This window comes from Phaeacidiphilus oryzae TH49, assembly GCF_000744815.1.
GTDB classification, from domain to species: Bacteria; Actinomycetota; Actinomycetes; order Streptomycetales; family Streptomycetaceae; genus Phaeacidiphilus; species Phaeacidiphilus oryzae.
Window position 1 is genome coordinate 4,117,976 of the sequence record NZ_JQMQ01000005.1, and the last position, 917,401, is coordinate 5,035,376.

Genomic DNA, 917,401 nt, shown 5'->3' on the forward strand with positions numbered 1-917,401 from the left:
ACGCGGAGGCAGTCGGTCGGCGCGGAGCAGCTCAACGCGTCGGTGTAGTAGTAGTCGGACGGCAGCGGCGCGCCGCCGGCCGCCGGGTAGGCCTGGCCCGCGGGGACGGCCCGGGAGGGACCCGCCGGCGCCGCCGGTGCCGGTACGCCCGCCGCGGCGAAGTCGGACGCGGACGGGTACGCCGTGCCGCTCAGCGGCGCCGGGCCGCGTACCGCCCCGTCCCCGCGGGACGCCAGCGCCGCCGCCCCGTCGGGGTTGTGGAACCACGCCCGCTGCCCGTCGAACCAGATCGCCGTCCAGTCCCCCCGCACCGCCGCGACGACGAAGCGCTGGCCGACCACGGCCTTGTCGGTCCAGTCGGCGCCGAGGGTGGTCCCGGTCGGCTGCTTCAGGCCCGCCCGCGCGAGGGGGTCGGTGATCAGGGGCGCGTAGGCGGAGGGCCCGGTCCGCAGGTACACGAAGGAGGCGGGCCGGGCCGGGCAGACGTCGTCGCAGCCGGTCACCCGGGGCTGGTAGTCCGCGCCGTACGGGGGGTCGACGGTGACGGTCTCGCCCACCCTCGGCGTCCGCCGCGCGCCCTTCAGCCGGGTGCCGAGCAGCGCGAGGTAGTGCCGCCAGTTCCAGTACGGCCCGGGGTCCCAGTGCATCCCCGCGGTGTGGGCGGCGTCCGGCGCGGGGACCTCGTCGTGGCCGATGACGTGGTCGCGGTCGAGCGGGATGCCGTAGCGGGCCGCCAGCCAGCGCACCAGCTCGGCCGAGGCGCGGTACTCGGCCTCGGTGAAGTCGGCCCGCATCGCGTAGCCCTCGTGCTCGATGCCGATGGAGTGGGCGTTGACGTACTTGTTCCCGGCGTGCCAGGCGATGTCCCGGTCCGGGACGAGCTGGGTGACGCTGCCGTCCCGGCCGATCAGATAGTGCGCGCTGGCCTGGTCGGCGGGGTGCTGGAAGGCGTGGATCGCGGCGGCGGCGCTGGTCTCGGTGTCGTGGATGACGATGGTGTCGATCCGGTCGCCGTCCTCCGGCCGGTTCGCGAGGTCGTAGTCGCCGTACTGGGAGGCCGACTTGGCGCCGGGCACCAGCGCGTACGCGGCCGGCGCGTACCGGCAGTGGAGGCTCGCCGGGCACTCGGGTGCCGGCGGGGCACCCGCCTGCGCCGTGGTCCCGGCCGTGCCGGCGACCGTACCGACCAGGGCGATGGCGGTGGCCAGCACGGCCGCCGCCAGGGTCCTGCCTGCGCGCATGGGTTACCTGCCTCATCCCCCGACCACCGGCGGGCCGATCGTGAACGGACGGTAGCAGTCCTGGACATGGCGAATCGTCAGATGATGTCTGCGGGCGTGTCCGAAGTGTGACCTCCCGGCCCGGGATTGACAGCGCGCGCACAGCTACGGCATACGGCCGGAACAGTGCCCCTGGCCACGCTGGGGCCATGACCACCACCGCCTCCGGCGCGTTCGACGCGTCCGGGAGAAGCCCCGCGGCGCCGCCGTCCCGGTCCACCCCGCCGTCCCCGTCCACCCCGTCGTCGCCGTCGGCGCCCGCCCGTACCGGCGCGGCGGCGGTGCGCCGGGAGCGCTGGGAGCGCTGGGCGTTCCTCGGACTGCTGGCGCTGACCGCCGTGCTGTACCTGGTCGGGCTGGGTGCCTCGGGCTGGGCCAACCAGTTCTACTCGGCGGCGGTGCAGGCGGCGAGCAAGAGCTGGGAGGCGTTCTTCTACGGCTCCTCGGACGCGGCGAACTTCATCACCGTGGACAAGCCGCCCGCCTCGCTGTGGGTGATGGACCTCTCGGCCCGGATCTTCGGCGTCCACCCCTGGTCGATCCTGGTGCCGCAGGCGCTGGAGGGCGTGGCCGCGGTCGCCCTGCTGTACGCGGCGGTGCGGCGGCGGTTCTCGGCCGGGGCGGCGCTGATCGCGGGCGGGGTGCTGGCGCTCACCCCGGTGGCGGTGCTGATGTTCCGCTTCGACAACCCGGACGCGCTGCTGGCGCTGCTGCTGGTCGCGGCCGGCTACGCGGTGCTGCGGGCGCAGGAGGAGGGCCGGACCCGCTGGCTGCTGCTCTGCGGAGCCTGCCTGGGCTTCGCCTTCCTCACCAAGACCCTGCAGATGTTCCTGGTGCTGCCGGCCTGCACGGCGACCTACGCGGCCTTCGCGCCGACCGGCGTCTGGCGGCGGATCCGCCAGCTGCTGGCCGCCGCGCTGACCATGGTGGTCTGCGGCGGCTGGTGGGTCGCGGTGGTGGAGCTGATGCCGGCCAGGTACCGGCCGTACATCGGCGGCTCGCAGCACAACAGCTTCCTTGAGCTGACCTTCGGCTACAACGGCTTCGGCCGGCTCAGCGGCGACGAGACCGGGAGCGTCGGCGGCGGCGCGGCCACCGCCGGGACCACCGGCTCCTGGGGGGCGACCGGGATCGGCCGGCTCTTCGGCAGCGAGTTCGCCGGCCAGATCGCCTGGCTGCTGCCGGCCGCCTTCCTGCTGCTGCTCGCCGGGGTCGTGGTCACCTGGCGGGCGAGGCGGACGGACGGGCGCCGGGCGGCGCTGGTGATGTGGGGACTCTGCCTGGTCGTCACGTTTCTGACGTTCAGTTATATGAAGGGGATCTTCCATCCCTACTACACCGTGGCGCTCGCGCCGTACGTCGGCGCGGTGGTCGGGATGGGCTGCGAGCTGCTGTGGCAGCGGCGTGCGGAGGAGGCCGAGTGGCGGCGCTGGGCGGCGGGCGGGACGCTGGCCGCGGTGGTGCTGCTGACCGCCTTCTGGGCGTATCACCTGCTGGACCTGACGCCGAGTTGGCAGCCGTGGATCAAGTACTTGGTGGTCCTCGCCGGGCTGGCCGGGGCGGGCGGACTGCTCTTCGGCTTCGGGGCCCGCCTCGCCGCCCGGCGCGGACTGGCGGTCTTCGCGGCGGCCGGGCTCCTCGGCGGACTGGCCGGGCCGGCCGCGTACGCGGTCTCGACGGCGAGCCAGAAGCACACCGGCTCGCTGCCGAGCGCGGGGCCCGCGGGCGCCGGGATGTTCGGCGGCGGCGGGATGGGCGGCCGGGGCGGCGGCCCGGGTACGGCCGGCAAGGGCGGCACCGGCGGCGGGAGAACCGGCACCGGCTTCCCGGGCGGAGGCTTCCCCGGCGGCGGGACGCCGGGCCGCACGGGCACCGGCACCGGCACGGGTACGGGCACAGGCACAGGCACAGGCACGGGCCGCACCGGCAGCGGCCAGAACGCGAACGGCCAGAACGCGAACGGCCAGAACGCGAACGGCCAGAACGGCACCGCCCAGGCGGGCCAGGGCTTCACGCCAGGCGGCGGCTTCCCCGGCGGCGGCAGGCGGGGACAGGGCGGCGGGACGGCCCCGGGCGGCGGCGGGATGTCGCTGCTCGACGGGAGCGATCCCGGCGCCGCCCTGACCGAGCTGCTGAAGAAGGACGCCTCCTCCTACACCTGGGTCGCGGCGGCGATCGGCTCGCAGAACTCCGCCGGCTACCAACTGGCCACCGGCGACCCGGTGATGACCGTCGGCGGCTTCAACGGCACGGACCCGGCGCCGACCCTGGCCGAGTTCGAGGAGTACGTCCGGGCCGGAAAGGTGCACTACTTCGTCGGCGGCGGGGTCGCGATGGGCGGCATGGGCGGCGGCGCCTCCAGCGGCAGCGGCGACGCCGAGCAGATCCTGTCCTGGGTGAAGAAGCACTTCACCGCCAGGACCGTGGACGGCGTCACCGTCTACGACCTGACCGCGACGAAGTGACGAGGCAGCGAGCGGCGGCCGGTCCTCGTCAGGCGACGTCGGTGATGGTCACCGTGACGCTGACGGGGGCCGCCTCGGCGGCGAGGAGCTCCCGTACCGCCTCCTCGACGGAGGCGCGCACGGCCCGCGCCACATCCGCCGCACGGTGGCCGCGGCGGGCGGCGAGCTGGATCTCCAGACGCCACTGCCCGGGGGCCTCGCCACGGCGGACCCGTACCCCGGAGGTGCCGGCGCGCGCGCCCGATCCCGGCCCGCCGCGCAGGAGTTCGGCGAGGCCGGGGCGGAGGAAGGCGACGCCGGGCACCCGGCGGGCGGCCTCCGCCGCGCCGGTCGTGAGCCTGGACTGGAGCTCGTCCATCAGCGGGACCTCCCACCGGTGCTGTCCTCGCCGCCCGGGCCGGGCGGGCCGAGGATGTCGACGACGGCCACGTCCACGGCGGCGACCTCCATCCCCACGGCGTCCGCGGCGGCCGCGAGCACCTGTTCGCGGACGGCGGCGGCGAGTTCCGGCACCGTCCAGGTCAGGTCGGCGGCGACCTCGATCCGCGCCCGCAGCGGCCCGCGGGCCCCGCCGGCCGGGGCCGGCGCCGGATCGAGCGGGGAGATCCGGCAGCTTCCGGCGCGCACGCCGGGCAGCGCGTCCACGGCCGAGCGGAGCACCTTGGCCGCGGCCGCCTCGACGATCCAGGCGTCCTCGTCCGGTGCGCCGAGCGGCAGGGTGCGGCCGGGGCGCAGCTCAAGCCGGACGATGTCCATCACCCGGGCGGTGACCGCGTCCGCCGCGGCCAGGGTGGCGTCGTCCCGCTCCTGCCGGGCGTCCTCGGAGCGGACCTCCCGGGCGAAGTCCTCCAGTACGGCGAGCCGGTCCAGGGCGGCCGCGCAGTGCGGGCAGTCGGCCGGGTGCGGGTCGCCGCCGCCGGGGGCCGGGCCCTCGTCCCAGGCCTCCCAGACCGAGCGCAGGGTGCGGCCGCAGGGCAGTCGCTCCTCGGGGGGCTCGGGGGTGCCGCTCATCGCCATGCGCCCATCGCCTCCGTCAGATAGCGCCGTACTCGGTAGATCCGGCCGCGGACGGTCGTCTGGCTCGCCCCGACCGCCTCCGCGATGTCCTCGTAGGAGAGGCCGTGCAGCTCCCGCAGGATCCAGCAGGCGCGCTGCTCGGGCGGCAGCTCGGCCAGCACCCGGGTCAGCGCCTGGACGGCGGCGCTGGACTCGGCCGCGCGGGCCGGCGAGGACTGCGACTCGGGGGCCGCGGGCTCGGGCACCGCGTCCCAGTCGGCGGTCGGCCGGCGGGAGCGGATCTGGTTCAGGCAGCGGTTGGTGACGATCCGGTACATCCAGGTGAGGAAGGCGGAGTCGCGGCGGAACTCCGGAAGCCTCCGCCATGCGCTCACGAAGGCCTCCTGGACGGCGTCCTCGGCGTCCGCCCGGTTCCCCAGGATACGGACGGCCAGGTGGAGGAGGACCGGGCCGTGCCTGCGCACCAGGACCTCGAAGGCCGCCGGATCCCCCTCCGCGGCCCGCGCCACCTGCAGCGCGTCGTCCTGCGCCCCGTCGTTCTCGGGCACCTGCCCGCTCCTCTCGGCGAACCACTGACCCACCTTGGACACGGCGGCCCCGGCATTCGTCACGCGGTTCCGGCGATGGATCCGGACGAGAAAAGTCCGCGGATCGGCGTGACGGATCCCGAACCGCCGTGTCCAACGGAGGTAAGCCCGCACGCAGGGCAGACCCACGAGGGGAGACCACCATGACGTCGACATCCTCCACCGCCGCCGGCCGCGACGGGCTGATCCCGGGCGGCGTGGCGGACCGGTCAGCGACCGCAGGCGCCGCCGCGGGCACCACCGCGGTGGGCAGCGGCGCGACCGGGCCGGACGAGCCGGCCGCGACCCGCGGCACCACCACGATCGCGGACGGGGTGGTGGAGAAGATCGCCGGGATGGCCGCCCGCGAGGTGCCCGGGGTGCACGACCTCGGGGCCGGTTTCGCCCGCACCATCGGCGCCGTACGGGACCGGGTGCCCGGCGGCCGTACCGGCCTCGGCCGCGGGGTGAAGGTCGAGGTCGGCCAGCGGCAGACCGCGGTCGACCTGGACATCGTGGTCGAGTACGGCGTGCCGATCCAGGAGGTGGCCGCCGAGATCCGGGAGAACGTCGTCTCCGCCCTGGAGCGGATGACCGGCCTGGAGGTGGTCGAGGTCAACATCGCCGTGGACGACGTCCACCTGCCGGGTGAGCCGGAGGAGGCGGACGGCGAGGCGCGGGTCAGGTAGCGGCGGATACCCGGATACGGAGTGCTGAGCGGTAGGAGGAGACGATGAACGCTCCCGTGGTCGGCCTCGCGGCCGGCATGGCCCTGGGCTTCGCCGGATACTTCGGCGGACTGCTGGCCTTCCTGCTGGTGGCGGTGCTGGGCGCGGCCGGATTCGTGGCCGGCCGCCTCTCGGAGGGCGGGGTGGACCTGCGGCATCTGCTGCGCCCGGAGAGCTGGCGGCGATGACGGCCGCGGCCTCCCCGCCCCCGCCGACGCCGGCGCCGCCGTGGTGGCCGCCGCCGGGCCCGCGGCCGTGCCCGTCGCCGAGCGCGGGGCCACCGCCATCGCCGACCGGGTGCTGAAGCGGATCGCCGCGCAGGCCGCCCGGGAGCCCCTGCCCCCGGGCCGGGCCACTGCGGCCACCGCCTGGGCCGGGACGCGCCGGGGCCGGGTGCGGATCGCCCTCAACGTGCGGCTGCCGTACCCGATCGACATCGAGGCGATGTGCGCGGCCCTCCACGACCACGTCCGGGAGCGGACCGCCGAGCTCACCGGCCTGCCGGTGGCCAAGGTGACGGTCCGGGTGGACCGGCTGTCCGCCGGGCGGGCGCCCTTCCCGTTCGAGGAGGGATCATGACGGAACATCGGCCACCGGACGTGGACGCGGACGTGGACGCGGGCATGGACGTGCGGCCGGGCGGCTCCGCCCGGACCGCCGACCGCGCCGACTGTGGTCGGTGCGCCGGGTGCCGGCCGGGATCGTGGCCGCGGTCTGCGCCGCGGTGTGCGCGCTGCTGCTCTTCGACGCGTCCGTGGCGGCCGCCGGGCGTCCGGCGCCCTGGTGGCGGACCCGGGCGGTGGAGCGGCTGACCGGCGCGACGGCCGCGGACACCTGGGTGATCGCGGTGGCCGCCGCCCTCGCCCTGGCCGGTCTCTGGCTGCTGGTCCTCGCGCTCACCCCGGGCGCGCGGCGGCACGCCCGGATGGCGGTCAGCCCGGAGTCGGCGGAGGTCCGCGGGCATCTCCGGCGCAGCGCCGTCGCACTGCTGCTGCGCGATGCCGCGGTGTCCGTCCCGGGCGTCTCGGGCGCCCGGGTACGGGTGCGGCGGCGCCGGGCGAAGGTGCGGGCCACTCTCCGCTTCGGCACGCCGGAAGCCCAGCAGGCGCTGCTGGAACGGGAGTTGGCCGGGCAGCTGGACCGGCTCGGCCTCCACCGGCCGCCGCGGCTGCGGCTCCGGGTCGCCCGGGCCGAGGACGCCGGCGGCCAGGCGGCGGAGACCGCGAAGGCGGCCTAGCGGCTGACGCGGCACCAGGAGCGGGCGGCAGCACGGAACCGGCACAGGACACGGAACCGGCACAGGACACGGAAGCGGCACAGGAAGGGGCCGAGCCCATGCTCACCAATCGAACGACGCTGCTGAACCGGGTGCTGCTGGCGCTGCTCGGCGCCGCGGCCCTGACCGGCGGCGGCTGGCTCGCGGCCACCGGACTCGGCGGCCGCGGGGTGCTGACGCTGCCCGCCTGGTGGCCGGGGCCCGGACCGCACGCCGCCCTGGCCGGCCGGACGCTGCTGGACCGGCTGGACGGGCGGGCCGGGGACACCGCGGCCGCCCTCGCCGTGCTCGGCGTCCTGCTGGTCGCTCTCCTCTGGTGGCTGGCCGCCCAGCGCAGCCCGGTCCGGCCGCGCACGCTGCGGCTGCGCCATCCGGCGGGGCGGCTGCGCAGCCGGGCGCTCGCCGACGCGCTGGCCGAGCAGACCCGGGCGCTGCCCGGGGTGGCCGGTGCCCGGGTCCGGCTCTCCGGGCCGCGCCACCGGCTGCGGGTCCGGATGTCGGTGGCCCTCGAGCCGCGCACCGACCCCGGGCCGATGCTGCGGGCACTCGCCGCGGGGCCCCTCGCGGACGCCCGTACCGCCGCCGGCCTGGACCGGCTCCCGGCCACCGTCCGGTTCCGCACCGACCGCCACCGGGCCCGCCGGGCGCTGTGAGCCGGCGGGTGTCCGGCCCGGGGGTCCCGTGCCGGGGCCGCGTCAGCCGCCGAAGCGGGCGCGGAGCTCCTGCTTGAGGACCTTGTGGAGGGTGTGGTTGCGCGGGAGCTCCGGGAGGATCTCCAGCTGCTCGGGGAGCTTCTGGGTCATCAGGCCGGCCTCCCGCAGCCAGCCGCAGGCCTCGGCGAGGGTCAGCGGCTCGGCCCCGGCGGCCGGTTCGACCACCGCGCAGACCCGCTCCCCGCGTTCGCGGTCCGGCAGCCCGATGACGGCGACGTCGCCGACCGCCGGGTGCCGGTAGAGGAGGTCCTCGACCTCCTTCGCGGAGATGTTCTCGCCCTTGCGGATGATCAGGTCCTTGAGCCGGCCGGTGAGGACGACGTGGCCGTCCGCCCGCAGGTGCCCGAGGTCGCCGGTGCGGAACCAGCCGTCGGCGTCGAAGCAGGCGGCGGTCAGTTCGGGCGAGGTGTAGCCCTTGCAGACCATCGGCCCGCGCAGCAGCAGTTCGCCGCGGTCGTCGACGCGCACCTCCATACCGTCCACCGGCGGTCCGTCGCTGTACGCGAGCTGCTCCTCGGTGTCGGTCGGGCGGCCGAGGGTGATGGCCGGGGCCTCGGTCATCCCGTACCCGTGGGTGAGCCGGCAGCCCATCTCCTCGCGGACCTCGAAGTACAGCTCGGGCGGCTTGGGCGCCCCGCCGCCGGAGAGGATGCGGAGGGTGGGCACCAGCCGCTCGCCCGCGGGCAGCCTGCGCTGCTCGGCCAGGAGCGAGGTGTAGAAGACGGTCGACCCGCCGGCCATGGTGACCCCGTTCCTGCGGTACGCGGCCAGGCAGTCCGGCAGCGCGAACCGCTCGACCAGCAGCGCGGGGAAGCCCGCCGCCAGCAGGGTGACCAGGTAGTCCGGGCCGCCGATGTGGGCGTAGGGGAAGGCGATCGAGCCGACGTCGGCAGGCCGCATGTCCAGCGCGCGGGCCATCCCCAGGCCGCCGGCGATCAGCGTCCCGTCGGTGTGCCGGGCGCCCTTGGGGGCGGAGGTGGTGCCGGAGGTGTAGTAGATCCAGCGGACCTCGTCCGGGTCGCCGGGCGGCTCCGGCAGCGCCGCCGGATCGCCGGCCGGCAGGTCGTCGCGGATGTCCAGGACCGGCGCCTCGGCGCCGAGTCCGCGGTAGAGGGCGGGGTAGTCGAAGTCGTTCCAGCGGCCCGGGGTGAGGATCAGCTCCGGCCGGGCGTCCGCCAGGATCCGGCCTACCTCGGCCCCCCGGTACAGAGGTATGACGGGGGTCTGGACGGCGCCGAGCCGGGCCAGCGCGAGCGAGGCCAGCACCGTCTCGATCCGGGTGGGCAGCTGCCACAGCACCCGGGTGCCGTGCCGTACGCCGTGCTCGGCGTGGAGCCCGGCGGCGGCCGACTCGGCGGCCTCCCGCACCTGGCGGAAGGTCACGACCGCGTCCCGGCCGGGGGAGCGTTCCTGGATCAGCATCGGGGTGTCCGGGTCGGCCTCGGCGCGGCGGACCAGGAGTTCCCACAGGGTGGATGCGGTGAGCATGGTCGCTGGGCTCCGTTCGCTCGTGGTGACCCGCCGTTGCCGCCGGTGCGAGCCGTGGCTAGTCTGAATCTGACGGACCGTCAGGTAAAGGGGATGGGAGGCGAAACCGTGGCCGAGGCGACCGCGAAGTCAGCGGCGGGGCTCGATCTGCCGATGGTGGTCAGCGTGGACGACCACGTCATCGAACCAGCGCACCTCTTCGAGCGCTGGCTGCCCGCGAAGTACCACGACCGGGGGCCGAAGCCGGTGCGGGCCGGGATCGGCGAACTCGAGTACATCGGCGGCAAGTACCGGATCAGCATGGACCCGGACGGGCCGCCCACCGACTGGTGGCTCTACGAGGACCTGCGGTTCCCGTACAAGCGGAACATCGCCGCGGTCGGCTTCGACCGGGACGAGATGACCCTGGAGGGCATCACCCGGGACGAGATGCGCCGGGGCTGCTGGGACCCCAAGGCCCGGCTCGCGGACATGTCCGCCAACCACGTCGAGGCCTCCCTCTGCTTCCCGACCTTCCCGCGCTTCTGCGGGCAGACCTTCGCCGAGGCCAAGGACAAGGAGGTCGCCCTCGCCTGCGTCCGCGCCTACAACGACTGGATGGTGGAGGAGTGGTGCGGTGACAGCGGGGGCCGGCTGATCCCGCTCTGCCTGATTCCGCTCTGGGACGTCGAGCTGGCGGTGCGGGAGATCCGGCGGAACGCCGCCCGGGGAGTGCGCGCGGTCTGCTTCAGCGAGATCCCCACCCACCTGGGGCTGCCCTCCATCCACACCGGCTACTGGGATCCCTTCTTCGCCGAGTGCGAGGCCACCGGCACAGTGGTCAACATGCACATCGGCTCCTCCTCGCAGATGCCGGCCGCATCGCCGGACGCGCCCCCGGCCGTGCAGGCGACGCTGAGCTTCAACAACGCCATGGCCTCGATGACCGACTTCCTCTTCAGCGGTGTGCTGGTGAAGTACCCCCGGCTCAAACTCGCCTACAGCGAGGGACAGATGGGCTGGGTGCCGTACGCGCTGGAGCGGGCCGACGACGTCTGGCGGGAGCACCGGGCCTGGGGCGGGGTCCGCGACCTCATCCCCGAGCCGCCGTCCACCTACTACTACCGCCAGATCTACTGCTGCTTCTTCCGCGACAAGCACGGGGTGGCCTCGCTGGACGTGGTCGGCGTCGACAACGCCACCTTCGAGACCGACTACCCGCACGTCGACTCGACCTGGCCGGAGACCGCCCAGGTGGCCGCCGACCACATGGCCGGGCTCGACGCCGAGGTGGTCTACAAGGTGCTGCGCGGCAACGCCATCCGGATGCTGGACCTGGACCTGGACAGGGACCGCGGGTGAGGCTGGCGGACACGCCCCGGCAGGCGGACTTCCGGGCCGAGCTGCGCGCCTGGCTGGCCAAGACCCTCCCCGAGCTCCCGCCCGCCCCCGACCCGGCCGACTGGCCGGGCCGCCGGGCCTACGACCTGGGCTGGCAGCGGCGGCTCTTCGAGGCCGGCTACGCCGGGCTCAACTGGCCGCGGGACAGCGGCGGCCGGGGGCTCGGGCCGGCCGAGCACCTGGTCTTCCTGGAGGAGACCGAGCTGGCCGGAGCCCCGTACGTGGGCGCCTGCTTCGTCGGGCTGCTGCACGCCGGGCCGACCGTCGCCGCGGAGGGCACCGCCGGGCAGCGGGCCCGCTGGCTGCCGCCGATCCTGCGCGGGGAGGAGGTCTGGTGCCAGGGCTTCAGCGAGCCGGACGCCGGCTCGGACCTGGCCTCGCTGCGCACCCGGGCGGTCCGCGACGGCGACGCGTACGTGGTCAGCGGCAGCAAGATCTGGACCTCGCACGCCGAGGTGGCCGACTGGTGCGAACTGCTGGTGCGGACCGACCCCGAGGCGCCCAGGCACCGCGGGATCAGCTGGCTGGCCATGCCGATGGACGCCCCCGGGGTCACCGTCCGGCCGCTGGCCACCCTCGCCGGGACCACCGAGTTCGCCGAGCTCTTCCTGGACGAGGTGCGGATCCCGGTGGGCAACCGGGTCGGCGCGGAGAACGACGGCTGGCGGGTCACCAACGTCACCCTCTCCTTCGAACGCGGCACGGCCTTCGCCTCCGAGGCGGTGGCCTGCCGCCGCGAACTGCGCCAACTCGCCGCCCTGGCCAGGGAGAACGGCTGCTGGGAGGACGACGCGCTGCGCCGCAGGATCGGCGCGCTGGCCGCCGAGTTCGGCGCGCTCTGGCGGCTGGTGCAGTGGAACGTCTCGCAGGCCGCCGCCGGTGAGGAGGGCGCGCGGAGCGCTTCGGCCAAGGGTGGCGGCGGGCGACGGGAGGGCGTGCCGGGCCCTGGCGGGTCGGTCTTCAAGCTGCGGTTCTCCGAGGCCCGGCAGGAGCTGTACGAGCTGGCCGCCGACGTGCTCGGGGACGACTCGCTGCTGCTCGGGCACCCGTTCACCGCCGCCCGGCTGCAGGGCCTGTCGTACACCATCGCGGCCGGCACCTCCCAGATCCAGCGGAACATCGTCGCCCAGCGGATCCTGGGCCTGCCGAAGGGGGGCTGAGCGGGGTGGACTTCCGGTTGACGGAGGAACAGCGGGCGCTCCGGGACGGCCTGCGCGAGGTGCTGGCGGCCCGGCCCGACTGGCGGGCGCTGGAGGAGATCGGCTACTTCGGGGTCCGGCTGCCGGACCCCGAAGGGCTGGGGCTGGGGCTGCCGGAGGCCGTCCTCCTCACCGCGGAGGCCGGACGGGCGCTGGTGGACGGGCCGCTGATCGGCTCCCAACTGGCGCCGGGCGAGGGGCCGGTGACGGCGGTGCGGCTGCCGGAGGCGCGGGTCGGCGGCCGGGCCGAGGCGCTGGTGCCGTGGCTGGCGAAGCCGGGGGCGACGGAGCCGGGGGCGACGGCGCCGGTGACGGCGGTGCCGGGGGCGCGGGAGCCGGTGACGGCGGTGCCGGGGGCGGACGGCTCCGTTCCGGGCGCCGGGGGCGCTCAGCTCGCGCGCGCGGTGCTGGTCCTTGGGCCCGGGGGTGGTGCGCGGCTGCTGCGCGACCCCGACGCGCTGCCACGCGTCCCCCGTCCCTCGGTGGACCCGGCCGCCGGGCTGTCCGCGGTCCCGGTGGAGGCGCTGCGCGGCGCCGGTGAGCCGTACCCCGCCCGGACGGCGGAGGGCGGCGGGCCGGGGCTGTTCGCGGAGGCGGTCCTGCTCACCGCCGCGTACCAGCTCGGCATCGCGGAGTGGGCGGTGGCCTCCGCGGTGGAGTACGCCCGGGTGCGGGAGCAGTTCGGCCGGCCGATCGGGGCCTTCCAGGCGGTCCAGCACCTCTGCGCGGACCTGCTGGTCAGGGCGGAGACGGCGCGGGCCGCGGTGTATGCGGCGGCGGTCAGCGGCGACCCGGTGGAGATCGCCGGGGCCAAGCTCCTCGCCGACCGGGCGGCCGTGGACAACGCCCGCGGCTGCCTCCAGGTGCACGGCGGCATGGGCTTCACCTGGGAGGGCGGGGTGCACCGGTACCTCAAACGCGCGTGGTGGCTGCGCCGGCGGTTCGCGGATCCGGTGGGGTGCGCGGAGCGGCTGGCCGCTTCGCTCACCTGACCCGCTTCGTTCAACTGATGGAGCGCACAGACGTCGGAAGGGTGGACCTGACACTCCTTGACCGACTGTTACCTTCTCCGGCGGCGGCTTCGGATACTCTCGCCAGAGTGCGTACGGAGAGTGACCTGGGTCGGGCGGCCGGAGCCGCCATGGAGCCCGTTCCGGTGCCGGTCACCGGCTCGGCGGGCGCCTCGACGGCAGAGCGGGCGGCAGTATGCACCAACCGAAGCAGTTGGGTGTGGAATATGCCTGAAGCGCTTGCTCGTGGTTGTTGGTCCGGCCCATTCTTGCCGATGAGTTCGCGCAGGGATGTGCAGGCGAGGGCGCGGCGGGTTCCCCGAATCCGGGTGGTGTGAACGGTGCAGGTGCTTCAGGTCCAGATCGCCGTCGCGCCCGACCCAGCAGAGGTGGGTCGGGCACGGAGGTGGGCGCGGGCACGCCTCAGCGGCTCCGGTTACGAGCCGGACTCGGCGCTGGCCGAGACGCTGGTGCTGGTCGTCTCCGAGCTGGTGACGAACGCGGTGGTGCACACCGGTCGGCCCGCGGTGCTCCGCCTCCTCTTCCCCCTGGCCGGGGAGCCGGGCGGGTCGGCCGAGATGGCGCTTCCCCCCGCCCCGGTGCGGATCGAGGTCGCCGACGCCAGCGACAGCGCGCCCTGTCCGCGCCACGCGGGTGGCGGGGAGACCAACGGCCGCGGACTGGACCTGGTGCAGGTCCTCTGTGACCGCTGGGGCTGGTACCCGGACGGGGCGGGGAAGCGGGTCTGGTGCGAGATCGACCCGGCGGACTCGGCCGTACCGGCGCCCGCGCAGCCGGTGAGCGCCTGAGCGCGCGCCTCTGCTGCCGGTCGCGCGACGGGGGGCGCCACTTCCGCTTGACGGAGCCTCAACTGACTCTGGGGTATCCGAATTTCGGACAATCCATTGACGTATCGTGCACGGCTGATCACGCTGTATGCCATCGATCCGTTGCGAGGGGACGTCGAGGCGGCCTGCCGGGCTTCCTCGGCGAGTGCGGAACGAGTGCCGGAGGCGCCGGTCAGGGCCCGGTCACCGGCACGAGGCGGCGTTGCGCCGCGCCGCGAGGGGACCGCGCGGCGCCACGCCGCCGAGACCCGCGAGCCACGGCTCGGCCCGGCCCGGCCGGCTTGCTGGGCCCGCTCGGCCGGCCCGCCTGCCCGGCCCGCTTGCCCCCCGGCCTACCCTGCCTGTACTGGCTGCCCGCTCAGCCCGCCCGCCTGGCCTGTTGTCCGGCCTGCTCGGCTCGCCCGCTCGGCCCGTTGAGCCTGCCCGCCTGGCCTGCCCGCCTGCCCGCCTGCTCGGCCTGCTCGGCCTGTCCGCCTGCTCGGCCTGCCCGCCCGGCCTGCCCGCCTGCCCGGCCTGCCCGCCTGCCCGGCCTGCTCGGCTGCCCGCCTGCTCGGTCTGTTCGGCTTGCCTGCTTGACTGCCTGTTGGGCTATTTGACGGCGATCGGTGCTACCGGTGCGCCCGTGCCGCCGGTGAACGGTTCCGGTGGGGCGGTCAGGAGGAAGTCGTACTGGCCGTCCTCGGCGCAGTCCGCGGCCAGTTGCTCCAGGTTCCAGTTCTGGCCCTGCAGCATCCCCATCTCCACCAGGTCGAGGAGGTGCACCGGCAGGAAGAGGCCCTCCACCTCCGGCGGGAAGACCTCGAAGGTCAGCGTGTCGTTGGCGACCGCGGCCACGTCCCTGGCGTGGAACCACTCGGGGGCGTGGATCGAGAAGCCGGGGGAGGGGAAGCCGTAGGCCTCCCGGTCCCCGGCCAGGTAGTGCGCCATCTGGCCGGTGCGGACCAGCAGCGCGTCCCCTGGCCGGACCTCCACCCCGGCCAGCTCCTCCGCCGCGTCCAGCTCGCGCGGGCCGATCGCGGCGTCGCCCGGCAGCCGTTCCACGCCCTGTGCCCGGGCCACGTCCAGCAGCACCCCGCGGGTGACCAGTGGCGGGGTCTTCTCGATCCCGCAGCGGGTGGCGCCCTCGTGGGGGGTGATGGAGTCCGCGGAGTGGCCGTTGTAGAGCCGGCCGCCGTGGCTGACGTGGCCCAGGCCGTCCCAGTGGGTGGCGGCCTGGAGCCCGAGGGTGGCGGCGTCGTCGCTGGTGGCCACCGCGTCCTCGCCGAACATCGCCCAATTGATCGCGACCATGGTGTGCAGCGGGTTCACCCGGCCCGGGATGATCCCGGTCTGGATGCCCTGCTGCCGCAGCTCCACGGCGAGTTCGAAGCGCTTCCCGCTGCGTACGCAGGCGGCGGCGGCCCGTACCACGTCCTCGGTGACCAGGTTGAGGGTGCCGATCTCGTCGTCGTCCCCCCAGCGCCCCCAGTTGCTGATCCGCTTCGCGATCTCCTGAAAGACCTGGAACTCCGTGGGCGCGGTCACAGCTGCCTCCGTCTGGTGATCGGGCGTGCGCACTCCTACACTCCTAGAATCTAACGACCCGTCAGATTCTGGAAGGGGCAGGTGGCGTGGGCGACTTCCTGCAGGGCAAGGTGATCGCGGTGACCGGAGCCGGGCGCGGCATAGGCCGGGCGGTGGCGCTCGGCTGCGCGGCCCAGGGCGCACGGGTGGTGGTCAACGACTACGGCGTGGCCGCCGACGGCACCGAGCCGACCAGCGAGGTCGCGGACGCCGTCGTCAAGGAGATCGAGGCGGCGGGCGGCGAGGCCGCCGCGGTCGCCGACGACGTCTCCACGATGGCCGGCGGGGCCCGGGTGGTGGACACCGCGGTCGAGCGCTGGGGCCGGCTGGACGGCGTGGTCTGCGTGGCCGGCATCCTCCGCGAGCGGATGCTCTTCAACATGGGCGAGGAGGAGTGGGACCCGGTCATCGCCACCCACCTCAAGGGCACCTTCACCGTCTTCCGGGCGGCCGCCGCGCTGATGCGGAAGCAGAGGTCCGGCACCCTGATCGGCTTCACCAGCGGCAACCACCAGGGCAGCGTCAGCCAGGCCAACTACAGCTCGGCCAAGGGCGGCATCATCTCGCTGGTCCGCAGCGCCGCCCTCGGCCTCAACAAGTACGGCGTCACCGCCAACTGCGTGGCCCCGGTGGCCCGCACCCGGATGTCCGCCGGCGTCCCGATGGAGCTCAAGGAGATCGGCGAGCCCGAGGACGTGGCGGCACTGGTCGTCTACCTCCTCTCCGAGCGGGCGAGGGAACTCACCGGCCAGGTCTACACCGTGGCCGGACCCAAGATCGCGGTGTGGGCGCAGCCGCGCGAGCTGCGCGCGATGTACTCCGAGGACGGCGGCTGGACCCCCGAGCGGATCGCCGACTTCCTGCCGGGCACGGTCGGCTCCGACCCGATGCCGATGCTCGCCCAGCTCCAGGAGATGGCCCGGGCGGCGGCGGCCGGCGACCGTCCCAACGCCTGAGGGGCGGGCCCGCGACATGGTGGACTTCTCCTTCGGCCCGGAGATCGCGGAGTTCCGCGCCGAGGCCCGGCAGTGGCTGGCGGAACGACTCGGCCCCGGTGGCGCCTTCGCCGCACTCCTGAGCCCGGAACCGGACCCGGCACTGCGCCGGGAATGGGAGCGGGAGCTCGGCCGGGGCCGCTGGATCGGCCTCGGCTGGCCGCAGGTCCGCCCGGACCTGGCCGCCGAGCTGGAGTCGTACGGCGTCCGCAGCCACGCCGGCCTGGCCCATCAGGTGGTCTGGGCGGAGGAGTACGCGCGGGCCGGCGCCCCGTCCTCGCTTCTGCTGCTGGGCGAGCACCTCCTCGGGCCGACCCTGGTGGCCTGCGGGAGCCCGGCGCAGCGGGCCCGCTTCCTGCCGCCGATCGCCCGCGGCGAGGAGGTCTGGTGCCAGGGCTACAGCGAGCCCGGCGCCGGCTCCGACCTGGCCTCCGTCCGCGCCCGGGCCGAGCGGGCCCCGGACGGGGACGGCTGGCTGGTGACCGGCCAGAAGATCTGGACCTCGCTGGCCCAGTACGCCGGCTGGTGCTTCGCCCTCTGCCGCACCGAGCCCGGCAGCGAGCGGCACCGCGGCCTCAGCCTCCTGCTCCTGCCGATGGACCAGCCCGGCCGGATCGAGGTCCGCCCGATCCGCCAGCTCACCGGCGACGGCGAGTTCAACGAGGTCTTCTTCGACGGTGCGCGGGCGGTCGAGGTGGTCGGCGAGGAGGGCGCCGGCTGGAAGGTCGCGATGACCCTGCTCTCCTTCGAGCGCGGGGCCGGAATGCTCGCCCGGCAGATCGGGTACGAGCGGGAACTCGACAGGATCGTCCAGGAGGCCCGGCAGAACGGTGCGGCGAAGGACCCCGTACTCCGCGAGCGGATCGTCCGGCAGTGGGCTGACCTCCGCGTGCTCCGCTGCAACGCGCTGGCCACCCTGGGCGGTTCGGATCCCGCGGCGGCGGCCGGGGCCGCCTCGGCGGCCAAGCTGCTGTGGGCCGGCTGGCACCAGCGGCTGGGCGAGCTCGCCCTCGCCGTCCGCGGCCCGTCCGGGGCGCTGCGGCCCGCCGCGCCCGGCGCGGCCCACCTCGACGAGGCCCAGTACCTCGCGCTCTTCTCCCGCGCCGACACCATCTACGGCGGCTCGGACCAGATCCAGCGGGACGTGCTGGCCACCCGCGTCCTCGGCCTGCCCAGGGCCTGAAGGGAATCACCACTGATGACAGCTCAGCAGCCGGCCACCGGACCGGGACCGCGCAGCAACTTCATCGACGGCGAGTGGCGCCCCGCCCCCGCCGGCTACCCCGTCGTGAACCCGGCCACCGAGGAGGCCATCGCCCTGGCCCCCGAGTCCGGGGCGCAGGACGTCGCCGAGGCGATCGCCGCCGCCCGCGCCGCCCAGCCCGGCTGGGCCGCGACCAGGCCGGCCGACCGCGCCGAACTCCTGGACCGGATAGCCGATCTGGTGGTCAAGCACGCCGACGAGTTCGTCCCGGAGCTGCAGGCCGAGACCGGCGCCACCATCCGGGTCGCCTCCACCATGCAGCTGCCGGTGGTCGCCGACCGCTTCCGCCGGTACGCGCGGGGCGCCCTGGAACCGCACGAGCTGCCGCTCGCCCCGCAGCCGGTGACCGCCACCCCGCTGGCCGCCGGCGGGCTCACCAACGCGGTCGCCGCCCGCCGCCCGGTCGGCGTGGTCGGCTGCATCACCTCCTACAACTTCCCGATCGTCAACCTGGCCGGGAAGCTCGCCCCGGCGCTGGCGATGGGCAACACGGTGGTCGCCAAGCCGGCCCCGCAGGACCCGCTGGCCTGCCTCCGGCTTGGCGAGATCTTCCGCGAGGCGGGGGCGCCGCCGGGGATCTTCAACGTGGTCACCGGCTCGGGGCCGGAGACCGGGGAGGCGCTGGTCGCCTCGCCCGACGTCGACATGGTCAGCTTCACCGGCTCCACGGCGGTCGGCCAGGCCATCGCCTCCGCGGCCGGCGGCACCATGAAGCGGCTGCTGATGGAGCTCGGCGGCAAGGGCGCGGCCATCGTGCTGGACGACGCCGACCTGGCGAAGGCGATCCCGGCGATCGGCTCCACCTGGGCCTTCCACTCCGGCCAGATCTGCACCGCGCCGACCCGGGTGCTGGTGCACCGCTCCCGCTACGAGGAACTGGTCGCCGGGCTGGCGAAGTTCGCCGACCGGCTGCCGCTCGGCGACCCCCTCGACCCGTCCACGGTGATCGGCCCGGTGATCTCCGAGACCCACCGGGCCCGGGTCCGCGGGTACGTGGACGAGGCGCTGGCGGCCGGCGCGGTCGACCACGCCCGGCCCCGCGAACTGCCCTCCCGAGGCTGGTTCGTGGCCCCGTCACTGCTCACCGGGGTCACCCCGGAGTCGCGGATCGTCCGCGAGGAGGTCTTCGGCCCGGTCGTGGTCGTCCTCCCCTTCGACGGCGGCGACGACGAGGCGGTGGCCCTCGCCAACCAGAGCGACTTCGGCCTCTACGACTACGTCTTCTCCGCCGACGCGGGCCGGGCGTACGCGCTGGCCGGGCGGCTGCGCACGGGAAACGTCGGGATCAACACGGTGGGCCGGCACCCGGAGACGCCGTTCGGCGGCTTCAAGCAGAGCGGCATCGGCCGCGACGGCGGCTCCTACGGGCTGCACGCGTACAGCGAACTCCAGTCGGTGGTCTGGCCGTCCTGACCGGAAGTAGGGAGTGGTACCCATGCGAGGAGTGCTGTTCGACGGCAAGGCCGCCGCGGTGGTGGACGACCTCTCGGTGCGCGACCCCGGGCCGGGGGAGGTGCTGGTCCGGGTCGCCGCGGCCGGGCTCTGCCACAGCGACCTGTCGGTGATCGACGGGACCATCCCGTTCCCGGTGCCGGTGGTGCTGGGGCACGAGGGCGCGGGGGTGGTGGAGAAGACCGGCGCCGGGGTGGCCCATGTGGTGCCGGGCGACCACGTCGCCCTCTCCACCCTGGCCAGTTGCGGCACCTGCGACTGGTGCGGCAAGGGCATGCCGACCATGTGCCGGCAGGCCATCGGCCGCCCAGGCAAGCCGTTCCTGCGGGCCGGCGGCGAGCCGGTGTACAACTTCGCGTCGGCGTCCGTCTTCGCCGAACTGACCGTGGTCAAGGCGGTCCAGGCGGTGCGGATCGACAAGGACGTCCCGCTCGCCTCCGCCGCCCTGATCGGCTGCGGGGTGCTGACCGGCGTCGGGGCGGTGCTGAACCGCGCCCGGGTGGCGATCGGGGAGACGGTGGCGGTGATCGGCTGCGGCGGGATCGGCCTCAACGTCATCCAGGGGGCGGTGCTCGCCGGCGCCGGGCGGATCGTCGCCGTCGACGTGGCGGCCGAGAAGGAGGCGCTGGCCCGGCGGTTCGGCGCCACCGACTTCGTCTCCTCCACCGCCGCCGTCCGCGAACTCCTCCCCCTCGGGGTGGACCACGCCTTCGAGTGCGTCGGCCGGACCTCCCTCATCCGGGAGGCCGTCGACCTGCTGGACCGGCACGGCCAGGCGGTCCTCCTCGGCGTCCCGGCGGCGGACGCCGAGGCGTCCTTCCGGGTCTCCGACCTCTACCTGGACAAGTCGATCCTCGGCTGCCGCTACGGCTCCTCCCGCCCCCAGTACGACGTGGCGAGGTACGCGGGGCTGTACCGGCAGGGGCGGCTCAAGCTGGACGAACTCATCACCGAGACCCACCCGCTGGCCGACTTCGACAAGGCCGTCCAGGCCACCGGGTCCGGCCGGCTGGCCCGGGCCGTCCTCACCTTCTGAGCTGGAAGGTACGGCGGTAGGCGCTCGGCGAGACTCCGACCTGGGCCTCGAAATGGTTCCGCAGCGAGGTCGCGGTCCCGAAACCGGTCTCGCGGGCGATCCGCTCGATGGTCGACTCCCCGGCCTCCAGCAGTTCGCGGGCCAGCTCCACCCGCTCGCGGACCAGCCACTGGCCGGGGCTGAGCCCGGTCTCGGCGCGGAAGCGGCGGGTGAAGGTCCGCACGCTCATCCCGCAGCGGGCGGCCAACTCGCTCAGTTCCAGCGGGTTGCGGAGCCGCTCCCGGGCCCAGGCGCGGGCCGGGGCGGTGCCCTCCGCGGCCTGGCCGGCCGGCGGCACGGGACGCTCCACGTACTGCGACTGCCCGCCGGCCCGCCACGGCGGCACCAGGCACTGGCGGGCCACCCGGTTGGCGGCCGCGCTGCCGTGGTCCCGGCGGAGGATGTGGAGGCAGAGGTCCACCCCGGCGGCCACCCCGCCGGAGGTGAGGACGTCGCCGTCGTCGACGAAGAGCACCTCGGGGTCGAGGAGGACCTTGGGGAAGAGCCGGCGGAAGGTGTCGCCGTAGCGCCAGTGGGTGGTCGCCGGGCGCCCGTCCAGCAGGCCGGCGGCGGCCAGGACGAACGAGCCGGTGCAGATCGACACCAGGCGGGCGCCGGGCCGGATGTGCGCCAGCGCCGCCCCCAACTCCGCGCTCAGCTCACCGCGTTCGAAGAGCTCGGGCGGCTCGTAGGCGGCGGGGACGACCACGGTGTCCGCGGTGGCCAGGGCGTCCGGCCCCTCGTCCGCGACGATGCGGAAGTCCGAGGTCGTCCTGATCGGCCGGCCGGGGGCGAGGGAGGCGGTGACGACCTCGTAGAGCGGCGGGTCGCCGGGGGAGGAGGTGATGTGCTGCGACTCGAAGATGCGGTTCGGAATCCCGAGCTCGAACGGTATGACGCCGTCCAGCGCGAGGACGACCACGCGGTGCGGCATGGGGGCTCCCTCCTTCTGCGGTTCCGGCCCCCGCGCCCCTGGATTCGCCCTGCGGGCTCACCGGCGCCCGGGGCGGGCGGCCCGGGAGGAAATCCGACCCCCGTGGCCCGATCCTTGCGGAACACGTCCTCCGGGCCACTGTCCCACGCCGCACCCTAACCCCAGACTCGTGGGCGTGACCACCACCCCGTCGACGCAGCCCCAGCGCAGCGCAGCAGCGGCGCCGCCGCCCGCTCCCCGCTTCCACTACGCCTGGATCATCGCCGCCGTCTCCCTCCTCACCCTCGTCGGCGCCGCGGGCTTCCGTTCCACCCCCGGCCTGCTGATGGACCCGTTGCACATGGAGTTCGGCTGGTCGCACGGCACGATCTCGTCGGCCGCCTCCGTCAACCTCGCCCTCTACGGCCTGACCTCGCCGTTCGCCGCCGCGCTGATGGAGCGGTTCGGCATCCGCCCGGTCCTCGCCGGCGCGCTCACCCTGATCGCCGTCGGCAGCGGACTCACCGTCTTCATGACCGCGAGCTGGCAGCTGATCCTCTGCTGGGGTGTGCTCGTCGGCCTCGGCACCGGTTCGATGGCGATGGCCTTCGTGGCCACCGTCACCGACCGCTGGTTCGCCGCCCGCCGAGGCGTGGTCACCGGTGTGCTGACCGCCGCCGGCTCGGCCGGGAACCTGGTCTTCCTGCCCGTCCTCAGCTGGCTGATCACCACCTACGGCTGGCGGGCCGCCTCGCTCACCGTCGGCGCCTGCTCCCTCGCCGTCGTGCCCCTCGTCCTGCTGCTGCTCCGCGAGCACCCGGCGGACCTCGGTCTCGCCCCCTACGGCGCGACGGTCCCGGTGCCCCGCCCGGAGCGCACCACCGGCGCGGGTCTCCGCGCCCTCAGGGTGCTCGCCTCGGCCGCCCGCACCCGCCCGTTCTGGCTGCTGGCCGGGACCTTCGCGATCTGCGGGGCGACCACCAACGGCCTGGTCGGCACCCACTTCGTGCCGGCCGCCGGCGACCACGGCATGGCCGAGACGACCGCCTCCGGCCTCCTCGCCCTCAGCGGGCTCTTCGACGTGGTCGGCACGATCGCCTCCGGCTGGCTGACCGACCGCTTCAACCCCCGCCGGCTCCTCGGCACCTACTACTTCCTGCGGGGCTGCTCGCTGGCCGTGCTCCCGCTGCTCTTCGCCCGCACCGTGCACCCCAGCATGCTGGTCTTCGTCATCTTCTACGGCCTCGACTGGGTGGCCACCGTCCCGCCGACGATCGCCATCGCCCGCCGCGAGTACGGTGCCGACGCGCCGATCGTCTTCGGCTGGGTGGCGGCCGCCCACCAGGTGGGGGCGGCGGTGGTGGCGGTGGCGGCCGGCTTCCTCCGCGACGCCCTGGGCGACTACGACCCGGTCTGGTACGCCGCGGGCGCGCTGTGCGTGGCCGCCGCGGCGGGGGCGCTGGCGCTGCGCGAGCGCGGCCCCGCCACGCCCCGAACGCTGCGCCGCAGGCGCGCGTAAGGGGCGCGGGGAACTGCGCGGCCCGCCGCTTACGGTCCGCACTCGGCAACGGAGTCCGGGTTGCAACCCGGTGGCCGATGCCGAGTGCGGACCGTAGTCGCCTGGGCGCGCAGTTCCCCGCGCCCCTTACGCGCGCCTGCGGCGCAGCGCCGGGGCGGCGATCAGCCCAGCTCGAAGCGTCCGCGGTAGAAGACCAGCGGCCCTGACGCGTCCGCGTCCTGGCGCGCCAAGAGGTCTCGGACCCGTCCGAGGACGATCAGATGATCGCCCCCCACATGCACGGCCTGGATCGTGCAGTCCACCCACGCCAGCGCCCCCGCCAGCCGCGGCGACCCGGTCGCCTGCGTCGGCTCCCACTCCACGCCCGCGAACTTGTCCGCCCCCGTGCTGCTGCTCACCGCGAACGACCGGCACAGCTCCTGCTGGTCCGCCGCCAGGATGTTCGCGCAGAACGCCCCCGACCGCGCGATCCGCGGCCAGGAGGAGGAGGTGCGCGCCACGCTGAAGGACACCAGCGGCGGATCGAGGGACAGCGAGCCGAAGCTCTGGCAGGCGAAGCCGACCGGCTCTCCGTCCCGCGTCCGCGCGGCGATCACCGTGACGCCGGTCGCGAAGTGCCCCAGCACCGAACGGAGTTCATCGGCCCCGGGGCCGCCCGCGTCCGGGCTCGGCGGCGGCGCGCTCGCCGCCACCACCGGCCCCGGCGAGGGCTCGGCGCCGGCCCCCCGCGGCACCCCCAGGTGACGCACCGCGGCGATCGCCATGGCCTGATGCCCCATCAGCCTTCCCTCCTCGCACTCACAGGGAGCCCGCGTCCTCCGCGGCCCCCTCCTCGTCTGCCCGCTCCCGCCGGCACACAGCCAGCGCGTCCAGTGCCACCGCGCCCCGCCCGGCGGGCAGCACCGTCAGCGGGTTGATCTCCAGCCCGGCCAGCCGGTCGCCGACCTCGAAGGCCATCCGCTGCACCCGCATCACCACGTCCACCAGCGCGTCGACGTCCAGCGGCGGTCCGCCCCGCACCCCGTCGAGCAGCGCCCGGCCGCGCAGCTCGCCGACCATGCGGTGGGCCTCCTCGCAGGTGAACGGCGGCACCCGGACGGCGGTATCGTCGAGCACCTCGACGAGGGTGCCCCCCATGCCGACGGTGACCACCGGACCGAAGACCGGGTCGTGGCTCAGCCCGACCGCCATCTCCGCGCCGGCGTCCACCATCTGGCAGACAAGTACACCGTCCAGTCGGTCTATTCCCGCCGCCCGAGCGTTCTCGGTGAGCTCGCGGTACGCATCGCGTACCTGGCTGGCCGAAGTCAATCCGATCTTGACCAGGCCGAGTTCGGTCTTGTGCGCGGCGTCCGGCGCGGAGCCCTTCAGCACCACCGGGTAGCCGACGACCCCGGCCGCCCGGACCGCCCCGGCGGCGCTGTTCACCAACTGCTCGCGCGGCACCCGGATCCCGTAGGCGCGCAGCAGCTGCTTGGCGGAGACCTCGCTGAGCTGGGTCTGCGCGCCGCCCTCGCCGTCCAGCAGGCGCAGCGCCTTGGCCTGGCCGGCGCAGGGGGCGGTGGGCGCGTCCTCGAAGGGGCTGCGGTAGCCGGCGGTGAAGCGGTGGTGGTCGAGCCAGGCCCGCACGGCCCGTACGCAGTTGCCGAAGGAGCGGAAGGTGGCCACCCGCCGGGAGCCCAGCAGCACCTCCCGGTAGGCCGGTTCGGTGCCGACGGGGGAGCCCCAGACCACGCAGACCAGCTTGTCGGTGGTCTCGGCGGCGGCCACCAGGTCGGCCACCAGGCGGTCGCTGAGCGGCGGGAAGGGCCCGGTGACGGGGCAGATCAGCACGCCCACCTCCGGATCGTCCAGCAGCGCGTCGATGATCTTCCGGCCGCGCTCGTCGCCGACCGGATGGCCGCCGCAGTCCACCGGGTTGGAGACGTCGAGGTAGCCGGGTATCCACTGGTGGAGCTGGGCCTGCCGCTCCGGGGAGAGCCGGGGGAGCGGCAGTCCCGCCGCCGAGGCCAGGTCGGCGAAGTGGGCGCCGGTGCCGCCGGAGATGGAGTACACCGCGACGCCCTCCGCTCGCGGCGGCTTCGCCCGGGCCAGCAGGGCGGCGGTGTCCTGGAGTTCGTCCAGGCCGTCCACCCGGACCACGCCGAACTGCCGCATCGCGGCGTCCGCCACCCGGTCCTGGCCGGTGAGCTTCCCGGTGTGGGTGGCGGCCGAGCGGGCGCCGGCGTCGGTACGGCCGACCTTCACCGCGACCACCGGCACCCCGCGCCGCGCGGCGTGGTCGGCGGCGAGGAGGAACGCCCGGCCGTCCTTGATCCCCTCCAGATAGGCGGCGATCGCGCCGACCTCGGGCTGGTCGGCGAACCAGCCGAGGAAGTCGGCGACTTCGAGGTCGGCCTCGTTGCCGGTGGGCGCCCAGTGGCTGAGCCGGATGCCGAGCTGCTGGAGGGCGAAGACCGGGCGGCCCTGGTGGCCGCTCTGCGTGACCAGGGCGATGGCCGGGCCCTCCAGGTCGTCCCGGAAGGTCTCGAAGGCGTTGAGGTTGGTGTTGGGGCCGAGCAGCCGCAGGCCGGTCGGGGCCTCCTCGATCTGCCGGGCCAGCCGCTCCTGGGCGGCCCGGCCCTCGGCGCCGGTCTCGGCGAAGCCGCCCGCGAAGGCGACCGCGAACCGGGCCTTGGCCTCGACGAGTTCGGGGATCAGCGGCGCCGGGTCGGCGACCAGCAGCACGGCCAGGTCGAGGGTGCCGACCTCGTCGGGGAGGTCGGTGACGGAGGAGTAGCAGGTCAGGCCGTCCACCTCGGTGCGGCCGGGGTTGACCGGGTAGAGGCGGGCGCCGACCCGGTCGGCCCAGGCGCGGAGCTGCCTGGTGATCCCGGTGCTGGGTCTGCCGGGGGTGTCGGAGGCGCCGACGACGGCGACGCTCTCGGGTCGGAAGAACCGGTCCAGGTCGACCTCGCGGCGCCGGAGCGGGCGCCCTCCGGTATCGGTGGCGTTGTCCGGGTATGCCGAGCCGATCGGGTGGGCTCCCTGGGCCGCGCGGTCGGCGGTCAGGCGGAACTGGTCCAGCATCGGTGGTTGCCCCCAATCCCCGAAATCTGACGGACCATCAGATTACCGAGTGGTCAAGCTGCCGGAAAGGGGGCGGAACGCCTGGAGAGCAGGAAACTGACACACCGTCAGGTCGTCCGAGGGGGAGGGAGTGAGGGGTGTGAGCTTGGCCACAAACGCTCCGGCATACGGGGGAGGCGTGGAGGCTCCCGGGGTCGGATGTTCGGGAGAGAGGTAGCGTGACGGGACGACACAGCCCTGATCGCAAATCGATCGACCGCCCGAACCCGTATCCGAACGCAACGCGCGAGCAGGCGCGTTCACGACCGACCACGGAGCAGCATGTCCCGCCACGCCCGTTCCGCCGCAGACTCCCGGGCCGCCCGCAGGGCCTCCCGCAAGGGGCCCCGCGGCGCGATGGTCGGCTGGGGCGCCGCCGCGGTGGTCGTGCTGACGGCGGCCGGCGGCACCGTCCAGGCGGCGACCGGCCACCACATCCCGGGGCTGGGCGCCCTCGACGAACTCTCCGCCGGCGGCGGCTCGGGCGGTTCGGGCGGTGCCGCGGCGGCGGCCCCGGTCCTGCCCGACGGCCGCAGCGCCTCCGCGCACCAGGCCGCGATGGACGGCGGCCCCCGGCCGACCGTCACCGGCTACGCCTCGATACCCGGCGTCGGAGCGGCCTTCGCCAAGCGGATACCGTCCGACAGCCGCCAGGTCGTCCTGATGAGCGGGGCCGGCCGGAACAAGAACACCGGCACCCTCACCCTCTGGACCAGGAACGCGCAGGGGCGCTGGACGGCCGGCCCGTCCTGGCCCGCGCGGAACGCGCTGCGCGGCTGGACCACCGACCACCACCTCGACGACCTCCGAAGCCCGATCGGGGTCTACTCGCTCACCGACGCGGGCGGCCTGAAGGCCAATCCGGGCACCAGCCTCCCGTACGACCACTCCTCGTCGTTCGTGGCGGTGGGCCGGGGATTCGAAGGCGAGTCGCTCGCCGGGGCGTTCGACTACGTGGTGGCCATCGACTACAACCACGTGGCCGGGAGCTCGCCGCTGGACGCGCGCCGCCCGATGGGCGAGGACCGCGGGGGCGGCATCTGGCTGCATGTGGACCACGGGGGTCCGACGCATGGCTGCGTGGCCCTCCCCGAGCCCGACATCAAGCGCCTCCTCACCGAGCTGGACCCCGCCGCCCACCCCGTGATCGTCATGGGCGACGCGTCCACGCTGGCAGCGTGACCCGCCGCGCAACTCGCGCCGTAGGCGCCCTTCAGGGGCCCGGGGAACTGCGCGCCCGGCCGTCTGCGGCGGGGTGCTCGGCGACGGCCGCTGCGTTGCAACCCGTTCTCCGTCGCCGCCTGCGGCAGTGTGCCGCGCTGGCCGCGCAGTTCCCCGCGCCCCTTGAGTCGCTCCGCAACTCGGCCTGCGCCGCAGGGTTGCTGCGCAACGCGCCCGTGCCGTAGGCGCCCTCCAGGGGCGCGGGGAACTGCGCGCCCGGCCGTCTGCGGCGGGGTGCTCGGCGACGGTCGCTGGGTTGCAATCCGGACTCCGTTGCCGCCTGCGGCTGTGTGCGGTGCTGGCCGCGCAGTTCCTCGCGCCCCTTGAGTTGCTCCGCAACTCGGGCTGCGCCGCAGGGGCGCGGGGAACTGCGCGCCCGGCCGCCTGTGGCGCGGTGCTCGGCGGCGGCCGCTGCGTTGCAGCCCGTTCTCCGTTGCCGCCTGCGGCAGTGTGTCGCGCAGTTCCTCGCGCCCTTGAGTTGTCGCGCGCGTCAGGGCGGCAGCTGACGGGGCGTAGGAAACGCCGCCGCCCGGGTGACGGTCGCGCCGAAGCTCCGGCGCAGCCGGGATGCTCGGGGGGTGATCAAGATCTCTCGGGCCCGCGCCCTCCTCGCCTCCGGCGCGCTCGCTCTCGCCGGCCTGTTCAGCACCGCCGCCGCCGCGGCGCCCGCGCCCGCGACCGCCCACGCCCCCGCGCTCACCGTCCCCGCCCCGCCGACCGCCGCCGACCTCCTCTGCCCGCGGATCGCGGACCCGCTGGCCGCCGCCGCGGACCGCCGGGTGGACGTCCGGCGGATCACCCCCGCGCCGGTCTACCGCACCACCTGCGACGAGCTGTACCGCGCGGACGGCCGCGGCCCGGACGTCGTCTTCGCCGAGGGCTTCCAGCCGAAGGCCCCGATCAACGGCCAGTACGACGTGGCCTCCTACGTGGACCGCAACCAGCCGTCCCCGTACGTCTCCACGACCTACGACCACGACCTGTACAAGAAGTGGAAGTCGGCCTGGAACTACTACATCGACGCCCCCGGCGGCATCGACGTCAACAAGACCATCGGCACCACCCACCGCTGGGCCTTCCAGCACGAGGTGGCCTTCCCCGGCGGCGTGGCCAGCCGCTACATCGTCGGCGCCTGCCCGGTGAACACCGAGACCCGCACCGAGATCCTGCCGGACTGCGTCCGCAACCCGGAGTACCTCCCCTGGCACCTGCTGCCCGCGGCCTTCCCCACCGCGTACGCGCCGTACGCGCCGGCCTCCCGCTGACCTCTCCGCCAACGCGGCCGACCGGCGCCTTGCCTTCGCGAGGAACTGACGGTACATCAGATCCCACGGAGAACTGACACACCGTCAGGTTGGAGACCGGATGGACGCCGAGCTCAGCCCCGAACAGGACGAGATCCGCCGCACCCTGCGCGATCTCCTCGCGAAGCACTGCACCAGCGACGCCCTCCGGGCCGCCGCCGACTCCCCGGCAGGCCACGACCCCGAACTCTGGAGCCGCCTGACCGCACTCGGCCTCCCCGGCCTCCTCCAGCCCGCCGAGCTCGGCGGCCTCGACCTGACCCCGGTCGACCTCGCCGTCGTCGCCGAGGAGACCGGCCGGGCCCTGCTCCCGGCCCCGCTCCTCGGCGGCTGGCTGGCCGCCTCTGCCCTCACCGAGGCCGCCGCCCCCGCGCTCACCGCCCCCGCGCTCACCACCCCCGCAGTCACCGTCCCCGCCTCCGCCGAAGCGGCGTCGGCGCGGGCCCGCCTCGCCTCCGGCGCGGCGACCGGCGCCCTCTGCCTGGCCGAGACCGTCGCCGCCCTCCCCGCCGCGCCGGCGTCCGCCGGCGGAGGCCGGGCCGGCGGCCTCCAGGCCCGCCCCGCCCCCGAGGGACCGGAGGGCGGCTGGCTCCTCTACGGCGAGGCCCCCACCGTCCTCGATGGCGCCGCCGCCGACCTCCTCGTGGTCACCGCGCACACCGGCGGCTACCCCCGCTCCCGCAGCGTCCTGCTGCTGGTGGACGGCGGCGCCCCCGGCGTCCGCAGGACCCGGCTGCCCGCGCTGGACGACACCCGGAGCCTCGCCCGGGTGGAGTTCCGCGACGCCCCCGCCGCCCTGCTGGCCGACCCGGCCCCGGACCCGGCGGCCGGCACCGCCGCCCTGGCCGCCGTCGCCGTCGCCGCGCAGGCCGTCGGCGCCGCCCGGGAGTCGCTGGGCCGCGCGGTCGAGCACGCCCGCACCCGCGAGCAGTTCGGCCGGCCGATCGGCGCCAACCAGGCCCTGGCGCACGCCCTCGCCGACGTCCATGTCGCCGTGCAGAGCGCCCGCGCCACCGTCCTCCACGCGGCCTGGTCGCTCTCCGTGGCCGAACCCGACCCCACCGACCCCGCGCTGGCCCTCGCCGCCGCCCTGGACGCCCAGACCCTGGCCGCCGGCACCGCGATCCAGGTGCACGGCGGGCTGGGCATCACCTGGGAGCACGACGCCCAGCTCTTCTACAAGCGGGCCGCCGCCGACGAGCTCCTCTTCGGCCCCGCGCACGCCCTCCGGGCCCGCGCGGCGGACGCCGCCGGCCTCCTCGCCGACCTCTGAGCAGGCCCCGAGGCCCCCGAGGCCGCCGAGACCCCGTGGCCCCGAGCCACCGACCCCCGCCCCCGCCACCCCAAGGGAGACGCCATGCCTGACCCCTCGTCGAGCAGCAGAGCTACGGCCGCCAGGGACGCCTTCGTGCAGAGGGTCTCCTCCAGCCGGGCCTTCGCCGCGATCGCGCCGCGGGTCCTGCCGCATCTGGACCGCGCGGTCCACCAGCTCAGCAACGGGAAGGTGATGATCAGCCAGTACATGCTGCCGTCGCTGTTCCTGACCACCACCGGCCGGCGCAGCGGCGCCCCCAGGGTCACCCCGCTGGCCTGCCTTCCCGAGCCGGAGACCGGGACGATCCTGGTGGTCGGCTCCAACTTCGGCCGCCCCCGGCATCCGGCCTGGACCGGAAACCTGCTGGCGGAGCCGGAGGCGCGGGCGGAGCACAGGGGCCGGACCTTCCCGGTCCGGGCCCGGCTGCTGGAGGGCGACCAGCGCGAGGAGGCCTGGCAGAAGCTGCTGCGGATGTGGCCGCCGTACGCGACCTACCAGAAGCGCGTCGACCGGCAGCTGCGGATCTTCCGCCTGACCCCGTCCGACGGGGCCGAGGCGGCGGGCGCGAGCGAAGGAGTGGGCGCGGGCGAGGCCGCGGGCGAGGCCGGACAGGATTGAGGGCGGCCTCCCGCCGCTGCGGAAAGCCGCCCTGTGGACGGTTGGCGCGCATCGTTCCCCAGCGCCCGAGGAGGCTCGGGCGGGGAAGACCCCAATCCGGCGTACCTCCCCCGAGGCACGCCCGGCGCGGGACCCGGCCGGACAGGATGCCGGGCTGCGCGCGACGTGCGGGCGGTCGGTCCGATCCGATCGCCGCCGCGGTCTTGCCCGACGCCGTCTACTTCGGCGGCTTCTTGCCGGTCATGCCGAGGCAGACCAGCAGGGCCAGGTTGGGCTTGAGCTCCTTGGCCTTCACGCCGGCCGACTCGAAGCCCTTCTGGTGCTCGGCCACCGCGGCGAGCATGGCCACCAGCGAGCCGGCGACCGCCGGTGCGCTGACGGACTTCTCCACCTTGCCGGAGGACTGGAGCGACTTCAGGCCGTCGGTCAGTGCGTTGGTGACCGCGGTGAGGATCTTCTGGCGGATCTTGAAGAACCGCTTGTCCCCTTCCGCGGCACCGAGCGCCACCACTCGCAGGATCGGCTCGTTGTCGGCCCAGAAGGTGAAGAACCCGTCCACCAGGTCCTCTGCCGTCTGATAGCCGGACTTGCCGACCCATGACTTGTCGGAGGCGAGGTCCTTGAGGACCGACCCCTCCTTGGCCACATCGTCCGCGATCTCGAGAACGGCGCCCTCGACATCGGGGAAGTACTGGTAGAACGTTGCGGGGGAGGTACCCGCCATCCGGGCGACGTCGATGACCTTGACGTCCCGGTACGGCGACGTGCTGAGCATCTCGCGGAGGTTGTCCAGCAGCTTCTGCCGGGTGGCCTGACCGCGTCGCCCGGCGACGCGACCGTCGACGGTGCGAACTTGTCCTGTCATGCCGTCAGTTTACCTAGCCAAGATCCGGGCGCGATCCGGCGGTGGAACCGGATGCGCCGTCAGGCTGACGGCCCGTCGGACGCCCGGAGGCCCCTTCTCACCGGCGGTTCCGGCCCTCCGGCGGCCCTCCTGACGGCCTCCCGGCCGCCCTTCCGGCGCCGCCCCCGGCGCGAGGGATCAGGACACCCGTTCGAGTGGCCGATCGCTTCCGGACCGCCGGACCGCCAGCCCGCCGGGCCGCCGCCCCGCCGCCTCGGCCCCCGCTGGGCGGTTGTCCGAGGCTGCCGCGGGTACCCCGGCTGTGACCGCGCTGTGGACGAGGACGCCGTTTCCCCACCGTTCCTCACCACTCCACCCGGCCTCCAGCCGAACTCCCCGTCAACTCCGTTACCGGACGAGCGGGTTCGGTTTCGGCGGGGGCGCTCGGCCGCGGCCGCGCGTGTGGGGCCGGTGAAGCAACGGTGAAGGCGCGTCCGGCGCGCTGGGGGGCGGTTGGCCCGGAGGCCCGGCGGCAGGGGAGAATCGCCGGGGCAGCCGGGGAGCCACGGGGGAGCCGCGGGGGGAAGGAGCCAGGGAACGTGGAGCACATGGAGCAGCTCACGGCGCATGACCCGCGTCGGATCGGCCAGTTCGAGGTGCTGGGCCGGCTCGGTGCCGGCGGGATGGGGCTGGTGTACCTGGCCAGGTCGGCCGCCGGCCGGCGGGTGGCGATCAAGACCGTGCGCGCGGAGCTCGCCGAGGACCAGCTGTTCCGGGTCCGGTTCAGCCGCGAGATCGCCGCGGCCAAGAAGGTCAGCGGCTTCTACACGGCCGCCGTGGTGGACGCCGACGCGGACGCGCCGGTGCCCTGGCTGGCCACCGCGTACGTGCCGGCGCCCTCGCTCGAGGACCTGGTGACCGAATGCGGGCCGCTTCCGGTGGACGCGGTGCGGTGGATCACCGCGGGGATCGCCGAGGCGCTCCAGTCGATCCATCAGGTCGGTCTCGTCCACCGGGACTTGAAACCGTCCAATGTGCTGGTCACCGAGGACGGCCCGCGGGTGATCGACTTCGGGATCGCGGCCGGGGTCTCGCACACCCGGCTGACCATGACCAACGTGGCGGTCGGCACCCCCGCGTACATGTCACCCGAGCAGGCCCGGGACAGCCGGGGGGTGACCGCCGCGAGCGACGTCTTCTCGCTGGGCTCGCTGGTGGTCTTCGCGGCCACCGGCCACGCCCCCTACCACGGGGCCAACCCGGTCGAGACCGTCTTCCAGCTGCTGCGCTCGGAGACCGACCTCAGTGGGCTGCCGGAGGAGCTGGACGCCGTGGTCAAGGGCCTGATGCGGCCCGCTCCGGAGAAGCGCACCGATCTGGCCTCCCTTCAGTCGGACCTCGCCCCCCATCTGTTCGCGCGGGTGGACGAGGGCGACGACGACGCGGTGCAGTGGCTGCCCGAGGTCGCCCTGGACCTGATCGAGCGCCGGCGGCACCGGCGCTCCGCGCGGATCGCGGCGCAGCCCTCGGTGGCCGCCCCGGTCCCGTCCCCGGCGTCCCCGGTGCCCCCGGCGCGGACCGGGGCGCCGGCCGTGACCCGGGACCCGTCGACCGCGCCCTCGCTGCGCCCGGCCCCGGCGGGACCGCCGGGACGGCCGGGCCGGGCCGCGCCGGACGAGCCGGTACGGCTGCCGGGCGTCTCCGTGCCGATCACCCCGGGCCCGTACGCGGCCCCGGCGATCCCCCCGCCGCCGGCGCCGGAACCGGTCAACGAGTTCCTGGCGCAGGGGGCGCGCGCGGAGGCCGGCCCGGCGCCGGCGGCGCTCGCGGTCCCGTCCGCCGCCCCGGCGGTCCCCCCGCCGTCCGCCGCACGGGAGGTCGCCCGCCCGTACTCGCCGTCCGCCGCCTCCGCCGCCGCGACCGGGCGCGGAGCGCACCGCGGAGCCCCCGCCCGGGAGAGCGGCGGCGGTGACGGAGGCGGCGAGGCCGGAACCACCTCGGGCCGCTGGCGGCCGTGGCGGTTCCGGATGTCCAACGACATCTGGACCCGGCCGGTGGTCTGGGAGGGCACCCTCTTCGTCAACTCCTTCGAGGTCCACGCGCTGGAGATCGCCACCGGGCGGCGCCGCTTCAAGACCCGCGACGTGGCCTGGGCGATGGCGGTCGCCGACGGCCGGGTGCACGCGGCCGACGGGCCGAGCCTCTACACGGTCGCCGCCACGGACGGCGGAGAGACCTGGCGGACCGGCCTCAACGGCTGGGTGTACTCGATCGACGCGGGCGGCGGCGCGGTCTGCGTGGGCTCGCGCGGCGGCGGGGTCCAGGTCCGCTCGGCGATCGACGGCAGCGAGATGTGGCGCGCCGACGACGCCCAGCAGGAGTACGAGAACCCCCACTCCGGGCCCTGCGTGGTCGGCGAGTCCGTGTACTACCGGGGTTCCGGGCAGCTGCACGCGATCGACCTGACGACGGGCCGGCGCCGCTGGTCGCGGCGGGTCGGCGAGGACGTGCCGTCCCGCCCGGTGCTGGCCGGCGGCGTGCTGTACGTCACGGCGGGCAACCAGGTGCTGGCGCTGGACGAGGAGTCAGGCGCGGAGCGCTGGCGCGCGGAGGGCCAGGTCGTCCTCTTCACCCCGCCGGCCCTGGACGAGGCCGGCGGCCTCTACACCGCCGACTACCTGGGCACCGTCAGCGCCCTCGACGCGGCCACGGGCGAGCTCCGCTGGCGGGCGCGTACGGGCGGGGCCCGGCAGGGGGCGGACCCGGCGGTGGTCGCGGGCGGCGCGGTGCTGGTCGCCTCCGGGGCGGTGCTGTACGCGTTCGGGGCGGAGGACGGCCGCGAGCGGTGGCGCTACTCCGCCCGCGGGGAGATCTCCGGCGCCCCGGCGGCGGCCGACGGCCTGGTGCACGTCGGCAGCCGCGACCACTCCCTCCACACCCTGGACCTCGCGACGGGCCGGCCGCGCTGGAAACTGGACACCGGCGGCGAGGTCTCCGGCTCCCCGCTGGTCTCCGGCGGGCGGGTCTTCGCCTGCTCCAAGGACCGCTGCGTCTACGCCCTGGACGCCGCGAAGGGCACCGCCCGCTAGCTGTAGTGGCCCGCGCCCCTTGCCCGCGCCTGCGGCGCTGCGCCTGGGGCGGAAAGCCCTACGCGCGGGCCTCGGGGTGGCGGAGGCACCAGCCGGCCCAGGCGGAGCCGATCATCTCGCGGACGTCGTAGCGCGCCTCCCAGCCCAGCTCCTTGGAGATCGCCTCCGCGGAGGCGACGATCCGCGCCGGGTCGCCCGGCCGCCGGGCGACCACCTCGCCGCTCGCGTCCCTGCCGGTGACCTCGCCGATCACGTCGAGGATCCCCCGCACGGAGACCCCCTCGCCGCGGCCGATGTTCAGCACCAGCTCGGTCTTCTCGCCGCCCTCGGACTCCAGCCGCCGCACCGCCGCCGCGTGGGCGCTCGCCACGTCCGCGACGTGGATGTAGTCGCGGATGCAGGTGCCGTCCGGCGTCGGGTAGTCGTCGCCGAAGACCAGCGGCTGCTGACCCTTGGTCAGCCGCTCGAAGACCATCGGCACCAGGTTGAGGATCGCCGGGTCGCCCAGCTCCGCGGTGGCCGCGCCGGCCACGTTGAAGTAGCGCAGCGAGACGGTGCCCATCCCGTGGGCCCGCCCGGTCGCGGCCACCAGCCACTCGCCGACGCGCTTGGTCTCCCCGTACGGGCTCATCGGCACGCAGGGCGTCTCCTCGGTGACCAGCTCCACGTCCGGCATCCCGTAGACGGCGGCGGAGGAGGACAGCAGGAAGGACTTCACCCCGGTGGCGGCCGCGGCCGCGAGCACCACCCGCAGCCCCTCCACGTTCTCGTGGTAGTACCGCAGCGGCTGCTCGACGCTCTCGCCGACCTGCTTCTTCGCCGCGATGTGGAGGACGCCCGTGACGCCGTGCTCGCGCATGGCGGACTCGACCAGCGCTCCGTCCAGGGTGCTGCCGGTGACCAGCGGCACCTCCGCGGGAAGGCGGTCCGCGCTGCCCGTGCTCAGGTCGTCCAGCACGACCACGCGCTTGCCGTCCTCGAGCAGCGCGCGCACGACGTGCGCGCCGATGTAGCCGGCGCCGCCGGTGATGAGCCAAGTCATGCCGGGCATCCTAACCTCGGCCCCGGTGGGCCCCTGAACAAGAGCTGTCAGTCGTGTGTGAGTCATGTGACTTTCAGGCGCCCGAGGGCGAAATTGCCAGGTTGAGGCGGTAGCGTCGCGCCGCATGTCCCGACCAGCCCTCAGCCACCACCCGCCGGAGAACATCCGGCGGCCCCTGCCGAAGCGCCTGGACTCCCTGACCAGTCTGCGGTTCTTCGCCGCCTTCGCCGTGTTCGCCCACCACTTCACGGGCTTCGGCGGATTGACCGGTATGGGCAGGGCTCCGCTGATCTACCCGTACTCCCAGATCGGCGCGTACGGGGTGGACTTCTTCTTCGTGCTGTCGGGCTTCCTGCTGACCTGGATCTACAAGCCGGGCGAGCACCTCGGGTCGTACTACTGGCGGCGCTTCGGCCGGATCTTCCCGGCCACCCTGGCGGCGCTGCCGCTGGCGATCTTCGCCGACTACTACCTGAGCGGCGTGCGGATCAACTGGTTCGGCCTGATCAGCTCCGTCCTGCTGATCCAGACCTGGTTCCCGCACATCCAGCCGGAGCTGCCCGGCAACGGCGTCACCTGGACGCTCAGTGTCGAGCTGCTGTTCTACGCGCTCTTCCCGCTGGCCGTCGGCTGGATCCTGCGGATGCGCAGCCGCTGGCTGGTGCCGCTCACCGCGGCGAGCCTGCTGGCGATGTACGCGGTGTGCTGGTGGTCGGCAGCGAACTTCAGCCAGTCCATCGCGGGATGGGTGATGCGCACCCCCCTGGTGTACCTCCCCGTCTTCCTCACCGGCATGACCACGGCGGTTCTGCTGAAACGCGGCTGGCGGCTGCGGATGCACCCGGCGCTGCCGGTGCTGCTGGTGCTCGGCTACACCGTCGCCTACTACCAGGGCCGGGCCCATCTGTCCGCGAGCCTGGTGGCGCAGCTGGACTATCTGGTGCGGCCGGTGGTCACCGTGCTGAGCGCGCTGGTGGTGACGGCGTTCGTGGAGCGGGAGCTCCTCGGGCGGAAGGGCCTGCTGAACCGCCGCCTCCTGGTGAACCTCGGAGTCTGGTCGTACTCCTTCTACCTCCTCCACCAGTCGGTCACCCGGATCCTCGAATGGCTCATCGGCCGGCTGCCGGACGCGAACGTGACCCTGATCGCGCTGCTTCTCGTCGGCGTCCTGGCGAACCTCCTGTCCTGGGCCATGTTCCGGTGGGTCGAGGAGCCCGCCGAGCGGTGGTGGCGGGCCCGCGTCCCGGAGCGCTGGCGGCGCCAACCGGAGTTCGTGGCCCAACCAGCCCCTGTACAGGCTCCGATAGGATGATGTTTGCCTGGAGTCCTCTTACCTGCCCGGCTTACCCGGCGGTCCGGCGACCCGTCACCGACGGCGCCTGATCGGAAGGGTGGGCCGGGTTCGGTCTGAGCTCCTGGTTCTGCGGCCGACGGGGAACCAAGGGCCACGGCCCGGCGTTGTCACCGCGGCCGCGCGGCCACCTGCTTTCTGAAGTTGTCAGTTAGGAAATCCGCATGACCTCGACCGTGGTGACTCAGGACGCCCAGGCGGAGGCCGCGCCGGCCGATGCCGAGGGTGGGCGCGACGTGCCAGACGTCAGCGTCATCGTCATCTGCTTCAACGACGGTGACCGACTGCCCCGAGCCGTCAGCTCCGTTCTGAACCAGTCGCTGCGCAACGTCGAGATCTTGATCGTCGACGACTGCTCCACCGACGGCAGCTTCGACGTGGCCCGGCGGCTCGCCGCCGCCAACCCGGACCGGGTGCGCGCCCTCCAGCTGGAGGAGAACTCGGGTGGCTGCGGGGAGCCCCGCAACCGCGGCATCTCCGAGGCCCGCGGCACCTATGTGATGTTCCTGGACTCGGACGACGAGCTGGAGCTGGACGCCTGCCGCAACATGGTGGAGGCCGCCGAGCGCACCGAGGCCGACCTGGTCTCCGGGCTGACGGTCCGCCGGCACCTGGACAACCGGCACGGCAAGACCGTCGAGTGGTACCCCTGGCTGTACAAGCGGACGCAGACCCTGGAGTCCGTGGCGGAGCTGCCCGACCTGCTGGTCTGGGACACCCTCTCCACCAACAAGTGCTACCGCCGCGACTTCCTCCTCAACCAGGGCATGGTCTTCGTCCGCGGACTGCACTACGAGGACCTCCTCTTCTCCTCCCAGGCGTACGTCCGGGCCAGCCGGATCACCCTGATCCCCAACGTCGTCTACTACTGGGACGTGGTGGACAAGGCCGCGATCAAGTCCATCTCGAACTCCCGCGGCGACATCCGGAACTTCACCGACCGGCTGGAGATGCACCGCCGGATCGACGCGCTCCTCGCCGAGCGCGGCCTGGACGAGCTGAAGCTGCAGAAGGACATCAAGTTCCTCAAGCACGACCTGGTCCTCCACCTGCGCGACCTGCCGTTCCTCGGCGTGGAGTTCCGGCACGAGTTCGCCGAGCTCGCCCGCGCCTACCTGGACGGCATCCAGTCCGCGGCCTACGACGAGGTGACGCCGATCCACCGGATCTGCGCCTACCTCCTGGCCCGGGACGACTGGGACAACCTGATGCCGGCCATCGACACCCTGATCAACCGGAACAAGGTGTCCTCGCCGCTGGTCGAGCGGGACGGCAAGGTCTACTTCTGCGCCGCGCACCTGGACACCGAGGAGGGCCGCCGGCTCCTCGACGTCACCGAGTCGGGCTACCACAACAAGCGGATCGACCAGCTCGACCTGCGCAACCAGATCACCGGCTACCACGAGGGCCCGGACGGGGCGACCATCTCCGGGCGGATCGTCAACCCGCTGGGCAAGATCGGGCCGGACGCCAGGCTGAGCGCCCGGATGCTGTTCAAGGCCCGCCGCCGCTCCCTGCAGTCCTTCACCTTCCCGGTCCGCGAGGTCCGCTACGACGGCGACGGCATCGTCTGGGAGACCACCGCCGACCTCGCCCGCCAGCTCCACCCGCTGGGCGTCATCGACGCGGTCTGGGACGTCTTCCTCTACCTGGACGCCGACGGGCGGGAGACCCGTACCGCGCTCACCGTCGGCGACTACGACCTGCGCGGCGGCGCCCTGCCGGTCCGGCCGCGGCTGACCCGGCTGGTCGCCGACGGCTTCGAGCCGTCCGCGTCCGCCAAGGGCCACCTGGCCTTCGTCCTCACCCAGCACGGCAACGCCAGCAAGCGGTTCCACGAGCTCTTCTGGGGCCAGCAGGGCCCGCACGGCGAGGCCCAGGACCTCGGCCCGGTCGGCAAGATCGCCCGGACCGGGATGCGCTCGGTGACCCGGACCGCCCGCCGGATGGACCGGCTGCGCAAGCAGGCCGGCTCCGGCGACTCGAAGATCCGCGCCTACCACGAGGTGCTGCTGAAGCTGCCGGTGGTGAAGGGCCAGGTGGTCTTCGAGAGCCACCTCGGCAAGCAGTACAGCGACAGCCCGCGGGCCATCTACGAGGAGCTGGTCCGGCGCGGGGTGCCGATCAAGCCGATCTGGTCCTACGCCGGGTCGAAGCCGGAGGGCTTCCCCAAGGACGTGAAGCTGGTCAAGCGCTGGTCCTGGGAGTACCTGCGGGCGCTCGCCCAGGCCGAGTTCTGGGTGGACAACCAGGGCTTCCCGCTGAAGCTGGCCAAGCGCCCGGAGACCACCTACGTCCAGACCTGGCACGGCTCCGCCCTCAAGCGGATGGGCTTCGACCAGGCCGAGTACAAGGTGGCCGGGTACCAGGAGCAGGCCCAGTACCAGAAGTCGCTGGACCGCTTCGACAAGTTCTGCATCCGCTCCGAGCACGACGTCCGCACCCTCGCCCGGGCCTACCGGCTGAAGCCGGAGGTGCTGGCCCGGGTCGGCTACCCGCGCAACGACATGCTGGTCGCCGCCCGCAGGTCGGGGGAGCGCGACCAGGAGCTGGCCCGCGAGCTGGGCATCCCCGAGGGCCGCAAGGTGCTGCTCTACGCGCCGACCTTCCGGTCCCACCAGGGCGGCGGCGTGAAGAAGTTCGAGCTGCCCTTCGACGTGGAGCGGTTCGCCGACCGCTTCGGCGACCAGGTCACCCTGCTGATGCGCTGCCACTACCTCAACTCGGTAGTGCTGCCGCCGTCCGTGCGCGGCCGGGTCATCGACGTCTCCACCTACCACGACATCTCGCCGCTGCTCGCCCTCGCCGACGGGCTGATCACCGACTACTCCTCGGTGATGTTCGACTACGCGCTGCTGGACCGGCCGATCATCTACTTCACGTACGACTACGAGGAGTACGTGCAGGACACCCGCGGCACCTACTTCGACCTGACCGCGGTCGCCCCCGGGCCGATGGTCTTCGACGAGGAGCAACTCTTCGACGCGGTGGGCGAGTTCGAAGCCCGCGCGGTCGACTACGCCGAGGCCAGGCAGCGCTTCGTCAAGGAGTTCGGCGAGTACGACCAGGGGGACGCCGCCGCCCGCATCGTCGACGAGGTCTTTCTCTCCAGGAGCAGCAAGTGACGGCCGAGCAGAAGAACGTCAAGCCCCGCGACATCTTCATCATCTCGAACAGCTGGAACGAGATGGGCGGCGTCGCGCGGTGGTCGCACCAGGTGGCCTCGCTCTTCGCGGCGAAGGGCCACCGGGTCACCCAGGTCGGCATCGTGCCGGCCCCGGACGGCACCCTGGACGTCGGGCCGATCGACCAACTCCCGTACCGCGCGGTCACCTTGCACGAGGCGCATCCCGGCCCGGCCTGGTGGCCGAAGAAGCCCTGGGACCGGCTGAACGTCGCCGCCCAGCGCAAGGAGGCCGGGCGGCAGGCGGAGATCCAGCGGGCGGCGGACCAGCTCTCGGCGATGTTCCGGGCGGCCAAGCCGGGGGCGATGGTCATCGTCACCCAGGTGTGGGCGATGGAGTGGGTGGCGCGGGCCGACTGGGCCGGGCTGCCGGTCATCGGGATGAGCCACGAGTCCTTCGAGTACTCCAAGCCCTCCTCCCGCTTCCAGCGGGTGCAGAAGTGGTACAAGGACGTCGACCGGCTGGTCCTCCTCACCCAGGAGGACGCGGACCTGTGGATCCGCCAGGGGATGAACCAGGCCACCTCGATGGCCAACCCGATGCCCTTCATGCCGGAGGTCCCCTCCCCGCGCGACCAGAAGACCGTCCTCTGCGTCGGCCGGCTCACCGAGCAGAAGGGGCTGGACATGCTCCTCGACGCCTGGGCCGAGGCCTCGCAGGGCCGTCCGGACTGGACGCTGCGGCTGGTCGGCTCCGGCGAGGACGAGGAGGCCCTCCGCAAGCAGTGCCACGAGCTGGGCCTGGACTCCTCGGTCGACTTCTTCGGCCAGAGCCAGGACGTGCCCGGCCAGCTGCGGCGGGCGTCGATCTTCGTGCAGTCCTCGCGCGGCGAGGGCTTCCCGATGACGCTGCTGGAGGCGATGGCGACGGGGCTTCCGTGCGTCGCGTTCGACTGCGCGCCGGGCGTCCGCGAGATCGTCCAGGACGAGTACGACGGCCTCCTGGCCACCCTGGGCAACACCTCCGAACTCGCCCGCAAGCTGGGCCGCCTGATGGACGACAAGGAGCTGCGCGACCTGATGGGCGACCGCGCGCGCAAGGACGTCCAGCGCTTCGCGCCGGACACCATCGAAGCCCGCTGGGAGGAACTGTTCGCCCTGCTGGAGCGGTAACGTTCCGGCGCCCGCGGTTCCCCGCGCCCCGGACGGGCCCTTCGGGCGCCCTCCGGGGCGATCACGCCCGTACGGCACCCCGCCCGGCGATCACCGGGCGGTGTCGCCGCTCCCGCGGCGGGCCGCGCGCAACCGCAGCCGCCAGGGCACGATCGCGGACTCCAGCTGCACGGCCAGGCTCATCTTGGACTCGCCCGTGTGCCGTTCCGCGAACCGGATCGGGATCTCGACGGCGGTCCAACCCGCCTGCACGGCACGGAACTTGAGTTCGACCTGGAAGCTGTATCCGGCACTCTCCAGCCGGCCGAGGCCGATCGCCCGCAGGGCCTCCGCGTCCCACAGGTTGAAGCCGGCGGTGATGTCCCGGATGCGGGTGGAGAGGATCGTCCCGGCGTACGCGTTGGCCCAGCGGGAGAGCAGCCGGCGGTGCCAACCCCACTCCTCGGCCAGCTCGCCGCCGGGGACGTAGCGGCTGCCGACGACGAGTCCGGCCTGGCTGGAGAGGGCGGTGCCGAGCATCCGCGGCACGGCCTCCGCGGGGTGGCTGCCGTCGGCGTCCATCTGCACCACGTACCGCGCGCCCTCCTCGACGGCGGTGGCCATCCCGGCGGCGTAGGCGCGGCCGAGGCCGTCCTTGGCGGTGCGGTGGAGCACCCGCATCCGGGGGCGGCCGTCGGCGGTGCTCTCCTCGTTGGCCTGGGTGGCGAGCTTCTCGGCCAGCTCGCCGGTGCCGTCCGGACTGGAATCGTCGACCACCATCAGCTGCAGCCCGGGCAACGGGAGGGCCAGGACCTCCTCGGCCGTTCCCGGCAGGCTGCCGCATTCGTTGTAGGTCGGCATGACCACGGTCACCGGCGTGTCGGCCCACTCCGCGGGGAGGGGCTGCTGCTGAAGCTTCGTCACAGCCGGGAGCCTAAGCCCGGGGGGTGAACCCCGAGCGCCCTCGTCACCCTATTGAGGCAAGGGTTGGGGCAAAGTTCAACTTGCCCGGTAAGGGCGGGGAAAGACCTGGGAGAAGGCGGGGACAGGGCCCTGCGGACGGCCCCCCGAACGGTCCCCGGACCGGTCCCGGGCGGCCTTGGGATCAGATCAGCGCCCAGCGCGGCAGCGGCGGGCAGTCGGGTACCGGCGGCTGCTCGAAGACCACCCGGACCGGGGCCCCGATCCGCGGCTCGGGCGCACGCTGCGCCGGGCGGCGGCGCCGTCCGCCACCGGGCCCGCCGGACGCGGGGGCGCCGCCCTGCCCATGGCCCTGTCCCTGTCCGTGCCCGGGGCCTTGCTGCGACTCCGCGGCGAGGTCGCCGACCAGCCGGATCCCCGGATCCTCCGCCAGCTCGACCAGCAGCACCGGGTACGGCGCCCGCTCCTGGTAGGCGGGCGGCAGCGGCGGGTGGGCGATGACGAAGGACCAGATCCGACCGCGCCCGCTGACCGGCCGCCACTCGCTCGCGAAGGACCTGCAGTACGGGCAGCAGGGCCGGGGCGGGAAGCGCAGCCGGCCGCAGTCCGCGCAGGCCTGGATCCGCAGCTCGCCGCGGGCGGCGTAGTCCCAGAACGGCGCGCCGTCCTCGTCCACGGCGGGGACGAGGAGTCCGGGGGCGGTGGAGGTCATCGCCGGCCCCCCTCTCCGGCGCGGAGGATGAGGGCCGAGGTGGGCACGCACTCCCCGGCGGTGACCAGCGCCGAGGACGCCCCCGGCACCTGCGCGGTGGAGTCCCCGCGCAACTGCCGGACCGCCTCGGTGATGTGGTTGAAGCCGTGGAGATAGCCCTCGGAGAGGCCGCCGCCCCCGGTGTTCACCGGCAGCCGGCCGCCGAGTTCCAGCGCCCCGCCCTCGGTGAACGCCCCGCCCTCGCCGCGCCCGCAGAAGCCGTAGGCCTCCAGGGTGAAGAGCACCTGCGGGGTGAAGGCGTCGGCCATCTGCGCGCAGTCGATCTCCTCGGGGGTGAGGTCGGCGTTCTTCCACAGGGTGTGGGCGGCGGTCCAGCCCGGGCTGGCGAGCGGGTCCTCGCACCAGTAGTCGACCATCCCGTGGTGGAGCGGCGGCAGCGACTGGGTCGCGGCGTGCACCAGGACGGGCCGGCGCGGGCAGTCCCGGGCGCGCTCGGCGCCGACCACCACGCAGGCCAGGGCGCCGTCGGTGTCCAGGCAGTTGTCGTAGAGGCAGAGCGGCTCGGATATCCAGCGGGCGTCCATGTACATCTCGCGGGTCAGCGGGCGCTCGTACATGATCGCGGCCGGGTTCTGGTTGGCCCGGTTGCGGCAGGCCAGGGCGACGTTGAAGAGGTGGTCGCGGGTGGCGCCGTACTCGTGGAGGTAGCGGCGGGTGAGCATGGCGACCTCGTCGGCGGGGCGGAGGAGGCCGAACGGGCGGGTCCACTGGGCGGCGACCGGCTGGCGTTCGCCGCCCTGGCGCGGCTGCGCGGGGCCGGGCCGGGGTTCGGCGGCGGCGCCGGGGGCCTGCCAGGGCCGCCCGCGCGGTCCGCGCCGGCGCGAGCGCCAGGCGACGCCGACGGTGGCCTGTCCCGCGGCGATCGCGGCGGCCAGCTGGGCGACGGTGGCGCAGGACCCGCCGCCGCCGTACCCGGTGCGGCTGAACCAGGTGAGGTCGCCGAGGCCGAGCGCGGCCGCGAGCTCGACCTCGTCGGTCTCCTCCAGGGTGTAGGAGGCGAGGGCGTCCACCTCGCCGGGGTCGATCCCGGCGTCCTCGAGCGCGGCGAGGACGGCCCGGCAGGCGAGTTCCTTCCCGGACTCCACCGGATGCTCCGGCGGCCTCCCGGGCGGGTGCCCGCCGAACCGGGTCTGCCCGATCCCGACGATGGCCGTGCGGTCCTTGAAGCCGTCGAGCATGCCGAACCACGCCCTCCCGAGGCCGCAGAACATTATCTGACGGTCCGTCAGAATAGCTTGGCGAGGGCTTTTGCCGCGACCCGCCGCCGACATAATCTGACGTCGAGTCAGAAAACCCTAGGGAGGGCGTGGACATGGGCGCTGACGTGGATGGGGGCCTGGAGGGGGACGTGGACGGGGGCGCGGCGGGGGGCGGGCGCCGGGGGCGGCCGCCGAGGCCCCGCCGGAGGTCCCCTGGCCCAGCATCCCGGCCCTGGTGGAGTCCGCCGCCCGGGCGCACGCCGGCCGGGAGGCGGTGGTCGGCCCGCGCACCCGGCTGAGCTACGCCGAACTCGGCGAGCGGGTACGGGCCGCGGCCGCGGCGGTGATCGCCGCCGGGGTGGCGCCGGGGGACCGGGTGGCGATCTGGGCCCCGAACACCCCCGACTACGTCTCGGCCGCGCTGGGCGCGGTCAGCGCCGGCGCCGTCCTCGTACCGCTGAACACCCGGTTGAAGGGCGGCGAGGTCGCCGAACTCCTCCACCGCACCCGCGCCAGACTGGCCTTCGTCACCGGCCGCTTCCTGGGCCAGAGTTACGCCGCCGCGCTGCGGGCCGCCCGGGCCGACCGGTGGCCGCTGCCTGAGCTGGCGCACTGCGTGCTGCTGGGCGAGCAGGACGGGATGCCCGAGGGCTTCACCGGCTGGCGGGAGTTCCTCGACTCGGGCCGCTCCACGCCGCAGTCCGAGGTCACCGCGCGGATGCGGGCGGTCGGCCCGGACGATCCGGCGGACATCATGTTCACCTCGGGCACCACCGGCCACCCGAAGGGCGCGGTGGCCACCCATGGCCAGACCCTGCGGGCCTTCGCCACCTGGGCGGAACTGGCCGGGCTGCGGGCCGGCGACCGCTACCTGATCGTCAACCCGTTCACCCACAGCTTCGGCTACAAGGCCGGCATCCTCACCTGCCTGATGCGCGGGGCGACCATCCTGCCGCAGCCGGTCTTCGACGTGGACGCGGTGCTCGCCAAGATCCACTCCGAGCGGGTCACCGTCCTCCCCGGCGCCCCGACCGTCTACCAGTCGCTGCTGGACGCGGGTGCCCGCGACCTGCCCCTGCGGCTGGCGGTCACCGGGGCCGCCGTCGTCCCCCTGGAGCTGGTCCGCCGGATGCGCGACGACCTGGGCATCGGCACCGTGGTCACCGCCTACGGGCTCACCGAGTCCTGCGGGATCGTCACCATGTGCCGCCCGGGCGACCCGGCCGAGACGGTGGCCGCCACCTCGGGCCGCGCCATCCCCGGCGTCCGGGTGCGGATCAGCGGCCAGGGCGAGATCCAGGTCTCCGGCTACACCCTGATGCGCGAGTACTTCGAGGAGCCGGAGGAGACCGCCCGGGCCTTCACCCCCGACGGCTGGCTGCGCACCGGCGACATCGGGGAGCTGGACGCGGCCGGAAACCTCCGGATCACCGACCGCCTCAAGGACATGTTCACCGTGGGCGGCTTCAACGCCTACCCCGCCGAGATAGAGCAGGCGCTCGGCCGGCACCCGCTGGTCGGCGAGGTCGCCGTGGTCGGCGTCCCGGACCGGCGCCTCGGCGAGGTCGGCAAGGCGTACGTGGTGCCCGCGGGCGGCGCCGGGGCGACCGCCGCCGCCCGGTCCGCGGAGGCCGCGGAGCTGATCGCCTGGGCCCGGCACGAGCTGGCCAACTACAAGGTCCCGCGCTCGGTCGAGTTCCTGGACGAGCTCCCGCGCAACGCCTCGGGGAAGGTCCTCAAGGGCGAGCTGAGGCAGCGTCGGAACTGAGGCGTGTTGCTGCCGGGGGCCGCATCCGACAAAAGGGATAATCCATGTAATTCATATCGTTCTACAAGGTGGCGATCAACGATCATGCGTAGCGTTACGCCGATGCGAGCGGGTGCCGCGGCCCTGCTGCTCATCTCCGTGGCCGGGACGGCGGCCGGCTGCACCTCCGGCTCCTCCGACTCCGGGGGTTCGTCCACTGCGGCGGCCTCCGCGCTGAACATCAACGACGCCCCCAGCGCCTCCACGGCGGGCGCCAACGACCTGCAGAAGGCCTACCAGGACACGGTCGCGGCCGTGCTCCCCTCGGTCGTGCAGATCACCGCCGGCAACGAGCTGGGCTCCGGGATCGTCTACGACGACAAGGGGGACATCGTCACCAACGCCCATGTGGTGGGCGGCGAGCGGAGCTTCAAGGTCACCATGGCCGACAGCTCCAGCACGCTGGACGCCACACTGGTCGGCAGCTACCCCACCAACGACCTCGCGGTGATCAGGCTGTCCAAGCCGCCCTCCGGACTGAAGCCGGCCTCCTTCGCGGACAGCGCCAAGGTCGGGGTGGGCGAGCTGGTCCTGGCCATGGGCAACCCGCTGGGACTCTCCTCCAGCGTCACCCAGGGGATCGTCTCGGCCGTCGGCCGCACGGTCTCCGAGCCGGCCTCGGCCGGCCAGGCGGGCGCGACCATCCCGAACATGGTGCAGACCTCGGCCGCGATCAACCCCGGCAACAGCGGCGGGGCGCTGGTCGACCTCAACGACCGGGTCGTCGGCATCAACACGCTGGCCGCGGTGGACTCCCAGTCCGGCAGCACCTCCGCGGCGCCGGGGATCGGCTTCGCGATCCCCGCCAGCACCGTCACCGACCTCGCCGACCAGCTGATCAAGGACGGCAAGGTGACGAACTCGGGCCGCGCGGCCCTGGGCATCACCACCCGGACCGTCCTCGGCACCGGCTCCACCGGCCTCAACGGCGAGGGCGCGGGCGTCGTCTCGGTCAACTCCGGCGGCCCGGCCGCGAACGCGGGCCTCAGGCCGGGCGACGTCATCACCAAGATCGACGGCACCGCCGTCAGCACCTCTCAGTCCCTCTCCGAGGCGCTGGCCTCGAAGAAGCCGGGGGAGAAGGTGACCGTCACCTACGACCGCGACGGCGCCTCGCACACCGCCGAGGTGACCCTCGGCACGCTGTAGCGCCGCGGGCGCCCGCAGGTCGCGCAGCGACTTCGGGGGCGCGGGGAACTGCACGGCCGGCCACTGGCGGCCCGCAGTCGGCGACGGAACCAGGGTTGCCACCGAGTGGCCGTCGCCGAGTGCGGAACCGTTGCACGCGGGCCGCGCGGTTCCCCGCGCCCCCAAGTCGCTGTGCGACCGTGAATGGATCGCCCACCTGACGCTGCGTCAGATCGCCCGCGCCCGTCGCGGACACGTAGCTGACGGCCCGTCAGATTTGGGCTAGCCTGGGCCGCATGGACAGCTTCCCCCGGATCATCTCGGTGGACGACCACACCGTCGAACCGCCGGAGGTATGGAGCGAGCGCCTCCCCGCCCGCCACCGCGAGACCGGCCCCCGAATAGTCCGCGCCCCCCTCGCCGAAATGACCTTCAAGGGCGGCAGGTTCGCGCCGAGGATGGGCGAACCCGGCGACCCCGGCACCCTCGCCGACTGGTGGGTCTACGAGGACCTCCGCCGCCCCCTCACCCGCCTGGACACCGCCGTCGGCTACCCCCGCGACGAGGTCAAGCTGGAGGCCATCACCTACGAGCAGATGCGCCCCGGCTCCTACGACGTCCCCGCCCGCCTCGCCGACATGGACGTCAACCACGTCCAGTCCGCGCTCTGCTTCCCCACCTTCCCGCGCTTCTGCGGACAGACCTTCACCGAGGCCAAGGACCGCGAGCTCGCGCTGCTCTGCGTCCGCGCCTACAACGACTGGATGGTCGAGGAGTGGTGCGGTCCGCAGGCCCAGGGCCGGCTGATCCCGCTGACCATCGTCCCGCTCTGGGACGCCGGGCTGGCCGCCGCCGAGGTACGCCGCAACGCCGCCCGCGGCGTCCGCGCCGTCTGCTTCAGCGAGATACCCCCGCACCTCGGCCTGCCGTCCATCCACACCGACGACTGGGACCCGTTCCTCCAGGCCTGCGCGGAGACCGGCACCGTCATCGCGATGCACATCGGCTCCAGCTCCAGGATGCCCAGCACCTCAGCGGACGCGCCCCCCGCGGTCGGCTCCACCATCACCTTCGCCAACTGCTGCTACTCGATGGTCGACTGGCTGATGTCCGGCAAGCTGGACCGCTACCCCGACCTCAAGCTGATGTACGCCGAGGGCCAGATCGGCTGGATCCCCTACATCCTGGCCCGCGCCGACGTGGTCTGGGAGGAGAACCGCGCCTGGGGCGGCGTCGCCGACAAGGTGCTGACGCCCCCCAGCGAGCTCTTCGCCCGGCACATCTACGGCTGCTTCTTCGACGACCCGCACGGCGTCCGCAACCTGGACGCCATCGGCGAGGCCAACGTCCTCTACGAGACGGACTACCCGCACTCGGACTCCACCTGGCCCAAGTCCCGCGAGATAGCCGAGCAGCAGATGGGCCACCTGCCCCCGGAGACCGTCTCCAGGCTGGTCCGCGACAACGCCATAGACCTCCTGGTGCTCACCCCCGAGGGCCTGTGGGCCGGGTGAACCGGCCGTGACCGAGACCCGGACCGGAACCGAGGCCGGAACCGAGAGCGGAACCGAGGCCGGAACCGAGGCCGCGACCGAGGCGGGGGCCGAGTCCGTGGCCGCCATGCGGTTCGGCATCCAGCTCCCGGTCCAGGCGCAGAGCCGGATCTTCGTCGAGGACTGGGAGGGCTCCGCGGGCCCGGCCGCCATCGCGGCCACCGCCGCCCACGCCGACCGGATCGGCCTCGACTACGTCGCCGCCTGCGACCACGTCGGCATCCCCGACCGGCTGGCCGGGTCGATGGGGGCCACCTGGTACGACCCGGTGGCCGTGCTCGCGCACTGCGCGGCCGTCACCGAGCGGGTCGCCCTGGTCTCCGCGATCGCCGTCGCGCCCCTCCGGCACCCGCTGCTCCTCGCCAAGCAGTACGCCAGCCTGGACGCCCTCTCCGCCGGGCGGCTGATCCTGGGCGTCGGCGCCGGCCATGTCGAGGAGGAGTTCGCCGCTCTCGGCGTCGACTTCCACCGCCGCGGTGCCCTGCTCACCAGCGCCGTCGGCGAGCTCAAGACGGCCCTCTCCACCGGCCGCCTGGACGGCCTGCGGATCAGCCCCCGCCCCGCGGCCGTCCCCCGGCCCCCGATCTGGGTCGGCGGCCACTCCGCCGCCGCCGTCCGCCGTGCCGCCCTCCACGCCGACGGCTGGCTCTCCCAGGGGAACGACCTCGACTCGCTCACCGAGATGCTCGCCCTGGTGCGCGGACTCCGGCCGCCGGAGCGGCCGTTCGCGGTGAACGCGATCGCGCCCCCGGTCTACGTCGGCGAGCCGGGCTGGGACACCGGACGGGCGGTCACCGGAAAGCCGGACCGGCTCGCCGGGCTCTTCGCCCGCTACCGCGCGGCCGGCGCCACCCACCTCCAGATCCGTCCCCGCTCCAGATCCCTGGACGAGTACCTGGACCAGCTCTCCGCACTGGCGACCGAGGTCCTGCCACTGGTCCCCACCGCATGACCGACCGACTCGAGGAGTGAGATGACCAACGCTTCCGCGCCGAACGGCGGCGGGCGCCTCGCCGGGCGCTCGATACTCATCACCGGCGGCGCCCGCGGGCAGGGCGAGCAGGAGGCCCGCCGGTTCGCCGCCGAGGGGGCCCAGCTGCTGATCACCGACGTGCTGGACGATCAGGGCGAGGCGGTGGCCAAGGAGCTGGGCGCCCGCTACCGGCACCTGGACGTCTCGGACGAGGCCCAGTGGCAGGCCGCGGTGTCGGCGGCGGTCTCCGCGTACGGAAAGCTCGACGGGCTGGTCAACAACGCGGGCATCCTCCGGCTCAACGCCCTCACCGACACTCCGCTGGCCGAGTACCAGCAGGTCATCACCGTCAACCAGGTCGGCTGCTTCCTGGGGATGAAGACCGCGGCCCCGGCGATCACCGAGGCCGGCGGCGGCACCGTCGTCAACACCGCCTCCTACACCGCCCACGCCGGCATGGCGCTGACCACCGCGTACGCCGCCTCCAAGGGCGCCATCCTGGCCATGACCCGGGTGGCGGCCCTCGAACTGGCCCCCAGCGGGATCCGGGTGAACGCGATGTGCCCGGGGGCGGTGGACACCCCGATGACCAACCCCAGCCAGGTCACCATCGGCTCCACGGGCGAGACGCTGGGCGACGCCTCGGACGCCGCCGCGATGGACGAGGCGGTGCGCGAGCTGTACGGCCGGGTGGTCCCGCTCGGCCGGATCGGCCGGCCGCAGGAGGTCGCCGACCTGGCGCTCTTCCTCAGCTCCGCGGAGAGCAGCTACGTCACCGGCCAGCCGTTCGTCATCGACGGCGGCTGGCTCTGCGGGGTCAGCATCTTCTGACGGACCGTCAGATGTGCCGCCCGGGAGCCTTGACCTCGCATGGCGCCCGTGTCACAGTCCCAGAAATCTGACGGGTCATCAGATTCCGTCGGGCCCACCCGGAAAGGGGTCACCCAACCCATGGAATTCGGACTCTTCATCCAGGGCTACGTACCCGAGCGCCGCCGCCAGGGCGACCCGCAGGCAGAGCACCACGCCCTGATGGAGGAGATGGACTACGTCGTCCAGGCGGACAAGTCCGGCTTCAAGTACGCCTGGGTCACCGAGCACCACTTCCTTGAGGAGTACTCCCACCTCTCCGCCAACGACGTCGTCATCGGCTACCTCACCCACGCCACCGAGCGGATCCACGTCGGCTCCGGCATCTTCAACCCGCTGCCCAAGGTCAACCACCCGGTGAAGGTCGCCGAGCGGGTCGCCATGCTGGACCACCTCAGCGGCGGCCGCTTCGAGTTCGGCACCGGCCGCGGCGCCGGCTCGCACGAGATCCTCGGCTTCCACCCCGGCATGACCGACATGAACGGGACCAAGGAGATCTGGGAGGAGACCATCGGGGAGTTCCCCCGGATGTGGCTCAACGACGAGTACCCGGGCTTCGAGGGCAAGCACTGGTCGCTGCCCCCGCGCAAGATCCTGCCGAAGCCGTACGGCAAGTCCCACCCGGCCATGTGGTACGCGGCCGGCAGCCCGCCCTCCTACGCGATGGCGGCGAAGAAGGGCCTCGGCGTGCTGGGCTTCAGCGTGCAGAAGGTCTCCGACATGGAGTGGGTGGTCGAGTCCTACAAGACCGCCATCCGGGACGCCGAGCCGATCGGCGCGTACGTCAACGACAACGTGATGGTGACCTCCACGGCGATCTGCGCGCCCACCCACAAGGAGGCCGTCCGGATCGCGGCCAGCAGCAACCTCAACTACCTGCAGTCGCTGCTCTTCCGCTACCACGACACCTTCCCGCGGCCGGACGGCATACCGGAGTGGCCGGAGCTGCTGCCGGAGTACACCGAGGAGTTCATCGAGCTGCTGATCGCCGAGGAGCTGATGATCTGCGGCGACCCGGACGAGGTCCTCACCCAGTGCAAGCGCTGGGAGCAGGCCGGCGCCGACCAGCTGGTCTTCGGCCTCCCGGTCGGCATCCCGTACGAGGACTGCCTGCAGACCATCAAGCTGGTCGGCCGGCACGTGGTGCCGAAGATCGACACCGACCCCGTCCACCGCACCACCCGCTTCCGCGAGGCGTCCTGACGCCCACCGGGGTGCAGGGTGCCCAGCCCACCGTCGGCGTGTGCGGCGCCGCAGTTCCGCTTCGCGCAGTTCCCCGCGCCCCTGAATTCCGCCCCTGCGGGCACTGAGTTCAGGGGCGCGTACCCACGAACGACCTGGGGAGGCCAGTTCCGAGCATGTTTGACCACATCATCAAGAACGCGACCGTCGTCGACGGAACAGGCGCGGAGCCCCGGGTAGCCGACGTCGCCATCGAGGCCGGCCGCATCGCCGCCATAGGCGCCGGCCTCGGGCCCGCCCGCGGCAGCGAGGACGCCGAAGGCCTGGTCCTCACACCGGGATTCGTCGACCCCCACACCCACTACGACGCCCAGCTCTTCTGGGACCCCTTCGCCACCCCGTCCCTCTCGCACGGCGTCACCACCGTCGCCGGCGGCAACTGCGGCTTCACCCTCGCCCCGCTCAAGCCCGAGGACGCCGACTACACCCGCCGGATGATGTGCAGGGTCGAGGGGATGTCGCTGGCCGCCCTCGAAGGCGGAGTGCCCTGGAACTGGAGCAGCTTCGCCGACTACCTGTCCGCCCTGGACGGGCACACCGCCGTCAACGCCGGCTTCATGGCTGGCCACTGCGCGATCCGCCGGCACGTCATGGGCCCGGCCGCGACCGACCCCGAGGCGAGCCCGACGCCCGCCCAACTCGACGCGATGGTGCGGCTGCTGCACGAGTCGATGGCGGCCGGTGCCTGGGGCCTGTCCACCACCCAGTCCTCCAGCCACGCCGACGGCGAGGGCAACCCGGTGGCCAGCCGCCGGGCCGCGCCCGAGGAGCTGCTGGCGCTCTCCCGCGCGGTCGGCGAGCACGAGGGGACCCAGATCGAGGCGATCGTCGCCGGCTGCCTGGACAGGTTCTCCGACGAGGAGATCGACCTGCTGGTCGGCATGACCGCCGCCGCGGGACGCCCGCTGAACTGGAACGTCCTCACCATCGACGCCGCCGTCCCGGACCGCGTCCCCCGCCAGCTGGAGGCCTCCGAGCGGGCGCGGGCGGCCGGCGGCCGGATCGTCGCCCTCACCATGCCGATCCTCACCCCGATGAACATGTCCCTGGGCACCTTCTGCGCCCTCAACCTCATCCCCGGCTGGGGCGAGGTGCTCAACCTCCCCAAGCCGGACCGCATCCCCAAGCTGCTGGACCCCGCCGTCCGCGCGGAGCTGCTGCGCCGGGTGGCAAGCCCCGAGGCGGGCGTCTTCCGCCGCCTCGGCGACTTCGGCCGCTACGTCATCGGCGACACCTATGCCGACGCCAACAAGGGGCTCACCGGCCGCAAGGTCGCCGACATCGCGGCGGAGCGCGGCCGGGCCGACGACCCCTTCGGCGTCCTGGTCGAGATCTGCGCCGCCGACAACCTCCGTACCGTGCTGTGGCCGATGCCCACCGACAACGACCCGGCCTCCTGGGAGCTGCGCCGCAGCACCTGGGAGCACCCGGACGTGCTGCTCGGCGGCTCGGACGCGGGCGCGCACCTGGACCGGATGTGCGGGGCCCCGTACACCACCCGCTTCCTCGGGGACTGCCTCCGCCGCCGCAAGCTGGTCGAACTCCCGCGGGCGGTGCGGATGCTGACCTCCGATCCGGCCCGGCTGCTCGGCCTCCGCGACCGCGGTCTGATCGCCGAGGGATTCCACGCCGACCTGGTCCTCTTCGACCCCGAGCGGATCGACGCCGGCGCCGCCACCCTCCTCCACGACCTCCCCGGCGAGAGCCCCCGCCTCCACTCCGACGCCGAGGGCGTCCACAGCGTCCGGGTCAACGGCGTCGAGGTGATCCGCGAGGGCGCGACCACCGGCGCCATCCCCGGCAGGATCCTCCGCTCGGGAGAGGACACCTACTCCGTCCCCACCCGAGCGTGATCCCCCGGCCCGGCCCGGCGCAGCGCCGCAGGCGCAGGTAAGGGGCGCGGGGAACTGCGCGGCCAGCGCAAAACGGCGCCGCACCCGGCAACGGACACCGGGTTGCAACCCGAACTCCGCTGCCGAATGCGGACCGTAAGCGGCGGGCCGCGCAGTTCCCCGCGCCCCTGGATTCGCCCTTCGGGCTTCATCCCTCGGCAGCTCGGCGGGGCCGGGGCTAACCGCACAAGCCCCGCACCATCGCGCGCTGCAGATTCGCCAGCCCCCGCACGATCCACGGCGTCACGAACACCAGCACGACCCCCACCGCGCACACCCCGGCGATCTCCGGAACGGAGTCCAGGTAGATCGTCCGATGCGCGTCCTGGAAGACCTGCATCCCCGGCCAGCCCACATACCGCGGGAACACCCACTCGTAGAGCGGATAGAGCGCCATCGTCAGCCCGACGGTCCAGAACGTCAGCGCCACGGTGAACGACACCACGCCCAGCGGCAGCAGCAGCACCGAGTACAGCAGCGCCCGCCAGCCGCCCCCGTCCCGCAGCTGGGTGGCGATCCACCCGGACTGCCGCCGCAGCGGCGCCCGCCCCGCCGCGTCCACCCGCAGCAGCGCCCGGGCCCGCGCCCGCTCCATCGCCGCGAACCCGCGCGCCCCCACGCACGCGAGGGCGAGGATCGGCAGCCCCATGAAGGTGATCACCAGCCCGGCCCCCGCCGTGACCATGATCACCGCCCAGCAGAAGGTCGCGATCCCCACCGGCAGGTTCACCAGCAGCTGCAGGGTCTCCCGCCAGGTGCGCCCGCTGAACGGCGCCGTCAGAAACCCGGTCCGCCGCTCCTCCGGCACAGACCGCGACGCCCGCTCCGACGCCGGTGAAACCCGAGAACTCATCGCCATCCGCTCAGCCGCAGCCATCTCCATGATCCTTTCTCCCCGCTCGCCCGGGCCCATCCGGGCCGCCCGGCCCCGCTCAGCGGCCGGACCGCGTGCCCCGCGTCCGCGTGCCGCGCGTCCGCCACGGCAGTTCGACCGTCACCGTCGTCGGCCCCCCGTAGGGGCTGTCCACCACGAAGACGCCGTCCACCGCACGGATCCGTTCGGCCAGTCCGGCCAGCCCGCCGCCCGGCGTCTCCCGCGCGCCGCCCCGCCCGTCGTCCCGGACCTGCACCAGCAGCCGGTCCTCCTTCCGCCAGGCGTCCACCTGCGCGCTGCGCGCCTCCGCGTGCTTGGCGACGTTCGTCAGCAGCTCGCTCACCGTGAAGTAGGCGATCCCCTCGACCGCGGAGTCCGGCCGGGAGGCCTGGTCCGCCCCCTCCGGCAGATCGGTGGTGACCCGCACCCCGTCCGGCACCGCGCAGCGCGCGGCCACCGAGGACAGCGCGGCGTCCAGCCCCCGGTCGGTGAGCACCGCCGGGTGGATCCCGCGGGCGAGGTCCCGCAGCTCCTGGAGGGCCAGCTTGGCCTCCCCGTGCGCGGCGTCCACCATCGCGGCGGCCGCCGCCGGGTCCCCGCCGCCCTCCAGCAGCTTCTCCTTGGCCAGCCCCAGATCCATCGCCAGCGACACCAGCCGGGCCTGCGCGCCGTCGTGGAGATCGCGCTCGATCCGGCGCAGGTCGGCGGCGGCCGAGTCGACGACCGTGCTCCGGTCGTCCTCCAGCTCCTCCACCCGCGCCTCCAGGTCGGACGGTGCCAGCATGGCGGCCGCCATCGCCCGGTGGACGGTGGCCAGCGCCCGGACGATCCACGGCATCAGCGGCCAGAGGGCGATCACCGAGACCAGCGTCACACTGAAGGTGATCACCGACCACGGCAGCATCAGCACCAGGTACATCGCGGTCCGCCAGCTCAGCCCGTCGCCGAGGGCCACCGCCAGCCACCGCATGAAGGTGGGCTCGCGCTGCTCGCGGCGCCGCTCCGGCGGCGGGTCCGGGATCTCCTCTCCCAGCAGCACCCGCGCCCGCCGGCGCTCGAAGGAGCCGAAGGCGCGGCACCCGGTCAGCCCGGCGGCCAGCAGCGGCAGGCCGACCACCGTCACCGCCGTGCTCACGCCGACGGCGATCGCGGTCACCGTGAAGACGAAGCCGACGATGCCGACCGGCAGGTTGGAGAGCAGATGGGCGACCGCGCGCCAGGTGCGCGCCCCGTACAGGGGGGCGCGCGCTCCGCGCTCTCCGCGTTCTTCGACGCTGCTCATGTCGGGTGCCGTCCTAGGGAAGACTCGGGTGCTCGGCTCTGCTACGACTCCCAGCCTGCCGGGTAGGCGGCGGGGGAGCCATGGGGTGCGTCGCCGTCCCCGACCGGGGGATATCCCTACCCCCTACGGTCTCGACCGCTGGGCGGCGTGCACGGCCCGGACCCCGGGGGACCTAGACTCCCGTCCGTACAACACGTCAAGAGCACGCAAATAAGATTTCGGTCAAGACAGGGAAGCTCGCAGATCATGGAGGGGACGCCGATGCCGACGGCGCACGGCTACTTCGGGGGCTACGCCGTCGTGGGGCTGCTGGCGGTGCTGGGCGCCGTGTTCCTGGCCGTAGCGTTCGGAGCCAACCGGCTGCTCCGCCCGTACGCGCCCACGCAGGAGAAGCTCCTCGCCTACGAGTGCGGCGTGGACCCGGTGGGGGAGCAGTGGGCGCAGACCCAGGTGCGGTACTACGTCTACGCCTTCCTGTACGTGATCTTCGCGGTGGACTCGATCTACCTCTTCCCCTGGGCGACCGTCTTCGCCGCGCCCGGCTACGGCGCGACCACGCTGGTGGAGATGTTCGTCTTCATCGGCTTCCTCGCCGTGGGCCTGCTCTACGCCTGGAAGAAGGGCGTCCTGCGATGGACCGACTGACCCACACCCACGGCGGCGCCGACGGCGGGCAGACCGGGCCGGTCCCGCTCGGCATGCCGGACCCCGCCCGCCCCGGCGGCGCGGACCTCGAACCCCGCCGGCTCGGCCCGCTGGCCCGGCTCGCCCCCGACCCGGTGAAGGTGGTCCTCAACTGGGGCCGCCGGTACAGCCTGTGGGTCTTCAACTTCGGGCTGGCCTGCTGCGCCATCGAGTTCATCGCGACCTCGATGGCCACCCACGACTTCATCCGGCTCGGCGTCATCCCCTTCGCCCCCGGGCCCAGGCAGGCCGACCTGATGATCGTCTCGGGGACGGTCACGGACAAGATGGCGCCCGCGGTCAAGCGCCTCTACGAGCAGATGCCGGAACCGAAGTACGTCATCTCCTTCGGCGCCTGCGCCAACTCCGGCGGGCCGTACTGGGACTCGTACTCCGTCACCAAGGGCGTCGACCAGCTGATCCCGGTCGACGTCTACGTCCCCGGCTGCCCGCCGCGGCCGGAGGCGCTGCTCCAGGGCATCCTCAAGCTCCAGGAGAAGATCGCCCGCGAGTCCCTCGCCGACCAGTACCCGGCGTCGGCGGCCAAGCGACCCAAGGCCGGCGCCCTCCGCCGCGGCCTGGTCCGGGGCCCCGGGAACGGCGCCGAGGGAGGGACCCCTCGATGAGCACCGCCACGCCGATCCCCGAGCAGTACGCGGCGGCGATCGGCCCCTTCGCCACCGCCGCCGAGAGCTACGACCTGATCACCGTCGACGTCCCCGCCGAGCACTGGATCGAGGCGCTGACCGCCGCCCGGGACGGCCTCGGCCTCGGCTTCTTCGACTGGCTGAGCGCCGTCGACGAGCTCGCCGACGGCTTCGCCGTCTGCGCCCACCTGGCCCGGGTCGGCGAGGAGCAGGGGCCCGGCTCCGTCCGCCGCCTGCTCCTCCGCACCCGGCTCCCGCGCGAGGCCGCCGCGCTGCCGACCGCCGTCGGCGTCTACGCCGGGGCGGCCTGGCACGAGCGCGAGACCCACGAGATGTTCGGCATCGACTTCACCGGCCACCCCTACCCGGCACCGCTGCTCCTCCCGGACGGCTTCGAGGGGCACCCTCTGCGCAAGGAGTTCGTCCTCGCCGCGCGCGTCGCCAAGGCCTGGCCCGGCGCCAAGGAGCCCGGCGAGTCCGACGCCGACCACGGCGCCGGCGCCGGCACCCGCCGCAAGATGCTCCCCCCGGGCGTCCCCGACCCCAACGAATGGGGCCCCCTCAAGGGCACCCTCCCCCCGGCCCCGGCGCGCCCGGCCCGCGGCGCCCGCGCGGCCGCCGCCGAACGCCCGGCCCGCCGCGCCCGCTCCGCCTCCGCCGGCTCCGCGAGCCAGCGCCCCACCGACCTCCCCTGGAACGAACCCCAGCCCACCCCGCCCCCCGCCGAAGGCACCCCCGGCGCCGCAGGCGCGTCGAAGGGGCGCGGGGAACTGCGCGCCCAGCCGCCTACGGACCCGCAGCCGGCTGCCGACCCGGCCCCGCGCCCCGAACCCCGCCCCGCCGAAGGCGCCCCTGAGGGGCGCGGGGAACTGCGCGCCCAGCCGTCCACCGACCCGCAGCCGGCCGCCGACCCGGCCCCCCGCCCCGAACCCCGCCCCGCCGAAGGCGAACCCCCCGCCGAAGGCGCCTCCGGCGCCGCAGGCGCGTCGAAGGGGCGCGGGGAACGGCGCGACCAGCCGTCCACCGACCCGCAGTCGCCCGCCGACCCGGACCCGCAACCCCGTAGCGGCCAGAACACCACCGACGAGGACCAGGCCGGAGGACCCGCGCAGTGACCCTCCTCGACGCCTTCCTCCGCGCGCTCGCCACCCTCGTGGTGCTCCTCGTGCTCCCCCTCGTCATCGGCCAGACGGAGCACAAGGTCATGGCCCACATGCAGGGCCGCCTCGGCCCGATGTACGCCGGCGGCTTCCACGGCTGGGCCCAACTCGTCGCCGACGGAGTCAAGTTCGCGCAGAAGGAGGACGTGGTCCCGGCCGGCGCCGACCGCCGCGTCTTCCAGCTGGCCCCCGCCGTCGCCCTCCTCCCGTACCTGATCGTGCTGGTGGCGATCCCCGTCGGCCCGAACGGCCTCGTCGGCGCCACCGTCGACGCCGGCATCTTCTTCGTCCTCGCGGCCATGGGCGTCGGCATCCTCGGCTCGCTGATGGCCGGGTGGGCCTCCGCCAACAAGTACTCCCTCCTCGGCGCCGTCCGCTCCGCCGCCCAGCTGATGGCGTACGAGCTGCCGATGCTGCTCGCCGCCGCCTCGGTGGCGATGGCCGCCGGCACCGTCTCCCTCCCGGGGATCCTCGGCGCCTTCCACTGGTGGTGGATCCCCTGGCAGATCATCGGCGCGTTCGTCTTCTTCACCGCGGGCCTCGCCGAACTCCAGCGGCCGCCGTTCGACATGCCGGTGGCCGACTCCGAGATCATCTTCGGCGCCTACACCGAGTACACCGGCCTCCGCTTCGCCCTCTTCCTCCTCTCCGAGTACGCCGGGATCCTGGTCCTCTGCGCGCTGACCGCCGTCCTCTACTTCGGCGGCTGGCACGGCCCCTTCGCCTCCGGCCTGGGCTGGCTGTGGACGCTGCTGAAGACCTTCGCGCTCGCCTTCGTCGTGATCTGGCTGCGCGTCACCTATCCGCGCCTCCGCGAGGACCAGCTCCAGCGCTTCGCCTGGCTCGGGCTGATCCCGTTGGCCCTCCTCCAGCTGGTGATCACCGGCGTCGTCAAGGTGGTGACCTCCTGACCATGGCTCCCTCCCTGCCCGGAATCCCCGGCCGCGGCCTCGCCAAGGGCCTCGCCGTGACCCTGCGGACGATGACCCGGCGCACCGTCACCGCCCAGTACCCGGACGTCCAGCCGGAGCTGCCGCCGCGCTCCCGCGGAGTGATCGCGCTCCTCGAGGAGAACTGCACGGTCTGCATGCTCTGCGCCCGCGAGTGCCCGGATTGGTGCATCTACATCGACTCGCACAAGGAGACGCTGCCCGCCGCGGACCCCGGTGCCCGCGCCCGTACCCGCAACGTCCTGGACCGCTTCGCCATCGACTTCTCCCTCTGCATGTACTGCGGGATCTGCATCGAGGTCTGCCCCTTCGACGCGCTCTTCTGGTCCCCGGAGTTCGAGTACGCCGAGGAGGACATCAAGGACCTCACCCACGAGCGGGACCGCCTCCGCGAGTGGATGTGGACCGTTCCCGCCCCGCCCGCGCTGGACCCGCGGGCGGAGGAGCCCAAGGAGATCGCCGCCGCCCGCAAGGCCGCCGAGAAGGCCGCCGCCAAGGCGCAGGCCGAAGCAGAGGCCGAGGCAGAGGCCCAGGCAAAGGCCGCCGACCCCGGCGCCGCCGATCAGCCCGGAGAGGGGGAGAAGTGACGTATCGACAGCTCGCCGCCGTCACCGGCGCCGACCTCGGCTCGCACGGGCACTCCTTCCTCTCGCCCACCGGCGTCGAGATCGTCTTCGTCCTGGTCGGCCTCGCCGTCCTGGGCGCCGGACTGCTCTCCGTCACCACCAGGCAGCTGGTGCACGCGGCCCTCTGGCTGGTGGTCGCGCTCGGCGGGGTCGCCGTCGAGTTCCTCCTCCTCACCGCCGAGTTCGTGGCCTGGGTGCAGGTGCTGATCTACCTCGGCTCGGTGATCGTGCTGGTGCTCTTCGGCCTGATGCTGACCCGCGCCCCCATCGGCCGCTCACCGGACGCCGACTCCGGCAACCGCTGGGTGGCCCTGGGCGTGGCGGTGGCCGCCGCCGCCACCCTGGTCACCCTGGTCGTGGACGCCTTCCGCAGCACCTGGATCGACCTCACCCCGGGCGCCGGCAGCACCGCGGCCAACGGCGGCACGCTCTTCCGGTACTGGGTACTCCCCTTCGAGGCGCTCTCCGTCCTCCTCCTCGCCGCGCTGGTGGGCGCGATCATCCTGTCCCGCCGCCGCGCCGAAGGCGCCGACGCCGAGACCGCCACCCGGACCGCCACCCGAACCGCCACCCCGACCACCAGCCCGACCGCCGCGCCGACCGCCGCCCCCATCGACACCGGAAAGGAGGGCTGACCCCGTGCACCTCGCCTATCCGGCGGTCCTCTCGGTCCTCCTCTTCTGCATCGGCGTCTACGGCGTGCTGGCCCGCCGCAACGCGGTACTCGTCCTGATGTCCGTCGAGCTGATGCTCAACGCCGTCAACCTCGACCTGGTGGCCTTCGACGTCTGGCTGCGCGACACCCTCCACGCCGGCCAGGCGCTGACCCTCTTCACCATCACCATCGCCGCCGCCGAGATCGGACTCGGCCTGGCCATCGTCCTGCTGGTCTTCCGCAACCGCGGGAACTCGGACGTCGACCGGATGACCGACCTCGCCGAGGGACCCACCATGGCACGCCCCACTGACAATCCCTCGGAAACCCCCGCCGACCAGGGCGGCGCCGTCTCGGAGAGCACCGCCGGAGCGGCCCGATGACCGCAGTCGTCGCCGTCCTCGTCCCCCTCCTGCCCTTCCTCGGGTCCGCCGCCGGCCTCCTCACCGGCGGACGGTCCGCCACCCTGGCCCGCGCCTGCGCGGTACTCCCGACCCTCGCCTCCGCGCTGCTGGCCATCGCCCTCACCGCGGACATCGGCCCCGGCCGCACCCTCGACGGCGGCACCCGCCTCACCCCGACCGGATCGATCCCGATCACCCTCGGCCTCCACGTGGACGGCTTCGCGCTGCTGATCGGGATCCTGGTCGGGATGGTCGCCACCTGCGTGCAGCTCTACTCGACCGGCTACCTGCGGGACGACCCCCGCTACTCCTCCTACGCCGCCCTGGTCTCCCTCTTCACCGCCGCCATGCTGCTGGTGGTGTACTCCGGCGACCTGATCGTGCTGCTGGTCGGCTGGGAGGTGATGGGCATCTGCTCGTACTTCCTGATCGGCCACCACTGGGAGACCGAGGAGGCCCGCTCGGCCTCCCTCAAGGCCTTCCTGGTCACCAAGCTCGGCGACGTGCCGTTCCTGTTCGGCCTCTTCGCCCTCGGCGCGGACGCCGGCAGCTTCCGGATCACCGACGTCCTCCACGCCGCCGCCGACGGCCGGCTCCACCACCCGACGCTGATCGCCCTGCTGCTGCTCTGCGGAGTGGCCGGCAAGAGCGCCCAGTTCCCGCTGCACACCTGGCTGCCGGACGCGATGGCCGGCCCGACGCCGATCTCGGCGCTGATCCACGCCGCGACGATGGTCGCCGCCGGCGTCTACCTCGTCGCCCGGCTGATGCCGGTCTTCCTCCTCTCCGGTGCGGCGCTGGTGGTCCTCGCCGTGCTGGCGGCGGTCACCATGGTGGGCTCGGCGCTCTGCGCGCTGGCCCAGGACGACATCAAGCGGGTGCTGGCCTACTCGACGGTGGGTCAGCTCGGCTATATGACCGGCGCGCTGGCCGCCGGGGACCGCGACGCGGCCGTCTTCCACCTCCTCGGCCACGGCGCCTTCAAGGCGCTGCTCTTCCTCTCCGCCGGAGTCCTGATCCACTCCGCCCACTCCAACTCGATCACGGCGATGGCCAGGCTCGGCGGGATGCGCCGCCGGACCCCGGACGCCTTCTGGGCGCTGACGCTGGGCCTGCTGGCGCTGGCCGGCATCCCGCCGTTCTCCGGCTTCTTCAGCAAGGAGTCGGTGCTGACGGCGGCCGAGCACGCGGCCACCGGCGAGGCGATCACCGCCGGCCAGGGCCTGCCGGGCGCGGTCCCGGCCGCGGCCGGCTGGATCGTGCTGGTCGCGGGCCTGCTCACGGCCTTCCTCACCGCCGCGTACGCCACCCGCCTGTGGCTGCTCACCTCCGGCCTCGGCCGCCGCCCGGGCCTCCCGGAGGGAGCGGCCGAAGCCGTCACCGACTCCGCGACGGGTCCGGAATCCGGGCCGGCCGAGCCGGCGGTGATGCGCTGGCCGCTGTGGCTGCTCGCCGTGCCGACCCTCGCGCTGGGCGTGGTCGGCCTCCCGGCCGGCCGGCTCAGCGGCTTCCTCGACGGGGTCTCCCTCCGCCCGTCCTGGACCACCGCGATCATCGGCGTCGTGGTCGCCCTCCTCGGCGCGGCAGCGGCGTACGTCGCCTGGCTGCGCGCCACGGTCGTCCAGGCCCGCGCCCTCCGCGCCACCGCCGCCGTCCCCGAGGAGACCCCGGCCGACCTGGCCGTCTTCCCGCCCGCCAGGGCCGCGTCCGAGCCACCCGCCGCGCGCGCCGAGCCGTCCGTCGTGCCCGCCGAGCCCGAACCGCCCGCCGCGTCCGAGCCCACGCCCGAGCCGCCCGCCGCTGCCGCCCGCGCCGACCGCGACCTCACCGTCGCCGGCATCCCCGGCCAGCCCGTGCCCGACCCGGCGCGGCTGCTCCTCGGGCCGCTGCTCGGGCCGGCGGACCGGGGCTTCGGGCTCGACGCGCTCTACCAGCGGGTCGCCGTCCGCCCGTTCGAGGCCGCCGCCTCCCTCGTCCGCTTCCTGGACCGGGAGGTCGTCGAGACCTACGTGCGCGGCGCCGCCGGCCTGCCCCGCCTCCTCGGCACCGTCTTCCGCCGCGCCCAGACCGGCAATCCGCAGACCTACGTCGGCGCGCTGCTGGCCGGCTCCGTCCTCATCGTCGTCCTGGTAGCGGTGACCACCCGATGAACGCTGTCCTGATCGCCCTCCTCGCGCTGCCCCTGCTCGGCGCGCTGGCCACCCTCGTCCCTGGCCTGGTCCCGGACGACGGCCGCGCGCTGCGCCTCGGCGCCGCCGTCACCGCGGCCGACCTCGCCCTGGCGATCGCCCTCGCCGCCGGCTTCGACTACGGCCATGCGGACCGCATGCAGGCCGGCACCGACCTGGACTGGATCCCGGCCCTCGGCGTCCGCCTCCACCTGGGCGCCGACGGGGTGTCGCTTCCCCTGCTCCTGCTGACCGCCCTGCTGACCTTCCTCTGCGCCCTCTACTCCCTGCGCAGCCTGCCCTCCGGACCCGGCCGCCCGGGCCCGCGCGCCTGGACCGGGCTCCTCCTGCTCCTCGAATGCGGGATGCTCAGCACCTTCGCCGCGCTGGACCTGATCCTCTTCTTCCTGGCCTTCGAGATCGTGCTGGTCCCGATGTACTTCATGATCCAGCGCTGGGGCGGAGCGGGCAGCGGCCGCGCCGCCTTCCGCTTCGTCCTCTACACCATGCTCGGCTCCGCGCTGATGCTCCTCGGCTTCCTCCTCCTCGGGCTGAAGTCCGGGACCTTCGACATCACCCAGCTCGCCGCCCGGCACGGCGACGGCCTCAGCCACACCACCCAGCTGCTCGCCGTCCTCTCCATCGGCCTCGGCCTCGCCGTCAAGGCACCGATGTTCCCGCTGCACAGCTGGCTCCCGGACGCCCACACGGCCGCGCCCACCGCCGGCTCGGTGCTGCTGGCCGGCGTCCTCCTCAAGATGGGCACCTACGGCTTCGTCCGGATCCTCCTCCCCGCCGCCCCCGACGGGATGGCCACCTTCGCCCCGTACCTGGCGGCCTTCGCCGTGGTCGGCATCGTCTACGGATCCCTCGCCTGCCTGGCCCTGGCCCGCCCCGGCGCCCGCGGCGACCTCAAGCGGCTGATCGCCTTCTCCTCGGTCGGCCACATGGGCTTCGTGCTGCTCGGCATCGCCACCCTCACCGCCACCGGCGTGAACGGCGCGCTCTACGGCAACATCGGCCACGGACTGATCACCGGGCTGCTCTTCTTCCTGGTCGGAGCGGTCAAGGACCGCTACGGCACCAGCGACCTGGACTCCCTGGCCGGCCGCACCGGCGCCGCCCTCTACGGCCGGATGCCCAGGCTCGGCGCGCTGCTCGCCTTCGCCGCCGTCGCCTCCCTCGGACTGCCAGGACTGGCCGGTTTCTGGGGCGAACTCCTCGCCATGCTCGGCTCCTTCCATCCGGCGGCCGGCCTCTCCCGCCCGGCCTTCCTCGTCTTCATGGCGCTGGCCGGGCTCGGCACCCTGCTCACCGCGGCGTACCTCCTCTCCGTGGTCCGCAGGGTCTGCATGGGCGACCCGGGGGCGGCCTCGGCCGAAGGCCGCGCCCCCGCCCGGGCCCGCGACCTCCTCGACGTCCGCCCGTACGAGTTCGCCTCCTGGACCCCGCTGGTCGCCCTCACCGTCCTCGCCGGGCTCTGGCCGGCCGCGATCCTCGGCCTCACCGACCCCGCCGTGCACACCCTCCTCGGAGCCGGCCGATGAACCAGCTGACCACCGGTCACCTCACGACCGTTCACCTGACGTCCAGTCACCTCACCGCCGGTCACCTCACGACCGGTAACCCCGCCGCCCACCACCTGCTGCTCGCCGTCCCCGGCGCGGGGCGGCTCGTCCAGCACGTCGGCTGGGCCGCCCTGCTGCCGGTGCTGGTCCCCGCGCTCGGCGCGCTCGCCGTGCTGGTCGCCGACCTCTTCCTGCCGGCCCGCCGCAAGCCGCTGCTCGGCTGGGCCACCGTCCTCGTCCTCGCGGCGGCCCTGGCCTGCCTCGTCCCGCTGCGGGCCGGCGACCGCCGGACCTTCTGCCTCGGCTCCGGCACGCCGGGCCCGTCCACCTCCTGCTCGTACGCCGCCGACCACTTCGCGCTGGTCTTCCAGCTCCTGGTGCTCGGCGGGGCGCTGATCGCCGCCCTCCTCTCGCAGCACAGCGTGCGGCGCGAGAAGCTGCCGGCCGGCGAGTTCTGGTTCCTCCTCCTCTCCTCCGCGACCGGCGCCGCCCTGCTGCCCGCCTCCCGCGACCTGGCCACCCTCACGGTCGCCCTGGAGGTCACCTCCCTCCCCGCCTTCGCCCTGGTCGGGCTGCGCCGGGACGGGCGCGGGGGAGAGGCCGCGCTCAAGTTCTTCCTCTCCTCGGTCGCCGCCACCGCCGTGATGCTCCTCGGCATCGGCTTCCTCTACGGGGCCACCGGCACCATGTACCTCGACCGGCTCGGGCCTGCCCTGGACGCCGCCCCCGCCCAACTCGCCCTGCTGGCCAAGGCGGGCGCGCTGCTCACCCTGGTCGGCTTCGCCTTCAAGACGGCCGCCGCGCCCTTCCACTTCTGGGTGCCGGACACCTACGTCGGCGCGCCCGTTCCGGTCGCCGCCTACCTCTCGGTGGTCGGCAAGGCGGCAGGCATCGCCGGCCTCGCCCTGGTGACGGTCATCGGCCTCCGCCCGTACGGGCACCTGTGGGGGACCCTCCTCGCCGTGCTGGCCGCGGCCACCATGACGGTCGGCAACGCGGCGGCGCTGCGCCAGCGCACCGCCGCGCCGTACAGCGCGGTCCGGCTGCTCGCCTGGTCGTCCGTCGCCCAGGCCGGCTACCTGCTGGTCCCGCTGGCCGCGGCCGGCTTCCGCGGCGGCTCCGCGCCCGACCCGCGGGACGCCCTGGGAGCGACGGCCGCGTACGCGCTGGTCTACGGGGTGGTCAACCTGGGGGCGTTCGCGGTGGTGGCCGGGGGCGGCTCCGCGCTCCGCGTCGACGACTTCCGCGGGCTGTTCTCCCGCCGGCCGGCCCTCGCCCTCGCGATGGCCTTCTTCCTGCTCTGCCTGGCCGGGCTGCCGCCCGGGGTGGTCGGGCTCTTCGGCAAGGTCGTGGTCTTCCGGTCCGCGATCGACGCGGGCCTCGGCTGGCTGGCGGTGGTGATGGCGCTGAACGTCGTCGTCGCCCTCTACTACTACGTCCTGTGGACCGCCCGCCTCTTCGCCCCTGCCGCGGTCGCACCGGCCGGACCGGTCGGACCGGCCGCCCCGTCCTCCGCCCTGTCCGCCCCACCCGCCGCCGCCCGCACCCTCTCCACCCCACTCGCGTGCGGCATCGCCGTCACCCTCCTCCTGGGCGTGGTCCTCTCCGTCTACCCCCAGCTGGTGCTCCAGGTGGCCTCCGGCTCCCTGTTCGGCTGACGGCCCGCCGGTTCGGCCGACCGGAGCAGCCGCGGCTGGCGTACCGCCGGTAACCGGTGCACAAGGGAACTAGGCAGGTCGGATCCGCCGTTGATCCCATGTCACGGCACCGCGCGCACCGCGTGTACCAAAGCGGGAGTAGGAGGCCTCTGCATGCACCGCCGGCACAACGGTCTGCGGACCGCTGTACTCCTCGGAGGCCTCTCCGCCCTGATCCTGGTGGTCGGCAGCTTCTGGGGACGGAACGGGCTGGTGGTGGCGCTGCTGGTGGCCCTGGCCACCAACGCCTACGCCTACTGGAACAGCGACAGGCTGGCGCTGCGCGCGATGCGCGCCCGCCCGGTCAGCGAGATCGAGGCGCCCGGGATCTACCGGATCGTCAGAGAGCTGTCCACCACCGCCCGGCAGCCCATGCCGCGGCTCTACATCTCCCCGACGGACGCCCCGAACGCCTTCGCCACCGGCCGCAACCCGCGCAACGCGGCGGTCTGCTGCACCCGCGGCATCCTCCAGCTGCTCGACGAGCGGGAGCTGCGCGGAGTCCTCGGCCACGAACTCTCGCACGTCTACAACCGCGACATCCTGATCTCGTCGGTGGCCGCCGCGCTCGCCTCGGCCGTCATGTTCCTGGTCAACTTCGCCTGGCTGATCCCGGTCGGCCGGAGCGACGACGAGGAGGGACCGGGCATCATCGGGATGCTGCTGACGATGATCCTCGGCCCGCTCGCCGCCACCCTGATCCAGCTCGCGGTCAGCCGCTCCCGCGAGTACCAGGCGGACGCCTCCGGCGCCCGGCTCACCGGCGACCCGCTGGCCCTCGCCTCGGCCCTCCGCAAACTGGAGACCGGCACCGCCCGGCTCCCCCTCCCGCCCGAGCCGGCCATCCAGACCTCCTCGCACATGATGATCGCCAACCCGTTCCGCCGCGGCGAGTCCGGCGCCCGCCTCTTCTCCACCCACCCCCCGATGCCCAAACGCATCGCCCGCCTCGAGTCCATGGCCGGCTACGACGGCGACCGCGACGGCGACCGCCGCCGCTGACCGGGCGCTCCAAGTGGCTGTGCGCTCAGGGGGTCAGCGGTTCCCGAACCGCTCGTCCGTCGGGACGACCTGAGTCCCGAAGGGCATGAGCGAGATCGGGATCAGCTTCAGGTTCGCCCAGCCGAAGGGGATCCCGATGATCGAGACGAAGAGCGGGATGCTGGTGAGCAGGTGCCCCAGGGCCAGCCACCACCCGGCGAAGATGAACCAGATGACGTTGCCGACCATCGAAGGGGCGCCCTCGTCCGGGCGGCGGACGGCCGTCCGCCCGAAGGGCCACAGCACGTACCCCGCGATGCGCAGGGCGGCCAGGCCGAACGGCGCCGTGACGATCAGCACGAAGCAGATCAGGGCCGCGAGCAAATACCCCAGAGACATCCAGATGCCACAGAAGACCAGCCAGAGGATGTTCAGGACGAAGTCGATTACCTTCACCCCTCAAACCTACCGAGCCGCGGGCCGCATGAGCGTCCACCGCGGGTAGTAGCGGACCCGGATCCTTCCCCCGACCGCACTCGGTTCTCGGGCAGGGGAAAAGGCGAATCCCCAACGAACCATCAGATGTGCCGATAAAGTCCAGGAAAGAGACAAAGAGTGTCCCGGCGACGGCTGCCACCGCCCCGGGACCGGCCGACCGATGCGCAGGGGCGGCGTGCGCGGATGGCACCGGGAGCGGGGGCTCACCGTTCCGGCTGAAGTGCTCTCGGACGATCAGTGGGCGCGCGTTGCTCCGCTGCTTCCCAAGGGGCGTAAGAGGACGGTCCGGCGGGTGGTCGACGGCCTCTTCGAGAAGTCGCGCACGGCCCAGGGCTGGAACGAGATCAGGGGGACCTACGGTTCTCCGGACACGATGCAGCGGTACTTCCGGCAGTGGACGTCGGACGGCACGTGGGAACGGGTTCTGACAGCGCTGGCGGATTGCCCGCAGGTGGCTGTGCCGGAACTCGACCTGGTGCCACCGCTCTGCATCGAGGGGCGGATCGATCCGCGTCCTCCGGTTCATCTTCGGCAGGCTGTGGCTGGCCATCGGCCACCTGCCGACCAGCATCCCGCTCTTCGTCTCGTTCATCGGGATCCCGTTCGGCGGGGCGAACCTCAAGCTGATCCCGCTCTCGCTGATGCCGCTGGGGCGTGAGACCGTCCCCACCGACCAGCGCTTCGGCAGCGCCGGAGACAGCTACCGCTGCCTCCGCCGGTCGCCCGCGCCCACCGCGAGCCGCAGCTCGCGGAAGCGGTCGGCCAGGGCGTCCAGGGTGTAGTGGGCGTTGAGGCCGCTGGGGTTGGGGAGGACCCAGACCTCGGTGCCGCCGATCCACTGCGCCTCGTCCTGCCGGCCGAGCACGGCCTTCGGGCGGCCGAAGGCGGTGCGGTAGGCGCCGATGCCCAGGACGGCCAGCGCCTGCGGGCGGTACCGCTCGACCCGGGCGCGCAGCGCGGCCCCGCCCTCCAGCAGTTCCTGCCGGCTGAGCTCCTCGGCCTTGGCGGTGGTGCGCGGGGCGACGTTGGTGATCCCCAGGCCGCGTTCGAGAAGGGCCTCCTGCTCCTCCGGCCGGAGCTGCCGCTCGGTGAACCCGCTGCGGTGCAGCGCCGGCCAGAACCGGTTGCCCGGCCGGGCGAAGTGATGCCCGGTGGCGCCGGACCACAGGCCCGGATTGATCCCGCAGAACAGCACCCGCAGACCGGGCCCGATGACGTCGGGGATGGTCGAGCCCTCCGCCCCCGCCAGCTCCTCCACCGTCGGCTTCCGCCCGGCCATCGCCGCTCACCCGTCCCTTCTCGCCTGCTTCCGCGGCCCCGCAGGACCCATGGGGCCCGCGGGCCCGTCACACCGCTCGTGGTCGCGGTCCCGGTCGCCGTCGTGGTCGCCGCGTCGTCCGTCCGCCTCCCCATGGTCGCGTACCGCGCTCCGCGGACCGCACCCGCCAGGCCACCGTTCCCGTGCACAGCAACCCCAGTACGCCCCCACCGGCCATCGCCGCCGGCACCGGGACCCATTCGGCGACCGTTCCCGCCACCGCCATCGCCAGCCCCTGACCGGTCATCAGCCCGGCGGTGAGCAGCGTCATCGAGGCCCCGCGCAGCCGCTCCGGCACCGCCGCCACGAACCGCTGGTCCAGCCCGAGGGTGTACGCGATCCCGCAACCGGTCAGCAGCTGGCAGGCCAGCGCGGCCCCGAGCCCCGGCCGCAGCGCGTAGCCCAGCGCGGGCAGCATCGCGCCCACCGCGACCGGGAGAGTCAGCCGGGCCCGCCAGGCCGGCCCGAGCCGCGAGCCGACCAGGGTCTCGCCGAGCACCGCCCCGATCGGCATCCCGCACATCAGAACTCCGAGCCCGCCGGTCCCGATGCCCAGCCGGGCGGCGTACGCGGTGAGGAGGCTCTCCGGAACGCACACGAACGCCGGCGGCACCCAGGCCAGGAGCAGCAGCGCGCGCACCCGCGGGCTCGCCGCCAACTCCCGTACGCCGCCCAGCGACTGACCGATCAGCCCGGGGCGGATGGCGGTCCCCTTGGCGGCCCCCGGCGCCGTGGCCTCGGCCCCGGTGTCCCCCGCCGCGCGGGCCGGCCGGGCCGGCGTGCCGAAGCGGAGGACCAGCGCCGAGCCCAGGAAGCCGGCCGCCGTGGTGGCCAGCACCGCCCGCGGCGGCAGCACCGCCAGCAGCAGCCCGCCCGCCCCGAACCCGGCCAACTGCCCTGCCTGCGAGGTGATCCGGATGGCCGAGCGGCCCAGCACGAAGGCGTCGCCGGAGCCCAGCACCTCGCCCAGGCTGCCCATCCGGGTGCCGCTGAAGACCGGGGACACCGCCGCCATCGCCGCCCGCAGCCCGAGCAGCGCGCCCACCGGCGCGGCCGGCAGCAGCAGCCCCAGCGCGCAGACGCAGGAGCACAGGTCGCAGACCACCAGCACCCGCCGGGCCGGGAACCGCTCGGCGACCGAGGCCAGCAGCGTCCCGCCCAGCAGGTACGGCAGCATCCCCACGGCCAGGCTCAGCGCGCTCAGCAGCGGCGATCCGGTGCTCCGGTAGACCAGCACGGAGAGCGCGATGCCGCACAGCACCTCGCCCAGGATCGACAGCACATGCGCCGCGAACACGGCCCGGAACTCGCCCACCGCGAAGACGCCCCGATAGCCGGGGCCGATCTGCTCTGCCATGGCCGCAGCCTGGGCCTAGCGGCACCGCCGCACTATTCTTTCGGCCTCAGCCGAATCCGGACGGTCCCGCCCCATGCCGCTGTTGATGCGCCTCGGCGCCGAAGACCTGACCCGCTGCCGCTTCGCGGTCTCCCCGCTCTGCGAGACCCACGAGGCGGTCCGCACGCTGCACCGGCCCGGCCGGCACCCGTACCACCTGCCCTGGCTGCGGCGGGTCCGTCCGGCCGTCGAGCGTCTCGACCTCGCGCCGCTGCGGCTGCTGATGCCGCCCCCGGGCGGTTACACCCCGGACTTCCTCGGCCCGCCCCCGACCAGCCGGTACGCCGCCGCGGCCGGCTTCGGCGAGGAACTGGAGCGGATGCGGGCCACCGATCCGGAGGTCGCCCGGGAGGAGATGGCCCGCGCCCTGGCCTGCACCCCGGGCGCGGCCGACTCGCCCGCCGGCCGTGCGCTCCTCGCCGACCCGGCCGCCGCCGTACGGCTGCTCGCCGACCTCACCGAGCAGGCCTGGGAGGCGCTGCTGCGCGCCGACTGGCCGCGGGTCCGCTCGGTCCTGGAGGCCGACGTCGCCCACCGGGCGAGGGAGCTGGCCCGCTCCGGCCTGGACGGGATGTTCGCCGGGCTGCACCCGGGCCTCGACTGGTCCGAGGGGCACGTCCTCACCCTGGACTCCCGCCACCACGACCAGCGCGACCTGGACGGCCGCGGCATCCTGCTGATGCCCAGCGTCTTCGTCTGGCCGGACGCCCTCAGCGGCTTCGACCCGCGCTGGCAGCCCACGCTGATCTACCCCGCCCGCGGGATCGGCGACCTCTGGCAGCCCCCGCCGGAGCCCCGCCCGGCGCCGGCGACCGCCGCCCGGCCCGCGTCCGAGCCGCTTGGGGACGGAGGGCTGGGCCGCCTCCTCGGCGGCACCCGGGCGGCACTCCTGCGCGACCTGGCCGAGCCGGCCTCCACCACGGACCTGGCCCTGCGCCACGGCCTCGCCCCGTCCTCGGTCTCGGCCCACCTCGCCGTCCTCACCGAGTCCGGCCTGCTGACCTCCCACCGCGTGGGCCGCCGCGTCCTCTACACCCGCACCCCACTGGGCACGGCCCTCGCCGACGGCCCCGACTCCGGTACGACTACCGGTAGTTGACGAACTGCAGGGCGAAGTCCAGGTCCTTGCCCTTGAGCAGGGCGATGACCGCCTGGAGGTCGTCCCGCGACTTGGAGGTGACCCGCAGCTCCTCGCCCTGGATCTGCGCCTTGACGCCCTTCGGGCCCTCGTCCCGGATGATCTTCGACACCTTCTTGGCGTTCTCCTGGGAGATGCCCTCCTGGATGGAGGCGAAGATCTTGTACTCCTTGCCGCTGAGCTGCGGCTCGCCGGCGTCCAGCGCCTTGAGCGAGATCCCGCGCTTGACCAGCTTGCCCTGGAAGACGTCCAGGATCGCCTTGACGCGCTCCTCGCCGTTCGCCTTCATCTCGATCTTCTCGCCGGACCAGGCGATGGAGGCGCCGGTGTTCTTGAAGTCGTAGCGGGTCGCCAGCTCGCGCGAGGCCTGGTTCAGCGCGTTGTCGACCTCCTGCCGCTCGACCTTCGAGACGATGTCGAAACTGGAGTCGGCCATGATCCTGATGTCTCCTTGCCCGGATGAATGGATGCGCGCCACAGCCTAGTGCCGCCCCCCGTCCCGGCCGCCCCTCCGGCCCCGTAAGCCGAGTGGCGAAGCACCCCCCCGGATCAGGTATGGTTTACGACGTCGCAAGGGGCCGGCGCCCCGAACGGCACTTCCCGGCGGGTTGCCCGAGCGGCCAAAGGGAGCAGACTGTAAATCTGTCGGCTTACGCCTACGCAGGTTCGAACCCTGCACCCGCCACAGCACGGCCAAAGGCCCTTGACCAGCAACAATGCTCAAGGGTCTTTCGCATGTTCAGGCGCCGCGAGTTCCCGTGGCCACCCGTCAGTCACCGCCTCTTGGGGCACGCGAGGGGCACGGGCGGCGAGGCGGATCCGGCGGGGTTGATCAACGGCGGGGGATGATCGCCCGCTCGTAGGACTACGCCAGAGCTGAGCGCGATGGCGTGCTTCGCGGTGGCCCCGACCCCGAGCCTGACCTGCGTTCCGCCGACGACCGTGGAAGCGGATCCTGGCCGGGGGAGGGCAGGGCGGGAGTTTCCGGTGATAGGGCACACCTGGCCGCCCAGCCCGGCCCGGGTATGACCCATGGCTATAGGGATTTCTATATAGTGGGTGCGTGGCCGAGTGGTGGCAGGTCGAGATCGAGCCGGAGGTCCGGCAGTGGCTGGAGCTGCTCTCGGATGCGCAGTACGACAAGGTGGAGCGGGCTGCGGACATGCTCGCCGCGGCGCCGACCACCCTGGGTGAGCCGTATTCGCGGCATCTGGGCGGCAAGGTCCGTGAGCTGCGGTTCGTGATGGATGGGAACGCCGTACGGGTGACGTACTGGCTGGCTCCGGTCCGGCGGATCGTGTTGCTGACGGTCTTCCGCAAGACGCGGCAGCGTGAGTCGGCCGAGGTGGAGCGGGCCCGACTGGCGCAGAAGACTTGCGAGGCGGAGCACGGGCCGGCCGAGCACTGCTACGACCGGGCCCGGAGTGGAGAGGAGCGGCGATGAACCATGAGCAGTGGCGGACCCGCCGGAGCAGGAGGCTGCTGGGGGAGGCGGTCGAGGAGTCCGCTGCCTACGTCGAGGCCGGGCACGCGTTCGCGCTCGGCCAGGCGGTGTACGACCGGCGCAGCGAACTCGGACTGTCGCAGACCGAGTTGGCGCGCCGGGCCGGGATGACGCAGCCGCAGATCTCCAACATCGAGGGCGGCGACTCGGTGCCCACGCTGCCGCTGCTGACCCGCCTGGCACAGGCGCTGGACGCTGCGCTGACCATCGACCTGGACGGCGACGCCTCGGCGTTCGCCTTCCATCCCCACGACCACCCCGACGACCCGCCCGCGTCGGGACCGGGAGGCGCGGCCTCCGTAGCCTGATCACCCCTGCCGGGGGCCGGAGGCGAGGGCCAAGGGCCCTTGGCGTGCTCACGAGCTTTGTGGATGACTTGAGTCCCCCCTCATGCGTCGGGACAACCTCGTCTCCTTCCGGGCGCTATGAGCGCGACGAAGCTCGTCAGGAGGCAGTAGTACGCAGCGCCTTCTCCCGCTGTGCGCTTCCCGGCAAGCCCGCCTCGCCGGGGCGGGTCACGTCCAGGCTTCTCTGGGCGCTCCTCCGCGTCGCCATCGCCATGGGATGTCATATGCAGTCTTAGATATGGAGAAGTCGTGGACGCGCCTCCGCTCCCTCTGCCAGGATTTCGTATGTGACCGGAGCACCGGCGGGGCCGGTGAGGGTCGCGCAGGGGATGGGGGAAGGGGCGGTGCGCCATGGGGCGACGTCGAGGGTTCTTCGCGGAGTTGGCGTACCAGCGTCAGCAGGTCGAGAAGCAGCGCAGACAGCAGGAGGCCGCGCAGCTCCGCGCGTACAACAAGGCCGTGCGTGAAGCACAGCGCGCTCAGCGCGAGGCGGAGCGCGCCCGGGCTGCCGCCGCCCGGGCCGACGCCGCTCAGCAGAAGGCGATGCTCCGCGAGGCCGAGCGGCTCCACGGGGAGGCCCAGCAGGCGAAGGTCGCCGAGCTCAACTCGCGCCTGGCCGGCGAATTGAAGGAGATCGACGGCCTGCTGGAGTGGACCCTCTCCGTCGATGACTACGTCGACCTCGAATCGCTGAAGATCGTCGTGCAGCACCCCCCGTTCGACCCGAAAGGGCTCGACCGTCCGAGCCCCGAGGTCCCCCTCCCGACAGTGGCGCCCATGCCGGTGTACGTCGAGCCGGCTGCCCCGAAGGGCCTTGCCAGCACCTTCGGAGGCAAGAAGCGGCACGCGGCCGCCGTCGACGCGGCGCGGCAGGCGCACCAGCAGCAGATGGCGGCATGGGAGGGCCAGCGGGCCTCGGCCGAGCAGTGGTACCGGGAGGCGCTCGCGAAGCGCGAGCGGATGGAGGCCGACCGAACGGCCAGGCTGAGCAGGGCCCAGGATCGGTACGTCAAGGAGTGCGAGGCACGGAAGAAGGAGGCGAACGCCCGAAACGCGGAGCTGGACACTCTGATCAACGGGTTGGCGTTCGACCTCGAGGACGCGATCACGACCTATGTGGGCATCGTGCTCGCCAACTCCGTGTATCCCGACCACTTCCCCGTCGAGCACGACTACTCCTTCGACCTGGCCAGCCGTGAGCTCGACCTGGCCGTGACGGTCCCCGTCCCCTCCGCCGTGCCGACGACGAAGGCGTACCGCTGGGTGAAGGCCTCCGACGAGATCACCTCGGTCGACCTGCCGATACGGGAGCAGAAGGCGCGGTACGCGAACGCCGTCTGGCAGGTCGCGGTGCGCACCATCCACGAGGTCTTCGAGGCGGATCGGGCCGGCAAGATCCACTCGATCTCCCTCACCGTCTCCGTTCAGACGGTTCTCCCCGCCACCGGACGGCCGGGCACGGTGCCGCTCGTGGTGGTGGCCGTGGACCGGGACACCTTCCTGACGTTCGACCTGGCCAACGTGGTCCCGCGGGAGACGCTGGTCCACCTGGGCGCGGCACTCTCGAAGTCGCCGTTCGACCTCGTTCCGGCCGACACCAGCCGGGGCGTCCGCGCGCGAAGGAAGTGAGGATGCGCTTCAACTCGCCGCCCGGCTGGCCGACTCCGCCACCGGGTTGGTTGCCGCCCGCGGGATGGAAGCCCGATCCCAGCTGGCCGACGCCCCCGGAGGGCTGGCAGCTCCTGGTGGACGACGAGACTCCGGGCGGCGACGTCGCTCCGGCCGGCGACCTGGCTCCGGCCGGCGACCTGGCTCCGGCCGGCGACGAGGGCCGGACGAGCCGGGACGACGCGACGGCCGGCGAGGAGCCGACTGCCGGCGAGGAGCCGACCAGGGGCGAGAGGCCGATTGGGGGCGAGCCCCCAGCCGGCCGCGAGGCCTCGGCGGACGACGAGGACTTCGTCATCGCGAAGCCCCGCCGCGTGGCGGCGGATCAGGGGGCACGGGGGACCCGCAGCCTTCCCTCCGCCCCGCCGTCCGCAGGCCCCGGCCCGGATGGGGAGCTGGCATCGCTGCGGGCGAGGGTCGCACAACTCGAAGCGGAGCTTTCGGCGACCGCCGCAGTCCGTTCGCGGCCGGAGAACGCCCGGGATGGTTCGGGCGTGATCGAGTTGAGTGATCAGCGGGTGCTGCAGGACGTCGGCATCTACCGCTACCACCACCCGTTGGAGGACGCGGCCGCGTACAAGAGCCGCCTCAAGGAGCTCGAAGACCGCGTCGACGAGTTCGTCAAGGCGGGCACGGCCGTGCTGGCCGCCGACCTGTTCACCTTCGACGGCTCACTGGCCAAGGGGCGGCGGATGGTGGCCGATCTCTCGAAGCTCATGCTCCGGGCCTACAACGCCGAGGCCGACAACTGCGTCAGATCGCTGAGGTCGGGCAACATCTCGACCGCGAAGAGGCGTCTGGACTCCGCGGTCGCGGCGATCCACCGGCTCGGCACGATGATGGAGATGCGGGTCAATCCCGAGTACCACGCGCTGCGGGTCGCCGAGCTCGAACTGACGGCGGACTACCAGGTGAAGCTCCAGGAGGAGCGGGAGAAGGCCCGTGAGGCCCGGGCGCTGCTCCGCGAACAGCGCCGTGCCGAGGCCGAACTGGCGGCGGAGAAGGAGCGGTTGGAGAAGGAGCGTCGTCACTACGCGACCGTGCTCGACTCGCTGCGGGCGAACGGCGACGACAAGGCGGCGGCGGAACTGGCCGGGCGCCTTGCCGAGATCGAGCAGGCGATCGCCGCCAACGACTACCGGATCGCTAACATCCGCGCGGGGTACGTATACGTGATCTCCAACATCGGGGCCTTCGGGCCGGGCATCGTCAAGGTCGGCATGACCCGGCGGCTCGAACCGATGGACAGGGTCCGCGAACTGGGCGACGCCTCGGTTCCGTTCAAGTTCGACGTGCACGCCCTGTTCTTCTCGGACGACGCGGTCACCCTTGAGGACCAGCTCCACAAGGCCTTGGCGGACCGCCGGGTCAACTGGGTCAACACCCGTCGGGAGTTCTTCTTCGCGACGCCGACCGAGGTCCGTGACCTGTTGGCGGAGAAGGTCGGCGGCTTGCTGGAGTACACCGAGCAGCCGGAGGCCGGCGAGTACTTCCAGAGCCGCGCCAACTGGCCGCCGACGGGGCCGGCGGGGCCGCCGCAGACACCGCGCTGATTTCGCGCCGCCTCGTCGGGCTGGACGGCCTTGCGCCGGCTGCCGGACCGTCCGCGGCGTCGACGAGACGTCGGGCCCGGCCCGTTCGCGGTGTCGGACGCTCGACGTCGGGCAGGGCGGAGCGGTGACGTGAGCCCCGCCGCAGCCGCGCCGTGGTCGCCCGCCGCCCCGCCGCCCCGCCGCAGCCCGCCCCAGCCCCGCCCGCCTACCGCCCGGTGATGGCGCTAGTCAGCCGGGCCAGTAGCGGTACGCACCGGCGGAGTTGCTGTTGTTCGGCGGGGTCTAGCGCGGTGCGGATGGCGGTGTTGAGCCAGTCGGCGCGCTGCGCGCGTTCCCGGGTGAGGCGGGCGCGGCCGGTCTCGGTGATGTGGAGCAGGAGTTTGCGGCCGTCGGTGGGGTGGGGTTCGGCGCGCACCAGGCCGTCGCCGAGGAGTTCCTTCACGGATTTGGCCGCCGCCTGGTGGGTGACGCCGCGCAGCTGGGCGAGGTCGGCGGTGGTGTGCGGGCCGCCCCGGTCGAGGTGGCCGAGGATGGCGGCCTCCCCGGGGGACATGGTGTCCGCGGCCCGCACCGCGCGGACCAGTTCGCCGATCGTCTGCCGCAGCTCCTCGGCCAGCGCCTCATCGTCCATGGTCCCGATCCTACCCATGGTGTGTAACCTATATGTACAACCAGGTTGTAGATAACCATGCGGAGAAGGAAGCGGGAGCAGAGCCATGAGCATGAGGATGCGTCTCACCAAGTTCGGCCACGCCTGCGTCCGGGTCGAGAAGGACGGGCGCCGGCTGGTCATCGACCCGGGCGGCCTCACCGAGCCCGACGCTCTGGACGGCGCCGACGCCGTCCTGGTCACCCACGAGCACTTCGACCACTTCTCCGAGGAGCGGCTCCGCGAGGCCGCCCGCCGCAACCCGGCGCTGCGGATCTGGGCCAACGCCTCCGTGGCCCGGCTCCTGGACGGCCTCGGTGGGCGGGTCACCGCCGTCGGCGAGGGGGAGGCCTTCGCCGCGGCCGGCTTCGACGTGCGGGTCTACGGGACCTGGCACGCGCCCATCCATCCCGACCTCCCCCGGATCGGCAACGTCGGCTTCCTCGTCGACGAGGCCGTGTTCCACCCGGGGGACGCCCTCACCGTCCCCGACGGAGCCACCGTCGACACCCTGCTGCTGCCCGTCCACGGCCCCTGGTCCACCACCGGCCAACTCATCGACTACGTCCGCGCGGTGGCGCCGAGGCAGGCCTACGCCATCCACGACGGAGCCCTCAACGACGTCGGCACCGCTATGGTCGGCGGGTTGATGGGCGACAACGGCCCGGGGATCGGGGCTCCTTACGGACGTCTGGCCGCGGGCGCCTCTACGTCCCTCTGACGGCGGCGCAGGGCGCGCGGCTCAGGGCGCGCAGCGCAGGGCGCCGCTCAGGGCGCGCCGCTCAGGGCGCAGCGCAGGCCGCGTTGCAGGACGCGGCGCAGGGCGCGCTGCGAGCCGCCCGCGCGAACGTGACGCTCCGGTGACGGAATCGTTCGCCCCATATCCGGCACATGGGGCGAACAAGCGTTCCTCGCAGGCCTTCTGGCCTGCGATGCGACCCCCGCCCCGCCCCCGGCCCGTTGTGAAGTTTCGGTGCCATAACGTTTTCGGACGGCTGTGCGCTTCCTGTCCTGCGGCTTGATCGGGACTGGTAGAAAGATCTCCCGTTTCACTTTCGGGGGATACCCGGCCCGCCTTCGCGAGCCGGTTTCGACGCCGTCGTCCCGTGTTCCGTGTGGTTGACGCGGCGTCACCACGTCCTAGGAGATCCCGCATGGCCAACAGGGCCGGACGGGTCGCGCTCATATCCGCAGGCATCGCCGCGGCTCTGTGCGTCGCGACCCCGGTCGCCTCAGCCGCTCCGTTCGCGGGGGGAGCCGGCGCCCACGCCGACACCACCCCGAAGCGCATCGGCTCCACGCCGCACATCCCGCTCGGTGCCCGTACGACCGGTGCCACGTCGTCCTCGACCGAGCTGCACATGACCGTCAACCTGAAGCCGCGTGACCCTCAGGCGCTGGCGGACTTCATCAAGGCGACGACCACCCCGGGCAGCCCGCAGTACCACCACTACCTGGCGGACGGCGAGTTCGGGCCCGCGTTCGGACCCACCCAGCAGACCGTCGACGCCGTCAAGGCCGCGCTGCGCAAGGCCGGCCTCACGCCGGGCACGGTGAGCGCCGACCGCCTCTCCATCCCGGTGACCGCCACCACCGCGCAGGCGGCGAAGGCCTTCGACACCGGCTTCGAGAACGTCTCGCTGGCCAACGGCAAGCGCGGCTTCGTGACCACCGCCGCCCCCGCGCTGCCGGCCGACGTGGCCTCGCAGGTCACCGGCATCGTCGGCCTGAACGACGTCAGCAGCTACGTCTCGCACGCGAAGCCCGCCGGCAGCGCGCCGATCGCCTCGGGCACGGCCGGCCGGACGCTGGGCTCGAACGCCACCGCCCCGGTCTTCTGCTCCAACGCGGCCCAGGCCTTCAGCAGCTGGGGCAAGACCGACACCAAGAACTACTACAGCCCCGCCTCGCTGGCCTCGGCCTACGACATGCCGCACGCCTACGGCACCGGCGCGGGGGTGACGGTCGCGGTCTTCGAGCTGGAGAACGTCGACCACACCAGCCTGAACCAGTGGCAGGGCTGCCTGGGCACCCACACCGCCATCAACTACACGTCGGTGGACGGCGGTCCGACGATCACGCCGGACAACTACAACGACGGCATCGAGTCGCTCCTCGACATCGAGGACCTCATCGCGCTGACGCCGAGCGCGACGATCCACGACTACATGGGCCCGGACGCGCAGAACGCCACGGACCAGAACGTCCTGGACACCTACTCGAAGATCATCAGCGATGACAGCGCCCAGGTCATCTCCTCCAGCTGGGGCGCCTGCGAGACCGAGGTGAACACCTCGGACCCGCAGATGCTCGGCGCGGAGAACACCCTCTTCCAGAAGGCCGCCGCCCAGGGCCAGAGCTTCGTCGCGGCGTCCGGTGACTCCGGCTCCAGCGACTGCTACAACCCGGGCGTCAGCAACGACACCAGCTTCCAGGTCGACGACCCGGCCTCGCAGCCCTACGTCACCGGCGTCGGCGGCACGAAGATGCAGGGCCTCGGCTCCTCGCTGACCGAGACCGTGTGGAACTCGGGCACCGACAACGGCGGCGGCGGTGGCGGCGTCTCCAAGCTCTGGCCGGCGCAGTCCTTCCAGAGCGGCTTCACCTCCGTCTCCGGCCGCGCGGTCCCGGACGTCACCGCCCTCGGCGACCCGGACAGCGGCTACCCGCTGATCTACACCGACCGGACGGTGGGCGACACCGACTACAACCAGGAGGTCGTCGGCATCATCGGCGGCACCTCCGGGGCCGCGCCCACCTGGGCGGCGGCGATCGCCCAGGCCGACAGCACGACCGGCTGCCTGGCCGGCGGCCGCGCGGGCTACCTGAACGACGTGCTGTACCGGGCCGCGAAGACGAACTACTCGGACTCCTTCCGGGACATCACCGTCGGCAACAACGACATCAGCGGTGACGGCAGCGGCACGTACAGCGCCGGGACCGGCTACGACGAGGCCTCCGGTCTCGGCTCGCCGAAGACCGCCGCGCTGGCCAACGCCCTGTGCCGGGGCACCTTCCACCAGCTGGCCGGCCCGGTCCGGGTCGCCTCCGGGCTGAAGATGTCCGCGAAGACCACCGCGACCGTCAAGGCGACCGGCACCGGGGGCATCCCGGCCAAGGGAGTCTCCGCGGTCCTGGTCAACATCACCGTGACCGGCACCGGCGGCTCCGGCTGGACCACCATGTGGCCGCGCGGCATGGCCCGCCCGACCGTGGTCACCTCCGAGTGGACCGGCACCTCGGTGGCGCGCAAGCAGACGGCCACGGTCCAGGTGGCCGCCGACGGCTACGCCAGCCTCTACTCCAGCCAGTCCGGCACCTTCGCGGTCGACGTCCTGGGCTACTACTCGACCGACGAGTCGGGCGACTCCTACACCCCGGTCTCGCCCGCCCGGCTGCTCGACACCCGGAACGCCGTCGGCGTCACCACCCGCACCCCGATCGTCAACAGCACGATCACCTTCCCGGTGGCGGGCAAGGACGGCATCCCGTCCGGCGTCACGGCCGTGGTCCTCAACGTCTCCACGCTGAACGGCGTGGGCGGCGGCAGCCTCACCGCCTACGCGGACGGGGCCACCAAGCCGAGCCTGTCGCAGATGTACTGGGACTCCGCGGTGCCGACCCGCACCAACCTGCTGGCCGTCCCGGTCGGTTCGGACGGGAACGTCGACATCGCGGTCTCCGGCCAGACCCACGTACTGGCCGACGTGTTCGGCTACTTCAGCTCCACCGGCAAGGAGCTCACCCCGGTGGCCCCGAGCCGGCTGTGGCGGCAGACCCTCACCGCCGGGACCACCAGCGTCATTCCGGTGGCGGGCGTGGACGGCATCCCGAGCGGGGTCAAGGCGGTCGAGCTGAACGTCAGCGCGGGCACCAACCCGGGCGGCGGCTACATCGAGGTCTGGGACGACAAGGGGACCCGCGTCGACACCTCGGCCACGCTGTGGAAGGGCGGCCAGCAGACGACCAACCAGGTCATCGTGCCGGTCGGCTCGGACGGCAAGATCGACCTGTACGTCAGCACCGGCGCCGACGTCAGCGTCGACGTGAACGGCTACTTCAAGTAGGGCGATCGACCGCCGGGTAGCCGGCGGAAGCCCTGCGGCGAACGGCGCCGCCACGGAGCCTCGTGGCGGCGCCGTTCCGCGTCCCGGCCCGGGCTGGGTTTCCGCCGCTGCCGCGGCACGCTCCCGGCGCCCGCTGCCGCCGCCCGCCGTGGCAGGATCGGCGGGCATGGAGATCGAACAGCCGGACCGCCCCGTCGCCCTGGTCACCGGCTCCACCTCCGGGATCGGCGAGGCCGTGGCCCGCCGGCTCGCGGCGGACGGGATGCGGGTCGTCGTCCACTCGCGGCGCAGCGTCGAGACCGGGGAGGCCCTGGCCGCCGAGCTCGGCGGGTGCTACCTGCGGGCGGACCTCGCGGTGGAGGAGGAGGCCCGCGGGCTCGTCGAGGCGGCGCTCGACCGGTACGGGCGGCTGGACGTGCTGGTGAACAACGCGGGCGTCAGCCGGCCGATCCCGCACGACGACCTGGCCGCGGCGACCCCGGCGGCCTGGCGGCACCTGCTGGAGGTCAACCTGATCGCGCCCTGGGTGCTGTGCACGGCGGCGGTGCCGGCGCTGCGCGAATCGCCGGGCGGCGGCAGCATCGTGAACATCACCAGCCACGCCGGGGTGCGCCCCAAGGGCTCCTCGGTGCCGTACGCGGCGAGCAAGGCGGCGCTCAACCATGTGACCCGGCTCCTCGCGGTGGCGCTCGGACCCGAGGTGCGGGTCAACGCGGTGGCGCCGGGGCTGGTGGACACGCCGATGACCAGGGACTGGGCGGCGGCCCACGAGCTGTGGCGGGAGCGCGCGCCCATGCGCAGGGCGGCCCGGCCCTCCGAGGTGGCCGACCAGGTCGCGTCGGTGGTCGCCGGCGGCTATCTCACCGGCGCGGTCATCGTGCTGGACGGCGGGCTCCATCTGACCTGAGCCGCTCGGGGGCGCCCGCCGGAGCCGGCTCCCGGAGGTAGGCCAGGCAGAGGTCGAGGGCGGACTCCAGGTGCTCCGCCGAACCGGTGGACATCAGGATGGTGACCCCGCCCTGGATCGCGGCGATCACCGCGCCGGCGGCACGGTCCGGGTCGAGGTCGCGGGTGATCGCGCCGCTCGCCCGCATCCGCTCGATGCCGGTCCTGACCTCGCGCTGCCACCGCTCCAGCAGCTGCCGGGTGACGGCCTGCGCGGCCGGCGTGCTGCGGCCGATCTCGGTGACCAGCACCCCGAGGGCGCAGTGGACGCCCTGCCGCCGGTAGCGCTCGACCACCGCGTCCCGCCACCGCTCCCAGGCCGGCCAGCTGGTCAGCTCGCCGAGGTAGGGCTGCTGGTCCTCCAGCACCCGGTCGGCCTCCCACTCCGCCACCGCCAGCAGCAACTGCTCCTTGCCGTCCGGGAAGTAGTGGAAGAGCTGGCTCTTGCCGGTGCCGCTGCGCCGGCAGACGTCGTCCAGCGTGGTGGTGTGCGCTCCGCGCTCGCGGATCTCGGCGGCCGCCGCCTCGATGATCCGCAGCCGGGTCGCGGCGCCCTTCCTGGTGAGCACGCGGCCCCCGCTGAATGTACTCATCGGTCCATTCTAGTCCCGGCTCAGCCGTCCCATCCGGCCCTCAGCTGTGGTTCAGTTGTTTCCGACGGTGAACGCGGGTTCGGAGAGAGCAGGGGATGAAGATGCCCGACACGCCCCCGCCGAGGGTCGATCTGCGCACCGACCGCGCCCACTCCGCGCGGGTCTACGACTACTTCCTCGGCGGCAAGACCAACTTCCCCGCCGACCGCGAGGCCGGCGAGCAGATCCTGCGCGAATGGCCCGGCTCGCGCGCCTCCGCGCGGGCGGCCCGGGCCGTGATGCACAGAATGGTCCGGCGGCTGGCCGAGACCCACGGCATCCGGCAGTTCCTGGACATCGGCACGGGCATCCCCACCGAGCCCAACCTCCACGAGGTCGCCCAGCGCACCGACCCGGCCTGCCGGGTGGTGTACGTGGACAACGACCCGATCGTCCTCGCCCACGCCCGCGCGCTGCTGACCAGCTCCCCGGAGGGCCGCACCGCGTACATCGACGGCGACCTTCGCGAGCCCGGACGGCTCCTGGACGCCCCGGTCCTCCACAAGACGCTGGACCTGGACCGGCCGGTGGCGCTCACCCTGATCAACATCGTCCACTTCATGTCCGACGAGAAGGTCCTGCCGATCGTCGGGGAGCTGGTGTCCGCTCTGCCCTCCGGCAGCTTCCTGGCGCTGACCGCCGGCACCGCGGACTCCGCTCCCGAGCGCGCCGAGATCGCCTCCCGCCGCTACGCGGAGGCCGGTATCGAGAACCATCTGCGCACCCGCGCCCAGGTGGAGCGCTTCTTCACCGGTCTGGAGCTCGACGACCCCGGCGTGGTCCTGATCAACCGCTGGCACCCCGAGCTCGGCAAGGGCCCGGCCCTGGCCGACCACGAGGTGATGGCCTACGCGGGCCTCGCCCGCAAGCCCTGATCCCCTGATCCCCTGATCCCCTGAGCCCCGGCCGCAGCCCTGAGCTCCGGGGTGCGGCTCCCCTAGGGGCCGGGCCGCCCGGGCCCGGGGAACGTTCCGGGGCCGGCGTACTCTGCTGAGCCGACGTCAGGAGCCGTGCGCGCTCCTAGCGTTCGCGGCATGAGTATCCGTCGCACGGCTCCGGCGGCCGCCCTCGCGGCCGTCCTCTCCGCAACCGTCCTCTCCGCCTCCGTCCTCGCCACGAGCGGAGACGCCACCGCGGCCCCGCGCCCCGCCGCGAGCGCCGTCGTGGGCGCCGCCGCGGGCACCGCCGCCACAGCGCGGGCCGCCTCCACCGAGCTCGCCCTCCCCCGGCCGACCGGCCCGTACGCGGTGGGGGAGAGCACGCTGGAGATGGTCGACGTCCACCGCCGCGACCCCTGGGTGCCCTCCGCCGGCCCGCGCCGGCTGATGGTCTCGGTGCTCTACCCGGCCCGTCCCGGCGGCGGCCCGCCCGCGCCGTACCTGACGACCGCCGAGGCCCGGCTCTTCCTGGCCGCCCAGGCGCCCGGATCGGCCTTCCCCGCCCAGGCGCTGGCCGACGCCAGGACGTACGCCCGCCTCGGGGCCCGCCCGGCGCCCGGGCGCTTCCCACTGGTGCTCCTCTCGCCCGGCTTCGAGCTGCCGCGGGCCACCCTGACCGGCCTCGCCGTGGACCTGGCCAGCCGGGGCTACGTGGTCGCCCTCGTCGGCCACACCTACGAGGACAGCGGCACCACCTTCCCGGACGGCACCACCGTCGGCTGCGCCATCTGCGACGACGCCTCCGCCGACCCGGCGGCGATCGCCCGGAGCCGGGCGCTCGACCTCTCCTTCGTCCTCGACGAGCTGACCGGTCCGCGGCCGGTCTGGCCGTACGCGCGGCTGATCGACCGCAGGCGGGTCGGCGTGGCCGGCCACTCCCTCGGCGGCGATGCGGCCATGGCCGCCATGGCCGGCGACGCCCGCTTCCGGGCCGGGATCGACCTGGACGGCGCCTTCTTCGACCAGGTGCCGGCGAGCGGCCTGGGCGGCCGCCCCTTCCTCCTCCTCGGCAACCCGGCCGACCACGGCGTGAACGGCGGCGAGCCCAGCTGGTCGACGGCCTGGCCCAGGCTGGACGGCTGGAAGCGCTGGATCACCGTCACCGGCACCGACCACGTCAGCTTCACCGACATCCCGGTACTGGCCGACGAGGCCGGCATCCCCGGCGTGGACGGCACCATCTCCTCGCCCCGCGCCGAACAGCTCACCCGCGAGTGCGTCGCCGCCTTCTTCACCCTCCACCTCAAGGCCGTCCCCCAGCCCCTCCTCGACGGCCCCACCCCCACCACCCCAGAACTCGTCTTCGACCAGCCCCCCCGATGATTCCAACACCCCTAGCCCGCACCACCCACGGCCACGGGCGGCTGGATCTCAGCACCGCGCCGCCGACCAGCATCGGCCCGCCCCCACGCGTCGAACTCCCGGAGGTGGCTCAGCGGCGGCCCCCGGCCACGCCCGCCGTCAGCAGCGGAGTCGGGGGTGGAGGCTTACCGCCGCCTCCTCGGCGGGGCGGTCGCGGTAGGTGTCCTCGACGAAGCGGAGGAAGGCGTCGACGTCGTCCGGGGAGGAGGCCAGGCCGAGGGAGACGCGTACGGCTCCTCCGGAGGGCATCCCCAGCCGTTCCAGGTAGTCGTCGAGGGTGCCCGACATCCGGCCGACCGAGCCGCGCAGCAGGCGGCGGGAGAGGCCGAACGCGCCCTCGCCGGCGCCGGGGTTGCAGAAGCAGCCGGTGCGCAGCGAGATGCCGCGGGCGGCGGAGTCGCGGCCGACCGCCCGCTCGTCCACCACCCGGCCCCCGGGGTCGGTGACGTTGAGGGCGACGGTGCCGCCCCGGCGGTCGGTGTCCTGCGGCCCGTAGACCCGGACCAGCGGGGCGCCGTCGCTGTGGCGGAGCCCCCGCAGCCCGGCGAGCAGCCGCCCGGTGAGCTCCCGGACGTGGGCGTTGACGGCGGGCAGGCCGATCGAGGCGAGGTGGTCGAGCCCGACCGCCACGTCCGGTATGGAGAGGAAGTTGAGCGTTCCGTCCTCGAAGGCGGACTCGTCCTCGGCCAGCCGGTGCCAGCCGCCCTGGGCGCTCACCACATGGATGGTGCCGCCGGAGAACCAGGGCCGGCGCAGCAGGCGGAGCGCGTCCCGACGGGCCACCAGGCAGCCCACGCCGGTCGGATAGCCGAAGACCTTGTACCAGCTGACCGCGACGAAGTCGGGCTTGACCGCGGAGAGGTCCAGCGGGTTGGTCGGCAGGTAGGCGGCGGTGTCCAGCAGTACGGCGTAGCCGTGGCGGTGGGCGAGTTCGATCCACTCCAGGGGGTGCTGGACGCCGGTGAAGTTGCTCTGCGCGGGGTAGGCCAGCAGGCCGGCCCCGCCGAGCCGGCCGCCCCCGCACGTCGCCCGCCCCGAGCGCGCCGCCCGCGTCCCCCGCTCAGCGCCTCGGCCATCGCCTCGTCGGAGATCCGCAGCTCCTCGCAGCCGAAGGGCACCGGGACGACGCGGGCGTGCCCGGCCCTGGCGAACTCCCGCAGGCCGTTGACCGAGTTGTGGTTGTCCAGCGGCAGCACCAGCCGCCCGCCCCGGCGGAACGGGAAGGCCTCGCCGACCAGTCGGCAGGCGCCGGTCGCGTTGGCGGTGAAGACCGCCGCGTACTCGGCGGGGTCGGCGCCCAGGTGTTCGAGGACCCGCACCCTGGCCGCCTCGACCAGCGTGGTGGAGGCGGCGGAGGCGGGGCTGTCGGAGTGGGGGTTGCCGTAGCAGCCGCCGCTGATCCGCTCGGCGTGCGCGGCCAGCTGGGAGCGGGCGGGGAGCCCGGAGCCGGTGTAGTCGAGGTAGACCTGCCCCTGCTCGTCCAGGTACGCGTACTCGTCGGAGCGCAGCCGGGCGAAGCGCTCCGCGCTCGCCTCCAGCCGCTGCGCGCTCGGTTCGTGGATGCTCAACTGCCTTGTCCCCCCGTACTGTTCGTCGCTTTTTCGGGCCGCTTATAGTGTCACCGGCTTCGTCCTCGCGGGGGAGTGGGGGATGCAATGGGAGCACAGGGGCTCCGGATAGCGGCCAGTGGCCTCTCGGTGCGGCTGCGGGACGGCAGGGAACTGCTCAGCGGTGTGGACGTGGACGTGCCGCCGGGCACGATGCTGGCCATCGCCGGGCCGAGCGGCGCGGGCAAGACCACCCTGCTGGAGGAGCTGGCCTCCGGGCATCCGCCCGGCACCATCGGCTTCGTCCCGCAGGACGACATCGTCCACCTCGACCTGCCGCTGGCCAGGACGCTGACCTACGCGGCCCGGCTGCGGCTGCCCGCCGGCAGCTCGGCCGGCGAGGTGGCGGCGGCGGTCGACCGGGTGCTGACCACCCTCGGCCTGGCGGCCCGGGCCGGGCAGCGGGTGGGCTGGCTCTCCGGAGGCGAGCGGAAGCGCGCCAGCATCGCCGTCGAGCTGCTGACCCGGCCCCGGGCGCTCTTCCTGGACGAGCCGACCTCCGGTCTCGACCCCGCCTCCGGCGCCCGGCTGCTGTCCGTGCTCAGGAGGCTGGCCGCCTCGGGCACCACGGTCGCGCTCACCACCCACAACCCGGCCGACCTCGCCCACGCGGACGAGGTGCTCTTCCTGGCCGACGGCCGGCCGGTCTACCGCGGCCCCTCCGACGAGCTGGCCGAGGCCTTCGGCGTGCCGGGCATCGAGGAGGTCTACGGGATCGACCACTCGGCCTCGCCGTCCGTCCCGGCGCCCGCCGCCTCCGCGTCCTCCGTCCTGCCCGCCGCCACCCCCGTCATCCCCGGCGCCCCCGACACCCCAGCCTTGCCCGGCACCACCAGCACCACCAGCACCACCAGCACCACCGCCACCACCGCCACCCCCGCCGGCCCCGACACCCCCGCCGCCGGTCCCCCCGGGCGCCCGCCCGGCGCGTTCCGGCAGTGGTGGCTGCTCACCCGGCGGGCCGCCGCGATCCTCACCCGCAACCGGCTCTCCGCCGCGGTCGTCGTCGGCTCGCCGATCATGATCGCCGCGATGTTCGCGATGCTCTTCCGCCCGCACGCCTTCTCGCCGGGCTCGGACAACCCCGGCACCACGGCGATGATCATGTTCTGGATCGCCTTCGGCGCCTTCTTCTTCGGGCTGACCTACGGGCTGCTGCAGATCTGCACCGAGCTGCCGATCGTCCGTCGCGAGCGCAGAACGGTGCTGCGCCTCGGCCCCTACCTGGCCTCGAAGATCACCCTGCTGCTGCCGATCCTGGCCGCCGCCGACGCCCTCCTCCTCCTCGTGCTGCGGGCCACCGACCGGCTGCCCGGCGCCTCCAGCGGCGTCTACGGCTCCCTCTTCGTCAGCACCCTGCTGGCCTCGGCCGGCGCCCTCACCCTCGGGCTGCTCTCCTCGGCCGCGGTCTCCGACCCCGGCCAGGCCACCCTGATGCTGCCGCTGCTCTGCTTCCCGCAGGTGCTCTTCTCCGGCGCCTTCGTACCGGTGCCGCAGATGGGCGCGGTCGGCTCGGGAGTGAGCTGGGCGATGACCAACCGCTGGGCGTACGAGTCGCTGGGGCGCGGGATCGGTCTGGACGCGCTGTGGGCGCACGGCTCCTCCCCGCTCGGCCCGCCGCTGCTCGCCTCCTACGGCCGCACCTTCACCGGTTCGGCCGCCGTGGGCTGGGCCTGGCTGGGCGGCTACGCCCTCCTCTTCCTCGCCGCCACCTGGCTGGTGCTGGCCCGCAAGTGCGGCCGCGCGGTCAGGAGGTGAGCCGGGCGTAGGCGACCACGTTGCCCAGATAGCGGCGGGCGGCGGAGTCGTAGCCGTCGCCGCAGGTGATCAGGGTCAGCTCGGGAGGGCCCTGGACGGAGTAGATCCGGCCGGCGGGCAGCGCGCTGTCCGGGTACGCGGACACCTGGGTGACCGTGAAGCCGGCCGTGCTGCCGTCCCTGCGGTCGATCAGGATCCGGTCCCCGGGCCGCAGCTGCCCCAGGTGGTAGAGGACCGCCCGGCCGGTCGGGGTGTCCACATGGCCGACCAGGACGGCGGTCCCGGAGGTGCCGGGCACGGGGGAGTACCGGTACCAGCCGATCCGGTCCGCCTCCCGGTACGCGGGTACGGCCAGCTGCCCGTCGGAGGCCAGGCCGAGGACGGTGGTGGGCGCGTCCACGCCGATGGCCGGAATCCGGACCCGCTCGGGCGCCGAGGCGGGCAGCGGTCCCCGCCCGTCGACGGACTGCGGCCGCCCCGCCGAGGCGGGCGGCTGGGGGGCGATCTGCAGCCCCCCGTGCCCGGCCATCCAGATCAGCACCGCCCCGGCCGCCGCGACGAGCAGCGCCGTCCGCCGGTCCCGCCGCCCCTTCTCCGGGCCCCCGCTCCCGCTCACCGGTCCGTCAGCGCCCGCGGCCAGGGCCGCCGGAGCGCGGCCGCTTGCGCCACCACGAGCCCAGGCCGCCCACCAGCAGCACCACCCCGAACAGCGCGTACGCCGGGCTGAAGCCGCGGGTGACGCTGCCGCCCGCGCCGGTGCCGATGTGCCCGGTGGACGGCGGCGCGCCCATCACGGTCAGGCTGCCGGTCTCGGTGCCGCCGGCGCTGCAGGTCGCGGTGACCGTGTAAGTGCCGGGCTGGGCGTCGGACTTGACGGTGGTGTTGCCGGTCAGCACGTCCCCGCCGCCGGCCGCGGGGGAGAGCGGGGCGTCCGCGCTGAAGGCGTTGGAGGAGCCGATCCCGCCGGTGCTCTGGCAGCCGGTCACGGTGAGGGTGACGTACTCCCCGGTGGTGGCCGGGTCGGGTTTGACGCTGACCCCGGCCGCGTGCGAGGCCGAGGGGCTGGGGCTGCCGCTCGGCGACCCGCCGGCGGACCCGCTGGGGCTCGGCGACCCCGAGCCGCCGGAGGCCGAGGCCGACGCCGAGGCCGACCCCGGGGACCCAGACGCCGAGCCGGAGACCGAACCCGACACGGAGGCCGCGGCCGCCGCGTTCCGATTGGGCGAGGAGGTGCAGGCCGGCAGGCCCGCCAGGACCCCGGCCAGCAGCGCCGCTCCGAGCACCGCCCGGCGGCGGGAGCGGGCACGCTGACGGGCACGCTGACGGAGACGGGGACGCGGTCGCGCTTTCAGGTGCGGGTGCATGCGGAGGACCTCCCGCGGCGCCACGGCTGATGAACCCTACGAGCGTTCCAGCCGCACACACCGCCCGACAAGGGGTCCGTCGGCCGTCGTCCGCCCCCTGACGCAGCGTCAGGACCAGCCCGCGCCCGCGCGTGGCCGCCCGTGGCCGCGAACGGGACGCCGACCGCCGGGCCCGCCTGGCGGTCATCAGCGCCGGCCTGGGTGTGGACCGATCCGGGCGGATACCCTCGCTTGCCCCTCGACGGATCCTCGCTCGCCCCTCGACGGGGATTGACCCTCGACCGGCTTGAGCCTCCAGAGTGATCGGCGTGGAGAGAACGACGCATACCGAGTCCCCCGACCAGGGCCCTGACCCGGGCGCGGGCGCGGGCCCGAGCCCCGCTCCGGGCCCGGCCCCGTCCCTGCTCGGCATCGGTGAGACGGCCCGCTCCAGCGGCCTGACCGTCAGCGCCCTGCGCTTCTACGACGGCGCGGGCGTCCTGGTCCCCGCCGAGGTGGACCGGCACACCGGCTACCGCTGGTACGCGCCGGCCCAGCTGGCCGAGGCCCGGTTGCTCGCCCGGCTGCGCCGGGTCGGGATGCCGCTCGCCGACATCCGCCGCGTCCTGGCCGCCCGCGCGGCCGGGCCCGGCGAGGCCAGGGCCGAGGCGCACGCCCTGCTCGACGCCCATTTGACCCGGCTCGAGGACGGCCTGGCCGCCGCCCGGCGGGAGCTCTCCGCGGTCCGCTCCCAACTCGACCTGGAGGACACCCCCATGGCCCCGACCGACCGCCCCGGTACGGTACTCACCCTGCCCGCCGCCCGACTGGCCGCCGCCTTGGACGCGGTCCGCTTCGCCGTCGGCACCGACCCCGAGCTGCCGATGCTCTCCGCCGTCCTGATCGACCTGGACGCGGACGGCCTGCTGCGCACCGCCGCCACCGACCGCTACCGGCTCGCCGTCGGCCGCGCCGGGGGAGGCAGGATCCACGGCCCGGCCGTCTCCGCCCTGCTGCCCGCCCCCTTCGCGGACACCGTCCGAGCCCTCCTCGGGCCGACGGCGGGGGAGAAGGCCCGGGAGGAGGCCGCGGACGAGCCCCGGGAGGAGGCCGAGCTCCGGATCTCCCCGGACCGGGTGACGGTCACCGTCGGCCCGCGCTCCGCCTCCGGTCAGCCGCTCGACCTGGACTTCCCCGACTACCGGCGGCTGCTGCGGCACGAACCCCGGCACCGGGTCCCGGTGACCACCGCCGACCTGGCCGCGGCCCTCACCCCCGACCTCCCCGACCTCCCCGAGGTCTGCGTCCTGGTCCTGGACGGCACCGGCGCCCTCACCGTCGCCGGTTCCCCCGGCGACGCCCGGGTCGCCGATGCGGAGCTCGCGATCGGCGTCAACCGCGAGTACCTGCTGCAGGCCCTCGCCGCCGCCGGCCGCGAGCAGCTGACCCTCGAACTCGGCGGTCCGGTCGCCCCCCTGGCCCTCCGCGCCGCCGAGGGCGCCGCCGAGGGCACCCCCGGTGACGCCGCCGGTGACGCCGCCGAGCCGCTCTCCCTGTTGATGCCGGTCAGCCTCGACTGATCGGGTGGTCGCCGTTTCGCTCCGGGCATTCCGGGAATCCGCGCCCGCATGGTGCGAATCGGATACACGATGATGACCGAGCAGGCCGGCCCCCGGCAGCTGGTGGACGACGTAGTCCGGGCCGAGCAGGCCGGCTTCGACTTCTCCGTCGCCTCCGACCACTACTCGCCGTGGCTGGCCAGTCAGGGCCACGCGCCCTTCGTCTGGAGCGTCCTCGGCGCGGCCGCGCAGGCGACCTCCCGCATTCCCCTGATGACGTACGTGACCTGCCCCATCCGCCGCTACCACCCGGCGGTGGTGGCCCAGCAGGCGGCGACCGTCCAGCTGCTCTCCGAGGGGCGCTTCCGGCTCGGCCTGGGGGCCGGGGAGAACCTCAACGAGCATGTGGTGGGCGGCGGTTGGCCCCCGGTCGACGTCCGCCACGAGATGCTGGACGAGGCCGTGCAGATCATCCGCGAGCTCTTCGCGGGCGGCTACGTGAACTTCGAGGGCAAGCACTACCAGGTGAACTCGGCCAAGCTGTGGGACCTGCCGGCCGAGCCGCCGCCGATCGGCATCGCGGTCTCCGGCGAGCAGTCCTGCCGGCTCGCCGGCCGGCTCGCGGACCTGCTGATCGCCGTCGAGCCGGAGCAGCGGCTGCTGGACCTCTTCGACCGGCACGGCGGCAGCGGCAAGCCCCGCGTCGGCCAGCTGCCGGTGAGCTACGACCCGGACCGGGACACCGCGATCGCCCGCGCCCACGACCAGTTCCGCTGGTTCGGCACCGGCTGGAAGGTGAACGCCGAGCTCCCGGGCCCGGCCGCGTTCGACGCCGCCACCCAGTTCGTGACCAAGGAGGACGTGGCCCAGGGCATCCCCTGCGGTGACGACGTGGACCGCTTCGTGGAGGCGGTCCGCGCCTACACCGAGGCCGGCTTCGACGAGGTCGCCCTGGTCCAGGTCGGTGGGGACGCCCAGCAGCCGTTCTTCGGCTGGGCGGAGGAGAAGCTGCTCCCCGCGCTCAGGTCGCTGTAGGTCACTGGAGCCGACACAGCGGCCCGGCCGGTCGGCCGGGCCGCTGTGCTCGGGGTCGCTGGATCCGCCGGCTCCGCTACATCCGCCCGTGGGCGGTGTCCGAGGCCCCGCCGAAGAGCCGGGCGACCAGCCGGAACGGCAGGGTGACGACGACGGCCACGGCATGGCCGATACTGCGGAGAATGTCTGCGATGGCAGTGAACACGACTGTCCTTTCGCTGTCGTCCTGCGGGTGGAGACGGGCCCGGTCAGGGCTTGAAGAGCACCTTGACCGCCCCGTCCTCCTTCTTCTGGAACATCTCGTACGCGGCCGGCGCCTCGCTCAGCGGCAGCCGGTGGGTGGCGAAGTCGTCGACCCCCAGCGGGTCCGCGTCGGTGAGCAGCGGCAGGATGTCGCCTACCCAGCGCAGCACGTTGGCCTGCCCCATCCGCAGCTGGATCTGCTTGTCGAACATCCTCAGCATCGGCATCGGGTCGGCCTGCCCGCCGTACACCCCCGACAGCGAGATGGTGCCGCCGCGCCGGACCAGTTCCACGGCCAGGTGCAGCGCCCGCATCCGGTCGGTGCCGGCCCGCTGCATCAGCGCGGCGGCGGCACTGTCCGGCAGCAGGCCGACCATCCGGTGGGCGGCGGCGCCGAACGGCGAACCGTGTGCCTCCATGCCCACCGCGTCGATGACGGCGTCCGGGCCGCGGCCGCCGGTGAGCTCCCGGACGGCGACGACCAGGTCCTGGCCGCGCTCGCGCAGGTCCAGGGTGTGCACCCCGCGCGAGCGGGCGCGCTCCAGGCGCTCCGGCACCAGGTCGATGCCGATCACCTGCTCCACGCCCAGATGCCGGGCGATCCGGGTGGCCATGTCGCCGATCGGCCCCAGGCCGAGCACCGCCAGCGATCCGCCGGGCGGCACGTCCGCGTACCGCACGGCCTGCCAGGCGGTGGGCAGCACGTCGGAGAGGAAGACATAGCGGTCGTCCGGGGGGCCCTCCGGGACGTGGATCGGCAGGCTGTCGCCGAAGGGGACCCGCAGATACTCGGCCTGCCCGCCCGGCACCTGCCCGTAGAGCTTGGTGTAGCCGAAGAGGGAGGCCCCGCTGCCGTACTCGTGCACCTGGGTGGTCTCGCACTGGGACTGCAGGCCCTGGGTGCACATCGGGCAGCTGTTGCAGGAGACGTTGAAGGGCACCACCACCCGGTCGCCCACCTTCGCCTCGGTCACCTCGGAACCGGTCTCGACGATGGTGCCCATCGGCTCGTGGCCGAGGATGTCGCCGGGGTCGAGGAAGGGCCCGAGCACCTCGTAGAGATGCAGGTCGGAGCCGCACAGGCCGGTGCTGCTGATCTCCACGACGACGTCGGTCGGCTGCTCGATTCGGGGATCGGGGACCTCCTCGACGCGGACGTCCCGCTTCCCCTGCCAGGTGAGAGCTTTCATGGCGGCACCTCGACTCCCTCTGCCGCGCGGTCGCCACCGCGCGTTCGCTACTGCACGGTCCGTATGCGAGGCGCGTGTCCCCGCCCGCGCACTCCGAAACGCCCCCGCATGCGCGGCGGCGAATCGGCTAGACGCCCTGAACGGGACCTTCGGTGCAGCGCCGGGGCCGAGGAGAGACGGGAAAGGGGTCCGCGATGGTGATGATCGAGAAGTCCGTGGAGCTGGACGCGCCACTGGGGCCGGTCCATGACCAGCTGACCCGCTTCCGGCGGCTCCCGGATTTCGCGCCCGACCTCCTGTCGGTGGAGAGCCGGGGGGAGGACGGCGTCCGCGCGGTCATCCGCACGCCGGACGGCGGGAAGCGGTCCCTGGACCTCGAATTCGACGACCGCAGCCCGGGGGAGCGGCTCGCCTGGCACTGCCGGCAGTCGCCCCGGCACACCGGTGAACTCCTCTTCCAGCGGCTCGACGGCGACCGCACCGCGATCCGGCTGCGGCTGGACGTGGACCTGCTGGGCGACGGTGCCGTCGACCCTGCCGCCGAGTCCTCGGCCGAAGGCACCAGGTCGCTGATCGACTCCAGGGCCGGCGAGGCACTGGACCGGATCGGCAGGGCGATCAGGACCGGCGGCTCCCCTCCGGAGCGGGACGAGGACGAGGCGCTGGCGAGCGCCGACCCGCTGCCCCCGCCGCCGCTCGGCCCCAGCGAGGCCGCCGCCCCCTCGGCCGGCGCCCCTCGCCCGGAGCGGGGCGTGCCGAGCCGCTCCCGCGGCCCCGGCGCCCAGGCCACCCCGGAACTCGACCACGACGGCGCCGGCCCCGGGACCGACCCCCGCAGGGGCCGTACCGCGCTGGTCACGGGGGCCTCGCGGGGACTGGGGCTGCTGATCGCCCGCGAACTCGGCCGCCGCGGCCACCGGCTGCTGATCTGCGCCCGGGACGCCGACGAACTCGCCAGGGCCAGCGAGCAGTTGGGCGCCGAGGGCATCCAGGTCCGGGCGCTGGCCTGCGACCTCACCGACGCCGACACGGCCGGCCGCCTGGTCGAGGCGGCCCAGGAGTACTTCGGCGGGCTGGACGTCCTGGTCAACAACGCCGGCGAGATCGAGGTCGGCCCGCTGGACGCGCTCAGCGAGGACTCCTTCCGGGAGGCCATGGAGCTGATGTTCCACGCCCCGCTGCGGCTGATCCTGGCGGCACTGCCGCTGCTGCGGGAGAGCGAGCGGGGGGCCATCGCCGACATCACGTCGCTCGGCGGCCGGATCGCGCCGCCGCACCTCCTCCCGTACGCCTGCGCCAAGTTCGCGGCGACCGGCCTCTCCGAGGGCCTGCGGGCCGAGCTCGCCTCCTCCGGGGTGCGGGTGACCACCGTGCTGCCGGGGCTGATGCGCACCGGCTCGCATCTGGCGGCCCGCTTCGCGGGCCAGGCGCCCCGGGAGTACGCCTGGTTCGCGGCGGCGGCCGGGCTCCCGGTGCTCTCGATGGACGCCGAGCGGGCGGCCGCGGCGATCGTCCGCGCCATCGAGCGCGGCCGCACCGAACTGGTCCTCACCCCCGCGGCGAAGGTGGCGGTACGCCTCCACGGCGTGGCGCCGGCCACCACCGTGCGCCTCCTCGGCCTGGTCGCCCGCGCGCTGCCGGACGCCCCCGAGGACGGCGGCCGGGCGGCCGCCGGGGGCGCGGCCGAGTCGGTCAGCGGCGCGGTCGCCGCCCGCCGCCTGGGCTCCGCCCTGCTCCGCCGGATCACCGCGTCCGCCGACCGGGCGGCCCGCCGCAACAACCAGCCGGTGGCGCCGAGGGACGGCCGGAGCGGCGCCCGCGCGTAAAATCGGACGCCGGTCAGGGTCCGTGCGGACGCGGGGTGCGGGAGGTCGGCGGTGCGGGAGTTCCAGCGGGCCGCGGTGCGGCTGCACATCCTCCACCACGCCGCCGAGGAGGAGATCCACGGCGCCTGGATGGCCGGTGAACTGGCCGGCCACGGCTACCGGATCAGCCCGGGCACCCTCTACCCGACCCTCCACCGGCTGGAGGCGGACGGCCTGCTGGTCTCCGAGCAGCGGGTCGTCGAAGGCCGGGCGCGCCGGGTCTACCGCGCCACCGAGGCCGGCCGCCGGGCGCTCACCGAGGACCGGCGCGCCCTGGCGGAACTCGCCCGCGAACTGCTGCCGCCCGCCGACCGTCCCGGCGGCTGACGGCCCGTCAACTCCGGTTCGCCACCGCCCGCCGGATCCCGTACGCCGCCACCCCGGCGGCCAGCACAGCCGCCCCCGCGGCGATGGAGCCGGCCGGCAGCGAGAACGCCAGCAGCACGCAGCCGGCCAGGCCCAGCGCGGGGACCAGCCGCGGCGGCCGGCCCTCGGCCGGCGAGAGGGTCCAGGCCGAGGCGTTGGCGACGGCGTAGTAGGCGAGGACGCCGAACGAGGAGAAGCCGATCGCCCCGCGCAGGTCCGCGAAGCCCGCGAGCACCGCGACCACCGCGCCGACCGCCAGTTCGGCGCGGTGCGGCACCCGGAAGCGGGGGTGGACGGCGGCCAGCGCGTGCGGCAGATGCCGGTCCCTGGCCATCGCCAGGGTGGTCCGGGAGACGCCCAGGATCAGCGCCAGCAGTGAACCGGCCGCCGCCACCGCCGCGCCGGCCCGCACCACCGGCGCCAGACCTGGCACCCCGGCCGCCCGTACCGCCTGGGCCAGCGGGTCGGCGGCGTGGCCGAGGCCCGCCGCCCCCAGCACCGACAGCGCCGCCACGGCCACCGCCGCGTACACCACCAGCGTGATCGCCAGCGCGATCGGGACCGCCCGCGGGATGGTCCTGGCCGGGTCCCGGACCTCCTCGCCGAGGGTGGCGATCCGCGCGTATCCGGCGAAGGCGAAGAAGAGCAGCCCGGCCGCCTGGAGGACGCCGCCGAGGCCGGCGCCCGGGCCGGCCCCGAGCCGCCCGGTGTCCGCCGCTCCGGAGCCCAGGCAGGCGGCGACGACCGCCGCCAGCACGGCCAGCACCACGGCGACGATCGTCCGGCTCAGCCAGGCGGCCTTCTGGACCCCCGCGTAGTTCACCGCGGTGAGCGCCACCACCGCCCCGACCGCGACCGCGTGCGCCTGCCCCGGCCAGGCGTAGGCGCCGACGGTCAGCGCCATCGCCGCGCAGGAGGCGGTCTTGCCGACCACGAAGCCCCAGCCGGCCAGATAGCCCCAGAAGTCCCCGAGGCGCTCCCGCCCGTAGACGTAGGTGCCGCCGGACTGCGGGTAGCGGGCGGCCAGCCGGGCCGAGGAGGTCGCGTTGCAGTAGGCCACCACGGCCGCCACCCCGAGGCCGAGCAGCAGCCCGGAGCCGGCCGCCGCGGCGGCGGGGGCGAGCGCGGCGAAGATCCCGGCGCCGATCATCGACCCCAGCCCGATCACCACCGCGTCGAACACCCCGAGCCGCCGCCGCAGCCCGGGCTCCGCCGCGGTCGTCGCCGCCTGGCCCATCGCATCCACCCCACAGCGATTACGGTTGCCGATATCGGCCTACGATATCGTGCCGCAGGCCCTTCCCGTGGCCTGCGCCGAGCCGACCGGTCCCGCGGGGGAGAATCACCGCATGGCATCCGAACCGCGGGCCCCGCGGACCTTCGACGAGCTCCAGGCGGAGCTCCACCGGCGGGGCGACAAGCTGACCCGCTCCCAGCGGCTGCTGGCCGACCGGGTGCTGGCCGACCCGGAGGGCGTCGCCTTCATGACGGTCAGCGAGCTGGCCGCGGCGGTGGGCGTCAACGAGGCCACGGTGGTCCGCTTCGCCACCAGCCTCGGCCTGGACGGCTACCCGGGGCTGACCCGGCTGTGCCGCGAGCGGCTTCGCGAGCAGGCCCAGCTGCTGCGCCGCTACCAGAGCCTGGAGCAGCTCGGCTCGGACGGCGGCGACCTGCTGGAGCGTACGGTCGCGCTGGACCACGCCAACATCGCCCGCACCTTCGCCCGGATCGACCCCTCCGCCTGGGAGGCCGCGACCCGGGCGCTGGCCGAGGCGCCCCGGGTGCATGTGATGGGCCTGCGCAAGTGCCAGGCGCCGGCCCAGTTGCTGGTCTACCTCCTGCGCCTGCTCCGCGAGGACGTCGAGTCGGTCACCGGCGCCGCCGGTTCGCTCACCGACGAGCTGCGGCGGGTGCGCGAAGGCGACTGCTTCGTCTCCCTCGCCATCCACCGCTACAGCTCCGACACGGTACGAGCGGCGTCCTGGGCGCATCGGCACGGCGCCCGCTGCCTGGCCCTGACCGACAACCCCGCCTCCCCGCTTGCGGCCTCCGCCGACCACGTCTTCTACGTGGACTCCGCGGGCCCGTCGGTCCTCCGCTCCCTCACCGCCTTCACCTCCCTGGTCCAGGCCCTGGCCGCCGAGGCGGCCCGCCTCCGGGGCCACCAGGCCCGCTCCACCCTCCTCCAGGAGGAAGACCTCCTCCACGCCTTCGGCGTCTACACCGACCAGCCCGACGGCCCCTGACCATTCCCCGGGGGCCGCGTGACCAGCCCCGCCCGCCCACGGCGCCGCAGTGCGGGTTCGGCGGCGGGGAAAGAAGGACTAACCCCGCGTCAAGCCCGCCAAGGCGTCGCGCAGATGCCCCAGCGACGCGGCGACCCACGGCAGCTCCGCGGGCGCGTCCGCGCGCAGCGCCGCCCACCGCTCGGCCTCCGTCTCCCCGTACAGCAGGCTCGTCGCCACCCGCGCCCGCAACCCCGCCGCCGCGTCCCCGAACGCGGCCCCCGCGAGTACCCCGACCCCGTACCGCTCCAGCAGCGCGGCAGCCAGCTCCGCCCCGCTCCGCACCCCCCGGGCGGCCAGCCGCTCCCGTACCGGCTCGAAGTCCGGGTACAGATAGAACCCCGCCTCCGGCGCCCGGCACACCGCCCCGGCCGCTGCGAACTCCGCGTGGACGGCCCTCGCCACAGCGCCGTGCAACCGCCGCGCCGCCGCGATATGCGCCAGCACCTCCGGCGGATCCTCCAGCACCCGCGCCGCCACCGCCTGCATCGGCGCCGCCAGACTGGACCAGATCTCGCTGGCCACCCCCACCAGCTCGCCGCGCAGCCGCTCGCCCCAGGCCCCTTCGGGCAGTCGCGCGAACCCGATCCGCCAGCCCCCCAGTGCCATCGACTTGCTCAGCCCCGAGGTGACGACGGTCCGTTCCGGCAGATGGTCGACCGCCCTCGGCAGCGCCCTTGCCGCGTCGGCGTCGTGCACCAGTTCCGCGTAGATCTCGTCCGCGACGACGGCCAGCCCGTGCCGCTCGGCGATCCCGCAGACCGCCCGCACGTCCTCGGCCCGCGCCACCGTCCCGGTCGGGTTGTCCGGCACGGTGAGCACCAGCACCCCCGGCTCCGCCCCTTCCGCGCGGGCCCGCTCCAGCGCGCCCTCCAGCCGCTCCGGGTCCGGCACCCCGCCCGCCCCGGCCGGGATCGGGACGCCGATCGTCCGCTTCCCGGCCAGCGCGCTCTGCGCGGCATAGCTGACCCAGGAGGGACGGGGCAGCACGACGTCCCCCGGCAGTGCCAGGACCAGTGCGAAGAGCAGCGCCTTGCTGCCGGGCGCGAAGAGCACCTGCTCCGGGCCGGTCGGCAGGCCCCGGCGGGTGAACCAGCCGGCCGCCGCCTCCCGCGCCTCGGCCGAGCCGGCCACCGGTCCGTACCCGTTGCGCCGGACCGCGTCCGCGAGCACCGCCGCCACCCCGGCCGGTACCGGGAGTCCCGCCTCGCCGAAGCCCAGGTGCAGCACCTTCTCGCCGGCGGCCCGCCGGGCCCGAAGGGTCTCGTCTATCGCCAAGGTCGCCGAATGCATGGTCACGGCGCCCACTCTCCTCGTCCGTCGCTGCAATCATCGATGCCGCGCCGAGCATACGTGCAAAAATATTTGCATTCAACGCCCGTCCGGGCATGCCACGCTGTGAACGAGGTCGAAGGACCGTTCGAGGCGGCCGTCCGCACCGGCGCCCACGTGGTCGGCGGCTTCGCCGAGCGGCACCCGCGGCTGACCGGCGTGCTGACCAACACCGCCGCCCTCTTCGCCCCGGACGGCACCGTCCACCTCCGCCGCAAGACCCACCTGCCGCGGATCGAGCGGCAGTACTTCCGGCCCGGCGACGGCCTCTCCCCGGTGGACACCGAGCTCGGCCGGATCGGGATGCTGGTCTGCGCGGACAACTCCTTCCCGGAGCCCGCGCGGGTGCCGGCGCCGGCCGGCGCGGAGGACTCCCTCGGCACGGAACCCGGCACGGCCCTCGCCGAGCTGCGCGCCGAGACGCTGCTCACCGCCCGGCTCTACCAGCCCCGCTACCAGGACCGCCGCCCGGAGCTCTACGGCTCCCTGGTGGAGCCCGGGTTCCCTCCCGGACGCCCTACTGAGACGACGGCCCGGCCTGCGCGGCCTCGGCGGCGTCCAGCTCCTCGAAGTAGGCGTCGACGACGGCGTCGGTGCGGGCCCGGTCGGGCAGTGGCTCGCCCAGCATCCGCTCGGCCAGCGCGGTGGCCGTGAGGGCGATGTCGGCCCGCAGCTCCGCGGCGACGGCCAGCCGGTCCAGCTCCATCCGCTCGGCGGCCTCGGCCTTCATCCGCTCCCGTTCGGCCTGGCCCTCCGCGCGCAGCCGCGCGAGGAGCTCGGCGCCCTGCTGCTCGGCGGCGTGCCGGATCCGGGCGCCCTCGTGCCTGGCCTCGCTCAGCTGCGCCCGGTACTCGGCGAGGGTCTCCTCGGCCTGGGCGCGGGCCGTCTCCGCGCGGGCCAGGCCGCCGCCGATGGCGTCCTCGCGCGCGGCCAGCGTGCGCTGGATGCGCGGCAGCAGCACCCGGCCCAGCAGCCCGAAGACGACCCCGAAGACCAGCAGGGCGAGCAGGAACTCGTAGCGGTCGGGAATCAGTGGTCCCATGCGCCGAACCCCCCAGCGGAAGACGTCAGTCGAGCCTAGGGAGCCGGACCGGGCGGGACAAGGGGGCCGCCCCGTGGAGGCCTCTGCCGCCCGGCGGGGGGAGTGGGCCCCGGCATCGATTGAAAAGCCATGATCCCTGTGCTCTCCTCAGGCGTCTCCGCGGGTCCTGACGCGACCCGTCCCGGCACTGGAGGAGGAGCATGAAGGACAGCCCGGCACCCGACGTCCTCGCCCCCGCGAAGCTCGGGCCGGTGACCCTGCGCAACCGGGTGATCAAGGCCGCCACCTTCGAGGGAGCCACCCCTGAGGCGCTGGTCAGCGACCGGCTGATCGAGTACCACCGCCGTCCGGCCGCCGGCGGTGTCGGCATGACCACCGTGGCGTACTGCGCGGTCGCACCCGAGGGCCGCACCGAGCGCCGGCAGATCTGGATGCGCCCCGAGGCACTGCCCGGCCTGCGCCGGCTGACCGAGGCCGTCCACGCCGAGGGTGCCGCGGTCTCGGCCCAGTTGGGACACGCGGGACCGGTCGCGGACGCCAGGTCCAACGGCCTGCCGTCGCTCGCGCCCGGCCGGATGTTCAACCCGCTCGCGATGCGGATGGGCCGCGCCGCCACCGAGGACGACATCGCCCGGATCATCGGTGCCCACGGCGAGGCCGCCCGGCTGGCCGCCGAGGCCGGCTTCGACGCGGTGGAGGTCCACCTCGGCCACAACTACTTCGCCAGCTCCTTCCTCAGCCCCCGGCTCAACCGCCGCCGGGACGGCTACGGCGGCAGCCTGGAGAACCGGGCCAAGGTCGCCCTCGGCGTCCTGCGCGAGGTGCGGGCGGCGGTCGGCGACCGGATCGCCGTCACCGCCAAACTGAACATGGACGACGGCGTCCCCGGCGGCCTCTGGCTGGACGAGAGCCTCCAGGTGGCCCAGTGGATCGAGCGGGACGGCACACTGGACGCGCTGGAGCTGACCGCCGGCAGTTCCCTCCTCAACCCGATGTACCTGTTCCGCGGGGACGCCCCGGTCCCGGAGTTCGCCGCGACCTTCCCGCAGCCGCAGCGGCTCGGCGTGCGGCTGCTCGGCAAGCGGTTCCTGGTCGCCTACCCGTACCGGCCGGCCTTCCTGCTGGACTCGGCCCGGCAGTTCCGGGCGGCGCTGCGCGACCTGCCGCTGATCCTCCTCGGCGGGATCACCGACCGGGAGGGGATGGACCTGGCGATGGCCGAGGGCTTCTCCTTCGTCGCGATGGGCCGGGCACTGCTCCGCGAGCCGGACCTGATCCGCCGCATCGAGCGGGACAGTGCCGCCAGGTCGCTCTGCATCCACTGCAACCGCTGCATGCCCACCATCTACTCCGGCACCCGCTGCGTCCTGGTGGAGCCCGCGCTCCCGCGTCCCGCCGCCAGGCCGGGCCCCGCTTAGGATCCCACCATGAGCACCAGCGGAAACGCCCGCGCGGGCCGCCGCGCGGGCGCCAGCACCACGCGGGAGGACATCCTCGCCGCCGCCCGCGGACTCTTCGCCGAGCGCGGCTACGACAAGACCACCATCCGCGCGATCGCGGGCCGGGCCGGCGTCAACCCGGCCCTGGTGCACCACTACTTCGGCAGCAAGGAGCAGGTCTTCGCGGCGGTCCTGGAGTTCCCCGCCGACCCCGCCGCGCTGCGCGCCCGCCTGCTGGACGGCCCGCGTGAGGAGTTCGGCCGCCGGGTCCTGACCGAGCTGCTGACGGTGTGGACCGACCCGAGCGGCCGGGAGTCGGGGCTGGCGCTGGTCCGGGCCGCGATGACCAACCCGGTCGCCGCCGCGATGCTCCGCCAGTTCGTGGAGCGGGTGCTGCTCGACCAGGTCGCCGAGGCGCTGGGCGCGGACCGGCTGCGGGTGTCGGCAGCGGTGGCCCAGGCGCTGGGCCTGATGGTGCTGCGGTACGGCGTCGGGGTCGAGCCGCTGGCCTCGGCGGAGATCCCGGAGCTGGTCGAACTGATCGCCCCGGTGGTCCAGGCGTACGTGGACGGGTGAAGCCGGGGCCGCCGGGCCCTTGCCGCCGGAGGTGCGGAGGCTAGAATTAAACACATGGCTAATTCCCTGCCCGCCATCGCCACCGAGGACCTCCGGGTGGTCCGCGGAGGCCGCGAGGTGCTGCGCGGGCTCTCCTTCACCGTCCCGCGCGGAACGGTCACCGGGCTGCTCGGGCCCTCCGGCTGCGGCAAGACCACCCTGATCCGCTGCGTGGTCGGCACCCAGATCACCGCGGGAGGCACGGTCACCGTCCTGGGCCGCCCGGCCGGCTCCGCCGCGCTCCGCGGCCGGATCGGCTACGCCACCCAGACCCCGGCCCTCTACGGCGACCTGACCGTGGTCCAGAACCTCCGGTACTTCGCCTCGCTGCTGCGCGCCCCCGCGGCGGACATCGACCGGGTGGTCGAGCAGACCGACCTGGCCGCCCAGCGCCACCAGGCCGTCGCCGACCTCTCCGGCGGCCAGCGCGCCCGGGCCAGCCTGGCCGCGGCCCTGCTGGGCTCCCCGGAACTGCTGGTCTTCGACGAGCCCACGGTCGGCCTCGACCCGGTGCTGCGCAACCAGCTCTGGGAGCTCTTCCGGCGGCTCGCCGACGAGGGCGCGACCCTGCTGGTGTCCAGCCACGTCATGGACGAGGCCGGGCGCTGCGAGCGGCTGCTGCTGATGCGCGAGGGCCGGCTGCTCGCGGACGACACCCCGGACGGACTCCGCGCCCGTACCGGCACCGCCGATCTGGAGCAGGCCTTCCTCCGCCTGATCGACGAGCCCCAGGAAGCCCAGGAACCCCAGGAACCCCACGCAGCCCAGGAAGCCCAAGACCGGAAGCCCCGGGAGGCACGGCGATGAGCACCGCCCTGCGGACCACCGACCCCGGCCCCGTCGCCGCTGCCGCACCCGCCTCCCTGGCCGGCCGGTTCGGCCTGGCACTGCTGCGCACCGGCGCCACCACCCGGCGCATCCTCACCCAACTGCGCCGCGATCCCCGCACCGTGGCACTGCTCCTTCTGGTGCCGGTCGTGCTGATGGTGCTGCTGCGGTACATGTTCGACTCCGTACGGCAGTTCAACGCGATCGCGCCCGGCCTCCTCGGCCTCTTCCCCTTCATCGTGATGTTCCTGGTCACCTCGGTCACCACCCTCCGCGAGCGCACCGGGGGCACCCTCGAACGGCTGCTCACCACGCCGATCGGCCGGCTCGACCTGCTGCTCGGCTACGCCGCCGCCTTCGGCCTGCTGAGCGTCGTCCAGGCACTGGTGGTGACCGGCGTCAGCCTCCATCCGCTGGGGCTCCGGGTGGAGGGCTCGATCGGGCTGCTGATGCTGGTCGCCGTGCTGGACGCGCTGCTCGGCACCGCCCTGGGGCTGTTCGTCTCGGCCTTCGCCCGCAGCGAGTTCCAGGCGGTGCAGTTCATGCCGGCCCTGGTCTTCCCGCAGCTGCTGCTCGGCGGCCTGTTCGTGCCCCGCGACCAGATGGCCGTGGTCCTCCGGTGGATCTCCGACGTCCTTCCGCTCTCCTACGCCATCGACGCCACCACCCGGATCACCGGCGGTACCCACGGCACCGCCCCCCTCGTCCGCGACCTGCTGGTGGTCGGCGGCTGCGCCCTCCTCGCCCTCGCCCTCGGCGCCGCCACCCTCCGCCGCCGCACCCCCTGAGCCGCGTCCGGCGGTGACGACCCGCGGTGACGACCGGGTGGCGGCCCGGTCTCCGCTGCTAGCGTCGGGGCAGCAGGTCGACGTCGACGCACCGGAAGGCGGGCTCGAAGCGGATGGCTGAGCGATACGCGGCACTGCTGCGCGGGATCAACGTCGGCGGGCACGCCCGGGTGCCGATGGCGGAGCTGCGCAAGCTCATGGAGGGCCTCGGGCACACGGCCGTGCAGACCCACCTCAACAGCGGCAACGCCGCCTTCACCGCCCCCGCCGGCCGGTCGGCGGCCCTGCAGGCCGAGTTGGAGGAGGCGATCGCCGCCCACTTCGGCTTCCGGGTGGCCTGCCTGGTCCGCGACGGCGGCTATCTGCGCGCGGTCGCCGAGGCCAACCCGTACCCGGAGGAGGCGGCGGCGGACGGCAAGAAGGTGCACGCCGTCTTCCTCTCCGAACAGCCGTCCGGCGGCGCCGAGGCGCTGGCCGCCGCCGTGCCGCCGGGCCCCTTCGCGCCCGAGGGCTACGCGCTCGGCGACCGGGTCCTCTACCTCGACCTGCCGAACGGCATCGGCCGCTCCAAGCTCCCGGAGGCCCTCGGCCGCTCGGCCCCGCTCAAGCCCTGCACCACCACCGCCCGCAACTGGAACACCGTGCTCAGGCTGGTGGAGCTGACGGCGGAGTGAGGCCCCGGCGGCAGTCGACCAGCGCCCCGAGGAAGGCCTCGGTGTCGGTCCGCAGGGTGCCGCCGAAGAAGTCCAGCTGGTCCAGCGAGCGCCGGGCCGCCTCGGCGTCCCCGTGCCCGCAGGCGTCGGAGACGAGCACCGGCAGATAGCCGAGGTCCAGGCCCTGCCGGACGGTCGGCTCGATGCCGATCTCGGTCGCGATGCCGACGATGGCGAAGCTGGTGATCCCCAGGTCGCGCAGGACGAGATCCAGCGGGGTGCCCTCGAAGGCGGACATGGTGATCTTGTCGAGGACGGCCTCGTCCGCCCGCGGGGCCAGCTCCGGCACCAGCTCGAACGGCTCCGAGCCCGGCAGGAAGGGGGAGACGACCAGCCCGGGGTCGTCCACCCGCTGCCAGGCCATCGCCGTCCGCAGCTGGGACGCCCCCATCAGCCGCACCGGCAGCGACATGTGGCGGGTGAAGACGATCGGCAGCCCCGCCTCCCGGGCCGCGTCGACGATCGACCGCACCCGGTCGGTGATCGCCTTGCCGTCGGGCAGCTGCCGGACCACCCCGTTCTGCATGTCGTAGACGATCAACGCGAGCCGCTCGGGATCGCAGACCTCGGACGGTGTCGCGGGCATCCGCACCGGTGCGCCGGATGGATGGGCTCGCTGCTGCACGGCCTTCGCCTCCCCAGGCCTACCCGGCGCTCCGCCGGACGGCACGACGATGGCAAGCCGCCCCTGCCCAGTCAAGGACGCCGGGCCGGACGCGGCGGCCGCCGCCCGGCCGGCCCCGCGCACCGGCTATCCTCGCGAGCATCCCCCCTCGGTTCCCGATGCCCGCCCGCTGGAGAAAACCCCATGGTCCTGCGCCTGTCCCGGATGATGCTGCACACCCTGCGCGACGCGCCGGCCGATGCCGAGACGACCAGCCACAAGCTGCTGGTCCGCGCCGGCTACGTGCGCCGCTCCTCGGCCGGCGTCTGGATCTGGCTGCCGCTCGGCAAGCGGGTGCTGGACAACGTCGCCCGCGTGGTCCGCGAGGAGATGGACGCCATCGGCGCCCAGGAGGTCATCCTCCCCGCCCTCCTCCCGCGCGAGGCCTACGAGACGACCGGGCGCTGGAGCGAGTACGGCGACGAGCTGTTCCGGCTCAAGGACCGCAAGGGCGCCGACTACCTCCTCGGCCCGACCCACGAGGAGATCTTCACCCAGGTCGTCAAGGACCAGTGCTCGTCCTACAAGGACCTGCCGGTGATCCTCTACCAGGTGCAGAACAAGTACCGGGACGAGGCCCGCCCGCGCGCCGGAGTGCTCCGCGGCCGCGAGTTCCTGATGAAGGACTCCTACTCGTTCGACACCACCGACGAGGGCCTCGCCGAGTCCTACCGCCTCCACCGCGAGGCCTACATCAAGATCTTCAACCGCCTGGGCTTCGACTTCCGGATCGTCTCCGCCGTCTCCGGCGCGATGGGCGGCTCGGCCTCCGAGGAGTTCCTGGCCCCGGCGGTCTCCGGCGAGGACACCTTCGCCGACTGCCCGTCCTGCGGCTACGCCGCCAACTCCGAGGCGGTCACCGCGGTCGTGCCGGCCGCCGAGGCCGTCGACCACCCGCCGGTCGAGGAGCTGGACACCCCGGACACCCCGACCATCGAGACCCTGGCAGCCCACCTCGGCGTCCCGGCCTCCGCCACCCTGAAGAACCTGCTGGTCAAGGTGGACGGCGAGATCGTGGCCTTCGGCGTCCCCGGCGACCGCGAGGTGGACCTCGGCAAGCTGGCCGGTCACCTCGCCCCCGCCGAGGTCGAACTGGTCACCGCCGAGGACTTCGAGGGCCGCCCGGACCTGGTCCGCGGCTACGTCGGCCCGCAGGGCCTGGACGGCGTCCGCTACTACGCGGACCCCCGGGTCGCCGCCGGCACCTCCTGGATCACCGGCGCCAACAAGCCCGGCAAGCACGCCCGCAACGTCGTCGCGGGCCGCGACTTCGAGGTGGACCGCTACCTGGACGTGGTCACCGTCGAGGCCGGCGACCCCTGCCCGAACTGCGGTTCCGCGCTCAACCTGGACCGCGCCATCGAGATCGGCCACATCTTCCAGCTCGGCCGCAAGTACGCGGACGCCTTCGCCCTCGACGTCCTGGGCCAGAACGGCAAGCCGGTCCGGGTCACCATGGGCTCGTACGGCATCGGCGTCACCCGCGCGGTGGCCGCCCTCGCCGAGCAGCTGGCCGACGACCAGGGCCTGTGCTGGCCGCGCGAGATCGCCCCGGCCGACGTCCACGTGGTCGCGGCCGGCAAGGCCGCGCAGACCGAGGCCGCCCTCGAGGTGGCCGGGAAGCTGGAGGCCGCGGGCGTCCGGGTGATCGTCGACGACCGGGCCGGCGTCTCCCCCGGGGTGAAGTTCACCGACGCCGAGCTGATCGGCGTCCCGACCATCCTGATCGTCGGCCGGCGGGCCGCCGAGGGGATCGTCGAGCTCAAGGACCGCCGTACCGGCGACCGCGAGGAGATTTCGGTGGAGGCCGCCATCGCCCGCCTGACCAGCTGAGACACCGAGCCGGGCGGGACGGTTGAGGCCCTCGGCCGCCCCGCCCGCCCGGCACCCGCCTACCATTCGTCCGTGGCCGAGACCCAGCTCCCAGAAACCACGGACGCGCCGGAGACGGTGGCGCCGGAAGCGATCGCGCCGGAAGCGGCGGCGCCCGAGGCGCGGCGGGAGGGCGGCCGGCGCCGCTCCCGGCTGCGCGCCCTGATCCCGCTGACCGCCGTCCTCCTCCTCTTCGCCGTCCCGGGCTGGATGCTGGTCGGTGCGCCCGGCTGGCCGCCGGCCGGCGTGGCCGTCGGCACCGCCCTCTTCGCCGCGGGCCTGGTCGGCATGCCGCTGCTGATGTTCCGCGGGCACGCCCGGGCCGACGACCTCGCCGCGCGCACCGGCGACACCCTCCTCGGCGTCATCTGGGTGCTCTTCACCTGGTCCGTGGCCGGTGGCCTGGTCCGCGCGGTGCTGTACGCGGTACTGCCCGCAGGGGCGGACGGCACGGCCGTGGACCGCTGGGTCGCCCTCGGCATCGTCGCGGTCTCCGCGGTGCTCCTCGCCTGGGGCTGCTACGAGGCGATGCGGGTGCCGCGGATCCGCCGGGTCGAGGTGCCGCTGCACCGGCTCCCGCGAGCGCTGGACGGGCTGCGGCTGGTCGTCATCACCGACACCCACTACGGCCCGATCGACCGCACCCGGTGGTCCGTCGGCGTCGCCGAGGCGGTCAACTCCCTGGACGCGGACGTCCTCTGCCACGCCGGGGACATCGCGGACGGCCCGGTGGCGAACCGGCTGAGCCAGTCCGCGCCGCTGGCCTCGATGAGGGCGAAGCACGGCAAGGTCTTCGTCACCGGCAACCACGAGTACTACGGCGACGCCCCGGGCTGGGTCGAGCGGCTCACCGAACTGGGCTGGCAGCCGCTCCACAACAGCCATCTGACGATCCGTCCGGACGCCGCCGGCGGTGCCCAGGAGCCGGCCGCCGTCCTGGTCGTCGCCGGCGTCGACGACCACACCGCCGCCGACTCCGGCCTCCCCGGCCACCGTGAGGACCTGGACGCGGCGCTCGACGGCGTCGACCCGGGCGCGCCCGTGGTCCTCCTCGCCCACCAGCCCAAGCAGATCGCCAACGCCGCCGACCGCGTCGACCTGCAGATCTCCGGCCACACCCACGGCGGCCAGATCTGGCCCTTCCACCTGCTGGTCCGCATCGACCAGCCGGTCGTCGCCGGCCTCAGCAGCCACGGCTCCGACCCGGCCGTCCGCACCCGGCTCTACACCAGCCGCGGCACCGGCTTCTGGGGCCCGCCCTTCCGGGTCTTCGCCCCCAGCGAGATCACCCTCCTGGTGCTCCGCGCCCCGGCGGGCGACTGACCGCCCTCAACGGCGGGCGCCCGCAGGCGGTGGCCGGACGGGAGACCCCTAGCGGCGCCCCCGGCCTCCGCTGGACCTCCTGGACCCCGTTCAGCTACCCCTTCAACCTCACCCAGCAGCTCGCCGCCTCCCTGCCCTGCGGCCTGACCAGCGGCGGACTCCCCGTCGGCGTCCAGTTGGTGGAAGCCCGCCACCGGGACGACCTGGTGCTGCGCGCCGCCGCGGCCCTCTAGCGGTCGCTGGGACCGCAGGCCGCACCGAGGCCGCCGATTCTCCGTCGCTGAACGCGAATATCCGGCGGAACTGTGGTGCGGGACACCGGATCGCTGTCACATTGGCGTGGTAGAAAGCTCGAACGCGACGGGTACGACGCCCCGACGTCGACGAGGAGGGCCGCGTGGGCACCCCCATAGCGGTACGGCCGGCGAGTCCCGAGGACTGGCCGTCGGCGATGGAACTCTGGCAGCAGGCGCACATCGTCCGGCGCAACGGGCGCCCCCTCGCGGGGGGCCAGGTGGAGCGCGCCCTGCGCAGACTCCAGGACGCCAAGACCCTGCTGCTGGTCGCGGAGGACCAGGACGTGCAGCTGGGCGGCCAGAAGCCGCCCGCCGAGGCGCTGGTCGGAACGGCGCTCGGCGTCCAGGGCCGCGAGGACGACGGGGCCGGGCCGCCGCTGCCGGGCCTGCTGCACATCTCCATGGTCAGCGTGGCGCCGGACCTCTGGGGCCGGCACATCGGCCGCCGCCTGATCGAGAGCCTGCTCTCCGAGGCGGGCAGCCTCGCCTACGACCGCGCCCAACTCTGGACCCACGCCGACAACCTGCGGGCCAACCGCCTCTACCGGGTCATGGGCTTCCGCCGCAGCGGCCGGGTCCGGATAGACGACTGGGGCGAGCTGATCGTCCACTACCACCGCCCCATCCCGAGCCCCTGACCGGCCGTTCGAACCTGACCGGCCGTTCGAACGCGGCGGCTACCGCGCCACCGCCGCCACCGCCTCCGCCACCGGGACATCCCCACCCACCAGCTCCAACGTCAGCCCGTCGACCCCCGAGGCCCGCGCCAACTCCGCCAGCACCGCGGCCACATCGTCCCGGGAGACCTCTCCCCGTCCGGTCTCCCGCGCCAGCGCCACCCTCCCCGTGCCCGGGGAGTCCACCAGCCGCCCGGGCCGCAGCACCACCCACTCCAGGCCCTTCCGGGCCCGGAGGTCGTCGTCCGCGGCCCCCTTCGCCCGCAGATAGGCCCCGAACACCGGATCGCCCCCGTCCGGGGCCGCCGCGTCCGCGCCCATCGCCGAGACCATCAAGTACCGCCGTACGCCCGCCTGTTCGGCCGCGTCCGCCAGCAGCGTCGCGGCCCCCCGGTCGACGGTGTCCTTGCGGGCGGCGCCGCTCCCCGGCCCCGCCCCCGCCGCGAAGACGACGACGTCCGCGCCGGTCAGCAGCGCGGCGACCTCGTCCACCGTCGCCGACTCCAGGTCGCAGACCAGGGGTTCCGCGCCCGCCTCCCGCAGGTCGTCGGACTGCTCGGGCTTGCGGATGATCCCCGCCACCGAGTCGCCCCGAGCCGAGAGCAGCCGCTCCAGCCGGAGCGCGATCTGACCATGTCCACCAGCGATCACCATGCGCATACCGCGAGCCTAGGCGCTCGCCTCCGGAACCCGCCGGATCACCGCGCCCCACCTTGCCGCGGCACCGCCGAACTCCCCGCCCCGGCGCCCCCGGGCCGGCCGTCCGAGCCCCTCCCCGGACCCGTGTCCGGCCCCGGCCCCGGATCCGCGAACTCCCGTACCGCGCTGGTCCGGCTCACCACCCGGCCCCCGTGGACGACCACCCTGCTGTGCCCGGCGGACAGCGCCTCCGCCAGCGACTCCCCCCGTACGGCCAGCAGTTCGGCCGGATACCCGGCCTCCACCAGCACCTCGTCGAGCCCCAGCAGCCGCCGGGCCGCCCCGCTCACCGCCGCGTACGCCGCCTCCGGCGCCAGCCCGCCGCCGGCCGCCAGCGCGAACGCCGAGCGCAGCGGATCCGCGCTGCCCACCGGATTCGCCGCGTCCCGCAGCCCGCCGCTCCCGGCCGCGACCCGCACCCCCGCGTCCGCCAGCATCCGCACCCCGGACGCGGACCATCCGGCGGCCGCCTCCGCCCGGCGGCCCGTCCTGCCGGTCCCGCCGCCGGGTCCCCGGTCGCCCACGCAGCTCCCGCCTTGCGGCAGCCAGACCACGGCCACCCCGTGCGCCCCCAACTGGGCCGCCGCCAGGGGCATCCCGCCGGGCGCCTCCCGCGCCTCCCGCCCGGTCCTGGCCAGCCGCCCCAGCGGCCCCACCGCCACCCGCGGCCGCAGCGGCCCCAGCGCGACCGCGGTCCTGGCCAGCCGCACCGGATCGGCCCCGTCCGTGTGGAGGTCCACCGCGCAGCCGAACTCGGCCGCCACGGCGGCCAGTTCGTCGACGAACCCGGCCGGGTCCGGATCCAGCTCCGGGCAGCCGCCGACCGCGTACGCCCCGGCCTTCACCGCCTCCCGCAGCTGCGCCCGCCCGTCCGCCCCGGCCCGGCCGGTCAGCAACCGGGGGCAGGCCACCGTCTGCAACTCCACCAGTCCGCGCAGCGCCTCCCCGGCCGCCATCGCCGCCTCGAAGCCGGACAGCCCGCCGAGGCCGCCGATCCCGACATGCGTCCGCTGCTCGGCGGCCCCGTAGCCGAGCGTCGTCAGCGCCCCCTCGACCAGCCGCCGCTGCGTCTCCCGCATCTCCCGCGCGCGGGCCTCCGGCCCGGCCGGGCCCGCGTCCCCGGTGCCGCCGCAGAGGTCGCCGCCGGCCTCCGCGCCGAAGGCGGCCTCAAGGTGGCTGTGCGCCTCGACCGGCGCCGGCAGCAGCAGATACCCGCGGAGATCGACCCGCTCGTAACCGCCCCCGCCGACCGCCTCCGCGCTCTCCGCGCCGAGGCCCGCGGCGGCGCCCGCGGCGCCGGGGCCCCCGGTCTCCTCCCGCGCGGACAGGCTCCTGGCCGTTCCGACCGCCTGGATCCGCCCCTGGGCGATCCGCACGTCGACCTCGCGCCCGTCCGTCAATCGCGCCCCGCTCAGCAGCAGGCCTGCCGCCGCTCCCGCCGCTCCCCGCGGCGACGGCGTTCGCGGGGCCGGCTCGTCTTCCGCGTTTCCACCGGCCATCGGGGGCTCCTTCCGACCGCAAGATCGCCGAGTCCGAGACTATGGGCGGGATACCGGCGCACCGCGGACGCTCAGCGGAGGCGCGGAATAGTCGTACTGGTTCGCACCCGGCGGATCGCCCCAGGCACCGCCTCCGGCCTGCGATCTTGCGGGCGCGATACGGATTTCACGATCCGGCGCGAACCGTGTAGTGTCTTCCTCGGCTCGCCCCAATAGCTCAGTCGGCAGAGCGTCTCCATGGTAAGGAGAAGGTCTACGGTTCGATTCCGTATTGGGGCTCTGATGTGAAGCACGTCGTTCGCGGCGGGCCGAACATCGCGGCGGTGTAGCTCAGTCGGTAGAGCAAGCGGCTCATAATCGCTGTGTCACCGGTTCAAGTCCGGTCACCGCTACCAACACCCCCGCGTAGCCGATTGGTGGGTCTTACCCTTCGGTCGGCTACTCTTGTTGTGCTCAAGTCTTAACCCCTGTCCGAGGAAGGCACTCCTGTGGCTGCCACCGACGTTCGTCCGAAGATCACGCTGGCCTGCGTGGAGTGCAAGGAGCGTAACTACATCACCAAGAAGAACCGGCGTAACGACCCGGATCGTCTGGAGATGAAGAAGCACTGCCCGCGCTGCAACGCTCACACCGCGCACCGCGAGACCCGCTGACCGGCCAAGCCGTTCCGCGGAACGCGTCTCCGATGCCTCCGGTGCTTGCACTCGCACCAGGCAGATGACCTGACGTGAACGAAGGCCGCACCCCGTCCGCGGGGGGCGGCCTTCGTCGCGTTCGGATCCCCGACCGATCGTCCCCACCAGCACCCGAGGGAGCCGCGCATGGCGCTCGACCCCGCCTTCATCGGGCGGTCCTACCCCCCGACCCCCGCCTACGAGGTCGGCCGCGAGAAGATCCGCGAGTTCGCCGAGGCGGTCGGCGACGCCAACCCGGCCTTCACCGACCCGGCCGCGGCCAAGGCGCTGGGCCACCCCGACGTGATCGCCCCGCCGACCTTCCCGTTCGTGATCACCTACCGGGCCGCCGCCCAGGTGGTCATGGACCCCGAACTCGCCCTGGACTTCGCCCGCGTGGTGCACGGCGACCAGAAGTTCGCCTACACCCGCCCGGTGCGGGCCGGCGACCGGCTGACCGTGAGCGTCACCATCGACAACATCAAGTCGCTGGCCGGGAACGACATCCTCACCGTCCGCGGCGAGGTGCACGAGGAGTCCGGCGAGCACGTCGTCACCTCCGTCATGACCCTGGTCTCCCGCGCGCCGGAAGGGGAGTGAGCACCGCCATGCCCACCGCCATCAGCTACGACGAGGTCGAGGTCGGCCAGGAGCTGCCGGCCGGCGTCTTCCCGGTCCGCCGCGCCACCCTCGTCCAGTACGCGGGCGCCTCCGGCGACTTCAACCCGATCCACTGGAACGAGCGCTTCGCCAAGGCCGTCGGCCTGCCGGACGTGATCGCCCACGGGATGTTCACCATGGCCGAGGCGATCCGCGTGGTCACCGACTGGCTGGGCGACCCCGGCGCGGTCGTCGAGTACGGCGTCCGCTTCACCAAGCCGGTCGTCGTCCCCGACGACGAGACCGGCGCGACGATCGAGGTCACCGCGAAGATCGCCGCCAAGCTCGACGACCGCCGGGCCCGCGTCGACCTCACCGCCGTGAGCGCCGGCCAGAAGGTCCTCGGGATGTCCCGGGCCGTGGTCCAGCTCGCCTGATCCCCGCCCCCCCCGGAGGCCGCGCCGCCGGCGCGCCTCCGGGGCCCGCGCCGCCCGTCCGGCCGCCCCCGTACCCTGATACGCGTGCCGGAACAGACAGAGACCCCCCTCGCGCCGCTCACCACCTTCCGCCTCGGCGGCCCCGCCCGCCGCCTCGTGGAGGCCGCCACGGACGAGCAGCTCATCGCCGCCGTGGCCGAAGCGGACCGCACCCGCACGCCCCTCCTCCTGATCGGCGGCGGCAGCAACCTGGTCATCGCGGACGAGGGCTTCGACGGCACGGCGGTGCACATCGCCACCCGGGGCGTCACCCTGACCGGCACCGAGCTGGAGCTCGCCGCCGGCGAGATCTGGACCGACGCCGTCGCCCGCACCGTCGAGGCCGGCCTCTCCGGCGTCGAATGCCTGGCCGGCATCCCCGGCTCGGCCGGCGCCACCCCCGTGCAGAACGTCGGCGCCTACGGCCAGGAGGTCTCCTCCACCATCACCTCGGTCGTCGCCTACGACCGCCGCGGCGGCGAGACCGTCACCCTCTCCAACGCCGACTGCCGCTTCGCCTACCGCGACTCCGTCTTCAAGGCGCACCCGGAGCGCTATGTGGTCCTCCGCGTCCGCTTCTCCCTCGCCGACGCCGACGGCCTCTCCGCCCCGGTCCGCTACGCCGAGCTCGCCCGCACCCTGGGCGTCGAGCCCGGCGAGCGCGCCCCCCTGGCCGCCGTCCGGGACGCGGTGCTCAAGCTGCGCGCCGGCAAGGGCATGGTCCTGGACCCGGAGGACCACGACACCTGGTCCGCGGGCTCCTTCTTCACCAACCCGATCCTCACCGAGGCCGAGTTCGAGGCCTTCCGCGCCCGCGTCCACGACCGTCTCGGCCCCGACGCCGAGCCCCCCGCGTACCCCGCGGAGGGCGGCCGCACCAAGACCTCCGCCGCCTGGCTGATCGACAGGTCCGGCTTCACCAAGGGCTACGGCACCGGCCCGGCCCGCATCTCCAGCAAGCACACCCTGGCGCTGACCAACCGCGGCTCGGCGACCACCGCTGACCTCCTCGCCCTGGCCCGCGAGGTCCGCGCCGGCGTCCAGGAGGCCTTCGGCGTCCGCCTCACCAACGAGCCGGTCCTGGTCGACACGGCCCTCTGAGGGGCCCGGCGCGGCCCGCGGCCGGCCGTGTCACCCCAGCACGGCCGTGTCACCCCAGCTCGGCCGTGTCACCCCAGCCTGCCGCTTCACCGCACCCCGGCCCCGACCCCCCGGTCCGGCTCGCCCGCCGGGGCGGGCAGCGGCCCGGACGCCAGCCAGGCGTCCACCTCCGCCAGCAGCCGCCCCCGCCGCTCCTCCGGCATCCGCGCCCCGCGCAACGAATGCCGTGCCAGCTCGGCCAGCTCCTCGTCCGAGAACCCCAGGCGCTCCCGGGCCAGCCGGTACTGCGCGGCCAGCCGCGACCCGAAGAGCAGCGGATCGTCGGCTCCCAGCGCGATCCGCACCCCCGCCTCGAAGAGCCGCCGCAGCGGGACGTCCTCCGGCCTCTCGTAGACGCCGAGCGCCACGTTCGACGCCGGGCACACCTCGCAGACCACCCCCTCCGCCGCCAGCCGCGCCATCAGCCGCGGGTCCTCGGCCGCCCGTACGCCGTGCCCGACCCGGCCCGCGCCCAGATCGTCCAGGCAGTCCCGCACGCTGGAGGGCCCGGCCAGTTCCCCGCCGTGCGGAGCGGCCAGCAGCCCGCCCTCCCGGGCGATCGCGAAGGCCCGGTCGAAGTCCCGGGCCAGCCCCCGCCGTTCGTCGTTGGAGAGGCCGAAGCCGATCACCCCGCGGTCGGCGAACCGCACCGCCAGCCGGGCCAGGGTCCGCGCGTCCAGCGGGTGCTTCATCCGGTTCGCCGCCACCAGCACCCGGATCCCGACCCCGGTCGCCGCCTCCGCCTCGGCCACCGCGTCCAGGATCAGCTCCAGCGTCGGCGTCAGCCCGCCGAGCCGGGGCGCGTACGAGGTCGGGTCGACCTGGATCTCCAACCACCGCGAGCCGTCCGCGAGTTCGTCCTCCGCGACCTCGTGCACCAGCCGCCGGATGTCCTCCTCGTCCCGCAGCACCGACCGCGCCGTGTCGTAGAGCCGCTGGAATCGGAACCAGCCCCGCTCGTCCGTCGCCCGCAGCTGCGGCGGCGTCTCCGAGACCAGCGCCTCGGGCAGGTGGAGGCCGTGTTTCGCGGCCAGCTCGTGGAGAGTGGCCGGCCGCATCGCACCCGTGAAGTGGAGGTGGAGATGGGCCTTGGGCAGTAGCCGGACGTCACGCTGGTGCTCCATCGGCCGATGATCGCGCATCGCGCCCCGCCGTGGAAACCGTTTCCCTCCGGCCGCCCGATCGAGTGATCCCCGCCCGGCACGCCGACGGCCCGCCACCCCCTGGGGTGACGGGCCGTCGAATCACCGCACCGAGGTCAGTCGGTGGCCTCGGCGAGCAGCTTCTGGATCCGGGAGACGCCCTCCACCAGGTCGTCGTCGCCCAGCGCGTAGGAGAGCCGCAGGTAGCCGGGGGTGCCGAAGGCCTCGCCCGGCACCACCGCGACCTCCACCTCGTCCAGGATCACCTCGGCCAGCTCGGCCGAGGTCCGCGGGCGCTTCCCGCGGATCTCCTTGCCCAGCACGCCCTTGACCGACGGGTACGCGTAGAACGCGCCCTCCGGCTCGGGGCAGACGAAGCCGGGGATCTCGTTGAGCATCCGCACGATGGTCCGGCGCCGCCGGTCGAAGGCGGTCTTCATCTCCTCGACGGCGGAGAGGTCGCCGGTGACCGCGGCCAGCGCGGCCCGCTGCGCCACGTTGTTCACGTTGGAGGTGGCGTGCGACTGCAGGTTCTGGGCGGCCTTGACCACGTCCTTCGGGCCGATCACCCACCCGACCCGCCAGCCGGTCATGGCGTAGGTCTTGGCCACGCCGTTCACCACGATGCACTTCTCGGCCAGCTCCGGCACCAGCACCGGGAGCGAGGTGAACTTCGCGTCCCCGTAGACCAGGTGCTCGTAGATCTCGTCGGTGAGCACCCACAGCCCGTGCTCCGCCGCCCACTGCCCGATCGCCCGCGCCTCGTCCTCGGTGTACACCGAGCCGGTCGGGTTGGACGGCGAGACGAAGAGCACCACCTTGGTGTTCTCGGTCCGCGCGGCCTCCAGCTGCTCCACCGTCACCTTGTAGCCGGTGGTCTCGTCCGCGACCACGTCCACCGGGACGCCGCCGGCCAGCCGGATCGACTCCGGGTAGGTGGTCCAGTACGGGGCCGGGACGATCACCTCGTCGCCCTCGTCCAGGATCGCCGCGAAGGCCTCGTAGATGGCCTGCTTGCCGCCGTTGGTCACCAGCACCTGGGCCGGCTCGACCCGGTAGCCCGAGTCGCGGAGCGTCTTGTCCGCGATCGCCTGCTTCAGCTCCGGGAGCCCCCCGGCCGGCGTATAGCGGTGGTTCTTCGGGTCGGTGCAGGCCTCGACGGCCGCCTGGACGATGTATTCCGGAGTGGGGAAGTCCGGTTCCCCGGCGCCGAAGCCGATCACCGGGCGCCCGGCCGCCTTCAGCGCCTTGGCCTTGGCGTCGACGGCCAGGGTGGCGGACTCGGCGATGGCTCCGACGCGGGCCGACACGCGACGGTCGGCAGGGCGGACGGAAGGGTCAGGGGTGGGTGCTGCTGCGCTCATAGCAAGCATGCTCCCAGACGCCGCAGCGGGGCTGCACGGAGGTTTCCCGGACGGGTCACCGTCGGGCGCCCCGCCGGCCCTTCACCCCGCCGAGTGGCTACAGGTTCGACTCCGACCCCCATCAACCTCTACACTCACTCGTGGTTCGACGCACAACACGCCTGCCACCGACGCCGGTGGATGAGGTAGGTTGTTCGTCGAGCGGAGCCGAAGCGTCGGTTCCGAAGGGCTATAGCTCAATTGGTAGAGCACCGGTCTCCAAAACCGGCGGTTGGGGGTTCAAGTCCCTCTGGCCCTGCTGATCGCACTCGCGAGGTCGCGCCCTGCGGTCCTCGTCAGGTACCCGGATTCAGGTGAGGACGAGTGACGGAGACAGTGGGCTCCACCGCGACGCCTGAGCGTGGTCGGCCGGAGAGCGACGACAAGCGCAGTGCCCCCCCGCGTCGCAAGCGCTCCCGGAAGAGCGAGCGCAAGGGATTCTTCGCGCGGGCCGCCCGCTTCTATCGCCAGATCATCTCCGAGCTCCGCAAGGTCGTCTGGCCCACCCGCAACGAACTGGTGACGTACACCTCGGTCGTCATCGTCTTCGTCGTGATCATCATGGCGGTCGTCTACGGCCTGGACTACGGCTTCTCCAAGCTCTCTTTCCTGGTCTTCGGCTGAGTTCCGCGCCGATCGGCGCAGCACCCGCCCGACGCTCACGCTACCGTTGTGACGGTACCGTTGTGCCTCCGAGTGCTGACGTGCGCCTGCGGAGGACGCCGACGGCGCGGAACCCGTTACACCCTTCATCTCCAGGAAGAAGCAGCCACAGTGTCTGAGTCCCCCCTGTACGACGACGGCGAGGCCCCCGAGGCTGGCGAGGCCGTCGAGTCGGCCGAGGCTCTGCTGGGGGAGCAGGACGCGCAGCCCAGCGACGCCGAGCAGATCGTCGACGCCGTCGACGGCACCGACGAGACCGAGGGCGCCGAGGACGAGGTCCAGGCGGCCGACGAGGCCCAGGCCGGCGTCCCCGCCGAGGAGGAGGCCCTCTCCGTCGTCTCCGACGAGCAGGCCGAGTCCGTCGAGGAGACCGACGAGGCCGAGGCCGGCGACGCCGAGGCCGACGCGGACACCGAGGCCGACGCGGACACCGAGGCCGGCGCGGACACCGAGGCCGGCGACGCCGAGGCAGCGGCGGACGCCGAGGAGGCCGAGGACGAGGACCCGGTCGCCACCTTCCGCGAGGAGCTCCGCCGCGCTCCCGGCGAGTGGTACGTGATCCACACCTACGCCGGCTACGAGAACCGCGTGAAGGCCAACCTGGAGCAGCGGGCGGTCTCGCTGAACGTCGAGGACTACATCTACCAGGCCGAGGTGCCGCAGGAAGAGGTCGTCCAGATCAAGAACGGCGACCGCAAGACCATCCGCCAGAACAAGCTCCCCGGCTACGTCCTGGTGCGGATGGACCTCACCAACGAGTCCTGGGGCGTCGTCCGCAACACCCCCGGCGTGACGGGCTTCGTCGGCAACGCCTACGACCCGTACCCGCTGACTCTGGACGAGGTCGTCAAGATGCTCGCCCCCGAGGTCGAGGCCAAGGCGGCCAAGGAGGCCGGCAAGCCCTCCCCGGTCCGCCCCTCCGAGGTGCAGGTCCTGGACTTCGAGGTCGGCGACTCGGTCACCGTCACCGACGGCCCCTTCGCCACCCTCCAGGCGACCATCAACGAGATCAACCCGGACTCCAAGAAGGTCAAGGGCCTGGTCGAGATCTTCGGCCGGGAGACCCCGGTCGAGCTCTCCTTCGACCAGATCCAGAAGAACTGACCTCCGCTTCGGTCCCGACTCTTCCGCCCGGCCCCGCCCAGCCCCACGCTGGTGCGGGGCCGCCGCGTCTCCCCGGCGGCGGGGGAGCGCGCGATGGAACGGCTCACCACTGACGGTCTCGTCCTGCTGCTGCACCGCGCGGCGTGCGCGCCGCTCGACCTGGAGGCCGGGCTGCGGCTGCGCGGCGCGCCCCTCTTCATGGGACCCACGGACGACATGGGCGGCCCGCCGCCGCGGTTCCCCCGCTGGATCGTCGAGCACGACCCGGTCGGCCGCGCGATCCCGCCGCACCCCCGGTCCAGCCACTGGCGGATACGGGCCACCCCGGACGGCGCACTCCGTGCCACGCCGCTCTCCGCCCCCGCCGCCGACGCCTTCCAGGCGGAGCTCGCGCAGTACGCGGCGGACCGCCTCCTCGCCCCCGGCTGGCTGCTGACCGGGCACGACCTCGCCGTCGAGGGCCCCACCGAGGTGCTGGGCGGCCGCCGCGCCTGGCGGGCGACGGCGAGCGCCGACTTCCCGCCCGACCGGCTGGACCTCCTCCTCGACGCCGAACTCGGCATCCTGCTGCGCCTGGACCGCTACCGCACCGACGAGCCGGTCCCCTACGAGACGGGGGCGATCACCTCCCTCGACCTCGACGTCGACCTCGCCCCCGAGCCGGCGCCGCCCGCGCCTGCCGGCGTCCCGCCGACGACCGGTCCGCCGTCCGGCCCGGGGCCCGCCGCGATGCCGGCCTGGATGCTGGCCTCCGGCGTCGGCAGGGCGGTCCGCAACCTGCTGGGCGGCCACCGCCCGCACGAGCGCTGGACGGGGCACCGCGGGGAGGCCCGGTCCGCCGCCCCCGAGGAGCCGGACGGGGAGCCCTGGTTCGACCCGGCCGAGGACGCGCTGCCGCCACTGACCGGTGGTGTCCCGTCGGAGGACGCCCTGCCCGGCATGCTCTACCGCGCCGGCCGCGGCGCGCACCGCCTTACCGCGACGGCCCACCTGTGGACCGACGAGCGTCCCGGCGAAGCCGAGTTCGCCGAGGAGCCGCCGATGCCGCCCGGCCTGCGGCCCGACGTCGAACGGATACTGGCGGCGCTGCCCGGCCGGGGGCACCGGGTGCTGCGCCTGCGGATAGCCGACCGGACCCGCTACCGGCTCGACCTCCTCACCGCCCCCGGCCCGGAGGCCGGCCCCGATCTGGAGGCCGGCCCCGCCGCGGGGCCGGCTGCGGAGCCCGAGACGGAACCCGACGCGGCGGCCTGCGACGGCGAGCGGTACTACCGCCTCGGCGGCGGCCGGCTCCTCGTCATGCCGGCCCTGCCGCTGACGGACCTCCGCCTCAGACCCCTCCTCGACCCCTCCTGGCTGCTGGCCGAGCACCGCTGCGCCCCCCTCGGCTGGGTCTCGTTCGGCGGCCGCCGGACACTCCGGCTGACGGCTTCCCCCGGCCCCCGCGACCCCGGCGGCGAGGAGATCGAGGCCCTCCTCGACCCGGAGCTCGGGGTCCTCCTGCGGCTGACCGCCCGCACCACCCCGGACGGCGAGCCGGCCTACCGCTACGAACTGCGCGAGGCCGCTCCGCTGCCCGCGGAGGAGGCCCGCGAGGCCGAGGACTTCCGGATCACGGCCCCGCCCGGAACCCGTACCGTGGAGCTGCCGGCACCCGGCCCCGCCCCGGCGCCCGTCGAAGCCCTCGCCGAGGCGGCCACCTGGGCCGTCGGCGGAGCCGTCGTGCTGGCTCGGCTGCTGCGCCGGAGGCCCGGCCCCCGGCCGCCCGCGGAAGGCTGATTTCAGGGCGGAAGCCACTTCGGGCTATGCTGGCCCGATGTGTGTGCTGCCTGGCCTGGCTCTCTGAGCCGAGCGACCCGGCGAGCCGCACGGAAATCCAAGGCCCCGCCGCCCGCGCTGACGCGCGTCCGCGGCGGGCGCACCTCTCGTAAGGACCCGGAGAGAGAGCATGCCTCCCAAGAAGAAGAAGGTCACTGGGCTGATCAAGCTCCAGATCAACGCCGGTGCGGCCAACCCCGCCCCGCCCGTTGGTCCGGCGCTCGGCCAGCACGGCGTCAACATCATGGAGTTCTGCAAGGCCTACAACGCCGCGACCGAGTCGCAGCGTGGCATGGTCGTGCCGGTGGAGATCACGGTCTACGAGGACCGCTCCTTCACCTTCATCACCAAGACCCCGCCGGCCGCGAAGCTGATCCTCAAGGCCGCGGGCGTGGAGAAGGGCTCCGGCGAGCCGCACACGACCAAGGTCGCGAAGCTGACCCGCGACCAGGTCCGTGAGATCGCCACGACCAAGATGCCCGACCTGAACGCCAACGACCTGGACGCCGCGGAGAAGATCATCGCCGGCACCGCCCGGTCGATGGGCGTCACCGTCGAGGGCTGACCGAACCCACTTCGGATCACAGTGGTAGGGCCTCGCGCGGCCCGTAGCCACCACGGCTCCCCAGAACTGACACAGGAGTAGAAGTGAAGCGCACCAAGGCCCAGAAGGCCGCCGAGGAGAAGATCGACCGCGAGCGGATCTACGCCCCGCTCGAGGCCATCCGCCTCGCCAAGGACGTCGCCTCGACCAAGTTCGACCAGACCGTCGAGGTCGCCATGCGCCTGGGTGTCGACCCGCGCAAGGCCGACCAGATGGTCCGCAGCACCGTGAACCTCCCGCACGGCACCGGTAAGACCGCCCGGGTCCTGGTCTTCGCGACCGGTGACCGTGCCGCGGCCGCGGAGGCTGCGGGCGCCGACATCGTCGGCGCCGACGAGCTGATCGACGAGGTCTCGAAGGGCCGCCTGGACTTCGACGCCGTCGTCGCCACCCCGGACCTGATGGGCAAGGTCGGCCGCCTGGGCCGCGTGCTCGGTCCGCGTGGCCTGATGCCGAACCCGAAGACCGGCACCGTGACCCCGGACGTCGCCAAGGCCGTCAACGAGATCAAGGGCGGCAAGATCGAGTTCCGGGTCGACCGGCACTCGAACCTCCACTTCATCATCGGCAAGGCGTCCTTCGACACCGAGAAGCTGGTGGAGAACTACGCCGCGGCGCTGGACGAGGTCCTCCGGGCCAAGCCGTCCGCCGCCAAGGGCCGGTACATCAAGAAGGTGACCGTCAGCACCACCATGGGCCCGGGCATCCCGGTCGACCCGAACCGCACCCGCAACCTCCTCGTCGAGGAGGACCCCGCGGCCGTGTGACCTGACCCGGTCACCGCACAGCGGTAGTGCCCTCGTCCCCGTTTGTGGGGACGGGGGCACTTCTTCTTCACCGGTCCCGACTACCACTGGTGTACCGTCTGCTCCCGTCCGTAACCGAGGCAGCACCTTCACCAGACGCGGGGGGACCACCATGGCCCGAATCCGAATCGCCTGCACCGCCCTGATCACCGCGGCCGCGGTGGCCGGCCTGGGCGCCTGCCAGTCCAAGACCGACGCCAAGGCCGGCTCGGCCGACAACGCGAGCGCGAGCCCGAGCGCCGGCGCCGGCGCCCAGTCGAGCGGGGCCACCGCCACCGACGCCCTGGCCGCGGTCGGCAAGAGCACCTCCGGCTACCGGTCGGTGCACATGAAGGCGGTCAGCTCGATCGGCACCACCAGGACCACCATCGACGGCAAGGTGGCCTGGAACCCGCTGGCCGAGGACGTCACCACCTCCGTGCCCGGCCTCGGCGCCAACGGGATGCACATGCTCCTCTCCGGGACCACCGCCTGGGCCCAGGTCGGCGGCAAGTGGACCAAGATGGACATGTCCAAGATGCTCGGCGGCGGCTCGTCCAGCTCGCAGGACCCGGCCTCGATGGTCCAGCTGCTGGTGAACACGGGCGACGTGAAGAAGGTCGGGCAGGAGACCGTGGACGGGGTCTCGGCCACCCACTGGGCCGGCACCGTGGACGTCCAGCGGATGGCGGCCCGCTCCAGCCTCCCGTCGGGCGTCAAGAAGATGCTGGACACCGCCGCCCAGCAGGGCCTCCGCACCGAGGCGGTGGACCTCTGGGCGGACGCCAGGGACCTTCCCGTGCGGGTCCACACCAGCGCCCAGACCAAGCAGGGCGCGGTGGTCTCCACCATCGACTACACCGACTACAGCACCGCCCCGCTGAAGATCACCCCGCCCGCCGCGGGCTGATCCGACAGGTCCTTCCACCGGCGATTTGCCCGCGGGCCGCGCCGTCCCGTAATCTCGGACGAGCCAAAGACCGCTGGTCGTCATCATGCCCGGATCCTCGTGGTTCGAGCGAAGGTGATCGAAGGTTCCGCGCAGACTTCTGCGGCGGGCGGCCCGCGCAGGTGGAATGGAGAACTTCTCGCTCCAGGGCGTCCTCTGACGCCATGTCGAGCGAATCGAGCCCCGTGCCCCTGCGCCGGGGCTCTTGTCGTTCGGGGACGCGCTTCCATCCCGCGGTGATGGCACAGCAGGTCGACGGAATGGTCGGCCACGCATCGACATCACGGAAGGAGGCGTAAGCCTATGGCGAGGCCCGACAAGGCTGCCGCTGTCGCCGAGCTGACGGACAAGTTCCGTACCTCGAACGCGGCCGTGCTGACCGAGTACACCGGACTTTCCGTGGCGCAGCTGAAGACGCTGCGTCGCTCGCTCGGTGAGAACGCCCAGTACGCCGTGGTGAAGAACACGCTGACCAAGATCGCCGCCAACGAGGCGGGGATCACCGAGCTGGACGCCCTCTTCCAGGGGTCGACCGCTGCCGCCTTCATCACCGGTGACCCGGTGGAGTCGGCCAAGGCTCTGCGTGACTTCGCCAAGGAGAACCCCGCCCTGGTCATCAAGGGCGGTGTGCTCGACGGCAAGGCTCTGTCCGCCGAAGAGATCACCAAGCTCGCGGACCTCGAGTCCCGCGAGGTGCTGCTCGCCAAGCTGGCGGGCGCCATGAAGGCCAAGCAGTCGCAGACTGCCGCGCTCTTCCAGGCGCTCCCCTCGAAGCTCGTCCGCACCGTGGAGGCGCTTCGGGCCAAGCAGGCCGAGCAGGGCGGTGCCGAGTAATTCGGCTCGCGTAGTGACCGGAGCCTGTCGGCCCCGGTCGTGAGCGGGCCGGACCGCCCGCCGAAATCGACAAACCCGGCACCAGCCGATTAGTGGAAGGACGCCATCATGGCGAAGCTCACCCAGGACGACCTGCTCGCGCAGTTCGAGGAGATGACCCTCATCGAGCTCTCCGAGTTCGTGAAGGCCTTCGAGGAGAAGTTCGACGTCACCGCCGCCGCCCCGGCCGCCGTGGTCGCCGCTGCCCCGGGTGCCCCGGGCGCCGGCGCCGAGGCCGCTGAGGAGCAGGACGAGTTCGACGTCATCCTCGAGTCGGCCGGCGACAAGAAGATCCAGGTCATCAAGGAGGTCCGCGGTCTGACCTCGCTGGGTCTGAAGGAGGCCAAGGACCTCGTGGACGGCACCCCGAAGCCGGTCCTGGAGAAGGTCAAGAAGGAGGACGCGGAGAAGGCCAAGGCTGCCCTCGAGGGCGCCGGCGCCACCGTCACCATCAAGTGACGTTGTCCCGCGGACATCTTCGGACCGTCGCCTGACGGTCCTCAGCGGCGGGGCGGACACCCAACGGGTGTCCGCCCCGCTGTCGTATCCGGGCGCCGTGCGGCCGCCCGCCCCCCTGTCCCTTACGGGGGGATTTGCCGCTTCCGGGCCCGGGCTGCGCGCGCTTGTCGGTCCCTACGAGTATGGTGATCACCGGCAGCAGAAAGGGCCGCTCAGCAGGGATCCACAAGGTCCGTGCGGTCGGAGGCCCTTGACGAACCGTCGGCAGCGCGCGATTCTCAAGGCGCGCAGGCGGTACGCAGAGGCAGCACAGGGGCCTCCCCGCGCCGGAAAGCGGCGGGGGGAAAGGTGAGCGGCGGCCGCGCGAGGCATGAAACAACGGCGTGGTGGGAACAACACTCCGCGTGAGGGGTCCCGGGGAACCGGGCGCCCGGCGGCGCCGGCGAGGGCGCGGCGGGTTACAGGGAGGAGTTCGGCGATTCGGTCTCCGAATCCGGACTGGACAGCAGTGTCGCCGATGGCTACACTGTCCCTTTGCGCTGCCTTTTAGCTGCTCCGTGACTCGTCGCCCGGAGTTTGCGCTGCCCCGATCAGGGGTGGCGAACCCGCCCGCCGTTCCGCTTTGACCAGGAGAAACGTCCCGGTCGTCGTGTCGGTACGAAGGGTCGGGGTCGTCGCCCGCGTGAGGGACGGCCGGTACGCGCGTAGTGAGTCCGAGCCCTCGGAAGGACCCCCTCTTGGCCGCCTCGCGCAACGCCTCGAACAACTCCGCATCCACCGCCCCGCTCCGCATCTCCTTCGCGAAGATCCGCGAGCCTCTTGAGGTTCCCAACCTCCTCGCCCTGCAGACCGAGAGCTTCGACTGGCTGCTCGGCAACGCGGCGTGGAAGGACAGGGTCGAGGCCGCGCTCGCCGAAGGGCATGACGTCCCGCAGAAGTCAGGTCTGGAGGAGATCTTCGAGGAGATCTCCCCGATCGAGGACTTCTCCGGTTCGATGTCGCTGACCTTCCGCGACCACCGCTTCGAGCCGCCGAAGAACAGCATCGACGAGTGCAAGGAGCGCGACTTCACGTACGCCGCGCCGCTCTTCGTCACCGCCGAGTTCACCAACAACGAGACCGGTGAGATCAAGTCCCAGACGGTCTTCATGGGCGACTTCCCGCTCATGACGAACCAGGGCACCTTCGTCATCAACGGCACCGAGCGTGTCGTCGTCTCCCAGCTCGTCCGCTCCCCGGGCGTCTACTTCGACCAGAGCATCGACAAGACGTCCGACAAGGACATCTTCTCCGCCAAGGTCATCCCCTCCCGTGGTGCCTGGCTCGAGTTCGAGATCGACAAGCGCGACATGGTCGGCGTCCGCATCGACCGCAAGCGCAAGCAGTCCGTCACCGTGCTGCTGAAGGCACTCGGCTGGACCCCCGAGCAGATCCTCGAGGAGTTCGGCGAGTACGAGTCGATGCGCGCCACCCTGGAGAAGGACCACACCCAGGGCCAGGACGACGCGCTGCTGGACATCTACCGCAAGCTGCGTCCGGGAGAGCCGCCGACCCGCGAGGCCGCGCAGACGCTGCTCGAGAACCTCTACTTCAACCCGAAGCGCTACGACCTCGCGAAGGTCGGCCGCTACAAGGTGAACAAGAAGCTCGGCGCGGACGAGCCGCTGGACGCCGGCGTGCTCACCACCGACGACATCATCGCCACCATCAAGTACCTGGTGAAGCTGCACGCCGGGGAGACCGAGACGGTCGGCGCGTCGGGTCGCGAGATCATCGTCGAGACCGACGACATCGACCACTTCGGCAACCGCCGCATCCGCAACGTCGGCGAGCTGATCCAGAACCAGGTCCGCACCGGTCTTGCCCGCATGGAGCGGGTCGTCCGCGAGCGGATGACCACCCAGGACGTCGAGGCGATCACGCCGCAGACCCTGATCAACATCCGGCCGGTCGTCGCCTCCATCAAGGAGTTCTTCGGCACCAGCCAGCTGTCCCAGTTCATGGACCAGACCAACCCGCTGTCCGGGCTGACGCACAAGCGTCGTCTGAACGCCCTGGGCCCCGGTGGTCTCTCCCGTGAGCGGGCCGGCTTCGAGGTCCGTGACGTCCACCCGTCGCACTACGGCCGGATGTGCCCGATCGAGACGCCGGAAGGCCCGAACATCGGCCTGATCGGCTCGCTCGCCTCGTACGGCCGGATCAACGCGTTCGGCTTCATCGAGACGCCGTACCGCAAGGTCGTCGACGGTGTGGTCACCGACCAGGTGGACTACCTCACCGCGGACGAGGAGGACCGGTTCGTCATCGCGCAGGCCAACGCGCCGCTGACGGACGACAACACCTTCGCCGAGGAGCGGGTCCTGGTCCGCCGGCGTGGCGGCGAGGTCGACTACCTCACCGGCGCCGACATCGACTACATGGACGTCTCGCCGCGCCAGATGGTGTCGGTCGCGACCGCGATGATCCCGTTCCTGGAGCACGACGACGCCAACCGCGCGCTCATGGGCTCCAACATGATGCGCCAGGCCGTCCCGCTGCTGAAGAGCGAGGCGCCGCTGGTCGGCACGGGCATGGAGTACCGCGCCGCGGTCGACGCCGCGGACGTCATCGCGGCCGAGAAGGCGGGTGTGGTCCAGGAGGTCTCCGCGGACTACGTCACCGTCGCCAACGACGACGGCACGTACACCACGTACCGGGTCGCCAAGTTCACCCGCTCCAACCAGGGCACCGCCTTCAACCAGAAGGTGATCGTGGACGAGGGCGCCCGGATCGAGGTCGGCCAGGTGCTGGCCGACGGTCCGTGCACCGAAGAGGGCGAGATGGCCCTCGGCAAGAACCTCCTGGTGGCGTTCATGCCGTGGGAGGGCCACAACTACGAGGACGCGATCATCCTGTCGCAGCGCCTCGTGCAGGACGACGTCCTCTCCTCGATCCACATCGAGGAGCACGAGGTCGACGCCCGGGACACCAAGCTCGGCCCCGAGGAGATCACCCGGGACATCCCGAACGTCTCCGAGGAGGTCCTCGCGGACCTGGACGAGCGCGGGATCATCCGGATCGGCGCCGACGTCACCACCGGCGACATCCTGGTCGGCAAGGTCACCCCGAAGGGCGAGACCGAGCTGACCCCGGAGGAGCGCCTGCTCCGCGCGATCTTCGGTGAGAAGGCGCGCGAGGTCCGCGACACCTCGCTGAAGGTGCCGCACGGTGAGTCCGGCAAGGTCATCGGCGTCCGCGTCTTCGACCGGGAGGAGGGCGACGAGCTTCCCCCGGGTGTCAACCAGCTGGTCCGCGTGTACGTGGCGCAGAAGCGCAAGATCACGGACGGCGACAAGCTGGCCGGCCGGCACGGCAACAAGGGTGTCATCTCCAAGATCAACCCGGTCGAGGACATGCCCTTCATGGCCGACGGCACCCCGGTGGACATCGTCCTCAACCCGCTGGGTGTCCCGTCCCGAATGAACCCGGGACAGGTCCTGGAGACCCACCTCGGCTGGCTCGCCATGCAGGGCTGGGACGTCTCCGGGCTGAGCGACGAGTGGGCCCGCCGCCTCCAGGCGATCGGCGCCGACAAGTCCGACCCGGACACCAACCTGGCGACGCCGGTCTTCGACGGCGCCCGCGAGGACGAGATCACCGGCCTCCTCGGGAACACCCTCCCGACCCGGGACGGAGAGCGGCTGGTCGGCGAGTCCGGCAAGGCCCAGCTCTTCGACGGCCGCTCCGGCGAGCCGTTCCCGCACCCGATCTCGGTCGGGTACATGTACATCCTGAAGCTGCACCACCTGGTCGACGACAAGCTGCACGCCCGGTCGACCGGACCGTACTCGATGATCACCCAGCAGCCGCTGGGCGGTAAGGCGCAGTTCGGTGGTCAGCGCTTCGGTGAGATGGAGGTCTGGGCCCTGGAGGCGTACGGCGCCGCCTACGCCCTGCAGGAGCTCCTGACCATCAAGTCCGACGACGTCCTCGGCCGGGTGAAGGTCTACGAGGCCATCGTCAAGGGCGAGAACATCCCTGAGCCCGGCATCCCCGAGTCCTTCAAGGTGCTCATCAAGGAGATGCAGTCGCTCTGCCTGAACGTGGAGGTGCTGTCGTCCGACGGTATGTCCATCGAGATGCGCGACTCCGACGAGGACGTGTTCCGCGCCGCTGAGGAGCTCGGTATCGACCTGTCCCGGCGCGAGCCGAGCAGCGTCGAAGAGGTCTGACAGGGGTCGACGGGATCTCGGCTGCGAATCACATGAGCTGAGGTCCCGTCACCCCCGAGGCCCCCATCAGACCCATCAAGACTTCGACCCCGAAAGAGGGATTGACGACAAGTGCTCGACGTCAACTTCTTCGATGAGCTGCGAATCGGCCTGGCCACCGCTGAGGACATCCGCCAGTGGTCCCACGGCGAGGTCAAGAAGCCGGAGACCATCAACTACCGCACCCTGAAGCCGGAGAAGGACGGGCTCTTCTGCGAGAAGATCTTCGGTCCGACCCGGGACTGGGAGTGCTACTGCGGCAAGTACAAGCGCGTCCGCTTCAAGGGCATCATCTGTGAGCGCTGCGGCGTCGAGGTGACCCGCGCCAAGGTGCGCCGTGAGCGGATGGGCCACATCGAGCTGGCCGCACCGGTCACCCACATCTGGTACTTCAAGGGTGTGCCCAGCCGGCTGGGCTACCTCCTCGACCTGGCGCCGAAGGACCTGGAGAAGGTCATCTACTTCGCCGCCTACATGATCACCTGGGTGGACGACGAGCGCCGTACGCGCGACCTGCCCTCGCTGGAGGCCCACGTCTCCGTCGAGCGCCAGCAGGTCGAGCAGCGCCGCGACTCCGACCTGGAGGCCCGCGCCAAGAAGCTCGAGGCCGACCTGGCCGAGCTGGAGGCCGAGGGTGCCAAGGCCGACCAGCGCCGCAAGGTCCGCGAGGGCGCCGAGCGCGAGATGAAGCAGCTCCGCGACCGCGCCCAGCGCGAGATCGACCGCCTGGACGAGGTGTGGAACCGCTTCAAGTCCCTCAAGGTCCAGGACCTCGAGGGCGACGAGCTGCTCTACCGCGAGCTGCGGGATCGGTTCGGCACCTACTTCTCCGGTGCGATGGGCGCCGCCGCGCTGCAGAAGCGGCTGGAGTCCTTCGACCTGGAGGAGGAGGCGGAGAAGCTCCGCGACATCATCAAGACCGGCAAGGGCCAGAAGAAGACCCGTGCCCTGAAGCGTCTGAAGGTCGTCTCGGCGTTCCTGCAGACCACCAACAAGCCGACCGGCATGGTGCTGGACTGCGTCCCGGTCATCCCGCCGGACCTGCGTCCGATGGTGCAGCTGGACGGTGGCCGCTTCGCGACCTCCGACCTGAACGACCTGTACCGCCGCGTGATCAACCGGAACAACCGCCTGAAGCGGCTTCTCGACCTCGGCGCGCCCGAGATCATCGTGAACAACGAGAAGAGGATGCTCCAGGAGGCCGTCGACGCGCTGTTCGACAACGGCCGCCGTGGCCGTCCGGTCACCGGCCCGGGCAACCGCCCGCTGAAGTCCCTCAGCGACATGCTGAAGGGCAAGCAGGGTCGTTTCCGCCAGAACCTCCTCGGCAAGCGAGTCGACTACTCGGCCCGTTCGGTCATCGTCGTCGGCCCGCAGCTCAAGCTGCACCAGTGCGGTCTGCCGAAGGCCATGGCGCTGGAGCTCTTCAAGCCGTTCGTGATGAAGCGCCTGGTGGACCTGAACCACGCGCAGAACATCAAGTCGGCCAAGCGGATGGTCGAGCGCGCCCGCCCGGTCGTGTGGGACGTGCTGGAGGAGGTCATCGCCGAGCACCCGGTTCTGCTGAACCGTGCGCCGACGCTGCACCGCCTCGGCATCCAGGCCTTCGAGCCGCAGCTGGTCGAGGGCAAGGCCATCCAGATCCACCCGCTCGTCTGCACCGCGTTCAACGCGGACTTCGACGGCGACCAGATGGCCGTCCACCTGCCGCTGTCCGCGGAGGCCCAGGCCGAGGCCCGCATCCTGATGCTGTCCTCGAACAACATCCTCAAGCCGGCCGACGGCCGGCCGGTCACCATGCCGACCCAGGACATGGTGCTGGGGCTGTTCTTCCTGACCTCGGACCGCGAGGACCGGAAGGGCGTCGGCCGGGCCTTCGGCTCGATCGCCGAGGCCCTGATGGCCTTCGACGCCAAGGAGCTGGACCTGCAGGCGCAGATCGACCTGCGCCTCCCGGCCGGCACCGTCCCGCCCCGCGGCTTCACCCCGCCGGTGGACGAGGACGGCGAGCCGACCTGGACCGAGGGCCAGCCGCTGCGGCTGCGTACCTCGCTGGGCCGGGCGCTCTTCAACGAGCTGCTGCCGGAGGACTACCCCTTCGTCGACTACGAGGTCGGCAAGAAGCAGCTGTCGGCGATCGTCAACGACCTGGCCGAGCGGTACCCCAAGGTCACCGTCGCGGCGACGCTGGACAACCTCAAGTCGGCCGGCTTCTACTGGGCGACCCGGTCCGGTGTCACGATCTCCATCTCGGACGTCGTGGTGCCGCCGTCCAAGCCGCAGATCCTGGCGGGCTACGAGGCCCAGGACGCCAAGGTCCAGAAGCAGTACGAGCGCGGTCTGATCACCCGTGACGAGCGCCAGCAGGAGCTCGTCGCGATCTGGACCAAGGCGACCAACGAGGTCGCCGAGGCGATGAACGAGAACTTCCCGAAGACCAACCCCATCTTCATGATGGTGGACTCGGGTGCTCGTGGAAACATGATGCAGATGCGTCAGATCGCCGGTATGCGTGGTCTGGTGTCGAACGCGAAGAACGAGACCATCGCCCGACCCATCAAGGCGTCGTTCCGCGAGGGCCTCTCCGTGCTGGAGTACTTCATCTCCACCCACGGTGCCCGTAAGGGTCTCGCCGACACCGCCCTGCGTACCGCCGACTCGGGTTACCTGACCCGTCGTCTGGTCGACGTCTCGCAGGACGTGATCATCCGCGAGGAGGACTGCGGCACCGACCGCGGCCTCAAGCTGGAGATCGCCTCCCCGGGCGCCGACGGCAAGCTGGTCAAGAACGAGGACGTCGAGACCAGCGTGTACGCGCGGGCCCTCGCCGAGGACGTCGTCGTGGACGGGCAGGTGCTGGCCCCGGCCAACACCGACCTGGGCGACGTGCTGATCGACGAGCTGGTGAAGCACGGCGTCTCCACGGTCAAGACCCGCTCGGTCCTGACCTGCGAGTCCGCCGTCGGCACCTGCGCGATGTGCTACGGCCGTTCGCTGGCCACCGGCAAGCTGGTGGACATCGGCGAGGCGGTCGGCATCATCGCCGCCCAGTCCATCGGTGAGCCCGGTACCCAGCTGACCATGCGTACCTTCCACACCGGTGGTGTGGCGGGTGACGACATCACCCAGGGTCTGCCGCGTGTCGTCGAGCTCTTCGAGGCCCGGCAGCCGCGCGGTGTCGCCCCGATCACCGAGGCCGCCGGCCGCGTGCGGATCGAGGACACCGAGAAGACCCGCAAGATCGTCGTCACCCCGGACGACGGCGGCGAGGAGATCGCCTACCCGGTCTCCAAGCGCGTCAAGCTGCTGGTGGAGGAGGGCAGCCACGTCGAGGTCGGCGAGAAGCTGACCGTGGGTGCCACCAACCCGCACGACGTGCTGCGCATCCTGGGCCAGCGGGCCGTGCAGGTCCACCTGGTCGGCGAGGTGCAGAAGGTCTACAACTCGCAGGGTGTGTCGATCCACGACAAGCACATCGAGATCATCATCCGGCAGATGCTCCGCCGGGTGACGATCATCGAGTCCGGCGACGCCGAGCTGCTGCCCGGCGAGCTGGTCGAGCGCAGCCGCTTCGAGGCCGAGAACCGTCGGGTCGTCGCCGAGGGCGGTCACCCCGCCTCCGGCCGTCCGCAACTGATGGGTATCACCAAGGCCTCGCTGGCGACCGACTCGTGGCTGTCGGCGGCGTCCTTCCAGGAGACCACCCGGGTGCTCACCGACGCGGCGATCCACGCCAAGTCGGACTCCCTGCTGGGCCTCAAGGAGAACGTCATCATCGGCAAGCTCATCCCGGCCGGTACGGGCCTGTCCCGCTACCGCAACATCCGGGTCGAGCCCACCGAGGAGGCCAAGGCCGCGATGTACTCGGCGGTCGGCTACGACGACATCGACTACTCGCCGTTCGGCGCGGGGTCGGGTCAGGCCGTGCCGCTGGAGGACTACGACTACGGGCCGTACACCGGCTGATCTCCGGATCGCGTCGTTCGGACGGCGTGCGCAGGGCGGTTCCCCTTCGGGGGAGCCGCCCTGCGGCGTTTCCGGGGGGCGGGCCTTCTTGTACATTCGTACTGGTACAGATGTACAGGAAGCGTCGAGAGGAGGCCGGCCGTGGGGCTGCTCTACCTGTTGGGGGCGATCGGCAGCGAGGTGCTGGGCACCAGCCTGGTGAAGAGCACCCAGGGGTTCACCCGGCTGCTGCCCACGGCGGCCTGCCTGGCCTGCTACGCCGGGTCGATCCTGCTGCTGTCCCGGGCGACCCAGGCGGGGATGCAGGTGGGAGTCGCCTACGCGGTGTGGTCCGGGCTCGGTACCGTCGCCATCGTGCTGATCGGCTACTTCTTCCTCGGCGAGGGCATCAACGCGGCCAAGGTGCTGGGCATCCTGCTGGTGATCGCGGGCGCGGTACTGCTCAACCTCAAGGGGGCGCATTGAGTCCGACGGGCGCGGCGAAGGCGGCGCGGCGCGATCCGGAGGGCCGGAAGCGGGCGATCGTGGTGGCCGCCTGCGAGCTGATCGCCGAGGTGGGGGTGGGGCGGGTCACCCACCGGCTGGTCGCCGCGCGGGCGGGGGTGCCGCTGGGGGCCACCACGTACTACTTCCGCTCGCTGGACGAGCTGGTGGAGGCGGCGCTGCGGCATGCCGCGGAGCTGTCCGAGGCGGTGCTCGGGGAATGGCTGGCGGCGGTCGAGACGGCGGAGCCGGCGGAGCTGCCGGCCGTGCTGGCCCGGCTGACCGCGGAGTACGTCCGCGACCCGGAGCGGGTCACGCTGGACACCGAGCTGTACGTCGGCGCCGCCCACGAGGAGCGGCTGCGGCCGCTGGCGCGGGAGTGGGTGGACGGCTTGGTCGCCGCGCTGACCCCGGCGGCGGGCGCGCCGGCGGCGCGGGCGGTGGCCGCGTATCTCGACGGCGTCGTGCTGCACGCGTTCATCCTGGGCCGCCACGTCGACGTCCCGGAGACCCACGCGGCGCTGGCCGCGCTGCTACTGCGCCGGAGGCGCGATTGATCCGGCCCGCACGCCTTCGCCCACCGGGCGTCAACATCCCGGCGTCGGCGGCTGCGGTCCGTAGTTCCGCTTCGCGCAGTTCCCCGCGCCCCTGAGTTGCTGCGCAACTCGCGGGGCGCCCCGGATCCGCGGCCCGAAGGGCCAGGCGGATCAGGGGCGCGGGGAACTGCGCGGCCGGCCGCGTACGGTCTGCGGACGGGTACGGAGAGTGGGTTGCAGCCCGGGGGCCGTTGCCGGGTGCGGCGCGGTGGTGGGCTGGTCGCGCAGTTCCCCGCGCCCTTGGGATGCGCCTTCGGCGCCGGAGGCGCGAAAACAGGGGCGCGGGGAACTGCGCGGTCGGCTGCGTATGGTCTGCGGGCGGGTGCGGAGATTGGGTTGCAGCCCGGTGGCCGTTGCCGGGTGCGGTGCGGGGGTGGGCTGGTCGCGCAGTTCCCCGCGCCCCTGGGATGCGCCTTCGGCGCGAATTCAGGGCTACTTCAGGGCGCCCCGGGCGGAGCCCAGTTGCGCTCGGTCTGCGGCGGCCTGGCCGGCGATCCAGCCGGCGTAGTCGCGCGCGGCCGGTGCCCGCGTGGACTTGAGCTCGGGGAACATCCGGTCCGTGGAGTCGCGGACCGCCGCGTCCCGCGCGGCCAGCGCCGGCAGCAGGCGGGACTCCCGGCTCTCCCGCTCCGCCGCCCCCGCCTCCGACTCGTACTCCTCCTCGGCCGCGCTGGCCGCCGCGGACAGCCGCTGGGCGATCCGCTCGGCGTAGGCGACCAGGAAGGACTGCCGGAAGGCCCGCTTCCGCGAGCCGCTGCGCACCGCCGCGCCCTCCTGGTTGAGCGCCGCCGTCGCCTGCACCAGCAGCGAGGTGTAGAGCAGCTCGACGGACTCCAGGTCCACCGGGAAGCCCAGCACCGTGCAGAACCCCAGCGACTGCGACCACACCACCCGGCACCGGTTGGCCGCCGCCACCGCGTTGAGGAGGGCCGCCTTGGCCCCCTCGTACGGCGCGTCCACGCCGATCCGGATGGCCTCCGGCCGCTCCCGTCCGCCGGACTCCACGGCCAGCAGGGCGTGGTCGATGCTGTGCCGGGCCATCAGCTGCTGCGCCTTGGCGGTGAGCGCCTCCGCCTCCTGGGGGAACTCGGTGGACTCGGCCTTGGCGAGCAGCGCGCGGATCCGGTCCAGCACGCGCGGGTCACCGGTGCCGGTGTCCACGGCCGCCGCCGCGGCGTCCGCGCGCGAGCCGTCGCGGCCCGGCGCCGGGCCGACCGGCTTGATCGGCGGCAGCCAGCAGAGGAGGCGGAGGAGCTCGAAGACGGTCGTCGCGGTGGAGAAGCGGTCCGCCTTCTCCCGCGCGGCCACCGCGGCCAGGAAGCGGTCGTCGGCGCCCCAGCCCGGCCGCGCCTCCAGCGCGGCCAGCTGGGCGGCCCAGCGGGCCGGGAGCGCGGCGGTCGGGTAGCGCCGGGCCTCGGAGGCGATCAGGTCGACGACGAGGCGGGTGTGCCGGGGGGTGGATTCGCGGCGGACGATCCGCTCGACGTCGGCCGGCTGCCAGCCGTTGCTCCAGAGCCGGCCGAGCAGCTGGTCGCCGAGGACCAGCAGCGCCCGGCCGGCGGCGGACCACTCCTCGGCCGGCTCGGCCAGCCCGGACGCGGCCACGTCGACGGCGTCGGTCAGCCCCGACTCGGGAGCCTCCAGGACGGGGCCGAGCAGCGCGGAGAGCCGCTCTCCGGGCGATCGCCGGCCGTTCCGCCGCTCGTCCCGCCGGCCGTCCCGCTCAGCGTGCTCGGCCCGCTCGTCCCGCTCCTCCCGCTCCTCCCGGCCGTCCTGCTCGCGGGCGTGCGCGAAGCGCAGATGGACCTCCCGCACCGGACGTCTGGTGCGGCGGCCGCCCTGGCTGCGCTGGCCCATCGCGTGTGCTCCCTGCTCGCTCTGCTCTGCTCGCTACTCACTGCTGCCGACTGCCCGCTGCCGCCGACTGCCCACAGTTCACTGCCCGAAGATCCTGCCCTGCGCCACCAGCGTCTCAGGAGGGTAGGACAAGCTCCCGCCGGGACCGGAAGCGGAACCGCTCCCCGGTGACCGGATCCTCGAACTCCAGGCTGCGGGCGAGGAGTTGGAGCGGGCTCGTCCAGTCCTCCGGGGTGTCGTCCGGCTCCGGCTCCGGCCCGGAGTACAGCCGGTCGCCGAGGATCGGCAGGCCGAGTCCGCGCATGTGCACCCGCAGCTGATGGGTGCGCCCGGTCGCCGGGAGCAGCCGGTAGAGGCCGTGGCCGCCGCGGGCGGAGAGCAGCTCGATCCGGCTCTCCGCGTTGGGCTCCCCGGGGACGACCCGGGCGGTGAGCTCTCCGCGCTCCTTCACCAGGCGGTCGCGCACGGTACGCGGGAACGCGAGCGCGGGATCGTGCCGGGCCACCGCCCGGTACTCCTTGCGCACCCGGCGGTCCTGGAAGAGGCCCTGGTAGGCGGCCCGGTCCCGGCGGTTGAGCACGAACAGCACCACGCCCGAGGTGAGCCGGTCGAGCCGGTGGGCGGCGCTCAGCTCCGGCAGGTCGAGCTCCCGGCGCAGCCGGGCCAGCGCCGACTCCGTGACGTGCCGGCCGCGCGGGATGGTGGCCACGAAGGGCGGCTTGTCCACGACCAGGATCCGCTCGTCCCGGTACAGCACCGGGATCGGGAACGGCACCGGCCGCTCCGCCGGCAGTTCCCGGTGGTACCAGAGCAGCAGCCCGGGGGAGTAGGGCGCCTCGGGCGGCAGCGGGGAGCCGTCCGCGGTGACGAAGCCGCCGTCCGTGAGCATCCGGTCGACGAGCGGCCGCCGGCCGCCGTCGGTGCCGCCGAGCCGGTGCCGGAGGTAGGCGCCCGCGCTCGGCCAGTCGATCTCCTCGTCCAGCGGGAGGCGCAGCCGCACCGGGTCGATGCCCAGCCGCTGCGGAAGCGGTGCGGGCGGTGGTGCGGGGCGGCGGCTCATGCGGGCAAGGGTAAGCCCGGACGGCCCGGCGGGGCCGCTGAGCCACCGGCCCACACTGGCCCCCGGCCCACCGGCCCCCGGTCCACCGGCCCCGGCCCCCGGGCCGCCGGCCCGTACGCGCGGCCCCGTACGGCCGGCCCCCTGCGGCGGTACCGTGCGATCCATGGCGGAGGACGCAGTGCGCGCGGGAGCGCGGAGGGACGTGCCGCTGGTGGCGGCGCTCACCGGGGCCGGGATCTCGACCGACTCGGGGATCCCGGACTACCGGGGCCCGAACGGGCTGTGGCGGCAGGACCCGGACGCGGAGAAGCTGGTCACCTGGTCCTACTACATGGCCGACCCGGAGATCAGGCGCAGGGCCTGGAAGGTGCGGCAGGCCGCGGCCGAGCGGCCGGTCCGCCCGAACGCCGGGCATCGGGCCCTGGTGGACCTGGAGAGGTCCGGAGTGCCGGTGCGGGTCCTCACCCAGAATGTGGACGGCCTCCACCAGGCGGCCGGGACGCCGGACCGCAAGGTGCTCGAACTCCACGGCTCCAGCCGGGAGTTCGTCTGCGTCGAGTGCGGCGCGCGGGGGCCGATGGCGGAGGCGCTGGCCCGGGTCGCCGCCGGGGACCCGGACCCCGCCTGCCACGAGTGCGGCGGGATCCTGAAGTCCAGCACCGTGATGTTCGGCGAGAACCTGGACGCCAGGGTGCTCACCCAGGCGCGGGCCGTCGCGGCGGCCTCCGACGTCCTCCTGGCGATCGGCTCGACCCTCCAGGTCCACCCGGCCGCGGGCCTGGTGGACACGGCCCTCGCCGGCGGCGCCCGGGTGATCATCGTCAACGCCGAACCGACGCCGTATGACCGGTACGCGGAAAGGCTGATCCGGGAGCCGATCAGCAAGGCACTTCCCGAACTCGTGTACGAGTTGAGCGGGTTGCGCAGGCCGGGCGAAGCCCGCTAGACGCGTTCCGCGCATGTGGCAAGCTGTCGCCGTGCGCACGCCCCGCATTGCGAACGGGGCCTGACCCCGACCAGGGCTCGACCCACGGGAGACCGCCTGTGACCCGGCCGACCACCGACGTACCGTCAGAAACCGCGACAGGAGAGCGAATACCGCGGACCGCGACCGCGAGGGTGCCGCGGATCACCCGCGCCCACCGGGTGCTGATCGGCGCGGTGTCGGTCGGCGCGGTGCTGATCGCCGGGATCGGCTTCGCCGGCAGCTACTCGGCCGTCCGCGACCTGGCCCTCCACAAGGGGTTCGGCGTCTTCTCCTACGTCTTCCCGCTGGGCGTGGACGTGGGGATCGCGGCCCTCCTCGCCCTGGACCTGGTGCTGACCTGGCTGCGGATCCCCTTCCCGCTGCTGCGGCAGGCGGCCTGGCTGCTCACCGCCGGGACCATCGTCTTCAACGCGGCGGCCTCCTACCCCGATCCGCTCGGGATGGGGATGCACGCCATCATCCCGGTGCTCTTCGTGGTGGTCGTCGAGGCCGCCCGGCACGCCATCGGGCGGATCGCGGACATCACCGCCGACCGGCACATGGAGTCCGTGCGGCTGATGCGCTGGCTGCTCGCCCCGCTGCCGACCTTCCGGCTGTGGCGCCGGATGAAGCTCTGGGAGCTGCGCTCCTACGAGGAGGCGGTCCGCCAGGAGCAGGCGCGGCTGGTCTACCGCACCCGGCTGCGCGCCCGGTACGGCAGGGCCTGGCGGCGGACGGCGGAGGTCGAGGAACTCCTCCCGCTGAAGCTCAGCCGGTACGGCGTCCCCGTTCCGGTGCTGCCGACGGCCGAGCCGGCCGCCGTGCCGGCCGCTCAGCCCGCCGCCGAGCCGCGGGACGCGGTGCCGGGCCCCGCCCCGACGCCCGAAGCGCCGACGCCGACGCCGGCCCCGGAGCCGGTGGAGGCGCCGATCCCGGCCCCCGTCCCCATGGAGCCGGTCGCGGTGGAGCCCGAGCCGGCTCAGGAGCTCCCCGTGGTGCGGTCGATGAACGGCGACCGCCGCCCGCTCACCGTCCCCATCCCGGAGCAGGCCGCCGTCGACCGCCGCCCGCGACCCGAGCCGGAGCCGGAGCCGGAACCCGAACCGCAGCCGCAGCCGGAGCCGGAGCCGGTGGAGCCCGCCCGGCAGAACCCGGTGGACGTCTACTTCGAGGGCCTGCTCTCCTACATCGACACCTACGGCTCGCAGCCGAACCGCCACCTCCTCGCCCGCCACCTCTACGACGAGTACGGCGTGACCGGACGCCAGGGCGACGGACCCATCGAGGCCGAGACCCTCCGCCGCTACTGGCCGGAGCTGGAGGCGCGCTACCTGGCCACCCGCGCCTGATTCGCCGTCTTCCGCCGGGCACCGTACGAGGCGCAGCATCGTCTAGGAATATGGAGGGGGAGGACCGGCGCGGAGCCGGTCCGCCGGGAGCGGGATCGGGGAGGCCTCCGATGAGCATCGAACCGCAGCCGTACCAGCCGGGCCCTGAGCAGCGGCCGGAGCGTGCGCAACGGCCGAGTCCGGGGCCGCAGCCCAGACCCCCGTACCGGCCGACCCATGAGTTCCGTCCGGAGATGCGCTGCTCCCACGCGGACCGCGAGCGCACGGTGGACGTCCTCCGCGCCGCCTACGCCGAAGGGCGGATCACCTCACCGGAGTTGGAGGAGCGCACCGAGGCGGTCTACGCCGCGGCGACCTACCGGCGGCTGAACGAACTGGTCGCCGACCTGCCCGCGGGCCCGATGCCCTTCGTGCCGGCGGCGGATCCGGCCGCCCGGTCGGCCTTCGCCGCGCCGCCCCGGCCGGACCAGCGCCGGGTGAACCCGACCGCCGTGGCGGCCCTGGTGCTCGGCCTGCTGGAGGTGCCCACCATGGGACTGACCGGACCGGGCGCGCTGATCTGCGGCCATGTCGCCCGCGGGCAGATCCGCGAACGCGGGGAGCAGGGCGAGGGGATGGCCAACGCCGGGGTGGCGCTCGGCTGGCTGGCGGTCGCCGGCTGGTCGCTGGTGCTGGTGCTGCTGGTGATCGCCGGGGTGGCGCTTGGCTCGCACGGGGTGCCGCCCGGTCGCTGAGCCGCCGGGCGGGCGGACGGGCGCGGCCCCCTTCCGTACGGCGGCCGATCGCGGCTACGGTGAGTCCGACTCCATAGACCCGAGACCCCGCGGGGCGGCCGCCGAGCTCCCCGCGGCAGGTCGGCGGCCGTCCGGTGGACCGCTTTGACCTGCGGCGCCGTATGTGTTTTGACCGGCGCCCCAGGGCTGGGTACGCTCTGACCTTGTGCCTGGGGTGTCCCCGGGTCTCTTGTGCATGCACCCGTAGCCGCCCCTGGCCTTCGGCCGGGGAACCGCAACGGCCGTTCGGCCGCCGGGGCGCTGGATGGGTCGCCGCACGCAGGGATTCCGCGTAATCACGCCGTGGTCGTTCTGCTGTGTCAGCTCGCAGCGGGCGTGCGACGGGCGAGAAGGGGCGACACACCCGACCGCGTGGGTCGGCCGCTCGGATGCTCCAGGTTAGTTTCACCCAGGCTTGGCACACAGAAATCGGAGAGACGGTGCCTACGATCCAGCAGCTGGTCCGAAAGGGCCGGCAGGACAAGGTCGAGAAGAACAAGACGCCCGCGCTCAAGGGTTCCCCCCAGCGCCGTGGCGTCTGCACGCGTGTGTACACCACCACGCCGAAGAAGCCGAACTCGGCGCTGCGCAAGGTCGCTCGTGTGCGCCTCACCAGCGGGATCGAGGTCACCGCCTACATTCCGGGCGAGGGCCACAACCTGCAGGAGCACTCCATCGTGCTCGTGCGCGGCGGTCGTGTGAAGGACCTGCCGGGTGTGCGCTACAAGATCATCCGCGGCTCGCTCGACACCCAGGGTGTCAAGAACCGCAAGCAGGCCCGCAGCCGCTACGGCGCCAAGAAGGAGAAGTAAGAATGCCTCGCAAGGGCCCCGCCCCGAAGCGCCCGGTCATCATCGACCCGGTTTACAACTCCCCGCTGGTGACGCAGCTCGTCAACAAGATCCTGCTGCACGGCAAGCGCTCCACCGCCGAGCGGATCGTCTACGGCGCCCTCGAGGGCGTGCGTGAGAAGACCAGCAACGACCCGGTGGTCGCGCTGAAGCGCGCCCTGGAGAACGTGAAGCCGACCCTGGAGGTCAAGTCCCGCCGCGTCGGTGGTGCGACCTACCAGGTGCCGGTCGAGGTCAAGCCGGGCCGGGCGAACACCCTGGCGCTGCGCTGGCTGGTCGGCTACTCCCGCGCCCGCCGCGAGAAGACCATGACCGAGCGTCTGCTCAACGAGATCCTCGACGCCTCCAACGGCCTGGGCGCCTCCGTGAAGCGCCGCGAGGACACCCACAAGATGGCCGAGTCCAACAAGGCCTTCGCGCACTACCGCTGGTAGTCCGAACCCACGTCAGTACGAGAAAGAGAGAGTCGAGCCACCATGGCTGCAACCTCCTCCCTTGACCTCGCCAAGGTCCGCAACATCGGGATCATGGCGCACATCGACGCGGGCAAGACCACCACCACTGAGCGGATCCTGTTCTACACCGGTGTGACCTACAAGATCGGTGAAGTCCACGAGGGCGCTGCCACGATGGACTGGATGGAGCAGGAGCAGGAGCGCGGCATCACCATCACGTCCGCCGCGACGACCTGCCACTGGCCCCTGAACGGCGTCGACCACACCATCAACATCATCGACACCCCCGGCCACGTCGACTTCACCGTCGAGGTGGAGCGCTCGCTGCGCGTGCTGGACGGTGCCGTCACGGTGTTCGACGGCGTCGCCGGTGTGGAGCCGCAGTCCGAGACCGTGTGGCGGCAGGCCGACCGGTACAACGTTCCGCGCATCTGCTTCGTGAACAAGCTGGACCGCGTCGGTGCGGAGTTCCACCGCTGCGTCGACATGATCGTCGACCGCCTGGGTGCGACCCCGCTGGTCATGCAGCTCCCGATCGGTGCCGAGGCGGACTTCAAGGGCGTCATCGACCTGGTGTCGATGAAGGCCCTGGTCTGGTCCGACGAGGCCGCCAAGGGCGAGATGTACGACACCGTCGACATCCCGGACACCCACACGGACGCGGCCCAGGAGTGGCGCGACAAGCTGCTCGAGACCGCGGCCGAGGGTGACGACCAGCTGATGGAGCTGTACCTGGAGGGCCAGGAGCCCACCGAGGAGCAGCTGATCGCCGGCATCCGCCGCGCGACCATCGCGGGCAACCTGACCCCGGTCTTCTGCGGCACCGCGTTCAAGAACAAGGGCGTCCAGCCCCTGCTCGACGCGATCGTCCGCTACCTCCCCTCCCCGACCGACGTCGAGGGCGTCAACGGCCACAAGGTCGGCGACGAGGAGACCGAGATCTTCCGCAAGGCGTCCGAGGACGAGCCGATGTCGGCTCTGGCCTTCAAGATCGCCGCGGACCCGCACCTCGGCAAGCTGACCTTCGTCCGGGTCTACTCCGGCAAGATCGAGGCGGGCACCCAGGTGCTCAACTCGGTCAAGGGCCGCAAGGAGCGGATCGGCAAGATCTACCGGATGCACGCGAACAAGCGTGAGGAGATCCCCTCGGTCGGTGCCGGCGACATCGTCGCCGTCATGGGCCTGAAGGACACCACCACCGGTGAGACCCTGTGCGACCCGTCGAACCCGGTGATCCTCGAGTCCATGAACTTCCCGGCTCCGGTGATCCAGGTCGCCATCGAGCCGAAGTCCAAGGGCGACCAGGAGAAGCTGGGCACCGCGATCCAGCGCCTGGCCGAGGAGGACCCGTCCTTCCAGGTCCACACGGACGAGGAGACCGGGCAGACCATCATCGCCGGCATGGGCGAGCTGCACCTCGACGTCCTGGTCGACCGCATGAAGCGGGAGTTCAAGGTCGAGGCGAACGTCGGCAAGCCGCAGGTGGCCTACCGCGAGACCATCCGCAAGGCGGTCGAGCGGATCGACTACACCCACAAGAAGCAGACGGGTGGGTCGGGCCAGTTCGCGAAGGTGCAGATCGCGATCGAGCCGCTGGAGTCCGCCGAGGGCTACGAGTTCGTGAACAAGGTCACCGGTGGCCGCGTTCCGAAGGAGTACATCCCCTCGGTCGACGCCGGTGCCCAGGAGGCCATGGAGTTCGGCATCCTGGCCGGCTACCCGCTGCAGGGCGTGCGCGTCACGCTGCTGGACGGTCAGTCGCACGACGTGGACTCCTCGGAGCTCGCGTTCAAGATCGCCGGTTCGATGGCCTTCAAGGAAGGCGCTCGGAAGGCCTCTCCCGCGCTCCTCGAGCCGATGATGGCCGTCGAGGTCACCACGCCCGAGGACTACATGGGCGAGGTGATCGGCGACATCAACTCCCGCCGTGGCCAGGTTCAGGCCATGGAGGAGCGGAGCGGCGCCCGGGTCGTCAAGGCCCTGGTTCCGCTGTCGGAGATGTTCGGGTACGTCGGTGACCTGCGTAGCAAGACGTCGGGCCGCGCCAGCTACTCGATGCAGTTCGACTCCTACGCCGAGGTTCCCCGGAACGTCGCGGAGGAGATCATCGCGAAGGCCAAGGGCGAGTAACTTCGCGTGGATCCCGTTCCGGGTCGAATCCGGACGGACTCACCGAAAACACCCCTTAGGCTGTAGGAGGCTCCGGCTCCCCTCATGGGAGCCGGGGGCCTCCGGCCCCCACCCCCGGGCCGGCACCGAGCGCGACTTACAGCAACCGGGACCGGCGCGAATCAAGACCACCTGACGTCGTACGGCGTACAGAAACTGTCCACAGGAGGACCCCAGTGGCGAAGGCGAAGTTCGAGCGGACCAAGCCGCACGTCAACATCGGCACCATCGGTCACATCGACCACGGCAAGACCACCCTGACTGCCGCGATCACCAAGGTGCTGCACGACGCGTACCCGGAGCTGAACCCCTTCACGCCGTTCGACCAGATCGACAAGGCGCCTGAGGAGCGGCAGCGCGGTATCACCATCTCCATCGCGCACGTCGAGTACCAGACCGAGGCGCGTCACTACGCCCACGTCGACTGCCCCGGTCACGCGGACTACATCAAGAACATGATCACCGGTGCCGCCCAGATGGACGGCGCGATCCTGGTGGTCGCCGCGACCGACGGCCCGATGCCGCAGACCAAGGAGCACGTGCTCCTGGCCCGCCAGGTCGGCGTGCCGTACATCGTCGTCGCCCTGAACAAGGCCGACATGGTCGACGACGAGGAGATCATGGAGCTCGTCGAGCTCGAGGTCCGTGAGCTCCTCAACGAGTACGAGTTCCCGGGCGACGACGTTCCGGTCGTCCAGGTCTCGGCGCTCAAGGCGCTCGAGGGCGACAAGGAGTGGGGCGAGAAGCTCCTCGGCCTCATGCACGCCGTCGACGAGTCGATCCCGACTCCGGAGCGCGACGTCGACAAGCCGTTCCTCATGCCGATCGAGGACGTCTTCACCATCACCGGCCGTGGCACCGTCGTCACCGGTCGTATTGAGCGCGGTGTGCTCAAGGTGAACGAAGAGGTCGAGATCATCGGCATCAAGGAAGAGAAGACCAAGACCACGGTCACCGGCATCGAGATGTTCCGGAAGCTGCTGGACGAGGGCCAGGCCGGTGAGAACGTCGGTCTGCTCCTCCGCGGCATCAAGCGCGAGGACGTCGAGCGCGGCCAGGTCATCATCAAGCCGGGTACGGTCACGCCGCACACCGACTTCGAGGGCCAGGCGTACATCCTGTCGAAGGACGAGGGCGGCCGCCACACCCCGTTCTTCAACAACTACCGTCCGCAGTTCTACTTCCGGACGACCGACGTGACCGGCGTCGTGACCCTCCCCGAGGGCACCGAGATGGTCATGCCGGGCGACAACACCGCCATGACGGTCGCGCTGATCCAGCCGGTCGCCATGGAGGAGGGCCTGAAGTTCGCCATCCGCGAGGGTGGCCGGACCGTCGGCGCCGGCCAGGTCACCAAGATCATCAAGTGACCTCGCTGAGCGCGTAGCGCTCGTCGCGAAGGCCCCGCGCGTTCCCCCTCCGGGGGGAGGGTGCGGGGCCTTCGTGGTTTTGTTCTCCCCGTCTGCGGGTCCGTAGGTGGCTGGGCGCGCAGTTCCCCGCGCCCCTGATTCGCCTGGCCCTTCGGGCCGCAAATCCGGGGCGCCCCGAGAGTTGCGGAGCAACTCAAGGGGCGCGGGGAACTGCGCGCCCAGCCACCTACGGACCCGCAGACGCTTCCGCCGGTGCGGGAAGGGCCACGGGGCGATCAGGCGCCGGGCCCGTCCAGGGATGCGGTGAAGGCGACGCAGTCCTCGTAGCGGGGGAGGAGGCCGGAGGCCTTCGCCTCGGCGAGGCTCGGCGCCGCCGCGTCCTTCGCCGAGAGGACCCGGTCGGCCGCCTCGACCGGCCAGTCGATGGCCAGCTCCGGATCGAGGGGATGCACCCCGTGCTCGCGTCCCGGCGCGTACCCCGCCGAGCAGAGGTAGGTCAGCGTCGCCTCGTCGCTCAGCGCGCAGAAGCCGTGGCCCAGGCCCTCGGCCAGGTAGACCGCCCGCCGCTCCGCGTCGTCCAGCCGCACGCCCTCCCAGCGGCCGTACGTCGGCGAGCCGACCCGCAGGTCCACCACCACGTCCAGGACCGCCCCGCGTACGCAGGTCACGTACTTCGCCTGGCTCGGCGGCACGTCGGCGAAGTGGACGCCGCGGACGACTCCGCGCGCGGAGACCGAGAGGTTGGCCTGTTCCAGGCGGAGCGGATGGCCCACCGCGTCGGCGAGGTGGTCGGCCCGGTACCACTCCATGAACAGTCCGCGGGAGTCCCCGTGCTGCTGGGGGATGATCTCCCAGGCGCCTTCGATGCCCAGCGGTCGGATCTTCACGCCTCGTCAACTCCGGTCTCGTGTTCCAGCAGGTGCAGCAGGTACTGGCCGTAGCCGCTCTTGCAGAGCGGGTCGGCGAGTCGGCGCAGCCGGGCGTCGTCGATCAGGCCGGCCCGCCAGGCGACCTCCTCCACGCAGCCGATCTTGAAGCCCTGGCGCTCCTCGATGACCCGCACGTACTCGGAGGCGCGGACCATGTCGTCGAAGGTCCCGGTGTCCAGCCAGGCGGTGCCCCGGTCGAGGACGGTGACCTGGAGCCGGCCCTGGCGCAGGTACGCCTCGTTGACCGCGGTGATCTCCAACTCGCCGCGGGCGCTGGGGCGCAGCCCGCGGGCGATCTCGACCACGTCGTTGGCGTAGAAGTACAGGCCGGGGATGGCGTAGCGGGACTTGGGGCGGGCCGGCTTCTCCTCGATGGAGACCGCCGTGCCGTCGGCGTCGAACTCGACCACGCCGTACGCGCCGGGGTCGGCGACCGGGTAGGCGAAGACCCTGCCGCCCACGGGGGAGGTGTGCTCGCGGAGCCGGGTGCCGAGACCGCCGCCGTGGAAGACGTTGTCGCCGAGCACCAGAGCGACCGGCTGGTCCCCGATGAACTTCTCGCCCAGGACGAACGCCTGGGCGATGCCCTCCGGGCGCTCCTGGGCGAGGTAGGAGAGGTCCAGGCCCCACTGGGAGCCGTCGCCGAGCAGCCGGCGGAACTGGTCCTGGTCCTGGGGGGTGGTGATGACCAGGATTTCCCTGATCCCGGCCATCATCAATGTAGTAAGAGGGTAATAAATCATCGGCTTGTCGAAGACCGGCATCAGTTGTTTGGACACCGCGCGGGTCAGCGGCCACAGCCGAGAGCCTGTTCCACCTGCAAGGACGATTCCACGCATGGCCGTCACCTTAGTGTGAATGGGGGACGCGTGTGGAACTCCACGGAAGCCGCGGACCCTAGGATCGGAAATCGCCGCCGCGTTCGTCCGCGGTGTGCTTCCTGATGTTCGAATAGTTCGCGTTGGTGAGATCGACTGGAGCGATCCGTGGCTCTGCTGAAACCCCGACCGGCCGACGATGCCGGCCCGGCGGACGCCTCGCACGAGTCGGCCGCGGACTCGGAGGGCTGGGACGGCCGGCTCAGGGCGGTCCTCCGCCGCCGGGTGCTGGGGATCGAACTGCGTGTCGCCCTCCTCGTACTCCCGCTGCTGCTCTGGGAGATCTACGAGCACCTCCACATCACCCCGGCGAGCGTCACCCACCAGCCGGACAGCCGGTACTACATGGTGATGACGCTGCGGGACATGGGAGTTCCGCTGCCGCAGGCGATCACCCGGGTGCACGACTTCATGCCCCGGGTGCCGGTGGAGTCCTGGTACTTCTCCACCAGCGACCCGACCTGGGTGATGGTTTCCAGCCGAATCCTCTACCCGGCCCTGAGCGTCCCGTTCGTGGCGCTGCTCGGGCTGAACCTGGGGATGCTGGCGGTCCCGGTGCTCTCCGTGCTCACCGCGGTGCTGGCCACCGCCCGGCTGGTGCAGCGGACCTACGGGCCGGTGGCCGCGGTGATCGCGGTGTCCGCGCTGAGCGGCTCGGTGGTGCTGTCGCGGAACCAGATCACCACCTACACGGACACCCTGGCGATGGCGCTGACCGCACTGCTGATGTGCAATCTGCCGATCGGTCGGCGGGTGAGCCGGACCAACCTGGTCCTGGCGGCGTTCCTGGTGGTGATGCTGGACTTCACCCGGCAGGTCGGGCCGGTGCCGGCCGGGATGGCGGTGCTGCCCTGGCTCTGGCTGTGGGTGCGGGACCGCAGGCTGCGCAACCGGTGGGCCTCGTCGGCCCTGGTGGTGGGCGGCACCGCGGTGGTGGTGCAGCTGGTGCTGATGCTGATCGCCCCCTTCGGCGCCTCCTCCACCTACGCCCAGAGCCATCAGGCCTACACCCTCGGCGCCCAACTGGTGGCGTTCCCGGGCGCGTTCGTCCACCTGCTGCACGAGAACCTGCACTATGTGGGCTGGGCCGACCCGGTGCTGCTGCTGTCCATGGGGCTGGCGCTGCTCTTCTGCGCTCTGCGGTTCCGCAGTGAGACCACCGCTGTCTTCCTCGGCACCCTGCTGCCCGCCGAACTCCTCGGCGTCCTCTCCACGATGTCGTACCTGCGGTACGAGTTGGTGGCCTTTCCGGCCATGTGCCTGGCGGCCGGCGGACTGGTGGCCCTGGTCACCGGCTGGGGGCAGGCGGAGGCCGCGGACCGCGCACGGGAGCGCGAGGAGGGGCGGCGGGCACTCTCCCGCCCCCAGGGGGGCGCGGAGCCGCCAGGAGGGCGCGAGGGGGCCACTGCGGGACCCCGGCGGCCCGGCGGCCGGTCGTGGATTTCGGTGGCCGCCTGCTGCACGGCCTTCACCTTCGCCCTGATCGGCTACTCGGCGGTGAACGCGGCGGCCGGCAGCGGCCCGGTGGCGGTGGCCCCGTCCACCGCGGCGGCGCAGGGGAACGGCCCGTACGCGCGGCTGCCGGTGGCGCGCAGGCCGGCGCACGCGACCCTCAGCGCGCTCTTCCGGCAGCTGCTGCGGCTGCGGCGGAACGCCGTGGTGCCGGGGCTCTCGATCAAGGTGACCGCGCTGGACTGGACGCATCGGGTGGAGTACCGGCCGATCGACCCGGAGTCCCCGTACTGGAACACCCGCAGCCCGCAGGGGATCGCGGACTTCTCGCTCAACGGGCTGCAGACCCCGGCCATGGTGCGGGGGATGGTGGACTCCCTCACCCTCTACGGGCGGGTGCGCCCGGACAGCGTGAAACAGGTCTCGACGCGGGGCGGTCCGTATGGTGAAGATGTCGTGTTCACTGTGCGAACAGACGACGGGAAGCTGCACAAGGGGATGGCGACCACTCTTTTCCCCACCCGTAGTACCGCCGCCTCCGGAGTCGTCACCAGGCTCGTTTATCTGACATGAACGAGAATCAGGTATGAACAATTGATGATCGCTCGATTCCTGCGGTGCGATCAAGCCGAGAGAAAGGTAAGGGCGGGTCGGGGCTCCTCAGTAGACTCGCCTCCACTATGCGCATTCTCGTCACCGGTGGCGCCGGATTCATCGGCTCGGAGTTCGTCCGCTCCCTGTATGCGGAAACAGCTGACCCTGAGGACACTTCCCGACCTTCCGCCCCACAGGTCACCGTGCTCGACAAGCTGACCTACTCCGGGGTCGAGGCCAACCTCGCCCCGGTCGCGGACCGGGCCGGCTACCGGTTCGTCCGGGGCGACATCTGCGACGCCGATCTGGTCGACCAGGTGATGCCGGGGCACGACGTCGTGGTGCACTTCGCCGCCGAGTCGCACGTCGACCGGTCGATCGCCGGGGCCGGCCCGTTCGTCACCACCAACGTCCTCGGTACCCAGGTGCTGCTGGACGCCGCCCGCAAGCACGGCGTCGGCCGCTTCGTCCACGTCTCCACGGACGAGGTGTACGGCTCGATCGACGAGGGCTCCTGGACGGAGGACTGGCCGCTGGCGCCGAACTCCCCGTACTCCGCCTCCAAGGCCGCCTCCGACCTGCTGGTGCTGGCCTACCACCGGACGCACGGGATGGACGTGGTCGTCACCCGCTGCTCCAACAACTACGGGCCGTACCAGTTCCCGGAGAAGGTCATCCCGCTGTTCACCACCAACCTGCTGGACGGCAGGCGGATCCCGCTCTACGGCGACGGCGGCAACATCCGGGACTGGCTGCACGTCTCCGACCACTGCCAGGGCATCCGGCTGGCCATGGAACGCGGCCGCGCGGGCACGGTCTACAACATCGGCGGCGGCACGGAGGCCAGCAACAAGGAGCTGACCGGGATGATCCTGGACGCGGTGGGCGCCGGCTGGGACATGGTCGACCGGGTGCCCGACCGGAAGGGCCACGACCTGCGGTACTCCCTGGACATCAGCCGGATCCGCGAGGAGCTGGGCTACCGGCCCCAGGTGACCTTCGCCGAGGGGCTGGCCTCCACCATCGCCTGGTACCGCGACCACCGGGACTGGTGGGAGCCCCTCCGGGCCCGGGCGGAGCTCGCCAAGTGACCGCCGCGCGCTGGCTGCTGACCGGGGCCCGCGGCATGCTGGGCCGGGACCTGCTGGCCGAGCTGACCGGCGGGACCGGCGACGCCGCCGCCCAGGTCACCGCGCTCGGGCGGGGGGACCTCGACATCACCGACCCGGAGGCCGTCCGGGCCGCCGTCGGCGGCCACGACCTGGTGGTCAACGCGGCCGCCTGGACCGACGTGGACCGGGCCGAGACCGAGGAGGCCGCGGCCACCGCCGTCAACGGCGCCGGCGTCCGGAACCTCGCCGCCGCCTGCGCGGCCACCGGAGCCCGGCTGCTCCACGTCTCCACCGACTACGTCTTCGCCGGGGAGGCCGACTCCCCGTACCCCGAAGACGCCGGCACCGACCCGCTCAACGCCTACGGCCGCGGCAAGCTGGCCGGCGAGCGCGCGGTCGCCGAACTCCTGCCGGAGACCGGCGCGGTGGTCCGCACCGCCTGGCTCTACGGGGAGCACGGCGGCAACTTCGTCGCCACCATGCTGCGGCTGGCCGCCCGCCGGGAGACCCTGGAGGTCGTCGACGACCAGGCGGGGCAGCCCACCTGGTCCCGCGAACTCGCCGCCCGGCTCGTCGAGTTGGGCCGCCGGATGCAGGCCGGCACGGCTCCGGCCGGGATCTACCACGGCACCGCGAGCGGCCGCACCACCTGGCACGGCCTGGCCCGGGCGGCCTTCGAACTCGCCGGGCTGGAGCCGGGACGGATCCGCCCGACCACCGCCGCGGCCTTCTCCCGCCCGGCCCCGCGCCCGGCGTTCAGCGTCCTGGGCCACGACCGCTGGGCCGCCGCCGGCCTGCCGCCGCTGCCGGACTGGCGGGAGTCGCTCGCCGAGGCGCTGCGCCGGCCCGCCTTCGCCGAGCTCGCCGAGGAGGCCCGGCTGGCCGCCCCGGCGCTCGCCGCCGAGCCCGCCCCGGGACGGGCATGAGCGCGCGCGGAGGCCTGGCCGCCCGGGCACTGCGGCTGCTCCCGCCGGGGACCCAGCTGGTCGTCGGCGGGACGGCGCTGCTCGGCGTCGCCTCGTACATCCAACTCGCCGCGGCCGGGCACCGGCTGGACACCGGGGCGCTCTCCTCGGTGTCCGTGCTGTGGTCCCTGGTGATGGCGATCAGCCTGGGCATCTTCTTCCCGGTCGAGCAGGAGCTGACCAGGATCGTCGCCGCCCGCGCGGTCCGCGGCGAGGGCGCCGGGCCGGTGCTGCGCCGGGGCGCCGGCTTCACCCTCGGCCTGGCGGCGCTGCTCTCCGCGGTGCTCGCCGTCGTCCAAGGACCCCTCGCGGACTGGCTGTTCGGCGGCGACCGCGCGCTGGTCTGGGCCTTCGCCGGCACCCTCTTCGGCATGGGCCTGACCTACCTCACCCGGGGGGTGCAGGCCGGGCTCGGCCGCTTCCACGTCTACGGCACCTCGCTGGCGCTGGACGGCGGGCTGCGGATCGTCCTCGCCGTCGGGATGGCGCTGGCCGGCGTCCACTCGGCGACGGCGTACGGGCTGCTGCTCGCGCTGGCGCCCTTCCTGTCCTTCCTCCTCACCCTGCCGCCGACGCTGCGCGGCAGCGGGCCGGGACCGGTCATGCCCTGGCCGGAGCTGCTGCCCAATCTGGGGATGATGATCTGCTCCCAGGTGCTGGCGCAGTTCGTGGTGAACGCCTCGGTGCTCTCCATGCAGGTGCTCTCACCGCGGCAGACGGGCCTGGTGGCGGCGGTGCTGCAGGCCGCGGTGCTGTGCCGGGTGCCGCTCTTCGTCTTCGGCTCCATGCAGCCCACGCTGATGACCGGCCTCTCCACCGCCGTCACCGCCGGCGACCGGGCCGGCTTCCGGCGGATGCTGCTGCGCACGGTCGCCGTGGTCTCCGGGCTCGGCCTGGCCGGGGGAGTGCCCGCGGTGCTCCTCGGCCCCTGGCTGATCAGGGTCTTCTTCAAGGCCCCGCCCGGCCTCGGCGACCTCGACTTCCTCTGGTTCTCCCTGGGCACCGTCTTCTACATGCTGGCCATGGTCCTCGGCCAGGCACTGCTCGCCACCCATCAGCACCGGCAGCAACTGCTCTGCTGGGCCGCCGGGACCGCCGTGCTGATCGGTGTCACCTGCCTGCCGGGTGCGCCCGCGCTGCGGGTCGAACTCGGTTACGCGCTGGGCTCGGCCGCCACCGCGCTCGCCATGCTCGCCCTCCTCGCCCGGAAGAGGACCCGCCGGGCCCGTTCCGCGGCGGAGGCCGAGCGGTCCGCCGCCTCGTCCGAAGCCCCTGAACAGCTCGTCACCGACGAGTCCGACCCCCGTCCTGTCTGGAGTACCCGTGTCAGACAACCGTGATGTGTGGCTGGTGATCCCCGCCTACAACGAGGGACCGGTGGTCGGAGACGTGATCGAATCCGCCCGCGAGGTCTTCCCGAACATCGTCTGTGTAGACGACGGCAGCCGGGACGATTCCGCCGAGGCGGTCGCCGGCACTGGGGCCCATCTGGTGCGCCACCCCGTCAACCTCGGCCAGGGCGCCGCCCTGCAGACCGGCCTCGACTACGCCATGGAGCAGGAGGGCGCCGAGTACTTCGTCACCTTCGACGCCGACGGCCAGCACCAGGTCGCGGACGCCCAGCGGATGGTGGAGCTGCTGCGCGGCGGCGAATGGGACGTGGTGCTCGGCTCCCGCTTCCTGACGGGCGCCGAGACGGTGCCGCGGCTCAAGCGGGTGGTGCTGCGCACCGCCGCCGCGGTCAGCCCGACCTCGCGCCGCCTCCACCTCACCGACTCCCACAACGGCTTCCGGGCACTCAACCGCAGGGCCGTCTCGGAGCTGCGGATCACCATCAACGGCATGGCGCACGCCTCGGAGATCGTCTCCTCGCTGGCCCGCTCCGGGCTGCGGGTCACCGAGATACCGGTCGAGATCCTCTACACCGACTACTCCCGGGCCAAGGGGCAGTCGCTGATCAACGGGGTCAACATCCTCTTCGACATCTATCTGCGGGAGAGCAGCCGATGAAGGGTTCCCTGCTGATCCAGATCCTGCTGATCGCCGGCGCCGCGGGGCTCTGCCTCCTCTTCGTCCGCCGCTGGGACCGGGCGCACACCCGCGCCTGGAAGCGGCTGGCGTTCTTCGCCTTCGTGGTCGTCAACGTCTACGCGGTGCTGCGGCCGGGCGACGTCACCTGGCTGGCCAACCGGGTCGGCGTCGGGCGCGGCACCGACCTGGTGCTCTATCTGCTGGTGCTGGCGGTGTCGTTCTTCGCCCTCAACACCTATCTGCGCTTCAAGTCCCTGGAGCGGAAGCTCACCGACCTCGCGCGGAGCGTGGCGATACGGGACGGCCGCCTGCTGAACGAGGCGCGCCTGACCGACAAGCCCGCCGAACCGTCCGAGAACGCCGAGCACAAGGAGCAACCCGTCCCGTGAGCCGCAACCCCCTGGACCTGATGCTGCCGTACTACGGCGACGTCGGGCTGATGCAGCAGGCCGTGCGCAGCATCCAGGCGCAGACCGATCCCGAGTGGCGGCTGACGGTGCTGGATGACGGCACCGAGCCGGGCGTCCCGGAGTGGTTCGCCGGACTCGGCGACGAGCGGATCCGCTACCACCGCAACCCGCGGAACCTGGGCATCCTGAAGAACTTCCAGCAGTGCGTGGACCGGGCCGAGGCCCCGTACATGACCATCATGGGCTGCGACGACCTGCTGCTGCCGGAGTATGTGGCGACCGTCCGCGGCCTCCTCGCCGAGCATCCCGGGATCGGCATGGTGCAGCCCGGGGTGCAGGTCATCGACGGCTCGGGCGAGGTGATCGAGGGCCTGGTCGACGCCACCAAGCGCCGGCTGTACGCCCCCCGGCTGGACGACGGCGGCCGGCGCCGGATGGGCGGCGAGGAGCTCGCGGTGAGCCTGCTGCGGGGGAACTGGCTCTACTTCCCCTCGATCGTCTGGCGGACCGAGGCGCTGCAGGCGGTGGGCTTTCGCGAGGGGCTCTCCGTCATCCAGGACCTGGCGCTCATCATCGACCTGCTGCAGCGCGGTGAGGAGATGGTGGTCGACTCGCGGGTGGTCTTCCAGTACCGGCGGCACGCGGTCAGCGAGTCCTCGGTGCAGGCCTTCTCCGGGAGCCGGTTCGCCGAGGCCGAGCGGTACTACGCGGAGGCCGCCGACCGGCTGGCCGCGCAGGGCTGGGAGCGCGCGGCGCGGGCCGCGCGCGTCCACAGCGCCTCGCGGCTGCACGCGCTGACGATGCTGCCGGGCGCGCTGGCGCGCGGCCAGCGCGGGGGCGCGAAGGTCCTGGCCCGGCACGCCCTGCTGCGCTGAACCGGGGCCGCGGCTACCGCGGGACGCGGCTACCGCGGGACGCGGCTACTGCGGGACGCGGCCCACCAGGACGAACTCGTTGTACTTGAAGGCCTTGCCGGTGGCCCGGGGGAACGGGAACGAGTAGGTGCGCTCCACCTCGATCCCCGCGCCGGCGGCGTGCGCGCGCAGCGCGGCGAAGTCGACGAAGCGGATGTGGGTGGGGTCGCTGGCGTAGCCGCTCTCCTGGGGGGTGATCAGCACCACCCGCCCGCCGGGGCGCACGCACGGCAGGTAGTCCTCGAAGAGCTCGGCCGCCGTCGGCTCGTCGATGTGCTCCAGCACATGGGCGCAGAGCAGCGCGTCGAAGCGGCCCTCGGTGGACTCCTCGCCGGCGAAGAACTCGTCCGGGGTGAACGCGGTGAGCCCGCGCTCCCGGCAGGCCGCCACCGAGGTGGGGTTGTGGTCGACGCCCACGCCCTGGCCGTCCAGGTGGGTGAGGTTGCGGCCGAGCCCGCAGCCGACGTCGAGCACCCGGCCGAGCCGCAGCGCGCGCAGATGGGTGCGGTAGGGGAGCTGGGTGGGCAGGAACCTGCGCAGCCCGGCCTGCTCCAGCGTGGCGAGCCGCTCGGTGTAGCTCTCGCCCGCCGTGCGCCCCCCGGCCTCGGCCGGGGTGCCGGTGGTCCTCTGGTTCGCCACGGCCTTGGTCCTCGTCTTCCGCCGACGGTTGGGTGCAAGGGGGGCGAAGGCCCCTTCTCCACCTTTTCCAGGCGCACCGGGCCAGGGCAACCAACGCGTCAAGGCGGTTTGACGGCTCTCTCGTGAGCGTACGGAAACCGTCCAGCTCGGAGGGGAGGCGCGCGGGCGGCGCGTGTGCGCCCGGACCACCGGGAAGGGGGAGCCGGCCGAGAGTCGTTCGGCGGGGCCGGGCGTGGGAGGGTTTGGCGCTCAGTGCCGACGGGGTACTCTCATCGGCCGCGATTGGTGCTTCGGGTGTCCCTTATGGCAGACTAGCGGGGTTGCTCGGTCGAGTGCCGATGCCGTGCGTCTCCCGTCGGGAGAACCGGAAGCGAGTCCCACAGTACTCGTCGCCCGTGATGGGCGGCCTTACGGCTGCCCCGCTCATGGGGGAAAGTACGGGAATCTTCTGGGAAGCATGCGCAGGGCGCCGATCCGGCTCCTTTTGTCGTTTGCGACGGGATTCCTCTTCGGGCTGCCCTGATGCGGAAGCCGTACGCGACACGCCCGACCGCGTGGGTCGGACACAACGGTGCAAGCCGTACGACGCCGGGAGCCGCCGCGTGCCTCACCCGGGGCGTCGCGGTCGTCAGAGCAGCGAAGACGACAGAAGGACTACGAAGTAGCCATGGCGGGACAGAAGATCCGCATCCGGCTCAAGGCCTACGACCACGAGGTCATCGACTCCTCGGCGAAGAAGATCGTCGAGACGGTGACCCGCACTGGTGCGCAGGTCGCGGGCCCGGTGCCGCTGCCCACTGAGAAGAACGTGTACTGCGTCATCCGCTCGCCGCACAAGTACAAGGACTCGCGCGAGCACTTCGAGATGCGTACCCACAAGCGGCTTATCGACATCCTCGACCCGACCCCCAAGACCGTTGACTCTCTGATGCGACTCGACCTGCCGGCCGGCGTCGACATCGAGATCAAGCTCTGAAGGGCGGGAGCGAGATGGCTAAGCAGTTGAAGGGCATCCTGGGCGAGAAGCTCGGCATGACCCAGGTCTGGGACGAGAACAACCGCGTCGTCCCGGTCACCGTCGTCAAGGCGGGCCCGAACGTCGTGACCCAGGTCCGCGCCGCGGACACCGACGGCTACGACGCCGTGCAGATCGGCTTCGGCGAGATCGACCCGCGCAAGGTGAACAAGCCCCTTCAGGGCCACTTCACCAAGGCCGGTGTCACCCCCCGCCGCCACCTGGTCGAGCTGCGCACCTCGGACGCCTCCGAGTACACCCTGGGCCAGGAGATCACCGCCGAGGTGTTCGAGGCCGGTGTCAAGGTCGACGTGACCGGCACCAGCAAGGGCAAGGGCACCGCCGGTGTCATGAAGCGCCACGGCTTCCGCGGTCTGGGCAGCTCGCACGGCACCCAGCGCAAGCACCGCTCCCCCGGTTCGATCGGTGGCTGCGCCACCCCGGGCCGCGTGTTCAAGGGCCTCCGCATGGCCGGCCGTATGGGCAACGAGCGCGTGTCCATCCAGAACCTGACCGTCCACGCCGTTGACGCGGACAAGGGCCTGCTGCTCATCAAGGGCGCCATCCCTGGTCCGAACGGCGGCCTCGTCCTGGTCCGCAGCGCGGCCAAGGGGGCCTGAAACCATGAGCACCATTAACGTCCTCTCGCCCGCGGGCGAGACCGTCGGCACCGTCGAGCTGCCGGCCGAGATCTTCGAGGCCAAGGTCAGCATTCCGCTGATCCACCAGGTCGTCGTGGCTCAGCTGGCCGCCGCTCGTCAGGGCACCCACAAGGCGAAGACCCGCGGCGAGGTCCGCGGTGGCGGCAAGAAGCCGTACCGCCAGAAGGGCACCGGCCGGGCTCGCCAGGGTTCGACCCGCGCGCCGCAGTTCGCCGGCGGTGGCACCGTGCACGGTCCCGTGCCGCGTGACTACTCGCAGCGGACGCCCAAGAAGATGATCAAGGCCGCCCTGCGTGGCGCCCTGACCGACCGCGCCCGCCACGAGCGGATCCACGTCGTCTCCGACGTGATCGCCGGCGACGCGCCGTCGACCAAGGCTGCCCGGACCCTCATCGGCAAGCTGACCGAGCGCCGCAACGTCCTGCTGGTCGTCGAGCGCGACGACGAGCTGGGCAAGCTCTCGGCCCGCAACCTGCCGGAGGTCCACATCCTGGAGGCCGGCCAGCTGAACACGTACGACGTGCTCGTCTCCGACGATGTGGTCTTCACCAAGGCCGCGTTCGAGCGCTTTGTGGCCGGCCCCGCCGAGTCCGGCAAGGCCGTCGCGTCCGAGGGCGAGCTCGAGGGGAGCGCCGCCTGATGAGCGAGCAGATCACGTCCAAGACCTTCAGCGACCCGCGCGACATCCTGGTCAAGCCGGTCGTCTCGGAGAAGAGCTACGCCCTGCTCGACGAGAACAAGTACACGTTCGTCGTCGCGCCGGGGGCCAACAAGACCCAGATCAAGCAGGCCGTCGAGGCGGTCTTCTCGGTCAAGGTCACCAACGTCAACACGATCAACCGGCAGGGGAAGCGCAAGCGCACCCGCACCGGCTTCGGTAAGCGCAAGGACACCAAGCGCGCGATCGTGACGCTGGCCGAGGGCAACACCATCGACATCTTCGGCGGTCCGGCCTCCTAACGGAGTCGGATCGTCCGGAACGGACGAGGACAGAAGAAGCCATGGGCATCCGCAAGTACAAGCCGACGACACCGGGCCGTCGTGGCGCCAGTGTCGCCGACTTCGTCGAGGTCACGCGGTCCACGCCGGAGAAGTCGCTGGTCCGCCCCCTGCACAGCAAGGGCGGTCGTAACAACTCCGGCCGTGTGACGGTTCGCCACCAGGGTGGCGGCCACAAGCGCGCCTACCGCGTGATCGACTTCCGTCGTCACGACAAGGACGGCGTGCCGGCCAAGGTCGCTCACATCGAGTACGACCCCAACCGCACCGCGCGCATCGCGCTGCTCCACTACCGGGACGGCGAGAAGCGCTACATCATCGCTCCGGCTCGGCTGGGCCAGGGTGACATCGTCGAGGCCGGCCCCGGCGCCGACATCAAGCCCGGCAACAACCTGCCGCTGCGCAACATCCCCGTGGGTACCGTCATCCACGCCGTGGAGCTGCGTCCCGGCGGCGGCGCCAAGCTGGCCCGCTCGGCCGGCAGCAGCATCCAGCTGCTCGCGAAGGAGGGCAAGATGGCCCACCTCCGCATGCCGTCCGGCGAGATCCGGCTGGTCGACGCCCGCTGCCGCGCCACCGTCGGCGAGGTCGGCAACGCCGAGCAGTCGAACATCAACTGGGGCAAGGCCGGCCGCATGCGCTGGAAGGGCGTCCGCCCGACCGTGCGTGGTGTGGTGATGAACCCGATCGACCACCCGCACGGTGGTGGTGAGGGTCGCACCTCCGGTGGTCGCCACCCGGTGTCCCCGTGGGGCAAGAAGGAAGGTCGCACCCGCAGGCCGAACAAGGCCAGCGACAAGCTGATCGTCCGCCGCCGCAAGACGAACAAGAAGCGCTAGGAGCGGGTGTAGATGCCGCGCAGTCTCAAGAAGGGGCCCTTCGTCGACGCCCACCTGATCAACAAGGTGGAGAAGCAGAACGAGGCCGGCACCCAGAACGTCATCAAGACCTGGTCCCGTCGCTCCATGATCGTTCCGGCGATGCTGGGGCACACCCTGGCGGTGCACGACGGCCGCAAGCACGTCCCGGTGTTCGTCACCGAGTCGATGGTCGGCCACAAGCTCGGCGAGTTCGCGCCGACCCGCACCTTCCGCGGCCATGAGAAGGACGACCGCAAGTCGCGTCGTCGCTGATCTGCGGTAGCGAAGACTGATGACTCAGACAGACACCATCAAGGGGACAACCATGGAAGCCAGGGCATCCGCGCGGTACATCCGCGTCACGCCCATGAAGGCCCGCCGCGTGGTGGACCTCATCCGTGGCATGAATGCCACGGAGGCCCAGGCGGTCCTGCGTTTCGCTCCGCAGGCCGCGAGCGTGCCGGTGGGCAAGGTGCTGGACAGCGCCATTGCCAACGCCGTGCACAACGAGAACCACAACAACGTGGAGTCGCTGTACGTCGCCGAGGCGTACGTCGACGAGGGCCCGACCCTGAAGCGGTTCCGGCCGCGCGCCCAGGGCCGCGCCTACCGGATCCGCAAGCGGACCAGCCACATCACCGTTGTGCTGGCGTCGAAGGAAGGGACCCGGTAATGGGCCAGAAGGTTAACCCGCACGGGTTCCGCCTCGGCATCACCACGGACTTCAAGTCCCGCTGGTACGCCGACAAGTCCTACAAGGACTACGTCAAGGAAGACGTCGCCATCCGCCGGATGATGACCAAGGGCATGGAGCGGGCCGGCATCTCCAAGGTGGAGATCGAGCGCACCCGCGACCGCGTCCGCGTCGACATCCACACCGCCCGGCCGGGCATCGTCATCGGCCGTCGCGGCGCGGAGGCCGACCGCATCCGCGGTGACCTGGAGAAGCTGACCAAGAAGCAGGTCCAGCTCAACATCCTCGAGGTCAAGAACCCGGAGCTGGACGCTCAGCTGGTCGCCCAGGGCGTCGCCGAGCAGCTGTCCTCCCGCGTCTCCTTCCGTCGCGCCATGCGCAAGAGCATGCAGTCGACGATGAAGGCCGGCGCCAAGGGCATCAAGATCCAGTGCTCCGGCCGTCTCGGCGGTGCCGAGATGAGCCGCTCGGAGTTCTACCGTGAGGGCCGCGTTCCGCTGCACACGCTGCGGGCCAACGTGGACTACGGCTTCTTCGAGGCCAAGACGACCTTCGGCCGGATCGGCGTGAAGGTCTGGATCTACAAGGGCGACGTCAAGTCCATCGCCGACGTGCGCGCCGAGAACGCCGCGGCCCGCGCGGGCAACCGCCCGTCGCGCGGTGGCGGCGGCAACGACCGCCCGCGTCGCGGCGGCGAGCGTGGCGGCCGCGGCCGCAAGCCGCAGGGGCAGCAGCAGGCTCCGGCCGAGGCCACCACGGCCCCCGCCGCCGCCGAGGCTGCCGCTCCGGCAGAGAACACCGGAACGGAGGCCTGACCTCATGCTGATCCCTCGCAGGGTCAAGCACCGCAAGCAGCACCACCCCAAGCGGCGTGGCATGGCGAAGGGCGGCACCGAGCTCGCGTTCGGTGAGTACGGCATCCAGGCCGTCACCCCGGCCTACGTGACGAACCGGCAGATCGAGGCAGCTCGTATCGCCATCACCCGTCACATCCGCCGTGGCGGCAAGGTGTGGATCAACATCTACCCCGACCGCCCGCTGACCAAGAAGCCGGCCGAGACCCGCATGGGTTCCGGTAAGGGCTCGCCGGAGTGGTGGGTCGCGAACGTGCACCCGGGACGGGTCATGTTCGAGCTTTCGTTCCCGAACGAGAAGGTCGCTAAGGAGGCGCTCACCCGCGCCGCCCACAAGCTTCCGATGAAGTGCCGGATCGTCCGGCGCGAGGCAGGTGAGAGCTGATGTCGGCCGGCACCAAGGCTGCTGACCTCCGCGGTCTGGCCGACGAGGAGCTCGTCGGCAAGCTGCGCGAGGCCAAGGAGGAGCTGTTCAACCTCCGCTTCCAGGCGGCGACCGGGCAGCTCGAGAACCACGGCCGGCTCAAGGCCGTCCGCAAGGACATCGCGCGGATCTACACCCTGATGCGCGAGCGCGAGCTGGGCATCGAGACGGTGGAGAACGCCTGATGACTGAGAACAAGACCGAAGAGACGCGCGGATTCCGCAAGACCCGTGAGGGTCTGGTCGTCAGCGACAAGATGGACAAGACCGTCGTCGTCGCCGTCGAGGACCGCGTCAAGCACTCGCTGTACGGCAAGGTCATCCGCCGTACCAGCAAGCTGAAGGCACACGACGAGCAGAACGCTTGCGGCGTCGGCGACCGCGTCCTCCTCATGGAGACCCGGCCGCTGTCCGCGACGAAGCGCTGGCGCATCGTCGAGATCCTCGAGAAGGCCAAGTAACGAACGGAGATTGGGCGCGGCCGTATGTGCCAACTAGTCGACACCAGGCATGAGTTGGTGAGCAGCGGCCGGCCCGGTCCCGATCGTTGACGATCAGGAGAAAGACGTGATCCAGCAGGAGTCGCGCCTGCGCGTCGCCGACAACACGGGTGCCAAGGAAATCCTCTGCATCCGCGTTCTCGGCGGCTCCGGCCGGCGTTACGCGGGTATCGGCGACACCATCGTCGCGACCGTGAAGGACGCCATCCCGGGCGGCAACGTGAAGAAGGGCGACGTCGTCAAGGCCGTCGTCGTGCGGACCGTGAAGGAGCGCCGTCGTCCGGACGGTTCCTACATCCGGTTCGACGAGAACGCTGCCGTCATTCTGAAGAACGACGGTGACCCCCGTGGTACCCGCATCTTCGGCCCGGTCGGCCGGGAGCTGCGCGAGAAGAAGTTCATGAAGATCATCTCGCTGGCGCCGGAGGTGCTCTAACCGATGGCAGGCATGAAGATCAAGAAGGGTGACCTGGTCCAGGTCATCACCGGCAAGGACAAGGGCAAGCAGGGCAAGGTCATCCAGGCCTTCCCCAAGGAGTCCAAGGTCCTGGTCGAGGGTGTCAACCGGGTCAAGAAGCACACCAAGGCCGGTCAGACCGCTCGTGGCGCGCAGACCGGTGGCATCGTGACCACCGAGGCGCCGGTCCACGTCAGCAACGTGCAGCTCGTCGTGGAGAAGGACGGCAAGAAGGTCGTCACCCGCGTCGGCTACCGCTTCGACGAGGACGGCAACAAGATCCGCGTTGCCAAGCGGACCGGTGAGGACATCTGATGACTGAGACTGCAGTCGAGAAGGTGGCGCCCCGCCTCAAGGAGCGCTACCGGAGCGAGATCAAGGGCAAGCTGCAGGACGAGTTCTCCTTCGAGAACGTCATGCAGATCCCCGGCCTGGTCAAGGTCGTGGTCAACATGGGTGTCGGCGAGGCCGCTCGCGACTCCAAGCTGATCGAGGGCGCGATCCGCGACCTCACCGCGATCACCGGCCAGAAGCCGGCCGTGACCAAGGCCCGCAAGTCCATCGCGCAGTTCAAGCTGCGCGAGGGGCAGCCGATCGGCTGCCACGTCACCCTGCGCGGTGACCGGATGTGGGAGTTCCTGGACCGCGTGGTCAGCCTCGCGCTGCCGCGTATCCGCGACTTCCGCGGTCTGTCCCCGAAGCAGTTCGACGGGCGTGGCAACTACACCTTCGGTCTGACCGAGCAGGTCATGTTCCACGAGATCGACCCCGACAAGGTCGACCGTCAGCGGGGCATGGACATCACCGTGGTCACCACCGCCCAGAACGACGACGAGGGCCGGGCGCTGCTGCGTCACCTCGGCTTCCCGTTCAAGGAGAACTGACGTGGCGAAGAAGGCTCTCATCGCAAAGGCGGAGCGCAAGCCGAAGTTCGGCGTCCGGGGCTACACCCGGTGCCAGCGCTGCGGCCGTCCGCACTCCGTGTACCGCAAGTTCGGCCTCTGCCGTGTGTGCCTCCGTGAGATGGCGCACCGCGGCGAGCTCCCGGGCGTGACCAAGAGCTCCTGGTAGAACTCGGGGCCCGATCCGGCCATTTTGGTGACTGAGCCATCAGTCACGTAAAGTGGCCGGGTCGGGCACCCGTCTGCCCGGACTTCATCTCTTACTACACCGCAGGTCCCTGCACGCCCAACGGGCGGCTAGCCACCGCACGTCTGCGCGCTTGTTGGAAACCACGGTGAGAGAGGCCAACGGCCATCATGACAATGACCGACCCGATCGCAGACATGCTGACGCGTCTGCGGAACGCGAACTCGGCGTACCACGATGTGGTGTCGATGCCGCACAGCAAGATCAAGACTCACATCGCGGAGATCCTCAAGCAGGAGGGTTACATCTCCGAGTGGAAGGTTGAGGAGCCCGGAGAGAACGAGGTCGGCAAGAAGCTGACCATCGACCTCAAGTTCGGCCCCAACCGTGAGCGCTCGATCGCTGGCATCAAGCGCATCTCCAAGCCGGGTCTGCGGGTCTACGCAAAGTCCACCAACCTGCCGAAGGTGCTCGGCGGCCTGGGCGTGGCGATCATCTCCACGTCCTCGGGTCTGCTCACCGGCCAGCAGGCCGCCAAGAAGGGCGTGGGCGGGGAAGTCCTCGCCTACGTCTGGTAATTCGGGAAACGGAGGTAAAGCCATGTCGCGTATTGGACGGCTGCCCATCCAGGTTCCCGCCGGCGTGGACGTCACCATCGATGGCCGTGCGGTCTCGGTGAAGGGCCCCAAGGGGTCCCTCTCCCACACCATCGCCGCGCCGATCGAGATCGCGAAGGACGAGGACGGCACCCTGCGTGTCACTCGCCCCAACGACGAGCGCCAGAACCGGGCCCTGCACGGTCTGACCCGCTCGCTGGTGGCCAACATGATCACCGGTGTGACCCAGGGTTACAGCAAGAACCTGGAGATCAGCGGTGTTGGTTACCGCGTCCAGGCGAAGGGCTCCAACCTGGAGTTCTCCCTCGGCTACAGCCACCCCATCCTGGTGGAGGCCCCCGAGGGCATCGCGTTCAAGGTCGAGTCCCCGACCAAGTTCTCGGTCGAGGGGATCGACAAGCAGCTGGTCGGCGAGATCGCTGCCAACATCCGCAAGCTGCGCAAGCCCGACCCGTACAAGGCCAAGGGCGTGAAGTACGCGGGCGAGGTCATCCGCCGCAAGGTCGGAAAGGCTGGTAAGTAAGCCATGGCAGTCGCTGTCAAGATCGGTAAGGGCAACGCGTACAAGCACACCGCCCGTAAGCGCCGGGCCGTGCGTGTCCGCAAGCGGGTCTCCGGTACCGCTGAGCGTCCGCGTCTGGTCGTCAACCGCTCGAACCGCCACATGGTGGCTCAGGTGATCGACGACATCAAGGGCCACACCCTGGCCTCCGCCTCCACCCTGGACGCTTCCGTCAAGGGCCAGGAGGGTGACAAGACCGAGCTGGCCAAGAAGGTCGGTGCGCTCGTGGCCGAGCGCGCCAAGGCCGCGGGGATCGAGAAGGTCGTCTTCGACCGAGCGGGCAACAAGTACGCCGGCCGCGTTGCGGCTCTGGCGGACGCCGCCCGCGAGGGTGGACTGGACTTCTGACGGTCCGTCGCAAGTCACGCGAAGTCAGCGGACGTAAACGAGAGAGGTAATTCCAATGGCTGGACCCCAGCGCCGCGGTAGCGGTGCCGGTGGCGGCGAGCGGCGGGACCGTAAGCGGGACGGTCGGGACGGCGGCGCTGCCGCTGAGAAGACCGCGTACGTCGAGCGCGTCGTCGCGATCAACCGCGTCGCCAAGGTTGTCAAGGGTGGTCGTCGTTTCAGCTTCACCGCGCTGGTCGTGGTGGGCGACGGTGACGGCACCGTGGGTGTCGGCTACGGCAAGGCCAAGGAGGTGCCGGCCGCCATCGCCAAGGGCGTTGAGGAGGCCAAGAAGCACTTCTTCAAGGTCCCCCGTATCCAGGGCACCATCCCTCACCCCATCCAGGGTGAGAAGGCCGCGGGCGTCGTGCTGCTGAAGCCGGCTTCCCCCGGTACCGGTGTCATCGCCGGTGGTCCGGTGCGCGCCGTCCTGGAGTGCGCCGGCGTTCACGACATCCTGTCGAAGTCCCTGGGCTCGGACAACGCCATCAACATCGTCCACGCGACGGTCGAGGCGCTCCGTGGCCTGCAGCGTCCGGAGGAGATCGCGGCCCGCCGCGGTCTGCCGCTGGAGGACGTGGCCCCCGCCGCTCTGCTGCGCGCCCGGGCCGCCGGGGTGGGTGCTGCCTGATGTCTCGCTTGAAGATCACGCAGACCAAGTCGTACATCGGCAGCAAGCAGAACCACCGCGCCACGCTGCAGACGCTCGGGCTGCGCAAGCTCGGCGCCACCGTGGTGAAGGAGGACCGCCCTGAGGTCCGCGGAATGGTGCAGACCGTCCGCCACCTCGTGACGGTCGAGGAGGTTGACTGATCATGGCGGAGAACAACCCGCTGAAGATCCACAACCTGCGGCCCGCCCCGGGCGCCAAGACCGCCAAGACCCGTGTGGGTCGTGGTGAGGCGTCCAAGGGTAAGACCGCCGGTCGTGGCACCAAGGGCACCAAGGCCCGCTACCAGGTTCCGGAGCGCTTCGAGGGTGGGCAGATGCCCCTCCACATGCGCCTCCCGAAGCTGAAGGGCTTCAAGAACCCGTTCCGCACCGAGTACCAGGTCGTGAACCTGGACAAGCTCGCGGAGCTGTACCCGCAGGGTGGCGAGGTCACCGTCGCCGACCTGGTCGCCAAGGGCGCTGTTCGCAAGAACAGCCTCGTCAAGGTGCTGGGCCAGGGCGAGGTCTCGGTCGCTCTCCAGGTCACGGTGGACGCCGCTTCGGCCTCCGCCAAGGAGAAGATCGCTGCCGCCGGCGGAAACGTCACCGAGCTGATCTGAACCGCGCGAGCGGGATGCAGTTCGAGCTAAAACGATCAGGGCCGTCCCTCTTGAGGGGGCGGCCCTGATCGTTTGCCGTGCAGAGCGGAACCCTGAGGCCGCCAAGCCTGTTAGAGTCCGTGGAGTCCACGTGTAGCTTGGGCCCCGTTTCGGTTGCGGTGAGCCTGACCGCTCAGGACTACCTGACTATTTGACGAACCGTCATTCCCGCCGTCAAGGCGGGAGCCGCAGGAGGCAGCACCGTGCTCACCGCGTTCGCCCGGGCGTTCAAGACGCCCGACCTGCGCAAGAAGCTGCTGTTCACACTGGCCATCATGGCGCTCTTCCGCCTCGGGGCGCACATCCCGGTGCCTGGTGTGAGCTTCCAGAACGTCCAGGAGTGCGTGAAGGAGTCGCACACCAGCGGCCTCTTCGGCCTGGTCAACCTGTTCAGCGGGAACGCGCTGCTGCAGCTCACCATCTTCGCGCTGGGGATCATGCCGTACATCACGGCGAGCATCATCCTCCAGCTGCTGACCGTGGTGATCCCGCGGCTGGACGCCCTGAAGAAGGAGGGGCAGGCCGGGACGGCGAAGATCACGCAGTACACCCGGTACCTGACGATCGCGCTGGCGATCCTCCAGGCGACCGGCATCGTGGCCACCGCGTCCAGCGGCACCCTCTTCTCCGGCTGCACCGTCGGCTCGCAGATCATCCCGGACACCTCGGTGTTCCGGATCGCCGTCATGGTCATCACCATGACCGCGGGCACCACGGTCATCATGTGGCTGGGCGAGCTGATCACCGACCGGGGCATCGGCAACGGGATGTCCATCCTGATCTTCACCTCGGTCGCGGCCGGTTTCCCCAGCGCGCTGTGGCAGATCAAGCAGACCGGCAAGATCGGCGGTGGCTGGGTCCCCTTCATCCTGGTCATCGCGATGGGCCTGTGCATGGTCGGCCTGGTCGTCTTCGTCGAGCAGGCGCAGCGCCGGGTCCCCGTGCAGTACGCGAAGCGGATGATCGGGCGGCGGGCGTACGGCGGGACCTCGACCTACATCCCGCTGAAGGTCAACCAGGCCGGTGTGATCCCGGTCATCTTCGCCTCGTCGCTGCTCTACATCCCGGCGCTGATCGTCCAGCTGAGCGGAAGCCACTCCTCGTGGGCCAACTGGATCGACACCAATCTGGTCAAGAGCGACAAGCCGACCTACATGGTCGTGTACTTCCTGCTGATCGTTTTCTTCGCGTTCTTCTACGTGGCCATCTCCTTCAACCCCGAAGAAGTTGCCGACAACATGAAGAAGTATGGTGGCTTCATCCCGGGCATCCGGGCCGGCCGCCCGACGGCTGAATACCTCAACTACGTGTTGACGCGGATCACATGGCCCGGGTCGCTCTACTTGGGCATCATCGCCTTGATCCCGCTGATCGCGCTCGGGGTCTTCAATGTCTCGCAGAACTTCCCGTTCGGCGGCACCAGCATCCTGATCGTTGTCGGTGTCGGCCTCGAGACTGTGAAGCAGATCGAGAGCCAGCTTCAGCAGCGCAACTACGAAGGGTTCCTCCGCTGATGCGAATCGTCCTCGTCGGGCCGCCAGGGGCAGGGAAGGGGACGCAGGCGCACCTGCTGGCCAAGTCCCTGGGCATCCCGCACGTGTCCACCGGCGACCTCTTCCGGGCCAACATCAGCCAGGGCACGCCGCTGGGCGTCCAGGCGAAGAGCTTCATGGACGCGGGCAAGCTGGTACCCGACGAGGTCACCATCGGGATGGCGAAGGACCGGATCGCCCAGGACGACTGCGCGGGCGGGTTCCTGCTGGACGGGTTCCCGCGGAACCTGGTCCAGGCCGAGGCGCTGGACGGGATCCTCAAGGAGTGGGGCGTCGCGCTGGACGCGGTGCTGGACCTCGAGGTCCCCGAGGACGAGATCGTGAAGCGGATCGCGGGGCGCCGGCTGTGCCGTCGCAACGGAGCGCACGTCTTCCACGTGGACTACAACCCGCCGAAGACGGAGGGCGTCTGCGACGAGTGCGGCGGGGAGCTGTACCAGCGCTCCGACGACACGGAGGAGGCGGTGCGGGTGCGGCTCGACGTCTACCACAACGAGACCGAGCCGATCATCGCGTACTACGGGGAGCAGGGGCTGGTCTCGACGATTTCGGCGCTGGGGCCGGTGGAAGAGGTCACGCAGCGGCTGCTGGCCGCGCTGGGGCGCGCGTAACGCTTTTGCGGGGCGCCGCTCGCTCCGGGCTTCACGCCCGGGGCGGGCGGCGCCTTTTTCTTCTGCCCCGGCCCCGCCTGGCTGCCCCGCAAAGTTGCGCAGCAACTTCAGGGGCGCGGGGAACTGCGCGCCTAGGCGCGAACGGCGCCGCAGCCGGCAACGGCCATTGGGTTGCAACCGAGACTCCGCTGCCGGCTGCGGCGCCGTTCGCGGCTGGCCGCGCAGTTCCCCGCGCCCCTTATTTGGCCCTTCGGGCCTGCGCTCGGGGCGCGTCGGCTGGTCGCGCCCGCGCGGCGGAGCCGCAGAGTGTTGCGGTCCCGCGCCCCTTACTTGGCCCTCCGGGCCTGCGTTCGGGCCGCGTCGGCTGGTCGCGCCCGCGCGGCGGAGCCGCAGAGTGTTGCGGTCCCGCGCCCCTTACTTGGCCCTTCGGGCCTGCGCTCGGGGCGCGTCGGCTGGTCGCGCCCGCGCGGCGGAGCCGCAGAGTGTTGCGGTCCCGCGCGCCTTACTTGGCCCTTCGGGCCTGCGCTCGCGCCTGCGGTGCTGCGTTCGGGGCGCTGTACCGTAGGGACGGTACTTGTGGATGGCGGCTGGGAGCGGAAGTCGATGGTTGAGATCAAGACGCCTGAGCAGATCGTGAAGATGCGGGAGGCGGGGCTGGTCGTCGCCGCGATTCACGACGCGCTGCGGGCCGCGGTGGAGCCGGGGATCACCACCGGTGAGCTGGACGCGATCTCGGCGAAGGTCCTGCGCGACCACGGCGCCAAGTCGAACTTCCTGGGCTACGGCGGCTTCCCGGCGACCATCTGCGCGTCGATCAACGACGTGGTCGTCCACGGCATCCCCGGCGACCAGAAGCTCCAGGACGGCGACATCATCTCGCTGGACTGCGGAGCGATCGTGGACGGCTGGCACGGCGACGCCGCCTTCACCGCGTTCGTGGGCTCGGGGCACGCCCCGGAGCTGCTGGAGCTCAGCCGCGTCTGCGAGGAGTCGATGTGGGCCGGCATCGCGGCGGTGAAGAAGGGCAACCGGCTGGTGGACATCAGCCGGGCGGTCGAGTCGTACACCCGCCGGCAGCCGCTTCCGCCCAGCGGGAAGTACGGGATCGTCGAGGACTACGGCGGCCACGGCATCGGCACGGCCATGCACATGGATCCGCACCTGCTGAACTACGTGGACCGGCGGCGCGGGCGCGGGCCGAAGCTGGTGCCGGGGTTCTGCATCGCCATCGAGCCGATGCTGAGCCTGGGGACGCCGAAGACCCACGTCCTGGCGGACGAGTGGACGGTCAAGACCGATGACGGCACCTGGTCCGCCCACTGGGAGCACTCGGTCGCGCTGACCGAGGAAGGCCCCTTGGTGCTCACCGCCCCCGACGGCGGCCGGGCCAAGCTGGCCGAGATGGGGATCACGGCCGCGCCGGACCCCCTGGCCTGATCCCTGGCCTGATCCCTGCCTGATCCGATTTCGTTATCGCTTCCGGCATGTCGTAGACTGTCGCGTCGGCTCTCTACCAGCTTCTCTCGGCATGTCCCGGGAGGTTCCGGGCTTAGCGGCCCCTGGAGGGAGTCGGAATCGGTAGCCGAACCCGGGAAGGCACGCGCTCAGGACATGCCCAAGAAGCAAGGGGCCATCGAAATCGAGGGCACCGTGATCGAGTCTCTGCCGAACGCCATGTTCAAGGTGGAGCTCCAGAACGGGCACAAGGTCCTCGCGCACATCAGCGGCAAGATGCGGATGCACTACATCCGCATCCTCCCGGACGACCGGGTCGTCGTCGAGCTCAGCCCGTACGACCTGACCCGTGGCCGGATCGTCTACCGGTACAAGTGACAAGAGCAGCAGATCTCGCGTCGTCGACGGCCGCACCCTTCCCGGTGCGGCCCTCTCACGGCGCGCCTGACCCGGAGAACCTGAACTCATGAAGGTCAAGCCGAGCGTCAAGAAGATCTGCGACAAGTGCAAGGTGATCCGCCGTAACGGCCGGGTCATGGTGATCTGCGACAACCTGCGCCACAAGCAGCGCCAGGGCTGACCACCTCCCCTGTACGGGTCGTACTTTCTTCGCGCGACGCGGATACAACACAAGACGGGATGCCCGGTTCCGGTCGACGGTGAACATCGCCGTACGGAATCGCCACCCCCGGTCGGAGGCCGGGGACCTGACGGACCATCGAGGATTCGTCGGGTGAGGCATCGCGTGAGACCTCCGGAAAAGCAACAGGAGCCAATCCATGGCACGCCTCGCAGGCGTTGATCTCCCCCGCGAGAAGCGGATCGAGATCGCCCTCACCTACGTCTACGGCATCGGCCGGACCCTCTCGCAGAAGGCGCTCGCGGAGACCGGGGTCAACCCCGACGTCCGCGTCCGCGACATCAGCGAGGACGACCTGGTCAAGCTGCGCGACTACGTCGACGCCAACTTCAAGGTCGAGGGTGACCTCCGCCGTGAGGTCGCCGCTGACATCCGCCGCAAGGTCGAGATCGGCTGCTACGCCGGTCTCCGCCACCGTCGTGGCCTGCCGGTGCACGGTCAGCGCACCCACACGAACGCCCGCACCCGCAAGGGCCCGCGTCGCGCGATCGCCGGCAAGAAGAAGCCGGGCAAGAAGTAGTCCGCCCACCCGTAACGGAACCGGACTTTCCTCCGGCCCGCTGGGCTAGCGGACCGACCACCTCGTCAGGAGAACAGACTTATGCCTCCCAAGGGCCGTCAGGCTGCGGGCGCCAAGAAGGTGCGCCGCAAGGAGAAGAAGAACGTCGCGCACGGCCACGCGCACATCAAGAGCACGTTCAACAACACGATCGTCTCGATCACCGACCCGACCGGGAACGTGATCTCCTGGGCCTCCGCCGGCCACGTCGGCTTCAAGGGCTCCCGCAAGTCCACCCCGTTCGCGGCGCAGATGGCGGCCGAGGCCGCCGCGCGTCGTGCGCAGGAGCACGGCATGCGGAAGGTCGACGTCTTCGTGAAGGGTCCCGGCTCCGGCCGTGAGACCGCGATCCGTTCCCTGCAGGCCACCGGCCTGGAGGTCGGGTCCATCCAGGACGTCACCCCCACCCCCCACAACGGCTGCCGCCCGCCGAAGCGCCGCCGCGTCTGACGCGCCGGCCGCTTCGATAGCGGTTTCGTGCGGCCCCCACCCCGGTGGGGGCCGTACCCTTGGTTTGTCGGCGTCATATAGCGGTCGCCGAAGACAACAGGAGGAACACCTCACATGCTGATCGCTCAGCGTCCCTCGCTGACCGAAGAGGTCGTGGACGAATTCCGGTCCCGGTTCGTGATCGAGCCGCTGGAGCCGGGCTTCGGCTACACCCTCGGCAACTCTCTCCGTCGCACCCTGCTCTCGTCGATCCCCGGCGCTGCTGTCACCAGCATCCGGATCGACGGCGTCCTGCACGAGTTCTCCACCGTGCCGGGCGTCAAGGAGGACGTGACCGACCTCATCCTCAACATCAAGCAGCTGGTCGTCTCCTCGGAGCACGACGAGCCGGTCGTGATGTACCTGCGCAAGCAGGGTCCGGGTGTGGTCACCGCAGCCGACATCGCGCCCCCGGCCGGTGTCGAGGTGCACAACCCCGAGCTGGTCCTGGCCACGCTGAACGGCAAGGGCAAGCTGGAGATGGAGCTGACCGTCGAGCGCGGTCGCGGCTACGTCTCCGCCGTGCAGAACAAGCAGTCGGGTCAGGAGATCGGGCGCATCCCGGTCGACTCGATCTACTCGCCGGTTCTCAAGGTCACCTACAAGGTCGAGGCCACCCGTGTCGAGCAGCGCACGGACTTCGACAAGCTGATCGTGGACGTCGAGACCAAGCCGGCCATGCGGCCGCGGGATGCCATGGCGTCCGCGGGCAAGACGCTGGTCGAGCTCTTCGGTCTGGCGCGCGAGCTCAACGTCGACGCCGAGGGCATCGACATGGGCCCGTCGCCGACGGACGCCGCCCTGGCGGCCGACCTGGCGCTCCCGATCGAGGAGCTGGAGCTGACCGTCCGCTCCTACAACTGCCTCAAGCGCGAGGGCATCCACACCGTGGGTGAGCTCGTGGCCCGCTCGGAGGCGGACCTGCTCGACATCCGCAACTTCGGTGCGAAGTCGATCGACGAGGTCAAGGCGAAGCTGGCCGGCATGGGCCTGGCCCTCAAGGACAGTCCGCCCGGATTCGACCCGACCGCCGCCGCCGACGCCTTCGGCGCCGACGACGAGGACACCGGGTACGCGGAGACCGAGCAGTACTGAGAACACATCGTCCCGTCGGCGTCCCCGCCGGCGTGATGCCGTAAGTCGTACGGCGTGCGCGGACCGCGTGCGCCGTACGCCCTGGCCCCGGTACCTGATACGGCCGGGGGCAGGAGAGATGAGGAGAAGATCCCCATGCCCCGTCCCACCAAGGGTGCGCGTCTCGGCGGTAGCCCGGCGCACGAGCGTCTGCTGCTCGCGAACCTGGCCACCGCGCTCTTCGAGCACGGCCGCATCACCACCACCGAGGCCAAGGCCCGCCGCCTGCGCCCGGTGGCGGAGAAGCTGATCACCAAGGCGAAGAAGGGCGACCTCCACAACCGTCGCCTGGTGCGCAAGACCGTGACCAACGTCGCGGTGCTGCACACCCTCTTCACCGAGATCGCTCCGCGGTACGAGAACCGCCCGGGCGGCTACACCCGCATCACCAAGATCGGTCCCCGTCGTGGCGACAACGCCCCGATGGCCGTGATCGAGCTGGTCGAGGCGCTGACGGTGCAGCAGACCGCGGTCGGCGAGGCCGAGGCCGCCGCCAAGCGGGCCGTCAAGGAGGCCGACGCCAAGGCCGAGGAGCCGCAGGACGCCGCTCCGGCCGACGAGGCCAAGGACGCCTGAGAACGGCGTCGCTGACGAGGCGGGCCCGTTCCTTCCGAAAGGAGGGGGCGGGCCCGTCCCGTTCCGTGGGAGAGGTCGAGGGGTCAGGGTTGATGGTGACTGAGGAAAGGCCGGGCGAGGGCCTGGTGCGGGTGCGGCTCGACCTCGCCTACGAGGGGACGGAGTTCTCCGGCTGGGCGCGGCAGCCGGGGCGGCGGACCGTGCAGGGGGAGCTGGAGTCCGCCATCCCCACGGTGCTGCGGATGCACGGCGAGACGGTGGAGCTCACGGTCGCCGGGCGGACCGACGCGGGCGTCCACGCGCGGGGGCAGGTCGCGCATGTGGACCTGCCGCTGGAGGTCTTCGAGGCCTGCGGGGAGGAGCGGCTGCTGCGGCGGCTGGCCGGGCGGCTGCCCTGGGACGTGCGGGTCTGGCGGGTGTCCCGGGCGGCGGCCGGCTTCGACGCCCGGTTCTCGGCGGTCTGGCGGCGGTACGCGTACCGGGTGTGCGACCAGGAGGCCGGCGTCGATCCGCTGATGCGCCGTCATGTGCTGTGGCACGACCGGCCGTTGGACGTGGACCGGATGAACGAGGCGGCCTCCGCGCTGCGCGGGGAGCACGACTTCGCGGCGTACTGCAAGCGCCGGGAGGGGGCCACCACGATCCGCGAGCTGCTGGATCTCCGCTGGGAGCGGGAGGCCTCGACCGGGTTCGCGGTGGCCGCCGTCCGGGCCGACGCGTTCTGCCACAACATGGTGCGGGCGCTGGTGGGGGCGATGCTCGCGGTCGGGGGCGGGCAGCGGGAGGTGTCGTTCCCGGGCGAGGTGCTGGCCGCGGGGGTGCGGGACTCCCGGGTCCATGTGGTGCGCCCGCACGGGCTGACCCTGGAGGAGGTCGGGTACCCGGCGGACTCCGCGCTGGCGCTGCGCGCGGCCGAGGCGCGCCGGGTGCGCAGCCTGTCCCTCCAGCCCTAGCCCCGCCCCCCTGCGGCCGAGCCCCGCGCCTCGGCGGCTGCGCGGGCCCTGGCGGCGAGGTCGTCGAAGACCAGGGTCGCGGCGGAGTCCCCGGCGTTCAGGGCCTCCTTGTCGGTGGCGGGGACGGGCTTGCCGGTGGTGTAGCCGGCGACGGTGAAGTACGCGTACCGGCCGAGGGCGTTGACCGTCATCCGGCAGGTGACCGCCTTGCAGAAGGGCGGGGTGCCCTTGGCGTACAGCGGGTCCACGTTCCCGGCCCGGGCGTTCCGCTTGGCCAGGGCCGCCTGGCCGCTGTCGCCGAAGACGGCGACGCCGACGGTGACCGCGGTGCTGCCGGACCGGTAGGTGGCGCGGTAGACGGCCTTGCAGGACTGCGCCTTGAGGTCGGCAGCGAGCGCCGGGGAGACCGCGGAGGCGCAGTTCGGGGTGGCGTTCGCGGCGATCCGGGTCCACGGGGTGTGCGGGATGACCGCGGGGAAGAAGACCTTCTCGCTGAGCGGGGCGGTGTCCTTGGCCGCCGTGGAGAGGTAGACCAGCGGGTCCACCGCCGCCGGGGACGGCTGCGGCGAGGGCGCGGCGGTGTTCGCGGCCTCGGCGGAGGAGGCCGGGGAGGGCGGCCCGGCGGCGGCCCTGTCGTGGTGGGTTCCCCCGCCGCGGGTCAGACCGACGCCCGCGGCTATGCCGCCGCCGATGACGACCACCGCGACGGTGAGGGTCACGGCCAGCCGGCGTCCGCGGCGTCCGCGCCGGCGGCCGGGAGCCGGCCGGGCGGGGGTGGTGGCGGCTGCTGCGGTGGCGGAGGCCGGGGCGGTCGCGCCCGGCGCATCGGCGGACGGCTGCGGCTGCGGCTGGGACTGCGGCTGCGGCTCTCCCTCCGACGGCCGGGGGTTCTCCTCGGGGGCGCCGGGGCGGATGGCGTACGGCGCGGCGGCCGGGGCCTGCCCCCCGGGCTGCGCCTGGGATTGCGGCCGCGCCTGCCGGTTGTTCACCGCGGCCCACTCCTCGGCCGTAGGCGGCCGGGAGGGCTGCACGGCGGCGGGGGGCTGCTGCTCGGGGCTGCCGGGGCGGATGCTGTACGCCGGCGCCTCCGGCTGCTGCGGCGCCGGCAGCGCCGCCCGCGCCGACCGTCCGGGGCGCTGGACGGCGATCCGCTCGGACGGCGGGTTCTGGCGGTTGAACCGCGTCGGTATCCGGCCGCGGGACCGCCCGGCTCCTGCCGGGTCGCGCCGCGGCAGCGGGGCTTCGCCTTCCGCACCTGCCCGTTTGCTCATGGATCGGCATACTAGATGACTCCCCGCACTCGGCCCTCGCGCGAGTCGCCGGTCAACTCCCTTGGGGCTGCGGCTTGGTGACGTCTTTGTGCGATCCCCGTGCTCGGGTTGCGAAAATCCGGTGGCCGGGGTCCGGCCCCGAGCGGAGAATCCCCGGTCATGGGTCATGTCGAGCTCGCACATCTGGATTACTACCTTCCGGACGGCAGCCCGCTCTTCTCGGACGTGTCCTTCCGGGCCGGCGAGGGGGTCGTGGTCGCCCTGGTGGGCGCCGCCGGGGCGGGCAGGACCACGCTGCTGCGGCTGATGGCCGGTGAGCTGAGACCGCACTCCGGAACGGTGTCGGTGAGCGGAGGGCTGGGCGTCCTCCCGCGGTTCGCCGGGCCGATCGGCGAGGCCAAGGGGGACGGCGGCCCCTCCGTGCGGGACCTGCTGGCCGGCCTGGCCCCCGCGCGGATCCGGGCCGCGGCCCGCGCCGTGGACGAGGCCGAGCTGGCCATGATGGCCCAGGACGACGCCCCCGCCCGCAGCTCCTACGCCCAGGCGCTGTCCGCCTGGCGGGAGGCCGGCGGCTACGCGTACGAGGCGCTCTGGGACGTCTGTACGAAGGCGGTCCTCGGCGTCCCCCTGGAGCGGGCGCAGTGGCGGGCCGTCCGCACCCTCTCCGGCGGGGAGCGGCAGCGGCTGCTGCTGGAGGCGCTGCTGCGCGGCCCCGACGAGGTCCTGCTGCTGGACGAGCCGGACGCCTTCCTCGACCCGCCGGGCAGGCGCCGGCTGGCGGAGCGGCTGCGGGAGACCGCGAAGACGGTGGTCTTCGCCGCCCGCGACCCGGAGCTGGCGAGCGGCGCGGCGGACCGGGTGGTGGAGGTCGATCCGGGCCCCTCGGGGAGCCGGGTCCACCCCGCCGCGGGGTGAGGGGGCGGGGCGGTCCGGTGGGCTTTTTTGACCTGTTCGGGGCCGCACCGGTATTCTGCGAGTTCGTTGTGCGTATTGGCTAGCTCCATCTCACGTGAGAGGTCGGTACGCCGGTCCACCGGGCCGATGACCAGCGTCGCTCCCCTGATTGCGTCCAGGGGTCCGCCATGGCTGATCGTGATCGTCCTGGGTGGCCCTGTCAGTCAGGACACTCACTGAAAAGCGAAGGCTACGACCGTGCGTACGTACAGCCCCAAGCCCGGCGACGTTCAGCGCCAGTGGCATGTGATCGACGCGACCGACGTCGTGCTGGGCCGCCTGGCAACCCAGGCCGCCACCCTGCTGCGGGGTAAGCACAAGCCGGTATACGCGCCCCACATCGACACCGGTGACTTCGTCATCATCATCAACGCCGACAAGGTGCACCTCTCCGGCAACAAGCGCGAGCAGAAGATGGCCTACCGCCACTCGGGCTACCCGGGCGGTCTGAAGTCCATCTCCTACGGCGACCTCCTGGAGAAGGACGCCCGGAAGGCGATCGAGAAGTCCGTTCGGGGCATGCTCCCGAAGAACTCCCTCGGGCGTCAGATGCTCTCCAAGCTCAAGGTCTACGCGGGCGACCAGCACCCGCACGGCGCCCAGCAGCCGGTGCCGTTCGAGATCACCCAGGTTCAGCAGTAGTCCGCGGTAGAGACGTCAGAGTCAGAGAGAGCAGCGAGGAACATCGTGGCTGAGACCACCCCTGAGACCCCTCTCGAGGTCGAGGAGACCTTCGAGGTCGAGGAGACCGAGTACACCAGCGAGTCGCTGGCCTCTCGCTTCGGCGAGGCGGTCCCCGGTACCGGCCTGGGTCGGCGCAAGCAGGCCATCGCCCGCGTCCGGCTGGTGCCCGGCACCGGCCAGTGGAAGATCAACGGCCGCACCCTGGACGGGTTCTTCCCGAACAAGGTGCACCAGCAGATCGTCAACGAGCCGCTCAAGGTTCTTGAGCTGGACGGCCGTTACGACGTCGTCGCCCGGATCAACGGCGGCGGCACCTCCGGCCAGGCCTACGCCCTGCGCCTGGGCGTCGCCCGCGCGCTGAACGAGGCGGACGCGGACAACAACCGTCCGACCCTGAAGAAGGCCGGCTTCCTGACCCGGGACGCCCGCGCCGTCGAGCGCAAGAAGGCCGGTCTGAAGAAGGCCCGCAAGGCGCCGCAGTACAGCAAGCGCTAAGTCCGGCCTTTTCGCCCCGCAGCCCGCGGTTGCGGGAGCAGGCATCCAGACGCCCCGGGGGCACCATCCGTGCCCCCGGGGCGTTCTGTTGCTTCGTCACTTCTGGTGACTGCGGCCCTACCTGAACGGTGGACGGTTCGGGACGGCAGACGAGTGCAACCCAGCGTCTGTCGGATTGTCATATCAGTTGTCCGGGAAACATCCCGCGCATAACGGCAGCGCAGGGGGAGGGTCCGGACGCGAGGGGGACGACGCCGCACGGCACGGCGACGAGCCACGGAGGATTGACCAGTGGGACGACTGTTTGGAACGGACGGCGTGCGGGGCGTCGCCAACGTGGACCTCACCGCCGAGCTGGCGATGGGGCTCTCCGTCGCTGCGGCGCACGTGCTGGGGGACGCCGGCGCGTTTGAGGGCCACCGGCCGGTGGCCGTGGTCGGCCGCGATCCGCGTGCCTCGGGCGAGTTCCTCGAGGCGGCGGTGATCGCCGGGCTGGCCTCCTCCGGCGTCGACGTGGTGCGGGTGGGGGTGCTGCCCACGCCGGCCACCGCCTTCCTGACCGGCGAGCTGAACGCCGACTTCGGGGTGATGCTCTCGGCCAGCCACAACGCCATGCCGGACAACGGCATCAAGTTCTTCGCCCGCGGCGGGCAGAAGCTGCCGGACGACGTCGAGGACGCCATCGAGCGGTCGTACCACCAGTACCGGGCCGGGGAGGGCGAGCACTGGGCTCGGCCCACCGGCGCCGAGGTCGGCCGGGTCCGCGACTACGACGAGGGCTTCGACCGCTACGTCCAGCACCTCGTCTCGGCGCTGCCGAACCGGCTGGACGGACTGAAGGTCGTCATCGACGGGGCGCACGGCGCCGCCGCGCGGGTCTCGCCGGAGGCGTTCACCCGGGCCGGGGCCGAGGTGGTCGCCACCATCGGCGCCGAACCGGACGGGCTGAACATCAACGACGGCGTCGGCTCCACCCACATCGACCGGCTGCGGGAGGCCGTCGTCGCGGCCGGGGCCGACCTCGGCTTCGCCCACGACGGGGACGCGGACCGCTGCCTGGCCGTGGACGCGGCCGGCGAGCTGGTGGACGGGGACCAGATCCTGGCGGTGCTGGCCATCGCCATGCGGGAGGCCGGCACGCTGCGGAACAACGCGGTCGTCGGGACCGTGATGTCCAACCTCGGCTTCAAGCTGGCGATGCGTCGCGAGGGCATCGACCTGGTGCAGACCGCGGTCGGGGACCGCTATGTGCTGGAGTCGATGAAGGAGAACGGCTACGCGCTGGGCGGGGAGCAGTCCGGGCACGTGATCCTCCTCGACCACGCGACCACCGGCGACGGCACCCTCACCGGGCTGATGCTGGCCGCCCGGGTCGCGGCGACCAAGCAGCCGCTGGCCGAGCTGGCCACCTGCATGGAGCGGCTGCCGCAGGTGCTGCTGAACGTGAAGGGCGTGGCCAAGGACCGGGCCGGCTCCGACGAGGGCGTGCGGAAGGCCGTCGCCGAGGCCGAGGCGGAGCTGGGGGAGACCGGGCGGGTGCTGCTGCGTCCCTCCGGGACCGAGCCGGTCGTCCGGGTGATGGTCGAGGCGGCGGACGTCGCCGCGGCGGAGTCGGTCGCCGAACGCCTGGCGGGCTGCGTCCGCGAACGCCTGGCCATCTGAGGCAGTTACCGCCCCCCAGGGGAGCGCCGCAGGCGCCGGCAAGGGGGCGGGGAACTGCGCGGCCCGCCGCGAACGGCGCCGCATTCGGCGACGCGGTCCGGGGCGTACCCGCTGGCCGCTGCCGAGTGCGGCGCCGTTGCGCGCGGCGCCGCTGGCGGCGCGCCTGCTACAGCTTGCGCAGTGAGACCCGCTGGACCTTGTGGTCGGCCCCCTTGCGGAGGATCAGCGTGGAGCGGCCGCGGGTGGGGGCCACGTTCTCGGTGAGGTTGGGCAGGTTGGTGTGCTGCCACACCTGCCGGCGGTACTCCAGCGCCTCGGCCTCCGGCACCTTCGTCAGCCAGCGGAAGTACGAGTTGGGGTCGGTGAACGCGGTCTCCCGCAGCTTGCGGAAGCGGTTGAGGTACCAGCGCTCGATGTCCTCCGGCCTGGCGTCCACGTAGATCGAGAAGTCGAAGAAGTCGGCGAGGCCGACCCGGGTGCGGCCGTCCTTGCCGGGGAGCGCCGGCTGCAGGACGTTCAGCCCCTCGACGATCAGGATGTCCGGCTGACATACCGTCAACTTCTCGTCCGGGACGATGTCGTAGACCAGGTGGGAGTAGACCGGCGCGGTCACCTCCGGCTTGCCCGACTTCACGTCGGCGACGAAGCGGGTCAGCGCCCGACGGTCGTACGACTCCGGGAAGCCCTTGCGGGCCATCAGCCCGCGCCGCTCCAGCTCCGCGTTGGGGAGGAGGAAGCCGTCGGTGGTGACCAGCTCCACCCGCGGATGCTCGGGCCAGCGCGCGAGCAGCGCCTTCAGCAGCCGGGCGGTGGTGGACTTGCCGACGGCGACGCTTCCGGCGACCCCTATCACGAAGGGCGTCCCGGGCTGGGTTCCGGTGTGGCCGTTGCCGTCCAGGAAGGCGTTGAGGGAGGCGCGGAGCCGGCCGGTGCCCTGGACATAGAGGTTGAGGAGACGGGAGAGCGGAAGGTAGATGTCCTCGACCTCCTTGAGGTCGATCACATCGCCGAGGCCCCGTACCCGTTCCACCTCCTCCGCGGTGAGCGGCAGCGGCGTCCGCTCGTGGAGGGCGCTCCACTCGGCGCGGGTGAGGTCCACGAAGGGACTGGCGTCGCCGCGGCGCTGCGCCGACGCTCGGGAATCGAGGGTTTCCAGGGTCCTGGCCACCCCTCCATTGTCCGGGTACCGCTGGCCGAAGATCAGACCGGGGTCGGCAGGGCGTAGACGTTGTGGTCCTGGCTGCCGGTGTAGACGCTGCCGGACGTCACCATCGGGGTGCCCCAGACGGCGGCGCCGACCGAGAAGCGGCGGGTCACCTTTCCGTCGGCCGGCTGGAGGGCGTAGAGGTAGCCGTCTCCGCCGCCGATGTACAGCAGCCCGCCGGCCATGGACGGGGAGGAGTCGATCGGGGCGGCCGTGCGGAAGGTCCAGGCGGGGCTGCCGTCCGAGGCGCGGAGGGCGTAGACCCGGCCGTCCTCGCTGCCGAAGTGGACCAGCCCGGCCGCGGAGACCAGCGGGGAGGAGATGATCTGGCCGCCGGTGAAGCGCTTCCAGCGGAGCTTCCCGGTGGTCGCGTCCACCGCGTACATCGCGTGGTCCTGGCTGCCGACGTAGACCGTGCCGCCCGCCATGGTGGGGGAGGACCAGATGCTGCCCTGGGTCCCGTAGGCCCAGCGCTGCTTTCCGGAGGCGGCGTCCAGGGCGTACAGGGCGCCGTCGAAGCTGCCGATCCACACGGTCTGCGAGGCCGGGTCGTGGAACGGGGAACTGAGCACCTCGGCACCGGTCGGGGCCTTCCAGCGGACCTTTCCGTCGGCCGCCGCCAGCGCGTAGACGTTGTTGTCGTGGCTGCCGAAGACCAGCAGGTCGCCGTAGCGGAGCGGGGAGGAGCAGCACTTCCCGCCGGTGGCGTAGGACCAGCGCAGCCTTCCCGAGGCGGCGTCGACGGCGTAGACGCTGTGGTCGTAGCTGTCGAAGTAGACGGTGTTCTCGGCGTAGGCGGGGGTGGACCAGACGATGTCGCGGGCGGCGAAGGCCCAGCGGGGGGCGCCGGTACGGGAGTCGAGGGCGTAGAGGTGGCCGTCGTCGCTGCCGATGTAGAGGAGGTTGTCGGGGGAGATGTTCGGCGAGGAGTGCACCGGGCCGCCGGTGCGGTGGGTGAAGGCGGCCTGCGGCACGCCGGGGTGGTCGCCGGTGCCGGTGGACGCGGTGCCGCCGCCGCCCGCGGTGCCCGCGGCGGCGCGGTGGCTCCCGGACTCCAGGCCGATCCAGGTGCCGGCGGTCGCGGCGGCGACCCCGCCGCAGACGGCGAGGAAGGCGCGGCGGCGGAAGAACGGCGTCGCGCGATGGGCCGGCCCGGAGGCGGCCGCGGCGGCCTGGGCGGCGGGCGGCGGCTCGCTGGCCGGGTCGCCGGAAGGCGTGCCGGGCCGGGTCTCCGGCGAACCCTCGGGGTAGCCGGTGGCGGCCTCGGGCAGCGCGACCCGGTCCGGCGGCCCCGGCCGGCCGCCCTCCGCCCGCGGGGAGAGCCTGGCGGTTTCCACGTCCCCTTCGTACGGCGGCTCCGAGGCGTAGGAGGGCAGGGGCTCGCTGTACGGCAGCGCCTCGCTGTACGGCAGGGCCGCGCTGTACGGCAGCGGCTCCGGCTCGCCGCCCAGGGTGCCGTCGCCGCCGGCCCGCTGCTGGATGTCCGCCAGCACCGCCGGCGGCAGCCAGCCGGGCTGGCCCAGCAGGGTGGGGCCGAGCTCGGAGGCGAAGGCGGCCGGGGTCGGCCGGGCCGCCGGGTCCTTCGCCAGGGTGCGGGCCAGCAGCCCGCGGAGCTCCCCGGGGACCGCCTCCAGCCGGGGGCGGCTCTCCACCACCCGGTACAGCATGGAGAGTTGGGGCCCCTCGCCGAAGGGGCCGAGCCCGGTCGCCGCGTAGACCAGCACCGAGGCCAGGCAGAACATGTCGGCGGGCGGTCCGAGGGGATCGCCGGCCACCTGCTCGGGGGACATGAACCCGGGCGAGCCGAGCACCGTCCCCGCCGTGGTCAGCGCGGTGTCCTCGGCGGCCCGCGCGATGCCGAAGTCGATCAGACGCGGCCCGTCCTGGGCGAGCAGCACATTGGACGGCTTGACGTCCCGGTGCACCAGCCCGGCCCGGTGGACGTCGGTGAGGGCGCCGGTCAGCCCGGCTGCCAGGGCGCGCAGCGTCGGCAGTGGCAGGGGGCCGTGCGCCGCGACGGTCTCCTCCAGGGTGGGCGCCGGCACGTAGAGGCTGGCCAGCCAGGGGCGCTCGTCCTCCGGCCCGGCGTCGATCAGCACCGCCGTGTACGGGCCGGACACCCGGCGTGCCGCCGCGACCTCGCGGGCGAAGCGCTTGCGGAAGCCGGCGGAGCGGACCAGCTCGGGGCGGATCACCTTCACCGCGGTGAGTACGCCCGCGGGGGAGCGGGCCAGGAAGACCTCCCCCATTCCGCCCGCGCCGAGCCGGGCGATCACCCGATACCCGCCGATGGACGCGGGCATCTGCTCCGCAGGTCTGTCCGCGGGCGTGTCGCGCATCACGGCCTCCCCTCGCCGGTGCGGTCGAAGCTCATTATGGCGTCCGGGGGTTGACACGGGCAGGGCGTGTGCCGCGGTTGCGCCGGGATCGGTACCGGCCCGATATCCGGGATCCGCCGGCGGCCGGCCGCGGCCCGCCGGGCCGGCCGCCGGCAGCGCCGTGCTCAGCGCGCCGGAGGGGGCTTCGCCGTGGTCCCGCCGGGGGTGCGGAGGGCCTTCCGCGGCCCGTGTCCCAGCCCCCGTGCGGGCCGTTCGGCGAGGGAACTGACGCGGTGTCAGCGACCCCGCGCGCCGGTGCGCACGCCGGCGGCGCGCCGGGGCCGGGGGCCCGCCGCCGGGCGGTCCGGCGGCCGCGAGGGAGGTGAACATCGGGTGAGAGTTCGCCCGCACCGGCCCGGGATCGTTCCGGGACCGTCCCGGGATCGTTCTTCCGCCCGGGTGCACCTCGGCGTTCCGCCTGTTCGAAGCACGGCCCTGCGACCCATAAGCTGTCGCTCATGTGCGGAATCGTTGGCTACGTGGGCGGGCAGCCCGCGCTGGATGTTGTTCTCTCCGGCCTGAAGCGGCTGGAGTACCGCGGCTATGACTCGGCCGGGGTCGCGGTGCAGACCCCGGACGGGCCGCTGGCCACCGAGAAGCGGGCCGGGAAGCTCGCCAACCTGGAGAAGGCGCTCGCCGAGAACCCCCTGCCGGGCGGGACGGTCGGCATCGGCCACACCCGCTGGGCCACCCACGGCGGCCCCACGGACGCCAACGCCCACCCCCACACGGACAACGCGACCGAGGTCGCGGTCGTCCACAACGGCATCATCGAGAACTTCGCCGCGCTGCGGGCCGAGCTGGCCGAGCGCGGCCACGTCCTGAAGTCGGAGACCGACACCGAGGTGGTCGCCCACCTCCTCGCCGACGAGGTGCGCGAGCTGGGCGGCGACACCGTCGACCTGGCCGAGGCCATGCGCCGGGTCTGCCGCCGCCTGGACGGCGCCTTCACGCTGGTCGCCACCCACGCCGGCGCGCCCGGCGTGGTGGTCGGCGCCCGCCGCAACTCGCCGCTGGTGGTCGGTCGCGGTGCGGGCGAGTACTTCCTCGCCTCGGACGTCGCCGCGTTCATCGCCCACACCCGCGAGGCCATCGAGCTGGGCCAGGACCAGGTCGTCGAGCTGAGCCGGGACGGCGTCACGGTGACCGACTTCCTGGGCCGCCCGGCCGACGTCCGCGAGTACCACGTGGACTGGGACGCCTCCGCCGCCGAGAAGGGCGGCTACGACTACTTCATGCTCAAGGAGATCGCCGAGCAGCCGCGCGCCGTCGCGGACACCCTCCTCGGGCGGATCGACGGCGAGGGCCGGCTCACCCTGGACGAGGTGCGGATCGACGACCAGGTGCTGCGCGAGGTCGACAAGGTCGTCATCGTGGCCTGCGGCACCGCGTACCACGCGGGCCTGATCGCCAAGTACGCGATCGAGCACTGGACCCGGATCCCCTGCGAGGTCGAGGTCGCCTCGGAGTTCCGCTACCGCGACCCGATCATGGACCAGCAGACGCTGGTGATCGCCATCTCGCAGTCCGGCGAGACCATGGACACCCTGATGGCGCTGCGGCACGCCCGCGAGCAGGGCGCCAAGGTGCTGGCCATCTGCAACACCAACGGCTCGACCATCCCGCGCGAGTCGGACGCGGTGCTCTACACCCACGCCGGCCCCGAGGTCGCGGTCGCCTCGACCAAGGCCTTCCTCACCCAACTGGTGGCCTGCTACCTGGTCGCCCTCTACCTGGGCCAGGTGCGCGGCACCAAGTGGGGCGACGAGATCTTCGAGGTGATCCGGCAGCTCGCGGACGCGCCGAAGCAGGTCGAGCAGGTGCTGGAGACCATGGAGCCGGTGCGCGAGCTGGCCCGCTCGCTGGCGGACGCCTCGGCGGTGCTCTTCCTCGGCCGGCACGTCGGCTTCCCGGTGGCCCTGGAGGGCGCGCTCAAGCTCAAGGAGCTGGCGTACATGCACGCCGAGGGCTTCGCGGCGGGCGAGCTGAAGCACGGCCCGATCGCGCTGATCGAGCAGGACCTGCCGGTGGTCGTGGTGGTCCCGTCCCCGCGCGGCCGGTCCGTCCTCCACGACAAGATCGTCTCCAACATCCAGGAGATCAGGGCCCGCGGCGCCAAGACCATCGTGGTCGCCGAGGAGGGCGACGAGGCGGTCGTGCCGTACGCCGACCACCTGGTGCGGATCCCGGTGACGCCGACCCTGCTGCAGCCGCTGGTGGCGACCGTCCCGCTGCAGGTCTTCGCCTGCGAGCTGGCCACCGCCAAGGGCCACGAGGTCGACCAGCCGCGCAACCTGGCGAAGTCGGTCACGGTGGAGTGACCGGGTGATCATCGGAGTCGGGATCGACGTCGCCGAGATCGCGCGCTTCGGGGCCGCCCTGGAGCGCACCCCGGCGCTGGCCGACCGGCTCTTCCTGCCCTCCGAGCGGTACCTGCCGGGCGGCGAGCAGCGCGGGATCGCGTCGCTCGCCGCCCGGTTCGCCGCGAAGGAGGCGCTGGCCAAGGCGCTGGGGGCGCCGCCGGGACTCCTCTGGACGGACGCCGAGATCCGCACCGAGCCGTCCGGCCGCCCGATCCTCCACACCACCGGCACGGTGGCCGCGCGAGCGGCCGAACTCGGCGTCCACAGCTGGCACGTCTCCCTGAGCCACGACGCCGGGGTCGCCTCGGCGGTCGTGATCGCCGAGGGCTGACCGCCGGCCGCCTCGCGGGATCTGCGCGGGGGGCGCCCCCCGGGGAATGATGGGGGGCATGCGGAATGCGTATGCGGTGGAGCGGGTGCGGGCGGCCGAGCGGGAGCTGATGGCGCGGCTGCCCGAGGGGACTCTGATGCAGCGGGCCGCCGCCGGGCTGGCCGCGACCGCGGCCGAGGCGCTCGGCCGGGTGTACGGCGGCCGGGTGGTGGTGCTCGCCGGGAGCGGCGACAACGGCGGGGACGCGCTCTACGCGGGCGCCCGGCTGGCACGCCGGGGCGCGGCGGTGCGAGCGGTGCTGCTCAACCCGGAGCGCGCGCACGGGGGCGGCCTCGACGCCCTGCGCGCCGCCGGCGGCCGGGCCGTGACGGAGCGCGGGGAGGCGCTGCGCGCGCTGACCGAGGCCGACCTGGTGCTGGACGGGATCGTCGGGATCGGCGGCCGCGGCGGGCTGCGCCCGGAGGCCGCCGAGTACGTCCACGCCATCGGCGAGCGGGCGACCGTCCTCGCCGTCGACCTGCCGAGCGGGATCGACGCCGACACCGGCGAGGTCGCGGGGGAGGCCGTCCGCGCCGACATCACCGTCACCTTCGGGACCCACAAGCCCGGGCTGCTGATCGACCCCGGCCGGGAGCACGCCGGCGTGGTCCGGCTGGTGGAGATCGGGCTCGACCTCCCCTCGCCGCCGGACGCCCAGGCCCTCCAGCACGCCGAGACCGCCGCGCTGCTGCCGCGGCCGGACGCGGAGAGCGACAAGTACCGGCGCGGGGTGGTCGGCATCGCCGCCGGCTCCGCCCGCTACCCGGGCGCGGCCGTCCTCGCCGTCTCGGCCGCGCTGCGCGGTGGCGCCGGCGCGGTGCGGTACGCCGGGCCGGCGGCCGCGGACGTGGTGCGGGCCCATCCGGAGACGCTGGTCACGGACGGCGGGCCGGGCTCCGCCGGGCGGGTCCAGGCCTGGGTGGTCGGGCCCGGGATCGGTACCGAGTCCCGCGCGGAGCAGGTGCTGGACGAGGCGCTGGCCGAGCCGGTACCGCTGCTGGTCGACGCGGACGGTCTGGGGCTGCTGGCCCGGCGCGGGCCCAAGGCGCTGGCCGACCGGGCCGGCGACCCCGGCCGGCCGGTGCTCCTCACCCCGCACGCGGGGGAGGCCGCCGCGCTCCTGGCAGGCGCCGGGCGACCGGCCGAGCGGGCCCGGGTGGAGGCCGAGCGGCTGGCGCACGCCCGGCAGCTGGCCGAGGCGTACGGCTGCGCGGTGCTGCTGAAGGGGTCGACCACGGTCGTCGCCCCCGCCCCGGGGGGCCCGGCGGCACCCGTACGGGTCAATCCGACCGGGACGCCGTGGCTGGCCACCGCCGGCAGCGGCGACGTGCTGTCCGGCCTCGCCGGGGCGCTGCTGGCCGCCGGGCTCCCGGCGCTGGACGCCGCCTCGGCCGCCGCGTATCTCCACGGACTGGCGGCTCGCCGGGCCGCCGCCGGCGGCTCGCCGATCACCTCGCTCGACGTGGCCGCCGAACTGCCCGGCGCCTGGCGGGACGTGCTGAGCGGCTGACCGCGGACGGCGCCGGACGGACGGGTGTTCGACAGGCGCGCCGCGGAGCCCTGGGTTTGACTCGTCGTCAGGCGCCGCCGCACGGCGGCCTCAGCGAGGAGAACCGAACGATGGTGAGTCCCCGTCCCCTGTCCCGCTTCCTGGCCCGCCGCGGTTCCGCGCTGGCGCTGGCCGCCGCGCTCGTGCTGCCCGCGGGCGGCGCCGCCGCGCTGGCCGGCGCCACCCCTGTGGCGGCCTACGGCGGCTGCCCGGCCCGCTCCGGCAGGACCGCCTGCGTCGACCTCACCCACCAGCGGATGTGGGTGCAGAAGGGCCGCCGGGTGGTCTTCGGCCCGGTCCGGGTCCGCACCGGGCGGGCCGGCTACCGGACCCGGCGCGGGCTGTGGCGGATCTACTGGCGCGACCGCCACCACTACTCGACGATCTATCACGTCGCTATGCCCTGGAGTCAGTTCTTCTCCGGCGGCCAGGCCTTCCACGGCCTCGCCGAGCCGATGAGCACCCCGCCGGGCTCGCACGGCTGCGTCAACATGACCTACCCGGACGCCCGCGCCCTCTGGGGCGTCCTCCGCCTCGGCGACCGGGTCGACGTCTTCGGCCGCAAACCGGGGACGTGACCGCCCGCCGCGCGGGAATCATCCCTCCACAGGCGCAGCGGCCCGGCGCGGACCCGGCGCCCAACCGGCGCCCGCCCGGCGGCCCCTCGGAACCGGGGCAGCTCGCAGGGCGTTCGTGCGGCGTGTGGGGATGGTCACCCCCGGGCCGCGCGTCCCGGGGAGCGTGGAGCGGAATGGGAGACTGGGCGGCGATATGAGAGAACCAGAGTCCTCGGCGGCACACCCGGCAGCGCGCTCCGCGACGCTGCCCGCCCCGCGCGCCGAAGCGGTCGTCGACCTGGACGCCCTGCGGGCCAACGTCCGGACGCTGCGCGAGCGCGTCGGCCCCGCCCAGGTGATGACCGTGGTGAAGGCCGACGCCTACGGGCACGGGATGCTGCCCTGCGCGCGCGCCGCCCTCTCGGCCGGGGTCCGCTGGCTCGGCACCGCCACCCCCGAGGAGGCGCTGGCCCTCCGCGCCGCCGGGATCGGCCCCGACCGGGCCCGGGTGCTCTGCTGGCTGTGGACGCCCGGCGGCCCGTGGGCGGAGGCCGTCGCCGCGGACGTCGACGTCTCGGTGAGCGGTCGTTGGGCGCTGGACGAACTGCTGGCCGCGGTACGGGCGGTGGGCCGCCCGGCCAGGGTCCATCTGAAGGCCGACACCGGGCTCGGCCGCAACGGCTGCCAGCCGCACGACTGGCCGGAGCTGACCGCGGCCGCCCGGGCCGCCGAGGCCGAGGGCCTGATCAGGGTGGTCGGCGTGTGGTCGCACTTCGCCGCCGCCGACGAGCCGGGACACCCGTCCATCGAGGCCCAGTCGACCGCCTTCCGGGAGGCGCTGGAGACCGCCGGCCGGGCCGGGCTGCGCCCGGAGGTGCGGCACATCGCCAACTCGGCCGGCGCCCTCACCCTCCCCGGGGCCCGCTACGACCTGGTCCGCACCGGGATCGCCAGCTACGGCCTCTCGCCCGCCCCCGAGCTGGGCAGCCCGGCCGACCTCGGGCTGCGTCCGGTGATGACCCTCCAGGCCGCGGTCGCCCTGGTGAAGCGGGTCCCCGGCGGCCACGGCGTCAGCTACGGGCACACCTACGTGACCCCCGGCGAGACCACCCTGGCCCTGATCCCGCTCGGCTACGCGGACGGCATCCCCCGGCACGCCGGCAACGCCGGGCCGGTCCAGCTGGCCGGGAAGTGGCGGACGGTGGCCGGCCGGGTGGCCATGGACCAGTTCGTGGTGGACCTCGGCGGCGACCACGCCGAGGTCGGCGACCGCGCGGTGCTCTTCGGCCCGGGCACGGACGGCGAGCCGACCGCCGAGGACTGGGCCCGGGCCGCCGGCACCATCGGCTACGAGATCGTGACCCGGATCGGGGCCCGCGTCCCCCGCCGCCACCTCCACGCGGAGCCGGAAGAGGCCGGGACCCGGGATCCGGACGGGGAGTGACGGTGCCTCAGCAGCCCGCTGCGTCCCCGCAGCCCTCCGTCCCCGGCTCCGGTCCCGGCCAGTCGGCCGTGCGCCAGGTGCGCGCGGCGGCCGAGGCCGTGGTGGACGACGTCGCCCAGGGCCGCTGGGCCCTGGCCGGGCGGCGGGCGGGCTGGCTGGGCGTCTCGGTCGGGGTGGTGGCCGCCGGGGCCGCGGCCGGGGTGGCTGTGGAGCGGCTCACCACCGGCCGGGTGATGCGCCAGCGGGCCCGCGCCGAGCTGGACGCGGCCGCGCCGTTCGGCAGCCTCCGCGGTGAGGTGCACACGGTCGCCGCCGAGGACGGCACGGAGCTGCATGTCGAGGTCGACGAGCCCACGGCGTTCGAGCTCGCGGTGGGGCCGGTGCTCGGGCCGGTCCCCGGCTCCGCCGCCGGGGGCGCGGAGGCCGCCGGGGAGGCCGCGCGGGAGGCGGCGGAGCCCCTCCCCAGGCGGGCCACCGCCCGTCTGGCCGGAGCGCTGCGCCGCCCGGTGGCCGCCCTGCGCCGGCTGACCGGCGGCGCGGAGCCGCCGACCGTGGTCTTCTGCCACGGCTACGCCCTCAACCTGGACTCCTGGCACTTCCAGCGGGCGGCCCTGCGGGACACCCACCGGCTGGTGCTGTGGGACCAGCGCAGCCACGGCCGCTCCGAGCGCAGCCGCTCCCACCTGGCCGGCGAGCCGGCCGCGATCGACCAGCTCGGCCGCGACCTCAGGGCGGTGCTGGACGCGGTGGCGCCCACCGGCCCGCTGGTGCTGGTCGGCCACTCGATGGGCGGGATGACGGTGCTCTCCCTGGCCCGGCAGTACCCGGAGCTGTTCCGCGACCGGGTCGCCGGGGTCGCCCTGATCGGCACCTCCTCCGGCGATCTGGCGGGCACCACCTTCGGCCTGCCGGCGGCCGGGGCCAAGGTCTTCCACCGGATCGCCCCGGGCGTGCTGCGGGCGCTGGGCAAGCAGTCCGCGCTGGTCGAGCGGGGCCGCCGGATAGGCGCCGAGCTGGCCGCGCCGTTCTACCGCAAGTACTCCTTCGGCTCCCCCGACGTCGATCCTGCGGTGGCCCGGTTCGCCGAGCGGATGCTGGACGGCACGCCGATCGACGTGGTCGCCGAGTTCTTCCCGGCCATCGCCGCGTACGACGAGCGGGCCGCGCTGCCGGTGCTGCGCGGGCTGCCGGTGCTGGTCCTCACCGGCACCCGGGACCTCCTCACGCCGCCCGGTCACGCCGAGGTGATCGCCGCCGAACTGCCCGAGGCCGAGCTGGTGCTCGTGGAGGACGCCGGGCACCTCGTCATGCTGGAGCGGCCGGATGTGGTCGACGAGCTGCTGTCCGAACTGATCCTCGGAACCCGCGGCCTCCGGCCGGCGGCCCGGGCCGACGAGGACGGCCGGGCCGCTGCGGCCGCCGAGGCCGACGAGGCCGCCGGGGCCGACACGGACGCGGAGCCGCCGGCCTCGGAGGCGTGAAATCCCTGACGCTCCGTCAACTGCCACCCCCACTGGACCACGGGACACCACGGAAGGACCCCATGCACCGCGTCACCATCCCGACCGACGACCGGATGCGCGCGCTGGGCCGCGCGCTGGCCGCCGAACTGCGTGCCGGAGACCTCGTGCTCCTCTCCGGAGGGCTCGGCGCCGGCAAGACCACCCTGACCCGCGGCCTCGGCGAGGGCCTGGACGTCCGCGGCGCCGTCACCTCGCCCACCTTCGTCATCGCCCGGGTGCACCCGTCCCTCTCCGGCGGCCCGGCCCTGGTGCACGTGGACGCCTACCGGCTGACCGGCCTGGACGACATGGAGGACCTGGACCTGGACGTCTCGCTGCCGGAGTCGGTGGTGGTCGTGGAGTGGGGCGAGGGCAAGGTCGAGGACCTGTCCGAGGACCGTCTTGAGGTCCGGATCGAGCGCTCAGCGGAGGAGGGGGACGAGGTCAGGACGGTCACGCTGATCCCGTACGGCGAGCGCTGGCAGACCGGCGCGCTGGCCGAGGTGGCCGCCGCGGCGGCGGTCTGACCGGCAGCGGTCCGACCCGCTCGCGGCTGGATTTTCCGACGTGCTGTCGGGAAGATGTTGCATGGCACCCGGCGGGCGTGTTGGTATGGGTCCAGGGCCAATGGGTTAGGTCTACCTAACTTACGGGAGGCGAGATGTCCGAGACCACCCCGGAAGCGCGGGCCGCGCGGCCGGGCGAGCAGGCCGACCGGGCCGAGCAGGCCGAGTGCGCCGCGCAGCCGGATCGGGCCCAGCCGACCGGGCAGGCCCCCGCCGACACCGTGCGCCGGCTGCTGGCCGCGGGCCCGGCCGCGGCCGCGGTCAGCCGCCCGCCCCTGCGCCACGCCGGCGACGGCGCCCGCCCCGACGCCGCCTAGCGCCCCCACCCACCGGCGCGGGCGAGCGAGGAGCGCCGTCCGCCCGGTCAGGGCACGACGACGACCTTGTCGCCCAGGTCGGCGAAGGCGTAGAGCGCCTTGCCGTCCGCCCTGGACTCCCGGATGCCGCCCGTCCGGGCGGCCGTCGGGGAGGCCGTGGAGCCGTTCACCGCCGCGCTGAAGCCGATCGTGACGCCCTGGTTGAAGGCGAAGATCACGGTGTTCTCGATCCGCGTCCCGTCCGAGCCCGTGCCCGGCCCCCGGTTCTCCCGGATCACGCTGTACGTCCCCGGCAGCGGGCTCACCGCGCTCGGCTGCACCGCGAACGTCCGCTCCGCCGTGGTCGCCTCCGACTTCACCAGCCAGACCCGCTTCGCCTTCAGCGAGTAGACCACCCGCTTCCCGGTCCCCGAGCCGGCCGGGATGGCCGGCGCGGCCGGCTTCGACGGGCCGCTGGTGTGCCCGGCGGCCGGCGGAGGCGGCTTGGGCGCGGCCTCCTTCACCGATCCCTGCGCCTGCAGCGCCAGTACGGTCACCACCGCGAGCGCACCCGCGGTGAGCCCGGTCACCACCGCGCCCGCCCCGAACCTCGCCACGCGACGACCTCCCGTTCGACCCTGCGAACCGATCCCTGCGATACGTCCGCGGCCGCGGCGGCGAGCCGCGGACCGGCCACCCATCCTGCCACCCGTCGTCCACTGCGTCGGCCGCCGTATCGTTGTGCCGTGCTTCTGCTCGCCTTCGACACCGCCACCCCCGCCGTCACCGCGGCCCTCTACGACACCGACGCGGCCGCCGTGCTCGCCGAGGAGACCCGGATCGACGCCCGCCGGCACGGGGAACTCCTGCTGCCCGCCGTCGACCGGGTGCTCTCCTCCGCCGGAGTCCGCAAGGAGGACCTCGGCGCGATCGCCGTCGGCATCGGCCCCGGCCCCTACACCGGCCTGCGGGTCGGGCTGGTCACCGCCGCCGCCCTGGGCAGCGCCCTGGACCTGCCGGTGCACGGCGTCTGCACCCTGGACGGCATCGCCCACGCGGCCCGCGCCCAGGGGCTCACCGGCCCCTTCGCGGTGGCCACCGACGCCCGGCGCAAGGAGGTGTACTGGGCCCGCTACGACGCCGAAGGGGAGCGGGTGACCGAGCCCGCCGTCGACCGCCCGGCCGAGATCGCCGAGCGGCTCTCCGGGATCCCCGTGGTCGGCGCCGGGGCGCTGCTCTACCCGGACGCCTTCCCGGACGCCCGCCCGCCCGAGCACGTCTCCGCCGGCGCGCTGGCCGGTGCCGCCGCCGAGCGGCTGGCGGCCGGCCGGGAGCTGCCGCAGCCGCTGCCGCTCTACCTGCGGCGGCCGGACGCCCAGGTGCCGGCCAACTACAAGACGGTGCTTCCGGCGTGACGGAGCCCGGCGAGGAGGGGTACCGGCTGCGGGAGATGCGCTGGTGGGACATCCCCGCCGTGCTGCGGCTCGAGGCCGAGCTCTTCCCGGACGACGCCTGGTCCGAGGGGATGTTCTGGTCCGAGCTGGCCGACAGCCGGCACCCGGCGGCCACCCGCCACTACGTGCTGGCCGAGGCCGGGGACGGCACCGCCGCCGGCTACGCCGGGCTGATGGCGGTCGGCTCCGAGGCCGACGTCCAGACGATCGGCGTCACCCGGGCACACTGGGGCCGGGGCCTCGGCGCCCGGCTGCTCGCCGAGCTGATCGGGCGGGCCCGCGCGGCCGGCTGCGCCGACCTCCTGCTGGAGGTGCGGGTGGACAACGACCGCGCCCAGCGCCTCTACGAACGCCACGGCTTCGAGCCGGTCGGCGTCCGCCGCGGCTACTACCAGCCGGCCGGGGTGGACGCCCTGGTGATGAAGCTCGACCTGACGAAGCAAGCACAGCATCGAGACCGCACTCCAGAAGGAACCATCGAGCATGGCTGACGAACCGCTGGTCCTCGGCATCGAGACGTCCTGCGACGAGACCGGCGTCGGCATCGTCCGCGGCACCACCCTCCTCGCCGACGCGGTCGCCTCCAGCGTCGACGAGCACGCCCGCTACGGCGGGGTCGTACCGGAGGTCGCCAGCCGGGCCCACCTGGAGGCGATGGTCCCCACCATCCGCCGGGCCCTGGACGAGGCCGGGGTCAAGGCGAGCGACCTGGACGGCATCGCGGTGACCGCGGGCCCCGGCCTGGCCGGCGCGCTGCTGGTCGGCGTCTCGGCGGCGAAGGCCTACGCCTACGCCCTGGACAAGCCGCTCTACGGGGTCAACCACCTCGCCTCGCACATCTGCGTGGACCAGCTGGAGCACGGGCCGCTGCCCGAGCCGACGATGGCCCTGCTGGTCTCCGGCGGCCACTCCTCGCTGCTGCTCAGCGAGGACATCACGACGGACGTCCGCCCGCTGGGCGCCACCATCGACGACGCCGCCGGGGAGGCCTTCGACAAGGTCGCCCGGCTGCTGAACCTCGGCTTCCCCGGCGGCCCCGTGATCGACCGGTACGCCCGGGAGGGAGACCCGTCCGCGATCGACTTCCCGCGCGGCCTCACCGGCCCGCGGGACGCCGCCTTCGACTTCTCCTTCTCCGGGCTGAAGACCGCGGTGGCGCGGTGGGTCGAGGCCAGGCGGCGGGCCGGCGAGGAGGTCCCGGTGCGGGACGTGGCCGCGTCCTTCCAGGAGGCGGTGACCGACGTCCTCACCCGCAAGGCGGTCCGCGCCTGCCGGGAGAACGGCGTGGACCACCTGATGATCGGCGGCGGCGTGGCCGCCAACTCGCGGCTCCGGGCGATGGCCCAGGAGCGCTGCGAGAAGGCCGGCATCCGGCTCCGCGTCCCGCGGCCGAAGCTGTGCACGGACAACGGGGCGATGGTGGCCGCGCTGGGCGCGGAGATGGTCCGGCGGAACCGGACGGCCTCGGCCTTCGACCTCTCCGCCGACTCCTCGCTGCCGGTGACCGAGACCCACGTCCCGGCGCGAAGCGAGTAAGCGGAACAGTTCGCTCCCGATCCTTCATGCCCGCCGCTTACCGAGGTCTCACCGGATAGGCCACTCGTTCCCGGCTGTGCCGCGGCTGTGGCCCCGCTTTGTTCGTCTACGCTCCGAGCCATCCCGCGCATCTCGCGGGACGGCGGCGGGACGGGCTCCGATCGGGAGCGGACAGGGGGCAGGGATGCACCGGCGGATCGGGGTCGCGGCGGGGGCCGCGGCGCTGCTGCTGACGCTGGCGGGATGCGGCGGCGGGGGGTCCTCGGGGAGCGGCGGCGGAACCGCCTCCGGGACCGGAAGCCCGGCGGCCGCAGGCGGCGTCGGCGGAGGCGGCGGGGGTTCCGGAAGCGGTGCCGCGGCCGGCGCCGCGGTCTGGTCGAAGTGGGGGCTCAAGCCGCTCCCGCCGGCCCCGGCGGCGCCCGCCGACCGGCCGATCAAGCTCTCCCGCACCGGCCCGGTGCCGGTCTTCTCCCGGGTGCCGACCACCCAGCGGGTGGTCTTCATCACCATCGACGACGGTCTGGTCAAGGACCCCCGTTTCGTCGAGATGGAAAGGGAGCTGCACGTCCCGATCACGATGTTCCTGATGAACGACGCGATAAAGGACGACTACGGGTACTTCAGGTCCCTGCAGGCGCTCGGGTACTCGATCCAGAACCACACCCTCCACCACCCGGTGATGAGCAGGCTCGGCCTGGCCCAGCAGAGGAACGAGATCTGCGGAGACCAGAAGATCCTCACCGCCGAGTACGGCACCGCCCCGTACCTCTTCCGCCCGCCCTACGGCGCCTACGACCGGGCGACCCGGGAGGCGGTGCGGGCCTGCGGGCCGGCCGCCATCGTCTACTGGACCGACACCATGGAGATCACCGGGATCCGGTACCAGAACGGGCGGCTGCGCCCGGGGGACATCATCCTCGCCCACTTCCGGGGGCCCCAGCAGCTCAAGGGCGAGAGGATGACCGCGATGTTCGCCAACATGGTCAAGCGGATCGAGGAGCAGGGCTTCACGGTCGGCCGGCTGGACGACTACATCTCCCGGCCGGGGCAGGCCGGCTGACGTCGGGTCAGCCCGCCGCCGCCGGGTGTCCCACCAGCATGGTCGGCGCCCCGTCGGCGCGGGTGAGGAACACCGTGGCGGCGTTCGGGCCGGCGGGCTTCACCTTGCGGCGGAGCTCCTCCGGCTCGACCGCCGAGCCGCGCTTCTTCACGGTGAGGTTGCCGACCTCGCGCTCGCGCAGCAGCGCCCGCAGCCGCTTCAGGTTGAAGGGCAGCACGTCGGTGATCCGGTACGCGGAGGCGTAGGGGGTGGCGGTCAGCCGCTCCGAGGACAGATAGGCGATGGTCGGGTCGATCAGCGTCGCTCCGCCGAGCTCCGCGGCGACCTCGGCCACCAGATGGGCGCGGATCACCGCGCCGTCCGGCTCGTAGAGGAAGCGGCCCACCGGCGCGGACGGGGGGTCCGGAAGCCGGCCGCCGGCCAGGGAGGCGCTGGACGGCAGCAGGGTGGCCCGGTGCGGGGACGCGGCGGCGGGCGCCGTGCCGAACCACAGCGCGGCCTCCTTGACGTCGCCCGACTCCGAGACCCACTCCGCCTCGACCCCGTCCGGCACCGCCTCGTGCGGGATGCCGGGGGCCACCTTGACCGCGGCGCAGCGGAACCGCCCGGCGGAGGCGGCCGCCAGCGCCCAGCTGAGCGGGGGCGAGTACGCCTCGGGGTCGAAGGTCCGGCCGCGGGCGGTGCGGCGGGCCGGGTCGGTGAAGAGCGCGTCGCAGCCGGCCGTGTCGACGGCGGTCACGTCGGCGCAGACCACCTCGATGCGGTCGGCGAGGCCGAGGGCGGCGGCGTTGGCCTCGGCGGCGGCGCAGGCCTCCGGGTCGCGGTCGACGGCGAGGACGCCGAGGCCGGCGCGGGCCAGGGCGATCGCGTCGCCGCCGATGCCGCAGCAGAGGTCGGCCACCCGGGTGGCGCCGAGCTCCGCGAAGCGGGCGGCGCGGTGGGCGGCGACGGAGGCGCGGGTGGACTGCTCGACGCCGTTCGCAGTGAAGTACATCCGGGGGGCGTCCGGGCCGAATTTCGCTCCGGCGCGTTGGCGGAGTCGCGCCTGGGTGAGCGCGGCGGAGACCAGCTCCGGGGGGTGGGTCCTGCGGAGGCGGCTGGCGAGGGCGAGTTCTTCGCCGGGAGCGTAATCGGCGAGCTCCGCCAGGAGGGCCTGGCCTTCGGGGCTGAACAGGGTGCGGATCTCCACGGGGGTCATTCTCTCCGGTCGCAGGGGGTGTTCTCCCCGTGGCGGCTCCGGGGGTGGCGACTCGAGAACGCGGCGCGCCCCGCGCCACGTTGGCACTCTGGTTGACTGAGTGCTAATGGCTGTCTAATGTCTTCGTTGGCACTCTCCCACGGAGGGTGCCAGCAGCGACAAGGCAGGTCCGGCACCCGCGACGACGGGCCCACCAGGTTCGCGACCCTGACATGACACACCCCGTTGATCCTCCGAAGGGGGAGGTCGGATCGTGACGACCGCCAGCAGCAAGGTTGCCATCAAGCCGCTTGAGGACCGCATCGTGGTCCAGCCGCTCGACGCCGAGCAGACCACGGCCTCGGGCCTGGTCATCCCGGACACCGCCAAGGAGAAGCCCCAGGAGGGCGTCGTCCTGGCCGTGGGCCCGGGCCGCTTCGAGGACGGCAACCGTCTGCCGCTCGACGTGAAGACCGGCGACGTCGTTCTGTACAGCAAGTACGGCGGCACCGAGGTCAAGTACAACGGCGAGGAGTACCTCGTCCTCTCGGCTCGCGACGTGCTCGCGATCATCGAGAAGTAAGTCCAGCGGCGTAGCAAGGTATCGCTGTACGCATCGTCGTGACCCGCCCCGGGTCTCCGTGTCACACATGACCGGGGCCCGGGGCGCGGTTGTTGAGAGGGAAGACCTGAGCATGGCGAAGATCCTGGAGTTCGACGAGCACGCCCGCCGCGCGCTGGAGCGGGGCGTCAACAAGCTTGCCGACACAGTCAAGGTGACCATCGGCCCCAAGGGCCGCAATGTCGTCATCGACAAGAAGTTCGGCGCCCCCACCATCACCAACGACGGCGTCACCATCGCCCGTGAGGTCGAGGTCGACGACCCGTTCGAGAACCTCGGCGCCCAGCTGGTGAAGGAGGTGGCGACCAAGACCAACGACATCGCGGGTGACGGCACCACCACCGCCACCGTCCTGGCCCAGGCGCTGGTCAACGAGGGCCTGCGGAACGTCGCCGCCGGCGCCGGCCCCGCCGGGCTGAAGAAGGGCATCGACGCCGCCGTCCAGGCCGTCGCCGAGCACCTGCGCAAGGTCGCCCGCCCGATCGAGGGCAAGGACGACATCGCCGCGGTCGCCGGTCTGTCCGCCCAGGACCCGCAGGTCGGCGAGCTGATCGCAGAGGCGATCGACAAGGTCGGCAAGGACGGCGTGATCACCGTCGAGGAGTCCCAGACCTTCGGTCTCGAACTGGACTTCACCGAGGGGATGCAGTTCGACAAGGGCTACCTGTCCCCGTACATGGTCACCGACCAGGACCGCCAGGAGGCCGTCCTGGAGGACCCGTACATCCTGATCCACCAGGGCAAGATCTCGTCGATCCAGGACATGCTGCCGCTGCTGGAGAAGATCCTCCAGGCGAACAGCTCCAAGCCGCTGCTGATCATCGCCGAGGACGTCGAGGGCGAGGCGCTCTCCACCCTGGTGGTCAACAAGATCCGCGGCACCTTCAACGCCGTCGCGGTGAAGGCCCCCGGCTTCGGCGACCGCCGCAAGGCCATCCTGGGCGACATCGCCACCCTGACCGGCGGCCAGGTCATCGCCGAGGAGGTCGGCCTCAAGCTCGACCAGGTCGGCCTTGAGGTGCTCGGCACCGCCCGGCGCGTCACCGTCACCAAGGACGACACCACCATCGTCGACGGTGCCGGCGACAAGACCGCCGTCGAGGGCCGGGTCAACCAGATCAAGGCCGAGATCGAGGCCTCGGACTCCGACTGGGACCGCGAGAAGCTGCAGGAGCGGCTGGCCAAGCTGGCCGGCGGCGTCTGCGTCATCCGCGTCGGCGCGGCCACCGAGGTCGAGCTGAAGGAGAAGAAGCACCGCCTGGAGGACGCGATCTCCGCCACCCGCGCGGCGATCGAGGAGGGCATCGTCGCCGGCGGCGGCGCCTCCCTGGTGCACTCCGCCAAGGTGCTGGAGGACGGCCTCGGCCTGAAGGACGACGAGGCCACCGGTGTCGCCGTGGTCCGCCGCGCGCTGGTCGAGCCGGCCCGCTGGATCGCCACCAACGCCGGCCAGGAGGGCTACGTCGTCACCTCCAAGACCGCCGACCTGAAGAACGAGCGCGAGGGGTACAACGCCGCGACCGGCGAGTACACCGACCTCGTCAAGATCGGCGTCATCGACCCGGTCAAGGTCACCCGCTCCGCGCTGGAGAACGCCGCGTCGATCGCGGCGCTGCTGCTCACCACCGAGACGCTGGTGGTCGAGAAGCCGGAGGAGGAGTCGGACGAGGCGGCCGGCGGCCACGGCCACTCGCACGGCCACGCGCACTGAGGTTGCCACCTCTGAGCTGAGCCCGCTCGGGGGGTTCTTGGGGCTTTCGCCCCAGGGCCCCAGGGCGGGCTTTGCGCGTTACGGGGGGCAAGCGGGTCTTCGCGGGCGGGTGCGGCGCCGTTGACCGCTGGGCGCGCAGTTCCCCGCGCCCCTGATGTGCCTGGCCCTTCGGGCCGCACATCAGCGGCGCTCCCCGGGTTTCAGCGCCGAAGGCGCGAAATCAGGGGCGCGGGGAACTGCGCGCCCAGCGGTCAACGGCGCCGCACCCGCGGACGGCTCAGCCGGTGGACGCCCGTAGCGCGGCTATCGCGGAGCGAACATCCTCGCGCGTGTTGAACACGTGGAACGAGACCCGCAGCGCGCCCGCCCGGTGCGAGGTGACCACCGACGGCGACGCCAGCGGCGGAGCCCCCGGCAGGGAGACGATCGCGGAGGCGTTTTCCGCGACCGGCTTGTAGCCCAGATCCGTCGCCGCCTCCCGGAACTCCCGCGCCAGCGCCAGGTCATGGCGGTTGATCCGGTCGATCCCGACCTCCGCGAGGAACGCCAGCGACTCCGCGGTGGCGACGCACCCCAGCCAGTCCGGCGTCGAGTCGAAGCGCCGCGCGTCCGCGGCCTGCTCGACCGCGTCGTAGGTGTTCGCCCACGGGTCCTCCGCCGAGTACCACCCGGGGCCGACCGGCCGCAGCCCGTCCTCCCGCGCCGCCGTCCCGTCCAGCACGCAGAAGCCGACGCTGCGCGCTCCCAGCAGCCACTTGAAGCAGCCGCAGACCCAGTAGTCCGCGTCGGCGGCGTCCAGCGGCAGCCAGCCGGCCGCCTGGGTGGCGTCCACCAGCAGCCGCGCCCCCCGCTCCCGGCAGACGGCGTGCAGCGCGCGCAGATCGGTGACCCGGCCGTCCGCGGACTGCACCACGGAGACGGTGACCAGCGCGGTCGAGTCGCGGACCGACTCGGCCAGCCGCTCCAGCGGCACGGTCCGCACCGCGAGGTCCCCGCGGGAGTGGAAGGCCTGGACGGCGGAGGCGAACTCGCCCTGCGCGCAGAGCACCTCGGCCCCGCCGGGCAGCGCGGCGGCGATCGGCGCGATCAGCGCGGAGGCGGTGGATCCGATGGCGGTGTCCGCGGCCCGGGCGCCGAGCAGCCCCGCGAAGCGGGAGCGTGCCTCGGCGACGATCTGCGGATCGCGGCTGATCGGGGCGCCCCGACCGGACTGCCAGGTGTCGAGCGCGGCGCGTACCGCGTCGAAGCTGCGGGCCGGCGGGAGCCCGTAGGAGGCGGTGTTGAGGTAGGCGGTCTCTGGGGCGAACTGGTCCCGGACGAAGCCGGGCAGGATGTCGCTGGATTCCGGCATGGCAGCAGGATCGCCCGAGCCGAAGGATAAGTCCAGACCGTTTTCGTTTCGGCGGGATCCAAGCCTCGCTTATGCTTGGCGGCATGATCGAGGTACGCCATCTGAGAGTGCTCCGGGCCGTCGCGCGGGCCGGCTCGTACTCCGCGGCCGCGCGGGAGCTGGGGCTGACCCAGCCCGCGATCAGCCAGCAGATGAAGGCGCTGGAGAAGTCCGTCGGGACCCCGCTGGTGGCCCGGGTCGGCCGGGAGACCCGGCTGACCGAGGCCGGCGAGGTGCTCACCCGGCACGCCAACGGCGTGCTGGCGGGGCTGGCGGCGGCGGAGGAGGAACTGGCGGCGATCGCCGGGCTGAGCGCCGGACGGGTCCGGCTGGTCTCCTTCCCGACCGCGTGCTCGGCGCTGGTCCCGGCGGCGGTCGCCCGGCTGCGGGCGGCCGAGCCGGGGGTGCGGGTCTCGCTGGTGGAGGCCGAGCCGCCGGAGGCGGTGGCGATGCTGCGGGCCGGCGAGTGCGAGGTGGCCCTCGCCTTCCGGTATCCGGACGGCGCGCCGGCCGACGCGGCGGCCGGCGGTTGCGCGGACTGGACCGATCTGGACGTGCGGCCGCTGCTGGAGGACCGGCTGGTGGGGGTGCTGCCGGCCGGGCACCGGCTGGCCGGGCGCGGCGAGGAGCGGCCGGTGGGGCTGGACGAGCTGGCCGGCGAGCAGTGGATCGCCGGCTGCCCGCAGTGCCGCGGGCAGCTGGTGGAGATGTGCGCCGCGGCCGGCTTCGCGCCGGACATCGACTTCGCGACCGACGACTATCCGGCGGTGGTCAGCCTGGTGGCCACCGGGCTCGGGGTGGCGGTGCTGCCGGAGATGGCGATGGAGTCGGTGCGGCGGAGCGGGGTCGAGGTGGTCCCGGTGGTGCCGAGCGTCCGCCGCGAGGTGGCGGCGCTGACGCTGCCCGGGCTGGCCCAGGTGCCGGCGGTGGCGCTGATGATGGACCAGTTCGCGGCCGCCGTCGCGGAATGAGGCGCGGACGCCGGGAGGGCGTCCGCTGCGGGGGGATGCGCCGATGCGTGATGTGCCGATGCGCTGAAAAAACGTTTCTGCTGGTTGAGCCGCGGCCGGTGCCCGCCGGGTGGCGGCCGGTCAGTAGTAGGCGGCCGTACGGTGCCGCCGGACCAGGCCCAGTTCGGCCATCTCGTCCTCTTCCTCGTCGAGGTCCCGGGCGAGGTCCGGGTCGGGGGCGCGGTGCCGGGACCTGCCCAGCATCTCCTCGCGCTCGTCCTCGGTGAGGCCGCCCCAGACGCCGTACGGCTCGCGTACGGCCAGGGCGTGGGCGGCGCACTCGGCCCGCACGGGGCAGCGCATGCAGACCTCCTTGGCCGCCTGCTCGCGGGAGGTCCGGGCGGCCCCGCGCTCGCCCTCGGGGTGGAAGAAGAGCGAGCTGTCGACCCCGCGGCAGGCCGCGGAGAGCTGCCAGTCCCACAGGTCTGCGTTGGGGCCGGGAAGGCGTGAGAAGTCGGCCATGAGCTCATCCCCTCGGTTCGTGGGCGAAAGCTGAAAATATGACGAACTGTTCGAAACTGGAGTGTATGTGACGAGCACCACTCAGACTGGCATAGCGTGACTATCAGCTCCAAATCACATCAACAGAACATCAAGCCGGGCATTCACGACACGCGCGGGTGCGGAGAGCGGGGGCTGAACGGCTCAGTAGGCGGGTAGACCAGCTCAGATGCTTCGGATTCGGGGTCGCGAGCGGCGTGCGGAGGTCGGCTGAGCGGTAAATCTGCGCCGTGGTACCGGGAACTATGGGTGATCGGTAACCTTTCGGCCACGTAGAGTGGTGGAGGCAGCTGCCGACCCCGTAACTCATTCGAGTGACGGTCGTTGGGAGTGCGGAGGCGGTCAACAGGCGCAGGGCTTCGCGGACCGTCGCGCGGCGAACGGGCGACGGACGGTGAAGCCGTCCGGCGTCGCGGTGGCCCGTATCGGAGACGATTTCGTACCAGCCAGGAGGCACAACGTGACCCGGATCAGCTGCGGAGGGCGGTCATGACTTCCGTACTCGTCTGCGACGATTCCCCGCTCGCCCGTGAGGCGCTGCGCCGTGCGGTGGCGACCGTGCCAGGTGTGGACAGGGTGACCACCGCGACCAACGGCGAGGAGGTGCTGCGGCGCTGGGTCGCCGACCGCTCCGACCTGGTGCTGATGGACGTGCGGATGCCCGGCCTCGGCGGGGTCGAGACCGTGCGCCGGCTGCTGTCGGCCGACCCGGGAGCGCGGATCATCATGCTCACCGTGGCCGAGGACCTCGACGGGGTCGCCCTCGCGGTGGCCGCGGGAGCCCGCGGCTACCTCCACAAGGACGCCTCGCGCGCGGAGCTGCGGGCCACCGTCACCCAGGCCCTCGCCGACCCCACCTGGCGGCTGGCCCCGCGCCGGCTGCGCTGCGCCGAGATGGGCGCCGCGCCGACGCTGACCGCCCGGGAGATCCAGGTGCTCGAGGGGATGAGCCACGGCCGCAGCAACGCCGAGATCGGCCGGGAGCTCTTCCTCTCCGAGGACACGGTGAAGACCCACGCGCGGCGGCTCTTCAAGAAGCTCGGCGCCTCGGACCGGGCGCATGCGGTGGCCCTCGGATTCCGCTGGGGGTTGGTGCGCTGAGCACCGACCCCGGCGCTCTCGGCGAGCGGGCCACGGGGACTCCAGGGACTGGATGGAGGGGCGGGTTCGCCGGGGCGTGCTGTCCGGTTTCCCCTCCGAGGACGCACCATGGAGGCATGGAGCACCTCGGGGAGCCGGTGGCAGATGCAGGAGGGGCGCCGCGCAGCGCCTCGGACAGGGGTGGCGGCCGGGCCACGGGCGAGCGTGACGCGGATAACGTTCCGGTGCACAAGTCGGAGGGGGGTGCCGCGTTTCCCGTCGTGAACAGGCACCATGGACCGGTGCGTGACGACGACGAGGCGAGCTCCCCCGGGGACGGCGCTGCGGCCGGTGCGAGTGGTACTCGCGTCGGGGGCGCCGGAGTCGCCGGGGTCGCAGCCGGAGAGCTGGTCGTTCGCGCGGTGCAGGGGGACGGCGCGGCGACCGGGGAACTGCTGGCGCAGGTGCATCCGCTGGTGCACCGCTACTGCCGGGCGCGGCTGGCCCGGCTGCCGGGGGACGCCCGGCACCATGTGGACGACGTGGCCCAGGAGGTCTGCCTCGCGCTGCTGAGCGCGTTGCCGCGGTACCGGGACGAGGGCCGTCCGTTCGAGGCGTTCGTCTACGGCATCGCGGCACACAAGATCGCTGATCTGCAGCGGGCCGCGATGCGCGGTCCCGCGGGGCAGGCGGCGATCCTCGCCGAGGAGCTGCCGGAGACGGCGGACGAGTCGCTCGGCCCCGAGGAGCGGGCGCTGCTGAGCTCGGACGCGGCCTGGATGCGGGAGCTGCTGGCCTGTCTGACCGACCGTCAGCGGGAACTGGTGCTGCTGCGGGTCGCGGCGGGGTTGACCGCGGAGGAGACCGGCGAGGTGCTGGGGATGTCCGCGGGGGCCGTTCGGGTGGCCCAGCACCGGGCGTTGGGGCGGCTGCGGGAGCTGGCCGCGTCCGCGCGGGCCGCGCGGTCCTCCTCCGGGGCGGAGCAGGGGCCGGACCGTCCGGAGGGCTTGAGCGCTTAAGGCGCGGCGCCACGCGGCGCCACGCGGCGCCACGGTTCCCGGCGCGCACGAAGGGGGCGTCAGGGGCGCGGGGCACCGCGCGACCGGCCCGGCGCCACGCCGCACTCCGTGCCGCACTCCATGCCGCGCCCCCGGGGTCTCGGGGGCTGGTCGGGCAACGCGGGCGAGTCGGTACCATGGGGTTTCGGTGACTCTCGCCGAGGTCGGTTTGCGCGGGCGGGTGCGTTCCCCGCTGTCGCCCTGCTGTTCAGCCTGGGGAATGTTGGAGTAGGTGCCATGTCACTCAATGCCGCTGGCGTACCCGAGAAGTTCGCTTCTCTCGGTCTGACCTTCGATGACGTGCTGCTGTTGCCGGGCGCGTCGTCCGTGCTGCCGAACGAGGTGGACACCCGCTCGCGGGTCTCGCGGAACGTCAGGGTGAACCTGCCGCTGCTGTCCGCGGCGATGGACAAGGTCACCGAGGCGCGGATGGCGATCGCGATGGCCCGCCAGGGCGGCGTCGGCGTGCTCCACCGGAACCTGTCCATCGAGGACCAGGTCAACCAGGTCGACATGGTGAAACGCTCGGAGTCCGGGATGGTGACGGACCCGATCACCGTCGAGCCGGACGCGACGCTGGCGGACGCGGACGCCCTCTGTGCGAAGTTCCGGATCAGCGGCGTGCCGGTGACGGACCCGGCGGGCAAGCTGCTCGGGATCGTCACCAACCGGGACATGGCCTTCGAGACCGACCGCTCGCGGCCGGTGCGCGAGGTCATGACGCCGATGCCGCTGGTCACCGGGCATGTCGGGATCGCCGGTGACGAGGCGATGCAGCTGCTCCGCCAGCACAAGATCGAGAAGCTTCCGCTGGTCGACGACGAGGGCCGGCTCAAGGGCCTGATCACCGTCAAGGACTTCGTCAAGGCGGAGAAGTACCCGAACGCCGCCAAGGACGCCGAGGGCCGGCTGCTGGTCGGCGCCGCCGTCGGCGCCAGCGCCGAGGCGATGGAGCGGGCCCAGGCGCTCGCCGCGGCCGGTGTGGACTTCCTGGTCGTGGACACCTCGCACGGGCACAACAGCAACGCCCTGAGCTGGATGGCGAAGATCAAGTCCGCCGTGGACGTGGACGTCGTCGGCGGGAACGTGGCGACCCGCGACGGTGCGCAGGCGCTGATCGACGCCGGGGTGGACGGGATCAAGGTCGGGGTCGGCCCGGGGTCGATCTGCACCACCCGGGTGGTCGCCGGCGTCGGCGTGCCGCAGGTCACGGCGATCCACGAGGCGTTCCAGGCCGCGCAGGCGGCCGGCGTGCCGGTGATCGGGGACGGCGGGCTGCAGTACTCCGGCGACATCGGCAAGGCGCTCGCCGCCGGCGCCGAGACGGTGATGCTCGGCTCGCTGCTGGCCGGGTGCGAGGAGTCGCCCGGCGAGCTGCTCTTCATCAACGGCAAGCAGTTCAAGTCGTACCGGGGGATGGGCTCGCTCGGCGCCATGCAGTCCCGCGGGCAGGCCAGGTCCTTCTCCAAGGACCGCTACTTCCAGAGCGACGTCAGCTCCAACGAGAAGCTGATCGCGGAGGGCGTGGAGGGCCAGGTCGCGTACCGCGGGCCGCTCGCGGCCGTGCTGTACCAGCTGGTCGGCGGGCTGAAGCAGACCATGGGCTATGTCGGCGCGGAGACCATCGCGGAGATGGAGAGCAAGGGCCGGTTCGTCCGGATCACCTCGGCCGGGCTCAAGGAGAGCCACCCGCACGACATCCAGATGACCGTCGAGGCGCCGAACTACCACGGCGGCTGATCCGCGCCGGTCCGGCGCTGGACCGCACCCGTTCGCCCGTGCCCGGGCCGGGCGGCGCCCTGCTCGGATGCGAGAATGGACCGGCCGGTGCGCCGGCCGACAGGGCTTGAGCTTCAGAAGGGCAGCAGAGCGTGACCGAGATCGAGATCGGCCGGGGCAAGCGGGGCCGTCGGGCGTACGCCTTCGACGACATCGCCGTGGTGCCGAGTCGGCGTACCCGGGACCCGAAGGAGGTCTCGATCGCCTGGCAGATCGACGCCTACCGGTTCGAGCTGCCCTTCCTGGCCGCTCCGATGGACAGCGTGGTCTCGCCCTCGCAGGCCATCGCGATCGGGCGGCTCGGCGGCCTCGGGGTGCTCAACCTCGAAGGCCTGTGGACCCGGTACGAGGACCCGCAGCCGCTGCTGGACGAGATCGCGGAGATCACGGACGAGCGGGCGGCGACCCGGCGGCTCCAGGAGATCTACACCGAGCCGATCAAGCCCGAGCTGATCGGGCAGCGGATCCGCGAGGTGCGGGACTCCGGCGTGGTCACGGCGGCGGCGCTGTCGCCGCAGCGGACCGCGGAGTTCTCCAAGGCGGTCGTGGACGCCGGGGTGGACATCTTCGTGATCCGGGGGACCACGGTCTCCGCCGAGCACGTCTCCTCGGCGGCCGAGCCGCTGAACCTCAAGCAGTTCATCTACGAGCTGGACGTGCCGGTGATCGTGGGCGGCTGCGCGACGTACACCGCGGCGCTGCACCTGATGCGGACCGGCGCGGCCGGTGTGCTGGTCGGCTTCGGCGGCGGCGCCGCCCACACCACCCGGAACGTGCTGGGCATCCAGGTGCCGATGGCGACCGCGGTGGCGGACGTGGCGGCGGCCCGGCGGGACTACATGGACGAGTCCGGTGGCCGGTACGTCCACGTGATCGCGGACGGCGGCGTCGGGTACAGCGGTGACCTGGCCAAGGCGATCGCCTGCGGTGCCGACGCGGTGATGATCGGCGCCGCGCTGGCCCGGGCCACGGACGCGCCGGGCCGCGGCCACCACTGGGGGATGGAGGCCGTCCACGAGGAGCTGCCGCGCGGGAAGCGGGTGGACCTCGGGACCTACGGGACCACCGAGGAGATCCTCCTCGGCCCCTCGCACGCCCCGGACGGCACGATGAACCTCTTCGGCGCGCTGCGCCGGGCGATGGCGACCACCGGGTACTCGGAGCTCAAGGAGTTCCAGCGGGTGGAGGTCACGGTCGCCCCCTCGGCCGCCCACCGCTGAGGAAGGACTCCGCTCCCACCGCCCCCGATCCACGGGCCCTTCGGCCCGGGGATCGGGGGCGGACCCGTGGTTGACGCCCTGTGGGCGTCCGGGCGCACCATGGCATATGGGGAGTTCTCGGCTGGGGGATGAGGAGCGCGGCGAAGCGCTTGCCAGGATGGCGGACGGGGAGCTCGACCTGCTGGTGGTCGGGGGCGGGGTGGTCGGCGCGGGCACGGCGCTTGACGCGGTGAGCCGGGGGCTGTCCACCGGACTGGTGGAGATGCGGGACTGGGCGGCGGGCACCTCGTCCCAGTCCAGCAAGCTGGTGCACGGCGGGCTGCGCTATCTGGAGATGCTGGACTTCGGCCTGGTGCGCGAGGCCCTGGTCGAGCGGGGGCTGCTGCTGGAGCGGCTGGCCCCGCATCTGGTACGGCCGGTGCCGTTCCTGTACCCGCTGCGGGGGCGCGGCTGGGAGCGGGGGTACGTCGGCGCCGGGGTGGCCCTCTACGACGGGATGTCGGTGACCGGGGGGCACGGCGGCGGGCTGCCGCTCCACCGGCACCTGACTCGCCGTCAGGCGCTGCGCCAGGCGCCCGCGTTGCGGAAGGACGCCCTGGTGGGGGCCGTCCAGTACTACGACGCCCAGGTGGACGACGCCCGGTTCGTGACGATGCTGGTGCGCACCGCGGCCGGGTACGGAGCGCTGGTGGCGAACCGGGCCCGGGTGGTCGGGTTCCTCCGCGAGGGCGAGCGGGTGGTCGGCGCCCGGGTGCGCGACCTGGAGCAGGGCGGTGAGTTCGAGGTGCGCGCCCGGCAGGTGGTGAACGCGACCGGGGTGTGGACCGACGAGACCCAGGAACTGGTCGGTGAACGGGGCAAGTTCCACGTCCGGGCGTCCAAGGGCATTCACCTGGTGGTCCCGAGGGATCGCATCTTCTCCAAGACGGGTCTCATTCTCCGCACAGAGAAAAGCGTGCTGTTCGTGATCCCGTGGGGCAGGCACTGGATCATCGGAACCACGGACACCGATTGGGAGTTGGACAAGAGTCATCCGGCGGCGAGCAGCGCCGACATCGAGTACCTGCTGCAGCACGTGAACGCGGTCCTGCAGCGGCCGTTGACGAGGGAGGACGTGGAGGGCGTGTACGCCGGGCTGCGTCCCCTGCTGGCCGGCGAGTCCGACGCGACGTCGAAGCTGAGCCGGGAGCATGTGGTCGACCACACCGCCCCCGGCCTGGTCGTGGTCGCGGGCGGCAAGTACACCACGTACCGGGTGATGGCCCGGGACGCGGTGGACGAGGCCGTGTACGGGCTCGACCGCAAGGTGCCGCCGTCCTGCACCGAGCGGCTGCCGCTGGTCGGCGCGGAGGGCTTCCCCGCGCTGTGGAACGGGCGGGCGGAGATCGCCCGCCGCAGCGGGCTGCACGTGGCCAGGGTGGAGCATCTCCTCGGCCGGTACGGTGGGCTGATCGACGAGGTGCTGGCGCTCTTCGGCTGGGACCCCTCGCTGGCCGAACCCCTCGCCGGGGCCGAGGACTACCTGAGAGCCGAGGTGGTGCACGCCTGCCGGTACGAGGGTGCCCGCCATCTGGAGGACGTCCTCGCCCGGCGGACCAGGATCTCCATCGAGACCTTCGACCGCGGCACCGCGGCCATGGAGGAGGCCGCCGATCTGATGGCGGGTCAACTCGGCTGGGACAAGCGGCAGGTGAGACGTGAGGTCGACCACTACGCAAAACGGGTCGAAGCCGAACGGGAGTCGCAGCAGCAGCCGGACGACCGCACCGCCGACGCTGCGCGGTTGGGTGCGGCGGACATTGTGCCGCTACGGTGAGCGCCCGTGCCGGGAAAGTCGCCGCGGGGACACCGAGGCGGCACGGGGAGTCCCGGGCACCTCTCCACCCCCGAGCGGTGGGGATGCGAACGGACAAGGAATGATAGGGACTTCTGGTGGAGGGGTGCCGTGGTGGCGGCGGCATCGTGTCGGCAGTGTGCTTGATCGTTCTCGTGCAGCAGTAGCAGGGGGTCGCCCGGATGGCCGATGAGCAGGACGTGCAGGGGGCCCGGCAGGAAGCTGAGGCTGGTGGCCGGCTTCTGGCCGGTCGCTACCGGCTGGGCTCCGTGCTCGGCCGCGGCGGCATGGGCACGGTGTGGCGTGCCGAGGACGAGATGCTCGGCCGGGTCGTCGCGGTCAAGGAACTCCGGCTCGCGGCGGGCGCCGAGGAGGAGGAGAAGCGCCGGCTGGTCGTGCGCACGCTGCGGGAGGCGAAGGCCACCGCGCGGATCCGGCACACCGGTGCGGTCACGGTCTACGACGTCGTCGAGGAGGACGAGCGGCCGTGGATCGTGATGGAGCTGGTCGAGTCCCGCTCGCTGGCCGACGTCATCAGGGAGGACGGCCCGGTGGGCGTCGAGCGCGCCTCCGAGATCGCTCTCGAACTCCTGAGCGTCCTGGCGGCGGCGCACCGGCAGGGGATCGTCCACCGGGACGTGAAGCCCTCCAACGTGCTGATCGGCGAGGACCCCGACGGGCCCGCGCGGGGCAGCCGGCAGGCCGGCGGGCGGGTGGTCCTCACCGACTTCGGCATCGCCAGCGTCGAGGGGGACCCCTCGGTCACCTCGACCGGGATGCTGGTCGGAGCGCCCTCCTACATCTCCCCGGAGCGGGCGCAGGGCCGCAAGCCGACGCCTGCGGCCGACCTCTGGTCGCTGGGCGCGACACTGTACGCGATGGTCGAGGGGCGGCCGCCGTACGACAAGGGCTCGGCGATCTCGACCCTCACCGCGGTGATCACCGAGCCGTTCGCGGAACCGGAGAACGCCGGGCCGCTGCGCCCGGTCATCGAGCAGCTGCTGCACAAGGACCCGGAGAAGCGCCTGGACGGCCCCGGGGCCCGCCGGGAGCTGCGCAGGGTGCTGGACGAGGCGCGGAGCGCCGCGGCGACCCGGGCGGTGGCCGAGGAGGCCGCACTGAAGGCCGTCGGCCGGGCCAAGCAGAGCGCGGCAGCCGCGGCGGCCGCCGCCGAGGCGCCGGCCAGGCCGCAGGGCCGGGGCGCCGAGGGCGGCAAGCGCCGGGGCGGGTTCGGCGCGCTCTTCTCCGGTGGGCTGCTGCCGGGGGCGCGGAGCGGCGAGGAGGCCGCCCAGGCGGGCGAGACGGGGGCTGCCGGGGCGGCGGGCGCGGCTGCCGGTACGGCCGCCGGCGGTGCCGCCGCGGCCGCGGCGCCGGCCAAGTCGGGCACGGACGCCGGGGCCCCGGGGCGTTCCGGGGAGCCCGGGAGGTCCGGGAAGACCGGGAAGACCGGGGACGGCTCTGCACCGGCCTCGGGCTCGAAGCGCGGGTCAGGCGACGGATCCGGCGGAAGCACCGGGTCCGGCGCCAAGGACCGAGTGGCCGGCTTCTTCGCCGGCGGGCGTACGGGGGGCAAGGACGGCGAGCGCGGCTCCGGGCAGCGCGCGGAGGAGGCCGCCGCGGGCGGCGCAGGCGCAGACGCCGATGTGCCGGCGCAGGGCGGCCGGGAGGCGGCGGGCGGTGCGGCGGCTAAGGCGCAGCCCAAGGGCTCGCCGGCCGCGCGGCGCGAGACGCAGGGCGAGTCCGCTTCACCCTCGTCTCCGCCCTCGCAGTCGCCGTCGAAGCCGAACTCCCCGGTGCGGTCGGAGTCCCGCTCGGAGGGGAGTCCGGCGGCCGGGACGGCGAGGACCGCGAAGACCGCCAAGACCGCGAGGATCGCCAAGACGGCCAAGACCGCCGCGCTGCCGGCCGCGGAGGCCGGGGCCGCCGCAGGTGCGGGTGCAGGTGCGGCCGAGGCCGTCGGGGCGTCCAGGGCGGAGGGCCTGGGGCGCTCCACCGGCCCGGCCGGCGGTGCCCGTACGGCGGCGCCGGGGCTGGTCGGCTCGGCCGGATCGGCCGGCGGCGGGACTCCCCCCACGGGCCAGGGCACCGGCGGCCCCGGCGGCGGGCCGTGGGGGATGACCCGGCGGAGCGCCGTCGTGATGGGCGGCCTGGTCCTGGTGGTGCTGGTGCTCCTCGGGACCACGCTGGGGCTGCTGGCCTCGCACGGTTCCGGGAAGCAGGGCTCCCCGCAGGGGGCGTCCGGCACCACGGGCGGCGCGACCGGGGGCCACACCGGCTCGGGGGCGAGCGGCTCGGCGTCGACCTCGCCGTCCGGCTCGGCCTCCGCGCCCTCCTCGACCTCCTCGGGCGCGAGCGGGACCAGCGGCTCCGCGTCCGCCTCCTCCTCGGCCTCGGCTCCGGCCGGCGGCGGGGTGCCCAGCGGGTTCCGTACCTACAGCGACTCGGGGAACCACTTCTCGATCGCGCTGCCCGGCTCGTTCCAGCAGGGCGGCAACCCGAAGACCGGCCCGCAGGGCCAGAGCGTGATATTCACCGGGCCGGGCGGCGATTCCTACATCGAGGTCGACTGGAACATGATGCCCGGGATGGGCGCGCAGCAGGGGCTCCAGCAGCTCGCCTCGCAGAGCGAGGGCGGCTTCCCGGGCTACCAGCAGCTGCGGCTCTCCGGCAGCACCTTCAAGAGCGGTTGGGACTCGGCGGACTGGGAGTTCAAGTACAGCAACGCGCCGGTGCTGAAGCACGCGGTCACCCGCCACTTCGTGGTGGACAAGAGCCACAGCTTCAACATCACCTGGATCACCCTGGACAAGGACTGGAGCAGCCAGGCGAGCCGGCAGATCCTGAGCACCCTCTACTCGAGCTTCAAGTTCACCTCCTGACCATGCGTAAGCTGTCCACGGGGGGCGTGGGCGAGAGGGAGGACGTGTCGTGGCTGGCGGCAGGCAGTCGGGGGGCCTGCTCGGGGGCCGGTACGAGCTGAGCGGCCGGACCGGCGAGGCGGTGGACGGCTGGACCGGGCTTCCGGTGGTGCTCCACGGGATTCCCCTGCCGGAGACGGTGGAGGCGTTCGCCGAGGACGCCGATGACCCCGAGGATGTCCAGGACGTCCCGTACGCCCCGTACGCGAGTCGCGCCGGGGAGGCCGAGGCCCGGACGCCGGCCGACGGGGTACCGGCCGGCGTCGAGGACGCCGTGCCGGGACAGCGCGCCGAGCCGCGCGAGGAGAGCGCCGCCGAGCGGGCGGTGCGGGTCGCGGCGGAGGCCGTCGCGACGGCGCCGCGCCATCCGCGGCTGGTCGAGCTGTACGACTCGGTGGCCGCCGGGGCCACCCTCCACCTGGTCGGTGAGCGGGTGCTCGGCGCGCCGCTGTCGCTGCTGCTGGAGCGCGGGCCGCTGTCGCCGTACCGGGCCGCGGAGATCGCGGCCGACCTGGTCGGCGCGCTGCGGGCGGTGCACGCCGCCGGACGGCGGCACGGAAACGTCACCGCGGACACCGTCCTGGTGTGCGAGGACGGCAGCGCGCTGCTCGACGGACTCGGAGTGGACGCCGTCCAGGAGGCCCTCTGCGGGCCGGTGCCGCCTGCCGAGGGCGTCGGCGTCGGCGGGGTCGGGGCGGCCGGGGCGGCCTTCGGCCCGTGGGGGCCGGTCAGGCGGCGGGCGCGGGACGCCCGGCTGGTGCTGGTCGGTCCGGTGGCCGAGCGGTGGGCGCCGGAGCTGGCCGGACCGGAGCCGGCGGACGCGCCGGGCCGTCCCGGGTCACGGGCCTCGGGGCAGGACAACGCCTGGGTGGTGGACACCCTCGGGGACGCCGAGCCGGGACCCGCGCCGGAGGGCCCGCCGTCCGGCGAGGAGGTCGGCCCGGCGGCGGACGCCTGGGCGCTCGGCGTCCTCCTCTACCGGATGACGACCGGTCAGGCACCGTTCGACGAGCAGGCCCTGGTGCCCGGCGAGGAGCTGCTGGACGCGGTGCGCTCCGGCACCCACGCCTCGGCCTCCGGGTGCGGGCCGCTGCGTCCACTCGTCGAGGAGCTGCTGCGGACCGACCCGGACGCCCGGCCGACCCTCCCGGCGGTCGCCGAGCGGCTGGCCGGACTGCTGGCGCGGGCGCCGGAGCCGCTGACCGCGGACGGGATGCTGGCGGTGGCCGAACTCCTCTCCGGACGTGCCGGACCGGGCGCGCCCGGGGGCGCCCCCGGCGGCACCGGCACCGGCGCGGCCGCCGCCCACGGACGGCACGCCCGGCCGCACGGGCGTGCGCGGGGGCGTGCGAGGCCGGAGGGGCGGGAGAGCCACGGCGAGGAGCGGAAGAAGCGGCCGGGCGGCCGGGAGCGGCCGGGCGCCCGGCTTCCCGAGCCGCGGGAGGGGGGCGTGGTGGGGGCGGAACGTTCTCAGCGGACGGGGACGCCGGGTTCCGGCCGGCGGGGCGGGCGACTCCTCGGACCGCTGCTGGTCGGTGGAGTGCTGCTGCTGATGGTGCTGGCCGTGCTGATCATCGCGCTGGTGGTGGGGCGACACTGAGTCGCCGCTGGTGACCCGAGGTGGCGAACCGTCTCAATCACCGGTCAGTAGGCGGCAATTCGGGTCACAGGCCGGTCTCGGCGGCATGCCCGGGGCGAACGATGTCAGGTGGGTTGCCTAGTCTGTGCTGAGTTGGATGTACTGACCGCGGGGGCAGCCCACAGCGTGTACGGACGCGGCAAGGTGGCAGGGGGCGCAGGGTGAGCGACAGCAGTTCTGCCGGGGGCGGTTCAGCCGCCGGCACCGGCGGCGAGGACGCGCGCCTCCTCGCGGGCCGGTACCTGCTGGGCGAGCGGTTGGGCCGCGGCGGCATGGGCACGGTCTGGCGGGCCCGGGACGCGATGCTGGACCGTGAGGTCGCGGTCAAGGAACTGTCGGTGGGTCACCTCGCGGAGGAGGACCTGAAGATAGTCAAGTCCCGGATGGAGCAGGAGGCCCGGGCCGCCGCCCGGATCAAGCACCCCGGCGTCATCACCATCCACGACGTCCTCGAGCAGGAGGGCAAGCCGTGGATAGTGATGGAGTTCATCGACGGCCGCTCGCTCGCCGAGCTCGTCGACCAGGAGGGCACCCTCAGCCCTCGGGAGGCGGCCGACATCGGCGCCAAGGTGCTGGCGGCGCTGAGCGCCGGGCACCGGGCCGGCGTGCTCCACCGGGACGTCAAGCCGGCCAACGTCCTGCTGGAGCGGAGCACCGGCCGGGTGGTGCTGACCGACTTCGGCATCGCCACCTACGAGGGCGACTCGGCGCTGACCCGCACCGGCGACCTGGTGGGCTCGCCCGACTACCTGCCGCCGGAGCGGGTGCACGGCGGGAGGCCTGGGCCTGAGTCCGACCTGTGGTCGCTGGGCGCGACGCTCTACGCGGCCGTCGAGGGCCAGTCGCCCTTCAAGCGGGACACCCCGATAACGACCCTCGCGGCGGTGGTCAGCGAGCCGCTGCCGGAGCCTGAGCGGGCCGGGGCGCTGAGCCCGGTGCTGCGCGCGCTGATGGCCAAGGAGCCGCAGCAGCGGCCGCCGGCCGACCAGGTGCGCTCGATGCTGGAGAGCGTGGCCGCGGGCCACACCATGGGCATCTCGGCGGGCGCGGTGGCCGAGGCCGTCTCGACGTTGCGCTCGCCCACCGAGTCGGTGCCGCTGGTCGACCGGACCGGCGACGACCGGCCCACCGGCTTCCCCGAGTACGTCGGGGACCAGACGGACTTCGGCACGGCGGCGCGGGTCCCGGCGCAGGCGAGCGGGCCGAACGGCACGGGCGGAACGAACGGGACCGGCGGAACGAACGGGCTGGCGAGCGCGGGCGCGGGCGCCGGCGCGGGCCTCATGGACGCGCTGCCGACATCCACCGAGGCGACCGGCGCGGGCGCGGCCCCGAGCGCGGCCAACGAGGCGCCGACCCGGATCGGCGGCGGCACCGCCGGCTACGGCTCAGCCGGCGGGTACGGGGGCGTGGGCGGGTACGGCCCGCCGGAGCCGACCGGTGCGACGGTGATGGCGGGCGGGGGCCAGGGCACCGGCCCGGGCCCGGGCGGGCAGAGCTGGGCGCCGGGGTCGTTCGGGGCGCAGCCCGGGTTCGGCGCGCCGATGGGGACTCTGCCGCCGGGGCCGGCGGTCGGCGGGCCGCCGGCGAAGCGCGGGCGCGGGCGGATATGGGCCGGCGGGATCGCCGGTCTGTGCGCGGTGGCGGTGGCCGCCGTACTGGGCGTCCACTACCTCGGGCAGCGGGACGGCAGCGGCGGGACGCCGTCGGCCGGCGGGCTGAGCGCCAGCGCCAGTGCCAGCGCCGCGCCGGGGCCGACCTCGCCGCCGTCCTCAAGACCGGGCGCCAGGCGGCCGGTTCCCGGCGGGTACCACTGGGTGAACGACCCGGAGGGCTTCGGGTTCGCGCTGCCGAACGACACCGGGCAGGGGCCGTGGCGGCGGCTGGAGAAGAACCCCGGGGCGATCGACTACAGCCCCGACCCCTCGTACGACCCGGACCATCCGATCCATGTGCTGCGGTTCGGGGTGACGGCGGGGAGCTCGGAGACTCCGTACCAGCACGCGCTGGAGATGGAGCAGGACCATGTGTCCAAGAACCTCGCCGGGTACAAGCGGCTGGCGCTGGCGCACAGCACCTTCAAGGGGATGAACGCGGCGTTCTGGTCGTTCACCTACCAGGCGACGGTGAACGGGCAGCCGAGCACGCGGTACGCGCGGGAAGAGCTGGTCCACGACCCGGTGAACGGGACCGAGTACGACATCTTCATCGGCTATCCGCTGTCCGATCAGACGACGGCCGACCAGCGGTTCAACACGGTCCTGAACTCGTTCACGGTGGAGAACTCCTAGCTCCGCGCTTCAGCCGTTTCCCGGCGCTGCCGCTTTGGGCCCGGGCCCCGCTGTCCGGACCACCACCCGGTGCGGCGCCGTAGCGGGCTGGTCGCGCAGTTCCCCGCGCCCCTTCACTCGCGCCTGCGGCGCTGCGTTCGGGGCCGGGGTGGGGCCGGGGTCGGGGGCGGGGCGATCAGGGGGCGGCCTGGGCGGGGCGCGCGTAGCGTGGGGGGTCCGGCTGGTGGGAGGAGGCGGGTCGTGGGCGCTGTCAGTGGGGCTCGGCAGGTGGACGCCGTGGTGATCGGCATGGGTCCGGGCGGCGAGGAGGTCGCCGGGCGGCTCGCGGACGCGGGGCTGGACGTGGTCGGCGTGGACGAGGCACTGCTCGGCGGCGAGTGCCCGTACTGGGCCTGTATCCCGACCAAGATCATGGTGCGGGGCGCCGGGCTGCTGGCCGAGGGGCGGCGGATTCCCGGCATGGCCGGCCACGCGATGGTCCACGAGGAGTGGCCGCCCGTCGCCCGGCACATCCGGGAGGCCACCGACGACTGGGACGACAAGGTCGCGGTGGACCGCTTCACCTCCCGGGGCGGGGCCTTCCTGCGCGGGCAGGGCCGGCTGACCGCCCCCGACGAGGTGACGGTGCTCGGCTCGGACGGCGTGGAGACCGTGCTGAGGCCCCGCCGGGCGATCGTGATCGCGGTCGGGTCGCAGGCCGCCGTGCCCCCGGTGCCCGGGCTCGCCGCCACCCCCTACTGGACCAATCGGGAGGCGGTGGCCGCCGAGGAGGTGCCGGAGTCGCTGCTGGTGCTCGGCGGCGGGCCGGTGGGCCTGGAGATCGCGCAGGCGATGTCCCGCTTCGGCAGCGCGGCGACGGTGGTGGAGGCGGCCCCGAGGCTGCTCGGCCGCGAGGAGCCGGAGGCCGGTGACCTGCTGCTCCGCACCCTCACCGAGGACGGGCTGACCGTCCACACCGGGCAGGCCCTGGAGGGCGTCTCCTACACCCCGGGGACCGGCTTCGAGGCCTGGTGCGAGCGCGGGGAGCGGTTGACGGCGGAGCGGCTGCTGGTGGCCGCCGGACGGCGGGTGGACCTGGCCCGGGTCGGCGCCGGCGTCCTCGGCGTGGACGACACGGCGCACGCGCTGCCGGTGGACGAGCGGCTGCGGGTGCCGGGCAGCGGCCGGGACCGGCGGCCGGGGGTGTGGGGCGTCGGCGACGTCACCGGCAAGGGCGCTTTCACCCATATGGCGATGTACCAGGCGGACGTGGCGGTGCGCGCGGTGCTCGGGCAGGGCGGGCGCCCCGCCTCGTACCACGCGGTGCCGCGGGTGACCTTCACCGATCCGGAGGTGGGCGCGGTCGGGATGACCGAGGCGCAGGCCCGGCAGGCCGGACTGCCCGGGATCCGGGTCGGCGCCACCGACCTGGCGGCCAGCAGCCGGGGGTACATCCAGCGGGTGGGCAACGCCGGGTTCATCAAGCTGGTCGCCTCGGGCGAGGTGCTGGTCGGTGGGACGGTGGCCGGGGCGTACGCCGGGGAGATGCTGGGGCAGCTCTCGACGGCGGTCAGCGCGCGGGTGCCGCTGGCCGATCTGGCCGACACCATCTGGGCCTTCCCCACCCTCCACCGGGCCTTCGGGGACGCGTTGCGCGCCCTGCGCTGAGCCTGTTGGCAAGGGGTTGTGAAGGCGTCGGGGGTGCGCGGAGCTGGTAGTTACCGAGGGGTACACAACCAGCCCCCGGCGGCCTACTCTGCCAGTCATGACTGACACCGTCGACACCGTCCGCAATCCGATCGCCGCTCCCGGCCCGCGCACGGCGGATGACGCCGTGACGGCGGAGGTGGTGGCCCGGCTGATCGGCGGGATCACCGCGGGTCCTGAGGCGGAGACGACGGCGGTCCGCTCGCCGCTCACCGGCGAGGTGCACGCCGAGCTGCCGTGCTCCACCCCGAAGGACGTGGCCGACGCCTTCGACCGGGCCAGGGCCGCCCAGCGGGCCTGGGCCGCCCGCCCGATCCGGGCCCGCGAGGCCGTGCTGCTGCGCTTCCACGACCTCCTCTTCCAGCACCGGGACGACCTCCTCGACCTGGTCCAGGCGGAGACCGGGAAGGCCCGCTCGCACGCCTTCGAGGAGCTGGGCGCGGTGGCGGTGGCCTCCCGCCACTACGGCCGGACGGCCGGGCGCTACCTGCGGACCCGGCGGCGCAACGGCGTCTTCCCGGTGCTGACCCATGTGCAGGAGATCCGGCACCCCAAGGGCGTGGTCGGGCAGATCTCGCCGTGGAACTACCCGCTGGAGCTCTCCATCGGCGATGTGCTGCCCGCCTTCGTGGCCGGCAACGGCGTCGTCACCAAGCCGGACACCCAGACCGCGCTGACCTGCCTGCGGGCGCGGGAGCTGCTGGTCGAGGCCGGGCTGCCGGCCGACCTGTGGCAGATCGTGATCGGCGAGGGCCCGGTGATCGGGCCCGAGGTGGTGGACCGCGGCGACTACGTCTCGTTCACCGGCTCGACCCGGACCGGCAAGGAGGTCGCGCAGCGGGCGGCCGGCCGGCTGGTCGGCGCCTCGCTGGAGCTGGGCGGCAAGAACGCGATGCTGGTGCTGCGCGACGCCGACCTGGACCGGGCGGCCGAGGGGGCGGTGCGGGCCTGCTTCTCCTCCGCCGGGCAGCTGTGCATCTCGATCGAGCGGCTCTTCGTGGCGCGCGAGATCGCCGACGCCTTCCTGGAGAGGTTCACCGCGCGGGTCCGCGCCATGAAGCTCGGCAACACCCTGGCGTACGGGGCGGACATGGGCTCGCTGGTCTCGGAGCGCCAACTCGCGACCGTGGTACGGCATGTGGACGAGGCGGTGAAGAACGGGGCGGTGGTGCTGGCCGGCGGCAAGCCGCGGCCGGACCTCGGGCCGTTCTTCTACGAGCCGACCGTGCTGGACGGCGTGGACGAGCAGAGCGCCGTGTGCGGGGAGGAGACCTTCGGCCCGGTCGTCTCGGTCTACCGCTTCGACAGCGAGGACGAGGCGGTCGAGCGGGCCAACGCGACCCGGTACGGCCTCAACTCGAGCGTCTGGACCAAGGACGGCGGCCGGGGCCGGGCCGTCGCCGCCCGGCTGCAGACCGGGACGGTCAACGTCAACGAGGGGTACGCGCCCGCGTACGCCAGTGCCGCCGCGCCGATGGGCGGGATGAAGGAGTCCGGCGTCGGCCGCCGGCACGGCTCCGAGGGCATCCTCAAGTACACCGAGGTGCAGACGGTGGCCACCCAGCGGCTGGTCGGCTTCGGGCCGGCCTTCGGGATGACCGACGAGCAGTACGCGAAGTTCCTCGGCACCTCGCTCAAGGCGCTCAAGGCGCTCCGGCTGAAGTAGCCGTCCGTTTCGTACGTACCGTTCCGTACCACCGGCCGGCGGTCCGGGTACGGCTGGAGAGGGGTCTGTCTTGGTGGCGTCGGCGGAGTCGACTGGGTCGGCGGAGGAGCAGCGGGACGGGTTCGACTACGACGTGATCGTGGTCGGGTCCGGGTTCGGGGGCTCGGTGGCCGCGCTGCGGCTGACCGAGAAGGGCTACCGGGTGGCGGTGCTGGAGGCCGGGCGCCGCTTCACCCCGGAGACCCTGCCCAGGACCTCCTGGGACATGAGGAACTTCATCTGGGCGCCGGCCCTGGGGCTCTACGGGATCCAGCGGATCCATCTGCTGGACAACGTGATGATCCTGGCGGGGGCGGGCGTCGGCGGCGGCTCCCTCAACTACGCCAACACCCTCTACGTGCCGCCGAAGCCGTTCTTCGAGGACCCGCAGTGGGGCGGGATCACCGACTGGGAGAAGGAGTTGAAGCCGTTCTACGAGCAGGCCAAGCGGATGCTCGGGGTGCGGCTCAACCCGACGATGACGCCCTCGGACGTCCACCTCAAGGCGGCGGCCGAGCGGATGGGCGTCGGCGACACCTTCCATCTGGCGCCGGTCGGGGTCTTCTTCGGGGACGGCAGGGACACCGAGGGCGGGCCGGAGGTCGAGGCCGGCGCCCCGGTCCCCGATCCGTACTTCGGCGGGGCCGGGCCGGAGCGCCGGGCCTGCACCGAATGCGGCGAGTGCATGACCGGGTGCCGGCACGGCGCCAAGAACACCCTCACCGAGAACTACCTGTACCTGGCGGAGCGGAACGGCGCGGAGATCCATCCGCTGACGACCGTGGCGCGACTGCGGGAGATCGACGGAGGCCTCGAGGGCGGCGGCGGGTACGCCGTGGACACCCTGCCCACGGACGCCCGGAGCCGGGGCGCGAAGCGGGCCGGGGCACGGACGCTGACGTCCCGTCAGGTCGTGGTCGCGGCGGGCACCTGGGGCACCCAGCAGCTGCTCCACGCGATGAAGGACGAGGGGCTGCTGCCGCGGATCTCGGGGCGGCTCGGCGCGATGACCCGGACCAACTCCGAGGCGCTGGTGGGCGCGCAGACCACGGACCGCAGGTACGGGCGGAAGGCCGACTTCACCAAGGGCGTCGCCATCACCTCCTCGATCCACCCGGACGCCAACACCCATATCGAGCCGGTGCGGTACGGCAAGGGGTCCAACTCGATGGGCTTCCTGGCCGTGCAGCAGGTGCCGGGCGGCGGGCGGGCGCCGCGGTGGCTGCAGTACCTCGCCACCACGGTGCGGCGGCCGGACCTCTTCCTGCGGGCGATGAACAAGCGGCGGTGGTCGGAGCGGACCATCATCGGGCTGGTCATGCAGTCGCTGGACAACTCGCTGGTGGTGGAGCGGACCAAGGGCCTCTTCGGAAAGCGGAAGCTGACCTCCCGGCAGGGGCACGGGGAGCCCAACCCGGGGTTCATCCCGGCCGCCGCGGAGGGCGCGTCCGCGCTCGCCGCGGAGATCAACGGGTTCCCCGGGAGCACGGTGGGGGAGATCTTCGACATCCCGCTGACCGCGCACTTCATCGGCGGATGCGCGATCTCCGAGACGGCGGAGGGGGGCGTCGTCGATCCGTACCACCGGATGCACGGGCACGCGGGGATCAGTGTCGTCGACGGCTCCACGGTCTCCGCGAACCTCGGGGTGAACCCGTCGCTGACGATCACGGCCCAGGCGGAGCGGGCGATGGCGTTCTGGCCGAACCGGGGGGACGCGGACCCCCGCCCCGCGGCCGGGGCCGGGTACCGGCGGGTCGAGGCGGTGGCGCCGAAGTCGCCGGCCGTGCCGGCGGGGGCGTTCGGCGAATACCGGGTGCTGCTGCCGGTGCCGGAGGTGCCGGAGGTGCCGGTCAAGGCGGGGGCCGAGGCGGGGGCCGAGGACTAGGGCTCTCCATCCGGGACCCGACCACTGCCGAAACCGCGCACCGCGCCCCTGATGTCCGTCCTTCGGGCTTCGCGTCGGGGGCGCTACGCTCGCGCGGGTGAATGAGACGGGGCGGGTCGAGGCGTTCTCGGACGGGGTGTTCGCGGTGGCGATCACCCTCCTGGCACTGGAGTTGAAGGTTCCGCAGCTGGTCGGCCAGGTGCAGGGCCGGCTGTGGGGGGAGCTGGCCCGGCAGTGGCCGGGTTTCGTGGCCTACGTGGTCAGCTTCCTGGTGATCGGGATCATGTGGGCCACCCACCACCAGGCGTTCGGCTGCATCGTGCGGGTGGACCGGGTGCTGGTCTTCCTGAACCTGCTGCTGCTCCTCGGGGTCGTGCTGCTGCCCTGGGCGGCCCAGCTGGTCGCCGAGTACCTGGACACCCCCCGCGGCGGGACCGTCGCCGCCGTCGTCTACAGCGGGGTGATGACCTATCACGCCTTCAGCTTCGGGCTGCTGTGGTGGTGGGTCGTCCGGCAGGGGAGCGGGCTGCTCGACCCCGCCCTGGACGACGACGCGGCACGGGCGATGCTGCCCCGGTTCCTGGTCGGTTCCCTGGTGTACCCGGCGCTGGTCGGGGTCTCGTTCCTCAGCGCGCTGGCCGCCGTCGTGCTGCACGGGGTGATGGCGGTCTACTACGCCTTCAACCAGCTGGCGGTACCGCGGCGGGAGGCGGAGGCGGAGGCGGGGGTTGGGCGGGGGGCCGGCTGAAGACGCAAAGGGCAAAGGGCCCCGCGGGGGAGGGCGGGGCCCTTTGCTCAGCAGCCGGCGTCAGGGCCGCGCCGGCGCTGCGGAAACGGCGTCGGGGGAGGAACGCCGTTGATGTGGCCTGCGGTCGGGCGTCGAGCTGTGGTGGTGCCGTACAGCGGTTGTCGTCCTGCAGGGGGCGTGCGCGGGGCGCTACGCGCCGCTGAGCGGAGATGCGACGGACCGTTCGGTTACTGAGTGTGCGTAACGCCTACCGCGGAACCCGTCGATCGTCTTCTCTGAACCCCCGGTTCGGGACACCCTCCCCGTGCCCGCAGTCCGCCCCTGTAACCAGCATCGTGCTCGCCCGAGGGCCCTCTGTGCAACCCATTCGACGCATACCGGCATAGTCGTTTTTCCCTCCGCGGATCGGAGGGGGCGGTCAACGACCTTGGTGGAAAGTAAAGTTAAGGTGACGCTCCGCATTCGGCGGGCGGCGGGTAGTGAAAGCCGCGGCGTGCGCCGGGGCCGGTCCAGGAGAAACGTCCCGGCTGGTGAGAGGGGGCGGACCGCCCCGGGATCCGGGGTGTCGGGGGCAGCCGGCCCGAGGCGTCCCTCGGGACGGCCACCCCGTCCACCCAGTCGTGACCGGGCCGCTGTCCCCTGCCGTCCGGACACTGCGCCGTTGCGAGGTCCCACGGCACGCGCCAACGTGCCTCATCGCTTCGGCGGACTGTGTTGTGCTCCACGCGTGGTTGGTGCGCCGCGGTCCCCGTGTCTGGCCGACACGGCTCTCGGTGCGGTCATGTGAACCAACGATCCGCCGGGGAGCTGGTCACGCGGAAGCCGTGCTGCCGTACGGGTGAAACCTTTCGCCGGACGGCTCGGGGCCGGTCTCGGGGCCGGTCTCGGGCCCGGCTCGGAGCAGGTCTCGGGCCCGCCTCGGGGAGGTGCGGCTATACTCGGGCGCATGTTCAGCACGGCTTACTTCTTTAGCTATGGCGCCGGAGGCTCCGGTCGCCATGGTGATGCCGCCTGAACAGATCCACACAGGCTTCACTCAGCGCCCTGGGCCCACCGGCCCGGGGCGCTGTCCGTTTCACGGCGCCGGCGGCCGGTGCGATCCGGGGCTCCCCGACAAGGAGACCGACTGCCATGAGTACCGAACTGGTCCCGACCCAGCCGAACGCCCGCCCGGAGACCGGGGTGCGCGCCGAGGCGCCGGACGCGGCCGCCGCGGAGGCGCTGATCGCCCAGGCGCGCGAGCGGATCGACGCGCTCGACGGCGAACTGCTCCGGATCGTGAAGGAGCGGATGGCGGTCTCGGCGCGGGTTCAGCGGGCCCGGATCGCCACCGGCGGGCCGCGCCTCTCGCTGGCCCGCGAGCAGCAGATCCTGGCCCGCTTCCACGCCGAACTCGGCCGGGCCGGTACGGAGCTGGGGATGCTGCTGCTGGAGCTGTCCCGCGGGCGGGCGTGAGCGCGCGGGCGCGTGGCGGAGCGGGCGAGCCCGGCGGGGCGCGCGGGCGCCGGGCCGCCCGGGTGGTGCGGAAACCGGGTTTCACGGGGCGGCGGTTAGGATGAGGGGGCTCCCATTGTTTTCGCCGGAAGGCCGCCCCGCCAGTGTCATCAGCATCAGCGACCGCCGACTCCGTGGACCGCCCGGACGCGCCGGGATCCCCCGCCACCGTGCTCGTGGTGGACTTCGGCGCCCAGTACGCCCAGCTCATCGCGCGCCGGGTGCGTGAGGCGCGGATCTACAGCGAGATCGTCCCGCACGACATGCCCGCTGCCGAGATGCTGGCCAAGCGTCCCGCCGCGATCATCCTCTCCGGCGGCCCGTCGTCGGTCAACGACCCGGGCACCCCGGCCGTCGAGCGCGAGCTGCTGGAGGCCGGAGTGCCGGTCCTCGGCATCTGCTACGGCTTCCAGGCCATGGCGGTCGCGCTCGGCGGCACCGTTCCGGCGACCGGGAAGCGCGAGTACGGGCGGACCGGGCTGACCGTGTCCCGCCCCGGCTCCACCCTCTTCGAGGGCACCCCGGACGACCAGGCGGTGTGGATGTCGCACGGCGACTCGGTCGGCGAGGCGCCGGCCGGGTTCACCGTCACCGGCTCCACCCCGGGCGCCCCGATCGCCGCCTTCGAGTGCGACGAGAAGCGGCTGTACGGCGTGCAGTACCACCCCGAGGTGCTCCACTCCACCCACGGCCAGCAGGTGCTGGAGCACTTCCTCTACCGGGGCGCCGGGCTCGCCCCCGACTGGACCACGGAGAACGTGGTCGAGGAGTCGATCGAGGCGGTGCGCGCCCAGGTCGGCGGCAAGAAGGCGATCTGCGGGCTCTCCGGCGGGGTCGACTCGGCGGTCGCCGCCGCGCTCGTCCAGCGGGCCATCGGCGACCAGCTGACCTGCGTCTTCGTCGACCACGGGCTGCTCCGCAAGGGCGAGGCCGAGCAGGTCGAGAAGGACTTCGTGGCCGCCACCGGCGTCAAGCTCAAGGTGGTGGACGCGCAGCAGCGCTTCCTGGACGCGCTGGCCGGGGTCAGCGACCCGGAGCAGAAGCGCAAGATCATCGGCCGTGAGTTCATCCGGGTCTTCGAGCAGGCCGCGGCCGAGGTCGTGGCCGAGGAGGGCGGCGTCGGCGGCGAGGGCGCGGTGGAGTTCCTGGTGCAGGGCACCCTCTACCCGGACGTCGTCGAGTCCGGCGGCGGCACCGGCACCGCGAACATCAAGTCCCACCACAACGTCGGCGGGCTGCCCGAGGACCTGCAGTTCCAGCTGGTCGAGCCGCTGCGCCGGCTCTTCAAGGACGAGGTGCGGAAGGTCGGCGAGGAGCTCGGCCTGCCGGCCGAGATCGTCTGGCGGCAGCCGTTCCCCGGCCCGGGGCTGGGCATCCGGATCGTCGGCGAGGTCACCAGGGACCGCCTGGACCTGCTGCGCGAGGCCGACGCGATCGCCCGCGAGGAGCTGACCGCGGCCGGTCTGGACCGGGAGATCTGGCAGTGCCCGGTGGTGCTGCTGGCCGACGTCCGCTCGGTGGGCGTGCAGGGCGACGGCCGGACCTACGGGCACCCGATCGTGCTGCGCCCGGTCTCCTCCGAGGACGCGATGACCGCGGACTGGACCCGGCTGCCGTACGAGGTGCTGAGCAAGATCTCGACCCGGATCACCAACGAGGTGGCCGACGTCAACCGCGTGGTGCTGGACGTGACCAGCAAGCCGCCGGGGACCATCGAGTGGGAGTAGCAGCGGCGTAGCGGCGGCCTTCGAGGCCGGCCGTGGGCGGGCGGCGCCGTCGGACCTGGACCGGTCCGGCGGCGCCGCCGTTGTCGTAGAGGGGTTCTACGCTGTGCCGCGTGAGCGAATCTGTGCGCGAGAACACCGCGACCTACGACCGGATCGCCGGTGCGTACGCCGAACGCTGGTCGTCGAGCGAGGACTGGTGGACGTCCGAACTCGACTGGCTGGCGGACCGGTTGGGGGAGGGCGCGACGGTCGGCGACCTCGGCTGCGGCCCGGGGCTGCATGCGGCGGCGATGCGCCGGCGCGGGCTGCGCGCGGTCGGCCTCGACCTGTCCGCGGGGATGCTGCGGTCGGCGGGGGTGCCGGGCCTCGCGCAGGCCGACATGCGGGCGCTGCCGCTGCGGGACGGGGCGCTGGACGCGGTGTGGTGCGCTGCGGCGCTGCTGCACATACCCCGGGAGGGGGCCGCGGGGGTGCTGCGGGAGTTCGCGCGGGTGCTGCGGCCGGACGGCGGGCTCGCGATGCTCTCGGTGGCCGAGGGCGAGGGCGAGTACGTCGAGGCCGTCTCCTACCGGCCCGAGCTGCGGCGGAACTTCGTGCTGTACGGCGAGGAGGAGCTGACGGGGCTGCTGGACGGGGTCGGGCTGCGGGTGGAGGCGGTGCGGCGGCGGACGACGCATCGCAGCTGGCTGCATGTGCGGGCGCGGTCCTGGGGCCCGGTCGCGACGGCGCCCGGGGCCGGGGCCGGGCCCGGGGCCGGGGTCTAGGGGACCCGGCGGTCCTTGCGTCGGGTGCGCTGGTGGATCGCGGAGATCAGGCCGGCCGCGCCGAGGGTGATCAGGATCAGCGGGATGACCAGGCGGCCGGGGACGTGCAGCACCCCGGCCGAGCCCAGCAGATAGAGGATCGCGACCGCGGCGAAGGCCAGGCCGGAGATCAGCGAGAAGAGGTCGATCCCGGGGCGTCGTCTCAACGGTCCACTTCCAGGCGTCCGGCGCCGACCGCGAGGTCCAGCGCGATGGTGCCGTGCGACTGCGGCGCGGCGGAGGGCAGTTTCAGGGTCTCGTCGCGGGCCAGGCCGCTGTGGGTGCTGCCGTCGGGGAGGATCAGGTCGCCCGCCCCGGTCTGCGCGGAGATCCGGACCGCGACGTCCGGCGGCAGCTGAACGCGGAGGTAGCCGGCGCCGACCCGGGCCTTGACGCCGAGGGTGCGGCCGGCCCCGGGGGCGGCCCGGCTGAGGTCCAACTCGGCCCGTCCGGCGCCGAGTTGGTAAGGGGAGTGGACGGCGGAGGCGGAGGCGGGGGCCCAGGTGCGATGGCCGCCACCGGTGCGCAGCGGGGCCGGCAGGGCGCTCACCCCCGCCAGCAGAAGGGTGAGCAGCAGCGCGGGCAGGGCCAGGGTGCGGCCCCGTCCGCGTCCGTGGAGGGCGCCGACCAGCAGCCCGGCCGCGAGGGTCAGCAGCGCGGCGGCCAGGATCGTCGCCACGTCGGCGGAGTGGTGCCGGGCGTAGGCGGCCAGCCAGACGCCGGTGCCGGCGAGGAGCGCCAGGAGGAGGAAGAGGGGCGTCAGAAAGGACCGCTCGCGCTCGTACGCGGGGAGTCCGGCCGTGTCGTCGGCGGCCGGGGCCCAGGCCGGCGGGGGCGGCGGCGGGTTCTCGCGCTGCCACCAGGCCGGAGCGGGCAGTGGGGTGGGGGCGATCGGCTCGGGGGGCGGGGGCGGCGGTCCGTCCTCGGGCGCGGGCGGGCCGACGGGGGCGGACCCCGGCCAGTCGGCGGGCGCGGTGGGGCGGGCGTCCGCGGGGACGGCGTCCTGCGGTTCGCTCCCGGGCGGTGCCGTGGGCGTTTCGGCGGTCTGCCGGGGGTGCGGATGGCGGGCCGGATCGTAGCGGATGGCGGCGATCGCCAGCAGGGCGATCAGCAGCAGGGAGAAGAAGTGGTTGCCCTCGCTCATGTACGCGAAGAGGACGCCGGTGCCGAGGAGGGTGATCAGGATGGCGCCCAGCGACTGGGCGTCGACGTGGCCGCTCAGCAGCCGCTGGAGCTCGTTGCGGCGCGGCGCCACGCCGCCGATCGGGATGATCAGCCAGGCCAGCCCGTACAGGAAGAGGCCGATGCCGCCGGAGACGCAGAGGACGGCTAGGACCACCCGGAAGATCACCGGGTCCAGGGAGAGGTGCCGGCCGAGGGCACCGCAGACGCCCGCGATCACCCTGTTCTCCGGGCGGCGCTCCAGCGGGGGCCGGACGGTGGGCTGATAGGGGGGTGGCGGGGTGTACGGGGGGCGCGCGGGGTGCGGATGCTCCCGGCGCTCCCGGTGCTCCTGGCGTCCCCGGTGTTCTTGGTGGCGGCGGCCTTCCATGCGTCCATCCTCCGGCAGTCCGGGGGTGCTGTGCACCGCTTCCGGCCCTGATCGGGCCCTGGGACGACCCCGAATTGTCCCTGAGGGGCCCGGATCCGGTTCTGCGGGAATCGTCGGGGCCGACCCTGATGCGTCGGGGTGCGGCGGCGTGTGACGATCGGGGCGTGGCAGTCCCTCCCGAGCAGCAGCCCCCGGCGTCGTCGGCGTCCGGGCCGTCGGCGTCGGCCGCTTCCGGGCCTCCGCCCGGGCCCGGGCCCGCGTCCGGTCCCGCGGGCGCGGGCGCGACGGCGGCCGAGCCGCCCCAGCCGCCCCCGGTACGCAAGCTCTACCGCAGTTCGGACAGCCGGATGCTGGGCGGGGTGGCCGGCGGACTGGCCGCCCACCTCGGGATCCCGGTGCTGTGGGTGCGGATGGCCTTCGTCGTCCTGGTGCTGGGGGACGGCCTCGGGGCGCTCCTCTACGCGGCGTTCTGGTTCGTGGTGCCGCTCGGGATGGACGCGGCGACCGCGCGGCGGTTCGGCTACCGGGGCCCCGGAGGGGGGCGCGGGGCGCCGGAGACCGGGGCGTACGGACGGCCGGCCGGTGCCGGGCGGCCGCGCCGGCGGGGGTTGCGCGGGCTGCGCAGCGCGCTGCAGGACACCTTCCAGGGGGAGCCGGGCGAGCCGGTCTCCGGGGCGACGGCGAGCGGGGCCACCGCTGCTGACGGCGGGTCAGGCGCCGCCGGCGCCGGGGCCGGAGTCGGGTCCGCTGCTGCGGGCGGAGGGGCCGGCCGGGGCGGATCGGTCTTCGAACGGGGGCCGCTGCTGGCGCTGGTCGCGCTGGTGGCCGGGGTGCTGGTGCTCCTCAACACCTTCAACCGGCATGTCTCGCCGTATATGTGGCCGCTGCTGATCACCGGGCTCGGGGTGGCCCTGGTCTGGCGGCAGGCGGACGACTCGCGCTGGTCGCGGCTGCTGGCCATGGGCTCCTCGGCCGGCGGGCAGCGGGGATCGGCCTGGCTGCGGCTGGGCTCCGGGGTGCTGCTGGTGGCCGCCGGAATCGCCGGCTTCCTGCTGATGCAGGGTTCGCTGCGGGACTTCGCGCAGATCATCGAGGCGGTGCTGGCGGTGCTCGCCGGGGTGCTGGTGCTCGGCGGCCCGTATCTGCTGCGGATGTGGCAGGACCTGAGCACCGAGCGCCGGGAGCGGATCCGGGCGCAGGAGCGCGCCGAGGTGGCCGCGCACGTCCACGACTCCGTGCTGCACACCCTGACGCTGATCCAGCGGAACGCCGAGGACCCCAAGCAGGTCGTCCGGCTGGCCCGGGCGCAGGAGCGCGAGCTGCGGCGCTGGCTGTACCGGCCGGCCTCGGACGGCAGCGAGAAGGAGGACGCCCCGGAGACCCTCGCCGAGTCGGTGCGGGCCGTCGCCGCCGAGGTGGAGGACGCCCACGGGGTGCCGGTGGAGGTGGTCTGCGTCGGCGACTGCCCGATGGACGAACGGCTGGCCGCGGCCATGCAGGCGGCGCGCGAGGCGATGGTGAACGCCGCCAAGTACGGCGGCGGTGGACCGGTTTCGGTGTTCGCCGAGGTCGAGGGCCGTACGGTAATGGTGTTCGTACGGGACCGCGGGCCCGGGTTCGACCTGGACGCGGTGCCGGAGGACCGGATGGGCGTCCGCGAGTCGATCATCGGCCGGATGCGGCGGAACGGCGGCAGCGCGCGGGTGCGCCCGGCGCCGGACGGCGGCACCGAGGTCGAGCTGCAGATGGAGAGAGCGGAATCATGAGCAGCGGTTTGAGCGGCGCGAGCGCCGTGGGCGGCGGGGCGGGCGCGGCCGGGGCGGCCTCCGGCGCGGGCGCCGGGCGGCGGGCGCGGGTCGTGCTGGTGGACGACCACCGGATGTTCCGCACCGGTGTGCGGGCGGAGATCGGCGAGACCGGGCGGACCGGGATCGACGTGGTCGGCGAGGCCGACGACGTCGACCAGGCGGTGGCGGTGGTCGGCGAGACCCGGCCGGACGTGGTGCTGCTGGACGTCCATCTGCCGGGCGGCGGCGGAGTCGAGGTGCTCCGCCGCTGCGCCTCGCTGATGGGGGAGGGGGCGGGTACCGCCGGGGCCGCTTCCCCGGCCGGAGCCGGGGCCGGGGTCGGAGCCGGGGCCGGGGCTGCCGAGGGCGGGCAGCCGGCCCGGCCGGTGCGCTTCCTCGCGCTGTCGGTCTCGGACGCCGCGGAGGACGTGATCGGCGTGATCCGCGGCGGCGCGCGCGGCTACGTCACCAAGACCATCACCGGTGACGACCTGGTGGACGCGGTCTTCCGGGTCGCCGACGGGGACGCGGTCTTCTCGCCGCGGCTGGCCGGCTTCGTACTTGACGCCTTCGCGGCGACCGACACCCCGCCGGTGGACGAGGACCTGGACCGGCTCACCCAGCGGGAGCGCGAGGTGCTGCGGCTGATCGCCCGCGGCTACGCCTACAAGGAGATCGCCAAGCAGCTCTTCATCTCGGTGAAGACGGTCGAGTCGCATGTCTCCGCGGTGCTGCGGAAGCTGCAGCTGAGCAACCGCCACGAGCTCTCGCGATGGGCGGCGGCCCGGCGGCTGGTGTGAGCCCGGCCCCGCTCAGCACGGCCTGGGCCCGGCTCGGCCGAGGGCTCAGGCCGGGCGGGTGGCGGCGCTGATCGGCATCGAGTCCAGCGGCGCGTAGCGGACCGGCGCGCCGGGATGCGGGGCGTGGATGATCTTCCCGCCGCCCACGTAGATGCCGACGTGGCTCCGGCCCGAGTAGTAGAAGACCAGGTCGCCCGGGGCGAGCTGGGAGACCGGGATCCGGCGGCCGACGTCGACCTGCTGGTAGGTGGTGCGGGGGAGGGATATCCCGGCCGCCGCGTACGCCTTCTCGGTCAGTCCCGAGCAGTCGTACGCGTCCGGGCCCGCGGCGCCCCACGCGTAGGGCTTGCCGAGCTGGGCCTCGGCGAAGGCGACGACGGCCGCGGCGACCGCGTCGGGCGCCGGCGCGGTGGAGGCCGGGGGAGTCGTCGAACCCGCCTTCTCCAGACTCACCTGGTCGGCCGCGGTGAGGCTGGAGAGGAGGTGCTGGGCCTGGGCGAGGTCGCTCCTGATCCGGTCCTTGGCCTGCGCCAGGCGCTGCTGCTCGGCGCTCGCCCGGGCCACCGCGGCCTCGGCGGCCGCGCGGTCCGCGGTCAGGGCGCGAACCTGGCGGCCGTACTGGTCGAGGACGTGCTTCTCGGCCTGGGTGACCTGGTTGAGGGCGCCGGCCTGGGCGAGGAAGCGGTCGGGGCTGCCGGAGAAGGCGAGCCGGAAGCTCTCGGTGAACGCGCCGGTGCGGTACTGGGCGGCGGCGACCGCGCCGAGGGCGGTGCGGGTGGACTCCAGGGCGGCCTGGCCGCGGGCGAGCCGGGTGCGGTCCTCGTCCGCCCGGCGCTGGAGGGCGCGGAGGCGGGTGGTGGCCTGGTCGTAGTCCTGGGTCTCCCGCTCGGACTGCTGGTACAGGCGGTCGATCTCGGCGCGGGCCTGGCTGGGGGTGGTCGGCCTGTTCTGGGCGGCGTCGGCGCTGCCGGGATCGGCGATGACGCCCACCGAGGCGGCGGCTGCGGCGGTGAGGCCGGCGGCGCTGCGGGCGGCCGTACGGGCGCGAGCGGTGCGGGCGGTCAGGCGCCGGGGTTTTCGGTGCTTGCCGGGCTGCTTCTGGGCGGTCTGCTTCTTGGCGGCCATGGCGGATACCACTGGTCCTTCCAGACGGGGGGTCTGGAACCGGGACGCTAACCCCGGGGTGAAGCGGTTCGCCTGGGAAGTTTCGGGGCTGGTCGTATCTGGGTGGAATCGATCACGGGGTGCGCGTTAACGGCTGTGAGGGGGGCGTCCGAAGTGCCGATTGTGCGTGGGTACGATCGAGCCCGTGTCCGAGCTCATTGATTTCTTCGTCGCCCTGCACATCATCGGTATCGCGGCTCTGCTGGGTGGGTTCCTCACCCAGATGAAGAGCTTCAAGTCGGGCGACGTGCGCGTCGTTCCCGCGATGCTGCATGGGGCGCTCACCATGCTGGTCACCGGCGTTCTGCTGGTCGGGTTCAACGAGATGAACCACTCCCACCCGAACATGATCAAGATCGGGATCAAGATCGTTGTGCTGGTGGTGATCCTCGGGCTGATCTATGTGAACCGGAGCGAGGAGAAGCCGGGGAAGGGTGTGGTGGGAGCGATCGGCGGGTTGACGCTGGTCAACATCTTCATCGCGACGCTGTGGCAGTAGCGGCGGCGGTGTGAGTCTGCGCGACGGTGCTGGACCCCTATCGGGGGGTGCGGCGCCGTTTTGCTTTTCCCCGTGGCCCTTCCCGCACCGGAGGGACGCGGGAGGGGCGGCAACGGGGGCGTGCGTCGGCGGGTGCGGCGCCGTAGTGGGCTGGTCGCGCAGTTCCCCGCGCCCCTACTTGCGCCTGCGGCGCTGCGCCGGGGCGGTGCTGGGGTCACTCGGCGTCGAGGCCGCCGCGCTTGATCAACTGGGCGGCGATGACGTTGCGTTGGATCTCGTTGGTGCCTTCGCCGACGATCATCAGGGGGGCGTCCCGGAAGTAGCGTTCCACGTCGAACTCGGTGGAGTAGCCGTAGCCGCCGTGGATGCGGACCGCGTTGAGGGCGATGGTCATCGCCGTCTCGGAGGCGAAGAGCTTCGCCATGCCGGCCTCCATGTCGACCCGCCGGCCGGCGTCCGCCTCCCGCGCCGCGTACAGGGTGAGCTGGCGGGCGGCGGTCAGGGAGGTGGCCATGTCGGCCAGGTAGTTGCCGATGGACTGGTGCTTCCAGATCGGCTTGCCGAAGGACTCCCGCTCCTGGGAGTACGCCAGGGCGTCCTCCAGCGCGGCCTTGCCGACGCCGAGGGCTCGGGCGGCGACCTGGAGGCGGCCGGTCTCCAGGCCCTTCATCATCTGGGGGAAGCCGGCCCCCTCCGCCCCGCCGAGCACGGCGTCCGGCGCCGCCCTGTAGTCCTCGAAGGAGAGTTCGCAGCTCTCGACGCCCTTGTAGCCCAGCTTGGGGAGGTCGCGGGAGACCGTAAGACCGGGGCCGTGCTCGACCAGCAGGATGGAGATCCCCTTGTGGGCGGGGCTGGCCTCCGGGTCGGTCTTGCAGAGCAGCGCGATCAGCTGCGAGCGGCGGGAGTTGGTGATCCAGGTCTTGGAGCCGTTGACCAGGTAGGACCCGTCCTCGGCCCGGCGCGCGACCGTGCGCATGTTCTGCAGGTCGGAGCCGCCGCCGGGCTCGGTGAGGGCCATCGTGGCGCGGATCTCGCCGGTGGCCATCCTCGGGAGGTAGCGGCGCTTCTGCTCCTCCGTACCGAAGTTGAGCAGCAGTTTGGCGACCACGGTGTGCCCGCCCATCGCGCCGGCCAGGGACATCCAGCCGCGCGCCAGCTCCTCGGTGACCAGCACGTAGCAGGGCATGGAGACGGCGTTGCCGCCGTACTCCTCGGGGATGGCCAGGCCGTAGATGCCGAGCTGCTTCATCTTCTCGATGAGCGCCTCGGGATAGGTGTTGGCGTGTTCGAGCTCGTTGACGACCGGCTTGACGTCCTTGTTGACGAAGTCGCGAACGGTCTGGACGACGAAGCGCTCGTCCTCGCCGAGGGTGTCGAGGGTGCTCATTGCGGGTGGCTCCTGGAAGGGGGTGGGGGGCGTCAGACGGCCTTGCGGGCGCGGAGGGCGGCGATCTCCTCGGGGCCGCGGCCGAGGGAGGCGAGGATCGCGTCGGTGTGCTCGCCGGGGGACGGGACCGGGCCCATCCGGGGGCTGACCCCGGCCAGGTCGGCCGGCGGCAGCAGGGCCGGTACGGCGGCCCCGCCGGGGACGGCGACCTCCCGCCAGCGGCCGCGGCCGGAGAGGACGGGGTGGTCGAGGAACTCGGCGACGCTGTTCACGCCCGCGTTGGCGACCGCGATCCGGTCCAGCTCCTTCTGGATCTCGCTGCTGTCGGAGCGGGAGAAGCGCTCGGCGATGATCGCGTTCAGGGCCGGGCGGTTGGCCACGCGGTCGCCCTGGGTGGCGAACCGCGGGTCGGTGGCCAGGGCCGGGTCGCCGAGGAACTCGGCGCACACGGCCGCCCACTCGCGCTCGGTCTGGATCGAGAAGAGGACGTCCTTGCCGTCGGCGGCGGTGTACGCGCCGTACGGGGCGATGGTGGCGTGCTGGGTGCCGACCCGCGGCGGCTGGGTGCCGGTGAAGCGGGTGTAGTAGGCGGGCTGGTTCATCCACTCGGCCAGCGCCTCGAAGAGCGAGACCTCGACCGGGCGGGCCCGGCCGGTGGTGGCGCGGGTGAAGAGCGCGGTGAGGATGCCGGAGTAGGCGTACATCCCGGCGGCGATGTCGGCGACCGAGACGCCGACCCGGGCCGCCTCCTCGGCGGTGCCGGTGAGCGAGACCAGGCCGGTCTGGCACTGGATCAGCAGGTCGTAGGCCTTGCGGTCGGCCCACGGGCCGTCGGTTCCGTAGCCGGAGACCGTGCAGGGGATCAGCCTCGGGTAGCGGGACTGGAGTTCGGCCGCGCCCAGGCCGAGGCGGTCGGCCGCGCCCGGGGCCAGGTTCTGCACGAACACGTCGGCCTCGGCGAGGAGTTGGTGGAGGATCTCCTTGGCGCCGTCCTGCTTGAGGTCCAGGCTGAGCGACTCCTTGGAGCGGTTCAGCCAGACGAAGTAGGAGGAGGTGCCGTGCACCGAGGTGTCGTAGCGGCGGGCGAAGTCGCCGCCGCCGGGGCGCTCGATCTTGATGACCCTGGCCCCGAGGTCGGCGAGCTGGCGGGTGGCGAAGGGGGCGGCCACCGCCTGCTCCAGGCTGACCACGGTGATTCCGGCGAGCGGGAGGTCGTCCGGGAGGTCGTCCGGGAGGTCGTCCGGGAGGTCGTCCGGCCGGTTCTCGTCCTCGGGGCGGTTCTCCGGGAGGTCGTCGCTGTGCGCGGTCACGCCTTCTCCTCCTGAGGGAGCGTCAGCGGGTAGGTCTTGGCGAGGAGTTCGGCGCCGCCGGTCCAGTCGATGCCGGCCAGCAGGGCGGGAACGTCGGGGCCGCAGGCGGCCAGCTTGCCGGCCAGCTCCTCGTCGGTCGGCGGGCGGCCGGGAGCGCCCGGTGGCAGGGTCATCGCGGTGTGGAGGCGCTCGCCGCCGGCCAGCTCGACCTCGATCGAGACCTCGCCCTCCAGGAGGTTCTCGGTCTCGATCGGCAGGCGCTCCTCGGCGGTCCGCTCGATCAGGGCCCGCGCCTCCGGGCGGCGGACGGAGGCGTCGGTGAAGGCGGCGAAGCCCGGGTAGTCGTCGACCAGCGCGGTGGCCACGGCGTAGGGGAGGGAGAACTTGCCCTCAAGGCCGGTGGACGGCCGGGCGTGGATCAGCGGGTGGACGGTGCCGGCCGGGGTGGTGACGGTGACCCGGGAGATCTCCCGGCCGTCCGTACGGTCCTTGAGCTCGCGGAGGGCGGCGATCGGCCGCTGCATGGCGTAGCAGCAGGGGAAGAGCTTGATGGCGAGGCCGCCGGGGACGGCGGGGCTCGCCGGAAGCGGCTCTTCCGCCTCGGGGTCGGCGCCGAGCTTGCGCAGCCAGGAGTCGAGGGCGCGTGGGTCGGCGGTCGCGCCGGCGCGGGCCAGCCGGGCCGCGCGCACGCCCGCCTCGGCGGCGAAGCCGACCTGGAGGGACTTGCCGTGGGTGCCGAAGGCCTCCTGGACTCCGCCGGCCGCGGGGACCGCCAGGGCCATCGCGGTGGCCAGCTGCTCCGGCGTCAATCCGTAGGCCACGCCCGCCGCGACGGCCGCCGCCGGGGCGCCCGCGGTGCAGGTGATGTGCCAGCCCTCGGCGTAGTGCCGCCAGCCGAGGCGGGCGGCCAGCCGGGCGAAGACCCCGGCGCCGGCGAGGTATGCCCGGGCGCCCGCGTCCCCGCCGCCGGCGGCGAGCACGGCGGGGACGGTGACCACCGAGATGTGGGTGGTGGTGTCGGTGTGGAGGTCGTCGAAGTCGAGGACGTGCGCCATCGCGGCCCAGCGGGCGGCAGCCGGGAGTCCGGCGGCGATCGGCCGGAGGGCGTCCTCGCGGGCGGCCAGGGCCACCGCGAGGGTGTCGGTCAGCGCCCGGTCGGCGAGGGCCAGGTCGTCGGCGTCCGGCCGGTACCCGTGGGCCCAGGCGGCGAGGGTGGCGGCGACGGTCGGCCGGGGCGGGCCTGGGGTCGCGGTCGCTTCGGACACGGGGTCCTCCGTCTCACATCGTCGTGACGGCTGGCGTGGCTGCTCTGATTTGTACGGCCATTTGGTCTGACTGTCAATGGTGCGTCCTGAGCTGCGGATCCCTTCGCTTACGCGGTTCGGAGCGGACAACCCTTGACCGGCCGAGTGACTGGGCCGTACGGTGACGCCACTTTGTACGTATCAATCGGCCAACTGTCCTGACCTGGTCCACACCCCGGAGGTTCGGTCGATGGCGACCCCGACTCCTCTTTCCCCCGCCGCCGCCCCTGCCGCGGCGGCCACCGTCCGGGCGCGCTCCGCACTGGCGGCGCTCGGCGACTCGGCCGTCGGCGCACTGCACCGGCGGGTGCTGCTCACCGTCAGTGCGATGTTCCTCTTCGACCTCGCCGACCTGAACACCTTCGCCTACGCCGCGCCCGTGCTGCGCGACCGGCACGGCTTCACCGTCGACGACGTCGCGCTGGTCACCGCCACCGGCTTCGGCGGGATGGCGATCGGCTCGGTGATCGGCGGCCGGCTGGCCGACCGGATCGGGCGGCGGGCCGGAATGACCGTCTCGGTGCTGCTCTTCTCGCTGGCCTCGCTGGTCAACGCACTGGTCTCGGCGCCCGGCGAGATGGCCGTCACCCGGTCCCTCACCGGTTGCGGGCTCGGCGCGATGACCGCCATCGCGATCTCCTACCTCTCCGAGGTGACGCCCACCCGGCAGCGCGGCCGCTTCCAGGCGGTGGCGCTCGGGGTGGGGCTGATCGGCATCCCGATCGTGGCCTTCGGGGCCCGCGCGGTCACCGTGGACACCCCCGGCTCCTGGCGCTGGCTGTTCGTCTTCGGCGCCCTCGGCTTCCTGCTGCTGCCGTTCCTGTGGCGGCTTCCGGAGTCGCCGCGCTGGCTGCTGGCGCGCGGGCGGGCCGAGGAGGCCGTCGAGGTGGTGCGGCGGTTCGCGCCCAGTGCCGTCGCGGCGGACACCGCGGTGGACACCGCGGCCGACATCGCGGCCGACCACGGGCCAGACCGCGGCACCGGCACCGGCACCGGCACCGCGGGCGACAGTGCGCCCGGCACCGGGTCCGACGTGGTGGCCGGCACTGCCGAGAGTGCGCCCGCCGAGGCCGTGCCGCCGCCGAAGGCGGCCTTCGGCGAGCTGTTCCGGGCCGGGCAGCTGCGCAACACCCTGGTCATCATGGTGCTCTGGGCGTTCGCGCTGACCGGCTTCTACGGCTTCCAGTCCTGGGTGCCGACCCTCCTCGTCGACCATGGGCACGACTTCGCCAAGTCGATGACGATGTCCGCGGTGACCACCATCGGCGCCGTCCCCGGCGCCTTCCTCGCCGCCCCGTTCATCGACCGCTTCCAGCGCAAGCACCTCGCGGTGGTGCTCGGTCTGATCATCACCGCGCTGGGGATCGGCTACGGGCTGAGCGGCGGGGCGGCCGCCATCATGGTCTTCGGCGTGCTGGTCTCCGCGCTCTCCCAGTGCTTCATCGCGGTGCTCTACTCCTACACTCCCGAGTACTTCCCGACCCGGCTGCGGACCGCCGGATCGGGCCTGGCCAACGGCACCGGGCGGGCGGCCAACGTGGCGGCGCCGTTCCTCATCGCGGCCGTCTACACCGCGCCCGGGCTCGGTTACGTCGCGGTCTTCGGATTCGTGGCCGGGGTGTGGCTGGTGGCGGCGCTCGTGGTGGCCCTGCTCGGGCTGCGGACCCGGGGCAGCTCGCTGGAGGAGCTGCACGGGGAGTCCTGAACCGGGCCCCGGTGCTTCGGACGGCAACTGATCGACTCTGCGGAGGTGCGTGAATGATGAGCGGTGACCCGGCCGAGCTGATGCGGAAGGTCGAACGGGACTGGCACCCGGGCGAGACGACCGAGCGGGACGCCATGGCGGCCGCCCCGGTCGCCGGCCTCTCCGCGGTCTACGACCTGGCGGAGCCGGTCGCCCGGGAGGGGGATCCGCTGCCCCTGCTCTGGCACTGGCTCTACTTCCTGGAGTGGCCGCGGCAGAGCGCCCTCGGCGAGGACGGCCACCCCGCCGCCGGGCACTTCCTGCCGCCTCTGCCGCAGCGCCGCCGGATGTTCGCGGGCGGCAGGCTGCGGATCGAGTCGCCGCTGATCATCGGCCGAGAGGCGGTCAGGACCAGCCGGCTGGGGCCGGTCAGGGCCAAGCGGGGACGCAGCGGCGACATCCTCTTCGTCACCGTGGTCAGCGAGTTCGCCCAGGGCGGCGAGGTCCGGGTGGTCGAGGAGCAGGACATCGTCTACCGGATCGGCGACGGGCGTCCCCCGGTGGCCGGCCCCGACCTCGATCTGACGAGCCGTCCGAAGGCGGACGAGGAGTGGCAGTTGGCGCTGCGGCCGGGCGCGGAGGAGCTGTTCAGGGTCAGCGCGCTGACCGCGAACACCCATCGGATCCACTACGACCAGCCGTACGTCACCGGGGTCGAGGGCTACCCCGGGCTCGTCGTCCACGGGCCGCTGCTCGCCCTCACCATGCTGGAGCTGTGCCGGCGCGAGGCCCCCGGGCGTCCGCTGCGCAGCTACGCGTACCGGCTGCGCAAGCCGGTCTTCGCCGGCGAGCACCTGCTGGCCTGCGGTGAGCCGGCCGGGGACGGCAGCGGGGCGCGGCTGCGCGTCGCCACCGTACGGGACGGCGAGCACGCGACCGGCGAGGCGGTGTTCGGATGAGCGGGGACGGGGGCCTGGCCGAGGCCCGGGCGCTGCTGTTCGTGCCGGGGGCGCGGGCCGATCGCTTCGACAGGGCGGTGGCCGCGGTGGCCGCCGCGGCCGGCCGGCGGGCCATGGTGGTGGTCGACCTGGAGGACGCGGTCGCCCCCGGGGAGAAGGAGGCGGCCCGGGACGCCGTGGACGGCTGGCTGGGGCGCGGCAACCGCGCGGTCGTACGGATCAACGGCGCCGGGACGCCGTGGTTCGCGGACGACCTCGCGCTGGTGGTCGGCCGCGGCTGCCCGGTGATGCTGCCCAAGGCGGCGGACCCGGCGGTGCCGGAGGAGATCGTCCGCAGGACCGGCGGGCGGTCCGCGGTGCTCGCCCTGGTCGAGACGGCCGAGGGGGTCGAGGGGGCCTCGGCGCTGGCCCGGGCCGCCGGGGTGGCGCGGCTGGCCTTCGGCAACGTGGACCTCTCCACGGAGCTCGGGGTGGACGCGGCCGACGCGGAGGCGCTGCGGTACGCCCGCTCGCGGGTGGTGCTGGCCTCGGCGGCCGCCGGGCGCCCCGGGCCGGTCGACGGGGTCACCACGGATCTCGGGGACGAGGCCGCGCTGCGGGCCGACGCGCGGGAGGGGCGGCGGCTCGGCTTCACCGCGAAGCTGTGCCTCCATCCGCGCCAGCTGGGCCCGGTCGTGGAGGAGTTCGGGCCGGCGGAGCGGGAGCTGGAGTGGGCCCGGCGGGTGCTGGCGGCGGCGCCGACCGGCACCGAGCTGACGGTGGTCGACGGCAAGATGGTGGACCGGCCGGTCTGGGAACGCGCCCGGCGGCTGATCGCGTCGGTAGACTGACCGCCTTCCGGAAGAGGGTCCTGCGATCGAGGAAGTGGTGTGACGGCGAAGGGTGCCCGCGGGGTCAGCGCGTACCAGCGGCTGGCCGACGATCTGCGGGCCGACCTGCGGGACGGCAAGTACCCGCCGGACGTCAAGCTGCCGACCGAGGCGGAGCTGGCCGAGACCTACCGGATCAGCCGGCAGACCGTGCGGCGGGCCTTCCAGGACCTGGTCGCCGAGGGGCTGGTGCACCGGGTCCCCGGCCGGGGCACCTTCGCGGCCCCGCGGGACGGCCGGTACCTGCGGCAGTTCGGGTCGGTCGACGACCTGATGGGGCTGTCCATCGACACCACGATGCAGATCGTCACCGGGCTGCAGCGGCGGGTCGACGTGGACGCGGCGGGGCGGCTGCGGCTGGACTCCGACGCGTTGCAGACCTTCTCCTTCCGGCGGCTGCACGACGGGGCGCCGTTCTGCCACACCGTGATCTGGCTGCCGCCGGACGTGGGGGAGCTGCTGCGGGACGCGCCGGAGCTGGCCTCGCCGGGTGTGGAGAGCCGGGCGACGGTGATCGGGCTGCTGGACACCCGGCTGGAGAGCCCGATCACGGACGCCGAGCAGTCGATCACCGTGGGCGAGGCGGGGGCGGCGACGGCCGAGGCGCTGGGGTGCGAGGCGGGGCGGCCGGTGCTGCGGATCGACCGGCTGTACAGCACGGCAGCGGGGCGGCGGGTGGAACTGGCGATCAGCTGGTTCCTGCCGGAGCAGTACTCGTACCGCGTGCATCTGCGACGCTCGCCGGGGGGCGGGGGGTTGTAGTCTCCTGCCCCGGCCCCCGCTTCAGCGGCCCCGCAAAGTCGCGCAGCGACTTCAGGGGCGCGGGGAACTGCGCGCCCGGCCATCGACTGCCCGCAGTCGGCAGCGGAGTCCGGGTTGCAACCCGGTGGCCTCCCCCAAGCTCTTCGAGCAGGGGGGACCCCCCAGCCGGGTGCGGCGCCGATGGGGGTCCCCCCGCGCCGTCAAGGCGTGGGGGAGGCTGGGCGCGCAGTTCCCCGCGCCCCTTACTTGGCCCTTCGGGCCTGCGTTCGGGGCTGCTCAGCGAGGTCCGGGGCGGCAGCCCCGGGAAACGGGGAGGGGCGGGACTGGGGGGCAACTAGACTCGTCGATTGATGAGCAGCAGCCTGTTTGACGATGACATCCCGCTTCCCGGTCTGGAGCCCGCCCCCGGGGGCGACGCCGAGCCCGCCCCGTACGAGGAGGAGCTTCCGGCGGACCTCTTCGACGGCGTCTTCGACCAGCCGCCGTCCACCGGCATGGCCACCGCCGGCCGCTACCACGGCAACGGCTCCCCGCGTACCGTCGCCGATGCCGCGCAGCTGCTCGACGGGATGAACCCGCAGCAGCGCGAGGCCGTGCTGCACGCCGGCTCACCGCTGCTGATCGTGGCCGGCGCCGGGTCCGGCAAGACCCGGGTGCTGACCCACCGGATCGCGTACCTGCTGGCCGCCCGCGGCGTGCGGCCCGGCGAGATCCTGGCGATCACCTTCACCAACAAGGCCGCCGCCGAGATGCGGGAGCGCGTCGAGGCGCTGGTCGGCCCGCGGGCCAACGCGATGTGGGTGTCCACCTTCCACAGCGCCTGCGTCCGGATCCTGCGGCGGGAGAGCAAGCGGCTCGGCTTCACGTCGAGCTTCTCCATCTACGACGGCACGGACGCCCAGCGGCTGATGGGCCTGGTCTGCCGGGACCTGGACCTGGACCCGAAGCAGTTCCCGCCGAAGTCCTTCAGCGCCAAGGTCTCCAACCTCAAGAACGAGCTCATCGACGAGGAGACCTACGCCGCCCAGGCGAGCAACCCGATGGAGCGCCAGCTCGCCGAGGCGTACACCCTCTACCAGCGGCGGCTGCGCGAGGCCAACGCGCTGGACTTCGACGACATCATCATGACGGCGGTGCACCTGCTCCAGGCCTTCCCGGACGTCGCCGAGCACTACCGCAGGCGATTCCGGCACATCCTGGTCGACGAGTACCAGGACACCAACCACGCCCAGTACATGCTGGTCCGGGAGCTCAGCGGCGGGGCCGCCGGCAGCGCGCCCAAGCGGACGGTGGACGGTGAGCTGGTCAACCCGGCGCAGGCCGGGCTGGCGGAGGTGCCGCCGGCCGAGCTCTGCGTGGTCGGCGACGCCGACCAGTCGATCTACGCCTTCCGCGGCGCGACCATCCGGAACATCCTCGACTTCGAGGAGGACTACCCGGATGCCGTGACCATCCTGCTGGAGCAGAACTACCGCTCCACCCAGACGATCCTGAGCGCCGCCAACTCGGTGATCGAGAAGAACACCAACCGGCGGGCCAAGAAGCTGTGGACCGCCGGGGCCGACGGGACGAAGATCGTCTCGTATGTCGCGGACGACGAGCACGGCGAGGCCCAGTTCGTCGCGGACGAGGTGGACCGGCTGATCGACGCCGGGGACGTACGGCCCGGCGACGTCGCCGTCTTCTACCGGACCAACGCCCAGTCGCGGGTGTTCGAGGAGGTGTTCATCCGGGTCGGGCTGCCGTACAAGGTGGTCGGCGGGGTGCGCTTCTACGAGCGCAAGGAGGTCCGGGACGTGCTGGCCTACCTGCGGGTGCTGGCCAATCCGGAGGACACCGTTCCGCTGCGGCGGATCCTCAACGTGCCGAAGCGCGGGATCGGCGACCGGGCCGAGGCCATGGTGGACGCGCTGGCGCTGCGCGAGCGGATCTCCTTCTCCCAGGCGCTGCGCCGGGTGGACGAGGCCTACGGGATGGCCTCGCGGTCGATGAACGCGGTCAAGAAGTTCAACGAGCTGCTGGAGAAGCTGCGCGCGGTCGTCGAGTCCGGGGCGGGCCCGGCGACGGTCCTGGAGGCGGTGCTGGAGGAGACCGGCTACCTGGCCGAACTCCAGGCCTCGACCGATCCGCAGGACGAGACCCGGATCGAGAACCTCCAGGAACTCGCCGCGGTGGCGCTGGAGTTCGAGCAGCTGGGCGAGGAGCAGGCCGCCGAGGAGCAGGCCTCCGGGGAGGAGACGCAGGACGCCGAGGCGGATGGCGCGGAGGCGGAGGGCGCGGACGGGGACGGGGACGCCGCCCCCGCCGCGCGCGGCGGATCGGCCGGTCTCGCGGAGTTCCTGGAGCGGGTGGCGCTGGTCGCCGACTCGGACCAGATCCCGGACGAGGAGGGCGAGTCGCAGGGCGTCATCACGCTGATGACCCTCCACACCGCCAAGGGCCTGGAGTTCCCCGTGGTCTTCCTGACCGGCATGGAGGACGGGGTCTTCCCGCACATGCGCTCGCTCGGCCAGACCAAGGAGCTGGAGGAGGAGCGCCGGCTCGCCTACGTCGGGCTGACCCGGGCGCGCGAGCGGCTCTACGTCTCCCGGGCGGCCATGCGCAGCGCCTGGGGCCAGCCCTCGTACAACCCGCCGTCCAGGTTCCTGGACGAGATCCCGGCGACGCTGGTCGAGGAGAAGCGGACTGCGGCGGCCGCCGCGCCGCCGGCGATGCGCTCGGCCTCCTCGCTCTCCGGCGGCGGCGGGCGGACCGCCCCCGCCGGCTGGGGGCGGAGCGCCCGGACGGTCCGGGAGCGCGAGGTGGTGGCGCTCGCGGTGGGCGACCGGGTCACCCACGACCGCTTCGGCCTCGGCACGGTGGCCGCGGTCGCGGGCAGCGGCGACAAGGCGGAGGCCACCATCGACTTCGGCGCCAACGGGGAGAAGCGGCTGCTGCTGCGGTACGCGCCGGTGGAGAAGCTCTAGGGCGGGCAGCGCCTGAGGGTTGTCGGCCGCTGGCCGGCGGCCGTCGCCCGGCCCGTCAGCGCGGGTCGAGGTGGTGGCCGAGCAGCCAGGGCAGCGGGTCGGAGGCCTCGCCCCCGTGCGGATGGACCTCGAAGTGGAGGTGCGGGCCGGTGGAGTTGCCGGTGTCGCCGGAGTAGGCGATCACCTCCCCGGCCCGTACCCGGCCGTGGGTCAGCCGGTAGCCGCTGAGGTGGCAGTACCAGGTCTGCGTCCCGTCGGGGGCGATGACCTTGACCATGTGGCCGTAGTCGTCGTTCCACAGGGTGTGGACGGTGCCGTCGGTGGCCGCGCGGACGGGGGTGCCCTCCTGGACCGGGAAGTCGATCCCGGTGTGGAGGTGCAGCCAGTGCTCGCCCACCGCGCCGAAGAGGGCGCTCAACCCCTTCTGGGTGACCGGTAGTTCGAACTTCGGGCGGCGGGCCTCGGCGGCCCGCGCGGCGTCCGCGGCGGCCTGGCGGGCCCGGTGCTGGGCGTCGGCGACGGCGGCCAGATGGTGCTCGGTACGGTCGCGGACGCGCGCGGCGAGGGCCGCGTCGGCCTCGGCCCGGGTGAGACGGCCGGCGGAGGCGCCCGCCGGTCCGCCGGTCCGGCCCGGCTGGCCGGACGGACCCGGCTGGCCGGACGGGCCGCTCTGGCCGGGGAATCCGGCGGGGGTGCGGTCCGCGGCGGCGGCTTGAGCTCCGCCGTCGCCGGCTAGGTCGATCCCGGCTGCCCCGGCCACGTCCGAGCCGACCTCGCCGGCGATCCGGCCCAGGCCGGGGACGAGGACCACCGCGGCCGCGCCCAGAGCGCTGAGGGTGCCGAGCGCGCCCAAGGCCAGTGCGGACGGGGAGAGGAGGGCCCGCAGCGGGGAGGGCGCGGCCCGGTGGCCGGCCTTGCGGGCGCCGCTCCGGGCGCTGGTTCGGACGCCGGTTTCGGCGCTGGGTCCGGCGGTGGGTCCGGCGGTGGGTCCGGCGCTGGTTCCTGCGCTGGTTCGCACCGTGGCGGGTCGGTCGGCCGCACGGCGGCCGGTGGCTCGCCGGCCGGCGGCTCGGCCCGCGCGGTGCCGGCCGGCCGACTCGGAGCCCTGCGGGCTCCGCGGCCGGCCCGGGTTCTCGGCCCCGGCGGCGGGGGTGAAGCGGTGAGCGGGGGCGGCAAGCGACATGGCGGTGAGGCGACCTCGTCCGGTCCGCGGACAGAATGAGCGCGACTGTACTCGCTGTCACGAAAGCCTTACAAACCGTGTCGGCTGGGCGTGTTGGCGGTCGCTCAGGTGTCCCTCAGGCCGCGCCGGTTGCCTCCGCGGGGCGGTCCGGCGCCGCCTCCCGCCGGGGCGCGCGGGCCGCCGGGGCGGTCGGGTAACCGGTTGCCAGCGCCTCCCTGACCAGCGCCATGGTGCCGTAGTGCACCGGCAGTGCGAGGTGGCCGACCCGGGGCACCAGCAGATTGCGGACCGCCAGGTCCGGGTGCTCGATCCTTGCGCTGGAGCCGGGCAGGACGAGCTCGTCCAGTCCGCCGCGGATCGAGGTGAACCTGGTCCGGCAGCCGGGCGCGGGGGCCCGCAGCTCGGTCAGCAGGGAGCTGCCCGGACGCATCTGGCGGACGATCGGCAGCAGGTGGGGGAGGCGCGCGAGATGGGTGCCGGAGTGCGGGGTGCCCAGCGTGATCAGGCTGTGGACGTGCTCGTCGCCGGCGAGGCGCTGGACGTAGTAGCGCCCGATCAGCCCGCCGAGGCTGTGCCCGATGACGGCCACCCGCTCCCCGCCGTAGGCGGCCCTGATCCGCTCGACCTGGTAGCCGAGGTCGGCCGCCGCGTAGCGAATGTCGCTGGTCAGGGGGCTGTAGTTGACGCAGTGGACGCGGGTCCAGCCGTGCCGGAGGAGGTTCTGCCGGAGCAGGGTGAACACCGAGCGGTTGTCGATCAGCCCGTGCAGCAGGACGACCGGCGAGTAGTCCGGTTCGGATGCGGAGAACGACTCCCCGCCGGGTTCCGGGAGATGGGCGCAGTGCGGGCGCGGCTCGCCGGCGGGGGTGCCGGTCCGGGAGCCGGCGGCCGGTGGCGCGGTGGTGTTCCGGTTGCCCGAAGGGCTTGGCAGGGCGGGGAGTTGCTCGGGCGTCAGGCCGTATGGATAGAGCAGCAGATGCCCGGCGAGTGCGGCGAATTCCATCCCCATCACCCGGGCCGCGGTCGCGGCGCACCGGAGAAGGCTGACCATGATCGTCCCCACTTCCCTGCGCAGGCGCACATGGAGGTGGCGGCACACTCCTTCGTGCGCGATCACGGAAGCCGACCCGCGGGGCGAGTGCTCGGACGGGAAGGCGCGAATGCGATGAAACCGGGGTGAGAAGGACTGCCCCGAGGCGCACCTGATCCCGGACGAAAAGCACGGGCGAGTGATGGGCGGCTACCGTCGCGCGAACTCGCCCCTTGCCGGATGGAGCTGACGAGCTGTGGGTTTCGGCCGGTCGGACCGGGGAGGGCCGCGCGATGAACGTCTGTCCCGGTGTGATTCTCCCCTCGCCCGACGGCCCGAAACGGTTTTTCCGGCCGCCCGGCGCTAACGTTCCTCCAACGGCGTGGAACGGCCGTTAACGCAGGCGCGTTGACGGGGTATCCCAAGGGCGTATGCGCGACGACGCGAGAACGCAGGAGGCGTTGATGGAGATGACCGGGCCGATCCGGGTAGTGGTCGCCAAGCCTGGCCTGGACGGGCACGACCGGGGCGCGAAGGTGATCGCGCGGGCGCTGCGCGACGCGGGCATGGAGGTCATCTACACCGGCCTCCACCAGACCCCTGAGCAGATCGTCGACACCGCCGTCCAGGAGGACGCGGACGGCATCGGGCTGTCCATTCTCTCCGGCGCGCATATGACCCTCTGCGCCAAGGTAGTCGAACTCCTCCGGGAAAGGGATGCCGCCGACATCACGGTATTCGGCGGCGGGATCATCCCGGAGGCCGACATTCCGGAGCTGAAGAAGCTCGGCGTGGCGGAGGTCTTCACCCCCGGCGCGTCGACCGGCGAGATCGTCGAATGGGTCAAGGGGCATCTGCGGGCCGGGGCGGCTGCGTAGCGGCTGGACCGGGGGTGGCGCCGGGCCGGGACGTGAGTTCGCACCCCGCCTGGGGCCCGGTCTCGTACCCGGCCTGGGGCCTGGTCTCGTACCCGGCCTGGGGCTCGGTGAGTTCGGCATGGACGGCCGCGCGCACCCGCAGCGTCGCCGAGAGGCGGTCCAGCACCTCCGCCCAGGCCGGGTCCAGCGCCGGGGCGGCGGCGCGCTCGGCGACCTCACCCGCCGCCGAGGGCGCCAGCGAGCGCTCGGCCGCGCCCAGCACCCCGCTGTGGCTCCATGGGTAGGCACCCGCCTCGGCCGCCCGTACCAGCGCGCACAGCACCGCCGTGGCCAGCGGCGGGGGCCAGGGCGCGGGACAGGCGGCCAGCGACTGGAAGGCGTCGGCGAGCCCGTGCCGGGCGACGAAGCGGGCGGTCCACTCCGCCCGTTCGGCCTTCGGCAGCACCGTCAGCAGGCCCGGCGGCGGGGGCGCGCCCGGCGGGAGCAGGTCGAGGAGCGCCCGCGCCCAGGCCGCGTCGCCCTGGCGGACGGCGGCTCGGGCCCAGGCCGCGTGGAGCTCGTCCCGCCAGCCGTCGGCGACCGGGAGGCGGAGCAGCGCCTCGGGAGTGGCCGGGGCGCCCGCGTAATCGCCTGCAGATTCGCCCGCCGAGCCGTCCGCGGGGTCGCCGGCGGAATCGTCTCCGCACCAGATGGTGAGCGGGGCGGCGGCGGTGATCTCACCCAGCCAGAACGCCCGGTCGCCGCGGCCGGTGGGCGATCTGACGGGTATTCCGTCCCGCTGCATTCCGGCGTCGCAGGCGCTCGGGGGATCGACCGCGATGCGGGCCGGTGAGCCGCGGCCGCCCGGGCCCCGGACGATCCGGACGGCTGCCTGGGCGCGCTCGGCCATCCGGCCGGCGAGCGCCGAGCCGGGCAGCGTGGAGAGGAGCTCCGCGGCGGTGTGCCGGACGTTGGGGGAGCGGTCGGAGAGGGCCTCTTCAAGGAACGGCTCGTCGGCGGCGGAGAGACCCTCCTGCAGCGCGTCCAGGAAGAGGAGGCGGTCCTCCGCGCGTTCCCGCGCCCAGTCGGAGCGGAGCAGGGCCAGCGCGGCGGCCGGATCGCGCCTGCGGAGGGCGGTGAGGTGGTTGATCCGCTCGGTGAACAGGCCCACCTGCCAGATGCGATGGGGATCCGCGGGCGCGGCGCCGGTGGGGCGGCCGGACCCGGTCTCCGCCGCCGCCTCCAGCTCGGCGGCGGCCGAGGTGCGCAGCAGGGCGGACCAGCTCGGGTTGAGGCCGGCCAGCCAATGCCCGAGGGGGCCGGCCAGGGCGGCGACGTCCTCGCGCAGCTCGCTGCGGCCGCGCGCGGCCGCCAGCAGCTCGGGCAGCAGCTCGGCCGGTGCCCGGTAGCCGGCGGAGCGGGCCAGGCGCAGCCAGTCGGCGAGGAGCTGGGGCCGGTTCGCGGTCTCGGGCGCCGGCCGGGGCGGCCGCTCGTACGGGGGGACGAGGGCCGGGGCGAGCGGAGCGGCGCCCGACCGGTCCTGGTCGGCCGCGAGCAGCCAGGCCAGCCGGGCCCGGGCGGCCGGCGGCGGCAGCGGACGCGGGTCGTGCGGGGGCGGACCCTGCGGGCCCTGCGGTCTCGCTGGTCCCGGTGCTCCTGTTACTCCCGGTGCTCCTGGTACTCCCGGTGGTCCCGCTGTTCCTCGCGGCTCGGCGGACTCGGCCGGTCGCAACCCCGCCCGGCGGCGGAGGGCCGCCGTCGCGGAGGCGTTCAGCAGGGCGCGCGGCTCCGGCGCGGACGGCCGCCGGACGGTGCCGAGGAGGGCGGCGGCGACCAGGTCGTCCCATGCGAGGTCGGTGTCGGGAACCATGGCGGGCCTTCGGATCAGCGGTGGACCGGGACGGGGGAGGGCTCCGGGTGCCGGGCCCAGCAGGTCACCGGGGCGAAGCCGCGGTGACCGAGCTCGCCGAAGACGGTCAGCGGCCGGCCCGCGCCGACCGCGGTGAGCCGCCACAGGCCGGTGTCCACGGCGTACCGACCGTCCACCGGGACGGACCGGGCGCCGGTCGGCTCGGTGATCAGCCAGCCCTCCGGTCCGGGGCGGCAGACGACCTCGCGCAGCACCACCGGTATCCGGTCCGTCCAGGGATCGGCGGCGAGCGCGGCGGTGTAGTCGGCGAGGGCCTCCGTCAGGCTGCGGCCGGGTGGCGGCCCGGCGTCGGCGGCGTCCTCCGCGATCGGCTCCGCCGGATCGGCGAGCACCGCGCGGAGTGGGAGGGCGGACGGGTAGTAGGCCACCTCGGCCGCCAGCTCTCGGCCGACCGGCAGCAGCGGCCCGGGCATCGGGCGGCCTGGGCCCGCGTAGGCCAGCAGCAGTGCGATACGGCCGCTGCTCCGGCCGAGCAGCCAGGTCCTGCGGGCGGTCAGCCGGTGCGGCGATTGCTGGGCTGTCGGCCGCTGAGCTGTTGATTGCCGGGCGCCCGGTCGCTGGGCTGCCGGTTGCGACTGCGACTGCTGCGGCTGCCGGGGCGGGCCCTCGCCGGTCTCCGTGCGGCCCAGCACCAGCCAGCGATCGCGCAGCCGGGGGCCCGTCGCCAGCACCTCGGCGGTCGGGGTGGGCCGGCCCACGCGGGTGCTGACGGTGGCCGCGAGAGGGGCCGGCAGGGCGCCGAGCCGGCCGTAGCCCACGGCCAGCAGATGGAGCAGCGCGTACTCCTCCAGCAGCCGGTCCGGCCAGTCCGGGCCGCTGCTCGGGATGGTCGCCAACTCCCGTAGCCGGGCCGCGAGTCCGGGCGCCTGGGCGTCGACCATCCGGGCCGCGGGCTCGGAGAGGGAGCGGGGGTCCGCGGCGGCCTCGGCCAGGCCTGGCCCGAGCGCGTCGGCGAGCCGGCGCTCCAGTTCCGCGGCGCCGGCCGTGATCCGGTCGTCCCGCTGCTGCCGCCGCTGCCGACCCTGCGTTCCTCCGGGCTTCGCTGCCATGGCGGGAAAGCTAGTACGGGGGTCTGACAACCGCCTCTGACCTGGTACTTGACGGATCGTCGGGGGATTGTCAGTGGTCGGGTGCAGCCTGTTCCCAGGGACCTTCCGGGGAGGGCGATCGTGGGAACGACGGTACTGAGGCCGCACGCCGAGCAGGCGTACGCCGCCGAACTCGCCGCGCTGGAGCGGGCGGACGACCGGCCCCGGCCCGAGCGCTGGCGGCTCTCGCCCTGGGCGGTGGCCGCGTACCTGCTCGGCGGGCGGCTGCCGGACGGCACCGGGATCACCCCGAAGTACGTCGGCCCGCGCCGGATCGTGGAGACCGCGGTGGCGACCCTCGCCACCGACCGTGCGCTGCTGCTGCTCGGGGTGCCGGGGACGGCCAAGACCTGGCTCTCCGAGCATCTGGCCGCGGCGGTGAGCGGGGACTCGACGCTGCTGGTGCAGGGCACCGCCGGCACCCCCGAGGAGTCGCTGCGGTACGGGTGGAACTACGCCGAGCTGCTGGCGCACGGCCCCCGGCGGGAGGCGCTGGTGCCCGGCCCGGTGCTCAACGCGATGGCCGAGGGCAAGCTCGTCCGGGTCGAGGAGCTGACCCGGATACCCGCCGACGTGCAGGACTCGCTGATCACCGTGCTCTCCGAGAAGTCCCTGCCGATACCGGAGCTGGGCGAGGAGGTGCAGGCCGTCCGAGGCTTCAACCTGATCGCCACCGCCAACGACCGCGACCGGGGGGTGAACGAGCTGTCCAGCGCGCTGCGCCGGCGGTTCAACACGGTCGTGCTGCCGCTGCCGGCCGGGGTGGAGGAGGAGGTGGAGATCGTCAGCCGGCGGGTGGCCGAGCTGGGCCGCTCCCTGGAGCTGCCGACGGCCCCGGACGGCTCGTCGGCCGCGGAGATCCGCCGGGTGGTCACCGTCTTCCGCGAGCTGCGCGAGGGCGTGACCGCCGACGGCCGCACCAGGGTCAAGTCGCCCTCGGGGACGCTCTCCGCCGCCGAGGCGATATCCGTGGTGACCGGCGGGCTGGCGCTCTCCGCGCACTTCGGGGACGGCGTGCTGCGGGCCGCCGACCTGGCGCCGGGACTGACCGGCGCGGTGGTCCGGGAGGAGGCCGTGGACGGTCTGGTCTGGCAGGAGTACCTGGAGACGGTGGTCCGGGAGCGCCCGGGCTGGCAGGACCTCTACCGGGCCTGCCGCGAGGTCGGTCCGTGAGCGGTGCCGTCCGGGCCGACCCCGCGCTCGACCTGGCCGTGCTGGGGGTGCGCCACCACGGTGTGGGCTCCGCGCGGGCGGTGGCGGCGGCGCTGGAGGAGCTGCGGCCGGACGCGGTGCTGATCGAGGGCCCGCCGGAGGCGGACCCGCTGCTCGGTCTCGCCGCCGATCCGGGGATGGCGCCGCCGGTGGCGTTGCTGGTCTACGCGGTGGACGAGCCCGCGCGGTCGGTGTTCTGGCCGTTCGCCGAGTTCTCCCCGGAGTGGGTCGCGCTGCGGTACGCCCTCGGGGCGGGGACGGCGGTCCGCTTCGCCGACCTGCCGACCGGCCATCTGCTGGCGGCCGAGGGGCCGGAGGGTGCGGCCGGGGCGGCGGAGCCGGACGTGCCCGGACCGGACCGGGATCCGATCGCCGAGCTGGCCGCGGCCGCCGGGCGGGCGGACGACCCGGAGGCCTGGTGGGAGGACGCGGTGGAGCACCGGGCCCCGGACCCGGCCGATCCCCTGGCGTACTTCGCCGCGCTGGCCGAGGCGGTGGCCGAGCTCCGGGCCGACCACGCCCCGGACCGGGACGACCTGCGGGAGGCCGCGATGCGCCGAGCGGTCCGGGCCGCCCGCCGCGCCGGCCACCGGCGGATCGCCGTGGTCTGCGGCGCCTGGCACGTGCCGGCGCTGGCCGGCGGCCGCTCGCCGCTGCCCTCGGCCGCCGCGGACGACGCCCTGCTGCGCGGGCTGCCGCGGCTGCGGACGGAGGCCACCTGGGTGCCCTGGACGGACCGGCGGCTCGGCCGGGCCGGCGGCTACGGCGCCGGGGTCGCCTCGCCCGCCTGGTACCGGCATCTCTTTCGGCACGGCGCCGGGCGGGACGGGCTGGCCCGCTGGATGGCCGACGCCGCCGGGCGGCTGCGCGGGGAGGGGATGGCGGTCTCCCCGGCCGGGGTGATCGAGGCGGTACGGCTGGCCGAGGGGCTGGCGGCGCTGCGCGGACGCCCCGCGGCCGGGCTGGCCGAGGCGGTCGAGGCCGCGCGGAGCGTCCTCTGCGAGGGCTCGGACGTCCCGCTCGGACTGGTCCGGGAGCGGCTGGTGGTCGGCGAGTCGATGGGCCGGGTGCCGGACGCGGTGCCGGCGGTGCCGCTGGCCCGTGATCTGGAGCGGAGCCGCCGGCGGCTGCGGCTGCGCCAGGAGCCGGCCGTCCGGGAGCTGGACCTCGACCTCCGCGAGCCGACCGGCGCCGCCCGGAGCGTGCTGCTCCACCGGCTGCGGCTGCTGGGGGTGGGCTGGGGGGTGCCGATCGCCTCGCAGACGGTCAACCTCGGCACCTTCCGGGAGAGTTGGCGGCTGTGCTGGGAGCCGGAGACGGCCGTGGAGGTCACCGAGGCGGGGGTGTGGGGGACCACCGTGGAGTCCGCGGCCGAGGCGCGGGCGGCGGACGCGGCGGTCTGCGCGGGTTCGCTCGGCGAGCTGACCGGGCTCAGCGAGCGCTGCCTCCGCGCCGAGCTGCCGGGCGCGCTCCCGGCGGTGCTGCGGGCGATCGCCGACCGCGCGGCGCTGGACACCGACGCCTTCCGGCTGGCGGAGGCGCTGCCCGCGCTGGTCCGCGCGGCCCGCTACGGCGATGTCCGGCGCGCGGGCGGCGCGGCCGGGGCGGCCGGAGCGGGCCGGGCCGGAACCGTGGCGGACGCCGACTCCGGGGCGCCCGACGGCCACGGCGGCGACGGCCACGCCGATGGCGAGGGCGACGGCGACAGCGCCGGCGCAGCGGACCCTTCCGCGCGCGGGATCACCCGCCTCGCCCTGAGTCTCGCCGAGCGTGTCTGCGTCGCCCTTCCCGCCGCCTGCTCGGGCCTCGACACGGACGCCGCCGAGTCCGCCCAGGCCACCGTCGACGCCCTCCACACCGCGATCCACCTGTTGACCGGCCCGGGCGCGGACCCGCACGGCGGAGCAGCCGGAAAGGACGGAGCGGCCGGAAAGGACGGCGGTCCCGAGGCCTCCGGTCTCGCCGGGCGGTGGGTCGCGGCGCTGCGGGCGATCGCCTCGCGGGGCGGGGTGGCCGGGGTGCTGCGGGGCCGGGCGGTGCGGCTGCTGCTGGACGGGGGGTGGCTGGGCGCGGAGGAGGTCGGGCGGCGGATGGCGCTGGTGCTCGGGCGGAACGCGTCGGTGCGGGACGCCGCCGGCTGGGCGGCCGGCTTCCTCGGCGGCGGACCCGCCGGAGGGGTGCTGCTGCTCCACGACCCGGTGCTCCTCGGGCTGGTCGACCGCTGGCTGACGGGCCTGCCCGAGGCGGCGTTCCGGGAGGCGCTGCCACTGCTCAGACGGGTCTTCGCCGGTTTCGAGCCCGGCGCCCGGCGGGCCGTCGGAGAGCGAGTGCTGGCCGGCGCGCCCGCCCCGGCCGCGGCGGCGACGGTGGGGCGGCGAGGGTCGGGGCGGCGGGCCCCCGGCGGGGCTTCGCCGCGGAGCTGGACGAGGCGCGCGCGGACGCCGTACTGCCCGTCCTCGGGATGCTGCTGGGCGCGACGGAGGAGAGATGACGCAGAACCCGTACGACGAGCGCGCCCGGCGCTGGCGGCTGGTGCTGGGCGGGGGCGAGGCCGACGCCTTCGGTCTCCGGCTCAGCGGCGCCGACGCCGGGATGGACCAGACCCTGGACGCCCTCTACGGAGACGGCCGCGGCCGTGGCGCCCGCCCGGCGCCCGGCCGGACCGCGCGCCCCGGGGCGGGCCTGGGCGCCTCCGCGCCGCAGGCCGCCCGCTGGCTCACGGACGTCCGGCGCTGGTTCCCGAGCAGCGTGCTGCACCTCCTCCAGCGCGACGCCATCGAGCGCCTGGGCATCGAACACCTCCTCGCGGAACCGGAGTTGCTGGCGGCCGTCGAGCCCGACGTGCATCTCGTCGGCACGCTCCTCTCGCTCTCCCGGGCGCTGCCGGAGTCCGCCCGGGAGGCCGCCCGCCAGGTGGTCCGCACGGTGACGGCGGACCTGGAGCGCCGGCTCGCGGTGCACACCCGTACCGCGCTCGGCGGGGCGCTGGACCGCGCCGCCCGGGCGGTCCGCCCCCGCCTCGGGGATGTGGACTGGAACCGAACGATTCGGGCCAATCTGAACCGCGGCAACTGGCTTTCCGAGCACGGCGCGGTGGTTCCGGAGAAGTTGGTGGGCTACGCACGGGCGCGCCGCGGGCTGCGCCGGGAGGTGGTGCTGTGCGTGGACCAGTCCGGCTCGATGGCCGCCTCGGTGGTCTTCGCCTCGGTCTTCGCCTCCGTGCTGGCCTCGCTCCCGGCGCTGACGACCCGCCTGATCGCCTTCGACACCTCGGTGGTGGACCTCACGGGGCTGATCGCCGATCCGGTGGACGTTCTCTTCGGGGTCCAGCTCGGCGGCGGCACCGACATCGGCCGGGCGCTGGCGTACTGCGCGGAGCGGATAGCGCGGCCGACGGAGACCGTGCTGGTGCTGGTGAGTGATCTGCACGACGGAGCGTCGGAGGACCAGCCCCGGGGTCACGGGGGCTGGCCGGCTCGGTTGGCCGCTCTCCAGGCGGCGGGCGTGCGCTGCGTCGCGCTGCCCGCCCTGTGCGACGAAGGCGCCCCCGCCTACCACCGGGAGAACGCCGCCGCTCTGGCGGCCGTCGGGATACCCGTCTTCAGTTGTTCGCCTGATCGTTTTCCCGAGGTGATGGCGGCGGCCCTGGAGGGGCGGCCGCTACCCCAGTGAGGAGGGGAGGACGATCGCGGCCCAGACCGTCTTGCCGCCCAGTCCCGGCCGGGGCGTGGTGCCCCAGGCGGCGGTGAAGGTCTCGATCAGCAGCAGGCCGCGGCCGCTCTCGTCGTCCGCGCCGGCCTTCTCGACCGCCGGGCCGCCGTCGTCGGTCCCGCCCTCGTCGTCCACCTCCAGGAAGAGCACCCCTCGCGCGCTCCACAGCCTGCAGTGGACGCGGCTGCTGCGGGTGTGCGAGACGGCGTTGCCGACCAGTTCGGACATGCACAGTTCAACGTCGTCGAGGAGCTCGCCGCGGAGCCGCCACATCGCGCCGGTTATCCGCACGAAGCGGCGGGCGGTGGCGACCGACTCCGGCCGGCCCGGGAAGGTCGCTGCGGCCTGGCGGTCCATCGGCCAGGTGTTCCGGGCCGTGGAGAGACCGTTCAGCTCGCTGCGGCCGGGGTCCTGGTCGGGTGGATCGTCGGGATCCCGATGCTGCACACGATGGCGTTGGCTGTGCATCCGCGGTCTACTCTCGGTAACAGGGGCGAACCGGAGGCACCGGCACGACGGCTGCTTGCCGGCTCGGTTACCGTGTGCAGCGCTTCCGTTACTCCCTCAACACTCCCGGAGTAACGTTACAAAGGCAAGTTAGTCGAGACGATTGGCCGGGCTCCCGAGGTGAATTCGGGGGCGTGCGGGAGAGGGCGCGCCCCCCGGCGCGTCTGTCGCAGGGAGGGGCGAAGGCGCGATGGTGCAGCCGATCGGCGAAGCGGCGGGTCCGGCGCGGGATTCCGGGGCGGGCGGAATCGGCCGCGCCGGTCGGCCCAGCCCCACCGTCCAGCGCAGACGGCTCGGCCTCGAACTCCGGCGCCTGCGACAGAAGGCGAGGCTCACCATCGAGGAGGTGGCCCGCTCCCTGGATTGCTCGACGGCGAAGGTCAGCCGAATCGAGACCGGGAAGTTGAAGGCCCGTCAGATCGACGTGGACGCCATGCTCCGGCTCTACGGAGTACGGGACCCCGAGGTACGCGAACAACTGCTGCAACTCAACCGCGGTGCGCGGGCCACGGGTTGGTGGCGCAGCTTCGAGGAGGTGCTGCCGCCGGGCTTCGAGACCTTCATCGGTCTGGAGGCCGACGCGGTCGCCGTCCGCACTTATGCGCCGGCCGTCGTGCCCGGTCTGCTGCAGACCGCGGACTACGCCCGCGCACTGCTCCGGGCCGGCTATCGGAACGCGCCTCCGGACGACGTCGAGCAGATGGTGAAACTGCGCACCACCCGGCAGGAACGGCTGACGGAGACGCAGAATCCCCTTCGGTTGCGGGCGGTTGTGGACGAGGCGGTGCTTCGGCGGCCGGTCGGTGGCCGAGATGTGATGAAGCATCAGCTTCTGAGTATGGCGGAACTGGCCTCTCGTACTAATGTCCACCTACAAGTACTGCCGTTCGAAACGGGTGCCCATTCCGCACTTTCGGGAATGTTCACCCTGCTCGAGCTTCCGGACGAGGCAGATGCGGACGTGGTCTATGTCGAAGGGCCTGCTGGAAGCGTCTACCTGGAGAAGCCGCCCGATGTCCGGCGAGCGGCGGAGATCTTCGCCACCCTGGCGGAGCAGGCCCTGGACGCCGACCGCTCCGTGCGCGTCATCCTTGCAGCAGCAGAGGAGATGTGAGCCCGTGGAGCGACTGGAACTCACCGATATCCGCTGGTTCAAATCGAGCAGCAGCGACACCAACGGCTGCGTGGAGGTCGCCTTCCTCCCCGACGGCGCGGTCGCGTTGCGCGATTCCAAGAACCCGCACAGGCCCGCCCATGTCTACACGGCGCACGAGTGGGCGTGCTTCCTGGACGGGGCCAAGCGGGGCGAGTTCGACCGGTAGCCGCCGCCTCTGACCCAGGCGAACGGCCTCAGGGAGCCGGATCCCACTGTCCGGCCGCACGCGGGGACGAACGGGGGAGAACCACTCAGCACCACCCGGTACCACCGAGCACCATCAAGCACCACCGAGAAACACCGGGAAACACCGTACGGAGCCGGCGGGCGGCGGCGGAGAAGCCTCCGTCCGCCGCCTGACGGGCGCTTTGTGACCGTTCTCACGGGCCCATCCAGGGGGCCCGATTCATCCGAGCACGTGGAACGGGGATAACCTGCGAGACGGACATGCCGCGTGCAAAGGCCGACGTGGGCTTCCGGAAGGCGATGGCGCTGGACGCAAGGATCCCGGTCCGGGCGTACCCCTGAGCCATCACGTCACCCTCACGAAGTGCAACTGCGCCGACCCGCCCGGCACGCTCGGAAGAAAAGCAGTCGCGATCACAAGGACGGACGCGCGTGGACCTGTTCGAGTACCAGGCGAGGGACCTCTTCGCCAAGCACGGTGTACCGGTGCTGGATGGTGAAGTCATTGACACGCCTGAGGCCGCGCGTGCGGTCGCGGAGCGCTTCGGCGGCAAGGCCGTGGTCAAGGCCCAGGTGAAGGTCGGTGGCCGAGGCAAGGCCGGCGGCGTGAAGCTGGCCGCCGACCCGGAGGACGCGGTCGCCAAGGCCGGGCAGATCCTCGGCATGGACATCAAGGGCCACACCGTGCACAAGGTGATGCTGGCCCAGACCGCGGACATCAAGGAGGAGTACTACGTCTCCTTCCTGCTGGACCGCACCAACCGGACCTTCCTGGCGATGGCCTCCGTCGAGGGCGGTGTGGAGATCGAGGTCGTCGCCGCGGAGAAGCCCGAGGCGCTGGCCAAGATCCCGGTGGACGCCGTCGAGGGCGTGACCGAGGCCAAGGCCCGCGAGATCGTCGAGGCCGCGAAGTTCCCGGCCGAGATCGCCGACCAGGTCGTGGCGACCCTGCAGAAGCTGTGGGAGGTCTTCGTCAAGGAAGACGCCCTGCTGGTCGAGGTCAACCCGCTGGTCAAGACCGGCGACGGCAAGATCATCGCGCTGGACGGCAAGGTCTCCCTGGACGCCAACGCCGAGTTCCGCCAGCCGGAGCACGCCGCGCTGGAGGACAAGGCCGCCGCGAACCCGCTTGAGGCGAAGGCCAAGGAGAAGGGCCTCAACTACGTCAAGCTGGACGGCGAGGTCGGCATCATCGGCAACGGCGCGGGTCTCGTGATGAGCACCCTGGACGTCGTGGCCTACGCGGGCGAGGCGCACAACGGCGTCAAGCCGGCCAACTTCCTCGACATCGGCGGCGGCGCGTCCGCCGAGGTGATGGCCAACGGCCTGGAGGTCATCCTCGGCGACCCGGACGTCAAGTCCGTCTTCGTCAACGTCTTCGGCGGCATCACCGCCTGCGACGCGGTGGCCAACGGCATCGTCCAGGCCCTGGACCTGCTGAAGTCCAAGGGCGAGGACGTCACCAAGCCGCTGGTCGTCCGGCTGGACGGCAACAACGCCGCGCTGGGTCGGAAGATCCTCGACGACGCCAACCACCCGCTGGTGCAGCGCGTGGACACGATGGACGGCGCGGCCGACAAGGCCGCCGAGCTGGCTGCTAAGTAAGGGACGAGGGACTCACCACACCATGGCTATCTTCCTCACCAAGGACAGCAAGGTCATCGTCCAGGGCATGACCGGCTCCACCGGCATGAAGCACACCAAGCTCATGCTGGCCGACGGCACGAACATCGTCGGTGGCGTCAACCCGCGCAAGGCGGGCACCAAGGTCGACTTCGACGGCACCGAGGTGCCGGTCTTCGGGACGGTCAAGGAGGCGATGGAGGCCACCGGCGCCGACGTCACCGTGATCTTCGTCCCGGAGAAGTTCACCAAGGACGCGGTCATCGAGGCGATCGACGCCGAGATCCCGCTGGCCGTCGTGATCACCGAGGGCATCGCGGTCCACGACTCCGCGACGTTCTGGGCGCACGCGCAGCACAAGGGCAACAAGACGCGGATCATCGGCCCGAACTGCCCGGGTCTGATCACCCCCGGTCAGTCCAACGTGGGCATCATCCCCGGCGACATCACCAAGCCGGGGCGGATCGGGCTCGTCTCCAAGTCGGGCACGCTGACCTACCAGATGATGTACGAGCTGCGGGACATCGGCTTCTCGTCCGCGGTCGGCATCGGCGGCGACCCGATCATCGGGACCACCCACATCGACGCCCTGGCGGCGTTCGAGGCGGACCCCGAGACCGACCTGATCGTCATGATCGGTGAGATCGGCGGCGACGCGGAGGAGCGCGCGGCGGACTTCATCAAGGCGAACGTGACGAAGCCGGTCGTCGGGTACGTGGCCGGATTCACCGCGCCGGAGGGCAAGACCATGGGGCACGCGGGGGCGATCGTCTCCGGGTCCTCGGGTACCGCCCAGGCGAAGAAGGAAGCGCTGGAGGCCGCGGGGGTCAAGGTCGGCAAGACGCCGTCCGAGACGGCGCGGCTGGCGCGCGAGGCGCTGAACGGCTGAGGCCGGCGGAGTCGTCGCTGCGGCGGCGCTGCGATCCGCTCCCCTCGGGGGGCGGGTGGCGGCGCCGCCGCGGTCTTTTCTCCCCCTGCTCCGAGGTGGCGGGGGCGCGCAGTCCGCGCCCCTTGCCTGCGCCTGCGGCGCTGCGTTCGGCGGGGTCGCCGGGTGCGCGCTGCTCAGTGCGGGGGGAGCGGGGGCCACTGGGGAGGGGCGGGCGGCCGGTGGGGGGCGCACGGGGGCGTGGGCAGGGGTCGGATCTGTCCAGGGCAGGTGGGCGGAGAGGGACGGAGGGGGGTCAGGGGCGGGAGGGTGAAGGCGGGGGCCGGGAGGACCGTCTGCTGGAGGCGGACGGCCTGGGCGATGGGGACGTGGGGAGGCGGGGGCGGCCAGGCGGTGGCGAAGAGGGCCGTGGTGGCGGCGAGGGTCGCGGCCGCGGCCGTGGTGGGGAGCCAGGACTGGGCGCGGCCGGTGCGGCGGACCCGGCCCACCGGGACGTGCGGGACCTCGTTGGGGCAGGCCCGGGCCGCCGCCGCGCGCAGCCGCGCGCCCAGCGCCGGGCCGAAGTCGGCGGACTGCCAGTCGGTGCCGAGCAGCGTCGGCAGCCGGAGGGCCAGCAGCGCGCGCGATCTGATCACCCGTCCGCAGGTCGCCGCGGTGGTGGCCTCCACCTCGCGGGCGGTCTGAGCCCAGGTCAGGCCGAGGGCGTCGTGGAGGACGAGGGCGCGGCGGTACGGCCGGGGGAGGCGGAGGAGCGCGCCGAGGAGCATCCGGTCCTCGCCCGTGAGACCAGGCTCGTCCGGTGTCAGCCGGCGCTCCAGACGGTACGTCAGCGCGTGGAGGCGGGTGGAGTCGAGGAACTCGCGGATCGCGATGCCGTGCATCTCCCGCGGGCCGCCCGGCCGCCAGGGCGAGAGCGCCAGGTCGAAGGCGCGGGCGCGGACCCATCCCTCCGGTGAGGCGTCGGACCCGACCGCGGCCCAGCCGCGGGCTGCCAGGCCGAAGGCCCTGTGCGCCGCCTGACGTGCGCGTTCTCGGTTCGCGGTGACCAGGTACACCTGCCGGACCACGCGGTCCACGCTGTGGTGGTAGAGCAGTTCGAAGCCGGTCGGGGACTCGAGGTCGGAGACATATTTCCTGACGAACCGCATATAGGCATGATTCGCGACACGGGCCCGCAACGCTCATGTTCTTGGGCGTATCGGGTGTTCTTGGCACCATGAGCCGACATGGCCAACCAACCGCAGCAGCTCCCCACCGGTGGTCCCCGTAGCCGCCCGGCGTCCTGGGCGCCGGCGCCCGTGCTGCGCAGACTCCCGGGCCTGCTGGCCGTCCTGCCGCCGCTGCTGAAGGGCGCGTTCGACGGGGCGGCAGCGGCGCTCGGGGGCCTCGCGCTGCTCTTCGCGCCGGTGTATGTGCTCTGGATCATCAGTCCCGATCTCTCCGGCGGAGCCGGCTCGGTGCTGAGGACGGCCACCTGCCTCTGGTTCTACGGGCACGGCGCCGCCCTCTGGCGGACCGGCGTCGACGGCGCCCCGGTCCCGGTGGGCGTGACCCCGCTGCTCCTCAGCGCGCTCTTCGCGGTGCTGCTGCGGCGGGCCGCGGTACGCGCGGACGCGCGCGGCAGGGCGCCGGCCGCCGCCGCGCTGGCACCGGCCGCCGGCTACCTCGCCGTCGGGCTCCTCGCCCGGGCCGCATGGGTGACGGGCGGTCAGGGCGGGCTGTCGGTACGGGGCATGACGGGCGCGGGCTGGCTGGTGGCCTGGGTGGCCGTACTGGTCGGCGGCCCGCAGCTGCGCCGGCTGCGCGGGCCGCTGCTCGACCGGGCGGCCCGCTGGGGCTGGTACCGCCGGGTCGGCGGTGACGGCCGCGTGGAGGCGTGCGCCGAATGTCTGCGCGACGCCGTGCGCGCCGCCTGCGCCGGAGCGCTGGCGCTGCTCGCGGCGGGCGCGGCGGTGTGGCTGGTGGCCGTGCTGGCCCACCTCGGCGGCGGGGGGCGGATCGCCGGGCACCTCGCGCCGGATCTCTCCGGACGGCTGGCGCTGCTGCTCCTCTGCGCGCTCTTCGCGCCGAACGCGGCGGTGGCCGGTTCGGCGGCGGCGGTCGGCGCCGGGTTCCAGGTGCCGGGCGGCGGACTGATCGCGTTCCCGCTGCTGGGCGCCGTGCCCGGCGGGAGGGTGGACGGCAGCGGCGGTCTCGGGCTGGTGCTGGGTCCCGATCTGGGGGCGGGCCTCGGATTCGTCCTCGGTCCTGCGACGCCGGCGGCGCTGGCCGCCGGGGTGGTGGTCGGGCTCTTCGCGCGCCGGGCGGGCCGGCTGCGCGCGGCCCTGGCCCGGGCGCTGCTCGCGGCGGCCGGAGTCGGCCTGCTGGCCGGGGCCGGCGCCTGGGCGGCCGGGGGCGCCCTGGGGGTGAGCGCCCTCGCCTGGGTGGGGCCTCCGCCGCTTGCCACCGGGCTGTGCGCGGCGATGTGGACGGTGCTCGCCGGGGTGCCCGCGACGGTGGTCGCGCGGGGCGGACTGCGGGCGCTCGATCCGTCCTGGCTGCTGCGCCGTGAGACATGGGCGGGGATGCGGATCGGAAGCGGGTTCACATCCGCGTCCGGGGCGGGTGCCGGTTCCGATTCCGGGGCCGGTTCCGGTTCCGGGGCCGCCTTCCGGCTGCGGCTCGGGCTCCGTGAGCGGTTGACGCGGCGTCAGGAGGCGGGCGCGGTCGAGGCCGAGGGGCCGGGCGCGGCGGTGGGCGGCCCGGGTCCGGCGGCGGACGCGAAGGAAGAGCGGACGGCCGCGCGGCCCGCCCGGCCCGCGCGCGGATTCGACCCGACGCTGGGCGGAGCACTCGGGGGCGGCCTCGCCGACGAACTGGGCGCCGCGCTGGGTGACCTCGGTGGCCTGGGCGGCCTGGACGGTCTGGACGGTCTGGACGAGCTGGACGACGAGGACGCCCCGCCGCTGCGGGACGAGCGGACCTCGCGGCTGGGCGGCTGGCGGACCGCCCTGCGGGATCAGGCCTGGCGCCTCGGCTCCCGGCCGCGCCGCTGAGGTCTCACTCGGCCGACGAGGCGGCCTGGGCGAAGTAGGGGCGCAGCGGCTGCGGCAGCAGGCTGGTGCAGCCGCTCCTGGTCTGCTGGGTCAGGGCGTCCTGGACGCAGTCGAAGTACGGCTTGTACGCGAGGTGGACGGTGAAGTAGCCGCCGACCATCACCAGGCCGAGGAGCGCGGCGAGCAGTCCGGCCATCGCCGCCGGGGCCTGCGGCTTCACCGGCGGGGCGGGCATCGGCTGCCAGCCGGGCCGCGCCACGGGGTACGGCGGGCGCTGCTGCTGGGCCTGGGGCTGGGCCTGGGCCTGGGGCTGGGCCGGGGCCTGGGGCCGGCCGGGCTGCCCGGTGCCGGGCTGGGGCGGGACCCGGGCGCCGCCCTGCGCCGCCTGGTCCGGCTTGGCCTCGCCGTCCTTGCGCGGCGCGTTCGGCGCCCCACGCAGCGCGCTGACGCTCCAGTAGAGGGCGAGCGCGGCCAGCAGCAGGGTCAGGTACGGCACCCCGAGGATGAAGAAGAAGACCCCCCACATGCCGCTGAACAGCGCGTACCGGGCCCGGCGCTGGGCCGGGTCGGTGGGGTCGAAGGACGGCTGCGGGCCCCGCGGGGGGTACTGGCCGGGGCCGCCGGGGCGCTGGCCCTGACCGGGGCCCAGCTTGCCGCCCTGCCAGCCGGGCGACCAGGGGTGCGGCGGCGGCACCGGAGGGCGGTTGGGGTGCCGGCGCGGGGGCGTCCCGGTGCCGCCCGCGCCCGGTCGTCCGCCGCGCGCCGGTCGTCCGCCGCGCGAGCCTCCGTCTGTGCCTGTGCCTGTGCCCCTGCCCGGGCCTCCACCCGTACCGGAGGGGCGTGGTGACGGGCCGTCAGGGCCTCCAGAGGATCCCGAGGACCCCGAACCGGCCGCGGAGCCGTCCTCGTCCGCGGACTGGGTGCTCACCGGGTGGCGCGGCTGCCAGGGGCGGACGGGGGCGTCCTTGGCCGGCGGGGCGAACGGGTCCTGCCGCCGCTCCTCCGACCACACCACGCCGCCGAGCCCGCCGAAGGCGCCGAGCCCGCCGACGGCGCCGGGCGCGAGCACGGGCCGCGGCAGCAACGGCGGGCGGCCGGCCCCTGGGACCCGGGCCTCGCGCCCACCCCCGTCGGCTGGTGCGCCGGAGGCGGTGCGGAGGGGGCGTCCGGTCCCTCGGGAGACTGCCGTCTGACCGCTGATCATCGTGTCTGCCGCACTCCCACGTCCATCGCCGGCCCGCCAGGACCGTTCCGTCACGACCATTCCCGCCGCGTCGGGACCACCTTCTCACCCTCCGCCACGCGTGCGGGGCCCGGCCTCCCGGTGCGCCGCCGGTATCGTTGCTTACGGCCGGGGAGCCCGCATCGTTCCCGGAGGCTCCCGCGAACCGCTCTCCGGCGGGCTCTGCCCGCCGGCTCTCCGCGTCGCAGTGCAGCGCGCGTAGATTGCCGAAGCGGGTGCCGGTATGTCGGAATGTGCGCGAACAGTCGAGTGGTCGCGGGGTTCCCGCGCCCTGTCGCGAAGGATCGGGAAACATCTTGAGCGAAAGCGACGTGAGCGGCGCGAGCAGCACGAGCGCCCAGGCCACGGCGGGCTATCCGGCCGTCCGACCGGGGCCCGCCCGGATCGTGGTGCTGGTCTCCGGCTCCGGAACCAACCTCCAGGCGCTGCTGGACGCCTGCGCCGACGAGGGCTACGGCGCGCGGGTGGTGGCGGTCGGCGCGGACCGGGACGGGATCGCGGGCCTGGAGCGCGCCGAGCGCGCCGGCGTGCCCACCTTCGTCCACCGGCTCAAGGACTTCACCGAACGCGCCGACTGGGACCGGGCGCTGCTCGACTCGGTGACCTCGTACCGGCCCGACCTGGTGGTCACCGCGGGCTTCATGAAGATCCTCGGACTGCCGTTCATCGACCGGTTCCACGGGCGGATCGTCAACACCCACCCCGCCCTGCTGCCCGCCTTCCCCGGCGCCCACGGAGTCCGGGACGCCCTCGCGTACGGGGCGAAGGTCACCGGCTGCACGGTCCACCTGGTCGACGGAGGGGTGGACACCGGGCCGGTGCTCGCCCAGGGGACGGTCGAGGTGACCGACGCCGACCACGAGGACGGCGGCGAGGCGCTGCACGAGCGGATCAAGGGCGTCGAACGGCGCCTGCTGGTGGACGTCGTGGGCCGGCTGGCCCGGGAGGGCCACCGGGTCGAGGGACGCCGGGTGCTGCTGCCCTACCGGCCCTCCGGCGAGGAACTGCCGTCCGGCGAGGACCGGCCCTCCGGCGAGAACCCGCCCTCCGGCGAAGGCGCCTGACGGGCCGTCAGTGCCGTGAATGAGTTTTCCGACAGCTTCAACTGCATCGAGGGAAGAGCGGAATGAGCCCCGACGACAACCGACGTGACGAGAACCGACGCCCGATCCGCCGCGCGCTGGTCAGCGTCTACGACAAGACCGGTCTGGAAGAGCTGGCCAAGGGCCTCCACGAGGCCGGGGTCGAGCTCGTCTCGACCGGCTCCACCGCCGCCCGGATCGCCGGCGCCGGCGTCCCGGTCACCAAGGTCGAGGAGCTGACCGGCTTCCCCGAGTGCCTGGACGGCCGGGTCAAGACCCTCCACCCGCGGGTGCACGCCGGGATCCTCGCCGATCTGCGGCTGGAGGCCCACCGGGCGCAGCTGGAGGAGCTCGGCGTGGCGCCGTTCGAGCTGGTGGTGGTCAACCTCTACCCGTTCCAGCAGACCGTGGACTCCGGGGCCGGCCCCGACGAGTGCGTCGAGCAGATCGACATCGGCGGCCCGAGCATGGTCCGCGCCGCCGCCAAGAACCACCCCTCGGTGGCCGTGGTGACCTCGCCCGAGCGGTACGGGGACGTGCTGGCCGCGGTGTCCGCGGGCGGCTTCGACCTGGCCGCGCGGAAGCGGCTGGCCGCCGAGGCCTTCGCCCACACCGCCGCCTACGACGTGGCGGTGGCCGGCTGGTTCGCCCGCGACTACGCGCCGGCGGACGACGCGGCCTTCCCCGAGTTCCTGGGCTCGACCTTCACCCGGCAGTCGGTGCTCCGCTACGGCGAGAACCCGCACCAGGCCGCCGCGCTGTACAGCGACGGCTCCCACTCCGGTCTGGCGGCGGCCGAGCAGCTGCACGGCAAGGAGATGTCCTACAACAACTACCAGGACACCGACGCCGCCCGGCGGGCCGCCTACGACCACGCCGAGCCCTGCGTGGCGATCATCAAGCACGCCAACCCGTGCGGGATCGCGATCGCGGTCGAGGGCGAGACCATCGCCGACGCCCACCGCAAGGCGCACGCCTGCGACCCGGTCTCCGCCTTCGGCGGGGTCATCGCGGTCAACCGGCCGGTCTCCAAGGAGATGGCCGAGCAGGTCGCGGAGATCTTCACCGAGGTGATCGTCGCCCCGGCGTACGAGGACGGCGCGGTCGAGGCGCTGCAGCGCAAGAAGAACATCCGGATCCTGGTCGCCCCCGGCGAGCCGTGCAACCGGATCGAGTACCGCCAGGTGAGCGGCGGGCTGCTAACCCAGCAGGTGGACCGGGTCGACGCGGACGGCGACGACCCGGCGAACTGGACGCTGGCGACCGGCGAGGCGCTGCCCGCCGAGGAGCTGAAGTCGCTCGCCTTCGCCTGGAAGGCCTGCCGGGCCGTCAAGTCCAACGCGATCCTGCTGGCCAAGGACGGCGCCTCGGTCGGCGTCGGAATGGGCCAGGTCAACCGGGTCGACTCGGCGAAGCTCGCGGTCGAGCGGGCGGGGGAGCGGGCGGCCGGCTCGTTCGCCGCCTCGGACGCGTTCTTCCCGTTCCCGGACGGTCTCGAGGTGCTGATCGCGGCCGGCGTGAAGGCGGTCGTCCAGCCGGGCGGCTCGGTCCGCGACGAACTGGTCGTCGAGGCCGCCGAGAAGGCCGGGCTGACCATGTACTTCACCGGTACCCGGCACTTCTTCCACTGACCGGGGCCGGAAGGCCGGAAGACGCGGGAAACCGCGGAAGACGCGGGAAACGCGGCGGGCGCGGCCGAAGGGCCGCGCCCGCCGCGCTGTCCGTCCGCTGACGCCGGGTCAGCGGGTGCGGACCACCACCGCGCCGGTGATCTTGTCGGCGAAGGTCTGCTTCTTGGCGTCCCAGATCGGCCACAGGTAGCCGAGGTAGCAGGCGATCCCGTCCACGAAGTGGCAGATCTTCCGGCCTATCGCCAGGCCGAAGCCGAGCGGCTGGGCGGTGGTCTCCTTGACCACCATGATGCCGAGGGCCTTCTTGCCCGGGGTCTGGCCGGTGGTGCCCTCGCGGTAGCACATCAGCAGGAAGGCGGCGAGGCCGAGGATCCCGCCGATGACCATCATGATCAGACCGCCCGGCGAGCTGCCGGAGCAGGTGGTCTGGAAGGTGTTCGGGTCGGTGGTGCAGCTCTGCGCGGAGGCCGCCATCACCGAGCCGATGATGTAGAAGATGACCGGCACGATGCCGAACACCAGGCTGTCCAGCAGGTAGGCGCCGACCTGCAGGCCCCAGTGGCCGTACTCGCCGGACGGCGCGGCCTGGCCGGGCGCCGGCGGCGCCGGGTAGCCGCCCGGGGTGCCGTAGCCGCCGTTGCCCGCGTAGGCGTTCGGGTCCGGGTAGCCGGGGGCGCCGGCCTGCTGCTGGGGGTAGCCGTAGCCGGGCTGGGCGCCGGCCTGCGGGGGCTGCTGCGGGTAGCCGTACGCGGGCTGACCGGCCGGCGGCTGGCCGGGCGACGCATAGGGGTTGGCGCCCTGCGGGGGCTGCTGGGGCTGCTGGGGTTGGCCGTAGGGGTTGTTCGGGCCGGGCGGGTAGCTCATCTTCTGTCTTTCTGTGTGTGCCGGGATCTGACGGTGTTCGGACGGGCCCGGTGTTCCCCGCCCCGGGAGGGCGTCGGCACGCCCGGTGCGGGCGCGGGGGGTGCACCGGTGGGGTCGTCACCAGAGGAAGTCGTATCGGTGCAGCTGCCACAGCCAGGAGAGGGCGGCCGCGGTGATCAGCACGGCGGTGCGCCGCCTGGACGGGAGCGCGCGCCAGCGCTCGCCGAGGCCCAGCGGGGCGCACAGCAGGGCGACCGCGGCCACGGCGGTCACCGGGTTGGCGGCGAGGGCGGCGAGCGGGTGGCCGCCGCCGAGCTCGGTGAAGACGGTGGTGCTGCCGCAGACCGGGCAGGGGACCCCGGTCAGGCGGCGCAGCGGGCACAGGACGCCCGGGTCGTGCCAGGCGTGGAGGGCCGCCGCGGCGGCGGCGACGGCGGAGCCGAGCGCGGCCCGGGCCGCGACCTCACGCCAGCCGCCGCGGGTCTGACGGCCCATCAGGCCGAGCAGCCCCGGTCTGGCGGGTACGTCGATGTTCACCGGCCCCCGGACCCCCGACCCTCTGTTCCCCCGACTAGCGCCTCCCGCGGCGGGCGCCGCGTCCGTGGGGTTTCCGTGCGGAACCACTGGTGCGGTTCGCACAGGATGCGCACCGCTGGAGGTCTGTTGCGGGGTCCATCGTTCCGGTGCGTGTTCCCCCGTGTCCAGTGAGTTGGCGGGGGAGAAGGGAACTGTTCCGATTCCGCAACCGAAACGTTCCTGAGGCGGGGGCTTTCGCCTCCGGCGCCCGCCATCCGGGAGGATGTACCCATGACCGCCCAGATTCTCGACGGCAAGGCCACCGCGGCCGCCATCAAGTCCGAACTCAGCGTCCGCATCGAAGCCCTCAAGGCCAAGGGGATCACCCCGGGTCTCGGCACCGTCCTGGTCGGCGACGACCCCGGCAGCCACTCGTACGTCCGCGGCAAGCACCGCGACTGCGCGCAGGTCGGTCTGGCCAGCATCCGGCGCGAGCTGCCCGCCGACGCCACCCAGGAGCAGGTCGAGGACGTCGTCCGGGAGCTCAACGAGAACCCGGAGTGCACCGGCTACATCGTCCAGCTGCCGCTGCCGAGGCACCTGGACGAGAAGCGGGTGCTGGAGCTGATCGACCCGGCCAAGGACGCGGACGGGCTGCACCCGATGAACCTCGGCCGGCTGGTGCTCGGCGTGGACGCGCCGCTGCCCTGCACCCCGAACGGCATCCTGGAGCTGCTGCGCCGGCACGGCGTCGAGGTCAAGGGCGCCGACGTGGTCGTGGTCGGCCGCGGCATCACGGTCGGGCGGTCGATCGGCCTGCTGCTCACCCGCCGCACCGAGAACGCCACCGTCACCACCTGCCACACCGGCACCCGCGACCTCTCCGCCCACCTGCGCCGGGCGGACATCATCGTCGCGGCGGCGGGCGTGACGCACATCGTCAAGCCTGAGGACGTGAAGCCGGGGGCGGCGGTGCTGGACGTCGGCGTCAGCCGGGACGCGGAGGGCAAGCTGGTCGGGGACGTCGACCCGGCGGTCGCCGAGGTGGCCGGCTGGATCTCGCCGAACCCGGGCGGGGTCGGCCCGATGACCCGGGCCATGCTGCTCTCCAACGTGGTCGAGGCCGCCGAGCGCGCCGCCGCCGGCTGAGCCGGCGACCGGGGGCGCGACGCAGGAACGACGGGGAACGACGTAGGAACGACGAGGGAACGACGGAAGGGAGAGGGCCGGCGATGGCATCACCCGCTCGAAGCCCGCGCAGCAGGCGCCGCCCGGTGAAGACCGTCGGCACCTATCCGCCCGAGGGCTCGCACGCCGCCCTCGGGCGCGGCCACTCGGTCCCGGTGCGGCAGTGGCCGATAGTCGCCGTGCTGCTGGTGGTGGCGATCGGCCTGGCGGTCACCGCACTGGGATCGTTCCGGGCCGGGGTGCTCACGATCGGGGTCGGCATGCTCCTGGGGGCGGGGCTGCGCTGCTGGCTCCCGGACGTCGGGCTGCTCGCGGTGCGCAGCCGGTACACCGACGTGGCCCTGATGGGCGTGGTGGGGGTGGCGATCGTGCTGCTGGCGCTGGCCGCGCAGCCGAATCCGGTCATCCAGTGGTCGATACTCCGCGACCTCTCCGGCTGGCTGGGCCGCAGCAACTGAGGCCGCCCCGCGGCGCCCGGGGAGACGGGCGGGCGCGGGGCGGCGGTCTGCGGCGGCCGGTACGGACCGGCCGCGCGGCCGGCTGCGGCCGGCTGCGGTCAGCTGCGGGCCAGGTGGCGCCGCATGCGGTGGTGGCGGGCGTGGTGGCGGACGTGGTGCCGCAGGTGGTGGTGGGCCGCCGGGTGGTGGGCGAACCGGTGGACCGGGACGGTCCAGGTGTAGGACGCCGTGCTCACCCGCGCCGGCGCGGCCGCCGGGTGCTCGTACGGCCGGACGTGGAGACGCGGAGCGAGGTGCTGCCGGGCGGCGACGGCATGGTGCCGGACGGCGGCGGCGTGCGGCCGGACGGCGGCGGCGTGCGGCCTGACGGCGGCAGCGTGCGGCCGGACGGCCGCGGTGTGCGGCCGGGCGAGGACGCGGTGCGGCCTGGCGACGAGGTGGTGGCGGCGGGCGTGCTGGAGCCGCCGGCCGTGGCGGGCGTGGCGCGAATGGCGGGCGGCGTGCGGCCGATGGGCCGGGCGCGCGTGGTGGACGGCCTTGGCGTGGTGCGGGGCGGCCGCCGGGCGGGTGGCCGGCTCCGGGCGCTCCTCGAGCACGTACACCTTCACCGTGTAGGTGTGCTCGGCGAGGACCATCGCCGTCCGCGGGGGGACGGGTACCGCCCGCGGGCAGGCGGCGGACGCGGCGGGCGCCGCTCCGAGCAGCAGGCCGATGCCGGCCCCGGCGGTGGCCGCGACCACGGCGAGGCGCTTGCGAACTGACATGGTGTGAGTCGTCCTCTCGTGAACCAGGTTCTCCCCGGTCGTTCCGTTCGCCACGAGAGTTGCCCCTGCTCCCGGGAATGGGTACGCAATACCCGTCATCTGGGACGACCTGGGTCGAGTCGGGCATCCCACCTGCGGGGACGTCCCGCGGGGCGGAGGAGGACGGGACGGGGATGGGACATGGGCGGCTGGCGTCCGCTGCCGGGGGACCTGCCACCGGACCTGCGGCGGCTGGTCGAGCAGCTGCGGCTGCTCAAGGACCGCACCGGGCTCAGCCTGGTGGCGCTCTCCGAGCGCACCGCGTGCAGCAAGTCGGCCTGGCAGCGCTACCTCAACGGGACCAAGCTGCCGCCGCGCTCGGCGGTGGAGGCGCTCGGCCGGGTGGCGGGGGCGGACGCGCCCCGGCTGCTGGCGCTGTGGGCGCTGGCGGAGCGGGACTGGATCGCCCGGGAGGGTGAGTTCGCGGAACTGACGGAGTGTCAGGCTGTCCAGGGGGCGCCCGGCCCCGCACACGCGCCCGCCGCTCGGGTGCCCGCCGTCCGGGCCGTGGGCCCGGGGTGGGGGCGGCGAAGGGGGTGTCGGTCGCGGCCGTCGTCGCGGCGGCGGTCGGCGCCGGCGCCTGGCTCGCGGTGGACGGCCTCGGAGCGGCGTCGGCCGGGCAGGCGGCACAGGGGGCCGGGCTGCGGGCCGTCGTCGCCTCCTCGCCGGCCCCGGGCCAGGGCGGCGGCGGAGCCGGGACGGCCTCGGTCGACCGGCAGCTGCGCGGGGCGCCCGGGCCGATCGCCCCGGTCTGCTCCGGACCGGCCTGCCAGGGGCTCAACCCGCGGACCACCGGCTGCGACCGCGGAGCGCACACCATCGGCTCGGTCACGGTGGACGGGCTCAGCCTGGAACTGCGCTTCAGCCCCCGCTGCCGGGCCGCCTGGGCCCAGGCGGAGGGAGGGCCGGGGGCCCGGCTGCGGGAGGTCGCCGTCGCCTCCGAGGACGGCAGGCTGCTCGCCGAGCCGCTCGGCCCGCATGCCGCGCCCGGCCGGGCCGCGCCCTCCGCCGGGCTCAGTCCGATGCTGAGCGCCGCGGATCCGGCGGCGGTGGAGGCGTGTGCGCTGGTGGACGACGTGGAGGCGTGCGCGGGGGCGGCCGACCACGGCGGCGCGCCCGGCCGCTTCGGCTATCTCCCACCCGGCTGACCGGCGGGGCCGGACGGAGGGGGCGGGTCCGGTACTACTGCCCGGGGGTATGGCCCGCAACGCCCGTGGGACGGTAGGACATAGAGCACACTGGGCCGACGCTCCGACGAACACCGGGCTGGGATAGCCTGACTGCGATCTCTCGAAGTCAAGAGATCGATCAGGGACCGGCACCCCGGAAGGCGGCGCGCTCCCGGCCGGTCGTACCTGACCACCACCAGGCAACGCAGGAGAAGTCACAGATGACCCGGACTCCCGGCACTCCCGTCAACGTAACCGTCACCGGTGCGGCCGGCCAGATCGGTTACGCGCTGCTCTTCCGCATCGCTTCCGGTCAGCTGCTGGGCGCGGACACGCCGGTCAAGCTGCGCCTGCTGGAGATCCCGCAGGCGGTGAAGGCCGCCGAGGGCACCGCGATGGAGCTGGACGACTGCGCGTTCCCGCTCCTCCAGGGGATCGAGATCAGCGACGACCCGAACGTGGCCTTCGACGGCGCGAACGTCGCCCTGCTGGTCGGCGCCCGCCCGCGGACCAAGGGGATGGAGCGCGGGGACCTCCTGGAGGCCAACGGCGGCATCTTCAAGCCGCAGGGCAAGGCCATCAACGACCACGCCGCCGACGACATCCGCGTCCTGGTGGTCGGCAACCCGGCCAACACCAACGCGCTGATCGCCCGTGCCGCCGCGCCGGACGTCCCGGCCGACCGCTTCACCGCGATGACCCGCCTCGACCACAACCGCGCGCTGACCCAGCTGGCGAAGAAGGCCGGCGTCTCGGTCACCGAGATCAAGAAGCTGACCATCTGGGGCAACCACTCGGCGACCCAGTACCCCGACATCTTCCACGCGGAGATCGCCGGGAAGAACGCGGCCGAGGTCGTCAACGACGAGAAGTGGCTGGCCGAGGACTTCATCCCGACCGTCGCCAAGCGCGGTGCGGCGATCATCGAGGCCCGCGGCGCCTCCTCCGCGGCCTCCGCGGCGAACGCCGCCATCGACCACGTGTACACCTGGACCAACGGCACCGCCGCCGGCGACTGGACCTCGATGGGCGTCGTCTCCGACGGCTCCTACGGGGTGCCGGAGGGCCTGATCTCCTCCTTCCCGGTCACCACCCGGGACGGCAAGTGGGAGATCGTCCAGGGTCTGGACATCAACGAGTTCTCGCGCGGGCGGATCGACGCGTCCGTCAACGAGCTGGCGGAGGAGCGCGAGGCGGTGCGGGGCCTCGGCCTCATCTGATCGCGCAGTTCTCCTCTGGTCGCAGTCCTCTTCCCGCGCCCCTGAGTTCCGGCCCCCACGGGCCGCGAGCTCAGGGGCGCGGGCCGTCGAGGACGGCGGCCAGGCGTTCCAGGGCTCCGCGGTAGGCGTGCTCCGGCGGGGTGGCGTAGCCGACGGCCAAGGCGCGGGTCTCCGGCGCGGCGCCGAAGGAGCTGAGCGGTTCCAGTCCGAGGCCGCGGGCCGCGGCGGCGCGGACCAGGTCGGGCAGCGGTGGCGCGGCCGCCGGCAGTTCGACCACCGCGTGGAGGCCGGCGGCGATGCCGGTGATCCGGGCGCCGGTCGGCGCGAGGACCGAGACCAGGGTGTCCCGCCGGCGGCGGTAGTGCGCGCGGGCCCGGCGGACCTGGCGGTCGTAGTCGCCGGAGGAGAGGAAGTCGGCGAGGGTCAGCTGGTCGAGGACGCCATGCTGGCGGTCGGCGTGGCGCTTCTCCTCGACGACCGGTTCCAGCAGCGCGGGCGGCACCACCAGCCAGCCCAGCCGGAGGCCAGGCGTCAGGGACTTGGACGCCGTGCCGGCGTAGGCCACCCGGTCGGGGGCGAGCGCCTGGAGGGCGCCGACCGGCTGGCGGTCGTAGCGGAACTCGCCGTCGTAGTCGTCCTCCAGCAGGTATCCGTCCGCCGCCCGGGCCCAGGAGACGGCGGTGGTGCGGCGGTCCGGGGCGAGCGCCACGCCGGTCGGGAACTGGTGGGCGGGGGTGAGGAGGGCGGCGTCCGGATCGGCGTCCAGCAGGGCCGCGGTCTGTGCCCCGTGCTCGTCCACCGGCAGCGGGACCGGGGCGAGTCCGCCGCGGGCGACGGTCTCGCGGATGTCCGGGAGGCCCAGCGCCTCCACCCCGGCCCGCCGCGCGCCCCGGGCGGCCAGGGCCCGGGCGAACAGCCCGGCCGCCTGGACGTACCCGGCGCAGACCACGATCCGCTCGGGGCTCGCGCGCACCCCGCGGACCCGGGCCAGGTACTCGGCCAGGGCGGCGCGGACGGCGGGCAGCCCGCGCGGGTCCCCGTAGCCGAGCGCCTCCCGGGACGCCGAGGACAGCGCCCGGCGGGCCGCCGCGAGCCAGCGCTCCCGCGGGAAGAGCGAGAGGTCCGGGGTGCCCGGGCGCAGGTCGTACGGCATCGGGCGGCGGCCGGGGAAGGCCTGGCCGAGGGTGGCGGGGACGGCCGGTATCGGCTCGCCGCCGAGCCGTACGGGGCTGCCGGAGAGCTCCTCGGCCTCGGCCACCCGGGTGCCGGAGCCCTGACGGGCCGTCAGCCAGCCCTCGGCGGTGAGCTGGGCGTAGGCCCCGGCCACGGTGTTGCGGGCCAGGCCGAGGTCGGCCGCGAGGGCGCGCGAGGACGGCAGGCGCGCCCCCGGCGAGAGCCGCTGCTCCCGGATGGCGGCGCGCAGCGCGTCCTCCAGGCCGGCGCGGGTGCCGCGATCGCCGGGCAGGTGGAGGTCGAAACCGAGCTCGCGATTGGCCCACGAATCCATGCCCCAAGTGGACCACGCGGCTATGACAATCGCGGCTTAGGTTGGGGGCATGAACGACAGCAGCGAACCGCGTATCGACACCGGCCACGAGCGCCGGATGGACCTCCAGGAGCAGCTCCCCGACTTCTACGCCGCCGTGCTCAGGATGGAGAAGGAGTCCAGGCGGCATCTCGACCCGGTGATCGCCGAGCTGGTGAAGGTCCGGATCTCGCAGATCAACGGCTGCGCCTTCTGCCTGGACATGCACACCACCGACGCCCGCCGGGCCGGGGAGGAGGAGTACCGCCTCCACGTCCTCCCCGCCTGGCGCGAGGCGCCCTTCTTCACCGCCCGGGAGCGGGCCGCGCTGGCCGTCGCCGAGCGGATGGCGCGGATCTCCGAGGGCGGGGTGCCGGACGAGGAGTACGAGGCCGCCGCGAAGCTCTTCGGGGAGCAGGAGCTGGCCGCCCTGCTGGCCGTCTGCGTCACCATCAACGCGTGGAACCGGATCGCCGTCAGCACCAGGCTGGCGCCCCCGGCGCGGGACTGACGGCCGGTCCGAAAGGGCCGGGCGGTTTCGGGGAGGGGCGGGTCGGCCGGGGGCGGTAGCCGGACCGGTACCGGGCGTCCAGTCGATTGACAGCCACCGAGGCGAGCGACACGCTGCGGACGGACCCCGACGGAGACCGGTGTCGGTCGGGGACGGGGGTCTTCACTTCCGGTCGGCGGCGCGCGCGCCGGGCAGGCGCGGCGCGCCGCAGTGGGCGTGCGCCCGCCCTTTCGCCCTCTCGGCTTCTCGCACTCGATGAGGAGTGCCGGCATGCCTCAGCAACAGCACTCGCAGACCTTCGGACGGGTCACCGTCCGCACCTTCCCGCTGCCGCCCAAGGGCTTCGACCCGATGCAGGCCAGCCCCGCGCAGCTGGAGCAGCACGGCTTCCCGCGCCGCCCGGACCCGGAGCGCGAACCGCACATCTCCGCGCGGTGGGTGGAGGCCTTCCGCGCGTACCCGAAGCTCGCCCACGTCACGCCGACCTTCCGTCCGCTGGAGCACCGGCACGCGCCGAACCAGCGGACCCGGAAGGGCACCCAGGGGCACCTCAACGCGACCTCGGCGAACTGGTCCGGCTCCGTGCTGCTGATCGGCAGCGGGGACAGCTTCAGCTGGATCACCGGCTCGTGGACCGTGCCGCAGACCTACGAGTCGCCGGCGGGCGGTGCGCAGTACTCCTCCGCCTGGCTCGGCATCGACGGAGACGAGTCGCCGGACGTGATGCAGGCCGGGACCGAGACCGACCCCGGCGGGAACTGCTACGCCTGGTTCGAGTGGTTCCCCAACTACTCGATCGCGATCGACAACTTCCCGGTCAGTCCGGGCGACGTGGTCTCGCTGCTGCTGTGCGCGACGGCGCCGAACACGGCGTGGATGTCGATCGGGGACCTGACCTCGATGCAGTACACCAACTTCTCGTTCTCGGCCCCGGACGGGACGGTGCTGGTCGGGAACAGCGCCGAGGCGATCGTCGAACGGCCGGAGGTGAACGGGCAGTTGGCCACGTTGCCGCGGTACGGCGAGGTGTTCTTCGACGACACCATCGCGTACACGGCGGGCGGGCAGTCCTGCCCGATCGGGCTCGGGACGCCGGTCTCCATGGTGGCCAACGACGGCGTGACGGTCGTCTCCGCGCCGACCTTCGAAGCGGACACCGACTCCTTCAAGATCTCGTACACCGGCGTGTGAGGCGGGCGTTCTCGCCTCCGCCTCCGCCTCCGCCTCGGCCCCGCGGCCCGGCCGCCCCGGCCCCGCGTGAGCCCGAAGGGCGCGACGCGCGGGGCCCGGGGCCGGCCCCGAGGCCTCAGCCCAGCACCCCTCGCAGCTGCGCCAGGGCCCAGGAGAGGTCCTCCTCGCTGATGACCAGCGGCGGCGCGACGCGGATCGTGGAGCCGTGGGTGTCCTTGGCCAGGACGCCCCGGGCCATCAGGCGTTCGCAGATCTCGCGGCCGGTGCCGACCGCGGGGGAGACGTCCACGCCGGCCCACAGCCCGCGCCCCCGCACCGCCGTCACCGGCCAGTCGCCGTCCGCGAGTTCGGCCAGCTCGCGGTGGAGGCGGGCACCCAGCTCCGCCGCCCGCCGCTGGTACGCGCCGGTGCGCAGCAGCGCGATCACCTCCAGCGCGACCGCGCAGGCCAGCGGGTTGCCGCCGAAGGTGGAGCCGTGGCTGCCCGGGGTGAAGACGTCCATGACGGCCCGTGAGGAGACCACCGCGGAGATCGGCAGCACGCCGCCGCCCAGCGCCTTGCCGAGGATGTAGGCGTCCGGGACGACGCCCTCGTGCTCGCAGGCGAAGGTGCGCCCGGTCCGCCCCAGCCCGGACTGGATCTCGTCGGCGATCAGCAGGACGCCGCGCTCCTCGGTGATCCGCCGCGCCTCGGCGAGATAGCCCGGCGGGGGGACGATGACGCCCGCCTCGCCCTGGATCGGCTCCAGCAGCACGGCCGCGGTGCGGTCGTCCACCGCCGCGGAGAGCGCCTCCACGTCCCCGTACGGGACCAGCTCGAAGCCGGGAGTGAAGGGGCCGAAGCCGTCTCTGGCCTCCTCGTCGTCGGAGAAGCCGACGATCGTGGTGGTCCGGCCGTGGAAGTTGCCCCGGGCGGCGACGATCTTCGCGGTGTCCGCCGGCACCCCCTTGACCCGGTAGGCCCACCTCCGCGCGGTCTTGATCGCGGTCTCCACCGCCTCCGCGCCGGTGTTCATCGGCAGTACCGCCTCCATCCCGCAGAGGTCCGCCAGCTGCTCGCAGAAGGGGGCGAAGAGGTCGTGCTGGAAGGCCCGGGAGGTGAGGGTGACCCGGCCCAACTGCCGCTCTGCGGCCGCGATCAGGCGGGGGTGGCGGTGCCCGAAGTTCAGCGCCGAGTATCCGGCCAGCAGATCCAGGTAGCGGCGCCCTGCGGTGTCGGTCACCCAGGCGCCCTCGGCGGACTCGATGACCACCGGCAGCGGGTGGTAGTTGTGCACGGTCGCGTCGTCCATGTCCCGGTTCTTCCCGCCCGGCGGTGCGCTCCCACCTGGGCGGCGCCCGGTAGAGTGGGTGGTCTGAGGCGAGGCCGCGACTGGCGTCTACTACGTGGAACCGACCACGAGGAAGCGGCCGAGCAGGTATCCACCGGAATGCCGTCCGCCTGGGCATCCGGGTCCGTCGTCGACCCGGGAGGCATGGCCTCATGAGCAGTCCCCACCCGCACCACCCCGCCCTCGCCGCCACCGATCCCGAGCTGGCCGAGCTGGTCGGCGCCGAGGAGCGGCTGCAGGCCGAGACCCTGCGGCTGATCCCCAGCGAGAACTACGTCTCCCAGGCCGTGCTGGAGGCCTCCGGGACGGTGCTGCAGAACAAGTACTCCGAGGGCTACCCCGGAAAGCGCTACTACGAGGGCCAGCAGGTCATCGACCAGGTCGAGCGGCTGGCCGCGGACCGGGCCAGGGAGCTGTTCGGCGTCGAGCACGCCAACGTCCAGCCGTACTCCGGCTCGCCCGCCAACCTCGCCGTCTACCTGGCCTTCCTGAAGCCGGGGGACACCGTGCTCGGGATGTCGCTGCCGATGGGCGGCCACCTCACCCACGGCTGGGGGGTCTCCGCGACCGGCAGCTGGTTCCGGGGCGTGCAGTACGGCGTCCGCCGCGACACCGGCCGGGTCGACCTCGACCAGGTGCGGGAGCTGGCGCTGGCCGAGCGGCCGAAGCTGATCTTCTGCGGCGGCACGGCGGTGCCGCGGACCATCGACTTCCCGGCCTTCGCCGGGATCGCGCAGGAGGTCGGCGCGGTGCTGGTGGCGGACATCGCGCATATCGCCGGGCTGGTCGCGGGAGGGGCGCATCCGTCGCCGGTGGGGCACGCGGACGTCATCTCCACCACCACCCACAAGACCCTGCGCGGGCCGCGCGGGGCCATGCTGATGTCCACCGCCGAGCACGCCAAGGCGATCGACCGGGCGGTCTTCCCCGGGCTGCAGGGCGGACCGCACAACCAGACCACGGCGGCGATCGCGGTCGCGCTGAAGGAGGCCTCCGGACCGGACTTCCGGAAGTACGCGGCGGACGTGGTGGCGAACGCCAAGGCGCTCGGCGAGGAACTGGCCGGGCGTGGCTTCGAGCTGGTCTCCGGCGGCACCGACAACCACCTGCTGCTGATCGACCTCACCGGGAAGGGCGTCGCCGGCAAGCCGGCGGCCAAGGCGCTGGACCGGGCCGGGATCGTGGTCAACTACAACACCGTGCCGTACGACCCGCGGAAGCCGTTCGACCCGTCCGGGATCCGGATCGGCACGCCGTCGCTGACCTCCCGCGGGGTGCCGGTCTCGGCGATGGGCCAGGTCGCCGAGTGGATCGACCGGGTGGTCGGGGCGGTCGCCGTCGGCGAGGCGCAGACCGAGGCCGAGGTCGGCAAGGTCCGCGCGGAGGTCGCGGAGCTGATGGCGGCGTGGCCGGCGCCGGGTCTCGCCCGGTGAAGCGCTGACGCGCCCCCCGCCGCCGGGCACGGCCCGAGGCCGGGCGGGCGCGCGGTGTTCCTAGACTGCCTCCGTGAGCGAAACCGTTCAGGACGTGGTGCTCGTCCTGCTCTTCATCGTCGTCGGCGGGCTGTTCAACATCGCGGAGATCTCGCTGATCTCGCTGCGGGAGGGGCAGATCCGGGGCCTGGAGGAGACCGGGGGCAAGCGCGGCCGCCGCGCCGCCCACCTCGCCTCCGACCCGAACCGCTTCCTCGCGGCCGTCCAGGTCGGGGTGACCTGCATGGGCTTCCTCTCGGCGGCCTTCGGCGCGGACACCCTGGCCGGCAAGGTCTCCCCCTACTTCGTGGACTGGGGGCTGAGCAAGGGCGTCGCGGACACCGTCGCACTGGTCGCGCTCACCCTGGTCATCTCGTATGTGTCCCTGGTGCTGGGCGAGCTGACGCCGAAGCGGATCGGGCTGCAGCGGGCCGAGCCGATCGCGGTGCTGGTCGCCCCGGTGGTGGACCTCATCTCGGTGGTGCTGCGGCCGGCCATCTGGCTGCTCGGCCGCTCCACCAACCTGATGGTCCGGCTGCTCGGCGGCGACCCCAAGGCCGGGCGGGACGCGATGAGCTCCGAGGAGCTGCGCGGACTGGTCGCCTCCAACACCGAACTCGGCAGCGACGAACGGGAGTTGATCAACGACGTGTTCGCCGCCGGGGAGCGGCAGCTGCGCGAGGTGATGCTGCCGCGCACCGAGGTCACCTTCCTCGACGGCGACCAGCCGGTCCAGCAGGTGCGCGGGGAGGTCGCCGCCTACCCCCACTCCCGTTACCCGGTGGTCGACGGCTCGTACGACGCGGTGATCGGGTTCGTCCACGTCCGCGACCTCTACCGGGCGGAGGCCGGGGAGCCGGCCGGCGGCGGGGCGGCCGCCGACGGGCAGCAGCCGCCGCGGACGGTCCGCGAGCTCGCCCGGCCGATCAAGCTGCTGCCGGCCACCAAGCGGGTCCTCCCGGCGATGTCCGAGATGCGCCGCGAGGGCAGCCATCTGGCGATCGTCGTCGACGAGTACGGCGGCACGGCCGGCATCGTCACCCTGGAGGACCTGGTCGAGGAGGTGGTCGGGGAGATCCGGGACGAGTACGACACCGAGGAGTCCGCCAGCCGCCGGCTGGCCGGCGGCGGCATGGAGGTCGACGGGCTGCTCAACCTCAACGACTTCGAGCAGGAGACCGGGATCGAGCTGCCCGAGGGCCCGTACGAGACCGTCGCCGGCTATCTGGTCTGCATCCTCGGCCGGCTGCCCGCCGCCGACGACCAGGTGGAGGTGCAGACCCCGCGGGGCGACTACCGGCTGAGCGCGGCCCGGATGGACGGGCGGCGGGTGGACCGGGTCCGGGTCAGCGCGAGCCCGTCGGCGGGGGCGCCGGCCGCGCCCCCGGCGGGCGGGCAGCCGGTGACGCCGGCCACGCCCGGTCAGGACGGAGCAGTGGGGCAGGCCTGAGAGAATGAGGGTCATGACGACTGATCGCGCCAGCGCCGCAGCCAACGACCGCCCCCGCGTGTTCTCCGGGATCCAGCCGACCTCCGGCTCCTTCCACCTGGGCAACTATCTCGGCGCGGTCCGGCAGTGGGTCGACATGCAGGACACCCACGACACCTTCTACTGCGTCGTCGACCAGCACGCGATCACCGTCGAGCAGGACCCCGCGCAGCTGCGCGAGAACACCCGGGTCTCGGCCGCCCAGCTGCTGGGCGCCGGGCTCGACCCGGAGCGCTGCACCCTCTTCGTCCAGTCGCACGCCCCCGAGCACGCCCAGCTGGCCTGGGTGATGAACTGCATCACCGGCTTCGGCGAGGCCGCCCGGATGACCCAGTTCAAGGACAAGTCGGCGAAGCAGGGCAACGACCACACCTCGGTCGGCCTCTTCACCTACCCGGACCTGATGGTCGCCGACATCCTCCTCTACCAGGCGGACGAGGTCCCGGTCGGCGAGGACCAGCGGCAGCACCTGGAGCTGAGCCGCACCCTCGCCGAGCGCTTCAACCACCGCTACGGGCAGACCTTCACCGTGCCGACCGCCTTCATCCCCAAGGCCACCGCCAAGATCTACGACCTCCAGGACCCGGGCGTGAAGATGTCCAAGTCGGCGTCCTCGCCCAAGGGCATCGTCAACCTGCTGGACGACGCGAAGACCAGCGCCAAGAAGTTCAAGAGCGCCGTCACCGACACCGAGACGGTGATCCGGTACGACGAGGAGGGCAAGCCTGGCGTCTCCAACCTGCTGCGCATCCACTCCGCGATGAGCGGGCAGACCGTCGAGCAGCTGGAGGCGCACTTCGAGGGCAAGATGTACGGCGCCCTGAAGACCGAGCTGGCCGAGCTGTTCGTGGAGTGGGTCACCCCGTTCCAGCGCCGGACCAACGAGTTCCTCGACGACCCGGCGGCGCTGGACAAGGTGCTGGCGCAGGGCGCCGAGAAGGCCCGCGCGGTCGCCGGCCCCACCCTGGCCGCGGCGTACGAGCGGATCGGCTTCCTGGCCTCCCGGCACTGACTCCGGCCCGCCGGGGACGTGTTCCGGCCCTTGCCCGGTTCGCTGCCCCTCGGGGCCGAGTCGTATTAGGGTCTGGGCAGCTTCAGGGGTTCCTCGGGTGATCCGGGGGAGGAGATGAGCGGACGATGGGCGGAGGAGGTGGGCGCGGAGTGATACCCGAGTCGACGTCGGAGACCGCTACCCGCGTCGCGGCGACGGTGCCCGGACCGCGGCCCGTGGTCGCGGCGCCCACCGTCATCGGGGTCTCCATCGCCGTCCCGGAGCCGTGGGCCACCGAGATCCAGGATCTCAGGGCGGGCTACGGCGATCCGCTCGCCCGGGCCATCCCGACCCACGTCACCCTCCTCCCGCCGACCCAGCTCGCGGCCGAGGCGCTGCCCAGGATCGGGGAGCACCTGCGCCGGGTCGCCGCCGGGCAGGCGCCGTTCCGGATGCAGCTGCGCGGCTCCGGCACCTTCCGCCCGGTGTCCCCGGTCACCTACGTCAAGCTGGACCAGGGGCTGCGGGAGTGCCGGGTGCTGGAGGCCGCGGTACGGGCCGGGCCGCTGGCGCGGGAGCTGGCCTTCCCGTACCACCCGCACATCACCGTCGGGCACGGGCTGCCGGAGGACGTGCTGATCCGGGCCGAGAGCGAACTCCGCGGCTACTGGGCGGAGTTCGAGGTCACCTCGTTCTCCCTCTACCGCTTCGGCGCGGACGAGGTCTGGCGCCCGATGCGGGCCTTCGACCTGTCCGGCTGAGCCGGCCCCTCCGTTTCCCGGGCCCGTCCGGCTCGTTGGTCCTGGTGAAGAGCGCCCCCGAACCAGGTGAAGGCATGTCCCAGCTTCGGCTGTCCGCCCCCGGTCCCGGACCCGGCCCCCGCCCCGGAGAGGGCGAGCGGCCCTCGGCCGGCCGCCGCCGGCCCGCGCCGGCGGTACGCCGCTGCGCGGAACCGCTGGCGCTCGCCGGACCGGTCGCCGCCCTCGCCGTGCTGGGCTGGGCGCACCGCTGGGCGGCCGACGACGGCCTGATCTACACCCGGGTGGTGCGGCAGATCCTCGCCGGGCACGGCCCGGTCTCCAACCCCGGCGAGCGGGCCGAGGCCGGCACCGGCACCCTCTGGCAGTGGCTGGTCGCCGGGGTGGACGGGCCGATCGGGGTGGACCCGGCGCTGCTCGCGGTGGTCCTGGGGCTGGTCTGCAGCGCGGCCGGGCTGCTCGCCGCGCTGGACGGGACCCGGCTGCTGTACCGCGCGTCCACCGGCGCGCCGCTGCTGCCGCTGGGCGCGCTGGTCCCGCCGGCCCTCGCGGTGGAGTGGGACTTCGCGACCTCCGGCCTGGAGAACGGGCTGAGCACGCTGTGGATCGGGCTGTGCTGGCGGGTGCTGGTCCGCTGCCCCGCCCCGGAGCGGCCGGCCCCGGCGCCCCCGGCGCCCGCAGCGCCCCCGGCGGCGCGGGTGGCGGGCGGGGCGGTGCTGTTCGGGCTGGGGCCGCTGGTGCGGCCCGATCTCGCGCTGGTCACCGGGGTGTTCGCGGTGGCCTGGTGGCTGGCCGCCCGGCCGGGACGGCGGCGTACCCTCGCGGCCGCCGGCTGCGCCCTCGCGCTGCCGGCCGGCTACGAGCTCTTCCGGGCCGGCTACTACGGGATCCTGGTGCCGCTTCCGGCGCTGGCCAAGGACGCCGGGGGCAGCGTCTGGCCGCGCGGGCTCGCCTACCTCGGCAACCTCGCCGGGCCGTACTGGCTCTGGGTGCCCGGGCTGCTGATCGCGGGGTGGGCGCTGTACGCCGCCCGCGGCCTGCGGGGCCGGTCCGGGCCGCGTGGGGTCCGCGGCCGCCGGGTGGCCGTGGTGGCCGCCCCGCCGGCTGCCGGGCTGGCCTCCGCCCTCTACGTCTGCCGGGTGGGCGGGGACTTCATGCACGGCCGGATGCTGCTGGAGGCCCTGCTCCTGGTGCTGCTGCCGGTGCTGCTGGTACCGGCCAACCGGGTCTCGGCGGCGGTCGCCGCCGCCGTCGCGGTGTGGGCGCTGGGCTGCGGGCTGTGGCTGCGCCCGCCCGCCTCGTCCGGGCGGCCGTACGAGGTCGTCGACGAACACGCCTTCTACCTGCGGGTGCTGTCCCAGCCGCATCCGGACTCGCTGGGCTCCCGGCGGTCCGTCGACCCCGGGCTGCGGGCCGACCTGGCCGCCGCCCGGCGGTCCGGGCGCCCGGTACTGCTCCTCCAGCCCGACCACGGCTCCGTCTACCGCGCGCTCCGGCTCGATCCGCGCCGGCCCGGCCGGATCGCGCTCGCCGATGCGGTGCTCGGCGAGAGCGGCTACCTCGTCCCGCTGGACGGGACCTCCATCGACCCGCTGGGCCTCTCCTATCCGCTCGCCGCCCACCAGGCCGCAGGCCCGGTCGGGTCCGCCGGCCGGGCCGGGCACAGCCGGCGGATCGCCGCGGCCTGGATCGCGGCGGACTACGGCGACCCGGCCGGGCCCGCCCCGCGCGGTGTCGATCCGCGGGCGGTGGACGCGGCCAGGGCCGCCCTGCGCTGCGGCCCGCTGGCCGAGCTGCAGCGCTCGGTCCGCGCGCCGCTCACCCCGAGCCGCTTCTGGCGGAACCTCACCGGCGCCTGGCGGCGCACCCTCTTCCGCTACCCGGCGGACCCGTTCGCGGCCGAGCGGGAGCTCTGCCGGACGCGCTGACGCTCAGCGGTCCAGCAGCTCGAAGAGGCGCTCCCACTGGTCGAGGACGGCGTCCGGCGAGTAGCGGCGGATGCTGTGGAACGCCTTGTCGCCCAGCCGGTCCCGGAGTTCCCGGCCGGCCATCAGGCGGCGGAGGGCGTCGGTGAACGCGGGCAGGTCGCCGGGCGGCGCGAGGAGGCCGTCCACCCCGTCCTCGATGATCTCCCGGATTCCCGGGGCGACGTCGAAGGCCACGCAGGGCACCCCGCAGGACATCGCCTCCAGCAGGGTGAGCGGGAAGCCCTCGGCCCGGGAGGGGAGGGCCAGCACGGCGGTCCCGGCGAGGACGCCGGGCACGTCGCCGGTGCCCCCGGCGAAGGTGACCGAGGAGGTGATCCGGAGGGCCTTGGCACGCCGCCGCAGCTCCTCGGTGTACGCGGCCGAGCCGCTGCCGTGGATCCGCAACTCCCAGCCCGGGAACGACTCGTGGAGCTCCGACCAGGCGTCGAGCAGCTGGTCCAGGCCCTTCTCCGGGGCGATCCTGCCGATCGCGGAGACCACCTTGGCGGAGCTCCGGAACCGCTCCTCCGGCGGCGGGAAGGGCAGCGGGTTGGGGACGGCGCCGACGTGGTTCATCCCGGTCTCGGTGATCCAGGCGTCGGCGTCCTCCCGGGTGAGGACCAGCATCCGGTCCACCTGGGAGCGGGCGTAGCCGCTCAGCACCCGGGCGTGCCGGGAGCTGTCGGCGGTGGCCTGGTAGGACTCGTGGCTCATCCCGATGGTGTGCAGTCCCCTGCGGCGGGTGCGGGAGGTCCAGCCCATCGCCCAGATCTGCACGTTGACGACCACGCCGCCGGGCTCGGCCCCGGCCAGCAGGCGGTCGAACCGGCGTACCGCCGCGTCCCGGCGCTGCCGCCGTCTCAGCGCGCCGAGCGCCCGCCGGGGATGCAGCAGGGCGGCGACCAGCGGCCGGCGCGGGGTCCAGGGCGTCCCGGGGTGCCGGGGGTGGAGGGTCAGCACCTGGTAGCCGGGGGGCGGGCCGCTCGGCGACGGCGGGCGGCGGAGCTCGGGCGCCGCCGGGGCGATGCCGACCAGCCGGACCCGGTGGCCGCGCCCGGCGAGGAGGCCGGCCATGGTGTGCGCCCAGGCGGTGGCCCCGCCCAGCTCGTCGGCGGCGTTGACGACGAGGAAGACGTCCCGGGGGCGCGGCCCGCCGCGCGGCCCGCTGCGGGGGGTCATCGGGCCAGCTCCAGCATCCGGTCCACCACCCGGGCGGCGGCCCGCCCGTCGTCCAGGTCGCAGTACCGCTCGCGGAAGCCCGCGTACGCGTCCGCGTACCGCGCGGAGGTGGCGCCGAGGTTCCGCAGCGCGCCCACGACCTCGGCGGAGGTGCTCAGCAGGGGGCCCGGGGCCTCCCGTTCGAAGTCGAGGTAGAAACCGCGCAGGATGTCCCGGTACCACTCCAGGTCGTAGGTGAAGAACAGCATCGGGCGGCCGGTGTGGGCGAAGTCGAACATCAGCGACGAGTAGTCGGTGACCAGGACGTCGGCGACCAGGAAGAGTTCGGTGACGTCCGGGTAGCTCGCCACGTCCCAGACGAAGCCGTCGCCGGCGTTCGGGACCTTCTCCACCACGTGGGTGTGCGGCCGGATCAGCAGCACGTGGTCGCGCCCCAGCTCGCGCCTGGCGTGGTCCAGGTCGAGGCAGAGGTCGAGGGCCACCCCGCCGTTGAACCGGCGCCGGTCCTCCCGCCAGGTGGGCGCGTAGAGGACCACCTTCTTGTCCGGCGGCAGCCCCAGTCGGCGGCGCACCGCGTCGGCGGTCTTCTCCCGGTCCGCCGCGTACAGCAGGTCGTTGCGCGGGTAGCCGGACTCCAGCACCTCGCCCTGGTAGCGGAAGGCCCGGCGGAGCAGCGGGGTGGAGAACCGGTTGGGGGAGAGCAGCAGGCTCCAGTGCGGGGCCTCCCGCTCGATCTCGGAGAGGTAGTCCTCGCCGGCCAGGTGGGCGTTGTCGAAGTCGAAGCCGATCCGCTTGAGCGGGGTGCCGTGCCAGGTCTGCACGATCACCTGGCCCTCGCGGCGGCGGATCCACGGCGGGAAGTGGGTGCTGCCGACCACGTACCGGCTGCGGGCCAGCGCCTCGTGCCATTCGGCGCTGCCGAAGAGCACCGGCCGGGCGCTCGGCGGCATGGCCACATGCGGGCCGCGGACCGCCCACAGGTGCTCCACGTCGAGACCGCGGTCGAGCATCTCGCGGTGGATCGCCCACGGCGAGTCGCCGTACGGGCCGCCCTTGAAGTTGTCGAAGAGCACCGCCTCGCGCAGCGGCCGCCGGAGGGCGGCGGGGTAGTCGACGGTCTGCAGGCGGCGGCGGCCGTAGGCGCTGTCGGCCTCGCGATCAAGCGGGGGGTGGACGGTGAGCACCGCCCGGTCGTAGCCGACCCGGTCCAGCGCCGTGCGGGCGCCGCGGGCGGTCTGCTCGACGGGGAGGGAGCGGTGGAGGGCGGGGGCGGCCAGCACCGGGGTGTCCTCGGAGGTGTCCTCGGCGGCGCCCTGGCCGGCCGGCCCGGCCGTCGCCGGGTCGTCCGGCCGGTGCAGCAGCTGCCAGTCGCCGGGGGCGAGCGCCAGGTTCTCGCCCTCGTAGGCCGGCTCGGGGTGCAGCGGCAGCAGCACCTGGAAGCGCTCGGCGAACCGGCCGCCGGGGCCCGGCTTCGGCAGCGGGACGGTCAGCTCCTCCTTGGTCCAGTCCCGTTGCAGCACCAGCCGGCCGCGCGGGCCCGGGCAGCTCAGCTCCAGTTCGAGCGCCCCACGGGTGCGGGCGGAGACGGAGTGGAGGACCATCGCGGCCGGCTGGTCGGTGAGCTGGAGGTAGCCCTGCGGGGAGCGCTTGGCGTGGAGGGTGCCCGGCGGCAGCGGCAGTTGGACCGAGGCGCAGTCGGCCCGCTCGTCCACCACCACCGGCAGGTCGCTGCCGTCGGCCAGGTGCAGCCGGGTGTTCCAGCCGAGCCGGGTGAGGCCGAGCCCGCGGGCGGCGGTGAGGGCCGCGGCGGGGATCCGGGCGGTGAAGCCGCGGGTGCCCTCCGGGCCGGGCGCCCCCTCCGGGCCGGATGCGCCCTCCGGACCCGGTGCGCCCTCCGGTCCGGTGGTGGGGGCCGGTTCCAGGGCGGCCTCGATCCGGCGGCCCGAGTTGGCCTGGGTGAGCACCAGCACCGCGCCCTCCGACGGCAGTTCGCCGGCCAGCGCGAGGTCGAGGAGGAAACCCTCGGTGCCGTCGCCGGCCAGGCGCACCGCCGCCAGCCGGACGCGCACCCGCTCCACGGCCAGGTAGAGGTGCTGGTCCTTGATCTGCGGAACGATCCGGACGTCCGGCGCCACCCAGTGCGCCGGCGGATACGCCCCGCTGCCCTTCGCGCCGGCCTTCAGCCGGCTGCGGGCCGGGCGCCCGCCGGAGACCGCCGCCACCGTCACCCGCCAGGTGCCCTCCACCCAGCGGCCGCCACGGCGCAGCCGCCGCACGTCGAGCGCGGTCTCGAAGCCCGCCCAGGCGCAGCTGACCAGCGACTGCCCGGACTCGGCGGTCGCCGACGGGTGCCGCGTCGAGCGGGCGCGCAGCAGCAGCGTGCGGCGGCTGCCCTGCTCGCGCAGCAGCACCGCCTTCGGCGTCGAGGACTTCCGGCGGGCCCCCAGGTACTTGGTGTAGGCGCGGCCCTCCAGCCGGAGGGTCTCGCCCGCCCAGACCGCCGCGTCGAGACGGGTGCGCAGCACCAGCTCGCGGTCGAGCCGGGCCACCGCGGGCGGCAGCGCGGAGCGCCCGGCCAGGAACGGGTAGGCGGCGCGGGCCCGGAGCGCGCCGCCGACCGGCACCCCGCCGGGGAACTCCTTCTCGTACGCGAACAGCTGGAGGAGCTCGTCGAGCCGGCCCTCGGCGGTGAGGTGCATCTTGACCCGGGTGGAGACCAGGCAGCGGGCGATCGGCTCGGGGCCCATCCGCCGCAGCAGCGCGCCGACCTGCTCCAGGTAGACCCTCCGGTACTCCTCGTCGGCGGCCGGCAGCTGCTTGGCCAGGATGAGGATCTCCTCGTTGAGGAGGTTGTCCTGGTAGATCCGCAGCAGTTCACCGGCGTCGGCCGGGCGGGCCCCGGACTCGCGCAGCAGGAAGTCCCGCACCAGGTCGATGGAGGCGATCCGGTCGCGGATCTGCCGGGGGTCGATCCGGCGCTGGGTGATGGAGAGGTTGCCGCCCTCGCGCTCCCGCCAGTTGTAGACCGGGGTGGAGAGGACGTCCACCGCCCTGGCCGCGAAGTGCCCGGGCAGGCTGACCGGGGCGTCCTCGTAGAGGATCCCCTCCGGGTAGCGGAAGTTGTGCCGGTCCCAGAACTCCCGCCGGTAGACCTTGTTCCAGGCGGTCCGGTCGATGATCAGCTCCGGGCGCTCCCGGAGGTGGGTGCGCAGCGCGGTGGTGGCGAAGGCCTTGCGGTGCAGCGCGGACGGGACGGCGCCGACCGAGCGGAAGCGCATCACGTTGCCGGAGGCGAAGTCGGAGCCGGTTTCGTCCAGGGTGTCCGTCATCAGCCGGTAGGCGTCCGGTGGCACGGTGTCGTCGCTGTCCACGAAGGCCAGGTAGCGGGCGTCCGGACGGCAGCGGGCGAAGCCGGCGTTGCGGGCCGCGCCCAGGCCCTGGTTCTGCTGCCGGTGGAAGCGGAACCGGGGGTCCGCGGCGGCGTACTTCTCCGCGATCGCGGGGCTGCCGTCGGTCGACCCGTCGTCCACCATCAGGCACTCGAAGTCCTCCATCGTCTGCGCTGCGATGGAGTCGAGGCACTCGGCGAGGTACGGCTCGACGTTGTGCACCGGGACGACGATCGAAAGTCGGGTGGCCATCTGCTGCGGGCCCTTCTTGCTGCGGCGAGTATTGGCAGGTCGCGGACGCGGTTCGCCTCGCCTCTCCGAGTGCAACGGTGCGTCGCGGATTGGGTTGCTCAGCGCCGGGGCGTATCACCCGCGAGCGTGAGCCGGTGGGGGCCGGACTGACCGGCGAACGCTTGTCCCGGACGGTCCTTCCGGACGGTCCTTCCGGGTGGGCCTCCCAGGTGGTCCGGCGCTAGCGCCGGTCCGGGCGGCGCAGCAGCCGGTGCAGCCGCCTGAGCAGCGCTCCGGCGACCGCTCGGGAGCCGCCGACGTGGAGGACGGCGGAGCCGTCCCCCGCCGGCCGACCCAGACGAGGTGGAGGCCGGGCCTGGGGAGGAGGCGCAGCCGCGGCCGGGGGGCGGGGAGGCGGCCGCGGACCACCCGCAGGGGCAGGTCCTGGTCGGGCCCGGGGTCCCTGGTCCGGCCGTCGCCGGTGCCTCCGGTGCCTCCCGTGCCGGCGGGGGAGCGCAGCAGCAGCCGGGGCTCGCTGCGGCCCGGCCGGTCCGGTACCGGCAGCGTTCTGCGGAAGGTCAGTTCGGCGGTGTCCGGCTCGGCGCCGGTCAGCAGGTCGGCGACCCGGACGCCCTTCGGCAGCCGGACGCCGGTCCGCACGGTCACCTCCAACCGCCGTCCGCCGCGCGGGAGTTCGAGCCGGGTGCCCTCGGCGCCGGAGTCGCCGGGGCCGAACTGGAAGCGGGCCAGCCGGACCAGGTCGTCGGTCCTGCGCTCGCGGATCAGCGCCAGCCGGAGCCGGCCGAGCGGCGGCAGCCCGGTCATCCTCCCGTCCGGGAGGAACTCGGCGGCGATCCGCCCGGCCTCCTCGGTGTAGGCCTCCCGGCGCTCCCGCGGCCAGTCCGGGAACCCGGCCCGGAAGCGGCCCAGCACCTCCTGCTCGGCCCAGCGCCGGAGGAGGGCGTCCCGGCCCGGTCCGGGCTCGGTGTACTGCACCACCGCCCGCAGCGCCTCCCGCACCACCCCGTAGAACTCCGCCGGCTCCGGCACCTGGTGGGTGAGATGCTCGAACCCCGGGCGGTGCACCAGGTGGTAGCAGTCGTAGTCGCGGACCACCGCGATCGACCGGGCGAGGAAGTACGCCGGCACCACCAGCGGCTGCTCCTCGGCCAGTCGCACCCCCTCGGCGAACCGCAGCTTGTGCCGCTCGACCAGCGAGCGCCGGAAGAGCTTGTGCGCGGTCAACGACCAGACGGCATGGGTGGAGTGGACGTCCCCGACCTCGGCCCCCCTGGCGAACGGCCTGGTCGGCGCCTTGCGGCCGACCCCGCGGATCCGGCCGAGCACGACGTCGGACCCGTGCCGCTCGGCCGCCGCCACCATCCGCTCCAGGCCCTCGTCGCCGAGGTAGTCGTCGGGGTCGGCGAAGAACAGGTACTCGCCCGCGGCCAGTTCGATCGCGCGGTTGCGCGGGCCGCCGGGCGCACCGGAGTTGGGCTGATGGAGCACCCGGATCCGGCCCGGGTGGCGGGCGGCCCAGTCGTCCAGGAGCTCGCCGCTGCCGTCGGTCGAACCGTCGTCCACGGCCAGCACCTCGATCCGCTCGAAGCCGAGGGACTGTCGGACGATCGACGCCAGGCACTCGCCGAGGTGCTCGGCGGCGTTGTAGACCGGGACGACGACGCTGACCGTCGGCGGTCTCGGGGGGTTCACGGTCATGGTCGGACCGGCCTTCTGGTGCGGAGGAGCGGAAGGGCGAGGACGCCGAGGAAGACCGGCGGCAGCATGTACCGGGCCAGCGGCGCGGGGTTGGCGGCCAGCACGGAGAGCTGGAGTCCGGCCGTCAGGGCGATCACCACGGCGCCGGTCCGCCATCCGCGCCGCCGGGCGAGGGCCCAGCCGACCGCGTACGCGGCATAGCACCACAGGGCGCCCCGCCAGAGCAGCCACTGGGTCTGCCGGGCGGTGCTCAACTCGTAGGACCAGACGGCGAGTCGGTGGAGCGTACGGTCGACGGGCCGGGGCGTCAGCGCCGCTCGGTAGCGGCTGTGCCGCATGCTGCTCCAGTCGGCCCAGCCGAAGAGGTCGGCGGGGACCACCGGGGAGGAGATCATCGTCTGGCCGTCCCGCGCGGCCGGGCCGGGCCAGATGCCCCAGCCGATCTGAGCACGGCAGAGGTGGCCCTGGGCCACCGCCTGCGGGGTGCGCTCCAGTACCCGCCACCAGATCCGCATCAGCTGGTCGTTGCGGGCCCCGGCGGCCGCCCGGTCGAAGGGCGCGGCCATGGTGTCGTCCACGTCCCAGCAGTCGGCGCCCCGGCCGCCCCAGTGCGAGAGCGGGGCGACCTCGGCCATCACCCGCCGGTCGGCCGCGGTGAAGGTCTGCGGGTACTCGCCGTAGGCGACCGCGATGTCGGCGTAGTTGAAGGCGTACAGCTGGTCGGTGCGCGGCATCTGGATGCCCACCGCCGGGTACACCGCGAACTGGAGGACCAGGTAGACGGCGGTCGCCGCGGCCACCGCGGCGGCCACCCAGCGGCGCATCAGCGGCAGCCCCGCGATCAGCAGCGGCGCCGCCGCCAGCACCACCAGCACGCTGTTGTTGCGGAACAGCGCGAGGCCGAGGAAGCCCGCCTGGAGGAGGGCCAGCCGGCGCCAGAAGCCGGCGTCCCGCACCCCCGCCCGGCCGTCCAGGACGCGGGCCAGCAGCCGCAGCGCGGCGGCGAAGGAGAGGACGGCGGACAGCGTGAACGCCGAGTCCTTCCAGACGAAGACCGGCAGTGTGCCGGTGGCCGGCAGCAGCACCAGGGCCAGCGCCGCCGCGGCCGAGTGGCGGCCGCGGGCGCCGAGGTCCCTCAGTGCCACGCAGGTGTAGGCCAGCACCGCGGCCGCGGCGACGACCTGGGCCAGGGTCAGCGGCCAGAGACCACCGGACAGCCGGATGGCGGCCCAGACCAGGCAGTTGTAGAGCACCGAGTGGTTGTCCATCCAGTGCCCGGTGGTGACCTGCCAGGTGTAGGCGACCGAGTCGTAGCTGAGCAGCCCCGGGAAGAACGCCGCCCACCAGCCGAGGAGGACGGCCAGGGTGCCGAGGAAGACGGCGGCGGGCAGCCGCCGCGCGGGCGCCGGCAGGCGGCGCTCCAGGCCCTCCCGCAGGCGGCGCGGACCGCCTGCGGGGGCCTTTCCGCGCTGCCCGGCGGACGGTCGCTCCGGTGGGGCGGTGGCGCGCGGGATCAGGACACTGTCCCTGAGGCGGGTGAAGCGGGGGCTGAGGCTCATACGACTCTCCTCTGGCGCCGAGGCGCCGAGGCGGAAAAGGCGGCAGGGCGGGAGGCGAAAGGCGGCCCTCCGGCCAGCGGCTTCAACGGGGGACCGGTGGCGGAAGGTTGCGGCGGGCACGGCCCGATCACCCGGATGAGCGAACCCCGCGCGTCCGACCCGGGCGGGGCTCGTTGTAGTCCTTCGGACCACACCGCCGCCAGGAAGGGTCGGGCCGCTGTGCAACTCTCCGTCCTCACCTCGGTCACCAGCGTGGTGATCGTGCTGTGCATCCTCGAACTGCTGCGCCGCCAACAGCTGCGGGAGAAGTACGCCGTGGTCTGGCTGCTGATCGGCCTGGCCGTGATGCCGCTCGGCTTCGATCCCTCGCTGCTGGACTCGGTGGCCGGCGCGATGGGCGTCGCCTCCGGGGCGAGCCTGGTGCTGTTCTCCGGATTCGTGCTGATCCTGCTGGTCAGCCTGCATCTGAGCTGGGAGACCAGCCGGCTGGAGGCGGAGACCAGGTCGCTCGCCGAGGAGGTGGCGCTGCTCCGCACCGAGCTGGCCGAGGTCCGGCGGACCGCGGCCGGGGACGCCCCGGTGGGGACGGTCCGGTGATCGGCGAGCGGCGGGTGCTGGTCGTCCTCCCGGCCTGGAACGAGGCGGAGGGACTGGCGGACGTGCTGGCGGAGCTGGCCGAGCGGCTGCCGGGGGCGGACGCGCTGGTCGTCGACGACGGCTCGACGGACGGCACGGCCGGGGTCGCCGAGGCGGCGGGGGCGGTGGTGGCCAGGCTGCCGTACAACCTCGGGGTGGGCGGGGCCATGCGGCTCGGCTACCGCTACGCCCACGAGCACGGTTACGACGTGGCCGTGCAGGTCGACGCCGACGGCCAGCACGATCCCGGCTATGTGCCGGCGCTGCTGCGCGCGCTGGACGCGGGGGCGGACCTGGCGATCGGCGCGCGGTTCAGCGGTGAGGGCGCGTACCGGGTGCGCGGGCCGCGGCGGTGGGCGATGCGGCTGCTCTCCGCGGTGCTCTCGCGGATCGCGGGGACCCGGCTGACCGACACCACCTCAGGGTTCCGGGCCTGCAACCGGCGCACCATCGAGCTGTTCGCGCGGTGGTATCCGGTCGAGTACCTGGGCGACACGGTGGAGAGCACGGTCGGCGCGGTGCGCTGCGGGTTGACGGTCCGTCAGGTGCCGGTGGCGATGCGCCCGCGTACCACCGGCCGGCCCTCCGCGTCGCCGACGCGGGCGCTGGTGTACCTGCTGCGCGCGGCGCTGGTGCTCGCGCTGGCGATGGGCCGCCGGGCGCCGGCGGGCTGATCGCGCCGGCGGGCTGATCGCGCCGGCGGCGCCGCCCGGCGGCGACGCGTCACCCGGTTGCCCTACCGAATCGTGTCCTCCGTGGTGGGCGGTCGTTGGAGTGCGGTCGGGCGGGGGGCCGCCCGGCTGCGCCCGGGGAGGTCCGGATGACCACACTGCTGCCCCGTCAACCGGTCGAGGTCGCGCCGCCCGCCGCGCGTCCCGCGCTGCGGACCCGCTGGTGGCCCGCCGTGGCGGAGGCGCTGCTCGCGGTCGGCGCCGCCCTCGGCTTCGCCGCCTGGGCGACGACCATCGGCGACAGCCCGGTGCTGAGGGTCGGTCAGGTCAGCGGGCTGGCCGCGCTGCAGTTCCGGCTGGCCCTCTGCGGAATCGTTTTGCTGGTGGTCGCGGGGCTCGCGGCCGGCGCCGGGGGCCGCCGCCGGGAGTCCTCCGTCCGCCTCTGCGCCGCCGCCGCGGCCGGCCTCGGCGGCGGAATGCTGGCCGGCGGCGTGGTCTTCGCACTGCACGGCACCAGCTGGCCGCTGCTCGGTCAGGGCGGGGACAACATCCGGCTGATCGCCTGGACCGACGACGTCCTGCGCACCGGCCGGTTCCACAACGTCTACCCGCCCGGGATCCCCCGCCTCGCGGCCTGGATCGCCCGCTACGCCGAGCACGACGACGCGAACGCCGCCCTCAAACCGCTCTTCCTCACCGCCTCCGCGCTGGTCGCCCCCGCCGGCTACCTCGCCTGGCGGACGGTCCTGCCGCCGCTCACCGCGCTGGCCGTCGCGCTGGCCGGCGCCTACGCGCTGAACGCGCCGGAGAAGCCGTACCCGCTGCTGGTGCTGGTCATGGTGGTGCCGCTGCTCGCCAAGGCGGTGCAGTGGCTGCGGCTCTCGCCCGGCTTCGGCCGGGCCGGGGCGTTCGCCCGGGGAGCCGGCCTGGGGCTGCCGTTCGGGCTGCTCTTCCTGCTGTACGCGGGCCAGCACGTGTGGTCCTTCCCCGCCTTCGCGGTGCTGCTGCCCGCCGCGCTGCCCTGGCGCTCCGGACGGGCCGGCCTGCTGCGCGGGGCGCTGCTGCTGGCCGGCCTGGCCGCGGGCTTCCTCGCCGTGGGCGGGGCGTACCTGCGCCAACTGCTGGGCGCCGCCGGCACCCACGACACCTACTGCTCCGCCTGGACGCTGGCGGACCCGGCGGCCGTGGGCGTCTTCCCGCTGACCGCGGGCCCCTGGCCGCTGCTGCTGGCGGGCGCCGGGACGGCGATCGCGCTCGGCCTCCGGACACCGGCCGTGAGCGCGGCCCTGGCCTGCTTCGGCGGCGCCTGGCTGCTGCGGTTCTACCTCGCCCACCGGATGGCCCGGGACGCCGACGTCCACCTCTTCACCCACACCGAGGCCGAGGTGCAGTACACCCTGGTGGTCCTGACGGTGCTGGGCGCCTCGCTCGCCGTCCGCGAGCTGGTACGGCACTGGGGCGGTGGGCCGGGGAGCGGCAGCCCTGGGGGCGGCGGCCCGGCGGGCGCCGTCGCCGCCCGGGGCGCGGTGGGGCTGCTCTTCGGCGCGCTGCTCTTCTGCGGGGTCGCCGGGTCCGCGGCGACCGACGCGGTGCTCGCCGTCCACCCGGTGCCCGGGCGGGCCGTGCTGGGCAACGCGGCCTGGATCGCCCAGCACCTCCGCAACCCCGGCGGCAGCTGCTCCCGCTACGCGGTCGGCGGCCGCTGCGTGACCGCCCCGCGCCGGCCGGTGCCGCCGCCCTTCGACACCACCGGCCGACTGCGCTGCCCGGACTTCGGGTTCTCCTCCCGGCCGCCCGCCGGCTGAGCCCGCCCGGCCCGCCCGCCCGCTCCGCTGGGCACGGCGCGCCGGGCGGCCGGGCGCCGGCTTCGCGGCCTTACCTGCGGGGCTTAGGGTCTCCCGTCATGGATGTGGTGCAGGAGGCGGCCGGGCCGGGCGGGGCCACGGTGGGGTGTCGGGCGGACCCGGACGAGGCCGGCGGGCGGAGGTGGTACCGCCGCCGGATCGGCGGCCCGGCCCTTGAGCTGGTGGTCGCCGTCGGCGTGGCGGTCGGGTTCACCTACTGGGCAAGGAACCTGACGGACAATCCGATGGAGCGGATCGGCCAGGTCAGCGCCCTCGCCGCGCTCCAGTTCCGGTTCGCGGTGGTCGCCGTGGTGCTGCTGGCCGCGCTCGTCGCGACCGTGCGCGGCCGGTTCACCCGCTACCGGCCGGTGGTGCTGCGGGTGGCCTGCGCCGGGCTCGCCGGGCTGGCCAGCGCGCTGGTCGCGGCGGCGCTGGTGTTCGCGCTGCGCGGCACCGTCTGGCCGCTGAACGGCCAGTACGGGGACACCGGCCAGCTCGCCACCTGGGCGACGGACATCATCCACGGCAAGGGCATCCAGCCCTTCTACCCGCCCGCCTTCCCGTACCTGCTGGCCTGGTGGTCGCAGGCGTTCACCGGGGGCAACACCTGGCACGGACTCCAGCAGATGGAGATCCTCACCACCGCGCTCTACGGCCCCACGGCGTACGCCGCCTGGCGGCTGACGGTCCGTCCGCCGTGGGCGCTGGCCATGGTGGTGGTCGGGGCGATGCCGCTGATCGCGCCGTACAAGCCGTACACCAACATCGTGCTGGTCATGCTGGTGCCGCTGTTCGCCCGCTTCGTGCGCGGGATGCGCCGGGCGGCGGGGCGCGGGCCGCGGCGGAACGCCGTCGGCGCGGTGCTCGCCGGGGCCGGCTTCGGCGTGCTGTTCCTGGTCTACTCCGGCTGGTACGTGTGGGCCGCGCCGGGGATGCTGGTCGCCGCGCTGGCCTCGGTGCCGTGGGCGCGCGGGCGCCGGGCCCGGCTGGTCTCGCTGGGGTACGCGGCGGGCGCGGCGGTGGTCGCCTTCCTGGTCTCGGCGGTCAACCTGATCCCGCTGCTCACCTCGGCGAGCTCCGGGACCACCGACCGCTACGCCTACTTCGACACCTACATCGAGCCGACGTACATCGCGATGTTCAGGTTCAACCTGCCGGCCGGGGCCACCACGCTGAGCTGGCCGCCGCCGGGGGAGCTCGGCGGGGTGGGGGTCTTCACCCTGCTGCTCCTCGCCGGGCTGGGGGTCGCGCTGACGCTCGGACCGCGGCTGCCGCTGGTGATGACGGCGGCGGGGTTCACCGCCGGGGCGTGGCTGATGCGGATGTGGTTCGCCCAGCACATGTCCCGTGACCACGCGGTCCAGCTGTACCCGAGGACCACCGTCCTGATCCTCTACTGCCTGCTGGTGCTGTGCGTGTACGCGGCCAAGCTGGCGAGCGAACGGACCCGTGCGGTACGGGAGATGACGGCCCGTCGGGGGCGGGTGGCGGTGGTGGCGGCGCTGGCCTCGGTGACCCTGCTGACCGCGATGATCGGCTCCTCGACCGGCAACCGCTTCCTGCCGACCAGCCCCAGCGCGCAGAGCGCGGGCAGCGAGACCTGGAACGCGCAGCGGCTGCGCCAGCCGGACGGGAGCTGCTCGCCGTACTGGGCGAAGACCCAGGGCAAGGGCGGCTGCGACGAGCCGACGCCGAAGGCGGTCCCCAACCCGGCCCCCACCGACCACCTCTTCAAGGGCAACCTCGACGACCTGATCGGCGTCATGGCCGGCGACTGACGCCTCCGGCGGGGCGGTTCTTACCGGGCCTCCTGGCGTGGCGGGGCGTCAGGCCGGGGGCGGGACGGAAGAGTTCCCCTCGTGGAGTGGGCCAGCGAGGACACCGAGGACGACGAGCGGGGCGGCCGGCGGACCCGGCGTTCCGGCGGGGTGCCGCCGGGGGCGCCGGGGGCGCCCTTGCCGTCCCTGCCACCCGGCTCGCCCGTGCCGCCTGGCTCGCCCGTGCCGCACCTCTCGCCCGCGCCGCCGGCGCGCCCCGAGCCGACCGGGGCCGCCGAGGCCCCGCCGCCCGTGCGGTCGCCGAGCCCCCAGCGGCCCCTGCGGTCGCCGGGCCCCTGCCGCCGGGGCCCCCGCGGGCGCCGAGCCGCCTGCTGCGGCCGAGGCCCCGTGGCCCCTGCGGTCGCCGAGCCTCCTGCCGCCGGGGCCCCCACGGGCGCCGAGCCGCCTGCTGCGGCCGATGCCCCAGCGGCCGCTGCGGCCGCCGAGCCCCCTGCCGCCGGGGCCCCTGCGGCCGCCGAGCCTCCCGCGGGCCCCGAGTCGCCCCCCACCACCAATGCCCCTGCCGCCGGCGGCGCCAAGCCGCGCGCGCCAGGCGGGTGGGTGGCCGGCGGGGTGGTGGCCCGCGCCGTGCGGGGCGTCGTCGGTTCCGCCCGGGCAGCCTGGCCGGCGATGGCCGGGTACGCCGGGGTGCGGCTGTTCGGGCTGGTGGTGCTGTGGCTGTGGGCCCGTCGGCGCGGGACGACCGCCTACCACCGGCTGACCGACTGGGACACCGGCTGGTACCTGCGGGTGGCCGAGCGCGGCTACGACCACGCGCTGGTCGTCCACCGCCACACCGGCCACGTCGTCCCCTCTGACCTCGCCTTCTTCCCGCTGTACCCGGCACTGCTGCGGGCGGTCCACGAGGTCTCTCCGCTGACCCTCGTCCAGTCGGCGCTGCTGGTCACCGAGGTCTGTGCGCTCCTCGCCGCCTGGGGGATCCACCACGTGGCGGCCCGCCTCCACGGCGGCCGGGCGGCCGTGCTGGCCGCGGTGCTCTGGGGCTGCTGGCCGGTCGCGATCGTCGAGAACATGGCGTACAGCGAGTCGGTGATGACGGCCTGTGCCGCCTGGGCGCTGTACGCGGTGCTCACCGGCCGCTGGCTGTGGGCGGGGGTGCTCGCCTCGCTGGCCGGGCTGAGCCGGCCCAGCGGCGGCTCCGCCGCGGCCGGTGTGGTGGCGGGGGCGCTGGCCGCGCTGGGGCTGCTGCTCTGGCGGGGATGGACGGGACGCCGACCCGCCGGCCGCTGGGCGGGTCTCGTCCCCGGCGTGCCGGCCGCCGGGCGCGGCTGGTGGCGGCCGGCGCTCGGCGCGGTCCTCGCGCCGCTCGGCTGGCTGGGCTACATCGTCTGGGTAGGCCGCAGAATCGGCCGCCCGGACGGCTACTTCGTCGTCCAGCGCGCCTGGCACTCGACCTTCGACTACGGCGCCTCCACCTGGCGCCAGATCGCCGGCGTCTTCGCCAACGGCGACGGCCACCCCACCGCCGTGCTGCTGGTGGCGGCGGTGCTGATCGGCGGCGTCGCGCTGCTGCTGATCAGCGCGGTGACCCTGCAGCCGCTGCCGCTGCCGGTCTACAGCCTGGCGCTGCTGGTCATCTCGCTCGGGGACTCCGAGTACTTCGTCAGCCGGGCCCGCTTCCTGCTGCCGGCCTTCCCGCTGCTGCTCCCGATCGCGGTGGCCGTCGCCCGGCTCCGCAGCGGCGCGGTCCGCGCCATCGTCCTCTCCTCCGCCGCCGTGCTCTCCGCCTTCCTCGGCGGCTACCTCCTCCTGGTCTGGGTCCACGCGCCGTAGCAGGCGAAGCCGGCCGGCAGGCCCAGCAGCAGCAGGACGGCGGAGGCCGGGTAGAGGTTGCCGAGCAGCAGCTGGAAGCCGTGCCAGGCGTACTCGGCGTGATGGTTGTGCGGAAGCCGCCAGGTGAGGCCGGCCGGCCAGGGCCGGCCCTGGAAGAACCGCCGGCTCCGCAGGGGCCAGGCGGCGTACGCCAGGAGATACCCGGCGGTGAGGACGAGCCCGATCGCGGGCGGCGCGAACCGGTGCACGGAGGGGCGGGCGACCCGCGCCCGCGCCAGCAGTGCGCGCGCCGCCCCCGGCGCGGAGGCGACCACCAGCACCAGCCCCGGTACCGTCCACACCCAGTGGTGCGACCAGGCGATCGGCGAGGCCAGCGTGCTCGCCGTGCCCACCGCCAGCACCGCGGCCAGCCGCTGCCCCCGGCGGTGCGCGGCCACGCCGACCGCGACGCCCAGCGCGGCCGCGAGGATCGACAGCACCGTCCCCAGCCGGTGGGCGAACGGGGTCCCGTCCAGCAGCCGCAGCACCATCGCGGTCATCGACTGGTCGTCCACCATGGCGAGGCCGATCCGGTGGTCGATCAGGGTGCTGGTGGACGGCAGCACGTCCAGCCAGTACCGGACCGAGGCCCCCGGCATCAGCACCAGGCCGAGGAGGGCCGTCCCGGCGAAGCCGGCGAAGGCCCTGGCGGCCGTCCGGCGCCGCCCCGAGGCCGCGTAGAAGACGGCGAAGAGCGCCGGGGTGAGCTTGACCCCGGCGGCGATCCCGGTGGCCAGGCCCTTCCAGCGGCAGCGGTCGGGCAGCGCCGCGTCGAACACCACCAGCCCCAGCAGCAGCAGGTTGACCTGGCCGAACATCAGGGTGGCCTGCACCGGCTCCAGCCACAGCGCCACCCCGGACAGGGCCAGCGTCAGCGGCAGCCGCAGCGCACGCGGGGTCTCCGGGGCCAGCCGCAGCGACCACCGGCAGACCCCGACCAGCACGGCCACCGAGCCGCCCAGCACCAGCGCCCGGGCCGCCCCGAACCCGGGCACCGCGCCGAAGAGCCGTGCCACCGCCGGGGGATAGATGTACGGCAGATGGGCGGGCCCGAACCCGCCTCGGTAGAGGAGGGACGGGGCGGCATGCCCGGCCGCGTAGTAGACGTGGAGGTCGATCAGCCGGCCCTCGGCGTACCCCCAGGCGTGGAGGGTCCACAGCCAGGCGGCCAGCGAGGCGGCCAGCAGCGCCGCCGCGGCCGGGGTCGGCCGGCGCCACCGCCGGACCGCCGGCCCGGGGCCGGCGGGCGGCGGCCGGAGCTCCGACGGGGCGGTGGGCAGGGCCGGGCCGACGGCGGCCGGGGCGCTCCGCGGGCTCATCCGCCTGCCTCCGCCCGCCGGAAGACCACCGAGCGGGTGCCCCAGAAGCGCAGCAGGGTGGCCAGCGCCATCCCGATCACGTTCCCGGCCAGGACGTCCGCCCGCGGACTGGTCAGCCCCAGCAGGTAGTGGCTGACGCCCAGGCAGCCGAGCTGCACCAGGGCCGCAGCCGCCTGCACCGCGCAGAAGAGCAGCAGGCCGCGCGCGCCCCGCCCGGACTCCCGCCGCCGGTACGGGCCGAGGCGCATCCCCGTGTAGGCGACCGCGCAGGCGGCCACCGAGGAGACCGCCTTGGCGGTCAGCGGCCCGAGCGTGAGGAGGCCGCCGCCGAGGGCGGCCCCGCCGCCGGTCCGCAGCCAGGCGAACAGCCCCAGGTCGGTGGCGTACGCGGCGCCGCCGGCCAGCAGGAAGCCGGCCAGTTCGAGGCCCAGCCGGCGCACCCGCTCGACCCGCTCCTCGCCGACCGCGCTCACAGCCCCACCACCGCCAGCCCGTACAGCACCGTCCAGGCCGCCCCGATCACCATCAGCGGCCGGTCGCCGAGCACCACGTCCTCCGGGGAGCCCGCGGAGCCGCGGTCGGCGAAGACCGCGTAGCGCAGCACCGCCAGCACGAAGGGCACGATGGAGAGCTGCCGCCACGGCAGCGACTCGCCGGCCGGCACGGGCACCGGCGCCGAGTCGATCGAGCCGGTCGCCCCCAGCGCCCACAGGCAGTAGCTGAGCACCGCCACTCCGGCGGCCAGCTGCCAGACGAAGCGCAGATAGCCGTCGCTGTACTGGGCCAGCAGCGCCCGGCTGCGGCCGCCCTGACCGTCCATCAGCATCCGCTCCGAGTACCGCTTGGCGGCCACCATGAAGAGGGCGCCGAAACCGGTGGTGATGAGGAACCAGCGGGACAGCGGGATCTCCGTCGCGAGACCGCCGACCATCGCCCGCAGCAGGAAGCCGGAGGCGACCACCACCAGGTCCACCACCAGGATGTGCTTGAGCGAGGTGCAGTAGAGGAACTGCATCGCCAGATAGACGCCCACGACCAGTGCCGTCGCCGGATTGCAGGCGGCGGTGGCGGCGGTCAGCGCGGCCAGCGCCAGCGCCGCTCCGGCCCCGTACGCGACGGTGACCGGGACCTGGCCGGAGGCCACCGGGCGGTGCCGCTTCTCCGGATGCGCCCGGTCGGCGTGGACGTCCTTGGCGTCGTTGATCAGGTAGACGGCCGAGGCGGCCGCCGTGAAGAGGACGAAGATTAGCGCCAGCCGCAGCCCCACGGTGACCGAGAAGAGCTGCCCGGCCGCTGCCGGGGCGGCCACGACCAGCAGGTTCTTCACCCACTGCCGGGGCCGGGCGGTGCGCACCAGTCCGCCGGCCAGTGCCAGCGGGTCGCCGAGGAGGGTGGCGCCGTGCGGCAGCGGGCTGGCGCCGCCCTGCGCGCCCGGCGGCCGGTCGTCCTCGAGGGTGGCGGCTGACGCGTGCTCAACCATGGTCGGTCTCCGGTGCGTTGGCGGAAGCGGGAGCTGAAGCGGGAACGGTGTCGAGGATCCAGCCGCGGCCGGCGGCGGCGAGGGCCGCGCCCAGCGCGGCGCCGGCGGCGACGTCCGAGGGGTAGTGGACGCCGACGGCCAGCCGGGACAGGCACATCGCCCCGGCGGCCGCGCCGAGCGCGAGGGCGCCGCAGCGTGCGGCCCCGCCGGACGGCAGCAGCGCCGGGAGGACCACCGCCGCGGCGGTCGCCGAGGCGGCGTGCGAGCTCGGGAAGGAGTGCCGTCCGGAGGTGCGGACCAGCGCCTCCCGTCCAGGCAGTCGGGGGCGCGGACGGCGGACCGCGCGCTTGACGCCCATCCCGGCCAGATGGGCCGCGCCGATCACCGCGGCCCCGCGCAGCCAGCCGCGCCGGCTTCCCGGCGAGGCGGCGGCGCCGGCGGCGCTCAGCGCCAGCCACAGCGCGGCGTGCTCCCCGGCCAGTGACAGCGCGCGGGCGGCGGCAGTGGCGGCGGGGGAGCCGTCGGTGCGGTCGCGCACGGCGGTCAGCCAGCGCACGTCCCGGCCGGCTTGCCGGCTCTGTACGCCACCGCTGCCGTCGCTGCCCACGCTGCCGTCGACGCCCCTATCGGCGCTGTAGGCGTCCTCCGCTTTCCCAGCGTGATCCGCGGCACCCCGGGGCGCCGTCCGCGGCAAAAGCAGCCCCGGGACGTTCGCGCTGGTGGCCGCGTCGGTCAGGGTGTCGGGCAGGCTCTCAGGCATCGGCGAGACTCCGGGGTCGGGGGAACGGCTCCCTGCCCAACCACCCGATCCGGTGAGAAGTCACGCAGCGTGCCCAGTGGCTGATCATCGAGGCACTACGTTCGGTGCCATGGCAGAGACGCTGGGTACCCGAACGCTGCTCTCCGGCTGGGGGCGCACCGCCCCCTCCGCGGCCACCCTCCGTAAGGCCGCCACCGCGGCGGACGCGGTGGCCGCGGTGGCGGCGGCGCGCGCCGGGTCCGGCCGCGGACTGGTCGCCCGCGGCCTCGGCCGCGCCTACGGCGACGCCGCGCAGAACGCCGGCGGGCTGGTGCTCGACATGACCGGGATGACCCGGGTCCTCGCCCTGGACGCCGCCGCCGGGACGGTCACCTGCGAGGCCGGCGTCAGCCTCCACAAGCTGATGGAGTCGCTGCTCCCGCTCGGCTGGTTCGTCCCGGTCACCCCGGGGACCAGGTACGTCACCCTCGGCGGCGCCATCGGCGCCGACATCCACGGCAAGAACCACCATGTCTCCGGCTCCTTCACCCGGCACGTCACCCGGCTCGACCTGCTCACCGCCGACGGCTCGGTCCGCACCGTCGCCCCGGACGGCCCGACGCCCGAGGACGCCGCCCTCTTCCGGGCGACGGCCGGCGGCATGGGCTTGACCGGGGTCGTCCTCTCCGCTGAGATCCGCCTGCATCCCGTCCAGACCTCCCTGATGAGCGTGGACACCGAACGCGCCCGCGACCTGGACGATCTGATGGAGCGGCTGGCCGCCACCGATCACCGCTACCGCTACTCGGTGGCCTGGATCGACCTCCTCGCCCGCGGCGCCCGTACGGGCCGCTCGGTGCTCACCCGAGGCGACCATGCCACGCCCGACCAGCTGCCGGCCGGACGGCGCGCCGCCGACCCGCTGGCCTTCCGCCCCGGCACCCTCCCACCGGCCCCGCGCGGCATCCCCGGCGGGCTCCTCCGCCCCTCCACCGTCGGCCTCTTCAACGAGCTCTGGTACCGCAGGGCGCCCCGGGAGCGGCGCGGGCAGCTGCAGAGGATCCCCGCCTTCTTCCACCCGCTGGACGGTCTGCCGGAGTGGAACCGGATCTACGGCCGGGCCGGTTTCGTGCAGTACCAGTTCGTGGTCGGCTTCGACCAGGAGGCGGCGCTGCGCCGGATCGTCGAGCGGATCAGCCGGCACGGCTGCCCCGCCTTCCTCGCCGTCCTCAAGCGGTTCGGCGAGGGCGACTCCGGCTGGTTGTCCTTTCCGGCGCCCGGTTGGACGCTGGCCCTGGACGTCCCGGCGGGCCTGCCCGGGCTCGGCGGGCTGCTCGACGAGCTGGACCAGGAGGTGGTCTCCGCCGGCGGCCGGATCTACCTGGCCAAGGACTCCCGGCTGCGCCCGGAACTGCTGCCCGCCATGTACCCGAGGCTGGACGACTTCCGGTCGCTGCGCGCCCGCATCGACCCGGAGGGGGTCTTCACCTCCGACCTGGCCCGCCGCCTCGACCTCTGAGCCGCTCCGCGCCCCTCAGAGCCCACGGGGCTGGAGGGCACCCCGCCGCACCCACCAACCCACGGGAGTTGACGCCGCATGATGAACGCCCTGGGCGACCCCCAGTCCCTGCTGGTCCTCGGCGGCTCCTCGGAGATCGCGATGGCCACCGCCCGCCGCCTGGCCGGCGGCCGCACCCGCCGGATCTGGCTGGCCGGCCGTCCGTCCGAGCGCCTGGACGCGGCCACGGCCGAACTCCGTGGCCTCGGCGCCGAGGTGACGACCGTTCCGTTCGACGCCGGCGACCCGGCCGGCCACGAGGAGGTCCTCGGCAAGGTCTTCGCCGAGGGCGACGTCGACCTGGTGCTCCTCGCCTTCGGCGTCCTCGGCGACCAGGCCAGGGACGAGGAGGACGCGGCCGCCGCGGTCGACGTGGCCCGGGTGAACTACCTGGGCGCGGTCTCCGCCGGGGTGATCTGCGGCCAGGCCCTGCGCCGCCAGGGGCACGGCTCCCTGGTCGTCCTCTCCTCGGTGGCCGGCGAGCGGGCCCGCCGCTCCAACTTCATCTACGGCTCCACCAAGGCCGGACTCGACGCCTTCGCCCAGGGCCTCGGCGACTCGCTGCGCGGGACGGGGGCCCATGTGCTGGTGGTGCGCCCCGGCTTCGTCCGCAGCCGGATGACCGCGGGCCTGCCGGAGGCCCCGCTGGCCACTACCCCGGACGCGGTCGCCGAGGCGATCCTCGCCGGACTGCGCCGGGGAGCCGAGACGGTGTGGGTCCCGGGTGCGATGCGATTCGTCATGTCGGGCCTGCGGCACCTCCCGAGGGCGGTGTTCCGGCGCCTGCCCGTGTGAGGTCCGGACGAGCCCGGCGTGTCGCCGGGAGGAAGCGGGTACGCGCAGATCATGGACTGGCTCACAGGACTGCCGGTGGTGGGCCCGCTCGTGGCCCGCCTGATGAGGACGCATGCCTACCGGGCGTTCGATCATTTCAACGAGTCGAGCGCCAATCGACTCGCCGGGGCGGTCACCTTCTTCGGTTTCCTGGCGATGTTCCCGATGCTCACCCTCGCGGCCGCGGTCGCCGCCGCCTTCCTCTCCCAGGACCAGGTCAGCACCCTCCAGCACCAGGTGAGCCGGCAGCTGCCCGGGATCGCCGACTCGATCGACCTGAGCGCGCTGGTCCGGAACGCCGGCACGGTCGGTGTGATCAGCGCCTTCGCCCTGCTCTTCTCCGGGCTCGGCGTGGTCGGGAACCTGCGGGAGTCGATCCGCGCGATCTGGTCGCTGCCCGAGGACACCGGGAACCCGATCCTCCGCAAGGCCCTCGACGTCGGGGTGCTGGTCGGTCTCGGCGTGGTGGCCGCGGTCTCGATAGCGGCCTCTTCGGTCGGCAGTGCCGCCGCCGGCTGGGTGACCCAGGAGCTCGGACTCAGCGGCACCGGCGCCGGCCAGGGCTTCCTCAAGGCGGCCGGCTTCGTCGTCGCGGTGCTGGCCGACATGCTGCTCTTCGCCTACCTGCTGGCCGGACTGCCCCGGCTGGCCGACGAGTTCCGCTCCAACGGCCGGCGCCGGCTGCTGGTGTGGGGAGCACTGCTGGCGTCGGTGGGGTTCGAGCTGCTGAAGCTGCTCATCTCCTCCTACCTCAGCCGGGTGGCGGCGAAGAGCATGTACGGCGCGTTCGGCGCCCCGATCGCCCTGCTGCTGTGGATCAACTTCGTCTTCCGCTGGTTCTTCTACTGCGTGGCCTGGACGGCGACGGCCGAGCCCGGCGCGGCCAAGGCCCGGGCCTGCGCACGGGCCCGGGAGACCATCGAGGAGATCGAGGAGAAGGACCGCGAGGAGCGGCAGCCGCGCTGACCGCGGCGCTCAGAACCGGCGCCGCCCGGACGGCCGGCCGTGGCGCAGCGCGAACGCGCTGGCGCCGGCCACCAGGACGACCGCCGCGGCGATGATCCCGGCCCAGCCCAGCGCCCCCACCCCGCCGGTGCCGGAGACCTTCGCCGCGGTCTGCGCGGCGTCCGCGCTCGTCGGATGGGAGACCTGCGAGCCGGGGGTCGCCGCGGCGTCCAGCGAGCCCACCGGCTCCGCCTTGCCGTCCGCCTGGAAACCCCAGTCCAGCAGCGCCCGGGCCTCGGCGTAGACCTCGTCGGACCGCGGGTTCTCCGGATGCATCAGGGTCGCCATGACGGTGTGCCCGTTCCGCCTGGCGGCCACGATCAGGGTGTTGCCCGCGTTGGTGGTGTAGCCGTTCTTGACGCCGACCACCCCCGGGTACGGCCGCACCCCGTACACCCCCGACAGCAGCCGGTTGGTGTTGTCGATCTCGAAGGGCTTGTTCTTGGTGTTCGGACCGCCGGGGAACTCGGCCCGCGCTGTCGAGCAGTACCGGGCGAAGTCCGCGTTCCGCAGCCCCTGCCGGGCGAAGAGCGAGAGGTCGTACGCCGAGGAGACCTGGCCGGGCTCGTCATAGCCGTCCGGGGTCACCACGTGGGTGTCGTCAGCGCCCAGCTTCTTCGCCTCCGCCTGCATGTCGGCGACGGTCCTGGCGACCCCGCCGTTCATCGACGCCAGCGTGTGGACGGCGTCGTTGCCGGAGCGGAGGAAGACCCCGAGCCACAGGTCGGAGACCTTGTAGGTGTGCCCGGGCAGCACCCCGACCAGGCTGCTGCCCTCGCCCATCCCGGCCAGGTCCTGGTTGGTGACCTTGTGGGTGGCGGTGGCGGGGAACCGGGGCAGGACGGTGTCCGCGAAGAGGGTCTTGAGGGTGCTGGCCGGCGGCAGCCTCCAGTGGACGTTGTCCGCCGCGAGCACCTGGCCGGTGTCCGGGTCGGAGACCATCCAGGAGAGCGAGCTGATTCCGTTCGGCAGCGTGGGGGCGTCGTCGCCGAGCTGCACGCCCGGCCGTCCGAGCCGGGCGCCGCCGACGGCGGACATCTGCGCGGGGGGCCTCGGGGTGGCGCGGGCCTTGGGGGTGGCGGCCGCCGCGCCCGCCGCGGGGGCGAGGCCGAGCACCATCGAGCAGCCGGCCGCGACCGTGGCGGCGATCAGATGATTTTTCACACGCACGCGCTGAAGGTACCGGATCGGCCCGCCGCTCCCGGCCTGTTCACACGCCCTCATCCGTATACCCCCCGATCGGGCGATCGCCCTTACCGACTCATACTGGACGAAGCCCGCCCCGCTCAGGAAGGACCCCCGCAATGAGACTCACCCGCCCGATCTCCTGGTTCCTCACCGCATTCGGCGTGTGGTCGGTCTGGATCTGGGTGACCTTCTTCAAGAATCTCTGGGCCGACGGCGAGGGGCTGGCCTTCGTCGCCCACGACCACTCCCGGCCCACGGCGTACTTCTGGGTCCACGCGGCGCTGGCGGCGGCGTCCTTCGTCCTGGGCGTCGCCATCGGCGTGATCGGTGTCCGCGGCGTCCTGGCGAACCGCCGCGCGGCGGCGGAGGCGGAGGCGGCGAAGTCGGCGGAGCCCGCGGAGCCCGCAGGGCGCGAGAAGGCCGACATCGCCGACTGACCCGCCGTAGCGGGCCGGCCGCGCAGTCCCCCGCGCCCCTGCTCCGCCCGGCCCTTCGGCCGCGGATCAGGGGCGCCACTCGCGTCGCGGACGGCGACGGCCCCGGAGCCCCCGCATCGGGGGTCCGGGGCCGCCCGTGAGGCGCCGAAGGGCTAGTACCGGCGGGTGACCAGCGCCCTCTTCACCTCCTGGATCGCCTTGGTGACCTCGATGCCGCGCGGGCAGGCGTCCGTGCAGTTGAAGGTGGTGCGGCAGCGCCACACGCCCTCGCGGTCGTTGAGGATCTCGAGGCGCTCCTCGCCGCCCTCGTCACGCGAGTCGAAGATGAAGCGGTGGGCGTTCACGATCGCCGCCGGGCCGAAGTACTGCCCGTCGTTCCAGAACACCGGGCAGGACGTGGTGCAGGCCGCGCAGAGGATGCACTTGGTGGTGTCCTCGAACTTCTGCACGTCCTCGTTGGACTGCAGCCGCTCGCGGGTCGGCTCGTTCCCGGTGGTGATCAGGAACGGCTTGACGTCCCGGTACGCCTGGAAGAACGGCTCCATGTCCACGACCAGGTCCTTCAGCACCGCGAGGCCCTTGATCGGCTCGACGGTGATCGGCTTGGCCGGGTTGACGTCCTTGATCAGGGTCTTGCAGGCGAGGCGGTTCTTGCCGTTGATCCGCATCGCGTCCGAGCCGCAGACGCCGTGGGCGCAGGAGCGGCGGAAGGTCAGGGTGCCGTCCTGCTCCCACTTCACCCGGTGGAGGGCGTCCAGCACGCGCTCCTTGGGGTCGGCTGTCAGCTGGTAGTCCACCCACACCGGCTCCGGGTGCTCCTCCGGGTTGAACCGGCGGATCCGCAGGGTGATGGTGATCTGCTGGACGGCGCCCGACTCGGCGGCGTCCAGCGCGGCGGAGTGCGGAGCGTCAATCGTGGGGGTGCTCATCAGTACTTACGCTCCATCGGCTGGTAGCGGGTCTGGACGACCGGCTTGTAGTCGAGGCGGATGGACGTCTGGCCGTCCTCGCCGACCTCCCGGTAGGCCATGGTGTGGCGCATGAAGTTGACGTCGTCGCGGGTCGGGTAGTCCTCGCGGAAGTGGCCGCCGCGGGACTCCTGGCGGGCCAGCGCGGAGACCGCGGTGACCTCGGCCAGCTCCAGCAGGTTGCCCAGCTCGACGGCCTCCAGCAGGTCGGTGTTGTACCGCTTGCCCTTGTCCATCACGGAGGCGTTCTTGTACCGCTCCTTGAGCGACTGGATCTCCGCGACGGCCTCCTTGAGGGTGGCCTCGGTGCGGTAGACCATGGCGTTCTTGTCCATGGTCTCCTGCAGCGCGGTGCGGATGTCCGTGACCCGCTCGGAGCCGGTGCCGCTGCGCAGGTTCTCCAGCAGCTCCTCGACGAACTGGGCCGGGTTCTCCGGCAGTTCGACGTGGTCGTGCTCGGCGGCGTACGCGGCGGCGTTGATGCCCGCGCGGCGGCCGAAGACGTTGATGTCCAGCAGCGAGTTGGTGCCCAGCCGGTTGGCGCCGTGCACGGAGACGCAGGCGACCTCGCCGGCCGCGTACAGGCCGGGGATCACCGTGGTGTTGTCGAGCAGCACCTCGGCGTCGTTGTTGGTCGGGATGCCGCCCATGGCGTAGTGCGCGGTCGGCTGGATCGGGATCGGGTCCGTGTAGGGCTCGATGCCGAGGTAGGTCCGCGCGAACTCGGTGATGTCCGGCAGCTTGGCGTCCAGCTGCTCCGGCGGCAGGTGGGTGAGGTCCAGGTAGACGTGGTCGCCGTCCGGACCGCAGCCGCGGCCCTCGCGGATCTCGGTGTAGATCGCGCGGGAGACCATGTCGCGGGGGGCGAGGTCCTTGATGGTGGGGGCGTAGCGCTCCATGAAGCGCTCGCCGTCCTTGTTGCGGAGGATGCCGCCCTCGCCGCGGGCGCCCTCGGTGAGGAGGATGCCCATCCGCCAGATGCCGGTCGGGTGGAACTGGAAGAACTCCATGTCCTCCAGCGGCAGCCCGCGCCGCCAGGCCGCCGCCTGCCCGTCACCGGTGAGGGTGTGGGCGTTGGAGGTGACCTTGAAGAACTTCCCGTTGCCGCCGGAGGCGAAGATGATCGCCTTGGCCTGGAAGATGTGGATCTCGCCGGTGGCCAGCTCGTACGCGACCACGCCGGCGGCCCGCTTCTGCCCGTCCACCTCGGTCAGCAGCAGGTCCAGGACGTAGAACTCGTTGAAGAACTCCACGCCCTCCTTGACGCAGTTCTGGTACAGCGTCTGGAGGATCATGTGGCCGGTGCGGTCGGCCGCGTAGCAGGAGCGGCGGACGGCGGCCTCGCCGTGGTTGCGGGTGTGGCCGCCGAAGCGGCGCTGGTCGATCCGCCCCTCCGGGGTCCGGTTGAACGGCAGGCCCATCTTCTCCAGGTCCAGGACCGCGTCGATGGCCTCCTTGGTGAGGATCTCCGCCGCGTCCTGGTCGACCAGGTAGTCACCGCCCTTGACGGTGTCGAAGGTGTGCCACTCCCAGTTGTCCTCCTCGACGTTGGCCAGGGCGGCGGCCATGCCGCCCTGCGCCGCGCCGGTGTGGGACCGGGTGGGGTAGAGCTTGGTCAGCACCGCGGTGCGGCTGCGCTTGGTCGACTCGACCGCGGCGCGCATCCCCGCGCCGCCGGCGCCGACGATGACGGTGTCGTACTTGTGTACCTGCATGTGCCTGCGCCTCAGCTGATGTTCGGGTCGAAGGTGAAGATGACCAGGGTGCCCAGGAGGACGGTGAAGACCGTCGCCGCGAGCAGGATTCCCTTCAGCCAGTTCCGGGTGGCCGGGCGCTCCGCGTAGTCGTTGATGACCGTGCGCAGACCGTTGGCGCCGTGGAGCATCGCCAGCCACAGCATCAGCAGGTCCCAGATCTGCCAGAACGGGTTGGCCCAGCGGCCGACCACGAAGGCGAAGGAGACCTTGGAGACGCCGCCGTCCAGCACCAGCTGGATGAGGAGGTGGCCGAGCACGAGGACGACCAGGACGATGCCGGACAGCCGCATGAACAGCCAGGCCATCATCTCGAAGTTGCCGCGCGTGGAGCGCGGGGTCTTCCGGGTCCGCTTGCGCGGCGGCTCGATGACGAAGGCTTCGGGGGAGACCGGTTCGGCGGTGGCGCCGGCGCCGGCCGCCGGGGATTCGGTGGTGGTGGCCATCGCGCATCAGCTCCCGAAGATGGTGCGGATCGTGTGCTGCAGGATCGGGTAGAAAGCGCCCGCCATCAGCAGCACCCACAGCGTGACCGCGGTCCAGAGCATCTGCTTCTGGTAGCGCGGCCCCTTGGACCAGAAGTCGACAGCGATCACTCGGAGGCCGTTGAGCGCGTGGAAGAGGATCGCCGCGGTCAGGCCGTACTCCATCACGTTGACCAGCGGCGTCTTGTAGGTGGCGATCACGCTGTCGTAGGCATGCGGGGACACGCGCACCAGGGCGGTGTCGAGGACGTGTGCGAACAGGAAGAAGAAGATGAGGACACCGGTGACTCGATGAGCCACCCACGACCACATGCCTTCCCGGCCGCGGTACAGCGTTCCAGCCGGCACGGAACTCAACCCTCCGGAGACGGGGACTGGGACCGGCCTCGTCGTCGATGGCGGGTGCCGGCCCGGCCGGGTACGGTCCACCGGCCCCCGACATCGTATCGGCGTAGATCTTCGGCACCCCGGTGGGGGGTCTCCACGCGCCGGGCCCGCCCTCTGATGGCGGCGGGGCGGGCGTCCGGAGCGGCGCGGGAGGGGGCGCGGGCGGGTCAGTTGACCTCGACCAGCCGGTCCGGCGGGTGCGGTGTGGCGACCAGATGCGCCAGCCGGGACAGCGCCATCCGCCGCAGCTGCTCAGCCGTCACCACCCGCTCCTCCTCCGGGTCGTTCTCCAGGCGTGCCCGCACGCTGCTCAGCACGTGGTCGAGGACGTCCTCCGGCGGGCAGCCGTCCAGGCTCACCACGAACACGTGGCCGAACCGCGCCTCGTACGCGGCGTGCGCCGCGCGCAGCGCGGTATGCGCCGCCTCCGGCCCGGGCGCCCGCATGCCGAGCAGCGGCTCGGGCGCGACGCTCTCGTCGGCCAGCGCCTCTGAGAGGTCGGCCGCCGTCAGGTCGTAGGAGGCCTCGCTCGCGGCGGCCAGCAGGGACGGCACGTCCGGATAGGGGCGGTGGAGGGTGAGCCGGATCGCCCATCGGCGGCTGCCGCAGCAGGCGAGGAGCGCCTCCTCGGCGGCACCCGGGCTGGCGTCGTTCAGCCGTCGCAGCCCGGCCGGGTAGACGGCGCGGTCGCTGGTCAGCGGGTCCTCCTCGGCTCACGGCGGTGCGGGATCGGCGGGGTCGTAGGTCGTGCGGAGGTCGGGCGGCGGTCGTGCCGGGGTGAGGCTAGCGGGGCGTGGGCGGTGCACGGGATCGCGCGAAGGGCGCACGAACCGCGCGCGGCGGCCGGACGGCCGCCGGGGGCAACGGTATTGCCGGTACCGGGAGTACACCCGGCCGTTTCCAGAATTCACCCGGCGGTGGGATCCCGTCGAGAGGGCGGTCGTGTCCCGTCCCTCCTTAGGCTGTCGCTGTCCCACCTGAGCTTGTTCAAGTCCGGGGCCAGGAGGTACAAGCCCTCGGGGGGGCGCATGCCGCAACGGAACCGCTGATCGCCCTGGAACATCATCCGCTGGATCGCATCTCCCTCTCAAGGAGGGCTCGGAAGGTGCGCGGGGGCCGACCGGTGAGGCGCTGGACGGTGTCGGTGATGCGGTCCTCCGCCCCTTCGGCGATGGCACGGTCCATGCCGGCCAGCATCGCGGCGAACTCCACCGGCACCTGCGTCGTGAGGCGGTCGCGCATCTGCTCGTAGGACAGACGGCGGTGGACCACGGGCCGACCGGTGACCTCGGTGATGACCGCGGCGATGTCGTCGTGGCTGAGTGCCTCGGGTCCGGTAAGGACGAGATCGGTGTTGAGGGCTTGCTCGTCGGTCAGAGCGCGCACGGCGACGGCCGCGATGTCCTCGGCGTCGACGAAGCCGACCCGACCGCTCGCGGTGGCGGTCCAGATGATGCCCTCGTCCCGGATACTGCGAGCGTGCGCGTGCGTGCCGGTGAAGTTCTGCATGAACCACGAGGGCCGCAGTACGGCCCACTGTTCGAAGAGATCGGGCAGGGCCTGGTGCACCGTTCCCACCGCCGGGCCGCCCTCGGGGATGGCCGAGGAGCTCAGCAGCACCGCGCGGTGCACGCCGGCGGTGCGGGCCTGATGGAGGAACTGCAGCATGGTCGCCGCGGGGTCGGAGTCGCCCAGGGGCGGTATGAGGTAGACGCGGTCGACGCCATCGAGGGCGGCCGCGTGAGTGGCGGGGTCGTACCAGTCGAAGGGGGCCGGCTCGGCGCCGGCGACCGGGGTGGCCCGGCGGCTGGCGGCTTTGACGTGGTGGCCTGCGGCCGTCAGCTGTGCGGCGGTGCGGCTTCCGGTGGTACCGGTGGCGCCGATGACCAGAGTGGTGCCGGTGGTGGTCATCGGCTGCTCCCGGTGAAGTCGGTGCCGGGTTCCTGGACGGCGAGGGGGTTCCAGTAGTCGCGGTAGGAGGTGATGTGCCCGTCTCGTACGGTCACGACGGCGATGTAGGTCATGTCGAAGGGAGCGTCGCTCTCCACCAGGCGGCCGACGCCGCGCATCTCGACCACGATGGTCTGTGGATCGGTGGTCTGGTGGATCCGCAGGTCGGGGAAGTCGCGCAGGTCGATGTGGTCGGGGTAGTGGCGCATGTAGGCGGCGATGGCCTCCTTGCCCTCCAGGCGCCGGGGCCAGCCGTCGGGGGCGAAGGGGAACTCCATGAGGCCGTCCTCGGCCCACAGGGCGACCCACGCAGCGATGTCCTTCTCGAGCAGCAGTCGCAGGCTGTGGCGGTACAGATCCGCCGGGGAGGCCGGTGCGGACATGGGTATCCTCCAGTCATAGAATCCGGACTCTGGGTCCGCTTCGACGATATGGACCAGGGGTCCGTTTTGCAAATGGAAGGAGCGGCATGCCCGAACGCCACTCGTCCCGCAAGGACGCCATCCGCAACCGAGAGGCCGTGCTTGCGGCCGCCGACGCCCTCTTCGCTCGTAACGAGAGTCCCGAGGACGTCACCATGGCCGACGTCGCGGCAGCGGCCGGCGTCGGCAAGGGCACGCTCTTCCGGGCCTTCGGCGATCGCGCCGGGCTTCTCCGCGCGCTGTACGAGGCGCGACTCGAACCGCTCAGGCAGGCCGTCGAGACCGGGCCGCCACCCCTGGGGCCCGCGACCCCACCGCGGGTTCGCGTGCCCGCCCTGCTCGATGCCGTCCTGTGCTTCAAACTCGACAACCGGCGCCTCGCGCTGGCTCTGGAGGAAGGCGGGAGCAGCAGCCCGTACCAGGCGGAACACTACGAGCGGTGGCACAGCCTGCTCCGATCCGTACTGGAGCAGATCCCCGGCCTGACCGACGGCGACTTCACCACCCACGCCCTGCTCGCCGCCACACGAGCCGACCTCGTCGAGCACCTGGCCGGAGAAGGGCGCGTTCCGCGGGAGAGGATGCGAGCACAGCTGGCGAACTTCGCCACCAGGGTCCTGGCCTCCGGTCCAGTGGAAGAGTCGACCGCCGAGGAGTGATCGAGGATCGGGCGAGTCCTTGATCAGCGAAGCCTCGCCGAACGACCGACGACGAAGGTGGGGACGGCCGCACACGCATGACTCTGGGCGACGGCGTCTCCTGGGATTTCGTGCACTGCGGCCTTCACCGTGATCTGCCTACCCCCTGGTCACCGAGGCGCGGGCGAGAATGCCGAACGGGACGGGGCGGGCCGGGAGTCCGGGGTGGCCGGGGACGAAGGTCGGGTGTTCCGCGGCGGATCGCCGAGCATGCCGGTTTCCATGCGATTGATGGCCTATGTCTCCGATGTCTCGTACGGCGCGGTACCGGTCGTCCGGCGGAGGGCCGTCCGGACCGTCACGCGGATCGCCGACGCCGGCGGCCCGCTGCGCGCCGGGCAGGTGTTCCGGGCCACGCTCGCGGGGGTGGTCGCCTGGTACCTCTGCATCTGGGGCGGGCTCAGCTCCGAGCCGTATCCGGCCGCGCTGGCCGCGCTGCTCTGCGTGCGGTCCACCGTCTTCGGCTCCTTCTCCTCGGCGGCGAGCTACGCCGGCGGCTGCCTGCTGGGGGCGCTGATCGCGCTGCCGGTGGTGTTCACCAGCTGGCCGACGTACGCGGGGCTGGCGGCGGTGCTGCTGCTCTCCGGGCTGGCCGGCGGCTCACGGCTGTTCGGGGCGCACGGGATGCATGTGCCGGCGACCGCGCTGGCGGTGCTCGTGCTGGCGCGCGGCGAGGTGCAGCAGCAGCTGGTGCCGCACATCGCGGACATCGTGGTGGGAGCGGTGGTCGGGGTGCTCTTCAACCTGGTGCACGCTCCCGTCCGGCTGCGCGCGGCGGAGTCCGCGGTGGACCACGTGCGCAGCGAACTCGCCGTCGTCCTGCGCGGGCTGGCCGGTGCGCTGGCCGACGGCGAACCGCCGGAGGAGCGGCTGGGCCGGGCCTGGCGCGACCCACTGGCGGCGCGGGTGCGCACGGCGCGCGGCGAACTGGAGCATGCGCGGGAGAGCGTCCGCTGGAACCCGCGCCGGCGCGCGCGTCGTGCGGCCCGGCAGCGGCTGGACGAGGAGGCGCTGAGCGCGCTGGAGCGACTGGTCGACCATGCCGGCGAGATCGGCCGGGTGCTGGACCGGGCCGTGCCGCCGGAGGACTTCCGCGGCGGCTACGCCCGGCTGCTGCACAGCGCCGCGCTGTGCGTACGGGAGTGCCGGCGGGGCTTCCGGCACCCTCTGCTGGACGCGACCAGGCACGGCTGGGAGGCCCTGATGCGGGACACCGACGCCCGCCACCACCGCCACGGCCCCGGTTCGGAGGCGGGACGCGCGGTGCTGGCCGTGGAGGGCCGCCTCCTCCTTCTCCTCGACCGCGCGCTGGCGGACCTGGACCGGCCGCAGGCGTCGCCGTGATCCGGCGCCGGGGGCGGGTCGTCGGGCCGACCGCGAACGGCGCCGCAGCCGGCCGCGCAGCCCGGGGAACCCCTGGCCGCGGCCGGTTGCGGCGCCGTTCGCGGCGCTGTCCTCAGGGCCGGGTCACAGCTCGATGTCGTGGGTCGTCGAACCGTTGTTGACCAGGAGGAACTCCGCCACCGGCGAGTGGGTCGCGCTGGACGCGATCAGCGTGTAGCCGCCGGGGGTCAGGCCGGTGACCTGGTAGCGGCCGCCGGTCGCCTTCACCAGCGCGCGGCGCTTCCCGCGGTCGGTGACCACGGTGATCCAGGCGTCGCAGCCGCCGGGGTGCTCGGCACAGCGGATCGCCCCGCACACGGTGGCGCCCGCGGCGCCTGCCGCACCCCCGGTGGCCTGCCGCTGCCGCGGCACCGCGGCCGTGGCCGGGGCGGGGGCGGGGCCGGGGCCGGGGCCGCCGGCGCGGGCCTCTCCGGAGCGCCGGTGAGCGCCGCCCGCGCCTCCTCCTCCGAGGCGCCGCCGGAGCGCGCCCACGCGTTGCGCACGGCCCGCAGCTGGGTGGCCGTCGGCCGCCCGGCGGCGCCGGTGCGCACCGCGCCGCCTGCCCCGTCCGCTGCGTTCGCCGCCTCTGCCGCATCCGCCGCGTCCGCCGCATCCGCCGCGTCCGTCCGGTCCGGGACGGCCGTGACGGCCGTCGCGCCCGTCGCCATCCGCACCGTCCTCGGGACCGGCTCGGCCGGGCGCGGTGCCAGCCGCGGGGTGTCGGGAGTGGCCTCGACCGACGCCGTGCGCAGTCCGTGCGAGTCGGCGACGCCCGCCAGCACCTCGTCCAGCGCGGCGAGTTCGCGCAGCGCCCGGCTCAGGCGGGCGGCCCGCGGGTCGGACGGCGCCCGCAGCGCCGCCTCCAGGTCGATGACCATCGGGCTGACCCTGGTCCAGGTCCCGCCCCGCTGCCCGGTGGCGACACTGCGGTCCAGGGCCTCCAGCGAGTCGGAGAAGACCTCGGTGATGCGCTGCATCCGGGCCCGCAGCTCGGGCGCCAGGTCGAGGTCGAGGTCGGCGGACGAGGCCAGCGCGTTGGCGTGCCGGGTGGCGGTGCCGAGCAGCGCCAGCAGGTTGTCGGAGCGCCGGCCGCGGACGCCCATCGGCATCCGCACCAGCGGCCGCGCCACGCTCTGCACCTGGAAGAGCGCCGCGTCCACGCCGCGGGCCGCCGCGCGCAGCCGGATCGGCTCCGCCGGGTCCTGCCAGCGCTGCCCGACCTGCCGTACCAGCGTGCCGACCGCGCTCAGGTAGCCGCGCTCGGCCTCTCTGGCGACCTTCCGGGTGGAGACCGGGAAGATCAGGATGCCGACCAGGATGCCGACCGCGAAGCCCAGCCCGTTCTCGAACAGGCGCTCCGTGAGCAGCCAGTCCATCTGGTTCAGCGGGGTCTCGGTGGCGTACATCTGGCAGAGCGCCACGACCAGGCCGATGACCCAGTACGCGTACTGCCGCTGCATCCCCCAGGCGCCGAAGGTCAGTCCGGCGACCATCACCGCGAGCATCCAGTAGACGTGCGCCTCGCCGCCCACCTGGTTCACCAGGTGCACCAGCGGGATGCCGATCAGCGCGCCGACGACGGTGCCGACCATCCGGTGGGCGAACTTCCGCCACCGCTCGTGGGTGGTGTTGGTGCCGAAGGAGACGATCATGAGGCCGATCAGGCCCCAGTAGTAGCGGTGCCCGTTGATCGCGTCCGCGCAGGGCACCACGATGGCCGCGCCGACGGCCAGCTGCAGCGGGGCGCGCAGCACCGGCACCAGCCTGCGCCAGCCGCTGCCGCCCTTCTGGTTCACCAGCTTCTGCGCGGCCGGGCCGGAGCCTGCCGGCACCCCGCGCTCCAGCGCCACGGTGGGCTGGAACGGCACCTTGGCGCCGGACTTGGGGGTGCTCCAGCCGAGGTCGAGCCAGTACGCCAGCGAGGTGGCCAGCGAGTCCAGCAGGTCGGCGATCCGCCGGGCCAGCGCCCGTACCTGCTCCTCCTCGCCGCCGATCCCCTGCGGGGCGTTGTCGGCCTGACGGCGGATCATCTCCGCCGCCGGGTGCAGCGCGCCGACCCGGCCGAGGTGGGTGTCCCGGGTGAGGACGAGCCCGACCACCAGGGTCTCCCGCAGCTCGGAGGGGACGTGCCGGCCGGCCATGTCCTGGATGGCCTTGCCGATGCCGCTGAGCGCCAGCTCGGCGTCGAAGAGGTACTGGTGCAGCAGCTCGGCCGCGACCGGGTCGGCGGCGACCTCGGGCATGGCGAGCCGGCCGTCGATGGTGAGGGTGGTGACGTTGAGCCGGCGCAGCGCCCGCCGCATCCGCTTGATGGCGACGGCCTGGTGGGCGTCCGGGTCCAGCGCGGTGGCCGCCGAGTCCAGCACCCGGCGGGCCTCGACGACGAAGGCGCGCTGGGTGCGCAGCAGGTCCTCGTGCGGCATCGGGTAGCAGAAGACCAGCCGCGCGGCCAGGATCGCCACCGAGGTGACCACCGCGATGACGAACAGCCAACCGCACTGGTCCAGCGGCATCGGCGCGATGGTGTTCACCATCAGGCCGTTGAAGAGCATCATCCCGGTCAGCAGGCCGAGCGGCCCGAGCCGGACCATCAGGAAGGTCAGTGCCAGCGCGGCCGAGATGCACACCAGTTCGGCGACCCGCCAGCCGTGCTGGCTCATCCAGGCGCCGAGCGAGAGGACCGCGGAGTACGGGACCGGCATCCAGAGGATCGACTTGGCCAGCCGTCCCGCGGTGTTCTCGGCCACCGCGAAGCTGGACATCAGGCCGAGCATGCCGCCGACCATCATGCCGAGCATCGCCGGCACGTCGAGGGCGTGCGCCATTCCGTAGCCGACGGCCAGCGAGACCACCATGCCGATCAGGGAGCGCCAGCCGGCCTGGAGGTGTCCCAGCCCGGGGTCGGCGGCTATCACCCAGTCCCACCAGCGGCGTGGGCCGCCGACCCGGTGGGGGACCGGGGAACGGGGGAGGGCGGCCGCGGTGCCGGTGCCGGTCGGTGCGGTGGCGGTCGAGGCCTCCGACGCGGCGCCGTCGCGAAGCGCGGGGTCGGGGTGGGGGTGTTCTCTGATGGTGCCGTCGGCCGCCGTGGCTGAGTGGGCCGGATCCGCTTCGGATGCTCGGGTCGTGCTGCTGGCGGGGGAACTCAACTGACCTCCGGTTCGAGGGCCTTCAGAAGGGAGCAGACGGCCTCGCGGGCCGCGGTGACGGTCTGCTCCGGGTGGTCGACGTTCTCAAGCGCTTCGAGCAGGCGCGCGGCCATGTGCTGCCTGCCGGTCTCCAGCACCTCACGCCCGGCGGGGGTGAGCTGCGCCTTGATCGAGCGCCGGTCCTCGGAACAGCGGTGGCGCTCGATCAGTCCCCGTTCCTCCAGGTGCTGGAGCACCACGGTGACCCGCGGCTGGGTCAGCCCGGTGGGCCCGGTCAGCTCGGTGACCCGGAGGGGGCCCGGCTCCAGGGCGTCCAGGGCGTTGACGTAGCTGCGCGGGAGGCCGAAGTCGCCGGACTCGAAGAGGATGCGGGACACCCGGCCGAGGCCGCCGAGGAGGCCGCGCGCGGCCTGCTCGATCCGCAGCTCCTCGGGCGTCGGCGTTTGATGCATATCGCAATTATATATGTCGGTGATAAGTGGTCCGTACCGAACCGGCTGTGAGAAGTGGGTAAGAGTCATCCCAAAACGGGGCGAGGCCCCCGGTCGTTCGCCCGCCCGCAGCATTGCGTGTCACCCGTGCGGATTGCTCGACGGCCGCCGTTCGCCGACCGTTCACTCCCGCACGGCACGCTTACCTGGCCGGAGGAGCAACGTAAGGACCACTGGACCGCAGACGGAGCAAGCCGACCCATGCCTTCACCACGCCGCCGACCGCGCGTGCTGTACGTGGCCTTCTACTTCCCGCCGACCCGCGCGAGCGGCGTCCACCGGGCCGTGGCCACCGCCAACTGCCTTGCCGCGCGCGGCTGGGACGTGACCGTGGCGACCCCGCCCAGGGAGTTCTTCGAGCGGCAGCTGCGCTCCAGCGACCCCTCGATGGAGTCCGCCGTGCGGGAGGACGTCACCGTCGAGCGGGTGCCATTGGCCAGTCACCTCCCCTGGGAGCGGGACGTCCGCCGGCTCGGCCGGGTGCACCGGCTCGCCCCCGTCCTGGCCGGCGACGTCCACGACGGCCTGCGCCGGCTGACCGTGGACGAGCCGTACGCGCTGTGGGTGCCGCCGCTGCTGGCCCGGGCGGCCCGGCTGCACCTGCGCCGGCGCTTCGACCTGGTGATCGCCACCGGGAACCCGTTCGCCTCGTTCGTCGCCGCCTGGGCGCTCGGCCGCGCCCTGCGCATCCCGTACGTCCTGGACTACCGGGACGCCTGGACGCTGGAGCTGTTCAGCGAGCGGCCCGCCTTCCCTGCCGACCACCCGGTCTGGCAGTGGGAGCGCCGGGTGCTGGCCGGCGCGGCCGAGGCGGTCTTCGTCAACGAGCCGCTGCGCCGCTGGCACCAGGCCCGCTACCCGTTCGCCGCGGACCGGATGACCGTCGTCCCCAACGGCTGGGAGCCGGAACTGCTCGCTGTCGAGCAGCATCTGAGCGGGCCCCGGCCGGAGCCCGAGCCGTCGGCCGCTGCCGCCGCCGAGCGGCCGCTGCGCTTCGGCTATGTCGGCACCCTCACCGACCAGCTCCCGCTGGAGCAGTTCTTCGACGGCTGGCGGCGGGCCCGGGAGCACCCGGAACTGGCCGGCGCCCGGCTCGACCTCCACGGCCATCTGGGCTTCTTCCCCCACCACGCGGAACGGCTGGCCGCCCGGATGCCGCTCGGCTCGCACGGCGTCGAGTACCGCGGCCCGGTCGCCAAGGCGGACGTCGCCGCCACCTACGCCGGCTTCGACGCCCTGGTCTTCCTGGCCGGCGGGGCGCGCTACGTCACCTCGGGGAAGATCTTCGAGTACATGGCCACCGGTCGTCCGGTGGTCTCCGCCCACCGGCCGGGCATCGCCGCCGCCGAGGTCCTCTCCGGCTATCCGCTCTGGTACGGGGGCGACGGCCTGGATCCGGCCGCGCTCTCCGGCGCGCTGGTCAAGGCGGCCAGGGCGGCCCGCGCCGCCGACCCCGGACTGGGCGAGGCGGCCCGCGCGCACGCCGCGCGCTACACCCGCGAGGCGGCGCTCGCGCCCTTCGAACAGCGGATGCGGAGGATGGTCGATGCCTGAGCGTTCGATGTCTGAGCGGTCGATGTCTGAGGAGCCGCAGCGGCACGCGGAGGCCGGTCGGCTGGCCGTGGTGACCCCCTGGTACCCGTCGCTGAACCGGCCGTTCGCCGGCTCCTTCGTGCGGACCATGACGGCGGCCGTCGCCGATCGCTTCGGCTCGGTCGGCCTCTACCACCCGGAGGACTGGCGCCGGCCGGACGACCCGGCCGAGGCCGAGCTCGCCGGCCGCGCCTTCGCCCGGCTCGCCGGGCCGGCCACCGGCCGCGTCCCGGTCGAGCCCAGGACCACCGCGGAGGGCTGGGAGCTGACCCGGGTCCCCGCCGTCATCCGGACCAAGCGCAACTACGCCGACTGGGGGCGAACCCACGAGGAGGCGCTCCGCGCGGTCCTCCCCGGCGGGGTGATCGACGCCGACGTGGTGCACGGCCATGTCGGCACCTACGGCGGCTGGTGCGCGGTGCGGCTGGCCCGGCCCGGGGCGCGGGTGGTGGTCACCGAGCACGCCGCCTTCCTGGACCGGGTGCTCGACCAGCCCGCCGCGCTGGCCATGTACGACGAGGTGCTGGAGCGGGCGCACGTCTTCCTCTGCGTCGGCGACGCGCTGCGCCGGCAGATCGCCGGCTACCTCCCGCACCACGCGGAGAAGCTGCGGGTGCTGCCGAACGCGGTGGACTTCGACGCCCGTGCGATGCGCGAGGAGCCCTTCGACGGCCGGCTGCGCCGACTGCTCTACGTCGGGGCGCTGAACGAGCGCAAGGGCACCGCCAAGCTGCTCCGCGCCTTCGCCGCCCTGCTGGCGGAGGACCCGGAGCTGACGCTCACCCTGGTCGGCCCGGAGGACGCGCCCGGCGAGGCCGCCCGGCTGGCCGGGGAGCTCGGCGTCGCCGGGCGGGTGGAACTGCTGCCCCCGGTGCCGCCGCAGGCCGTACCGGGGCTGCTGCACCGGCACGACCTGCTGGTCCACCCCAGTTCCTGGGAGACCTTCGGGATGACGGTGATCGAGGCGGTGGCGGCCGGCACCCCGGTGCTGGCCACCCGCTGCGGCGGCCCCGAGGAGACCCTCGCCGGGCTGGAGGGCACGGCCGGGGAGCTGATCGAGGTGGACGAGGACCCGCGGGTGATCGCCGACGGCTACCGCAGGCTGCGGGCCCGGTCGGAGTCCGGCGGACTGGACCTGGCCGAGGCGCGCTCGCGGCTCGCCGCCAGGTACGGGCTGCCGGCCGTGGGCGCGGCGCTGGCCGGGGTCTACGGGCTGGACGAACCGCCGGCCGGCGAACCGGCCCCGCGGATCGGAGCCCCGGAGCCCGCCGCCGGGTCCGTGGTCGGAGCGGGGGCGCGGCAGTGAGCACTCCCAGCGCACCCCGCACCCCGGACGAGGTCGGCGTCCTCTACCTGGCGCTGAGCACCGCCCGGGCGCGACAGGTGAAGTACGACACCGACTTCCTGGTCTCCCGCGGGGTTCCGGTCGACCTGCTGGTCAGCGCGGGGGACGACTGGTCCGCGCACGGCATCGACCGCCGGGTCCGGCTGAGGAGCCATCAGGAGGCGCTCAGCGCGGCCGGTCTGCCCCCGCGCACCCGGGAGGCCGTACGGCTGGCCCGCGGGGCCGCGCGTCGGGTGCCGCTCGCGCCCGCGCGCACCCGGGCGCTGCGCGCGGTGAACGGGGCCGCGCGCCGGGCCGAGCTGCTGGCCGCCGAGCGGCAGGAGCGGCGGCGCCGCACGGGGCTCGCCGTCACCCTGGCCGGCTCGCCGCCCGCCGCGCCCCGGCTGGCCGTGATCGGCGGAGCGGCCTCGCTGCCGCTCGCCCACCGGCTGGCCGACGCCTATCCCGGACTCGAGATGACCTTCGAACTCGACTGGTCGCACCCGTACTTCGCGGACCTCCCGGTGGTCGACAGCACCGTGGCGGCAACCGCCGGATCGGCAGGAGGAGCCAGCCGTTGAACGCCAGCGACACCAGCACCACCCCCGGCAGCACGGAGAGCAGCACCGGGAGCAGCACCGCCGCCACCGAGGACAGCAGCGGTGCCCGGCGGGTCCTCCATCTCGCCTTCGGCCCGTACCGGGTGCGGGCCGCGGCGGCCCAGACGGCGGCGCTGGCCGAGAGCGGCGCCCAGGTCCTGCTGCTGGTCGCGGACCGGCCGGAGTGGGACGAGCTGCCCGTGCATCCGGGGGTCGAGCTGCGGAGGGTCAGCCGGGCCGGCGGCCGGGGGCCGCTGCCCGGCGCGGTGGAGTTCTGGCGGCGGGCCCGGTCCGCGGTGGACGCGGCGCTGGCCGAACTCGACCCCGACCTGCTGGTGGCCGGCGACGCCCACGCCGTGCCGGCCGCGTACCACGCCTCCCGGCAGCGGCCGGAGCTGACCGTGGTGCACGAGCCGCTGGGGCTGATCGGTGGGCCGGGCGCGCGCGGTGGTTTCGCGGGCGCGCCGGCCGGGCTGGCCGCACCGGCCGCGGCGGGCATCCGCCACCTGGCCGTGGTCACCCCGTGGTATCCGTCCCCGAACAACCCCTTCGCCGGGGACTTCGTCCGGGCCGCCACCCACGCCGCGGCCCCGTACGCCCACGGCATCTCGATACTGCACACGGAGGACTGGACCGGCCCGGCCGGCGGCCTCGCCGCGGACGTGGTCCGGACGGCGGCGGACCGGCTGCCGGTGTCGATCGGCCAGGAGAGCGGGCTGCTGCGGGTGCCCGTCCCGGTCTTCCCCAACACCTCGTACGCCGACCAGGCCGAGGCCAAGGTGCGGGCGCTGGCCCGGGTGCTGCCCGGCGGGGTGATCGACGCGGACGTGGTGCACGGGCACGTCGGGATCTTCGGCGGGTTGGTCGCCGCCCGGCTGGCCAGGTCCGGGGCCCGGGTGGTGGTGACCGAGCACGCGACCTTCCTCCACCGGGTGCTGAAGCAGCCGCGGGCGCGCGAGCTCTACCGCGAGGTGCTGGAGCGGGCGGACGCCTTCCTCTGCGTGGGCGAGCAGCTGCGCAGCCAACTGCTGGGCTACTTCCCGGAGTTCGCGGACCGGATCGCGGTGCTGCCGAACGCGGTGGACTTCGGGGCGATCCCGGCCGCCGCCCGGCCCGGCCCGGAGCTGGCCCGTTGGCTGTACGTCGGCCGGCTGATCGAGCAGAAGAACCCGGCCGTGCTGGTCGAGGCCTTCGCGGTGGTGGCCCGGGAGAACCCGGCGGCCACCCTGACCCTGGTCGGCTCCGGTCCGCTGGAGGGCCCGCTGCGGGCCCGGGTGGCCGCCCTCGGGCTCACCGACCGGGTCGAGTTCACCGGCGGCATCCCGCACGAGGAGGTCGTCCGCCGGATGCACGAGGCCGAGCTGCTGGTGCACGCCAGCCGCGCGGAGACGTTCGGGATGACCCTGGTCGAGGCGGTGGCCGCCGGCCTTCCGGTGCTGGCCACGCGGTCCGGGGGACCCGAGGAGACCATGGCCGGACTGGACGGGGTGGCCGGGACGCTGGTCGAGGTCGGCGACGACCCGGGCCTGCTGCTGGCCGGCTACCGCAGGCTGCGCGAGGGCTTCGACCGGCTCGACCTGCCCGCCGCGCGCGAGCGGCTGCGCGCCCGTTACGGCGCGGAGGCGGTCGGTGCGCGCCTGGGGGCGGTCTACGGCGTCCCGGGCGTGACCGTGCCGCCGAAGCCGGCCGGGGCCGAGGCGGAGGCCGGAGCCGGGACCGACTACGGAACCGCGGCCGGGGCCGCCGCCCGGGAGGCCGGTGCTGTCGCCGAATCCGCGACAGGTTCGGCCCGCGCCGTCGACGCTGCCGCCGCGCCCGCCGCTGCCGTCGAGCCCGCTGCCGCGGCCGACGCCCCGGCGGCGGCGCGCGGCGGCGGTCCGCTCCGCGAGGTCGTCGTCGGCGAGGGCGACGCCCCCGCGTCGGTGCTGCTCCTCGCCCTCAACCACCCCGCGCCCCGCCGGGTGATCGCGTACGCCCACTGGCTGATCGCCCGTGGCGTGCGGGTCACCCTGGTCAGCGTGCAGGGGGCGCACTGGCGCGGGCTGGGGCTCGATCCGCGGGTCGAGATCCGGACCCTGCGGGACGCCGAGGGCCGCCACCCGCTGCCGCGCGGGGAGCGCGTGATCGTCAACCGCGCGCCCCGCGCGGTCATCCGGCGCGCCCGGGCGAAGGTCGAGGGGCGCCCCGAGACCCGTCCGCTGGAGCTCGCCGTCGGCGTGGTGGAGCGGGCCCACCTGCGGGCCGGGGACGTCTTCCACCGCAAGGTCTTCCTGCGCGGCTACCGCGTGCTGCGCCCGTATCTGCTGGCGCAGGTCAGCGACCAGGCGCTGAACGGGCTCGACGTCGCGGGGCAGGACCTGATCGTGGCCGCCGACTCCAACGCGATCACCCTCGGCTGGCGGCTCGCCCGCCGCTACCCGGACGTCCCGGCCACCACCGCGATGGACCGGGAGCCGTTCGCCCACCGCGAGGTCACCGACCCCTGGATCGACCCGGAGGGCAAGGCCGAGAACGCCGACATCCCGCCGGCGCCGGGTGCCGCGGCCGCCGCGGCCGCCGCGGAGAAGAAGGACGCGGACGCCGCCGCCCTGGTCGCGGCCGGCACCGCGGCCCCCGGCCTGGAAGGCTGACCGTGACCGCCTCCTCGGGACGCCGGCCGCGCATCCTCTACCTCGCCTTCTACTTCCCGCCCAGCCGGGCCAGCGGCGTCTTCCGCGCGCTGGCCACGGCCAACCACCTGGCCGCCGCCGACTGGGACGTCACCGTGCTCACCGCGCCCGCGGACTTCTTCCCGAGGTTCCTGGGCGCGGGCTCCACCGACCCCGACCTGGCGGCCACCGTCGACCCCCGGGTGACGGTCTCCCGCCCCCCGATGAACACCTACCGCTGGAAGCGGGACCTCCGCAGCTACGGCGCCTTCCGGGCCAACCTCCCGGTGCTCACCAACGCCTTCTACAACTGGACCCAGCGGCACCTCTTCCCCGAGCACTACGCCGGCTGGCTGCCCGGGGTGATCTCGCAGGCGGTGCGGCGGCACGCGGTCCGCCCCTTCGACCTGGTGCTGGCCACCGGCAACCCGTTCGCCTCGTTCGCCGCCGCCTGGGCGCTCGGCCGGATGCTCCACGTCCCGTACGTGCTGGACTACCGGGACGCCTGGACCTTCAACCAGTTCACCGAGCAGCCCAAGTTCCCGCCCGGCAGCAACGCCTACGCGTGGGAGGAACGGGTGCTGCGGGACGCCGCCGAGGTGGTCTTCGTCAACGACGGGATGCGCCGCCACCTCGCCGGCCAGTACCCCTTCGCCGCGGACCGGATGACGGTGGTCCCCAACGGATGGGAGCCGGAGATCCTCGCCGCCGAGCCGGCGACGGAGCCCGGGACGGAGCCGGCGAGCGGTCGTGACGATCCGTCAGCCTCCGACCGCCCCCTGCGCTTCGGCTACGTCGGCACGGTCACCGACCACCTCCCGCTGGAGGAGCTCTTCGCCGGCTGGCGGCGGGCCAGGGCCGGTCATCCGCTGCTCGCCGACGCCACCCTGGACATCCACGGCCACCTCGGCTTCTTCCCGCACGACGCGGACCGGCTGCGGGACCGGCTGCCGCTGGCCGAGCCCGGACTCGGCGTCTTCTACCGCGGTCCCGTGCCCAAGCCCCGGATCGGCGAGGCCTACCGGGCGCTGGACGCCCTGGTCTTCTGCGTCCCCGGGGCCAGGTTCGTCACCTCGGGCAAGGTCTTCGAGTACATGGCCACCGGGAAGCCGGTGGTCTCCGTCCACCACCCGGAGATCGCCGCCGCCGAGGTGCTGGAGGGATACCCACTCCACTTCGGCGGGACGGGACTTGACGCCGACTCGGTCGCCGACTCCTTCGTCTCCGCGGCCAAGGCGGCCCGGGACGCCGACGCCGCCGCCCGCGCGGCGGCCCGCGCCCACGCCGAGCAGTGGACCCGGCAGGCCGTGCTCACTCCTTGGGAGCAACGGCTGCGTGCCCTGGCCACCGGGTGATCGTTCTCCCCGGGAGGGCCGGCCGGGTCTTCCGGCGCCGGTCAATTCCCGGAGGGAGCAGAAGAGTTGTCATACCCGCAGGGAACCGGTCCATCCACGGAGAAGGCGGAGTCGAGGCACCCGGATGCGGGATATTCCGCGGATCACAGGCACCGGCCGCCCCGCGGCCGTAGCCTTGTGGGGGTGAACGAGCCAACCTCCGGCCCCGCGCCCTCTGGTCAAGGCGCTGCCACCGCCCCCGCGTCCGCACCGCCCTCCGCCGAGCCCGGCCGCCGGCCGAACCGCGAGCCCAGCCCCGAGTTGATCGCGGAGCTCATCGCCTTCCGCCGGGATCTCCACCGCAATCCCGAGCTCGGCCGCGGCGAGTTCCGCACCACCGGCCTGCTGATGGACCGGCTCCGCCGCGCCGGGCTGGACCCGCGCCCGCTCCCCGGCGGCACCGGACTCCTCTGCGACCTGGTCCCGGAGGGCGCCCCGGAGGACGCGCCGCGCACCGCCTTCCGGGCGGACATCGACGCGCTGCCGATCGAGGACGCCAAGCCGGAGGAGGTCCCGTACCGCTCGCAGGTGGCCGGCCGCTGCCACGCCTGCGGCCACGACGTCCACACCACGATCGTCCTCGGCACCGGCCTGATGCTGGCCGAGGCGCTGCGGGCGGGCCGGCTGCGCAGGCCGGTACGGCTGGTCCTCCAGCCGGCCGAGGAGGTCATGCCGGGCGGCGCGCTGGACGTGATCAAGTCCGGCGGCCTGGAGAACGTGGGCCGGATCTACGCCGTCCACTGCGACCCCAAGGTGGACGTGGGCCGGATCGGCCTCCGCGCCGGGGCCATCACCTCCGCCTGCGACAAGCTCAACCTGACCCTCTCCGGCCCCGGCGGGCACACCGCCCGCCCCCACCTCACCACCGACCTGGTGGACGCGGTCGCCCGGATGGCCACCGACCTGCCCTCCGCGCTCTCCCGCCGGCTGGACCCGCGCTGGGGCGTCTCGCTGGTCTGGGGCCGGATCACGGCCGGATCCGCGGCGAACGTCATCCCGCAGCGGGCCGAGCTCGAAGGCACCGTCCGCTGCCTGGAGCTGGACGGCTGGCGGGAGGCGCCCGAGGCGCTGCAGGAGCTGATCGGCCAGCTCGCCGAGGCGTACCGGGCGAAGTGGGAGATCAGCCATCTGCGCGGGGTCCCGCCGGTGGTCAACGAGGCCGAGTCGGTGCGGCGGTTGGGCGCGGCGATGGACGCCTGCTTCGGCGCGGGGCGGGTGGAGGACACCGCGCAGTCGCTGGGCGGCGAGGACTTCTCCTGGTATCTGGAGCGGGTGCCCGGCGCGCTGGCCCGGCTGGGCGTCCGGGACCCGGAGTCCGGCGTCAGCCTCGACCTCCACCAGGGCACCTTCGACGTGGACGAGCGGGCGATCGGCGTCGGTGTCCGGCTCTTCACCGAACTGGCGCTCGCCGCCGAGCCGGAGGTCTGACCAGGCGTTGCGCGGCCCCGTTGGGGGAAGGCTGTGGAGGCGATCATCTCGTTTCGATATCTGTAACCCAACGGGGTTCTACGCGCGTTAACCTCTGCCACAATCGGCGCCGGTCCTCTGGCGCGCCTGTGGTAGGGAGTTGACCTTGCGTCAGGTAACGAAGCTCGCCGCGGCGGTGCTCTGCGGCGCCCTCGGCATAGCCCCGCTCGCCGCCTGCGGGGCCACCTCCACCAGTGCCGGCTCCGGCGCCTCCGGCTCGAGTTCGAGCGGCAGCGGCAAGAGCGCTCTGGCGAAGGTCGGGATGGCCTACGACGTGGGCGGCCGCGGCGACCAGTCGTTCAACGACTCGGCGGCCCGCGGCCTCGACAAGGCCAAGACCCAGTTCGGGTTCCAGACCAAGGAGCTGGAGGCGGTCCAGGGCGAGTCCGACGCGGACCGCGTCCAGCGCCTCCAGCAGCTGGCCTCGGCCGGCTACAACCCGGTGATCACCGTCGGGTACAGCTACGCCACCGCGCTGAAGCAGGTCGCCAAGCAGTACCCGAACACCCATTTCGCGATCGTCGACTCGACGGACGTCACCGGCTCCAACATCACCAACCTGGTCTTCACCGAGGAGCAGTCCTCGTATCTGGTGGGGATGGCGGCCGCGCTGACGTCCAAGACCGGGACGGTGGGCTTCATCGGCGGCGTCAACGTGCCGCTGATCCAGAAGTTCCAGGTCGGCTACGAGCAGGGCGTCCACGCCGTCAAGCCGAACGACAAGATCCTGGAGCAGTACCTCACCCAGCCGCCGGACACCAGCGGCTTCGCCGCCCCCGACAAGGGCAAGGCCGCCGCCCAGGGGATGCTCAGCCGGGGCGCCGACGTCATCTACTCGGCCGCCGGCAGCTCCGGCACCGGCGCCATCGAGGCGGTCAACGCGGCCGGCAAGGGCAAGTGGGCGATCGGCGTCGACTCCGACCAGTACAAGCAGGACGCGCTGGCCAAGTACAAGAGCTCGATCCTCACCTCCGCGGTGAAGAACGTCGACCAGGCCGTCTACGAGTACCTGCAGTCGGACGACCAGGGCAGGATCCTCAGCGGGGTGCAGCGGTTCAGCCTGGCCCGCGGCGGCGTCGGCTACGCGACCTCCGGGAACTTCCTGGCGCCGGACGTGATCTCCAAGCTGGAGGCGGCGAAGAAGGACATCATCGACGGCAAGATCACGGTCAAGAGCACCCTCTGATGGAAGCGGCGCTCGCGGTCGAACTCCGGGGGATCGGCAAGCGGTTCCCCGGGGTCGCCGCCAACCACGACGTCCACCTGTCGGTACGGCGCGGCACGGTGCACGCCGTGGTCGGCGAGAACGGCGCCGGCAAGTCCACCCTGATGAAGATCCTCTACGGGATGCAGCGCCCGGACGAGGGCGAGATCCTCCTCGACGGCGAGCCGGTGCAGCTCCACTCGCCCTCCGACGCGATCGGACGCGGCATCGGCATGGTGCACCAGCACTTCATGCTCGCCGACAACCTCACCGTGCTGGAGAACACCGTCCTGGGCGCCGAGCGGCTGCACGGCATCGGCGGCCGGGCGCGGGCGCGGATCGCCGAGCTCTCCGAGCGGTACGGCCTGGGCGTCCGGCCGGATCTGCTGGTCGAGGAGCTGGGGGTGGCCGACCGGCAGCGGGTCGAGATCCTCAAGGTCCTCTACCGGGGCGCTCGTACGCTGATCCTGGACGAGCCCACGGCGGTGCTGGTCCCGCAGGAGGTGGACGCCCTCTTCGGCAACCTCCGCGACCTGCGGGCGGAGGGGCTCACCGTCATCTTCATCTCGCACAAGCTGGACGAGGTGCTCTCGGTCGCCGACGCGATCACCGTGCTGCGGCGCGGGACGACGGTCGCCGAGGTCCGCCCGGACCAGGTGACCTCGCGTCGACTCGCCGAGCTGATGGTCGGCTCGGAGCTGCCCTCGCCGGAGACGGGGAGCTCCCGGGCCGGGGAGGCCGTGCTGCTTGAAGTGGAGGGGCTGCGGCTGACCGAGGCCGGGGGCGAGCGCCCGCTCCTCCAGGACATCGGCTTCCGGATCCACGAGGGCGAGATCCTCGGCATCGCCGGGGTCGAGGGGAACGGCCAGGCCGAACTGGTCGAGACGATCATGGGGATGCGGCAGCCGGACGCCGGCACGGTCCGGCTGGCCGGCCAGGACATCTCGCGGGCCTCCACCCGCGCCCGGCGGGAGGCCGGCATCGGCTACATCCCCGAGGACCGGCACCGGCACGGGCTGCTGCTGGAGGCGCCGCTCTGGGAGAACCGCCTGCTGGGCCACGCCTCCGAGCCCGAGCTCTGCCGGCGGGGCATCATCGACGTGGCGGCGGCCAGGGCGGACACCCGGCGGCTGGTCGAGGAGTACGACGTCCGGACGCCCGGGATCGAGGTGACGGCGGCGTCGCTCTCCGGCGGCAACCAGCAGAAGCTGATCGTGGCACGGGAGTTGGGGCGGCGCCCGCGGCTGCTGATCGCCGCGCATCCGACCCGGGGCGTCGATGTGGGCGCCCAGTCCCAGATCTGGGACGCGCTGCGGGCGGCGCGCCGGGAGGGCCTCGCGGTGCTGCTGATCTCCGCCGACCTCGACGAGCTGATCGGGCTCTCCGACGCCCTGAAGGTGCTGTACCGGGGCGCGATCGTCGCCGACGCGGATCCGTCCACCATCACACCGGAGGCGCTGGGCGTGGCGATGACGGGCGCGGCGACGTCACCGGAGGCGGGCGGATGAGTTCTCCACCCACCCACCCGCCCCTCCGCGCCGCAGGCGCACTGAAGGGGCGCGGGGAACCGCACGGCCGACCCACCACGGCGCCGCACTCGGCGGCGGCCACCCGGTTGCCACCCGGACTCCGTTGCCGCCTGCGGCAGCCGGCGCCGCTGGGCGCGCAGTTCCCCGCGCCCCCGAGGCGGCCCTGCGGGCCGGTCTCCGGCGCGAAGGGGCGGCTGGCCGGGGTAGCAACGTCCCGCACGGGAGGCCGATGTGACTGAGCGTCAGAACAATCGCAGCGGCGGGGCCCCCGCACGCTTCGCGCGCGCACTGCGCGAAGGGCTGCTGGCCAGCCCCGCCGCCGGCGCCCGCTCGCGCCGGGAGCGGATCGCCCTCGCCCTCGCCGCGCCCGTCCTCGCCGTCGTCGGCGCGGCCGTGGTCACCACCCTCGTGCTGCTGGTCTCCGGCAAGAACCCCCTGCACGCCTTCCAGATCATGGCGACCTACGGGACCTACTCCGACTCCCAGGTCTACATCCTGGACCGGGCCACCACGTACTACCTCTCCGGCCTCGCGGTGGCCGTCGGCTTCCGGATGAACCTGTTCAACATCGGCGTCGACGGCCAGTACCGGATGGCCGCCTTCTTCGCCGCGGTCGTCGGCGGCGCCGTCGCCCTGCCGGGACCGCTGCAGATCCTCGTGATCATCCTGGTGGCGATGCTGGTCGGCGCCGCCTGGTCGGGCATCGCCGCCGTGCTGAAGACCACCCGCGGGGTCAGCGAGGTGATCTCCAGCATCATGCTGAACGCGATCGCCACCAGCGTGATCGCCTATCTCCTCAACCCGTCCCGGCTGGCCTCCAAGGCCTCGCTCGGCAGCAACAACCTGACCACCCCGCCGATCCCGGCCGCCGGCCGGTTCCCGTCGATCAACACGGTCGGCGGGCCGCTCTGGGGCTTCCTCTTCGTCGCCGTCCTGGTCGGGATCGTCTACCACCTCCTCCTCACCCGCACCCGCTTCGGCTTCGACCTGCGCACCACCGGGGCCTCGGAGACCGCGGCCCTGGCCGGCGGCGTCGACGTCAAGCGGATGGTGCTCTCCACCATGCTGCTCTCCGGCGCGATCGCCGGCCTGGTCGGCATGCCGCAGCTGCTTAACGACTCGTACCAGTACAGCTTGGACTTCCCGGCCGGGATCGGCTTCACCGGCATCGCCGTCGCCCTCCTCGGCCGCAACCACCCGGTCGGGATCGCGGTGGGCGCCCTGCTCTGGGCCTTCCTCGACCGCACCGGCGGCCAACTCGACTTCCAGGGCTACGACCAGGAGATCGTCGGGATCATCCAGGGCACCATCGTGATCTGCGTGGTGGTCGCCTACGAGGTGGTCCGCAGGTACGGGCTGCGCCGCCAGCAGCGCGCGGTCGGCGAGCACCTGGGCCGCACCCGGACCGGCGGCCCCACCACCCAGGCCCAGGAGGCGACCTCATGAGTGACCGGAAGCCCACGCCCGACGGCCCGGTCGCCACCCGCTCCGGCGCCCGCCGCCCCGCGCTGCTGCCCCGCCCGCGGAGCAGCGGCGCCGGCCGCGCGCCGGACGGCCCCCGGGCCCGCGCCGGGAGCCTCTTCACCCGCTCCCCGCGCACCACCTGGACCCTCGCCCTGCTGGCCGCCGTCCTGGTCTTCGCGGTGCGTGCCGCGACCGGGGCCGAGGACCTCACCTCCGTCGGCCAGGTGCAGGGCGCGCTGGCCTTCGCCGTGCCGATCGGCCTGGCCGCCCTGGGCGGGCTGTGGTCGGAGCGGGCCGGGGTGGTCAACATCGGCCTTGAGGGGATGATGATCCTCGGCACCTTCGGCGGGGCCTTCATCGCCTGGAAGAGCGGCAGCCCCTGGCTGGGCGTGCTGGCCGGGATCGCGCTGGGCGCCCTCGGCGGACTGCTCCACGCGGTGGTGACGGTCACCTTCGGGGTGGACCACATCGTCTCCGGCGTGGCGATCAACATCCTGGCCGCGGGCGCCACCGCCTATGCCGCGAAGATCCTCTTCACCAGCCCGGCGGCCGAGGCGGCCGGCGGCGGCGCCAAGCAGTCCCCGCCGGTCGGCTCGCTGCCCTCGGTGACCGTGCCCGGCCTCTCGCCCTGGCTCCAGCACGTCGCCGCCCACCACTGGTTCGCGGTCTCCGACCTGGCCGGGATCGCCGGCGGGATCGTCACCGGGCTGCCGGTGCTGACCCTGATCGCGGTGGCGCTGGTGATCGGCACCTACTGGGTGCTCTGGCGCACGGCGTTCGGCCTGCGGCTGCGGTCCTGCGGCGAGAGCCCGGTGGCCGCCGAGTCCCTGGGCGTCGGCGTCTACCGGTACAAGTACGCGGCCGTCGTGGTCTCCGGGGGGCTGGCCGGCCTCGGCGGGGTGTTCCTGGCCATGGTCGGCTCGCACTTCTACCAGGACGGCCAGACCGGCGGGCGGGGCTACATCGGCCTGGCGGCGATGATCTTCGGCAACTGGCGGCCGGGCGGCCTCGTCCTGGGCGCCGGCCTCTTCGGCTACACGGACAGCCTGCAGCTCCGCGGCGGCGGCTCCTCGGTGCACGCCCTGCTGCTGGTGCTGACCGTGCTGCTGGCCGTCCTCGGCCTGGTCAACCTCTACCGGCGGCGGAGGCTGGCCGGCGGGATCGGGGTGGGCCTGGCGCTCGCCGTCGGCCTGTGGTTCGGCCTCACCGCCACCATCCCCGGCGAGTTCGTCACCGCGGCGCCGTACGTCACCACGCTGCTGGTGCTCGCCCTGGCCTCGCAGCGGCTGCGGATGCCGCGTGCCGACGGCATGGTCTACCGCCGGGGCGGGGGAACATGACGGCATGAACCTCGACGACGTGGACTGGGACTCCCTCCGCCGCACCGCCCGCGAGGCGATGCGCCGCGCGTACGCCCCGTACTCCAGGTTCCCGGTGGGCGCGGCGGCGCTGGTCGACGACGGCCGGCTGGTCAGCGGCTGCAACGTGGAGAACGCCAGCTACGGTCTCGGCCTGTGCGCCGAGTGCGGACTCGTCTCCGCCCTCCACGCCACCGGGGGCGGCCGGCTGCTCGCGTTCGCTTGCTGCGACGCCGCCGGGGAGCCGCTGACGCCCTGCGGCCGCTGCCGCCAACTCCTGTGGGAGCACGGCGGACCCGAGCTGCTGGTCGACGCAGCGGACGGCCCGCGCCGGCTCGCCGAACTCCTCCCGGACGCGTTCGGCCCCGACCACCTGGGGAGTGTGCGATGAGCGGCACCGTGGACGCCGTCTCCGTCATCCGCGCCAAGCGGGACGGGGCCGAGCTGACCGACGAGGAGATCGACTGGGCGGTCGCCGCGTACACCGCGGGCGAGGTCGCCGAGGAGCAGATGGCGGCGCTCGCCATGGCGATCCTGCTGCGCGGGATGACCCGCCGGGAGATCGCCCGCTGGACGGAGGCCATGATCCGCTCCGGCGAACGGCTGTCCTTCGCGGCGGAGTTGGACCGCCCCACCGTGGACAAGCACTCGACCGGCGGGGTCGGCGACAAGATCACCCTGCCGCTGGCCCCGCTGGTCGCCGCCTGCGGCGCCGCCGTCCCGCAGCTCTCCGGCCGCGGGCTCGGCCACACCGGCGGCACCCTGGACAAGCTGGAGTCCATCCCGGGCTGGCGGGCCGAGCTGACCACCGACCGGTTGACCGCCGTCCTGCGGGACGTCGGCTGCGCGGTCTGCGCGGCGGGCTCCGGCCTGGCCCCCGCCGACCGCAAGCTCTACGCCCTGCGGGACGTCACCGGCACGGTGGAGTCGATCCCGCTGATCGCCTCCTCCATCATGTCCAAGAAGATCGCCGAGGGCACGGGGGCGCTGGTGCTGGACGTGAAGTGCGGCTCCGGCGCCTTCATGAAGGACCTCGACTCGGCCCGCGAACTGGCGGCCACCATGGTCGAGTTGGGCAACGACTCCGGGGTCAGGACGACGGCCCTGATCACCGACATGTCCACCCCGCTCGGCCGGGCGGTCGGCAACGCCGTGGAGGTGGCCGAGGCGGTCGAGGTGCTCGCCGGCGGCGGGCCGTCCGACGTCGTCGAACTCACCCTCGCCCTCGCCCGCGAGATGCTGAGCGCGGCGGGCCTGGACGCCGGGCACGACCCGGCGGACGTCCTCAAGTCCGGTGCGGCGATGGACCGCTGGCGCCGGATGATCCGCGCCCAGGGCGGCGACCCCGACGCCCCACTCCCGGCCCCCGCGAGACCCACACCGTCACCGCGGACCGGGCGGGCGTGGTCACCGCCGTCGACGCCTACGCCGTGGGCCTGGCCGCCTGGCGCCTCGGCGCCGGCCGCGCCCGCAAGGAGGACTCCGTCCAGCCGGCGGCCGGCCTCCTCCTCCACGCCCGCCCCGGCGACCGGGTCACCCCCGGCAGCCCCCTCTGCACCCTCCACACCGACACCCCGGCCGCGATCCCCGGCGCCCTGTCGGCCCTCGCCGACGCCACGGAGATCTCCCCGGAGGGCACGGGCCGGCCCCCGTCCCCCCTGATCCTGGATCAGCTCGCGTAGGTCGACAGCCCGCCGGTGTCCAGCCGCCACGGCCCGACCTCCACCATGTCCCCGAAGACGAAGGGCGTCCGCCGGCTGTAACCGGGCAGCGAGTGGACGATCCCGGTCCCGTCCCGGGGGTCGACCAGGAGGTAGTGGGGGATGCCCATGGCCGAGTAGTCCGCGACCTTGTTCTCGTGGTCGTTGGCGGGGCTGGACTTCGCGACGATCTCGACGACGAGGAGGACCTCGTGCGGAGTGAGCGCGGGCGGGTCGGCGGCCTCCAGGGCTTCCTCCGGAAAGACCATGATGTCGGGGCGCCGCAGACGCCCGAGGCCGGCGTCCTCCAGGTCGGCACCGGCGAAGGCGACCATGCCCGGATGCGTCTGTTCGAGCTGGGCGTTGAGCTGCCGGGTCAGCCGAAGGACGGCGAGTTCGTGTCGCCGGACCGGCGACATCATCATGACGATCTCGCCGTCCGCGATCTCCACCCGCCCTATCCCCGGCATCTGCGGCAGTCGGTCCGCGATCTCGCGCAGTCGGGCGTAGGCGCTGGGCTCGATGCTTATAGCTGAAGTGTAGGAGCCGTCACACCGCCGCCGCGCCGGCGCGATCACGTCGCGCCCGGAGCGCCGCGTAGCCGGTGACCGCCGCCGCCAGGGCCATCGCGATCAGGCCCACCGCGACCGCCCCGGTCCACGCGAACGAGTGGTACGCGTCCGCCCCGATCGAGCCGCCCACGCTGTTCCCGATGTAGTACGCGGCCAGATACAGCGCGGAGGCCTGCGCCCGGGCGGTGGTGGCGGTGCGTCCGACGCTCGACGAGGCCACCGAGTGCCCCGCGAAGAACCCGCCGGTGATCAGGACGAGCCCCAGCAGCGCCGCCGGCAGCGAGTCCGGGATCGACACCAGCAGCCCCACCGCCGTCACACCGATCGACGCGAAGAGCGCCCCCCGCCGCCCCAGCCGCGCCACGATCCGGCCCGCCGACGCCGAGGTGAACGTCCCCACCAGGTACACCAGGAAGATCAGCCCGACCAGGCCCTCCGGCAGGCCGAACGGCTCGGCCGTCAGCCGGTAGCCCATCACGTTGTAGACCGCCCCGAAGACCGCCATGAACAGCAGCCCCAGTGCGAACAGCCGCAGCAGGAGGGGGTTGCGGAGATGCCCGAGGACCGTCCGCAGCAGCGCCATCGGGTTGACCGGACCCGGCCGGAAGTACCGGGCCTTCGGCACCAGCACCCGGAAGAGCACCGCGCAGGCCAGCGAGACGACCGCCACCGAGGCCAGCCCCCACCGCCAGCCGGCGACCCCGCCGACCAGGTCGGCGAGGATCCGGCCGCCCATCCCGCCGATGCTGTTCCCCGCGATGTACAGCCCCATCGCGGACGGCAGCGCCGAGGGGTGCACCTCCTCCGCCAGGTACGCCATCGCGGTGGCCGGCAGCCCGGCCAGGCAGACGCCCTGCACCGCGCGCAGCACCACCAGCGTGGTCAGCCCCGGCGAGAACGGGATGGCCAGGGCCAGCACCGCGGCCGCGAAGACGGAGAAGGTCATCACCCGGGTCCGCCCGAACTTCTCGGAGAGCGCGCTGATCGGGATGACCGCGGCGGCCAGGCCGAGGGTGGCGGCCGTGACGGTGAGACTGGCCTGACCGGGCGTCAGCCGCAGCGAGTCGGAGAGCGCGGGCAGCAGCGCCTGCGTGGAGTACAGCAGCACGAAGGTGGCCACCCCGGCGGCGAAGAGTGCCAGCCGGATCCGGCGGTAGCCGGGGCTCCCCGGCCGGTGGCGGAGATCCCGCGGGTCCGCGGCGGCCTGCGCCGGCACCCGGGGGGCGACCGCCCCTTCCTCGATGTCCGTTACATCCGCTGTGTCCGCTGTGTCGGCTGAGTCCGTCAGGTCTGCGTCAGGCATGTTCCGAAGATATGTCCGGCCAATATATGCGTCCAATGCATGAACGGTAGATAATCGATGCTGTGACGCATGATCCCAGCCCAGAGCCGCTCGACCCGGACCTCGACCTCGATCCGGAGGCGCCGATCGGCTTCCTCGCACCCCGGCTGGTGCAGTTCGCCGCGGTCGCCCGACGCGAGCATGTGACCCGGGCCGCCGCCGACCTGGCCATGCCGCAGCCGACCCTCAGCCGGTCCATCGCCCGTCTGGAATCCGAGCTCGGCGTCGAACTGCTGGCCCGCGAGGGCCGCACGGTCCGGCTGACCCGCCTCGGCCGGGTCTTCCTGGACGCCGTCGAGCGGGCGCTCGGCCAGCTCGCCCGGGGCGCCGACGAGGTGCGCGCCGAGTCGGCGCCCGGCACCGGCCGGGTGGCCTTCGGCTTCCTCCACACGATGGGCTCGGAGACCGTCCCCGAACTGCTGCGCGGTTTCCGTGCCGCCGCGCCCGGAGTGCGCTTCCAACTCGTCCAGGACTACGCCGGGCGGATGCTGGACCGGCTGCGCTCCGGCGAGCTCGACCTGTGCCTGGTCTCCCCGCTGCCGGACCGCGAGCGGATGCCGGACCTCACCGCCCGCCACCTCGGTGTGCAGCGGCTGGACCTCTGCGTCCCGGCCGGGCACCGGCTGGCCGAGGCGGGCCGGCAGCGGGTCCGGCTGGCCGAGGTCGCCGAGGACCCCTTCATCGCCCTGGAGCCCGGCTACGGGCTGCGCAGGATCACCGACGCCCTCTGCGCGGAGGCCGGCTTCGAGCCGCGCATCGCCTTCGAGGGGGAGGAGACCGAGACCCTCCGCGGCCTGGTCGCCGCCGGTTTCGGGGTCGCCCTGCTGCCGCCGAGCGGCGCTCCGCGCGCGGGGGTGGTGGAGCTCCGGGTGACCGGCGGCAGGGCGGTCCGGGAGATCGGCCTGGCCTGGCCGGCGGGGCGCCGCCCGTCGGCGCCTGCGGCCGCGTTCCGCGACTACGTCCTCTCCCGGGCAGGCCACCTGCCCCTCCACGGCTGAGCCGTGCCCCGGGAGGGAACTAGGCCGACGTCGTCGGCGTCGCCGCGCTCGCCGTCCGGGGCGCGGGAGGAACCTCGGGCGCCACCGCAGGCGCCGGCACCGCGCGCGACTCGAGACGTCGCCGCACCGCCGCCCGCCCCGCCGGCACCACGGCGACATGGGCCAGCATCAGCCCCAGCACGCCCAGAATCACGTCGTCGACGTTCAGCACCTTCCCGCCGACCGCCGTCTGCACCACCTCGACCGCCGTGGCCAGCAGCAGCCCCGCCCCGCTGGTCCGCAGAAAGGAGCCGAGGGTCGAGGCGTACGGGCGCCCCCCGGCCATCGGGAGGAGGATCCCGACCGGCGCCAGCGTCAGCAGGCCGCGTGCGACCTCCTGATACCCCGCGAGGGTGCCGCCGGCCAGCTCGGCCCGGACGGTGGCGAACGGCGTGAAGTTGGCGTCGAGCATCCACTCGGTCGGAGTCGACCGCAGCACCAGCCAGAGGACCAGTGCGAGGTCCGCGGCGAGCAGCACCAGCCCGGCCACCCGGACCGGCAGATGGACGCGTGGCTCCGGGTAGGGGGACCGCTCGGTCCGCGGGCGGCGCGGGTGTCGCGCTTCCGTGTCACTGCGCCGCCCCTGCTCCGGGGGCCGGGCGCTACCGGTCCGCACGCCGGCGCCTCCTTGTCGCACGCCGGGAAGGACGCGAGGGACGCGTCCGCCGGTTCCGGGAGTTCACCGACCGCTCGTCTGAAGGCAGGACGGGGTCGCGGAAGGAGGCTCGGTCGGCAGCGGCGAGGCCGAGGCGCTCGGCGGCGGGGACGGCTCGGCGGTCGGCGGCTCCGTCGTCATCGGGCTCGGCGTGCCGGCCGCCACACCGTGCGCGACCTGCGCCGCCGCGGCCGCCGACCGCGCACCGGAGGCCGCCGCCGAGGCGGCCGACGCCGCCGCGGAAGCCGACAGCCACCGCGCGTCGGAGTCCGCACCCGCGTCCGCGTCCGAACCGGAACCCGATCCGGAGGCCTGCGGAGCGGCCGCACCCGACGAGGCCGGCTCGCTCAGCTGCGAGGCGGCCGCCCCGGTCGGCGGGCACGCCGTGCGCAGCGCCGGCTCCCCGGCGTACACCGGCGCGGGCGTCGGCTGGATCCCGCACCCGGCCAGCCCCGCGAGGGCCCCCGCGGCCAGCAGTGCACCGCAGACCCGCCCGCGGACGGACCGCCCCGGCCGTCGACGTCGCCTCATGACCGACCGCCTCCGCCACCCGTGTCGCCGGCGCCGCCGACGCCGTCCTCGCCCTCGTCGGTCTCCTCCGGCCGCGGCGCCAGCGGCATCCGCAGCGTGAAGACGGCCCCGGCCTCGGCCCCGGGCGCGTTCCGCGCCTCCAGGCCGCCGCCGTGGATCCGGGCGTTCTCCATGGCGATGGAGAGGCCGAGCCCGCTGCCCTCGGAACGCCGACGGGAGGCGTCCGCCTTGTAGAAGCGGTCGAAGACATGCGGCAGGACGTCCTCCGGAATGCCCGGCCCGGAGTCCGCCACCTCCACCACCAGCGTCCGCTCCTCGCGCGGCAGCCGGTCCCCGCCGTCCCCGGCGCTCGGCTCGGTCCACACCCGCACCCGCACCGGCGAGCCGCCGTGCTTCAGCGCGTTGCCGATCAGGTTGGCCAGGATGACGTCCACCCGCCGGGGGTCCACCCGGGCGACGATCCCGCGCGGGGCGTCCACCTCGACCGCGTCCACCCAGGCCCGGGTGTCGATGCAGGCGATGATCAGGTCGGCGACGTCCACGTCGTCCGCGACCAGCCGGGCCGTGCCGGCGTCGAAGCGGGTCACCTCCATGAGGTTCTCCACCAGGTCGGAGAGTCGCCGGGTCTCGTTGACCACCAGCCGCACGGCCGGTTCGATCATCGGGTCGAGGGCGTCCGCCTCGTCCTCCAGGATGTCGGTCACCGCGGTCATCGCGGTCAGCGGGGTCCGCAGTTCGTGCGACATGTCGGCGACGAACCGGCGGGAGGACTGCTCGCGGGCGCTCAGCTCCTCCACCCGCTGCTGGAGGGCGGCCGCCGCGTCGTTGAAGGTCTCGGTGAGCTCGGCGAGCTCGTCCGCGCCGCTGACCTGGAGTCGGGTCTCCAGATGGCCCTGACCCAGCTGCTGCGCGGCCCGGCTGAGCCGCTGCACCGGGCGGAGGACGGTCGCCGACGCGGCCTGGGCGAGCAGCGCCGCCGCGATCAGCGCCAGCAGCGTGGCCGTGCCCAGCGACCAGGCCAGCGAGTCCAGGTCCTTGCGCTCGTCGTCCAGCGACTTGAGCATGTAGCCGGTCGGCCCGGTGCCGGCGGGCACCACCGCCGTCCCGCTCACCAGGTACGGATGGCCGCTGAGCGTGATCCGCTGCCAGAAGAGGTGGTACTGCCAGTGGTCCGGGCGGGTCGGCGCCTCGCTGGGCTGCTCGACCTTCTCCCGCAGCCGGGCCGGGATCACGGCGGTGGTGAAGTCCGGGGCGCTGCTCACCGTGCAGGACCCGTCCTTCAGCAGCACCGCGTACTGCAGCCCGCTGTTCGCCATCGAGTCGGCCGCGGACTGCAGCTGCGCGCAACTCGGCTTCAGCGGAAGGGCGTTGGCGTCGCGCGAGAGCGAGGCCCGGAAGTCGGTGAGGGCCGCGTCCTGGGTGCGCTTGAGCACCGCGTCCCGGTTCAGCCAGTACGCGATGCCGGAGGCGGAGACCGCGGCGACCAGGGCGACCAGCACGAAGACGGCGATCAGGCGGATCCGCAGCGAGCTCAGCCGAAGCCTGCGCACCGCTCCCGCCGCCCCTGACCGCACCACCGACCGCCCGCCCTCGCTTCGCTCGTACCGCCGTACCGACTACTGCGGCGGATCGAGACGGTACCCCACTCCGCGCACCGTGCGGATCAGCGTCGGCGACGACGGCACGTCCTCCACCTTGGCGCGCAGCCGCTGCACACAGGCGTCGACCAGCCGCGAGTCGCCCAGGTAGTCGTGCTCCCAGACCAGCCGCAGCAGCTGCTGGCGGGAGAGCGCCTGGCCCGGGCGGCGGCTCAGTTCGAGCAGCAGCCGCAGCTCGGTGGGGGTGAGCTGGAGGTCCTCGCCGTTCTTGGTGACGGTCATCGCGCTGCGGTCGATGACCACGCCGCCGTAGACCGCGGAGTCGGTGCTCTCCCGCTCGCCGCGGCGGAGCACCGCGCGGATCCGGGCGTCCAGCACCCGCGGCTGGACGGGCTTGACGACGTAGTCGTCCGCCCCCGACTCCAGACCGACCACCACGTCGATGTCGTCCGAGCGGGCGGTGAGGAGGATGATCGGCAGCTGGTCGGTACGACGGATCCGCCGGCAGACCTCGAAGCCGTCGATCCCGGGCAGCATCACGTCCAGCACGATCAGGTCGGGACGCTGCTCCTTCCACAGCTTCAGGCCGTCCTCGCCCGTGGCAGCGGCCACCACGCGGTGGCCCTGCCGGGACAGGGCGAGTTCGAGGCCGGTTCGGATGGCGTCGTCGTCCTCGATGAGCAGTAGGAACGGCACGCCGGTCATTCTGCCCTGCCACCCCCCGTGAGTTCGAGTGCCCCCCGCGATCTCCGTCCGGTACGCGGTTCCCCCGCGGCCGGATCCGGTGACCGAACCGCCGGACCGATCCCTTGTGACACGCCTGTGACAATCGACGGACAGCGCCATGACGCCGGCCGGGCAAGCTCTTCACCAAGCAGCCGGAGCTGCTTGAGCGACCACCCGGTTCGACCTTCGTGGGGGGCAACAATGAACGCAGCCGTCGAGGTTAGGGACGCGCGAACACTGCACACGGTTCGCCGGCCGGCCGCGCGTTCTTGCCGCAACGTCGACTCCGGGCAGTCCGGCAACACCACGACCCTTTCGCTGCGGGCGCTCCACCTGCCGGCGCGGGAGGTCGGGGGACGCGCCACCGAGATCCCGGGGGGTGCCGGGGAGGGCAGGCGCGGAGGCCGTCCGGGGGACGCAGCGGCCACCGCGACCAGGCCCGAGGTCGGAGTACAGGGAGGCGCGCCGGGGGAGCCCGTGCCGGGCGCGGAGGACGACTTCACCGCGTATGTGCGCGAGCGGCGCGCCTCCCTGTACGCCACCGCCTACCACCTGACCGGCGACCGCTACGAGGCCGAGGACCTGCTGCAGAGCGCGCTGTTCTCCACCTACCGGGCGTGGGGCCGGATCACCGACAAGGCCGCGGTCGGCGGTTACATGCGGCGGACCATGACCAACCTCCACATCTCGGCCTGGCGCCGGCGCAAGGTCAACGAGTACCCCACCGAGGAGATGCCGGAGTCGCCGAGCTCCGCCGACGCCGACGCCATGGGCGGCACCGAGCTGCGCGCGGTGCTGTGGCAGGCGCTGGCGAAGCTGCCGGAGAACCAGCGCACGATGCTGGTGCTCCGCTACTACGAGGGCCGGACCGACCCGGAGATCGCGGAGATCCTGGACATCAGCGTCGGCACGGTCAAGAGCTCCATCTGGCGCGCGCTGCGCCGGCTGCGCGAGGACGAGAGCCTCTCCCAGGGCGGCGACCTGGGCGCGGCCTTCGGTGAACTGGTCGCCTGACGACGGCGTGACAGCCGCCGGGGGGCGGCAGGCGACGGCGGGGGGACACGGGGGAACGGGGAAGCAGGGGGAACGGGGAAACCCGGGGGAGCGAAGGGCCCGGTGCCGCGGGGGGTGGCACCGGGCCCTCGCGCGCGGTCACCGCCGGCGCAGCGCCTCCGCCTGCGCGGCGACCGCCTCCGGATCCAGGCTCTCGGCCGAACCGCCCTCCCGGGCAAGGGCGTTGGCGGCCTGCCGAAGGGCCTCGTTCACCGGCGTCGGCACCCCGTGGAGCCGGCCGAGGAGGACGATCTCACCGTTCAGGTAGTCCGCCTCGATCGACCCGGTCCCCCGGGCGAGGCTCTGCCAGGACGAGCCACCGCCCCGCACCGGGCCCTCCACCTTGCCGAAGTTCACCCGCTCGCCGCGGACCTCCCGTTCCTCCTCGGAGGACGCGTAGTCGATCCCGGCCGCGGCCAGTACCGCCTTGGCCTCGGCGCGCGCCTCCTCGACCAGCCGGCGGGCGGTGCCCTCCTCGTTCAGCCGCTTGGGGCCGAAGGCGGCCTCCGCCGCATTGGCCAGATTGCTCAGCAGCTTGGCGTACTTCCAGCGCATCGGCGTGGCGCTGACCGGGGCCAGGAAGTGCGCCGACTCCAGGTCGGCGGAGATCGCCTTGGCCGTGGCGTCGGCGGCGTCCCCGCCGTCCCCGCCGTCCGCCCCGCCGTAGCGGCCCAGATGGAGGATGCCGGTCAGCGGGGTCCCCTCGGCGGCGACGAAGCCCGGCTCCAGGAAGGTCGCCGGCAGCCAGACGCACATCGCGTACACCCGGGCGAAGCGGCGCAGCGCCAGCCGCTCGGCGGCCACCCCGTTCTGCGCGCAGACCAGCGGCAGCGTGTCGGCGGCGATGCCCCCGCCCTCCACCGGGCGGGGCGCCCAGGCGTCCAGCGCGGCCACCGCGTCCTGCGTCTTGACCGCCAGCACCAGTACGTCGTCCGCGCGGAGCGAGACCTCCTCCGGGCCGGCGGCCACCGGCAGCCGGTGGGTCCGGGTCCCGTCCGGCGTACTCAACCTCAGTCCCCGCGCGCGCAGCGCCTCGGCGTGGGCGCCGCGCGCGACGAGGACGACCTCCCGCGAGCTCTGCGCCAGCCGCCCGCCTATGGACCCGCCCACGGCACCGGCCCCAACAATGATGTATCGCATAGGGAGCAGCTTGCTACAGCCCACGCCCCCGGCGCTGCCCTAGCTGCCGACCGGGTGCCACACCGTCTTGGTCTCGCAGAAGGCGAGGAGGCGGCGGGTGCCGTTCGGCGTCGCCGACCAGTCCTCCGAGCCGGCGAAGACCCGCTTCAGCGTCTCCGCCGCGGCCGCCTCCAGCTCCGCGTCCCGCCCGGGCAGCGCCAGCGCGTTCACGTCCGCATGCGAGGCCAGCGTCGGCGCCACGTCCGCCACCCGCTCCGCCGACAGGAGATTCACCACGCCCGCGGGCACATCCGAGGTGGCCAGCACCTCCCCGAGGCTCAGCCCCGGCAGCGGCGCCGCCGAACTCAGCAGCACCACGGCCGTGTTGCCGGCCGCCAGCACCGGCGCCAGCACGGACACCAGCCCCAGCAGCGCGTGCCCGCTCCCGCCGTCCGCCTGCGGGGCGACCACCCCCACCACGCCCACCGGCTCCGGAGCCGAGAGGTTGAAGTACGGCCCGGCGACCGGATTCGCCGACCCCGCGACCTGCGCGATCTTGTCGGTCCACCCCGCGTACCAGACCCACCGGTCGATCGCCGCATCCACCTGCTGGGCCGCCCGGCGCGCGGTCAGCCCCTCGGCCGCGGCCACCTCGTCGGCGAACTGCTCCCGCCGCCCCTGGAGCAACTCGGCCACCCGGTACAGCACTTGGCCCCGATTGTAGGCCGTCGCCGCGGACCAGCCCGGGAACGCCCCGCGCGCCGCGGCCACCGCGTCCCGGGCGTCCTTCCTGGTCCCGCGGGGCGCGTTCGCCAGCCAGGAGCCCGTCTTCGCCTCCGCCACCTCGTACACCCGCCCGCTCTCCGACCGGGGGAACCGCCCGCCGACGAAGAGCTTGTAGGTCTTCGGCACGCCGAGCCGCGCCTGCTGCGCCTGCTGCTGATCAGACATCGAGGTATGCCTCCAGACCGTGCCGCCCGCCCTCGCGCCCGTATCCCGACTCCCCGTATCCGCCGAACGGCGACGCCGGGTCGAACCGGTTGAAGGTGTTGGACCACACCACCCCGGCCCGCAGCCGCCGCGCCATCCACAGCATCCGCGACCCCTTCTCCGTCCACACCCCCGCCGACAGCCCGTACGGGGTGTTGTTGGCCTTGGCCACCGCCTCCTCCGGGGTCCGGAAGGTCAGCACGGAGAGCACCGGGCCGAAGATCTCCTCGCGGGCGATCCGGTGCGCCTGGCTGACCCCGGTGAAGAGGGTCGGCGCGAACCAGTACCCGGTCTCCGGCAGCCGGCAGCCGCTCGGGGACCACCGCCGGGCGCCCTCCGCCTCGCCGGCCTCCGCCAACTCACCGATCCTGGCCAGCTGTTCGGCCGAGTTGATCGCCCCGACGTCGGTGTTCTTGTCCAGCGGGTCGCCGACCCGGAGCAGTTCCATCCGCCGCCGCAGCGCGGTCAGGAACTCCTCCTCGACCGACTCCTGGACGAGCAGCCGCGACCCCGCACAGCAGACCTGGCCCTGGTTGAAGTAGATGCCCTGGACGACGCCCTCCACCGCCTGGTCGATCGGGGCGTCGTCGAAGACGATGTTGGCCGCCTTGCCGCCGAGCTCCAGCGTCAGCCGCCGCCCGGTGCCGGCGAGCGTCCGGGCGATCTCCCGCCCGACGGCGGTCGACCCGGTGAACGCCACCTTGTCCACCCCGTCGTGCCCGACCAGGGCGGCCCCGGTGCGCCCGTCCCCGGTGACGATGTTGACCACCCCTTCGGGCAGCCCCGCCTGCCGGCAGATGTCCGCGAACCGCAGGGCGGTCAGCGGGGTGGTCTCGGCCGGCTTGAGCACCACCGTGTTGCCGCAGGCCAGGGCCGGGGCCACCTTCCAGGCGAGCATCAGCAGCGGGAAGTTCCACGGGATGACCTGGGCCGCGACGCCCAGCGGCCGGGGATCAGGACCCCAGCCCGCGAAGGCCAGCTTGTCCGCCCACCCCGCGTAGTAGAAGAAGTGCGCGGCCACCAGCGGCAGGTCGACGTCCCTGGTCTCCCGGATCGGCTTGCCGTTGTCGATCGACTCCAGCACGGCCAGCTCGCGCGAGCGCTCCTGCACCAGCCGGGCGATCCGGAAGAGGTACTTGGCCCGTTCCGAGCCCGGCAGCCCCGACCACCGCCCGAAGGCGATCCGGGCCGCCCGCACCGCCCGGTCCACGTCCCGCTCGTCGCCCTGCGCGAACTCGGCGAGCACCTGCCCGGTGGCCGGGTCCACGGTCTTCAGCGCCTCGCCGCCGGCCGGCTCCACGAACTCGCCGTTGACGAAGTGCCCGTAGGAGGAGTCGAGCTCCCCGGCCGCCGCCCGGTCCTCCGGCGCCGGCGCGTACTGGAACAACGCGTCTTCCACGGCTCCCCTCCTAGTCCACGGTGACGTAGTCGGCACCCGAATAGTGCCCGCTGCGCAGCTTCTGACGCTGCATCAGCAGATCGTTGAGCAGGCTGGACGCCCCGAGCCTGAACCACTCCGACGACAGCCACTCCGGCCCCGCCGTCTCGTTCACCAGCACCAGGTACTTCAGCGCGTCCTTGCTGGTCCGGATGCCTCCGGCGGCCTTCACCCCGACCTGCGCGCCGGTCGCCAGCCGGTAGTCCCGCACCGCCTCCAGCAGCAGCAGGGCGGTGGCCGGGGTGGCGTTCACCGCGACCTTGCCGGTCGAGGTCTTCACGAAGTCGGCCCCGCCGAGCATCGCCAGCCAGGCCGCCCGCCGGATGTTGTCCCCGGTGGCCAGCTCGCCGGTCTCCAGGATGACCTTGAGCCTGGCCGCCTCCCCGCAGACCTCCTTCACCTCCCGGACGGACTCCAGCACCGCTCCGTACCGCCCGGAGAGGAACGCCCCCCGGTCGATCACCATGTCCACCTCGTCCGCCCCGGCGGCGACCGCGTCCCGGGCGTCCGCCAGCCGCACCGGGGATGCGGCCCGCCCGGAGGGGAAGGCGGTGGCCACCGAGGCCACCTCGACCGGGGACCCGGCCAGCGCCTCCTTCGCCACCCCCACCAGGTCGGGGTAGACGCAGACCGCGGCGACCCGGGGGGCCGACGGATCGGAGGGGTCGGGGCGCAGCGCCTTGGCGCACAGCGAGCGGACCTTGCCGGGGGTGTCCGCGCCCTCCAGGGTGGTGAGGTCGATCACGGAGATCGCCAGATCGATCGCGAACGCCTTGGCCGTGGTCTTGATCGACCGGCTGCCGAGGGCGTCCGCCCGGGCGGCCAGCCCGACCGCGTCGACACCGGGCAGACCGTGGAGGAAGGCACGCAGCGCCGCGTCGGATCCGGTCGCGGCGGCAGCCAGGGAAGCCTGGTCGGGCAACTGGGGCATGGGCACAAGCTGAGCATATCTACGCGCGTAGCAGGATGTCCGCATTCCGGGAAGGTGAGGCAGAATCGTTCACCATGAACGACTCTGCCCCCGCCGAACCCGCGTACGCCGACCGGGTCCACCGCTCCAAGCCCGGCGCGGTCGCCGGAGTGCTGCTGATCGCGCTCGCCCTGTGGCTCGGGATCGACGCGATGCTCGGCGGCAGCGGGCGGGACGTCTTCATCGCGCTGGCCGCGCTGGTCCTGGTGGTCCCCGGGGTGATCGCGTGGACCCTGTGGCCGTCCGTCCGCTACAACGAGGAGCGCCTGGTGGTCCGCAATCCGCTGCGGACCGTCACCGTGCCGTGGGCGGCGGTGGACGACTTCCGGTCCGGCTACTCCGTGGAGATGCTGACCGGCGGCAAGAAGTACCAGGTCTGGGCGATCCCGGTGTCGCTGCGGCAGCGCAAGAAGGCGAACGTCCGGGCGGCCCGTGCGGCGGCCGGCGGCGACCCGTACGCACCGGTCTCCGGCCTCTTCGGCGGCGGGCGCCGGCGGGCGTCGGACGCGGCGCACCCGATCGGCGGGCCCGGGTTGCGCGGCGCGCTGCGGGCGCAGGAGGGCGCGGACCGCGCCGACCCGACCGTCGCATGGTCGGACCGGGTCGTCTCCGAGCTGCGGGAGCGGGCCGAGGCGGCGCGCGCGGGGAGCGGCGACGCGGCGCCGGCGCCGGCGCGGGCGACCTGGACCTGGGCGCTGATCGCCCCCATGCTGATCGGCTTGATCGCTCTGATCGTCCTCCTGGCCGGCTAGCCCCCGGTCACCGCGCCGCAGGCGGGGAACCGCGCGGCCGGCCACTGCGGTGCCGCACCCGGTATCCGGCCGCCGGGTCGCGGCGCGGACTCCGTCGCCGGAAGCGGCGCGGCGGCGGCCCCTACGCCCTCGTCCTCGCCGGCTCCAGGCCTGCGGCCTGGGTGATCTCGCGACCCAGGGCCGCCAGCCGGCAGCGCGCCGCCGCCCGCACGGCGGTCAGCTCCGCGCTGGACGGCACCGGCAGCACCACCTCCAGATAGCACTTCAGCTTCGGCTCCGTCCCGGACGGGCGGACGACCACCCGCGCCCGCTCCACCGCCGCGCCGCCGCCCTCCGCGCCCGCGAGCCGGTACCGCAGCCCCTCCGTCGGCGGCAGGCCGTCGACCCCGGCCGAGAGGTCTTCCGCGGAGTCCACCCGCAGGCCCGCCAGCTGCTCCGGCGGGGCCTCCCGCAGCCGGGCCATCGCGTCCGCGATCCGCTTCGGCTCGCCGACCCGCACCGACACCTGCTCGGTGGCGTGCAGCCCGTACGCCAGCGCGAGGTCGTCCAGCAGGTCCTGCAGCGTCCGTCCGGACTCCTTCAGCTCGGCCGCGAGTTCGCAGATCAGCAGGGCCGCGGTGATCCCGTCCTTGTCCCGCACCCCGTCCGGGTCGACGCAGTAGCCGAGCGCCTCCTCGTAGGCGTAGCGCAGCCCCGGGACCCTGGTCAGCCACTTGAAGCCGGTCAGGGTCTCCGTGTACGGCAGGCCCGCGGCGTCCGCGATCCGGCGCAGCACCGAGGAGGAGACCAGGGTGGTGGCGAAGGTCCCCTGCGCCCGCCGGTGCACCAGGTGCGCGGCGATCAGCGCGCCGACCTCGTCCCCGGTGAGCATCCGCCACCCGTCCGGGCCCTCGCCGGAGTGGTCGGGCACGGCGACCGCGCAGCGGTCCGCGTCCGGGTCGTTGGCCAGCACCAGGTCGGGCCCGATCGCCGACGCGGTGCGGAAGGCCAGCGCCATCGCGCCCGGCTCCTCCGGATTGGGGAAGGGGACGGTCGGGAAGTCCGGATCCGGTTCACCCTGTTCGGTGACGACCGTCGGCGGCGGGAAGCCGGCCCGTTTGAAGGCGGCCTGCAGGGTGCGCCGCCCGACGCCGTGCAGCGGCGTGTAGACGACCGCGAGGTCGCGCGGCGAGCCCTGGTCGACGACGGAGGCCGAGCGGTCCAGGTAGGCCTCGACGATCGAGTCGTCCAGCACCTGCCAGCCGCTCTCGGCCCGCGGCACCGCGCCGACCGCATCGACCGCCTCGATCCGCTCGGAGATCTCCGCCTCGGCCGGCGGCACCAGCTGCGAGCCGCCGTCCTCCGGGCCGCCGAGGAAGACCTTGTACCCGTTGTCCTGAGCCGGGTTGTGGCTGGCCGTGACGGCGATCCCGGCGGCCGCGTCCAGCGACCGGACGGCGAAGGCGAGCACCGGGGTCGGCAGCGGCCCCGGCAGCAGCGCGGCCCGCAGGCCGGCCCCGGTCAGCACGGCGACGGCGTCCCGCGCGAAGTCCTCCGAGCGGTGCCGGGCGTCGTGCCCGACCACCACCAGCGGCGGTTCCCCGCCGCCGTCCTGACGGCCCTTCAGGAACTCGGCCAGCCCGGCGGTGGTGCGGATGACCACGGCCCGGTTCATCCGGTTGGGGCCGGCGCCGAGCGCCCCGCGCAGCCCCGCCGTGCCGAAGCGCAGCGGCTCGGCGAACCGCCGGGCCAGCTCGGACCAGGCCCGGGCGCAGCCCTCGGAGCCGGGGCCCTCGCCCGAGTCGTCGCACTCCGCGCGGGCCAGCAGTTCGGAGAGTTCGGCCCGGGTGGCGGGGTCGGGGTCGTCGTCGAGCCAGGCCCGGGCGCGCGCGAAGAGATCGGTGGGATGAGTGGGCGCCATCGCTTCCCTCGTCCTTTTCGTCGGCCGTCTCAAGGGGGTGCTGGGGGGTGTCCCCTGCTCGAGCAGTTCGGAGAGCTTGGGGAGGATCATCGCAGCCACGGCGGTCCTGCTGACGGACTTCCCGCCGAGCGCGCCCGCAAGCCGTCCTCACAAGCGATAATTCGGCCGTCTTCGATTCCCCGCCTACCCCGCCGACCCCGCCGGCCCCGCCGGCCCCGCCGGCCCCTGCGGTCACCGCGGCCCCCGGCAGCCCCGGGGGCCGTCCTGACGCCCCCTCAGGTCCGTGGCAGGACCTTGGCCAGCAGCTCGCCCATCCTGGCCGCCGAGGCCCGGCCGGCCGCCAGCACCTCGGCGTGGTCCAGCGGCTCGCCGGTCATCCCTGCCGCGAGGTTGGTGACCAGTGAGATGCCCAGCACCTCGGCGCCGGCCTCGCGGGCCGCGATCGCCTCCAGCGCGGTGGACATCCCGACCAGGTCGGCGCCGAGCGTCCGGAGCATCCGGATCTCCGCGGGCGTCTCGTAGTGGGGGCCGGTGAGCTGGGCGTAGACCCCTTCGGTGAGGCCGGGGTCGATCTCCCGGCAGAGGTCACGCAGGCGCTGCGAGTAGAGGTCGGTCAGATCCACGAAGCGGGCGCCGACCAGCGGCGAGGCCGCGGTCAGGTTGAGGTGGTCGCTGATCAGCACCGGCTGGCCGGGGGAGTGCTCGGGGCGGAGGCCGCCGCAGCCGTTGGTGAGGATCACCGCCCGGCAGCCGGCCGCCACCGCGGTCCGCACCCCGTGGACGACGGCGGCCGGGCCGTTCCCCTCGTAGTAGTGGGTGCGGCCGAGGAAGACCAGCGCCCGCCGGCCGCCGACGCGCAGCGAGCGGACCCGCCCCGCGTGGCCCTCGGCGCGCGGGGCGGCGAAGCCGGGGAGTTCGGTGACCGGGAAGTCGTGGTCGGGCACGCCGAGGGCGTCCGCGGCCGGCGCCCAGCCGGAGCCGAGGACCAGCGCGAGGTCGTGCGCCTCGACCCCGGTCCGGGCGCGCAGCGCCTCCCCGGCGCGCTCGGCCAGCCGATAGGGGTCCTGCTCCTGCTGATCGCTCACCCGCGCGAGTTTATACGCGCGTAGAAGACTCCGGCGCGGTCCGCGCTCAGCACGGGCGCTTCCGCAGCTCCATGACGTAGTCGTGGGGCGCCCCGGCCGACTCCGCCGCGTCGGCGATCAGGCCCAGGTACCGGGCCGAGGGGAGCCCGCCCTCGTAGTCGTCGAGGACGTAGGTCCAGGCCGGGAGGTCGCCCTCCAGGGTGGAGGCCCGCACCCGCATCTTCCGGTAGAGCCCGAGCGACCGGCCCTCCCACCGGTCCAGCGCCGGCTCGTCCCGCTCGGGCACGTCGTAGAGGGCGACGAAGACCTGGTCGAAGCCGGTCTCGGACTCCACCAGGGTCGCCAGCGAGCCCTCCCAGCCCAGGTGCTCGCCGCCGAAGGTCAGCCGCCAGCCGGTCAGCCACCCGGTGCACCGGAGCGGCGAGTGGGGCGCGCGGCCGAGCATCTGACGCGCGTCGAGATTCGTGGCGTACGCGGCGTAGAGCGACATGGCGTCAGCGTATCGGGACGCATCTCACGTCACCCCGCGTCGTGCGGAGGTGCCGGCGTACGGGAGAATGAAGTACGTGACTCGGATCGTGATCATCGGTGGCGGACCTGGCGGCTACGAGGCGGCGCTGGTGGGCGCGCAGCTCGGCGCGGAGGTGACCGTCGTCGACCGCGACGGTCTCGGCGGAGCGTCGGTGCTGACCGACTGCGTCCCCTCCAAGACCCTCATCGCCACCGCCGAGGTGATGACCAGCTTCGACACCTCGCACGAGGAGCTGGGCATCCGCATCGACGGCGCCGACTCGCCCGCGGACGGCGGCCGGGTCACCGGCGTGGACCTGGGCAAGGTCAACCGCCGGGTGAAGCGCCTCGCGGTGGCCCAGTCGCACGACATCAACCAGTCCGTCACCCGCGCCGGGGTGCGGGTGCTGCGCGGCGCCGGGCGCCTGGAGGGCCGGCAGGCCCAGGACGGCTCCCGCACCGTGATCGTCGACCTCCCGGACGGCGGCACCGAGCGGCTGACCGCCGACACCGTGCTGCTGGCCACCGGCTCGCACCCGCGCGAGCTGCCCGAGGCGGTGCCGGACGGCGAGCGGATCCTCACCTGGACCCAGGTCTACGACCTGGACGAGCTGCCGGCCGAGCTGATCGTGGTCGGCTCCGGCGTCACCGGCGCCGAGTTCGCCGGCGCCTACCAGGCGCTCGGCTCCAAGGTCACCCTGGTCTCCTCGCGCGACCGGGTGCTCCCCGGTGAGGACCAGGACGCCGCGGCCGTGCTGGAGGACGTCTTCCGCCGCCGCGGGATGAACGTGATGTCCCGCTCCCGCGCCCAGTCCGCGCGCCGGGTCGGCGACAAGGTCGAGGTGACCCTGAACGACGGCCGGGTGCTCACCGGTTCGCATGTGCTGATGGCCGTCGGCTCGATCCCCAACTCCGCCGGGCTGGGCCTGGAGGAGGCCGGGGTGGTCCTCAAGGACTCCGGCCACATCAAGACCGACCGGGTCTCCCGCACCTCCGCCCCCGGCGTCTACGCGGCCGGCGACGTGACCGGGGTGCTGCCGCTGGCCTCGGTGGCCGCCATGCAGGGCCGGATCGCGATGTACCACGCGCTGGGCGACGCGGTGGCCCCGCTCAACCTCAAGACGGTGGCCTCCAACGTCTTCACCGACCCGGAGATCGCCACCGTCGGCTACACCCAGGGCGACGTGGCCTGCGGCAAGATGGACGCGGTCGAGGTCAAGCTGCCGCTGCGGGGCAACGCCCGGGCCAAGATGCAGGGCGTACGGGACGGCTTCGTCAAGCTCTTCTGCCGCCCGGGCACCGGCATCGTGGTCGGCGGCGTGGTGGTCGCCCCGCGCGCCAGCGAGCTGATCCACTCGATCTCGCTCGCGGTGGACAACAATCTGACGGTGGAACAGGTCGCCAACGCGTTCACGGTCTATCCGTCCGTGTCCGGTTCGATCGCCGAGGCCGCCCGCCAGCTGCACAGCCGCCGCCGCGCGGAGGCCTGAGCGCCCTGACGCTTCGTCACACCCCGCGCGGCCTGCGGTAAACGGCCCCGGGGGAGCGGGCCGGGGGGCGCGCGGGTCGCGCGGAGTCGCATCGGGGCGCGCATTGTACGGTCACACCCCGGCTTTGCGTGGACAACTTCGACCAGCGGGTCCAATCCCCTGAAAGCAGACGGTCACGCAGGTTACCGTCTGTTTCGTGTTCGCAGCAGAACGTCGCCAATTGATCCTCGAAATGGTGCGGGCGAACGGCGCGGTGTCGCTCCGTGAGCTCGCCCGTGTCGTCCAGACCTCCGAAGTGACCGTACGGCGCGACGTCCGCGCCCTGGAAGCAGAAGGCCTCCTCGACCGCCGGCATGGGGGCGCGGTCCTCCCCGGCGGCCTGGCCCGAGAACCCGGCTATCCGCAGAAGACCCATCTCTGCGCGGCCGAGAAGAGCGCCATCGCCGACATCGCCGCCTCCCTGGTGCAGGAGGGCGACGCGATCGTGGTGGGCGCCGGCACCACCACCCAGGAGCTGGCCCGCCGGCTGGCCCGGGTGCCGGGGCTCACCGTCGTCACCAACTCCCTCCTGGTCGCGCAGGCGCTGGCGCATGCCAACCGGGTCGAGGTGGTGATGACCGGGGGCACCCTGCGCGGCTCCAACTACGCGCTGGTCGGCAGCGGCGCCGAGCAGTCCCTGCAGGGGCTGCGGGTGGCCCGGGCGTTCGTCTCCGGCAGCGGGCTGACCGCCGAACGCGGGCTGTCCACCAGCAACATGCTCTCCGCGAGCGTGGACCGGGCGCTGGTGCAGGCGGCCGGGGAGGTGGTGGTCCTCGCGGACCACACCAAGATCGGCACCGACACCATGTTCCAGACCGTCCCGAGCGAGGCGATCACCCATCTCGTGACGGACGAGGGCGCGACGGCGGCCGACCGCATCGAACGCGAGTTGGACGCCCTGGCCGACCGCGGAGTCCAGGTCACGCTGGCCCCCGTCGGCAACGGCCCGGTGGGCGGCGGCGGAACGGTCACCGCCGCGCATCCGCAGCAGTCGCCCGCGACACAGCCGCCCGTGCAGGGCGCCGCGGCGCCCACCCCCCTGCCCGGCCAGCGCCGCCACCCCGGCGGCGGGCCCCTCCACCCACCGCGCCTGGCGGAGATGGGCGCGCATCGCACCGCTAAGCGGTAGCCGCGGTGGCTGCTGCGTCCGCGCGCCCGAAAGGAGGGCCGCAGGCCCGACCCGCAGGGCCGCTTCAGGGGCGCGGGGAACCGCTCGCCCGGCCGTCCACGGCGCCGCATGCGGCAACGGCACCCGGGCGGCGCCCCGGCCGCCGCTGCCGTCTGCGGCGACGTGGCGGGCCGGGCGCCGCGGTGCCGGGTCGTCAGTCCTGGATGTCGCAGATCGGCGCGCCGGAGGTCAGCGTGGAGCCGATCTGCGCCTTCAGTTCGCCGATGGTGCCGGACTTGTGGGCGTTGATGGGCTGTTCCATCTTCATCGCCTCCAGGACGATGATCAGCTCGCCCTCGTTGACGCTCTGCCCCTCCTCGACGGCGACCTTGACCACGGTGCCCTGCATGGGGGAGGCCAGGGTGTCACCGGAGACCGCCGAGCCGGCCTTGCGCGAACCGCCGGAACGCCGCTTGACCTGCCGGGCCCCGCCGGCCGCGGCCGTGCGCGCCAGCGACATCCCCAGCGAGGCCGGCACCGACACCTCGATCCGCTTGCCGCCGACCTCGACGACCACCGTCTCGCGTCCGCTCGGCTCCTCGCCCTCGCCGGCCGGGGCCGGGGTGAAGGGCGGGATGGTGTTGTCGAACTCGGTCTCCATCCAGCGGGTGTGGACGGTGAAGGGCTGGGTGGAGCCGGTCAGTTCGGGGGCGAAGGCGGGATCGACGACCACGGCGCGGTGGAAGGGCAGGGCGGTGGCCATCCCCTCGACCTGGAACTCGGCCAGGGCGCGGGCGGCGCGCTGGAGGGCCTGTCGGCGGGTGGCGCCGGTGACGATGAGCTTGGCCAGCAGGGAGTCCCAGGCCGGTCCGATCACGGAGCCGGCCTCGACCCCGGCGTCCAGGCGCACCCCGGGGCCGCTGGGCGGGTTCCAGGCGGTGACGGTGCCGGGGGCGGGCAGGAAGCCGCGGCCGGGGTCCTCGCCGTTGATGCGGAACTCGAAGGAGTGGCCGCGCAGTTGCGGGTCGTCGTAGCCCAGGGGTTCGCCGTCGGCGATGCGGAACATCTCCCGGACCAGGTCGATGCCGGCGACCTCCTCGGTGACCGGGTGTTCGACCTGGAGGCGGGTGTTGACCTCCAGGAAGGAGACGGTGCCGTCCTGGCCGATGAGGAACTCGCAGGTGCCGGCGCCGACGTAGCCGGCCTCCTTCAGGATGGCCTTGGAGGCGCGGTAGAGCTCGGTGGTCTGGGCCTGGGTCAGGAAGGGGGCGGGGGCCTCCTCGACGAGTTTTTGGTGGCGGCGCTGCAGGGAGCAGTCGCGGGTGGAGACGACCACGACGTTGCCGTGGGTGTCGGCCAGGCACTGGGTCTCCACGTGCCGGGGCTTGTCCAGGTAGCGCTCCACGAAGCACTCGCCGCGGCCGAAGGCGGCGATGGCCTCGCGTACCGCGGAGTCGAACAGTTCGGGGATCTCCTCCAGGGTGCGGGCCACCTTCAGGCCGCGCCCGCCGCCGCCGAACGCGGCCTTGATGGCGATGGGCAGGCCGTGTTCGCGGGCGAAGGCGACCACCTCCTCCGCGCCCGCGACCGGGTCGGGGGTGCCGGCGACCAGGGGGGCGCCGGCGCGCTGGGCGATGTGCCGGGCGGCGACCTTGTCGCCCAGGTCGCGGATGGCCGAGGGCGGGGGGCCGATCCAGGTCAGGCCCGCGTCCAGGACCCGCTGGGCGAACTCGGCGTTCTCCGACAGGAAGCCGTAGCCGGGGTGGACGGCGTCCGCGCCCGACTCGGCGGCCGCGGCCAGGACCTTGTCCATGTCCAGGTAGCTGGTGGCGGGGGTGTCGCCGCCCAGCGCGTAGGCCTCGTCGGCGGCCCGGACGTGTACCGCGTCCCGGTCCGGCTCGGCATACACCGCCACGGAGGCGATCCCGGCATCCCGGCACGCCCTCGCGACCCGGACCGCGATCTCCCCGCGGTTGGCGATCAGCACCTTGCGCACTTTGGCTCCCTTCTTGAACCTAGGCGAGTTTAGGGACAACCACCCGATACTGCCGAGTCAGGTCCTGGAGGCGCGGTCGCGCGCGGCTGGAGCGCGGCGCTGAGGGGCCGTGGTCCGCCCGTCCCCGGCCCACGCTACGCCGGGTCCCGCACGGCGTACCGGAGCCGCCGGGGGCCGGGGCGTGGCATTCACCACGTCGGCAGCGCGTACGGTGGTCCGACCCCCTTGAGGAGTTGACTACTATTCAGTAAGTTCGGGCTGTCAAGGGGGTGTGCCCGGTGCGAAGACTCGTACTGTCCCGCAAGGCGGTCCTGGCGACCGCGGCGGTGCTGCTGATCGTCGTGGGCCTGGTGCTCGGCCTGGTCGGCCTCGTCCTCGGCGTGGCCGTGAACCAGCAGAGGATGTCCTTCGGCGGGTTCGATCCGCACCTGATGGCGATCGCGGCCTGGATCGGCCAGGGCGCCCTGGCGGTCGTCTTCGTGGTGACCGGGGTGCTGGTCGCGCTGGCCGCCGCGCGCGACGCGACGGCGGGGACGCCGACCCGGGTGCTGCTGCTGATCGCCTGCGTGGTGGACGGGGTGCTGGCGGCGGCGCTGCTGGCGCTGATGGGCGTCGGCGTCTTCCTCGTCCTCCTGCTGCTGCTCGCGCTCTTCGTCGCGGCCTTCCTGCTCCTCCGCGACTATCCGGCCCCGCCGGCGGACGCGCCGCACAGCCCCACCCCGGCGGCCTGACCCCGGCCCACCGCCGACCGGTGCCGGAGACACCAGGGGCGCCGGGGGATCACGGCGCGGCGCTGGCGGACCGCTGCTCCGGCCCCGGCTCCGGGGCCTGCCTTCCCGGCTTCGCGGCCGGCGGCCGAGCGGTCGCCTCCCGCGTGACGTCGCCCAGCAGCTCCACGACGTCGGCGCCGTAGGCGCTCGGCTGGACGACCTTCAGCAGCAGACAGAACGTCCCCTCGGTGCCGTAGCGGTGGGCGAGCCGCCGGTACTGGGCCGAGAGCCAGCGGGCGGCCGCCAGGTTGGCGATCGCGCTCTGCCCGCAGACCAGGAAGGTCGGCCGGCCGCCCTCGCCGGCGGTGATCCGGGCCAGCAGGGCGTACTCGGCCTCGTCGCTCCGCAGATACTCGCGTCCGCCGACCTCGAGGCCGCGTTCCATCCGGACCCCGGGCAGCTTCCAGCGCAGATGGGCCGCCGTGCGGTTGTTGGCGGCCGGACCGCCGACGCAGAACTCGGTGCGCCCGCCCAGCCCCTGGGTGACCTGGTCGTGGCCGACCACGTCGGCCCGGGCGCCGCACTCGCGGATCAGCGCGGCCAGTTCCATCACCGCCAGCACGTCCCGGCGGTTGACGCTGACCTCGGTCCCGCTCATGTGCCGGGGCAGCACCGTCGTGCAGCCACTGTCCGCGCGCAGGCCGAAGAAGGCGCGCTTGCGCTCCAGCCGCCGCCGCAGCAGCCCCCTCTGCACCGTCCAGGCGAGCGCCGCGCTGACCGCGCTGGACACCACGCCGAGCACGACGTTGAGCACGCTGTCCCCCATACGGAGCAGCCTACCGGCGGGGGCCGTCCGCCCGGGACGGGTGACGCGGCGTCAGGAGGCGGGCGCCCAAAGGTCGGTGATCCGCACGCCCAGCTTCGCCAGCAGGCCGCGGAGCAGCGGCAGGGAGAGGCCGATGACGTTCCCCGGGTCGCCGTCGATGCCGTCGATGAACGGGGCGGACCTGCCGTCCAGGGTGAACGCCCCGGCCACGTTCAGCGGCTCGCCGGAGGCGACGTAGGCGGCGATCTCCTCGTCGGTGGGGCTGCCGAAGCGGACGGTGGTGGAGGCGGTCGCCCCCGCGCGCCCGCCGGTGGCGGTGTCGATCACGCAGTGCCCGGTGCGCAGCACGCCCTCCCGCCCGCGCATGGACTGCCACCGGCGCAGCGCCTCGGCCGGCTGGCCGGGCTTGCCCAGCGCCTCGCCGTCCAGGTCGAGCACCGAGTCGCAGCCGATCACCAGGGTGGGTTCGGCCTGCAGCGAGGCCACCGCCTCGGCCTTGGCCTCGGCCAGGATCTGGGCGAGTTCACCGGGGGTGGGGGCGGAGAGGGCGTCCTCGTCCACGCCGCTCACCTCCACCCGGGGGTCCAGTCCTGCCTGGCGCAGCAGCCCGAGCCGGGCGGGCGAGGCGGAGGCGAGGACCAGGGTGCGGCGGATGGTGTCGGTCATGGCGATCAGCGTACTGGCGGGTCCGGCGTCAACCCGCCGGTCCCGGGATCACCCACCGCTCGCGATGACGAGCAGCACGAGGACCGCGCACACGGTGATGCACACCGCGGCACGACGGAGCATCGCCGCGGCGCGGCGCTCCTCGGCCGACGGCTCATCGGCGGGATCCGACCACAGCACACCTCCGAGGGTGCCGGGCCGTCCTCCGCCGCGCCTGAGTACCCGTACTCAATCGGGTACTCAGCCTTCTCGGCTAGGCCCAGGCGGAGGTGCGCCAGGCGGCCCGGCCCGGCTGCGGCATCGCCCGGCGGGCGAGCGCCCGGGCGTGGTCGGACCAGACGGACGCGGCACCCGACTCGTCGCTCGGCGTGCTCGCGGCGGCGTTGGCGCGGGCGGAGACCACGGCGATCACCGCGGCGATCTCCTCCGGGGTGGGCCGGCCGTGCAGGACCTTGATGGGCGTCATGATCTGCCTCCTGAAGGGGGGTCAGGCGTAGCGTATGCCACCTCCTGAGCAGGGGGTACATGTGTGGGTCGCCACATCCCGCCGGGGGTTTCGGCCCGGCGATAGGGTGGCCGGCATGAGCTCCTCGTGGACTGATCTGGAACGGCCCCCGCTCCGCGAGGCGGCCCTGCGCCGGGCGCTGGTGCGGGAGGGCGGACTCTGGTCCGCGCTGACGGTTCTGCCCCGCACCGGCTCCACCAACACCGACCTGGCCGCCCAGGCCCGCTCCGGCGCCCCCGCCGGCGCGGTCCTGCTGGCGGACGAGCAGACGGCGGGGCGCGGACGGCTGGACCGCGCCTGGGCGGCGCCGCCGCGCTCCGGCATCCACTGCTCGTTCCTGCTGCGCCCCACCGCGCCGCTGACCCGCTGGGGCTGGCTCCCGCTGCTCACCGGGGTGGCCGCGGCCGGGGCGCTGAGCCGGGCCGCCGAGCTGGACGTCCGGCTGAAGTGGCCGAACGACCTGCTGGTGCCCGTCGGCGGGGAGGAGCGGAAGCTCGGCGGGATCCTCGCCGAGGCGGTCTCCGGCGGGCCTGCCTCCGAGGAAGGGGACGGGGTGGTGATCGGGGTCGGCGTCAACGTCTCGCTCACCGCCGAGGAGCTGCCGGTGCCGACGGCCGGTTCGCTGAAGCTGGCCGGCTCGGCCCACCTCGACCGGGACACCCTGGTGCGGATGGTGCTGCGGGAGTTCGCGGACCGCTATCGCGCCTGGGAGGAGGCCGGCGGCGATCCGGACGGCTCCGGGCTGCGCGAGGCCTACCTCGAACGGTGCGCGACCATCGGCCGGACGGTCCGGGTGGAGCTGCCCGGCGATCGCGAACTCCGGGGCGAGGCGGTGTCGGTGGACGACGACGGACGCCTGGTGGTGCGCGCCGGGGACGGTGCCGAGGAGGCGGTCGGCGCAGGAGACGTGGTGCATGTGCGCCCAGTGTGATGATCAGCTGAGCACGGTCTCTCAGGGGGGCGGCCACCCGGAACGGGTGATTCCGTGCGACTATTCCTCAGGACACCGGTGTGAGCGAGGCCACTTCGGGGACATGCCGGTGGTGCCCGCACACGCAGGGAGCGCGCGAGGACGGATCTGGTGGCAGGGAACGATGAAAGCGGTGCGAACGACGACATCGAGCTCGCCGAGATCGCTGAGCACCGGGTGCGGACCGGGCCTCCCGGAGAGAGCGGGGAGCGCGCGGCGGGCCCCGCGGGCCGCGATGAGCCCGGCGAGCCGGAGGACGGTGAGTCCGAGGACGACGAGCCGCCCCAGGACCAGGTCGCCGCACGGCTCGAACAGCTGATCCTCGACTCCGAGCGGAAGTACACCCCGTTCCAGACCGCCCGCGCGGCCGGCGTCCCGATGGAGCTGGCCACCAGGTTCTGGCGGGCGATGGGCTTCGCCGACATCGGCCAGTCCAAGGCCTTCACCGACGCCGACGTGATCGCCCTCCGGCGGCTGGCCGGTCTGGTCGAGGCGGGCCTGCTGAGCGAGTCGATGGCGGTCCAGGTCGCCCGCTCCACCGGGCAGACCACCGCGCGGCTCGCCGAATGGCAGATCGACTCGGTGCTGGAGAACCTCACCGACGCCGCCGAGCCCGGCCTCTCCCGCGCGGACATCGCGTACCCCCTGGTCGAGCTGCTGCTGCCGGAGCTGGAGCAGTTCCTGGTCTACGTCTGGCGGCGGCAGCTGGCGGCGGTGACCGGCCGGGTGGTCAACGCCTCGGACGACGACGAGATGCAGAGCGGCCGGCTGGCGGTCGGCTTCGCCGACCTCGTCGGCTTCACCCGGCTCTCCCGGCGGCTGGAGGAGGAGGAGCTCGGCGAGCTGGTCGAGTCCTTCGAGACCACCTGCGCGGACGTGGTCGCCGGGCTCGGCGGCCGGCTGGTCAAGACCCTCGGCGACGAGGTGCTGTTCGTCTCCGAGGACGCGGCCACGGCGGCCGACGTCGCGCTCTCCCTGGTGGAGACGCTCAGCAAGGATGACGCGATGCCGGCGCTGCGGGTCGGGATGGCCTTCGGCACCGTCACCACCCGGATGGGCGACGTCTTCGGCACCACCGTCAACCTGGCCAGCCGGCTGACCTCGATCGCCCCCAAGGACGCCGTGCTGGTCGCCGAGGAGTTCGCGACGGCCCTGCGGCGCGAGGGCGCGGCGCCGCCGCTGGACTCGCCGGAGCAGGCGGAGGCGCACGGCGGGCCGCCGCCCGGGGCGGTGGACGCACTGTCGGCGGTGGCCTCGGTCGGCGTCTCCGCGGAGGAGCGGGCCTCGGCGGCGGAGTCGGACGCGCCGGCCCCCGGCCCGTACCCCTACCAGCTGCAGCCGATGTGGCGGCGCCCGGTGCGGGGGCTGGGCCTGGTCGAGCCCTGGCTGCTGACCCGCCGGGGCTGAACCGGGCCCGCGAGGGCGGGGTCGGGGACGATGATGACCCGCCGTAGTCGTTCAAAAGGGGCATATCGGCCGGTTGCTCCCTAAGATTTCCGGCGTGCGGGCAGATAGCGATTCCGGTGGCGGCGACACCCGGCTGCGTCATGTCGTCTCGTTGACGCAGGCCATGTCCGCAGCCCAGACCCGTCGTGACGCCGTTCGCGGGGCGGCCGTGCAGGCGATGGACGCGCTGGACGCGACCTTCGCGGCGATCTCCGTCTGGGAGCGCGAGACCGGTCGGCTGCGCGTCCTGGTCAATCACGGAGAGTTGTCGCCGGACGAGGAGGAGCTCCCCGAGGACGAGTCCTATCCTGTGGCCGAGTATCCGGAGATCGCCCGCTTCCTCGAACAGCGCGGCCTCGGCGAGCCCTGGACCTCGGACGGCCTGCCGCGGGCCTGGGTGCAGACCGCGGACGACCCGTCCGAAGGGCCGGACGCCGACGGCGACCTGCCGGGTGCCCCCGGGCTCAGCCGGAACGGGCCGTTCTGCCGCGAGCGGGTCGCCGGGCTGCGCCGGCGCGGGCGCGGCTGCTGCCTGGTCGCGCCGATCGTGCTGCGCGGGCGCGCCTGGGGCGAGCTCTATCTGGCCCGGTCGGTCGGGGCCCCGGTCTTCGATGACCGGGACGCCGAGTACGCCACGGTGCTCGCGGCGCAGATCTCCGCCGGCCTCGCGCAGAGCGAGCGCCTGGAGGAGGTCAGCAGGCTGGCCTTCACCGATCCGCTGACCGGCCTGGCCAACCGGCGCGCCGTGGACGCCCGGCTGGACGAGGCGCTGGAGCGGCACCGGGTCGACGGCACCGTGGTGTCCCTGGTGATGTGCGACGTCAACGGCCTGAAGCAGGTCAACGACGAGCAGGGGCACGAGGTCGGAGACCGGCTGCTGGAACGATTCGCCAATCAGCTCTCGCTCTGCGGGGCGAAGCTCCCCGGCAGCGTGGCCGGCCGGCTCGGCGGCGACGAGTTCTGCCTGGTCTCGGCGGGGGCGAGCGCCGACGAGGTGATCGCGGTGGCGGAGGAGCTGTGCGCCCTCGCCATGCGGCTGGAGGAGGGCCACGGGGTGGCCTGCGGGATCGCCTCCACCGGTGACTCGATCGGCCCGGTGACCACCGCGGACCGGCTCTTCCGGCTGGCCGACGCGGCCCAGTACCGGGCGAAGGCCGGCCGGGCCACCCATCCGGTGGTGGCCGGCCGCGGCGCCAGCCCGGACGCCGTCGTACGGCTCGCCGACCATCCGCCGAACGGCGGCGCGATCCCGGCGCGGGAGCGCCGGCGGTTCCGCGGGGCCACCCGGTCCGCGAACCCGGGCGCCCTGGTCGGCGCGGTGCTGGCGGCGCTGGACGCCTCCGCATACCCGCTCGACGCGCAGGCCGGGGAGAGCGAGAAGCAGGTGCCGGCCCAGGCGCCCGCGGGGGAGGCCTGGCTCCCCGGGCCGTGGCCGCCGGGCGGCGAGGCCGGCGGCGGCAGCACCGCCACCGAGCTCAGGGTCAGGTACCGGGTGCACCCGGGGGACACCCTGGGGCGGCTGCGGGTCGTCGCGGAGACGACGGCGCGGATGGTGGACGCGGTCGCCTGGTGGATCTCCTACGTCCCCCCGGGCTCCCAGCTGATGCGGACCGCCGCGTACGGGGTGGAGCGGATGACCGCCGCGCGGGCGCGGAGCTCCGCTGCGGGCGGCGGCGATATGCAGCGGGCCGTCATCGAGGCCCCGGACGCGGTCTTCGACCTGCGCTCCTACCCGCTGACGGCGCGGGCGGTGCGGGGGGACGCGTTCTGGCTGCGGGCGGGGGCGCCGGGGAACGACCCGGCGGAGGAGGCCGTGCTGGTGGTCGGCGGGTACCGGGCGATGGTGGCGGCGGGCGGCCGGAACGTCGCCGGCGGCTGGCTGCTGGAGGTCTTCGCCGACGAGGCGACCCTGCCGCTGACCGGTGTGGCGCCGGCGCTGCGCGCGCTGCTGGCGGTCGCGCTGTCGGGACCGGCGTCGGCGCCGGACTGACCGCGGTCCCCCCGCCCCTCGACGCGCCCTGCGGGCTCGTCCGGGGCGGGGTGGTCCGGGGCCCGCTCAGCCGGATCTCGGCCGGGTCTCAGCCGGTCGCCGCCGAGGCCGGGGCCTCCGCCGGGACGCGGTCCGCGTGGGTGTAGAGGTTCGCTGAGCGGCCGCGCAGGAAGCCGATCAGGGTGAGGCCCAGTTCGTCGGCGAGGTCGACGGCGAGGGAGGACGGCGCGGAGACCGCCGCGAGGAACGGGATGCCGGCCAGCGCCGCCTTCTGCGTCAGCTCGAAGGACGCCCGCCCGCTGACCATCAGCACATGCCCGCGCAGCGGCAGCAGCCCCTCCCGCAGCGCCCAGCCGACCACCTTGTCGACGGCGTTGTGCCGCCCGACGTCCTCGCGGAGGCAGCGCAGCTCGCCGTCGGCGGTGAAGAGCCCCGCCGCGTGCAGCCCGCCCGTCGAGTCGAAGACCTTCTGCGCCGCGCGCAGCCGGTCGGGGAGTTCGAAGAGGGTGTCGGCGGAGAGCTCGGTGCGGTCCTCCGTGAGGTCCCAGCGGGAGTGGGTGCGCACCGAGTCGATGGTGTCCCGCCCGCAGATCCCGCAGGCGCTGGACATCAGCAGGTTGCGGTGGGCGGAGAGCGGCCGCGCGGCGCGGGCCGCCCCGCCCAGCACCGCGTCGATCACGTTGTAGGTGTTGGCGCCGTCCTCGTCCGTCCCCGCGCAGTAGCGCAGCGCGGAGAGCTCGTCGGCCTCGGCGACCAGGCCCTCCGCCACCAGGAAGCCGGCGACCAGGTCGAAGTCCTGGCCGGGCGTGCGCATGGTGATGGTGAGCGCCTCGCCGCCCAGCCGGATCTCCAGCGGTTCCTCGGCGGCGAGGGTGTCCGGACGGATGACGCGGCGTTCGTCGGCAAGCCTGACGACCCGTCGGCGCGCGGTGACTCGACCCATGCCCCAACTCTCGCACAGACCAGCGACGCTGACACCGGCCCGGCGATCACCCGCTCAGCCGCGGTGGGTGCTCCGCGCGCGGGCGACGTTGACCGCCACGATCCCCAGCCAGACGACCACCAACCCGATCGGCCCGCCGCCGCGGAAGCCGGTGGTGGCGATGGCGGTCAGCGGAATCGCGATGATCAGGGAGAAGGCGGCGAACCAGGCGTCGCTGCGCGGCTGCCGCGGCTGCCGTCCCGAGCGCCGCTCGCGGATGCCGGCGGCGTCCTCCTCGGCGAGCCGTCTGCGGACGCGCTCCTCGACCCGGGCGTCCAGTCGGTCCTCGACGCGGTCGAGGAAGGAGTCCACGATTTCGGACTCATAGCCGGCGCCGAGCTCCTTGCGGGTCTCCACGGCGGCGAGCAGGTCCTTCTTGACGGAATCGTCGTACCTCACGGAGTCGCGGTCCATGAGCCGAGACTAGGTCGCGGGAGGGCGGGGCGGCCGTCCGATCGGGGCCGAATCAGGGGAAGCTCAGGGAGGCGTCAGGGGGGTCTCAGGGGCGGCCCGGGGGTTTCTCAGGGTGGGCTGTCCGGCGCATTAGGACGGGATCGTCCTGGTAAGTCGTCCCGGTCTTCGAGGGAAAAGATCTGGTGGGAGAGGTCGTCCCGGTTAGAGTCTTGACCCACCCGCAGCCTCGGAGGATCGCGATGAGTGTGCCCAGTGCGCCACAGGAGGGTGCCGCGTCGGGTGCCGCGCCGGGTGTGGTCGAGGCGGGGCCGTCCACCCGGCTGCTGCGCCTCTTCGAGGGGCACCGGCTGACGCCCACCCAGCGCCGGATCGCCCACGCCCTGGTGACCAACGCCGCGGAGACCCCCTTCCTGTCCAGCGTCGAGGTGGCCGAGCTGGCCGGGGTCAGCCAGCCGTCGGTGACCAGGTTCGCCGTGGCGCTCGGCTTCGACGGCTACCCGGCGCTCCGCAGGCGGCTGCGCGAGCTGGGGCTGGCGGAGGGCGCGGAGGCCGCCGCGGCCGGTTCCCGGGAGACGCCGGGCGAGGCCGCGCGGAACGAGCACCAGCAGGCGGTCCTCTCCGAGCTGGCCAATCTGGAGCGGCTGGCGGAGGTGCTCGCCGACCCGGAGCCGGTGCAGCGGGCGGCCCGGGCGATGGCCGCGTCCCGGCCGCTGCCGGTGGTCGGGCTGCGCGCGGCCTCCGCGCAGGCGGCCGGCTTCAGCTACTTCGCCAGGAAGGTGCACCCGGACGTCCGGCTCCTCGACGAGGGCGGCAGCATGCTGGCCGAACGGCTCGACCGGGCCGTGGACGCCGGGGCGAGCACCCTCCTCTGCTTCGCGCTGCCGCGCTATCCGCGGGAGCTGGTGGAGGTGCTGGAGCAGGCGCGGGACCGGAAGCTCTTCGTGGTGACGGTGGCGGACAGCGCGTTCGCGCCGGTCGCCCGGCTCTCCGATCTGCTGCTGCCGGCGGCGGTGGGCAGCCAGCTGGTCTTCGACACGGCGTGCGCGCCGATGATGCTGGGCCGGGTGCTGCTGCAGGCGATGTGCGACGAACTGCCGGACGCCGAGGCCAGGTTGGAGCAGTTCGAGCGGACGGCGGCGTCGCGCGGGCTGTTCCTGGACTGAGTCCGGGGTGGGGCCGGGCGCGGCGCCGCCGTGGTTCCGGGGCCGGGTGGTGCGGTGCGGTGGGGGTCAGTGCTCGCCGGTGGAGTGGGTGTGCGGCAGGCGGACCCAGCCGGAGGCGCCGGTGCGCAGGTCCCGGACCAGCGACCACACGCCGTTGTCGCGGATCACCTCGAACCTGTCGCCGGCCTTCAGCAGGCCGGTGACCGGGTCGTCGGCGTCCGGGCCGTGCCGCAGCGAGAGCGCGGGGCCCTCGTGGCGGACCGCCTCGCCCGGGCGGCCTTCGGCGTTGCGGCCGGTCTCGTGGTGGCGGCCGGTCTCGTGATGGCCGGTCTCGTGACGCCCCGTCTCGTGGCGGCCGGTCTCGTGACGCCCCGACTCGTGCCCCAACGCGGACTCGTGGCCGGTCTCGTGGCCCGTCTCGTGGCCCGGCCTGTGGTGGGTCGGGAGGGTGCGGTGGACGGTCCTGCCGGTGGTGTGGGTGGTGGCGCCGGTGAGGGTGTGGCCGTGCCGGACGACGTGGTCGTGCCGGACGGCGTGGCCGGCGTGGCCGGGCTTGTGGTGCCTGGTCAGCCGCTCGTGGTGGGCGGCCGCGAGGTGCCCGGCGGACGGGTGCCCGGCGGTGGCGCGGCCCTTGTCGTCGGCGTCGTGGCGGTGGTGGGCCGTCGCGGCCTGCGCCGCGCCCGCCGGGAGGGCCAGGACGGCGGCCGCGCTGATCGCGGTGACGAGGACGGAGCGGACGCGCGCCTTGGCGGTGGGGCTCGGCGCGGGGGACTGCGACATCGGGTGGCTCCCTTTCGGTGGGACGGGGACTGATCGGGAAGCGGAACGACCGGCGCGACCCGCGACCGGCCTTCCGACCTGCCTGAACCGTTCCGACCGGTAATCGGACATCCCCGCGGCCCACCCTTCACCCGCACAGGGCAGCGCGCGGCCCTCCGCTGCGCTGCCCTGGCGCCCCGTGCGTTCGGAATCCGGTGAGACCGGGTGAGACTACGGTTGGACGGCCATCGCGAAGACGTGGATCGCGCTGGACGAGGGCAGCGTCACGCTCGCCACCTGCTTCCCCGCGGTCAGCGGGATCGCGTTGGTGTAGAGGCGGTACGAGACCCCGTAGTTGGCCGGACCGGTGGGGGTGTTCCGGTGGTCGGTGGTGAAGGCCGTCTTCGCCCCGTAGCTGTCGGTCGCCCCGCAGCACCAGTTGGGGAAGCCCAGGGTGCCGGTGGAGCTGCTGCCGTCGGTGTAGTGGACGGTGACGGTGTCGGAGGTGAAGCCGGCCTCCGCGCCGAGGAAGGCCAACCGGCTTCCGCTGCCGCTGAGTTCGATGGTCGGCGAGCCGCCCGCGACGTTGTCCGGGGCGCCGGCCGCCGCGCTCGGCCAGGTGAAGGTGTAGCCGTTGGCGCTGAGGGTCGCGCCCGGGGTGACGCCGGCCGCGGCCAGCGCCTGGGCGGAGTAGCTGTCGCCGTCGCCGTCGAAGTTCCCCGGGGCGGTGTCGCTCTCGTCGCTGACGCCGACGTCGTCGAAGGCGTGGGCCAGGCTGGTGTACGGGAGGTCGTAGCTCACCGTCTCCTCGCCGGCGGAGCCGAGCCGCTCGCCGGCCGCGGTGTACGCCGCGGTGGCGGTGAGGGTGCTGGTGGACCTCCCCTCGGGCGGGGTGGGCGCGGTGACGGTGAACTCGGCGGTGGCCGAGTGGCCGGGCAGGACGTCGCCGATCCGGGCCCGGGACGGGGTGACCGTCCAGCCCGTGGGGGCGGAGAGGGAGAGCGCGGCCCCCTTCAGCGGTGACGGCCCGTCATCGGTGAGGGACACCGGCACCGTCACGGCCTTGCCGCCGGGGAAGTCCCGCTGGCCCAGGCCGACCACGGTCGCGGGCGCGGCGGTGCCGCCGCCCCGGGAGACCCGGTAGATCACCGTGCCGTGCGGGGGGACGGTGGCCGCGATGGTGCCGGTGGTCCGGGTGCGGGCCTTGGTCACGAGGTTCTTCAGGGTGTAGTCGCCGCCCCCGGGGAGGCCGGCCGTGGCGGCGGTGGTGGAGACGGTCTGCGCGATGTCGGCCTTGTTGAAGAGGACGACGGACCGGTCGCCGTTCGCCAGCGGCTTGCTGAGGACGTCGTACGGGGTGGCGGAGCCGGCCGGGGAGGACTGCACGACGGTGCCCTGCCTGCCCAGCGGGTCCTGGTCGACGGCGATGACGTCCTTGTTGGAGACGATCGCCAGCGGGGCGCCGGAGAGGGCGCCGACGTCCGTGGAGAGGAGGAGCGGGGAGGCTAGCTCGGACCAGAGGGTGAACTGGGACTGCTGCTCGGTCAGGGTGAGCCCGGGGTTCCCGGTCTCCAGCATGTCGGCGTCGTTCCAGTGGCCGGGGCCGGCGTACCGGGCGAGGCCGGGGGTGGAGGTCTGCGTGTAGTTGGTCAGCACGCTCGACCAGTTGTCGGCGATGTCGTCGCCGACCCGCCAGAGGTTCCCCTCCTGGCCGATCCACTTCATGATGTCCCAGAAGTCCTGGCCGTCGTAGTAGTAGGCCGGGGCGGACTCGGAGAAGACCATCGGGCGGCCGGTCTTCAGCAGGGCCTGGCTGGCCTGGGTGTAGACGATCTGGGCGACCTGGGCCGGGGTCTTGCCGGGGTAGTCGGAGAGCGGCTGGTAGCAGTAGTCCAGCTTGAGGTAGTCCACCCCCCACTTCGCGTAGTCGGCGGCGTCGGTGTCGAAGTGGCCGTAGGAGCCGGCGGCGCCCTGGCAGGTGTTGGTGCCGGCGTCCTCGTAGATGCCGAACTTCAGGCCCTCGGCGTGGAGGTGGTCGCCGACGGCCTTCATGCCGTCCGGGAAGCGGGTGGTGTCCACCTGGAGGTGGCCGGCGGCGTCCCGGGTCTTCTGCATCCAGCAGTCGTCGACGTTGACGTAGTCGTAGCCGAGCTTGGCCAGGCCCTTGGCGACGAGGGCGTCGCCGGTCTTCGTGAAGAGGTCGGCATTGATGTTGCAGCCGTACTTCGCCCAGTCGTTGAAGCCCATGGGCGGGGTGAGGGCCAGGCCGTTGTAGGAGCCGGCGGTCGTCCTGCTCGCGGCGGTGGTGGTGGCGGCGGTGGCGGTGCTCGCCGCGGCGGTGGGGGCGCCGGCCAGCGCGGCGGCGGCGAGAGCGGCGACCGCGGTGGCGGCGAGCGCGCCGAGGCGGAGCTTCCGGGGGTGTCTGGGCATCACACGCTTCCTCGCATCGGATGTCGGAACGTCGGGGCGTTGCCGTGCTGCCGTGCTGCCGTGCTGTGCGGTGCTGTGTCGTGCTGCGTCCGGCCGTGATGCGTGAAGCTGCATCACTCGGGCTGCGTCCGAGCAGATTCGCGCATTCCGGTTTCCCCGTCAACAGTCCCTCCTCATCCCGTTCTCAGGCCTCTTTCAGGAAGGCCGCCTAGCCTCTGCCGCCGTGAGAGCGGTACGCGGAAGGTATGGGCTGGCGCGGGTCTCGATCCTGCGCGGAACGGTGGCGGCGGCGCTGCTCTGGGCGGGGCTGCTCGGCGGCGCGGCCGGATCGCTGGTGCCGGTCCTGGTGCTGAACGCCTTCGTCTGGCTGAAGGTGGGCTCGGGGCTGCTCGTCCTCGGCTTCGCGGCGGGTCTGCTGCACCGGCGCCGGCTGATGTCCCGGCTGGCGGCGGACGCCGAGCGGGCCGGGTACGCGGTCACCCTGGAGCCGGTCGCGCTGACCCGCGCCCGGATGCGCCGGGCGCACGGCCTCTGGATCCTGGCCGGCGGGGTCGCGGGCTGCGTGACCGGCATCGCGACCGGCCCGGCGCTGGGGATGCTGCTGTTCGGTGCCGGTCTGGGCCTGGGCCTCTCCGCGCTGCTGATGCGGCGTCAGGAGCGGCGGACGGAAAGACTGGTGTGGGCGCCGGTCGCCGACGGGCGGGGGCTCGCCCGCCGCCGCGGGGCGCTGGGCCCGTTCCTCACCACCGGCCCCGCGGCGGGCCGGGACGCCCGCTGAGCGCCCGGCGGTTCACCCGGACGACGGCCCGCCGACGGCGTGCCGGAAGGCGGCCGACACCTCCGGCGCGGCCCGGTGGCATAGCTTCGCGGTGTGCCCGATCTGCCGCGCCGCTCGGCGCTGTCCGCGCTCTCGGCCGTCGCCGTCCTCGCCGCCGGGGCCGGGGCGGCGGCCTTCGCGGCCGGCGAGTCCTCCGCCGGTGGCGACGCGGCGGGGAACGGCTGGCGGATCGGTTCTGGCGGCACTCTGCCGGTGGACGACCGGTCGGCGCAGATCAAGGGGTACGCCTCGGCCGCGAGCGTCCCGGTCGGCGGCGTCCTCGACTTCCACGTCAGCACCCGGCCGGCCCGCCGCTACCGGATCACCGTCCACCGCGTCGACGGCGGCGGCGCCGACGGCGGGGCCCGGTTGCTGGCCGCCAGTCCGGAACTGCGCGGTACCGAGCATCCGGTGCCCGAGCCCCACCCGCGGACCGGGCTGATCCGCTGCGACTGGCCGGTCGGCTGGCGGCTGGAGGTCCCGCGGGGATGGCCGTCCGGCTCGTATCTGGCGGCCTTCACCGCCGAGAGCGGGCACCGGAGCTACGCCCCCTTCGTGGTGCGGGACGACGGCCGCCGGGCGGGCCTGCTGGTGGTCCTGCCGTTCGCCACCTACCAGGCGTACAACCAGTGGCCGCTGGACGGGCGGACCGGCAGGAGCCTCTACTACGGCTACGGCCACGACCCCTCCGGCGGGGCGGCCGAGGCCTCCGGCACCCCGGTGGACGCGGCGGGAGCGGCCATGGCCTACGGGCTGAGGGCGCGTCAGGTCTCCTTCGACCGGCCGTACTCCGGGATCGGTCTTCCACAGCGCGCCGACATGGACTTCCACGCTGTGCGGTGGCTGGAACGGGAGGGCTTCGGGGCGGACGCGGTGTACGCGGCGGGAACCGACCTCCACGACGGGACGGCGGACCTCTCGCGCTACCGGGCGGTGGTCTTCACCGGACACGACGAGTACTGGTCGGCCCCGATGCGGGAGGCGGTCGCCGCGGCGGTGGACGGGGGGACCAGCGTCGCCTTCCTCGGCGCCAACAACGTGTACTGGCACGTCCGCTTCCCCGGGGCCGGGGCGCGGACCGTGGAGTGCTGGAAGACCGATCCCGACCCCGCGCCCGGCCCCGGCGGTCCCACCCGCCGCTGGCGGGACCTCGGCCGGCACTCCGAGGAGGCCGAGCAGCGGCTGCTCGGCGTGCAGTACAACGGCATCCCGCGGACCGAGGTGCCGCTGGTGGTGGCCCGGTCGCGGCACTGGTTCTGGGCGGGCACCGGGGTGGCGGACGGCCATGCCGTCCCGCGGATCGTCGGCGGTGAGGCGGACGGGCTGGACGAGGCGGCGCCGCGCCCGGCGGCCGCCGTCGAGCAGGTGCTCCTCTCGGCCTCCCCGTACCGGCCGCACGGCCGTGCGGAGGCGACTCTGACCCAGCACACCAGCCTCTACCGGACCGGGCGCGGGGCGCTGTTCTTCGTCGCGGGCACGTTCAACTGGCCCGCCGGGCTGGACCGCCCGGGCTACGCCGATCCCCGCATCCAGCGCGCCACCCGCAATCTGCTGCGGCGGATGACGGCGAGCGGCCGAGGCAGCGACTGAGACGGCGATCGCGGCAGCACGCCGGTGGCGGCCACCGCCGCGAGCAGCAGCAACCACCCGGCGCCGACCGCCGCGCCCGTCACCAGCAGGGCGGCCAGCAGCACCGCATAGCCGAGCCCGGCCGCCGCGGGCCGGCGCCCCGGCCGGGAGTCCGGCTGGGACGCGGTCTCCCACCAGGCCGCGGCCAGCAGCACCGCCGGGCAGGAGAACCAGGGCGAGCCCAGGTCCGCCACCCGCAGCAGCCCGGGGCCGGCCGCCTCGGCGAGCCCGGCCGGCCCCCACTCGACGAGCGCCACCGCCGCCGAGGCGACCACCCCGGCGAGGAGCTGGGCTCCCAGACCGGCCAGCGCGGGCCGCCGGAGGCCGGGCCGGAGGGCCGCGGCCGCCCAGAGCGCGGCCAGCCCCAGCCAGACGCCGAGCCAGGCGTAGACCTCGCCCATGGAGGCCGCGTACGACCAGTCGTTGTGCCCGACCAGCCGCAGTCCCTGCCCGAGGACCCGGGCCAGCACTCGGTGGGCGGGGACGAACGCGGCCCCGGCCCAGGGCACGGCGGCCAGCGTCACCGCCGCGACCAGCGCCGCGGCCTGCACCGCCGCCCGCTCGCCCGTCCGCTCGCCCGTCCGCTCGGCCATCCTCCGACGGTATGCGCTCCGGGCCGGGGGAGGCGGCAGGGCACCGCCGAGTTCACCCGGTCTTCGGCGCGCCGACGCGTGAACCCCGGCTCCCGGGGCGGGGGGTCTGGACTCGGCTGCTGTGTACGGCTACATTCAGAGCCTGACGTTGTGAATGAAGTTATCCAGCAGGTGGCGGGCGAAGCGGCCCGCCGGAGAGGTCGGAGCATGGGCCGGACCGTTCGCGCGCCGCGCGGGAGCAAGCTCAACACCCTTGGCTGGCAGCAGGAAGCGGCCTACCGCATGCTGCAGAACAACCTCGACCCCGAGGTCGCCGAGCACCCCGAGAAGCTCGTCGTCTACGGCGGGACCGGCAAGGCCGCCCGCGACTGGCGCTCCTTCGACGCCATGCTGCGGACCCTCCAGACGCTGAAGCAGGACGAGACGATGCTCGTCCAGTCCGGCCGCCCGGTCGGCGTCATGCAGACCCACGAGTGGGCCCCGCGGGTCCTCCTCGCCAACTCCAACCTGGTCGGCGACTGGGCCAACTGGGAGGAGTTCCGCCGCCTGGAGCAGCTCGGCCTCACCATGTACGGCCAGATGACCGCCGGGTCCTGGATCTACATCGGCACCCAGGGCATCCTCCAGGGCACCTACGAGACCTTCGCGGCCGTCGCGGCCAAGAAGTTCGACGACACCCTGGCCGGGACCATCACCCTGACCGCCGGCCTCGGCGGGATGGGCGGCGCCCAGCCGCTCGCCGTCACCATGAACGGCGGCGTGGCGATCTGCGTCGACTGCGACCCGCGGGCCATCGACCGCCGGATCGAGCACCGCTACCTGGACGTCAAGGCCAACGACGTCAAGCACGCGCTGCAGCTGGCCACCGAGGCCAGGGACGCCCGCAAGCCGCTCTCCATCGGCCTGCTGGGCAACGCCGCCGAGCTGCTGCCGCAGCTCCTCGCGGACGGCGCCCCGATCGACATCGTCACCGACCAGACCTCGGCCCACGACCCGCTGTCCTACCTCCCGGTGGGCGTCGACTTCGACGACATGGCCGCCTACGCGGCCGAGAAGCCCGAGGAGTTCACCCAGCGCGCCCGCGAGTCGATGGCCAGGCACGTCGAGGCGATGGTCGGCTTCCAGGACGCCGGCGCCGAGGTCTTCGACTACGGCAACTCGATCCGCGGCGAGGCCAAGCTGGCCGGCTACGAGCGGGCCTTCGACTTCCCCGGCTTCGTCCCGGCGTACATCCGGCCGCTGTTCTGCGAGGGCAAGGGCCCGTTCCGGTGGGCCGCCCTCTCCGGCGACGCCAAGGACATCGCCGCCACCGACAAGGCGATCCTGGACCTCTTCCCGGAGAACGAGTCGCTGGCCCGCTGGATCAAGATGGCCGGCGAGCGGGTGCACTTCCAGGGCCTGCCCTCGCGGATCTGCTGGCTGGGCTACGGCGAGCGGGACAAGGCCGGCGAGCGGTTCAACGAGATGGTCGCCGACGGCACCATCAGCGCCCCGCTGGCCATCGGCCGCGACCACCTGGACTGCGGCTCGGTCGCCTCCCCGTACCGGGAGACCGAGGCGATGCTGGACGGCTCGGACGCGATCGCCGACTGGCCGCTGCTCAACGCCATGGTGAACGTCGCCTCCGGCGCCTCCTGGGTCTCCATCCACCACGGCGGCGGGGTCGGCATGGGCCGCTCCATCCACGCCGGGCAGGTCTCGGTGGCCGACGGCACCGCGCTCGCCGGGGAGAAGCTGCGCCGGGTGCTGACCAACGACCCGGGGATGGGCGTCATCCGGCACGTGGACGCCGGCTACGAGATCGCCGACCGGGTCGCCGACGAGCGCGGGGTCCGCGTCCCCATGCGCGAGGGGGAGTAGCACCGATGACGGTTCGTCAGACGGACGGCGCCTTCGCCGACGCCCACCGGCGGATGTGGCGGGAGCTGCTGCCCGTCGGCCGGTACCAGGGCAGCGGCGGCTACCGCCGGTACGCCTGGACCGCCGCCGACGCCGAGTGCCGCGCCTGGTTCCAGGAGCAGGCCGCCGCCCGCGGACTGGCCTACGAGGTGGACCGGAACGGCAACCAGTGGGCCTGGTGGGGCGACCGCCAGGGGACGGACGCCGTGGTCACCGGCTCCCACCTGGACTCCGTCCCGGACGGCGGGGCCTTCGACGGACCGCTCGGCGTGGTGTCCTCCTTCGCCGCCGTGGACGCCCTGCGGGAGCGCGGGGCGGCCCCGCGCCGCCCGCTGGCGATCGTCAACTTCGGGGACGAGGAGGGCGCCCGCTTCGGCGTGGCCTGCGTCGGCTCCCGGCTCGCGGCGGGCGTCCTGACGCCCGATCAGGCCGCCGAGCTGCGGGACGCGCAGGGGGTGCGGCTGCCGGACGCGATGGAGCGGGCCGGGCAGGACCCGTCCGCGATCGGGGCCGACCACGAGCGGCTGGCCCGGATCGGCGCCTTCGTCGAGCTCCACGTCGAGCAGGGCCGGTGTCTCGCCGACACCCCGCACCCCGTCGGCGTCGCCTCGGCGATCTGGCCGCACGGGCGCTGGCGGTTCGACTTCGCCGGAGAGGCCAACCACGCGGGCACCACCCGCCTGGAGGACCGCCGGGACCCGATGCTGACCTACGCCAACACCGTGCTGGCCGCCCGCAAGAAGGCCCGGCTGGCCGGCGCCCTGGCCACCTTCGGCAAGGTGGCCGTGGAGCCCAACGGGGTCAACGCGATCCCGTCCATGGTGCGCGGCTGGCTGGACTCCCGGGCCGCCGACGAGGCCACCCTGGACGCCCTGGTCGCCGAGATCGAGAAGGCGGCCGGCGAGCGGGCCGAGCGGGACGGGGTCGGGCTGGCCGTCACCCGGGAGTCGTACACCCCGGTGGTCGACTTCGATCTGGGGCTGCGCGACCGGGTGGGCTCGATCCTCAAGGAGAGCACGGGAATCGGCGTCCCGGTGCTGCCGACGGGTGCGGGACACGACGCGGGAATCCTCTCCTCGGCCGTGCCGACCGCCATGCTGTTCGTACGCAACCCCACGGGGGTCTCGCACTCACCGAGCGAGTTCGCCGAGGAGGAGGACTGCGTGGCAGGAACCGCCGCACTCGCCGAGGTACTGGAGTCGCTCGCATGCCGGTGAATGACGTGACCCGCTACTGGGCCCCGTACGCCTGGATCGACCCGACGGTCGAGGAGGACGTGCTGATCGAGGTGGGGGCGGACGGCCGGATCGCCGCCGTCACCCCGGACAGCGGGCCGGCCCCGGCCGGCGCCACCGTCCTCACCGGCTTCGCCCTCCCCGGGCTGGCCAACGCCCACTCGCACGCCTTCCACCGCGCGCTGCGCAGCAGCGTGCAGGTGGGTAGCGGGACGTTCTGGACCTGGCGGGAGGTGATGTACCGGACCTCGGCCGCGCTGGACCCCGAGCTCTACCTGGAGCTGGCCACCGCCGCGTACGCCGAGATGGCGCTGGCCGGGATCACCGCGGTGGGCGAGTTCCACTACCTCCACCACGCCCCCGGCGGCGTCCGCTACGAGGACCCGAACGCCATGGGCGAGGCGCTGATCGAGGCCGCCCGGCGGGCCGGGATCCGGATCACCCTGCTGGACACCTGCTATCTCTCGGCCGGCTTCGGCGCCGAGCCGGACCACCACCAGCTGCGGTTCTCCGACGGCACGGCGGATGCCTGGGCCGAGCGGGCCTCCGGGCTGAAGGAGCACCCGCACGCCCGGATCGGCGCCGCCGTCCACTCCGTACGGGCCGTCCCGTCGGACCAGTTGGCGACCGTCGCCCGGTGGGCGGAGGAGCGGCTGGCGCCGCTGCACGTCCACCTCTCCGAGCAGACCGCGGAGAACGACGCCTGCCAGGCCGCCCACGGCCGCACCCCCACCCGGCTGCTCGCCGACCACGGGGTGCTCGGCCCGCGCACCTCGGCCGTCCACGCCACCCACCTCACGGAGGAGGACGTCCGGTTGCTCTCCGGCTCCTCGACGGTGGTCTGCATGTGCCCGACCACCGAGCGGGACCTCGCCGACGGCATCGGGCCGGCGCGGGAGCTCACCAAGGCCGGCTCGCCGATGTCGCTGGGCAGCGACAGCCACGCCGTGGTCGACCTCTTCGAGGAGGCCCGGGCGGTCGAGCTGGACGAGCGGCTGAGGACCCGTCAGCGCGGCCACTGGACGGCGGCGGCTCTGCTCCGGGCGGCGACCGAGGACGGCCACGCCTCGCTGGGCTGGCCGGAGGCCGGGCGGCTGGCGGCCGGGGCGCTCGCCGACTTCTGCACGGTGGACCTGGAGACCGTGCGCACGGCCGGCCCGCCGGCCCGGCTGGCCGCCGAGACCGCGGTCTTCTCGGCCACCGCGGCGGACGTCCGGGACGTGGTGGTCGGCGGTCGGATCGTGGTCCGCGACGGCGAGCACCAGCTCGTTCCGGGAGTGGCGGGGGCGCTGCGGCGCGCGATCGAGAAGGTGGGAGACCGTTGAGCAGCACTCTCATCACCGGCATCGGCTCGCTGGTCACCAACGACCCCGAGGCGGAGGGCGGCGACGGCGGCCCGCTCGGGCTGCTGACGGACGCCGCCGTGGTGCTGGACGGGGAGCGGATCGCCTGGGTCGGCGCCTCCGCCGACGCCCCGCCGGCCGACACGCGGGTCGACGCCGAGGGCCGGGCCGGGCTGCCCGGCTTCGTCGACTCCCACTCCCACCTGGTCTTCGCCGGGGACCGGACGGCCGAGTTCAACGCCCGGATGTCCGGGCAGCCGTACCGGGCCGGGGGCATCCGGACCACGGTGGCGGCCACCCGGGCGGCCACCGACGAGGAGCTGGACGCCAACGTCCGGCGGTACGTCGCCGAGGCGCTGCGGCAGGGCACCACCGTCCTGGAGTGCAAGTCCGGCTACGGGCTGAACGTCGAGGACGAGGAGCGGTCGCTGCGGATCGCCGGCCGGCACGCGGACGAGACCACCTTCCTGGGCGCGCACATCGTCCCGCCGGACTACGCCGACGACCCGGCCGGATACGTGGACCTGGTCACCGGCCCGATGCTGGACGCCTGCGCCCCGCACGCCCGCTGGGTGGACGTCTTCTGCGAACGGGGCGCCTTCGACGGCGACCAGGCCCGGGCGATCCTGAGCGCGGGAGCGAAGCGGGGGCTGGGCGTGCGGGTGCACGCCAACCAGCTGGGCGAGGGGCCGGGCGTGCGGCTCGCGGTGGAGCTGGGCGCGGCCTCGGCCGACCACTGCACCCACCTCACGGACGCCGACGTGGACGCGCTGGCCTCCTCCTCGACGGTGGCCACCCTGCTGCCGGGGGCGGAGTTCTCGACGCGCAGTCAGTACCCGTCCGGGCGGCGGCTGCTGGACGCGGGCGCGACGGTCGCCCTCTCGCCGGACTGCAACCCCGGGTCCAGCTTCACCAGTTCGATGGCCTTCTGCGTGGCGCTGGCCGTCCGCGAGATGGGGATGACCCCGGACGAGGCGGTCTGGTCCGCGACGGCCGGCGGCGCGCGGGCGCTGCGCCGTACGGACGTGGGAGTGCTGCGGCCCGGAGCGCGAGCGGACCTCCAGCTGCTGGACGCCCCCTCGCACGTCCATCTGTCGTACCGGCCGGGGGTCCCGCTCACCTCGGCGGTCTGGCGCGCGGGCGTCGCAGCGTGATCACGAACCACCCGCAGAGCCTTTTCCTCTAAGCTTTCGCGCATGCGTACTAGGGGGAGGCGGCAGCGCCTGCTGGTGGGGCTGGTCGCGTTCGTGGTGTCGGCGGCGGTGACGGCCATCGCCGCCGCGACCTCGACGCCCGGGGGCTCGTCGAAGACGTTCGCCCGGACGCTCTCGTCGCCGAGCCCGGCGAGCGCCTCGCCGTCCGCGGCGGCGCAGCGGGCGCCGCTGCGGATCGGCCTGTCCTACGCGGATACCCTCACCTGGATGTCCGACCAGGAGCTGGCCAAGGGGTTGAACGACGCCGTGACCCTGGGCGCGTCCTGGATCCGGGTCGACCTCTCCTGGAACGACATCCAGCCGGACGGCCCCGGCGAGTTCGAGTGGCACCGCTTCGACCGGGTGGTGAAGGCGGCCGACGCCCGGCATCTGAAGGTCCTGGCCACCATCGGCTACACGCCGCAGTGGGCCCGCGAGGCCTCCTGCCGCACCGACCAGTCCTGCCCGCCGGCCGACCCGGCGGCCTTCGCCGCGTTCGCCCGGGACGCCGCCCAGCGGTACGGGCCGATGGGCGTCCACACCTGGGAGATCTGGAACGAGCCGAACCTCCCGTACTGGGCGCCGGCGCCGGACCCGGCGGCGTACACGACGCTGCTGCGGGCGAGCACCCGGGCGATCCGCTCGGCCGACCCACAGGCCTTCCTGCTGCTGGGCGGGCTGGCGGCGGTGGCCACCGACCCGGCGACCCACTATGTCTCGCAGACCTCCTTCCTGGAGGCGGTGTGCAGGCTGGGCGCCAACAAGCTGGTGGACGCGATCAGCTACCACCCGTACACCTATCCGTACCTGCCGAGCGCGACGACCTCGTTCGGCACGGCCTTCCAGCGGATCAGCTCCACCAAGGACAACCTGATGGAGATCCTGGACCGGTACGGCACGCCCGATCTGCCGATCTGGATCACCGAGACCGGGGCGCCGACGGACGGGCCGAGGTCGGCGGCGGACGGGACGCACATCCCGGCCGGCGCCAGCCATGTCACCGAGTCCTGGCAGGCCTCGATCGCCCGCGACACGATTCCCGCGGCGGCGGCCAACCCGCATGTGGCGGCGGTCTTCTGGTTCTCCGACCGCGACTCGGGCACGCCGGCGCAGCGGCAGCAGCGCTCCCTCTTCTACGGCCTCCGCGAGTACGACGGCACAGCGAAACCGGCGTTCGCCGCGCTGAAGCAGTCCATCGCGGCGTACGAGCGCCGCGCGCCGCGCTGAGCGCCCCGGTGAGCCCGAAGGGCGAATCAGGGGCGCGGGGAACTGCGCGGCCCGCCGCTTACGGTCCGCACCCGGCAACGGCGCTTGGGCTGCAACCCGGACTCCGTACCCGGCTGCGGCGCCGTAGTGGGCCGGGCGCGCAGTTCCCCGCGCCCCTTACTTGCGCCTGCGGCGCTGCGCCAGCGGCTCGCGCCAGAGGCGAGCGGAGTTCGGGTTGCAACCCGGTGGCCGTACCCGACTGGGGCGGGATGTCGCGCCCCCGGCGCAGCGCCGCAGGCGCAAGTAGGGGGCGCGGGGAACTGCGCGGCCAGCCATGCACTCTGCCGCACTCGGCAGCGGAGTTCGGGTTGCAACCCGGTGGCCGTTGCCGGGTGCGGCGCCGTTGCGCGCGGGCCGCGCAGTTCCCCGCGCCCCTTACTTGCGCCTTCGGCGCTGCGCTCGGGGCTGCGCAAGCAGCTCGCGCCAGAGGTGGAGGTGGTGGGTGGTGAGGTCGGGCCACGCGTAGTCGCGCTCGGCCGCTTCGCGGCCCGCCGCGCCGAGGCGGTCGGACAACTCCGCGTCGCGTAGCAGCAGGCGGCACGCCTCGGCGAGGGCCGCCGGCTCGCCCGGAGGGACCAGCAGGCCCGTCTCGCCCTCCGTGACGACGGAGGGAATGCCGCCCACCCTGGAGCCGACCACCGGCGTTCCGCAGGCCATCGCCTCGATCAGGGCCATGCCGAAGGACTCCGCCTCGGTGCGGGAGGGGAGCACCAACGCGGCTGCCCCGCGTACCGCCTCCACCAGCGCGCGGCCGGACAGCTCGCCGTCCGCGTCCACCCGCCCTGCCACGCCCAGTGCGCCCGCCAGCCGCAGGTGGTCGGCGAGCGCGTCGCCGCCGCCGACCAGCCGGAGCCGGGCCTCCGGGACCTCCTCCGCCAGCTCGGCGAAGGCCCGGACCAGCACGTCGACGCCCTTCCAGGCCGAGGAGCGGTCGATCCGCCCGACGTAGAGGAGGGTGGGCGGCCGGCGCGAGGGCGGCGGGCCGGGCGTGAAGACCGCCGTGTCCACCCCGGGGGTGATCCGCACGCTCCCCGGGACGGCGTCCGCGAGCGACACCGGGGAGACCGAGACCAGCGCGTCGCAGCGGGCGAAGACCCGTGGCAGGACGTGACGTTCGTAGGCGCCGATCAGCAGGTCGGCGGCCGCGCTGCCCTTGGCCATGGAGCCCGCGTGGTAGGTGAGGAGGGTCCGGCGCCGCCGCCCGGAGAGCGCCACGGCGAGGTCGCCGAGACCCGGCACGGGGGCGTGCGCGGTGACCAGCCGCACGTCCAGCCGCCGCAGCCAGTACCGGAGTTGGAGCGGCCACAGCGGGCTGAGCGGGGTGTTGGAGACCCGCAGCCAGGCGCCCAGGCGCAGCACCCGCACCCCGTCCTCCACGGTGTCCGTGGTCCGCAGGCCCCGCCGGGTGGTGATCACCACCGGCCGCAGGTCCGGCTGCCCGGCCGCCGCTCGCGCGAGTCTGGCGGCATACCGCTCCACCCCGCCGACCTGCGGCGGGTAGTAGGGGGCGACCACGGCCACCGTCCTCATCCGCGCACCTCCCGCCGCCGGTACCGCCAGACCGCCAGCGCGGCCAGCGCGGTCAGCCCGCAGGCCAGGTTGCCCGCGCCCCACGCCCAGCCCAGCCAGACCAGCCCGCGCGGCGCCCAGGCGTAGGCCAGCCCCACCGCGACCACCGCGTACAGCGCCTGGCTCAGCATCAGCGCGGTCATCAGCCCGGCCAGCCGCAGCACCACCGACGCCCAGTAGTTCAGCGCCACCGCCAGCGAGCCCGCCGCCAGTACCACCAGCAGCGTCCGGGCGTGCTCCTGGTAGCCGCCGCCGAACAGCCGGAGCAGCAGTCCGCTCGCCGCCGCGACCACCGCGGCGGCCGCGAACTGCGCCCCGGCGGTGATCGCCGCCGAGCGGCGCAGCAGCGCGCCGAACCGGGCCCCGTCGTAGGAGACCTCGGCGAAGAGGGCGTCGCCCACGGCGTGCGACACCGAGTTGACCAGGGCCGCGATCTGGAAGGCGACGAAGTAGTAGCCGGCCTCCGCCGAGCCCAGCCGCTGCAGCACGATCAGCGGCAGCGCCAGCAGCGGGATCAGGTCGAGGAGGCTGGAGACGTAGTTGGCGGCGGAGAAGCCGAGTTGCTCGCGCAGCCGGGTGCCCCGGCCGCGCACCCGGGGCCGGTAGCCGAGCCGCCGGTGCATCAGCAGCAGCGAGGCGGCCGCCGCCACCGCGTAGCCGCCGCCGGAGGCGCCGACGATGCCGAGCGCGCCCATCCCGGTCAGCGCGATCGGCAGGGCCAGCTTGGCCAGGCCCTGGACCAGCCCGTCGACCAGCACGTTGTACTGGGGGACGCGGGCGCCGGTGAACACCGAGTCGGTGAGGAGGTTGCCGCCCGCGCACACGCAGGCCAGCACGAACAGCGCCAGCCCCCAGGGGTGGTGGCGGACGAAGAGCAGCCGTGGCGCGTACAGCGGCAGGCCCGCCAGGTAGACCGTGCCGGCCACGGCCGCGAGGCCGCCGACCACCAGCAGGGACCGGGTGATCTGGCCGTTCCTGGCCTCGCCCGGCGCGGGGAACCGGATCAGGGTGGTGTTCAGTCCGAGGAGGCTCAGATACGAGATCCAGGAGACCGCCGAGATCAGCGAGGTGGCCAGGCCCACCTGGGAGGGGCTGTAGTAGCGGGCGACCACCACCCAGAAGAGGAAGCCGAGCGCGGCGGTGGTCCCCGAGGAGGCCAGCAGCAGGAAGGAGTTGCGGTAGACCTGCTCCGGGGGGCGGGCGTGCCGGCCGTGGGCGCGGCCGGTGCGGAGGCCCCTAACCATCGCCCGGCACCGCGACCGCCACCGCTCCCGCGCCCGCGGCCTCCCGGTAGCGCTCCAGCAGCGCCTCCGCGTGCTCCTCCCAGCTGAAGGCGGTCTCGGCGTAGCGGCGGGAGTACCCGCCCATCCGGGCCCGCAGGCCGGCGTCCCCCGCCAGCCGGTCCAGCTCGTCCCGGAAGGCCTCCGGGGTCCGCGGCAGCAGGCTGATCGAGGAGCGGTCCAGCCGGTACGGCGCGTAGCCGGGGTCGTCGGTGGTCGCCACCGGCAGTCCGGAGGCCATCGCCTCCTGCACGCTCAGCGGGAAGCCCTCGGAGACGGAAGGCAGGGCGAAGACGTCGCAGGCCCGGTAGGCCTCGGCGAGCCGCTCCTGCGGCAGCGCGCCCAGGCAGTGGACGCCGGGCAGCCGGGCGGCGGCCGCGAGGGCCTCCCGGTCGCCGCCCCCGGCGAGGACCAGGTCCCAGCCCGCACCCGGCTTCTGACGGGCCGTCAGCAGAAGGTCGAAGCCCTTCTTGGGCACCAGCCGCCCGGCGAAGAGCACCAGCGGCCGCCCGTCGGCGGGCAGCCCGAGCGCCGTCCGGGCGGCGTCCCGTTCGGCGGGGCCGGCGGCCGGGCGGAAGCGCTCGGTGTCGACGCCGTTGGGCAGGTGCCGCAGCCGGTCCGCCCGGGCCCGGTAGCCCTCGGCGAACCGGGCCACCTCGGCGTTCAGGGTGAAGACGGTGCGGGCCCGGCGCAGCAGCGCGCGCCCCGCCGTCCCGTACACGGCCCGCTGCACCGCGACCACGGCGGCGGAGGGGTGGTCGACCAGCCCGACGTGCTGGGTGGTCAGCTGCGGGGTGCGGGTGAGCGCGGCGGCGAGACCGGCCGCCCAGGAGGTGACGTAGAGGCAGTCGTGGATGTGCACCACGTCCGCCCAGCGGGCCCAGCGGACGGCGGCGGTCAGCACCGAAGGCGCCAGCACCGGGAACGGCACCCCGGTACGGCGCTCGACGCCGTTCCAGGCGGGCACCCGGACCACTCTCGGTGCGGCTCCCGCCGCCTCCGCGTCCGCGCCCGTCCCCGGCCACGCCGTTCCCGGCTCGCCCGAGGCGCCGCCGGGAGCGCTGGTCAGCACCGTCACCTCGGCTCCGCGCCGGGTCAGCAGCGCCGCCTCGCGGCTCACCACCGCCTCTATCCCGCCCAGATGCGGCGGGTAGTAGTGGCTCACGAGGAGGATCCGGGGCCGGCCGTTCACTGGTAGATCTCTGCTCCCTCGCTGCTGTAGACCTTGTTCTTGGTCGCGTCCAGCAGCCCGGCCGGCAGGGTGAAGGTGATCAGGTCGCCCTGGTAGAAGACGCTGATCCGGCCCTGCTGGACGGCGGTCCTGCCGAGGAGCACGGTGGTGTCCTCGCGCAGCAGCGTCGGGTAGAGCCCGCCCACCGCGGGCCCGGTGATCAGCGTCTGCAGCCGGGCGAAGGTGAACTCGTCGGTCTGCAGCAGCCTCGGCGAGGTGGCCGAGGTCCGCTGGGAGAGCCAGTACGCAGCCTCCCGCTCGGCCAGGTCGGGGTAGTAGACGTCGTAGTACTGCCCGGAGTCGCTCAGCTGCAGCTGCGCCGGGTAGCCGCCGAGGGCCTTGGGCAGCACCCCGGTGAGGTCCAGGAAGAGCGCCGCCACCAGCACGCAGACCAGCGGAGCGGTCCGCCGCCGCGCCCAGCGGAGCGCCCAGAGGGTGGCCGCGGCCATGAACGGCGCGAAGAAGAACAGGCCCTGCTGGAAGGCCCGCAGCAGGCTGTAGTCCACCGAGAGCTGGGGCAGCAGCACCAGCAGGCCGATCAGTCCGGCGGCGCCGACCGCCAGCGCGATCTGGTCGCGGGTCGGCCGGAAGGCGCTGCGTCTGCCGCGCACCGCGACCACGAAGCCGACCAGCAGCAGCAGTTGGAGGAGTGCGGCGGCGCCCGTGCGCAGCACGCCGTTCAGCCCGGTGACGCTCAGCCCGGTCGAGCCGAGCAGCCGGCCGAGGGCGGTCAGCGGCTGGTTCGGCGTGCGCACGGCCGTCACCCGCACGGCGTCGGCCGTCTTCAGCGGCACCAGGTCCGCGGACGGCGGCAGCGCCGCCCGCTCGCGCAGGGTCTCCGCGCGGTACTCGGCGAGACGCTGGGCGGGGCTGGTGGAACCGCCGCCGAAGAGGCTGTACGAGGTGTCCGAGGAGCCGGAATGCGCCTGCCCGGGGTGGAGCAGCTCGTGCACCGCCCCGGTGACCGTCTGCCGCAGCTCGCCGCTGGTGTGGGTGACCGGCCCGGCCCACACCAGGGCCAGCACCGCCGGCAGCAGCACCAGCCACCAGGTGACCAGCGGGGGCCCGCCGGCCCTGGCCGGGCGCTCCCGGCGCCGGACGCGGTCCTTGAGGCGCAGCAGGAGGTGGACGGCGAAGGCGATCCCGAAGGTCGCCACCACCACGTAGGTCGTCGAGTAGTGGGACAGCACCATGCCGACCATCAGCACGGCGGTCACCGCGCGGCGGGCCCGCAGCGGCCGCCCGGAGTCGGTCAGCATCACCGCGACCCCGCCCAGCAGCAGGAACGCCACCTCCTGGCGGCCGAGGAAGGTCATGTCGGTGAAGAAGGTCGGGAAGACGACGAAGTAGACCGCCGACAGCAGCGCCACCATCCGCGGGGCCACGTTGTGCACCGAGCGGAAGACCTGGACCGGGACCAGCGCGAAGAGCAGCGGCAGTACGGCCTTGAAGACGTAGACGTCCGGGATGCCGGTCATCCGCACCACGCTCACCGGCAGGATGGTGATGCTCAGGCAGGCGTTGTACGCGTTGGGGTAGCTGTGGACGTCCCAGAGCGAGCCGCCCAGGGTGAGGCGGAAGAACTCGTACTCCCACTGGATGTCGTGGCCGGTGACGTACCACCCGCGCAGCGAGTTGAGCAGCAGCAGCGCCGCCGAGGCCAGGAACAGCCCGGTCTCCAGCACCGGTATGGACCACCGCCGCCGGCGGGCGAGCAGCAGCACCAGCAGCGCGCCCACGGCGACCAGGGCGACCGTGCTGACCGTCCCGCCCAGGCCGTTGTTGAGCCGCACCGGACCGGCCACGGAGAGCACCAGCGCCGCCGCCCCGAGGCCGAGGACAGCCGCGAGCCCGGGCCGGCGGCGGTGGCGACGGCGACGGCCCGGGCCGCCGGTCCGCTGCTCGCGGGGCTCCTCGGGGACGAAGGTGCCGACGGCGATCAGGACGAGGGCGGTGGCGCCGGCGAGCGGGATCCGGGTGAGCGGATGGTGCTGGCCGAGAAGCGGCAGCACGGTGTTGACGGCGAGGGCGACCAGGATATCGGTGACGACCGCGAGACCGGCGGCCACCAGCAGGTTGCCGTCCCTGGAGGACACCACCCGGGAGGCCGTCCCGCGCCACACCGCCACCGGCGCGCCGAACATCAGCCAGAGTCCGGCCAGGGTCAGCGGCACCCCCGGAACGCCGGGGAGCATCTCCACCGCGCAGGCCAGGGCGATGCTCAGCAGCACCGCGTTGCGCCCCTGGAGGAACGACGGCAGCCGGCGGCCGGGCGGTCGCCCGGACGGCTGTGCTGTCGGCTGTTCGGTCGCCTGTGCGGTCCGCTGCTCGGCTGCGTCCTCGATCGGCTGCTCCGCCGCCTGCTCGGCCGCCTGCTCGGCGGCCCGGTGGTCGGCGCTCACAGTCCGGCCTCCGCGTACACCCGTTCCACCTGCTCGGCGACCGACGCCCAGCTGCGGGCGCGTGCCGCCCGGGCGCCCGCGGCGGCCAGCCGCCACCGCAGCCCGGGGTCACCGGCCAGCCGGTCGATCCCCGCCGCCAGTGCGGCCGGGTCCGGGGGAACCAGCAGGCCTACGCCGTCCAGGAGTTCGCGGTTCCCCGGCACGTCCGTGGCCAGCACGGGCAGCGCGGAGGCCATCGCCTCCAGGGCGGCCAGCGGCATCCCCTCCCGGTCGGAGGGCAGCACGAAGGCGTCCGAGGAGGCGTAGGCGGCGACCAGCTCCTCGCCGTGGAGCTCGCCGGCGAAGCGGACGGCCTCGCCGCCGAGCCCCAACCGGGCGGCCCGCGCCTCCAGCGCGCCGCGCAGCTCGCCGTCGCCGACGATCCGCAGCCGGGCCGGCCGGCTCAGCCGGCTCATCGCGTCCAGCAGCCGCCCCACGTTCTTCTGGACGCCGAGGCGCCCGACGAAGAGCAGCCGCAGCGGCCGCCCGTCCGCCTCCGGCGGCGTCTCGGGCACGGGACGGAACCAGGCCTCCCCGACCCCGTTCGGCACCACGAAGACCCGCTCCCGGGGCAGCCGGTACTCGGTGCGGAGGAAGCCGGCCTGGTCGGGGGTCAGCGCGATCACGGCCGCCGCCGAGCGCAGCACCCGGCCCAGGACCTGCCGCTTGTAGAGCGGCAGCAGCCGGCCCAGCGGGCCGGAGGCGTCCACGTCGAGGTGGAAGTGGACCACGTAGCGCCGGCCGCGGAGCCGGGCGCTGAGCGCGACCAGCTCCGGCAGCAGGGCGTGGGCGCAGTGGAGGTGGAGCACGGCGTTCCGGGGGACGCGCAGCAGGGCGAGGGCGAGGCCGGGCGAGACGGGGGTGTGCGCCAACTCCGCCGCGCGGTAGCGGCGTACGGAGAGCGAGGGCCCGCCGTCGGCGGCAGCGTCCGGGCCGGAGGCCGGGCTTCCGGCCGGGCCTGCGGCCGCGCTTCCGTCCGGGCCTGAGGCCCGTTCCGGGCCGAGGGCCGTGGTCAGCACCCGCACCTCGTGCCGCTCGGCGAGCCGCTCGGAGAGGTTCGCCGCCACGCGCTCCAGCCCGCCCAGCCGGGGCGGGTAGTACGGGGAGACCTGAACGATGGTGCGCATCAACTGCCCGCGGCCGTCCGGGTGGTGCCGAAGCTGTAGCGCAGGCGCTGCGGGTGGCCGAGGAGGGCGACCCGCACGTCGGCGACCGAGCCGGCGGAGCGCAGGCGGGTGACCGACCGGGTGGCGACCCCGTCCCGGGGGTGGAGGACGAGGGTGGTGGCGGCGAGGGCCTTCCCGCCGTCCGAGTCGAGGGTGACGCGGAGCCGGTAGGTGCGGACGCCGGTGCCGTGGGCGTTCAGCGAGACCGGGACGATCACGGTGTCCCCGTCGAAGACCGGGCTGGTGGTGAAGTAGAGCTCGGTGAAGGACTGCGGGATCCGGGTGAAGGACTGCAGCATCACGGTGCGCACCGGCTGCAGCGTCCAGAGCAGTACCCCGGCCGCGAGCAGCACGGCCAGGCCGGCCACGCCGGCGGAGACCCTGGCGCCGACCCGCGCCCCGGCCCCGAAGGCCCGCTCCCGCCGCGCCTTGTGCCGAGCGCCCGTGGGCCGGGCTTCGCCGCCCGGGTCGTCCTGCTCGGGGTCCTCGCTCGCCGCCTCGGTCCGCCTCTCGGTCATACCGCCTCGTACTGCTGCTCGACCGGCAGTTCCGGCTCCGCAGCATAGACGCCCAGGCCGAAGCGGTGGGACAGCAGTTGGCGCAGGTTGGCGAGACCGTCCGGCAGCGCGTCCAGCTTCACCTCGCCGCCCCGGATGCGGTATTCGATCGGGACCTCCAGGAAGCGGTAGCCGGCCGTGGTGGCGGCGTTCTTTATCTCCTGGGAGAAGGCCATCCCGGTGGAGCGGACCCGGATCCCCTGCCAGACGTGGCTGCGCAGAAGCCACATCCCGGACTGCGAGTCCCGCAGGCCGTTGCGGAAGAGGAGGCGGCTCAGGGCGCTGAGCGCGTGGTTGGCGACCCGGTGGGTGGTCCGCATCGCCGAGCGGTTGGCGTGCTGCAACCGGTTGGTGGTCAGGAACTCGACGTCCTGCTCGACGAGGGTGCTCAGCAGGCCGGGGAGGGCGTCGAAGGGGTAGGTGCAGTCGGCGTCGCCGGTGGCGAACACCTCGCCGCAGGCGGCGCGGAACCCGGCCAGATAGGCGTTGCCGTAGCCGCGTTCGGGCTGGGCGACGATCCGGGCGCCCAGGTCCCGGGCGACCTCCGCGGTCCCGTCGGTGGAGCCGTTGTCCACCACGATCACCTCGGTGTCCCAGCCGGCGTCGGCGAGTTCGAGGTACGGCACGGAACCGAGGACGGTGGGGATGTTGGGCGCCTCGTTGAGCGCAGGGATGACTATGGAAAGTGTGCCCACCGAAGAATCCCCCGCTGTCAACCGCCGGCTCCGCCCAGCCCCTGTGTCCCGCGGGCGTTGCGAACTCGCGTGCTGGTGAAGGGCACGCGTTCTGACACCGACGGGGTATGTGCAACTTTAGGGCACGGACTGCACGGAATGTGACTCCCGTGACCATGTCGTAACGCACGCATGACCGAGACCGACAGCCGCGGTGAGGGGTCCGGCCCGCCCGGCGGACCGGCCGGACCCCGTGCTCAGCCCACCAGCCAGGAGGCCACCGGGTTGGCCTTCAGCCCCGCGCCGCCCTGCATCAGGGTCGCCACCTGAGAGGGGGTCAGCGACTGGTTCCAGACCTGGATATGGCCGATGACCCCGGCCCAGGCGTCGTTCCAGATGCCGTGCTTGCGGTCCCGGCCGAGCTGCAGCGGGCCCGGACCGGCCCAGATGCCGGGCACCTTGGCGGCGCCGGCCGGCTTGCCGTTCACATACAGCCCGATGGTGTGCTTGGCCGCGTCGTACGTTCCGGTGAGCAGCGCCCAGGTGTTGGTGGTCGGCGCTCCGGCGGGGGCGTGGACGGCGTGGCTGGTGCTGTCCGCGCCGCCCTTCCCGGACTGCACGCGGAAGGACCAGTACTGGTGGCCGCCGGAGTCCTCGCGGCCGAGGTCGAACAGGTAGGAGGCGCCGTCGCCCTCGCTGATCGCCGAACGCGAGCCGCCGGGCTGCTGGTTGTAGACCCAGGCCGAGACGGTGAAGCTCTTGGTGACGTCGACGATCTGGTCGGCCGACTGGGCATAGGAGATGCCGTCGTTCTTCAGGCTGATCACATAGCCGTTGGGGACCTTGCTGACCTGCGCGTCCGGGCCCATCGCCAGCGGGGCGTCCCCGGAGCTGTCGCGCAGCAGGTTCGGCTGGCCGGGGACGGTCGGGGAGTCGTTCGGCGCCCCCGTGGGCGAGGCCGAGGTGCGGGCCGAGGCGGACGGGGTCGGCCCGGCGTGCGGATGCTTCGCCCCGCCGCCGCCGAGGCCGTTCACCCCCAGCCAGCCGGCGCCGGCGCCCAACAGGCAGGCCACGCCGATGATCGAGGCCCAGCGGAGCCGCCGCCGACGGCGTACCCGGGACTCGTTCTCCTCGGCGAGCGCGGCCCAGTCCGGCTCGGAGGACGCCGGCTGCGCCGGGGCGAACGTCTGCTGCGGGAGGGGCGCCCACTGCGCGGGCACGGGCTGCGGCGCCTGCGGTGACTGCGGCGCCTGCGGGGGGAGTGCGGACGGCGGAGGGAGCTCGAACTCCTCGTCCTCGGCGGGTATCTGCTGCGCCTGCGGCTGCCCGGCGGCGCGGGGATCGAGTGGTGCTGGCCGGAGGCGCGTCGGCTCCTGGCCCGGGGACTCGGCCCTGTCCGGGCCCTCCGTACCGTCATTCATGCTCGGATGCTAGAACATCCATGCTCTTCTTCTGCACCTGGTGGACACCTGAATCCCCCCTTTCCCGTGCCCCGCCGCCCGTCCGCGGCGCCGCAGGCGCAGGCGAGGGGGCCTGTGGGCTTCCGCACGCGTTTCCTCGCGGGCTACATCCGCTGTGGTAGGCGGAACGCAACCGACGGCCGACGCGCCGACGGCGTCTCCGGGCCAGGCTCGAAGCATGCAGACGCAGAAGCAGGCGCAGACGCAGGCCGCGACCACGGCCCCCCGCCCGGACACCGCGATCGCGCTCGACGGCGTGCGCAAGAGCTACGGCGCGCACACCGCCGTGGACGCCCTCGACCTCCGCGTCCGCCGCGGCGAGACCCTCGCCCTCCTCGGCCCGAACGGCGCCGGCAAGTCCACCACCGTCGCGCTCCTCACCGGCCTCCTCGCCCCGGACGCCGGCCGGGTCACCGTCGCCGGGGACACCCCGCACCGCGCCGTCGCCCGCGGCGCCATCGCCGCCATGCTCCAGGACAGCGGTCTGATGCCCGGCGTCACCGTCGCCGAACTCGTCGAGCTGGCAAGGCGGTTCTACCCCCACCCGCTCAGCACCCCCGCCGCCCTGGAACTGGCCGGCCTCACCGCCGTGGCCCGTCGCCGGGTGGACCGCCTCTCCGGCGGGCAGGCGCAGCGGGTCCGCTTCGCGCTGGTCGCCGTCGCCGACCCGGAGATCCTGCTGCTCGACGAGCCGACCCGGGCGATGGACGTGCAGGGCCGCCGCGAGTTCTGGACCGCGATGCGCCGCTACGCCGCCTCCGGCCGGACCATCGTCTTCGCCACCCACTACCTGGACGAGGTCGAGGAGAACGCCGACCGGGTGGTCGTGATGGCCCGCGGCCGGATCGTCGCCGACGGCACCCCGGCCCGGATCCGGGCCGTCGCCGGCGCCGCGACCCTCCGCTTCCGGCTCCCGGCCGGCGCCGAGCTCCCGCCGCTGCCGGCCGGCGCCGGCGTGACCCGCGAGGGCGAGCGCGTCACCGTCACCACCGCCGCCCCCGACGACGCGGTACGCGCCCTGGCCGGCAGCGCGGCGCCCTGGCGGGAGCTCACCGTCGCCCCGCCGAGCCTGGACGACTCCTTCCTCCGCCTGACCGCCTCCTCCGCCTGACCGCTTGCTCGCCTGACCGTCCCGGCCTGACCGCCGAGACCCGGAACCGAGGACCCGCCATGACCGCCTACCAGCTCCGCCTGGAAAGCCTCCGGATGCTGCGCGACCCCCGCTACCTCGCGCTCGCGCTGCTCGCCCCGATCGGCTTCTACCTCCTCTTCGCCACCCTCTTCGGCGGCGAGGACCCGGCCCGCCCCGGCGCCCTCAAGGGCACCGTGGAGATCATGGTCGCGATGGCCGCGTACGGCGCGGTCTGGGGCGCCCTCTCCGCGACCGGCCCGCGGATCGCCCAGGAGCGCACCGGCGGCTGGCTGGAGCAGCTGCGCGCGATGCCGGTGACGGCCCGTCAGGTGATGACCGCCAAGCTGGCCGCCGGCATGGCCGTGGCGCTCCCCGCGATCGGGCTGGTCTGCGCGACCGCCGCGGTGGTGAAGGGCGTCCGGCTGAGCGCCGCCGAGTGGGTCGCCGTCCTCGGCGCGATGTGGCTGGGCAGCCTGCCGTTCGCGGTCCTCGGCGTGGCGATCGGCTACCTGGTGGGAGCCGACGCGGCCTTCCCGCTGAGCTACGGGCTGTACATGGCGATGTCCGCGATGGGCGGCCTGTGGGTGCCGCCGGCCCGGCTGCCGTCCTCCTTCGTCCATGTGGCGAGCGCGCTGCCGACCTACCGGCTGGCCGACCTGGGCTGGCGGATCGCCGCCGGCCACCCGCCGACCGCGCTGGACGCCGGGGTGCTGGCGGCCTGGACGGCCGGGCTCGGCCTTCTCGCCGCCCTCGCCTACCGCCACCGGCCGCGCCGGGTCTCGGCGGCGTCGTGACCCGCCCGTACGCTGACGCCATGACGGACCGTCAACGGGCCGTCGCCGAATGGACCCTGGTCGGTTCGGTGACGGCCTTCGGCTGCCTGGGCGTGTGGCTGGAGCTGCACTACACCGCCCGAAGCGTGCCGTGGCCGCCGGGCGCCTACCTGCTGACCCTGGCCGGGGGAGCGGCGCTGCCGCTTCGCCGCAGCCGGCCCGGCCCGGCGGCGCTGGCCTGCCTCCTCTGCGTCCTCGGCTACCACCTGGCCGGCTATCCCGGGCTCGCGCCCGCGGTGCTGCTCTTCGTCGCGATCTACGCGCTGCCGGTGTACGGCGGCCCGCGCGGGCTCTGGTACGGACTGGCGGTGGCGGCGGCGGTCTGGACGGCCCTGTCGCTGCCGCCGCACCCGCTGCCGTGGTACGCGCTGGACGTGTCGATGCCCGCGCTCTGCTACGCGGCCACGGCGGTGGTCGGCGAGTCCGCCCGTCGGCGCCGGGCCGAGCACGAGGCGCGGGTGCGCGAGGAGGCCGCGGCCGCCGAGGAGCGGCTCGGCCGGCGGCTGGCCGAGGAGCGGCTGCGGATCGCCCGCGAGCTCCACGACGTGCTGGCGCACACCATCTCGGTGGTGGCCGTGCAGAGCGGGGTGGCCCTGGACGCGCTGGACGGCGGGGACGCCCCGGCCGCCCGGGAGGCGATGCGGGTGGTGCGCGGCTCGGCGAAGCAGGCGATGCCGGAGCTGCGGGCGGCGCTCGACCTCCTCCGCGGGCGGGCGGGGGACGCACCGGGGACGCAGCCGCGGCCGCAGCCCGGCCTCGGGCAGCTCCCGGAGCTGGCCGCGCAGGTCCGGGACAGCGGGCTGGCGGTCGAGCTGGCCGTGGACCGGGGCGCGGCGGAGGCGCCCGCGCTCCTTCAGCTCACCGCGTACCGGCTGGTCCAGGAGGCGCTGACCAACGCGCTCCGGCACGCGCGCTCCGCCGAGCGGGCGCGGGTCCGGGTGCGCGCGCTGCCGGCCGCGCTGGTCGTGGAGGTGGTGGACGACGGCGCGGGGCCGGACGGCCGCCCCCCGGCGGACGCGCCGGGGTTCGGTCTCCTCGGGATGCGCGAGCGCGCGGAGGCACTGGGCGGTAGCGTCCAGGCGGGCCCGCGCCCCCACCCGGAGACCGGTTTCCGGGTGACCGCCGAACTGCCGTGGGAGCGCCGATGATCCGGGTACTGCTCGCCGACGACCAGGCGCTGGTCCGGGCGGGATTCCGGGCGCTGCTCGAGCGCGCCGAGGACGTCGAGGTGGTGGGCGAGGCCTCGGACGGCCGGGAGGCGGTCGAGGCGGTCCGCCGGCTGCGGCCGGACGTGGTGCTGATGGACGTCCGGATGCCGGTCCTGGACGGCATCGAGGCGACGGCCCGGATCGTGGCCGACCCCGCGCTGGCCGGGACCCGGGTGCTGGTGATCACCACCTACGAGCTGGACGAGTACGTCCACCGGGCGCTGCACGCCGGAGCCTCCGGTTTCCTCCTCAAGGACCTGGAGCCGGACGAGCTGCGGCGGGCGGTGCGGGTGGTCGCGGCGGGGGAGGCGCTGCTGGCGCCGAGGGTGACCCGCCGGCTGATCGCGGAGTACACCCGGCGGGGCGGCGGCGCCGCGGCCGGCGCGGGGGCGCGGCCGGGCCTGGACTCCCTCACCGAGCGCGAACGCGAGGTCCTCGTCCTGGTGGCCCGCGGCCTCAGCAACGACGAGATCGCGACGCGCCTCTTCATCAGCCCTGCCACCGCGAAGACCCACGTCTCCCACACGATGACCAAGCTCTCCGCCCGGGACCGGGCCCAACTGGTCGTCTTCGCCTACGAGTCCGACCTGGTCTGAGCCCGGAGCCCGGAGCCCGGCCGCGGTACCCGCGCGGGGCCTCGGCCCTCTGCGGGTACCGCGCGGGCCTCAGCCCTCGTCGGACAGCAGCCCCGCGCGCAGCCGGGCCAGGGTGCGGGCGAGGATGCGGGAGACGTGCATCTGGGAGATCCCCAGCTCCTCGCCGATCTGACTCTGGGTCAGGCCGCCGACGAAGCGGAGCGAGAGGATCCGCCGCGAGCGCTCGGGCAGCTGCGCGATCAGCGGCTTGAGGGACTCCAGGTTCTCGATCCCCTCCAGCCCCTCGTCCTCCACGCCGATCCGGTCGGCCAGCGAGGACTCGACGTCGTCCTCCTCGGTGCCGGCGGCGTCCAGCGAGCTGGCGGTGTACGCGTTGCTCGCCGCCATCCCCTCGACCACCTCCTGCTCCTCAAGGCCCAGGTGGGCGGCCAGCTCGGCGACCGTCGGCGAGCGGTCCAGCTGCTGCTGCAGCCGGTCGGTCGCCTTGGCCAGGTCGAGCCGGAGCTCCTGCAGCCGGCGCGGTACCCGCACCGCCCAGCTGGTGTCCCGGAAGAAGCGCTTGATCTCGCCGACGATGGTCGGCATGGCGAAGGTCGGGAACTCGACCTCGCGATCGGGTTCGAAACGGTCGATGGCCTTGATCAGGCCGATCGTGCCGACCTGGATGATGTCTTCCATCGGCTCGCTGCGCGACCGGAACCTGGCCGCGGCGAACTTCACCAGCGCCAGGTTCAGCTCGATGAGCGTGTTGCGGACGTAGGCGTATTCGTGGGTGCCCTCGTCCAGCGTGGTGAGTCGGGCGAACAGCGTCTTGGACAGCGCTCGCGAGTCGAGGGGGTCGACGCTCTCCGCCGGAGGGATCTCGGGCAGGTCGTCGAGGGTCGCAGGCCGGAGCGGGTCACCGAGGTCGACGGCGGTGGGGCCGCTGAAACCGGTCGCTGGGTCGCCCTTCGACGGCGCCGGCTGGCCGGTCGTGACGTCGAGCTGGGCAGCCATGTTCTTCCTCCCTCGGTTTGCGGTGACTTGAACGGCTTCCAAGGCACCGGCCGTGATGATGTACGGACGTGGCTCCTTTCCTGCCTACCCTTTTTGGGGAGCGGGATGCAAACCCGCCATCGAACGGAACGTGACGGACAGTTGGGGCGCTATGTCCGATATTTCGGAATTTCATCGCTTTCGATTTTGACGCTGAGCGCATAGGCTCCAGGGAGAAAACGTCCGGTCATCGTCGGGAGGTCAAGAGTGGACCAGGGGCTCGCCGGGATGCCGGGCCGCAAGGGCACCGAGCCGCGTCTCACGGTCGCCTCCGAGCGGGCCGAGGGCGCTGTCGTGGTGGCTCCGATCGGCGAACTGGACCAGGACACGGCGGATCTGCTGCGTGCCGAACTCGATCGCGCGCTGTCCGTCGAAGGGGTCAGAGTGGTCGTCGACTGCGGCGGACTCCTCTTCTGCGATTCGACCGGACTCAACGTCCTCCTCTCCGCCCGGCTGCGCGCCGAGGAGCAGGGCCGGCGGGTGCATCTCGCCGCGCTCCGCCCGATGGTGGCCCGGGTGATGGAGATCACGGGAGCCCGGGCGGTCTTCGTGGTCCACGACACCCTCGCGGAAGCCGTCGCGCCCGACGCCGAGACCGGCTGACCGGTCGCCGGACCGGATGTCGGCAGGCGATTCCGCGATGGGAGTATTGGGCGGGCGATCGGTGGGCAGGGATCGTCCTGATCGACCTGCGGCTGGGGGTGAATGCGCGTTGAACACCATCCGACCGCGGGGTACGCGTCCGGGCGTCCCCGCAGGCGGACAGGTCCGCCGTCTCGCGCTCAGCGGGACGCGCGGTGTGGTGGCGCGGTGCCGGGACTTCACCCGGGGCGCGCTGTTGGACTGGGGCTGGATCCCGGCCGCCGACCAGGAGCGCCTGGCCGTGGCCGAGGACGTGCTGCTGCTGGTGTCCGAGCTGGTCACCAACGCCTGCCTGCACGCCGGCGGCCCGCGTGAGCTGCGGCTGCGCTGGGCCGGGGAGCGGCTCCGGATCGAGGTGGCGGACGCCGCGAGCGCATTGCCGGAGGCTCGCAGTCCGCATGTCGGCAGCCGGCCCGGTGGGCACGGCCTGCACATCGTCGCCCGGCTCGGCCGGGGATGGGGAGTGGACCAGCAGGCGGACGGAAAGACCGTCTGGGTCGAGGTCGCGCTGCCGGGCGCCTCCGCCTGAGCGAGCCGCCTCGGGGCGGGGCGGCCCGGCGGGCCGACCCGCGGCGCGGGCCCTGCGCGGCGTTGTCCGTCCGCGGTCCCGTCCGTCCGCGACGCCTTCCCTCTGTGGTGCCGTCCGTCCGTGGGGCGAGGACCGTCCGGATGGCGGACCGTATGTGCGCAGGCTGCGGCAGCCGCGGGGAGAGATGGCAAACCTTTCGGCGGCCGCTGATCCCGCGCGCTGCCCCCGGGCTGAATCTGACTGATCAGTAAGCTGCGCCCGACCAGTCCTTCCACAACTGTTCCCCCTTGGCGCGGCTTGGCGTATCTTCCTCGGTCTGAACACATCTGACGAACCATCAGATTGAGGAGGGCGATCCCTATGGCCGCGCGAACCCGACTTGCCGCGGTGCTCGCCGCGACCGCTGCTGCCCTGGTCGGCGTGCCCATGGCGTCCGCACACGCGGCGTCCACCGTGCCGGTGAACTACCAGTGCAAGACGCCCATCGGAAACAAGTCGGCGGTCTCCGACATCTCCATCACCGACACCAAGTCCGGCTCCTCGTACAAGCTGACGATGTCCTTCGCCAAGGGCGTCTCGTCCAGTCCGATCGAGCTGGGCCCGGGGGCCATGCACCCCAGTGCCGTGATCGAGGTCGGCGGGGCGGACAGCGGCACGGTCAAGGTCTCCGGTCCGCCCAACTCGGCGGCGATACCCGCGAACACCCCGATCAAGATCAACGATCTGTCGGGGACCTACGCCCCCCACCACAACGGCCAGGTGACGTTCACCCCCGGCGTGCTCACCATCAGCGCCCTGGGGACCACCACCACCTGCACGCCCGCCACCAAGCCACAGCCGGCACTGACCCTGGACGTCACCGGGGCGACCGCGGGCGGCGGTGGCGGCGGCAGCACCGGCGGCAGCGGCGGCGGGACCGGCGGGGCCGGCAGCGGCGGCGGCAGCGGCTCGGGCGCGGGTGCCGGCTCGGGAACCTCCACGGGCTCCGGCGGCACCGCCTCCGGCACCCTGCCGCAGACCGGCCCCTCCGACAACGCGGTGGCCTTCGGGCTCCTCGGCGGCACCGTGCTGCTGGTCGGTGTGGGCGGCGGGCTGGTGCTCAACCGCCGCCGCTCCACCCGGAGCTGACGGATGCCGATGCGTTCCGCCCCCGGCCCCCGGCGGGCGACGGCAGCGGCGGCGCCCGCGGTCTCCGGGCCCCCGCCACCATCGCGGCCGCCCGCCCGCCCGGGGCTGCCCGCCCGCCTGGCGCGGTTTGGCCGTCCGGGGCCGTTCGCCCGCCTGGCGCCGCTGCTGCTCGGCTGCCTCCTGGCGGTCGCGCTGGGGGCGGTCGCCACCCTGGGCGGACAGCTGGCCGGCGCCACTCCCGCCCGCGCCGACACCGCCCCGGCCGTCACCGCCGCCCCGGACAGCGCGGACCCGGGCGGCACCACCACCGTCTCCGGCACCGGCTGGCCCGCGCACGCCCTGCTGACCGTGCTCCTCTGCGGACAGGAGGCCCTCGGCGGCTCCACCGCCTGCGACAACGACCACGGGCGCGCGCCCACCACCGACGCGGGCGGCTCCTTCCACCTCAGGCTGCCGGTCACCAAGCCGCCCAAGCCCTGCCCCTGCGTGATCCAGGTGACCGAGGTGGCCGGTGCGCAGACCAGTGTCGCCACCCCGATCACCGTGCGGGGGGCGCCCACCGCCGCGCTGCCCGCCGGGCTGGGCGCGCTGACCCCGCTGAGCGCGGACCTCCAGGGCCGCAGCGGCCTGCTCAACTGGTTCGGCGCGCCGGCCGACCGCAGCCTCACCGTCATCCTCGCCAACCAGGGCACCCGCCCGGTGAGCAACCCGGTCTTCCGGCTGGGGATCACCCACTCGGTCTTCGCGCCCGACTGGCAGTCCTTCCAGTGGACCGGCACGCTCGCGCCGGGCGCCAAGCAGGAGATCGACGTACCGGTCAACTTCCCCACCGGGGCGCACGGGCCCTACCAGGTCCAACTCCAGTACCAGCAGCGGACCCTGACCGAGCAGGACCTCGACCTGCCGCGCTCCTGGGGGATCCCGCTGTTCTGGATCCTGCTGGCGGTGGTCGCCGCGCTGGCCCTCTACCGGATCGGCATCGCCGTCGTCGACCGGGTACGCCCCCGCCAGGCGCCCCCCACCGCCGAGCCCGCCAAGTCCACCCGACCCACCCACCGCCGCCGCCCCCGCCCCGACCTCCGCCACCGCCTCGCGTACCGCCTGGCCCCCGACACAGCGCCTCCGGCCGCCGCCGGCCGCACCGCCTCCGGCGAGACCCCCACCCGTCCGTCCCCACCGGCCGGCGCCTCGCCGCCGGTCCCGCCCCCTCCGTCCCAGCCTCCTACCGGCGCCGCCGCCGCGCCGGCCGCCGCCTCCGATGAGGCGCTCACCCGTCCCTTCCCGCCGGCCGGCGGCCCGCCGCCGGTCCCGCCCCGTCCACCTCAGCCTCCTGCCGCCGCCGGGCCCCCGCCTCCACCGAGGCCCCCACGCGTCCGTTCCCGCCGGCCGGCGTCCTGCCGCCGGTGTCATCCCCTCCGCCTCAGCCGCCCGCCGGCACCACCGATGCGCCGCCTGCCGCCGCGCCTCCGGCCGCCGCCGGGCCTCAGCCTGCCGCCGCTCCCCCCGCCTCCACCGAGGCCCCCACCCGTCCGTTCCCGCCGGAAGGCGGCCCGCCGCAACCCCCCGCCGCCGACGAGGCGCAGGCGTGGTCGCAGCGGGCCGCTCGGGGGGAGCCCCGCCGCTGACGGCGGGCGGGCGGCCGGGTGGCCGGAACGGCGAAGGCGCCGCCCCCCGCGCGGGGAGCGGCGCCGTGCTCGTCGTCGAGCGGTCGGGGGACGGCTGCTAGTGGACGTCGCCCATGTTCTTGGACACCGAGCGGCGGAACATCCAGACCGCGACGCCGGCCAGCGCGCAGACCGCGCCCTGGATCGCGAACGAGGTCTGGCTGAGGAACGAGTCGCCCAGCGACTGCTGCAGCACCGCCGCCACGCAGTCGCCCGCCGTCACCGCGAGGAACCACAGGCCCATCATCTGCGAGGCGTACTTCTGCGGCGCCATCTTGGTGGTCACCGACAGGCCGACGGGGGAGAGGCAGAGCTCCGCCACCGTCTGGACCAGGTAGACGATGGTCAGCCACAGCGGGGTGACCTTCTCGCCGCCCGAGGCCGCGGCCTGCGCCATCATCATGATGCCGAACGAGATGCCGATGCCGAGCAGGCCCATCGAGAACTTCACCAGCGTGCTGGGGTTCTTCTGGCGCTTCGCCAGCCACACCCACAGCCAGGCGATGACCGGCCCGAGCGCCATGATGAACAGCGGGTTCTCGGACTGGAACCAGGACGACGGGAAGTCGAAGCCGAGCAGCGAGTTCGCGGTGTTGTTCGTCGCGAACAGGTTCAGCGTCGAGCCCGACTGGTCGTAGATCATCCAGAACAGCGCGGCCGCGACGAACAGCCAGATGTATCCGCTGACCTTCTTCTTCTCGTCGGTGGACAGCTCCTTGTCCCGGCGGATCCGCAGGAAGCACAGGATCGGGATGGCCAGGCCGGCCACGGTCAGCGACCAGATGATCCAGTTCGAGCTCAGGTGCCCGGTGACGGCGACGATGCCGTAGAAGACGACGGCGAGGGCGGCCCAGAACGCGGACTTCTTCGCCATCGAGGCCTTCTCCGCGGCCCCCATCGGCGCGGTGACCCGGCTGCTCTCCTGCGACAGGTGCTTGCCGCCGAGGAGGTACTGGATCAGGCCGAGCGCCATGCCGACACCGGCCAGCGCGAAGCCGAAGTGCCAGTTGACGTTCTGTCCGACGGTGCCGATGACCAGCGGCGCGGCGAAGGCACCCAGGTTGATGCCCATGTAGAAGATGGTGAAGCCGCCGTCCCGGCGCGGGTCGTTCCGGTCCGGGTAGAGGTGGCCGACCATCGTCGAGATGTTGGCCTTCAGCAGGCCGGAGCCGACGGCGATGAAGCCGAGGCCGATGAAGAAGGAGAACTCCACCGGCAGGGCCAGCAGGAAGTGGCCGATCATGATGACGGCCGCGGCGATCCCCACGGTCTTGCGCGGGCCCCAGAAGCGGTCCGAGAGCCAACCGCCGGGCAGCGCCAGCAGGTAGACCATCGCGTTGTAGATCGAGTAGATCGCGGCGCCGGTCGCGGCACTGAAGCCGAGACCGCCCTGGGAGGCCGGGGCCACCAGGTAGAGCACCAGCAGGGCGCGCATGCCGTAGAAGCTGAAGCGCTCCCACATCTCGGTGGCGAAGAGCGTGGCGAGGCCGCGCGGGTGACCGAAGAAGGTCCTGCCACTGGGCGCCGGACTCTGGGCGGCGGCCGCCTGGGCGGCCTCCGTCTGGATGGGCGGCATAGTCGTTCCTTTTTCCTCTGCGGGTGCGGCGGCCGTTCGGTCGCGCGCATCCGTGGAGACCACCGGCGCACCATGGCCCCGGTCCTCGTCGACAGGGGGGTGCCCCGGGGTTGTTCTCACGGGGTCAGGTCACTGTACGTCGCACCATGGGCCGAAATGGAGGGTTATCCAGGTCACATCGGGCGTTCGTGACAAAAGGGTGAAAGCGTCGACCACTTTCGAATCAGCCTTCGCCCGGCAGAATATCCTGGGAAACGTAGATCAAAAACCAGGATCTCCACGCGGTTCCTTGCCCTGGCCAACAATCCTCCGCTGCCCGCCCGCTCCGCTCGCCATGCCCTCTGTGGTCGGGATCACAGCGTCCCGACGGAACCTCCACCGCCCCGTGACGGCCCGGAGGCCGGTCAGGGGCGCGGGCAATCGCGCGGGCAATCGCGCGGGCGACCGCCCGCGGCCGGCGCCGGGCCGGAACCCGCCGGCCCGCGCCCCTGTCGACGTCCCCTCAGCGCGCGACCGCGGGCCGGGAAGGGCCCCGGGGAGACCTCACCGGACGTTGCCCAGCAGCGGCGCGATCCGCCTCCGCGCCCCCAGGAACGCCACGCCCGCCACCAGCGCGGCCACCGCCTCCACCAGCACCACCGGCCTGCTGTTCAGGTTCGCGCCGAAGGTCGTGGCCAGGGACGTCACGCAGTCGCCCGCGGTGACCGCCAGGAACCAGACGCCCATCATCTGCGAGGCGTACTTCTCCGGCGCCAGCTTGGTCGTCACCGAGAGGCCCACCGGGGAGAGGCACAGCTCGCCGATCGTCTGGATCAGGAAGATCGCCGCCAGCCACAGCGGGCTGGCCTTCTCGCCCTCCGAGAGCACCGCCAGCGCGCAGTAGAAGACCACGAAGGAGACGCCGACCAGCAGCAGGCCCATCGCGAACTTCACGGTGGTGGTCGGCTCCTTGCCGCGTCGCGCCAGCGCCTGCCACATCGAGGCGAAGACCGGGGCCAGGATGATGATGTAGAGCGGGTTGACCGACTGGAACCAGCTGGACGGGAAGTGCCAGCCCGCGATCGAGGTGTTGGTCCGGTCGTTGGCGAACAGGTTCAGCGTCGAGCCGCCCTGGTCGTAGATCATCCAGAAGACCGCGGCGGCCACGAAGAACCAGATGTAGCCGGTCATCTTCTTCCGCTCGTCGCCGCTCAGCTCCCGGTCGGCGCGGATCCGGTAGAGCGTCCAGGCCGGGAAGACCAGGCCGATGACGGTCAGCGGCACGGTGGCCCAGTTCAGCGTCCAGGCGCCGGTGAGCACCACGATCAGGTAGAAGACCACCACCACGGCGACGCCGATGCCGATCTTCCGCAGGATGGCGCGCTTCTCCTCCGCGCTCAGCGGCGACGGCACCAGGCTGCTCTCCGGACTGAGATGCCGCCCGCCCCACAGGTACCAGCCGAGGCCGAGCAGCATCCCGAACCCGGCGAGCCCGAACCCCGCGTGGAAGTTGACGTTCTGCCCGAGCGTGCCGATGGCGTACGGGGCGGCGAAGGCACCGATGTTGATGCCCATGTAGAAGATGGTGAAGCCGCCGTCCCGGCGGGGGTCCCGCGGGTCGTGGTAGAGCTGCCCGACCATGGTCGAGATGTTGGCCTTCAGCAGGCCCGAGCCGACCGCGATGAAGACCAGCCCGACGAAGAAGGTCGCGGTGACCGGAACGGCCAGCAGGAAGTGCCCGATCATGATGATCGCGGCGGCGACCCCCACCGTCCGGCGGGCGCCCCACAGCCGGTCCGCGATCCAGCCGCCGGGCAGCGCCAGCAGGTACACCAGCGAGTTGTAGACGGCGTAGATCCCGGTCGCGGTGATCGCCGAATAGCCGAGCCCGCCGTCCGCGGTCGGGGTGGCGAGATAGAGGACCAGCAGGGCGCGCATCCCGTAGAAGCTGAAGCGCTCCCACATCTCCGTGCCGAACAGGGTGGCGAGGCCGCGCGGGTGTCCGAAGAACCCCCTGTTCTCCTCGGGGGGCACTCCGGCCTCCAGGTTCGCCGGCTGATCCTGCGTCATCCCCGCGCCTCCGCACAGTCGTCCGTAGCTGCTGACGCTAAGTGATCACACCGTCACGAGCTCGCCGACGTACGCCGTTCGGCGCCCCGCGCGTCGGGGTTCGCGCACTACGATCGGCACATGACCCGAGTTCTGCTCGCCGAGGACGACATCGCCATCTCGGAGCCCCTGGCCCGCGCGCTGCGCAGGGAGGGCTACGACGTGGTGGTGCGCGAGGACGGCAACGCCGCGCTGGACACCGCCCTCGAGGGCGGGAACGTCGACCTGATCGTCCTCGACCTCGGGCTTCCCGGCATGGACGGACTCGAGGTCTGCCGCCGGCTGCGGGCGGACGGCCACGGCTTCCCGGTGCTGGTGCTGACCGCCCGGGCGGACGAGGTGGACACCGTCGTCGGGCTGGACGCGGGCGCCGACGACTACGTCACCAAGCCCTTTCGGCTGGCCGAACTCCTGGCCCGGGTCCGGGCGCTGCTCCGCCGCGGCACGGTGGACCTGACCACCGGCGCCCACGGGGTGAAGATCGACGTGGAGTCCCACCGGGCCTGGCTCGGCGAGGAGGAACTCCAGCTCTCCGCGAAGGAGTTCGAGCTGCTGCGGGTGCTGGTGCGGGACGCCGGGCGGGTGGTCACCCGGGAGCAGATCATGCGCCAGGTCTGGGACACCACCTGGTGGACCTCGACCAAGACGCTGGACATGCACATCTCCTGGCTCCGCAAGAAGCTCGGCGACGACGCCGCCAGCCCGCGGTACATCACCACCGTGCGCGGTGTCGGCTTCCGCTTCGAGAAGGGCTGAGGCCCCCGGGGATGGCGATCGGGGCGGCGATCGGAGCAGCGACCGAAAAGGCGACCGCGGCGATGACCGGGACGGCGACCGCGGCGGCGACCGCGGCGGCGATCGGGGCACGGCCGTGAAGCGGCGGATGATCAACTCCACCCTGGCGGTCGTCCTGGTGGTGGTCGCGGTCTTCTGCGTCCCGCTCGGCGTGGTGGAGACCCGGAGCATCGAGAACGCGGCCCGCGAGCAGGTCTCCGCCGAGGCCCTCCACCTGGTCGGCGTGGTGGAGAACCGGGTGGCGGCCGGCGAGCCGATCGAACCGGAGGCCCTGAAGGGGCTCCAGGACGAGACCGCCGCCCGCTACGCCGTGGTCAGCGTGCCCGGCCAGGCCCCGATCGCGATGGGCGACAAGCCCGGCGGCGACGTCCTCAGCGTCACCGAGACCGGCGCCCACGGCGAGACGGTCACCGTCGAGCAGCCGCGCACCAACCTCAACCGGGACATCAGGGACACCCTGCTGCTCCTCGCCGGGGTCGCCCTCCTCGCCATCGCGGCCGCGGTGGCCCTCGGGGTGTGGCAGGCCCGGCGGCTCGCCCGCCCGCTCACCGACCTCGCCGAGACCGCCGAGCGGCTCGGCTCGGGCGACCCCCGCCCGCGCGACCGGCGTTACGGCGTACCGGAGTTGGACCGGATCGCCGAGGTGCTGGACGGCAGCGCGGAGCGGATCGCCCGGATGCTGACCGCCGAGCGCCGGCTCGCCGCCGACGCCTCCCACCAGCTGCGCACGCCGCTGACCGCGCTCTCCATGCGGCTTGAGGAGATCATCGAGACCGACGACCACGACACCGTCAAGGAGGAGGCGACGATCGCCCTCGGGCAGGTGGAGCGCCTCACCGACGTCGTCCAGCGGCTGCTGACCAGCAGCCGGGAGCCGCGCAACGCCTCGGCGGTGACCTTCGAGGTGGACGAGGTGATCAAGCAGCAGACCGAGGAGTGGCGTCCGGCGCTGCAGCGCTCCGGCCGCCCGCTGCACATCGAGGGCCCGCCCGGGCAGACCGCCGTCGGCACGCCCGGCGCGGTGGCCCAGGTGCTGGCCGCGCTGATCGAGAACACCCTGATGCACGGGGACGGGGCGGTCACCATCCGCACCCGGGTGCGGGACACCTCGGTGGTCCTGGAGGTCCAGGACGAGGGCGAGGGCGTCGATCCCGAGCTCGGCGCTCGGGTCTTCGAGCGGACGGTCTCCGGTCACAACTCCACCGGCATCGGCCTGGCGGTGGCCCGGGACCTCGCCGAGGCCGACGGCGGCCGCCTGGAGCTGGTCTCCCAGCGCCCGGCCGTCTTCTCCCTCTTCCTCCGCCGAGGCGACGACTGCTAGGGGCCGGCGGCCAGGGCCTGCCGGGGGGGTGAAGACCGGTCCTAGCGGCGCTTGGCCGGGGCGCGGCGGGGCTGCTGCTTCGGCCGCGGCGGCTGCTGGGCCTCGGCGGACGCGAGGATCGCCTCCGCCTCGTCGGTCACCTGCGTGGTCGGGAGCGCACGAAACACCCAGGTGCGGTAGGACCAGAACCGGAAGATCGTGCCCAGGCCCAGGCCGACCACGTTCTTGGCGATGATCTGCTCAAGGCTGGTGTTCAGCCCCAGCCCGTAGACCGAGACGTACAGCACACCGTTCTCGATGACCAGGCCGATCAGGCTGAACACCAGGAAGAGGGTGATCTCCCGGGAGCGGGACTTCTTGTCCGAGTGCCGGTAGACCCAGTACCGGTAGCCGACGTAGTTGAAGACGATGGCGATCGCCGTGGCCAGCACGCCCGCCCGGACCGGCTGCATCGCCCGCTGGAGGATCGTGAAGGCGATCAGGTTCACCAGCACGCCCAGCAGGCCCACCACGCCGAACTTGGCGACCTCCCGGTAGACCCGCGCCAGCGGCCCGAGCAGCCGGGAGACGGCGCCGTCGGAGGCGCGCGGGCCGGTGTGCTTCCCACGGGACATGGGTCGGGTCTCCCTCATAGGTCGAAACTCCGCGAAGGCCTGAGCTGTGGAAGGCCGCGGGCCGCGGGCGAGGTCCACGATACTTGCGCTCTTCCCCCACCACATCCGTTCCCCCGCGCCGGATCCGGCCGGAGCGGCGGGGTCTGCCCGGCCTCCTACCGAACCTCTGCCGACGTCTTACCTCCGGCCTGCGTCGATGAGCGGTCGCTGGGGCTGGATATCCTGGTGTGTGTGAGTTTTCCTCTGGTCGGCATGGTCGGTGGCGGGCAGTTGGCCCGCATGGCACACGAGGCGGGTATTCCGCTGGGCATCCGGTTCCGGTTGCTCGCGGACACCCCGCAGGATTCTGCAGCGCAGGTGGTGAACGACGTAGTACTGGGCGACTACCGCGAGATGGACGCCTTGCGGGGATTCGCCGCCGAATGCGAAGTGGTCACCTTCGACCACGAACATGTGCCGACCGAGCATCTACACGCGTTGCAGGCCGAGGGGATCGCCGTCCGGCCGGGCCCCGACGCCCTGGTGCACGCCCAGGACAAGGGCGTGATGCGGGAGAAGCTGGCCGCGATCGGCGTGCCCTGCCCGCGCAACCGGATCGTCCAGGACCCCACCGACGTGGCCCGCTTCGCCGAGAGCGAGCCGGGGGCCACCGGCTGGCCGGTGGTGCTCAAGACCACCCGCGGCGGCTACGACGGCAAGGGCGTCTGGGTCGTCGGCTCGGTCGACGAGGCCGCCGAGCCGTTCCGGGCCGGCGTTCCGGTGCTCGCCGAGGAGAAGGTGGACTTCGTCCGCGAACTGGCCGCCAATGTGGTCCGCTCCCCGCACGGCCAGGCCGTGGCGTACCCGGTGGTCGAGTCGGTGCAGAAGAACGGCGTCTGCCACGAGGTCACCGCCCCCGCCCCCGGGTTGAGCGAGGAGCTCTCCTCGGAGGCCCAGGGCATCGCGCTGAAGGTCGCCGGCGAGCTGGACGTCACCGGCCACCTCGCGGTGGAGCTGTTCGAGACCCGGGACGGCCGGATCCTCGTCAACGAGCTGGCCATGCGCCCGCACAACTCCGGGCACTGGACCATCGACGGCGCCGTCACCTCGCAGTTCGAGAACCACCTGCGGGCCGTCCTCGACCTGCCGCTCGGCGACCCGCGCCCGCGCGCCGAGTGGACCGTGATGGTCAACGTCCTCGGCGGCGACTACCCCGACATGTACGGCGCCTACCTCCACTGCATGGCGCGCGACCCCGGGCTCCGCATCCACATGTACGGGAAGGGCGTGAAGCCGGGCCGTAAGGTGGGCCACGTCACCGTCTGCGGGGACGACCTGGAGGACGTACGGGAGCGCGCCCGGCACGCGGCGGCGTACCTGCGCGGCGACATCACCGAGTGACCCGCCTACATCGAGCTATAGGGGCAGAACAGAGATGAGCGAGCAGCCGTTGGTCGGGATCGTCATGGGTTCCGACTCCGACTGGCCGGTGATGGAGGCCGCCGCCGAGGCGCTCGACGAGTTCGAGGTGCCGTACGAGGTGGACGTGGTCTCCGCGCACCGGATGCCCCGCGAGATGATCGCCTACGGCGAGGCGGCTGCCGGGCGCGGGCTGAAGGCGATCATCGCCGGCGCGGGCGGGGCGGCCCATCTGCCCGGCATGCTCGCCTCGGTGACCACCCTGCCGGTCATCGGCGTCCCGGTGCCGCTGCGCTACCTGGACGGGATGGACTCGCTGCTCAGCATCGTGCAGATGCCGGCCGGCGTGCCGGTCGCCACCGTCTCGGTCGGCGGGGCGCGCAACGCCGGGCTGCTGGCGGTGCGTCAACTCGCCGCCTACGACGAGTCGTTGGCCGAGCGGATGCGGGAGTTCCAGGCGGAGCTGAACGAGCAGGCCACCGAGAAGGGCAAGAAGCTGCGGGCGAAGGCCGCCGGCTCCGGCGGCTTCGGCTTCTCCTCCTGAGCTTCGGCCTCTCCTCCTGAAAGGAACGGGATCCCCTCCGATGAGCTCCCCCGAACTGCTGGACCGCGCCCGCGCGCTGCTCGCCGAGCACCCCGTCGTCGACGGCCACAACGACCTGCCGTGGGCGCTGCGCGAGCAGGTCCGCTACGACCTGGACGCCCGGGACATCGCCCAGGACCAGGCCGAGCACCTTCACACCGACCTGGCCCGGCTGCGGGCCGGCGGGGTCGGCGCCCAGTTCTGGTCGGTGTACGTGCCGAGCCGGCTGCAGGGCGACTCGGCGGTCGCCGCGACCCTGGAGCAGATCGACTGCGTACGGGCGCTCGCCGCGCGCTACCCGGACACCCTGCGACTCGCGTTCACCGCGGACGACATGGAGGCCGCCCGGTCGGCCGGCCGGATCGCCTCGCTGATGGGCGCCGAGGGCGGGCACTCCATCGACTGCTCGCTGGCCACCCTGCGGGCGCTGCACCGGCTGGGCGTGCGGTACATGACCCTCACCCACAACGACAACGTGCCGTGGGCGGACTCGGCGACGGACGAGCCGGCCGCGGACGGCCTCACCCGCTTCGGCGAGGAGGTCGTACGGGAGATGAACCGGGTCGGCATGCTGGTCGACCTCTCCCATGTCGCGCCGGCGACCATGCGGGACGCGATCCGGGTCTCCCGGGCGCCGGTCATCTTCTCCCACTCCTCCGCGCGGGCGGTCTGCGACCACGTCCGCAACGTCCCGGACGACGTCCTGGCCTCCCTGGCCGGGAACGGCGGGGTGGCGATGGCCACCTTCGTGCCGAAGTTCGTCCTCCCGGAGGCGGTGGAGTGGACGGTGGCCGCGGACACCAACATGCGGGCGCACGGCCTCGACCCGCTGGACCTCACCGCCGAGGGCAAGGCCGTGCAGGCGGCCTTCGAGGCGGCCAACCCGCGCCCGGTGGCGACCGAGAAGACCGTCGCCGACCACCTCGACCACATGCGCGAGGTCGCGGGCATCGACCACGTCGGCATCGGCGGCGACTACGACGGCACGCCGTTCACGCCCAAGGGCCTGGACGACGTCGCCGGCTACCCCAACCTCATCGCCGAGCTCCTCGACCGCGGCTGGTCGGAGCCCGACCTCGCCAAGCTGACCTGGTCCAACGCGGTCCGCGTCCTCCGCGAGGCGGAGTCCGTAGCCACCAAGCTGTCGGCGACGGAGCCGCCGTCGATCGCCACGATCGACCAGCTGGACGGCTGAGCGCCCGCGCCCCTCGACGGCCTGTCGGCCTCATCGGGGCGCCGGCCCGCGGAGGCGGGACGCCAGGCTCTCCAGCAGGAGTTCCAGCGCCAGCGCGTACCCGCTCTCCCGCATCTCCGCGACCAGATGACCGGCCGTGGCCGCGATATGCGGCCGCTCCGCCGCCGGCAGCGCCGCATACGTCTCGCTCCAGGCCCGCGCGTCCCGCACGCCCTCCGGCAGCCCCAGCATCGCCGTGTCCAGCGCCGCGAACGCCAGGGCCTGGTCCACGAACGCGTGGTAGTACCGCACCGCGTCCGCGTCCCCGAAGCCGGCCCCCCGCAGCACCCCCAGCAGCGTCTCCACCGCCGCGATCTCATGCGTCCGCGCGGTCACCCGGAACGCCAGCAGCTGCGCGACCCGCGGATGGTCGCGATAGGTGGTGTGGATCCGCCGCCCGATGTCCCGCAGGTCCGCCAGCCAGTCCCCGCTCGGCCGGTGCCCGGCCATGCAGCGCCCGATCAGCTCGTCGCCGATCGCCAGCAGCAGCTCGTCCGTGCTGCGGAAGTACCGGTACAGGGCGCTCGGATCCGCCCCCAGCGCGGCCCCGAGCCGACGCACCGTCAGCCCGCCCTCCCCGTGCTCCCGTACGAGCCGCAGCGCGGTGTCGATGATCAGCGCCTCGCTCAGCACCGTCCCCTGCTTGGTCGGCCTCCGCCGCATCCGCTGGTCGGTCGTCCGCCGCGTCGTCGTCGCCATCCCGCCATGCTCGGGGCGGCCCGGCCTTACGTCAACGCTATTGACGTTAAGGACCGCGCGCGCTTCGATCGCGTACGCCGGTTCGACCCCCCGTCCCCCAGAGGAGCAGGAGAGCCCCGTCATGACGGATCCCCAGACCCACTCCCACTCCGCCGCGCCCGCCGATCTGGTCTTCGCCGGAGGCCCGGTGCTGACCATGGACGCGGCCCGCAGCCGGGCCACCGCGGTGGCGGTGCGCGGGGAGCGGATCGTCGCCGTCGGCCACGACGAGGTGCGGGAACTCGTCGGCCCGCGCACCGAGGTGGTGGACCTGCGCGGACGCGCGCTCCTCCCGGGCTTCCAGGACGCGCACATCCACGCGGTCTACGGCGGCGTGGAGATGGGCGAGTGCGACCTCACCGGGGTGGTCTCGCTCGACGACTACCGGGCCCGCATCCGCGCCTACGCCGACGCCCACCCCGAGCGGGAGTGGATCACCGGCGGCGGCTGGTCCCTGGAGAGCTTCGAGGGCGGGGTGCCCTCCCGCCGGGTCCTGGACGAACTGGTCCCGGACCGCCCGGTCTTCCTCCTCAACCGCGACCACCACGGCGCCTGGGCCAACACCCGCGCGCTGGACCTCGCCGGGATCACCGCGGACACCCCCGACCCGGCCGACGGCCGGATCGAACGGGAGCCGGACGGCACCCCCGGCGGGATGCTGCAGGAGGGGGCGACCGGCCTGGTCTCCAGGTTCGTCCCGGAGGTCTCCGTCGAGGACCGGATCGCCGGCCTGCTCCGCGCCCAGCGGCGGCTGCACGCCCTCGGCATCACCGGCTGGCAGGACGCCATCCTCGGTGTCTTCAACGGCCAGCCGGACGTCTCCGACGCGTACCTCGCCGCCGCCCGGGACGGCCGGCTGACCGCCCGGGTCAACGGCTCCCTCTGGTGGGACCGCTCGCGGGGCGCGGACCAGATCCCGGAGCTGACGGAGCGTCGGAAGTCGCTCGCCGTGGGCCGGCTGACGGCCCGTACGGTCAAGATCATGCAGGACGGGATCGCGGAGAACCAGACCGCGGCGATGACCGTCCCGTACAAGGACGCCTGCGGCTGCTCGACCGGCGCGGCCGGGCTGAGCTTCGTCGACCCGGAGGCGCTGAAGGCGTACGTCACCGAGCTGGACGCGCTCGACTTCCAGGTGCACTTCCACGCGCTGGGCGACCGGGCCGTGCGCGAGGCGCTGAACGCGGTCGAGGCGGCGCGGGCGGCGAACGGCTGGCGCGACACCCGGCCGCACCTGGCGCACCTCCAGGTCGTCCACCCCGATGACCTGCCCCGCTTCCGCGCGCTCGGCGCGACGGCCAACATGCAGCCGCTCTGGGCCTGCCACGAGCCGCAGCTGGACGATCTCTGCACACCGTTCCTCGGCGGCGAGCTGGGCGGCTGGCAGTACCCGTTCGGCGATCTGCTGCGGGCGGGCGCGACGCTGTGCGCCGGCAGCGACTGGCCGGTCAGCTCGCCGAACCCGATCGAGGGGATCCACGTCGCGGTCAACCGCGTCGCGCCGGGAGCCGCGGGCGCGTACGAGCCGTTCCTCCCGGGGCAGTCCCTCGACCTCACCGCGGCGCTGGCCGCGTACACGGCGGGCTCCGCGTACGTGAACTTCCGCGACGCCGACACCGGCGCCATCCGCGCCGGCGCGCTGGCCGACCTCGCCCTCCTCGACCGCGACCCCTACGCGCTCCCCACCGAGGAGATCGCCACCACGACCGTCCTCGGCACCTGGGTATCCGGCGAACGCATCCACGAGGTGTAGCCCCGCGCCCCGAGCGCAGCGCCGCAGGCGCAAGTACTGAGCTTCGCGGCGTGATGTCGCCGCCCCGGATGCAGCGCCGCAGGCGCGAATCAGGGGCGCGGGGAACTGCGCGCCCAGCCCGCTACGGCGCCGCACCCGGCAACGGCTACTGGGCTGCAGCCCGGACTCCGTTGCCGGGTGCGGCAGAGTGCCTGGCTGGGCGCGCAGTTCCCCGCGCCCCTGATGAGCCCTTCGGGCTCACTGGGGTCCGGGGCGGGGGCCCCGGATGGGGGTCCCCCGCGCCGTTCAGGCGTGGGGGAGGGCAGAGGCGGGGCTGGGGCTCAGTCCGGGACGTGGCGACGGGGCGTCGCGTACGCGGAGGCGCTCCACGCCGCTGCGGCCAGCAGCGCCGCCGTCGGGAGCGGCCACCACTCCACCCCGCCGGAGGCGAACGTCGCGCGCACCGCCGCGTTCGCCGGGGAGAACGGCGCCACCAGCAGCAGCACCGACCCCGCCAGCAGTCCCAGCGTCCCCGCCCCCGCGCGCACCACCGGCGGCACAGCGCACAGCGCCCCCAGCGCACTCCCGCTCGCCGCGCAGACGACCGCCGCCAGCGGTCCCGCCGCACCCCCCGCCGCCCCGGCGCAGACCGCCGCCGAAAGCCCGTCGGCCACCGCCACCAGCCCCAGTCCGCAGCCCAGCAGCACACCCAGCGCCGCGAGTTGGGGCCGCCGGCCCGACCCCGCCGCGGCCGCCAGCACCGCCCGTGCCGCGGACGGCTGGGCGCCGAGCGCCAGCCGGCTCAGCCAGCCCAGCGCGGGCACCAGCATCGCGGCGTTCCAGCCCAGCTGATCGGAGAGCCGCGGCTGCCCGCTCAGGCTGATCGCGACCAGTCCGGCGTAGAGCAGCACCGGCGCCACCCACCGCTGGGAGCGCAGCAGCAGCCCGAAGGCGTACCCGGCGAGCGCCGTCACCGGACGCCCCGGTCCTGTCCCCGCCCCCGTCCCTGACCCGGGGGACCGTGCGGGGACGGCCCGGGCGCAGCTCCCGCGCGGCCCGTACCGCACCCCGACCCCGTCCAGTTCCACCCGGCAAGGATAGGAGTGCTCAGCGGCCGCCGTGCCCGATCCGGTCCAGCAGCCGCTGGTGGCGGACCGCGTGCGCGAAGTCCGGGGCCAGCGAGGTGCCCTCCGCGAGGTCGCGCCCGATCTGGGCGTAGGCCGCGCCGACGTTGTAACCGGGCTGCCCGCGCAGTCCGGCGATCGCCGGGACCTCCTCGAAGTACCGCTCGGGGACCGGAAGTTCGGTCAGCTCCGCGGCCTCCCCGCGGCCCCCGCGCAGGCTCGCCTCGGTGAGCTGGAGGCTGCCGTCCGGGGCGGTGACCAGCAGATCGCCCTCGGTCCCGTTGATCTCCCAGAGGAAGTTGGTGCCCCGGGAGAGGCCGCCGCGGTAGTGGACGGAGGCGACCGCGCCGGAGGCGAGGGTGCCGGCCACCGCGATCTGGTCGTCGACCAGCTGCGGCACCGCCTCCCCGGTCTCCGGGTCGCGGACGCTGGACCGCCGGTTCGCGGTGACCGCGCCGAGCGGCGCCTTCTCGTCGAACTCGCCGAGTACGGAGGCGATCCCGTCCAGGGTGTGGCCCATCGGGATGGTCAGCATGGTCGCGCCGTTGGCCGGGTCCAGCAGGTACCCGCCGCTGGTCGGCCACTCCGCGCCCCAGTTCCGGCCGGAGCCGATGACGGAGGTGGAGAGGACCTCGCCGACGTACCCGTCCGCGACCAGGTCGCGGAGGTAGCGCACGGCCGGCGCGTACCGGGCCTGAAGTCCGACGAATCCGCGCACCCCGCGGGCCTCGGCCTCCGCCGCCAGCTCCTCGGCCTCGGCGAGGCCGTTGCCCAGCGGCCACTCGGAGAGCACCGTCTTCCCGGCGGCCAGCGCGCTCTCGATGATCTCCCGGTGGTCCGGCACCTTGACGGTGACGACGACCAGCTCCACCTCGTCCGCGGCCGCCAGCTCGGCGGCGCTGCCGAAGGCGCGGGAGCGCGGCACGCCGTACTTGTCCGCCGCGGCCCGGGCGGACTCGGCGCTGCTCGCGGAGAGCGCCCGCAGCTCGAACCCGTCCAGCCGGCTCAGGGCCGGGACGTGGGCGGTGGCCGCCCACCCCCGCTTGGCGGAGAGTCCGACGATCCCGACGCCGATGGGGGCCATGGCAGCGCTCCTTCACCAGAGGTAGAGTGTTCGATGATCACCGAACACTGCTCGCTGCGCCGAGTGTACGAAGAGCATCGAACACCTTGCAAGCCCCCGCCGGGAGCGCACCATGACGACCACCACTCACCGCGCCGCGCCGGAGCACGTCCACCCGCGCGACGTCCCCCTCGCCACCGCCCTAGCCGCGCTCGCCGACCCGGTGCGGCTCACCCTGGTCCGCGAGCTGGCGGCCAGCGAGGACTGGTCGCGGGCCTGCGGCAGCTTCGACGTGCCGGTGCGCAAGGCGGCGCTCAGCCACCACTTCGCCGTCCTCCGCGAGTCCGGCCTCCTCGAACAGCGCGACGGCGGCGCCAAGCGCTACAACCGCCTGCGCCGCGAGGAGTTCGAGGCCCGCTTCCCCGGTCTGCTGGCCCTGGCCCTGCGGGCCGAGCTGGACTGAGGCTCAGTCCAGTCCGAGCCGGGGGATCTCGATGGCCGGGCAGCGGTCCATCACCATGTCCAGCCCGGCCTCCCGGGTGCGGGCGCAGGCGGCCTCGTCGACCACCCCCAGCTGGAACCAGACGGCCTTCGCCCCCGCGGCCACCGCCTGGTCGGCGACCGGCCCGGCCAGCCGCGAGTTGACGAACACGTCCACCACGTCGACCGGGAAGGGGATCTCCGCCAGCGTGGCGTAACCCGGTTCGCCGTGCACGGTCTCGGCCTTCGGGTGCACCGGGACCACCCGCTTGCCGAAGCGCTGCAGGACGCGGGCGACCCCGTAGGCCGCCCGGCCCTGGTTCGCGGAGAGGCCGACCACCGCCCAGGTGTCCCCGTCCCGGGTGAGGATCCGGCGGACGGTCTCGTCGTCGGCGTAGCTGAGCTCACTCATCAGGCGCTGCCTTTCGCTTCCCGCTCTCTGGCCCCGGGTCAACTCTCTTCCGCGCACGGGAATTCCGCGAGGGGAGCACCGGGACCGGCGGCCGGACGCCGCCCCGGGCCGCCGACGCCGCCCCGGGCCGCCGGCGCCGCGCCGGCCGCTAGCTCGGCCGGCCCAGCGCCCGGTACGTCCAGCCGGCCCCGCGCCACAGCTCGGGGTCGAGGGCGTTGCGGCCGTCGAGGATCCGGCGCTCGGCGACCACCTCGGAGAGGACCGCCGGGTCCATCTCCTTGAACTCCCGCCACTCGGTCAGGTGGAGCACCACATGGGCGCCGCGGGCCGCCTCCACCGCCGAGTCGGCGAAGCCCAGGGCCGGGAAGAGCTTCCGGGCGTTGTCCATCGCCTTCGGGTCGTAGACCGTGACCTGGCCGCCCTGCAGCTGGATCTGCCCGGCCACGTTCAGCGCCGGCGAGTCCCGTACGTCGTCCGAGTCCGGCTTGAAGGCCGCGCCCAGCACGGCGATCCGCCGGCCCAGGAACCCGTCGCCGCACTGCTGCCGGGCCAGCTCCACCATCCGGGAGCGGCGCCGCATGTTGATCGAGTCCACCTCGCGCAGGAAGGTCAGCGCCTGGTCGGCGCCCAGCTCCCCGGCGCGGGCCATGAAGGCGCGGATGTCCTTGGGCAGGCAGCCGCCGCCGAAGCCGAGCCCGGCGTTGAGGAAGCGGCCGCCGATCCGGTCGTCGTAGGAGAGGGCCTTGCTCAGCCGCACCACGTCCGCGCCGGCCGCCTCGCAGACCTCGGCCATCGCGTTGATGAAGGAGATCTTGGTGGCCAGGAAGGAGTTGGCCGCGGTCTTCACCAGCTCGGCGGTCGGGTAGTCGGCGACCAGGAACGGCACGCCGGCGTCCAGCAGCGGCGCGTACACCTCGCGCAGTCGCTGCTCGGCCGGCCCGCCCTCCTCGCGGACGCCGACCACCAGCCGGTCCGGCCGCAGGGTGTCCTTCACCGCGAAGCCCTCGCGGAGGAACTCCGGGTTCCAGGCCAGCTCGACGGCCTCCCCGGCGGGCGACCGCACCGCGAGCCGCTCGGCCAGCCGGGCCGCGCTGCCCACCGGCACGGTGGACTTGCCGACCACCAGCGCGGGCCGGTCCAGCAGCGGCGCCAGCGAGTCGATCGCGCTCTCCACGTACGACATGTCGCAGGCGTACTCGCCGTGCCGCTGCGGGGTGTTGACGCAGACGAAGTGGAGGTCGCCGAAGTCCGCGACCTCCTCCCAGGAGGTGGTGAAGCGCAGCCGCCCGGTCGAGCCCTCGTGTCCTACCACGTGCTTGACCAGCAGCTCGTCCAGGCCGGGCTCGTAGAAGGGGGTGCTGCCGGCGGAGAGCCGGGCGATCTTGTCCGGGTCGACGTCCAGACCCAGCACCTCGTGGCCGAGCTCCGCCATGCAGGCGGCGTGGGTGGCGCCCAGGTAGCCGGTGCCGATCACGGTGATCTTCACGTGGGGGGTCCTTAGCTCGTCGACGTCGGATTGCCCCCCGGATGGTAACCGGGACGCCCTCCGCGCCGCCCCGGCGGCCGACACGGCCTGTTGCGCTTATCACGTACGGCCCGGGCGCGTGGAGCCCGTACCATCAGGTGTTACTGAAGAGTAGTTAATCGTCTTGGCGTGAGGGGCCCAGAGGATGGCGAGCAGCACCGACTTCGACCTGTTCCGGATCTCGGAGGAGCACGAGATGCTCCGGGATACGGTCCGTTCACTCGCCGAGGCGAAGATCGCCCCGTTCGCCGCGGAGGTGGACGAGCAGGCGCGCTTCCCGCGCGAGGCGCTGGACGCGCTGGTCGCCAACGACCTCCACGCCGTGCACGTACCCGAGGAGTACGGCGGGGCGGGCGCGGACGCGCTGGCGACCGTGCTGGTGATCGAGGAGGTCTCCCGGGTCTGCGTCTCCTCCTCGCTGATCCCCGCGGTCAACAAGCTGGGCTCGCTCCCGGTGATCCTCTCCGGCGGTGAGGAGCTGAAGGCCAAGTACCTGGCGCCGCTGGCCCGCGGCGAGGCGATGTTCTCCTACTGCCTCTCCGAGCCGGACGCCGGTTCGGACGCGGCCGGGATGAAGACCCGCGCGGTCCGCGACGGCGACGCCTGGGTGCTCAACGGCGTGAAGCGGTGGATCACCAACGCGGGCGAGTCCGAGTACTACACGGTGATGGCGGTGACCGACCCGGAGAAGCGCTCCAAGGGCATCTCCGCCTTCGTGGTCGAGAAGTCCGACGAGGGCGTCTCCTTCGGCGCCCCGGAGAAGAAGCTCGGCATCAAGGGCTCGCCGACCCGCGAGGTCTACTTCGACAACGTCCGGATCCCGGCCGACCGCATGATCGGCGAGGAGGGCACCGGCTTCGCCACCGCGATGAAGACCCTGGACCACACCCGGATCACCATCGCCGCCCAGGCGCTCGGCGTCGCCCAGGGCGCGCTGGACTACGCCAAGGGCTACGTCCAGGAGCGCAAGCAGTTCGGCAAGCCGATCGGCGACTTCCAGGGCGTCCAGTTCATGCTGGCCGACATGGCGATGAAGATCGAAGCCGCCCGCCAGCTCACCTACGCCGCCGCCGCCAAGTCCGAGCGGGTCGACTCCGACCTCACCTTCTTCGGCGCCGCCGCCAAGTGCTATGCCTCCGACGTCGCGATGGCCGTCACCACCGACGCCGTCCAGCTCCTCGGCGGCTACGGCTACACCCGCGACTACCCGCTGGAGCGGATGATGCGGGACGCCAAGATCACCCAGATCTATGAGGGCACCAACCAGGTCCAGCGGATCGTGATGGCCCGCAACCTGCCGTAGCGGCCGCCGCTCGCGGCGAAGGAGGCCCCCGGTGCCGTGCACCGGGGGCCTTTCGCATGGGCGAAGGACCCGGCTAATCTAACTAGGGCAACGATCTAATTGAACTAGTGCAATAAAGGCGGTCGTGCGATGTACATCCCCAGGCACTTCCTTCCCGAGGAGGCGGACGTCCAGGAGCTGCTGGCGGCCGTCGGCTCCGCGGATCTGGTGACGATGACCGGCCGGGGCCTGATGGCCACCCAGCTGCCGTGGGTGTACGACCCGGACGCGGGGGAGCGGGGGGCGCTGCTCGGCCACCTGGCGCGGGCCAACGAGCAGTGGAGCGAGCCGGTCACCGGGGAGGCGATGGTGATCGTGCGCGGGTCCGAGGCGTACATCTCGCCGAACTGGTACGCCTCCAAGGCCGAGCACCACCGGGTCGTGCCGACCTGGAACTATCTGACCGCCCATGTCTACGGCCGGCTGGTGGTGCACGACGACCCGGAGTGGCTGGCCGGCCAGGTGAGCAGGCTGACGGACCGTCATGAGGCGGAGAGCGCCCGGCCGGGGGAGCGGCCCTGGGCGGTCGCGGACGCTCCGGAGAAGTACCTCGCCGGGCAGCTGCGCGCGATCGTAGGCGTGGAGCTGGCGATCAGCCGGGTGGAGGCCAAGTTCAAGCTGAGCCAGAACCGCCCGGCGGCCGACGTGGCCGGGGTGGCCGCCGGTCTGGACGCGCGGGGGCGGGCGGGGGATGCCGCCGTGGCGGCGGCGGTCCGGAGGCACGATCCGCACCAGCGGTGATCTGCTGTTGGCCGTGGTGTGGTTTTTCGTTCAGCTGTGTGGGACAGAGTCCCGCCTGGATCGGAAGCCGCATCGGAGGTCAACGTGTGTGAGTACGAGTCGGACTGCGCCGAGGAGCACGGGGAGAACGGCGGGATGAGCCGCAGGGGCCTGCTGCGCGCCGGGCTGGTGACCGGGGCGGCCGGGGCGCTGACCCTCGGCACGGTCTCGTTCGCCCAGGCGGCGACCGGCGGCGCCGGCGGGAACTCCGGCGGCGGCAGCGTCACCAGGACCGTCACCGGCCACCTCGACCCCGGCGCCGCCGACTTCGTCTACCTCCCGGTGGAGGTCCCGGCGGGCGTCCGGCAGATCGACGTCTCGTACAGCTACGACAAGCCCGCCGTCCCGGCCGGTACCCCCGGCAACTCCTGCGACATCGGGGTCTTCGACCAGCGCGGCACCGCCCTCGGCGGCCCGGGCTTCCGGGGCTGGTCCGGAGGGTTCCGGACGTCCTTCTCGATCAGCGCCTCCGAGGCCACCCCCGGCTACCTCCCCGGCCCCGTGGAGGCCGGCACCTGGCACGTCGCCCTCGGCCCGTACCAGGTGGCCCCGCAGGGGATGGACTACTCGGTGACGATCACCCTCACCATGGGCGAGCCGGGCGCGCCCTTCGTCCCCGACTACCCGCCGCTGCGGGCCAAGGGCCGCGGCCCCGCCTGGTACCGCGGCGACTGCCACCTCCACACCGTCTACTCGGACGGGAAGCGGCTGCCCTCCGAGGTGGCCGACGGCGCCCGCGCGGCCAAGCTGGACTTCATCACCTCGACCGACCACAACACCCCGGCCTCGCACGCCGTCTGGGGCCAGTACGCCGGCGACGACCTGCTGATCATCACCGGCGAGGAGGTCACCACCCGCAACGGCCACTGGCTGGCGCTCGGCCTGAAGCCCGGGGAGTGGATCGACTGGCGGTACCGCGCCCGGGACGACGCCTGGAAGCGCTTCGCCCGCCAGGTGCGCGACTCCGGGGGGCTGGTCGTCCCCGCCCACCCGTACTGCCCCTACATCGCCTGCATGTGGAAGTTCGGCTACGGCTACGCGGACGCCGTCGAGGTCTGGAACGGCCCGTGGACCTACGACGACGAGTCGGCCGTGGACACCTGGGACGGCATGCTGGTGGAGGCCGTGCGCACCGGCCGGGACTGGATCCCGGCGATGGGCGACAGCGACGCCCACAGCGCCCCGCAGGTGATCGGCCTCCCGCAGAACGTGGTCAAGGCCGAGGACCTCACCCGGGACGCGGTGCTGGCCGGGCTCAGGGCCGGCACCAGCTGGATAGCCGAGTCGGCCGACGTGGACCTGGAGTTCACCCTCACCGGCGGCGGCCGCACGGCCGGCATCGGCGAGCGGCTGAGCGTGGCCGCGGACGCCCCGGTGGACGCGGTGGTGAAGGTCGCGGGGGTGCCGAACGGCACGGTCCGGTTCATCACCGACGAGGGCCAGCAGTGCCAGGCCTCGATCCCCGCCTCCGGCGAGGGGACGGTCACCTGGCGGACCACCGCCGCCCATGCGGCCTACGTCCGCGCGGAGGTACGCCATCCGATGGCGGACGGCAGCCCGGGGGCGGGCAACACCATGGGCCCGCAGCTCCAGTGGGGCCCGATGGCCGCGCTGACCAACCCGGTCTTCCTGACGGCCGGCTGAGGCCGCGGAGCGGCCGGCCGCGCACGGGAACGCCGAAGGCCCAGGGGAGGCCGGAGGCCCCGGGAACGCCGAAGGCCCCCGGAACGACGCTGGTCCGGGGGCCGGTATCGGGGTGGAGCGGGTGAAGCGGGTGGAGCGTCAGCTGTTGCTGTTCACGCAGCGGTTGCCGAAGCTCGGGTTCAGCAGGCTGACCAGGCCGATCGAGTTGCCGCAGAGGTTGATCGGCACGTCGATCGGTACCTGGATCAGGTTCCCGGACAGCACGCCGGGAGAGTTGGTGGCCGAACCGACGGCGGTCGAGTTGGCCGAGGCGGCCCCAGCGCCGCCGAGCACGGCGACGGCGGCGAGGGCGGTGGCGGCCACCGCAGAACGGATGCGCATGTTCGCTCCCTTGCGAAGATGAAAAGGGATGTAGAGAAAGCGGATGCCGAGGGGCGAGATGACGCCCTCCGGCAACCACATCCATCTCCGCGCGGGGAATTCCGGTAACGGTCCGTCAGGGCCTTTCACTGGGACGAGTGATGCGCTTGCGCCTGCTCGTCGGCCTGGCCGCCCGCGCCGACCAGCCCCCGGCGGACCGAGGCGGTGGCGGCCAGCCCCGGTTCGGCCCGCCGCATCTCGCGCCGCCCCATCGCGCCGCCCACCACCGAGGGCAGGTAGCCGCGGACGCCCTGCATCCCGCGCAGCCAGGACTGGGCGTACACGTGTGCGGACCGGCGCGCGACGCCGTCCGCGATCCGCTCGACGGCCGGAGCCAGCGGGTAGGTGCGGTTGAGCGGCCAGGGCAGGCGGGCACGCAGCTCGCGCAGCACGGTGTCCTCGTCGGCCCCGCGCACCATGTCGGTGTCGGTCCAGCTGAGGTAGCCGACGCCGACCGCGACGCCCCGGTGGCCCACCTCCGCGCGCAGCGCGTGGGCGAAGGACTCCACGCCGGCCTTGCTGGCGCAGTACGCGGCCATCATCGGCGCCGGGGTGAGCGCGGCCAGCGAGGCGATCTGCAGGTAGTAGCCCCGGGACTCCAGCAGCTTGGGGAGGAAGGCGCGGGCGGTGGCCACGCTGCCCAGCAGGTTGACCTCGATCACCCGGTCGAAGGTCCGGGCGTCCGCGTCCAGGAACGGGCCGCCGGTGGCTATCCCGGCGTTGGCCACCAGGGCGTCTATCCGGCCGAACCGCCCCACGATCTCGTCCGCGACCTGGGCCATCCGCTCGCCGTCGGTGACGTCCGCCTCCCAGTGCACCGTGTCCGGGCCCAACTCGGCCGCCACCGCGGCGAGTTCCTTGGGCTCCAGGCCGACCAGGGCGAGCCGCGCCCCCCGCCCGTACAGCACCCGGGCGAGCTGGGCGCCGACGCCGCGCGCCGCCCCGGTGATGACGACGACCTTGCCGTGGACCGTGCGGGCGCTGCTCATGCTGACTCCTCGGTGGCGGTCTTGCGGGGGGCGGTCCCGTCGGCGGCGGCTCCGTCGGCGGCGGTCCTGCCGGCGGCGGTCCTCCCGGTGGGGGCGCCGGGGGCGGCCAGATGCTTGCGGGCGAGCTCCCGCGCCTGGTCGGCGACGGTGCGGGGGGCCTCGGTGGGGGTCATGTGGCCGAGCCCGGGGAGCTCGGTCAGGCCGGCGCAGTTCGGCAGCGCCTCGGCTATCTCCCGGGCGTGCACCGGCGGGGTGAGCTTGTCCGCGGTGCCGACGATCACCGCGGTCGGCGCGGTGAGCCGCTCCGGGTGGGCCGAGAGGTCGAGGCGGGAGAGGACGTGCCCCCAGCCGGAGCGGGCCCTGGTCGGGCAGGCGTGCACCACCCGGGCGGTGGCCTCCACCTGCTCGGGGGTCGCGGTCGGCGACAGCACCCCGTACTTGAGGGCGGCCTTGGTGACCGGGCTCATCGGGCCGAGCGGCAGCGCCGAGTGGAGCAGCAGGGTGTGGAAGGCCTTCCGGACCGCGCGCGAGCGGACCGACGGCGGCAGCACGGTGGAGCGCGGCACCAGGTTCTGGCAGCCCGTGGAGCAGAGCAGCGCGGCGGCCGTCCGCTCCCGGACCTCCGGGCGGTCGGCGGCGGCCATCAGGGTCATCCCGCCCATCGAGTGGCCGACCACCACCGCCCGCTCGCCCTCGGCCAGGGTCGCCTCCAGGACGGCCGAGAGGTCGTCGGCGAGGCCGGCGGGGGAGTAGGCGTGCGGCAGGCCGAGGTCGCTGGCGCCGTGGCCGCGCTGGTCGTATGCGATCACCCGGTGGTCCTCGGAGAGCAGCCGGATCACCGGAGCCCAGAAGACGGTGGAGCAGGTCCAGCCGTGGGCGAGGACGACGGTCGGGAGTCCGGCGCGGTCCTCCGGCCCGTGCTCCTCGACGTGCAGCCGGGTGCCGTCGTACGAGGGCACCATGCGGGAGTGGCGCGGGGCCGGCGGCGCGTAGGGCGAGACGGGGCTCTGCGGGATCGTCATCAGCGGTTCACCAGCTCGTACTCGTTGAGGTCGACGTGGTCGGTGGCCCGGCGGAAGGCGGCGGTGCTGCCCGGCCACAGGGTGGTGTTGCGGCCGAACCGGTCCTGGTACCAGCTGTTGCAGCCGCCGGTGGACCAGACCGTGGTCTGCATCCGGCGCTGCATCTCCTCGTTCCAGGAGCGGACCGCCGCCGGGGTGGCGTCCAGGGCCGCGGCGCCGGTGCGGTCCAGCGCGCGGAGGTACGAGACCGCGTACGCGGTGTGCGACTCGATCTGCAGGATCATCGAGCTGTTGCCGAGGCCGGTGTTCGGCCCGATGATCATCAGTAGGTTGGGGAAGCCGTCGATGGCCGCTCCGCGCAGCGCGGCCAGGCCGTCCTTCCAGTGCTCGGCCAGGGTGTGCCCGGCGGCGCCGGTGATCTTGTCGCCGATCGGCATGTCGGTGACGTGGAAGCCGGTGCCGAAGACGATCGCGTCCACCTCGCGCTCGCTGCCGTCCGCGGTGACCACCGTCGAGCCGCGCACCTCCGTCAGTGCGGAGGCCAGCACCTCGGCGTTGGGCTGGGCCAGCGCCGGATAGTAGGTGTTGGAGAGCAGGATCCGCTTGCAGCCGATCAGGTAGTCCGGGGTGAGCTTGGCGCGCAGCTCCGGGTCCGAGACCGCCCGGTTGAGGTGGGCCTTGGCCAGCAGCTGGGTGGCGCGCATCAGCTGAGGCCGCCGGGTGAACGCGCCGACCTGGAACTCCCGTACCAGCCAGAGCAGTTGGCGGCGGAGCCGGCGGGTGGCCGGGAACGAGCGGTGCAGCCGGCGCTCGAAGCCCGCGGTGTCCCGGTCCATCCGCGGCATCACCCACGGCGGGGTGCGCTGGATCACGGTCAGCCGCTCGACCTGCGGCTGGATCGACGGGACGATCTGGATCGCCGAGGCGCCGGTGCCGACCACGGCGACCCGCTTGCCGGTCAGGTCGTAGTCGTGGTCCCAGCGGGCCGAGTGGAAGACCTTCCCCGGGAAGTCGGCGAGCCCGGGGATGTCCGGGATCTGCGGCTCGGAGAGCGGGCCGCCGGCGGCGATCAGCACGTCCGCGGTCATCCGGCCGGCGGAGGTGGTGATCTCCCAGCGCTTCTCCTCGCCGTCCCACCGCGCGGCCTCCAGCTCGCAGTCGAACCGGATGTGCCGCCGCAGCCCGAACTCGTCGGTGACCCGCTCCAGGTAGGCGCGGATGTGCGGCTGCCCGGAGAAGGTCCGGGGCCAGGCCGGCTCGGGGGCGAAGCTGAACGAGTAGAGGTGGGAGGGCACGTCGCAGGCGCAGCCCGGATAGCTGTTGTCCCGCCAGGTGCCGCCGACCGAGTCGGCGCGCTCCAGCAGCAGGAAGTCGCTGATGCCCTCGCGGCGCAGCCGTGCACCCATGCCCAGGCCGCCGAAGCCGGTGCCGACCACCACGACGCGGTGGTGCTCGGTGGCTTCGGCGGCCGCCTCGTCGCGAGGGGCCCGGTGATCTGCGGGTGCTGCCATGGTGTGTCCCTCCGCCGGATCGTGCCAGTGGATGCTGGCGCGATTGGCAGCGTAGGGCAGCCCGGGCAGAAGCGACAGGGGGTGGGAGGAAGTTTGTTACCGCTAAGTCAGGATCCGCCTCCCAGGCTTTCGACCTCCCAGGCTTTCGACCTCCTAAGCTTTCGACCATGGCGGCGACAGATGAGCACCCGCAGGCGCACCCGCGGAGCTACCGAGTGGCGGAACTGGCCAAGGAGGCCGGGATCACCGTCCGCACCCTCCGCTTCTACCGGGAGCGCGGGCTGCTGCCCCCGCCCCGGCGCGAGGGCCGGATCGCCTGGTACGACGACACCCATCTGGCCCGGCTGCGCACCATCGCCACGCTGATCGAGCGCGGCCACACCCTCGGCGGCATCGCCGAGCTGATCGCCGCCTGGGAGGACGGCCGCGAGGTCGCCCAACTCCTCGGCGTGGAGAGCGCGCTGGCCGCGCCCTGGTCCGAGGAGACCGAGGTCAGGCTGCCGGCCGACGAGGTGGCCGAGCGGCTCGGCCTGGCGGTCGAGCCGGAGGAGCTGGCCGAGGCGGTGGACATCGGCTACGTCCGGGTCGAGGGCGACGACCTGGTGCACGTCAGCCGGCGGCTGCTGGACGCCACCCTGGCCTTGGTCGACGCGGGCGTCCCGCTGGCCGACGTGCTGGCCGCCGGGCGGGTGGTCCGCGAGCACGCGGACGCGCTGGCGGACCTCTTCACCATGCTGATCCGCCGCCACCTGGTCGACGCGGTCGACGCGGAGGCTGCGCCCGGCTCGGCCGATCCCGAGCACCTCGGGGTGGCACTGGAGCGGCTGCGCCCGATGGCCCGCACGGTGGTCGACGCCGAACTGGCCATGGCGATGGACCGGCGGGTGCATGCGGAGCTGGACAGCCTGCTGAGCGAACGGGCCCGTAAGCGGAGTTCATGAGAACTCAACCGGATGGTAACTGGCCGTATTCGGTTGCTACTTGACCGTAGTCGAGCGCACGCGGTTCACTGCTGATTCGCCGTTGACCGTCTTGCTGACCCGACTGTGTCGTGAACGGAGCCGAGGCCTTGGCCGACCAACCGCTCAGCCCGATCGACTCCACCTTCTGGCACCTCGAGACCGCCGACCACCCCATGCATCTGGGCGCGCTCGCGGTCCTCCAGCCGTCCGCCCGGCAGGGCCGCGACCCCGGCCGCCGGATCGCCGAACTCATCGCCGAGCGCACGGCCGCGATGCCCCGACTCCGGCGCCGCGTCCAGGACGTCTGGTACCCGCCGGGCGCGCTCGGCTGGGCCGAGGACCGGGGCTTCGACGTCCACCGGCACGTCGAGCGCATCGTCCTCGGCGGCGACCCCGCCGAACGCGACGAGATCACCGCCGAGCTGATGGCCCAGCCGCTGGACCGCGACCGCCCGCCGTGGGCCGCGTACGTCCTGGCCGGGCGGCGCCGCGGCGACCAGGTCCACGTCCTCCTCAAGCTCCACCACGCCCTCGCCGACGGGCTGGGGGCGGTCGAGATCGGCGCCGGCCTGATGGACCAGATCCAGGACCTGCTGCCGGCGCCCCGGACGGCCCCGCCGGTCCCGGCGGCGGGCGGCCCGAACCCGCTGGCCCTCGCCACCGGCCTGCTGCACACCGCCGACCCCCGCTCCCTCCCCGCCCGGATCCGCTACGCCGGACGGCAGTTGGGGATAGGGGCGGCCGTCCTGCGGACCGCGATCGAGGGCGGCAGCCCGCTGCTCGCCGCGCCCACCAGCGGCACCCGGGCGCTGGCCACCGCCGAACTGGACCTCGACGACATCACCCGGATACGCAAGATCGTCCGCGGCACCGCCAACGACGTACTGATCGCGGTGGTCGCCGGGGCGCTGCGGCGCTGGCTGCTGGACGGCGGCGCGGACCGCGCCGAGCTGGCCTCGGCGGCCCCGCGGGCGCTGATCCCGGTCTCCCGGCGGCGGCGCCGGCAGGGGGTCGGCAACCTCCTCTCCGGATACCTGATCCGGCTGCCGCTGGGCGAGCCGGACCCGCTGGTGCGGCTGGAGACCGTGCGCACGGCGATGGACCGCTGCAAGGCCGCAGGCACCAACGGCGGGGCGGGCGCGGTGGCCCTGCTGGCCGAACCGCTGCCGCCGGCGCTGCGCCGGGCGGGGGCGCCGCTGGCGGGCAGGGGGGCGCGGCTCCTCTTCGACGTCCTGCTGACCTCCGTCCCGCTGCCGGACATCCCGCTGTCGCTCGGCGGGGCGCCGCTGCGGGCCCTCTACCCGCTGCCGCCGCTGGCCCGCGGCCACGCGCTGGCCATCGCCATGTCCACCTACCGCGGCCGCGCGCATATCGGCGTCCTCGCCGACGGCCGCTCCTCCCCGGACCCCCGGGCGCTGCCGGCCGCGCTCGCGGCGGAGCTGTCCGCCGTCCTGGCGGCGGTCCGGTAGCGCGGCCCCGCGCGTCGCGCGGTGTCAGCCGGAGGTGGAGGTGATCTTCCGGTCGTTCTGGATCTCGGAGAACAGCGCGGGCGCCCGTACGGAGTCCCACAGCACCGCGGACTCGCCGGTCGGCGTGAGGTAGGAGTTCGAGGAGGTCGGAACCGTCAACTGGGTCCCCCCGGACCCCGCCGCCCGATGCAGCGTCCACCCCATCCGCACCAGCCCCGGGACCCCCGTCCCCTTGTCCACGCTCAGCGAGTTCAGCGCGGCGCTCAGCACCGGATAGAAGGTGAACGGGTTCAGCAGGGTGGAGGGCGACAGCAGCTCCTTGGAGAGGGCCGCCAGCACCCGCCGCTGGTTCTCCATCCGGGCGAAGTCCGAGCTGGCGAACGCATGCCGGGTCCGCACCAGCTGCAGGGTCTCCACCCCCGTCAGGGTCTGGCACCCGGCCCGCAGATCGGCCCCCGAGTAGGAGTCGTGGACGGCCTCCGGCAGGCAGATGTCCAGCCCGCCGAGCGCGTCCACCACGTCCACCACCCCGGCGAAGCCCACCTCCGCGTAGTGGTCGACGCGCACCCCGGTGGCCGTCTCCACGGTCCGCACCAGCAGTCGCGGGCCGCCGTAGTTGTACGCCGCGTTGATCTTGCTCTGCTGGGACGGGTGCCGGACGCCCCTGGAGTCCGTGTACGCCGGGATGGTGACCCATGAGTCGCGGGGGATCGACACCAGCACCGACCCGTCGGAGCCCTGGTGGAGCAGCATGATGGTGTCCGTGCCGCCGGAGCCCGCCGCGGCCGTGCCGGTGTGGTACTCCTTCGCCTGCTGCGGGGTCAGCTTGCTGCGGCTGTCCGAGCCGGCCAGCAGCCAGTTGGTGCCGGGCCCGTCCGCCGGGCGGCCGCCGTAGTCGGAGACCGCGTCGACGTGGTCGAGCCTGGAGTCCGCCCAGAAGTAGGTGGCCACCCCGGCCGCCAGCCCGAGGACGACCAGCACGGCGACCGTCCGCCAGAGGATCGTCCAGGTCCGGCGCAGCGGCCCTTTCCGCGGCCTGCCCGGCCGGCCCCGCCGGAACGGCGGCTCCCGCCGCTGCGGCGGCTCCCGCGCCGGAGAGCAGAACCGCCGCTGCCACCGGCGGCCGCCGCCCCCTGACGGGGCGACAACTCCGGTGGCAGCGGCGGTTCGTCGGGCGGCGGGGGAGGGGTGGCCATGCGACCAGGCTCCGCCCGGCGCGGGCGCCCCGCTCGCGGGGCGTGCTCCGTCTGACGGAGCGTTAGCCCAACCGGACGCGCGCCCCGGCTCGGCCTCAGTTGGAGAAGCTCGGCACCTTGGTGTCGTTCTTGAAGGCGTCGAAGACCTGGTTCGCCTCGGACATGTTCCACTTCACCGCGTCGCCGTCGGTCGGGGTGTAGTAGTTGGCGTCCGCGATCGGCACGGTGATGGTCTTGCCGTTGCCGCTGTTCAGGCCCTTCATGGCGAAGAACATCCGGCCGAGGTCGTAGAGCCCGGTGCCGTTGTCCACGGTCAGCATGCCGAGACCGGCGCTCATCGTCGGGTAGAGGGTGAACGGGTTCAGCATGACGCCGGGCGAGGTCGCCTTCTTGCCCAGCGCGGCCAGGAACTGCTGCTGGTGCTGCATCCGGCCGAGGTCCTGGGTGGCCTCCTGGTGCCGCTCGCGGACGAAGGCCAGCGCCTGCGCGCCGTTCAGGGTCTGGCAGCCGGCCTTGAGGTCGGCGCCGGACGCCGTGTCGTGGATCGCCTTCGGCAGGCACATGTCCACGCCGCCGATCGCGTCGGTGACGGAGACGAAGCCGTTGAAGCCGATCTCGGCGTAGTGGTCGATGTGGACGCCGGTGTTGTACTCGACGGTCTGCACCATCAGCTTGCCGCCGCCCTCGGCGTAGGCCGCGTTGATCTTGTGCTTGGCCGCCGAGTGCTGCACGCCCTTGCTGTCCGTCCAGGCCGGGATCGTGACGTAGGAGTCACGCGGGATGGACATCAGGGTGTTCCCGTTGCCGCCGATGTGCAGCACCATCATCGAGTCGGTGCGGGAGCCCGAGGCGTAGCCGGTGTGCAGCGCCTTCATCTGGGCGTCCGTCATCCCCTGGCGGGCGTCCGAGCCGACGATCAGCCAGTTGGTGCCCTTACCCGCCGGCGGCCGGCCGGAGTACGAGGCCAGCACGTCCTGCCGGTTGAGCTTGGAGTCGGCCCAGAAGTAGGTGCCCACCGCCACCGCGATGATCAGCACCACCAGGGTGACGATCGTGTTCCGCACCCGGTGCCGGCGGCGCGGCGGGTAGCCCCCGCCGCCTCCGCCCGCGGGCGGGCGCGGGCCCGGCCCGCCCGGCTGCCCGTACGGGTCGCCGTGCGGGGCCCCGTAGGGGTCGCTCGCCGGGCGCGGCGGCGGGGTGCCCATGCGGCCGCGCGGGTTCAGCTCGGGCGGGAGCGTGGGCTCACCGGCTGCTCCAGACCGCCCCGCGTACCCGGCGGTCGGGCGGTCGTATCCGCCCTGGTTCCATCCGTCACGCCTCTCGTTCATGGCGGAGAGCATGCCCCATGTCCCTCTGTACGCCACAGTCAGGGACGAGAACGGGCCGGAGCTGTAGCAATTCTGATGCAGAAGGAGGCAGGCCCGGCACAACTCGGGCACGCCATCCGGACAACCCGGGTGGCCGGGATCACGCCGGGGTGGGGCTAGCCCCCGGGTCGGCTCAGGGGTGGCCCCCGGGGCGAATCGGGGCTCTTCCCCATCGTCCCGGCGTCCGCCGGACGGAAGGCTGAAGGGGATCGCAGCAGACCGTTCACCGAGGAGGGGGCCGTGAACGCTTCCGTACCCGCGTCCGTCCGCGCAGCCGCGACCGGAGGGGCAGCCGCAACCGGAGGGGTGCCCGCGACCGCGCCCGCGCTCGCCCCGACCGCCGCCGCGGGTGCCGGGCGGGGGCCCGGCGCCTTCGCCGCCCGCGGCCGCCGAATGAGCAAGGCCTACGGCTCCGGCGAGGCCCGGGTGGTCGCCCTGGCCGAGGTCGACGTGGACATCCCGCGCGGCCGGTTCACCGCCGTGATGGGCCCCTCGGGCTCCGGGAAGTCCACCCTGATGCACTGCCTGGCCGGCCTGGACGGGGTGGACTCGGGCCGGATCTGGATCGGCGACACGGAGATCGGCGGGCTCAGCGACCGCCGGCTGACCCGGCTCCGCCGGGACCGGGTGGGCTTCGTCTTCCAGGCCTTCAACCTGCTGCCGACGCTCAACGCGCTGGAGAACATCACCCTGCCGCTGGACCTGGCCGGCCGCCGCCCGGACCGGGACTGGCTGGACACCGTGATCGACACCGTCGGCCTGCGGGACCGGCTGAAGCACCGGCCGAACCAGCTCTCCGGCGGGCAGCAGCAGCGGGTGGCCGTCGCCCGCGCGCTGGCCTCCCGGCCCGAGATCGTCTTCGGCGACGAGCCGACCGGCAACCTGGACTCCCGCTCCGGCGGCGAGGTGCTCGGCTTCCTCCGGCGCAGCGTGGACGAGCTGGGCCAGACCGTGGTGATGGTCACCCACGACCCGGTCGCCGCCGGCTACGCGGACCGGGTGCTCTTCCTCGCCGACGGCCGGATCGTCGACGAGATGCCCGCGCCGACCGCCGAGGCGGTCCTGGACCGGATGCGCGACCTCGGCGGTGCCGAGGGAGGCGGCAGGCCATGATCCGGACCGCGCTGCGCAACCTCTTCGCCCACAAGGGCCGGGTGGCCCTCTCGCTGATCGCCGTGGCGATCTCGGTGGCCTTCGTCTCCGGAACGCTGATCTTCACCGGCACGGTCAACGCCACCTTCGACCGTCTCTTCACCGCCACCTCGGCCGATGTGACCGTCCATCCGAAACAGGCCGCGGCCGGCTCCGCCGCCTCCCGCACCACCGACGGCGGCCAGTCCCTGCTGCCCGCCGCGCTGGTCCGGCGGATCGCGGGCGCCCCCGGCGTGGCCGCCGCCCACGGCGAGGTCTCCACCACCCGGCTGTCCGTCACGGACACCCGCGGGAACCGGATCGGCCCCACCGGCGGCGCCCCCACCATCGGCTCCGACTGGGATCCCTCCCGCCGTCAGCCGGCCGCCCTCACCTCGGGCCGCGCGCCGAGCGGCGCCGGCCAGGTGCTGGTGGACTCCGACACCGTGGCGGCCCACCACCTGGTGATCGGCGACCGCCTGGTCGCGGTCACCCCGTACGGCTCCTTCCCGGAGACCGTCACCGGCATCGTCACCTTCACCACCGCCAATCCGGGGGCCGGCCTCTTCGTCTTCGACGGCGCCGCCGCGCAGCGGCAGCTCCTCGGCCGCCCGGGGGTGTACAACGACATCGCGGTGGACGCCGCGGCCGGCCACAGCGACCAGCAGGTGCGGGACGCGGTCGAGCGGGCGATCGGCGGCGGCTACACCGTCCGCACCCGCGCCCAGGAGACCGCCGACCAGCAGAGCCAGATCGGCTCCTCGCTCGGCGTGCTCAGGGGGGCCATGCTCGGCTTCGCCGGGATCGCGGTGCTGGCCGGCGTCTTCCTGATCTTCAACACCTTCTCCATGCTGGTCGCCCAGCGCACCCGGCAGCTCGGGCTGCTCCGCGCGATCGGCGCGGACCGGCGGCAGACCCGCCGCGGGGTGCTCGCCGAGGCGCTGCTGCTCGGCGCCGCCGGCTCGGCCCTCGGCGTCGGCGCCGGCATCGGGCTCTCGGTCGGCCTGATCCGGCTGATGCGGGCCAGCGGGATGAACCTCACCCTCGACCAGCTGTCCATCGGCTGGACCGCCCCGGTCGCCGGCTGTGCGGTCGGCGTCCTGGCCACCCTCGCCGCCGGGTGGATTCCGGCCCGGCGGGCCGGCCGGGTCTCCCCGGTGGAGGCCATGCGCAGCGGTGGCGGGGAGCCGGCCGGACGGCACTCCACCCGGCGGGCGGCGGTCGTCCGCGCCTGCCTCGGGCTTCTCACCACCGGCGCGGGCGGGTACGCACTGGCTCAGGCCGCGCTCGCCGAGCGCGGCGGCACCGGGGCGGCGCTCCTGGCCCTGGGCGTGGCGGCCAGCCTGATCGGTGTGGTCGTGCTGGCCCCCGTGCTCGCCGCACTGGTGATGCGGGCCCTCGGCCGGCTGCTGACCGCGCCCGCCGGCGCGGCCGGCCGGCTGGCCCAGCGCAACGTGCTGCGCAACCCGCGCCGCACCGGGGCGACCGCGGCCGCCCTGATGGTCGGGCTGGCCCTGGTGACCGGGATGTCGGTGGCCGGGAACTCGATGGTGGCCTCGGCCGGCGCGGCCATCGACCGCTCGGTCGGCGCCGACTACGTCGTCCACTCCGACGGCGGGCTGCCGATCACCCCGGCGATGGTCTCCGCCGCCCGCCGCACCCCCGGTCTCGGCCACCTCACCGAGCAGCGCGAGATCGGCGCCGTCCTGCGCACCCCGGACGGGGCCGGCGCCGGGCACGCGTACACCGTGGAGGCCTCCGACCCCAGCTTCACCCAGGACTTCCGGGTGGCGACCGACTCCGGCGACGCCACGGCCGTCTACCGGCCCGGCGGGGGGATCGTCGTCCCGCGCTCCTTCGCCGCCGCCCACCACCTGACCGTGGGGGAGAGCGTCACCGCCTCCTTCGACGGGGCGCGCCGGACCGCGGTGCTGCCGGTGGGTGCCATCGCCTCCGACACCGGCGCGCTGTACAAGGGGGCCTTCTACGTCTCCACGGCCACCCTCGAACGGTACGTTCCGGCGGACCGGCTGCCCGCGGACGACATGCTGCTGGCCGCCGCGGCCAAGGGTGCCGACCGGGGCACCGTCTACTCCGCGCTGAAGGCCGCCGAGCGGAGCTACCCCCAGCTGACCGTCGCCGACCAGGCCGACTACAAGCGCAACCTGCGGCAGCAGATCTCCTCGCTGCTCGACCTGGTCTACGGGCTGCTGGCGCTGGCCATCGTGGTGGCGGTGCTCGGCGTGGTGAACACGCTGGCGCTGTCCGCGGTCGAGCGCGGCCGGGAGATCGGGATGCTGCGGGCGGTCGGGGCGGCCCGGCGGCAGGTCCGCCGGATGTTCCGGCTGGAGGCGGTCGCGATCAGCGTCTTCGGCGCGCTGCTCGGTGTCGGCGTCGGGCTCGGCTGGGGGGTCGTCGCGCAGCGACTGCTCCGCCTCCAGGGCCTGGACGTGCTGGCCGTCCCGTGGCCCACCCTCGCCGCGGTGCTGGCCGGCTCCGCCGCGGTCGGCGTCCTCGCCGCCGTGGTCCCCGCCTGGCGCGCCGCCCGGGCCGATCCCCTGGCCGCGCTGTCGGCCGAGTGATCGCGAGCACCGCGCGCCCCGGATACCCGCCCTCGGCGCCGTATCCGGGGCGCGCCCTCGGCGCGCGGACACGGTACGGTGACCCCCGATGAACGAGAGCAGCCCGACGCAGTCGCCTTCCGCACCCAGCGTGTCCGTGATCATGCCCGTGCTCAACGAGGAGCGGCATCTTCGCACCGCCGTCACCCGGATCCTGGAGCAGGAGTACCCGGGCGACCTGGAGGTCGTCATCGCCCTCGGCCCCTCCGAGGACCGCACCGACGAGATCGCCGCCCAGCTGGTCGCCGAGACCGCCGGCACCTCCCGCGAGGTGCGGACCGTGCCCAACCCGACCGGCCGCACCCCCGCCGCGCTCAACGCGGCCATCCGCGGCTCGCGCCATCCGATCGTGGTCCGCGTCGACGGCCACGGCCTGCTGACGCCGGGTTACATCGCCACCGCCGTCCGCCTGCTGGCGGACAAGTCGGCGGCCAACGTCGGCGGCGTGATGCACGCCGAGGGCGAGACGGACTGGGAGCGGGCCGTCGCCGCCGCGATGACCTCGCGGATCGGCGTCGGCAACGCCGCCTTCCACACCGGCGGCGAGGCCGGCCCGGCGGACACCGTCTACCTCGGCGTCTTCCGCCGCAAGGTGCTGGAGCGCCTCGGCGGCTACAACGAGGAGTTCGTCCGGGCCCAGGACTGGGAGCTGAACTACCGGATCCGCCAGGACGGCGGGCTGGTCTGGTTCACCCCGGACCTGAAGGTCTCCTACCGCCCCCGCCCCTCGGTCCGCAAGCTCGCCCGCCAGTACCGGGACTACGGGCGCTGGCGCCGGGTCGTCACCCGCTACCACCGCGGCTCGGTCAACCTCCGCTACCTGGCCCCGCCGGCCGCGGTGGCCGGCTGCGCGGTCGGCCTGGTCGCGGGCGCGGTGCTGCACCCGCTCTTCCTCGTTCTCCCCGGCGGGTACGCCGCCGCGGTGCTCCTCGGCTCGCTGCGCGAGGGCCGCGGACTGCCGGCCCGGGCCCGGGCCTGGCTGCCGGTGGCGCTCGCCACCATGCACATGTCCTGGGGCTGGGGCTTTCTGACCAGCCCCCGCTCGCTGGCCCGCCGGGTGATCGCCTCCACCGCCCCCGGGCCCGGGGCGGTCTCCAACGGCCAGGCCCAGCAGCCCGTCTGACGCTCCGTCGGCTTCTGCTGACAGCGAGGAGGGCCCCCGATCCCAGCCGGGATCGGGGGCCCTCCTCGCTGTCGGAGGCCGTCAGGCCGGATCAGAAGGCGAACGCCGGGTTCACATGGGCGCACATCGTCTGGTTGCCGGACTGCTTCGGCGCGCTGGTCGGCACCGCCCCCGCGGACGGCTTCGAGCCGTAGGTGTCGCCGCTCGGCCAGTCGCCGCCGACGACCACCGTGGTCATCGTCGCCGTCGGGTCGGACTTCACCGCGGAGGCCGGCAGCTTCAGCGCGGCGGCCACCGCCTTCGCCTTGTCCTCGTCCCCGGGCGGGTAGTTCACCGTGCTGGTGGCCTGCTGCTGCGGCGCGTTGCCCGCGGTCGTCGCCAGCCGGAAGCCGTCCGCCTTCAGCGCGGTGGTGATCTGGTCGGCCCGGCCGGTGACCGTCCCGCCGTTCTCCACCTCCACGTTGACCGCGTACGCGGCCACCGAGGCGCCGCCGGAGGCCGGCCCGGAGGAGGCCGAGGACGTGGCCTTGGCCGGCTTCCCGTGCGAGTCCAGCGAGACGTCGTTGCGGATCATCGCGAAGATCTGGTCCGCGTCGCCGGGCTTGGGGATGACCCAGGCGGTGGGGTTCTGCGGGTCGGCCGCGTACGGCATGGTGAGGGTGGTCAGCCGGTCCAGCTGGAGGCCCTTCAGCTCGGTGCCGAGGCCGGCCAGCTTGGTCACCGAGTCGAGGCCGTCGTCCACCGAGAGCGCCTTGGTGGCGGCGTCCGCCAGGTCGAGCACCTTGCTGGGATCGCCCAGCGTCCCGCCGGACTTCAGCCGCCGCATCATCGAGGTCAGGTACATGTGCTGGACCTGGGTGCGGTAGAGGTCGCTGCCGTCGCCGAAGCCGTGCCGGGTGCGCAGCCACTCCAGCGCCTGCACGCCCTTGATGACGTGGTCGCCCTTGGTCAGCCGCAGATGCGAGTCCGGGTCGTAGACGTTGTTGTCCACGCAGACCGGCACCCCGCCGACGGCGTCCGCCATCGAGACCACCCCGGAGAAGTCCACCATCATGTAGTGGTTGATCGGGATCCCGGTCAGCTTGTACCAGGTGTAGACCGTGCAGGAGGGGCCGCCGCGGCTCAGCGAGGTGGTGATCTGCTGGTGCGGGGTCGCCGGGTAGACCTTGCCGGTCTTCGGGTCCTTGCACTGCGGGATGTCGACCATGGTGTCCCGCGGGATCGACAGCAGCGAGGCGTTGCTGTGGTCCGCCGAGACGTGCAGCAGCATCTCCACGTCGGCGTGGAGGGGACCGCCCACCGAGCTCTTGGCGCCGCCCAGCTTGAGGTCCTCGGCCGTGTTCCGGCTGTCCGAGCCGATCAGCAGGATGTTCAGCGCGCCGTCGCTGCTGGAGGAGGGCATGTCGCCGGCGCTGAGCGCGCCGTGCTGGATGTTGCCGTCCAGGTGCTTGACGTACAGCCAGCCGCTGACCAGGCAGATCGCCACCACCGCGGCCAGGCTCAGGGCGAGCGGCTTCAGATAGCGCCGGCCGCCGGCCGCCGCGCGGCCGCGACCGCTGCCCCGGCCGCGCCCGGCGCTGCGTCCGCGCCCACCGCCGCTCCCCCGCGGCCGTGGCCGCCGCCTCCGCCGCGGCCGTGTCCGGCCCCGCCAGGCCCGCCGCGCCCGCCGGCGGAGCGGGAGGGCTGCCGGGAGACCGCGGGGACGGCGATCGTGCTGCCCACCCCCGAGTCGTACGGCTCGTCGCCGTACGGCGGTCCGCCCGGTCCGCCCGGTCCACCGGGCCCGCCGCCGTGCCGGGCCGTCGAGGGGGAGTGGCCGCCGGCTCGCCCGGGGCGCGGCGACCGGCGGGCGGGGGAGGGGCCGTGCGGCGGGCACCGCGTCCAGCCGCGCGCGCCGGCCCGGCTGCCGCGCGGCGGCCGGGCCGGGGCGGGGCGAATTCGTTCTCGTCCGTGCTCATCTGCGCGCGGGCTGCCCTTTCCTGACGTTTTCGACGAATGCTGTGCTGCTGTGCTCCGACGCCCGCCCGCCCCCCGGCGGCCTGGAGCCGCCGGCGGACCGGCGCCCGGTCAGCCGGAGGCGGCCGGGCAGCCGCCGGCGGGCTGCGCCAGCGGCTTGCCGACCCCGCGGAAGTCCTGACCGAGAGTCAGCACCATGGGGGTGCGGGGACCCGTGTCCTTCCCGGTGGCGTGCAGCGCGGACGCGGGCAGGCGCATCGCGGCCACCAGGGTGCGCGCCTGGTCCGCATGCGCCGGTGCGTACACCAGGGAGGTGTGCGCCTGTACCGAGGCCGGCCCGCCGTTGCTGGTGCGCAGGTAGCCCTGGTGGTTCTGCATCCAGGTGAGGACGGTCTCCGCCTGACCGAAGGCACCGCTGCCGTTGAGCACGGTCACCCGGACGTCGATCGGGGCCGCGTCGGGACCGGGGGGAAGCGCCGGGGCGGAGGCCGTGGCGGAGGTCGTCGCGGGGGCCCGGCAGCTCGCACCGGTGCCGCCCTTGGCGGCGTCGCCTCCGGCCGCCGCCTTGCCCGCGGCGCCCGAGGAGATCCCGGAGACGGAGGCCGATCCGGCGGCCCCGGCCGACGCCGGCGGTGTCCCGCCGCCCCGCAGGAAGAGGACGCAGACCGCCGCGACCACCACCGCCAGGAAGCCGAAGGCGGCGGTCAGCCAGGCACCGGTCCGCGCCTTCCGCGCGGCCAGCGCCCGCCGCCGGGCCAGCCGGCCCCGGGCCGCGGGGCGCCGAGCGGCGCCCCCTCGGCGAACTCGGCCTGCCCGCCACGGCCGCCGGACGCGCCGAAAGCGGCGGAGGCCCCGGGCTCGGCGTGAGCGCCGGGCTCTGCATGAGCGCCCGGGTCGCTGTGAACGCCGGGCTCGCCGTGAAGGCCGGGCCCGGCATGAGCGCCCGGGACGCCGTGAGCGCCAAGCTCGGCGTGAGCGCCCGGCTCGCCGTGAAGGCCGGTTTCGCCGTGGGCGCCGCGCGTGCCCGGCGTGGCGGGCGGTCCGAGTGCGCCGGGGTCCGTCTGGGCCCAGCCGGGGCCCTTCGGGTACGCGGCGCCGGTCCGCGGCTGCCGGTGGGCGGGTGGCGTCACGGGGGGGTCTGCGTCGAGCGGGTTCACCCCTGTCCCTCCACGTGCCGTGCTTGCGGTATGCCTCTCCACCCTCCCCCGAGTCCGCCTGGCGCGGGGGCCCTCCGGCGCCACCCTAACCGCCCGATCCCCCGCCTCCCCGGATCGGTGACAAATTCCACCCCTCACTCGCCCTTTGAGTTTGCCGCTACTTGCCGCAGATGTCCTGGTTCGCCACCCGTCCGCTGTATGCCGACGGTGACGGCGAGGGCGTCCCCGAGACAGATGGTGACGCAGTGTCACTCACTCCCTGCGCCCCCCGAGTGGGGGACAGCATCCCGGACGTTGACGCGGAGATCGAGCCGGAGGCCGAAGCCGAAGCCGAAGCCGAGGCCGAGGCGGAGCCCGAGGCCGTCGCCCCGGCCACGGCCGCAGGCGTCACCGGCTGATCGTTCCGCAGCTCGTTCCACAGGTCGGTCGCGGCCGGCTCGGTGAACTGCAGCCGGTTCGGGTCCGGCGGGTACTGCTCCACCGGGGCGGTGATGAAGACGGTCTGTCCGGCCGAGGTCGACTTCAGGCTGCGGGCCAGCGAGTACAGCTTCTCCAGGCTGTCCAGGCCGGGGTCGACGGTCAGCGCGGAGGTGGCGGCGTCCAGCAGCGGGATCAGCTTCGTCGGGTTGAGCAGCACCCCGGTGTTCTCCGCCGACTGCACCAGGGAGGAGAGGAACTCCTGCTGGCGGCCGATCCGCTCGGTGTCCGTGCCGTCGCCGAGGGAGTAGCGGACCCGGACGAAGCCGAGCGCCTGGGACCCGTCCAGGTGCTGGCGGCCGGCCGGCAGGTTCAGCTTGGCGTCCTTGTCGTTCACCGGCTGGGAGAGGCAGACGTCCACCCCGCCCATCGCGTCCACCATCTTCTTGAAGCCGGTGAAGTCGACCACCATGAAGTGGTCGATCCGGATCCCGGTCGCCTGCTCCACGGTGCGGATCGTGCAGGCCGTGCCGCCGTTGGAGTAGGCCCAGTTGAACTGGGCGTGCTCCGGCAGGGTGTGCTTCCCGTCCGGCAGCTGGCAGGCGGGGATCCGCACCATCGTGTCGCGCGGGATGCTCACCGCGGTGACGTGCCGGCGATCGGCGGAGAGGTGCAGCAGGATCGTGGTGTCCGAGCGGGCGCCCGAGCCGGCGTCCCCGTACTGGGCGTTGGCGCCGTCCCGGTTGTCCGAGCCGATCAGCAGGATGTTCTCGGCGTGCTCGGCGCCGGCCGCGACGGTCGGCCGGGCCTGCGGCGGGCCGAGGAGCTTCTCGGTCGTCGAGTCGGCCTTGATGTTCCCGCTGAACCTGTTGTACGCGTACCAGACCGCGCCCGTGACGACGACGATGATCAGGGCGAGGGTCCCCGCGGTCCAGGCCAGGATCCGTCGGCGGCGCCGGCGGCGGGGGCGGGGAGCGGGGTGCGCTCCGGGGTGCTCGGCCGGCTGCTCTGCCGACTGCTCGGCCGGCTGCTCCGCCGGCTGCTCGGGCGACTGCTCTGCGGGGTGCTCCGTGGCGCCGCCCTGCTCGGGCTGCTGGGGTCGATCCGGTATCGGCTCGGGTCCTTCGCTGCTCACGTCGCTTCCCGTCTTCTCGTCGCGGTCCGGATCGGATCCACGGTGTGGGACCGTCCGCTGGACAAGAGGGTTGTGCGCACCTCGCAATGATTTCCGAAAAGCCCCTTGAATCGGTGCCGATGTCCGTACCGATGCTCGCCTGCCCCTGGCCGGGACGCCTACGCACTGCCCCGAATGGGTTACTCCCCGCGTCTACGCGCCTGCTCGGAACGGGTGCGCAGGCAAGCCGACGGGCCGGGCCGCGGCAGCGGTCCGGCCCGTGGTGGGAGGCATGATCCGGAGTCCCCTCCGGCGGGGGGTCACCCGAAGCGGTGGGTCACCCGCTCCGCGGCGGCCCGCTCGTCCAGCGACGGATCGCCGGCCGGAGCCGAGTGACGGCAGAGCACCACCGATGCGCCGGCGGCCAGTGGCGCAAGCAGTCCGGCGGTCATTCCCTCCCAGGTGTCGAACGGCAGGGTGCTCAGCACCCGCGAGCCCGGCGCCAGCCCGAGCTCCGCCGCCCGCTCGATCGCCCCCGCGGTGACCTGGGCGCCGGTCAGCACGGCCCCGTCGATCTCCAGCGCGGGCCGGTCCGGGTCGACCGGGGCGTACGGCACGAAGCGGTCGCCCTGGGCGGGCACCTCGGTGGCGTAGTCCAGGAAGCCGGGCGGCAGCTGCGGGAAGCGCGCGCCCAGCGGGCGCAGCGCGAGCGCCACCCGCTCGCCGGGGCACTCCGCGGCCGCGTCCAGCGTGTCGGGGCCGCTGACCGCCAGATCGGCCTCGGCCGGGTCCCCGCCCATGCAGGCGTTGACGCCCACCGACCAGCAGGCCAGCAGCCAGATCGCGGTCTGCCAGTGCGCCGGCAGCAGCACCGCGGCCCGGTCGCCGGGCGCGGCCGAGAGGTCGTCCTGGAGCAGGTTGGCGGTCTTGGCGACCCAGTTGTCCAGCGTCTTGACGGAGAGCTCGACTCTCTCGCCCGACGCGTCGTCGTAGAAGGTGACGATCGGCCGCGCCGGGTCGACCTCGAGTGAGGACCGCAGCAGGTCGGCAGGAGTCTGCGCACCGCCGCCAGCGCCCAGGGGGGGCTGGGAGTTGCCCCCAGCGAAAGTCTCGTTCTGGCTCATGGTGCGCTCCACCCTAGCCCGTACTTCTTATGGCCTCGCGCAGGTGTGCGGGGGGCCCGCGGAAGGAACGGTGCGCGCGGGGGCGCGTGCGCCGTAGCGCGCGACCTGGGACCGGTTCTGAGGTGGCGTCAGTTTGGATAAAGGTTCAATATCCTATTTATGAGCATTCGCCCCGTCTTGCCCCTGAGTGCCTCCGCGCTGGTGCTGACCATCGGCGCCGCCGTGGCCTGCTCCTCCGTCGCGGTCGGCGCGACCGATGCGGCAAACGCAGCCGTCCGCTCGTCCGCTGACGACGCGTCAGGCGCCGCCGCCTCCGCCGCCATCCCCGGCAGTACCACCACCCTCTCCCTCGCGGGCGCGGCCGGCCCCGCCGCCGTCGCCGGCACGGCCACCCGCCGGGCGCTGCCCACCGCGACCGCGACCCTCACCGCGACCCCCACCGCTGCCTCCTCCGCGGCGCGGGACCTGCGCACCGACATCGGCCACCGCTTCTCCCTGGTCGGCGTGACCTGGAACGACCCCCGCGCCGGCCTCGCCGACCTGATCCGGTTCAGCGTCCGCGACCACGCCACCGGCCGCTGGAGCGGCTGGGAGCCGCTGCCCTCCGCTGACGACGACCGGCCGGACGGCGACTCCGCCGAGGCCACCGCCCCAGGGGTGCGCGGCGGCGGAGCGCCGATGTGGGTCGGCGACTCGGACGGCATCCGGGTCCGACTGGTGCCGCCGGCGAGTGGCGGCTCCAGGGCGCTGCCGGCCGGCCTCCGCCTCGACCTGGTCGACCCCGGTCAGGCCCCGCCGCCCCCGCCCGTGGCCGGCCCGTCCACCCGGGCGGCCCAGCCGCGCGCGGTCAAGCCCCGCGCGGCGAAGCTCTCCAGCTCGGCGATCGCCCCGCTGATGGTCTCCCGCGCCGGCTGGGGCGCCGACGAGAAGATGCGCGAGAAGACCCTCCAGTACACCGGCGCGGTCCACGCGGTCTTCATCCACCACACCGACACCGGCAACGGCTACTCCTGCGCCCAGGCCCCGGCGGTGATCCGGTCGATCTACCGCTACCACGTGAAGAGCCTCCACTGGGCGGACATCGGCTACAACTTCCTGGTCGACAAGTGCGGAACGGTCTACGAGGGCCGCGCGGGCGGCGTCGACCGGAGCGTCCACGGCGCCCACACCCTGGGCTTCAACACCGACACCGTCGGCGTGGCCGCCATCGGCACCTTCACCTCGGGCAAGGTCCCCAAGGCCATGCTGGACGCGCTCGCCCGGATCGCCGCCTGGAAGCTCAGCCCGGCGCACATCTCGCCGACGTCCAAGGTGACCCTGGTCTCCGGCGACTCCGGGTCGCGCTACCCGAAGGGCCGGAAGGTCGCCTTCTACGCGGTCTCCGGCCACCGCGACGCCGTCGCCACCGAGTGCCCGGGCGCCTCGCTCTACGCCGACCTGCCCTCGATCCGGGGCGCCGCCGCGCGCATCCAGGCCGGCGCGGCCAAGGCCGCCCCGGTGCCGGCCTAGGCCCCCGGACCCGGACGGCTGCCGGGGTCCAGCCGGGCCCGGGACCGGGACCGGGACCGGGTAGCCTCTCCGGGTGACCCAGCCCTCGACCGCCCCCGCCGGCCCCCGGGCTCCGCGCGCACGCGCAGCTGGCGGCCGCCGTACGAGGTGGACCTGGGCCTCACTCTGGGCCCGCTGCGCCGGGGGACCGGCGACCCCGCCCACCGCGCCACGTCCGACGGCGCGGTCTGGCGGGCCTCCCGCACCCCGGCCGGGCCCGGCACGCTGCGCCTCGCCGTCCGCGCCGCCGACGGCACGGTCGAGGGCCGCGCCTGGGGCCCCGGCGCGGACTGGCTGCTGGACCGGATGCCGGCCCTCCTCGGCGCCGATGACGACCCGTCAGGCTTCGACCCGTCCGCCCACCCGTTCCTCCGCGCGGCCCACCGCCGCCACCCCGACCTGCGGCTGGGCCGCACCGGGTTGGTGATGGAGTCGCTGATCCCGGCCGTCCTGGAGCAGAAGGTCACCACCACCGAGGCGTACCGGGGCTGGCGGCTGCTGCTCCACCGCTACGGCGAGCCGGCGCCCGGGCCGGCGCCGGCCGACCCAGTCGGCCGCCCGATGCGGGTGCCGCCCAAGGCGCGCGACTGGGCGGCGATCCCGTCCTGGGAATGGCACCGGGCGGGCGTCGACTCCAAGCGCGCCGGCACCGTGCTGCGCGCGGTCCGGCTGGCCCCCGGCTGGAGGAGGCCTCCGTCCTCGGCCACGAGGCGGCCCGCGCCCGGCTCACCTCCGTGCCCGGCATCGGCGTGTGGACCTTCGCCGAGACCGTTCAGCGCTGCAACGGCGACCCCGACGCGGTCTCGATCGGCGACCTCCACCTCCCCCACACGGTCGGCTGGAACCTCGCGGGCCGCGAACGCACCGACGACGCCGGGATGCTGGCCCTCCTGGCCCCCTGGTCGGGTCACCGCTTCCGCGCCTGCCGCCTGATCCTCCTCCACGGCCGGGCCGCGCCCCGACACGCGCCCCGCTTCGCCCCGCGCGACTACCGCCACATCTGACCGCCCCCCGTACCCGCGCCTTCGGCACTGCCCCTCCGCGGCGGCCGGGCCCCGGGAGACGGGCAGGGCCCTACCGGACCTCGATGAAGGAGTCCGCGCTCCGCGCCGGACGCGGCTTCGCCGGGGCAGCCGGCCGTCCCACCGCGATCGCCCCCATCGGGTCCCACGCCTCAGGCAGCGCCAGCACCTCCCGCACGGTCTCCCGGCAGAACATCGTCGAGGAGACCCAGGCCGATCCCAGCCCTTCCCCCGCCAGCGTCACCAGCAGGTTCTCCACCGCCGCCCCCACCGCGACGACGAACATCTCCCGCTCCGCCGCCGCCCGCCGCGCGTCCGGATAGCCGTGAGCACCCCCTTCGGCGCCCGCCACCAGGCACGGCACCACCAGGTACGGCGCCCCGCGCAGCACGTCCCCGCGCCGGGTCCGCCGGGCGATCCGCTCCTCGTCCCACCCGTCGATCTCCGCGAGGTCCCGCCGCCAGGCCGCCAGCATCGAGTCCAGGAGCCGCGTCCGCGCCTCCGCCGACTCGACCAGCACGAACCGCCACGGAGTGGTGTGGTGGGGGGCCGGCGCGGTGACCGCCGCCGCGACCGCCCGCCGTACCGCCGCGCCGTCGACCGGCTCGTCGGTGAACTCCCGTACGGTCCGCCGCTGGAGCACCGCCTCCCGGATCGCCTCGCTCGTCCCGAGCCGGAACATGTCCGAGGCGGCGTCCCGGGCCACCGGCCGTGCGCCCGGCCCGTCCTCACGGGTGGTCAGATGGGCGAGCCCGCGCACCACCGCCACAGGCAGCTGCTCGACCTTGCCCTTGACCAGGTCTCCTGCGCCGGCCAGCTCGTCCGCGGAGGCGGTGACGGTCAGCGCCAGCTCGTTGCCGAACGGGTCCACGTCCCCCCGCCGGTCCTCCAGCGCCCGCAGCCCCGCGGCCCCGATCGCGACATCCGTCAGCCCGTTCCGCCAAGGGCGCCCGAAGGTGTCGGTCACCACCACGCCCACCTCGACGCCGAGCAGCTCGCGCAGCCCCGCGCGGACCCCCCGGGCCGAGGCGTCCGGGTCCTCCGGCAGCAGCAGCACGGTCCCCGGCGCGGTGTTGGACGCGTCCACCCCGGCCGCGGCCATCACGAAGCCCTGCCGGTTCTGCACGATCCGGGTCGGGCCCCGCCGTGCCACCAGGCGCACCGTTTCGGCGTCGATCGCCTCCTCGCGGTCGTCGGCGGCGACCAGCCGGCCCTCCGCCTTGCTCACGATCTTCGAGGTGACGACGAGGACGTCCCCGTCCTCCAGCGGCTCGCCGCTCTCGCCGACCGAGGCGGCGATCAGCTTGGCCAGGTCGTCGCCCTCGCGGACCTCGGGGATCCCGGGCAGCGCCCAGACCCGGAAGGCCGTCTGACGGTCCGTGAGTCCGTCGCCCATCAGCCGCGCACCTCCGCCGCCAGCGCCAGCGCCGCGCGCGCCATCTCGGCGCTCGCCTCGACGCTGCTCATCCACAGCGGAACCGCCCGGCAGGCGATCCCGGCCTCCTCCACCTCGGGCACGGCGGCCGCGTCCGCGGTGTCCACCAGCCAGCCGTCCAGCAGGCCCGGCCCGTAGTGCTTGGCCACGGCCGCGGCCGTGGTCTCGACGCCCACCGCGGCCAGCACCTTGTCCGCCATCCCGCGCACCGGCGCGCCCCCGATGATCGGGGAGAGGCCGACCACCGGCGCCTCCGCCTCCACCACGGCCTGCCGGATGCCCGGCACGGCCAGCACCGTCCCGATCGACACCACCGGGTTGGACGGCGGCAGGAGGATCACGTCGGCCTCCCCGATCGCCTCGATCACCCCCGGCGCCGGCTTCGACTCCTCGGCGCCGACCGGGACGATCGCCTGCGCGTCCACCTCGGCGTGCAGCCGCACCCAGTACTCCTGGAAGTGCACCGCCCGCCGCCCGCCCGGGGCGTCCCGGTCCTCGATCAGCACATGGGTCTCGACCCGGTCGTCGGACATCGGCAGCAGCCGCACCCCCGGCTTCCAGCGCGCGCACAGGGCCTCGGTGACGGCGCTCAGCGGATAGCCGGCGGCGATCATCTGGGTGCGCACGATGTGGGTGGCGAAGTCCCGGTCGCCGAGCCCGAACCACTCCGGGCCGACGCCGTACGCCTTCATCTCCTCCTTGACCGACCAGGTCTCGGCGGCCCGGCCCCAGCCCTGCTCCTCGTTGATGCCACCGCCGAGGGTGTACATCACGGTGTCGAGGTCGGGGCAGACCTTGAGCCCGTAGAGGTGGATGTCGTCGCCGGTGTTCCCGATGACGGTGATCTCCGTCTGTTCGCCGTCGCCCGGGACGGCCTGCTTCAGGCCCCGCAGGAAGCGGGCCCCGCCGATCCCACCGGCCAATGCCACAATCCGCATGGCCCCATCCTGTCAGTCCCGGTTCAACCGGGGACCGGCGCCTCCTCGGCGCGGGGCACCGCGCGGTAGGGGGTCATCTCGGTGAGTCCCGGGAAGTAGGCGTGGAGGCTCACCGCGGGCTCCAGGGAGTCGTTGACCACCTCGTGGACGTACCCGGGGGAGAACACCCGCTGGCTTCCCGGCCGCAGCGAGCGGTCCCGCCGGGCCGCCCCCGCCCGGCCGCGCGAACGCTCCGTCAGCCGGCCCTCCAGGACGGTCAGCACGCCGCTCGACCGGCCGTGGTCGTGGGCTCCGCTGCCCTGCCCGGGAAGCCAGCTCAGCAGCCACACCTCGTACCCCTCGCCGACCTCGAGGCGGGAGTACCAGCGGGTGGTCGGGTCGTAGCGGACGAGCGGCCGCCAGCGCCCGCGGTCCTCGGCGATCCGGCGGGCGAGGGCGGCGAAGGCGCCGACCGTGGTGGGCCGCCGGACCGGCGGGGGAGCGAGGTGCGGCCAGGCGAGGGGGTCGCCGGCGATGCTCACATCGCTGAGGCCGTCGGCCCAGCGGGACGGGGAGGAGAGGTCGTCGAGCGAGCGGGAGGACGAGTGCACGTCAGGAGTTCCTTGTCGCGAGGTCGCGCGGGCCGTTCGAGGGTTTCGAAGGGGCGACCGGGATATGGCCGGGAGGCTTTCGGGGAGGAAAGGCGCGGGAAATCACCGGCAACAGGAACACAGCGCACTGGCGGCACGACGGAGCTCCAGGTGGAGCGTCCGGGTCGCGGTGTGCACTGACATGAGAAGTAGTCGACCTTGCCGCGCCCCCCGCTGTCAACTTCTCCCGGATGCGACCTGCGTCTCTCACCCGATGGTGTGAGGTCGGTGAGGGCGGGGTTTGCCCGCGCTCTCTCCGGGAACCTCCTCGCCCATCACCTCTGGGGCCGTTGTCTCCTCGTGATCTGGTCGTGATCGCTGCAACCGGGTTCGCCTCCGCGGGCGTCCCCTCCACCAGTACGTCAGTGCGACGGATGGGGCCGGATGGACGCGGAAGCGGTAGGAAGACGTTCCGGTTTGCCCCGTTTTGCACACTAATTGTGGCGGCTTGGTTCCAGGGGGTGAATCCGGGGCCCAATACCAGAGCGCGGCTTGACTGAGCCAGAGCACCACACCTGTAATTTCACACGTGTCGTTCCGCCGCAATGGATAACGGCCGCATCACGGGGACGCGAACGCGAGGGGCTAGGAGGCGCGCTGATGAGCGAGCTCTTTGAGCTGTTGATCGGTGATGAGATCGAAGAGGAGCTCGGCTGGCAGGAGCGCGCCCTGTGCGCCCAGACGGATCCGGAATCATTCTTTCCCGAAAAGGGCGGGTCCACTCGCGAGGCGAAGAAGGTCTGCCTGGCCTGCGAGGTCCGCGCGGAGTGTTTGGAATATGCCCTCGCCAATGACGAACGCTTCGGCATCTGGGGAGGACTCTCCGAGCGGGAACGCCGCCGGCTGAAGAAAAGCGCGGTCTGACCGGCGCCCGCACCCCGGCCCGCGGGGCCGGGGACGTGCGCGGGGAAGCGCGGCCATGGCCGGCGACGGCGACGGCGCCGCACCCGGCGACGGCTCGGGGGCCGAACCCCGAACGTCCGTCCCGGGTGCGGCGCCGTCGCCGTCGCCGGTGGTCCGGGTCGGAGCAAAACGCCCAAACCCGGCACACCGTCAGTTCTCGTCCCGCACGCCCGCGCTGACGCCGCCCACCCCCGCCGCCCGCCGCTCCACGCGTGCGGCACAACCCCCCGAACCACTTCTGTAGTGTGGGGCGCCGTCATACACCCCGGCCCCCTGCCGGGACCCGCCGCCACCGAACCGGGGCCCGCTTCGTCGATGTCCGCGTACTCCAGCTACTCCAGCAGCTACCCGGGCGCACCGGCCGCCGCGCAGCCCGCGCCCGCGTATCCACGCCACATGGTGACCGCCGTCATCGTGTCCCACGACGGCGCGCGCTGGCTGCCCCAGACCCTCGCCGGCCTCCTCGGCCAGGACCGGCCGGTCCAGCGGATCATCGCCGCCGACACGGGCTCCACCGATGACTCCCCGCGGCTCCTCGCCGAGGCGATCGGCAACGAGTCGGTCGCCCCGATGGCCCGCAGGTCCGGCTTCGGCACGGCCGTCAACGAAGTGGTACGCGGCAGCCGCCCGCTCGAACCCGCCGACCTGCCCTATCCGGTGGCCCCGGCGTACGACCCGTACGGCGGCGGTGCCGTCGCCGACCCCGCCGCCCGCGGCGGCCAGTTCGGCGACCCCCTCGGCCACCACGACGAGCTCGCCGCCGAGCAGGCGGCCGGCACCGGCGGCGCGACCGAGCCGGTGGAGTGGCTCTGGCTGCTGCACGACGACTGCGAGCCGCAGACCGACGCCCTGCGCCAGCTCCTCCGCACCGCCGACGCCACCCCGACCGCCGCCGTCGTCGGCCCCAAGCTCCGCAGCTGGTACGACCGCAGGCAGCTGCTCGAGGTCGGCGTCAGCATCGCCCGCAGCGGACGCCGCTGGACCGGACTGGACCGCCGCGAGCAGGACCAGGGCCAGCGCGACCAGGTCCGCCCGGTGCTCTCGGTCTCCTCGGCCGGGATGCTCATCCGCCGCGACGTCTTCGAGGAGATCGGCGGCTTCGACCCGGCGCTGCCCCTGATGCGCGACGACGTCGACCTCTGCTGGCGGGTCAGCGCCGCGGGGCACCGGGTGATCGTCGCCCCGGACGCCGTCCTCCGGCACGCCGAGGCGGCCTCCCGCGAGCGCCGGCCGATCGACGTCTGGTCCGCCCACCCGCACCGGGTGGACAAGGCCGGCGCGGTCTACACCCTGCTGGCCAACGCCCGCGGCCTGCTGCTGCCCTACGTCTTCCTGCGGATACTGCTGTCGACCCTGGTCCGCGTCGTCGGCTACACCCTCGGCAAGGTGCCGGGGCAGGCGCTGGACGAGCTGGCCGGGCTCGGCCACGTCATGGTCCGGCTGCCCAAGGTGCTGGGCGCCCGCGCCCGCCGGGCCAGGACCCGCGACCGGCACGGGGCCGTCGACGACCGCTCGCTCTTCCCGGCCCCCGGCGCCACCACCCGGATGACCGTCGAGCAGCTGGTCGGCGACCTCGCCGGACGCGGCAGCAACGAGGCCTTCGCCTCCCGGCACGGCGGCGGCGCCGTCGAGTCCGGTCCGGGCGACGACGACGCCGACTTCCTCGAGGTCGAGCAGTTCGCCCGGCTGCGCCGGATCGCCCGCAAGCCCGCCCCGGTGCTCTTCGCCGCGCTGCTGGTGATCGCCCTGTTCGCGTGCCGCGGGCTGATCGGCGGCGGCGTCCTCTCCGGCGGGGCCCTGCTGCCGGCCGGCGGCGGCGCCTCCGACCTCTGGTCCCGGTACGCCGACGCCTGGCACACGGTCGGCGGCGGCACCACCGCGGGCAGCCCTCCATACCTCGGCGTCCTCGCCGTCCTCGCGACCGTCCTGCTCGGCAAGGCCGACCTGGCGGTCACCCTCCTCCTCGTCCTCTCCGTGCCGCTGGCCGGGGTCTCCGCCTACCTGGTCACCCGGCCGCTGATCGACTCCCGGCTGGTCCGCGCCTGGGCCGCCACCGGCTACGCCTTCCTGCCGGCCGCCACCGGCGCGGTCGCCCAGGGCCGGCTCGGCACGGCGGTGCTCGCCGTCCTGCTGCCGCCGCTGGGCCGGGCCGCCGCGGTGGCCGTCGGACTCGGCATCAGGAACGAGACCGCCGCCCGCGGCGGACGGCCCGGCTGGCGCTCCGCCTGGGTCGCCGCGCTGCTGCTCAGCCTCGCCACCGCGTTCGTGCCGCTGGCCTGGTTCCTCGGGCTGGTCTTCGCGGCCGCCGTGCTGGCCCACGCGGTGGTCCGGGGCGGGGCGTTCGGCTCCGGTGGGCAGGCGCTGACCCGGCTCGGCCCGCGCTGCCTGGCCATCGTCGGCAGCCCGGTCCTGGTCCTCGCACCGTGGTCGCTCGGGGTGCTCTCGCACCCCGGCCGGCTCCTGCTGGAGGCCGGCACCGCCGGGGCGGTGGGGCAGCTCCCCACCTCCTTCGACCTGCTGACGCTGGATCCGGGCGGCCACGGGGCCGTGCCCGGCGCCCTGGCGCTCGGCGTGCTGCTGGCCGCGCTGGCCGCGCTGCTCCGCGCCGACCGGCGGCGGGCCGTGCTGGCCGCCTGGGGCGCGGCCGCGGTCGCGCTGATCGGCGGGGTGCTGGTGGCCGGGGTCCGGGTCGGCCCGGGCCCGGGGCAGACCGCCGTCAACGCCTGGTCGGGGCCGGCCATGCTGGTGGCCGGGATCGCGCTGCTGGCCGCCGCCGCGATCGGCGCGGACGGCGCCCGCGAGCGGGTCACCGGGATCGACTTCGGCTGGCGGCAGCCGGTCGCCGCGATCGTGCTCGCGATCGCCGTGCTCGGCCCGGTCTGCTCGGCCGGCTGGTGGCTGGTGCGCGGGGCGGCCTCGCCGCTGAGCCGGGGCAGCGCCGACCTCCTGCCGGCCTTCGTCGCGGAGGACGCCTCCAGCGTCGACCGGGTCCGCACCCTGGTGCTCAAGCCCTCCGCCGACGGGGCCTCCGTCGACTGGGCGCTGGACACCGGCGGCGGGCCGCAGCTGGGCGACGCCGAGATCGCCGACGCCACCGAGCCGGCCACCGGCCTGGACGCGGTCGTCGGCAGCCTCCTCTCCGGCTCCGGCGGCGACCCGGTCAGCCGGCTGGAGAGCTACGGCGTGCAGTATGTGATGGTCCGTCAGCCGCTGCCGTCCTCCTTCGCCTCGGCGCTGGACGGCACCCCCGGGCTCGACCGGCTCAACCAGGTCTCCGGCATCACCACCTGGCGGCTGGACGACACGGTCTCCAGGGCCGCCATCGAGCAGCCCGCGGGCTCCTCGGCCGCGTCCGCGTCCGCCCCGGCCTCCGCCACCTCGGCCTCGTCGACCTCCTCCTCGTCCACCGCGCCGGTCCCGGTGCCGGCCGGCGAGGTGGACGTCCGCGCCACCATCCCGTCCGGCCCGCAGGGCCGCGTGCTGCGGCTCGCGGACCGGGCCGACTCCGGCTGGCAGGCGACGCTGGACGGCCGTCCGCTCACCGCGACCACCGTCGACGGCTGGGCCCAGGGCTTCCGGCTCCCGGCCGACGGCGGCCGGCTGGTCGTCACCTACCAGACCGGGATCCTCCACAAGGTGTGGATCGCGGTGCAGGTGGTGCTCGGCGTCGTGCTGGTGATCCTCGCGCTGCCCGGGCGGCGCGACCGGATCGACGACGACCTGCCCGAGGGCGAGGCCGCGAGCGCCTTCGCGGACGTCCCCCCGGTGCCCGGCAGCCGCCGCGCCCGCCGCCTCGCCGCCGCGGCCGAGGGACCGGACGGGACCGCCGAGGCCGAACCCGGCGTCTACGCCGCCCCGGCCTACCAGCCGGGCGCCCCGGAACCGGCGGCCGCCGGAGCCCCGGACGACCCGTACGCCCCGGCCGGCGCGGACCCCGGCTACCCGGAGTACCCCGAGGAGGGCGCCGGCTACCCCCAGCCGCAGGCCTACCCGGACTACCCCGGCTACCCGGACTACCCGTCCGACCCGGCCGACCCCGCCGCGGCCCCCGCCGGCGCGCAGAACCCGCCCGCCTACGGCGGTTGGGACCCGTACAGCGTGCAGCAGCCGGGCACGCCCCCGTACGGCTTCCCGGCCCAGGGCCGCCCGGCGCACGACGATCCGGCGGGCTACGGCAGCCTGGCCCCGGACGACCCCTGGCTGAGCGACGAGAACGGCCAGGGCTACCAGGGCGACGACTACCGACGCGGCGACGGGAGCTGACACGGCATGGGAATCAACCGCACCACCCAGTCCCTGCTGGCCGCCCTCGTCCTCCTCGCGGCCGCCTTCGGCATCGCCGAGGCCGACCAGCCGACGGCGGTCTCCGCCTCGGGCCCGGGCGCGGGCGCCACACCGCTGCACGCCCAGGTGCAGACCAGCAGCCTGGTCTGCCCTCCCCCGCAGGGCACCTCCTCGGCGAGCACGCGATACGCCCTGACGGCGCCCGGTCCGGCCCCCGACGCCACGTCGAACGCCGCCGCCGGCAGCGAACCCGACTCCGCCGCCCTCACCCCGGTCGCGGCCGCCGGCGCCGGCGCCGGCAAGCCGCTGGCCACCCTCGGCAGTCCGGGCGGCCAGACCACCGCCAAGGCCGCGGCCGGCTCGGCCGCCGTCTCCGCCGACGGCAGCGGCCGGCTGGCCCCCGGCCTGACGGTCGAACAGACCACCACCAGCAGCCGGGCCCTGACCGGCACCGCCTGCACGGCTCCCGGCACCGACTTCTGGTTCGCCGGCACCAGCGCCGCCCAGGGCCGCGCCGACCGTCTTCTCCTCACCAACACCGAGAGCGTCGCCGCCTCGGTCTCCGTCCAGCTCTTCGGCCCGGACGGGGAGGCCGACAACACCACGGCCGCCGACCTCACCGTGCAGCCCGGCAGCACCCTGGACCAGTCGATCGGCAAGCTGGTCAACGGCGCGATCAACTCGACCGACCTGGCCGCCCACGTGATGGTGCACAGCGGCCGGGTCGCCGCCTCGCTCTACGCCGACGACGGCAGCAGCGGCGCCGACTGGATCCCCGCCACCCAGGCCGGCAGCACCGTCACCGTCCCCGGCCTCCCGGGCGACACCAAGGACGCCCGGCTGATCGTCGCCGATCCGGGGGAGGAGGACGCCGACCTCAAGGTCCAACTCGCCTCCCAGACCGGCTGGATCACCCCCGCCGGGCACGAGACCGTGCACGTCTCGGCGGGCAGCGCCACCGTCGTCGACCTCGGCGCCGTCACCCACGGCCAGCCGGCGACCCTCCGCCTCAGCCCGAGCGGCGCCTCCGGCGCGGTCCCCGTGGTCGCCGGCGTCCGCGTGGGCCGCGGCAGCGACGAGTCCTGGCTGGGCGGCAGCGCGGCGGTGGGCGCCAGGGCGACGGTCGCCGGCCTCCAGTCCGGAGCCACCCTGCTGCTGACCGCGTCCGGCCCGGCCGCGTCGGTGAAGCTGGACTTCTCCGGCGCGGGCGGCAAGACCGTCCAGATCCAGCCCGGCGCGACGACCGCCGTCCCGGTCCCCTCCGGCGCGACCGCGGCCACCCTCACCCCGAGCAGCCCCGCCGTCTACGCCGCCCGCCTGCAGACCGCCTCCGGCGGCCTCTTCACCCTCCAGCCCCTCCCGTACGACCGCAGCGCGGTGACCGTCCCCGCACCCACCCGAACCCGAAAACCCCCCAGGAGTAGCGCCCCGGCACCGCCCCGCCCCGACCGCAGCGCCGAAGGCGCAAGTAAGGGGCGCGGGGCTCGGTCATCCGCGGCTCCGCCGCGCGGGCGCGCCCAGCGACACCGCCCCGACCGCAGCGCCGAAGGCGCAAGTTAGGGGCGCGGGGAACTGCGCGACCAGCCCCCTACGGCGCCGCACCCGGCATCGACGCCCCCTGCCGCCCCCGGTAGCCGCCGAAGCCCAGGCCAGGGGGCCCGGGGGCCTCCCCCCGGTTTCGGGAAGGGGCGGGTCCGGGGCACAGCACAGCCCGCCGCAGGCGAAACCCCCCGCCCCGCGCCCCTACTCCCCGTACCGCGGATCCACGTCCTCGGGATCCTTCCCCAACAGCTCGGCCACCTGCTCCACCACCACGTCATGCACCAGCGCGGCCCGCTCCTCCCGCCCCCGCGCCCGGATCTCCACCGGCCGCCGGTACACCACGATCCGCACCGGCTCCCCCCGCCGAGCCGGCACCGTCCGGGCCAGCGGCACCTCGTCCGGCTCCTCCTCCGCGCCCCAGCCCCCCAGCGCCCGGGCCAGCAGCTCCTCCTCGGACTCCGCGGCCCGCCCGCCCGCGGCCCCGCCCTCGGCCCCGCCGGCGGAGTCGGCCTCCTCCGGAGTCGGCACCTCCTGCACCGCGAACTCGACGTCCGCCAGCTCCGGCCACATCCGCTCCAGCCGCTCGACGGACTCCCGGACGTAGTCGTCGAAGAGCTCGGAGCGGGTCAGCGCGATCGGGATCTGGGGAGGCGCCAGCGGCCCGCGCAGCCCGCGTCCGTGCCGGTCCCGCCGCCTTCGCCTCTGCACACCGTCCATCACCACCCGAGCTTAATGGCCGAACCCCGGCTGATTCCCGACCGCGGAGGCGACACGTGGCCGCGAGGTGGGGGAGAGTCGTCGCGGGCCGGTCAGGAGTGCGGTACCGTCCATCGTCGTGAGCCCTGTACGTCGTTGTTCGCGGACCGCGTGCGGCCGACCCGCCGTGGCGACGCTGACGTACGTCTACGCCGACTCGACGGCCGTCCTGGGCCCGCTCGCGACCTATGCCGAGCCGCACTGCTACGACCTCTGCGCCGAGCACTCCGAGCGCCTCACCGCCCCCCGCGGCTGGGAGGTCGTCCGCCTCGCCGTGGACGCCGGTCCGCCCCGCCCCAGCAGCGACGACCTGGAGGCGCTGGCCAACGCGGTGCGCGAGGCCGCCCGCCCGCACGACCGCTACGCCGCCGGCTCCCCCGGCGACCGCCGCGACCAGGCGGCGGCCGCCGGCCGCGGCCAGGACCCGCGCCGCCGCGACGGCGGGACGCCCGCCGACCCCGCCGAGGTCGGCCGCCGAGGACACCTCCGCGTCCTCCCCTCGCCGGACGCCTGACACCCGATCCCGGGCGCCCGGCGTCATGCCGGGGCGATAACCTCTGCCCACGACCACCCCGACAACGGAGCAGACGTGGCAGACCTCAGCCAGCTCGTGAAGGCGTACGACATCCGCGGTGTCGTCCCGGACCAGTGGGACGCGGACCTCGCGCGCGCCTTCGGCGCGGCCTTCGTCGAGGTCACCGGCGCGACCTCGATCGTCGTCGGCCACGACATGCGGCCGTCCTCGCCGGGCCTCTCCGGCGCCTTCGCCGAGGGCGCCGCCGGCTACGGCGCGGACGTCGTGCTGATCGGCCTCTGCTCCACCGACCAGCTCTACTTCGCCAGCGGGAAGCTGGACCTGCCGGGCGCGATGTTCACCGCGAGCCACAACCCGGCGCGCTACAACGGCATCAAGCTCTGCCGCTCCGGCGCCCGCCCGGTCGGCCAGGAGACCGGCCTGGCCGAGATCCGCGCCCTGGTCGAGTCCTGGACGGTGACCGACCCCGGCACCGGCGCCCGCACCGTCGCCTTCCCGGCCCGGCCCGGCGCCGAGCCCGGCGCGGTCACCGGCCAGGACCTCCTCCAGGCCTACGCCGACCATCTGCGCTCGCTGGTGGACCTCTCCGCGAGCCGCCCGCTCAAGGTCGTCGTCGACGCGGGCAACGGCATGGCGGGGCACACCGTCCCGACCGTCCTCGCCGGCCTGCCCCTGGACATCGACCCGCTCTACTTCGAGCTGGACGGGACCTTCCCCAACCACGAGGCCAACCCGCTGGATCCGGCCAACCTGGTCGATCTCCAGCACCGGGTCCGGGAGACCGGCGCCGACATCGGCCTCGCCTTCGACGGCGACGCCGACCGCTGCTTCGTGGTGGACGAGCGCGGCGAGCCGGTCTCCCCGTCGGCCGTCACCGCCCTGGTCGCGGTGCGCGAGCTGGAGCGCGCCAAGGCCGCCGGCGAGACCGGCCTGACGGTGATCCACAACCTGATCACCTCGCGCACCGTCCCGGACGTGGTCCGCGCCCAGGGGGCCACCCCGGTCCGCACCCGGGTCGGCCACTCGTACATCAAGCAGGAGATGGCCCGCACCGGCGCGATCTTCGGCGGCGAGCACTCCGCGCACTACTACTTCCGCGACTTCTGGCGGGCCGACACCGGGATGCTGGCCGCCCTCCACGTGCTCGCCGAGCTCGGCGCGCAGCCGAAGCCGCTCTCCGCCCTGGTCGCCGAGTACGACCGGTACCCCGCCTCCGGCGAGATCAACTCCACCGTCGCCGACCAGGCGGAGCGCACCGCCGCCGTGCGGGCCGCCTTCGCCGGCCGCCCCGGCGCCTCGGTGGACGAGCTGGACGGGCTGACCGTCTCCACCGCCAGCTGGTGGTTCAACCTCCGCCCGTCCAACACCGAGCCGCTGCTCCGGCTGAACGTCGAGGCGGACGACGAGGAGACGATGGCCCGGATCCGGGACGAGGTCCTCGGCCTGGTCCGCGCCTGAGGGCGGGCCGTTGGCGGCGCCGGGTAGTCTGGCCCCGCAAGACGACGGCCGGCCGGCCGACCCAGGCTGCAGACGTGGAGCGCATGCGATGACGACGATCGACCCGACCCTGCTGGAGATCTTCGCCTGCCCCGAGTGCCGTTCCCCGCTCCGCGAGGAGGCCGCCGGGTCCGCCGACTCCGGTGACTCGGCCGGCTCGGCCGGGTCCGTCGACGCCGTCGAGCTGGTCTGCACCTCGTCCGCCTGCGGACTGGCCTACCCGGTGCGGGACGGCATCCCGGTGCTGCTGGTCGACGAGGCCCGCCGCCCCGCCTGACCGGCCCCGCACCCGCCGGACCGCCACCGCCGCCCCCCGGAGAGACCGACCGAGAGCACGCATGATCGACGAGGCGCTGATCGACGACCCGGAGGCCCTTCGGCTCGCGGACGACCGCGGCGATCTCCGAATGCTCGCCTCCGCCGGGGCCCGGGTCCGCACCGCCGCCCGGCTCGCCGAGGAGGCGGGCCTGGCGGACCTCCGCCCGGAGGGCAGGCCGCGGGCCGTCTTCATCGCCGGACAGGGCCAGGCGGCGCTGGCCGCGGACACCCTGGCGGCCCTCGGCGGCTACGCGGGGCCGGTCCTGACGCTCCGTCCGACCGCCGAGTCCGACCCGGAGGACGGCGCCGCCGCCGGCTCCGCCGAGTGGGCGCTGCCCGGCTGGGCCGGAGCGCTAGACCTGGTCCTCGCCCTCACCCCGGACGGCAGCGAGCCCGGCCTGACGGCCCTCGCCGCCCAGGCGTACACCCGCAACTGCACCTTCGTCTCGGTCGCGCCGCCCGGCAGCCCGCTCGCCGAGGCCACCGTCCAGGCCCGCGGTCTGCCGCTGCCGTTCCGCCCCGGCGCCGCCGGCACCGCGGAGGGCGACGCGGGCTCCGAGGGCGCCCTGAGCCCGGCCGGCCGCTCCGGTGGCGAGTTCTGGCCGCTGCTGGTGCCCGCGCTGGCGCTCGCCGACCGGATCGGCGTCCTCTCCTGCCCGGCCGAGCAGCTCTCCGCCGTCGCCGAGGCCCTGGACGAGGCGGCCATCCTCTGCCGCCCGGACGCCGCCGCCTTCCTCAACCCGGCCAAGACCCTCGCCGTCGAGCTCGACGGCACCCTCCCGCTGCTGTGGAGCGAGGGACCGCTGGCCGCCGCCGCGGCCGACCGGTTCGCCGCCGCGCTCGCCGCGCAGGCCGGCCGCCCGGCCCTGACCGGGGGCCTCCCCGAGGCCTTCGCCACCCACCTCGGCCTGCTGCTCCCCGCCGAGGAGGCGGACGTCGAGGACTTCTTCCGCGACCGGGTCGCCGAGCCCGAGCCGGGAGCCGGGGCCCGCCCCCAACTCGTCCTGCTGCGTACCGAGATGGAGCCCAGCCGGGTCACCGCGCACGCCCTCCGGCTCGCCGAGGAGCACGCGGTCCCCGTCCAGCAGCTCGCGACGACCCGGGCGGACCCGCTGCCGGCCTTCGCCGAACTCGTCGCCACCGCAGACTTCGCCGCCGCGTACACCAGGCTCGCGAGCGCGCACTGAGACCCCCTGCACGAGACGCGGGACGTGAGACGCTCGCGCCGCCGCCCGCTTAGGAGATCGAGACGCCGTGGACCGAATGACCAACACCGTTCGCCCCTACGCCTGGGGGTCCCGAACGGCCATCCCCGAGCTGCTCGGCGCCGAGCCCACCGGCGAGCCCCAGGCGGAGCTGTGGATGGGCGCCCACCCCGGCGCCCCGTCCCGCCTGGACCGGGCCGGGGCCGCGCTGGACGCGGCGATCGCCGCCGATCCCGGGGCCGAGCTCGGCGTGGAGACCGTCGCCCGCTTCGGTCCCCGGCTGCCCTTCCTCCTCAAGCTGCTGGCCGCGGCCCAGCCGCTCTCCCTCCAGGTCCACCCGGACCTGGAGCAGGCCAAGGCCGGCTTCGCCGACGAGGAGCGCCGGGGCGTCCCGATCGACGCCCCGCACCGCAACTACAAGGACGCCAACCACAAGCCGGAGATGCTGGTCGCCCTCGGCGACTTCGACGGCCTCTGCGGATTCCGCCGGGCCGCCGAGGCCGCGGAGCTGCTGGACGGGCTCGGCGTCCCCGAACTCGCCCCCTACGTCGAGACGCTGCGCGCCAAGCCGGAGCCGGAGGCCCTGCGCGAGGTGCTGACGGCGGTCCTCGACGCGGGCCCCGGCCAGCTGCCGGTGGACGCGGTCGCCGCCGCCCTGCCGACCGCCCCCGCGCTGTCCCCGCACGCCCGCGCCGCCTACACCGCCGTCGCCGAGAACTACCCCGGCGACCCGGGCGTCATCGCCGCCCTCCTCCTCAACCACGTCCGGCTCTCCGCCGGGGAGGCCCTCTACCTCGGCGCCGGCGTCCCGCACGCGTATCTGAGCGGCCTCGGCGTGGAGATCATGGCCAACTCGGACAACGTGCTGCGCTGCGGGCTCACCCCCAAGCACGTGGACGTCCCGGAGCTGCTGCGGATCGTCCGCTTCGAGGGCACCGACCCCACGGTCGTCCGCCCCGTGCCGACCGCGGTCCCCGGCGAGCTGCTGTACCCGGCGCCGGTGCCGGACTTCCGCCTCTCCCGCCTGACCCGCCCCGAGGGCGGCCCGGGGGAGCCGGCCGTCCTGGACGCCGGAGCCCCCCAGATCCTCCTCTGCACGGCGGGTTCCGCCGAGCTCAGCGAGACTGACGGGGACGAAGGGATCCGCCTCGTCGCAGGTGAGTCCGCGTACCTCCGGGCGGCGGGCCCCCGCACCCGGGTGGCCGTGGCCCCCGGCGGCACGGTCTTCCGGGCAACCGTCAACCTCTCCGAGGGGAGCACCGAATGAGCGCCGAGGGCGGCACCAAGGCCGTGGTCGCGGCCCTGACCTCGAACCTCGTCATCGCCGTGAGCAAGTTCGTCGCCTTCGCCTTCACCGGCTCCTCCTCGATGCTCGCCGAGGGCGTGCACTCGATCGCGGACTCGGGGAACCAGGTACTCCTCCTGATCGGCGGCAAGCGGGCGCAGCGCGAGGCCGACGAGGAGCACCCGTTCGGCTACGGCCGCGAGCGGTACGTCTACGGCTTCCTGGTCGCCGTCGTCCTCTTCGCGGTCGGCGGCTGCTTCGCCGTCTACGAGGGCGTGCAGAAGATACGCCACCCGCACCCGCTGGAGTCCTGGTACTGGGCGGTCGGGGTGCTGCTCTTCGCGATCGTCATGGAGGGCTACTCCTTCCTCACCGCGATGCGGGAGACCAACGCGGTCCGCGGGAAGCAGGGCTGGTTCCAGTTCATCCGCCGGGCCAAGGCCCCGGAGCTTCCGGTGGTCCTCCTGGAGGACAGCGGAGCCCTGGTCGGCCTGGTCCTCGCCCTCCTCGGCGTGGTGCTGACGATCGCCACCGGCAGCAGCGTCTGGGACGGCGTCGGCACCCTGTGCATCGGCCTCCTGCTGGTGGCGATCGCCATCGTGCTGGCCCTGGAGACCAAGTCCCTCCTCCTCGGCGAGTCCGCCGACAAGGGCACGGTCGCCCGCATCCGCGCGGCCCTCACCGACGGGGAGACCGTCACCGGCGTCATCCACATGCGCACCCTCCACCTGGGCCCCGAAGAGCTCCTGGTCGCCGCGAAGATCGCGGTGGCCCACGACGACACCGCCGAGGAGATCGCCCGGGCCATCGACAAGGCCGAGGCGAGGGTCCGCGCGGACGTCCCCATCGCCCGCGTCATCTACCTGGAGCCGGACATCTACCAGGCGGCCAAGGCCAGGACGAGCACCGGAGACTAGGCCCGCCGCCAGGGCCGGCCTTGCAGAGGCGCAGCGGAACTGCGCGACCGGCGCCCCACTCCGCCGTTTCGTTGCCGCGGGCGGCAGAGCGGGGCTGCTGGGCGGGTCCGGGGCGGCAGCCGGGGATCGGGAAGGGGTGGAGGCTGGGGGCAGGAGAGGAGCTCAGCCCCCCAGCACCAGCCGCTCCAGCGCCGCGCGCGCCCTCGCATCGGACTCCGCCCGAGCCGCCACCTCCTCGGCCAGCAGCAGCACCCACTCGTCCAGCGCCACCGGCTTACGGGACAGCACGACCCCCCGCACCACCGTGCACACCTCGCTCTCCGGCCGGCCGCCCCCCACCAGCGAAAGCGTCAACCGCCGCTCGCCGAGCGAGACCTCCAGCCGTTCGACCCGCCCGGGCCGCCCGGACAGCCGATCCCGCGCCGACCGCTTCCGCTCCAGCGCCACCGACCCGGCCGGCAGCGCCTCCGCCAGCGACCCGGTCAGCACCTGGGCGTACACCTCCAGATCAGTGGCGTCCCGCCGCAACGCGGCGGCCACCACCTCGATGGAACGACCGGAATCCCCCGGCCCCGGCTCAACCACGTCCGACATCAGCGCTCCGACTCACCCGTCAAGGCTCAACACCATGGTCGGCCGCTCGATCTCGTGATCCTCCCGCAGCGGCCGCACCGCCGTCCCCACGGCGAAGAACTCCGTGGTATGCCCGCCCCAGCGATGGTTGTGCGCGTTCAACTGCACGCCCACGATCCCCTCCGCGCCCAGCTCCTCGGCCTCCGCCTGCATCCGGGCCATCGCCAACTCCCGCGCGTCGTACAGCGCCTGGGTGAACTGCTCGATCTCGACGTTCCGCCCGAAGTTGGAGAACACGGCACCCATCCGCTGGTGGGCGATGTGGTACACACACGTCCCCATCGTCATCCCCAGCGGCGCGTACCCCGCCCGGATCAGCGTCCAGAAGTCCTGGCCGCTCAGGTCGGAGGTGAACGGCAGCCCCTTGTTGTTCCGCCACGACCCCCCGTGCGGCGCCGGGTTGGACGGCTCCGCCTTGACCGCCGTGCCGATCGCGATGAACTCCGCGATGTCCGAACCGAACTCCCGTGCCTCGACGGTCAGCCGGACGCCCACGATGCCGTCCGCGCCCAGCTGCGCGGCCTCGGCCTCCATCCGCGTCATCGCCAACTCGCGGGCGTGGTACATCGCCTGGCTGAGGGTGTCCAGCTCCTGGTTCTTGCCCCACCGGCCCAGCTGGATCCCCACGTGATAGATCGAGGAACCCAGCACGAGCCCGATCGGCCGGAACCCGGCCTCCCGCACCAGCAGGAACTCGTTCACCGACAGATCGCTGGTGAAGATCGACCCCGGCTTGCCCGGCTCCAGGTCCGCCAGCCGCCGCATCGCGTCGGCCGGCACCCCCTGCGCCGTCGGATCCAGCCCGCTCATCCCGCCACTCCCACTCGCACTCCCAGTCCCGAACCCGTCTCCGGCCCCAGCCCGGCGCTCATCCCTGATCCCCCAGGTCCCGCAGCTCATCCGCCAGTTCCCCGACCCGCTGGCGGTCGGCATAGGGGCTGCTCGCCGCCGCCGCGAGCCGCTGCCGCAGCCGGTCGCCCCGGTTGCCCAGGGGCAGCACCGACAGGGTCTGCGGCGCCGGGGCCGATGTGCGGAACCGGGCGATGTCCGTCCCCACCATGGTCACCTCGGCGATCGCGTCCTCCTGCTCCGAGCCGCCGGAGCGGAAGCAGGGCTCGTGCCACGTCCGCAGGTTCCCATTGGCCAGCACGATGCCGTCGCCGCCGCGCCGGGCCGCCTGCCGGTGGATGTGCTCCCGGGCGTCCGCCCGGACCGCCTGCACCAGCTCGGTCCAGCCGCCCACCTCGACGTTCCGCCAGGACGAGGTCTGCGTCCTGGTCGCCAGATCGTCGTGTCGCACCGCCACCGACATCCCGACCAGCAGCTCCACCGGAATCCAGCCACCCGCCACCAGCTTGGCGAAGCCCTGCCCGTCCAGATGGCAGGTGAACGGCCGGCGCGGCCGCACCTCCCCGCGGGCCCGCACCGCCGTGCCGATCACCTTGAACTCCAGGCAGTCGTGCCGCGCCGCGAACGGTGCCACCGTCAGCTCGGCGGAGACCACGCCGTCCCCGCCCAGCGCCTCGCACTCCTCGACCATCCGCCCCAGAGCGGTCCTGCGGGCCCGGTCCACCACGTCCACCAGCCCGGCCGAGGGCGCCCCCGCGCCGGAGACCGCCACCTGGGCGGGCATGTTGGCGAAGAGGAACCCGGACCCGGCGTACAGGCAGTCGTGATATCCCCAGTACCGCCCGCTGCGCCCGATGTAGTAGACCGCCGAGCCCATCACCTGGCCCACCGGTTCGAAGCCCACCGAGCGGATCGCGGCGAAGGCCGAGGTGGAGAGCGCGGAGGACCACGTCCCGCTGCTCGCCGCCTCCGCGGTACGCGCCGCCGCCGCCGGCGGCAGCCCGCTTCCGCTCCAGGCCGCACCGCCCCCGTCGTCGCCAGGCCCCACTGCCATCGCCGCCACACTCCCGTCAGAAGCGGCCACTCGCCGTACGGGAACCCTAGGCCTACTTCCTTCCGGGGGACAGCACCGCCCTCCCGGGTCAGCGGTGTAGATTCGATCCGAGAGCCAGACGTCGCTGCTGATGGCGGTCGGCCGGTCGACCAGGACCGGCCGAGGGAGAGAGGACCTCCGACGGACTGAGCTGGAGCGAAGTGATAGACCGGTCGTGTCCGCACACCGGTCTGACGGTGCGTCATATGGCCCGCGCCGTGGGTACGGCCGCCATGGCCACCCCTGTCTCCAGCCCTGAGCCGAGACCGCACGATTCGCAGCCGCGAGGAGTACGAATGGCTTCCGCCACCCTCAGCAAGGGCGACTTCAAGGTCGCCGACCTCTCCCTGGCCGACTTCGGCCGCAAGGAGATCCGCCTGGCCGAGCACGAGATGCCCGGCCTGATGGCGATCCGCAAGGAGTTCGCCGAGAGCAAGCCGCTCGCCGGCGCCCGCATCACCGGCTCCCTCCACATGACCGTGCAGACCGCGGTGCTCATCGAGACGCTGACCGCGCTGGGCGCCGACGTCCGCTGGTGCTCCTGCAACATCTTCTCCACCCAGGACCACGCCGCCGCCGCGATCGTGGTGGGCCCGAACGGCACCCCCGAGGACCCCGAGGGCGTCCCGGTCTTCGCCTGGAAGGGCGAGAGCCTGGACGAGTACTGGTGGTGCACCGAGCAGGCGCTCACCTGGCCCGGCCAGCCCGGCCCGAACATGATCCTGGACGACGGCGGCGACGCGACGCTGCTGGTCCACAAGGGCGTCGAGTACGAGAAGGCCGGCAAGGCCCCCGACCCGTCCACCGCGGAGAGCGAGGAGTTCGAGGTCGTCCTCAAGCTCCTCAACCGCACTCTGGCCGAGACCCCCAAGAAGTGGACCGAGGCGGCCGCCGAGATCAAGGGCGTCACCGAGGAGACCACCACCGGCGTCCACCGCCTGTACGAGATGCACCGGGACGGGCAGCTGCTCTTCCCGGCCATCAACGTCAACGACTCGGTGACCAAGTCGAAGTTCGACAACAAGTACGGCTGCCGGCACTCGCTGGTGGACGGCATCAACCGCGCCACCGACGTCCTGATCGGCGGCAAGGTCGCGGTCGTCTGCGGCTACGGGGACGTCGGCAAGGGCTGCGCCGAGTCGCTCCGCGGCCAGGGCGCCCGGGTCATCGTCACCGAGGTCGACCCGATCTGCGCCCTCCAGGCCGCCATGGACGGATACCAGGTCGCCACCCTGGAGGATGTCGTCGGCATCGCCGACATCTTCGTCACCTGCACCGGCAACCGCGACATCATCATGGCGCGGCACATGGAGCAGATGAAGCACCAGGCGATCGTCGGCAACATCGGCCACTTCGACAACGAGATCGACATGGCCGGCCTGGCGAAGCTGCCCGGCATCGAGAAGACCGAGATCAAGCCGCAGGTCCACGAGTGGCGCTTCGCGGACGGGCACACCATCATCGTGCTCTCCGAGGGCCGCCTGCTGAACCTGGGCAACGCGACCGGTCACCCGTCGTTCGTGATGTCCAACTCCTTCGCGAACCAGACCATCGCGCAGATCGAGCTCTTCACCAAGCCGGAGGAGTACCCGGTCGGCGTCTACGTCCTGCCGAAGCACCTGGACGAGAAGGTCGCCCGCCTCCACCTCGACGCCCTCGGCGTCAAGCTCACCACCCTCACCCCCGGCCAGGCGTCCTACATCGGCGTCCAGGTCGAGGGCCCGTACAAGCCGGACACCTACCGGTACTGACAACGGCTCCGGCGCCGGCCGGACCGACTGCCGGACCGCCGGCCGGACCGACCGGACCACCAGCCGCAGCGCGCGCCCGAGCACCGCTCGGACGCGCGCTGCGGCGCATCCGAAAGACCTTCCCCCATGCCCACCGGCCGCTACTCGCTCCACGACCCCCACGACGACACCCCCCTCGGCGACGAACGCTTCTCCTGCGCCCCCGGCCCCTCCGGGTGGCGCTACGTCTCCAGCACCTTCGCTCCGGACGGCACCCCCGACGGCTCCGTCGACCTCACCCTGGACTCCCTCGGCCGCCCCGTCCGGCTCCAACTCCGGGCCGGCGCCTGGCAGATCAGGGGAGGCCTGATGGACGGCCTCAGCTGGGTACGCACCCCCCTGGACATGGACCCGGACACCACCGCCGAGCACACCACCGACGGCAACGCCCACGCCCACGCCTTCACCGGCCGCTCCCCGGCATTCGCCCTGGCGGCCGCCCGCATCCTCAGAGCCGCCCCCGGCGGCCTGCGACCGGGCGCCACAACGCGGCTCCGCCTGGTCGCCCTCGCCCACCCCGTGCTCGCCGCGCGCACCCTCGACCAGGGGTGGACCTACGAGGGAAGCGAAGCACACCCCACTGACAACGGGCCCCTCACCGTCGAGCGGTACACGGTCGCGGACCTGGAGACGGGGGAGCAGTCCACCCTCCACATCGCCGGCGACGTCCTCCTGGCGGCCCCGGGGGTCGAGCTGGAGGACCTGGACACACCACCCAATCAGGGGGTTTGACCCCGGCCGCAGCGACGTGTAACGTACTCCGAGTTGCCCCCGAGGAGGTGCGTCGCTCGACGCACTGGTTCCGGGCGGTCGACAAAACTCTGAGAGATCTTCGGATTAACGCACTGCGGTCCAATTTGGCTGCGGGGGAAGTGATCCGCTAAAGTCTCTCTCGTCGGAACGGAGGCCGAAAGGCCGAAGGAAAGACGGAAACCGAACCGCCGGAAACGGTCTGGTAAGGTGGAAAACGAACGAAGCGCCCGGAGGCGCCGGAGGGATACCGGCCCGAAGGAAGCGTCCGTTCCTTGAGAACTCAACAGCGTGCCAAAAGTCAACGCCAGACTATAAAACACCCCGTCTGTCTCGGTTTCCGAGGCGGCGAGGTTCCTTTGAAGAATCACAGCGAGGATTCACATCCTCTGCGTGATGCTCTATTTTAAAGCATTCACGGAGAGTTTGATCCTGGCTCAGGACGAACGCTGGCGGCGTGCTTAACACATGCAAGTCGAACGGTGAAGCCCTTCGGGGTGGATCAGTGGCGAACGGGTGAGTAACACGTGGGCAATCTGCCCTGGATTCTGGGATAACACCGGGAAACCGGTGCTAATACCGGATATGACCCTCCTCCGCATGGTGGGGGGTGGAAAGCTCCGGCGATCCAGGATGAGCCCGCGGCCTATCAGCTTGTTGGTGGGGTGATGGCCTACCAAGGCGACGACGGGTAGCCGGCCTGAGAGGGCGACCGGCCACACTGGGACTGAGACACGGCCCAGACTCCTACGGGAGGCAGCAGTGGGGAATATTGCACAATGGGCGCAAGCCTGATGCAGCGACGCCGCGTGGGGGATGACGGCCTTCGGGTTGTAAACCTCTTTCAGCAGGGAAGAAGCGCAAGTGACGGTACCTGCAGAAGAAGCACCGGCTAACTACGTGCCAGCAGCCGCGGTAATACGTAGGGTGCGAGCGTTGTCCGGAATTATTGGGCGTAAAGAGCTCGTAGGCGGCCTGTCGCGTCGGATGTGAAAGCCCGGGGCTTAACCCCGGGTCTGCATTCGATACGGGCAGGCTGGAGTGTGGTAGGGGAGATCGGAATTCCTGGTGTAGCGGTGAAATGCGCAGATATCAGGAGGAACACCGGTGGCGAAGGCGGATCTCTGGGCCATTACTGACGCTGAGGAGCGAAAGCGTGGGGAGCGAACAGGATTAGATACCCTGGTAGTCCACGCCGTAAACGTTGGGAACTAGGTGTTGGCGACATTCCACGTCGTCGGTGCCGCAGCTAACGCATTAAGTTCCCCGCCTGGGGAGTACGGCCGCAAGGCTAAAACTCAAAGGAATTGACGGGGGCCCGCACAAGCGGCGGAGCATGTGGCTTAATTCGACGCAACGCGAAGAACCTTACCAAGGCTTGACATACACCGGAAACGTCCAGAGATGGGCGCCCCCTTGTGGTCGGTGTACAGGTGGTGCATGGTTGTCGTCAGCTCGTGTCGTGAGATGTTGGGTTAAGTCCCGCAACGAGCGCAACCCTTGTCCTGTGTTGCCAGCGGGTTATGCCGGGGACTCACGGGAGACTGCCGGGGTCAACTCGGAGGAAGGTGGGGACGACGTCAAATCATCATGCCCCTTATGTCTTGGGCTGCACACGTGCTACAATGGCCGGCACAATGAGCTGCGATACCGCAAGGTGGAGCGAATCTCAAAAAACCGGCCTCAGTTCGGATTGGGGTCTGCAACTCGACCCCATGAAGTCGGAGTCGCTAGTAATCGCAGATCAGCATGCTGCGGTGAATACGTTCCCGGGCCTTGTACACACCGCCCGTCACGTCACGAAAGTCGGTAACACCCGAAGCCGGTGGCCCAACCCTTGTGGGGGGAGCCGTCGAAGGTGGGACCAGCGATTGGGACGAAGTCGTAACAAGGTAGCCGTACCGGAAGGTGCGGCTGGATCACCTCCTTTCTAAGGAGCACTTCTCATCCGCGTAAGCGGGTGCAGAGGCCACTACGCCGGCACACGTCCGGCGGTGGTAGCTCATGGGTGGAACGTTGACTATTCGGCGCGTTGAGTGTGGTGACACCGCTAGTACTGCCCTTCGGGGCGTGGAACGCGGGTGATCGCCGACTCGACGTGCTGGGCGCGCTGTTGGGTCCTGAGGGCACGGATGTGTCTTCAGTGCCGACCCCATGCTTGGTGAGGTGGGTGGTTGGTTGTTGCTTGAGAACTGCACAGTGGACGCGAGCATCTGTGGCCAAGTATTTAAGGGCGCACGGTGGATGCCTTGGTACCAGGAACCGATGAAGGACGTGGGAGGCCGCGATAGGCCCCGGGGAGCTGTCAACCGAGCTTTGATCCGGGGGTGTCCGAATGGGGAAACCCGGCGATCGTCATGGGTCGTCACCCGCTGCTGAACGCATAGGCAGTGTGGAGGGAACGCGGGGAAGTGAAACATCTCAGTACCCGCAGGAAGAGAAAACAACCGTGATTCCGGGAGTAGTGGCGAGCGAAACCGGATGAGGCTAAACCGTTTGTGTGTGAGACCCGGCAGGGGTTGCGCAGGCGGGGTTGTGGGAGCGAGCTTCAGTCTTCTGCCGGAGGCTGGGTGAGTCAGAAATCGTTGGTGTAGGCGAAGGGCATGTGAAAGGCCCGGCGTAGAGGGTAAGACCCCCGTAGCTGAAACGTCAGCGACTTGCTTGCTTGTTTCCCAAGTAGCACCGGGCTCGAGGAATCTGGTGTGAATCTGGCGGGACCACCCGCTAAGCCTAAATATTCCCTGGTGACCGATAGCGGATAGTACCGTGAGGGAATGGTGAAAAGTACCGCGGGAGCGGAGTGAAATAGTACCTGAAACCGTGTGCCTACAAGCCGTGGGAGCGTCGCCGGCAGCTTGCTGCTGGTCGTGACTGCGTGCCTTTTGAAGAATGAGCCTGCGAGTTTGCGGTGTGTTGCGAGGTTAACCCGGGTGGGGTAGCCGTAGCGAAAGCGAGTCCGAAGAGGGCGTTTTCAGTAGCACGCTCAAGACCCGAAGCGGAGTGATCTAGCCATGGGCAGGGTGAAGCGCGGGTAAGACCGTGTGGAGGCCCGAACCCACCAGGGTTGAAAACCTGGGGGATGACCTGTGGTTAGGGGTGAAAGGCCAATCAAACTCCGTGATAGCTGGTTCTCCCCGAAATGCATTTAGGTGCAGCGTCGTGTGTTTCTTGCCGGAGGTAGAGCACTGGATAGGCGATGGGCCTGACCGGGTTACTGACCTTAGCCAAACTCCGAATGCCGGTAAGTGAAGCGCGGCAGTGAGACTGTGGGGGATAAGCTCCATGGTCGAGAGGGAAACAGCCCAGAGCATCGACTAAGGCCCCTAAGCGTGTGCTAAGTGGGAAAGGATGTGGAGTCGCAGAGACAACCAGGAGGTTGGCTTAGAAGCAGCCACCCTTGAAAGAGTGCGTAATAGCTCACTGGTCAAGTGATTCCGCGCCGACAATGTAGCGGGGCTCAAGCGCACCGCCGAAGTCGTGTCGTTCAGACATTAGGGCCAACGCCTGTCTGGATGGGTAGGGGAGCGTCGTGTGCCGGGTGAAGCCTCCGCGGAAGCGAGGGGTGGACGGTTCACGAGTGAGAATGCAGGCATGAGTAGCGATTCAGGAGTGGGAAACTCCTGCGCCGATTGACCAAGGGTTCCTGGGTCAAGCTGATCTGCCCAGGGTAAGTCGGGACCTAAGGCGAGGCCGACAGGCGTAGTCGATGGACAACCGGTTGATATTCCGGTACCCGTGGCAGTGCGCCAGCGCTGAACCAGGTGATGCTAAGCCCGTGAAGCCGCCCCTGATCTCTTCGGAGTGAGGGGGAGTGGTGGAGCCGGCGGACCAAGCTTGTAGTAGGTGAGCGATGGGGTGACGCAGGAAGGTAGTCCAGCCCGGGCGGTGGTTGTCCCGGGGTAAGGGTGTAGGACGTCAGGTAGGCAAATCCGCCTGGCAATAGTCTGAGACCTGATGCCGAGCCGTTGTGGTGAAGTGGATGATCCTATGCTGTCGAGAAAAGCCTCTAGCGAGTGCTGTTGCGGCCCGTACCCTAAACCGACTCAGGTGGTCTGGTAGAGAATACCGAGGCGTTCGGGTGAACTGTGGTTAAGGAACTCGGCAAAATGCCCCCGTAACTTCGGGAGAAGGGGGGCCATTGCTGGTGATCACCCTTGCGGTGTGAGCTGGTGGTGGCCGCAGAGACCAGCGGGAAGCGACTGTTTACTAAAAACACAGGTCCGTGCGAAGCCGTAAGGCGAGGTATACGGACTGACGCCTGCCCGGTGCTGGAACGTTAAGGGGACCGGTTAGCCTGGATTCGTCTGGGCGAGGCTGAGAACTTAAGCGCCAGTAAACGGCGGTGGTAACTATAACCATCCTAAGGTAGCGAAATTCCTTGTCGGGTAAGTTCCGACCTGCACGAATGGCGTAACGACTTCCTGACTGTCTCGACCACAGGCCCGGTGAAATTGCACTACGAGTAAAGATGCTCGTTTCGCGCAGCAGGACGGAAAGACCCCGGGACCTTTACTATAGCTTGATATTGGTGTTCGGTTCGGCTTGTGTAGGATAGCTGGGAGACGGTGAAGTCGCCACGCCAGTGGTGGTGGAGTCAATCTTGAAATACCAGTCTGGTCGTGCTGGATGTCTAACCTGGGTCCGTGATCCGGATCAGGGACAGTGTCTGGTGGGTAGTTTAACTGGGGCGGTTGCCTCCTAAAGGGTAACGGAGGCGCCCAAAGGTTCCCTCAGCCTGGTTGGCAATCAGGTGGTGAGTGTAAGTGCACAAGGGAGCTTGACTGTGAGACTGACGGGTCGAGCAGGTACGAAAGTAGGGACTAGTGATCCGGCGGTGGCTTGTGGAAGCGCCGTCGCTCAACGGATAAAAGGTACCCCGGGGATAACAGGCTGATCTTCCCCAAGAGTCCATATCGACGGGATGGTTTGGCACCTCGATGTCGGCTCGTCGCATCCTGGGGCTGGAGTAGGTCCCAAGGGTTGGGCTGTTCGCCCATTAAAGCGGTACGCGAGCTGGGTTTAGAACGTCGTGAGACAGTTCGGTCCCTATCCGCTGTGCGCGTTGGAGTCTTGAGAAGGGCTGTCCCTAGTACGAGAGGACCGGGACGGACGAACCTCTGGTGTGCCAGTTGTTCTGCCAAGGGCATGGCTGGTTGGCTACGTTCGGGAGGGATAACCGCTGAAGGCATCTAAGCGGGAAGCCTGCTTCGAGATGAGGACTCCCACCCACTTGTTGGGGTAAGGCTCCCAGTAGACGACTGGGTTGATAGGCCGGGTCTGGAAGCCCTGTGAGGGGTGGAGGTGACCGGTACTAATAGGCCGAGGGCTTGTCCATAGTTGCTCCGCGTCCACTGTGTTGTTCTGAAGAAACAGCCTGCCACAGGCAGATTTCTTCATAGTGTTTCGGTGGTCATGGCGGTCAGGGTACGCCCGGTTACATTCCGAACCCGGAAGCTAAGCTGGCCAGCGCCGATGGTACTGCACTCGGGAGGGTGTGGGAGAGTAGGACGCCGCCGAACAAACATTCAAAAAAGGGGCTCTCCCCGGTCATGTACCGGGGAGAGCCCCTTTTTTGTTTCCCGTGCGGGGTGCAGACTGGGGCGATGGTTGCTTCTGACGCGCTGTCACCGATCCAGGCGCTCCGGTGGGAGGAGGGCCCGGAAGGGCCGGCGCTCGTACTGCTGGACCAGACCCAACTGCCGAACATCGAAGCCGAGTTGGTGTGCACGAGCATTCCCACCCTGGTGGAGGCCGTCCGTCGGCTGGCCGTGCGCGGGGCACCACTCCTCGGACTCGTGGGGGCGTACGGCGTGGCGCTGGCCGCCGCCCGCGGATTCGAGGTCGCCGACGCCGCCGAGCGGTTGGCGAATGCGCGTCCGACGGCGGTCAATCTCTCCCTCGGAGTACGCCGGGCCCTTCAGGCCTATGAAGCAGCGCTCAAGGAGTACGGCGAGCGGCATGCCGACGAGGACGAGCCGCTCGCCGACGATTCCCGGGCCTTTCAGGTCGCCGCGGCCGCCGCACTCGCGGCCGCTCGCAAGCTGCACAGTGAGGACGCGGACGCCAGCCGCCGAATGGGCGAGCTCGGGTCCGGTCTCCTGGACGAGCTGCTGCCGGGGGCGGGCGGGCTGCGGCTGCTGACCCACTGCAACACCGGCAGCCTGGTCTCCGGCGGGGAGGGCACGGCCTTCGCCGTCGCGCTGGCCCTCCACCGGCGGGGCCGGCTGGCCCGGCTGTGGGTGGACGAGACCCGTCCGCTTCTCCAGGGCTCCCGGCTCACCGCCTACGAGGCCTCCCGGGCCGGTATGCCGTACACGATCCTGGCGGACAACGCGGCCGGCTCGCTCTTCGCTGCGGGGGAGGTCGACGCGGTGCTGATCGGGGCCGACCGGATCGCCGCGGACGGCAGCACGGCGAACAAGGTGGGCAGCTACCCGCTGGCGGTGCTGGCCCGGCACCACAAGGTGCCCTTTCTGGTGGTGGCGCCGGAGAGCACGGTGGATCTGAGCACGGAGGACGCGGAGTCGATCGTGGTGGAGCAGCGGGCCGCCCAGGAGCTGACCGAGTTCGCCGGTCATGCGGTGGCCCCGGCCGGAGCGGCGGCGTACAACCCCGCCTTCGATATCGTGCCGCCGTCCCTGGTGAGCGCATTTGTCCTGGAATCCGGGGTCCAGGTGCCGGAGTCGTCGGAGGAGTGGCGGATCTCTCTGCCGTCCGTGGCCCAGATCACGGAGCGGTAATGAGACTATGGGCGGATGAAGGGACGCGTCCTTATCGTCGATGACGACACCGCGCTCGCGGAGATGCTGGGCATCGTGCTGCGTGGCGAGGGTTTCGAACCGTCTTTCGTCGCCGACGGCGACAAGGCTCTCGGTGTCTTCCGCGACACCAAACCAGACCTCGTGCTGCTCGACCTCATGCTTCCGGGGCGGGACGGGATCGACGTCTGCCGGCAGATCCGGGCCGAGTCCGGGGTGCCCATCGTGATGCTCACGGCCAAGAGCGACACCGTCGACGTCGTGGTCGGCCTGGAGTCCGGGGCCGACGACTACGTCGTCAAGCCGTTCAAGCCGAAGGAACTGGTCGCGCGGGTCCGTGCGCGCCTGCGTCGGGCCGAGGAGCCGACGCCGGAGCAGCTGGCCATCGGCGACCTGGTGATCGACGTGGCCGGGCACTCCGTGAAGCGCGACGGCCGCAGCATCCCGCTCACCCCGCTGGAGTTCGACCTGCTGGTGGCGCTGGCGCGCAAGCCGTGGCAGGTCTTCACCCGCGAGGTGCTGCTGGAGCAGGTCTGGGGGTACCGGCACGCGGCTGACACGCGGCTGGTGAACGTCCATGTCCAGCGGCTTCGCTCCAAGATCGAGAAGGATCCGGAGCGGCCCGAGATCGTGGTGACGGTGCGTGGTGTCGGGTACAAGGCGGGACCCAGCTGATATGAGCGGATCGACCCCCACCGTCGCGACCGCCTCGCCGGGAGACGACGGCGGGCGGTCGGTCCCGCGCGGGCTGCGCGAGGACGAGGTGCAGACCGGCCACGCCGGCCAGACCGGCCACGTCGGCCAGCCCGGCCGCGCCGGGCACCCCGGCCAGGCGTCGCAGGACGAGCGGCCCGCACAGGCCGCCCAGGGGCGGGAGCGGGCTCTCCCCCCGCCCGCCCGGCACGGCGCCGCGCGGATGCAGCCGCTGCTGGGCGTGGCCGCGCTGGTGCTCCGGCGCGGCAAGGGACTCTTCCGCCGGGCGCGGGCGCTCTGGCGCCGGTCCATCCAGCTGCGGGTGGTGGCCACCACCCTGCTGCTCTCGCTCGGCGTGGTGCTGCTGCTCGGCGTCGTGGTGATCAACCAGGTCCGCAACGGGCTGCTGGACGCCAAGGTGCAGACCGCGCGCAGCCAGGCGGCCAGCGGCTTCGAGACGGCTCAGCTCCAGCTCTCCGAGTCCGGCGCCAACCGGACCGCGCAGAGCGAGAGCGGGCAGGCATCCTCCGCGGCCGGCGGCGGGCAGGGCGGCTCCCAGCTCGACATGGGCACCTGGCTGACCCAGGTCACCCAGCGGTCCAGCGGTGCCGGGGACTACTCGGTGGTGGCGATGGTCCCGCCGTCCGCCACCTCGGCGGGGGTCTCCGACTCCGCCGGATCGTCCGGTGCCGCAGGGTCGGCCGGTGGGGCCGGGGGCGTGGACAGCTCCGGTATTCGCGGCCCTCGGACCAGCAACGACGTGGTGCCGAGCAGCGTTCCTGAGTCGATGCAGGAGGCGCTGGCCTCCACCGGGCAGCAGCAGGAGGCGTACACCCAGATCGTCCGGGAGACCGGGAGCGGCCAGCAGACCAGCACGCCTGGCATCGTGATCGGCCGCCAGCTCTCCGGCCCCGACAACCAGCCGTACCAGCTGTACTTCCTCTTCCCGTTCCAGGAGGACTCCAAGACGCTGGGGCTGGTCACCGAGACGCTGGCGATCGCCGGGGTCTTCGTGGTGATCCTGCTCGGCGCGATCGCCTGGCTGGTGGTTCGCCAGGTCGTGGCGCCGGTGCGGATCGCGGCCGGGATCTCCGAGCGGCTGGCCGCCGGCCGGCTCGAGGAGCGGATGAAGGTCAGCGGCACCGACGACATCGCCCGGCTCGGCGAGTCCTTCAACAAGATGGCCGCCGCGCTCCAGACGCAGATCCGGCAGCTCAAGGAGCTGTCCCGGATGCAGCGGCGGTTCGTCTCGGACGTCTCCCACGAGCTGCGCACCCCGCTGACCACCGTGCGGATGGCCGCCGACCTCCTCTACGAGGCGCGCGAGGACTTCGCCGACGCCTCCTCGGCGCGCTCGGCCGAGCTGCTGCAGACCCAGCTGGACCGGTTCGAGTCGCTGCTCGCCGATCTGCTGGAGATCAGCAGGTTCGACGCGGGCGCCGCCGTGCTGGAGGCCGAGCCAGTCGACCTGCGCGAGGTGGTGCAGCGGGTGGTGGAGTCGGCCGACCCGCTGGCCCGGGTCAAGGGCAGCCAGGTGCTGGTGGTCGGGGACGAGCGCGCGGCGGTGGCCGAGATCGACCCCCGGCGGATCGAGCGGGTGCTGCGGAACCTGGTGGTCAACGCGCTGGAGCACGGCGAGGGCCGTGATGTGGTGGTCAGGATCGCGGCCTCGGAGGAGGCCGTGGCCGTCGGCGTGCGGGATCACGGGATCGGCCTGAAGCCGGGTGAGGCGTCCAGGGTGTTCCACCGCTTCTGGCGGGCGGACCCGGCACGGGCCCGGACCACCGGAGGCACCGGGCTGGGGCTGTCCATCGCGCTGGAGGACGCCAATCTGCACGGCGGCTGGCTCCAGGCCTGGGGCGAGCCGGGCGGCGGTTCGCAGTTCCGGCTGACCCTGCCGCGGAGCGTCGGGGCCGAGCTGCGGCGCTCCCCGATGCCGCTGGAGCCGGAGGACTCCCGGGGCAACCGGGGGCTCGGGGCGTCCGGGGTACCGTTCCAGCGCCGGGCGATCGCCGGGGGCGCGCGGAGCGCGGAGGAGCCGAAGGCTCAGCCGCCGGCGCTCCCGGGCGGGGCCTCCACGACGGGAGCCGTCGCCGGCTTCACGGGCGGGCCCGCCGTGACGGCCGGCCCCGCCGGAACCTCGGGTTCCGCGGGATCGGCCGGGAACACCGGGGCGGGGGGCGCCTCCGGCGCGGGGAACGCCGGGGCGGCCGTCGCGCCGTCGGACGTCCTCGGCTCGGCGAGCAGTTGGAGCACGGGTTCGCAGCTGGTGGTCCGCCGGGTCGGCGGGCAGCAACAGGAAACGGTGAACGGCGGGGAGGCTCGGCGAGATGCGGGCGAGCAGGGCGAGCGCGGCGGCGACGCCGAGCACGGCGGAGACGCCGGGCGCGACGGGCGGCGCGTCGACGCGGCCCGAGACGGCGCGGCCGGGGACGGCGAGTCCCCGGCGGATGCCGCCGCTGCGGGTACCCCCGCAGCGGACGGCCGAGAGCCCGAAGCCGATCTCTGAGCTGCGGCCGGAGCGGCCGGCGCGGTTGGAGCAGCCGGCGCGTCCGGAGCGGCCCGAGCAGCTGGGGCGGCCCGAGCAGCCGGAGCAGCCGCCCAAGCGGCCGTTGCCGGCCCGGCTCCCCGCCGCCCGGGTGTCCCCGCAGCGGCGGCGCCGGCGGGTGCGCGCCCTCGGCGTGCTGGTGGCCGCGCTCTCGGCGGCGCTGCTCTCCGGCTGCGCGACCATGCCGGACAGCGGTCCCGTCAGCCAGGCCTCGGGGGACGGCGGGACGGACGCCCAGAACGCGCAGAACGCCCAGGTGCGGGTGTACGCGGTGCCGCCCCGGGCCGGGGAGCAGCCGAAGCAGCTGCTGATGGACTTCCTGGACGCGGTGACCAGCGACGAGTCCGGGTTCGCCACCGCCCGCCAGTACCTGACCAGCGAGGCCTCGCAGCACTGGCGGTACGGGGCGCAGATCTCCGTGCTGGACGGCCCGCCGAGCATCTCGGTCGTCCCGCAGGGCAGCGAGCATGTGCACATAGAGATCAGCGGCGACCGGGTGGCGACGGTGGACAGTCAGTCCGCCTACCAGCCCGAGACCAGGAACAGGTCCTTCTCCGCCGGTTTCGACTTCGTCAACGACCGGTCGACCGGTGGGCAGTGGCGGATCGACCACCTGCCCTCCGGGATGATCCTCCAGCAGATCGACTTCCAGCGGATCTACCAGTCCGTCAACCTCTACTTCCCCAGCCGGACGACCGGGGTGGGCGGTGATCCCCACCAGCCGGTGCTGGTGCCGGACCCGGTCTTCCTGCGCAGCCGCACGGATCCGGTGACGGAGGCGGCGCGGGCGCTGCTCCAGGGCCCCACCTCCTGGTTCGGGGACATCGCCTACTCCGGGTTCCCGTCCGGGGCGCGGCTGCTGGACGACCAGGTGTCGCCGGACGACAGCGGCGCCGTCCACCTCCACCTGAGCGGTGTGCGGGGTCTCTACCAGGAGCAGGACATCTGCCGTGAGATGGCCGCCCAGATGCTGACCACCCTCCAGGACGCCTCCTCGGGGGCGGTCAAGCAGGTGTCGCTGGCCTCCGGGACGAAGGGCTCGGACGCCTGCTCGGTGGACCCGACGAGCGCCGGGCAGTGGTCCCAGGACCAGCTGTCCGAGGATCCGGGCACGGCGTACTACCTGGGCTCCGGCGGTCAGGTGATGAAGGCGGCGCCGGACTCCGGGACGGCGCAGCAGGTCAGGCTCGGTCAGCCGACGGTCACCGCGGACGGTGGGCCGGGGGCGATCGCCGTCTCCCGGGTCGGCGACACGAGGATCGCCGAGGTCACCAAGGGCGGGCACCAGCTGTATGTGGAGTCCGCCGTGCCGGGCGGGGAGGGCGGCGACCCGTCGACGGGCGGCAAGCAGCCGTGGCTGACCAGCTCCAGCGGCTCGCTCTCGGCGCCGAGCTGGGACGGGACCGGGACGCTGTGGGTGGCCGACGGGGACGCCGGCGGTTCGCAGGTGCGGGCGATGCTCAACGGCAAGCAGGTGCCGGTGCAGCTGGTCGGGCTCGGTGGGCGGCAGGTCAAGGGGCTGCGGGTGTCCGCGGACGGCACGCGGATCGCGTTGCGGCTGGCGCAGGGCGGGCAGAGCACCCTGTGGCTGGGCCAGGTGGTCCGGGCCGGGCGGGTGGACGCACCCTCGTTCACCATCGGCGGGCTGCGTCCGGTGGCTCCGCAGCTGGTGGACGTGTACTCGATGTCCTGGGTGGCGGACGACGGGCTGATCGTGCTGGGCCGTCCGTCCGGCGGGGCGAAGGAGCTGGAGTACGTGGACACCGACGGGTCGCCGGCGGCGCCGGGGGCCGCGCAGGTGCCGATGGTCGAGGGGATGACGACGGTCTCCGCGTCCCTCGCGGCCTCGCAGCCGCTGCTGGCCGACTCGGGCTCCGCGGGCACCGTCTACCGCCTCCAGCAGAACACCAGCTGGCGGGCGCTGTCCCCCGGCGGGGGGGCGCCGACTTACCCCGGGTAAGGGGCCCCCGGGTAAGGGGTCCCTGTAAGGGCCCGTGCCGGGCAGGCCCGGCTGTTCAGGGCCGGCGTCTGCGGCGGGTGGTGGCCGCGACGGCGGCGATGGCCAGGACGTCGGCGCCGGAGGCGGTGAGGGCCCGGGTGGCCTCGGCGAGGGTGGCGCCGGTGGTGATGAGGTCGTCGACGAGGACCACGCGGCCGCGGGCCAAAGCCGCCTCCCAGCGCGGGGCGACGTCCAGCGCGCCGCTGAGGTTGCGGCGCCGCTGCTCGGCGCGCAGGCCGGCCTGGTCGGCGACCGTCCTGGTCAGCCGGAGGGCCGGCAGCACCCGCGCCGGGACGGCGGCGGAGCGCAGCGCGCGGGCCGCCTCGCGGGTGAGCCGCCGCATCGGGTCGTGGCCGCGGGCCCGGACGGCGGTCCGCGCGGAGGGGACCGGCACCAGCAGCAGCGGAGGCGCCTCCGGTCCGGGCCGGGCCCGGACCGCGGCCCGGACCGCCGAGGCGAGCGCCTCACCGAGTGGGCGGGCCAGCCGCACCGCGCCGCGCTCCTTGTGGGCCAGGATCAGCTGCCGCACCGGGTCGGCGTATGGGGCCACGGCGTAGACCTCGGGGAGTCCGCGGCCGGCGCCGGGGCGGGAGCCGGTCTCCACCTGGAAAGGCGCCACGGCGCGCAGCAACTCGCGGCAAGCCGCGCAAAACTGGGTATGGGGGGCGGCGCAGCCGGCGCAGCGGGTGGGGACGAGGAGGTCGAGGACGGCGTCGAGGAGATCCGTAGCAGTCTGCTGGGATCGGCGGTGACAGCAGTGGCTGGCGTCCATGGCCAACCGATCATTCCGGCCGGGGCCGGTGTGACCGGGGGTTTCGCGGGCGCGTTCATCCGAAAGAGCGGAAGCCGCCCGCAAGGGCTGTACAAGCTTCCGGTTCGCCACGACTTTGGGATCCAGGAGGCGAGGCGGCAGTTGTCCGCCCCGGCGGGCGAAACCCGGGTAATCGGTGTTCCATGGGGTTCCAACCCCTCTCTCTGGGGAGGAAGGGGTGTGAGGGGGTGGTTCCGCCCCCAGGCTCTTCGAGCAGGGGGTGCCCCCGTCTCGGGTGCTACTCCGGGATCGCGTGGGGGACGGGACCGCCGCCTCGATGGGCCGGGTGGGCCTGCTGGGTCCACCGGCGTCAGCGCAAGGGAACGGAGTTCTGCGTGGACATCGTCGTGAAGGGCCGCAAGACCGAGGTGCCCGAGCGGTTCCGCAAGCACGTGGCCGAGAAGTTGGAGAAGATCCAGAAACTCGACGGAAAGGTGATCAGCCTCGACGTCGAGGTCTCCAAGGAGCGCAACCCGCGCCAGGCCGACCGTTCCGACCGAGTCGAGATCACGATGCGGACCCGCGGTCCGGTGATCCGGGCCGAGGCCTGCGCGTCCGATGCGTACGCCGCGCTGGACAAGGCGTCAGCGCGGCTGGACGCCCAGATGCGCAAGGTGGCGGACCGCCGCCGGGTAGCCAAGAAGGGCGAGGGCAAGGCCCCCATCAGCGTGGCCGAGGCCACCGCCCCGCTCGCCGCCGAGCTGAACGGCTCCGCGGCCGAGGAGCCCGCGGACGAGGTGCCGGTGACCCGGATCGGGACCCTGGAGATCGAGGGCGAGGGCCCGCTGGTAGTCCGGGAGAAGACCCACGAGGCCGAGCCGATGGCGCTCGACCAGGCACTGTACGAGATGGAGCTGGTCGGCCACGACTTCTACCTGTTCGTGGAGAAGGACAGCGGCATGCCGAGCGTCGTCTACCGGCGCCGCGGTTACGACTACGGTGTGATCCACCTGCAGCCGACCGCGGGGGCGTAGGCGAGGCCCGGAGAAAGCCGACGGTTCGTCAACTGTGCGGCGGCATCGGACTGCTGAGCGGCCCGGTGCCGCCGCCGCGTCGGCACAGGTACCGTTCACGCTACCGGGGTGCGGGGCTTCGCAGGGCGCGGGCACATGCCATTGACACGACCGGGGGACCCCTCAGTACCGGGTGATCACAATGTCGGTGCACCGTGGAATCATGACCGCTGCACGGAGCAGTCGAGAGGCAGAGGGCAGCCGCCCAGCCGAGGGGGAGGACCGGATGGGGGACCACTGGGATTCCGGACCTGCCGACGAGATCGGCGGCCCGGGGATGAACGGCGCGGCCGGGGCGGCCGGGGCGCAGGCGGCGTCCGCGGAGCCGATCCGCGTGCTGGTGGTGGACGACCACGCGCTCTTCCGCCGCGGGCTGGAGATCGTCCTGGCGCAGGAGGAGGACATCACCGTCGTCGGTGAGGCGGCGGACGGTGCCGAGGCGGTGGAGAAGGCCGCGGACCTGCTGCCGGACATCATCCTGATGGACGTCCGGATGCCGCGCCGGAGCGGGATCGAGGCCTGCATGGCGATCAAGGAGGTCGTCCCCAGCGCCAAGATCATCATGCTGACGATAAGCGACGAGGAGGCCGACCTCTACGAGGCGATCAAGGCGGGGGCCACCGGCTACCTGCTGAAGGAGATCTCCACGGACGAGGTGGCCACCGCGATCCGCGCGGTGGCGGACGGCCAGTCGCAGATCAGCCCGTCGATGGCGGCGAAGCTGCTGACCGAGTTCAAGTCGATGATCCAGCAGAAGACCGACGACCGGCGGCTGGTGCCGGCGCCGCGGCTGACCGACCGCGAGATCGAGGTGCTGAAGCTGGTCGCGACCGGGCTGAACAACCGGGACATCGCCAAGCAGCTGTTCATCAGCGAGAACACGGTCAAGAACCACGTCCGGAACATCCTGGAGAAGCTCCAGCTGCACTCCCGCATGGAGGCCGTGGTCTATGCGATGCGGGAGAAGATCCTCGAAATAGGCTGAGCCGGGCGCGGCCGGGCGCGGCCAGGGCGGGCGCTAGCCGCTCACCGCCGCGGTCAGCGGGCCGGCGAGGGGAGCGGGGGAGACCTGCTCCACCTTGACCGCCGAGCAGCCCACCCACTCGGCCGCCTCGCGGAGCGCCTGCGCGGCGGCGGGCAGGGCCTTCGGGCCGGCCAGCGAGACCTGGCGGGCGACCAGGGTGTTCCCCTCCCGGGCCGGGTCCACCCGGCCGACCAGCCGGCCGCCGGAGAGCAGCGGCATCGCGAAGTACCCGTGCACCCGCTTCGGCCTGGGGACGTACGCCTCCAGGCGGTGGCTGAAGTCGAAGACCCGCTCGGTGCGGGCGCGGTCCCAGATCAGCGAGTCGAACGGGGAGAGGAGGGTGGTGCGGTGCCGGCCGCGGGGCGGGCCGGCGGCGAGGGCGGCCGGATCGGCCCAGGCCTCCTCGGGTCCGGCGCCCTTCCGGCCCCAGCCGGCCACCCGCACCGGGACCAGGCCGGAGTCGGGGAGGGCGGAGCGGGCCTGGTCGGTGGAGAGCCGGTAGTAGTCGGCGAGATCCTTGACGGTGGCCACGCCGAGGGCCGCTCCGGAGCGGGCGACCAGGGCGCGCAGGCAGGCGTCGTCGTCCGGTTCCCGGGCGAGGAGTTCGGCCGGGACGGCGCGTTCGGCGAGGTCGTAGATCCGCTTCCAGCCGCGGCGGCGGGTGCAGACCACCTCGCCGGTGTCCAGCAGCCACTCCACGGCGATCTTGGTCTCCGACCAGTCCCACCACGGGCCGCCGTTCTTGGCGCCGCCGAGGTCGGTGGCGGTCAGCGGGCCGTCCGCGCGGAGGCGGTCGAGGACGGCGCGGCAGGCGGCCTCCTTGTCGGAGAGGAGGTGCCAGCGGTGGCCGCGGGCGCGGCGGGCGCGCCGGCGGAAGGCGAAGAGCGGCCACTCCTCGATCGGCAGTACGCAGGCGGCGTGGGCCCAGTACTCGAAGGCGGTCGCCCCGGACCAGTAGGCGTCCTCGACGGCGGCGCGGCCGACGGCGCCGAGGCGGGCGTAGGGGATCAGCTCGTGGGAGCGGGCGAGCACCGAGATGGTGTCCAGCTGGACGGCGCCGAGGCTGCGGAGCAGGCCGGGGACGCCGGAGCGGCGGTCGGGGGCGCCGAGGAGGTGCTGGGCGCGCAGGGCGAGGCGGCGGGCTTCGTCCGCGGAGAGATCCATGCGAGGCAGGGTAGGGCCGGGGACTGACAGTCCGCCCCGGCCCCGCGGGTTCGCGCAGCGAGTCAAGGGGCGCGGGGAACTGCGCCCAGCCGTCTACGGCGCCGCACGCGGCAACGGCGGCTGGGTTGCAACCCGGACTCCGTACCCGGCTGCGGCGCCATAAGCGGCTGGGCGCGCCGTTCCCCGCGCCCCTGATTGTGCGGCTGCGCCGCAGCAACCCCCGGGCGGCGACATCACACCGCGAAGCTCAGCACTCGCGACTTCATCGCTGCGTGCGGGGCGCTGCGTGCGGGGCGCTGCGATCGGGGCGCTGCGTCAGTCGGTGGCGAGGCGGGCGTGGAGGTGGAGGTCGTGGAGGGTGCCGGAGGCGTCGGGGAGGGACTGGCGCTGGGTGCCCTCGACGAGGTAGCCGCAGGCCACGGCTATCGCGCAGGACGCGGCGTGGCCGGTCATATGGCCCAGTTCGACCCGGTGGAAGCCGTACTCGGCGAAGGCGAGCTCGGTGACCCGGCGCAGCGCCAGCTTCGCCGCGCCGCGGCCGCGGGCGTCCGGGAGGAGCCAGTAGCCGACCGCCGCCGCGCGGGCCAGCGGGCTCGCGTCGCGCAGGGTGATGCCGCCGAGGAGGCGGTCGTCGGCCGGGTCGGTGATCGCCCAGGCGCGCTCGTCGGCGGCGGCCTTGGCCAGCCACGCGCCCGCCGCGGCCGTCGCCGCGCCCGGCAGGTCCGGGTCGGGGAGCTGCACGACCGGGTTCCAGCGGCGTACCTCGGGGTCGGTCAACATCGTGCGGACGCAGGTGAGTTCGGCCGCGTGGTCGGGGCCGTGCCAGTGCCGCAGGGCTATCGTGCCGGTCACGAGGGGGAGCCTCCGGTGAGGTCGTCGGGGAGGAGGGAGCCCAGCCAGGCGTCCCTCCGCTCGCCGCGGTGGAGGAGGCGGGAGCGCAGGGTGCCCTCGAAGTGGAAGCCGACCCGGTGGGCGACCGCCCGCGAGCCCTCGTTGCCGACCACGGCCAGCCATTCGATCCGGTGGACGGGCAGCTCCTCGAAGCCCCAGCGGCAGACCGCGCGGACCCCTTCCGCGGTGAGCCCCTGCCCCCGCTGGCCCGTGGCCGTCCAGTAGCCGATCTCGGCGATGCCCTCGCCGTGCCGCAGGTCGCGGGCGTGGAGGCCGATCGAGGAGACCAGCGCGCCGTCGTCGCGGCGGAAGGCGCCGAAGTTGAGGAGGGTGTGCTCGGCCCAGCCGCGCGGGGCCAGCTCGGTGACGAAGGTCTCGGCGTCCCGCCGGGTGTACGGCGAGGGGACCGTGGTCCAGCGCTGGATCTCCGGGTCCTGGCAGGCCTCGGTCACGGCGTCGACGTCCGGTGCGCCGAGCGGGCGGAGGACGAGCCGGGCGGTGGTGAGGACGGGCGGGATCATCGTTTGAGTATCGCCGAGCCCTCCGGCCGGGGGACATCGGGTTTTCGCAGGTGGGCGGTGTGCGGCGGTTTGTGTGATTCATCACGGTGGCTGACGGTGTGTCAGATCACTGGCAGGAGTGACGGACGGGCTGTGTGTTGACGGACCTCCCGGCCCGCTGGGTTCCTCGCATACGATGGCGGCGAGGTGGTGTGCCCGGGAGTCCCCCGGCTCGCCGCAAAGAGCGCCCCAGGCCCAGGCAAGGAGCCCGCATTCGTGTCCGTCCTCGACAAGGTGCTGCGCGCAGGAGAAGGAAAGATCCTGCGCAAGCTGAACCGCATCGCCGCCCAGGTCAACTCCATCGAAGAGGACTTCGTCAACCTGACGGACGCCGAGCTGCGCGCGCTCACGGACGAGTACAAGCAGCGGTTCGCCGACGGGGAGTCGCTGGACGACCTGCTCCCCGAGGCCTTCGCCACGGTCCGTGAGGCGGCCAAGCGCACCCTCGGCCAGCGCCACTACGACGTGCAGCTGATGGGCGGCGCCGCCCTCCACCTCGGGTACGTCGCCGAGATGCGCACCGGTGAGGGCAAGACCCTCGTCGGCACGCTCCCGGCGTACCTCAACGCGCTGTCCGGCAAGGGCGTCCACCTCATCACCACCAACGACTACCTGGCCGAGCGCGACTCGGAGTGGATGGGCCGGGTGCACCGCTTCCTCGGCCTCGACGTCGGCGTGATCCTCGCCAACATGTCCCCGGCCGAGCGGCGCCGGCAGTACCACTGCGACATCACCTACGGCACCAACAACGAGTTCGGCTTCGACTACCTGCGCGACAACATGGCCTGGTCGCAGGAGGAGCTGGTGCAGCGCGGCCACAACTTCGCGATCGTCGACGAGGTCGACTCGATCCTGATCGACGAGGCCCGCACCCCGCTGATCATCTCCGGCCCGGCCGACCAGGCCACCAAGTGGTACGGCGACTTCGCCAAGCTGGTGCAGCGGCTGAAGCTGGACCGGGACTACGAGGTCGACGAGAAGAAGCGCACGGTCGGCATCCTGGAGCCCGGCGTCACCCGGGTCGAGGACTACCTGGGCATCGACAACCTCTACGAGTCGGTGAACACCCCGCTGGTGGGCTTCCTGAACAACGCCATCAAGGCCAAGGAGCTCTACAAGAAGGACAAGGACTACGTCGTGATGAACGGCGAGGTCCTGATCGTCGACGAGCACACCGGGCGTGTGCTGGCCGGCCGCCGCTACAACGAGGGGATGCACCAGGCGATCGAGGCGAAGGAGGGGGTGGAGGTCCAGAACGAGAACCAGACCCTGGCCACCGTCACCCTGCAGAACTTCTTCCGCCTCTACGAGAAGCTCTCCGGGATGACCGGTACGGCGATGACCGAGGCCGCCGAGTTCCACCAGATCTACAAGCTCGGCGTGGTGCCGATCCCGACCAACAAGTCGCCGCAGCGGATCGACCAGTCGGACCTGATCTACAAGTCCGAGCCGGCCAAGTTCGCCGCGGTCGTCGACGACATCGCCGAGCGGCACGAGAAGGGCCAGCCGGTGCTGGTCGGCACCACCTCGGTGGAGAAGTCCGAGTACCTCTCCCAGGAGCTGCGGAAGCGCGGCATCCCGCACGAGGTGCTGAACGCGAAGTACCACGAGCGCGAGGCCCAGGTCGTCGCCCAGGCCGGGCGCAAGGGCGCGGTCACCGTGGCCACCAACATGGCCGGCCGAGGCACCGACATCATGCTCGGCGGCAACCCCGACCACCTGGCCGCGGCCGAGCTGGCCCAGCGCGGGCTCACCCCGAGCGACACCCCGGAGGAGTACGAGGCCGCCTGGCCGGCCGCGCTGGAGAAGGCGAAGGCCGTCGTCAAGGCCGAGCACGAGGAGGTCCAGGCGCTCGGCGGGCTCTATGTGCTGGGCACCGAGCGGCACGAGTCGCGGCGGATCGACAACCAGCTGCGCGGCCGCTCCGGCCGTCAGGGCGACCCCGGCGAGTCGCGGTTCTACCTGTCGCTGGGCGACGACCTGATGCGGCTGTTCAAGGCCAACATGGTCGAGCGGGTGCTCTCCATGGCCAACGTGCCGGACGACGTGCCGATCGAGTCCAAGATGGTCACCCGGGCCATCGCCTCCGCGCAGACCCAGGTCGAGCAGCAGAACTTCGAGACCCGGAAGAACGTCCTCAAGTACGACGAGGTGCTCAACCGGCAGCGCGAGGTCATCTACGGCGAGCGGCGCCGGGTGCTGGAGGGCGAGGACCTGCGCGAGCAGATCGGCCACTTCATGGACGACACCATCAAGGCGTACGTCCAGGCCGCGACCTCCGAGGGCTTCGCCGAGGACTGGGACCTCGAGAAGCTGTGGGGCGCCTTCAAGCAGCTCTACCCGGTGAGCGTGAGCCTGGAGGAGCTGGCCGAGGAGGCCGGCGGCGTCGACGGGCTGAACGCGGACGACATCCAGGGCGTCATCACCGACGACATCCACGGCCGGTACGAGGACCGCGAGGCGCAGCTCGGCGAGGCCGTGATGCGCGAGCTGGAGCGCAGGGTCGTGCTGTCGGTGCTGGACCGGCGGTGGCGCGAGCACCTCTACGAGATGGACTACCTCCAGGAGGGCATCGGGCTGCGCGCGATGGCGCAGCGCGACCCGCTGGTCGAGTACCAGCGCGAGGGCTTCGACATGTTCAACGCCATGATGGAGGGCATCAAGGAGGAGTCGGTCGGCTACCTCTTCAACCTCGAGGTGCATGTCGAGCAGCAGGTCGAGGAGGTGCCGGTGGCCGACGCCGCGGACGCGGTGGAGGACGCGGTGCCGGTGGGCGCGGCCCCGGCGGAGATCCACGCCAAGGGCCTGGAGCAGCCGCAGCGGCCGGACCGGCTGCACTTCAGCGCCCCGTCGGTGGACGGCGAGGGCGGCGTCGTGGAGGGTGACTTCGCGACCGCGTGCGGTGGGGCGACGTCCGCCGTGCCGGAGGGCGACGGGATGAGCCGGGCCGAGCGGCGGAAGGCCTCGAAGGGGCGCCGCCGGAAGAAGTAGCGAGCGGTTTTTCGCCGCGCCCCCGCACCGCGGGCCCTCGGGCCTCGGGGCGGGGGCGCCGTCGTCTCTCAGCGGGGGAACTGGCGGGCGTTGAGTGCGGTGAGCTTCCAGGTCGGCCGGGGCCGGGTGAAGCGTTCGGCGCGGAAGGCGAGCATCTCCACGCGCCCGTCCGGGAGTTGGATGGAGGCGCAGGCCTCGATCACCGGGCCGTGCTCCTCGGGCGTCGAGGTGTGGACGCTGCGGAGCACCGGCAGCAGGCCCTGCTGGGGGCGGAAGACCCCGCGGCGCAGCAGCGCCAGCAGGCGCTCCGGCACCGGGTAGCGGGTCAGCGCGACCAGCTTGTCCGACGGGCGCTGGGCGGTGAGGACCTCCAGCAGCAGCCGGGCGAAGGTCTGCGCGACCCGGTCCGGCTCGGGGTGGGCCCTGCGGCACGGGCGGGGGCCGTGCAGCCGGGCGAGCTGGGCTCCGCGCGGGGCCTGGGTGGGCACGCGGGGCCGGGCGGGGCAGGCGGTGCCGCCGGTCCTGGCGGTCCTGGTGGTCCTGGCGGGCCTGGGCGAGTGGATGACCATGCGTCGAACACCCCCGGGGGCTGGTGGGCGGGTGCGGAGCGGCCGCTGGGGATCTTGCTATCGGCCGCCGGGGGCGCGGGCAATGGGCGCCCGCGACCATGTCGTCACGGAGAGTGATCCACCCTTTCGGGGAGGTGTAGCGAAGAGTCGCAGGTCAGTGCCCGAATGCCGGGGGCGGGGACGTCATCGCCGCACGCCCTGCCGGGACGCCGGTACCGGGGTGTGTTCACTCGATGGGGGACCGTCCCGGCGCCCGTATCATGAGCTCCATGCGCGTCTACGTCCCGACCACCCTGCGCGAGCTCGCGCAGCTGAGCCTCGGCCCGGCCCCGCTGCCCGCGTACGCGGTGACCCCGGCGCTGCGCGAGTGGTACGTCAGCGACGACCTGGAGGAGCTGGAGTACGCCGCCCTGGTGCGGGCCGCCCAGGCCTCCCTGCGGCTGCTGGCCGGGGACCCGAAGGCGCCGCGCCGCCGCGTGGTGGTGGCCGCCGACGTGCCGGACGGCCTGGTGAAGGCCGACCGGAACGGCGAGTTCGACCACCCCCTCGCCCTCGGCCGGGTGCTGCTGACCGAGGTGCTGCCGCTGGCCAGGGCCGCCTCGGTGCATGTGGACGCGGACGACGCGGAGGCCGACGTGGCCGCCGCGGCCAAGGCCGCCGAGGCGGCGGACACCGGCGGGGACGACGACGCGCGGTTCACCGTGGACGGCGCCGAGGACCACGAGCTGCTCTGGTACGCCACCCAGGAGATCCCGGCCCTGTTGGCCGAGTGAGGTTCCGCGGGTAGGAATGCCGGGTGGCAGCCATCGGTACGCACATCGTCTGGGACTGGAACGGCACCCTCTTCCACGACATCGACGTGGTCGTGGCGGCGAGCAACGCCTCCTTCACCGCCGTGGGGCTCGAACCGCTGAGCGTGCGCCGCTATCGGGAGCTCTTCTGCGTCCCCATCCGCGACTTCCACCGCAAGGTGCTCGGGCGTCCGCCGACCGAGGAGGAGTGGCGGCTGATGAACGAGGTCTTCCAGCGGGAGTACACGGCCAGGCGGGCGGCCTGCGGGCTGGCCGCCGGGGCCCGTGAACTCCTGCGCGGCTGGCGGGCCGGCGGCCGCTCGCAGTCCCTCCTCTCGCTCTACGCCCATGACGAACTGCTGCCGCTGGTCGGCCGGTTGGGGATCGCCGAGGAGTTCGTCCGGGTGGACGGCTCGGTCGGGGCGTTCACCGGCGAGAGCAAGGCCGAGCACCTCGCCCGGCACCTCCTCGACCTGGGCCGGGCGGCCGCCGGGACGGTGGTGATCGGGGATTCCGCGGACGACGCCCGGGCCGCACTGAGCGTCGGCGCCCGGGCGGTGCTGTACACCGGGGGCTCGCACGCCCGGGAGTCGCTGGAGGCGGTCGGGGTGCCGGTGGTGGACTCGCTGGCGGAGGCGGTCGCGTGGGCGGCGGGCGCGGCCGGCTGACCGTTCCGGGGATTCGCTGGTCACGTTCCGTCGCCCGGTCGGCACAGCGTGGCACGATGACCCTATGGCTATGGACGCGATCACCCGGATCCCCCTTCCGGCCAACGAGCCGGTGCACGGTTACGCCCCCGGGAGCGCCGAGCGCGCCCGGCTGGAGGCGAAGCTCAAGGAGTTGGCCGGGCGCGAGCAGGCCCTGTCGATGACCATCGCCGGCGAGCAGCGGATGGGCGGCGGCCAGCGGATCGACGTCGTCCAGCCGCACCACCGCGCGGCCCGGCTCGGCGTGCTGGGCAACGCCACCCGGGAGGACGCCAGGCTCGCGGTGGACGCCGCGCTGGCCGCCGCCCCCGCCTGGCGGGCGATGGACTTCGACGACCGGGCGGCCGTCTTCCTCCGTGCTGCGGACCTGCTGGCCGGCCCCTGGCGGGAGACGGTCGCGGCGGCGACCATGCTCGGCCAGTCCAAGACCGCGCAGCAGGCGGAGATCGACGCGCCCTGCGAGCTGATCGACTTCTGGCGGTTCAACGTCGCCTTCGCCCGGCGGATCCTCGCCCAGCAGCCGATCAGCTCGCCCGGCGTGTGGAACCGGATGGACCACCGTCCGCTGGAGGGGTTCGTCTACGCGATCACCCCGTTCAACTTCACCGCCATCGCGGGCAATCTGCCGACCGCTCCGGCGCTGATGGGGAACACCGTGGTGTGGAAGCCCTCGCCCACCCAGACCTTCGCGGCCTGGCAGCTGATGCGCCTGCTCGAGGCGGCCGGGCTGCCGCCCGGCGTGATCAACATGGTCACGGGGGACGGTCTGCAGGTCTCCGAAGTGGCGCTGGCGCACCCGGAGTTGGCGGGGATCCACTTCACCGGTTCGACCGGGACCTTCCGGCGGCTGTGGCAGACGGTCGGCGCCAACATCGAGCGGTACCGCTGCTATCCGCGGCTGGTCGGGGAGACCGGCGGCAAGGACTTCGTGGTGGCGCACCCGTCGGCGGACCCGGGGGTGCTGCGGACCGCCCTGGTGCGCGGGGCCTTCGAGTACCAGGGGCAGAAGTGCTCGGCGGCGTCCCGGGCGTACATTCCGCGCAGCGTGTGGCGGGACTTCCACGAGGGGTTCCTCGACGAGGTCTCCTCGCTGACCGTGGGCGACGTCACCGACCTGTCCAACTTCATGGGCGCCCTCATCGACGAGCGGGCGTTCCGCAGGAACAAGCTGGCGATCGACCGGGCGCGCCAGGACGACCGGGTGGACGTGGTGACCGGCGGCGAGTACGACGACGCGATCGGCTGGTTCGTGCGGCCGACGGTGATGGTCAGCCCCGACCCGAGGAACGAGATCTTCAGCACCGAGTACTTCGGGCCGCTGCTGGCGGTGCACGTCTACGAGGACGCGCGGTGGTCCGAGATGCTCGACCAGATGGAGTCGGTGGCGCCGTACGCCCTGACCGGAGCGGTGATCGCGGAGGACAGGGCGGCGGTCGCGGAGGCGTCGGAGCGGCTGCGGTTCGCGGCCGGGAACTTCTACATCAACGACAAGCCGACGGGGGCGGTCGTGGGGCAGCAGCCGTTCGGCGGGGCGCGGGCGTCGGGTACGGACGACAAGGCGGGGTCGGTGCTGAACCTGCTGCGGTGGAGTTCGCCACGGGCGATCAAGGAGACCTTCGTGCCGCCTCGGGACTACCGGTACCCGCACATGGGCTGAGGTGCGCCCGCGGCGCCGCCTCCGGGGCGGGCCAACGCTCCGGGGTGGCCAGGTCGGGGTGATCGATTGCACCTCGGTGGCCGCTGACAGGCGGGTGGGGGGCGCGACTACGCTGGCGGAGGTCGCTGGGGACCGTGAGGCCAAAAGGTCTGGCGTACCCGTAAGTAGTGCTGATTATGCGTGCCAGTTCAGTACTCCTTCCGGGCATGCGGGACAATGCATGCGTTACCCGGCGGCAGGAGCAGACCACCGGGTCACGCAACGGCGCGCGACAGGAGCCAGATAGCCATGCAGACCAAGCTGGACACAGCAAAGACCGAGCTGCTCACCAAGGCAGTGCAGGTCGCTGAGAACAGCCAGGTGGGGGGCGGAGAGCAGCAGGAGGCGTTGGGCAACGGAGCCCTCGCCTCCTATCTGCGTCACTACTACCTCCACACCGCCCCCGAGGACCTCGTCGACCGCGATCCGGTCGACGTCTACGGGGCCGCGGCCTCGCAGCTGAGGTTGGGCGAGAAGCGTCCACAGGGCACCGCGGAAGTCCGCGTCCACACCCCGACCGTCGAGGAGAACGGCTGGTCCAGCGGCCACACCGTGGTCGAGGTGGTCACCGACGACATGCCCTTCCTGGTCGACTCGGTCACCAACGAGCTCTCCCGCCAGGACCGCGCCATCCATGTGGTGATCCACCCCCAGCTGGCCGTCCGCCGGGACATCACCGGCCGGCTGCTGGAGGTGCTGGACGCCGACCCGTGCACCCACGAGCGCCGGGCCGAGCTGCCCGAGGACGCCCTCGTCGAGTCCTGGATGCACATCGAGATCGACCGGGAGACCGACCGGGACGACCTCCGCCGGATCGAGAAGGACCTGCGCCGGGTGCTCGGCGACGTCCGCGAGGTCGTCGAGGACTGGGGCAAGATGCGCGACTCCGCGCTGCGCCTCGCCGACGACCTGGCCTCCGACCCCCCGGCGAAGCTCGCCGAACAGGAGGTCGGCGAGGCCTGGGAGCTGCTCCGCTGGCTCGCCGACGACCACTTCACCTTCCTCGGCTACCGGGAGTACGACCTGGTGGCCGGCGAGGACGGCGCCGAGGACGAGCTGCGCGCCGTCACCGGCACCGGGCTCGGCGTGCTGCGCTCCGACCCGAGCTCGCCGGACGCCGGGCACCACCAGGCCAGCGAGGCCTTCCACCGGATGACCGACAAGGGCCGGGAGAAGGCCCGCGAGCACAAGCTGCTGGTGCTCACCAAGGCGAACTCCCGCTCCACCGTCCACCGCCCCTCGTACCTGGACTACGTCGGCGTCAAGAAGTTCGACGCGGAGGGCAACGTGACCGGGGAGCGCCGCTTCCTCGGGCTGTTCTCCGCCGCCGCGTACACCGAGTCGGTGACCCGGATCCCGGTGCTGCGCCGCAAGGCGCAGGAGGTGGTGGCCCGCTCCGGGTTCTCCTCGGAGAGCCACGACGGGCGGGACCTGCTGCAGATCCTGGAGACCTACCCGCGCGACGAGCTCTTCCAGACCTCGGTGGACGAGCTGCTCAAGGTCACCCAGTCCGTCCTCTACCTGCAGGAGCGGCGGCGGCTCCGGCTGTTCCTGCGTCAGGACGACTACGGCCGCTACTTCTCCGCCCTGGTCTACCTGCCGCGCGACCGCTACACCACGCGGGTCCGGCTGCGGCTGATGGACATCCTCAAGGAGGAGCTCGGCGGCGACTCCATCGACTACACCGCGTGGAACACCGAGTCGGTGCTCTCCCGGCTGCACTTCGTGGTGCGGGTGCCGGCCGGCAGCGACCTGCCGCAGCTCACCGACGCCGACGCGGAGCGGATCGAGGCCCGGCTCGCCGAGGCCGCGCGCTCCTGGGCGGACGGCTTCAACGAGGTGCTCACCGCCGAGTTCGGCGAGGAGCGGGCGGCCGAGCTGGCCCGCCGCTACAGCGGTGCCTTCCCGGACGGCTACCGGGCGGACTTCGGCGCCCGCACCGCCGTCGCCGACCTGCGGCACCTGGAGGCGCTGGAGAAGGCCGGGGACTTCCAGCTCAACCTCTACCAGCCGGTCGGGGCGCCGTACACCGAGCGCCGGTTCAAGATCTACCGGGTGGGCGGGGCGATCTCGCTGACCGCCGTGCTGCCGGTGCTCCAGCGCCTCGGCGTCGAGGTCGTCGACGAGCACCCGTACGAACTGCGGTGCGCGGACGGCACGGTGGCCTGGATCTACGACTTCGGCCTGCGGCTGAGGCCGCAGCTCGCCGAGCTGATGACGGACGAGGCGCGGGACCGCTTCCAGGAGGCCTTCTCCGCGGCCTGGATGGGCGAGGCCGAGAACGACGGCTTCAACACCCTCATCCTGTCCGCCGCGCTGACCTGGCGTCAGGCCATGGTGCTCCGCGCCTACGCCAAGTACCTGCGGCAGGCCGGCTCCACGTTCTCGCAGGACTACATGGAGGACGCGCTCACCAACAACCCGCACACCACGCGGCTGCTGGTGAACCTCTTCGAGGCCCGGCTCTCGCCGGCGCACCGGCAGGGCTCGGCCGAGCTCACCGACGCGATCCAGGAGGAGCTGGACGGCGCCCTGGACCAGGTGGTCTCGCTGGACGAGGACCGCATCCTGCGCTCCTTCCTCCACCTGATCCAGGCCACCCTGCGGACCAACTTCTTCCAGCGGGACAAGGACACCGGCGAGTGGCACTCGTACGTGTCCATGAAGTTCGACCCGAAGGCCATCCCCGACCTGCCGGCGCCCCGCCCGGCGTACGAGATCTGGGTGTACTCGCCGCAGGTCGAGGGCGTCCACCTGCGGTTCGGCAAGGTCGCCCGCGGCGGCCTGCGCTGGTCCGACCGGCGCGAGGACTTCCGCACCGAGATCCTGGGCCTGGTCAAGGCGCAGATGGTGAAGAACACCGTGATCGTGCCGGTGGGGTCCAAGGGCGGGTTCGTCGCCAAGCGGCTGCCGGACCCGTCGGTGGACCGGCAGGCCTGGCTGAACGAGGGGATCGCCTCCTACCGGACCTTCATCTCCGGTCTCCTCGACATCACCGACAACCTGGTCGCGGGCGAGGGCGTCCAGCCGCCGGCGGACGTGGTGCGGCACGACGGCGACGACACCTACCTGGTCGTGGCGGCGGACAAGGGCACCGCGACCTTCTCCGACATCGCCAACGAGGTGGCCGGGGAGTACGGCTTCTGGCTGGGCGACGCCTTCGCCTCCGGCGGTTCGGCCGGATACGACCACAAGGGCATGGGGATCACCGCCCGGGGCGCCTGGGAGTCCGTCAAGCGGCACTTCCGCGAGCTCGGCCACGACACCCAGACGGAGGACTTCACCGTCGTCGGCGTCGGCGACATGTCCGGTGACGTGTTCGGCAACGGGATGCTGCTCAGCGAGCACATCCGGCTGGTGGCCGCCTTCGACCACCGGCACATCTTCGTCGACCCCAACCCGGACGCGGCCGTCTCGTACGCCGAGCGACGGCGGATCTTCGAGCTGCCGCGCAGCTCCTGGGACGACTACGACCGCAAGCTGATCTCGGCCGGCGGCGGGGTCTTCCCGCGCAGCGCCAAGTCCATCCAGCTCACCCCGCAGATGCGGGAGGCGCTGGGGATCGAGGCGGGCGCCTCCCGGATGACGCCGGCCGAGCTGATGAAGGCGATCCTGCTGGCCCCGGTCGACCTGTACTGGAACGGCGGCATCGGCACCTACGTCAAGGCCTCGACCGAGTCCCAGGCGGAGGCCGGGGACAAGGCCAACGACCCGATCCGGGTGGACGGCAGGGACCTGCGGGTCAAGGTCGTCGGCGAGGGCGGCAACCTGGGGATGACCCAGCTCGGCCGGATCGAGTTCGCGCTGAGCGGCGGCCCGGACGGCGCCGGCGGCAAGGTCAACACCGACGCGCTGGACAACTCGGCGGGCGTGGACACCTCGGACCACGAGGTGAACATCAAGATCCTCCTCAACCGGGTGGTCGGCGACGGCGACATGACGGTGAAGCAGCGCAACAAGCTGCTCGCCGAGATGACCGACGACGTGGCCCTCCACGTGCTGCGCAACAACTACGCGCAGAACACCGCGCTGGCCAACGCGCAGGCGCAGGCCGGCTCGATGGCCAACGTCCACGGCCGGCTGATGCGCCGCCTGGTCAAGGACGGCCACCTCGACCGCGCTCTGGAGTTCCTGCCCACCGACCGGCAGTTGCGGGAGCGGGTGGCGAGCGGCCGCGGGCTGACCCAGCCCGAGCAGGCCGTGCTGATGGCGTACGTCAAGATCACCCTGGCGGACGAGATCCTCGGGACGGACCTGCCGGACGACCCGTACCTGGTGTCCTCGCTGCACGGGTACTTCCCGAAGCCGCTCCAGGAGAGCTTCGCCGAGCAGATCGACGGCCACGCCCTCCACCGGGAGATCATCACCACCCTGCTGGTCAACGACACCGTCAACTACGGCGGTTCGACCTTCGCCTTCCGGCTGAAGGAGGAGACCGGGGCCTCCTACGAGGAGATCGTGCGCTCCCACACCGCCGCGCGGGCGGTCTTCGGGCTCGCCGACATCTGGGCGGAGATCGAGGAGCTGGACAACGCCGTCCCGGCCGAGGTGCAGACCCGGATGCGGCTCCACTCGCGGCGGCTGGTCGAGCGGGCCACCCGCTGGCTGCTCAACAACCGGCGGCAGCCGCTGGACGTGGCCGAGACCGTGGACGCCTTCCGCAAGCAGGTCAACGAGGTCTGGGGGCACCTGCCCAAGCTGCTGCGCGGCTCGGACCTGGCCTGGTTCGACCGGATCCGGGACGAGCTGGTCGAGTCCGGGGTGCCGGTCGAGCTGGCGATCCGGGTCGCCGGACTGTCCTCGGCGTTCCCGACCCTGGACATCGTGGAGATCGCCGACCGGGACGGCGCCGACGTGCTGGACGTCGCCGAGGTCTACTACGACCTCGCCGACCGGCTCGGCATCGCCGACCTGCTGGACCGGATCATCGACCTGCCGCGGGGCGACCGCTGGCAGTCGATGGCGCGGGCGGCGATCCGCGAGGACCTGTTCTCCGCGCATGCCACCCTCACCGGCGACGTCCTGGTCTGCGGGGAGCCCGGAGACTCGCCGGAGCAGCGGTTCACGGCCTGGGAGAAGCGGAACGCGACCCTGGTGAACCGGGCCCGGACGACCCTCGACGACATAAGGGGTTCGGAGTCCTACGACCTGGCGAACCTGAGCGTCGCGATGCGGGTCATCCGCACGCTGCTGCGGACCGGCTCCATGCGGTAGTCCACCGCCCGGCAAGGCGCCGCACCCGGCAACGGTGACGGGGTCGCGACTCGGCTCGCGACCCGGGATCCGCTGCCGGGTGCGGCGCCGTTTCGCGGGTGGTTCGTGGCGGATCGGCCTACTTGACAAAGCGTCAGAATTACGCTGGCACGCACGCGTTGACCGAGCGGTTATGGGGATGTTTCCGTTCGTGCGCTTGACGCGCATTCCCCTGGGGACAAAACTCTCGCGCATCCACCGACCATGCATTCTCTCCGGCAGTGCACCACCCGTACCAAGGAGAACCATGTCGATACGTGCCAGCCGAACGCTTCTCTCCCTAGCGGCCGCCACCGCGCTCCTCGCCACGGCGGCCGCTTGCAGCTCCAGCGGAGGGAAATCCTCCACCGCGCCAAGCGCCACAGGTCCGGCCAAGGGCACGATCACCTGGTACGCCAACCAGTTCGGCCCCACCGGAACCGATGTGCGCAAGACCCTGATCACCGCCTTCGAGAAGGCGAATCCGGGCATCACGGTCAAGCTCCAGCAGGCCCCCTCGGATTCCGACGCCTTCCGTTCCGCGGTGACCACCCAGATCTCCGGCGGATCCAGCTCCTTCGACGTCTACAACGGCGATGTCATCTGGCCCGCGCAGTTCGGCCAGGCGAAGCTGGCGCTTCCGCTCGACTCGTACTTCCCGGCGGACTACTGGAAGTCCTTCTCGCCCGGGCTGGTCGACTCGCTGACGTACAAGAACCAGAAGATGGCGGCTCCGCTCTTCACGGACAACGCCTTCCTCTTCTATCGCAAGGATCTGCTACAGAAGGCGCACCTTCCGGTTCCCACCACCTGGGAGCAGTTGAAGAGCGAGGCCCAGCAGCTGCAGAAGTCCGGCGCGGTGAAGTACGGGTTCGCCGGCCAGTGGGCCTCGTACGAGGGGCTCACCTGCGACTGGACCGAGTTCGCCGCGGACGCGGGCGCGCAGAACGTCAGCTCCGACGGCACCAAGTCCACCATCAACTCGGCGCAGGCGAACAAGGCGCTGACCTTCATGCGCGGCCTGATCAGCAGCGGCGTCGCCCCGTCCGCGATCACCAGCTTCCAGGAGCAGCAGTCGGAGACCCTGTTCACCCAGGGCCAGGTGGCCTTCCTGCGCAACTGGACCTACGCCTACGCGGACTCCAACTCCTCCAGCTCGTCGGTGAACGGCAAGGTCGGGATCGCAACCCTGCCCACCTTCCAGGGCCAGTCCGCGCCCGGCTACTCGGCCACCGGCGGGTGGAACCTGTACATCAACCCGCACAGCAAGAACGTCTCCGCCGACGTCGCCTTCATCAAGTGGATGACCGGCGCGGACGCGCAGAAGATCCTGGCCACCCAGGGCGGCGAGATCCCGACCGTGGCCAGCGTGCTGGCCGACCCGTCCGTGCAGTCCGCGAACCCGGCGTACCCGATCGCGGCGAAGAACAAGCTGCAGGCGCGCCCCTCCAACGTGGCCGCGTACGCGCAGGTCAGCCAGGGGATCTACAGCAACATCAACGCCGCGCTCTCCGGGTCCGCCACGCCGTCGAGCGCGCTGGCGGCGGCGGACAAGGCGATCAGCTCGGCGCTGAACAACAGCGGCCTGTGACCAGCCGGTAGTCGACGACCAGTCGATCGGGCGGGCACCGCCCGCCCGATCGGCGGCCACGGGACGGGGAGAGGGGGCGCCGGAATGGCGTCGGAGAGTCAGGCGGCGGGCGCGGTGGACCGGCGCCCGGGCGGCGGCGGTGCGGGTCCGAAGCGCGGGGGACGCAGCGCGCGGAGTGTGCTGGAGCGCCGATCGGCGCGGCTGGGCTGGACGTTCGCCTCGCCGGCGCTGCTGGTGGTCGCGGCGGTGATGATCTTCCCGATCGTCTTCTCGGTGGTGATGTCCTTCAGCAACGTGGAGGTCACCGCGAACGGCTTCCACCTCTCCGGCACCACCGGGGGCAACTACTCGGTGCTCTTCCACGCCGACCGGTGGCGGCACGCGCTCTACTTCACCGTGCTGTACACCATCGGCACCGTGCTGGTGGAGATCATCCTCGGCACGATGATCGCGCTGGTGCTGGAGCGGCTGCGGGTCGGCCGCGGCTGGATGATGGCGCTGCTGCTGCTTCCGTGGGCGATGATCACGGTCATCTCGGCGGAGCTGTGGGCGTACATCTACAACGGGGTCTACGGCGTGCTCAACTCGATCCTCCATCCGCTGGTCGGGCACGACGTCAACGTCCTCGGCAACTCGGTCCAGGCGACCATCGCGATGGCGGTCGCGGACATCTGGAAGACCACCCCGTTCGTGGCGATCATCGTGCTGGCCGGGCTGGTGATGCTGCCGAGCGATGTGGTCGAGGCGGCGCGGATCGACGGGGCAGGGGCCTGGACGATCTTCTTCCGGGTGCGGCTGCCGCTGCTGCGGCCGACCCTGGCGATCGCCGTGATGTTCCGCATCCTGCAGGCCTTCGGCCTCTTCGACCTGCCCTTCGTCCTCACCAACGGCGGGCCGGGCAACTCGACGGAGTCGCTGGCGGTGCTCGGCTACCGGGTGCTCTTCAACGATCTGAAGTTCGGCCCGGGGGCGGCCGTCGCGACCAGTACGGCGGTGCTGGTGCTGATCGGCTGCCTGATCTTCCTGAAGGTGTTCCGTACCCAGGTCGGCGAGGAGGAGACGGTCTGATGGCCGTGACCAGTGGAACCGTCGGCCCGGACGTCACCGCGGTACGCGGCTCGGCGGCGACGGCCGGGCACGGGCGCCGGCGGGGCGCACGGAAGTGGCTCAACGGCACCAACCTGGCCGCGCTGCTGGTCGCGCTGTTCGTGGCGCTGCCGCTGTACTGGCTGGTGGCGAGCTCCTTCAAGGGCGACAAGGAGATCGGCACCCCGCATCTGTATCCGCATGCGGCGACCGGGGCCAACTACAGCAACGCGTTCTCGCAGTACGCGTTCACCACCTACATCGAGAACTCGGCGATCATCGCGGTGTCGACGACGGTGCTGGTGCTGGGGCTCGGGACCTTCGCGGGGTACGCGCTGGCGCGGCTGCCGGTGCGGGGCAAGACCGGGGTCATGACGGCGCTGCTGATGATCTCGCTCTTCCCGACGGTGGCGCTGGTCGCCCCGCTGTATCTGCTGCTGCGCGACATCGGGTGGCTGAACAGCTACCAGGGGCTGATCCTCGCCTACACGGCGCTGACGCTGCCGTTCGCGATCTGGATCCTGCGGAACTACTTCCTGTCGATTCCGAAGGAGATGGAGGAGGTCGCCTGGGTGGACGGGGCGTCGCCGGCGCGGACCGTCGTGTCGGTGATCCTGCCGCAGGCGCTGCCGGGGCTGTTCACGGCGGGGGTGTTCACCTTCGTGGCGGCGTGGACCGAGTTCCTGATCGCGCTGAGCGTGAACAGCGCGGACCGGTACCGGACGATTCCGGTCGGGATCGCGCTGTTCGGTGGGCAGTTCGTGACGCCGTACGGGACGATCTTCGCCGCGTCGGCGGTGGCGATGCTGCCGATCGCGCTGCTGGTTCTGATCTTCCGCCGGGCGGTCGTCTCCGGTCTGACCGCCGGGGCGGTCAAGGGCTAGCCAGCCAGCCGGCCGGGGGCGGGCGGGGCCTTCGAGTGCGGCGCCGCAGGCGCTGGCATGGGGGCGCGGGGAACTGCGCGCCCAGCGGCGCGGCCTGGCGCACTCGGCAACGGAGTCCGGGTTGCAACTCGGTGGCCGTTGCCGGGTGCGGCGGCGTTGCGCGCGGGCCGCGCAGTTCCCCGCGCCCCTTTTTGCGCCTGCGGCGCCTTGGTGCGGGGGCGTTGTGGGTGGGCGGCGCAGTTCCCCGCGCCCCTTGCTTGCGCCTGCGGCGCTGCGTTTGGGGCGTGGGGGACGGTCAGCGGGGTACCGGGGTTGCTGCTCGGGTCAGGGCGCTGGCGAGGAGGGCCAGGTCGGTGGGGCCGTTGCCGAGTTCGCGGACGGGGCGGCGGGTGGGGGGCGCGCCCATCTCCGACCAGTCGAGAGCGACGACCGTCGGGCGGAGGGTGGCCGTCCGCGGGATCCGGCCGGAGACCAGCGCGGTCTGGAAGGCCGTCACTCCGCCGTCGGGGTAGCGGACGTATGCCCGACCGGGCCGGTCCGCCGGGATCCCCGCCGCGTCGTCGAGGTGGAGCAGCGCGCGGGACGCCGCGGGGTCGTCGAGGCGCAGTCCGATCCGGAGTTGGGCCGCCTCGTCGAGCGCGCTGCCGGCCAGCGCCTCCGGCGCCGCCGTCGCGACGACCAGGTGGATGCCGACCCGTGCTCCCCGTGCCGCCAGCGCCGACAGCGCTCGCGCGGTCGTCGCGTCGCCGTCCGCGCGCAGCAGCTGTTCGAGGTCGTCGACGACGATCAGCCGCCTCGGCGGTGGCGGCGCGCTGGCCGCCGCTCCCGCGCCGCGCAGCAGGGAGAGCGCGTACTCGGCGTACCAGGCGGCGAAGCCGCGCCCGGCGAACTGCTGTTCGCGGTGGGCGAGTTCGGCCAGCAGCGCGTCCGCCGCGCCCCGGTCGGCGGAGGCGCGGCAGTCGGTCACCTGCGGCAGCTCGGTGCAGGAGGCGAGGCCGCCGCCGGCCGCTCCGGGACGGCCCTCCAGGACGGTGATCCGCAGCCGGTCCGGGCCCTCGGCGACCGCGAGCGAGGCGATCAGGGTCCGCAGCAGCTCCGTCTTCCCGGACCCCCGGTCGCCCGCGACCAGCACATGGCCGGCCGCGCCCGGCATCCCGCCGGAGTCGGCCAGGTCGATCGCGCACGGCCCGCCGTCCCGGGTGGCGCCCAGCACCGCGGTGACCGCGTCGGCGGTCGGCGGCACGGAAGCCCAGCGGGCGGAGAGCTTGGCGGGCGTGACGCTCTCCAGCTCCAGCAGGTCCAGCAGCCGGACCGAGGAGGGGAGGGGGCCGCTGGTGCGGCCGGGGTCGCCGGCCGCGCGGCCCCCGGGCGAGTCGGCCGGTTCGCGCAGCGGGGCCAGCGCGCGGGCCAGGCGCTCCGCCCACTCGGCGGAGACCATGTCCGCGGCGAGCTCCGCGCCCGCCTCCGGCAGCGAGAGCGACGGCGCGTCGAGCCGCAGCAGGGTGCCGACCTCGCCGCCGAGGGCGGCCACCGCGCCGAGGCCGGGCGGCAGCGCGGCCGGGTGCTCGGCGAGGACGATCGGGAAGATCCCGCGCGCGGGCCCGGCCGCCAGCAGCCGCTCGACGGCGTCGGCCGCCTCGCCGCTGCCCGGGTCGCCGTCCACCACCACCACGGTCAGCGGGTCCTGCGCCCGCGCGGCCGGGCGGCCGGCGTCGGTACGGGCGGTCAGCTCGCCGAGCCGGGCCACCGCCTGGTCCTGGTCCAGGCCGACCAGCAGCCGGCAGGGCTGGTCGTGGTGCGGCCGCAGATGCGGCAGCCAGTACAGCCAGGACCAGTCCTCGGTGCGGTCCGGCAAGGGCCGCTCGGCGTCCGCCGCGACCAGCACCAGTTCGAGGACGGAGGGGCCGTGCCAGGTGGCCAGCTGGGCGACCACGGCCCGGGCCAGCGCGGAGAGCCGCGGGCGGGCGCCGGCCAGGCCGAGGCTGCCGACCGCGCGCAGGTCGATCGCGGTGGGCGGGACGCCGACCGCCCCGGGCGCCGAGCTGCCGAGGCGGACGGTGAGGGCGTCCGGGTGCTCGGGCGAGCGCTCCCACAGCCGCGGGCCCGGGCCGAGCGCGGTGAGCAGCACGGCGGCCGGGTCCGGCCAGCGGTCCCGCAGCTCAGCGGCCTGCCGCTCGGCGGCGAGCGTGGCCGACCGGGCGAGGCCCCGGCCGCCGCGGGCGCCGCCCGGATGTCCGGCGGGGTCGGAGGGCGCGGCCGGCCGGCGGCTGAGGGTGGGCAGCGGAGGGAACGGCTCCCGGCCGCTGATCGCGTTCCGGCTGCGGAGGAGGAAGCGGCGGGCGCGGGCCGCCGTGATCGGGTGGATCGAGGGGCGCGGGCGGAGACCGCGCGCCGGCCGCACGCCGGGGCGCCCGGGGCGGCGGGGGCGCCAGGGCCGGCCGGATCCGGGTCCGCGCCAGGGTGCGGCCCGCCCGGGTGGTGGGGGGCGAGGGAGGCCGGGGTGCCGGAGATCGGGGTGTCGCGACCGCCGCGGTCGCCACGCTCTCCACGGCGGTCGGCCGGTGCGCCGGGCTCCGGGGCGGCAGCGGGCGCCGCCGGGGCGGCGCTCGCCGCGGCCGCCGCCGCGGACGGCGGGCCCCAGCGCTGGGTGGGCACGCCGGCGGCCGCGCGCGAGGGCAGCGGAGCGCCCGGCAGGGCGAGATGCCCCCGTCCGTCCGGAAGCGGTGCGCCGGCGGCGCCTCCCGCGCCTCCCGCGCCGGCCTCCTCGGCCTCGCCGCCGGCCGCGGCGGGTTGCAGCGTCGTCACCCGAAGGGTGGTCTCCCCGGCGCGGATCAGCGCCTCGGGTCCGGGCACGGGGTACGGCTCCGCGCCGACCGGGGCCCCGTCCAGCGTGGTGCCGTTGGTCGAGCCCTGGTCGGCGACGCTGCACCGGCCGTCCTGATCGACCTCGACGACCAGGTGCAGCCGGGAGACGTCCGGATCGTCCAGCGGAACGTCCGCGTCCGCCGCCCGCCCGATCCGCACCTGGCCGGCGTGCAGCAGATGCACCCCGCCCGCGTCCGGCCCGCCCACCACATGGAGCTCGGCCCGCACCTCCGGGTCGTCCGGCCGGTCGGCGACCGGCGCCGGGCCGTCCACGGCCAGCACCGCGCCCTCGATCAGCGGGGGAAGCCCGAGCACCGCCCGGTCCTCCAGCCGCCGCTCCCCGGCGTACAGGTGCACATGCGTGGCCGCGCGCCCGTCCCGCCCGGCGCGTGCGCCCTGGCGCAGGCCGACCGAGCCGGCGAGCGCGCCCGCCACGGTCCCCAACGTGGTGCCGTCCGGGGCGGTCACCAGCACGTCGGAGGCATGCCTGTGCGCTTCGCCGCCCTGGCCGCCGCTCCGCGGCCCGAGCACGGTCAGCCGGATCTGCACTGTCGCTCGGCCCCTTCCCGCGTGCTGTCCGTCTGTGGACCCCCGTGTTCCCCGTTGCCGGTGAGCATCCTCCCATCCGCGACGGACAACGCGCGCCGGTTACCGCCTCAGATGATCTTGTCAGGAGTACGGAGTCAACCCCTAGGGGGATCCCCTGAATACTCCTGACAGCGGCGGTCGCCCTCATCGAACGTGGATAGAGTTGCCGAAACACCCGAGCGCGGCGAGGAGTACGAGAGTGCGGCCGGTAGGCAGCAAGTACCTGCTCGAGGAGCCGCTGGGGCGCGGCGCCACGGGCACCGTCTGGCGTGCCCTGGTGCGGCCGGCGGACGCCGACGGGGCGGGGGGCGCGACGCTGCAGCCCGGGGTCGCGGTCCCGGTGGCCGGCGAGCGAGTCGCGATCAAGGTCCTGCGCGAGGAGCTCGCGAACGACCCCGATGTGGTGATGCGCTTCCTGCGCGAGCGGTCGGCGCTGCTGCGGCTGCGTCACGACAACATCGTCCGGGTCCGCGACCTGGTGGTCGAGGGCGAGCTCCTGGCCCTGGTGATGGATCTGGTGCAGGGCCCTGACCTCCACCGCTACCTCCGCGAGAACGGCCGCATCGCGCCGGCCGCCGGCGCGCTGCTGATGGCCCAGGTCGCCGACGCGCTGGCGGCGAGCCACGCGGACGGCATCGTCCACCGCGACCTCAAGCCGGCCAACGTGCTGCTGGCCACCGGTCCGGAGGCGGGCGGCGGGGCGGACGGCTCGCTCGGACGGCCGATGCTCACCGACTTCGGCATCGCCCGGCTCGCCGATTCGCCCGGCGTCACCCGTACCCACGAGTTCGTCGGTACGCCGGCGTACGTCGCGCCGGAGACCGCCGAGGGGCTGCCGCAGACCTCCGCGGTCGACGTCTACGGTGCCGGGATCATGCTGTACGAACTGGTGACCGGCAGGCCGCCGTTCGAGGGGGAGGGCCCGCTGCAGATCCTGCAGGCCCACCTCACCCAGGAGGCGCGCCGGCCCAGCTCGCTGCCCGAGCCGCTGTGGGCGGTGATCGAGCGCTGCCTGCGGAAGAGCCCGGCCGAGCGCCCGAGCGCCGCCGCGCTGGCCAACGCGCTGCGTACGGTGGCCGCCGGGATCGGGGTGCACGCCACGCCGGAGGCGATCTACGCCGCCGAGCGGATCGCCGAGCGACTCACCCCGGACCCGTCCCCGGCGGCGGTGCCGGGCACCGGCACGGGCACCGGGCCGAACGACCCGACCGTCCCGCAGGGCGTCTCCCACGACTCGGCGGCGCCGACCGTCGCTGCCTCGGCGCTGGGCGTGGCGGGCGCCGCCGCTGCCGCTGCCGCCGCGCGCACCGAGGTGCTGCGCGCGGACCGGCAGGACGCGGCGGCCACCGAGGTGATGCGACCGCAGGACCGCACGCAGGTGCTGCCGCCGACCGCGCCCCCGGCGGGCGGGCCCGGCGGGCCGGGCGGCCCGGGCGCCGGTTCTCCGCACCACCCGTGGGAGACCCAGCTCAAGGCGGCGCGGACGCGCAACGAGCAGACCCAGGTGGGCTATCTTCCGCCGGCCCCGCCGCAGCCGGCCGGGCGTCCGCAGGTGGCGCCGGAGCCGTACCAGAACCGTCCGGTGCGCGCGCCCCAGCCGTACGCCCAGCCGTACGCCCCGGCGCGCGAGCCGGAGCGGAGCCGTCCGCCCCAGCGGGACTGGGAGCGCGAACGAGCCCGCGAGCGGGAGCGCGAACGGGAGCGGGAGCGCGAGCGCGAATGGGAGCGTGAACGAGAGCGCGAGCGCCGTCCGCGCCGGGAGCCGCGCCCGCGCCGGCGGATGCGGATCCCGGGCGGCGGCTGCCTCCGCACGCTGCTGATGCTGGTCGTGATCGCGGCGCTGATCTGGTACTTCACCCCGCTGCACAGCTGGGTGGACAACGTCATCCACTGGTGGAACGGCCTGGTCGGCACGGTGAACCACGTGCGCAACGAGGTGCCCAAGGTCAATTTGCCGAGCACCCGTTCGGGCGGCTGAACCCGCCCGTTCCCGCCCGTTCCCGCCCGCTTCCGCCCGCTCCTGCCTGCGTGCCCGGCGCCCCACCGCCGGATGCGCAGGCGACTTTGACAATTTGTCGATTTACGCGCTGGTCATACCCGGACAAAAACCGCCGACGCCGTGCGCCGGTTCCCCAACTGCCCCGGAATCCGCGTACTTTGGTCGCTGGACTCCACCCCCCATCGCACCCCCACCGCGTTCTCGGAGCAGCCTTGGCACGCAGGATCGGCAGCCGCTACACGGTGCACCAGGTGATCGGCCGGGGCTCGGCGGGCACGGTATGGCTCGGCGAAGGGCCGGAAGGCCCGGTCGCCATCAAGCTGCTGCGCGAGGACCTCGCCTCGGACCAGGTGCTGGTCGGCCGGTTCGTCCAGGAGCGCACCGCCCTGACCAGCCTGGACCACCCCCGGGTGGTCGGCGTCCACGACCTGGTGGTGGACGGCGACGACCTCGCGCTGGTGATGGAGCTGGTGCACGGCACCGATCTGCGCACCCTGCTGGACCGCGAGGGCCCGCTGACCCCGGAGGCGGCCGCCTCCATCGCCGCCGACGTCGCCGAGGGCCTCGCGGTGGCGCATGCGGCGGGCATCGTCCACCGGGACGTCAAGCCCGAGAACATCCTCCTCGACCTGGCCTCCTCGCCCGGCCCCGGCGGGGCCCCGCGGGCCAAGCTCACCGACTTCGGCATCGCCCGGCTGGTCGACGCGCCCCGGCGGACCCGGGCGACCCGGATCATCGGCACGCCGGACTACCTCGCCCCCGAGATCATCGAGGGCCTGGAGCCGCGCGCGGCCGTCGACATCTACGCGCTGGCCACGGTGATGTACGAGCTGCTGGCCGGGTTCACCCCGTTCGGCGGCGGCCACACCGGGGCGGTGCTGCGCCGCCATGTCACGGAGGCGGTGCCGCCGCTGCCCGGGCTGCCGGAGGAGTTCGCCCGGGCGATCACCGGCTGCCTGGCCAAGGCGCCCGCCTCCCGGCTGCGGGCCGGCGAACTCGCCGAGCGGCTGCGGGACCTGCTGCCCGGGCTGGCCGGCCTGCCGGCGCTCTCGCTGCCCTCCCCGGACGAGGAAGGCGGCGCCGCGGGCGGCTCGGAGAGCGTGGCCGGAGCCGCTGGTGAGAGGCAGGCCATGGGGCCCGGGCTCGACCCGCCCACCCTGGTCGACCGGGCGGCCCGGAACGCGGCGGAGCCCGCCGCCTCCGGCGCCGATGACCCGTCGGCGGCCGGCCGGGCGTGGCGGCGCCGGGGGCCCGCCGTGCCGCTGGTCGCCGGGCGGCGGCGGCCGGACTCCTCCCGGGACACCCACACCAGCCTGCGGCGGCCGAGCCACGAGGAGCTCGCCGCGTACGCCGCGGAGTCCCGCGCCCAGCGGGCGCGGGCCGAGGCGGAACGCGCGGGGCGCGGCGCCGGGCGCGGGGCCGGGGCCCGGCGCGGGCGGCGGTACGGGCGCGGGCGCGGTGGGGGGCGGGGGAGCCGGGCATCCGCACAGCCACCGCAGGGACGGACGCGGCCCCGGGACCGCCGCGGTCTTCCGCCGCAGGCGCCTGGTGGCCGCGGCGGTCGCCCTGCTGGTGGCGGGCGGCGCGGTGGCGGCGTACGCGGCCGGCGGGGACGGCCACTCCTCCTCGCACGGCGGCGCCAGCAGCGACGAGCACACCACCGGCGCCGGGCAGCCCTCCACCGAGCTGAGCGGGGCCACCCGGCCGACCGCGCCGGTCGCCCGGGAGGCGGACGCCGGGACCTCGGGCCCCGCGGACGCGCTGCCCGCGGCCTGGTCCGCGTGGGTCGCCGCGCCCAACCCCCCGGCCCCGATCGTCGGGGGGCTGCGGGCGGCGCGGCTCGGCGACGGCACCGAGCTGGTCTTCGGCACGGACGCGCAGGGCGGCGTCCGCTATCTCACCCGTACCCCGTCCGGGTTCACCGGCTGGACCCATCTGACCGGGATCCACGTGGTCGGCGAGCCGGCGCCGGTGGCGCTCTCCGGCAACCGGCTGCGGCTCTTCGCGCTCGGCACGGACGGGCTGATCTACCAGCGGACGCTGAGCGCGGGTCCGGCCGGCGGCTGGACGCCGTGGGGGCAGGTGGACGGCCGCACCCGCTACGACGCGCCGCCGGCCGCGGCCTCGCCGGACGGCCGCACCGTGGTGCTGGTCGGGCGGATCGGCGGCGACCTGGTCACCAGCTCGGCCACCGACGGCGACTGGACCCCGCCGGCGACGGTCCCGCCGGCGGGCCGGATCACCGGCGCACCGGCACTGATCGCCGACGGGCAAGGGCAGGTCGACGCCTTCGTCGAGCCCGCGGGCGGCGGCCCGCTCCGGCGGATCTCGGCGGTGGACGGCGTCTGGCACGCGGCGCAGCAGCTGCGCGGGCTGACGGGGGCGACCGGGGCGACGGGCCGGGCGGAGGCGGTGCGCGCGCCTTCGGGCGCGGTGTGGGTGCTGTGCGGTGACTCGATCGCCGTGTCGGCGCGGGACGCCGGGTTCTCCGGGGCGGGGGCTCGGCGGGCGCGTGGCGGGTCGGCCGGCTTCCGGCGCAGGCGTACGCGGTGCGGGGGGCTGCGGTGGCGGCGCTGACCGATGCCGCCGGCGTCCAGGTGTACGCCCCGACACCCCAGGGCTCCATCGCCTACGCGCGCAGCGCCTAGTAGGCCCGGGAGACCTCCGCGCCGGGAAAATCGTCTTCCGGGCTCGTTCGAGGCAGGTTTGGGGATTGCTTTCACTACTTCGTTAGTGAAAGGGTGAACCCTGTGATCGAGTACCGGATCGACCGGCGTAGCGGTGTGGCCACCTACCTGCAGATCGTTCAGCAGACGCGGCACGCGCTGCGGTTGGGGCTGCTGGAACCGGGGGACCGGCTGCCGACGGCGCGGGAGGTCGTCGAGGCGACCACCGTCAATCCGAACACCGTGCTGAAGGCCTACCGCGAGCTGGAGCGTGAGGGGCTGGTCGAGGGCCGGCGCGGGCTGGGGACCTTCGTCCGGCGTTCGCTGGCCCGCGAGGAGGCCGCCGAGGACGGGCCGCTGCGGGCCGAGCTCGAACAGTGGGTCAAGCGGGCGCGCGCCGCCGGACTGGAGCACGAGGACATGGAAGCGCTGTTCACCGCCGTACTGACGGCGGAGGCAGAGCGGGAGGGGACGCATGAGCAGCAGCAGTGAACAGGTGGAGGCGACGGGGGCCGCGCCCGCGGCCGCGGTGGACGCCGTCGGGCTCGGGAAGCGGTATCGGCGGGGGTTCGGCGCGCCGCGCTGGGCGTTGCGCGACTGCACGGTACGGATACCCGTCGGCAGTGTCTGCGCGCTGGTCGGACCCAACGGGGCGGGCAAGAGCACCCTGCTGGCACTGGCCAGTGGGCTGCTCGCGCCCAGCGAGGGGCGGCTCCGCGTACTCGGCGAGCCGGCCGGCTCAACCGCACTGCTGCCGCGCATCGGCTACCTGGACCAGATCAAGCCCCTGCACGCCCGCTTCACGATCCGCGAGATGCTCGGCTACGGTGCCGAGCTCAACCCCGCCTGGGACGACGAGCTGGCCCGAAGCATCGTCGCCGAGGGCGGATTGGACCCCTGGGCGCGGATCAGCGCGCTCTCCGGCGGCCAGCGCACCCGCGTCGCGTTCGCGGTCACCCTCGCCAAGCGGCCCGAACTGCTCCTGCTGGACGAGCCGATGGCCGACCTCGACCCCCTCTCCCGTCACCAGCTGATGGGCCGCCTCCTCGGCGAGGCCGCCGAGCACGGAACGACCGTCGTGATCTCCTCGCATGTGCTGAGCGAACTCGACCGGGCCTGCGACCACCTGGCACTGATCGACCGCGGGCGGATCCGCCTCTCCGGCTCCATCGACGAGATCCTCGACAGCCATCGCCTCGCCACCGGCCCTAGCGCGAACGCCGGTCGCGTACTGGACGACCACCTGATCGTGGAGCGCCGCATGGTCGGCCGGCAGACCACCGCGCTCCTCCGCCGCGCCGCCGGCCGCCCGCTGCCGGAGGACGGCTGGACGGTCGAGGCGCCCGATCTGGAGCAGTTGCTGCTCGCCTACCTCCGCTCCCCGCAGGCCCCCGAGGCGGTGATCGCGTGACCACGACCACGACCGCGGCGGCGGGTGCGAGCGGGAGTACCCGCGCGATCAGGGCGCGATGGCTGGTCACGCGGCGGGACCGGCTCGCGGGGTGGGGTGCGGTCGCCCTCGTCGGCGCGGTGTCCGGATGGCTGGTCCAGCAGTACTTCGCCCGGACGGACGGAATCGCCGGGCTCCGCGCGGCCGGCTGCACGGGCCCGGCCCTCGGCAGCCCGCAGTGCGGCACCCTCCTCGAGGACTTCTATCGCGATCACATCTCCGCCTCCCAGAACCTCGACGGCCTGCTGGCCTTTCTGCCCGGGCTGGTCGCGGTGCTGATCGGGGCGCCGCTCTTCGCCCGCGGATTCGAGACCGGGACCCATCGCCTGGACTGGACCCAGTCGCTGCCCCGCACCCGCTGGTACGCCGCCCGGATCGGCCGGCCGGTGCTCGGGCTCTTCCTCCTCACCTCGGTGCTCGCCGCCGCCTCCACCCTGTGCTTCAGCGCTTCGGCCTACGGGGCCGGGCAGGAGTGGTTCGACCGAACGGTCTACCAGGCGATCGGCCCGGTGCCGGTCGCCTCGACGGTCTGCGGCCTCGCGCTCGGCGCGGTCACCGGGCTGGTACTGCGCCGGACGGTTCCCGCGGTCGGCGTATCGGCGGTGCTGAGCGCGGCGGCCTACGCGGGGATGTACAAGCTGCGCGCGCATCTGCTGCCGATGACCCACGTCGTGGAGGACACCCACGCGGTCCACGGCGGATTCCCGCGCCTCCCCGCGGGGGCCTGGGTGGTGAAGGAGGGGACGGTCCTGCCGGACGGCCGGCACGTGCTGGTCAACCATTGCGGCAACGACCCGACCTGCCTCAGGTCGACCGTCGAGTGGGCCGAGTACCACCCGGCCGGGCACTTCTGGCCGCTGCAGTTCGTCGAGTCGGGCGGGTACCTGGCCCTCGCCCTCGCCGCCGTGTTCATCGGCTACCTGGTGATCCGCGGCCGCTCGGCCGCGGTCGACGGGGGCCGCGCGGCGCGGCTTGTCGGTGGGAACCATTAGGCTGGGGGCGTGGCAGCTGTGGATCCATCCGAAGAGCTCAAGTCCCTCGAGCAGACCATGGGGTCGATCGAGGCCGTCCTCGACCTCGACAAGATGCGAGCGGACATCGCGCGTCTCGAGGAGGAGGCCGCCGCCCCCGACCTCTGGGACGACGTCGACAACGCGCAGAAGATCACCGGCCGGCTCTCCCACCTCCAGGGCGAGCTGCGTCGCGTCGAGGCGCTGCGCGGCCGGATCGACGACCTGGGCGTGCTCTTCGAGCTCGCCGAGGCCGAGGACGACGCGGACACCCGCGCCGAGGCCGAGGCCGAACTCGTCGCCATCCGCAAGGCGGTGGACGAGCTGGAGGTGCGCACCCTCCTGTCCGGCGAGTACGACGCCCGCGAGGCGCTGGTCAACATCCGCGCCGAGGCCGGCGGGGTGGACGCCGCCGACTTCGCCGAGCAGCTGATGCGGATGTACCTCCGCTGGGCCGAGCGGCACCACTACGCCACCGAGGTCTACGACACCTCCTACGCCGAGGAGGCCGGCATCAAGTCGGCGACCTTCGCCGTCAAGGTGCCGTACGCCTACGGCACCCTCTCCGTGGAGCAGGGCACCCACCGCCTGGTCCGGATCTCGCCCTTCGACAACCAGGGCCGTCGGCAGACCTCCTTCGCCGGCGTCGAGGTGCTCCCGGTCGTGGAGAAGAGCGACCATGTGGAGATCGACGAGTCGGAGCTCCGGGTCGACGTCTACCGCTCCTCGGGCCCGGGCGGCCAGGGCGTCAACACCACCGACTCGGCGGTGCGGATCACCCACCTCCCGACCGGCATCGTGGTCTCCTGCCAGAACGAGCGCTCGCAGATCCAGAACCGCGCCTCGGCGATGAACGTCCTCCAGGCCAAGCTGCTGGAGCGGCGCCGCCAGGAGGAGCAGGCCAAGATGGACGCCCTGAAGGGCGACGGCGGCAACTCCTGGGGCAACCAGATGCGCTCCTACGTCCTCCACCCGTACCAGATGGTCAAGGACCTGCGGACGGAGCACGAGGTCGGCAACCCGCAGGGCGTGCTGGACGGCGACATCGACGGCTTCATCGAGGCCGGCATCCGCTGGCGGAAGCAGCAGGAGCAGGAGAAGGCCGGCGCCTGACGGGCGGCATCGAACGGGTCCTGCCGCTTGTGTCCAAGGCGTGAAGCCCTGCCCGGCAGAACCGGACAGACCAGGACGCGGCAGGCGTACCGAAGTTGACGCCGGGTCGGCTCGCCACGCAAGCTGGCGCGCGATTCACGTATACACGTGCGGTCGTTGCGGCTCCGGGGGGCTTGCGGGTCGCGGACTGCTGAAAGGGGCGGTTGTGTCAGCTCGTCACAGGAAGGTCGTGCACGACGGCAAGGGGCGGAGCACCCGCATCGCCGCTGCCGCGCTGGTGCTCGGCGGTGCCGGACTGACGGTCACCGGAGTCGCCACCTCGGCGAGCGCCTCGACCGGCGCCACGGCCCCCCAGATGAACTCCGACCAGATGGCCGACGACGCCTCCTCGCCGAGCGCGAGCGCGAGCCCGAGTTCTCAGGGCCTCCTCGGCGGTGTGGTCGGCGGACTGGTCGACGGATCCTCCTCGGCCTCCTCGTCCTCCTCCTCCGGCTCGTCCACCGCCTCGCCGAGCGACGGCGGAAGCGGCGCGGTGAGCGTCACGGTCGGCGGCTCGGGCAGCCCGAGCGCCTCCGCCAGCCCCTCGACCGGCGCCGGCCATGGCCACCGGAAGAGCTCCGCCTCGCCGAGCCCCTCGGCCTCCTCGTCCTCGTCCTCCTCCTCGGCGGCCGCCTCGGCGTCCGGCGGTGGGGCCACCATCGAGCCGGTGGTCCAGCAGATGCCCAGGCAGACGCTGGCCGAGACCGGCGCCGGCGACGGCATCCCGTGGATGGTGGGCGGAGGGGCGGCCCTGGTGCTCGGCGGAGCCGTGTTCCGGTTCGGCCCCCGCCGCGTCGGCTAGCCCGCCGAGAGCGGGGTCTGGAGAACGCGAGCGTGCCCCGGCGGCTGCGGAGAGTGAATCGTCCGCAGCCGCCGGGGCACGCTGTCTGTGGTCAGGGCCCGGCGGCGGGGCTACGCGAAGGCGTGGCGCATTATCAGCGCGGCCGCGATCAGCGCGGCTATCAGCGCGATCAGTGCTGCGGGGGAGAGAGAGGAGAAGAGCCCGCGCTCCTCTTCCATGCGCTGCCGGTTCGCCCGGCAGACAGGGCAGCGCCCCTCGCTGACCGGCCCCGAGCAGTTGGCGCACACCAGTCGGTCGTACGTCATGTGATCTCCTCCTCCGACCAGTCAACTCCGTGGATCACCGAGAGGTTCCCCTCTTGGCGACCACTTGACCCGGAGTAATCCGGTTCTTCCTCCACTCTGCCACGCCGGCCCGCATCCGACGTGCTTACCGGGGAGTGAGAACACGGTGCGAACACCGTTCGGGCACAGCGGCTCCTGTGATGGTTCGCACGCTGCGACCCGGGGTTTTCCCGGCCGCCGGGATGAATTGTCCGATTTGCTAGGGGGATTTCCCCCGGCGCGACTGCGGACGCGCGTCCGGTTCGCGTATGGTCTGGCAACCGGGACGCCGAGACCGCACGGTCCGCGGTGGACCAGAGGCCGTACCTGTCCGTCCGGGTGGCCCCCCGGAGCCGCCCCCTAGACTGGCCAACCGTGATGCAGCCGTGATCAGATTCGACAACGTCTCCAAGACCTACCCGAAACAGAACCGTCCGGCCCTGCAGGACATCTCCCTGGAGATCGAGAAGGGCGAGTTCGTCTTCCTGGTCGGTTCGTCGGGTTCCGGCAAGTCCACCTTCCTGCGGTTGATCCTCCGCGAGGAGCGGCCGTCCCTCGGGGCGATCCACGTCCTGGGCAAGGACCTGGCCCGGCTGTCCAACTGGAAGGTGCCGCAGATGCGGCGCCAACTCGGCACGGTCTTCCAGGACTTCCGTCTGCTGCCGAACAAGACCGTGGGCCAGAACGTGGCCTTCGCCCTTGAGGTGATCGGCAAGCCGCGCGGCACCATCCGCAAGGTGGTCCCCGAGGTGCTGGACCTGGTCGGTCTCTCCGGCAAGGAGAACCGCATGCCGGGTGAGCTCTCCGGCGGTGAGCAGCAGCGGGTGGCGATCGCGCGGGCGTTCGTCAACCGGCCGATGCTGCTGATCGCGGACGAGCCCACCGGAAACCTGGACCCCCAGAACTCCGTCGGCATCATGAAGCTGCTGGACCGGATCAACCGGACCGGCACCACCGTCCTGATGGCCACCCACGACCAGGCCATCGTCGACCAGATGCGCAAGCGCGTCATCGAGCTGGACACCGGGCACCTGGTCCGCGACCAGCACCGCGGCGTCTACGGCTACCAGCACTGAGCCGGCCAGGCGCCCCGAGTCCCCCCGTCCTCTCACAGCTTTAGGAAGTCATGCGGGCACAGTTCGTCATGTCGGAGATCGGCACCGGTCTCCGACGAAATCTGACGATGACCATCGCGGTCGTCGTGAGCGTGGCGCTCTCGCTCGCGCTGGCGGGAGCGGCCCTTCTCCTTCGAGACCAGGTCAACTCCATGAAGGGGTACTGGTACGACAAGGTCGAGGTCTCGATCTACTTCTGCAACAAGTCGGACGTCAGCTACAACGTGGCCACCTGCCACGGCGCGAAGTCGACCACCCAGCAGGTCAACGCGGTCAAGTCGGAACTGCTCAAGTCCCCGCTGGTGGAGAAGGTCTACTACGAGAGCCAGGAGCAGGCCTACGTCCACTTCAAGCAGCAGTTCCCCAACTCGCCGCTCAGCAGCGACCTGACGCCGGACCAGCTGCAGCAGTCGCTGCGGGTCAAGTTGAAGGACCCGGCCCAGTACGGGACCGTCACCCAGCTGGTCTCCGGCCAGTCGGGGGTGGCGAACGTGCAGGACCAGAGGGTGATTCTGCAACCCCTCTTCAACCTGCTCAACGGGCTCCAACTGGCCGCGCTGGTGGTGATGCTGATCATGTTCGCGGTGGCGCTGCTGTTGATTGTGAACACGGTCCGGGTCTCGGCCTTCAGCCGAAGGCGGGAGACCGGGATCATGAGACTGGTCGGCGCCTCCAACTTCTACGTCCAGGTGCCGTTCATCGCCGAGGCCGCGTTCGCCGCGGTGCTGGGCGCGGTGCTGGCCTCCGCGCTGCTGGCGGTGGCGAAGTACTTCCTGATCGACAACTTCCTCAGCAAGCAGATCCAGCTCTTCCAGTTCATCGGCTGGGGCCCCTTCTTCCAGGTGGTGCCGCTGCTGCTGGTGATCGGCGTGGCGATGTCCGGCGTGGCCGCGGCGCTCACCCTGCGCAAGTACCTGCGGGTCTGATCACTCGAACGAGTCAGCCGGCGACGCCCCGGGCGCGGAGGATTCCGCTCCGGGGCGTCGCCGTTGTCCTACACTCGCGGGCATGTCCGGTAGCCCGCCCGCGCCGTGCCGTCGACGGTTTCGCCAAAGCGCTGTGCTGGCACTCGTGTTCGGCGCCGTGGTGGCGACCGGCTCGGTCACCGGCGCATGGAGCGAGGCGCAGTCCGTGAGCGGCGGCCGCGCCCTCGCCGACGCCTCCGACGCGGCGGACGCGGCCGACACCGCCTCGGCCGCCGAGCTCTCCGGGCTCAGTCCGGAGGAGGCCCGGAGGTGGGTGGCGGGCAGCGGCGACCGCTGGGCCGCGTACTACGACCCGCAGCAATACGTGGGACTCGAACAGCAGTTGGCCGGCGAGTACGTCGGGGTCGGCCTGTGGGTGGAGCGGATCCCCGGCGGCGCGGGCGGCGGCGCGGCCGGTGGCGGGATAGCGGTCACCCGGGTGCAGGCCGGCGCCCCGGCCGACCGGGCCGGGATCCGGGTCGGCGACCGGCTGCTCTCGATCGACGGCCAGGCGGTCTCCGCCCTCCCGGTCACCGAGGTGGTCTCGCGGCTGCGCGGGGTCGGCTCCCCGAAGCCGGACGGCAGCACCGTCGTCCTCGGGGTCGGCGGCGCCTCCGGCAGGGGCGCGGTGCGCAGGGTGACCCTCCGGCGGCAGCTGCTGGACGCGGACGACGTCGTGGTGGACCACCCGGCCCCCGGGATCACCCGGATCGACGTCACCGCCTTCAGCCAGGAGGTCGGCGACGAGGTCACCGCGGCCGTCCACCAGGTCGCCGCGGAGGCCGGTGCGGGTGCGGGTGCGGCTGCGGATACGGCTGCGGGGAGCGGGACCGGCGGCTCCGCGCCCGGCGAGACCACGGGCGAGGCGCCCGGCGACGCCCCGGACGCCGGCCCGGGCACGGCCGGGGCGCCCGCCCGGGCGCCCGCCCGGGCGCCCGCCTGGGCGAGGGCGGCCACCCGGCCGCCGGGCCCAGGGGCGCCGAGGGCGCCGGCAAGGCGGAGGGAAGGGCCGCGAAGAGCGGGGCGAGAGCGCCGGTCCGGGCTCTGGGCGGCGACACCGCAGGCCCAGGGATCGCCCGGAACGCGGGGCCCGAGGCGGCGCCGAAGCCCTCCCGAACCGCCGGCACCGGCACCGCCGGCACCGCGGGCACCGCCACCACCGCCGCCACCGGCACCGCCGCCACCGCCGCCCAGCATCCCCCCGGCATCCTCCTCGACCTGCGCGGCAACTCCGGCGGGCTGCTGGCCGAGGCCGTCGAGGTCGCCTCCGCCTTCCTGGACGGCGGCTCCGTCGGCACCTACCGGACGGCCACCGGCAGCGCCCCGCTGACCGCGGGCACCGGAGGGGACACCACGACCCCGCTGGTGGTGCTGGTCGACGGCGGCACGATGAGCGCCGCCGAGCTCCTCACCGGCGCACTCCAGGACCGGGGGCGCGCGGTGGTGGTCGGCGCGCAGACCTTCGGCAAGGGCACCGTCCAGGAGCCCGTGCAGCTGCCCGGCGGCTCGGTTGTCGAGCGCACCGTCGGCCGGTACACCACGCCCGACGGCCGCTCACCGGACGGCACCGGGATCACCCCCGACGTCCCGGTCCCGGCCGCGGACGGCCCGGCGGCGGCCGAGCGGGCCGCCGTGTCGGTGCTGGACGGGATGCGTGCGGCGCTTCCCGCCGAGCGGGGAAACTGAGCTGCCCGCGGTGCCCCGGAGGTGCGAGAATGGCCAGCACCATGGCGAAGCAGGGCAGTAGCAAGAAGAGCAAGGACGATCCCAGGAACAAGCTGATCGCCCAGAACAAACGGGCGCGGCACGACTACAACATCCTGGACGAGTACGAGTGCGGTCTGGTGCTCACCGGCACCGAGGTGAAGTCGCTGCGGCAGGGGCGGGCGTCCCTGGTCGACGGCTTCGCGGAGATCTCCGGTGGCGAGGCCTGGCTGCACAATGTGCACATCAACGAGTACGCGCAGGGCACGTGGACCAACCACGCCGCCCGCCGCAAGCGCAAGCTGCTGCTGCACAGGTACGAGATCCAGAAGCTCGACCAGAAGCTGAAGGAGTCCGGCTACACGCTGGTGCCGCTCTCCCTCTACTTCAAGGACGGCCGGGCGAAGCTCAACCTGGCGCTGGCCCAGGGCAAGAAGGCCTACGACAAGCGGCAGACGCTGCGCGAGAAGCAGGACAAGCGGGAGACCGCCCGCGCGGTCTCCGCGGCCCGCCGCCGGCAGGGCGGGTCGGCACGCTGACCAGGCGTCAAGCGCGTCCCCGGTCGGCGGGAATGCGCTGGACTACCGGGGCGTTGGCCCGTAGCATGGTCGACGTACCGGACCCTCCGGGGGCGGTGCGGCTCATTGAAAACACCACATGGGGATGATCGGTTTCGACTGGGGTTGCCACTCCAGGGGAAGCGAGCCGAGGAACGCGGCAATGATCTCGTTAACCACGGGCCGCAAACCAATAATCGCCAACACCAAGCGCGATTCCTTCTCCCTCGCCGCCTGAGCGAGCTTAGAAGGTGTCAGACCGGGTAAGTTCCCGCCCCGGATCCTGGCATCAGCTAGGGAACTCCACCTATCGACCCGGTCACGGGGCCGGTAGGGACATCACACAGTGACTGGGCCCGTCGGCGGCTTGTCCGCGTGACCGCCGGGGCCGAGTAACAGCACAGCGGACTGCGCTCGGAGAAGCCCTGTTGTCGTACCACAGGACGCGGGTTCGATTCCCGCCATCTCCACTGATCACCATGTGTCGACGGCCTCCGTCCCGCGCAAGCGGGCCGGAGGCCGTCGTGTTTCCCGGGCTCAGTCGGTGGTGAGCTCGGTGAGGTGGCCGTCGGTGGAGCGGAGGCCGAGGCCGGCGATGATCAACGCCCCGAGCGCCATCAGCGCGGCCATCAGCCAGAAGGCGCCGCGCGGCCCCCAGGCGGTGAGGGCGGAGAGGACCACGTACGGGGCGGCGATGCCGCCGAGGTGGCCGATGCCGTCGGCGACCCCCATCGCGGAGGCGCGGGCCCGGGTCGGGAAGATCTCCGAGGTGTAGATGTAGCCCACGCCCGAGGTGACCAGCAGGACCAGGGCGACCAGGAAGGCGCCGACGACCACGCTGACCGGCCCGGTGCTGGTGGCCAGGACCACCAGCCCCAGGGCGAAGATCACGCCGGAGGCGCCGAGGAGGTACTTCCTCGGCATCCGGCCCAGGAGGAGCAGCGGCAGGGCCGCGCCGAGCGGGAAGGCGATGTCGCCGAGGGCGGTGTAGAGCAGCCCGTTGGGCTCGTGGAGGGAGAGCTTGTCCAGGAGGACGGTCTCGTAGCCGAGGAAGCCGTAGATCCCTATGTAGGTGACCACCCAGAACGAGGTGACGACCAGGAGCCGGCCGCGGTAGGGCGGGCGGAGGAGGTCGCGCAGCGGGAAGCCGGAGGTCTGCGGCTCGGCCGGGACCTCCACCGGGGGCGGCAGGGTCAGGCCGCCGGCGGTCAGCCGGTGCTCCATCGCGGTCAGCGCGGCCTCGGCCGCCGCCTCGTCGCCGTGGACGGCCGACCAGCGCGGGGACTCCGGGAGCTGACGGATCATCAGCGCGGGGATCAGGGCCAGCACTCCGACGCCGATCACCAGCCGCCAGCCGATCGCGCCGAGGTCGAGGAGGCCGAGGGCGATGAACGGGGCGACGGCGTCGCCGACCCCGGCCCAGATGATCATCCGCTGGATGTTGCGGCCGCGCTGGGCGCTCGGCGACAGCTCGGTGATCAGTGTCGCGGAGAGGGTGATCTGGGCGCCGATGCCCATCCCCGCGACGAAGCGCAGCACGGCGAACGAGGTGAGGTCCCAGGCGCAGGCCGAGGCCAGCGAGGCGAGGGCGAGGAGCACCAGGACCAGGCGGAGGGTGCGGCGCCGGCCGATCGCGTCGGCGAGGCCGCCGAAGGCGTAGGCGCCGACGATGTAGCCGCCCAGGCTGGCGGTCAGCGGCACCGCCGAGGCGGAGTCGGAGAGGTGGAAGTGCCCGGTGAAGGCGGGCAGCACCGCGCCCAGGGCGATGATGTCGTAGAAGGCGAAGAAGTAGGCGGCCGCGAAGACCGCCTTGCCCGCGGCCGGCAGCCCCCATCTGGGCAGCCGGTCCAGCCGGGCGTTGAGGGCGGCGATGGCCGGGGCGGCGGCTCCGCTCGCTCTGGTGGAGGCCACTGGCGTCATTGCGGGGGCTCCTTAGGGGTCGGGTGGGTCCCGTCAGGGGCCGCCTCGGCGGCCGTGACGTGACGCAGGCCACCCTGGCCCTAAGCCATGTAGCAGTCCAATATCAGTTTCCCGCCCCAGTCATACCGGATCGCACATAATCCCGCCGGGGCACCAGGGGGACGGCGAGGAGGGCGGCCGCCGCGCCCGCCGCCCAGACCACCGGCCAGCCGGTCGCGGCGAGCATCGGCACGGTCAGCGGGGCCAGGAACCCGGCCGAGAAGACGGTGGTGTTGGCCAGGCCGAGGGCGGTCCCGGACCTTTCCCGGCCCGCGAGTCGGGCGATCTCGGCGTAGGCGACGCCGTGCCAGGAGTTGGCCAGGATCCCGGCCGCGACCAGGGCGCCGAGCACCGCCGCCGGGGAGGAGCCGACCAGCGCGGCCGAGGCGGCCAGCGCCGCCGCGGTGGCCAGGCCGATGACCTGGACGTAACGGCGCCGGGTGCCGGGATGCCGGTCCGTCCAGCGGCCGGCGGCGATCCGGGTCACCGCGCCGGCCGCCTGGACGACGACCACGGCCAGCGCCGCCGTGCCCAGCGAGAGGTGCTGGACGTCGTCCAGGAAGACGCCGGCGAAGGTGAGGACCGCGAACTGGGGGAGGGTCAGCAGACCCGCGGAGAGGGCGAGTCGCCAGATGGGGCGGCTGCGCAGGGGGGAGCGGCATGCGGACGGGGCCGGCGCTGTCGCCGTTCGCGGGTCGGCGGGTTCCTCGCGCGGGGGGCGCAGCCAGCGGTGGGCGGCCGCGGCGGCGAGGAGGCAGAGCAGCGCGAGGGCTCCGAAGACGGCCTGGAAGCCGGAGGCCGGCACGGGTCCGCGCACGGCCAGCCAGGGCAGCAGCGCCGAGCCGACAGCGCCGCCGGCCGGCACTGCGGCCTGGCGCAGGCCCATCGCCAACCCCCGCTGCCCGTCCGGGAACCAGGCCATCACGGCCCGCCCCGAGGAGCCGTTGACCGAGCCGCCGAGCAGTCCGACCAGCAGCAGTCCGCCGGCCAGTACGGGGAGCGGCGGCACCGAGTCGCCGACCGGAACCGCGAGCGCCGCCATCAGTGCGAGCACCGTGCCGGTCGCCGTCAGTCCGGTGAGGAGCACCCGGCGCTCGCCGACCCGGTCGGTGAGGGCGCCCCAGGCGACGTCGGAGACGGCGATGCCGAGCGAGACGGCCCCCAGTGCCAGGCCGAGTCCGCCGTCACTGAGGCGGTAGGCGCCGCGGAGGGCGGTGCCGGTGCTGGGCAGTCCCATGAAGGCGGCGGCCAGGGCGGCCTGGGCGGTGAAGCCCACAGCGAGGATCACCCAGCGGTAGCGGGGGAGGGGGCCGCCGACGGAGCGCCGGGGCTGGGACGCGCCTGCGGCGGTCGGTCGATTCGGTCTGGTCAGAAGGTGGGTCATGCGGTGCCGGCTCCCGGAACGAAAGGGGGGTCTGCCTGCTCGGCCCGGTTTCCGCGGGCCGGCGGCGCACGCTCCAGCCTGCGCCGGAGGGGGCGGGCATCCGGGCCGCGCGGGCCTAATTCAGCCGGTAGGGGGAGGGATTGGGCGTACGTTCGAGATGATGGGGGAGTGACGGAAGGCTGGGACCCCGCCGCAGCGGGGGTGTTGGAGCTGCCCTCGGGACGGCTGGTACGGGGGCGCGGGCTGAGCCGGCCGCTGCCCCCGGGGCAGCTGCCCCAGCTGGGGTTCTACCTGACCGGCCGCCGGCCGGCGACGGTGGAGTGGGAGTCGCGCTGGGTGCGCTGGCCGGACTTCCGGTTGCCTGCGGACCGTGCGGCGGCGACCGAGGCGCTGCGTGAGGCGTGGGCGCGGTCCGCGACCGAGCGGGTCGAGCTGGCCTGCGACGGCGGTCGGGGGCGCACCGGTACGGCGCTGGCCTGTCTCGCCGTGCTGGACGGTGTGCCGCCGGAGGAGGTGGTCGGCTATGTGCGGGAGCGCTACGACCGGTGTGCCGTCGAGACCCCGTGGCAGCGGCGGTTCGTGCGGCGCTTCGGGTAGCCGCGCCCGGGCGCGGAGCTTCCGCGGACGGCGGCGGAGGTCAGCGGCGGGGCGCCCCGACCAGGGCGAGGGCGTCCGGCATGACCCGGCGCCAGAAGCCCTCGGTGTGGGCGCCGGCCGGGAACTGGGCCTCGTCGGCGCGGGTGGCGGCGGCGAGTTCGCGGGCCGCCGGGCAGAACGGGTCCTCGGCGCCGCACCAGACGCCGAGGGTGGCGGCGACCCGTGGCGGGCGGCTGCCCTCCAGCCGCAGCAGCGGCTCGTGGGCGCGCCAGTCGGCCTGGTCGTCGTAGCCGCCGGCGGTGCGGGCGTCGGCCCAGGTCCGGAAGAGCGCCGGACTGAGCAGCGCGACGGCGTCCGGCGGGCGGTCGGCGCGGCCGAGGGCGTACTGCAGGGCTCCGGAGCCGCCCATGGAGATGCCGAGGACGGTGGCGGGCAGCCCGCCGGTGGCGGTGGCGAGACCGCGGGAGCGCAGCCAGCCGGGGAGTTCGTCGCGGAGCATGGCCTGCGGGTCGTCCCCGGGGGTGCGCCGGTGCCAGTAGGTGGCCTCGCCGCCGTCCACGGCGACGATCGCGAACGGGGGGACGCCGGAGCGTACGGCGGCAGCGAGGAAGTGCGGGGTGCCGAGGGCGACCATTCCGCGGGCGTCGGAGCCCCGGCCGTGGAGCATCAGGCAGACCGGGAGGGGCGAGCGAGGGGCGGGGACGCCGCCGGTCTTCCCGCCGGTGCCGCCGGGCGGCAGCATCACCGCGAGGTCGACCTCGCGGCCGCGGGCCCGGGAGCGGACCCGGTCGACGCCCACCGCCCCGGCTGGGGTGGCCGGCACGGTGCCGTCCGGGCCGGTCATGCCGAGCACCCGGCGCAGTGCCACTCCGCCCGGCAGCAGACCGCCCAGCGCCGCGGCGGCGGCGCCGCCCGCCACGGCGCACAGGCCCGCCGCGCCGCCGGCGCCGGCCAGTAACAGCGTGCGCCGGCGGGACCCCGGACGCTCCTCACCCTCGGACATGCGTTCCCCCCTCGTCGGGGGTGATCGTAGCGACCGGGTGACCGGCCGCGGGGGAGGCGGCCCCGGCGAGCCCGGCGGTGGTCCCGGCCACCCCGCGCCGGCGCGGGAGGCGGAGGAAGAAGCCGAGGCCGGCCACGCTCGCCAGGGCCACATAGGCCGAGTACAGCACGGCGTGCCCGGCGTGGCCCGCGGCCGCCGCGAGGTAGGGCGCCGTGCCCCCGAACACGGAGACGGTGAGCCCGTAGGGCAGGCCGATCCCGGTGACCCGGGAGTGCGGGGGGAACTGCTCCGCCATGACCAGCGGCGCCACCGCGCCGTAGCCGCAGTACACGAGCAGGCCCAGGCACTCGATGCCGATCAGCCAGCCCAGCGACCGGGGGGCCAGGGCGAGCAGCGGGACGGTGAGGAGGGCGAAGACGGCGGAGAAACCGAGCAGCAGCGGCCGGGCTCCGACGCGGTCGGCGAGGAGGCCGGTGAGCGGGAGCGCGGCGATGAAGACCAGCTGCGCGATCGTGGTGGCCAGCAGCGCGGAGGAGGCGGTGACGGCGCCGTCCGCGGTGGCGTAGGAGGGCAGGAAGACGACCCAGGTGTAGTACACGATGGTGCCGGCCAGGGTGAAGCCGACCACCCTCAGCAGCGCGGCCGGCCTCCGCCAGGGCGCCCCGCCCCGGGCGCCCCGGGCGGCGGCGGTGTCGCCGGCCCGGCGGCCGTCCTCGGCCGGGTCGTCCGGCGAGTGCCGCGGTTCGGCCAGGTTTCGGCGGAGGACGAACGCGTAGCCGGCCAGCCCGGCGCCGAGGAGGAAGGGGATCCGCCAGCCCCAGGAGTCCATCTGCGCCGATGCGAGCGACCGGGTCAGCACGACGCCGAGGAGGGCCGCGAGGAGGTTGCCCACCGCGTTGCTGACGTAGATCGCGCTGGAGTAGAGACCCCGGCGGCCGGCCGGCGCGACCTCCACCACGTACGCCGACGAGGCCGCGAACTCGCCGCCGGCGGAGAGGCCTTGGCAGAGCCGGGCCAGCAGGACGGTCAGCGGGGCCGCCCAGCCGGCCGCGGAGTGGGTCGGGCAGACGGCGATGAGGAGGCTGCCCGCGGCCATGAACACCATCGACAGGGTGAGGGCCGAGCGGCGGCCGAAGCGGTCGCCCCACCGCCCCAGCAGGAGTCCGCCGAGCGGGCGGGTGAGGAAGCCGACCGCGAAGACCATCAGGCTCTGCAGCAGGGCGCCCGCCGGGTCCCGGGAGTCGAACAGCTGCGGGGCGAAGAACGGGGTGAAGATGGCGTAGACGTTCCAGTCGTACCACTCCAGGACGTTGCCGACGGTGGCGTTCCACAGGCTTCGCGGGCTCGGGGTGGCGGCCGGGAGTGCGGGCGTGGCCGTCGCGGTCATGGCTCTTCCTCTCGGGGACGCGCGGGGGCCGGGGCCCGGGACGCCTCGTCCCGGCCGCCCCGGCCCCCGCGGGGGTGCCTACTCGGTGTGCGCCGCCAGCAGTTCCGCGAGGCCGGCGGTCAGGTCGGGACGCACCGGCGCGTCCTCGGGGTGCCAACTGAGCTTGAGCACCTGGACCCAGGCGTCCGCGCAGGCGATCACCAGCCCGTGGTCGGGATCGGAGCGGACGGTCCCGGGGGCGTGGCCGGGCCCGGCCACCGCGGTCGCGGGCAGGGCCGTGACGGGCAGGGCCGTGACCGGCAGGGCGCGGGCCTCGTGGACGCGCAGCCCGCTGCCGTCGGCGGCGATCAGGGCGCCGGGCTGGGGGTGGCAGGCGCGGACCACTCGCAGCACCTCCTCCGCGTTCCACGACCAGTCGATGGAGGTGTCCGCGACGCCGGGGCCGGAGAAGTAGCTGCGCTCCGCCGGGTCCTGCGGCACGGCCGCCAGGTCCCCCGCGACCAGGCGCGGGACGACCTCCCGCAGCAGCCGCCTGGACTCGCTGAACAGCCGGTCCCGGATCCGCCCGGCGCCCTCCGTGCCGTCCAGCTCCACCGGCCGCTGGGCCAGGATCGGCCCGTCGTCGATGCCCGGGGTGGTGATCAGCGCGGTGACGCCGCCGTGCCGCTCCCCGTTGCGGGCCATCCAGAAGAAGGGCGCCAGACCCGCGTAGCGGGGCAGCGGGCTGGGGTGGAAGTTGACCACCGCGCGGCGGGGGACGTCCAGCACCGGCTTCCGGAGGATCTGCTGGAAGTTGGCGATCAGCAGGTAGTCCGGGGCCAGTTGGGCGAGCGCCTCGACCGTCCCCGGGTCGTTGACGTTCCGCGGGCGGAGCACCGGGACCCCGGCGGCCTCCGCCTGCTCGGCCAGATCCACCGGATCCGGCTCGCCCAGGTAGTAGCCGCACAGCCGGCCGGGGGCCCGGGTGAGCAGCCCCGCCACCTCGATGTCGGGGTGGGCCAGCAGGTCGGTCAGGAACGGCGCCCCGAACTTGGAGTTGACCTCGGAGAGGAGGACGACCCGGGCCGGCCTGGTCACTTCGCCCACCACGCCCGCTCCACGAGCTTCGACTCCCAGGTGAGCGAGTCGAACACGGCGTACCCGGGCTGGACGGGCAGCTGCGCCCGGCCGGGTATCTCCATGATCTCCTGGGCGAGCCGCTCCACCAGGATGCCCTCGGCCAGCGGCGGGCAGGCGCCGAAGATGGGCATCCGCTGCATGCCCACGAACCACTGGTCGAGCATCTCGGTGCCCGGGTACTCGGGCATCTCCGGGATGATCCGCTCCATCAGTCTGCGGGTGGCGGCGGCGTCGATCGGGCCGTTCTCGGGCAGGTCGTAGACCTCCTCCAGGGGCATGGAGTCCTTGGTGTAGGTGAAGACGAAGACCTTGTGTCCCACCGTCGGGATCTTGAACATGAACCGGCAGCGGTCACTGGCGCGGAACGCGCGGTGCAGCGCGTACCGGTTGGCGACCTGGTAGAACTCCATCTGGTCCATGACGAAGTCGCAGCCGGCCATGAAATGCTCGGCGGTGTCCGGGGTAATGCCCTGCGGATAGACGTCGATATTGACGTCCCGGGTCAGGTCGAACGCCATTTCCGCGACGACCTCGGCCTTGTTGCGGCCGACATTGTCCAGCGAGGCCCCCAATTGCCGCTGGATGTTGGCGATGTCGAATTCGTCCGGGTCCGCCAGCTTGAGGTTGCGGGCCCCCATCCGCACCAGCCGGGTGGCGACCGCGCCGCCGATCCCTCCCGTGCCGACGATGCCGATCACCGAGTCCCGGAGCTTCTCCTGGCGCGCGCGCTGCTCTTCCTCCGAGTCGCCGAGCCAGCCGAGGTTGCGGTCGACCCGCTCCCAGTACAGCTTGTCGTCGTACTCGCCCCGGTGCTGGATCACCTTCACGCCCATACCCAAATCAGCCTTTCTCACTTCATTGGACATTTTTCTGCCCTGGGCTCTGACCGGCGAAGTACCACCCTGGGTGAGGGTGGCATCGCTGTGCGATCAGGAAGCTACCGAGTAACGTGTTCGGCATGAGCCGAACTGTGGTCGACGGGCCCGATATCGCCGCCGTCGCGGCGTTGTTGGGCGACGCCTCCCGGGCCGCCATGATCACCGCACTCATGGACGATCTGCGGCTGCCGGCGAGCGAGTTGGCCCGGCTCGCCGGCGTCGGCAAGTCGACGGCCAGCGAGCACCTCGGCCGCCTGGTCGACAACGGCCTGCTGGCGACGGAGCGCTGCGGCCGGCACACCTACTACCGGATCGCCGATCCGCTGGTGGGCCGGGCGCTGGAGACGCTGGCGATGCTGGCGCCGCAGCGGGCGCCGAACTCCCTGCGCTCGGCCCGCCGCCAGGACGAGCTGGCCCGCGCCCGGCTGTGCTACGACCACCTGGCCGGGCGCCTCGGCGTGGCGCTCGCCGACGCGCTGGTCCGGCAGGGGCTGCTGCGCGAGGCGGAGGGCGCGCTGCACGTCGTCCCCGGGGCCTGGGACTCCCGCGCGCCGCTGGGCATCACCTGCGACACCTCGGGGGCCGGCCGCCGGCCGCTCGCGCGGGGCTGCGTGGACTGGACGGTACGCCGCCACCACCTGGCCGGGGCGCTGGGCGCGGCGCTCTCCCAGCGGATGTTCGAGCTCGGCTGGATCCGGCGCCGCCGCGACAAGGAGCGGGCCGTGGCACTGACCGATGCGGGGGCCGAAGGGGTGCGGGACGTGTTCGGCCTGGACGAGGAGCTGACGGCGGCGGTGGTCTCGGGCTGACCGGGGCCGGCGGGGCTGCTCCCGGGCCGCAGGCCGGTCAGGCGGTCGGCTGGACGGCCGCGCAGGCGGCTCGGCAGGCGGCTCGGCAGGCGGTTCGGCACACGGGGGTCGGCGCCGCCTCAGCACTGCGGCCGCGCCGCTTCAGCGCGGGCGCAGGGCGGCGAGGAGGCGCAGCGACTCCAGCGCGGCCCGCACATGCGGACCCTCCAGCCGGTACATCCGGGCGCGGCCGCGCGGCGTCACCCTGAGCAGCCCCTGGTCCACCAGGTGGGCGAGGTGGCTGCTGGCCGTCGAGGCCGACACCTCGGCCGCCGCGGCGAGTTCACCGGCCGAGCACTCCGCCCGGTCCGCCAGGGCCAGCAGCATCTCGGCCCGGGCCGGGACGGCGAAGAGCGCGGCCGCCTTGGCCAGGTCCACCTGAGGGGTCGCCCGGGGGAGGCGGGGGGCGGTCATGTCGGTATCCCTCTCTCGTGGATGGTTCGACCTGCACCGAACGGTCCGCAGGCGACGATGTCCCACATGTCCTCATCGCCGAACGCTTCCCCCACCCAGCACCGCTCTCTCCCAGTAAGTACCACACCCCTCGCTCGGCGCTCGGTGGTTCTCGGCGTCATGTGCGCCGGGATGTTCCTGGTCCAGCTCGACGTCACGGTCGTCAACGTCGCGCTTCCGCACATCGGCCAGGCGCTCTCGGCCGGCCTCTCGGGGCTGCAGTGGGTGGTCGACTCCTACACCGTGGTGCTCGCCGCCTGCCTCCTCGGGGCCGGTGTGATCGGCGACCGCTGGGGACATCGCACGGTCGCCGTCACCGGGCTCGCCCTCTTCGGCGTCACCTCACTGCTGTGCGGGCTGGCCCCGAGCACGGGTGTCCTGGTGGCCTCGCGGGCACTCCAGGGGCTGGCGGCGGCGCTGCTGCTGCCGAGCACCCTGGCGGTGGTCCACCGCGCGTTCCCCGGCCGGGAGGAGAAGGCCCGCGCGCTGGGGATCTGGGCCGGGGTCTCCGCCCTGGCCCTGCCGGCCGGGCCGCTGCTGGGCGGGGCGCTGGTGACGGCGGCGGGCTGGCGGGCGGTCTTCCTGATCAACCTGCCGGTGGTCGCGGTGGCCCTCGTCCTCACCCTGCGGGTGGTCCGCAGGGACGAGCCGAACCGCGGCAGCCACCTCGACCTGCCGGGCGTACTGGCCGCGATGGTGGCGCTGACCGCGATGGTCTACTGCGCGATCTCGGCCGGCCATTCCGGGGGGTCCGCGGCCACCTGGGCGGCGGCGGCGGTCGCGGTGCTCGGACTGCTCGCGCTGCTGGTGCGGGAGCGGCGGACGGCCGAGCCGATGTTCCCGCCGGCGCTGATGCGCAAGCTGGACTTCGTGGGCGCGAACGCCGTCGCGGCGGCCATGAACTTCGTCGGCATCGGCGCGGTCTTCGTGGTGACCCTCTACCTCCAGGGGGTGCAGCACCACGACGCCCTGGTCGCAGGGGTGATGCTGCTGCCGCTGTTCATCCCGCTCGCCGTCTGCGCGCCGTTCACCGGCCGCCTCGCCGCGCGCTACGGGCCCCGGCCGCCGATGCTCGGCGGACTGCTGCTCGGCACCGCGGGGACGGCCTGCCTGCTGCTGCTCCAGCCGGACTCCGGGTACCCGCTGCTGGTCCCCGTCCTCCTCGGGCTCGGGCTCGGGATGGGGCTGCTGACGCCCTCGGTGGTCGCCGCCGCTCTGCAGGCGGGACCGCCGGACCGGCCCGGGCTCTCCTCCGGGGTGAACAACACCGCACGGCAGGCCGCGGGCGCGCTGGGGATCGCGGTCTTCGGCGCGATCGCCCAGGACCCGGCGGCCGCCCAGCGGTTCGCCTCCGGCCTCCACGCCATCGGCGTGCTGTCCGTGGTGCTGTGGCTGGCGGCGGCGGCCCTGACGCTGCGCGCGGTGCCCCGGCTGGCCAAGTGACGGCCACTCACCGGCGCGGGAAACGCAGGAAGCCAAGGAAGCCAAGGAAGCCAAGGAAGCCAAGGAAGCCAAGGAAACCAAGGAAAGACGAAGGGACGAGGGACTCATGACCATCCACGGCACCGGACCGTCCGTCACCAGCGGCGAGGTCAGGGAGCGCCTGGCGCTGCACGGCCACCGGATGCCCGCCGCCTGGCAGGTGCCGCAGGCGCCGGGGACCCGGATCCCGGCCAGCCTGGTCCGCCGGGTGGGCGACCGGCTGTACGTCTCGGGGCACATCCCCACCAGCGAGGAGGGCGTGGTCACCGGCCCCTACGGCAAGGTGGGGGAGGAGCTGGACCTCCTCGGCGCCCAGCAGGCGGCGATCAGGACCCTCCTCTCCCTCCTCGCGAGCGTCGAGCGGGCGGCGGGCGACCTCGCCGCCGTGCGGGCCTGGTGCTCACTCCACTGCATGGTCAACTCCGCGCCCGGGTTCACCGACTTCCCGGCGGTCTTCAATCCGGCCTCCCGGCTGCTGGTCGACGTCTTCGGCGAGGAGATCGGCGGCCACGCGCGGGTGGCCGTGGGCGTCGCCGGGCTGCCGTGGAACCTGCCGGTGGAGATCGAGGCGGAGGTGGAGCTGCACCCGGCGTGACTCAGCCGCGGAGGCGCTGGAGCCGGGCCGCCGCCTCCCGGAGCACCTCCTCCTTCTTGCAGAAGGTGAAGCGGACCTGGCTGCGGCCGGCCTCCGGGTCGTCGTAGAAGACGGAGTTGGGGACCGCCACCACCCCGCACCGCTCCGGCAGGGAGCGGCAGAAGGCGTAGGCGTCCTTGGCGCCGAAGGGGGCGATGTCGGTGGTGATGAAGTATGTGCCCTGCGGCTCGTAGACCTCGAAGCCGGCGGCGCGCAGCCCCGCGTCGAGGAGGTCGCGCCGGCGCCGCAGGCTCGCGCGGAAGTCCTCGTAGTACGCGTCGGGGAGGCGGAGGGCCTCCGCCACCGCGTACTGGAAGGGGCCGGCGCTGACGTAGGTCAGGTACTGCTTGGCCGTCCGCACGGCCGCGACGAGGGGTGCGGCGGCCGTGACCCAGCCGACCTTCCAGCCGGTGAAGGAGAAGGTCTTGCCGGCCGAGGAGATGGAGACGGTGCGCTCCCGCATCCCGGGGAGGGCGGCGATCGGCCGGTGGGCGCCCTCGAAGACCAGGTGCTCGTAGACCTCGTCGGTGACCACCAGGAGGTCGTGCTCGACCGCGAGGGCGGCGATCGCCCTCAGCTCCTCGTCGTCGAGCACCATCCCGGTCGGGTTGTGCGGGGAGTTCAGCAGCAGGAGGCGGGTGCTCGGGGTGATGAGGGCGCGCAGTTCGTCCAGGTCGGGGCGGAAGGACGGGGCGCGCAGGGTGAACGGGACGCGCTTGGCCCCGGCCATCGCGATGCAGGCGGCGTAGGAGTCGTAGAACGGCTCGAAGGCGATGACCTCGTCGCCGGGTTCGAGGAGGGCGAGCATCGAGGCGGCGATGGCCTCGGTGGCGCCGGCGGTCACCAGCACCTCGGTGTCCGGATCGAAGTCCAGTCCGTAGAAGCGGAGTTGGTGCTCGGCGACGGCGGCGCGCAGCTCCGGGACGCCGGGCCCCGGCGGGTACTGGTTGCCGCGGCCCTCGCGCAGCGCGCGGACGGCCGCTTCGCGGACCGCCTCCGGGCCGTCGGTGTCGGGGAAGCCCTGGCCCAGGTTGATCGCGCCGGTCGTGGTGGCGAGTGCGGACATCTCGGCGAAGATGGTCGTGCCCATGCCTTCGAGGCTGCGGTTGAGCAGGGGTCGTCGGCGGTCCGCGGCGGGGGTGCTGGCCTGGGTGGTCATGGGGCGGCGTCCAATCCTCGACTGATCTTCCGATGCTAGCGCTGCGCGCGGGGCGGAGCCGGGCGGCGATCGAGGGGGCGATCCGCGACCGTCACCGGGTGCGGCGACGCTTCGGGGGGCTTCGGCGGGGGGTGCTGTGGAGGACTGGACGGGGTGCGTCCGCCCTCTGTCGTAGGTCACGGGGCGCGCCTAGAGTTGGCGCACATCAGAGCCGTCTGGGAGGGCAGATGACCCATATCTCAGTAAAGATCGACGGCACGACGTACGAAGACGAAGTGGAGCCGCGGCTCCTGCTCGTCCACTATCTGCGCGACCGGTTGGGACTGACCGGGACACCCGTCGGCTGCGACACCGGCAACTGCGGGGCCTGCACGGTGGAGCTCGACGGGGACTCGGTGAAGAGCTGCTCCGTGCTCGCCGTGCAGGCGGACGGCTGCGCGGTGACCACCGTCCAGGGGCTGGCCAAGGACGGCCGCTGGCACCGGCTGCAGCAGTCCTTCCACGAGAACCACGGACTGCAGTGCGGCTACTGCACCCCCGGGATGATCATGGCCGCGCGCGACCTCCTCAAGGACAACCCCCACCCCACCGCCCAGGAGGTGCGGCACGGCCTGGAGGGCAACCTCTGCCGCTGCACCGGCTACCAGAACATCGTGCGGGCGGTTCTGGCCGCGGCGGAGTCCGGAGAGGAGGGCCGATAAGATGACGATCAGTCAGGAAGCCGAGCCGGTCAGGGAGTTCGGCCGGGCGCGCAAGCGCCGGGAGGACGCCCGGCTGGTGACAGGGCAGACCAACTGGACCGACAACATCCAGCCCACGGGCGCCCTCCACCTCGCCTTCGTGCGCAGCCCGATGGCCCACGCCAGGATCGACCGGGTGGACGTCTCCGCCGCCCTGGAGCGCCCCGGCGTCCTCGCCGCCTACAGCGGCGCCGACCTCGCCGCCGAACTGGGCTCGCTGCCCTGCGGCAACCAGGTCACCCCGGACATGGTGAACCCCGGCCACCCGCCGCTCGCCGTCGACGAGGTGCGCTACCAGGGCGACGCGGTGGCGGTGATCGTCGCCCGCGACCGCTACTCCGCCGCGGACGCCGTGGAGGCGGTCGAGGTGGACTACGGCCCGCTGCCGGCCGTCATCGACATGGAGGTCGCGCTCGCCGAGGGCGCGCCCCTGGTCCACGAGTCCACCGGCAGCAACCGCTGCTACACCGTGGAGATCCCCAGCGGCGAGGACTACGACTCGGTGCGCGGCCGCGCCGACGTGGTCGTCAAGCGGCGGTTCCGGCAGCAGCGGCTGCTGCCCTCCGCGATGGAGCCGCGCGCCGTGGTGGTCGAACCGCCCACCGGCGGCGACCAGTTCACCGTCTACTCCTCCACCCAGGTGCCGCACATCCTGCGGGTGATGCTCGCCCTGGTGACCGGCATCCCCGAGCACAAGCTGCGGGTGGTCGCCCCGGACGTCGGCGGCGGCTTCGGGTCCAAGCTCAACGTGTACGCCGAGGAGGTGGTGGCCCTCGTCCTGGCCAAGCGGCTCGGCCGCGCGGTGAAGTGGACCGCGGCCCGCTCCGAGGACCTCCTCACCACCCACCACGGCCGGGACCAGATCCAGGACGTGGAGGTCGCCGCCACCCGGGACGGCAAGCTCCTCGGCCTCAAGGTCGACCTCCTCGCCGACATGGGCGCCTACCTGATGCTGAACACCCCGGCCGTGCCGCTGCTGGGCGCCTCGATGTTCCCCGCCATCTACAAGATGGACGCCTACCGCTTCACCTGCACCGGCGTCTTCACCACCAAGACCCCCACCGACGCCTACCGCGGCGCCGGCCGCCCTGAGGCCACCTTCGCCATCGAGCGGATCATGGACGAGCTGGCCGACGAACTCGGCCTGGACCCGATCGAGCTGCGCCGCCGCAACTGGATCAGGCACGAGGAGTTCCCGTACCCCAGCATCGGCGGGGTCACCTACGACTCCGGCAACTACGAGGCCGCGACCGAGAAGGCGCTCGCCCTCTTCGGCTACGACCAGCTGCGGGACGAGCAGCGCAAGCGGGTGGAGAGCGGCGACCCGGTGCGGATCGGCATCGGCGTCTCCACCTTCACCGAGATGTGCGGCCTCGGGCCCAGCCGGGCGATGGGCCAGGCCGGCTCCGCGGCCGGCGGCTGGGAGGCGGCCACCGTACGGGTGCTGCCGACCGGCAAGGTCGAGGTGGTCACCGGGACCAGCCCGCACGGCCAGGGGCATGTCACCTCCTGGTCGCAGCTGGTCGCGGACGCGCTGGGGGTGCCCTTCGACGACGTCGAGGTGGTGCACAGCGACACCAGGGCCGCCCCGCAGGGCCTGGACACCTACGGCTCGCGCTCGCTGGCCGTCGGCGGCGTCGCCATCCACCAGGCGGCCGGGCGGGTGGTGGACAAGGCCCGGACGGTCGCCGCCCACCTCCTCGAAGTCGCCGAGCAGGACCTGCGGTTCGAGAACGGCGCGTTCAGCGTGGCCGGCGACCCGGACGCGAAGAAGACCATCCAGGAGATCGCCTTCGAGGCGTTCACCGCCCACAACCTGCCGGACGGCACCGAGCCCTCGCTCTCCGCCTCCAGCGTCTACGACCCGATCGACTTCTCCTACCCGCACGGCACCCACCTGTGCGCGGTCGAGGTCGACACCGAGACCGGGCGGACGAGGATCCGCTCCTACGTCTGCGTGGACGACATCGGCAAGGTGGTCAACCCGCTGATCGCGGAGGGCCAGGTGCACGGCGGACTCGCCCAGGGCATCGCCCAGGCGCTCTTCGAGGAGGCCGCCTTCGACGAGGACGGCAACATGGTGACCGGCACCCTCGCCGACTATCTGGTGCCCTCCGCCGCCGACCTGCCGGACTTCACCACCGACCGCACCGAGACCCCGGCCACCACCAACCCGCTGGGCGTCAAGGGCGTCGGCGAGGCCGGCACCATCGCCTCCACCCCCGCGGTGGTCAACGCGGTGGTGAACGCGCTGCGCCCGTTCGGCGTCCAGGACGTCGAGATGCCCTGCACCCCCGAGCGGGTCTGGCGAGCCGCCAACTCCACTGCCACGGAAGGAGGTTCGGGCCGATGATCCCCGCTGCCTTCGACTACGAGCGGCCGGAGACCGAGGAGGCCGCCGTACGGCTGCTGGCCGAGGCCGCCGGAGCCGACCGGGAGGCCAAGGTGCTGGCCGGCGGCCAGTCGCTGCTGCCCATGCTGCGGCTCCGCCTCGCCTTCCCCGAACTGGTCGTCGACGTCGGCCGGATCCCCGGCCTGCGCGGCGTCCGCGAGGACGGCGACAAGCTCGCCATCGGCGCCCTGACCACCCACCACGAGGTGATCCGGGACCCCCTGGTGCAGCGGTACGCGACCCTGCTGGCGCAGGCCACCGCGACCGTCGCGGACCCCGCCGTACGCCACCGCGGCACCCTCGGCGGCTCGCTGGCGCACGCCGACCCGGCGGCCGACCTGCCCTCGGTGGCGCTCGCCCTGGACGCCGAGTTCACCGCCGTCGGTCCCGGCGGCCGGCGGACCGTCCCGGCCCGCGAGTTCTTCGCCGACTACCTGCAGACCGCCCTCGCCCCGGACGAGCTCCTCACCGAGGTCCGCGTCCCCAAGTACGACGCCGACCAGGGCTGGGGCAGCCACTACGAGAAGTTCAACAAGACCGCGCAGGCCTGGGCGGTGGTCGGCGTCGCCGCCGCGGTACGCCGGGAGAACGGGCGGCTGGCCGAGGCCAGGATCGGCCTCACCAACATGGGCAGCACGCCCCTGCGGGCCGCCGCCGCGGAGGCGGCACTCGCCGGGGCCGACACCCGCGATCCGGGCGCGGTCGCCGGGGCCGCCGAGTCGGCCGCCGAGGGCACCCGGCCGCCGAGCGACCTCGGGGGTTCCGCCGACTACCGGGCGCACCTGGCGAAGGTGCTGACCCGGCGGGCGGTACTCGCGGCGGCGGGGGTCGCGTGAGCGAGCAGTCCCAGCGCACCGACGGGTCCGGGGGTGCGGCGGCCGGCCAGGCCGGCGCCGGCGCCCCCGGCTCGCCGGCCGCGCTCCGCGCCCGCATCGAGTCCACCGGCTACCTCCTCGACGACGGCCTGGCCATCGCCTGCTTCCTGGCCTTGGAGCTGCGCCGCCCGATCTTCTGCGAGGGCGACGCGGGCACCGGCAAGACGGCGCTGGCCGGAGCCCTCGCCGAGGTGCTCGGCGGGCCGCTGGTCCGGCTCCAGTGCTACGAGGGGATCGACTCCGCGCAGGCCCTCTACGACTGGGACTTCCCCCGCCAGCTCCTCCACCTGCGGGCCTCCGAGGCGGCCGGGATCACCGACCCGGAGCGGGTGGAGGGCGAGCTGTACAGCCGCCGCTTCCTCCTCCGCCGCCCGCTGCTGCAGGCCCTGGAGGCCGGGCCGACGGCGGTGCTGCTGATCGACGAGATCGACCGGGCCGACGACGAGTTCGAGGCGTTCCTGCTGGAGCTCCTCTCCGACTTCAGCATCACCATCCCGGAGCTCGGGACGATGCGGGCCGAGCGGCCACCGGTGGTCATCCTCACCTCCAACCGCACCCGCGAGGTGCACGACGCGCTGAAGCGGCGCTGCCTCTACCACTGGTTCGAACACCCCTCCTTCGCAAGGGAGCTGGCCATCGTCCGGCGCCGGCTGCCCCAGGTCTCGGCCCGGCTGGCCGGCCAGGTCACCGCGGCCGCGCAGGCGCTGCGCGAGGCCGACCTGGTCAAGCCGCCCGGAGTGGCGGAGACCCTGGACTGGGCCCAGGCGCTGCACGCCCTGGGCGCCGGCGAGCTGGACGCGGAACTCGCCGTGGCCACCCTCGGATCGGTGCTCAAGTACCGCGAGGACGTCCTGCGCGCCCAGACCCTCGACCTGGACGCCGTGCTGGCGGGGGCCAGGTGACGTGACGGAACCGGGGAACGGCACGCTGGACGACCCGCTGCGGGGCCCGCTCGGCCTCGTACGGGCGCTGCGGGCCGCCGGGGTCGAGGCGGGGCAGGAGCGGGCCGGGGCCTTCCTCCGCGCCCTCGACCGGCTCGACGCCACCCGCAGGCCCGACGTGTACTGGGCCGGCCGGCTGACCCTGTGCGCCGACCCCGACCAGCTCGTCCGCTACGACCGGGTCTTCGAGGCCTACTTCAGCGACCGGGACGGCGTGCCCCGGGAGCGGCGCCCGCCCCGGCGGCGCCCCAGCCCCACCCTCGCCGCCGTCGCCGAGCCGCCCCGGCGGCCCGACCGGCCAGAACCCGAGCCCGAGCAGCCCCCGGCCACCGCGCTGGCCAGCGCGGCGGAGACCCTGCGGCACCGCGACGTGTCCGCCCTGACCGCCGAGGAGCGGCGCCAACTGGCCTTGCTGCTGGCCGAGTTCACCCTCCCCGGGGAGTCCCGCAGCACCGCGCGGCGGCAGCCCTCCCGGCGCGGGGCCGTCGACCCCAGGCGGACCGTGCGCGAACTCCTCCGGCACGGCGGCGAGCCGGCCAGGCTGCGCCGCCGGGCGCGGAGCACCATCCCCCGGCGGGTCGTCCTGCTGCTGGACATCAGCGGCTCGATGGCCCCCTACGCCGACGCGCTGCTGCGCTTCGCCCATGCGGCGGGGCGGGGGAGGGGCGGAGCCGGCGGCCGTACCGAGGTGTTCACCCTCGGCACCCGGCTGACCCGGATCACCCGCGAACTCGCCCACCGCGACCCGGACTTCGCTCTCCGCGCGGTCGGCGAGGCGGCACCGGACTGGAGCGGCGGCACCAGACTCGGCGAGACCCTCCGCCAGTTCCTCGACCAGTGGGGGCGGCGGGGCACCGCCCGGGGCGCGGTGGTCGTCCTCCTCTCGGACGGCTGGGAGCGCGGCGACCCCGAGCTGCTGGAGGAGCAGATGCGCCGGCTGCACCGGCTGGCCCACCGGGTCGTCTGGGCCAACCCGCGCAAGGCCCGCCCCGGCTACGCCCCGCTCGCCGCCGGGATGGCGGCGGCGCTGCGCTCGGGCGGGGTGGACGCCTTCGTCGAGGGACACAGCCTGGCCGCGCTGGAGCGGCTGGCGGCGGTGGTACGCGGTGTACGAGACGATTGATCTGGAGGATCAGGACCATGGAGCTACAGCAGGAGTTCACCGTCCCCGTGGAGGTCGAGGAGGCCTGGCGGGCGCTGCTCGACATCGAGTCGGTGGCCCCCTGCATGCCGGGGACGACCGTCGAGTCCTACGACGGTGAGACGATCAAGGGCTCGGTGAAGGTCAAGGTCGGCCCGATCACCCTGACCTACCGAGGCAACGCGGTCTTCGAGGAGCGCGACGAGGCGGCCCGGCGGGTCGTCCTGGCGGCGGACGGGCGCGACTCCCGGGGGCAGGGGACGGCACGGGCGAAGGTCACCGGCGTGCTGACGCCCTCCGAGAAGGGGGACGGGACGGCGGTCAGGGTCACCGTCGATCTGACGGTCACGGGCCGGCCCGCGCAGTTCGGGCGCGGGGTGATCGCCGATGTGGGCGACCGGCTGACCTCCACCTTCGCGCAGAACCTCGCGGAGCGGCTGAGGACACCGGCGCCCTCGCAGCCGCCCGCGGCGGCGGAGGAGGAGACGGCGGCGGAGGAGAGGGAGACGGCGGAGCCCGCGCCCGCGCCCCCCGCCGAGGCCGCGCCGCTCGACCTCGGCCGCGCCGCGGCGCTCCCCGTCGCCAAGCGGTTGGCCGTCCCGCTGGCCGTCCTCGCCGTGGGGGCGCTGCTCTTCCGCGCGATCCGGCGCCGGCGCCGGGCCCGCTGACCTCTCCCCGCCGCCGCCCCCGGGCCTGAAGGGGGCGGATCAAAGGGGCGCGGAGGCACACTGCGCGCCCGCGCCCCCGGAACGCCGCCCCTGCGGGTCGCGCCTCAGTGCCAGCTGGAGAGGTACGTCGGGCCCGGCGAGCCCAGCCCCGTCGCGGTGTCGTAGCCGCGCGTCCCGCGCAGCGAGGTGTCCGCGGACTCGGTGAGGAGGGAGGTGGTGACGCCCTTGGACGCGTCGACCTTGTTGACGAAGGTGTTGCGGACCACGGCCGTCCTGCGGTCCACCACGTCCCGGAACGCGCCCTGCCGCGCCAGCGCGTACAGCGCGGGGTTGGCGAAGCCGACCGGCTTGCCGGTCTTCTGCCGCACCAGCGCCTGCAGCCCGGTGAACAGCGGAGAGGCCAGGCTGGTGCCGCCGATCTTGTACTCCCCGTACCGCGCGCTCCCGCCCGGGAAGGTCTGCGTCTGGCCCACCAGGAAGCCGGTCGCCGGATCGGCCAGCGCCGACACGTCCGGCACGGCCCGGTGCCCCGCGGGCGCCACCCCCCGCTGGTAGTCCGGCTGCGCCGAGCGCTTGCTGACGCCGCCGCCCGAGCCGCTGGTGAAGTGCCCCGGCAGGGCGGTCCAGCTCCGCTTGTCCGCGGAGAGGTCGGAGCGCTCGTCGCCCCACGGGGTCTCGAAGGCGTAGCCGCCGGAGCCGTCCAGCGCGAGGGTGGTGCCGCCGACCGCGGTCACCCACGGCAGCCCGGCCTCCTCGCCGACCTGCCGGGTCCCGGTGGCCGCCTGCTCGTCACCGTCGTCGCCGCTGGCGAAGTCGAAGCCGATGCCCTCGGCCGCGCCCTCCTGGAAGGTCCGGTCGTAGGCGGCGTCCACGGCCTTGTCGCCGTCGCTCTCCAGGCCGCCCCAGGAGCAGTTGACGACGTCCGCGAGCCGGCCGTCGACGATCTTCTGCAGCTGGTCCTGCATGGCCGTTCCGTTGCAGGTGGCCGCGCCGAAGTAGTGGAGCTTGGCGGCCGGGGCGATGGCGTGCACCGCCTCCAGGTCGAGGGTCTGCTCGCCGTACCAGCCGGCGGCGTCGCAGCCGTTGGGGTGCGCCTTGTCCGGGACCGAGGTGTCGGTCCAGGAGGGGGCGTCGGTACGGGTCAGCTGGCCGGGGGCGTACGGGGCGTCGCCGTGGGCGGCCGCGTACCTGGCGGTGTCGGCGGGCGCGGTCGGCGAGTCGTAGGCGCCGACCACGGCGACGGTGGTGCCCGCGCCGGTCAGCCCGCTGGCGGTGACGCCGTAGACGTCGCGCAGCTGCCGTCCGAGGTAGCCGTTGGGGGCCCACGGCCGGACCTGCCCGTACGCGGGCGGCGTTCCGGTCGCCGGCGTGGCGCCGTAATAGGGCGAGTACGGTCCGGAGTTGACGATCGCCGGCTCCGGCCCCGGCAACGGGTCCCCGGGCACCTTGGCCACCGCCGACCAGGGCTGGACCAGTCGCGGCGCCGTCCCCAGGTCGGTCACGGTGAGGACGTCGGAGGCCAGCCGGGCGGGGACGGAGACGTCCGAGGCGGGCGCGAGGTAGCGCCGGCCGCTTCGGACGAAGCCGCGCAGCCCCGCGCCGAAGGCCCGCTCGGCGGCGGGGACCGGGCCCCGGACGTCGATCCGGTGGGCGTCGGCCCCGGTGATCCGCAGCCCGGCGCCGGTCAGCCAGGCCCGTACGGCCGCCGCCTGACCGGGCCTGGGCCCGAACCGCTGCCGTACCTGGGCCGGCGTCAGGTAGTGCCGGTACTGGGGCGAGGCCGGATCGGAGACGGCCTTGGCGAAGGCGGCGAGACCGGCCGGGTCCCGCTCGGCGAGATGCACCCGCGCGGTGACGATCGCCTCCCGGTCGGCCCGCTCCAGCGGAAGCGCGCGCCCGGCGCTCTCCGCGAGCACCGCCCACTCGGGCCTGGTCCCGGTGAGCGCCGCCCGGTCGGCCGAGGCGCGGGGCGCCCCCACGACCGATCCGGCGGCCCCGGCGGCGCCGACCAGGGAGAGCGCGACCGCGCCGACCGTCACTGCCATTCGCATACCCATGCGTCCACCGTCCGGTGCCCGCCGGGCGCGTCGCGCGCGGTGGTCCGCCAGCCGGGTTGACACCTCGTCAGCTGTGCCGGCGCTCCCCGGGGGTACGCGGCGGGGGAGAGGGGGCGACTCGGCCGAAACCGAACGATCCGGCATCGCGTAGGATCTTTCGTCTGCCCCGCGCGGGGGCGTCGAACGGAACAGCGGAAGAGACCAGGGGGCCATGCGCGCGCACGTCCCGGACGACAGCAGCCTGCGAACCCGCGAGACCGCGGTCGAGCAGCGCCATCTCGACGTCGTCTACCAGCGGCTGGCGGAGAAGCTCGCCGAAGCGGAGTTCATCCTCGAGGACGCGGCCAAGCGTGCCAGCGTCGGCACGCCCGGCGCCCTCGCCGAGCGGGACGCCCAGGTGTACCGGGCGGGCGCCCATCTCCAGCGTCTGAACAGCGAGTTCGAGGACTTCCTTTTCGGGCGGATCGACCTGCAGCAGCCGGACCGCCCGGAGGAGGACGGGATCCCCTCCCAGACCCCGGCCGACCCGGCCGACCCGCGGATCGCGGAGACCCTCCACATCGGCCGGATAGGCGTCCTCGACTCCGAGTACGGCCCGCTGGTCATCGACTGGCGGGCGCCGGCCGCGGCGCCCTTCTACCGGGCCACCCCGCTCAGGCCGGGGCGGGTGGTCCGCCGCCGGGTGATCCGTTCCCGCGGCCGTCGGGTGCTCGGCGTCGAGGACGACCTCCTCCGCCCCGACCTGAGGCCCACCCTCGACGGCGAGGAGCTGCCGGTGGTCGGCGACGGAGCGCTGATGGCCACCCTCGGCCGCGCGCGCTCGCACACCATGCGGGACATCGTCTCCTCCATCCAGGCCGAGCAGGACGAGGTGATCCGGGCCCCCGCCGCCGGCGCCACCCTGGTCACCGGCGGCCCCGGCACCGGGAAGACCGCGGTCGCCCTCCACCGCGCCGCGTACCTCCTCTACCAGGACCGGCGGCGCTACGCCGGCGGCATCCTGGTGGTCAGTCCCACCCCGCTGCTGGTCTCGTACACCGAGGGGGTGCTGCCCTCGCTCGGCGAGGAGGGCCAGGTCGCGATCCGCGCGGTCGGCTCCCTCGTGGACGGGGTGGAGGCGAACGGCTACGACAGCCCCGAGGCGGCCCGGGTGAAGGGCTCGGCCCGGCTCGCCCAGGTGCTGCGGCGGGCCGCGCGGCTGGCCCTGGAGGGCCCGGAGACGCCGGGAGAACTCCGGCTCACCCACCGCGGCGAGGTGCTGCGGCTGGACGGCAGGGCGCTGGCCGAGGTCCGCAGGTCGGTCTTCGGCAACTCCGGCACCCCCGTCAACCTCCTCCGCCCGCGCGCCCGGCGGCTGCTGCTGGACGCGCTGTGGCAGCGGTACACGGCGCTGCGGGGCCCGGCCCTCTCCCGGCTCGGCCGGGAGGACCTGCAACGGGAGCGGGAGGACTTCACGGACCGGATCGGCGACGCCGACGACGGGGACGGCCGCTTCGGCGCCTTCCTGGACGCCTGGTGGCCGCCGCTGACCCCGCGTCAGGTGCTGACCAGGATGGCCGCCGACCGGCGGCTGCTGTCGCGCGCCGCCCGGCGGATCCTCACCCCCGCCGAGACCGACCTCCTCGCCGACTCCTGGAAGGCGGCCGGCGAGGGCCGCACCACCGTCGCGGACGTCGCCCTCCTGGACGAGCTGCGGGTGCTGCTCGCCGAGCCGGCCGCGCCCCGCACCCCGCGCGAGGTCGACCCGGTCGACCAGCTCACCGGCCTGGACGAGGTGACGACGTACGCGGACCGGATGTCCCGGATGTACGAGCGGGAGCGCCGGGCCGCCCACGAGGCCGCCGAGCGGACCGACTACGCGCACATCATCGTCGACGAGGCCCAGGACCTGACGCCGATGCAGTGGCGGATGATCGGCCGCCGGGCGCGCAGCGCGACCTGGACCATCGTCGGCGACCCGGCGCAGTCCTCGTGGACCGACCCGGCGGAGGCGGCGGCCGCGATGGACGAGGCGATCGACGGCTTCACCGGGCGGGGCGGCGGCCGCAAGCCGCGCCGGCGGTTCGAGCTGACCACCAACTACCGCAACCCCAAGGAGATCGCGGAGGTCGCGGACGTGGTGCTGGCCCGGGCGTATCCCGAGGCGGTGCCGCCGACGGCGGTCCGCGCCACGGGGGTGGCGCCGCGGTTCGCCGCGGTCGCGGTCGAGGACGACGAGCGGTTCGGGGCGGCGGCGCGGAGCGAGGTGGCGCGGCTGCTGGAGGCGGTCGAGGGAACGGTCGGGCTCGTCGTTCCGATGGAGCGGCGGGAGGAGGCGGCGCGGTGGATCGCCGGTCTCGGGGAGCGGGCGGTCGCGCTGGGCAGCCTGGAGGCGAAGGGTCTTGAGTACGACGCCACGGTGGTCGCGGATCCGTCCGGGATCGCCGGCGAGTCGGAGGCGGGCCTCCGGGTGCTCTATGTCGCGCTGACCCGCGCGACGCAGCGGCTGACCGTCCTGTCCGGACCGCTGGACCTGCCGGACGCGACGGGCCGTCCCGCGCTGCTGACCCCCTGACGGGGGGTCGGGTCCTTCGGGAGCGCGGGGAACCGCGCGGCCCGGCGCCGACCGCACCGCATACGGCAACGGCCACCGGGCGGCAACCCGAACCCCGTTGCCGGGGGCGGCCGGGCTGCGCTCATGCCGCGCTCCGCCGCGCTCGACCGCACTCGGGAGAGTCCTGGGCGTACGGCAGGGCCCTGGGTTACAGTGGAGGCGCACCGGCTCGATCCAAGCCCCCGGGCCCAACCATAGTCGCTACGAGCGACCACTTGCCGCGAGGCGAGCATGGCGGGTCGGTGCACTTTTTATGCCCTTTTCCGGGCCGCGTGATCGATCACACTCGGTGGAATCCCGTCCCGCATTCGGAGTACCAGGCGGTAAGTGGGAACATCAAGGGATCGCAGCAGCATGTGGAACACGGAAGAAGGCCATCGATGGCGACGGTGCCCAGCGTCTCGAACTCGATCACTGTCCGGTTGGAAGTCCCGGCATCCGGCAACGCGGTGAGCCAGATCACCACCGCGGTCGAGTTCTCCGGCGGCAGCGTCACCGGTCTCGACGTCACCGCCTCGGGGCACGACCGGCTTCGGATCGATGTGACGATCGCCGCGGGCTCGGTCGCCCAGGCCGAGGAGATCGTCGAGAAGCTGCACGTCATCGACGGGATCACGATCGGTAAGGTCTCCGACCGCACCTTCCTGATGCACCTCGGCGGCAAGATCGAGATGCAGTCCAAGCACCCGATCCGCAACCGCGACGACCTCTCCATGGTCTACACCCCCGGCGTGGCCCGGGTCTGCCGCGCGATCGCGGAGAACCCCGAGGACGCCCGCCGGCTGACCATCAAGCGGAACTCGGTGGCCGTGGTCACCGACGGCTCCGCCGTCCTGGGCCTGGGCAACATCGGCCCGAAGGCCGCCCTCCCGGTGATGGAGGGCAAGGCGGCGCTCTTCAAGCGGTTCGCCGGCATCGACGCCTGGCCGCTCTGCCTGGACACCCAGGACACCGACGCCATCGTCGAGATCGTCAAGGCGATCGCCCCCGGCTTCGCCGGCATCAACCTGGAGGACATCTCCGCGCCCCGCTGCTTCGAGATCGAGGCGCGGCTGCGCGAGGCCCTGGACATCCCGGTCTTCCACGACGACCAGCACGGCACCGCCATCGTCGTCCTCGCCGCGCTGACCAACGCGCTGCGGGTGGTCGGCAAGCGGATCGAGGACGTCCGGGTGGTGATGTCCGGCGCCGGCGCGGCCGGCACCGCCATCCTCAAGCTGCTGCTCGCCGCCGGCGTCAAGCACGCGGTGGTCGCGGACATCCACGGCGTGGTGCACTCCGGCCGCGACGACCTCGGCGCGGACGGCTCGGCCCTCCACTGGATCGCCGACAACACCAACCCGGAGGGCGTCACCGGCACCCTCAAGGAGGCCGTGCGCGGCGCCGACGTCTTCATCGGCGTCTCCGCCCCCAACGTGCTGGGCGGCGAGGACGTGGCCGCGATGGCCGAGGACGCGATCGTCTTCGCGCTGGCCAACCCGGACCCGGAGATCGACCCCGCGGTGGCCCGGCTGACCGCCGCCGTGGTCGCCACCGGCCGCAGCGACTTCCCGAACCAGATCAACAACGTACTGGTCTTCCCGGGCGTCTTCCGCGGCCTGCTGGACGCCCAGTCGCGGACCGTGAACGACGAGATGATGATCGCCGCCGCCCACGCGCTGGCCGCCACGGTCCACGAGGATCAGCTGAACGCGAACTACATCATCCCCAGCGTCTTCCACTCCGAGGTGTCCAAAACGGTCGCCTCGGCCGTCCGCGAGGCCGCCGAGGCCTCCGGCGAGGCGCAGGCGAAGCCGGCCGGTTCCGAGGTGTAACGGGACGGGCGGCACCGGGATCCCGGCCCCCAGGGCCGGTCCCGGAGACCTCGGGTTCGGGCGCGCGCGGCTCTGCCGGGCGCGCCCGAACGCCTTTTGACCTGCGACGACACCCGGACGGCGAGTGGGCTGCGGCGGGCCGGGCACCCGGCGGCCCGGCCCGTCCGCGCACCGTCGGCGGACGCCGCGGGCGGCCGGGGGCCGCGCCACGCCGACACACCCTCCGGCGTGCCCTGTCCGGCAGCCGTGGAGCGCCCTACTAAGGTGTCCCGCGAGGCCCGGGCAGCGCTGTTCGTGTGACCGCGGCGGGAGTCGGATTCGCTTTCCCCCACCTGCTGGGGGCAGGATTCGTACTCGGGCGAGGAGTTTGCGCCGCTCGGGCGATCCGAACCGGGCAAGGCGTCGAGCTTCATGCCAGTTGGCGACAGACCACAGGAGTACATATGAACCGCAGTGAGCTGGTGGCCGCGCTGTCCGAGCGCGCCGAGGTGACCCGGAAGGACGCGGACGCCGTCCTGGCCGCTTTCGCCGACGTCGTCGGCGACATCGTCGCCAAGGGCGACGAGAAGGTCACCATCCCCGGCTTCCTGACCTTCGAGCGGACCCACCGTGCCGCTCGTACCGCGCGCAACCCGCAGACCGGGGACCCGATCCAGATCCCGGCCGGCTACAGCGTCAAGGTCTCCGCCGGCTCGAAGCTGAAGGAAGCCGCCAAGGGCAAGTGAGCCCGTGCCAGTGGCCCAGCGCGACTGGCAGGCAAGCAAGGCAACGCAGAAGGGCCGTGGCCCGGACCCCCGAGGGGATCCGGGCCACGGCCCTTTTTCCGTCTGTCGTCGCCCCCGCGACCGCGTGCGCTCGCGCGCCGCGCCGGGCGGCTACCGGACCTCGTCCGGGGTCTCGACGTGGGCGCCGAGGTCGGTGAGCTTCTGCCGGAAGTTCTCGTAGCCGCGGTCGATCAGCGAGATGCCGTGCACCCGGGAGGTGCCCTGCGCGGCCAGCGCCGCGATCAGGTAGGAGAAGCCGCCGCGCAGGTCCGGGATGACCAGGTCGCCGCCCTGCAGCTTGGACGGCCCGGAGACCACCGCCGAGTGGAGGAAGTTCCGCGCGCCGAAGCGGCACGGGGTCCCGCCCAGGCACTCGCGGTAGAGCTGGATGTGCGCGCCCATCTGGTTGAGCGCGGAGGTGAAGCCGAGCCGCGACTCGTACACCGTCTCGTGGACGATGGACAGGCCGGTGGCCTGGGTGAGGGCGACCACCAGCGGCTGCTGCCAGTCGGTCTGGAAGCCGGGGTGGACGTCGGTCTCCAGGGCGATCGCGTTGAGCTCGCCGCCCGGGTGCCAGAAGCGGATGCCGTGGTCGTCCACCTCGAAGGCGCCGCCGACCTTCCGGAAGACGTTGAGGAACGTCATCATCTCCAGCTGGCGGGCGTTGCGGACGTAGATGTCGCCGCCGGTGGCCAGCGCCGCGCAGGCCCAGGAGGCCGCCTCGAGGCGGTCCGGCAGGGCGCGGTGGGTGTAGCCGGTGAGGCGGTCCACGCCGGTGATCTGGATGGTGCGGTCGGTGCCGATCGAGATGATCGCGCCCATCTTCTGCAGGACGCAGATCAGGTCGGTGATCTCCGGCTCGATCGCCGCGTTCCGCAGCTCGGTGACGCCCTCCGCGAGGACGGCGGTGAGCAGCACCTGCTCGGTGGCGCCCACCGAGGGGTAGGGAAGGTCGATCTTGGTGCCGCGCAGCCGCTGCGGGGCCTCCAGCATGGTGCCCTGCGGGTGCTTCTCGATGACCGCGCCGAACTGGCGCAGCACGTCGAAGTGGAAGTCGACCGGCCGGCCGCCGATGTCGCAGCCGCCGAGGCCCGGGATGAAGGCGTGGCCCAGCCGGTGCAGCAGCGGGCCGCAGAACAGGATGGGGATTCGGGACGAGCCGGCGTGGGCGTCGATGTCCGCGACGTTGGCGCTCTCGACGTGCGAGGGGTCGAGGATCAGCTCGCCGGGCTCGTCACCGCTGCGGACGGTGACGCCGTGGAGCTGGAGCAGCCCGCGGACGACCTTCACGTCGCGGATGTCCGGGACGTTGCGCAGACGGCTTGGCTCGTGGCCGAGGAGAGCGGCGACCATGGCCTTGGGCACGAGGTTCTTCGCGCCGCGGACTCGGATCTCGCCCTCGAGAGGGGTACCGCCGTGTACAAGCAGGACGTCGTCGGTCATGTTCTCGCGATCCTTGGGGGGACAGAAAAGGGGATCGGCTTCCCGACCGCTCGGCTGCGCTCGGGTCCGACACCCCTTGGAGATGGTAATGCTCATGGCTTCGGTTCCTCGCCTCGTCGGTGACATATGCCGCCCCAGCGTGCGTGTCCTCCGCTTCGTCGCAGGCCGTGCAAGGGATTGTGGCGGACCTCACAGCCGCCCGCTCGGCGGGACTGCTCCGTTTCACCCCTCGCCTGCCCAGTGGGAGGCGCCGATCCGCCTTCGGGCGCCCGCGGCGGGAGTTGATGGGGGATCATGTCCGCATGACCGAGGCCTCCTCGCTCACCGGGCGACTGCTGGTTGCGACCCCCGCGCTGACCGACCCCAACTTCGACCGCGCGGTCGTACTGCTGCTCGACCACGACGAGGACGGGACGCTGGGGGTCGTGCTCAACCGCCCCACCCAGGTGGAGGTCTCGGCGGTGCTCGAACCCTGGGCCGAGCTGGCGGGGTCGCCGGCGGTGGTGTTCCAGGGCGGCCCGGTGTCGCTCGACTCGGCGCTCGCGCTGGCCGTGCTGCCGGGCGAGCCGGCCGGGGGCGCGGGCCCGGAGGGGGTGCTCGGCTGGCGCCGGGTGCACGGGGCCATCGGCCTGGTCGACCTGGAGGCGCCGCCCGAGCTGCTCGCCGCCGAGCTGGGCTCGCTGCGGGTCTTCGCCGGATACGCCGGCTGGACCTCGGGGCAGCTGGAGGACGAGCTGGTGGACGGCGCCTGGTACGTGGTCGACTCCGAGGCGGGCGACGTGTCCTCGCCGGACCCGGAGCGGCTGTGGCGGGCGGTGCTGCGGCGCCAGAGGAGTGAACTGGCCATGGTGGCGACCTACCCGGACGACCCCTCCATGAACTGAGCCCTCCTTCATCCGGGAGACGGGCCCTAGACTTGGGGCGCATGAGCACTCTCGAGCCCGAGCGCGGCGGCAGCACCGGTACCCTCGTCGAGCCGACCCCCCAGGTCTCGCACGGTGACGGCGACCACGAGCGGTTCGCGCACTACGTCCAGAAGGACAAGATCATGGAGAGCGCGCTCTCCGGCAGCCCGGTCGTCGCCCTGTGCGGCAAGGTCTGGGTGCCCGGGCGCGACCCCAAGAAGTACCCGGTCTGCCCGATGTGCAAGGAGATCTACGAGGGTCTCGGCGCGGGCGGCGGCGACAAGGACAAGTCCGGCAAGGGCAGCGACAGGAAGTAACGGGGCAGCCGCCCCGGGCCCCGCGAAGTCGCGCGGCGACTTCAGGGGGCGTGGAACCGCGCCACCAGCCCGTTTCGGCGCCTGGTGGCGCGGTCCGTCGCGTCCCTCGCCTGCGCCTGCGGCGCTGCGGTCGGGGCGCCTGGGGTGTCTCCCGGTTTCGGGAAGGGGCGGGGTTGGGGAATCTGCTGGTGCCGGCCGCGGGCCGGTACGAGGAGCGGGGCGCGGGCTTCGCCCTCGCGCGCGGGACGGGGCTGCGGGTCGGAGCCGGCGCGGAGGCCGCCGCCGCGTGGTGGCGGGCCACCGTCGCGCCGGCGACGGGACTGCCCTTCCCCGAGGGCGAGGGCATCGAGTTCCGGGTCGACGGCGGGCTGGAGCCCGAGGCGTACCGCCTGGACGTCACCGCGGACGGAGCGACCCTCGTCGGCGGGGGCCCCGCCGGGGTCTTCTGGGGCGCGCAGACCCTGCGCCAACTGCTGGGGGAGGGCGCCTTCCGTCGCGCGCCGCTGCCGCTGCCACCCGGCGCGCAGTGGACGCTGCCCGCCGTGCACATCGAGGACGCCCCTCGCTTCGGCTGGCGCGGGGTCCTGCTGGACGTCGCCCGGCACTTCCTCCCCAAGGCGGACCTCTTCCGCTATCTGGACCTGATGGCGGCCCACAAGCTCAACGTCCTGCAACTGCATCTGACCGACGACCAGGGCTGGCGGATGGAGATCCGCCGCTACCCCCGGCTCACCGAGTCCGGCGCCTGGCGCGAGCGCTCCATGGTCGGCTTCCGTGCCGGCGGGCGCCGGGACGACCGGCCGCACGGCGGCTTCTACACCCAGGACGACCTCCGCGAACTGGTGGCGTACGCCGCCGCCCGGCAGATCACGGTGGTCCCGGAGATCGACGTCCCCGGCCACTCGCAGGCGGCCATCGCCGCCTATCCGGAGCTCGGCAACCAGGACGTGGTGGACACCGCCGCCCTGCGCACCGGCACCGACTGGGGCGTCAACCCGAACGTGCTGAACGTCTCGGACGAGACCCTGCGCTTCTACGAGAACGTCCTCACCGAGGTGCTGGAGGTCTTCCCCTCCGGCTACGTCCACCTCGGCGGCGACGAGTGCCCGAAGGACCAGTGGCGGGCCAGCGCCGCCGCCCAGGCCCGGATGAAGGAACTGGGCCTGCCGGACGAGGAGGCCCTGCAGTCCTGGTTCATCCGGCACTTCGACTCCTGGCTGGCCGCGCGCGGACGGCGGCTGATCGGCTGGGACGAGATCCTCCAGGGCGGCCTCGCGCCCGGGGCGGCGGTCTCCTCCTGGCGCGGCTACGCGGGCGGCGTCGCGGCGGCCCGGGCCGGGCACCGCGTGGTGATGTGCCCGGAGCAGCAGGTCTACCTGGACCACCGGGAGTCGGACCATCCGGACGAACCGGTACCGGTCGGCTGGGTGCGCACCCTGGAGGACGTCTACCGGTTCGAGCCGATCCCGCCGGAGCTGCGTGCGGACCCGGCGGCGGCCGGGCTGGTGATGGGCGCTCAGGCGAACATCTGGACCGAGTTCATGGACGACCCCCGCTCGGTGGACTACCACGCCTTTCCGCGGCTCGCGGCCTTCGCCGAGGTGGCGTGGTCGCGGAAGCTGCCGGCCGAGCCGGAGTCCAGGGACGCGGCCTGGGCGGACTTCGAACGCCGGATGGCCGTCCACTACCGGCGTCTTGACGCCCTCGGCGTCGAGTACCGCCCGCCGGAGGGGCCGCGTCCGTGGCACCGCCGGCCGGGTGTGCGGGGCCGGCCGATCGAGGGGCCGCCGCCCGCCCGGTGAACCGCCCGCCGAGCCGCCCGCCAGGGCGGCGGAAGTGAATCGTCCGCTTTCGGGGAGAGTGTCCGGAAAGATGGCTCCGAGGTGGGCCCGTTCGGCCGACGAACGGTCAACTCAGGTGCGGGACACTGGAGATGATCGGCGCCGCGGTGTGTCACAGTTGCCCTCCGGGACACACGGGTGGTGCGGACCCCGTGGAACGTACGGGCAGGAGGGTGCGCCTCCTCGTGTTTTGCACGTACGGTACGGGTCACGGGCACACGCGGCGAAGGGCGCGAGCGAGACGAGCACGGTGGGACACAGGTGAACCAGACGATCATGCTGCCGGACTCACTCGGTGAGGCGGTGGACGCCCTTGCCGCCGTTCCGGCGGCTGTGCCCGTGGCCGGCGGAACCGACCTGATGGCCGCGGTCAACGCCGGCCGGCTGCGCCCGGCCGCGCTGGTCGGCCTCGGCCGGATCAACGAGCTGCGGGGCTGGCAGTACCAGGACGGCTACGCGCTCCTCGGCGCCACCCTCACCCACTCCCGGATGGACCGGCCGGACTTCGCCGCGCTGATGCCGGCGCTGGCCGCCGCGGCCCGCGCCGCCGGGCCGCCGCAGGTGCGCAACGCCGGGACGCTCGGCGGCAACATCGTCTCCGCCCAGCCGACCGGCGACACCCTGCCGGTGCTCGCCGCCCTGGAGGCGGTCCTCTGCCTGGCCGGCCCGGACGGCGCCCGCGAGGTGCCGGTCAGCCATCTGCTGACCGGCCTCGACCCGCTGCGCGGCGGCGAACTGGTCAGCCACGTACGGGTGCAGCTGCTGCACGCCCCGCAGGTCTTCCTCAAGTCCTCACCGCGCAGCGGGCCTTCACGTGCGCCGGTGTCGATCGCCGTGGTCCTGGACCCGGGCCGGCGCGCGGTGCGCTGCGCGGTCGGCGGCCCCGCCCCGGTGCCGCTGCGGCCGCTGGAGGCCGAGCAGTGGGTGGCCGAGTACATCGACTGGGACGCCAGTCAGGGGGCCCGTTCGATCGACCCGGCGGCCTCCGCCGCCTTCGGCGACTACGTCGCCCAGGCCTGCGTGCCCGAGCCGCCCGAGGGGGGACCCCTGGGTGCGGGCGCGCAGCGGCTGCGGCGTACCGTCGCGGTACTTGCCCGCCGCGCGCTTGGGAGGGTGCTCCGGTGACGGACCGTTCGATGGTGGCCTCCGACGACACAGGGGCGATCGGGGCGGAGGGAGCCGCGGGCGCGGCCGACCCCGGCCCGGGCCCCGAGCCGGGCGGAAGCCTGGACGCCGGGCTGCCGCTGGGCGCCGAGGAGCCGCCGCGGGCCGGCTACGTCCTGCGGGTGAACGGCGTCGACCGGCCGGTCTCGGAGGCCTGGATCGGCGAGAGCCTCCTCTACGTGCTGCGCGAGCGGCTCGGCCTCGCGGGGGCCAAGGACGGTTGCGAGCAGGGCGAGTGCGGTGCCTGCTCGGTGCAGGTGGACGGCCAGCTGGTGGACGCCTGCCTGGTGCCCGCCGCGTTGGCGCAGGGCTGCGAGATCCACACCGTGGAGGGGCTCTCCGGGGTGGGCGCGGGCGACCCCTCGGGCGTCGGCGACCCGACCGACGTGCAGCGGGCGCTGGCCTGCAGCGGCGCGGTGCAGTGCGGATTCTGCACGCCCGGCCTGGTGATGGCGCTCCACGACCTGCTGGACCGCAACCACGAGCCGACCGATCTGGAGATCCGCCAGGCGCTCAGCGGCAACCTCTGCCGGTGCACCGGCTACCAGGGCGCGCTGGACGCCGCCCGCCGGGTGAGCGCGGTACGGCGGGCGGCCGCCCAGGCGGAGGCGCAGGCCCGCCGGGACGCGGCGGACGTGGCGCAGAGCGCGGAGGACGGCCGATCCGCCGAGCGGACGGGCGAGTTCGCGCTGGGCGGGGTCCCCGCGCAGAACCGGCACGGCGCGGCGCCGGGCGCGGGCGACCCGGCGGCCGGACGGCACGGGCGGGGCCCGGCCGAGGGCCTGCCGGAGGCCGGCTTCCACGACGGCGGCCCCTACGGCGAGGACCCCTACCCGGACGGCTCCTACGAGAACGGCTCCGCCGCGGAAGCCGGGCACACCGGGGAGTTCGCGGTGGTCGGCGGCTTGCCTCAGGATCCTGCCTCCACCGGGCGGTTCCCGGCCGTGGGCCAGGAGCAGGATCCGGCGCATACCGGACAGTTCCCCGCGATCGGCCAGGACCCAGGGCAGACCGGGCAGTTCACGGCCGTGCCGCAGACCCACGGCGCCGACCCGGCGGCCACCGGGGAGTTCCCGGTGGTCGACGCGCTGCCGGGCGCCGAGCCGCCCGGCGCGGAGGCCGGAGGCGACGAGGAGGCGGGCCGCCCGCGCGGCCCCCGCTCCCTCGGCGGGCTCGGCCTGGCGGCCGGATTCGCCGCGGTGGCCGGGATGCGCGCGCAGGCCGCCCGCGACCTCGCGGCCCAGGAGGCCGCCGGCCCGGAAGCCCACGACCCGCACGCCGGCCACGATCCGCACGCAGGAACCGACCCGCACGCCGGCCAGGGCCCGCACCCCGGCCACGACCCGCAGCAGGGGCGGAACGGCCACCTGCCGCCCGTCTCCCCGCCGCGCTACGACGACATGGGCGACACCATGCCGGAGGGGCTCCCGGCGATCCCCGGGCAGCCCGGAGGGCCGGGGGAGCCCGACCCGGACGGGGAGTCCTCGGTCTACCGGGAGGCGGCCCCGGCGGGCGGCGGCTACGGCGGCGGCGAGTACTCCGTCTATCCGGAGGACCCGTACCAGCGGCAGGTCGAGGTCGACCAGGCCCAGCAGCTCTCCGGCTACCACGAGGTGGACCCGCTCTTCGGCCCGCTGGACGCGGTGATGAACGGCGGCGAGGGCGCCGAGCAGCACGCTCCCCACCCGGCCGAGCCGGGCGGGACCTACGCCCCCGACCCGTACGGCATGAGCAGCGACCCGTACCAGGCCGACCCGTACCGGCAGAACCACGGCGGGGACCCGGGGACCATCCCCCAGCTGCACATCCCGCCGGGGATGTGGGACTACCCGCAGCCGCCGGCCCGGCAGGACCCCCAGCAGCCCGCGCCGGAGGCTGACGGCCGACCGGCCCCGGAGGACCGCGCATGACCACCGACTCGGACACCCTCACCGGGCTGCCGCTGATCCCCGAAGGGGCCCCGGGCAGCGCCACCGGAGGCACCCTCGGCGGGCTGACCGTCACCGGTGTCGGCGCCCCCGCCGAGGCCGGTTCGGGAGCCGGCGCCGAGGCCCGCGTCCCCGTTCAGCCGGGCGCGCCGGAGGCCGACCCGGCCGGCGCCCCCGCGCCGGGCGCCGGTGCCGAGGCGGGCGAAGGAGCGGACGGCGCGGCCGAGTTCGACGATCTGACGGCCGGCGGGCCGGACGGCAACGGGCCCACCGGGCTCGGCGTCGGCCAGATCCGCGGGGACGCCCTGGCCAAGGCCCTGGGCACCTTTCCGTACGCCTCCGACCTGTGGGCGGAGGGGCTGCTCTGGGGCGCGGTGCTGCGCGCGCCGGTGGCGCACGCCCGGATCAGGTCCATCGACACCTCCCCGGCGATGGCCGTCCCCGGCGTGTACGCCGTGCTCACCGCGGCTGACCTGCCCGCCCCCGCCGGCGGCCGGCCGGCGCTGGCGGACGGCGTGGTCCGGCACCACGGGGAGGCGGTGGCCGCGGTGGCCGCCGACCACCCGGAGGCGGCCCGGCTGGCCGCCCAGGCGATCGTCGTCGACTACGAGCAGCTGGAGCCGGTCACCGACCCGGAGAAGTCCTTCCAGGCCCCGCCGATCCACCCGGACGGCAACCTGTTCCGGCACATCCCGCTGCGCTACGGCGACCCGGACTCGGCCGGCGAGATCGTCGTCGAGGGCCTCTACCAGATCGGGCGGCAGGACCCGGCGCCGATCGGCGCCGAATCCGGCCTCGCGGTGCCCCGGCCGGACGGCGGGGTCGAACTCCACCTCGCCTCCACCGACCCGCACGGCGACCGCGACCGCACGGCGGCCGCGCTCGGCCTGGAGGCCGAGCGGGTGCGGCTGGTCGTCACCGGGGTGCCGGGCGCGGCCGGCGACCGCGAGGACTTCGCCTTCCAGACCGTCCTCGGCCTGCTGGCCACCCGCACCGGGCGGCCGGTGAAGATGACCCTCACCCGGGAGGAGTCCTTCCTCTCGCACGGGCACCGGCATCCGGCGCTGCTGAGGTACCGCCACCACGCCGACGGCGAGGGCCGGTTGGTCAAGGTCGAGGCGCAGATCCTGCTGGACGGCGGCGCGTACGCGGAGTCCGCGAGCGAGGCGCTGGCCGCGGCCGCGGCGCTGGCCGTGGGGCCGTACCAGGTCGACAACGTCGTGGTGGACGCCTGGGCGGTGCGCACCAACAACCCGCCGGCCGGGCGGCTGCGGGCCGAGGGCGAGCTGCAGGCCTGCTTCGCCCACGAGTCCCAACTCGACAAGCTGGCCGCCCGGTTGGACCTGGATCCGCTGGAGGTGCGGCGGCGCAACATCATGCGGACCGGCGACCCGCTGCCCACCGGGCAGGCCGTCACCTGTCCGGCGCCGGTCTCCGACCTGCTGGACGCGATCGCCGCCGAGCCGCTGCCGCCGCTGCCGGTGGACGAGCCGGACACCGCCTGGCTGCTGCCCGGCGGCCCCGACGGGGCGGGCGAGCCGTCCGCGATCCGGCGCGGGATCGGATACGCGGTGGGGATGTCGCACATGCTCGGGGCGGAGGGCGCCGACGAGGTGTCGACGGCCTCGGTACGGGTGAGCGGGACGCAGGCCTCCGTCATCTGCGCGGCCGTGGACACCGGGGCCGGATTCTCCACCCTGGCCCGGCAGATCGTGCAGGACGTGCTGGGCGTCACCGACGTCTACGTCGCGCCGGTCGACACCGACCAGCCGCCGGCCGGGCCCTCCGCCCGCAGCCGGCAGACCTGGGTCAGCGGGGGCGCGGTCGAGCGGGCCGCGAAGATGGTCCGGCACCAGCTGCTGCAGCCGCTGGCCGCGCAGTTCGGGATGTCGCCGGAGCTGCTGACCATCTCCGACGGCAAGATCACCTCCTACGACGGGGTGCTGGGCGTCCCGATCGAGGAGGCCCTGGAGGGCAAGGAGCTCTGGGCCACCGCGCAGTGCCGGCCGCATCCGACCGAGCCGCTGGACGGGACGACCGGCCAGGGCGACGCCTTCGTCTCCATCGCGTTCTGCGCGATGCGGGCCGTGGTGGACGTGGACATCGAGCTGGGCACGGTCCGGGTGGTCGACGTGACGGTCGCCCAGGACGTCGGGCGGGCGCTCAACCCGGCGCAGATCCGGGCGCGGATCGAGGCCGGGGTGACGCAGGGCCTGGGCCTGGCGCTGATGGAGGAGCTGGCGGTCGAGGACGGTCTGGTGCTGGACCCGACGCTGGGGGCGTACCGGCTGCCGACGGCGCTGGACGCGCCGGAGATCCGGGTCGCGGCGCTGGTCGAGGAGCGCGACGTGGTCGCCCCCTTCGGGGCGAAGGCGGTGGGCGCGGTGCCGGCCGCGACGGCGCCTGCGGCGGTCGCCGCGGCGGTACGGGCGGCGACGGGGCGGCCGATCCCGCGGCTCCCGGTGCGGCTGGACGACGCGGTCGCGCTGGCCGACTGACCGGGGCCGCCGGCCGACTGACCGGGGCCGCCGGCCGACTGACCGGGCCGCGGGGGCGCGGGGTCGCGGGGCCGTCCCCGCCGGGCCCCTGAGGCGCCCCGCAGGCTCACTCAGGTGTGGCGAGGAACGCGTCGACCAGCGCGCGGAACGCCTCCGGCCGGTCCACCCACGGGTAGTGGCCGGCGCCCGCGAGGGTGCGGTGCTGGGCGCGGGGGAAGGACACGGCGACCTCGTCGCCCGCGTCCACGCCGCTCAGGCCGTCCCGCTCGCCGGTGACGATCAGCACCGGCGCCGCCAGAGTCCGCAGCGAGTCCAGCAGCGTCAGCCGCGTCCCGTGGTCGACCCCCTGCCAGAACGCCGCTCTCGGCACCGGGTTGAGCTGCCCGCCCTCCGCCTCCGCATGGGCCTGCTGGGCCGGGCCCCACTCGCCGTAGGTGGCCGGCGCCGCCCGGAGCAGCAGCCGGCGCACCTCGGCGAGGTCCCGCGCGTTGTCCAGCGCGGAGACCGCCGCCACCGCGTCCTCGTACCAGGACTCGGCGCTGCGGGCCCGGAAGATCCGCTCGGCGTCGTCCGTGCGCCGGGCCTGGAGCCGGGTGCCGGGGGTGATCAGCAGCAGGTGGGAGACCCGCTCGGGGTGCCGCGCGGCGTACGCCTCGGCGAGGGTGGCCGCCGCGGAGTGGCCGAGCACCGCGACCCGCTCCAGGCCGAGCGCCCGGCGGAGCGCCTCGACGTCCTCGGCCAGCCGGGGGAAGGCGTACGCGGACGGGTCGGCGCCGGCGACCCGGGAGTCGCCGGTGCCGCGCAGGTCCGGGATGATCAGCGGGCGGTCGGCGGAGAGCCCGCCGAGGTCGCCCAGGTAGGCGGCGTCCCGGCCGGGCCCGCCCGCGAGGGCGATCAGCGGTGTGCCCGAGTCCCCGACGGGGTCGGGGCCGAGAACCCGGTAGGCGAGTTCTGAGCCGTCGTAGGACTGGTAGCGCGCGCTGGTTTCGGCCATGACACGGATCCTCGCGGATCGGCATGGCCCGCGCCCGCGGGCGGGCGGGGCGACATGCGGCGGGTCCTGTGCACGCCCAGTGACGCGGCCCCCGGGGGCTCGGTCGGAAGGAGGAGCCGATCTCCGTCTCCGGACAGGCGCCAGTGGCAGGCATGCCACTTACAGTTGCTGGGGTGACCACCACTTCCGATCGCCGGTCCGACGCCGCGCCGGCCTCAGCCGAAAGCTCCGCCGCCCCCGGCGTGCTGTCCCGTCCGTACCGGGCGTTCACCCTCGGCATCGTCTCCTGTGTGCTGCTGATCGCCTTCGAGGCGACGGCGGTGAACACCGCGATGCCGGTGGCCGCGCGCAGCCTCCACGGGATCGGGCTCTACGCCTTCGCCTTCTCCGGGTTCTTCACCACCAGCCTGCTGGCGATGGTGCTCTCCGGCGAGTGGTGCGACAAACGCGGGCCGCTGGCGCCGCTGACCACCGGGATCCTCCTCTTCGGGGCGGGGCTGCTGGTCGCCGGGACGGCGGGCCGGATGTGGGAGTTCATCGGCGGCCGGGCGGTGCAGGGCTTCGGCGGCGGACTGGTCATCGTCGCGCTGTACGTGGTGGTCGGGCGGGCCTTTCCGGAGCGGTTGCGGCCGTCCGTCTTCGCGGCGTTCTCGGCCTCCTGGGTGGTGCCGTCCATCGTGGGGCCGGCCATCTCCGGGGCGGTGACCGAGAACCTCGGCTGGCGGTGGGTGTTCCTGTCGATCCCGGTGCTGATCCTGCTGCCGGGCTCGGTGATGGTGCCTCAGCTGCGGCGGCTCGAGGTCGAGCAGGAGGCGGCGGCCGACGGTCCTTCCGGCCGCTGGGCCGGCCGGATGGACCGGCGGCGGGTCCTCCTCGCGCTGGCCGTGGCGGTCGGCGCCGGGCTGCTGCAGTACGCCGGGCAGCGGCTGGTGCCGCTCTCGCTGGTGCCGGCCGTCCTGGGGGCGGCGGTGCTGGTGCCGGCGGTGCTGCGGATCCTCCCCCGGGGGACCGTGCGGGCCGGGCGGGGGCTGCCGACCGTGGTGCTGCTGCGCGGGATCGCGGCGGGGACCTTCTTCGCGGCGGAGTCCTTCGTACCGCTGATGCTGGTCACCGAGCGGGGGCTGTCGCCGACGCTGGCCGGGCTCTCGCTGGCCGGGGGAGGGGCGTCCTGGGCGGGCGGCTCCTGGCTGCAGGGGCGGCCGCGGCTGGAGCCGTACCGCGGGCGGCTGCTCCAACTGGGCTTCTGCCTCACGGCGTTGGCCATCGCGGGGGCGGGGACCGCGCTGCTGCCGGGGGTTCCGGCGTGGGTGGTGGCCTGCGCCTGGGTGGTCGGCGGGGCCGGGATGGGGATGCTGATCTCCAGCCTGAGCGTGCTGCTGATGGCGCAGTCCGCGCCGGAGGACACCGGGACCAACTCGGCCTCCCTGCAGATGTCCGACTCGCTGGGGAACGTGCTGCTGGTGGGCCTGGCCGGGGTGCTGTTCGCGGCGCTGGGCGGGGCGCGGCGGCGGGGACGGCGGTCGGCGTGGCGGGCGCCGCGGGCGGGAGCCACCACCCCTTCGCCTTCGGCGTGATCTTCATCGTGATGGCCTGCGGAGCGGCGGTCGGCGCGGTCCTCGCGCCCCGGGCGAAGACGGCGCCGTAGCCTCTCCCCGTCCCGGCTCCGGCCCTTCGCCGTGGGGCGGGGGGTGGTGTTGGGCCGGGCGGGGCGGCCGCGGGCCGGTACTCTAGGCGGGTTGTCCGATTGCGGCCCAGCCTCGCGCAGCAACCGGGCGCGACCGACGTACCCGAGGAACCCGACGGAGATCGTGAGTACCGCAGCCGCTTCCGCCGCAGCAGCAGGATCCCCCTCGCAGAGCACGCCCACCGGTTCGCAGAACCCGGCAGTACAGCACCAGATCTCCCCGGCGTACCCGGGCCGCGCCCCCTGGGGCACGGCCGGCCGGCTCCGCGCCTGGCAGCAGCGGGCGATGGAGCGCTATCTGGAGGAGCAGCCGCGGGACTTCCTCGCGGTCGCCACCCCCGGCGCCGGCAAGACCACCTTCGCGCTGACCCTCGCCAGCTACCTCCTCCACCACCACCTGGTGCAGCAGGTGACCGTGGTCGCCCCGACCGAGCACCTGAAGAAGCAGTGGGCGGAGGCGGCCGCCCGGCTCGGCATCCGGCTCGACCCGGAGTACAGCAGCGGGCGGCTGTCGCCGGAGTACCACGGCGTCGCGGTCACCTACGCCGGCGTCGGGGTGAACCCGATGCTCCACCGCAACCGGGTGGAGAACCGCAAGACGCTGGTGATCCTGGACGAGATCCACCACGCCGGCGACTCCAAGTCCTGGGGCGAGGCCTGCTTCGAGGCCTTCGAACCGGCCACCCGCAGGCTGGCCCTGACGGGTACTCCGTTCCGCTCCGACACCAACCCGATCCCGTTCGTGACCTACGCGGAGGACCGGGAGGGGCTGCGCCGCTCGGTCGCCGACTACACCTACGGCTACGGCAACGCCCTCGCCGACCACGTCGTCCGGCCGGTGATCTTCCTCTCCTACAGCGGCCAGATGCGCTGGCGCACCAAGCAGGGCGACGAGGTCTCCGCCCGGCTCGGCGAGCCCCTCACCAAGGACGCGATCAACCAGGCCTGGCGCACCGCCCTGGCCCCCGAGGGCGAGTGGATCCCCAACGTGCTGCGGGCCGCCGACCGCCGGCTGACCGAGGTCCGCAAGGCGATCCCGGACGCGGGCGCCCTGGTCATCGCCACCGACCAGCAGCACGCCCGGGCCTACGCCAAGATGATCCGGGAGATCACCGGGGAGGGCGCGACCCTCGTCCTCTCCGACGAGGCCGAGGCCTCCCAGCGGATCACCGACTTCTCCGAGGGCACCCAGCGGTGGATGGTCGCGGTCCGGATGGTCTCCGAGGGCGTGGACGTACCGCGGCTGGCGGTCGGCGTCTACGCCACCTCGATCCAGACGCCGCTCTTCTTCGCCCAGGCGGTGGGCCGCTTCGTCCGCGCCCGGCGGCGCGGCGAGACCGCGTCCGTCTTCCTGCCGACCGTGCCCGACCTCCTCGGCTTCGCGAGCAGCATGGAGGAGGAGCGCGACCACGTCCTGGACCGGCCGCGCCGCTCGGAGGACGAGGACATCTTCGCCGAGGAGGACGCGCTGCTCCGCGAGGCCGAGGAGGAGCAGAACGAGGGCGACGGCCTCGGCGAGGAGGAGTTCAAGTTCGAGGCCCTGGAGTCGGACGCGGTCTTCGACCGGGTGCTCTACGAGGGCGCGGAATTCGGCATGCAGGCGCATGTGGGTTCCGAGGAGGAAGAGGAATACCTGGGAATCCCAGGTCTTCTGGAGCCCGATCAGGTACAAATGCTGCTTCAGAAGCGGCAGCACCGGCAGATTCAGAAGTCCAAGTCCCGGCCGGCCGAGGAGGCCGACCTGATCGAGAAGCCCGCCGAGGAGCGGCCGATCGTCACCCACCAGCAGCTGCGCGAGCTCCGCAAGGAGCTGAACACGCTGGTCGGGGCCTGGCACCACCGCACCGGGCAGCCGCACGGGACCATCCACAACGAGCTGCGCCGGGAGTGCGGCGGCCCGCTGACCGCGCAGGCCTCGGCCGCCCAGCTGAACGCCCGGATCGCCAGGATCCGCGAATGGGCCACCCGGCCCCGCTGAAACCGGCACAAGCGGAATGCTTGTGCCCCGGTTTGCGCGCATAGGCGGAATTCCCAGGTCACGATCTCTGACCGAATTCTGGACAGCCACTACCGCAGGGCGGATCCGCTCACTACTTTCCTCTCACGCTCCCGCTGACGGAGTGCGCGGGACCACGTGTCGTCAACGACGCCGGTACGGGGTCCCGTCCGTGCGGAAGAGAGAAGCGCGTCGTGACCGCCGAGACCTCGCAGACCCTGGATCGGGGCGTCCGCGTGCTCAAGCTGCTCGCGGACTCCGAACGCGGCCTCACCGTGACCGAGCTCGCCTCCCGGCTCGCCGTCAACCGGACCGTCGTCTACCGGCTGCTCGCCACCCTGGAACAGCACGGCCTGGTGCGCCGGGACATCGGCGGCCGGGCCCGGGTCGGCCTGGGTGTGCTGCGGCTCGCCCACCGGGTGCATCCGCTGCTGCGCGAGGCCTCGCTGCCCGCCCTGCGGTCGCTCGCCGAGGACCTGGGCGCGACGGCGCATCTGACGCTGGTGGACGGGAACGACGCGCTGGCCGTCGCCGTCGTCGAACCCAGCTGGACGGACTACCACGTGGCCTACCGGACCGGGCAGCGGCATCCGCTGGACGAGTCCGCCGCGGGCCGCGCGATACTCAGCGCCCGCGGCCTGCCGCCGGGCAGGCGCCCGGAGCCGCCCTATGTGGTCGCCGCCTCCGAGGTGCGCTCCGGCGCCTGCGGGGTCGCCGCTCCGCTGCTGGGGCTGGCCGGGGTGGAGGGCTCGGTGGGGGTGGTGCTGCTGGGCGGGCCGGTCGCGGAGAGCGTCGGGCCGCGGGTGATCGCCGCTGCGGCGGCGCTGGCGGAGACCCTGCGCTGAGGGACCGTAGGATACCCGGGTGTCCCGACTGTCCCGAAAGCTGCTCTCGCGCCCTGTCGCGCTCGCGGTGAGCGCCGCCCTGGTGGTCGCGCTGCTGCTGGTCGCCTTCCTCGCCCCGCTGCCGTTCACCGTGATGCAGCCGGGGATCACCGCCGACACCCTGGGCTCGTACCAGGGCAAGCAGGTGATCACGATCAGCGGGCACGCCGTCCGCCCGACCAGCGGGCAGCTGCGGATGGTGACCATCGCGGCGACCGCGCCGCAGGACTCCCTCTCGATCTGGGACGCCCTCAGCGCCTGGCCGGACCCGGACCGCGCGGTCGTGCCGCGGGACGCCGTCTATCCGTCCGGGCAGTCGCTCTCCGAGATCAACCGGACCGACCAGCAGCAGATGACGCAGTCGCAGAACGACGCGACGGCGGCGGCGCTGGGATACCTCCACCTGAACGCCGACCAGGTCAAGGTGCAGCTGCGGCTGGCGGACGTGGGCGGCCCCAGCGCGGGGCTGCTGTTCGCGCTGGGGATCATCGACAAGCTGGCCGGGAACGGCGGCGGGGGCGACCTGACCGGGGGCAGGACCGTCGCCGGGACCGGGGAGATCACCTCGGACGGGCAGGTCAAGCAGGTCGGCGGGGTCGCGCTGAAGACGAAGGCGGCGGCGCGGGACGGGGCGACGGTCTTCCTGCTGCCCTCCGTGGAGTGCAGCGAGGGCCGGGCGGACACGCCGGCCGGGCTCCGGCTGGTGCCGGTCGACAGCCTTGCGCAGGCGGTCAGCGCGCTGGAGGCGATCGACGCGGGGCGGGGCGCGGTACCGTCCTGCTGACGCCGGGACGCGCTTTCTCCGCCCCGGCTCAGCCCTTCCGCCGTCTCCTCCGCTGCTCCCGCCCCTGCGGTGCGCCCGCGGCGCCGCCGCCGCCGAGGCAAGGCGCCGGGCCTCAGCCGGACTTGATGAAGCCCTCCTGGACGAGCCAGTCCTTGGCCACCGTCCGGGGGTCCTTCCCCTGGACGTCGACCTCGCCGTTCAGCTTCTGCGCCAGTTCGGTGGTGAGCTTCTTCGTCACCGGTCCGAGGAGGCCGGCGATCGCCGGGTACCTCTTCAGGGAGGCGGAGTTGATCACCGGTGCGGCGTTGTAGTTGGGGAAGAACTTCTTGTCGTCCGCCAGGACCTTCAGGTTCAGCGCCGGGATCCGGCCGTCCGTGGTGAAGACCTCGCCGAAGCGGCAGGCGTGGCCGCCCGCCAGCGTGGTGTAGACGATGCCGCTGTCCATCTTCTGCACCTGGCCGTTGGGGATGTCCATCCCGTAGGCCTTCTCCATCCCCTGCAGGCCGTCGCTGCGCACCGCGAACTCGTTCTCCACGCAGAGGGTGACCTTGCCGCGGTCGGTCCGGGTCAGCGCGGCCACGTCGGAGAGCGTCCGGACACCCGTCTCCTGCTGCGTCCGCGCGGTGACGGCCAGCGCGTAGGTGTTGTTGAGGTCGGACTGCGGCAGCCAGGTCACGCCGTTGGCGAGGTCGGCGTCGTGCACCGCCTGCCACTGCTGCTGGGGGTCGGCGATCGGTTTGGTGTGGCCGAGGTAGGTGATCCACCCGGTGCCGGTGTAGTCGTACAGCGCGTCCGCCGTGCCCTTGAGGATGGCCTGGCGGGCGCCGATCGAGCCCTGGATGTTGGTCTTGTCGATGACGGTCGCGCCGGCGGCCTTGAAGACCAGGCCGATGATCTCGCCCAGGATGATCTGCTCGCTGAAGTTCTTCGAGGTGACGGTGAGGGTCGCGCCCGCCAGCGGCTCGCCCTTGCCGACCGAGCCCGGCCGGACCGTGTCGGCGATCGGCTCGCCGCTCTGCAGGCCGCAGCCGGACAGCCCGGAGACCCCGGCCGGGAGCAGCGCCAGCAGCGCCGCCGCCAGCAGGCCGGCCCGCCGCCGTCCCCTCGCCCGCCCGCTCACCGGGAACCCTCCAGTCCGCGGGGGTTGAGGAGGAGCTCGGCGATCGAGGCCAGCCAGTCCACCAGCAGCGCCAGGCCCACGGCCAGCACCGAGCCGACGATCAGCACCCGGGTCCGCTGGGTGACGATGCCGTCCGTGATCAGGTTGCCGAGCCCGCCGCCGCTGACGAACGCGGCCAGGGTCCCGGTGCCGACGTTGAAGACCAGGGCGGTCCGGACGCCGGCCAGGATCAGCGGGACCGCGAGCGGAAGCTCCACCTTGGCCAGCACGCCCAGCGGGGACATCCCGATCCCCCTGGCGGCGTCCAGCAGCGAGGGCTCGATCGAGCGCAGCCCGGCCATGGTGTTGGAGAGCACCGGCAGCACCGCGTACGCCACCATGCCGAAGAGGGCGGTCTTGACGCCGATGCCCAGCCAGAAGGTGAGCAGCGCCAGGATGCCGATGGCCGGGGAGGCCTGGCCGAGGTTGGCCAGGCTCACCGCGACCGGCACCCCCCACCGCGCCCACGGCCGGGTCAGGACGATGCCCAGCGGGATCGCGATGACCAGCACGAAGAAGGTGGAGATCGCGGTGAGCCTGATGTGCTGCCAGAGGTAGAGCTGCACCTGGCCGCCGCCGAGCGACTGCTTCTCGATGGCGTCCAGGTGGACGTTGCTGATCCACAGGTAGAGGGCGGCCACCGCGGCGACCACCACCAGCGGCGTCACGATCAGCTTGGTGAGGGTGAGCCGCCGCGCCCGCGCCGGGTTGGCCGGCATCTCCTGCTCCTGGAGATCCGACGGGTCCTCGCGGCCGTCGGCGTCCCCGGGGTCGCGCCCGGGTGGCTGCATGAGGGTGCTCATGCCCGCCCCTCCTCGCCCGGGTGGCCCTCCAGCTGCCGGTCCGTCTCCGGATGTTGGAGCTGGGCCAGGTCGTGCTGGTGCTCGGCGGCGGTCAGCCGGTCCTCCTCCAGCAGCTCCTGGACGGAGTCCATCAGGGTCTTCATGTCGACCACGCCCAGGTACTCGCCGCGGCGGCCGGTGACCGAGACCCGGCCGGCGTTGTCGGTGAGCACCGCCTCCAGCGCGTCGCGGAGGGTGGCGTCCTGGGTGACGGTGTCCTGGACCAGCGCGCCGGCCCGGGCCAGCGAGCCCCGGGCGCGCATCAGGTCCCCGCGTCTCAGCCACTTGTACGGGCGGTTGCGGCGGTCGAGGAGGAGGAGCTCGCTGCCGCCGTGCTCGCGGAGGAAGTTGAAGATCCGCTCCAGCGGGTCGTCCACGGTGAAGGTGGGGACCTGGGCCATCTCGACGTCCCGGACCCGGGTGAGGTTGAGCCGCTTGAGGGCCGCCCCGGCGCCGACGAAGCCGGACACGAACTCGTCCGCCGGGTTGGTGAGGATCGCCTCCGGGGTGTCGAACTGGGCGATCACCGAGCGCTCGCGGAGCACCGCGATCCGGTCGCCCAGCTTGATCGCCTCGTCGAAGTCGTGGGTGACGAAGACGATCGTCTTGTGCAGCTCGTGCTGGAGCCGGATCAGCTCGTCCTGGAGGTGGTCGCGGGTGATCGGGTCCACCGCGCCGAACGGCTCGTCCATCAGCAGCACCGGCGGGTCGGCGGCGAGCGCCCGGGCCACGCCGACGCGCTGCTGCTGGCCGCCGGAGAGCTGGCGGGGGTAGCGGTCGTGGAACTCCTTGGCGTCCAGGCCGACCAGGTCGAGCATCTCCTCCACCCGGTTCCTGATCCGCTTCTTCGACCAGCCGATCATCCTCGGCACCTGGCCGATGTTCTGGGCCACCGTCATGTGCGGGAAGAGGCCGGAGGACTGGATCGAGTAGCCGATGTGCCGGCGGAGCTTCACCGGGTCCAGCCTGGTGACGTCGTCGCCGGCGATCTTGATCTGCCCCGAGGTCGGCTCGATCAGCCGGTTGATCATCTTCAGGGTGGTGGACTTCCCGGAGCCGGACGGGCCGACCAGCATGACCGTCTCGCCGGGGTTGATCTCCATGCTGATGTTGTCGACGGCGGGCAGCGTCGAGCCCGGGTAGACCTTGCTCAGGTTCACCAGCTCGATTCCGGCCCCGGTCACCCCCTCCGGCTTCTCGGCCAGGATCGCCGGGGTCTTCCCGCCGCCGCGCCGGCCGCCGGGCCCGGACGCGTCCGCGGTGGAGGTGGCATCAGACACGAATCCCCCTGGAGGTGGTCAGGCGGCCGATCAGGACCAGTGCCGCGTCGAAGAGGAGCGCCAGGATGACGATGCCGAGCGTTCCGGCCAGCACCTCGTTCAGCGCGTTGGCGCTGCCCAGCGAGGAGATGCCGTTGAAGATCTCGTTGCCCAGGCCCGGCCCGGAGGCGTAGGCGGCGATGGCCAGGATGCCCATGCTCATCTGGGTGGAGACCCGGATGCCGGTGAGGATGCTCGGCCAGGCGATCGGCAGCTCCACCAGGAACAGCTGGGACAGCCGCGTCATGCCGATCCCGCGTCCCGCCTCGACCAGCGAGGGGTCGACCCCGCGCAGCCCGACGACGCAGTTCCGGATGATCGGCAGCAGCGCGTACAGCACCAGGGCGGTGACGGTCGGCGCGACGCCGAGGCCGAGGATCGGGATCAGCAGACCGAGCAGGGCGTAGGAGGGGATGGTGAGGATGGTGACCGTCGAACCGATGGCCAGCTGGGCGGCCCGCTCGCTGCGATAGGTCAGTGCGCCGACGGCCACGCCGATCACCGTCGCCACCACCATGCACTGGAAGACCGCGCTGGCGTGCTGGTAGGTGTCGGTCAGCAGCTGCGCGTGCCGCGAGCTGATGAAGTCCCAGAAGTTCACCAGGTCATCGAAACTGACGCCCCGTCGACCGCGCCCGCCGGACTGCTCCGGGCGGGAGCGGCGGCCGGACCGCGTCACCCGGGCGGCGTCACCCGGTCGGCCCGGCGGTTTGCGGCCGGGGCCGGGCGGCCGGACGGTGGACGGTATGGCTGATGGTTCGTCAGGTGTGACCGGTCCCGCCGACTTCCCGGTGCTGGGCGTGGACGCGGTGGAGCTGTCCGTCGGCAATGCCCGGCAGGCCGCCCACTACTACTCCACCGCGCTCGGCCTGCGGCTCACCGCGTACCGGGGTCCGGAGACCGGTGAGGCCGGCACCGCCTCCTGGGTGCTCGAGTCCGGCAGCGCGCGGATCGTCCTCAGCTCCGCCGTCACCCGGGACGGCGAGCACGGGCGGCGGCTGGCCGGGCAGGCCGCCGCACACGGGGACGGGGTGGTCGACCTGGCGCTGGCCGTCCCCGACGCCCGCCGGGCGTACCGGCTCGCCGTCGAGCGCGGGGCGCACGGGCTCGCCGAGCCGCGCGAGCTGACCGACGAGCACGGCACCGTGGTGGTCGCCGCCATCGGCACCTACGGCGACGTCCGGCACACCCTCGTCGAGCGGGCCGGCTACCGCGGCCCGTACCTCCCCGGCTACCGGGCCGTCGAACCTTCCCCAAGCTCTCGACTCCGCTCTAGCAGGGAAGACCCCACGGTGACCCCGCGTCAGCCGGACCTCTTCCAGGGGGTCGACCACTGCGTGGGCAACGTCGAGCTCGGGCGGATGGACGAGTGGGTGGACTTCTACCGCCGGGTGATGGGCTTCGGGCTGATGAAGGAGTTCGTCGGGGACGACATCGCCACCGCGTACTCGGCGCTGATGTCCAAGGTGGTCGCGGACGGCGGGCACAAGGTGAAGTTCCCGCTGAACGAGCCCGCGCCCGGCCGCCGGCGCTCCCAGATCGACGAGTACCTGGAGTTCAACGGCGGCCCCGGCGTCCAGCACATCGCCCTGGCCACCGGCGACATCGTCCGCGCGGTGCGCGAACTGCGGGCGGCCGGGCAGGAGTTCCTGGAGACCCCGGACAGCTACTACGACACCCTGGGGGAGTGGGTCGGCGAGACCCGCGTCCCCCTGGAGGAGCTGCGCGAGCTGCGGATCCTGGCCGACCGGGACGAGGACGGCTACCTGCTGCAGATCTTCACCAGGCCGGTCGCCGACCGGCCCACCCTCTTCTACGAGCTGATCGAGCGGCACGGCTCGGAGGGCTTCGGAAAGGGCAACTTCAAGGCCCTCTTCGAGGCCATCGAGCGCGAGCAGGCCAGGCGCGGCAACCTCTGACCCCTTGTACAAGCCCCTTCCAAGCGAAAGAGTTGCTGATCAAGCAGGAGTACGGATCGGCCGCTTGGGAGGGAACGAGCGATGAGTCAGCTCAATCAACTCACTGACAAGTTGCGTGCTGCGCTGCCCGCGGAGGCGGTGGTCACCGATCCGGACGTGACCCGCACCTACGCGGTGGACACGGCCGCCTTCTGCGAGGCCGGCGCGCCGGCCGTGCTGGTCTTCCCGCGGACCACCGAGGACGTGCAGAACATCATGCGGACGGCGACCGAGCTGCGGGTGCCCGTCGTCCCGCAGGGCGCGCGGACGGGTCTGTCCGGCGCCGCCAACGCGGTGGACGGCTGCATCCTGCTGTCGATGGTGAAGATGGACGCCATCGAGGAGATCGACCCGGTCAACCGGATCGCGGTGGTGCAGCCCGGCGTGGTCAACGCGGTGCTGTCGCGGGCCGTCGAGGAGCACGGCCTCTACTACCCGCCGGACCCGTCCAGCTGGGAGATGTGCACCATAGGCGGCAACATCGGCACCGGCTCCGGCGGACTGTGCTGCGTCAAGTACGGGGTCACCGCCGAGTACGTCCTCGGGCTCGACGTAGTGCTGGCCGACGGGCGGCTGCTGCACACCGGGCGCCGGACCGCCAAGGGCGTCGCCGGGTACGACCTCACCCGGCTGATCGTGGGCTCCGAGGGGAGCCTGGGGGTCGTCGTACGGGCGGTGCTGGCGCTGCGGCCCAAGCCGGCGCCGCAGCTGGCGCTGGCCGCGGAGTTCCCGGACAACGCGACGGCGGGCCGGGCGGTCTGCGAGATCATGGCGCGGGGGTTCGCGCCCTCGCTGATGGAGCTGATGGACCGGACCAGCATCCGGGCGGTCAACTCCTTCGCCTCGATGGGCCTTCCGGAGAGCACCGCCGCGCTGCTGATGGTGGCCTTCGACACCCCGGAGCCGGCGGCTGAGCTGGCCGCGGCGGCGGAGGTCTGCCGGGAGGCGGGGGCGACCGAGGTGGTCCCGGCGGAGGACCAGGCGGAGTCCGAACTGCTGCTGCAGGGACGGCGGTTGACGCTCACCGCGCTGGACGCGATGGGGACCACGATGATCGACGACGTCGCGGTGCCGCGGTCGCGACTGGCCGAGCTGCTGGACGGGGTGGCGGAGATCGCCGACCGGTACGCGCTGACGATCGGGGTGTGCGCCCACGCGGGGGACGGCAACACCCACCCCACGGTCGTCTTCGACGGATCCGACGCGGAGGAGCGGGCGCGGGCGCAGGCGTCGTTCGACGACATCATGGCGCTGGGGCTGAAGCTGGGCGGGACGATCACCGGCGAGCACGGGGTCGGCCTGCTGAAGAAGGAGTGGCTGGCGCGGGAGATCGGCCCGGTGGGGGTGGAGCTCCAGCGCGCGATCAAGTCCGTCTTCGACCCCTTGGGCTTGCTGAACCCGGGCAAGCTGTTCTGATTCAGCCCCGGCCCCGCTCACGCGCCCCGGGCGCAGCGCCGCAGGCGCAAGTAGGGGGCGCGGGGAACTGCGCGCCCAGGCATCTACGGCGCCGCAACCGGCAACGGCGTGGGGGAGGGTTGCAACCCGGACTCCGCTGCCGAGTGCGGCAGAGTGCGGCGCCGGCCGCTCAGTTCCCCGCGCCCCTTGCCTGCGCCTGCGGCGCTACGCCCGGGGGGGTGGCCTACTGCTCGTAGCGGGAGACCAGCGGGGGGTGGCCGTTCCAGGTGACGAAGAGGGAGGAGTCGGAGGAGCCCTGCTGGAAGTCGACCCGGAACCACTCCGCGGAGCGGTAGACATGCATGGACCAGCCCGCGTTCGGCACCGCCGAGACCACGCTCGCCGACGAGGCCCCGAGCGAGACGGCGACCCGCCCGCCCCGCAGCTGGTAGCTCTTGACGGATCCGGAGTCGCTCGGGCTCGCACTCGGCCGCGCGGAGGCGGGCGCGGAAGAGGGCGCCGCCTTGTGCGTCGCCGTCCGCGAGGACTCCGGCGCGGGCCGCCGCACCGCCTCGCCGACCGCCGGCGGCAGTGTGCTCTCGCTCGGCGAGCCGGACGGCAGCGCCACCGCCGCGGCCCCCGTCCCCGGGTCCCGCAGGACGCTGTGCACGCCCAGCCAGGACAGTGAGACGGCGGCTCCCGTGGCCACCGCCCACGCTCCTCCGCGGACCAGTCCTCTGCGCATGGCGTCCCATCGTGCCATGCCGCGCCCGACCAGGCGCTCCCGTCCGCCGTGTACCGTGACGCCCCATGGCAACCGTGCTAGTGGTCGAGGACGATCCGTTCGTCCGTTCCGCCCTGATCCGGCATCTGACCGACACCGGCCACGCCGTACGCAGCGTCGGGACCGCGCTGGAGGCGCTGCGCGAGGTCTCCCGGATCGGCTGCGACGTGGTGATCCTCGACCTCGGCCTGCCGGACCTGGACGGGGCCGAGGCGCTGAAGATGATCCGCGGGGTCACCGATGTCCCGGTGATCATATCCACCGCCCGGGACGACGAGGCCGAGATCGTCAAGCTGCTCAACGACGGCGCCGACGACTACCTGGTCAAGCCGTTCTCCGGGGACCACCTCAGCGCCCGGATGGGCGCCGTGCTGCGCCGCGCCGGCGCCGCCGCGGCCGGCGGCCAGCCGAACGGCACCGTCCTCGCCGTCGGCGGCCTGCGCATCGACGTCCAGCGCCGGGAGGCCGCCCTGGACGGCGAGCAGCTCGACCTGACCAGGCGCGAGTTCGACCTGCTGGCCTTCCTCGCCGCCCGCCCCGGAGTGGTGGTGCCCCGCCGCGAGCTCCTCGCCGAGGTCTGGCGCCAGCCGTACGGCGGGGACCAGACCATCGACGTCCACCTCTCCTGGCTGCGCCGGAAGCTCGGCGAGACGGCCTCCCGCCCGCGCTACCTCCACACCGTGCGGGGGGTCGGGGTGCGGCTGGACGACCCGGCGGCGCCGGCACCGGGGGCCGGCGCGTGAGATGGGCCCTGGTCCGGGTCTCCGTGGCGGTGACCACGATGGTGGCCCTGGCCTTCCTCGTCCCGCTCGGCCTGATGGTCCGGGAGACCGCCCGCGACCGCGCGTACACCGAGGCCGAGCGGCAGGCCGCCGCGATCGGCCCGGCACTCGCCATCACCACCGACCCGGCCTCCCTCCAGCGGGCCGTCGCCAGCACCGAGGACGGCTCAGACGGGCTGGCCGTGCACATCCCGGCCTCGGCGGGGAGTTCCGGCCGGGCCGCCGACATCGGCCACCCGCGGGCCGGCGCCGACCAGATCGCGGCCGCCGAGCGGACCGGGGACTCGGTACGGGTGCCGGTGCGCGGCGGGCTCGCCTACCTCCAGCCGATCGCGGTCGGCGGCGGCGGGGTCGCGGTGATCGAGGTGTTCATCCCGAACGCGGCCCAGACGCAGGGCGTGGTGACCGCCTGGGTGGTGCTCACCGGGGTCGCGCTGGCGCTGGTGCTGATCTCGGTCGCGGTCGCCGACCGCCTGGGCACCCGGATCGTCGGCTCGGCCCGCCGGCTGTCCGACGCGGCGCGCGCCCTCGGCGAGGGCGACCTGGCGGTGCGGGTACCGGAGGAGGAACCCGGCACCCCGCCCGAACTGCGGGACGCCGCCGGAGCGTTCAACAGCATGGCCGGACGCGTCGTGGAACTGCTGGCCGCGGAGCGGGAGTTGGCGGCGGACCTGTCACATCGGCTGCGCACCCCGCTGACCGTGCTGCGGCTGAACGCCGCCTCGCTGGGCGGCGGGGTCGCCGCGGAGCAGACCCGGCACGCGGTCGAGCAGCTGGAGGGCGAGGTGGACCGGATCATCCGCACCGCGCGGGAGCGCAGCCGCAGCCTGGCCGGCCTGAACGGAACGGCCGGCGGCGGCGAGGGCGGCGGGCCCGCCGGAGCGGCCGGGCCGGCCGGAGCGGCCCCGGTGCCGGCCGGGCGGTGCGACGCGGCGGAGGTGATCCGCGAGCGGGCCGGGTTCTGGTCGGCGCTGGCCGAGGACGAGGGCCGGCAGTGGCGTCTGGCCGGGGCCGACCGGCCGTGCGCGGTGCCGGTGCCGGCGTCCGAGCTGACCGCGGCGCTGGACGCGCTGCTGGGCAACGTCTTCCGGCACACCCCGGTCGGGACGGCGTACGCGGTGGACGTCCATCCGACCGACGACGGGGTGATCGTGCTGGTCTCGGACGCCGGGCCGGGGATACCGGACCCGGAGGCGGCGCTGCGGCGCGGCCACGGGGACGGCGGGGCCGGGTCGACCGGGCTCGGCCTGGACATCGTGCGGCGGGTCGCCGAGAGCACGGGCGGCGAGGTCGGGGTCGGCCGCAGCGTCCTCGGCGGGGCGGAGGTCCGGATGCGCCTGCAGACCGCGCGCACCGTCGGGGTGCCCCGGCGGGCACGCCGGGCCGCCCGGGCGGGGGGCTCCCTTAAACGTGGCCTAAAGGGAGGCTACGCCTCCCTGAGCAGGGGGGCCGGGGGCTCCCGGCGGCGGTAGCGTCTCTCGCGGCCGGACCGAGACGCGGGCCCCACCCCGCCTCGGGTCCCCCACTCCGGCCCCCAGTCGAGCACCGTGGAGGTACCCCCCGCAATGACCCCCCACCAGCGCACCCCCGGTCACCGCCGCCGCTCCCGCCGCAAGGCGGTGATCGGCGCGACCGTCGCCTCCGCCGCGGTCGTCGGCGGGACCGTGATCGCCGTCGCGAGCAATGCCAGCGCCGCCACGGTGGGTGCGAGCTATCAGACCACCAGCAGCTGGGATGCCGGCTACAGCGCGCAGTACACGATCGCCAACACCTCGTCGAGCACCCTCGACGGCTGGACGCTGACCTTCACCCTGCCCTCCGGGGACCGGATCAGCTCGCTCTGGAACGGCAGCTACACCGTCAGCGGCCAGACCGTCACGGTCAAGCCGGCGAGCTGGAACAGCAGCGTCCCCGCCGGATCCTCGGTCGAGGTCGGCTTCGTCGCCGACGGCGCCGACCCGACCGCGCCGAGCGCCTGCACGGTCAACGGCACCAGCTGCACCGCCGGCGGCGGGAGCGGCGGGAGCGGCGGGAGTCCCAGCACCGCCCCCAGCGTCAGTGCGAGCGCCGCTCCCAGTGCCCCGGCGAGTGCGAGCCCCAGCGCCGGTACGAGTGGCGGTGCCACCGCCGGCGCGTCCGCGAGCGGCCCGGCCTCCGCCGGCAGCGGCAGCGGGACGGACGCCGGTTTCTCGCCCTACGTGGACACCTCGCTCTACCCGCCGTTCAGCCTGACGGACGCTCAGAAGGCCGCCGGTGTGAAGGACTTCAACCTCGCCTTCGTCACCGCGGGCGGCGGCTGCACCCCCGAGTGGGGCGGTGTCACCGCCCTCGGCAGTGACAGCGTGGCGAGCCAGATCGGCGCCCTCCGCTCGGCCGGCGGCGACGTGCGGGTCTCCTTCGGCGGGGCCAACGGCACCGAGCTGGGCGACTCCTGCTCCTCCGCCGGCACCCTGCAGGCCGCGTACCAGAAGGTGATCGACGCCTACAAGCTGACCAAGGTCGACTTCGACATCGAGGGCGCCGCCCTCTCCAACACCGCCGACATCACCAAGCGCGACCAGGCGATAGCCGGCCTGCAGAAGGCGAACCCGGGGCTGGAGGTCTCCTACACCCTGCCGGTGCTGCCCACCGGCCTCACCCAGGCCGGGGTGGACCTCCTCACCGACGCCAAGAAGCAGGGGGTGGCCGTCTCCGCGGTCAACGTCATGGCCATGGACTACGGGGACAGCGCGGCGCCCAGCCCCTCCGGCAAGATGGGCCAGTACGCGATCGACTCGGCCACCGCCACCCAGGCCCAGGTGAAGAGCGTCTTCGGCTACGACGACGCGACCGCCTGGAAGCACGTCGCGGTCACCCCGATGATCGGCGTCAACGACACCAGCGACGAGGTCTTCACCGTCTCGGACGCCGCCCAGCTGGCGAGCTTCGCCAAGAGCAAGGGCCTGGCCTGGCTCTCCATGTGGTCTGCCACCCGCGACAAGCAGTGCGCCGGCGGCGCCCAGTCCTACGCCGACGCCACCTGCAGCTCGGTCACCCAGAGCCAGTGGGACTTCAGCAAGGCACTCAACGGCTGAGCCCGCTCCCGGACGCGGCCGGTCCCCCGTAGCCCGTGGGTCCCCACGGCGGGGCCGCCGCCGCGACCCGGCCCCCGCCGCCCTGCCCGCGGCGGGGGCCGTGGCCTCTGCGCGTCCCTCCGCGGCCCTCCGCGTCCTCGCCGGGTGCCGGAGGACCGCTCCCGCCGCCCGGCGTTCCGCTTCCCGACGCCTCCCGGCCGGTGCGCCGCCATCCGCCCGCTGGAATGATGGACGCGGATGCGGAACGACATCGGTTAGGGTCACGCAGGGTCGGCGAAGAGGAGAGTTTGCGTGACGGTCCTGAAGTGGGGCGAGGCCGGAGACGAGACCCAGGGGGAGGGCTCCGGCGGGGGGGACGGGCAGCCGCAGCCGCGGCCGGACCGCGGCCGGCCGGACGGCGGGCCGAGCCCGGCCGCCCGGCTGCTGGCACCGCTGCTGGCACCCGTGGCCGAGATCAGGAACGCCCTCCGGGACGCGCCCCGGCGGGCCACCCTGCGGGCGGCCGGCATCGCCGTGCTCTCGCTCCTCGCCTATTTCCTCGTCCGGCACCTGGTCAAGGTGTCCATGGTCGACATGGTGGTGTACCGCGCCGAGGGCAGCGCCGTGAAGAACGGCCAGGACCTCTACGACATGCGGGTCACCCAGTGGAACCTGCCCGCCACCTACCCGCCGTTCGCCGCCCTCCTCTTCACGCCGACCGCCTGGCTGCCGATCCCGCTGTTGAGGGTCCTGGTGACCGGCGCGAACGTGCTGCTGCTGGGCGGCTTCTCGTTCCTCTCCACCCGGCTCGCCGACTGGCCCCGGCGCGAGCTGCGGCCCGTCGCCGTGCTGCTCGCCGCCGGCCTCGGCGTCTGGCTGGAGCCGATCTGGACCACCTTCCGCTACGGCCAGGTCAATCTGATCATCGGCTGCCTGGTGCTGTGGGACCTCACCCGCCCGGACGGCCACCGCGGCAAGGGCATCGGCATCGGCATCGCCGCCGGGCTCAAGCTCACCCCGGGGCTGTTCGCCGTCTGGCTGCTGCTCACCGGCCGGGTCCGGGCGGCCTGCACGGCCGCCGCCACCGGGGTCGGCACCATGCTGGTCGGCTGGCTGCTGCTGCCGAGGGCCTCGCTCTCCTTCTGGACCAAGGACATCTTCGACACCAGCCGGGTCGGCAAGGTCTGGATCGTCGACAACCAGTCGATCCGCGGTGTCGTCTGCCGCTTCCTCCACACCACCGAGCCCGGCACGGCGGGGCTGGTCGCCGCCGCCTGCTGCGGGGTGCTCGGCCTCGGCGTCGCGGTCGGCTGGTCGCGGTACGGGGCGCGGCTGCGCAGCGCGCGCGGGGAGGCGTGGGGGGCCATCGCCTGCGCCGTCACCGCGCTGCTGATCTCGCCGATCAGCTGGTCGCACCACTGGGTGTGGGTGCTGCCGATGATCGTGCTGCTGATGTCCGAGGCGGCCCGGGAGGCCCGGGCGCCGGAGGCCGTCCGGCACCTCCGGTGGCGGGTGGCGACCGGGCTGGCCATCGCCGCCTGCGTCAGCTTCTGCCTGTGGATAGTGCCGCGAAAGGGCGACCTGGACCTCCACCAGAAGCTCTGGGAGCAGCCGTTCACGGCCGTCTACCCGCTGGTCGGCCTGGCCTTCCTGCTGCTCGCCGGGGAGCTGCTGCGGCGCGAGCTGCGCCGGGTGCGCGGACCGTGGCCGGGCCGGCCGCTGCTGCCGCATCCGCGGGCGAACGCGGCCGCCGCCGGGCCGGCCGGGCCGGATCGGACGGGGCGAGCGGATCAGGCGGAGCAGGCGGAGCAAGCGGCTCAGGCGGATCAGATGGAGAAGTCCCCGCCGTCGTCGTAACCCTGGTCGTCGTAGCCGCCCTGGTCCTGGTCCTCGTAGCCGTCGAAGAAGCCCCCGGCGTCCGGGTTCACGCCCTCGGTGTTCTCGACGTAGGTGTTGTTCTCGACGATCTCGGGGCGGCGGTCGTCGTCGTCCAGCATCTCGTTCAGCAGCGCGCCGCCGACCAGCCCGGCCACCCCCGCGCCGACCACCGCTCCGGTGCTGTGGCCGTGGCGCTGGTGCGGGTAGTCGCCGCCCGGGTAGCCGTAGCCCTGCGGGTAGCCGCCGCCGTAGCCCTGCTGGCCGCCGTAGCCCTGCTGGACGCCCGGGCCGGCCTGCGGGTAGCCGTTGGGGGCGGCGCCCTGCGGCAGGTAGTACGGCGGCTGGGCGCTCTGCACCCGCTGGCCGCAGGCCACGCAGGTCTGGATCGGACGGGGCACGCCCCACTGCGGAACCCACGTCACCGTCGTCGAGCCCGGGCCGTGTGACGGATCGAAGAAGCAGGTCATGGCGTACCTCCACATTCGGTGCTACGTCGCGATCCTGACCGATCCGGGGGGTGAAGTCCAGGCGGCCTGGCAGCGGCGGAGGTTGACTGTGCGTCAATTCACGTGCGGAGAACTCACCCCGACGAGCGATCAGTACTCGGTGAGGAGCTCGGCCAGCTCGCGATCCAGGTCCAGCGACTGGTGCTCCCGGCCCGACGGGATCAGGCGAAGGGCCTTCTCCAGCCACTCCGCGACCGGTTCGGCCGGAGCCTCCAGCAGCGCGTCGCCGGCCGGGGAGCTCAGCGCCAGGCAGATCAGCCCGCGCCGGCCGGAGCGGGTCGGCCAGACCCGCACGTCCCCGTGGCCGCAGGCCCGGAAGACCCCCTCGATCAGCAGCTCCCGGGAGAAGACCCAGTGCACCGGGGAGTCCGAGCCGAGGTGGAAGGTGAAGTGCACCGCGTACGGATCGTCCGTGCGGTAGGAGAGCAGCGCCGGCACCGGCACGCTGTCCTCCGGCGACAGCACCAGCTGCACCTCGAGCTCCTGCTCCACCACGTTCTTCATCGGCGGGTGCTTGGGCATCGCCGGGCTCCTCTCTGTACCGGCCCCGGGCCCCTGCGGTCCCCCGGGGCCACCGCCACGCCTCCGTCGCAAGGAGAGAGCGGGCCCGGTGGAGGCTCTTACACCGGTTTCGAGAAATTTCTCCGGTCGGACGTACTACGCTGGGTGTCTGCCCGGCGACCCGGAGTGCGGTCGGCCGGTACTCAGTTCTCGGTTCTCCCAGGTGGTTTCCTCCCCCATGACGGCCGACCCCCCGTTCGACCCCGTCCTCGGCGCCGCTCCGGGCTACTATCCGGACCCGTCCGTGCCCGGATACGTCCGGTACTGGGACGGCGGGTGGGTGCCCGGCACCAGCCGGCCCGCCCCGGGCCCCGGCCAGCGGCTCGACCCGCCGGCCGCGGCGCTTCGGCGCGGCGTCTCGCTGCGCCATCCGAACGCCGCCCCCGAGGGCTTCGGCGCGCCCGTGAGTTCGGAGCAGTCCGGGGTCCTCTACCTGGACGGGACGCTGCCCGGGGGCGTCGGCCTCACCCTGTCTCCCGCCGAGCCGGAGCCGGAGCCGGAGGCACCGGAGTGGGAAGGGCCGGAGTGGGAAGGGCCGGGGTCGCAGGTCGATGGCGGTGGCGCGGAGGCCCCGCCGCTGACCGGGAGTTGGCGGGTGGCCCCGCCGTCGCCCGCGCAGCGCGAGCTGCCGCCGGCGCCCTCCCCGGCCTCGGGGCCGCAGGCGCTGCCCTCGGCGCCGCCCGCGCCGAGGCGGGGCGGCGGCGCGGACTCGGGTGCCGCCTCCGTCGCCGAGGAGTGGTCGCGGCCGGCGCCGGAGCAGCACAGCCGCGAGTGGTCGTCGGGGCCGCAGCCGCGAGCCGCGCGCGAGCACCGGCCGAGCGCCGAGCCGTACGACGACGGTCCGGGTACTCCGGCGGGCGGTTCGGCCTTCCACGGCGCCGAGACCTCCTCGGGGGAGATCCCGGTCGCCGGGGCGGCGCGGGTGTCCAGCGGCACCGGCTCCTGGCCGGGCGCCGCGACCGCTCCGCCGCCCGGCGCCGGACCCGGCTCCCGGTCCAAGCGGCTCCGGCCCACGCCCTACGCCCAGCGGGTCTCCTGGGGGGCGGAGGAGGAGCAGGCGGAGGCCCGGGCCCGAGCCCGGGCGCTGGAGGCGGCGCCCGGACCTTCCGCCGCTCCGGCTCCGACTTCGCCGGCGCCGGCGCCGGAGGCCACGCCCGCGGCCGACTCCGTTCCCGCCCCTGCGGCCGCACCTGCACCGCCACCCGCACCAGCACCTGCCCCCGCTCCCGCCGCCACTCCCCGTCCTGCGGTCGCCGCCACCCCCACCCCCGCCCCCCGGTCGCGGAACGCGGCGGCCCGCAAGCGGCGCCCCGCGCCGGCCCCGTACGGGCGGCGGATGTTCGCACGCCTGGTCGACACAGCCGTGGTGTGGACGGCGCTCGCCGTCTACATCGCCCTCCCGCTGTACGACTCGGTCGCACGGCACATCCAGCTGAAGATCGCCGCCGCCCACACCTCCTACGGCGGCGGCATCACCCGGGTCTGGCTGGTGGACGGCACCGTGCTGCGGGCCGCCGGCATGCTGCTGCTGGCGCTGTTCGGCGCCGGGCTGCTCTACGAGGCACTGCCGACGGTGATGTTCGGTCGCACCCTCGGCAAGGCGCTCTGCGGGCTGCGGGTGGTCGACGCGGCCTCCGGCCGCCGGCCGGGCTTCCGCCGCGGGGTGCTGCGCTGGCTGTCGCACCAGCCGCTGCTGCTGGTGCTCCTCGCCCCGTTCGCCCTGATCGGCTCCGTGTGCGACCGGCCGCTGCGCCGGAGCTGGCCGGACCGGGTGGCGCGGACCTATGTGGCCGGCTCGGCCCGCCGGGACGGAGGCTGACCTCCCGGTCCTCTCCGTCTCTCCGGTCCTCTCCGTCCTCTCGGCCGAATGGCGGGGGCGCCGGGTCGGCGCGGTCGCGGTCCGTGATCGACCCCGCCCGGATGGTGTACTCGGAGCCATGAGCACTACCGAGCCCGGAGACCGTGACGGCGATCGCGGGTACGGAGAGCAGCCGCCGCCCGCGGCCCCACCGCCGCCCTCGGCCCCGCCGCCCCCGCCCCCGCCGTCCCAGCCCTCCTTCGGCGAGATGCCGCCGCCCGACCAGCCGGGCCCCGGACGGGGCTACGGCCCGGGGCCCGGGTCCGGCGGCGAACCGCCGATCGCGGGGATGCCGCCGCTGGGCGGGCTCTTCCGGCGCGTCGTCGCACGGTTCGTGGACGGCGTGCTGATGGCGATCGTCTCCGGGATCATCGTGGTGGCCGGCGGCTGGCAGCACTCGTTCGACTCCGGCGGGGCCGGCTCGGTCTGGGTCGGCATCCTCACCTCGGTGCTGTACTGGGTGTACGACGCGCTGATGATGATGTACTGGCGCGGCCAGACGGTCGGCAAGCGGCTGATGCGGATCCGGGTGGCGATGCTCGCCGACGGCCGCGTCCCGGCGCCGGGCGCCGCCTGGGTGCGCGCCGCGGTCTACGCGCTGCCCAGCATCATCAGCTGCATCGGCGAGCTGTTCTGGCTGGTCAACGTCCTGTGGTGCACCTGGGACCGGCCGTTCCGGCAGTGCCTCCACGACAAGGCGGCCAAGACCGTGGTGGTCAGCACCGCCTGAGTCCGCGCCTGACGCCCTGCCCGGCTCCGTGCCGGCTCGGTGCCGGCTCAGTGGCGTGCGGTCTCCGAGACCAGCGGCGCGCCCCCGTGGCTGCCGGCCCGCTGGCCGGGCACCCGGCCCCGGCGCGGCTCGTCCGGCCGGCCCTCCGCCGCCGCCCCGGCGCGGCCTCCGGTGCGGTGCCCTCCGACGCGCCGCCCGGGGGGCGGGGCGCCGCAGCCCGGCGCGGCCTGCCGATCGCCAGCGCGGTCGCCGTGGTGGCGAGCAGCAGCACGCCCACCACCAGGACGCTGATCGCCGGCACGCTGTCGGTCCCGGTGAAGGCCAGCGCCGCCACCGTGACGAGGACGACGGCGAGGGTCCCGATGCAGATCTGAGCAGATGTGGGGCGCGCCATGAGGGTTCCGCCTTCATGAGGGGCCGACGGGGTCGCAGCGGAGCCGGCGCACCGGGCCCGGCGGGAAGAACCGGACGGCCCGTCAACTCCTGTCCTGGATCTACCCGTTGGTATGCGGAATGACCCGTCGTCCGGCGTCCTGCCGGTGCACGGGGGGCGCACGGCATCACACCGGCGGGCGGACGGCCCCCGCGGCCCCCGTCCGGGAGGGCTCAGCCGAGTACGATCGGCGTCCCCGTCAGCGTCACCCCGGCCGCCTGGAGCTCGTCCAGCGCCCGCTCGGTGGTCTCCTTGGCCACGCCGGCCGTGAGGTCGAGCAGGACCCGGGTGGTGAACCCCTCCCGGACGGCGTCCAGCGCGGTCGCCCGGACGCAGTGGTCGGTGGCGATCCCGACCACGTCGACCTCGGTGATCCGGCGCTCTCGCAGCCACTCGGCCAGCCCCCGGCCGTTCTCGTCGGCCCCCTCGAAACCGCTGTACGCGGCCGCGTGGGCGCCCTTGTCGAAGACCGCCTCGACGGCGCCCGAGGTCACCGCGGGGGCGAAGTTGGGGTGGAAGCCGACGCCCTCCGTACCGGCCACGCAGTGCGGCGGCCAGGTGCGGACGTAGTCCGGCGCGTCCGGCGGCCGGGCGAAGTGGTCGCCCGGGTCGACGTGGCAGTCCCGGGTGGCGACCACATGGTCGTATCCGGCCGCACGCTCCGCCACCAGGTCGGTGATGGCCGCGGCCACCTCCGCGCCTCCGGTGACAGCGAGGCTGCCGCCTTCGCAGAAGTCGTTCTGCACATCGACGACGATCAGTGCCCGTTGCATGGTGGTACCTCGCTGATCCGAAATCAGAGGCGGGTCACGGTCCGGAGCCTACGGACCCGGCGTGCCCGCAGGGAAGAGGTGGTACGCCACCTGCCGCACCCCGCACACGCAGGGCGGACGGGCCGCGCGCCCCCTGCGCCCCGCCGCCGGGCGTCCGGGCCGCAGGCGGCGGCGCCGGTCACCCTCCGGAGTAGTACTCGGTGGGGATCACCGGCTCGCCGCGGGAGAGCTGCGCCGCCGAGATCGGCAGCCGGTCCAGCGAGGCCCGGTGCCGGTCCCGGGCCGCCGAGAGCGGCTCCCGGCCGACGATCCGGCCCTCGCTCACCAGCGGCACCTGCAACTGGTGCGCCGCCAGGTCGTCGGGGACCGGCCCGGTGCCGATCACCTCGGCCTCGGCCACCCCCTCCGCGTCCGGCCGGCGGGCGCCCCACTTGCGGCCGCCGCGGCTGGACTTGGCGCCCGCCGAGCGCTTCGCCACCGGCACCAGCGGCGCGTCCGGGTCGTTCGAGGAGGCCCTGGCCACCAGCTTGTACACCATCGAGCAGGTGGGGTAGCCGCTGCCGGTGACCAGCGAGGTGCCGACCCCGTAAGCGTCCACCGGGGCCGCGCCGAGGGCGGCGATCGCGTACTCGTCCAGGTCGCTGGTGACGGTGATCCGGGCCTTGCCCGCGCCGGCCTCGTCCAGCTGCTTCCGCACCCGGTGGGCGAGGAGCAGCAGGTCGCCGGAGTCGATCCGGACCGCGCCCAGCTCGGGGCCGGCCACCTCGACGGCGGTCTGCACCGCCTCGCCGAGGTCGTAGGTGTCCACCAGCAGGGTGGTGTCCCGGCCCATCGACTCGACCTGCGCGGTGAAGGCGTCCCGCTCGGTGTCGTGCAGCAGGGTGAAGGCGTGGGCGCTGGTGCCCACGGTGGGGATGCCGTACCGGAAGCCCGCGTCCAGGTCGGAGGTGGCCGCGAAGCCCACCACATAGGCGGCCCGGGCCGCGGAGACGGCGGCGAGCTCGTGGGTGCGCCGGGCGCCCATCTCCAGGAGCGGGCGGCCGGCGGCGGCGTTCACCATCCGGGAGGCCGCGGCGGCGATCGCCGAGTCGTGGTTGAGGATGGAGAGGACGACGGTCTCCAGGATCACCGCCTCCGCGAAGGTCCCCTCGACCGTCATGATCGGGGAGCCGGGGAAGTAGCACTCGCCCTCCGGATAGCCGTACACCGATCCGGTGAAGCGGTAGTCGGAGAGCCAGGAGAGGGTCGCGTCGTCCACCACCCGCTGGTCGGCGAGGAAGTCCAGCACCGGGGTGTCGAAGCGGAACGCCTCGATGGCGTCCAGCACCCGGCCGACGCCGGCCGTGACCCCGTAGCGGCGGCCGTCCGGGAGGCGGCGGGTGAAGACCTCGAAGACCGAGCGGCGGTGCGCCGCCCCGCTGCGCAGCGCGGCCTGCAGCATCGTCAGCTCGTAGCGGTCCGTCAGCAGCGCGGTGCTGGGCGCGTGCGGGCCGTTCCGGCCGTTGCCCGCGGCGGCGGAGGGCGAGGGGGCGGAGGTGGTGCCGGTGTCCATGCAGATGATGCTACCGCCAGTAGTCGTCAGTCTGACGATTTCTCCGCAGGGACTCGCCAGACCTCCGGGTTCGCCTGGTATTCGCCCGGATGGCAGCATGGGCGCAGGAGCCCCTGGAGCGGGGAGTCCCCTTCGAACTGGAGCTGGAAGCCGTGAGCGTTGCACCGGTGGAGACCGAGCGCACCGAGGAGACCTCGGAGCCGATGTCGGTGCCCGCGCCGGACACTCCCTGGGTGACGATCGTCCACAACGACCCGGTCAACCTGATGAGTTACGTCGTGTACGTCTTCCAGACCTATTTCGGCTATTCCAAGGACAAGGCGCGCAAGCTGATGCTGGACGTCCACCACAAGGGCCGCGCCGTGGTGTCCAGCGGCTCCCGCGAGGAGATGGAGCGGGACGTCCAGGCCATGCACGGCTACGGGCTCTGGGCCACCCTCCAGCACGACCGCTGACCTCGTTCGTACCTCGTACGGAGACCTCACTCACCTCATGGCCGGACTCTTCGAACCCGCCCCCGACGGAGGAGCGGCGATCGCCCTCGACTCCGTCGAGATCTCGATCCTCCGCAACCTCACCGCCCAACTGCTCGAACTGATCGGCCCAGGACCGGGCGCCGCCGAGGGCCCGGACGGCCCCGGGGCCGACGCCGACCCGCTGGCCGCGCTCTTCGCCGACGGCCCCACCAAGCCCCCCGCCGATCCCGCGCTGGCCCGGCTCTTCCCCGACGCCTACCGCCCGGACGCGCTCGGCGAGGGGCCGGAGTCGGCGGACGAGGCCGCGGCCGCCTCCGCCGAGTTCCGCCGCTACACCGAGAACGACCTGCGGGCCAGGAAGCGCGAGGACGGACTCGCGATGATCCGGACCCTGGACGCGGCCTCCGCAGGCGCGGCCGGCGGCGGCGGGGCCGTCGTCCGGCTCGGCGCCGAGGACTGCGGGCACTGGCTCGGCGCCCTCAACGACCTCCGGCTCACCCTCGGCAGCCGGCTGGAGATCGACGACGACGAGAGCACCGAGATCTACGAGCTCGCGGACGACGACCCGCGCAAGCCGCTGGCCATGGCGTACCTCTGGCTGGGCGGGCTCCAGGAGACGCTGCTCGAGGTCCTGATGGGCTGAGCGCGCCGGCGGGCGGGCCGGCGGGCGGGGCCGCGGTGGCCGGAGGCCGCCCCAAGCCGCCGGAGGTCGCCGGAGAGCCGCTGGAGGTCGCCGGAGGGCCGCCTTGCCCGGCGGCATACTCTGACCGCATGACGCTGAGGATCACCACCGCCCTGCGCGACGCCATCGTGGAGCACGCCCGCCGGGACCACCCCGACGAGGCCTGCGGCGTGATCGCCGGGCCCGCCGGGAGCGACCGGCCCGAGCGGTTCATCCCGATGCTGAACGCGGCCCGGTCGCCCACCTTCTACGAGTTCGACTCCGCCGACCTGCTCAAGCTCTACCGGGAGATGGACGACCGGGACGAGGAGCCGGTGGTGGTCTACCACTCGCACACCGCCACCGAGGCGTACCCGTCCCGCACCGACATCTCGTACGCCTCCGAGCCGGCCGCCCACTACGTGCTGGTCTCCACCGCCGAGTGCGGGAACGACGAGGGGCCGGTCAGCTTCCGGTCGTTCCGTATCGTGGACGGAGAGGTCACAGAGGAAGACGTGGACCTCGTCGAGGCCTACCAGGGCTGAGCCCGGGGCCGGGCCCGGCCGCTCAACGGCGCGGGTTCCGGCCGCCTCCTCCCGCATCGCGAGATGTGATCGTCCACCCCTCGGGACGGGCATGCCGGAAGCGGGGCGGGAATCCATATGATGAGCCCATGCGTTCTGTCGATGTGAGCATTTCCGCCCCGGGGACCCGGCTCGTGGCGCGGCTGCACGTCGACCTGTGCCGCCTCGCCAGCGCGATCTGTCGCCCTGACGCCACCGCCGCGCGCTGAGCCGCCGCGCCCCGCCGCGGGCGGCACCCCGGGCGGCATCTCGGGGGCGGGCCACCCACCCTCCGCGCACCGCCGCTCGCCGAAGCCGCCACCGCCGACTCGGCGAGACCCGAACCAAGCCCCCGGAGCGGGGCGACCACCGGCTGCCGACAGCCCCGGCAGCCTCCTGACAACGCCTCAGTCTTAGGAGAGCGCACCATGGCCATCGAGGTCCGCATTCCGACCATCCTCCGCACCTACACCGACGGCGCCAAGGCCGTCGAGGGCAGCGGCGACACCCTGGACTCGCTCTTCAACGACCTGGAGGCCCGCCATGCGGGACTGCGCGACCGCCTGGTGGACGGCGGCGAGCTGCGCCGGTTCGTGAACGTCTACCTGAACGACGAGGACGTCCGCTTCCTGGAAGGCATCAACACCACGGTCAAGGACGCCGACGTGGTCACCATCCTCCCGGCCGTGGCCGGCGGATCCCGCTGAGCGCAGGGCACCTACCCATGCGCTACGAGAGCCCCCTTCAGGCGGTCGGCAACACCCCGCTGGTCGGCCTGCCCCGGATCTCCGCCGAGATCGACGGCAACGAGTCCGGAGACGTACGGATCTGGGCCAAGCTGGAGGACCGGAACCCGACCGGCTCGGTCAAGGACCGCCCCGCCCTCAACATGATCGAACGCGCCGAGGCGGAGGGCAGGATCAGCCCCGGCGACACCATCCTCGAACCGACCAGCGGCAACACCGGCATCTCCCTCGCCATGGCGGCCAAGCTCAAGGGCTACCGGATGGTGTGCGTGATGCCGGAGAACACCTCCGAGGAGCGGCGCGAGCTGCTCCGGATGTGGGGCGCCGAGGTCATCCCCTCGCCCGCGGCCGGCGGCTCCAACACCGCCGTCCGGGTCGCCAAGGAACTGGCCGAGGAGCACCCGGACTGGGTGATGCTCTACCAGTACGGCAACGCGGACAACGCCGGCGCGCACTACTCCGGCACCGGGCCGGAGATCCTCGCCGACCTGCCGACCGTCACCCACTTCGTGGCCGGCCTGGGGACCACCGGGACGCTGATGGGCGTCGGCCGGTACCTGCGGGAGAAGGTCCCCGGAGTGAAGATCGTCGCGGCCGAGCCGCGCTACGACGACCTGGTCTACGGGCTGCGCAACCTCGACGAGGGGTTCGTCCCCGAGCTGTACGACGCCGAGGTGCTGACCACCCGGTACTCGGTGGGGTCGGCGGACGCCGTGCGCCGCACCCGTGAACTCCTCCAGCTGGAGGGGATCTTCGCGGGGATCTCCACGGGGGCGGCGCTGCACGCCGCCTGCGGCGTGGCGCGGAAGGCGGCGACGGCGGGCGAGCGGGCCGACGTGGTCTTCGTCGTGGCCGACGGCGGGTGGAAGTACCTGTCGACGGGCGTCTACACCGCGGAGACGACCGAGGCCGCGATCGAGACCCTGCAGGGCCAGCTGTGGGCCTAGCGCTGCGCAGGGGGCGCCAGGGCAAGAGCGCCCCTTGGTGGGACTCCGGTGGGCGCTGATACTTTGTCAGTTTCCTGATGTGGAACTGTCACGGAACGTCGACAGCGGACAATCATGGACAAGCGGTCTCGTTGAGCCGGGCGAGTCTGGCCCTGCCGGAAAGAACGGCAGGTCGAACGCCCACTCCCGAGGAGGCTGCTATGAGTTCGAGGAACGACGAGCTCTGGTCCTATGTGGAGATCGCCGCCCACATCGGCGTCAAGACCGAGACGGTCCGGTCCTACCGCCGGCACGGCCTCCTACCCCAGCCCGATCGCACCGATCGCCTCGGGCATCCACGCTGGTACCCCCAGACGATCCGGGACTGGGCCGGGAGCCGCCCCGGAAACCGCGGCTGAGATCCGAACGGCTGACCCGGCGGGGACTCGCGTTCCCGCCGGGTGCCCCTCCGGGGCGCGCGAGCCCCGTCCGTCCTGGTGATTCCTGACACACCGCAGCTGGCCACCCGTGGTGCAGCCCCCGCGCCACCGTACCCTCGACGCCAAGGACCTGATGGCCGGCGGAGCACGCGGGAGAAGCGGGATGAAACTGACCGTGGTGGGGAGCGCCGGAAGCTTCCCCGCTGTCGACTCGCCCTGCTCCAGTTACCTGGTCGAGGCCGACGGCTACCGGCTCCTCATGGACCTCGGCAACGGCGCCCTCGGCGCCCTCCAGAAGCACGCCGGCCTCTACGACATCGACGCCGTCCTCCTCAGCCACCTCCACGCCGACCACTGCGTGGACATGTGCGCCTACTACGTCGCCCGCAACTACCGGGTCGAGGGCTGCCCGGACCCGGTCCCGGTCTACGGCCCGCACGGCACTCCCGAGCGGCTGGCCCGCGCCTACGACATGGACGAGCACCCGGGGATGAAGGAGGTCTTCGACTTCCGCACCCTGGAGGACGGCGTCTTCGACCTGGGCCCGCTGCGGGTGACCGCCGCCCGGGTGGCCCACCCGGTGGAGGCGTTCGGCTTCCGCGTCGAGCACGCCGGCCGGGTGCTGACCTACTCCGGCGACACCGGACCCTGCCCGGCCCTGGCCGAACTCGCCCGGGACGCCGACCTGTTCCTCTGCGAGGCCTCCTTCACCGACGGCAAGGAGGACATCCCCGACCTCCACCTCAACGGCCGGGAGGCCGGCGAGATCGCCGCCCGGGCCGGCGCCCGCCGCCTGGTGCTGACCCACATCCCGCCGTGGACCGACCCCGAGCGGAACCGCGCCGACGCGGAACGCGCGTACGCCGCACCGGTCGGGCTGGCCCGGCCGGATACGGTGTACGAGATCTGATCTTGTGACGCTCCGTCAGGAGACGCTCTCGGCGGCGGGGTCCTCGTCCTCCCGGCCGGGGGTCTTGAGGTCGAACTTCGCGATGGCGAAGCGGAAGACCGCGTAGTACACCACGCCGAAGACCAGTCCCACCGGGATCAGCAGCCACGGCTTGGTGTCCAGATGCCAGTTGACCACGTAGTCGATCAGGCCGGCCGAGAAGCTGAACCCCGCGTGGATGCCCAGCGCCCAGGTGACCGCCATCGACACCGCGGTGAGCACGGCGTGGATCGCGTACAGCACCGGTGCGATGAACATGAAGGTGAACTCGATCGGCTCGGTGACACCGGTGACGAACGAGGTCGCGGCCATCGAGAGCATCATGCCGAGCACCTCCTTGCGGCGGTGCGGCTTGGCGGCGTGGGCGATCGCCAGCGCGGCGGCCGGCAGGCCGAACATCATGATCGGGTAGAAGCCGGTCATGAACTGGCCGGCGGAGTGGTCGCCGTTCATCCAGCGGGTCAGGTCGCCCTGGAACACATGGCCGCCGGCGTGGAAGGTGCCGGCCTGGAACCACATGAAGGTGTTCACGAACTGGTGCATCCCGATCGGGATCAGCAGCCGGTTGATCAGGCCGAAGATGCCGGAGCCGGCCGCGCCGAGGCCGATCAGCCAGTCGGAGACGTGGTTGAGGGCGTCGCCTACCGGGCCCCAGACGACACCGAAGAGGATGCCGAGCGCGGTGCCGATGAAGGCCATCAGGATCGGCACCAGGCGGCGGCCGTTGAAGAAGCCCAGCCAGTCCACCAGCCGGGTGCGGTGGTACCGCTGCCAGACCACCGCGGTGATCAGGCCGATGATGATGCCGCCGAGGACGCCGGGGTTGATCGGGCTGCCTGACGGGGCCTCGGCGGTGACGGTGCCGGGGATCGGCGGAAAGGCCGTCAGGACGTTGTGGTAGACGAGGAAGCCGGCCACCGCGGCGAGGGCGGTGGAGCCGTCGGCCTTCTTGGCGAAGCCGATGGCCACGCCTATGCAGAAGAGGAGCGGCAGGCCGAGGCCGCCGTCCAGGATGCCGCTGCCGGCGGCGAGGAAGATCTTCGAGACCCGGGTCCAGAAGTCGTCGTGGAGGTAGCCGCCGATGAGGTTGCCGACACTCACCAGGAGGCCGGCCGCGGGCAGGACGGCGATGGGGAGCTGCAGGCTGCGGCCGACCTTCTGCAGTCCCTGGAACAGGCCGGAGCCGCGCTTCTTCGCGGGAGCTGCGGGGGCGGTGGCCGCCGGGGCGGTCGTCGAACTCATGGACTTCCTTGTCAGAGAGTACTGGTCTAAACCACTCAGTGGTTTAGACCAGCTTTCTAACACGGCGCCCGCCCGCGCGGGAACCCCGGACCTGGGAGAAGGCCCTGGTCCGGGCCAACCGTTAGTCCTTCGTGATGGAGGCCTCCCGGGACTCGTCCTCGTCCTCGCGGCCGGGGGTCTTCAGGTCGAACCGCTTGATCACGAAGAGGAAGAGGAAGTAGTAGACCGCCGCGAAGCAGGCGCCGATCGGCAGGATCAGCCACGGTTTGGTCGCCAGGCTCCAGTTGATCACGTAGTCGATCAGACCGGCCGAGAAGCTGAATCCGGCGTGCACCCCGAGGGCCCAGGTCACCCCCATCGACACGCCGGTCAGCAGGGCGTGGATGCCGTACAGCGCCGGGGCCACATAGAGGAAGGAGTACTCGATCGGCTCGGTGACGCCGGTGACCAGGGAGGTCAGTGCCATCGAGATCATCATGCCGGTCACCTCCTTGCGGCGATGCGGCTTGGCGCAGCGGGCGATCGCCATCGCCGCGGCCGGCAGCGCGAACATCATGATCGGGAAGAAGCCGGACTGGAACTGGCCGGCCGTCGGGTCGCCGTGGAGGAAGCGGGTGATGTCGCCGTTGTAGGTCACCCCGCCCTTGGTGAACGAGCCGAACTGGAACCAGAGGAAGGTGTTGAGGAACTGGTGCATGCCGATGGTCAGCAGCGCCCGGTTCGCCACCCCGTAGATCCCGGAGCCGATCGAGCCCCGGTCGCTCATCCACTGCGCGAAGGACTGCAGACCGTCCCCGATCGGCCCCCAGATCAGCAGGCAGAGGACGGCGAAGCAGATGGCCACAGCCGACATGATGATCGGCACCAGCCGGCGGCCGTTGAAGAAGCCCAGCCAGTCCACCAGCTTGGTGCGGTGGTACCGCACCCAGAACCACGAGGTCAGCAGCCCCAGGATGATCCCGCCGAAGACGCTCGGGTTCTGGTACGTGGCCGGGGCGGCGGTGCCGTGGGGATCGACGCAGACGCCGCCGAGGCCGGCCGAGGCGAAGGTCTGGCCAGCGGGGCAGTCCTGCGGGAACTGGTGGAGGACGGTGTAGTAGACGAGGAACGCCGCCACCGCCGCCAGGCCGGTCGAGCCGTCCGACTTCTTCGCCATGCCGATCGCGACGCCGACACAGAAGAGGAGGGGCAGGCCCAGCGAGGAGTCCAGCAGCGCGGAGCCCGCGCCGGCCAGCACCTTGGCCACGTTGTCCCAGCCGAGCCCGTCCGTGCCGAAGATGTCCGGCTGGCCGAGGCGGTTCAGGATGCCGGCCGCGGGCAGCACCGCGATCGGCACCTGGAGGCTGCGGCCCATCTTCTGCAGACCGTTGTAGAAGCTCTGCCAGAAGTGGCGTCCGCCTGACGGGGCTGTCGCGCTGGAGGCACTCATCGGCGCTCGTCTCCGATCCCGCTGGCTGCGGTTATTCTTTGGTGGTGTAGACCAGTCGGCCTGGGCGACGGCAGTCCGAGCCGCCGTACAGGCCATCGTCGGGTGCGCACGAGGCCGGGTCGGCGACAACACGCTGGCATTGCGCCGACCGTGGGTTACCGTGACGAATCAGGAGAACCCCGGCATGTCGGGGGAAACCTGGTCCATGAGGACAACGGTGTTCGGAAACAGGAGAAGCGCATGGCCAGCAAGGCTGAGAAGATCGTCGCCGGGCTCGGCGGCATCGACAACATCGACGAGATCGAGGGCTGCATCACCCGGCTGCGCACCGAGGTCCACGACGCGTCCAAGGTCGACGAGGCCGCGCTGAAGGCCGCCGGGGCGCACGGCGTCGTCAAGATGGGCACCGCGATCCAGGTCGTCATCGGCACCGACGCCGACCCGATCGCCGCCGACATCGAGGACATGATGGAGTGACCTCCCGCCGGCTCCCGGCCCAGGGCCCGCGACCGCAGGACACCCTCTGCGGACGCGGGCCCTCGGCGCTGCCGGGACACCGGAACGGATAGGCTCATTTGCCATGTCACGCATCGATGGCCGCACCCCCGACCAACTCCGCCCGATCAGCATCGAACGGGGCTGGAGCAAGCACGCCGAGGGCTCCGTGCTCGTCTCCTTCGGAGACACCCGGGTGCTCTGCACCGCCAGCTTCACCGAGGGCGTCCCGCGCTGGCGCAAGGGCAGCGGGGAGGGCTGGGTCACCGCCGAGTACTCCATGCTGCCCCGCTCCACCAACACCCGCGGCGACCGCGAGTCCGTGCGCGGCCGGATCGGTGGGCGTACCCACGAGATCTCCCGCCTGATCGGGCGCTCGCTGCGCGCCGTCATCGACTACAAGGCGCTCGGCGAGAACACCGTGGTACTGGACTGCGACGTCCTCCAGGCGGACGGCGGGACCCGGACCGCGGCCATCACCGGAGCGTATGTGGCGCTGGCCGACGCGGTCGGCTGGGCGAAGACGAAGAAGCTGGTCAAGCCCAAGGCCGAGCCGCTAACCGGTGCGGTGAGCGCGGTCAGCGTCGGCATCATCGACGGGGTGCCGATGCTCGACCTCTGCTACGAGGAGGACGTCCGGGCCGAGACCGACATGAACATCGTCTGCACCGGGGACGGCCGGTTCGTCGAGGTGCAGGGCACCGCGGAAGGCGCGCCGTTCGACCGTTCGCTACTGGACCGGCTGCTCGACCTGGGCGTGCTGGGCTGCGGCGAGCTGGACGCGGTGCAGCGCAAGGCGCTGGAGGGCTGAGCAGTCGTGACCGATCGTCAGAAACTGGTGCTGGCCACCCGCAACCACGGCAAGATCCGCGAGCTGAGGGTGATCCTCGGGGAGTCGGGCCTGGACGTCGACCTGGTCGGCGCGGACGACTACCCGGAGGTCCCCGACGTCAAGGAGACCGGGGTGACCTTCGCCGAGAACGCGCTGCTGAAGGCGCACGCGCTGGCGAAGGCCACCGGGCTGCCGGCGGTCGCCGACGACTCCGGGCTGTGCGTGGACGTGCTGGGCGGGGCGCCGGGGATCTTCTCCGCGCGGTGGGCCGGGCGGCACGGCGACGACATCGCCAACCTGGAGCTGCTGCTCGGGCAGCTCTCCGACATCGCGCAGGAGCACCGGGCCGCGCACTTCGCCTGCGCGGCGGCGCTGGCGCTGCCGGACGGGACGGAACGCGTCGTCGAGGGCCGGATGCCGGGCAGCCTCGCCTTCGCCCCGCGGGGCGCGAACGGCTTCGGCTACGACCCGATCCTGATCGTCGAGGACGACACCCGCACGGCGGCCGAACTGACCCCCGAGGAGAAGAACGCGATCTCCCACCGGGGGAAGGCGTTCCGGGGGCTGGCGGTGGTGGTGGGGGAGTTGCTGGGGGGCTGAGGCGAAGCGACCCCGCCTTCGTTTCGAAGGCGGGGCCCGGGGTGCGGCCTGAGGGACTCGAACCCTCACGGATGCTATCCACAAGGACCTAAACCTTGCGCGTCTGCCAGTTTCGCCAAGGCCGCAGGTTCGCGGCCCCATCCTATGTGCTGGAGCTGAGGGGCGGCATCAGACGGAGGGCTTCCGGCGGCAGTAGGTGTCGGTGGTGGCATGGCAGTTCGGGCAGAGCAGCCGCAGGTTCTCCCGCCGGTTGTCCAGCCAGTCCCCGTTGACGTGGTCGATCTCGAGGGCCAGCGGCCTGCCTCGCCACTCCGGGCCCTGGCCGCAGTCGACGCAGAGGTACGGCACGCCGGTCTTGAGGAGCGCGGCGAGCAGCGGCCTCCGGGACGGTCGGGCCGAACCGGCGGGCCGGACGCAGAGGACCTCGGCCGGCGGCTTCCGCCGGTGGGCGCCCCGGTCGATGTCGCCGGAACGGCCGGTGAAGTGGCCGGTGGCCAATCCCGTGCGCTGGATCGCGGTACGCAGCCGGCGATGCTCGTGGGGCGTGGTCGGCAGGTCCAGCGCGCGGAGTACCTCGGCGTAGCTGGTGGACCTGGCCACCAGTTCCGCCAGGAGCTCCGGCGGGACCCGGTGGCGGGCACCGCCGCCGTAGGTGAAGTGCGAGGTGTCGATCCGGAGTTCGGCGATGGTGCGCTTGAGGACCCCGCGGCTGGCCTGATCGTCGCCGAGGCCGAGCCGGCGGGCGACACCGCGGTAGCTGGATTCCGCGGCGACCGCCGTACGCAGGGCCTCGGGCGGCAGGTCCAGGGTGGGGCGCCCGGGGCGCATGGCGGGGAAGCGGCCCTCCAGGCCGAGCCGCTTGACGCGTCGGCTCAGATGGCTGAGGGTGCCGCTGGCCGGGACGGCGCCGAGGGCGAGAGCGAGCTCCCGCAGGGTGCCGGACTCGGCGACGGCGGCGGTGATGGCGGCGTCGGTGTAGCGCGTCCAGGGGCTGCGCTGCTTGAAGTGGCTGGTGTCGATGGCGAACTCGGCCGCCAGTCTCTGGAGCTGCGTGCGCAGGCCGCCGCTCTCCCGGCGGCCGAGTCGGCGGATCAGGTCGGACCAGTTGGCGGAAGCGGCGGCGGCCGCGGCGAGCTCCTCGCGAGTGCAGGTGGCGGTGCGCATGGTGTTCCCTCCCCGGGTTCGTAGGGGTCAACGAGTGGCGAACGCCTGGGTTGCGCTGCCATGGTCTTGACCAATTGGGCTAGGCCAATGAGGAGTTGATGTGTCGTGAGCTGGAGGTTTGGTTCGGGTTAAGGGAACGGTTGTGAATGGGGGCTTGACGCGGGGCTTGGTCCAGGCCAACTTGTACGGTGCTCGGTTCCGTCGGAGTGCCTCGGGTCGGGGGAGTGGGAGATGGGACGCACGAGAGGGTGGGGCGCCACCGGCCTCGCGCTCGCGCTGGTCGCGGGCGGCGGAGTGGGGCTGCTGGCGTTCAGTGGCGGCGCCGCCCGCGCCGACAGCGTGCAGCTGCTGGCCAACGGCGGGTTCGAAAGTGGGACGTTGAGCCCCTGGAACTGCTCGGCGGCGGACGCGGTCGTCGGTTCGCCGGTCGAGGACGGGAGTGGGGCGCTCGCGGGCAGCGCCTCGGCGAGCGATGACGCGCAGTGCGCGCAGACCGTCGCGGTCGCGCCGAACTCGACGTACACCCTCAGCGGCGAGGTGGAGGGGAACTACGTCTACCTCGGCGACAGCGGTACGGGGACGAGCGACACCAGTGCCTGGACGCCCGGCAGCGGCGGCGGCTGGCAGCGGCTGTCGACCACCTTCACGACCGGGGCGGACACCACCTCGGTGACGGTCTACGTCCACGGGTGGTACGGGGAGGGCACGTTCGGGGCGGACGACCTGTCGTTGGTCGGACCCAGTGGGGGGACTTCGCCGACGCCCACCCCCACCTCGACCTCCGGCTCGACGACGCCGCCCCCCGCCGATCCCGGCTTCGCGCATCCGGTCTACTTCATGCCGCTGGACAACAGCCCCCAGGCGGTCGGCGACATCGTCTCCGGCAGCGGGGAGAACGAGTTCCTCCTCGCCTTCGTGCTGGACTCGGGCGGATGCACGCCCGCCTGGGACGGGGACGCCGCGCACACGGTGGCCTCGGACACCGCCGTCGCGGCCGACGTCCAGGCGATCCGCGCGGCCGGCGGGGACGTCGGCGTCTCCTTCGGCGGCTACAACGGCACCGAGCTGGGCTCCTCCTGCGGATCGGCCTCGGCCCTCGCCGCCGCCTACCAGCAGGTGATCGACAAGTACCAGCTCACCCGGATCGACCTGGACTGGGAGAACACCGCGCTGGACAGCGGCATGGAGGTGCGGTGGGGCGCGATCAAGCAGCTGGAGGCGGCGAACCCGAGCCTGAAGGTCTCCCTGACCATTCCGATGACCAGCGTCGGGCTGCCGGACACCGGCAAGGACGAGATCCGGCAGGGGATCGCGGACGGTGCCCGGATCGACCGGGTGAACATCATGGACTTCGACTTCGGGCTGACCTCCGGGACGGAGACGCAGGCGGCCGAGACCGTCGCCGACGACGTCAACGGTCAGCTGACGGCGCTCTTCGGCTGGGACTCGGCGACGGCCTGGGCGCACACCGGGATCCAGCTGATGAACGGCCACACCGACCAGCCGAGCGAGCTGTTCACCCAGAGCACCTTCACCGACCTGCTGGCCTTCGCCCAGTCCAAGCACGTCGCCCAGTTCTCCTACTGGGACGTGAACCGGGACCGGGTCTGCGATCCGAGCGTGCCGCACAACTGGGCGGACGGGGCCTGCAGTTCGGTCGACCAGAGCCCGTACGACTTCACCAGGACCATCACCCGGTACACCGGTTGAGCACGCGGTCTCCCGTGCCGCCGCGGGCCGGACGCCCCCACATCACGCCTGCGGCGGCGCGGGTCCTCCCCTGGTCCCTCCCGCGGTCCCCCGCGGTCCCCCGCGGTCCCTCTCGCCGGGGATCAGAAGTCCCGGACCACCAGCGTCTTGGCGACCAGGTCGCCGATCCGCTGGTGGTCCCGGGTGGCCAGCATGCTGATCAGTCCGACCAGTCCGAGGAACAGCCCGTCGACGAGCAACAGCAGTCCGCGGACCAGGGTGTCGGTGCGGCTGAGGAGGGCCCCGTCGGCGCGGACGATGCGGACGCCGATCAGTTCCATCCCCCAGGTCTTCCCGGTGGCGGCCGGCCGGAGCACCCAGTACCAGAGGTATGCGGCGACCGCGAGGACGCCCCACAGCACGGCGAGGACGACCGCGACCACCGGCCAGCGCACGGCGCCGTCGGGGCCGGTGGGCAGCGCGTAGAAGACCGCGGCGAAGGGCACGGCGATCATCGCGCTGAGGAATCCGTCGACGACGTACTGCACGACCCGGCGCCAGACGACGTCGACGTCGCCCTCCTGGATCGAGGCGATGGGGGCGCTGCTGATGGTCATCGGTTGCCTCCGGGCTCCTGGGCGGGCGGGCGGACGCGCAGGTGACGCCTGGTCACCGCGTACCGCCCACCAGCCTTTCCCCGGGAGGGCGCCGGGTCGCCCGCGCTGCGTCCGTTCGGCGCAACGAAGCTCACCCGCGCCGGGGACCGGGGCGGAGCGGGTCAGGAGGCGGGGATGGCCAGGTCCTTGAGGAGCTTGGCGACGTGGCCGGTGGCGCGGACGTTGTACCAGGCGTGCTCGACCCTGCCGTCCTCGCCGACCACGACCGTGGAGCGGATCACGCCGGTGACCTTCTTGCCGTACATGGTCTTCTCGCCGAACGCGCCGTAGGCCTCCAGGACCTTCTTCTCCGGGTCGCCGACCAGGGTGACCCGCAGGTTCTCCTTCTCGCGGAACCTGGCCAGCTTCTCCGGCTTGTCCGGGGAGACGCCGATGACGTCGTAGCCGGCGGCGGCCAGCACGTCCAGGTTGTCGGTGAAGTCGCAGGCCTGCTTGGTGCAGCCGGGTGTCAGTGCCGCGGGGTAGAAGTAGACGATGGTGCGCCGGCCCTTGCCCAGGTGGTCGGCGAGGGACACCTGCTCGCCGTCGGCGTCGGGGAGGGAGAAGGCGGGCGCGGTGTCCCCGGGGGAGAGGCGGTCGCTCACGGTGGTTCGCTCCTCGGGCTGGTAGGAGGTGGTGTTCGTCGGTGCGTGCTGAAACGTACTCCAGAATCGCGGAAGTACACGTAAGGACGGGTGCCGCTGCGCGCTCGGGGCGGGGACCTGACAGACTGTCGGGAGTGCGCGGCGCAGGGTGCGCGCGGCGCCGGATCCCGCGGACCAGTCGGATAAGTGAGGTGTCCTGTTGAGCGAGGTCAGTACTCGGGGTGGTGGCCCCGACGGGCGTTCCACCGCCGAGATCGAGGCGGACATCGTCCGTACCCGCCGGCAGCTGGCAGCGACGCTGGACGAGCTCGCGGTGCGCGTCCATCCCTCCACCATCGCCGCGGACGCGAAGGCGCAGGCGCGGGCGGCCGTGGACCGTACCGTCGGACGGGCGTACGCGGCCGCGAACGGTGCTGTGGAGCGGGTGTCGTCGCAGTTCAAGGACGAGAAGGGGGAGCCGCGCAAGGACCGGATCGCGCTGGCGGCGGGCGCCGCGGCGGCGGTCGTGGTCGGGATCGCGGTGCTGTCCGCGCGGGGCGGCGACGCGGGTTCGGGCCGCTCGAAGAAGTCGAGGAAGCGCCGCTGAGCACCGGCGGAGCCGCGCCGGCAGCGCGCCGGACGTGACCCGGCGCCCCGCTGGGGGCGTCGGGCGGGTACCTTCATGGGCGTGAGTGACAGTGTCCAGCCCGAGGTGAGCGAAGCAGTGACCGAGTCCGCGCCGAAGAACGCCGCTCAGGCCCCGCACGACTCCTTCGGGGAGAAGCTCCCGATCCGCATGCTGCACGACAGGGTGCTGGTGCGGGTGGACTCCGTGGAGGGGGAGCGGAAGTCCAGCGGCGGCATCCTGATCCCCGCGACCGCGGCCCTTTCCAAGAGGTGCGCCTGGGCGGAGGCGGTGGCCGTCGGCCAGAACGTCCGGTCCATCGAGCCGGGCGACCGGGTGCTCTTCGACCCGGAGGACCGCTCGGAGGTCGAGGTCCGGGGGGTGATGTACGTGCTGCTGCGGGAGCGCGACATCCACGCCGTGGCCTCGGAGCGGGTGGGGGACACCGGGGACTCCACCGGGCTCTACCTGTGAACCGCGGGACGTCCCGGCTGGGACGTCCCGCCGAACCTCGCGGCTGACCCTCCCGGCCGGCCTCAGCCCGGCCACTCCTGCTGCCTGAGGGGCGAGACCGGGTTGCCGGGGCTGGTCGGGCCGCTGCCGGGGGCGGTGGGGAGGACCGGGGCGGTCGGGGTGGGGAAGGTCGGGCTGGGCGACGGGGAGAGCGGCGGCGTGGTCGCCGGTGTGCTCGGCGTCGGGGAGGCCGTCGGCGTCGGCGAAGGCGTCGGCGAGGGGGACGGGCTGGCCGAGGGCGTCGAGCCGTTGTCGGTGCCGGCCATCAGCTGGAAGTCCTGTACCGGCCGGCCGGAGAGCGCCGAGGACATGTAGTCGGTCCAGATCTGGGCCGGGAACGATCCGCCGTTGACCCGGGTGATGCCGGCCGCCGTGCCCAGCGACTCGCGCGCGTGGGTCTGCGGGTTCTCCGCGAACATGCAGACGGCGGTGGTGAGTTGGGGGGTGTACCCGATGAACCAGGCGGACTTGTTGTCGTCCGTGGTGCCGGTCTTGCCGGCCGCGGGCCGGCCGAGGCCGGTGGCCACGTAGCCGGTGCCGTTGGAGCTGATCACGTTCCGCAGCACGGAGGTGACGTCGTCCGCCGCGCTGCGGGTGATCGCGGTGGTCGGGTCGTTCTGCGGCAGGGTCTGCTTCTCGCCGTTCCGGGAGATCTCCTCCACCGACCAGGCCGGGCGGTGCACCCCGTGGGCGTCCAGGGTGGCGTAGGCGTCGGCCATGGACAGCGAGGACGGGGTGGCCACGCCCAGCGCGAGGGCCGGGTTGCCGGCCGACATGTCGGGGGTGTTCTCCGGGAGCCCGAGGGCGATCGCGGTGTTCCGGACGTTGTTCAGCCCGGCGTCGACGGCCTCCTGGGCGTAGACCGCGTTGACCGACTTCTGCATGGCGTAGCGCAGGGTGATGTTGCCGTAGTCGACGTTGTCCTCGTTGGGCGGGGCGTAGTGGACGCCGGCCGGGAGGCCCTGGACGGTGCGGCCGCTGGTGCCGTCGTAGTAGGTGGACGGGGTGATCGGGCGGCCGTCCTGGGTGGTGGCGTTGTTCTGCAGGCCGGCGGCGAGGTCGAAGGCCTTGAAGGTGGAGCCGACCTGGATGTCGTCGCGGACCGCGTCGTTGTACGGCTGGGTGGCGTAGTCCGGCCCGCCGTACGCGGCCAGCACCTTGCCCGAGTTCGGGTCGACCGAGCTGGCGCCGACCCGGACGTCCTTCGCCTGGGTGGTGCTGGGCAGGGAGGCGGAGAGCCGGTCCTTGACCGACTTGGCGAGGGCGTCCTGGTCCTTCTTGTCGAAGGTGGTGACGATCCGCCAGCCGCCGGAGCTGAGGGTGGCGTCGTCGACGACGTTGTTGGCGGTGAGGTACTGGTCGGCGATGTCGATCAGGTAGCCGGCCTGGCCGCCGGTTCCGCTGCTGACGGCGCCGGGGGACTTGGGCTCCTCGAACCTGACCGCGTTCCGCTCGGCCTGGGTGAGCCAGTGCAGCTTGACCTGGCCGTCCAGGACGTAGTTCCAGCGGTTGAGGGCGGCCTGGCGGCCGGCGGCGGTCGCGGTGGAGACGTCGTAGGCGCTCGGGGCCTGGAGGAGGGTGGCGAGGTAGGAGGCCTGGGCGACGTTCAGCTGGGAGGCGTCGACGCCGTAGTAGGCGCGGGCGGCGGCCTCCACGCCGTAGGCGCCGCGGCCGAAGTAGCTGGTGTTGAGGTAGCCGGCCAGGATGTCGTCCTTGCTCTGGGTCTGGTCGACCTTGAGCGCGATGATGACTTCCTTGATCTTGCGGGTGACGGTCTGGGACTGGTTCAGGTAGTAGTTCTTCACGTACTGCTGGGTGATCGTCGAACCGGACTGCAGCCCCTTGCCGGTCGCCACGTTCCATCCGGCCCGGATCATGCCGCGGACGTCGATGCCGGTGTTCGAGTAGAAGGAGCGGTCCTCGGCGGAGACCGCGGCGTGCTGCATCGGGGTGGAGATCTGGTCGATCGGCACCGACTCGCGGTTGATGTCGCCGGTGCGGCCGAGGACGGTCCGGCCGTCGGAGTAGTAGTAGACGTTGCTCTGCGCGGTGGCCAGGGCGTTCGGGTCCGGTACCGAGACGGCCAGATAGGCGATCACGAAGGCCGCCACACAGGCCAGGATGATCGTGACGATCCCACCCACGACCATCCGCCAGGTCGGCACGATCCGACGGTACCAAGGCATCGCGCGCCTGCGGGCCTTGCGCGCGCGACGCTTGGCGCGACGGCGCTGGCCGCCGCTGAGGCCCGGACCGCCGCCGTCGGCGCGGTCCTCGGACTCCAGGGAGTCCCGGCTCATGGGGTGGTCGGGGCTGTCCGGGTCGTCCTGGCTCACGACTGGCTTCCTCCGGGCGGGTGGAATGACGCGGGTTTGACGCACCGTCACGAGACCCTTGCATTATGAGCCGCGGAGGAACGATTCGCCTTCCGTGGCGCGGCCGGAAAAACCGCCTGCGCGGCGGAAGCGGGGACGCTACCGTTCCGGTGGGAACAGGTACGGCCGAGGATCGACGAGCGACAACGGCATAGCAGCGACTCGCCACGCGAGGGCCCCCCGGGGGGTCGGTCTCGCGGGGCTACTGCTGCGTGCGCGCGGAGGTTTCCTGCTGTGTGCCCCGGCCCCCGCCCCTTTCGTTCTCCGGGGCTCCCTCCCGGGGCGGGGGCCGGGGCCGGGGCCGGGGCCGGAAAAGAATAGGAGGGAAAGGGTTGGGGCTTTATCTCGCCGTCGCCGGCGGCGGCTTTCGGCGCTATGCGACCTATCGCGCGGCCACCGCGGCCGGCGTGGTCGCGAACACCGCCTTCGGGTTCATCATCGCCTACACGTATCTCGCGCTCTGGCACACCCGTCCGCATCTGGGCGGATACGACGCCACGTCGGCGCTGACCTTCGCCTGGATCGGTCAGGCCCTGCTGGCGACGGTCGCGCTGTGGGGCGGCGGCTTCCAGAACGACCTGGAGAGCCGGATCCGCAGCGGCGACATCGCCGTGGACCTGGCCCGTCCGGTCGACCAGCAGAGCTGGTGGCTGGCGACGGACCTCGGCCGGGCCGGCTACGAGCTGCTGGTCCGCGGCTCGGTGCCGATGCTCGCCGGAGCACTCGCCTTCCACCTGAGGTTCCCCCAGGGCAGTGCCGCCACCGTCCTGCTGACCGTCGGGGCGTTCCTGCTGTCGGTGCTGCTCGCCGTCGTCGTCAGCTTCGCGCTGCGCTATCTGGTCGCGCTGGCCGGCTTCTGGGTGGTGGACACCATGGGGTTGCGGCAGCTCCTCATGGTCAGCGGCATGGTGCTGTCCGGGATGCTGCTGCCGCTCCAGCTCTTCCCGCCCACCATGGCCCGGATCGCCGAGGCGCTGCCGTGGAGCGGAGTGCTGCAGATCCCGGCGGACGTCCTGCTCCAGCGCCGGGTGGGCGCGGCCCTCGCGGCCGGCCTCGGGCAGCAGCTGGCCTGGGCGGCGGTGCTGCTGGCGCTGGGCCGTCTGGTGCAGTCCACGGCGGTGCGGAAGGTGGTGCTCCAGGGTGGCTGACACGGGGGCGCAGGGGCTGCGCGCGTACGGGCTGATCGCCGGGATGTGGCTGCGGTCCTCGCTCGCCTACCCCTGGTCGTTCTGGCTGACCACGGCCGGGAACCTGGTGGTGACCTTCCTGGACTTCGTGGTGCTGGCGGTGATGTTCACCCACGTCCAGCGGCTCGGCGGCTGGTCGCTGCCCGAGGTGGCCTTCCTCTACGGGACCTCGGCGATCTGCCTCGGCCTGGCCGATCTGACGGTGGGCAGCCTGGACCAGGTCGGCGAGCGGGTCAGGGACGGCTCGCTGGACACCGTGCTGCTGCGGCCCGCGCCGGCCCTGGCGCAGCTGGCCGCGGACCGGATGGCGCCGCGCCGGCTCGGCCGGGTGCTGCAGGGCGCCGGGGTGCTGGCCTGGTCGCTGGTCTCGCTGCGGATCGACTGGACCTGGGGGCGGGTGGCCATGGTGCCGCTGCTGGTGGTGGCCGGGACGGTGATCTTCGGGGCGGTGTTCGTGGCCGCGGCCGGCTTCCAGATCGTGGTGCCGGGCGCGGCCGAGGCGCAGAACGCGCTGACCTTCGGCGGATCCACGCTGCTGCAGTACCCGCCGACGGTCTACGGCCGGGACCTCGTCCGGGGGGTGCTGTACGGGGTGCCGCTGGGGTTCGCCAACTGGGTGCCGGCGGCGTATGTGCTGGGCCGGCCGCTGCCGGAGGGGCTGCCCGGCTGGCTGCGGTTCGCCTCGCCGGCCGTGGCCGCGCTCTTCGCGGCGCTCGCCGCGCTGTGCTGGCGCGCGGGGCTGCGCGCCTACCGGAGCACCGGAAGCTGACCGGAACCAAGCGGAAACCGAACGGAAACCGAACGGAAGACGAGCGGAAACCGAGCGGAAGACGAGTCGAGGGGAAGTGGGCCGATGATCGAGGTCTCGGGTGTGGAGAAGCGGTTCAGCGTGCGCGAGGGCCGGTGGTGGAGCCGCCGGCGGCGGACCGTGGAGGCGGTGCGGGGGCTGGACTTCAAGGTGGCGGCCGGGGAGATGGTCGGCTACATCGGGCCGAACGGGGCCGGGAAGTCGACCACGGTGAAGATGCTGACCGGGATCCTGGTCCCGTCCGCGGGGCGGCTGCGGGTGGCGGGCGCGGACCCGGTGCGGCAGCGGGTGGAGCTGGCCCGGCGGGTCGGGGTGGTCTTCGGGCAGCGCACCGGTCTGTGGTGGGACCTGCCGCTGCGGGACTCGTACCGGCTGGCGCGGCGGATGCACCGGATCCCGGAGCAGCGGTTCCGCACGGTGCTCGACCGCTGCGTGGAGCTGCTGGAGCTGGGGCCGCTGCTGGACGTGCCGGTCCGTCAGCTGTCGCTGGGGCAGCGGATGCGCGGGGACATCGGGGCGGCGCTGCTCCACGAGCCGGAGGTGCTCTACCTGGACGAGCCGACGATCGGGCTGGACGTGCTGAGCCGCAACCGGGTGCGCTCCTTCCTGCGGGCGGAGAACGCCGAGCGCGGGACGACGGTGCTGCTGACCACCCACGATCTGACCGACATCGAGCAGTTGTGCTCCCGGGTGATGGTGATCGACCACGGTCGGCTGGTGTACGACGGCGGGCTGGGCGGGCTGCACCGGCTGGGCGAGAGCGAGCGGACGCTGGTGGTGGACCTCGCCGAGGAGCGGCCGCCGCTGGCCGTGCCGGGAGCGCGGACGGTGCGGGTGGACGGGCCCCGGCAGTGGCTGGCGTTCCCGGCGGGGGCGAGCGCGGCGCCGCTGGTGGCGGCGGTGGCGGCGGTGGCCCCGGTGGTGGATCTCTCCCTTCGGGAGCCGGCGATCGAGGATGTGATCGCGCGCTTGTACGCGGGCGAGGTGGGGGACGCCGTGCCGGCGGGCGGCGGGGTGTAGCCCCGTATCTTCTGCCCCGGTCCCGCCCGGGCTCAGTCGTCGTGGGTGAGTTCGAGGTCCAGCAGTGCGGAGGCCTGGCCGTCCAGGCGGATGGGGGTGGCTCGGGGCGGGTAGCCGGTGGCGACCAGGGTGTAGTCCTGGGAGGACAGGTTCGGGAAGGCGTAGCTGCCGTCGTGGGCGGTGGTGCGGACGTCCAGCACGTTGCCGGTGGCGTCCAGGAGGGAGACCCGGGTGTCGGCGAGGGGGCGCCCGGACCGGTTCCGTACCGTGCCGCTGACCTCCGCCGCGGGGGCGAGCCGGATGTGGTGCTCGGCCGGGCCGGCGGTGCCGTCCACCGAGACCGAGTGGGCGACCGGCCGGGTGCCCGGGGCGCTCACCGTCACCACGTAGGCGCCGGGGGAGAGGGCGGAGAAGCGGTAGCCGCCGTCGGGGCCGGTGGTCGAGGAGCCGATCACCTCTCCGTGCGGATCGGTCGCGACCACCAGGGCGTCCGGCAGCGGCGTGCCCTCGGCGGAGGTGACGGTGCCGGTCAGCCCGCCCTGCCCGGTGAGCACCACGTCGTGGCCGAGCACGCCGCCGAAGGCGGGCAGCCGCAGCAGGGCGGCGCTCGGCCGGCGGCCGTGCGCCGCGCCGACCAGGACGCAGGCGCCGTCGGCGGAGGCCGGCGGGTCGATCCGGTAGCTGCCGTCGGCGTGGCTGTGCGCGCGGGCGAGTTGCCGGCCGGTCGGGTCGACCAGGGTGAGGACGGCGTCGGCCACCGGGGCGCCGGAGGCGTCCACCACCCGGCCGGTGACGCCGGGCCGGCCGGAGCCGGAGGGGCCGGGAGAGCCGGGAGAGCCGGGAGAGCCGGAGTCCGGCGGCGGGAGGGCGGGGACGGCGGCGGTGGTGGCGGCGGTGCCGCCGGCCGGCTCGACGGCGGGGAGGGCCGCCGTGTCGGCCTCGGCGGGGCCGAGCGCCTCCGCCGCCTCCGCTCCCGGCTGCTCCGCGGGCTCGACCACGAAGTCCGCGTCGTGCCCGGCCGAGGCGGCCGCGTGGGCGGCGCGCATCTGCGCCATCGGCGAGCCCTTGCGGTAGAGGAGGCCCGCCACCACCAGCACCACCAGGAAGAAGGCGCCGGCCCAGCGGAAGGCCACGGTGTAGCTGTGCACGGCCGCGTTCGCGCCGACCAGCGGGGTGACCGGCTGGTGGTTCCTGAGGTAGTCGGTGACGGCGGTGGCCGCGATGGTGTTGAAGAGGGCGGTGCCGATCGAACCGCCCACCTGCTGCATGGTGTTGACCATCGCCGAGGCGACGCCCTGGTCGCGGTGGGCGACGCCGAGGGTGGCCAGGCTCATCGCCGGCGGCATCATCGTGCCCATTCCGGCGCCGATCAGGATCAGGCCGGGCATCACGTCCCCGGTGTAGCTGCTGTGCAGCCCGATCCGGGAGAGGAGGTAGAGCCCGCCCGCGGCGAGCGCCGCGCCGACCGGCATCACCGGCTTGCCGCCGATCCGCGGCACCAGCAGGTTGATGCCGATCTGGGCGCACACCATCAGCGCGGCGACCATCGGCAGATAGGCGACGCCGGCCCGGACCGGTGAGTAGTGGAGGGTCTGCTGCAGGTAGTAGGTGAGGAAGAGGGAGACGCCGAACATCCCCATCCCGGTGACGAAGACCGAGAGGTAGGAGGCGGCGCGGTTGCGGTCCTCGAGGATCCGCAGCGGCAGCAGCGGATGCGCGGCCCTGCGCTCCCACAGCACGAAGAGGATCAGCAGCAGCGCGGCGCCGGAGAGGAACCCCCAGCACATCGGGTCGTGCCAGGAGTACGTGTCGGCGTTGGCGAACCCGTACACCAGGCAGAAGAGCCCGGCGGCGGCCAGCAGCGTGCCGAGGACGTCCAGCGTCGGCCTCGGCGGCTTCGGGGGGCGGCGGACGAAGGCGAGGGTGCCGAGGACGCCGAGGGCGGCGAAGATCAGGTTGACGAAGAGGGTCCAGCGCCAGTTCAGGTGCTCCGTCAGCACGCCGCCGAGGAGCAGCCCGATGGCGCCGCCGCCGCCGGCGAGCGCGCCGAAGACGCCGAAGGCGCGGGCGCGTTCGCGCGGCTCGGTGAAGGTCGTGGTGAGGAGGGAGAGCGCGGAGGGCGCGAGGAGCGCGCCGAAGGCGCCCTGCGCCGCCCGGCCGGCGACCAGGGTGGAGAAGTTCTGTGCGGCGCCGGCCAGCGCGGAGGAGCCGGCGAACCCGACCAGGCCGATCAGCAGGGTGTTCTTCCGGCCGAACAGGTCGGCCAGCCGGCCGCCGAAGAGCAGCAGGGAGCCGAAGGCCAGCGAGTAGGCGGTGACCACCCACTGCCGGCCGTCATTGTCGAAGTGGAGGGACTGCTGCGCGGAGGGCAGCGCGATGTTCACGATGGTGGCGTCCAGCACCACCATGAGCTGGGCCAGTCCGAAGACGCCGAGGGCCCACCAGCGGTGGGGCACGGGCGCCTGGGCCGTCTGCTGTCCGGGCACGGCTATCGCCATGGCGCAGAGGGTAAGCCGCTGGGTGAGCGCTGTGGAAGCCTTTTACGGAACGGCCTGGTGACGAAAGGTCAGCCGTTTCGCGAAGCGGCGCCCAGGGGGGCCGGAGACGGCCGTGACGGCATGGTGACGTGGGCACGCCGCCGTGCGAAGGGGGGTGTCGGCGGCCGTGCGGTCGGTTGTGGGTGAGACTGAGGGCGTGGATCAGTTCGAGAAGCGGGGTGCGAACGGCAGTTCGTCGCTGTCCGCGTTGCCCGCAGACGCGGGGAGGCCCGGCCGGGCGGACCCGCCCCAGGTGCCCGGAATGCAGTACACCGAGTCGGACGCGCTCAAGCGCCGCGGGGTGCGCAAGATGAAGACGGTCGCGACCGGCTTCCTCCTCGGCGCGACCCTGGTGTACGCGCTCACCACCTGGGGCCTTCGGTCCGGCGGCGGCTGGTGGTCCTGGGACTGGGCCGGGTATGTGCAGGCCGCGGCGGAGGCCGGGATGGTCGGCGGGCTCGCCGACTGGTTCGCGGTGACCGCCCTCTTCAAGCACCCGCTGGGGCTGCCGATCCCGCACACCGCGATCATCCCCACCAAGAAGGACGTGTTCGGCCGCAGCCTGGGCCAGTTCGTGGGGGAGAACTTCCTCGCCGTACCGGTGGTGCGGGCCAGGCTCGGCGGCCTGTCGGTCGCCCGGCGGGCCGGCGAGTGGCTGGCCGCGCCGGGCAGCGCGGAACGGGTGACCAAGGAGCTGTCGGCGGCGCTGCGCGGCGCCCTGCGGGTGCTGCGGGACGAGGACGTGCAGGCGGTCGTCGGCGAGGCGGTGACCAGGCGGGCGCAGGCCACCCAGATCGCCCAGCCGATAGGGCAGATGCTGGCCCGGGTGTTCGCGGACGGCGGCCACCGCGGGGTGGTGGACATGGTGGTCAACCGGCTGCACGACTGGCTGGTGACCCACGAGGACCGGATCGTCGCCACGGTCTCCCAGGGCGCGCCCGGCTGGACCCCGCGGTTCATCGACCGGCAGGTCGGCACCCGGGTCTACCGGGAGCTGCTGCGGTTCGCCACCGAGATGCGGGACGACCCGGAGCACGCGGCCCGGGGCGCGCTGGACGAGTTCCTGGCCGACTTCGCCAAGGAGCTGCAGACCGATCCGGACACCATCGCCCGGGTCGAGCGGGCCAAGAACGACCTGCTGGACCGGCCGGAGGTGCAGGGCCTGATCGCCTCGGCCTGGTCGGCGGTGCGGACGATGGTGATGGAGGCCGCCGAGGACCCGGACAGCGAGCTGCGCCGCCGGGCGACCTCGGCCATCCGCTCCTTCGGCCGCCGGCTGGCCTCGGACGGGCGGATGCAGGGCAAGGCCGACAAGTGGCTGGGGGACGCCGCGGAGTACGTGGTGACCACCTACCGCAGCGACATCACCTCGCTGATCTCGGACACGGTGGCCGGCTGGGACGCGGACGAGGCGTCCCGGAAGATCGAGGCGAACGTCGGGCGGGACCTGCAGTTCATCCGGATCAACGGCACCGTGGTCGGCGCCTTCGCCGGGCTGCTGATCCACACCGCCTCCACCTGGCTGTGAACCTGGCTGTGATCATCTGACTATTGCTGCAGGTGGATGGCGCCGCCGGGGCTCGGGTAGCCATCGCGCATGGCTTCCTCGGAACCGACGCCGCGTCGACAGCCGTTCCAGCTCCCCGACTTCTACGTCGCCTATCCGGCGAGACTGAACCCGCACGTGGACGCCGTCCGCCCGCGCTCCCGCGAGTGGGCGCGCGCGAGGGGGATGCTGGAGGGCTCCGGGATCTGGACCGAGCGCGACCTGGACGCCCACGACTACCCGCTGCTCTGCGGCTACACCCACCCCGACTGCGGGGAGGACGTCCTCGCGCTGGTGACGGAGTGGTACATCTGGGTCTTCTTCTTCGACGACCACTTCCTGGACGTCTTCAAGCGCACGGGAGACCTGGCCGGCGGGCGGGCCTACCTGGAGCGCCTGGAGCGCTTCATGCCGATGGGCGCGGAGCCGGCGAAGGAGATGCCCGAGCCGACCAATCCGGTGGAGGCCGGTCTCGCCGACCTGTGGCTGCGGACGGTCCCCTCGATGTCCGCGGACTGGCGGTCCCGGTTCGCGGAGAGCACCCGGAACCTCCTCAACGAGTCGCTGTGGGAGCTGTCCAACATCAACGACCGGCGGGTGGCCAACCCGCTGGAGTACATCGAGATGCGGCGGAAGGTCGGCGGGGCGCCCTGGTCGGCCGGGATCGTCGAGTTCGCGGCCGACGCGGAGGTGCCGGAGCGGGTGGCGCACTCGCGCCCGCTGGGCGTCCTGCGGGACGCCTTCTCGGACGCCGTCCATCTGCGCAACGACCTCTTCTCCTACCAGCGGGAGGTCGAGGAGGAGGGCGAGCTGAGCAACGGGGTGCTGGTCCTGGAGGAGTTCCTGGGCTGCGGGACGCAGGAGGCGGCCGAGGCCGTCAACGACCTCCTCACCTCCCGGGTGCAGCAGTTCGAGCACACCGCGCTGACCGAACTGCCGCCGCTGCTGGCCGAGTTCGGGCTGCGGCCGGAGGAGTGGGCGCGGGTCGGCCGCTATCTCAAGGGCCTCCAGGACTGGCAGTCCGGCGGCCACGAGTGGCATCTGCGCTCCTCCCGCTACATGAACCAGGGCGCCCTGGACGCCCCCGCCGCCGCCGCCTCCGCCGCCGCCTCCTCGGCCTGGAACCCCTTCGCCGTTCCCGCCCTCCTCCCGGTCGGAGACGCGGCCGCCGGCTCCCTCGCCGCCCTCGGCAGCAACCCGCGCGCGGAGGGGGTGCGCGCCCGCCGGTACGCCTACCGCCCGTACGAGGACGTCGGCGACTACACCGCCCCCGAGCTCCCGATGCCCTTCCAGCTGCGCCTCAGCCCCCTCCTCGACCGGGCCAGGGGCAATCTGCGCGGCTGGGTGGAGCGGATCGGCCTGCTGCGCCCGCAGCCCGGCGTGCCCGCCTCCTACGTCTGGGACGCCCGCCGGCTGGAGGCCATCGATCTCCCGCTGTGCGCGGCCGGCCTCCACCCGGACGCCACCCAGGAGGAGCTGGACCTCGGCTCGGCCTGGCTGGCCTGGGGCACCTACGGCGACGACTACTACCCTGCGGTCTTCGGCCGGGCCGGCGACCTGGCCGGCGCCCGAGCCCAGAACGACCGCCTCAAGCTGCTGATGGGCGTGGACGCCCGGTCCACCGCCGTGCCCGCCAACGCCCTGGAGCGCGGCCTCCTCGACGTCTGGGAGCGCACCGCCCGCTCGATGACCCCGGAGAACCGCCGCGACTTCCGCGCCACCGTCGACCTGATGCTGGACTCCTGGCTGTGGGAGCTCTCCAACCTGGCCCAGCGCCGCATCCCGGATCCGGTCGACTACGTGGAGACGCGCCGGCTCACCTTCGGCTCGCCGATGACGATGGCCCTGGCCCGGATCGGCCACGGCCGCCGCCTGCCGGAGCGGCTGCTCACCAGCGGCCCGATGCGCGCCGCGGAGAACGCGGCGAGCGACTACGCCTGCCTCCTCAACGACCTCTACTCCTACCGGAAGGAGATCCAGTACGAGGGCGAGTTCCACAACATCGTCCCGGTGGCCCGCTCCTTCTTCGACTGGGACGCCGAGCGGGCGATCGCGCTGGGCGCCGACCTCGCGGCCGCCCGGATGCGCGAGTTCCAGCGCCTCACCGACCACGAACTCCCGGTCGTCGCCGAGGCCCTGTCCCTCGGCCCCGAGGAGCGCGCGGCCCTCGACGCCTACCTCGAGGAGCTCCGGCACTGGATGTCCGGCATCCTCAACTGGCACCAGCAGGTGGACCGCTACCGCGAGCGCGAACTCCGCCGCCCCCTCGACCCGCCGGATCCGCGGGACTGGCCGGCTCCGGTCCCCACGGGCCTGGGCACCTCCTCGCTCCGCGTGCCCTCGCTGACGCGCCGCTGAGAACGGGCACGGCAATGGTTACCCTGCGGGCATGGCAATGGCATCAGGACCGTGGATGGAGTGCTGCCGGGCGATCGCCGCCACGCCGGGGCGGGTGCTGCGGCCGTGGCCGAAGAACGGCCGGCTGCTCGGGGCCCTGCGGCAGCGGGTACGGGAGCGGCCGGCGCCGCCGGCGGCCCGGACCGTCCGGCTGACCGCCCTGCCGCAGGGCCGGGCCGCGGTGCCCACCGTGGTGCTGGCCGAGGGGATCTGGGGCCTGCCGCTGCGCACCCCGATCGGGATGGGCGGCTTCCTGGTCGAGCACCCCCGGGCGCGGTTCCTGGTCGACCCGGCGCTCTGCGCCGACGTCCACCGCCGGGTGCTGCCCGAACTGCCGCAGCCGCTGCGGTCGTTGGTGGCCCCGGAGAAGCCGGTGCGGGGGCTGGGCGAGGCGCTGCGGGAGCAGGGGGTGGACGCGGCGGACATCGACTTCGCGCTCCCCACCCATCTCCACTGGGACCACGTCAGCGGACTGCTCGACCTCCCGGACGGGCTGCCGGTCCGGGTCCGGGCGGTGGAGCGCGCCTTCGCCCTGGACGGGGGGCCGGAGGCGCCGCTCGGCTTCGCCCGGCTCCCGCTGCGGGGCCGGGAGTTGGCGGAGTACGAGCTGGACGGGCCGCCGGTGCTGTCCTTCGAGCGGTCGCTCGACCTCTTCGGGGACGGCTCGGCGGTGCTGGTCGAGCTGGCCGGCCACACCCCCGGCAGCGTCGGACTGCTCCTCGCGCTGGACGGTGGGCGCCGGGTGCTGCTGGCGGGGGACGCGGTCTGGCATCGGGCGCAGATCGCGCACGTCCGGCAGCTCGCGCCGATGCCCGGCGCCCTCGTCAACGCCGATCCGCCGGAGGCGTTCACCACCCTCCACCGGCTGGCGGCGCTGCCCCCCGAGATCCAGGTGGTGCCGGCCCACGACCCGGACGCGGCGGCCCGGTTCGCGGCCGTCCCCCGGCCCGCCGGGAAGGCCGGGTAGGCGGAGGGAGCCCCGGGGGCCGGCCGACCGCCGAGACGGCCGGCCCCGGGGCGGTTCGGGGAGCCGTCAGGCGGCGGCGTCCGCCTTCAGCATGTCGGCGCACTTCTCACCGATCATCATGGTGGTGATGCACGGGTTGACGGTGATGATGTCCGGCATCGCCGAGCCGTCGGCCACCCGCAGGCCCTGGACGCCCTTGACCCGGAGGCGGGAGTCCAGGGGCGCCATGACGTCCCCGTCGGCGCCCATCCGCACCGTGCAGGAGGGGTGGTAGACGGTGTTGTGGGTCTTGGCGATGTAGTCGAAGAGCTCGTCGTCGGTGCGGACGTCCGGTCCTGGGGCCAGCTCGGCGCCCTTCCAGCCGGCCAGCGCCGGCTGCTCGGCGATCCGCCGGGCCAGCTTGAGGCCCTCCGTCATCACCCGGCGGTCGTGCTCGTGGGAGAAGTAGCGCGGGTCGACCATCGGCTTGTCCCGGAAGTCCCGGGTGCGCAGCCGTACCGTCCCCCTGGACTTCGCCTGGGTGACGTTCGGGGTCAGGCAGAAGGCGTTCTCGGTGGTCGGGTAGCCGTGCCGGGCGGTGTTCAGGTCGAAGGGCACCGAGCCGTAGTGGAACATCAGGTCGGGCCGGTCGAGCCCGGGCTCGGTGTCGTAGAAGATGCCGGCCTCCCACCACTGGGTGGAGGTCTCCACCATGGGCCGCGCGGCCTCCCACATGATGACGCCCTCCGGGTGGTCCTGGAGGTTCTCGCCGACGCCGGGGGAGTCCAGGAGGACGTCCACGCCGACCGAGCGGAGGTGCTCGGCCGGGCCGATCCCGGAGAGCATCAGCAGCTTCGGGGTGTCGATGGAGCCGCAGGAGACGACCACCTCGCGGCGGGCCCGGACGGTCCGGGTGTGCAGCAGGTCCGCGTCCAGGTACTGGGCGCCGGTGCAGCGGGTGCCGTCGAAGGTGAGCTTCCTGGCCCGGACGCCGGTGCGTATCTCCAGGTTGGGCCGCCTGCCGATGATCGGGTGGAGGTAGGCCACGGAGGAGGACTGCCGGACGTTGTCCTCGTCCGAGTTGATCTGGAAGAAGTTGGCGCCGCGGAGCACCGGCCGGTCCGCGTTGAACGGCACGGTGGGGATGCCGGCCTGGGCGCAGGCCTCCAGCAGCGCCACCCCGCACGGGTCGTTCGGCTTGATCTGGCGGATCTTCACCGGGCCGCTGCGGCCGTGGTGGTCGCCCGGGCTGTCGTTGGTCTCCAGCCGCTGGTAGAGCGGGTAGACCTCGTCGGCGGTCCAGCCGCGCAGCCCGTGCTCGGCGGTCCAGTGGGCGAAGTCCTCGCGCGGGGCCCAGAAGGCGATGCAGGAGTTGTGGGAGGAGCAGCCGCCGAGCACCTTGGCCCGGGCGTGCCGCATGAAGCTGTTGCCGCTGGCCTGCGGCTCGACCGGGTAGTCCCAGTCGTAGCCGGACTCCAGCAGGGCCATCCAGCGGTCCAGCCGGAGGACGGCGTCGTCGCCGACGTCGGAGGGGCCCGCCTCCAGCAGGCAGACCCGGACGCCGGGGTCCTCGCTCAGCCGGGCCGCGACCACGTTCCCCGCGGTGCCGCCGCCGACCACCACGTAGTCGAACTCCTCCTGGTGGGACGGGTTGTGCTCTTCGGTCATGGAAGCCAGCTCTCTCTCGCTCGCGGGTCGGTCGGTCAGTGGGTGGTGGACACGGGGTCGGAGGTCCCGTCCGCCGGCCGGGGCTCCGCGGCGTGCTCGGCGCGGACGCCCGTCCGGTGCCGCTGGACGAACCAGTAGTACGCGAACCCGCCCAGAGCGACGACGCCCACGAAGAGCACAGCTCCCCACTGCAGGTACCAGTGGTGCGGCGGGGTGGAGTTGTAGACGGAGTTCCGCGGCCAGGCCAGGTTGACGATCATCCCCGCGCCCCAGAGCACCGCCAGGATGTTGATCGGCAGACCGAGCCTCCCCAGGGTGAACCGGCCGGGCGCCGGATGCCAGGTCCCGCGCAGCCGGGAGACCAGCATCGGCAGGGTCACCAGCAGGTAGGCCAGGTAGATCATGATGATGGCGACGCTGGTCACCAGTGAGAAGATCTGCGGCGTACGGATGTTGACGACCAGTACCAGGACGGCCAGTGCGCCGATCACGACGGCCGGCAGCACCGGCGTCCTGAACCGCGGGCTGACCCGGGCCATCAGGCCGGAGGCCGGCAGGTTGTTGTCCCGGGACATCGCGAAGGCCAGCCGGATCGCCGCGGTGTGGACGGCCAGCTCGCAGACGGTGACCGCGATCAGCACGCACCACAGCATGGCCTTGCCGACCGTCGAGCCCAGCACGTCGATGACCACGTACTGCAGTCCGTCGGTGGAGAGCCCCCCGCCGGTCAGGCTGTGCACGGCCATCAGGGCCAGCAGCAGCACCAGCCCGCCGAGGACGAACGAGGCCAGCAGCGCCCGCATGATCGCCCGGGGCGCGTTCCGCGAGGGGTCCAGGGACTCCTCGCCGAGCGAGGCCGCAGTGTCGAAGCCGTACATGACGTACGCCGAGGCCAGCGAGGCGACCAGGAAGGCGCCGAGGTAGCCGGCCGGGTGCCCGGCGCCGTGCTGCTGGGTGTCGGTCAGCACGGCGGCGGGGGAGCGGACGATGTGCACCGCGAAGAGGACGATCAGCACCACGGTGGCGACCAGTTCGAGGAAGACGCCCGCGGTGTTGATGGTCGCCATCAGCTTCACGCCGAAGGCGTTGACCAGGGTGGTGAAGACGATCAGGATCCCGCCGAGGAGCACGGCGTTCTCGGCGGCGTCGTACCTGCCTGTTCCGTCGCCGACGATCTGGAAGACCTGGGAGATCTGCGGCAGCGTCTCCTGGTAGGAGAGGGCGACGGCGGCCAGCGAGACGATCGAGGCGGTCAGCATCATCCAGCCGGCCAGCCAGCCGACGTGCGGATTGCCGATCCGCTTCGCCCAGTTGTAGATCGAACCGGCGACCGGGTAGCGGGCGGCCAGCTCTGCGAAGCAGAGCGCCACCATCAGCTGCCCGACGAAGACCAGCGGCCAGGACCACCAGTACGCGGGCCCGCCGTGGGCGAACCCGAAGTAGAACATCTGGAAGGTGCCGGTGAGGATCGAGATGTAGGAGACGCCGGCGGCGAAGGTGTGGAAGTCGCCGAGGGTGCGCTTGAGTTCGGGCTTGTAGCCGAACTCGGACAGTTCCGCGTCGTCGGTGGGGCTCTTGGGCATGGGCCGGCTCTCGGTCGGGGGGGGGGCAACGGGGCGGGGGCAGTGGCGGGGCAGCGGGCGGGCGGCGCGCGCGGCTCAGACGCGCGCCGGCCGGGGGTCCGTCAGGAGAACCAGCCCTGCGGGCGCGGGTCCGTGTTGCGCCAGATGTGCTTGGTCTCGCGGTACTCGGCGAGGCCCGCCGGACCCAGCTCGCGGCCGAAGCCGGACTGCTTGTAACCGCCCCACTCGGCCTGCGGCACGTACGGGTGGTAGTCGTTGATCCAGACCGTGCCCAGGCGGAGCGCGCCGGCGACCCGCCGGGCCCGCGCCTGGTCGCCGGTGAAGACCGCGCCGGCCAGACCGTAGATGGTGCGGTTGGCGAGGGCGACCGCCTCCTCCTCGGTGCTGAACCGCTCGACGGTCAGCACCGGGCCGAAGGACTCCTCCTGAACCACCGTCATGTCGGCGTTGCACTCGTCCAGGACGGTCGGCAGGTAGTAGAAGCCGGACGCGTACGCGTCGCCCTGCGGCCGGGCGCCGCCGCAGCGCAGCACCGCGCCCTCCGCCAGGCCGGCCTTGACGTAGGCCTCCACCTTGGACCGGTGCTGGGCCGAGATCAGCGGCCCGGCCTGCGCCTTCTCGTCGAACGGGCCGCCCAGCCGGATCTGCCGGGCCCGGCGGACGATCTCGTCGACCAGCCGGTCGTGCAACCCGTCCTGGACGATCAGCCGCGCGCCGGCCGAGCAGACCTGCCCGGAATGCAGGAAGACCGCGGTGAGCGCCATGTCCACCGCGGTCTCGAAGTCGGCGTCGGAGAAGACGATGTTCGGGTTCTTGCCGCCGAGCTCCAGCGCGACCTTCTTCACGGTCGCGGCCGCCTCGGCCATGATCCCCCGGCCGGTCTGCAGCCCGCCGGTGAAGGAGACCAGGTCCACGTCGGGATGGCCGGCCAGGGGGGCGCCGGCCTCCGGCCCGGTGCCCAGCACCAGGTTGGCGGTGCCGGGCGGGAGGCCCGCCTCCTGGAGGGTGCGCATCAGGCGGATGGCGGTGTGCGGGGTCAGCTCGCTGGGCTTGAGGACGAAGGTGTTGCCGGCGGCCAGCGCCGGGGCGACCTTCCAGGCGGTCTGGAGGAGGGGGTAGTTCCAGGGCGTGATCAGCCCGCAGACGCCGACCGGCTCGTGGACGACCGTGCTGTCGGTGGCCGGGTTCCCGGTGTCCACCACCCGGCCGGACTCGGCGGCGGCCGCCTTGCCGAAGTAGCGGAAGCAGTTGGCGATGTCGTCCATGTCGTACCCGGACTCCACCAGCCGCTTGCCGGTGTCGAGCGACTCGTCCCGGGCATACGACTCCTTGTCGCGCTCGATCAGCGCGGCCACCCGGAGGAGGAGGTCGCCTCGCTCGGCGGCGGGGGTCTGCGGCCACGGGCCGAGGTCGAAGGCGCGGCGGGCGGCGTGGATCGCCGCCTCGGTGTCCGCGGAGCAGCCCTCGTCCACGACGGCGACCAGGGACCCGTCCGCGGGGCAGCGGATCTCGCGGGTCCGCGCGGTGCGGGAGCGGGTCCACTCGCCGCCGATGAAGAGTTCGGGCATGCGTTGTTCCTCCAGCGTCAGGCCGCGACGTACTCGTGGCCGATAACTCGCTCCGTTGCCGCTGACAGATGCTTTACACACTTTGTGATCACTGTCACCCCCGCCGGCGGGAACCCGGCAACCCGGCCGCCCCGGGCGCGGCGGGCGAGCGAGGGGCGCGGGGTCGGGGCAGGTGGGCGGTCACCCAGGGCGGGTGGATGGTCGCCCCGTCTCCCGGGCCCGGGAGACGGGCGGGCGCGGGGCTGGGGCAAGATGAGGCAATGGACCCCCAGCTTCCCGCCGAGGACCTCAGCAGCTTCATCGCAGGACTGCCCAAGGCAGAACTGCACGTCCACCACGTCGGCTCCGCCTCCCCCGAGACGGTCGCCGCCCTCGCCGCCCGGCACGAGGGGAGCACCGACGTCCCCGCGGACCCCGCCGCCCTCGCCGAGTACTTCGCCTTCACCGACTTCGGCCACTTCATCCAGGTCTACCTCTCCGTGGTCGACCTGATCCGCGATGCCGAGGACGTCAGGACCCTCACCTACGGCGTCGCCCGCGACATGGCCGCCCAGCGGATCCGCTACGCCGAGCTCACCGTCACCCCGTACAGCTCGGTGAAGCGCGGGATCCCCGGCCGCGCCTTCATGGAGGCGATCGAGGACGCCCGCACCGCGGCCGCCCGCGACCTCGGCCTCGAACTGGTCTGGTGCTTCGACATCCCCGGCGAGGCCGGCCTGGAGTCCGCCGAGGTCACCGAGCGCCTCGCGCTCGACCTCCGCCCCGACGGCCTGGTCTCCTTCGGCCTCGGCGGCCCCGAAGTGGGTGTCCCCAGGCCGCAGTTCAAGCCGTACTTCGACCGCGCCCGGGCGGCCGGCCTGCACTCCGTCCCGCACGCCGGCGAGACGACCGGCCCGCAGACCGTCTGGGACGCCCTCAACGAGCTCGGCGCCGAGCGGATCGGCCACGGCACCTCCTGCGTCCAGGACCCGGAGCTCCTCCGCCACCTCGCCGAGCGGCGGATCCCCATCGAGGTGGCCCCGACCTCGAACGTGGCCACCCGCGCCGTCCCCAGCCTGGAGGCCCACCCGCTGAAGCAGATGGTGGACGCCGGCCTCCTGGTCACCATCAACAGCGACGACCCGCCGATGTTCTCCACCGACCTCAACACGGAGTACGCGGTCGCCGCCCGGCTGCTCGGGCTGGACGCGGCCGGCGTGGCCGAGCTGGCCAGGAACGCGGTGCGGGCGTCCTTCCGGTCCGAGGCCGGCAAGGCCGCCCTCCTGGCCGAGATCGACGGCTATCTCGCGGGGATGTGACCGCCGGTCACACCTTCCGCACAGGACTCGCGCAACCCGCGTTCCCGGGTCTTCAGAGGAAGCGCAGAGCTTCTGGTCCAGACCTGGGGCCGGGTGCCGTCCACCCCTCTCCGCCGATCGCCACCGATCGCCACCAGGGGTGACGTCGCGTCAGCCGGGGCGGCGGCCGGTCCGGCCGGCGTTTCACGGAACAGATCGTTCCGGCTCTCCCACCCCCGATCGTCGGTGGTCGACCCGACAAGTGGCCCCTTGTGGGGCATCAGGGGCGGCGCTATGTTTTCGGCTCAGTCGGTCACCACGTCTTGTGGTGACACAGCGGTCCCAAGTTGTCATGAGCACGACCGAACCGGGAGGGCCACGTTGTCCACCTCCAGAAGAGCCCCGATAACCGCGGCACTCGGCGCGGCGGTACTCGCCGTCGCCGGCCTGGCCGCCGCAGCGCCCAGCGCGAGCGCCATGACCGACCCGTCCGGGGCCTCCGCCTCCGCCGCCTCTGCCTCCGCCGCCTCCGCCGGCGTCAAGACGTCCGACGCGCACGTCAAGCGAGTCTGCGCGCAGCCCTCCGACATCCACCTGATGAGCTGTCAGGCACTGGTCCGCACCGATGTGGCGGAGCCCAACGCGCTCCGCAGCCACGGTGTCGACCGCGCCGCCGCGCCCTCCGGCTACGGCCCCAGTGACCTGCAGAGCGCCTACAACCTTCCGTCCGACGGCGGTGCCGGCCAGACGGTGGCCATCGTGGACGCCCAGGACGACCCCAACGCGGAGTCCGACCTGGCCGCCTACCGCGCGCAGTACGGTCTGCCGTCCTGCACCACGTCGAACGGCTGCTTCCAGAAGATCGACCAGAACGGCGGCACCAACTACCCCAGTGCCGACTCGGGTTGGGCCGGTGAGATCTCCCTCGACCTGGACATGGTCTCGGCCGTCGCCCCCAATGCCCACATCCTGCTGGTCGAGGCGAGCAGCGCGAACATGAGCGACCTGGGCACCGCGGTCAACCAGGCGGTCAGCCAGGGCGCCAAGTTCGTCTCCAACAGCTACGGCGGCTCTGAGGACTCCAGCGACACCTCGGCCGACAGCTCCTACTTCAACCACCCGGGCGTCGCCATCACCGTCTCCTCCGGTGACTCCGCGTACGGTGTCGAGTACCCGGCGGCGAGCCAGTACGTCACCGCTGTCGGCGGCACCAGCCTCAGCAAGGACAGCAGCAGCCGTGGCTGGAGCGAGTCCGTCTGGTCCACCAGCTCCACCGAGGGCGCGGGCTCCGGCTGCTCCGCGTACGACCCCAAGCCGAGTTGGCAGACCGACACCGGCTGCTCGAAGCGCACCGTCGCGGACGTCTCGGCGGTGGCCGACCCGGCCACCGGCGTCGCCGTCTACGACACCTATGGCGCCTCCGGCTGGAACGTCTACGGCGGCACCAGCGCCTCCTCGCCGATCATCGCCTCCGTCTACGCGGACGCCGGCGCGCCGGGTAGCGGCGACTACCCGTCGCAGTACCCGTACGCCCACACCTCCGCGCTGAACGACGTCACCAGCGGCTCCAACGGGTCCTGCTCGCCGACCTACCTGTGCACCGCAGGCGCCGGCTACGACGGCCCCACCGGCCTCGGCACCCCCAACGGCCTGACCGCCTTCACCGCGGGCTGAGCCCCCTCCCCACCCCGCGGGCAGCGCCGCAGGCGCAGTTAAGGAGCGCGGGGAACTGCGCGCCCAACCGCGAACGGCGCCGCAGACGGCATCGGTTTCTGGGTTGCAACCCGGCCTCCGTTGCCGTCCGCGGCGCCGCCGCGCGCGGGCCGCGCAGTTCCCCGCGCCCCTTAACTGCGCCTGCGGCGCTGTCTAAGGGCCCGTCGGGCGCCCGTCAGCCGCGAGCGGTGCCGCACTCGGCATCGGCCCCTGGGTTGCAGCCCGTTCTCCGTTGCCGTCCGCGGCGCCGCCGCGCGCGGGCCGCGCAGTTCCCCGCGCCCCTTTGTTGCGCCTGCGGCGCTGCGGGGCGCCCGTCAGGGGCGCGGGGAACTGCGCGCCCAGCTGTGAATGGCGCCGCAGACGGCATCGGTCCTGGGGTTGCAGCCCGTTCTCCGCTGTCGTCTGCGGCGCCGCCGCGCGCGGGCCGCGCAGTTCCTCGCGCCCCTTTGTTGCGCCTGCGGCGCTGCCTAAGGCCCGTCGGGCGCCCGTCAGGGGCGCGGGGAACTGCGCGCCCAGCCGCGAGCGGCGCCGCACTCGGCGTCGGCCCCTGGGTTGCAACCCGGCCTCCGCTGCCGCCTGCGGCGCCTACGCGCGCGCCCGCGGCGGGGGGAACTGCGCGCCTGCGAAGAGGGGGGCCAGGATGAGTTCGGCGGCGCCGCGGGGGACGGCGGTGGGGCCGTGGGGGGTGACGGTCACGGACACCGGGCCCAGGGCGCGCAGGTGGGCCTCGGCTGCCGCAGCGTAGAGGGCGGGCGCGGAGAGGACCCGGGAGCCGCCGAGGACGATGCGGTCCAGGTCGAGAAGGCGGACCAGGTTGGCCGCGCCGATACCGACCATGCGGGCGGCGCCCGCCTCGTCCGGGGCCGCGAGGGCCAGCGCCTCCAGGCAGCCGCGGTTGCCGCAGGCGCACAGGGGGCCGTCCAACTGGACGGTCTGGTGGCCGAATTCGCCCGCGTTGGTGTGCGGGCCGCGATAGAGCGCGCCGTCCAGGACGAGTCCGGCGCCGAGCCCCCGGCCGAGGTGGAGGTAGGCGAGGGACTCGTCGGGGCCGGCCGGCTCGCCGAGGGCGGCGGCGTTGGTGTCCTTGTCGACGCTGACCGGAACGGCGCCGAGCGGCCCGCCGAGGGCGGCGGCCAGCGCGTCGCGGAGGGGGAGGCCGCGCCACGCGTCCGGCCAGCCGGTGGGGTGGTGGAGCACCCCGGCGGAGTGGTCCAGGGGGCCGCGGGCGCCGACGCCCACGCCGAGGAGCCGGTCCCGGGGGACCGCGGCGGCGAGCTCCGCGACGAGCGCGGCGATCGAGGCGACGCCGGAGTCCGGACCGGCGGCGGGGTCGAAGGCCGCGGTCCGCCGTTCGGCGACCCGCCCCGCGAGGTCGACCAGTACCGCGGAGATCTCGCCGGTGTCCAGCCCGACCCCGATCGCATGCCCGGCCTCCGGGCGCAGCCGCAGCAGCGTACGCGGCTTGCCGCCCGTCGCACGCCCCGCGCCCGTCGCACGCCCCGCGCCCGTCGCACGCCCCGCGCCGGTCGCGCGCCCCGCGCCGCCGCCCGCCGCCCCCGCCCGGCCTCCGCGAGCAGCCCCTCCGCCAGCAGCCGGGCGGTGATCTTGCTGACCGCCTGCGGGGTGAGCCCGGTGGCCGCGGCCAGCTCGACCCGGCTGGCGGCGGCCGCGCGCCGGAGGAGGCCGAGGATCCGGGCGGTGTTGTGGTCCCGGAGGGCGGCGAGGTTCATGGATCACAGTGTGCCCGGAGTGTTTGCGGTTAGGCAACGCTGTTGCTTAACTGGGGGACATGGCATCCACGAGCTCCGAAGATTCCGCCGACCTGAGGGTCGGGCTGGCCGGGTACGGGCTGGCCGGCTCCGCCTTCCACGCACCGCTGGTCTCCACCACCCCCGGGCTCCGCCTGGACGGCGTGCTCACCACCAACCCCGAGCGGCGCGCCCAGCTGGCCGCCGAGCACCCCGGGGCGCGGGCCGTGGACTCCGTCGAGGCGCTCCTCGGCACCCGCCCCGACCTGGTGGTGGTCGCCAACGCCAACCGCGCCCACGTGGCCACCGCCCGCGCGGCGCTGGAGGCGGGGGTGCCGGTGGTGGTCGACAAGCCGCTGGCGGCGACCTCCGCCGAGGCGGCCGAGCTGTGCGAGCTGGCCGCGGCCCGCGGGCTTCTGCTGACGGTCTTTCAGAACCGCCGCTGGGACGCCGACTTCCGCACCGCCCAGGCCCTGGTCGAGGCCGGGCGGCTGGGTGCGGTGCACCGCTTCGAATCGCACTTCGACCGCTGGCGGCCGCAGCTCAAGGCCGGCTGGCGGGAGTCCGCCGACCCGGCCGACGCCGGCGGCGTCCTCTACGACCTCGGCAGCCACCTGGTGGACCAGGCGATCCGGCTCTTCGGCCCGGTCGTCCGGGTCTACGCCGAGGTGGACGTGCGGCGGGCGGCGGCCGGCGCGGCCGTGGACGACGACGCCTTCCTCGCCCTCACCCACGCCGGCGGCGTCCGCTCCCACCTCGGGATGAGCGCGCTCACCGCCCAGCTCGGCCCGCGGCTGCGGGTGCTCGGCGACAAGGGCGCGTATGTGAAGTACGGGCTCGACCCGCAGGAGGCCGCCCTCCGCGACGGGCGGCGGCCCGGCGGCGAGGGCTGGGGCGAGGAGCCGCCGGAGGCCTGGGGCCTTCTCGGCACCGACGCCGACGCCGAGCCGTACCGCTCGCTGCCCGGCGACTACCCCGCCTTCTACGCGGGCGTCGAGCGGGCGCTGCGGGAGGGCGGCCCAGCCCCCGTCGACCCGCTGGACGCGGTCCGGGTGCTGCGGGTGCTGGAGGCCGCGCGGCGGTCCGCTGCCGAGGGCACCGCGGTCGAGCCGGCCGGGGAGGAGGCCTGATGCCCGCGCCGACGCCTGCCCCGACCCCCGCCCCGACGCCCACCCCGACCCTCGCCGAGGTCGAGGAGCAGGAGCGGCGGCTGGTGCTGCCGGGGTTCGACAACGACGACGCCTGGCGGCTCGGCGTCCTGCTGGTGGAGCTGGCCCGGGAGCGCGGCGCCGCCGTCGCGGTCGACGTCCGGCGCAACGGGCAGCAGCTCTTCCACGCCGCCCTGCCCGGCACCTCCGCCGACAACGACGAGTGGATCAAGCGCAAGGTGCGGACCGTCGACCGCTACGGCGCCTCCAGCCTGCTGGTGCAGCTGCGCTTCGCCGCGAAGGGCGGCAGCTTCGAGGAGCGGTCCCGGCTGGATCCCGGCCGGTACGCGGCACACGGCGGGGCGTTCCCTATCACGGTGGCCGGGGTCGGCGTGGTCGGCACGGTCGCCGTCTCCGGGCTGCCGCAGCTCGCGGACCACGCGCTGGTGGTCGAGGCTCTGGAGAGGTTCCTGGCGGGCTGAACCGTGAGGGCGAAGGCCGCGACGGCGAAGGCAGCGAGGGCGAAGGCCGCGACGGCGAAGGCCGCGACGGCGAAGCCGCGGTGCCGGCGGCCCGCCGTATGACAGATGTCATGTGCGGGCGGTCATGGCGTTCACTGGCCGGCCCGTCCCGGTCCCGGCACCCTTGTACGGTGAGCTGCCTCAACGACCGCCCGCGCGACCGTTCCGAACTCAGCCCCGAGGACCGGGCCCTGCCCTTCCCGGGGCTGGTGGTCTGGCTCCGGAAGCGGCCGTTGGTGCGCTGGGCCTGGGTGTCCTTCTGGTTCCTGGGACTGCTGTCCGGGGTTCGCCCGCTATGGCAGCCCGGGCAGTCGAGAGGCACGGCCGTGCTGGTCACGGCGGGGGCCGCGGTGTTCATCGCGGCCGCTGTCTGCGCCTTCGCCTTCGTCACCTACCAGCGGCCGGTACGGCAGCGGCTGGTCCCGCTGGTCGCCGCCGGCGTGCTGGCCTTCCTCTACAACGGGTGGCTGGGCAGCGACTGGACGCCGATGTTCATCTACCTGGTGGTCGTCTCGGCGATGACGCTGCCGCTGCGGGCCGCGCTGGCCACCAACATGGCGATCGTCGCCGCCGCGTTCCTGCTGGAGGTGGCGATCGGCGAACCCGTCAAGCACTACGGATGGGTCCTGGTGAGCTCCGCCCTCAGCGGACTGCTCTGCGCGTACGCCGCCGAGCGCGGGCGGATCAAGGAGCGGCTGCAGCGCGGGGAGAAGGCCATGGCGCAGCTCGCGGTGAACGAGGAGCGGGTGCGGTTCGCCCGCGACCTCCACGACCTGCTGGGGCATTCGCTGTCGCTGCTCTCCCTCAAGGCGCAGCTGGCCGGCCGGCTGGTGCACGCCGATCCGGACGCCTGCGCCAAGCAGATCGCCGAGATGGAGGAGATCAGCCGGCAGGCGCTGGCCGAGGTCCGGGACTCGGTCACCGGCTACCGCCGGCCGACCATCGCGGTCGAACTCGCCCGCGCCCACACGACGTTGACCTCGGCCGGGATCGATCCGCTGATCGACCCCCAGGCGACGGACCGGGCGCGGGACCTCTCCTCCGGACGCGAGGCGGCGCTGGCGTGGGCGCTGCGGGAGTCGGTGACCAACGTGGTACGGCATGCCGCCGGGGCCCGGAGCTGCCGGATCCGGCTGGAGCGGGCGGGGGCGGGCGGCTTCGTGCTGACCGTCCAGGACGACGCGCCGGCCGCGGAGGCGGGGGCGCATACGGCGGGCAACGGGCTCACCGGGCTGGGCGAGCGGCTGGCGCTTGAGGGCGGCCGCCTGGAGGCCGCGCCGACCGGCTCCGGCTTCCGCGTCCGGGCGTTCGTCCCCGCGGCGGACCCGGAGGAGCCGGGGCCGACGCAAAAGATCCCGGCCGCGGCCGGCTAGCGGCGGCCCAGCGGAGATCGGCGCCTCCGGCACGAGGTACGGACGGCCTGGACGGCTCAGGAAGGCTTTCCCTGCCGAGGAGCGCAGAACGACCCGCGCCGCGGCTCAGACCCGCTCGACCAGGTCCGCGATGGAGTCGACGACCTTGGAGGGGCGGAAGGGGTAGGCGTCGATGTCCGCGTCCGAGGTGAGGCCGGTGCGGACCAGGTAGGTGGTCATCCCGGCCTCCAGGCCGGCCAGCACGTCGGTGTCCATCCGGTCGCCGATCATCGCGCTGGTCTCCGAGTGGGCGCCGATCTTGTTCAGCCCGGCCCGCATCATCAGCGGGTTCGGCTTGCCCACGAAGTACGGCTTCTTGCCGGTCGCCGCCGTGATCAGGGCCGCCGCGGAGCCGGTCGCCGGCAGCGCGCCCTCTAGGCTGGGCCCGGTCACGTCCGGGTTGGTGGCGATGAACCGGGCGCCCTTGTTGATCAGGCGGACGGCCTTGGTCATGGCCTCGAAGGAGTAGGTGCGGGTCTCGCCGAGCACCACGAAGTCCGGCACCGCGTCGGTCAGCACGTACCCGACGTCGTGCAGCGCCGTGGTCAGCCCGGCCTCGCCGATGACGTACGCGCTGCCGCTGGGCCGCTGGTCCGCCAGGAACTGGGCGGTGGCCAGCGCGGAGGTCCAGATGTTCTCCTCGGGCACCACGAGGCCCATCCGGGACAGCCGCGCGTGGAGGTCGCGCGCGGTGTAGATGGAGTTGTTGGTGAGCACCAGGAAGGGCTTGCCGGAGGCGCGCAGCTTGTTGATGAAGTCCTCGGCGCCCGGGATCGGCACCCCTTCGTGGATCAGCACGCCGTCCATGTCGGTCAGCCACGAATCGATGGGCTTCCGCTCGGTCACGACGTACTCCCCTGTCTGAGTGCTCACCCGGTACCCGGCACGGCCGATCATGCCACACGCCGCGCGGCGCGGCGGTGGTGCGTACGGCGTACGCGCGGCGGTAGGGTGGGGGCGGGGTGCGCCGGCCGAAAGCTCGGGCCGGCGGCCTGAGCGGAGCCGACCTGGAGGTGCTGACGTGCGCGAGCCGTCGTCCCACTCGGAGGACCGAGTGCGGCAGCGGTCGCGTCCACCCGTCTGGGCCAGGCCGGAACGGGCGCGTGGACGCGGGCGTGCCGCCCGTGGCCCGCAGCCCTCGCTGACCGTCGAGGCCATCGTCGAGGCGTCGATCGCCATCGCGGACGCCGAGGGCGTGGACGCGGTGTCGATGCGCCGGATCGCCGCCAGCCTGGGCGCCGGCACCATGTCGCTCTACCGCTACGTCTCCACCAAGGACGACCTCCTCGACCTGATGGCCGATCAGATCGCGGGCGACTGCGGCCCGTCGGAGCCGCCCGAGCCCGGCGCCGACTGGCGCGCGGGGCTGCGCGCGGACGCCGTCCGGACCCGCGAGGTGCTCCTCGCCCACCCCTGGGCCGGTCCGCTGCTGGCCGGCCGCCCGCCGCTGGGGCCCAAGTCGCTGCGTCGGCACGAGTACCTGCTGCGTCTGCTGGATGGCCGCGGCCTGGGGATCGACGAGATGGCGGCCACCGTCGGCATCGTCACCGGCTACGTCCGCGGCGTGCTGCTGCGCGAGCTCGCCGAGCGCGCGGTCGCCTGCCGCACCGGCCTGGACGAGGACGAGTGGCGGGCCTACGTCGGCCCGTACGTCCGCGACCTGATGGCGGACGGCGACTTCCCGCTGATGGAGCGGTTCATGGTGGAGGCCGACGACCACCCGGACCCGGACGCCTCCTTCCTCTCCGGTCTGGAGACCGTCCTGGACGGCATCGCCGTCCGGCTCAGGGACGCGGCCGGACCTCCCCGGGGCTCCGCCGACCGCTGAGCCGGGCCGGCTCCGTCGCCGCCTGCGCCTCCGCCCCTGGCCGCCGGCCCGCACCCGCCGCCCCGCCTACCCGCGCGCCGCGGCCAGCTCCGCGCTCAGCACGGCCACCAACTCGGCCGCCGGCAGCGGCCGTACCCGGTCCTGTCCGGTGCCGGCCCACAGCGCCATCGCGCCCGGGTCGCCGGCCGCCGCGGCGGCGCGCCGCAGGCCGGAGGTGAGGTGGTGGACCCGCGGGTAGCAGTCGCGCGGAGCCGTCGGCTGGTGCTCGGCGATGAAGCGGTTGGCGATGCCGCGCGCCGGGCGGCCGGAGAAGGCGGTGGTGACGGTGGTGGTCGCGGCGGGATCGCCGAGCGCCGCCTTGTGCAGCGGATGCGCTCCCGACTCCGGGGCGGCCAGGAAGGCCGTGCCGAGCTGGGCCGCGTCCGCCCCGGCGGCCAGCGCGGCGGCGACGTCCGCGCCGTCGGCCAGCCCCCCGGCCGCGAGGACGGCGGGCCGCACGCCCTCCGCGGCCACCGACTCGCCGACCTCGCCGAGCAGCCCGAGCAGCGAGGGCTCCGGCCGGCCGGCCCCGGCGGCGGTGAACGACCCGCGGTGCCCGCCCGCCTCCGGCCCCTGCACGACCAGGATGTCCGCCCCGGCGCGGACCGCCTCCAGCGCCTCCTCCGCCGAGGTCACGGTGACCGCGACCTCGCTGCCGGCGGACTGCAGCAGCACCAGGTCGTCCGGGTCGGGGCAGCCGAAGGTGAAGCCGACCACCGGGACGGCCAGTTCGGCCAGCAGGTCCAGCTTCGCCCGGTAGTGGTCGTCGTCCCAGCCGGCCGCCGCCGGCAGTTCGACGCCGTAGCGTTTCGCCTCCCCGGCGCGCTCCAGCTCCGCGCGGTATCCGGCGGCCACCCCGGCCGCGCCCGCCGGATCGGGGCCGGGGCAGAAGACGTTGATCCCGAACGGTTCGCCGGTCAGCTCGCGGGTGCGGGCGATCTGCCGGCGCACCTCCTCCGGAGTGCGGTAGCCGGCGGCCAGGAACCCGAGGCCGCCCGCACAGGACACAGCGGCGGCCAGCTCCGGGGTGGAACCCCCGCCCGCCATCGGCGCCTGCACGATCGGCTGCCGGAGCTCGGCGATCAGGGACGGCGCGGGCTCGGGGAAGTGCGCGGTCACGGGGGTGGACCTCCGTAGGCTTCGGCATCGCGTACCGGACCGACGCTACCCGCCGGCCGGGTCCGGCCTGTCAGTGGGCGCGGCTACGGTGTTCCCAGCGGATGACGGAGGAGAGGCGCGGTGTCGGAGACAGCAGTGCAGCAGGATGCCCAAGAGGCGGACGTGCTGGGAGAGTTCGAACTTCCGGAGAGCTGGCGGCGGGTGCTGGAGGCGGAGACGGAGGAGCCGTACTTCCACCGCCTGGCCGAGTACGTCGCGGCCGAGCGCGCGGCCCACCAGGTCTTCCCGCCGGCCGGCGAGGTCTTCGCGGCGCTGGCGGCGACGCCGTACGAGAAGGTGCGGGTGGTCGTCCTCGGCCAGGACCCGTACCACGACGACGGGCAGGCGCACGGCATGTGCTTCTCCGTCCGGCCGGGCACCAGGATCCCGCCCTCCCTGCGCAACATCTACAAGGAGCTGAACACCGACCTCGGCCTGCCGGTCCCGGCCACCGGGTATCTGATGCCCTGGGCCGAGCGCGGGGTGCTGCTCCTCAACACCGTCCTCACCGTGCGGGCGCACGAGGCCGCCTCGCACAAGGGCCAGGGCTGGGAGCGGTTCACCGACGCGGTGATCCGCGCCGTGAGCGCCCGCGAGACTCCGGCGGTGTTCGTCCTCTGGGGCAACCACGCGAAGAAGAAGCTGCCGCTGATCGACACCGACCGGCACGCGGTGGTGCAGGGGGCGCACCCCTCGCCGCTCTCCGCCAAGAAGTTCCTCGGCAGCCGCCCGTTCTCGCAGATCGACGAGGCCCTGGAACGCCTGGGCCAGCCGCCGATGGACTGGACGCTGTAGGCAGGGGCGCGGCGCCGCGGGCGGCGCGCTGCCCCCTGCGGGGTCAGACCCGCTCGCCCGCGCCCGCGCGGTCGCCGGAGGGCTCGCGCCGGGGCGCGGGAACGGCCGCCGCGCGGGCGCGCCGCCGCCCGCGGCGGACCCCCGAGGCCACCAGCCCGCTCACGCCGAACGCGGCCACGCAGGAGACCAGGAAGCTGAGCCAGCCGACGTCCAGCCACCGCTCGTCGACCCAGCTCAGGCCGACCATGTAGACCGCCCACACCAGCGCGCTCAGTGCGCTCCAGTGGAGGAACCGCCGCATCGGCACCGGCGAGGTGCCGACCGCGAGGTCGAGGACGGTCCGCCCGCCCGGCACGAAACGCGCCGTGATCACCGTCCGGGCCGGCTTGGTGCGGATGGTCTCCAGCACATACCCGGTCGCCTCGGCCCACTTCGGCTTGCGGGCCAGTCGCCGCTGGGCCCAGCCCGCGCCCCGGCGCGCGCACTGCAGCAGCACCAGGTCGCCGGCGAAGGAGGCCGCCGCGACCAGCAGTACCAGGGGAAGCGGGGAGTGGTGGTCCTCGGTGCTCTGCATGCCCGCGGCGATCACCACGGAGCCGCTCGGCACGAAGGGCAGGAAGCCGTCGGAGAGAACGGCGAGCACGGCGCCGAGCGCCAGCCAGGAGATTCCGGAAGGCTCAAGGAGCGCGGTCCAAGCGCTCATAGCGTTCCGTCCTTCCGGGTTCCGTCGACTCGGCTAATGATCACACCAATCGGCGGCGTCCGCCCCGTTCCGGAGGCGTGATTCTTACCTCACCCCTGGGTGTTCCCCCCGCGAATCCGCCCCTACGGTGTGCCGTTGAAGGCTTCCCCGCCCGCCGGGAGATATCAATCGGTAGGTGTCCGTGATCAGCCTGAACAGTACCTTCATCATGTTCCTGGCCGTCGTCGGCCCGCCCAAGGTGCTGCTGGCCTACGCCCAGGTGGCCGCCCGGATGACGGTGCGGGAGGCGCATCGGACGGCCGCGGCCGCCTCCGGGGTGGCCGCGGTCCTGGGCGTCGCCGAGGCGTACACCGCCCACTATGTGACGGACTTCTTCCACATCACCGACCAGTCGCTCGAACTGGCCGGCGGGGTGATCTTCTTCGTGTACGCGATGGGCCTGGTGCTGGGGCTGCACCTGGGCGGGCCGAGCGAGACCGAGTTCGAGGCCGACCACCCGGTCACCAGCGGCTTCCGCGCGCTGCTGCTGCCGTACGTGGTCAGCCCGCTGGGTGTGACCGCGATCCTGGTGGAGTCGCTGAGCCGGCACGACTGGAGCTGGCGGACCGAGGTGGCCGCCGGCTTCGTCTCGGTGGTGGCCATCGACCTGATCTGCATGGTGCTGCTGACCCGGTTGTTCAAGCGGACCCACCACACCACCCTGGAGGTGCTGTCCCGGCTGCTCGGCCTGCTGCTCGCCGCGGTCGGCGTCGAGCTCTTCCTCCAGGGGCTGAAGGAGCTCGGCGTCCACCTGCCCGTGCACTGAGCCCTGGTCCCTGCGCCCCGCGCTCTGCGCCCTGCGCACCCTGTCAAGACCGCGTAAATCGGCGGCCGGACCGCGCAAGGAAAGCGTTAACGCCGAAGCTCCGGGCTCCGGCGTGGGGTTGTCTGACGGGGAAGCAGGCGAGAGAGGGCAGCCAGCGTGTCCCAGCAGTACGACACCGCCGCCGGCCGGCCGGCCTCCGGGCCGCCGGGACGGGGCAGGCTCAAGGTCTTCCTGGGCGCGGCGCCCGGGGTCGGCAAGACGTACCGGATGCTGGACGAGGCGCACCGGCGCCTGGAGCGCGGCACCGACGTGGTGGTGGCGTACGCCGAGTGCCATCACCGCCGCCGCACCGAGGACCGGCTGCACGGCCTGGAGGTGGTCCCGCGGCTGCACCGCGACTACCGCGGGTCCGCGTTCACCGAGCTCGACGTGGACGCGGTGCTGGCCCGCCGCCCCGAGGTCGCGCTGGTCGACGAGCTCCCGCACACCAACGTCCCCGGCGGGCGGAACGCCAAGCGCTGGGAGGACGTCGAGGAGCTGCTGGCCGCCGGCATCGACGTGCTGACCACCGTCAACGTCCAGCACCTCGAGTCGCTGAACGACGTGGTGGAGAAGATCACCGGCGTTCCGCAGCGGGAGACCATCCCGGACGAGGTGGTCCGCCGGGCGGACCAGATCGAGCTGGTCGACATGGCCCCCGAGGGCCTGCGCCGGCGGATGGCGCACGGCAACGTCTACGCCGCGGAGAAGGTGGACGCCGCGCTCTCCAACTACTTCCGGGTCGGCAACCTCACCGCGCTGCGCGAACTGGCGCTGCTCTGGCTGGCCGGACGGGTCGACGAGGGGCTCCAGCGGTACAAGGCGGAGCACCGGATCGGCAAGGTCTGGGAGACCAGGGAGCGGGTCGTGGTCGCCCTCACCGGTGGGCCGGAGGGCGGGACGCTGATCCGCCGCGCCGCCCGGATCGCCGACCGGGCCGGCGGCGGCGAGCTGCTGGCCGTGCACGTGGCGCGGAGCGACGGGCTCGCGGACGCCTCGCCGGCGGCGCTGGCCGAGCAGCGGCGACTGGTGGAGAGCCTGGGCGGGACGTACCACTCGGTGGTGGGCGACGACATCCCCGTCGCGCTCCTCGACTTCGCGCGCGGGGAGAACGCCACCCAGCTGGTGCTGGGCACCAGCCGGCGCGGGCGGGTGCTGCGCTCGCTCACCGGGCGGGGGATCGGCGAGACCACCACGGAGCTCTCCGGGGACATCGACGTCCACATGGTCACCCACGAGCGGTCCGGGCGGGGCCGACGGCTGCCGGTGCCGGACCGGCTGCACTCGCCCGCGCGCCGGGCGGCCGGGGCGGCGGCGGGGCTGCTGACGCCGGTCGTGCTGACGGTGGCCCTCACCCAGACCCGGGCGCCGGTCAACCCGCTGAGCGACGCGCTGATCTTCCTCCTCGGCGTGGTGGCGGTGGCCACCCTGGGCGGCGTCACCTCCGCCCTGCTGGCCTCGGTCGTCGCCTCGACGCTGCTCAACTTCTACTTCATCCCGCCGATCCACTCGCTGACCATCGGCTCGCCCAACAACATCATCGCGCTGGGGGTGTTCGCGGTGGTCGGCGTGGTCGTGGCGCTGATCGTCGACCGGGCGACCCGGCTCTCCCGCCGGGCGGCCAGGGCGACCGCCGAGGCCGAGACCCTCTCCGCCCTCACCGGCTCGGTCCTCGGCGGCGACCAGGCCGTCCCCGCCCTGCTGGCCCGCCTCCGCGAGACCTTCGGCATGCAGTCGGTGGAACTCCGGCACCGCGACGGCCCCGCCGCCATCGGTCCCGCCGCTGGTCCCGCCGCCATCGGTCCCGCCCCCGAGCCGCTGCCGCCGCCCCCCTCCGGCGCGCCCGCTGCGGAGTCCGGGGCGGAGGCCGTCGAGGAGGTGCAGATCGGGGGAGGGGAGACGCTGATCCTCCGGGGGCGGCCGCTGCCGGCCGCGGATCGGCGGGTGCTGGCGGCCTTCGCCGCGCATGTCGCCGCCGCGCTGGAGCGCGACCGGCTGGCCACCGTCGCCGCCGAGGTGGAGCCGGTGCGCGCCGCGGACCGGCTGCGTACCGCGCTGCTCGCGGCGGTCAGCCACGATCTCCGCACCCCGCTGGCGGTGGCTCTCGCCTCGGTCTCCTCGCTCCGCTCCGAGGACGTCGAGTTCTCCACCGAGGACCAGGACGAGCTGCTCTCCACCGCCCAGCTCTCGCTGGAGAAGCTGACCAGACTGGTGGAGAACCTGCTGGACATGAGCCGGCTGCAGGCCGGCGCGCTCACCCTGCACCTCCAGCCGGTCGGTGTGGACGAGGTCCTCGCCGCCGCCCGCGACTCGCTCACCGGCGGTCCGGAGAGCGCCGCGGGCCCGGTGCTGGCCCAGGGCCTGGCCGAGGCCCCGGAGGTGCTGGCGGACCCGCCGCTGCTGGAACGGGTGCTGGCCAACCTGTGCGCCAACGGCCTCCGCCACACTCCGGCCGGGGTGCCGGTGGTGGTCACCGCCAGCACCCTCGGCGACCGGGTCGAGCTGCGGGTGATCGACCGCGGCCCGGGCCTGCCCGAGGCCGACCGGGACCGGGTCTTCCAGCCCTTCCAGCGCCTCGGCGACACCGACAACGGCAGCGGCGTGGGCCTCGGCCTCGCCCTCTCCCGCGGGCTCGCGGAGGCGATGGGCGGCAGCCTCGAACCGGAGGACACCCCCGGTGGCGGCCTCACCATGGTCCTCTCGCTGCCCGCCGCGCCGGTCGGCGGCACCGGTGCGGCCGACGACGGCACGTCCGGCCGCGCCGCCGGCTCCGGCGCCGGCGCGGAAGTCGGGACCGGCCGATGACCCGGGTCCTGATCGTCGACGACGAGCCCCAGATGCTGCGCGCCCTCCGGATCAACCTGAAGGCGCGCCGGTACGCGGTGGCCACCGCCGCGGACGGCTCCGCCGCGCTGCGGTCGGCGGCCCGGCAGCCGCCGGAGGCGGTGATACTCGACCTCGGTCTGCCGGACCTGGACGGCGTGGAGGTGATCCACGGGCTCCGGGTCCGGAGCGCCGCCCCGATCATCGTCCTGTCCGGTCGCTCGGGCGCGGCGGAGAAGGTCGCCGCGCTGGACGCGGGCGCCGACGACTACGTCACCAAGCCGTTCTCGATGAGCGAGCTGATGGCGCGGCTGCGCGCGGTGCTGCGCCGGCCGGCCCCGGAGGCCGGCGCGGTGACCGCGGTGGTCGGCGACCACGTGGTGGACCTGGCGAGCTGCACCGTCCGCAGCCTTCCGGGCGCCACCGCCGGCGACCGGCCGGTGCGGCTGACGCCGACCGAGTGGCACCTGGTCTCCGTCCTCCTCCGCAACCCCGGCCGACTGGTGACCAGCCGTCAGCTGCTGGACGAGGTGTGGGGACCAGGGCACGAGGAGAAGACCAACTACCTCCGGGTCTACATGGCCGGGCTCCGCCGCAAGCTCGAACCGGACGCGGCCAGCCCCCGTCACTTCATCACCGAGCCGGGCATGGGCTACCGCTACGCACCGTGAGCGATCCTCTCGTCTTCCGTCACGTTCGGTAGTGTGACCCATTCGTCGATTGATGATCGATCAAACGGCGTTACTGTGGTGCCCACCGACGAGTCCCGCACCGGCGAGAGGAAGGCGTTCCCATGGCTCAGGCGCCCGAGATCCACGGCACGGCCGCCGAGGGCTTCGAGGAGCTCCGCGCGGTCTTCGCGGAGAACTTCGCGCTCCGCGGCGAGCGCGGCGCGGCCCTCGCCCTCTACCGGGACGGGGAGCGGGTCGTCGACCTGTGGGGCGGCACCGCCGACGCGGACGCGGAGGAGGGCGCCGGACGCCCGTGGACCGGGGACACCCCTGTTCTGCTCCGCTCCGCCACCAAGGGCGTCGCCGCCACCGTGCTGCTGCTCCTGGCCCAGCGCGGACGGATCGACCTCGACGCGCCGGTCGCCGAGTACTGGCCGGAGTTCGCCGCCCGCGGCAAGGAGCGGGTCACCGTGCGGCAGCTGCTCTCCCATCAGGCCGGCGTGGCCGCGCTGGACCGTCCGCTCACCGCCGCCGAGGCCGCCGACGGGGTCAGCGGCCCGGCCGCGGTCGCCCGCCAGCGCCCGCTGTGGGCGCCGGGGGAGACGCACGGCTACCACGCGCAGACCTTCAGCTGGCTGCTCGGCGAACTGGTCCGCCGGGTCGACGGCCGCACCCTCGGCGGGGTGCTCGCCGAGGACGTCACCGAGCTCCTCGGTCTGGACCTGTGGATCGGCCTGCCCGAGGAGGCCCAGCCGCGGGCCGCCCGGATCGCCGAGGTGGCCGCCCCCGAGCCGGGCCCCGGCGCGCTGCGGATGCGCCCGCGCCGCGAGGTCGCCGCCGCGTACGCCGACCCGGGGTCGCTGACCCGGCGGGCGTTCGGGACGGTCGCGCCCCAGCCGGACGAGAACGACCCGGCCTGGCGGGCCGCCGAGCTGCCCGGCTCCAACGGTCTGGCCACCGCCCGCGGACTGGGCGGCTTCTACGCCGCCTTGGGCGCCGGGCACATTCTGGAGCGGCCGATGCTCCGCCGCGCGGCCGCCGTCCACGCCGAGGGCACCGACCGGGTGCTGCTCACCCGCACCCGCTTCGGCCTCGGCTTCATGCTCCACGGATCGGCCTGCCCGATGACCTCCCCGGGCGCCTTCGGCCACCCCGGCCGCGGCGGGTCGCTCGCCTTCGCCGACCCGGAGACCGGTCTGGCCTTCGCCTACGTCACCAACGGGATGCAGCCGAGCGTCACCTCGGACCCCCGCGCGCAGGCGCTGGTCCGCGCCGTCCGCTCGGCGATCGCGCGGGGCGCGGGCGCCCGGATGGCGGCGTAGCGGAGTACGCGGGCGGCGTGGGCTGCCCGCGCTCCTCGCGCTCCTCGCGCTCCCCGCGCTCCTCGCGCTCCCCGCGCTTTCAGTGCCCCGGGGCGGCGATCCGCTCCAGCATCTCCCGCTGGTGCCGGTGCCCGACCGTCTCGTAGCCGAGCACCGTGACGAGCGGGGCGGCCATCACCACGATCAGGCAGACCGCGACGGCCACCCCGGCCGCCGAGAGGAGCACCGCGGCCACCAGGACGGCGAGGGTGGCGGCGAGCAGCAGCAGGTGGAACCGGTCCGTGGCGGACAGCAGCAGGGCGTGGAGGGTGTACACGGCCAGCAGGTACAGCCCCACCGGGAGGGCCAGCGCCAGCACGACCGTGGTGTCCCCGATCTCCGAGTGGTGCTCCAGCTGGAGCCCGGCCAGGTGGAGCCCGGCCCCGGCGCCCGCCACGGCCATGAAGACCGCCATGTGCCCGAAGCCGAAGACGTAGCCCAGATTGCGGCGGTGGACGAGGAGTTCGCCGAAGGGCGTGGCGAAGTAGACCCACCACATGCCGAAGGTCAGCCCGACCCCGGCGACGACGATCGCGACGGCGTTGCCGGTCCACTGGGTGCCGTCCGGGCCGCCGAGGAGCGCACCGGACGAGGCGACCGTGCCGACCACGCCCTCGCCGAGGGTGATGATGGCGAAGAGGCTGTACCGCTCGGCGATGTGGTGCGGATGCCAGGGCGTGCCGCCGGCCCACCCCTGGGTGAGCCGGGGAAGCACCACCTCCAGGGTGCCGAAGAGGACGAAGCCGGCGAGCGCGGCGCCCAGCGGCAGCGGGGCGAACCCGATCACGATCCAGCCGAGCTGGGCGATCGCGATCCAGCGGATGTTGGCGATCCCGACGTCGTGGTAGGCCGCCGACTGCCGGGCCGCGCGCCACCACTGGAGCCCCATGGCGATCCGCATCACCACGTAGCCGATCACGATGGCGCGCAGTTCGAGGTGGTCGCCCTGCCGGACGGAGTGGAACATCGCCGGCAGGCCGAGCGCCAGCACCACCACCCCGATCATCTGCACCATCGTCAGCACCCGGTACAGCCAGTCGTCGGTGTCGAAGGCCGAGGCGAACCAGGAGAAGCTGATCCAGGCGTTGGTGATGGCGAACATGGCCATCAGGAAGGCGATGACCGCCTGCCCCGGGTCGCCCTCCGCCAGCAGCTCCGAGAACTGCGTGGCCGAGGTACCGACCGCCACCACGAAGGTCAGATCGAACAGCAGCTCCAGGGGCGAGGACACCCGCCCTCTTTCGCCCGGGTCCCGCCCGGCCATCGGCAGCAGCCGGTGGGCCGGCCGCAGTCCACCGGCCGGCCCCCCGCTGACCGGCCCCGTCTCTTCGGCGTCGCTCATGCGCGCCAGGCTGCCACACCGGCGCAGGCCCGCGCGCGCAGCACGCGCGCGGGGGCCGGCGCGCCCCTCGCGGCGGGCGTGCCGCCGCACCGGCCGGCGGCGGAGCGGCGGAACACCCGCCGACTGTCGGTGGGGCCCGGTAGCGTTCCTCGGGTCGGCTGGGGATCGGCCGACCAGGACCGGAAGGGGTGGGGAGCCATGGCCGGACCCGCGGCCGCAGCGCCGGAAGCAGCCGAACTCGAGCAGTACCGACGGGAGTTGACCGGGTACTGCTATCGCATGCTCGGTTCCGCCTTCGAGGCGGAGGACGCCGTGCAGGAGGCGATGGTCCGGGCCTGGCGCGGCCTGGAGCGGTTCGAGGGGCGCTCCTCGCTGCGCTCCTGGCTGTACCGGATCGCCACCAACGTCTGCCTGGACATGCTGAACGGCCGTCAGCGCCGGGCCAGGCCGATGGATCTGGAGGAGGTCGGCTCCGCCACCGGCCCGCTCAAGCCACCGCTCCCGGAGGAGGCCTGGCTCGGCCCGATACCGGACTCCCGGATCCTCGACGACCGGGCGCTGGACGAGCGGGCCGACCCGGCCGCCCAGGCCGTGCTGCGCGACTCGGTGCGGCTCGCGCTGGTCGCCGCGCTCCAGGAGCTGGCGCCCAAGCAGCGCGCGGTGCTGATCCTGCGCGAGGCGCTGGGCTGGTCCGCGGCCGAGGTGGCGGAGCTGCTGGAGACCACCGTGCCGGCGGTCAACAGCGCCCTCCAGCGGGCCCGCGCGGTGCTCGCCGAGAAGCGGCCGCAGGAGTCCGAGCCGTACCGCCCGATGGACGCCGGGCAGCGCGAGTTCCTGGCCCGCTACGTCGACGCCTTCCAGCGCTACGACCTGGAGACGCTGGCCTCGCTGGTGCACGAGGACGTGGTGATGCAGATGCCGCCGCTGCCGCTGTGGCTGCGCGGCCGGGACGAGGTCACGGCCTGGCTGAGCGGTATCGGGCAGGAGTGCGAGGGATCGGTGGTGGTCCCGGTGGGTGCCGCCAACGGCCTGCCGGCCTTCGGGCAGTACCGGGACGGCGGGGCCACGCCCTGGGCGCTCCAGGTGCTGGAGATCGAGGACGGCCGGATCACCGGGCTCAACAGCTTCCTCGACGTCGACCGCCTCTTCCCGCTCTTCGGCCTCCCGGAGAAGTGGACCGCCGGCGGCGGCCCGGATCAGGCGGAGGGGTGAACGGCGAACGATCGGGTTGACGGCCCGTCAGCGGGCGGCGTGCGCCGCCCTGGTGGGGGCGGAGGTGAGGAGCGGGCGGAGCACCCCCTCGCTCAGCCGCCCCACCAGGGGGGTGGCCACCCGCCCGAGGAGCGCGCTGACCGCGAAGGCCACCGGGAGGGCGAGGACGAAGGCGCCCAGCACGTCGTGGGGGTAGTGGGCGCCCACGTACACCCGGGTGAAGCCCTCCAGGAGGGCGAAGAGCGCGGCCACCGCGCAGAGCCGCCGGCTGACCAGGTACAGTCCGGCGACGGTGGCCGCGGCGGTGGTGGAGTGGCCGCTGGGGAAGGCGTAGTCGTTGAGCGGGGGGCAGGCCTCGACGATGAAGGCGTGCGGCACGGAGCGGCACGGCCGCACCTCCGCCACCAGCTTCTTGGCCACCTCGGCCACCGCGAAGGCGAACACCACGGCGACCGGGGCGGCCAGCGCGGTGGTCATCGCCCGCGGGTCGTTCGCCTTCCGGGCGCCCCACCAGCCGAGCACCATCAGCAGGGCGAAGACCAGCAGTCCGATGTTGGTCCAGGACTCCAGCGGGCCGTTCAGCCAGCGGGTGTCCCGGGCCAGGTCGGTGACCGAGCGGAAGAGCGAGCCGTCGATCCCCGAGCCGTCGAAGGCGAGCTGCGGGTGGACGCTGTGCGGCGGGCCGGGCGGCGGCGGGGGGAAGGCTGGCATCCTGTCATTCCTGACTGCCCGCCCGGCTGCTGCGGGCATGGCACACTGAGGGACGGCTGAGCTTCTACAAGACTGTAGATGAAGGAACGGACGGCAGAGTAGCAGTGCGAGGAGAGCGGCGGCGGGGACAGGGCGTGCTGGAGGCGGAGGTGCTGGCCCAGCTGCAACAGGCGGCCGAGGTCTGCCCGCTGACGCCGGCCCAGGTCCGGGAGCGCCTCCCGGCCGGGTCGGACGGCGAGGAGCTGGCCTACAGCACGGTGGTCACCGTCCTCTCCCGGCTCTACGAGAAGGGCCTGCTGGCGCGGGTCCGGCAGGGCAGGGCGTACGCCTACACGCCGGTCGCCGACCGGCACGGGCTCACGGCCCGCCGGATGCACCGGATGATGGACGCCGACCCCGACCGGGAGGCCGTCCTCAGCCGCTTCGTCGACGACCTCTCGGCCCGGGACGAGGACCTGCTGCGCCGCCTCCTCGGCGGCCCGGAGGCCCCGGGGGAGGGGGGCTGACGTGCTCTCCCTGGTCTACCTGGTCTATCTGCCGCTGCTGCTCCCGGTGCTCGCGGCCGGCACCGCCCGGCCGATCGCCGAGCGGGTCGAACCCCGGCTCGCCACCTGGCTGCTGACCCTCTCCGCGCTCGCCCTCGCGGCCGGCAGCGGGATCTCCCTCGGGGTGCTGGCGGTGGCCGGGGTGGCCCGGCTGCCGCTGGCCGGGCTGATCGGCGACTGGTCGGTCGGCACGGTCCGCACCGGCGACCCGGTCGGCCTGGCCGAGGCGGCGCTCGCCGGGCTCCTCTTCACGGTGGCGCTGGGCGCGGCACTGCGGATGCTGTGGCGGCGGATGCGGGCGCTGGTCGCGGCCGGCTTCGAGGCGTACTGCCTGCCGGGCGCGGGCGAGCTGGCGGTGGTCGAGGACGAGCGGCCGGAGGCGTACGCGCTGCCCGGGCTGCCGAACGGTGGCTCGCCGCCGGACCCGGGCCGTTCCAGGTCCTGGGGGCGGATCGTGGTCTCCACCGGGATGCTGCGCAGCCTCGACCAGTCCGAGCGCGAGGTGCTCTTCGCCCACGAGCGGGCCCATCTCGCCTGCCACCACTACGCGTTCGTCGCGGCGGCGCATCTGGCCTCGGCGGCCAACCCGCTGCTGCGGCCGGTCGCCGCGGCGGTGGCCTACACCGTCGAGCGCTGGGCCGACGAGCGGGCCGCGACGGCCTGCGGCGACCGGCGCCGGGTGGCGCAGGCGGTGGGCAAGGCGGCGCTGGCCGCCAAGCGGCACCGGCGGCGGCGCGGATCCCGGCTGCCGGCGGCGGCGCTCGGTCTGGTCGCGGGGCGGCACGGCCGGAACGGCCGGAAGGACCGGAAGGACCGGAAGGACCGGCGGGATCCGCTGCGCGGTGCCGGTCCGGTTCCGCGCAGGGTGGCGGCGCTGCTGACGCCGCCGGCGTACCTCAGGCTGGTGCCGCAGTCGGTGACGGCCCTGCTGGTCGGCGCCAGCGTGCTGTGCGCGACGGCGGCGGCGCGGGACCTCCACCATCTGCTGAAGATCGCCCACGGCTGAGGCCGGCGCGCGCCCCGGCCGCGGTCAGCGGGCGAGCCGCACCACCGCGCGCCCCAGCGTCGCCCGGCGGCCGTCGGCGGACTCCGTCCACAGCTCGATCTCCGCGACGGGGCCGGCGGCTTCGCCGACCTCGGCGACCCGGCCGACCCCGCCGGCCTGGTCGACCTCACCGACCTGGCTGGCCTGGCCGACCTCACCGACATCGCCGACCTCGGTGACCCGGCCGCCGCAGGCGATCGGCTCGCCGCAGTAGTCCATCCCCCGGTAGGAGGCCTCCAGTGACAGCAGCCGGTCCCCGGGGCGCAGCCACCCCGTCACCAGCTGCCCGAGCCAGGCGGTCTTGAGCAGCCCCTGCACGGGGAAGCCGGGGAAGCCCTGCTCCGCCGCGAACTCCCGGTCGTAGTGCAGCGGGTAGAAGTCCCCGGAGGAGGACGCGTACCGCACCAGGCGGGTGAGGTCCGGCGTCACCGTCCACCCCGGCAGCTCGGCCCCCGCGGCCACCTTCTCGGGCCTCATCGCGGTCACCGCCGGATCCGGGTGCCGACGTGCCGGGCGACGACCTCGCCGGTGTCGTCCCGGCGGAACTCGGTGCGGAAGGTCAGCACCGCCATCCGCCCGGAGCGGCCGGCCTTCTCCACCGCCTCCACCAGCTCGGTCCGCGAGCGCAGCACGTCGCCGAGCCGCAGTTCGGGCGCCGCCTCCGGGTACTCGAAGCGGTCGCCGCCGTTGAGCCAGCCCTGCCCGTACGCCAGTGCGGCGGGGCACTCGGGCGGCTCGTCCACGAAACCGCAGAGCAGCGTCGGCGGGACGGCCAGGTCGTCGGGGACGGCCCCCGGCGCGGGCGCGGCGGCGGTCCGCCCGTCCACCGCGATCGCGGTGAGGAAGTCGCCGAGATGCCGGTGCTCGACGCGGTCCACGCGCTCCCGGCCCTGCCAGCCGACGGCCGCGGCGAGCCGCGCCATCTCCTCGGATACCTGCGGTGCCGCCGCACCCGGAGTCGCTGAAGTCACCGTTCTTCTCTATCACGGGCTACCTCTGCCGACGTACCGCGGCCGGGTTCGCCGGGGATTGTCAGACCCCTCCGCCAGAATGCGGACAGGAGCCGATTCTGACGGGCCATCAGAGCGTGATCCCCCAGCGTGATCCCCCAGCGTGATCCCACAGCACGACCGATCCGAGGAGTTGAAGTCATGCACATGGACAAACCGACCACCCACACCCCCTGCTGGGTGGAGCTCGGCACCTCCGACCCGGAGGCGGCCAAGCGGTTCTACGCCGCCGTCTTCGGCTGGCGCGCGGCCACCGACCCCCGCCCCGAGGCGGGCGGCTACACCATCCTCCATCTCGGCGAGAGCACCGCCGACGCCCCCGTGGCCGCGCTGATGGGGCTGATGGGCGAGGGCCAGCCGACGGCCTGGTCGATCGCCTTCTCGGTGACCGACGCGGACGCCGCCGTCGCCGCCGTCCGCAAGGCCGGCGGCAGCCTGATCGTGGACCCGATGGACGTCTTCGAGGAGGGCCGCTACGCGGTCGTCGCCGACCCCTCCGGCGCCGCCTTCGCGCTCTGGCAGCCGCGCGCCTTCGACGGCTTCACCTCGTACGAGGCGAACGGCGGGATGTGCTGGGCCGAGCTGCACACCGACGACACCGCCGGCGCCGAGCGCTTCTACCCGGCGGTCTTCGGCTGGACCGTCCGGCGGTCGGTCGACTTCTACGCCATGTTCTCCCTCGGCGAGGCCGACTTCGGCGGCCTGGCCGGGATCGACGAGGAGCACACCCCGGGCGCCCGCCCCCACTGGCTGCCGTACTTCGGTGTGGAGGACGTGGACGCCGCTGTGGAGCGGGCCGCGGCGGCCGGCGGCCGGGCGGTGATGGGCCCGGTTCAGGTCCCGGACGGCCCCTACATCGCGGTGGTGAGCGATCCGCAGGGGGCCGTCTTCGGCCTGCTGCGAGGCGCCGCCTGACGGCACGCCGGTCCCGGGCCGGCCGGTCAGTAGCGCGGTCGCACGACCCCCGGGGACGGCATCCGGTCCAGGGTGGTCACCCGGACCACCGTCCCCGGCCGGGGTGCGTGCACCACCAGCCCGTCGCCGATGTACATCCCCACATGGGTCGCCCCGGGGAAGTAGACGACCAGGTCCCCGGGGCGCAGCGGCTGCCCCGCCGGCACCCGGGGCAGGCCCGCGAACTGCGCCTGGCTGGTGCGCGGGATCCGCACCCCGGCCGCCGCCCAGGCCTGCGAGGTCAGGCCCGAGCAGTCGTATCCGGAGGGCGAGGTGCCGCCCCAGACGTAGGGGGTGCCGATGTGCGCCAGCGCGAAGAGGACCGCCCGCAGGGCCTTGCCGTCCGGCTGGAGGTCTGGACCGGCGGCCCGGCCGGGCAGCGCCCGCAGCAGGCCGGAGGCCGCGCTGCCGTCCCCGAAGCGGGCGGCGATCCCGGCCAGCAGGGCGTCCCGGCGGGCGGTGAGCGCGGGGCGGGAGGCCGCGACGGCGTCCCGGCGCCGCTCGGCCGCGGTGGCCGCGGCGGCGGCCCGGGCCGCCTGCGCGGCGCGCAGTGCGGCGACCCGGCGGGCCTCCTGGTAGGCCACGGTGTAGGCGTGCCGGGCCTGGTACTCGGCGCTCTGCCGGTCGGCCAGCCGCTGGGCTCCGCCGCGCCCGGTGAGGAGGTCGGTGAGCCCGGCCAGCGGGCCGTCGGCGTACTGGTAGCCGGCCAGCCGGGCCATCGCGTCGCCCATCAGCTCGCGGCGGACCCGCTGCCAGGCGGCCTTGGCGGCCAGCTGCCCGGCCTGCGCGCGCAGCGCCGAGGCCTGCGCGGAGAGGGCGTCCACCCGGGCCTGCAGACCGGAGAGTTGACGGAACGTCCGGTCCAGGGCGTCCAGGGTGGACGGGGCCGGCGCGTTCCCGCGTGCGGCCACCGGCCCGGGGCCGGTGCCGACCGCCGCCGAGTCGGGGTCGGCGTCGGCGTCAGGCCCGGGGCCGGGGGCCGGCGTCGCGGCACCCGCCAGGGGCCGGGCAGCCGACCCGGCGGCAGGGGCGAGGAGGAGGTTGGCACCCGGCAGCGCGGCCGGCCCGAGTGCCGCGAGGGGGCCCGTACCCGGGCGGGTGCCCGGCCGGGCGCCCGGACCCGGCGCTCCCGCGACCGCCGTCACCGCCGCCGCCCGCTCGGCGCCGAAGGCGACCCCCGCCGCCCCGCGGAGCCCGCGCACGCGGCGGCGGCCACCGCCGCGGCCAGCGCCGCCGTCAGTCCGCTCCGTCCGGTCCGCACAGGTACCCGTACCAACTGACCCATGGGGTCAGGCTGCTCCGGGCGGCCGTCCCGGGCCGCGGAACACGCCTGGGCGGGACCTCCACGTAGCCCGGACGGCCGAGGACTGAGGAGGTCGAATCAGGGTACGTGCAGTCTGCAATCAACCGTCTCGAGAGGACTGACGCGCTGTCATATCGACGCAAGGTGTACGCCCCGACGGCGTTCTGCTGCCCCGTCAGCCCTCTCCGACCCGACCCCCCAGGAAGGACCGGACCCCCAGATGACGTCCGCAGCTCCGCCGTCGCCCAGCCAACCCGCGCCTGCCACCGGTAGACCCGCCGACCCCCGCCGCTTCCTCCGCCGGCTCACCCTGGCCACCGGCGGCGGGATGTTCATCGACGGCTTCGTCTTCGCCTCGGTGGCCTCGGCGCTCGCCGGCAGCGCGATGTCCCGGCAGATCGGCGTCACCCTCACCTGGTCGACGCTGATCTCCTCGTCCACCCTGATCGGCACCTTCTTCGGCGGGCTCTTCCTCGGCTATCTGACCGACCGCCTCGGCCGCCGCCCGATGTTCACCATCGACCTGTCGGTCTTCCTCGCCTGCGCGCTGCTCATGCTGGCGGTGGACGCCCCCTGGCAGGTGATGGTGCTGGGCCTGGTGATGGGCCTCGCCGTCGGCGCCGACTACTCGATCGGCTCCCCGCTGCTCGCCGAGTTCTCCCCGCGCGCCAAACGCGGCAACTACCTCGGCGTCCTGGAGATCCTCTGGAACGTCGGGTACGTGGTGGCCTACCTGGTCGGTTACGTGATCAACAGCAACTGGCCGAACGCCTGGCACATCACCCTCGCGGCCAGCGCCGTACCGGCGGTGGCCTGCCTGGTGCTGCGGCACGGACTGCCCGAGTCGCCGCGCTGGCTGATGTCCAAGGGCCGCCGGGAGGACGCGGAGCGGGTCCTCGCCGAGTCGCTCGCCGTCCGCTCCGGCGCCGGCTCCGCGGACCCGGCGAGTGCCGCGATCGCCCGCGACCTCGCCGTGGAGGCCGCCGACATCCAGGCCGAGGAGGCCGCGCCCACCCGGTACGCGATGCTCTTCTCCCGGGACTACCTGCTGCGGACGGTCTTCGCGTCCACCTTCTGGATCTGCATCGTCCTGCCGTACTTCGCGCTGACCTTCTTCCAGCCGACCGTCCTCACCGCGATAGGCCTGGGCAGCTCCGCGCTGGCCGGCGCGCTCCTCGGCACGGTCATCGCGCTGGTCGGCGCCTGCACCGGATGGTGGCTGGTGGACCGGGTCGGCCGCCGGACCATCCTGGTCTGGCCGATGTTCGGCTGCGCGCTGGCGCTCTTCCTGGTGGCCCTGGGGCATCTGCTGCCGGTCTGGCTGGGGACCGTCTGCTTCTTCGGCTACCTCTTCTCCTACGGGATCATGAGCATCCTGCCGGGGATCTATCCGGAGGAGGTCTTCCCGACCCCGATCCGGACCTCCGGCGTCGGCTTCGCCTCGGCCGCCAGCCGGATCGGCGCCGCCATCGGCACCTTCCTGCTGCCGCTCTCCCTCGACCATCTCGGCCTCGGCTGGTCGATGTTCATCATGGGCGTGGTCTCGCTGGTCGGCGGGGTCACCGCGATCGCCTGGGCGCCGGAGACCAACGGCAGGCTGCTGAGCGACACCGGCCACCGGCGGAACCGCGGCCGCGAGGCGGTCGTCCACGCCGCGGCGACCACCGGCTAGCGCGACGTCCCCCGACGCGACGGGGGCGCTGTCCGTCACCGGGACCCGGCGGAGGATTTCGTCGCGACTTCCCATCCCTGTCCTGCGTGTGTTATTGACCTGTACACGCGCTGCGGTGAGGATGTGTCCATATGACGTGGATGCGACAGTTGAGAGTCCCGACATCCCAGCGCCCCCAGCGCCGCAGGCGCGCCCATGGCACCCCCGGAGACGGGGGAGGCGGCCGTGGCTGAGTTCTCCCGGCGCCGTTTCCTCAAGCGCGCCGCGGGCACCGGCGCCGCGGCGGCCGCCGCGGCCCTGCTGCCGCCCAACCTCCGGCAGGCGGTCGCCGCCGAGCCGGCCCGCCGACTCGGCTCCCTCGACGAGATCGAGCACGTGGTGATCCTGATGCAGGAGAACCGCTCGTTCGACCACTACTTCGGCACCATGCCGGGGGTCCGCGGGTTCGACGACCCGAACGCGGTCCAGCTCTCCACCGGCCGCTCGGTCTTCTACCAGCCCGACCCGGAGAACCCGGACGGCTACCTCCTCCCGTTCCACCTCGACACCCGCACCACCAGCGCGCAGGCGATCCCCTCGACCAGCCACGCCTGGTCGGTCCAGCACTCCGCGGTGAACGGCGGACGGATGGACAACTGGGTCCCCGCCCACCGCAAGGCGGACGGCGAGGCCCGCGGCCCCTACACGATGGGCTACTACGAGCGGGACGACATCCCCTTCCACTGGGCGCTGGCCGAGGCCTTCACCCTCTGCGACGGCTACCACTGCTCCCTGCTCGGCCCGACCTGGCCCAACCGGCTCTACCACTGGACCGGCACCATCGACCCGAGCGGCACCATGGGCGGCCCGGTGACCAGCAACACCATCCCGTCCCCGTTCCGCTGGACCACCTATCCCGAGCGGCTGACCGCGGCCGGCGTCTCCTGGCACGTCTACCAGCAGGAGGACGACTACGGCTGCAACCCGCTCGAGTTCTTCGCCAACTTCCAGAACGCCGAGCCCGGTTCGGCCCTCCACGAGCACGGCCTGACCATCGGCCCGGCCGACCGCTTCGAGCAGGACGCCCTCAACGGCCGCCTGCCCACCGTCTCCTGGATCATTCCGACCTCCGGCCAGTCCGAGCACCCGGACTACCTGCCGGCCTCCGGCGCCGACTTCCTGGCCCGGCAGCTGGACGCCGTGGCCGCCAACCGCGACCTGTGGCGGAAGACCGTCTTCATCCTCAACTACGACGAGAACGACGGCCTCTTCGACCACGTGGTCCCGCCACTGCCGCCGGCCGGCACCCCGGACGAGTTCGTCGGCGGCCTGCCGATCGGCGCCGGGGTGCGGGTGCCGTGCGTCATCGTCTCGCCGTGGACCCGGGGCGGGCTGGTCGCCACCGAGAACTTCGACCACACCTCGGTGCTGCGCTTCCTGGAAAGGCTGACCGGCGTCCAGGAGACCAACATCAGCGCCTGGCGCCGCTCCACCTTCGGCGACCTCACCTCGGCCTTCGGCCTCCCGGGCGGCGGTTCGGACGGCTCCTTCCCGCAACTCCCGGAGACCAAGGGCGAGCTGCGGCTGGCCGAGTACGAGGTGGCGACACTGCCGCCGGCCACCTTCCCCGGCGCCGACCAGACGCCGCCGCACCAGGGCAGCGTGAGCAGCCGCAGTGCGAGCCCCTCCGCGATTCCGTCCGCCCCCGAGCGCTACCCCGGCAGCAGCCACTGGTTCCGCAACCGGATCGCCGAGGACCCGACGGCCCGTCAGAAGAAGGCCACCGAGTTCCCGGGACCGGCCGTCCGGGTCCCCACCGCCGCCCCCGCGGGCGCCGGCCGGCTGGCCTACGCGGCCTGCCCGGCGGGGAGCATCCTCGCCATGGTCGACACGGCCACCAGGACCCTGGTCGCCGCCTCCTACAGCGGAGTCACCAACCCCTACGGCGTCGCCGCCCTGCCGGACGGCGGCAAGCTCTACATCGCCAACTCGGGGGAGAGCGACGTCGCGGTCTACGACACCGCCAAGCGGGCGGTGACCTCCTCCGTCACGGTGGGCCTCTACCCCCACGGCGTCGCCGTGTCGCCGGACGGCGGGCTGGTCTATGTGGCCAACACCGGCTCGGACACCGGGCCCGGCTCCTCGAACAGCCTCTCCGTCATCGACACCGGCTCCGACGAGGTCGCGGACACCTGGCGGGTCGGCACCTCCCCGCACACCGTCGCCCCCCTCCCGGACGGCCGTTCGCTCCTCGTCACCTGCTACGACGGCCTGGTCGTGGTGGACGCCGAGAGCGGCCGGGTGCGCGGCCGGCTGCCCGACCAGTCCCGGGCCGTCGGCGTCTCCGTCCACCCCGACGGCCGCCGCGCCTACGTGGCCAACCCCTCCCGGAACACCGTCTCGGTGATCGACCTGGCGGCCGGCCGGACGGTCTCCCGTATCCCCGTCGGCCGCACCCCGTGGCGGACGGCGGTGACCGGGGACGGCAGCCGGGTGCTGGTCACCAACTCCGGCGAGGACACGGTCACCGCGCTGGACGCGGCCACCGGCCGGGTCCTGGGCCGGGCGGCCGTCCACCACATCCCGACCGGCCTCTCCATCGACCCGGTGACCGGGCTCGCCTGGGTCGCCACCAACGTCTCCAGCACCCTCGACGTCATCGACCCGGCGACCATGCGGGTGCTGTCCAGCACCCTGATCGCGCTCTCCGCCGAACCGGCCACCATCGCCTTCGCGCCCTGACCGGCCCGGCTCAGTCCCGCAGCAGGCCGCCCAGCACCCCGCCCAGGCCGCCGGCCTCGACCGCCTCCCGCTCGCCACCGAGCGGGAGGTACGGCACCAGGGCGTGCGCCAGGTTCGGCAGCGGCATGGACTGGAGCCAGATGTCGCCGGGCCCGGTGAGCGCGACCAGGTAGTAGCCGTCGCCGCCGAAGAGGCGGTTGGTCACGCCCGGCACCCGGGTCATGGTGAACCGCACCCGCTCCTCGAACATCCCGATGTGCCCCGGGTGGACGAGCATCGTCCGCCCGGCCGGGAGCTGGTAGTGGCACAGCTCTCCGGAGAGCTCGATCCAGGCCCGGCCGCTGCCCTCCAGCCGCTGGAGGAGGAAGCCGTCCCCGCCCCACAGCCCCCCGCGGAAGCTCTGCTGCAGCCCGACCGTCGGCGTCACCCCGGGGGTGCCGGCCAGCCAGCCGTGCCGGTGCACCAGGTAGCCGCGGTCCCGGTCGACGTCGACCGGCACGATGTGGCCGGGCACCTTCGAGGCGAAGGCGACCATCCCCGGGCCGCCCTCGGGCTGGTAGCGGGTGAGGAACAGCCCCCCGCCGCCGGCCAGCCGCTTCAGCGTCCGCAGCAGGCCGCCGCCAGCCTGGGCGGACTGGCTCATCGTCATGTTCTCGGACATCCAGGAGAGCTCGCCGTGCGGCGTGACCAGGCTCTCCCCGACGTTCATGGTGACTTCGAGCACCGGCATGGTGCTCCCCTTGACCACGGCTTCCATCGCCGCCCCCTTCGCCTACCCGTGGGTATGGACGCAGCTCCCGGGCCCGCCGTTCCCGGTCGGCGGGGGTTTGATCGCGCGCGGCCGGGCTAGGCGCGCTGCCGGGAACCATCGAGGCCCACCCCCGACCTACCGAAGGGTGGAGTGACCGTGAGCACCGAACTCCAGAACAAGACCATCGCCTTCCTCGTCGCGCCCGAAGGAGTGGAGCAGGTCGAACTGACCGATCCCTGGCAGGCCGTCCACGACGCGGGCGGGACGCCGCGCCTCCTCTCCACGGGCGCCGAACGCGTCCAGGCCTTCAACCATCTGGACAAGGCGGACACCTTCCCGGTCCACCAGCAGGTCGCGGACGCCGACCCGGCCGACTACGACGCGCTGGTCCTGCCCGGCGGCGTGGCCAACCCCGACTTCCTGCGGACCGACTCCGACGCGGTGGCCTTCACCAAGGCCTTCTTCGACGCCCGCAAGCCGGTCGCGGCGATCTGCCACGGCCCGTGGACCCTGGTCGAGGCCGGCGTGGTCCGCGACCGCACGCTGACCTCCTGGCCGAGCCTGCGCACCGACATCGAGAACGCCAGCGGCCACTGGGTCGACGAGGAGGTCTTCGTCTGCCCCGGCGGGCCCAACGTGCTGATCACCAGCCGCAAGCCGGACGACCTGCCGGCCTTCGACAAGGCCCTGATCACCGAGTTCGCCAAGGGCCCGAAGGGCTGACCGGGCGGCCCGCCTGACCGGGCGCCCCTCCTGACCGGGCGCGCCCCCTCCTCACCGGCCTCCCCTCCCCGCCGCGGATCAGCGCGGGTGCCGTGGGGCGTGCGACTCGCGCTCCGCGGTACGGAGGATGGCGGATTCGATGGCCGCGGCCCGGTCGGCCAGGAGGGAGAGGGCGGCCGCCGCGCGATGGGCGGGATCGGCCTCCGGGCCGCCGCCCGCGCCGGTGAGCGCGCGGGCCCGGACGTGGGCGGCCCGGATCTCCTTGAGACGGACGCCCTCCTCCGGGGTCAGGGCGCCGCGCAGTTCGGCCAGGCGCAGGAGGTTGAACTCCGCGCCGGTGGCGAGAGTCTGGGCGGCGGCCGTGTAGTGGTCGTCGACGACCGCCGCGGCCTCGGCCGGGTTCATGGCGGGGTCCAGGCGGGCGGCGACGGCGTTCATGTCCCGATAGGAGCCCTGGAGGAGGAACGGCGGCTCCGTGCGGGTCTCCGGCGACTGCGCGGCCGAGGCGATGTAGGCGGCGTTGACCGCCAGCACCGTGTCCCGGGCTGCCAGCAGATGGCGCAGGACGCTCTCGATCCGGGCCAGGTCGGCGGGCGGGCAGGCGGCCCGGAGGGGCTCCCGGCGGGCGGCGGGATCGCCGGCGGCGAGGCGGAGGAGAGTGGTCAGGTCCGACCGGTCGAAGGCGGCCGCGGGAGCCAGGACCGGGTTGGCGGCCAGGGCGTTCTCGATGAAGCTGAGCGAGAAGGCGTCCTCGCGGCCGGAGAGGACCTCGCCCAGGTTCCAGACGTCGGCGCGGCTGGCCAGCATGTCGGGGATGCGGAAGCGGCCGCCGGACTCGGTGTACGGGTTGGCGGTCATCCACACCGCGAAGCGCTTGCCGCGCAGGTCGTAGCGGCGGGCCGCGCCGTTCCACACCCCCTCGACGCCGCGCTGCGCGTCGCACAGCGGGATGAAGCGCTGCAGCAGCTCGGGGGAGGCGTGCTGGACGTCGTCGAGGTGCAGAAGCACGTTGCCGCCCGCGGCCAGCGCGAAGTTGACCTTCTCGATCTCGCGGCGAGCGGCCGCGTCCGGGGCCCGGGCCGGATCGAGGGAGGTCGTGCCCTCGCCGAGGGCCGGCCCGTCCACCCGGACCAGCAGCAGGCCGAGGCGGTCGGCGACGTAGTCGATCAGGCTGGTCTTGCCGTAGCCGGGCGGCGACACGAGGAGGAGCAGGCCCTGCTGGGCGACGCGCGGGCCCTCGGCCGTACCGAGCTGGCGGGCCAGGCTGTCCCCGACGAGGGGCAGGTACACCTCCTCGATCAGGCGGTTGCGGACGAAGCCGGCACTGACCCGCGGACGGTGCTCGTCCAGGCGCAGCTGGGCTCGGGCGGCGGCGACCAGGTCGGCACGGCGGTGCTGGTAGGCGCGGAAGGCCGGGACCTCGACGGCCTCGAACCTGGCCGTGCGGTCGAGGAGTTCGTCCAGGCGGACCTCCAGCCGGCCGTGGTCGATGCGCGGGTGGCTGCCGCGGAGGCCCTCCACCGTGTGGGAGAGCGGGGCCTCGACCAGGCGACGGGGGAGTCCGGGGGTGAGCTCGGCGGCGACGGCTTCGGCGATCGAGGCCGGGACGGCGTCGAGAGCCGAGTCGGCCTCGGTGGAGGCGGCGCTCGCGTCGGCGTAGGCGCTGAGCCAGGTCTCGACGAGCTGGCGGCGGGCGGGGAGGTCGTCGGCGAGGGAGGAGAGGGCGTCCGGGTAGGAGGCCCGCGCGTCCTCGCTCATGGCGCGGTGGAAGCCGTCCAGGAAGGTGCGGGCGCCGGCGCTGAGGGCGAAGTCGTCGGGGGTCTCGGTCAGCTCCTCGAAGAGGTACTCGGCGGCGGCGGGCGAGGAGCCGTCCCCCGGCGTGAACTCCTCGATGGCGCGGGCGAGTTCGGCGCACCAGGCGGCGATCCCGGCGGCACCGCCCGGCGTCGGGCCGAAGTCGGCGCGGGCCCGGGACAGGGAGGCGGCGCGCAGGGCCCAGACGGCGCGCGACTCGGGGGTCGCGCCGTGCGCCCAGAAGAGCTGGGCGGAGGCCCGCGCCCGCGCGGGGAAGCGCAGCACGCCCGCCCCGGCGCGGAGCCGCAGGAGGGCGGCGAGGATGAGCGCGGCGTCGTGGTCGTGCACACCCTGCTCGTAGCCCTCGTCGTAGGCGGATCGGGCGGCGGCGGAGGCGAGTTCGGTGAGTTCGACGAGGTCGTCCGGATCGGAGCCGAGGGCGTTGGAGCCGAGCGCGTCCGGGCCGTTGTCGCGTAGCAGGCGGGCGGCCAGGTACTCGGCACGGTAGACGGCCGGTGACTCCGAGGGGAGCGTGCGGCCCCAGCAGTCGCAGGTGCTGAGGAAGTCCGGGTCGGTGACGGGCTCGCGGTAGTCGGTGCCGGTGACGGCGAGGTCCAGGCCTCCGTCGGCGCCCGGGACCAGGGCGAGGTCGAACGGCTGGGTGGTGACGGTGAAGCGGCGCCGGCCCAGGCGGACCACGCGGCCGCCCTCCGTGTACAGATCGGCGCGGTCGCGCAGGGCACGGGCGGCCGCCTGCCCGGCCTCGGCCAGCCGGCCTTCCAACTCCTCGGCGCGCAGCGGCTCGTCGAGCCCGCGCAGGTCGGCCGCCGCCCTGCGGATCCGGGCCACCACCGGGTCGGTGGCGAAGTAGGCGGCGGCCGCGGTGGCGTCCGGCAGCGCGGAGACCCGGAGGCCGACCGTCCGCAGCGCCTGCTCGGCGGCGCGGAGCAGCCGCTCGGCCCGGCGGGCGCGCTCGTCCAGCAGGTTCTGGCGGCGGGCCGCGAAGGCGTCGGTGATCTCCGCGCGCAGTTCCGCGGTACGGGCCAGGGCCTCCTCGGAGGCGCCGAAGCGGGACTCCAGGTCCTCCAGCCGGAAGAGCAGGCGTGCCGACTGCTCCTCGCACGCGGCGGGGGTCCCCGCGGAGGCGAGGGCGGTCGCGGTGGTCTGGCGCAGCAGGGCGAGTTCGGCCGCGGACTCGGCCCGGCTCTCGTCCTCGCCGAGCTCGGCCAGGCGCGCAGCGAGCGCCGCCCGGGCGGCGTTGGCGGAGGCGAGCACCCGGCCTACGCGCTCCAGGATGCCGGTGCGGACGGCGGCGTCGCCGATGTCCAGCTCGGTGACGACGTCGGTGACGGTGCGCAGTCCGCGCTGCAGCTCGTCCAGGCGGGCGGAGAGCGGCGCGGAGTCGGCCGTCCGGTCCAGGGCCCCGGCCCGGGCGGTGAGCGCGGACAGGTCGGCGAGGAGGCCGTCGAAGGCGTCGGGACGGGCCAGGTGCTCGACGGCCCGCCGGGCGAAGGAGGCGATGTCCGACTCCAGGCCGGCGGCCAGGGCGAGTGCCGACTCGCGTTCCACGTACGGGAGTTCGGCCAGGGGGAGGACGGCGGCGTGCGCGGTGCGCAGGGCTGTCAGGCGCTCCACCCATTCGGCGGCGGTGGCCGGGGCCTCGCCGCGGGCGCGCCGGACCAACGCGGTGACCTCCCGCTCGGCCTCGGCGAGCGCGTCGGCGGCACGGCGGGTGAGGTCGTCCACGCGGTCGAACTCGGCGAGGGTCTGCGCGGCGGTGGCCCGCAGCGCCTCCAGGATCGTCAGGACGTCCCGGAGCGGGCTCCCCGTGGCCTGGGCCTCTTCGGCCTCTTCGGCTGCTTCGGTCTCTTCGGCCTCCGCAAGCCATGGGTGGGCGCTGACGGCGTGGGTGCAGGCGGCGGCCAGCCGCCGGTAGCCCTCGGCGGTGTGCTCGGGCTCGGTGGCCGAGCGGGCGATCGCGAAGAGCGTGGAGACCCCGCGCACCAGATCGGCGTTGCCGATCCGGGCCAGCGCCGGGTCGGGGGCGTCGGTGGTACGGGAGTGGGCGTCGGCCCACGTGTCCGACGCGTAGGGCGAGTTCCAGAACTGGACGGTGTGGACGCGGGCGGGCTCGCCGGCGGCGTCCGCCCGCAGCAGGGCGAGGGTGCCGTCGTCGAGCAGCGTGTAGTCCCGGCAGAGCAGCGGGGCCGCGAACTCCTGGCGCACCAGGTTGTAGGAGAGCAGCAGGGCGTGGCCGGTGGCCCGGCAGCGGAAGGCGTAGAGGACGTCCTCGCCGCCGGGCGCGCGGTGCTCGCGTTCGAATTCCGGCTCGCGGATCACTGCGGGGTCCGGTTCGAAGGCGCCGTGCCGGCCGCCGGCCAGGCAGTAGCCGCCGGGGAAGACGACGCCCTGCTGGTCGGGCAGCGAGCGGCAGGCCCGGCCGATGCCGTCCAGGCGGACGACGGCCCGGGTGGTGGTGTCGAAGACCAGATGGCGGGCGACCGGCTCCCGGTAGGGGCGGACGCGCAGCAGGATCAGCGCGCCCACGCGGGCGTGCGCGACCTCGGCGTCGTCCAGGGACTGCAGCGGCTCGTCGACCGGCTCGCTGTACACGCCGTCGCCGGTGGCGGTGTCGTCCTCGGTCTTGACGGTGAGGGTGCCGCCGAGGGTGTCGACGAACAGCTCGCCGCGGACGGCGATGTGCGGGTGCCGGCCGGCCCGCTGGTCCTCCCGGACCGCCTCGGTCCAGTCGAAGTCGTACGCGGGGGCGGGGGAGAGCTCGCGGTCGCCGTGGGCGTCCAGGAACTCGGCGGAGTCGTCCTTGACGGCCCAGCGCAGCCCGCGGACGTCGGTGGCGCGCTCGCCCGTACGGAAGAGGGCGAGGACGCCGTCCTCGCCGCCGCGCAGGCGGACCAGCCGGGCGTCGCGGAAGTAGCGGTGCAGCTCGTCGAAGGCCTGCCGGAAGCCCGGCGCGTCCAGCAGGCCGGGCACGGCGTCGGCGGGCAGCGGGGCCAACTCGCGATCGTGGAGGGCGAGTACGTCGGCCGGGCGGACGCCGGCGCCGTCGCCCGGGCCGGAGACGGGGCTGGAGCCGGGGACGGGGACGGGGCTGGAGCCGGGCACGGGGGCGAAGCCCAGCAGCAGCCGGTCGCCCACCCTGGCGATCCCGCTGGGGAGGGCGGCACGCTCGGTACGGACGCGGGCGGTACGGGCCGGCGCGAGACGCGCGGAGCCGAAGGCGGCTGTCCGGCGCGTGTTCAACTCCTCGGTGAGCGAGCCGAGTTCGGCCGCCTGCGCGGCGAGTCTGCGGCGCAGGACGGCGTAGGCTCCGGCATCCGGCCCGGAGTGCGGACCGGCTCCGATGGCCGCCCCCGCGGTCGCGTCCGCCCGCGGCTCCCTCTCCTCACCTGCTGCGTTCACGTCCGGCGTCTCTCACTTCCCGGCTTGTACCGCGTGTGCTGTGTGTACTGCGTCTGCCGCGTGCCTTGCGTGCCTCGCGTGGCCTGCGTGCTCCGCGTGCCTCGCGTGCCCGGCGTGCCTCGTGTGCCCCGGGGGCCTCGCGTGCCCTGCGTGCCTCGCGTGGCCCGGGGGCCCGCGTGCCCTGTCCGCCCCGCGTGTGCCGGCGCCCCGGGCCCCCGGCCCGTCCGGCCCGGTGCCGCGCCTGTCGGGCCCGACCCCTGTGCGGGCCCGACAGGAAGCGCGGTCACGCCGAGGCGTCGCCGCCGTTCGCCGCCGCCAGCGGCATCTGGGCCAGGCCCAACCGCTCGGCCTGCTCCATCAGACGGCGGACCTGGCCGGCCTGCGCCCCGCCGTCCTTGGCCAGCCGCGTCAGCAGTGCCGACACCGTGAGGTCGCGCACGTCCCCGGCGGAGACCGAGCCGACCATCCTGGTCAGGTCCTCCGGGAAGCTCGCGCTGCCGTTCAGCCAGGGGCCGATCAGCGCCTGCGCCGTCTCGGAGTGCTGGACGAAGCCGTCGACGCCCTTGCCCATGCCGATCGCCGAGACCAGCCGGTCGAAGAAGGCGCTCTCGCCGCCGACGATGTCGATGTCGGCGTGCTCCAACCCGGTGGCCAGCACGGTGGCCTGGGCCTCCGCGAGCCGGCGCTGCATGTCCAGGCCGGCCAGCCGGACCTCCTTCTCCGCGGCCAGGCGCAGCCGGTACTCCTCGTGGCCGCGGGAGGCGTCGTCCAGCGCGGCCATCGCCGCAGCCTTCTCGGTGAGCCCCTCGGCCTCGGCCTTCAGCTTCTCGCCGATCATCGCGGCCTCCGCGGTGGCCAGTGCCGCCGTCCCCTCGGCCTCGGCGAGCGCCTTGAGCCGCGCCCCCTCCGCCTCGGCCCGCAGCCGCGCGGCCGTCGCCTCGGCCTCGGCCCGGCCGGCCTTCTCCACTACCTCCGCCTCCTTGTCCCGCACCTGCACGGAGGCGAGGCCGCCGGCGGCCTCCTCGGCCTGCACGGCCTCGGCGAGCCGCAGCTTGGCCTTGGCGTCCAGGTCGGCGGCCTTCAACCGGGCCTCGGCCAGGGTGAGTTGCTCGGCCGCCCGGTGAGTGGCCGCGGCCTCGGCGGCCTCCGCCGCCTTGATGTCCTTGACCAGCCGCTCCTGGGCCTCCGCCTCGGCGGCGATGATCACGGACTGGCGGGTGCGCTCGGCCTCCTCGACCACGCGCAGCTTCTTGATGGACTCCTCCTGCTCGGCGACCGTCCGGTCGACCGCGACCCGCTCGCGTACCACGTCCGCCATCTCCCGGCGCTCGGTCTCGACCTCGCGCTGGGCGGCGATCCGGGACAGCTCGGTGGCACGGTCCCGGGCGATGGCCTCCAACTGGCGGTCCTTCTCGATCCGTTCGTTCTCCACGGCGATCACCCGCTCGCGGTTCTTCTCCGCGGCGGCGATCTCCCGCGCCTGGTTCTCGCGCTGCACGCCGAGCAGCTCCTCGGTGCGGATGAACGCGGTCTGCGCCTCCAGCCGCTGCTCCTCCTGCGTCTTGGCGGTGACCGCCTCCTCGCGGGCCCGCAGCGTCTCCACCTCGCGGCGCTGCTTGATCTCGGCCTCCGCCTGCCGGCGCTCCAGCTCCAGGATGGTCTCCCGGGCGTCGACGTCCTGGCGGGTGATCTCCTTCTGCTCGGTGCGCTGGTACTCGTTGGTGCGCACGTGCTCGGTCGTCGTCAGCTCGGTGATCTTGCGGATGCCCTGGGCGTCCAGGATGTTCGACGGGTCGAGCTGCGACATCGAGGTCTGCTCGAGGAAGTCGATGGCCGCGTCGTCCAGGTGGTAGCCGTTCAGGTCGGTGCCGATGACCTGGATGATGCGGTCCCGGAACTCCTCGCGCTTGGTGTAGAGATCGACGAAGTCCAGCTGCTTGCCGACGGTCTTGAGCCCCTCGGAGAACTTCGCCGCGAAGAACTCCTGGATCGCCTTCGGGTCGCTGGCGGTGGCCGTGCCGATGGACTGCGCGACCTTGACGACGTCCTCGACGGTCTTGTTCACCCGCACGAAGAACGAGATGTGGATGTCCGCGCGGATGTTGTCCCGGCAGATCAGCCCCTCCCGGCCGGTGCGCCGGATCTCGATGGTCTTCACCGAGATGTCCATGTACTCGGCCTTGTGGACGACGGGCAGCACGATCGCGCCGGTGAAGGTCACGTCGACCTTCTTGGCCTTGGAGATGATCAGCGCCCGCCCCTGCTCCACCTTGCGGAACAGCCGGCTGAAGAGCACCAGCACCGTGAGCGAGATGAGCAGCACGACGGCGACGAGCACACCGATGGCCAGGGATACGGCATCCATGACAGAGACAGTCCTTCGAGGATCAACAGGTGAGGTGAGGTGAGATGAGGTGCGCCGAGCGGGCCGCGGACACGCACGCGGGCATGCGGGCCCGCGAGTCGGTGGCCGGGCGTCGCGGAGACTCTTCCCGGAACCCGGCAGCTTCGGCTCGCCGCCGCTACGTCTGCAGCGCTACGTCTGCGCCGCTACGTCTGCGTCACTACGTCTGCGGCGCGCCCGGCGGCCCGGTTTCGGGTCGCAGTACGGGGTCGAAGGGCGCGACCCAGAAGAACTCGCCCTGCTCGTCGTAGTCGTAGAGCAGACCGGTGGTCCCCGCGGCCCCCGCGGCCAGCAGCTCGGCGTCCCTCGGCTGGGCGCGGACCGGCACCACGGCGCTCGACCCGTCCTCGGCGCCGACCTCGGCCTGGCCGAATTCGGCCGTGACCCGCCCGGTGCGGATCCGGCAGGTGAGTCCGACGAAGTCGCGCCGGGACGGGGCGGATTGCTCGGGCAGCACCCGGCGCAGCCGCCGGACCAGCGCCAGGGTGGACACCCAGGACAGCAGCAGGGCGGCGAAGAGCACCGCCGTTTCGAGGACGGTCCGCAGGGGCCCCGCCGCGACCGCGGCGCGGACCAGCAGCGCGCCGGTCAGGCTGGTGAACCAGGCGATCAGGACCAGGAAGGACACCGGCACGGTGACCGGTACCGAGCCGCCGCCGAGCGTCTCGGGGAGGTGGTGGGCGTGCAGCGCGTCGTGGTCCGCCGCCCCGACCAGGACCAGCAGCCAGAACACCACCACGACGATCAGGGCTGCGCCGAACAGCACGGCCGGGAAACCGAGCGCGGCACGCAGGAACTCTCCCACCTGCCCTCCCCCTCCGAAACCGGCCCTGCGGCCCTCGCTTTCCGGGCGTGGCCTCGTGCCACTCCCCTGCGAGACAGCATCCTGAGGGGAGGGAGGGGCCCACCGCATTGCCCGTTTCCGGCAATCTTTACCGGCTCCCCATGCCGGTTGCACGACAACCGGACCCACCTGCGATTCTTGATTGGTTCTTGACGACGGGCGCTGAGCCGCCGTTGACGGCACCGCGTGACGGTCGGGAGGGGTGGGGTGGGTGTCGATGTCCGATGCCGTGGTCGCCGCGGACTGGAGCGCCGGCGAAGGCGCCACCGGCCCCGACGGCTACGCCCGGCTGCTCGCCGAGGTCGCGGCGACCGGCCGCCGCCTCACCCGCGGGGAACTCGACGAGCATCGCGCCCGTGGCGAGGCCGCCGCCGGCTCCGGTCGCTCGCTCCGTGAACTCGTCGGCCGCTACCTGGCCGCGACCAGGGCCGCCTGGCCGGAGAACGCCCCCTCGGCGGACCCAGTGCTGGCCGCGATGGCCATGGCCGTGGACGCCTTCGCCGACGGCTACGAGCGCGCTCAGCGGATCGCCGTCCGCCAGGAGGAGAACGCCCGCCGGGAGTTCATCGACGACCTGCTGTACGGCCGCGGGGACCTCGGCCGGCTCGCCCAGCGCGCCGAGCGCTTCGGCCTCCGCCTCGCCCACGCGTACGTCGTGGCCGTGGCGGCGGCCGCGGACCTCGCCGCGTACGACGCCGTGCACCCCGTCACGCGACAGGTGGAACTCGCCCTGCGCGGCCGGTTCGGCACCCGCAGCATCCTCCTCACCACCAAGGACGCCCGGCTCGTCTGCATCGCCCCCGCCGATCACACCGACGTGCTCGACCACTTCGCCGCGCTGGTCCGCGGCGCGGACCGCACGGCGCGCGTCGCCGTCGGCCGCCCGCACCCAGGCGCGGGCGGCGTCGTCCACTCGTACGAGGAGGCGCTCAACGCCCTCGACCTGGCCGACCGCCTCGACCTGCCCAGCCCTCTGCTGCACGCCGCCGACCTGCTGGTCTACCCCGTGCTGACCCGCGACCGGGACGCCATGGCCGACCTGGTGCGGCACGCCCTCGGCCCGCTGGAGCGGGCCCGCGGCGGAGCCGGGCCGCTGCTGAGGACGCTCAGCGTCTACTTCGACAGCGGCTGCGTCTCGGCGGAGGCGGCCCGCAGGCTCGCACTCAGCGTCCGCGCCCTCACCTACCGCCTGGCCCGAGTCCGGGACCTGACCGGCGCCGACCCGGCCGACCCGGCCCACCGCTACACCCTCCAGACCGCCGTCATCGGCGCCCGCCTACTGGACTGGCCCGCCCGGGCGCTGTGACGGCTCGGCGGGGGCCGGGAGGTCCACGGTGATCATCAGCAGAGGCGGCCGTCGTGCCGCGATCCGAACAGACGAGTCTTCTGCCGTCTACGTCGGCACACATGTCGCTCGCTGCGAGCGCGCCGGCCCGGCCGAGCCGGTACGTGCGGTGCGGGCGGTCGTGGAACTGAGCCGAGCGCTCGGCGGGATGACGATGCGGGCCCTTCTCGGGGCCGAGTTCTCACCGGATCCATCGGGGTCGGCGACTGAGTTCGAGGTCCCGTTCGATGAGCCTCTGGGGCTCGGCGCGGTTGCCCATGCCCACTGCCGCAGCGAGCTCGGACGCTCGCTCGTGGCTGGGTTGCCAGGCGACTTCGCCGCTGCGGTGCTCGACGGACTGGCAGGAGAGGCCGCGGCCAGGACGTTGCCGAGGGGGCTGCTGCGGATCGACCGCGCGGGCTTCGACGAGGCAGGCTCCTCTGAGATGGCCTTCAAGCTCGCTGGGGGCCTGTTGCGGTGTGTCGTGGAGGCCCTGCTGCATGGCGACGATCCGCTCGTGGCGGCCCAGGCCGTCGTGAGCGGATGGTGACGTGGGAGTCAGGCCGAAGAATAGGCAGCGCCGATGGCAGCCGGGGGCCCCCGGTGAACAGCCTCACCAAGGCGTCCAGATGGCCGATGCCGTGTAGTCGTGTGTGCGCGGACGCCCCACGCAGGGGGAGTGAGCCTGCGCACTGGGACCTGCCTCCGGCGAGCTGATCGGACGCGTGCGGTTCTTGTGCAGGCGTTCCCGCTCTGCTCCCACCGCAAATCAAAAACGGCCTGGGGCCTCCCGTCGAAACGCGAGGCCCCAGGCCGTTGTACTGCATGTCTTGCTTGTGCGCCGCCAGGGACTCGAACCCCGGACCCGCTGATTAAGAGTCAGCTGCTCTAACCAACTGAGCTAGCGGCGCGGGCGTCGTCGCCTCGGGCGAGCTGGTCGCCGTCGCGTTGACGGAAGTAATCATAGCGGACCTTCGCCGGTGCTCCGACCACCGTCGGCCACCGTCCGGCCGCGCGGTTCAGCGGCTGGAGGCGGCCGCCGCGGTGCTGGTGGTCTGGTCGGTCTCGACCAGGCGGCGGACGGCGTCCGCGATCTCGTCCCGGGCGACCAGCAGCTGGAGCCAGATCCGCGGCTCCCGGCCGTCCCAGCCCGGGTAGAGGCGGGCGCTGAGGCAGCCGGCGGCGGCCAGCGCGGCCAGCCGCCGGTCGTGGACGGAAGCGCCCTGAACAGCGGGCGCGCCGGGGGGCACGCCGCCCCCGCCGCGGGCCCCGCCGACCGCCCGTACCGCCGCGTCCACCTCGGCCGCCAGCCGCCGGTGGGCGTCCGCCGACTCGGCGTAGTACCCGGTGCGCGGGAAGAGGCCCAGCACCCGCCGCTGCTCGACCCGCAGCAGCCCCCGCGAGACCAGCGCGTCCAGATACGGCCGGTCCGCGTTTCTGGCCAGCCGGCGCAGCGCCGCCTGCAGCGGCAGCCCGCGCGGGTTCTCGGCGGCCGCCTCGGCCACCCAGGCCAGCGCCGCGTCAAGGCCCGGCTCCCCGCGCGGTGCCGGCGAGGCGAGCCCGACCCGTCCGCCGCCGACCCGGACCGACCGGTTCAGCTGCAGCTCCGCCAGTACCGCCCCGGCCAGCGCGTACCGGAAGAACTGCGGCTGCCGTACCCGCAGGCTGCGCGGGTCGAGGCAGAGGAGCAGCAGCTCCTCGGGCAGCGGGAGCCGGTACGCGGCACGCGAATCGAAGCCGGTTTCTGGGGTCGTCGCTCCGTCCACCCGACCACGTTCGCACGGCCGAGCGGGCATCCGGCAGGCTCGCGGGGACGACCGGCCGCTCATGGGGCGGATGTCGGTGCGCCGTGATACGTCTGACGGCGTATCGGAACCGACGGTCGCGGCCAGCGGAGGTAGGCGATGGCATCCAGGGCGGGGCGGCTGAACGCGCTGACGGACGTCCCCGGGCTGAGGGTGGGGCACGCCCAGCGGATCGGGGAGGGCTGGCTCTCCGGCACGACGGTCGTCCTCGCCCCACCCGGCGGCGCGGTCGCCGCGGTGGACGTCCGCGGCGGCGGTCCGGGCACCCGCGAGACCGACGCCCTCGATCCGCGCAACCTCGTCCAGCGGGTCGAGGCGGTGGTGCTGACCGGCGGCAGCGCCTTCGGCCTGGCCGCCGCGGACGGGGTGATGGCCTGGCTGGAGGAGCGCGAGCGGGGCTTCCCGGTCGGGCCCGGCCGGGTCGTCCCGGTCGTCCCCGCGGCGGCGCTCTTCGACCTCGGCCGCGGCGGGGACTGGCGGGCCCGCCCGGGCGCCGCCCTCGGGCGCACGGCGGCCGAGGCCGCCTGGGCGGCGGGGGAGGGGGTGCCGGTGCCGCAGGGCGCGGTCGGCGCGGGCACCGGCGCGCACACCGAGGGCGGGCTCAAGGGCGGGATAGGCACGGCGAGCGCGGTGGTCCCGCTGCCGGCCGCCGAGGGGCGGGAGGCGTGCGAGGTGACCGTCGCCGCCCTGGTCGCGCTGAACGCGGCCGGCTCCCCGGTGGACCCGGCCACCGGGCTGCCGTACGGAGCCTTCGCGGAGGTGGAGGGCGAGTTCGGCCGGCTGGGCGGGCTGGCCGGCGCGGAGGCGCGCGGCCCGCTGCCGGAGGCGGTACGCCGGCGGGCGGCCGAGCGGCTGGCGGAGGCGGCGGGCGCCCCGGCCCCGGCAGCCCGGCCTCCGGCAGCCCGGCCCCGGCGGCACGGCCTCCGGCGGCACGGCGGCCGCCGCCCAGCCGCTCAACACCACCCTCGCCGTCGTCGCCACCGACGCCGAGCTGACCCGCCCTCAACTCCACAAGCTGGCCGGCACCGCCCATGACGGCCTGGCCCGCGCGGTCCGCCCGGTGCATCTCCTCAACGACGGGGACACCGTCTTCACCCTCGGCACCGGCACCGGCACCGCCCCGGCGCCGGCCGACGCCCTCGCGGTGAACGCGATCCTCGCCGCCGGCGCGGACGCGGTCACCCGCGCGGTGGTGCACGCCGTGTTGAGCGCGGAGTCGGTCCGCACCCCGGCCCGCTCCTTCCCCTGCTACCGCGAGCTGTACCTGGAGTGAGCCTCCGCACCCGGCGGCGGGAACATCTGCTCGGGGCGCGCTGTTGACGCGGGTCGGACCATCCAGGTCAGACCCGTCCAGGGCAGACCTCAGAACCACCTGCGCAGCCGAATGAGGAGAGCAGCCCGGTGAGCAACAGCAGCGCCGACCCCGAGACCCCCCTCTCGATCCTCGATCTGGCCACCGTCGGCGAGGGATACACCCCCACCGAGGCGCTCGCCGCCACCACCCGGCTCGCGCAGGACGCCGAGCGCTGGGGGTACCACCGCTTCTGGGTGGCCGAGCACCACGGGATGCCCGGGGTGGCCAGCTCCAGCCCGGCCGTCCTCCTCGCCCACCTCGGCGCCGCCACCAGTACCATCCGGCTCGGCAGCGGCGGCGTCATGCTGCCCAACCACGCCCCCCTCGTGGTCGCCGAGCAGTTCGGCCTGCTGCACGCGCTGCATCCGGGGCGAATCGACCTGGGTCTGGGCCGCGCCCCCGGCACCGACCCGGCGACCGCCGCCGCCCTCCGCCGGAACACCGGCGACCCGCACGCCGACGACTTCCCGCAGCAGCTCGCCGAGCTGACCCACTTCCTGGACGCCGACTTCCCGCCCGGCCACCCGTACGCCCGGCTGAAGTCGGTGCCCGGCGAGGCCAGCGCGCCGGGCACCGGGCGGCCGCCGATCTGGCTGCTCGGCTCCTCCGGCTTCAGCGCCCAGCTGGCCGGCCGGCTCGGCCTGCCGTTCGCCTTCGCCCACCACTTCAGCGCGCAGAACACCGTCCCGGCGCTGGACCTCTACCGGCAGACCTTCCGCCCCTCCGAGGTGCTGGAGAAGCCGTACGCGCTGATCGGCGTGGGCGCGATCGCCGCCGACGACGAGAAGCAGGCCCGCCGGCTGGCGCTCTCCGGAGCGCTCAACATGCTGCGGCTGCGCCGGGGCGCCCCGGGCCTGGTGCCCACCCCGGAGGAGGCGGAGGCCTATCCGTACTCCGAGCTGGAGCGGGACTTCATCGACTCCTGGCTCGCGAACGTGGTCCTCGGCGACCGCGACCAGGTCCGCCAGGGCCTGGCCGCGCTGCGCGAGCGCACCGGCGCCGACGAGCTGATGATCACCAGCAATGTCCACGGCCACGCGGCCCGCAACCGCTCCTACCGGCTGATCGCCGAGGCCCACGGCCTGGTCGAGCCGAGCGAGCCGAGCGAGTCGGGCGAGCCGGAGGCGCCCGGCGGGGCCTGACCCGGCCAGAGCCCCGACCTCCGCCACGACGCCACGACGCCACGACGCCATGACACTCCATCAGGACCCGCCCCCGGACCCGGACCCCGCCCCGCGCTTCGCCCTGGACGAGCCCCTAGCCCCCACTCCGCTCCAGGAGCTGGTGGACGAGCGGCTGCGCCGGGCCGGCGTCCGGCTGCTGCTCAAGCGGGACGACCTGATCGACCCGGGCGTCCCCGGCTCCGGCACCAAGTGGCGCAAGCTGCTGCCGAACGCCCGGGCCGCCCGCTCCGCCGGCCACGACACCCTGCTGACCTTCGGCGGCGCCTACTCGCACCATCTGCGGGCGACCGCCGCGGCCGGCCGCCGCTTCGGCCTGCGCACGGTCGGCGTGGTCCGCGGCGAGGAGCTGCGCGACCGCCCGCTCAACCCCGGCCTGGCCCGGGCCGCCGCCTATGGGATGCGGCTGGACTTCATGGACCGGGTGACCTGGCGGCTGCGCGACACCCCCCGGGTGCTGGAGGAGCTCCACGAGCGGCACGGCCCGGCGTACGTCCTCCCCGAGGGGGGCTCCAACGCCCTCGGCGTACGCGGCTGCCGGACGGTGACGGAGGAGCTCAACTCCCAGGCGCCGGAGGTCGATGTGATCTGCTGCTCGGTCGGCACCGGCGGGATGCTGGCCGGACTGGCCGCGGGCCTGCGCCCGGGGCAGCGCGCGCTGGGCTTCGCCGCGCTCAAGCCCGGACCCTCGCTGGACCTGGACGCCGAGACGGCGGCCCTCCAGCGGCTGGCCTTCGGCGCCCGCCGCGGCTCCTGGTACATCGACCACCGCTACCATTTCGGCGGCTACGGCCGCAGCACCCCCGAGCTCAAGGCCTTCGCCGCCGGGGTGGCCGACCGCCAGGACGGCGAGGCCGCCCTCGACCTCGACCTCACCTATGAGGCCAAGGCCCTCTACGGCCTTCTCGACCTGGTCGAACGCGGGGCGTTCCGCCGTGGGACGACCCTCGCGCTGATCATCGCCGGCTGAGCCGGCGTCAGTTCCCTTTCCGCTGAAGGAAACTGGTCCAGACCATACCCTTGACTGCGCTCGGCCACAGGACTAGACCATAGGCACCAAGTCTCCGTCTTCCCCCACAAGGAGATCCGGTGCCAACAGAAAACGGCAGACACCGAACCCCCGCTAGCCGCCGGGCCCGCGGCCTCTTCGCCGGCCTCGCCACCGCCGCGCTCGCCGCCACCGGCCTGTTCGCCGCGGCCCAGTCCGGCAACGCGGCCCCCGCGACCGCCCCCGCCGCGGCCACCAGCGCCGCCCTCGGCAGCAACTGGTACGCCGCGGCCCCGTACCTGATGCCGCTCGACAACAACCCGCCCAACCCCGTCGACGTGATGAACGCCAGCGGGATCAAGGCCTTCCAGCTCGCCTTCATCCTGGCCGACGGCAGCTCCTGCGCGCCGGCCTGGGACGGCACCGCCGCGGTCTCCTCGGACTCCGCGGTGGCGAGCACGATCAGCTCGATACGGGCGGCCGGCGGCGACGTCTCGGTCTCCATCGGCGGCTACAACGGCACCAAGCTGGGCCAGGTCTGCGGCACCCCGGCCGCCACCGCCGCCGCGTACCAGCAGGTGATCGACAAGTACGGGCTGCACGCCATGGACTTCGACCTGGAGGAGCCGGAGTACGAGAACAGCTCCGCGATCGCCAACGAGATCGGCGCCGCGCAGATCCTCCAGAAGAACAACCCGGGCCTGTACATCTCGGTGACCACCGCCGGTACCTCGGCCGGCACCGGCTGGTTCGGCCAGCAGATGCTCAACCAGGCCAAGACCGACGGCTTCGTTCCGGACAACTTCTCCATCATGCCGTTCGACGGCGGCTTCAACGGCGCGGCCTCGCAGATCAGCGCCCTCCAGGCGTTCAACGGGCTGCTCCAGTCGACCTTCGGCTGGGACTCCGCGACCGCCTACGCCCACGAGGGCGTGTCGATGATGAACGGCCGCAGCGACAGCGGCGAGTTCTTCTACCAGTCCGACTTCCAGTCGGTGCTGAACTTCGCCGAGAGCAACCACATGGCCAGGTACACCTTCTGGTCGGTCAACCGCGACCGCGAGTGCAGCCCGCCGGACAACAACGGCACCACCTCCGGCACCTGCTCCAGCGTGACCCAGAACGCCTGGGACTTCACCAAGTACGACACCCAGTTCGCCGGGGCGACCCCGCCCAGCGGAAGCGGCGGCGGCACCGGCACCCCGACGCCCACCCCGACCCCGACCCCCACGCCCACCCAGGGCGGCTGCACCGCCGCGGCCTGGTCCAGCACCACCGCGTACACCGGCGGCCAGCAGGTCAGCTACAACGGCCACACCTGGACCGCCAAGTGGTGGACCGAGGCCGACGTCCCCGGCGGAAGCGCCGGAGTCTGGACCGACGACGGCCCCTGCTGAGCCGGCCCGCCGGCCCGGCGCAGGCCCTTAGGGTCCAGCAAGGGGCAAGGGGCAAGGGGCCCGGGGAGCTGCATCGCCCGCCCACGGCGCCGCCGCCCTCGGCAAAGGTCACCGGGTCGCGACCCGAGGTCCGTCGCCGAGTGCGGCAGCCCGTGCCGCTGGGCGCGCGGCTCCCCCGGCCCCTCATGAGCCCTTCGGGCTCAGCGGGGCCGCTGCGGGCCGGCGGCCCCTCAGCCGCCGTGCCGGCGCTGCGCGACCAGTTCGGCCACCGCCTCCGCCGGGCCCGGGCGGGCGAAATGCCAGCCCTGGGCGACGTCGCAGCCTGTCTCGCGCAGCCGCTGCGCCTGCTCGGGGCCCTCGACGCCCTCGGCGGTGACGCTCAGCCCCAGTACGTGGGCCAGCCGGACCAGCGCGCTGACGATCTCGGCGTCGACCTCCTGGCGTCCGGCCGGCGCCCCCGGACCGGCGGCCGCCTTGCCGCCGGCTCCGAACCCGGAGACGAAGGACGAGTCCAGCTTCAGCGCGTGCACCGGCAGCCGGCTGAGGTAGGAGAGGTTGGAGTACCCGGTACCGAAGTCGTCGATGGCGATCCTGATCCCCATCGCGGAGAGCGCGTGGAGCGCCTCCACCGGCCGCCCGGCGGGGCCCAGCACGGCGCTCTCGGTGAGCTCCAGTTGCAGCAGCCGGGCCGGGAAGCCGGTCCGCTTGAGCACCTCGGCGACGTCCGCGACCACGTCCGAGTCCCAGATCTGCCGCGCCGCCAGGTTGACCGAGACGAACAGCTCCGCCTCCGGGAACTCCCGCATCCAGCGCCGCCCCTGACGGCACGACTCCTCCAGCACCCACATCCCCAGCGGGACGATGGCCCCGGTCTCCTCGGCGATGTCGATGAACCGGTCCGGGGAGAGCCGCCCGAACTGCGGGTGGGCCCAGCGCACCAGCGACTCGACGCCCACCGCCGCGCCGTCCGCGAGCCGCACCAGCGGCTGGTAGTCGAGGACGAACTCACCGCGGTCCAGCGCCGGCCGCATCGTGGTGGCCAGCACCTGCCGGGTGAGCTGGTCCGCGTGCCGCTCCGGGTCGAAGAGCGCCCAGCGGCCCCGGCCCTCCCGCTTGGCCCAGTGGAGGGTCGCGTCCGCGTCCGTGACCAGCTCGGACGGGTCGGTACCGGCGACGGCCCGCTCCACCACCCCGACGCTGGCCGAGGCGCTGACCCGTCGGCCGTCCAACTCGTAGTCGGTGTCGAGCAGTTCGAGCAGTTCGGTGGCGAGGGCGGTGAGCTCCTGCGGGCCGGCGCTGCGCGGGACGACGACCGCGAACTCGTCCCCGCCGGTCCTGGCCACCAGGTGGCCGCGCGGGGTGAAGCGCTCGGTGAGCCGCCGTGCCACCGCGCTGAGCAGCTGGTCGCCGACCAGATGGCCGAGGGTGTCGTTGACCGCGTGGAAGCCGTCCAGGTCGAGGTAGCACAGGCCGATCCGGCTGCCGGGGCCGGCGGCGGCGAACGCCTCGCCGAGCCGGTCGAAGAAGAGCGAACGGTTCGGCAGCCTGGTCAGCGGGTCGTGCTTGGCCTGGTAGTGCAGCCGGGCGCCGAGCCGGCGCCGATGGGAGACGTCCTCCACCATCGCCAGGGTGTAGCCGGGGGACCCGTCGGCGGGGTGCACCAGGGTCAGGGTGATCTGGGTCCACACCGGGTGCCCGGCGCGGTGGTCGAGCCTCCGCTCCAGCCGGACCCGCTCCCGCCCGCTCGCGGCCAGTGCGCTGTGCAGGGGGCCTGACGGCCCGTCAGGGTGCAGCAGCCGCTGCACCCGCGTCCCGGTGAGCTCGGCCGGCTCGTAGCCGAGCATCCGGGCGAGCGCGGGGTTGGCCTCCAGCAGGACGTCCTCGGCGGAGATCACGGCCATGCCGATCCCGGCGTGCTGGAAGGCGGCCCGGAAGCGGGCATCGGCGCCCTCCGCGGCCGCCGGTGCCGCCGGCTGCTCGCCGCAGCAGGGGCACGGGTCGGCCACGGCGAGGCTTCGGGCGCTTTCGGCGCCTCCTGTGGGGCCGGGCACGACGCGATCATAGAGGCGGCCCGGAACGGCCCACCACCGCCGACCGAGCGATTCCCCCGCTCCGGTGGCCGCCCCCCGGTCCTCCGGCGGGCGCCCGAACAGGCGTACGCCCGGCCCGCGCGCCTGCGCCCGGGCCGGGCGTACCGGCGAACCGCTCAGGCCAGCGAGGCGTCCAGGGCGACCTCGACATTGCCCTTCATCAGCTGGCTGACCGGGCAGTTCGCCTTGGCGTCCTGCGCCGCCTCGGTGAACCCGGCGGCGTCCAGCCCCGGCACCTCGCCGCGCACGGTGAGCTTCACCGCGGTGATCCCCGTGCCCGGCTGGAAGGTCACCTCGGCCTGGGTGTCCAGCCGCGTCGGCGGATGCCCCGCCTGGGTGAGCCCGTGCGAGAGCGCCATCGAGAAGCAGCTCGAATGCGCGGCCGCGATCAGCTCCTCCGGACTAGTCTGCCCGTTCGGCTGCTCCGCCCGGGAAGGCCAGGAGACCTGGTAGTCCCCGATCCCGGAGGAGGCGAAGGTGACGGTACCCTTCCCGTCCTGCAGCCCGCCCTCCCAGGCGGTACGGGCGACACGCGTCGTGGCCATGGCGATGACCTCTCCCTCTCTGATCCTGTGTCCTGTGTCCTGTATTCGAACGACTGTACTCAGCCGGGCAGTTGGCAGATCTGCAGATGCGCGCCGAAGGGGTCGAGGATGGCGCACATCCGACCGTAGGGGGAGTCCTCGGGACCGTGGACGATCTTCCCCCCGCCGTTCGCCACGATCCGCGCCGCCGCGTCCGCGTCCTGGACCGTGAAGAAGGCGTCCCAGGAGGGCCGCCCGCCGGGCAGCTGCTCGGCGGGCACCCGCCAGCGCCCGGCGACCTGCGCGGGCTCGCCCTCCGGGATCCCGGCGGCCTGCCACACGGCGTAGTCGAAGTTCGAGCCGTCACCGAGCTGGTCCACGCCCGCGTAGCCGAAGACCTCGCGGTAGAAGGCGTCCACGTCGGAGCCGCCGGTGGTGGCCAGCTGGTTCCAGCACATCGCGCCCGGCTCGGCCCACAGCTTGGACCCGATGTGCCCGGCCGCCTGCCACAGGCCGAACGAGCCGCCGGCCGGGTCGACCGCGAAGGCCATCGTCCCCGCGCCGGGCACCTCCTGGGCGGCCAGCGCCACCTGGCCGCCGGCGGCCGCCACCCTCTCCAGCGCGCCGCCGATGTCCGAGGTGGCGAGGTAGACGTTCCACTCCGGCGACATCCCCTCCATCTCCGGAGTCGGGGCCATCATGGCGGCGACCGGCTGCCCCTTCACGAGGCACATCGTGTAGTGCCCCATCTCCTCTCCGAGGTCCTGGAACTCCCAGCCCAGGACGGCGGAGTAGAAGCGCTGGGCGCCCTCCGGGTCCGGGGTGAGGATGTCCGCCCAGCAGGGCGCTCCCTCGGCGTACGAACTGCGTTCCGGCATCGGGTCCTCCCGTGGTCGGCCGGTGCACCGGCGGCCCGGCGCACCCAGGCTTCCCCCGACCGCCCGCCCCCGCAACCACCGCGCCGCGTGTCGCAGCCCGCCGTACGGCGACTGGCCCAGCAGGCTCGGCGGGCGGCCGTCAGGAGGCCGCAAGACCCAGCCGGTACGCCGAGAACCGCCGCACCTCGCGGAAGCCGAGCCGCTCGTTGACCGCCAGCATGTGCCGGTTCTCCGCGGCGCACTCCGTCCACACCTCGGAGACCTCCGGGTGGGCCCCGGTCAGCCACTGCAGCATGGCCGCCTTGAGCCACAGCCCGAGCCCGTGCCCGCGGTGCTCCGGCACCACCGCCGTGGTGTAGGTCCAGGCGTGCCGCTCGCCGCCGTCCACCGGGTCGGCGAAGAGCGGCCGGCCGGAGGTGTCCGCGCCGGGGATCGCCACCTCGCTGAACCCGGCCACCAGCTCCCCGCCGGCCCCGCCGGCCGCGTCGATCCCGCCTCCGGCCCCGCCGCCTGCCTCCTCGCCCGCGCCCGCGTCCTCGTCGGCCAGCGCGGCCACCGTGAGCAGCGCGTCCCCGCGGCCCCGCACCACCTCGGCGAAGCGGTGCAGCCGCTCGGCGTCCCAGGCGGCGGTGCCGCGGGTCACCCCGCGCATCGGCAGCTCGTCCATCGCCGACCGGGCGGCCGCGTACGCCTCGGCCAGGTCCGGCGGCACCACGCCGGGCCAGCGGGCCAGCCGGTATCCGCCGGCGCCCGTGCGGACGATCTCCCGCAGCCCGGCCGCGTCCAGCCCGTCCACGGTGAGCCGCAGCGCCACCATGTCGAGCACCGGGGTGAAGCCGAGGGCGCTCAGCAGCCGCGCACCCGGGGTCTCCGCGCCGGCCTCGGCGAGCAGCTCGGTACGCCCCTCGGCCCGGGCCGCCGCCACCGCCTCGTCGAGGAGCCGGCGTCCGACGCCCTGCCCGCGGTGCTCGGGGTGGACGCAGAGTTCGAGTTCCGCCGCGTGCCGCAGATCGGCGTCGTCCGGCAGCCGGAGCTCGGCCAGTCCGACCGGCGTCGACTCGCCTTCCACCGCCAGCCAGCGCAGTACCCGCTCGCCGTCCGGGCGGGGCGCCGTCGCGGACGACGCCGGCTCTCCGGGCCGGTCCGCCGCCCGCGCTGCGGTGAGCACCTGCTGCCAGCCCTCCACCGCCGCGCTGTCCAACTGCTCCGGCTTGTCCCAGTGGAGCAGCCGAACGGTCTCGTTGACAGCGTTCCCGGTGTTCACCTCGTGGTCCAACGCGCGCCTCCGCGGTCAGGGCGCTCCCCCCGGCAGCGCCGTCCTGCGCACAGCTTGCGCCGACACGCTGTGTGTTCGGAAGGCGGCCCCCGCCGCGGATTCGCGTTCCCGTCCGAGTTCCGGGTCCCCGGCATGACACAGATCACAATCCGGCCGCCCGCCCCTCTCCGCCGGGGACTTTCGCCGACGGTCCCTTAGCCTTTAAGGAGACAAAAGTCCTCTATGTCCCGTTCTGCGGGTCTACCCGGATCCGTCTAGCGCCCGGAGGTAGTGGAGTGATCCCGCAGCCGCACCCCGCGCGGATCTCCCCGCTCGGGGAGTCCCGCTCGCCCGACCTGGCCCGCGCGCTGGCCGCCGGCGGGATCGGCGCCTTCGAGTGGGACCTGGTCCACGGCGAACTGCGCTGCGACCCGCTCTCGGCCCGCATCCTCGGCCTCACCGCGGACCACGGCGGAGCGGGCTTCGAGGGGCCCGCCGACGCCTTCTTCGACCGCGTCCACCCCGCCGACCTGCCGGTGCTCCAGGCCGAGGCCGCCGAGGCGCTGGACCGCGGCGGCTCGTACCACTCCGCGTACCGGGTCCGGCACGCCGACGGCTCGGTGCACACCGTCCACGAGCGGGGCAGCGTCGAGCTCGCGGCCGACGGGACCCCGGTCCTGGTCAGCGGGGTGATGGTGGACCGCGGCCGGGCGGCCGAGCGGGACTCCTGCGCGGCCGAGCGGACCGGCTTCGGCGGCGAGGCCCGCAACGCCTTCCTCCTCACCCTCACCCGGGCACTCTCCCGCGCGATCACCGTCCACGACCTGGCCACCGTGCTGAACGGCCTGGTCCGGCCGACCCTCGCCGCGGACGCCGTGCTGCTCCACGTGCTGGACGAGGCCGGCCAGGGCGAGGAGCACAGCAGCACCTACTACCAGGGCGAGCGCACCACCTGCGAGGGCGACCAGCGGCTGCGCGAGACCGCTCACGAGGCCATGCACCGGGCGCTGCGCGACGAGCGCCCGCTCTTCCTCTCCGAGGTCTCCGACGGCCAGGAGGACCGCGCCTGGGCGGTCCTCCCGCTGATCGTCTCCGGCCGGCCGGTCGGCGCCTGCCTGATCGCCTTCCGCGGCCCGCGCGAGTTCAGCGGCTCGGAGCGGGCCCTGTGCACCGCGCTCACCGGCATCATCGCCCAGTCCGCCGAGCGGGCCCGGCTGCACGACCTCGAGCACCGGCACGCGATGGACCTCCAGCGGATGATGCTGCCCCGGCAGATCGCCGCGGTCCCCGGCCTGGAGACCGCCGCCCGCTACCTCCCGGGCACCGCGGGCCTGGAGGTCGGCGGCGACTGGTACGACGTCCTCAGCCTGCCCGGCGGCCGGATCGGCCTGGTCGTCGGCGACGTCCAGGGGCACAGCGCCGAGGCCTCCGCGACCATGGGCGTGCTGCGGGTGGGGCTCCGCGCCTACGCCCGCGAGGGCCTGCCGCCGGACCAGGTGCTGTCCCGTACCAGCGGGCTGCTGGCGGACCTGGACAGCGAGCTCTTCGCCACCTGCTGCTACCTCGAACTGGACCCGGCCGGCGGCCTCCTCCGCGGCGTCCGGGCGGGCCATCCGCTGCCGGTCCGGCTGGCCCCGGACGGTTCGGTCACCGAGCTGGCGCTGCCCGGCGGCCCGCCGCTCGGCGTGGAGCCGCGGGCCGGCTACGAGGTGCGGGAGACCCGGCTGGGCTGTGGAGAATCGCTTCTGCTGTACACCGACGGCCTGGTGGAGCGCCGCGACGAGGATCTGGACCTCTCCGTGGCCCGGCTGCTGGACCGGATCCGCGGCTGGTCCGGCCCGTGGATACCCGGCGGGCGGGCCCCCGGGGCGGCCGACGCGCCGGGATTGGAGGAACTGGCCGACCGGCTGATCGCACCACATCGTGACGCTGTGCGCCGTTATCCGGACGACATCGCGTTGCTCCTGGTCAGGCGACTTCAGCGGGCAGCGTAGATCCCTCCGGGGGGTGTCCGGCTGTCCATGGTGACCAGGGATTCGACCGCCGTCTTGTATGAAGTCGACGCATCGTGGGGGGTTCCGGAAACGTAAGGTCGATGCCAGAGCTGGTTCGCTGCCCGCGCAACCGGACAGACTGGGAGTTCTTTCGACATGACCGTTCTGCAGGATTCGGATGCCGCCGCGGCCGGTGCCGCCGACCCCTCGGGGGACACCCGCAGCCGGGTGGCGGAGCTGCACGACATCCGCGAGCAGGTTGTGGCGGGTCCGAGTGAGAGGGCGACCGAGGCGCAGCATGCCAAGGGCAAGCTGACGGCGCGGGAGCGGATCGCGTTGTTGCTGGACGAGGGGTCCTTCAACGAGGTGGAGCCGTTGCGGCGGCATCGCGCCTCGGGGTTCGGGCTGGAGAACAAGAAGCCCTACACCGACGGGGTGATCACCGGCTGGGGGACCGTGCACGGGCGGACGGTGTTCGTCTACGCCCATGACTTCCGGATCTTCGGCGGGGCGCTGGGCGAGGCCCACGCCACCAAGATCCACAAGATCATGGACATGGCCATCGCCGCGGGCGCGCCGCTGATCTCCCTCAACGACGGGGCCGGCGCCCGGATCCAGGAGGGCGTGACCGCGCTGGCCGGCTACGGCGGGATCTTCCAGCGCAACACCAGGGCCTCCGGGGTCATCCCGCAGATCTCGGTGATGCTGGGCCCGTGCGCGGGCGGCGCGGCCTACTCCCCGGCGCTCACCGACTTCGTCTTCATGGTCCGCGAGACCAGCCAGATGTTCATCACCGGCCCGGACGTGGTCCAGGCCGTCACCGGCGAGCAGGTCTCCCAGAACGGCCTGGGCGGCGCGGACGTGCATGCCGAGGTCTCTGGGGTGTGCCACTTCGCCTACGACGATGAGGAGTCCTGCCTGGAGGAGGTGCGCTACCTCCTGTCGCTGCTGCCGGCCAACAACCGGGAGATGCCGCCCGCGCAGGTCACCGAGGACCCCGCGAGCCGGCGCTGCGAGGACCTGCTGGACCTGGTGCCCGCGGACGGCAACCGGCCGTATGACATGCGCGCGGTGATCGAGTCCCTGGTGGACGAGGGCGAGTACCTGGAGATCCACGAGCGCTGGGCGACCAACGTGATCGTGGCCCTGGCCCGGATGGACGGCCAGGTGGTGGGGATCGTGGCCAACCAGCCGCAGGCCCTGGCCGGGGTGCTGGACATCAACGCCAGCGAGAAGGCCGCCCGCTTCGTGCAGATGTGCGACGCCTTCAACATCCCCATCCTCACCCTGCTGGACGTGCCCGGCTTCCTGCCCGGGGTGGACCAGGAGCACGGCGGCATCATCCGGCACGGCGCCAAGCTGCTGTACGCCTACTGCAACGCCACCGTGCCGCGGATCTCGCTGATCCTGCGCAAGGCCTACGGCGGCGCCTACATCGTGATGGACTCCCGCTCGGTGGGCGCGGACCTGTCCTACGCCTGGCCCACCAACGAGATCGCGGTGATGGGCGCCGAGGGCGCGGCCAACGTCATCTTCCGCCGCCAGATCGCCGCCGCCGACGACCCCGAGGCCATGCGCCAGCGCATGGTCAAGGAGTACAAGGCCGAGCTCATGCACCCCTACTACGCGGCCGAACGCGGACTGGTCGACGACGTGATCGACCCCGCCGAGACCCGCGAGGTCCTCATCCGCTCCCTGCACATGCTGCGCACCAAGCACGCCGACCTGCCCCAGCGCAAGCACGGCAACCCGCCGCAGTAACGCAGAGACCCCCCTCTTCAAGGAGACGTGACCCGGTGACCACCGTCATCGAACCCCGCACCACCGAGCAGCCCCTGGTCCGTGTCGAGCGCGGCACCCTCGCCGACGACGAGCTCGCCGCGCTGACCGCCGTCCTCCTCACCCGCGCGACCGCCGGTGCGGACGCGCCGGAGGACCGGCCCACCACCCCGGTCGTCCCGCTGTGGGACCGCCCGGAGCGCCACGCCCCTTACCGCTCCCCGGTCAGCTGGCAGCGCTGACGCCGGCTCCCTGGCCGGTTCAGCCCGCTGCCAGCGGCTGGGCCGCTTCGACCACGCGGACCAGGGGCGCCAGCTCCGGCAGCTGCTCGGCATCGGCGAGAGCCTCCCGCAGCGCCCCGTCGTGGGTCGGCCGCGCGGCCGCGAGGAGTTCCCGGCCGGCCGGGCTGACCTCGGTGTAGATCCCGCGCCGGTCGTCCGCGCAGAGGTAGCGGGTGAGCAGGCCCTGCTGCTCCAGGCGGGTCACCAGCCGGGTCGTCGCGCTCTGGCTCAGCACGACCGCGTTGGCCAGCTGCTGCATCCGCATGTGCCAGTCCTGCTGGCGGCTCAGCACGTCGAGCACGGCGTACTCGGTGACGCTCAGGTCGTGCTCGGCCTGCAGGGCCTTCTCGATCCGGTTCTCGATCCGGGAGTGCAGCGCGGCCAGCGCGCGCCAGCCCTGCGCGCGGGCCTCGGCGGCGTCGTCCGGCAGCGACATGGTGGCCTCCTCGCCGATGGTGCCGCCCAGTATAGGGCTGCGCTCGGTGAATACAGGCGGCTGCAAGGATCCAGGGCCCCGCGCCGCGCGATCGGCGCGCGGGTCAGTGCGCGGTGCGCACCTCCAGGTGCACCAGACCGGTCACGGCGAACTCGATCATCAGCTTCTCGCTGGAGCCCGCGCCCACCGGCTCCGGCAGCCGCACCACCGGCTGGCCGCTGCCGCCGACCGAGGTGCTGGAACCTGGCGCGAGCAGCACGCCGGCGGTCGACACGATGCCGGCCTTGGCGCCGCCCTGGCTGATCGTCGCGTTCCTGCCGTCCGGCGCGGTGACCGCGGCCAGGTGCTCGGGGATGCCGCTGGTGTTCCTGATCGTCGCGGAGAGCAGCGAGGTGCCGCCCGGCCCCGGCTTGAGCTCGGCGCCGGAGATCTGGAGATCCATCGCCGAGGTCTGGATGTCCATGCTGCCGAGGGAGCTCCGGACGGTGGCCTGGCCGCTGGGGAAGGCCTGTCCCGAGCCCTGCTTCTGCGAGCCGGATGACCCGGTCGAGTCGCCCGAGGAGGACGACGTGCCGGAGCAGCCCGCCGCGAACGCGGTCAGGGCTGCTGCCAGCACGGAGGAACAGGCGATCCGGGAGATACGGGTCCGATTCACCCTCGCATTATGCCGAGGGCTCCGGCTTCTCATCCGGCAGGGGGGCCGTCCGCGGGTGGGTCACCTCCGCGACCAGGGCCGCGATCACCCCGCCGATCAGCGGCGCCACGATGAACAGCCACAGCTGGGAGAGCGCCCCGCCGCCGGCGAAGATCGCCGGGCCGAGCGAGCGGGCCGGGTTCACCGAGGTGCCGGTCAGCGGGATGCCGACCAGGTGGATCACGGTCAGCGAGACGCCGATGGCGAGGCCGGCGAACTTGTACAGCGAGACCCGGTGGGTCACCGACAGCACCACCCACACCAGCAGGAAGGTGAGGACGACCTCGGCGAGGAAGGCGCCGCCCTGGCTGAGGTGGACCGAGGAGCGGTCCCCGTAGCCGTTGCTGCCGAAGGCGTCATGGGTGGTCAGCCCCGGGACCTGGTGGGCCAGCAGGTAGAGCAGCGCCGCTCCGGCGATGCCGCCGACGAACTGCGCGACCCAGTAGCAGGCGGCGGTGATCAGGTCGATCCGGCGGGCCACCAGGGCCCCCATCGTCACCGCGGGGTTGACGTGGCAGCCGGAGACCGGACCGATCGCGTACACCAGGGCCATCAGCACGAAGCCGAAAGCCAGGGCGATGCCGAAGGTTCCGATGAACTGAGCGGAGATGACGGCGGATCCCACGGCGAAGAAGACCAGGAGTGCCGTTCCCAGGAATTCGCAGAAGATCGCTCGGATCTTGTCGTTCATGCCAGGCCCTTCTCGCGACGGCGTCCCCCTCCCCACCACGCTGGTGAGGGGGTGGAGGGCGCTGCGAGCCGGAGTGGGCCGGACGGGTGAGTCCGGGTCAGCCGTTCAGGGCGAACCTGGGGTCGCGGGCGCCGCCGGCCGCCCGCGCGTAGCCGACGAAGCGTACGGGGGTGCCGACGGGGGCCGCGCCCGGCAGCAGTCCGTCCAGCCAGGAGCGGATCCGGAAGCCCTCGACCAGTTCGACGACCACCGGCAGGGAGGGCTCGGCGCCGCGCGCCGAGGTCGCCTTGAGGGCCCTGTGCACCCGGCCGACGCCCGAGCTGCGCTCGACGGTCAGCCGGTCGGAGCCGCAGGCCGGGCAGAGCTCGGCGATGGCCTGCACCGGGGTGGTGCAGAAGGTGCAGCGGTGGAACCGCAGGCTCTCGGCGGCGGCGAGCGGGTTCCCGTGCACCGGGCTTCCCCCGTGCACCGGGCTTCCCCCGTTCACCGGGCCTCACCCCGGCTCCGGGAGAGCTCCTCGCGGAGCTCGCGCTTGAGGACCTTGCCGGTGGCGTTCCGGGGCAGCGGGCGGCCTCGCGGCACGACCAGCGCGGGCACCTTGAAGCCGGCCAGCCGGGCGGCGACGAAGGCGCGCACCTCCTCCGGGTCCAGCGGGCGGCCGTCCTTCGCCACCACCAGGGCGGCGACCTCCTCGCCGAGCTGCGGGTGCGGGATCCCGACCACGGCCGCGTCGGCCACGTCCGGATGGGCGAAGAGGACCGACTCGACCTCCACGCAGTAGACGTTCTCGCCGCCGCGGATCACCACGTCCTTGATCCGGTCGACGATGCACAGCTCGCCGTCCCGGACGCAGGCGAGGTCGCCGGTGCGGAACCATCCCCGGTCGAAGGCCGCCTCGGTGGCCTCCGGGTTGTTCCAGTAGCCGCCGAACACGGACTGGCCGGTGATCTGAAGCTCGCCGATCTCGCCGTCGGGGCATTCGGCGCCGTCCGCGCCGACGATCCGGATCCGGGTGGCCGGGCTGGGGGCGCCGACCGCGTCCGGGTGCTTGCGGTAGCGGTCTCCGGCGATGGAGATCACGCCGCCGACGGTCTCGGTGAGCCCGTAGCCGTTGCGCGGCTCGACGCGGTCGCCGAAGCGCTCCTCGATCAGCCGGACCAGCTCCGGCGGGGCCGCCGCCCCGCCGGTGTTCACCACGCTGAGGGTGGCCAGCCGGGGGTCGTCGGCGGAGCCGTGGAGCAGTTGGAGGGCGGTGGTGGGGACGCCGGCGAAGGCGGTGACGCCGTTGGCGGCGATGGCGTCCCTGGCCGCCTCGACGTCCCACTTGTGCAGCAGGACGACGGTGGAGCCGGCGGTCATCGCGGTGAGCACCCCGGTGAAGGCGGCCACGTGGAAGAACGGGAAGGTCACCATGGCGGTGATGGCGGGCGGGTCGGCGAGGATGTCGACGCCCGCCTCGACGGCGGCGCGAACCCCCGCCCAGCGGCCGTTGAGGGCGGCGCCCACGATGTTGCGATGGGTCAGCACCACGCCCTTGGGCTCCCCGGTGGTGCCGGAGGTGTAGATGATCGCGGCCAGGTCGTCCGCCGACAGCCCGACCTCGGGCGGGGTGCCGGGGCCGCCCGGGAGGTCCTCGAAGCGCTCCCGGCGTCCGTCGGCCTTCTCGCCGGCCGGCTCGGCCTCGTCGGCGACGGTGAGCAGCCACGGGCGCTCGGCGGCGTCCTGCCGCTCCCGCCAGGGCGCGAGCCGGGGCACCCGCTCGCCGTCCGCCACCAGCAGCCGCGGGGAGCAGTGGTCCAGCGCCCGGGCCAGCTCCTCCGCCGACCACCAGGCGTTCAGCGGTACGGCGACGGTGCCGGCCAGCTGGCAGGCCCAGAAGGCGACCTGCCACTCGGGGTGGTTGCGCATCGCGATCGCCACCCGGTCGCCCTTGCGCAGCCCGTACCCCTCGACCATCCGCCGGGCCAGGTCGGCCGCGGCGGCGTAGTGGCCGGCGTAGCCGTAGCCGCCGCGCGGGCCGACCAGGAACGGCTTGTCGCCGTGCGCCCGGGTGGCCGCCAGCAGCTGCCCGAGGTGCTCGGGCACCCCCGGCCCGGGCCCGTACACCGGGACGCGGCGGCCGCCGACCGCGGTCTCGGTGGTGTGGAACGGTGAGCCGGGGGCGGTCAGAGCGGCGAGCGACATTGCGAACCTCTCGGGGGGCGGTGCTGTGCTGTGCTGGCGGTACGGGCGGCCTGAGGAGGCGAACTCCCTTACAGGCCCATGGACTTGGCGATCACGCTCTTCATGATCTCGCTGGTGCCGCCGTAGATCCGGTACACCCGGTTGTCCGTGTAGAGGCGGGCGATCGGGTACTCCAGCATGTAGCCGTAGCCGCCGTGGAGCTGGAGGCAGCGGTCCACCACCCGGGAGCAGACCTCGGTGGTGAAGAGCTTGGCCTTGGCCACGTCGGAGGCGGTGAGCTCGCCCTTCTCGAAGGACTCCAGGCACTCGTCGACCAGCGCCTGGGCGGCCACCGCCTCGGCCTCGCAGGCGGCCAGCTCGAACTTGGTGTTCTGGAAGGTCGAGACCGCCTTGCCGAAGACCTTGCGGTTCTGGGTGTACTCGACGGCCAGGTCGATCGCGGCCCTGGTGACGGCGACCGCGTTGACGGCGATGCCGAGGCGCTCCTGGACCAGGTTCTGGCCGAGGTAGTAGAAGGCCTTGCCCTCCTCGCCGAGGAGGTCCTCGACGGGGACCTTGACGTCGGTGAAGGACAGCTCGGCGGTGTCCGAGACGCGCAGGCCGATCTTCTCCAGCTTGCGGCCGACCGCGTAGCCCTCGGAGGTGGTGTCCACGGCCAGGATGGAGAGGCCGGCCCGGCGGTCCTCCGGGTCGTACGGGGAGGTGCGGGCGATCACCAGCACCCGGTCCGCCTGCACGCCGCCGGTGATGAAGGTCTTGGCGCCGTTCAGCACGTAGTGGGTGCCGTCCGCGGAGAGCTTCGCCGTGGTCGACATGCCGGCCAGGTCGGAGCCGGTGCCGGGCTCGGTCATGGCGATGGCGGTCATCATCTCGCCGGAGACGAAGGGCGGCAGCCAGCGCTGCTTCTGCTCCTCCGTGGCGTAGGCCATCAGATACGGCAGGACCAGGCCGACGTGGACGCTGGAGCCGCCGAGGGAGACGTTCGCGCGGGCGCACTCCTCGGTCAGCACCACGTGGTAGCGGTAGTCCTGGATGCCCGCGCCGCCGTACTCCTCGGGCACCTCGATGCCCCAGACGCCGAGCTCGCCGAGCTTCCGGTAGATCTCCTTCGGCACGTAGCCCTGCTGCTCCCACTCGGGGAAGACCGGCACGACCTCTTTCGCGAGGAAGTCGCGGACGGTCTGGCGGTAGGCCTCGTGATCCTCGTTGAAGACGGTGCGCCGCATGGCCTGGTCCCTTCGATAGCGCGGGCGTACTGCTCGGTATGTCGGCGGGCAGCACGGCCAAGTTAATCCGCGCTAGCCACGATGTCCATAGGTTGCCGGATACAACCTGCCATGCCGGGCTGGACGGCGACCGGTCGGTGCGGGCAGAGTGAAGGCGGGTTAGCCGAAGAAGGCGAGGACGAGGTGGGCAGGGCGCGGACCGGGACCGACCGGCGGGCGGAGATCCTCCGCGCGGCCGGCGAGCTGTTCCAGCGCCGCGGCTTCCACCAGGTGTCGATGAACGAGGTCGCCGCCGCGGTGGAGATCACCGCGCCCGCCCTCTACCGGCATGTGCGCGGCAAGCAGGAGCTGCTGCGGCAGACCGTGACGGCGGTGCTGGACGGCTTCGAGGCGGCGCTTGCGCCCGCCCTGGCCCCCGCGCGGGCCGGCGGCCGCCCCTCGCTGGACTCCCTGGCCGAGGCGCTGGCCACGGCCACCCTGGACAACCGCACCCTCGGGGCGCTGCTCCACCGCGAGGTGCGCTACCTGGAGCCGGAGCGCCGGGCCGAGGCGGAGGACCGGCTGCGGCGGATCGCCGAGGAGATCGCCGCCGCGCTGGACGCCGCCGGGGCGCCGGGCGAACCCCGGCTGCGTGCCTGGGCGGCGCTGTTCGCCTACGGCAGCGTCTCGCTGCACGGGGCCTCGCTGCCCCGGGCGAGGTTCGAACGGCAGCTGGCCGGACTCGGGCGGGCGCTCTTCACCGTGCCGCTCGGAGCGGCCACCGACCGGCCCCGGCCGCAGCCGGCCGAGAGCGGCGGGCCCGCGCCCTCCCGGCGGGAGGAGCTGCTGCGGGCCGCCGTCCGCCTCTTCCACCAGCGCGGCTTCGAGGCGGTCAGCGTCAACGAGCTGGGCGCGGCGGTCGGGATCGCCGGGCCCAGCGTCTACAAGCACTTCGGCGGCAAGGCCGAGATCCTCGCCGCGGCCTCGGCGCGCACCCGGGAGCGGGTGCGGCTGGCGATGGAGGGCGCCCTCGCGGCGCCCGGCGGATCCGGCACGCCGGGGGAGACCCTGGAGCGGATGCTCGACGCGTACATCGACTACGCCGTGGGCAACCCCGACAACCTGGGGCTGGTCCCCACCGGAACGGTCCACCTCCCGGAGCCGGACCTGCGGGAGTCGCTGGCCTTCCGGCGGGAGTTCGTCGGCGGCTGGGCCGGGCTGCTCGGCGAGAGCCGGCCCGGGCTGGAGCCCACCGCCGCCAGGATCACCGTGCAGGCGGCGGTCACCCTGATCAACGACGCGGTCAGCCTGGCCCCGCTGCGCGACCGGCCCGATCTGGGGCCGCGACTGCGCGAGTTGGGGCGCGCGGTGTTGCAGATCACCCCGGCCCATCGGGCCCCGGCGGCCGGCCGAACGTCCCTGGACAGCGGAGATAAAGACGGCTAGTACCGCGGTACTGGTGGCGGGCGCGGTTTGGGTGCCGTGGTACCGGATCCGGTCCCGCCGCCGCACCTAGGGTCGTTCGCATGATCGAGATCCGGAATCTGGTCAAGCGCTACGGCGCGAAGACCGCCGTCGACGGCCTGGACTTCACCGTCCGGCCCGGCGTGGTGACCGGCTTCCTGGGGCCCAACGGCGCCGGGAAGTCCACCACCATGCGGATGATCGTCGGACTGGACACGCCGACCAGCGGAAGCGTCACCGTCAACGGCCGTCGCTACGACCGGCACCGGGCGCCCCTCCAGGAGATCGGCGCCCTGCTGGAGGCCCGCGCCGTCCACCCCGGCCGCAGCGCCTACGGCCACCTCCGCGCGCTCGCGCTCACCCACGGCATCTCGCGGAAGCGCGTCCACGAGGTGATCGAGATGACCGGACTCGGCAAGGTCGCCCGCAAGCGCGCCGGCGGCTTCTCGCTCGGCATGGGCCAGCGGCTGGGCATCGCCGCCGCCCTCCTCGGCGACCCGCACACGGTGATGCTGGACGAGCCGGTGAACGGGCTGGACCCGGAGGGCGTCCTCTGGATCCGCAACCTGCTGCGCGGGCTGGCCGAGGAGGGCCGCACGGTCTTCATCTCCTCCCACCTGATGAGCGAGATGGCGCTGACCGCCACCGACCTGATCGTGATCGGCAAGGGCCGGCTGCTCGCCGACACCACCGTCGAGCGGTTCGTCGAGGAGGCCGGCGGGCGCCGGGTCACCGTCGCCAGCGCCGACCCGGCGCGGCTGCGCACGGCGCTGCTGGAGGCCGGCGGCCGGGACGGCGCCGCCGCCACCGTCACCGGTGTGCCCGGCTCCGAGGAACTGGAGGTCACCGGGCTGTCCGCGCGGCGGATCGGCACCGTCGCCGCCGAGCACGGCATCGCCCTCTACGAACTCTCGCCCAAGTGCGTCTCGCTGGAGGAGGCGTTCATGTCCCTCACCGGCGAGTGCGTCGAGTACCAGGGCAGCTGCACCGCCGGCGCCGCCCCCACCACCGAGAACGTCGAGCACCTCCGGAGCCTCGCATGACCACCGTCACCCCCGCCCTCGGCGGACTCCCGCGGCAGCGCGGCCCCCGCGAGGCGGCCCCGCTCCGCAAGGCGCCCGCGGCCGCCCTCCGGGTCAACGGGCTGCGCGTGCTGCGCGCCGAGTGGGCCAAGTTCTGGTCGCTGCGGTCGAGTTGGACGACCCTGCTGGCAGCGTTCGGGATCCTGGCCGCCCTCGGCCTGGTCGCCGCGGCCGGCCACAAGCCGACCTCCGCGATGTACACCCCCGGCCTGGGGCGGAACGCGGTCACCATCGCCCTCAGCGGCGTGGACTTCGCACAGCTGGCCTTCGGCGTCCTCGGCGTCCTCCTCACCGCCGGCGAGTACGCGACCGGGACGATCCGCTCCACGCTGTCGGCGGTGCCGCGGCGGCTGCCGGTGCTGTGGTCCAAGGTGGCGGTGATCACCGCGATCGCGGCGGGGGTCTCCGGAACCTCGATCCTCACCGCGTTCCTCGGCGGGGCGGGCTTCCTCCACGGCACCGGGATGGGCCTGTCGCTCGGCGACCCCGGCGTCCTCCGCTCGCTGCTCGGCGCGGTGGGCTACCTGGCGCTGGTGGGCGTCCTCGGGGTGGCGCTCGGCGCGCTGCTGCGGTCGGTGGCGGGGGCGGTCGCGCTGCTGATCGTCGGCGTGATGCTGATGCGCCTGGTGATCCAGGCGCTGCCGACCTCGCTGCAGAACCTCCTGGGCCCGTTCATCCCGGGCAACGCGGGCAACTCGATGTACTCTCTCCACCAGATCCCGCACACCCTCTCGCCCGGCGCCGGCGCGGCGGTACTGGCCGGTTGGGCGGCCCTCGCCCTGGCCGGCGCGGCCTGGCGGCTGCGCCGTACGGACGTCTAGGCCGCCCGCGGCCGCTCCCGGGCCCAGGTCCGTCCGCGGTCGTATCGTGACAAGCGTGACGTCCGCACAACGCACCGCCTGGGCGCTTACGCACCCGCGTGCCCGCGCCTGGCTGCGCCGCTACCGGCGGCTGCGGCGCGCGGACCTGCGCCACCCCTGGCGGCTCGACCTGCTGCTGGTGGTCCTGGTGGTGATCCTCGGGGTCAGCGGGCTCGGCTATCCGCACCGGGCCCCGTTCGGCCCGTCCACCGGGACGGTGCCGACCACGGTGGCCTTCGCCACCATCGCCGGCCAGGGGATCGCGCTCTTCTGGCGGCGACGGGCCCCGCTCGCGGTCTTCTACGTGGTGCTGGCGCTCTGCACGGCGCAGTGGCTGGGGGGCGCCTTCTACCGCAGCGACGTGGCGCTGATGGTGGCGCTCTACGGGGTCGCCCGGCACAGCCGGGTCGGGCAGCTGCCGTGGGTGGCCGGGGCGACCCTGGTCGCCCTGGTGGTTCCCGCCGTACGGGCGAATCCGCTGGTCAGCACGCCCGACTCGCTCTTCTTCCTGATCTCGGCGGCGACCGCGGCGGCCGCGCTCGGACTCGCCGCGAGGATCCGCGAGGCGCAGCTCGCCGTGCTGGCGGAGCGGGCGGCCCGGCTGGAGATCGAGCGCGAGCAGCGGGTCCAGCTCGCCACCATCGCCGAACGGGAGCGGGTCTCCCGGGAGATGCACGACATCATCGGCCACAACCTGGCCGTCATCATCGGGCTCGCGGACGGCGGGGCGTCCATCGCCGCAGCCGACCCCGGCAGCGGCGCCGAGGCGATGCGGATCATCTCCGAGACCGGCCGGCACGCCCTGGCCGAGCTGCGGGCCACCCTCGGCGCGCTGCGCGACCGGCCCGAGAACGGCCGCCTGGACGCCGCGGAGCTCTCGCCGCAGCCCGGGATCGCCGAGCTCCACGGGCTGCTGGAGCGGCTGCGGGCGGCCGGGCCCGAGGTCGTCTACACCACCTCGGGCGACCCGGAACGGGTCGCGCCCAGCGTGCAGTTGGCGGTGTACCGGATCGCCCAGGAGGCGCTGACCAACGCGCTGAAGCACAGTGGATCGGGTACCCGGGTACGGGTGGCGCTGCGGATCACCGACCGCGAGGTGAGGCTCGGCATCTGGGACAGCGGGCCGGTCGGCGCGGAGGCGGCGGCCCCGTCGAGGTGGAGACCGGGGCGGGCGGCCGAAGCGGCGGAGGCCGGGGAGGCGGAGCGGCGGGGCCTCGGGCTGGTCGGCATCCAGGAGCGGGCCGGGCTGATCGGCGGCCGGGCCGGCGCCGGGCCGCGGCCCGGCGGAGGCTGGAAGGTGTGGGCGGTCCTGCCGCCGCACCCCGATCCGTTCACCGAGGAGTCGGGCGACCCCGAGGAGGACGGGGAAGACCGAGAGCGAGCACCCGACCACGAGGAGGGGCACCGGTGACCACCGTGCTGATCGTCGACGACCACCCGTTGCAGCGGATGGGCTTCCGCATGCTGCTGACGGGCAGTCAGGAGACCACGGTGGTCGGCGAGGCCGAGAACGGCGCGGAGGCCGTCCGGAAGACCGCGGAGCTGCGGCCGGACGTGGTGCTGATGGACGTGCGGATGCCGGGGATGGACGGGATCGAGGCGACCCGGCGGATCGTCGCCTCCGGCGGGCGGTCCCGGGTCCTGGTGCTGACCACCTTCGACCTGGACGAGTACGTCCACGCCGCGCTGCGGGCGGGGGCCAGCGGGTTCCTGCTGAAGGACGCGCTGCCGGACGAGCTGCTGGCGGGGATCCGGGCGGTCGCGGGCGGCGACGCGGTGGTCGCCCCGGCGCTGACCCGGCGGCTGCTGGCCAGGTTCACCTCGACGGAGGGGAGCGAGGGGGTGGCGCCGGCCTCCTCGCCCGAGCGGCGGGACGACGTGCGGCTGGCGTCGCTGAGCGGGCGGGAGCGGGAGGTGCTGGAGGCGGTCGCGGCGGGGCTGACGAACGGTGAGATCGCGGAACAGCTGGTGCTGTCGGAGTCCACCGTCAAGAACCACGTCAGCCGCGTGATGACGAAGCTGGGGGCGCGGGATCGGGTGCAGCTGGTCATCTACGCGTACGACGCGGGGCTGGTCCGGCCGTCCGGCTGACGCCCTTTCAGCGCCGCAGGCGCAACGAAGGGGCGCGGGGAACTGCGCGCCCGGCCGGTTACGGTCTGTCAGTCGGCAGCGGAGTTCGGGTTGCAACCCATTGCCCGATGCCGGGTGCGGCGCCGCAAGTGGCTGGGCGCGCAGTTCCCCGCGCCCCTTACTCGGCCCTTCGGGCCTGCTTACGCGGCGCCCATCCAGCAGTTGGGGCCGAGGACCGTCTTCAGTTCGGAGGCGAGGCCGTTCTCGGGGTCGACCGAGAGGCCCAGTTCGAAGAGGACGCTCTTGCGGCGGCCCTGCATCAGCAGCCGGACGGGGACGTCGCCGGGGTGGGCGCGGAGCGTCCGCTTGAGGTCGGCGATCAGGGGGACGGTGATCCGCGTCTCGGGGACGGCCAGCTGGACCGGCGGGCGGCCGCCGTTCTCCACCGAGGAGACGTCCAGCGGCTGGATCTCCGAGCCGAAGACGGACAGCGCGCCGTCCCGCTCGTTCAGCCGGCCGCGGACCGACACCACGTTGTCCTCCACCAGCAGCTGCGAGACCAGCTGGTACGACTTGGGGAAGAAGAGGACCTCCACCGAGCCGTCCCGGTCGGCCAGCTGGATCAGCGCCCACGCGTCGCCGCGCTTGTTGATCCGCTTGTCGACGGAGGTGATCAGCCCGGCGAGCCGGACCTCGCCCTCGGTCCGCCCGGAGCCCAGCAGCTCGGCCACGGAGGTGTCCCGGTTGGCGGAGAGGATCTGCTCGGCGCCGTCCAGCGGATGCGCGGAGACGTACAGGCCGAGCATCTCCCGCTCCAGGCCGAGCCGGTGCTTCTTCGGCCACTCCTGCTCGTCCAGCTGGAAGTCGAGGCCGAAGGACTGGCCGCCGGAGCCGGCCCCGCCGCCCTCCGGTTCGAGGGCGCCGAAGAGGTCGTCCTGGCCGATCGCCCGCTGCTTCTTGACGCCGGTGACCGCGTCGATCGCGGTCTCCGCGACGGCGGAGAGGCTGCGCCGGGTGTGGCCGAGGGAGTCGAAGGCGCCGGCCTTGATCAGCGAGTCCATCGCCCGCTTGTTGCAGACCGGGAGCTCGACCTTGTCCAGGAAGTCGGCGAAGGAGCTGTACTTGCCCTTCTCCTTCCGGGTGGCGACCAGCGACTCGATGACGTTGTCGCCGACGTTGCGGATCGCCCGCAGGCCGAACCGGACGTCCTCGCCGACCGCGGTGAAGTCCGCGACCGACTCGTTGACGTCGGGGGAGAGGACGCGGATGCCGGCCGAGCGGGCGTCGGCGAGGTAGATCGCGGCCTTGTCCTTGTCGTCGCCGACCGAGGTGAGCAGCGCGGCCATGTACTCGGCGGGGTAGTTGGCCTTGAGGTAGGCGGTCCAGTAGGAGACCAGCCCGTACGCGGCGGAGTGCGACTTGTTGAAGGCGTAGCCGGCGAACGGGACCAGCACGTCCCACACCGCCTGGATCGCCTCGTCCGAGTAGCCGCGCTCCTTGCAGCCCGCGTGGAAGGGGATGAACTCCTTCTCCAGGACCTCCTTCTTCTTCTTGCCCATCGCCCGGCGGAGGAGGTCGGCCTGTCCGAGGCTGTAGCCGGCCAGCACCTGCGCGGCTCGCTGCACCTGCTCCTGGTAGACGATCAGGCCGTAGGTGGGGCCGAGGACCTCCGCGAGCGGCTCCTCCAGCTCGGGGTGGATCGGCACGATCTCCTGCTGGCCGTTCTTCCGCAGGGCGTAGTTGATGTGCGAGTTCATCCCCATCGGGCCCGGCCGGTAGAGCGCCGAGACCGCGGAGATGTCCGCGAACTCGGTGGGCTTCATCAGCCGCAGCAGCGCCCGCATGGGCCCGCCGTCGAGCTGGAACACGCCCAGGGTGTCGCCGCGGGAGAGGAGTTCGAAGGTCGTCGGATCGTCCAGCGGGATGTCGTCGCAGACGACGTCCACGCCCCGGTTGGCCTTGATGATCTGGATGCAGTGGTCGATGATGCCGAGGTTCCGCAGGCCCAGGAAGTCCATCTTGATCAGGCCCATGGACTCGCAGGACGGGTAGTCGAACCCGGTGATGATGGTGCCGTCCTTGTCCCGCATGTGCATCGGGATCAGGTCGAGCAGCGGGGCCGAGGAGAGGATCACCGCGGCGGCGTGGACGCCGGTGTTGCGGATCAGGCCCTCGATGCCGAGGCCGGTGTCGATGATCTTCTTGACGTCCGGCTCGTTCTCGTAGAGGGCGCGGATCTCGGTGCCCTCGTTGTACCGCGGGTGCTCCTTGTTGAAGAGGTCCGCGAGCGGGACGCCCTTGCCCATCACGTCCGGCGGCATCGCCTTGGTGATCCGGTCGCCCATCGCGAAGGGGTAGCCGAGGATCCGGGAGGCGTCCTTGACGGCGGCCTTGGCCTTGATCGTGCCGAAGGTGTTGACCTGCGCGGTGTACTCGGTGCCGTACTTCTCCGAGACGTAGCGGACCATCTGGTCGCGCTGGCGGTCGTCGAAGTCGATGTCGACGTCCGGCGGGTTGATCCGCTCCGGGTTGAGGAAGCGCTCGAAGAGGAGGTCGTGCTCCAGGGGGTCGAGCTGGGTGATGCCGGTGAGGTACGCGACCATCGAGCCGGCCGCGGAGCCTCGGCCGGGGCCGACCGGGATGCCGTGCTCGCGGGCGTAGTTGCAGATGTCCGCGACCACGAGGAAGTACGAGCTGAAGCCCATGGGCTCGATGACGCCCATCTCCAGCTCGATCCGGTCCAGGACCTCCTGGGAGGGGTTGTCGCCGAAGCGGCGCTTCAGACCGACCGCGATCTGCTTGCGGAGGAAGGAGGACTGGTCCTCGCCCTCGGGGACGTCGAACTGCGGCATCCGGTCGACGTAGGTGAAGACCTCGTCGTAGGACTCCACCATCTCGGCGACCAGCATGGTGTTGTCGCAGGCCTCGGGGAGCTCGCGGAAGAGCGCGCGCATCTCCTCGGAGGTCTTGATGTAGTAGCCGTCGCCGTTGAACTTGAAGCGGTTCGGGTCGTCCTTGTTCTTGCCCACGCCGACGCAGAGGAGGCTGTCGTGGGCGTCCGACTGGTCGGCGGTGACGTAGTGCGAGTCGTTGGTGGCGAGCAGGGGGATGTTCAGCCGCTTGGCCAGGCGGAGCAGGGGCTCGCGGACCTCGTGCTCGATGTCGATGCCGTGGTCCATCAGCTCCAGGAAGTAGTTCTCCCTGCCGAAGATCTCCTGGTACTCGGCGGCGGCCGCGCAGGCCTCCTCGAACTGGTTGAGCCGCAGCCGGGTCTGCACCTCGCCGGAGGGGCAGCCGGTGGTGGCGATGATCCCCTCGGCGTGCTCGGCGATCAGCTCCTTGTCCATCCGGGGCTTGCCGTAGTAGCCCTCGAAGGAGGCGCGGGAGGAGAGCCGGAAGAGGTTGCGCAGGCCGCCGGCGTTCTTCGCCCACATCGTCATATGGGTGTACCGGCCGCCGCCGGAGACGTCCTTGCCGCCCTCGCCGTCGGCGCTGCCCGCGCCGCGGACGCCGCCGGCGCCCCAGAAGACCGGCTTCTTGTGCCGGCGGGAGGCGGGGGCGACGTACGCCTCGATGCCGATGATCGGCTTCACGTCCGGGAAGTCCGAGGCGATCTTCTGGAACTCGTACGCGCCGAACATGTTGCCGTGGTCGGACATCGCCACGGCCGGCATGCCCTGGCGGGCCACCTCGCCGAAGAGCTTCTTGTTCTTGGCTGCTCCGTCGAGCATCGAGTACTCGGTGTGGACGTGGAGGTGTACGAAGTCCGACACGGTGGCGTGGGCTCCTTCGGGGGGCGAGGGCGGCGACGACCGGCGAAGCGCTCAGCCTAACCGCTCCCCGACCGCGACTCGCCGACGGCGCCGGTCCTACCGCCCCGCGCCTCGCTCCTCCGCATGCCGGCGCCGCTCCCCGAGACGATCTCGGTGCTCCGGGCGGCGCTCCGGGACCGCCCGTGCCCGCCGTCAACGGCGAAACAGGGGGCGCGCGGGCCCCGGGGTCAGGGCAGCAGGCGGTCGATGGCCTCCCGGCCCTCGGTCTCCAGCTTGCGCCGGGCCCAGGCGAGGTTCTCCGGGGTGAGGTCGCGGCCGGAGGCCTCGACCAGGTCCTCCGGGCTGACCGGCTGCTCGGAGCCGACGTGCAGCCGGGAATCGGCGGTGGGGCGCTCCTCCTGGCCGTCGGCGGAGGGCTGGTTGTCGCTGCTCATGGTGTGCTCCCGGTTCGGGGTCGGCGGCGGATGATCGTCTCCGTGGAGACGCCTCCATCCCTTCCCTGATACACCCATCGCGTATCGCGCGCCGCTCAGGCGATTTCCCGGCGGCGTCAGGGCAGCAGGGCGCGGACCGCCTCCCGGACCGCCGGCAGGTCGACGTCCTCGGCCAGCGTCGCCTCGGTCGGCGCCGAGCCGCGCCGGTCGGACGGGGTGCCGCCGAAGAGGCCGCGGAAGACGGCGGGGTAGACGGTGACCCCGAGCAGCCGGGTGGCCAGGTCCGCCGCCGCGGCCCGGTCCAGGCGGTAGGCGGCGGCCAGGTGGTCGGTCAGCCCGTCGGTGACCGTGCCGATGAAGACCTGGTGCAGTTGGACGGCGGCCTCCGGCAGGTGCTCGGCCTCGCTGATGCCGAGCCGGCAGGTGCGGAGGATCGGCGGCCAGTCCAGCAGCTGGAGGAAGCGGGCGCAGAAGAGCGCCGCCGCCTCGGCCGGATCGTCCGCGCAGTAGTGGCCGGGGCTCCGCAGGGAGTCCTCGAAGAGCTCCTGGGAGCGCTCCACGATGGCCATGAACAGCGCCTCCTTCGTCGGGAAGTGGGCGTAGAGGGAGCGCTTGGAGGTGCTAGCGCGGGTGGCGATCGCGTCCATCGACGTGCGCTCGAAGCCGGACTCGAGGAAGGCCCACTTGGCCGTGTCGATGATGTGCTCGCGGAGCTCGGCGCCGCGTCTGGCCATGGGTTCGCCTCTTTCCTCGCCGGTTCCTTCCCTCTGCGCGAAGTAAACGGTACAGTTGAGTTTACTTCCTGGAGTTCCCGAACGCAGAGGAGTGCGTCCCCATGATTGTCGTCACCGGCGCCACCGGCCGAATCGGCACCCGGCTGCTGCCCCGACTGCTGGCGGGCGGAGAGCCCGTCCGGGTGGTCGTCCGCGACCCCGACCGGCTCCCCGCGGAGGTGCGCGAGCGGGTCGAGGTGGTCACCGGCTCGCACGGCGACCCCAAGGTCGCCGACCGCGCCTTCGAGGGCGCCGACTCCGTCTTCTGGCTGGCGCTCGCGTCCCCCACCGCCTCCGGCCCGTACGAGGCACTGGTCTCCTTCAGCATCCCCGGCGCCGAGGCGATCGTCCGGCACGGTGTCGAGCGGGTGGTCACCGTCTCCGCGCTGGGCCGCGAGGCGCAGCGGTACGCCGGGCTGGTCTCCGCCTCGCTCGCCATGGACGACCTGCTGCGCAGCACCGGCGCGCGACTGCGTGCGCTGGCACTGCCGGGCTTCATGGACAACCTCCTGTGGCAGCTCGAACCCCTCAGGCGGCAGGGCGTGTTCACCGGTGCCATGCCGGGTGACCTGCGGCTGCCCGCGGTGGCTGTCGGCGACATCGCCGACACCGCCGCCCGGCTGCTGCTCGACCACACCTGGACCGGGCAGGGCACTGTCGGCCTGATGGGCCCGGAGGACATCTCCGCCGACGAGATGGCCGCGGTCCTCACCGAGGTGCTCGGCCGGCCGATCCGCTACGAGCGGATCAGCCGCGAGGCGGAGCGGCAGGGCTACCAGGCCCACGGCTTCTCCCCGGCGATGGCCCAGAGCATGGTCGACATGGGGCTGGCCAAGGAGCAGGGCATCGACAGCATCCCGCCCCGCACCCCCGCGACCAGCTCCCCGACCACCTTCCGGCAGTGGGCCGAGGAGGTGCTCAAGCCGGCCGTCGAGGCGGCGTAGCCTGCCCCCATGGGCAGCAGCAGCGACACCGGCACGCTGCGCGGGGCGCGGGTACGCCTGCGCCCCGCGGTCGAGGCGGACGTCCCGGCGCTGGTCCGGATCCGGGCCGAGCCGGAGGTGCACCGGTGGTGGGGCGGCGGGGCGGACCTCGCCGCGAGCGTCGCCGAGGACCTCCGGACGCCGGGGACGGAGACCCTCGCCGTGGAGTTCGAGGGGCGGGTGGTCGGGGCGATCCAGTGGACCGCCGAGGAGGACCCGGACTACCGGCACGCGGGCATCGACGTCTTCCTGGACCCCGCCGTCCACGGGCGGGGGCTCGGTACCGACGCCGTGCGGACCCTGGCGCGGTACCTGGTGACCGAGCGCGGGCACCACCGGCTGACCATCGACCCGGCGGTGGCGAACGACGCGGCCGTCCGCTGCTACGCCAAGGTCGGGTTCCGGCCGGTCGGGGTGATGCGCCGGTACGAGCGCGGGCCGGACGGCACCTGGCACGACGGGCTGCTGATGGATCTGCTGGCGGAGGAGCTCACCGGCGAGGACCCGGAGCCTGGGAGACTCGGGGGATGAGCGACGTGGATCCGTATGTGTGGCTGGAGTCCCTGGACGGCGCGGACGGCGAGAAGGCGCTGCAGTGGGTGCGCGCCCGGAACGAGGAGACGATCGGCCGGCTGGCCGGCGGCGAGCGGTTCGGCAGGCTGCGGGACGGCCTGCGGGCCGTCCTCGACTCGGACGCCCGGATCCCCTGGCCGGTGCGGAGGGGCCGGTACCTCTACAACTTCTGGCAGGACGCCGGGAATCCGCGCGGGCTGTGGCGGCGGACCACCCTCGACGGGTACCGGGCCGAGGAGCCGGACTGGGAGATCCTCCTCGACGTGGACGCGCTGGCCCGGGAGGAGGGCGAGAACTGGGTGTGGGAGGGCGCCTCGCTGCTCTACCCGGACTACCGGCTCGGCCTGGTGCACCTCTCCCGGGGCGGCGCGGACGCGGCGGTGGTGCGGGAGTTCGACGTGCGGCGGCGGGCCTTCGTCGAGGACGGGTTCGTGCTGCCGGAGGCCAAGAGCCGGGTGTCCTGGATCGACGCGGACCGGGTCTACCTCGGCACCGACTTCGGCCCGGGCTCGCTGACCGAGTCCGGCTATCCGCGGACGGTGCGGGAGTGGCGGCGCGGCACTCCGCCCGAGGAGGCGGTGACGGTCTTCGAGGGCGCGGCGGAGGACGTCGCGGTGAGCGCCTACCACGACCCCATGCCGGGGCACGAGCGCGATCTGGTGTACCAGACCCTCGACTTCTACCGGTCGCGTCGGTATCTGCGTTCCCCCGAGGACGGCGTCCTGACGCTGCTCGACCTTCCCGAGGACGCCGGGATCGGGCTGCGCCGCGAGTGGCTGCTGGTGCGGCCGCGCTCGGCCTGGCGGGTCGGCGGGCGGGAGCATCCGGCGGGGGCGCTGCTGGCCATCCGCTTCGAGGAGTTCGCGGCCGGCGGGCGGGAGTTCGCGGTGCTCTTCGAGCCGGACGCCCACACCTCGCTGCGGGACTGGGCGTGGACCAGGAACCATCTGCTGCTGACCGTACTGGCGGACGTGCGCACCGAGTTGCGGCTGCTCACCCCGCCCGCCGGGGAGGGGGCCTGGGACTGCGCGCGGCTGCCCGCGCCGGAGGCCATGGCGTCGGTGGAGGTCCTGGACACCAGCCCGCTGGAGGACGACGAGTACCTCACCGTCACCAGCGGCTTCCTGACGCCGCCGACGCTGGGACGGGGGGTGGCGGGCCGCCCGGGCGAGCCGGGGGCGCCGGGCGAGCCGGTCGAGCCGCTGAAGCGGGCGCCGGCGTTCTTCGACGCGGAAGGGATGACCGTCGAGCAGCACTTCGCCGAGTCGGAGGACGGGACCCGGATCCCGTACTTCCTGGTCCGGCCGGCCGGGGCCGGAGCCGCCGCGCCCACGCTGCTCAACGGCTACGGGGGCTTCGAGGCGTCCAAGACGCCCGCGTACAACGCGCTGGTCGGCCGGGGCTGGCTGGAGCGCGGCGGCTGCTACGCCGTCGCCAACATCCGCGGCGGCGGCGAGTACGGGCCGGAGTGGCACGCGCAGGCCGTCAAGTCCGGCCGGCACAAGGTCTACGAGGACTTCGCGGCGGTGGCCGCCGACCTGGTCCGGCGGGGCGTCACCGCGCCCGCGCGGCTGGCCATCGAGGGCGGCAGCAACGGCGGGCTGCTGATGGGGGTGATGCTCACCCGCTACCCCGAGCTGTTCGGGGCGATCGCCGCCCAGGTGCCGCTGCTCGACATGCGGCGCTACCACCGGCTGCTCGCCGGGGCGTCCTGGATGGCCGAGTACGGGGACCCGGACGACCCCGCGGACTGGTCCTTCATCGGCGAGTACTCCCCGTACCAGCGCGTCCGGGCGGACGGCGACTATCCGCCGCTGCTGCTCACCAGCTCGACCCGGGACGACCGGGTGCATCCGGGGCACGCCCGCAAGATGGCCGCCCGGATGCTCGCCTGGGGCCACGACGTCCACTACTACGAGAACGTCGAGGGCGGCCACGGCGGTGCCTCGAACAACGAGCAGGCCGCCTTCGTGCGGGCGCTCGTCCTGGACTTCCTCTGGAATCGCACAACGCGCCCCGCTCGGTAGTCGGTTGGGGCCGGCCGTGGGGCGGCCGCCAGGTCCGATTTCCGCCAGCATCGGCCGGCCGGGGGCGGCAGAGTCGGTGGTGGAGACGGAGAGGAGGATCGCCGATGCGAACCACGCATACGACGTTCGACAGCCCGGTGGGCCCGCTGCTGCTCGTCGGGAGGAGGTCCGAGGAGGCGCCGGGCGGGCTGGTGCTCACCTCGCTGACCATGCCCGGGCAGCGGGGCGCGCCGGCCGTGCGGCCCGAGGACGCGGAGCCGGAGGCGTTCGGCGAGGTGGAGCGTCAGCTGGGCGAGTACTTCGAGGGTTCGCGAACCCGGTTCGACCTGCTGCTCGGCGGCGGCGGAACGGAGTTCCAGCGCCGGGTGTGGGCCGCCCTGGACGAGCTGCCGTACGGGGGGACGACCACCTACGGGCGGCTGGCCGAGCGGCTGGGGGTGCCGCCCGAGGAGGTGCGGGCGGTGGGCGCGGCGATCGGGGCGAACCCGGTCCTGGTGGTGCGGCCCTGCCACCGGGTGATCGGTGCGGACGGCGGTCTGCGCGGCTACGCCGGAGGGCTGGAGCGGAAACGGCGGCTCCTGGTCCACGAGGGCGCGCTGCAGCCCACACTGATCTGAGCGGGCGGGGTACGGCTGATGAGGATCGAGGACACCGGCGCCGCGGCCGTCCACCGGGTCGACTGGGCCGCGATCGGCGGCGAGTTGGACGCGTACGGCTGCGCCCTCACCCCGCCTCTCCTCACCCCCGGGCAGTGCGCCGAGCTGGCCGCGCTGTACGACCGCGAGGAGCTGTTCCGCACCGAGGTCGACATGGCGCGGCACCGGTTCGGCTCCGGGCGGTACCGCTACTTCACCCATGAGCCGCCCGAGCTGGTGGCGGCGCTGCGGGCGGCCTTCTACCCGCATCTCCTCGGCATCGCCCGGGAGTGGGCCGAGCGGCTGGGGCGGCCCGCGCCCTGGCCGGACGAGCTGGCGGAGTGGCTGGCCGCGTGCCACGCGGCGGGGCAGTCGAAGAGCGCGCAGATCCTGCTGCGCTACGGACCGGGGGACTGGAACGCACTGCACCGGGACGTCTTCGGCGAGCTGGTCTTCCCGCTGCAGGTGGTGATCGGGCTCGACCGCCCGGGCGCGGAACACGACTACACCGGCGGGGAGTTCCTCCTCGTCGAGCAGCGTCCGCGGGCGCAGTCCCGGGGCGTCGCCACCGTGCTGGAGCAGGGCTGCGGGCTGGTGTTCAGCACCCGCGACCGGCCGGTGCGGGGCAGCCGCGGCTGGATGGCCGGGCCGGTACGGCACGGGGTGAGCCCCGTGCGGTCGGGGCGGCGGCGCTCGCTGGGGCTGGTCTTCCACGACGCCTGAGGGCCCCCGCTTCCGCGAGGGCCCTCAGGTCTTCGTCTGTGCGCCGCCAGGGACTCGAACCCCGGACCCGCTGATTAAGAGTCAGCTGCTCTAACCAACTGAGCTAGCGGCGCCGGTCGACGTCGGAGACTCTACATCACCGCAGGCGGGGAGTGGTAATCGGGCGGTTCTGGACGGCTCAGGCGGGGCCTCGGGGCGGCTGCTACGGTAGGCGGTCACGCACCTGAAGATCGGGGGAGGGCCCATGTCCGAGCAGTCCGTGGACAGTGCGGACGCGGTGTCCGCCGAGTCCGTGCAGGCCGAGCTGGACCGGCTGCGGTCGAGCATCGACAACATCGACTCGGCCGTGGTGCACATGCTCGCCGAGCGCTTCAAGTGCACCCAGGAGGTCGGCCGGCTGAAGGCGCGGCATCAGCTGCCGCCCGCCGACCCGGCCCGGGAGGCCCGGCAGATCGCCCGGCTGCGGGCGCTGGCCGAGGACGCCAGGCTCGACCCGGCCTTCGCCGAGAAGTTCCTCAACTTCATCGTCGCCGAGGTCATCCGCCACCACGAGCGGATCGCCGAGGAGCGGCAGCAGGGCCGCCAGGCCTAGGAGGGCCTCTAACCACTTGCCCGGCGGCGGCTGGATGCCGCAGCATTGTCGACGGCTCTGTTGTCGGCGTGGGGAGTGGGCGTTGCTCGTCTGAGGTCGGGAGACACCGCGGCGGCGGGTACCTGTGGGTACCGCCGTCCTTTGAGGTGTTCCGCCTCGGCGATCGCTGCCGTTCCGCCCACTGGGCCGGTGTCTCCATACGTGTCGTGTCCCGTCACCGCGCGCACCGATGGAGCCGCTCATGTCTACCTCCGCACCCTTCACCGCCTCGGCCGCCGAGACCTCGTCCGGGCCCGCACTGGTGGTCACCGGCCTTGAGCACAGCTGGCCGAACGGCACGGTCGCACTGCCCCGCACCGACCTCTCCCTCGGCCCCGGCCGGACCGGCCTGGTCGGCCTCAACGGGGCAGGGAAGTCGACCCTGCTGAAGCTGATCGCCGGTGAGCTGACGCCGACCGCCGGCACCGTCCGGGTGGACGGCGGCCCGCTCGGCTACCTCCCGCAGGACCTCAACCTCTCCGCCGACACCCCGGTGGACGCGGTCCTCGGCATCGCCGAGCGGCGGGCCGCCCTCCACGCCATCGAGGCCGGCGACGCGAGCGAGGAGCACTTCACCGTGCTCGCGGACGACTGGGACGTCGAGGAGCGGGCGCTCGCCGAGCTGGCCCGGCTCGGGCTGGGCGCCGCCGAGGCCCCCGGGCTGCTGGACCGCAGGCTGGGCGAGCTCTCCGGCGGCGAGACGGTCCTCCTCGGGCTGGCCGGCCAGCTGCTGCGCCGGCCGCTGCCGGCCGTGCTGCTGCTCGACGAGCCGACCAACAACCTGGACCGGCGCGCCCGGGAGCGGCTCCACGCGGCCGTCCGCGACTGGCGCGGGGTGCTGCTGGTGGTCAGCCACGACCGGGAGCTGCTCGGCCTGGTGGACCGGATCGCCGAGCTGCGGCCGGAGGGGCTGCGGCTCTTCGGCGGGAACTTCGACGCCTACCAGGACGCCCTGGCCGCCGAGCAGGAGGCGGCCGAGCGGGCGGTCCGCAACGCCGAGGGCGACCTCCGCCGCCAGCAGCGCGACCTCCAGGAGGCGCACACCAGGAACGACCGCCGGGCCGCCTACGGCCGCAAGATGAACCTCCAGAAGCGCGAGCCGAAGATCGTCATGGGTAACCGGAAGCGGGCCGCCCAGGTCACCGCGGCCAAGCAGCGCGACCTCCACCAGGGCAAGGTGCGCGAGGCGAGGGAGCGGCTGGCCGAGGCGGAGTCCGCGGTACGGGAGGACCGGGAGATCCGGGTGGACCTGCCGGACACCGCCGTGCCGGCCGGCCGCACCGTCCTCACCGCGCGGGACCTGCGGCTGCCGTACGGGCGCGGGACGGTGCCGCGAGGGCTGGACCTCCACGGCCCCGAGCGGGTGGCGCTGGTGGGGCCGAACGGTGCCGGGAAGACCACCCTGCTGCGGCTGATCGGCGGGCGACTGGCGCCCGCCGAGGGCGAGTTGACCACCTGGGTGCCGGTGCGGACGCTGCCCCAGCGGCTGGACGGCGAGGTGCTGGACGACGAGCTGACGGTGGCTCAGAACGTCGCCTGGTTCGCGCCGGCGGCGCAGCCGACCGAGATCCGCGGCCGGCTGGCCCGCTTCCTCTTCCGGGGCGCGCGGGCGGACCGGCCGGTGGGCGCCCTCTCCGGCGGGGAGCGGTTCCGGGCCGCGCTGGCGGCGCTGCTGCTGGCCGAGCCGGCACCGCAGCTGCTGCTGCTCGACGAGCCGACGAACAACCTGGACCTGGCCAGCGTCCGGCAGTTGACGGAGGCGCTGCGCTCCTACCGGGGGGCTCTGATCGTGGTCAGCCACGACGAGCCGTTCCTCGCGGACATCGGCGTCACCCGCCGATGGGAGCTCGCTCCGGCGTGACGGCCGGGTCGTCGGACCGCCGGTCCCGGCGGTCCCGCAGGCCCAGGGGGCGGGCCAGGCCGAGGACCCCCTCGTCGATCCGCTGGAGGTGGCGGAGGACGCGGAGGGCGACGGTGGACTCCAGGCGGGTCTCGGCGGTGGTCGCGCCGTTCTCGCCGGGGCTGGTGGCCGGGTGGCCGTGGGCCGCCGGGCGCAGCAGCGCGGCGATGTTCGGGCCCGACTCCAGCGGCCGCGGCTCCGCCGGGCGGCCGTCGGACTCGACGAACTCGGCGAGGACGGTGAGGTTCCGGTGCAGCCGGCGCCCCGCCTCGGCGAGCCGCGGGTCCGCGCCTATCCGCAGCGAGCCCGGCATCAGCTGGGCCGTCGCGGCCAGGCTGCGCGCATGGTACGCGCAGGTCTCCAGCAGGCCCAGGGTGTACCTGGCCCGGCGCCGCCGGGTGCGCTGCGGGGCGGCGGGGTGGGTGAGCGGGGCCACCGAGGTCCGGTAGTCGTCCAGCGCGGCGTCCAGCTCCCGTGCGGCGTCCAGCAGGTCGGCTCCCGGCTGCTCGCCGGTGAGCTGGCCGAAGGAGCCGTCCAGGACGTCCCGCAGCCGTTCCAGGACGGTCGCCAGCTGCTCGTCCGCGCGCTCCCCGGTGCGGGTGGGGAGGACGACCATGGCGGCGATCAGTCCGGCCGCCGAGCCCAGCGCGGTCTCCTCGATCCGCAGCATCAGCACCGCGGGGGAGTAGGTGTGGAGGAGGGTGTAGAGCAGCCCGAGCATCGCGGTGACGAAGAAGGACATCAGCGCGTACGAGATCGGAGCCAGGAAGAACCCGCAGAAGACGCAGACGATGGCGAGGGTGAAGGCGGTCCAGGTGTTGTTGCCGACCAGGGTCGCCAGGCCGATCCCGGCGAACACCCCGCCGATCGTGCCGGCCAGCCTGCGGTAGCCCTTGACCAGGATCTCGCCCACCGAGGCGGTGTTGATGAAGACCACCCAGCAGGTGAGGACCGCCCAGTACCAGCGCTGCGAGGAGAGGAGCTCGCCGCCGAGGACCGCCATCGCCGAGCCGGCCACCGCCTGGCAGGCGGCCCGGGTGGTCGGCCGCTGGAGGCCGGTCGGCCCGGGGGTGTCCTGGTCCTTCTGCTCCTCCGCGGCCAGCGACAGGTCCTCGGTCTCCAGCTCCTCGCGGGAGCGGACGGTCTCCGGGGTGTCGTCGTCCCAGTCGGGCGCGTTGCCGAAGGCCAGCCGGACGCCGAGCATCGCGCGGGCGACCTCGCCGAGGGCCCGGAAGGCGTCCTGCACCTCGCGGTCGGTGTCCGGGACGTTCTCGTCGTCGCGGTAGCCGAGGAGGCGGTTGCGGGTGCGGGTGACCACCGGGAGCTCGTCGCCGGTCGGGCCGATCGGCCGGGCCACCAGGGCGCGCAGCGCGACCAGCTCGTCCAGCAGCTTCCTGACCGCCGGGTCGGCGAGGTGGGCGCCGGTGCCGTCCTCCAGCACCGCGTCCCGGCCGGGGGTGGGCAGCAGCTCGGGGAGGTGGAGGCCGAGGGTGATGGCGTCGAACGGGTGGCTCTGGGTGACCGCGCTCGACCCGGACGCGGTGGAGGCCTCGTCGCGGGCGTCGCCGTGCGGGCCGTTCGGGTCGTGCGGGCCGTTCGGGCTGTGCGGGTCGTGGGCGCCGTGGCCGCCGTGCGGGCCGGCCGGCGGGTCGGCGGCGGTCGCCGGCGCGGCCGGGCCGGGCTCGGGCGCCGGACGCAGCGCGTGGAGGACGATCACGCCGAGCCGCTCGGCGGCGATCTCGGCCTCGGCGATGCGGCGCTGGATCTGCGCGGCCGCCCCCGGGTCCTGGGTGCCGTCGTCCAGTCGCGCCTGGATCATCAGCGCGCACTGGTGCAGCCGGGCGGTGCGCCGCTGCAGCGAGGAGAGCGCGCGGTCCAGCGAGACCGTCCCCGGCGGCGCCTCGACCACGTCGCTCAGCGCCGTCAGCACGCCGCCGAGGCGGGCCCGGAAGGCCCGGCCTAGACGGCCCAGCACCCGCTGCGGAGTCGACCGGACCAGGCCGAACCGTACGAGGCCGGAGGAGGCGATGGCGAGGGCGAGGACGCCGTAGAACTGCGGCAGCTGCTCGGCCGTCACATGGGTGAAGAGCGAGACGAAGTAGAGCTGGAACCCGATCAGTCCGAGCCCGCGCCCGCGGGGGCCGTAGCGGCGGATGTACACCGCGACGAAGATCAGCGCGAGGAAGACCAGGTCGGTGACGACCCGGTTGGAGTGCAGCAGGGCCGAGAGCCCGGAGGAGGCGAAGGCGGTGGGCACGCACAGGCCGAGGGTGACCGCCTGGTCGCGCGGCAGCGCGTCGCTGATCGCGAAGGAGGCGGCCATCGCGCTCATCGCGCCCGCGACGAGGAGCGGCACCGGGGTGTGCAGGAGGGCGAGAGAGAGGAGGGTCAGCAGGATGCCGCCGACCGTGGTCAGCGCGCTGGAGAGCCGGATCAGTCCCGGGTCGCTCGCGCTGTATCGATCCCTCAGGTCGTCCCATGCGCTCTTGAGACGTTCCATTCCCCTGCTGGCACCCCTAGTCGGTCGTGATCGCCACTGACCACCATCCTGCCAGTAGCCACGCCCGGCACAGCTCTTCCGGTGTCCCGATCTTGTCGCAGTCGGGTCCCGGCTTCGACATTCCCGGGCCGGCGGGGTCCCCGCCGGCCCGGGCGCGTCAGGAGGTCAGAGCTGCGCGGCGGTCGCCCGCATCGAGACCGAGGACTTCTGGGCGCCGGCCCCGGGGACGCGCCGGCCGCGCAGCGAGGAGCCCGCGGTCTCCGGCATCAGCAGGATCGGGATCAGCGCGATCAGGCCCGCCGCGGTCATGTAGATGCCCGGCATGATCTTGATGCCGGTGGCGTCCATCAGCGCGGTGATCACCAGTGGCGCGGTACCGCCGAAGAGCGAGGTCGACACGTTGTAGCCGATGGCGAACGCGCCGTACCGCACCTGGGTCGGGAAGAGCGCCGGCAGCGTGGAGGCGATGCAGGCCAGCATGATCACCAGCAGCAGGCCGAGGACGGCCAGGCCGATCGCGGTCGCCACGAGGTTGTGCTGCTGCATCAGCAGCAGCATCGGGATGGAGAGCACGATGAAGCCGATGCACGAGGTCAGCAGTGCGGGCTTGCGGCCGATCCGGTCGGTGAGATGGCCGATCGGGGATATCACGATCAGCATGCCGATCATCACGAAGACCGGAAGGAGGTCCGCGGAGAGGGTGGACATCTTGAGCGCGGTCTTGAGGTAGCCCGGCATGTAGGTCAGCACGCCGTAGTCGGTGATGTTCAGCAGCAGGACGAAGCCCATCAGCAGCAGGATCGGCCGCCAGTGCTGCATGGTCTCCTTGAACGGGGCCTTGGAGGTCTCGCTGCGCTTGGCCAGCTCCTCGAAGACCGGGCTGTCCTCCAGGCGGGCCCGGAGGTAGAGGCCGATCGCGCCGAGCGGCAGGGCCACCAGGAACGGGATCCGCCAGCCCCAGGAGTCGAGGGTCTGCTCGCCCACCGCGGCGTCCATGACGGTCGCCATCACACCGCCGGCGGTGAGGCCGATCAGGGTGCCGAACTCCAGGAACGAGCCGTAGAAGCCGCGCTTCTTGTCCGGCGCGTACTCGGCCATGTAGGTCGCGGCGCCGCCGTACTCGCCGCCGGTGGAGAAGCCCTGCACCAGCCGGCAGAGGATCAGCAGGCCGGGTGCCCAGGCGCCGATCGCGGCATAGCTCGGCAGCACGCCTATCGCGGCGGTGGAGAGCGACATCAGGGTGATGGTGAGGACCAGCACCTTCTGCCGGCCTATCCTGTCGCCGAGCGGGCCGAAGAACATCCCGCCGAAGGGGCGGATCAGGAACGAGACCGCCAGCACGCCGTAGGTGGCGAGGAGTTGGGCCGCGGAGTCGTGGCTGGGGAAGAAGTTGTGGCCGATGGCGGTCGTCGCCAGGTAGCCGTAGACGCCGTAGTCGAACCACTCGATGGCGTTGCCCATGGCGGAGGCGGCCACCACGCGGTGGAGGCTCCCCTTGTCGACCGCGCGGATGCCGGCGCCGGCGGGCTCCGATGTTCCGGCAGAGGACTGCTGTGCGGCGGCCGATGCAGCCGCTGAACCGCCTGCCGTGGGCTGTCCGTTACCTCCCGTCGAGGAGTCGTCGGGCTCGGGAACCGCTGGGCCGCTCTGGGGGGAGTGCATACGCTCTGGCGCCTCCATTAGCAGGTGGTGTCGAGCAGCACCTGCTCGACCGGTCGGGGCGCGGATACCCGAGGAGGCGAGCGGCATGCGGAAGGTATGCCGAAGGTTTCACATTCTTCACGAATTGACTGATCGTCAGATTAGCTGACCCGGCGTTCAGGGCTTTCGGGCCACCACCAGATCGCGCACGATCGACTGGTCGACCCGGTGCTCGAAGCCGCGGTACGCCTCCGAGTCCCGCACCTCCAGGCCGGCCTCGGCGAGCACCCCGGCCAGCTCCTCCCGGCCGGCGACGTGGGTGTTCCAGGAGATGCCGATCGCCCCGCCGGGCCGCAGCAGTTCGGTCCAGACCGGGACGGCCGCGCGCAGCAGCGCGGTCGGCGAGCGGTCGAGCCGGGGGCCGCCCTGCCCGCCGCCCTGCCCGCCGCCTCCCGGCCGGCTGCCGTGCTGGACGCCGTACGGGGCGTCCGTCACCACCAGGTCGAAGGAGGACGGCCGGAAGAACTCGCGGGCCTGCAGGGTGTCCGCGTTCACCACCTCCAGGCCGATCACCTCACCGCGCTTGTACCGCTCCTTGTCGGCGCCGATGCTCGCCTGGAAGCGGCGGCCCAGCGTCCGCTTGTTCCGGCGGATCGGGCCCGACTCGGCCTGGTGCTTGAGCCGGCTGTGCTTCAGCCAGGTGCGGAGGAACAGCGCGTAGGCGTCGAAGTCCTGGGCGTCCACGTCCATCCCTGCGCTGTCCAGGCCGTACATCAGGGCCTGGTTGAGGGTGGTGCCGCGGCCGCACATCGGGTCCAGCACCCGCAGCGCGCGGTCCAGCAGCGCCTGCGGTCGGTCGGTCGCCATCGCCGTGACGTTCAGCAGCAGCTTGGTGAAGTCCTCGTTGGTCTTGCCCGAGTACTTCTGGATGGTCAGCAGGTCGGAGGAGAAGAGGTCGAGCGGCCGGGCGGTGACCGGGCGCAGAGTCCCGGCCTCCCGGTCGTATGCGAACAGGGCGTAGAGCGAGGAGAGGTTCGCCAGCAGCCGGAGCTCACCCTCCGTCAACTCGCCCTCGCCGTCCGTGGAGAAGGTGACGTACGGCACACCGCCGAGCTCGGCGGTGCCGACGCCGGTGAGGCGGCCGCCGAGCGCGCGCTCGTTGAAGACGCCGAGCTCCGCCTGGACGAGGGCGAGCGCGGCCTGCGAGTAGACCCGGTTGTGCGACGGCCGCACGAGGAAGGCGTAGTCGGTCATGCTGAGTTCCCTGACGGTTTCCCTGAACGGATCCGCCGGCGGCGGCCTGAGCAGGCGATTCTACCGGCCGCCCGGACGGACTCCGGCGACCCGGCGCGGTGGGCCGGGGAAGAGGGCGCGGTGGATCTCCAGGGCGGCGGTGGAGTGGTTGAGGGTGATGTAGTGGAGGCCGGGGGCGTCCTCGTCCAGGACGCGGCGGGCCAGTGCGGTGGCGTGTTCGACGCCGATCCGGTGGGCGCCGGCCGGGTCGCCGCGGTCGCGGGCCGCGCGCAGCCGCTCGGCCAGGTCCTCCGGGAAGGTGGCGTTGCTCAGCTTGGCGAACCGCGCGATCTGGTCGTACGAGGTGGCCGGCATGATCTCCGGGATGATCGGGGTGCGGCAGCCGGCCGCCGCCGCCCGATCGCGCAGCCGCAGGTAGTCCTCGGCGCGGAAGAACATCTGGGTGATCGCGTAGTCGGCCCCTGCCCGGCACTTGGCGACGAAGTTCCGGATGTCCGACGCCCAGTCGGGCGAACGCGGGTGGCGCTCCGGGAAGGCCGCCACGCCGACCCTGAACTGCCCGCAGGCGGCGATGAGTTCGACGAGTTCGGAGGCGTGCCGCAGGCCGTCGGGCCGCTCCGGCCAGGGCCCGAGGGGGTCGCCCGGCGGGTCGCCGCGCAGGGCGAGGATGTCGTGGATGCCCGCGTCGGCGTAGCGGCCGATGATCCGGCGGAGCTCGGCCACCGAGTGGCCGACCGCGGTGAGATGGGCGACCGGGTGGAGGGTGGTCTCCTCGGCGATCCGCTGGGTGAGCGCGGCGGTACGCTCGCGCGAGCCGCCGCCGGCGCCGTAGGTCACCGAGACGAAGGTCGGTGCGACCGCCTCGACCCGCCGCAGCGCGGCCCACAGGATCCGCTCCCCGCCGGGTCCCTTGGGCGGGAAGAACTCGAAGGAGTACGAGCGCCCGCCCGCCGCGATCACCTCGGCCGGCCCCGAGGGGGCGGTGGCGGGGGCGGGCCCCGCCGTACGGCGGGCGGGGATCAGGTCGGCGGCACGGGCCGCGGTGCCGGTGCTCATGCCACCCATCCTTCCCCGCTTCCCGGCCCGGGGCGCCGTTTCGCCCGGAATCGGTGCGGGACCGTGCGGACGTCACGTCACCCCTCTTCGCGGAGGCTCCGCTCCAAGGTGGTGCGCAGGGTCTGGCCGGTGATGGTGAAGTGGCGGGCGGCGACCCGGGCGGCGGTGTCGGGGTCGCCGCCGGCGATCGCCCCGACCAGCTCGCGGTGGTCGGCGAGGGCCTCCTGGACGCGGTTCCCGCGGAAGGGCTCGATCGGGAAGCCCGCGCTGATGTCGGCGAGGAGCCGGCGGCTGTAGCGGGCCAGCGGCTCGTTCTTGGCGGCCCGGGCGATGGCCTGGTGGAGGTCCGAGTCGGTGCGGCGGAGCCGGGCGGCGTCGGGGACGGCGGGGAGGTCGGGGACGGCGGGGAGGTCGGTGAGGTCGGGGGACCCCGGGCCGGCGGGGACGCCGGCCGCCTCCGCGTAGGCGGCGAGGGCGGACTCGATGCGGGCCAGGTCCTCCGCGTCGCGCCGCTCGGCGGCGGTGCGGGCGATCAGGGACTCGATCAGCGCCCTGGTGTCGAGGAGGGCCTCGGTCTGCTCCCAGCGGGGGAGCAGCGTCCGCCGGACCGCGTCCGCCGACTCCCGCTGCCAGCCCGAGCGGACGTAGTGGCCGCCCAGGCGGCCCCGGGTCACCTCAAGGCAGCCGACCTCCCGCAGCCGGGCGAAGGCGGCCCGCACGGTCACCCGGCCGACGCCCAGGGTCTCGGCCAACTCCCGCTCCGGGGGCAGGCGTTCGCCCACGCTGAACTCGCCGAGGGCGATCGCGGTGAGCAGCCGGTCCGCGACCTGGTCCACCGCGCTGGGCACCCGCACCGGGCCGAGCCCGGCCGGGGCGGTCAGCCCGGCCGGGCCGGCCGGGTCAGGGCTACCGGCCTCCTGCGGTTCCGTATCCACCACGCGCCCTCCGCCCTTCCCGCCGGCTGTCCGAACACTCAGACGGCGAGCGCCGCGGTTTGGTGCCCGATCTTTTTAAGGTCTTGTCCTGGGACCATTTAACCCCTCAGGATGAGCGGGTATCCACCCCGTGGCGAGGAGGACCGATGTCCCAGGCTCCGCAAGAGTCGTCCAGAACCACCCGGCGGGGGCCGTCCTCCACGGCGGACGCCGCCGCCGTCCCCTCCGCGCGGGCCGCCGCCGAGGGCACCGACCTGTCGGAGTACGGCTACCGGCAGGAGCTGAAGCGCAGCCTGGGCATGAAGGACCTGCTGATCTACGGTCTGGTCTTCATGGTGCCGACGGCGCCTTTCGCCATCTACGGCTCGGTGTTCAACGAGTCCAAGGGGATGGTGGCGCTGACCTACGCGGTCGGCTGTGTCGCGATGATCTTCACCGCGTACAGCTACCGCAGCATGTCCCGCGCCTTCCCGGTGGCCGGCTCGGTCTACGCGTACGCGGGGCGGGGGGTGGGCGCGCCGGTCGGCTTCATCGCCGGCTGGGCGATCCTTCTGGACTACCTCCTCATCCCCACCCTCCTCTATGTGACCGGCGCGGCCGCGCTGGCCTCGATCGTGCCGGCGGTGCCGCAGTGGGTGTGGGTGGTGGTCTTCGTGGCCGTCAACACCGTGGTCAACCTGGCCGGGGTGAAGCTCTTCGCGATGGCCAACACCCTCTTCCTGATCGCCGAGTCCGCGGTGCTGGCGATCTTCCTGGTACTGGGCTCGATCGCGGTCGCCCGTGGCGTCAACGGAGCCCGCTTCACCTGGGACTCCTTCTACAACCCGCACGTCTTCCACACCGGGATGGTCTTCGGCGCGATCTCGGTGGCCGCGCTCTCCTTCCTCGGCTTCGACGCCATCTCGACCCTGGCCGAGGAGGTGAAGGGCGGGCGCCGGATGGTCGGCCGGGCGACCGTCCTCTCGCTGCTGATGGTGGCCGCGCTCTTCATCGTGCAGACCTTCCTGGCCGGCATGCTCTTCCCGGGGCGGACCGAGTTCGCCGGCGACAAGGCCACCAACGAGGCCTTCTACACCGTCGCCCAGCTCGTCGGCGGCACCTGGTTCAAGTGGGTGGTGGCGCTCACCGTGGCGCTCTCCGCCGCGCTGGCCAACTCGCTGGCGGCGCAGGCCGCGACCTCCCGGCTGCTCTTCTCGATGGCCCGGGACCGGCAGCTGCCACGGTTCCTGGCGCACGTCGACGCCCGCCGGCAGGTCCCGCAGCGGGCGGTGCTGCTGGTCGGCGTGATCAGTGTGATCCTCGGGGTGTTCTTCGTCGGGCAGATCGGGCTGCTCTCCAGCCTGGTCAACTTCGGCGCGCTGTTCTCCTTCCTGGTGCTGCACGTCACCGTCTTCACCTACCACGTGGTGAAGAAGCGTCAGCGCAGCTACGGGCAGCACCTCCTGGTGCCGCTGGTCGGCTTCGCGATCATCGCCTACGTCCTCTACAACGCGGACAGCAAGGCGCAGATCGGCGGCCTGGTCTGGCTGGCGGTCGGCCTGCTGGTGATCCTGGCGCGCAAGCTCGCCGGGCGACCGGTGACGCTGGGCGATACGCCGTGAACGCGGGCGGCGCGAGCGAGCGCGGACACGACGGGCCCGGCTACCTCACGGCGCTGCGGGCCGGCCTCGACGAGATGACCCGGCCGGACTCCGTCGCGGTCTCCGTCTGGTGCGCGCGGGTCGGCCGGCGGCCCGCCTTCCGCTACGACGCGGACCGCGACCACTACGCCGCGAGCCTGATCAAGCTCCCGGTGCTGATCGCCGCCCACCGCCGACTGGACCTCGACACCCAGCTGGTGGTGCACGAGGAGTTCCGCTCGGTGGTGGGCCGGGGCCTCCGCTACCGCGCGGACCGGGAGTACGACAACGACGAGGAGCCCTGGCTGCTGCTCGGCCGGACGGCGCCGCTGCGCTGGCTCTGCCACCGGATGATCTGCGCCAGCAGCAACCTCGCCACCAGCCTCGTCCTGGAGGCCGTCGGCCTCGACCGGGCGGCCGCCTTCGCGCCCAGGGGAATGACCCTGACCCGGCCGATCGGCGACCGGCCCGCGGTCATCGACGGCCGGACCAACACCGTCACCGCGGCCGCCGCGGGCGCCCTGGTCTCCGCGCTGGCCGGACTGCCCGGGCCGGAGTCCCGGCGGCTGCTGGCCCCGCTGCGGGACCAGCGCTTCACCGACGAGATCCCCGCCGCGCTGCCCGCCGGCACCCGGACCGCCAACAAGAACGGCTGGGTGGACGGCGTCCTCCACGACGTCGCCCTGATCGAGGCGGCGGACGCCCCCGCGTACGTCCTGGCGGTCTGCACCAGCGGACTGCCGGAGGACCGCGCCCGAGTCGCCATCCATGCGGTGGCCCGGGCGAGTTGGGAGGACCGGCACTGCCTCGGCGCGCCGCCTCACCGCGAACCGAACCCTAGGAGTCCAGTCAATGCGCACACCCCGTAGGGCACGGCTGCTCACCGCCACGGCGCTGGCGGCGGCGGCCGTCCCGCTGGCCGCGATGGCCGGGCCGGCCTCGGCGGCCACCTCCGCGGCCTCGGCGGCCTCGGCGGCCTCCGCGGCCTCGGCCCCGACCGCCTATGTCGACGTCTCGGTGGCCACCGTGTGGACCGGGCCGGACAGCCCGCGGCCGATCGACGCCCCGGCGCTGGGCAACCCGGTCCATCCCGAGCAGTGGCTGGCCGGGATGACCCTCGCCGACAAGCAGGCGATGAGCGCCGACAACCTCACCCAGACCCAGGCCCTCTACGGCCGCCCGGTGCGGATCATCGGCAGCCAGGGCGACTGGGACGAGGTGGCCGTCCCCGGCCAGGCGACCCCGAAGAACCCCCTCGGCTACCCCGGCTGGATACCCAAGGACCAGCTCACCACGAACGACGACTTCGGCCGGCAGCTCGCGGACCGGCCGTTCGCCCAGGTCGACCACGCCACCACCGCCTGGCTCTACAAGGATCCGGGGCTGCACTCCAAGGCGCTGCGGGTCAGTGCCGACACCCGGCTCCCGGAACTGGCCCGCACCGCGGACGCGGTACTGGTCGCCACGCCGGACCGCGGCCCCGAGTGGCTCGGCGCGCAGGACGTCCACGTCTACCGGACGGCCGCCGACATCCCCGCCCCCACCGGCGCCGACCTGGTGCGCTACGCCGAGCAGTACCTCGGCACCCCGTACCTGTGGGGCGGTCGGTCCGGCTTCGGGGTGGACTGCTCCGGTTTCACCTCGATGGTCTACGAGGCCAACGGCATCGCCATCCCGCGCGACGCCGACGCCCAGGCCCTCTACGGCGGCGGTCGCCGCGTCGACCAGGCGGACCTCCAGCCGGGCGACCTCATGTACTACGCCGACGACGGCGGCAAGGGCTCGATCTACCACGTCGCCATGTACATCGGCGGCGGCCGGATGATCGAGGCCTATGACTCCGCCACCCCGGTCCGGATCACCGCGGCCCGCTTCGGCGGCGACTACTGGGGCGCCACCCGCTTCCTCCCCGACGCGGCGGCCAGCGCCGGCTGACCTGACCTGACCTGACCTGACCGGATCTGACCTGTCCCGAACCGAAGCGGGCCCCCGGCCCGCCTAGGTCCCGTTCGCACGGGCCCGGCCGGCTTGCGGGACCAGGGGGCGGGCGTGCCGGGGGAGCTTCTCGACCACCAGGGCGTAGGCGTTGGTGACCAGTTCGGCGACCAGCGCACCGGTGACGCCGGGGCCGTCGGTGAGGGTGATCCAGTGCCGCTTGTTCATGTGGTAGCCGGGCGTGATGGCGGAGTGCTCCTGGCGGAGGGCCTCGGAGTACTCCGGCTCGCACTTGAGGGTGACGATCGGGCGGCCCTCGTGCTCGGCGGTCATCATGAACATCTTCTCCCGCACCTTGAAGACCGAGACCTCCGGGCCGAAGGGCTCGGTCTCCTCGGTCGCGGGCAGCGCGAGCGCCGTCTCCGCGGCGATCCGCTGCAGCTCGGCGCCGTCCATGCCAGAACCTCCCAGGCGGTCCAGTCCGGTGACGCCGCTAACTCTGCCACGGGGGTACGACAGCCCGGCGGAACCGGCCGCGCGGCAGGCCGGCACCGCCGGCGAGGGCCGGACGGGCGGCGGCCGGACGAGCGGCGGAGGGGCGCGAGGCGGAGGGACGCGCGGCGGCCGGGCGGTGGCCGTCCGGGGTCCGGCGGGCCAGCACCACCAGGGCCGCAGCGGTGGCCAGGGCGACCAGGCCGGCGCCGATCGTCCGGCCCGCCCCCAGCCGGCCCGTGTCGCCGAGGAAGTCCAGGCCGATCGCCACACTGGCCATCGGGTTGACGGCGGCGATGACCGGCAGCGAGACCAGCGGGCGGGCCGCCTGATATGCGGTCTGCGTCAGCAGCACCGAGCCGAGGCCGGCCGCGACCAGGGCGTAGAGCGGCCAGGAGCCGAGGACCGCGCCGAGGCCGTGCCCGGGCCCGTGCCCAGCCGTCCGGGCCAGCGCCATGGTCACCACCGCCGCGCAGGCGTCGGCCAGTCCGGCCGCCGCGGCCAGCAGCAGTGCCCGGGTCCGCCCGGGCGCGGTGGACAGTCCCGCGACGGCGAGGACGGCGGCCGCGACCGCCGAGGCCGCGGCGCCCAGCGCGGCGGCGTGCCCGGCGAGGCGGGCGCCCTCGCCGGCGGCGGCCGGCCCGTGCGCGGTCAGCGCCAGGAATCCGGCGATCCCGGCGACCACGGCGGCGCCGGCCGCCCAGGCACTCCGCGGCAGCGGGCGTCCCGACCGCACCCGGATGATGCCCACACTGACCACCAGTTCGGCGGCGACCAGCATCTGCACCACCGTCAGCGAACCGCCGCGCAGGGCGACCGCGTGCGCGGCGAAGCCGCCGATCTGCGCCGTGATCCCGAGCAGCCAGGCGGGCCGCCGGGCGAGCAGCGCGAGCAGCCGGGGGCGTCCGGCCGCCGAGTCCGGCGCGGCCGCCGCCTGGTACTGCTCCAGTGCCGCGCCCGTCCCGTAGAGGACGGCCGAGAGGAGCGCGCAGAGGATCACGATCACCATGCCCTCGACGCTACGGGCCGTCTCGGCCGCCGACGATGGGAGCAGCGCCCGTCCCGGGGCGGGGGCTGCCCCCACCCCCGGGGGTGCGGGGATCACCCCGCGGCCGGCTTCCCGCAGGAGGGGTCCTGACCACGCCCTCACCGGCTCGCCGCCCGCCGCGGCGCCATGGTCGAATGGGGGATGACCTCGTTCTGGACCGGTGAGCGCGTGCGGTTGCGGGCGATCGAGACCGCCGACGCGGAGGCCTTCCTGCGCTTCGCCGAGGAGGAGGAGCGGCTGGGCGGCCTGCTGCTCCCGCCCCGTTCCGCCGCGAGCTACGAGACCTGGGCGAAGGCGCAGTCGCAGGCGCAGTCCGCGGCCGAACCCGAGGGCGAAGGAATCCAGTTGGTGATCGAGGCCGTCGGCACCGGCCAGGCCGTCGGAGCGGTCAGCGTCCGCCACGCCGACCCGGTCTCGGGCTGCTTCGAGTACGGCGTCACGATCGGCGCCGACCACCGTCGCGCGGGTTACGCGGCCGAGGCCGTGGTGATGGTGCTGCGCTACATGTTCGACGAGCGCCGCTACCACAAGTGCCAGGCCCGGGTCTTCGCCCACAACGAGCCCTCGCTGGCCTTCCATCGGCGCCTCGGCTTCACCGAGGAGGGCCGCCTGCGCGACCAGGTCTTCTTCGCCGGCCGCCACCACGACCTCGTCCTCTTCGGCATCCTGGCCCCCGAGTTCGCCGGGGCGCACCCGCTGCCGCCCTCCGCCTGACCCGGCCCGGGGCGGCCCTCCGGCCTCTTCCCCAAGCCTCCTCCCCGGCGAGCCTCCTCCCCGGGCGGTCCTCTTCCGTCGGTCTGCGCACTCCTGTTCACTGGTGTGGCACTCCACGCATGAGTGCGCACAGCACGGCACCACGCAGCACACCGGAACCGCAGAACCGCAGGAACCGCTTCTTCCCCGGAGGAACCCGTGAGCGTGCCCAGTCCCGGAGCCGACGGCCCCACTCGCCCCGCAGGACCCAGCCGGCGCAGTGTGCTGGTCGGAGCGGCGGCCGCCGCGGCCGCCGGCCCGCTGCTGACCCCGGCCCAGGCCCTTGCGGCGGCCCCGGCCGCAGAGCGGGCCGCGACCCCCGCCCCCGCTGCGGACACCCCCCTCGCCTTCGTCTCGCCGGCCGCCGGCGCCCGCCTCGACGGTCTGGCCGACATCGAGGTCCGGGCCCCGGCCGGCACCACCGCGGTCCGCTTCAGCCTGGACGGCATCGCCTTCTCCGAGCTCACCGACCTCTACAGCCGGGGCAGCGGCCTCCCGCCGGTCTGGCGGACCGCCACCGACGCCGGCTGGTTCCCGGCCGGCCGGCACACCCTCACCGCGGAGGCCGATACCCCTGCCGGCATCCGCACGGTCTCCCTCCCGATCAGCACCGTCCGCCCCGCCGCCCCCGCCGGGCGCACGGTCCTGGACGGCGGCTGGCTCTTCGCCACCGCCGGCGAGCTTCCCGCCGGAGCACTGGAAGGCGACCGGCCGCCCGCCGTCCAACCCGGCTACGACACCGCCGCGTTGGCCACCGTCCTGGTCCCCAGCGCCTACGGCGCCGTCCGGGACGCCTGGAACGTGGACGACGGGCAGGCCGTCCTCCACCGCCGCCAGGTCGCCCTGGCGCCCGCCCGGCCCGGCGAGCGCACCGTCCTCACCCTGGAGTCGGCGTACTACACCGCCACGGTGTACGTGAACGGCAGCCGGATCGGCGCCGCCACCGGCGGCTACCTCCCCCAGCACTTCGACGTCACCGAGGCCGTCACCGCCGGCGACAACACCGTCGCCGTGGTCACCGACAACCGCTCGGCCGAGGTCTTCTCGGTCAACTGGAAGCTCTTCTGGAACTGGGGCGGCCTCCTCGCCGGTGTCCACCTCGACCGGCTGCCGGGCCCCGCCGTCCTCACCGGGATCACCGCGGAGGGCTCCGCCGACGGCACCCTCGTGCTGCGCGGCACCGGGGTCAACACCACCGGGACGGCGCAGACCCTGCCCGTCGAGATCACCGTCACCGGGCCGGAGGGCCGCCGCCCCACGGCCCTCACCGGCGTCCGGCACAGCCTCACCCTCGGCCCGGACGGGGTGGACGCGGAGACCGGGCCGCTGGGCCTCCGCCTCCCCGGGGCCCGGCTCTGGGAGCCGGACGATCCCGCGCTGTACGAGGTGTCGGTCCGTCAGGACGGTTGGCCGGCCGCGGAGTTGACGGCGACCTGCGGGTTCCGGGACATCCGCGTGGACGGCGCCCGGCTGCTCCTCAACGGCCGCCCGCTGACCGGCCTCCAGGGCTTCAACCGGCACACCGACTACCCCGGCCTCGGCCGCGCCCAGCCGGACGGCCTCGCCGAACGGGAGCTCGCGCGGCTCAAGGCGAAGGGCTTCAGCATCTTCCGGCCCGCCCACTACCCCACCACACCGGGGGAACTGGCCGCCGCCGACCGGCTCGGCCTGCTGGTCGTCGAGGAGATCGACGTCACCCAGCGGTACACCGTCTCCCAGCTGACCAGCCCGCAGATGATCGCCTTCGCCGAGGACCGGCTGACCCGGATGATCCGCCGCGACCGCGGCCACCCGTCCGTCATCGGCTGGTCGGTGGGCAACGAGAACGGCACCGAGACCACCACCGGCGCCGGCTACGTCCAGCAGCTCATCGGCCACGGAAAGACCCTGGACGCCACCCGGCCCTTCACCCACGTCACCGGCTGGGGCGCGGACGACGAGGGCTTCGGCTACGACGACTTCCTCAGCGTCAACGTCTACGACGGCTGGTACTACGGCACCTTCGACACCCTCACCGACCCCGCCGGCGGCTCGTACAGCATGGACGTGATCCGCGCCAAGGCGGGCGAGAAGCCGATCTTCCTCACCGAGTACGGCGCCGACTGCGTCCTCGACTACCCGGGTACCGAGTCCGGCACCGAGTTCTTCCAGGGCCTGATGATCGACGAGTACAACCGGCGGCTGGAGGGGTATCCGCAGCTGGTCGGCAAGTGGTACTGGACCTCGACCGAGTTCATGCTCACCCCGGCGGGCAGCTCGGGGATGCCGCGCAACGTCCCCGGCTTCCACAACAAGGGGCTGCAGACGTACTGGCGGCAGCCCAAGCTCGGCTGGCGGGTGATCTTCTCCCCGGTGCGGATCGACCAGCTGCCCGCGAGCTATCCGGTGGCGGCGGACGGCTCGGTGGACCGGTCGGTCACCGTGACCCTGCGGGAGGTGCGCGGCCGGTCCGTGCGCGGGACCCTGGTCGTCACCGGGCCCGAGGGGACCGCGGCGACGCCGGCCCGGCGGTCGTTCCGCCTCGCCCCGGGCGGGAGTTGGACCACGACGGTGCGGGTCACCGGCAGGCCGGTGGCCGGCGCGCCCGCCGGCTACGTCCGGGCGATCGTGGACGAGGAGACCGAGGCGCAGCCCAGGCTCCTCCAGTTCGCCTGAGTCGCCGTGCCCCCGTCCGGCCCCGGAGCCCGGGGCGGGGACGGGGGCACCCGCTCGCGCGGCGCCTCAGCGGGCCGTCGCCAGGGCGAAGACGTGCAGCTGCGGCGACTTCGAGCCGAGATACCCGGGCAGGGCGGGCAGCGTGAGGGAGGCCGGCTGCTTCCCGGCGTCGAGCGGGATCGCCAGCGAGTAGAGATCCGCGGTCCGCGCCGCCTGCGCCCGCCCGTTGGCGTTGACGACGCCGGTCGCCACGGCCACCGGCCCGGTCCCCGCGGACCAGTCCGGGACGGTGAGGGTGTAGTCCGAGGTGCTGCCGTCGGTGTAGGTCACCGTTCCGCTCGCGCTCAGCCCGCCGGCGGGTGCGTAGGTCGCCGTGGCCAGCAGCCCGATCGCCGTGGCCGGCCCGCCGCCGAGGGGGATGGTCTGCCCCTGGGCCAGGACGTTGTCCGGATCGCCCGCCGGGGTGGCGGGCCAGGTGTAGGCGAACGGGCCGGCCGTGACCGTGCCGCCGGGCGCGGGCAGCGCCTGCCGGGAGAGGCTGTCCTGGGCGCCGTCCAGGTTGCCGAGCTCGGGGTTGGCGTCGTCGGTGCTGCCGATGTCGTTGTAGGCCTGCGCCGGCGAGCGGTACCTCACGGGCAGGGTCGCGGTCCCGCGGACCGTGAACCGATCGACGGCGGAGCCGACCTGACGGTACGTCAGGTCAGCGGTCAGCACCCCGGAGAGCGCTTCGGTGTCCACCCGGACCGTCTCGGTGCCGCCCGGCGGAAGCGCCCCCGCCCGCAGCCCGCCGACCGGGGTGCCCGCGACGCGCAGCTCCTGCGGCAGGATCGCCCGGTCGCCGCCGTCGGCGATCGTCACCTCACCGGAGGCGACCACCACCCGTACGCCCGTCGCCTCGGCCGCGCCCGGGGTCAGCACCTCGATCCGCGCCGGCGTCGCGGTCGCCGTCCCCGGCACCCAGCGGAACCAGCCGTACGCCTGCGAGGTGTCCGCTGCCGGAAGGGTCAGCGCGTCCAGGGCCGGTGTGGTGGTGACCCGCGCCAGCACCCGGCAGCCGCTGTCCGGTCCCTGGGCGCAGCCCTCCACCGAGCCGCCGACCAGGCCGGCCAGATCCGCCGTGGCCCCGCTCCGCGGGGTGATCCGCACCGCGCGGACCGCGACCGCCGGGCCCGTGTACCCCGCCGCGTCCACCGCCGCCGTGCCCGGCTCGACCGGCGACAGCGGCGCGCCCACCCCGGGCGGGCCGCCGACGTAGTCCGCCAGCGCCTCGTAGTCGGACAGGCTCGCCGAGGGCTGCGGCCCCCGCCAGGTCGCCGAGGCCAGCGCCTCCATGGGCCGCCGCAGGTACTGGGCGAAGTAGCTCCACGGCTGCTCGAAGGCGATGTCGCCCCATTCGGCCATCTCCACCCCGGTCAGCTGGGGCGAGGCCGCCGGCGCGTAGGAGGAGTACAGCGCGGTGTCGTCCGGGATGTAGTTGCCGTTGCCGGTGCCGGGCAGCGCCTTCGGCACCACGTACAGCCGGGAGTGCTCGTTGCTGACCACCACCCGGTAGCCCTGGGCCTCGAAGCCGGCCTCGTCGCCCAGCCAGGCCTGGATCAGCACGTCCTTGTCCACGCTCACCGAGGCCCCGCCGCCGACCTGCGGCCACCAGCCCCACATCTCCATCGTCCGGCCGTGCGCCCGCACCAGCCGGTCGAGGTGGTTCTCGTAGGCCAGGAAGACGTCCTCCGGCGAGCGATACCCCTGCGTCGCCGCGTACTGCGTCAGCTCCGGGCACTGGGACTGGAGTTGGGCGTCCGGTGTCTCGTCCCCGCCGAGGTGGACGACCGGGGCGTCGGCGGCGTCGAAGACCTGGAGGACCGAGTCCACCAGGCCGTCCAGCCAGCTGACCGAGGCCGGCTTGGTGATGTCCACGGTGAAGCCCGGGTCGATCCGTCCGGCGTGGATCACCTGGTTCATCGAGGGGCAGTCCCAGCGCAGCGCCGGCCGGTAGGCGGTCAGCGAGGTGGCGTGCCCGGGGATGTCCAGCTCCGGCACCACGCGGACGTGGTACCGCCGGGCGTAGTCCAGGACGGCGCGGACGTCGGCCGGGCGGTAGGAGCGGGCCGCGGCCAGGCCCGGATACCCGGGCAGCCGGAGGCGGAAGGCCTCGCTGTCGGTGAGGTGCCAGTGGAAGGTGTCCAGCTTGAGCCAGGCCATCTGGCGGATGGTCTGCTCGATGGCGCCGACCGGCCAGTATTCCCGGGCGGTGTCCAGCATCAGGCCGCGCTCGCCGTCGCCGACGGCGGGGGAGGAGGGGGCGTCCTGGCCGGTGCCGGCCGGGAGCCGGTCGTGGCCCCGCGCGGTGCCGAGGATCTGCTCGGTGCTCTGCTCGGCGTAGAAGACGCCGGCCGGGGCCCCTCCGGTGAGGGTGGCGCGGTCGGCGGTGACGTCGAGGCGGTACCCCTGGTCGGGCAGCGCGGCCGGGTCCTCGGTGAGGACCAGGTCGCCGGGGCGGGCGCCGGCGGGGGCGGCGACCGCGACCGGAAGGGCCGGAACGCCCTCGGCCGCCAGGTCGGCGGCGAAGGTCCGGGCGTCCGCCGCCAGTCCGCCGGCGTACCGCGGATCGAGGAGGATCCGGGAGGAGGCGCGGAGGGTGAACTCGCCTGTGCCGGCCTGCCATTGCCGCAGCGCCGGGAGGACGGCGGGGGCGGCGGGAACGGCCGGGGCCGCCGGGGCCGGCGCCGCCGCCGAGGCCGTCGTGGTGGTCGTCCGGGCCGAGGCGCCGCCTCCGGCCGCCACCTGCGCTCCCAGCAGCGAGGTCGCCGCCAGCGCCAGCGCCGTCACCGCCCGCACCGATCTCCGCTTCCGCACCGGCCCTCCCCTGTGGTGTAGACCACTCAGCGTCCGCAAGCTACTCCAGCCCCTCCTGCCCGACAAGACGGCCCCGGCCGCCCGGCGGGCCCGCTACCCCACGCCGAGCTGGTCCACCGGAGCCGGCCAGGGGCCCGCCCCCGCCGCCTCCGCCACGGCCACCGCGTCGGCCGGGAGCCATGTCAGCCCGGTCCAGTCGTCCGTCATGGTGCTTCCGGTTCCGGACAGCGGCGGGGTCGTGGTGGAGTCCGTCCAGTTGTGGTCGGCGTGGTTGTCGACGCCGTAACTCGCCCAGTTGGAGAGCCACTTGACGCCGGTCCTGGTCACCACGTTGCCGGTGACGTGGATGTGGGAGCTCTCCTCGTCGAGGTAGACCCCGTTGTCGGTGCCGGTCCTGTCGATGTAGTTGCCGGAGATCACCGTGCCCGGCTGCTGCCCCTGGGTGTAGACCGCGCCGCCGTCGTGCTGGCCCACGGCCGGGGACATCGGCCGCATCACGTCGATGATCCGGTTGCCGCTGATGGTGTTCCCGCCCAGCCAGGGGTTCTGCGCCTGCGGCTGGTTCCAGCCCCAGCCGACGCTGATCCCCGAGTACGGCAGGTCCTCCAGGGTGTTGTGGGCGACCGTGAGCCCCTCGGTGTACCCGGCCCAGATCCCCACCGCGTCGGTGAACTCGGCGCCGATGCCGGTGATGGTGTCGTAGGAGACCGTGTTGCCCTGGTCGCGGGCGCCGGCCGCCGGGTGGGGGTCGGTGTCCCCGACGTAGACCGCCCCGGAGGAGACGCCGGTGAACCGCGACCCGGTGACGGCCGAACCGGTCGTGCCGTCCTGGAGCACCGCCCCCGCCCCGCCGAGACCGCTGAACCGGCAGTCCTGGACGGTGATGTGCCGGCCGCCGGACACCGTCAGGGCGGCCGCCGGCTTGGTGTAGTACTGCCCGGACTGGTCCTTCGGCCCGGTGGCGCCGGTGAGGGTCAGCCCGGCCTGTGTCCCGGCGTAGCCGTCGGGGCCGCTCGGCTGGTCCCAGGCGGTGTGCTCCAGGGCCAGCCCGCGCAGCACCAGGTCGTGGGCGCCGGGTTCGACGGTGACCAGCCGCTCGGCGGCCGGGGCGACCGCCTCGGCCCGCCGCATGTCCTGTCCGGGCAGCGGCAGGTAGCTGACCGTGCGGTCGGCCGAGTTGTAGACGAACTGCCCTGGGGTGCGCAGCAGTTCGCGGGCGTTGGCGAAGTAGGCCACGCCCAGGTAGCGGGAGGAGGTCACGTCCGCGGTGTCCCAGGCAGGCCCGGTGCGGCCGGTGCCGCTGCCGGAGTTCGTCCAGCAGGGCTGGACGAAGCCGATGGTGTCCCCGGAGACTCCGGCGATCCGGCAGTGGAAGTCCCGCCACCGGACCCGGATCACCGCCTCCGCGTCGGTGGGCCGGGCCCAGCCGGCGATCCCGGTCGCCCGCGCGCCGGTCATCCCGGCCGCCGAGGTCGCGCAGGTGGCGGGCGCGCAGGGGGCGCTCCGCGCCCAGTCCGCGCGGACCCCGTCCACGTAGAGCTGCCGAGGGGTGCCGACCGCCGCCGGCAGGCGGGCGGTCCAGCTGCCGTCCGCGTTCGGCCGCCAGCCGCCGACGGGCACCCCGCCGTCCAGCACCGGGTGCGCCTCGGGGGCGGCGGCCCAGGTGACGGTGTGGCCGTCCCGCCCGGAGTCGGCCGCGCCCAACTCCAGGGGAGCGGACAGTCGATAGGTCCCATCCCTCAGCAGCACCTGGACGTCCCGGTCCATCCCGCCGGCCAGCATCCCGCGCACCCTGCCGCGGGCCGCGTCCAGCGAGCAGGGGGCCGCCGCGGAACAGCCGGCGCCCTGCCCGTGCGGGGCCGCGTACAGCACCTTCGGCGGGGGAGGCCCGGCCGCGGCGGCCGCGGAGGGGCGCCGCCGGGGCCCCGAGCGCCCCGAGGGCTCCGAGGAGGACCGCGCCGAAGGCGGCCACGGCGCGCCCGGTCCGTCGTACGGCTCGCCTCATCGTCACGCCCGCCCTCCGCCAGGCACCCGCCAGTCATCGGATGTATTCGCGAGTGCGCTAGCAGTGTCGGCAGTTACTGACGGTGCGTCAAGACGCCCGTGCGCCCGGGGCCGGGTCCTGGGCGAGGGCGCCGACCGCCCGCACCTCGTCCAGCGTTCGCCGCGCCAGGTCGGCGAACTCCTCCTCGTTGTCCGGGTCGGCCCAGCGCTCGTAGGCGATCCGCAGGGCCACGGCGCCGAGTTCGGCGGTCACCCGTGCGTCGAGGTCCGGGAGGCCGCGCCGCTTGAGGGCGTCCGCCATGGCGGCGGTGAGGCCGAGGCCCTTCAGCGCCTCCCGCTCCCGCAGTTCGGGGTTGGCCGCGATCACCGCCTGCCGGCGGGCGGTGAACCCGCGTCGGGCGGGGGTGAAGGCCGCGCCGCCGACCGCGTCCATGGCGTGGGCGACCGCTTCGAGCGGGGTGGCCTCGGCGGGGGCGGCGGCGATCGCCTCGCCCAGCAGCCCCGCCATCGTGTCCGCGCCGAAGAGGACCTCCCGCTTGTCCTGGAAGTGGCGGAAGAAGGTGCTCTTGGTCAGCCCGGCCCGCTCGGCGATGTCGACGACCGTGGTGTTCTCGTAGCCCCGCTCGGCGAAGAGGTCGAGGGCGGCGACGACGAGTCGTTCCGATGCGTGGGGTTGCCAGCGAGCCATGGGGGACAGCTTACGGCACCCACGGCACTTGGTCCCATCACTGGTGTAGGGTGATAAGACCAAGTCCCATCACTGGTGGAGGTCGCCATGAGCCGAGCAGTCGTCTACGAGACGTTCGGGGGCCCCGAGGTACTGGAACTGCGCGAGGTCGAGGAGCCGCACGCCGGCCCCGGCCAGGTCCGCGTCCGGGTGACGGCCGCCGGTCTGAACCCGATGGACTGGCTCCTCGCCTCCCTCCCCGAGGTGGCGGGGCAGTTCGGCGTCACCCTCCCGTCCGGCTTCGGCTACGACTTCGCCGGCGTCGTCGACGAGCTCGGGCCGGGGGCGTCCGGCTTCGCCGTCGGCGACCGGGTGTACGGGGGCGCGCAGAGTAGGGCGGTCGCCGACTATGTGGTGGTCGCCGTGCCGCCGGCGTCCTCCGGCCCCGAGGTGCTGTACCGCACCCCTGACGGCATCGGCGACGAGACCGCCGCGGCCCTCCCGGTGGCCGGCCTGACCGCCGCCGCGGCGCTGTCGGCCATCGGGCTCGGCGGCGGGGCCGGCGCTGGGGCCGGCGCTGGGGCCGGCGCTGGGGCCGGCTCCGGCTCCGGCTCCGGTGAGACGGTGCTGATCGGCGGCGCCGCCGGCGGTGTCGGCGTCTTCGCCGTCCAGCTCGCCCGGCTCGCCGGTGCCAGGGTGATCGGCACCGCCTCGCCCGGCACCTTCGACTTCCTCCGCGGGCTGGGCGCCGAACCGGTCGCCTACGGCCCCGGCCTGGCCGACCGGGTACGGGCGCTGTCCCCCGGGGGCATCACCGCCGCGACCGACCTCTTCGGCACCGAGACCGCCGAGGCGGCCCTCGCCCTCGGCGTGCCGTCCGAGCGGATCTCCACCATCGCGGCCGGCCCCCATCCCCCCGGCGGCGTCCGCCCGACCGGCGGTTACGACGCGGACCCCGCCGCCCTGGAGCGGCTCACCACCGCGATCCTCACCGGCGAGCTCACCGTCCCGATCGCCGCCACCTACCCCGTCGAGAAGATCCGCGACGCCGTGGCCCTCCAGGCGGGCCGCCACGTCCACGGCAAGGTCGTCCTCACCTTCACGCCCGCGTGAGCTCCTGCCGACCGGGACCGGCGTCGGGACCGGGCCCGTGAACGCCGAGAGCCGTCCACCTCGGGGAGGTGGACGGCTCTCGGTATCCGCAACGTGCGCCGCCAGGGACTCGAACCCCGGACCCGCTGATTAAGAGTCAGCTGCTCTAACCAACTGAGCTAGCGGCGCCGGTTGACGTCGTAGACGTTAGCAGGTGGGGCTGGGAACGGAGAAATCGGCGGGTCGTTCGGGGCGGGGTCAGGCGAGAGGGAGGTGGCGCTCCCCGGACGCGCCCGGGGGAGGGGCGGGCGCGGCCGGGGAGTCGCCGGAGGAGGGCGCCGCAGTACGGGCGGCGCGCACACAGGCCCAGAGGAGCACCGGGGCGCCCGGCAGCCAGGGGTCGCGCGAGTCCGGTGCGACGATCCAGCGGCCGGGGCCCTCCGGCCCGTCCAGCGAGCGCTGGACCGGGGGGACGGTGACCACGTCACCGATCCCGTGGCAGAGGAGGCGGGGCACATGCCGTGCCCACTCCTCCCAGATCAGCAGGGCGCGCAGCCGTTCGGCCGCGCCCACCTGCGCGAAGATCAGGATGCGGTTGTTGTGCGAGGCGACCGGGCCGCAGCCGGGACCGCTGCTCCACAGCTCGTCCAGCACCCGCCGGCCGAAGAGGCCCGGCAGGTTCACCACGTCGAAGGTGCGACCGCACGGCAACGCGGTCGGGGCCCACGGGCGCGAGGCCCAGAGGGCCAGCATGCTGCGCGGGTACTCGCTTGCGGAGGCCAGCCAGTTCTCGCCGGCGACCGTGACGTACTCGGTCGAGTCATGTGTCCACATGTCCACAGGCACAAGGAGTACCGGGGTGGGTGTCCCGGGGCCGCGGAAACCCCGGAATCCCGGACATGAGGGGTAAGCGGGGCGTATTCTGCCGTGCCCGAATATGCCAGGCGGTGGTGCGATACGGGTGTGCTGACGAGGCGTCAGTCGTCGTCCGCGTCGCGGGAGCTGCGCTCGAGGTCGCGTCCGTAGGCGATCATGCGCAGTGTGTAGTCCTCGGACCAGCCGGCCCGGTCGGCGATCTGGTCCGGGCTCAGCCGGTCGAACCGCCGCGGGTCCGCCAGCCGGGCGGCGGCCAGCGCCTGGAAGTCGGTGGCCCGCTCCGCGGCCGCCCGGAAGGCCAGCGCCAGCTCGGTGGACCGGCCCAGCAGCCGCCCCGGGTCGTCGATCGACTCCAGATCGAAGAAGCGCTCGTCCGGCGCGTCCGGGTCCGGCGGCTCGAACAGCAGCGGGACGGGCCGATGGTGCTGACGGCCGCCACGGGCCGCGGCGGACCCGTCGGAGCGGGAGTCGGACATGCTGCCTCTTTCTCTTCCGGGCTGGGGGAACTGGGAGGGGAGTGGGGGAGAATCACGCCCGGGCCATTGTTACGCGGCCTGCGGCGGACGCGTAAGAACGCGATCTGGCCTCGGGCAACCACCACGGGTCAACAGCGGAACGGACCCCGGGATTCCGGGCCGCCTCCTCCGCCGGCCGGCTCAGGCCGGGGGACCGGGCCGCAGCGGTACCCGGGAGCGGGCGAGGTGGTGGAGGACGGACTGGTTGGCCTCCCAGCCGTCGGGGGCGGCGGAGGGGGCGGCGCCCAGGCGTACCCGGCCGGAGACGGGGTGGGCGTCCAGCAGCTCGGGGATCCCGGCCCGGGCGACCACCACGCAGGCCACCCGGTGGCGGGAGACCAGCACGCACAGCCGGCCCGCCTCCAGATGGAACTCGGTGGCGTCCGGGCGGCCGGAGAGCGGGTGGAGGACGACGGTGACGTCGAACTCCCGTCCCTGGAGGCGGTTGGCGGTGTCGACGGTGACGCCCCGCACGCCGAGGCGGGCGAGCGCGGCGCGGATCGCGGCGGCCTGGTCGCGGTGGGCGGTGCCGACGGCGATCCGGTCCTCGGTGACCTCCCCGTCGCCGCGCTCCGAGCGGGCGACGGGCCGGCGGGCCAGCAGCCTGCCCACGACCTGGGCCACCCCCTCCACCGCCTCCGGGTCGGTGCGCTCGGTGAAGGCCGGCGGGAGTTCGAGGAGGCCCCAGCCGGTCTCGGCGGCGGTGTCGAGGACGTCGTCGTACGCGGGTGAGAGGGCGCGTGCGCCGGCGCCCGGGCCGGTGGACGCGCCGGCCGCCGGGCCGGTGGGTGGGCCCAGGAGGAGCGCCCGCTCGCCCGGCTCCGTGCCGGCCCGGAACGGGGCGTCCGGGTAGAACGCCTCCGAGACCAGCGGGGCCGCGCTGGCCGGCAGCCGCCAGGAGACCGGCAGCCGATGCGGGCGGATGCCGCGATTGAACGCCAGCAGGGTGCTCACCGCGCTGCTCGAGGGGTCGTGGGCGAGCCCCGCCCAGCGCTCGTTGTCCACCATGGTGAACGGGTCGAGCTGGCCGGGGTCGCCGACGAAGAGCGCCCGCTCGAAGTGCCGGGCCACGGCGAGCAGCGCGTCCGACCGCATCTGGTACGCCTCGTCGACGATGGCGTGCCGCCAACCGCCCTGCTCCGGAAGGCTCTTGACCCACTGCCACTTCGCGGCCGTGGAGACCACCACGTCCAGCTCGGCCAGCTTGTCGATCTTCTCCGCGGCGGTGACGTTGCCGTGCCGCAGGGCGTACGGGGCGGGGGCCGCGTCGCTGCCGTGGAGGCGGCCCACGGAGACGTCGGGGGCGGCCGAGGCCAGCCGGTCGACCAGATCGTCCACCTGGCTGTTGGTCTGCGCGACCACCATCAACCGCTCGCCCGCGCCGACCAGTTCGCGGGCCGCGCGGACGACCAGGGTGGACTTGCCGGCGCCGGGCGGGGAGTCCACGACGGTGCCGCGCTGGGTGCCGTTGCGGACGTCGTCCAGGATCGCGGCGGTGGCCGCGTCGGCGGCGGCTGCCGGGTCGGACGGCGTGGCGGGGGCGGCGAGGGGAGTGGGGGAGGTCATGCGAGCACCTCCTCGGTGCGGGGCGTCGGCGGGCCGCCGTGGGTCCACGGGGTCTCCTCGGGGTCAGGCAGCGGAGCGGACTGCCGGGGCGCCAACTCGAAGGCGGTGAAGCAGACCTGGTCGCCCGGCTCGGGCACGGTACCGGGCTCCGGCTCCTTCCGCCGCCCCATCCCGTTGAGGAGCCGCAGCCGCAGGAGAACCCCTCCGCCACCGCTCTCGACCTCGACCAGCTCCGCGCGCTGCGCGGTCGGCCCGCCCGCCCGGTGGACCACCGTGCCCGGCTCGAAGAGCGGCTGGTCGCCGGTGCGCACGGTCACCAGCGGGCGCGGCTTCGGCGTGCGCCCGGAGGTGTCGTACTGCTCCTCGACCTCCGTCACCTCCCCGGCGAAGGCCTCCCCGGCGAGCCGCCGCTCGGCCATCTCCAGCGGATCGTCCAGCGCCTGGTGGACCTCCAGCCGGTACTGGTCGCGCTCGCGCTGGGCCAGCTTGCGGGCGGCGGTCACCGGGTCGTCCCGGACCGGCTGCGGCGGCTCGCCCGCCCGCACCCGGTCCCGGTGGCCGGTGTACGACCAGCGGTCGCCCTCCCAGCGCTCGCCGAGATGCCCGGCGGGCGGCAGCGCGCGCAGCAGGTCGAGCCCCCGCCAGACGTCCTCCCAGGTGGGCAGGAGGACACCGCGCAGCAGCTCGGCGATCTCTGCGGCGCGGGCCGCGGTCGCCGCTTGGTCCCCGGCGGAGCGGGCCGCGTCGTAGCGGGCCACCGCCGGGGCCAGGCGGCGCTGGTCGAAGTACGGGTCGGTGGCCGGACCGGCCGGCGGGTGGAGGAGCAGACCGCTCGCGTCCCGCGCGGACTCGGCGCGGGAGGTCGCCTGGGGACCGGTCAGTCCCGGGGGAGGGTCGATCCAGCCCAGCAGCGCGCCCAGATGCTGGTCCTCGACGGAGCTCTGGCCGGTCGCCCAGTGGAAGGACAGAGCGTCGGTCACCGCCAGCACCAGCCCGGAGCCGGGGACCTGCGAGCGCTCGTGGTAGTGGGTCAACCACCGCCCCAGAAGGGGGACTTGAGGCGGCGCCAGATAGCGGGCCGGGGCCCCCTCGGCTTCCACCGACTCCTCGCCCTCGCTGCGGCGGAAGCGGGTGTACCGGCCGAGGAGACCGAGGAAGTCGGCCGCGGACGGATTGGGGACCACCAGCTGCGGGGCGTCCGTGCACAGCTCCCGCACGACCTCCCGGCGCTCGCCGGTCTCCGGGTCGGTCTCCCGCCCGGGGATCTCCTCGACCTCGTCCGCCGCGCTCTCCAGGAACGGCAGCACGGCCTCGGCCAGCCGGGCCAGGAAGGCGAACCGCTGGTCGCGGTCGAGCGGCTGGGGGACGGTGAGCAGCTGCGGGGACTCCCGCTCGGTGCCGACCAGGGCCGCCAGCGGCGCGCCCGCCTCGCCCGCCGCGGCCAGCGGAACGATCACCAACTGCCGCTCCGCCAGCGGGACGTGGCGCACGGTGGCGGCGGGCACCGCCCGGCCGAGCTCCATCGCCTGCATGCGGGCGAGGGTGCGGAGGGTGCTCATGCGTCACCGCCCGGGCCCTCGGCGCTCGGGCCGGCGAGGGCGAGCGCCTCGGCCCGCAGCAGGCCGGCCCGGACCAGCCGGTCGGAGCCGCCGAGGGCCTCGGCGACCTGCCCGTACGGCGCCGCCTCGGCGCGGGCTCCGCGCCCCAGGACGTCCACCGAGCCGGCGGCGCGGGCCCGGTCCCGGCAGTGGAACGCCAGGTCGCAGGTGGAGAGGCAGTCGGGGGTGTACGCGGCCGGGATCGCCTCGACGGAGGCGGTCAGGCGGGCCGGGTCCGCCCCAGGGTCGAGGACGGCGTCCTCGGGGAGGGGCGCGAGGAGCTCCTCGATCCGGGTCAGCCGTTCGAGCTGGCGGCGGGTGACGCCGAGCTCGCGGCGCAGGTCGATCAGCGAGCCGGTCGGGCGGTTGCCGAAGTCGCGCGGGCAGACCAGCAGGAAGCGCTGGTCGGCCGCGGGGGAGTCGAGGGCCAGCAGGTAGACCGCGGCCTGGCGGGCGGCGGCGCCGACCTTCGCCGGGTCGGCGGTGCCGTCCAGGATCGGGAAGGACTTGATCTCGACGACGGTCCACCGGCCGTCCGGGCGGACCACCAGGGCGTCCGGCTCCAGGTACGCGGGGGCGCCGGCGACGTCCAGGCTGAGGGTCGGATGGTAGAGGACGGTCCACTCGCCGGGGGCGGCGTGGTCCAGCGCCTGGCGGGTGCGGGCCTCGCGGGTGGCCGGTCCCGAGTCCTTGCCGGGCAGCGGCGGGGCGGTGACTCTGACGGTCTCGGGGGACGGGGCGGCGGCGGGATCGGCGAGGAGGGTGGCCAGGAGGTCGACCAGGATGCTGCCGTCGTCGGCGAGGAGCTGGCGCTCGAAGGCGAGGCCACGGGTGATCGCGAACGGGGACTGCCCGAACGGCGCAGGGGCGCCGAGACTGGCGGCTATCGCGGACTTGTCCAGTCCTGCGGCGTCCAGGACGGCGCGGCGGGCGCAGCCGGGGTTCGCCGCGAGGGCGGCGAGGGCGCGGGCGTCCAGGGGGTGCGGCGCGGCGTCGCCTCGCAGGCGCGCGAGCGCTGCGCGGGCGCCGGGGGCGCGGGCTCCGGGGGTCTGGTCGTTCTCCCTCATGGTGCAAGGCAGTGTGGCATCCGCCGCTGACAATCCGGCCCCCCGGGCCCGCGATTCCCGCCTCGGGGCGGGGGCTTGCGCCTTCGGCTTTGCGGGGTTCGGGCGGCAAGCGGGGCGCCGTTGCCGGGTGCGGTGGTGTTGGGGGTGGGCCGCGCAGTTCCCCGCGCCCCTTGTTTGCGCCTTCGGCGCTTGGGGGGCGCGGGTGGGGCGGGCTGTTTCTCGCGCGCCTTTTCGCGCTTTCGGTGTTGCGGGGTTCGGGTGGCAAGCGGGTCGCCGTTGCCGGGTGCGGCGGGGTTGGGGGCGGGCCGCGCAGTTCCCCGCGCCCCTTGTTTGCGCCTTCGGCGCTTCCAGGGCGCACTGTTCCTCGTGCGCCTTTTTCGCGCCTCGGTGTTGCGGGGTTCGGGTGGCAAGCGGGGCGCCGTTGCCGGGTGCGGCGGTGCTGGGGGCGGGCCGCGCAGTTCCCCGCGCCCCTGATTTGCGCCTTCGGCGCCTGGCTAGGTGTGGGGTGTGCCGGCCGGGGAGTGTTCCGGGTTCGGGGTGGGGGTGGGGGGCATGGCGGGCCGGTGAGGGGGTTCTGGCAGGGGGGAGGTGGCGCCTCTCGCGCGGAGTACCGCTGCCACCGCGCGCAGTCGCAGCGCGTCGAGCAGTCGCAGCAGCGGGGCCGCCGCGAAGGACGAGGCGACCATGACCGCCGCGCCCGCGACGCAGTCCAGCAGGTAGTGATTGGCGGTGCCCATCACCACGAAGGCGATCACCAGCGGGTACAGCACCCCCAGCACCCGCACCGTGATGTCCGAGGCGTGCCGCACCAGCTGGATGCCGCACCACAGCGCCCAGCCCAGATGGAGGCTCGGCATCGCCGCGTACTCGTTCGTCATGGACGCCATGCCGTTCGGCACGCTCGCGTCCCCGGCCCCCCACCAGCCCACGTCCGCATGCTGGGACATGGTGTCGATGAAGCCGTAGGAGGCCTCCAGCAGCCGCGGGGGCGCGGTCGGGAAGAGGACGAAGCCGACCAGCCCGGCCACCGTCGCGATCCCCAGCCAGGTCCTGGCCCTCCGGTACTCGCCGTGGTGGCTGACCCACAGCCAGATCAGCACCGCGGGCGTGACCAGGTAGTGCAGCGAGGCGTAGAGGAAGTCGGCCGGCACGGCCAGCAGGTCGTTGGCGGTGAAGAGCTGGTTGAGCCAGTGCTCGGGCGAGAGATGCGCCCAGCGCTCGGCGTCGAGGAGGGCGCGGCCGTTGTGCCGGGCCTCCGGCAGTCCGCCCGAGACCAGCAGCCGGCTGCCGTCGTACGCGAAGTACAGCACGGCGACCAGCAGCAGCTCGAACTGCCAGAACAGCGGCCGGCCCTGCGGGTGCGGCCGCAGTCTCAACCGGCCGAGCAGCGTGTGGAACACGGGTGGACTCCGCCCGACGAACGAAACGTACGCTATACCGTACGCTGTACGTTAGGGAAACCGGCAAGCGACCCCGGGATCGGGATACGGGGGATGGATCAAGGATGGCGAACACCGGCTCGGAACGCACCCGCACCCGCGCCCCGCGGAACTCGCTCAGCGCTGAGCTGATCCTCGACCGGGCCCTCCACCTGCTGGACACCAAGGGCCTGGACGCCTTCTCGATGCGCTCCCTCGCCGACGACCTGGGCGTCGGCACCATGGCCCTCTACACCTACTTCCGGGGCAGGGACGAACTGTTCCGCGCCGCCCGCGACCGGGTGCTCGCCGACTACTCGCCGCCCGAGGCCGAGGGGACCTGGGACGAGCGGCTGCGGCTCCTCTGCCTCGCCCTCTACGGGCTGTTCGCCGAGCGTCCGGCCGTCCTCCGGCTGCTGACCGAGGCCAAGGAGAAGGCGCGGCACGACTTCGGGGACAGCGCCACCGGCACCCTGGAGCGGATGCTGAGCCTCCTCCGGGAGTCGGGGATGGAGCGCGAGGAGTGCGCGCGCTCCTGCTCGGTGCTGCTCCAGTACACGGTGGGCGCCGCGCTGCGGCGGCTGCACGCGGTGGGCGGGGGCGGGGGCGGACCGGTCTGCCCCGGCGCGGGCGCGGGCGCAAGCGCGGGCGCGGTCGCCGCCGCGGGCGCGGGCCTGGCCGAGCGGCTGGACCCGGAGCGGCATCCGACCCTGACCGAGATGCTGCCCATCCTCCTCACCGTCCGCGGTGGCGGCGAGGAGCAGTACGCCTTCGGCCTGGACCTGATCATCGCCGGTCTGCGCGAGCGCTCCCGGCGGGCGGCGCGTGCGACGCGCGGTCCGGATGCGAAAATCGAGGGGAGAGCAGAGAAGGCGGCCGCGACGGAGGGGCCGGACGTCCGCGGCTGAGGACCGTCGCCGCAGAAGCACCCGAGGAGTACCACCCATGCCCGCGCGCCTCCTCCTGGTCCGGCACGGCGAGACCGAGTGGTCCGCCACCGGCCGCCACACCGGCCGCACCGACATCCCCCTCACGGCGGAGGGCCGGGAGATGGCCGTCGCGCTCGGCGGCGCCCTCAAGGCCGCCCCGTGGGACGGCCTCCCCGACGCCGAGGTCTTCACCAGCCCGCTGCTGCGCGCCCGGGAGACCTGCGAGCTGGCCGGGCTCGGCGACCGAGCGGTGGCCGCGGACGAGCTGATGGAGTGGGACTACGGCCGCTACGAGGGCCTGACCGGCGGCACCATCCGCGGCGAGCACCGGCGGGACTGGCTGATCTGGCGGGACGGCGTGCCGGAGGGCGAGACCCTGGACGAGGTCGCCGCGCGGGTGGATCGTTTCCTCGCGGGCGTCAACCAGCGGTACGGTGTGCCCGCTCCGGGCAGCACCGTGATGAACGGCTCGGACGGGACGGTCGCGGTCTTCGCCCACGGCCATCTGCTGCGCATCCTGGCCGCCCGCTGGCTGGGACTGCCCCCGGCATACGGACAGCGGTTCAAGCTGGCCCCGGCCTCGCTCTCGGTGCTCGGCTGGGAGTACGCGGAGCCGGCGGTGGAGGTCTGGAACTCCACCGGGCACCTGTCCCACCTGCACTGACGGCCGGGACGGCGGGCGGCGGGGCAACGAGCCGGAGCGCCGGCGGCAACGGACACCAGGGGTGGCGAATGTCCTGGCGTTTCCCTGGCGAAATGCCCTCCGCATATTCGCCAGGGAAACGCCATGACACGGTGGGCCCAACGCCCGTGGCCCGACGGGCTTTCGCGCGTTGAATGACAGCAGTGGTCCCCGACGGCCAGGTGCACTCCGGAAGGAGCTCGGCATGGTGTCTTCAGTGCCTCCGGCGTCCCCTCGACTGCCCCGCGATCCCAGGGCCTGGAGATCCCGTGAGGTGACGTCCGCGCATCTGCCGCCGCATCTCCGTCAGCCATTGGTGCCACTGCCCGAGAGCGGACCGGTGCCGCTGCCCGAGGTGGGCGCCTGCGATCTGGTGACCGTGTCGGTACGGCACGGCCTGGAGGCGATCGACATCCTCCGGCTCCGGGACGCCTGCGGCGCGGTGGTGTGCGCCGCCCGGCACGTCGGGACCGGGGCCGGAGTCGGAGCCGGGGCGGGGACAGGAACCGGGACCGGGACCGAGGGCCGGGCCGGAGCCGGCTTCCCGGCGGCCGAGGAGGAGGGCGAGCACGAGGAGGCGGTGGCCTTCCTGGTGCCGATCGGCACCGCGGAGGGCTGGCCCGCCCAGGCGGCGCCCGGCAGCTTCTGCGTCCCCGGCTTCGGCCGGATGCTCTTCGGCGGGGCGGGGGTGCGCTGGCTGGTCCCGCCGTCCGGCGAGGGGCGCCCGCCGTTCACCGATCCGGAGACCCTCCGCCAGGCGCTGACCGAGGCGGCCCGCACCCTCGCCGCCAGCGATGTCTGCCGGGGGCAGGAACGCCGCTAGCCTGCCGGCCGCCCGGGTCGGCGGGACGGGTGGGGCGCGGGAGACAATCGGGGGGTGGCCAGAAAACGAAGCGGTGGCGCCCGCGAGGCGCGTGAGGCGCGCGGTGCGGTGGAGGAGGCCGTCGAGTCCGGCACGGCCCGGCTGGAACCCGATCCGGACCGGCCGCGCGGCTGGACGCTGCGCCTCGACGGCGCCCCGCAGTCCTATGTGGACCTGGACGACCCGTCCCGGCTGCTCTTCGAGTACCAGCGCCGCTTCGGCCACGTCGTCGACCTGGTCGCCCCGCCGGGCCGCCCGATCTCCGTGCTCCACCTCGGCGGAGGGGCGCTGACCCTGCCCCGGTACGTGGCGGCGACGCGGCCGCGCTCGCGGCAGCAGGTCGCCGAGATCGACACCGCGCTGACCGCCCTGGTCCGGCGCGAACTCCCGCTGGAGCGCAGCGCGCAGGTGCGGGTGCGCGGGGCGGACGCCCGCGAGGTGCTGGCCAAGGCCCCGGCCGGCGGGGCGGACCTGGTGGTGGCCGACGTGTTCGGCGGCGCGCGGGTGCCGGCGCACTGCACCGGAGTGGAGTTCCTGCGGCTGGTGGCGCGGGCGCTGGCGCCCGGCGGCTGGTACGCGGCGAACCTGACCGACGGCAGCGGGCTGCGCTTCGCCCGGGCGCAGGTGGCGACGGCGCTGGCGGTCTTCGACGAGGTGTGCCTGATCGCCGATCCGGCGGTGCTGCGCGGCAGGCGCTTCGGCAATCTGGTCCTGGTCGCCGCCGCACCCCGGGCGGAGACCGAGGAGCGGGCGGAGGCGGAGACGGACGCACGGGCGGAAGCAGAGGCGGACGTGGAGGCGCAGGCGCCCGGCGCGGAGCCGCGGCCCCTGCCGGTGGCCGAGTTGCGGCGGCGGGTGGCCTCGGACCCGTACCCCGGCCGGGTCGAGTACGGCCGGGAGGCGGTGGCCTTCGCCGCCGGCGCGGCCCCGGTCACGGACGCCACCGCGGTGGCCTCCCCGGAGCCCCCGGCGGAGATCTTCACGTCCTAGCCGGCGGTACCGGGCTCCGGGCTCAGTGGCCGCCCGGGAGGCCGCGGTGCTTGTACATCGCGATGGCGGTGAGGAGGAAGCCGGCGGCGATCGGCGCCAGCACCGAGGCGTCGGTCAGCGAGGTGGCCGCCGGGACCGGGGCCGGGCGCTCCGCCTCGGCGCGCGGCGGGCCCGCCGGCCGTCCGCCGTCGCGCATGGCCACCGCGGCGTCGGGGCGGGCCGGCGCGAGAACGCTTCCCGGGGAGGGGAGTTCGCGTTCCGCGGCGCCGGCCGGGCGGACGCCGTGCGGGGCTGAGACGGCCCGCGCGGTACCGGCAGCGCCGCCGGTCGCGCCGGCGGCCTCGTCCAGCAGCCCGGTGAGCGGGCTCAGCGGACCGAGCGGCCCCAGGCGGTCCAGCGGCGCCAGCGGCGCCGCGAGCCGGGAGACTCCGTCGGCCAGGCCGTCGGTCCGCACCCGAGGCGACCGGGGCACCCGGGGCAGCCGCGACACCTGCGGCAGCGGGGAAAGCGAGGAAAGCGGGGCGACCGGTGGGAGAAGGGAGCCGGCCGGGCCGTCGGTGCGGATGGTCGGCGCGGAGGGCTGGTAGGGCGGCCGGGCCGCCGCGGTCCGGGCGGGGGCCGGGCCGGTGCTCGGCATGCAGTGCAGCAGCGGGCAGGGGGACGGGAGTTGGGAGATTCCGGCGGAGAGCGGAAGTCCGCCCGGCTCGGCCGGTGGGCCCGTCGCGGCCCAGGCGGGGACGATGCCCGGGGCGGCGGCGCAGACGGCGAGCAGCAGGGTGCCGGTGGCGCGGCGGAGGTTCACGCCGACTCCAACGACGGCGCCGAGCCTGAGGTCACGGAGCCGCGGGCGGCGGCTGAACCGGGAGGTTCCGGGACGCGTACGAACGGGCACTCTGCGCGGTACCGTGGAAATCTCGGCGGGAGGCGACACATGTTGGTCGTTGACGCGGTCCTAGCGGCGGTCGGTGCCGGTCTGCTCTGGGTGGCCACCGGTGTACGCGTGGTCCAGCAGTTCGAGCGTGGCGTGGTGTTCCGATTCGGCAAGGTGCACAAGCTGATCCGAAGGCCCGGGCTGACCCTGCTGATTCCGGTCGCGGACCGGATCCGCAAGGTCAACATGCAGATCATCACCATGCCGGTGCCGGCCCAGGAGGGCATCACCCGGGACAACGTCACGGTCCGGGTCGACGCGGTGGTCTACTTCCAGGTCGAGGACCCGGTGCTGGCCACGGTGAACGTGCAGAACTACAGCTTCGCGATGTCCCAGGTGGCGCAGACCTCGCTGCGCTCCATCATCGGCAAGAGCGAGCTGGACGATCTCCTCTCCAACCGCGAACCCCTCAACCAGGGGCTGGAGTTGATGCTGGACAGCCCGGCGATCGGCTGGGGGATCCACATCGACCGGGTGGAGATCAAGGACGTGGCGCTGCCCGAGTCCATGAAGCGCTCGATGGCCCGGCAGGCGGAGGCCGACCGGGAGCGGCGGGCCCGGATCATCACCGCGGACGGCGAGTTCCGGGCCTCGCAGAAGCTGTCCGAGGCGGCGCAGATCATGAGCGCCACCCCGGCCGCGCTGCAGCTGCGGCTGCTGCAGACGGTGGTCGAGGTGGCGGCGGAGAAGAACTCGACGCTGGTGCTGCCGTTCCCGGTGGAGCTGCTGCGCTTCCTGGACGGGGCGACCGAGGCGGTCAAGAACGGCTCGGCGAACGTGCAGAAGCTGCGGGAGGCGGCGAAGGCGGTGGAGGACGCGGTCAGTCCGGCGCTGGGCGCCGAGGCCGGGGCTGCGGCGCCGGAGCTCTCCGAGACGGCGGCGCCGGAGCTCTCCGAGGCCGCGGCGGAAGGCTCCGACGACCAGCCGAAGTGAGGCTCCGCAGAGCAGAGCAGAGCAGAGCAGTGCAGAGCTGCCGTCCTCAGCTGTTCGGCCGGAGGGTCCAGTTGACCGTCATCTCGCCGGTGGTGGCGCCGTCCTCGCGGGTGATGGTGATGTGGACGGGGAACTCCGGGCGCTCGCCGGCGTCGAGTTCGGCCACCACCTCCGCGCGCGGGCGGCCCAGCTCGGCGGTGGCGGTGACCGGGCCCTTCGCCAGCTTGCGGTAGTGGATCTCGGCGCTGACCGCCAGCGGCACCGCCCGCCCCAGCTGGTCGCCGAAGGCGGCGATGACGATGGCGCCGCTGGCCGACTCGGCCAGGGTGAACATCGCGCCGGCGTGCGGCCCGCCCAGGTGGTTGTGGTAGTCCGGCTGGTCCGGCAGGCGCAGCACGGCACGGTCGGCGCCCGTCTCCAGGAACTCCAGGTTGAGGGTGCGGACCATCGGCACGGTGGCGGCGAGCTGCTCGCCGAAGGCTGTCGTCATGCGAGCATGTTACCCACCAGTATTACCGACGGGTAGATGTCACCGGCAGATTGCACGGGCGGACGGCGGAAACACCGAGGCCCTGATCCGCTCTCGGATCAGGGCCTCGGTCTCGGGGTGAGTGACGGGACTTGAACCCGCGACCACCTGGACCACAACCAGGTGCTCTACCAACTGAGCTACACCCACCATCTTCGGCGCTTCGGGCGCTGGGCCGTTCGTGCCGACGGGAAATACTGTACAGGATCCGGAGGGGTGCTCATGACCAGGTTTCGGCCGAGGTCAGCACCCCGCGGAGGCCCTTCGGGTCAGTGCTCGGGTCAGTGCTTGGCCTCGTACCGGGCGGCGATGCCGCGGGAGGTGTCGGTGTCCGGCCCGGGCTTCGGGACGAAGACCGCCTCCCGGTAGTAGCCGAGCTCGGCGATGGACTCCCGGATGTCCGCCAGCGCGCGGTGGTTCCCCTGCTTCTTCGGGCTGTTGTAGTACGCCCGCGGGTACCACCGGCGGGCCAGCTCCTTGATCGAGGAGACGTCCACGATCCGGTAGTGGAGGTGGCCGTCCAGCGCCGGCATGTCCCGCGCCAGGAAGCCGCGGTCGGTGGAGATCGAGTTGCCGCAGAGCGGCGCCTTGCCGGCCTCCGGAACGTACGCGCGGATGTAGGCGAGGACCTGGGCCTCGGCGTCGGCGAGGGAGGTGCCGGCGTCCAGCTCCTCCAGCAGGCCGGAGGAGGTGTGCATCTCCCGGACCACGTCCGGCATGTGCTCCAGGGCCTCCGCCGGCGGGCGGATCACGATGTCCACGCCGTCGCCCAGCACGTTCAGCTCGGAGTCGGTCACCAGCACGGCGACCTCGATCAGGGCGTCGTGCTCGAGGTCGAGCCCGGTCATCTCGCAGTCGATCCAGACCATCCGGTCATTGCTGCCGTTCACCGGGTTCACCGTCCATGCGTCGATCGAGGGGAGGAGAAGCGCGCGCCGGACGCCCCGGGCGACCGGCCGATCTCGCATAGTCGATCATCTGGTGTGCCCGGCGCAAGTCAAGACCGCGTGCGCGACACGCCGCCGAGGAGTGACGGGACGTCAGCTCTGCCGCTGTTCGTCCCGCGCTCCCCGGCCGTTCCGCGGGGTCAGGCCGAGGCCTCCTCCAGAGTGCGCCCCGTGGTCTCCTCGGCGAAGACCCCGGACACGACCGACCCCAGCAGGGCCGCGCAGCCGAGGAGGGCGAAGACCCCCGCGGTGCCGGTGCCGCCGGTGTAGACCAGGCCGACGATCAGCGGGCCGAGGATCACGCCGATCCGGTTGGCCGCGCCGCCGACGGAGGTGCCCAGCGCCCGCGCGCCGGTCGGGTACAGCTCCGGAGTGTAGACGTACAGGCTGATGTTGCAGGCGAAGTTGAAGACCATCGCGATGGAGGTCCACAGCACCACCTGGTCCGCGCTGTCGGAGCCGGTGAGGGCGAGGACCAGCAGCGTCAGCCCGCCGAGGAACAGCCCGGCGGCGGTGACCCAGCGGCGGCCGATCCGGTCCACCGTGAGCGCGGCGACCAGGCAGCCGACGAAGCCGGCCAGCGAGGTCATGGTGGCGTAGTTCAGCGCCTGGCTCTTCGGCAGGTGGTAGCCGGTCTGGTAGATGGTCGGCAGCCAGGTGGAGACGCCGTACTGGGCGAAGTAGCCGAGGAACCAGAGGGCGCAGACGACCAGCGTGCGGCGGCGCAGACGGCCCTGGAAGAGCGCGGCGAAGCCGAGCCGGCGGGCGCCGGCCGTCGCCGCCTCCGGGGAGATCTCGCGGACCTGCGGCTCCGGCAGCGGCCGGCCGGTGAGCGCGGTGACCTTCCGCTCGATGTCCGCCATGGTGCGCTCGGCGTCGTCCGCCCGGCCGCGGCCGGCCAGCCAGCGCGGGGACTCCGGGACGTACCGGGCCACCGGGATCGCCAGCACCAGCGGGACGGCGGCCAGGAGGTAGAGGCCGCGCCAGCCCCAGGCCGGGATCACCCAGGCGGCCACGAAGGAGCCGACGGTGAGGCCGGCCGGGAAGACCAGCTCGTAGAGGAGGACGAAGCGGCCGCGGCCGTGGCTGCGGGTGATCTCCGCGATGTAGGCGGCGGCGACCGGCACCTGGCCGCCGATGGCCATCCCCTGCACGAAGCGGACGATCTGGAAGGGGACCGGTCCGCCGCAGGCGGCCAGTGCCAGGTTGCCCAGGCCGGAGACGAGGAGGCAGACGAAGACGATCCGGACCCGGCCGAAGCGGTCGGCGAGGCGTCCCGAGCAGAGCGCGCCGACCAGCATCCCGATCGAGCCGATGGTGATCAGGGCGGTGGCGCCGTCACCGCCCAGATGCCAGGCGGCCCTGAGGTCGGGCAGGGTGTAGGCGGTCAGTAGCTGGTCGAAGGCCTCGAAGAAGGTGACGGCGCCGATCAGCAGGCGGACCGTCACCTGCCACCGGGAGGCGGGAAGGCGTTCCAGCCGGGCGGCGACGACTGCCGTCCGGTCGGCGGCGCCGGCGGCGGGGGTAGGGGCTGATGCGCCCTGCGCTGCGGTACTCATCCGGGGCTCCTCAAGGGCGGGGCGCGGAGAAAAGTGCAAGCACTTAGGTAAGTGGCTTGCATCTTATGGCTGAAATAATTCGGGTCAAGGGGTGAACCTCGATCTCATCGGCCGCCTTTGATCGATCAATTGACGTCTCCGCGGCACTCAAAACGGACATCAGGTCATCAGACCGGACGGAATGCGAAAGGGGTCTTGCGCTGAAATAGTTAAGCGCTTAGGTTTCTCGTCAAGCGGAGACGCGGCAGTGGCAAGGGAGGCCAAGTGACCCAGGTGAACGACCAGATCCTGGTCGGCGGGGAGTGGCGGCAGGGGCGGGGCGCCCCGGTGCGGCCCCTCGACCCGGCCACCGGGCGGGAGTTGGGCTGCCTCAGCGGCGCCTCGGCGGAGGACGTGGCGGACGCCGCCGAGGCCGGCGCCCGGGCCGCGGCCGACCCGGCCTGGCGCGGCCTCCCGCCGCACGAGCGAGCCCGCTACCTCTACCGGATCGCCGACCTGATCGAGCGGGACACCGACCGGCTCTCCGCGCTGCAGACCGCCAACACCGGCAAGACCAGGGCCGAGACCACCGCCCTGGTGAAGAGCGCGGCCGGCACCTTCCGGTATGTGGGCGCCACGCTGGAGACCGCGGAGGAGGCCCTCACCCCCTCCCGCGGCGCCTACCTCACCATGAGCGTCCACGAGCCGATCGGTGTGGTCGGCGCCATCACCCCGTGGAACTCGCCGATCGCCTCCGAGGCGCAGAAGATCGCCCCGGCGCTGGGCGGCGGCAACGCGGTGCTGGTCAAGCCGGCCGAGTGGACCCCGCTGATCGCCCTCGAACTGGGCCGGATCGCCACCGAGGCCGGGCTGCCCGCCGGGCTGCTGTCGGTGCTGCCCGGCAAGGGCAGCGTGGTCGGGGACGCCATCGTCCGGCATCCGCTGGTCGGCAAGGTGAGCTTCACCGGCGGGACCGCCACCGGGCGGAACATCGCCCACCACGCGGCCGACAAGCTGATGCCGGTCTCGCTCGAACTCGGCGGCAAGTCGCCGACGATCGTGCTGCCGGACGCCGACGTCGAGCAGGCGCTCGCCGGGATCATGTTCGGCATCTTCTCCAGCAGCGGCCAGGCCTGCATCGCCGGCTCCCGGCTCTTCGTACCGGAGTCGATGTACCAGGAGTTCGTCGGTGAACTGGTGCGCAGGACCGAGAAGTTGGCGGTCGGGCCGGGGACGGACCCGACGACCAGGGTCGGCCCGCTGGTCCACCCGAAGCACCGGGACTCCGTCGCCGCCTACGTCGACCTGGCCCGGGAGGAGGGCGGCCGGGTGCTCTGCGGCGGCCGCGCCCCCGAGGGCGAGGCGTACGCGGAGGGCGCGTACTACCTGCCGACCGTGATCGACGGTCTGGACAACACCGCCCGCACCTGCCAGGAGGAGATCTTCGGCCCGGTGCTGGTCTGCCTGCCGTACCGGGACGAGGAGCACCTGGTCGAGCTGGCCAACGCCAGCGTCTACGGCCTGGCCTGCGGGATCTGGACCCGGGACGCGCGCGCCGCCTGGCGGCTGGCCCGCCGGATCGAGGCCGGGACGGTCTGGATCAACACCTACAAGCAGTTCAGCTCCGCCACGCCGTTCGGCGGCTTCAAGGAGAGCGGCCTGGGGCGCGAGAAGGGCCGCGACTGGATCCGCGCCTACCAGCGCCAGAAGTCCCTGTACTGGGGAACCGACGAGGCCCCGCTGCCGTGGGCGGTGGGCTGACATGGAGAGCGTCGAGATGTCAGATGTGACGGCAGGTCAGGCGAGTCAGCCCGTAGCGCGGCTGCGGCTGCTGCGGTCGGTGGAGCTGCGGACGCCGCAGTTCGACCAGTCGGCGGACTTCTACCGCGAGGTCTGGGGCCTGGAGCAGGTCGAGACCGACACCGACGGCAGCTGGCTGCGCGGCACCGGCGACCACCACCACGTGCTCAGCCTGCGGCGGGCCGAGGCCAACGCCCTCGGCCGGATCAGCTTCGCGGTGGCTACGCCCGCCGAGATCGACGAGGCCGCCCGCCGGCTCATCGCCCGCGGCATCCCGCTGCTCGCCGGGCCCGGCCCGCTGGACCAGGTCGGCGGCGGCTACGGGCTGCGCTTCGCGGACCTCGAAGGCCGGCTGATCGAGCTCTCGGCGGACGTCTTCGCCGTACCGCCGCGGGACAGGGCGGCGGCCGTGCCGGTCGGCGTCACCCACGTCGTCCTCAACACCGTGGACATCGACGCGGCGGTGCGGTTCTACCGCGAGGTGCTGGGCTTCCGGGTCTCCGACTGGTCCGAGCACCAGATGGCCTTCCTGCGGATCAACGCCGACCACCACTCGGTCGCCTTCAACCAGGCGGAGTGGACCTCGCTCAACCACGTGGCCTACGAGATGCCCTCGGTGGACCACTTCATGCGCGGCCTCGGCCGGCTGAAGCACCACGGGATCAACCCGGACTGGGGCCCCGGGCGACACGGTCCTGGCAACAACACCTTCTCCTACTTCGCCGATCCGGCCGGGCTGGTCTGCGAGTACACCTCGGACGTCGCCCAGGTCGTCGAGGACCAGTGGATCTGCAAGGTCTGGCGGCGCACCCCCGAGCTCTCCGACCTGTGGGGCACGGCCGGGCCGCCCTCCCCGGCGATCCGCAAGCACATGGCCGGGATCCCGGACCCGGGCGTCCGCCCCGGCGAAGCCGAAGGAGCGAAGGAATGAGCGCGAGCGTGCGCGTGCGCAAGGTCGGACTGGTCGGCTGGGGAGCGATCGGCCGGGTCGTCGGCACGGAGCTGGCCGAGGGCCGGCTGCCCGGCGCCGAGCTGGTCTGCGTGGTCGACAACCGCCCGGTCACGGACGCCCCCGCGCCCCAGCGCTCGTTCGAGGAGGCGCTGCGGGAGTGCGACCTGATCGTCGAGGCGGCCGGGCAGGGCGTGGTACGGGAGTGGGGAGCGCGGGTCCTGGAGGCCGGCGTGGACCTGCTGGTCTGCTCCAGCGGGGCGCTCACCGACGGCGAGCTGGCCCGGCGGCTGCGGGAGACCGGGCCCGGCCGGGTCTACTTCACCGGCGGCGCGGTCGGCGGGCTCGACCTCCTCCAGGCCGTACGCGGGCTCGGGCCGCTCAGCAAGGTCCGGCTGACCACCACCAAGCTGCCCTCGACCCTCCACCAGCCGTGGATGGACGAGGAGTTGACCGAGCGGCTGCGCGGGGCCGAGTCCCCGATCGAGCTGATGCGGGGCACGGCGGCGGACGTGCCGGCGAAGTTCCCCAAGTCCACCAACGTCGCCGCCTCGGTGGCGCTGGCCGTCGGCGACCCGGAGGCCGTCGAGGTGGTCGTGGTCGCCGACCCGGCCGCGAGCTTCACCCGGCACGTCATCGAGGCCGCCGGCGAGCACGGCAGCTACCGCTTCGAGGTCAACCACCGGCCCGACCCGGCCAACCCGGCCACCAGCCGGGTCGTCCCGCACGCCGTGCTCCGCACCCTCCGGACGGTGCTCGGCCACGGGGGGCGGGTGCTGTGAGCGGCCTGGGCGAAGAGGCGGTCCGGCGGATCGCCGACGGGGTGCACCTCGTCGAGTCGGGGAAGGCCGACGGGCCGCTGCTGCTCTGCCTCCACGGCATCGGCTCCTCCTCCCGCTCCTTCGAGCAGCTGGCCGAGGATCTGGGGCCGGACGTGCGGGTGGTCCGTTGGGACGCCCCCGGCTACGCGAGGTCGGCGGACGCGGAGAGCGCGCCCGGCATCGACGGGTACGCCGACGTCGCGGCGGAACTCGTACGGCGGCTGACGGCGGGTCGGGAGGAGAGCGCGGCACATGTGCTGGGCGTCTCCTGGGGCGGCGTCATCGCGCTGAAGCTGGCCGCCCGGCACCCGGAGCTGGTCGCCTCGCTGACCGTCGCCGACTCCTCGCTGGGCTCGGGCACCGACCCGGCGAAGGCCGAGGCGATGCGCGGCCGGGCCGGGCTCCTCGCCGAGCAGGGCCCGGAGGAGTTCGCCCGGGCCCGCGGCCCGCGGCTGGTCTCCGCCGAGGCACCCGCCGAACTGGTGGAGCGGGTGACCAGGACCATGGCCGAGTCCATCCGGCTGCCCGGCTACGCCCACTCCTCCGCCGCCATGGCGGAGGCCGACCTGACCGGGGACCTGGCCCGGATCCACGCCCCCGCGCTCGTCATCTGCGGGGACCAGGACCAGGTCACCGGCCTGGACGAGGCCCAGCGGATCGCCGGCGGACTCCGCCGCGTCGCCTCCGTGGTGGTCGCCGGGGCCGGACACCTCGCCAACCAGGAGCGGCCCGACGCGTTCCACGCCTGGGTCCGCGCCCACCTGCACGTCGTCGCCGGCGTGCCGATCTGACCACTCATCAGCAAACGAAAGGAACGGCCATGCCGATCGACAAGACCCCCTACGAGGACGGCAGCGACCTCGCGAAGTTCACCGACTCGCTGATCGCCACCAAGGACTCCCGCGAGCCCGACTGGGACACCCTCAAGTTCCAGACCAAGGCCGGCCCGCAGTACGCCCGCGCGCAGATCCGCTACGTCGGCTCCGGCGCCACCGGCAACCACGAGGGCGACAACCGGGTGATCCCCTCCGGTGGCTTCACCTTCTCCAACATGCTGCTGCCGCCCGGCGCCGAGGGCCCGGAGCACACCCACCACGACGTCGAGGAGGCCTTCTTCGTCCTGGAGGGCCAGGTGCGGGTCGGCATCCACCGCGGCGACGGCGAGGCGGAGTACCGGACGCTGGGCTACCGGGACATGATCGTGGTCCCGGCCGGGGTCGCCCGCTCGCTCAAGAACGAGGGCGACACCGACGCCCTGTTCTGCGTGATCATCGGCACTCAGAAGCCGCAGATCCCGACCTACCCCGAGCACTCCCCGATGCACGGCATCACCCGCGACTGATGGCTTCCACCCAGAAGGCTGTCGGTGCGCGCACCGTCGTCGTCACCGGTGCCGGCCGCGGCCTCGGACTGGCCGCGGCCCACCGCATCGGGCGCGACGGATACCGCGTGGTGGTCGCCGAACTCGACGCCGGGCGCGGCGAGTCGGCGGCGAAGGAGCTGCGGGAGGCCGGCGTGGACGCCGACTTCCGGCGCCTCGACGTCGCCGACGAGGCCTCCGTACGGGAGCTGGCCCGGTCGCTCGAAGGGGAGCGGCTGCACGGGCTGGTGAACAACGCGGGGCTGGCCGACGCGGTGGGCGGCAAGTACTTCCACGAGATCGACGTGGCGGACTGGGACCGGATCATGGCGGTCAACGCGCGCGGGCCGTGGCTGGTGGCGAAGGAGCTGCTGCCGCTGATGCTGCGCGGGGAGGCCGGCGGACGGATCGTCAACCTCGCCTCGGACGCGGCGCTGTACGGGTCGCCCCGGCTGGCCCACTACATCGCCTCCAAGGGCGCGGTCATCTCGCTGACGCGGGCGATGGCGCGGGAGGTGGGCGACCACGGGATCACCGTCAACGCGGTGGCGCCGGGGCTGACGGAGGGCGAGTCGTCGGTGAACATCCCGCTGGAGCGGCACGAGCTGTACCGCCTGAACCGGGCGATCGGGCGGCCGCAGCAGCCGGCGGATCTGGTCGGCTTGATCGCCTTCCTCGTCGGCGAGGAGTCCGGCTACATCACCGGCCAGACCTTCGCCGTCAACGGCGGCTTCACGATGAATTAGCCCCGGCCCCGCCCTTTCGCCGTTTCCCGGGGCTGCCGCCCCGGACCCCGGATGAAGCCCGAAGGGCGGAATCCAGGGGCGCGGGGAACTGCGCGGCCGGCCAGGCACTCTGCCGCACTCGGCAGCGGAGTTGGGGTTGCAACCCGGGTGCCGTTGCCGTCTGCGGACCGTAGTCGGCTGGGCGCGCAGTTCCCCGCGCCCCTGGATTCGCCCTTCGGGCTTCATCCGGGGCCCGGGGCGGGGCCGGGGCAAGAGAAAGAAGGAGAGGAACCATGGATCTCGGTCTGCGGGATCGCACCGTCGTGGTGACCGGCGGCAGCTCCGGCGTCGGGCTGGCCACCGTGCGGATGCTGCTGGACGAAGGCGCACGCGTCGCCACCTGCGGCCGCCGCGCCGAGGCCCTGGCCGCCGCCTTCGCCGACCTCCCGGAGGAGCCCCGGCAGCGCCTCCACACCGCCGTGTGCGATGTGAGGGACGAAGCGGCCGTCCGCGGCTTCGTCGCGGAGACCGCCGCCCGCTTCGGCGCCGTCGACGGCCTCGTCAACAACGCCGGCGCGTCCCGGATGAAGCCCCTGCTCGAAACGACCGCCGAGGACTGGCGGGACGAGCTGGAGCTGAAGTTCGCCGGAGTCCTCGGCCCGACCCTGGCCGCCCTCCCGCACCTGCGGAAGGCCGAGCACGGCGGCGCCGTGGTCAACATCAACGCGGTCCTGGCCAAGCAGCCCGAACCCCGGCTGATCACCACCTCCGCCGCCCGCGCCGGCATCCTCAACCTCTCCGCCTCGCTCGCCCAGGAGCTCGCCGCGGACGGCATCCGGGTCAACTCGGTCTGCCTGGGCCTGGTCGACACCGGCCAGTGGACCCGCCGCTACCGGTCGGCCGCCGCGAACGGCCTCCAGCAGTCGTACGAAGAGTGGCAGGCGGAGACCGCCGCCGACCGCGGGATCGCCCTCGGCCGCTTCGGCCGCGCCGAGGAGGTCGCCTACGCCGTGGTGAGCCTCCTCTCGCCGCGCGCCTCCTACATCACCGGTACCGCGGTGGACGTCGCCGGCGGCGTCAACCGCGGTATCCACTAGGAAAGTTCGGGAACCAGAACATGAGCCAGAGCCAGAGGCAGAGCAACGGCGGCGACCTCCTCGTCGAGGTGCTGCGCGCGCACGGCTGCGACACCGTCTTCGGCATCGTCAGCGTGCACAACCTCCCGCTGGTCGAGGCGGTGGACCGGTCGGCCGACGTCCGCTTCGTCCCGGTCCGGCACGAGGCCGCCGCGGTGAACGCCGCGGACGGCTACGCCCGCGCCACCGGCCGCCTCGGCTGCGCGCTGACCAGCACCGGCACCGGCGCCGGCAACGCGGCGGGTTCGCTGATCGAGTCGCTCAGCGCGGGCACCTCCGTGCTGCACGTCACCGGGCAGATCGACAGCCCGTACCTGGGCCTGGGCCGCGGTTTCATCCACGAGACCAAGGACCAGCTGGGGATGCTCACCGCGGTGTCCAAGCACGCGGTGCGGATCGGGTCGGCGGCCGAGGCCGAGGGCGTGCTGCTGGCCGCCGCGCAGGCCGCGCTGACCGCCCCCGGCGGCCCGGCCAGCGTGGAGTGGCCGATCGACCTGCAGTACGCGGCCCAGCGGCCGCGTCCGCTGACCGCGCTGGACACGGCGCCGGTCACCGCTCTTCCGGACGGACTCGACGCCGCCGCCGAGCTGCTGGCCGCCGCCCGCCGCCCGGTGATCTGGGCCGGCGGCGGGGCCGCCCGCGCCGGGGAGCCGCTGCGCGCGCTGGCCGAGCTGCTCGGCGCCGGGCTCTTCACCTCCAACTCCGGCCGGGGCGCGGTCGGCGAGGACCACCCGCTGGTGATCGGCAACTACGCCACCTCGCCCGGCGGCAAGGCACTGCTGGCCGAAGCGGACGCGATCCTCTCCGTCGGCACCCACTTCCGCTCCAACGAGACCGGCGACTACAGGCTCCAACTGCCCGCCGCCCATGTGCAGGTGGACCTCGACCCGGCCGCGCTCGGCCGGGTCTACCCGGCGACGGTCGGGCTGGCCGGCGAGTCCGGGGCCGTACTCGCCGCCCTGCTACAGAAGTTGAGCGGCCGTCAGCTCTCTGTCGAGGAGGGCTGGTCGGCGCGGGCCACCGAGACCCGCGAGGAGGTGCGGGAGAGGCAGCGCTGGGCGATCGGCCCGCAGGCCGCCGTCTGCGAGGCGATCCGGGCGCACTACCCGGCGGCCTCGGTGATCGCGCGGGACGTCACCATCCCCTCCTCCACCTGGGGCAACCGGCTGCTGCCCCTCACCGACCCGGCCACCAACGTGTTCCCCCGAGGCGGCGGCATCGGCCAGGGCCTGGCCATGGCGATCGGCGCGGCCTGCGGCCGGCCGGAGGTGCCCACCGTCCTCATCGCGGGCGACGGCGGCTTCGCCGTCCACCTCGGCGAGCTGCTGACCGTCGCGCAGGAGCGCCCCCGCCTCACCCTCGCCGTCTTCAACGACGGTGGCTACGGGGTGCTCCGCAACATGCAGGAGGCGGGAGGCGGCGACCGGCACGGCGTCGACCTCACCGCCCCTGCCTTCGACCGGCTCGCCGCCGCCGTCGGCATCGACTACGCCCGGATCGGCGCCGAGGCGGAGGCCGACCCGGTCTTCAAGGCCGCGGCCGCCGCCGAGGGGCCGGTGCTGGTCGAGATCGACCTGGCCGCCCTCGGCCCGATGAACCAGCCGTTCACCCCGCCGGTGAGCGTCCCGAACCAGGAAGGGGCGTAAGCGATGTCGCCTCAGAGGAACGAGGAGGTCGAGCTCGACCTCCTGGTCCGCCGGATGACCTGGGAGGCGGAGGACGTCCTCTCCGTCGAGCTGGTCCGCCCGGACGGCGGGGAGCTGCCCGCCTGGACCCCCGGCGCCCACCTCGACCTCCATGTCGGCGCCCACGTCCGGCAGTACTCGCTCTGCTCGGACCCGGCCGACCGGCGCGCCTACCGGATCGGCGTCCTGCGCGAGCCCAGCTCGCGCGGGGGCTCGGCGCACGTCCACGAGCGGCTGCGGCCGGGGCAGACGGTGCGGGTGCGCGGGCCGCGGAACAACTTCGAGCTGTCGCCGGCCGCCCCCGGCTACCTCTTCATCGCCGGCGGGATCGGGGTCACCCCGATCCTGGCGATGGCCCGCGAGGTGGCCGCGCGGGACGGGGTGCCGGTGAGGCTGGTGCACGGCGGGCGCCGGCGGGCCTCCATGGCCTTCGGCGAAGAGCTGCGCGAACTCCTCGGCGACCGCGTGGAGTTCGTGCCCGAGGACGAGCGCGGGCGGATCGACCTGGACAGCCTTTCCGCCGCGCTCGACCCCGGTACCGAGGTGTACTGCTGCGGGCCCGAGCCGCTGCTCGCCGCCGTGGAGGAGCGCTTCCCCGGCGCCCGTACCGAGCGGTTCGCGGCTCCTTCGCGCGAGGGGTCCGAGGCCTCGGCGGGCGAGGAGTCCGGCTTCGAGGTGGTCTGCGCCAGGAGTGAGCGGACCGTCCGGGTGGAGGCCGGCTGCTCGGTGCTGCGGGCGCTGGAGGAGGCCGGGATCGGCGTCCCGTCCTCCTGCCAGGACGGGATCTGCGGCACCTGCGAGACCAAGGTCCTGGAGGGGGCCGTCGACCACCGGGACTTCCTGCTCAGCGACGAGGAGAAGGCGGCCGGCGCGTCCATGATGGTCTGCGTCTCCCGCGCCGCCGGCGACCGCCTTGTCTTGGACGTCTGAGCCCTGTGAATGCGTGAGGAGTTGGCAATGGAGCTGTATCTGAGTCCGCGTCAGACCCGGGACGGCGAGCCCGGCCCGTACGAGGCGGAGCTCGCCAAGACCATCGAGAAGGTCTTCGGCACGGGCACCCACGACCTGCCCGGTCTGGTCGCAGGACTGAACGCCGAGGGCCTCTTCGCCCCCGACGGCCGGCCATGGACCGAGGAGTCGTTCACCGCCGAGATGAAGCGCCTGGGAGCGTGAGAGGGCAGCCATGAAGAGCATCAGCACCGACAGCACCAGCGCCGACGAGATCTTCAGGACCGGTCTGCGCAACCAGTGGTACGCGATCTGCCCGTCCTCCTTCGTGGAGAAGGGCGCCATCCGCCGGGTCACCCGGCTCGGCAAGGACTGGGTGCTCTTCCGCCGCGGCGACGGAACCGTCCACATGCTCGCCGACCGCTGCCCGCACCGCGGGGCCCGGCTCTCCCAGGGCAAGCACCTCGGCGACCGGATCGCCTGCTGGTACCACGGCGTCCAGGTGGACGGCGAGGGCACCGTCACCTCCGTGCCCGGCCTGCCGGGCTGCCAGCTGGAGGGCAAGTCCCTCGTGCAGGCCCCGCCGGTGCGCGAGGTCCAGGGCGCGATCCTGGCCTACCTCGGCGACTCGCAGCACCCGGAGCCCTGCGAGCTCACCCTCCCGGAGCATCTGACCGACCCGGACACCTCCTCCTTCCTCTGCTACGCCGAGTGGAACACCAACTGGCGCTGGGCGGTGGAGAACGTGATGGACCCGATGCACGGGTCCTTCCTCCACCGGGACTCCCACTCGATGGCGGACGGCGACACCACCGCCCGCTTCCGGATCCGGGAGACCGACCGCGGCTTCTTCTTCGAGAAGACCGACCAGGTCGGCGTCAACTTCGACTGGGTCGAGCTGTGCCGGACCGGCGTGGACTGGCTGGACCTCACCATCCCGTACCCGGCGACCGGCGGCCCCGGCGGGCACTTCGGCATCGTCGGCATGGTCACCCCGATCGACGCCGACCGCTGCGGGGTCTTCTTCTGGCGCTACCGCAAGGTGCGGGGCTGGGAGCGGGACGTCTGGCGCTTCCTGTACAAGACCACCCTGGAGCCGCGGCACTGGGCCGTCCTGGAGCAGGACCGCGCCGTCCTGGAGGCGCTGCCGGAGGACGCCGACCAGGCGGAGAACCTCTACCAGCACGACCTGGGCGTGGTCCGGGTCCGCCGGCTCTACCGCGCCGAGGCGGAGAAGCAGGCGGCGGCGATCGCCGGGGCGGGCAGCTGACGCATGGCGGGGACTTCCGACGTCCGAAGAGCTGACGCCGAGTCAGCGGTCGACTCCCGCAAGGGGGTCGGCCGCTGGCTCGGCGTGCTCGCGCTGCTGGTCGTGGTCCTGGTCTCGTACATCGACCGGGTCAACGTGTCGGTGCTGATCACCGACGACTCCTTCACCCGCCACTTCGGGATGGCCGGCGACAAGGCCTTGCAGGGCCTGCTGATGACGGTCTTCCTGGCCGGCTACGGCGTCGCCGCCTTCCTGCTGACGCCGTTCTACGAGACGGTCCTGGGCGTCCGCCGCGGACTGCTGGTCTCCCTCGCCTGCTGGGCGGTCTTCACCCTGGTCTCGCCGTACGCGGTGGGCGCGGTGACGCTGCTGGCGCTGCGGGCCCTGCTGGGCGGCTCGGAGGGGCCGCTCTTCTCGCTCAAGACGATGTACGTGCAGGAGCACTTCGAGCCCGCCGAGGTCGGCAAGCCGAACGCGGTCACCTCGATGGGGGTCTCGCTCGGCACGGCGGTCGGACTTCCGCTGGTCACCTGGCTGGTCTACAGCTGGTCCTGGCGTTCCTCGTTCCTGCTTCTCGGGCTGCTGAACGCGGTGGTCGGGCTGCCGCTGGTGTGGTTCCTGGTGCGCTCGAGGGCGCGGCGGGCCGCGTCCGCCGAGCCGCGCCCGGGCTTCGGGCGGACCCTGCGGGCGGCGCTGCGGACGCCCCGGCTGGGCTGGATCCTGCTGATCGAGATCGCCACCCTGGCCTATCTGTGGGGGAGTTCGGCCTGGCTGCCGAGCTACCTGCTGCAGGACCGGCACTTCTCCATCGCCGCGATGGGCGCGGTCTCCTCGCTGCCCTTCCTGATGAGCCTGGCCTCCGGCTTCCTCGGCGGCTGGCTGATCGACCGGCTGCCGGGGCGGCGACTGCCGCTGCTCTTCGTGGCCGGCTCGATCGGCACCGGGCTGTGCGTGGCGCTGGTGGTGGCCACCGGCACGTCCTGGGTGGCGGCCACCGGGCTCATCCTGGCCAACGGCTTCTGGGGACTCCAGGGCCCGGCCATCCCGACCCTCGTGCAGCGGCACTCCGCGCCGGGCGCGGTGGGCTCCACGTACGGGGTGGTCAACGGGGTCGGCAATTTGGTCTCGGCGCTGATGCCGACCGCGATGGGCGCGGTGATGGCCGCGACGGGCGGCTTCACAGGCGGCTACAGCCTGCTGATCGCGACCCAGGCGGTCACGCTGGTGTGCGGGGCGGGGCTGCTGCTGCTTTCGCGTGAGCGGGAGGCGTGACGGGGAGTCGATGGAAGCGCTCGTCGGCGGCTGCGGGTCCGTAGCGGGCTGGGCGCGCAGTTCCCCGCGCCCCTTGATTTGCTGCGCACATCGCGGGGCGCCCCTGAGCTGCGGCCCGAAGGGCCAGGCAGATCAGGGGCGCGGGGAACTGCGCGCCCAGCCCGCTACGGACCCGCACTCGGCGACCTCCGCTCAGCCCCGCTGCTGCTCTGCCGCGATCAACGAATGCTCCAACCGGCCGAGCAGGCCGGCCAGCATGCGCCGCTCATCGGGCGACAGCCCGGCCAGCATCACCCGCTCGTTGTCCAGATGGGCGTCGAAGACCTTGTCGATCAGCGCCAGGCCGCGGTCGGTCAGCCGCGAGTAAACGATTCGCCGGTCCTGGTCGTCCCGTTCACGGACGATCAGGCCCTCCTTCTCCAGCCGGTCCAGGCGCAGCGTCACCCCGGCCGAGCTGATCAGCCCGCTGGCCGCCAGCTGACCCGCGGTCAGCCGGTACGGGCTGCCGGCCCGGCGCAGCGAGGTCAGCACGTCGAATCCGGCGACGGAGAGGCCGAACTGGTCCAGCGACGCGGTGAGCAGGCCCTGGTAGCGGACGAAGGTCCGATGCAGCCGGGCCAGCACCTGGAGCGGCGCCGTGTCGAGCTCGGGGCGCTCGCGGCGCCAGTCCTCCGTGATGCTGTCCACGGCGTCGGCCGCGGCGGTGCGGTCCGCGGGGGCGTGGGACATGGCCTACCTCCTGACGTGAGCCAGGAAATCTTACCGCTTGAATTTCAGGCGTGTGGGCAGTTGCTCGACCTCTTCCGCGCCGCGCCCGCCCTGGGCGGAGGCCGACTGAGCGCCGGCCCCGCCCCGCCCCGGGGCCGGCGCTCAGTCGGTGCCCCTGCCGCGCTGTCCGGCCGACTGGTGCTGCCCCTGCCCCGGCCCCGGCGCCTGCCCCTGCGCCGCGCCCGGCGCCGGGTCGGGATGCGGCTTCGCCTGCGGTTGCTGGCCGGCTCGGCCGTCCCCCGGCCGTCCTCGGCCGGCGCGTGGTCCGCCCCGGCGCCGCCCGCGCGCGGTGCCCGGCCGCCCGGCCCGCGGGCCGCCGCCCCCGCGCCCCCCTGCGGGGGCACGGTCGCGGACGCCCCGGCGGTCATCCGCGCGGCCGGGTGCCGGGAGCGGAAGTTGGTCCGGTAGACCGCGGGGGAGACCCCCAGCTGCCGCCGGAAGTGCCCGCGCAGGGCCACCGGCGAGCGGAAGCCGCAGCGCCGCGCGACCTCGTCCACGGACAGGTCGGTGGTCTCCAGCAGCCGCTGCGCCTGCAGCACCCGCTGGGAGATCAGCCACTGCAGCGGCGCGCTCCCGGTGAGCGACCTGAACCGGCGGTCGAAGGTCCGCCGGGACATGTACGCCCTGGCCGCCAGGGTCTCCACATCGAACTGCTGGGAGAGGTTGTCCAGCGCCCAGGTGACCACCTCGGCGAGCGGATCGCTCCCGATCTCCTCCGGTAAAGACCTGTCGATGTACTGGGCCTGGCCTCCGCTCCGCCTGGCCGGTACGACGAGCCGGCGGGCCAGCGCGTTGGCCGCCTCGGTCCCGTGGTCGGTGCGGACGACGTGGAGGCAGAGGTCGATGCCGGCCGCGGTGCCGGCGCTGGTCAGCACGTCGCCGTCGTCGATGAACAGCTCCCGCGGGTCGACCAGCACCCGGGGGAAGCGCTTGGCGAGCGTCGGCGCGTACATCCAGTGGGTGGTCGCCGGGCGGCCGTCCAGCAGGCCGGCGGCGGCCAGCACGAAGGCGCCGGTGCAGAGGCCGATGATCCGGGCCCCCTCCCGGTGCGCCCGGCGCAGCGCGTCCAGGGCCTCCAGCGGCGGGTTCTGCCCGGGTGAGCGCCAGGCGGGGACGACCACCGTGCCGGCCCGGGACAGCGCCTCCAGGCCGTAGGGGGCGGTCATGCTGAGACCGCCGGTGGTCGCCAGCGGTCCGTCCTCGCCGCCGCAGACCAGCAGGCGGTAGCGGGGGACCCCGGCGTCCTGCCGGTCGATGCCGAAGACCGAGAGCGGGATGGAGCTCTCGAATATCGGCCCGCCGCCGAACAGCAGCACCGCCACCGTCTCCGGCCGGCGCCGCCCGGAGAGCGCCCGGGGGACGCCCTGGGGGGCCGAACCGAGGCCGGTGGCGGTGGAGTTGGCGGGATTGGCGCCGGCGCCGCCGACGCCGCCGGTCACGCCCTGCGCGCCGGGCACCCCCTGGGCGCCCGCGAGGCCGCCCGGCGGCACCGACTGGGCGGGAACGGCGGGGACGGGGGCCGAGCTCGATGCCGGGGCCGGCGGGGCGACCGCGGGTGTGCCCGGCATGGCTGCGCCTGTGGCCGCGCCGGCGGCGCCGTCCTGCACCGCCGTACTCCTGCTGACCCTGCTCAAGGCGCTCAAGCCCCCCTCGCTCGTGTAGCCCATGCACACCGGCGTCCGAAGCGGAGGGGCGCACATGCGGCATCCCGGGTGGCGGATGCCGGGCGCTCCTTGCGGGTCGCGGGCGTCATGGTTGTCCGGTCCTGTTCTGCACTGTTCCTGCTCCCCCCGAAGTGCCAAGATCGAATCTACTGGGTCCGGCGATGCTGTTGTGACAAGTTCACCATCCGACGCTATGTCGACATGGAAATTTGGCGCGAAGCATTCGATCACGAAGCGTGGCACCCGGCGGCCCGTCAGGGAAGGGGGCCTGACGGCTGGTGGCCAGTTGTCGCACGGCAGGAGTCGCCCCGGCGGCCCCGCCGCCCCCGGACTGTCGCCCGTGGGCTGCGCAGATGGCCAACACGCCTGCGCCACAACCAAGTTGACCGAAAACAAGCGTTGCACGGCGAAGTGGTCCGGGAACAGCGGTGCGCAGGGTCGTGTCGCGAACACGCTGCGAAGCGCCGGTCGCGCGCCGGGGCGCATACCGGTCTGCACGCTTCTGCACCAAACGGCGTAAAGCCGCCGCCGGCGTGTTACTGCCGAGCAGTAGGGTCGGCGGGTGACCGGAGGTGCGGAGGATGCGGGCGGCGAGGCCGGCGGGCGAGCCGGCGGACCGGGCCAGGGAGCTTACGGCGAACCGGAATCCGCGTCCTCCCTCGAACTGGCCAACGACAACGCGGCCGGTTTCTGGACGGCGCAGGCCCGCGCCTGCGGGTGGGAGACCTGGCGCTCGGACCCGGGCAGCGGCCTCTCGCTGGCCGCGGTCCGCACCCAGCGCCCGGGCGGGGAACGGCATCTGGCCTTCGTCCTGCGCGACTCGGGCGGGGCGGGCGGCGTGGGCGGCGCCGGTGGCGCGGTCGGGCCGGGCGGTGCTCCGCCCGAGGCGCTGCTGCGGGTCTTCCGCGCCTGGCACACCCGGGAGTTGAAGGTCGAGGACCCCTACCGGGTGCTGGACCTCGCGCCGTACGGCTGCGTCCGCGACCGCCCCGACTACACGGTGATGGCCCGCCGCCCGAGCGCGGCTGACGGCCCGTCGGCGACGGGGGCGGTGGCAGGCGCGGTGGCGGGCGCGGCGGCGGCCGACCGCGTCGGCGCCGACGCCGTCGAGCTCCTCCAGGCGGCCGACGCCGGCTCGCTGGCCGTGGCCGAGCGGGTCGTCGTGGAGGGGTTCCCGGTGGCCGACCGGTGGCCCTGGCGGCCGGGCGTCCTCTTCCCGCCCGAGCTGCTCGGCGTGCCCGGGGCGCGGGTCTGGCTGGCGTACCGGGCGGGTGCGGCCGCGTCCGCCTGCGTCACCTACGACGACGGGGCCGCGGTGGGCGTCTACTGGGTGGCCACCCTCCCCGCGCACCGCCGCCTCGGAGTGGGGCGCGCGTTGCTGGCGCACGCGCTCCGGCATCAGGAGGCGGGCCGGGTCGCCACGTTGACCGCGACGGCGCCCGGCGAGCCGCTGTACCGGGGGCTGGGGTTCGTCCCGGTGGGCCGCTCCCGCTGGTGGTCCCGCTCGGACGGCTGAGCCGGGGTTCCGGGCCGGAGCGGGCGCCGCGATTGCGGCTGCGGCTGCCGCTCCAGGACCAGCCGCACCGCCTCCGGCAGGGCGTCCGCCATCAGCGTGGGGTGGAAGGTCACCTGGGGCCAGGGACGCCGGTGGCGCAGCCAGACCGAGTCGAGGCCGGCCACCCGGGCTCCGGCGATGTCGGCGGGGGCGTGGTCGCCCACCATCCAGGCGGTGCCGTCCGCCAGCCGCTCGCTCAGCTCCTCGTCGTCCAGTCCGCAGCGCAGGGCCGCTATCCGGAAGATCTCCGGGTCCGGCTTCTCGTGCCCGGCCTCCTCGGAGACCACATACGCCTCGACCAGCTCGTCTATCCCGGCCGCCGCGATCTTCGCGGACTGGTGGGCGGTGTCCCCGTTGGTCACCACGCCCAGCGTCCAGCCGGCCCGGCGGGCGGCCAGCAGCGCCTCCCGGTTCTCCCCGGGGAAGCAGACCCGCTCGACCATCGCCTCCCGGTACTGGGCCGTGAGTTCGGCCATCTGCTCCTCCCGCGCGCGGCCGGTGACGCCGTAGCGGGTCAGCGCGGCCCGGAAGAAGACCTGGCGGGTGACGTAGCCGCCCCCGTCGAGGGTGGCCAGCCAGTCGAGTTCGCTCTCCGGAAGCCGGCGCTCGGCGATGAAGTCGGCCGTCCAGGCGCGGAACGCCCGGTCCCGGTCGATGAGGGTGTTGTCGAGGTCGAAGAGGAGCAGCGGCATGAGCCGCATCCTCTCAGCGCCCAGGCATATGCAGAAGGCATGTTGCGCAAGTGGGCCGAACTGGTACGTCGCGGCCGAAAAGCACCTCTTGTGGAGTACCCGTCACCCATGGGCGGACCGCCGGTTGAGCTGCGGAACGGCCGAAAACGGTTGCCGGGAGTGGAGTGAAGCGGGCAGGTCGGGGGCATGTCCGCTCAGTAAGCGCACACCGTTGCACAACTGCGTCGCCTCCGGCATGCTCCCAGGAACGCGCCCGGGAGCAGAGCCGGCGACATCGCCCATGAGGGGGAACCATGGGATCCTCGCGCTCCGCGTCTGGGCGCGGACGGAGCGTCGCCGTACCCTGGACCAAGGAGGTCGCGCAAGCCCTTGCCCGGTCCGATTCCGCGACGCGCCGAACCGATCGGATCCCACAGCTCCCATCCCCCTCACGCCCGCCGAATCGGCTGGACCGCAGCACCCGCACCCTCCTACCTGCCGACCCCATCTCGCCGAAACGCCCATAGCCATGGCTGGATACGAGCTTCCAGGCCGCCGCGACGGTAAGCCCCCGCGCAAGTCGAAGCCGCCGAAGTCCCTGACCTCCCGCGCTCCAGAAGACCCCGAGACCCCAGAGACCCCCGACTCCGCTGACTCCGCCCCAGGGGCCGCCGTGCCGAACCGCCGGACCGAACTGCAGTCCAGCACCCAGTCCGCCGCCTGCGACCCCGCCTTCCTCCACGGGGTGGTGGTGGGGTTCGACGGCTCGCTCTCCAGCGAGCACGCCCTCGCCTACGCGGTGGGGATGGCCCGCCGGGCGGGCTCCGGACTGGTCGTGGTGCACGTCGCCAACCGCCTGCCGGCGACGGTCTGGGCGGGCTGTGAGCCACCGGTCTTCGTGGACGTGCCGGACCACCGGACCGAGGTCCTCGGCCTGGAGCTGGCCTGCTCCGACTTCCTCTGCGACATCCCCTGGGTGCTGGTCGAGCGCGGCGGCGACATCTGCCACGAGCTGGAGGAGGTGGCCCGCGAGTACTCCGCCGACGCGATCGTCGTCGGCGGCACCCACGGGCTCCTCGGGCGGATCTTCGGCTCCGTCTCCGCCCGCCTGGCACGCCGGGCCGACCGGCCGGTCATCGTCATCCCGTAGCGGTGCGGCCTACCCGGCGCGGCCGCGCGTTCGCGCGCCGGGCGGCAGCGCCGGAGGCGCCCGTCAGGGGCGCGGGGAACTGCGCGGCCGGCGCGCCACGGCGGCGCACACGGCAACGGCGACTGGGCGGCAACCCGGACCCCGCCGCCGAGTACAGCGGCTGCCCCCGCCCCGCAGCTCCCCTGCGCCTCCGACGCACGCCCGCGCCCCCGACGCGCGCCCGCGCCGCCGCGCCGGCGGCGCCCCTCAGCTCGCGGCCAGCCCCAGCTGCCTGGCGATCAGCATCCGCTGGACCTCCGACGTCCCCTCGCCGATCTCGAGGATCTTGCAGTCCCGCCAGAACCGCGCCACCGGGTACTCGTTCATGAACCCGTACCCCCCGTGGATCTGCGTGGCCTCCCGCGCGTTCGTCACCGCCGCGTCGGAGGAGAACAGCTTCGCCATCGCCGCCTCCTTCTTGAACGGCTCCCCGGCCGACATTCGCGAGGCCGCGTCCCACCACGCCAGCCGCGAGAGATGCGTCCGCGTCTCCATGTCCGCGAGCTTGAACTCGATCGCCTGGTTCGCCCCGATCGGCCGCCCGAACGCCCGCCGCTGCCCGGCATAGCGCACCGACTCGTCGACACACCCCTGCGCCAGTCCGGTCGACAGCGCCGCGATGGCGATCCGCCCCTCGTCCAGGATCCGCAGGAACTGCGCATAGCCGCGCCCCCGCTCACCCAGCAGGTTCGCCGCCGGAACCCGGCAGTCGGAGAAGGAGAGCTCGTGGGTGTCCGAGGCGCTCCAGCCGACCTTGGAGTACTTGGGGGCGACAGTGAACCCCGGTGTCCCGGACGGCACGATGATCGAGGAGATCGACCGGGCCGGCGAGGACTCCTGGTCCTCCGTCACCGCGGTGACGGTGACAAGACCGGTGATGTCCGTCCCGGAGTTGGTGATGAAGCACTTGGTGCCGTTGATCACCCACTCGTCGGTCGCCTGGTCGTAGCGCGCGGTGGTCCGCGTGCCGCCCGCGTCCGAGCCGGCCTCCGGCTCGGTGAGGCCGAAGGCGCCCAGCAGTTCGCCGGAGCACAGCCGCGGCAGCCACTCCCGCTTCTGCTCCTCGCTGCCGAAGCGGTAGACCGGCATCGCCCCCAGTGACACCCCCGCCTCCAGCGTGATGGCCACCGAGGAGTCCACCCGGGCCAGCTCCTCCAGGGCGAGGCAGAGGGCGAAGTAGTCCCCGCCCATCCCCCCGTACTCCTCCGGGAAGGGCAGCCCGAACAGGCCCATCCGCCCCATCTCGCGGACGATGTCGTAGGGGAACTCGCCCTGCTCGTAGTACCCGCCGATCTTCGGCGCGACCACGTCCTGGGCGAACTCCCGCACCGTCCGGCGCAGTTCCTCGTACTCCGGCTCCAGCTTGTGGTTCGGCATGCGGTGGACCCCTGTTCTGGTTCGCGGGCTCAGGAAGGTGTGGTCAGGGCGCGGACGGCCCGGGAGGGGCTGGGGCGGCCGAGACGGTCGGCCATCCAGGCGCTGGTGGCGGCGAGGGCGGGGAGGTCCACGCCGGTCTCGATGCCGAGCCCGTCCAGCATCCAGACCAGGTCCTCGGTGGCGAGGTTCCCGGTGGCGCTCTTGGCGTAGGGGCAGCCGCCGAGCCCGCCGGCCGAGGAGTCCACCGTGGTGACGCCGAGCTGGAGCGCCGCCAGGGTGTTGGCCAGGGCCTGCCCGTAGGTGTCGTGGAAGTGGACGGCGAGCCGGTCCGCGCCCACCCCGCGCTGCTCGAAGGCCCTCAGAAGCGCGGCGACCTGCCCCGGCGTCCCGGTGCCGATGGTGTCGCCGAGGCTCAGCTCGGTGCAGCCGAGCTTGAGCAGCTCGGCGCCGACCGACGCGACCTGGCCCACCGGGACCGGCCCCTCCCAGGGGTCGCCGAAGCACATCGACAGGTAGCCGCGGACCCGTATCCCGGCCTCGACGGCCCGGGCGACCACCGGGGCGAACATCTCCATCTGCTCGTCCAGCCCGCGGTTGAGGTTGCGCCGGGCGAAGGACTCGGTGGCGCTGGCGAAGACGGCGATGTCCGCGCAGCGCAGCTCCAGCGCCCGGTCGAGCCCGCGGGTGTTGGGCACCAGCACCGGCAGCCGGAGCCCCGGGTACTCCTCGGGCAGCCCGGCGATCAGCGGCATCAGCTGTTCTGCGTCGGCGAGTTGGGGCACCCACTTGGGGTGGACGAAGCTGGTCGCCTCGATGGTGCGCAGGCCGGCCCGGGCGAGCCGGCCGATGAACTCGTGCTTGGTCTCCAGCGGGACGGTCGAGGATTCGTTCTGCAGCCCGTCCCGCGCGCCGACCTCGTGGATGCGGACACGGGACGGCAGCCCGGACAGGGGCGTCCGGTCGGGCAGTCCGAGTTCGGTGATCACGGCTGTTCCTCCACGGGTTCGGTGGCCGGGTGCGCCGGCGGTTCGGCGGCGACGACGGCGAGGAGTTCGTCCATGGCGACGGTCGCCCCCGGCCGGGCCTTGAGCCGTTCGACCAGGCCGTCGTGCGGGGCGGCGATGACGTGCTCCATCTTCATCGCCTCCAGCACCAGCAGCGGCTGGCCCTGCGTCACGCGGTCGCCCTCGGCGACCTTGACCAGGGTGACCGTGCCCGGCATCGGGGCGTTGAGCGCCCCGCCGTGCGCGGCCGCCGGTCCGGCGAGGGCGAGTTCGGCCAGCGGGTCGTGGGGAGCGAACGACCAGGTCTCCCCCCGGGCCGAGAGCCAGACCGTGCCGTCCGGGGCGGTGGCGGTGGTCCAGGCGGTGGTCAGCCCGTCCAGCGTGATCAGCAGTCGCCGGCCGACCGCGTTGTCCGCATCCTGGCACAGCCGTACGACAACGGGCGGATTCTCCCCGTGCCGTACTTCGAACGTGTGAACTGATCCCTGATCAGTTGCGTTGTCGGCGGCGTCAGTTAGCGTGGTGGCACTCGCCGGGCGGATCCGGATCTCCACCGGTTCGCCGCCCGCGTCGGGTCCCGAGCGGGGCACCAGGCGGTGCCGGGTCCAGGCGGGCTCGGCCCCCAGGCGCCAGCCGGAGGGCCGGGCGAAGGGGTCCTGCCAGCCGGTCCGCGGATCGGCGGCCGGGGCGAGGGTGAGCTGCCGGACCAGGGCCGCGACGGAGAGCGCGTCCCGGGTGTCGGCGGCGGGCGGTACGGTCAGCTCCGGATGGCGCTCGACCAGGCCCGTGTCCAGATCCCCGGAGCGGACCTCCGGGTGGTGGAGCAGCCGGCGGAGATAGCCGGCGTTGGTGGTGACGCCGAGGATCCGCGTCCCGGCGAGTGCCCCGCGCAGCAGGCGCAGGGCGCTCTCCCGGTCCGGGCCGCGGGCGATCACCTTGGCCAGCATGGGGTCGTAGGAGCTGCCGACCTCCGTACCGGCGGCGAGCCCGGAGTCCACCCGGACCCCGGTCCGGTCCAGGGGCCCGGACGGTTCGTCGAGGAGCAGCACGGTCCCGCCGGTCGGCAGGAAGTCGCGGGCGGGGTCCTCGGCGCAGATCCGGGCCTCGACGGCGTGGCCGGAGAAGGAGAAGTCGGACTGGGTGAAGGCCAGCGGTTCGCCGGCGGCCACCCGCAACTGCTGCTCGACCAGATCAAGGCTTGTCGGACCAGAGGCGCCGGGCAGCCCGTCGATGGAGGCGGCCAGCTCGGTCACCGGGTGCTCGACCTGGAGGCGGGTGTTCATCTCCATGAAGGAGTAGGAGGAGGGATCGGCGGTGGGAACGATGAACTCGACGGTGCCGGCCCCGGTGTATCCGCAGGCCGCGGCCGCCCGTACGGCGGCCTGGCCCATGGCGGCCCGGGTCTCCGGGTCGAGGAGGGCGGAGGGCGCCTCCTCGATCAGCTTCTGGTGCCGGCGCTGCAGGCTGCACTCGCGCTCGCCGAGGTGGACGATCCGGCCGTGGGCGTCCGCCAGCACCTGGATCTCGATATGCCGCGGCCGGTCGATCCACCGCTCGACCAGCAGGGTGTCGTTGCCGAAGGAGGCCCTGGCCTCCCGCCGGGCGGCGGCGATCTCCTCGGCCAGCGCGGACTCGTCCCGGACCAGCCGCATCCCCTTGCCGCCCCCGCCGGCCGAGGGCTTGAGCAGCACCGGCATCCCGATATCCCGGGCGGCAGCGGCCAGCTGATCGTCCGTCAGCCGGTCGCCCTCGCTGCCGGGGACGACCGGGACGCCGGCCTCGGAGACCGCCGCCTTGGCATGGATCTTGTCGCCCATCAGCTCGATGGCCTCGGCCGGTGGGCCGATGAAGACCAGTCCGGCGGCGGCGCAGGCCCGGGCGAAGCCGGCGTTCTCGGCGAGGAAGCCGTAGCCGGGGTGGACGGCCTCGGCGCCGGTGCGGGCGGCGGCGTCCAGGATCGCCTGGATGTCCAGGTAGCCGCCGATCTCCACGGCGGTGTCGGCGTCCCGGACGTGCGGGGCGTCCGCGTCCGGGCGGGTGTGGACGACCACGGAGCGGATGCCGAGCCGGCGCAGGGTGCGGATGACGCGCCGGGCGATCTCCCCGCGATTGGCGACCAGTACGGTCTCGAACATTGACAACTCCACAGTGGCGTCGGCTGGGCAGCGGTGCTGGCGATGCGTCACATCCCGGTCGGTCACATCCGGAAGACGCCGAACGGTCCGCGTTCCGGCAGCGGGGCGTTGGCGCAGGCGGAGAGGGCGAGGCCGAGGACGGTCCGGGTGTCCAGCGGGTCGATCACCCCGTCGTCCCACAGCCGCGCGGTGGCGTAGTACGCGTTGCCCTGCCGCTCGTACTGCTCGCGGATCGGGCGGCGGAACTCCTCCTCCGCCTCGGCCGGCCACTCCTCGCCGCGCGCCTCGATGCCGTCCCGGCGCACGGTGGCCAGGACGGAGGCGGCCTGCTCCCCGCCCATCACGGAGATCTTGGCGCCCGGCCACATCCACAGGAAGCGCGGCGAGTACGCCCGGCCGCACATCGAGTAGTTCCCCGCGCCGTACGAGCCGCCGATCACCACGGTCAGCTTGGGGACGCGGGTGGTGGCCACGGCGGTCACCATCTTGGCGCCGTGCTTGGCGATGCCGCCCGCCTCGTACTCGCGGCCGACCATGAAGCCGGAGATGTTCTGCAGGAAGAGGAGGGGGATCCCGCGCTGGTCGCAGAGCTCGATGAAGTGGGCGCCCTTGACCGCGGACTCCCCGAAGAGGATCCCGTTGTTGGCGACGATCCCGACCGGGTGGCCGTGGAGGTGGGCGAAGCCGGTGACCAGGGTGGGGCCGTACTCGGCCTTGAACTCGGCGAAGCGGCTGCCGTCGACCAGCCGGCCGATCACCTCGCGGACGTCATAGGGCGTGCGGGGGTCGGCCGGGACCACGTCGTAGAGCTCGGCGGGGTCCTCGGCGGGCGGCTCGACCGGGCGGACCTCCCAGGGGCGGGGGGCGCGCGGGCCGAGGCCGGCCACGATGGTGCGGACGATGGCCAGGGCGTGGGCGTCGTCCTCGGCGAGGTGGTCGGTGACCCCGGAGATCCGGGAGTGCACCTCGCCGCCGCCCAGCTCCTCGGCGGTGACCACCTCTCCGGTGGCGGCCTTCACCAGCGGCGGGCCGCCGAGGAAGATCGTGCCCTGGTTCCGGACGATCACCGCCTGGTCGCTCATCGCCGGCACATACGCCCCGCCGGCCGTGCAGGAGCCGAGGACGGCGGCGATCTGCGGGATGCCGGCCGCGGACATCGAGGCCTGGTTGTAGAAGATCCGGCCGAAGTGCTCGCGGTCCGGGAAGACCTCGTCCTGGAGGGGGAGGAAGGCGCCGCCGGAGTCGACCAGGTAGACGCAGGGGAGGCGGTTCTCGGCGGCCACCTCCTGGGCGCGGAGGTGCTTCTTCACCGTCATCGGGTAGTAGGTGCCGCCCTTGACGGTGGCGTCGTTGGCGATCACCAGCACCTCGCGGCCGGAGACCCGGCCGATCCCGGTGATCAGCCCGGCGGCGGGAGCGTCCCCGTCGTAGAGGCCCTCGGCGGCGAGCGGGGAGAGCTCCAGGAAGGGGGAGCCGGGGTCGAGGAGGGTGTCCACCCGGTCCCGGGGGAGGAGCTTCCCGCGCGAGGTGTGCCGGGCGCGGGCGCGCTCCCCGCCGCCCAACCGGACCCGGGCGAGCCGGGCGCGCAGGTCGGCGGCGAGCTCGGCCTGGGTCGGCGGGGCCTCCCCGGTCTCTGCGGCCCGGGGGGCGGCGGCGGTGCCGGTGGTGTCGATGGTGTCGCTGCTCATGCGGAGGGTCTCCAACGGCGGGGAGCCGGGTCGGATGTGAATGAGCGTTAACGTCTGCCGTCAGGTTAACCGTGGATAACAGCCTTGTCTACGATGACCCCATGGCGAACTCCCCGAACGGCGACACCCCGCGCCGCGAGCAGATCCGGCGCGAGGCGGCCCGGCTCTTCGCCGCGCGCGGCTTCCTCGGCGTGGGCGTGGACGAGATCGGGCGGGCGGTCGGGATCAGCGGCCCCGGCCTCTACCGGCACTTCCCCGGGAAGGACGCGATGCTGGCCGACCTGCTGGTCGGGATCAGCGAGCGGCTGCTCGCCGAGGGCAGCCGGCGGGCGGGCGAGGCGACCGGGCCGAGGGAGGCGCTGGAGTCGCTGATCGAGGGCCACATCGACTTCGCGCTGGACGAGAGCGCGCTGATCATCCTCCACGACCGGGAGCTGTTCAACCTGCCGGAGGACGACCGGCACCGGGTCCGCCGACTCCAGCGCCGCTACGTGGAGTTGTGGGTGGAGGTGGTGCGGCGGGTCTTCCCCGCGCTGGCGGAGGAGGCGGCGGAGCCGCGGGCCCGGGCGGCGGTGCACGCGGTCTTCGGCCTGCTGAACTCGACCCCGCACAGCCGGTCGCTCGACGACCGGGCCGAGATGGCCGCGCTGCTGCGCCGCCTGGCGCTGGGCGCGTTCGCCGCGGCTTGATCCCTTCCCCCGGCGGGAACCGCGCGGCCCTTGAGTCGCTGCGCACCCTCGCAGCGCGCGCTCAGGCCGGCGTCAGCCCCGCCGCCGACAGCAGGTACGCCGTCATCGGCTCGTAGAGGTGCGGCTCGACGTCGTCGTCCAGCGGGACGGAGACCAGCAGGGAGCCCTCCGCCTCGCCGAGGAACAGCGCCGGGTCGTTGCAGTCGGCGAAGCCGATCGTGGGGACTATCCGGGAGGCCGCCGCCCCCGCCCAGCCGTGGTCCGCGATCACCAGATCGGGAAGCTCGGCGCCGCCGGCCTCCAGCCGGTCCAGCAGCGCCCGCATCGGCTCCGGCGAGTGGGTGTGCGGCAGATGGCCGCGCTCCTGCAGTACCGCCACCGCGCCGATCCGCCGGATGTCCTGGCTCCCGCTGTCCCCGCCGAGCTTGATCCCGCCCGGCGGAAGGACGATCTCGCAGCCCGCCGCGGCCAGCGCCCGGGCGAGGTCCTGGTAGACCGGGAGCATCCCGGCCGGATGACCGGTCGCGAAGAGCACCCGCTGCCGCTGGGCGACCGCCTTCCGCAGCAGCTCGGCGACCCGGTCCAGCGCGGCCACGCAGCGCTCGGAGGAGATGGTGTCCTGCCCGTTGGTCCGGCTCGGGTCGGGGTCCACCCCGCAGCGCTCGGCCATCACGGACAGCACCCGGGACTCGTCCGTCCAGCGGTCGCCGAGGTCCAGGCCCAGCCAGTAGTAGCGTTCGCCGTCCGCCAGCGCGCGGTAGTGCGCGCGGTTGTTCTCCCGGCTGGTCGCCACCATGCCGGTGATCAGCGCATCGTCCAGATACGCCTTCAGCGACTCCCGGGACGGGACGGGGGTGCGTGTCAGGTGATCGATCGGCATGTCTCCCATTGTCACCCGCGGGCGCACCGGACCCGGCGGTCGAAGGGACAATCCGTGGTGGGTGATGCGTCACAGCCAGCGCAGCGCGAACCAGAGCTCCGCCCGTTCCCCGGCGTCCGAGAGGTCGGTGTCCAGGACCCGGGCGACCCGGTCGATCCGCTGCCGCACGGTGTTCCGGTGGAGCTCGAGCGCGGCCGCCGTACGGTCCCAACTCCCGTGCAGCGAGAGCCAGGTGCGGAGGGTTTCGAGGAGGGCGTCCGGGCCCGGCTGGCCGGCGGCGGCGAGCGGGGCGAAGCGCTCGCGGGCGAGGGCGGCGGCGCGGTCGGGGTCGACCAGGTCGGCGAGCCCGGGCCGATCCGTCCGGCCGGGGCGGTGGCGGACCGACGGGCTGCCGGTGGCCAGCGCGCGGCGCAGGGCGCGCCCGGCCTCCGTGTCGGCGGCGGCCAGCCGGTCGGCGGAGGCGGGTGCGCTGAGCCCGAGGGTCCAGCCCAGCCGGGCCGGGACGTCCAGCCCGGGGCCCCGGGCCTCGTCCGGGACCGGGATGAGCGCGCGGAGGGTGCCCGCGGCCGCGTCCAGGTCGAGATACGGCGTGCCGAGCGCGGTGGCCAGGGCCGCGCGGTGGACCGGACCGGCGTCCCCGCCGAGGTCGCCGCGGCGGCCGTGGACGACCAGCCAGCGCGGCTCGGCGCGGTCCGGCTGGAGGAGGGCGGAGACCTCCGCGGGCGCCCCGCCCGGCCCGCCGAGCAGCAGGCGGACCAGTCCGGCCCCGCCGCGGCCGGCGTCCCCGAGCGCCTGCCGGGGCCCGGTCAGCAGGGAGAGGAGCACCACTCCGAGCCCGGTCACCGAGCGCTCCACGGAGGTGAGCCGGGCGCCCGGCGCCGCCGCCAGGCCGAGCACCGGGGCTCCGCTGCCGGGCAGCGCCTGGGTCACCAGCAGCCCCTCCGGATGGTGCTCGGCCGCCGAGGCCGGCGCCGGACCGGTGGCCGGCGGCAGCCGCCGGGCCAGGGCACACAGCCGGGCGCGTACGCCCGGGGCGGGGGAGGGGCCCGCCGAGAAGAGCTCGCGCGGCTGCCGCTCACCCCGGTCGTAGAGGACGGCCCAGGAGTCCAGCCGGACGGCGAGCTGGCGGAGCACGGACTCCACCGCGTCCGGGCGCGCGGCCGCCGAGGCCAGCGCCGCCTGCGCCTCGGAGATCCGGCGCAGCTCCTGGCTGCGCGCCTCCGAGACGGCGAGCTGGAAGGCCCGGCCGACGGCCACGAACGGGGTCGGCGGCGGCACCCGCAGCAGCGGGAGGCCGTGCCGGTCGCAGGCCGCGATCAGCGCCGGCGGCACCTCGGCGTGCACGGGGGTGACGCCGAAGCCGATCGCGGCCGTGCCCGCCGCGGCCAGCCGGCCCACGTAGGCGTCCACCTCCCGCTCGGTGGCCGGGAAGTGGACGCCCGCGGTGAGGACGAGTTCTCCGCCGAGGAGGTAGCCGGTGGGGTCGTCCAGCTCGGTGGCGCCCACGACGGAGATCGGCGGGTCGCCGACCGGCCCCGACGCCGGCCCGGCGATCCGGGTCAGGCCCAGGTCGGGGCGGTCGAGAAGGGTGCTCAGCGGGACGGCGGGGCCCTCGCCCGGGTGCGAGGGGGGCATCGGCGGCGGGGTCGGCATGGTGGCGGGTTCGTCCATCGCAGCGGGGAATGTTGGATGAAACCTACACTTCTGCGGGCTTGCGGGCGGCCACTAGCGTCCTCCCCAGCTCATTCCGGATCGGACCGCCGCCCCGGCTGACGCCGACCGGAGAGCCGCGCAGCCGCGCATCCTGCCCTCTCCCCGCCGCCCGGAGGCATCCATGGCCGTCGACTACCTCGTGATGATCGTCTACCTGGCCGGAATCATCGGGGTCGGCTGGTGGGGGGCCAGACGCGCCCGCTCGAAGAGCGAGTTCCTGGTCGCCGGCCGCCGGCTCGGCCCGCTGATGTACACCGGCACGATGGCCGCCGTGGTGCTCGGCGGGGCGTCCACCATCGGCGGCGTCGGCCTCGGCTACAGCTACGGCCTCTCCGGAGCCTGGATGGTGGGCGCGATCGGCCTCGGCCTGCTGGCGCTGAGCGCCTTCTTCTCGGCCCGGATCGCCCGGCTGAAGGTCTACACCGTCGCCGAGATGCTCTCCCTCCGCTACGGGGATGCGGCCGGCGTCATCTCCGGCGTGGTGATGTGGATCTACACCCTGATGCTGGTCGTGACCTCCACCATCGCCTACGCCAGCGTCTTCGACGTGCTCTTCGACATCCCGCGCTGGGCGGCCGTGGTGATCGGCGGAGTGATCGTGGTCGGCTACTCGGCGCTCGGCGGGATGTGGTCCATCACCCTCACCGACATGGTGCAGTTCGTGGTGAAGTCGATCGGCGTGCTGATCCTGCTGCTGCCGTTCGCGCTGATCAAGGCGGGCGGCTTCGGCGGTCTTCAGGCGCGGCTGCCGCACGGCTACTTCTCGCCGACCTCGATCGGCGGCGAGACCGTCTTCACCTTCGTGCTGATCTACACCTTCGGAATGCTGATCGGCCAGGACATCTGGCAGCGGGTCTTCACCGCCCGCAACGACCGGGTGGCCCGCCTGGGCGGTACCGTGGCCGGCCTGTACTGCCTGGTGTACGCGCTGGCCGGGGCGCTGATCGGGGCCGCCGCCAAGGCCATGTACCCCCACCTGGCGGTCGCCGACGACGCCTTCGCCACCATCGTCAAGCACCTGCTGCCGACCGGCGTCCGCGGTCTGGTGCTGGCCGCCGCGCTCTCCGCGATGATGTCCACCGCGAGCGGCGCGCTGATCGCCTCGGCGACGGTGGCCAACAACGACATCTGGCAGCGGATCAGGAACGCGGTCCGGCGCGGCGGGGACGGCGCCGGGAGCCCCCGCAAGAAGGACGAGGTGCGCGGCAACCGGATCTTCATCCTCCTCCTCGGCGCGGTCTCGATCGTCCTCGCCTGCGTGCTGAGCGATGTGGTCTCCGCCCTCACCGTCGCCTACAACCTGCTGGTCGGCGGGCTGCTGGTGCCGATACTCGGCGGCCTGGTGTGGCGGCGCGGCAACCTGGCCGGGGCGCTGGCCTCGGTGATCGTCGGCGGCCTCACCGTCATCGTCCTGATGGTCACCCAGGGCGTGCTGGCCAACGAGCCGATCTACTACGGCCTGCTGGTGAGCCTGGTCGCCTACCTGGTGGGCAGCCTGGTGACCCGGCCCACCGACCCGGCCGTGCTGGACCGCTGGCGGGAACGCCTGGCGGGACGCGGGGCCGAGGGCACCGGCGAGGACGCCGAACCGCAGCCGTCCGTGCGAGCCGCCTCCGCCTGAGCGGCCGCCGGAAGCGAAGCAAGAACGACGAGGAAGACCAGAAAGGGGCATCTCGACATGTCCACCCCCACCCCCACGCCCGCCCCCACCCCCACGTCCGAGGCCGCCGCTCCCCGCGGCCCGGTCGACGCCAGCCGCACCCCGCGCTACGCCGGCTTCGCCACCTTCGCCCGGCTGCCCCGCCTGGACGAGGTGCCGGCCGCCGACGTCGCCGTGGTCGGCGTCCCCTTCGACACGGGGGTGTCCTACCGGCCGGGCGCGCGGTTCGGCGGGAACGCGATCCGGGAGGCCAGCCGGCTGCTCCGGCCGTACAACCCGGCGCAGGACGCCTCGCCGTTCGCCCTCGCCCAGGTCGCGGACGCGGGGGACATCGCCGCCAACCCCTTCCACATCGAGGAGGCCATCGAGACCATCCAGGGGCAGGCCGCCGAACTCCTCGGCACCGGCGCCCGGTTGATGACCCTCGGCGGCGACCACACCATCGCGCTGCCGCTGCTGCGCGCGGTCGCGGCCGAGCACGGCCCGGTCGCCCTGCTGCACTTCGACGCCCACCTGGACACCTGGGACACCTACTTCGGCGCGGCGTACACCCACGGCACGCCGTTCCGGCGGGCGGTCGAGGAGGGGATCCTGGACACCTCCGCGCTCTCCCACGTCGGCACCCGCGGGCCGCTCTACGGCAAGTCGGACCTCAGCGAGGACCAGCGGATGGGCTTCGGCATCGTCACCTCCGCCGACGTCATGCGGCGGGGCGTGGACGAGGTCGCCCAGCAGCTGCGCGAGCGGATCGGCGACCGGCCGCTGTACGTCTCCGTCGACATCGACGTCCTCGACCCGGCGCACGCCCCCGGCACCGGCACCCCGGAGGCCGGCGGGATGACCTCCCGCGAGCTGCTGGAGATCCTGCGCGGGCTGGCCGGCTGCCACCTGGTCTCGGCGGACGTGGTCGAGGTCGCCCCGGCGTACGACCACGCGGAGATCACCGCGGTCGCCGCCTCCCACACGGCGTACGAGCTGACCACCCTGATGACCCGTCAGATCGCGGAGGCGAAGTGAGCGGGGAGGCGCAGGCGCAGGCGCGGACGCGGGCGAGGAACGGCGGGGACCTGGTCGTCGAGTCGCTGCGGGCGCTCGGCGCGGACACCGTCTTCGGGCTGCCGGGCCAGCACGCCCTCGGCCTCTTCGACGCCCTCGGGCGGGCGGAGCCGGAGCTGCGGTACGTCGGGCTGCGGGTGGAGAACAACCTCGGCTTCGCGGCGGACGGCTACGCCCGCACGTCCGGGCGGGTGGCGCCGCTCTTCGTGTCCACCGGACCGGGGGCGCTGACCTCGCTGGCCGCGCTGCAGGAGGCCGCGGCGGCGTCCGTGCCGGTGCTCGCGGTCTCCAGCCAGATCCCGTCGGCCGGGCTCGGCGGGCGGCGCAAGGGGTTCCTTCACGAGCTGCCGGACCAGTCCGCCTCGTTCTGCGGGGTGGTGAAGTCGGTCCACGAGGCGCGGACCGCCTCGCAGATCCCGTCCGCGATCGCCGAGGCGTGGGGCTCCGCGCTGAGCGCCCCGTACGGGCCGGTGTGGGTGGAGATCCCGCAGGACGTGCTGCTGGGCGCGGTCGACCTGCCGGTGGTACGGGACCTGGCCGCGCCGGTGCGCGAGCTGCTTCCGCGCCGGGAGCTGGTGGAGGAGGCGGCGCGGCTGCTGGACGCGGCCGAGCGGCCGGTCATCCTCGCGGGCGGCGGCGTCGTACGGTCGCCGGGCGCGAGCGGGGAGCTGCTGCGGCTGGCCGAGCGGCTGCGGGCCCCGGTGGCCACCACCTTCGGCGGCAAGGGCGCCTTCCCCTGGGAGGGGGAGCACCCGCTCTCGCTGGGCTCCTGGCTGGAGGACCGGTACAGCACCGAGCTGCTGGAGGAGGCGGACGTCCTGCTGGTCGCCGGGTCGGGGCTGGGCGAGCTGTCCAGCAACTACCACACGTTCGCCCCGCGGGGGCGGATGATCCAGATCGAGGCGGACGCCGGGAAGCTGGAGGCCAACCACCCGGCGCTGGGGCTCCATGCGGACGCGGCGGCGGCGCTGGGGGCGCTGGCGGACGCGGTCGCCGAGCGCGGCGACGGCGAGGGAGACGGCGACGGGCGGGCGGAGGAGCGGGTGCGTCGGCTTCTGGAGCGGGTGCACGGGCGGCTGGACGCGCAGGGGCTGGAGACGGAGCAGGGCGTGCTGACGGCGGTGCGGGAGGCGCTGCCGGACGACGCCCCGGCCTTCTTCGACATGACCATCCTGGGGTACTGGGCCTGGTCGGCCTGGGACGCGCGGTATCCGGGCGGAATGCAGTCCGCCCAGGGCGCGGGCGGCCTCGGGTACGCCTTTCCGGCGGCCATCGGCGCGGCGGTGGCCCGGGGCGCGCGCGGCGGGGGCCGGTGCTGGCGGTCTCCGGGGACGGCGGGGCGATGTACTCGATCGCCGAGCTGGCCTCGGCGGCGCAGCTGGGCGTGCCGGTGACCTGGCTGATCGTGGACGACGGGGGGTACGGAATCCTCCGCGAGTACATGACGGACGCGTTCGGGGAGGCGCGGGCGACGGAGCTGGCGCGGCCGGACTTCGTGCGGCTGGCGGAGTCCTTCGGGGTCGACGCGCGGGAGGCGACGACGGAGACGCTGGGCGCCGAGCTGAGCGCTGCGCTGGGCTCCGGGGGGCCGTCGGTGGTCGTCCTGAAGGCGCGCCTGCGGATGTTCGCGCCGACGCATCTGGCCGACTGAATTCTCTTGCCCCAGCCCCGCCCCTTCCCGTTTCCCGGGGCTGCCGCCCCGGACCTCGCTAAGCGGGCCCGAGCGCAGGCCCGAAGGGCCGGGTAAGGGGCGCGGGGAACTGCGCGCCCGGCCGTCCACGGTGTCGCGCCCGGCAACGGCGACTGGGCTGCCATCCAATCTCCGTTGCCGAGTGCGGCAGCCTGCGGCGCCGGCCGCGCAGTTCCCCGCGCCCCTGGATTCGCCCTGCGGGCTGCATCCCGGGCCCGAGGCGGGGTCGGGGAGAGAAACCTGTCAGTCCTTCATGGGACCGTGGAACACCGGACGTCGCCGCAGCGTTGCCGCTGGCGGTCCCCCCACCCGGTCGCCGCCCAGGGAGTCGCGAAGGATGACGCAGTCGAAGAAGCCGAAGGAACCCAAGGAACCGAGGGAGCCCGGCTGGATCCGGCGGCTCGCCGGGTACTGCTGGCGGTATCGCCGTAACCTGCTGCTCGCCTTCGGCGCCTCGGTGGTCGGGATGGCCGTCACGGCGCTCACCCCGCTCATCCCCCGGCTGATCATCGACGATGTCATCGTCACCCACTCCCGCCCGCTCGCCCCCTGGGCGACGGCCCTGGTCGGCGCGGCCGTGGTGGTCTTCGCGCTGACCTTCGTCCGCCGCTACTTCGGCGGCAAGCTGGCCCTGGACGTCCAGCACGACCTGCGGAGCGACCTCTTCACCTCGCTGACCCGGCTGGACGGCGCCCAGCAGGACCGGCTGGACACCGGTCAGGTGGTCGGCCGGGCGACCTCCGACCTCCAGATGATCATGGGCACGCTGTCCATGTTCCCGATCATGCTGGGCAACCTCCTCTCCTTTCTGCTGTCCATCGTCGTGATGCTGTTCCTGTCGCCGCTGCTGACGCTGATCGCGGTGGCGATGGCCCCCGCCCTGTGGTGGTTCGCGCAGCTCAGCCGGAAGAAGCTGTTCCCGGCCACCTGGGCCGCCCAGCAGGAGGCGGCCGCCGTCGCCGGGGTGGTGGACGGCGCGGTCACCGGCGTGCGGGTGGTCAAGGGCTTCGGTCAGGAGGAGCAGGAGCTGGGCCGGCTTGAGCAGGTCAGCCGCAGGCTCTTCGCCAACCGGCTGCGCAGCATCCGCCTCAGCGCCCGCTACGCCCCGGCCATGCAGGCCATCCCCGCCCTCGGCCAGGTCGCGGTGCTCGCCTTCGGCGGCTGGCTGGCCGTCCGCGGCGACGTCACCCTCGGCACCTTCGTCGCCTTCTCCACCTACGTCGCCCAGATGACCGGCCCGGTGCGGATGCTGACCACCCTGCTGACCGTCGGCCAGCAGGCGCGGGCCAGCGTCGAGCGGGTGGTGCAGCTGATCGACGAGCGCCCGGTGATCACCGAGCGCCCGGACGCCGCCGAGCTCGACCCGGCGGAGGTCGACCGCCGCGACGGCACCCCGGCGCTCTCCTTCGAGGGCGTCGGCTTCTCCTACGGGTCGGGCGAGGACGACAGGCCCGTGCTCGACGCCCTCGACCTCGCACTCGCGCCCGGCGAGACGGTCGCCCTGGTCGGGGCCTCCGGCTCCGGCAAGTCCACCGTCGGCATGCTGGTGCCCCGGTTCTACGACGTCACCGCGGGCGCGGTGCGGATCCACGGCCGGGACGTCCGCGAGCTGACGCTGCGTTCGCTGCGCTCGGCGATCGGCATCGTGCCCGAGGACAGCTTCCTCTTCTCGGAGTCGGTCCGCGCCAACATCGCCTACGGCCGCCCGGAGGCCACCGAGGCCGAGGTGGTGGCCGCGGCCAGGGCCGCGCAGGCGGACGGGTTCATCCGCGCGCTGCCGCAGGGCTACGACACGGTGGTGGGGGAGCAGGGGCTGACCCTCTCCGGCGGGCAGCGGCAGCGCGTCGCGCTGGCCCGCGCCATCCTCTCCGACCCGCACATCCTCCTCCTCGACGACGCCACCTCGGCGGTGGACGCCCAGGTCGAGGCGGAGATCCACGACGCCCTGCGGGAGGTGATGCGCGGTCGGACCACCCTCCTCATCGCCCACCGCCGCTCCACCCTCCAACTCGCCGACCGGATCGCCGTACTGGAGCACGGCCGGCTGGTCGACGTCGGCACCCACGAGGAGCTGGACGCCCGCTGCCCGCTCTACCGCTCCCTCCTCACCGACCCGGACGCGATGGCGGGCGACGTCCGTGCCGCCGATCCGGCCGCGGCCGAGCTGGCCGCGTCCACGCTGGCGGCCGGCGGCGGCGCCGACGCGGCGGACCGCGAGCTCGACCGGCTGGAAGAGCTGGAGGAGCTGGAGGGCTTCGAGGAACTCGGCGAACTGGCCGAACTGGACGCCGAGTTGGCCGAGGCGGCGGACGCGGCGGACGCGGCGGGGGAGGGGGACACCCCCGACCAGGTCACCCCCGAACTGTGGGACCGCTCGCGGTACGCGGACTCCGGCCCCGAGCACCGGGTCGCGAGCTCCGCCGCCGCCTCCGCCCGCGGCGGCGCGATGGCGGGGGCCCTCCACAGCCTGCCCGCCACCCCGGACCTGCTGGCCAAGGTGGACGCGCTGCCGCCGGCCACCGACACCCCTGACGTCCCCCTGGACGAGGCGGCCCGGCCCGACCAGGACTTCAGCCTCCGCCGGGTGCTCGCCCCCTTCCGGCGCCCGCTCTCGGCGGCGCTGGTGCTGGTCGCGCTGGACGCGCTGGCCTCCCTGGTGCTGCCGATCCTGGTGCGCAGCGGCGTCGACAACGGCGTCAGCCGGCACGCGGTCGGCGGGGTGCTGTCGGTCTCGCTGGTCGCGCTGGTCATCGTCCTCGCCGACTGGGGGGTCGAGGTCGCCGAGACCCAGCTGTCCGGGCGCACCGGCGAGCGGATCCTCTACGGCCTCCGGGTCAAGATCTTCGCCCACCTCCAGCGGCTCGGACTCGACTTCTACGAGCGCGAGATGGCCGGCCGGATCATGACCCGGATGACCACCGACGTGGACGCCCTCACCTCGTTCCTGCAGACCGGCGTGGTCACGGCGGTGGTCTCGCTGCTGACCTTCTTCGGGATCTTCGTCGCCCTGCTGGTGATCGACGCCCAGATGGCGCTCTACGTCTTCGCGGTGCTGCCGCTGCTGATCGTCGCCACCCTGGTGTTCCGCCGGAAGTCCTCGCAGGCCTACCGGCTGGCCCGGGAGAAGGTCTCGGTGGTCAACGCCGACCTCCAGGAGAACGTCGCCGGGATGCGGATCGTCCAGGCCTTCCTCCGCGAGGACGGCAACACCGCCCGGTTCGCCGCCCGCAGCGACGACTACCGGCGCACCCGCACCCGCGCCCAGCGGTACATCGCCATCTACTTCCCGTTCGTGCAGTTCCTGTCCAGCGTGGCGGCGGCCCTGGTGCTGATCGAGGGCGCGCACCGGGTGAACGCCGGGACGCTGAGCGCCGGCGCGCTGGTCGCCTACCTGCTGTACATCGACCTGTTCTTCTCTCCGGTGCAGCAGCTCTCCCAGGTCTTCGACGGCTACCAGCAGGCGGCCGTCGGCCTCTCCCGAATAGGCGAGCTGCTGCGCACCCCGACCAGCACCCCGCGTCCGGCCGACCCCAGGCCGGTGGGCCGGCTGCGCGGCGAGATCCACTTCGACGGTGTGCACTTCGCCTACTCGGGCTCGGCGTCCACGAAGGGCGAGGCGCTGCGCGGCATCGAGCTGCGGATACCCGCCGGGCAGACGGTGGCGCTGGTCGGCGAGACCGGCGCCGGGAAGTCCACCCTGGTCAAGCTGGTCGCCCGGTTCTACGACGCGACCGGCGGCGCGGTCCGGGTGGACGGCACGGACGTCCGCGAGTTCGACCTGACCGAGTACCGGCACCGGCTGGGCGTCGTCCCGCAGGAGACCTATCTGTTCGCCGGGACCATCCGGGACGCCATCGCCTACGGCCGGCCGGAGGCCTCCGATGCCGAGGTCGAGGCGGCGGCGCGGGCGGTCGGCGCCCACGAGATGATCGCCCACCTCTCCGGCGGCTACCTCCACCCGGTGAGCGAGCGCGGCCGCAACCTCTCCGCCGGGCAGCGGCAGCTGATCGCCCTGGCCCGGGCCCAGCTGGTGGATCCGGACATCCTGCTGCTGGACGAGGCCACCGCGGCGCTGGACCTGGCCACCGAGGCGGCCGTCAACCGGGCCGCCGACCGGCTGGCCCGCAAGCGCGGCGGCGGGCGCAGGACCACCCTGGTGATCGCCCACCGGCTGTCCACCGCGGCCCGCGCCGACCGGGTGGTGGTGATGGACCACGGCCGGGTGGTGGAGAGCGGGACGCACGACGGCCTGCTGGCCGAAAACGGCGCGTACGCCCGGTTGTGGCGGGCGTTCACCGGGGAGGCCGAGACCACATCGGCGGGCTGACGCCTCGTCAAGCCGTCGGGTCACAGGGCCGTTTGGCCGGTTCCGTTGTCCTGTCCGCGTCGTAGAGCGGGGTACGTATAGAAAGGGACAGGGGGGTTCGGGCGCGGAGCGCTCGCCCGCGGGGACGCATGGGGAGGCGTCGGGGGCCGAGGGAGAAACGGCAGTGATCAGGGTGTTACTCGTGTTGGACGAGTGTCTGACCAGGTCGGCCTTAGCGATGGTGCTGGGTCAGGACAGCGAGCTCACCGTCCGGGGGGTCTCGGGGAAGGAGGCGCGGGAGCGGGCCCGCTCGCTCAGACCCGAGGTCTGCGTGGTGGACGCGGAGTGCGTGCCGCCGCGCGACCTGGCCGCACTGGGGGACACCGCCGGCGCGTTGCTGGCGCTGGTGCCGGCGGGTCGGCCTGGCCTGCTGGCACAGGCCGCGCAGGCGCACGCGCAGGGCTACGCCGACAAGGACACCACCCCCGAGCGGCTGCTGGAGGGGATCAGAAAGGTCGCGGACGGCGAGTCCTACGTCGACGGGGCCCTCGCGCCCAGCTTTCTCCGCGCGGCGACCACCCGGATGCCGCTGACCCCGAGGGAGCTGAGCGTGCTGGAACTGGCCGCCCAGGGGGCCACCGCCGCCGAGATCGCCCAGGTGCTGCATCTGGCGCTGGGCACCGTGCGCAACTACCTCTCGGCCGCGGCCCGCAAGATCGGCGCGCGGAACCGGGTGGACGCGGTACGCCTCTGCCACCAGCAGGGCTGGCTGTGAGACGGGCGCCCCTTCGGACGGAGCAGCGGACGGTCAGGCGTCCTCCTCCCCGACCCTCCAGTGGCCGACCAGGTCGCGGTAGAGGGGTGAGCGGGCGAGGAGCTCGTCGTGGGTGCCGAGGAGCGGCTCTCCGCCGTCCATCAGCAGCACGCGGTCCGCGCGGAGAGCCGAGCTGAGGCGGTGGGCGATGACGATCAGCGCCGCCGGCGGGTCCGCGGCGGCGCTCTTCGCCCGTGTGGCGAAGGCGCGTTCGGCACGTGCCTCGGCGGCCGGGTCGAGCCCGCTGGTGGCCTCGTCCAGTACGGCCAGCGGGGCGGGGGAGAGCCAGGCGCGGGCGAGGGCGACGGACTGTCGCTCCCCGAGCGACAGCCGGGCCCCGGCCGGTTCGAAGCCGGCGTCCAGCCCGCCGAGCCGCCGCGCGACCGGCGCGAGCCCGAAGAGTTCGACGGCGGCCGCCAGTTCCGCCTCCTCGGTGGCCGGATCCGGCCCCCCGGGGCGGAGGTAGCGCAGATTCTCCCGGAGGGTCCCGGTGAAGACGTAGGCCTCCTGGGGGATCAGCACCCGGGGGCCGGCCCGCCGGACCTCGCCCTCGTCGGCCTGCCGCAGCCCGCTGATCAGCGACGCCAGCGTCGACTTGCCGATCCCGCTGGGGCCGACCACCGCCAGATGGCCTCCGGCGGGGACCACCAGGTCGACCCCGCGCAGCACCGGCTCCGCCCCGCCTCCGTAGCCGAACCCCACCCCCCGCAGCTCGACCGCCGCGGAGCCGCCGGGAACGGCCCGGCCGTCCGGCTCCGGGGCCGCCGGCGCCACTGGGTCGAGGAGGCGGCGGAGGACGACGGTGAGGCGGGTGGCGGTGGTGCCCAGCCCGTGGGTGAGGGCCTGCTGGGCGGGGAGGAGGGACTGGGTGAGGTAGGTGAGGGCGCCGGCCAGGTCGCCGACGGTCACCCCGCGGCCCAGCAGCCATGGAGCGGAGACCAGGAGGAGGATGATCGGCAGGCGCCCGCCGATCCCCAGGGCGAGGGCGCGGGCCGCACTCCAGCGCGCCAGCGCACGGGAGGCGCGTGCCTCGGCGTCCACCGCGGGCAGCACGCGGGTGCAGGCGGCCTCCTCCGCGCCGGAGGCCGCGACGTCCCGCAGCCCCTCGGCCACCTCGCCCGCGCGGGCCGCGATCCGCTCGTCGGCGAGGAGGAACTCCCGCTGCCTGGCCGCCATCGGCCGCAGCGTCGCCGCGAACAGCGCCAGTCCGGCCAGCACCGGCGGCAGGACGAGGAGCAGCAGCACCGGCGCGAGCGTGGCCAGTCCCGCGAGGGCGCCGGCCGCCGTGAAGGCGAACGAGCGGGCGACGGTGACCAGCCCGGCGAAGCCGTCCCTGGCCAGCTCGACCTGGTGGGTCAGCCGGGAGACGGCCGCCGTGTCCGAGGTGGCCACCGAACGGCCGGTGGCGGCGACGGCGGAACGCAGCGCGCCCGCCACCACCCGGCGCACCAGCGCGTCGCGCAGCGGCTCGGTGAGGCCGGCCAGCCCGAGGTAGCTGCTCGCGGTGCCGCCCGCGCCGATGACGGCGGCCGCGGCGGCGATCCCCAGCCAGCCGATCCCGGTCACCGGGCGGCCGACCAGGAAGCCCTGGTCCAGCGCGGCGGCGACGGCGTAGCCGAAGACGAAGGTCTGTCCGCTCTCCAGCAGCGAGGAGAGCAGCAGGGCGCCCAGGGTGCCGGGCCGCCGACGGAGGAAGGCGGCGCCGCGCCGGAGGAGCGGCGGCCCGGTGTCCGGCGGCCCGGTGTCCGGCGGCCCGGCGTCCTCCGCCCGCGCCCTCATGAGGCCTGCGGCGGCCGGAACAGCGACCGGTAGTCGGGGTCCTGCCAGAGTGCCCGATGCGGGCCGACCGCGCGGATCCCGCCGCCCGCCTCCCGGCCGGCCAGCCAGACCACCTGGTCGGCCCGGGCCGCCGTGGCCGCGCGGTGGGCGACGACCAGCCGGGTCGGGGTCGGCAGCCGCTCCCGCAGCGCGCGGGTGACCTCCAGCTCGGTGGCGGTGTCCAGGCTGGATGTGGCGTCGTCCAGGATCAGCAGCCGGCCCCGCCTGGCCTGCGCGAACGCCCGGGCCAGGCCGAGCCGTTGGGCCTCGCCGCCGGAGAGCGGGGCCTCCGCGCACGGGGTGCGGTAGCCGCGGGGGAGCCGGCTGACGAACGCGTCGGCGCTGGCCGCCCGGGCAGCCTCCCGGACGGCCTCGGGAACTCCTTCGGGCACATCCTCGGGAACGGCCTCGGCGGCGGCCGGCCCCCGCAGGCCCAGCGCGATGGTGTCCGCGAGGGTCTCCCCCAGCAGCGCCGGCCGGGCGAACGCGTAGCCGACCGCCGTCCGCAGCTCCTCCCGGCGCAGCGCGGTCAGCGGCACACCGTCGAGGAGCACCTCGCCGGACTCCGGTTCGGCGAGCCGCCCGGCCAGCGCGGCCAGCAGCGACTTCCCGGAGCCGGACGGGCCGACCACGGCGGTGGTGGCGCCGGCCGGGAAGTCGAGGTCCACGTCCTTGAGGAGGCCGTCGCCTGCCGAGACCCCGCGAAAGGTCAACTCGCCCTTGCCGTCCGGCAGTCCCTCCGTTCCCCAGGCGGTCGCCGGCACCTCCGTCACCCCGGGGCGGCCCGGCGCCCCCGCCAGCCGGGCGGCCGCCGCCCGCCCCCGGGCCAGCACGGACGCCGAGCCGCTGAGCGAGCCGATCCCGGCCGCCAGGGTGGCGTAGCGGGCGGCCGCCAGCAGCTCGCCGACGCTCAGCCGCCCGGCCGAGAGCAGCAGGCCCCCGCAGGCGAGGACGAGGACCTGCAGGACCGGTACGACGGCAGCGGCCTGCCCGGCGGCCCTGCCCTGCACGGCCCACATCCGGTGGCCGTGGACGCCGAGTTCGGGCAGCGGGCCGAGGATCCGGGAGCGCTCGCGGTCCTCCGTCCCGGCGGCGGCGATGGTACGGGCGCCCGCCAGCGCCTCCACCAGCCGGGCGGCGATGGAGCCCTGGGCGCGGAGGTAGTCGCCGACGCAGGCGGTGGTGGCCCGGGTGAAGGAGCGGAGGAGCAGTACCAGCGCCGGCACCCCGGCGAGGAAGGCCAGCAGCAGCCACGGCGAGAGCAGTCCGAGCGCGACCAGTCCGCCGAGCGGCAGGGCGAGGGCGGCCAGGGCGCCGGCCAGGCCGGTGGCCGCGCCGGCCGTGTCGGCGGTGGCGGCGGTGAACCTCCCGACCAGGTCACCGGGGCCGATCCGGTCGGTCAACCGCGGTCCGCAGAAGGCGATGTGACGGAAGATCAGGCGGCGCAGCCGGGCGGTGTTGCGGGCGTCCGTCGCGCCCGAGAGATAGCCGGAGCCGGCCTCTGCGGCGATCGAGGCGGCGGTCAGCGCGGCACAGGCCAGGAGCCAGAGCCGGGCGCTCCCGCCGGCCGCGCCGCCCGCGCCCTCGGCGCCGCCCGCGTGCGCCCGGACCACCAGGTCCAGCGCCTTGCCCAGCGCGGCGGGCAGCGCCAGCGCGCTTCCGGTGGAGACCATGCCCAGCAGGGCGAGGGCGGCCAGCCGGATCCGGCTCGCCCGCACCACCGACAGCAGCAGCCGGCCGGCGGGGGAGCCGCGCGGGCCGCGCCCGGCACGCGAGCCGGGCACGGCCCGAGGCGGGTTGACCGCCTCGGGCCGTGCCGTTTCGGGGTGGATCACAGGCACAGGAGGACGCTCGCGAAGCTGTCGCAGAGCGTCAGGCTCACCGAGCTGCCGCCGCCGTGCCCGTCGCCGCCACCCTCGGGGGCCGGCGGTTCCATTGCCTGGAGGTCGAGGAGTGCCATGATGCGGAACCTCTCTTCTATGGGGTTGACCGGAACGGTCGGACGGGACCGTCCGGTCACCCGGCCCCGGTCGGGGACGGGTGCTCTGGGGCCGCCGCGGTCTGCGGCAGCGGGTGGAGCGCGGGCAGGAAGGGCAGCCCGGTCGGGTGCGGGCCGACCGCCGCCGCGACGGCCAGCAGGCAGCCGGCGGTGCCGGTGGCGAGGTCCATCGAGAGCCGGAGCATCTGGTCCCCCGGGACGGCCAGTCCGCCGCCGTACGGGAGGGAGTACCAATCCAGCTCGGCGAGTTGGCGCTCCATCGCCTGCCGCGCCTCCGGGGCGTACCGCGCCTCGCGTGCCAGCGCGAGGATCATCCCCGCGCGCCCGCGGAAGAGCCCCGGCTGGGCGTAGAACCGGCAGCGGGCGGCACGTCCGATCGCCTCCCGTGCCTCCGCGAACTCGGCGGCCTCGCCCGGGCGGAGGCGGAGGTAGTCGTCGAGCACCGTGCCGATGCCGACGCTGCCCGCGCCCAGATACGGCATGGTGCGGGTGCCCTCGTCGACCGCCAGGGCGCCGTCGGGGCCCTTCACGCAGCGGTCCAGCTCGGCGCGGAGGGCGGCGCCCGCGAGGTCCAGGTACGCCTCCTCGGCCGCCCCCACCGTCCGGGCCGCCTCGTGGTGCCGGATCAGGAAGAGGGCCGCGCCGGTTCTGCCGTGCAGCAGGCCGACTCGCGGGACGGGGCGCCCGGCGGCGAGCCGGTCGGCCACCGTGTCGGCGGCCTGCCGGGCGGCGGCGGACAGGTCGGGCCTGCGGAGGTCGGTGCCGAGCCGGTCGAGGAGCAGGCCGATGCCGGCCAGCCCGCCGTAGAGGTCACTGGGGAGGCGCAGCCAGTTCTCGGCGAGGATCGCCTCGGTGAGGGCGCCGGCGGTCTCCGGGTGGCCCAGCCTGGCCAGTACGAGGGCGTCCCCGGCGAGTCCGTCGTACAGTCCGGGGCGCTGTGCGGCGTGCGGGCCCGTCGGGCCGGTGCCGTCCGCGAGGGTGCCGCGCCGGGCCGCCCGCAGCAGCCATTCCTCCCCGGCCGGATAGCGGGGCGCGCCCGCCTCGGCGAGGGCGTAGAGGACCCCGCAGGCGCCGTGGGCCAGGCCGTGTCCGCGGCCGTCCTCGGTGAACTGGGCGATGTCGCCAGGGAAGAGGCGGTCCTCGCGCTCCGGCGTGGCCGAGGCGAGGATGGCCGCGGCCATCGCGTCCCGCGCGGCCGGCCAGTCCCCGAACGCGGGCAGCCCCTCGCGTACCGGCACCCGCCGCGCCCAGGAGCGCGCCCGGGCGGAGCCGAGGCCGGATGCCGGGCCCGGCTCGCCCTCGATCTCCGCGACCGCCTCGGTCAGCCATCGCTCGTCCAGGTCAGGGAACATCCGCCGGATCAGCTCGGCCAGATGCCGGGCCTTGCCACGGTCCAGCCCGATCAGGCTGGTCAGCGGCAGGAAGAGGGCCAGTCGCAGGCAGGCCAGCGCGTAGCGGTCCACGGCGAAGCCGGTGCGGTCGGCCGGGGCCAGGAAGCCGGGGTGGGCCAGCGCCCGCACCCGGCCTTCGTCCAGCGGCGCGGCGGCCTCGAAGTCCAGCAGCGCCACGCTGTCGTCCGGCCGCACCATCACGTTGAACATGTGGAGGTCGTGGAAGACGATGCCGCGCCCGTGCACCTGCCGGACCGCCGCCTCCACCCCGGCCTGCACCCCCAGCGCCCAACGGGTGTACGCGGCCAGCCGCTCGGCCGAAGGCTCCCGGCTGATCAGCGGATACCGCTCGGCGTAGCAGGAGTTGAGGGTCCGGCCGGGGAGGAACTCCTCGACCAGGAAGTGGTGCTCGCCCAGCTCGAACCAGTCCAGCGCGTCCGGTGCCGCGTCCAGGCCCTCCAGGGCCTTCAGCGCCGCGTGCTCCCGGCGCAGCCGGGCGACCGCGTCGGCTCCGTCGGCGCCGAGACCCGCATGCGGCCGGGCCTCCTTCAGCACCACCTGCCGGCCGCTGCGCAGGTCGGTTCCCGCGTACACCCCGCCGCCGTTGGAGAAGTGCAGCGCCCGGTCGATCCGGTACGGCAGGTCGCCCACCGTCGTCGCCGCCCGCTCGGCCGCGTACGGCCGCAGGAACCCGGGCAGCGGCACCCACTCCGGCAGCGCGAACACCGGTCCGCGGACGTCCGGCACCAGCCGGCCGCCGGCGTCCTCGATCGCCGGCACCAGCGAGCCGTGCTCGTCGGTGCAGTACCGCTCGGTGAACCCGCCGTACCGGACGAAGACCGGCCGGTCCGCCCCGCAGCGCAGATCGCTGAGGATGTACGGGCCGGGCTCACCGGCCAGCGCGTCGCCGAGCGCCGCCACCAGGGTCGCCGCCGCGCGCTCGTCGGCCGGATAGACGGTGGCGAACTTGCCGCTCTGGCCGCGCGGGGCGTACTTGGCGTTGCGCAGCAGCAGCCGGCGCCGGGTCGGCACGAACTTGAACGAGACCCGCCGGGAGACGCAGATCTCCCAGACCCGCTCCAGCACCCGGTCGGCGTTGTCCAGGGTGGCCGAGACGTGGATCTTCCAGCCCTGCGCGGGCAGCTCGGCGTTCTCGGGGTGCAGCTGCACCCAGTCGCCGAGGGCGGTGCGGCGCCAGCCGTCCGGGGTCGGGCGGTCGGCGGCGGCGAGGAGGCCGGCGTCGCCGCCGGCGGTGCGAGCGCCGGAACCGGCACCGAGGCCGGCTCCCGGCGCCCCCGGCGTCTCGTAGAAGGTGCGGTCGGCCAGACAGTAGGCCTCGTAGCGCTTCTCCACCGGGTCCCCCTCCGGCCGTCGGCTGCCTGATCGACCTTTCCAGCCGGGCGCCGGAGGGGGGAGTGGCGTTCGTCATCACCCAACGGTGAATAACTCACTGATGCGAAAAGAGGCGTGAACACGGATCAGCTGTTCGACTCAGCAGCGGGAGACCCGGTCCTGGGTGAGGTAGCCGTGGTCGGCCGTCAGCAGGTGGTCGTAGCAGGAGCCGGTGTCCGTGCTGCCGGTCCAGTGCTCGCTGCCGGAGCCGTCGGCGGCGGTCACCGTGCCGTCGCTGCGGGCCAGCACGCCGGTCGCGGAGAGCCGGTCGTCGGTCCAGCCGTCGGGCCCGTCCAGGATCCGGCCCTGGGTGACGGTCGCCTGGAGCCGGTAGTCGTTCCCGTCCGTGTAGAGCGGGATGTACGAGTCCACGGTGATCGGGTACGACCAGCTCTCCCGCACCGCCCGGCCGTTGGCGGTGACCGTCGTCGAGCCGTACTCCTGCTGGGCCATCACCTGGCGCTGGCCGGCCGAGGAGACCGCGTCGGTGTTCAGGTAGTGGGCGTCCTGGGCGACCGTGGTGGTCACCCGGCCGTGCGAGGTCAGCAGATAGCCGGAGGTGTGCCAGGCCCGCTCGGCCCGCACCCGGACGTCGGTCTCGCCGGAGGCCGCGCCGGAGCCCGGCGTCTCGGTGGTGGTCACCCCCGGGTCCGCGTTGAGGGTGTCCGCGGTGAGCGCCCCCGTGGTCTGCTCCGAGCCGTGGTCGGTGTCCAGGAAGAGGGTCCCGTCCACGATCCACTCGTCCGCCGAGCCGTACGGGGTGATGGTGACGGTGTGCGGCCTCCCGTCGGTCAACTCACCCGCGAACGGCGTCAGATCGATGTCGTACGGCTGGGTGAGGAACTGGTCGATCGCCGGGATCGGGCGCCACAGGGTGGGCACGATCCCGCCCGAGTAGACCACCGGGTACGGCTGCGCGAGACCGGCCGGCCTGCCGTCCACCGCGACCTGCACCTCGCGGTACGGGCCGCCGCCGCACAGGTAGTCCGGGTACTCGGCGGCCAGGTCGCTCGGCACCGCCGTGAACCACTGCTCGTCGCAGCCGCCGCCCCTGGCGTACACCTCCATCCGGACCGAGGTGAGGTTGCGCGGGAAGACCACCGACCTGCTCGCCGAGCCGCCCGCGCCCAGCGACCACCAACCGGCCTGCGTGGTGCTGCCGTTGGAGAGCGGCAGCACCTGGTCGGCCGCCCTGGGCGCCGGGTGGGCGGCGTCGGCCTGGTAGTAGGTGAGCGTCAGCGTCATGTGGTAGACGCCCGTGTAGGTGGTGTCGACGATGTTGCCGAGGTCCACCACCAGCGGCTGGGCGGAGTGGAGGAGCGGGGCGAAGGGGGTGACGTCCTTCTCCACGGACCAGCTGATCCCGTCCGGATCCGGCTCGGGTGTACTGGTGCGCAGCACCTCGGCGCCGCCGATCCACACCCCGGCCAGCCGGTCGTACTGGCGGCCCTGGACGCTGCCGGACCAGCCGAGCACCACCTTGTTCCACGGCCCCGGGCAGGCCGCCGGGGGCGCGACGGTGCCGGTGTAGGGGGAGTTGTAGCTGTTGGCGAAGTCGTGCCGCATGACCGTCACCGAGCAGTGCGGGGTGTCCGGGTGGGAGACCGGCGGGGCCGCGCTGACCGGGTTCTGGTAGTCGACCTCGATCCCGCCGGCCGCCGCGGCGGGACCCACGCCCCACCCCAGCACCACCAGCAGGGCCGCGGTGCCCGTCGCGGCCAGCCATCGGGCCGAGCGTCTTATCGCGTGCATCGGTGCGCCACCTCCGCCTCACCTGAACCTGTGTCAGGACCATGCCCCACCCGTCACAACCCGCACAAGAGCCCGAGCCGTTGTGGCCGGTGATCTCGGCGGAGCCGGGTGCGGACACGGCGCGAATGCGGAACGATGAGGGCGGACCAGGGTTTTCGCAGCGTTTTCGACGAGCTCGAGCAAGCCCGACGACGAGGAGACGTATGGTGCGCGGCAAGCCGGCACGGGGCTGGTGGGGGCGGCTCGCCCACCCGCGGACGGCGGCGGCCACCGCCGGGCCGGAACCGGACACCGGGCGCGAGGGCCGCGGGTCGTCGGCCATGGGCGGGAGTACCGCCGGCGTCTCGCCGGAGGCCTCGGCCGAGGCCGCGGGCGGACCCGCCGAGCACGGTTCTGCGGCCCCCTCCGAGCCGCCGGCCCCGCGGCCGGTCGCGGACACCCTCGCCACCGTCCTCGGCCCCCACGCCCCCGGTGCCGGCTCCGGCGGCGGTTCCGCCGCGGGCGGCGGTCCCGGCCAGGACGCCTCGGCGAAGGGCTGGGACGAGGAGAGCTGGGACGAGGACGCCGAAGGCGAGCCCGACGGCCCTCGACTCCCGCCCGTAGAAGGCCCGTCGGCGAACGCCCATCCGCACGCCACGGCGACGGTGAACGCCGCCCCCCAGGACCCGGCCGCCGCCCGCAGCCGCCGCTCCTACCTCGCCGCCCAGTACACCGAGGCCGCCGAGGACGCCGAGCAGCGCCTGGAGGAGCTGCTGGCGATAGCCGCCGAACCCCCGCCCCCGGCCGACTTCGACTCCCTCCGCCGGCACTACCGCCCCCGGCCGCTGCCGCCGGAGGCCGACCCCGGCACGCCGCCGGCCTGGGCCGACTACGCCCCGCCGGAGCCGTCCGGGCAGTCCACTGGGCAGTCCGCCGGCCAGAGCGCGGGCGCCCGCAGCGCCGCCTCGTCGGTCGGCTCCGGCTCGGCCTCGCCCGCCTCCCGCGAGTACCTCAGGATCCGCGCCGAGGCCCGTCTGGCGTACCAGAAGGCGCTGCGCGAATTCCGGGAGCGGCAGAGCGAGTTGGCCGAGGCCTCGGCCCGGGTGCACGCCGAGCACGAGCAGGCCGAGCGGGCCCGAGAGCACGCCGTCCGCGAGTTCAACCAGCGCCTCGACGTCTGCCGGGAGGCCTACGAGGACGCCCAGCCGCAGGCCGTCGAGTCGGTGCTCGAGCGCGCCCTGGCCACCGCCACCGCCCGGCTCACCGACCAGCTCCCGGGCCTTCCCGGGCTGCCCGGCACCGGCAGCGCGCGGGTCCGCTACCGCTCCCTCACCCGCACCGCCGTCGTCGACCTGGCGCTGCCCGCGCCCGGCATCGTCCCGGCCGCGCTCAGCTTCCGCCCGGCCCTCGAAGGGGTCGAGGGCATCCAGCGCCCGCCCGCCGAAGTGCGGGCCCGCTACGAGCAGTTGACCGCACGGCTGGTGCTCCGCGCGCTCTACGCCCTGCTCGCCGTGGACACCGGCGGCGTCCTCTACGGCATCGTCCTCAACGGCCGGGTCGGCACCCCCGACCCGGAGTCGCGCTGCCTGGTCTCGGTGGACGCCCGCTACGAGGAGCTGGTCGGCGGCGACGCCCTGCTGCCGCTCCACCACGCCGAGGCGGTCGAGCGGCTGCGCGCGCTCAGCGGCGCCCACTCCGACGACCCGTACGCCCAGCACCCGGTGCAGCCCCGCGCGCAGCTGCCCATGACGGACGCGCCGCCCGCGCCCGAGCAGCTGTCCCAGGGCGAATTCGCCGCGCTGGCAGCCGAGTTGTTCGACCGGATGGGCAGCACCGGCTGGTCGCCGCGGCTGCTCGGCCGGGACGGCCTGCTGGCCCTCGCCGACGAGGAGGTGGTCTGCGTGGCCCGCCGGCCGCAGGTGATCAGCGCCGACGCGGTGCGCAGCGCCCTGGAGGCCGCCGAGGAGGAGGGCCGGCCGCGCTGCGTCTGGGCCACCACCGGACGCTTCCACCCGGACGCGGAGGCGCTGGCCGAGGAACGCCCGGAGCTCCGGCTGATCGACGGCGTCGAGCTGCGCGACCTGATCCGCACCCAGCTCGGGGCCGAACTGGGCGGCTGACGGCGTGCGGACGGTCGGCGGGCGGTTCTACGCCACCTCCGTGAATCGGCCCGCAGGAAGGGTGCGCCGAGGGGGGCGAACTGTCAGGCTGAGTCCATGGGCTTCCCCTTCCTAGAGAACTGGCGCGCCCGGCACGGGATCTCCCGCGGGATCGCCGTCTTCCACGGCCGGGACGGCGGTGACGGCGCCACCGGCGGGGGTCCCGACGCGGCGACCCTCAACGAGCTGCTCTCCGAGTGCGAACTCCTGCGCGAGCAGGCCATAGCCGCCGGAGTGGAGCTCGACGACACCCCGCGCTCGCTGGAACGCCTCGACCAGCTGCTGCCGCGCTGGCGCGAGGACCCGGACACCGCCTCCTGGCTCGGCAACGACGCCGGGCTCTACCTCGGCACCGTGATCGTCCAGCGGATCGCGCGCGCCGCCTGGCAGCTGTGGCCGAACGGCCACCCCGTCGTCCTGCTGGCCAGCGGGCGGGAACTGGACGTGGTGGAGCTCGGCCACGCGTGGGCGATCGAGGGCGCCCCCGAACTCTCCGCGATCTACAACGAGGTGTCCGAGGGCTGACCGCGGCCTCAGCCCGCGGCCTCACCCCGCGGCCTCAGCCCGCGGCCACCGCGCAGGCGGTCCGCCGGCCCTGGCCCGGGTTGTGGATCGCGATCAGGTACCGGGTGCCGGAGGGGCAGCTCCGGCCCGGCGGCCTGGTGATGGCGACCACCCGGTACTGCGCGGCGGGCCGGGCCCCGCGGCCGCACGCGGTCTCCCGGACCGGGGTGCCGCCCGCCCCCGGGCCGCCCACCGCGGCCAGGCAGTCGCCGACGACGATCCCGCTGCCGCCGCCCTGCCCCGGGTCCCCCGGATGCGGGCCGTGCAGCTTCCGCAGGCAGGCCACCCCGGCCGGCACCGAGGCGGGCGCCCCGGCGACGCCGCCGACCGCGGCGCCGAGCACGGTGGTCAGCCCCAGCTCGAAGTCGGTGTTCGCCGGGCAGGGCGGGGGCGAGGCAGTCCCGGCCGGCAGCCGCAGCGTCACCCTGCCGTAGGCCGACCGGTCCGAGCAGGCCACCTGGCGGAAGGACAGCCCGGTCCGGCCGCGCCGCTCGGCCACGCACGCGCCCGCGGGAAGGATGGAGCCGCCGCCGGAGGCGCCGGGCGTCCCCGGCGGCAGCTGCAGGATGCCCGAGGCTCCGGGCCGCAGCAGGGTCCCGTGCGAGCCGCCCGACCCGCCCGAGCCGCCAGAACCGCCCGACCCCGATGAGCCCGCAGAACTCCCGCCCGCGCCCGCGCCGGCTCCGGTCCCAGCCCCGCCGCCGGTCCGGGCCCGGGCGTCCGCCGAGCTCGCGACGGTCGAGGTCGACGGCGCGGACGAGCGGGTCGCGGCGGGCGTGCCCGCGCCCCCGGAGTCCGCCGCCGACGGCGCCGCCTTTCGTCCGCCGTAAGCCCCCTGAGCAGCCGAAGACCCCTGGCCGCCGTCCGGCCCCGCCGGGAGGAGGGACACCCGCGCCGAGGCGCTCCCGGTGCCCGTTCCCGTGCCAGGACCCGCCGTGCCGTCCTCGCCGACCCCGGCGGCCGTGGCGAGCAGCCCGGCGGCCAGCAGCGCGCCGAGCGCGAACCCGGCGCGCGAACCTCCGCGTCCGCTACGCATGGACGTGCCTCCCCCGGTGCCACGTGTCCTCCCCCGGCGACAGCCCGGCGCCTGGCACCTTCCGGCAGCGTACGCATCCGGAGGGGGCGGCACACCACCGCGAACCGGCCGTTGTGCCGCTTCCCCGCGGCGGACACCCCTACTCTCGCGACACCTGACCGCTCGGCGCCCCGCTGGGCTCAGTGCACGGGGGAGCCGGTGGCCCGCCCGGTCGAGACCGGCTGCAACGGCAGTCCGTCCAGCAGCGCGTTCGCCGGGATCCGGGCGACCGGCGCGGAGAAGACGACCAGCGCGTACCCGCCAGGCAGCTCCCCGTCGCCGGCCGCGGCGGTGGCCCCGGGCGTGGAGCCGGGCGTGGAACCCGGTGTGGAGCCGAGGCACTGCATCCCGCTGCCGCCGATCCGACGGACCGTCAGCTGGTCACCGGTGCGCCATAGCTGGGCGCTCTCCGGGAAGCGGCAGTGCACGGCGAACACCGAGACGATGAACGCCTCGCCAGAAGGGGGCGGTCCGGCGAGGCTGACCTGGAGCCGCCGGGCGGCGGCGGGGTCGCCGTCCGCGCGCAGCCGCGCGGCCAGGACGGCGATGTCGGTTCCGGTGCTCAGGACGGTGCGGAGGTTCGGCTCGGGCCGCGGCATCGGCGTCAGCAGCCGCAGACCGGTGTCCACCCGGTAGGTCCCGCCGCCGGGGGCGGGGGAGCTGCCGGGCGCGCCGGTGCTGGTCACCGTGCCCGGGGCGCTGGGCGTCGGGGTGGCCGAGCCGCCGCCGTTCCCGCTGCTGCACGCGGTCAGTCCGGTGCCGCCGACCACCAGGGCGATCGCCCCGGCGAGCAGCCGGCCGCGCGGTCCGAGCAGCCGCCGCCGCCCGTCCAGCCGGCGGCGGCCGCGCCCGGGTGCCGGAAGCGCGCGGGGCGTCAACGAAGGACGCCCGTCGCCGCGCTGAAGCACCGTCATGTCGGTGGGACGGCGGAGACCGTGAACCGGTTCCCCTCTCCGGGCCGGTCCCGTCCGCCCCGTACGGACGATCTCCACGGGCGGGCCGGGACGGCCCCCAGCAGGATGTTCGGCGAGGGGCACCGCCGGCTCAGTCCAGCCGGCGGGGCACGGACGGGCCGCTGAGGGCAGGGCCCGGAGGCGGCCGGCGGTCGTCCGCCAGGGCAGCGGGCGGCCGCCGGCCGTCGCGTTCCGCCGGAGCCGGCTCGGGGTCGCCGGGAATCCTCCGGGGGAGCCGGTGGTTCCGAGTACTCCGGAAGAGTGATTATCATTCTCAATAAGGCCCCGTGCTGAACCCCGCGCCCGACGTCCCCGACGTGCCAGAGGCCCGGCCGATTCGGCTCGGCGGTCCGGAACGCGTACGGGACTTCGGGAGCGCCGGGAGGGCGAGATGCCGGTAGTGGTGGCGGCAGGGGCCATGCTGATGACCCTGCTCGGGGGGCTGGTGGCCGGCCGGGTCGGCGACCGCCGGCACCTGGTCCTCGGCCTGGCCGCGGGACTGATGCTCGGTGTGGTCGCCTTCGACCTGATCCCCGAGGCGCTGCACGCGGCCGACTTCCAGTGGTTCGGCGTCCCGTCGGCCCTGGTGCTCGCCACCGGGGGATTCCTGCTGCTCCACATCGTGGAGCGGTCGATCGCCATCCACCGCGCCCACGAGGGCGAGTACGCCGCCCACAGCCATGACGGCCGGCACCTGACCGGCGGCCCCGACGGAGTCCCCGGTCAGGGACACGGCCATGGCCATGGTCACGGTGCCGGGCACGGTCATGCCCACGGCCACGGCTTCGCGATAGTGGACGGGCGCGCCCAGGGGCTCGGCCTCGCCGCGGCCGGCGGGCTGGTGGTGCACAGCATGATGGACGGCTTCGCGATCGGAGCCGCCTTCCAGGCCAGCAACACCATCGGCGCGGTGGTCGCGGTCGCCGTCATCGCCCACGACTTCGCGGACGGCTTCAACACCTACACCATCACCAGCCTCTACGGGAACGACCGGCGGCGCGCCCTCACCCTCCTCGCCTGCGACGCCCTGGCGCCGATCGTCGGCGCGGCGATCACCCTCGCCTTCGACATCCCCGAGCAGGTACTCGGCCTCTACCTGGGCTTCTTCTCCGGGGTGCTGCTCTACCTGGCGACCTCGGACATCCTCCCCGAGGCCCACGCCCAGCACCCCTCCCGCGCCACCCTGGTCTGCACCGTGGCGGGCGCCGCCTTCATGTGGCTGGTCATCGGCCTGGCCGGCTGACCGTCAGCCCGCCGCGGCCCGCCGGTAGAGCGCCGCGATCCCGGACCCGAGGTAACTGGCGTAGGAGACGCCGGCGGTGGTGCCGCCCTGCTGGTAGCCACCGATCACGGCGAGGACGGTCTCCCGTCCGTTCGCCCCGCCGGCGCCGCGGGCCAGCAGCGGGCCGCCGCTGGTGCCGTCGGGCAGCCCCGGGCAGACGAACCGCAGCTGCCGCTGGGCGCGGAAGACGGACAGCCGGGCCGCGCAGTACACCGGGCGCTCGGACCGGTCGGGATAGCCGACCGCCACCGCGGAGCCGCCGGCCCGGGGCCGGAAGCGGATCGCCTCCGAGCCGACCGCGTCCTCCACCGGCAGGCTGCCGGCGGTGGTCGCGAAGGCCACGTCGTAGTCCGGGTCGTGGGAGCGCGACCAGTGCGGGTCGACGAAGATCTGGGCGATCCGCCAGCGGCCGTAGGGGGCGCGGCCGTCCCGGTAGCCGGGGACGAAGACCGCTCCGGGGTTCGAGCCCGCGCGTCCGCCCAGGCAGTGGGCGGCCGTGACGATCAGGTCGCGCCGCGGGCTGTCCACGACGGAGGCGGTGCAGAAGTGGTGCCGGGGTTGCGGCTCGCCGGAGAAGAGGGCGCCGATCCGGGGCGCACCGGCGAAGGAGACCGATCCGGGGGCTGCCGCGGCGGCGGCGACGGCGGGCGCGCAGACGGCTCCGCCGAGCACCCCGCAGACGGCGAGCGCTGCGCGCGAGCGCCAAGAGATCCTCATGCGCTCGATGCTGGGCGCGGGCCGCCGGGGGCCGCCAACTGTGTTGCGCTGCTTGGTCTAGAGGGAGGTGCGGCGAGAGCACCGCCCACCCCGCCCGCTCAGTGCACCCGGCGCGCCCCGCCGCTCCGCAGCGGGCCCGCCGCCGCGTCCGCCGCGCGGAGCGCGCGCAGCGCCGTCGCGCGGTCGGCGGGGTCGAGGGGCGCGAAGTACTCCTCGGCGACCTCGCGCCGCACGGCCACCAGCCGCTGCACGGACTCCCGGCCGGCTGCCGTCAGCCGCAGCAGCGTGGCCCGCCGGTCGGCCGGATCCGGCGCGCGCTCCACCAGTCCGGCCGCCTCCAGCGCGTCCACCACGGTGGTGGCCGAGCGCGGGGCGATCCGCAGCCGCTCGGCCAGCTCGTTGAGCCGCATCTCCCGCCCGCCGGCGTCGGCCGTCCCGGCGTCGGCCGTCCCCTCGTCGACCGCCTCGGCGCCGTTCCCCTCGCGGCGGCCGCGCGCCAGTACGTCCAGCGCCCGGCCCTGACTCGGCGTCATCCCGTGCGGGGCGAGGCGGTGGAAGGTCTCCCGGCGGATCCGCCTGGACGCCCGCTGCACCGCGTCAGCCAACTCGGCGGCCTCGTCGCCCCTGCCGTCCATGCCGTCCTTCCTCTCCCGAGTCCCCCGCACGCATCGACGGAGCCAGGCTCGCAATATGTCAGTCCGCGTCCGGCAGGGCCAGTTTGAAGCCCACATGGCTGTCCACGAAGCCCAGCCGCCGGTAGAAGCGGTGGGCGTCGGTGCGGCCGGCGTCCGAGGTCAGCTGGACCAGCCCCGCGCCCCGCCGCCGGGACTCCGCGACGGCCCACTCGATCAGCTCGGTGCCCAGCCCGCGTCCGCGCTCGGACGCGTCGACCCGCACCGCCTCGATGACGGTGCGGACCGTCCCGCGCCGGGAGAGCCCCGGGATCGTCGTCAGCTGGAGCGTCCCCACCACCCGGCCGCCGCGCTCGGCGACGGCCAGGTACTGGTTCGGGTCGGCCGCTATCCGCTCGAAGGCGGCCCGGTAGAGCTCGGGCCGGTCGGGCGACTCCCGGGCCGCGCCCAGGGGGTCGTCGGCCAGCATGGCCACCAGCGCCGGGAGGTCCTCGGCCACTGCCGGGCGGATGATCAGATCACCCATGCCCGGCAGCCTACGGCGGTGCGCCGGCCCGCCGGCCCGCCTCCGGCGCCGACCGTCCCGCTCAACCCGCCGGCGCCTCCGATATCACCGAGAACCGCGCCCCCGACGGGTCCGTGAGGTGCGCCCAGCGGCCCACCCCCTCCACCGTCATCGCCGGACGGACCAGCGCGGCGCCGTGCCGGCGCGCCGTGGCCACCGTCGCGTCGCAGTCCGCGACGGCGAAGTAGAGCTGCCACAGCGGCGTCACCCCGGCGGAGGCCATCTCCGGCACGATCGGCACGATCCCGCCGATCGTCCGCTCCTCCACCGAGCCCTTCCCGGCGCGGGACATCACGGTGTACGTCCCGCCGCCCGGGAGCCCCGGCATCTCGTGGTCGGTGAACTCCCAGTCGAAGACCGTGGAGTAGAACCGCCGCACCGCCGCCGGGTCGGTGGTGTAGAGCTCCGTCCAGGTCAGCGAGCCCGGCTCGGACACCCGCTCGAGACCCGGGACGGTGCCCGGCTGCCAGAGGGCGAACCGGGCGCCGGCCGGATCGGCGAGGACGGCCATCCGCCCCATCGGGCCGACGTCCCCCGGCGGCACCAGCACCGAGCCGCCGGCCTGCTCGACGGCCTTGGTGGTGGCGTCCACGTCCTCGGTGTGGAAGTAGAGCTTCCAGCCGCCGGCGGCGGCGGGGTCGGGGCCCGGGCCGATCGCCGCCACCGAGCGGCCGCCCGCGCTGCAGATGTGGTAGTGCATCGCCTCGGCCCCGAGGTCCCGGAACTCCCAGTCCAGGACGGCCCGGTAGAACGCCACGGCGTCGTCCACGACGGGGGCCTCCAGGTCGACCCAGACCGGCGCGCCATGGGTGAAGTCGGTGGTCAGCACGTGTCCTCCTCGAAGTGAGCGCGGCCGTGACGGCCGTTCCCGTCCGCCCGCCGCTGGACTTCCCCCGGACCCTCCCAGTGTGACGCGGACCACTGACAGCCGCGGGTTTTCCACAGGCCCGCCCGGAGCGGCGGCGGGTTGTCGCAGCGGCGGAGTAGCGTGCGGGTTGTTCCGGCGGACGGCGGGAGGGGCGGGGCGGGATGGGCACGGCGGCGCGAACCGAGGGGCGGCCCGCGCCGGCCGTCGTGGACGGCGTGCTGGAGCGGATCACCTACGCCAACGAGGAGAACGGCTGGACGGTGGCCCGGGTGGACACCGGCCGCGGCGGCGGCGAACTCCTCACCGTGGTGGGCGCGTTGCTCGGCGCCCAGGTCGGCGAGTCGCTGCGGATGCAGGGCCGCTGGGGCAGCCATCCGCAGTACGGGCGGCAGTTCGTGGTCGAGAACTACACGACCGTCCTCCCCGCCACCGTCCAGGGCATCCGCCGCTACCTCGGCTCCGGGCTGATCAAGGGGATCGGCCCGCGGCTGGCCGAGCGGATCGTGGACCACTTCGGCGTCGACACCCTGGAGGTGATCGAGCAGCAGCCGGGGCGGCTGATCGAGGTGCCCAAGCTGGGCCCCAAGCGGACCAGGCTGATCGCCGCCGCGTGGGAGGAGCAGAAGGCCATCAAGGAGGTGATGGTCTTCCTCCAGGGCGTCGGGGTCTCCACCTCGCTCGCCGTGCGGATCTACAAGAAGTACCAGGACTCGGCGATCTCGGTGGTGCGGAACCAGCCGTACCGGCTGGCCTCGGACGTCTGGGGGATCGGCTTCCTCACCGCGGACCGGATCGCGCAGGCGGTGGGGATACCGCAGGACAGCCCGGAGCGGGTCAAGGCCGGCCTGCAGTACGCCCTCTCGCAGGCGAGCGACCAGGGGCACTGCTTCCTCCCGGAGGAGCGGCTGATCGCGGACGCGGTGAAGCTCCTCCAGGTGGACGTCGGCCTGGTCATCGACGCCCTGTCGGAGCTCGCCGCGGAGGAGGGCGTGGTCCGCCAGCTCCTCCCGGGCGAGCATCTCGCGGACGACCCCGGGGAGGGGGCGGAGGGGGCGGAGGGGGTGTCCGCCGAGCCCCTGCGCGCGGTCTACCTGGTGCCCTTCCATCGGGCGGAGTCCTCCCTGGCCGGCCAGCTCCTCCGCCGGCTGCGCGCCCCGGAGGACCGGTTGGCCTCCTTCCGGACCGTGGACTGGTCGGCCGCGCTGGGCTGGCTGCGCGGGCGGACCGGCGCCGACCTCGCCCCGGAGCAGGAGCAGGCGGTACGGCTGGCGCTCACCGAGAAGGTCGCGGTGCTGACCGGCGGCCCCGGCTGCGGCAAGTCCTTCACGGTCCGCTCCATCGTCGAGCTCGCCGCCGCCAAGCGGGCGAAGGTGGTGCTGGCCGCGCCCACCGGGCGGGCGGCCAAGCGGCTGGCCGAGCTCACCGGGGGCGAGGCGGCCACGGTCCACCGCCTGCTGGAGCTGAAGCCCGGCGGCGAGGCCGGATACGACCGGGAGCATCCGCTGGACGCCGATCTGGTGGTGGTCGACGAGGCCTCGATGCTGGACCTCCTGCTGGCGAACAAGCTGGTCAAGGCGGTCCCGCCGGGTGCCCATCTGCTGCTGGTGGGAGACGTCGACCAGCTGCCCTCGGTCGGCGCGGGGGAGGTGCTGCGGGATCTCCTCGCGGACGGCGGCCCGGTCCCGGCGGTCCGGCTGACCAGGATCTTCCGCCAGGCCCAGGAGTCCGGGGTGGTCGCCAACGCCCACCGGATCAACCAGGGCCGGCCGCCGGTCACCGAGGGCCTGCCGGACTTCTTCCTCTTCCCCGAGGAGGACTCGGAGCGGGCGGCCGGCCTGACCGTGGACGTGGTGGCCCGCCGGATCCCCCGGCGGTTCGGGCTCGATCCGCGCCGGGACGTCCAGGTGCTGACCCCGATGAACCGCGGCCCGGCCGGCGCGGCGGCGCTGAACACCCTTCTCCAGGGGGCGCTCACGCCCGCCCGGCCAGATCTTCCTGAGAAGCGGTTCGGGGGACGGACTTTCCGAGTGGGGGACAAGGTCACCCAGATTCGCAATAACTATGAAAAGGGTACAAACGGCGTTTTCAACGGGACCGGCGGGGTGGTGATCGGACTCGATCCCGAGGAGCAGCGGCTGACCGTCCGCACGGACGAGGACGAGGAGGTCGGATACGACTTCGACGAGCTCGACGAGCTGGCCCACGCCTACGCCGTGACCATCCACCGCTCGCAGGGCAGCGAGTACCCGGCGGTCGTGATTCCCATCACCACCAGCGCCTGGACCATGCTGCAGCGGAACCTCCTCTACACCGCTGTGACCAGGGCGAAGAGGCTTGTGGTGCTGGTCGGCTCACGGCGGGCGCTGGGTCAGGCCGTCCGCAGCGTTTCCGCAGGTCGGAGGCATACCGCAGTGGATCTGCGGCTGGCCGGCCGAGTGGTCGGGGAGGAGGGCTGAGGAACTGTCAAGAGGGCCGTGCGCCAAGCCCGGCCGAGACCTGCTTTTGTTCACCTCTCACCACTTGACTGATCGATCGTTGTAGGACGAAGCTCTTTTTGGGTCACCCCGGCTACATCGATGTCGCCCAGATGGGGGATGGTAGGAGCAGTCAGGGCATCCCCATCTAAATAAGGTCCTTCGGGTCCTTCGTACTCGTCGGTGTGAGGGAAGACGTGAGCGACAAAGCGGTAGTACTGCGGTACAACGGCAGCGACTACGAGTACCCGGTGGTCGACTCGACCGTCGGCAACGCGGGCTTCGACATCTCGAAGCTGCTCGGCCAGACCGGCCTGACCACCTTCGACAACGGCTTCGGCAACACCGCGGCCACCAAGTCGGCCATCACCTACATCGATGGTGACCAGGGCATCCTGCGGTACCGCGGCTACCCGATCGAGCAGATCGCCGAGCGCGGCAGCTTCCTCGAGACCGCCTATCTGCTGATCGTCGGCGAGCTCCCCAACGCGGACCAGCTCGAGAAGTTCAAGCACGACATCCGGCAGCACACCCTCCTCCACGAGGACGTCAAGGGCTTCTACCGGGGCTTCCCCCGGGACGCCCACCCGATGGCGATGCTCTCCTCGGTGGTCTCCGCGCTGTCCACCTTCTACCAGGACAGCCACAACCCCTTCGACGCCGAGCACCGCTACCTCTCCTCGGTGCGCCTCCTCGCGAAGCTTCCGACGATCGCCGCCTACGCCTACAAGAAGGCCGTCGGCCACCCGTTCGTCTACCCGCGGAACGACCTCGGCTACGTCGAGAACTTCCTGCGGATGACCTTCGCCGTGCCGGCCGAGGACTACGAGCTCAACCCGGTCGTGGTCGCCGCCCTGGAGAAGCTCCTCATCCTCCACGCGGACCACGAGCAGAACTGCTCCACCTCGACCGTCCGCCTGGTCGGCTCCTCGCAGGCGAACCTCTTCGCCTCCATCTCGGCCGGCATCAACGCCCTCTGGGGGCCGCTGCACGGCGGCGCCAACCAGGCCGTGCTGGAGATGCTGGAGCAGATCAAGAACGACGGCGGCGACGTCGACGCGTTCATCCGCAAGGTCAAGAACAAGGAGGACGGCGTCCGCCTGATGGGCTTCGGCCACCGGGTGTACAAGTCCTTCGACCCGCGCGCGCAGATCATCAAGGCCGCCGCCCACGACGTCCTCTCCCAGCTCGGCAAGTCCGACGAGCTGCTGGAGATCGCGCTCAAGCTGGAGCAGCACGCGCTGACCGACGACTACTTCGTCTCGCGCAAGCTCTACCCGAACGTGGACTTCTACACCGGCCTGATCTACCGCGCGATGGGCTTCCCGACCAGCATGTTCACCGTGCTGTTCGCGCTCGGCCGGCTGCCGGGCTGGATCGCCCACTGGCAGGAGATGATCACCGAGCCGGGCAGCCGCATCGGCCGCCCGCGGCAGATCTACACCGGCGAGGTGCTGCGCGACTTCGTCCCGCTGGAGGAGCGCGCGTAACGCCGACGCCGGCGCCGCGTCGGTGTCGGTACCGGATGTGTTCGCGCGCGGCGCGGAGTGGCCGCTCATACCCACTTCGCGCCGCGCGCCCGTCCCTGGGGTCCGCCGGAACCCCGGGGGCTCTTCTGTTATGACGCCCCGGCGCGCGAGGAGTTACGCGGGGGCGGTGTGAGATAGCTCTCCCGGGGGCCGGTCGGGGGGCCAACTCCCCTGCTGTGGTAGGAATCCACGCACCACAGCGGAACCGGGAGGATGCGTATGGCCGGGCAGCAGCCCCAGCCCAGGAACGTCGTCGTCACCGGCGGCGGGACCGGGATCGGCCTGGCCGCGGCCCGTGGCTTCGCCGAGGCCGGCGACCGGGTGGTGATCGTGGGCCGGCGCCGCGAGATCCTGGAGGCCGCCGCGGAGTCGCTCGGGCCCGCCGTGCGGCCGATGGTCTGCGACCTCGCCGACCCGGAGGCGGTGGACCGGCTGGTGGCGCGACTGCCGGAGCGGATCGACGTCCTGGTCAACAACGCGGGCAGCCGGGAGACGGCCTCCGGGGTGGGCACCCGTGCGGTGCTCGCGCGATGGCGGGGGGACTTCGAGCGGAACGTGCTGACCGCCGTGCTGCTGACCGAGGCGGTCCGGGACCGGCTGCCGAGCGGCACCGGCCGGGTGATCACCGTGTCCTCGGTGGCGGCGCTGCGCGGGGCCGGGTCCTACGGGGCGGCCAAGGCGGCGCTGCACGCGTGGAACCACACCCTGGCGGCCCAGTTGGGGCCGTCGGGGGTCACCGCGAACGTGGTGGCGCCCGGCACGATCGCCGGCACGGAGTTCTTCGGCGGCCGCTGGAACGACGCGGAGTCCAACCGGCGGGCGAGCCGGACGCTGGTGGGGCGGGTCGGCGCGCCGGAGGACGTCGCCGCGGCGATCCGCTTCCTGGCCTCGCCGGAGGCGGGCTACGTCACCGGCGAGATCCTCCACTGCAACGGCGGCGAGCTGCTGGGCCGTTGACCCCGCGCCCCTCGACCGCGGGCCCCTCGACCGCGCCGGAGGCGCGGCCTTCCGCGTGCTACCGCAGGCCCGCCCGCAAGGCGAACGTCGCCAGCCAGTGGGCGGTGGTGAAGTCCGTGGAGGAGAGGTGGCTCCGCGCCGCGGCCAGATGGGCGTCGGCCGCCTCCGGGGCGTAGGCGCGGAGGCTGGTGGCGCGGGTGAGGCACAGGCCGATGAGGTGGCCGATCTGGGGGTCGGAAGGGTCGGTGATCCGCGGCGGTGTGAGGAGCGGGCCGAAGGACGGCAGGAAGCCGCGCAGCCACTCCGCGAACTCGCCCGCCGGGAGGACCCGGCGCATCGCGTCCGCCTCGGTCAGCGCGGGGGAGAGGAAGTCCTGGCCGGAGGGCTCCCAGTGGACGGGCGCGTCGTGGTCCTCGCGGAACCAGTCCAGCAGCCGTCGCCGGACCGGCCGGAGCAGTTCGGGGTGGCCCGCGGCCTCCGCCGAGTCCAGGACCAGGCCGAGCGCGAAGGCGCTGTTCGCGTGCACCCCGTGCCGGACCGGGTACGCGGCCTTCGGCAGCCAGTCGAGCAGCAGCTCGGCGACCGCGTCCGCGCCCGGCGCGAGGGCCCCCGCCCAGCGGGTGCCCGCGCACTCCGCCGCGAGGGCGAGGAGCCAGGCCCAGCCGTAGGGGCGTTCGAAGGACGGGTGGCCGAGGAGGAAGCGGGCCTCCTGGGCGATGCCGGCCGGGGTCAGCTGCCGGTCCAGGAGGGATTCGGCCGCCGAGGCCGTCCCGGGGTCGAGGTCCGCGCGGTCCGTCCGCAGCACCCGGACCAGGAGCCAGTGCATGTGGACCGAGGAGTGCCAGTCGTAGGAGCCGGCGAAGACTGGGTGGCGCTCCCGCGGCGGCACCAGGTCCTGCGGCCCCGTCAGCAGATGGCCGGGGGCGTACGGATACGCCCGGTCGATGTTGGCGAGGGCCAGTCGCGTGAACTCGCGGATCAATGCAGGGCGCCTTCCGCGGCCCGGATCTCCGCGCCGGCGCGGGCCGCCTCGGCGATCGCGCGGAGGGCCTTCGCCGCCTCGGGGACGGCCAGCGAGGGAGCCTCCCGGTCCAGCACCTGTTCCGGCGCATACGGCAGGTGGACGAAGCCGCCGCGCATCTCCGGCCGCTCGGTGGCGATCAGGTGCGCCAGACCGTAGGCGACGTGGTTGCAGACGAAGGTGCCGGCGGTGTTGGACACCGCGGCCGGGACGCCCGCCCGGCGCGCGGCCGCCACGCAGGCCTTGACCGGGAGGGTGGAGAAGTAGGCCGCCGGGCCGCCCGCCACGACCGGCTCGTCGATCGGCTGCCGGCCGGCGTTGTCCGGGATCCGGGCGTCGTCGACGTTGACCGCCACCCGCTCGACGGTGACCTGGTTGCGGCCGCCGGCCTGGCCGACGGCGAGGACGAGGTCGGGGTCGTGGGCGTCCACCGCGGCCCGCAGGTCGTCCAGGGCCGCGCCGAACTCGCAGCGGAGCTGGACGGCCGCGAAGCCCTCCGTCTCGCCGAGGAGCCGGACGGCCTCCCAGGAGGGGTTGACGGTCTCGCCGCCGAAGGGCGCGAATCCGGTGAGGAGGATCAAGGCGGGTTTCCTCTCGTACGGGGGTCGGGCGGGGATCAGAAGGCGAAGAGCGAGATGGTCCCGACGCAGCAGACCAGCAGCCCGCCGGCGGTGGGGAGTTGGGCCTTGATCGGGCCGTAGCGGTCCTTCAGCTCCAGCAGCGCGGCCGGGACGATGTTGAAGTTGGCGGCCATCGGGGTGCACAGCGTTCCGCAGAAGCCGGCGAGCATCCCGACGGCGAGGACGCAGGGCGCGTTGCCGTGCATCTGCTGGATCAGGATCGGCCAGCCGACCGCCGCGGTCATCACCGGGAAGGCGGCGAAGGCGTTGCCCATGATGACGGTGAACAGGGCCATTCCGACGCAGTAGACGACCACCGCGAGGAAGGTGTCGTTGTGTGGGAGGACGTGCCCGACCAGCTTGCCGACCTGGTCGCCGACCCCGGCGGCGGTGAACACCGCGCCCAGGATGGAGAGGAGCTGGGGCAGGAAGAGGGCCCAGCCCATGGACTCCAGCATCCCCCGCCCCGCGTGGAGCGCGACCCCCGGATTCCGCTCCTTGACCACGATCAGGCCGACGACCAGCGCGATGATCGCGCCGATGCCGAGCCCGAGGATGGTCTCCGAGCCCTTCTCCAGCACCGGCTGGCCGCCGATCGAGACCTTCTTGACCAGCACCGCGCAGACCATGGCCACCACCGGGATGGTCAGCGCGGGAAGGAACAGCTTCCCGCCCAGCCGGTCCGAGGCGCGCTGCCGCTCCTCCTCACTGGTGGTGCGCTGCTGCCCGCGGCCGGTGAAGCCGAAGCCGGCCAGGCAGACCATCACCAGCACCGCGACGCCCAGCGGCTGGGCCGGCGCGTGCCCGCTGACCACGAAGGAGCTGTAGCCGAAGCCGAGCCCCAGCAGGCCCCAGAAGGCGGCGCTGCCCCAGCGCTTGGGGTTGCTGCGGTCGACGGCCATCTGGCCGGCCATCACCACGAAGATGAGTCCCACCAGCCAGTAGAACCATTCGGCGCGGATCATCGGGCGGTCTCCTCGGAGGTGGTGGTGACGGCGGCCGGCTGGGCCTCGGCGGCGGCCGCGGCGAGTTCGCGGTCCAGGCGGCGGTCGAACCAGAGCAGCCGGGCACCGTGGATGACGAGGGCGCAGGCGGCGATCGGTATCGCCCACAGAGCGAGCTGCACCGGCTCCAGGTTCACGTGGTAGGAGGCGTCGACCAGGCTGGTGATGAGCAGGATCGAGCCGACGGCGAGGAAGCAGTCCTCACCGAAGAAGAGCCCCACGGTGTCGGCGCTGGCGCTGAAGGAGAGCACCTTCTCGCGGACCCGGTCGGGGAGTTCGGCCACCTTGCCCCGGCGCTCGGCGGCGGCCTCGGCCATCGGACCGACCATCGGCCGCACGGTCTGCGCGGGTCCGGCGATGGTGGAGAGGCCCACGGCGGCGGTGAGTTGGCGCAGCAGGAGGTAGAGCGCGAGGTAGCGGCCGGTGGTGAGCCGGGACAACCGGGCGATCACCTTGCGGGCCTGGGCCTGCAGCCCGTTCCGCTCCAGCAGGCCGATCACCGGCAGGGTGATGGCGAAGATCGTCACGGACCGGCTGGACGCGAACCCGTTGCCGAAGGTGGCGAGGATCTGCGAGACCGAGAGCTTGCCGAGGAGACCGGTGACGATGCCGGCCACTCCCACCACCAACAGGGGGTTGCGTTTGGTCGCGAACCCGAGGACTACCACGAGCACGCCGAGCAGAACGATCATTGGGCGTCCCTCCGGTCTCAGTTGTTGCGTACGGACTGCGGAGGACGCTAAATGATTGTTGAACAATCACACAAGGGGTGGGACTCTTCGTTTTCCTGGCTTTTACATGGGCGCGGCGGCGACCCGGGCGTAGGCCTCGACCAGCTGGCGCCGCGAGTCCTCCAGGTAGAAGGCCAGCTCCTGGGCGGCCTTCCCGGCGTCCCCCGAGGCCAGGGTCTCCAGCAGCTGCCGGTTCCGGCCCAGATAAGGCTCGTGGAAGCGGCGCGGATCCCCCATCGCGTGGAAGGCCAGCCGCAGCTCGGCCAGCACCCCCACCATCAGCCGGTCCACATGGGGGCTGCCGGCCAGTCCGGCCAGCGCCTGGTGGAAGCGGATGTCCGCGGTGCCGCAGGCCTTCCAGTCGGCCCTGCGGGCCGCCTCCTCGCCGGCGGCCACCGCCTCGCGGGCCGCGGCGAGGTCGAAGCTCCGCTCCCCGGCGGGAAGTTCGGCGAGTTCGCGGAGGGCACCGCACTCGATCAGCCGCCGCACCCGGTAGAGGTCGGCCAGATCCTCCACGGTCAGCCGGCGCACCCGGACGCCCTTGTTCGGCTGGTGGCTCAGCAGGCCGTCCTGGGTGAGCAGCCGGAACGCCTCGCGCAGGGTGTTGCGGGAGACCCCCAGCTCCGTCGCCAGCTCCGTCTCCACCAGGCGGCAGCCGGGCTCCAGCAGCCCTTCGGTGATCCGCTCCCGCAGCGCCTCGGCGGCCCGCCGCGCGCTGCCCGCGCTCTCCCCCGATGCGGACATCGAGCCCTCCCTCGTCCTACCCACCGGTCCCCGGCCCTCGATGATCAGTCAAGCCGAGCGCCGTTCTCCGCGCAACGTCCTTGCGGGATCGTTGAACAATTCCTAGTCTTGCGGGCGTGATCGACTTGAACGCGGATCTCGGCGAGGGCTTCGGCCGCTGGACGCTCACCGACGACGAGGCCCTGCTCTCCATCGTCACCAGCGCCAACATCGCCTGCGGCTTCCACGCCGGCGACCCGGCCACCATGCGCCGGGTCTGCGAGCTCGCCGCCGAGCGCGGGGTGCGGATCGGCGCCCAGGTCTCCTACCGCGACCTGGCCGGATTCGGCCGCCGCGCGATGGACGTGCCGCCCGCCGAGCTCACCGCCGAGATCGCCTACCAGATCGGCGCCCTGGAGCTGTTCGCCCGTGCGGCCGGCTCCGCGGTCAGCTACGTCAAACCGCACGGGGCCCTCTACAACCGGGTCGTCCACGACGAGGAGCAGGCCGCAGCGGTGGTGGCGGGGGTGCGCCTGGCCGGCGAGCCGATGCCGGTGCTCGGCCTGCCCGGCTCCGCGCTCCTCGCCGCCGCGGCGGAGGCCGGACTCGACGCCGTGCCGGAGGCCTTCGCCGACCGGGCGTACACCCCGCAGGGGACGCTGGCCTCCCGCCGCGAGCCGGGGGCCGTGCTGCACGATCCGGACGCCATCGTCGATCGTTCCGTCGGCATCGCCCGGGACCAGGAGATCACCGCCGCCGACGGCACCCGGCTGGCGCTGCGCGCCCGCTCGCTCTGCCTCCACGGGGACACCCCGGGCGCGTCCGAGATCGCCCGCCGGGTCCGGGACGGGCTGACCGCGGCCGGCGTCCCGATCAAGCCCTTCGCATGACCGCGCCGACGCGGGCCGCGCGGATGCGGGCGCTGCCGGTGGGCCGGCGGGCGCTGCTGCTGGAGTTCCCGGACGGCCCGGCGGCGGAGGCCTTCCACGCCGAGCTGCTGCGCCGGCGGGCGGAGACCCCGGCCGCCGTACCGGCCGCCGAGATCGTGCCCGGGGCGCGCACCGTCCTCCTCGACGGGGTGCCCGAACCCGAGGCGCTGGCAGCCGAGTTGACGAGCTGGCGGATCCGTTCCGCGGCGGCAGGGGACGGCCCCGCGGTGGAGATCCCGGTGCGCTACGACGGGCCGGACGTGGCGGACGTCGCCCGGCTGTGGGGCGTCCGGCCGGAGGAGGTCGGGCGGATCCACTCCGCGGCGGAGTACCGGGTGGCGTTCTGCGGCTTCGCGCCGGGCTTCGGCTATCTGACCGGGCTGCCGGCGCGGTACGAGGTGCCGCGCCGGGACAACCCGCGGACCGTGGTGCCGGTCGGCTCGGTCGGCCTGGCCGGCCCGTACACCGGCGTCTATCCGCGGTCCTCTCCCGGCGGTTGGCAGCTCATCGGCACCAGCGACGCCGAGCTGTGGGACCCGGAGCGGGAGCCGGCGGCGCTGCTGTCCCCTGGCACCCGGGTGCGGTTCGTGCCGGCGGGGGAACGGTGGTGAGCGGCGGGCGGCCGGTGCTCGCCGTCGTACGGGCGGGAGCGCTGACCACCGTCCAGGACCTCGGCCGGCCCGGGCTGGCGCACCTCGGCGTGCCGCGCTCGGGCGCCCTGGACCAGCCGGCGCACCGGCTGGCCAACCGGCTGGTGGGCAACCCGGAGTCGGCGGCCGGACTGGAGACCACGCTGGACGGCTGCGCGCTGCGCGCGGAGGGCGGCCCGGTGCTGGCGGCGGTGACCGGAGCGCCGTGCGCGGTACGGGTGGACGGGCGGCCGGCCCCCTGGGGCGCGGCGGTGCGCGTCCCGGACGGCGGGGTGCTGGACGTGGGCCGGGCCGAGGAGGGGCTGCGCTCGTACCTGGCGGTGGCCGGCGGGCTGGCCGTGCGGCGGGTGCTCGGCAGCAGCTCGACCGACCTGCTGTCGGGGCTCGGGCCGGAGCGGCTGACGGAGGGTCAGAAGCTGGAGCTGGGTGAGCCGGAGGGCCTGCCGGCGGTCGCCGGGGACCTCCCGCCGGCGCCGGGCGCGCGGCCGCCGCGCGAGCTGGTGCTGCCGCTGCGGCTGGGGCCGCGGGCGGACTGGTTCACCGCGGAGGCGCTGGCGGGCCTGGTACGCCACCGGTACCTGGTCTCCTCCGAGTCCAACCGGATCGGGCTGCGGGTGGAGGGGCCGGCGCTGCGGCGGTCCCGGGCGGGGGAGCTGCCGTCCGAGGGGATGGTGCTGGGCGCCGTGCAGGTGCCCCCCAGCGGGCGGCCGGTGCTGTTCCTGGCCGACCATCCGACCACCGGCGGGTACCCGGTGGTGGGCGTCGTCGACGACCCGGGGGCGCTGGCGGGCGCGGCGCAGGCGGTGCCGGGGACGCCGGTGCGGTTCACGGCGGCGGGCTGAGGCGGGGCCGGGCGGCCCCGCCGGCTCAGCTGAAGCGCCGCAGGCGCAGGGAGTTGGTGACCACGAAGACCGAGGAGAAGGCCATCGCCGCACCCGCGATCATCGGGTTGAGGAGCCCGAAGGCGGCCAGCGGGATCGCTGCCACGTTGTAGCCGAAGGCCCAGAAGAGGTTGCCGTGAATGGTGGCCAGCGTCCGGCGGGACAGCCGTACCGCGTCCGCCGCGACCCGCAGGTCGCCGCGGACCAGCGTGACGTCCGCGGCCTCGATCGCCGCGTCCGTCCCGGTGCCCATGGCCATCCCCAGGTCCGCCTGGGCCAGCGCGGCGGCGTCGTTGACGCCGTCCCCGACCATCGCGACCGAGCGCCCGGCCGCCTGGAGCCGCCGCACCTCGGCGACCTTCTCCTCCGGCAGGACCTCGGCGACGACGTCCTCCGCCGGGATGCCGACCTCGCTCGCGATCGCCTCCGCCACGGGCCTGGAGTCGCCGGTCAGCAGCACCGGCCGCAGGCCCAGGCCGCGCAGCTCGGCGACGGCCTGACGGCTGGTCGGCTTCACCGCGTCGGCGACGGTCAGCACCGCGCGCGGCTCGCCGTCCCAGCCCACCGCGATCGCGGTGCGCCCGGCCGCGGCGGCCGAGGCGACCGCCTGGGCCAGCCGCTCGGGCAGCGGCTCGCCGGACGGGCGGAGGAGGGCCTCCCGGCCGGCGGCCACGGCGCGGCCGTCCACGGTGCCCTCGACGCCGAGCCCGGGCCGGTTGCGGAACCCCGCCACCGGTGGGAGGCCGCCCAGCCGCTGCCGGGCGGCCGCGGCGACGGCGCGGGCGATCGGGTGCTCGGAGGCGTCCTCCAGGGCGCCCGCCAGGCGCAGCACCTCCTCCTCGGACAGGTCGTCGGCGGCCGTGGTGACGGAGCGGAGGGCCATCGTGCCGGTGGTGACGGTGCCGGTCTTGTCCAGCACCACGGTGTCGACGGAGCGGGTGGTCTCCAGCACCTCCGGGCCCCGGATCAGGATGCCCAGCTGAGCGCCCCGGCCGGTGCCGACCATCAGCGCGGTCGGGGTGGCCAGCCCGAGGGCGCACGGGCAGGCGATGATCAGTACCGCGACGGCCGCGGTGAAGGCGTCCGCGGCGCCCCCGCCGACGAGGAGCCACCCGGCCAGGGTGGCCAGGGAGACGGCGATCACCGCCGGCACGAAGACCGCGGAGATCCGGTCGGCCAGCCGCTGCGCCGCGGCCTTGCCGTTCTGCGCCTCCTCGACCAGCCGGGCCATCCGGGACAGCTGGGTGTCCGCGCCGACCCGGGTGGCCTCGACGACGAGGAGCCCGCCGGCGTTGACCGTCGCCCCGGCGACCTGGTCGCCGACGCCGACCTCGACGGGGACGGACTCGCCGGTGAGCATCGAGGCGTCCACCGCCGAGCCGCCCTCGACCACCCTCCCGTCGGTGGCGATCTTCTCCCCGGGACGCACCACGAACCGGTCCCCGACGGCGAGTCGGGAGGCCGGCACGGGCACCTCGCGGCCGTCGCGGAGCAGCACGGCGTCCTTGGCGCCTAGTTCCAGCAGCGCCCGCAGGGCCGCCCCGGCGCGCCGCTTGGAGCGTGCCTCCAGCCAGCGGCCGAGGAGGATGAAGGCGGTGACCCCGGCGGCGGCCTCCAGGTAGAGGGTGGAGGACGGGTTCCGGTCGCCGAGGGTGAGGTCGAAGCCGTGCCGCATCCCCGGCATCCCGGCGTCACCGAGGAACAGCGCCCAGACCGACCAGCCGTACGCGGCCAGCGTGCCGACCGAGACCAGGGTGTCCATGGTCGCCGCGCCGTGCCGGAGGTTGGTCCAGGCGGCGCGGTGGAAGGGCCAGCCGCCGTACGCCACCGCGGGCGAGGCCAGGGCGAAGCAGAGCCACTGCCAGTCGCGGAACTGCAGCGCGGGGACCATGGAGAGGACGATCACCGGGACCGCGAGGGCGGCGGTGATCAGCAGCCGTCGGCGCAGGAGATCGCCTTCGCCGAGGGCGCCGGCGCCGGCCTCGCCGGGCCGGTCAGCGGATCGGCCGCCGGGCTCCGGGGCCGCCTCCGGGGGCGGGGGCGGCGCCGGGAGCTCGGCGGTGTAGCCGGTGCGTTCGACGGTGGCGATCAGGTCCTCGACGGCCACCCCGGGGGCGTAGTCGACGGCGGCCTTCTCCGTGGCGAAGTTGACCGTGGCCGTCACGCCCTCCATCCGGTTGAGCTTCCTCTCGACCCGGGCGGCGCAGGAGGCGCAGGTCATGCCGCCGATGGCGAGTTCGACGCGATGCTCGGTGAGGGTGCCCATGGGGTGGTCCCGTCCTTCCGGGTCGTCAGACGCGGCCGACCAGCTCGTAGCCGGCCTCGTCGACGGCGGCGCGGACGGCCTCGTCGTCGAGGGGGGCCTCGGCGGTGACGGTGACGATGCCGGTCTCGGCGTCGGCGGTGACGGCGGAGACACCGGGAAGCTCGGAGAGCTCCTGGCTGACGGCGTTCTCGCAGTGGCCGCAGGTCATGCCGGTGACCTTGAAGGTGGTCGGTTCGGCGGTCATGTCGGTACCTCCGTGTCTGGGATCCGTCTCTCTCTCGACAAGGAACCACCATACCCCCTAGGGGTATTCCTGGCCGGGCCGCCACTCGCCGAGAACTCGACGCTAGCGCCCGGGCGCTACAGCGGGAGGAGGTCCGGGCGCTTCGCGGTGACGGTGTCGCCGGAGGATTCGCCCCGGAGGCGGCGCCCTATCCAGGGGACCAGGTGTTCGCGGGCCCAGCGGAGGTTCTCGCGGCGGCGGGCCGACGGGGAGATCCACGGCAGGGGGTCGGTGAAGGGCTCGAAGGGGTCCCCGACCCCGTCGAGGCCGAGCCGCAGTGCCGCCAGCCGGGCCACCCGCTCATGTCCGGCGGGAGCCAGATGGAGGCGGTCGTGGCTCCAGGCCCGCTGGTCGTGCAGCGGCTTCAGCGACCACAGGTCGACCGTGGTCAGCCCGTGCCGGTCGCAGATCGCCCGCAGATGGCTGTTGTAGGTCGCGACCTTGCCCCTGATGAGGCTGAGCACCAGCGCGTTCCGGGTGTCGAACCCTGTGCAGACCAGCACCCGCGGGGTGATCTCGAGCAGCTGGGTCACCGCCGCCTCGAACCGCTCGGCCAGTGCGTCCGGATCGCTGCCGGGCCGCAGGATGTCGTTCCCGCCGGCCGTGAAGGAGATCAGGTCGGGCTTCAGCTTCCGCACCCGCGGCAGCTGCTCGGCGATGACCCCGTCCAGCAGCCGGCCGCGCACCGCCAGGTTGGCGTACCGGAAGCCGGCCGGGTCGGGGGAGTTCTCGGCGAGGGCCACGGCCAGCCGGTCGGCCCAGCCGACGAAGCCGTCACCGGCTGCGGAGGGGTCGTTGAGGCCCTCTGTGAAGCTGTCGCCGAGCGCGGCGAAGGAAGTGATCTCGGACATGCCTGAATCTTTCACCTGCTGAAGTTACCTACGCCATCGTAAGCGGGTGCCGGAGGCGGTGAGATCCACCACCCACCCCGGTTCAGAAGTCCTCGGGCGGGGTCGGCCCGCCCCTTCTCCCCGGGGTCAGCCTGTGGCGCAGCTCCGCGCGGAGGCCGGCCGGGACGGCGAGCGCGGCCGGGTACGCGCGCCGCAGCCACAGCAGGCCGAGCACCGCCGCGAGCACCAGGCCCACGCCGCTGAGGAGGTTGAAGACCTGGGTCTGGACGGGGGTGGCGTGTGCCTGGTCCAGGTACCCGTAGCCCTGCAGCTGGTCGCCGCTGAGCGCGGTGCCGGTGGTGATCAGCGCGGTCAGCCAGACCGCGATCCCGGTGGTGCTGTCCCAGAACGCGTGGAGGGCGCTCACCCCCAGGAAGGTCAGCACGATCGGCCGGTTGACGGTGAACCGGGTGCCGAGCCGGTACTCGAAGAGGACCGCGCCGAGGAGGCCCGTCCACAGCCCGTGCCCGACCGGGGCGAGCACCCCGCGCAGCGCCTCGGTCTCCACCAGGCCGCGCAGGTCGAGGCCGCGCACCGAGATCGCCGCGTCCAGCGCGTAGCCGGCGGTCTCGAAGGCGGCGAAGCCGAAGCCGACGGCGGCGCCGAGTACCAGCCCGGTCCGGCGCCCGGTCAGCGGCAGCCGGCGCGTGATCAGCACCAGTACGGCGGCCTTCACCGCCTCCTCGATCAGCGCCACCCCGCAGTACATCCAGACGCTGGGGTGCAGCAGGTAGTGCTCCAGCACCGAGGCGCCGAGGACGCCGATCACCCCGCCGACGGCGAAGCAGGTGACGATCGTCTGGGTGCCGATGTCCCGTCCGTAGCGCTCGTGGGCGCGGACCACGAAGGCCGCCGGGACGGTGAAGCTGCCGAGGAGGACCACGGTCGGGATGAGGTAGGTGTTCCCGGTCGCGAAGAGGACCGCGACCGCCGCCGCCCACAGCGCCGCCCCGCTGGCCAGCCAGGTCAGCCAGTGGAAGGTCGGTGGCGCGGCCGGGACGGCGTCCCGGTGGGCGGCGGCGGGCGGCGGAGCTGACATGACGTCAGGCTAGGCCGGATGGTTCCGGTTTGCCCGGTGAGTCATCTTCTGTCCGGAAAAGCGAGCGGAGGTGAGTCCGCGTCAGCGGCCGAGGCCCGGCAGGGCCGGGGTGCCCTCCTTGCGGACCGCGTCCAGCGACCGGGGGTCGAGGCCGAGGAGCTTCAGGATGGTCGGCGCGATGGAGGTGGTGTGGACGGTGGCGTCCACCTGCCGGCCGGCGGCCGCCCCGGCGCCGGAGACCACCAGCGGCACGGCGAGGTCGTCGGCGTGGGCGCCGCCGTGCTCGGCGATCTTCGAGGTGCCGCCGGTGTAGACGACGCCGTACTGGCCGATGCCGAAGACCTGCGGCACCCGGTCGTCGTTCACCGAGGTCCCGAAGTACTTCGCGGCGGCGGCGCCCGCGTACACCGTCTGCAGCCCGCCCCGGGTGAAGGCCTTCGGCTTGCCGTTGACGTCGTTGCCCTGGCCGGACTGGGCCAGCAGGTACGACCTGGCGAAGTCGGCGGCGGCCTGGGAGCGGTCGTTGAGCCAGAGCAGCATCCCGTCGTCGTCCGCGGAGTGGGCGACCAGCGGCTGGGCCGCGGACGGGTGGGCCTTCTTCCAGGCGGCGTCGAGGCCGTCCAGCAGCGGGCCGTCGTCGATCCGGGTGAGCGCGGCCGGGTCGGTCGGGGACTGGCCGTGCTTGGCGGAGAGGATCACCGTGGTCGTCCTCGCCAGGCCGGCCTTCTGGATCTCCGAGAGCATCCGGCCGACCTGGGTGTCGATGTACTCCAGGTTCTTGGCCAGCAGCGGTCCGGGGACGCCGGGCGCGGTGTAACCGCCCTTGAGGCCGTCCGAGACCGGCAGCTTCTCGGCGGTGGAGACCGACTGGAAGTTCATCCCGAAGACGGCGGGGGTGCCGGTGTTCTTCGTGCCGGAGTGGTCGTGGCCGGCTATCTCGTTGAGGACCGCCTGCACCTTGTAGCCGTCGTAGGTCTCGGTGGCGGCGTTGTCCTGGGTCCAGTCGGTGCCCGAGGGGTAGCCGGCGGCCTGCGAGTTGATCTCCGGCGAGAACATGTCGTCGATGCCGGAGCCGGAGGGGCCGTCGAGGATCTGGTACGCGATGTGCTTGTCCGACCAGGCGGTGTGGAGGCCGGCCTTCCGCACCACGTTGAAGACCGTGTTCACCCGCAGGTAGCCGCCGGGCAGCAGCGGCTTGCAGGTCCTGGGGTCGACCGGGAGCTTGCTCGGGTCGATGTTGCTCACCGGGTCGCCGGACATCCGGTAGATGCTGCCGGGCAGCCCTGCCAGGCCCTGGCCGGCGTCCAGCGCGTTCTTGTTCTTGTCCAGGTCCTCGGTGAGGTCGACCTCGGCGCCCGGCTTGGCCTTGGCGCAGTCGGTGGTCCCGGCCGGGAGCAGCGCGCTGCTGTAGGTGTCGTCGTAGTAGACGCCGGTGGTGCCGGGGGTGCCACCGGTGAGCTGGGCCACGGTGCCGGGGAAGGAGTCCGACGGGATGGTGGTGCGGGCCCGGGTGTACTCGGTGCCGCCGTGTGCCAGGCGGGCCAGCGCCGAGGCCGGGTGCCGGGCGATGTACCAGGCCAGGTCGGACTGGTGGAGGCCGTCCACGGAGAGGAGGAGGACGTGCTTGCTGGGAGCCGGGGCGGCGGCCGCCGAGCCGGCCGTCTGCGAGGCCGAGGCGGAGGAGGACTGCAGCGCGGCCGCTCCGGCGATCGCGCCTGCGGCGGCGATCGCTGCGGTCAGCCTGACGGTGCGTCTGGTGGTCACGGTGGCTCCTGAGAAGTCGGGGGGTGGCGGAGGCGCCGTGACATGAGTAGTGCGCGGTGATGTACGACCGGCGGACGGTCGGTTAACAGCCACGGGCGCGAGGGGATGCGGGGGTTGTGAAGGTGGTAAGACCGCCCGCGCCCGGGCCTGCGCCGGGCCCCTAGCCGGCCGCGTCGATCGCCCGCAGGATCCTCTGCTCCGACACCGGGTAGGGGGTGCCCAGCGGCTGCGCCCACAGGCTGACCCGCAACTCCTCGATCATCCAGCGGAGCTGGACCACCGACTCGTCCTCCCGGCGGTCCGGCGGCAGCGCCGCCAGCAGCTCCGCGTAGGCGTCCCGGGTCCGCTGCACGGTCGCCAGCCGGTCCCGGTCCCGCGCCGGGTTCTCGGCCAGCTTCACCAGCCGGCGCTCCATCGCCTTGAGGTAGCGGAGGACGTCCGGCAACCGCCGGGCGCCCGCCTCCGTGACGAAGCCGGGGTGGATCAGGTCCCCGTACTGCTCGTTGAGGTCGGTCAGGGCCGGCAGCAGGACCAGCGACTTCTTGATCGCCTTCAGCCGCTGCTGCACCCGGTGGGCCACCACCAGGATGTTCGCGGTCCGCACCACGACCTGCGCGGTGGCGTCGTACAGCTCGGCGCGGACCTGGTCGCGCAGCTTCCCGAAGGACTCCTCGTCCCAGGCCGGGCCGCCGCCGTCGGCGACCAGCTGGTCCACGGCGGCGTCCAGGCAGTCGGCGAAGAGGGCGTCCGTCGAGCCGTGGGGGTTGTCGGCCAGCGCGAGCTTCGCCGAGTTGCCCAGCCGGGCGGCGATCGAGTTGATCGGGGAGCTGACGGAGAGCAGCAGCAGCCGCCGGGTGCCGGTGCGCATCGCCCGCACCTGCTCCACCGGGGTCGGCAGCAGCCGGACCGCCACCGACTCGCCCGCGTCGACCAGCGCCGGGTAGCCCTTGACGCCCTTCTGCTCGAAGGTGTGCGGTAGCTCGCCGATCGTCCACTCGGTCAGGCCGGACTTCTCCAGGCCGCCCGCCGCCTTGGCGATCGCCTGCTGGGAGCGGGAGCGCAGGCGCAGTTTGAGCTGGTCCAGGTCTTTGTCTTCGGCGTCCTTGGCCAGCTTGCCGCCGGTCTTCCCGTCCACCACCCGGAAGGTGATCCGCAGGTGGTCCGGTACCCGCTCCCAGTCCCAGGACTCGTGGGGGACGGTGATCCCGGAGAGCTTCTGCAGCTCCCACTCCAGCACCTCGGTGATCGAGGCCGGAGGCTCGTCAGGGGCCGGCTGGTACGCGTTCAGACGGTCCATCAGCCGGCGCGCGTAGTCCGGCGCCGGGACGAAGTTGCGGCGCAGCGCCTTGGGCAGCGACCGCAGCAGCGCCGTCACCAGCTCCTGCCGCAGACCCGGGATCTGCCAGTCGAAGCCGATCGGCCGCACCTGGTTGAGGACGGTCAGCGGGATGTGGACGGTGACGCCGTCCTGCTCGGTGCCCGGCTCGAACTGGTAGGAGAGGTCCAGCTCCAGCTCGCCCTGGCGCCAGACGGAGGGGTAGTCGCGCTCGGTCACCGCGTCGGCGTTGTCGTTGACCAGCAGCTCGGGGGTGAAGGTCAGCAGCTCCGGCCGGGTCCTGCGGGCCTTCTTCCACCAGGCGTCGAAGTGCGCACCGGAGACGACGTCCTTGCCGATCCGCTGGGCGTAGAAGTCGAAGAGGGTCTCGTCGTCGACCAGGATGTCCCGGCGGCGGGCCCGGTTCTCCAACTCCTCGACGTCGTCCAGGAGCCGGCGGTTGTCGGCGAAGAAGCGGTGGTGGGTCTCCCAGTCGCCCTCGACCAGGGCGTGCCGGATGAACAGCTCGCGGGAGAGCTCCGGGTCGATCCGGCCGTAGCCGACCTTGCGCTGGGCGACCAGCGGCACCCCGTACAGCGTCACCTTCTCGTACGCCATCACCTGGCCGCGGTTCTTCTCCCAGTGCGGCTCGCTGTACGAGCGCTTCACCAGGTGCTGGGCCAGCTCCTCGATCCAGTCCGGCTCGACCTTGGCGGCGATCCGCGCCCACAGCCGGGAGGTCTCCACCAGCTCGGCGGCGATCAGCCAGCGCGGCTGCTTCTTGAAGAGGCCCGAGCCCGGGAAGATCGCGAACTTGGCCTGGCGGGCGCCGAAGTACTCGTTCTTCTCCGGGTCCTTGAGACCGATGTGGGAGAGCAGCCCGGCGAGGAGGGAGCGGTGGACCGCGTCCCCGTCCACCTCCTCGTGCGGGGGGTTGACGGTGACGCCGAGCTGCTTGGCGGTCTGGCGCAGCTGGGCGTCGATGTCCTGCCACTCGCGGATCCGCAGGTAGTTCAGGAACTCGGCCTTGCAGGTGCGGCGGAACTGGCTGGAGCTCAACTCCCGCTGCTGCTTGCGGAGATAGCGCCAGAGGTTGAGGTAGGTGAGGAAGTCCGAGGTCTCGTCGGCGAAGCGGCGGTGCTTCTCGTCGGCGGCCTGCCGCTTCTCCGCCGGGCGTTCCCGCGGGTCCTGGATGGAGAGCGCGGCGGCGATCACCATCACCTCGCGGACCACGCCGTTGCGGTCGGCCTCCAGCACCATCCGGGCCAGCCGCGGGTCCACCGGCAGCTGGGCCAGCTTGCGGCCCAGGGGGGTGAGCCGTTTGCGGTGGTCGCTGACCGAGGGGTCGAAGGCGCCCAGCTCCTGGAGGAGGTCGACGCCGTCCTTGATCTGCCGGCGGTCCGGCGGGTCGATGAACGGGAAGCTGCTGATCTCGCCGAGGTCGGCGGAGGTCATCTGGAGGATCACCGAGGCCAGGTTGGTCCGGAGGATCTCGGCGTCGGTGAACTCGGGGCGGGAGAGAAAGTCCTCCTCCGAGTACAGCCGGATGCAGATGCCGTCCGAGGTGCGGCCGCAGCGGCCCTTGCGCTGGTTGGCGCTGGCCTGGCTGACCGGCTCGATCGGCAGCCGCTGCACCTTGGTGCGGTGGGAGTAGCGGGAGATCCGGGCCGTGCCCGGGTCGATCACGTACTTGATGCCGGGGACGGTGAGGGAGGTCTCGGCCACGTTGGTGGCCAGCACGATCCGGCGGCCGGTGTGGCGCTGGAACACCCGGTGCTGCTCGGCCGAGGAGAGCCGGGCGTACAGCGGGAGGATCTCGGTGGACTTCAGCTTCAGGCGTTCCAGGGCGTCCGCGGTGTCCCGGATCTCCCGCTCGCCGGAGAGGAAGACCAGGATGTCGCCGGGGCCCTCGGCGGACAGCTCGTCGACGGCGTCCAGGATGCCCTGCACCTGGTCGCGGTCGCGGTCCACGGTGACGCCCGCGCCGCCCGGCTCGCCGGTGTCCTCGGCCTCGTCCACCAGGGGGCGGTAGCGGACCTCGACGGGGTACGTCCGCCCGGAGACCTCGATGATCGGCGCGTCGTCGAAGTGCTGGGAGAAGCGCTCCGGGTCGATGGTCGCCGAGGTGATGATCACCTTGAGGTCGGGGCGGCGGGGGAGCAGCTCCTTGAGGTAGCCCAGGATGAAGTCGATGTTGAGGCTGCGCTCGTGGGCCTCGTCGATGATGATCGTGTCGTACTGCCGCAGGCTGCGGTCGGTCTGGATCTCGGCCAGCAGGATGCCGTCCGTCATCACCTTGATCGCGGTGCGGTCGCCGACCTGGTCGGTGAAGCGGACCTTCCAGCCGACGGTCTCGCCGACCTCGGTGCCGAGCTCCTCGGCGACCCGCTCGGCCACCGTGCGGGCGGCGATCCGGCGGGGCTGGGTGTGGCCGATCAGACCGCGGACGCCGCGGCCCAGCTCCAGGCACATCTTGGGCAGCTGGGTGGTCTTGCCGGAGCCGGTCTCGCCGGCGACGATCACCACCTGGTTCTCCCGGATGGCCGCGATGATCTCCTCGCGGCGGGCGCTGACCGGCAGCGCCTCCGGATAGACCGGCCTCGGCAGGCTCTCCTGACGGGCGGTCAGCCGCGCCTCGGCGGCGTCCAGCTCGGCGCCGATCTCCTGGAGCAGACGGGCCCGCTTCTCCTCCTCGCGCACCCGGCGCAGGCTCTCCAGGCGGCGGCCGAGCCGGCTCTCGTCGCGGAGCGACAGCCCGGGCAGCCGGTCGAGCAGCGCCTTCAGCTCGCCGGTGGGGGCGGGGGCGGGCGCGGCGGTCGAGGTCCTGGCGGATGCGGAAGCGGAGGCGGATGCGGCGGACCGGCGGTTGCCGCGGCGGCGCCGGGGGCGGGCGGAGTCGCCGGGGGAGCCGGGGGAGCCAGGGGAGCCGGTGGCACCGGTGGGGCCGGATGTGCGCGGGTGCGAGTGTGCCGCGTCCGCGGCCGAGGAGTTGTCAGCCATTGCGCCTCCAAGCGTACGCAAGGGCGGGGGACCGCTGTCGAGCCGATATCCGGTGCGTCGGGGGAACGCCCAGGCGGGCCGGCCGGGTCCGGCGGGGGACAGCGAAACGGACTAATGGGAACTATTCGGACCAAGCGCTGAACGCGTGGCATAGTTCGAACCATGGAGCAGCAGCAGGAGTACCAGAAGCCCCGGCCCCGACTGCGCGCGGACGAGCGGATCGTCGCGGCCTCCAGGGCCGGCTGGGAGGAGTGGCGGGCCGAGCGGCTCGCGGCGGTGACCTCGCCGGAGGGCAACCTGGCGCTGATCGAGACCCGCTGGCTGACGGACGGCGAGGAGGTCGAACCGGTCTCCGCCTCCGCCGGGCTGCCGCGGACCGTCGCCGTGACCGCCGTCCGCCGCACCGACCTCGCCACCGGCGGGGCCGAGCACGGGCTGCGCTTCTGGGACTCCGCCTCCCCGGCGATCCGCGCCTTCGAGGGGATCGACGTCTTCCCGTACAACCCGGAATGGGTGCTGGAGGCGGAGTACACGCCGGTGCCGGGCGGCCGGCTGGTCCCCTTCGAGCACATCCGGGACAACGGCGGCAGCCGCGACCTCGCCGTGCCGGGCGACCTCACCTTCACGCTGGACGACGTGGACGGGGAGGCGCGCGAGTACACGCTGCACGCCTTCGACGACGAGGGCACGCTGCTGCTGGTCTTCGGCGATCTCACCAATGGGCAGGACAGCTACGGGGCCGGCCGGTTCCTCTTCGTGACCCCGATCGGAGAGGGGCGGGCGCTGCTCGACTTCAACCGGGCGTTCGTGCCGCCGTGCGGCTTCTCCTCCGAGTTCAACTGCCCGATGCCGCCCCCGCAGAACCGATTCCCCTTCCGTATCGAGGCGGGCGAGAAGCGGCCGCTGTTCCGCGCGGGCTTCACCCACTGACCGCCCGGGGGGCCGCGCGGCCCGTGGCCTACCCGCGACGCAGCCGCAGGCCCCGTGGCGTCGGGGTGAAGCCCGCCGCCTCCAGGAGGCGGCCCAGGGGAGAGGTGAGCGCCGGGTCCCCGTTGGTGCGCTCCACCGTCAGGGACTCCACCGCGCCGCCGCCCACCGCGGCGGCCAGCGCCGTCACCGCCGGCTCCAGGACCTCCAGCTCCTCGTTCCAGGCCAGCAGCGTCTTGCCGCCCCGCTCGACGTAGAGGACCAGTTCGCCGCCGACCAGGACGACCAGCGCCCCCGCCTTACGCCCCGGCTTGTGCCCGCCCCGCCGGTCGCCCGCCCCCGCCGGCGGATCCGGCCACGGCAGCGCGGCACCGTAGGCGTTCGCCGGGTCGGCGGCGGCCAGCACCACCGCGCCGGTCTCCGCCGCCGTCGCGTTCACCGCGCGCAGCCGGTCGGCGCCCCCGTCCGTGGTGAACTGGGCGGCGCCCAGCCCCTCGACGAAGTAGCCCCGCCGAGCCCGCCCGGTCTCCTCGAACGCGCCGAGGACGCGGTACGCGGCGGCGAAGCCGCCCGGCGTCCGCTCGGACTGGACGGCGCCGCGGGTGACCACCCCGTGCCGGTCCAGCAGGGTCTGCGCCCGCGCGTGCGCCCGGTAGGTCTCCTCCTGCGAGCGCGCGGGCAGCAGCGACCACCGCCCGGCCATCTTCGGATCGGTCGCGGCGGCCGCCGCCCGGCGGCCCGCGCTGCCCACCCCGTACCGCCCGCGCGGGGTCGCCCGCCGGGCGCGGTGCGCCGTGGCGCCCGCCGTGCGCCCCGAGCCGAGGAGGGCGCGCATCGGCGCGAGGGTGTCGTTGCTGACCTGCCCGGCCCAGGTCAGGTCCCAGACGGCGGTGGCCAGCTGGGACGCCGACGGCGGTTCCAGCCCCTGCGAGGTCATGGACAGCCCGACCGCGTCCGCGAGCTGCCGGAAGAACAGCCCGTACCCCGGGGCGAGCGCCTCCAGCACCGCCCGGTGCACCGGCGTGGGCTCCACCGGCAGCGGCTCGCCGAGCAGTAGCGGCGCCGAGTCCGCCGGGTAGAGCGCCACCCAGCCGTCCTTGCCGGGCAGCGCGCCGGCGCCCGCCCACAGCACCTCGCCGCTCGCGGTGAGCTCGTCCAGCATCGAACCGGTGTAGTCCCGCACCCGGGCCGGCAGCACCAGCCGCTCCAGCGCCGAGGCCGGCACGGCCGCGCCCTGCAGCTGCTCGACCGCCCGCATCAGCCCGTCGATCCCGCGTAGCCGGTGGCCGCCGCCGACGTGCTGCCACTGGGGGAGGAAGGCCGCCAGCGCGCGCGGCGGCACCGGCTCGGCCTCCTGGCGGAGCGCGGCCAGCGAGCGCCGCCGCAGCCGGCGCAGCACGTCGGCGTCGCACCACTCGCTGCCGGAGCCGCCGGGCCGGAACTCGCCGCTGACCACCCGCCCGCCGGCGGCCAGGCGGTGCAGCGCCGCGGTGGCCACGGCCGGGCCGAGGCCGAAGCGGGCGGCGGCCTCCGCCGCGGCGAACGGGCCGTGGGTGCGGGCGTAGCGGGAGAGGAGGTCGCCGAGGGGGTCCGGGACCGGCTCGGTGAAGGCCTCCGGGACGCCCACCGGCAGCGGGGTGCCGAGGGCGTCCCGCAGCCGGCCGGCGTCCTCGATCGCCGCCCAGCGCCACTCCCCGGCGACCCGGACCCGGATCACCCGGCGGGCCCGCTCCAGCTCCTCCGCCCAGGACGGCTCGGCCCCGCGGGCCGCCAGTTCGGCGTCGTCCAGCGGGCCGAGGAGGCGGAGCGCGTCGGCCACGCCCTCGGCGTCCTTGATCCGGCGGTCCGGGGTGAGCCGCTGGAGCTCGGCCTCCAGCTCGGCGAGGACGTCAGGGTCGAGGAGTTCGCGCAGCTCGGCCTGGCCGAGGAGCTCGGAGAGCAGCCGGGAGTCCAGGGCCAGCGCCGCCGCCCGCCGCTCGGCCAGCGGCGAGTCGCCCTCGTAGAGGAACTGGGCGACGTAGCCGAAGAGGAGGGAGCGGGCGAACGGGGACGGCTCGGGGGTGGTGACCTCGACGATCCGCACCCGCCTCGACTCCACGTCCCGCATCAGCTCGACCAGGCCGGGCACGTCGAAGACGTCCTGGAGGCACTCCCTGACGGTCTCCAGGATGATCGGGAAGGAGCCGAACTCGCTTGCCACCTGGAGGAGTTGGGAGGCCCGCTGGCGCTGCTGCCAGAGCGGGGTGCGCTGGCCCGGGCGGCGCCGGGGCAGCAGCAGCGCGCGGGCCGCGCACTCGCGGAAGCGGGAGGCGAACAGGGCGGAGCCGCCGACCTGCTCGGTGACGATCTGCTCCACCTCGGTCGGGTCGTAGACCACCGCGTCGGCGCCGATCGGGGCCTGGTCGACGGCGAGGTCGGGGGCCGCGCCGGGGACGGCCGCCGGCTCCTCCTCCGCGCCGGACCCCGGCGGCGGGAAGTCCCCGGGGAAGTCCATCAGGTCGGCGTCCGGCAGGCGCAGGACGATGCCGTCGTCGGCGTGCATCACCTGGGCGTCCAAGCCGTGCCGCTCGGTCAGCCGGGCCCCGAGGGCCAGCGCCCAGGGCGCGTGCACCTGGGCGCCGAACGGGGAGTGGACGACGATCCGCCAGTCGCCCAGCTCGTCCCGGAAGCGCTCGACCACGATCGTCCGGTCGTCCGGGACGTGGCCGCAGGCCTGGCGCTGCTCGTCCAGGTAGGCGATCAGATTGTCCGCCGCCCAGCGGTCCAGGCCGGCCGCGGAGAGCCGCTCCCGGGCCCGCTCCGGCGTCAGCGAGCCGAGCTCGCGGAGGAAGCCGCCCACCGCGCGGCCCAGTTCGAGCGGCCGGCCGAGGGCGTCGCCGTGCCAGAAGGGCAGCTTGCCGGGGGTGCCGGGGGCGGGGGTGACGATCACCTTGTCATGGGTGATGTCCTCGATCCGCCAGGACGAGGTGCCGAGGGTGAAGACGTCGCCGACCCGCGACTCGTAGACCATCTCCTCGTCCAGCTCGCCGACCCGGCCGCCGCCCTTCTTGCCCGCCTTCGAATCGGAGGCAGTCGAGCCGGCCAGGAAGACGCCGAAGAGGCCGCGGTCCGGGATGGTCCCGCCGGAGGTGACGGCCAGCCGCTGGGCGCCGGGGCGCGCCGAGACGGTGTGCGCCACCCGGTCCCAGACGATCCGCGGGCGCAGCTCGGCGAAGGCGTCCGACGGATACCGCCCGGCCAGCATGTCCAGCACCGCGTCGTACGCCGACTGCGGCAGGGAGCCGAACGGGGCCGCCCGGCGGACCAGCGCCAGCAGCTCGTCGGTGTCCCAGTCGTCCATCGAGGTGATCGCCACGATCTGCTGGGCCAGCACGTCCAGCGGATTGCGCGGGATGCGCAGCGCCTCGATCTCGCCGGAGCGCATCCGCTCGGTGACCACCGCCGCCTGCACCAGGTCGCCCCGGTACTTGGGGAAGACCACCCCCCGGGAGACCGCGCCGACCTGGTGCCCCGCCCGGCCGACCCGCTGCAGGCCGGAGGCCACCGAGGGCGGCGACTCGACCTGCACCACCAGGTCCACCGCCCCCATGTCGATGCCCAGCTCCAGGCTGGAGGTGGCCACCACGGCGGGCAGCCGGCCCTCCTTGAGCTGCTCCTCGACCTCGGCCCGTTGCTCCTTGGAGACCGAGCCGTGGTGGGCGCGGGCGAGCAGGGGCGGGGCCGCGCGGTTGGCCCCGGCCTGCGCCATCAGCTCGGCCGGGGACCGGTCCTCCGGCAGGGCCTCGCCGGTGCGGCGCTCGTACTCGATCTCGTTGAGCCGGTTGCAGAGCCGCTCGGCGAGGCGGCGGGAGTTGGCGAAGACGATGGTCGAGCCGTGGCCCTCGACCAGGTCGGTGATCCGCTCCTCGACATGCGGCCAGATGGACGGCTTGCCCTGGTCCGGGTTGTCCTCGGTGGGCCGGCCGCCGGTCAGCTCGCCGAGGTCCTCGACCGGGACGACGACCGAGAGGTCGAACTCCTTCTCCGAGGCCGGCTGCACCACCTCCACCTCGCGCTGCGGCGCGAGGAAGCGGGCCACCTCGTCCACTGGGCGGACGGTGGCCGAGAGGCCGATCCGGCGGGCGGGGGACGGGAGCAGCTGGTCCAACCGCTCCAGGGTGAGCGCCAGATGGGCGCCGCGCTTGGTGCCGGCCACCGCGTGGACCTCGTCCAGGATCACCGTCTCCACCCCGCGCAGCGCCTCCCGGGCGGCTGAGGTGAGCAGCAGGAAGAGCGACTCGGGGGTGGTGATCAGGATGTCCGGCGGGTGGGTGGCGAAGCGGCGGCGCTCGGCGGCCGGGGTGTCCCCGGAGCGGATCGCCACCTCGACCTCCGGCTCGGGCAGGCCGAGCCGGACGGCGGCCTGGCGGATGCCGGCCAGCGGCGAGCGGAGGTTGCGCTCGACGTCCACCGCCAGGGCCTTCAGCGGTGAGACGTAGAGCACCCGGCAGCGGCGCTTGGCGTCCGCCGGGGGCGGGGTGGCGGCCAGCTCGTCCAGGGCGGAGAGGAAGGCGGCGAGGGTCTTCCCCGAGCCGGTCGGGGCGACGACCAGGGTGTCCCGGCCGCGCCGGAGGGCGCTCCAGGCGCCGGCCTGGGCGTGGGTGGGGGCCGGGAAGGCGGCCTCGAACCAGGCGCGGGTGGGCTCGCGGAAGCCGCGCAGGGGGGAGTCCCGCGCGTCCCGCGCCTGCTGCCCGTCGGGGCTCTCGGGGTTCTCGGCCATGCCGCCCATAGTGCCTCGCGGCACTGACAGAACCGCCCAGGCGCCCTGCGCGCCGCCGGCCGCGCCGGGCTGGCCTGCGCCGTTGCCCGATCCGCGCACCTGACCAGGACGGCACGCCGGAACCGGACATACCGTCGGAAAAGTCGCCGACCCCATCGGAGGAGACTTGCGCAGCCTTCTCGTATTCGCCGCAGCCGGCGCGATCATCGGCGGCGCCGTGCCCCTGGCCGCCGCCACCCTGCAGGCCGACAGCGGCGGACCGTACCGCGCGTACCTGGTCTCGGACCGGGACGCCGGGCCCGCCGGCGCCGAGCACGCGGCGGGGGAGATCCGCTCGCTCGGCGGGCGGGTCGCGGTCGAGTACCGCGAGATCGGCGTGGTGCTGGCGTACTCGGACCAGCGGGACTTCGGGGCCCGGATACGGAGCGGCGACGGCATCGCCGCAGCCGGCGCCAGCCGCACCGCGACCACCCCGGTGGCGCCCCGGCAGGAGGCGGACGACGCCGCCGGAGCGGACGACGCCGGGGACGACGGGGTCCCCCTCGTCCCGGACCCCCACGAGCGCCCCTCCTGGAACCTGGGGATGCTCCAGCGGCGCCCCGCCGCCGCGGGAACGGGCAGCGCGGACACCGCCCCGCGGACCCCCGCCCCCGGCGTCCTCAGCCGGGTCACCGTCGCCGTGCTGGACGCCGGGGTCGACGACACCCACCCCGACCTGCGCTCCGCCGTGGACCCCGCGGCCTCGGCCGACTGCGGCTCCGGCGCCCCGGACAGCAGCCCCGGCGCCTGGCGCCCGGACCCCGACGTCATCGAGAGCGGCCACGGCACCCATGTCGCCGGGATCATCGGCGCCGCCCGCAACGGCGACGGCGTGACCGGAGTGGCGCCGGGCGTGCGGATCGCCGCCGTGCGCCTGCTGGGCCCGTCCGGGCAGTACTACGGCGAGAACCTGGTCTGCGGCTTCCTCTGGGCCGCCGCCCACCACGTCCGGGTGATCAACGACAGCTACTTCGCCGACCCGTGGAAGTACAACTGCCCCAGCGACCCCGACCAGCGGGCCATCATCACCGCCGTCGGCCGCGCCGTCGCCTACGCGCAGCGCAGCGGCGCCCTCGTCGTCGCCTCGGCCGGCAACGACGCCCAGGACCTGGACGCCGGGCGGGTCGACGAGCGCAGCCCCAACGACCGCAGCGGCAACTCCGCCGCGCCGGTCCGCTACCTCGGGCCGGACTGCATCCGACTGCCCGGGCAGCTCCCCGGCGTCCTCGACGTCTCCGCCGTCGACCGGGACGGGAGGCTCGCCGCCTACTCGAACTGGGGCGCCGGCCGGATCGGCATCGCCGCCCCCGGCGGCGACCCGGACGGCGGCCCGGACCAAGGGGTGGTCTCCGACTGGCCGGGCGGCCGGTACGCCTCCCTCGCCGGCACCTCGATGGCCACCGCCCACGTCACCGGCGCCGCCGCGATCGCCGCCGCCCTCCATCCGGGCGCCGGACCGGCGGAGCTCCGCGCCCTCCTCGCCCGCGCGGCCGCCCCCGTCGACTGCGCAGGCCCGGAGGCCCGGTGCGCCGGCTCCGCCTTCTACGGCTCGGGGGCGCTGCGGATCCCGAAGTAGTGTGCGAGTCATGGAGGCGAACCGCGAGCGGGAGACGGCGCGGTACTGGCAGCACCCGGCGATACCGCACACCGACCTGCTCAGTGCCCGCTACGTCCGGCACACCTTCGGGAAGCACACCCACGACACCTTCGTGATCGCGGCGGTCACCCGCGGGGTGGAGGAGTTCGCCCACGCCGGGGAGGTGCTGCGGGTGCATCCCGGGGAGCTCGCGCTGGTCAACCCGGACGTGATGCACACCGGGCACGCCGGGGTCCCCGAGGGCTGGAGCTACCGGGTGCTCTACCCGGAGGTGTCCGAGGTCGAGGCGGTGGCCGGGGAGCTGGGGCTGCGGCGGCCGGGCGCCGGGGGCCTCCACGCGACGCGGACGGTGGTGCCGGATCCGGCGCTGTCCGAGCTGGTGCTGCGCGTCCACGCGGCGGCCGAGCTGGACAACGCGCTGGCCGCGTCCACCGCCTGGCGGTCCGTCATCGTCCGGCTCGCGCAGGGGTACCTCGCGCCGCTGCGCGCCTCCGCACCACCGGGGAGCGCGGCGGGCGCCGGGCGGCTGGCCGCAGCGCGGGCGCGCGAGCTGCTGCTGAGCAGGATGGAGCGGCCGCCGTCCCTCGACGAGCTGGCCGCGGAGGTCGGGGCGCGGCCGTTCCCCCTGCTGCGGGTGTTCCGCGACGCCTACGGGCTGCCGCCGCACGCCTGGCTGACCCAGGAGCGGGTCCGCAGGGCGCGCCGCCTGCTGGACGGCGGGGTGCGGCCGGCGGAGGCGGCGGTACGGGTGGGCTTCGTCGACCAGGCGCATCTGACCCGGCACTTCCGCCGGATGCTCGGTGTGCCGCCGGGCGCGTACGCGGCGGGACGCCTCGGCCCGGGGCGCCAGGGGGCGGATCCACCCCCCTAGGGGTTCCGCGGGATGCGGAGGGTCACCGCCAGGCCCGTCGGCGTGCCCTGGGCGAAGAGGAGCCGGCCGCCGGACGCGGCGAGGAGCGTGCGGGCGATGGAGAGGCCCAGCCCGGAGCCCTCCACGTCGAGATGGCGCGGGCTGCGCCAGAAGCGGGAGCCGATCCGCTGCAGCTCCTCCGGGTCCAGCCCGGGCCCCTCGTCCGCGACGGTGATCTCCACCGCCCCGTCCCGCCCCCGGCGGACCGTCACCCGCACCTCGCCCCCGTCCGGGGTGAACTTGATCGCGTTGTCCAGCACGGCGTCCAGCGCGCTGCCGATGCCCACCGGATCCAGCCGCACCGACGCCGGCTCGGCCTTCCAGCCCAGCGCCACCCCCCGCCGCTCCGCCATCGCCTGCCAGCCCTGCACCCGCTCGGCCACCAGCCCGGCCACGTCCGTGCGGACCAGCTCCGGCCGGGCGTTCTCGGCGACCGCGAGCCCCAGCAGGTCGTCCAGCACCCGGGCGAGCCGCTGCCCCTCCTCGCGGACGCCGCCCAGCTCCTCGTCGGCCTCGTCCGGCAGGTCCATGCCGAGCGCCTCGATCCGCAGCATCAGCGCCGCCAGCGGGTTGCGCAGCTGGTGGGAGGCGTCCGCGACGAACGCCCGCTGCTGCTCGAGCACGGACTCGACATGGTCCGCCATGGTGTTGAACCCCCGTGCCAGCCGCCGGAGTTCGGGCGGGCCGCCGCCCGGCGCGACCCGCGAGTCCAGCGATCCGGTCGCGATGTCGTGCGCCACCCGGTCCAGGTCCCGGACCGGCCGCAGCACCCAGCCGGTGAGCAGCACCGCCGCCGCCACCGCGACCAGCAGCGCCACCAGCAGCCCGGCCGCGAGCAGCAGCCAGCCGTGGAGGATCCGGGCGCTCATCGGCCCCGGCGGGGACTCGGTGACCACCACCGCCACCACGTCCCCGTCCCGGACCACCGGCGAGGCGACCACCACGGAGCGGTGGTGCTGCCACGGCCACACCTGCCCCGGGTTCGCGCTGCGCCGGCCGTCCAGGGCCTCGCCGTACGCCGCCGCGGAGGCCGCGTCCGGGGCCCGCCAGCCGGCGGGGGCGGCGGCCATGGTGTGCCCGTCCGCGGCGAAGACGCCGGCGCGGATCCCGTACACCTGGCGGTAGCGGGAGATCTCGGCCCGCAGCGCGGCCGCGGCCTGCGCGTCGGTGAGGGCGTACTGGGCGAGGGCGGCGAACCTGGCCGCGTCGTCGATCCGGTCCACCACCACCCGCTGCTGCTGGGCGGCCGCCTCGGAGAGGGCGAGCGGCACGCCGAGGGCGGCCAGCACGCAGAGCATCAGTGCGAGCAGGATGCCCAGCAGGCGCGTGCGCACTCAGCCTCCCGGGGCCACCAGGCGGTAGCCGATGCCGCGGACGGTCTCGATCAGGGAGGGCAGCGCGAGCTTGTGCCGGAGCGAGGCGATGTGCACCTCCAGGGTCCGGGAGGTCCCCTCCCAGCTGCTGCGCCACACCTCGGCGATGATCTGCTCGCGGCGGAAGACCACGCCGGGGGCGGTGGTGAGCAGCGCCAGCAGGTCGTACTCCTTGCGAGTGAGGGCGATCTCGCGGCCGTGGACGGTCGCCCGGCGGGCGGCGGCGTCCAGCACCAGCCCGTAGGCGTCGCGGAGGCCGGCTGCCGCGGCGGCGGCCGCGGATCCGGGGCCGCCGAAGGCCGCCGCCCCCGTCCCCGCTGCTGCCCCTGGCACTGGCCCTGCCCCCGGGCTGGGGCCGGCCGCCGTCCCGCCGCCGGCCTCCGGGCCGGGGCCGCCCGGGGGCCCGCCCCTCCTCCGCTGCCGCCCGCCGCGGCGGCCCGGCGGGCCACCGCGTGGATCCTGGCCAGCAGTTCCCCGATGTCGTACGGCTTCACCACGTAGTCGTCCGCGCCCAGGTTGAGGCCGTGGATGCGGGAGCGGACGTCGGAGCGCGCGGTCACCATGATCACCGGAATGCCGGTACGCGCCCGGATCTGACCGCACAGCTCGAAGCCGTCCCGGTCCGGCAGGCCCAGGTCGAGGAGGACCACCCGGTACGAGGGGCGGCCGTCCGGGAGCAGCGCGTCGAGGGCCTCGTTGCCCGTGCGGGCGTGCCGGACCTCGAAGCCGTGCCGGGTCAGTACCTTGGTCAGGGCCGCGGCCACATGCTCGTCGTCCTCCACCAGGAGTAGGCGCATGCGCTGAATCCACCGCAGTGCGCGGGCCGGGTCAAGAGCAAGGTCCCGACTGCTGACGGAGTGTTACCCAGCTGGGACCGTGCGCCCCGGGCCGGCGGGCGCGGCGCCGGCCGCGCAGTACCTCAAATCCCGCTCAACCCCGCGCTAGGCCTGCGAAGTCCCCATATAGGGTCGACGGTACGACCCCGAACGAGCCGAACGCGCCGAATGAGCCGGGAGGAGCAGCTGTGAGTTCCGCTCCGTCCCCGCCGCCCGCTCCGCCCGAGGAGACGCCGTTGCTGGAGTTCCAGGATGTGTCCAAGCGGTTCGGCATGGTCCAGGTGCTCAGCGGGATCGACCTGTCGGTGCGCCGGCGCGAGGTGGTCGCCCTCCTCGGCCCCTCCGGCGCCGGGAAGTCCACCCTCTGCCGGACCGTCAACGGACTGGAGCCGATCGACTCCGGCGCGATTCTGCTCGACGGCGTGCCGGTCCCGCGCCGGGGGCGCGAGCTGCAGCGGATGCGCGCCCGAGTGGGGATGGTCTTCCAGTCCTTCAACCTGTTCAGCCACCGCACCGTGCTGGAGAACGTCACCTTCGGCCCGGTCCGGGTGCTTGGAACGGGGGAGGAGGAGGCCGCCGAGCGGGCCCGGGCCCTCCTCGACCGGGTCGGCATGGCCGGGTACGAGGAGAAGCTCCCGGCGCAGCTCTCCGGCGGGCAGCAGCAGCGGATCGGCATCGCCCGGGCGCTCGCCATGCGGCCCGAGCTGATGCTCTTCGACGAGCCGACCTCGGCGCTCGACCCCGAACTGGTCGGCGAGGTGCTGGCGGTGATGCGCGACCTGGCCGCGGACGGGATGACCATGCTGGTCGTCACCCACGAGATGGGCTTCGCCCGCTCCGCCGCCGACCGGGTGGTCTTCATGGCCGCGGGGCGGATCGTGGAGGAGGCGTCGCCGGACGAGTTCTTCACCACCCCGCGCACCACCCGCGCGCAGGACTTCCTGGCCAAGGTACTCCGGCACTGAGCTGTCCGGTGACGCGAACCGGCGCACCCCGGGCCTTGCTTGACGATGTGTCGGACGATCTGTTGCATTGCCTACCATGAGTGCCGTGGGAGGCTGCCCGTGGATCCGGTGATCGTCGTCGGCGCCGGTCCGGTCGGACTGGCCGCCGCGCTCGCGCTCGCCCGCCAGGAAGTACCGACGGTCGTACTCGACGAGGGCAACGGGCTCGCCCCGGAGGGCCCGCGCTCGATCGTGCTCCGCCCGGACACCGCCGCCTTCCTGGCCCGAATCGGGTATCCGCGGGTGGCCGCGGACGCCTGCGCCTGGGCCGGCTGGCGGACCGTCAGGCGCCGCTCCGAACTGCTGCGGATCCCCCTGGACGTCGGGACCGGCGGCACCCTCGCCGGCCTCGGCCCGGCCGGCGGCACGCCCCGCCGTCCTCCACCTCGCCCAGCACCGGCTGCAGCGCGGGCTGCGGGACGCCGTCGCCGCCTCGCCCTTCATCGACCTGGTCACCGACTCCGCGGCCACCGAGGTCGAGCAGGACGGCACCGGCGTCGCCGTCCACGCCGGGGACACCTGGTGGCGCGGCTCCTATCTGATCGGCTGCGACGGCCACCGCTCCATCGTCCGGCGGAAGCTCGGCATCCGGTTCCCCGGCAAGGCGATCGCCGAGCGCTGCGCGGTGGCCACCGTACGGGCCGAGCTGCCGGTGCCGCCCGAGGCACAGCTCCACCGCGATCCGCAGTTCGACTCCACCGCGCAGGAGCTGACCCTCCGTCCGCTGCCGGACCACGTCTGGCGGATGGACTGGCGGCTGCCGCCGGGCGCCCCCGCAGGACCGCTGCCGGCCGAGGTGCTGATCCACCACCTGCGGGCCGCGCTGTCCGGACTGAACGAGGGCCGGGTGCCGCAGTACGAGCTGATCGCCTCGGCGGACCGGAAGATCCCGCAGCGGCTGGCCCTCAAGTTCCGCTCCGGTCGGGCCTTCCTGGCCGGCGACGCGGCCCACCTGCTCGGCGCGCTCGGCATGCAGAACCTCGACGAGGGGCTGCGGGACGCGGAGAACCTCTCCTGGAAGCTGGCCGCGGTCTGGCACCACTGGGCGCCGCCCGCGCTGCTCGACTCCTACCAGCGGGAGCGCCGGCCCTCGGTGATCGCCCGGCTGCGGGCGGTGGACCAGGCGCTGCCGCTGCTGCACCCCGCCAACCGGATGCTGGAGGTGCGGCGCTCGCTGCTCTCCGGCTCGCTGCGGAGGAACGCCGCGCTGCTCTCCGACGGCTCGCTGGGCACCGGCCGGCTCGGTGCGCCCCCGGCCTACCGCCAGCTTCCCGGCGAGGCGCGGAAGCTGGGCCGGGGCGGCGGCGCGGCGGTGCGCGGGGAGCGGGCCGCGGGGCGCCCGGCGCTCGCCTCCGAGCTGCAGCCGACCGACCGCGGGGCGCTGGTGCCGGACATCGCGGTGACCACCGTGGACGGCGCCCGGGACCGGCTGCGGGCGCGGCTGGGCCGCGGGCTGCTGGTGGTGCTGGTGGCGCCGGGCACGGACGTCTGGGCCAGCGAGCACTGGCTGGGCGCCGGGCTGATGCCGGCCCTCACCGAGGCCACCCGGGCCCTGCCGATGCCGGCGGAGCTGCTGGTCACCGGGGACTACCCGGGCGCCGCCCCGCACACCGTGCTGCTGATCCGGCCGGACGGCTACCTCGCGGCGACGCTGCGCGGCTGCTCGCCCGGCGAGCTGTGGCGGATGGCCGACCTGGTCCGCGCCGGATCGGGCGCCCTGCCGGAACCGACCGGGGCGGACGCGACCGGGGCGGCGGTCCCGCCGCCCTCCGAGGCGAAGACGGAGCGGCTGCGGACCCCGCCTGCCGCCGCGGCGGCCGACACCCCGGCGGACACCCCGACCCCCGCCCAGGCCAACTGAGGCCGGCGTCGAGGCGGCGCTAGGCCTCGGTTCCGTCGGCCTCCAGGGCGGCGCGGACCACGCGGAAGGCCAGGCCCTCGCCGTAGCCGCGGCGGGCCAGCATGCCGACCAGACGGCGGGTGCGGACGGTGCGGTCGAGGCCGCAGGTGGCCGCCAGCTTCCGCTCGACCAGCGCCCGCGCGGCGGCCTCCTCGGCCTCCGGCTCGACCTGGGCGACGGCCTCCTCGACCACCTCGCGCTCCACCCCGCGGGAGCGCAGCTCCCGGGCCAGCGCGCGCCGGGACAGTCCGCGGTCCCGCTGCCGGACCTCCACCCACGACTCGGCGAAGGCCGCGTCGTCGATCAGCCCGACCTCCTCCAGGCGGTCCAGCACCTCGGAGGCGACCTCCTCCGGGATCTCCCGCTTGGCCAGGGCCTCGGCCAGCTGCCGCCGGGTCTTGGCGGAGCCGGTGAGCAGTCGCAGGCAGATCCCCCGGGCCCGGGCGGCGGGGTCGTCCTCGCCGCCGGAGCCGGCGGCCGCGGGCATGGCGCTGGAGACGGCCGCGGGCCGGTCCTCCGCGGCGGCGCGGTCCCCCGTTCCGCGCCGCTGCGGGCCGGCGAGGTCCGAGGCGACCGTCAGGCCGTCGAACTTCGCCAGCACCCGCCTCAGCTCGGTGCTGCCGCCGCCGTCCACCGCGCCTCCGGCGCCCGGCTCATCCGTTGGACGTTGGCGCACCGTGGGGTCAGGCCCCCTTGGCGGCGGTCTTCTTGGCACCCCGGGCCGCGGGCTTGGTCGCGGCGGCTGCGGCCACCGGCTCGCCCGTCGCCGCGGAAGCCGCGTCGACCGCCTGCACCGGCACGGTCGCGCTCTCGGCGCTCTCCGCACCCTCCGCCGGGGCGGCCGCCTCGTCCTTGCGGACGCCGACGCCCAGCTTCTCCTTGATCTTCTTCTCGATCTCGTCCGCCAGGTCGGGGTTGTCGCGGAGGAAGTTCCGCGCGTTCTCCTTGCCCTGGCCCAGCTGGTCGCCCTCGTAGGTGTACCAGGCGCCGGACTTGCGGACGAAGCCGTGCTCCACGCCCATGTCGATCAGGCCGCCCTCACGGCTGATCCCGATGCCGTAGAGGATGTCGAACTCGGCCTGCTTGAACGGCGAGGCCACCTTGTTCTTCACGACCTTGACCCGGGTGCGGTTGCCGACCGCCTCCGTGCCGTCCTTCAGGGTCTCGATGCGGCGGATGTCCAGCCGGACCGAGGCGTAGAACTTCAGCGCCCGGCCACCGGTGGTGGTCTCGGGAGAGCCGAACATCACGCCGACCTTCTCGCGGAGCTGGTTGATGAAGATCGCGGTGGTCTTCGACTGGTTGAGCGCACCGGTGATCTTGCGGAGGGCCTGGCTCATCAGCCGGGCCTGGAGGCCGACGTGTGAGTCGCCCATCTCGCCCTCGATCTCCGCGCGCGGCACCAGCGCGGCCACCGAGTCGACCACGACCAGGTCGATCGCGCCGGAGCGGATCAGCATGTCGGTGATCTCGAGGGCCTGCTCGCCGGTGTCCGGCTGGGAGACCAGCAGGGCGTCGGTGTCCACGCCGAGCTTCTTGGCGTAGTCGGGGTCGAGGGCGTGCTCGGCGTCGACGAAGGCGACGATGCCGCCGGCCTTCTGCGCGTTGGCGACGGCGTGCAGCGCGAGCGTCGTCTTGCCGGAGGACTCGGGGCCGTAGATCTCGACGACCCGGCCGCGCGGGAGGCCGCCGACGCCGAGGGCGACGTCCAGCGCGATGGCTCCGGTGGGGATGACCTCGATCGGCTGGCGCGCCCCGTCGCCGAGGCGCATCACCGAGCCCTTGCCGAACTGCCGTTCAATCTGGGCGAGCGCGGTGTCGAGAGCCCGCTCGCGGTCGGACGTTGCCATGGATTCCACCCTTGTGGGTTGTGCTGAGCGCTTCATCGTCATTGACGCTAGCGGGTCCCACTGACAATCGGCCGTCGGACCGAGCACGCCTGTGGAAAACTCGCCCGGCGGACAGTATAGGGAACGCCCGTTCGATTAATGCCCGGAAGGGGGATCCGACACGCCGGCGGTCTCTCAGCTCCCGCCGTCACCACCCTTCCCACCTGGGCTTTCATCGCTGGACCCGGCGGAGTCGTCCGGGCCGTGCCTGGACCTCCTCATCCAGGATGCCCCGCGCCGCTTCCGTCTCGTCATGTCCTCGACCCGGGGGTCGGCCACCTCGTAGCGGCGGATGTAGGTGCCGACGAAGGTCTGCAGCGTGGCCGTCACCGGGATCGCGATCAGCGCGCCGACCGCGCCCAGCAGCGCCGCGCCGACCAGCACCGAGCCGAAGGCGACCGCCGGGTGGATGTCCACCGTCACCGCGGTGATCCGCGGGTGGATCAGGTAGTTCTCGACCTGCTGGTAGGCCACCTCGAAGACCAGCACCCACACCGCCGTCATCGGGCTCACGGTCAGCGCGAGGAGGACCGGCAGCGCGCCGCCGATGTAGGTGCCGATGGTCGGGATGAACTGGGAGACCATCCCCGCGAAGATCGCCAGCAGGGCCGCGTACGGCACCCCGAGCAGCCACAGCATCAGGAAGTGGGCGAGCGCCGAGATGGCCGCCTGGAGGAGGCGGGAGTAGAGGTAGCCGCCGGTCTTGGCGACCGCGATCTCCCAGGCCCGCAGCACCGTCTCCTGCTTGCTCGGCGGCAGGGCCGAGCAGACCGTGCGGCGCAGCCGCGGCCCGTCGGCGGCGAAGTAGAAGGTGAACATGGCGATCGTGAAGAGCTTGAAGAGCCCGCCGATCACCGTGCTGGAGATGCCCCAGGCGTTGTTGGCGATCTGCGTCACATAGTCCTTGATCGCCCCGGAGTCGGTGAGGAGGCCCTTCTGCAGGTCGGAGAGGCGGACGTGCCGGTGGAAGGTCCGGTTGAACCAGTTGATCAGCGACTCGGCGTAGTGCGGCAGCTGGTTCGCCAGCTGGCTGGTCTCCTCGACCAGCAGCGTGCCGAGGGCGGTGACCAGGCCCGCCAGGATCAGCACCATGACGATGAAGACGATCCCGGCCGCGATGCCCCGCCTCATGTGGTGCCGGCCCAGCCAGTCCACGGCGGGCTCTATGGCGAGCGCCAGCACGAAGGAGACCAGGATCTGCACCAGCAGGCCGATGAGCTGGATGAACGCCCAGTGGGCGAGCTGGAACGCGGCGATCAGGGCCAGCGCGAGGACCATCGCCCGGGGGAGCCAGCGCGGCATCCGGGGGCGGGGGACGGCGGCTGACGCGGCATCATCGGCGCCCGCGCCGCTACCCGAGCCCGCGCCTGCTCCTGCCCCCGCTCCTGCCCCCGCGCCGGAGGAGGCGGCCTCGGCGGCGTGCGCCGCCGGGCCGGTCGCCTCGGGGTCGGAGTCCGCGGCCGCCACCGCGTCGGTCAGCCGTGCGGTCGCCTCCTCGCCCGCGCTGTGCGGCGGGGCGTCGGAGCCTGGGGAGCCCTCGGGGCCGCCACGGGCGGAGGGGGGATTCTGGCCGGAGTCACCTGCTGTCACAGGGCAAGTCTCACCCATCGGGCCCGGCACCCGTGGCCCGACGTGGCGTCCGACGGGCCGTCAGCGCCGCTCCGGGGGAACGTCCATGGCCACGCAGACCGCCCGCCAGACCTCCTTCGCCGACCAGCCGTCGGCCAGGGCCTGGCGCACCGTCCGCCCGCCCAGCTCGGCGATCACATAGTCCGAGGCGAAGGAGTCGGCGTAGACCGCTCCGAATTGTTCGGCCATCAGCCGCCAGAAATCCGTCAGACGCATGTGCTCAAGTATTCACGGCCGGCGATCTCACATGTGCGCGGCCACCAGCCGGACCAGCGCCGTGACCGCCACCGCGGAGACCACGACCACCAGGAACGGCGCCCGCCGCCACACCGCGATGCCGGCCGCGGCCAGGCCGGCCGCGCGGGCGTCCAGGGTGAGCGCGGCCAGGCCGGAGCCGTGGCCGCCGAAGGTCTGCTGCGCGGTGAGCGCGGCCAGCAGGGCCACCGGCGCGAGGGTGGCGAAGGTCCGCACGGCCGGCCGGTCCAGCAGGGCGGCGGGGACGCTGAGGCCGAGCAGCTTCAGCAGATAGCAGCCCGCGGCGGTGCCGAGGACGGCGATCCAGACGGCGGTCATCGGGAGGCCTCCTGCTCGGTGGGGACGGCGGGGGTGGTGGCGGCGGTCGCGGGGCGGCGGCGGTGCCGTCCGGCCGGCGGTCGCGGAGGAGGACGGCGACGAGGGGGACGCCGGCCACGGCGAGGAGTACCGGCACGCCGGCGGGGAGGAGCAGCGTCCCGCCGAGGAGCAGCAGCACGCCGAGCCCGGCCACCGCCCGCTGCCGGGCGCCCTCGGAGCCGGAGGCGCGGAGCCGGGGCGCGAGGAGGGCGAGGAAGACGGCCGGGCCGGCGGCGTCCAGCCCGTAGCGGGCCGGGTCGCCGAGGGCGCCGGCGCCGACCGCGCCGAGGAGGGTGGTGAGGTTCCACACGGCGTAGAGGGTGAGGCCGGTGACGCCGAAGCCGATCCGGGCGGTGCGGCGGTCCGGCTGGACCAGGGTGACGGCGGTGGTCTCGTCGATCACCATCTGCGCGGCGAGCGGACGCAGGGCGCGGGGGATCTCCAGGCGGGCGCCGAGGCGCAGCCCGTAGAGGGCGTTGCGGACGCCGAGGAAGAGCGCGCCGGCCACCGCGGCGAGCGGGGCGGCGCCGGCCGCGAGGGCGCCGATCAGGGCGAACTGGCTGGCGCCGGTGAAGACCAGCAGGCTCAGGGCGCAGGTCTGGGCGAGGCTGAGGTGGGCGCCGGCGGCGGCCACGCCGAAGGCGGTGCCGGAGGCGCCCACCGTCAGGCCGACGGCGAGGGCGTCGCGGGTGGCGGCGCGGTCGCGGCGGCGGGTCTGGGCGGTGGTCGACGGGGTCGGTGCGCCTTCAGACTCGCTGGGGTCGGCCGCCTGGATGGGTGCTGCGTTCATGGGGCCAGCGTTTCGCGGGGAGCGCGGGGCGGTCTTGTACGATCCTGCGGCGCCGCGCCCGGGGGCGGGGGGTCACGCCCGGAGGAGGAGTTCCGTGTTGATGATGGCGAAGTAGCCGTCGGGGTCGGCCGACCACGCGCGCCAGGCCGCGGACAGCGCCTCCAAACGCTCCTGCGAGGTGAAGCCGTCCGCCACGGCCTGGCGGGCGAACGCGGACCCGACCACGCGGTCGGCCCACATGCCGCCCCACCACTCCCGGTCCTCCGGGCCGGCGTAGCACCAGGTGTCCGCGGTGACGGTGACCAACTCCGGCGGGAAGCCCGCGGCCCGGGCCCACGCCGGCATCCGGCGCCCCGCGTCCGGCTCGCCGCCGTTGGCCCGGGCGATCCGGTGGTAGAGGTCGTTCCACTCGTCGAGCTCCGGCGGCCGCGGATACCAGCACATCGCCGCGTAGTCGGCGTCCCGCGCGGCGACGATCCCGCCGGGCCGGCAGACCCTCCGCATCTCGCGCAGCGCCTGGACCGGGTCGGACAGGTGCTGGAGCACCTGGTGGGCGTGGACCACGTCGAACGAGTCGTCGGGGTAGGGGAGCGCGTGGACGTCGGCGACCTCCAGGCGTACTGCTCCGCCGTCCCCGCCGTCCCCGCCGTCCGTGGCCCCATCCTCCGCGGCCACGCCCTGGGCGGCGAGCTCGGACCGGGCCGCGGCCAGTACGTCCCCGGCGGTGTCGACCGCGGTGAGCCGGCCGCCGCCGGTGGCCGGGCCCGTCCCGGCGGCCACGGCCTTGGCCAGCCCGGCGGTGATGGTGCCGGGGCCGCAGCCGACGTCCAGCAGGGCCTGGCCCGGGCGGAGGTGCGGCAGGAGGTAGCCGGCCGAGTTCTCGACGGTGCGCCAGCGGTGCGAGCGCAGGACCGACTCGTGGTGTCCATGGGTGTAAACGGCTCGTTCGCTCATGCCCGGCACTCTACGCCCGGTCTCTGGATGCGAGACGAAGTGTCTTGGATGATGGACACGGCGGAAGAGGTGAAGGGGCCCGGCGAGGGGATCACCCGCGCGGCGGTGTCACGGGTCGGCCGACCAGGGTAGGTCTCTCACGGGCAGTCAGCCGCCCGGTCCGAACCCGCAGCTCAGCTCAGCTCAACTGGAGCCCTACGTGGCAGAACCCGACGTGGCGGAACCCGATCTCCGCCGGCTCGCCGCCGCCTACGGCATCGACACCGAGTACGACCCGGGCTCGGGTCCGGTACCCGTCTCCGCCGAGACCCTGGTCGACATCCTCGCGGCCTTCGGCGTCGACGCGAGCAGCGCCGCCGCCCGCGAGGCGGCCCTCGCCGCCCTCCGCGAACAGGCCGAGGGCCGCCTCCTCCCGCCCTGCCTGGTCGTCCGGAGCGGGCACAGCGTGCCGCTCGGGCTGCCGCTGGACACCGAGGCCTGGGTGGAGCTGGAGGACGGCCGCTCCCGGCCTGTCTCCTTCAACCGCCTGCCCACCGATCTGCCGGTCGGCCGGCACACCCTCTGCGCCCGCGCCCGCACCCAGGCCGCCGCCGCGCCGCTGATCGTCGCCCCGGCCCGGCTCGACGTGCCGCGGGAGCGCGCCTGGGGCTTCCTGGTGCAGCTGTACTCGGTGCTCTCGCAGCGCTCCTGGGGCATCGGCGACCTGGTCGACCTCAACCAGCTGGCCTGGTGGTCCGGGCAGCTGCTGGGGGCCGGGTTCGTGCAGGTCAACCCCCTCCACAGCGCGCTGCCCGGGGAGCCCTCGCCGTACCGGCCGTCCTCCCGCCGCTACCCGGACCCGATCCACCTCCGCCCGGAACTCCTGCCGGAGGCCGCCTATCTGACGCCGGATCAGCGCTCCCGGCTGACCGAGCTGGAGGGCCGGGCGGCCGGGCTGCGGGAGGCGGTGCTGAACCCCCCCGAGGGAGAGGAGGGGAAGCCGCCCGAGGCGGGGCTGATCGACCGGGACGCCGTCTCCGCGCTGAAGCACCAGGCGCTCGCCCTCGTCCACGCCGTCCCCAGGCAGCCCGGGCGGGAGGCCGCCTACCAGGCCTTCCTGGAACGGGAGGGCGAGGCCCTCACCGACCACGCCACCTGGTGCGCCCTCGCCGAGGTGCACGGCCCCGCCTGGCGCGGCTGGCCCGAGGAGCTGCGGGACCCGCGCAACCCGGCCGTGGAGCGCGCCAGGAGCGGCGACTCCGGCGAGGTCGCCGCACGGGTCGAGTACCACCGCTGGCTGCAGTGGTGCCTGGACGAGCAGCTCGCCGAGGCCCAGCAGGCGGCCAGGGGCGCCGGGATGCCGATCGGCATCGTCCACGACCTGGCCGTGGGCGCCCACCCCGAGGGGGCCGACGCCTGGGCGCTGCAGCGGGTGATCGCCCCCGGGATCTCGGTCGGCGCCCCGCCGGACGCCTTCAACCCGCACGGCCAGGACTGGGGCCTGCCGCCCTGGCGGCCCGACGCCCTCGCCGCCGCCGGCTACCGGCCGTGGTCCGAACTGCTGCGCGGGGTGCTGCGGCGGGCCGGCGGGCTCCGGGTGGATCATGTGATGGGCCTCTTCCGGCTCTGGTGGATCCCCGAGGGCCGCCCGCCCACCGAGGGCGCGTACGTCCGCTACGACCCGGAGGCCATGCTCGGCGTCCTCGCGCTGGAGGCCGAGCGCGCCGGGTCCGTGGTGATCGGCGAGGACCTCGGCACCGTCGAGCCCGGGGTGCGGGAGGCCCTCGCCGACCGCGGGGTGATCGGCACCTCCGTGCTGTGGTTCGAGCGGGACCACGGCACCGGCGAGCCGCTGCCCGCCGAACGCTGGCGGGACCTCTGCCTGGCCACCCTCACCACCCACGACCTGCCCAGCACCGCCGCCCGGCTCACCGGCTCGTACGTCGAACTCCGCGACCGGCTCGGCCTGCTGGCCCGCCCGCTGGAGGAGGAGCAGGCGGACGCCGACGAGGACCGCGAGGAGTGGCTCGGCGAACTCGCCCGCGAGGGCCTCCTCGCCGTCCCCCCGTACGGCGACGGACCGGCCGCCGACGACGGGGACTTCGCCGGCCCGGCGGCGGAGGGCCGGGACGAGGCGGTGCGGGCGCTGCACCGCTTCCTGCTGCGGACGCCGGCCCGGCTGCTCGGGGTCTGGCTGCCGGACGTGGTCGGCGACCCGCGCCCGCAGAACCTTCCCGGGACGTCGAACGAGTACCCCAACTGGCGGCTGCCGGTCGCCGACCCGGACGGGCGGCCGGTGAGCCTGGAGGAGATCACCGCCGCGCCGGGGGCGGCGGCGCTGGGAGAGGTGATGCGGGGGGATTCGGAGGAGGAGGGCTGAGCCGCCGGGCCGGGCGCCCGGTCGGAGCCGCCGCCGGTCGCCCGGGCGGCGGCCAATCGGGTGCGCTGCGGGTAAAGCGCCGACCAAAGGGCGGACCCCGCCGCGCAGCAGGTCGGGCGGGTTGGCTAGCGTTGGCCCGTGCTCACTAGGAATGCCAAGCGTGCCGGGGCCACGTCGGCCGGTGCCGCTCTCATGCTGCTGCTGATGACCTCGAACGCGTTCGCGAACACCCGCGTCAGCGGGGACGACCCCGGCCAGGGGCTCTCCGCCGCACAGACCCTCGGGCTGTACGTCGGGATCCCGCTGGTCGCCTTCATCGTGATCGCCGGTCTCGTCATGCTTCTCGACCGGTCCACGATCCGTAACCGGAAGAACGGCTGACGACCGGCTGACGAACGGCTGACGGGGACCTCGCAGGTCCCTCGGACGGCGCCGGGCGGGCCCGGGCCCGCGGTCAGTACCGCAGGTCCAGGCCGACCAGCCCGTCCGGCAGTGCCGCGACCAGCCCCGCCGGGGTCCAGCTCAGGGCCAGCGCGGGGGTGCCGAGGCGCAGGTCGACGACCCCCCGGCCGGCGGAGCCTCCGCCGGCCGTTTCGGCGTTCCCGCCGCCGGTGCGGCGGAGCCTGATGAGACCGTCCGCCCAGGCGGCCGCGATCAGCAGGCCGTCCGCGCCCGGCCACTGACGTACCGTCACCGCCGTGACCGGGGACAGCCGTTCGTCCACCGGTGGGGCCGGCTCCCAGCCCGGGGCCCACAGCCGGACCCGGCCGTCCGCGCCGCCGCTGATCACCAGCGGGATCCAGGCGGGCGCTCCGCCGCCGGGTGCGGCCGCCGCCTCCGGCGCGGCCAGCGGCGCCGCGGCCAGCGCCGTCACCGGGCCCTCGTGCAGCGGGGCGGTCGTACCGGACCCCAGCGCGTGGAGGGCCCCCTCGGCGTCGCCGAGCACCAGGCCGTCCGGCAGCGCCGCGAGCGCGGTGACCGGTTGCGGGGTGGGCACCGCCAGCGGGCGCAGGACGAGGCCGTCGGCGGCAGCCGTGGCAGCGGCCGTGGCAGCGTCGGACGGCCCGCCCGCGGCGCCGGGCCCGGTGGCGAGCACCCGCCCGGCGGAGTCGAGGAGCACCAGTGAGCCGGCGCCGGCCTGCGGCCCGGCCGGCCCCCAGGCCGACACCGCCAGGTCGGCCCAGCCGCCGGGAGCGCCTAGGGCCTCCACCGCCGGGAGGTCCGGGAGGGCGAGGCCGGCGCTCGTGCCGAGGCCGGCGGCCCGCGCGACCTCCGTGCTCTCGGCGCCGTCCGCCGGGTCCACCGCGCGCAGGCGGCCGTCCACCCCGATGGCCAGCAGCCCGGAAGCGCCGGTGGCGGGATCGACGAACTCGGAGAGGGCCACGGCGCCGACGGGGGCGTGCTCCTGCTCGCCGAGGGCGGAGGCGGCCTCGTCTGCGGTGGTCCAGCGGGCCCAGCGCGCCCGCCACGGCGCCGGGCTGCCGCCCTCCGCCGCGGCGGCGGCGAGCGAGCGCGCGCCCTCCGGATCGCGCTCGGTCAGCCGGGCGCCCAGGACGGCGGCCCGTTCTGCGGGGCCGTCCACGGCGAGGAGCGCCGGTCCGGCCTCGGCCCAGGCGGCGGCGAGCGGGGAGGCCGGGTCGGCCGCCGCGTCCAGCGCGGAGGTCACCGCGAGCGGGTCGGCGTAGGCCAGGAACAGCGGGTCGCCGAGGAGTTGGCGGGCGCTGCCGGCCAGCACGGCCTGGGCGAGCAGCAGCGACAGCCGGCGCTCGCCGGCCGCCGGGTAGTCCGGCCGCCCGTCCGGCAGCCGGGGCACCGAGCGGACCAGTCCGACCACGGCCCCGGACAGCTCGTCGGCGGCCGGGCCGGCCGTGCCGGCCTGAGCGGGCTCCTCCTGGGCCACCCGGGCGAGATCAGGTCGGCTCAGCCACCAGCGCGGCTCGGCCTCCGGCGCCCCACCGGACGCCGGCCCCGCGGTCGCCCCGGCTCCGGTAGAGGAACCGAACTGCGGCTCGGGGGGCAGGAGTTGGGACGCCTGGCGGACGTTGGCCGAGCCGCCGACGCCCGGCAGCAGCGCCCACTCCTCCGCGGTCACCGGGGTGGCTGCCAGACCGAGGGCGCGCAGCGCGGGACGCGCGCTCTCGGGGACCGCCCGCTCCCACCACGCCTCGATCAACCGGCCGGCGTCCGGGCCCGGGTCCGGGCCCGCGAGGGGCTCCCCGGGGATGCGGGAGGTGAACATCGCCAGCCCCGGGTTGGGGTAGCTCTCGCCGTGCCCGTACTGCGAGCTGTGCGCGGCGAGGCCGCCGTACCAGCGGGCGAAGCGCACCCGCTCGGTCCACTGCGGGCGGTCCAGGTCGAGGACGGCGGGCTGCTCCACGGCGGTGAAGGCCGCCGCCTCCGGGGTGCCGTCCGCCGCGTCCGCGACGATCCGCACATGCTCCAGCCGGAGCAGCGGGTCGAGCAGCCGGGACACCAGCGCGTGCGGCTCCGCGGGCAGCGCCCGGCCGCCGACCCGGTTCAGGTCGGAGACGCACAGCACGGTCCTGCGGGGGTCGGCGGTGAGGTGGGCGACCAGCTCCTCGGGGGTGCGGGCGGGCAGGTTGAGCTGGACCGCGAGCAGCCAGGTCGCCGAACGGACCGTCAGGCCGTGGCCGGGCAGCACCGCGTGCACCACCCTGGTCCCGGTCGCGCCCGGCGCCGTGCCGGCCTGGGCCAGCCAGCGGATCAGATGCGTCTTGCCGCTGCCGGGGGAGCCGGAGATCCGGCAGAGGCGGGGGGCGCGCTCGTCCTCCAGCCAGTGGAGGAGGGCGAGGCCGGCGGGTCGCCGACCGGCGCGCAACGGGGGGAGGCCCTTGGTGGACGGGCCGTTCGCGGTGGTGGGCGCGGATCCTGGGGCCGATGCCGATGCCGATGCCGATGCCGATGCCGACGTCGTCCCGGACCCGTCCGGCGCTCCTCCGGACGAGCCGGGTCTTCCGGTGCCCGCAGCGCTCCCCGTGCTCCCCGTCATCGCTTTCGCACCCCTTCAGATCCTCTGCTCGCCGGCCCCGCGCGTACCTTCGGCTCCGGCTCCGCTCCCCTCGGTCCGGCTGAGCTTACTTGCGCCGTGGAGCGGATGGAGCCGAGGATCCGGCGGAATGCCAGGTCGGCCGGGGAGGTCTTCGGGCTAGACGGTGGCGTCGGGGTGAACGTCCGCGCCTTCGCCGGAGAGCGCGAAGACGTCTCCGGTGGCCCTTTCGGCCTCGCACAGGTTGCCGTAGGTGTGGTGGTAGGCCACCGGGGCGCCGCGCCAGTCGCCGGTGGCGCTGACCGTCACCGGGGAGTAGAGCATCGGGCACATCTCGTGGGCGCCGGCGGCCGGGTGGAGCTGCTCGAACCGGCCGTCGGCGGCTTCGAGTTCGGCGCAGGCGGCGGCCGCGTGCGGATGGGTGCCGCCGGGCGGGAAGCAGTCCAGGACCGCGCTCTGGCGGTGGCCGCCGTCGAGCGGACCGGAGGCGGGCTCGGCGAGCGGGCCGCCGCTGGGGCGCATCGGCCCACCGGGGTTCGCGAGTCCGGGGCCGGGGACGGCCGGGCCGGCGTTCCCGTCCTGCTGAACGACCGTCAACTGGAGGCTGGCGCCCGGGGCCGCGGGGATCACGCCCGGGACCGCCGCGGAGGCCGTCCCGGCCGCGGCCACCAGCGCGGCGGCGGAGGCGGCCGCCGCCACGGCGGCGCCGAGACCGGCCCGGGCGGAGGATCCGGCCCGGGCGGCGCGGTGCCTGGGAGGTGTGGTGCTGTTGTTGCCCATGAACATGCCCAACACCTAACGCCCGGGCGGGCGCCGGCGCCGGGCCATCGGTCCAGGATCACCCGATGGAGTGGACCGGCCGAGCCGGTGGCGGCGGCCGTTCGGCCCAGTCCGCGGCGGCCGCCCGGCCGGAGCCGGCGGCCGCCGCTGCCGGTCCAGTCCCGCTCAGCCGGCCGTGGCCGCCGCCTTGTCGGCGGCCTGCGCCTTCAGCGCGCGCTCCACGCCCGCCCGGCACTCGACCACCATCCGCCGCAGCGCCGGCGCCGGCTGCTCGTCCCGCAGCCAGGAGTCCGTCGCCTCCAGCGTCGACCGCTCGACCTGGATCGTCGGGTACAGCCCGATGACCACCTGCATGGCCATCTCGTGGCTGCGCTCCTCCCAGACGCCCTTGACCACGCCGAAGTACCGCTGCGCGTAAGGCTTCAGCAGCTCCTGCTGGTCGGTCTGGACGAAGCCGGCGATGACCGCCTCCTGGACGGTGTTGGAGAGCTGCCCCTCCACCACCACCAGCCGCCAGGCCTCCGCCTTGGCCTCCGCGGTCGGCCGGGCCGCGCGGCAGGTCGCCGCGTGCCGCTCGCCCGCGGCGGTCGGGTCGAGGGCCAGCTCGGCCTGGATCTCGTCGTCGCCGGCCGTGCCGGTGGCGCACAGCCGCTCCAGCAGCGCCCAGCGCAGCTCCGTGTCCACGACCAGGCCGGGCACCTCGACGCTGCCGTCCAGCAGCCCGGACAGCTCGGAGAGCTGGCCCTCGCCCCAGGCCGAGGCGGCGAACGCGCGGGCCCAGGCCAGCTGGTGGTCGCTGCCCGGTTCGGCGGAGCGCAGCCGCTCCAGCGCGGCCTCCGCCCAGCGGGCCTTGCCCTCCGGGCGCCAGGCCGGGTCGGCGTACAGGTCAAGGGCGAGCTTCAGCTGCCGGTGGAGGGACTGCACCACGCCGATGTCCGACTCCTTGTCGATGCCGGAGAGCACCAGCTCCAGGTAGTCGCGGGTGGCGAGCTCGCCGTCCCGGGTCATGTCCCAGGCGGCGGCCCAGCACAGGGCGCGCGGCAGCGAGTCGGCGAAGTCGCCGAGCCGCCCCCGGACCACCGCCAGCGAGTCGGCGTCCAGCCGGACCTTGGCGTACGACAGGTCGTCGTCGTTGAGGAGGATCACCGCCGGGCGCTTCCGGCCGACCAGCTGCGGCACGGGCGTGGCGGCCGCGGCGGCGACGTCCAGCTCGATCCGGTCGGTGCGGGTCAGGTAGCCGCTGCCGTCCGGGGCCGGGTCGTAGAGGCCGATCGCGATCCGGTGCGGCCGCAGCACCGGCTCGCCCTTGGCGCCCTGCGGCAGCGCCGGCGCCTCCTGGGCCACCGAGAAGGCGGTGATGGTGCCGTCCTGGCCGACCGTCAGCTCCGGGCGCAGGACGTTGATCCCCGCCGTCTCCAGCCAGGCCTTCGACCAGGCCTTGAGGTCGCGGCCGGAGGTCTCCTCCAGTGCGCCGAGGAGGTCGGACAGGCGGGTGTTCCCCCACGCGTGCCGCTTGAAGTAGGCCTGCACGCCGCGGAAGAACTCGTCCTTGCCGACGTACGCCACCAGCTGCTTGAGGACGGAGGCGCCCTTGGCGTAGGTGATGCCGTCGAAGTTGACCTGGACGTCCTCCAGGTCGTTGATCTCCGCCATGATCGGGTGGGTGGACGGCAGCTGGTCCTGCCGGTACGCCCAGGTCTTCATGGTGTTGGCGAAGCTCGTCCAGGCCTGCGGCCAGCGCGAGCCGGGGGCCTCGGCCTGGCAGATGATGGAGGTGAAGGTGGCGAACGACTCGTTCAGCCACAGGTCGTTCCACCACTCCATGGTGACCAGGTCGCCGAACCACATGTGGGCCAGCTCGTGGAGGATGGTCTCGGCCCGGCCCTCGTAGGCCGCGTCCGTCACCTTGGAGCGGAAGACGTACTGGTCGCGGATGGTCACCGCGCCGGCGTTCTCCATCGCCCCGGCGTTGAACTCGGGGACGAACAGCTGGTCGTACTTGGCGAACGGGTACGGCAGGTCGAAGCGCTCCTGGAAGTACGCGAAGCCCTGCTTGGTCACCTCGAAGACGGCGTCCGCGTCCAGGTACTGCCGGAGGGAGGGGCGGCAGTAGACGCCGAGCGGGACCCGCTGGCCGGTCTCCTTGTTCTCGTAGACGTCCGTCACCGACTCGTAGGGACCGGCGATGATCGCGGTGATGTAGGTGGAGATCCGCGGGGTGCGCTCGAAGACGTGCCGGCCCGGGGCCTTCGCACTCGCCGTCTCCTCCGGGGAGTTGCTCACCACCTTCCAGCCCTCGGGCGCCGTGACGGCGAAGTCGAAGGTGGCCTTGAGGTCGGGCTGCTCGAAGCAGGCGAAGACCCGGCGGGCGTCCGGCACCTCGAACTGGGTGTAGAGGTAGGTCTGCCGGTCCACCGGGTCGACGAAGCGGTGGAGGCCCTCGCCGGTGCTGGAGTAGGCGCAGTCGGCGACCACCCGCAGCTCGTTCTGGGAGGCCAGGGCGGGCAGCTCGATCCTGCTGTCCGCGAAGGCCTGCGCCGGGTCGAGCGCGGTGCCGTTGAGGGTGATCTCGTGGACGGCGGGCGCGATCAGGTCGATGAAGGTCGACGCGCCGGGGGTGCGCGAGGCGAAGCGGACCACGGTGGTGGACCGGAAGGTTCCCCCGTCGGGGGCCGAGCTGAGGTCCAGCTCGATCTCGTACGCGTCCACATGCAGGAGCTCCGCTCGGGCGCGGGCCTCCTCGCGGGTCAGGTTGGTGCCGGGCACGGGGCATGCTCCATTCATCGGCATCGTCGGCGCTACGTCTTGCCACGTCGGCCGCGAGGACTTCGTCGGCGGATGTGCCGCATCCTCCCATGCGGGACCGACAAGCGGAGGGAGCCGGGAGGGCGGCGGCCCGCCAGGGCGGAAGGCCACCGGGTGGCGGGGTAGGGGGGCGCGGCGGCGTGGTTAAGGAGGGCTTTGAGAATCTCAAAGTAAGTTGTTTGCCCCTCCATCTGGGAGCGGGGCCCAACTCATGGGCTCGGCTGCCCCTGTGGTACGGCACACGGCCACAACTGGCGCGGTGCGAACGGGCTGGCAGGATAGGGCGGCGCCTGGCGCCGGCCGGCCCGGGTTCGTTGGATTCTGGAGGACGTGATGGTCGATCCGTCTGCCGATGCTGCGGCCCCGGTGACGGTGGCGACGGATGCGGGCATGCTCGCGTTGTGGGACCCGCTCGCGTTCTCCGCAGTCGTCGACTACGACACCTGGGAGCGGGAACTGCTGGAGGACGACGATCAGTTGCGGAGTATCCGCGCGGGGTCGCTCGTGCCCGTCAACATTCGCAGTGATGGAGCGTTCGGGGTGCTGGCTCGGGTGGGGCAGGCGCCGGGAGAGGCACGGCTGACGCAACGCGAGTCGGTCTGCGCCCTTGTGTCCTCGCAGCCGTACCGCTTCCTCTCACAGGGGACCGCGTGCATCAGCGGCATCGAAGAGGTTCGCGGGGAGCCGTGGCCCGGCACCCTCCAATTCGCTGTGCCCACGGGAGAGTATGCGGTCGTCGTCCACTTGATCGATTGGGCCGCGGAATCGGGCGGCACCCTGGACGGAAGGGCCCCCGTGAACGCACTTCCCGACTTCGTCGTGCTGCTCAACCCGGTTTCTGATTCAAGCGGGTTTTTCCGCGTAAAGATTGAGACCTTCGAACGCGGCGAGTGAGGGGCAGGCGTCACGCTTCGGTCGGCCCGGGGCCCGGTGGTGTGCTGACGATGGCCGGCACCGTGGTGGGGCACTGGTGGCAGGCGCGTATCGCACGTCGCGAGCGTCAGGACCGGCGGGAGCGTGAGGACCGGTGCCTCCGGACCCGGTCCGGCCTCAGCCCTCCGGGGCCAGTACCCGCCACCGCCGGACGGCCATGCCCCTCAGCGGCAGCATCCCGAGCTTTTCGTAGTACGCGCGCAACGACTCGTCGCAGCTCAGATCCACGGAGTACAGATGCTCCGCCTCCGCGAGGACGCGCCGGACCAGTTCCCCGCCGATGCCCTGCCCTTGGTCCTCGGGCAGCACCTCCAGCCACGGAATGAAGCCGGTAAGCACCCCGTCGCTGATCATGTTGACGAAGCCCACGACGCGGCCCGTCTCGGCGTCCCGGGCGATGACGGCCCGATAGCTGCCCTTCAGAACGGCAAGGTGTTGCGCGGCCGTCGGCGGTACAGGCCAGCCCACGAAGAAACCGGAGAGGTCCTGCTCTGCGAGATCCGAGAGATCGGTGCTGTATGTGATCACCGGCGCATCCTGCCAGAGCAGTCCGTACTGGCCGGACGGAAGTTGGTCAACCGCCTCTTGGCTGGACCCGCCGGCCCAATGAGACGGCTACTGCGAGTCGGTTCTCTGGGGCTGTGGTCGCCGGGGTGGGTGGAACAAGGGGTGTGTGGCGGCACGTTGAAGTCGCCATGCAGACAGTCGAGTTCAGCGAGTACGGGCCCGCCTCGGTGCTGCGGGTGGTGGAGCGGGCGGAGCCGGCCGTCGGGCCGGGGCAGGTGGCCGTCGAGGTGGCCTATACGGGCGTCAACTTCGCCGATGTGAAGGCGCGCGGCAGCGGCTACCGGGTGGCGGCCCTGCCCTTTGTGCCGGGGCTGGAAGTGTCCGGGCGGGTGCGGGAGGTGGGCGAGGGGGTGGCGGGCCTCGCGGTCGGCGACGAGGTCGTCGCCTTCCTCGAAGGCGGAGGTTACGCGGAGGTCGCGGTGGCGGACGCGGCCCGTACCTTCCGGCTGCCGGACGGCCTGGACGCCCGCCAGGCGGCGGCGCTCTCCACGGTGCTGGTGACCGCCTACGGCCTGCTGTTCCACGCCGCCCGGATCGGCACCGGGGAGTCGGTGCTGGTCCAGGGCGCGGCCGGCGGAGTGGGCACGGTCGCCGGCCAGCTGGCCGCGGCGGCGGGCGCGAGCGCGGTGTACGGGGTGGTGTCCACGTCGGAGAAGGCCGCGTACGCCCAGGAGTTCGGCTACACGGACGTGTTCCTGGCCGAGGACTTCGACGTGCGGGTCCGGGAGGCCACCGGCGGCCGCGGAGTGGACGTGCTCCTCGACCCGGTGGGCGGCGACACCTGGCGGCGCGGGCTGGGCGCGCTGGCCTGGTTCGGCCGGGCCGTCTCCTACGGCAACGCGAGCGGGGAACCGGCCTGGTCGGCGGGGTTCGAGGAGTTGTCGGGGCGGGCCCAGAGCGCGGGCGCGTTCAGCATTCTCACGATCGGGCAGACATCCCCGCCCCTGCTGCGGGAGCTGACGGAGAAGGCGTTCGCGTTCGCGGCGAAGAGCGGGGTGAGCGTCCCGGTCACCGCGGAGTTCGCGCTGCGCGACGCCCCCGCGGCCCACGAACTGATCGAGAGCCGGGCGAGCACGGGCAAGCTGCTCCTCCGGGTGGGCGGCTGACCGACCGACGCCGCCCCTGCCTCGGGAATTCGCTGGTCGGGCGCGCGGGCGGCGGCATAGCCTCCGAGCACCATGAGGTATCGGGTTGAGTACACCGAGCGGGCGGCGAGGCTTCGGGACTTCCTTCCGGCCGACGACCGGCGGCGGCTGCTGCGGCTCGTCAGGAAGGTCGCCGAGGATCCCTACGGTCCCGGAACCGGTCTGCGGTACACGAATGACGAGCTCACGCGGGCGAGTCGGGAGGACTCCGCGATGGTGGAGTTCATCGTGATCCCGTCCCGGCGGGTCGTCTACGTCCTGGAGGCGGACATCTACGACGCGCCGAGGGGCTACAACGTCATCTGAGCGGGTCAGCGGTCAGCGTCGAGCGGTAGCACTCGGTCCGGTAGGGGAGCTCGGTGGGGCGGTGGGCCTCCAGGAGGGCCCGGACGCGGCGGAGGAGCTCCGCCCTCGGGGCGGGGTCGAGGGTGATGACGTAGCTGCGGGAGGAGATCATGTCGAGGATCCGGGCGCTCGTCATGGGGTGGCTCCAGTGGAAGTCCTGCCGCGAGACCGGGCCGAACGGGGTGACTACGCGGTCGACCTGGCGGTCCTCGGTCGGGGCCGCCGCGTAGTGGCGGAGGATCCCCTCCAGCTCGGCGACCCAGGGGACCGAGACGTCACGGAGGTTCCAGACCAGTCCCAACCGCCCGCCGGGGCGCAGCACCCGGGCGGCCTCGGGAACGGCGCGCTCCGGGGCCACCCAGTGCCAGGCCTGGGCGCAGAGAACGGCGTCGGCGGTTGAGTCGGGGAGGGGGATCGACTCACCGGTGCCGTCCAGGACGCGGACGTCGGGGAGTACGCGGGAGAACTCCTCGCGCATGCCGGAGGACGGCTCAACGGCGATCACCTCCCGCCCGGGGGCCCGGAGCGCGCGGGTCAACTTGCCGGTGCCCGCGCCGAGATCGACCACCGTGCGCGCGTCCTCGGGCAGCAGCCACGCAACCGCCTCCGGCGGGTACGGCGGGCGGCCCCGTTCGTAGGCGTCCGCCGCCGACCCGAAGGAGCCGGCCTGGCGGTGCCTCACCTCTTCTTCGTCGGCTGTCGGCATGGGGGCATTCTGGCATTGTGGCAGAGGGCGACTGGTAGAATGACGGCGGTACGAACAGCCTTCCTGGCCCGGATCAGGTGGATCCGGCGGGGAGGCTTTTTTCATGCCCGCGGGCTGTCTTCGCTTCTGCCGAATCCGAAGGAGTCTCATGAATCCGATGCCGAGTGTCTCCGTTCGTCCCGCCCTCCCCGCCGACCGTTCCGTCGTGGAGCGGCTGTGGCTGATGTTCCGTCATGACATGTCCGAGTTCCAGGGCGCGTCGAACGCGCTGCCCAACCCCGACGGGACCTTTCGCGACGAGCGGCTGCGGGCGGCCTTCGAGGACGTCGACTGGGCGCCGTACCTGGTGGTCTGCGGCGACCGTCCGGCCGGGTTCGCGTTCGTCCGCGGACTGGGGTCCCCGGTACGGGTGCTGAACAGCTTCTTCGTCGTGCGCGGGGTGCGCCGGGCGGGGGTCGGGCTGCGGGCGGTGGGGGAGGTGCTGGCCGGTCACCCGGGGGCATGGGAGGTCGCCTTCCAGGACGCCAACCGCGGTGCGGTGAGCTTCTGGCGCCGGGTGGCGACCGAGGCCGCCGGCGACCGGTGGAGCGAGGAGCGCCGACCGGTGCCGGGCCGTCCGGAGCTGCGGCCGGACGTCTGGATCTCGTTCAGCGTGGGGGGAGGAGAGGGGAGGGAGAAGGGCGAGGGGGGCGTAGGGGAGTGACCGGTGTTGGCTGAGGAGGAGGCGTCGTCGTGGGGCTGTTCGCCGCCAAGTGCCCGGTCGGGCCGGAGGCGCGGGCCTGGATCGAGAAGTCCATGGCCCTGCTGGCCGGGGAGTTCGGGCCGGAACCGCTGACCCGGGCGCCTGTGCTGCCGACGGCGGAGTTCTTCCCCGGCCCGTACGCCGGGTCGGAGGCGGACGTCCGGCAGGTCGTCGCGCGGGTCTGCGGGTACATGGGGGTGGCGGCCGACCGGGTGGAGGTCGAGGTGGAGCCGGACGACGGGGAGGACGCGATGGTCGCCGGGCTCCGCCTGAACCGCAGCTCCCGCAGCGCCGCCGGGCACTACCGCCGGCAGGGCGGGCGAGCGGTGGTGTCGGTCGACGGGCGGCTGGCCGCCCGCCCGACGGCGCTGGTCGCGGTCGTCGCCCATGAGCTCGGCCACGTCCTGCTGATCGAGGAGCGCGGCCTGAACCCCGGGCAGCGCGACCACGAGCAGCTCACCGACCTGCTGACGGTCTACTTCGGCCTCGGGGTCTTCAACGCCAACGCCGCCTTCGAGTTCCGGCAGGGCGGCGACGGGTGGTCGTCTGCGCGGCTCGGCTACCTCTCCGAGCAGATGTTCGGCTACGCCCTCGCCTGCTACGCCCGCCTGCGCGGTGAGACCGGCACCCCTGCCTGGGCGCGCCATCTGGACACCAACCCCCGCGCCTACCTGAAGCAGGGGCTGCGCTGGATGGCGGCGGCCGGTTCTTCGGGGGGCAGGGGGGCACCTCGGCGGGGCCCTGAGAGGCCTTGAGGGACCTTGGGACGCCTTGACGGCGCTGGGTCGGCTGCTGATCCTGGCCGGAACCGGCTGCGATGACGGAACTGGCTTGGAGGCGGGGTCCTGTGCCGACGGGAGCGGTGGGGCAGCAGCGGGACGGGTCGATCGTGCGAGAGGTGGCGCTGGCCGAGGTGCTGGAGACGGCGGCCCGGGCGCTGGAGGACCGGACCCGCGCGACGGTGGAGGCCTGGCGCAACCAGGCCGCCGTGGTACGGGGGTTGGCGGCGGGGGTGCTGCCGCCGATGCCGGGGTATCCGCCGCGCGGGGCTGCGGGGTAGGGGGTAGCGGGGGTCTCGGGGGAGCGGGGGAACGGGGCCACGAGGGCAGAAAGCGGAGAGGCGGAGGGGCGGGGAGTCGGAGGGGCGGCGGCGAGTCGGGCGGGTACTGCCGTGACTCTTCTGTGCGGGCCTGGTGTGAGTCGGGCCAGCCGGGTACGAGCGTTTCTGACGGAGCGTCAGACTATGAGCGGGGCGGGGCGGGGCGCGAGCGCGCGGTTCCGAGCGCTGCTCTCGGTCGGCGCCGACGCGTGTGTCGGGAATGTGGGTGGTGGGCGTGGCCGGGCCGGAAACCGAGGCGACCGAGGCGGCAAGGGCGGCAAGGGCGGCAAGGGCGACCGAGACGGCCGAGACGGCAAAGGCGGCCAAGATGCGGGACTGGTCCTGGGGCCGCATCTGGACGCTGGTGGTCTCCTGCCTGGCGGTCTCCCTGGTGATGGCGGCCGTGGCGTCGCTGACCACGACCCTGCCCGACCTGGCGCGCGATACCGGCGCCGGACAGACCCAGTCGACCTGGATCGTCGACGCCTACACCCTGGCCCTGGCCTGCGTGCTGCTGCCGGCCGGCGCGGTGGGCGACCGGCGCGGGCGGCGCGGACTGCTGCTGGCCGGGCTCGGCGTCTTCGCGGTCGCGTCGGCGGTCCCGGTAGTGGTGGACGCACCGGAGTGGATCATCGTCTGCCGGGCCGCGGCCGGCCTCGGAGCCGGTCTTGTGATGCCCGCCACGCTGGCCATCCTCACTGCCGAGTTCCCCGCCCGGCAGGCCTCGCGCGCGGTCGGGGTGTGGGCCGGATTCGCAGGCGCGGGAGGGGCGTTGGGACTGCTGGGCGCCGGGGCGCTGCTGGCGGTCTGGTCGTGGGAGGCGGTCTTCGCGGCGACCGCGCTGCTGGCGCTGGTGCTCGTGGTCGGCGGCTGCTTCCTGCCCGCCTCGCGGGAGACCGGGGCGCCCCGGCTCGACCTGGCCGGTTCGGTGCTCTCCGCGGTGGCCGTCGGGCTGGTGGTCTTCGGCGTCATCGAGGCGCCCGACCACGGGTGGAGCAGCCCGGTGGTCCTGGGCACGCTGAGCGGCGGGGCGGTGGCCGTGGCCTGCTTCGTGCTCCTCGAACGGCGGCTGGCCGCACCGCTGCTGGACATCCGGCTGTTCGGGCGGCGCGGCTTCGGCACCGGCTCGGCGTCGATGACGGTGCAGTTCGTCGCCACCTTCGGGATCTTCTACCTGCAGATGCAGTACCTCCAACTGGTGTGGGGCTACTCGGCGTTGCGCGCCGGACTGGCGCTGGCGCCGATGACCGTTCCGCTGGTGCTGATAGCCGTCTTCGCGCCGTGGCTGGCCGAGCGGGTCGGGCTGCGAGCGATGACGGCGGCCGGGCTGGCGATGATCACTGTCTCGCTGGTCGGGGTCAGCGGCCTCGGAGTCGCACCGGACTACCCGCGAATGACGGCCTACCTCGCCCTGTTCGGCGCCGGGCTGGGCACCAGCGGGGCGCCGGCCACCACGGCGATCGTCCGCGGGGTGCCGCGCGGCAAGCAGGGTGTGGCGTCGGCGGTCAACGACGCCACCCGGGAGATCGGCGCCGCCATCGGAATCGCCCTCGCCGGGAGCCTGCTGGCGAGCGGGTACCACGCGCATTTCGCGCTGGGGGGAGGGGCGGCGCCTGGAGGTGGCGGCGGTGGCGGCGGTTCCGGCGTGGGGGCGCGGGCTGGGGAGTCCCTGGCGGCGGCGCTGCAGATCGCCGGTCGTCTGCCGGGCCGTGCGGGAGCCCGGGTCGCCGAGGCGGGACGGCTTGCCTTCGTCCACGGGATGCATGACGCGTTCCTCGTCCTGGCGATCGTCACGGGCGTGGCGACGGTGGTCCTGGCGGCGTGGGCACCGGGACGCGGACGGGGCGTGGACGGGAACGAGGCGGGGGGCGGGGAGTCGGACGCGCGGGAGTCGGACGCGCGGGAGGCGGGCGTGGGGGCGGGGCGGGGGCGGAGGAGAACGCGGGGGAGCGCGAGCGCAGCGGGACGCGCGAGCGCAGGGGTACGGGCGAGCGCAGGGGTACGGAGTAGCCGGGAGGAACTGGTGGGGCGTGCCCGGCGTCCTGGGCATTGAAGCGCGCGTGGTGGGAGGCGGGTCGGCCCCCGGCTCGAGCCCGGTACCGCCGATGCCTGTGTCGACGCCGTCGGTGATGGCGCCGGCCGACGCCGAGGGCGATGCTGAGAGCGACGGCGTCTCGCCCGGGTCGGACGAGGAGCCGGAACCGGGGTCGGAGCCGGAACCGGAGTCGGAGTGGAGCCGGAGTCGCTGTCGGCACCGGTCCGGTCGGCCCCCGCCGCCGTCGCCGCCGCCGTCCTTAGTCGTCGCCGAGCCTTGGGGAACCGTCGCGTGCCCGTATCCGTACCCCTCCTGTTCCTGCTGTACCCCGCCACGCTGTTCTGGCTGATCGTCTTCACGGTGGCGACCGTCCGGGACCGCCGCCGGCTGCGCAACGCCGTCTACCTCTTCTTCCTCGTCCTCTGCGCGCTGCTGTCCGCCTTCGACACGCTGAGGCTGTTCCTGCCCGAGGGCGCCGTCCTGCTGGCCGTACTGCTCGTGCTGGCCCTCGTCGCGGCGGTGGTGCTGCTCGCCGTCTTCCTGATCTGCAACGGCGTGACGATGGTGCGCAGAGAGGGCCTCCGGCCGGCGAACCTCCTCTCGCTGCTGGTGGGGCTGGGGATGGTCGGGTACGGGGTGTTCTTCGCCATCTGCGAGTGGATCGACAGCCTGCCGCTGCACGCGCTCCAGGTGGTGCTAGTGGTGCTCCTCGCGTACGTCTCGTTCCTCTTCAGCAGCTTTCTGCTCTACTCGCTCTTCTACGCCCGGCTCCCGTACTGGGGGCGGGTGGACGCCGTGATCGTCCTCGGGTCGGGGCTGATCGGGTCGCGGGTGCCGCCGCTGCTCGCCTCGCGACTCGACCGGGGGCGGGCCGAGTTCGAGAAGGCGGAGGCCAAGGCGGCCGGAAAGGCGGGGCAGACAGGTCAGGCGGGGCAGGCGGGGCAGGCGGGGCAGACAGGTCAAGCGGGGCAGGCGGCGGCGCCGGGACAGGCCCTGCCGGTCATCGTGGTATCAGGCGGCCAGGGTCCGGGGGAGGACCTGCCCGAGGCGCACGCCATGGCGGACTACCTGATCGCCGCCGGCGTACCGGCCGAGCGGGTGGTACGGGAGGACCGCTCGACGACCACCGCGGAGAACCTGAGGTTCAGCAAGGAGATCCTGGACCGCAGCCTCCCCGAGGGCTACCGCTGCCTGGTCGTGACCAACAACTACCACGTGCTGCGGGCGGCCCTGACGGCCCGCCGGGTCCGGATCCGCAGCGAGGTGGTGGGCTCGCCCACGGCCCGGTACTTCTGGCCGTCGGCGGTGATCCGGGAGTTCGTCGCGATCGTCATGGCGAAGAAGGGGCTGAACCTGCTGGTGTGCGGGCTGCTCATGCTCGGCGCTCTGCTGTCGGCGGCGTAGCGCCGCCGTCCCAGCGCAGGGTCATGTCCGGGAGGTGCTCCATGTTGCGCGCGCCGTCACTGGTGTCGAGGGTGCGGAAGCCGTGGCGCGTGTAGAACGCCCGGGCCTCGGTGTTCTGCTGGAAGACGTGCAGGGAGAGGCCGTGGGGGCTGTGCCGCTTGGCCGCGTCGAGAAGCAGGGTGCCGATGCCCTGGCGGCGGACGTCCGGCCGGAGGTAGAGGTGCTCCAGCAGATCGCCGTCGACGGCGGCGTAGCCGACGGTGTCGAGGCGGCGGCTCGACTCCGCGGCCCGTACCGCCACCCAGACTCGGCAGGTGCGGAGGACGACCGACCCGAACCATGCGGCGACCTCCTCGGCGGTCCGCCGCTGCGGGGGCAGATACGGCATGGTCGCGGCCCGGGAGTCCAGATGGATGCGGGCGAGATCCGCCGCGTCGGCGGCCGTCGCGGACCGGATGGTGACGGCGGGGACGGCGGGGACCGCGGGGACGGCGGCGGTGCTGGGATGTGGTTCATCCGCAGAGCTCATGGGAGGACGCTACTGAGTTGCGGGGCCGGGTTCGAGCGAATTAGGCGGTGGTCGGGGGGCGGCCGGGCGGAGCCGGCGGCCGGGCGCCTCTGCCCTGCCGGTCAGCCGAGGGCTTGGGAGATGCGGGATCGGGGGTCCTCGGCGTCGGCGGCGTCCTCGCCGGCCCCGCCGTCCGGGCTGTCCTGCACCGCTTCGGGGTTGGTGGTGGTGAAGGTGACCGTGTGGGCGATGGCGTCGAGGATGCCCGCGTAGTACGGCGCCTCGGTGGGGCAGGGCGTGCTGAGGTCGATCACCACGACCTTGCGCTGGCCCTGCGGGAACGGGATCACCGCCTGCGCCTGCCAGGCCATCGGGGAGACGGCTTCGACGTCGTCCGGTGCGAGCGTCATCCGGATGACGAACGCGGCCGGCCCGCAGGGGAGTTCGATCGGTGTGGCGGAGACCCCCGGGGCGTGCCGCGGCCCGCCCTCGGCGTGCGCCTTCAGGATCTGGGCGATGGTGAGATGCGGGTTCGCCTCCTCCTGGTCCTTGACGAAGACGTTCAGCGTGGCCATCGACAACCCGCCGTCGTCGGTACGGAAGTACCCGTACCCGACGTAGATCGCCCCCTCGGCGAGGAGCGAGCCGTAGGCCGTCCGATACAGCGTCAGAAGCGTTTCGCGATCGGAGGGGGAGGCGTCCGCGGCGACGGCGTCGACGACCTCGCGCAGCTTGTCGAGAAGGAGGCCGGGGTCGTCGAGGTGCGGGAGGTCGACGAAGAACTCGGGGATCCGCAGCCCCATCGCGTCAGTTGTCGGCATCACCCCTCCTGGCGGCGAACGAAGTAGGCGCGCTTTCCCTGCTTGCCCATCCATGCGGTCCGCTGGAACTCGAACCCGCAATCGGCTCCGATGGCCTTCATCCGGTCGAGGGGCAACCTGTAGTCGTCCAGGTCGATCTCCACCTGGTCAGGAGCCGGCCCCACTTGCGGTCGGTCGAACTCCTTACGAAACGCCGCCTCCTGCTCTTCTGCCGGGCGGTGGCGGTTCCTCCACTGAAGCGTGTAGTAGCTCGCGATCAGCGCTGCCACCACGCAGACCACCACGACGATCAGCACCATGACGGCATCCCTCCGTTAACCACGTGCGAGTTTGGCAAGTCCACCGACGATAGCGGTGGTTCCGTGCGCACCATCCCGCAACGCGGGCCCGGCCACGAGTCCATCGGATCCGAGCAGGACGCTGGTATTGGAATTTGCATACGACGGGTCTTCCGCCACTCCGGGGACGACCCCGGCCGCAGCGAACGCCGCGCCGGTGGCGTTGATATGAAACTGCACCAGCTTTCCGGCGAATGCAGCCGACTCCTTGTCCATCCCCATGCTCTTGGCCGCGCTCTTCAAAATGGGGTTGACCGCCCCGTCTCCGCCCGCCATTTCCTTGGCAGCCGATCCCCACCGGCTCGCGAAACCCGGCGTCTTCGCCGCTTCTCCCGCGCCCTCCGCTGCCTTCGTCGCGGCCTCGGCGCCCTCCGCGCCCTTCGCCACCGCTCCGGCCGCCTCCCCGGCCTCGGCCGCGTCCTTCAGGAAGCCGGCGGCCTTCGCCGCAGGGCCGATCCCCGGCACCGCCCCCAGCGCGTCGCACCCCAGAGTGGCCCAGTTGCCGAGGGCCTCGGCGCTGGTCGGGGGCCAGAGCTTGGCGCCGTCGCTGGCCATCTTCCAGGAGTGCAGCCCCAGCGCCCCGACACTCAGCAGGATCGCCGGGATCGCGAACACCGGGCAGAACAGCGCGAGCACACCGCAGACCGCCGCGGCCGCGCCGAGGATGTCGCCGCCGTGCTCCTTGATCCAGTTCAGGATCGGGTTCGGCTTGTGCGGGGCGAGGTCCTTCGCGTCCTTGCGCAACGCGTCGGCGACCGAGGAGGCGTCGTGGAAGTGCTCGTCGGCCAGCTTCTTCGCGTCCGTGATCGCCTGATGGAGGGTCGAGAACGCGTTGTCCACCCGCCTGACGGCGTCTTCGACGGTGGACATCGCGGCCTTGATCCGGTCGTCGGCCTGCTGGAGCGCCTGGTCGGAGTCGAAGTGCCGGCCTTGGAGCGCGAGGGCGTCGCTGTTGCTCCGCACCGCCGCCACCGCATCGGACCAGGCCGTGCCGAAGCTGCTGCGCGCGCTCTGCGCGTCCGCCTCGATGGACCGGGCCCGGGAGCGGTGGTCGTTCAGCCGGGTCTCCCACCCGCCGAGGTCGTGGGCCGCCTTCTGCAGGGACTCCTGACCCTCCTTCAGGTACTTCGGCAGGTCCTCCTTGAGCTTGGCGTGGAAGGCCTCCGCCGCCGAGCCCTGCCAGGAGTCCTTGTCGTCGGCCATCTTCTGGATCAGCTCCTGCGCGGAGGCCAGCTTCTGTGCCGCCCCGCTCAGGGCGCCGACCAGGCGGGCGACCTCGGCCGGATCACCGGCCGCCGGGTCGATCCCGAGCGCCGGGTAGGCGGTGCCGGGCGCGGGCGGCCGGCCGAGGCCCTCGTAGCCGGAGCCGGCGGTCAGGCTCGGGCCGACACCCCCGGCGAGGATGTTCGAGCCGCCGGCGTGCAGTACGTCGGCCAGCGTCGGCGGGTTCCAGTCGAGGAAGGCCAGCGGCATGGCGCCGCCCGCGCTGCCCAGTACGTCGTAGTTCCCGTGCCAGTCGCCCGCCATCAGGAACCGCTCCCCGAACCGCTCCCCGTGCTCTGCCCGGGAATGGTCGCGTTGAGCTTCTTCAACTCGTTCTGGAGCGCATTCTCGACCTGGCGGTAATTGGCACTGGTGTTCTTCAGGCCGTCCCGCAGGTCCGTCGAGGACTTCTTCATCTGTTCGAGGCCGTAGGCCCAGGTCTTCTGGAAGTCCGCGCAGGCCTGGTCGAGTTCGGGAGTCCCGATCCTGCCGGAGCTCTCGTCCTTCATCGCCCGGAGCGCGGAGTCCATGCACTCCTCCGAGTCCGTCAGCATATTGGTCAGCCGATCCAGCACACCGAGCTCGGTCTTGAAGTATGACGATGCCATCCGCAGCCCCCGCTTACCGTTCCTCGCCACTACGTCCATCGGCCGGAGAAGACCCTAACAATCGCGGCCGGGGAAGCCACCAAGCCGAGGCAAAGGCGGGGACGTCGGGTCCGGACTTCTGATTCGTACCCTCCCGGCCCACCCGGGCCTCGTGCCGAACGGCGGGCGGGTGGGACGCGGGAGCGAGACGGGAGCGGTGCGGAGCCGAGCCTGCCCAGGGACGGGGCCGACGCTGCGCAGGGCGGTCACCCGGTCAGGTGACGCCGTGGAGGCCGTGGACGCCGTGGAGGCCGCGGACGTCCTGTACCCGGGGAAGCGGCGATTCGGTGCGCCGCACGGCCCTGCGAAGCGTCGCCACGTAATCCCCGCCGAACCCTCCCATCTCCCCGCCGGGACGCCCCAACACGTCGCCCGTACAACGGATCCCGTCCCCCGACAGCGGGTTGGGCGCCTGGGCCGCAGGCAACAACCCTGGTAGGGGAGTCGCGGACGGTCGGCTGGTGCCGGCGGTGCGGGTCGCGCCGGGACGGGCCGGTCCACCGCGGTGACGCCGCCCGTACCACCGTGGCCATTCTCCTACGGTGTTGGGATCGCAACGGATGTGGAACACGCTTGATGCGGCTCATATGATGTGTTCTGCCTGTGCTTGCCGGGGCGGGCTGTAGCGCCCGGACGCAACCGGACGAGGCGAGCGACGAGCAGGACTAGGCGAGGGGAACGGGGAGAGACGGCATGACCGGTCAGGGGTACTCGGTCGACCTGGACTACCTGCAGGACACCATCAAGAAGCTGCAGGGTGTGTGCGACTCCATGGGCGGCCCGGAACAGTGCGCGGTGCACGACACGAATCTCGAGTCCACCGACTTCGGCCACAACTTCGTCGAGGCCACCCAGCTGCACCAGGCGCACGAGACGATGCGCTCGGAGATCCAGGGGATGATCACGTCCCTGAAGTCCATGATCCAGGACTTCCACGGTCGGACCACCCAGGTCCACAACGGCTATCAGCAGCACGAGACGGCGACGTCCGACTCGATGATGAACCACTGACGGCAGCGGTCGCGATAGCACGTTTGTCGGCCGCTGAGCTGCGGCCACGGCACATGACCACAACTCGAGTTCCGGTACGGGGGCGCTAAGCCTGGGGGCCGGGCGCGGCAGGGAAGAAGAGGACAGGGACATGGGTGGCTCCGACGCCTACGCGTACGGATACGGGCCGGACGGGTACTACGACCCGCAGCTGGCGCAGCAGATGCAGCAGCAGCAGAACGAGGCCGACGCGGCCTGGAAGCAGGTGCTCGCCAAGAACCACGGCGGCCACTACGGCGCCGGCGGGTTCACCACCGACTTCGAGGCGGCGGGCGACACCCAGGCCCTGGTCGACATGGTGGCCAACGCCAACCCGGGTCGGATCTCCTCGGTCGCGGACCAGTACATGAAGATCCACGACCAGATCGCCGACATCACCAAGGAGCTCCACACGCATGTGAACAACATGCTGGAGCACTGGACGGGCCCGGCCGCGGACGGCTTCCGCACCCACGCCGAGACGCTGCACACCAGCCTCACCAACAGCCTGACCTACGCGAAGAACGCCCACACCGCGCTGAAGAGCTCCAGCGAGTCGCTCACCCGGGCGCAGTCCAACATCAAGCACGCCCCCAGCTGGTGGGACCGCGCCAGCCGCGCCCTCACCTCCGAGCGCTCGGACTACCAGTTCAAGACCGACGCCGCGAAGTACGGCCTCGCCGAGGCGGTGCAGAAGGACGGCAGCCAGCTCAGCGCCCAGATGGAGGCGAAGCAGCACAACGTCCTCGTCATGCAGAGCCTGGGGACCGACTACAACAACAACGCGGCGATCCTGCAGCAGACGCCTGGGGGCGGCAGGGAGAACCTGGGTGTCTGGCCCCAGCCGGTCAAGGAGCACACCGGATCGGTGACCCAGCCGAGTTCGGGTACGCCGGAGTCGCCCAACTCCACCTCCGGTGGCGGCGTGGTCACCGGCGGCGGCCACTACTCCGGTCCCGGCGGAGGCGGTATCAGCGGCGGAATCGCCCAGCCCCATCTGACCGGCCTCCCCAGCACCACCGGAATCGACGGGGTGTCGGGTGGCCAGGGCGGGAGCACCGGGGTGATCAACCCCACCGGGCCGCAGGGGTTCGGCGGAGGCTCCGCCGGTGGACACAGCGGTCTCGGCGGGGTGGGCGGCCTCGGCGTCATCGGCGGCCTCGGCGCTACGGGCGGACTCGGCGGCCGGTCGCGCTTCGGAGGTGGCGGCTTCGCCGGCGAGGGAGGCCTCGGCAAGGGCGGGCTCGGCGGCGCCGCGTCGGAGGCCGAGCTCACCGCGGCCGAGCGGGCCGCGCTCGGCGGCAGGGGCGGTGCCGCGCTGGAGGGCGAGGCCGGAATGGCCGGCGAGAGTGCCTTCACCAAGGGCGGCTCCGGCATCGGTGGTGGCGCGGCCGAGGGCGAGGGCGGCATGGGCAACCGAGGCATGATGGGCGGCATGGGCGGTATGGGCCGCGGGGGTGGCCGTAAGAAGGACCGCAAGGGACGCGCGGACTACCTCGTTGAAGACGAGGAGACCTGGATGCAGGATGATGTCCCGAACCCTCCGGTGATCGGGTAGCAGGTCGTCAAGACTTCAATATGACGCTCGACGCAAGTGGCCGATGGCCCCGTGGGATCTCCCCCCGGGGCCATCGGCATGGAAGGAATGGGGTACAGCGAATGGCCTTCACGCGGGTGTTGCGTGCGGTCGTGGGAGCGGCGCTCGCGGGAGGCCTGGTACTCGCGGTTTCTCCGACCGCGAGTGCTGACCAGGTGCGGGATGCCGAGTGGGCGCTCAAGCAGTGGGAGGTGCCACAGAACGTCTGGCCTATCACGACTGGAGCCGGCCAGACCGTCGCTGTGATCGACTCCGGCGTTCGGGCCTCTCATGTGGACCTCAAGGGGCAGGTTCTCCCCGGAAAGGACTTCCTCACCCCCGCGGACAAGGGCTGGGTCGACCACAGTGCGAGTGGTCAGGGGCACGGGACAGCGATGGCGAGCGCCATCGCCGGGCACGGTCACGGCCCTGGCGGTTCGGAGGGGATGAAGGGAATCGCCCCCGGCGCGAAGATCCTGCCGATCGCTGTGGCACTCACAGGAGACAGCAACAATGCCGCGGCCACCAGTCATCAGGATGTAGCAGCGGCCATCCGATGGGCCGTGGATCACCACGCCGGCGTCATCAACATGTCCATCGGCAACCTCACGTCGAGCGCGGAGGAGCTGTCGGCCGTCGCCTACGCCGAGCAGCACAACGTCGTCCTCGTGGCTGCCGCCGGCAACGATTCGCTGGACAACGTCGGGTACCCGGCGAAATATCCCGGGGTGATCTCTGTCGGAGGGCTGACCAAGGCCGACACCGTTTGGAGCGGTGAGAACTACGGTCACATCACCGTGGTTGCTCCGGCTGAGAACATCGTCAGCGCAAACAACGGCAGCGACACCCAGTACGGAATGGGTACGGGAACCAGCCCGGCCGCCGCCTACGTATCGGGGCTCGCCGCCCTCATCCGCGCCAAGTACCCCGACCTGACCGCCGGTCAGGTCGTCAACCGCATCATCAGGTCCGCGGGCGAGCCGAAGGGCATCAAGGCGCCGGACGCGCACTGGGGTTACGGCGTGATCCTGCCGCACGCCGCGCTCACCGAGAACATCCCGGCCGGGCCGGCGAGCGGTCCGCTGCCGCAGGCGAAGGCGTTGAGCAGTCAGCCGGGCGGCACCGCCGCGACGGGTTCGTCGGGGCCGGGATCCCAGGCCGCCGGCAGCAAGAGCTCCTCGAACGGGGTCGTCATCGGCGTCCTGGTCGGGCTGGTGGTGGTCGTCGCGGTGATCGTGGTGATCGTGCTGCTGGTCCGGCGCCGCAACCGGAACTCCGGTGGCGGGCCCGGGGGTTACGGCGGCGGATCGGGCGGCGCCGGCGGCGGGCAGTACCCGCCGTATCCGCAGCAGACTCCGCAGACCGGCGGCTACCAGCCTCCGGCCGGCATGCCCGGCGGCGGGGGAGGACAGCCTCCCCAGTCGGTCTACCAGAACAACCCGTACGCCCAGCCCCAGGCCCAGCCCCCTCAGCAGCCGCCGTACGGTGGCGCGCCCGGCGGCGGCGGTCACCAGCCGGGCCGCTGATCGTCGGACGGCCCTTGCCCGCTCGGGGATCTGTCGCGGAAATCGCGACAGGTTCCCGGTCCGGCGGTCAGGCGGCGGCGGGGGCCCCGGTGGGGTAGCGGTGCGGGTGACTGGCGTAGCTGTGGCCGGTGGGGGCGGTCCAGGTCAGTCCGCCGCCGGCCGGGTCGTAGTCGAGCGACCAGCCGGCCCGGTGGGCCGTGAGGTGGTGGCGTCGGCAGAGCGGCACCAGGTTGTCCTCGTCGGTGCGTCCTCCGCGGGCGAAGGCGCGGACGTGGTGGAGGTCGCTGCGGTCGGCGGGCCGTGAGCAGCCCGGGAAGCGGCAGTGCGGGTCGCGCGCGATGACGTGCCGTTCCAGCTCGGCGGTGGGGCGGTAGGCGGCGGGATCCGTCTTGACCAGGCGTCCCGTGGCGGGCTCCAGCAGCAGCCGGTACCAGACGCTGTCCGGGCCGAAGGCCAGCGCGCGGGCCTGGCCGGCCGTGATCGGGCCGTGGCCCCTGAGCTCGCCGGGGGCGTTCGAGACGCCGATCAGGGTGTCGTAGGGGATCGTCACCTGGACCACGGTGCCGACCCGGCCGCGCCCGAGGGAGAGGGAACCTGTCGCGGATCGCGCGACAACTCCCGCCCCCTGGCCGGCGGTCCGCCCGGCGACGAGCGCGACCAGCGCGTCCGCCCGCCGCTGGCCCATCGTGCGGACGTCCTCCTCGGGCGCCGCCTTGGCCACCGCGTCCAGACCGGCCGCCACCTGCGCCGCCTCGCCTGCGGTGAGGCGGGCGCCGAAGGTGGCCATGCCCTCCGGCTCGGGGCTCACAAAGGTGCCACGGGTCTCCTTGGCCTGCTCGTGGCGGCGCTCGGCGCCGTCCGGGTCGAGGCGGTGAATGGCGCGCTCGATGGACTTCCGGGTGGCCGAGACCGTCTGCTGCGGCATCCTCGGCAGCACCGACTCCTCGATCGCGCGCAGCAGTTCGGGCTGCTCGGCCACTACCTCGGTCGTCTCCACCAGGGCCTTGGCCTGCATGAAGTGGATCCGGCCGCGGGCCAGCTCCCGCACGGTGGCGGGGAAGCGGCCGACCAGACGGCGCGCGTCCCACAACCGCGCGCCCGCCGTGTCCGGCCGCAGGTGGAGGGCGGCGGCGACCTGCTCCCTGGTCTCGTCGAAGTCGACGAGGGCGTCCGGGCGGCCGGGAATGCACTGCAGCGGCTGCGCCTCCAGATCGGCCAGCAGGCGCAACTCCATGGCCTGCAGCCAGCCCTGGTGCCGGTGGAGGGCGATGAGGGCGTCCACCCGGCCGCCGTCCGAGAGCTCCGCCGGAACCAGCTGGGCGAGTCGGGCGGCGGTTGCGCCGGAGGGGGCGGTGCGGGCCAGGCCGGCCGCGAGGGCGTCGCCCAGCGCGGGGGAGTCCGCCGTGGCGCCCCCGGGCGCTGCCCCGCTCACCGACCGCCCCTGCGTCGTCCCCGTCGGCGGAGCCATCACCGTGATCACCGTCATCCGACCCACCCCAGCCCGCAGAACTTCCCTGTACGAACAGTCTCCCAGGGGGCACTGACAATCCAGGGCCGCCGGAGCAGCGGTGCCGTGGACCGGCGGGGGAATTTCCTCAACCGCCCTGCGGAGCACCGGGCTTGAGTACCGGGCCTGTAGCGGATCCGACGCTTTCGGTCGCCGTAGGGCTGCGATAGCGTGGGGCCGTTCTCGGCCTCCCCCGCGCAGAGGGTGGCCGACGGGGATTTCTCGGGGAGAAGATGTATGTCCGGTGACAGTTTTACGGTCCATCCGCAAGCGGTCCAGGACTACGCCAAGGTGGTGCAGGCGCAAGCCGATGCCATGCGCAGGATCCATGGCAGTCTCGCCGCCGTCAACGTCTCAGCGGATTGGTTCGGGCATCTTCCCGAGTCGAGCAGTCTGCACAGCCAGTACGAGTCGCACGCGCAGGCCGAGAAGACCAATACCTCCCAGATGGCGGATTTCCTGGAGGCGATAGGGGAGAGCCTGGCCGACATCGCCAGGACCTATCAGGAAGTCGACCAGCACCACGCCACCGAGCTCAAGTCCCTGCACGTGCGGGAGGCCTGACGTGGCCTATGAATGGACCGGGGCGGCCGGCCTCAACCTTCCCGCCGCATTGCCGGAGATCCACAAGGAACACGAAGGCGGAATCGGCGGCCTGATCGACTCGGGCGTTCAGGCGGTCCTCGACCACACGCCGCTCCAGCACATGCTGGAGCAGGTCACCGGAAACGCGGACGCCCTCCACCAGGCCGGTCAGCAGTGGCTGGACCAGGCCCACGCCGCCGATCAGCTGGCGCAGCAGCTCCGGTCGGGGGCGAAGCCGCTGGACGCGAACTGGACGGGCGACGCGTCCGACAGGTTCAGCGGATTCATGGGCGATATCGTCGAGCAGGTCGAGTCCATGTCGCAGGACATGGCCCAGACGGCACAGATCCTGAACCAGGCCGGTCAGGAGTGCCAGATGGCCGAAGACGTGATCAAAATGATCATCCGCGAGCTCATCGAATGGGCCGCGATGACCTTGGCCGCGACGGCGGTCGCGGATCTCGTGACCTTCGGGCTGGCGACCATCGTCGGCACCATCGCCGAGGGAGCCGAGGTCGCCGCGTTCGTCGCCCGGGCCACCGAGGAGACCACGAAGCTCGGCCGGATACTCCGGGACCTCCTCAAGATGCTCAAGGAGATCGAGGAGGCGGGCAAGGAGGTCAAGTCGGCCGAGGGGCTGGCGAAGCTGAACAAGCTCTGGCGCGCGCGGAAGGCGATTCACTCCGCCATCCACGATTCGAAGCTCGGACTGCGCGCGGGCAGCGCGGCCAAGAAGGACGCCAAGGCTCTGGAAGAAGCCATGAAGGCGGGCAGCGACGCACGGGCCGCCCACATTCGGGGCCTTCAGGAGATGGAGCCGGCCGCGCGGCAGGCGCTGGGGCAGCTCTACGGAAAGACCGGCGGGAAGGTGGCCGCGCTTCTGGGGTTGCCCTCGGCGGGCAATATGTGGCCCGCTCTGGGGAGCGACATGTTCCACGGCGTGAAAGAGACCTTCACCCAGGACGGCGGTGTCCATATGGCCACCGACGCGGCGGGAGGGTCGACGCCCGCGCCGTATCAGCTGCCCTTCTCGGAACGTCTGCCCGCGGGCGCGGGGACTGGGGCGTCTCAGGGCAACCACGTGATTCTGTCGTATCTTGAGACCTTGAACAGCGTGAAGTCGGCCTGATGCCTGTGCCTGACGCCTGACGACGAAACGGAAAGTGCATGGCGACCGGAGCGGTTGAAGAGCGGCGGAAAGCCGCGGTCGAGTGGTTCTCCCAGTTGCTGGCCCCATGGTGGCAGTCGGGAGAGCAGCTCCAGGGCGTCGCCCCGGTCAATCTCCACACCCGGCTGGCGGCTCCTCCGAAGAAGGTGGTGGAGCGTCAGGTCGTGGTCGGCGGGACGCAGTCGGCCCCTTCCGGGAGGACCGCGCGCAGCGAGGGGCACTCGTGGTTGACGCCGGTGTTCTGGGTGCTCGGCATCATGGACCTCTTCAGCGGTGTGAACCCCTTCAACTCGAGCTCGCAGGGGAGTACCTGGGGGCAGCGAGGCGTGTGGCGGGGCGGCTGGTCCAGCGAGGCGGGCAAGTTCCGGCTGGCGGCCTGGGGTTTCTCCTCCGCGCGAGCCAATCCGCTCAGTCCGCACCTGCGTTTCGTGGTGACGGACCGCAGGGTGCTGGTGTTCCACGCGGGTACGGACTGGGACACCCTGCCGGAGCAGCCGGAGCAGCTGGTCGCGGAGTTCCCGCGGGGAATGCCGGATTCCCTGCGGACCCGGCAGCGCCGCATGGGGACGCGAGTCGATCTGGTCTTCGGCGACGGTTCCTGGATCTCCCTGGACCCCGATATCCAGTCGAACGAGAAGTACCTGTCGGCGCTGCTGAACGACGGATAGCGGGGCAGGCGACTGCCGACGTGCGACGGGTGACGACGGGGGCCACCTGCGACGGGCTCAGCCTCCGGTGACCGGCTGGGGTGACGCGGCGGTGTCGGCGGAGGCGGAAGCGGCGGCGGCCTCGGTGGTGGCGGCGACGGCGCCGGCCCGCTCGGCCTCCGGCGCCCAACCCGGCCCCCGGAAGAGGTGGTTGACCCAGATGCGGAAGGTGGCTCCGGCACCCTGGCCGCGGGCGGTCGCCGCGCGCAGGTCGCGGGCGATGTCGACGTACTCGTGGGTGGCGACGCGGAGCGGGTTGTAGGTGCGGATGTTCTTGGTCAGGCCGTAGACCGGACGGTCGGTCTCCAGGGTGAAGGTGCCGAACAGCCGGTCCCAGACGATCAGGATCCCGGCGAAGTTGCGGTCCAGGTAGCCGCCCTGCGAGGCGTGGTGGACGCGGTGGTGCGACGGTGTGTTGAGGACGAACTCCAGCGGCGCCGGCAACCGGCCGATGCGCTCGGTGTGGATCCAGAACTGGTACACCAGGTTCACCGAGGAGCAGAACGCGACCGCCGCCGGACTGACCCCGCACAGCACCATGGGGACGTAGAAGACCCCGAAGGTGAGGTCGGTCCACGGCTGCCGCAGCGCGGTGGACAGGTTGAAGGCCTGGCTGGAGTGGTGCACCACATGCTGCGCCCACAGGATCCGCACCCGGTGGGTCGAGCGGTGCGACCAGTAGTAGCAGAAGTCCTGCGCCAGCAGCATCAGCGGAACGGTCGTCCACCAGTGGACCGGCACCCGCAGCGGGGTCAGCTCGTAGAGGGCGGTGTAGATCGCCACCGCGGGCAGCTTCCACAGCAGGTTGGTGACCAGGCTGCCCAGCCCCATGGTGATGCTGGTGGCGCTGTCCTTGACGGTGTACCCCCGCTGGTCCTCGTCCGGGTGCAGCCGGAAGGACACGATCTCGACGACCGTCAGCAGGATGAACGCGGGGATCGACCAGGTGACCGCGTCCGGGAGGCTCGTGGTGGGCATGTCCGCTGATGCTACGGACGGTCGGCGCTGGTGGGGAGGGGTCGGAACAAGATTTTTACGCGCGAGTAAGTTATTTCGGGCCCGAGCGGCTACCGCGGTGACGGCCCCGACCGGGCCGCCAGGTACGCCGACAGCCGGCGCGGAAGCGCCCGCGAGGCGGCGACCGCGGCGGCGTAGCGCGCGTCCGGGACGGAGACCGGGCGGCCCCGCCGGAAGTCGCGCAGGGCCGCGTCGACCACCCGGTCGGCGTCCAGCCACAGCGACTCGGGGATCGCCGAGACGTCCATGTCCGCCCGCTCATGGAACTCGGTCCGGACCCAACCCGGGCACAGGGCCATGATGTTGACGCCTCGTCGGCTGCCGCCGGGGCGCCGGGCGCGCTCGGTGTGGGCGGCCGAGCGGGCGCTCTCGCTGAAGTTCACCACCCATGCCTTGGACGCGCTGTACGTCCCGCGCGGGTAGAACGCGGCCACCGAGCCGAGGTTGATCACCCCGCGGCCGCCGCCGCGTTCGATCATCCCGGGCAGCGCGGCCCGGGTGAGGCGGAGCACGGCCTCGCAGTGCACGCGGAGCATCGCCACCTCCTCCTCGACCGGGGTGTCGAGGAAGCCCTGCGGATGGCCGAAGCCGGCGTTGTTGACCAGGAGGTCGACGGGCGCGGCGGGGAGGTCGGCGCGGCCCTGGAGCCGCTGCTCGACGGCGGCGATCCCGGCCTCCGTGGACAGATCCGCGGCCAGCACCTCCGCCCCGGCCGCCCCGGCCGCGCCGGTCGCGCCGCCGCGTGGGAGGCTCGCGGCGAACTCCCGCAGTCGCTTCTCGTCCCGGGCGACCAGCACCACCCGGAAGCCGTCCGCGGCCAGCCGCCGGGCGAACGCCGCCCCGATCCCGGCGGTGGCGCCGGTGACCAGCGCGGTGGGCGGCCGGCCGGGCAGCGAAGCGCCGGCCGTGCCAGGCGCGGGCGCGCCCGTCATGCCCCCGCCCGTCACGCCCCGCCCGTCACGCCCCCGCCCGTCACGCCCCGCCTCCGCCCCTGCCGCCGCGTCGCGCGCGTCGCCCGCGTCCCGCTGCCGCGCGCGCAGCGCCCGCGCCAGCTCGTCGCGGGATTCGAGCACCAGCCGCCGCAGCGCCGGCGCCGCCTCGGCGTGCTCGGCCAGCCAGCGATCGGTCCGCTCCAGGGTGGCCGGCGAGATGATCCGGTACGGGAAGAGCCCCTCGACGATCCGCACGGCGATCTCGATCGACCGCTCGGACCAGACCGGCTCGATCACCTGGAAGTACCGCTCCACGTACGGTTCGAGGAGAGCGAGCCCGCCGCCGTGCCGGTCCCCGGTCGCGTCCCCGTCCCCGCTCGCGTCCCCGTCCCCGCTCCCGTCCCGGTCCCCGCCCTCGATCGGTAGCTGCTGGAAGCCGGCGACGGTGGCGTCCACCAGCGCGTTGGGCAGCTCGTCCGATTCGACGACCGCCTGCCAGGCCGCCTCCTTGGCGGCCGGCTCCGGCCGTGCCGCCACGCAGCGGGTGTACAGCCGCTTGCCGCTCGCCGTGTTGTCCCGCTTCAACTCGGCGTCCAGCTCCGGCATCCCGGCCCGGCCGGCGATCACCAGCGTCTCCCACAGCGCCCAGCGCGGCTCCTGGTCGATGTCCAGGCCCTCGATCGCGACGGTGCCGTCGAGGAGGCCGCGGGCGATCCGCAGCTGCTCCTCGCCCTCCGCCGTCCTGGAGAAGAACCGCGACCAGGCCAGCTGCCGGTCGCTGCCCGGCTCGGCGGCCCGCAACTCGCGCTCCGCGCAGCGGGCGAGCGCCTGCGCGGCCGCCGGGCGGTGGCTGTCGGCGACGTACTCCTGGAGCGCCGTCTCGGCGTTGCCGTGCAGCGACTGCAGCACGCCGATGTCGGTCTCCCGGCCGGCGAACCGGTCGACCAGCGCCAGGTACTGGGCGGCCGGCAGCAGCCCGTCCCGCACCAGGTTCCACATCGCCGACCAGGCCAGCGCCCGCGCCAGCGGATCGGCGATGTCGCCGAGGTGCTCGCGGACGGTCTCCAGCGAGCCCTCGTCGAAGCGGATCTTGCAGTACGTCAGGTCCCCGTCGTTGACCAGCACCAGCGCCGGGCGCCGCTCGCCGACCAGCTCCGGCACCTCCGTCACCGGCTCCGCGGCGACGTCCAGTTCGACCTGCTTGACCCGGGTCAGCCGGGAGCCCGCGAAGTCGTAGAAGCCGACCGCGATCCGGTGCGGCCGCAGCGTCGGGTGGTCCTCCGGGGCGTCCTGGAGGATCGCGAAGGCGGTGATCCTGCCCTCCCCGTCGGTCTCCAGGCGGGGGGTCAGCGAGTTGACCCCGGCCGTCTGCAGCCAGGCCCGCGACCACTCGGCCATCGCCTCGGCGCCCCGGCCCGAGGTCTCGACGAGGACGTCCAGCAGGTCCTGGAGCTGGGTGTTGCCGAAGGCGTGGCGCTTGAAATACCGCCGCGCGCCCTCGAAGAACTCCTCCCGCCCGGCGTACGCCACCAGCTGCTTGAGCACCGAGGCGCCCTTGGCGTAGGTGATCCCGTCGAAGTTGAGCTTGGCGTCCTCCAGGTCGCGGATGTCCGCCGTGATCGGGTGGGTGGTCGGCAGCTGGTCCTGCCGGTACGCCCAGGCCTTGCGGCGGTTGGCGAAGGTGACCCAGCCCGCCTTGAACGCGGTCGCCTCGACCAGCGACAGCGAGCCCATGTAGTCCGCGAAGGACTCCTTCAGCCACAGGTCGTCCCACCACTGCGGGGTGACCAGGTCGCCGAACCACATGTGGGCCATCTCGTGGAGGATCACGCAGGCCCGGCTCTCGTAGGCCGCCTCGGTCACCTTCGAGCGGTAGACGAACTCCTCGCGGAAGGTCACCAGGCCCGGGTTCTCCATCGCCCCGATGTTGTACTCCGGCACGAAGGCCTGGTCGTACTTGCCGAACGGGTACGGGTAGTCGAAGGCCTCGTGGAAGAAGTCCAGGCCCTGCTTGGTGACCTCGAAGATCCGGTCCGAGTCGAAGTACTTGGCCAGCGAGCGGCGGCACATCGCGCCCAGCGGGATCTCGATCCGGCGGCCGTCGTCCAGCGTCCGCGAGTAGTGGTCGCGGGCCACGTGGTACGGGCCGGCGGCGATCTCGGTGATGTAGGTGGAGATCCGCGGGGTGGGGCCGAACCGCCAGAGGAGGGCGGTGCCGTCCTCGGTGCGCTCCGGGTCGCCGCTGGCCGCCGAGTTGGAGAACACCTCCCAGTGCAGCGGGGCGGTGACCGAGAAGCTGAACGGGGCCTTCAGGTCGGGCTGTTCGAAGTTCGCGTACACCCGGCGGGCGTCGGCCGGCTCGTAGTGGGTGTAGAGGTAGGTCTCGCCGTCGACCGGGTCGGTGAACCGGTGGAGGCCCTGCCCGGTCCTGCTGTACGCGCAGTCCGCCTCGACCACCAGCTCGTTCTCGGCCTCCAGGCGGGGGAGGGCGATCCGCGAGCCGTCGAAGACCTTGGCCGGATCCAGCTCCTCGCCGTTCAGCCGCACCGAGCGGACGGCCGGGGCGAGGAGGTCGGCGAAGCTCGCCGCGCCCGGCTCGGCGCAGCGGAAGCGCAGCACGGTCCGCGAGGCGAACGTACCGGCCGAGCTGCCCTCCGCAGGACGGTTCGCCGAGGTCACATCGAGGTGCACCTCGTACGAGTCCACGCTGATGAGGCGGGCCCGCTCGCGGGCCTCGTCCCTGGTGAGGTTTGCTCCAGGCACGGCGTCGGCTCCTTGTGCTCCGTTGGACGTGTGGATCCTGTGGACCCGCTGCATCCTTTCACGGGCCCCTCTGCGCCGCCTGGGTGTACCCCTCGGGACCCGCCGCGTTCCCGCCGGGAATCCCCGCGCGGCGAGCGGCGTTGCCGCTGGAGGAGGCGCCGGGGGCCGCCCGCACCAGCGTCGGCACGCCCCGCACCGAACCGGTTCACCCCTGAGGAGTGACATGACCGACACCACCCAGCCGAAGGTCGCCGACTTCTGGTTCGACCCGCTCTGCCCCTGGGCCTGGATGACGTCCCGCTGGATGCTCGAGGTGGAGAAGGTCCGCCCGGTGAAGGTCCGCTGGCACGTGATGAGCCTGGCGGTGCTCAACGAGGGCCGCGACCTGCCCGAGCAGTACCAGCAGCTGATGAAGGAGGCCTGGGCCCCGGTCCGGGTCTGCATCGCCGCCGCGCAGCAGCACGGCGACGACGTCCTCGGCCCGCTGTACACGGCGCTCGGCACCCGCTTCCACAACCGCGACCTGGGCCGCTCGCCGGAGGTCATCGCGGACGCCCTGGAGGAGGCCGGCCTGCCGCGCGAGCTCGTCGAGGCGGGCGAGTCCGAAGCCTACGACGAGGCCCTCCGCGCCTCCCACAAGGAGGGGATCACCCTGGTCGGCGAGGAGGTCGGCACCCCGGTGATCGCGGTGGACGGCCCGGAGGGGCCGGACGGCCCGCGGGTCGCCTTCTTCGGCCCGGTGGTCACCCCGGCGCCGCGCGGCGAGGCGGCCGCGCAGCTGTGGGACGGCACCCTGATGGTGGCCTCCACCCCCGGCTTCTACGAGATCAAGCGCACCCGCACGGTGGGCCCGATCTTCGACTGAGCGGCCGAGGACCGAACGGGACGGGTCCCCCACGCCATGGAGGTGTGGGGGACCCGTTCGCTTGCGGGGCCGTCGGCCGCCCGCCGCCCGCCGCCCGCCGTCAGCCGTCAGCCGCCCGCCGTCAGGCCGCTGCCGCCGACCGCTTCCGCCGCCGCTGTGCTGCGACGCCGAGCAGCGCCAGCACCGCCGTCAGCCCGCCGGTGAAGTACAGCTGCGTCAGCGTGTCCTGATGGAGCGTCATCAGCGCCAGCACGGCCAGCACCGCGAGCAGCGCGACCCAGCTCAGCACCGGGAACAGCCACATCCGCAGCACCAGCCGCTCCGGCGCCTCGCGCTCCAGCCGCCGCCGCATCCGCAGCTGCGCCACCGCGATGAAGCCCCAGACCACCAGCACGGCCGCGCCGACCATGTTCATCAGCCAGGTGAAGACCGTGGTCGGCCAGAGCACCCCGGCGAGCACGGCCAGGAAGCCGAACCCGCAGGAGGCGATCACCGCGAGCCGCGGCACGCCCCCGCTGACCCTCGCCAGCGCCCGCGGCCCCTGCCCGCGCCGTACCAGCGAGTACGCCATCCGCGAGGAGCCGTAGATGTTGGCGTTCATCGCCGACAGCAGCGCGATCAGCACGACCACGTTCATGATCTGCCCGGCCGCCGGGATGTGGAGGTGGTCCAGCACCGCGACGTACGGGCCGTCGGTGGCGACCGCCGGGTCGTTCCACGGCACCAGGGTGACCACGACCAGCATCGAGCCGACGTAGAAGAGGGCGATCCGCCACATCGCGGTGCGGACCGCGCCGGTGACGTTGCGCACCGGGTCGTCCGACTCGGCGGAGGCGATGGTCACCGTCTCCAGGCCGCCGTAGGCGAAGGCGGTGGCCAGGATGCCGGAGATCAGGCCGCCGGCGCCGTGCGGCATGAACCCGCCGTCACCGGTCAGGTTGCTCGCCCCGGGGGCGGTGTCGATCACTCCGCAGATCGCCAGCACGCCGACCACCAGGAAGGCGACGATCGCCGCCACCTTGATCGCCGCGAACCAGAACTCGAACTCGCCGTAGTTCTTCACCGCGGTGCAGTTGGTCAGGCAGAAGAAGGCCATGAAGACCAGCACCCAGCCCCAGGCGGGGAGGAACGGCAGCCAGCCGTGGATGATCCCGCCGGCCGCGGTCGCCTCGGCGGCCACGCCCAGGGTCAGCATGGCCCAGTACATCCAGCCGGCGGTGAGCCCGGCCCAGGGCCCGATCTCCCGCTCGGCGTGCACCGAGAAGGAGCCGGTGGCCGGGTGGGCGGCGGACATCTCGCCGAGCATCCGCATCACCAGCATCACCAGCAGGCCGCTGAGCGCGAAGGCCACCACGATGGACGGCCCGGCCGAGGCGATGCCCGATCCGGAGCCCACGAAGAGGCCGGCGCCGATCACTCCGCCGAGGGCGATCATCGAGAGGTGGCGGCGCTTCAGGGACCGGGAGAGCTGGCCTTCGCCGGGGGTGCCGGTGCCGGTGCCGGGGCCGGTCGGCTCGGCGGAGGCCGGCTCGACGGCCGCGGCGGTCGATTCGGCCGCGCGGGTTGGGGACATCGGTTCTATCCAGACGTTCGGATATTGGGACACGGTGTTCAGTGTTCGGACATCCTGCGGTACTTGTACGGAGTGCGGCGGGCTCTGACCGCGATTCGGTCACCATCGACACGAAGAGTCGCCCCACGGCTACGGCGCCACGGGCGGCCGCCGGACGGGTGTGAAGCGGGGCACGTTCCCTGCGGTGTGCGACCCGTGGTCTGCTGTGAGACGGCACACGTCCGTCGCCGACCGAGGGAGAGGCCGCCACGAAGTCGACAAAGTTACCGCTGCCGATCTTGTCGATTACGGCCGCTGCACCCGAATCGTCCGTCCGCTAACTTGACGTAGGCCGTCACACGTTGACGGGCGTTCACACGAACCGCCCGCAGCGGCAGTACCGCCGGCAGCACCAGCAGTACGCCCACGCACCACAGCCGAAGAGCCGACCGGAGTGCCCATCATGAGCAGTACCACCGTGACCAGCAGCCCCTCCGCGATACGCCCCGGCGCCGTCCTCGCCGATCAGCTGCCCGCGGCCGGCAGCCGCGCCCGGGCGTTCGCCCGCGACGCCGCCCTGGTGGCCGGCGGAGCCGCGCTCACCGGCATCGCCGCGCAGATCTCGGTGCCGATCCCCGGCACCCCCGTGCCGGTCACCGGCCAGACCTTCGCCGTGCTGCTGGTCGGCGCGGCCCTCGGCGCCCGCCGCGGCTTCGCCTCGCTCGCCCTCTACGCGCTGCTCGGCATGGCCGGCCTGCCCTGGTTCGCCGGCGGCGGCTCCGGCGCCGCGTTCGCCAGCTTCGGCTACGTGCTGGCCTACCTGGCCGCCGCCCCGCTGGTCGGCGCGCTGGCCCGGCGCGGCGCCGACCGCACCCCGCTGCGCACCGCGGGCGCGATGGTCCTCGGCAGCCTGGCGATCTACGCGATCGGCGTGCCCTACCTGGCGATCGCCCTCCACGTGGGGCTCGGCAAGGCGCTGGCGCTGGGCATGGTGCCGTTCCTGATCGGCGACGCCATCAAGGTCGTCCTGGCCATGGGCCTGCTGCCGGCCGCCTGGAAGCTCGCCGCGCGCCGCTGAGCCCTCCGATCCGGCGCCGGCCGCCCCAAGTAAGCTGACCCCATGCGCGTGTACCTGGGATCCGACCACGCCGGATACGAACTCAAGCAGCACCTCGTCAAGTGGCTCGCCGGCAACGGCCATGAGCCGGTGGACTGCGGTCCGCACGTCTACGACGCGGAGGACGACTACCCGCCCTACGTGCTGCGTGCCGCCGAGCGGACCGCGGCCGACCCGGAGTCGCTCGGCGTCGTGATCGGCGGCTCGGGCAACGGCGAGGCGATCGCGGCCAACAAGGTCAAGGGGGTGCGCGCGGCCCTCGCCTGGAGCGAGGAGACCGCGACCCTCGGCCGCGAGCACAACAACGCCAACGTGGTCTCGGTCGGCGCCCGGATGCACAGCCTGGCCGAGGCCACCCGGTTCGTGGAGGTCTTCCTGGCCACCCCGTTCTCGGCGGCCGAGCGCCACCAGCGCCGGATCGACATGCTCACCGAGTACGAGACCACCGGGGAGCTTCCGCCGACGGAGTGAGCGGCGGCGGGACGCGCCCCCGTCTGGCTTCGCGACAGCCCGCGAAGGCCTGCGGGGGCGGCCGTCTCGCCTGCGCTCAGAATCCCCGCGGCAGCCAGGGCGCCACGTCCGTGGCGAACGCGCCCGAGGCCTCCGCCAGCGCGCCGGGCCGGAGTTCGGCGATCCGGCCGGCGCCGGCCTGCTGCGCCAGGCTTGTCGCGCCGAAGTACGCGGCGCCCAACTCCCTGGCCGTGAGCGCCAGATCCGGCTGGTCCGCGGTGCGCTCGCAGACCGCCCGGCCCTCGGCGTCCGCGCTGAGCCGCCAACGGCCCTCGTTCCAGGGGCAGAAGTCGTCGGCCACCTCGAGGACGACGTCCATCGGCCGGGTGTAGCGGCGGGCGGAGAGGGCGGCGCGCAGGTCCACCAGGCGGGCGTGCAGCGAATCGACCACGCCCGCGTCGCACCTCCGCGCATCGGTCACCAGCTCCAGCAGCGGGTCGTCGACCGGCAGGTTGGCGCAGACCACGGTGTCGGTGAGGTCGATCTCCAGCAGGTAGCGCCAGAGTTCGGCGTACGCCACCGGGTCGGCGGCCTGCACGTCCCGCACGTTCACGGTGCCCTTGGCGCCCTGCCACTCCCAGCCGGGCTTGACCGAGTACCGGGAGTACCCGCGCAGGCCGCCGCCGGCGTCCCCGGCGGCCTCCGGATCCTCGGCGAGGACGCACATCAGCGGGGAGCCGCCGCCTCGGTAGGACTCCGGGTCCAGCACCGCCTGCCGCTCCCAGCCGTCCGGGCGGGCCAGCCAGCCGGGCCGCCCGGGGCCCACCCTCCGGTACAGCTCCTCGCAGGCCGGGGCGGCCTCGGCGGCGTCGACCATCCGGAGCCGGGGGACCGGTCCATGCGGCAGGAACCCGCTCGGGTCCGACGGCGGGACGATCCGCACGCGGTGGCGGGGGATCGAGACCCGCATCTTGCGGGACGCCACGCCGAAGCCGAACCGGCCGTAGATCGCCGGCTCGGAGGCGGTGAGGACGGCCAGCGGCTCGTCGCGCTCCCGCGCGTCGTCCAGCAGTCGGCGCATCATCGCGCTCAGCACGCCCCGCCTGCGGTGGGTGCCGAGGACGCCCACCATGGTGATCCCGGCGGCCGGAACCTCCGCCCCGCCGGGGACGACCGCGCGGAAGGAGAACGCGCTTGACGCCGCGACAAGTTGTTTTGTCGGTTTACCGTCGTATACCGCGATGGAGCGGTCGAACTCGGTAAGGTCGTGCCAGAGCGCTCGCTCCTCGGGGGCCTCCGCCACCCCGCCGAAGGCGCGTTCCAGGACGCCGTACCAGGTGTTCCACTCGTCCGGCGCGAGGGTGCTCAGGTCGAGCGGGGTCGGCGACGGGACCGGTTTCAGGGGAGACGGCTGAGTATCCATATGACGTGCCTATCAGGAGCAGCGGCAGGCAGCGAGGAGATTTCCGCGCGGCGCGCGGGGGCGGGCCTGCCGGCATGAGCGGGACCACCGCCGGCTCCGTGCCGCCCGCCTCCTCCTCGCCGTCGTCAGGGGGGCCTGGGGGGTCTGAGCCCGCGCCCGTATCCGAGGCCGCGCCCGTACCCGAGGCCGCGCCCGTACCCGAGGCCGCGCCCGCGCCCGTATCCGAGGCCGGCCGTCCGCCCGAGCCCTCGCGTCCCTCCCGTCCCTCGCGCCCCTCCGGGCCGCCCCAGGACTCCGGTCTGGCGAGGATCCGCCGTGCGCTCTACCGCGCCCGCCGGCGGCTGCGCCGTACCGCGGTCGACTACTTCCGGGGCGACGCCTCCGACTGGATCGCCTTCGGCTCGCTGATCCTCCTCGTCCCGATCCTGATCGTGCTCTGCGTGCTGGCCACCCCGGTCTGGTTCCCGCCGTTCGCGCTCCTGCTGCCGGTGCTGGTCGGCGCGCTGCTGCTGCGTCCCGGCAGCCTCGTCCTCCTCTACGGCGCGGTCGCGGTCGCGCTGGCGCTGGAGGCGCGGCTCCTCGGACCGTGGGACGGCGGGCCCGGCCGGGTGACCCCGGGGACCGTCCTGGTCGTGCTGGCGATCGGCGCGCTCGGCATGCTGATCGCCCAGTTCCGCAACCGGGTCGGGGTGCCCTGGCGGCGCGGCGGATCGATGCTCTTCGACCTGCGCGAGCGGCTGCGGGTGCAGAGCCAGATCCCGGGCCTGCCGGACGGCTGGCACGCGGACATGGCGCTGCGCCCGGCCGGCGGGCAGTCCTTCTCCGGCGACTTCGTGGTGGCCGCCCGCACCGGTGACGGCCAGCGCTTCCTGGAGGTCGTCCTCGCCGACGTGTCCGGCAAGGGGATGGACGCCGGGTCCCGCGCGCTCCTCCTCTCCGGGGCCTTCGGCGGCCTCCTCGGCTCGCTGCCGCCGCACGACTTCCTGCCGGCGGCCAACGGCTACCTCCTCCGCCAGGACTGGGAGGAGGGCTTCGCCTCCGCCGCCCACCTCGTCCTCGACCTGGACACGGGCGAGTACGAGCTCCTCTCCGCCGGGCACCTGCCGGGGATGCACCGCCTTGCCGGCAACGGGAGTTGGCGGATGCGCGAGGCCGAGGGGCCGCTCCTCGGCATCTTCGAGTCGGCCAAGTTCGAGGGCGTACGCGGCCGGATGGGCAGCGGTGACGTCCTGATGCTCTGCACGGACGGGGTGGTGGAGGCGCCCGGCCGGGACTTCACCGAGGGGATGGACCGGCTGATGGGCGCCACCGACCGGATGGTCGGAACCCCCTTCCGCGGCGCGGCGACCCGGCTGATCGAGTCGGTCGCCCAGGGCGCCGACGACGACCGCGCCGTCCTGCTGATCTGGCGCGGCTGACAGTTTCCGCACACTCGGCCGACAGACATACGGCCGAAACCTCTGCCACCCGGCAGCAAATCGTCAACTTCGCCACATGACGGGTGGTCAAGTGCGGCGGAAACCCGTCAGAAGGGACAGTGTCATCGCGGAACGACTTTACGGGGCGCACCCCGCCGGACAAACTGTCAGCGGGCGGGGAACGGAGGGTGGCCCGGTCCTGTGAGCGTGCAACAGTCGCGAACGAGGAAGTGAATCCGGGTGGTCTTCTCGATCTCCGCCGTGCTGCTGCTCGGCATCATCCTGATCATCGTGATCCGCAACAAGAGCATCAAGCTGGGCTGGGCCCTGCTGGCCGCGCTCTTCGGCTTCTTCCTCGCCGAGACGTCCGCGGCGCCCCCGATCAAGTCCTTCCTCAACCAGATCGCGTCCACCCTCAACGGCCTGACGCACTGAGGGATTCGGCGGCGTCACCGCGTCCGTCCCGTCACCGCGTCCGTCCCGCCGCCGCGGCTCCCCGGCGCCGCGGCACCGGCTCACCCCCGGGACTCGAGCCACTCCTGCAACTCGACCGTGTTCCCCTCCGGATCGCGCAGGTAGCCCACCCGCATCCGCCCCCACACGGTCCGCGGGCCGTCGAGGACGATCCCCCCGCGCGCCCGTATCCCGGCCAACTCCGCATCCAGGTCGTCGGTCCGCAGCACCACCAGGGCCCGCCCCCGCCGGCCGTCCGCCGACCACCAGGCGGCGGACTCCATGAACTGCTCGGCCGCCTGCAGCGCCACCGCCGCCCCGGCGGTCCCGTTCCCCCGGGGAGTCAACTTGCCGTACGGCCCCACTTCGGCCTCCGGCCCGCTCTGTTGCGGCACGAACTCCAGCACATCGCGATACCACCGAAAGCACACCGCGAAGTCGTCAACGATCAACCGAACCTGCGTCAACTCCATGCCCACACAACCTACTCGGCACCACTGACGACTACCGATCCACACGCCATCCGCTCGCGGAAGGCGAGCCGAAACGGAACGGCACCGCCGCACCTCCTCGATGCGCGGCGGTGCCGTGGTCGGCGGCCGGGGCTCTCCCCACGCGGAGCCCCGACCGCAGTCCAGTCAGGCCTTGTCGGCCTCGCCGGCTTCCTTCGTCTCCTGGGTGACCCCGTTGTCGGGGGTCACCGTCTCCTGGGTCACGCCGTTCCGCGGTGCGGCGGTCTCCTGGGTGACCCCGTTCCGCGGTGCGGCGGTCTCCTGGGTGACCCCGTTCCTCGGCTTGGCGGTCTCCTGGGTCACGCCGTTCTCCGGCTTGACCGTGGCCGTCTCGTCCGCAGATGACATGGCGACTCCTTGAGGGAAACGTGCTGGCCCCACCCAGGCCGATCGGTCCGGTAGGCAGTACGTCGGAATCCTGGCACAGTCGAATCAACAGACAATCAACAACCTGCGGATGTCGGTGTACATTCGTCCGCGACGCGTACTTTCGTACGTTGCGCACTCCGGGAGAAGAAGGTCCATGCGGGACGGGAGGGGACTGGACGCCGGCGGAGACCGACCGCGCTTCCTGCTGCTCGGTCCGGTTCGCGTCCAACGCGGCGACGACTCCGCGGGGTTGGGCTCGCCCCAACAGCTGGCCGTCGCCTGCGTCTTGCTGCTCAACGCGGGTCGGCTGGTCACCACCCAGCAGCTCATCGACGCGCTCTGGGGTGAGGAGCCCCCGCCGCGCTCGGTCGGCGCCGTGCGGACGTACGTGTCCCGGCTGCGCGCCCTCTTCGAGCCGGGCCGGCCCGCCCGTTCCCCGGGCCGCATCCTCACCTCCGTCGCCGACGGCTATCTGCTCAGGGTCCCGGCGGAAGACGTCGACGCCCTCCGCTTCGAACAGGCCGTAGCCTCCGCCGAGTCGGGCACCGCCGAGGGCCAGGGCGCGCTGGCCGAGGCGCTCGCCCTCTGGGAGGGCGTCCCGCTCGCCGGCGCGACCGGACCGTACGCGGAGGCGGAGCGCCGCCGGCTCGCGGAACTCCGCCTGCGCGCCCAAGAGGCATGGCTGGAAGGCGAACTGTCGCTCGGCCGGGCATCCGACACGGTCGCCGAGCTCACCGCCCTCTCCGCCGAGCACCCGTTGCGCGAGCACCTGCGCGGGCTGCTCATGCAGGCGCTGTACCGCAGCGGACGGCAGGCCGAGGCGTTCGCCGTCTACACGGACACCCGCCGCATCCTGGTCGACGAGCTCGGCGTGGAACCGGGTCCCGAACTCGCAGCCCTCCACGGCCGGATGCTCGCCGGCGACCCGGACCTCGCCCCCGCCCCGCACGCCGAGGGCGTCTCCGCGCTCCCGTTGACCCCAGCCCAACTCCCCATCGACATCGCCGACTTCACCGGGCGCTCCAAGCTGATCAGCGAGCTCTCCGACATCCTGCGGGCCCCCGATTCCCGTACGGTCGTGATCAGCGCCCTGGCCGGCATCGGCGGCGTCGGGAAGACCACCCTGGCGGTGCACACCGCCCACCGCATCCGCAGCGACTTCCCCGACGGCCAGCTCTACGCCGACCTGGCGGGCGCCGGGCCCAGCCCCACCGACCCCGCCACCGTGCTCGGCGACTTCCTGCGCACCCTGGGGGTCCCGGCCCGCGAGGTGCCGGACGGTTCGGACCGGCGCTCGGCCATGTACCGCACCCTCCTGGCCGACCGCCGCCTGCTGGTGGTGCTGGACAACGCCCGGGACGCCGCCCAGGTACGGCCGCTGCTGCCGGGCACCGCCGGCTGCGCCGTCGTGGTCACCAGCCGTGCCCGGATGGCGGGCCTCGCCGGGGTGCGGGCGTTCGACGTGGACGTGATGGAAGAGGACGAGGCGCTCCAGCTCTTCGCCACCATCGCGGGCCCGGAGCGGGTCGCCGCGGAGCCGGAAGCGGCGCGCCAGGTCGTCGGCGTCTGCTCACGGCTGCCGCTGGCGGTCCGGATCGTGGCCTCCCGCCTTGCGGCGCGGCCCGGCTGGACCGTCGCCACGCTCGCGGAGCGCCTCGCCGACCAGCGGCGCCGGCTGGACGAGCTGCACGTGGGCGACCTCGCCGTGGAGGCCACCTTCCACCTCGGCTACACCCAGCTCACCCCCGAGCAGGCCCGCGCCTTCCGGCTGCTGGCGCTGCCGGACGGCCCCGACTTCTCGCGCGCCTCGGCGGCCGCGCTGCTCGGCACGGACGAGTACGGCGCGGAGGACCTGGCGGAGTCCCTGGTCGACGCGGGGCTGCTGGAGTCCCCCGAGCCCGGGCGCTACCGCTATCACGACCTCATCCGCCTCTACGCCCGCCGCCAGTCCGAGCGCCACGAGGACCCGAAGGAGCGCGAGCTGACGCTCCATCGGCTGATGGACCACTTCCAGGCGACCGTCCGCTGCGCCTCCCGGCTGCTGGAGCCGAACGACGTGCTCACCGGGCAGCTGCCGCCGACCACGTCCGAGGGCTGCACCCTGGAGACGCCCGAGGAGGCGCACTCCTGGCTGGCCGCCGAGCACGCTGGCCTGCTGGCCCTGGCGGAGCAGACGGTCAGGGAGCGCACCGGCGGACCGCGGACCGCGGTCGACCTCCTCTTCACCTGGCTGTGGCTGATCGAGGCCCGGATGTACCGGCGCGATCTGGAGCGGGTGCTGACCGCGGCGATCCAGGCGGCCGGCGCCGCCGCGGACCTCCTCTCCGAGATCCGGGCGCGCTTCCTCCTCGGGGTGCTCGGCTACCTCGGCGGCGACTACACGGCGGCCGAGGCCGAACTCCGTTCCGCGGCACAGCTGCTGGCGGCGAGCGACCTCGCGGAGGGCATCACCCGGTACGGGGTGGCCAACACCCTCGGCGTGGTGCTGAGCGCCACCAACCGGCCCGCCGAGGCGATACCCCTCCTCGAGGAGGCGCGCACCTACTGCTCGGACAACCCGCCCGGAGCCGCGCGCACCCTAGCCAACCTCGCCCGGGCGCACCTCGCGGCCGGCCAGCCGGAGCAGGCCCGGGAGACGGTGTCGGAGGCCCTCGTCACGGCCCGGGCCTCGGTCAACCCGATGTCCATCGCGGACACCCTCTACCAGTTCGCCATCGTGCTCCGCCTGACCGGCAGTCCGGACATCGCGGCGGAGCACCTGCGCGAGGCTCTCGTCCTCTACCGGCGCCAGCAGCGGCTCAATTTCGAAGGCCTGGCCCTCGCCCGGCTCGCCGAGTGCAATCTGGACCTCGGCGAGCTGCCGGACGCCATCGCCTGCGCCGAGCAGGCGCTGTCCATCGGCCGTGAGACCAACGGCGCCTACTGCCAAGGGCTCGCCCAGGCGGCGCTGGGCTTCGCCTTCGTCCGCTCCAATCAGACCGAGCGCGGACGGAGCTGCCTCCAGGAGGCGCACGCGATCTTCGCCGGCATCAACGTCCCGGAGTCGGCGACGGTGCTCTCGCAGCTGGACGAACTCGCCGCACACGAGGCCCAGAAGGAGCCGACGCACCCCGCCCGGTGAGCGGCCGCGGCCGGTTCCGCGCGCCCGTCGGCCCTCCAGTCGCGCATCAGGTGTCCTCCCCCTTCTCGCCCGAGCTGCCGGGCAGATGCCCCCCACCGCCGCCCCCGCCGAGGAAGTCCGCCACCGCCGCGGTGAACTCCGCCGACGCTGGCGCCGTCCCGTGATCGCCCGGCACCCAGGCCGGCCCGACCCCCGCCGGCAGCGCCGCGACCAACTCCTCGGCCGAGACCGCGCGCTCGTCCTCCCGCCCCATCGCCACCAGCGCCGGCACCCGCACCTCCGCCAGCTCCTCGGCCGGGGTGGCCACCACCGAGTCCAGCGCCAGCAGCAGCGCGACCGGGTCCTCCCCGGCCTGCCGGTAGTACTCCGCCGCCCGGGCCTCCTTCGACCCCGGCTCGAACTCCCCGGCCGGCTTCGAGAACACCCGCCGCACGAACGCCCCGGCGCCGCCCCCGACCCCCTGCACCTCCCGCAGCCCCTGCCCGCCGAGGAGCGCGCGCCCCGGCGCCGCGCCCCGCACCAGCATCCGCACCGCGATCCGCGCCCCCAGCGAGTACCCGCCGAGGTCGTAGGCCCCGTCCCGCAGCCCCAGGTGCCCGATCAGCGCCAGCCCGTCCTCCGCCAGCACGTCCGCCGGGTACGCCGCCGCCTCGTGCGGCCGGTCGCTCCTGCCATGCCCCCGGAAGTCCGGCAGCACGACCCGCCACCCCCGCTCCGCCAGCGCCTGCGCCTGCCCGTACCGCAGCCACAGCGTCCCGTCCCCCGTGAACCCGTGCAGCAGCACCAGCGGCCGCCCCTCGCCCATCTCCCGATAGGCCAGCCGCACCCCGCCCCGCCCCGAGAAATACGAAACCCCGTCCCCGCCCCCGAACTCCCCACTCACCATGCCCGGAACCCTACCCACCCCCACCGACAGCCCCGCCCGCCCCGGAAAACGAGACCGGCCCCGGCCCGGCGATCTCTCGCCGGCCCGGGGCCGAGTCATACCGAGCGGGCGACGGGAATCGAACCCGCGTAGCCAGTTTGGAAGACTGGGGCTCTACCATTGAGCTACGCCCGCAGGCGCCGGGGCTGTGCCTCGGCGACCGGGGAACAGCGTAGCGGGTCGGATCAGTTGCTTGCACGCCGGTACCGTTCCGCGCGCCGGATCGGCTGCTCGGGAAGCCTGGGGACGAGGGCCCCGGGCCGCCGCGGGCCGCCGCGCGGACCCCCGTTTTCCGGGCCTTTCGCGGCCCCGGACCGCCGCTGCGGAGCGCTGCGGAAAATCTGCCGGGCGCCGGGCGGGGGAGCATGTACGCTACGTCTCGACCTGACGGGGTGTGGCGCAGGTTGGTAGCGCGTCCGCTTTGGGAGCGGAAGGTCGTCGGTTCAAATCCGGTCACCCCGACAAGTGAGAGCAGCACGAGCGGTCAGCAAGCGAGCGGGCCCGTCGCACAGCGCGGCGGGCCCGTCGCCGTTCCCCGCCGGATGCGACTGGCAGCCCGTTCCTGTGGTACCGGTAGGATGGTCCGCTGGCGGGTGTACGTGTGGCGTGTGCACGCTTTGACGTTCTGACCGCCGGCACACCCAGACATGCCAGACATGCAGAGATAGCAGACACATGCAATGGCCCGGGCATCAGCCCGGACACCGCAAGCCCCCAAGGAGACCGAACCGTGAAGAGCGCCGTGGAGACTCTGAACCCGACCCGGGTTCGACTCACCGTCGAGGTGCCCTTCGAGGAGCTCAAGCCCAGCCTCGACGCGGCGTACAAGAAGATCAACCAGCAGATCACGGTCCCGGGTTTCCGGAAGGGCAAGGTCCCGGCCCGCATCATCGACCAGCGCTTCGGTCGCGGTGTGGTGCTGGAGGAGGCCGTCAACGACGCCCTCCCGCGCTTCTACCAGCAGGCCGTCGAGGAGACCGAGGTCGACGTCATCGGCCAGCCCGACATCGACGGCCTGGAGGGCATCGAGAGCCTCGCCGAGGGCAAGGACGCCGAGCTGAAGTTCACCGCCGAGGTGGACATCCGCCCGGAGGTCGAGCTCCCCGACTTCGAGTCCATCGAGGTGACCGTCGACCCGGTCGAGGTCAGCGACGAGGACATCGACAAGTCCGTCGAGCAGCTGCGCGACCGCTTCGCCACCACCAAGTCCGTCGAGCGGGCCGCCCAGGCCGGCGACGTGGTCGTGGTGGACCTGGAGGCCAAGGTCGGCGACGAGGTCCCGGAGGACGGCACCGCGACCGGCGTCTCCTACGAGATCGGCTCCGGCCAGCTCATCGACGGCATCGACGAGGCCGTGACCGGCCTGAAGGCCGACGAGACCAAGACCTTCGCCACCACCCTCAAGGGCGGCTCCCAGGCCGGCCGGGACGCCGAGGTGACGGTCAAGGTCACCGCCGTCCAGGAGAAGGAACTCCCGGAGCTGGACGACGAGTTCGCGCAGCTGGCGAGCGAGTTCGACACCCTGGAGGAGCTGCGCGAGGACTCCCGCAAGCGGCTCACCCGGATGAAGGAGTACGACCAGGCCACCCAGGCCCAGGAGAAGGTCCTTGAGGCCCTCCTGGAGAAGGTCGAGATGCCCTTCCCGGAGAAGCTCCTCAAGGACGAGCTGGAGTCCCGTCGGCACAACCTGGAGCACCACCAGCTGGAGCCGGCCGGCCTGACCCTCGCGGACTACCTCAAGACCGAGGAGAAGACCGAGGAGGAGCTCCAGGCCGAGCTGGAGGAGCAGGCCAAGAAGGGCATCAAGACCCAGTTCGTGCTGGACGCCATCGCGTCCAAGGAGGAGCTGTCGGTCAGCCAGGACGAGCTCACCGAGCACCTGATGCGCCGTGCCGCCTCCTCCGGCATGTCGCCCGACCAGTTCGCCCAGCAGGTCGTCCAGGGCGGCCAGGTGCCGCTGCTGGTCGGCGAGGTCGTCCGGGGCAAGGCCCTGGCGCTGGTCGTCGAGGGCGCCAAGGTCGTCGACACGGAGGGCAACGAGGTCTCGTTCGAGGACGAGGACGAGACCGAGGCCGCCGATGAGGCCGTGGCCGCCGCCGAGGCGGGCGAGACCGCCGGCGAGGCCGCCGCTGACGAGGCCTCCGAGGGCTGATCCAGCGTCAGGGACCCGGGTGCGCGGCGCGCGCACCCGGGTCCTTCGCTTACCGCCCCCGCCGGATCCCCGCGTGCGGCGGTCACCCTGCGCTCACAGCGAACAGTTCTGCGTGGGGGATGGTCGGGCCAGGCCCGCGCGTTAGGGTCCTTGGTAACCACGCGGAAGACGCGTGAGGGGCCCGGACACGCGGGCCTTTGCCGGCCTTCGAAGTAAGACGTCGCGACGACGCCGGTGGCAGCGCCAGCTGCCGCCGATGCCGCCGTCCATCACAACGAGCAGGTGGATACGTGACCACTCCGCAGTTCGAGACTCCCGCGCTTGCGACCCCCCGCGCCGCCGGCGGCGATCTGGCCGGCGCCGCGCTCGGCGACCAGGTCTACAGCCGTCTGCTGAACGAGCGCATCATCTTCCTGGGCCAGATGGTCGACGACGACATCGCCAACAAGATCACGGCCCAGTTGCTGCTGCTCGCGGCGGACCCTGAGAAGGACATCTACCTCTACATCAACTCCCCGGGCGGTTCGGTCACGGCCGGCATGGCGATCTACGACACCATGCAGTACGTGAAGAACGACGTGGTCACCATCGCGATGGGTCTGGCGGCCTCGATGGGCCAGTTCCTGCTGACCGCCGGCGCCAAGGGCAAGCGCTTCGCGCTGCCGAACGCCGAGATCCTGATGCACCAGCCCTCCGCCGGCCTCGGCGGTTCCGCCTCCGACATCCGGATCCAGGCGGAGCAGCTGATCCGCAACAAGCGCCGGATGGCCGAGCTGATCGCCTTCCACAGCGGCCAGTCGGTCGAGAAGATCACTGCGGACTCGGACCGCGACCGCTGGTTCACCCCGCAGGAGGCCAAGGAGTACGGCCTCATCGACGACATCATGGCGAGCGCCGCGGACGTCCCGGGCGGCGGCGGCACGGGCGCCTGACGGCGCGTGCCGCACGGCATGCGCCTCGGCGCCTGATCCGGCGTCAGAACCCGCGCTCCGCTTCCCGACCGGCCGTCCGCCGGCCCTCCCACGAGAGGCTTTGAAGTACCGATGAATCAGCAGCATGAGATGCAGGCCACCTACGACCGCGAGCTCCGCGCCGAGGGGCGGTACATCGTCCCCCGCTTCGTCGAGCGCACCTCCCAGGGCGTCCGCGAGTACGACCCGTACGCCAAGCTCTTCGAAGAGCGGATCATCTTCCTCGGGGCGCAGATCGACGACGTCTCGGCGAACGACATCATGGCCCAGCTGATCTGCCTGGAGTCGATGGACCCCGACCGGGACATCCAGATCTACATCAACTCCCCGGGCGGCTCCTTCACGGCGCTGACCGCGATCTACGACACCATGCAGTACGTCAAGTGCGACGTGGCCACGGTCTGCATGGGCCAGGCGGCCTCCGCCGCGGCCGTCATCCTCGCCGCCGGCACCCCCGGCAAGCGGATGGCGCTGCCGAACGCCCGGGTGCTGATCCACCAGCCGTACACCGAGACCGGCCGCGGCCAGGTCTCCGACCTGGAGATCCAGGCCAAGGAGATCCTGCGGATGCGCTCGCAGCTGGAGGAGATGCTGGCCAAGCACTCCAAGAAGGACGTGCAGCAGATCAGCGACGACATCGAGCGCGACAAGATCCTCACCGCGGAGGAGGCGCTGGAGTACGGTCTGATCGATCAGATCATCTCCACCCGCAAGTCCTCCCTCGCGGGCTGAGGACGCCCCCTCGCGGCCCGGTTCCACCGGGCCCCCGCCGGGATTGAGCCCGGTATCACACGCCCGCGCCCGGCCCCCGTCTTCCATCCGGTGGGCCGGGCCTGGCACCATCGGTGTCGGTCCGCCTGTGTGGACTGCCCCGGCCGGACCCCAACCGTTCGGCGCGCAGTCCGGCTTGTTCGCCCCGGGCGGACGGGCAAGCATCCGAAGTCGGCGGATCGGCGTCCCTGACGGAGTACCGTCGGAAACCACACCAGGCTCCTGCCCACGCGGAGCCGTTGGCGAAGGGGAAGCACCTCGTGGCACGCATCGGTGACGGCGGCGACCTGCTCAAATGCTCGTTCTGCGGCAAGAGCCAGAAGCAGGTGAAGAAGCTCATTGCCGGTCCAGGTGTGTACATCTGCGACGAGTGCATCGACCTCTGCAACGAGATCATCGAGGAGGAGCTCGCCGAGTCCTCCGAGGTGCGGTTCGAGGAGCTGCCCAAGCCCCGGGAGATCTACGAGTTCCTGGACGGCTACGTGGTCGGCCAGGAGGCCGCCAAGAAGGCCCTCTCGGTGGCCGTCTACAACCACTACAAGCGGGTGCAGGCGGGCGAGAACGGCCGGCAGCCCGCGGGCGGCCGGGACGAGGGCATCGAGCTCGCCAAGTCCAACATCCTGCTGCTCGGCCCGACCGGCTCCGGCAAGACCCTCCTGGCGCAGACCCTGGCCCGGATGCTGAACGTGCCGTTCGCCATCGCCGACGCCACGGCCCTCACCGAGGCCGGCTATGTGGGCGAGGACGTCGAGAACATCCTCCTCAAGCTGATCCAGGCGGCCGACTACGACGTCAAGAAGGCCGAGACCGGGATCATCTACATCGATGAGATCGACAAGGTCGCCCGCAAGAGCGAGAACCCGTCGATCACCCGCGACGTCTCCGGCGAGGGCGTCCAGCAGGCCCTGCTGAAGATCCTGGAGGGGACGACGGCCTCGGTCCCGCCGCAGGGCGGCCGCAAGCACCCCCACCAGGAGTTCATCCAGATCGACACGACGAACGTGCTGTTCATCGTGGGCGGGGCGTTCGCCGGCCTGGAGCGGATCATCGAGGGCCGGGCCGGAAAGAAGGGCATCGGCTTCGGGGCGAACATCCGCTCGAAGCACGAGATCGACTCCAGCGACCTCTTCCGCGACGTCATGCCGGAGGACCTGGTCAAGTTCGGGATGATCCCGGAGTTCATCGGCCGCCTCCCGGTGATCACCGCGGTCCACAACCTGGACCGCGAGGCCCTGCTGCAGATCCTCACCGAGCCGAAGAACGCGCTGGTCAAGCAGTACCGCCGGCTGTTCGAGCTGGACGGCGTGGAGCTGGAGTTCAGCCGCGGCGCCCTGGAGGCCATCGCCGACCAGGCGATCCGGCGCACCACCGGCGCCCGCGGCCTGCGGGCGATCATGGAGGAGGTCCTCCAGTCGGTGATGTACGAGGTGCCCTCGCGGAAGGACGTCGCCCGGGTGGTCGTCACCGAGGACGTGGTCCTGGAGCACGTCAACCCGACCCTCGTCCCGCGCGACATCATCAAGCGCGAGCGCCGCGAGAAGAGCGCGTAGCGCGTAGCGGGCGGCCTGTCCTCCCGGCGCGGCTCAGCCGGCGTCGGGGACCTCGTCCTCGGCCCGGATCCTGCGGGCCAGGGCGGCCAGCTCGGACGGGGTGGTGTAGTCCGGCCGGCCGTAGGCGAAGAGCGAGAACTGAGAGGTCTCGCTCGCCCAGTAGCAGTACACCGTCTGGACATAGCCGTCGTTCGTCGACCCGCAGGCCATCGCACCGCCGTGCGACCCCGGGTTCACCGCGGTGGCCTGCGCGAACACGCTGGTCTTGCTGTCCTGCGCAACGATCCGCAGCACGGTGCGGAGGGTCTGGGCGGGGTCGCCGGCGGGCATCCCGTTGTACCCGTAGAGCTCGAAGCCGTTGGTGACGGGGTCGCCGTAGACCCGGCCCGCCCAGTCGGAGGCGGCCTCACCGGCACCGGCACCCACGGAGTCCGGGGCACCCCGCAGCCCCTCCAGGGACGCCGGGGGGTGGAGCCGGTAGGCGCCGGGCTCCGGCGTGCGGAACGGATCGTGCGCCGACCGGGCGCCCGGGGCGGCCATCAGCGCCACCGCCGCCACCGAGGCCAGCGCCGCGCCGAACGCGATCAGCATCGGCAACCATGCTCGCCGCCGGGGGCCGGGCAGGGGCCCGTACGGCGGGGGCGGCGGCTCGGGGCCGAACGGCGGCGGGGCGAAGTCCTGGCCCGGCGGCTGGGGGTAGGGCGCCGAGTACCGCGAGGCGTACGGCGAGCCCGGTGCCGGCGGCACCGGCGGCGGCGGGTACGCGTACGGCGGTCCCGAGGGGAACCACTCGCCGTCGGACGGCCGGTCGTCTGCCGGCTCCGCGAAGCCGCTGGGTTCCTGGGACATGATCGAACATCAGATCCCCTGTCGCGCGGGCGCGCCCGCCTCTTGGCGGAGTCATGGAGAAACCGAGAACGGTCCGTGACCCGACTGTCCGCTTATCCCGCCACCTCCGCCTGCGAGCGGAACGCCTTGGTGGTCGAGATCGCCTCCTCGATCGTCACCGTCTTGTCCGGGTTGGCGAGGATCATCGCGCCGTTGGTGCTGGCGTCCGCCCAGGAGCAGGCGGCCATCTTGCTGCCCTGGTAGTCCACGAGCTCGCAGCGCATCTTCCCGCCGAGCGGCCCGGGGTCGGGGTTCGTCACCTTGGTGAAGGTGGCCCCGTCCGTCTTGAAGAGCGCCTTGGCGAACCGCTGGTCCTGGGTGGCCGAGCCGCCGTAGGAGCCCTGGAACTGCAGCAGCCCGGTGGAGAAGTCCGCCTTCGAGTAGGCGGAGCTCACCGTCGTCGAGCCCGGGGTGACCAGCGTCTTGGCCGCGTCGGTGGTGGCCGAGGTCTTCTTGCCCGGCATCCCCCGGAAGCTCGCCGGCAGCACCAGCTTGTGCGGACCGGAGTCGCCCGCGCTCCCGCTCCCGCCGAAGGCCAGCAGCGCGGCCGTCCCCCCTCCGCCGAGGACGACCACCGCCGCGGCCACGATCAGGCCTGTCTTCAGCCCCCGCCGGTCCGCGCCCGCCGGGGGAGTGGGCGCGCCCGGCTGGTAGCCCTGCTGCGGATACCCGGGCTGCTGGTACCCGGGCTGCTGGTACCCGGGCTGCTGCGGGACCTGCTGGTAGTTCGGGTACGGCGGCTGCTGCGCCGGCGGCTGCTGCGGCTGCCCGTACGCGGGGGCCTGCGGCTGCTGCGGATAGCCGTACTGGCCCGGCTGCTGCTGCGGCGCCTGCGGGTACCCGTACGGACCCTGCTGCGCCGGCCGGCCGTAGGCGGGCGGCTGCTGCTGGGGCTGCCCGTACGGCTGCGACGGCTGCGGCTGCCCGTACGGCTGCGACGGCTGGCCCGGCTGCTGCTGGGGCCATTGCGGCGGCTGTGACGGAGGTTGCTGCGGCTGCCCGTACGGCTGCTGGGGCTGACCGTAAGGGCCCTGTCGAGGGGTCGTCATGACTGCACATCAGATCACTGTCCGTACGGTCGTGAGGATGTCTTCGCCGCTCCCCTCCGCAACCGAAAGCCGTTCGTGACCAGCCCCCAGGGGTCAGTAGACTCTGCGTCGTGACCGACATGACTCAGCGCCCGGACACCCCCGGGACTCCCAGCGCGCCCGAACATCTGCCGACCCAGTACACCCCGGCGGAGGTAGAAGGCCCGCTGTACGAGCGCTGGGTCGAGCGCGGTTACTTCGAGGCCGACTCCAAGTCCGAGAAGCCGCCGTACACCATCGTCATCCCGCCGCCGAACGTCACCGGCAGCCTCCACCTCGGCCACGCCTTCCAGCACACGCTGATGGACGCCCTCACCCGCCGCAAGCGGATGCAGGGCTACGAGGCGCTGTGGCTGCCCGGCATGGACCACGCCGGCATCGCCACCCAGAACAAGGTCGAGCAGCAGCTCGCCGAGGAGGGCAAGTCCCGCTACGACCTCGGCCGGGAGGCCTTCGTCGACCGGGTCTGGCAGTGGAAGGCCGAGTACGGCGGGAAGATCCTCGGCCAGATGCGCCGCCTCGGCGACGGCGTGGACTGGACCCGCGAGCGCTTCACCATGGACGAGGGCCTCTCCCGGGCCGTCCAGACCATCTTCAAGAAGCTCTACGACGACGGCCTGATCTACCGCGCCGAGCGCATCATCAACTGGTGCCCGCGCTGCCTCACCGCCCTCTCCGACATCGAGGTGGAGCACGAGGACCGGGACGGCGAGCTGGTCTCCATCCGCTACGGCGAGGGCGACGAGACCCTCGTCGTCGCGACCACCCGGGCCGAGACGATGCTCGGCGACACCGCGGTGGCCGTCCACCCGGAGGACGAGCGCTACGCCCATCTGATCGGCCGCCGGATCAAGCTGCCGCTCACCGACCGCACCATCCCGGTGGTCGCGGACTCCCACGTCGACCCCGAGTTCGGCACCGGCGCGGTCAAGGTGACCCCGGCCCACGACCCGAACGACTTCGAGATCGGCCGCCGGCACGACCTGCCGTCGCTCACCGTGATGGACGAGCACGCCCGGATCACCGTCCCCGGCCCGTTCGAGGGCCTGGACCGCTTCGAGGCGCGGGACGCCGTCGTCGGCGCGCTGCGCGAGCAGGGCCGGATCGTCGCCGAGAAGCGCCCGTACGTCCACTCCGTCGGCCACTGCTCGCGCTGCCACACGGTGGTCGAGCCGCGGCTGTCCATGCAGTGGTGGGTCAAGGTGGCGCCGCTGGCGAAGGCCGCCGGGGACGCCGTGCGGGACGGCCGGGTGTCGATCCACCCGAAGGAGATGTCGAAGCGCTACTTCGACTGGGTCGACAACATGCACGACTGGTGCATCTCGCGCCAGCTGTGGTGGGGCCACCGGATCCCGGTCTGGTACGGCCCGGCCGGCGAGGTCGTCTGCGTCGGCCCGGACGAGGAGGCGCCCGGCACCGAGGCCGAGGGCTGGACCCAGGACTCCGACGTGCTGGACACCTGGTTCTCCTCCGGCCTGTGGCCGTTCTCCACCCTCGGCTGGCCGGAGCGGACCCCCGACCTGGAGAAGTTCTACTCCACCGACGTCCTCCTCACCGGCCACGACATCATCTTCTTCTGGGTGGCCCGGATGATGATGTTCGGCCTGTACGCGATGGACGGCGAGGCGCCGTTCCACACCATCGCGCTGACCGGCCTGGTCCGGGACGAGCACGGCAAGAAGATGTCCAAGTCCTTCGGCAACGTCGTGGACCCGCTGGACTGGATGGACAAGTACGGCTCGGACGCCCTCCGCTTCACCCTGGCCCGCGGCGCCAACCCGGGCACGGACGTGCCGATCGGCGAGGACTGGGTCCAGGGCTCGCGGAACTTCTGCAACAAGGTCTGGAACGCGACCCGCTTCGCGCTGATGAACGGCGCGACGGTGGAGGGCCCGCTGCCGCCGGTCGAGGAGATGTCGGCGGCGGACCGCTGGATCCTCTCCCGCCTCAACTCGGTGGTCGCCGAGGCCGACGCCTACTACGAGGACTACCAGTTCGCGAAGCTCAGCGACGCGCTGTTCCACTTCGCCTGGGACGAGGTCTTCGACTGGTACGTCGAGCTGTCGAAGACGACGCTGTCGCCGCGGGTGCTGGGCGAGGTCCTGGACGTCACCCTCCGCCTCCTCCACCCGATCGTCCCGTTCGTGACGGAGACCCTCTGGACGGCGCTGACCGGCCGGGAGTCCATCGTGGTCGCGGACTGGCCGGCCGACAGCGGCTTCCGTGACACCGCGGCCGAGCAGGAGATCACCCTGCTCCAGCAGGTCGTCACCGAGGTCCGCCGGTTCCGCGCCGACCAGGGCCTGAAGCCCGGCCAGAAGGTCCCGGCCCGGCTGGACCTGATGGGCACCCGCCTCGCCCCGCACGAGCCGGCGCTGCGCTCGCTGCTGCGCCTCCAGCCGGAGGGCGAGGGCTTCCACCCGACGGCGTCGCTGCCGGTGGCGGGCGCGACGGTGGCGCTCGACCTCTCCGGCGCGATCGACGTCGCGGCGGAGCGCAAGCGTCTGCAGAAGGACCTGGCGGCCGCCGAGAAGGAGAAGGCCCAGGCCGAGAGGAAGCTCGGCAACGAGGGCTTTCTGGCGAAGGCCCCGGAGAACGTCGTGGCCGGTATCCGTACGCGGCACGCGGCGGCCGAGGAGGACATCGCCCGCATCACCCGCCAGCTGGAGACCCTGCCGCAGGCGTGAGCCGGCGGCCGGCCGGCGGCCGAGCCCGGCGCTCGGCCGCCGTCACCGCGCCCACGGTGATCAGAACGCCGGCCGCCGCTCGCCGTGCCGGGTCGCGGACTCGTAGGCGGCGCCGGCGCGCAGGACGCGGTCCTCGCGCCGGGGGGCGGCGACGATCTGGATGCCGACCGGCAGGCCGCCCTCGGTGAATCCGGCGGGGACGGAGAGGGCGGGCACGCCCATCGCGGTGACGAGGTAGGCGGACCGCATCCAGTCCAGATAGGTCTCCATCGCGGTTCCGCGGATCTCCCGCGGGTACTCCAGCTCGCCGTCGAAGGGGGCGACCTGGCTGACCGGCGCGAGCAGCAGGTCGTACGCGGAGAAGAACTCCACCCCCCGCAGGTGGGTGCGGCCGAGCGCGGCGCGCGCCCGGCCGACCTCGGGGCCGCTGAGCTTCAGCCCCTCCTCGACGTTCCAGATCAGGCTGGGCTTGAAGAGCTCGCGGTGGCGCTCGACCAGCTCGCTCATGGCGTCCGCGAAGGTGTGGGCGCGCAGCGTGCGGAAGGCGTACTCGGCCTCGGAGAGGTCGGGGGCGGCGGTCTCGACCCGGGCGCCCAGCTCCTCGAAGACCCGCAGCTGCGGTTCGAGGACGGCGAGCACCTCGGGGGCGACGGGGAGGCCCTGCCCGAGGTCGGGGCTCCAGGCGATCCGCAGCCCGGAGAGCGCGCCCGGCTCCGACGCGCCGGCCAGCAGCGCCGGCCGGCGGAAGGTCTCCCCGGGGGTCTCCAGGGCGGCCGGGCAGCGCGGGTCGGGTCCGGCCAGCACCGACAGCAGCAGCGCCACGTCGGCGACGGTGCGTGCCAGCGGCCCGGCCGTGCCGAGGGTCTCCCACAGCTGGGTCTGCGGGTGGGCGGGGACCCGGCCGGGGGTGGGGCGGAGCCCGACGACGTTGTTGAAGGAGGCGGGGTTGCGCAGTGAGCCGCCCATGTCGCTGCCGTCGGCGAGCGGGACGAACCCGCAGGCCAGCGAGACCGCCGCGCCGCCGGAGCTGCCGCCGGCCGAGCGCGAGCGGTCGTAGGGGTTGCGGGTGCGGCCGAAGACCGAGTTGAAGGTGTGCGAACCGGCCGCGAACTCCGGCACGTTGGTCTTGCCGATGACGATCGCCCCGGCCGCCCGCATCCGCGCGACCAGCAGTTCGTCCTCCTCGGGCACGTGGTCGGCGTAGATCCGGGAGCCGTGGGTGGTGCGCATCCCCTTGGTGAGGTGGGTGTCCTTGACGGCGACCGGCAGGCCGTGGAGGGGGCCGAGCGCCTCGCCGGCCCGGACCGCCCGGTCCGCGCGGCCGGCGGCGGTCAGCGCGCCCTCGGCGTCGAGGGTGACGACGGCGTTGACGGTCTCGTTGTGGGCGGCGATCCGGTCGAGGTGCGCCTGGACGACCTCGCGGGAGGAGACCTCGCCGCTGCGGATCAGTCCGGCCAGCCGGGTCGCGTCGGTGTAGTGGAGTTCGCTGCTCATAGCCGTCCCGTGGTGCCGTGCCGAGAATGCGCTGCCTGCCGCTGAGATGCGGCTCACATCCTGATCGCAATGACGGATACCGTCAATGCGTCCGGGGCTATGAACTTTTCAGTCGATGGCTTCGAGCAGGTGACGGATCAAGAACGCAGAGCCGCCACGACCACATCGTCCGCCCGGCCGTCGCCCGGCCCGTCCGTCAGCCGCCGCATCAGCCGGGTCGGCGTCGCGCTCCGCTTCAGCGCCTCCACCAGCAGATGCGACTGCACCGCCTCGGCCCGCCGCACCCACGGGGAGTCGGTCAGATACGCGTGGAGCGCCTGCTTCGACGGCTGGGCGACGTGCACCAGCAGCTGGTACTCGCCCATCACCGTCGCCGCGTACCGCACCAGCGGGGAGTCCAGCAGGAGCTCCCCGACCTCCTCCACGTCCCCGGGCCGGGTGCGGATCCACAGCATGGCCTCCACCGGCAGCCCCAGCAGCGCCGGCTCCACCGAGGCCCGCAGCACCACCGCCCCCGTCCGGGTCAGGGCCTCGACCTTCCGCCGGGCGGTGGCCTCGGAGACGCCGGCGATCGCCGCCAGCTCCTCGTGGGTGCGCCGGCCGTCCTCCGCCAGCGCCCGCAGGATCGCCGACTCCTCCGAGCTGAGCTCGATCTGAGGCGGCGTCACCGGCCCGGTGGCGTCCGAGCGCGCGGAGGGTGAGGCGTCCCGCTCCAGCGCCGCCACCTCGTCGGGGGAGAGGATCCCGGGCCGCCACTCGTGCACCGTGCGGAAGTACCGCAGCACCGGCGTGACATGCCGGCTGACCAGCCCCGGGAGCCGGGGCACCTCGTCCAGCATGAACTCCGGCAGCCGCTCCGGCGGGCACTGCACCTCGGCGACGCAGTCCGACTCCCCGGCCAGGATGTAGCCGAAGACGGTGTCCGGCCAGCGCGCGGCCGCCAGCGCGGTCTCCCGGACGGTCCCCGGACGGCAGTTGAGCCGCACGATGACGCACTCCCCGCTGGACCACAGCCCGGTGACGGTGACCGCCCCGGACTCGATCAGCCGGGACCCGCGGCGGGCCACCGTCCGGTCGTTCTCACCGAGCGCGGAGGCGATCCGCCGCCAGCTGGCCCGGCCGTCGATCTGCAGCGCGGCGATGATCCGCCGGTCCAGCGCGTCCACGGGACCCCCGTCGTGTCGTCGGAAAGGGACCCCTCGGATCCAACACCCGCGGCCGCCCTCAGATCCAGGTGGTCCACCACATCCTGGCCCGCCAGGCGGTCATCGAGATCTGCTCGGCGGTGTAGATGGGATAGAAGTAGGCGAAGCACCCCATGATCGCCAGCACCAGGACGCCCGCGCAGACCGCGCCGACGCGCCGCCGCTGCACGGTCGCCCGGGCCGGCCCGAGGATCGCCCCCGCCATCCCGGCCACCGCCAGGCACAGGTACGGGGCGATCACCACCATGTAGAAGGAGAAGACCGTCCGGTCCTGGTAGTCGAGCCAGGGCAGCCAGCCGAAGGCCACCGCGCACAGGATGGCGCCGAACCGCCAGTCCCGGCGGAAGGCCCACCGCCACAGGGCGTAGAGGAGGGCGGCGCAGGCCGTCCACCACAGCAGCGGGGTGCCCAGCGCCAGGATGTCCTGGGTGCAGCCGCCGCTCGCCGTGCAGCCGTGCTGCCCGAAGTTGACGGTGTGCCAGTACATCGAGACCGGTCGGGCCATCACCAGCCAGCTCCACGGATTGGACTGGTAGGTGTGGGGGGTGGTGAGGGTGGTGTTGAAGTCCCACATCTGCGCCTGGTAGTGCCACCAGCTGCGCAGGGTCGGGCCGAGCCCGCCGCCCGCCGCCCAGTGCCGGTCCCAGCCGCCGCCGCTGGTGAACCAGCCGGTCCAGGAGGCGACGTAGAGCACCGCGGGCAGCACCACCAGTGCGCCGAGAGCCGGGACGGCGTCCCGCAGCAGCATGGTGGTGTACGGCCGCCGGTCGCCGTACCGCCGCCGGGCGCCGGCGTCCCACAGGACGGTGAGCAGCCCGAAGCCGGCCACGAAGTAGGCGCCGTTCCACTTGGTGGCGCAGGCGCAGCCGAGCGCGACCCCGGCGGCGATCCGCCATGGGCGCCAGCCCCGCCCGAGCCCCGCGGCCAGCCGCTCCCGGGACTTGTCCCGGTCGATCAGCAGGCAGCCGAAGGCGGCCAGCACCCAGAACGTCAGCACCCCGTCCAGCAGCGAGACCCGGCTGAGCACCAGCGACAGGCCGTCGCAGGCGAGCAGCAGTCCGGCGGTGCAGCCCAGCAGCGTCGAGCCGAAGAGCCGCCGGCCGATCCGGGAGACCATCAGCACGCAGGCGGTGCCGAGGAGGGCGGTCATGAACCGCCAGCCGAACGGGCTCAGCCCGAAGACCGCCTCGCCGATCGAGATCACCCATTTGCCCAGCGGGGGATGGGCGATGAACTCGGCGGCCGAGCCGAGCGGGATGTGCTGCGGGTGCGCCAGGATCTGCTTGTTGGCGCTGTCCGGCCAGGTCCCCTCGTAGGCCTGCTTCAGCAGCGACCAGGCGTCCTTGGGGTAGTAGGTCTCGTCGAAGACGAAGTCGTGGGGGTGGCCGAGCGAGACGAACCGCAGCGCGCCCGCGAAGAGCGCGACCAGGACCGGCCCGAGCCAGCCCGCGTTGCGGGAGGCCCAGAGGAGCAGCGGCCCCCGGCTCCAGGTGACCGTCCGGCCGGAGGCGTGCCGCCCCTGCCCGACCGCCGCGGCGTCGGCCGTGCCGTCATCGGAATCGGCGTCCTTGGCGGCAACCGTCATCCCCTGCTCCCGTTCGCCTTCCCCGGCAGTTCCCCGGTCGTCCGGTGGTCCCGGCCCCCGTACGGGGCCGGATGTTCCCGCACGCCCGTGCATCGTAGTGGCGCCGTCTGTGCGCGGGCCTGTGCTGGAGACCGACTGTCGCTCATTAGACTGTGCCGGGTGACGGACGCACGACTGCAACAGGTAGAGGCCGAGCTGGCCACCCGGTGGCCGGAGAACAAGATCGAGCCCTCGCTCGACCGCATCTCCGCCCTCATGGACATCCTGGGGCAGCCGCAGCGCTCGTACCCGGCGATCCACATCACCGGTACGAACGGAAAGACCACCACCGCCCGAATGGTCGAGCGGCTGCTGCTGGAGCTCCAGTTCCGCACCGGCCGGCTGACCTCCCCGCATGTGGAGTCGGTCACCGAACGGATCTCGCTGGACGGCGAGCCGATCTCGGCCGAGCGGTTCGCCGACACGTACCGGGACATCGAGCCCTACGTGAAGATGGTCGACCAGGCCCAGCCGGTTCCCATGTCCTACTTCGAGGTGCTGGCCGGGATGGGCTACGCGGCCTTCGCCGACGCGCCGGTGGACGTGGCCGTGGTCGAGGTCGGCATGGGCGGTTCCTGGGACGCCACCAACGTGATCGACGCGCAGGTCGCGGTGATCACCCCGATCTCCCTGGACCACACCGACAAGCTGGGCAAGACGCCGGGCGAGATCGCGGTGGAGAAGTCCGGGATCATCAAGCCGGGCTCGATCGCCGTCGTCGCCCAGCAGCCGCTGGACGCCGCCGAGACGATTCTGCGCCGGGCCGTCGAGGTCGAGGCGGTGGTCGCCCGGGAGGGGATGGAGTTCGGGGTGGTCCGGCGGGACGTCGCGGTCGGCGGCCAGCTGGTCACCCTGCGCGGCCTCTCCGGCACCGACTACGAGGACGTCTTCCTTCCCCTGCACGGGAAGCACCAGGCGCAGAACGCCGCGGTGGCGCTGGCCGCCGTCGAGGCCTTCTTCGGGGTCGGCGCGGAGGCGCAGGGCCGCTCGCTGCAGATCGAGGGGGTGCGCAACGCCTTCGCCCGGGTCACCTCGCCCGGCCGGCTCGAAGTGGTCCGGCGCTCGCCGACCATCCTGCTGGACGCCGCCCACAACCCGGGCGGGGCGGAGGCCACCGCCGAGGCGATCCGGGAGGCCTTCGGCTTCAACCGGCTGATCGGGGTGGTCGGCGCGACCCAGGGCAAGGACGTCGCCGGGGTGCTTGCCGCGCTGGAACCGGTGCTGGCCGAGGTCGTCGTCACCCGGAACACCAGCCACCGGGCGATGGACGTGGACGCCCTGGCCGAGGAGGCCGTCGAGGTCTTCGGCGCCGACCGGGTGCTGGTCGAGCCCAGGCTCGACGACGCGATCGACGCCGCCGTCCAGCTCGCCGAGGAGGAAGGCGACCTGGGAGGGGCCGGGGTGCTGGTCACCGGCTCCGTGATCACCGTGGGCGAGGCCCGCGTCCTCCTCGGCCGGAAGGACTGACTCTGCCGTGCGAACTCTCTGCTCCTCCACCCTGATCAGCGAGGCGCTGGTGATCGGCTTCGCCGCGCTGGTCGCCATGCGGCTGTCGGACGTCTCCACGGGCACCCTGTGGACGGTCTCCGGGATAGCGATGGGCCTGTGCGTCCTCCTCTGCGGGGTGCTCTCCCGGCCGGGCGCGGTCGCCATCGGCTGGGTGCTCCAGCTGGCGCTGATCGCCTCCGGCGCGGTGGTCGGCATGATGTATCCGCTGGGCGTGGTCTTCGCCCTGCTGTGGTGGGCCTCGGTCTACTACGGCCGCAAGGCCGACCGGGTCAAGGCGGCCCGGATGGCGGCCTACGAGAAGTACCAGGCGGAACACCCGGACCAGCCGGACCGACCGGAACAGCCGGACCAGCCGGACCAGCCGGACCAGCCGGAGCGGCTCGCCCCGGCGAGCCGGCCCCAGGCCGAGGGCTGACCCACCTCCGCTGCCGGCCGGCCCGGCAGGGTGTCCCCTCGCCCGGGCGCTCTGAGCTGGGGGCGATAGGCTCACCGATCATCGCTGTCAGATGTCGGATCGCACCCCCCGGGAGCCCGCACGTGTCCTCGCAGAACTCCTCCGCCCAGCGCACCCTGGTGCTGCTCAAGCCGGACGCGGTGCGTCGCGGGCTGATCGGCGAGATCATCGCCAGGATCGAGCGGAAGGCCGGCTGGCGGATCACCTCGCTCGAACTGCGCACCCTGGACCGCTCGGTGCTGGAGCGGCACTACGCCGAGCACGTCGGCAAGTCCTTCTACGAGCCCCTGGTCGAGTTCATGTCCTCCGGCCCGACCGCGGCCATGATCGTCGAGGGCGAGGAGGTCATCGCCGGGATCCGCGCGCTGGCCGGCAAGACCAACCCGCTGGAGGCCGGCCCCGGCACGATCCGCGGCGACTTCGCGACCATCACCCGGGAGAACCTGATCCACGCCTCGGACTCGGTGGACTCCGCCGAACGGGAGATCAAGGTCTTCTTCCCGGGCCGCGCCTGACGCTCCGTCGGGCGACTTCCGAGCTGGTGGCGGTTTTGTGGCCGGGAACCCGGGTACCGACACGAGCGTCCAAATGTGTGGAGATCTCACCGCGTCCGCCGACAATGGCAGGGAGTGCGCGGGTGATCCACCAACCGGCGCGGCTACCATGGAGGCGGTCCACACCGCTCCCCGCCGACCTCCGGTCGGGCTGTCCGGCATGGCTTTGTGACGGCCCGTCAGGCGGTTCGGACCCACCTCCTCCGCGTACCGCCGCGTCCCCCCATACTCGAGCTCGGGAAGGCCCCCTCATCCCATGGCGAACAACATGTCGTTCATCGGTCGTGACATGGCTGTCGACCTCGGCACCGCCAACACGCTGGTGTACGTCAGGGGTCGCGGGATCGTGCTGAACGAGCCGTCGGTGGTGGCGGTGAACACCACCACCGGCGGAATCCTCGCCGTGGGCGCCGAGGCGAAGAAGATGATCGGCCGCACCCCCGGCAACATCATCGCGATCCGGCCCCTGAAGGACGGCGTCATCGCCGACTTCGAGATCACCGAGCGGATGCTCAGGTACTTCATCCTGAAGATCCACAAGCGCCGCTACCTGGCCCGCCCGCGGGTCGTGGTCTGCGTCCCGTCCGGGATCACCGGAGTCGAGCGCCGCGCCGTCATCGAGGCGTCCTCCCAGGCGGGGGCGCGCCAGGTGCACATCATCGAGGAGCCGATGGCGGCCGCGATCGGCTCCGCCCTCCCGGTCCACGAGGCCACCGGCAACATGGTGGTGGACATCGGCGGCGGCACCACCGAGGTCGCGGTGATCTCGCTGGGCGGCATCGTCACCGCGCAGTCCATCCGGGTCGCCGGCGACGAGCTGGACAACGCGATCATCCAGCACATCAAGAAGGAGTACTCGCTGCTGCTCGGCGAGCGGACGGCCGAGACGATCAAGATGACCATCGGCTCCGCGGCCGCCCTCGACGGCGAGCAGGAGCAGCACAGCGAGATCCGCGGCCGGGACCTGGTCAGCGGCCTTCCCAAGACCGTGGTGATCTCCGCGGCCGAGGTCCGGGAGGCCATCGAGGAGCCGGTCGCCAGCATCATCGACGCCGTCAAGACCACCCTCGACCAGTGCCCGCCGGAACTGGCGGGTGACATCATGGACCGCGGCATCGTTCTCACGGGGGGCGGGGCTCTGCTCAGCGGTCTCGACGAGCGGCTCCGGCGCGAGACCGGCATGCCGGTGCACATCGCGGAGGACCCGCTGGACTCGGTCGCCCTCGGTGCCGGCAAGTGCGTCGAGGAGTTCGAGGCGCTCCAGCAGGTGCTGGACGCCCAGCCCCGTCGCTGACGCGAGGTCAGAAGACGGGCGGCAGCAAGGAACCGCAGCACTTCCGCACCACGAGAAGGGCCCAGCCGAGCGCCGTGAGGGACACACGAGAGAGCAGGCTTCTGCTCGTCCTGCTGGTGGCCATCGCCTTCGCGTTGATCACCGTGGACATCAGGGGCGGTGACACGTCCCCGCTCAACGGTGCCCGGGACGCCGCCGCCGGCGTCCTCGGCCCGGCGGAGAGAGCCGTGGCCGGGGCGGTCGACCCGGTCGGCAACACGATCCGGGCGATCCGGGACTCGGGCGACCACAACGCCCGGCTGCAGGCCCTGGAGCGGCAGAACGCCGACCTCAAGCAGCGGCTGGCCTCCTCCGACCTGGCCCGGACCAGGAACTCGGAGGTGCAGCAGCTCCTCGGGGTGGCCGGCGCGGGCCAGTACACGATCAAGGCCGCGCAGGTGGTGGCGATCGGCGCGGCCCAGGGCTTCTCCTGGACGGTCACCCTCGACGTCGGCAGCGAGGACGGCATCCAGCGGGACGAGACGGTGATCAGCGGGCAGGGGCTGGTCGGCCGGGTGACCACGGTCGGCCCCAGCACCTCCACGGTGCTGCTGGCCTCCGACCCGGAGTTCACCGTCGGCACCCGGCTGGAGGGCAGCAACGAGATCGGCTTCGCCACCGGCCAGGGCGACGGCCCGATGAAGGTCGAACTCCTCAACGGCAACGCCAAGGTGAAGGTCGGTCAGCGACTGGTCACCTTCGGTTCGCAGGGCGACAAGCCGTTCGTGCCGGGCGTACCGGTCGGCACGGTGGAGAAGGTGAACGACACGCCCGGCTCGCTCACCCGCACCGTCCTGGTGAAGCCCTTCGTCGACTTCACCGCCCTGGACCTGGTCGGCGTGGTGATCCAGCCGCCGCGCACCGACCCCCGGGACGCGGTGCTCCCGGCCAAGCCCGCCAAGCCGGCCCCGGCCGCCCCCGCGCCACGCCCAGCGGCTCGCCGGGCGCGACCCCGGGCGCGACCCCGAGCGGCGGCGCCACCCCCAGCTCCTCCGGCACCGGCACCACCACCGCCGGCGCGGTCGGCGGCGCGACCCCCACCGCCTCCCCGACGCACTAGCCGACGCCGCAGCCCGCCCACGCCCCCGGCCCCGCGCCCGAAGAGAGGAAGTCAGGCTCATGCGGATCAACCGCATCCTGCTCGCCGCCGTCCTGGTCGTGGTGGCCCTGGTCATCCAGGTGAGCGTGCTGGCCAGACTCCAGCTCCCCGGCGCCGTGCCGGACCTGATGCTGCTGGTGGTGCTGGCCCTCGCGCTGGTCTGGGGCCCCACCGGGGGCTGCGTCACCGGCTTCTGCGCCGGCCTCCTCGCCGACCTCGCGCCGCCCTCCGACCACGCCGTCGGCCGCTACGCCCTGGTGCTGTGCCTCCTCGGCTACGCCGCCGGGCTGCTCAAGCCGCCCGGCGGGCAGATCCGCTCGGTCCTCACCCCGCTCGCCCTGGTCGCGGTCGCCGCCTTCACCGCCACCCTCCTCTACGCCGGCGTCGGCGCCCTGGTCGGCGACACCGCCGCCCGGCACGTCGGCCTCGGCGGGCTGATCGGCACGGCCGTCCTCTACGACGTGATCCTCGCCCCGTTCGTGGTGCCCGGGGTGATGGCGCTGGCCCGCAGGGTGGAGACGGACCCGGTGGCCCAGGCCGCCGACTCCGGGGCCGGCGGCCCCTCCGGCCGCTCCGGCGGCCTGGCCGGGCGGCTGTTCGGCGCGGCCTCCTTCCGCCGCCGCGAGCGGGCGATGTTCGGCGGCGAGGGCACCCGCACCGGCGGGATCGCGGGCCTCGGCACGGTGCCCGGCTTCGGCAAGGGCCGCTCCGGCGCCTCCGGCAAGCGCGCCGGCACCAGCAGCAGCATGGTTCGACCCGGCAAGCGTCTCTGACCGCCGGCCGCGCAGACCGTCCATTCCTCGGGAGGCAGTGAGAACCCGTGAGCAACATCCCGGAGACCGGCCGCACCAAGCGGGTGACCCTCCGTCTGGTCGTCCTTCAGGTGGTCGTGCTGTCCCTCCTCGCCACCCTCGGCGGACGGCTCTGGTACCTGCAGATCCGCAACGGGGCCCAGTACCAGCAGCAGGCGGCGTCCAACCAGATCCGCCAGGTGACCGTGCCCGCCGTGCGCGGACAGATCCTGGACGCCAACGGCGTGGCGCTGGCCGACAACCAGACCAAGCTGGTGGTCTCGGTCAGCCGCACCTCGCTGCTCACCGCCAAGGACGGCGGCAAGGCGGTCCTGGACCGGCTCGCCCAGGTGCTCGGCATGAAGGCGCAGGACGTGGAGAACAAGGTCCGGCTCTGCGACGCCAACACCCCGCAGCCCTGCTGGAACGGTTCCCCGTACGAGCCGATCCCGGTCACCGACAAGGCGACCACCCAGCAGGCCATGCAGATCATGGAGCGCAGGGAGGACTTCCCCGGCGTCACCGCCGAGCCGACCGCGGTCCGCGCCTATCCCGGCCCGTCCGGCGCCAACGCGGCCCAGATCCTCGGCTACCTCTCCCCGGTGACCCAGGACCAGGTCCAGGCGACCGCGAACAAGACCGGCAAGGCCAAGCTGGCCGCGACCGACTCGATCGGCCAGGCCGGCCTGGAGTCCGTCTACGACTCCGACCTGCGCGGCACCACCGGGACCAACAACCTCGAGGTGGACAACCTCGGCCGGGTCATCGGCGACGCCGGCGGCACCGCCGCCCAGCCCGGGAGCGACCTCGTCACCTCGATAGACGCCCGGGTCCAGGCGGTCACCGAGAAGCAGCTCAACCAGGCGATGCAGACCCTCCGGAAGACCTACGACCCCGTCACCCACGAGAACTTCAAGGCCGACTCCGGGACCGCGGTGGTGATGGACGTCCACACCGGCCGGATCGTCGCCATGGCCAGCGAGCCCACCTACGACCCCAACATCTGGACCGGCGGCATCTCCGCCAAGGACTACGCCAAGCTGACCAGCTCCTCCTCCGACTACCCGCTGCTGAACCGGGCCATCCAGGCGCAGGCGGCGCCCGGCTCGACCTTCAAGGTCATCTCGACCACGGGCGCGATGGAGGCCGGCTACACGGAGAGCGACACCTTTCCGTGCACCTCGTCGATGAACATCGGCGGGCAGGTCTTCAAGAACTTCGAGGGCGAGAACTTCGGCCAGATCACCCTCTCCAAGGCCCTCGAGGTCTCCTGCGACACGGTCTTCTACAACATCGCCTACCAGCAGTGGAAGAAGGACGGCGGCCTGTACGGCAAGAACGCCAAGGACTGGCTCTTCAAGGCCGCCCACCAGTTCGGCCTGGGTCAGCCCACCGGCATCGACCTGCCGTCCGAGGTCAAGGGCCGGGTGCCGGACCGCAAGTGGCACCAGGACTACTGGGACGCGATGAAGGACACCTGGTGCAAGCAGGCGTCCGCGAAGAACAACGACTACCTCACCCAGATCGCCCGCCAGGACTGCTCCGACTTCAAGTACGTCCGGGCCGGTGACGAGGTCAACTATGCGATCGGCCAGGGCGACACCCTGGTGACGCCGATCCAGATGGCCCGGATCTACTCCGCCCTCGCCAACGGCGGCACCCTCTACCAGCCGTCCCTGGCCAAGGCCGTGGTCTCGCCCACCGGCAAGGTGGTCAAGAACATCGCCCCGGTCGCCCAGGGCAGGCTGCCGGACAGCAGGCAGCAGCTGCAGTACATCGACAACGCCCTGGCGGGCGTGGTCACCAGCGGCACCGCGGCCTGGAAGTTCGGCGGCTGGCCGCAGAACAAGATCCCGCTGCACGCCAAGACGGGTACCGCGGAGGTCTACGGCAAGCAGACCACGTCCTGGTTCGACACCTACACCAAGGACTACGCCGTCGTCATGATGATCAGTCAGGGCGGCACCGGCTCCGGCGGCTCGGGCCCGGCCGTCCGCAACATCTACAACGCCCTCTACGGCGTCCAGTCCGACGGCTCGATCGACCCCAAGAAGGCCCTGCTGCCGACCCCGCAGAAGCAGCTGCCGACCTTCCACCCGGACGGCTCGGTGACCGCCGCCCAGCAGGCCGCCTTCAACCGGTCGGTCAGCGCCCACGCCCAGTACCTCAACACGACGGCCCCGGCCGGCGCGCCCGGCACCGTCCCGGCCGCCGTCTGGGCGCTGCCGCCGGACCGCCGCGGCGCCGGCTCCGTACCGACCGGCAGCGCGGCCGTGTACTGACCCGGCCGCGTCCCCGCGGGGCGCCCGCGTCCGGCACCTCCGAGCGGCGCCCTCCGGCCCGGCACCTCCGACCAGCACCTCCGACCAGAAAGCCAACTGCCATGACCGGCACCGGACTGACGACCAGTTACCGGGACCCGCGGTTCGCGCCGCAGCGCGGAGCGGTCGGCCGGCTGCTCGCCCGCGGCTCGGTGCTCTACCGGCTGGACTGGGTGCTCTTCGCCGCCTGCACCGCGCTCTCCCTGATCGGCTCGGTGCTGGTCTGGTCGGCCACCCGCGACCGCACCGCGATCAACCACGGCGACAGCAGCTACTTCCTGGTCCGCCACGTCATCAACATGGTGATCGGGATGGGCCTGTGCGCGGTGATCATCGGCGTCGGGGCGCGCCGGCTGCGCACGGCCGTCCCGTTCATCTACGCCTTCGCCGTGCTCGGCGTCCTCGCCGTCCTCAGCCCGCTCGGCTCGACCGTCAACGGCGCCCACTCGTGGATCGTCCTCGGCGGCGGCTTCTCCATCCAGCCCTCCGAGTTCGTCAAGATCGCGATCACCCTGGGGATGGCGACCCTCCTCTCCGCCCGGGTGGACGCGGGGGAGCGGCAGTTCCCCGACGACCGCGCCGTCCTCCACTCGCTGATCCTCGCCGCCATCCCGATGGGCGTCATCCTGCTGATGCCCGACCTCGGCTCGACCATGGTGATGGTGGTCCTGGTGCTCGGCGTCCTCGGCGTCTCCGGCGCCCCCAAGAAGTGGCTGGCCGGACTGGTCGCGGTGGGGGCGATCGGCGCCTTCGCCGTCGTCCAGCTGCACATCCTGAAGCAGTACCAGATCGCCCGCTTCGCGGCCTTCGCCAACCCGAGCCTCGACCCCTCCGGCGTCGGCTACAACACCGCCCAGGCGCGGATCGCCATCGGCTCCGGCGGGCTGCTCGGCAAGGGCCTCTTCCACGGCTCGCAGACCACCGGCCAGTTCGTCCCCGAGCAGCAGACCGACTTCGTCTTCACGGTGGCGGGGGAGGAGCTGGGCTTCGTCGGCGCCGGCGTGATCATCCTGATCCTGGGCGTGGTCCTGTGGCGGGCCTGCCGCATCGCCCGGCAGGCCGGCGACCTCTACGGCACCCTGGTCGCGGCCGGCGTCGCCTCCTGGTTCGCCTTCCAGGGCTTCGAGAACATCGGCATGACCCTCGGCATCATGCCGGTGGCCGGCATCCCCCTGCCCTTCGTCAGCTACGGCGGCTCCTCGATGTTCGCGGTCTGGGTGGGCGTGGGCCTCCTCCAGTCGGTCCGCGTCCTCCGCCCGGTCTCGGCGTAGCCGTCCGGGGCCGAAAACAGGAGCCCACCCTCCCAGTCGAGCCCTCTCCAGAAAACCTCCGCCACAACCACTGTCGCCGCCGCGGCGACTGAGGCACGCTCGACACCATGGCGACGATCGCATCCGGCACCGACCCCGCCGCACGCGAACCCGAGCACCCCCCGCGCGCCCCCGCGCCCCCGGCTGCGGCTGCGGAGATCGAGCGCAAGTACGAACCCCGCCGCCACCCCCATCACCCCGCGGCGACCCCGCCACCAGCCCCCAAGCGCCGGAAGCACGGCAAGCACCTGAAGCCCGCCGATCCCTCCGCGCCCCACGAACCGTCCCCGCCGCCCCAGCCGCCCCAGCAGTCCCCGCCGCCCCAGCCCGCGCAGCCGGCTCACCCCCCGCAGCTCCCCCAACTGCCCGAGCTCGGCACGGTCCCCGGCGTGAGCACCGTCCGCGAAGAGCCCCACCGCTCCCTGGACGCCCTCTACTACGACACCCCGGACCTCCGGCTCGCCGCCGCCGGCATCACCCTCCGCCACCGCGTCGGCGACGGCCCCGACCAGGACGGCTGGCATCTCAAGCTCCCGCTCGGCACCGACACCCGCGAGGAGCTCCGGGTCCCCGCCGCCCGCAACGGCGTCCTCCCCGCCGCCCTCGCCGACCCCACCGACCGGGACCACGCCAACCCCATCGTCCCCCGCGCCCTCGCCTCCCTGGTCCGCGCCCACACCCGCAACCACGCGCTGATCCCCGCCGTCCGGATCCGCACCCAGCGCACCCCGCGCACCCTTCGCGCCGCCGACGGCACCGTCCTCGCCGAGATCACCGTCGACCAGGTCACCGCCGACGTCTCCGCCGATCCGCGCGGCACCCCCGAGGCGGCGGCGCTGCCCCTCAGATGGTCCGAGGTGGAGGTGGAGCTGGGCCCCGGCGGGGACACCGCCCTCCTCGACGCCGTCGAGGAGCGGCTCACCCAGGAGGGCGAACTCCGCCGCAGCAGCTCCCCGTCCAAGCTCGCCCGCGCCCTCCGGGGCCGCCTCACCACCTCCTCGGTCCGCCCCCGCACCACCCCCCGCAAGCCCGCCGCCGCCTCCGACGGCCGCCGCGCCCAGGCCCCCGCGGGCGCCCCGACCACCGCCGACGTCCTCCTCGCCTACCTCGCCGAGCAGGCCCACGCCCTGGTCGAACTCGACCCCGCCGTCCGCCGCCGCATCCCGGACTCCGTCCACCGGATGCGGGTCGCCGCCCGCCGGCTCCGCAGCACCCTCCGCGCCTACAGCAGCGTCCTCGACCCGTCCGCCACCGCCCTCCTGGTCGACGAACTACGGCTGCTGGGAGTGGAGTTGGGCGCCGACCGGGACCAGGAGGTGCTCGCCGACCGGCTGCGCGCCGCCGCCGCCGAGCTCCCCCGCCCGCTGCTGTTCGGCCCGCTCCGCAGCCGGATCCGGATCTGGGACGCCGCCCGCCGCTCCGGCACCCGCCGCCGAGCCGTCGCCGCCCTGGACCACCCCCGCCACCTCGCCCTGCTGGACCGCCTGGACGCCCTCCTCGCCGAGCCCCCGCTGCTCGAACCGGCCGCCCACCGGCCCGCGCCGAAGCGCCTCCACAAGGTGCTCGCCGCCGAGTACCGCCGGGTCGGCAAGCGCGTCGAACACGCCCTCGACCTGCCGTCCGGCGACCCGGAACGAGACACCGCCCTCCACGACGCCCGCAAGGCGGCCAAACGCGCCCGCTACGCCGCCGAGGCCGCCGTCCCCGCCCTCGGACGCCCGGCCAAGCGGTACCGCAACGCCATGCGCGACCTCCAGGAGCTGCTGGGCGAGCACCACGACTCCGGCGTCGCCCGCGAGGCCCTCCGGGAACTCGCGCTCCAGGCGCACCGGTCCGGCGAGAACGCGTTCACCTACGGCGTACTCCACCAGCGGGAGGCGGAACGGGCGGCCGCGGCCGAGCAGGCGCTGCCCGCCCTCTGGGACCGTGTCCGGGAGGCGGTCGCCGAGGCAGTATCCTGAGTGGTCACCCCGGTACCGAAACGAAAGTCCACCCTCATGCCTGTCGAATCGGTCTTCCCGCGCCTGGAGGCCCTCCTCCCGCACGTCCAGAAGCCGATCCAGTACGTCGGCGGCGAGCTCAACTCGACCGTCAAGGACTGGGACTCCTGCGATGTGCGGTGGGCCCTGATGTATCCGGACGCGTACGAGGTCGGCCTGCCCAACCAGGGCGTCATGATCCTCTACGAGGTGCTCAACGAGCGCGAGGGCGTGCTCGCCGAGCGCACCTACAGCGTCTGGCCGGACCTCGAAGCGCTGATGCGCGAGCACGGCGTCCCGCAGTTCACGGTGGACGCCCACCGCCCGGTGAAGGAGTTCGACCTCTTCGGCGTCTCCTTCTCCACCGAGCTCGGCTACACCAACCTGCTGACCGCGCTGGACCTCGCCGGCATCCCGCTGAACGCCGCCGACCGCACCGAGGACGACCCGGTCGTCATCGCCGGCGGACACGCGGCCTTCAACCCGGAGCCGATCGCCGACTTCATCGACGCGGCGGTCGTCGGCGACGGTGAGCAGGCGGTCCTCGACATCACCGACATCACCCGGACCTGGAAGCTGGAGGGCCGCCCCGGCGGCCGGGACGAACTCCTCCTCCGGCTGGCCAGGACCGGCTCGGTCTACATCCCCCGCTTCTACGACGTCGAGTACCTGGCGGACGGCCGGATCTCCCGCGTCGTCCCCAACCGCCCCGGCGTCCCGTGGCGGGTCTCCAAGCACACCGTGATGGACCTCGACGAGTGGCCGTACCCGAAGCAGCCCCTCGTCCCCCTGGCCGAGACCGTCCACGAGCGGATGTCCGTGGAGATCTTCCGCGGCTGCACCCGCGGCTGCCGCTTCTGCCAGGCCGGCATGATCACCCGCCCGGTCCGTGAGCGCTCCATCACCGGTATCGGCGAGATGGTGGAGAAGGGCCTCAAGGCCACCGGCTTCGAGGAGGTCGGCCTCCTCTCCCTCTCCTCCGCCGACCACTCCGAGATCGGCGACATCGCCAAGGGCCTCGCCGACCGCTACACCGAGGACAAGGTCGGCCTCTCCCTCCCCTCGACCCGCGTCGACGCCTTCAACATCGACCTGGCCAACGAGCTGACCAGGAACGGCCGCCGCTCCGGTCTCACCTTCGCCCCCGAGGGCGGCTCCGAGCGGATCCGCAAGGTCATCAACAAGATGGTCTCCGAAGAGGACCTGATCCGGACCGTCGCCACCGCCTACGGCAACGGCTGGCGCCAGGTCAAGCTGTACTTCATGGCCGGCCTCCCCACCGAGACCGACGAGGACGTCCTCGAGATCGCCTCCATGGCCAAGAAGGTCATCGCCAAGGGCCGCGAGGTCTCCGGGCACAACGACATCCGCTGCACGGTCTCGATCGGCGGCTTCGTCCCCAAGCCCCACACCCCCTTCCAGTGGGCCCCGCAGCTCTCCGCCGAGGAGACCGACGCCCGCCTGATCAAGCTCCGCGACGAGATCCGGGCCGACAAGAAGTACGGCCGCAACATCGGCTACCGCTACCACGACGGCAAGCCGGGCATCGTCGAGGGCCTCCTCTCCCGCGGCGACCGCCGCGTCGGCGCGGTCATCCGCGCCGTCTACGAGGACGGCGGCCGCTTCGACGGCTGGCGCGAGTACTTCTCCTACGACCGCTGGATGTCCTGCGCCGACCAGGCCTTCGCCGGCACCGGCGTCGACGTGGACTGGTACACCACCCGCGAGCGCTCCTACGAGGAGGTCCTCCCCTGGGACCACCTCGACTCCGGCCTCGACAAGGACTGGCTCTGGGAGGACTGGCAGGACTCCCTCGAAGAGGTAGAGGTCGAGGACTGCCGCTGGACCCCGTGCTTCGATTGCGGCGTCTGTCCTGCAATGGACACGACAATCCAAATCGGCCCCACCGGCAAGAAGCTGCTCCCCCTCGCGGTCGTGAACAGCGGCCCGAGCAGCGCCGATAGCTGACGTCGCAACTGCCCCAGGACGCGCTCGCCGAGGCGACCGAAGCCGAGGCGAGCGCGCTTCTGGCTGCGCTGGGCGCGGGAAAGCCCGCCGAGCCACGCCGGCCTGGGCGGCCCGCTCGGCCTTTGCCGCAGTCCGGCGAGCGCCCACACATCCGCAGCCGGATCGAGTGGGTCTGAAGTTCGCTCGCGGCTGGCGGAAGCGTGGCCTCGGCGGTTGCGGTGACGGAAATCGGCTCGTCGAAGTCGGGGTGTCAGCGCCAGGATGTCCCGGTGAGTACCGCGCCGCGCCTGACCTCCGACAGCTACGAGCGGCTCGTCGCCAGCCTGCGCGGCCGAACCGTCGTCGCGGTCGCCTACTTCGTGCTGATGGCCGGAGACGAAGGCACCGATCCCGACGCGTGGGACTACGGCGCGTGGCACGAACCCACGATGGGCGTCGAGCTGGTCATGGACGACGGCCATACCTATTCGGCCGTGTGGGGCAGCACGTTCGATTACTACGGGGTCGAGCTCCACTCGGCGCCTATGCGCGAGTTCCTCTCTTACATCGACGAGCCGGGTGGGTCGGCACGCGTCGCGGTCGCGGATCACCCCCTCTGGGCCGGGATGGTGTCCGCCCCGATCGAGTCGTGCCGCATCCAGTGGTGCGGCGAGGAGCACGGCGCGCCGACTCCGGTGCCGGCGGCCATCCACCTGCGGAGCGCCACCGGTCAGGTGTGGGTCGCTGCTGGCCGCTCGGCCACTCACGGGCCTGACGGACCGGGGCCGTTCCACTTGGGCACCGACGACGTGCTCGTCATCTTCGACGCGGAGATCGCCGAGCGCGCCGGACTCGGAATCTGTCGCGTCACCCAGCCGTCGGCGTCGACCTCCAAGGAGAACCGGAGCGGGAGGCGGTGACGGCGGGAGGTCCGGGCCCGGTTGGCACTCGGGCTGGGGGCCTCAGGCCCTGGGAGGCCCCTGTCGGATCGGCGATTCTGGCCGTGGAGTCAGTCGGGGAGGTTGCTATGTGGATCTATGTCGGCATGATTCTGACAGGAGCCTTCATCAAGTTCGGGTTCGACGTCGCCTGGGTGCCCTGGCTGCTGATGGGGCTTGGTGGGTGGGGGCTCGTATACAAGTTCCGGCAGCCCAAACCGCACCATATCCGGGGAGAGAAGAGCAGCTTCATAGAGGAACGCCACGACTTCTAAGCCCTCGTGACTCCCAGCGCTCCCGGGACGTCTCGCCGTCGTGGACGTTCATCCAGCGGTCAGGTGGTCAGCTGGTCAGGTGGTCAGTCGGGTCAGTTCCTCGGTGATCGCCTGGCGCAGGCCGTCGTGGTGGGCGCCGAGGGCGTAGCGCGGGTCGGTCCACCGCTGGGTGGGGTACAGCCAGACGGGCTTGCGTATGAGGGCAGTTGGTTCCCAATCGTAGCGGGGCCACACGTGGGCGTGGAGGAAGGCGTCGGCGTTTCCCAGAATCTCCAGGTTGATCCGGCGGAAGGCCGGGTCCAGCCTGCCGCAGGCGCGTTCGACGGCCGCTCCCAGCTTCTCCATGTCGGCGAGGAAGGCCAGCCGCTTGGGCTTCGGGAGCTCGGAGAGCCGTTGCACCGAGGGGTCATCCACCAGGAGGACCGCGTATCCCGGGAGGAACTGCACGTCACCGATGACCGCGAACCCTGCCGTCAACCTGGCCAGGACAGTGGGATTCGCGCCCCGAAGCGCGCTTCCGATCCGGTCCCTGCGCCAGTCGTCGGCCATGACCGGCGACCCTAGCCTCATGTCCGCGCGATCGGGAAGAGCCCTCCAGCGCAGGGACGGGACGCGCTCGCCGAGGTCGTCAGGGCGCCGGCGAGCGCGTTTTCGGGGTCAGTGGCAGGTGCCGGTGCCGGAGTCGCTGTACTGGAGGGATGTGGAGTCGAAGCCGGGGCCGGGCTGGACCGGCTGGTAGTCCCAGCTGTAGCTGTGCGGCTTGAGGGTGAGCTTCATGCCGCCGAAGGCGCTGGCCTGGGCGGTGACCACGTTGGGGTTGTCGTAGTGGCCCGGGGTGCCGGCCAGGGTGTCGAGGGCCTCGCCGCCGGAGCCGACGATGAACTCCGGGATGCCGTGGGCCGGGTCGTACTGGCCGGCCGGGTTCATCGGGCGCAGCCGCGCGTAGGCGTGCTCGTGGCCGTTGAGGACGAGCGTGGCGTGGTGCTGGTAGAGGAGCTTCCACCAGGCGTCGGTGGCTCCGCCCTCGACGCCGCCCGCACCGGGGGCGGAGGCCGGCACGGTGGCCGTCGAGGCGGTGGTGGCGCTGAAGGCCGGCTGGTGCCAGTAGGCGATGGTGCAGGGGTGCCGGTTGGCGGCCAGGTCCTGGGAGAGCCACTGGGTCTCGCGGGCGAGGAGGCCGCCGTCCGTGGTGGAGCAGTCGTGCTTGAAGGCGTCCGAGTCGCACTCGGCGTTGAGCGAGACGATGTGCCAGTTGCCGAGGTTGTAGGAGTACCAGCCCTGGTCGTCGGCGGTGTCGTCGCCGGCCTGGCCCTGGGCGTTCGGCGTGCCGGCCTGGTCGTGGCCATTGAAGTAGCCGAAGTAGCCGGCGCCGTTCTGGCCGGCCTCGTTGTCGCCCTTCTTCGTGTACGGGTAGTACTCGTGGTTGCCCGGCGCCGGGCGCTCGAGCATCTTCAGGCCGCCCCAGGCCTGTTCGAAGGACTGCTCGAAGTCGGTGAGCTTGCCGACCTGGTACTGCTCGTCGCCCAGCAGCGCCACGGCGTCCGGGTGCATGGCCTGGGCCTGCTTCGCGGTGGCGAACTCGGCGCTCATGCCGCCCAGGGTGGCGCTTCCGCACTTGAGCGAGGCCGGGTTGGCGGCGTTCTCGGCGTCGTCGGGCTCGCATGCGATGTCGCCGACGGCCGCCAAGGTGTACGAGGCCGCGGCCGTGGCCGAGGCCGCGCTGTGCTGGGCGTACGGCCAGTCGTCGTCGCCGTGGTTCGCGGCGGCGACGGCGGTTCCGGTGGCCGCGAGCAGGGCCAGCCCGAGAGCGGCGGAGGAGAGCTTGGTGGCACGTCTCATGTGAGGAGTCCTTAGACGGGGACTTGGCCAACGGAGACTAATTAGTCGCCCTAAACAGTTGCAGCAAACTCGTCCTGTCGGTTCGGTGAACTCTGGGCGCGGTCCTACCCGAGCGCTGCGCTTCTCGCCGCGTCCGGACGGGTTAGCCCCGGCGTGGAAGACCGCGCCTCGCGCGGTGGCCTGCATGAGGATGAGGCGGTGAGCGATTCGTTTCCGCGTGTCCGCGTACGTGGGGGAGAGGGCGAGGAGCAGGGGCAGGGGCAAGGGCAGGGGCGGAGACGGGGCGAGGGCTGCGGCCGTCGCCGGCGGCGGGTCGCCGTGTGGCTGGGAGGGCTCGGGCTGGCGCCGGCGGCCCTCCTCGTCCCCGCTCCCGCGACCGCTACCGCTACCGCTACCGTTCCCGTCTCCGCGACCGCGCCGGTCTCCGCGACCGCGCCGGTCTCCGCCCCCGCCTCCGCCCCTGCCTCCGCCGGGGAGACCGAGGCAGGCGCCTTCTCGCTGCCCGGGCTCGATCTTCACGACGGGATGGTGGCGAAGTTCGGGTCCACCTACTACGCGTACGGCACCGAGTACGGCTGCGGCTACCAGTGGTCGGTGTCCAGCCCCTGGTGCGGATTCGGGGTCTCCACCGCTCCTTCGACGACGGGCCCCTGGTCCCCGGTGCGCACGATCGTGCAGCCCGGACAGAACGATCCGGCGGACAAGCAGTCTCTCGACCAGGTGTGCGGAGAGAACGGCGGTCACGGCTGCTTCAACCCGCGGATGGTCCAGCGCGCCGACGGCGCCTTCATCCTCTGGTTCAACGCCGTCGCCGACCGGGTCTCGGCCACCACCAACGCCTATGTGGTGATGGGCTGCAACGGGCCGGCGGGCGGCTGCGGCGCCGAGGCCGGGCCGCCGTACGGCAGCACCCACAAGCCGGTCCTCCACCAGTGCAACGGCAACAACGGCGACTTCGCGCTCGCCGCCGCCGCCGACGACGCCGACGGCGACGGCGGCACGCTGATCTGCGATCTCGGCGGGGTGCTCTCCGAGGAGCAGCTGGACCCGTCGTGGCTCGACGGCGACGGCAACGGCTCGACCGGACTGGGCGGGCTCACCTCGGTGGAGGCGCCGGGCGTATATCAGGACGCGAACAGCGGCAAGTGGATCCTCACCTACTCCGACCCGAACTGCGGCTACTGCTCAGGAACTCCCACCGGCTACGCCACCGCGGACTCGCCGACCGGGCCGTGGAGCTGGCCGCGCCCGGCCGGCTTCTCGGCGCCGGTCAACGGCCGCCGGGACATCTCCGCGACCTCCTGCGGAGGGCAGCCCCGAACGGTCAGCATCCTGGACGGCCAGGCGTACGAGGGCATCGATCTGTGGACCGGCAGCCGCAACCAGGCGGCCGCCGGGGTGCGGTACGAACCCCTGAACTTCCTCAACCCCAGCGGGGCGCCCGGGAAGGCCTGGCAGCCGTTCACGCCGTTCAGCTGCACGACGCCGTCGGCATCGTCGCCGTCCTCGCCCTCGTCGCCCTCCTCGCCCTCGTCGCCCTCCTCGCCGTCCTCGCCGTCGTCGGCGCCCGCCCGCTGGCCGCTGTCCTGGACCCCGGGTGGAGCGGCCGACCGGGCCGAGGCGGCGGAGCGCGGCCGCGGACGGCGCGCGGCGGAGCCCGCTCTCAGCGCACCACGGTGATGGTCGGCATCGGCAGGTCCCAGTCGCCCACCGCGGTGATCAGGGCCTGGCGGGCCGACTGGCGGATCCGGTCCCAGGCCTCGTCGCCGGCCAGGGCCGCCGTGGTCCAGCGGTCGGCGTCGTCGCCGGCGGTCAGCTCGTCGAGGGTCCGGTCGATGTCGCGGAGGCGCGGCAGGACCTCGGCGTGGAGGTAGCCGCCGGCCACCAGGGCGTCGGCCAGTCGGTAGGCGCGGCCGAAGTGCTGGGCGAGGTCGTCGGTGGTCACGCCGTGGTCGCCGAGCCAGCCGGTCTGCACCGGGGCGTCGGCGGCGAGAACGGTGAGCGATTCGATCAGCAGACGCTGGCGGAAGGAGGGTCCGGGACGCTTCACGCCCTCATCGTCGCCATGCCCGGCCCGCGACGCCAGCGCGGTGGCCGCATGGCAGACTCTCCACGGGTCTGATGATCGGCCCGGAGCCACCGGAGGATGAGCACAGTGAAGATCACGGTCGACGACCTCACCGGGCCCGAGATCGCCGAGTTCCTCACGGAGCACCTGCGGCAGATGCAGGCCATGTCGCCGCCTGGGAGCAATCACGCGCTGGATCTGGACGGGCTGCGGGCGCCCGGAGTCGTCTTCTGGTCGGTTCGGGAGGGCGACGACGCCGAGGGCGCCGATGGTCGTGGCCGCGAAGGCGGGGAGGCCGGCGAGGCCGGCGAGGCCGGCGCCCGTGTGGTGGCGTGCGGCGCCCTCAAGCGGCTGGACGCCGAGCACGGCGAGCTGAAGTCGATGCGCACCTCGACCGCCCGCAGGCGCAGCGGGATCGCGTCCCAGCTGCTCGGCCACATCATCGGCGAGGCCGAGCGGATGGGCCTCACCCGTCTGAGCCTGGAGACCGGCTCAGACGAGTTCTTCCGCCCGGCCCGCAGGCTGTACGAGAAGTTCGGCTTCACGTACTGCGAGCCCTTCGCGGACTATCGGCCCGATCCGTACAGCGCGTTCATGACCAGGGTCCTCTGACCAGTGATCAGCTCTCGCGCCACCAGTCGTCGCCGGGGGTGACCGGCACGGCCCGCTTGTGCCGGGTGGCCCGGTAGACCGACTCGACCTTCGCCGCCAGCTCGGGGGTGACGTCCACACCCTCCAGGTAGTCGTCGATCTCGGCGTACTTCAGGCCGAGGGCGACCTCGTCCGGCAGCGCCGGCCGGTCGTCCTCCAGGTCGGCGGTCGGCACCTTCTGCCAGACGCTCGGCGGCGCCCCCAACTCCTGCAGCAGCGCTGCTCCCTGACGCTTGGTCAGCCCGGCCAGCGGGGTGATGTCCACGCCCCCGTCGCCGTACTTGGTGAAGAAGCCGGTCACCGCCTCCGCGGCATGGTCGGTGCCCACCACCAGCAGGTTCAGCTGCCCGGCGATCGAGTACTGGATCACCATCCGCTCACGGGCCTTGATGTTGCCCCGTACGAAGTCGCGCAGGACCGGCTCGTCGCCGAGGAGATCGCTCAGGCCGTGCGCGGCCTCGGCGGCGACGGCGTCCGCGCTCGGCTTCACGTTCACCGCGATCGAGCGGTCCGGCCGGATGAACTCCAGGGCGATCTGCGCGTCGGCCTCGTCGGCCTGCACCCCGTAGGGCAGCCGCACCGCGACGAACACGACCTCGTGCCCCTCCGCCCGCAGCTCCTCGCTGGCGAGCTGGCACAGCCGGCCGGCCAGCGTGCTGTCCTGGCCGCCGCTGATGCCGAGGACGTATCCCCGGGTCGGGGTGGACCGCAGATAGTCCTTGAGGAAGTCGACCCGCTGCCGGATCTCGTCCTTGGGCCGGATGCTCGGCTTCACGCCGAGCTCGTCGAGGATCTCCTGTCGCAAGTTCACCATCCGGGTACTGTACTGGGCGTTTCGGACCCGGGAGGCCCATGAAACGGCGGCCGGGGGTTGGGGCTGCGTTCATCTGGCGCGCCTAGCGTGGCGCGGGCTCAGCGCCCGTCCACCGCCAGTCGCCAGAACGGAGGCCCGGGACCGTGGCAGCCGCCGCATCCGCAGCCGCATCCGCAGCCGGACCCGCAGCCGCATCCGTCGCCCCAACCGCCGCCGCGCCCGCGGCCCCCGCCGAGGCCGGCCCGGCAGCGGCCGGCCCGGCAGCAGGGTTCCGGCCGCCCGCGCTGCCCTCGCTCACCGGGATGCGGTGGGGCGCGGCGCTACTGGTCTTCGGGCTCCACACCCACAACCTCCTGCTGGTGCACGGGACTTCGGGCGCCGCGGCGACCTGGGCCTTCACCTCGGGAGCGACCGGGGTCTCGTTCTTCTTCATCCTCTCGGGCTTCGTGCTGGCCTGGACCGCGCGGCCGGGCGCCACCCGGCTGCCGGACGTCCGGCGCTTCTGGCGCCGGCGGATCGCCCGGATCTACCCCGTCCACCTGGTCACCGCGCTCCTCGCGCTGCTGCTCGCGCTCTGGCTGACCCCGGACGGGCTGCCGAGCGCCAAGCAGATCGCCGCCAACCTCCTCCTCGTCCACACCTGGAAGGGCGACTGGTGGCAGACCCTCGACTCGGTCAGCTGGTCGCTGGCCTGCGAGGCCTTCTTCTATGCCGTCTTCCCGCTGCTCCAGCGGCTGGTGCTGGACCCGCTGGCGCGGCGGCCGCGGCGCACCACCGCGCTCGCGGCCTGCTGCGCCGCACTGGTGGCGGTGCTGCCCTGGGTGGACGCCCACTTCGCGCTGAACTGGCAGATGAACAGTCAGCCGCTGCTACGGCTGCCGGAGTTCGTGCTGGGCGCGCTGCTCGCCCTCCTGGTCCGCGGCGGGCACTGGCGCGGACCGGCGCCGGACGCCGCGCTCGCCGTGGCACTCCTGGGCTACTTCGGCGCGGCCCAGCTGGCCGCCGGGTCGCCGTACGCGTACAGCGCCTGTACCGTGCTCGGCTTCGCGCTGCTGATCGCCGCCGGGGCGACCGCCGACCTGCGCGGGGAGCGCTGCTTCTGGCGGCGGCGGGCGCTGGTCCGACTGGGTGAACTCTCCTTCGCCTTCTACATGGTGCATCTGCTGGTGCTGCGGGCGGCCCTGCGGCTGCCGGACGCGGTCACCCACCACACCGCCTTCGCGGCGGCCGTGCTGGTGACGGCGCTGGGCTGCGCCTGGCTGGTCGAGCGGGGAGTGGAGCTCCCCGCCCGGCGGCTGATCCTCGCCCCGCCCCTGTGGGTGACGCGGTGGGCTCAGTGGAGGCAGAGGCAGAAGGGGTGGCCGGCGGGGTCCGCGTAGACCCGCCAGTTCGCCTCCGGGCGGAGCTGGTCGGTGCGCTCCAGTACGGTCGCGCCCAGCTCCAGCACCCGTTTCTCGTCGGCCTCGATGTCGTCCACGTCGAAGTCCAGATGCACCTGCTGCGGGTGCTGCTGGCCGGGCCACTCCGGCGGCCGGTAGCCGTCCACCCGCTGGAAGGCCAGCGGTGTGCCCTCGAAGCCGTGCACCTCCACCCAGCCGGGATCCTCCGGATCGGACTTGATCTGCCCGCCGAGCAGTTCCGCGTAGAACCCGGCGAGTCGCATCGGGTCCGGGCAGTCCAGTGCGACCGCCTGAAGCTTCCGAATCATCTGCGGATCTCCTCCCTCTTCGGTCCCTCCGGCCCTCGCGAGCCTTCTCGGACCGCCCCTTCCCCTGCTCCGCGTAATCTATAGGGGGGGTCTGACAGAACCGCGGATTCCCGCGCATGACCGCAGAGCCCGTTCGAGGGACCCGACCGAAGGACTGAGCGACCCTGGCACGCCGTACGCCCGACGGACCGCCGCCCGCGCCGGCGGTGCAGCGCATCCGCCTCCGCTACACCAAACGCGGACGCCTCCGCTTCACCAGCCACCGCGACTTCCAGCGGGCCTTCGAGCGGGCCTTGCGCCGCTCCGCGGTGCCGATGGCGTACTCCGCCGGTTTCACCCCGCATCCCAAGATCAGCTTCGCCAACGCGGCCCCGACCGGGACCGCCAGCGAGGCCGAGTACCTGGAGATCGCCCTCACCGAGCGGCGCGATCCGGCGGAGCTGCGGGCCCGGCTGGACGAGTCGCTGCCGGACGGGCTGGACGTCACGGACGCTGTCGAGGCCCTGACCTCGGACTTCGTCGAGCGGCTGGAGGCGTCGGTGTGGCGGCTGGCGCTCCCGGGGGTGGCGGAGGACGAGGCCCGGGCGGCCGTCGACCGGTTCCTCGCGGAGGAGTCGGTCACCGTTCAGCGCAGGACCAAGAACGGCATCCGGGACTTCGACGCGCGCGGAGCGGTACTCGCCCTCGAGGTGCTGAAGCCGGGGGCCGAAGCCGGTTCGCAGGCCGGTGTGACGGGTGATACCGCTGGTGAAGGTGTGGAGATCACACCACGTGCCGATACCCGTGCGGGCCGTGGCTGTGCGATACTGCGGCTGGTTGTTCGGCATGCGACGCCTGCCGTACGACCCGACGACGTCCTGTCCGGCCTCCGTGCCGCGGCCGACCTCGCGCCGCCGGTCCCCGCAGAGGTGACCAGGCTGGCGCAGGGGCCGCTCGGCGAGGAGACCGGCACGGTGACCGACCCGTTCGCGCCGGACCGCGGCGCGGCGTAGGCCCCGCCCCCCGCGAAGGCCCTGCCGCAGCCCGCCGCCGCGCGTTGGCCGGCCCGCTGCCGATGGGAAGCACAGCGCGGCCAGGTCGTCGTCGGCCCTGAAGGGGCCTCCGGGAGCCACCCGGGGCCCCGGTCCGGGGCAACCGACCAGGACTGGCCCAGACCAGAAGACTTATCGGCGCACCCGCCAAGACGGTGGTGGCGCCGAGCGACACGACAAGCCCCCGTGCGGCGCCCGCGCCAGGACGGCCCGGAAGAGGTTTTCGGGCCTCCGGCGGAGGCGCCCGGGGGCGTGACGGGAGAACCGCCCGCATGCTCGACATCAACGAGCCCAACGAGGCGGCGCAGCAGGACGGCGCCACCGCGAACCAGAGTCCTGAACCCTCGGCCGCGCCCGTGCGCCGCCGGCGCCGCGCGGCCACCCGCCCGGCCGGCTCCCCAGGAGCCACCTCCGAGACCAACGACGCCCAGGCCCCGGCCCCGGCCGGCGAGATCGTACTCCCGGCCGAGGCCCAGGCCGACGAGGCCGACGAGGCCCAGCCGTCGCAGCAGGCCCAGTCGGCCGAGCAGGCCCAGCAGGCCCAGGAGAGCGCGCCGGAGCGCCCGGCGCGGCGCCGCCGCGCGGCCAGCCGCCCGGCGGGCTCCCCGCAGGCCACGGCCGCCGAGACGGCCGCCGACGCCGCAGACTCCGCCGCCCCGGCCGAGCCGGAGGCCGCCGCCCCGGCCGAGCCCGCTGCGGAGGAGGCCCCCGCGCCGCGCCGTCGGCGCCGCGCCGCCGGCCGTCCGGCGGGCTCCCCGCAGAGCGCCGCGACCGAGCCCGAGGCCGAGCCGGCCGCGGAGCCGGCGCCGGTCGCCGAGCCCGAGCCCCAGCCCGAGCCCGAGGCGGTCGCCGAGGCGGAGGCCGCTCCGGCGCGCCGTCGCCGTCGCCGTGCCACCTCCCCGGCCGCTGCCGAAGCGGCGCCCGAGCCGGTGGCCGAGGCCGCTGCCGAGCCGGAGGCGGTCGCCGAGGCGGCCGAGCCGTCCGAGGCCCCCGAGGCGGAGGCCGCTCCGGTGCGCCGCCGCCGTCGCCGTGCCACCTCCGCTCCGGCGGAGGTCGCGGCCGAGGCACCGAGTGCCGCGACCGAGGCTGAGGCCGAGCCGGCCGCGGAGCCGGCGCCGGTCGCCGAGACGGAGGAGGCCGCTCCCACCCGCCGTCGCCGTCGCCGTGCCACCTCCCCGGCCGGCGCTTCGGCCGTCGAGCCGGAGGCCGCCGTCGAGCCCGAGGCCGAGGTCGCGGCCGAGCCCGCCGAGGCGGAGGCCGCTCCGGCGCGCCGCCGTCGCCGTGCGACCTCGGCCGCCGCCGCGCCTGTCGCGGAGACGCCGGCTGAGCCGGAGCCCGCGGCCGAGACCGCTGCCCAGCCCGAGCCGGAGGCGGTCGCCGAGGCGGAGGAGCCCGCTCCCACCCGCCGTCGCCGTCGCCGCGCGACCTCCCCGGCTGCCGAGCCGGAGCAGCCCGCGGCCGAGCAGGCCGAGCAGGCCGGGCCCGCGACCGACGAGCCGGTCAGCGCGCCCGCGGCCGCCGCCGAGCCGGAGGCCGAGCCCGAGGCCGCCCCCGCGCGGCGTCGCCGCCGCCGGGCGGAGTCGCCGTCCGGTTCGCCGTTCGCCGTCTCCGCCCCCGCCGGCGAGGAGGAGCCGGCCGCGTCCGGCGCCCAGGCCGAGCAGGCCGCCCAGGCAGAGCAGACGGAGCAGGCCGAGCAGGCCGAGCAGTCGGAGGGGGACGGCACCGGCCGTCGCCGTCGCCGTGCCTCGCGGCCGGCCACCGCGCTCTTCCAGGCGCCGGTCTTCCAGGAGCCGGCCGCCGAGATCGTGATCCCGTCGCGCGGCGCCGAGGCGACCGCCGACGCGGCTGCGGGGGAGTCCGCGACCGCCGGCTCCGCCGCCGAGCAGACCGAGCCGGGCCAGGCCCGCCGCCGTCGCCGCCGGGCGACCTCCGCCGGGGCCGGCGAGCAGCCGCAGACCGCGGAGTCCGCTGCCGCTGCGGCCGCCGCTGCCGCCGCGGCCCCGACGGAGGCCGCGGAGGAGCAGCAGCCGGCCGCCGACGCCGACGACTACGCGGACGAGGAGAACCGTCCGTCCCGCCGTCGCCGTCGTGGCGGCCGCCGCCGTCGCCGCGGTGAGCAGTCGGACGGTACGGGCGAGGGCGCCGACTCCTCGACCGAGGCCGAGACCGAGGGGTCCGGCCGGCCCGACGAGGACCAGGACGCCGAGCTCGACGCCGAGGCCGCGGACGCCGAGGGCGAGCAGGACGACGACGCCGGCCACGGCGAGACGTCCAGCTCCTCCCGCCGCCGCCGTCGCCGTCGCCGCCGCAGCGGGGACGGCGAGGGGGGCGAGGACGGCTCCTCGGACGACCCGGAGCGCACCGTCGTCAAGATCCGCGAACCGCGCAAGCGCAGCCACGAGGCGCCGTTCGACCCGGACGAGGTGCAGTCCATCAAGGGCTCGACCCGTCTGGAGGCGAAGAAGCAGCGCCGCCGGGAGGGCCGCGAGCAGGGCCGCCGCCGGGTGCCGATCATCACCGAGGCCGAGTTCCTGGCCCGCCGCGAGGCGGTGGAGCGGGTCATGGTGGTCCGCCAGTACGGCGAGCGGACGCAGATCGGCGTGCTGGAGGACAACGTCCTCGTCGAGCACTACGTCAACAAGGAGCAGTCCACCTCCTACGTCGGCAACGTCTACCTGGGCAAGGTGCAGAACGTCCTGCCGTCGATGGAGGCCGCCTTCGTCGACATCGGCAAGGGCCGGAACGCCGTCCTCTACGCCGGCGAGGTCAACTTCGACGCGCTGGGCAACAAGGGCGGCCCGCGCCGGATCGAGTCCGTCCTCAAGTCCGGCCAGTCGGTGCTCGTGCAGGTCACCAAGGACCCGATCGGCCACAAGGGCGCCCGCCTGACCAGCCAGGTCTCGCTGCCCGGCCGCTACCTGGTGTACGTGCCCGAGGGTTCGATGACCGGCATCAGCCGGAAGCTCCCGGACACCGAGCGCTCCCGCCTCAAGCAGATCCTCAAGAAGATCGTCCCGGACGACGCCGGCGTCATCGTGCGCACGGCCGCCGAGGGCGCCTCCGAGGAGGAGCTGACCCGGGACGTCCAGCGGCTGCAGCAGCAGTGGGAGGACATCCAGAAGAAGGCCCAGAGCGGCGGCGCGCCGACCCTCCTCTACGGGGAGCCGGACCTCACCGTCCGGGTCATCCGGGACATCTTCAACGAGGACTTCTCGAAGGTGATCGTCTCCGGTGAGACCGCCTGGGAGACCATCTACGACTACGTCTCCAACGTGGCGCCGGACCTGACGCCGCGTCTGGAGAAGTGGACCTCGGACGTCGACGTCTTCGCCACCTACCGGATCGACGAGCAGCTGATGAAGGCGCTGGACCGCAAGGTCTGGCTGCCCTCCGGCGGTTCGCTGGTGATCGACCGGACCGAGGCCATGGTCGTGGTCGACGTCAACACCGGGAAGTTCACCGGCCAGGGCGGCAACCTGGAGGAGACCGTCACCAGGAACAACCTGGAGGCGGCCGAGGAGATCGTCCGGCAGCTGCGGCTGCGCGACCTCGGCGGCATCGTCGTGATCGACTTCATCGACATGGTGCTGGAGTCCAACCGGGACCTGGTGCTGCGCCGCCTGCTGGAGTGCCTGGGCCGGGACCGGACCAAGCACCAGGTGGCCGAGGTGACCTCGCTCGGCCTGGTGCAGATGACCCGCAAGCGGGTCGGCCAGGGGCTGCTGGAGTCCTTCTCCGAGACCTGCGTCCACTGCAACGGCCGCGGCATCCACGTCCACATGGACCAGCCGCCCGCGCACAGCCACTCGGGCAACGGCGGCGGCAACGGAAGCGGAAGCGGCAGCGGCAAGCGGCGCAAGCGCGGGAAGGGCGGCTCCGGTGCGGACGCCGGCCAGGGGCAGGCCGCGTCGCAGAGCGCGGTCTCCGGACCCGCGCAGGTCGCGGCGGCCACCGTGCAGCCGAAGGCCGAGGAGGACGGCGACGCCGGGATCCCGACCACTCCGGAGGACGAGCTGACGGCTGAGGCCGACGCGCTGGTCCAGCGGCTGGGGAGCGTCGGCCGGGAGCCGCAGCCGGCGGCCGAGGCCTCCTCCGAGGCCGAGGAGGCCGTCGCCGAGGCGGCCGCGGAGGTCGCCGGAAGCACCGGGACCGCCGGGGACGTCGGGGACGCCGCCGCGGCCGAGGCTCCGGCGGAGCCGGCCAGGCCGCGTGGACGGCGCCGCGCCTCGCGCAAGGCGTCCGCCCCCGCGGGGTCGCCGAGCAGCGCCTCCTCGGAGGCCGGCGTGGTGGTCATCCCCTCGCGCACCGCCGCCGCCGAGCCGGAGAGCGCGGTGGCCGCGCAGGCCGCCCCGCCGGCGACGGTCACCGAGCCGGTCGGCGAGCCGGAGACGGCGCCCGCCGGGTCCGGCGAGGCCGCCGGGGCCGGAGAGCCGGCCGTGGAGCCCACCGAGGCACCTGCGGAGGCGCCCGCCAAGAAGACCGCCAAGCGGACCGCCGCCAAGAAGACGGCGACCCGCAAGACGGCGGCCAAGAAGGCCCCGGCGAAGAAGGCCGCGGCCAAGAAGGCGGCCGAGCCGCAGTCCGACGGCGGCGTCGACGGCAGCGCCGAGGGCGGGGCCGACGGCCAGGCCGAGGAGAAGCCCGCCCCGGCCAGGAAGACGGCCGCCAGGAAGTCCGCGGCGAAGAAGACCGCGGCCAAGAAGGCGACCGGGGCCACCGGCAGGAAGTCCGCGGCCAGGAAGACCGCCGCTTCGGAGGCCGCCGAGGCGGCCCCCGGCGAGGCGTAGGTCACATCCCCGAGGTCCCGCCCGGCGGCGGATCGGCAGTCGCCGGGCGGGACCGTAGGGGCCGGTTTGACCAGGCGTCAAGGGGTTCCGTAACCTTGACCCTCGGCGACCGTCCGGATCCGGACCGGTGCGCCACCCCCAGAGCAACCACCTCCCCGGTCGGGGCGTGCCCTTCGGGACGGGCGCCCTGATCCGGGGGGAGGCCCCCTGCTTGTCGGTCGGACGCGTTTCTGCGCCTTCGTCGCCCGGTGGGACGGCTGGCGTCCGGGGTCCCTACGAGCTAGTGAAGGAGACGCGGTGTACGCGATCGTGCGCAGCGGCGGACGGCAGCACAAGGTTGCCGTCGGCGATGTCATTGAGGCAGACCGGATCTCGACCGCGAAGGTCGGCGACACCGTCGAGCTCACCACGGTGCTGCTCGTCGACGGCGAGGCCGTCACCTCCGACCCCTGGGTTCTGGCCGGCCTGAAGGTCCAGGCGGAGGTCGTGGACCACCACAAGGGCGACAAGATCAACATCCAGAAGTACAAGAACAAGACCGGCTACAAGAAGCGCATGGGTCACCGCCAGCAGTACACCGCGCTTCGCATCACCGGCATCGACTCGGCCAAGAAGTAAGGGGCGTTTGAGAGATGGCACACAAGAAGGGCGCTAGCTCTACCCGGAACGGCCGCGACTCGAACGCCCAGCGCCTCGGCGTGAAGCGCTTCGGCGGCCAGGTCGTCAACGCCGGCGAGATCATCATCCGCCAGCGCGGCACCCACTTCCACCCGGGTGCCGGTGTCGGCCGCGGTGGCGACGACACCCTGTTCGCGCTGATCCCGGGTGCCGTGCAGTTCGGCACGCGCCGGGACCGCAAGGTCGTGAACATCGTCCCGGTCGCCGAGTAACCTCAGCGAACGGGCCGCGGTTCAGACCGCGCGCATTACGTAGTATCCGAGGGTGGGCCGGATTGTCCGGTCCACCCTCGGCTTTTCCGACTTGATTCCGTTTCGGCCGCTCGCCCGGAACCTCCGGAGAACCACGCCGATACATCGAGAGGCAGTGCACATGACCACCTTCGTGGACCGCGTCGAGCTCCATGTCGCCGCGGGTAACGGGGGGCACGGCTGCGCCTCCGTGCATCGGGAGAAGTTCAAGCCGCTCGGCGGCCCGGACGGCGGCGATGGCGGCCGTGGCGGGGACGTGGTCCTCACCGTGGACCCGGACGTCACCACCCTCCTCGACTACCACCACTCGCGGGTCAAGCGGGCCACCAACGGCAAGCCGGGCGGGGGCGGTCACCGCACCGGTGCGCACGGCTCCGACCTGGTGCTGCCGGTTCCGGACGGGACCGTCGTGCTGGATCCCCGCACCGGCGAGGTGCTGGCCGACCTGGTCGGCAACGGCACCAGCTTCGTGGTCGCGGCCGGCGGCCGGGGCGGTCTCGGCAACGCGGCGCTGGCCTCCGCCCGCCGCAAGGCCCCCGGCTTCGCCCTGCTCGGCGAGCCCGGTGACGAGCTGGAGATCGTCCTCGAACTGAAGTCGGTCGCGGACGTGGCGCTGGTCGGCTACCCCAGCGCCGGGAAGTCCTCGCTGATCTCGGTGCTCTCGGCGGCCAAGCCGAAGATCGCCGACTACCCGTTCACCACCCTGGTGCCCAACCTCGGCGTGGTGACCGCGGGGGAGACCGTCTACACCATCGCGGACGTGCCGGGCCTGATCCCGGGCGCCAGCCAGGGCAAGGGCCTGGGGCTCGAGTTCCTGCGGCACGTCGAGCGCTGCTCGGTGCTGGTCCATGTGCTGGACTGCGCCACTCTGGAGCCGGGCCGCGACCCGGTCTCCGACCTGGAGACAATCGAGTCCGAACTCTCCGAGTACGGCGGCCTGGAGGACCGGCCGCGGCTGGTCGCCCTCAACAAGACCGACGTCCCGGACGGCCAGGACCTGGCCGACCTGGTGCGTGCCGATCTGGAGGAGCGCGGCTACCGGGTGTTCGAGGTGTCCGCGGTGTCCCGGAAGGGCCTGCGGGAGCTGAGCTTCGCGGTCGGCGAGATCGTCCGGGAGGCCCGCGAGGCCAAGCCGAAGGAGGAGAAGACCCGGGTGGTCCTCCGTCCGAAGGCGGTCGACGACGCCGGCTTCACCATCACCTACGACCAGGGCCAGGACCTCTACCGGGTGGTGGGCACGAAGCCGGAGCGCTGGGTGCGGCAGACCGACTTCTCCAACGACGAGGCGGTCGGCTACCTCGCGGACCGGCTGAACCGGCTGGGCGTCGAGAACGAGCTGATGAAGCTGGGCGCCCGGGAGGGCGACACGGTCGTGATCGGCGGCGAGGACGACGCCGTGGTCTTCGACTGGGAGCCGTCGATGGCGGCCGGCGCGGAGATGCTCGGGCGACGTGGCGAGGACCACCGCCTCCACGCCCCGCGCGAGGCGGTCACGCGCCGGCGCGAGCGGGACGCGAAGCGCCTCGAAGGGGCCGACGCGGACGCGGAGTTCGCCGCCTTCGACCCGCTGTCGATCGGCCGCGCCGACGAGGACGAGGACGAGTACTGAGCCGGCTCGGCCCGCCGCCTTCCGTTCCGCCCGCCTTCCGTTCCGCCCGCCTCCCGTTCCGCCCGCCGCTCCCGTTCTGACCGACGCCCTGACCGCTGCCCCCGTTCCGTCCACCCGCCGCAACCGACCCGGAGGACTTCCGAAGTGCTGCCCAAGGCCGAGCTCCATCTGCATATCGAGGGGACCCTCGAACCCGAGCTGGCGTTCGCCCTCGCCGGCCGCAACGGCGTGGACCTGCCGTACGCGTCGCCGGAGCAGCTGCGCTCGGCGTACGACTTCAGCGACCTGCAGTCCTTCCTGGACCTGTACTACCAGCTGATGGACGTGCTGCGGACCGAGCGGGACTTCACCGAGCTCGCCGAGGAGTACCTGGCGCGCGCGGCGGCGCAGGGGGTCCGGCACGCCGAGATCTTCTTCGACCCGCAGGCGCACACCGGCCGAGGCGTCGAGATCGACGACGTGGTGCGGGGGTTGGCGGCCGCGCTGGACGGCGCGCAGGAGCGGCACGGCATCTCCACCCGGCTGATCATGTGCTTCCTGCGCGACCAGCCGGCCGAATCGGCGCTGGCGACCTTCGAGGCGGCGCGGCCGTGGTTCGGCACCGCGATCCACGGCGTCGGGCTGGACTCCGCCGAGGTCGGCAACCCGCCGGGGCTCTTCCGCGAGGTGTACGACAGGGCGCGGGACGCGGGGCTGCGCCTGGTCGCCCATGCGGGCGAGGAGGGCGGGCCCGAGTATGTGCGGGAGGCCCTGGACGTCCTCGGAGTGGAGCGGATCGACCACGGCATCCGGTCGATGGAGGACCCGGAGCTGGTGAAGGAGCTGGCGGAGCGGGCCGTCCCGCTGACCGTCTGCCCGTTCTCCAACGTGCGGCTGCGCTGCGTGGACACGCTGGCCGAGCATCCGCTGCCGGCGATGCTGGAGGCGGGGCTGCTGGTGACCGTCAACTCGGACGACCCGTCGTACTTCGGCGGCTACGTCGAGGACAATTTCGCCGGCGTGCGGGAGGCGTTGCGGCTGACGGAGTCGCAGCTCAGGCAGCTGGCCCGGAATTCCTTCCAGGCCTCCTTCCTCGACCACGACGAGACCCGCCGCGCGGCGCTGCTCGCGGAGGTCGAGGCCCACCGCTTCTGACCTGCCGCCGGGCGCGCCGGTCCGGCTGCGGCCGGCCCCCGGGGCGGCCGTGGGGCCGCGTCCCGGCCCCTGATACTCCGGTGAGCCGGGGTGCCCGCCTCGCGTAGATTGTGCGGTGACCGGCGGTGATCGGCCGGGCGGCCGCGGCGAGGGACTGGAGCGAGGCGTGCGGGACGAGGTGCTGCAGGCGCGGCGGATCGTGGTCAAGGTGGGCTCGTCCTCGCTGACCACGGCGGCCGGCGGGCTGGACGCGGACCGGGTGGACGCCCTGGTGGACGTGCTGGCCAAGGCCCGCGAGGGGGCCGAGGTGGTCCTGGTCTCCTCGGGCGCGATCGCCGCCGGGCTGGCGCCGCTCGGCCTCCGCCGCCGGCCGCGCGACCTGGCTCGGCAGCAGGCCGCGGCCAGCGTCGGGCAGGGACTGCTGGTCGCCAGGTACACGGCCTCGTTCGCACGCTACGGAGTCCGTGTCGGCCAGGTGCTGCTCACCGCCGAGGACGCCAGCAGGCGCGCCCACTACCGCAACGCCTACCGCACGCTTGAGCAATTGCTCGCAATGGGCGCGATGCCGATCGTCAACGAGAACGACACCGTCGCCACCCAGGAGATCAAGTTCGGCGACAACGACCGGCTGGCCGCCCTGGTCGCCCATGTCGTCCACGCCGATCTGCTGGTCCTCCTCTCCGATGTGGACGGGCTCTACGACGGCGACCCCGCCCTTCCCGCCAGCAGCCGGATCTCCGAGGTCTCCGGCCCGGCCGACCTGGAGGGCGTGGAGATCGGCAGCGCGGGCAAGGCCGGGGTCGGCACCGGCGGGATGGTGACCAAGGTGGAGGCCGCCCGGATCGCCACCGGGGCGGGCATCCCGGTGGTCCTCACCGCCGCCCGGCACGCCGCCGACGCGCTGGCCGGCCGGGACACCGGAACGTTCTTCCACCGCACCGGCCGGCGCGCCGCCGACCGCCTCCTCTGGCTGGCGCACGCGAGTGCTCCCCGGGGGGCGCTCAGGCTTGACGCGGGCGCCGTCCGCGCCGTCGTGGAGCGGCGCAAATCCCTCTTGCCCGCCGGGCTCACGGGAGTTGACGGCGATTTCGCTGCGGGCGATCCGGTGGACCTTCTTGACGAAAACGGCCACATCGTCGCCCGCGGGCTGGTCAACTTTGATGCGAGGGAGTTGCCCAGGCTGCTCGGCCGGTCCACCCGTGAACTGGCCCGGGAGCTTGGGCCCGCGTATGAGCGGGAGGTAGTGCACCGGGACGATCTGGTGGTGCTCGCCGACTGAACCGCCCGTACGGCGCGCCCTGGCGGAAGCCGACGAGTCCGATGAAACCGATGAGTCCGACGAGTCCCGAGAAGCGACAGCCACGGGTGCAGCGGGGTGTAGGAGGGGCAGTGCAGCCAGGCCGCGGAAGCGCGTTGCGGTGGCCGGTCGGCCGGTCAGCTGCCCGAGGCGACACGCTGACAGGAGGCCTCCGGTGGGACACCGGCGCCATGGTGTGCGACCTGGACGACCACAGGGAACGGCTGAACCGGTGCTGACCGGTATCCCAGGCGGACGCGGCGGGCCGAACGGCCGTCCGCAGGGCGCCCCGGAGTCCGGAGGCGGGCGTGCCGGCCCGCGAGCGGTGGCCCGCGTCCGGGCTGCCGCCGAGGACGCGGAGGAGGCGGCCCGGGCCGCTGCGGAGCGGGCGGCGAGCGTCGGCGAGGTGGGCGACGAGGCGGAGGAGGAGCCCGCCCCCCGGCTCTGGCACGTCGTCCTCAGCGTGGCGGGGAAGCGCACGCCGCTGCCCGAACTCCGGCGCGGCCTGGAGCAGTTGGCCCACGACCACCCCTTCCTGCTGACCGGCAGATACGCCGAGGACCACGCCGAGATCCGGTACTGGGAGCAGGCGCGCGACCTGCATGACGCGGCGGCCCTGGCGCTCCGGCTGTGGGGCGAGCACCGGGTCAGCGCCCGGCTGCCCGCCTGGGAGATCGTCGGCCTCGAGGTGGTGGACCGGCCGACCTACCACAAGCGGGTGGCGGAGGGGTTCGGCGGACCGCCGGCCTTCCTGGGCGGGGTCCACCCGTACTGACCCGCGTTCCGGCGGCCGGCCCGCCCACCGGCGGCACCGGCCGCGCCGGCTCGACGCCGGCCGCGCACGGCCGACCGAACCGTGGACGGCGCGGCGGCCGCCCCGCCCCGCGCCGTACCCTGGCGCCATGACCTCGTCGACCGAGCCCACGCCGAACTCGCCGACCGCCGGCTACTCGCTGCCGTCCCCGCTGCCCGAGTCCCCGGTGCTGCGCGCGGCCTACCGCGCCCGCGGCGCGGCCCGTGGGCTCGCCCCGATGACCCGCGCGGAGAAGGACGACGCCCTGCTGGCGATCGCCGACGCCCTCCAGGTCCGCACCAAGGAGATCCTGGACGCCAACGCCGAGGACACCGCCCGGGCCAAGGCGGCCGGCACCAGCGACGCCATCGTCGACCGGCTGACCCTCACCCGGGAGCGGATCACCGCGATCGCGGAGGACGTCCGCAAGGTCGCCGGGCTGCCCGACCCGGTCGGCGAGGTGCTGCGCGGCTCGACCCTGCCGAACGGCCTGGACCTGCGCCAGGTCCGGGTCCCCCTCGGGGTGGTGGGGATCATCTACGAGGCCCGGCCGAACGTGACCGTGGACGCGGCCGCGCTCTGCCTGAAGTCCGGCAACGCCGTGCTGCTGCGCGGCTCGTCCAGCGCCTACGCCTCCAACACCAAGCTGGTGGAGGTGCTCCGGGACGCCGTCGGGGGAGCGGGCCTGCCGGCCGACGCGGTCCAGCTGGTCCCCGGCGAGAGCCGGGAGTCGGTCACCGAGCTGATGCGCGCCCGCGGAATGGTCGACGTGCTGATCCCGCGCGGCGGGGCCTCGCTGATCCGGACGGTCGTCGAGCAGTCCACCGTTCCGGTGATCGAGACCGGCACCGGCAACTGCCACGTCTACGTGGACGCCGACGCGGACCTCGACATGGCCGTGGAGATCCTGATCAACTCCAAGGCCCAGCGGGTGAGCGTGTGCAACGCGGCGGAGACGCTGCTGGTGCACCAGGAGATCGCGGCCGAGTTCGTGCCGCGCGCGCTGGCCGCGCTGGCCGACGCGGGGGTGACGGTGCACGCCGACCCGGCGGTCCTGGCGCTGGCCGAGGGCGTCGAGGCGGACGTGGTGCCGGCCGAGCCGGAGGACTGGGAGACCGAGTACCTCTCCTACGACATCGCCGCCCGGGTGGTGGACTCGCTGGACGCCGCCGTCGACCACATCGGCCTGTGGTCCTCCGGGCACACCGAGGTCATCGTCACCCGCTCGCAGCCGGCCGCCCGGCGCTTCACCAAGCTGGTCGACTCGACCACGGTGGCGGTGAACGCCTCCACCCGGTTCACCGACGGCGGCCAGTTCGGCTTCGGCGCGGAGATCGGCATCTCCACCCAGAAGCTGCACGCCCGCGGGCCGATGGGGCTGCCGGAGCTGACCTCCACCAAGTGGATCGTCACCGGCGACGGGCACGTCCGCTGAAGGGCCCTGACGGGTCGTCGGCCCTTCCCCCGGAGGTTCCGCACCTCTCCCGACGGCACAGACAAACCGAGTCCCAGGTAATAGGCTGCTGATATGCCGAAGGACGCGGGAGGCCTGCCGTACCCGGAGGGCTGGGATCACGGAGACGACGGCGACGACTACGCCGCCGTGGTCTTCGACGAGTCCTTCGTACGCGGTGCCCAGGTGCACGAGCCCACCGCCGAGGAGCGGATACTCGCCGCTGTCGAGGCCAGGCTGGAGCGGGAGACCCGGGAGAACACCGCCGGCCCCGGCCGCCGCGGAACCCCGGCGGAGCCGAACGACGAGGCCGACGCCGGTGAGGCCGGCGACCTCGACGACATCGACGAGGCCGATCCGGACGACCCGGACGGACGAACCGGCTCCGGCGGCCTGCCGCTGGAACTCCGCCCGCTCGGCGGCGGCGCCCGCTACCGGGTCGGCCACTGGTACGGCGGCGGCCCCGGCGGCTACCAGCAGAACTGGGCCGGCTACGGCGGGCAGTCCCGCTGGCAGCGCGGGGTGGCCTGGGTGCTGGCGCTGGTGATGGGCGTCGGTGTGGTGCTGCTGGCGGCGGCCGCCGTGTACCGCGGGGTCAACAGCGGCGGGACGCATCCGATGATCCCCGTGCCGAGCAGTTCACCGGAGAGCAGCCACGGCGCCGCCTCCACGGACAGTGGCATCCGGTCCGGCGCCACCCGCCCGTCCTCCCCGGCGCCCTCGGTGAGCTCGGGCTGAACGCCCGTCACCGGCTCTGCGTTCGCCGGTGCTTCATCTGACGCTTCGTCGCCGGCCTTTTATCGCTGGAGAATTGTCGGCTCCGTCCGGAATCGTTCCCGGTTCTGTCCGGATTCCTACCCGCCGCTGGGATTCGGACCCCGAGGGGGGTCGTTCGAGGGTGCGCGGAGAATTACTCTTGAGTCATGGGTGGCCGGGGAGGGCCCCCGGATGGCCTGCCCGAAGGCACTCCCGGGGGTGACGACGAGTTTCGCTCCGTCGTGTTCGACGAGTCCTTCATCCGGGCTGCCCGCATCCAGGAACTCTCCGCGCAGGAGCGGCTCTCCGCGGCCGCGCGCCCGATCGAGGACCGGCGGAGCGAGCGCACCGGCGTGCTGCCCCGGCAGGCGCTGGCGCTGATGCTGCTGATCGCCATGGCCTTCGCCGCAGCGGTGTACATGGGCGTCCGGCATCCGTACCGGGAGACCGTCAACGGCGGGATCGAACTGAGCATGTCGGTCATCCCGCTGCAGGCCGGCCCGGGCGGGGTGCCCACCGGCAGGGCGCTTCCGGCGGGCAAGGGGGCGTCGGCCACGGCCTCGCCGAAGGCCACCGCCTCCGCCTCGTCCTCCGCCGCCGCCTCGGCCTCGTCCTCCTCCGCGTCGGCGCAGGCCTCTCCGCCCACCGGCTCGGCCTCCAGCGGTAACCACTCCTCCACCTCGGCCGACCCCAGCCCGTCGGCCGACGACCCGTTCGCCGGGACGGCCGTCGAGGGCTTTCCGATCGGCGAGGCCGGCATCTCGCTGCCCAGCCCGGCGGACACCAGCCACTTCTCCGCCGACCAGGTGCTGCGCGCCCTCACCGAGGTGCAGACCTACCTCCAGGACTCCTCCCTGGAGCCGACCGTGCTCAGCGGCACCGGGCCGAACGCGGGCACCGACGCCGTCCGCGAGCTGCTCGACCCCAACGAGGTCCAGCAGTTCGACAGCAGCCTGGCCAATCCGCGCAACGACCGCAGGCACGAGGTCACCGGCTGGATGGTGCGCTTCAACCCGAAGCAGGTGCTGCTGGCCAGCCCCGAGGTGCGGGTGACCGGCAGGGTGCACTTCTCCGAGGCGGGGGCCGACACCCTGCAGGTGACCAGCGATCACACCTTCGTGTACGCCTTGCGGCAGGCGCGGACGACCGGGCCGACGGTGCTGTTCACCGTGCGGCGGGATCTGGTGTACCGCTTCTCCCACGACGATCTGGCGGCGTCCCGGATGGAGATCGCGGACTCCGTGACCCAGGCCGGGCCGATGGCCTGCGACGCGAACCCGTCCGCGTACCTCCAGCCGACGTTCCCGTCCAAGCGGCCGTCCCCGTCGCCGGGGACGAGCGTCGATCCCTTCGACCACAACGCCCCGGCCTGGCAAGTCTGCGGCACCCTCTCCCGCGCGACGCTCTAGCGGAGCAGCGCGGCCCGGGGCGAGGGTGGCGCCCCGGCGCCGGGAGGCGGGAGCTCAGCGCTCCTCGTCGCTCCGCTCGCCGCTGCCGCCGCGCGCGCCGCCGTTGCCGCCCGTGAAGACGTCCCGCAGCTTGCCGCCGACGTCGCCCGCGCCGCCGGCGATGTCGCGGAGGAGGCCCATCAGCGGGTCCTTGCTGTCGCGGATGGTCTGCGCGTAGCTGTCCGCGCCGGCCTTGATCTGGTCGCTCACCGAGGTCCGCGGGTCGTCCTCCCGCCGCGGGTACGCCCCCGCGAGGATCGAGCGGTACTCCTCGCTCTCCCCCCACTTCTTCAGCTGGGCGGCCCGCACCACCGCGAACGGATGGGTCTGCGGCAGCACCTGAAGCAGCTTCAGGACGCCGTCCCGCAGGTCGCCGGCCTTCTCGTACTCCTCGGCCTGCTCCAGGAAGGCGTCTATGTTCATCTCGCCCAGGTTGTGGCCGCCGGCCAGCTTCATCAGCCCGCGCAGCGAGGCCTGGAGGTCCTGGCCGACCAGCAGCCCGGCCCGGTCGCAGGAGACCTCGGACTTCCGGAACCACTCCTTCAGCGCGGTGACGATCGCCATGATCGCCAGGTTGCCGAGCGGTATCCAGGCCACCTTGGTGGCGAGGTTGGTGAGGATCAGCAGCATCGTCCGGTACACGGCGTGCCCGGACATCGCGTGCGCCACCTCGTGGCCGACGACGGCCCGCAGCTCCTCGTGGTCCAGCAGCTCGACAAGTCCCGTGGTGACCACGA

761 protein-coding genes, 11 tRNA genes, 3 rRNA genes, 1 other RNA gene, 27 pseudogenes and 1 riboswitch (2 of these 804 cut by a window edge) are annotated in these 917,401 nt (G+C 73.6%); of the genes and pseudogenes, 499 read left to right on the forward strand and 304 right to left on the reverse strand.

Features of this window, described 5'->3' with window-relative positions; all coding sequences use genetic code 11:
• On the reverse strand, window positions 1-1,241 hold the 5' portion of the coding sequence (locus tag BS73_RS22040) for an N-acetylmuramoyl-L-alanine amidase (RefSeq protein WP_051940258.1). The gene continues 67 nt to the left of window position 1, outside the view; 1,241 of the gene's 1,308 nt are visible here — the first part of the coding sequence; its start codon is at window positions 1,239-1,241; the stop codon falls past the left edge of the window.
• Between the two features lie 188 nt (window positions 1,242-1,429).
• Between BS73_RS22040 and BS73_RS22045 the strand changes: the two genes are divergently transcribed.
• Window positions 1,430-3,745 (forward strand): ArnT family glycosyltransferase, encoded by a 2,316-nt coding sequence (locus BS73_RS22045; RefSeq protein ID WP_037575055.1) that lies wholly within the window; start codon window positions 1,430-1,432, stop codon window positions 3,743-3,745.
• Between the two features lie 28 nt (window positions 3,746-3,773).
• Here BS73_RS22045 and BS73_RS22050 read toward each other — a convergent pair whose 3' ends face one another.
• The 3 genes from BS73_RS22050 to BS73_RS22060 are packed head-to-tail and all read right to left on the reverse strand — an operon-like array spanning window position 3,774 to window position 5,310.
• Window positions 3,774-4,103 (reverse strand): Asp23/Gls24 family envelope stress response protein, encoded by a 330-nt coding sequence (locus BS73_RS22050; protein WP_037575058.1) that lies wholly within the window; start codon window positions 4,101-4,103, stop codon window positions 3,774-3,776.
• The gene (locus BS73_RS22055; RefSeq protein ID WP_051940260.1) at window positions 4,103-4,762 is read right to left on the reverse strand and encodes a hypothetical protein; all 660 of its coding nucleotides are present in this window, start codon (window positions 4,760-4,762) and stop codon (window positions 4,103-4,105) included. Before BS73_RS22055 ends, BS73_RS22050 begins: the two co-directional genes overlap by 1 nt.
• Entirely contained in the window at window positions 4,753-5,310 is a 558-nt protein-coding gene (locus tag BS73_RS22060; protein ID WP_037575061.1) for an RNA polymerase sigma factor, read from the reverse strand. The genes BS73_RS22055 and BS73_RS22060 overlap by 10 nt, the downstream gene beginning before the upstream one ends.
• Window positions 5,311-5,492: 182 nt before the next feature.
• Between BS73_RS22060 and BS73_RS22065 the strand changes: the two genes are divergently transcribed.
• The 5 genes from BS73_RS22065 to BS73_RS22085 all read left to right on the forward strand — a co-directional run bounded on the left by BS73_RS22065 (window position 5,493) and on the right by BS73_RS22085 (window position 7,985).
• A complete protein-coding gene (locus BS73_RS22065) occupies window positions 5,493-6,017 on the forward strand; it encodes an Asp23/Gls24 family envelope stress response protein (protein ID WP_037575064.1) in 525 nt (174 codons plus the stop codon).
• Between the two features lie 44 nt (window positions 6,018-6,061).
• Complete coding sequence (locus BS73_RS22070; protein ID WP_037575067.1) at window positions 6,062-6,244, forward strand: hypothetical protein; 183 nt, start codon at window positions 6,062-6,064, stop codon at window positions 6,242-6,244.
• 40 nt (window positions 6,245-6,284) lie between these two features.
• Complete coding sequence (locus BS73_RS22075) at window positions 6,285-6,635, forward strand: Asp23/Gls24 family envelope stress response protein (protein WP_063837044.1); 351 nt, start codon at window positions 6,285-6,287, stop codon at window positions 6,633-6,635.
• A gap of 100 nt (window positions 6,636-6,735) precedes the next feature.
• Window positions 6,736-7,293, forward strand: a complete 558-nt coding sequence (locus BS73_RS40440) for a DUF6286 domain-containing protein (protein WP_063837045.1) — start codon at window positions 6,736-6,738, stop codon at window positions 7,291-7,293.
• A 98-nt stretch (window positions 7,294-7,391) separates the two neighbouring features.
• Entirely contained in the window at window positions 7,392-7,985 is a 594-nt protein-coding gene (locus BS73_RS22085) for an Asp23/Gls24 family envelope stress response protein (protein WP_037575070.1), read from the forward strand.
• A gap of 42 nt (window positions 7,986-8,027) precedes the next feature.
• Here the strand turns inward: BS73_RS22085 and BS73_RS22090 are convergent, their stop codons facing one another.
• Window positions 8,028-9,533 carry a class I adenylate-forming enzyme family protein gene (locus BS73_RS22090; RefSeq protein WP_037575073.1) on the reverse strand — a complete coding sequence of 502 codons (1,506 nt, stop codon included), beginning with the start codon at window positions 9,531-9,533 and terminating at the stop codon, window positions 8,028-8,030.
• 93 nt (window positions 9,534-9,626) lie between these two features.
• Here BS73_RS22090 and BS73_RS22095 point away from each other — a divergent pair, with 93 nt between their 5' ends.
• The 4 genes from BS73_RS22095 to BS73_RS22110 all read left to right on the forward strand — a co-directional run bounded on the left by BS73_RS22095 (window position 9,627) and on the right by BS73_RS22110 (window position 13,931).
• Complete coding sequence (locus BS73_RS22095) at window positions 9,627-10,874, forward strand: amidohydrolase family protein (protein WP_051940264.1); 1,248 nt, start codon at window positions 9,627-9,629, stop codon at window positions 10,872-10,874.
• Window positions 10,871-12,073 (forward strand): acyl-CoA dehydrogenase family protein, encoded by a 1,203-nt coding sequence (locus BS73_RS22100; RefSeq protein ID WP_037575077.1) that lies wholly within the window; start codon window positions 10,871-10,873, stop codon window positions 12,071-12,073. Before BS73_RS22095 ends, BS73_RS22100 begins: the two co-directional genes overlap by 4 nt.
• A 17-nt stretch (window positions 12,074-12,090) precedes the next feature.
• The gene (locus tag BS73_RS40445) at window positions 12,091-13,104 is read left to right on the forward strand and encodes an acyl-CoA dehydrogenase family protein (protein WP_265736871.1); all 1,014 of its coding nucleotides are present in this window, start codon (window positions 12,091-12,093) and stop codon (window positions 13,102-13,104) included.
• Window positions 13,105-13,463: 359 nt separating this feature from the next.
• Window positions 13,464-13,931 carry an ATP-binding protein gene (locus BS73_RS22110; protein WP_037575080.1) on the forward strand — a complete coding sequence of 156 codons (468 nt, stop codon included), beginning with the start codon at window positions 13,464-13,466 and terminating at the stop codon, window positions 13,929-13,931.
• Between the two features lie 627 nt (window positions 13,932-14,558).
• Here BS73_RS22110 and BS73_RS22115 read toward each other — a convergent pair.
• Window positions 14,559-15,494 (reverse strand): cyclase family protein, encoded by a 936-nt coding sequence (locus tag BS73_RS22115; RefSeq protein WP_037575082.1) that lies wholly within the window; start codon window positions 15,492-15,494, stop codon window positions 14,559-14,561.
• An 86-nt stretch (window positions 15,495-15,580) separates the two neighbouring features.
• Here BS73_RS22115 and BS73_RS22120 point away from each other — a divergent pair, with 86 nt between their 5' ends.
• Genes BS73_RS22120 through BS73_RS22135 form a run of 4 tightly spaced genes read left to right on the forward strand, consistent with a single transcriptional unit; the run spans window position 15,581 to window position 20,280 of the window.
• Window positions 15,581-16,489 (forward strand): SDR family oxidoreductase, encoded by a 909-nt coding sequence (locus BS73_RS22120; protein ID WP_037575085.1) that lies wholly within the window; start codon window positions 15,581-15,583, stop codon window positions 16,487-16,489.
• Between the two features lie 19 nt (window positions 16,490-16,508).
• Window positions 16,509-17,711: an acyl-CoA dehydrogenase family protein gene (locus BS73_RS22125; RefSeq protein ID WP_084704819.1), complete on the forward strand. Its 1,203-nt coding sequence runs from the start codon at window positions 16,509-16,511 to the stop codon at window positions 17,709-17,711.
• A 15-nt stretch (window positions 17,712-17,726) separates the two neighbouring features.
• Entirely contained in the window at window positions 17,727-19,205 is a 1,479-nt protein-coding gene (locus BS73_RS22130) for an aldehyde dehydrogenase family protein (protein ID WP_051940266.1), read from the forward strand.
• A gap of 22 nt (window positions 19,206-19,227) precedes the next feature.
• On the forward strand, window positions 19,228-20,280 hold the full coding sequence (locus BS73_RS22135; protein ID WP_037575090.1) for a Zn-dependent alcohol dehydrogenase: 1,053 nt from the start codon (window positions 19,228-19,230) through the stop codon (window positions 20,278-20,280).
• On the opposite strand, the gene BS73_RS22140 is transcribed toward BS73_RS22135, so the two are convergent.
• Window positions 20,270-21,253, reverse strand: coding sequence for a GlxA family transcriptional regulator (locus BS73_RS22140; RefSeq protein ID WP_037575093.1), 984 nt, complete (start codon window positions 21,251-21,253; stop codon window positions 20,270-20,272). The genes BS73_RS22135 and BS73_RS22140 overlap by 11 nt on opposite strands.
• A gap of 175 nt (window positions 21,254-21,428) precedes the next feature.
• On the opposite strand from BS73_RS22140, the gene BS73_RS22145 reads away from it, so the two are divergent.
• On the forward strand, window positions 21,429-22,751 hold the full coding sequence (locus BS73_RS22145; RefSeq protein ID WP_037580621.1) for an MFS transporter: 1,323 nt from the start codon (window positions 21,429-21,431) through the stop codon (window positions 22,749-22,751).
• Between the two features lie 161 nt (window positions 22,752-22,912).
• Here the strand turns inward: BS73_RS22145 and BS73_RS22150 are convergent, their stop codons facing one another.
• A complete protein-coding gene (locus BS73_RS22150) occupies window positions 22,913-23,530 on the reverse strand; it encodes a flavin reductase family protein (RefSeq protein ID WP_037575095.1) in 618 nt (205 codons plus the stop codon).
• Between the two features lie 19 nt (window positions 23,531-23,549).
• Entirely contained in the window at window positions 23,550-25,820 is a 2,271-nt protein-coding gene (locus BS73_RS22155; protein ID WP_051940268.1) for an acetate--CoA ligase family protein, read from the reverse strand.
• A 321-nt stretch (window positions 25,821-26,141) separates the two neighbouring features.
• On the opposite strand from BS73_RS22155, the gene BS73_RS22160 reads away from it, so the two are divergent.
• The 4 genes from BS73_RS22160 to BS73_RS22175 all read left to right on the forward strand — a co-directional run bounded on the left by BS73_RS22160 (window position 26,142) and on the right by BS73_RS22175 (window position 30,317).
• Window positions 26,142-27,041 (forward strand): L,D-transpeptidase family protein, encoded by a 900-nt coding sequence (locus tag BS73_RS22160; protein ID WP_235215491.1) that lies wholly within the window; start codon window positions 26,142-26,144, stop codon window positions 27,039-27,041.
• Between the two features lie 620 nt (window positions 27,042-27,661).
• Window positions 27,662-28,345: an ADP-ribosyltransferase gene (locus BS73_RS22165; protein WP_051941515.1), complete on the forward strand. Its 684-nt coding sequence runs from the start codon at window positions 27,662-27,664 to the stop codon at window positions 28,343-28,345.
• Window positions 28,346-28,445: 100 nt separating this feature from the next.
• On the forward strand, window positions 28,446-29,657 hold the full coding sequence (locus BS73_RS22170) for an acyl-CoA dehydrogenase family protein (protein WP_037575098.1): 1,212 nt from the start codon (window positions 28,446-28,448) through the stop codon (window positions 29,655-29,657).
• Window positions 29,658-29,741: 84 nt separating this feature from the next.
• Entirely contained in the window at window positions 29,742-30,317 is a 576-nt protein-coding gene (locus tag BS73_RS22175; RefSeq protein WP_051940271.1) for a nitroreductase family deazaflavin-dependent oxidoreductase, read from the forward strand.
• A gap of 217 nt (window positions 30,318-30,534) precedes the next feature.
• Here BS73_RS22175 and BS73_RS22180 read toward each other — a convergent pair whose 3' ends face one another.
• Window positions 30,535-31,182, reverse strand: a complete 648-nt coding sequence (locus BS73_RS22180) for a TetR family transcriptional regulator (RefSeq protein ID WP_037575101.1) — start codon at window positions 31,180-31,182, stop codon at window positions 30,535-30,537.
• Window positions 31,183-31,769: 587 nt separating this feature from the next.
• Here BS73_RS22180 and BS73_RS22185 point away from each other — a divergent pair.
• On the forward strand, window positions 31,770-34,250 hold the full coding sequence (locus BS73_RS22185; protein ID WP_037575104.1) for an outer membrane protein assembly factor BamB family protein: 2,481 nt from the start codon (window positions 31,770-31,772) through the stop codon (window positions 34,248-34,250).
• Window positions 34,251-34,308: 58 nt separating this feature from the next.
• On the opposite strand, the gene galE is transcribed toward BS73_RS22185, so the two are convergent.
• Window positions 34,309-35,292 carry a UDP-glucose 4-epimerase GalE gene (gene galE / locus BS73_RS22190; RefSeq protein ID WP_037575107.1) on the reverse strand — a complete coding sequence of 328 codons (984 nt, stop codon included), beginning with the start codon at window positions 35,290-35,292 and terminating at the stop codon, window positions 34,309-34,311.
• 124 nt (window positions 35,293-35,416) lie between these two features.
• Here galE and BS73_RS22195 point away from each other — a divergent pair, with 124 nt between their 5' ends.
• The 3 genes from BS73_RS22195 to BS73_RS22205 all read left to right on the forward strand — a co-directional run bounded on the left by BS73_RS22195 (window position 35,417) and on the right by BS73_RS22205 (window position 40,940).
• A complete protein-coding gene (locus BS73_RS22195) occupies window positions 35,417-36,604 on the forward strand; it encodes an acyltransferase family protein (protein WP_051940272.1) in 1,188 nt (395 codons plus the stop codon).
• Window positions 36,605-36,807: 203 nt separating this feature from the next.
• Window positions 36,808-39,768, forward strand: coding sequence for a bifunctional glycosyltransferase/CDP-glycerol:glycerophosphate glycerophosphotransferase (locus BS73_RS22200; protein ID WP_084704264.1), 2,961 nt, complete (start codon window positions 36,808-36,810; stop codon window positions 39,766-39,768).
• Window positions 39,769-39,830: 62 nt separating this feature from the next.
• Complete coding sequence (locus BS73_RS22205; RefSeq protein ID WP_051941516.1) at window positions 39,831-40,940, forward strand: glycosyltransferase; 1,110 nt, start codon at window positions 39,831-39,833, stop codon at window positions 40,938-40,940.
• A gap of 90 nt (window positions 40,941-41,030) precedes the next feature.
• Here the strand turns inward: BS73_RS22205 and BS73_RS22210 are convergent, their stop codons facing one another.
• The 3 genes from BS73_RS22210 to BS73_RS22220 all read right to left on the reverse strand — a co-directional run bounded on the left by BS73_RS22210 (window position 41,031) and on the right by BS73_RS22220 (window position 43,790).
• Entirely contained in the window at window positions 41,031-41,780 is a 750-nt protein-coding gene (locus tag BS73_RS22210) for a polyprenol monophosphomannose synthase (protein ID WP_051941517.1), read from the reverse strand.
• A 244-nt stretch (window positions 41,781-42,024) separates the two neighbouring features.
• Window positions 42,025-42,552: an OB-fold domain-containing protein gene (locus BS73_RS22215; RefSeq protein ID WP_037575113.1), complete on the reverse strand. Its 528-nt coding sequence runs from the start codon at window positions 42,550-42,552 to the stop codon at window positions 42,025-42,027.
• Entirely contained in the window at window positions 42,549-43,790 is a 1,242-nt protein-coding gene (locus tag BS73_RS22220; RefSeq protein WP_037580634.1) for a thiolase C-terminal domain-containing protein, read from the reverse strand. The genes BS73_RS22215 and BS73_RS22220 overlap by 4 nt, the downstream gene beginning before the upstream one ends.
• Window positions 43,791-44,034: 244 nt before the next feature.
• On the opposite strand from BS73_RS22220, the gene BS73_RS22225 reads away from it, so the two are divergent.
• The 7 genes from BS73_RS22225 (at window position 44,035) to BS73_RS22255 (ending at window position 53,237) form a co-directional block, all read left to right on the forward strand.
• Window positions 44,035-45,579, forward strand: a complete 1,545-nt coding sequence (locus BS73_RS22225) for a FadD3 family acyl-CoA ligase (RefSeq protein ID WP_037575116.1) — start codon at window positions 44,035-44,037, stop codon at window positions 45,577-45,579.
• 102 nt (window positions 45,580-45,681) lie between these two features.
• Window positions 45,682-46,767 (forward strand): S1C family serine protease, encoded by a 1,086-nt coding sequence (locus tag BS73_RS22230; RefSeq protein WP_152617685.1) that lies wholly within the window; start codon window positions 45,682-45,684, stop codon window positions 46,765-46,767.
• A 275-nt stretch (window positions 46,768-47,042) separates the two neighbouring features.
• Entirely contained in the window at window positions 47,043-48,260 is a 1,218-nt protein-coding gene (locus BS73_RS22235; protein ID WP_037575122.1) for an amidohydrolase family protein, read from the forward strand.
• 7 nt (window positions 48,261-48,267) lie between these two features.
• Window positions 48,268-49,251 carry a TIGR03619 family F420-dependent LLM class oxidoreductase gene (locus BS73_RS22240; RefSeq protein ID WP_322987290.1) on the forward strand — a complete coding sequence of 328 codons (984 nt, stop codon included), beginning with the start codon at window positions 48,268-48,270 and terminating at the stop codon, window positions 49,249-49,251.
• Between the two features lie 21 nt (window positions 49,252-49,272).
• Complete coding sequence (locus BS73_RS22245) at window positions 49,273-50,103, forward strand: SDR family NAD(P)-dependent oxidoreductase (RefSeq protein WP_037575125.1); 831 nt, start codon at window positions 49,273-49,275, stop codon at window positions 50,101-50,103.
• Window positions 50,104-50,223: 120 nt separating this feature from the next.
• Complete coding sequence (locus BS73_RS22250) at window positions 50,224-51,345, forward strand: LLM class flavin-dependent oxidoreductase (protein WP_037575128.1); 1,122 nt, start codon at window positions 50,224-50,226, stop codon at window positions 51,343-51,345.
• Window positions 51,346-51,500: 155 nt separating this feature from the next.
• Window positions 51,501-53,237 carry an N-acyl-D-amino-acid deacylase family protein gene (locus BS73_RS22255; protein WP_037575129.1) on the forward strand — a complete coding sequence of 579 codons (1,737 nt, stop codon included), beginning with the start codon at window positions 51,501-51,503 and terminating at the stop codon, window positions 53,235-53,237.
• 217 nt (window positions 53,238-53,454) lie between these two features.
• Here the strand turns inward: BS73_RS22255 and BS73_RS22260 are convergent, their stop codons facing one another.
• Together BS73_RS22260 and BS73_RS22265 are read right to left on the reverse strand one after the other, a co-directional pair.
• The gene (locus BS73_RS22260; protein ID WP_161789692.1) at window positions 53,455-54,153 is read right to left on the reverse strand and encodes a sensor domain-containing protein; all 699 of its coding nucleotides are present in this window, start codon (window positions 54,151-54,153) and stop codon (window positions 53,455-53,457) included.
• Between the two features lie 55 nt (window positions 54,154-54,208).
• Entirely contained in the window at window positions 54,209-55,432 is a 1,224-nt protein-coding gene (locus BS73_RS22265) for a sensor histidine kinase (RefSeq protein ID WP_051940274.1), read from the reverse strand.
• A 246-nt stretch (window positions 55,433-55,678) separates the two neighbouring features.
• On the opposite strand from BS73_RS22265, the gene BS73_RS22270 reads away from it, so the two are divergent.
• From BS73_RS22270 to htpX, 11 genes are all read left to right on the forward strand, one after another.
• The gene (locus tag BS73_RS22270; protein ID WP_037575134.1) at window positions 55,679-56,077 is read left to right on the forward strand and encodes an NADH-quinone oxidoreductase subunit A; all 399 of its coding nucleotides are present in this window, start codon (window positions 55,679-55,681) and stop codon (window positions 56,075-56,077) included.
• Window positions 56,078-56,130: 53 nt separating this feature from the next.
• Entirely contained in the window at window positions 56,131-56,742 is a 612-nt protein-coding gene (locus tag BS73_RS22275; protein WP_037580642.1) for an NADH-quinone oxidoreductase subunit B, read from the forward strand.
• On the forward strand, window positions 56,739-57,878 hold the full coding sequence (locus tag BS73_RS22280) for an NADH-quinone oxidoreductase subunit C (protein WP_084704268.1): 1,140 nt from the start codon (window positions 56,739-56,741) through the stop codon (window positions 57,876-57,878). The genes BS73_RS22275 and BS73_RS22280 overlap by 4 nt, the downstream gene beginning before the upstream one ends.
• The gene (locus BS73_RS22285; RefSeq protein WP_037575137.1) at window positions 57,875-58,834 is read left to right on the forward strand and encodes a complex I subunit 1/NuoH family protein; all 960 of its coding nucleotides are present in this window, start codon (window positions 57,875-57,877) and stop codon (window positions 58,832-58,834) included. The genes BS73_RS22280 and BS73_RS22285 overlap by 4 nt, the downstream gene beginning before the upstream one ends.
• A gap of 14 nt (window positions 58,835-58,848) precedes the next feature.
• A complete protein-coding gene (locus BS73_RS22290; protein ID WP_407675144.1) occupies window positions 58,849-59,460 on the forward strand; it encodes a NuoI/complex I 23 kDa subunit family protein in 612 nt (203 codons plus the stop codon).
• Window positions 59,457-60,134 carry an NADH-quinone oxidoreductase subunit J family protein gene (locus BS73_RS22295; protein ID WP_051940276.1) on the forward strand — a complete coding sequence of 226 codons (678 nt, stop codon included), beginning with the start codon at window positions 59,457-59,459 and terminating at the stop codon, window positions 60,132-60,134. The genes BS73_RS22290 and BS73_RS22295 overlap by 4 nt, the downstream gene beginning before the upstream one ends.
• Before the next feature lie 4 nt (window positions 60,135-60,138).
• A complete protein-coding gene (gene nuoK / locus BS73_RS22300; RefSeq protein ID WP_037575142.1) occupies window positions 60,139-60,537 on the forward strand; it encodes an NADH-quinone oxidoreductase subunit NuoK in 399 nt (132 codons plus the stop codon).
• On the forward strand, window positions 60,534-62,708 hold the full coding sequence (locus tag BS73_RS22305) for an NADH-quinone oxidoreductase subunit 5 family protein (protein WP_037575145.1): 2,175 nt from the start codon (window positions 60,534-60,536) through the stop codon (window positions 62,706-62,708). The genes nuoK and BS73_RS22305 overlap by 4 nt, the downstream gene beginning before the upstream one ends.
• Window positions 62,705-64,273 carry a complex I subunit 4 family protein gene (locus BS73_RS22310; protein WP_037575161.1) on the forward strand — a complete coding sequence of 523 codons (1,569 nt, stop codon included), beginning with the start codon at window positions 62,705-62,707 and terminating at the stop codon, window positions 64,271-64,273. Before BS73_RS22305 ends, BS73_RS22310 begins: the two co-directional genes overlap by 4 nt.
• A gap of 35 nt (window positions 64,274-64,308) precedes the next feature.
• Complete coding sequence (locus BS73_RS22315; protein WP_407675145.1) at window positions 64,309-65,952, forward strand: NADH-quinone oxidoreductase subunit N; 1,644 nt, start codon at window positions 64,309-64,311, stop codon at window positions 65,950-65,952.
• 153 nt (window positions 65,953-66,105) lie between these two features.
• On the forward strand, window positions 66,106-66,993 hold the full coding sequence (gene htpX, locus BS73_RS22320; RefSeq protein WP_037575164.1) for a zinc metalloprotease HtpX: 888 nt from the start codon (window positions 66,106-66,108) through the stop codon (window positions 66,991-66,993).
• Window positions 66,994-67,026: 33 nt separating this feature from the next.
• On the opposite strand, the gene BS73_RS22325 is transcribed toward htpX, so the two are convergent.
• Window positions 67,027-67,428 (reverse strand): YccF domain-containing protein, encoded by a 402-nt coding sequence (locus BS73_RS22325; RefSeq protein WP_037575167.1) that lies wholly within the window; start codon window positions 67,426-67,428, stop codon window positions 67,027-67,029.
• Between the two features lie 202 nt (window positions 67,429-67,630).
• On the opposite strand from BS73_RS22325, the pseudogene BS73_RS41005 reads away from it, so the two are divergent.
• Window positions 67,631-67,882 (forward strand): annotated as a pseudogene (locus tag BS73_RS41005) (transposase); the annotation flags it as partial.
• 112 nt (window positions 67,883-67,994) lie between these two features.
• A pseudogene (locus tag BS73_RS39830) lies at window positions 67,995-68,159 on the forward strand (YccF domain-containing protein); the annotation flags it as partial.
• 11 nt (window positions 68,160-68,170) lie between these two features.
• Here BS73_RS39830 and mug read toward each other — a convergent pair.
• Complete coding sequence (mug, locus tag BS73_RS22330) at window positions 68,171-68,749, reverse strand: G/U mismatch-specific DNA glycosylase (RefSeq protein WP_037575169.1); 579 nt, start codon at window positions 68,747-68,749, stop codon at window positions 68,171-68,173.
• 67 nt (window positions 68,750-68,816) lie between these two features.
• Entirely contained in the window at window positions 68,817-70,145 is a 1,329-nt protein-coding gene (locus tag BS73_RS22335) for an MFS transporter (protein WP_051940278.1), read from the reverse strand.
• A 73-nt stretch (window positions 70,146-70,218) separates the two neighbouring features.
• Here BS73_RS22335 and BS73_RS22340 point away from each other — a divergent pair, with 73 nt between their 5' ends.
• Window positions 70,219-71,283 carry an ArsR/SmtB family transcription factor gene (locus BS73_RS22340; RefSeq protein ID WP_037575172.1) on the forward strand — a complete coding sequence of 355 codons (1,065 nt, stop codon included), beginning with the start codon at window positions 70,219-70,221 and terminating at the stop codon, window positions 71,281-71,283.
• Here the strand turns inward: BS73_RS22340 and BS73_RS22345 are convergent.
• Window positions 71,270-71,758, reverse strand: a complete 489-nt coding sequence (locus tag BS73_RS22345; protein WP_037575176.1) for a YajQ family cyclic di-GMP-binding protein — start codon at window positions 71,756-71,758, stop codon at window positions 71,270-71,272. The two genes, BS73_RS22340 and BS73_RS22345, sit on opposite strands and share 14 nt — an antisense overlap.
• A 166-nt stretch (window positions 71,759-71,924) precedes the next feature.
• Here BS73_RS22345 and BS73_RS22350 point away from each other — a divergent pair.
• The 5 genes from BS73_RS22350 (at window position 71,925) to BS73_RS22370 (ending at window position 76,394) form a co-directional block, all read left to right on the forward strand.
• Window positions 71,925-72,007, forward strand: a tRNA-Tyr gene (locus BS73_RS22350).
• A 378-nt stretch (window positions 72,008-72,385) separates the two neighbouring features.
• Complete coding sequence (locus tag BS73_RS22355) at window positions 72,386-72,766, forward strand: type II toxin-antitoxin system RelE/ParE family toxin (RefSeq protein ID WP_037575179.1); 381 nt, start codon at window positions 72,386-72,388, stop codon at window positions 72,764-72,766.
• Window positions 72,763-73,134, forward strand: coding sequence for a helix-turn-helix domain-containing protein (locus BS73_RS22360; RefSeq protein WP_037575182.1), 372 nt, complete (start codon window positions 72,763-72,765; stop codon window positions 73,132-73,134). The genes BS73_RS22355 and BS73_RS22360 overlap by 4 nt, the downstream gene beginning before the upstream one ends.
• Before the next feature lie 390 nt (window positions 73,135-73,524).
• Complete coding sequence (locus BS73_RS22365) at window positions 73,525-74,802, forward strand: hypothetical protein (protein WP_037575185.1); 1,278 nt, start codon at window positions 73,525-73,527, stop codon at window positions 74,800-74,802.
• A 533-nt stretch (window positions 74,803-75,335) separates the two neighbouring features.
• The gene (locus tag BS73_RS22370) at window positions 75,336-76,394 is read left to right on the forward strand and encodes a DUF4041 domain-containing protein (RefSeq protein ID WP_200886721.1); all 1,059 of its coding nucleotides are present in this window, start codon (window positions 75,336-75,338) and stop codon (window positions 76,392-76,394) included.
• 205 nt (window positions 76,395-76,599) lie between these two features.
• Here the strand turns inward: BS73_RS22370 and BS73_RS22375 are convergent, their stop codons facing one another.
• Entirely contained in the window at window positions 76,600-77,025 is a 426-nt protein-coding gene (locus BS73_RS22375; protein WP_037575190.1) for a MarR family winged helix-turn-helix transcriptional regulator, read from the reverse strand.
• Window positions 77,026-77,122: 97 nt separating this feature from the next.
• Here BS73_RS22375 and BS73_RS22380 point away from each other — a divergent pair, with 97 nt between their 5' ends.
• The 3 genes from BS73_RS22380 (at window position 77,123) to BS73_RS22390 (ending at window position 82,017) form a co-directional block, all read left to right on the forward strand.
• Window positions 77,123-77,764 carry an MBL fold metallo-hydrolase gene (locus tag BS73_RS22380; protein ID WP_037580652.1) on the forward strand — a complete coding sequence of 214 codons (642 nt, stop codon included), beginning with the start codon at window positions 77,123-77,125 and terminating at the stop codon, window positions 77,762-77,764.
• Between the two features lie 433 nt (window positions 77,765-78,197).
• The gene (locus BS73_RS22385) at window positions 78,198-81,110 is read left to right on the forward strand and encodes a S53 family peptidase (RefSeq protein WP_037575194.1); all 2,913 of its coding nucleotides are present in this window, start codon (window positions 78,198-78,200) and stop codon (window positions 81,108-81,110) included.
• A gap of 166 nt (window positions 81,111-81,276) precedes the next feature.
• Window positions 81,277-82,017 (forward strand): SDR family NAD(P)-dependent oxidoreductase, encoded by a 741-nt coding sequence (locus tag BS73_RS22390; RefSeq protein ID WP_037575197.1) that lies wholly within the window; start codon window positions 81,277-81,279, stop codon window positions 82,015-82,017.
• Here the strand turns inward: BS73_RS22390 and BS73_RS22395 are convergent.
• Window positions 81,983-82,648: a TetR/AcrR family transcriptional regulator gene (locus BS73_RS22395; protein ID WP_051940280.1), complete on the reverse strand. Its 666-nt coding sequence runs from the start codon at window positions 82,646-82,648 to the stop codon at window positions 81,983-81,985. The two genes, BS73_RS22390 and BS73_RS22395, sit on opposite strands and share 35 nt — an antisense overlap.
• A 101-nt stretch (window positions 82,649-82,749) precedes the next feature.
• Here BS73_RS22395 and BS73_RS22400 point away from each other — a divergent pair, with 101 nt between their 5' ends.
• A complete protein-coding gene (locus tag BS73_RS22400; RefSeq protein WP_037580654.1) occupies window positions 82,750-83,562 on the forward strand; it encodes an SAM-dependent methyltransferase in 813 nt (270 codons plus the stop codon).
• Between the two features lie 159 nt (window positions 83,563-83,721).
• On the forward strand, window positions 83,722-84,948 hold the full coding sequence (locus BS73_RS22405; protein WP_037575200.1) for an alpha/beta hydrolase family protein: 1,227 nt from the start codon (window positions 83,722-83,724) through the stop codon (window positions 84,946-84,948).
• 138 nt (window positions 84,949-85,086) lie between these two features.
• On the opposite strand, the gene BS73_RS22410 is transcribed toward BS73_RS22405, so the two are convergent.
• Entirely contained in the window at window positions 85,087-86,652 is a 1,566-nt protein-coding gene (locus tag BS73_RS22410; protein WP_235215494.1) for an aminotransferase class V-fold PLP-dependent enzyme, read from the reverse strand.
• On the opposite strand from BS73_RS22410, the gene BS73_RS22415 reads away from it, so the two are divergent.
• On the forward strand, window positions 86,643-88,352 hold the full coding sequence (locus BS73_RS22415; protein ID WP_037575202.1) for an ABC transporter ATP-binding protein/permease: 1,710 nt from the start codon (window positions 86,643-86,645) through the stop codon (window positions 88,350-88,352). The two genes, BS73_RS22410 and BS73_RS22415, sit on opposite strands and share 10 nt — an antisense overlap.
• Here BS73_RS22415 and BS73_RS22420 read toward each other — a convergent pair.
• Window positions 88,342-88,968, reverse strand: a complete 627-nt coding sequence (locus tag BS73_RS22420; RefSeq protein ID WP_037575205.1) for a class F sortase — start codon at window positions 88,966-88,968, stop codon at window positions 88,342-88,344. The two genes, BS73_RS22415 and BS73_RS22420, sit on opposite strands and share 11 nt — an antisense overlap.
• A gap of 7 nt (window positions 88,969-88,975) precedes the next feature.
• Window positions 88,976-89,338: a hypothetical protein gene (locus BS73_RS34930; RefSeq protein WP_051940284.1), complete on the reverse strand. Its 363-nt coding sequence runs from the start codon at window positions 89,336-89,338 to the stop codon at window positions 88,976-88,978.
• A 7-nt stretch (window positions 89,339-89,345) separates the two neighbouring features.
• On the opposite strand from BS73_RS34930, the gene BS73_RS34935 reads away from it, so the two are divergent.
• The 3 genes from BS73_RS34935 (at window position 89,346) to BS73_RS22435 (ending at window position 92,289) form a co-directional block, all read left to right on the forward strand.
• Window positions 89,346-89,663: a hypothetical protein gene (locus tag BS73_RS34935; RefSeq protein WP_152617686.1), complete on the forward strand. Its 318-nt coding sequence runs from the start codon at window positions 89,346-89,348 to the stop codon at window positions 89,661-89,663.
• A 361-nt stretch (window positions 89,664-90,024) separates the two neighbouring features.
• Complete coding sequence (locus BS73_RS22430) at window positions 90,025-91,275, forward strand: DNA polymerase III subunit beta family protein (protein WP_084704825.1); 1,251 nt, start codon at window positions 90,025-90,027, stop codon at window positions 91,273-91,275.
• A 48-nt stretch (window positions 91,276-91,323) separates the two neighbouring features.
• Window positions 91,324-92,289, forward strand: coding sequence for an LLM class F420-dependent oxidoreductase (locus BS73_RS22435; protein WP_037575208.1), 966 nt, complete (start codon window positions 91,324-91,326; stop codon window positions 92,287-92,289).
• A 76-nt stretch (window positions 92,290-92,365) separates the two neighbouring features.
• Here the strand turns inward: BS73_RS22435 and BS73_RS40450 are convergent, their stop codons facing one another.
• Both BS73_RS40450 and BS73_RS22440 read right to left on the reverse strand, forming a co-directional pair.
• Window positions 92,366-92,494, reverse strand: a complete 129-nt coding sequence (locus BS73_RS40450; RefSeq protein ID WP_265736872.1) for an LPFR motif small protein — start codon at window positions 92,492-92,494, stop codon at window positions 92,366-92,368.
• Window positions 92,495-92,537: 43 nt separating this feature from the next.
• Window positions 92,538-93,722, reverse strand: coding sequence for a zinc-dependent alcohol dehydrogenase (locus BS73_RS22440; protein WP_037575211.1), 1,185 nt, complete (start codon window positions 93,720-93,722; stop codon window positions 92,538-92,540).
• Window positions 93,723-93,916: 194 nt separating this feature from the next.
• Here BS73_RS22440 and BS73_RS22445 point away from each other — a divergent pair, with 194 nt between their 5' ends.
• Together BS73_RS22445 and BS73_RS22450 are read left to right on the forward strand one after the other, a co-directional pair.
• Window positions 93,917-95,548 (forward strand): SDR family NAD(P)-dependent oxidoreductase, encoded by a 1,632-nt coding sequence (locus BS73_RS22445; protein ID WP_235215495.1) that lies wholly within the window; start codon window positions 93,917-93,919, stop codon window positions 95,546-95,548.
• Between the two features lie 51 nt (window positions 95,549-95,599).
• The gene (locus BS73_RS22450) at window positions 95,600-95,914 is read left to right on the forward strand and encodes a PadR family transcriptional regulator (RefSeq protein WP_037575214.1); all 315 of its coding nucleotides are present in this window, start codon (window positions 95,600-95,602) and stop codon (window positions 95,912-95,914) included.
• Between the two features lie 7 nt (window positions 95,915-95,921).
• On the opposite strand, the gene BS73_RS22455 is transcribed toward BS73_RS22450, so the two are convergent.
• Entirely contained in the window at window positions 95,922-97,190 is a 1,269-nt protein-coding gene (locus BS73_RS22455) for an APC family permease (RefSeq protein WP_037575217.1), read from the reverse strand.
• A gap of 112 nt (window positions 97,191-97,302) precedes the next feature.
• Here BS73_RS22455 and BS73_RS22460 point away from each other — a divergent pair, with 112 nt between their 5' ends.
• Window positions 97,303-98,199, forward strand: a complete 897-nt coding sequence (locus BS73_RS22460; RefSeq protein WP_037575219.1) for a MurR/RpiR family transcriptional regulator — start codon at window positions 97,303-97,305, stop codon at window positions 98,197-98,199.
• A gap of 78 nt (window positions 98,200-98,277) precedes the next feature.
• Here BS73_RS22460 and BS73_RS22465 read toward each other — a convergent pair whose 3' ends face one another.
• Complete coding sequence (locus tag BS73_RS22465; protein ID WP_037580662.1) at window positions 98,278-99,537, reverse strand: pyridoxal phosphate-dependent aminotransferase; 1,260 nt, start codon at window positions 99,535-99,537, stop codon at window positions 98,278-98,280.
• Between the two features lie 36 nt (window positions 99,538-99,573).
• Here BS73_RS22465 and BS73_RS41010 point away from each other — a divergent pair.
• Window positions 99,574-99,927 (forward strand): annotated as a pseudogene (locus BS73_RS41010) (carbon-nitrogen hydrolase family protein); the annotation flags it as partial.
• Window positions 99,928-100,087: 160 nt separating this feature from the next.
• On the opposite strand, the gene BS73_RS22470 reads toward BS73_RS41010, so the two are convergent.
• Window positions 100,088-100,612: a F0F1 ATP synthase subunit B family protein gene (locus tag BS73_RS22470; RefSeq protein WP_037575221.1), complete on the reverse strand. Its 525-nt coding sequence runs from the start codon at window positions 100,610-100,612 to the stop codon at window positions 100,088-100,090.
• A gap of 200 nt (window positions 100,613-100,812) precedes the next feature.
• Here BS73_RS22470 and BS73_RS22475 point away from each other — a divergent pair, with 200 nt between their 5' ends.
• The 5 genes from BS73_RS22475 to BS73_RS22495 all read left to right on the forward strand — a co-directional run bounded on the left by BS73_RS22475 (window position 100,813) and on the right by BS73_RS22495 (window position 104,956).
• Window positions 100,813-102,030 carry an NADH:flavin oxidoreductase gene (locus BS73_RS22475; RefSeq protein WP_051940286.1) on the forward strand — a complete coding sequence of 406 codons (1,218 nt, stop codon included), beginning with the start codon at window positions 100,813-100,815 and terminating at the stop codon, window positions 102,028-102,030.
• Window positions 102,031-102,039: 9 nt separating this feature from the next.
• Entirely contained in the window at window positions 102,040-102,627 is a 588-nt protein-coding gene (locus tag BS73_RS22480; RefSeq protein ID WP_037575222.1) for a TetR/AcrR family transcriptional regulator, read from the forward strand.
• A gap of 54 nt (window positions 102,628-102,681) precedes the next feature.
• Window positions 102,682-103,473, forward strand: coding sequence for an ABC transporter ATP-binding protein (locus BS73_RS22485; protein WP_084704273.1), 792 nt, complete (start codon window positions 102,682-102,684; stop codon window positions 103,471-103,473).
• Complete coding sequence (locus BS73_RS22490; RefSeq protein WP_037575224.1) at window positions 103,470-104,282, forward strand: ABC transporter permease; 813 nt, start codon at window positions 103,470-103,472, stop codon at window positions 104,280-104,282. Before BS73_RS22485 ends, BS73_RS22490 begins: the two co-directional genes overlap by 4 nt.
• A 113-nt stretch (window positions 104,283-104,395) precedes the next feature.
• Entirely contained in the window at window positions 104,396-104,956 is a 561-nt protein-coding gene (locus tag BS73_RS22495) for a DUF1697 domain-containing protein (RefSeq protein ID WP_037575226.1), read from the forward strand.
• Here the strand turns inward: BS73_RS22495 and BS73_RS22500 are convergent.
• Window positions 104,928-105,620, reverse strand: coding sequence for a cysteine hydrolase family protein (locus BS73_RS22500; protein WP_200886722.1), 693 nt, complete (start codon window positions 105,618-105,620; stop codon window positions 104,928-104,930). The two genes, BS73_RS22495 and BS73_RS22500, sit on opposite strands and share 29 nt — an antisense overlap.
• 183 nt (window positions 105,621-105,803) lie before the next feature.
• Here BS73_RS22500 and BS73_RS22505 point away from each other — a divergent pair, with 183 nt between their 5' ends.
• The 4 genes and pseudogenes from BS73_RS22505 (at window position 105,804) to BS73_RS22520 (ending at window position 109,788) form a co-directional block, all read left to right on the forward strand.
• On the forward strand, window positions 105,804-107,492 hold the full coding sequence (locus tag BS73_RS22505) for a proline--tRNA ligase (protein WP_037575229.1): 1,689 nt from the start codon (window positions 105,804-105,806) through the stop codon (window positions 107,490-107,492).
• Window positions 107,493-107,624: 132 nt separating this feature from the next.
• Window positions 107,625-108,854 (forward strand): metallophosphoesterase, encoded by a 1,230-nt coding sequence (locus BS73_RS22510; protein ID WP_037580668.1) that lies wholly within the window; start codon window positions 107,625-107,627, stop codon window positions 108,852-108,854.
• Between the two features lie 32 nt (window positions 108,855-108,886).
• Window positions 108,887-109,087 (forward strand): annotated as a pseudogene (locus tag BS73_RS22515) (amidase family protein); the annotation flags it as partial.
• Between the two features lie 164 nt (window positions 109,088-109,251).
• Window positions 109,252-109,788, forward strand: a complete 537-nt coding sequence (locus BS73_RS22520; RefSeq protein ID WP_152617688.1) for a GNAT family N-acetyltransferase — start codon at window positions 109,252-109,254, stop codon at window positions 109,786-109,788.
• Window positions 109,789-109,827: 39 nt separating this feature from the next.
• On the opposite strand, the gene BS73_RS22525 is transcribed toward BS73_RS22520, so the two are convergent.
• Entirely contained in the window at window positions 109,828-110,487 is a 660-nt protein-coding gene (locus BS73_RS22525; protein ID WP_037575233.1) for an SDR family oxidoreductase, read from the reverse strand.
• A gap of 38 nt (window positions 110,488-110,525) precedes the next feature.
• On the reverse strand, window positions 110,526-112,025 hold the full coding sequence (locus BS73_RS22530) for an amidohydrolase family protein (protein WP_051940289.1): 1,500 nt from the start codon (window positions 112,023-112,025) through the stop codon (window positions 110,526-110,528).
• 206 nt (window positions 112,026-112,231) lie between these two features.
• Here BS73_RS22530 and BS73_RS22535 point away from each other — a divergent pair.
• From BS73_RS22535 to BS73_RS22560, 6 genes are all read left to right on the forward strand, one after another.
• Window positions 112,232-112,304: transfer RNA gene (locus BS73_RS22535), tRNA-Thr, on the forward strand.
• A 40-nt stretch (window positions 112,305-112,344) separates the two neighbouring features.
• Window positions 112,345-112,420 (forward strand) — tRNA-Met (locus BS73_RS22540).
• Between the two features lie 93 nt (window positions 112,421-112,513).
• Window positions 112,514-112,678: a 50S ribosomal protein L33 gene (rpmG, locus tag BS73_RS22545; RefSeq protein WP_004571794.1), complete on the forward strand. Its 165-nt coding sequence runs from the start codon at window positions 112,514-112,516 to the stop codon at window positions 112,676-112,678.
• A gap of 168 nt (window positions 112,679-112,846) precedes the next feature.
• Entirely contained in the window at window positions 112,847-113,299 is a 453-nt protein-coding gene (locus tag BS73_RS22550; RefSeq protein ID WP_037575236.1) for a MaoC family dehydratase N-terminal domain-containing protein, read from the forward strand.
• Between the two features lie 8 nt (window positions 113,300-113,307).
• Window positions 113,308-113,736: a MaoC family dehydratase gene (locus tag BS73_RS22555; protein ID WP_037580673.1), complete on the forward strand. Its 429-nt coding sequence runs from the start codon at window positions 113,308-113,310 to the stop codon at window positions 113,734-113,736.
• A 78-nt stretch (window positions 113,737-113,814) separates the two neighbouring features.
• Window positions 113,815-114,876 carry a UDP-N-acetylmuramate dehydrogenase gene (locus tag BS73_RS22560; protein ID WP_407675146.1) on the forward strand — a complete coding sequence of 354 codons (1,062 nt, stop codon included), beginning with the start codon at window positions 113,815-113,817 and terminating at the stop codon, window positions 114,874-114,876.
• A gap of 86 nt (window positions 114,877-114,962) precedes the next feature.
• Here BS73_RS22560 and BS73_RS22565 read toward each other — a convergent pair whose 3' ends face one another.
• Complete coding sequence (locus BS73_RS22565) at window positions 114,963-116,039, reverse strand: adenosine deaminase (RefSeq protein WP_084704831.1); 1,077 nt, start codon at window positions 116,037-116,039, stop codon at window positions 114,963-114,965.
• 134 nt (window positions 116,040-116,173) lie between these two features.
• Entirely contained in the window at window positions 116,174-117,421 is a 1,248-nt protein-coding gene (locus BS73_RS22570; protein WP_037575239.1) for a pyridoxal phosphate-dependent aminotransferase, read from the reverse strand.
• 225 nt (window positions 117,422-117,646) lie between these two features.
• On the opposite strand from BS73_RS22570, the gene BS73_RS22575 reads away from it, so the two are divergent.
• The 13 genes from BS73_RS22575 (at window position 117,647) to BS73_RS40455 (ending at window position 133,971) form a co-directional block, all read left to right on the forward strand.
• Window positions 117,647-117,719 (forward strand) — tRNA-Trp (locus tag BS73_RS22575).
• Window positions 117,720-117,784: 65 nt separating this feature from the next.
• Entirely contained in the window at window positions 117,785-118,084 is a 300-nt protein-coding gene (gene secE, locus BS73_RS22580) for a preprotein translocase subunit SecE (protein ID WP_037575242.1), read from the forward strand.
• Window positions 118,085-118,309: 225 nt separating this feature from the next.
• Window positions 118,310-119,227 carry a transcription termination/antitermination protein NusG gene (nusG, locus tag BS73_RS22585; protein ID WP_407675147.1) on the forward strand — a complete coding sequence of 306 codons (918 nt, stop codon included), beginning with the start codon at window positions 118,310-118,312 and terminating at the stop codon, window positions 119,225-119,227.
• A gap of 93 nt (window positions 119,228-119,320) precedes the next feature.
• Window positions 119,321-121,006, forward strand: coding sequence for a hypothetical protein (locus BS73_RS22590; RefSeq protein WP_037575244.1), 1,686 nt, complete (start codon window positions 119,321-119,323; stop codon window positions 121,004-121,006).
• A gap of 169 nt (window positions 121,007-121,175) precedes the next feature.
• Complete coding sequence (rplK, locus tag BS73_RS22595) at window positions 121,176-121,610, forward strand: 50S ribosomal protein L11 (protein WP_037575246.1); 435 nt, start codon at window positions 121,176-121,178, stop codon at window positions 121,608-121,610.
• 83 nt (window positions 121,611-121,693) lie between these two features.
• Window positions 121,694-122,416, forward strand: a complete 723-nt coding sequence (gene rplA, locus BS73_RS22600; protein ID WP_037575248.1) for a 50S ribosomal protein L1 — start codon at window positions 121,694-121,696, stop codon at window positions 122,414-122,416.
• 151 nt (window positions 122,417-122,567) lie between these two features.
• A complete protein-coding gene (locus tag BS73_RS34940; RefSeq protein WP_051940292.1) occupies window positions 122,568-123,344 on the forward strand; it encodes a LolA-like protein in 777 nt (258 codons plus the stop codon).
• 342 nt (window positions 123,345-123,686) lie between these two features.
• The gene (rplJ, locus tag BS73_RS22610; RefSeq protein ID WP_037575250.1) at window positions 123,687-124,217 is read left to right on the forward strand and encodes a 50S ribosomal protein L10; all 531 of its coding nucleotides are present in this window, start codon (window positions 123,687-123,689) and stop codon (window positions 124,215-124,217) included.
• Between the two features lie 108 nt (window positions 124,218-124,325).
• The gene (gene rplL, locus BS73_RS22615) at window positions 124,326-124,715 is read left to right on the forward strand and encodes a 50S ribosomal protein L7/L12 (protein WP_037575252.1); all 390 of its coding nucleotides are present in this window, start codon (window positions 124,326-124,328) and stop codon (window positions 124,713-124,715) included.
• Between the two features lie 737 nt (window positions 124,716-125,452).
• Window positions 125,453-128,926 carry a DNA-directed RNA polymerase subunit beta gene (gene rpoB, locus BS73_RS22620; protein ID WP_037575254.1) on the forward strand — a complete coding sequence of 1,158 codons (3,474 nt, stop codon included), beginning with the start codon at window positions 125,453-125,455 and terminating at the stop codon, window positions 128,924-128,926.
• 111 nt (window positions 128,927-129,037) lie between these two features.
• A complete protein-coding gene (locus BS73_RS22625) occupies window positions 129,038-132,931 on the forward strand; it encodes a DNA-directed RNA polymerase subunit beta' (RefSeq protein WP_037575256.1) in 3,894 nt (1,297 codons plus the stop codon).
• Between the two features lie 141 nt (window positions 132,932-133,072).
• Window positions 133,073-133,396, forward strand: a complete 324-nt coding sequence (locus tag BS73_RS22630) for a DMT family transporter (RefSeq protein WP_037575258.1) — start codon at window positions 133,073-133,075, stop codon at window positions 133,394-133,396.
• The gene (locus tag BS73_RS40455; RefSeq protein WP_037575260.1) at window positions 133,393-133,971 is read left to right on the forward strand and encodes a TetR/AcrR family transcriptional regulator; all 579 of its coding nucleotides are present in this window, start codon (window positions 133,393-133,395) and stop codon (window positions 133,969-133,971) included. Before BS73_RS22630 ends, BS73_RS40455 begins: the two co-directional genes overlap by 4 nt.
• Before the next feature lie 471 nt (window positions 133,972-134,442).
• On the opposite strand, the gene BS73_RS22640 is transcribed toward BS73_RS40455, so the two are convergent.
• A complete protein-coding gene (locus BS73_RS22640; RefSeq protein WP_152617689.1) occupies window positions 134,443-135,867 on the reverse strand; it encodes a DUF2786 domain-containing protein in 1,425 nt (474 codons plus the stop codon).
• 115 nt (window positions 135,868-135,982) lie between these two features.
• Window positions 135,983-136,927, reverse strand: a complete 945-nt coding sequence (locus tag BS73_RS22645) for a pseudouridine synthase (protein WP_037575262.1) — start codon at window positions 136,925-136,927, stop codon at window positions 135,983-135,985.
• 163 nt (window positions 136,928-137,090) lie between these two features.
• On the opposite strand from BS73_RS22645, the gene BS73_RS22650 reads away from it, so the two are divergent.
• The 7 genes from BS73_RS22650 (at window position 137,091) to tuf (ending at window position 144,861) form a co-directional block, all read left to right on the forward strand.
• Complete coding sequence (locus tag BS73_RS22650; RefSeq protein ID WP_037575266.1) at window positions 137,091-137,873, forward strand: SIR2 family NAD-dependent protein deacylase; 783 nt, start codon at window positions 137,091-137,093, stop codon at window positions 137,871-137,873.
• Between the two features lie 182 nt (window positions 137,874-138,055).
• Window positions 138,056-139,243 (forward strand): DUF2637 domain-containing protein, encoded by a 1,188-nt coding sequence (locus BS73_RS22655; protein ID WP_037580681.1) that lies wholly within the window; start codon window positions 138,056-138,058, stop codon window positions 139,241-139,243.
• 110 nt (window positions 139,244-139,353) lie between these two features.
• A complete protein-coding gene (locus BS73_RS22660) occupies window positions 139,354-139,977 on the forward strand; it encodes a DUF1707 and DUF4190 domain-containing protein (RefSeq protein WP_235215496.1) in 624 nt (207 codons plus the stop codon).
• Between the two features lie 479 nt (window positions 139,978-140,456).
• Complete coding sequence (gene rpsL / locus BS73_RS22665) at window positions 140,457-140,828, forward strand: 30S ribosomal protein S12 (protein WP_014144289.1); 372 nt, start codon at window positions 140,457-140,459, stop codon at window positions 140,826-140,828.
• A gap of 2 nt (window positions 140,829-140,830) precedes the next feature.
• Window positions 140,831-141,301: a 30S ribosomal protein S7 gene (gene rpsG / locus BS73_RS22670; RefSeq protein WP_037575273.1), complete on the forward strand. Its 471-nt coding sequence runs from the start codon at window positions 140,831-140,833 to the stop codon at window positions 141,299-141,301.
• Window positions 141,302-141,343: 42 nt separating this feature from the next.
• A complete protein-coding gene (gene fusA / locus BS73_RS22675) occupies window positions 141,344-143,452 on the forward strand; it encodes an elongation factor G (RefSeq protein ID WP_037575275.1) in 2,109 nt (702 codons plus the stop codon).
• Window positions 143,453-143,667: 215 nt separating this feature from the next.
• Window positions 143,668-144,861 (forward strand): elongation factor Tu, encoded by a 1,194-nt coding sequence (gene tuf / locus BS73_RS22680; protein WP_037575277.1) that lies wholly within the window; start codon window positions 143,668-143,670, stop codon window positions 144,859-144,861.
• Window positions 144,862-145,136: 275 nt separating this feature from the next.
• Here tuf and rfbC read toward each other — a convergent pair whose 3' ends face one another.
• Both rfbC and rfbA read right to left on the reverse strand, forming a co-directional pair.
• Window positions 145,137-145,742 (reverse strand): dTDP-4-dehydrorhamnose 3,5-epimerase, encoded by a 606-nt coding sequence (gene rfbC, locus BS73_RS22685; protein WP_200886814.1) that lies wholly within the window; start codon window positions 145,740-145,742, stop codon window positions 145,137-145,139.
• A 2-nt stretch (window positions 145,743-145,744) separates the two neighbouring features.
• Window positions 145,745-146,629 carry a glucose-1-phosphate thymidylyltransferase RfbA gene (gene rfbA / locus BS73_RS22690; RefSeq protein ID WP_037575282.1) on the reverse strand — a complete coding sequence of 295 codons (885 nt, stop codon included), beginning with the start codon at window positions 146,627-146,629 and terminating at the stop codon, window positions 145,745-145,747.
• A gap of 147 nt (window positions 146,630-146,776) precedes the next feature.
• On the opposite strand from rfbA, the gene BS73_RS22695 reads away from it, so the two are divergent.
• The 7 genes from BS73_RS22695 to BS73_RS22725 all read left to right on the forward strand — a co-directional run bounded on the left by BS73_RS22695 (window position 146,777) and on the right by BS73_RS22725 (window position 154,107).
• Complete coding sequence (locus BS73_RS22695; RefSeq protein WP_037575284.1) at window positions 146,777-148,693, forward strand: ArnT family glycosyltransferase; 1,917 nt, start codon at window positions 146,777-146,779, stop codon at window positions 148,691-148,693.
• Between the two features lie 107 nt (window positions 148,694-148,800).
• Window positions 148,801-149,805, forward strand: coding sequence for a dTDP-glucose 4,6-dehydratase (gene rfbB / locus BS73_RS22700; RefSeq protein WP_037575286.1), 1,005 nt, complete (start codon window positions 148,801-148,803; stop codon window positions 149,803-149,805).
• The gene (gene rfbD, locus BS73_RS22705; protein ID WP_265736873.1) at window positions 149,802-150,752 is read left to right on the forward strand and encodes a dTDP-4-dehydrorhamnose reductase; all 951 of its coding nucleotides are present in this window, start codon (window positions 149,802-149,804) and stop codon (window positions 150,750-150,752) included. Before rfbB ends, rfbD begins: the two co-directional genes overlap by 4 nt.
• Window positions 150,749-152,131, forward strand: a complete 1,383-nt coding sequence (locus BS73_RS22710; protein ID WP_063837048.1) for a lipopolysaccharide biosynthesis protein — start codon at window positions 150,749-150,751, stop codon at window positions 152,129-152,131. Before rfbD ends, BS73_RS22710 begins: the two co-directional genes overlap by 4 nt.
• Window positions 152,115-152,801, forward strand: a complete 687-nt coding sequence (locus BS73_RS22715; RefSeq protein WP_037575289.1) for a glycosyltransferase family 2 protein — start codon at window positions 152,115-152,117, stop codon at window positions 152,799-152,801. The genes BS73_RS22710 and BS73_RS22715 overlap by 17 nt, the downstream gene beginning before the upstream one ends.
• A complete protein-coding gene (locus BS73_RS22720) occupies window positions 152,798-153,211 on the forward strand; it encodes a DUF2304 domain-containing protein (protein ID WP_037575292.1) in 414 nt (137 codons plus the stop codon). The genes BS73_RS22715 and BS73_RS22720 overlap by 4 nt, the downstream gene beginning before the upstream one ends.
• Window positions 153,208-154,107 carry a glycosyltransferase family 2 protein gene (locus BS73_RS22725; protein WP_235215497.1) on the forward strand — a complete coding sequence of 300 codons (900 nt, stop codon included), beginning with the start codon at window positions 153,208-153,210 and terminating at the stop codon, window positions 154,105-154,107. Before BS73_RS22720 ends, BS73_RS22725 begins: the two co-directional genes overlap by 4 nt.
• A gap of 45 nt (window positions 154,108-154,152) precedes the next feature.
• Here BS73_RS22725 and BS73_RS22730 read toward each other — a convergent pair whose 3' ends face one another.
• On the reverse strand, window positions 154,153-154,785 hold the full coding sequence (locus tag BS73_RS22730) for a class I SAM-dependent methyltransferase (protein ID WP_051940295.1): 633 nt from the start codon (window positions 154,783-154,785) through the stop codon (window positions 154,153-154,155).
• Between the two features lie 667 nt (window positions 154,786-155,452).
• On the opposite strand from BS73_RS22730, the gene rpsJ reads away from it, so the two are divergent.
• From rpsJ to truA, 31 genes are all read left to right on the forward strand, one after another.
• The gene (rpsJ, locus tag BS73_RS22735) at window positions 155,453-155,761 is read left to right on the forward strand and encodes a 30S ribosomal protein S10 (protein ID WP_020549238.1); all 309 of its coding nucleotides are present in this window, start codon (window positions 155,453-155,455) and stop codon (window positions 155,759-155,761) included.
• Window positions 155,762-155,775: 14 nt separating this feature from the next.
• Window positions 155,776-156,420 carry a 50S ribosomal protein L3 gene (gene rplC, locus BS73_RS22740; protein ID WP_037575315.1) on the forward strand — a complete coding sequence of 215 codons (645 nt, stop codon included), beginning with the start codon at window positions 155,776-155,778 and terminating at the stop codon, window positions 156,418-156,420.
• A gap of 4 nt (window positions 156,421-156,424) precedes the next feature.
• Window positions 156,425-157,102 (forward strand): 50S ribosomal protein L4, encoded by a 678-nt coding sequence (gene rplD, locus BS73_RS22745; protein WP_037575318.1) that lies wholly within the window; start codon window positions 156,425-156,427, stop codon window positions 157,100-157,102.
• Complete coding sequence (gene rplW, locus BS73_RS22750; protein WP_037575319.1) at window positions 157,102-157,422, forward strand: 50S ribosomal protein L23; 321 nt, start codon at window positions 157,102-157,104, stop codon at window positions 157,420-157,422. Before rplD ends, rplW begins: the two co-directional genes overlap by 1 nt.
• A gap of 41 nt (window positions 157,423-157,463) precedes the next feature.
• The gene (gene rplB / locus BS73_RS22755) at window positions 157,464-158,300 is read left to right on the forward strand and encodes a 50S ribosomal protein L2 (RefSeq protein ID WP_037575323.1); all 837 of its coding nucleotides are present in this window, start codon (window positions 157,464-157,466) and stop codon (window positions 158,298-158,300) included.
• A gap of 12 nt (window positions 158,301-158,312) precedes the next feature.
• Window positions 158,313-158,594 (forward strand): 30S ribosomal protein S19, encoded by a 282-nt coding sequence (gene rpsS, locus BS73_RS22760; RefSeq protein ID WP_037575326.1) that lies wholly within the window; start codon window positions 158,313-158,315, stop codon window positions 158,592-158,594.
• Window positions 158,595-158,646: 52 nt separating this feature from the next.
• A complete protein-coding gene (gene rplV, locus BS73_RS22765; RefSeq protein ID WP_037580686.1) occupies window positions 158,647-158,994 on the forward strand; it encodes a 50S ribosomal protein L22 in 348 nt (115 codons plus the stop codon).
• Window positions 158,994-159,830, forward strand: a complete 837-nt coding sequence (gene rpsC / locus BS73_RS22770) for a 30S ribosomal protein S3 (RefSeq protein WP_037575329.1) — start codon at window positions 158,994-158,996, stop codon at window positions 159,828-159,830. Before rplV ends, rpsC begins: the two co-directional genes overlap by 1 nt.
• Window positions 159,831-159,834: 4 nt before the next feature.
• Window positions 159,835-160,254, forward strand: a complete 420-nt coding sequence (gene rplP / locus BS73_RS22775; RefSeq protein ID WP_037575331.1) for a 50S ribosomal protein L16 — start codon at window positions 159,835-159,837, stop codon at window positions 160,252-160,254.
• Window positions 160,254-160,478: a 50S ribosomal protein L29 gene (gene rpmC, locus BS73_RS22780; protein ID WP_037575334.1), complete on the forward strand. Its 225-nt coding sequence runs from the start codon at window positions 160,254-160,256 to the stop codon at window positions 160,476-160,478. Before rplP ends, rpmC begins: the two co-directional genes overlap by 1 nt.
• The gene (gene rpsQ, locus BS73_RS22785; RefSeq protein ID WP_037575336.1) at window positions 160,478-160,753 is read left to right on the forward strand and encodes a 30S ribosomal protein S17; all 276 of its coding nucleotides are present in this window, start codon (window positions 160,478-160,480) and stop codon (window positions 160,751-160,753) included. The genes rpmC and rpsQ overlap by 1 nt, the downstream gene beginning before the upstream one ends.
• Before the next feature lie 106 nt (window positions 160,754-160,859).
• Window positions 160,860-161,228: a 50S ribosomal protein L14 gene (gene rplN / locus BS73_RS22790; RefSeq protein ID WP_037575338.1), complete on the forward strand. Its 369-nt coding sequence runs from the start codon at window positions 160,860-160,862 to the stop codon at window positions 161,226-161,228.
• A gap of 12 nt (window positions 161,229-161,240) precedes the next feature.
• Complete coding sequence (gene rplX / locus BS73_RS22795; protein ID WP_037575341.1) at window positions 161,241-161,564, forward strand: 50S ribosomal protein L24; 324 nt, start codon at window positions 161,241-161,243, stop codon at window positions 161,562-161,564.
• The gene (rplE, locus tag BS73_RS22800) at window positions 161,564-162,133 is read left to right on the forward strand and encodes a 50S ribosomal protein L5 (RefSeq protein ID WP_037575344.1); all 570 of its coding nucleotides are present in this window, start codon (window positions 161,564-161,566) and stop codon (window positions 162,131-162,133) included. The genes rplX and rplE overlap by 1 nt, the downstream gene beginning before the upstream one ends.
• Window position 162,134: 1 nt before the next feature.
• Complete coding sequence (locus BS73_RS22805) at window positions 162,135-162,320, forward strand: type Z 30S ribosomal protein S14 (RefSeq protein WP_037575347.1); 186 nt, start codon at window positions 162,135-162,137, stop codon at window positions 162,318-162,320.
• 188 nt (window positions 162,321-162,508) lie between these two features.
• A complete protein-coding gene (rpsH, locus tag BS73_RS22810) occupies window positions 162,509-162,916 on the forward strand; it encodes a 30S ribosomal protein S8 (protein ID WP_037575349.1) in 408 nt (135 codons plus the stop codon).
• A 22-nt stretch (window positions 162,917-162,938) separates the two neighbouring features.
• Window positions 162,939-163,478 (forward strand): 50S ribosomal protein L6, encoded by a 540-nt coding sequence (gene rplF / locus BS73_RS22815; RefSeq protein WP_037575352.1) that lies wholly within the window; start codon window positions 162,939-162,941, stop codon window positions 163,476-163,478.
• A 3-nt stretch (window positions 163,479-163,481) separates the two neighbouring features.
• A complete protein-coding gene (rplR, locus tag BS73_RS22820) occupies window positions 163,482-163,865 on the forward strand; it encodes a 50S ribosomal protein L18 (protein ID WP_037575355.1) in 384 nt (127 codons plus the stop codon).
• Window positions 163,866-163,920: 55 nt separating this feature from the next.
• Entirely contained in the window at window positions 163,921-164,535 is a 615-nt protein-coding gene (gene rpsE, locus BS73_RS22825) for a 30S ribosomal protein S5 (protein ID WP_037575357.1), read from the forward strand.
• The gene (gene rpmD / locus BS73_RS22830; protein WP_037575360.1) at window positions 164,535-164,717 is read left to right on the forward strand and encodes a 50S ribosomal protein L30; all 183 of its coding nucleotides are present in this window, start codon (window positions 164,535-164,537) and stop codon (window positions 164,715-164,717) included. Before rpsE ends, rpmD begins: the two co-directional genes overlap by 1 nt.
• 2 nt (window positions 164,718-164,719) lie before the next feature.
• Complete coding sequence (rplO, locus tag BS73_RS22835; RefSeq protein WP_037575363.1) at window positions 164,720-165,175, forward strand: 50S ribosomal protein L15; 456 nt, start codon at window positions 164,720-164,722, stop codon at window positions 165,173-165,175.
• A 242-nt stretch (window positions 165,176-165,417) separates the two neighbouring features.
• Window positions 165,418-166,728 carry a preprotein translocase subunit SecY gene (gene secY / locus BS73_RS22840; RefSeq protein WP_037575366.1) on the forward strand — a complete coding sequence of 437 codons (1,311 nt, stop codon included), beginning with the start codon at window positions 165,418-165,420 and terminating at the stop codon, window positions 166,726-166,728.
• Window positions 166,728-167,378, forward strand: coding sequence for an adenylate kinase (locus BS73_RS22845; protein WP_037575370.1), 651 nt, complete (start codon window positions 166,728-166,730; stop codon window positions 167,376-167,378). The genes secY and BS73_RS22845 overlap by 1 nt, the downstream gene beginning before the upstream one ends.
• 603 nt (window positions 167,379-167,981) lie before the next feature.
• Window positions 167,982-168,815: a type I methionyl aminopeptidase gene (map, locus tag BS73_RS22850; RefSeq protein WP_037580688.1), complete on the forward strand. Its 834-nt coding sequence runs from the start codon at window positions 167,982-167,984 to the stop codon at window positions 168,813-168,815.
• A 174-nt stretch (window positions 168,816-168,989) separates the two neighbouring features.
• Window positions 168,990-169,211 (forward strand): translation initiation factor IF-1, encoded by a 222-nt coding sequence (gene infA, locus BS73_RS22855; RefSeq protein ID WP_014144336.1) that lies wholly within the window; start codon window positions 168,990-168,992, stop codon window positions 169,209-169,211.
• 88 nt (window positions 169,212-169,299) lie between these two features.
• On the forward strand, window positions 169,300-169,413 hold the full coding sequence (rpmJ, locus tag BS73_RS22860) for a 50S ribosomal protein L36 (RefSeq protein ID WP_030903823.1): 114 nt from the start codon (window positions 169,300-169,302) through the stop codon (window positions 169,411-169,413).
• 199 nt (window positions 169,414-169,612) lie between these two features.
• Entirely contained in the window at window positions 169,613-169,993 is a 381-nt protein-coding gene (gene rpsM / locus BS73_RS22865; RefSeq protein ID WP_037575381.1) for a 30S ribosomal protein S13, read from the forward strand.
• An 81-nt stretch (window positions 169,994-170,074) separates the two neighbouring features.
• Window positions 170,075-170,482 (forward strand): 30S ribosomal protein S11, encoded by a 408-nt coding sequence (rpsK, locus tag BS73_RS22870; RefSeq protein ID WP_037575384.1) that lies wholly within the window; start codon window positions 170,075-170,077, stop codon window positions 170,480-170,482.
• Window positions 170,483-170,596: 114 nt separating this feature from the next.
• Window positions 170,597-171,616 (forward strand): DNA-directed RNA polymerase subunit alpha, encoded by a 1,020-nt coding sequence (locus BS73_RS22875; protein ID WP_037575387.1) that lies wholly within the window; start codon window positions 170,597-170,599, stop codon window positions 171,614-171,616.
• 135 nt (window positions 171,617-171,751) lie between these two features.
• Window positions 171,752-172,231, forward strand: a complete 480-nt coding sequence (rplQ, locus tag BS73_RS22880) for a 50S ribosomal protein L17 (protein WP_037575390.1) — start codon at window positions 171,752-171,754, stop codon at window positions 172,229-172,231.
• Between the two features lie 92 nt (window positions 172,232-172,323).
• On the forward strand, window positions 172,324-173,184 hold the full coding sequence (gene truA, locus BS73_RS22885) for a tRNA pseudouridine(38-40) synthase TruA (protein ID WP_037575393.1): 861 nt from the start codon (window positions 172,324-172,326) through the stop codon (window positions 173,182-173,184).
• On the opposite strand, the gene BS73_RS34945 is transcribed toward truA, so the two are convergent.
• On the reverse strand, window positions 173,181-174,455 hold the full coding sequence (locus BS73_RS34945) for a hypothetical protein (RefSeq protein WP_051940297.1): 1,275 nt from the start codon (window positions 174,453-174,455) through the stop codon (window positions 173,181-173,183). The genes truA and BS73_RS34945 overlap by 4 nt on opposite strands.
• Before the next feature lie 159 nt (window positions 174,456-174,614).
• Here BS73_RS34945 and BS73_RS22895 point away from each other — a divergent pair.
• From BS73_RS22895 to glmM, 4 genes and pseudogenes are all read left to right on the forward strand, one after another.
• Window positions 174,615-175,352: pseudogene (locus tag BS73_RS22895) on the forward strand (ATP-binding cassette domain-containing protein); the annotation flags it as partial.
• 255 nt (window positions 175,353-175,607) lie between these two features.
• Window positions 175,608-176,051 carry a 50S ribosomal protein L13 gene (rplM, locus tag BS73_RS22900; RefSeq protein ID WP_037575396.1) on the forward strand — a complete coding sequence of 148 codons (444 nt, stop codon included), beginning with the start codon at window positions 175,608-175,610 and terminating at the stop codon, window positions 176,049-176,051.
• Between the two features lie 45 nt (window positions 176,052-176,096).
• Window positions 176,097-176,588 (forward strand): 30S ribosomal protein S9, encoded by a 492-nt coding sequence (rpsI, locus tag BS73_RS22905; protein ID WP_037575398.1) that lies wholly within the window; start codon window positions 176,097-176,099, stop codon window positions 176,586-176,588.
• A gap of 291 nt (window positions 176,589-176,879) precedes the next feature.
• Window positions 176,880-178,250 (forward strand): phosphoglucosamine mutase, encoded by a 1,371-nt coding sequence (gene glmM / locus BS73_RS22910; protein ID WP_037575401.1) that lies wholly within the window; start codon window positions 176,880-176,882, stop codon window positions 178,248-178,250.
• Window positions 178,251-178,416: 166 nt separating this feature from the next.
• Here glmM and coaA read toward each other — a convergent pair whose 3' ends face one another.
• Both coaA and BS73_RS22920 read right to left on the reverse strand, forming a co-directional pair.
• On the reverse strand, window positions 178,417-179,406 hold the full coding sequence (coaA, locus tag BS73_RS22915) for a type I pantothenate kinase (protein ID WP_037580692.1): 990 nt from the start codon (window positions 179,404-179,406) through the stop codon (window positions 178,417-178,419).
• A 44-nt stretch (window positions 179,407-179,450) separates the two neighbouring features.
• A complete protein-coding gene (locus BS73_RS22920; RefSeq protein WP_161789695.1) occupies window positions 179,451-181,793 on the reverse strand; it encodes an outer membrane protein assembly factor BamB family protein in 2,343 nt (780 codons plus the stop codon).
• A gap of 497 nt (window positions 181,794-182,290) precedes the next feature.
• Here BS73_RS22920 and glmS point away from each other — a divergent pair, with 497 nt between their 5' ends.
• The 8 genes and pseudogenes from glmS (at window position 182,291) to BS73_RS22960 (ending at window position 190,500) form a co-directional block, all read left to right on the forward strand.
• Entirely contained in the window at window positions 182,291-184,153 is a 1,863-nt protein-coding gene (gene glmS / locus BS73_RS22925) for a glutamine--fructose-6-phosphate transaminase (isomerizing) (protein ID WP_084704276.1), read from the forward strand.
• Between the two features lie 4 nt (window positions 184,154-184,157).
• Entirely contained in the window at window positions 184,158-184,526 is a 369-nt protein-coding gene (locus BS73_RS22930; protein WP_037575407.1) for a holo-ACP synthase, read from the forward strand.
• 58 nt (window positions 184,527-184,584) lie between these two features.
• Window positions 184,585-186,075 (forward strand): bifunctional ADP-dependent NAD(P)H-hydrate dehydratase/NAD(P)H-hydrate epimerase, encoded by a 1,491-nt coding sequence (locus tag BS73_RS22935; RefSeq protein WP_037575410.1) that lies wholly within the window; start codon window positions 184,585-184,587, stop codon window positions 186,073-186,075.
• Window positions 186,076-186,314: 239 nt separating this feature from the next.
• Window positions 186,315-186,692: pseudogene (locus tag BS73_RS38865) on the forward strand (L,D-transpeptidase); the annotation flags it as partial.
• A gap of 193 nt (window positions 186,693-186,885) precedes the next feature.
• Complete coding sequence (gene alr / locus BS73_RS22945; RefSeq protein ID WP_084704277.1) at window positions 186,886-188,115, forward strand: alanine racemase; 1,230 nt, start codon at window positions 186,886-186,888, stop codon at window positions 188,113-188,115.
• A 77-nt stretch (window positions 188,116-188,192) separates the two neighbouring features.
• A complete protein-coding gene (locus BS73_RS22950) occupies window positions 188,193-189,596 on the forward strand; it encodes an alpha/beta fold hydrolase (protein WP_084704833.1) in 1,404 nt (467 codons plus the stop codon).
• Window positions 189,597-189,658: 62 nt separating this feature from the next.
• A complete protein-coding gene (gene tsaE, locus BS73_RS22955) occupies window positions 189,659-190,144 on the forward strand; it encodes a tRNA (adenosine(37)-N6)-threonylcarbamoyltransferase complex ATPase subunit type 1 TsaE (RefSeq protein WP_037575413.1) in 486 nt (161 codons plus the stop codon).
• Window positions 190,145-190,278: 134 nt separating this feature from the next.
• Window positions 190,279-190,500: a hypothetical protein gene (locus BS73_RS22960; protein WP_037575416.1), complete on the forward strand. Its 222-nt coding sequence runs from the start codon at window positions 190,279-190,281 to the stop codon at window positions 190,498-190,500.
• A 47-nt stretch (window positions 190,501-190,547) separates the two neighbouring features.
• Here the strand turns inward: BS73_RS22960 and BS73_RS22965 are convergent, their stop codons facing one another.
• Window positions 190,548-191,096: a hypothetical protein gene (locus tag BS73_RS22965; protein ID WP_037575419.1), complete on the reverse strand. Its 549-nt coding sequence runs from the start codon at window positions 191,094-191,096 to the stop codon at window positions 190,548-190,550.
• 129 nt (window positions 191,097-191,225) lie between these two features.
• Between BS73_RS22965 and tsaB the strand changes: the two genes are divergently transcribed.
• The 4 genes from tsaB to BS73_RS22985 all read left to right on the forward strand — a co-directional run bounded on the left by tsaB (window position 191,226) and on the right by BS73_RS22985 (window position 194,529).
• Window positions 191,226-191,894 (forward strand): tRNA (adenosine(37)-N6)-threonylcarbamoyltransferase complex dimerization subunit type 1 TsaB, encoded by a 669-nt coding sequence (gene tsaB / locus BS73_RS22970; protein ID WP_037575421.1) that lies wholly within the window; start codon window positions 191,226-191,228, stop codon window positions 191,892-191,894.
• 35 nt (window positions 191,895-191,929) lie between these two features.
• On the forward strand, window positions 191,930-192,424 hold the full coding sequence (rimI, locus tag BS73_RS22975) for a ribosomal protein S18-alanine N-acetyltransferase (protein WP_037580699.1): 495 nt from the start codon (window positions 191,930-191,932) through the stop codon (window positions 192,422-192,424).
• On the forward strand, window positions 192,417-193,469 hold the full coding sequence (gene tsaD, locus BS73_RS22980) for a tRNA (adenosine(37)-N6)-threonylcarbamoyltransferase complex transferase subunit TsaD (protein ID WP_037575424.1): 1,053 nt from the start codon (window positions 192,417-192,419) through the stop codon (window positions 193,467-193,469). The genes rimI and tsaD overlap by 8 nt, the downstream gene beginning before the upstream one ends.
• Before the next feature lie 184 nt (window positions 193,470-193,653).
• Entirely contained in the window at window positions 193,654-194,529 is an 876-nt protein-coding gene (locus tag BS73_RS22985; protein WP_037575426.1) for a polysaccharide deacetylase family protein, read from the forward strand.
• 7 nt (window positions 194,530-194,536) lie between these two features.
• Here the strand turns inward: BS73_RS22985 and BS73_RS22990 are convergent, their stop codons facing one another.
• Window positions 194,537-195,727, reverse strand: a complete 1,191-nt coding sequence (locus tag BS73_RS22990; protein WP_037575428.1) for a class I SAM-dependent methyltransferase — start codon at window positions 195,725-195,727, stop codon at window positions 194,537-194,539.
• Window positions 195,728-195,980: 253 nt separating this feature from the next.
• On the opposite strand from BS73_RS22990, the gene groES reads away from it, so the two are divergent.
• On the forward strand, window positions 195,981-196,289 hold the full coding sequence (gene groES / locus BS73_RS22995; RefSeq protein WP_037575431.1) for a co-chaperone GroES: 309 nt from the start codon (window positions 195,981-195,983) through the stop codon (window positions 196,287-196,289).
• 112 nt (window positions 196,290-196,401) lie between these two features.
• Entirely contained in the window at window positions 196,402-198,039 is a 1,638-nt protein-coding gene (groL, locus tag BS73_RS23000) for a chaperonin GroEL (RefSeq protein WP_037575434.1), read from the forward strand.
• A 277-nt stretch (window positions 198,040-198,316) separates the two neighbouring features.
• Here the strand turns inward: groL and BS73_RS23005 are convergent, their stop codons facing one another.
• On the reverse strand, window positions 198,317-199,390 hold the full coding sequence (locus BS73_RS23005) for an aminotransferase class V-fold PLP-dependent enzyme (protein WP_037575437.1): 1,074 nt from the start codon (window positions 199,388-199,390) through the stop codon (window positions 198,317-198,319).
• A gap of 83 nt (window positions 199,391-199,473) precedes the next feature.
• Between BS73_RS23005 and BS73_RS23010 the strand changes: the two genes are divergently transcribed.
• Complete coding sequence (locus BS73_RS23010; RefSeq protein ID WP_037575439.1) at window positions 199,474-200,400, forward strand: LysR family transcriptional regulator; 927 nt, start codon at window positions 199,474-199,476, stop codon at window positions 200,398-200,400.
• A 120-nt stretch (window positions 200,401-200,520) separates the two neighbouring features.
• On the opposite strand, the gene BS73_RS23015 is transcribed toward BS73_RS23010, so the two are convergent.
• A complete protein-coding gene (locus BS73_RS23015) occupies window positions 200,521-200,901 on the reverse strand; it encodes a WhiB family transcriptional regulator (protein WP_235215499.1) in 381 nt (126 codons plus the stop codon).
• A gap of 528 nt (window positions 200,902-201,429) precedes the next feature.
• On the opposite strand from BS73_RS23015, the gene BS73_RS23020 reads away from it, so the two are divergent.
• The 15 genes from BS73_RS23020 (at window position 201,430) to BS73_RS23090 (ending at window position 224,771) form a co-directional block, all read left to right on the forward strand.
• Window positions 201,430-202,041, forward strand: coding sequence for a response regulator transcription factor (locus tag BS73_RS23020; RefSeq protein WP_030251459.1), 612 nt, complete (start codon window positions 201,430-201,432; stop codon window positions 202,039-202,041).
• 281 nt (window positions 202,042-202,322) lie between these two features.
• Window positions 202,323-203,039: an RNA polymerase sigma factor ShbA gene (shbA, locus tag BS73_RS23025; protein ID WP_084704837.1), complete on the forward strand. Its 717-nt coding sequence runs from the start codon at window positions 202,323-202,325 to the stop codon at window positions 203,037-203,039.
• A 276-nt stretch (window positions 203,040-203,315) separates the two neighbouring features.
• Complete coding sequence (gene guaB / locus BS73_RS23030; protein ID WP_037575448.1) at window positions 203,316-204,818, forward strand: IMP dehydrogenase; 1,503 nt, start codon at window positions 203,316-203,318, stop codon at window positions 204,816-204,818.
• Window positions 204,819-204,949: 131 nt separating this feature from the next.
• Window positions 204,950-206,077, forward strand: coding sequence for a GuaB3 family IMP dehydrogenase-related protein (locus BS73_RS23035; protein WP_037575450.1), 1,128 nt, complete (start codon window positions 204,950-204,952; stop codon window positions 206,075-206,077).
• A 106-nt stretch (window positions 206,078-206,183) separates the two neighbouring features.
• Complete coding sequence (locus BS73_RS23040) at window positions 206,184-207,893, forward strand: glycerol-3-phosphate dehydrogenase/oxidase (RefSeq protein WP_037575453.1); 1,710 nt, start codon at window positions 206,184-206,186, stop codon at window positions 207,891-207,893.
• A 200-nt stretch (window positions 207,894-208,093) separates the two neighbouring features.
• Window positions 208,094-210,790 carry a serine/threonine-protein kinase gene (locus BS73_RS39845; RefSeq protein WP_051940305.1) on the forward strand — a complete coding sequence of 899 codons (2,697 nt, stop codon included), beginning with the start codon at window positions 208,094-208,096 and terminating at the stop codon, window positions 210,788-210,790.
• A gap of 49 nt (window positions 210,791-210,839) precedes the next feature.
• Window positions 210,840-212,429, forward strand: a complete 1,590-nt coding sequence (locus tag BS73_RS23050) for a protein kinase family protein (protein WP_037575456.1) — start codon at window positions 210,840-210,842, stop codon at window positions 212,427-212,429.
• 200 nt (window positions 212,430-212,629) lie between these two features.
• Window positions 212,630-214,759, forward strand: coding sequence for a serine/threonine-protein kinase (locus BS73_RS39850; protein WP_051940308.1), 2,130 nt, complete (start codon window positions 212,630-212,632; stop codon window positions 214,757-214,759).
• A gap of 240 nt (window positions 214,760-214,999) precedes the next feature.
• On the forward strand, window positions 215,000-216,406 hold the full coding sequence (locus BS73_RS23060) for a dihydrolipoyl dehydrogenase family protein (RefSeq protein ID WP_265736874.1): 1,407 nt from the start codon (window positions 215,000-215,002) through the stop codon (window positions 216,404-216,406).
• 97 nt (window positions 216,407-216,503) lie between these two features.
• On the forward strand, window positions 216,504-218,111 hold the full coding sequence (locus tag BS73_RS23065; RefSeq protein WP_037575462.1) for a succinic semialdehyde dehydrogenase: 1,608 nt from the start codon (window positions 216,504-216,506) through the stop codon (window positions 218,109-218,111).
• A gap of 70 nt (window positions 218,112-218,181) precedes the next feature.
• Complete coding sequence (locus tag BS73_RS23070; protein WP_084704278.1) at window positions 218,182-220,038, forward strand: GMC oxidoreductase; 1,857 nt, start codon at window positions 218,182-218,184, stop codon at window positions 220,036-220,038.
• A 97-nt stretch (window positions 220,039-220,135) separates the two neighbouring features.
• Window positions 220,136-220,786: a TMEM175 family protein gene (locus BS73_RS23075; RefSeq protein WP_063837050.1), complete on the forward strand. Its 651-nt coding sequence runs from the start codon at window positions 220,136-220,138 to the stop codon at window positions 220,784-220,786.
• A 1,131-nt stretch (window positions 220,787-221,917) separates the two neighbouring features.
• Entirely contained in the window at window positions 221,918-222,241 is a 324-nt protein-coding gene (locus tag BS73_RS23080) for a chorismate mutase (RefSeq protein ID WP_084704279.1), read from the forward strand.
• A gap of 143 nt (window positions 222,242-222,384) precedes the next feature.
• Complete coding sequence (gene guaA / locus BS73_RS23085; RefSeq protein WP_456153928.1) at window positions 222,385-224,007, forward strand: glutamine-hydrolyzing GMP synthase; 1,623 nt, start codon at window positions 222,385-222,387, stop codon at window positions 224,005-224,007.
• A gap of 110 nt (window positions 224,008-224,117) precedes the next feature.
• Complete coding sequence (locus BS73_RS23090; protein WP_161789696.1) at window positions 224,118-224,771, forward strand: class I SAM-dependent methyltransferase; 654 nt, start codon at window positions 224,118-224,120, stop codon at window positions 224,769-224,771.
• Here the strand turns inward: BS73_RS23090 and BS73_RS23095 are convergent.
• Both BS73_RS23095 and BS73_RS23100 read right to left on the reverse strand, forming a co-directional pair.
• A complete protein-coding gene (locus tag BS73_RS23095; protein ID WP_037575468.1) occupies window positions 224,768-224,977 on the reverse strand; it encodes a hypothetical protein in 210 nt (69 codons plus the stop codon). The genes BS73_RS23090 and BS73_RS23095 overlap by 4 nt on opposite strands.
• Entirely contained in the window at window positions 224,974-226,362 is a 1,389-nt protein-coding gene (locus BS73_RS23100) for a PspC domain-containing protein (RefSeq protein WP_084704281.1), read from the reverse strand. The genes BS73_RS23095 and BS73_RS23100 overlap by 4 nt, the downstream gene beginning before the upstream one ends.
• Window positions 226,363-226,526: 164 nt before the next feature.
• Between BS73_RS23100 and BS73_RS34950 the strand changes: the two genes are divergently transcribed.
• Window positions 226,527-228,128 (forward strand): ATP-binding protein, encoded by a 1,602-nt coding sequence (locus BS73_RS34950; RefSeq protein ID WP_051940315.1) that lies wholly within the window; start codon window positions 226,527-226,529, stop codon window positions 228,126-228,128.
• Window positions 228,125-228,949 (forward strand): LuxR C-terminal-related transcriptional regulator, encoded by an 825-nt coding sequence (locus BS73_RS23110; protein ID WP_051940317.1) that lies wholly within the window; start codon window positions 228,125-228,127, stop codon window positions 228,947-228,949. Before BS73_RS34950 ends, BS73_RS23110 begins: the two co-directional genes overlap by 4 nt.
• A gap of 45 nt (window positions 228,950-228,994) precedes the next feature.
• On the opposite strand, the gene BS73_RS23115 is transcribed toward BS73_RS23110, so the two are convergent.
• Window positions 228,995-230,074 (reverse strand): C40 family peptidase, encoded by a 1,080-nt coding sequence (locus BS73_RS23115; protein ID WP_037575477.1) that lies wholly within the window; start codon window positions 230,072-230,074, stop codon window positions 228,995-228,997.
• A gap of 184 nt (window positions 230,075-230,258) precedes the next feature.
• On the opposite strand from BS73_RS23115, the gene BS73_RS23120 reads away from it, so the two are divergent.
• Window positions 230,259-230,612, forward strand: coding sequence for a hypothetical protein (locus BS73_RS23120; RefSeq protein ID WP_037580716.1), 354 nt, complete (start codon window positions 230,259-230,261; stop codon window positions 230,610-230,612).
• 214 nt (window positions 230,613-230,826) lie between these two features.
• Here BS73_RS23120 and BS73_RS23125 read toward each other — a convergent pair whose 3' ends face one another.
• The 3 genes from BS73_RS23125 to BS73_RS23135 form a co-directional block, all read right to left on the reverse strand.
• On the reverse strand, window positions 230,827-231,999 hold the full coding sequence (locus tag BS73_RS23125; RefSeq protein WP_037575480.1) for an acyl-CoA dehydrogenase family protein: 1,173 nt from the start codon (window positions 231,997-231,999) through the stop codon (window positions 230,827-230,829).
• 32 nt (window positions 232,000-232,031) lie between these two features.
• Window positions 232,032-233,195, reverse strand: coding sequence for a CaiB/BaiF CoA transferase family protein (locus BS73_RS23130; RefSeq protein ID WP_037580717.1), 1,164 nt, complete (start codon window positions 233,193-233,195; stop codon window positions 232,032-232,034).
• A 110-nt stretch (window positions 233,196-233,305) separates the two neighbouring features.
• Window positions 233,306-234,574, reverse strand: coding sequence for an MmgE/PrpD family protein (locus BS73_RS23135; RefSeq protein ID WP_051940318.1), 1,269 nt, complete (start codon window positions 234,572-234,574; stop codon window positions 233,306-233,308).
• Between the two features lie 229 nt (window positions 234,575-234,803).
• Here BS73_RS23135 and BS73_RS23140 point away from each other — a divergent pair, with 229 nt between their 5' ends.
• The 5 genes from BS73_RS23140 to BS73_RS23160 all read left to right on the forward strand — a co-directional run bounded on the left by BS73_RS23140 (window position 234,804) and on the right by BS73_RS23160 (window position 241,853).
• Window positions 234,804-236,318, forward strand: a complete 1,515-nt coding sequence (locus tag BS73_RS23140; RefSeq protein ID WP_051940320.1) for an MFS transporter — start codon at window positions 234,804-234,806, stop codon at window positions 236,316-236,318.
• A 56-nt stretch (window positions 236,319-236,374) separates the two neighbouring features.
• Complete coding sequence (locus BS73_RS23145; protein ID WP_037580722.1) at window positions 236,375-237,256, forward strand: dehydratase; 882 nt, start codon at window positions 236,375-236,377, stop codon at window positions 237,254-237,256.
• Window positions 237,253-238,086: an HpcH/HpaI aldolase/citrate lyase family protein gene (locus BS73_RS23150; protein ID WP_037575483.1), complete on the forward strand. Its 834-nt coding sequence runs from the start codon at window positions 237,253-237,255 to the stop codon at window positions 238,084-238,086. Before BS73_RS23145 ends, BS73_RS23150 begins: the two co-directional genes overlap by 4 nt.
• 39 nt (window positions 238,087-238,125) lie before the next feature.
• The gene (locus BS73_RS23155) at window positions 238,126-238,887 is read left to right on the forward strand and encodes a GntR family transcriptional regulator (protein ID WP_037575486.1); all 762 of its coding nucleotides are present in this window, start codon (window positions 238,126-238,128) and stop codon (window positions 238,885-238,887) included.
• Between the two features lie 350 nt (window positions 238,888-239,237).
• Complete coding sequence (locus BS73_RS23160; RefSeq protein ID WP_037580724.1) at window positions 239,238-241,853, forward strand: ATP-dependent DNA helicase; 2,616 nt, start codon at window positions 239,238-239,240, stop codon at window positions 241,851-241,853.
• 55 nt (window positions 241,854-241,908) lie between these two features.
• Here BS73_RS23160 and BS73_RS41015 read toward each other — a convergent pair whose 3' ends face one another.
• Complete coding sequence (locus tag BS73_RS41015) at window positions 241,909-242,871, reverse strand: M23 family metallopeptidase (RefSeq protein WP_152617690.1); 963 nt, start codon at window positions 242,869-242,871, stop codon at window positions 241,909-241,911.
• Window positions 242,872-243,151: 280 nt separating this feature from the next.
• Window positions 243,152-244,039: a lipase family alpha/beta hydrolase gene (locus BS73_RS23170; protein WP_235215500.1), complete on the reverse strand. Its 888-nt coding sequence runs from the start codon at window positions 244,037-244,039 to the stop codon at window positions 243,152-243,154.
• Between the two features lie 491 nt (window positions 244,040-244,530).
• Between BS73_RS23170 and BS73_RS23175 the strand changes: the two genes are divergently transcribed.
• The gene (locus BS73_RS23175; RefSeq protein WP_037580728.1) at window positions 244,531-244,944 is read left to right on the forward strand and encodes a cobalamin B12-binding domain-containing protein; all 414 of its coding nucleotides are present in this window, start codon (window positions 244,531-244,533) and stop codon (window positions 244,942-244,944) included.
• Here the strand turns inward: BS73_RS23175 and BS73_RS23180 are convergent.
• Window positions 244,910-246,793 carry a DUF5691 domain-containing protein gene (locus BS73_RS23180; protein ID WP_063837052.1) on the reverse strand — a complete coding sequence of 628 codons (1,884 nt, stop codon included), beginning with the start codon at window positions 246,791-246,793 and terminating at the stop codon, window positions 244,910-244,912. The genes BS73_RS23175 and BS73_RS23180 overlap by 35 nt on opposite strands.
• A gap of 14 nt (window positions 246,794-246,807) precedes the next feature.
• The gene (locus tag BS73_RS23185) at window positions 246,808-247,902 is read right to left on the reverse strand and encodes a hypothetical protein (RefSeq protein WP_051940325.1); all 1,095 of its coding nucleotides are present in this window, start codon (window positions 247,900-247,902) and stop codon (window positions 246,808-246,810) included.
• Window positions 247,903-248,022: 120 nt separating this feature from the next.
• On the opposite strand from BS73_RS23185, the gene BS73_RS23190 reads away from it, so the two are divergent.
• The 3 genes and pseudogenes from BS73_RS23190 to BS73_RS23205 all read left to right on the forward strand — a co-directional run bounded on the left by BS73_RS23190 (window position 248,023) and on the right by BS73_RS23205 (window position 252,825).
• Window positions 248,023-249,114: an ATP-binding protein gene (locus BS73_RS23190; RefSeq protein ID WP_037575489.1), complete on the forward strand. Its 1,092-nt coding sequence runs from the start codon at window positions 248,023-248,025 to the stop codon at window positions 249,112-249,114.
• Window positions 249,111-251,456, forward strand: a pseudogene (locus BS73_RS39860) (DUF5682 family protein); the annotation flags it as partial. The gene BS73_RS23190 and the pseudogene BS73_RS39860, both read left to right, overlap by 4 nt.
• Before the next feature lie 184 nt (window positions 251,457-251,640).
• Entirely contained in the window at window positions 251,641-252,825 is a 1,185-nt protein-coding gene (locus BS73_RS23205) for a VWA domain-containing protein (RefSeq protein ID WP_037575494.1), read from the forward strand.
• Here BS73_RS23205 and BS73_RS23210 read toward each other — a convergent pair.
• Complete coding sequence (locus BS73_RS23210) at window positions 252,814-253,311, reverse strand: ATP-binding protein (protein WP_051940329.1); 498 nt, start codon at window positions 253,309-253,311, stop codon at window positions 252,814-252,816. The two genes, BS73_RS23205 and BS73_RS23210, sit on opposite strands and share 12 nt — an antisense overlap.
• Window positions 253,312-253,561: 250 nt before the next feature.
• Here BS73_RS23210 and BS73_RS23215 point away from each other — a divergent pair, with 250 nt between their 5' ends.
• The 4 genes from BS73_RS23215 (at window position 253,562) to sucD (ending at window position 257,225) form a co-directional block, all read left to right on the forward strand.
• Complete coding sequence (locus tag BS73_RS23215) at window positions 253,562-254,485, forward strand: helix-turn-helix domain-containing protein (RefSeq protein ID WP_084704284.1); 924 nt, start codon at window positions 253,562-253,564, stop codon at window positions 254,483-254,485.
• Window positions 254,486-254,489: 4 nt separating this feature from the next.
• Window positions 254,490-254,693 (forward strand): DUF397 domain-containing protein, encoded by a 204-nt coding sequence (locus BS73_RS36475; RefSeq protein ID WP_235215501.1) that lies wholly within the window; start codon window positions 254,490-254,492, stop codon window positions 254,691-254,693.
• 452 nt (window positions 254,694-255,145) lie between these two features.
• Entirely contained in the window at window positions 255,146-256,318 is a 1,173-nt protein-coding gene (gene sucC, locus BS73_RS23225; protein ID WP_037575496.1) for an ADP-forming succinate--CoA ligase subunit beta, read from the forward strand.
• A 22-nt stretch (window positions 256,319-256,340) separates the two neighbouring features.
• Entirely contained in the window at window positions 256,341-257,225 is an 885-nt protein-coding gene (gene sucD, locus BS73_RS23230; RefSeq protein WP_037575499.1) for a succinate--CoA ligase subunit alpha, read from the forward strand.
• Window positions 257,226-257,398: 173 nt separating this feature from the next.
• Here the strand turns inward: sucD and BS73_RS34960 are convergent, their stop codons facing one another.
• Window positions 257,399-258,370 carry an RNA polymerase sigma factor gene (locus tag BS73_RS34960; protein ID WP_051940331.1) on the reverse strand — a complete coding sequence of 324 codons (972 nt, stop codon included), beginning with the start codon at window positions 258,368-258,370 and terminating at the stop codon, window positions 257,399-257,401.
• A 78-nt stretch (window positions 258,371-258,448) separates the two neighbouring features.
• Here BS73_RS34960 and BS73_RS38325 point away from each other — a divergent pair, with 78 nt between their 5' ends.
• Complete coding sequence (locus BS73_RS38325; protein ID WP_037575501.1) at window positions 258,449-260,257, forward strand: cell division protein PerM; 1,809 nt, start codon at window positions 258,449-258,451, stop codon at window positions 260,255-260,257.
• A 4-nt stretch (window positions 260,258-260,261) separates the two neighbouring features.
• On the opposite strand, the gene BS73_RS23245 is transcribed toward BS73_RS38325, so the two are convergent.
• The gene (locus BS73_RS23245; RefSeq protein ID WP_037575503.1) at window positions 260,262-260,951 is read right to left on the reverse strand and encodes a hypothetical protein; all 690 of its coding nucleotides are present in this window, start codon (window positions 260,949-260,951) and stop codon (window positions 260,262-260,264) included.
• A 935-nt stretch (window positions 260,952-261,886) separates the two neighbouring features.
• Here BS73_RS23245 and purN point away from each other — a divergent pair.
• Both purN and purH read left to right on the forward strand, forming a co-directional pair.
• Window positions 261,887-262,564, forward strand: a complete 678-nt coding sequence (purN, locus tag BS73_RS23250) for a phosphoribosylglycinamide formyltransferase (protein WP_084704842.1) — start codon at window positions 261,887-261,889, stop codon at window positions 262,562-262,564.
• A 62-nt stretch (window positions 262,565-262,626) separates the two neighbouring features.
• Window positions 262,627-264,213, forward strand: a complete 1,587-nt coding sequence (purH, locus tag BS73_RS23255) for a bifunctional phosphoribosylaminoimidazolecarboxamide formyltransferase/IMP cyclohydrolase (RefSeq protein ID WP_037575505.1) — start codon at window positions 262,627-262,629, stop codon at window positions 264,211-264,213.
• Between the two features lie 108 nt (window positions 264,214-264,321).
• Here the strand turns inward: purH and BS73_RS23260 are convergent, their stop codons facing one another.
• Both BS73_RS23260 and BS73_RS34965 read right to left on the reverse strand, forming a co-directional pair.
• The gene (locus tag BS73_RS23260) at window positions 264,322-265,077 is read right to left on the reverse strand and encodes an RDD family protein (RefSeq protein ID WP_037575507.1); all 756 of its coding nucleotides are present in this window, start codon (window positions 265,075-265,077) and stop codon (window positions 264,322-264,324) included.
• A gap of 117 nt (window positions 265,078-265,194) precedes the next feature.
• The gene (locus tag BS73_RS34965; protein WP_037575509.1) at window positions 265,195-265,614 is read right to left on the reverse strand and encodes a DUF2752 domain-containing protein; all 420 of its coding nucleotides are present in this window, start codon (window positions 265,612-265,614) and stop codon (window positions 265,195-265,197) included.
• Window positions 265,615-265,884: 270 nt separating this feature from the next.
• Here BS73_RS34965 and BS73_RS23270 point away from each other — a divergent pair, with 270 nt between their 5' ends.
• Together BS73_RS23270 and BS73_RS23275 are read left to right on the forward strand one after the other, a co-directional pair.
• Window positions 265,885-266,742 carry a bifunctional methylenetetrahydrofolate dehydrogenase/methenyltetrahydrofolate cyclohydrolase gene (locus tag BS73_RS23270; RefSeq protein WP_037575510.1) on the forward strand — a complete coding sequence of 286 codons (858 nt, stop codon included), beginning with the start codon at window positions 265,885-265,887 and terminating at the stop codon, window positions 266,740-266,742.
• An 83-nt stretch (window positions 266,743-266,825) separates the two neighbouring features.
• Window positions 266,826-267,239, forward strand: coding sequence for a DUF3017 domain-containing protein (locus tag BS73_RS23275; RefSeq protein ID WP_037575512.1), 414 nt, complete (start codon window positions 266,826-266,828; stop codon window positions 267,237-267,239).
• A gap of 98 nt (window positions 267,240-267,337) precedes the next feature.
• On the opposite strand, the gene BS73_RS23280 is transcribed toward BS73_RS23275, so the two are convergent.
• Window positions 267,338-268,003, reverse strand: coding sequence for a hypothetical protein (locus BS73_RS23280; protein ID WP_152617692.1), 666 nt, complete (start codon window positions 268,001-268,003; stop codon window positions 267,338-267,340).
• A 180-nt stretch (window positions 268,004-268,183) separates the two neighbouring features.
• On the opposite strand from BS73_RS23280, the pseudogene BS73_RS36480 reads away from it, so the two are divergent.
• From BS73_RS36480 to BS73_RS23290, 3 genes and pseudogenes are all read left to right on the forward strand, one after another.
• Window positions 268,184-268,351 (forward strand): annotated as a pseudogene (locus BS73_RS36480) (helix-turn-helix domain-containing protein); the annotation flags it as partial.
• A gap of 227 nt (window positions 268,352-268,578) precedes the next feature.
• Window positions 268,579-269,190 (forward strand): DUF2690 domain-containing protein, encoded by a 612-nt coding sequence (locus BS73_RS23285; RefSeq protein WP_037575516.1) that lies wholly within the window; start codon window positions 268,579-268,581, stop codon window positions 269,188-269,190.
• Between the two features lie 242 nt (window positions 269,191-269,432).
• Window positions 269,433-270,431, forward strand: a complete 999-nt coding sequence (locus tag BS73_RS23290) for a malate dehydrogenase (protein ID WP_037575518.1) — start codon at window positions 269,433-269,435, stop codon at window positions 270,429-270,431.
• Window positions 270,432-270,501: 70 nt separating this feature from the next.
• On the opposite strand, the gene pdxR is transcribed toward BS73_RS23290, so the two are convergent.
• Entirely contained in the window at window positions 270,502-271,938 is a 1,437-nt protein-coding gene (gene pdxR / locus BS73_RS23295; protein WP_037575520.1) for a MocR-like pyridoxine biosynthesis transcription factor PdxR, read from the reverse strand.
• A 49-nt stretch (window positions 271,939-271,987) separates the two neighbouring features.
• Between pdxR and BS73_RS23300 the strand changes: the two genes are divergently transcribed.
• Both BS73_RS23300 and BS73_RS23305 read left to right on the forward strand, forming a co-directional pair.
• The gene (locus BS73_RS23300) at window positions 271,988-272,467 is read left to right on the forward strand and encodes a carboxymuconolactone decarboxylase family protein (RefSeq protein WP_051940332.1); all 480 of its coding nucleotides are present in this window, start codon (window positions 271,988-271,990) and stop codon (window positions 272,465-272,467) included.
• Between the two features lie 270 nt (window positions 272,468-272,737).
• Window positions 272,738-273,658 (forward strand): G1 family glutamic endopeptidase, encoded by a 921-nt coding sequence (locus BS73_RS23305; RefSeq protein ID WP_037575524.1) that lies wholly within the window; start codon window positions 272,738-272,740, stop codon window positions 273,656-273,658.
• Window positions 273,659-273,773: 115 nt separating this feature from the next.
• On the opposite strand, the gene rocD is transcribed toward BS73_RS23305, so the two are convergent.
• The gene (rocD, locus tag BS73_RS23310) at window positions 273,774-274,949 is read right to left on the reverse strand and encodes an ornithine--oxo-acid transaminase (RefSeq protein WP_037575525.1); all 1,176 of its coding nucleotides are present in this window, start codon (window positions 274,947-274,949) and stop codon (window positions 273,774-273,776) included.
• Window positions 274,950-275,015: 66 nt separating this feature from the next.
• Window positions 275,016-275,111, forward strand: a riboswitch (ZMP/ZTP riboswitch).
• A gap of 29 nt (window positions 275,112-275,140) precedes the next feature.
• On the opposite strand from rocD, the gene BS73_RS23315 reads away from it, so the two are divergent.
• The 5 genes from BS73_RS23315 to BS73_RS23335 all read left to right on the forward strand — a co-directional run bounded on the left by BS73_RS23315 (window position 275,141) and on the right by BS73_RS23335 (window position 281,626).
• On the forward strand, window positions 275,141-276,421 hold the full coding sequence (locus tag BS73_RS23315; RefSeq protein WP_037575527.1) for a serine hydroxymethyltransferase: 1,281 nt from the start codon (window positions 275,141-275,143) through the stop codon (window positions 276,419-276,421).
• A 73-nt stretch (window positions 276,422-276,494) separates the two neighbouring features.
• Window positions 276,495-277,910 carry a hemolysin family protein gene (locus BS73_RS23320; protein WP_084704288.1) on the forward strand — a complete coding sequence of 472 codons (1,416 nt, stop codon included), beginning with the start codon at window positions 276,495-276,497 and terminating at the stop codon, window positions 277,908-277,910.
• A gap of 13 nt (window positions 277,911-277,923) precedes the next feature.
• Window positions 277,924-278,961, forward strand: coding sequence for a tryptophan--tRNA ligase (trpS, locus tag BS73_RS23325; protein ID WP_084704289.1), 1,038 nt, complete (start codon window positions 277,924-277,926; stop codon window positions 278,959-278,961).
• A gap of 149 nt (window positions 278,962-279,110) precedes the next feature.
• Window positions 279,111-279,701 carry a 2'-5' RNA ligase family protein gene (locus tag BS73_RS23330; RefSeq protein WP_235215502.1) on the forward strand — a complete coding sequence of 197 codons (591 nt, stop codon included), beginning with the start codon at window positions 279,111-279,113 and terminating at the stop codon, window positions 279,699-279,701.
• 74 nt (window positions 279,702-279,775) lie between these two features.
• Window positions 279,776-281,626: a hypothetical protein gene (locus BS73_RS23335; protein ID WP_051940334.1), complete on the forward strand. Its 1,851-nt coding sequence runs from the start codon at window positions 279,776-279,778 to the stop codon at window positions 281,624-281,626.
• A 3-nt stretch (window positions 281,627-281,629) separates the two neighbouring features.
• On the opposite strand, the gene BS73_RS23340 is transcribed toward BS73_RS23335, so the two are convergent.
• The 4 genes from BS73_RS23340 to BS73_RS23355 form a co-directional block, all read right to left on the reverse strand.
• A complete protein-coding gene (locus BS73_RS23340; RefSeq protein ID WP_037575532.1) occupies window positions 281,630-282,844 on the reverse strand; it encodes a glycosyltransferase in 1,215 nt (404 codons plus the stop codon).
• On the reverse strand, window positions 282,841-286,485 hold the full coding sequence (locus BS73_RS23345; RefSeq protein WP_037575535.1) for a bifunctional glycosyltransferase/CDP-glycerol:glycerophosphate glycerophosphotransferase: 3,645 nt from the start codon (window positions 286,483-286,485) through the stop codon (window positions 282,841-282,843). The genes BS73_RS23340 and BS73_RS23345 overlap by 4 nt, the downstream gene beginning before the upstream one ends.
• 114 nt (window positions 286,486-286,599) lie before the next feature.
• Entirely contained in the window at window positions 286,600-288,183 is a 1,584-nt protein-coding gene (locus tag BS73_RS34970; protein ID WP_051940337.1) for a glycosyltransferase family 2 protein, read from the reverse strand.
• On the reverse strand, window positions 288,180-289,742 hold the full coding sequence (locus BS73_RS23355) for a hypothetical protein (RefSeq protein WP_037575538.1): 1,563 nt from the start codon (window positions 289,740-289,742) through the stop codon (window positions 288,180-288,182). Before BS73_RS23355 ends, BS73_RS34970 begins: the two co-directional genes overlap by 4 nt.
• Window positions 289,743-289,961: 219 nt before the next feature.
• On the opposite strand from BS73_RS23355, the gene BS73_RS23360 reads away from it, so the two are divergent.
• The 5 genes from BS73_RS23360 to BS73_RS23380 all read left to right on the forward strand — a co-directional run bounded on the left by BS73_RS23360 (window position 289,962) and on the right by BS73_RS23380 (window position 296,504).
• Entirely contained in the window at window positions 289,962-290,339 is a 378-nt protein-coding gene (locus BS73_RS23360; RefSeq protein WP_037575540.1) for a DUF2304 domain-containing protein, read from the forward strand.
• The gene (locus BS73_RS23365; RefSeq protein WP_037575543.1) at window positions 290,336-291,052 is read left to right on the forward strand and encodes a glycosyltransferase family 2 protein; all 717 of its coding nucleotides are present in this window, start codon (window positions 290,336-290,338) and stop codon (window positions 291,050-291,052) included. Before BS73_RS23360 ends, BS73_RS23365 begins: the two co-directional genes overlap by 4 nt.
• Before the next feature lie 146 nt (window positions 291,053-291,198).
• Window positions 291,199-292,854, forward strand: a complete 1,656-nt coding sequence (locus BS73_RS23370; RefSeq protein WP_037575545.1) for a hypothetical protein — start codon at window positions 291,199-291,201, stop codon at window positions 292,852-292,854.
• Window positions 292,855-292,952: 98 nt separating this feature from the next.
• Window positions 292,953-294,671 carry a hypothetical protein gene (locus BS73_RS23375; protein ID WP_152617694.1) on the forward strand — a complete coding sequence of 573 codons (1,719 nt, stop codon included), beginning with the start codon at window positions 292,953-292,955 and terminating at the stop codon, window positions 294,669-294,671.
• Between the two features lie 669 nt (window positions 294,672-295,340).
• Window positions 295,341-296,504, forward strand: coding sequence for a hypothetical protein (locus tag BS73_RS23380; RefSeq protein WP_063837176.1), 1,164 nt, complete (start codon window positions 295,341-295,343; stop codon window positions 296,502-296,504).
• Here the strand turns inward: BS73_RS23380 and BS73_RS23385 are convergent.
• The 4 genes from BS73_RS23385 to BS73_RS23400 are packed head-to-tail and all read right to left on the reverse strand — an operon-like array spanning window position 296,471 to window position 300,102.
• On the reverse strand, window positions 296,471-297,862 hold the full coding sequence (locus BS73_RS23385; RefSeq protein ID WP_051940339.1) for a glycosyltransferase 87 family protein: 1,392 nt from the start codon (window positions 297,860-297,862) through the stop codon (window positions 296,471-296,473). The genes BS73_RS23380 and BS73_RS23385 overlap by 34 nt on opposite strands.
• Complete coding sequence (locus BS73_RS23390; protein WP_051940341.1) at window positions 297,859-298,335, reverse strand: GtrA family protein; 477 nt, start codon at window positions 298,333-298,335, stop codon at window positions 297,859-297,861. The genes BS73_RS23385 and BS73_RS23390 overlap by 4 nt, the downstream gene beginning before the upstream one ends.
• Complete coding sequence (locus BS73_RS23395; protein WP_084704291.1) at window positions 298,332-299,342, reverse strand: decaprenyl-phosphate phosphoribosyltransferase; 1,011 nt, start codon at window positions 299,340-299,342, stop codon at window positions 298,332-298,334. The genes BS73_RS23390 and BS73_RS23395 overlap by 4 nt, the downstream gene beginning before the upstream one ends.
• The gene (locus BS73_RS23400; RefSeq protein ID WP_084704292.1) at window positions 299,335-300,102 is read right to left on the reverse strand and encodes a phosphatase PAP2 family protein; all 768 of its coding nucleotides are present in this window, start codon (window positions 300,100-300,102) and stop codon (window positions 299,335-299,337) included. The genes BS73_RS23395 and BS73_RS23400 overlap by 8 nt, the downstream gene beginning before the upstream one ends.
• A gap of 109 nt (window positions 300,103-300,211) precedes the next feature.
• Between BS73_RS23400 and BS73_RS23405 the strand changes: the two genes are divergently transcribed.
• From BS73_RS23405 to BS73_RS23415, 3 genes are all read left to right on the forward strand, one after another.
• On the forward strand, window positions 300,212-301,600 hold the full coding sequence (locus tag BS73_RS23405; RefSeq protein WP_037575552.1) for an FAD-binding protein: 1,389 nt from the start codon (window positions 300,212-300,214) through the stop codon (window positions 301,598-301,600).
• Window positions 301,601-301,678: 78 nt separating this feature from the next.
• The gene (locus tag BS73_RS23410; protein WP_037575556.1) at window positions 301,679-302,434 is read left to right on the forward strand and encodes a decaprenylphospho-beta-D-erythro-pentofuranosid-2-ulose 2-reductase; all 756 of its coding nucleotides are present in this window, start codon (window positions 301,679-301,681) and stop codon (window positions 302,432-302,434) included.
• Between the two features lie 51 nt (window positions 302,435-302,485).
• Window positions 302,486-303,439 carry a YihY/virulence factor BrkB family protein gene (locus tag BS73_RS23415; protein WP_051940343.1) on the forward strand — a complete coding sequence of 318 codons (954 nt, stop codon included), beginning with the start codon at window positions 302,486-302,488 and terminating at the stop codon, window positions 303,437-303,439.
• 9 nt (window positions 303,440-303,448) lie between these two features.
• Here the strand turns inward: BS73_RS23415 and BS73_RS23420 are convergent, their stop codons facing one another.
• Window positions 303,449-304,648, reverse strand: coding sequence for a D-alanyl-D-alanine carboxypeptidase family protein (locus BS73_RS23420; RefSeq protein ID WP_063837054.1), 1,200 nt, complete (start codon window positions 304,646-304,648; stop codon window positions 303,449-303,451).
• A 134-nt stretch (window positions 304,649-304,782) separates the two neighbouring features.
• On the opposite strand from BS73_RS23420, the gene BS73_RS23425 reads away from it, so the two are divergent.
• The gene (locus BS73_RS23425) at window positions 304,783-305,103 is read left to right on the forward strand and encodes an SCO4848 family membrane protein (protein ID WP_051940345.1); all 321 of its coding nucleotides are present in this window, start codon (window positions 304,783-304,785) and stop codon (window positions 305,101-305,103) included.
• A gap of 152 nt (window positions 305,104-305,255) precedes the next feature.
• Here the strand turns inward: BS73_RS23425 and BS73_RS23430 are convergent, their stop codons facing one another.
• From BS73_RS23430 to BS73_RS23460, 7 genes are all read right to left on the reverse strand, one after another.
• Window positions 305,256-306,032 (reverse strand): succinate dehydrogenase iron-sulfur subunit, encoded by a 777-nt coding sequence (locus tag BS73_RS23430; protein ID WP_037575558.1) that lies wholly within the window; start codon window positions 306,030-306,032, stop codon window positions 305,256-305,258.
• Window positions 306,032-307,786 (reverse strand): succinate dehydrogenase flavoprotein subunit, encoded by a 1,755-nt coding sequence (gene sdhA / locus BS73_RS23435; RefSeq protein ID WP_037575561.1) that lies wholly within the window; start codon window positions 307,784-307,786, stop codon window positions 306,032-306,034. The genes BS73_RS23430 and sdhA overlap by 1 nt, the downstream gene beginning before the upstream one ends.
• An 11-nt stretch (window positions 307,787-307,797) precedes the next feature.
• Entirely contained in the window at window positions 307,798-308,271 is a 474-nt protein-coding gene (locus BS73_RS23440) for a succinate dehydrogenase hydrophobic membrane anchor subunit (protein WP_037575562.1), read from the reverse strand.
• A gap of 6 nt (window positions 308,272-308,277) precedes the next feature.
• Window positions 308,278-308,658 carry a succinate dehydrogenase, cytochrome b556 subunit gene (gene sdhC, locus BS73_RS23445; RefSeq protein ID WP_037575565.1) on the reverse strand — a complete coding sequence of 127 codons (381 nt, stop codon included), beginning with the start codon at window positions 308,656-308,658 and terminating at the stop codon, window positions 308,278-308,280.
• A gap of 206 nt (window positions 308,659-308,864) precedes the next feature.
• Window positions 308,865-309,395, reverse strand: a complete 531-nt coding sequence (locus BS73_RS23450) for a 2-oxo-4-hydroxy-4-carboxy-5-ureidoimidazoline decarboxylase (RefSeq protein ID WP_084704294.1) — start codon at window positions 309,393-309,395, stop codon at window positions 308,865-308,867.
• Window positions 309,396-309,759: 364 nt separating this feature from the next.
• Window positions 309,760-310,608 carry an NmrA family NAD(P)-binding protein gene (locus BS73_RS23455; protein ID WP_037575570.1) on the reverse strand — a complete coding sequence of 283 codons (849 nt, stop codon included), beginning with the start codon at window positions 310,606-310,608 and terminating at the stop codon, window positions 309,760-309,762.
• Complete coding sequence (locus tag BS73_RS23460) at window positions 310,605-311,030, reverse strand: nuclear transport factor 2 family protein (protein WP_037575573.1); 426 nt, start codon at window positions 311,028-311,030, stop codon at window positions 310,605-310,607. The genes BS73_RS23455 and BS73_RS23460 overlap by 4 nt, the downstream gene beginning before the upstream one ends.
• An 86-nt stretch (window positions 311,031-311,116) precedes the next feature.
• Here BS73_RS23460 and BS73_RS23465 point away from each other — a divergent pair, with 86 nt between their 5' ends.
• Together BS73_RS23465 and BS73_RS23470 are read left to right on the forward strand one after the other, a co-directional pair.
• The gene (locus BS73_RS23465; RefSeq protein WP_037575575.1) at window positions 311,117-311,728 is read left to right on the forward strand and encodes a TetR/AcrR family transcriptional regulator; all 612 of its coding nucleotides are present in this window, start codon (window positions 311,117-311,119) and stop codon (window positions 311,726-311,728) included.
• Between the two features lie 270 nt (window positions 311,729-311,998).
• The gene (locus tag BS73_RS23470) at window positions 311,999-313,111 is read left to right on the forward strand and encodes an FUSC family protein (RefSeq protein ID WP_037575578.1); all 1,113 of its coding nucleotides are present in this window, start codon (window positions 311,999-312,001) and stop codon (window positions 313,109-313,111) included.
• A 123-nt stretch (window positions 313,112-313,234) separates the two neighbouring features.
• Here the strand turns inward: BS73_RS23470 and BS73_RS38330 are convergent, their stop codons facing one another.
• The 3 genes from BS73_RS38330 to BS73_RS23480 form a co-directional block, all read right to left on the reverse strand.
• Window positions 313,235-313,411, reverse strand: a complete 177-nt coding sequence (locus BS73_RS38330) for a hypothetical protein (RefSeq protein WP_161789697.1) — start codon at window positions 313,409-313,411, stop codon at window positions 313,235-313,237.
• Window positions 313,375-316,065, reverse strand: a complete 2,691-nt coding sequence (locus BS73_RS23475) for an FUSC family protein (RefSeq protein ID WP_152617695.1) — start codon at window positions 316,063-316,065, stop codon at window positions 313,375-313,377. The genes BS73_RS38330 and BS73_RS23475 overlap by 37 nt, the downstream gene beginning before the upstream one ends.
• Before the next feature lie 230 nt (window positions 316,066-316,295).
• Entirely contained in the window at window positions 316,296-316,751 is a 456-nt protein-coding gene (locus BS73_RS23480) for a MarR family winged helix-turn-helix transcriptional regulator (protein WP_037575580.1), read from the reverse strand.
• Between the two features lie 240 nt (window positions 316,752-316,991).
• Between BS73_RS23480 and BS73_RS23485 the strand changes: the two genes are divergently transcribed.
• The 12 genes and pseudogenes from BS73_RS23485 (at window position 316,992) to BS73_RS23540 (ending at window position 333,052) form a co-directional block, all read left to right on the forward strand.
• A complete protein-coding gene (locus BS73_RS23485) occupies window positions 316,992-318,344 on the forward strand; it encodes a glycosyltransferase (RefSeq protein ID WP_037575583.1) in 1,353 nt (450 codons plus the stop codon).
• 22 nt (window positions 318,345-318,366) lie between these two features.
• Window positions 318,367-319,689, forward strand: coding sequence for a glycosyltransferase family 4 protein (locus tag BS73_RS23490; RefSeq protein ID WP_051940351.1), 1,323 nt, complete (start codon window positions 318,367-318,369; stop codon window positions 319,687-319,689).
• Window positions 319,686-320,288: a hypothetical protein gene (locus tag BS73_RS23495; protein ID WP_037575585.1), complete on the forward strand. Its 603-nt coding sequence runs from the start codon at window positions 319,686-319,688 to the stop codon at window positions 320,286-320,288. The genes BS73_RS23490 and BS73_RS23495 overlap by 4 nt, the downstream gene beginning before the upstream one ends.
• Window positions 320,285-322,936 (forward strand): glycosyltransferase, encoded by a 2,652-nt coding sequence (locus tag BS73_RS34975; protein ID WP_051940353.1) that lies wholly within the window; start codon window positions 320,285-320,287, stop codon window positions 322,934-322,936. Before BS73_RS23495 ends, BS73_RS34975 begins: the two co-directional genes overlap by 4 nt.
• Before the next feature lie 2 nt (window positions 322,937-322,938).
• Window positions 322,939-324,309: a glycosyltransferase gene (locus BS73_RS23505; protein ID WP_037575588.1), complete on the forward strand. Its 1,371-nt coding sequence runs from the start codon at window positions 322,939-322,941 to the stop codon at window positions 324,307-324,309.
• Window positions 324,310-324,492: 183 nt separating this feature from the next.
• A complete protein-coding gene (locus tag BS73_RS23510; RefSeq protein ID WP_051941527.1) occupies window positions 324,493-325,776 on the forward strand; it encodes an amidohydrolase in 1,284 nt (427 codons plus the stop codon).
• Window positions 325,777-325,921: 145 nt separating this feature from the next.
• Entirely contained in the window at window positions 325,922-327,001 is a 1,080-nt protein-coding gene (locus BS73_RS23515; RefSeq protein WP_037575590.1) for a BMP family lipoprotein, read from the forward strand.
• The gene (locus BS73_RS23520; protein ID WP_037575591.1) at window positions 327,001-328,527 is read left to right on the forward strand and encodes an ABC transporter ATP-binding protein; all 1,527 of its coding nucleotides are present in this window, start codon (window positions 327,001-327,003) and stop codon (window positions 328,525-328,527) included. The genes BS73_RS23515 and BS73_RS23520 overlap by 1 nt, the downstream gene beginning before the upstream one ends.
• A 324-nt stretch (window positions 328,528-328,851) precedes the next feature.
• Window positions 328,852-329,994: an ABC transporter permease gene (locus BS73_RS23525; RefSeq protein WP_037580773.1), complete on the forward strand. Its 1,143-nt coding sequence runs from the start codon at window positions 328,852-328,854 to the stop codon at window positions 329,992-329,994.
• The gene (locus BS73_RS23530) at window positions 329,991-331,352 is read left to right on the forward strand and encodes an ABC transporter permease (protein ID WP_084704296.1); all 1,362 of its coding nucleotides are present in this window, start codon (window positions 329,991-329,993) and stop codon (window positions 331,350-331,352) included. Before BS73_RS23525 ends, BS73_RS23530 begins: the two co-directional genes overlap by 4 nt.
• 4 nt (window positions 331,353-331,356) lie before the next feature.
• Window positions 331,357-331,761 carry a cytidine deaminase gene (locus BS73_RS23535; protein WP_037575594.1) on the forward strand — a complete coding sequence of 135 codons (405 nt, stop codon included), beginning with the start codon at window positions 331,357-331,359 and terminating at the stop codon, window positions 331,759-331,761.
• Window positions 331,762-331,769: 8 nt separating this feature from the next.
• Window positions 331,770-333,052 (forward strand): annotated as a pseudogene (locus BS73_RS23540) (thymidine phosphorylase).
• On the opposite strand, the gene BS73_RS23545 reads toward BS73_RS23540, so the two are convergent.
• Both BS73_RS23545 and BS73_RS23550 read right to left on the reverse strand, forming a co-directional pair.
• A complete protein-coding gene (locus tag BS73_RS23545) occupies window positions 333,040-333,648 on the reverse strand; it encodes a Uma2 family endonuclease (protein ID WP_235215503.1) in 609 nt (202 codons plus the stop codon). The pseudogene BS73_RS23540 and the gene BS73_RS23545 overlap by 13 nt on opposite strands.
• Window positions 333,620-334,945 carry an MFS transporter gene (locus tag BS73_RS23550; RefSeq protein WP_084704297.1) on the reverse strand — a complete coding sequence of 442 codons (1,326 nt, stop codon included), beginning with the start codon at window positions 334,943-334,945 and terminating at the stop codon, window positions 333,620-333,622. Before BS73_RS23550 ends, BS73_RS23545 begins: the two co-directional genes overlap by 29 nt.
• 62 nt (window positions 334,946-335,007) lie before the next feature.
• On the opposite strand from BS73_RS23550, the gene BS73_RS23555 reads away from it, so the two are divergent.
• Complete coding sequence (locus BS73_RS23555) at window positions 335,008-335,982, forward strand: LysR family transcriptional regulator (RefSeq protein ID WP_407675044.1); 975 nt, start codon at window positions 335,008-335,010, stop codon at window positions 335,980-335,982.
• Between the two features lie 19 nt (window positions 335,983-336,001).
• On the opposite strand, the gene BS73_RS23560 is transcribed toward BS73_RS23555, so the two are convergent.
• From BS73_RS23560 to BS73_RS23575, 4 genes are all read right to left on the reverse strand, one after another.
• On the reverse strand, window positions 336,002-336,637 hold the full coding sequence (locus BS73_RS23560; RefSeq protein ID WP_152617697.1) for a VanZ family protein: 636 nt from the start codon (window positions 336,635-336,637) through the stop codon (window positions 336,002-336,004).
• Window positions 336,638-336,700: 63 nt separating this feature from the next.
• Window positions 336,701-337,207, reverse strand: a complete 507-nt coding sequence (locus BS73_RS34980; protein ID WP_152617698.1) for a hypothetical protein — start codon at window positions 337,205-337,207, stop codon at window positions 336,701-336,703.
• Entirely contained in the window at window positions 337,204-338,757 is a 1,554-nt protein-coding gene (locus BS73_RS23570; protein WP_063837056.1) for an ATP-binding protein, read from the reverse strand. Before BS73_RS23570 ends, BS73_RS34980 begins: the two co-directional genes overlap by 4 nt.
• A gap of 66 nt (window positions 338,758-338,823) precedes the next feature.
• Window positions 338,824-339,501 (reverse strand): response regulator transcription factor, encoded by a 678-nt coding sequence (locus BS73_RS23575; RefSeq protein WP_200886724.1) that lies wholly within the window; start codon window positions 339,499-339,501, stop codon window positions 338,824-338,826.
• A 231-nt stretch (window positions 339,502-339,732) separates the two neighbouring features.
• Between BS73_RS23575 and BS73_RS23580 the strand changes: the two genes are divergently transcribed.
• Window positions 339,733-340,545: a SigE family RNA polymerase sigma factor gene (locus tag BS73_RS23580; RefSeq protein ID WP_084704299.1), complete on the forward strand. Its 813-nt coding sequence runs from the start codon at window positions 339,733-339,735 to the stop codon at window positions 340,543-340,545.
• Window positions 340,546-340,683: 138 nt separating this feature from the next.
• On the opposite strand, the gene BS73_RS23585 is transcribed toward BS73_RS23580, so the two are convergent.
• The 4 genes from BS73_RS23585 to deoC are packed head-to-tail and all read right to left on the reverse strand — an operon-like array spanning window position 340,684 to window position 345,062.
• Window positions 340,684-341,724 (reverse strand): ketopantoate reductase family protein, encoded by a 1,041-nt coding sequence (locus BS73_RS23585; protein WP_037575609.1) that lies wholly within the window; start codon window positions 341,722-341,724, stop codon window positions 340,684-340,686.
• Between the two features lie 39 nt (window positions 341,725-341,763).
• Window positions 341,764-342,654: an aldehyde dehydrogenase family protein gene (locus BS73_RS23590; protein WP_037575611.1), complete on the reverse strand. Its 891-nt coding sequence runs from the start codon at window positions 342,652-342,654 to the stop codon at window positions 341,764-341,766.
• On the reverse strand, window positions 342,647-344,092 hold the full coding sequence (locus BS73_RS23595; RefSeq protein WP_235215504.1) for an aldehyde dehydrogenase family protein: 1,446 nt from the start codon (window positions 344,090-344,092) through the stop codon (window positions 342,647-342,649). The genes BS73_RS23590 and BS73_RS23595 overlap by 8 nt, the downstream gene beginning before the upstream one ends.
• 10 nt (window positions 344,093-344,102) lie before the next feature.
• Complete coding sequence (gene deoC, locus BS73_RS23600; protein ID WP_037580788.1) at window positions 344,103-345,062, reverse strand: deoxyribose-phosphate aldolase; 960 nt, start codon at window positions 345,060-345,062, stop codon at window positions 344,103-344,105.
• Window positions 345,063-345,136: 74 nt separating this feature from the next.
• Between deoC and BS73_RS23605 the strand changes: the two genes are divergently transcribed.
• Window positions 345,137-345,853, forward strand: a complete 717-nt coding sequence (locus BS73_RS23605) for a PH domain-containing protein (RefSeq protein ID WP_037575615.1) — start codon at window positions 345,137-345,139, stop codon at window positions 345,851-345,853.
• Between the two features lie 121 nt (window positions 345,854-345,974).
• Here BS73_RS23605 and BS73_RS23610 read toward each other — a convergent pair whose 3' ends face one another.
• The 3 genes from BS73_RS23610 to BS73_RS23620 form a co-directional block, all read right to left on the reverse strand.
• Entirely contained in the window at window positions 345,975-347,753 is a 1,779-nt protein-coding gene (locus BS73_RS23610) for a phospho-sugar mutase (RefSeq protein ID WP_037575617.1), read from the reverse strand.
• 275 nt (window positions 347,754-348,028) lie between these two features.
• Window positions 348,029-348,838, reverse strand: a complete 810-nt coding sequence (locus BS73_RS23615) for a purine-nucleoside phosphorylase (RefSeq protein WP_037575619.1) — start codon at window positions 348,836-348,838, stop codon at window positions 348,029-348,031.
• Between the two features lie 46 nt (window positions 348,839-348,884).
• Entirely contained in the window at window positions 348,885-349,328 is a 444-nt protein-coding gene (locus BS73_RS23620) for a gamma-glutamylcyclotransferase (protein WP_037575621.1), read from the reverse strand.
• 67 nt (window positions 349,329-349,395) lie between these two features.
• On the opposite strand from BS73_RS23620, the gene BS73_RS23625 reads away from it, so the two are divergent.
• A complete protein-coding gene (locus tag BS73_RS23625) occupies window positions 349,396-350,838 on the forward strand; it encodes an NAD(P)H-quinone dehydrogenase (RefSeq protein ID WP_037575624.1) in 1,443 nt (480 codons plus the stop codon).
• A gap of 232 nt (window positions 350,839-351,070) precedes the next feature.
• A complete protein-coding gene (locus BS73_RS23630; protein WP_037575627.1) occupies window positions 351,071-352,006 on the forward strand; it encodes a DeoR/GlpR family DNA-binding transcription regulator in 936 nt (311 codons plus the stop codon).
• A gap of 193 nt (window positions 352,007-352,199) precedes the next feature.
• Here the strand turns inward: BS73_RS23630 and BS73_RS23635 are convergent, their stop codons facing one another.
• Window positions 352,200-353,981 (reverse strand): acetyl/propionyl/methylcrotonyl-CoA carboxylase subunit alpha, encoded by a 1,782-nt coding sequence (locus tag BS73_RS23635; RefSeq protein ID WP_037575631.1) that lies wholly within the window; start codon window positions 353,979-353,981, stop codon window positions 352,200-352,202.
• 278 nt (window positions 353,982-354,259) lie between these two features.
• On the opposite strand from BS73_RS23635, the gene BS73_RS23640 reads away from it, so the two are divergent.
• A complete protein-coding gene (locus tag BS73_RS23640) occupies window positions 354,260-354,712 on the forward strand; it encodes a hypothetical protein (RefSeq protein ID WP_051940360.1) in 453 nt (150 codons plus the stop codon).
• Window positions 354,713-354,761: 49 nt separating this feature from the next.
• On the opposite strand, the gene BS73_RS23645 is transcribed toward BS73_RS23640, so the two are convergent.
• The 4 genes from BS73_RS23645 to BS73_RS23655 form a co-directional block, all read right to left on the reverse strand.
• Entirely contained in the window at window positions 354,762-355,517 is a 756-nt protein-coding gene (locus BS73_RS23645; protein ID WP_051940362.1) for a hypothetical protein, read from the reverse strand.
• 51 nt (window positions 355,518-355,568) lie between these two features.
• Window positions 355,569-356,183 (reverse strand): nucleoside triphosphate pyrophosphatase, encoded by a 615-nt coding sequence (locus tag BS73_RS23650; RefSeq protein ID WP_037575635.1) that lies wholly within the window; start codon window positions 356,181-356,183, stop codon window positions 355,569-355,571.
• Window positions 356,184-356,231: 48 nt separating this feature from the next.
• Window positions 356,232-356,363 (reverse strand): morphogenic membrane protein MmpB, encoded by a 132-nt coding sequence (gene mmpB / locus BS73_RS40460; RefSeq protein ID WP_265736875.1) that lies wholly within the window; start codon window positions 356,361-356,363, stop codon window positions 356,232-356,234.
• Between the two features lie 73 nt (window positions 356,364-356,436).
• Window positions 356,437-356,649, reverse strand: coding sequence for an acyl-CoA carboxylase subunit epsilon (locus BS73_RS23655; RefSeq protein ID WP_037575638.1), 213 nt, complete (start codon window positions 356,647-356,649; stop codon window positions 356,437-356,439).
• Between the two features lie 115 nt (window positions 356,650-356,764).
• On the opposite strand from BS73_RS23655, the gene BS73_RS23660 reads away from it, so the two are divergent.
• From BS73_RS23660 to BS73_RS39865, 3 genes and pseudogenes are all read left to right on the forward strand, one after another.
• On the forward strand, window positions 356,765-357,619 hold the full coding sequence (locus BS73_RS23660; protein ID WP_037575641.1) for a biotin--[acetyl-CoA-carboxylase] ligase: 855 nt from the start codon (window positions 356,765-356,767) through the stop codon (window positions 357,617-357,619).
• Window positions 357,620-357,835: 216 nt separating this feature from the next.
• Window positions 357,836-359,065, forward strand: a complete 1,230-nt coding sequence (locus BS73_RS23665; RefSeq protein WP_051941529.1) for an adenylate/guanylate cyclase domain-containing protein — start codon at window positions 357,836-357,838, stop codon at window positions 359,063-359,065.
• A gap of 163 nt (window positions 359,066-359,228) precedes the next feature.
• Window positions 359,229-360,383, forward strand: a pseudogene (locus tag BS73_RS39865) (diguanylate cyclase domain-containing protein); the annotation flags it as partial.
• Between the two features lie 799 nt (window positions 360,384-361,182).
• Here BS73_RS39865 and fdhD read toward each other — a convergent pair.
• Together fdhD and BS73_RS23680 are read right to left on the reverse strand one after the other, a co-directional pair.
• Window positions 361,183-362,037: a formate dehydrogenase accessory sulfurtransferase FdhD gene (fdhD, locus tag BS73_RS23675; protein WP_037575647.1), complete on the reverse strand. Its 855-nt coding sequence runs from the start codon at window positions 362,035-362,037 to the stop codon at window positions 361,183-361,185.
• 54 nt (window positions 362,038-362,091) lie between these two features.
• On the reverse strand, window positions 362,092-362,490 hold the full coding sequence (locus tag BS73_RS23680) for a hypothetical protein (RefSeq protein WP_037575649.1): 399 nt from the start codon (window positions 362,488-362,490) through the stop codon (window positions 362,092-362,094).
• A 239-nt stretch (window positions 362,491-362,729) separates the two neighbouring features.
• Between BS73_RS23680 and BS73_RS23685 the strand changes: the two genes are divergently transcribed.
• Window positions 362,730-363,653, forward strand: a complete 924-nt coding sequence (locus BS73_RS23685; RefSeq protein WP_051940364.1) for a MurR/RpiR family transcriptional regulator — start codon at window positions 362,730-362,732, stop codon at window positions 363,651-363,653.
• Window positions 363,654-363,719: 66 nt separating this feature from the next.
• On the opposite strand, the gene BS73_RS23690 is transcribed toward BS73_RS23685, so the two are convergent.
• Window positions 363,720-364,433, reverse strand: coding sequence for an SH3 domain-containing protein (locus BS73_RS23690; protein ID WP_037575655.1), 714 nt, complete (start codon window positions 364,431-364,433; stop codon window positions 363,720-363,722).
• Window positions 364,434-364,643: 210 nt separating this feature from the next.
• Window positions 364,644-366,842 carry an NEW3 domain-containing protein gene (locus BS73_RS34985; protein ID WP_051940366.1) on the reverse strand — a complete coding sequence of 733 codons (2,199 nt, stop codon included), beginning with the start codon at window positions 366,840-366,842 and terminating at the stop codon, window positions 364,644-364,646.
• A gap of 223 nt (window positions 366,843-367,065) precedes the next feature.
• Between BS73_RS34985 and BS73_RS23700 the strand changes: the two genes are divergently transcribed.
• Both BS73_RS23700 and BS73_RS23705 read left to right on the forward strand, forming a co-directional pair.
• Entirely contained in the window at window positions 367,066-367,620 is a 555-nt protein-coding gene (locus BS73_RS23700) for a hypothetical protein (RefSeq protein WP_037580799.1), read from the forward strand.
• Window positions 367,621-367,713: 93 nt separating this feature from the next.
• Window positions 367,714-369,249, forward strand: a complete 1,536-nt coding sequence (locus tag BS73_RS23705; protein ID WP_037575658.1) for a N,N-dimethylformamidase beta subunit family domain-containing protein — start codon at window positions 367,714-367,716, stop codon at window positions 369,247-369,249.
• On the opposite strand, the gene BS73_RS23710 is transcribed toward BS73_RS23705, so the two are convergent.
• On the reverse strand, window positions 369,171-369,881 hold the full coding sequence (locus tag BS73_RS23710; protein ID WP_037575661.1) for a hypothetical protein: 711 nt from the start codon (window positions 369,879-369,881) through the stop codon (window positions 369,171-369,173). The two genes, BS73_RS23705 and BS73_RS23710, sit on opposite strands and share 79 nt — an antisense overlap.
• Window positions 369,882-370,088: 207 nt before the next feature.
• Between BS73_RS23710 and hutU the strand changes: the two genes are divergently transcribed.
• From hutU to BS73_RS34990, 5 genes are read left to right on the forward strand one after another with little or no spacing between them, the layout of a single operon-like run.
• Entirely contained in the window at window positions 370,089-371,741 is a 1,653-nt protein-coding gene (hutU, locus tag BS73_RS23715) for a urocanate hydratase (protein ID WP_037575664.1), read from the forward strand.
• Window positions 371,742-371,746: 5 nt separating this feature from the next.
• Complete coding sequence (locus BS73_RS23720) at window positions 371,747-372,997, forward strand: allantoate amidohydrolase (protein ID WP_051940370.1); 1,251 nt, start codon at window positions 371,747-371,749, stop codon at window positions 372,995-372,997.
• Complete coding sequence (locus BS73_RS23725) at window positions 372,988-374,340, forward strand: formimidoylglutamate deiminase (protein WP_037575666.1); 1,353 nt, start codon at window positions 372,988-372,990, stop codon at window positions 374,338-374,340. The genes BS73_RS23720 and BS73_RS23725 overlap by 10 nt, the downstream gene beginning before the upstream one ends.
• Window positions 374,337-375,512, forward strand: a complete 1,176-nt coding sequence (hutI, locus tag BS73_RS23730; RefSeq protein WP_037575668.1) for an imidazolonepropionase — start codon at window positions 374,337-374,339, stop codon at window positions 375,510-375,512. The genes BS73_RS23725 and hutI overlap by 4 nt, the downstream gene beginning before the upstream one ends.
• A gap of 42 nt (window positions 375,513-375,554) precedes the next feature.
• Entirely contained in the window at window positions 375,555-376,778 is a 1,224-nt protein-coding gene (locus tag BS73_RS34990) for a cellulase family glycosylhydrolase (protein ID WP_152617700.1), read from the forward strand.
• A gap of 414 nt (window positions 376,779-377,192) precedes the next feature.
• Here the strand turns inward: BS73_RS34990 and BS73_RS23740 are convergent, their stop codons facing one another.
• From BS73_RS23740 to BS73_RS23775, 8 genes are all read right to left on the reverse strand, one after another.
• Complete coding sequence (locus tag BS73_RS23740; RefSeq protein WP_037575671.1) at window positions 377,193-378,347, reverse strand: glycosyltransferase family 4 protein; 1,155 nt, start codon at window positions 378,345-378,347, stop codon at window positions 377,193-377,195.
• Window positions 378,344-379,630 (reverse strand): lipopolysaccharide biosynthesis protein, encoded by a 1,287-nt coding sequence (locus BS73_RS23745; RefSeq protein WP_037575674.1) that lies wholly within the window; start codon window positions 379,628-379,630, stop codon window positions 378,344-378,346. Before BS73_RS23745 ends, BS73_RS23740 begins: the two co-directional genes overlap by 4 nt.
• A complete protein-coding gene (locus tag BS73_RS23750; RefSeq protein ID WP_235215506.1) occupies window positions 379,623-380,831 on the reverse strand; it encodes a glycosyltransferase family 4 protein in 1,209 nt (402 codons plus the stop codon). Before BS73_RS23750 ends, BS73_RS23745 begins: the two co-directional genes overlap by 8 nt.
• A 23-nt stretch (window positions 380,832-380,854) precedes the next feature.
• Window positions 380,855-383,299, reverse strand: a complete 2,445-nt coding sequence (locus tag BS73_RS23755; RefSeq protein WP_037575676.1) for a hypothetical protein — start codon at window positions 383,297-383,299, stop codon at window positions 380,855-380,857.
• Window positions 383,296-384,465, reverse strand: a complete 1,170-nt coding sequence (locus BS73_RS23760; protein ID WP_051940377.1) for a glycosyltransferase family 4 protein — start codon at window positions 384,463-384,465, stop codon at window positions 383,296-383,298. Before BS73_RS23760 ends, BS73_RS23755 begins: the two co-directional genes overlap by 4 nt.
• On the reverse strand, window positions 384,465-385,022 hold the full coding sequence (locus tag BS73_RS38335) for a hypothetical protein (protein WP_037575686.1): 558 nt from the start codon (window positions 385,020-385,022) through the stop codon (window positions 384,465-384,467). Before BS73_RS38335 ends, BS73_RS23760 begins: the two co-directional genes overlap by 1 nt.
• Entirely contained in the window at window positions 385,019-385,756 is a 738-nt protein-coding gene (locus BS73_RS23770) for a glycosyltransferase family 2 protein (RefSeq protein WP_084704303.1), read from the reverse strand. Before BS73_RS23770 ends, BS73_RS38335 begins: the two co-directional genes overlap by 4 nt.
• 236 nt (window positions 385,757-385,992) lie before the next feature.
• Window positions 385,993-387,156 carry a LamG domain-containing protein gene (locus tag BS73_RS23775; protein WP_037575688.1) on the reverse strand — a complete coding sequence of 388 codons (1,164 nt, stop codon included), beginning with the start codon at window positions 387,154-387,156 and terminating at the stop codon, window positions 385,993-385,995.
• 217 nt (window positions 387,157-387,373) lie between these two features.
• Here BS73_RS23775 and BS73_RS23780 point away from each other — a divergent pair, with 217 nt between their 5' ends.
• From BS73_RS23780 to BS73_RS23795, 4 genes are read left to right on the forward strand one after another with little or no spacing between them, the layout of a single operon-like run.
• On the forward strand, window positions 387,374-388,306 hold the full coding sequence (locus BS73_RS23780) for an ABC transporter ATP-binding protein (RefSeq protein WP_084704304.1): 933 nt from the start codon (window positions 387,374-387,376) through the stop codon (window positions 388,304-388,306).
• Window positions 388,307-388,365: 59 nt separating this feature from the next.
• Window positions 388,366-389,121, forward strand: a complete 756-nt coding sequence (locus BS73_RS23785; protein WP_037575690.1) for an ABC transporter permease — start codon at window positions 388,366-388,368, stop codon at window positions 389,119-389,121.
• A 20-nt stretch (window positions 389,122-389,141) separates the two neighbouring features.
• Window positions 389,142-390,308 carry a sensor histidine kinase gene (locus BS73_RS23790; RefSeq protein ID WP_051940381.1) on the forward strand — a complete coding sequence of 389 codons (1,167 nt, stop codon included), beginning with the start codon at window positions 389,142-389,144 and terminating at the stop codon, window positions 390,306-390,308.
• Window positions 390,305-390,964, forward strand: a complete 660-nt coding sequence (locus tag BS73_RS23795; RefSeq protein ID WP_037580815.1) for a response regulator transcription factor — start codon at window positions 390,305-390,307, stop codon at window positions 390,962-390,964. The genes BS73_RS23790 and BS73_RS23795 overlap by 4 nt, the downstream gene beginning before the upstream one ends.
• A gap of 69 nt (window positions 390,965-391,033) precedes the next feature.
• Here BS73_RS23795 and BS73_RS23800 read toward each other — a convergent pair whose 3' ends face one another.
• Window positions 391,034-391,960 carry an RNA polymerase sigma factor SigF gene (locus BS73_RS23800; protein WP_037575692.1) on the reverse strand — a complete coding sequence of 309 codons (927 nt, stop codon included), beginning with the start codon at window positions 391,958-391,960 and terminating at the stop codon, window positions 391,034-391,036.
• Between the two features lie 246 nt (window positions 391,961-392,206).
• On the opposite strand from BS73_RS23800, the gene BS73_RS23805 reads away from it, so the two are divergent.
• The 3 genes from BS73_RS23805 (at window position 392,207) to BS73_RS23815 (ending at window position 394,298) form a co-directional block, all read left to right on the forward strand.
• Window positions 392,207-392,602 (forward strand): STAS domain-containing protein, encoded by a 396-nt coding sequence (locus BS73_RS23805; RefSeq protein WP_037575697.1) that lies wholly within the window; start codon window positions 392,207-392,209, stop codon window positions 392,600-392,602.
• Between the two features lie 196 nt (window positions 392,603-392,798).
• Entirely contained in the window at window positions 392,799-393,170 is a 372-nt protein-coding gene (locus BS73_RS23810) for an ATP-binding protein (RefSeq protein ID WP_407675046.1), read from the forward strand.
• 360 nt (window positions 393,171-393,530) lie between these two features.
• A complete protein-coding gene (locus tag BS73_RS23815) occupies window positions 393,531-394,298 on the forward strand; it encodes an LPXTG cell wall anchor domain-containing protein (protein WP_037575699.1) in 768 nt (255 codons plus the stop codon).
• A gap of 1,722 nt (window positions 394,299-396,020) precedes the next feature.
• On the opposite strand, the gene BS73_RS23820 is transcribed toward BS73_RS23815, so the two are convergent.
• Entirely contained in the window at window positions 396,021-397,538 is a 1,518-nt protein-coding gene (locus BS73_RS23820) for a peptide MFS transporter (RefSeq protein ID WP_037575701.1), read from the reverse strand.
• 543 nt (window positions 397,539-398,081) lie between these two features.
• A complete protein-coding gene (locus BS73_RS23825; protein ID WP_037575704.1) occupies window positions 398,082-399,587 on the reverse strand; it encodes a peptide MFS transporter in 1,506 nt (501 codons plus the stop codon).
• Between the two features lie 120 nt (window positions 399,588-399,707).
• On the opposite strand from BS73_RS23825, the gene BS73_RS23830 reads away from it, so the two are divergent.
• Both BS73_RS23830 and BS73_RS23835 read left to right on the forward strand, forming a co-directional pair.
• Window positions 399,708-400,382 carry a response regulator transcription factor gene (locus tag BS73_RS23830; RefSeq protein WP_037575706.1) on the forward strand — a complete coding sequence of 225 codons (675 nt, stop codon included), beginning with the start codon at window positions 399,708-399,710 and terminating at the stop codon, window positions 400,380-400,382.
• A gap of 115 nt (window positions 400,383-400,497) precedes the next feature.
• On the forward strand, window positions 400,498-401,742 hold the full coding sequence (locus BS73_RS23835) for an ATP-binding protein (RefSeq protein ID WP_037575708.1): 1,245 nt from the start codon (window positions 400,498-400,500) through the stop codon (window positions 401,740-401,742).
• Window positions 401,743-401,783: 41 nt separating this feature from the next.
• Here the strand turns inward: BS73_RS23835 and BS73_RS23840 are convergent, their stop codons facing one another.
• Window positions 401,784-402,356, reverse strand: coding sequence for a GtrA family protein (locus tag BS73_RS23840; RefSeq protein ID WP_084704305.1), 573 nt, complete (start codon window positions 402,354-402,356; stop codon window positions 401,784-401,786).
• A 231-nt stretch (window positions 402,357-402,587) separates the two neighbouring features.
• Between BS73_RS23840 and BS73_RS23845 the strand changes: the two genes are divergently transcribed.
• Genes BS73_RS23845 through BS73_RS23855 form a run of 3 tightly spaced genes read left to right on the forward strand, consistent with a single transcriptional unit; the run spans window position 402,588 to window position 405,532 of the window.
• Window positions 402,588-403,736: a 5-(carboxyamino)imidazole ribonucleotide synthase gene (locus BS73_RS23845; RefSeq protein WP_084704306.1), complete on the forward strand. Its 1,149-nt coding sequence runs from the start codon at window positions 402,588-402,590 to the stop codon at window positions 403,734-403,736.
• Between the two features lie 34 nt (window positions 403,737-403,770).
• Window positions 403,771-404,298 carry a 5-(carboxyamino)imidazole ribonucleotide mutase gene (purE, locus tag BS73_RS23850; RefSeq protein WP_037575713.1) on the forward strand — a complete coding sequence of 176 codons (528 nt, stop codon included), beginning with the start codon at window positions 403,771-403,773 and terminating at the stop codon, window positions 404,296-404,298.
• A gap of 40 nt (window positions 404,299-404,338) precedes the next feature.
• Window positions 404,339-405,532 (forward strand): dipeptidase, encoded by a 1,194-nt coding sequence (locus tag BS73_RS23855; RefSeq protein WP_037575716.1) that lies wholly within the window; start codon window positions 404,339-404,341, stop codon window positions 405,530-405,532.
• Window positions 405,533-405,562: 30 nt separating this feature from the next.
• On the opposite strand, the gene BS73_RS23860 is transcribed toward BS73_RS23855, so the two are convergent.
• On the reverse strand, window positions 405,563-406,270 hold the full coding sequence (locus BS73_RS23860) for a TetR/AcrR family transcriptional regulator (RefSeq protein WP_037575717.1): 708 nt from the start codon (window positions 406,268-406,270) through the stop codon (window positions 405,563-405,565).
• A gap of 121 nt (window positions 406,271-406,391) precedes the next feature.
• Between BS73_RS23860 and BS73_RS23865 the strand changes: the two genes are divergently transcribed.
• Window positions 406,392-408,062: an amidohydrolase gene (locus tag BS73_RS23865; protein WP_051940383.1), complete on the forward strand. Its 1,671-nt coding sequence runs from the start codon at window positions 406,392-406,394 to the stop codon at window positions 408,060-408,062.
• Window positions 408,063-408,382: 320 nt separating this feature from the next.
• Here the strand turns inward: BS73_RS23865 and BS73_RS23870 are convergent, their stop codons facing one another.
• Window positions 408,383-409,015, reverse strand: a complete 633-nt coding sequence (locus BS73_RS23870) for a hypothetical protein (protein WP_037575720.1) — start codon at window positions 409,013-409,015, stop codon at window positions 408,383-408,385.
• Window positions 409,016-409,148: 133 nt separating this feature from the next.
• Window positions 409,149-410,249 (reverse strand): Gfo/Idh/MocA family protein, encoded by a 1,101-nt coding sequence (locus BS73_RS23875; protein ID WP_037575724.1) that lies wholly within the window; start codon window positions 410,247-410,249, stop codon window positions 409,149-409,151.
• A gap of 112 nt (window positions 410,250-410,361) precedes the next feature.
• Between BS73_RS23875 and BS73_RS23880 the strand changes: the two genes are divergently transcribed.
• Window positions 410,362-410,691, forward strand: a complete 330-nt coding sequence (locus BS73_RS23880; protein WP_037575727.1) for an ArsR/SmtB family transcription factor — start codon at window positions 410,362-410,364, stop codon at window positions 410,689-410,691.
• Window positions 410,692-410,694: 3 nt separating this feature from the next.
• Here the strand turns inward: BS73_RS23880 and BS73_RS23885 are convergent, their stop codons facing one another.
• Both BS73_RS23885 and BS73_RS23890 read right to left on the reverse strand, forming a co-directional pair.
• The gene (locus tag BS73_RS23885) at window positions 410,695-411,120 is read right to left on the reverse strand and encodes a CoA-binding protein (protein ID WP_037575730.1); all 426 of its coding nucleotides are present in this window, start codon (window positions 411,118-411,120) and stop codon (window positions 410,695-410,697) included.
• Between the two features lie 148 nt (window positions 411,121-411,268).
• On the reverse strand, window positions 411,269-412,606 hold the full coding sequence (locus tag BS73_RS23890; RefSeq protein ID WP_037575732.1) for a UDP-glucose dehydrogenase family protein: 1,338 nt from the start codon (window positions 412,604-412,606) through the stop codon (window positions 411,269-411,271).
• A 184-nt stretch (window positions 412,607-412,790) separates the two neighbouring features.
• On the opposite strand from BS73_RS23890, the gene BS73_RS23895 reads away from it, so the two are divergent.
• The 3 genes from BS73_RS23895 to BS73_RS23905 all read left to right on the forward strand — a co-directional run bounded on the left by BS73_RS23895 (window position 412,791) and on the right by BS73_RS23905 (window position 416,411).
• Entirely contained in the window at window positions 412,791-413,948 is a 1,158-nt protein-coding gene (locus BS73_RS23895; RefSeq protein WP_037575735.1) for an acyl-CoA dehydrogenase, read from the forward strand.
• A 129-nt stretch (window positions 413,949-414,077) separates the two neighbouring features.
• Window positions 414,078-414,728, forward strand: a complete 651-nt coding sequence (locus BS73_RS23900; RefSeq protein ID WP_037575738.1) for an FMN-binding negative transcriptional regulator — start codon at window positions 414,078-414,080, stop codon at window positions 414,726-414,728.
• A gap of 135 nt (window positions 414,729-414,863) precedes the next feature.
• Entirely contained in the window at window positions 414,864-416,411 is a 1,548-nt protein-coding gene (locus tag BS73_RS23905; protein ID WP_037580822.1) for a CehA/McbA family metallohydrolase, read from the forward strand.
• A 138-nt stretch (window positions 416,412-416,549) separates the two neighbouring features.
• Here the strand turns inward: BS73_RS23905 and BS73_RS23910 are convergent, their stop codons facing one another.
• The 4 genes from BS73_RS23910 to BS73_RS23925 form a co-directional block, all read right to left on the reverse strand.
• Window positions 416,550-416,792 carry a chaplin gene (locus BS73_RS23910; RefSeq protein WP_037575740.1) on the reverse strand — a complete coding sequence of 81 codons (243 nt, stop codon included), beginning with the start codon at window positions 416,790-416,792 and terminating at the stop codon, window positions 416,550-416,552.
• Between the two features lie 125 nt (window positions 416,793-416,917).
• Entirely contained in the window at window positions 416,918-417,820 is a 903-nt protein-coding gene (locus BS73_RS23915) for an SDR family oxidoreductase (RefSeq protein WP_037575744.1), read from the reverse strand.
• Entirely contained in the window at window positions 417,817-418,842 is a 1,026-nt protein-coding gene (locus tag BS73_RS23920) for an alpha/beta fold hydrolase (RefSeq protein WP_063837058.1), read from the reverse strand. The genes BS73_RS23915 and BS73_RS23920 overlap by 4 nt, the downstream gene beginning before the upstream one ends.
• Window positions 418,842-420,353: a flavin-containing monooxygenase gene (locus BS73_RS23925; protein ID WP_051940385.1), complete on the reverse strand. Its 1,512-nt coding sequence runs from the start codon at window positions 420,351-420,353 to the stop codon at window positions 418,842-418,844. The genes BS73_RS23920 and BS73_RS23925 overlap by 1 nt, the downstream gene beginning before the upstream one ends.
• Window positions 420,354-420,520: 167 nt before the next feature.
• Here BS73_RS23925 and BS73_RS23930 point away from each other — a divergent pair, with 167 nt between their 5' ends.
• Window positions 420,521-421,294 carry a MerR family transcriptional regulator gene (locus BS73_RS23930; RefSeq protein WP_051940387.1) on the forward strand — a complete coding sequence of 258 codons (774 nt, stop codon included), beginning with the start codon at window positions 420,521-420,523 and terminating at the stop codon, window positions 421,292-421,294.
• A 128-nt stretch (window positions 421,295-421,422) separates the two neighbouring features.
• Window positions 421,423-422,784: a wax ester/triacylglycerol synthase family O-acyltransferase gene (locus tag BS73_RS23935; protein ID WP_037575750.1), complete on the forward strand. Its 1,362-nt coding sequence runs from the start codon at window positions 421,423-421,425 to the stop codon at window positions 422,782-422,784.
• 24 nt (window positions 422,785-422,808) lie between these two features.
• Here the strand turns inward: BS73_RS23935 and BS73_RS23940 are convergent, their stop codons facing one another.
• Entirely contained in the window at window positions 422,809-423,765 is a 957-nt protein-coding gene (locus BS73_RS23940) for an LCP family protein (protein ID WP_051940388.1), read from the reverse strand.
• 310 nt (window positions 423,766-424,075) lie between these two features.
• Entirely contained in the window at window positions 424,076-425,308 is a 1,233-nt protein-coding gene (locus tag BS73_RS23945; RefSeq protein WP_037580829.1) for an LCP family protein, read from the reverse strand.
• Window positions 425,309-425,740: 432 nt separating this feature from the next.
• Between BS73_RS23945 and BS73_RS23950 the strand changes: the two genes are divergently transcribed.
• The 3 genes from BS73_RS23950 (at window position 425,741) to BS73_RS23960 (ending at window position 430,222) form a co-directional block, all read left to right on the forward strand.
• Window positions 425,741-426,460: an ABC transporter ATP-binding protein gene (locus BS73_RS23950; protein WP_152617891.1), complete on the forward strand. Its 720-nt coding sequence runs from the start codon at window positions 425,741-425,743 to the stop codon at window positions 426,458-426,460.
• Window positions 426,457-429,060 carry an ABC transporter permease gene (locus BS73_RS23955; protein ID WP_037575753.1) on the forward strand — a complete coding sequence of 868 codons (2,604 nt, stop codon included), beginning with the start codon at window positions 426,457-426,459 and terminating at the stop codon, window positions 429,058-429,060. The genes BS73_RS23950 and BS73_RS23955 overlap by 4 nt, the downstream gene beginning before the upstream one ends.
• Window positions 429,061-429,148: 88 nt before the next feature.
• Entirely contained in the window at window positions 429,149-430,222 is a 1,074-nt protein-coding gene (locus BS73_RS23960; protein ID WP_051940392.1) for a glycosyltransferase family 2 protein, read from the forward strand.
• Between the two features lie 91 nt (window positions 430,223-430,313).
• Here BS73_RS23960 and BS73_RS23965 read toward each other — a convergent pair whose 3' ends face one another.
• The 5 genes from BS73_RS23965 to BS73_RS23985 form a co-directional block, all read right to left on the reverse strand.
• Window positions 430,314-431,711, reverse strand: coding sequence for an LCP family protein (locus BS73_RS23965; protein ID WP_037575757.1), 1,398 nt, complete (start codon window positions 431,709-431,711; stop codon window positions 430,314-430,316).
• Between the two features lie 26 nt (window positions 431,712-431,737).
• Window positions 431,738-431,944 (reverse strand): hypothetical protein, encoded by a 207-nt coding sequence (locus BS73_RS39875; RefSeq protein WP_037575769.1) that lies wholly within the window; start codon window positions 431,942-431,944, stop codon window positions 431,738-431,740.
• A gap of 345 nt (window positions 431,945-432,289) precedes the next feature.
• A complete protein-coding gene (locus tag BS73_RS36485; protein ID WP_235215508.1) occupies window positions 432,290-432,859 on the reverse strand; it encodes a LytR C-terminal domain-containing protein in 570 nt (189 codons plus the stop codon).
• Between the two features lie 633 nt (window positions 432,860-433,492).
• Window positions 433,493-434,887, reverse strand: coding sequence for an LCP family protein (locus BS73_RS23980; protein ID WP_235215509.1), 1,395 nt, complete (start codon window positions 434,885-434,887; stop codon window positions 433,493-433,495).
• Window positions 434,888-435,186: 299 nt separating this feature from the next.
• A complete protein-coding gene (locus BS73_RS23985; protein ID WP_084704308.1) occupies window positions 435,187-435,990 on the reverse strand; it encodes a TIGR03089 family protein in 804 nt (267 codons plus the stop codon).
• A gap of 159 nt (window positions 435,991-436,149) precedes the next feature.
• On the opposite strand from BS73_RS23985, the gene BS73_RS23990 reads away from it, so the two are divergent.
• Window positions 436,150-437,499, forward strand: coding sequence for a peptidoglycan recognition protein family protein (locus tag BS73_RS23990; RefSeq protein ID WP_084704309.1), 1,350 nt, complete (start codon window positions 436,150-436,152; stop codon window positions 437,497-437,499).
• A 147-nt stretch (window positions 437,500-437,646) separates the two neighbouring features.
• Window positions 437,647-438,542: pseudogene (locus tag BS73_RS23995) on the forward strand (DNA-3-methyladenine glycosylase family protein).
• Window positions 438,543-438,612: 70 nt separating this feature from the next.
• On the opposite strand, the gene BS73_RS24000 reads toward BS73_RS23995, so the two are convergent.
• From BS73_RS24000 to BS73_RS24010, 3 genes are read right to left on the reverse strand one after another with little or no spacing between them, the layout of a single operon-like run.
• Window positions 438,613-439,956: a coenzyme F420-0:L-glutamate ligase gene (locus BS73_RS24000; protein WP_037575771.1), complete on the reverse strand. Its 1,344-nt coding sequence runs from the start codon at window positions 439,954-439,956 to the stop codon at window positions 438,613-438,615.
• Window positions 439,956-440,933, reverse strand: a complete 978-nt coding sequence (gene cofD, locus BS73_RS24005) for a 2-phospho-L-lactate transferase (RefSeq protein ID WP_037575773.1) — start codon at window positions 440,931-440,933, stop codon at window positions 439,956-439,958. Before cofD ends, BS73_RS24000 begins: the two co-directional genes overlap by 1 nt.
• A 23-nt stretch (window positions 440,934-440,956) precedes the next feature.
• Window positions 440,957-441,454 carry a cysteine dioxygenase gene (locus BS73_RS24010; protein ID WP_037580839.1) on the reverse strand — a complete coding sequence of 166 codons (498 nt, stop codon included), beginning with the start codon at window positions 441,452-441,454 and terminating at the stop codon, window positions 440,957-440,959.
• Between the two features lie 708 nt (window positions 441,455-442,162).
• Between BS73_RS24010 and BS73_RS24015 the strand changes: the two genes are divergently transcribed.
• From BS73_RS24015 to BS73_RS24025, 3 genes are all read left to right on the forward strand, one after another.
• On the forward strand, window positions 442,163-442,426 hold the full coding sequence (locus BS73_RS24015; RefSeq protein WP_037575774.1) for a WhiB family transcriptional regulator: 264 nt from the start codon (window positions 442,163-442,165) through the stop codon (window positions 442,424-442,426).
• Window positions 442,427-442,780: 354 nt separating this feature from the next.
• Window positions 442,781-446,728 (forward strand): glycosyltransferase family 2 protein, encoded by a 3,948-nt coding sequence (locus BS73_RS24020; protein ID WP_084704311.1) that lies wholly within the window; start codon window positions 442,781-442,783, stop codon window positions 446,726-446,728.
• 6 nt (window positions 446,729-446,734) lie between these two features.
• Window positions 446,735-448,309, forward strand: coding sequence for a DUF5719 family protein (locus BS73_RS24025; RefSeq protein WP_051940396.1), 1,575 nt, complete (start codon window positions 446,735-446,737; stop codon window positions 448,307-448,309).
• A gap of 183 nt (window positions 448,310-448,492) precedes the next feature.
• Here the strand turns inward: BS73_RS24025 and BS73_RS24030 are convergent, their stop codons facing one another.
• The gene (locus BS73_RS24030; RefSeq protein WP_037580842.1) at window positions 448,493-449,008 is read right to left on the reverse strand and encodes a metallopeptidase family protein; all 516 of its coding nucleotides are present in this window, start codon (window positions 449,006-449,008) and stop codon (window positions 448,493-448,495) included.
• A 67-nt stretch (window positions 449,009-449,075) separates the two neighbouring features.
• On the opposite strand from BS73_RS24030, the gene BS73_RS24035 reads away from it, so the two are divergent.
• The 6 genes from BS73_RS24035 (at window position 449,076) to BS73_RS24060 (ending at window position 454,804) form a co-directional block, all read left to right on the forward strand.
• Window positions 449,076-449,561: a DUF3499 domain-containing protein gene (locus tag BS73_RS24035; RefSeq protein ID WP_084704312.1), complete on the forward strand. Its 486-nt coding sequence runs from the start codon at window positions 449,076-449,078 to the stop codon at window positions 449,559-449,561.
• A gap of 75 nt (window positions 449,562-449,636) precedes the next feature.
• Window positions 449,637-451,040: a phosphomannomutase/phosphoglucomutase gene (locus BS73_RS24040; RefSeq protein WP_037575791.1), complete on the forward strand. Its 1,404-nt coding sequence runs from the start codon at window positions 449,637-449,639 to the stop codon at window positions 451,038-451,040.
• An 88-nt stretch (window positions 451,041-451,128) separates the two neighbouring features.
• Entirely contained in the window at window positions 451,129-451,356 is a 228-nt protein-coding gene (locus BS73_RS24045; RefSeq protein WP_037575793.1) for a Trm112 family protein, read from the forward strand.
• A 61-nt stretch (window positions 451,357-451,417) separates the two neighbouring features.
• Window positions 451,418-452,584 carry an SIS domain-containing protein gene (locus BS73_RS24050; protein ID WP_037575794.1) on the forward strand — a complete coding sequence of 389 codons (1,167 nt, stop codon included), beginning with the start codon at window positions 451,418-451,420 and terminating at the stop codon, window positions 452,582-452,584.
• Window positions 452,585-452,651: 67 nt separating this feature from the next.
• On the forward strand, window positions 452,652-453,869 hold the full coding sequence (gene manA / locus BS73_RS24055; protein ID WP_037575796.1) for a mannose-6-phosphate isomerase, class I: 1,218 nt from the start codon (window positions 452,652-452,654) through the stop codon (window positions 453,867-453,869).
• Complete coding sequence (locus tag BS73_RS24060) at window positions 453,866-454,804, forward strand: cation diffusion facilitator family transporter (RefSeq protein WP_037575798.1); 939 nt, start codon at window positions 453,866-453,868, stop codon at window positions 454,802-454,804. Before manA ends, BS73_RS24060 begins: the two co-directional genes overlap by 4 nt.
• Window positions 454,805-454,966: 162 nt before the next feature.
• Here BS73_RS24060 and BS73_RS38340 read toward each other — a convergent pair whose 3' ends face one another.
• The 3 genes from BS73_RS38340 to BS73_RS24075 are packed head-to-tail and all read right to left on the reverse strand — an operon-like array spanning window position 454,967 to window position 457,340.
• Entirely contained in the window at window positions 454,967-455,398 is a 432-nt protein-coding gene (locus BS73_RS38340) for a hypothetical protein (RefSeq protein ID WP_051940398.1), read from the reverse strand.
• Window positions 455,399-455,410: 12 nt separating this feature from the next.
• Complete coding sequence (locus BS73_RS24070; RefSeq protein WP_200886726.1) at window positions 455,411-456,247, reverse strand: heavy metal-binding domain-containing protein; 837 nt, start codon at window positions 456,245-456,247, stop codon at window positions 455,411-455,413.
• Window positions 456,248-456,305: 58 nt separating this feature from the next.
• Window positions 456,306-457,340: a heavy metal-binding domain-containing protein gene (locus BS73_RS24075; RefSeq protein ID WP_084704313.1), complete on the reverse strand. Its 1,035-nt coding sequence runs from the start codon at window positions 457,338-457,340 to the stop codon at window positions 456,306-456,308.
• A 335-nt stretch (window positions 457,341-457,675) separates the two neighbouring features.
• On the opposite strand from BS73_RS24075, the gene ahcY reads away from it, so the two are divergent.
• From ahcY to BS73_RS36490, 9 genes are all read left to right on the forward strand, one after another.
• The gene (gene ahcY / locus BS73_RS24080; RefSeq protein ID WP_037575816.1) at window positions 457,676-459,130 is read left to right on the forward strand and encodes an adenosylhomocysteinase; all 1,455 of its coding nucleotides are present in this window, start codon (window positions 457,676-457,678) and stop codon (window positions 459,128-459,130) included.
• Between the two features lie 126 nt (window positions 459,131-459,256).
• Window positions 459,257-459,901 carry a hypothetical protein gene (locus BS73_RS24085; protein ID WP_037575827.1) on the forward strand — a complete coding sequence of 215 codons (645 nt, stop codon included), beginning with the start codon at window positions 459,257-459,259 and terminating at the stop codon, window positions 459,899-459,901.
• A 432-nt stretch (window positions 459,902-460,333) separates the two neighbouring features.
• Window positions 460,334-461,849, forward strand: a 16S ribosomal RNA gene (locus BS73_RS24090).
• Window positions 461,850-462,136: 287 nt separating this feature from the next.
• A 23S ribosomal RNA gene (locus tag BS73_RS24095) occupies window positions 462,137-465,254 on the forward strand.
• Between the two features lie 67 nt (window positions 465,255-465,321).
• Window positions 465,322-465,438, forward strand: a 5S ribosomal RNA gene (rrf, locus tag BS73_RS24100).
• The 16S, 23S and 5S rRNA genes sit together here, the layout of an rRNA operon.
• Window positions 465,439-465,522: 84 nt before the next feature.
• The gene (gene mtnA / locus BS73_RS24105) at window positions 465,523-466,659 is read left to right on the forward strand and encodes an S-methyl-5-thioribose-1-phosphate isomerase (RefSeq protein WP_037575828.1); all 1,137 of its coding nucleotides are present in this window, start codon (window positions 465,523-465,525) and stop codon (window positions 466,657-466,659) included.
• Window positions 466,660-466,674: 15 nt separating this feature from the next.
• Entirely contained in the window at window positions 466,675-467,352 is a 678-nt protein-coding gene (gene mtrA / locus BS73_RS24110; RefSeq protein WP_037575829.1) for an MtrAB system response regulator MtrA, read from the forward strand.
• A gap of 1 nt (window position 467,353) precedes the next feature.
• The gene (gene mtrB / locus BS73_RS24115) at window positions 467,354-469,879 is read left to right on the forward strand and encodes an MtrAB system histidine kinase MtrB (RefSeq protein WP_051940402.1); all 2,526 of its coding nucleotides are present in this window, start codon (window positions 467,354-467,356) and stop codon (window positions 469,877-469,879) included.
• Between the two features lie 25 nt (window positions 469,880-469,904).
• On the forward strand, window positions 469,905-471,878 hold the full coding sequence (locus tag BS73_RS36490; RefSeq protein WP_152617702.1) for an LpqB family beta-propeller domain-containing protein: 1,974 nt from the start codon (window positions 469,905-469,907) through the stop codon (window positions 471,876-471,878).
• Window positions 471,879-471,933: 55 nt separating this feature from the next.
• Here the strand turns inward: BS73_RS36490 and BS73_RS24125 are convergent, their stop codons facing one another.
• Complete coding sequence (locus BS73_RS24125; protein WP_235215510.1) at window positions 471,934-472,536, reverse strand: ComF family protein; 603 nt, start codon at window positions 472,534-472,536, stop codon at window positions 471,934-471,936.
• A gap of 527 nt (window positions 472,537-473,063) precedes the next feature.
• Between BS73_RS24125 and hpf the strand changes: the two genes are divergently transcribed.
• Both hpf and BS73_RS24135 read left to right on the forward strand, forming a co-directional pair.
• Window positions 473,064-473,702, forward strand: coding sequence for a ribosome hibernation-promoting factor, HPF/YfiA family (hpf, locus tag BS73_RS24130; RefSeq protein ID WP_037575831.1), 639 nt, complete (start codon window positions 473,064-473,066; stop codon window positions 473,700-473,702).
• Between the two features lie 316 nt (window positions 473,703-474,018).
• Window positions 474,019-474,726 (forward strand): response regulator, encoded by a 708-nt coding sequence (locus tag BS73_RS24135; protein ID WP_152617893.1) that lies wholly within the window; start codon window positions 474,019-474,021, stop codon window positions 474,724-474,726.
• Between the two features lie 33 nt (window positions 474,727-474,759).
• Here BS73_RS24135 and BS73_RS24140 read toward each other — a convergent pair whose 3' ends face one another.
• The 3 genes from BS73_RS24140 to BS73_RS24150 all read right to left on the reverse strand — a co-directional run bounded on the left by BS73_RS24140 (window position 474,760) and on the right by BS73_RS24150 (window position 477,341).
• Complete coding sequence (locus BS73_RS24140; RefSeq protein WP_037575833.1) at window positions 474,760-475,929, reverse strand: winged helix-turn-helix domain-containing protein; 1,170 nt, start codon at window positions 475,927-475,929, stop codon at window positions 474,760-474,762.
• Window positions 475,930-476,244: 315 nt separating this feature from the next.
• The gene (locus BS73_RS24145; protein ID WP_051940406.1) at window positions 476,245-476,781 is read right to left on the reverse strand and encodes a GNAT family N-acetyltransferase; all 537 of its coding nucleotides are present in this window, start codon (window positions 476,779-476,781) and stop codon (window positions 476,245-476,247) included.
• Window positions 476,778-477,341 (reverse strand): GNAT family N-acetyltransferase, encoded by a 564-nt coding sequence (locus BS73_RS24150; protein WP_037575836.1) that lies wholly within the window; start codon window positions 477,339-477,341, stop codon window positions 476,778-476,780. The genes BS73_RS24145 and BS73_RS24150 overlap by 4 nt, the downstream gene beginning before the upstream one ends.
• Before the next feature lie 255 nt (window positions 477,342-477,596).
• Between BS73_RS24150 and secA the strand changes: the two genes are divergently transcribed.
• Window positions 477,597-480,371: a preprotein translocase subunit SecA gene (gene secA / locus BS73_RS24155; protein WP_037575839.1), complete on the forward strand. Its 2,775-nt coding sequence runs from the start codon at window positions 477,597-477,599 to the stop codon at window positions 480,369-480,371.
• Between the two features lie 68 nt (window positions 480,372-480,439).
• Here the strand turns inward: secA and BS73_RS24160 are convergent, their stop codons facing one another.
• Window positions 480,440-480,940, reverse strand: coding sequence for an Rv3235 family protein (locus tag BS73_RS24160; protein WP_037575842.1), 501 nt, complete (start codon window positions 480,938-480,940; stop codon window positions 480,440-480,442).
• A 269-nt stretch (window positions 480,941-481,209) separates the two neighbouring features.
• On the opposite strand from BS73_RS24160, the gene BS73_RS24165 reads away from it, so the two are divergent.
• From BS73_RS24165 to BS73_RS24195, 7 genes are all read left to right on the forward strand, one after another.
• Window positions 481,210-481,713, forward strand: a complete 504-nt coding sequence (locus BS73_RS24165) for a DUF6912 family protein (RefSeq protein WP_037575845.1) — start codon at window positions 481,210-481,212, stop codon at window positions 481,711-481,713.
• Window positions 481,714-481,736: 23 nt separating this feature from the next.
• Window positions 481,737-482,399, forward strand: coding sequence for an HAD family hydrolase (locus BS73_RS24170; RefSeq protein ID WP_037575848.1), 663 nt, complete (start codon window positions 481,737-481,739; stop codon window positions 482,397-482,399).
• Between the two features lie 70 nt (window positions 482,400-482,469).
• Complete coding sequence (gene pruA, locus BS73_RS24175) at window positions 482,470-484,095, forward strand: L-glutamate gamma-semialdehyde dehydrogenase (RefSeq protein ID WP_037575852.1); 1,626 nt, start codon at window positions 482,470-482,472, stop codon at window positions 484,093-484,095.
• A gap of 288 nt (window positions 484,096-484,383) precedes the next feature.
• A complete protein-coding gene (locus BS73_RS24180) occupies window positions 484,384-489,348 on the forward strand; it encodes an NAD-glutamate dehydrogenase (protein WP_037575855.1) in 4,965 nt (1,654 codons plus the stop codon).
• Window positions 489,349-489,634: 286 nt separating this feature from the next.
• Entirely contained in the window at window positions 489,635-490,957 is a 1,323-nt protein-coding gene (locus BS73_RS24185; RefSeq protein ID WP_037575861.1) for an ABC transporter substrate-binding protein, read from the forward strand.
• Between the two features lie 84 nt (window positions 490,958-491,041).
• Entirely contained in the window at window positions 491,042-492,025 is a 984-nt protein-coding gene (locus BS73_RS24190) for a carbohydrate ABC transporter permease (protein ID WP_084704317.1), read from the forward strand.
• Window positions 492,025-492,927 carry a carbohydrate ABC transporter permease gene (locus BS73_RS24195; protein WP_084704318.1) on the forward strand — a complete coding sequence of 301 codons (903 nt, stop codon included), beginning with the start codon at window positions 492,025-492,027 and terminating at the stop codon, window positions 492,925-492,927. Before BS73_RS24190 ends, BS73_RS24195 begins: the two co-directional genes overlap by 1 nt.
• Before the next feature lie 295 nt (window positions 492,928-493,222).
• Here BS73_RS24195 and BS73_RS39880 read toward each other — a convergent pair whose 3' ends face one another.
• Entirely contained in the window at window positions 493,223-495,328 is a 2,106-nt protein-coding gene (locus BS73_RS39880) for an FtsK/SpoIIIE domain-containing protein (protein WP_051940407.1), read from the reverse strand.
• A gap of 464 nt (window positions 495,329-495,792) precedes the next feature.
• Window positions 495,793-496,341: pseudogene (locus BS73_RS40760) on the reverse strand (FHA domain-containing protein); the annotation flags it as partial.
• A 238-nt stretch (window positions 496,342-496,579) separates the two neighbouring features.
• Between BS73_RS40760 and BS73_RS24205 the strand changes: the two are divergent.
• The 8 genes and pseudogenes from BS73_RS24205 (at window position 496,580) to BS73_RS24235 (ending at window position 505,459) form a co-directional block, all read left to right on the forward strand.
• Complete coding sequence (locus BS73_RS24205; protein WP_037575863.1) at window positions 496,580-498,358, forward strand: serine/threonine-protein kinase; 1,779 nt, start codon at window positions 496,580-496,582, stop codon at window positions 498,356-498,358.
• Between the two features lie 233 nt (window positions 498,359-498,591).
• Window positions 498,592-499,833 (forward strand): annotated as a pseudogene (locus BS73_RS38870) (serine/threonine-protein kinase); the annotation flags it as partial.
• 4 nt (window positions 499,834-499,837) lie between these two features.
• Window positions 499,838-500,956, forward strand: a complete 1,119-nt coding sequence (locus BS73_RS38875; protein WP_051940416.1) for a hypothetical protein — start codon at window positions 499,838-499,840, stop codon at window positions 500,954-500,956.
• A 173-nt stretch (window positions 500,957-501,129) separates the two neighbouring features.
• Window positions 501,130-501,537 (forward strand): GntR family transcriptional regulator, encoded by a 408-nt coding sequence (locus BS73_RS24215; protein WP_037575865.1) that lies wholly within the window; start codon window positions 501,130-501,132, stop codon window positions 501,535-501,537.
• On the forward strand, window positions 501,521-502,456 hold the full coding sequence (locus BS73_RS24220; RefSeq protein WP_051940418.1) for an ABC transporter ATP-binding protein: 936 nt from the start codon (window positions 501,521-501,523) through the stop codon (window positions 502,454-502,456). Before BS73_RS24215 ends, BS73_RS24220 begins: the two co-directional genes overlap by 17 nt.
• Window positions 502,453-503,487, forward strand: a complete 1,035-nt coding sequence (locus tag BS73_RS24225; protein WP_037575871.1) for an ABC-2 transporter permease — start codon at window positions 502,453-502,455, stop codon at window positions 503,485-503,487. The genes BS73_RS24220 and BS73_RS24225 overlap by 4 nt, the downstream gene beginning before the upstream one ends.
• Window positions 503,488-503,496: 9 nt before the next feature.
• Window positions 503,497-504,618: a peptide chain release factor 2 gene (prfB, locus tag BS73_RS24230; protein WP_037575875.1), complete on the forward strand. Its 1,122-nt coding sequence runs from the start codon at window positions 503,497-503,499 to the stop codon at window positions 504,616-504,618.
• Between the two features lie 205 nt (window positions 504,619-504,823).
• On the forward strand, window positions 504,824-505,459 hold the full coding sequence (locus BS73_RS24235; RefSeq protein WP_152617706.1) for a hypothetical protein: 636 nt from the start codon (window positions 504,824-504,826) through the stop codon (window positions 505,457-505,459).
• 110 nt (window positions 505,460-505,569) lie between these two features.
• Here BS73_RS24235 and BS73_RS24240 read toward each other — a convergent pair whose 3' ends face one another.
• On the reverse strand, window positions 505,570-505,764 hold the full coding sequence (locus BS73_RS24240) for a hypothetical protein (protein WP_037575884.1): 195 nt from the start codon (window positions 505,762-505,764) through the stop codon (window positions 505,570-505,572).
• Window positions 505,765-506,168: 404 nt separating this feature from the next.
• On the opposite strand from BS73_RS24240, the gene ftsE reads away from it, so the two are divergent.
• The 6 genes and pseudogenes from ftsE (at window position 506,169) to ssrA (ending at window position 510,596) form a co-directional block, all read left to right on the forward strand.
• A complete protein-coding gene (gene ftsE, locus BS73_RS24245; RefSeq protein ID WP_037575887.1) occupies window positions 506,169-506,858 on the forward strand; it encodes a cell division ATP-binding protein FtsE in 690 nt (229 codons plus the stop codon).
• A 50-nt stretch (window positions 506,859-506,908) separates the two neighbouring features.
• The gene (gene ftsX, locus BS73_RS24250) at window positions 506,909-507,823 is read left to right on the forward strand and encodes a permease-like cell division protein FtsX (RefSeq protein WP_037575889.1); all 915 of its coding nucleotides are present in this window, start codon (window positions 506,909-506,911) and stop codon (window positions 507,821-507,823) included.
• An 82-nt stretch (window positions 507,824-507,905) separates the two neighbouring features.
• Window positions 507,906-508,418: pseudogene (locus BS73_RS39885) on the forward strand (S41 family peptidase); the annotation flags it as partial.
• 647 nt (window positions 508,419-509,065) lie between these two features.
• Window positions 509,066-509,548, forward strand: a pseudogene (locus BS73_RS39890) (S41 family peptidase); the annotation flags it as partial.
• Between the two features lie 41 nt (window positions 509,549-509,589).
• Window positions 509,590-510,105 (forward strand): SsrA-binding protein SmpB, encoded by a 516-nt coding sequence (smpB, locus tag BS73_RS24265; RefSeq protein ID WP_037580860.1) that lies wholly within the window; start codon window positions 509,590-509,592, stop codon window positions 510,103-510,105.
• Between the two features lie 120 nt (window positions 510,106-510,225).
• Window positions 510,226-510,596, forward strand: a transfer-messenger RNA (tmRNA) gene (ssrA, locus tag BS73_RS35570).
• 64 nt (window positions 510,597-510,660) lie between these two features.
• Here the strand turns inward: ssrA and BS73_RS24270 are convergent.
• Window positions 510,661-512,043: an MFS transporter gene (locus tag BS73_RS24270; RefSeq protein WP_084704319.1), complete on the reverse strand. Its 1,383-nt coding sequence runs from the start codon at window positions 512,041-512,043 to the stop codon at window positions 510,661-510,663.
• Window positions 512,044-512,146: 103 nt separating this feature from the next.
• Window positions 512,147-513,370, reverse strand: a complete 1,224-nt coding sequence (locus tag BS73_RS24275; protein ID WP_051941535.1) for an MFS transporter — start codon at window positions 513,368-513,370, stop codon at window positions 512,147-512,149.
• A gap of 264 nt (window positions 513,371-513,634) precedes the next feature.
• Between BS73_RS24275 and BS73_RS24280 the strand changes: the two genes are divergently transcribed.
• Window positions 513,635-514,063: a protein-tyrosine phosphatase family protein gene (locus tag BS73_RS24280; protein WP_037575892.1), complete on the forward strand. Its 429-nt coding sequence runs from the start codon at window positions 513,635-513,637 to the stop codon at window positions 514,061-514,063.
• 40 nt (window positions 514,064-514,103) lie between these two features.
• Here BS73_RS24280 and BS73_RS24285 read toward each other — a convergent pair whose 3' ends face one another.
• From BS73_RS24285 to BS73_RS24300, 4 genes are all read right to left on the reverse strand, one after another.
• Window positions 514,104-515,066 carry an alpha/beta hydrolase gene (locus BS73_RS24285; protein WP_051940420.1) on the reverse strand — a complete coding sequence of 321 codons (963 nt, stop codon included), beginning with the start codon at window positions 515,064-515,066 and terminating at the stop codon, window positions 514,104-514,106.
• Window positions 515,053-516,453, reverse strand: coding sequence for an MFS transporter (locus BS73_RS24290; protein ID WP_051940422.1), 1,401 nt, complete (start codon window positions 516,451-516,453; stop codon window positions 515,053-515,055). The genes BS73_RS24285 and BS73_RS24290 overlap by 14 nt, the downstream gene beginning before the upstream one ends.
• Window positions 516,454-516,531: 78 nt before the next feature.
• On the reverse strand, window positions 516,532-517,542 hold the full coding sequence (locus BS73_RS24295; RefSeq protein WP_051940424.1) for a methionyl-tRNA formyltransferase: 1,011 nt from the start codon (window positions 517,540-517,542) through the stop codon (window positions 516,532-516,534).
• Entirely contained in the window at window positions 517,527-518,405 is an 879-nt protein-coding gene (locus tag BS73_RS24300; protein ID WP_037575895.1) for a ThiF family adenylyltransferase, read from the reverse strand. The genes BS73_RS24295 and BS73_RS24300 overlap by 16 nt, the downstream gene beginning before the upstream one ends.
• Window positions 518,406-518,530: 125 nt before the next feature.
• On the opposite strand from BS73_RS24300, the gene BS73_RS24305 reads away from it, so the two are divergent.
• Window positions 518,531-519,259: an ArsR/SmtB family transcription factor gene (locus tag BS73_RS24305; RefSeq protein WP_037580869.1), complete on the forward strand. Its 729-nt coding sequence runs from the start codon at window positions 518,531-518,533 to the stop codon at window positions 519,257-519,259.
• Window positions 519,260-519,400: 141 nt separating this feature from the next.
• Here the strand turns inward: BS73_RS24305 and BS73_RS24310 are convergent, their stop codons facing one another.
• A complete protein-coding gene (locus tag BS73_RS24310; protein WP_051940426.1) occupies window positions 519,401-519,712 on the reverse strand; it encodes an ArsR/SmtB family transcription factor in 312 nt (103 codons plus the stop codon).
• Between the two features lie 144 nt (window positions 519,713-519,856).
• Between BS73_RS24310 and BS73_RS24315 the strand changes: the two genes are divergently transcribed.
• Both BS73_RS24315 and BS73_RS24320 read left to right on the forward strand, forming a co-directional pair.
• Entirely contained in the window at window positions 519,857-521,194 is a 1,338-nt protein-coding gene (locus BS73_RS24315; RefSeq protein ID WP_037575897.1) for an MFS transporter, read from the forward strand.
• 106 nt (window positions 521,195-521,300) lie between these two features.
• Window positions 521,301-521,828 carry a RidA family protein gene (locus BS73_RS24320; protein ID WP_063837059.1) on the forward strand — a complete coding sequence of 176 codons (528 nt, stop codon included), beginning with the start codon at window positions 521,301-521,303 and terminating at the stop codon, window positions 521,826-521,828.
• A 1-nt stretch (window position 521,829) separates the two neighbouring features.
• On the opposite strand, the gene BS73_RS24325 is transcribed toward BS73_RS24320, so the two are convergent.
• Window positions 521,830-523,026 (reverse strand): pyridoxal phosphate-dependent aminotransferase, encoded by a 1,197-nt coding sequence (locus BS73_RS24325; RefSeq protein WP_037575899.1) that lies wholly within the window; start codon window positions 523,024-523,026, stop codon window positions 521,830-521,832.
• Window positions 523,027-523,253: 227 nt separating this feature from the next.
• Between BS73_RS24325 and BS73_RS24330 the strand changes: the two genes are divergently transcribed.
• The 6 genes from BS73_RS24330 to BS73_RS24355 are packed head-to-tail and all read left to right on the forward strand — an operon-like array spanning window position 523,254 to window position 529,783.
• A complete protein-coding gene (locus tag BS73_RS24330) occupies window positions 523,254-523,727 on the forward strand; it encodes a (2Fe-2S)-binding protein (protein ID WP_037575903.1) in 474 nt (157 codons plus the stop codon).
• Between the two features lies 1 nt (window position 523,728).
• Window positions 523,729-526,119 (forward strand): xanthine dehydrogenase family protein molybdopterin-binding subunit, encoded by a 2,391-nt coding sequence (locus BS73_RS24335; protein WP_037575904.1) that lies wholly within the window; start codon window positions 523,729-523,731, stop codon window positions 526,117-526,119.
• Complete coding sequence (locus BS73_RS24340; protein WP_037575906.1) at window positions 526,116-526,994, forward strand: FAD binding domain-containing protein; 879 nt, start codon at window positions 526,116-526,118, stop codon at window positions 526,992-526,994. The genes BS73_RS24335 and BS73_RS24340 overlap by 4 nt, the downstream gene beginning before the upstream one ends.
• Window positions 526,991-527,935, forward strand: coding sequence for an AAA family ATPase (locus BS73_RS24345; RefSeq protein ID WP_084704324.1), 945 nt, complete (start codon window positions 526,991-526,993; stop codon window positions 527,933-527,935). The genes BS73_RS24340 and BS73_RS24345 overlap by 4 nt, the downstream gene beginning before the upstream one ends.
• Window position 527,936: 1 nt before the next feature.
• The gene (locus tag BS73_RS24350; RefSeq protein ID WP_235215511.1) at window positions 527,937-529,097 is read left to right on the forward strand and encodes a vWA domain-containing protein; all 1,161 of its coding nucleotides are present in this window, start codon (window positions 527,937-527,939) and stop codon (window positions 529,095-529,097) included.
• 17 nt (window positions 529,098-529,114) lie between these two features.
• Complete coding sequence (locus BS73_RS24355) at window positions 529,115-529,783, forward strand: SRPBCC family protein (RefSeq protein WP_037575908.1); 669 nt, start codon at window positions 529,115-529,117, stop codon at window positions 529,781-529,783.
• A gap of 104 nt (window positions 529,784-529,887) precedes the next feature.
• Here the strand turns inward: BS73_RS24355 and BS73_RS24360 are convergent, their stop codons facing one another.
• A complete protein-coding gene (locus BS73_RS24360; RefSeq protein ID WP_235215512.1) occupies window positions 529,888-531,828 on the reverse strand; it encodes a S53 family peptidase in 1,941 nt (646 codons plus the stop codon).
• Window positions 531,829-532,051: 223 nt separating this feature from the next.
• Between BS73_RS24360 and BS73_RS24365 the strand changes: the two genes are divergently transcribed.
• From BS73_RS24365 to BS73_RS24375, 3 genes are all read left to right on the forward strand, one after another.
• Window positions 532,052-534,394: a HelD family protein gene (locus tag BS73_RS24365; RefSeq protein ID WP_051940430.1), complete on the forward strand. Its 2,343-nt coding sequence runs from the start codon at window positions 532,052-532,054 to the stop codon at window positions 534,392-534,394.
• Between the two features lie 419 nt (window positions 534,395-534,813).
• Window positions 534,814-536,247 carry an NAD-dependent malic enzyme gene (locus tag BS73_RS24370; RefSeq protein WP_037575916.1) on the forward strand — a complete coding sequence of 478 codons (1,434 nt, stop codon included), beginning with the start codon at window positions 534,814-534,816 and terminating at the stop codon, window positions 536,245-536,247.
• Window positions 536,248-536,690: 443 nt separating this feature from the next.
• On the forward strand, window positions 536,691-536,972 hold the full coding sequence (locus BS73_RS24375) for an HU family DNA-binding protein (RefSeq protein ID WP_037575918.1): 282 nt from the start codon (window positions 536,691-536,693) through the stop codon (window positions 536,970-536,972).
• Window positions 536,973-537,122: 150 nt separating this feature from the next.
• Here BS73_RS24375 and murA read toward each other — a convergent pair whose 3' ends face one another.
• Entirely contained in the window at window positions 537,123-538,454 is a 1,332-nt protein-coding gene (gene murA / locus BS73_RS24380) for a UDP-N-acetylglucosamine 1-carboxyvinyltransferase (protein ID WP_037575921.1), read from the reverse strand.
• A gap of 302 nt (window positions 538,455-538,756) precedes the next feature.
• Here murA and BS73_RS24385 point away from each other — a divergent pair, with 302 nt between their 5' ends.
• The 6 genes from BS73_RS24385 to BS73_RS24410 all read left to right on the forward strand — a co-directional run bounded on the left by BS73_RS24385 (window position 538,757) and on the right by BS73_RS24410 (window position 547,107).
• The gene (locus BS73_RS24385; RefSeq protein ID WP_037575923.1) at window positions 538,757-539,338 is read left to right on the forward strand and encodes a YqgE/AlgH family protein; all 582 of its coding nucleotides are present in this window, start codon (window positions 538,757-538,759) and stop codon (window positions 539,336-539,338) included.
• Window positions 539,339-539,379: 41 nt separating this feature from the next.
• Window positions 539,380-539,676, forward strand: coding sequence for a DUF3039 domain-containing protein (locus BS73_RS24390; RefSeq protein ID WP_037575927.1), 297 nt, complete (start codon window positions 539,380-539,382; stop codon window positions 539,674-539,676).
• A gap of 173 nt (window positions 539,677-539,849) precedes the next feature.
• Entirely contained in the window at window positions 539,850-541,478 is a 1,629-nt protein-coding gene (locus tag BS73_RS24395; RefSeq protein WP_037575930.1) for a beta-N-acetylhexosaminidase, read from the forward strand.
• A gap of 315 nt (window positions 541,479-541,793) precedes the next feature.
• A complete protein-coding gene (locus tag BS73_RS24400; protein ID WP_084704860.1) occupies window positions 541,794-542,642 on the forward strand; it encodes an FAD binding domain-containing protein in 849 nt (282 codons plus the stop codon).
• The gene (locus BS73_RS41020) at window positions 542,639-544,591 is read left to right on the forward strand and encodes a (2Fe-2S)-binding protein (RefSeq protein WP_051940432.1); all 1,953 of its coding nucleotides are present in this window, start codon (window positions 542,639-542,641) and stop codon (window positions 544,589-544,591) included. The genes BS73_RS24400 and BS73_RS41020 overlap by 4 nt, the downstream gene beginning before the upstream one ends.
• Window positions 544,588-547,107, forward strand: a complete 2,520-nt coding sequence (locus tag BS73_RS24410; RefSeq protein ID WP_084704325.1) for a xanthine dehydrogenase family protein molybdopterin-binding subunit — start codon at window positions 544,588-544,590, stop codon at window positions 547,105-547,107. Before BS73_RS41020 ends, BS73_RS24410 begins: the two co-directional genes overlap by 4 nt.
• Before the next feature lie 106 nt (window positions 547,108-547,213).
• Here the strand turns inward: BS73_RS24410 and BS73_RS24415 are convergent, their stop codons facing one another.
• Window positions 547,214-548,101, reverse strand: coding sequence for an alpha/beta fold hydrolase (locus BS73_RS24415; protein ID WP_037575936.1), 888 nt, complete (start codon window positions 548,099-548,101; stop codon window positions 547,214-547,216).
• 152 nt (window positions 548,102-548,253) lie between these two features.
• On the opposite strand from BS73_RS24415, the pseudogene BS73_RS24420 reads away from it, so the two are divergent.
• From BS73_RS24420 to BS73_RS24435, 4 genes and pseudogenes are all read left to right on the forward strand, one after another.
• A pseudogene (locus BS73_RS24420) lies at window positions 548,254-549,746 on the forward strand (MFS transporter).
• 253 nt (window positions 549,747-549,999) lie between these two features.
• On the forward strand, window positions 550,000-551,763 hold the full coding sequence (locus BS73_RS24425; RefSeq protein ID WP_051941537.1) for a DEAD/DEAH box helicase: 1,764 nt from the start codon (window positions 550,000-550,002) through the stop codon (window positions 551,761-551,763).
• Window positions 551,764-551,975: 212 nt separating this feature from the next.
• The gene (locus tag BS73_RS24430; RefSeq protein ID WP_037575943.1) at window positions 551,976-552,626 is read left to right on the forward strand and encodes an IclR family transcriptional regulator; all 651 of its coding nucleotides are present in this window, start codon (window positions 551,976-551,978) and stop codon (window positions 552,624-552,626) included.
• Between the two features lie 19 nt (window positions 552,627-552,645).
• The gene (locus tag BS73_RS24435; RefSeq protein WP_235215513.1) at window positions 552,646-553,449 is read left to right on the forward strand and encodes a S16 family serine protease; all 804 of its coding nucleotides are present in this window, start codon (window positions 552,646-552,648) and stop codon (window positions 553,447-553,449) included.
• Window positions 553,450-553,561: 112 nt separating this feature from the next.
• On the opposite strand, the gene BS73_RS24440 is transcribed toward BS73_RS24435, so the two are convergent.
• The 4 genes from BS73_RS24440 to BS73_RS24455 all read right to left on the reverse strand — a co-directional run bounded on the left by BS73_RS24440 (window position 553,562) and on the right by BS73_RS24455 (window position 557,370).
• On the reverse strand, window positions 553,562-554,569 hold the full coding sequence (locus tag BS73_RS24440; protein ID WP_051940433.1) for a glycine betaine ABC transporter substrate-binding protein: 1,008 nt from the start codon (window positions 554,567-554,569) through the stop codon (window positions 553,562-553,564).
• Window positions 554,566-555,411: an ABC transporter permease gene (locus BS73_RS24445; protein WP_037575945.1), complete on the reverse strand. Its 846-nt coding sequence runs from the start codon at window positions 555,409-555,411 to the stop codon at window positions 554,566-554,568. The genes BS73_RS24440 and BS73_RS24445 overlap by 4 nt, the downstream gene beginning before the upstream one ends.
• A complete protein-coding gene (locus BS73_RS24450) occupies window positions 555,408-556,655 on the reverse strand; it encodes an ABC transporter ATP-binding protein (protein ID WP_407675148.1) in 1,248 nt (415 codons plus the stop codon). The genes BS73_RS24445 and BS73_RS24450 overlap by 4 nt, the downstream gene beginning before the upstream one ends.
• A 67-nt stretch (window positions 556,656-556,722) precedes the next feature.
• Window positions 556,723-557,370, reverse strand: coding sequence for an ABC transporter permease (locus tag BS73_RS24455; protein WP_037575948.1), 648 nt, complete (start codon window positions 557,368-557,370; stop codon window positions 556,723-556,725).
• Between the two features lie 145 nt (window positions 557,371-557,515).
• Between BS73_RS24455 and hppD the strand changes: the two genes are divergently transcribed.
• On the forward strand, window positions 557,516-558,688 hold the full coding sequence (gene hppD / locus BS73_RS24460; protein ID WP_037575950.1) for a 4-hydroxyphenylpyruvate dioxygenase: 1,173 nt from the start codon (window positions 557,516-557,518) through the stop codon (window positions 558,686-558,688).
• Window positions 558,689-558,769: 81 nt separating this feature from the next.
• Window positions 558,770-560,143 (forward strand): FAD-binding oxidoreductase, encoded by a 1,374-nt coding sequence (locus BS73_RS24465; RefSeq protein WP_037575952.1) that lies wholly within the window; start codon window positions 558,770-558,772, stop codon window positions 560,141-560,143.
• Between the two features lie 223 nt (window positions 560,144-560,366).
• Here the strand turns inward: BS73_RS24465 and BS73_RS24470 are convergent, their stop codons facing one another.
• Window positions 560,367-560,831: a hypothetical protein gene (locus BS73_RS24470; protein ID WP_235215514.1), complete on the reverse strand. Its 465-nt coding sequence runs from the start codon at window positions 560,829-560,831 to the stop codon at window positions 560,367-560,369.
• A 101-nt stretch (window positions 560,832-560,932) separates the two neighbouring features.
• On the opposite strand from BS73_RS24470, the gene BS73_RS24475 reads away from it, so the two are divergent.
• The 4 genes from BS73_RS24475 (at window position 560,933) to BS73_RS24490 (ending at window position 566,598) form a co-directional block, all read left to right on the forward strand.
• The gene (locus BS73_RS24475; protein ID WP_084704328.1) at window positions 560,933-561,649 is read left to right on the forward strand and encodes a response regulator transcription factor; all 717 of its coding nucleotides are present in this window, start codon (window positions 560,933-560,935) and stop codon (window positions 561,647-561,649) included.
• Window positions 561,646-563,160, forward strand: coding sequence for a sensor histidine kinase (locus BS73_RS24480; RefSeq protein ID WP_037575956.1), 1,515 nt, complete (start codon window positions 561,646-561,648; stop codon window positions 563,158-563,160). Before BS73_RS24475 ends, BS73_RS24480 begins: the two co-directional genes overlap by 4 nt.
• A 93-nt stretch (window positions 563,161-563,253) precedes the next feature.
• Window positions 563,254-564,762, forward strand: coding sequence for a glycoside hydrolase family 18 protein (locus tag BS73_RS24485; protein ID WP_037575959.1), 1,509 nt, complete (start codon window positions 563,254-563,256; stop codon window positions 564,760-564,762).
• A 291-nt stretch (window positions 564,763-565,053) separates the two neighbouring features.
• Window positions 565,054-566,598, forward strand: a complete 1,545-nt coding sequence (locus tag BS73_RS24490) for a glycosyltransferase 87 family protein (protein WP_063837060.1) — start codon at window positions 565,054-565,056, stop codon at window positions 566,596-566,598.
• Here BS73_RS24490 and BS73_RS24495 read toward each other — a convergent pair.
• Both BS73_RS24495 and BS73_RS24500 read right to left on the reverse strand, forming a co-directional pair.
• Window positions 566,568-567,086, reverse strand: coding sequence for a hypothetical protein (locus BS73_RS24495; RefSeq protein WP_063837061.1), 519 nt, complete (start codon window positions 567,084-567,086; stop codon window positions 566,568-566,570). The two genes, BS73_RS24490 and BS73_RS24495, sit on opposite strands and share 31 nt — an antisense overlap.
• Window positions 567,087-567,215: 129 nt before the next feature.
• Window positions 567,216-567,629: an SsgA family sporulation/cell division regulator gene (locus BS73_RS24500; RefSeq protein ID WP_084704864.1), complete on the reverse strand. Its 414-nt coding sequence runs from the start codon at window positions 567,627-567,629 to the stop codon at window positions 567,216-567,218.
• 235 nt (window positions 567,630-567,864) lie between these two features.
• Between BS73_RS24500 and BS73_RS40465 the strand changes: the two genes are divergently transcribed.
• The 3 genes from BS73_RS40465 to BS73_RS24515 all read left to right on the forward strand — a co-directional run bounded on the left by BS73_RS40465 (window position 567,865) and on the right by BS73_RS24515 (window position 570,648).
• Window positions 567,865-569,505: an RDD family protein gene (locus tag BS73_RS40465; protein WP_037575962.1), complete on the forward strand. Its 1,641-nt coding sequence runs from the start codon at window positions 567,865-567,867 to the stop codon at window positions 569,503-569,505.
• A 118-nt stretch (window positions 569,506-569,623) separates the two neighbouring features.
• Window positions 569,624-570,274 (forward strand): RDD family protein, encoded by a 651-nt coding sequence (locus BS73_RS24510; RefSeq protein ID WP_084704329.1) that lies wholly within the window; start codon window positions 569,624-569,626, stop codon window positions 570,272-570,274.
• An 86-nt stretch (window positions 570,275-570,360) separates the two neighbouring features.
• Window positions 570,361-570,648, forward strand: a complete 288-nt coding sequence (locus tag BS73_RS24515) for a hypothetical protein (RefSeq protein WP_037575965.1) — start codon at window positions 570,361-570,363, stop codon at window positions 570,646-570,648.
• A 232-nt stretch (window positions 570,649-570,880) separates the two neighbouring features.
• Here BS73_RS24515 and BS73_RS24520 read toward each other — a convergent pair whose 3' ends face one another.
• Both BS73_RS24520 and BS73_RS24525 read right to left on the reverse strand, forming a co-directional pair.
• The gene (locus BS73_RS24520) at window positions 570,881-571,480 is read right to left on the reverse strand and encodes a nicotinamidase (protein WP_037575967.1); all 600 of its coding nucleotides are present in this window, start codon (window positions 571,478-571,480) and stop codon (window positions 570,881-570,883) included.
• 178 nt (window positions 571,481-571,658) lie between these two features.
• Entirely contained in the window at window positions 571,659-572,921 is a 1,263-nt protein-coding gene (locus tag BS73_RS24525) for a nicotinate phosphoribosyltransferase (RefSeq protein ID WP_235215726.1), read from the reverse strand.
• A gap of 314 nt (window positions 572,922-573,235) precedes the next feature.
• Between BS73_RS24525 and clpS the strand changes: the two genes are divergently transcribed.
• From clpS to BS73_RS24560, 8 genes are all read left to right on the forward strand, one after another.
• Window positions 573,236-573,487: an ATP-dependent Clp protease adapter ClpS gene (gene clpS, locus BS73_RS24530; RefSeq protein WP_235215727.1), complete on the forward strand. Its 252-nt coding sequence runs from the start codon at window positions 573,236-573,238 to the stop codon at window positions 573,485-573,487.
• 37 nt (window positions 573,488-573,524) lie between these two features.
• Complete coding sequence (locus BS73_RS24535; RefSeq protein ID WP_037575970.1) at window positions 573,525-574,151, forward strand: DUF2017 domain-containing protein; 627 nt, start codon at window positions 573,525-573,527, stop codon at window positions 574,149-574,151.
• A 128-nt stretch (window positions 574,152-574,279) separates the two neighbouring features.
• Window positions 574,280-574,714, forward strand: a complete 435-nt coding sequence (locus BS73_RS24540; protein WP_037575973.1) for a Mov34/MPN/PAD-1 family protein — start codon at window positions 574,280-574,282, stop codon at window positions 574,712-574,714.
• 128 nt (window positions 574,715-574,842) lie between these two features.
• Window positions 574,843-574,962, forward strand: a complete 120-nt coding sequence (locus BS73_RS39905; protein WP_322987292.1) for a putative leader peptide — start codon at window positions 574,843-574,845, stop codon at window positions 574,960-574,962.
• 198 nt (window positions 574,963-575,160) lie between these two features.
• Window positions 575,161-575,439, forward strand: coding sequence for a MoaD/ThiS family protein (locus BS73_RS24545; RefSeq protein ID WP_037575982.1), 279 nt, complete (start codon window positions 575,161-575,163; stop codon window positions 575,437-575,439).
• Window positions 575,440-575,456: 17 nt separating this feature from the next.
• On the forward strand, window positions 575,457-576,425 hold the full coding sequence (locus tag BS73_RS24550; protein WP_037575993.1) for a PLP-dependent cysteine synthase family protein: 969 nt from the start codon (window positions 575,457-575,459) through the stop codon (window positions 576,423-576,425).
• Window positions 576,426-576,625: 200 nt separating this feature from the next.
• The gene (locus tag BS73_RS24555) at window positions 576,626-576,823 is read left to right on the forward strand and encodes a MerR family transcriptional regulator (protein WP_037575995.1); all 198 of its coding nucleotides are present in this window, start codon (window positions 576,626-576,628) and stop codon (window positions 576,821-576,823) included.
• Window positions 576,824-577,007: 184 nt separating this feature from the next.
• The gene (locus BS73_RS24560; RefSeq protein ID WP_037575997.1) at window positions 577,008-577,754 is read left to right on the forward strand and encodes an MBL fold metallo-hydrolase; all 747 of its coding nucleotides are present in this window, start codon (window positions 577,008-577,010) and stop codon (window positions 577,752-577,754) included.
• A gap of 15 nt (window positions 577,755-577,769) precedes the next feature.
• Here the strand turns inward: BS73_RS24560 and BS73_RS24565 are convergent, their stop codons facing one another.
• Together BS73_RS24565 and BS73_RS24570 are read right to left on the reverse strand one after the other, a co-directional pair.
• Entirely contained in the window at window positions 577,770-579,035 is a 1,266-nt protein-coding gene (locus BS73_RS24565) for a PTS transporter subunit EIIC (RefSeq protein ID WP_037575999.1), read from the reverse strand.
• Window positions 579,036-579,156: 121 nt separating this feature from the next.
• Window positions 579,157-580,464 carry a PTS transporter subunit EIIC gene (locus tag BS73_RS24570; RefSeq protein ID WP_037576009.1) on the reverse strand — a complete coding sequence of 436 codons (1,308 nt, stop codon included), beginning with the start codon at window positions 580,462-580,464 and terminating at the stop codon, window positions 579,157-579,159.
• Between the two features lie 240 nt (window positions 580,465-580,704).
• On the opposite strand from BS73_RS24570, the gene BS73_RS24575 reads away from it, so the two are divergent.
• The 3 genes from BS73_RS24575 (at window position 580,705) to BS73_RS24585 (ending at window position 582,391) form a co-directional block, all read left to right on the forward strand.
• Window positions 580,705-580,941 (forward strand): glucose PTS transporter subunit EIIB, encoded by a 237-nt coding sequence (locus BS73_RS24575; protein ID WP_037576013.1) that lies wholly within the window; start codon window positions 580,705-580,707, stop codon window positions 580,939-580,941.
• A 103-nt stretch (window positions 580,942-581,044) separates the two neighbouring features.
• Entirely contained in the window at window positions 581,045-581,770 is a 726-nt protein-coding gene (rph, locus tag BS73_RS24580) for a ribonuclease PH (protein WP_037576015.1), read from the forward strand.
• 6 nt (window positions 581,771-581,776) lie between these two features.
• Window positions 581,777-582,391: an XTP/dITP diphosphatase gene (locus tag BS73_RS24585; RefSeq protein WP_037576017.1), complete on the forward strand. Its 615-nt coding sequence runs from the start codon at window positions 581,777-581,779 to the stop codon at window positions 582,389-582,391.
• Between the two features lie 42 nt (window positions 582,392-582,433).
• On the opposite strand, the gene BS73_RS24590 is transcribed toward BS73_RS24585, so the two are convergent.
• A tRNA-Leu gene (locus BS73_RS24590) sits at window positions 582,434-582,516 on the reverse strand.
• A 43-nt stretch (window positions 582,517-582,559) separates the two neighbouring features.
• A complete protein-coding gene (locus BS73_RS24595; protein WP_037576019.1) occupies window positions 582,560-583,555 on the reverse strand; it encodes an HNH endonuclease signature motif containing protein in 996 nt (331 codons plus the stop codon).
• Between the two features lie 231 nt (window positions 583,556-583,786).
• Here BS73_RS24595 and BS73_RS24600 point away from each other — a divergent pair, with 231 nt between their 5' ends.
• The gene (locus tag BS73_RS24600) at window positions 583,787-585,265 is read left to right on the forward strand and encodes a carbohydrate binding domain-containing protein (protein ID WP_051940440.1); all 1,479 of its coding nucleotides are present in this window, start codon (window positions 583,787-583,789) and stop codon (window positions 585,263-585,265) included.
• A 122-nt stretch (window positions 585,266-585,387) separates the two neighbouring features.
• On the opposite strand, the gene BS73_RS24605 is transcribed toward BS73_RS24600, so the two are convergent.
• Window positions 585,388-585,861 carry an RDD family protein gene (locus tag BS73_RS24605; RefSeq protein WP_051940442.1) on the reverse strand — a complete coding sequence of 158 codons (474 nt, stop codon included), beginning with the start codon at window positions 585,859-585,861 and terminating at the stop codon, window positions 585,388-585,390.
• Between the two features lie 161 nt (window positions 585,862-586,022).
• On the reverse strand, window positions 586,023-586,505 hold the full coding sequence (gene bcp, locus BS73_RS24610; RefSeq protein ID WP_037576021.1) for a thioredoxin-dependent thiol peroxidase: 483 nt from the start codon (window positions 586,503-586,505) through the stop codon (window positions 586,023-586,025).
• A gap of 199 nt (window positions 586,506-586,704) precedes the next feature.
• Here bcp and BS73_RS24615 point away from each other — a divergent pair, with 199 nt between their 5' ends.
• Together BS73_RS24615 and BS73_RS24620 are read left to right on the forward strand one after the other, a co-directional pair.
• Window positions 586,705-587,091 carry a DUF3618 domain-containing protein gene (locus BS73_RS24615; RefSeq protein WP_051940444.1) on the forward strand — a complete coding sequence of 129 codons (387 nt, stop codon included), beginning with the start codon at window positions 586,705-586,707 and terminating at the stop codon, window positions 587,089-587,091.
• A 189-nt stretch (window positions 587,092-587,280) separates the two neighbouring features.
• Window positions 587,281-587,583: a GroES family chaperonin gene (locus tag BS73_RS24620; protein WP_051941539.1), complete on the forward strand. Its 303-nt coding sequence runs from the start codon at window positions 587,281-587,283 to the stop codon at window positions 587,581-587,583.
• Between the two features lie 62 nt (window positions 587,584-587,645).
• Here BS73_RS24620 and BS73_RS24625 read toward each other — a convergent pair whose 3' ends face one another.
• A complete protein-coding gene (locus BS73_RS24625) occupies window positions 587,646-589,958 on the reverse strand; it encodes a transglycosylase domain-containing protein (protein ID WP_051940446.1) in 2,313 nt (770 codons plus the stop codon).
• A gap of 371 nt (window positions 589,959-590,329) precedes the next feature.
• On the opposite strand from BS73_RS24625, the gene BS73_RS24630 reads away from it, so the two are divergent.
• From BS73_RS24630 to BS73_RS24640, 3 genes are all read left to right on the forward strand, one after another.
• Entirely contained in the window at window positions 590,330-591,145 is an 816-nt protein-coding gene (locus tag BS73_RS24630) for an ABC transporter permease (protein ID WP_037576028.1), read from the forward strand.
• Window positions 591,138-591,953: an ABC transporter permease gene (locus tag BS73_RS24635; RefSeq protein ID WP_037576030.1), complete on the forward strand. Its 816-nt coding sequence runs from the start codon at window positions 591,138-591,140 to the stop codon at window positions 591,951-591,953. The genes BS73_RS24630 and BS73_RS24635 overlap by 8 nt, the downstream gene beginning before the upstream one ends.
• Window positions 591,954-592,037: 84 nt before the next feature.
• On the forward strand, window positions 592,038-593,012 hold the full coding sequence (locus tag BS73_RS24640; RefSeq protein ID WP_037576033.1) for an ABC transporter ATP-binding protein: 975 nt from the start codon (window positions 592,038-592,040) through the stop codon (window positions 593,010-593,012).
• A gap of 32 nt (window positions 593,013-593,044) precedes the next feature.
• On the opposite strand, the gene BS73_RS24645 is transcribed toward BS73_RS24640, so the two are convergent.
• The gene (locus BS73_RS24645; protein WP_037576035.1) at window positions 593,045-595,510 is read right to left on the reverse strand and encodes an MFS transporter; all 2,466 of its coding nucleotides are present in this window, start codon (window positions 595,508-595,510) and stop codon (window positions 593,045-593,047) included.
• Window positions 595,511-595,811: 301 nt separating this feature from the next.
• Between BS73_RS24645 and BS73_RS24650 the strand changes: the two genes are divergently transcribed.
• From BS73_RS24650 to BS73_RS24660, 3 genes are all read left to right on the forward strand, one after another.
• Window positions 595,812-597,077 (forward strand): DUF445 domain-containing protein, encoded by a 1,266-nt coding sequence (locus tag BS73_RS24650; protein WP_084704332.1) that lies wholly within the window; start codon window positions 595,812-595,814, stop codon window positions 597,075-597,077.
• 69 nt (window positions 597,078-597,146) lie between these two features.
• Window positions 597,147-599,453 carry a terpene synthase family protein gene (locus tag BS73_RS24655; RefSeq protein ID WP_037576041.1) on the forward strand — a complete coding sequence of 769 codons (2,307 nt, stop codon included), beginning with the start codon at window positions 597,147-597,149 and terminating at the stop codon, window positions 599,451-599,453.
• Window positions 599,454-599,484: 31 nt separating this feature from the next.
• The gene (locus BS73_RS24660; RefSeq protein WP_037576043.1) at window positions 599,485-600,459 is read left to right on the forward strand and encodes an MBL fold metallo-hydrolase; all 975 of its coding nucleotides are present in this window, start codon (window positions 599,485-599,487) and stop codon (window positions 600,457-600,459) included.
• Between the two features lie 66 nt (window positions 600,460-600,525).
• Here the strand turns inward: BS73_RS24660 and BS73_RS24665 are convergent, their stop codons facing one another.
• The 3 genes from BS73_RS24665 to BS73_RS24675 all read right to left on the reverse strand — a co-directional run bounded on the left by BS73_RS24665 (window position 600,526) and on the right by BS73_RS24675 (window position 605,257).
• Entirely contained in the window at window positions 600,526-602,106 is a 1,581-nt protein-coding gene (locus BS73_RS24665) for a GMC family oxidoreductase (protein WP_037576045.1), read from the reverse strand.
• A 35-nt stretch (window positions 602,107-602,141) separates the two neighbouring features.
• Entirely contained in the window at window positions 602,142-603,689 is a 1,548-nt protein-coding gene (locus tag BS73_RS24670) for an APC family permease (protein ID WP_051940448.1), read from the reverse strand.
• A gap of 101 nt (window positions 603,690-603,790) precedes the next feature.
• Entirely contained in the window at window positions 603,791-605,257 is a 1,467-nt protein-coding gene (locus BS73_RS24675; RefSeq protein ID WP_037576047.1) for an aldehyde dehydrogenase family protein, read from the reverse strand.
• 260 nt (window positions 605,258-605,517) lie between these two features.
• On the opposite strand from BS73_RS24675, the gene BS73_RS24680 reads away from it, so the two are divergent.
• Together BS73_RS24680 and BS73_RS24685 are read left to right on the forward strand one after the other, a co-directional pair.
• Window positions 605,518-606,555: an adenosine deaminase gene (locus tag BS73_RS24680; protein ID WP_037576049.1), complete on the forward strand. Its 1,038-nt coding sequence runs from the start codon at window positions 605,518-605,520 to the stop codon at window positions 606,553-606,555.
• A gap of 360 nt (window positions 606,556-606,915) precedes the next feature.
• Window positions 606,916-608,208, forward strand: a complete 1,293-nt coding sequence (locus BS73_RS24685; RefSeq protein ID WP_037576051.1) for a S53 family peptidase — start codon at window positions 606,916-606,918, stop codon at window positions 608,206-608,208.
• Between the two features lie 624 nt (window positions 608,209-608,832).
• On the opposite strand, the pseudogene BS73_RS24690 reads toward BS73_RS24685, so the two are convergent.
• Window positions 608,833-609,977 (reverse strand): annotated as a pseudogene (locus BS73_RS24690) (ROK family transcriptional regulator).
• A 59-nt stretch (window positions 609,978-610,036) separates the two neighbouring features.
• Between BS73_RS24690 and BS73_RS24695 the strand changes: the two are divergent.
• The 3 genes from BS73_RS24695 to BS73_RS24705 all read left to right on the forward strand — a co-directional run bounded on the left by BS73_RS24695 (window position 610,037) and on the right by BS73_RS24705 (window position 613,037).
• Window positions 610,037-611,125 (forward strand): Gfo/Idh/MocA family oxidoreductase, encoded by a 1,089-nt coding sequence (locus BS73_RS24695; RefSeq protein WP_037576053.1) that lies wholly within the window; start codon window positions 610,037-610,039, stop codon window positions 611,123-611,125.
• Window positions 611,125-611,625, forward strand: a complete 501-nt coding sequence (locus tag BS73_RS24700; protein WP_037576055.1) for a heme-degrading domain-containing protein — start codon at window positions 611,125-611,127, stop codon at window positions 611,623-611,625. The genes BS73_RS24695 and BS73_RS24700 overlap by 1 nt, the downstream gene beginning before the upstream one ends.
• Before the next feature lie 170 nt (window positions 611,626-611,795).
• Window positions 611,796-613,037: a sensor histidine kinase gene (locus tag BS73_RS24705; RefSeq protein WP_051940450.1), complete on the forward strand. Its 1,242-nt coding sequence runs from the start codon at window positions 611,796-611,798 to the stop codon at window positions 613,035-613,037.
• A 105-nt stretch (window positions 613,038-613,142) separates the two neighbouring features.
• On the opposite strand, the gene BS73_RS24710 is transcribed toward BS73_RS24705, so the two are convergent.
• Complete coding sequence (locus BS73_RS24710) at window positions 613,143-613,922, reverse strand: HAD-IIA family hydrolase (protein ID WP_037576058.1); 780 nt, start codon at window positions 613,920-613,922, stop codon at window positions 613,143-613,145.
• A gap of 175 nt (window positions 613,923-614,097) precedes the next feature.
• Here BS73_RS24710 and BS73_RS24715 point away from each other — a divergent pair, with 175 nt between their 5' ends.
• A complete protein-coding gene (locus tag BS73_RS24715; RefSeq protein ID WP_161789699.1) occupies window positions 614,098-614,904 on the forward strand; it encodes a TetR/AcrR family transcriptional regulator in 807 nt (268 codons plus the stop codon).
• A gap of 66 nt (window positions 614,905-614,970) precedes the next feature.
• Here BS73_RS24715 and BS73_RS24720 read toward each other — a convergent pair whose 3' ends face one another.
• Window positions 614,971-616,062: a nitronate monooxygenase gene (locus BS73_RS24720; protein ID WP_265736876.1), complete on the reverse strand. Its 1,092-nt coding sequence runs from the start codon at window positions 616,060-616,062 to the stop codon at window positions 614,971-614,973.
• Between the two features lie 120 nt (window positions 616,063-616,182).
• Between BS73_RS24720 and ung the strand changes: the two genes are divergently transcribed.
• Entirely contained in the window at window positions 616,183-616,896 is a 714-nt protein-coding gene (ung, locus tag BS73_RS24725; RefSeq protein WP_235215515.1) for a uracil-DNA glycosylase, read from the forward strand.
• Window positions 616,897-616,939: 43 nt separating this feature from the next.
• Here ung and BS73_RS24730 read toward each other — a convergent pair whose 3' ends face one another.
• Window positions 616,940-617,599, reverse strand: a complete 660-nt coding sequence (locus tag BS73_RS24730; RefSeq protein WP_051940454.1) for a DedA family protein — start codon at window positions 617,597-617,599, stop codon at window positions 616,940-616,942.
• Between the two features lie 175 nt (window positions 617,600-617,774).
• Between BS73_RS24730 and BS73_RS24735 the strand changes: the two genes are divergently transcribed.
• From BS73_RS24735 to BS73_RS24750, 4 genes are all read left to right on the forward strand, one after another.
• A complete protein-coding gene (locus tag BS73_RS24735; protein ID WP_037576059.1) occupies window positions 617,775-618,404 on the forward strand; it encodes a MarC family protein in 630 nt (209 codons plus the stop codon).
• A gap of 156 nt (window positions 618,405-618,560) precedes the next feature.
• Window positions 618,561-621,248, forward strand: coding sequence for a sensor histidine kinase (locus BS73_RS24740; RefSeq protein WP_051940456.1), 2,688 nt, complete (start codon window positions 618,561-618,563; stop codon window positions 621,246-621,248).
• Window positions 621,245-621,937 (forward strand): response regulator, encoded by a 693-nt coding sequence (locus BS73_RS24745; protein ID WP_037576060.1) that lies wholly within the window; start codon window positions 621,245-621,247, stop codon window positions 621,935-621,937. The genes BS73_RS24740 and BS73_RS24745 overlap by 4 nt, the downstream gene beginning before the upstream one ends.
• Before the next feature lie 122 nt (window positions 621,938-622,059).
• On the forward strand, window positions 622,060-623,259 hold the full coding sequence (locus BS73_RS24750) for a serine hydrolase domain-containing protein (protein ID WP_037576061.1): 1,200 nt from the start codon (window positions 622,060-622,062) through the stop codon (window positions 623,257-623,259).
• A 79-nt stretch (window positions 623,260-623,338) separates the two neighbouring features.
• Here BS73_RS24750 and BS73_RS24755 read toward each other — a convergent pair whose 3' ends face one another.
• Entirely contained in the window at window positions 623,339-624,562 is a 1,224-nt protein-coding gene (locus tag BS73_RS24755; RefSeq protein WP_152617896.1) for a low temperature requirement protein A, read from the reverse strand.
• A 276-nt stretch (window positions 624,563-624,838) separates the two neighbouring features.
• Between BS73_RS24755 and BS73_RS24760 the strand changes: the two genes are divergently transcribed.
• Window positions 624,839-625,852: a sigma-70 family RNA polymerase sigma factor gene (locus tag BS73_RS24760; protein WP_037576064.1), complete on the forward strand. Its 1,014-nt coding sequence runs from the start codon at window positions 624,839-624,841 to the stop codon at window positions 625,850-625,852.
• A 27-nt stretch (window positions 625,853-625,879) separates the two neighbouring features.
• Here the strand turns inward: BS73_RS24760 and BS73_RS24765 are convergent, their stop codons facing one another.
• Window positions 625,880-626,563 carry a phosphatase PAP2 family protein gene (locus BS73_RS24765; RefSeq protein WP_051940458.1) on the reverse strand — a complete coding sequence of 228 codons (684 nt, stop codon included), beginning with the start codon at window positions 626,561-626,563 and terminating at the stop codon, window positions 625,880-625,882.
• A 134-nt stretch (window positions 626,564-626,697) separates the two neighbouring features.
• Here BS73_RS24765 and BS73_RS24770 point away from each other — a divergent pair, with 134 nt between their 5' ends.
• Together BS73_RS24770 and BS73_RS24775 are read left to right on the forward strand one after the other, a co-directional pair.
• Window positions 626,698-627,069, forward strand: coding sequence for a BlaI/MecI/CopY family transcriptional regulator (locus BS73_RS24770; RefSeq protein ID WP_322987293.1), 372 nt, complete (start codon window positions 626,698-626,700; stop codon window positions 627,067-627,069).
• A 1-nt stretch (window position 627,070) separates the two neighbouring features.
• A complete protein-coding gene (locus BS73_RS24775) occupies window positions 627,071-628,114 on the forward strand; it encodes a M48 family metalloprotease (protein WP_051940461.1) in 1,044 nt (347 codons plus the stop codon).
• Window positions 628,115-628,138: 24 nt separating this feature from the next.
• Here the strand turns inward: BS73_RS24775 and BS73_RS35020 are convergent, their stop codons facing one another.
• Entirely contained in the window at window positions 628,139-628,630 is a 492-nt protein-coding gene (locus BS73_RS35020; protein WP_152617709.1) for a MaoC/PaaZ C-terminal domain-containing protein, read from the reverse strand.
• Between the two features lie 5 nt (window positions 628,631-628,635).
• Window positions 628,636-629,124 carry a MaoC family dehydratase N-terminal domain-containing protein gene (locus BS73_RS24785; RefSeq protein WP_161789700.1) on the reverse strand — a complete coding sequence of 163 codons (489 nt, stop codon included), beginning with the start codon at window positions 629,122-629,124 and terminating at the stop codon, window positions 628,636-628,638.
• A 180-nt stretch (window positions 629,125-629,304) separates the two neighbouring features.
• Between BS73_RS24785 and BS73_RS24790 the strand changes: the two genes are divergently transcribed.
• Window positions 629,305-630,078: a VOC family protein gene (locus BS73_RS24790; protein ID WP_037576072.1), complete on the forward strand. Its 774-nt coding sequence runs from the start codon at window positions 629,305-629,307 to the stop codon at window positions 630,076-630,078.
• Between the two features lie 26 nt (window positions 630,079-630,104).
• Here the strand turns inward: BS73_RS24790 and BS73_RS39910 are convergent, their stop codons facing one another.
• Window positions 630,105-631,319 carry a C40 family peptidase gene (locus BS73_RS39910; protein ID WP_051940465.1) on the reverse strand — a complete coding sequence of 405 codons (1,215 nt, stop codon included), beginning with the start codon at window positions 631,317-631,319 and terminating at the stop codon, window positions 630,105-630,107.
• 321 nt (window positions 631,320-631,640) lie between these two features.
• On the opposite strand from BS73_RS39910, the gene BS73_RS24800 reads away from it, so the two are divergent.
• The 3 genes and pseudogenes from BS73_RS24800 to BS73_RS39920 form a co-directional block, all read left to right on the forward strand.
• The gene (locus BS73_RS24800) at window positions 631,641-633,092 is read left to right on the forward strand and encodes an MFS transporter (RefSeq protein WP_037576073.1); all 1,452 of its coding nucleotides are present in this window, start codon (window positions 631,641-631,643) and stop codon (window positions 633,090-633,092) included.
• A 225-nt stretch (window positions 633,093-633,317) separates the two neighbouring features.
• Window positions 633,318-634,727 (forward strand): annotated as a pseudogene (locus BS73_RS39915) (alkaline phosphatase family protein); the annotation flags it as partial.
• A gap of 315 nt (window positions 634,728-635,042) precedes the next feature.
• Window positions 635,043-635,813 (forward strand): annotated as a pseudogene (locus BS73_RS39920) (outer membrane protein assembly factor BamB family protein); the annotation flags it as partial.
• A gap of 10 nt (window positions 635,814-635,823) precedes the next feature.
• Here BS73_RS39920 and BS73_RS24810 read toward each other — a convergent pair.
• Window positions 635,824-636,570 (reverse strand): AIM24 family protein, encoded by a 747-nt coding sequence (locus tag BS73_RS24810; RefSeq protein WP_037576078.1) that lies wholly within the window; start codon window positions 636,568-636,570, stop codon window positions 635,824-635,826.
• Between the two features lie 150 nt (window positions 636,571-636,720).
• Here BS73_RS24810 and BS73_RS24815 point away from each other — a divergent pair, with 150 nt between their 5' ends.
• Window positions 636,721-637,287: a type 1 glutamine amidotransferase domain-containing protein gene (locus BS73_RS24815; RefSeq protein WP_084704866.1), complete on the forward strand. Its 567-nt coding sequence runs from the start codon at window positions 636,721-636,723 to the stop codon at window positions 637,285-637,287.
• Window positions 637,288-637,365: 78 nt separating this feature from the next.
• On the opposite strand, the gene BS73_RS24820 is transcribed toward BS73_RS24815, so the two are convergent.
• The 3 genes from BS73_RS24820 to BS73_RS24830 all read right to left on the reverse strand — a co-directional run bounded on the left by BS73_RS24820 (window position 637,366) and on the right by BS73_RS24830 (window position 645,710).
• Window positions 637,366-642,501 carry a DNA repair ATPase gene (locus BS73_RS24820; RefSeq protein ID WP_235215516.1) on the reverse strand — a complete coding sequence of 1,712 codons (5,136 nt, stop codon included), beginning with the start codon at window positions 642,499-642,501 and terminating at the stop codon, window positions 637,366-637,368.
• Between the two features lie 283 nt (window positions 642,502-642,784).
• On the reverse strand, window positions 642,785-644,866 hold the full coding sequence (locus BS73_RS24825) for a flotillin family protein (RefSeq protein WP_037576081.1): 2,082 nt from the start codon (window positions 644,864-644,866) through the stop codon (window positions 642,785-642,787).
• A 199-nt stretch (window positions 644,867-645,065) separates the two neighbouring features.
• Window positions 645,066-645,710, reverse strand: coding sequence for a hypothetical protein (locus BS73_RS24830; RefSeq protein ID WP_037576082.1), 645 nt, complete (start codon window positions 645,708-645,710; stop codon window positions 645,066-645,068).
• Between the two features lie 256 nt (window positions 645,711-645,966).
• On the opposite strand from BS73_RS24830, the gene BS73_RS24835 reads away from it, so the two are divergent.
• Window positions 645,967-647,055, forward strand: a complete 1,089-nt coding sequence (locus tag BS73_RS24835; RefSeq protein WP_037576084.1) for a PucR family transcriptional regulator — start codon at window positions 645,967-645,969, stop codon at window positions 647,053-647,055.
• Between the two features lie 28 nt (window positions 647,056-647,083).
• On the forward strand, window positions 647,084-647,623 hold the full coding sequence (locus BS73_RS24840; protein ID WP_152617710.1) for a hypothetical protein: 540 nt from the start codon (window positions 647,084-647,086) through the stop codon (window positions 647,621-647,623).
• 287 nt (window positions 647,624-647,910) lie between these two features.
• Here the strand turns inward: BS73_RS24840 and BS73_RS24845 are convergent.
• Window positions 647,911-647,984, reverse strand: a tRNA-Lys gene (locus BS73_RS24845).
• 108 nt (window positions 647,985-648,092) lie between these two features.
• Entirely contained in the window at window positions 648,093-648,839 is a 747-nt protein-coding gene (locus BS73_RS24850; protein WP_037576092.1) for a GOLPH3/VPS74 family protein, read from the reverse strand.
• Between the two features lie 138 nt (window positions 648,840-648,977).
• Between BS73_RS24850 and BS73_RS36515 the strand changes: the two genes are divergently transcribed.
• The 5 genes from BS73_RS36515 (at window position 648,978) to BS73_RS24870 (ending at window position 653,798) form a co-directional block, all read left to right on the forward strand.
• A complete protein-coding gene (locus tag BS73_RS36515; RefSeq protein WP_407675053.1) occupies window positions 648,978-649,913 on the forward strand; it encodes a P1 family peptidase in 936 nt (311 codons plus the stop codon).
• Window positions 649,870-650,151, forward strand: a complete 282-nt coding sequence (locus tag BS73_RS41025; protein ID WP_407675149.1) for a P1 family peptidase — start codon at window positions 649,870-649,872, stop codon at window positions 650,149-650,151. The genes BS73_RS36515 and BS73_RS41025 overlap by 44 nt, the downstream gene beginning before the upstream one ends.
• A gap of 128 nt (window positions 650,152-650,279) precedes the next feature.
• The gene (locus BS73_RS24860; RefSeq protein ID WP_051940469.1) at window positions 650,280-651,374 is read left to right on the forward strand and encodes an LLM class flavin-dependent oxidoreductase; all 1,095 of its coding nucleotides are present in this window, start codon (window positions 650,280-650,282) and stop codon (window positions 651,372-651,374) included.
• 49 nt (window positions 651,375-651,423) lie between these two features.
• Window positions 651,424-652,383: a 1-aminocyclopropane-1-carboxylate deaminase/D-cysteine desulfhydrase gene (locus BS73_RS24865; protein ID WP_037576094.1), complete on the forward strand. Its 960-nt coding sequence runs from the start codon at window positions 651,424-651,426 to the stop codon at window positions 652,381-652,383.
• A 119-nt stretch (window positions 652,384-652,502) separates the two neighbouring features.
• Window positions 652,503-653,798, forward strand: a complete 1,296-nt coding sequence (locus BS73_RS24870) for a chitinase (protein WP_051940472.1) — start codon at window positions 652,503-652,505, stop codon at window positions 653,796-653,798.
• Between the two features lie 230 nt (window positions 653,799-654,028).
• On the opposite strand, the gene BS73_RS24875 is transcribed toward BS73_RS24870, so the two are convergent.
• The 4 genes from BS73_RS24875 to BS73_RS24890 all read right to left on the reverse strand — a co-directional run bounded on the left by BS73_RS24875 (window position 654,029) and on the right by BS73_RS24890 (window position 658,566).
• A complete protein-coding gene (locus tag BS73_RS24875; protein ID WP_084704338.1) occupies window positions 654,029-655,849 on the reverse strand; it encodes a putative bifunctional diguanylate cyclase/phosphodiesterase in 1,821 nt (606 codons plus the stop codon).
• 155 nt (window positions 655,850-656,004) lie between these two features.
• Entirely contained in the window at window positions 656,005-656,433 is a 429-nt protein-coding gene (locus BS73_RS24880) for an OsmC family protein (protein WP_037576097.1), read from the reverse strand.
• A gap of 59 nt (window positions 656,434-656,492) precedes the next feature.
• Window positions 656,493-657,290 carry a VOC family protein gene (locus tag BS73_RS24885; protein ID WP_037576100.1) on the reverse strand — a complete coding sequence of 266 codons (798 nt, stop codon included), beginning with the start codon at window positions 657,288-657,290 and terminating at the stop codon, window positions 656,493-656,495.
• Window positions 657,291-657,429: 139 nt separating this feature from the next.
• Window positions 657,430-658,566, reverse strand: a complete 1,137-nt coding sequence (locus BS73_RS24890) for a GNAT family N-acetyltransferase (RefSeq protein ID WP_051940474.1) — start codon at window positions 658,564-658,566, stop codon at window positions 657,430-657,432.
• Between the two features lie 275 nt (window positions 658,567-658,841).
• Between BS73_RS24890 and BS73_RS24895 the strand changes: the two genes are divergently transcribed.
• From BS73_RS24895 to BS73_RS24905, 3 genes are all read left to right on the forward strand, one after another.
• A complete protein-coding gene (locus BS73_RS24895) occupies window positions 658,842-660,539 on the forward strand; it encodes a SpoIIE family protein phosphatase (RefSeq protein WP_051940476.1) in 1,698 nt (565 codons plus the stop codon).
• A gap of 156 nt (window positions 660,540-660,695) precedes the next feature.
• On the forward strand, window positions 660,696-662,300 hold the full coding sequence (locus tag BS73_RS24900; protein ID WP_037576103.1) for an acyl-CoA carboxylase subunit beta: 1,605 nt from the start codon (window positions 660,696-660,698) through the stop codon (window positions 662,298-662,300).
• A gap of 35 nt (window positions 662,301-662,335) precedes the next feature.
• Window positions 662,336-662,560 carry an acyl-CoA carboxylase subunit epsilon gene (locus tag BS73_RS24905; protein WP_235215517.1) on the forward strand — a complete coding sequence of 75 codons (225 nt, stop codon included), beginning with the start codon at window positions 662,336-662,338 and terminating at the stop codon, window positions 662,558-662,560.
• Window positions 662,561-662,579: 19 nt separating this feature from the next.
• Here BS73_RS24905 and BS73_RS24910 read toward each other — a convergent pair whose 3' ends face one another.
• The 6 genes from BS73_RS24910 to BS73_RS24935 all read right to left on the reverse strand — a co-directional run bounded on the left by BS73_RS24910 (window position 662,580) and on the right by BS73_RS24935 (window position 667,830).
• On the reverse strand, window positions 662,580-663,035 hold the full coding sequence (locus BS73_RS24910; RefSeq protein ID WP_037576105.1) for a MarR family winged helix-turn-helix transcriptional regulator: 456 nt from the start codon (window positions 663,033-663,035) through the stop codon (window positions 662,580-662,582).
• A gap of 103 nt (window positions 663,036-663,138) precedes the next feature.
• Window positions 663,139-663,690 carry a hypothetical protein gene (locus tag BS73_RS24915; RefSeq protein ID WP_152617711.1) on the reverse strand — a complete coding sequence of 184 codons (552 nt, stop codon included), beginning with the start codon at window positions 663,688-663,690 and terminating at the stop codon, window positions 663,139-663,141.
• A 7-nt stretch (window positions 663,691-663,697) separates the two neighbouring features.
• Entirely contained in the window at window positions 663,698-664,420 is a 723-nt protein-coding gene (locus tag BS73_RS24920; protein WP_037576110.1) for an MIP family channel protein, read from the reverse strand.
• A gap of 97 nt (window positions 664,421-664,517) precedes the next feature.
• Window positions 664,518-664,871 carry a Zn-ribbon domain-containing OB-fold protein gene (locus BS73_RS24925; protein ID WP_152617712.1) on the reverse strand — a complete coding sequence of 118 codons (354 nt, stop codon included), beginning with the start codon at window positions 664,869-664,871 and terminating at the stop codon, window positions 664,518-664,520.
• 32 nt (window positions 664,872-664,903) lie between these two features.
• Window positions 664,904-666,604 carry a class I adenylate-forming enzyme family protein gene (locus BS73_RS24930; protein ID WP_037576114.1) on the reverse strand — a complete coding sequence of 567 codons (1,701 nt, stop codon included), beginning with the start codon at window positions 666,602-666,604 and terminating at the stop codon, window positions 664,904-664,906.
• Window positions 666,605-666,672: 68 nt separating this feature from the next.
• Window positions 666,673-667,830, reverse strand: coding sequence for an acyl-CoA dehydrogenase family protein (locus tag BS73_RS24935; RefSeq protein WP_037576115.1), 1,158 nt, complete (start codon window positions 667,828-667,830; stop codon window positions 666,673-666,675).
• A 183-nt stretch (window positions 667,831-668,013) separates the two neighbouring features.
• Between BS73_RS24935 and BS73_RS24940 the strand changes: the two genes are divergently transcribed.
• The 5 genes from BS73_RS24940 to BS73_RS24960 all read left to right on the forward strand — a co-directional run bounded on the left by BS73_RS24940 (window position 668,014) and on the right by BS73_RS24960 (window position 673,306).
• Window positions 668,014-669,255 carry a TetR/AcrR family transcriptional regulator gene (locus BS73_RS24940; protein WP_051940478.1) on the forward strand — a complete coding sequence of 414 codons (1,242 nt, stop codon included), beginning with the start codon at window positions 668,014-668,016 and terminating at the stop codon, window positions 669,253-669,255.
• Between the two features lie 80 nt (window positions 669,256-669,335).
• Window positions 669,336-670,316: an ABC transporter ATP-binding protein gene (locus BS73_RS24945; RefSeq protein WP_037576118.1), complete on the forward strand. Its 981-nt coding sequence runs from the start codon at window positions 669,336-669,338 to the stop codon at window positions 670,314-670,316.
• Window positions 670,313-671,176 carry an ABC-2 transporter permease gene (locus BS73_RS24950; protein WP_037576121.1) on the forward strand — a complete coding sequence of 288 codons (864 nt, stop codon included), beginning with the start codon at window positions 670,313-670,315 and terminating at the stop codon, window positions 671,174-671,176. Before BS73_RS24945 ends, BS73_RS24950 begins: the two co-directional genes overlap by 4 nt.
• A 55-nt stretch (window positions 671,177-671,231) precedes the next feature.
• On the forward strand, window positions 671,232-672,626 hold the full coding sequence (locus BS73_RS24955; RefSeq protein ID WP_051940481.1) for a sensor histidine kinase: 1,395 nt from the start codon (window positions 671,232-671,234) through the stop codon (window positions 672,624-672,626).
• Entirely contained in the window at window positions 672,623-673,306 is a 684-nt protein-coding gene (locus BS73_RS24960) for a response regulator (RefSeq protein WP_037576123.1), read from the forward strand. The genes BS73_RS24955 and BS73_RS24960 overlap by 4 nt, the downstream gene beginning before the upstream one ends.
• Before the next feature lie 179 nt (window positions 673,307-673,485).
• Here BS73_RS24960 and dnaE read toward each other — a convergent pair whose 3' ends face one another.
• The 3 genes from dnaE to BS73_RS24975 form a co-directional block, all read right to left on the reverse strand.
• Complete coding sequence (gene dnaE / locus BS73_RS24965) at window positions 673,486-677,058, reverse strand: DNA polymerase III subunit alpha (RefSeq protein WP_037576126.1); 3,573 nt, start codon at window positions 677,056-677,058, stop codon at window positions 673,486-673,488.
• A gap of 227 nt (window positions 677,059-677,285) precedes the next feature.
• Window positions 677,286-677,492, reverse strand: a complete 207-nt coding sequence (locus BS73_RS38880; protein ID WP_037576129.1) for a hypothetical protein — start codon at window positions 677,490-677,492, stop codon at window positions 677,286-677,288.
• A 116-nt stretch (window positions 677,493-677,608) separates the two neighbouring features.
• On the reverse strand, window positions 677,609-678,226 hold the full coding sequence (locus BS73_RS24975) for a TetR/AcrR family transcriptional regulator (RefSeq protein WP_037576131.1): 618 nt from the start codon (window positions 678,224-678,226) through the stop codon (window positions 677,609-677,611).
• Window positions 678,227-678,327: 101 nt separating this feature from the next.
• On the opposite strand from BS73_RS24975, the gene BS73_RS24980 reads away from it, so the two are divergent.
• The 5 genes from BS73_RS24980 (at window position 678,328) to BS73_RS25000 (ending at window position 683,206) form a co-directional block, all read left to right on the forward strand.
• Entirely contained in the window at window positions 678,328-679,209 is an 882-nt protein-coding gene (locus BS73_RS24980) for an NAD(P)H-binding protein (RefSeq protein ID WP_037576134.1), read from the forward strand.
• 9 nt (window positions 679,210-679,218) lie between these two features.
• Window positions 679,219-679,779: a GNAT family N-acetyltransferase gene (locus BS73_RS24985; protein ID WP_037576137.1), complete on the forward strand. Its 561-nt coding sequence runs from the start codon at window positions 679,219-679,221 to the stop codon at window positions 679,777-679,779.
• Window positions 679,776-681,848: a prolyl oligopeptidase family serine peptidase gene (locus BS73_RS24990; RefSeq protein WP_037576141.1), complete on the forward strand. Its 2,073-nt coding sequence runs from the start codon at window positions 679,776-679,778 to the stop codon at window positions 681,846-681,848. The genes BS73_RS24985 and BS73_RS24990 overlap by 4 nt, the downstream gene beginning before the upstream one ends.
• 104 nt (window positions 681,849-681,952) lie before the next feature.
• On the forward strand, window positions 681,953-682,465 hold the full coding sequence (locus BS73_RS24995; RefSeq protein WP_037576143.1) for a methylated-DNA--[protein]-cysteine S-methyltransferase: 513 nt from the start codon (window positions 681,953-681,955) through the stop codon (window positions 682,463-682,465).
• An 18-nt stretch (window positions 682,466-682,483) separates the two neighbouring features.
• A complete protein-coding gene (locus tag BS73_RS25000; protein WP_037576146.1) occupies window positions 682,484-683,206 on the forward strand; it encodes a 2OG-Fe(II) oxygenase in 723 nt (240 codons plus the stop codon).
• 39 nt (window positions 683,207-683,245) lie between these two features.
• Here the strand turns inward: BS73_RS25000 and BS73_RS25005 are convergent.
• Window positions 683,246-683,319: transfer RNA gene (locus tag BS73_RS25005), tRNA-Lys, on the reverse strand.
• 131 nt (window positions 683,320-683,450) lie between these two features.
• On the opposite strand from BS73_RS25005, the gene BS73_RS25010 reads away from it, so the two are divergent.
• Window positions 683,451-683,798 (forward strand): chorismate mutase, encoded by a 348-nt coding sequence (locus BS73_RS25010; RefSeq protein ID WP_037576149.1) that lies wholly within the window; start codon window positions 683,451-683,453, stop codon window positions 683,796-683,798.
• A gap of 241 nt (window positions 683,799-684,039) precedes the next feature.
• Window positions 684,040-685,698 carry an ABC-F family ATP-binding cassette domain-containing protein gene (locus BS73_RS25015; protein ID WP_051940483.1) on the forward strand — a complete coding sequence of 553 codons (1,659 nt, stop codon included), beginning with the start codon at window positions 684,040-684,042 and terminating at the stop codon, window positions 685,696-685,698.
• Here the strand turns inward: BS73_RS25015 and BS73_RS25020 are convergent.
• The 5 genes from BS73_RS25020 to BS73_RS25040 all read right to left on the reverse strand — a co-directional run bounded on the left by BS73_RS25020 (window position 685,667) and on the right by BS73_RS25040 (window position 693,126).
• Window positions 685,667-688,237 (reverse strand): FUSC family protein, encoded by a 2,571-nt coding sequence (locus tag BS73_RS25020; RefSeq protein WP_051940485.1) that lies wholly within the window; start codon window positions 688,235-688,237, stop codon window positions 685,667-685,669. The two genes, BS73_RS25015 and BS73_RS25020, sit on opposite strands and share 32 nt — an antisense overlap.
• A 165-nt stretch (window positions 688,238-688,402) precedes the next feature.
• Window positions 688,403-689,716, reverse strand: a complete 1,314-nt coding sequence (locus BS73_RS25025; protein ID WP_200886729.1) for an MFS transporter — start codon at window positions 689,714-689,716, stop codon at window positions 688,403-688,405.
• A gap of 339 nt (window positions 689,717-690,055) precedes the next feature.
• The gene (locus tag BS73_RS25030) at window positions 690,056-691,132 is read right to left on the reverse strand and encodes a TRM11 family SAM-dependent methyltransferase (RefSeq protein WP_037576152.1); all 1,077 of its coding nucleotides are present in this window, start codon (window positions 691,130-691,132) and stop codon (window positions 690,056-690,058) included.
• 60 nt (window positions 691,133-691,192) lie between these two features.
• On the reverse strand, window positions 691,193-692,188 hold the full coding sequence (gene metF, locus BS73_RS25035; RefSeq protein ID WP_084704342.1) for a methylenetetrahydrofolate reductase [NAD(P)H]: 996 nt from the start codon (window positions 692,186-692,188) through the stop codon (window positions 691,193-691,195).
• Window positions 692,189-692,265: 77 nt separating this feature from the next.
• Complete coding sequence (locus BS73_RS25040) at window positions 692,266-693,126, reverse strand: FadR/GntR family transcriptional regulator (RefSeq protein ID WP_051940487.1); 861 nt, start codon at window positions 693,124-693,126, stop codon at window positions 692,266-692,268.
• Between the two features lie 143 nt (window positions 693,127-693,269).
• Here BS73_RS25040 and BS73_RS25045 point away from each other — a divergent pair, with 143 nt between their 5' ends.
• The 3 genes from BS73_RS25045 to BS73_RS25055 are packed head-to-tail and all read left to right on the forward strand — an operon-like array spanning window position 693,270 to window position 696,677.
• Entirely contained in the window at window positions 693,270-694,724 is a 1,455-nt protein-coding gene (locus BS73_RS25045; RefSeq protein WP_084704343.1) for an APC family permease, read from the forward strand.
• A complete protein-coding gene (locus BS73_RS25050; protein ID WP_051940490.1) occupies window positions 694,721-695,611 on the forward strand; it encodes a serine hydrolase in 891 nt (296 codons plus the stop codon). Before BS73_RS25045 ends, BS73_RS25050 begins: the two co-directional genes overlap by 4 nt.
• Window positions 695,595-696,677, forward strand: coding sequence for a C40 family peptidase (locus BS73_RS25055; RefSeq protein ID WP_051940492.1), 1,083 nt, complete (start codon window positions 695,595-695,597; stop codon window positions 696,675-696,677). The genes BS73_RS25050 and BS73_RS25055 overlap by 17 nt, the downstream gene beginning before the upstream one ends.
• A 63-nt stretch (window positions 696,678-696,740) precedes the next feature.
• On the opposite strand, the gene BS73_RS25060 is transcribed toward BS73_RS25055, so the two are convergent.
• Both BS73_RS25060 and BS73_RS25065 read right to left on the reverse strand, forming a co-directional pair.
• Complete coding sequence (locus BS73_RS25060; RefSeq protein WP_037576155.1) at window positions 696,741-697,133, reverse strand: MmcQ/YjbR family DNA-binding protein; 393 nt, start codon at window positions 697,131-697,133, stop codon at window positions 696,741-696,743.
• 37 nt (window positions 697,134-697,170) lie between these two features.
• Entirely contained in the window at window positions 697,171-698,178 is a 1,008-nt protein-coding gene (locus tag BS73_RS25065; RefSeq protein WP_037576157.1) for a DMT family transporter, read from the reverse strand.
• Window positions 698,179-698,358: 180 nt separating this feature from the next.
• Here BS73_RS25065 and BS73_RS25070 point away from each other — a divergent pair, with 180 nt between their 5' ends.
• Both BS73_RS25070 and BS73_RS25075 read left to right on the forward strand, forming a co-directional pair.
• A complete protein-coding gene (locus tag BS73_RS25070) occupies window positions 698,359-698,931 on the forward strand; it encodes a GNAT family N-acetyltransferase (protein WP_037576160.1) in 573 nt (190 codons plus the stop codon).
• A gap of 204 nt (window positions 698,932-699,135) precedes the next feature.
• Entirely contained in the window at window positions 699,136-701,625 is a 2,490-nt protein-coding gene (locus BS73_RS25075; protein WP_161789701.1) for a glycoside hydrolase family 2 protein, read from the forward strand.
• 66 nt (window positions 701,626-701,691) lie between these two features.
• On the opposite strand, the gene BS73_RS25080 is transcribed toward BS73_RS25075, so the two are convergent.
• From BS73_RS25080 to BS73_RS25090, 3 genes are all read right to left on the reverse strand, one after another.
• Window positions 701,692-704,478 carry a family 20 glycosylhydrolase gene (locus BS73_RS25080; RefSeq protein ID WP_161789702.1) on the reverse strand — a complete coding sequence of 929 codons (2,787 nt, stop codon included), beginning with the start codon at window positions 704,476-704,478 and terminating at the stop codon, window positions 701,692-701,694.
• 93 nt (window positions 704,479-704,571) lie between these two features.
• Window positions 704,572-706,350, reverse strand: a complete 1,779-nt coding sequence (locus BS73_RS25085; RefSeq protein ID WP_084704346.1) for a right-handed parallel beta-helix repeat-containing protein — start codon at window positions 706,348-706,350, stop codon at window positions 704,572-704,574.
• Window positions 706,351-706,570: 220 nt separating this feature from the next.
• Complete coding sequence (locus BS73_RS25090; RefSeq protein ID WP_037576168.1) at window positions 706,571-707,170, reverse strand: TetR/AcrR family transcriptional regulator; 600 nt, start codon at window positions 707,168-707,170, stop codon at window positions 706,571-706,573.
• An 87-nt stretch (window positions 707,171-707,257) separates the two neighbouring features.
• On the opposite strand from BS73_RS25090, the gene BS73_RS25095 reads away from it, so the two are divergent.
• A complete protein-coding gene (locus tag BS73_RS25095; protein ID WP_037576171.1) occupies window positions 707,258-708,262 on the forward strand; it encodes an NADP-dependent oxidoreductase in 1,005 nt (334 codons plus the stop codon).
• 94 nt (window positions 708,263-708,356) lie between these two features.
• Here the strand turns inward: BS73_RS25095 and BS73_RS25100 are convergent.
• The 7 genes from BS73_RS25100 to BS73_RS25130 all read right to left on the reverse strand — a co-directional run bounded on the left by BS73_RS25100 (window position 708,357) and on the right by BS73_RS25130 (window position 715,263).
• Window positions 708,357-708,430 (reverse strand) — tRNA-Lys (locus tag BS73_RS25100).
• Window positions 708,431-708,499: 69 nt separating this feature from the next.
• Complete coding sequence (locus BS73_RS25105) at window positions 708,500-709,075, reverse strand: bifunctional DNA primase/polymerase (protein WP_037576179.1); 576 nt, start codon at window positions 709,073-709,075, stop codon at window positions 708,500-708,502.
• Window positions 709,076-709,218: 143 nt separating this feature from the next.
• Window positions 709,219-709,593 (reverse strand): hypothetical protein, encoded by a 375-nt coding sequence (locus BS73_RS25110; protein WP_037576182.1) that lies wholly within the window; start codon window positions 709,591-709,593, stop codon window positions 709,219-709,221.
• Between the two features lie 180 nt (window positions 709,594-709,773).
• Window positions 709,774-711,198, reverse strand: a complete 1,425-nt coding sequence (locus tag BS73_RS25115; protein WP_037576183.1) for an AAA domain-containing protein — start codon at window positions 711,196-711,198, stop codon at window positions 709,774-709,776.
• Window positions 711,195-712,757, reverse strand: coding sequence for a hypothetical protein (locus BS73_RS25120; protein WP_037576184.1), 1,563 nt, complete (start codon window positions 712,755-712,757; stop codon window positions 711,195-711,197). Before BS73_RS25120 ends, BS73_RS25115 begins: the two co-directional genes overlap by 4 nt.
• Complete coding sequence (locus BS73_RS25125; RefSeq protein WP_051940494.1) at window positions 712,754-713,863, reverse strand: hypothetical protein; 1,110 nt, start codon at window positions 713,861-713,863, stop codon at window positions 712,754-712,756. Before BS73_RS25125 ends, BS73_RS25120 begins: the two co-directional genes overlap by 4 nt.
• A gap of 494 nt (window positions 713,864-714,357) precedes the next feature.
• Entirely contained in the window at window positions 714,358-715,263 is a 906-nt protein-coding gene (locus tag BS73_RS25130; RefSeq protein WP_051940498.1) for a phosphatase PAP2 family protein, read from the reverse strand.
• A gap of 104 nt (window positions 715,264-715,367) precedes the next feature.
• Here BS73_RS25130 and BS73_RS25135 point away from each other — a divergent pair, with 104 nt between their 5' ends.
• The 4 genes from BS73_RS25135 (at window position 715,368) to BS73_RS25150 (ending at window position 718,744) form a co-directional block, all read left to right on the forward strand.
• Complete coding sequence (locus BS73_RS25135; RefSeq protein ID WP_051940501.1) at window positions 715,368-716,189, forward strand: TetR/AcrR family transcriptional regulator; 822 nt, start codon at window positions 715,368-715,370, stop codon at window positions 716,187-716,189.
• A gap of 37 nt (window positions 716,190-716,226) precedes the next feature.
• Window positions 716,227-716,874: a histidine phosphatase family protein gene (locus BS73_RS25140; RefSeq protein ID WP_037576185.1), complete on the forward strand. Its 648-nt coding sequence runs from the start codon at window positions 716,227-716,229 to the stop codon at window positions 716,872-716,874.
• A gap of 292 nt (window positions 716,875-717,166) precedes the next feature.
• Window positions 717,167-717,715: a hypothetical protein gene (locus BS73_RS35030; RefSeq protein WP_235215518.1), complete on the forward strand. Its 549-nt coding sequence runs from the start codon at window positions 717,167-717,169 to the stop codon at window positions 717,713-717,715.
• A gap of 54 nt (window positions 717,716-717,769) precedes the next feature.
• Window positions 717,770-718,744: a spermidine synthase gene (locus BS73_RS25150; RefSeq protein WP_037576187.1), complete on the forward strand. Its 975-nt coding sequence runs from the start codon at window positions 717,770-717,772 to the stop codon at window positions 718,742-718,744.
• 22 nt (window positions 718,745-718,766) lie between these two features.
• Here BS73_RS25150 and BS73_RS25155 read toward each other — a convergent pair whose 3' ends face one another.
• Window positions 718,767-719,546, reverse strand: coding sequence for a hypothetical protein (locus BS73_RS25155; protein ID WP_037576190.1), 780 nt, complete (start codon window positions 719,544-719,546; stop codon window positions 718,767-718,769).
• 129 nt (window positions 719,547-719,675) lie between these two features.
• On the opposite strand from BS73_RS25155, the gene BS73_RS25160 reads away from it, so the two are divergent.
• Window positions 719,676-720,608 carry a slipin family protein gene (locus BS73_RS25160; RefSeq protein WP_084704347.1) on the forward strand — a complete coding sequence of 311 codons (933 nt, stop codon included), beginning with the start codon at window positions 719,676-719,678 and terminating at the stop codon, window positions 720,606-720,608.
• Between the two features lie 46 nt (window positions 720,609-720,654).
• Here the strand turns inward: BS73_RS25160 and BS73_RS25165 are convergent, their stop codons facing one another.
• The 4 genes from BS73_RS25165 to BS73_RS25180 form a co-directional block, all read right to left on the reverse strand.
• Window positions 720,655-721,098: a DUF4442 domain-containing protein gene (locus tag BS73_RS25165; protein WP_037576193.1), complete on the reverse strand. Its 444-nt coding sequence runs from the start codon at window positions 721,096-721,098 to the stop codon at window positions 720,655-720,657.
• Window positions 721,099-721,214: 116 nt separating this feature from the next.
• A tRNA-His gene (locus BS73_RS25170) sits at window positions 721,215-721,287 on the reverse strand.
• Between the two features lie 131 nt (window positions 721,288-721,418).
• A complete protein-coding gene (orn, locus tag BS73_RS25175; RefSeq protein WP_037581003.1) occupies window positions 721,419-722,006 on the reverse strand; it encodes an oligoribonuclease in 588 nt (195 codons plus the stop codon).
• A 218-nt stretch (window positions 722,007-722,224) separates the two neighbouring features.
• Window positions 722,225-723,643, reverse strand: a complete 1,419-nt coding sequence (locus tag BS73_RS25180; RefSeq protein WP_037576196.1) for an MFS transporter — start codon at window positions 723,641-723,643, stop codon at window positions 722,225-722,227.
• Window positions 723,644-723,907: 264 nt separating this feature from the next.
• Between BS73_RS25180 and BS73_RS25185 the strand changes: the two genes are divergently transcribed.
• The 12 genes from BS73_RS25185 (at window position 723,908) to BS73_RS25240 (ending at window position 735,588) form a co-directional block, all read left to right on the forward strand.
• Window positions 723,908-725,383: an aldehyde dehydrogenase family protein gene (locus tag BS73_RS25185; RefSeq protein ID WP_037576199.1), complete on the forward strand. Its 1,476-nt coding sequence runs from the start codon at window positions 723,908-723,910 to the stop codon at window positions 725,381-725,383.
• A gap of 16 nt (window positions 725,384-725,399) precedes the next feature.
• A complete protein-coding gene (locus BS73_RS25190; RefSeq protein WP_037581006.1) occupies window positions 725,400-726,353 on the forward strand; it encodes a VOC family protein in 954 nt (317 codons plus the stop codon).
• The gene (locus tag BS73_RS25195) at window positions 726,350-727,153 is read left to right on the forward strand and encodes an aspartate dehydrogenase domain-containing protein (RefSeq protein ID WP_037576202.1); all 804 of its coding nucleotides are present in this window, start codon (window positions 726,350-726,352) and stop codon (window positions 727,151-727,153) included. Before BS73_RS25190 ends, BS73_RS25195 begins: the two co-directional genes overlap by 4 nt.
• Entirely contained in the window at window positions 727,150-727,983 is an 834-nt protein-coding gene (locus BS73_RS25200) for an alpha/beta fold hydrolase (RefSeq protein ID WP_407675054.1), read from the forward strand. Before BS73_RS25195 ends, BS73_RS25200 begins: the two co-directional genes overlap by 4 nt.
• 29 nt (window positions 727,984-728,012) lie before the next feature.
• Window positions 728,013-728,534 (forward strand): cupin domain-containing protein, encoded by a 522-nt coding sequence (locus tag BS73_RS25205; protein ID WP_037576205.1) that lies wholly within the window; start codon window positions 728,013-728,015, stop codon window positions 728,532-728,534.
• Complete coding sequence (locus BS73_RS25210) at window positions 728,534-729,298, forward strand: SDR family oxidoreductase (protein ID WP_037576207.1); 765 nt, start codon at window positions 728,534-728,536, stop codon at window positions 729,296-729,298. The genes BS73_RS25205 and BS73_RS25210 overlap by 1 nt, the downstream gene beginning before the upstream one ends.
• Window positions 729,299-729,570: 272 nt before the next feature.
• Complete coding sequence (locus BS73_RS25215; protein WP_037576210.1) at window positions 729,571-730,374, forward strand: SDR family oxidoreductase; 804 nt, start codon at window positions 729,571-729,573, stop codon at window positions 730,372-730,374.
• A gap of 20 nt (window positions 730,375-730,394) precedes the next feature.
• Window positions 730,395-732,059, forward strand: coding sequence for a thiamine pyrophosphate-binding protein (locus tag BS73_RS25220; protein ID WP_037576212.1), 1,665 nt, complete (start codon window positions 730,395-730,397; stop codon window positions 732,057-732,059).
• Between the two features lie 3 nt (window positions 732,060-732,062).
• Complete coding sequence (locus BS73_RS25225; protein WP_037576216.1) at window positions 732,063-733,028, forward strand: PDR/VanB family oxidoreductase; 966 nt, start codon at window positions 732,063-732,065, stop codon at window positions 733,026-733,028.
• A 27-nt stretch (window positions 733,029-733,055) separates the two neighbouring features.
• On the forward strand, window positions 733,056-733,271 hold the full coding sequence (locus tag BS73_RS25230) for a recombinase-like helix-turn-helix domain-containing protein (protein ID WP_152617714.1): 216 nt from the start codon (window positions 733,056-733,058) through the stop codon (window positions 733,269-733,271).
• A 10-nt stretch (window positions 733,272-733,281) separates the two neighbouring features.
• Window positions 733,282-734,316, forward strand: a complete 1,035-nt coding sequence (locus BS73_RS25235; RefSeq protein ID WP_037576221.1) for an aromatic ring-hydroxylating oxygenase subunit alpha — start codon at window positions 733,282-733,284, stop codon at window positions 734,314-734,316.
• Between the two features lie 3 nt (window positions 734,317-734,319).
• Window positions 734,320-735,588: an MFS transporter gene (locus tag BS73_RS25240; RefSeq protein WP_051940507.1), complete on the forward strand. Its 1,269-nt coding sequence runs from the start codon at window positions 734,320-734,322 to the stop codon at window positions 735,586-735,588.
• A 192-nt stretch (window positions 735,589-735,780) separates the two neighbouring features.
• Here the strand turns inward: BS73_RS25240 and BS73_RS25245 are convergent, their stop codons facing one another.
• Both BS73_RS25245 and BS73_RS25250 read right to left on the reverse strand, forming a co-directional pair.
• Window positions 735,781-736,317 carry a MarR family winged helix-turn-helix transcriptional regulator gene (locus BS73_RS25245; protein WP_037576229.1) on the reverse strand — a complete coding sequence of 179 codons (537 nt, stop codon included), beginning with the start codon at window positions 736,315-736,317 and terminating at the stop codon, window positions 735,781-735,783.
• Between the two features lie 427 nt (window positions 736,318-736,744).
• A pseudogene (locus tag BS73_RS25250) lies at window positions 736,745-737,711 on the reverse strand (GlxA family transcriptional regulator); the annotation flags it as partial.
• 871 nt (window positions 737,712-738,582) lie between these two features.
• On the opposite strand from BS73_RS25250, the gene BS73_RS35035 reads away from it, so the two are divergent.
• Window positions 738,583-739,536, forward strand: coding sequence for a GNAT family N-acetyltransferase (locus BS73_RS35035; RefSeq protein ID WP_051940510.1), 954 nt, complete (start codon window positions 738,583-738,585; stop codon window positions 739,534-739,536).
• Here BS73_RS35035 and BS73_RS36520 read toward each other — a convergent pair.
• Complete coding sequence (locus BS73_RS36520; RefSeq protein ID WP_161789703.1) at window positions 739,419-740,267, reverse strand: HAD family hydrolase; 849 nt, start codon at window positions 740,265-740,267, stop codon at window positions 739,419-739,421. The genes BS73_RS35035 and BS73_RS36520 overlap by 118 nt on opposite strands.
• A gap of 652 nt (window positions 740,268-740,919) precedes the next feature.
• On the opposite strand from BS73_RS36520, the gene BS73_RS25265 reads away from it, so the two are divergent.
• Window positions 740,920-741,396, forward strand: a complete 477-nt coding sequence (locus BS73_RS25265; protein ID WP_051940512.1) for a universal stress protein — start codon at window positions 740,920-740,922, stop codon at window positions 741,394-741,396.
• Window positions 741,397-741,642: 246 nt separating this feature from the next.
• Here the strand turns inward: BS73_RS25265 and BS73_RS25270 are convergent, their stop codons facing one another.
• The 4 genes from BS73_RS25270 to BS73_RS25285 all read right to left on the reverse strand — a co-directional run bounded on the left by BS73_RS25270 (window position 741,643) and on the right by BS73_RS25285 (window position 747,639).
• Window positions 741,643-742,812 carry an acyl-CoA dehydrogenase family protein gene (locus tag BS73_RS25270; RefSeq protein ID WP_037576231.1) on the reverse strand — a complete coding sequence of 390 codons (1,170 nt, stop codon included), beginning with the start codon at window positions 742,810-742,812 and terminating at the stop codon, window positions 741,643-741,645.
• Between the two features lie 29 nt (window positions 742,813-742,841).
• A complete protein-coding gene (locus BS73_RS25275) occupies window positions 742,842-743,798 on the reverse strand; it encodes a hydroxymethylglutaryl-CoA lyase (RefSeq protein ID WP_407675055.1) in 957 nt (318 codons plus the stop codon).
• Complete coding sequence (locus BS73_RS25280) at window positions 743,795-745,951, reverse strand: acetyl/propionyl/methylcrotonyl-CoA carboxylase subunit alpha (protein ID WP_051940515.1); 2,157 nt, start codon at window positions 745,949-745,951, stop codon at window positions 743,795-743,797. Before BS73_RS25280 ends, BS73_RS25275 begins: the two co-directional genes overlap by 4 nt.
• Window positions 745,952-746,013: 62 nt before the next feature.
• Window positions 746,014-747,639, reverse strand: coding sequence for a carboxyl transferase domain-containing protein (locus BS73_RS25285; RefSeq protein ID WP_037576234.1), 1,626 nt, complete (start codon window positions 747,637-747,639; stop codon window positions 746,014-746,016).
• A 101-nt stretch (window positions 747,640-747,740) separates the two neighbouring features.
• Between BS73_RS25285 and BS73_RS25290 the strand changes: the two genes are divergently transcribed.
• Window positions 747,741-748,328, forward strand: coding sequence for an SACE_7040 family transcriptional regulator (locus tag BS73_RS25290; protein ID WP_037576237.1), 588 nt, complete (start codon window positions 747,741-747,743; stop codon window positions 748,326-748,328).
• 61 nt (window positions 748,329-748,389) lie between these two features.
• Here the strand turns inward: BS73_RS25290 and BS73_RS25295 are convergent, their stop codons facing one another.
• Together BS73_RS25295 and BS73_RS25300 are read right to left on the reverse strand one after the other, a co-directional pair.
• The gene (locus BS73_RS25295) at window positions 748,390-749,208 is read right to left on the reverse strand and encodes a phosphatase (RefSeq protein WP_037576240.1); all 819 of its coding nucleotides are present in this window, start codon (window positions 749,206-749,208) and stop codon (window positions 748,390-748,392) included.
• A gap of 69 nt (window positions 749,209-749,277) precedes the next feature.
• Window positions 749,278-750,879: a PucR family transcriptional regulator gene (locus BS73_RS25300; protein ID WP_235215521.1), complete on the reverse strand. Its 1,602-nt coding sequence runs from the start codon at window positions 750,877-750,879 to the stop codon at window positions 749,278-749,280.
• 163 nt (window positions 750,880-751,042) lie between these two features.
• Here BS73_RS25300 and BS73_RS25305 point away from each other — a divergent pair, with 163 nt between their 5' ends.
• From BS73_RS25305 to BS73_RS25325, 5 genes and pseudogenes are all read left to right on the forward strand, one after another.
• Window positions 751,043-752,542, forward strand: a complete 1,500-nt coding sequence (locus BS73_RS25305) for a sodium:solute symporter (RefSeq protein WP_037576243.1) — start codon at window positions 751,043-751,045, stop codon at window positions 752,540-752,542.
• Window positions 752,543-752,599: 57 nt separating this feature from the next.
• On the forward strand, window positions 752,600-753,598 hold the full coding sequence (gene speB, locus BS73_RS25310; protein WP_037576246.1) for an agmatinase: 999 nt from the start codon (window positions 752,600-752,602) through the stop codon (window positions 753,596-753,598).
• Window positions 753,595-755,288, forward strand: a pseudogene (locus tag BS73_RS25315) (thiamine pyrophosphate-binding protein). The gene speB and the pseudogene BS73_RS25315 overlap by 4 nt, the downstream one beginning before the upstream one ends.
• Before the next feature lie 376 nt (window positions 755,289-755,664).
• On the forward strand, window positions 755,665-759,654 hold the full coding sequence (locus BS73_RS25320; RefSeq protein ID WP_037576249.1) for an ABC transporter ATP-binding protein: 3,990 nt from the start codon (window positions 755,665-755,667) through the stop codon (window positions 759,652-759,654).
• Window positions 759,655-759,871: 217 nt separating this feature from the next.
• Window positions 759,872-760,408, forward strand: a complete 537-nt coding sequence (locus BS73_RS25325; RefSeq protein WP_037576257.1) for a helix-turn-helix transcriptional regulator — start codon at window positions 759,872-759,874, stop codon at window positions 760,406-760,408.
• Window positions 760,409-760,441: 33 nt separating this feature from the next.
• Here the strand turns inward: BS73_RS25325 and BS73_RS25330 are convergent, their stop codons facing one another.
• The 5 genes from BS73_RS25330 to BS73_RS25345 form a co-directional block, all read right to left on the reverse strand.
• Entirely contained in the window at window positions 760,442-762,226 is a 1,785-nt protein-coding gene (locus BS73_RS25330) for an ATP-binding cassette domain-containing protein (protein WP_051940518.1), read from the reverse strand.
• Window positions 762,223-764,049: an ABC transporter transmembrane domain-containing protein gene (locus BS73_RS25335; RefSeq protein WP_235215522.1), complete on the reverse strand. Its 1,827-nt coding sequence runs from the start codon at window positions 764,047-764,049 to the stop codon at window positions 762,223-762,225. Before BS73_RS25335 ends, BS73_RS25330 begins: the two co-directional genes overlap by 4 nt.
• A 47-nt stretch (window positions 764,050-764,096) precedes the next feature.
• Complete coding sequence (locus BS73_RS37670) at window positions 764,097-764,225, reverse strand: SapB/AmfS family lanthipeptide (protein ID WP_152617715.1); 129 nt, start codon at window positions 764,223-764,225, stop codon at window positions 764,097-764,099.
• A 56-nt stretch (window positions 764,226-764,281) separates the two neighbouring features.
• Window positions 764,282-767,008, reverse strand: a complete 2,727-nt coding sequence (gene lanKC, locus BS73_RS25340; protein WP_037576260.1) for a class III lanthionine synthetase LanKC — start codon at window positions 767,006-767,008, stop codon at window positions 764,282-764,284.
• A 138-nt stretch (window positions 767,009-767,146) separates the two neighbouring features.
• Window positions 767,147-768,799: a peptide-N4-asparagine amidase gene (locus BS73_RS25345; RefSeq protein WP_051940521.1), complete on the reverse strand. Its 1,653-nt coding sequence runs from the start codon at window positions 768,797-768,799 to the stop codon at window positions 767,147-767,149.
• A 203-nt stretch (window positions 768,800-769,002) separates the two neighbouring features.
• Between BS73_RS25345 and BS73_RS25350 the strand changes: the two genes are divergently transcribed.
• Window positions 769,003-770,898, forward strand: coding sequence for a restriction endonuclease (locus BS73_RS25350; RefSeq protein ID WP_037576263.1), 1,896 nt, complete (start codon window positions 769,003-769,005; stop codon window positions 770,896-770,898).
• A gap of 96 nt (window positions 770,899-770,994) precedes the next feature.
• Complete coding sequence (locus tag BS73_RS25355; protein WP_037576264.1) at window positions 770,995-771,462, forward strand: DUF6278 family protein; 468 nt, start codon at window positions 770,995-770,997, stop codon at window positions 771,460-771,462.
• Between the two features lie 34 nt (window positions 771,463-771,496).
• Here the strand turns inward: BS73_RS25355 and BS73_RS38885 are convergent, their stop codons facing one another.
• Window positions 771,497-772,537: a hypothetical protein gene (locus BS73_RS38885; RefSeq protein ID WP_051940523.1), complete on the reverse strand. Its 1,041-nt coding sequence runs from the start codon at window positions 772,535-772,537 to the stop codon at window positions 771,497-771,499.
• 179 nt (window positions 772,538-772,716) lie between these two features.
• On the reverse strand, window positions 772,717-773,490 hold the full coding sequence (locus BS73_RS38350) for a hypothetical protein (RefSeq protein ID WP_161789704.1): 774 nt from the start codon (window positions 773,488-773,490) through the stop codon (window positions 772,717-772,719).
• Window positions 773,491-773,920: 430 nt separating this feature from the next.
• On the opposite strand from BS73_RS38350, the gene BS73_RS25370 reads away from it, so the two are divergent.
• A complete protein-coding gene (locus tag BS73_RS25370) occupies window positions 773,921-774,772 on the forward strand; it encodes a ZIP family metal transporter (RefSeq protein WP_037576266.1) in 852 nt (283 codons plus the stop codon).
• A 3-nt stretch (window positions 774,773-774,775) separates the two neighbouring features.
• Here the strand turns inward: BS73_RS25370 and BS73_RS25375 are convergent, their stop codons facing one another.
• The 4 genes from BS73_RS25375 to BS73_RS25390 all read right to left on the reverse strand — a co-directional run bounded on the left by BS73_RS25375 (window position 774,776) and on the right by BS73_RS25390 (window position 777,554).
• Window positions 774,776-775,528 carry a trypsin-like serine peptidase gene (locus BS73_RS25375; RefSeq protein WP_051940526.1) on the reverse strand — a complete coding sequence of 251 codons (753 nt, stop codon included), beginning with the start codon at window positions 775,526-775,528 and terminating at the stop codon, window positions 774,776-774,778.
• 98 nt (window positions 775,529-775,626) lie between these two features.
• Window positions 775,627-776,163: a MarR family winged helix-turn-helix transcriptional regulator gene (locus BS73_RS25380; protein WP_051940529.1), complete on the reverse strand. Its 537-nt coding sequence runs from the start codon at window positions 776,161-776,163 to the stop codon at window positions 775,627-775,629.
• A gap of 58 nt (window positions 776,164-776,221) precedes the next feature.
• The gene (locus BS73_RS25385) at window positions 776,222-776,686 is read right to left on the reverse strand and encodes a GNAT family N-acetyltransferase (RefSeq protein WP_037576268.1); all 465 of its coding nucleotides are present in this window, start codon (window positions 776,684-776,686) and stop codon (window positions 776,222-776,224) included.
• Between the two features lie 61 nt (window positions 776,687-776,747).
• Complete coding sequence (locus tag BS73_RS25390; RefSeq protein ID WP_037576269.1) at window positions 776,748-777,554, reverse strand: VOC family protein; 807 nt, start codon at window positions 777,552-777,554, stop codon at window positions 776,748-776,750.
• A gap of 200 nt (window positions 777,555-777,754) precedes the next feature.
• On the opposite strand from BS73_RS25390, the gene recD2 reads away from it, so the two are divergent.
• From recD2 to BS73_RS25405, 3 genes are all read left to right on the forward strand, one after another.
• The gene (recD2, locus tag BS73_RS25395) at window positions 777,755-780,049 is read left to right on the forward strand and encodes an SF1B family DNA helicase RecD2 (RefSeq protein WP_051940532.1); all 2,295 of its coding nucleotides are present in this window, start codon (window positions 777,755-777,757) and stop codon (window positions 780,047-780,049) included.
• A gap of 215 nt (window positions 780,050-780,264) precedes the next feature.
• Entirely contained in the window at window positions 780,265-781,557 is a 1,293-nt protein-coding gene (locus BS73_RS25400; RefSeq protein ID WP_037576271.1) for a citrate synthase, read from the forward strand.
• 258 nt (window positions 781,558-781,815) lie between these two features.
• Window positions 781,816-782,553, forward strand: coding sequence for an SDR family NAD(P)-dependent oxidoreductase (locus BS73_RS25405; protein ID WP_200886730.1), 738 nt, complete (start codon window positions 781,816-781,818; stop codon window positions 782,551-782,553).
• A 58-nt stretch (window positions 782,554-782,611) separates the two neighbouring features.
• Here the strand turns inward: BS73_RS25405 and BS73_RS25410 are convergent, their stop codons facing one another.
• The 5 genes from BS73_RS25410 to BS73_RS25430 form a co-directional block, all read right to left on the reverse strand.
• Complete coding sequence (locus BS73_RS25410; RefSeq protein ID WP_037576276.1) at window positions 782,612-783,535, reverse strand: DUF2891 domain-containing protein; 924 nt, start codon at window positions 783,533-783,535, stop codon at window positions 782,612-782,614.
• Window positions 783,532-784,155 (reverse strand): pyroglutamyl-peptidase I, encoded by a 624-nt coding sequence (gene pcp / locus BS73_RS25415; RefSeq protein ID WP_037576278.1) that lies wholly within the window; start codon window positions 784,153-784,155, stop codon window positions 783,532-783,534. The genes BS73_RS25410 and pcp overlap by 4 nt, the downstream gene beginning before the upstream one ends.
• Window positions 784,156-784,190: 35 nt before the next feature.
• The gene (locus BS73_RS25420; protein ID WP_037576280.1) at window positions 784,191-785,159 is read right to left on the reverse strand and encodes a DUF979 domain-containing protein; all 969 of its coding nucleotides are present in this window, start codon (window positions 785,157-785,159) and stop codon (window positions 784,191-784,193) included.
• Complete coding sequence (locus BS73_RS25425) at window positions 785,156-785,890, reverse strand: DUF969 domain-containing protein (RefSeq protein ID WP_037576283.1); 735 nt, start codon at window positions 785,888-785,890, stop codon at window positions 785,156-785,158. Before BS73_RS25425 ends, BS73_RS25420 begins: the two co-directional genes overlap by 4 nt.
• A gap of 102 nt (window positions 785,891-785,992) precedes the next feature.
• On the reverse strand, window positions 785,993-786,673 hold the full coding sequence (locus BS73_RS25430; protein ID WP_037576286.1) for a GntR family transcriptional regulator: 681 nt from the start codon (window positions 786,671-786,673) through the stop codon (window positions 785,993-785,995).
• Between the two features lie 116 nt (window positions 786,674-786,789).
• Between BS73_RS25430 and BS73_RS25435 the strand changes: the two genes are divergently transcribed.
• From BS73_RS25435 to BS73_RS25445, 3 genes are read left to right on the forward strand one after another with little or no spacing between them, the layout of a single operon-like run.
• Complete coding sequence (locus tag BS73_RS25435) at window positions 786,790-787,542, forward strand: LamB/YcsF family protein (RefSeq protein WP_037576287.1); 753 nt, start codon at window positions 786,790-786,792, stop codon at window positions 787,540-787,542.
• A 23-nt stretch (window positions 787,543-787,565) separates the two neighbouring features.
• Window positions 787,566-788,192: a 5-oxoprolinase subunit PxpB gene (gene pxpB, locus BS73_RS25440; RefSeq protein ID WP_037581049.1), complete on the forward strand. Its 627-nt coding sequence runs from the start codon at window positions 787,566-787,568 to the stop codon at window positions 788,190-788,192.
• Window positions 788,189-789,073, forward strand: coding sequence for a 5-oxoprolinase subunit C family protein (locus BS73_RS25445; protein WP_037576290.1), 885 nt, complete (start codon window positions 788,189-788,191; stop codon window positions 789,071-789,073). Before pxpB ends, BS73_RS25445 begins: the two co-directional genes overlap by 4 nt.
• Before the next feature lie 25 nt (window positions 789,074-789,098).
• Here the strand turns inward: BS73_RS25445 and BS73_RS25450 are convergent, their stop codons facing one another.
• The 6 genes from BS73_RS25450 to hrpA form a co-directional block, all read right to left on the reverse strand.
• Window positions 789,099-791,378, reverse strand: a complete 2,280-nt coding sequence (locus BS73_RS25450) for a heavy metal translocating P-type ATPase (RefSeq protein WP_037576292.1) — start codon at window positions 791,376-791,378, stop codon at window positions 789,099-789,101.
• A gap of 25 nt (window positions 791,379-791,403) precedes the next feature.
• Window positions 791,404-791,622, reverse strand: coding sequence for a heavy-metal-associated domain-containing protein (locus BS73_RS25455; protein ID WP_037576295.1), 219 nt, complete (start codon window positions 791,620-791,622; stop codon window positions 791,404-791,406).
• A 116-nt stretch (window positions 791,623-791,738) separates the two neighbouring features.
• Entirely contained in the window at window positions 791,739-792,512 is a 774-nt protein-coding gene (locus BS73_RS25460) for an SGNH/GDSL hydrolase family protein (protein ID WP_051940537.1), read from the reverse strand.
• 82 nt (window positions 792,513-792,594) lie between these two features.
• On the reverse strand, window positions 792,595-793,590 hold the full coding sequence (locus BS73_RS25465; RefSeq protein ID WP_063837063.1) for a PrsW family intramembrane metalloprotease: 996 nt from the start codon (window positions 793,588-793,590) through the stop codon (window positions 792,595-792,597).
• An 81-nt stretch (window positions 793,591-793,671) separates the two neighbouring features.
• Window positions 793,672-795,354, reverse strand: coding sequence for an alkaline phosphatase family protein (locus tag BS73_RS25470; RefSeq protein ID WP_037576299.1), 1,683 nt, complete (start codon window positions 795,352-795,354; stop codon window positions 793,672-793,674).
• 160 nt (window positions 795,355-795,514) lie between these two features.
• Window positions 795,515-799,669: an ATP-dependent RNA helicase HrpA gene (gene hrpA, locus BS73_RS25475; protein WP_084704350.1), complete on the reverse strand. Its 4,155-nt coding sequence runs from the start codon at window positions 799,667-799,669 to the stop codon at window positions 795,515-795,517.
• Between the two features lie 162 nt (window positions 799,670-799,831).
• Here hrpA and BS73_RS25480 point away from each other — a divergent pair, with 162 nt between their 5' ends.
• On the forward strand, window positions 799,832-800,599 hold the full coding sequence (locus BS73_RS25480) for a DUF1684 domain-containing protein (protein ID WP_084704351.1): 768 nt from the start codon (window positions 799,832-799,834) through the stop codon (window positions 800,597-800,599).
• A 28-nt stretch (window positions 800,600-800,627) separates the two neighbouring features.
• On the opposite strand, the gene BS73_RS25485 is transcribed toward BS73_RS25480, so the two are convergent.
• The gene (locus tag BS73_RS25485; RefSeq protein WP_152617718.1) at window positions 800,628-805,355 is read right to left on the reverse strand and encodes a DEAD/DEAH box helicase; all 4,728 of its coding nucleotides are present in this window, start codon (window positions 805,353-805,355) and stop codon (window positions 800,628-800,630) included.
• 166 nt (window positions 805,356-805,521) lie between these two features.
• Here BS73_RS25485 and BS73_RS25490 point away from each other — a divergent pair, with 166 nt between their 5' ends.
• Together BS73_RS25490 and BS73_RS25495 are read left to right on the forward strand one after the other, a co-directional pair.
• On the forward strand, window positions 805,522-806,970 hold the full coding sequence (locus tag BS73_RS25490) for a S8 family peptidase (protein WP_051940541.1): 1,449 nt from the start codon (window positions 805,522-805,524) through the stop codon (window positions 806,968-806,970).
• A 10-nt stretch (window positions 806,971-806,980) separates the two neighbouring features.
• A complete protein-coding gene (locus BS73_RS25495) occupies window positions 806,981-807,862 on the forward strand; it encodes an AraC family transcriptional regulator (protein ID WP_051940544.1) in 882 nt (293 codons plus the stop codon).
• Here BS73_RS25495 and BS73_RS25500 read toward each other — a convergent pair.
• On the reverse strand, window positions 807,859-809,235 hold the full coding sequence (locus BS73_RS25500; protein ID WP_037576301.1) for a sensor histidine kinase: 1,377 nt from the start codon (window positions 809,233-809,235) through the stop codon (window positions 807,859-807,861). The genes BS73_RS25495 and BS73_RS25500 overlap by 4 nt on opposite strands.
• Window positions 809,236-810,071: pseudogene (locus tag BS73_RS35045) on the reverse strand (response regulator transcription factor).
• A gap of 311 nt (window positions 810,072-810,382) precedes the next feature.
• On the opposite strand from BS73_RS35045, the gene BS73_RS25510 reads away from it, so the two are divergent.
• The 3 genes and pseudogenes from BS73_RS25510 (at window position 810,383) to BS73_RS25515 (ending at window position 812,975) form a co-directional block, all read left to right on the forward strand.
• Entirely contained in the window at window positions 810,383-811,075 is a 693-nt protein-coding gene (locus BS73_RS25510; RefSeq protein WP_084704878.1) for an amino acid ABC transporter ATP-binding protein, read from the forward strand.
• Between the two features lie 45 nt (window positions 811,076-811,120).
• Window positions 811,121-811,288: pseudogene (locus BS73_RS40470) on the forward strand (NAD(P)-binding protein); the annotation flags it as partial.
• A gap of 238 nt (window positions 811,289-811,526) precedes the next feature.
• On the forward strand, window positions 811,527-812,975 hold the full coding sequence (locus BS73_RS25515; RefSeq protein WP_265736893.1) for an FAD-dependent monooxygenase: 1,449 nt from the start codon (window positions 811,527-811,529) through the stop codon (window positions 812,973-812,975).
• A gap of 19 nt (window positions 812,976-812,994) precedes the next feature.
• Here BS73_RS25515 and BS73_RS25520 read toward each other — a convergent pair whose 3' ends face one another.
• The 7 genes and pseudogenes from BS73_RS25520 to BS73_RS25555 all read right to left on the reverse strand — a co-directional run bounded on the left by BS73_RS25520 (window position 812,995) and on the right by BS73_RS25555 (window position 818,888).
• Complete coding sequence (locus BS73_RS25520; protein WP_235215523.1) at window positions 812,995-813,690, reverse strand: regulatory protein RecX; 696 nt, start codon at window positions 813,688-813,690, stop codon at window positions 812,995-812,997.
• A gap of 7 nt (window positions 813,691-813,697) precedes the next feature.
• Complete coding sequence (gene recA, locus BS73_RS25525; RefSeq protein ID WP_037576306.1) at window positions 813,698-814,864, reverse strand: recombinase RecA; 1,167 nt, start codon at window positions 814,862-814,864, stop codon at window positions 813,698-813,700.
• Between the two features lie 174 nt (window positions 814,865-815,038).
• The gene (locus BS73_RS25530) at window positions 815,039-816,493 is read right to left on the reverse strand and encodes an AI-2E family transporter (protein ID WP_235215524.1); all 1,455 of its coding nucleotides are present in this window, start codon (window positions 816,491-816,493) and stop codon (window positions 815,039-815,041) included.
• A gap of 60 nt (window positions 816,494-816,553) precedes the next feature.
• Entirely contained in the window at window positions 816,554-816,748 is a 195-nt protein-coding gene (locus BS73_RS25540) for a DUF3046 domain-containing protein (protein WP_037576312.1), read from the reverse strand.
• A 27-nt stretch (window positions 816,749-816,775) separates the two neighbouring features.
• Window positions 816,776-817,105: an AzlD domain-containing protein gene (locus tag BS73_RS25545; protein WP_037576315.1), complete on the reverse strand. Its 330-nt coding sequence runs from the start codon at window positions 817,103-817,105 to the stop codon at window positions 816,776-816,778.
• 61 nt (window positions 817,106-817,166) lie between these two features.
• Window positions 817,167-817,934 (reverse strand): annotated as a pseudogene (locus BS73_RS36525) (AzlC family ABC transporter permease); the annotation flags it as partial.
• A gap of 72 nt (window positions 817,935-818,006) precedes the next feature.
• On the reverse strand, window positions 818,007-818,888 hold the full coding sequence (locus BS73_RS25555; protein WP_037576321.1) for a class I SAM-dependent methyltransferase: 882 nt from the start codon (window positions 818,886-818,888) through the stop codon (window positions 818,007-818,009).
• Window positions 818,889-819,087: 199 nt separating this feature from the next.
• Here BS73_RS25555 and malQ point away from each other — a divergent pair, with 199 nt between their 5' ends.
• Together malQ and BS73_RS25565 are read left to right on the forward strand one after the other, a co-directional pair.
• Entirely contained in the window at window positions 819,088-821,247 is a 2,160-nt protein-coding gene (malQ, locus tag BS73_RS25560) for a 4-alpha-glucanotransferase (RefSeq protein WP_037576323.1), read from the forward strand.
• A 192-nt stretch (window positions 821,248-821,439) separates the two neighbouring features.
• Window positions 821,440-821,628, forward strand: a complete 189-nt coding sequence (locus BS73_RS25565; RefSeq protein WP_051940550.1) for a hypothetical protein — start codon at window positions 821,440-821,442, stop codon at window positions 821,626-821,628.
• Between the two features lie 73 nt (window positions 821,629-821,701).
• On the opposite strand, the gene BS73_RS25570 is transcribed toward BS73_RS25565, so the two are convergent.
• The 3 genes from BS73_RS25570 to pepN (BS73_RS25580) all read right to left on the reverse strand — a co-directional run bounded on the left by BS73_RS25570 (window position 821,702) and on the right by pepN (BS73_RS25580) (window position 827,800).
• Entirely contained in the window at window positions 821,702-824,086 is a 2,385-nt protein-coding gene (locus BS73_RS25570; protein ID WP_037576328.1) for a hypothetical protein, read from the reverse strand.
• 327 nt (window positions 824,087-824,413) lie between these two features.
• The gene (locus tag BS73_RS39925) at window positions 824,414-825,040 is read right to left on the reverse strand and encodes an SSI family serine proteinase inhibitor (RefSeq protein ID WP_051940555.1); all 627 of its coding nucleotides are present in this window, start codon (window positions 825,038-825,040) and stop codon (window positions 824,414-824,416) included.
• 159 nt (window positions 825,041-825,199) lie between these two features.
• The gene (gene pepN / locus BS73_RS25580) at window positions 825,200-827,800 is read right to left on the reverse strand and encodes an aminopeptidase N (RefSeq protein ID WP_037576331.1); all 2,601 of its coding nucleotides are present in this window, start codon (window positions 827,798-827,800) and stop codon (window positions 825,200-825,202) included.
• A gap of 369 nt (window positions 827,801-828,169) precedes the next feature.
• Here pepN (BS73_RS25580) and BS73_RS25585 point away from each other — a divergent pair, with 369 nt between their 5' ends.
• The gene (locus BS73_RS25585; RefSeq protein WP_152617720.1) at window positions 828,170-828,733 is read left to right on the forward strand and encodes a hypothetical protein; all 564 of its coding nucleotides are present in this window, start codon (window positions 828,170-828,172) and stop codon (window positions 828,731-828,733) included.
• A gap of 156 nt (window positions 828,734-828,889) precedes the next feature.
• On the opposite strand, the gene BS73_RS25590 is transcribed toward BS73_RS25585, so the two are convergent.
• Entirely contained in the window at window positions 828,890-829,300 is a 411-nt protein-coding gene (locus tag BS73_RS25590) for a GNAT family N-acetyltransferase (protein ID WP_037576336.1), read from the reverse strand.
• Window positions 829,301-829,467: 167 nt separating this feature from the next.
• Between BS73_RS25590 and BS73_RS25595 the strand changes: the two genes are divergently transcribed.
• Both BS73_RS25595 and BS73_RS25600 read left to right on the forward strand, forming a co-directional pair.
• Window positions 829,468-830,445 carry a quinone oxidoreductase family protein gene (locus BS73_RS25595; protein WP_037576337.1) on the forward strand — a complete coding sequence of 326 codons (978 nt, stop codon included), beginning with the start codon at window positions 829,468-829,470 and terminating at the stop codon, window positions 830,443-830,445.
• A gap of 72 nt (window positions 830,446-830,517) precedes the next feature.
• On the forward strand, window positions 830,518-830,790 hold the full coding sequence (locus BS73_RS25600; RefSeq protein ID WP_037576338.1) for a hypothetical protein: 273 nt from the start codon (window positions 830,518-830,520) through the stop codon (window positions 830,788-830,790).
• Here the strand turns inward: BS73_RS25600 and BS73_RS25605 are convergent.
• Window positions 830,783-831,535, reverse strand: a complete 753-nt coding sequence (locus BS73_RS25605) for a class I SAM-dependent methyltransferase (protein ID WP_037576340.1) — start codon at window positions 831,533-831,535, stop codon at window positions 830,783-830,785. The genes BS73_RS25600 and BS73_RS25605 overlap by 8 nt on opposite strands.
• A gap of 157 nt (window positions 831,536-831,692) precedes the next feature.
• Here BS73_RS25605 and BS73_RS25610 point away from each other — a divergent pair, with 157 nt between their 5' ends.
• The 5 genes from BS73_RS25610 to BS73_RS25630 all read left to right on the forward strand — a co-directional run bounded on the left by BS73_RS25610 (window position 831,693) and on the right by BS73_RS25630 (window position 836,815).
• Window positions 831,693-832,238, forward strand: a complete 546-nt coding sequence (locus BS73_RS25610; RefSeq protein ID WP_051941550.1) for a GNAT family N-acetyltransferase — start codon at window positions 831,693-831,695, stop codon at window positions 832,236-832,238.
• Between the two features lie 29 nt (window positions 832,239-832,267).
• Complete coding sequence (locus BS73_RS25615; protein ID WP_037576342.1) at window positions 832,268-833,032, forward strand: hypothetical protein; 765 nt, start codon at window positions 832,268-832,270, stop codon at window positions 833,030-833,032.
• A 92-nt stretch (window positions 833,033-833,124) separates the two neighbouring features.
• Window positions 833,125-833,337, forward strand: a complete 213-nt coding sequence (locus tag BS73_RS37685; RefSeq protein ID WP_152617721.1) for a hypothetical protein — start codon at window positions 833,125-833,127, stop codon at window positions 833,335-833,337.
• A 274-nt stretch (window positions 833,338-833,611) separates the two neighbouring features.
• Entirely contained in the window at window positions 833,612-835,429 is a 1,818-nt protein-coding gene (locus BS73_RS25625; RefSeq protein ID WP_200886731.1) for an MFS transporter, read from the forward strand.
• A 273-nt stretch (window positions 835,430-835,702) separates the two neighbouring features.
• Window positions 835,703-836,815: a YdcF family protein gene (locus BS73_RS25630; RefSeq protein WP_235215525.1), complete on the forward strand. Its 1,113-nt coding sequence runs from the start codon at window positions 835,703-835,705 to the stop codon at window positions 836,813-836,815.
• On the opposite strand, the gene BS73_RS25635 is transcribed toward BS73_RS25630, so the two are convergent.
• The 5 genes from BS73_RS25635 to BS73_RS25655 all read right to left on the reverse strand — a co-directional run bounded on the left by BS73_RS25635 (window position 836,784) and on the right by BS73_RS25655 (window position 840,353).
• Window positions 836,784-837,344 (reverse strand): GNAT family N-acetyltransferase, encoded by a 561-nt coding sequence (locus tag BS73_RS25635; protein WP_235215526.1) that lies wholly within the window; start codon window positions 837,342-837,344, stop codon window positions 836,784-836,786. The two genes, BS73_RS25630 and BS73_RS25635, sit on opposite strands and share 32 nt — an antisense overlap.
• A 101-nt stretch (window positions 837,345-837,445) precedes the next feature.
• Window positions 837,446-838,144 carry a hypothetical protein gene (locus tag BS73_RS25640; protein WP_152617722.1) on the reverse strand — a complete coding sequence of 233 codons (699 nt, stop codon included), beginning with the start codon at window positions 838,142-838,144 and terminating at the stop codon, window positions 837,446-837,448.
• Window positions 838,144-838,443: a hypothetical protein gene (locus BS73_RS25645; RefSeq protein ID WP_037576346.1), complete on the reverse strand. Its 300-nt coding sequence runs from the start codon at window positions 838,441-838,443 to the stop codon at window positions 838,144-838,146. The genes BS73_RS25640 and BS73_RS25645 overlap by 1 nt, the downstream gene beginning before the upstream one ends.
• Window positions 838,444-838,458: 15 nt before the next feature.
• The gene (locus BS73_RS25650) at window positions 838,459-840,009 is read right to left on the reverse strand and encodes a hypothetical protein (RefSeq protein WP_037576349.1); all 1,551 of its coding nucleotides are present in this window, start codon (window positions 840,007-840,009) and stop codon (window positions 838,459-838,461) included.
• Window positions 840,009-840,353, reverse strand: coding sequence for a hypothetical protein (locus BS73_RS25655; protein ID WP_037576351.1), 345 nt, complete (start codon window positions 840,351-840,353; stop codon window positions 840,009-840,011). Before BS73_RS25655 ends, BS73_RS25650 begins: the two co-directional genes overlap by 1 nt.
• Before the next feature lie 732 nt (window positions 840,354-841,085).
• Between BS73_RS25655 and BS73_RS25660 the strand changes: the two genes are divergently transcribed.
• From BS73_RS25660 to BS73_RS25670, 3 genes are all read left to right on the forward strand, one after another.
• Window positions 841,086-841,403 (forward strand): hypothetical protein, encoded by a 318-nt coding sequence (locus BS73_RS25660; RefSeq protein WP_051940559.1) that lies wholly within the window; start codon window positions 841,086-841,088, stop codon window positions 841,401-841,403.
• A gap of 130 nt (window positions 841,404-841,533) precedes the next feature.
• Window positions 841,534-842,979, forward strand: a complete 1,446-nt coding sequence (locus BS73_RS38355; protein WP_051940563.1) for a WXG100 family type VII secretion target — start codon at window positions 841,534-841,536, stop codon at window positions 842,977-842,979.
• 101 nt (window positions 842,980-843,080) lie between these two features.
• Entirely contained in the window at window positions 843,081-844,523 is a 1,443-nt protein-coding gene (locus BS73_RS25670; RefSeq protein ID WP_063837067.1) for a S8 family serine peptidase, read from the forward strand.
• Between the two features lie 67 nt (window positions 844,524-844,590).
• Here BS73_RS25670 and BS73_RS25675 read toward each other — a convergent pair whose 3' ends face one another.
• Window positions 844,591-846,009 (reverse strand): HNH endonuclease signature motif containing protein, encoded by a 1,419-nt coding sequence (locus BS73_RS25675; protein ID WP_051940575.1) that lies wholly within the window; start codon window positions 846,007-846,009, stop codon window positions 844,591-844,593.
• Window positions 846,010-846,267: 258 nt separating this feature from the next.
• On the opposite strand from BS73_RS25675, the gene BS73_RS25680 reads away from it, so the two are divergent.
• The 3 genes from BS73_RS25680 to BS73_RS37690 are packed head-to-tail and all read left to right on the forward strand — an operon-like array spanning window position 846,268 to window position 848,451.
• Window positions 846,268-846,594 carry a type VII secretion target gene (locus BS73_RS25680; protein WP_037576354.1) on the forward strand — a complete coding sequence of 109 codons (327 nt, stop codon included), beginning with the start codon at window positions 846,268-846,270 and terminating at the stop codon, window positions 846,592-846,594.
• 1 nt (window position 846,595) lies between these two features.
• Window positions 846,596-847,744, forward strand: coding sequence for a WXG100 family type VII secretion target (locus BS73_RS25685; RefSeq protein WP_037576356.1), 1,149 nt, complete (start codon window positions 846,596-846,598; stop codon window positions 847,742-847,744).
• A gap of 38 nt (window positions 847,745-847,782) precedes the next feature.
• Complete coding sequence (locus BS73_RS37690) at window positions 847,783-848,451, forward strand: hypothetical protein (protein ID WP_037576358.1); 669 nt, start codon at window positions 847,783-847,785, stop codon at window positions 848,449-848,451.
• 57 nt (window positions 848,452-848,508) lie between these two features.
• Here BS73_RS37690 and BS73_RS25695 read toward each other — a convergent pair whose 3' ends face one another.
• The 3 genes and pseudogenes from BS73_RS25695 to pepN (BS73_RS25700) all read right to left on the reverse strand — a co-directional run.
• On the reverse strand, window positions 848,509-849,468 hold the full coding sequence (locus BS73_RS25695) for a sterol desaturase family protein (RefSeq protein ID WP_037576359.1): 960 nt from the start codon (window positions 849,466-849,468) through the stop codon (window positions 848,509-848,511).
• 89 nt (window positions 849,469-849,557) lie between these two features.
• Window positions 849,558-850,439, reverse strand: a complete 882-nt coding sequence (locus BS73_RS39930; protein ID WP_235215731.1) for an SDR family NAD(P)-dependent oxidoreductase — start codon at window positions 850,437-850,439, stop codon at window positions 849,558-849,560.
• Between the two features lie 57 nt (window positions 850,440-850,496).
• Window positions 850,497-853,202, reverse strand: a pseudogene (pepN, locus tag BS73_RS25700) (aminopeptidase N); the annotation flags it as partial.
• 223 nt (window positions 853,203-853,425) lie between these two features.
• Between pepN (BS73_RS25700) and BS73_RS25705 the strand changes: the two are divergent.
• Window positions 853,426-854,067: a DsbA family oxidoreductase gene (locus tag BS73_RS25705; protein WP_037576367.1), complete on the forward strand. Its 642-nt coding sequence runs from the start codon at window positions 853,426-853,428 to the stop codon at window positions 854,065-854,067.
• Window positions 854,068-854,188: 121 nt separating this feature from the next.
• On the opposite strand, the gene BS73_RS25710 is transcribed toward BS73_RS25705, so the two are convergent.
• Window positions 854,189-855,640, reverse strand: coding sequence for an amino acid permease (locus BS73_RS25710; RefSeq protein ID WP_200886732.1), 1,452 nt, complete (start codon window positions 855,638-855,640; stop codon window positions 854,189-854,191).
• Window positions 855,641-856,082: 442 nt separating this feature from the next.
• Between BS73_RS25710 and BS73_RS25715 the strand changes: the two genes are divergently transcribed.
• The gene (locus BS73_RS25715) at window positions 856,083-856,697 is read left to right on the forward strand and encodes a biotin transporter BioY (protein ID WP_037576369.1); all 615 of its coding nucleotides are present in this window, start codon (window positions 856,083-856,085) and stop codon (window positions 856,695-856,697) included.
• A gap of 42 nt (window positions 856,698-856,739) precedes the next feature.
• The gene (locus BS73_RS25720; RefSeq protein ID WP_037576371.1) at window positions 856,740-857,207 is read left to right on the forward strand and encodes a ribose-5-phosphate isomerase; all 468 of its coding nucleotides are present in this window, start codon (window positions 856,740-856,742) and stop codon (window positions 857,205-857,207) included.
• A gap of 76 nt (window positions 857,208-857,283) precedes the next feature.
• Here BS73_RS25720 and BS73_RS25725 read toward each other — a convergent pair whose 3' ends face one another.
• On the reverse strand, window positions 857,284-858,609 hold the full coding sequence (locus BS73_RS25725; protein WP_051940580.1) for a GNAT family N-acetyltransferase: 1,326 nt from the start codon (window positions 858,607-858,609) through the stop codon (window positions 857,284-857,286).
• 74 nt (window positions 858,610-858,683) lie between these two features.
• On the opposite strand from BS73_RS25725, the gene BS73_RS25730 reads away from it, so the two are divergent.
• Both BS73_RS25730 and BS73_RS25735 read left to right on the forward strand, forming a co-directional pair.
• Window positions 858,684-860,027, forward strand: a complete 1,344-nt coding sequence (locus BS73_RS25730) for a PP2C family protein-serine/threonine phosphatase (protein ID WP_084704357.1) — start codon at window positions 858,684-858,686, stop codon at window positions 860,025-860,027.
• A 240-nt stretch (window positions 860,028-860,267) separates the two neighbouring features.
• Complete coding sequence (locus BS73_RS25735; RefSeq protein WP_037576373.1) at window positions 860,268-860,462, forward strand: hypothetical protein; 195 nt, start codon at window positions 860,268-860,270, stop codon at window positions 860,460-860,462.
• A gap of 80 nt (window positions 860,463-860,542) precedes the next feature.
• Here BS73_RS25735 and BS73_RS25740 read toward each other — a convergent pair whose 3' ends face one another.
• Both BS73_RS25740 and BS73_RS25745 read right to left on the reverse strand, forming a co-directional pair.
• Window positions 860,543-860,953 (reverse strand): VOC family protein, encoded by a 411-nt coding sequence (locus BS73_RS25740; protein WP_037581103.1) that lies wholly within the window; start codon window positions 860,951-860,953, stop codon window positions 860,543-860,545.
• 165 nt (window positions 860,954-861,118) lie between these two features.
• The gene (locus tag BS73_RS25745; RefSeq protein WP_037576376.1) at window positions 861,119-861,340 is read right to left on the reverse strand and encodes a hypothetical protein; all 222 of its coding nucleotides are present in this window, start codon (window positions 861,338-861,340) and stop codon (window positions 861,119-861,121) included.
• 175 nt (window positions 861,341-861,515) lie between these two features.
• On the opposite strand from BS73_RS25745, the gene BS73_RS25750 reads away from it, so the two are divergent.
• A complete protein-coding gene (locus BS73_RS25750) occupies window positions 861,516-864,482 on the forward strand; it encodes an AfsR/SARP family transcriptional regulator (protein WP_051940584.1) in 2,967 nt (988 codons plus the stop codon).
• Window positions 864,483-864,528: 46 nt separating this feature from the next.
• On the opposite strand, the gene BS73_RS25755 is transcribed toward BS73_RS25750, so the two are convergent.
• Window positions 864,529-865,368 carry an alpha/beta fold hydrolase gene (locus BS73_RS25755; RefSeq protein ID WP_051940587.1) on the reverse strand — a complete coding sequence of 280 codons (840 nt, stop codon included), beginning with the start codon at window positions 865,366-865,368 and terminating at the stop codon, window positions 864,529-864,531.
• A gap of 103 nt (window positions 865,369-865,471) precedes the next feature.
• Window positions 865,472-865,542 (reverse strand) — tRNA-Gly (locus tag BS73_RS25760).
• Between the two features lie 253 nt (window positions 865,543-865,795).
• On the opposite strand from BS73_RS25760, the gene BS73_RS25765 reads away from it, so the two are divergent.
• The 5 genes from BS73_RS25765 to clpX all read left to right on the forward strand — a co-directional run bounded on the left by BS73_RS25765 (window position 865,796) and on the right by clpX (window position 870,851).
• Window positions 865,796-865,869 (forward strand) — tRNA-Pro (locus tag BS73_RS25765).
• A 268-nt stretch (window positions 865,870-866,137) separates the two neighbouring features.
• Complete coding sequence (gene tig / locus BS73_RS25770) at window positions 866,138-867,559, forward strand: trigger factor (protein WP_037576379.1); 1,422 nt, start codon at window positions 866,138-866,140, stop codon at window positions 867,557-867,559.
• 290 nt (window positions 867,560-867,849) lie between these two features.
• Window positions 867,850-868,491, forward strand: a complete 642-nt coding sequence (locus BS73_RS25775) for an ATP-dependent Clp protease proteolytic subunit (protein ID WP_051940590.1) — start codon at window positions 867,850-867,852, stop codon at window positions 868,489-868,491.
• Between the two features lie 111 nt (window positions 868,492-868,602).
• Window positions 868,603-869,262, forward strand: coding sequence for an ATP-dependent Clp protease proteolytic subunit (locus tag BS73_RS25780; RefSeq protein WP_051940593.1), 660 nt, complete (start codon window positions 868,603-868,605; stop codon window positions 869,260-869,262).
• 299 nt (window positions 869,263-869,561) lie between these two features.
• Window positions 869,562-870,851 (forward strand): ATP-dependent Clp protease ATP-binding subunit ClpX, encoded by a 1,290-nt coding sequence (gene clpX, locus BS73_RS25785; RefSeq protein ID WP_037581114.1) that lies wholly within the window; start codon window positions 869,562-869,564, stop codon window positions 870,849-870,851.
• Window positions 870,852-870,884: 33 nt separating this feature from the next.
• On the opposite strand, the gene BS73_RS37700 is transcribed toward clpX, so the two are convergent.
• Entirely contained in the window at window positions 870,885-871,700 is an 816-nt protein-coding gene (locus tag BS73_RS37700; RefSeq protein WP_037576383.1) for a hypothetical protein, read from the reverse strand.
• A gap of 92 nt (window positions 871,701-871,792) precedes the next feature.
• On the reverse strand, window positions 871,793-872,788 hold the full coding sequence (locus BS73_RS38890; RefSeq protein ID WP_051940595.1) for a DUF2076 domain-containing protein: 996 nt from the start codon (window positions 872,786-872,788) through the stop codon (window positions 871,793-871,795).
• A gap of 119 nt (window positions 872,789-872,907) precedes the next feature.
• Here BS73_RS38890 and BS73_RS25800 point away from each other — a divergent pair, with 119 nt between their 5' ends.
• Window positions 872,908-875,514, forward strand: a complete 2,607-nt coding sequence (locus tag BS73_RS25800) for a valine--tRNA ligase (protein WP_037581120.1) — start codon at window positions 872,908-872,910, stop codon at window positions 875,512-875,514.
• 60 nt (window positions 875,515-875,574) lie between these two features.
• Here the strand turns inward: BS73_RS25800 and BS73_RS25805 are convergent, their stop codons facing one another.
• The 3 genes from BS73_RS25805 to BS73_RS25815 all read right to left on the reverse strand — a co-directional run bounded on the left by BS73_RS25805 (window position 875,575) and on the right by BS73_RS25815 (window position 879,798).
• Window positions 875,575-877,008 carry an amidase gene (locus BS73_RS25805; protein ID WP_084704362.1) on the reverse strand — a complete coding sequence of 478 codons (1,434 nt, stop codon included), beginning with the start codon at window positions 877,006-877,008 and terminating at the stop codon, window positions 875,575-875,577.
• A gap of 137 nt (window positions 877,009-877,145) precedes the next feature.
• Window positions 877,146-878,174 (reverse strand): Lrp/AsnC family transcriptional regulator, encoded by a 1,029-nt coding sequence (locus tag BS73_RS25810; RefSeq protein WP_084704363.1) that lies wholly within the window; start codon window positions 878,172-878,174, stop codon window positions 877,146-877,148.
• 58 nt (window positions 878,175-878,232) lie between these two features.
• Complete coding sequence (locus BS73_RS25815; RefSeq protein WP_051940598.1) at window positions 878,233-879,798, reverse strand: dolichyl-phosphate-mannose--protein mannosyltransferase; 1,566 nt, start codon at window positions 879,796-879,798, stop codon at window positions 878,233-878,235.
• A gap of 159 nt (window positions 879,799-879,957) precedes the next feature.
• On the opposite strand from BS73_RS25815, the gene folC reads away from it, so the two are divergent.
• The 12 genes and pseudogenes from folC (at window position 879,958) to BS73_RS25880 (ending at window position 894,347) form a co-directional block, all read left to right on the forward strand.
• Entirely contained in the window at window positions 879,958-881,304 is a 1,347-nt protein-coding gene (folC, locus tag BS73_RS25820) for a bifunctional tetrahydrofolate synthase/dihydrofolate synthase (RefSeq protein WP_235215527.1), read from the forward strand.
• Window positions 881,305-881,311: 7 nt separating this feature from the next.
• Window positions 881,312-881,668: pseudogene (locus BS73_RS25825) on the forward strand (DUF4233 domain-containing protein); the annotation flags it as partial.
• Window positions 881,669-881,883: 215 nt separating this feature from the next.
• On the forward strand, window positions 881,884-882,315 hold the full coding sequence (gene ndk, locus BS73_RS25830; protein ID WP_037576387.1) for a nucleoside-diphosphate kinase: 432 nt from the start codon (window positions 881,884-881,886) through the stop codon (window positions 882,313-882,315).
• Between the two features lie 307 nt (window positions 882,316-882,622).
• The gene (locus BS73_RS25835) at window positions 882,623-883,648 is read left to right on the forward strand and encodes a rod shape-determining protein (RefSeq protein ID WP_037581134.1); all 1,026 of its coding nucleotides are present in this window, start codon (window positions 882,623-882,625) and stop codon (window positions 883,646-883,648) included.
• A 116-nt stretch (window positions 883,649-883,764) separates the two neighbouring features.
• Window positions 883,765-884,595: pseudogene (gene mreC, locus BS73_RS36565) on the forward strand (rod shape-determining protein MreC); the annotation flags it as partial.
• A gap of 211 nt (window positions 884,596-884,806) precedes the next feature.
• Entirely contained in the window at window positions 884,807-885,559 is a 753-nt protein-coding gene (gene mreD, locus BS73_RS25850) for a rod shape-determining protein MreD (protein ID WP_051940602.1), read from the forward strand.
• Window positions 885,560-885,606: 47 nt separating this feature from the next.
• A complete protein-coding gene (gene mrdA / locus BS73_RS25855) occupies window positions 885,607-887,859 on the forward strand; it encodes a penicillin-binding protein 2 (RefSeq protein WP_037576394.1) in 2,253 nt (750 codons plus the stop codon).
• A gap of 101 nt (window positions 887,860-887,960) precedes the next feature.
• Window positions 887,961-889,169 carry a rod shape-determining protein RodA gene (gene rodA, locus BS73_RS25860; protein WP_037576397.1) on the forward strand — a complete coding sequence of 403 codons (1,209 nt, stop codon included), beginning with the start codon at window positions 887,961-887,963 and terminating at the stop codon, window positions 889,167-889,169.
• 107 nt (window positions 889,170-889,276) lie between these two features.
• Window positions 889,277-891,169, forward strand: a complete 1,893-nt coding sequence (locus BS73_RS25865; protein WP_084704365.1) for a CYTH and CHAD domain-containing protein — start codon at window positions 889,277-889,279, stop codon at window positions 891,167-891,169.
• 36 nt (window positions 891,170-891,205) lie between these two features.
• Complete coding sequence (locus BS73_RS25870) at window positions 891,206-893,155, forward strand: TIGR03960 family B12-binding radical SAM protein (protein ID WP_037576400.1); 1,950 nt, start codon at window positions 891,206-891,208, stop codon at window positions 893,153-893,155.
• Window positions 893,156-893,424: 269 nt separating this feature from the next.
• On the forward strand, window positions 893,425-894,054 hold the full coding sequence (locus tag BS73_RS25875) for a hypothetical protein (RefSeq protein ID WP_051940605.1): 630 nt from the start codon (window positions 893,425-893,427) through the stop codon (window positions 894,052-894,054).
• 107 nt (window positions 894,055-894,161) lie between these two features.
• Window positions 894,162-894,347: a hypothetical protein gene (locus BS73_RS25880; protein WP_037576403.1), complete on the forward strand. Its 186-nt coding sequence runs from the start codon at window positions 894,162-894,164 to the stop codon at window positions 894,345-894,347.
• A 75-nt stretch (window positions 894,348-894,422) separates the two neighbouring features.
• Here BS73_RS25880 and BS73_RS25885 read toward each other — a convergent pair whose 3' ends face one another.
• A complete protein-coding gene (locus BS73_RS25885; RefSeq protein WP_037576405.1) occupies window positions 894,423-894,896 on the reverse strand; it encodes a diadenosine tetraphosphate hydrolase in 474 nt (157 codons plus the stop codon).
• A gap of 108 nt (window positions 894,897-895,004) precedes the next feature.
• Window positions 895,005-896,186, reverse strand: coding sequence for a metallophosphoesterase family protein (locus BS73_RS25890; protein WP_037576408.1), 1,182 nt, complete (start codon window positions 896,184-896,186; stop codon window positions 895,005-895,007).
• Between the two features lie 318 nt (window positions 896,187-896,504).
• Between BS73_RS25890 and BS73_RS38895 the strand changes: the two genes are divergently transcribed.
• Entirely contained in the window at window positions 896,505-897,866 is a 1,362-nt protein-coding gene (locus BS73_RS38895) for a glycoside hydrolase family protein (protein WP_037576411.1), read from the forward strand.
• Here BS73_RS38895 and BS73_RS38900 read toward each other — a convergent pair.
• Window positions 897,850-898,236, reverse strand: coding sequence for a hypothetical protein (locus BS73_RS38900; protein WP_051940607.1), 387 nt, complete (start codon window positions 898,234-898,236; stop codon window positions 897,850-897,852). The genes BS73_RS38895 and BS73_RS38900 overlap by 17 nt on opposite strands.
• A 105-nt stretch (window positions 898,237-898,341) precedes the next feature.
• On the opposite strand from BS73_RS38900, the gene BS73_RS25905 reads away from it, so the two are divergent.
• Window positions 898,342-898,866, forward strand: a complete 525-nt coding sequence (locus tag BS73_RS25905) for a GNAT family N-acetyltransferase (protein ID WP_037576414.1) — start codon at window positions 898,342-898,344, stop codon at window positions 898,864-898,866.
• Between the two features lie 7 nt (window positions 898,867-898,873).
• On the opposite strand, the gene nadE is transcribed toward BS73_RS25905, so the two are convergent.
• Window positions 898,874-899,719, reverse strand: coding sequence for an ammonia-dependent NAD(+) synthetase (gene nadE, locus BS73_RS25910; RefSeq protein ID WP_037576417.1), 846 nt, complete (start codon window positions 899,717-899,719; stop codon window positions 898,874-898,876).
• Between the two features lie 143 nt (window positions 899,720-899,862).
• Here nadE and BS73_RS25915 point away from each other — a divergent pair, with 143 nt between their 5' ends.
• Entirely contained in the window at window positions 899,863-901,098 is a 1,236-nt protein-coding gene (locus BS73_RS25915; RefSeq protein ID WP_063837069.1) for an acyltransferase family protein, read from the forward strand.
• Here the strand turns inward: BS73_RS25915 and BS73_RS25920 are convergent.
• Window positions 901,053-901,427: a VOC family protein gene (locus BS73_RS25920; RefSeq protein WP_037576420.1), complete on the reverse strand. Its 375-nt coding sequence runs from the start codon at window positions 901,425-901,427 to the stop codon at window positions 901,053-901,055. The two genes, BS73_RS25915 and BS73_RS25920, sit on opposite strands and share 46 nt — an antisense overlap.
• Window positions 901,428-901,633: 206 nt before the next feature.
• Between BS73_RS25920 and BS73_RS25925 the strand changes: the two genes are divergently transcribed.
• The 11 genes from BS73_RS25925 to BS73_RS25975 all read left to right on the forward strand — a co-directional run bounded on the left by BS73_RS25925 (window position 901,634) and on the right by BS73_RS25975 (window position 916,625).
• Window positions 901,634-902,419 carry a TIGR03936 family radical SAM-associated protein gene (locus tag BS73_RS25925; RefSeq protein WP_037576422.1) on the forward strand — a complete coding sequence of 262 codons (786 nt, stop codon included), beginning with the start codon at window positions 901,634-901,636 and terminating at the stop codon, window positions 902,417-902,419.
• A gap of 311 nt (window positions 902,420-902,730) precedes the next feature.
• Entirely contained in the window at window positions 902,731-907,245 is a 4,515-nt protein-coding gene (locus BS73_RS25930) for an Rne/Rng family ribonuclease (protein ID WP_084704368.1), read from the forward strand.
• 297 nt (window positions 907,246-907,542) lie between these two features.
• Window positions 907,543-907,863 (forward strand): 50S ribosomal protein L21, encoded by a 321-nt coding sequence (rplU, locus tag BS73_RS25935; RefSeq protein WP_037576425.1) that lies wholly within the window; start codon window positions 907,543-907,545, stop codon window positions 907,861-907,863.
• Between the two features lie 14 nt (window positions 907,864-907,877).
• Complete coding sequence (rpmA, locus tag BS73_RS25940; protein ID WP_037576428.1) at window positions 907,878-908,135, forward strand: 50S ribosomal protein L27; 258 nt, start codon at window positions 907,878-907,880, stop codon at window positions 908,133-908,135.
• Between the two features lie 160 nt (window positions 908,136-908,295).
• The gene (obgE, locus tag BS73_RS25945; RefSeq protein ID WP_037576431.1) at window positions 908,296-909,783 is read left to right on the forward strand and encodes a GTPase ObgE; all 1,488 of its coding nucleotides are present in this window, start codon (window positions 908,296-908,298) and stop codon (window positions 909,781-909,783) included.
• A 144-nt stretch (window positions 909,784-909,927) separates the two neighbouring features.
• On the forward strand, window positions 909,928-910,917 hold the full coding sequence (locus BS73_RS25950; RefSeq protein WP_037576434.1) for an adenosine deaminase: 990 nt from the start codon (window positions 909,928-909,930) through the stop codon (window positions 910,915-910,917).
• Window positions 910,918-911,095: 178 nt separating this feature from the next.
• Window positions 911,096-912,196, forward strand: a complete 1,101-nt coding sequence (gene proB, locus BS73_RS25955; RefSeq protein WP_037581141.1) for a glutamate 5-kinase — start codon at window positions 911,096-911,098, stop codon at window positions 912,194-912,196.
• Window positions 912,197-912,446: 250 nt separating this feature from the next.
• Window positions 912,447-912,989 (forward strand): hypothetical protein, encoded by a 543-nt coding sequence (locus tag BS73_RS35065; RefSeq protein ID WP_084704369.1) that lies wholly within the window; start codon window positions 912,447-912,449, stop codon window positions 912,987-912,989.
• A gap of 127 nt (window positions 912,990-913,116) precedes the next feature.
• Window positions 913,117-914,442 carry a glutamate-5-semialdehyde dehydrogenase gene (locus BS73_RS25965; protein ID WP_084704370.1) on the forward strand — a complete coding sequence of 442 codons (1,326 nt, stop codon included), beginning with the start codon at window positions 913,117-913,119 and terminating at the stop codon, window positions 914,440-914,442.
• 93 nt (window positions 914,443-914,535) lie between these two features.
• Entirely contained in the window at window positions 914,536-915,198 is a 663-nt protein-coding gene (locus BS73_RS25970) for an SCO2584 family spore wall biosynthesis protein (RefSeq protein WP_051940609.1), read from the forward strand.
• 185 nt (window positions 915,199-915,383) lie between these two features.
• Complete coding sequence (locus BS73_RS25975; RefSeq protein ID WP_037576438.1) at window positions 915,384-916,625, forward strand: SCO2583 family membrane protein; 1,242 nt, start codon at window positions 915,384-915,386, stop codon at window positions 916,623-916,625.
• Window positions 916,626-916,679: 54 nt separating this feature from the next.
• On the opposite strand, the gene BS73_RS25980 is transcribed toward BS73_RS25975, so the two are convergent.
• A protein-coding gene (locus tag BS73_RS25980; RefSeq protein ID WP_037576440.1) for a M48 family metallopeptidase crosses the window boundary here: on the reverse strand, window positions 916,680-917,401 show its 3' portion. It continues 373 nt past the right edge of the window; 722 of the gene's 1,095 nt are visible here — the last part of the coding sequence; the start codon falls outside the window, past its right edge; the stop codon is at window positions 916,680-916,682.

Excerpts from the sequence above, each read along its gene's own strand:
- BS73_RS22045 (WP_037575055.1), top strand. The coding sequence starts at position 1,430 with ATGACCACCACCGCCTCCGGCGCGTTCGACGCGTCCGGGAGAAGCCCC.
- BS73_RS22050 (WP_037575058.1), bottom strand. The coding sequence starts at position 4,103 with ATGGACGAGCTCCAGTCCAGGCTCACGACCGGCGCGGCGGAGGCCGCC.
- BS73_RS22055 (WP_051940260.1), bottom strand. The coding sequence starts at position 4,762 with ATGGCGATGAGCGGCACCCCCGAGCCCCCCGAGGAGCGACTGCCCTGC.
- BS73_RS22065 (WP_037575064.1), top strand. The coding sequence starts at position 5,493 with ATGACGTCGACATCCTCCACCGCCGCCGGCCGCGACGGGCTGATCCCG.
- BS73_RS22070 (WP_037575067.1), top strand. The coding sequence starts at position 6,062 with ATGAACGCTCCCGTGGTCGGCCTCGCGGCCGGCATGGCCCTGGGCTTC.
- BS73_RS22085 (WP_037575070.1), top strand. The coding sequence starts at position 7,392 with ATGCTCACCAATCGAACGACGCTGCTGAACCGGGTGCTGCTGGCGCTG.
- BS73_RS22090 (WP_037575073.1), bottom strand. The coding sequence starts at position 9,533 with ATGCTCACCGCATCCACCCTGTGGGAACTCCTGGTCCGCCGCGCCGAG.
- BS73_RS22095 (WP_051940264.1), top strand. The coding sequence starts at position 9,627 with ATGGGAGGCGAAACCGTGGCCGAGGCGACCGCGAAGTCAGCGGCGGGG.
- BS73_RS22130 (WP_051940266.1), top strand. The coding sequence starts at position 17,727 with ATGACAGCTCAGCAGCCGGCCACCGGACCGGGACCGCGCAGCAACTTC.
- BS73_RS22135 (WP_037575090.1), top strand. The coding sequence starts at position 19,228 with ATGCGAGGAGTGCTGTTCGACGGCAAGGCCGCCGCGGTGGTGGACGAC.
- BS73_RS22140 (WP_037575093.1), bottom strand. The coding sequence starts at position 21,253 with ATGCCGCACCGCGTGGTCGTCCTCGCGCTGGACGGCGTCATACCGTTC.
- BS73_RS22150 (WP_037575095.1), bottom strand. The coding sequence starts at position 23,530 with ATGGGGCATCAGGCCATGGCGATCGCCGCGGTGCGTCACCTGGGGGTG.
- BS73_RS22155 (WP_051940268.1), bottom strand. The coding sequence starts at position 25,820 with ATGCTGGACCAGTTCCGCCTGACCGCCGACCGCGCGGCCCAGGGAGCC.
- BS73_RS22160 (WP_235215491.1), top strand. The coding sequence starts at position 26,142 with ATGTCCCGCCACGCCCGTTCCGCCGCAGACTCCCGGGCCGCCCGCAGG.
- BS73_RS22170 (WP_037575098.1), top strand. The coding sequence starts at position 28,446 with ATGGACGCCGAGCTCAGCCCCGAACAGGACGAGATCCGCCGCACCCTG.
- BS73_RS22175 (WP_051940271.1), top strand. The coding sequence starts at position 29,742 with ATGCCTGACCCCTCGTCGAGCAGCAGAGCTACGGCCGCCAGGGACGCC.
- BS73_RS22180 (WP_037575101.1), bottom strand. The coding sequence starts at position 31,182 with ATGACAGGACAAGTTCGCACCGTCGACGGTCGCGTCGCCGGGCGACGC.
- BS73_RS22185 (WP_037575104.1), top strand. The coding sequence starts at position 31,770 with ATGGAGCAGCTCACGGCGCATGACCCGCGTCGGATCGGCCAGTTCGAG.
- galE (WP_037575107.1), bottom strand. The coding sequence starts at position 35,292 with ATGACTTGGCTCATCACCGGCGGCGCCGGCTACATCGGCGCGCACGTC.
- BS73_RS22195 (WP_051940272.1), top strand. The coding sequence starts at position 35,417 with ATGTCCCGACCAGCCCTCAGCCACCACCCGCCGGAGAACATCCGGCGG.
- BS73_RS22200 (WP_084704264.1), top strand. The coding sequence starts at position 36,808 with ATGACCTCGACCGTGGTGACTCAGGACGCCCAGGCGGAGGCCGCGCCG.
- BS73_RS22205 (WP_051941516.1), top strand. The coding sequence starts at position 39,831 with ATGGGCGGCGTCGCGCGGTGGTCGCACCAGGTGGCCTCGCTCTTCGCG.
- BS73_RS22210 (WP_051941517.1), bottom strand. The coding sequence starts at position 41,780 with ATGCCGACCTACAACGAATGCGGCAGCCTGCCGGGAACGGCCGAGGAG.
- BS73_RS22215 (WP_037575113.1), bottom strand. The coding sequence starts at position 42,552 with ATGACCTCCACCGCCCCCGGACTCCTCGTCCCCGCCGTGGACGAGGAC.
- BS73_RS22220 (WP_037580634.1), bottom strand. The coding sequence starts at position 43,790 with ATGCTCGACGGCTTCAAGGACCGCACGGCCATCGTCGGGATCGGGCAG.
- BS73_RS22230 (WP_152617685.1), top strand. The coding sequence starts at position 45,682 with ATGCGAGCGGGTGCCGCGGCCCTGCTGCTCATCTCCGTGGCCGGGACG.
- BS73_RS22235 (WP_037575122.1), top strand. The coding sequence starts at position 47,043 with ATGGACAGCTTCCCCCGGATCATCTCGGTGGACGACCACACCGTCGAA.
- BS73_RS22245 (WP_037575125.1), top strand. The coding sequence starts at position 49,273 with ATGACCAACGCTTCCGCGCCGAACGGCGGCGGGCGCCTCGCCGGGCGC.
- BS73_RS22250 (WP_037575128.1), top strand. The coding sequence starts at position 50,224 with ATGGAATTCGGACTCTTCATCCAGGGCTACGTACCCGAGCGCCGCCGC.
- BS73_RS22255 (WP_037575129.1), top strand. The coding sequence starts at position 51,501 with ATGTTTGACCACATCATCAAGAACGCGACCGTCGTCGACGGAACAGGC.
- BS73_RS22260 (WP_161789692.1), bottom strand. The coding sequence starts at position 54,153 with ATGGCTGCGGCTGAGCGGATGGCGATGAGTTCTCGGGTTTCACCGGCG.
- BS73_RS22265 (WP_051940274.1), bottom strand. The coding sequence starts at position 55,432 with ATGAGCAGCGTCGAAGAACGCGGAGAGCGCGGAGCGCGCGCCCCCCTG.
- BS73_RS22270 (WP_037575134.1), top strand. The coding sequence starts at position 55,679 with ATGGAGGGGACGCCGATGCCGACGGCGCACGGCTACTTCGGGGGCTAC.
- BS73_RS22275 (WP_037580642.1), top strand. The coding sequence starts at position 56,131 with ATGCCGGACCCCGCCCGCCCCGGCGGCGCGGACCTCGAACCCCGCCGG.
- BS73_RS22280 (WP_084704268.1), top strand. The coding sequence starts at position 56,739 with ATGAGCACCGCCACGCCGATCCCCGAGCAGTACGCGGCGGCGATCGGC.
- BS73_RS22305 (WP_037575145.1), top strand. The coding sequence starts at position 60,534 with ATGACCGCAGTCGTCGCCGTCCTCGTCCCCCTCCTGCCCTTCCTCGGG.
- BS73_RS22310 (WP_037575161.1), top strand. The coding sequence starts at position 62,705 with ATGAACGCTGTCCTGATCGCCCTCCTCGCGCTGCCCCTGCTCGGCGCG.
- htpX (WP_037575164.1), top strand. The coding sequence starts at position 66,106 with ATGCACCGCCGGCACAACGGTCTGCGGACCGCTGTACTCCTCGGAGGC.
- mug (WP_037575169.1), bottom strand. The coding sequence starts at position 68,749 with ATGGCCGGGCGGAAGCCGACGGTGGAGGAGCTGGCGGGGGCGGAGGGC.
- BS73_RS22335 (WP_051940278.1), bottom strand. The coding sequence starts at position 70,145 with ATGGCAGAGCAGATCGGCCCCGGCTATCGGGGCGTCTTCGCGGTGGGC.
- BS73_RS22340 (WP_037575172.1), top strand. The coding sequence starts at position 70,219 with ATGCCGCTGTTGATGCGCCTCGGCGCCGAAGACCTGACCCGCTGCCGC.
- BS73_RS22345 (WP_037575176.1), bottom strand. The coding sequence starts at position 71,758 with ATGGCCGACTCCAGTTTCGACATCGTCTCGAAGGTCGAGCGGCAGGAG.
- BS73_RS22360 (WP_037575182.1), top strand. The coding sequence starts at position 72,763 with ATGAACCATGAGCAGTGGCGGACCCGCCGGAGCAGGAGGCTGCTGGGG.
- BS73_RS22365 (WP_037575185.1), top strand. The coding sequence starts at position 73,525 with ATGGGGCGACGTCGAGGGTTCTTCGCGGAGTTGGCGTACCAGCGTCAG.
- BS73_RS22375 (WP_037575190.1), bottom strand. The coding sequence starts at position 77,025 with ATGGACGATGAGGCGCTGGCCGAGGAGCTGCGGCAGACGATCGGCGAA.
- BS73_RS22380 (WP_037580652.1), top strand. The coding sequence starts at position 77,123 with ATGCGTCTCACCAAGTTCGGCCACGCCTGCGTCCGGGTCGAGAAGGAC.
- BS73_RS22385 (WP_037575194.1), top strand. The coding sequence starts at position 78,198 with ATGGCCAACAGGGCCGGACGGGTCGCGCTCATATCCGCAGGCATCGCC.
- BS73_RS22390 (WP_037575197.1), top strand. The coding sequence starts at position 81,277 with ATGGAGATCGAACAGCCGGACCGCCCCGTCGCCCTGGTCACCGGCTCC.
- BS73_RS22395 (WP_051940280.1), bottom strand. The coding sequence starts at position 82,648 with ATGAGTACATTCAGCGGGGGCCGCGTGCTCACCAGGAAGGGCGCCGCG.
- BS73_RS22400 (WP_037580654.1), top strand. The coding sequence starts at position 82,750 with ATGCCCGACACGCCCCCGCCGAGGGTCGATCTGCGCACCGACCGCGCC.
- BS73_RS22405 (WP_037575200.1), top strand. The coding sequence starts at position 83,722 with ATGAGTATCCGTCGCACGGCTCCGGCGGCCGCCCTCGCGGCCGTCCTC.
- BS73_RS22415 (WP_037575202.1), top strand. The coding sequence starts at position 86,643 with ATGGGAGCACAGGGGCTCCGGATAGCGGCCAGTGGCCTCTCGGTGCGG.
- BS73_RS22435 (WP_037575208.1), top strand. The coding sequence starts at position 91,324 with ATGGTGCGAATCGGATACACGATGATGACCGAGCAGGCCGGCCCCCGG.
- BS73_RS22440 (WP_037575211.1), bottom strand. The coding sequence starts at position 93,722 with ATGAAAGCTCTCACCTGGCAGGGGAAGCGGGACGTCCGCGTCGAGGAG.
- BS73_RS22445 (WP_235215495.1), top strand. The coding sequence starts at position 93,917 with ATGGTGATGATCGAGAAGTCCGTGGAGCTGGACGCGCCACTGGGGCCG.
- BS73_RS22455 (WP_037575217.1), bottom strand. The coding sequence starts at position 97,190 with ATGGGCCAGGCGGCGACGACCGCGGCGGAGCCCGGGCTGCGGCGGCGG.
- BS73_RS22460 (WP_037575219.1), top strand. The coding sequence starts at position 97,303 with ATGGCATCCGAACCGCGGGCCCCGCGGACCTTCGACGAGCTCCAGGCG.
- BS73_RS22470 (WP_037575221.1), bottom strand. The coding sequence starts at position 100,612 with ATGGGACCACTGATTCCCGACCGCTACGAGTTCCTGCTCGCCCTGCTG.
- BS73_RS22475 (WP_051940286.1), top strand. The coding sequence starts at position 100,813 with ATGAAGGACAGCCCGGCACCCGACGTCCTCGCCCCCGCGAAGCTCGGG.
- BS73_RS22480 (WP_037575222.1), top strand. The coding sequence starts at position 102,040 with ATGAGCACCAGCGGAAACGCCCGCGCGGGCCGCCGCGCGGGCGCCAGC.
- BS73_RS22485 (WP_084704273.1), top strand. The coding sequence starts at position 102,682 with ATGGCTAATTCCCTGCCCGCCATCGCCACCGAGGACCTCCGGGTGGTC.
- BS73_RS22490 (WP_037575224.1), top strand. The coding sequence starts at position 103,470 with ATGAGCACCGCCCTGCGGACCACCGACCCCGGCCCCGTCGCCGCTGCC.
- BS73_RS22495 (WP_037575226.1), top strand. The coding sequence starts at position 104,396 with ATGGCTGAGCGATACGCGGCACTGCTGCGCGGGATCAACGTCGGCGGG.
- BS73_RS22505 (WP_037575229.1), top strand. The coding sequence starts at position 105,804 with ATGGTCCTGCGCCTGTCCCGGATGATGCTGCACACCCTGCGCGACGCG.
- BS73_RS22525 (WP_037575233.1), bottom strand. The coding sequence starts at position 110,487 with ATGCGCATGGTGATCGCTGGTGGACATGGTCAGATCGCGCTCCGGCTG.
- BS73_RS22530 (WP_051940289.1), bottom strand. The coding sequence starts at position 112,025 with ATGGCCGGTGGAAACGCGGAAGACGAGCCGGCCCCGCGAACGCCGTCG.
- BS73_RS22550 (WP_037575236.1), top strand. The coding sequence starts at position 112,847 with ATGGCGCTCGACCCCGCCTTCATCGGGCGGTCCTACCCCCCGACCCCC.
- BS73_RS22555 (WP_037580673.1), top strand. The coding sequence starts at position 113,308 with ATGCCCACCGCCATCAGCTACGACGAGGTCGAGGTCGGCCAGGAGCTG.
- BS73_RS22565 (WP_084704831.1), bottom strand. The coding sequence starts at position 116,039 with ATGGAGCACCAGCGTGACGTCCGGCTACTGCCCAAGGCCCATCTCCAC.
- BS73_RS22570 (WP_037575239.1), bottom strand. The coding sequence starts at position 117,421 with ATGAGCGCAGCAGCACCCACCCCTGACCCTTCCGTCCGCCCTGCCGAC.
- BS73_RS22590 (WP_037575244.1), top strand. The coding sequence starts at position 119,321 with ATGGAACGGCTCACCACTGACGGTCTCGTCCTGCTGCTGCACCGCGCG.
- rplK (WP_037575246.1), top strand. The coding sequence starts at position 121,176 with ATGCCTCCCAAGAAGAAGAAGGTCACTGGGCTGATCAAGCTCCAGATC.
- BS73_RS34940 (WP_051940292.1), top strand. The coding sequence starts at position 122,568 with ATGGCCCGAATCCGAATCGCCTGCACCGCCCTGATCACCGCGGCCGCG.
- rplJ (WP_037575250.1), top strand. The coding sequence starts at position 123,687 with ATGGCGAGGCCCGACAAGGCTGCCGCTGTCGCCGAGCTGACGGACAAG.
- rplL (WP_037575252.1), top strand. The coding sequence starts at position 124,326 with ATGGCGAAGCTCACCCAGGACGACCTGCTCGCGCAGTTCGAGGAGATG.
- BS73_RS22640 (WP_152617689.1), bottom strand. The coding sequence starts at position 135,867 with ATGGGCCAGCGCAGCCAGGGCGGCCGCCGCACCAGACGTCCGGTGCGG.
- BS73_RS22645 (WP_037575262.1), bottom strand. The coding sequence starts at position 136,927 with ATGAGCCGCCGCCCCGCACCACCGCCCGCACCGCTTCCGCAGCGGCTG.
- BS73_RS22650 (WP_037575266.1), top strand. The coding sequence starts at position 137,091 with ATGGCGGAGGACGCAGTGCGCGCGGGAGCGCGGAGGGACGTGCCGCTG.
- BS73_RS22660 (WP_235215496.1), top strand. The coding sequence starts at position 139,354 with ATGAGCATCGAACCGCAGCCGTACCAGCCGGGCCCTGAGCAGCGGCCG.
- rpsG (WP_037575273.1), top strand. The coding sequence starts at position 140,831 with ATGCCTCGCAAGGGCCCCGCCCCGAAGCGCCCGGTCATCATCGACCCG.
- fusA (WP_037575275.1), top strand. The coding sequence starts at position 141,344 with ATGGCTGCAACCTCCTCCCTTGACCTCGCCAAGGTCCGCAACATCGGG.
- rfbA (WP_037575282.1), bottom strand. The coding sequence starts at position 146,629 with ATGCGTGGAATCGTCCTTGCAGGTGGAACAGGCTCTCGGCTGTGGCCG.
- rfbB (WP_037575286.1), top strand. The coding sequence starts at position 148,801 with ATGCGCATTCTCGTCACCGGTGGCGCCGGATTCATCGGCTCGGAGTTC.
- BS73_RS22710 (WP_063837048.1), top strand. The coding sequence starts at position 150,749 with ATGAGCGCGCGCGGAGGCCTGGCCGCCCGGGCACTGCGGCTGCTCCCG.
- BS73_RS22720 (WP_037575292.1), top strand. The coding sequence starts at position 152,798 with ATGAAGGGTTCCCTGCTGATCCAGATCCTGCTGATCGCCGGCGCCGCG.
- rpsJ (WP_020549238.1), top strand. The coding sequence starts at position 155,453 with ATGGCGGGACAGAAGATCCGCATCCGGCTCAAGGCCTACGACCACGAG.
- rplC (WP_037575315.1), top strand. The coding sequence starts at position 155,776 with ATGGCTAAGCAGTTGAAGGGCATCCTGGGCGAGAAGCTCGGCATGACC.
- rplD (WP_037575318.1), top strand. The coding sequence starts at position 156,425 with ATGAGCACCATTAACGTCCTCTCGCCCGCGGGCGAGACCGTCGGCACC.
- rplW (WP_037575319.1), top strand. The coding sequence starts at position 157,102 with ATGAGCGAGCAGATCACGTCCAAGACCTTCAGCGACCCGCGCGACATC.
- rplB (WP_037575323.1), top strand. The coding sequence starts at position 157,464 with ATGGGCATCCGCAAGTACAAGCCGACGACACCGGGCCGTCGTGGCGCC.
- rpsS (WP_037575326.1), top strand. The coding sequence starts at position 158,313 with ATGCCGCGCAGTCTCAAGAAGGGGCCCTTCGTCGACGCCCACCTGATC.
- rplV (WP_037580686.1), top strand. The coding sequence starts at position 158,647 with ATGGAAGCCAGGGCATCCGCGCGGTACATCCGCGTCACGCCCATGAAG.
- rpsC (WP_037575329.1), top strand. The coding sequence starts at position 158,994 with ATGGGCCAGAAGGTTAACCCGCACGGGTTCCGCCTCGGCATCACCACG.
- rplP (WP_037575331.1), top strand. The coding sequence starts at position 159,835 with ATGCTGATCCCTCGCAGGGTCAAGCACCGCAAGCAGCACCACCCCAAG.
- rpmC (WP_037575334.1), top strand. The coding sequence starts at position 160,254 with ATGTCGGCCGGCACCAAGGCTGCTGACCTCCGCGGTCTGGCCGACGAG.
- rpsQ (WP_037575336.1), top strand. The coding sequence starts at position 160,478 with ATGACTGAGAACAAGACCGAAGAGACGCGCGGATTCCGCAAGACCCGT.
- rplX (WP_037575341.1), top strand. The coding sequence starts at position 161,241 with ATGAAGATCAAGAAGGGTGACCTGGTCCAGGTCATCACCGGCAAGGAC.
- rplE (WP_037575344.1), top strand. The coding sequence starts at position 161,564 with ATGACTGAGACTGCAGTCGAGAAGGTGGCGCCCCGCCTCAAGGAGCGC.
- rpsH (WP_037575349.1), top strand. The coding sequence starts at position 162,509 with ATGACAATGACCGACCCGATCGCAGACATGCTGACGCGTCTGCGGAAC.
- rplF (WP_037575352.1), top strand. The coding sequence starts at position 162,939 with ATGTCGCGTATTGGACGGCTGCCCATCCAGGTTCCCGCCGGCGTGGAC.
- rplR (WP_037575355.1), top strand. The coding sequence starts at position 163,482 with ATGGCAGTCGCTGTCAAGATCGGTAAGGGCAACGCGTACAAGCACACC.
- rpsE (WP_037575357.1), top strand. The coding sequence starts at position 163,921 with ATGGCTGGACCCCAGCGCCGCGGTAGCGGTGCCGGTGGCGGCGAGCGG.
- rpmD (WP_037575360.1), top strand. The coding sequence starts at position 164,535 with ATGTCTCGCTTGAAGATCACGCAGACCAAGTCGTACATCGGCAGCAAG.
- rplO (WP_037575363.1), top strand. The coding sequence starts at position 164,720 with ATGGCGGAGAACAACCCGCTGAAGATCCACAACCTGCGGCCCGCCCCG.
- BS73_RS22845 (WP_037575370.1), top strand. The coding sequence starts at position 166,728 with ATGCGAATCGTCCTCGTCGGGCCGCCAGGGGCAGGGAAGGGGACGCAG.
- map (WP_037580688.1), top strand. The coding sequence starts at position 167,982 with ATGGTTGAGATCAAGACGCCTGAGCAGATCGTGAAGATGCGGGAGGCG.
- infA (WP_014144336.1), top strand. The coding sequence starts at position 168,990 with ATGCCCAAGAAGCAAGGGGCCATCGAAATCGAGGGCACCGTGATCGAG.
- rpmJ (WP_030903823.1), top strand. The coding sequence starts at position 169,300 with ATGAAGGTCAAGCCGAGCGTCAAGAAGATCTGCGACAAGTGCAAGGTG.
- rpsM (WP_037575381.1), top strand. The coding sequence starts at position 169,613 with ATGGCACGCCTCGCAGGCGTTGATCTCCCCCGCGAGAAGCGGATCGAG.
- rpsK (WP_037575384.1), top strand. The coding sequence starts at position 170,075 with ATGCCTCCCAAGGGCCGTCAGGCTGCGGGCGCCAAGAAGGTGCGCCGC.
- BS73_RS22875 (WP_037575387.1), top strand. The coding sequence starts at position 170,597 with ATGCTGATCGCTCAGCGTCCCTCGCTGACCGAAGAGGTCGTGGACGAA.
- rplQ (WP_037575390.1), top strand. The coding sequence starts at position 171,752 with ATGCCCCGTCCCACCAAGGGTGCGCGTCTCGGCGGTAGCCCGGCGCAC.
- truA (WP_037575393.1), top strand. The coding sequence starts at position 172,324 with ATGGTGACTGAGGAAAGGCCGGGCGAGGGCCTGGTGCGGGTGCGGCTC.
- BS73_RS34945 (WP_051940297.1), bottom strand. The coding sequence starts at position 174,455 with ATGAGCAAACGGGCAGGTGCGGAAGGCGAAGCCCCGCTGCCGCGGCGC.
- BS73_RS22920 (WP_161789695.1), bottom strand. The coding sequence starts at position 181,793 with ATGCGCGACACGCCCGCGGACAGACCTGCGGAGCAGATGCCCGCGTCC.
- glmS (WP_084704276.1), top strand. The coding sequence starts at position 182,291 with ATGTGCGGAATCGTTGGCTACGTGGGCGGGCAGCCCGCGCTGGATGTT.
- BS73_RS22935 (WP_037575410.1), top strand. The coding sequence starts at position 184,585 with ATGCGGAATGCGTATGCGGTGGAGCGGGTGCGGGCGGCCGAGCGGGAG.
- alr (WP_084704277.1), top strand. The coding sequence starts at position 186,886 with ATGAGAGAACCAGAGTCCTCGGCGGCACACCCGGCAGCGCGCTCCGCG.
- tsaE (WP_037575413.1), top strand. The coding sequence starts at position 189,659 with ATGCACCGCGTCACCATCCCGACCGACGACCGGATGCGCGCGCTGGGC.
- BS73_RS22960 (WP_037575416.1), top strand. The coding sequence starts at position 190,279 with ATGTCCGAGACCACCCCGGAAGCGCGGGCCGCGCGGCCGGGCGAGCAG.
- rimI (WP_037580699.1), top strand. The coding sequence starts at position 191,930 with ATGCGCTGGTGGGACATCCCCGCCGTGCTGCGGCTCGAGGCCGAGCTC.
- tsaD (WP_037575424.1), top strand. The coding sequence starts at position 192,417 with ATGGCTGACGAACCGCTGGTCCTCGGCATCGAGACGTCCTGCGACGAG.
- BS73_RS22985 (WP_037575426.1), top strand. The coding sequence starts at position 193,654 with ATGCACCGGCGGATCGGGGTCGCGGCGGGGGCCGCGGCGCTGCTGCTG.
- BS73_RS22990 (WP_037575428.1), bottom strand. The coding sequence starts at position 195,727 with ATGACCCCCGTGGAGATCCGCACCCTGTTCAGCCCCGAAGGCCAGGCC.
- groL (WP_037575434.1), top strand. The coding sequence starts at position 196,402 with ATGGCGAAGATCCTGGAGTTCGACGAGCACGCCCGCCGCGCGCTGGAG.
- BS73_RS23005 (WP_037575437.1), bottom strand. The coding sequence starts at position 199,390 with ATGCCGGAATCCAGCGACATCCTGCCCGGCTTCGTCCGGGACCAGTTC.
- BS73_RS23010 (WP_037575439.1), top strand. The coding sequence starts at position 199,474 with ATGATCGAGGTACGCCATCTGAGAGTGCTCCGGGCCGTCGCGCGGGCC.
- BS73_RS23015 (WP_235215499.1), bottom strand. The coding sequence starts at position 200,901 with ATGGCCGACTTCTCACGCCTTCCCGGCCCCAACGCAGACCTGTGGGAC.
- BS73_RS23020 (WP_030251459.1), top strand. The coding sequence starts at position 201,430 with ATGACTTCCGTACTCGTCTGCGACGATTCCCCGCTCGCCCGTGAGGCG.
- guaB (WP_037575448.1), top strand. The coding sequence starts at position 203,316 with ATGTCACTCAATGCCGCTGGCGTACCCGAGAAGTTCGCTTCTCTCGGT.
- BS73_RS23040 (WP_037575453.1), top strand. The coding sequence starts at position 206,184 with ATGGGGAGTTCTCGGCTGGGGGATGAGGAGCGCGGCGAAGCGCTTGCC.
- BS73_RS39845 (WP_051940305.1), top strand. The coding sequence starts at position 208,094 with ATGGCCGATGAGCAGGACGTGCAGGGGGCCCGGCAGGAAGCTGAGGCT.
- BS73_RS23065 (WP_037575462.1), top strand. The coding sequence starts at position 216,504 with ATGACTGACACCGTCGACACCGTCCGCAATCCGATCGCCGCTCCCGGC.
- BS73_RS23080 (WP_084704279.1), top strand. The coding sequence starts at position 221,918 with ATGAGTACCGAACTGGTCCCGACCCAGCCGAACGCCCGCCCGGAGACC.
- BS73_RS23100 (WP_084704281.1), bottom strand. The coding sequence starts at position 226,362 with ATGGAAGGCCGCCGCCACCAAGAACACCGGGGACGCCAGGAGCACCGG.
- BS73_RS23110 (WP_051940317.1), top strand. The coding sequence starts at position 228,125 with ATGAGCAGCGGTTTGAGCGGCGCGAGCGCCGTGGGCGGCGGGGCGGGC.
- BS73_RS23115 (WP_037575477.1), bottom strand. The coding sequence starts at position 230,074 with ATGGCCGCCAAGAAGCAGACCGCCCAGAAGCAGCCCGGCAAGCACCGA.
- BS73_RS23125 (WP_037575480.1), bottom strand. The coding sequence starts at position 231,999 with ATGAGCACCCTCGACACCCTCGGCGAGGACGAGCGCTTCGTCGTCCAG.
- BS73_RS23140 (WP_051940320.1), top strand. The coding sequence starts at position 234,804 with ATGGCGACCCCGACTCCTCTTTCCCCCGCCGCCGCCCCTGCCGCGGCG.
- BS73_RS23145 (WP_037580722.1), top strand. The coding sequence starts at position 236,375 with ATGAGCGGTGACCCGGCCGAGCTGATGCGGAAGGTCGAACGGGACTGG.
- BS73_RS23150 (WP_037575483.1), top strand. The coding sequence starts at position 237,253 with ATGAGCGGGGACGGGGGCCTGGCCGAGGCCCGGGCGCTGCTGTTCGTG.
- BS73_RS23160 (WP_037580724.1), top strand. The coding sequence starts at position 239,238 with ATGAGCAGCAGCCTGTTTGACGATGACATCCCGCTTCCCGGTCTGGAG.
- BS73_RS23170 (WP_235215500.1), bottom strand. The coding sequence starts at position 244,039 with ATGGAATTCGCCGCACTCGCCGGGCATCTGCTGCTCTATCCATACGGC.
- BS73_RS23175 (WP_037580728.1), top strand. The coding sequence starts at position 244,531 with ATGGAGATGACCGGGCCGATCCGGGTAGTGGTCGCCAAGCCTGGCCTG.
- BS73_RS23180 (WP_063837052.1), bottom strand. The coding sequence starts at position 246,793 with ATGGTTCCCGACACCGACCTCGCATGGGACGACCTGGTCGCCGCCGCC.
- BS73_RS23185 (WP_051940325.1), bottom strand. The coding sequence starts at position 247,902 with ATGGCAGCGAAGCCCGGAGGAACGCAGGGTCGGCAGCGGCGGCAGCAG.
- BS73_RS23205 (WP_037575494.1), top strand. The coding sequence starts at position 251,641 with ATGACGCAGAACCCGTACGACGAGCGCGCCCGGCGCTGGCGGCTGGTG.
- BS73_RS23215 (WP_084704284.1), top strand. The coding sequence starts at position 253,562 with ATGGTGCAGCCGATCGGCGAAGCGGCGGGTCCGGCGCGGGATTCCGGG.
- sucD (WP_037575499.1), top strand. The coding sequence starts at position 256,341 with ATGGCTATCTTCCTCACCAAGGACAGCAAGGTCATCGTCCAGGGCATG.
- BS73_RS34960 (WP_051940331.1), bottom strand. The coding sequence starts at position 258,370 with ATGCGGTTCGTCAGGAAATATGTCTCCGACCTCGAGTCCCCGACCGGC.
- BS73_RS38325 (WP_037575501.1), top strand. The coding sequence starts at position 258,449 with ATGGCCAACCAACCGCAGCAGCTCCCCACCGGTGGTCCCCGTAGCCGC.
- purH (WP_037575505.1), top strand. The coding sequence starts at position 262,627 with ATGAGCCCCGACGACAACCGACGTGACGAGAACCGACGCCCGATCCGC.
- BS73_RS23260 (WP_037575507.1), bottom strand. The coding sequence starts at position 265,077 with ATGAGCTACCCGCCCGGCCCGAACAACCCCTACGGCCAACCCCAGCAG.
- BS73_RS23270 (WP_037575510.1), top strand. The coding sequence starts at position 265,885 with ATGACCGCCCAGATTCTCGACGGCAAGGCCACCGCGGCCGCCATCAAG.
- BS73_RS23275 (WP_037575512.1), top strand. The coding sequence starts at position 266,826 with ATGGCATCACCCGCTCGAAGCCCGCGCAGCAGGCGCCGCCCGGTGAAG.
- BS73_RS23280 (WP_152617692.1), bottom strand. The coding sequence starts at position 268,003 with ATGTCAGTTCGCAAGCGCCTCGCCGTGGTCGCGGCCACCGCCGGGGCC.
- BS73_RS23290 (WP_037575518.1), top strand. The coding sequence starts at position 269,433 with ATGACCCGGACTCCCGGCACTCCCGTCAACGTAACCGTCACCGGTGCG.
- pdxR (WP_037575520.1), bottom strand. The coding sequence starts at position 271,938 with ATGGATTCGTGGGCCAATCGCGAGCTCGGTTTCGACCTCCACCTGCCC.
- BS73_RS23300 (WP_051940332.1), top strand. The coding sequence starts at position 271,988 with ATGAACGACAGCAGCGAACCGCGTATCGACACCGGCCACGAGCGCCGG.
- BS73_RS23305 (WP_037575524.1), top strand. The coding sequence starts at position 272,738 with ATGCCTCAGCAACAGCACTCGCAGACCTTCGGACGGGTCACCGTCCGC.
- rocD (WP_037575525.1), bottom strand. The coding sequence starts at position 274,949 with ATGGACGACGCGACCGTGCACAACTACCACCCGCTGCCGGTGGTCATC.
- BS73_RS23315 (WP_037575527.1), top strand. The coding sequence starts at position 275,141 with ATGAGCAGTCCCCACCCGCACCACCCCGCCCTCGCCGCCACCGATCCC.
- trpS (WP_084704289.1), top strand. The coding sequence starts at position 277,924 with ATGACGACTGATCGCGCCAGCGCCGCAGCCAACGACCGCCCCCGCGTG.
- BS73_RS23335 (WP_051940334.1), top strand. The coding sequence starts at position 279,776 with ATGTCCCAGCTTCGGCTGTCCGCCCCCGGTCCCGGACCCGGCCCCCGC.
- BS73_RS23340 (WP_037575532.1), bottom strand. The coding sequence starts at position 282,844 with ATGACCCCCCGCAGCGGGCCGCGCGGCGGGCCGCGCCCCCGGGACGTC.
- BS73_RS23345 (WP_037575535.1), bottom strand. The coding sequence starts at position 286,485 with ATGGCCACCCGACTTTCGATCGTCGTCCCGGTGCACAACGTCGAGCCG.
- BS73_RS34970 (WP_051940337.1), bottom strand. The coding sequence starts at position 288,183 with ATGACCGTGAACCCCCCGAGACCGCCGACGGTCAGCGTCGTCGTCCCG.
- BS73_RS23355 (WP_037575538.1), bottom strand. The coding sequence starts at position 289,742 with ATGAGCCTCAGCCCCCGCTTCACCCGCCTCAGGGACAGTGTCCTGATC.
- BS73_RS23370 (WP_037575545.1), top strand. The coding sequence starts at position 291,199 with ATGACCACACTGCTGCCCCGTCAACCGGTCGAGGTCGCGCCGCCCGCC.
- BS73_RS23375 (WP_152617694.1), top strand. The coding sequence starts at position 292,953 with ATGGATGTGGTGCAGGAGGCGGCCGGGCCGGGCGGGGCCACGGTGGGG.
- BS73_RS23380 (WP_063837176.1), top strand. The coding sequence starts at position 295,341 with ATGGCCGGGTACGCCGGGGTGCGGCTGTTCGGGCTGGTGGTGCTGTGG.
- BS73_RS23385 (WP_051940339.1), bottom strand. The coding sequence starts at position 297,862 with ATGAGCCCGCGGAGCGCCCCGGCCGCCGTCGGCCCGGCCCTGCCCACC.
- BS73_RS23395 (WP_084704291.1), bottom strand. The coding sequence starts at position 299,342 with ATGGTTGAGCACGCGTCAGCCGCCACCCTCGAGGACGACCGGCCGCCG.
- BS73_RS23400 (WP_084704292.1), bottom strand. The coding sequence starts at position 300,102 with ATGCCTGAGAGCCTGCCCGACACCCTGACCGACGCGGCCACCAGCGCG.
- BS73_RS23405 (WP_037575552.1), top strand. The coding sequence starts at position 300,212 with ATGGCAGAGACGCTGGGTACCCGAACGCTGCTCTCCGGCTGGGGGCGC.
- BS73_RS23410 (WP_037575556.1), top strand. The coding sequence starts at position 301,679 with ATGATGAACGCCCTGGGCGACCCCCAGTCCCTGCTGGTCCTCGGCGGC.
- BS73_RS23415 (WP_051940343.1), top strand. The coding sequence starts at position 302,486 with ATGGACTGGCTCACAGGACTGCCGGTGGTGGGCCCGCTCGTGGCCCGC.
- BS73_RS23425 (WP_051940345.1), top strand. The coding sequence starts at position 304,783 with ATGAGACTCACCCGCCCGATCTCCTGGTTCCTCACCGCATTCGGCGTG.
- BS73_RS23430 (WP_037575558.1), bottom strand. The coding sequence starts at position 306,032 with ATGAGCACCCCCACGATTGACGCTCCGCACTCCGCCGCGCTGGACGCC.
- sdhA (WP_037575561.1), bottom strand. The coding sequence starts at position 307,786 with ATGCAGGTACACAAGTACGACACCGTCATCGTCGGCGCCGGCGGCGCG.
- BS73_RS23440 (WP_037575562.1), bottom strand. The coding sequence starts at position 308,271 with ATGGCCACCACCACCGAATCCCCGGCGGCCGGCGCCGGCGCCACCGCC.
- BS73_RS23455 (WP_037575570.1), bottom strand. The coding sequence starts at position 310,608 with ATGACCACCACCGGCACCACTCTGGTCATCGGCGCCACCGGTACCACC.
- BS73_RS23460 (WP_037575573.1), bottom strand. The coding sequence starts at position 311,030 with ATGTCCGCACCGGCCTCCCCGGCGGATCTGTACCGCCACAGCCTGCGA.
- BS73_RS23465 (WP_037575575.1), top strand. The coding sequence starts at position 311,117 with ATGCCCGAACGCCACTCGTCCCGCAAGGACGCCATCCGCAACCGAGAG.
- BS73_RS23470 (WP_037575578.1), top strand. The coding sequence starts at position 311,999 with ATGGCCTATGTCTCCGATGTCTCGTACGGCGCGGTACCGGTCGTCCGG.
- BS73_RS23480 (WP_037575580.1), bottom strand. The coding sequence starts at position 316,751 with ATGCATCAAACGCCGACGCCCGAGGAGCTGCGGATCGAGCAGGCCGCG.
- BS73_RS23485 (WP_037575583.1), top strand. The coding sequence starts at position 316,992 with ATGCCTTCACCACGCCGCCGACCGCGCGTGCTGTACGTGGCCTTCTAC.
- BS73_RS23490 (WP_051940351.1), top strand. The coding sequence starts at position 318,367 with ATGTCTGAGGAGCCGCAGCGGCACGCGGAGGCCGGTCGGCTGGCCGTG.
- BS73_RS23520 (WP_037575591.1), top strand. The coding sequence starts at position 327,001 with ATGGAAGCGGCGCTCGCGGTCGAACTCCGGGGGATCGGCAAGCGGTTC.
- BS73_RS23530 (WP_084704296.1), top strand. The coding sequence starts at position 329,991 with ATGAGTGACCGGAAGCCCACGCCCGACGGCCCGGTCGCCACCCGCTCC.
- BS73_RS23535 (WP_037575594.1), top strand. The coding sequence starts at position 331,357 with ATGAACCTCGACGACGTGGACTGGGACTCCCTCCGCCGCACCGCCCGC.
- BS73_RS23550 (WP_084704297.1), bottom strand. The coding sequence starts at position 334,945 with ATGCCTGACGCAGACCTGACGGACTCAGCCGACACAGCGGACACAGCG.
- BS73_RS34980 (WP_152617698.1), bottom strand. The coding sequence starts at position 337,207 with ATGAGGCGACGTCGACGGCCGGGGCGGTCCGTCCGCGGGCGGGTCTGC.
- BS73_RS23580 (WP_084704299.1), top strand. The coding sequence starts at position 339,733 with ATGAACGCAGCCGTCGAGGTTAGGGACGCGCGAACACTGCACACGGTT.
- BS73_RS23585 (WP_037575609.1), bottom strand. The coding sequence starts at position 341,724 with ATGCGATACATCATTGTTGGGGCCGGTGCCGTGGGCGGGTCCATAGGC.
- BS73_RS23590 (WP_037575611.1), bottom strand. The coding sequence starts at position 342,654 with ATGTCTGATCAGCAGCAGGCGCAGCAGGCGCGGCTCGGCGTGCCGAAG.
- deoC (WP_037580788.1), bottom strand. The coding sequence starts at position 345,062 with ATGCCCCAGTTGCCCGACCAGGCTTCCCTGGCTGCCGCCGCGACCGGA.
- BS73_RS23605 (WP_037575615.1), top strand. The coding sequence starts at position 345,137 with ATGAACGACTCTGCCCCCGCCGAACCCGCGTACGCCGACCGGGTCCAC.
- BS73_RS23610 (WP_037575617.1), bottom strand. The coding sequence starts at position 347,753 with ATGGCGCCCACTCATCCCACCGATCTCTTCGCGCGCGCCCGGGCCTGG.
- BS73_RS23620 (WP_037575621.1), bottom strand. The coding sequence starts at position 349,328 with ATGTCGCTCTACGCCGCGTACGCCACGAATCTCGACGCGCGTCAGATG.
- BS73_RS23625 (WP_037575624.1), top strand. The coding sequence starts at position 349,396 with ATGAAGTACGTGACTCGGATCGTGATCATCGGTGGCGGACCTGGCGGC.
- BS73_RS23630 (WP_037575627.1), top strand. The coding sequence starts at position 351,071 with ATGGTGCGGGCGAACGGCGCGGTGTCGCTCCGTGAGCTCGCCCGTGTC.
- BS73_RS23645 (WP_051940362.1), bottom strand. The coding sequence starts at position 355,517 with ATGGGGGACAGCGTGCTCAACGTCGTGCTCGGCGTGGTGTCCAGCGCG.
- BS73_RS23650 (WP_037575635.1), bottom strand. The coding sequence starts at position 356,183 with ATGACCGACACCATCCGCCGCACCCTGGTCCTCGCCTCCGCCTCGCCC.
- BS73_RS23655 (WP_037575638.1), bottom strand. The coding sequence starts at position 356,649 with ATGACGCCCATCAAGGTCCTGCACGGCCGGCCCACCCCGGAGGAGATC.
- BS73_RS23660 (WP_037575641.1), top strand. The coding sequence starts at position 356,765 with ATGAGCTCCTCGTGGACTGATCTGGAACGGCCCCCGCTCCGCGAGGCG.
- fdhD (WP_037575647.1), bottom strand. The coding sequence starts at position 362,037 with ATGGGTCGAGTCACCGCGCGCCGACGGGTCGTCAGGCTTGCCGACGAA.
- BS73_RS23680 (WP_037575649.1), bottom strand. The coding sequence starts at position 362,490 with ATGGACCGCGACTCCGTGAGGTACGACGATTCCGTCAAGAAGGACCTG.
- BS73_RS23685 (WP_051940364.1), top strand. The coding sequence starts at position 362,730 with ATGAGTGTGCCCAGTGCGCCACAGGAGGGTGCCGCGTCGGGTGCCGCG.
- BS73_RS23690 (WP_037575655.1), bottom strand. The coding sequence starts at position 364,433 with ATGTCGCAGTCCCCCGCGCCGAGCCCCACCGCCAAGGCGCGCGTCCGC.
- BS73_RS34985 (WP_051940366.1), bottom strand. The coding sequence starts at position 366,842 with ATGCCCAGACACCCCCGGAAGCTCCGCCTCGGCGCGCTCGCCGCCACC.
- BS73_RS23710 (WP_037575661.1), bottom strand. The coding sequence starts at position 369,881 with ATGGCCGAGCGGACGGGCGAGCGGACGGGCGAGCGGGCGGCGGTGCAG.
- hutU (WP_037575664.1), top strand. The coding sequence starts at position 370,089 with ATGGGCCGGACCGTTCGCGCGCCGCGCGGGAGCAAGCTCAACACCCTT.
- BS73_RS23720 (WP_051940370.1), top strand. The coding sequence starts at position 371,747 with ATGACGGTTCGTCAGACGGACGGCGCCTTCGCCGACGCCCACCGGCGG.
- BS73_RS23725 (WP_037575666.1), top strand. The coding sequence starts at position 372,988 with ATGCCGGTGAATGACGTGACCCGCTACTGGGCCCCGTACGCCTGGATC.
- BS73_RS34990 (WP_152617700.1), top strand. The coding sequence starts at position 375,555 with ATGCGTACTAGGGGGAGGCGGCAGCGCCTGCTGGTGGGGCTGGTCGCG.
- BS73_RS23740 (WP_037575671.1), bottom strand. The coding sequence starts at position 378,347 with ATGAGGACGGTGGCCGTGGTCGCCCCCTACTACCCGCCGCAGGTCGGC.
- BS73_RS23745 (WP_037575674.1), bottom strand. The coding sequence starts at position 379,630 with ATGGTTAGGGGCCTCCGCACCGGCCGCGCCCACGGCCGGCACGCCCGC.
- BS73_RS23760 (WP_051940377.1), bottom strand. The coding sequence starts at position 384,465 with ATGCGCACCATCGTTCAGGTCTCCCCGTACTACCCGCCCCGGCTGGGC.
- BS73_RS38335 (WP_037575686.1), bottom strand. The coding sequence starts at position 385,022 with ATGACCGAGAGGCGGACCGAGGCGGCGAGCGAGGACCCCGAGCAGGAC.
- BS73_RS23775 (WP_037575688.1), bottom strand. The coding sequence starts at position 387,156 with ATGAATGACGGTACGGAGGGCCCGGACAGGGCCGAGTCCCCGGGCCAG.
- BS73_RS23780 (WP_084704304.1), top strand. The coding sequence starts at position 387,374 with ATGCAGACGCAGAAGCAGGCGCAGACGCAGGCCGCGACCACGGCCCCC.
- BS73_RS23785 (WP_037575690.1), top strand. The coding sequence starts at position 388,366 with ATGACCGCCTACCAGCTCCGCCTGGAAAGCCTCCGGATGCTGCGCGAC.
- BS73_RS23790 (WP_051940381.1), top strand. The coding sequence starts at position 389,142 with ATGACGGACCGTCAACGGGCCGTCGCCGAATGGACCCTGGTCGGTTCG.
- BS73_RS23795 (WP_037580815.1), top strand. The coding sequence starts at position 390,305 with ATGATCCGGGTACTGCTCGCCGACGACCAGGCGCTGGTCCGGGCGGGA.
- BS73_RS23800 (WP_037575692.1), bottom strand. The coding sequence starts at position 391,960 with ATGGCTGCCCAGCTCGACGTCACGACCGGCCAGCCGGCGCCGTCGAAG.
- BS73_RS23815 (WP_037575699.1), top strand. The coding sequence starts at position 393,531 with ATGGCCGCGCGAACCCGACTTGCCGCGGTGCTCGCCGCGACCGCTGCT.
- BS73_RS23820 (WP_037575701.1), bottom strand. The coding sequence starts at position 397,538 with ATGCCGCCCATCCAGACGGAGGCCGCCCAGGCGGCCGCCGCCCAGAGT.
- BS73_RS23825 (WP_037575704.1), bottom strand. The coding sequence starts at position 399,587 with ATGACGCAGGATCAGCCGGCGAACCTGGAGGCCGGAGTGCCCCCCGAG.
- BS73_RS23830 (WP_037575706.1), top strand. The coding sequence starts at position 399,708 with ATGACCCGAGTTCTGCTCGCCGAGGACGACATCGCCATCTCGGAGCCC.
- BS73_RS23840 (WP_084704305.1), bottom strand. The coding sequence starts at position 402,356 with ATGTCCCGTGGGAAGCACACCGGCCCGCGCGCCTCCGACGGCGCCGTC.
- purE (WP_037575713.1), top strand. The coding sequence starts at position 403,771 with ATGAGCGAGCAGCCGTTGGTCGGGATCGTCATGGGTTCCGACTCCGAC.
- BS73_RS23855 (WP_037575716.1), top strand. The coding sequence starts at position 404,339 with ATGAGCTCCCCCGAACTGCTGGACCGCGCCCGCGCGCTGCTCGCCGAG.
- BS73_RS23860 (WP_037575717.1), bottom strand. The coding sequence starts at position 406,270 with ATGGCGACGACGACGCGGCGGACGACCGACCAGCGGATGCGGCGGAGG.
- BS73_RS23865 (WP_051940383.1), top strand. The coding sequence starts at position 406,392 with ATGACGGATCCCCAGACCCACTCCCACTCCGCCGCGCCCGCCGATCTG.
- BS73_RS23875 (WP_037575724.1), bottom strand. The coding sequence starts at position 410,249 with ATGGCCCCCATCGGCGTCGGGATCGTCGGACTCTCCGCCAAGCGGGGG.
- BS73_RS23880 (WP_037575727.1), top strand. The coding sequence starts at position 410,362 with ATGACGACCACCACTCACCGCGCCGCGCCGGAGCACGTCCACCCGCGC.
- BS73_RS23885 (WP_037575730.1), bottom strand. The coding sequence starts at position 411,120 with ATGAGTGAGCTCAGCTACGCCGACGACGAGACCGTCCGCCGGATCCTC.
- BS73_RS23895 (WP_037575735.1), top strand. The coding sequence starts at position 412,791 with ATGGCGAGCAGCACCGACTTCGACCTGTTCCGGATCTCGGAGGAGCAC.
- BS73_RS23900 (WP_037575738.1), top strand. The coding sequence starts at position 414,078 with ATGTACATCCCCAGGCACTTCCTTCCCGAGGAGGCGGACGTCCAGGAG.
- BS73_RS23905 (WP_037580822.1), top strand. The coding sequence starts at position 414,864 with ATGAGCCGCAGGGGCCTGCTGCGCGCCGGGCTGGTGACCGGGGCGGCC.
- BS73_RS23910 (WP_037575740.1), bottom strand. The coding sequence starts at position 416,792 with ATGCGCATCCGTTCTGCGGTGGCCGCCACCGCCCTCGCCGCCGTCGCC.
- BS73_RS23915 (WP_037575744.1), bottom strand. The coding sequence starts at position 417,820 with ATGAGCAGCGCCCGCACGGTCCACGGCAAGGTCGTCGTCATCACCGGG.
- BS73_RS23920 (WP_063837058.1), bottom strand. The coding sequence starts at position 418,842 with ATGACGATCCCGCAGAGCCCCGTCTCGCCCTACGCGCCGCCGGCCCCG.
- BS73_RS23925 (WP_051940385.1), bottom strand. The coding sequence starts at position 420,353 with ATGGCAGCACCCGCAGATCACCGGGCCCCTCGCGACGAGGCGGCCGCC.
- BS73_RS23930 (WP_051940387.1), top strand. The coding sequence starts at position 420,521 with ATGGCGGCGACAGATGAGCACCCGCAGGCGCACCCGCGGAGCTACCGA.
- BS73_RS23945 (WP_037580829.1), bottom strand. The coding sequence starts at position 425,308 with ATGAACGAGAGGCGTGACGGATGGAACCAGGGCGGATACGACCGCCCG.
- BS73_RS23950 (WP_152617891.1), top strand. The coding sequence starts at position 425,741 with ATGAGCAAGGCCTACGGCTCCGGCGAGGCCCGGGTGGTCGCCCTGGCC.
- BS73_RS23955 (WP_037575753.1), top strand. The coding sequence starts at position 426,457 with ATGATCCGGACCGCGCTGCGCAACCTCTTCGCCCACAAGGGCCGGGTG.
- BS73_RS23960 (WP_051940392.1), top strand. The coding sequence starts at position 429,149 with ATGAACGAGAGCAGCCCGACGCAGTCGCCTTCCGCACCCAGCGTGTCC.
- BS73_RS23985 (WP_084704308.1), bottom strand. The coding sequence starts at position 435,990 with ATGAGCCAGAACGAGACTTTCGCTGGGGGCAACTCCCAGCCCCCCCTG.
- BS73_RS23990 (WP_084704309.1), top strand. The coding sequence starts at position 436,150 with ATGAGCATTCGCCCCGTCTTGCCCCTGAGTGCCTCCGCGCTGGTGCTG.
- BS73_RS24000 (WP_037575771.1), bottom strand. The coding sequence starts at position 439,956 with ATGGGCGACGGACTCACGGACCGTCAGACGGCCTTCCGGGTCTGGGCG.
- cofD (WP_037575773.1), bottom strand. The coding sequence starts at position 440,933 with ATGCGGATTGTGGCATTGGCCGGTGGGATCGGCGGGGCCCGCTTCCTG.
- BS73_RS24015 (WP_037575774.1), top strand. The coding sequence starts at position 442,163 with ATGAGCGAGCTCTTTGAGCTGTTGATCGGTGATGAGATCGAAGAGGAG.
- BS73_RS24020 (WP_084704311.1), top strand. The coding sequence starts at position 442,781 with ATGTCCGCGTACTCCAGCTACTCCAGCAGCTACCCGGGCGCACCGGCC.
- BS73_RS24025 (WP_051940396.1), top strand. The coding sequence starts at position 446,735 with ATGGGAATCAACCGCACCACCCAGTCCCTGCTGGCCGCCCTCGTCCTC.
- BS73_RS24030 (WP_037580842.1), bottom strand. The coding sequence starts at position 449,008 with ATGGACGGTGTGCAGAGGCGAAGGCGGCGGGACCGGCACGGACGCGGG.
- BS73_RS24045 (WP_037575793.1), top strand. The coding sequence starts at position 451,129 with ATGACGACGATCGACCCGACCCTGCTGGAGATCTTCGCCTGCCCCGAG.
- BS73_RS24050 (WP_037575794.1), top strand. The coding sequence starts at position 451,418 with ATGATCGACGAGGCGCTGATCGACGACCCGGAGGCCCTTCGGCTCGCG.
- BS73_RS24060 (WP_037575798.1), top strand. The coding sequence starts at position 453,866 with ATGAGCGCCGAGGGCGGCACCAAGGCCGTGGTCGCGGCCCTGACCTCG.
- BS73_RS38340 (WP_051940398.1), bottom strand. The coding sequence starts at position 455,398 with ATGTCGGACGTGGTTGAGCCGGGGCCGGGGGATTCCGGTCGTTCCATC.
- BS73_RS24070 (WP_200886726.1), bottom strand. The coding sequence starts at position 456,247 with ATGAGCGGGCTGGATCCGACGGCGCAGGGGGTGCCGGCCGACGCGATG.
- BS73_RS24075 (WP_084704313.1), bottom strand. The coding sequence starts at position 457,340 with ATGGCAGTGGGGCCTGGCGACGACGGGGGCGGTGCGGCCTGGAGCGGA.
- ahcY (WP_037575816.1), top strand. The coding sequence starts at position 457,676 with ATGGCTTCCGCCACCCTCAGCAAGGGCGACTTCAAGGTCGCCGACCTC.
- BS73_RS24085 (WP_037575827.1), top strand. The coding sequence starts at position 459,257 with ATGCCCACCGGCCGCTACTCGCTCCACGACCCCCACGACGACACCCCC.
- mtnA (WP_037575828.1), top strand. The coding sequence starts at position 465,523 with ATGGTTGCTTCTGACGCGCTGTCACCGATCCAGGCGCTCCGGTGGGAG.
- mtrA (WP_037575829.1), top strand. The coding sequence starts at position 466,675 with ATGAAGGGACGCGTCCTTATCGTCGATGACGACACCGCGCTCGCGGAG.
- mtrB (WP_051940402.1), top strand. The coding sequence starts at position 467,354 with ATGAGCGGATCGACCCCCACCGTCGCGACCGCCTCGCCGGGAGACGAC.
- BS73_RS24135 (WP_152617893.1), top strand. The coding sequence starts at position 474,019 with ATGAACGGCGCGGCCGGGGCGGCCGGGGCGCAGGCGGCGTCCGCGGAG.
- BS73_RS24140 (WP_037575833.1), bottom strand. The coding sequence starts at position 475,929 with ATGGATCTCTCCGCGGACGAAGCCCGCCGCCTCGCCCTGCGCGCCCAG.
- BS73_RS24150 (WP_037575836.1), bottom strand. The coding sequence starts at position 477,341 with ATGATCCCGCCCGTCCTCACCACCGCCCGGCTCGTCCTCCGCCCGCTC.
- BS73_RS24160 (WP_037575842.1), bottom strand. The coding sequence starts at position 480,940 with ATGGTCATCCACTCGCCCAGGCCCGCCAGGACCACCAGGACCGCCAGG.
- BS73_RS24165 (WP_037575845.1), top strand. The coding sequence starts at position 481,210 with ATGCGCGTCTACGTCCCGACCACCCTGCGCGAGCTCGCGCAGCTGAGC.
- pruA (WP_037575852.1), top strand. The coding sequence starts at position 482,470 with ATGGACGCGATCACCCGGATCCCCCTTCCGGCCAACGAGCCGGTGCAC.
- BS73_RS24180 (WP_037575855.1), top strand. The coding sequence starts at position 484,384 with ATGCAGACCAAGCTGGACACAGCAAAGACCGAGCTGCTCACCAAGGCA.
- BS73_RS24185 (WP_037575861.1), top strand. The coding sequence starts at position 489,635 with ATGTCGATACGTGCCAGCCGAACGCTTCTCTCCCTAGCGGCCGCCACC.
- BS73_RS24190 (WP_084704317.1), top strand. The coding sequence starts at position 491,042 with ATGGCGTCGGAGAGTCAGGCGGCGGGCGCGGTGGACCGGCGCCCGGGC.
- BS73_RS24195 (WP_084704318.1), top strand. The coding sequence starts at position 492,025 with ATGGCCGTGACCAGTGGAACCGTCGGCCCGGACGTCACCGCGGTACGC.
- BS73_RS24220 (WP_051940418.1), top strand. The coding sequence starts at position 501,521 with ATGAGCAGCAGCAGTGAACAGGTGGAGGCGACGGGGGCCGCGCCCGCG.
- BS73_RS24240 (WP_037575884.1), bottom strand. The coding sequence starts at position 505,764 with ATGACGTACGACCGACTGGTGTGCGCCAACTGCTCGGGGCCGGTCAGC.
- ftsX (WP_037575889.1), top strand. The coding sequence starts at position 506,909 with ATGCGGGCACAGTTCGTCATGTCGGAGATCGGCACCGGTCTCCGACGA.
- smpB (WP_037580860.1), top strand. The coding sequence starts at position 509,590 with ATGGCGAAGCAGGGCAGTAGCAAGAAGAGCAAGGACGATCCCAGGAAC.
- BS73_RS24270 (WP_084704319.1), bottom strand. The coding sequence starts at position 512,043 with ATGACGCCAGTGGCCTCCACCAGAGCGAGCGGAGCCGCCGCCCCGGCC.
- BS73_RS24285 (WP_051940420.1), bottom strand. The coding sequence starts at position 515,066 with ATGTCCGAGGGTGAGGAGCGTCCGGGGTCCCGCCGGCGCACGCTGTTA.
- BS73_RS24290 (WP_051940422.1), bottom strand. The coding sequence starts at position 516,453 with ATGACCGCGACGGCCACGCCCGCACTCCCGGCCGCCACCCCGAGCCCG.
- BS73_RS24300 (WP_037575895.1), bottom strand. The coding sequence starts at position 518,405 with ATGGGCGTGAAGGTGATCCAGCACCGGGGCGAGTACGACGACAAGCTG.
- BS73_RS24305 (WP_037580869.1), top strand. The coding sequence starts at position 518,531 with ATGAGCCGAACTGTGGTCGACGGGCCCGATATCGCCGCCGTCGCGGCG.
- BS73_RS24310 (WP_051940426.1), bottom strand. The coding sequence starts at position 519,712 with ATGACCGCCCCCCGCCTCCCCCGGGCGACCCCTCAGGTGGACCTGGCC.
- BS73_RS24320 (WP_063837059.1), top strand. The coding sequence starts at position 521,301 with ATGACCATCCACGGCACCGGACCGTCCGTCACCAGCGGCGAGGTCAGG.
- BS73_RS24325 (WP_037575899.1), bottom strand. The coding sequence starts at position 523,026 with ATGACCACCCAGGCCAGCACCCCCGCCGCGGACCGCCGACGACCCCTG.
- BS73_RS24330 (WP_037575903.1), top strand. The coding sequence starts at position 523,254 with ATGACCCATATCTCAGTAAAGATCGACGGCACGACGTACGAAGACGAA.
- BS73_RS24335 (WP_037575904.1), top strand. The coding sequence starts at position 523,729 with ATGACGATCAGTCAGGAAGCCGAGCCGGTCAGGGAGTTCGGCCGGGCG.
- BS73_RS24340 (WP_037575906.1), top strand. The coding sequence starts at position 526,116 with ATGATCCCCGCTGCCTTCGACTACGAGCGGCCGGAGACCGAGGAGGCC.
- BS73_RS24355 (WP_037575908.1), top strand. The coding sequence starts at position 529,115 with ATGGAGCTACAGCAGGAGTTCACCGTCCCCGTGGAGGTCGAGGAGGCC.
- BS73_RS24360 (WP_235215512.1), bottom strand. The coding sequence starts at position 531,828 with ATGGCAGTGACGGTCGGCGCGGTCGCGCTCTCCCTGGTCGGCGCCGCC.
- BS73_RS24365 (WP_051940430.1), top strand. The coding sequence starts at position 532,052 with ATGCGCGCGCACGTCCCGGACGACAGCAGCCTGCGAACCCGCGAGACC.
- BS73_RS24370 (WP_037575916.1), top strand. The coding sequence starts at position 534,814 with ATGGCGACGGTGCCCAGCGTCTCGAACTCGATCACTGTCCGGTTGGAA.
- BS73_RS24375 (WP_037575918.1), top strand. The coding sequence starts at position 536,691 with ATGAACCGCAGTGAGCTGGTGGCCGCGCTGTCCGAGCGCGCCGAGGTG.
- murA (WP_037575921.1), bottom strand. The coding sequence starts at position 538,454 with ATGACCGACGACGTCCTGCTTGTACACGGCGGTACCCCTCTCGAGGGC.
- BS73_RS24385 (WP_037575923.1), top strand. The coding sequence starts at position 538,757 with ATGACCGAGGCCTCCTCGCTCACCGGGCGACTGCTGGTTGCGACCCCC.
- BS73_RS24390 (WP_037575927.1), top strand. The coding sequence starts at position 539,380 with ATGAGCACTCTCGAGCCCGAGCGCGGCGGCAGCACCGGTACCCTCGTC.
- BS73_RS24400 (WP_084704860.1), top strand. The coding sequence starts at position 541,794 with ATGCTGCCGGACTCACTCGGTGAGGCGGTGGACGCCCTTGCCGCCGTT.
- BS73_RS24410 (WP_084704325.1), top strand. The coding sequence starts at position 544,588 with ATGACCACCGACTCGGACACCCTCACCGGGCTGCCGCTGATCCCCGAA.
- BS73_RS24415 (WP_037575936.1), bottom strand. The coding sequence starts at position 548,101 with ATGGCCGAAACCAGCGCGCGCTACCAGTCCTACGACGGCTCAGAACTC.
- BS73_RS24445 (WP_037575945.1), bottom strand. The coding sequence starts at position 555,411 with ATGAGCACCCTCATGCAGCCACCCGGGCGCGACCCCGGGGACGCCGAC.
- hppD (WP_037575950.1), top strand. The coding sequence starts at position 557,516 with ATGGCTGATGGTTCGTCAGGTGTGACCGGTCCCGCCGACTTCCCGGTG.
- BS73_RS24465 (WP_037575952.1), top strand. The coding sequence starts at position 558,770 with ATGAGTCAGCTCAATCAACTCACTGACAAGTTGCGTGCTGCGCTGCCC.
- BS73_RS24475 (WP_084704328.1), top strand. The coding sequence starts at position 560,933 with ATGGCAACCGTGCTAGTGGTCGAGGACGATCCGTTCGTCCGTTCCGCC.
- BS73_RS24485 (WP_037575959.1), top strand. The coding sequence starts at position 563,254 with ATGACCCCCCACCAGCGCACCCCCGGTCACCGCCGCCGCTCCCGCCGC.
- BS73_RS24495 (WP_063837061.1), bottom strand. The coding sequence starts at position 567,086 with ATGACCTGCTTCTTCGATCCGTCACACGGCCCGGGCTCGACGACGGTG.
- BS73_RS24500 (WP_084704864.1), bottom strand. The coding sequence starts at position 567,629 with ATGAAGAACGTGGTGGAGCAGGAGCTCGAGGTGCAGCTGGTGCTGTCG.
- BS73_RS40465 (WP_037575962.1), top strand. The coding sequence starts at position 567,865 with ATGACGGCCGACCCCCCGTTCGACCCCGTCCTCGGCGCCGCTCCGGGC.
- BS73_RS24510 (WP_084704329.1), top strand. The coding sequence starts at position 569,624 with ATGAGCACTACCGAGCCCGGAGACCGTGACGGCGATCGCGGGTACGGA.
- BS73_RS24520 (WP_037575967.1), bottom strand. The coding sequence starts at position 571,480 with ATGCAACGGGCACTGATCGTCGTCGATGTGCAGAACGACTTCTGCGAA.
- BS73_RS24525 (WP_235215726.1), bottom strand. The coding sequence starts at position 572,921 with ATGCTGCAGGCCGCGCTGCGCAGCGGGGCGGCGCACCGCCGCTCGGTC.
- clpS (WP_235215727.1), top strand. The coding sequence starts at position 573,236 with ATGTCGGTGCCCGCGCCGGACACTCCCTGGGTGACGATCGTCCACAAC.
- BS73_RS24535 (WP_037575970.1), top strand. The coding sequence starts at position 573,525 with ATGGCCGGACTCTTCGAACCCGCCCCCGACGGAGGAGCGGCGATCGCC.
- BS73_RS24540 (WP_037575973.1), top strand. The coding sequence starts at position 574,280 with ATGACGCTGAGGATCACCACCGCCCTGCGCGACGCCATCGTGGAGCAC.
- BS73_RS39905 (WP_322987292.1), top strand. The coding sequence starts at position 574,843 with ATGCGTTCTGTCGATGTGAGCATTTCCGCCCCGGGGACCCGGCTCGTG.
- BS73_RS24545 (WP_037575982.1), top strand. The coding sequence starts at position 575,161 with ATGGCCATCGAGGTCCGCATTCCGACCATCCTCCGCACCTACACCGAC.
- BS73_RS24550 (WP_037575993.1), top strand. The coding sequence starts at position 575,457 with ATGCGCTACGAGAGCCCCCTTCAGGCGGTCGGCAACACCCCGCTGGTC.
- BS73_RS24555 (WP_037575995.1), top strand. The coding sequence starts at position 576,626 with ATGAGTTCGAGGAACGACGAGCTCTGGTCCTATGTGGAGATCGCCGCC.
- BS73_RS24560 (WP_037575997.1), top strand. The coding sequence starts at position 577,008 with ATGAAACTGACCGTGGTGGGGAGCGCCGGAAGCTTCCCCGCTGTCGAC.
- BS73_RS24565 (WP_037575999.1), bottom strand. The coding sequence starts at position 579,035 with ATGAGTTCGACGACCGCCCCGGCGGCCACCGCCCCCGCAGCTCCCGCG.
- BS73_RS24570 (WP_037576009.1), bottom strand. The coding sequence starts at position 580,464 with ATGAGTGCCTCCAGCGCGACAGCCCCGTCAGGCGGACGCCACTTCTGG.
- BS73_RS24575 (WP_037576013.1), top strand. The coding sequence starts at position 580,705 with ATGGCCAGCAAGGCTGAGAAGATCGTCGCCGGGCTCGGCGGCATCGAC.
- rph (WP_037576015.1), top strand. The coding sequence starts at position 581,045 with ATGTCACGCATCGATGGCCGCACCCCCGACCAACTCCGCCCGATCAGC.
- BS73_RS24595 (WP_037576019.1), bottom strand. The coding sequence starts at position 583,555 with ATGCGCACCGCCACCTGCACTCGCGAGGAGCTCGCCGCGGCCGCCGCC.
- BS73_RS24600 (WP_051940440.1), top strand. The coding sequence starts at position 583,787 with ATGGGACGCACGAGAGGGTGGGGCGCCACCGGCCTCGCGCTCGCGCTG.
- BS73_RS24605 (WP_051940442.1), bottom strand. The coding sequence starts at position 585,861 with ATGACCATCAGCAGCGCCCCCATCGCCTCGATCCAGGAGGGCGACGTC.
- BS73_RS24620 (WP_051941539.1), top strand. The coding sequence starts at position 587,281 with ATGCTGCACGACAGGGTGCTGGTGCGGGTGGACTCCGTGGAGGGGGAG.
- BS73_RS24640 (WP_037576033.1), top strand. The coding sequence starts at position 592,038 with ATGATCGAGGTCTCGGGTGTGGAGAAGCGGTTCAGCGTGCGCGAGGGC.
- BS73_RS24645 (WP_037576035.1), bottom strand. The coding sequence starts at position 595,510 with ATGGCGATAGCCGTGCCCGGACAGCAGACGGCCCAGGCGCCCGTGCCC.
- BS73_RS24650 (WP_084704332.1), top strand. The coding sequence starts at position 595,812 with ATGCAGTACACCGAGTCGGACGCGCTCAAGCGCCGCGGGGTGCGCAAG.
- BS73_RS24655 (WP_037576041.1), top strand. The coding sequence starts at position 597,147 with ATGGCTTCCTCGGAACCGACGCCGCGTCGACAGCCGTTCCAGCTCCCC.
- BS73_RS24660 (WP_037576043.1), top strand. The coding sequence starts at position 599,485 with ATGGCAATGGCATCAGGACCGTGGATGGAGTGCTGCCGGGCGATCGCC.
- BS73_RS24665 (WP_037576045.1), bottom strand. The coding sequence starts at position 602,106 with ATGACCGAAGAGCACAACCCGTCCCACCAGGAGGAGTTCGACTACGTG.
- BS73_RS24670 (WP_051940448.1), bottom strand. The coding sequence starts at position 603,689 with ATGCCCAAGAGCCCCACCGACGACGCGGAACTGTCCGAGTTCGGCTAC.
- BS73_RS24675 (WP_037576047.1), bottom strand. The coding sequence starts at position 605,257 with ATGCCCGAACTCTTCATCGGCGGCGAGTGGACCCGCTCCCGCACCGCG.
- BS73_RS24680 (WP_037576049.1), top strand. The coding sequence starts at position 605,518 with ATGGACCCCCAGCTTCCCGCCGAGGACCTCAGCAGCTTCATCGCAGGA.
- BS73_RS24695 (WP_037576053.1), top strand. The coding sequence starts at position 610,037 with ATGGCATCCACGAGCTCCGAAGATTCCGCCGACCTGAGGGTCGGGCTG.
- BS73_RS24700 (WP_037576055.1), top strand. The coding sequence starts at position 611,125 with ATGCCCGCGCCGACGCCTGCCCCGACCCCCGCCCCGACGCCCACCCCG.
- BS73_RS24730 (WP_051940454.1), bottom strand. The coding sequence starts at position 617,599 with ATGAGCGCTTGGACCGCGCTCCTTGAGCCTTCCGGAATCTCCTGGCTG.
- BS73_RS24745 (WP_037576060.1), top strand. The coding sequence starts at position 621,245 with ATGACCCGGGTCCTGATCGTCGACGACGAGCCCCAGATGCTGCGCGCC.
- BS73_RS24750 (WP_037576061.1), top strand. The coding sequence starts at position 622,060 with ATGGCTCAGGCGCCCGAGATCCACGGCACGGCCGCCGAGGGCTTCGAG.
- BS73_RS24755 (WP_152617896.1), bottom strand. The coding sequence starts at position 624,562 with ATGGCCGGGCGGGACCCGGGCGAAAGAGGGCGGGTGTCCTCGCCCCTG.
- BS73_RS24760 (WP_037576064.1), top strand. The coding sequence starts at position 624,839 with ATGGCCGGACCCGCGGCCGCAGCGCCGGAAGCAGCCGAACTCGAGCAG.
- BS73_RS24765 (WP_051940458.1), bottom strand. The coding sequence starts at position 626,563 with ATGCCAGCCTTCCCCCCGCCGCCGCCCGGCCCGCCGCACAGCGTCCAC.
- BS73_RS35020 (WP_152617709.1), bottom strand. The coding sequence starts at position 628,630 with ATGAGGCCCGAGAAGGTGGCCGCGGGGGCCGAGCTGCCGGGGTGGACG.
- BS73_RS24790 (WP_037576072.1), top strand. The coding sequence starts at position 629,305 with ATGCACATGGACAAACCGACCACCCACACCCCCTGCTGGGTGGAGCTC.
- BS73_RS24800 (WP_037576073.1), top strand. The coding sequence starts at position 631,641 with ATGACGTCCGCAGCTCCGCCGTCGCCCAGCCAACCCGCGCCTGCCACC.
- BS73_RS24810 (WP_037576078.1), bottom strand. The coding sequence starts at position 636,570 with ATGGAAGCCGTGGTCAAGGGGAGCACCATGCCGGTGCTCGAAGTCACC.
- BS73_RS24825 (WP_037576081.1), bottom strand. The coding sequence starts at position 644,866 with ATGGATGCCGTATCCCTGGCCATCGGTGTGCTCGTCGCCGTCGTGCTG.
- BS73_RS24835 (WP_037576084.1), top strand. The coding sequence starts at position 645,967 with ATGTCCGATGCCGTGGTCGCCGCGGACTGGAGCGCCGGCGAAGGCGCC.
- BS73_RS36515 (WP_407675053.1), top strand. The coding sequence starts at position 648,978 with ATGGCATCCAGGGCGGGGCGGCTGAACGCGCTGACGGACGTCCCCGGG.
- BS73_RS24865 (WP_037576094.1), top strand. The coding sequence starts at position 651,424 with ATGACACTCCATCAGGACCCGCCCCCGGACCCGGACCCCGCCCCGCGC.
- BS73_RS24880 (WP_037576097.1), bottom strand. The coding sequence starts at position 656,433 with ATGGCCACGACGCGTGTCGCCCGTACCGCCTGGGAGGGCGGGCTGCAG.
- BS73_RS24885 (WP_037576100.1), bottom strand. The coding sequence starts at position 657,290 with ATGCCGGAACGCAGTTCGTACGCCGAGGGAGCGCCCTGCTGGGCGGAC.
- BS73_RS24900 (WP_037576103.1), top strand. The coding sequence starts at position 660,696 with ATGACCGTTCTGCAGGATTCGGATGCCGCCGCGGCCGGTGCCGCCGAC.
- BS73_RS24910 (WP_037576105.1), bottom strand. The coding sequence starts at position 663,035 with ATGTCGCTGCCGGACGACGCCGCCGAGGCCCGCGCGCAGGGCTGGCGC.
- BS73_RS24920 (WP_037576110.1), bottom strand. The coding sequence starts at position 664,420 with ATGAACGACAAGATCCGAGCGATCTTCTGCGAATTCCTGGGAACGGCA.
- BS73_RS24930 (WP_037576114.1), bottom strand. The coding sequence starts at position 666,604 with ATGTCGCTCGCCGCTCTGACCGCCCCCGGCTCACCGTTCCACACCACC.
- BS73_RS24935 (WP_037576115.1), bottom strand. The coding sequence starts at position 667,830 with ATGCGGCGCACCGTCTTCAACGAGGATCACGAGGCCTACCGCCAGACC.
- BS73_RS24945 (WP_037576118.1), top strand. The coding sequence starts at position 669,336 with ATGATCGAGATCCGGAATCTGGTCAAGCGCTACGGCGCGAAGACCGCC.
- BS73_RS24950 (WP_037576121.1), top strand. The coding sequence starts at position 670,313 with ATGACCACCGTCACCCCCGCCCTCGGCGGACTCCCGCGGCAGCGCGGC.
- BS73_RS38880 (WP_037576129.1), bottom strand. The coding sequence starts at position 677,492 with ATGAGCAGCGACAACCAGCCCTCCGCCGACGGCCAGGAGGAGCGCCCC.
- BS73_RS24975 (WP_037576131.1), bottom strand. The coding sequence starts at position 678,226 with ATGGCCAGACGCGGCGCCGAGCTCCGCGAGCACATCATCGACACGGCC.
- BS73_RS24980 (WP_037576134.1), top strand. The coding sequence starts at position 678,328 with ATGATTGTCGTCACCGGCGCCACCGGCCGAATCGGCACCCGGCTGCTG.
- BS73_RS24985 (WP_037576137.1), top strand. The coding sequence starts at position 679,219 with ATGGGCAGCAGCAGCGACACCGGCACGCTGCGCGGGGCGCGGGTACGC.
- BS73_RS24990 (WP_037576141.1), top strand. The coding sequence starts at position 679,776 with ATGAGCGACGTGGATCCGTATGTGTGGCTGGAGTCCCTGGACGGCGCG.
- BS73_RS24995 (WP_037576143.1), top strand. The coding sequence starts at position 681,953 with ATGCGAACCACGCATACGACGTTCGACAGCCCGGTGGGCCCGCTGCTG.
- BS73_RS25000 (WP_037576146.1), top strand. The coding sequence starts at position 682,484 with ATGAGGATCGAGGACACCGGCGCCGCGGCCGTCCACCGGGTCGACTGG.
- BS73_RS25010 (WP_037576149.1), top strand. The coding sequence starts at position 683,451 with ATGTCCGAGCAGTCCGTGGACAGTGCGGACGCGGTGTCCGCCGAGTCC.
- BS73_RS25015 (WP_051940483.1), top strand. The coding sequence starts at position 684,040 with ATGTCTACCTCCGCACCCTTCACCGCCTCGGCCGCCGAGACCTCGTCC.
- BS73_RS25020 (WP_051940485.1), bottom strand. The coding sequence starts at position 688,237 with ATGGAACGTCTCAAGAGCGCATGGGACGACCTGAGGGATCGATACAGC.
- BS73_RS25030 (WP_037576152.1), bottom strand. The coding sequence starts at position 691,132 with ATGACCGACTACGCCTTCCTCGTGCGGCCGTCGCACAACCGGGTCTAC.
- metF (WP_084704342.1), bottom strand. The coding sequence starts at position 692,188 with ATGAGCACCGGCACCGCGGCCCGTGCCGCCGACCTGATCCCCGCCCGC.
- BS73_RS25045 (WP_084704343.1), top strand. The coding sequence starts at position 693,270 with ATGTCCCAGGCTCCGCAAGAGTCGTCCAGAACCACCCGGCGGGGGCCG.
- BS73_RS25055 (WP_051940492.1), top strand. The coding sequence starts at position 695,595 with ATGCGCACACCCCGTAGGGCACGGCTGCTCACCGCCACGGCGCTGGCG.
- BS73_RS25060 (WP_037576155.1), bottom strand. The coding sequence starts at position 697,133 with ATGGACGGCGCCGAGCTGCAGCGGATCGCCGCGGAGACGGCGCTCGCG.
- BS73_RS25065 (WP_037576157.1), bottom strand. The coding sequence starts at position 698,178 with ATGGTGATCGTGATCCTCTGCGCGCTCCTCTCGGCCGTCCTCTACGGG.
- BS73_RS25070 (WP_037576160.1), top strand. The coding sequence starts at position 698,359 with ATGACCTCGTTCTGGACCGGTGAGCGCGTGCGGTTGCGGGCGATCGAG.
- BS73_RS25090 (WP_037576168.1), bottom strand. The coding sequence starts at position 707,170 with ATGGCTCGCTGGCAACCCCACGCATCGGAACGACTCGTCGTCGCCGCC.
- BS73_RS25095 (WP_037576171.1), top strand. The coding sequence starts at position 707,258 with ATGAGCCGAGCAGTCGTCTACGAGACGTTCGGGGGCCCCGAGGTACTG.
- BS73_RS25105 (WP_037576179.1), bottom strand. The coding sequence starts at position 709,075 with ATGTGGACACATGACTCGACCGAGTACGTCACGGTCGCCGGCGAGAAC.
- BS73_RS25110 (WP_037576182.1), bottom strand. The coding sequence starts at position 709,593 with ATGTCCGACTCCCGCTCCGACGGGTCCGCCGCGGCCCGTGGCGGCCGT.
- BS73_RS25115 (WP_037576183.1), bottom strand. The coding sequence starts at position 711,198 with ATGACCTCCCCCACTCCCCTCGCCGCCCCCGCCACGCCGTCCGACCCG.
- BS73_RS25120 (WP_037576184.1), bottom strand. The coding sequence starts at position 712,757 with ATGAGCACCCTCCGCACCCTCGCCCGCATGCAGGCGATGGAGCTCGGC.
- BS73_RS25125 (WP_051940494.1), bottom strand. The coding sequence starts at position 713,863 with ATGAGGGAGAACGACCAGACCCCCGGAGCCCGCGCCCCCGGCGCCCGC.
- BS73_RS25135 (WP_051940501.1), top strand. The coding sequence starts at position 715,368 with ATGGCGAACACCGGCTCGGAACGCACCCGCACCCGCGCCCCGCGGAAC.
- BS73_RS25140 (WP_037576185.1), top strand. The coding sequence starts at position 716,227 with ATGCCCGCGCGCCTCCTCCTGGTCCGGCACGGCGAGACCGAGTGGTCC.
- BS73_RS25160 (WP_084704347.1), top strand. The coding sequence starts at position 719,676 with ATGTTGGTCGTTGACGCGGTCCTAGCGGCGGTCGGTGCCGGTCTGCTC.
- BS73_RS25165 (WP_037576193.1), bottom strand. The coding sequence starts at position 721,098 with ATGACGACAGCCTTCGGCGAGCAGCTCGCCGCCACCGTGCCGATGGTC.
- orn (WP_037581003.1), bottom strand. The coding sequence starts at position 722,006 with ATGGTCTGGATCGACTGCGAGATGACCGGGCTCGACCTCGAGCACGAC.
- BS73_RS25180 (WP_037576196.1), bottom strand. The coding sequence starts at position 723,643 with ATGAGTACCGCAGCGCAGGGCGCATCAGCCCCTACCCCCGCCGCCGGC.
- BS73_RS25190 (WP_037581006.1), top strand. The coding sequence starts at position 725,400 with ATGTCAGATGTGACGGCAGGTCAGGCGAGTCAGCCCGTAGCGCGGCTG.
- BS73_RS25195 (WP_037576202.1), top strand. The coding sequence starts at position 726,350 with ATGAGCGCGAGCGTGCGCGTGCGCAAGGTCGGACTGGTCGGCTGGGGA.
- BS73_RS25205 (WP_037576205.1), top strand. The coding sequence starts at position 728,013 with ATGCCGATCGACAAGACCCCCTACGAGGACGGCAGCGACCTCGCGAAG.
- BS73_RS25210 (WP_037576207.1), top strand. The coding sequence starts at position 728,534 with ATGGCTTCCACCCAGAAGGCTGTCGGTGCGCGCACCGTCGTCGTCACC.
- BS73_RS25215 (WP_037576210.1), top strand. The coding sequence starts at position 729,571 with ATGGATCTCGGTCTGCGGGATCGCACCGTCGTGGTGACCGGCGGCAGC.
- BS73_RS25220 (WP_037576212.1), top strand. The coding sequence starts at position 730,395 with ATGAGCCAGAGCCAGAGGCAGAGCAACGGCGGCGACCTCCTCGTCGAG.
- BS73_RS25225 (WP_037576216.1), top strand. The coding sequence starts at position 732,063 with ATGTCGCCTCAGAGGAACGAGGAGGTCGAGCTCGACCTCCTGGTCCGC.
- BS73_RS25230 (WP_152617714.1), top strand. The coding sequence starts at position 733,056 with ATGGAGCTGTATCTGAGTCCGCGTCAGACCCGGGACGGCGAGCCCGGC.
- BS73_RS25235 (WP_037576221.1), top strand. The coding sequence starts at position 733,282 with ATGAAGAGCATCAGCACCGACAGCACCAGCGCCGACGAGATCTTCAGG.
- BS73_RS25240 (WP_051940507.1), top strand. The coding sequence starts at position 734,320 with ATGGCGGGGACTTCCGACGTCCGAAGAGCTGACGCCGAGTCAGCGGTC.
- BS73_RS25245 (WP_037576229.1), bottom strand. The coding sequence starts at position 736,317 with ATGTCCCACGCCCCCGCGGACCGCACCGCCGCGGCCGACGCCGTGGAC.
- BS73_RS36520 (WP_161789703.1), bottom strand. The coding sequence starts at position 740,267 with ATGCCGCTGCTCCTCTTCGACCTCGACAACACCCTCATCGACCGGGAC.
- BS73_RS25270 (WP_037576231.1), bottom strand. The coding sequence starts at position 742,812 with ATGCCGAACCACAAGCTGGAGCCGGAGTACGAGGAACTGCGCCGGACG.
- BS73_RS25280 (WP_051940515.1), bottom strand. The coding sequence starts at position 745,951 with ATGTTCGAGACCGTACTGGTCGCCAATCGCGGGGAGATCGCCCGGCGC.
- BS73_RS25285 (WP_037576234.1), bottom strand. The coding sequence starts at position 747,639 with ATGAGCAGCGACACCATCGACACCACCGGCACCGCCGCCGCCCCCCGG.
- BS73_RS25290 (WP_037576237.1), top strand. The coding sequence starts at position 747,741 with ATGGCGAACTCCCCGAACGGCGACACCCCGCGCCGCGAGCAGATCCGG.
- BS73_RS25295 (WP_037576240.1), bottom strand. The coding sequence starts at position 749,208 with ATGCCGATCGATCACCTGACACGCACCCCCGTCCCGTCCCGGGAGTCG.
- BS73_RS25300 (WP_235215521.1), bottom strand. The coding sequence starts at position 750,879 with ATGGACGAACCCGCCACCATGCCGACCCCGCCGCCGATGCCCCCCTCG.
- BS73_RS25305 (WP_037576243.1), top strand. The coding sequence starts at position 751,043 with ATGGCCGTCGACTACCTCGTGATGATCGTCTACCTGGCCGGAATCATC.
- speB (WP_037576246.1), top strand. The coding sequence starts at position 752,600 with ATGTCCACCCCCACCCCCACGCCCGCCCCCACCCCCACGTCCGAGGCC.
- BS73_RS25320 (WP_037576249.1), top strand. The coding sequence starts at position 755,665 with ATGACGCAGTCGAAGAAGCCGAAGGAACCCAAGGAACCGAGGGAGCCC.
- BS73_RS25325 (WP_037576257.1), top strand. The coding sequence starts at position 759,872 with ATGGTGCTGGGTCAGGACAGCGAGCTCACCGTCCGGGGGGTCTCGGGG.
- BS73_RS25330 (WP_051940518.1), bottom strand. The coding sequence starts at position 762,226 with ATGAGGGCGCGGGCGGAGGACGCCGGGCCGCCGGACACCGGGCCGCCG.
- BS73_RS37670 (WP_152617715.1), bottom strand. The coding sequence starts at position 764,225 with ATGGCACTCCTCGACCTCCAGGCAATGGAACCGCCGGCCCCCGAGGGT.
- BS73_RS25345 (WP_051940521.1), bottom strand. The coding sequence starts at position 768,799 with ATGCACGCGATAAGACGCTCGGCCCGATGGCTGGCCGCGACGGGCACC.
- BS73_RS25350 (WP_037576263.1), top strand. The coding sequence starts at position 769,003 with ATGGTGCGCGGCAAGCCGGCACGGGGCTGGTGGGGGCGGCTCGCCCAC.
- BS73_RS25355 (WP_037576264.1), top strand. The coding sequence starts at position 770,995 with ATGGGCTTCCCCTTCCTAGAGAACTGGCGCGCCCGGCACGGGATCTCC.
- BS73_RS38885 (WP_051940523.1), bottom strand. The coding sequence starts at position 772,537 with ATGCGTAGCGGACGCGGAGGTTCGCGCGCCGGGTTCGCGCTCGGCGCG.
- BS73_RS38350 (WP_161789704.1), bottom strand. The coding sequence starts at position 773,490 with ATGACGGTGCTTCAGCGCGGCGACGGGCGTCCTTCGTTGACGCCCCGC.
- BS73_RS25370 (WP_037576266.1), top strand. The coding sequence starts at position 773,921 with ATGCCGGTAGTGGTGGCGGCAGGGGCCATGCTGATGACCCTGCTCGGG.
- BS73_RS25375 (WP_051940526.1), bottom strand. The coding sequence starts at position 775,528 with ATGAGGATCTCTTGGCGCTCGCGCGCAGCGCTCGCCGTCTGCGGGGTG.
- BS73_RS25380 (WP_051940529.1), bottom strand. The coding sequence starts at position 776,163 with ATGGACGGCAGGGGCGACGAGGCCGCCGAGTTGGCTGACGCGGTGCAG.
- BS73_RS25385 (WP_037576268.1), bottom strand. The coding sequence starts at position 776,686 with ATGGGTGATCTGATCATCCGCCCGGCAGTGGCCGAGGACCTCCCGGCG.
- recD2 (WP_051940532.1), top strand. The coding sequence starts at position 777,755 with ATGGGCACGGCGGCGCGAACCGAGGGGCGGCCCGCGCCGGCCGTCGTG.
- BS73_RS25405 (WP_200886730.1), top strand. The coding sequence starts at position 781,816 with ATGGCCGGGCAGCAGCCCCAGCCCAGGAACGTCGTCGTCACCGGCGGC.
- BS73_RS25420 (WP_037576280.1), bottom strand. The coding sequence starts at position 785,159 with ATGATCCGCGCCGAATGGTTCTACTGGCTGGTGGGACTCATCTTCGTG.
- BS73_RS25425 (WP_037576283.1), bottom strand. The coding sequence starts at position 785,890 with ATGATCGTTCTGCTCGGCGTGCTCGTGGTAGTCCTCGGGTTCGCGACC.
- BS73_RS25430 (WP_037576286.1), bottom strand. The coding sequence starts at position 786,673 with ATGTCCGCATCGGGGGAGAGCGCGGGCAGCGCGCGGCGGGCCGCCGAG.
- pxpB (WP_037581049.1), top strand. The coding sequence starts at position 787,566 with ATGCGGGCGCTGCCGGTGGGCCGGCGGGCGCTGCTGCTGGAGTTCCCG.
- BS73_RS25450 (WP_037576292.1), bottom strand. The coding sequence starts at position 791,378 with ATGGGCACCCTCACCGAGCATCGCGTCGAACTCGCCATCGGCGGCATG.
- BS73_RS25455 (WP_037576295.1), bottom strand. The coding sequence starts at position 791,622 with ATGACCGCCGAACCGACCACCTTCAAGGTCACCGGCATGACCTGCGGC.
- BS73_RS25460 (WP_051940537.1), bottom strand. The coding sequence starts at position 792,512 with ATGTCCGAGATCACTTCCTTCGCCGCGCTCGGCGACAGCTTCACAGAG.
- BS73_RS25465 (WP_063837063.1), bottom strand. The coding sequence starts at position 793,590 with ATGTCAGCTCCGCCGCCCGCCGCCGCCCACCGGGACGCCGTCCCGGCC.
- hrpA (WP_084704350.1), bottom strand. The coding sequence starts at position 799,669 with ATGGCTGACAACTCCTCGGCCGCGGACGCGGCACACTCGCACCCGCGC.
- BS73_RS25480 (WP_084704351.1), top strand. The coding sequence starts at position 799,832 with ATGGAGCAGCAGCAGGAGTACCAGAAGCCCCGGCCCCGACTGCGCGCG.
- BS73_RS25485 (WP_152617718.1), bottom strand. The coding sequence starts at position 805,355 with ATGGCCGAGAACCCCGAGAGCCCCGACGGGCAGCAGGCGCGGGACGCG.
- BS73_RS25495 (WP_051940544.1), top strand. The coding sequence starts at position 806,981 with ATGGAGGCGAACCGCGAGCGGGAGACGGCGCGGTACTGGCAGCACCCG.
- BS73_RS25510 (WP_084704878.1), top strand. The coding sequence starts at position 810,383 with ATGGTCCAGGTGCTCAGCGGGATCGACCTGTCGGTGCGCCGGCGCGAG.
- recA (WP_037576306.1), bottom strand. The coding sequence starts at position 814,864 with ATGGCAACGTCCGACCGCGAGCGGGCTCTCGACACCGCGCTCGCCCAG.
- BS73_RS25540 (WP_037576312.1), bottom strand. The coding sequence starts at position 816,748 with ATGCGTCTGACGGATTTCTGGCGGCTGATGGCCGAACAATTCGGAGCG.
- BS73_RS25545 (WP_037576315.1), bottom strand. The coding sequence starts at position 817,105 with ATGACCGCCGTCTGGATCGCCGTCCTCGGCACCGCCGCGGGCTGCTAT.
- BS73_RS25555 (WP_037576321.1), bottom strand. The coding sequence starts at position 818,888 with ATGAGCGAACGAGCCGTTTACACCCATGGACACCACGAGTCGGTCCTG.
- BS73_RS25565 (WP_051940550.1), top strand. The coding sequence starts at position 821,440 with ATGCTGCTGCTGATGACCTCGAACGCGTTCGCGAACACCCGCGTCAGC.
- BS73_RS39925 (WP_051940555.1), bottom strand. The coding sequence starts at position 825,040 with ATGTTCATGGGCAACAACAGCACCACACCTCCCAGGCACCGCGCCGCC.
- BS73_RS25595 (WP_037576337.1), top strand. The coding sequence starts at position 829,468 with ATGCAGACAGTCGAGTTCAGCGAGTACGGGCCCGCCTCGGTGCTGCGG.
- BS73_RS25600 (WP_037576338.1), top strand. The coding sequence starts at position 830,518 with ATGAGGTATCGGGTTGAGTACACCGAGCGGGCGGCGAGGCTTCGGGAC.
- BS73_RS25605 (WP_037576340.1), bottom strand. The coding sequence starts at position 831,535 with ATGCCGACAGCCGACGAAGAAGAGGTGAGGCACCGCCAGGCCGGCTCC.
- BS73_RS25610 (WP_051941550.1), top strand. The coding sequence starts at position 831,693 with ATGCCGAGTGTCTCCGTTCGTCCCGCCCTCCCCGCCGACCGTTCCGTC.
- BS73_RS25635 (WP_235215526.1), bottom strand. The coding sequence starts at position 837,344 with ATGAGCTCTGCGGATGAACCACATCCCAGCACCGCCGCCGTCCCCGCG.
- BS73_RS25640 (WP_152617722.1), bottom strand. The coding sequence starts at position 838,144 with ATGCCGACAACTGACGCGATGGGGCTGCGGATCCCCGAGTTCTTCGTC.
- BS73_RS25645 (WP_037576346.1), bottom strand. The coding sequence starts at position 838,443 with ATGGTGCTGATCGTCGTGGTGGTCTGCGTGGTGGCAGCGCTGATCGCG.
- BS73_RS25650 (WP_037576349.1), bottom strand. The coding sequence starts at position 840,009 with ATGGCGGGCGACTGGCACGGGAACTACGACGTACTGGGCAGCGCGGGC.
- BS73_RS25655 (WP_037576351.1), bottom strand. The coding sequence starts at position 840,353 with ATGGCATCGTCATACTTCAAGACCGAGCTCGGTGTGCTGGATCGGCTG.
- BS73_RS25660 (WP_051940559.1), top strand. The coding sequence starts at position 841,086 with ATGACCGGTCAGGGGTACTCGGTCGACCTGGACTACCTGCAGGACACC.
- BS73_RS38355 (WP_051940563.1), top strand. The coding sequence starts at position 841,534 with ATGGGTGGCTCCGACGCCTACGCGTACGGATACGGGCCGGACGGGTAC.
- BS73_RS25670 (WP_063837067.1), top strand. The coding sequence starts at position 843,081 with ATGGCCTTCACGCGGGTGTTGCGTGCGGTCGTGGGAGCGGCGCTCGCG.
- BS73_RS25675 (WP_051940575.1), bottom strand. The coding sequence starts at position 846,009 with ATGACGGTGATCACGGTGATGGCTCCGCCGACGGGGACGACGCAGGGG.
- BS73_RS25680 (WP_037576354.1), top strand. The coding sequence starts at position 846,268 with ATGTCCGGTGACAGTTTTACGGTCCATCCGCAAGCGGTCCAGGACTAC.
- BS73_RS37690 (WP_037576358.1), top strand. The coding sequence starts at position 847,783 with ATGGCGACCGGAGCGGTTGAAGAGCGGCGGAAAGCCGCGGTCGAGTGG.
- BS73_RS25695 (WP_037576359.1), bottom strand. The coding sequence starts at position 849,468 with ATGCCCACCACGAGCCTCCCGGACGCGGTCACCTGGTCGATCCCCGCG.
- BS73_RS39930 (WP_235215731.1), bottom strand. The coding sequence starts at position 850,439 with ATGACGGGCGCGCCCGCGCCTGGCACGGCCGGCGCTTCGCTGCCCGGC.
- BS73_RS25705 (WP_037576367.1), top strand. The coding sequence starts at position 853,426 with ATGACCGACACCACCCAGCCGAAGGTCGCCGACTTCTGGTTCGACCCG.
- BS73_RS25710 (WP_200886732.1), bottom strand. The coding sequence starts at position 855,640 with ATGTCCCCAACCCGCGCGGCCGAATCGACCGCCGCGGCCGTCGAGCCG.
- BS73_RS25715 (WP_037576369.1), top strand. The coding sequence starts at position 856,083 with ATGAGCAGTACCACCGTGACCAGCAGCCCCTCCGCGATACGCCCCGGC.
- BS73_RS25720 (WP_037576371.1), top strand. The coding sequence starts at position 856,740 with ATGCGCGTGTACCTGGGATCCGACCACGCCGGATACGAACTCAAGCAG.
- BS73_RS25725 (WP_051940580.1), bottom strand. The coding sequence starts at position 858,609 with ATGGATACTCAGCCGTCTCCCCTGAAACCGGTCCCGTCGCCGACCCCG.
- BS73_RS25730 (WP_084704357.1), top strand. The coding sequence starts at position 858,684 with ATGAGCGGGACCACCGCCGGCTCCGTGCCGCCCGCCTCCTCCTCGCCG.
- BS73_RS25740 (WP_037581103.1), bottom strand. The coding sequence starts at position 860,953 with ATGGAGTTGACGCAGGTTCGGTTGATCGTTGACGACTTCGCGGTGTGC.
- BS73_RS25745 (WP_037576376.1), bottom strand. The coding sequence starts at position 861,340 with ATGTCATCTGCGGACGAGACGGCCACGGTCAAGCCGGAGAACGGCGTG.
- BS73_RS25750 (WP_051940584.1), top strand. The coding sequence starts at position 861,516 with ATGCGGGACGGGAGGGGACTGGACGCCGGCGGAGACCGACCGCGCTTC.
- BS73_RS25755 (WP_051940587.1), bottom strand. The coding sequence starts at position 865,368 with ATGGTGAGTGGGGAGTTCGGGGGCGGGGACGGGGTTTCGTATTTCTCG.
- BS73_RS25780 (WP_051940593.1), top strand. The coding sequence starts at position 868,603 with ATGAATCAGCAGCATGAGATGCAGGCCACCTACGACCGCGAGCTCCGC.
- BS73_RS37700 (WP_037576383.1), bottom strand. The coding sequence starts at position 871,700 with ATGTCCCAGGAACCCAGCGGCTTCGCGGAGCCGGCAGACGACCGGCCG.
- BS73_RS38890 (WP_051940595.1), bottom strand. The coding sequence starts at position 872,788 with ATGACGACCCCTCGACAGGGCCCTTACGGTCAGCCCCAGCAGCCGTAC.
- BS73_RS25800 (WP_037581120.1), top strand. The coding sequence starts at position 872,908 with ATGACTCAGCGCCCGGACACCCCCGGGACTCCCAGCGCGCCCGAACAT.
- BS73_RS25805 (WP_084704362.1), bottom strand. The coding sequence starts at position 877,008 with ATGAGCAGCGAACTCCACTACACCGACGCGACCCGGCTGGCCGGACTG.
- BS73_RS25815 (WP_051940598.1), bottom strand. The coding sequence starts at position 879,798 with ATGACGGTTGCCGCCAAGGACGCCGATTCCGATGACGGCACGGCCGAC.
- BS73_RS25835 (WP_037581134.1), top strand. The coding sequence starts at position 882,623 with ATGTCGTTCATCGGTCGTGACATGGCTGTCGACCTCGGCACCGCCAAC.
- mreD (WP_051940602.1), top strand. The coding sequence starts at position 884,807 with ATGCGGATCAACCGCATCCTGCTCGCCGCCGTCCTGGTCGTGGTGGCC.
- rodA (WP_037576397.1), top strand. The coding sequence starts at position 887,961 with ATGACCGGCACCGGACTGACGACCAGTTACCGGGACCCGCGGTTCGCG.
- BS73_RS25865 (WP_084704365.1), top strand. The coding sequence starts at position 889,277 with ATGGCGACGATCGCATCCGGCACCGACCCCGCCGCACGCGAACCCGAG.
- BS73_RS25870 (WP_037576400.1), top strand. The coding sequence starts at position 891,206 with ATGCCTGTCGAATCGGTCTTCCCGCGCCTGGAGGCCCTCCTCCCGCAC.
- BS73_RS25880 (WP_037576403.1), top strand. The coding sequence starts at position 894,162 with ATGTGGATCTATGTCGGCATGATTCTGACAGGAGCCTTCATCAAGTTC.
- BS73_RS25885 (WP_037576405.1), bottom strand. The coding sequence starts at position 894,896 with ATGGCCGACGACTGGCGCAGGGACCGGATCGGAAGCGCGCTTCGGGGC.
- BS73_RS25890 (WP_037576408.1), bottom strand. The coding sequence starts at position 896,186 with ATGAGACGTGCCACCAAGCTCTCCTCCGCCGCTCTCGGGCTGGCCCTG.
- nadE (WP_037576417.1), bottom strand. The coding sequence starts at position 899,719 with ATGGTGAACTTGCGACAGGAGATCCTCGACGAGCTCGGCGTGAAGCCG.
- BS73_RS25920 (WP_037576420.1), bottom strand. The coding sequence starts at position 901,427 with ATGATTCGGAAGCTTCAGGCGGTCGCACTGGACTGCCCGGACCCGATG.
- BS73_RS25930 (WP_084704368.1), top strand. The coding sequence starts at position 902,731 with ATGCTCGACATCAACGAGCCCAACGAGGCGGCGCAGCAGGACGGCGCC.
- rpmA (WP_037576428.1), top strand. The coding sequence starts at position 907,878 with ATGGCACACAAGAAGGGCGCTAGCTCTACCCGGAACGGCCGCGACTCG.
- obgE (WP_037576431.1), top strand. The coding sequence starts at position 908,296 with ATGACCACCTTCGTGGACCGCGTCGAGCTCCATGTCGCCGCGGGTAAC.
- BS73_RS25965 (WP_084704370.1), top strand. The coding sequence starts at position 913,117 with ATGACCTCGTCGACCGAGCCCACGCCGAACTCGCCGACCGCCGGCTAC.
- BS73_RS25970 (WP_051940609.1), top strand. The coding sequence starts at position 914,536 with ATGCCGAAGGACGCGGGAGGCCTGCCGTACCCGGAGGGCTGGGATCAC.
- BS73_RS25975 (WP_037576438.1), top strand. The coding sequence starts at position 915,384 with ATGGGTGGCCGGGGAGGGCCCCCGGATGGCCTGCCCGAAGGCACTCCC.